934 protein-coding genes, 3 tRNA genes, 1 other RNA gene, 9 pseudogenes, 4 riboswitches and 2 other annotated features are annotated in these 922,746 nt (G+C 32.3%); of the genes and pseudogenes, 254 read left to right on the forward strand and 693 right to left on the reverse strand.

Annotation, left to right across the window (positions count from 1 at the left end):
* The first annotated feature begins 84 nt into the window (after positions 1 to 84).
* Positions 85 to 516 carry an NUDIX hydrolase gene (locus tag ACSBO6_RS10000; protein ID WP_098846668.1) on the forward strand — a complete coding sequence of 144 codons (432 nt, stop codon included), beginning with the start codon at positions 85 to 87 and terminating at the stop codon, positions 514 to 516.
* A 105-nt stretch (positions 517 to 621) separates the two neighbouring features.
* On the opposite strand, the gene ACSBO6_RS10005 is transcribed toward ACSBO6_RS10000, so the two are convergent.
* Positions 622 to 1,392 (reverse strand): HipA family kinase, encoded by a 771-nt coding sequence (locus ACSBO6_RS10005; RefSeq protein WP_498844599.1) that lies wholly within the window; start codon positions 1,390 to 1,392, stop codon positions 622 to 624.
* Positions 1,393 to 1,589: 197 nt separating this feature from the next.
* On the opposite strand from ACSBO6_RS10005, the gene ACSBO6_RS10010 reads away from it, so the two are divergent.
* The 11 genes from ACSBO6_RS10010 (at position 1,590) to ACSBO6_RS10060 (ending at position 15,342) form a co-directional block, all read left to right on the forward strand.
* Entirely contained in the window at positions 1,590 to 2,072 is a 483-nt protein-coding gene (locus ACSBO6_RS10010; RefSeq protein WP_098846666.1) for an AraC family transcriptional regulator, read from the forward strand.
* A 424-nt stretch (positions 2,073 to 2,496) separates the two neighbouring features.
* A complete protein-coding gene (locus tag ACSBO6_RS10015; RefSeq protein WP_498844600.1) occupies positions 2,497 to 3,180 on the forward strand; it encodes a hypothetical protein in 684 nt (227 codons plus the stop codon).
* 217 nt (positions 3,181 to 3,397) lie between these two features.
* Positions 3,398 to 3,781 (forward strand): DnaJ family domain-containing protein, encoded by a 384-nt coding sequence (locus ACSBO6_RS10020; RefSeq protein ID WP_498844601.1) that lies wholly within the window; start codon positions 3,398 to 3,400, stop codon positions 3,779 to 3,781.
* Positions 3,782 to 3,947: 166 nt separating this feature from the next.
* Entirely contained in the window at positions 3,948 to 4,811 is an 864-nt protein-coding gene (locus ACSBO6_RS10025) for an AraC family transcriptional regulator (RefSeq protein ID WP_098846662.1), read from the forward strand.
* A gap of 76 nt (positions 4,812 to 4,887) precedes the next feature.
* Positions 4,888 to 5,964 carry a Gfo/Idh/MocA family protein gene (locus ACSBO6_RS10030; protein WP_498844602.1) on the forward strand — a complete coding sequence of 359 codons (1,077 nt, stop codon included), beginning with the start codon at positions 4,888 to 4,890 and terminating at the stop codon, positions 5,962 to 5,964.
* 19 nt (positions 5,965 to 5,983) lie between these two features.
* Positions 5,984 to 6,730 carry a sugar phosphate isomerase/epimerase family protein gene (locus ACSBO6_RS10035; RefSeq protein WP_098846660.1) on the forward strand — a complete coding sequence of 249 codons (747 nt, stop codon included), beginning with the start codon at positions 5,984 to 5,986 and terminating at the stop codon, positions 6,728 to 6,730.
* Positions 6,731 to 6,772: 42 nt separating this feature from the next.
* Positions 6,773 to 7,489, forward strand: coding sequence for a ThuA domain-containing protein (locus ACSBO6_RS10040; protein ID WP_098846659.1), 717 nt, complete (start codon positions 6,773 to 6,775; stop codon positions 7,487 to 7,489).
* Positions 7,490 to 7,513: 24 nt separating this feature from the next.
* A complete protein-coding gene (locus ACSBO6_RS10045; RefSeq protein ID WP_098846658.1) occupies positions 7,514 to 8,482 on the forward strand; it encodes a sugar phosphate isomerase/epimerase family protein in 969 nt (322 codons plus the stop codon).
* A 43-nt stretch (positions 8,483 to 8,525) separates the two neighbouring features.
* A complete protein-coding gene (locus ACSBO6_RS10050) occupies positions 8,526 to 9,554 on the forward strand; it encodes a Gfo/Idh/MocA family protein (RefSeq protein WP_098846657.1) in 1,029 nt (342 codons plus the stop codon).
* A 265-nt stretch (positions 9,555 to 9,819) separates the two neighbouring features.
* Positions 9,820 to 11,970 carry a glycoside hydrolase family 3 N-terminal domain-containing protein gene (locus ACSBO6_RS10055; protein WP_498844603.1) on the forward strand — a complete coding sequence of 717 codons (2,151 nt, stop codon included), beginning with the start codon at positions 9,820 to 9,822 and terminating at the stop codon, positions 11,968 to 11,970.
* A gap of 30 nt (positions 11,971 to 12,000) precedes the next feature.
* Complete coding sequence (locus ACSBO6_RS10060; protein ID WP_498844604.1) at positions 12,001 to 15,342, forward strand: GH36-type glycosyl hydrolase domain-containing protein; 3,342 nt, start codon at positions 12,001 to 12,003, stop codon at positions 15,340 to 15,342.
* A 146-nt stretch (positions 15,343 to 15,488) separates the two neighbouring features.
* Here the strand turns inward: ACSBO6_RS10060 and ACSBO6_RS10065 are convergent, their stop codons facing one another.
* Entirely contained in the window at positions 15,489 to 16,337 is an 849-nt protein-coding gene (locus ACSBO6_RS10065; RefSeq protein WP_498844605.1) for an MBL fold metallo-hydrolase, read from the reverse strand.
* A gap of 499 nt (positions 16,338 to 16,836) precedes the next feature.
* Here ACSBO6_RS10065 and ACSBO6_RS10070 point away from each other — a divergent pair, with 499 nt between their 5' ends.
* The 19 genes from ACSBO6_RS10070 to recQ all read left to right on the forward strand — a co-directional run bounded on the left by ACSBO6_RS10070 (position 16,837) and on the right by recQ (position 44,175).
* A complete protein-coding gene (locus ACSBO6_RS10070; RefSeq protein WP_498844606.1) occupies positions 16,837 to 17,670 on the forward strand; it encodes a protein-glutamine gamma-glutamyltransferase in 834 nt (277 codons plus the stop codon).
* Positions 17,671 to 17,975: 305 nt separating this feature from the next.
* Entirely contained in the window at positions 17,976 to 19,340 is a 1,365-nt protein-coding gene (locus tag ACSBO6_RS10075) for an ABC transporter substrate-binding protein (protein ID WP_098846652.1), read from the forward strand.
* A 125-nt stretch (positions 19,341 to 19,465) separates the two neighbouring features.
* Positions 19,466 to 21,877: a beta-galactosidase gene (locus ACSBO6_RS10080; protein ID WP_498844607.1), complete on the forward strand. Its 2,412-nt coding sequence runs from the start codon at positions 19,466 to 19,468 to the stop codon at positions 21,875 to 21,877.
* Between the two features lie 164 nt (positions 21,878 to 22,041).
* Positions 22,042 to 24,411 (forward strand): beta-galactosidase, encoded by a 2,370-nt coding sequence (locus ACSBO6_RS10085; protein WP_498844608.1) that lies wholly within the window; start codon positions 22,042 to 22,044, stop codon positions 24,409 to 24,411.
* A gap of 206 nt (positions 24,412 to 24,617) precedes the next feature.
* Positions 24,618 to 25,973, forward strand: coding sequence for an ABC transporter substrate-binding protein (locus tag ACSBO6_RS10090; RefSeq protein ID WP_098846649.1), 1,356 nt, complete (start codon positions 24,618 to 24,620; stop codon positions 25,971 to 25,973).
* 24 nt (positions 25,974 to 25,997) lie between these two features.
* Positions 25,998 to 28,976 (forward strand): extracellular solute-binding protein, encoded by a 2,979-nt coding sequence (locus tag ACSBO6_RS10095; RefSeq protein WP_498844609.1) that lies wholly within the window; start codon positions 25,998 to 26,000, stop codon positions 28,974 to 28,976.
* Complete coding sequence (locus ACSBO6_RS10100; RefSeq protein ID WP_498844610.1) at positions 28,969 to 29,859, forward strand: carbohydrate ABC transporter permease; 891 nt, start codon at positions 28,969 to 28,971, stop codon at positions 29,857 to 29,859. The genes ACSBO6_RS10095 and ACSBO6_RS10100 overlap by 8 nt, the downstream gene beginning before the upstream one ends.
* 28 nt (positions 29,860 to 29,887) lie before the next feature.
* Positions 29,888 to 30,763 (forward strand): carbohydrate ABC transporter permease, encoded by an 876-nt coding sequence (locus ACSBO6_RS10105; protein WP_498844611.1) that lies wholly within the window; start codon positions 29,888 to 29,890, stop codon positions 30,761 to 30,763.
* Positions 30,764 to 30,784: 21 nt separating this feature from the next.
* Positions 30,785 to 32,809 (forward strand): YIP1 family protein, encoded by a 2,025-nt coding sequence (locus ACSBO6_RS10110; protein ID WP_498844612.1) that lies wholly within the window; start codon positions 30,785 to 30,787, stop codon positions 32,807 to 32,809.
* The gene (locus ACSBO6_RS10115) at positions 32,802 to 35,066 is read left to right on the forward strand and encodes a DUF5696 domain-containing protein (protein ID WP_498844613.1); all 2,265 of its coding nucleotides are present in this window, start codon (positions 32,802 to 32,804) and stop codon (positions 35,064 to 35,066) included. Before ACSBO6_RS10110 ends, ACSBO6_RS10115 begins: the two co-directional genes overlap by 8 nt.
* Complete coding sequence (locus ACSBO6_RS10120) at positions 35,059 to 35,922, forward strand: carbohydrate ABC transporter permease (protein ID WP_098846643.1); 864 nt, start codon at positions 35,059 to 35,061, stop codon at positions 35,920 to 35,922. The genes ACSBO6_RS10115 and ACSBO6_RS10120 overlap by 8 nt, the downstream gene beginning before the upstream one ends.
* A 16-nt stretch (positions 35,923 to 35,938) precedes the next feature.
* A complete protein-coding gene (locus ACSBO6_RS10125; protein WP_498844614.1) occupies positions 35,939 to 36,880 on the forward strand; it encodes a carbohydrate ABC transporter permease in 942 nt (313 codons plus the stop codon).
* Positions 36,881 to 36,938: 58 nt separating this feature from the next.
* Positions 36,939 to 38,168 carry a glucoamylase family protein gene (locus ACSBO6_RS10130; protein WP_498844615.1) on the forward strand — a complete coding sequence of 410 codons (1,230 nt, stop codon included), beginning with the start codon at positions 36,939 to 36,941 and terminating at the stop codon, positions 38,166 to 38,168.
* Between the two features lie 223 nt (positions 38,169 to 38,391).
* The gene (locus tag ACSBO6_RS10135; protein ID WP_498844616.1) at positions 38,392 to 39,348 is read left to right on the forward strand and encodes a LacI family DNA-binding transcriptional regulator; all 957 of its coding nucleotides are present in this window, start codon (positions 38,392 to 38,394) and stop codon (positions 39,346 to 39,348) included.
* 244 nt (positions 39,349 to 39,592) lie between these two features.
* The gene (locus ACSBO6_RS10140; protein ID WP_498844617.1) at positions 39,593 to 40,210 is read left to right on the forward strand and encodes a pyroglutamyl-peptidase I; all 618 of its coding nucleotides are present in this window, start codon (positions 39,593 to 39,595) and stop codon (positions 40,208 to 40,210) included.
* An 85-nt stretch (positions 40,211 to 40,295) separates the two neighbouring features.
* Complete coding sequence (locus ACSBO6_RS10145; protein WP_498844618.1) at positions 40,296 to 40,799, forward strand: ankyrin repeat domain-containing protein; 504 nt, start codon at positions 40,296 to 40,298, stop codon at positions 40,797 to 40,799.
* 83 nt (positions 40,800 to 40,882) lie between these two features.
* Complete coding sequence (locus ACSBO6_RS10150) at positions 40,883 to 41,599, forward strand: pseudouridine synthase (protein ID WP_098846638.1); 717 nt, start codon at positions 40,883 to 40,885, stop codon at positions 41,597 to 41,599.
* Positions 41,583 to 42,023, forward strand: coding sequence for a YaiI/YqxD family protein (locus tag ACSBO6_RS10155; RefSeq protein ID WP_098846637.1), 441 nt, complete (start codon positions 41,583 to 41,585; stop codon positions 42,021 to 42,023). Before ACSBO6_RS10150 ends, ACSBO6_RS10155 begins: the two co-directional genes overlap by 17 nt.
* A gap of 40 nt (positions 42,024 to 42,063) precedes the next feature.
* Positions 42,064 to 44,175, forward strand: a complete 2,112-nt coding sequence (recQ, locus tag ACSBO6_RS10160) for a DNA helicase RecQ (protein WP_498844619.1) — start codon at positions 42,064 to 42,066, stop codon at positions 44,173 to 44,175.
* 66 nt (positions 44,176 to 44,241) lie between these two features.
* Here recQ and ACSBO6_RS10165 read toward each other — a convergent pair whose 3' ends face one another.
* Positions 44,242 to 45,843: a glycoside hydrolase family 10-like protein gene (locus ACSBO6_RS10165; protein ID WP_498844620.1), complete on the reverse strand. Its 1,602-nt coding sequence runs from the start codon at positions 45,841 to 45,843 to the stop codon at positions 44,242 to 44,244.
* Positions 45,844 to 46,156: 313 nt separating this feature from the next.
* On the opposite strand from ACSBO6_RS10165, the gene ACSBO6_RS10170 reads away from it, so the two are divergent.
* Both ACSBO6_RS10170 and ACSBO6_RS10175 read left to right on the forward strand, forming a co-directional pair.
* Positions 46,157 to 49,327: an ATP-binding cassette domain-containing protein gene (locus ACSBO6_RS10170; protein WP_498844621.1), complete on the forward strand. Its 3,171-nt coding sequence runs from the start codon at positions 46,157 to 46,159 to the stop codon at positions 49,325 to 49,327.
* Between the two features lie 565 nt (positions 49,328 to 49,892).
* Entirely contained in the window at positions 49,893 to 50,474 is a 582-nt protein-coding gene (locus ACSBO6_RS10175; protein ID WP_098846633.1) for a MerR family transcriptional regulator, read from the forward strand.
* A 525-nt stretch (positions 50,475 to 50,999) separates the two neighbouring features.
* Here ACSBO6_RS10175 and ACSBO6_RS10180 read toward each other — a convergent pair.
* Positions 51,000 to 51,914 (reverse strand): DMT family transporter, encoded by a 915-nt coding sequence (locus tag ACSBO6_RS10180; RefSeq protein ID WP_498844622.1) that lies wholly within the window; start codon positions 51,912 to 51,914, stop codon positions 51,000 to 51,002.
* 358 nt (positions 51,915 to 52,272) lie between these two features.
* Between ACSBO6_RS10180 and ACSBO6_RS10185 the strand changes: the two genes are divergently transcribed.
* A complete protein-coding gene (locus tag ACSBO6_RS10185) occupies positions 52,273 to 52,824 on the forward strand; it encodes an NADPH-dependent FMN reductase (protein WP_098846631.1) in 552 nt (183 codons plus the stop codon).
* A gap of 64 nt (positions 52,825 to 52,888) precedes the next feature.
* On the opposite strand, the gene ACSBO6_RS10190 is transcribed toward ACSBO6_RS10185, so the two are convergent.
* Positions 52,889 to 53,515 (reverse strand): trimeric intracellular cation channel family protein, encoded by a 627-nt coding sequence (locus tag ACSBO6_RS10190; protein ID WP_098846630.1) that lies wholly within the window; start codon positions 53,513 to 53,515, stop codon positions 52,889 to 52,891.
* 171 nt (positions 53,516 to 53,686) lie between these two features.
* On the opposite strand from ACSBO6_RS10190, the gene ACSBO6_RS10195 reads away from it, so the two are divergent.
* The 6 genes from ACSBO6_RS10195 (at position 53,687) to ACSBO6_RS10220 (ending at position 61,454) form a co-directional block, all read left to right on the forward strand.
* Positions 53,687 to 54,898, forward strand: a complete 1,212-nt coding sequence (locus ACSBO6_RS10195; protein ID WP_498844623.1) for a serine hydrolase domain-containing protein — start codon at positions 53,687 to 53,689, stop codon at positions 54,896 to 54,898.
* A 440-nt stretch (positions 54,899 to 55,338) separates the two neighbouring features.
* The gene (locus tag ACSBO6_RS10200) at positions 55,339 to 56,442 is read left to right on the forward strand and encodes an MGDG synthase family glycosyltransferase (protein ID WP_098846628.1); all 1,104 of its coding nucleotides are present in this window, start codon (positions 55,339 to 55,341) and stop codon (positions 56,440 to 56,442) included.
* Positions 56,443 to 56,809: 367 nt separating this feature from the next.
* Positions 56,810 to 57,130 (forward strand): YbjQ family protein, encoded by a 321-nt coding sequence (locus tag ACSBO6_RS10205; RefSeq protein WP_088011817.1) that lies wholly within the window; start codon positions 56,810 to 56,812, stop codon positions 57,128 to 57,130.
* A 561-nt stretch (positions 57,131 to 57,691) separates the two neighbouring features.
* Entirely contained in the window at positions 57,692 to 58,237 is a 546-nt protein-coding gene (locus ACSBO6_RS10210) for a hypothetical protein (RefSeq protein WP_098846627.1), read from the forward strand.
* A gap of 14 nt (positions 58,238 to 58,251) precedes the next feature.
* On the forward strand, positions 58,252 to 60,819 hold the full coding sequence (locus ACSBO6_RS10215) for a hypothetical protein (RefSeq protein WP_498844624.1): 2,568 nt from the start codon (positions 58,252 to 58,254) through the stop codon (positions 60,817 to 60,819).
* Between the two features lie 404 nt (positions 60,820 to 61,223).
* Positions 61,224 to 61,454: a hypothetical protein gene (locus tag ACSBO6_RS10220; protein WP_098846625.1), complete on the forward strand. Its 231-nt coding sequence runs from the start codon at positions 61,224 to 61,226 to the stop codon at positions 61,452 to 61,454.
* A 45-nt stretch (positions 61,455 to 61,499) separates the two neighbouring features.
* Here ACSBO6_RS10220 and ACSBO6_RS10225 read toward each other — a convergent pair whose 3' ends face one another.
* The gene (locus tag ACSBO6_RS10225; RefSeq protein ID WP_098846624.1) at positions 61,500 to 62,567 is read right to left on the reverse strand and encodes a pyruvate kinase; all 1,068 of its coding nucleotides are present in this window, start codon (positions 62,565 to 62,567) and stop codon (positions 61,500 to 61,502) included.
* 210 nt (positions 62,568 to 62,777) lie between these two features.
* Here ACSBO6_RS10225 and ACSBO6_RS10230 point away from each other — a divergent pair, with 210 nt between their 5' ends.
* Entirely contained in the window at positions 62,778 to 63,332 is a 555-nt protein-coding gene (locus ACSBO6_RS10230; RefSeq protein ID WP_498844670.1) for a class I SAM-dependent methyltransferase, read from the forward strand.
* Between the two features lie 267 nt (positions 63,333 to 63,599).
* Here ACSBO6_RS10230 and ACSBO6_RS10235 read toward each other — a convergent pair whose 3' ends face one another.
* On the reverse strand, positions 63,600 to 64,016 hold the full coding sequence (locus ACSBO6_RS10235; RefSeq protein ID WP_498844625.1) for a hypothetical protein: 417 nt from the start codon (positions 64,014 to 64,016) through the stop codon (positions 63,600 to 63,602).
* Positions 64,017 to 64,205: 189 nt separating this feature from the next.
* Here ACSBO6_RS10235 and ACSBO6_RS10240 point away from each other — a divergent pair, with 189 nt between their 5' ends.
* The 3 genes from ACSBO6_RS10240 (at position 64,206) to gpmA (ending at position 67,821) form a co-directional block, all read left to right on the forward strand.
* A complete protein-coding gene (locus ACSBO6_RS10240) occupies positions 64,206 to 64,751 on the forward strand; it encodes a GNAT family N-acetyltransferase (RefSeq protein ID WP_098846621.1) in 546 nt (181 codons plus the stop codon).
* Positions 64,752 to 65,309: 558 nt separating this feature from the next.
* Positions 65,310 to 66,755, forward strand: coding sequence for a DEAD/DEAH box helicase (locus ACSBO6_RS10245; RefSeq protein WP_098846620.1), 1,446 nt, complete (start codon positions 65,310 to 65,312; stop codon positions 66,753 to 66,755).
* A gap of 274 nt (positions 66,756 to 67,029) precedes the next feature.
* A complete protein-coding gene (gene gpmA, locus ACSBO6_RS10250; protein ID WP_098846619.1) occupies positions 67,030 to 67,821 on the forward strand; it encodes a 2,3-diphosphoglycerate-dependent phosphoglycerate mutase in 792 nt (263 codons plus the stop codon).
* Positions 67,822 to 67,869: 48 nt separating this feature from the next.
* Here gpmA and ACSBO6_RS10255 read toward each other — a convergent pair whose 3' ends face one another.
* Positions 67,870 to 69,222, reverse strand: coding sequence for an MATE family efflux transporter (locus tag ACSBO6_RS10255; protein WP_286138341.1), 1,353 nt, complete (start codon positions 69,220 to 69,222; stop codon positions 67,870 to 67,872).
* A gap of 105 nt (positions 69,223 to 69,327) precedes the next feature.
* Here ACSBO6_RS10255 and ACSBO6_RS10260 point away from each other — a divergent pair, with 105 nt between their 5' ends.
* The 6 genes from ACSBO6_RS10260 (at position 69,328) to ACSBO6_RS10285 (ending at position 73,109) form a co-directional block, all read left to right on the forward strand.
* Positions 69,328 to 70,020 (forward strand): SDR family oxidoreductase, encoded by a 693-nt coding sequence (locus ACSBO6_RS10260; protein ID WP_098846618.1) that lies wholly within the window; start codon positions 69,328 to 69,330, stop codon positions 70,018 to 70,020.
* 67 nt (positions 70,021 to 70,087) lie between these two features.
* Positions 70,088 to 70,249, forward strand: coding sequence for a hypothetical protein (locus ACSBO6_RS10265; protein ID WP_180232950.1), 162 nt, complete (start codon positions 70,088 to 70,090; stop codon positions 70,247 to 70,249).
* Between the two features lie 222 nt (positions 70,250 to 70,471).
* A complete protein-coding gene (locus ACSBO6_RS10270; protein ID WP_498844626.1) occupies positions 70,472 to 71,404 on the forward strand; it encodes a manganese-dependent inorganic pyrophosphatase in 933 nt (310 codons plus the stop codon).
* 76 nt (positions 71,405 to 71,480) lie between these two features.
* Entirely contained in the window at positions 71,481 to 71,771 is a 291-nt protein-coding gene (locus ACSBO6_RS10275) for a DinB family protein (RefSeq protein ID WP_498844627.1), read from the forward strand.
* 316 nt (positions 71,772 to 72,087) lie between these two features.
* Complete coding sequence (locus tag ACSBO6_RS10280; RefSeq protein WP_498844628.1) at positions 72,088 to 72,783, forward strand: helix-turn-helix transcriptional regulator; 696 nt, start codon at positions 72,088 to 72,090, stop codon at positions 72,781 to 72,783.
* Positions 72,784 to 72,914: 131 nt separating this feature from the next.
* Complete coding sequence (locus tag ACSBO6_RS10285; RefSeq protein WP_098846614.1) at positions 72,915 to 73,109, forward strand: hypothetical protein; 195 nt, start codon at positions 72,915 to 72,917, stop codon at positions 73,107 to 73,109.
* Positions 73,110 to 73,276: 167 nt separating this feature from the next.
* On the opposite strand, the gene ACSBO6_RS10290 is transcribed toward ACSBO6_RS10285, so the two are convergent.
* Positions 73,277 to 73,810, reverse strand: coding sequence for a GNAT family N-acetyltransferase (locus tag ACSBO6_RS10290; RefSeq protein WP_098846613.1), 534 nt, complete (start codon positions 73,808 to 73,810; stop codon positions 73,277 to 73,279).
* 349 nt (positions 73,811 to 74,159) lie between these two features.
* On the opposite strand from ACSBO6_RS10290, the gene ACSBO6_RS10295 reads away from it, so the two are divergent.
* The 7 genes from ACSBO6_RS10295 (at position 74,160) to ACSBO6_RS10325 (ending at position 81,930) form a co-directional block, all read left to right on the forward strand.
* Positions 74,160 to 75,209, forward strand: a complete 1,050-nt coding sequence (locus tag ACSBO6_RS10295; RefSeq protein ID WP_498844629.1) for an LLM class flavin-dependent oxidoreductase — start codon at positions 74,160 to 74,162, stop codon at positions 75,207 to 75,209.
* 158 nt (positions 75,210 to 75,367) lie between these two features.
* A complete protein-coding gene (locus ACSBO6_RS10300) occupies positions 75,368 to 75,712 on the forward strand; it encodes a cupredoxin domain-containing protein (protein ID WP_483295195.1) in 345 nt (114 codons plus the stop codon).
* Positions 75,713 to 75,978: 266 nt separating this feature from the next.
* Positions 75,979 to 76,527: a helix-turn-helix domain-containing protein gene (locus ACSBO6_RS10305; RefSeq protein ID WP_098846610.1), complete on the forward strand. Its 549-nt coding sequence runs from the start codon at positions 75,979 to 75,981 to the stop codon at positions 76,525 to 76,527.
* Positions 76,528 to 76,564: 37 nt separating this feature from the next.
* Positions 76,565 to 77,914, forward strand: a complete 1,350-nt coding sequence (locus tag ACSBO6_RS10310) for a tyrosine-type recombinase/integrase (RefSeq protein ID WP_098846609.1) — start codon at positions 76,565 to 76,567, stop codon at positions 77,912 to 77,914.
* Between the two features lie 5 nt (positions 77,915 to 77,919).
* Entirely contained in the window at positions 77,920 to 80,055 is a 2,136-nt protein-coding gene (locus ACSBO6_RS10315) for a site-specific integrase (protein ID WP_498844630.1), read from the forward strand.
* On the forward strand, positions 80,027 to 80,500 hold the full coding sequence (locus ACSBO6_RS10320; RefSeq protein ID WP_498844631.1) for a hypothetical protein: 474 nt from the start codon (positions 80,027 to 80,029) through the stop codon (positions 80,498 to 80,500). Before ACSBO6_RS10315 ends, ACSBO6_RS10320 begins: the two co-directional genes overlap by 29 nt.
* 194 nt (positions 80,501 to 80,694) lie before the next feature.
* The gene (locus ACSBO6_RS10325) at positions 80,695 to 81,930 is read left to right on the forward strand and encodes an MFS transporter (protein WP_180232984.1); all 1,236 of its coding nucleotides are present in this window, start codon (positions 80,695 to 80,697) and stop codon (positions 81,928 to 81,930) included.
* 102 nt (positions 81,931 to 82,032) lie between these two features.
* Here the strand turns inward: ACSBO6_RS10325 and ACSBO6_RS10330 are convergent, their stop codons facing one another.
* Positions 82,033 to 83,232, reverse strand: a complete 1,200-nt coding sequence (locus tag ACSBO6_RS10330) for a hypothetical protein (protein ID WP_098847299.1) — start codon at positions 83,230 to 83,232, stop codon at positions 82,033 to 82,035.
* A gap of 198 nt (positions 83,233 to 83,430) precedes the next feature.
* Between ACSBO6_RS10330 and ACSBO6_RS10335 the strand changes: the two genes are divergently transcribed.
* From ACSBO6_RS10335 to ACSBO6_RS10365, 7 genes are all read left to right on the forward strand, one after another.
* A complete protein-coding gene (locus ACSBO6_RS10335) occupies positions 83,431 to 84,657 on the forward strand; it encodes an MFS transporter (RefSeq protein WP_098847296.1) in 1,227 nt (408 codons plus the stop codon).
* Between the two features lie 302 nt (positions 84,658 to 84,959).
* Complete coding sequence (locus tag ACSBO6_RS10340; protein ID WP_098847293.1) at positions 84,960 to 85,259, forward strand: hypothetical protein; 300 nt, start codon at positions 84,960 to 84,962, stop codon at positions 85,257 to 85,259.
* Between the two features lie 230 nt (positions 85,260 to 85,489).
* The gene (norA, locus tag ACSBO6_RS10345) at positions 85,490 to 86,653 is read left to right on the forward strand and encodes a multidrug efflux MFS transporter NorA (protein WP_098847290.1); all 1,164 of its coding nucleotides are present in this window, start codon (positions 85,490 to 85,492) and stop codon (positions 86,651 to 86,653) included.
* An 81-nt stretch (positions 86,654 to 86,734) separates the two neighbouring features.
* Entirely contained in the window at positions 86,735 to 87,583 is an 849-nt protein-coding gene (locus tag ACSBO6_RS10350; RefSeq protein ID WP_098847288.1) for a MerR family transcriptional regulator, read from the forward strand.
* 319 nt (positions 87,584 to 87,902) lie between these two features.
* Positions 87,903 to 88,274 (forward strand): DUF2089 domain-containing protein, encoded by a 372-nt coding sequence (locus ACSBO6_RS10355; protein ID WP_098845886.1) that lies wholly within the window; start codon positions 87,903 to 87,905, stop codon positions 88,272 to 88,274.
* A complete protein-coding gene (locus ACSBO6_RS10360) occupies positions 88,274 to 88,660 on the forward strand; it encodes a hypothetical protein (RefSeq protein WP_098845887.1) in 387 nt (128 codons plus the stop codon). The genes ACSBO6_RS10355 and ACSBO6_RS10360 overlap by 1 nt, the downstream gene beginning before the upstream one ends.
* 3 nt (positions 88,661 to 88,663) lie before the next feature.
* The gene (locus tag ACSBO6_RS10365) at positions 88,664 to 88,933 is read left to right on the forward strand and encodes a hypothetical protein (RefSeq protein WP_498844632.1); all 270 of its coding nucleotides are present in this window, start codon (positions 88,664 to 88,666) and stop codon (positions 88,931 to 88,933) included.
* Between the two features lie 118 nt (positions 88,934 to 89,051).
* On the opposite strand, the gene ACSBO6_RS10370 is transcribed toward ACSBO6_RS10365, so the two are convergent.
* A complete protein-coding gene (locus ACSBO6_RS10370) occupies positions 89,052 to 90,206 on the reverse strand; it encodes a tyrosine-type recombinase/integrase (RefSeq protein WP_098845889.1) in 1,155 nt (384 codons plus the stop codon).
* A gap of 285 nt (positions 90,207 to 90,491) precedes the next feature.
* Between ACSBO6_RS10370 and ACSBO6_RS10375 the strand changes: the two genes are divergently transcribed.
* Positions 90,492 to 91,493: a helix-turn-helix domain-containing protein gene (locus ACSBO6_RS10375; protein WP_098846116.1), complete on the forward strand. Its 1,002-nt coding sequence runs from the start codon at positions 90,492 to 90,494 to the stop codon at positions 91,491 to 91,493.
* A 113-nt stretch (positions 91,494 to 91,606) separates the two neighbouring features.
* Positions 91,607 to 92,629 (forward strand): low-specificity L-threonine aldolase, encoded by a 1,023-nt coding sequence (ltaE, locus tag ACSBO6_RS10380; protein WP_098845890.1) that lies wholly within the window; start codon positions 91,607 to 91,609, stop codon positions 92,627 to 92,629.
* 159 nt (positions 92,630 to 92,788) lie between these two features.
* Here ltaE and ACSBO6_RS10385 read toward each other — a convergent pair whose 3' ends face one another.
* Both ACSBO6_RS10385 and ACSBO6_RS10390 read right to left on the reverse strand, forming a co-directional pair.
* A complete protein-coding gene (locus ACSBO6_RS10385; protein ID WP_098845891.1) occupies positions 92,789 to 93,220 on the reverse strand; it encodes a hypothetical protein in 432 nt (143 codons plus the stop codon).
* Entirely contained in the window at positions 93,217 to 93,423 is a 207-nt protein-coding gene (locus ACSBO6_RS10390; RefSeq protein WP_498844633.1) for a helix-turn-helix transcriptional regulator, read from the reverse strand. Before ACSBO6_RS10390 ends, ACSBO6_RS10385 begins: the two co-directional genes overlap by 4 nt.
* Before the next feature lie 359 nt (positions 93,424 to 93,782).
* On the opposite strand from ACSBO6_RS10390, the gene ACSBO6_RS10395 reads away from it, so the two are divergent.
* Positions 93,783 to 93,962 carry a hypothetical protein gene (locus tag ACSBO6_RS10395; protein WP_498844634.1) on the forward strand — a complete coding sequence of 60 codons (180 nt, stop codon included), beginning with the start codon at positions 93,783 to 93,785 and terminating at the stop codon, positions 93,960 to 93,962.
* 258 nt (positions 93,963 to 94,220) lie between these two features.
* Positions 94,221 to 94,700: a PaaI family thioesterase gene (locus tag ACSBO6_RS10400; protein WP_098845893.1), complete on the forward strand. Its 480-nt coding sequence runs from the start codon at positions 94,221 to 94,223 to the stop codon at positions 94,698 to 94,700.
* A 226-nt stretch (positions 94,701 to 94,926) separates the two neighbouring features.
* Here ACSBO6_RS10400 and ACSBO6_RS10405 read toward each other — a convergent pair whose 3' ends face one another.
* From ACSBO6_RS10405 to ACSBO6_RS10415, 3 genes are all read right to left on the reverse strand, one after another.
* Positions 94,927 to 95,676: a hypothetical protein gene (locus tag ACSBO6_RS10405; protein WP_098845894.1), complete on the reverse strand. Its 750-nt coding sequence runs from the start codon at positions 95,674 to 95,676 to the stop codon at positions 94,927 to 94,929.
* Between the two features lie 4 nt (positions 95,677 to 95,680).
* The gene (locus tag ACSBO6_RS10410) at positions 95,681 to 96,112 is read right to left on the reverse strand and encodes a helix-turn-helix domain-containing protein (protein ID WP_498844635.1); all 432 of its coding nucleotides are present in this window, start codon (positions 96,110 to 96,112) and stop codon (positions 95,681 to 95,683) included.
* Between the two features lie 532 nt (positions 96,113 to 96,644).
* Complete coding sequence (locus ACSBO6_RS10415; RefSeq protein ID WP_098845896.1) at positions 96,645 to 96,845, reverse strand: cold-shock protein; 201 nt, start codon at positions 96,843 to 96,845, stop codon at positions 96,645 to 96,647.
* Positions 96,846 to 97,109: 264 nt separating this feature from the next.
* Here ACSBO6_RS10415 and ACSBO6_RS10420 point away from each other — a divergent pair, with 264 nt between their 5' ends.
* Positions 97,110 to 97,487: a DUF1259 domain-containing protein gene (locus ACSBO6_RS10420; RefSeq protein ID WP_098845897.1), complete on the forward strand. Its 378-nt coding sequence runs from the start codon at positions 97,110 to 97,112 to the stop codon at positions 97,485 to 97,487.
* Positions 97,488 to 97,621: 134 nt separating this feature from the next.
* On the opposite strand, the gene ACSBO6_RS10425 is transcribed toward ACSBO6_RS10420, so the two are convergent.
* On the reverse strand, positions 97,622 to 97,756 hold the full coding sequence (locus tag ACSBO6_RS10425; protein WP_286138300.1) for a hypothetical protein: 135 nt from the start codon (positions 97,754 to 97,756) through the stop codon (positions 97,622 to 97,624).
* A 266-nt stretch (positions 97,757 to 98,022) separates the two neighbouring features.
* Here ACSBO6_RS10425 and ACSBO6_RS10430 point away from each other — a divergent pair, with 266 nt between their 5' ends.
* From ACSBO6_RS10430 to ACSBO6_RS10445, 4 genes are all read left to right on the forward strand, one after another.
* Positions 98,023 to 98,481, forward strand: a complete 459-nt coding sequence (locus ACSBO6_RS10430) for a MarR family winged helix-turn-helix transcriptional regulator (protein ID WP_180232905.1) — start codon at positions 98,023 to 98,025, stop codon at positions 98,479 to 98,481.
* Between the two features lie 15 nt (positions 98,482 to 98,496).
* Positions 98,497 to 100,335 carry an ABC transporter ATP-binding protein gene (locus ACSBO6_RS10435; protein ID WP_286138301.1) on the forward strand — a complete coding sequence of 613 codons (1,839 nt, stop codon included), beginning with the start codon at positions 98,497 to 98,499 and terminating at the stop codon, positions 100,333 to 100,335.
* 181 nt (positions 100,336 to 100,516) lie between these two features.
* Complete coding sequence (ppsA, locus tag ACSBO6_RS10440; protein WP_098845899.1) at positions 100,517 to 103,129, forward strand: phosphoenolpyruvate synthase; 2,613 nt, start codon at positions 100,517 to 100,519, stop codon at positions 103,127 to 103,129.
* A 129-nt stretch (positions 103,130 to 103,258) separates the two neighbouring features.
* A complete protein-coding gene (locus ACSBO6_RS10445; protein ID WP_498843310.1) occupies positions 103,259 to 103,876 on the forward strand; it encodes a LysE family translocator in 618 nt (205 codons plus the stop codon).
* A gap of 112 nt (positions 103,877 to 103,988) precedes the next feature.
* On the opposite strand, the gene ACSBO6_RS10450 is transcribed toward ACSBO6_RS10445, so the two are convergent.
* From ACSBO6_RS10450 to ACSBO6_RS10470, 5 genes are all read right to left on the reverse strand, one after another.
* A complete protein-coding gene (locus ACSBO6_RS10450; protein ID WP_498843311.1) occupies positions 103,989 to 104,297 on the reverse strand; it encodes a CHY zinc finger protein in 309 nt (102 codons plus the stop codon).
* Between the two features lie 47 nt (positions 104,298 to 104,344).
* Positions 104,345 to 105,445 (reverse strand): acetyl-CoA C-acyltransferase, encoded by a 1,101-nt coding sequence (locus ACSBO6_RS10455; protein ID WP_098845902.1) that lies wholly within the window; start codon positions 105,443 to 105,445, stop codon positions 104,345 to 104,347.
* Positions 105,441 to 106,907, reverse strand: a complete 1,467-nt coding sequence (locus ACSBO6_RS10460) for an AMP-binding protein (RefSeq protein ID WP_498843312.1) — start codon at positions 106,905 to 106,907, stop codon at positions 105,441 to 105,443. Before ACSBO6_RS10460 ends, ACSBO6_RS10455 begins: the two co-directional genes overlap by 5 nt.
* Before the next feature lie 51 nt (positions 106,908 to 106,958).
* Entirely contained in the window at positions 106,959 to 107,537 is a 579-nt protein-coding gene (locus ACSBO6_RS10465; protein WP_098845904.1) for a biotin transporter BioY, read from the reverse strand.
* Between the two features lie 353 nt (positions 107,538 to 107,890).
* Positions 107,891 to 108,967, reverse strand: coding sequence for a DUF3900 domain-containing protein (locus ACSBO6_RS10470; protein ID WP_498843313.1), 1,077 nt, complete (start codon positions 108,965 to 108,967; stop codon positions 107,891 to 107,893).
* A gap of 350 nt (positions 108,968 to 109,317) precedes the next feature.
* Between ACSBO6_RS10470 and ACSBO6_RS10475 the strand changes: the two genes are divergently transcribed.
* The 4 genes and pseudogenes from ACSBO6_RS10475 (at position 109,318) to ACSBO6_RS10490 (ending at position 112,873) form a co-directional block, all read left to right on the forward strand.
* Positions 109,318 to 110,238: a DMT family transporter gene (locus ACSBO6_RS10475; RefSeq protein ID WP_180232906.1), complete on the forward strand. Its 921-nt coding sequence runs from the start codon at positions 109,318 to 109,320 to the stop codon at positions 110,236 to 110,238.
* A gap of 84 nt (positions 110,239 to 110,322) precedes the next feature.
* Positions 110,323 to 110,534: a binding site (T-box leader), on the forward strand.
* Between the two features lie 146 nt (positions 110,535 to 110,680).
* Complete coding sequence (proS, locus tag ACSBO6_RS10480; RefSeq protein WP_098845907.1) at positions 110,681 to 112,114, forward strand: proline--tRNA ligase; 1,434 nt, start codon at positions 110,681 to 110,683, stop codon at positions 112,112 to 112,114.
* Positions 112,115 to 112,186: 72 nt separating this feature from the next.
* Positions 112,187 to 112,504, forward strand: a pseudogene (locus ACSBO6_RS10485) (nuclear transport factor 2 family protein).
* 138 nt (positions 112,505 to 112,642) lie between these two features.
* Positions 112,643 to 112,873: an excisionase family DNA-binding protein gene (locus tag ACSBO6_RS10490; protein ID WP_098845908.1), complete on the forward strand. Its 231-nt coding sequence runs from the start codon at positions 112,643 to 112,645 to the stop codon at positions 112,871 to 112,873.
* A gap of 120 nt (positions 112,874 to 112,993) precedes the next feature.
* On the opposite strand, the gene ACSBO6_RS10495 is transcribed toward ACSBO6_RS10490, so the two are convergent.
* Positions 112,994 to 113,245, reverse strand: a complete 252-nt coding sequence (locus ACSBO6_RS10495) for an alpha/beta-type small acid-soluble spore protein (RefSeq protein ID WP_098845909.1) — start codon at positions 113,243 to 113,245, stop codon at positions 112,994 to 112,996.
* Positions 113,246 to 113,378: 133 nt separating this feature from the next.
* On the opposite strand from ACSBO6_RS10495, the gene ACSBO6_RS10500 reads away from it, so the two are divergent.
* The 3 genes from ACSBO6_RS10500 (at position 113,379) to ACSBO6_RS10510 (ending at position 115,834) form a co-directional block, all read left to right on the forward strand.
* Positions 113,379 to 113,786, forward strand: coding sequence for a cytosolic protein (locus tag ACSBO6_RS10500; protein ID WP_098845910.1), 408 nt, complete (start codon positions 113,379 to 113,381; stop codon positions 113,784 to 113,786).
* A 274-nt stretch (positions 113,787 to 114,060) separates the two neighbouring features.
* Complete coding sequence (locus tag ACSBO6_RS10505) at positions 114,061 to 114,966, forward strand: hydroxymethylglutaryl-CoA lyase-like TIM-barrel protein (RefSeq protein WP_180232907.1); 906 nt, start codon at positions 114,061 to 114,063, stop codon at positions 114,964 to 114,966.
* 88 nt (positions 114,967 to 115,054) lie between these two features.
* Positions 115,055 to 115,834 (forward strand): undecaprenyl-diphosphate phosphatase, encoded by a 780-nt coding sequence (locus ACSBO6_RS10510; protein WP_098845912.1) that lies wholly within the window; start codon positions 115,055 to 115,057, stop codon positions 115,832 to 115,834.
* Positions 115,835 to 115,901: 67 nt separating this feature from the next.
* Here ACSBO6_RS10510 and ypeB read toward each other — a convergent pair whose 3' ends face one another.
* Together ypeB and sleB are read right to left on the reverse strand one after the other, a co-directional pair.
* A complete protein-coding gene (ypeB, locus tag ACSBO6_RS10515; RefSeq protein WP_483295183.1) occupies positions 115,902 to 117,227 on the reverse strand; it encodes a germination protein YpeB in 1,326 nt (441 codons plus the stop codon).
* A gap of 15 nt (positions 117,228 to 117,242) precedes the next feature.
* A complete protein-coding gene (gene sleB / locus ACSBO6_RS10520) occupies positions 117,243 to 118,037 on the reverse strand; it encodes a spore cortex-lytic enzyme (protein ID WP_483295184.1) in 795 nt (264 codons plus the stop codon).
* A gap of 193 nt (positions 118,038 to 118,230) precedes the next feature.
* Between sleB and ACSBO6_RS10525 the strand changes: the two genes are divergently transcribed.
* A complete protein-coding gene (locus tag ACSBO6_RS10525) occupies positions 118,231 to 118,569 on the forward strand; it encodes a DUF3889 domain-containing protein (protein WP_098845915.1) in 339 nt (112 codons plus the stop codon).
* 656 nt (positions 118,570 to 119,225) lie between these two features.
* Here ACSBO6_RS10525 and ACSBO6_RS10530 read toward each other — a convergent pair.
* From ACSBO6_RS10530 to ACSBO6_RS10550, 5 genes are all read right to left on the reverse strand, one after another.
* The gene (locus ACSBO6_RS10530) at positions 119,226 to 119,756 is read right to left on the reverse strand and encodes a hypothetical protein (RefSeq protein WP_498843314.1); all 531 of its coding nucleotides are present in this window, start codon (positions 119,754 to 119,756) and stop codon (positions 119,226 to 119,228) included.
* Between the two features lie 138 nt (positions 119,757 to 119,894).
* On the reverse strand, positions 119,895 to 121,052 hold the full coding sequence (locus tag ACSBO6_RS10535) for a murein hydrolase activator EnvC family protein (protein WP_498843315.1): 1,158 nt from the start codon (positions 121,050 to 121,052) through the stop codon (positions 119,895 to 119,897).
* Between the two features lie 221 nt (positions 121,053 to 121,273).
* Positions 121,274 to 122,086, reverse strand: coding sequence for a VOC family protein (locus tag ACSBO6_RS10540; protein ID WP_498843316.1), 813 nt, complete (start codon positions 122,084 to 122,086; stop codon positions 121,274 to 121,276).
* Between the two features lie 273 nt (positions 122,087 to 122,359).
* Entirely contained in the window at positions 122,360 to 122,827 is a 468-nt protein-coding gene (locus tag ACSBO6_RS10545; protein ID WP_498843317.1) for a hypothetical protein, read from the reverse strand.
* Between the two features lie 277 nt (positions 122,828 to 123,104).
* Entirely contained in the window at positions 123,105 to 124,433 is a 1,329-nt protein-coding gene (locus ACSBO6_RS10550) for a glycosyl hydrolase family 18 protein (protein ID WP_498843318.1), read from the reverse strand.
* Positions 124,434 to 124,669: 236 nt separating this feature from the next.
* Here ACSBO6_RS10550 and ACSBO6_RS10555 point away from each other — a divergent pair, with 236 nt between their 5' ends.
* Complete coding sequence (locus tag ACSBO6_RS10555) at positions 124,670 to 124,840, forward strand: hypothetical protein (RefSeq protein WP_180232908.1); 171 nt, start codon at positions 124,670 to 124,672, stop codon at positions 124,838 to 124,840.
* 333 nt (positions 124,841 to 125,173) lie between these two features.
* Positions 125,174 to 125,875 carry an FHA domain-containing protein gene (locus ACSBO6_RS10560; RefSeq protein WP_098845921.1) on the forward strand — a complete coding sequence of 234 codons (702 nt, stop codon included), beginning with the start codon at positions 125,174 to 125,176 and terminating at the stop codon, positions 125,873 to 125,875.
* Positions 125,876 to 125,991: 116 nt separating this feature from the next.
* Here the strand turns inward: ACSBO6_RS10560 and ACSBO6_RS10565 are convergent, their stop codons facing one another.
* The 9 genes from ACSBO6_RS10565 to ACSBO6_RS10605 form a co-directional block, all read right to left on the reverse strand.
* Positions 125,992 to 126,159, reverse strand: a complete 168-nt coding sequence (locus ACSBO6_RS10565) for a hypothetical protein (protein ID WP_180232909.1) — start codon at positions 126,157 to 126,159, stop codon at positions 125,992 to 125,994.
* Between the two features lie 333 nt (positions 126,160 to 126,492).
* Positions 126,493 to 127,602 carry a GerAB/ArcD/ProY family transporter gene (locus ACSBO6_RS10570; RefSeq protein WP_498843319.1) on the reverse strand — a complete coding sequence of 370 codons (1,110 nt, stop codon included), beginning with the start codon at positions 127,600 to 127,602 and terminating at the stop codon, positions 126,493 to 126,495.
* Between the two features lie 19 nt (positions 127,603 to 127,621).
* Positions 127,622 to 128,728 carry a Ger(x)C family spore germination protein gene (locus ACSBO6_RS10575; RefSeq protein WP_498843320.1) on the reverse strand — a complete coding sequence of 369 codons (1,107 nt, stop codon included), beginning with the start codon at positions 128,726 to 128,728 and terminating at the stop codon, positions 127,622 to 127,624.
* Positions 128,718 to 130,220 carry a spore germination protein gene (locus ACSBO6_RS10580; RefSeq protein ID WP_098845924.1) on the reverse strand — a complete coding sequence of 501 codons (1,503 nt, stop codon included), beginning with the start codon at positions 130,218 to 130,220 and terminating at the stop codon, positions 128,718 to 128,720. The genes ACSBO6_RS10575 and ACSBO6_RS10580 overlap by 11 nt, the downstream gene beginning before the upstream one ends.
* A gap of 342 nt (positions 130,221 to 130,562) precedes the next feature.
* Positions 130,563 to 131,915 carry a L,D-transpeptidase family protein gene (locus ACSBO6_RS10585; RefSeq protein ID WP_498843321.1) on the reverse strand — a complete coding sequence of 451 codons (1,353 nt, stop codon included), beginning with the start codon at positions 131,913 to 131,915 and terminating at the stop codon, positions 130,563 to 130,565.
* Between the two features lie 324 nt (positions 131,916 to 132,239).
* Entirely contained in the window at positions 132,240 to 132,365 is a 126-nt protein-coding gene (locus ACSBO6_RS10590; RefSeq protein ID WP_286138303.1) for a hypothetical protein, read from the reverse strand.
* A gap of 238 nt (positions 132,366 to 132,603) precedes the next feature.
* A complete protein-coding gene (locus ACSBO6_RS10595; RefSeq protein WP_098845940.1) occupies positions 132,604 to 133,059 on the reverse strand; it encodes a DinB family protein in 456 nt (151 codons plus the stop codon).
* 95 nt (positions 133,060 to 133,154) lie between these two features.
* Positions 133,155 to 134,609, reverse strand: a complete 1,455-nt coding sequence (locus ACSBO6_RS10600) for a flavin monoamine oxidase family protein (protein ID WP_498843322.1) — start codon at positions 134,607 to 134,609, stop codon at positions 133,155 to 133,157.
* 234 nt (positions 134,610 to 134,843) lie between these two features.
* On the reverse strand, positions 134,844 to 135,422 hold the full coding sequence (locus tag ACSBO6_RS10605) for a TetR/AcrR family transcriptional regulator (protein WP_098845942.1): 579 nt from the start codon (positions 135,420 to 135,422) through the stop codon (positions 134,844 to 134,846).
* Between the two features lie 263 nt (positions 135,423 to 135,685).
* Here ACSBO6_RS10605 and ACSBO6_RS10610 point away from each other — a divergent pair, with 263 nt between their 5' ends.
* Positions 135,686 to 136,864 carry an MFS transporter gene (locus tag ACSBO6_RS10610; RefSeq protein ID WP_098845943.1) on the forward strand — a complete coding sequence of 393 codons (1,179 nt, stop codon included), beginning with the start codon at positions 135,686 to 135,688 and terminating at the stop codon, positions 136,862 to 136,864.
* Between the two features lie 490 nt (positions 136,865 to 137,354).
* On the opposite strand, the gene vanY is transcribed toward ACSBO6_RS10610, so the two are convergent.
* From vanY to ACSBO6_RS10690, 16 genes are all read right to left on the reverse strand, one after another.
* Positions 137,355 to 138,239: a VanY-A/VanY-F/VanY-M family D-Ala-D-Ala carboxypeptidase gene (gene vanY, locus ACSBO6_RS10615; protein WP_098845944.1), complete on the reverse strand. Its 885-nt coding sequence runs from the start codon at positions 138,237 to 138,239 to the stop codon at positions 137,355 to 137,357.
* Between the two features lie 726 nt (positions 138,240 to 138,965).
* Positions 138,966 to 140,093: a serine racemase VanT catalytic subunit gene (vanT, locus tag ACSBO6_RS10620; RefSeq protein ID WP_180232913.1), complete on the reverse strand. Its 1,128-nt coding sequence runs from the start codon at positions 140,091 to 140,093 to the stop codon at positions 138,966 to 138,968.
* Positions 140,090 to 140,938 carry a D-alanyl-D-alanine carboxypeptidase family protein gene (locus ACSBO6_RS10625; RefSeq protein WP_098845946.1) on the reverse strand — a complete coding sequence of 283 codons (849 nt, stop codon included), beginning with the start codon at positions 140,936 to 140,938 and terminating at the stop codon, positions 140,090 to 140,092. The genes vanT and ACSBO6_RS10625 overlap by 4 nt, the downstream gene beginning before the upstream one ends.
* Entirely contained in the window at positions 140,938 to 141,996 is a 1,059-nt protein-coding gene (gene vanG, locus ACSBO6_RS10630; RefSeq protein WP_098845947.1) for a D-alanine--D-serine ligase VanG, read from the reverse strand. The genes ACSBO6_RS10625 and vanG overlap by 1 nt, the downstream gene beginning before the upstream one ends.
* Before the next feature lie 252 nt (positions 141,997 to 142,248).
* On the reverse strand, positions 142,249 to 144,195 hold the full coding sequence (locus tag ACSBO6_RS10635) for an FtsX-like permease family protein (RefSeq protein ID WP_498843323.1): 1,947 nt from the start codon (positions 144,193 to 144,195) through the stop codon (positions 142,249 to 142,251).
* The gene (locus tag ACSBO6_RS10640; RefSeq protein ID WP_098845949.1) at positions 144,185 to 144,940 is read right to left on the reverse strand and encodes an ABC transporter ATP-binding protein; all 756 of its coding nucleotides are present in this window, start codon (positions 144,938 to 144,940) and stop codon (positions 144,185 to 144,187) included. Before ACSBO6_RS10640 ends, ACSBO6_RS10635 begins: the two co-directional genes overlap by 11 nt.
* 143 nt (positions 144,941 to 145,083) lie before the next feature.
* Positions 145,084 to 146,082 carry a sensor histidine kinase gene (locus tag ACSBO6_RS10645; RefSeq protein ID WP_098845950.1) on the reverse strand — a complete coding sequence of 333 codons (999 nt, stop codon included), beginning with the start codon at positions 146,080 to 146,082 and terminating at the stop codon, positions 145,084 to 145,086.
* 12 nt (positions 146,083 to 146,094) lie between these two features.
* Positions 146,095 to 146,787 carry a winged helix-turn-helix domain-containing protein gene (locus tag ACSBO6_RS10650; RefSeq protein WP_498843324.1) on the reverse strand — a complete coding sequence of 231 codons (693 nt, stop codon included), beginning with the start codon at positions 146,785 to 146,787 and terminating at the stop codon, positions 146,095 to 146,097.
* 307 nt (positions 146,788 to 147,094) lie between these two features.
* Positions 147,095 to 151,486: a S8 family serine peptidase gene (locus ACSBO6_RS10655; protein ID WP_498843325.1), complete on the reverse strand. Its 4,392-nt coding sequence runs from the start codon at positions 151,484 to 151,486 to the stop codon at positions 147,095 to 147,097.
* 639 nt (positions 151,487 to 152,125) lie between these two features.
* Positions 152,126 to 153,502, reverse strand: a complete 1,377-nt coding sequence (gene fumC, locus ACSBO6_RS10660; protein WP_498843326.1) for a class II fumarate hydratase — start codon at positions 153,500 to 153,502, stop codon at positions 152,126 to 152,128.
* Between the two features lie 266 nt (positions 153,503 to 153,768).
* Positions 153,769 to 154,167, reverse strand: a complete 399-nt coding sequence (locus ACSBO6_RS10665; protein ID WP_098845954.1) for a DoxX family protein — start codon at positions 154,165 to 154,167, stop codon at positions 153,769 to 153,771.
* Between the two features lie 776 nt (positions 154,168 to 154,943).
* Positions 154,944 to 155,324, reverse strand: coding sequence for a DoxX family protein (locus tag ACSBO6_RS10670; protein ID WP_498843327.1), 381 nt, complete (start codon positions 155,322 to 155,324; stop codon positions 154,944 to 154,946).
* Positions 155,325 to 155,604: 280 nt separating this feature from the next.
* Complete coding sequence (locus ACSBO6_RS10675) at positions 155,605 to 156,234, reverse strand: DsbA family oxidoreductase (protein ID WP_286138304.1); 630 nt, start codon at positions 156,232 to 156,234, stop codon at positions 155,605 to 155,607.
* 15 nt (positions 156,235 to 156,249) lie between these two features.
* Positions 156,250 to 157,071, reverse strand: a complete 822-nt coding sequence (locus ACSBO6_RS10680; protein ID WP_098845957.1) for a pirin family protein — start codon at positions 157,069 to 157,071, stop codon at positions 156,250 to 156,252.
* A gap of 57 nt (positions 157,072 to 157,128) precedes the next feature.
* Positions 157,129 to 158,070: an NADP-dependent oxidoreductase gene (locus ACSBO6_RS10685; RefSeq protein WP_098845958.1), complete on the reverse strand. Its 942-nt coding sequence runs from the start codon at positions 158,068 to 158,070 to the stop codon at positions 157,129 to 157,131.
* A 533-nt stretch (positions 158,071 to 158,603) separates the two neighbouring features.
* Positions 158,604 to 159,089 (reverse strand): VOC family protein, encoded by a 486-nt coding sequence (locus tag ACSBO6_RS10690; protein WP_498843328.1) that lies wholly within the window; start codon positions 159,087 to 159,089, stop codon positions 158,604 to 158,606.
* 259 nt (positions 159,090 to 159,348) lie between these two features.
* Here ACSBO6_RS10690 and ACSBO6_RS10695 point away from each other — a divergent pair, with 259 nt between their 5' ends.
* The gene (locus tag ACSBO6_RS10695; protein WP_498843329.1) at positions 159,349 to 159,900 is read left to right on the forward strand and encodes a TetR/AcrR family transcriptional regulator; all 552 of its coding nucleotides are present in this window, start codon (positions 159,349 to 159,351) and stop codon (positions 159,898 to 159,900) included.
* 233 nt (positions 159,901 to 160,133) lie between these two features.
* Here the strand turns inward: ACSBO6_RS10695 and ACSBO6_RS10700 are convergent, their stop codons facing one another.
* From ACSBO6_RS10700 to ACSBO6_RS10710, 3 genes are all read right to left on the reverse strand, one after another.
* On the reverse strand, positions 160,134 to 164,087 hold the full coding sequence (locus tag ACSBO6_RS10700; protein WP_498843330.1) for a S8 family serine peptidase: 3,954 nt from the start codon (positions 164,085 to 164,087) through the stop codon (positions 160,134 to 160,136).
* A gap of 716 nt (positions 164,088 to 164,803) precedes the next feature.
* Entirely contained in the window at positions 164,804 to 165,094 is a 291-nt protein-coding gene (locus ACSBO6_RS10705) for an SAV0927 family protein (protein ID WP_098845962.1), read from the reverse strand.
* Between the two features lie 290 nt (positions 165,095 to 165,384).
* Positions 165,385 to 165,948: a GNAT family N-acetyltransferase gene (locus tag ACSBO6_RS10710; protein WP_286138305.1), complete on the reverse strand. Its 564-nt coding sequence runs from the start codon at positions 165,946 to 165,948 to the stop codon at positions 165,385 to 165,387.
* A gap of 160 nt (positions 165,949 to 166,108) precedes the next feature.
* On the opposite strand from ACSBO6_RS10710, the gene ACSBO6_RS10715 reads away from it, so the two are divergent.
* Positions 166,109 to 166,906: a formate/nitrite transporter family protein gene (locus tag ACSBO6_RS10715; RefSeq protein WP_098845964.1), complete on the forward strand. Its 798-nt coding sequence runs from the start codon at positions 166,109 to 166,111 to the stop codon at positions 166,904 to 166,906.
* 138 nt (positions 166,907 to 167,044) lie between these two features.
* Here ACSBO6_RS10715 and ACSBO6_RS10720 read toward each other — a convergent pair whose 3' ends face one another.
* From ACSBO6_RS10720 to tatA, 20 genes and pseudogenes are all read right to left on the reverse strand, one after another.
* On the reverse strand, positions 167,045 to 167,263 hold the full coding sequence (locus ACSBO6_RS10720; RefSeq protein WP_498843331.1) for a DUF7660 family protein: 219 nt from the start codon (positions 167,261 to 167,263) through the stop codon (positions 167,045 to 167,047).
* A 277-nt stretch (positions 167,264 to 167,540) separates the two neighbouring features.
* Positions 167,541 to 168,023 carry an IS200/IS605 family transposase gene (gene tnpA, locus ACSBO6_RS10725; protein WP_098846471.1) on the reverse strand — a complete coding sequence of 161 codons (483 nt, stop codon included), beginning with the start codon at positions 168,021 to 168,023 and terminating at the stop codon, positions 167,541 to 167,543.
* Positions 168,024 to 168,437: 414 nt separating this feature from the next.
* On the reverse strand, positions 168,438 to 169,136 hold the full coding sequence (locus tag ACSBO6_RS10730) for an ABC transporter ATP-binding protein (RefSeq protein ID WP_098845967.1): 699 nt from the start codon (positions 169,134 to 169,136) through the stop codon (positions 168,438 to 168,440).
* Positions 169,137 to 170,258, reverse strand: coding sequence for an ABC transporter permease (locus ACSBO6_RS10735; protein ID WP_098845968.1), 1,122 nt, complete (start codon positions 170,256 to 170,258; stop codon positions 169,137 to 169,139).
* Positions 170,259 to 170,361: 103 nt separating this feature from the next.
* Positions 170,362 to 170,937 carry a TetR/AcrR family transcriptional regulator gene (locus ACSBO6_RS10740; RefSeq protein ID WP_098845969.1) on the reverse strand — a complete coding sequence of 192 codons (576 nt, stop codon included), beginning with the start codon at positions 170,935 to 170,937 and terminating at the stop codon, positions 170,362 to 170,364.
* Between the two features lie 302 nt (positions 170,938 to 171,239).
* Positions 171,240 to 171,404: pseudogene (locus tag ACSBO6_RS10745) on the reverse strand (HTH domain-containing protein); the annotation flags it as partial.
* Positions 171,405 to 171,524: 120 nt separating this feature from the next.
* Positions 171,525 to 172,547, reverse strand: coding sequence for an NADH:flavin oxidoreductase/NADH oxidase (locus ACSBO6_RS10750; protein WP_098845970.1), 1,023 nt, complete (start codon positions 172,545 to 172,547; stop codon positions 171,525 to 171,527).
* A 166-nt stretch (positions 172,548 to 172,713) separates the two neighbouring features.
* Entirely contained in the window at positions 172,714 to 174,348 is a 1,635-nt protein-coding gene (locus tag ACSBO6_RS10755) for a hypothetical protein (protein WP_498843332.1), read from the reverse strand.
* 1 nt (position 174,349) lies between these two features.
* Positions 174,350 to 175,114: an ABC transporter ATP-binding protein gene (locus tag ACSBO6_RS10760; protein WP_498843333.1), complete on the reverse strand. Its 765-nt coding sequence runs from the start codon at positions 175,112 to 175,114 to the stop codon at positions 174,350 to 174,352.
* A gap of 263 nt (positions 175,115 to 175,377) precedes the next feature.
* Positions 175,378 to 177,495 (reverse strand): HelD family protein, encoded by a 2,118-nt coding sequence (locus ACSBO6_RS10765; protein ID WP_498843334.1) that lies wholly within the window; start codon positions 177,493 to 177,495, stop codon positions 175,378 to 175,380.
* A gap of 319 nt (positions 177,496 to 177,814) precedes the next feature.
* Positions 177,815 to 178,933: a Ger(x)C family spore germination protein gene (locus ACSBO6_RS10770; protein ID WP_098845973.1), complete on the reverse strand. Its 1,119-nt coding sequence runs from the start codon at positions 178,931 to 178,933 to the stop codon at positions 177,815 to 177,817.
* The gene (locus ACSBO6_RS10775) at positions 178,930 to 180,027 is read right to left on the reverse strand and encodes a GerAB/ArcD/ProY family transporter (RefSeq protein ID WP_098845974.1); all 1,098 of its coding nucleotides are present in this window, start codon (positions 180,025 to 180,027) and stop codon (positions 178,930 to 178,932) included. The genes ACSBO6_RS10770 and ACSBO6_RS10775 overlap by 4 nt, the downstream gene beginning before the upstream one ends.
* 24 nt (positions 180,028 to 180,051) lie before the next feature.
* On the reverse strand, positions 180,052 to 181,509 hold the full coding sequence (locus tag ACSBO6_RS10780; RefSeq protein ID WP_180232915.1) for a spore germination protein: 1,458 nt from the start codon (positions 181,507 to 181,509) through the stop codon (positions 180,052 to 180,054).
* Between the two features lie 250 nt (positions 181,510 to 181,759).
* Positions 181,760 to 183,517, reverse strand: coding sequence for an adenine deaminase C-terminal domain-containing protein (locus tag ACSBO6_RS10785; protein WP_498843335.1), 1,758 nt, complete (start codon positions 183,515 to 183,517; stop codon positions 181,760 to 181,762).
* Between the two features lie 565 nt (positions 183,518 to 184,082).
* The gene (locus ACSBO6_RS10790; protein ID WP_498843336.1) at positions 184,083 to 185,303 is read right to left on the reverse strand and encodes a sugar efflux transporter; all 1,221 of its coding nucleotides are present in this window, start codon (positions 185,301 to 185,303) and stop codon (positions 184,083 to 184,085) included.
* A 128-nt stretch (positions 185,304 to 185,431) separates the two neighbouring features.
* A complete protein-coding gene (locus ACSBO6_RS10795; RefSeq protein ID WP_098845978.1) occupies positions 185,432 to 186,301 on the reverse strand; it encodes a Cof-type HAD-IIB family hydrolase in 870 nt (289 codons plus the stop codon).
* 137 nt (positions 186,302 to 186,438) lie between these two features.
* Positions 186,439 to 187,476 (reverse strand): annotated as a pseudogene (locus tag ACSBO6_RS10800) (flavin-containing monooxygenase).
* 169 nt (positions 187,477 to 187,645) lie between these two features.
* Positions 187,646 to 188,815 carry a ZIP family metal transporter gene (locus ACSBO6_RS10805; RefSeq protein ID WP_098845979.1) on the reverse strand — a complete coding sequence of 390 codons (1,170 nt, stop codon included), beginning with the start codon at positions 188,813 to 188,815 and terminating at the stop codon, positions 187,646 to 187,648.
* A 16-nt stretch (positions 188,816 to 188,831) separates the two neighbouring features.
* The gene (locus ACSBO6_RS10810; RefSeq protein WP_498843337.1) at positions 188,832 to 189,845 is read right to left on the reverse strand and encodes a multicopper oxidase domain-containing protein; all 1,014 of its coding nucleotides are present in this window, start codon (positions 189,843 to 189,845) and stop codon (positions 188,832 to 188,834) included.
* 327 nt (positions 189,846 to 190,172) lie between these two features.
* Entirely contained in the window at positions 190,173 to 190,355 is a 183-nt protein-coding gene (gene tatA, locus ACSBO6_RS10815; protein ID WP_098845981.1) for a twin-arginine translocase TatA/TatE family subunit, read from the reverse strand.
* Between the two features lie 190 nt (positions 190,356 to 190,545).
* On the opposite strand from tatA, the gene ACSBO6_RS10820 reads away from it, so the two are divergent.
* On the forward strand, positions 190,546 to 191,013 hold the full coding sequence (locus ACSBO6_RS10820) for a hypothetical protein (RefSeq protein WP_498843338.1): 468 nt from the start codon (positions 190,546 to 190,548) through the stop codon (positions 191,011 to 191,013).
* 231 nt (positions 191,014 to 191,244) lie between these two features.
* On the opposite strand, the gene ACSBO6_RS10825 is transcribed toward ACSBO6_RS10820, so the two are convergent.
* On the reverse strand, positions 191,245 to 192,480 hold the full coding sequence (locus ACSBO6_RS10825; RefSeq protein WP_498843339.1) for an IS110 family RNA-guided transposase: 1,236 nt from the start codon (positions 192,478 to 192,480) through the stop codon (positions 191,245 to 191,247).
* Between the two features lie 355 nt (positions 192,481 to 192,835).
* On the opposite strand from ACSBO6_RS10825, the gene ACSBO6_RS10830 reads away from it, so the two are divergent.
* Both ACSBO6_RS10830 and ACSBO6_RS10835 read left to right on the forward strand, forming a co-directional pair.
* Positions 192,836 to 193,525: a DUF2711 family protein gene (locus ACSBO6_RS10830; protein WP_498843340.1), complete on the forward strand. Its 690-nt coding sequence runs from the start codon at positions 192,836 to 192,838 to the stop codon at positions 193,523 to 193,525.
* Positions 193,526 to 193,628: 103 nt separating this feature from the next.
* Entirely contained in the window at positions 193,629 to 193,859 is a 231-nt protein-coding gene (locus ACSBO6_RS10835) for a hypothetical protein (protein ID WP_498843341.1), read from the forward strand.
* A gap of 256 nt (positions 193,860 to 194,115) precedes the next feature.
* Here ACSBO6_RS10835 and ACSBO6_RS10840 read toward each other — a convergent pair whose 3' ends face one another.
* From ACSBO6_RS10840 to ACSBO6_RS10910, 15 genes are all read right to left on the reverse strand, one after another.
* A complete protein-coding gene (locus ACSBO6_RS10840; protein ID WP_098845984.1) occupies positions 194,116 to 195,264 on the reverse strand; it encodes a toxic anion resistance protein in 1,149 nt (382 codons plus the stop codon).
* 19 nt (positions 195,265 to 195,283) lie between these two features.
* Positions 195,284 to 196,966, reverse strand: a complete 1,683-nt coding sequence (locus ACSBO6_RS10845) for a vWA domain-containing protein (protein ID WP_498843342.1) — start codon at positions 196,964 to 196,966, stop codon at positions 195,284 to 195,286.
* Between the two features lie 8 nt (positions 196,967 to 196,974).
* The gene (locus tag ACSBO6_RS10850) at positions 196,975 to 197,709 is read right to left on the reverse strand and encodes a hypothetical protein (protein ID WP_498843343.1); all 735 of its coding nucleotides are present in this window, start codon (positions 197,707 to 197,709) and stop codon (positions 196,975 to 196,977) included.
* A gap of 335 nt (positions 197,710 to 198,044) precedes the next feature.
* Positions 198,045 to 200,516 (reverse strand): transglycosylase domain-containing protein, encoded by a 2,472-nt coding sequence (locus tag ACSBO6_RS10855; RefSeq protein WP_498843344.1) that lies wholly within the window; start codon positions 200,514 to 200,516, stop codon positions 198,045 to 198,047.
* A gap of 173 nt (positions 200,517 to 200,689) precedes the next feature.
* Positions 200,690 to 201,604, reverse strand: a complete 915-nt coding sequence (locus ACSBO6_RS10860; protein ID WP_098845988.1) for an alpha/beta hydrolase — start codon at positions 201,602 to 201,604, stop codon at positions 200,690 to 200,692.
* 255 nt (positions 201,605 to 201,859) lie between these two features.
* On the reverse strand, positions 201,860 to 202,906 hold the full coding sequence (locus ACSBO6_RS10865; protein WP_498843345.1) for an ATP-binding protein: 1,047 nt from the start codon (positions 202,904 to 202,906) through the stop codon (positions 201,860 to 201,862).
* A gap of 449 nt (positions 202,907 to 203,355) precedes the next feature.
* Positions 203,356 to 203,523 (reverse strand): hypothetical protein, encoded by a 168-nt coding sequence (locus ACSBO6_RS10870; RefSeq protein ID WP_180232918.1) that lies wholly within the window; start codon positions 203,521 to 203,523, stop codon positions 203,356 to 203,358.
* Positions 203,513 to 204,157: an NTP transferase domain-containing protein gene (locus ACSBO6_RS10875; protein ID WP_498843346.1), complete on the reverse strand. Its 645-nt coding sequence runs from the start codon at positions 204,155 to 204,157 to the stop codon at positions 203,513 to 203,515. Before ACSBO6_RS10875 ends, ACSBO6_RS10870 begins: the two co-directional genes overlap by 11 nt.
* The gene (locus tag ACSBO6_RS10880; RefSeq protein WP_498843347.1) at positions 204,150 to 205,190 is read right to left on the reverse strand and encodes an XdhC family protein; all 1,041 of its coding nucleotides are present in this window, start codon (positions 205,188 to 205,190) and stop codon (positions 204,150 to 204,152) included. The genes ACSBO6_RS10875 and ACSBO6_RS10880 overlap by 8 nt, the downstream gene beginning before the upstream one ends.
* Positions 205,191 to 205,345: 155 nt before the next feature.
* Positions 205,346 to 206,095: a GDSL-type esterase/lipase family protein gene (locus ACSBO6_RS10885; protein ID WP_286138307.1), complete on the reverse strand. Its 750-nt coding sequence runs from the start codon at positions 206,093 to 206,095 to the stop codon at positions 205,346 to 205,348.
* Positions 206,096 to 206,396: 301 nt separating this feature from the next.
* Positions 206,397 to 207,134, reverse strand: a complete 738-nt coding sequence (locus ACSBO6_RS10890) for a hypothetical protein (RefSeq protein WP_498843348.1) — start codon at positions 207,132 to 207,134, stop codon at positions 206,397 to 206,399.
* A 303-nt stretch (positions 207,135 to 207,437) separates the two neighbouring features.
* A complete protein-coding gene (locus tag ACSBO6_RS10895; RefSeq protein WP_098845992.1) occupies positions 207,438 to 207,956 on the reverse strand; it encodes a DUF4362 domain-containing protein in 519 nt (172 codons plus the stop codon).
* A 132-nt stretch (positions 207,957 to 208,088) separates the two neighbouring features.
* Entirely contained in the window at positions 208,089 to 212,180 is a 4,092-nt protein-coding gene (locus tag ACSBO6_RS10900) for a S8 family serine peptidase (RefSeq protein ID WP_498843349.1), read from the reverse strand.
* A gap of 340 nt (positions 212,181 to 212,520) precedes the next feature.
* Positions 212,521 to 216,654, reverse strand: a complete 4,134-nt coding sequence (locus ACSBO6_RS10905; protein ID WP_498843350.1) for a S8 family serine peptidase — start codon at positions 216,652 to 216,654, stop codon at positions 212,521 to 212,523.
* A gap of 395 nt (positions 216,655 to 217,049) precedes the next feature.
* Positions 217,050 to 217,664 (reverse strand): hypothetical protein, encoded by a 615-nt coding sequence (locus ACSBO6_RS10910; protein ID WP_098845995.1) that lies wholly within the window; start codon positions 217,662 to 217,664, stop codon positions 217,050 to 217,052.
* A gap of 245 nt (positions 217,665 to 217,909) precedes the next feature.
* On the opposite strand from ACSBO6_RS10910, the gene ACSBO6_RS10915 reads away from it, so the two are divergent.
* The 4 genes from ACSBO6_RS10915 to ACSBO6_RS10930 all read left to right on the forward strand — a co-directional run bounded on the left by ACSBO6_RS10915 (position 217,910) and on the right by ACSBO6_RS10930 (position 221,956).
* Complete coding sequence (locus ACSBO6_RS10915) at positions 217,910 to 218,065, forward strand: XapX domain-containing protein (RefSeq protein WP_098845996.1); 156 nt, start codon at positions 217,910 to 217,912, stop codon at positions 218,063 to 218,065.
* 100 nt (positions 218,066 to 218,165) lie between these two features.
* A complete protein-coding gene (locus ACSBO6_RS10920; protein WP_098845997.1) occupies positions 218,166 to 219,344 on the forward strand; it encodes a NupC/NupG family nucleoside CNT transporter in 1,179 nt (392 codons plus the stop codon).
* A gap of 403 nt (positions 219,345 to 219,747) precedes the next feature.
* Positions 219,748 to 221,109 carry a glycosyltransferase family 2 protein gene (locus ACSBO6_RS10925; protein WP_498843351.1) on the forward strand — a complete coding sequence of 454 codons (1,362 nt, stop codon included), beginning with the start codon at positions 219,748 to 219,750 and terminating at the stop codon, positions 221,107 to 221,109.
* Positions 221,102 to 221,956 carry a polysaccharide deacetylase family protein gene (locus ACSBO6_RS10930; protein WP_498843352.1) on the forward strand — a complete coding sequence of 285 codons (855 nt, stop codon included), beginning with the start codon at positions 221,102 to 221,104 and terminating at the stop codon, positions 221,954 to 221,956. Before ACSBO6_RS10925 ends, ACSBO6_RS10930 begins: the two co-directional genes overlap by 8 nt.
* 150 nt (positions 221,957 to 222,106) lie before the next feature.
* Here the strand turns inward: ACSBO6_RS10930 and ACSBO6_RS10935 are convergent, their stop codons facing one another.
* The 5 genes from ACSBO6_RS10935 to ACSBO6_RS10955 form a co-directional block, all read right to left on the reverse strand.
* Positions 222,107 to 222,589: a heme-degrading domain-containing protein gene (locus tag ACSBO6_RS10935; protein WP_498843353.1), complete on the reverse strand. Its 483-nt coding sequence runs from the start codon at positions 222,587 to 222,589 to the stop codon at positions 222,107 to 222,109.
* Between the two features lie 12 nt (positions 222,590 to 222,601).
* Complete coding sequence (locus ACSBO6_RS10940; RefSeq protein WP_498843354.1) at positions 222,602 to 223,642, reverse strand: oxidoreductase; 1,041 nt, start codon at positions 223,640 to 223,642, stop codon at positions 222,602 to 222,604.
* The gene (locus tag ACSBO6_RS10945; protein WP_098846002.1) at positions 223,629 to 224,417 is read right to left on the reverse strand and encodes a DeoR/GlpR family DNA-binding transcription regulator; all 789 of its coding nucleotides are present in this window, start codon (positions 224,415 to 224,417) and stop codon (positions 223,629 to 223,631) included. The genes ACSBO6_RS10940 and ACSBO6_RS10945 overlap by 14 nt, the downstream gene beginning before the upstream one ends.
* Positions 224,418 to 224,601: 184 nt before the next feature.
* Complete coding sequence (locus tag ACSBO6_RS10950) at positions 224,602 to 225,012, reverse strand: hypothetical protein (RefSeq protein ID WP_098846003.1); 411 nt, start codon at positions 225,010 to 225,012, stop codon at positions 224,602 to 224,604.
* A gap of 315 nt (positions 225,013 to 225,327) precedes the next feature.
* Entirely contained in the window at positions 225,328 to 225,882 is a 555-nt protein-coding gene (locus ACSBO6_RS10955) for a histidine phosphatase family protein (protein ID WP_098846004.1), read from the reverse strand.
* 199 nt (positions 225,883 to 226,081) lie between these two features.
* On the opposite strand from ACSBO6_RS10955, the gene ACSBO6_RS10960 reads away from it, so the two are divergent.
* Positions 226,082 to 226,654 (forward strand): hypothetical protein, encoded by a 573-nt coding sequence (locus tag ACSBO6_RS10960; RefSeq protein WP_098846005.1) that lies wholly within the window; start codon positions 226,082 to 226,084, stop codon positions 226,652 to 226,654.
* A 107-nt stretch (positions 226,655 to 226,761) separates the two neighbouring features.
* On the opposite strand, the gene ACSBO6_RS10965 is transcribed toward ACSBO6_RS10960, so the two are convergent.
* Positions 226,762 to 227,460, reverse strand: a complete 699-nt coding sequence (locus tag ACSBO6_RS10965) for a Dph6-related ATP pyrophosphatase (protein ID WP_098846006.1) — start codon at positions 227,458 to 227,460, stop codon at positions 226,762 to 226,764.
* 269 nt (positions 227,461 to 227,729) lie between these two features.
* On the opposite strand from ACSBO6_RS10965, the gene ACSBO6_RS10970 reads away from it, so the two are divergent.
* Entirely contained in the window at positions 227,730 to 227,966 is a 237-nt protein-coding gene (locus ACSBO6_RS10970; RefSeq protein ID WP_098846007.1) for a hypothetical protein, read from the forward strand.
* A 430-nt stretch (positions 227,967 to 228,396) separates the two neighbouring features.
* On the opposite strand, the gene ACSBO6_RS10975 is transcribed toward ACSBO6_RS10970, so the two are convergent.
* The 8 genes from ACSBO6_RS10975 to ACSBO6_RS11010 form a co-directional block, all read right to left on the reverse strand.
* Positions 228,397 to 229,212, reverse strand: coding sequence for a formate/nitrite transporter family protein (locus ACSBO6_RS10975; RefSeq protein WP_218937225.1), 816 nt, complete (start codon positions 229,210 to 229,212; stop codon positions 228,397 to 228,399).
* A gap of 16 nt (positions 229,213 to 229,228) precedes the next feature.
* Positions 229,229 to 229,945, reverse strand: coding sequence for a sirohydrochlorin chelatase (locus ACSBO6_RS10980; RefSeq protein WP_098846009.1), 717 nt, complete (start codon positions 229,943 to 229,945; stop codon positions 229,229 to 229,231).
* A 4-nt stretch (positions 229,946 to 229,949) separates the two neighbouring features.
* A complete protein-coding gene (gene cobA / locus ACSBO6_RS10985; RefSeq protein ID WP_098846010.1) occupies positions 229,950 to 231,371 on the reverse strand; it encodes a uroporphyrinogen-III C-methyltransferase in 1,422 nt (473 codons plus the stop codon).
* A 3-nt stretch (positions 231,372 to 231,374) separates the two neighbouring features.
* Entirely contained in the window at positions 231,375 to 231,692 is a 318-nt protein-coding gene (gene nirD, locus ACSBO6_RS10990) for a nitrite reductase small subunit NirD (protein ID WP_098846011.1), read from the reverse strand.
* 26 nt (positions 231,693 to 231,718) lie between these two features.
* Positions 231,719 to 234,118 (reverse strand): nitrite reductase large subunit NirB, encoded by a 2,400-nt coding sequence (gene nirB / locus ACSBO6_RS10995; RefSeq protein ID WP_098846012.1) that lies wholly within the window; start codon positions 234,116 to 234,118, stop codon positions 231,719 to 231,721.
* Between the two features lie 218 nt (positions 234,119 to 234,336).
* The gene (locus ACSBO6_RS11000; RefSeq protein ID WP_098846013.1) at positions 234,337 to 234,726 is read right to left on the reverse strand and encodes an iron chaperone; all 390 of its coding nucleotides are present in this window, start codon (positions 234,724 to 234,726) and stop codon (positions 234,337 to 234,339) included.
* 18 nt (positions 234,727 to 234,744) lie between these two features.
* A complete protein-coding gene (locus tag ACSBO6_RS11005; RefSeq protein ID WP_498843355.1) occupies positions 234,745 to 235,983 on the reverse strand; it encodes an MFS transporter in 1,239 nt (412 codons plus the stop codon).
* A 253-nt stretch (positions 235,984 to 236,236) separates the two neighbouring features.
* Positions 236,237 to 236,914 carry a response regulator transcription factor gene (locus ACSBO6_RS11010; RefSeq protein ID WP_098846015.1) on the reverse strand — a complete coding sequence of 226 codons (678 nt, stop codon included), beginning with the start codon at positions 236,912 to 236,914 and terminating at the stop codon, positions 236,237 to 236,239.
* Positions 236,915 to 237,143: 229 nt separating this feature from the next.
* Here ACSBO6_RS11010 and ACSBO6_RS11015 point away from each other — a divergent pair, with 229 nt between their 5' ends.
* A complete protein-coding gene (locus tag ACSBO6_RS11015; RefSeq protein ID WP_098846016.1) occupies positions 237,144 to 238,040 on the forward strand; it encodes a LysR family transcriptional regulator in 897 nt (298 codons plus the stop codon).
* A 56-nt stretch (positions 238,041 to 238,096) separates the two neighbouring features.
* On the opposite strand, the gene ACSBO6_RS11020 is transcribed toward ACSBO6_RS11015, so the two are convergent.
* The 18 genes from ACSBO6_RS11020 to ACSBO6_RS11105 form a co-directional block, all read right to left on the reverse strand.
* Positions 238,097 to 238,525 (reverse strand): protein-tyrosine phosphatase family protein, encoded by a 429-nt coding sequence (locus ACSBO6_RS11020; RefSeq protein ID WP_098846017.1) that lies wholly within the window; start codon positions 238,523 to 238,525, stop codon positions 238,097 to 238,099.
* 26 nt (positions 238,526 to 238,551) lie between these two features.
* Positions 238,552 to 239,298, reverse strand: a complete 747-nt coding sequence (locus ACSBO6_RS11025; RefSeq protein WP_098846018.1) for an MBL fold metallo-hydrolase — start codon at positions 239,296 to 239,298, stop codon at positions 238,552 to 238,554.
* 250 nt (positions 239,299 to 239,548) lie between these two features.
* The gene (locus tag ACSBO6_RS11030) at positions 239,549 to 241,099 is read right to left on the reverse strand and encodes an acyl-CoA carboxylase subunit beta (RefSeq protein WP_098846019.1); all 1,551 of its coding nucleotides are present in this window, start codon (positions 241,097 to 241,099) and stop codon (positions 239,549 to 239,551) included.
* A gap of 21 nt (positions 241,100 to 241,120) precedes the next feature.
* Positions 241,121 to 241,546 (reverse strand): methylmalonyl-CoA epimerase, encoded by a 426-nt coding sequence (gene mce / locus ACSBO6_RS11035; RefSeq protein ID WP_098846020.1) that lies wholly within the window; start codon positions 241,544 to 241,546, stop codon positions 241,121 to 241,123.
* On the reverse strand, positions 241,546 to 242,565 hold the full coding sequence (gene meaB / locus ACSBO6_RS11040) for a methylmalonyl Co-A mutase-associated GTPase MeaB (protein ID WP_498843356.1): 1,020 nt from the start codon (positions 242,563 to 242,565) through the stop codon (positions 241,546 to 241,548). Before meaB ends, mce (ACSBO6_RS11035) begins: the two co-directional genes overlap by 1 nt.
* Positions 242,566 to 244,731, reverse strand: coding sequence for a methylmalonyl-CoA mutase (gene scpA / locus ACSBO6_RS11045; protein WP_098846022.1), 2,166 nt, complete (start codon positions 244,729 to 244,731; stop codon positions 242,566 to 242,568).
* The gene (locus tag ACSBO6_RS11050; protein ID WP_498843357.1) at positions 244,728 to 246,812 is read right to left on the reverse strand and encodes a methylmalonyl-CoA mutase family protein; all 2,085 of its coding nucleotides are present in this window, start codon (positions 246,810 to 246,812) and stop codon (positions 244,728 to 244,730) included. The genes scpA and ACSBO6_RS11050 overlap by 4 nt, the downstream gene beginning before the upstream one ends.
* A gap of 530 nt (positions 246,813 to 247,342) precedes the next feature.
* Positions 247,343 to 248,302: a PDR/VanB family oxidoreductase gene (locus tag ACSBO6_RS11055; protein ID WP_098846024.1), complete on the reverse strand. Its 960-nt coding sequence runs from the start codon at positions 248,300 to 248,302 to the stop codon at positions 247,343 to 247,345.
* Positions 248,303 to 248,317: 15 nt separating this feature from the next.
* On the reverse strand, positions 248,318 to 248,806 hold the full coding sequence (locus ACSBO6_RS11060) for a dimethylamine monooxygenase subunit DmmA family protein (RefSeq protein ID WP_498843358.1): 489 nt from the start codon (positions 248,804 to 248,806) through the stop codon (positions 248,318 to 248,320).
* 6 nt (positions 248,807 to 248,812) lie between these two features.
* The gene (locus ACSBO6_RS11065; protein ID WP_498843359.1) at positions 248,813 to 249,763 is read right to left on the reverse strand and encodes a heme-dependent oxidative N-demethylase family protein; all 951 of its coding nucleotides are present in this window, start codon (positions 249,761 to 249,763) and stop codon (positions 248,813 to 248,815) included.
* A 329-nt stretch (positions 249,764 to 250,092) separates the two neighbouring features.
* Positions 250,093 to 250,389 carry a rhodanese-like domain-containing protein gene (locus ACSBO6_RS11070; protein ID WP_098846027.1) on the reverse strand — a complete coding sequence of 99 codons (297 nt, stop codon included), beginning with the start codon at positions 250,387 to 250,389 and terminating at the stop codon, positions 250,093 to 250,095.
* A gap of 16 nt (positions 250,390 to 250,405) precedes the next feature.
* Positions 250,406 to 250,765: a rhodanese-like domain-containing protein gene (locus tag ACSBO6_RS11075; protein ID WP_498844671.1), complete on the reverse strand. Its 360-nt coding sequence runs from the start codon at positions 250,763 to 250,765 to the stop codon at positions 250,406 to 250,408.
* Between the two features lie 55 nt (positions 250,766 to 250,820).
* Positions 250,821 to 251,081 carry a metal-sensitive transcriptional regulator gene (locus ACSBO6_RS11080; RefSeq protein WP_098846029.1) on the reverse strand — a complete coding sequence of 87 codons (261 nt, stop codon included), beginning with the start codon at positions 251,079 to 251,081 and terminating at the stop codon, positions 250,821 to 250,823.
* 507 nt (positions 251,082 to 251,588) lie between these two features.
* Positions 251,589 to 252,125, reverse strand: coding sequence for a signal peptidase I (lepB, locus tag ACSBO6_RS11085; protein ID WP_286138309.1), 537 nt, complete (start codon positions 252,123 to 252,125; stop codon positions 251,589 to 251,591).
* Positions 252,126 to 252,264: 139 nt separating this feature from the next.
* Positions 252,265 to 253,908, reverse strand: a complete 1,644-nt coding sequence (locus ACSBO6_RS11090; RefSeq protein ID WP_098846030.1) for an AMP-binding protein — start codon at positions 253,906 to 253,908, stop codon at positions 252,265 to 252,267.
* Between the two features lie 186 nt (positions 253,909 to 254,094).
* Positions 254,095 to 254,493: a BsuPI-related putative proteinase inhibitor gene (locus ACSBO6_RS11095; protein WP_142339210.1), complete on the reverse strand. Its 399-nt coding sequence runs from the start codon at positions 254,491 to 254,493 to the stop codon at positions 254,095 to 254,097.
* A 164-nt stretch (positions 254,494 to 254,657) separates the two neighbouring features.
* Positions 254,658 to 258,335: a M4 family metallopeptidase gene (locus ACSBO6_RS11100; RefSeq protein ID WP_498843360.1), complete on the reverse strand. Its 3,678-nt coding sequence runs from the start codon at positions 258,333 to 258,335 to the stop codon at positions 254,658 to 254,660.
* 684 nt (positions 258,336 to 259,019) lie between these two features.
* Complete coding sequence (locus ACSBO6_RS11105; RefSeq protein ID WP_098846033.1) at positions 259,020 to 260,276, reverse strand: cation:dicarboxylate symporter family transporter; 1,257 nt, start codon at positions 260,274 to 260,276, stop codon at positions 259,020 to 259,022.
* A gap of 637 nt (positions 260,277 to 260,913) precedes the next feature.
* Between ACSBO6_RS11105 and zwf (ACSBO6_RS11110) the strand changes: the two genes are divergently transcribed.
* Positions 260,914 to 262,413: a glucose-6-phosphate dehydrogenase gene (gene zwf / locus ACSBO6_RS11110; protein WP_098846034.1), complete on the forward strand. Its 1,500-nt coding sequence runs from the start codon at positions 260,914 to 260,916 to the stop codon at positions 262,411 to 262,413.
* 56 nt (positions 262,414 to 262,469) lie between these two features.
* Here zwf (ACSBO6_RS11110) and gnd (ACSBO6_RS11115) read toward each other — a convergent pair whose 3' ends face one another.
* The gene (gene gnd / locus ACSBO6_RS11115) at positions 262,470 to 263,876 is read right to left on the reverse strand and encodes an NADP-dependent phosphogluconate dehydrogenase (RefSeq protein ID WP_098846035.1); all 1,407 of its coding nucleotides are present in this window, start codon (positions 263,874 to 263,876) and stop codon (positions 262,470 to 262,472) included.
* Between the two features lie 249 nt (positions 263,877 to 264,125).
* Here gnd (ACSBO6_RS11115) and ACSBO6_RS11120 point away from each other — a divergent pair, with 249 nt between their 5' ends.
* A complete protein-coding gene (locus ACSBO6_RS11120; protein ID WP_098846036.1) occupies positions 264,126 to 265,235 on the forward strand; it encodes an AbrB family transcriptional regulator in 1,110 nt (369 codons plus the stop codon).
* Positions 265,236 to 265,268: 33 nt separating this feature from the next.
* Here the strand turns inward: ACSBO6_RS11120 and ACSBO6_RS11125 are convergent, their stop codons facing one another.
* Both ACSBO6_RS11125 and ACSBO6_RS11130 read right to left on the reverse strand, forming a co-directional pair.
* Positions 265,269 to 266,015 carry an SDR family NAD(P)-dependent oxidoreductase gene (locus ACSBO6_RS11125; protein WP_498843361.1) on the reverse strand — a complete coding sequence of 249 codons (747 nt, stop codon included), beginning with the start codon at positions 266,013 to 266,015 and terminating at the stop codon, positions 265,269 to 265,271.
* A gap of 112 nt (positions 266,016 to 266,127) precedes the next feature.
* On the reverse strand, positions 266,128 to 266,577 hold the full coding sequence (locus ACSBO6_RS11130; RefSeq protein WP_142339211.1) for a MarR family winged helix-turn-helix transcriptional regulator: 450 nt from the start codon (positions 266,575 to 266,577) through the stop codon (positions 266,128 to 266,130).
* A 412-nt stretch (positions 266,578 to 266,989) separates the two neighbouring features.
* On the opposite strand from ACSBO6_RS11130, the gene ACSBO6_RS11135 reads away from it, so the two are divergent.
* The gene (locus tag ACSBO6_RS11135; protein ID WP_098846038.1) at positions 266,990 to 268,537 is read left to right on the forward strand and encodes a bifunctional GNAT family N-acetyltransferase/carbon-nitrogen hydrolase family protein; all 1,548 of its coding nucleotides are present in this window, start codon (positions 266,990 to 266,992) and stop codon (positions 268,535 to 268,537) included.
* 432 nt (positions 268,538 to 268,969) lie between these two features.
* The gene (locus ACSBO6_RS11140; RefSeq protein ID WP_098846039.1) at positions 268,970 to 269,749 is read left to right on the forward strand and encodes a nitroreductase family protein; all 780 of its coding nucleotides are present in this window, start codon (positions 268,970 to 268,972) and stop codon (positions 269,747 to 269,749) included.
* An 85-nt stretch (positions 269,750 to 269,834) separates the two neighbouring features.
* On the opposite strand, the gene ACSBO6_RS11145 is transcribed toward ACSBO6_RS11140, so the two are convergent.
* Complete coding sequence (locus ACSBO6_RS11145) at positions 269,835 to 270,494, reverse strand: class I SAM-dependent methyltransferase (protein WP_498843362.1); 660 nt, start codon at positions 270,492 to 270,494, stop codon at positions 269,835 to 269,837.
* 231 nt (positions 270,495 to 270,725) lie between these two features.
* Here ACSBO6_RS11145 and ACSBO6_RS11150 point away from each other — a divergent pair, with 231 nt between their 5' ends.
* Entirely contained in the window at positions 270,726 to 271,307 is a 582-nt protein-coding gene (locus tag ACSBO6_RS11150; protein ID WP_498843363.1) for a TetR/AcrR family transcriptional regulator C-terminal domain-containing protein, read from the forward strand.
* A gap of 139 nt (positions 271,308 to 271,446) precedes the next feature.
* Here the strand turns inward: ACSBO6_RS11150 and ACSBO6_RS11155 are convergent, their stop codons facing one another.
* From ACSBO6_RS11155 to ACSBO6_RS11165, 3 genes are all read right to left on the reverse strand, one after another.
* A complete protein-coding gene (locus ACSBO6_RS11155; protein WP_498843364.1) occupies positions 271,447 to 271,746 on the reverse strand; it encodes a hypothetical protein in 300 nt (99 codons plus the stop codon).
* Between the two features lie 64 nt (positions 271,747 to 271,810).
* On the reverse strand, positions 271,811 to 271,978 hold the full coding sequence (locus ACSBO6_RS11160; RefSeq protein WP_180232921.1) for a hypothetical protein: 168 nt from the start codon (positions 271,976 to 271,978) through the stop codon (positions 271,811 to 271,813).
* 92 nt (positions 271,979 to 272,070) lie between these two features.
* On the reverse strand, positions 272,071 to 272,397 hold the full coding sequence (locus tag ACSBO6_RS11165; RefSeq protein WP_098846042.1) for a hypothetical protein: 327 nt from the start codon (positions 272,395 to 272,397) through the stop codon (positions 272,071 to 272,073).
* Positions 272,398 to 272,574: 177 nt separating this feature from the next.
* On the opposite strand from ACSBO6_RS11165, the gene pssA (ACSBO6_RS11170) reads away from it, so the two are divergent.
* On the forward strand, positions 272,575 to 273,066 hold the full coding sequence (pssA, locus tag ACSBO6_RS11170) for a CDP-diacylglycerol--serine O-phosphatidyltransferase (protein ID WP_098846043.1): 492 nt from the start codon (positions 272,575 to 272,577) through the stop codon (positions 273,064 to 273,066).
* Positions 273,067 to 273,148: 82 nt separating this feature from the next.
* Here pssA (ACSBO6_RS11170) and ACSBO6_RS11175 read toward each other — a convergent pair whose 3' ends face one another.
* The 12 genes from ACSBO6_RS11175 to ACSBO6_RS11230 all read right to left on the reverse strand — a co-directional run bounded on the left by ACSBO6_RS11175 (position 273,149) and on the right by ACSBO6_RS11230 (position 284,772).
* Positions 273,149 to 273,502 (reverse strand): hypothetical protein, encoded by a 354-nt coding sequence (locus ACSBO6_RS11175; protein WP_098846044.1) that lies wholly within the window; start codon positions 273,500 to 273,502, stop codon positions 273,149 to 273,151.
* 184 nt (positions 273,503 to 273,686) lie between these two features.
* Positions 273,687 to 274,001 carry an iron-sulfur cluster biosynthesis family protein gene (locus tag ACSBO6_RS11180; protein WP_098846045.1) on the reverse strand — a complete coding sequence of 105 codons (315 nt, stop codon included), beginning with the start codon at positions 273,999 to 274,001 and terminating at the stop codon, positions 273,687 to 273,689.
* Positions 274,002 to 274,023: 22 nt separating this feature from the next.
* Positions 274,024 to 275,082 carry a lactonase family protein gene (locus ACSBO6_RS11185; protein ID WP_498843365.1) on the reverse strand — a complete coding sequence of 353 codons (1,059 nt, stop codon included), beginning with the start codon at positions 275,080 to 275,082 and terminating at the stop codon, positions 274,024 to 274,026.
* A gap of 116 nt (positions 275,083 to 275,198) precedes the next feature.
* On the reverse strand, positions 275,199 to 275,864 hold the full coding sequence (fsa, locus tag ACSBO6_RS11190) for a fructose-6-phosphate aldolase (RefSeq protein WP_098846047.1): 666 nt from the start codon (positions 275,862 to 275,864) through the stop codon (positions 275,199 to 275,201).
* Positions 275,865 to 275,912: 48 nt separating this feature from the next.
* Entirely contained in the window at positions 275,913 to 276,806 is an 894-nt protein-coding gene (gnd, locus tag ACSBO6_RS11195; RefSeq protein ID WP_098846048.1) for a phosphogluconate dehydrogenase (NAD(+)-dependent, decarboxylating), read from the reverse strand.
* 92 nt (positions 276,807 to 276,898) lie between these two features.
* Positions 276,899 to 278,893, reverse strand: a complete 1,995-nt coding sequence (tkt, locus tag ACSBO6_RS11200) for a transketolase (RefSeq protein WP_498844672.1) — start codon at positions 278,891 to 278,893, stop codon at positions 276,899 to 276,901.
* Positions 278,894 to 280,405 carry a glucose-6-phosphate dehydrogenase gene (zwf, locus tag ACSBO6_RS11205; protein ID WP_098846050.1) on the reverse strand — a complete coding sequence of 504 codons (1,512 nt, stop codon included), beginning with the start codon at positions 280,403 to 280,405 and terminating at the stop codon, positions 278,894 to 278,896.
* A gap of 348 nt (positions 280,406 to 280,753) precedes the next feature.
* Positions 280,754 to 281,944, reverse strand: coding sequence for a DUF445 domain-containing protein (locus tag ACSBO6_RS11210; RefSeq protein ID WP_098846051.1), 1,191 nt, complete (start codon positions 281,942 to 281,944; stop codon positions 280,754 to 280,756).
* 191 nt (positions 281,945 to 282,135) lie between these two features.
* Positions 282,136 to 282,561, reverse strand: coding sequence for a GNAT family N-acetyltransferase (locus ACSBO6_RS11215; RefSeq protein ID WP_098846052.1), 426 nt, complete (start codon positions 282,559 to 282,561; stop codon positions 282,136 to 282,138).
* A 75-nt stretch (positions 282,562 to 282,636) separates the two neighbouring features.
* Positions 282,637 to 283,455, reverse strand: coding sequence for an SPL family radical SAM protein (locus tag ACSBO6_RS11220; protein WP_498843366.1), 819 nt, complete (start codon positions 283,453 to 283,455; stop codon positions 282,637 to 282,639).
* A gap of 18 nt (positions 283,456 to 283,473) precedes the next feature.
* The gene (locus tag ACSBO6_RS11225; protein WP_098846054.1) at positions 283,474 to 283,992 is read right to left on the reverse strand and encodes a methylated-DNA--[protein]-cysteine S-methyltransferase; all 519 of its coding nucleotides are present in this window, start codon (positions 283,990 to 283,992) and stop codon (positions 283,474 to 283,476) included.
* 207 nt (positions 283,993 to 284,199) lie between these two features.
* Positions 284,200 to 284,772 (reverse strand): DUF1836 domain-containing protein, encoded by a 573-nt coding sequence (locus tag ACSBO6_RS11230; RefSeq protein ID WP_098846055.1) that lies wholly within the window; start codon positions 284,770 to 284,772, stop codon positions 284,200 to 284,202.
* 142 nt (positions 284,773 to 284,914) lie between these two features.
* Between ACSBO6_RS11230 and trhA (ACSBO6_RS11235) the strand changes: the two genes are divergently transcribed.
* Positions 284,915 to 285,562 (forward strand): PAQR family membrane homeostasis protein TrhA, encoded by a 648-nt coding sequence (gene trhA, locus ACSBO6_RS11235; RefSeq protein WP_098846056.1) that lies wholly within the window; start codon positions 284,915 to 284,917, stop codon positions 285,560 to 285,562.
* Positions 285,563 to 285,612: 50 nt separating this feature from the next.
* Here the strand turns inward: trhA (ACSBO6_RS11235) and ACSBO6_RS11240 are convergent, their stop codons facing one another.
* The 7 genes and pseudogenes from ACSBO6_RS11240 to ACSBO6_RS11270 all read right to left on the reverse strand — a co-directional run bounded on the left by ACSBO6_RS11240 (position 285,613) and on the right by ACSBO6_RS11270 (position 293,019).
* Positions 285,613 to 286,740 (reverse strand): Ger(x)C family spore germination protein, encoded by a 1,128-nt coding sequence (locus ACSBO6_RS11240; protein ID WP_498843367.1) that lies wholly within the window; start codon positions 286,738 to 286,740, stop codon positions 285,613 to 285,615.
* On the reverse strand, positions 286,730 to 287,833 hold the full coding sequence (locus tag ACSBO6_RS11245) for a GerAB/ArcD/ProY family transporter (RefSeq protein WP_498843368.1): 1,104 nt from the start codon (positions 287,831 to 287,833) through the stop codon (positions 286,730 to 286,732). Before ACSBO6_RS11245 ends, ACSBO6_RS11240 begins: the two co-directional genes overlap by 11 nt.
* Complete coding sequence (locus tag ACSBO6_RS11250) at positions 287,823 to 289,319, reverse strand: spore germination protein (RefSeq protein ID WP_098846059.1); 1,497 nt, start codon at positions 289,317 to 289,319, stop codon at positions 287,823 to 287,825. Before ACSBO6_RS11250 ends, ACSBO6_RS11245 begins: the two co-directional genes overlap by 11 nt.
* Before the next feature lie 177 nt (positions 289,320 to 289,496).
* Positions 289,497 to 290,843: pseudogene (locus ACSBO6_RS11255) on the reverse strand (PTS fructose transporter subunit IIC); the annotation flags it as partial.
* 77 nt (positions 290,844 to 290,920) lie between these two features.
* Positions 290,921 to 291,344, reverse strand: a pseudogene (locus ACSBO6_RS11260) (PTS sugar transporter subunit IIA); the annotation flags it as partial.
* Positions 291,345 to 291,355: 11 nt separating this feature from the next.
* Complete coding sequence (gene pfkB / locus ACSBO6_RS11265) at positions 291,356 to 292,267, reverse strand: 1-phosphofructokinase (RefSeq protein ID WP_098846061.1); 912 nt, start codon at positions 292,265 to 292,267, stop codon at positions 291,356 to 291,358.
* Positions 292,264 to 293,019 (reverse strand): DeoR/GlpR family DNA-binding transcription regulator, encoded by a 756-nt coding sequence (locus tag ACSBO6_RS11270; protein WP_286138312.1) that lies wholly within the window; start codon positions 293,017 to 293,019, stop codon positions 292,264 to 292,266. Before ACSBO6_RS11270 ends, pfkB begins: the two co-directional genes overlap by 4 nt.
* Before the next feature lie 288 nt (positions 293,020 to 293,307).
* Here ACSBO6_RS11270 and ACSBO6_RS11275 point away from each other — a divergent pair, with 288 nt between their 5' ends.
* The gene (locus ACSBO6_RS11275) at positions 293,308 to 293,799 is read left to right on the forward strand and encodes a DinB family protein (RefSeq protein ID WP_498843369.1); all 492 of its coding nucleotides are present in this window, start codon (positions 293,308 to 293,310) and stop codon (positions 293,797 to 293,799) included.
* A 59-nt stretch (positions 293,800 to 293,858) separates the two neighbouring features.
* Here ACSBO6_RS11275 and ACSBO6_RS11280 read toward each other — a convergent pair whose 3' ends face one another.
* The 3 genes from ACSBO6_RS11280 to ACSBO6_RS11290 all read right to left on the reverse strand — a co-directional run bounded on the left by ACSBO6_RS11280 (position 293,859) and on the right by ACSBO6_RS11290 (position 295,669).
* A complete protein-coding gene (locus tag ACSBO6_RS11280) occupies positions 293,859 to 294,644 on the reverse strand; it encodes a DUF4931 domain-containing protein (RefSeq protein ID WP_483295185.1) in 786 nt (261 codons plus the stop codon).
* Positions 294,645 to 294,679: 35 nt separating this feature from the next.
* The gene (locus tag ACSBO6_RS11285; protein ID WP_142339212.1) at positions 294,680 to 294,880 is read right to left on the reverse strand and encodes a hypothetical protein; all 201 of its coding nucleotides are present in this window, start codon (positions 294,878 to 294,880) and stop codon (positions 294,680 to 294,682) included.
* A 78-nt stretch (positions 294,881 to 294,958) separates the two neighbouring features.
* Complete coding sequence (locus tag ACSBO6_RS11290) at positions 294,959 to 295,669, reverse strand: phosphotransferase (protein ID WP_498843370.1); 711 nt, start codon at positions 295,667 to 295,669, stop codon at positions 294,959 to 294,961.
* Positions 295,670 to 295,908: 239 nt separating this feature from the next.
* Between ACSBO6_RS11290 and ACSBO6_RS11295 the strand changes: the two genes are divergently transcribed.
* On the forward strand, positions 295,909 to 296,061 hold the full coding sequence (locus tag ACSBO6_RS11295; RefSeq protein ID WP_498843371.1) for a YpzG family protein: 153 nt from the start codon (positions 295,909 to 295,911) through the stop codon (positions 296,059 to 296,061).
* Positions 296,062 to 296,157: 96 nt separating this feature from the next.
* Here ACSBO6_RS11295 and ACSBO6_RS11300 read toward each other — a convergent pair whose 3' ends face one another.
* The 5 genes from ACSBO6_RS11300 to ACSBO6_RS11320 form a co-directional block, all read right to left on the reverse strand.
* Complete coding sequence (locus ACSBO6_RS11300) at positions 296,158 to 296,289, reverse strand: DUF4023 domain-containing protein (RefSeq protein ID WP_056466015.1); 132 nt, start codon at positions 296,287 to 296,289, stop codon at positions 296,158 to 296,160.
* 82 nt (positions 296,290 to 296,371) lie between these two features.
* Complete coding sequence (locus ACSBO6_RS11305; RefSeq protein WP_498843372.1) at positions 296,372 to 296,695, reverse strand: DUF2085 domain-containing protein; 324 nt, start codon at positions 296,693 to 296,695, stop codon at positions 296,372 to 296,374.
* A gap of 14 nt (positions 296,696 to 296,709) precedes the next feature.
* On the reverse strand, positions 296,710 to 296,994 hold the full coding sequence (locus tag ACSBO6_RS11310) for a hypothetical protein (RefSeq protein WP_098846069.1): 285 nt from the start codon (positions 296,992 to 296,994) through the stop codon (positions 296,710 to 296,712).
* Positions 296,995 to 297,074: 80 nt separating this feature from the next.
* A complete protein-coding gene (locus ACSBO6_RS11315; RefSeq protein WP_098846070.1) occupies positions 297,075 to 297,371 on the reverse strand; it encodes a hypothetical protein in 297 nt (98 codons plus the stop codon).
* 171 nt (positions 297,372 to 297,542) lie between these two features.
* Complete coding sequence (locus tag ACSBO6_RS11320; RefSeq protein WP_098846071.1) at positions 297,543 to 298,298, reverse strand: sporulation protein; 756 nt, start codon at positions 298,296 to 298,298, stop codon at positions 297,543 to 297,545.
* Positions 298,299 to 298,482: 184 nt separating this feature from the next.
* On the opposite strand from ACSBO6_RS11320, the gene ACSBO6_RS11325 reads away from it, so the two are divergent.
* Complete coding sequence (locus ACSBO6_RS11325; RefSeq protein ID WP_098846072.1) at positions 298,483 to 298,920, forward strand: cupredoxin domain-containing protein; 438 nt, start codon at positions 298,483 to 298,485, stop codon at positions 298,918 to 298,920.
* 91 nt (positions 298,921 to 299,011) lie between these two features.
* Here ACSBO6_RS11325 and ACSBO6_RS11330 read toward each other — a convergent pair whose 3' ends face one another.
* The gene (locus tag ACSBO6_RS11330; RefSeq protein WP_180232923.1) at positions 299,012 to 299,392 is read right to left on the reverse strand and encodes a FixH family protein; all 381 of its coding nucleotides are present in this window, start codon (positions 299,390 to 299,392) and stop codon (positions 299,012 to 299,014) included.
* A 189-nt stretch (positions 299,393 to 299,581) separates the two neighbouring features.
* Between ACSBO6_RS11330 and ACSBO6_RS11335 the strand changes: the two genes are divergently transcribed.
* Positions 299,582 to 300,046, forward strand: a complete 465-nt coding sequence (locus ACSBO6_RS11335; RefSeq protein ID WP_098846074.1) for a hypothetical protein — start codon at positions 299,582 to 299,584, stop codon at positions 300,044 to 300,046.
* 58 nt (positions 300,047 to 300,104) lie between these two features.
* Here the strand turns inward: ACSBO6_RS11335 and ACSBO6_RS11340 are convergent, their stop codons facing one another.
* The 4 genes from ACSBO6_RS11340 to ACSBO6_RS11355 form a co-directional block, all read right to left on the reverse strand.
* Positions 300,105 to 300,728 (reverse strand): histidine phosphatase family protein, encoded by a 624-nt coding sequence (locus tag ACSBO6_RS11340; RefSeq protein ID WP_180232924.1) that lies wholly within the window; start codon positions 300,726 to 300,728, stop codon positions 300,105 to 300,107.
* A 40-nt stretch (positions 300,729 to 300,768) separates the two neighbouring features.
* Complete coding sequence (locus ACSBO6_RS11345; protein WP_098846076.1) at positions 300,769 to 301,122, reverse strand: NIPSNAP family protein; 354 nt, start codon at positions 301,120 to 301,122, stop codon at positions 300,769 to 300,771.
* Positions 301,123 to 301,148: 26 nt separating this feature from the next.
* Positions 301,149 to 302,000 (reverse strand): alpha/beta fold hydrolase, encoded by an 852-nt coding sequence (locus ACSBO6_RS11350; RefSeq protein ID WP_098846077.1) that lies wholly within the window; start codon positions 301,998 to 302,000, stop codon positions 301,149 to 301,151.
* Between the two features lie 117 nt (positions 302,001 to 302,117).
* Entirely contained in the window at positions 302,118 to 302,582 is a 465-nt protein-coding gene (locus ACSBO6_RS11355) for a GNAT family N-acetyltransferase (protein ID WP_498843373.1), read from the reverse strand.
* 216 nt (positions 302,583 to 302,798) lie between these two features.
* Here ACSBO6_RS11355 and ACSBO6_RS11360 point away from each other — a divergent pair, with 216 nt between their 5' ends.
* Together ACSBO6_RS11360 and ACSBO6_RS11365 are read left to right on the forward strand one after the other, a co-directional pair.
* Positions 302,799 to 303,626 carry a 5'-nucleotidase, lipoprotein e(P4) family gene (locus ACSBO6_RS11360; RefSeq protein WP_498843374.1) on the forward strand — a complete coding sequence of 276 codons (828 nt, stop codon included), beginning with the start codon at positions 302,799 to 302,801 and terminating at the stop codon, positions 303,624 to 303,626.
* 439 nt (positions 303,627 to 304,065) lie between these two features.
* On the forward strand, positions 304,066 to 304,713 hold the full coding sequence (locus ACSBO6_RS11365; RefSeq protein ID WP_098846080.1) for a 2OG-Fe(II) oxygenase: 648 nt from the start codon (positions 304,066 to 304,068) through the stop codon (positions 304,711 to 304,713).
* A 357-nt stretch (positions 304,714 to 305,070) separates the two neighbouring features.
* On the opposite strand, the gene ACSBO6_RS11370 is transcribed toward ACSBO6_RS11365, so the two are convergent.
* Both ACSBO6_RS11370 and ACSBO6_RS11375 read right to left on the reverse strand, forming a co-directional pair.
* A complete protein-coding gene (locus tag ACSBO6_RS11370) occupies positions 305,071 to 305,940 on the reverse strand; it encodes a proline iminopeptidase-family hydrolase (RefSeq protein WP_498843375.1) in 870 nt (289 codons plus the stop codon).
* Positions 305,941 to 305,997: 57 nt separating this feature from the next.
* Entirely contained in the window at positions 305,998 to 306,237 is a 240-nt protein-coding gene (locus ACSBO6_RS11375) for a hypothetical protein (protein WP_498843376.1), read from the reverse strand.
* 274 nt (positions 306,238 to 306,511) lie between these two features.
* Here ACSBO6_RS11375 and ACSBO6_RS11380 point away from each other — a divergent pair, with 274 nt between their 5' ends.
* Entirely contained in the window at positions 306,512 to 307,372 is an 861-nt protein-coding gene (locus tag ACSBO6_RS11380; RefSeq protein WP_498843377.1) for an alpha/beta fold hydrolase, read from the forward strand.
* A 106-nt stretch (positions 307,373 to 307,478) separates the two neighbouring features.
* On the opposite strand, the gene ACSBO6_RS11385 is transcribed toward ACSBO6_RS11380, so the two are convergent.
* From ACSBO6_RS11385 to ACSBO6_RS11410, 6 genes are all read right to left on the reverse strand, one after another.
* Positions 307,479 to 308,078 carry a response regulator transcription factor gene (locus ACSBO6_RS11385; protein WP_098846084.1) on the reverse strand — a complete coding sequence of 200 codons (600 nt, stop codon included), beginning with the start codon at positions 308,076 to 308,078 and terminating at the stop codon, positions 307,479 to 307,481.
* Positions 308,075 to 309,211, reverse strand: a complete 1,137-nt coding sequence (locus ACSBO6_RS11390; protein WP_098846085.1) for a sensor histidine kinase — start codon at positions 309,209 to 309,211, stop codon at positions 308,075 to 308,077. The genes ACSBO6_RS11385 and ACSBO6_RS11390 overlap by 4 nt, the downstream gene beginning before the upstream one ends.
* A 106-nt stretch (positions 309,212 to 309,317) precedes the next feature.
* Positions 309,318 to 310,343, reverse strand: coding sequence for a Delta(5) desaturase DesA (gene desA, locus ACSBO6_RS11395; protein ID WP_098846086.1), 1,026 nt, complete (start codon positions 310,341 to 310,343; stop codon positions 309,318 to 309,320).
* A 268-nt stretch (positions 310,344 to 310,611) separates the two neighbouring features.
* Positions 310,612 to 311,139, reverse strand: coding sequence for a hypothetical protein (locus ACSBO6_RS11400; RefSeq protein WP_098846087.1), 528 nt, complete (start codon positions 311,137 to 311,139; stop codon positions 310,612 to 310,614).
* A gap of 218 nt (positions 311,140 to 311,357) precedes the next feature.
* Positions 311,358 to 312,047 carry a response regulator transcription factor gene (locus tag ACSBO6_RS11405; RefSeq protein WP_098846088.1) on the reverse strand — a complete coding sequence of 230 codons (690 nt, stop codon included), beginning with the start codon at positions 312,045 to 312,047 and terminating at the stop codon, positions 311,358 to 311,360.
* A complete protein-coding gene (locus ACSBO6_RS11410) occupies positions 312,044 to 313,150 on the reverse strand; it encodes a sensor histidine kinase (RefSeq protein WP_498843378.1) in 1,107 nt (368 codons plus the stop codon). Before ACSBO6_RS11410 ends, ACSBO6_RS11405 begins: the two co-directional genes overlap by 4 nt.
* A 337-nt stretch (positions 313,151 to 313,487) precedes the next feature.
* Here ACSBO6_RS11410 and ACSBO6_RS11415 point away from each other — a divergent pair, with 337 nt between their 5' ends.
* Positions 313,488 to 313,895: a collagen-like protein gene (locus ACSBO6_RS11415; protein ID WP_498843379.1), complete on the forward strand. Its 408-nt coding sequence runs from the start codon at positions 313,488 to 313,490 to the stop codon at positions 313,893 to 313,895.
* 20 nt (positions 313,896 to 313,915) lie between these two features.
* Here ACSBO6_RS11415 and ACSBO6_RS11420 read toward each other — a convergent pair whose 3' ends face one another.
* From ACSBO6_RS11420 to ACSBO6_RS11430, 3 genes are all read right to left on the reverse strand, one after another.
* Positions 313,916 to 314,113 carry a diguanylate cyclase domain-containing protein gene (locus ACSBO6_RS11420; protein ID WP_142339216.1) on the reverse strand — a complete coding sequence of 66 codons (198 nt, stop codon included), beginning with the start codon at positions 314,111 to 314,113 and terminating at the stop codon, positions 313,916 to 313,918.
* 29 nt (positions 314,114 to 314,142) lie between these two features.
* Positions 314,143 to 314,679, reverse strand: coding sequence for a GNAT family N-acetyltransferase (locus tag ACSBO6_RS11425; RefSeq protein WP_098846091.1), 537 nt, complete (start codon positions 314,677 to 314,679; stop codon positions 314,143 to 314,145).
* 271 nt (positions 314,680 to 314,950) lie between these two features.
* Complete coding sequence (locus tag ACSBO6_RS11430) at positions 314,951 to 315,841, reverse strand: DMT family transporter (RefSeq protein ID WP_498843380.1); 891 nt, start codon at positions 315,839 to 315,841, stop codon at positions 314,951 to 314,953.
* A 134-nt stretch (positions 315,842 to 315,975) separates the two neighbouring features.
* Here ACSBO6_RS11430 and ACSBO6_RS11435 point away from each other — a divergent pair, with 134 nt between their 5' ends.
* Entirely contained in the window at positions 315,976 to 316,941 is a 966-nt protein-coding gene (locus tag ACSBO6_RS11435; RefSeq protein WP_098846093.1) for a ring-cleaving dioxygenase, read from the forward strand.
* Positions 316,942 to 317,162: 221 nt separating this feature from the next.
* Here ACSBO6_RS11435 and ACSBO6_RS11440 read toward each other — a convergent pair whose 3' ends face one another.
* The 17 genes and pseudogenes from ACSBO6_RS11440 to ACSBO6_RS11520 form a co-directional block, all read right to left on the reverse strand.
* The gene (locus tag ACSBO6_RS11440; RefSeq protein ID WP_098846094.1) at positions 317,163 to 318,488 is read right to left on the reverse strand and encodes a GntT/GntP/DsdX family permease; all 1,326 of its coding nucleotides are present in this window, start codon (positions 318,486 to 318,488) and stop codon (positions 317,163 to 317,165) included.
* Between the two features lie 52 nt (positions 318,489 to 318,540).
* Positions 318,541 to 319,263: a GntR family transcriptional regulator gene (locus ACSBO6_RS11445; protein ID WP_498843381.1), complete on the reverse strand. Its 723-nt coding sequence runs from the start codon at positions 319,261 to 319,263 to the stop codon at positions 318,541 to 318,543.
* A gap of 19 nt (positions 319,264 to 319,282) precedes the next feature.
* Positions 319,283 to 320,296, reverse strand: a complete 1,014-nt coding sequence (locus ACSBO6_RS11450) for a sugar kinase (protein WP_498843382.1) — start codon at positions 320,294 to 320,296, stop codon at positions 319,283 to 319,285.
* Positions 320,289 to 321,041: a 2-dehydro-3-deoxy-phosphogluconate aldolase gene (dagF, locus tag ACSBO6_RS11455; RefSeq protein ID WP_098846097.1), complete on the reverse strand. Its 753-nt coding sequence runs from the start codon at positions 321,039 to 321,041 to the stop codon at positions 320,289 to 320,291. The genes ACSBO6_RS11450 and dagF overlap by 8 nt, the downstream gene beginning before the upstream one ends.
* Entirely contained in the window at positions 321,038 to 322,147 is a 1,110-nt protein-coding gene (locus tag ACSBO6_RS11460) for a DgaE family pyridoxal phosphate-dependent ammonia lyase (protein WP_098846098.1), read from the reverse strand. The genes dagF and ACSBO6_RS11460 overlap by 4 nt, the downstream gene beginning before the upstream one ends.
* The gene (locus tag ACSBO6_RS11465; protein ID WP_498843383.1) at positions 322,125 to 323,228 is read right to left on the reverse strand and encodes an amidohydrolase/deacetylase family metallohydrolase; all 1,104 of its coding nucleotides are present in this window, start codon (positions 323,226 to 323,228) and stop codon (positions 322,125 to 322,127) included. The genes ACSBO6_RS11460 and ACSBO6_RS11465 overlap by 23 nt, the downstream gene beginning before the upstream one ends.
* A 341-nt stretch (positions 323,229 to 323,569) precedes the next feature.
* The gene (locus ACSBO6_RS11470) at positions 323,570 to 324,010 is read right to left on the reverse strand and encodes a GNAT family N-acetyltransferase (protein ID WP_098846100.1); all 441 of its coding nucleotides are present in this window, start codon (positions 324,008 to 324,010) and stop codon (positions 323,570 to 323,572) included.
* Positions 324,011 to 324,110: 100 nt separating this feature from the next.
* Entirely contained in the window at positions 324,111 to 324,674 is a 564-nt protein-coding gene (locus ACSBO6_RS11475; protein WP_498843384.1) for a GNAT family N-acetyltransferase, read from the reverse strand.
* A gap of 530 nt (positions 324,675 to 325,204) precedes the next feature.
* Complete coding sequence (locus ACSBO6_RS11480) at positions 325,205 to 325,639, reverse strand: hypothetical protein (protein WP_098846102.1); 435 nt, start codon at positions 325,637 to 325,639, stop codon at positions 325,205 to 325,207.
* A 387-nt stretch (positions 325,640 to 326,026) separates the two neighbouring features.
* Entirely contained in the window at positions 326,027 to 326,818 is a 792-nt protein-coding gene (gene lsrF / locus ACSBO6_RS11485; RefSeq protein WP_498843385.1) for a 3-hydroxy-5-phosphonooxypentane-2,4-dione thiolase, read from the reverse strand.
* A gap of 3 nt (positions 326,819 to 326,821) precedes the next feature.
* The gene (locus tag ACSBO6_RS11490; protein ID WP_098846104.1) at positions 326,822 to 327,190 is read right to left on the reverse strand and encodes a cupin domain-containing protein; all 369 of its coding nucleotides are present in this window, start codon (positions 327,188 to 327,190) and stop codon (positions 326,822 to 326,824) included.
* Positions 327,191 to 327,209: 19 nt separating this feature from the next.
* Positions 327,210 to 328,772 (reverse strand): autoinducer-2 kinase, encoded by a 1,563-nt coding sequence (lsrK, locus tag ACSBO6_RS11495; RefSeq protein ID WP_098846105.1) that lies wholly within the window; start codon positions 328,770 to 328,772, stop codon positions 327,210 to 327,212.
* 4 nt (positions 328,773 to 328,776) lie between these two features.
* Positions 328,777 to 328,935, reverse strand: a pseudogene (locus ACSBO6_RS11500) (sugar-binding transcriptional regulator); the annotation flags it as partial.
* A 599-nt stretch (positions 328,936 to 329,534) separates the two neighbouring features.
* Positions 329,535 to 329,708: a hypothetical protein gene (locus ACSBO6_RS11505; RefSeq protein WP_180232926.1), complete on the reverse strand. Its 174-nt coding sequence runs from the start codon at positions 329,706 to 329,708 to the stop codon at positions 329,535 to 329,537.
* A 278-nt stretch (positions 329,709 to 329,986) separates the two neighbouring features.
* Entirely contained in the window at positions 329,987 to 330,271 is a 285-nt protein-coding gene (locus ACSBO6_RS11510; protein WP_098846106.1) for a DUF3784 domain-containing protein, read from the reverse strand.
* Between the two features lie 475 nt (positions 330,272 to 330,746).
* Positions 330,747 to 330,869: a hypothetical protein gene (locus ACSBO6_RS11515; protein ID WP_498843386.1), complete on the reverse strand. Its 123-nt coding sequence runs from the start codon at positions 330,867 to 330,869 to the stop codon at positions 330,747 to 330,749.
* Between the two features lie 3 nt (positions 330,870 to 330,872).
* Complete coding sequence (locus tag ACSBO6_RS11520; protein ID WP_098846107.1) at positions 330,873 to 331,076, reverse strand: hypothetical protein; 204 nt, start codon at positions 331,074 to 331,076, stop codon at positions 330,873 to 330,875.
* Positions 331,077 to 331,475: 399 nt separating this feature from the next.
* Between ACSBO6_RS11520 and ACSBO6_RS11525 the strand changes: the two genes are divergently transcribed.
* A complete protein-coding gene (locus ACSBO6_RS11525) occupies positions 331,476 to 331,658 on the forward strand; it encodes a hypothetical protein (RefSeq protein ID WP_098846108.1) in 183 nt (60 codons plus the stop codon).
* A gap of 274 nt (positions 331,659 to 331,932) precedes the next feature.
* On the opposite strand, the gene ACSBO6_RS11530 is transcribed toward ACSBO6_RS11525, so the two are convergent.
* The 9 genes from ACSBO6_RS11530 to ACSBO6_RS11570 all read right to left on the reverse strand — a co-directional run bounded on the left by ACSBO6_RS11530 (position 331,933) and on the right by ACSBO6_RS11570 (position 344,719).
* Positions 331,933 to 336,033, reverse strand: a complete 4,101-nt coding sequence (locus ACSBO6_RS11530; RefSeq protein WP_098846109.1) for a S8 family serine peptidase — start codon at positions 336,031 to 336,033, stop codon at positions 331,933 to 331,935.
* 463 nt (positions 336,034 to 336,496) lie between these two features.
* Positions 336,497 to 336,955: a tRNA (N6-threonylcarbamoyladenosine(37)-N6)-methyltransferase TrmO gene (gene tsaA, locus ACSBO6_RS11535; protein WP_098846110.1), complete on the reverse strand. Its 459-nt coding sequence runs from the start codon at positions 336,953 to 336,955 to the stop codon at positions 336,497 to 336,499.
* A gap of 108 nt (positions 336,956 to 337,063) precedes the next feature.
* Positions 337,064 to 337,765: a hypothetical protein gene (locus ACSBO6_RS11540; protein ID WP_098846111.1), complete on the reverse strand. Its 702-nt coding sequence runs from the start codon at positions 337,763 to 337,765 to the stop codon at positions 337,064 to 337,066.
* Positions 337,762 to 338,634 carry an ATP-binding cassette domain-containing protein gene (locus ACSBO6_RS11545; RefSeq protein WP_098846112.1) on the reverse strand — a complete coding sequence of 291 codons (873 nt, stop codon included), beginning with the start codon at positions 338,632 to 338,634 and terminating at the stop codon, positions 337,762 to 337,764. Before ACSBO6_RS11545 ends, ACSBO6_RS11540 begins: the two co-directional genes overlap by 4 nt.
* 12 nt (positions 338,635 to 338,646) lie before the next feature.
* Positions 338,647 to 339,018: a GntR family transcriptional regulator gene (locus tag ACSBO6_RS11550; protein ID WP_098846113.1), complete on the reverse strand. Its 372-nt coding sequence runs from the start codon at positions 339,016 to 339,018 to the stop codon at positions 338,647 to 338,649.
* A gap of 167 nt (positions 339,019 to 339,185) precedes the next feature.
* The gene (locus tag ACSBO6_RS11555) at positions 339,186 to 339,632 is read right to left on the reverse strand and encodes an S-Ena type endospore appendage (RefSeq protein WP_498843387.1); all 447 of its coding nucleotides are present in this window, start codon (positions 339,630 to 339,632) and stop codon (positions 339,186 to 339,188) included.
* A 152-nt stretch (positions 339,633 to 339,784) separates the two neighbouring features.
* Entirely contained in the window at positions 339,785 to 343,885 is a 4,101-nt protein-coding gene (locus tag ACSBO6_RS11560) for a collagen-like protein (protein ID WP_498843388.1), read from the reverse strand.
* A 94-nt stretch (positions 343,886 to 343,979) separates the two neighbouring features.
* Complete coding sequence (locus tag ACSBO6_RS11565; protein ID WP_098843787.1) at positions 343,980 to 344,315, reverse strand: DUF3992 domain-containing protein; 336 nt, start codon at positions 344,313 to 344,315, stop codon at positions 343,980 to 343,982.
* Between the two features lie 26 nt (positions 344,316 to 344,341).
* Positions 344,342 to 344,719 (reverse strand): DUF3992 domain-containing protein, encoded by a 378-nt coding sequence (locus ACSBO6_RS11570; protein ID WP_098843786.1) that lies wholly within the window; start codon positions 344,717 to 344,719, stop codon positions 344,342 to 344,344.
* A gap of 318 nt (positions 344,720 to 345,037) precedes the next feature.
* On the opposite strand from ACSBO6_RS11570, the gene ACSBO6_RS11575 reads away from it, so the two are divergent.
* Complete coding sequence (locus ACSBO6_RS11575; RefSeq protein WP_098843785.1) at positions 345,038 to 346,633, forward strand: peptide chain release factor 3; 1,596 nt, start codon at positions 345,038 to 345,040, stop codon at positions 346,631 to 346,633.
* A 248-nt stretch (positions 346,634 to 346,881) separates the two neighbouring features.
* Positions 346,882 to 347,229: a DUF3862 domain-containing protein gene (locus ACSBO6_RS11580; RefSeq protein ID WP_498843389.1), complete on the forward strand. Its 348-nt coding sequence runs from the start codon at positions 346,882 to 346,884 to the stop codon at positions 347,227 to 347,229.
* Between the two features lie 198 nt (positions 347,230 to 347,427).
* On the opposite strand, the gene ACSBO6_RS11585 is transcribed toward ACSBO6_RS11580, so the two are convergent.
* Together ACSBO6_RS11585 and ACSBO6_RS11590 are read right to left on the reverse strand one after the other, a co-directional pair.
* A complete protein-coding gene (locus tag ACSBO6_RS11585; RefSeq protein WP_286138227.1) occupies positions 347,428 to 348,339 on the reverse strand; it encodes a DMT family transporter in 912 nt (303 codons plus the stop codon).
* A 14-nt stretch (positions 348,340 to 348,353) separates the two neighbouring features.
* Positions 348,354 to 348,908, reverse strand: coding sequence for a GNAT family N-acetyltransferase (locus ACSBO6_RS11590; RefSeq protein ID WP_098843783.1), 555 nt, complete (start codon positions 348,906 to 348,908; stop codon positions 348,354 to 348,356).
* 305 nt (positions 348,909 to 349,213) lie between these two features.
* On the opposite strand from ACSBO6_RS11590, the gene spxA reads away from it, so the two are divergent.
* From spxA to ACSBO6_RS11605, 3 genes are all read left to right on the forward strand, one after another.
* Entirely contained in the window at positions 349,214 to 349,609 is a 396-nt protein-coding gene (gene spxA, locus ACSBO6_RS11595) for a transcriptional regulator SpxA (protein ID WP_098843782.1), read from the forward strand.
* A gap of 53 nt (positions 349,610 to 349,662) precedes the next feature.
* Entirely contained in the window at positions 349,663 to 350,076 is a 414-nt protein-coding gene (locus ACSBO6_RS11600) for an RrF2 family transcriptional regulator (protein WP_098843781.1), read from the forward strand.
* 124 nt (positions 350,077 to 350,200) lie between these two features.
* Entirely contained in the window at positions 350,201 to 350,536 is a 336-nt protein-coding gene (locus ACSBO6_RS11605; RefSeq protein ID WP_098843780.1) for an IDEAL domain-containing protein, read from the forward strand.
* Between the two features lie 765 nt (positions 350,537 to 351,301).
* Here the strand turns inward: ACSBO6_RS11605 and ACSBO6_RS11610 are convergent.
* The 6 genes from ACSBO6_RS11610 to ACSBO6_RS11635 form a co-directional block, all read right to left on the reverse strand.
* Positions 351,302 to 352,210 (reverse strand): SH3 domain-containing protein, encoded by a 909-nt coding sequence (locus ACSBO6_RS11610; protein WP_498843390.1) that lies wholly within the window; start codon positions 352,208 to 352,210, stop codon positions 351,302 to 351,304.
* Between the two features lie 212 nt (positions 352,211 to 352,422).
* Positions 352,423 to 353,898, reverse strand: a complete 1,476-nt coding sequence (locus ACSBO6_RS11615; RefSeq protein WP_498843391.1) for a DHA2 family efflux MFS transporter permease subunit — start codon at positions 353,896 to 353,898, stop codon at positions 352,423 to 352,425.
* Between the two features lie 347 nt (positions 353,899 to 354,245).
* Positions 354,246 to 354,494: a DUF3243 domain-containing protein gene (locus ACSBO6_RS11620; RefSeq protein WP_098843777.1), complete on the reverse strand. Its 249-nt coding sequence runs from the start codon at positions 354,492 to 354,494 to the stop codon at positions 354,246 to 354,248.
* 153 nt (positions 354,495 to 354,647) lie between these two features.
* On the reverse strand, positions 354,648 to 355,511 hold the full coding sequence (locus ACSBO6_RS11625; RefSeq protein ID WP_498843392.1) for a DegV family protein: 864 nt from the start codon (positions 355,509 to 355,511) through the stop codon (positions 354,648 to 354,650).
* A 164-nt stretch (positions 355,512 to 355,675) separates the two neighbouring features.
* Positions 355,676 to 356,338: a DUF6944 family repetitive protein gene (locus ACSBO6_RS11630; RefSeq protein WP_498843393.1), complete on the reverse strand. Its 663-nt coding sequence runs from the start codon at positions 356,336 to 356,338 to the stop codon at positions 355,676 to 355,678.
* A gap of 270 nt (positions 356,339 to 356,608) precedes the next feature.
* Entirely contained in the window at positions 356,609 to 356,761 is a 153-nt protein-coding gene (locus ACSBO6_RS11635; RefSeq protein WP_165347078.1) for a hypothetical protein, read from the reverse strand.
* Positions 356,762 to 356,911: 150 nt separating this feature from the next.
* Between ACSBO6_RS11635 and ACSBO6_RS11640 the strand changes: the two genes are divergently transcribed.
* Complete coding sequence (locus ACSBO6_RS11640) at positions 356,912 to 357,421, forward strand: hypothetical protein (RefSeq protein WP_498843394.1); 510 nt, start codon at positions 356,912 to 356,914, stop codon at positions 357,419 to 357,421.
* A gap of 28 nt (positions 357,422 to 357,449) precedes the next feature.
* Here ACSBO6_RS11640 and ACSBO6_RS11645 read toward each other — a convergent pair whose 3' ends face one another.
* From ACSBO6_RS11645 to ACSBO6_RS11670, 6 genes are all read right to left on the reverse strand, one after another.
* Positions 357,450 to 359,075, reverse strand: coding sequence for a sensor domain-containing diguanylate cyclase (locus ACSBO6_RS11645; protein WP_498843395.1), 1,626 nt, complete (start codon positions 359,073 to 359,075; stop codon positions 357,450 to 357,452).
* A gap of 422 nt (positions 359,076 to 359,497) precedes the next feature.
* Positions 359,498 to 360,115, reverse strand: coding sequence for a rhomboid family intramembrane serine protease (locus ACSBO6_RS11650; protein WP_098843772.1), 618 nt, complete (start codon positions 360,113 to 360,115; stop codon positions 359,498 to 359,500).
* A 163-nt stretch (positions 360,116 to 360,278) separates the two neighbouring features.
* Positions 360,279 to 361,214: a serine hydrolase domain-containing protein gene (locus tag ACSBO6_RS11655; protein WP_498843396.1), complete on the reverse strand. Its 936-nt coding sequence runs from the start codon at positions 361,212 to 361,214 to the stop codon at positions 360,279 to 360,281.
* 157 nt (positions 361,215 to 361,371) lie between these two features.
* Entirely contained in the window at positions 361,372 to 361,989 is a 618-nt protein-coding gene (locus ACSBO6_RS11660; RefSeq protein ID WP_098843770.1) for an NUDIX hydrolase, read from the reverse strand.
* A 430-nt stretch (positions 361,990 to 362,419) separates the two neighbouring features.
* On the reverse strand, positions 362,420 to 363,184 hold the full coding sequence (locus ACSBO6_RS11665) for an exodeoxyribonuclease III (protein WP_098843769.1): 765 nt from the start codon (positions 363,182 to 363,184) through the stop codon (positions 362,420 to 362,422).
* The gene (locus ACSBO6_RS11670) at positions 363,181 to 363,801 is read right to left on the reverse strand and encodes a 3'-5' exonuclease (protein ID WP_098843768.1); all 621 of its coding nucleotides are present in this window, start codon (positions 363,799 to 363,801) and stop codon (positions 363,181 to 363,183) included. Before ACSBO6_RS11670 ends, ACSBO6_RS11665 begins: the two co-directional genes overlap by 4 nt.
* A 162-nt stretch (positions 363,802 to 363,963) precedes the next feature.
* Here ACSBO6_RS11670 and ACSBO6_RS11675 point away from each other — a divergent pair, with 162 nt between their 5' ends.
* Positions 363,964 to 364,371 carry a CidA/LrgA family protein gene (locus ACSBO6_RS11675; RefSeq protein ID WP_498843397.1) on the forward strand — a complete coding sequence of 136 codons (408 nt, stop codon included), beginning with the start codon at positions 363,964 to 363,966 and terminating at the stop codon, positions 364,369 to 364,371.
* On the forward strand, positions 364,358 to 365,047 hold the full coding sequence (locus ACSBO6_RS11680; protein ID WP_286138226.1) for an LrgB family protein: 690 nt from the start codon (positions 364,358 to 364,360) through the stop codon (positions 365,045 to 365,047). The genes ACSBO6_RS11675 and ACSBO6_RS11680 overlap by 14 nt, the downstream gene beginning before the upstream one ends.
* A gap of 78 nt (positions 365,048 to 365,125) precedes the next feature.
* Here ACSBO6_RS11680 and ACSBO6_RS11685 read toward each other — a convergent pair whose 3' ends face one another.
* The 11 genes from ACSBO6_RS11685 to ACSBO6_RS11735 form a co-directional block, all read right to left on the reverse strand.
* Complete coding sequence (locus ACSBO6_RS11685; protein ID WP_498843398.1) at positions 365,126 to 365,365, reverse strand: hypothetical protein; 240 nt, start codon at positions 365,363 to 365,365, stop codon at positions 365,126 to 365,128.
* Between the two features lie 120 nt (positions 365,366 to 365,485).
* Positions 365,486 to 366,373 (reverse strand): GNAT family N-acetyltransferase, encoded by an 888-nt coding sequence (locus ACSBO6_RS11690; RefSeq protein WP_498843399.1) that lies wholly within the window; start codon positions 366,371 to 366,373, stop codon positions 365,486 to 365,488.
* Between the two features lie 16 nt (positions 366,374 to 366,389).
* Positions 366,390 to 367,613, reverse strand: a complete 1,224-nt coding sequence (locus ACSBO6_RS11695) for an MFS transporter (RefSeq protein WP_498843400.1) — start codon at positions 367,611 to 367,613, stop codon at positions 366,390 to 366,392.
* A 226-nt stretch (positions 367,614 to 367,839) separates the two neighbouring features.
* A complete protein-coding gene (locus ACSBO6_RS11700) occupies positions 367,840 to 368,457 on the reverse strand; it encodes a TetR/AcrR family transcriptional regulator (protein WP_098843763.1) in 618 nt (205 codons plus the stop codon).
* Between the two features lie 176 nt (positions 368,458 to 368,633).
* On the reverse strand, positions 368,634 to 368,945 hold the full coding sequence (locus ACSBO6_RS11705) for an MTH1187 family thiamine-binding protein (RefSeq protein ID WP_097978604.1): 312 nt from the start codon (positions 368,943 to 368,945) through the stop codon (positions 368,634 to 368,636).
* A 125-nt stretch (positions 368,946 to 369,070) separates the two neighbouring features.
* The gene (locus ACSBO6_RS11710; RefSeq protein WP_498843401.1) at positions 369,071 to 370,000 is read right to left on the reverse strand and encodes a D-2-hydroxyacid dehydrogenase; all 930 of its coding nucleotides are present in this window, start codon (positions 369,998 to 370,000) and stop codon (positions 369,071 to 369,073) included.
* 229 nt (positions 370,001 to 370,229) lie between these two features.
* A complete protein-coding gene (locus tag ACSBO6_RS11715; protein ID WP_498843402.1) occupies positions 370,230 to 370,952 on the reverse strand; it encodes an amino acid ABC transporter ATP-binding protein in 723 nt (240 codons plus the stop codon).
* On the reverse strand, positions 370,949 to 371,605 hold the full coding sequence (locus ACSBO6_RS11720) for an amino acid ABC transporter permease (RefSeq protein WP_498843403.1): 657 nt from the start codon (positions 371,603 to 371,605) through the stop codon (positions 370,949 to 370,951). The genes ACSBO6_RS11715 and ACSBO6_RS11720 overlap by 4 nt, the downstream gene beginning before the upstream one ends.
* 63 nt (positions 371,606 to 371,668) lie before the next feature.
* Positions 371,669 to 372,478 carry a basic amino acid ABC transporter substrate-binding protein gene (locus tag ACSBO6_RS11725; protein ID WP_498843404.1) on the reverse strand — a complete coding sequence of 270 codons (810 nt, stop codon included), beginning with the start codon at positions 372,476 to 372,478 and terminating at the stop codon, positions 371,669 to 371,671.
* A 364-nt stretch (positions 372,479 to 372,842) separates the two neighbouring features.
* Positions 372,843 to 374,477 (reverse strand): peptide ABC transporter substrate-binding protein, encoded by a 1,635-nt coding sequence (locus ACSBO6_RS11730; protein ID WP_498843405.1) that lies wholly within the window; start codon positions 374,475 to 374,477, stop codon positions 372,843 to 372,845.
* A 126-nt stretch (positions 374,478 to 374,603) separates the two neighbouring features.
* Positions 374,604 to 375,788: an amidohydrolase gene (locus ACSBO6_RS11735; protein ID WP_098843758.1), complete on the reverse strand. Its 1,185-nt coding sequence runs from the start codon at positions 375,786 to 375,788 to the stop codon at positions 374,604 to 374,606.
* Between the two features lie 159 nt (positions 375,789 to 375,947).
* On the opposite strand from ACSBO6_RS11735, the gene ACSBO6_RS11740 reads away from it, so the two are divergent.
* Complete coding sequence (locus ACSBO6_RS11740) at positions 375,948 to 376,868, forward strand: S66 peptidase family protein (protein ID WP_498843406.1); 921 nt, start codon at positions 375,948 to 375,950, stop codon at positions 376,866 to 376,868.
* A gap of 89 nt (positions 376,869 to 376,957) precedes the next feature.
* Here the strand turns inward: ACSBO6_RS11740 and ACSBO6_RS11745 are convergent, their stop codons facing one another.
* A complete protein-coding gene (locus tag ACSBO6_RS11745) occupies positions 376,958 to 380,038 on the reverse strand; it encodes an AAA family ATPase (protein ID WP_498843407.1) in 3,081 nt (1,026 codons plus the stop codon).
* A 2-nt stretch (positions 380,039 to 380,040) separates the two neighbouring features.
* Positions 380,041 to 381,195 (reverse strand): exonuclease SbcCD subunit D, encoded by a 1,155-nt coding sequence (locus ACSBO6_RS11750; RefSeq protein WP_098843755.1) that lies wholly within the window; start codon positions 381,193 to 381,195, stop codon positions 380,041 to 380,043.
* Between the two features lie 202 nt (positions 381,196 to 381,397).
* Between ACSBO6_RS11750 and ACSBO6_RS11755 the strand changes: the two genes are divergently transcribed.
* Positions 381,398 to 381,715 carry a thioredoxin family protein gene (locus ACSBO6_RS11755; RefSeq protein WP_098843754.1) on the forward strand — a complete coding sequence of 106 codons (318 nt, stop codon included), beginning with the start codon at positions 381,398 to 381,400 and terminating at the stop codon, positions 381,713 to 381,715.
* 173 nt (positions 381,716 to 381,888) lie between these two features.
* On the opposite strand, the gene ACSBO6_RS11760 is transcribed toward ACSBO6_RS11755, so the two are convergent.
* Together ACSBO6_RS11760 and ACSBO6_RS11765 are read right to left on the reverse strand one after the other, a co-directional pair.
* The gene (locus ACSBO6_RS11760; protein ID WP_098843753.1) at positions 381,889 to 382,512 is read right to left on the reverse strand and encodes a phosphatase PAP2 family protein; all 624 of its coding nucleotides are present in this window, start codon (positions 382,510 to 382,512) and stop codon (positions 381,889 to 381,891) included.
* A gap of 87 nt (positions 382,513 to 382,599) precedes the next feature.
* Positions 382,600 to 382,776: a YozD family protein gene (locus tag ACSBO6_RS11765; RefSeq protein ID WP_069032035.1), complete on the reverse strand. Its 177-nt coding sequence runs from the start codon at positions 382,774 to 382,776 to the stop codon at positions 382,600 to 382,602.
* A gap of 150 nt (positions 382,777 to 382,926) precedes the next feature.
* Between ACSBO6_RS11765 and ACSBO6_RS11770 the strand changes: the two genes are divergently transcribed.
* Positions 382,927 to 383,082, forward strand: coding sequence for a hypothetical protein (locus ACSBO6_RS11770; protein WP_180232759.1), 156 nt, complete (start codon positions 382,927 to 382,929; stop codon positions 383,080 to 383,082).
* 13 nt (positions 383,083 to 383,095) lie between these two features.
* Here the strand turns inward: ACSBO6_RS11770 and yodN are convergent.
* The 4 genes and pseudogenes from yodN to phaQ all read right to left on the reverse strand — a co-directional run.
* A pseudogene (gene yodN, locus ACSBO6_RS11775) lies at positions 383,096 to 383,692 on the reverse strand (germination protein YodN); the annotation flags it as partial.
* Positions 383,693 to 383,728: 36 nt separating this feature from the next.
* Positions 383,729 to 383,863: a hypothetical protein gene (locus ACSBO6_RS11780; RefSeq protein ID WP_498843408.1), complete on the reverse strand. Its 135-nt coding sequence runs from the start codon at positions 383,861 to 383,863 to the stop codon at positions 383,729 to 383,731.
* A gap of 137 nt (positions 383,864 to 384,000) precedes the next feature.
* Positions 384,001 to 384,573, reverse strand: a complete 573-nt coding sequence (phaP, locus tag ACSBO6_RS11785) for a polyhydroxyalkanoic acid inclusion protein PhaP (protein ID WP_498843409.1) — start codon at positions 384,571 to 384,573, stop codon at positions 384,001 to 384,003.
* Positions 384,570 to 384,992: a poly-beta-hydroxybutyrate-responsive repressor gene (phaQ, locus tag ACSBO6_RS11790; protein WP_098843751.1), complete on the reverse strand. Its 423-nt coding sequence runs from the start codon at positions 384,990 to 384,992 to the stop codon at positions 384,570 to 384,572. The genes phaP and phaQ overlap by 4 nt, the downstream gene beginning before the upstream one ends.
* Positions 384,993 to 385,149: 157 nt before the next feature.
* Here phaQ and ACSBO6_RS11795 point away from each other — a divergent pair, with 157 nt between their 5' ends.
* Together ACSBO6_RS11795 and ACSBO6_RS11800 are read left to right on the forward strand one after the other, a co-directional pair.
* A complete protein-coding gene (locus ACSBO6_RS11795) occupies positions 385,150 to 385,932 on the forward strand; it encodes an alpha/beta fold hydrolase (RefSeq protein WP_498843410.1) in 783 nt (260 codons plus the stop codon).
* Between the two features lie 138 nt (positions 385,933 to 386,070).
* Positions 386,071 to 386,694, forward strand: a complete 624-nt coding sequence (locus tag ACSBO6_RS11800) for a DUF4257 domain-containing protein (RefSeq protein ID WP_498843411.1) — start codon at positions 386,071 to 386,073, stop codon at positions 386,692 to 386,694.
* A 137-nt stretch (positions 386,695 to 386,831) separates the two neighbouring features.
* Here ACSBO6_RS11800 and ACSBO6_RS11805 read toward each other — a convergent pair whose 3' ends face one another.
* From ACSBO6_RS11805 to ACSBO6_RS11850, 10 genes and pseudogenes are all read right to left on the reverse strand, one after another.
* Complete coding sequence (locus tag ACSBO6_RS11805) at positions 386,832 to 388,295, reverse strand: recombinase family protein (protein ID WP_498843412.1); 1,464 nt, start codon at positions 388,293 to 388,295, stop codon at positions 386,832 to 386,834.
* Between the two features lie 53 nt (positions 388,296 to 388,348).
* Positions 388,349 to 388,444, reverse strand: a pseudogene (locus tag ACSBO6_RS11810) (YodN-related protein); the annotation flags it as partial.
* Positions 388,445 to 388,671: 227 nt separating this feature from the next.
* On the reverse strand, positions 388,672 to 388,890 hold the full coding sequence (locus tag ACSBO6_RS11815; protein WP_098843747.1) for a YozE family protein: 219 nt from the start codon (positions 388,888 to 388,890) through the stop codon (positions 388,672 to 388,674).
* Positions 388,891 to 389,000: 110 nt separating this feature from the next.
* Positions 389,001 to 389,291 (reverse strand): YokU family protein, encoded by a 291-nt coding sequence (locus ACSBO6_RS11820; protein WP_098843746.1) that lies wholly within the window; start codon positions 389,289 to 389,291, stop codon positions 389,001 to 389,003.
* Entirely contained in the window at positions 389,284 to 390,693 is a 1,410-nt protein-coding gene (gene kamA / locus ACSBO6_RS11825; protein ID WP_098843745.1) for a lysine 2,3-aminomutase, read from the reverse strand. The genes ACSBO6_RS11820 and kamA overlap by 8 nt, the downstream gene beginning before the upstream one ends.
* 209 nt (positions 390,694 to 390,902) lie before the next feature.
* A complete protein-coding gene (locus ACSBO6_RS11830) occupies positions 390,903 to 391,019 on the reverse strand; it encodes a YjcZ family sporulation protein (RefSeq protein WP_098843744.1) in 117 nt (38 codons plus the stop codon).
* A gap of 232 nt (positions 391,020 to 391,251) precedes the next feature.
* Positions 391,252 to 392,823 (reverse strand): L-lactate permease, encoded by a 1,572-nt coding sequence (locus tag ACSBO6_RS11835; protein ID WP_498843413.1) that lies wholly within the window; start codon positions 392,821 to 392,823, stop codon positions 391,252 to 391,254.
* A 574-nt stretch (positions 392,824 to 393,397) separates the two neighbouring features.
* Positions 393,398 to 394,048: a histidine phosphatase family protein gene (locus ACSBO6_RS11840; RefSeq protein WP_498843414.1), complete on the reverse strand. Its 651-nt coding sequence runs from the start codon at positions 394,046 to 394,048 to the stop codon at positions 393,398 to 393,400.
* Positions 394,049 to 394,078: 30 nt separating this feature from the next.
* A complete protein-coding gene (locus tag ACSBO6_RS11845; protein WP_498843415.1) occupies positions 394,079 to 395,440 on the reverse strand; it encodes an NAD(P)/FAD-dependent oxidoreductase in 1,362 nt (453 codons plus the stop codon).
* 123 nt (positions 395,441 to 395,563) lie between these two features.
* A complete protein-coding gene (locus tag ACSBO6_RS11850) occupies positions 395,564 to 395,716 on the reverse strand; it encodes a putative holin-like toxin (protein ID WP_353616056.1) in 153 nt (50 codons plus the stop codon).
* Between the two features lie 158 nt (positions 395,717 to 395,874).
* Between ACSBO6_RS11850 and ACSBO6_RS11855 the strand changes: the two genes are divergently transcribed.
* Complete coding sequence (locus tag ACSBO6_RS11855; RefSeq protein ID WP_098843740.1) at positions 395,875 to 396,105, forward strand: hypothetical protein; 231 nt, start codon at positions 395,875 to 395,877, stop codon at positions 396,103 to 396,105.
* A gap of 174 nt (positions 396,106 to 396,279) precedes the next feature.
* Entirely contained in the window at positions 396,280 to 396,504 is a 225-nt protein-coding gene (locus ACSBO6_RS11860; protein ID WP_498843416.1) for a hypothetical protein, read from the forward strand.
* 137 nt (positions 396,505 to 396,641) lie between these two features.
* Here the strand turns inward: ACSBO6_RS11860 and ACSBO6_RS11865 are convergent, their stop codons facing one another.
* Positions 396,642 to 396,917 (reverse strand): hypothetical protein, encoded by a 276-nt coding sequence (locus ACSBO6_RS11865; RefSeq protein WP_498843417.1) that lies wholly within the window; start codon positions 396,915 to 396,917, stop codon positions 396,642 to 396,644.
* 143 nt (positions 396,918 to 397,060) lie between these two features.
* On the reverse strand, positions 397,061 to 397,246 hold the full coding sequence (locus ACSBO6_RS11870) for a hypothetical protein (RefSeq protein ID WP_098843738.1): 186 nt from the start codon (positions 397,244 to 397,246) through the stop codon (positions 397,061 to 397,063).
* Between the two features lie 217 nt (positions 397,247 to 397,463).
* On the opposite strand from ACSBO6_RS11870, the gene ACSBO6_RS11875 reads away from it, so the two are divergent.
* Complete coding sequence (locus ACSBO6_RS11875) at positions 397,464 to 398,972, forward strand: nitrate/nitrite transporter (RefSeq protein ID WP_098843737.1); 1,509 nt, start codon at positions 397,464 to 397,466, stop codon at positions 398,970 to 398,972.
* A gap of 1,259 nt (positions 398,973 to 400,231) precedes the next feature.
* Here ACSBO6_RS11875 and ACSBO6_RS11880 read toward each other — a convergent pair.
* The 6 genes from ACSBO6_RS11880 to ACSBO6_RS11905 are packed head-to-tail and all read right to left on the reverse strand — an operon-like array spanning position 400,232 to position 405,148.
* Entirely contained in the window at positions 400,232 to 400,597 is a 366-nt protein-coding gene (locus ACSBO6_RS11880; RefSeq protein ID WP_498843418.1) for a group I truncated hemoglobin, read from the reverse strand.
* A 14-nt stretch (positions 400,598 to 400,611) separates the two neighbouring features.
* Positions 400,612 to 400,806 carry a hypothetical protein gene (locus tag ACSBO6_RS11885; protein WP_498843419.1) on the reverse strand — a complete coding sequence of 65 codons (195 nt, stop codon included), beginning with the start codon at positions 400,804 to 400,806 and terminating at the stop codon, positions 400,612 to 400,614.
* A 1-nt stretch (position 400,807) separates the two neighbouring features.
* Positions 400,808 to 401,311, reverse strand: a complete 504-nt coding sequence (locus ACSBO6_RS11890; RefSeq protein WP_180232757.1) for a QcrA and Rieske domain-containing protein — start codon at positions 401,309 to 401,311, stop codon at positions 400,808 to 400,810.
* Between the two features lie 2 nt (positions 401,312 to 401,313).
* The gene (locus tag ACSBO6_RS11895; RefSeq protein WP_098843733.1) at positions 401,314 to 401,877 is read right to left on the reverse strand and encodes a 4Fe-4S dicluster domain-containing protein; all 564 of its coding nucleotides are present in this window, start codon (positions 401,875 to 401,877) and stop codon (positions 401,314 to 401,316) included.
* On the reverse strand, positions 401,874 to 404,030 hold the full coding sequence (gene fdhF, locus ACSBO6_RS11900) for a formate dehydrogenase subunit alpha (RefSeq protein WP_098843732.1): 2,157 nt from the start codon (positions 404,028 to 404,030) through the stop codon (positions 401,874 to 401,876). Before fdhF (ACSBO6_RS11900) ends, ACSBO6_RS11895 begins: the two co-directional genes overlap by 4 nt.
* The gene (locus ACSBO6_RS11905; RefSeq protein WP_498843420.1) at positions 404,027 to 405,148 is read right to left on the reverse strand and encodes an MFS transporter; all 1,122 of its coding nucleotides are present in this window, start codon (positions 405,146 to 405,148) and stop codon (positions 404,027 to 404,029) included. The genes fdhF (ACSBO6_RS11900) and ACSBO6_RS11905 overlap by 4 nt, the downstream gene beginning before the upstream one ends.
* A 153-nt stretch (positions 405,149 to 405,301) precedes the next feature.
* On the opposite strand from ACSBO6_RS11905, the gene ACSBO6_RS11910 reads away from it, so the two are divergent.
* Positions 405,302 to 406,036, forward strand: a complete 735-nt coding sequence (locus ACSBO6_RS11910; RefSeq protein ID WP_498843421.1) for a P-loop NTPase — start codon at positions 405,302 to 405,304, stop codon at positions 406,034 to 406,036.
* A 128-nt stretch (positions 406,037 to 406,164) separates the two neighbouring features.
* Here ACSBO6_RS11910 and ACSBO6_RS11915 read toward each other — a convergent pair whose 3' ends face one another.
* Positions 406,165 to 406,407 carry a hypothetical protein gene (locus tag ACSBO6_RS11915; RefSeq protein WP_098843729.1) on the reverse strand — a complete coding sequence of 81 codons (243 nt, stop codon included), beginning with the start codon at positions 406,405 to 406,407 and terminating at the stop codon, positions 406,165 to 406,167.
* A 406-nt stretch (positions 406,408 to 406,813) separates the two neighbouring features.
* Between ACSBO6_RS11915 and ric the strand changes: the two genes are divergently transcribed.
* A complete protein-coding gene (gene ric, locus ACSBO6_RS11920; RefSeq protein ID WP_498843422.1) occupies positions 406,814 to 407,518 on the forward strand; it encodes an iron-sulfur cluster repair di-iron protein in 705 nt (234 codons plus the stop codon).
* Positions 407,519 to 407,628: 110 nt separating this feature from the next.
* Here ric and ade read toward each other — a convergent pair whose 3' ends face one another.
* The gene (ade, locus tag ACSBO6_RS11925; protein WP_498843423.1) at positions 407,629 to 409,350 is read right to left on the reverse strand and encodes an adenine deaminase; all 1,722 of its coding nucleotides are present in this window, start codon (positions 409,348 to 409,350) and stop codon (positions 407,629 to 407,631) included.
* 31 nt (positions 409,351 to 409,381) lie between these two features.
* A riboswitch (purine riboswitch) is annotated at positions 409,382 to 409,484 on the reverse strand.
* Positions 409,485 to 409,726: 242 nt separating this feature from the next.
* On the opposite strand from ade, the gene ACSBO6_RS11930 reads away from it, so the two are divergent.
* The gene (locus tag ACSBO6_RS11930; protein WP_498843424.1) at positions 409,727 to 410,485 is read left to right on the forward strand and encodes a DUF4397 domain-containing protein; all 759 of its coding nucleotides are present in this window, start codon (positions 409,727 to 409,729) and stop codon (positions 410,483 to 410,485) included.
* A 32-nt stretch (positions 410,486 to 410,517) separates the two neighbouring features.
* Here ACSBO6_RS11930 and ACSBO6_RS11935 read toward each other — a convergent pair whose 3' ends face one another.
* Complete coding sequence (locus ACSBO6_RS11935; RefSeq protein ID WP_098843725.1) at positions 410,518 to 411,657, reverse strand: histidine kinase N-terminal domain-containing protein; 1,140 nt, start codon at positions 411,655 to 411,657, stop codon at positions 410,518 to 410,520.
* 283 nt (positions 411,658 to 411,940) lie between these two features.
* On the opposite strand from ACSBO6_RS11935, the gene ACSBO6_RS11940 reads away from it, so the two are divergent.
* On the forward strand, positions 411,941 to 412,330 hold the full coding sequence (locus tag ACSBO6_RS11940) for a YueI family protein (protein WP_098843724.1): 390 nt from the start codon (positions 411,941 to 411,943) through the stop codon (positions 412,328 to 412,330).
* 76 nt (positions 412,331 to 412,406) lie between these two features.
* On the opposite strand, the gene ACSBO6_RS11945 is transcribed toward ACSBO6_RS11940, so the two are convergent.
* The gene (locus ACSBO6_RS11945; RefSeq protein WP_498843425.1) at positions 412,407 to 413,723 is read right to left on the reverse strand and encodes a hemolysin family protein; all 1,317 of its coding nucleotides are present in this window, start codon (positions 413,721 to 413,723) and stop codon (positions 412,407 to 412,409) included.
* Positions 413,724 to 414,206: 483 nt separating this feature from the next.
* Between ACSBO6_RS11945 and ACSBO6_RS11950 the strand changes: the two genes are divergently transcribed.
* Together ACSBO6_RS11950 and ACSBO6_RS11955 are read left to right on the forward strand one after the other, a co-directional pair.
* Positions 414,207 to 414,671 (forward strand): MerR family transcriptional regulator, encoded by a 465-nt coding sequence (locus tag ACSBO6_RS11950; RefSeq protein ID WP_098843722.1) that lies wholly within the window; start codon positions 414,207 to 414,209, stop codon positions 414,669 to 414,671.
* A 133-nt stretch (positions 414,672 to 414,804) separates the two neighbouring features.
* Positions 414,805 to 414,996 (forward strand): hypothetical protein, encoded by a 192-nt coding sequence (locus tag ACSBO6_RS11955; RefSeq protein WP_098843721.1) that lies wholly within the window; start codon positions 414,805 to 414,807, stop codon positions 414,994 to 414,996.
* A 44-nt stretch (positions 414,997 to 415,040) separates the two neighbouring features.
* Here ACSBO6_RS11955 and ACSBO6_RS11960 read toward each other — a convergent pair whose 3' ends face one another.
* From ACSBO6_RS11960 to ACSBO6_RS11970, 3 genes are all read right to left on the reverse strand, one after another.
* Positions 415,041 to 415,598 carry a hypothetical protein gene (locus tag ACSBO6_RS11960; RefSeq protein WP_098843720.1) on the reverse strand — a complete coding sequence of 186 codons (558 nt, stop codon included), beginning with the start codon at positions 415,596 to 415,598 and terminating at the stop codon, positions 415,041 to 415,043.
* A 426-nt stretch (positions 415,599 to 416,024) separates the two neighbouring features.
* Positions 416,025 to 417,896 (reverse strand): hypothetical protein, encoded by a 1,872-nt coding sequence (locus ACSBO6_RS11965; RefSeq protein ID WP_498843426.1) that lies wholly within the window; start codon positions 417,894 to 417,896, stop codon positions 416,025 to 416,027.
* Positions 417,886 to 419,799 (reverse strand): DUF8727 domain-containing protein, encoded by a 1,914-nt coding sequence (locus tag ACSBO6_RS11970; protein WP_498843427.1) that lies wholly within the window; start codon positions 419,797 to 419,799, stop codon positions 417,886 to 417,888. Before ACSBO6_RS11970 ends, ACSBO6_RS11965 begins: the two co-directional genes overlap by 11 nt.
* A 260-nt stretch (positions 419,800 to 420,059) precedes the next feature.
* Between ACSBO6_RS11970 and ACSBO6_RS11975 the strand changes: the two genes are divergently transcribed.
* Complete coding sequence (locus tag ACSBO6_RS11975; protein WP_498843428.1) at positions 420,060 to 420,545, forward strand: Hsp20/alpha crystallin family protein; 486 nt, start codon at positions 420,060 to 420,062, stop codon at positions 420,543 to 420,545.
* A 138-nt stretch (positions 420,546 to 420,683) separates the two neighbouring features.
* Here the strand turns inward: ACSBO6_RS11975 and ACSBO6_RS11980 are convergent, their stop codons facing one another.
* Positions 420,684 to 421,268, reverse strand: a complete 585-nt coding sequence (locus ACSBO6_RS11980) for an SCO family protein (RefSeq protein WP_098843716.1) — start codon at positions 421,266 to 421,268, stop codon at positions 420,684 to 420,686.
* 170 nt (positions 421,269 to 421,438) lie between these two features.
* On the opposite strand from ACSBO6_RS11980, the gene ACSBO6_RS11985 reads away from it, so the two are divergent.
* Complete coding sequence (locus tag ACSBO6_RS11985; protein ID WP_498843429.1) at positions 421,439 to 422,362, forward strand: MBL fold metallo-hydrolase; 924 nt, start codon at positions 421,439 to 421,441, stop codon at positions 422,360 to 422,362.
* 48 nt (positions 422,363 to 422,410) lie between these two features.
* On the opposite strand, the gene ACSBO6_RS11990 is transcribed toward ACSBO6_RS11985, so the two are convergent.
* The 4 genes from ACSBO6_RS11990 to iadA all read right to left on the reverse strand — a co-directional run bounded on the left by ACSBO6_RS11990 (position 422,411) and on the right by iadA (position 426,195).
* On the reverse strand, positions 422,411 to 423,253 hold the full coding sequence (locus ACSBO6_RS11990; protein ID WP_098846825.1) for a DegV family protein: 843 nt from the start codon (positions 423,251 to 423,253) through the stop codon (positions 422,411 to 422,413).
* A gap of 233 nt (positions 423,254 to 423,486) precedes the next feature.
* Entirely contained in the window at positions 423,487 to 423,672 is a 186-nt protein-coding gene (locus ACSBO6_RS11995; RefSeq protein WP_098846827.1) for a twin-arginine translocase TatA/TatE family subunit, read from the reverse strand.
* A gap of 159 nt (positions 423,673 to 423,831) precedes the next feature.
* A complete protein-coding gene (locus tag ACSBO6_RS12000; protein WP_498843430.1) occupies positions 423,832 to 424,878 on the reverse strand; it encodes a BMP family lipoprotein in 1,047 nt (348 codons plus the stop codon).
* A gap of 150 nt (positions 424,879 to 425,028) precedes the next feature.
* Entirely contained in the window at positions 425,029 to 426,195 is a 1,167-nt protein-coding gene (gene iadA / locus ACSBO6_RS12005; protein WP_098846823.1) for a beta-aspartyl-peptidase, read from the reverse strand.
* Positions 426,196 to 426,405: 210 nt separating this feature from the next.
* On the opposite strand from iadA, the gene trhA (ACSBO6_RS12010) reads away from it, so the two are divergent.
* Positions 426,406 to 427,032: a PAQR family membrane homeostasis protein TrhA gene (gene trhA, locus ACSBO6_RS12010; RefSeq protein WP_098846822.1), complete on the forward strand. Its 627-nt coding sequence runs from the start codon at positions 426,406 to 426,408 to the stop codon at positions 427,030 to 427,032.
* Positions 427,033 to 427,218: 186 nt separating this feature from the next.
* On the opposite strand, the gene ACSBO6_RS12015 is transcribed toward trhA (ACSBO6_RS12010), so the two are convergent.
* From ACSBO6_RS12015 to ACSBO6_RS12070, 12 genes and pseudogenes are all read right to left on the reverse strand, one after another.
* A complete protein-coding gene (locus tag ACSBO6_RS12015) occupies positions 427,219 to 427,926 on the reverse strand; it encodes a lysophospholipid acyltransferase family protein (RefSeq protein ID WP_098846821.1) in 708 nt (235 codons plus the stop codon).
* Between the two features lie 146 nt (positions 427,927 to 428,072).
* A complete protein-coding gene (locus ACSBO6_RS12020; protein ID WP_498843431.1) occupies positions 428,073 to 428,729 on the reverse strand; it encodes an FMN-dependent NADH-azoreductase in 657 nt (218 codons plus the stop codon).
* Between the two features lie 110 nt (positions 428,730 to 428,839).
* The gene (locus ACSBO6_RS12025; protein WP_098846819.1) at positions 428,840 to 429,322 is read right to left on the reverse strand and encodes a dihydrofolate reductase; all 483 of its coding nucleotides are present in this window, start codon (positions 429,320 to 429,322) and stop codon (positions 428,840 to 428,842) included.
* Positions 429,319 to 429,618 carry a thymidylate synthase gene (gene thyA, locus ACSBO6_RS12030; RefSeq protein WP_483295198.1) on the reverse strand — a complete coding sequence of 100 codons (300 nt, stop codon included), beginning with the start codon at positions 429,616 to 429,618 and terminating at the stop codon, positions 429,319 to 429,321. Before thyA (ACSBO6_RS12030) ends, ACSBO6_RS12025 begins: the two co-directional genes overlap by 4 nt.
* A gap of 273 nt (positions 429,619 to 429,891) precedes the next feature.
* Positions 429,892 to 430,389 (reverse strand): annotated as a pseudogene (thyA, locus tag ACSBO6_RS12035) (thymidylate synthase); the annotation flags it as partial.
* A 35-nt stretch (positions 430,390 to 430,424) separates the two neighbouring features.
* Positions 430,425 to 431,210 carry a class I SAM-dependent methyltransferase gene (locus ACSBO6_RS12040; RefSeq protein WP_498843432.1) on the reverse strand — a complete coding sequence of 262 codons (786 nt, stop codon included), beginning with the start codon at positions 431,208 to 431,210 and terminating at the stop codon, positions 430,425 to 430,427.
* 42 nt (positions 431,211 to 431,252) lie between these two features.
* Positions 431,253 to 431,681: a BrxA/BrxB family bacilliredoxin gene (locus ACSBO6_RS12045; RefSeq protein WP_098846817.1), complete on the reverse strand. Its 429-nt coding sequence runs from the start codon at positions 431,679 to 431,681 to the stop codon at positions 431,253 to 431,255.
* A complete protein-coding gene (locus tag ACSBO6_RS12050) occupies positions 431,678 to 432,835 on the reverse strand; it encodes a conserved virulence factor C family protein (RefSeq protein WP_498843433.1) in 1,158 nt (385 codons plus the stop codon). The genes ACSBO6_RS12045 and ACSBO6_RS12050 overlap by 4 nt, the downstream gene beginning before the upstream one ends.
* A 55-nt stretch (positions 432,836 to 432,890) precedes the next feature.
* Positions 432,891 to 433,280, reverse strand: a complete 390-nt coding sequence (locus ACSBO6_RS12055) for a single-stranded DNA-binding protein (RefSeq protein WP_180232960.1) — start codon at positions 433,278 to 433,280, stop codon at positions 432,891 to 432,893.
* 164 nt (positions 433,281 to 433,444) lie between these two features.
* The gene (locus ACSBO6_RS12060) at positions 433,445 to 435,334 is read right to left on the reverse strand and encodes an ABC-F family ATP-binding cassette domain-containing protein (RefSeq protein ID WP_498843434.1); all 1,890 of its coding nucleotides are present in this window, start codon (positions 435,332 to 435,334) and stop codon (positions 433,445 to 433,447) included.
* On the reverse strand, positions 435,331 to 435,978 hold the full coding sequence (locus tag ACSBO6_RS12065) for an HD domain-containing protein (protein WP_098846813.1): 648 nt from the start codon (positions 435,976 to 435,978) through the stop codon (positions 435,331 to 435,333). The genes ACSBO6_RS12060 and ACSBO6_RS12065 overlap by 4 nt, the downstream gene beginning before the upstream one ends.
* Positions 435,979 to 436,468: 490 nt before the next feature.
* Positions 436,469 to 436,951: a glutathione peroxidase gene (locus ACSBO6_RS12070; RefSeq protein WP_098846812.1), complete on the reverse strand. Its 483-nt coding sequence runs from the start codon at positions 436,949 to 436,951 to the stop codon at positions 436,469 to 436,471.
* A gap of 167 nt (positions 436,952 to 437,118) precedes the next feature.
* Here ACSBO6_RS12070 and ACSBO6_RS12075 point away from each other — a divergent pair, with 167 nt between their 5' ends.
* Positions 437,119 to 438,063: an MBL fold metallo-hydrolase gene (locus ACSBO6_RS12075; protein WP_498843435.1), complete on the forward strand. Its 945-nt coding sequence runs from the start codon at positions 437,119 to 437,121 to the stop codon at positions 438,061 to 438,063.
* 37 nt (positions 438,064 to 438,100) lie between these two features.
* Here ACSBO6_RS12075 and ACSBO6_RS12080 read toward each other — a convergent pair whose 3' ends face one another.
* From ACSBO6_RS12080 to ACSBO6_RS12090, 3 genes are all read right to left on the reverse strand, one after another.
* Positions 438,101 to 439,333 (reverse strand): DEAD/DEAH box helicase, encoded by a 1,233-nt coding sequence (locus tag ACSBO6_RS12080; protein WP_098846810.1) that lies wholly within the window; start codon positions 439,331 to 439,333, stop codon positions 438,101 to 438,103.
* On the reverse strand, positions 439,334 to 439,861 hold the full coding sequence (locus tag ACSBO6_RS12085; RefSeq protein ID WP_098846809.1) for a hypothetical protein: 528 nt from the start codon (positions 439,859 to 439,861) through the stop codon (positions 439,334 to 439,336).
* Between the two features lie 333 nt (positions 439,862 to 440,194).
* Positions 440,195 to 441,874: a formate--tetrahydrofolate ligase gene (locus ACSBO6_RS12090; RefSeq protein ID WP_498843436.1), complete on the reverse strand. Its 1,680-nt coding sequence runs from the start codon at positions 441,872 to 441,874 to the stop codon at positions 440,195 to 440,197.
* A 183-nt stretch (positions 441,875 to 442,057) separates the two neighbouring features.
* Between ACSBO6_RS12090 and ACSBO6_RS12095 the strand changes: the two genes are divergently transcribed.
* Positions 442,058 to 442,408: a permease gene (locus ACSBO6_RS12095; RefSeq protein WP_098846807.1), complete on the forward strand. Its 351-nt coding sequence runs from the start codon at positions 442,058 to 442,060 to the stop codon at positions 442,406 to 442,408.
* A 151-nt stretch (positions 442,409 to 442,559) separates the two neighbouring features.
* Here the strand turns inward: ACSBO6_RS12095 and ACSBO6_RS12100 are convergent, their stop codons facing one another.
* From ACSBO6_RS12100 to ACSBO6_RS12150, 11 genes are all read right to left on the reverse strand, one after another.
* Complete coding sequence (locus ACSBO6_RS12100; RefSeq protein ID WP_098846806.1) at positions 442,560 to 443,330, reverse strand: oxalate:formate antiporter; 771 nt, start codon at positions 443,328 to 443,330, stop codon at positions 442,560 to 442,562.
* Between the two features lie 143 nt (positions 443,331 to 443,473).
* The gene (locus ACSBO6_RS12105; RefSeq protein ID WP_098846805.1) at positions 443,474 to 443,857 is read right to left on the reverse strand and encodes a DUF3888 domain-containing protein; all 384 of its coding nucleotides are present in this window, start codon (positions 443,855 to 443,857) and stop codon (positions 443,474 to 443,476) included.
* A gap of 169 nt (positions 443,858 to 444,026) precedes the next feature.
* Positions 444,027 to 445,154 (reverse strand): stage II sporulation protein P, encoded by a 1,128-nt coding sequence (spoIIP, locus tag ACSBO6_RS12110; protein WP_286138350.1) that lies wholly within the window; start codon positions 445,152 to 445,154, stop codon positions 444,027 to 444,029.
* A 199-nt stretch (positions 445,155 to 445,353) separates the two neighbouring features.
* The gene (locus ACSBO6_RS12115) at positions 445,354 to 445,662 is read right to left on the reverse strand and encodes a hypothetical protein (protein ID WP_498843437.1); all 309 of its coding nucleotides are present in this window, start codon (positions 445,660 to 445,662) and stop codon (positions 445,354 to 445,356) included.
* Positions 445,663 to 445,879: 217 nt separating this feature from the next.
* Positions 445,880 to 446,752 (reverse strand): TIGR03943 family putative permease subunit, encoded by an 873-nt coding sequence (locus ACSBO6_RS12120; protein ID WP_098846803.1) that lies wholly within the window; start codon positions 446,750 to 446,752, stop codon positions 445,880 to 445,882.
* Positions 446,753 to 446,764: 12 nt separating this feature from the next.
* Positions 446,765 to 447,646 carry a permease gene (locus ACSBO6_RS12125; protein WP_098846802.1) on the reverse strand — a complete coding sequence of 294 codons (882 nt, stop codon included), beginning with the start codon at positions 447,644 to 447,646 and terminating at the stop codon, positions 446,765 to 446,767.
* A gap of 69 nt (positions 447,647 to 447,715) precedes the next feature.
* Positions 447,716 to 448,657 (reverse strand): magnesium transporter CorA family protein, encoded by a 942-nt coding sequence (locus tag ACSBO6_RS12130; protein ID WP_098846801.1) that lies wholly within the window; start codon positions 448,655 to 448,657, stop codon positions 447,716 to 447,718.
* Between the two features lie 176 nt (positions 448,658 to 448,833).
* Complete coding sequence (locus ACSBO6_RS12135; RefSeq protein WP_098846800.1) at positions 448,834 to 449,019, reverse strand: hypothetical protein; 186 nt, start codon at positions 449,017 to 449,019, stop codon at positions 448,834 to 448,836.
* Positions 449,020 to 449,088: 69 nt separating this feature from the next.
* Positions 449,089 to 449,733, reverse strand: a complete 645-nt coding sequence (gene uptA, locus ACSBO6_RS12140) for an undecaprenyl phosphate transporter UptA (protein ID WP_498843438.1) — start codon at positions 449,731 to 449,733, stop codon at positions 449,089 to 449,091.
* 116 nt (positions 449,734 to 449,849) lie between these two features.
* Positions 449,850 to 451,484 carry a peptide ABC transporter substrate-binding protein gene (locus tag ACSBO6_RS12145; RefSeq protein ID WP_098846798.1) on the reverse strand — a complete coding sequence of 545 codons (1,635 nt, stop codon included), beginning with the start codon at positions 451,482 to 451,484 and terminating at the stop codon, positions 449,850 to 449,852.
* A 768-nt stretch (positions 451,485 to 452,252) separates the two neighbouring features.
* Complete coding sequence (locus ACSBO6_RS12150) at positions 452,253 to 453,884, reverse strand: peptide ABC transporter substrate-binding protein (RefSeq protein ID WP_098846797.1); 1,632 nt, start codon at positions 453,882 to 453,884, stop codon at positions 452,253 to 452,255.
* A gap of 370 nt (positions 453,885 to 454,254) precedes the next feature.
* Between ACSBO6_RS12150 and pssA (ACSBO6_RS12155) the strand changes: the two genes are divergently transcribed.
* Both pssA (ACSBO6_RS12155) and ACSBO6_RS12160 read left to right on the forward strand, forming a co-directional pair.
* Positions 454,255 to 454,989, forward strand: a complete 735-nt coding sequence (pssA, locus tag ACSBO6_RS12155; RefSeq protein WP_098846796.1) for a CDP-diacylglycerol--serine O-phosphatidyltransferase — start codon at positions 454,255 to 454,257, stop codon at positions 454,987 to 454,989.
* Positions 454,990 to 455,287: 298 nt separating this feature from the next.
* Positions 455,288 to 456,226, forward strand: a complete 939-nt coding sequence (locus ACSBO6_RS12160; protein ID WP_498843439.1) for a metal ABC transporter substrate-binding protein — start codon at positions 455,288 to 455,290, stop codon at positions 456,224 to 456,226.
* A gap of 41 nt (positions 456,227 to 456,267) precedes the next feature.
* Here the strand turns inward: ACSBO6_RS12160 and ACSBO6_RS12165 are convergent, their stop codons facing one another.
* Positions 456,268 to 457,551, reverse strand: a complete 1,284-nt coding sequence (locus ACSBO6_RS12165) for an MDR family MFS transporter (RefSeq protein WP_498843440.1) — start codon at positions 457,549 to 457,551, stop codon at positions 456,268 to 456,270.
* Between the two features lie 206 nt (positions 457,552 to 457,757).
* Between ACSBO6_RS12165 and ACSBO6_RS12170 the strand changes: the two genes are divergently transcribed.
* Entirely contained in the window at positions 457,758 to 458,807 is a 1,050-nt protein-coding gene (locus tag ACSBO6_RS12170; RefSeq protein WP_098846793.1) for a YkvI family membrane protein, read from the forward strand.
* On the opposite strand, the gene ACSBO6_RS12175 is transcribed toward ACSBO6_RS12170, so the two are convergent.
* The 4 genes from ACSBO6_RS12175 to ACSBO6_RS12190 form a co-directional block, all read right to left on the reverse strand.
* Complete coding sequence (locus ACSBO6_RS12175) at positions 458,804 to 459,172, reverse strand: DUF3979 family protein (RefSeq protein WP_098846792.1); 369 nt, start codon at positions 459,170 to 459,172, stop codon at positions 458,804 to 458,806. The genes ACSBO6_RS12170 and ACSBO6_RS12175 overlap by 4 nt on opposite strands.
* 154 nt (positions 459,173 to 459,326) lie before the next feature.
* Positions 459,327 to 459,704 carry a hypothetical protein gene (locus ACSBO6_RS12180; RefSeq protein WP_498843441.1) on the reverse strand — a complete coding sequence of 126 codons (378 nt, stop codon included), beginning with the start codon at positions 459,702 to 459,704 and terminating at the stop codon, positions 459,327 to 459,329.
* A 79-nt stretch (positions 459,705 to 459,783) separates the two neighbouring features.
* Complete coding sequence (locus tag ACSBO6_RS12185; protein WP_498843442.1) at positions 459,784 to 461,949, reverse strand: DNA topoisomerase III; 2,166 nt, start codon at positions 461,947 to 461,949, stop codon at positions 459,784 to 459,786.
* Positions 461,950 to 462,112: 163 nt separating this feature from the next.
* Positions 462,113 to 462,337, reverse strand: a complete 225-nt coding sequence (locus tag ACSBO6_RS12190; protein WP_098846789.1) for a hypothetical protein — start codon at positions 462,335 to 462,337, stop codon at positions 462,113 to 462,115.
* A 302-nt stretch (positions 462,338 to 462,639) separates the two neighbouring features.
* Between ACSBO6_RS12190 and cspD the strand changes: the two genes are divergently transcribed.
* Both cspD and ACSBO6_RS12200 read left to right on the forward strand, forming a co-directional pair.
* Positions 462,640 to 462,837 carry a cold-shock protein CspD gene (cspD, locus tag ACSBO6_RS12195; protein ID WP_098846788.1) on the forward strand — a complete coding sequence of 66 codons (198 nt, stop codon included), beginning with the start codon at positions 462,640 to 462,642 and terminating at the stop codon, positions 462,835 to 462,837.
* Positions 462,838 to 462,968: 131 nt separating this feature from the next.
* Positions 462,969 to 463,217 carry a DUF2564 family protein gene (locus ACSBO6_RS12200; protein ID WP_098846787.1) on the forward strand — a complete coding sequence of 83 codons (249 nt, stop codon included), beginning with the start codon at positions 462,969 to 462,971 and terminating at the stop codon, positions 463,215 to 463,217.
* Positions 463,218 to 464,304: 1,087 nt separating this feature from the next.
* Here the strand turns inward: ACSBO6_RS12200 and ACSBO6_RS12205 are convergent.
* On the reverse strand, positions 464,305 to 464,490 hold the full coding sequence (locus ACSBO6_RS12205; protein ID WP_098845168.1) for a zinc-finger domain-containing protein: 186 nt from the start codon (positions 464,488 to 464,490) through the stop codon (positions 464,305 to 464,307).
* Positions 464,491 to 464,506: 16 nt separating this feature from the next.
* Complete coding sequence (locus tag ACSBO6_RS12210; protein ID WP_098845169.1) at positions 464,507 to 465,163, reverse strand: reverse transcriptase-like protein; 657 nt, start codon at positions 465,161 to 465,163, stop codon at positions 464,507 to 464,509.
* 133 nt (positions 465,164 to 465,296) lie between these two features.
* On the opposite strand from ACSBO6_RS12210, the gene ACSBO6_RS12215 reads away from it, so the two are divergent.
* Both ACSBO6_RS12215 and ACSBO6_RS12220 read left to right on the forward strand, forming a co-directional pair.
* Complete coding sequence (locus ACSBO6_RS12215; RefSeq protein WP_098845170.1) at positions 465,297 to 465,677, forward strand: reverse transcriptase-like protein; 381 nt, start codon at positions 465,297 to 465,299, stop codon at positions 465,675 to 465,677.
* Positions 465,678 to 465,693: 16 nt separating this feature from the next.
* Complete coding sequence (locus ACSBO6_RS12220; RefSeq protein ID WP_180232855.1) at positions 465,694 to 466,629, forward strand: DMT family transporter; 936 nt, start codon at positions 465,694 to 465,696, stop codon at positions 466,627 to 466,629.
* A 237-nt stretch (positions 466,630 to 466,866) separates the two neighbouring features.
* Here ACSBO6_RS12220 and ACSBO6_RS12225 read toward each other — a convergent pair whose 3' ends face one another.
* From ACSBO6_RS12225 to ACSBO6_RS12260, 8 genes are all read right to left on the reverse strand, one after another.
* Positions 466,867 to 467,700, reverse strand: a complete 834-nt coding sequence (locus tag ACSBO6_RS12225) for a sulfurtransferase (RefSeq protein ID WP_498843443.1) — start codon at positions 467,698 to 467,700, stop codon at positions 466,867 to 466,869.
* A gap of 21 nt (positions 467,701 to 467,721) precedes the next feature.
* Positions 467,722 to 471,318, reverse strand: a complete 3,597-nt coding sequence (locus tag ACSBO6_RS12230) for a dynamin family protein (RefSeq protein WP_498843444.1) — start codon at positions 471,316 to 471,318, stop codon at positions 467,722 to 467,724.
* Between the two features lie 289 nt (positions 471,319 to 471,607).
* A complete protein-coding gene (locus ACSBO6_RS12235) occupies positions 471,608 to 472,111 on the reverse strand; it encodes an isoprenylcysteine carboxyl methyltransferase family protein (protein WP_098845173.1) in 504 nt (167 codons plus the stop codon).
* Positions 472,111 to 473,202 carry a type III polyketide synthase gene (locus ACSBO6_RS12240; protein ID WP_498843445.1) on the reverse strand — a complete coding sequence of 364 codons (1,092 nt, stop codon included), beginning with the start codon at positions 473,200 to 473,202 and terminating at the stop codon, positions 472,111 to 472,113. Before ACSBO6_RS12240 ends, ACSBO6_RS12235 begins: the two co-directional genes overlap by 1 nt.
* Before the next feature lie 261 nt (positions 473,203 to 473,463).
* Positions 473,464 to 474,993 (reverse strand): carboxypeptidase M32, encoded by a 1,530-nt coding sequence (locus tag ACSBO6_RS12245; RefSeq protein WP_098845175.1) that lies wholly within the window; start codon positions 474,991 to 474,993, stop codon positions 473,464 to 473,466.
* Between the two features lie 308 nt (positions 474,994 to 475,301).
* Positions 475,302 to 475,763 (reverse strand): RDD family protein, encoded by a 462-nt coding sequence (locus tag ACSBO6_RS12250; protein WP_098845176.1) that lies wholly within the window; start codon positions 475,761 to 475,763, stop codon positions 475,302 to 475,304.
* A 232-nt stretch (positions 475,764 to 475,995) separates the two neighbouring features.
* Positions 475,996 to 476,199: an aspartyl-phosphate phosphatase Spo0E family protein gene (locus tag ACSBO6_RS12255; RefSeq protein ID WP_098845177.1), complete on the reverse strand. Its 204-nt coding sequence runs from the start codon at positions 476,197 to 476,199 to the stop codon at positions 475,996 to 475,998.
* Between the two features lie 362 nt (positions 476,200 to 476,561).
* Entirely contained in the window at positions 476,562 to 478,076 is a 1,515-nt protein-coding gene (locus ACSBO6_RS12260) for a carboxypeptidase M32 (protein ID WP_098845178.1), read from the reverse strand.
* A 160-nt stretch (positions 478,077 to 478,236) separates the two neighbouring features.
* Between ACSBO6_RS12260 and ACSBO6_RS12265 the strand changes: the two genes are divergently transcribed.
* On the forward strand, positions 478,237 to 478,866 hold the full coding sequence (locus ACSBO6_RS12265; protein WP_098845179.1) for an NAD(P)-dependent oxidoreductase: 630 nt from the start codon (positions 478,237 to 478,239) through the stop codon (positions 478,864 to 478,866).
* 14 nt (positions 478,867 to 478,880) lie between these two features.
* On the opposite strand, the gene ACSBO6_RS12270 is transcribed toward ACSBO6_RS12265, so the two are convergent.
* A complete protein-coding gene (locus ACSBO6_RS12270; RefSeq protein WP_098845180.1) occupies positions 478,881 to 480,812 on the reverse strand; it encodes an ATP-dependent DNA helicase in 1,932 nt (643 codons plus the stop codon).
* A 209-nt stretch (positions 480,813 to 481,021) separates the two neighbouring features.
* Complete coding sequence (locus tag ACSBO6_RS12275) at positions 481,022 to 481,948, reverse strand: Gfo/Idh/MocA family protein (protein WP_098845181.1); 927 nt, start codon at positions 481,946 to 481,948, stop codon at positions 481,022 to 481,024.
* A gap of 160 nt (positions 481,949 to 482,108) precedes the next feature.
* Between ACSBO6_RS12275 and ACSBO6_RS12280 the strand changes: the two genes are divergently transcribed.
* The gene (locus ACSBO6_RS12280) at positions 482,109 to 482,327 is read left to right on the forward strand and encodes a hypothetical protein (RefSeq protein WP_098845182.1); all 219 of its coding nucleotides are present in this window, start codon (positions 482,109 to 482,111) and stop codon (positions 482,325 to 482,327) included.
* A gap of 121 nt (positions 482,328 to 482,448) precedes the next feature.
* Here ACSBO6_RS12280 and ACSBO6_RS12285 read toward each other — a convergent pair whose 3' ends face one another.
* The 4 genes from ACSBO6_RS12285 to ACSBO6_RS12300 form a co-directional block, all read right to left on the reverse strand.
* Positions 482,449 to 483,600 (reverse strand): THUMP domain-containing class I SAM-dependent RNA methyltransferase, encoded by a 1,152-nt coding sequence (locus ACSBO6_RS12285; RefSeq protein ID WP_098845183.1) that lies wholly within the window; start codon positions 483,598 to 483,600, stop codon positions 482,449 to 482,451.
* Positions 483,601 to 483,751: 151 nt separating this feature from the next.
* An RNA gene (gene rnpB, locus ACSBO6_RS12290) (RNase P RNA component class B) lies at positions 483,752 to 484,139 on the reverse strand.
* Between the two features lie 78 nt (positions 484,140 to 484,217).
* Entirely contained in the window at positions 484,218 to 484,523 is a 306-nt protein-coding gene (gpsB, locus tag ACSBO6_RS12295) for a cell division regulator GpsB (protein WP_088010652.1), read from the reverse strand.
* Between the two features lie 76 nt (positions 484,524 to 484,599).
* Positions 484,600 to 485,166 carry an SLOG family protein gene (locus ACSBO6_RS12300; RefSeq protein ID WP_098845184.1) on the reverse strand — a complete coding sequence of 189 codons (567 nt, stop codon included), beginning with the start codon at positions 485,164 to 485,166 and terminating at the stop codon, positions 484,600 to 484,602.
* 667 nt (positions 485,167 to 485,833) lie between these two features.
* Here ACSBO6_RS12300 and ACSBO6_RS12305 point away from each other — a divergent pair.
* Positions 485,834 to 486,562 (forward strand): GntR family transcriptional regulator, encoded by a 729-nt coding sequence (locus ACSBO6_RS12305; protein WP_498843446.1) that lies wholly within the window; start codon positions 485,834 to 485,836, stop codon positions 486,560 to 486,562.
* Between the two features lie 30 nt (positions 486,563 to 486,592).
* Here the strand turns inward: ACSBO6_RS12305 and ACSBO6_RS12310 are convergent, their stop codons facing one another.
* A complete protein-coding gene (locus ACSBO6_RS12310) occupies positions 486,593 to 487,381 on the reverse strand; it encodes a YppG family protein (protein ID WP_142339188.1) in 789 nt (262 codons plus the stop codon).
* Positions 487,382 to 487,581: 200 nt separating this feature from the next.
* Between ACSBO6_RS12310 and yppF the strand changes: the two genes are divergently transcribed.
* A complete protein-coding gene (gene yppF / locus ACSBO6_RS12315; protein ID WP_098845186.1) occupies positions 487,582 to 487,758 on the forward strand; it encodes a YppF family protein in 177 nt (58 codons plus the stop codon).
* Between the two features lie 141 nt (positions 487,759 to 487,899).
* Here yppF and ACSBO6_RS12320 read toward each other — a convergent pair whose 3' ends face one another.
* Complete coding sequence (locus ACSBO6_RS12320; RefSeq protein WP_098845187.1) at positions 487,900 to 488,151, reverse strand: hypothetical protein; 252 nt, start codon at positions 488,149 to 488,151, stop codon at positions 487,900 to 487,902.
* A 492-nt stretch (positions 488,152 to 488,643) separates the two neighbouring features.
* Positions 488,644 to 489,651, reverse strand: a complete 1,008-nt coding sequence (locus tag ACSBO6_RS12325) for a DUF2515 family protein (protein ID WP_180232856.1) — start codon at positions 489,649 to 489,651, stop codon at positions 488,644 to 488,646.
* A 94-nt stretch (positions 489,652 to 489,745) separates the two neighbouring features.
* Here ACSBO6_RS12325 and recU point away from each other — a divergent pair, with 94 nt between their 5' ends.
* Entirely contained in the window at positions 489,746 to 490,357 is a 612-nt protein-coding gene (recU, locus tag ACSBO6_RS12330; protein WP_498843447.1) for a Holliday junction resolvase RecU, read from the forward strand.
* A 50-nt stretch (positions 490,358 to 490,407) separates the two neighbouring features.
* Positions 490,408 to 493,107, forward strand: coding sequence for a PBP1A family penicillin-binding protein (locus ACSBO6_RS12335; protein ID WP_498843448.1), 2,700 nt, complete (start codon positions 490,408 to 490,410; stop codon positions 493,105 to 493,107).
* Positions 493,108 to 493,234: 127 nt separating this feature from the next.
* On the opposite strand, the gene ACSBO6_RS12340 is transcribed toward ACSBO6_RS12335, so the two are convergent.
* From ACSBO6_RS12340 to ACSBO6_RS12415, 16 genes are all read right to left on the reverse strand, one after another.
* Positions 493,235 to 493,738 carry a YpoC family protein gene (locus ACSBO6_RS12340; RefSeq protein ID WP_098845191.1) on the reverse strand — a complete coding sequence of 168 codons (504 nt, stop codon included), beginning with the start codon at positions 493,736 to 493,738 and terminating at the stop codon, positions 493,235 to 493,237.
* Positions 493,728 to 494,390, reverse strand: a complete 663-nt coding sequence (gene nth / locus ACSBO6_RS12345; RefSeq protein WP_498843449.1) for an endonuclease III — start codon at positions 494,388 to 494,390, stop codon at positions 493,728 to 493,730. The genes ACSBO6_RS12340 and nth overlap by 11 nt, the downstream gene beginning before the upstream one ends.
* Before the next feature lie 45 nt (positions 494,391 to 494,435).
* On the reverse strand, positions 494,436 to 495,146 hold the full coding sequence (locus tag ACSBO6_RS12350; protein ID WP_353616063.1) for a DnaD domain-containing protein: 711 nt from the start codon (positions 495,144 to 495,146) through the stop codon (positions 494,436 to 494,438).
* Between the two features lie 285 nt (positions 495,147 to 495,431).
* Positions 495,432 to 496,619 (reverse strand): pyridoxal phosphate-dependent aminotransferase, encoded by a 1,188-nt coding sequence (locus tag ACSBO6_RS12355; protein WP_098845194.1) that lies wholly within the window; start codon positions 496,617 to 496,619, stop codon positions 495,432 to 495,434.
* A 15-nt stretch (positions 496,620 to 496,634) separates the two neighbouring features.
* On the reverse strand, positions 496,635 to 497,099 hold the full coding sequence (locus ACSBO6_RS12360) for a cell wall elongation regulator TseB-like domain-containing protein (RefSeq protein ID WP_098845195.1): 465 nt from the start codon (positions 497,097 to 497,099) through the stop codon (positions 496,635 to 496,637).
* 11 nt (positions 497,100 to 497,110) lie between these two features.
* Positions 497,111 to 497,281 carry a YpmA family protein gene (locus tag ACSBO6_RS12365; protein ID WP_082459338.1) on the reverse strand — a complete coding sequence of 57 codons (171 nt, stop codon included), beginning with the start codon at positions 497,279 to 497,281 and terminating at the stop codon, positions 497,111 to 497,113.
* A 107-nt stretch (positions 497,282 to 497,388) separates the two neighbouring features.
* On the reverse strand, positions 497,389 to 500,178 hold the full coding sequence (dinG, locus tag ACSBO6_RS12370) for an ATP-dependent DNA helicase DinG (protein WP_098845196.1): 2,790 nt from the start codon (positions 500,176 to 500,178) through the stop codon (positions 497,389 to 497,391).
* Positions 500,179 to 500,320: 142 nt separating this feature from the next.
* Complete coding sequence (panD, locus tag ACSBO6_RS12375; RefSeq protein ID WP_025671415.1) at positions 500,321 to 500,704, reverse strand: aspartate 1-decarboxylase; 384 nt, start codon at positions 500,702 to 500,704, stop codon at positions 500,321 to 500,323.
* A gap of 26 nt (positions 500,705 to 500,730) precedes the next feature.
* Complete coding sequence (panC, locus tag ACSBO6_RS12380; RefSeq protein WP_098845197.1) at positions 500,731 to 501,576, reverse strand: pantoate--beta-alanine ligase; 846 nt, start codon at positions 501,574 to 501,576, stop codon at positions 500,731 to 500,733.
* Positions 501,573 to 502,415, reverse strand: a complete 843-nt coding sequence (panB, locus tag ACSBO6_RS12385; RefSeq protein ID WP_098845198.1) for a 3-methyl-2-oxobutanoate hydroxymethyltransferase — start codon at positions 502,413 to 502,415, stop codon at positions 501,573 to 501,575. Before panB ends, panC begins: the two co-directional genes overlap by 4 nt.
* A gap of 381 nt (positions 502,416 to 502,796) precedes the next feature.
* A complete protein-coding gene (locus tag ACSBO6_RS12390) occupies positions 502,797 to 503,780 on the reverse strand; it encodes a biotin--[acetyl-CoA-carboxylase] ligase (RefSeq protein ID WP_098845199.1) in 984 nt (327 codons plus the stop codon).
* Entirely contained in the window at positions 503,765 to 504,958 is a 1,194-nt protein-coding gene (locus ACSBO6_RS12395; RefSeq protein WP_098845200.1) for a CCA tRNA nucleotidyltransferase, read from the reverse strand. The genes ACSBO6_RS12390 and ACSBO6_RS12395 overlap by 16 nt, the downstream gene beginning before the upstream one ends.
* A 1-nt stretch (position 504,959) precedes the next feature.
* On the reverse strand, positions 504,960 to 506,090 hold the full coding sequence (bshA, locus tag ACSBO6_RS12400; RefSeq protein WP_498843450.1) for an N-acetyl-alpha-D-glucosaminyl L-malate synthase BshA: 1,131 nt from the start codon (positions 506,088 to 506,090) through the stop codon (positions 504,960 to 504,962).
* A 31-nt stretch (positions 506,091 to 506,121) separates the two neighbouring features.
* The gene (gene bshB1 / locus ACSBO6_RS12405; RefSeq protein WP_498843451.1) at positions 506,122 to 506,823 is read right to left on the reverse strand and encodes a bacillithiol biosynthesis deacetylase BshB1; all 702 of its coding nucleotides are present in this window, start codon (positions 506,821 to 506,823) and stop codon (positions 506,122 to 506,124) included.
* Between the two features lie 88 nt (positions 506,824 to 506,911).
* On the reverse strand, positions 506,912 to 507,715 hold the full coding sequence (dapB, locus tag ACSBO6_RS12410) for a 4-hydroxy-tetrahydrodipicolinate reductase (RefSeq protein ID WP_498843452.1): 804 nt from the start codon (positions 507,713 to 507,715) through the stop codon (positions 506,912 to 506,914).
* 1 nt (position 507,716) lies between these two features.
* A complete protein-coding gene (locus ACSBO6_RS12415; RefSeq protein WP_098845203.1) occupies positions 507,717 to 508,046 on the reverse strand; it encodes a nucleotide pyrophosphohydrolase in 330 nt (109 codons plus the stop codon).
* A gap of 136 nt (positions 508,047 to 508,182) precedes the next feature.
* Between ACSBO6_RS12415 and ACSBO6_RS12420 the strand changes: the two genes are divergently transcribed.
* Positions 508,183 to 509,055, forward strand: coding sequence for a YitT family protein (locus tag ACSBO6_RS12420; RefSeq protein WP_098845204.1), 873 nt, complete (start codon positions 508,183 to 508,185; stop codon positions 509,053 to 509,055).
* A gap of 65 nt (positions 509,056 to 509,120) precedes the next feature.
* Here the strand turns inward: ACSBO6_RS12420 and ACSBO6_RS12425 are convergent, their stop codons facing one another.
* From ACSBO6_RS12425 to ACSBO6_RS12545, 25 genes are all read right to left on the reverse strand, one after another.
* Positions 509,121 to 509,801 (reverse strand): zinc metallopeptidase, encoded by a 681-nt coding sequence (locus ACSBO6_RS12425; RefSeq protein ID WP_098845205.1) that lies wholly within the window; start codon positions 509,799 to 509,801, stop codon positions 509,121 to 509,123.
* A 56-nt stretch (positions 509,802 to 509,857) separates the two neighbouring features.
* Entirely contained in the window at positions 509,858 to 510,640 is a 783-nt protein-coding gene (locus tag ACSBO6_RS12430) for a sporulation protein YpjB (RefSeq protein ID WP_098845206.1), read from the reverse strand.
* Between the two features lie 59 nt (positions 510,641 to 510,699).
* On the reverse strand, positions 510,700 to 511,266 hold the full coding sequence (locus ACSBO6_RS12435) for a DUF1405 domain-containing protein (protein ID WP_498844673.1): 567 nt from the start codon (positions 511,264 to 511,266) through the stop codon (positions 510,700 to 510,702).
* 167 nt (positions 511,267 to 511,433) lie between these two features.
* Positions 511,434 to 512,210, reverse strand: a complete 777-nt coding sequence (locus ACSBO6_RS12440) for a menaquinol-cytochrome c reductase cytochrome b/c subunit (RefSeq protein ID WP_098845208.1) — start codon at positions 512,208 to 512,210, stop codon at positions 511,434 to 511,436.
* Positions 512,211 to 512,272: 62 nt separating this feature from the next.
* Positions 512,273 to 512,947, reverse strand: coding sequence for a menaquinol-cytochrome c reductase cytochrome b subunit (gene qcrB / locus ACSBO6_RS12445; RefSeq protein WP_056466653.1), 675 nt, complete (start codon positions 512,945 to 512,947; stop codon positions 512,273 to 512,275).
* A 2-nt stretch (positions 512,948 to 512,949) separates the two neighbouring features.
* Entirely contained in the window at positions 512,950 to 513,453 is a 504-nt protein-coding gene (locus ACSBO6_RS12450; RefSeq protein ID WP_098845209.1) for a QcrA and Rieske domain-containing protein, read from the reverse strand.
* 143 nt (positions 513,454 to 513,596) lie between these two features.
* Positions 513,597 to 514,046 carry a DUF2487 family protein gene (locus ACSBO6_RS12455; RefSeq protein WP_098845210.1) on the reverse strand — a complete coding sequence of 150 codons (450 nt, stop codon included), beginning with the start codon at positions 514,044 to 514,046 and terminating at the stop codon, positions 513,597 to 513,599.
* Between the two features lie 528 nt (positions 514,047 to 514,574).
* Positions 514,575 to 515,114, reverse strand: a complete 540-nt coding sequence (locus ACSBO6_RS12460; protein WP_025671400.1) for a ReoY family proteolytic degradation factor — start codon at positions 515,112 to 515,114, stop codon at positions 514,575 to 514,577.
* A 54-nt stretch (positions 515,115 to 515,168) separates the two neighbouring features.
* Complete coding sequence (locus ACSBO6_RS12465; protein WP_098845211.1) at positions 515,169 to 516,428, reverse strand: tetratricopeptide repeat protein; 1,260 nt, start codon at positions 516,426 to 516,428, stop codon at positions 515,169 to 515,171.
* Between the two features lie 16 nt (positions 516,429 to 516,444).
* Complete coding sequence (gene aroA, locus ACSBO6_RS12470) at positions 516,445 to 517,728, reverse strand: 3-phosphoshikimate 1-carboxyvinyltransferase (RefSeq protein WP_098845212.1); 1,284 nt, start codon at positions 517,726 to 517,728, stop codon at positions 516,445 to 516,447.
* Between the two features lie 197 nt (positions 517,729 to 517,925).
* Positions 517,926 to 519,011, reverse strand: coding sequence for a 3-dehydroquinate synthase (gene aroB / locus ACSBO6_RS12475; RefSeq protein WP_098845213.1), 1,086 nt, complete (start codon positions 519,009 to 519,011; stop codon positions 517,926 to 517,928).
* Positions 519,011 to 520,180 carry a chorismate synthase gene (gene aroC, locus ACSBO6_RS12480; RefSeq protein WP_098845214.1) on the reverse strand — a complete coding sequence of 390 codons (1,170 nt, stop codon included), beginning with the start codon at positions 520,178 to 520,180 and terminating at the stop codon, positions 519,011 to 519,013. The genes aroB and aroC overlap by 1 nt, the downstream gene beginning before the upstream one ends.
* Before the next feature lie 252 nt (positions 520,181 to 520,432).
* Positions 520,433 to 520,879, reverse strand: coding sequence for a nucleoside-diphosphate kinase (gene ndk / locus ACSBO6_RS12485; protein WP_025671395.1), 447 nt, complete (start codon positions 520,877 to 520,879; stop codon positions 520,433 to 520,435).
* Positions 520,880 to 521,103: 224 nt separating this feature from the next.
* Entirely contained in the window at positions 521,104 to 522,066 is a 963-nt protein-coding gene (gene hepT / locus ACSBO6_RS12490; RefSeq protein ID WP_098845215.1) for a heptaprenyl diphosphate synthase component II, read from the reverse strand.
* A gap of 43 nt (positions 522,067 to 522,109) precedes the next feature.
* On the reverse strand, positions 522,110 to 522,820 hold the full coding sequence (locus ACSBO6_RS12495) for a demethylmenaquinone methyltransferase (RefSeq protein ID WP_098845216.1): 711 nt from the start codon (positions 522,818 to 522,820) through the stop codon (positions 522,110 to 522,112).
* Between the two features lie 42 nt (positions 522,821 to 522,862).
* Positions 522,863 to 523,534 (reverse strand): heptaprenyl diphosphate synthase component 1, encoded by a 672-nt coding sequence (locus ACSBO6_RS12500; RefSeq protein ID WP_180232857.1) that lies wholly within the window; start codon positions 523,532 to 523,534, stop codon positions 522,863 to 522,865.
* Positions 523,535 to 523,707: 173 nt separating this feature from the next.
* Positions 523,708 to 524,280 (reverse strand): GTP cyclohydrolase I FolE, encoded by a 573-nt coding sequence (folE, locus tag ACSBO6_RS12505; protein WP_088010688.1) that lies wholly within the window; start codon positions 524,278 to 524,280, stop codon positions 523,708 to 523,710.
* Positions 524,281 to 524,501: 221 nt separating this feature from the next.
* Positions 524,502 to 524,774, reverse strand: coding sequence for a non-specific DNA-binding protein Hbs (locus ACSBO6_RS12510; protein ID WP_056466694.1), 273 nt, complete (start codon positions 524,772 to 524,774; stop codon positions 524,502 to 524,504).
* 451 nt (positions 524,775 to 525,225) lie between these two features.
* Complete coding sequence (spoIVA, locus tag ACSBO6_RS12515; protein ID WP_098845218.1) at positions 525,226 to 526,704, reverse strand: stage IV sporulation protein A; 1,479 nt, start codon at positions 526,702 to 526,704, stop codon at positions 525,226 to 525,228.
* A 195-nt stretch (positions 526,705 to 526,899) separates the two neighbouring features.
* A complete protein-coding gene (locus ACSBO6_RS12520) occupies positions 526,900 to 527,616 on the reverse strand; it encodes a YphF family lipoprotein (protein WP_098845219.1) in 717 nt (238 codons plus the stop codon).
* Positions 527,617 to 527,637: 21 nt separating this feature from the next.
* Positions 527,638 to 527,835, reverse strand: coding sequence for a DUF2768 domain-containing protein (locus ACSBO6_RS12525; protein ID WP_056466707.1), 198 nt, complete (start codon positions 527,833 to 527,835; stop codon positions 527,638 to 527,640).
* A gap of 432 nt (positions 527,836 to 528,267) precedes the next feature.
* Complete coding sequence (locus tag ACSBO6_RS12530; protein ID WP_098845220.1) at positions 528,268 to 528,537, reverse strand: stage VI sporulation protein F; 270 nt, start codon at positions 528,535 to 528,537, stop codon at positions 528,268 to 528,270.
* Between the two features lie 136 nt (positions 528,538 to 528,673).
* Positions 528,674 to 529,729, reverse strand: a complete 1,056-nt coding sequence (locus tag ACSBO6_RS12535; RefSeq protein WP_098845221.1) for an NAD(P)H-dependent glycerol-3-phosphate dehydrogenase — start codon at positions 529,727 to 529,729, stop codon at positions 528,674 to 528,676.
* 22 nt (positions 529,730 to 529,751) lie between these two features.
* Complete coding sequence (gene der, locus ACSBO6_RS12540) at positions 529,752 to 531,062, reverse strand: ribosome biogenesis GTPase Der (protein WP_098845222.1); 1,311 nt, start codon at positions 531,060 to 531,062, stop codon at positions 529,752 to 529,754.
* A gap of 132 nt (positions 531,063 to 531,194) precedes the next feature.
* Entirely contained in the window at positions 531,195 to 531,785 is a 591-nt protein-coding gene (locus tag ACSBO6_RS12545; RefSeq protein WP_498843453.1) for a YphA family membrane protein, read from the reverse strand.
* A gap of 129 nt (positions 531,786 to 531,914) precedes the next feature.
* Between ACSBO6_RS12545 and ACSBO6_RS12550 the strand changes: the two genes are divergently transcribed.
* On the forward strand, positions 531,915 to 532,052 hold the full coding sequence (locus ACSBO6_RS12550) for a YpzI family protein (RefSeq protein WP_082459340.1): 138 nt from the start codon (positions 531,915 to 531,917) through the stop codon (positions 532,050 to 532,052).
* 45 nt (positions 532,053 to 532,097) lie between these two features.
* Here the strand turns inward: ACSBO6_RS12550 and rpsA are convergent, their stop codons facing one another.
* The 13 genes from rpsA to ACSBO6_RS12615 all read right to left on the reverse strand — a co-directional run bounded on the left by rpsA (position 532,098) and on the right by ACSBO6_RS12615 (position 544,786).
* Positions 532,098 to 533,216: a 30S ribosomal protein S1 gene (rpsA, locus tag ACSBO6_RS12555; RefSeq protein ID WP_498843454.1), complete on the reverse strand. Its 1,119-nt coding sequence runs from the start codon at positions 533,214 to 533,216 to the stop codon at positions 532,098 to 532,100.
* Positions 533,217 to 533,324: 108 nt separating this feature from the next.
* Positions 533,325 to 534,005 (reverse strand): (d)CMP kinase, encoded by a 681-nt coding sequence (cmk, locus tag ACSBO6_RS12560; RefSeq protein ID WP_098845225.1) that lies wholly within the window; start codon positions 534,003 to 534,005, stop codon positions 533,325 to 533,327.
* Between the two features lie 137 nt (positions 534,006 to 534,142).
* The gene (locus ACSBO6_RS12565) at positions 534,143 to 534,328 is read right to left on the reverse strand and encodes a DUF5359 family protein (RefSeq protein WP_098845226.1); all 186 of its coding nucleotides are present in this window, start codon (positions 534,326 to 534,328) and stop codon (positions 534,143 to 534,145) included.
* 146 nt (positions 534,329 to 534,474) lie between these two features.
* Positions 534,475 to 535,443: an asparaginase gene (locus ACSBO6_RS12570; protein WP_098845227.1), complete on the reverse strand. Its 969-nt coding sequence runs from the start codon at positions 535,441 to 535,443 to the stop codon at positions 534,475 to 534,477.
* 301 nt (positions 535,444 to 535,744) lie between these two features.
* On the reverse strand, positions 535,745 to 536,719 hold the full coding sequence (locus ACSBO6_RS12575) for a YpdA family putative bacillithiol disulfide reductase (RefSeq protein WP_498843455.1): 975 nt from the start codon (positions 536,717 to 536,719) through the stop codon (positions 535,745 to 535,747).
* A 143-nt stretch (positions 536,720 to 536,862) separates the two neighbouring features.
* Complete coding sequence (locus ACSBO6_RS12580; RefSeq protein WP_098845229.1) at positions 536,863 to 538,143, reverse strand: Glu/Leu/Phe/Val family dehydrogenase; 1,281 nt, start codon at positions 538,141 to 538,143, stop codon at positions 536,863 to 536,865.
* Between the two features lie 237 nt (positions 538,144 to 538,380).
* Positions 538,381 to 538,989: a genetic competence negative regulator gene (locus ACSBO6_RS12585; RefSeq protein WP_025672362.1), complete on the reverse strand. Its 609-nt coding sequence runs from the start codon at positions 538,987 to 538,989 to the stop codon at positions 538,381 to 538,383.
* A 76-nt stretch (positions 538,990 to 539,065) separates the two neighbouring features.
* Positions 539,066 to 539,974 carry a MerR family transcriptional regulator gene (locus ACSBO6_RS12590; RefSeq protein ID WP_098845230.1) on the reverse strand — a complete coding sequence of 303 codons (909 nt, stop codon included), beginning with the start codon at positions 539,972 to 539,974 and terminating at the stop codon, positions 539,066 to 539,068.
* A 33-nt stretch (positions 539,975 to 540,007) separates the two neighbouring features.
* Positions 540,008 to 540,715 carry a metallophosphoesterase family protein gene (locus ACSBO6_RS12595; protein WP_142339191.1) on the reverse strand — a complete coding sequence of 236 codons (708 nt, stop codon included), beginning with the start codon at positions 540,713 to 540,715 and terminating at the stop codon, positions 540,008 to 540,010.
* Between the two features lie 285 nt (positions 540,716 to 541,000).
* Positions 541,001 to 541,618 (reverse strand): LysM peptidoglycan-binding domain-containing protein, encoded by a 618-nt coding sequence (locus tag ACSBO6_RS12600; protein WP_498843456.1) that lies wholly within the window; start codon positions 541,616 to 541,618, stop codon positions 541,001 to 541,003.
* Complete coding sequence (locus tag ACSBO6_RS12605) at positions 541,615 to 542,199, reverse strand: CPBP family intramembrane glutamic endopeptidase (RefSeq protein ID WP_498843457.1); 585 nt, start codon at positions 542,197 to 542,199, stop codon at positions 541,615 to 541,617. Before ACSBO6_RS12605 ends, ACSBO6_RS12600 begins: the two co-directional genes overlap by 4 nt.
* Positions 542,200 to 542,208: 9 nt before the next feature.
* Positions 542,209 to 543,726 carry a RecQ family ATP-dependent DNA helicase gene (locus ACSBO6_RS12610; protein WP_498843458.1) on the reverse strand — a complete coding sequence of 506 codons (1,518 nt, stop codon included), beginning with the start codon at positions 543,724 to 543,726 and terminating at the stop codon, positions 542,209 to 542,211.
* Complete coding sequence (locus ACSBO6_RS12615) at positions 543,713 to 544,786, reverse strand: YpbB family protein (RefSeq protein ID WP_098845235.1); 1,074 nt, start codon at positions 544,784 to 544,786, stop codon at positions 543,713 to 543,715. Before ACSBO6_RS12615 ends, ACSBO6_RS12610 begins: the two co-directional genes overlap by 14 nt.
* A gap of 320 nt (positions 544,787 to 545,106) precedes the next feature.
* Between ACSBO6_RS12615 and ACSBO6_RS12620 the strand changes: the two genes are divergently transcribed.
* Positions 545,107 to 545,355 (forward strand): ferredoxin, encoded by a 249-nt coding sequence (locus ACSBO6_RS12620; protein ID WP_098845236.1) that lies wholly within the window; start codon positions 545,107 to 545,109, stop codon positions 545,353 to 545,355.
* A 137-nt stretch (positions 545,356 to 545,492) separates the two neighbouring features.
* Here the strand turns inward: ACSBO6_RS12620 and ACSBO6_RS12625 are convergent, their stop codons facing one another.
* The 12 genes from ACSBO6_RS12625 to rluB all read right to left on the reverse strand — a co-directional run bounded on the left by ACSBO6_RS12625 (position 545,493) and on the right by rluB (position 558,061).
* On the reverse strand, positions 545,493 to 546,062 hold the full coding sequence (locus ACSBO6_RS12625; RefSeq protein ID WP_098845237.1) for an ECF transporter S component: 570 nt from the start codon (positions 546,060 to 546,062) through the stop codon (positions 545,493 to 545,495).
* A 214-nt stretch (positions 546,063 to 546,276) separates the two neighbouring features.
* Positions 546,277 to 546,413, reverse strand: a riboswitch (FMN riboswitch).
* Positions 546,414 to 546,743: 330 nt separating this feature from the next.
* The gene (locus ACSBO6_RS12630; RefSeq protein WP_180232858.1) at positions 546,744 to 546,890 is read right to left on the reverse strand and encodes a hypothetical protein; all 147 of its coding nucleotides are present in this window, start codon (positions 546,888 to 546,890) and stop codon (positions 546,744 to 546,746) included.
* 289 nt (positions 546,891 to 547,179) lie between these two features.
* A complete protein-coding gene (locus tag ACSBO6_RS12635; RefSeq protein ID WP_098845238.1) occupies positions 547,180 to 547,749 on the reverse strand; it encodes a cob(I)yrinic acid a,c-diamide adenosyltransferase in 570 nt (189 codons plus the stop codon).
* A 23-nt stretch (positions 547,750 to 547,772) separates the two neighbouring features.
* Entirely contained in the window at positions 547,773 to 548,558 is a 786-nt protein-coding gene (locus tag ACSBO6_RS12640) for an ABC transporter ATP-binding protein (RefSeq protein WP_498843459.1), read from the reverse strand.
* A complete protein-coding gene (locus ACSBO6_RS12645) occupies positions 548,555 to 549,607 on the reverse strand; it encodes a FecCD family ABC transporter permease (RefSeq protein WP_098845240.1) in 1,053 nt (350 codons plus the stop codon). The genes ACSBO6_RS12640 and ACSBO6_RS12645 overlap by 4 nt, the downstream gene beginning before the upstream one ends.
* The gene (locus ACSBO6_RS12650) at positions 549,573 to 550,532 is read right to left on the reverse strand and encodes an ABC transporter substrate-binding protein (RefSeq protein WP_498843460.1); all 960 of its coding nucleotides are present in this window, start codon (positions 550,530 to 550,532) and stop codon (positions 549,573 to 549,575) included. Before ACSBO6_RS12650 ends, ACSBO6_RS12645 begins: the two co-directional genes overlap by 35 nt.
* 124 nt (positions 550,533 to 550,656) lie before the next feature.
* A riboswitch (cobalamin riboswitch) is annotated at positions 550,657 to 550,830 on the reverse strand.
* A gap of 138 nt (positions 550,831 to 550,968) precedes the next feature.
* On the reverse strand, positions 550,969 to 552,753 hold the full coding sequence (locus ACSBO6_RS12655; RefSeq protein WP_098845242.1) for an ATP-binding protein: 1,785 nt from the start codon (positions 552,751 to 552,753) through the stop codon (positions 550,969 to 550,971).
* On the reverse strand, positions 552,753 to 553,472 hold the full coding sequence (locus tag ACSBO6_RS12660; protein WP_098845409.1) for a response regulator transcription factor: 720 nt from the start codon (positions 553,470 to 553,472) through the stop codon (positions 552,753 to 552,755). Before ACSBO6_RS12660 ends, ACSBO6_RS12655 begins: the two co-directional genes overlap by 1 nt.
* Before the next feature lie 226 nt (positions 553,473 to 553,698).
* Positions 553,699 to 554,865, reverse strand: a complete 1,167-nt coding sequence (gene ccsB / locus ACSBO6_RS12665) for a c-type cytochrome biogenesis protein CcsB (RefSeq protein ID WP_498843461.1) — start codon at positions 554,863 to 554,865, stop codon at positions 553,699 to 553,701.
* Between the two features lie 20 nt (positions 554,866 to 554,885).
* Positions 554,886 to 556,502, reverse strand: a complete 1,617-nt coding sequence (gene resB, locus ACSBO6_RS12670) for a cytochrome c biogenesis protein ResB (protein ID WP_098845244.1) — start codon at positions 556,500 to 556,502, stop codon at positions 554,886 to 554,888.
* 28 nt (positions 556,503 to 556,530) lie between these two features.
* The gene (gene resA, locus ACSBO6_RS12675; RefSeq protein ID WP_098845245.1) at positions 556,531 to 557,058 is read right to left on the reverse strand and encodes a thiol-disulfide oxidoreductase ResA; all 528 of its coding nucleotides are present in this window, start codon (positions 557,056 to 557,058) and stop codon (positions 556,531 to 556,533) included.
* A 274-nt stretch (positions 557,059 to 557,332) separates the two neighbouring features.
* Positions 557,333 to 558,061 carry a 23S rRNA pseudouridine(2605) synthase RluB gene (gene rluB / locus ACSBO6_RS12680; protein WP_098845246.1) on the reverse strand — a complete coding sequence of 243 codons (729 nt, stop codon included), beginning with the start codon at positions 558,059 to 558,061 and terminating at the stop codon, positions 557,333 to 557,335.
* Positions 558,062 to 558,303: 242 nt separating this feature from the next.
* On the opposite strand from rluB, the gene ACSBO6_RS12685 reads away from it, so the two are divergent.
* Together ACSBO6_RS12685 and ACSBO6_RS12690 are read left to right on the forward strand one after the other, a co-directional pair.
* Positions 558,304 to 558,582: a hypothetical protein gene (locus ACSBO6_RS12685; RefSeq protein WP_098845247.1), complete on the forward strand. Its 279-nt coding sequence runs from the start codon at positions 558,304 to 558,306 to the stop codon at positions 558,580 to 558,582.
* A 66-nt stretch (positions 558,583 to 558,648) separates the two neighbouring features.
* Positions 558,649 to 558,921, forward strand: a complete 273-nt coding sequence (locus tag ACSBO6_RS12690; protein ID WP_098845248.1) for a hypothetical protein — start codon at positions 558,649 to 558,651, stop codon at positions 558,919 to 558,921.
* 229 nt (positions 558,922 to 559,150) lie between these two features.
* Here ACSBO6_RS12690 and ACSBO6_RS12695 read toward each other — a convergent pair whose 3' ends face one another.
* The 13 genes from ACSBO6_RS12695 to ACSBO6_RS12755 all read right to left on the reverse strand — a co-directional run bounded on the left by ACSBO6_RS12695 (position 559,151) and on the right by ACSBO6_RS12755 (position 569,516).
* On the reverse strand, positions 559,151 to 559,624 hold the full coding sequence (locus ACSBO6_RS12695; protein ID WP_098845249.1) for an S-ribosylhomocysteine lyase: 474 nt from the start codon (positions 559,622 to 559,624) through the stop codon (positions 559,151 to 559,153).
* Between the two features lie 27 nt (positions 559,625 to 559,651).
* On the reverse strand, positions 559,652 to 560,293 hold the full coding sequence (locus ACSBO6_RS12700) for a class I SAM-dependent DNA methyltransferase (RefSeq protein ID WP_098845250.1): 642 nt from the start codon (positions 560,291 to 560,293) through the stop codon (positions 559,652 to 559,654).
* Entirely contained in the window at positions 560,294 to 561,448 is a 1,155-nt protein-coding gene (locus ACSBO6_RS12705; protein WP_098845251.1) for a bifunctional cystathionine gamma-lyase/homocysteine desulfhydrase, read from the reverse strand.
* A gap of 3 nt (positions 561,449 to 561,451) precedes the next feature.
* Positions 561,452 to 562,372: a PLP-dependent cysteine synthase family protein gene (locus ACSBO6_RS12710; protein ID WP_098845252.1), complete on the reverse strand. Its 921-nt coding sequence runs from the start codon at positions 562,370 to 562,372 to the stop codon at positions 561,452 to 561,454.
* A gap of 199 nt (positions 562,373 to 562,571) precedes the next feature.
* Positions 562,572 to 563,102, reverse strand: a complete 531-nt coding sequence (locus ACSBO6_RS12715; RefSeq protein WP_498843462.1) for a spore maturation protein — start codon at positions 563,100 to 563,102, stop codon at positions 562,572 to 562,574.
* Positions 563,103 to 563,696, reverse strand: coding sequence for a nucleoside recognition domain-containing protein (locus tag ACSBO6_RS12720; RefSeq protein ID WP_098845254.1), 594 nt, complete (start codon positions 563,694 to 563,696; stop codon positions 563,103 to 563,105).
* Positions 563,689 to 564,843, reverse strand: coding sequence for a D-alanyl-D-alanine carboxypeptidase family protein (locus ACSBO6_RS12725; RefSeq protein ID WP_098845255.1), 1,155 nt, complete (start codon positions 564,841 to 564,843; stop codon positions 563,689 to 563,691). The genes ACSBO6_RS12720 and ACSBO6_RS12725 overlap by 8 nt, the downstream gene beginning before the upstream one ends.
* Before the next feature lie 136 nt (positions 564,844 to 564,979).
* Positions 564,980 to 565,903 carry a superoxide dismutase gene (locus ACSBO6_RS12730; RefSeq protein ID WP_098845256.1) on the reverse strand — a complete coding sequence of 308 codons (924 nt, stop codon included), beginning with the start codon at positions 565,901 to 565,903 and terminating at the stop codon, positions 564,980 to 564,982.
* 131 nt (positions 565,904 to 566,034) lie between these two features.
* Positions 566,035 to 567,021, reverse strand: coding sequence for an aromatic acid exporter family protein (locus ACSBO6_RS12735; RefSeq protein WP_098845257.1), 987 nt, complete (start codon positions 567,019 to 567,021; stop codon positions 566,035 to 566,037).
* 162 nt (positions 567,022 to 567,183) lie between these two features.
* A complete protein-coding gene (locus ACSBO6_RS12740) occupies positions 567,184 to 567,678 on the reverse strand; it encodes a DUF3907 family protein (protein ID WP_098845258.1) in 495 nt (164 codons plus the stop codon).
* Positions 567,679 to 567,696: 18 nt separating this feature from the next.
* Positions 567,697 to 568,092 carry a hypothetical protein gene (locus ACSBO6_RS12745; protein ID WP_098845259.1) on the reverse strand — a complete coding sequence of 132 codons (396 nt, stop codon included), beginning with the start codon at positions 568,090 to 568,092 and terminating at the stop codon, positions 567,697 to 567,699.
* Positions 568,093 to 568,164: 72 nt separating this feature from the next.
* Complete coding sequence (gene scpB / locus ACSBO6_RS12750; protein ID WP_098845260.1) at positions 568,165 to 568,746, reverse strand: SMC-Scp complex subunit ScpB; 582 nt, start codon at positions 568,744 to 568,746, stop codon at positions 568,165 to 568,167.
* A complete protein-coding gene (locus ACSBO6_RS12755) occupies positions 568,746 to 569,516 on the reverse strand; it encodes a segregation/condensation protein A (RefSeq protein ID WP_098845261.1) in 771 nt (256 codons plus the stop codon). The genes scpB and ACSBO6_RS12755 overlap by 1 nt, the downstream gene beginning before the upstream one ends.
* 208 nt (positions 569,517 to 569,724) lie before the next feature.
* Between ACSBO6_RS12755 and ACSBO6_RS12760 the strand changes: the two genes are divergently transcribed.
* The gene (locus ACSBO6_RS12760) at positions 569,725 to 569,841 is read left to right on the forward strand and encodes a YjcZ family sporulation protein (protein WP_098845262.1); all 117 of its coding nucleotides are present in this window, start codon (positions 569,725 to 569,727) and stop codon (positions 569,839 to 569,841) included.
* A 111-nt stretch (positions 569,842 to 569,952) separates the two neighbouring features.
* Positions 569,953 to 570,456, forward strand: coding sequence for a DUF309 domain-containing protein (locus tag ACSBO6_RS12765; RefSeq protein WP_498843463.1), 504 nt, complete (start codon positions 569,953 to 569,955; stop codon positions 570,454 to 570,456).
* Positions 570,457 to 570,497: 41 nt separating this feature from the next.
* Here ACSBO6_RS12765 and ACSBO6_RS12770 read toward each other — a convergent pair whose 3' ends face one another.
* Entirely contained in the window at positions 570,498 to 570,857 is a 360-nt protein-coding gene (locus ACSBO6_RS12770) for a GNAT family N-acetyltransferase (protein ID WP_098845264.1), read from the reverse strand.
* 330 nt (positions 570,858 to 571,187) lie between these two features.
* On the opposite strand from ACSBO6_RS12770, the gene ACSBO6_RS12775 reads away from it, so the two are divergent.
* On the forward strand, positions 571,188 to 571,817 hold the full coding sequence (locus ACSBO6_RS12775) for a cupin domain-containing protein (protein ID WP_098845265.1): 630 nt from the start codon (positions 571,188 to 571,190) through the stop codon (positions 571,815 to 571,817).
* Between the two features lie 243 nt (positions 571,818 to 572,060).
* Here the strand turns inward: ACSBO6_RS12775 and ACSBO6_RS12780 are convergent, their stop codons facing one another.
* Positions 572,061 to 572,498, reverse strand: a complete 438-nt coding sequence (locus tag ACSBO6_RS12780; protein ID WP_088072187.1) for a peptidylprolyl isomerase — start codon at positions 572,496 to 572,498, stop codon at positions 572,061 to 572,063.
* 223 nt (positions 572,499 to 572,721) lie between these two features.
* Between ACSBO6_RS12780 and ACSBO6_RS12785 the strand changes: the two genes are divergently transcribed.
* Positions 572,722 to 573,555 carry a DUF1002 domain-containing protein gene (locus tag ACSBO6_RS12785; protein ID WP_498844674.1) on the forward strand — a complete coding sequence of 278 codons (834 nt, stop codon included), beginning with the start codon at positions 572,722 to 572,724 and terminating at the stop codon, positions 573,553 to 573,555.
* Positions 573,556 to 573,667: 112 nt separating this feature from the next.
* Here the strand turns inward: ACSBO6_RS12785 and ACSBO6_RS12790 are convergent, their stop codons facing one another.
* The 11 genes from ACSBO6_RS12790 to ACSBO6_RS12840 all read right to left on the reverse strand — a co-directional run bounded on the left by ACSBO6_RS12790 (position 573,668) and on the right by ACSBO6_RS12840 (position 581,667).
* Positions 573,668 to 575,128: a spore germination protein gene (locus ACSBO6_RS12790; RefSeq protein ID WP_098845266.1), complete on the reverse strand. Its 1,461-nt coding sequence runs from the start codon at positions 575,126 to 575,128 to the stop codon at positions 573,668 to 573,670.
* Complete coding sequence (gene spoVAEA, locus ACSBO6_RS12795) at positions 575,125 to 575,688, reverse strand: stage V sporulation protein SpoVABEA (RefSeq protein WP_098845267.1); 564 nt, start codon at positions 575,686 to 575,688, stop codon at positions 575,125 to 575,127. Before spoVAEA ends, ACSBO6_RS12790 begins: the two co-directional genes overlap by 4 nt.
* A 3-nt stretch (positions 575,689 to 575,691) precedes the next feature.
* The gene (gene spoVAE / locus ACSBO6_RS12800) at positions 575,692 to 576,042 is read right to left on the reverse strand and encodes a stage V sporulation protein AE (protein ID WP_098845268.1); all 351 of its coding nucleotides are present in this window, start codon (positions 576,040 to 576,042) and stop codon (positions 575,692 to 575,694) included.
* A 12-nt stretch (positions 576,043 to 576,054) separates the two neighbouring features.
* Complete coding sequence (gene spoVAD / locus ACSBO6_RS12805; protein WP_098845269.1) at positions 576,055 to 577,062, reverse strand: stage V sporulation protein AD; 1,008 nt, start codon at positions 577,060 to 577,062, stop codon at positions 576,055 to 576,057.
* A 13-nt stretch (positions 577,063 to 577,075) separates the two neighbouring features.
* On the reverse strand, positions 577,076 to 577,528 hold the full coding sequence (gene spoVAC, locus ACSBO6_RS12810; RefSeq protein WP_098845270.1) for a stage V sporulation protein AC: 453 nt from the start codon (positions 577,526 to 577,528) through the stop codon (positions 577,076 to 577,078).
* A gap of 12 nt (positions 577,529 to 577,540) precedes the next feature.
* Complete coding sequence (locus ACSBO6_RS12815; protein WP_180232860.1) at positions 577,541 to 577,957, reverse strand: stage V sporulation protein AB; 417 nt, start codon at positions 577,955 to 577,957, stop codon at positions 577,541 to 577,543.
* Entirely contained in the window at positions 577,950 to 578,573 is a 624-nt protein-coding gene (locus ACSBO6_RS12820; protein ID WP_098845272.1) for a stage V sporulation protein AA, read from the reverse strand. Before ACSBO6_RS12820 ends, ACSBO6_RS12815 begins: the two co-directional genes overlap by 8 nt.
* A 242-nt stretch (positions 578,574 to 578,815) precedes the next feature.
* Positions 578,816 to 579,571, reverse strand: coding sequence for an RNA polymerase sporulation sigma factor SigF (gene sigF, locus ACSBO6_RS12825; protein ID WP_056466881.1), 756 nt, complete (start codon positions 579,569 to 579,571; stop codon positions 578,816 to 578,818).
* A 12-nt stretch (positions 579,572 to 579,583) separates the two neighbouring features.
* Positions 579,584 to 580,024, reverse strand: coding sequence for an anti-sigma F factor (gene spoIIAB, locus ACSBO6_RS12830; protein ID WP_098845273.1), 441 nt, complete (start codon positions 580,022 to 580,024; stop codon positions 579,584 to 579,586).
* A complete protein-coding gene (gene spoIIAA, locus ACSBO6_RS12835; protein ID WP_069031806.1) occupies positions 580,024 to 580,374 on the reverse strand; it encodes an anti-sigma F factor antagonist in 351 nt (116 codons plus the stop codon). The genes spoIIAB and spoIIAA overlap by 1 nt, the downstream gene beginning before the upstream one ends.
* A 129-nt stretch (positions 580,375 to 580,503) precedes the next feature.
* Positions 580,504 to 581,667, reverse strand: coding sequence for a D-alanyl-D-alanine carboxypeptidase family protein (locus ACSBO6_RS12840; RefSeq protein WP_498843464.1), 1,164 nt, complete (start codon positions 581,665 to 581,667; stop codon positions 580,504 to 580,506).
* A gap of 192 nt (positions 581,668 to 581,859) precedes the next feature.
* Here ACSBO6_RS12840 and ACSBO6_RS12845 point away from each other — a divergent pair, with 192 nt between their 5' ends.
* The 3 genes from ACSBO6_RS12845 to ACSBO6_RS12855 are packed head-to-tail and all read left to right on the forward strand — an operon-like array spanning position 581,860 to position 584,114.
* A complete protein-coding gene (locus ACSBO6_RS12845) occupies positions 581,860 to 582,243 on the forward strand; it encodes a GntR family transcriptional regulator (protein WP_098845275.1) in 384 nt (127 codons plus the stop codon).
* Between the two features lies 1 nt (position 582,244).
* Entirely contained in the window at positions 582,245 to 583,123 is an 879-nt protein-coding gene (locus tag ACSBO6_RS12850) for an ABC transporter ATP-binding protein (RefSeq protein WP_180232861.1), read from the forward strand.
* Positions 583,116 to 584,114: an ABC-2 transporter permease gene (locus tag ACSBO6_RS12855; protein WP_498843465.1), complete on the forward strand. Its 999-nt coding sequence runs from the start codon at positions 583,116 to 583,118 to the stop codon at positions 584,112 to 584,114. Before ACSBO6_RS12850 ends, ACSBO6_RS12855 begins: the two co-directional genes overlap by 8 nt.
* A 54-nt stretch (positions 584,115 to 584,168) precedes the next feature.
* On the opposite strand, the gene ACSBO6_RS12860 is transcribed toward ACSBO6_RS12855, so the two are convergent.
* The 14 genes from ACSBO6_RS12860 to ACSBO6_RS12925 all read right to left on the reverse strand — a co-directional run bounded on the left by ACSBO6_RS12860 (position 584,169) and on the right by ACSBO6_RS12925 (position 597,514).
* Positions 584,169 to 585,467, reverse strand: coding sequence for an NCS2 family permease (locus ACSBO6_RS12860; protein ID WP_098845278.1), 1,299 nt, complete (start codon positions 585,465 to 585,467; stop codon positions 584,169 to 584,171).
* Between the two features lie 195 nt (positions 585,468 to 585,662).
* Entirely contained in the window at positions 585,663 to 586,607 is a 945-nt protein-coding gene (locus tag ACSBO6_RS12865; RefSeq protein ID WP_498843466.1) for a nucleoside hydrolase, read from the reverse strand.
* Between the two features lie 159 nt (positions 586,608 to 586,766).
* The gene (locus ACSBO6_RS12870) at positions 586,767 to 588,074 is read right to left on the reverse strand and encodes a pyrimidine-nucleoside phosphorylase (protein WP_098845280.1); all 1,308 of its coding nucleotides are present in this window, start codon (positions 588,072 to 588,074) and stop codon (positions 586,767 to 586,769) included.
* 98 nt (positions 588,075 to 588,172) lie between these two features.
* Positions 588,173 to 588,991 carry a purine-nucleoside phosphorylase gene (locus ACSBO6_RS12875; RefSeq protein WP_098845281.1) on the reverse strand — a complete coding sequence of 273 codons (819 nt, stop codon included), beginning with the start codon at positions 588,989 to 588,991 and terminating at the stop codon, positions 588,173 to 588,175.
* A 13-nt stretch (positions 588,992 to 589,004) separates the two neighbouring features.
* The gene (gene deoB / locus ACSBO6_RS12880) at positions 589,005 to 590,186 is read right to left on the reverse strand and encodes a phosphopentomutase (RefSeq protein ID WP_098845282.1); all 1,182 of its coding nucleotides are present in this window, start codon (positions 590,184 to 590,186) and stop codon (positions 589,005 to 589,007) included.
* A 283-nt stretch (positions 590,187 to 590,469) separates the two neighbouring features.
* Positions 590,470 to 591,165, reverse strand: a complete 696-nt coding sequence (locus tag ACSBO6_RS12885) for a TerC family protein (protein ID WP_098845283.1) — start codon at positions 591,163 to 591,165, stop codon at positions 590,470 to 590,472.
* Positions 591,166 to 591,499: 334 nt separating this feature from the next.
* Positions 591,500 to 592,246 carry a type I methionyl aminopeptidase gene (map, locus tag ACSBO6_RS12890; protein WP_098845284.1) on the reverse strand — a complete coding sequence of 249 codons (747 nt, stop codon included), beginning with the start codon at positions 592,244 to 592,246 and terminating at the stop codon, positions 591,500 to 591,502.
* A 198-nt stretch (positions 592,247 to 592,444) separates the two neighbouring features.
* A complete protein-coding gene (gene xerD / locus ACSBO6_RS12895) occupies positions 592,445 to 593,371 on the reverse strand; it encodes a site-specific tyrosine recombinase XerD (protein WP_098845285.1) in 927 nt (308 codons plus the stop codon).
* Positions 593,372 to 593,377: 6 nt separating this feature from the next.
* Entirely contained in the window at positions 593,378 to 593,596 is a 219-nt protein-coding gene (locus tag ACSBO6_RS12900; RefSeq protein ID WP_098845286.1) for a YqzK family protein, read from the reverse strand.
* A gap of 204 nt (positions 593,597 to 593,800) precedes the next feature.
* The gene (gene fur, locus ACSBO6_RS12905; protein WP_098845287.1) at positions 593,801 to 594,250 is read right to left on the reverse strand and encodes a ferric iron uptake transcriptional regulator; all 450 of its coding nucleotides are present in this window, start codon (positions 594,248 to 594,250) and stop codon (positions 593,801 to 593,803) included.
* A gap of 67 nt (positions 594,251 to 594,317) precedes the next feature.
* Positions 594,318 to 594,968, reverse strand: coding sequence for a stage II sporulation protein M (gene spoIIM / locus ACSBO6_RS12910; protein ID WP_098845288.1), 651 nt, complete (start codon positions 594,966 to 594,968; stop codon positions 594,318 to 594,320).
* A 202-nt stretch (positions 594,969 to 595,170) separates the two neighbouring features.
* Positions 595,171 to 596,037 (reverse strand): alpha/beta fold hydrolase, encoded by an 867-nt coding sequence (locus tag ACSBO6_RS12915; protein WP_180232862.1) that lies wholly within the window; start codon positions 596,035 to 596,037, stop codon positions 595,171 to 595,173.
* Between the two features lie 168 nt (positions 596,038 to 596,205).
* A complete protein-coding gene (locus tag ACSBO6_RS12920; protein WP_098845290.1) occupies positions 596,206 to 596,892 on the reverse strand; it encodes a DUF975 family protein in 687 nt (228 codons plus the stop codon).
* Positions 596,893 to 596,968: 76 nt separating this feature from the next.
* The gene (locus tag ACSBO6_RS12925; protein WP_098845291.1) at positions 596,969 to 597,514 is read right to left on the reverse strand and encodes an NUDIX domain-containing protein; all 546 of its coding nucleotides are present in this window, start codon (positions 597,512 to 597,514) and stop codon (positions 596,969 to 596,971) included.
* A 90-nt stretch (positions 597,515 to 597,604) separates the two neighbouring features.
* Here ACSBO6_RS12925 and mciZ point away from each other — a divergent pair, with 90 nt between their 5' ends.
* Both mciZ and ACSBO6_RS12935 read left to right on the forward strand, forming a co-directional pair.
* Positions 597,605 to 597,754, forward strand: coding sequence for a Z-ring formation inhibitor MciZ (mciZ, locus tag ACSBO6_RS12930; protein ID WP_142339193.1), 150 nt, complete (start codon positions 597,605 to 597,607; stop codon positions 597,752 to 597,754).
* Between the two features lie 37 nt (positions 597,755 to 597,791).
* On the forward strand, positions 597,792 to 598,703 hold the full coding sequence (locus ACSBO6_RS12935; protein WP_098845292.1) for an aldo/keto reductase: 912 nt from the start codon (positions 597,792 to 597,794) through the stop codon (positions 598,701 to 598,703).
* Between the two features lie 28 nt (positions 598,704 to 598,731).
* Here the strand turns inward: ACSBO6_RS12935 and ACSBO6_RS12940 are convergent, their stop codons facing one another.
* The gene (locus tag ACSBO6_RS12940) at positions 598,732 to 599,229 is read right to left on the reverse strand and encodes a GrpB family protein (RefSeq protein WP_180232863.1); all 498 of its coding nucleotides are present in this window, start codon (positions 599,227 to 599,229) and stop codon (positions 598,732 to 598,734) included.
* Positions 599,230 to 599,501: 272 nt separating this feature from the next.
* Between ACSBO6_RS12940 and ACSBO6_RS12945 the strand changes: the two genes are divergently transcribed.
* The 4 genes from ACSBO6_RS12945 to hcp all read left to right on the forward strand — a co-directional run bounded on the left by ACSBO6_RS12945 (position 599,502) and on the right by hcp (position 604,190).
* The gene (locus tag ACSBO6_RS12945; protein WP_098845294.1) at positions 599,502 to 599,978 is read left to right on the forward strand and encodes a MarR family winged helix-turn-helix transcriptional regulator; all 477 of its coding nucleotides are present in this window, start codon (positions 599,502 to 599,504) and stop codon (positions 599,976 to 599,978) included.
* Complete coding sequence (locus tag ACSBO6_RS12950; protein ID WP_286138273.1) at positions 599,979 to 601,496, forward strand: MDR family MFS transporter; 1,518 nt, start codon at positions 599,979 to 599,981, stop codon at positions 601,494 to 601,496. It begins immediately after the preceding gene.
* Positions 601,497 to 601,752: 256 nt separating this feature from the next.
* Positions 601,753 to 602,745 carry a glycerophosphodiester phosphodiesterase family protein gene (locus ACSBO6_RS12955; protein WP_498843467.1) on the forward strand — a complete coding sequence of 331 codons (993 nt, stop codon included), beginning with the start codon at positions 601,753 to 601,755 and terminating at the stop codon, positions 602,743 to 602,745.
* 155 nt (positions 602,746 to 602,900) lie between these two features.
* Complete coding sequence (gene hcp, locus ACSBO6_RS12960) at positions 602,901 to 604,190, forward strand: hydroxylamine reductase (protein WP_098845295.1); 1,290 nt, start codon at positions 602,901 to 602,903, stop codon at positions 604,188 to 604,190.
* 999 nt (positions 604,191 to 605,189) lie between these two features.
* On the opposite strand, the gene moaA (ACSBO6_RS12965) is transcribed toward hcp, so the two are convergent.
* The gene (gene moaA / locus ACSBO6_RS12965) at positions 605,190 to 606,197 is read right to left on the reverse strand and encodes a GTP 3',8-cyclase MoaA (protein ID WP_098845297.1); all 1,008 of its coding nucleotides are present in this window, start codon (positions 606,195 to 606,197) and stop codon (positions 605,190 to 605,192) included.
* A gap of 245 nt (positions 606,198 to 606,442) precedes the next feature.
* On the opposite strand from moaA (ACSBO6_RS12965), the gene ACSBO6_RS12970 reads away from it, so the two are divergent.
* The 5 genes from ACSBO6_RS12970 (at position 606,443) to ACSBO6_RS12990 (ending at position 610,942) form a co-directional block, all read left to right on the forward strand.
* A complete protein-coding gene (locus tag ACSBO6_RS12970; protein WP_498843468.1) occupies positions 606,443 to 607,159 on the forward strand; it encodes a Crp/Fnr family transcriptional regulator in 717 nt (238 codons plus the stop codon).
* A 262-nt stretch (positions 607,160 to 607,421) separates the two neighbouring features.
* Positions 607,422 to 607,874: a cyclic nucleotide-binding domain-containing protein gene (locus tag ACSBO6_RS12975; protein WP_498843469.1), complete on the forward strand. Its 453-nt coding sequence runs from the start codon at positions 607,422 to 607,424 to the stop codon at positions 607,872 to 607,874.
* A 107-nt stretch (positions 607,875 to 607,981) separates the two neighbouring features.
* Entirely contained in the window at positions 607,982 to 609,490 is a 1,509-nt protein-coding gene (locus tag ACSBO6_RS12980; protein WP_098845300.1) for a nitrate/nitrite transporter, read from the forward strand.
* Positions 609,491 to 609,583: 93 nt separating this feature from the next.
* Positions 609,584 to 610,108 carry a hemerythrin domain-containing protein gene (locus tag ACSBO6_RS12985; RefSeq protein ID WP_098845301.1) on the forward strand — a complete coding sequence of 175 codons (525 nt, stop codon included), beginning with the start codon at positions 609,584 to 609,586 and terminating at the stop codon, positions 610,106 to 610,108.
* Between the two features lie 297 nt (positions 610,109 to 610,405).
* On the forward strand, positions 610,406 to 610,942 hold the full coding sequence (locus tag ACSBO6_RS12990) for a hypothetical protein (RefSeq protein ID WP_098845302.1): 537 nt from the start codon (positions 610,406 to 610,408) through the stop codon (positions 610,940 to 610,942).
* Positions 610,943 to 611,047: 105 nt separating this feature from the next.
* Here ACSBO6_RS12990 and ACSBO6_RS12995 read toward each other — a convergent pair whose 3' ends face one another.
* From ACSBO6_RS12995 to ACSBO6_RS13015, 5 genes are read right to left on the reverse strand one after another with little or no spacing between them, the layout of a single operon-like run.
* Positions 611,048 to 611,242: a hypothetical protein gene (locus tag ACSBO6_RS12995; RefSeq protein WP_098845303.1), complete on the reverse strand. Its 195-nt coding sequence runs from the start codon at positions 611,240 to 611,242 to the stop codon at positions 611,048 to 611,050.
* Positions 611,232 to 611,765 carry a Rieske 2Fe-2S domain-containing protein gene (locus ACSBO6_RS13000; protein ID WP_098845304.1) on the reverse strand — a complete coding sequence of 178 codons (534 nt, stop codon included), beginning with the start codon at positions 611,763 to 611,765 and terminating at the stop codon, positions 611,232 to 611,234. The genes ACSBO6_RS12995 and ACSBO6_RS13000 overlap by 11 nt, the downstream gene beginning before the upstream one ends.
* 32 nt (positions 611,766 to 611,797) lie before the next feature.
* Positions 611,798 to 612,337 carry a 4Fe-4S dicluster domain-containing protein gene (locus tag ACSBO6_RS13005; RefSeq protein WP_098845305.1) on the reverse strand — a complete coding sequence of 180 codons (540 nt, stop codon included), beginning with the start codon at positions 612,335 to 612,337 and terminating at the stop codon, positions 611,798 to 611,800.
* A 22-nt stretch (positions 612,338 to 612,359) separates the two neighbouring features.
* The gene (gene fdhF, locus ACSBO6_RS13010; protein WP_098845306.1) at positions 612,360 to 614,486 is read right to left on the reverse strand and encodes a formate dehydrogenase subunit alpha; all 2,127 of its coding nucleotides are present in this window, start codon (positions 614,484 to 614,486) and stop codon (positions 612,360 to 612,362) included.
* Positions 614,483 to 615,661, reverse strand: a complete 1,179-nt coding sequence (locus tag ACSBO6_RS13015; RefSeq protein WP_498843470.1) for an MFS transporter — start codon at positions 615,659 to 615,661, stop codon at positions 614,483 to 614,485. The genes fdhF (ACSBO6_RS13010) and ACSBO6_RS13015 overlap by 4 nt, the downstream gene beginning before the upstream one ends.
* 172 nt (positions 615,662 to 615,833) lie before the next feature.
* On the opposite strand from ACSBO6_RS13015, the gene ACSBO6_RS13020 reads away from it, so the two are divergent.
* Positions 615,834 to 616,595, forward strand: coding sequence for an Mrp/NBP35 family ATP-binding protein (locus tag ACSBO6_RS13020; protein WP_098845307.1), 762 nt, complete (start codon positions 615,834 to 615,836; stop codon positions 616,593 to 616,595).
* 74 nt (positions 616,596 to 616,669) lie between these two features.
* Here ACSBO6_RS13020 and ACSBO6_RS13025 read toward each other — a convergent pair whose 3' ends face one another.
* Complete coding sequence (locus ACSBO6_RS13025) at positions 616,670 to 617,389, reverse strand: YwiC-like family protein (RefSeq protein WP_098845308.1); 720 nt, start codon at positions 617,387 to 617,389, stop codon at positions 616,670 to 616,672.
* A gap of 133 nt (positions 617,390 to 617,522) precedes the next feature.
* Between ACSBO6_RS13025 and ACSBO6_RS13030 the strand changes: the two genes are divergently transcribed.
* Both ACSBO6_RS13030 and ACSBO6_RS13035 read left to right on the forward strand, forming a co-directional pair.
* The gene (locus ACSBO6_RS13030; protein WP_098845309.1) at positions 617,523 to 618,623 is read left to right on the forward strand and encodes a TIGR04053 family radical SAM/SPASM domain-containing protein; all 1,101 of its coding nucleotides are present in this window, start codon (positions 617,523 to 617,525) and stop codon (positions 618,621 to 618,623) included.
* Between the two features lie 16 nt (positions 618,624 to 618,639).
* Positions 618,640 to 619,332, forward strand: coding sequence for a Crp/Fnr family transcriptional regulator (locus tag ACSBO6_RS13035; protein WP_098845412.1), 693 nt, complete (start codon positions 618,640 to 618,642; stop codon positions 619,330 to 619,332).
* Between the two features lie 81 nt (positions 619,333 to 619,413).
* Here ACSBO6_RS13035 and thmT read toward each other — a convergent pair whose 3' ends face one another.
* From thmT to ACSBO6_RS13110, 15 genes are all read right to left on the reverse strand, one after another.
* Positions 619,414 to 619,596, reverse strand: coding sequence for a 2-hydroxymuconate tautomerase (thmT, locus tag ACSBO6_RS13040; RefSeq protein WP_098845310.1), 183 nt, complete (start codon positions 619,594 to 619,596; stop codon positions 619,414 to 619,416).
* 5 nt (positions 619,597 to 619,601) lie between these two features.
* Positions 619,602 to 620,372, reverse strand: a complete 771-nt coding sequence (locus ACSBO6_RS13045) for a 2-keto-4-pentenoate hydratase (RefSeq protein ID WP_098845311.1) — start codon at positions 620,370 to 620,372, stop codon at positions 619,602 to 619,604.
* 15 nt (positions 620,373 to 620,387) lie between these two features.
* Positions 620,388 to 621,407 (reverse strand): 4-hydroxy-2-oxovalerate aldolase, encoded by a 1,020-nt coding sequence (gene dmpG, locus ACSBO6_RS13050; protein WP_098845312.1) that lies wholly within the window; start codon positions 621,405 to 621,407, stop codon positions 620,388 to 620,390.
* 30 nt (positions 621,408 to 621,437) lie between these two features.
* A complete protein-coding gene (locus ACSBO6_RS13055) occupies positions 621,438 to 622,319 on the reverse strand; it encodes an acetaldehyde dehydrogenase (acetylating) (RefSeq protein ID WP_098845313.1) in 882 nt (293 codons plus the stop codon).
* A gap of 14 nt (positions 622,320 to 622,333) precedes the next feature.
* Positions 622,334 to 623,110: a 2-keto-4-pentenoate hydratase gene (locus ACSBO6_RS13060; protein ID WP_483295169.1), complete on the reverse strand. Its 777-nt coding sequence runs from the start codon at positions 623,108 to 623,110 to the stop codon at positions 622,334 to 622,336.
* Between the two features lie 29 nt (positions 623,111 to 623,139).
* A complete protein-coding gene (locus ACSBO6_RS13065; protein ID WP_098845315.1) occupies positions 623,140 to 624,612 on the reverse strand; it encodes an aldehyde dehydrogenase in 1,473 nt (490 codons plus the stop codon).
* Positions 624,613 to 624,667: 55 nt separating this feature from the next.
* Entirely contained in the window at positions 624,668 to 625,129 is a 462-nt protein-coding gene (locus ACSBO6_RS13070; protein WP_098845316.1) for a RidA family protein, read from the reverse strand.
* Entirely contained in the window at positions 625,098 to 626,135 is a 1,038-nt protein-coding gene (locus ACSBO6_RS13075; protein WP_498843471.1) for an amidohydrolase family protein, read from the reverse strand. The genes ACSBO6_RS13070 and ACSBO6_RS13075 overlap by 32 nt, the downstream gene beginning before the upstream one ends.
* The gene (locus tag ACSBO6_RS13080; RefSeq protein WP_098845317.1) at positions 626,120 to 626,659 is read right to left on the reverse strand and encodes a 3-hydroxyanthranilate 3,4-dioxygenase; all 540 of its coding nucleotides are present in this window, start codon (positions 626,657 to 626,659) and stop codon (positions 626,120 to 626,122) included. The genes ACSBO6_RS13075 and ACSBO6_RS13080 overlap by 16 nt, the downstream gene beginning before the upstream one ends.
* A 54-nt stretch (positions 626,660 to 626,713) precedes the next feature.
* Entirely contained in the window at positions 626,714 to 627,460 is a 747-nt protein-coding gene (locus tag ACSBO6_RS13085; RefSeq protein ID WP_098845318.1) for an IclR family transcriptional regulator, read from the reverse strand.
* Between the two features lie 58 nt (positions 627,461 to 627,518).
* The gene (locus ACSBO6_RS13090) at positions 627,519 to 629,018 is read right to left on the reverse strand and encodes a 4-hydroxyphenylacetate 3-hydroxylase family protein (protein WP_098845319.1); all 1,500 of its coding nucleotides are present in this window, start codon (positions 629,016 to 629,018) and stop codon (positions 627,519 to 627,521) included.
* A gap of 245 nt (positions 629,019 to 629,263) precedes the next feature.
* Complete coding sequence (locus ACSBO6_RS13095) at positions 629,264 to 629,518, reverse strand: YqkE family protein (RefSeq protein ID WP_098845320.1); 255 nt, start codon at positions 629,516 to 629,518, stop codon at positions 629,264 to 629,266.
* A gap of 173 nt (positions 629,519 to 629,691) precedes the next feature.
* Positions 629,692 to 631,083 (reverse strand): asparagine--tRNA ligase, encoded by a 1,392-nt coding sequence (asnS, locus tag ACSBO6_RS13100; RefSeq protein WP_098845321.1) that lies wholly within the window; start codon positions 631,081 to 631,083, stop codon positions 629,692 to 629,694.
* Between the two features lie 51 nt (positions 631,084 to 631,134).
* Positions 631,135 to 631,374, reverse strand: a binding site (T-box leader).
* A 203-nt stretch (positions 631,375 to 631,577) separates the two neighbouring features.
* Positions 631,578 to 631,970: a hypothetical protein gene (locus ACSBO6_RS13105; RefSeq protein WP_098845322.1), complete on the reverse strand. Its 393-nt coding sequence runs from the start codon at positions 631,968 to 631,970 to the stop codon at positions 631,578 to 631,580.
* A 473-nt stretch (positions 631,971 to 632,443) separates the two neighbouring features.
* The gene (locus ACSBO6_RS13110; protein ID WP_098845323.1) at positions 632,444 to 633,232 is read right to left on the reverse strand and encodes a hypothetical protein; all 789 of its coding nucleotides are present in this window, start codon (positions 633,230 to 633,232) and stop codon (positions 632,444 to 632,446) included.
* Between the two features lie 1,284 nt (positions 633,233 to 634,516).
* On the opposite strand from ACSBO6_RS13110, the gene ACSBO6_RS13115 reads away from it, so the two are divergent.
* From ACSBO6_RS13115 to ACSBO6_RS13125, 3 genes are all read left to right on the forward strand, one after another.
* A complete protein-coding gene (locus ACSBO6_RS13115) occupies positions 634,517 to 634,762 on the forward strand; it encodes a hypothetical protein (protein WP_098845325.1) in 246 nt (81 codons plus the stop codon).
* Between the two features lie 65 nt (positions 634,763 to 634,827).
* The gene (locus tag ACSBO6_RS13120) at positions 634,828 to 635,313 is read left to right on the forward strand and encodes a hypothetical protein (RefSeq protein WP_498843472.1); all 486 of its coding nucleotides are present in this window, start codon (positions 634,828 to 634,830) and stop codon (positions 635,311 to 635,313) included.
* Between the two features lie 465 nt (positions 635,314 to 635,778).
* Complete coding sequence (locus ACSBO6_RS13125; protein WP_498843473.1) at positions 635,779 to 636,252, forward strand: DUF4362 domain-containing protein; 474 nt, start codon at positions 635,779 to 635,781, stop codon at positions 636,250 to 636,252.
* A gap of 165 nt (positions 636,253 to 636,417) precedes the next feature.
* On the opposite strand, the gene ACSBO6_RS13130 is transcribed toward ACSBO6_RS13125, so the two are convergent.
* From ACSBO6_RS13130 to ACSBO6_RS13140, 3 genes are all read right to left on the reverse strand, one after another.
* Positions 636,418 to 636,978 (reverse strand): DUF4367 domain-containing protein, encoded by a 561-nt coding sequence (locus tag ACSBO6_RS13130; protein ID WP_098845329.1) that lies wholly within the window; start codon positions 636,976 to 636,978, stop codon positions 636,418 to 636,420.
* 29 nt (positions 636,979 to 637,007) lie between these two features.
* Positions 637,008 to 637,460 (reverse strand): hypothetical protein, encoded by a 453-nt coding sequence (locus ACSBO6_RS13135; RefSeq protein WP_142339194.1) that lies wholly within the window; start codon positions 637,458 to 637,460, stop codon positions 637,008 to 637,010.
* Positions 637,461 to 638,117: 657 nt separating this feature from the next.
* Entirely contained in the window at positions 638,118 to 638,438 is a 321-nt protein-coding gene (locus ACSBO6_RS13140; protein ID WP_498843474.1) for a DUF3967 domain-containing protein, read from the reverse strand.
* A 397-nt stretch (positions 638,439 to 638,835) separates the two neighbouring features.
* Between ACSBO6_RS13140 and ACSBO6_RS13145 the strand changes: the two genes are divergently transcribed.
* Complete coding sequence (locus tag ACSBO6_RS13145) at positions 638,836 to 639,081, forward strand: zinc ribbon domain-containing protein (RefSeq protein ID WP_098845332.1); 246 nt, start codon at positions 638,836 to 638,838, stop codon at positions 639,079 to 639,081.
* 20 nt (positions 639,082 to 639,101) lie between these two features.
* Positions 639,102 to 640,019: an alpha/beta hydrolase gene (locus tag ACSBO6_RS13150; protein ID WP_483295170.1), complete on the forward strand. Its 918-nt coding sequence runs from the start codon at positions 639,102 to 639,104 to the stop codon at positions 640,017 to 640,019.
* Between the two features lie 40 nt (positions 640,020 to 640,059).
* Here the strand turns inward: ACSBO6_RS13150 and ACSBO6_RS13155 are convergent, their stop codons facing one another.
* Together ACSBO6_RS13155 and ACSBO6_RS13160 are read right to left on the reverse strand one after the other, a co-directional pair.
* The gene (locus tag ACSBO6_RS13155; RefSeq protein WP_098845334.1) at positions 640,060 to 641,223 is read right to left on the reverse strand and encodes an iron-containing alcohol dehydrogenase; all 1,164 of its coding nucleotides are present in this window, start codon (positions 641,221 to 641,223) and stop codon (positions 640,060 to 640,062) included.
* A 58-nt stretch (positions 641,224 to 641,281) separates the two neighbouring features.
* On the reverse strand, positions 641,282 to 641,869 hold the full coding sequence (locus ACSBO6_RS13160) for a GNAT family N-acetyltransferase (RefSeq protein ID WP_098845335.1): 588 nt from the start codon (positions 641,867 to 641,869) through the stop codon (positions 641,282 to 641,284).
* Between the two features lie 195 nt (positions 641,870 to 642,064).
* Here ACSBO6_RS13160 and ACSBO6_RS13165 point away from each other — a divergent pair, with 195 nt between their 5' ends.
* From ACSBO6_RS13165 to srtD, 3 genes are all read left to right on the forward strand, one after another.
* On the forward strand, positions 642,065 to 642,274 hold the full coding sequence (locus tag ACSBO6_RS13165) for a CDGSH iron-sulfur domain-containing protein (RefSeq protein WP_069033382.1): 210 nt from the start codon (positions 642,065 to 642,067) through the stop codon (positions 642,272 to 642,274).
* 144 nt (positions 642,275 to 642,418) lie between these two features.
* Complete coding sequence (locus tag ACSBO6_RS13170; protein ID WP_098845336.1) at positions 642,419 to 643,471, forward strand: processed acidic surface protein; 1,053 nt, start codon at positions 642,419 to 642,421, stop codon at positions 643,469 to 643,471.
* A 3-nt stretch (positions 643,472 to 643,474) separates the two neighbouring features.
* A complete protein-coding gene (gene srtD / locus ACSBO6_RS13175; RefSeq protein WP_098845337.1) occupies positions 643,475 to 644,095 on the forward strand; it encodes a class D sortase, LPxTATN-specific in 621 nt (206 codons plus the stop codon).
* Between the two features lie 58 nt (positions 644,096 to 644,153).
* Here the strand turns inward: srtD and ACSBO6_RS13180 are convergent, their stop codons facing one another.
* From ACSBO6_RS13180 to ACSBO6_RS13215, 8 genes are all read right to left on the reverse strand, one after another.
* On the reverse strand, positions 644,154 to 645,083 hold the full coding sequence (locus ACSBO6_RS13180) for an aminoglycoside phosphotransferase family protein (RefSeq protein ID WP_098845338.1): 930 nt from the start codon (positions 645,081 to 645,083) through the stop codon (positions 644,154 to 644,156).
* Positions 645,084 to 645,189: 106 nt separating this feature from the next.
* Positions 645,190 to 645,684 carry a DinB family protein gene (locus tag ACSBO6_RS13185; protein WP_498843475.1) on the reverse strand — a complete coding sequence of 165 codons (495 nt, stop codon included), beginning with the start codon at positions 645,682 to 645,684 and terminating at the stop codon, positions 645,190 to 645,192.
* 162 nt (positions 645,685 to 645,846) lie between these two features.
* Positions 645,847 to 646,293, reverse strand: a complete 447-nt coding sequence (locus ACSBO6_RS13190; RefSeq protein WP_498843476.1) for a BclA C-terminal domain-containing protein — start codon at positions 646,291 to 646,293, stop codon at positions 645,847 to 645,849.
* 579 nt (positions 646,294 to 646,872) lie between these two features.
* The gene (locus tag ACSBO6_RS13195; RefSeq protein WP_098845341.1) at positions 646,873 to 647,712 is read right to left on the reverse strand and encodes a Cof-type HAD-IIB family hydrolase; all 840 of its coding nucleotides are present in this window, start codon (positions 647,710 to 647,712) and stop codon (positions 646,873 to 646,875) included.
* Positions 647,713 to 648,101: 389 nt separating this feature from the next.
* The gene (locus ACSBO6_RS13200) at positions 648,102 to 648,317 is read right to left on the reverse strand and encodes a DUF2922 domain-containing protein (RefSeq protein ID WP_098845342.1); all 216 of its coding nucleotides are present in this window, start codon (positions 648,315 to 648,317) and stop codon (positions 648,102 to 648,104) included.
* Positions 648,318 to 648,334: 17 nt separating this feature from the next.
* The gene (locus tag ACSBO6_RS13205; RefSeq protein ID WP_498843477.1) at positions 648,335 to 648,559 is read right to left on the reverse strand and encodes a DUF1659 domain-containing protein; all 225 of its coding nucleotides are present in this window, start codon (positions 648,557 to 648,559) and stop codon (positions 648,335 to 648,337) included.
* 77 nt (positions 648,560 to 648,636) lie between these two features.
* The gene (locus ACSBO6_RS13210) at positions 648,637 to 648,969 is read right to left on the reverse strand and encodes a YolD-like family protein (protein WP_056475525.1); all 333 of its coding nucleotides are present in this window, start codon (positions 648,967 to 648,969) and stop codon (positions 648,637 to 648,639) included.
* A 91-nt stretch (positions 648,970 to 649,060) separates the two neighbouring features.
* Positions 649,061 to 650,323, reverse strand: a complete 1,263-nt coding sequence (locus ACSBO6_RS13215) for a Y-family DNA polymerase (protein ID WP_498843478.1) — start codon at positions 650,321 to 650,323, stop codon at positions 649,061 to 649,063.
* Positions 650,324 to 650,488: 165 nt separating this feature from the next.
* On the opposite strand from ACSBO6_RS13215, the gene ACSBO6_RS13220 reads away from it, so the two are divergent.
* The gene (locus ACSBO6_RS13220; protein ID WP_098845345.1) at positions 650,489 to 650,683 is read left to right on the forward strand and encodes a YqzH family protein; all 195 of its coding nucleotides are present in this window, start codon (positions 650,489 to 650,491) and stop codon (positions 650,681 to 650,683) included.
* Positions 650,684 to 650,730: 47 nt separating this feature from the next.
* On the opposite strand, the gene ACSBO6_RS13225 is transcribed toward ACSBO6_RS13220, so the two are convergent.
* The 3 genes from ACSBO6_RS13225 to ACSBO6_RS13235 all read right to left on the reverse strand — a co-directional run bounded on the left by ACSBO6_RS13225 (position 650,731) and on the right by ACSBO6_RS13235 (position 652,162).
* Positions 650,731 to 651,030, reverse strand: coding sequence for a DUF2653 family protein (locus ACSBO6_RS13225; RefSeq protein ID WP_498843479.1), 300 nt, complete (start codon positions 651,028 to 651,030; stop codon positions 650,731 to 650,733).
* A 23-nt stretch (positions 651,031 to 651,053) separates the two neighbouring features.
* Complete coding sequence (locus ACSBO6_RS13230) at positions 651,054 to 651,482, reverse strand: hypothetical protein (RefSeq protein WP_498843480.1); 429 nt, start codon at positions 651,480 to 651,482, stop codon at positions 651,054 to 651,056.
* A gap of 77 nt (positions 651,483 to 651,559) precedes the next feature.
* Positions 651,560 to 652,162 (reverse strand): metal-dependent hydrolase, encoded by a 603-nt coding sequence (locus ACSBO6_RS13235; RefSeq protein ID WP_180232870.1) that lies wholly within the window; start codon positions 652,160 to 652,162, stop codon positions 651,560 to 651,562.
* Positions 652,163 to 652,496: 334 nt separating this feature from the next.
* Here ACSBO6_RS13235 and tatC point away from each other — a divergent pair, with 334 nt between their 5' ends.
* On the forward strand, positions 652,497 to 653,225 hold the full coding sequence (gene tatC / locus ACSBO6_RS13240) for a twin-arginine translocase subunit TatC (RefSeq protein WP_098845349.1): 729 nt from the start codon (positions 652,497 to 652,499) through the stop codon (positions 653,223 to 653,225).
* A 51-nt stretch (positions 653,226 to 653,276) separates the two neighbouring features.
* Here tatC and ACSBO6_RS13245 read toward each other — a convergent pair whose 3' ends face one another.
* Both ACSBO6_RS13245 and ACSBO6_RS13250 read right to left on the reverse strand, forming a co-directional pair.
* Entirely contained in the window at positions 653,277 to 653,594 is a 318-nt protein-coding gene (locus tag ACSBO6_RS13245; protein ID WP_098845350.1) for a hypothetical protein, read from the reverse strand.
* A 291-nt stretch (positions 653,595 to 653,885) separates the two neighbouring features.
* Positions 653,886 to 654,275 (reverse strand): FtsB family cell division protein, encoded by a 390-nt coding sequence (locus ACSBO6_RS13250; protein ID WP_498843481.1) that lies wholly within the window; start codon positions 654,273 to 654,275, stop codon positions 653,886 to 653,888.
* Positions 654,276 to 654,701: 426 nt separating this feature from the next.
* Here ACSBO6_RS13250 and ACSBO6_RS13255 point away from each other — a divergent pair, with 426 nt between their 5' ends.
* The 3 genes from ACSBO6_RS13255 to ACSBO6_RS13265 all read left to right on the forward strand — a co-directional run bounded on the left by ACSBO6_RS13255 (position 654,702) and on the right by ACSBO6_RS13265 (position 656,214).
* Positions 654,702 to 655,046: a YojF family protein gene (locus tag ACSBO6_RS13255; protein ID WP_098845352.1), complete on the forward strand. Its 345-nt coding sequence runs from the start codon at positions 654,702 to 654,704 to the stop codon at positions 655,044 to 655,046.
* A 16-nt stretch (positions 655,047 to 655,062) separates the two neighbouring features.
* On the forward strand, positions 655,063 to 655,743 hold the full coding sequence (gene bshB2 / locus ACSBO6_RS13260) for a bacillithiol biosynthesis deacetylase BshB2 (protein WP_098845353.1): 681 nt from the start codon (positions 655,063 to 655,065) through the stop codon (positions 655,741 to 655,743).
* An 87-nt stretch (positions 655,744 to 655,830) separates the two neighbouring features.
* Complete coding sequence (locus tag ACSBO6_RS13265) at positions 655,831 to 656,214, forward strand: VOC family protein (protein ID WP_098845354.1); 384 nt, start codon at positions 655,831 to 655,833, stop codon at positions 656,212 to 656,214.
* A 49-nt stretch (positions 656,215 to 656,263) separates the two neighbouring features.
* Here the strand turns inward: ACSBO6_RS13265 and ACSBO6_RS13270 are convergent, their stop codons facing one another.
* From ACSBO6_RS13270 to ACSBO6_RS13290, 5 genes are all read right to left on the reverse strand, one after another.
* Complete coding sequence (locus ACSBO6_RS13270; RefSeq protein ID WP_498843482.1) at positions 656,264 to 657,409, reverse strand: ABC transporter permease; 1,146 nt, start codon at positions 657,407 to 657,409, stop codon at positions 656,264 to 656,266.
* Position 657,410: 1 nt separating this feature from the next.
* Positions 657,411 to 658,535 (reverse strand): ABC transporter permease, encoded by a 1,125-nt coding sequence (locus ACSBO6_RS13275; protein WP_498843483.1) that lies wholly within the window; start codon positions 658,533 to 658,535, stop codon positions 657,411 to 657,413.
* Positions 658,536 to 658,571: 36 nt separating this feature from the next.
* On the reverse strand, positions 658,572 to 659,507 hold the full coding sequence (locus tag ACSBO6_RS13280; RefSeq protein ID WP_098845357.1) for an ABC transporter ATP-binding protein: 936 nt from the start codon (positions 659,505 to 659,507) through the stop codon (positions 658,572 to 658,574).
* Positions 659,508 to 659,663: 156 nt separating this feature from the next.
* Positions 659,664 to 660,767, reverse strand: a complete 1,104-nt coding sequence (locus tag ACSBO6_RS13285; protein ID WP_098845358.1) for a sensor histidine kinase — start codon at positions 660,765 to 660,767, stop codon at positions 659,664 to 659,666.
* Positions 660,768 to 660,784: 17 nt separating this feature from the next.
* Entirely contained in the window at positions 660,785 to 661,426 is a 642-nt protein-coding gene (locus ACSBO6_RS13290; protein ID WP_098845359.1) for a response regulator transcription factor, read from the reverse strand.
* 466 nt (positions 661,427 to 661,892) lie between these two features.
* Here ACSBO6_RS13290 and ACSBO6_RS13295 point away from each other — a divergent pair, with 466 nt between their 5' ends.
* Both ACSBO6_RS13295 and ACSBO6_RS13300 read left to right on the forward strand, forming a co-directional pair.
* A complete protein-coding gene (locus ACSBO6_RS13295; RefSeq protein ID WP_098845360.1) occupies positions 661,893 to 662,345 on the forward strand; it encodes a hypothetical protein in 453 nt (150 codons plus the stop codon).
* Positions 662,284 to 662,862, forward strand: coding sequence for a hypothetical protein (locus ACSBO6_RS13300; protein ID WP_098845361.1), 579 nt, complete (start codon positions 662,284 to 662,286; stop codon positions 662,860 to 662,862). The genes ACSBO6_RS13295 and ACSBO6_RS13300 overlap by 62 nt, the downstream gene beginning before the upstream one ends.
* Before the next feature lie 245 nt (positions 662,863 to 663,107).
* Here ACSBO6_RS13300 and ACSBO6_RS13305 read toward each other — a convergent pair whose 3' ends face one another.
* The gene (locus ACSBO6_RS13305; protein WP_098845362.1) at positions 663,108 to 664,094 is read right to left on the reverse strand and encodes a zinc-dependent alcohol dehydrogenase family protein; all 987 of its coding nucleotides are present in this window, start codon (positions 664,092 to 664,094) and stop codon (positions 663,108 to 663,110) included.
* 201 nt (positions 664,095 to 664,295) lie between these two features.
* Between ACSBO6_RS13305 and ACSBO6_RS13310 the strand changes: the two genes are divergently transcribed.
* Positions 664,296 to 664,595 carry a hypothetical protein gene (locus ACSBO6_RS13310; RefSeq protein WP_098845363.1) on the forward strand — a complete coding sequence of 100 codons (300 nt, stop codon included), beginning with the start codon at positions 664,296 to 664,298 and terminating at the stop codon, positions 664,593 to 664,595.
* Between the two features lie 73 nt (positions 664,596 to 664,668).
* Here ACSBO6_RS13310 and ACSBO6_RS13315 read toward each other — a convergent pair whose 3' ends face one another.
* The 3 genes from ACSBO6_RS13315 to ACSBO6_RS13325 all read right to left on the reverse strand — a co-directional run bounded on the left by ACSBO6_RS13315 (position 664,669) and on the right by ACSBO6_RS13325 (position 667,568).
* Positions 664,669 to 665,238 (reverse strand): TetR/AcrR family transcriptional regulator, encoded by a 570-nt coding sequence (locus tag ACSBO6_RS13315; protein ID WP_098845364.1) that lies wholly within the window; start codon positions 665,236 to 665,238, stop codon positions 664,669 to 664,671.
* 20 nt (positions 665,239 to 665,258) lie between these two features.
* The gene (locus ACSBO6_RS13320) at positions 665,259 to 665,948 is read right to left on the reverse strand and encodes an MBL fold metallo-hydrolase (protein ID WP_098845365.1); all 690 of its coding nucleotides are present in this window, start codon (positions 665,946 to 665,948) and stop codon (positions 665,259 to 665,261) included.
* A 150-nt stretch (positions 665,949 to 666,098) separates the two neighbouring features.
* The gene (locus ACSBO6_RS13325) at positions 666,099 to 667,568 is read right to left on the reverse strand and encodes an amino acid permease (protein WP_098845366.1); all 1,470 of its coding nucleotides are present in this window, start codon (positions 667,566 to 667,568) and stop codon (positions 666,099 to 666,101) included.
* Between the two features lie 203 nt (positions 667,569 to 667,771).
* Positions 667,772 to 667,949, reverse strand: a riboswitch (Lysine riboswitch).
* Positions 667,950 to 668,150: 201 nt separating this feature from the next.
* Here ACSBO6_RS13325 and pdxK point away from each other — a divergent pair.
* On the forward strand, positions 668,151 to 668,966 hold the full coding sequence (gene pdxK / locus ACSBO6_RS13330) for a pyridoxine/pyridoxal/pyridoxamine kinase (protein WP_498843484.1): 816 nt from the start codon (positions 668,151 to 668,153) through the stop codon (positions 668,964 to 668,966).
* 112 nt (positions 668,967 to 669,078) lie between these two features.
* On the opposite strand, the gene ACSBO6_RS13335 is transcribed toward pdxK, so the two are convergent.
* The 18 genes from ACSBO6_RS13335 to ACSBO6_RS13420 form a co-directional block, all read right to left on the reverse strand.
* Positions 669,079 to 669,288 (reverse strand): hypothetical protein, encoded by a 210-nt coding sequence (locus ACSBO6_RS13335; protein WP_498843485.1) that lies wholly within the window; start codon positions 669,286 to 669,288, stop codon positions 669,079 to 669,081.
* Positions 669,289 to 669,629: 341 nt separating this feature from the next.
* Positions 669,630 to 670,223, reverse strand: a complete 594-nt coding sequence (locus tag ACSBO6_RS13340) for a YdeI/OmpD-associated family protein (RefSeq protein ID WP_498843486.1) — start codon at positions 670,221 to 670,223, stop codon at positions 669,630 to 669,632.
* A gap of 243 nt (positions 670,224 to 670,466) precedes the next feature.
* Positions 670,467 to 671,174, reverse strand: coding sequence for a nitroreductase family protein (locus tag ACSBO6_RS13345; RefSeq protein ID WP_498843487.1), 708 nt, complete (start codon positions 671,172 to 671,174; stop codon positions 670,467 to 670,469).
* Positions 671,175 to 671,294: 120 nt separating this feature from the next.
* The gene (locus ACSBO6_RS13350) at positions 671,295 to 671,717 is read right to left on the reverse strand and encodes an RrF2 family transcriptional regulator (RefSeq protein WP_286138276.1); all 423 of its coding nucleotides are present in this window, start codon (positions 671,715 to 671,717) and stop codon (positions 671,295 to 671,297) included.
* Positions 671,718 to 671,853: 136 nt separating this feature from the next.
* On the reverse strand, positions 671,854 to 672,480 hold the full coding sequence (locus ACSBO6_RS13355) for a class I SAM-dependent methyltransferase (RefSeq protein WP_098845371.1): 627 nt from the start codon (positions 672,478 to 672,480) through the stop codon (positions 671,854 to 671,856).
* A 96-nt stretch (positions 672,481 to 672,576) separates the two neighbouring features.
* Positions 672,577 to 674,088 carry an MDR family MFS transporter gene (locus ACSBO6_RS13360; RefSeq protein ID WP_498843488.1) on the reverse strand — a complete coding sequence of 504 codons (1,512 nt, stop codon included), beginning with the start codon at positions 674,086 to 674,088 and terminating at the stop codon, positions 672,577 to 672,579.
* Positions 674,089 to 674,231: 143 nt separating this feature from the next.
* Positions 674,232 to 674,411, reverse strand: coding sequence for a hypothetical protein (locus ACSBO6_RS13365; protein ID WP_069033425.1), 180 nt, complete (start codon positions 674,409 to 674,411; stop codon positions 674,232 to 674,234).
* A 289-nt stretch (positions 674,412 to 674,700) separates the two neighbouring features.
* The gene (locus tag ACSBO6_RS13370; protein ID WP_098845373.1) at positions 674,701 to 675,243 is read right to left on the reverse strand and encodes an MFS transporter; all 543 of its coding nucleotides are present in this window, start codon (positions 675,241 to 675,243) and stop codon (positions 674,701 to 674,703) included.
* Between the two features lie 4 nt (positions 675,244 to 675,247).
* Entirely contained in the window at positions 675,248 to 676,684 is a 1,437-nt protein-coding gene (locus ACSBO6_RS13375) for an FAD-binding oxidoreductase (protein WP_498843489.1), read from the reverse strand.
* 110 nt (positions 676,685 to 676,794) lie between these two features.
* On the reverse strand, positions 676,795 to 678,210 hold the full coding sequence (locus ACSBO6_RS13380) for a PH domain-containing protein (protein WP_498843490.1): 1,416 nt from the start codon (positions 678,208 to 678,210) through the stop codon (positions 676,795 to 676,797).
* Complete coding sequence (locus tag ACSBO6_RS13385) at positions 678,203 to 678,682, reverse strand: PH domain-containing protein (RefSeq protein WP_098845376.1); 480 nt, start codon at positions 678,680 to 678,682, stop codon at positions 678,203 to 678,205. The genes ACSBO6_RS13380 and ACSBO6_RS13385 overlap by 8 nt, the downstream gene beginning before the upstream one ends.
* A 233-nt stretch (positions 678,683 to 678,915) precedes the next feature.
* Entirely contained in the window at positions 678,916 to 679,653 is a 738-nt protein-coding gene (locus ACSBO6_RS13390) for a polysaccharide deacetylase family protein (protein WP_498843491.1), read from the reverse strand.
* A 360-nt stretch (positions 679,654 to 680,013) separates the two neighbouring features.
* On the reverse strand, positions 680,014 to 681,282 hold the full coding sequence (locus tag ACSBO6_RS13395; RefSeq protein ID WP_098845378.1) for a peptidase: 1,269 nt from the start codon (positions 681,280 to 681,282) through the stop codon (positions 680,014 to 680,016).
* Positions 681,283 to 681,288: 6 nt separating this feature from the next.
* A complete protein-coding gene (locus tag ACSBO6_RS13400; RefSeq protein ID WP_098845379.1) occupies positions 681,289 to 681,966 on the reverse strand; it encodes a 3-oxoacid CoA-transferase subunit B in 678 nt (225 codons plus the stop codon).
* Positions 681,948 to 682,577 (reverse strand): CoA transferase subunit A, encoded by a 630-nt coding sequence (locus tag ACSBO6_RS13405; RefSeq protein ID WP_483295171.1) that lies wholly within the window; start codon positions 682,575 to 682,577, stop codon positions 681,948 to 681,950. Before ACSBO6_RS13405 ends, ACSBO6_RS13400 begins: the two co-directional genes overlap by 19 nt.
* A 65-nt stretch (positions 682,578 to 682,642) precedes the next feature.
* Positions 682,643 to 683,971, reverse strand: a complete 1,329-nt coding sequence (locus tag ACSBO6_RS13410; protein ID WP_498843492.1) for an aspartate aminotransferase family protein — start codon at positions 683,969 to 683,971, stop codon at positions 682,643 to 682,645.
* 331 nt (positions 683,972 to 684,302) lie between these two features.
* Positions 684,303 to 685,091 carry an SDR family NAD(P)-dependent oxidoreductase gene (locus ACSBO6_RS13415; protein WP_498843493.1) on the reverse strand — a complete coding sequence of 263 codons (789 nt, stop codon included), beginning with the start codon at positions 685,089 to 685,091 and terminating at the stop codon, positions 684,303 to 684,305.
* Positions 685,092 to 685,106: 15 nt separating this feature from the next.
* Positions 685,107 to 686,087 carry an MBL fold metallo-hydrolase gene (locus ACSBO6_RS13420; protein WP_498843494.1) on the reverse strand — a complete coding sequence of 327 codons (981 nt, stop codon included), beginning with the start codon at positions 686,085 to 686,087 and terminating at the stop codon, positions 685,107 to 685,109.
* A gap of 304 nt (positions 686,088 to 686,391) precedes the next feature.
* Between ACSBO6_RS13420 and proC the strand changes: the two genes are divergently transcribed.
* Both proC and ACSBO6_RS13430 read left to right on the forward strand, forming a co-directional pair.
* Positions 686,392 to 687,231: a pyrroline-5-carboxylate reductase gene (proC, locus tag ACSBO6_RS13425; RefSeq protein WP_098845384.1), complete on the forward strand. Its 840-nt coding sequence runs from the start codon at positions 686,392 to 686,394 to the stop codon at positions 687,229 to 687,231.
* A gap of 76 nt (positions 687,232 to 687,307) precedes the next feature.
* Complete coding sequence (locus tag ACSBO6_RS13430; protein ID WP_098845385.1) at positions 687,308 to 687,556, forward strand: hypothetical protein; 249 nt, start codon at positions 687,308 to 687,310, stop codon at positions 687,554 to 687,556.
* Between the two features lie 93 nt (positions 687,557 to 687,649).
* Here ACSBO6_RS13430 and cbpA read toward each other — a convergent pair whose 3' ends face one another.
* The 5 genes from cbpA to rnz form a co-directional block, all read right to left on the reverse strand.
* Positions 687,650 to 688,297, reverse strand: coding sequence for a cyclic di-AMP binding protein CbpA (gene cbpA / locus ACSBO6_RS13435; protein ID WP_098845386.1), 648 nt, complete (start codon positions 688,295 to 688,297; stop codon positions 687,650 to 687,652).
* 520 nt (positions 688,298 to 688,817) lie between these two features.
* Positions 688,818 to 689,459, reverse strand: coding sequence for a PspA/IM30 family protein (locus ACSBO6_RS13440; RefSeq protein ID WP_098845387.1), 642 nt, complete (start codon positions 689,457 to 689,459; stop codon positions 688,818 to 688,820).
* Positions 689,460 to 689,474: 15 nt separating this feature from the next.
* Positions 689,475 to 689,804, reverse strand: a complete 330-nt coding sequence (locus tag ACSBO6_RS13445) for a lmo0954 family membrane protein (RefSeq protein ID WP_098845388.1) — start codon at positions 689,802 to 689,804, stop codon at positions 689,475 to 689,477.
* A gap of 156 nt (positions 689,805 to 689,960) precedes the next feature.
* Positions 689,961 to 690,713, reverse strand: coding sequence for a polysaccharide deacetylase family protein (locus ACSBO6_RS13450; RefSeq protein ID WP_098845389.1), 753 nt, complete (start codon positions 690,711 to 690,713; stop codon positions 689,961 to 689,963).
* A gap of 101 nt (positions 690,714 to 690,814) precedes the next feature.
* Positions 690,815 to 691,741: a ribonuclease Z gene (rnz, locus tag ACSBO6_RS13455; RefSeq protein ID WP_098845390.1), complete on the reverse strand. Its 927-nt coding sequence runs from the start codon at positions 691,739 to 691,741 to the stop codon at positions 690,815 to 690,817.
* Positions 691,742 to 691,888: 147 nt separating this feature from the next.
* Here rnz and ACSBO6_RS13460 point away from each other — a divergent pair, with 147 nt between their 5' ends.
* The 3 genes from ACSBO6_RS13460 (at position 691,889) to ACSBO6_RS13470 (ending at position 694,209) form a co-directional block, all read left to right on the forward strand.
* The gene (locus tag ACSBO6_RS13460) at positions 691,889 to 693,004 is read left to right on the forward strand and encodes a BMP family lipoprotein (protein WP_498843495.1); all 1,116 of its coding nucleotides are present in this window, start codon (positions 691,889 to 691,891) and stop codon (positions 693,002 to 693,004) included.
* Positions 693,005 to 693,080: 76 nt separating this feature from the next.
* Positions 693,081 to 693,464 carry a hypothetical protein gene (locus ACSBO6_RS13465; RefSeq protein ID WP_098845392.1) on the forward strand — a complete coding sequence of 128 codons (384 nt, stop codon included), beginning with the start codon at positions 693,081 to 693,083 and terminating at the stop codon, positions 693,462 to 693,464.
* A gap of 133 nt (positions 693,465 to 693,597) precedes the next feature.
* Positions 693,598 to 694,209: a DsbA family oxidoreductase gene (locus ACSBO6_RS13470; protein WP_098845393.1), complete on the forward strand. Its 612-nt coding sequence runs from the start codon at positions 693,598 to 693,600 to the stop codon at positions 694,207 to 694,209.
* A gap of 265 nt (positions 694,210 to 694,474) precedes the next feature.
* Here the strand turns inward: ACSBO6_RS13470 and ACSBO6_RS13475 are convergent, their stop codons facing one another.
* Positions 694,475 to 694,639: a hypothetical protein gene (locus ACSBO6_RS13475; protein WP_180232872.1), complete on the reverse strand. Its 165-nt coding sequence runs from the start codon at positions 694,637 to 694,639 to the stop codon at positions 694,475 to 694,477.
* Positions 694,640 to 694,865: 226 nt separating this feature from the next.
* Here ACSBO6_RS13475 and ACSBO6_RS13480 point away from each other — a divergent pair, with 226 nt between their 5' ends.
* Positions 694,866 to 695,807, forward strand: coding sequence for a Gfo/Idh/MocA family protein (locus ACSBO6_RS13480; protein ID WP_098845394.1), 942 nt, complete (start codon positions 694,866 to 694,868; stop codon positions 695,805 to 695,807).
* A 72-nt stretch (positions 695,808 to 695,879) separates the two neighbouring features.
* On the opposite strand, the gene ACSBO6_RS13485 is transcribed toward ACSBO6_RS13480, so the two are convergent.
* Both ACSBO6_RS13485 and ACSBO6_RS13490 read right to left on the reverse strand, forming a co-directional pair.
* A complete protein-coding gene (locus tag ACSBO6_RS13485) occupies positions 695,880 to 696,743 on the reverse strand; it encodes an AraC family transcriptional regulator (RefSeq protein WP_098845395.1) in 864 nt (287 codons plus the stop codon).
* 78 nt (positions 696,744 to 696,821) lie between these two features.
* Positions 696,822 to 697,745, reverse strand: coding sequence for a DMT family transporter (locus ACSBO6_RS13490; protein WP_498843496.1), 924 nt, complete (start codon positions 697,743 to 697,745; stop codon positions 696,822 to 696,824).
* A 189-nt stretch (positions 697,746 to 697,934) separates the two neighbouring features.
* Between ACSBO6_RS13490 and ACSBO6_RS13495 the strand changes: the two genes are divergently transcribed.
* Positions 697,935 to 698,855 carry an NAD(P)/FAD-dependent oxidoreductase gene (locus ACSBO6_RS13495; RefSeq protein WP_498843497.1) on the forward strand — a complete coding sequence of 307 codons (921 nt, stop codon included), beginning with the start codon at positions 697,935 to 697,937 and terminating at the stop codon, positions 698,853 to 698,855.
* Between the two features lie 164 nt (positions 698,856 to 699,019).
* Here ACSBO6_RS13495 and ACSBO6_RS13500 read toward each other — a convergent pair whose 3' ends face one another.
* From ACSBO6_RS13500 to ACSBO6_RS13510, 3 genes are all read right to left on the reverse strand, one after another.
* Positions 699,020 to 699,397 carry a hypothetical protein gene (locus tag ACSBO6_RS13500; RefSeq protein WP_098845398.1) on the reverse strand — a complete coding sequence of 126 codons (378 nt, stop codon included), beginning with the start codon at positions 699,395 to 699,397 and terminating at the stop codon, positions 699,020 to 699,022.
* 273 nt (positions 699,398 to 699,670) lie between these two features.
* Entirely contained in the window at positions 699,671 to 700,435 is a 765-nt protein-coding gene (locus ACSBO6_RS13505; protein WP_098845399.1) for a MerR family transcriptional regulator, read from the reverse strand.
* 183 nt (positions 700,436 to 700,618) lie between these two features.
* On the reverse strand, positions 700,619 to 701,116 hold the full coding sequence (locus ACSBO6_RS13510) for a hypothetical protein (RefSeq protein ID WP_098845400.1): 498 nt from the start codon (positions 701,114 to 701,116) through the stop codon (positions 700,619 to 700,621).
* A 239-nt stretch (positions 701,117 to 701,355) separates the two neighbouring features.
* Between ACSBO6_RS13510 and ACSBO6_RS13515 the strand changes: the two genes are divergently transcribed.
* Positions 701,356 to 701,775 carry an SET domain-containing protein gene (locus tag ACSBO6_RS13515; protein ID WP_098845401.1) on the forward strand — a complete coding sequence of 140 codons (420 nt, stop codon included), beginning with the start codon at positions 701,356 to 701,358 and terminating at the stop codon, positions 701,773 to 701,775.
* A gap of 18 nt (positions 701,776 to 701,793) precedes the next feature.
* Here ACSBO6_RS13515 and ACSBO6_RS13520 read toward each other — a convergent pair whose 3' ends face one another.
* Positions 701,794 to 702,321 (reverse strand): chromate transporter, encoded by a 528-nt coding sequence (locus ACSBO6_RS13520; protein ID WP_098845402.1) that lies wholly within the window; start codon positions 702,319 to 702,321, stop codon positions 701,794 to 701,796.
* Positions 702,318 to 702,899, reverse strand: a complete 582-nt coding sequence (locus ACSBO6_RS13525; RefSeq protein ID WP_098845403.1) for a chromate transporter — start codon at positions 702,897 to 702,899, stop codon at positions 702,318 to 702,320. Before ACSBO6_RS13525 ends, ACSBO6_RS13520 begins: the two co-directional genes overlap by 4 nt.
* A 366-nt stretch (positions 702,900 to 703,265) precedes the next feature.
* Between ACSBO6_RS13525 and ACSBO6_RS13530 the strand changes: the two genes are divergently transcribed.
* Positions 703,266 to 703,946: an N-acetylmuramoyl-L-alanine amidase family protein gene (locus ACSBO6_RS13530; RefSeq protein ID WP_180232873.1), complete on the forward strand. Its 681-nt coding sequence runs from the start codon at positions 703,266 to 703,268 to the stop codon at positions 703,944 to 703,946.
* 112 nt (positions 703,947 to 704,058) lie between these two features.
* Here ACSBO6_RS13530 and ACSBO6_RS13535 read toward each other — a convergent pair whose 3' ends face one another.
* Complete coding sequence (locus ACSBO6_RS13535) at positions 704,059 to 705,297, reverse strand: DNA polymerase IV (RefSeq protein ID WP_498843498.1); 1,239 nt, start codon at positions 705,295 to 705,297, stop codon at positions 704,059 to 704,061.
* 379 nt (positions 705,298 to 705,676) lie between these two features.
* On the opposite strand from ACSBO6_RS13535, the gene ACSBO6_RS13540 reads away from it, so the two are divergent.
* Together ACSBO6_RS13540 and ACSBO6_RS13545 are read left to right on the forward strand one after the other, a co-directional pair.
* Positions 705,677 to 706,054 carry a globin domain-containing protein gene (locus ACSBO6_RS13540; protein WP_498843499.1) on the forward strand — a complete coding sequence of 126 codons (378 nt, stop codon included), beginning with the start codon at positions 705,677 to 705,679 and terminating at the stop codon, positions 706,052 to 706,054.
* A 17-nt stretch (positions 706,055 to 706,071) separates the two neighbouring features.
* A complete protein-coding gene (locus ACSBO6_RS13545) occupies positions 706,072 to 706,470 on the forward strand; it encodes a thiol-disulfide oxidoreductase DCC family protein (RefSeq protein WP_498843500.1) in 399 nt (132 codons plus the stop codon).
* Positions 706,471 to 706,552: 82 nt separating this feature from the next.
* On the opposite strand, the gene ACSBO6_RS13550 is transcribed toward ACSBO6_RS13545, so the two are convergent.
* On the reverse strand, positions 706,553 to 706,717 hold the full coding sequence (locus ACSBO6_RS13550) for a hypothetical protein (protein WP_180232854.1): 165 nt from the start codon (positions 706,715 to 706,717) through the stop codon (positions 706,553 to 706,555).
* A gap of 273 nt (positions 706,718 to 706,990) precedes the next feature.
* Between ACSBO6_RS13550 and ACSBO6_RS13555 the strand changes: the two genes are divergently transcribed.
* Positions 706,991 to 707,275, forward strand: coding sequence for a YiaA/YiaB family inner membrane protein (locus tag ACSBO6_RS13555; protein ID WP_098847085.1), 285 nt, complete (start codon positions 706,991 to 706,993; stop codon positions 707,273 to 707,275).
* 69 nt (positions 707,276 to 707,344) lie between these two features.
* Here the strand turns inward: ACSBO6_RS13555 and ACSBO6_RS13560 are convergent, their stop codons facing one another.
* The 4 genes from ACSBO6_RS13560 to ACSBO6_RS13575 all read right to left on the reverse strand — a co-directional run bounded on the left by ACSBO6_RS13560 (position 707,345) and on the right by ACSBO6_RS13575 (position 711,335).
* Complete coding sequence (locus tag ACSBO6_RS13560) at positions 707,345 to 708,685, reverse strand: glycosyltransferase family 2 protein (protein WP_498843501.1); 1,341 nt, start codon at positions 708,683 to 708,685, stop codon at positions 707,345 to 707,347.
* Between the two features lie 142 nt (positions 708,686 to 708,827).
* The gene (locus ACSBO6_RS13565) at positions 708,828 to 710,267 is read right to left on the reverse strand and encodes a flavin monoamine oxidase family protein (RefSeq protein ID WP_498844675.1); all 1,440 of its coding nucleotides are present in this window, start codon (positions 710,265 to 710,267) and stop codon (positions 708,828 to 708,830) included.
* Positions 710,268 to 710,466: 199 nt separating this feature from the next.
* A complete protein-coding gene (locus ACSBO6_RS13570; protein ID WP_498843502.1) occupies positions 710,467 to 710,634 on the reverse strand; it encodes a helix-hairpin-helix domain-containing protein in 168 nt (55 codons plus the stop codon).
* A 17-nt stretch (positions 710,635 to 710,651) separates the two neighbouring features.
* Positions 710,652 to 711,335: an alpha/beta hydrolase family protein gene (locus ACSBO6_RS13575; RefSeq protein WP_498843503.1), complete on the reverse strand. Its 684-nt coding sequence runs from the start codon at positions 711,333 to 711,335 to the stop codon at positions 710,652 to 710,654.
* 193 nt (positions 711,336 to 711,528) lie between these two features.
* Between ACSBO6_RS13575 and ACSBO6_RS13580 the strand changes: the two genes are divergently transcribed.
* Positions 711,529 to 712,125 (forward strand): DedA family protein, encoded by a 597-nt coding sequence (locus ACSBO6_RS13580; RefSeq protein WP_098847101.1) that lies wholly within the window; start codon positions 711,529 to 711,531, stop codon positions 712,123 to 712,125.
* Between the two features lie 142 nt (positions 712,126 to 712,267).
* Here the strand turns inward: ACSBO6_RS13580 and ACSBO6_RS13585 are convergent, their stop codons facing one another.
* The 3 genes from ACSBO6_RS13585 to mce (ACSBO6_RS13595) are packed head-to-tail and all read right to left on the reverse strand — an operon-like array spanning position 712,268 to position 715,373.
* On the reverse strand, positions 712,268 to 713,386 hold the full coding sequence (locus ACSBO6_RS13585) for a M20/M25/M40 family metallo-hydrolase (RefSeq protein ID WP_098847104.1): 1,119 nt from the start codon (positions 713,384 to 713,386) through the stop codon (positions 712,268 to 712,270).
* Between the two features lie 38 nt (positions 713,387 to 713,424).
* The gene (locus ACSBO6_RS13590) at positions 713,425 to 714,966 is read right to left on the reverse strand and encodes an acyl-CoA carboxylase subunit beta (RefSeq protein ID WP_098847106.1); all 1,542 of its coding nucleotides are present in this window, start codon (positions 714,964 to 714,966) and stop codon (positions 713,425 to 713,427) included.
* Positions 714,963 to 715,373, reverse strand: a complete 411-nt coding sequence (mce, locus tag ACSBO6_RS13595) for a methylmalonyl-CoA epimerase (protein WP_098847109.1) — start codon at positions 715,371 to 715,373, stop codon at positions 714,963 to 714,965. Before mce (ACSBO6_RS13595) ends, ACSBO6_RS13590 begins: the two co-directional genes overlap by 4 nt.
* Positions 715,374 to 715,817: 444 nt before the next feature.
* On the opposite strand from mce (ACSBO6_RS13595), the gene ACSBO6_RS13600 reads away from it, so the two are divergent.
* Together ACSBO6_RS13600 and prli42 are read left to right on the forward strand one after the other, a co-directional pair.
* Positions 715,818 to 717,476 carry a M4 family metallopeptidase gene (locus ACSBO6_RS13600; protein WP_498843504.1) on the forward strand — a complete coding sequence of 553 codons (1,659 nt, stop codon included), beginning with the start codon at positions 715,818 to 715,820 and terminating at the stop codon, positions 717,474 to 717,476.
* A 1,326-nt stretch (positions 717,477 to 718,802) separates the two neighbouring features.
* On the forward strand, positions 718,803 to 718,895 hold the full coding sequence (gene prli42 / locus ACSBO6_RS13605) for a stressosome-associated protein Prli42 (protein ID WP_180232822.1): 93 nt from the start codon (positions 718,803 to 718,805) through the stop codon (positions 718,893 to 718,895).
* A gap of 58 nt (positions 718,896 to 718,953) precedes the next feature.
* On the opposite strand, the gene ACSBO6_RS13610 is transcribed toward prli42, so the two are convergent.
* Positions 718,954 to 719,460 (reverse strand): L,D-transpeptidase, encoded by a 507-nt coding sequence (locus ACSBO6_RS13610; RefSeq protein ID WP_098844769.1) that lies wholly within the window; start codon positions 719,458 to 719,460, stop codon positions 718,954 to 718,956.
* A 22-nt stretch (positions 719,461 to 719,482) separates the two neighbouring features.
* Positions 719,483 to 720,442 carry an aromatic acid exporter family protein gene (locus tag ACSBO6_RS13615; RefSeq protein WP_098844772.1) on the reverse strand — a complete coding sequence of 320 codons (960 nt, stop codon included), beginning with the start codon at positions 720,440 to 720,442 and terminating at the stop codon, positions 719,483 to 719,485.
* Between the two features lie 243 nt (positions 720,443 to 720,685).
* Here ACSBO6_RS13615 and ACSBO6_RS13620 point away from each other — a divergent pair, with 243 nt between their 5' ends.
* The gene (locus tag ACSBO6_RS13620) at positions 720,686 to 721,210 is read left to right on the forward strand and encodes an acyl-CoA thioesterase (protein ID WP_098844775.1); all 525 of its coding nucleotides are present in this window, start codon (positions 720,686 to 720,688) and stop codon (positions 721,208 to 721,210) included.
* Positions 721,211 to 721,251: 41 nt separating this feature from the next.
* Here ACSBO6_RS13620 and ACSBO6_RS13625 read toward each other — a convergent pair whose 3' ends face one another.
* From ACSBO6_RS13625 to ACSBO6_RS13655, 7 genes are all read right to left on the reverse strand, one after another.
* Complete coding sequence (locus ACSBO6_RS13625) at positions 721,252 to 722,802, reverse strand: solute symporter family protein (protein ID WP_098844777.1); 1,551 nt, start codon at positions 722,800 to 722,802, stop codon at positions 721,252 to 721,254.
* The gene (locus tag ACSBO6_RS13630; protein WP_498843505.1) at positions 722,799 to 723,143 is read right to left on the reverse strand and encodes a DUF485 domain-containing protein; all 345 of its coding nucleotides are present in this window, start codon (positions 723,141 to 723,143) and stop codon (positions 722,799 to 722,801) included. Before ACSBO6_RS13630 ends, ACSBO6_RS13625 begins: the two co-directional genes overlap by 4 nt.
* A gap of 326 nt (positions 723,144 to 723,469) precedes the next feature.
* On the reverse strand, positions 723,470 to 724,192 hold the full coding sequence (locus ACSBO6_RS13635; protein WP_098844783.1) for an amino acid ABC transporter ATP-binding protein: 723 nt from the start codon (positions 724,190 to 724,192) through the stop codon (positions 723,470 to 723,472).
* Complete coding sequence (locus ACSBO6_RS13640; RefSeq protein ID WP_098844785.1) at positions 724,185 to 724,844, reverse strand: amino acid ABC transporter permease; 660 nt, start codon at positions 724,842 to 724,844, stop codon at positions 724,185 to 724,187. The genes ACSBO6_RS13635 and ACSBO6_RS13640 overlap by 8 nt, the downstream gene beginning before the upstream one ends.
* A 70-nt stretch (positions 724,845 to 724,914) precedes the next feature.
* Positions 724,915 to 726,255: an aspartate aminotransferase family protein gene (locus ACSBO6_RS13645; protein WP_098844788.1), complete on the reverse strand. Its 1,341-nt coding sequence runs from the start codon at positions 726,253 to 726,255 to the stop codon at positions 724,915 to 724,917.
* Between the two features lie 81 nt (positions 726,256 to 726,336).
* A complete protein-coding gene (locus tag ACSBO6_RS13650) occupies positions 726,337 to 727,092 on the reverse strand; it encodes a transporter substrate-binding domain-containing protein (RefSeq protein ID WP_498843506.1) in 756 nt (251 codons plus the stop codon).
* A 453-nt stretch (positions 727,093 to 727,545) separates the two neighbouring features.
* Positions 727,546 to 728,028, reverse strand: coding sequence for an NUDIX hydrolase (locus ACSBO6_RS13655; protein WP_286138252.1), 483 nt, complete (start codon positions 728,026 to 728,028; stop codon positions 727,546 to 727,548).
* Between the two features lie 149 nt (positions 728,029 to 728,177).
* Between ACSBO6_RS13655 and ACSBO6_RS13660 the strand changes: the two genes are divergently transcribed.
* A complete protein-coding gene (locus ACSBO6_RS13660; protein ID WP_098844792.1) occupies positions 728,178 to 728,372 on the forward strand; it encodes a hypothetical protein in 195 nt (64 codons plus the stop codon).
* A gap of 96 nt (positions 728,373 to 728,468) precedes the next feature.
* Here ACSBO6_RS13660 and ACSBO6_RS13665 read toward each other — a convergent pair whose 3' ends face one another.
* From ACSBO6_RS13665 to ACSBO6_RS13725, 13 genes are all read right to left on the reverse strand, one after another.
* The gene (locus ACSBO6_RS13665) at positions 728,469 to 728,906 is read right to left on the reverse strand and encodes a BrxA/BrxB family bacilliredoxin (RefSeq protein ID WP_098844794.1); all 438 of its coding nucleotides are present in this window, start codon (positions 728,904 to 728,906) and stop codon (positions 728,469 to 728,471) included.
* Positions 728,907 to 729,015: 109 nt separating this feature from the next.
* On the reverse strand, positions 729,016 to 729,327 hold the full coding sequence (locus ACSBO6_RS13670; RefSeq protein ID WP_098844796.1) for a hypothetical protein: 312 nt from the start codon (positions 729,325 to 729,327) through the stop codon (positions 729,016 to 729,018).
* 91 nt (positions 729,328 to 729,418) lie between these two features.
* Positions 729,419 to 729,667: a hypothetical protein gene (locus ACSBO6_RS13675; RefSeq protein WP_098844799.1), complete on the reverse strand. Its 249-nt coding sequence runs from the start codon at positions 729,665 to 729,667 to the stop codon at positions 729,419 to 729,421.
* 127 nt (positions 729,668 to 729,794) lie between these two features.
* Entirely contained in the window at positions 729,795 to 731,045 is a 1,251-nt protein-coding gene (locus ACSBO6_RS13680) for an MDR family MFS transporter (RefSeq protein WP_498843507.1), read from the reverse strand.
* A gap of 193 nt (positions 731,046 to 731,238) precedes the next feature.
* Positions 731,239 to 731,721 (reverse strand): GNAT family N-acetyltransferase, encoded by a 483-nt coding sequence (locus tag ACSBO6_RS13685; RefSeq protein ID WP_098844804.1) that lies wholly within the window; start codon positions 731,719 to 731,721, stop codon positions 731,239 to 731,241.
* Between the two features lie 151 nt (positions 731,722 to 731,872).
* On the reverse strand, positions 731,873 to 733,207 hold the full coding sequence (locus tag ACSBO6_RS13690) for a dihydrolipoamide acetyltransferase family protein (RefSeq protein ID WP_098844806.1): 1,335 nt from the start codon (positions 733,205 to 733,207) through the stop codon (positions 731,873 to 731,875).
* A 27-nt stretch (positions 733,208 to 733,234) separates the two neighbouring features.
* Positions 733,235 to 734,218: an alpha-ketoacid dehydrogenase subunit beta gene (locus ACSBO6_RS13695; RefSeq protein ID WP_098844809.1), complete on the reverse strand. Its 984-nt coding sequence runs from the start codon at positions 734,216 to 734,218 to the stop codon at positions 733,235 to 733,237.
* 16 nt (positions 734,219 to 734,234) lie between these two features.
* Positions 734,235 to 735,239 carry a thiamine pyrophosphate-dependent dehydrogenase E1 component subunit alpha gene (locus tag ACSBO6_RS13700; protein WP_098844811.1) on the reverse strand — a complete coding sequence of 335 codons (1,005 nt, stop codon included), beginning with the start codon at positions 735,237 to 735,239 and terminating at the stop codon, positions 734,235 to 734,237.
* 97 nt (positions 735,240 to 735,336) lie between these two features.
* Positions 735,337 to 736,758 carry a dihydrolipoyl dehydrogenase gene (gene lpdA / locus ACSBO6_RS13705; RefSeq protein ID WP_098844814.1) on the reverse strand — a complete coding sequence of 474 codons (1,422 nt, stop codon included), beginning with the start codon at positions 736,756 to 736,758 and terminating at the stop codon, positions 735,337 to 735,339.
* Between the two features lie 19 nt (positions 736,759 to 736,777).
* A complete protein-coding gene (gene buk, locus ACSBO6_RS13710; protein WP_180232824.1) occupies positions 736,778 to 737,878 on the reverse strand; it encodes a butyrate kinase in 1,101 nt (366 codons plus the stop codon).
* A gap of 118 nt (positions 737,879 to 737,996) precedes the next feature.
* Positions 737,997 to 739,091 (reverse strand): branched-chain amino acid dehydrogenase, encoded by a 1,095-nt coding sequence (gene bcd / locus ACSBO6_RS13715; protein ID WP_098844818.1) that lies wholly within the window; start codon positions 739,089 to 739,091, stop codon positions 737,997 to 737,999.
* 30 nt (positions 739,092 to 739,121) lie between these two features.
* Complete coding sequence (gene yqiS, locus ACSBO6_RS13720; RefSeq protein ID WP_098844821.1) at positions 739,122 to 740,027, reverse strand: phosphate butyryltransferase; 906 nt, start codon at positions 740,025 to 740,027, stop codon at positions 739,122 to 739,124.
* A 209-nt stretch (positions 740,028 to 740,236) separates the two neighbouring features.
* Positions 740,237 to 742,309: a sigma-54 interaction domain-containing protein gene (locus ACSBO6_RS13725; protein ID WP_098844824.1), complete on the reverse strand. Its 2,073-nt coding sequence runs from the start codon at positions 742,307 to 742,309 to the stop codon at positions 740,237 to 740,239.
* Between the two features lie 187 nt (positions 742,310 to 742,496).
* Between ACSBO6_RS13725 and ACSBO6_RS13730 the strand changes: the two genes are divergently transcribed.
* The gene (locus ACSBO6_RS13730) at positions 742,497 to 742,745 is read left to right on the forward strand and encodes a DUF2627 domain-containing protein (RefSeq protein WP_098844826.1); all 249 of its coding nucleotides are present in this window, start codon (positions 742,497 to 742,499) and stop codon (positions 742,743 to 742,745) included.
* Between the two features lie 76 nt (positions 742,746 to 742,821).
* On the opposite strand, the gene ACSBO6_RS13735 is transcribed toward ACSBO6_RS13730, so the two are convergent.
* Positions 742,822 to 743,556 (reverse strand): glycerophosphodiester phosphodiesterase, encoded by a 735-nt coding sequence (locus tag ACSBO6_RS13735; protein ID WP_286138253.1) that lies wholly within the window; start codon positions 743,554 to 743,556, stop codon positions 742,822 to 742,824.
* A gap of 84 nt (positions 743,557 to 743,640) precedes the next feature.
* Here ACSBO6_RS13735 and ACSBO6_RS13740 point away from each other — a divergent pair, with 84 nt between their 5' ends.
* Both ACSBO6_RS13740 and bacA read left to right on the forward strand, forming a co-directional pair.
* Positions 743,641 to 743,808, forward strand: coding sequence for a YycC family protein (locus ACSBO6_RS13740; protein ID WP_098844829.1), 168 nt, complete (start codon positions 743,641 to 743,643; stop codon positions 743,806 to 743,808).
* Positions 743,809 to 744,025: 217 nt separating this feature from the next.
* Complete coding sequence (gene bacA / locus ACSBO6_RS13745; RefSeq protein WP_098844832.1) at positions 744,026 to 744,826, forward strand: undecaprenyl-diphosphate phosphatase; 801 nt, start codon at positions 744,026 to 744,028, stop codon at positions 744,824 to 744,826.
* 638 nt (positions 744,827 to 745,464) lie between these two features.
* On the opposite strand, the gene spo0A is transcribed toward bacA, so the two are convergent.
* The 30 genes from spo0A to ACSBO6_RS13895 form a co-directional block, all read right to left on the reverse strand.
* Positions 745,465 to 746,253, reverse strand: a complete 789-nt coding sequence (gene spo0A, locus ACSBO6_RS13750; RefSeq protein ID WP_098232839.1) for a sporulation transcription factor Spo0A — start codon at positions 746,251 to 746,253, stop codon at positions 745,465 to 745,467.
* Between the two features lie 612 nt (positions 746,254 to 746,865).
* Positions 746,866 to 748,032, reverse strand: a complete 1,167-nt coding sequence (gene spoIVB, locus ACSBO6_RS13755) for a SpoIVB peptidase (RefSeq protein ID WP_483295166.1) — start codon at positions 748,030 to 748,032, stop codon at positions 746,866 to 746,868.
* 245 nt (positions 748,033 to 748,277) lie between these two features.
* On the reverse strand, positions 748,278 to 750,008 hold the full coding sequence (gene recN, locus ACSBO6_RS13760; protein ID WP_498843508.1) for a DNA repair protein RecN: 1,731 nt from the start codon (positions 750,006 to 750,008) through the stop codon (positions 748,278 to 748,280).
* A 32-nt stretch (positions 750,009 to 750,040) separates the two neighbouring features.
* Entirely contained in the window at positions 750,041 to 750,493 is a 453-nt protein-coding gene (ahrC, locus tag ACSBO6_RS13765; RefSeq protein ID WP_098844844.1) for a transcriptional regulator AhrC/ArgR, read from the reverse strand.
* Between the two features lie 209 nt (positions 750,494 to 750,702).
* Entirely contained in the window at positions 750,703 to 751,530 is an 828-nt protein-coding gene (locus tag ACSBO6_RS13770; RefSeq protein WP_098844847.1) for a TlyA family RNA methyltransferase, read from the reverse strand.
* Between the two features lie 15 nt (positions 751,531 to 751,545).
* Positions 751,546 to 753,426, reverse strand: coding sequence for a 1-deoxy-D-xylulose-5-phosphate synthase (gene dxs / locus ACSBO6_RS13775; RefSeq protein WP_098844850.1), 1,881 nt, complete (start codon positions 753,424 to 753,426; stop codon positions 751,546 to 751,548).
* 351 nt (positions 753,427 to 753,777) lie between these two features.
* Positions 753,778 to 754,665: a polyprenyl synthetase family protein gene (locus tag ACSBO6_RS13780; RefSeq protein WP_098844853.1), complete on the reverse strand. Its 888-nt coding sequence runs from the start codon at positions 754,663 to 754,665 to the stop codon at positions 753,778 to 753,780.
* A gap of 1 nt (position 754,666) precedes the next feature.
* Positions 754,667 to 754,894, reverse strand: a complete 228-nt coding sequence (locus tag ACSBO6_RS13785) for an exodeoxyribonuclease VII small subunit (RefSeq protein ID WP_483295164.1) — start codon at positions 754,892 to 754,894, stop codon at positions 754,667 to 754,669.
* Entirely contained in the window at positions 754,881 to 756,245 is a 1,365-nt protein-coding gene (gene xseA / locus ACSBO6_RS13790) for an exodeoxyribonuclease VII large subunit (RefSeq protein ID WP_098844857.1), read from the reverse strand. Before xseA ends, ACSBO6_RS13785 begins: the two co-directional genes overlap by 14 nt.
* A 36-nt stretch (positions 756,246 to 756,281) precedes the next feature.
* Positions 756,282 to 757,157, reverse strand: a complete 876-nt coding sequence (folD, locus tag ACSBO6_RS13795; RefSeq protein ID WP_098844860.1) for a bifunctional methylenetetrahydrofolate dehydrogenase/methenyltetrahydrofolate cyclohydrolase FolD — start codon at positions 757,155 to 757,157, stop codon at positions 756,282 to 756,284.
* A gap of 37 nt (positions 757,158 to 757,194) precedes the next feature.
* Complete coding sequence (gene nusB, locus ACSBO6_RS13800) at positions 757,195 to 757,575, reverse strand: transcription antitermination factor NusB (RefSeq protein WP_098844862.1); 381 nt, start codon at positions 757,573 to 757,575, stop codon at positions 757,195 to 757,197.
* Between the two features lie 370 nt (positions 757,576 to 757,945).
* Positions 757,946 to 758,518, reverse strand: coding sequence for a GNAT family N-acetyltransferase (locus ACSBO6_RS13805; RefSeq protein WP_498843509.1), 573 nt, complete (start codon positions 758,516 to 758,518; stop codon positions 757,946 to 757,948).
* A gap of 233 nt (positions 758,519 to 758,751) precedes the next feature.
* A complete protein-coding gene (locus ACSBO6_RS13810) occupies positions 758,752 to 760,299 on the reverse strand; it encodes an IS1182 family transposase (protein ID WP_498843510.1) in 1,548 nt (515 codons plus the stop codon).
* Between the two features lie 136 nt (positions 760,300 to 760,435).
* A complete protein-coding gene (locus tag ACSBO6_RS13815; RefSeq protein ID WP_498843511.1) occupies positions 760,436 to 760,834 on the reverse strand; it encodes an Asp23/Gls24 family envelope stress response protein in 399 nt (132 codons plus the stop codon).
* A gap of 15 nt (positions 760,835 to 760,849) precedes the next feature.
* On the reverse strand, positions 760,850 to 762,199 hold the full coding sequence (accC, locus tag ACSBO6_RS13820) for an acetyl-CoA carboxylase biotin carboxylase subunit (protein WP_098844864.1): 1,350 nt from the start codon (positions 762,197 to 762,199) through the stop codon (positions 760,850 to 760,852).
* Positions 762,200 to 762,244: 45 nt separating this feature from the next.
* Positions 762,245 to 762,730: an acetyl-CoA carboxylase biotin carboxyl carrier protein gene (accB, locus tag ACSBO6_RS13825; RefSeq protein ID WP_098844865.1), complete on the reverse strand. Its 486-nt coding sequence runs from the start codon at positions 762,728 to 762,730 to the stop codon at positions 762,245 to 762,247.
* A gap of 433 nt (positions 762,731 to 763,163) precedes the next feature.
* The gene (locus ACSBO6_RS13830; protein WP_498843512.1) at positions 763,164 to 763,739 is read right to left on the reverse strand and encodes a SpoIIIAH-like family protein; all 576 of its coding nucleotides are present in this window, start codon (positions 763,737 to 763,739) and stop codon (positions 763,164 to 763,166) included.
* Positions 763,740 to 763,760: 21 nt separating this feature from the next.
* Positions 763,761 to 764,453: a stage III sporulation protein AG gene (gene spoIIIAG, locus ACSBO6_RS13835; RefSeq protein ID WP_098844867.1), complete on the reverse strand. Its 693-nt coding sequence runs from the start codon at positions 764,451 to 764,453 to the stop codon at positions 763,761 to 763,763.
* A gap of 6 nt (positions 764,454 to 764,459) precedes the next feature.
* Positions 764,460 to 765,077 carry a stage III sporulation protein AF gene (gene spoIIIAF / locus ACSBO6_RS13840; RefSeq protein WP_098844868.1) on the reverse strand — a complete coding sequence of 206 codons (618 nt, stop codon included), beginning with the start codon at positions 765,075 to 765,077 and terminating at the stop codon, positions 764,460 to 764,462.
* 8 nt (positions 765,078 to 765,085) lie between these two features.
* Complete coding sequence (spoIIIAE, locus tag ACSBO6_RS13845) at positions 765,086 to 766,255, reverse strand: stage III sporulation protein AE (RefSeq protein WP_098844869.1); 1,170 nt, start codon at positions 766,253 to 766,255, stop codon at positions 765,086 to 765,088.
* A 21-nt stretch (positions 766,256 to 766,276) separates the two neighbouring features.
* The gene (spoIIIAD, locus tag ACSBO6_RS13850) at positions 766,277 to 766,666 is read right to left on the reverse strand and encodes a stage III sporulation protein AD (protein ID WP_098845068.1); all 390 of its coding nucleotides are present in this window, start codon (positions 766,664 to 766,666) and stop codon (positions 766,277 to 766,279) included.
* 26 nt (positions 766,667 to 766,692) lie between these two features.
* Positions 766,693 to 766,896 (reverse strand): stage III sporulation protein AC, encoded by a 204-nt coding sequence (gene spoIIIAC / locus ACSBO6_RS13855; protein ID WP_088072847.1) that lies wholly within the window; start codon positions 766,894 to 766,896, stop codon positions 766,693 to 766,695.
* A gap of 12 nt (positions 766,897 to 766,908) precedes the next feature.
* Positions 766,909 to 767,421, reverse strand: a complete 513-nt coding sequence (gene spoIIIAB / locus ACSBO6_RS13860) for a stage III sporulation protein SpoIIIAB (protein ID WP_098844870.1) — start codon at positions 767,419 to 767,421, stop codon at positions 766,909 to 766,911.
* A complete protein-coding gene (gene spoIIIAA / locus ACSBO6_RS13865) occupies positions 767,422 to 768,342 on the reverse strand; it encodes a stage III sporulation protein AA (RefSeq protein WP_098844871.1) in 921 nt (306 codons plus the stop codon).
* Between the two features lie 16 nt (positions 768,343 to 768,358).
* Positions 768,359 to 768,640 (reverse strand): YqhV family protein, encoded by a 282-nt coding sequence (locus ACSBO6_RS13870; RefSeq protein WP_098844872.1) that lies wholly within the window; start codon positions 768,638 to 768,640, stop codon positions 768,359 to 768,361.
* A gap of 203 nt (positions 768,641 to 768,843) precedes the next feature.
* Positions 768,844 to 769,332, reverse strand: a complete 489-nt coding sequence (locus ACSBO6_RS13875; RefSeq protein ID WP_098844873.1) for a DUF456 domain-containing protein — start codon at positions 769,330 to 769,332, stop codon at positions 768,844 to 768,846.
* Positions 769,333 to 769,414: 82 nt separating this feature from the next.
* Positions 769,415 to 769,978: an elongation factor P gene (gene efp, locus ACSBO6_RS13880; RefSeq protein WP_098844874.1), complete on the reverse strand. Its 564-nt coding sequence runs from the start codon at positions 769,976 to 769,978 to the stop codon at positions 769,415 to 769,417.
* Positions 769,979 to 770,128: 150 nt separating this feature from the next.
* Positions 770,129 to 771,190, reverse strand: coding sequence for a M24 family metallopeptidase (locus ACSBO6_RS13885; protein WP_498843513.1), 1,062 nt, complete (start codon positions 771,188 to 771,190; stop codon positions 770,129 to 770,131).
* Complete coding sequence (gene aroQ, locus ACSBO6_RS13890) at positions 771,177 to 771,635, reverse strand: type II 3-dehydroquinate dehydratase (protein WP_098844876.1); 459 nt, start codon at positions 771,633 to 771,635, stop codon at positions 771,177 to 771,179. The genes ACSBO6_RS13885 and aroQ overlap by 14 nt, the downstream gene beginning before the upstream one ends.
* Positions 771,636 to 771,724: 89 nt before the next feature.
* A complete protein-coding gene (locus ACSBO6_RS13895) occupies positions 771,725 to 772,327 on the reverse strand; it encodes a YqhR family membrane protein (RefSeq protein ID WP_498843514.1) in 603 nt (200 codons plus the stop codon).
* 208 nt (positions 772,328 to 772,535) lie between these two features.
* On the opposite strand from ACSBO6_RS13895, the gene ACSBO6_RS13900 reads away from it, so the two are divergent.
* Together ACSBO6_RS13900 and ACSBO6_RS13905 are read left to right on the forward strand one after the other, a co-directional pair.
* On the forward strand, positions 772,536 to 773,465 hold the full coding sequence (locus ACSBO6_RS13900) for a DUF1385 domain-containing protein (RefSeq protein ID WP_098844878.1): 930 nt from the start codon (positions 772,536 to 772,538) through the stop codon (positions 773,463 to 773,465).
* A 110-nt stretch (positions 773,466 to 773,575) separates the two neighbouring features.
* Positions 773,576 to 773,971, forward strand: a complete 396-nt coding sequence (locus ACSBO6_RS13905) for an SA1362 family protein (protein WP_098844879.1) — start codon at positions 773,576 to 773,578, stop codon at positions 773,969 to 773,971.
* An 11-nt stretch (positions 773,972 to 773,982) separates the two neighbouring features.
* Here the strand turns inward: ACSBO6_RS13905 and mntR are convergent, their stop codons facing one another.
* The 3 genes from mntR to ACSBO6_RS13920 all read right to left on the reverse strand — a co-directional run bounded on the left by mntR (position 773,983) and on the right by ACSBO6_RS13920 (position 776,727).
* On the reverse strand, positions 773,983 to 774,420 hold the full coding sequence (gene mntR / locus ACSBO6_RS13910) for a transcriptional regulator MntR (protein ID WP_098844880.1): 438 nt from the start codon (positions 774,418 to 774,420) through the stop codon (positions 773,983 to 773,985).
* 183 nt (positions 774,421 to 774,603) lie between these two features.
* Complete coding sequence (gene splB, locus ACSBO6_RS13915) at positions 774,604 to 775,629, reverse strand: spore photoproduct lyase (RefSeq protein WP_498843515.1); 1,026 nt, start codon at positions 775,627 to 775,629, stop codon at positions 774,604 to 774,606.
* 264 nt (positions 775,630 to 775,893) lie between these two features.
* Positions 775,894 to 776,727 (reverse strand): lipoate--protein ligase family protein, encoded by an 834-nt coding sequence (locus tag ACSBO6_RS13920; protein WP_498843516.1) that lies wholly within the window; start codon positions 776,725 to 776,727, stop codon positions 775,894 to 775,896.
* Positions 776,728 to 776,903: 176 nt separating this feature from the next.
* Between ACSBO6_RS13920 and ACSBO6_RS13925 the strand changes: the two genes are divergently transcribed.
* Positions 776,904 to 777,227 carry a rhodanese-like domain-containing protein gene (locus ACSBO6_RS13925; RefSeq protein WP_084006937.1) on the forward strand — a complete coding sequence of 108 codons (324 nt, stop codon included), beginning with the start codon at positions 776,904 to 776,906 and terminating at the stop codon, positions 777,225 to 777,227.
* A 93-nt stretch (positions 777,228 to 777,320) separates the two neighbouring features.
* On the opposite strand, the gene ACSBO6_RS13930 is transcribed toward ACSBO6_RS13925, so the two are convergent.
* From ACSBO6_RS13930 to ACSBO6_RS13940, 3 genes are all read right to left on the reverse strand, one after another.
* A complete protein-coding gene (locus ACSBO6_RS13930; RefSeq protein ID WP_098844883.1) occupies positions 777,321 to 777,956 on the reverse strand; it encodes a peptidylprolyl isomerase in 636 nt (211 codons plus the stop codon).
* 162 nt (positions 777,957 to 778,118) lie between these two features.
* The gene (locus ACSBO6_RS13935) at positions 778,119 to 780,350 is read right to left on the reverse strand and encodes an MMPL family transporter (protein ID WP_498843517.1); all 2,232 of its coding nucleotides are present in this window, start codon (positions 780,348 to 780,350) and stop codon (positions 778,119 to 778,121) included.
* Between the two features lie 224 nt (positions 780,351 to 780,574).
* Positions 780,575 to 781,000, reverse strand: a complete 426-nt coding sequence (locus ACSBO6_RS13940) for a divergent PAP2 family protein (RefSeq protein ID WP_286138255.1) — start codon at positions 780,998 to 781,000, stop codon at positions 780,575 to 780,577.
* A gap of 339 nt (positions 781,001 to 781,339) precedes the next feature.
* On the opposite strand from ACSBO6_RS13940, the gene ACSBO6_RS13945 reads away from it, so the two are divergent.
* From ACSBO6_RS13945 to ACSBO6_RS13980, 8 genes are all read left to right on the forward strand, one after another.
* Complete coding sequence (locus tag ACSBO6_RS13945) at positions 781,340 to 781,483, forward strand: YezD family protein (protein ID WP_098844885.1); 144 nt, start codon at positions 781,340 to 781,342, stop codon at positions 781,481 to 781,483.
* 123 nt (positions 781,484 to 781,606) lie between these two features.
* Positions 781,607 to 782,308 carry a phosphoadenylyl-sulfate reductase gene (locus ACSBO6_RS13950; RefSeq protein WP_098844886.1) on the forward strand — a complete coding sequence of 234 codons (702 nt, stop codon included), beginning with the start codon at positions 781,607 to 781,609 and terminating at the stop codon, positions 782,306 to 782,308.
* A 79-nt stretch (positions 782,309 to 782,387) separates the two neighbouring features.
* A complete protein-coding gene (sat, locus tag ACSBO6_RS13955) occupies positions 782,388 to 783,539 on the forward strand; it encodes a sulfate adenylyltransferase (RefSeq protein WP_098844887.1) in 1,152 nt (383 codons plus the stop codon).
* A 12-nt stretch (positions 783,540 to 783,551) separates the two neighbouring features.
* Positions 783,552 to 784,148, forward strand: coding sequence for an adenylyl-sulfate kinase (cysC, locus tag ACSBO6_RS13960; RefSeq protein WP_498843518.1), 597 nt, complete (start codon positions 783,552 to 783,554; stop codon positions 784,146 to 784,148).
* A gap of 12 nt (positions 784,149 to 784,160) precedes the next feature.
* On the forward strand, positions 784,161 to 785,783 hold the full coding sequence (locus ACSBO6_RS13965) for a nitrite/sulfite reductase (RefSeq protein WP_498843519.1): 1,623 nt from the start codon (positions 784,161 to 784,163) through the stop codon (positions 785,781 to 785,783).
* A 16-nt stretch (positions 785,784 to 785,799) separates the two neighbouring features.
* On the forward strand, positions 785,800 to 786,018 hold the full coding sequence (locus ACSBO6_RS13970) for a DUF3906 family protein (protein ID WP_098844890.1): 219 nt from the start codon (positions 785,800 to 785,802) through the stop codon (positions 786,016 to 786,018).
* A gap of 16 nt (positions 786,019 to 786,034) precedes the next feature.
* Positions 786,035 to 786,820: a uroporphyrinogen-III C-methyltransferase gene (cobA, locus tag ACSBO6_RS13975; RefSeq protein ID WP_498843520.1), complete on the forward strand. Its 786-nt coding sequence runs from the start codon at positions 786,035 to 786,037 to the stop codon at positions 786,818 to 786,820.
* 33 nt (positions 786,821 to 786,853) lie between these two features.
* Positions 786,854 to 787,609: a sirohydrochlorin chelatase gene (locus ACSBO6_RS13980; RefSeq protein ID WP_498843521.1), complete on the forward strand. Its 756-nt coding sequence runs from the start codon at positions 786,854 to 786,856 to the stop codon at positions 787,607 to 787,609.
* Between the two features lie 45 nt (positions 787,610 to 787,654).
* Here the strand turns inward: ACSBO6_RS13980 and ACSBO6_RS13985 are convergent, their stop codons facing one another.
* The 7 genes from ACSBO6_RS13985 to gcvT form a co-directional block, all read right to left on the reverse strand.
* Entirely contained in the window at positions 787,655 to 788,857 is a 1,203-nt protein-coding gene (locus tag ACSBO6_RS13985) for an aminotransferase (protein WP_498843522.1), read from the reverse strand.
* Positions 788,854 to 789,348: an Lrp/AsnC family transcriptional regulator gene (locus ACSBO6_RS13990; RefSeq protein ID WP_098844893.1), complete on the reverse strand. Its 495-nt coding sequence runs from the start codon at positions 789,346 to 789,348 to the stop codon at positions 788,854 to 788,856. The genes ACSBO6_RS13985 and ACSBO6_RS13990 overlap by 4 nt, the downstream gene beginning before the upstream one ends.
* Before the next feature lie 80 nt (positions 789,349 to 789,428).
* Complete coding sequence (locus tag ACSBO6_RS13995) at positions 789,429 to 790,790, reverse strand: aspartate kinase (protein ID WP_098844894.1); 1,362 nt, start codon at positions 790,788 to 790,790, stop codon at positions 789,429 to 789,431.
* A gap of 249 nt (positions 790,791 to 791,039) precedes the next feature.
* Positions 791,040 to 791,204 carry a hypothetical protein gene (locus ACSBO6_RS14000; RefSeq protein WP_180232828.1) on the reverse strand — a complete coding sequence of 55 codons (165 nt, stop codon included), beginning with the start codon at positions 791,202 to 791,204 and terminating at the stop codon, positions 791,040 to 791,042.
* A gap of 323 nt (positions 791,205 to 791,527) precedes the next feature.
* Complete coding sequence (gene gcvPB, locus ACSBO6_RS14005) at positions 791,528 to 792,985, reverse strand: aminomethyl-transferring glycine dehydrogenase subunit GcvPB (protein WP_098844895.1); 1,458 nt, start codon at positions 792,983 to 792,985, stop codon at positions 791,528 to 791,530.
* Positions 792,957 to 794,342, reverse strand: coding sequence for an aminomethyl-transferring glycine dehydrogenase subunit GcvPA (gene gcvPA / locus ACSBO6_RS14010; RefSeq protein WP_498843523.1), 1,386 nt, complete (start codon positions 794,340 to 794,342; stop codon positions 792,957 to 792,959). The genes gcvPB and gcvPA overlap by 29 nt, the downstream gene beginning before the upstream one ends.
* Positions 794,343 to 794,368: 26 nt before the next feature.
* On the reverse strand, positions 794,369 to 795,472 hold the full coding sequence (gcvT, locus tag ACSBO6_RS14015; protein ID WP_098844896.1) for a glycine cleavage system aminomethyltransferase GcvT: 1,104 nt from the start codon (positions 795,470 to 795,472) through the stop codon (positions 794,369 to 794,371).
* Positions 795,473 to 795,830: 358 nt separating this feature from the next.
* On the opposite strand from gcvT, the gene ACSBO6_RS14020 reads away from it, so the two are divergent.
* Together ACSBO6_RS14020 and ACSBO6_RS14025 are read left to right on the forward strand one after the other, a co-directional pair.
* Positions 795,831 to 797,516, forward strand: a complete 1,686-nt coding sequence (locus ACSBO6_RS14020; RefSeq protein ID WP_098844897.1) for a DEAD/DEAH box helicase — start codon at positions 795,831 to 795,833, stop codon at positions 797,514 to 797,516.
* The gene (locus ACSBO6_RS14025; RefSeq protein WP_498843524.1) at positions 797,503 to 798,309 is read left to right on the forward strand and encodes a YqhG family protein; all 807 of its coding nucleotides are present in this window, start codon (positions 797,503 to 797,505) and stop codon (positions 798,307 to 798,309) included. The genes ACSBO6_RS14020 and ACSBO6_RS14025 overlap by 14 nt, the downstream gene beginning before the upstream one ends.
* A gap of 294 nt (positions 798,310 to 798,603) precedes the next feature.
* On the opposite strand, the gene ACSBO6_RS14030 is transcribed toward ACSBO6_RS14025, so the two are convergent.
* Genes ACSBO6_RS14030 through comGA form a run of 9 tightly spaced genes read right to left on the reverse strand, consistent with a single transcriptional unit; the run spans position 798,604 to position 803,316 of the window.
* Positions 798,604 to 798,813 carry a YqzE family protein gene (locus ACSBO6_RS14030; protein ID WP_098844899.1) on the reverse strand — a complete coding sequence of 70 codons (210 nt, stop codon included), beginning with the start codon at positions 798,811 to 798,813 and terminating at the stop codon, positions 798,604 to 798,606.
* A 19-nt stretch (positions 798,814 to 798,832) separates the two neighbouring features.
* Complete coding sequence (locus ACSBO6_RS14035) at positions 798,833 to 799,360, reverse strand: shikimate kinase (protein ID WP_498843525.1); 528 nt, start codon at positions 799,358 to 799,360, stop codon at positions 798,833 to 798,835.
* A 13-nt stretch (positions 799,361 to 799,373) separates the two neighbouring features.
* Positions 799,374 to 799,772 carry a hypothetical protein gene (locus ACSBO6_RS14040; protein ID WP_098844901.1) on the reverse strand — a complete coding sequence of 133 codons (399 nt, stop codon included), beginning with the start codon at positions 799,770 to 799,772 and terminating at the stop codon, positions 799,374 to 799,376.
* Positions 799,741 to 800,175, reverse strand: coding sequence for a competence type IV pilus minor pilin ComGF (gene comGF / locus ACSBO6_RS14045; RefSeq protein ID WP_180232830.1), 435 nt, complete (start codon positions 800,173 to 800,175; stop codon positions 799,741 to 799,743). Before comGF ends, ACSBO6_RS14040 begins: the two co-directional genes overlap by 32 nt.
* The gene (locus ACSBO6_RS14050) at positions 800,156 to 800,485 is read right to left on the reverse strand and encodes a pilus assembly FimT family protein (protein ID WP_098844903.1); all 330 of its coding nucleotides are present in this window, start codon (positions 800,483 to 800,485) and stop codon (positions 800,156 to 800,158) included. The genes comGF and ACSBO6_RS14050 overlap by 20 nt, the downstream gene beginning before the upstream one ends.
* Positions 800,472 to 800,927 (reverse strand): competence type IV pilus minor pilin ComGD, encoded by a 456-nt coding sequence (comGD, locus tag ACSBO6_RS14055; RefSeq protein ID WP_098844904.1) that lies wholly within the window; start codon positions 800,925 to 800,927, stop codon positions 800,472 to 800,474. The genes ACSBO6_RS14050 and comGD overlap by 14 nt, the downstream gene beginning before the upstream one ends.
* Positions 800,911 to 801,207 (reverse strand): competence type IV pilus major pilin ComGC, encoded by a 297-nt coding sequence (comGC, locus tag ACSBO6_RS14060; RefSeq protein WP_098844905.1) that lies wholly within the window; start codon positions 801,205 to 801,207, stop codon positions 800,911 to 800,913. The genes comGD and comGC overlap by 17 nt, the downstream gene beginning before the upstream one ends.
* Before the next feature lie 11 nt (positions 801,208 to 801,218).
* Entirely contained in the window at positions 801,219 to 802,262 is a 1,044-nt protein-coding gene (gene comGB, locus ACSBO6_RS14065) for a competence type IV pilus assembly protein ComGB (RefSeq protein ID WP_498843526.1), read from the reverse strand.
* Positions 802,255 to 803,316, reverse strand: a complete 1,062-nt coding sequence (comGA, locus tag ACSBO6_RS14070; RefSeq protein ID WP_498843527.1) for a competence type IV pilus ATPase ComGA — start codon at positions 803,314 to 803,316, stop codon at positions 802,255 to 802,257. The genes comGB and comGA overlap by 8 nt, the downstream gene beginning before the upstream one ends.
* A gap of 348 nt (positions 803,317 to 803,664) precedes the next feature.
* Here comGA and ACSBO6_RS14075 point away from each other — a divergent pair, with 348 nt between their 5' ends.
* Positions 803,665 to 803,907, forward strand: a complete 243-nt coding sequence (locus tag ACSBO6_RS14075) for a DUF2626 domain-containing protein (protein WP_098844907.1) — start codon at positions 803,665 to 803,667, stop codon at positions 803,905 to 803,907.
* A 28-nt stretch (positions 803,908 to 803,935) separates the two neighbouring features.
* Here ACSBO6_RS14075 and ACSBO6_RS14080 read toward each other — a convergent pair whose 3' ends face one another.
* Together ACSBO6_RS14080 and ACSBO6_RS14085 are read right to left on the reverse strand one after the other, a co-directional pair.
* The gene (locus ACSBO6_RS14080) at positions 803,936 to 805,066 is read right to left on the reverse strand and encodes an SAM-dependent methyltransferase (protein ID WP_498843528.1); all 1,131 of its coding nucleotides are present in this window, start codon (positions 805,064 to 805,066) and stop codon (positions 803,936 to 803,938) included.
* 11 nt (positions 805,067 to 805,077) lie between these two features.
* On the reverse strand, positions 805,078 to 805,704 hold the full coding sequence (locus ACSBO6_RS14085; protein ID WP_098844909.1) for an MBL fold metallo-hydrolase: 627 nt from the start codon (positions 805,702 to 805,704) through the stop codon (positions 805,078 to 805,080).
* 157 nt (positions 805,705 to 805,861) lie between these two features.
* Here ACSBO6_RS14085 and ACSBO6_RS14090 point away from each other — a divergent pair, with 157 nt between their 5' ends.
* Positions 805,862 to 806,038: a DUF2759 domain-containing protein gene (locus ACSBO6_RS14090; RefSeq protein WP_098233292.1), complete on the forward strand. Its 177-nt coding sequence runs from the start codon at positions 805,862 to 805,864 to the stop codon at positions 806,036 to 806,038.
* Positions 806,039 to 806,128: 90 nt separating this feature from the next.
* On the opposite strand, the gene ACSBO6_RS14095 is transcribed toward ACSBO6_RS14090, so the two are convergent.
* The 17 genes from ACSBO6_RS14095 to ACSBO6_RS14175 all read right to left on the reverse strand — a co-directional run bounded on the left by ACSBO6_RS14095 (position 806,129) and on the right by ACSBO6_RS14175 (position 821,365).
* Positions 806,129 to 807,067, reverse strand: a complete 939-nt coding sequence (locus ACSBO6_RS14095) for a M14 family metallopeptidase (protein WP_498843529.1) — start codon at positions 807,065 to 807,067, stop codon at positions 806,129 to 806,131.
* 300 nt (positions 807,068 to 807,367) lie between these two features.
* The gene (locus ACSBO6_RS14100; protein ID WP_098844911.1) at positions 807,368 to 809,260 is read right to left on the reverse strand and encodes an LTA synthase family protein; all 1,893 of its coding nucleotides are present in this window, start codon (positions 809,258 to 809,260) and stop codon (positions 807,368 to 807,370) included.
* Between the two features lie 306 nt (positions 809,261 to 809,566).
* On the reverse strand, positions 809,567 to 810,541 hold the full coding sequence (locus ACSBO6_RS14105) for an ROK family glucokinase (protein WP_498844676.1): 975 nt from the start codon (positions 810,539 to 810,541) through the stop codon (positions 809,567 to 809,569).
* A 66-nt stretch (positions 810,542 to 810,607) separates the two neighbouring features.
* Entirely contained in the window at positions 810,608 to 810,802 is a 195-nt protein-coding gene (locus ACSBO6_RS14110; protein ID WP_098844912.1) for a YqgQ family protein, read from the reverse strand.
* Positions 810,803 to 810,913: 111 nt separating this feature from the next.
* Positions 810,914 to 811,654, reverse strand: coding sequence for a M15 family metallopeptidase (locus ACSBO6_RS14115; RefSeq protein WP_498843530.1), 741 nt, complete (start codon positions 811,652 to 811,654; stop codon positions 810,914 to 810,916).
* 112 nt (positions 811,655 to 811,766) lie between these two features.
* On the reverse strand, positions 811,767 to 812,714 hold the full coding sequence (locus tag ACSBO6_RS14120; protein ID WP_098844913.1) for an L-lactate dehydrogenase: 948 nt from the start codon (positions 812,712 to 812,714) through the stop codon (positions 811,767 to 811,769).
* A 193-nt stretch (positions 812,715 to 812,907) separates the two neighbouring features.
* Positions 812,908 to 813,474, reverse strand: a complete 567-nt coding sequence (locus ACSBO6_RS14125; RefSeq protein WP_180232835.1) for a 5-formyltetrahydrofolate cyclo-ligase — start codon at positions 813,472 to 813,474, stop codon at positions 812,908 to 812,910.
* A 124-nt stretch (positions 813,475 to 813,598) separates the two neighbouring features.
* Entirely contained in the window at positions 813,599 to 813,748 is a 150-nt protein-coding gene (gene rpmG, locus ACSBO6_RS14130; protein WP_056475024.1) for a 50S ribosomal protein L33, read from the reverse strand.
* Positions 813,749 to 813,832: 84 nt separating this feature from the next.
* Positions 813,833 to 814,819 carry a nucleotidyltransferase family protein gene (locus ACSBO6_RS14135; RefSeq protein WP_098844915.1) on the reverse strand — a complete coding sequence of 329 codons (987 nt, stop codon included), beginning with the start codon at positions 814,817 to 814,819 and terminating at the stop codon, positions 813,833 to 813,835.
* A gap of 131 nt (positions 814,820 to 814,950) precedes the next feature.
* Complete coding sequence (phoU, locus tag ACSBO6_RS14140; protein ID WP_498843531.1) at positions 814,951 to 815,607, reverse strand: phosphate signaling complex protein PhoU; 657 nt, start codon at positions 815,605 to 815,607, stop codon at positions 814,951 to 814,953.
* A gap of 20 nt (positions 815,608 to 815,627) precedes the next feature.
* Positions 815,628 to 816,455 carry a phosphate ABC transporter ATP-binding protein PstB gene (gene pstB / locus ACSBO6_RS14145; RefSeq protein ID WP_498843532.1) on the reverse strand — a complete coding sequence of 276 codons (828 nt, stop codon included), beginning with the start codon at positions 816,453 to 816,455 and terminating at the stop codon, positions 815,628 to 815,630.
* 243 nt (positions 816,456 to 816,698) lie between these two features.
* The gene (locus ACSBO6_RS14150) at positions 816,699 to 818,858 is read right to left on the reverse strand and encodes a peptidoglycan D,D-transpeptidase FtsI family protein (RefSeq protein WP_498843533.1); all 2,160 of its coding nucleotides are present in this window, start codon (positions 818,856 to 818,858) and stop codon (positions 816,699 to 816,701) included.
* A 99-nt stretch (positions 818,859 to 818,957) separates the two neighbouring features.
* The gene (locus tag ACSBO6_RS14155) at positions 818,958 to 820,175 is read right to left on the reverse strand and encodes an MFS transporter (protein ID WP_098844919.1); all 1,218 of its coding nucleotides are present in this window, start codon (positions 820,173 to 820,175) and stop codon (positions 818,958 to 818,960) included.
* Positions 820,176 to 820,290: 115 nt separating this feature from the next.
* Positions 820,291 to 820,899 (reverse strand): superoxide dismutase, encoded by a 609-nt coding sequence (locus tag ACSBO6_RS14160; protein ID WP_098844920.1) that lies wholly within the window; start codon positions 820,897 to 820,899, stop codon positions 820,291 to 820,293.
* Between the two features lie 200 nt (positions 820,900 to 821,099).
* Positions 821,100 to 821,189 (reverse strand) — tRNA-Ser (locus ACSBO6_RS14165).
* 12 nt (positions 821,190 to 821,201) lie between these two features.
* Positions 821,202 to 821,278: transfer RNA gene (locus ACSBO6_RS14170), tRNA-Met, on the reverse strand.
* Positions 821,279 to 821,290: 12 nt separating this feature from the next.
* Positions 821,291 to 821,365: transfer RNA gene (locus ACSBO6_RS14175), tRNA-Asn, on the reverse strand.
* A gap of 300 nt (positions 821,366 to 821,665) precedes the next feature.
* Between ACSBO6_RS14175 and ACSBO6_RS14180 the strand changes: the two genes are divergently transcribed.
* The 3 genes from ACSBO6_RS14180 (at position 821,666) to ispG (ending at position 824,095) form a co-directional block, all read left to right on the forward strand.
* Positions 821,666 to 822,424 (forward strand): DUF1189 domain-containing protein, encoded by a 759-nt coding sequence (locus ACSBO6_RS14180; protein ID WP_098844921.1) that lies wholly within the window; start codon positions 821,666 to 821,668, stop codon positions 822,422 to 822,424.
* 120 nt (positions 822,425 to 822,544) lie between these two features.
* Positions 822,545 to 822,877 carry a protein YqfZ gene (gene yqfZ / locus ACSBO6_RS14185; protein ID WP_098844922.1) on the forward strand — a complete coding sequence of 111 codons (333 nt, stop codon included), beginning with the start codon at positions 822,545 to 822,547 and terminating at the stop codon, positions 822,875 to 822,877.
* Between the two features lie 117 nt (positions 822,878 to 822,994).
* The gene (ispG, locus tag ACSBO6_RS14190) at positions 822,995 to 824,095 is read left to right on the forward strand and encodes a flavodoxin-dependent (E)-4-hydroxy-3-methylbut-2-enyl-diphosphate synthase (RefSeq protein ID WP_098233313.1); all 1,101 of its coding nucleotides are present in this window, start codon (positions 822,995 to 822,997) and stop codon (positions 824,093 to 824,095) included.
* 64 nt (positions 824,096 to 824,159) lie between these two features.
* Here ispG and ACSBO6_RS14195 read toward each other — a convergent pair whose 3' ends face one another.
* The 4 genes from ACSBO6_RS14195 to ACSBO6_RS14210 all read right to left on the reverse strand — a co-directional run bounded on the left by ACSBO6_RS14195 (position 824,160) and on the right by ACSBO6_RS14210 (position 828,115).
* Positions 824,160 to 825,242 carry a sulfate/molybdate ABC transporter ATP-binding protein gene (locus ACSBO6_RS14195; RefSeq protein ID WP_098844923.1) on the reverse strand — a complete coding sequence of 361 codons (1,083 nt, stop codon included), beginning with the start codon at positions 825,240 to 825,242 and terminating at the stop codon, positions 824,160 to 824,162.
* A gap of 11 nt (positions 825,243 to 825,253) precedes the next feature.
* Entirely contained in the window at positions 825,254 to 826,135 is an 882-nt protein-coding gene (cysW, locus tag ACSBO6_RS14200; protein WP_098844924.1) for a sulfate ABC transporter permease subunit CysW, read from the reverse strand.
* 9 nt (positions 826,136 to 826,144) lie between these two features.
* Positions 826,145 to 826,969, reverse strand: a complete 825-nt coding sequence (gene cysT, locus ACSBO6_RS14205) for a sulfate ABC transporter permease subunit CysT (protein ID WP_098844925.1) — start codon at positions 826,967 to 826,969, stop codon at positions 826,145 to 826,147.
* 93 nt (positions 826,970 to 827,062) lie between these two features.
* A complete protein-coding gene (locus ACSBO6_RS14210; protein WP_098844926.1) occupies positions 827,063 to 828,115 on the reverse strand; it encodes a sulfate ABC transporter substrate-binding protein in 1,053 nt (350 codons plus the stop codon).
* Positions 828,116 to 828,437: 322 nt separating this feature from the next.
* Here ACSBO6_RS14210 and ACSBO6_RS14215 point away from each other — a divergent pair, with 322 nt between their 5' ends.
* On the forward strand, positions 828,438 to 829,202 hold the full coding sequence (locus ACSBO6_RS14215) for an arylamine N-acetyltransferase family protein (RefSeq protein WP_098844927.1): 765 nt from the start codon (positions 828,438 to 828,440) through the stop codon (positions 829,200 to 829,202).
* 94 nt (positions 829,203 to 829,296) lie between these two features.
* Complete coding sequence (locus tag ACSBO6_RS14220; RefSeq protein ID WP_286138258.1) at positions 829,297 to 829,428, forward strand: hypothetical protein; 132 nt, start codon at positions 829,297 to 829,299, stop codon at positions 829,426 to 829,428.
* A 172-nt stretch (positions 829,429 to 829,600) separates the two neighbouring features.
* On the opposite strand, the gene ACSBO6_RS14225 is transcribed toward ACSBO6_RS14220, so the two are convergent.
* The 6 genes from ACSBO6_RS14225 to ACSBO6_RS14250 form a co-directional block, all read right to left on the reverse strand.
* Positions 829,601 to 830,056: a hypothetical protein gene (locus ACSBO6_RS14225; protein ID WP_098844928.1), complete on the reverse strand. Its 456-nt coding sequence runs from the start codon at positions 830,054 to 830,056 to the stop codon at positions 829,601 to 829,603.
* Positions 830,057 to 830,207: 151 nt separating this feature from the next.
* Complete coding sequence (locus ACSBO6_RS14230) at positions 830,208 to 830,990, reverse strand: SDR family NAD(P)-dependent oxidoreductase (RefSeq protein WP_098844929.1); 783 nt, start codon at positions 830,988 to 830,990, stop codon at positions 830,208 to 830,210.
* A 162-nt stretch (positions 830,991 to 831,152) separates the two neighbouring features.
* Positions 831,153 to 831,317 carry a DUF4083 family protein gene (locus ACSBO6_RS14235; protein WP_498843534.1) on the reverse strand — a complete coding sequence of 55 codons (165 nt, stop codon included), beginning with the start codon at positions 831,315 to 831,317 and terminating at the stop codon, positions 831,153 to 831,155.
* A gap of 154 nt (positions 831,318 to 831,471) precedes the next feature.
* Positions 831,472 to 831,882, reverse strand: a complete 411-nt coding sequence (locus tag ACSBO6_RS14240; protein ID WP_098844931.1) for a Fur family transcriptional regulator — start codon at positions 831,880 to 831,882, stop codon at positions 831,472 to 831,474.
* A 7-nt stretch (positions 831,883 to 831,889) separates the two neighbouring features.
* On the reverse strand, positions 831,890 to 832,726 hold the full coding sequence (locus ACSBO6_RS14245) for a metal ABC transporter permease (RefSeq protein WP_098844932.1): 837 nt from the start codon (positions 832,724 to 832,726) through the stop codon (positions 831,890 to 831,892).
* The gene (locus ACSBO6_RS14250) at positions 832,723 to 833,499 is read right to left on the reverse strand and encodes a metal ABC transporter ATP-binding protein (protein ID WP_098844933.1); all 777 of its coding nucleotides are present in this window, start codon (positions 833,497 to 833,499) and stop codon (positions 832,723 to 832,725) included. The genes ACSBO6_RS14245 and ACSBO6_RS14250 overlap by 4 nt, the downstream gene beginning before the upstream one ends.
* A gap of 267 nt (positions 833,500 to 833,766) precedes the next feature.
* Between ACSBO6_RS14250 and ACSBO6_RS14255 the strand changes: the two genes are divergently transcribed.
* From ACSBO6_RS14255 to ACSBO6_RS14265, 3 genes are all read left to right on the forward strand, one after another.
* A complete protein-coding gene (locus ACSBO6_RS14255; RefSeq protein WP_286138259.1) occupies positions 833,767 to 834,636 on the forward strand; it encodes a YitT family protein in 870 nt (289 codons plus the stop codon).
* A 297-nt stretch (positions 834,637 to 834,933) separates the two neighbouring features.
* Positions 834,934 to 835,185: a DUF2624 family protein gene (locus ACSBO6_RS14260; RefSeq protein WP_498843535.1), complete on the forward strand. Its 252-nt coding sequence runs from the start codon at positions 834,934 to 834,936 to the stop codon at positions 835,183 to 835,185.
* Between the two features lie 119 nt (positions 835,186 to 835,304).
* A complete protein-coding gene (locus ACSBO6_RS14265) occupies positions 835,305 to 835,604 on the forward strand; it encodes a hypothetical protein (RefSeq protein WP_498843536.1) in 300 nt (99 codons plus the stop codon).
* An 84-nt stretch (positions 835,605 to 835,688) separates the two neighbouring features.
* On the opposite strand, the gene ACSBO6_RS14270 is transcribed toward ACSBO6_RS14265, so the two are convergent.
* Positions 835,689 to 836,582 (reverse strand): deoxyribonuclease IV, encoded by an 894-nt coding sequence (locus ACSBO6_RS14270; protein ID WP_098844936.1) that lies wholly within the window; start codon positions 836,580 to 836,582, stop codon positions 835,689 to 835,691.
* 122 nt (positions 836,583 to 836,704) lie between these two features.
* The gene (locus ACSBO6_RS14275; protein WP_098844937.1) at positions 836,705 to 838,012 is read right to left on the reverse strand and encodes a DEAD/DEAH box helicase; all 1,308 of its coding nucleotides are present in this window, start codon (positions 838,010 to 838,012) and stop codon (positions 836,705 to 836,707) included.
* A gap of 225 nt (positions 838,013 to 838,237) precedes the next feature.
* Here ACSBO6_RS14275 and vrrA point away from each other — a divergent pair, with 225 nt between their 5' ends.
* On the forward strand, positions 838,238 to 839,035 hold the full coding sequence (gene vrrA / locus ACSBO6_RS14280) for a VrrA/YqfQ family protein (protein ID WP_098844938.1): 798 nt from the start codon (positions 838,238 to 838,240) through the stop codon (positions 839,033 to 839,035).
* An 81-nt stretch (positions 839,036 to 839,116) separates the two neighbouring features.
* On the forward strand, positions 839,117 to 840,061 hold the full coding sequence (locus ACSBO6_RS14285) for a 4-hydroxy-3-methylbut-2-enyl diphosphate reductase (RefSeq protein WP_498843537.1): 945 nt from the start codon (positions 839,117 to 839,119) through the stop codon (positions 840,059 to 840,061).
* 47 nt (positions 840,062 to 840,108) lie between these two features.
* Here ACSBO6_RS14285 and ACSBO6_RS14290 read toward each other — a convergent pair whose 3' ends face one another.
* The 23 genes from ACSBO6_RS14290 to ACSBO6_RS14400 form a co-directional block, all read right to left on the reverse strand.
* Entirely contained in the window at positions 840,109 to 841,227 is a 1,119-nt protein-coding gene (locus ACSBO6_RS14290) for a Nif3-like dinuclear metal center hexameric protein (protein WP_498843538.1), read from the reverse strand.
* Positions 841,224 to 841,931: a tRNA (adenine(22)-N(1))-methyltransferase gene (locus tag ACSBO6_RS14295; RefSeq protein ID WP_498843539.1), complete on the reverse strand. Its 708-nt coding sequence runs from the start codon at positions 841,929 to 841,931 to the stop codon at positions 841,224 to 841,226. Before ACSBO6_RS14295 ends, ACSBO6_RS14290 begins: the two co-directional genes overlap by 4 nt.
* Positions 841,932 to 842,036: 105 nt before the next feature.
* A complete protein-coding gene (cccA, locus tag ACSBO6_RS14300; RefSeq protein WP_498843540.1) occupies positions 842,037 to 842,393 on the reverse strand; it encodes a cytochrome c550 in 357 nt (118 codons plus the stop codon).
* Positions 842,394 to 843,202: 809 nt separating this feature from the next.
* Positions 843,203 to 844,321, reverse strand: a complete 1,119-nt coding sequence (rpoD, locus tag ACSBO6_RS14305; RefSeq protein ID WP_087998883.1) for an RNA polymerase sigma factor RpoD — start codon at positions 844,319 to 844,321, stop codon at positions 843,203 to 843,205.
* Positions 844,322 to 844,350: 29 nt separating this feature from the next.
* Positions 844,351 to 846,159, reverse strand: a complete 1,809-nt coding sequence (dnaG, locus tag ACSBO6_RS14310; RefSeq protein ID WP_098844943.1) for a DNA primase — start codon at positions 846,157 to 846,159, stop codon at positions 844,351 to 844,353.
* A 529-nt stretch (positions 846,160 to 846,688) separates the two neighbouring features.
* The gene (locus ACSBO6_RS14315) at positions 846,689 to 847,501 is read right to left on the reverse strand and encodes a pyruvate, water dikinase regulatory protein (RefSeq protein WP_498843541.1); all 813 of its coding nucleotides are present in this window, start codon (positions 847,499 to 847,501) and stop codon (positions 846,689 to 846,691) included.
* Positions 847,502 to 847,521: 20 nt separating this feature from the next.
* Positions 847,522 to 848,160 (reverse strand): transcriptional regulator CcpN, encoded by a 639-nt coding sequence (gene ccpN / locus ACSBO6_RS14320; protein ID WP_098844945.1) that lies wholly within the window; start codon positions 848,158 to 848,160, stop codon positions 847,522 to 847,524.
* Between the two features lie 97 nt (positions 848,161 to 848,257).
* The gene (gene recO / locus ACSBO6_RS14325; protein WP_098844946.1) at positions 848,258 to 849,043 is read right to left on the reverse strand and encodes a DNA repair protein RecO; all 786 of its coding nucleotides are present in this window, start codon (positions 849,041 to 849,043) and stop codon (positions 848,258 to 848,260) included.
* A 27-nt stretch (positions 849,044 to 849,070) separates the two neighbouring features.
* The gene (locus tag ACSBO6_RS14330) at positions 849,071 to 849,214 is read right to left on the reverse strand and encodes a YqzL family protein (RefSeq protein ID WP_069034173.1); all 144 of its coding nucleotides are present in this window, start codon (positions 849,212 to 849,214) and stop codon (positions 849,071 to 849,073) included.
* Between the two features lie 231 nt (positions 849,215 to 849,445).
* Positions 849,446 to 850,354: a GTPase Era gene (gene era, locus ACSBO6_RS14335; RefSeq protein WP_098844947.1), complete on the reverse strand. Its 909-nt coding sequence runs from the start codon at positions 850,352 to 850,354 to the stop codon at positions 849,446 to 849,448.
* Entirely contained in the window at positions 850,347 to 850,745 is a 399-nt protein-coding gene (locus ACSBO6_RS14340) for a cytidine deaminase (RefSeq protein ID WP_098844948.1), read from the reverse strand. Before ACSBO6_RS14340 ends, era begins: the two co-directional genes overlap by 8 nt.
* A 44-nt stretch (positions 850,746 to 850,789) precedes the next feature.
* Positions 850,790 to 851,170: a diacylglycerol kinase family protein gene (locus ACSBO6_RS14345; RefSeq protein ID WP_098844949.1), complete on the reverse strand. Its 381-nt coding sequence runs from the start codon at positions 851,168 to 851,170 to the stop codon at positions 850,790 to 850,792.
* Positions 851,151 to 851,627: an rRNA maturation RNase YbeY gene (gene ybeY, locus ACSBO6_RS14350; RefSeq protein ID WP_025671608.1), complete on the reverse strand. Its 477-nt coding sequence runs from the start codon at positions 851,625 to 851,627 to the stop codon at positions 851,151 to 851,153. Before ybeY ends, ACSBO6_RS14345 begins: the two co-directional genes overlap by 20 nt.
* Positions 851,628 to 851,636: 9 nt before the next feature.
* Positions 851,637 to 853,739, reverse strand: a complete 2,103-nt coding sequence (locus ACSBO6_RS14355) for an HD family phosphohydrolase (RefSeq protein WP_498843542.1) — start codon at positions 853,737 to 853,739, stop codon at positions 851,637 to 851,639.
* 73 nt (positions 853,740 to 853,812) lie between these two features.
* Complete coding sequence (locus tag ACSBO6_RS14360; protein WP_098844951.1) at positions 853,813 to 854,775, reverse strand: PhoH family protein; 963 nt, start codon at positions 854,773 to 854,775, stop codon at positions 853,813 to 853,815.
* 3 nt (positions 854,776 to 854,778) lie between these two features.
* Positions 854,779 to 855,966, reverse strand: a complete 1,188-nt coding sequence (gene yqfD / locus ACSBO6_RS14365; RefSeq protein ID WP_098844952.1) for a sporulation protein YqfD — start codon at positions 855,964 to 855,966, stop codon at positions 854,779 to 854,781.
* A 48-nt stretch (positions 855,967 to 856,014) separates the two neighbouring features.
* Positions 856,015 to 856,263: a sporulation protein YqfC gene (gene yqfC, locus ACSBO6_RS14370; RefSeq protein WP_091022830.1), complete on the reverse strand. Its 249-nt coding sequence runs from the start codon at positions 856,261 to 856,263 to the stop codon at positions 856,015 to 856,017.
* A gap of 198 nt (positions 856,264 to 856,461) precedes the next feature.
* The gene (locus ACSBO6_RS14375) at positions 856,462 to 856,932 is read right to left on the reverse strand and encodes a hypothetical protein (RefSeq protein WP_098844953.1); all 471 of its coding nucleotides are present in this window, start codon (positions 856,930 to 856,932) and stop codon (positions 856,462 to 856,464) included.
* Positions 856,933 to 857,241: 309 nt separating this feature from the next.
* On the reverse strand, positions 857,242 to 857,691 hold the full coding sequence (locus ACSBO6_RS14380) for a GatB/YqeY domain-containing protein (protein ID WP_098844954.1): 450 nt from the start codon (positions 857,689 to 857,691) through the stop codon (positions 857,242 to 857,244).
* A 14-nt stretch (positions 857,692 to 857,705) separates the two neighbouring features.
* Positions 857,706 to 857,879 (reverse strand): 30S ribosomal protein S21, encoded by a 174-nt coding sequence (gene rpsU / locus ACSBO6_RS14385; RefSeq protein ID WP_003152957.1) that lies wholly within the window; start codon positions 857,877 to 857,879, stop codon positions 857,706 to 857,708.
* 163 nt (positions 857,880 to 858,042) lie between these two features.
* Positions 858,043 to 858,714, reverse strand: a complete 672-nt coding sequence (gene deoC, locus ACSBO6_RS14390; protein ID WP_098844955.1) for a deoxyribose-phosphate aldolase — start codon at positions 858,712 to 858,714, stop codon at positions 858,043 to 858,045.
* Positions 858,715 to 858,866: 152 nt separating this feature from the next.
* Entirely contained in the window at positions 858,867 to 860,084 is a 1,218-nt protein-coding gene (locus tag ACSBO6_RS14395; RefSeq protein WP_498843543.1) for an MFS transporter, read from the reverse strand.
* Positions 860,085 to 860,344: 260 nt separating this feature from the next.
* Complete coding sequence (locus ACSBO6_RS14400) at positions 860,345 to 860,956, reverse strand: sterol desaturase family protein (RefSeq protein WP_498843544.1); 612 nt, start codon at positions 860,954 to 860,956, stop codon at positions 860,345 to 860,347.
* A gap of 222 nt (positions 860,957 to 861,178) precedes the next feature.
* Here ACSBO6_RS14400 and ACSBO6_RS14405 point away from each other — a divergent pair, with 222 nt between their 5' ends.
* On the forward strand, positions 861,179 to 861,502 hold the full coding sequence (locus ACSBO6_RS14405) for a hypothetical protein (protein WP_098844958.1): 324 nt from the start codon (positions 861,179 to 861,181) through the stop codon (positions 861,500 to 861,502).
* A gap of 28 nt (positions 861,503 to 861,530) precedes the next feature.
* Here ACSBO6_RS14405 and ACSBO6_RS14410 read toward each other — a convergent pair whose 3' ends face one another.
* The 3 genes from ACSBO6_RS14410 to ACSBO6_RS14420 all read right to left on the reverse strand — a co-directional run bounded on the left by ACSBO6_RS14410 (position 861,531) and on the right by ACSBO6_RS14420 (position 863,755).
* Complete coding sequence (locus tag ACSBO6_RS14410) at positions 861,531 to 861,695, reverse strand: RDD family protein (RefSeq protein ID WP_142339181.1); 165 nt, start codon at positions 861,693 to 861,695, stop codon at positions 861,531 to 861,533.
* Between the two features lie 138 nt (positions 861,696 to 861,833).
* Complete coding sequence (locus tag ACSBO6_RS14415; protein ID WP_498843545.1) at positions 861,834 to 862,547, reverse strand: WxL domain-containing protein; 714 nt, start codon at positions 862,545 to 862,547, stop codon at positions 861,834 to 861,836.
* Positions 862,548 to 862,915: 368 nt separating this feature from the next.
* On the reverse strand, positions 862,916 to 863,755 hold the full coding sequence (locus ACSBO6_RS14420; RefSeq protein WP_098844960.1) for an SAM hydrolase/SAM-dependent halogenase family protein: 840 nt from the start codon (positions 863,753 to 863,755) through the stop codon (positions 862,916 to 862,918).
* A gap of 798 nt (positions 863,756 to 864,553) precedes the next feature.
* Between ACSBO6_RS14420 and ACSBO6_RS14425 the strand changes: the two genes are divergently transcribed.
* Positions 864,554 to 864,964, forward strand: coding sequence for a hypothetical protein (locus tag ACSBO6_RS14425; protein ID WP_098844961.1), 411 nt, complete (start codon positions 864,554 to 864,556; stop codon positions 864,962 to 864,964).
* Between the two features lie 96 nt (positions 864,965 to 865,060).
* Here ACSBO6_RS14425 and ACSBO6_RS14430 read toward each other — a convergent pair whose 3' ends face one another.
* The 9 genes from ACSBO6_RS14430 to ACSBO6_RS14470 all read right to left on the reverse strand — a co-directional run bounded on the left by ACSBO6_RS14430 (position 865,061) and on the right by ACSBO6_RS14470 (position 871,289).
* Positions 865,061 to 865,240, reverse strand: coding sequence for a tudor domain-containing protein (locus ACSBO6_RS14430; protein ID WP_025568179.1), 180 nt, complete (start codon positions 865,238 to 865,240; stop codon positions 865,061 to 865,063).
* Between the two features lie 7 nt (positions 865,241 to 865,247).
* Complete coding sequence (locus ACSBO6_RS14435; protein ID WP_025568180.1) at positions 865,248 to 865,544, reverse strand: ferredoxin family protein; 297 nt, start codon at positions 865,542 to 865,544, stop codon at positions 865,248 to 865,250.
* Positions 865,545 to 866,840, reverse strand: coding sequence for an FAD-dependent oxidoreductase (locus tag ACSBO6_RS14440; RefSeq protein WP_098844962.1), 1,296 nt, complete (start codon positions 866,838 to 866,840; stop codon positions 865,545 to 865,547).
* Entirely contained in the window at positions 866,824 to 867,864 is a 1,041-nt protein-coding gene (locus ACSBO6_RS14445; protein ID WP_498843546.1) for an electron transfer flavoprotein subunit alpha/FixB family protein, read from the reverse strand. Before ACSBO6_RS14445 ends, ACSBO6_RS14440 begins: the two co-directional genes overlap by 17 nt.
* Positions 867,865 to 868,692 carry an electron transfer flavoprotein subunit beta/FixA family protein gene (locus tag ACSBO6_RS14450; RefSeq protein ID WP_498843547.1) on the reverse strand — a complete coding sequence of 276 codons (828 nt, stop codon included), beginning with the start codon at positions 868,690 to 868,692 and terminating at the stop codon, positions 867,865 to 867,867. It lies immediately after the preceding gene.
* 183 nt (positions 868,693 to 868,875) lie between these two features.
* Positions 868,876 to 869,730, reverse strand: coding sequence for a VOC family protein (locus ACSBO6_RS14455; protein WP_098844965.1), 855 nt, complete (start codon positions 869,728 to 869,730; stop codon positions 868,876 to 868,878).
* On the reverse strand, positions 869,727 to 870,086 hold the full coding sequence (locus tag ACSBO6_RS14460; RefSeq protein ID WP_498843548.1) for a DoxX family protein: 360 nt from the start codon (positions 870,084 to 870,086) through the stop codon (positions 869,727 to 869,729). The genes ACSBO6_RS14455 and ACSBO6_RS14460 overlap by 4 nt, the downstream gene beginning before the upstream one ends.
* A 387-nt stretch (positions 870,087 to 870,473) precedes the next feature.
* A complete protein-coding gene (locus tag ACSBO6_RS14465) occupies positions 870,474 to 870,923 on the reverse strand; it encodes an RrF2 family transcriptional regulator (protein WP_025568186.1) in 450 nt (149 codons plus the stop codon).
* A gap of 162 nt (positions 870,924 to 871,085) precedes the next feature.
* A complete protein-coding gene (locus tag ACSBO6_RS14470) occupies positions 871,086 to 871,289 on the reverse strand; it encodes an alpha/beta-type small acid-soluble spore protein (RefSeq protein ID WP_098428898.1) in 204 nt (67 codons plus the stop codon).
* A 298-nt stretch (positions 871,290 to 871,587) separates the two neighbouring features.
* On the opposite strand from ACSBO6_RS14470, the gene ACSBO6_RS14475 reads away from it, so the two are divergent.
* Positions 871,588 to 872,625 (forward strand): LLM class flavin-dependent oxidoreductase, encoded by a 1,038-nt coding sequence (locus ACSBO6_RS14475; RefSeq protein ID WP_498843549.1) that lies wholly within the window; start codon positions 871,588 to 871,590, stop codon positions 872,623 to 872,625.
* Positions 872,626 to 872,677: 52 nt separating this feature from the next.
* On the opposite strand, the gene ACSBO6_RS14480 is transcribed toward ACSBO6_RS14475, so the two are convergent.
* From ACSBO6_RS14480 to nagZ, 6 genes are all read right to left on the reverse strand, one after another.
* Positions 872,678 to 873,133: an SRPBCC family protein gene (locus ACSBO6_RS14480; RefSeq protein ID WP_098844967.1), complete on the reverse strand. Its 456-nt coding sequence runs from the start codon at positions 873,131 to 873,133 to the stop codon at positions 872,678 to 872,680.
* A 134-nt stretch (positions 873,134 to 873,267) separates the two neighbouring features.
* Positions 873,268 to 873,696 carry a DUF4395 domain-containing protein gene (locus tag ACSBO6_RS14485; protein WP_098844968.1) on the reverse strand — a complete coding sequence of 143 codons (429 nt, stop codon included), beginning with the start codon at positions 873,694 to 873,696 and terminating at the stop codon, positions 873,268 to 873,270.
* Positions 873,697 to 874,707: 1,011 nt separating this feature from the next.
* A complete protein-coding gene (gene cdaS / locus ACSBO6_RS14490; RefSeq protein WP_098844969.1) occupies positions 874,708 to 875,334 on the reverse strand; it encodes a sporulation-specific diadenylate cyclase CdaS in 627 nt (208 codons plus the stop codon).
* A 132-nt stretch (positions 875,335 to 875,466) separates the two neighbouring features.
* A complete protein-coding gene (locus ACSBO6_RS14495) occupies positions 875,467 to 875,853 on the reverse strand; it encodes a RidA family protein (protein ID WP_098844970.1) in 387 nt (128 codons plus the stop codon).
* A gap of 78 nt (positions 875,854 to 875,931) precedes the next feature.
* A complete protein-coding gene (locus tag ACSBO6_RS14500) occupies positions 875,932 to 876,216 on the reverse strand; it encodes a hypothetical protein (protein WP_098844971.1) in 285 nt (94 codons plus the stop codon).
* 55 nt (positions 876,217 to 876,271) lie between these two features.
* Positions 876,272 to 877,894 (reverse strand): beta-N-acetylhexosaminidase, encoded by a 1,623-nt coding sequence (gene nagZ, locus ACSBO6_RS14505; RefSeq protein ID WP_142339182.1) that lies wholly within the window; start codon positions 877,892 to 877,894, stop codon positions 876,272 to 876,274.
* Positions 877,895 to 878,094: 200 nt separating this feature from the next.
* Here nagZ and ACSBO6_RS14510 point away from each other — a divergent pair, with 200 nt between their 5' ends.
* Complete coding sequence (locus tag ACSBO6_RS14510; protein ID WP_498843550.1) at positions 878,095 to 879,012, forward strand: alpha/beta hydrolase; 918 nt, start codon at positions 878,095 to 878,097, stop codon at positions 879,010 to 879,012.
* Positions 879,013 to 879,363: 351 nt separating this feature from the next.
* Here ACSBO6_RS14510 and brfA read toward each other — a convergent pair whose 3' ends face one another.
* The 4 genes from brfA to ACSBO6_RS14530 all read right to left on the reverse strand — a co-directional run bounded on the left by brfA (position 879,364) and on the right by ACSBO6_RS14530 (position 882,165).
* On the reverse strand, positions 879,364 to 879,588 hold the full coding sequence (gene brfA / locus ACSBO6_RS14515; RefSeq protein ID WP_098844973.1) for a ribosome rescue factor BrfA: 225 nt from the start codon (positions 879,586 to 879,588) through the stop codon (positions 879,364 to 879,366).
* Between the two features lie 73 nt (positions 879,589 to 879,661).
* The gene (locus ACSBO6_RS14520; protein ID WP_098844974.1) at positions 879,662 to 879,949 is read right to left on the reverse strand and encodes a hypothetical protein; all 288 of its coding nucleotides are present in this window, start codon (positions 879,947 to 879,949) and stop codon (positions 879,662 to 879,664) included.
* Between the two features lie 144 nt (positions 879,950 to 880,093).
* Complete coding sequence (locus ACSBO6_RS14525; protein ID WP_498843551.1) at positions 880,094 to 881,350, reverse strand: helix-turn-helix domain-containing protein; 1,257 nt, start codon at positions 881,348 to 881,350, stop codon at positions 880,094 to 880,096.
* A gap of 248 nt (positions 881,351 to 881,598) precedes the next feature.
* Positions 881,599 to 882,165: a DUF1643 domain-containing protein gene (locus ACSBO6_RS14530; RefSeq protein ID WP_098844976.1), complete on the reverse strand. Its 567-nt coding sequence runs from the start codon at positions 882,163 to 882,165 to the stop codon at positions 881,599 to 881,601.
* Between the two features lie 209 nt (positions 882,166 to 882,374).
* On the opposite strand from ACSBO6_RS14530, the gene ACSBO6_RS14535 reads away from it, so the two are divergent.
* Positions 882,375 to 883,163: an HAD family hydrolase gene (locus ACSBO6_RS14535; RefSeq protein ID WP_498843552.1), complete on the forward strand. Its 789-nt coding sequence runs from the start codon at positions 882,375 to 882,377 to the stop codon at positions 883,161 to 883,163.
* A gap of 384 nt (positions 883,164 to 883,547) precedes the next feature.
* Here the strand turns inward: ACSBO6_RS14535 and megL are convergent, their stop codons facing one another.
* The 4 genes from megL to ACSBO6_RS14555 form a co-directional block, all read right to left on the reverse strand.
* Entirely contained in the window at positions 883,548 to 884,744 is a 1,197-nt protein-coding gene (gene megL / locus ACSBO6_RS14540; protein ID WP_098844978.1) for a methionine gamma-lyase, read from the reverse strand.
* 393 nt (positions 884,745 to 885,137) lie between these two features.
* Positions 885,138 to 885,269, reverse strand: a complete 132-nt coding sequence (locus ACSBO6_RS14545) for a hypothetical protein (RefSeq protein ID WP_286138261.1) — start codon at positions 885,267 to 885,269, stop codon at positions 885,138 to 885,140.
* 544 nt (positions 885,270 to 885,813) lie between these two features.
* Positions 885,814 to 886,482, reverse strand: coding sequence for a response regulator transcription factor (locus tag ACSBO6_RS14550; protein ID WP_498843553.1), 669 nt, complete (start codon positions 886,480 to 886,482; stop codon positions 885,814 to 885,816).
* A 21-nt stretch (positions 886,483 to 886,503) separates the two neighbouring features.
* Complete coding sequence (locus ACSBO6_RS14555) at positions 886,504 to 887,643, reverse strand: sensor histidine kinase (RefSeq protein ID WP_498843554.1); 1,140 nt, start codon at positions 887,641 to 887,643, stop codon at positions 886,504 to 886,506.
* A gap of 167 nt (positions 887,644 to 887,810) precedes the next feature.
* Here ACSBO6_RS14555 and ACSBO6_RS14560 point away from each other — a divergent pair, with 167 nt between their 5' ends.
* Positions 887,811 to 888,356, forward strand: coding sequence for a CcdC protein domain-containing protein (locus ACSBO6_RS14560; protein ID WP_498843555.1), 546 nt, complete (start codon positions 887,811 to 887,813; stop codon positions 888,354 to 888,356).
* Positions 888,357 to 888,426: 70 nt separating this feature from the next.
* Here the strand turns inward: ACSBO6_RS14560 and ACSBO6_RS14565 are convergent, their stop codons facing one another.
* Entirely contained in the window at positions 888,427 to 889,125 is a 699-nt protein-coding gene (locus tag ACSBO6_RS14565) for an aspartate/glutamate racemase family protein (protein WP_098844982.1), read from the reverse strand.
* Positions 889,126 to 889,493: 368 nt separating this feature from the next.
* Here ACSBO6_RS14565 and ACSBO6_RS14570 point away from each other — a divergent pair, with 368 nt between their 5' ends.
* Positions 889,494 to 889,985, forward strand: a complete 492-nt coding sequence (locus ACSBO6_RS14570) for a DinB family protein (RefSeq protein ID WP_498843556.1) — start codon at positions 889,494 to 889,496, stop codon at positions 889,983 to 889,985.
* 318 nt (positions 889,986 to 890,303) lie between these two features.
* On the opposite strand, the gene ACSBO6_RS14575 is transcribed toward ACSBO6_RS14570, so the two are convergent.
* Positions 890,304 to 890,696 (reverse strand): spore coat protein, encoded by a 393-nt coding sequence (locus ACSBO6_RS14575; protein WP_098844984.1) that lies wholly within the window; start codon positions 890,694 to 890,696, stop codon positions 890,304 to 890,306.
* Between the two features lie 424 nt (positions 890,697 to 891,120).
* On the opposite strand from ACSBO6_RS14575, the gene ACSBO6_RS14580 reads away from it, so the two are divergent.
* The 3 genes from ACSBO6_RS14580 (at position 891,121) to ACSBO6_RS14590 (ending at position 893,265) form a co-directional block, all read left to right on the forward strand.
* Positions 891,121 to 891,756, forward strand: coding sequence for a pentapeptide repeat-containing protein (locus ACSBO6_RS14580; RefSeq protein WP_498843557.1), 636 nt, complete (start codon positions 891,121 to 891,123; stop codon positions 891,754 to 891,756).
* Positions 891,757 to 891,818: 62 nt separating this feature from the next.
* Complete coding sequence (locus ACSBO6_RS14585; protein WP_498844677.1) at positions 891,819 to 892,637, forward strand: RCC1 domain-containing protein; 819 nt, start codon at positions 891,819 to 891,821, stop codon at positions 892,635 to 892,637.
* A 109-nt stretch (positions 892,638 to 892,746) separates the two neighbouring features.
* Positions 892,747 to 893,265 carry a cysteine hydrolase family protein gene (locus tag ACSBO6_RS14590; RefSeq protein WP_098844987.1) on the forward strand — a complete coding sequence of 173 codons (519 nt, stop codon included), beginning with the start codon at positions 892,747 to 892,749 and terminating at the stop codon, positions 893,263 to 893,265.
* Between the two features lie 159 nt (positions 893,266 to 893,424).
* On the opposite strand, the gene manA is transcribed toward ACSBO6_RS14590, so the two are convergent.
* The 9 genes from manA to ACSBO6_RS14635 all read right to left on the reverse strand — a co-directional run bounded on the left by manA (position 893,425) and on the right by ACSBO6_RS14635 (position 903,489).
* Positions 893,425 to 894,369 (reverse strand): mannose-6-phosphate isomerase, class I, encoded by a 945-nt coding sequence (gene manA / locus ACSBO6_RS14595; RefSeq protein ID WP_180232836.1) that lies wholly within the window; start codon positions 894,367 to 894,369, stop codon positions 893,425 to 893,427.
* A gap of 23 nt (positions 894,370 to 894,392) precedes the next feature.
* A complete protein-coding gene (locus ACSBO6_RS14600) occupies positions 894,393 to 895,265 on the reverse strand; it encodes an ROK family protein (RefSeq protein WP_498843558.1) in 873 nt (290 codons plus the stop codon).
* A 26-nt stretch (positions 895,266 to 895,291) separates the two neighbouring features.
* Positions 895,292 to 896,521 carry an MFS transporter gene (locus ACSBO6_RS14605; protein ID WP_498843559.1) on the reverse strand — a complete coding sequence of 410 codons (1,230 nt, stop codon included), beginning with the start codon at positions 896,519 to 896,521 and terminating at the stop codon, positions 895,292 to 895,294.
* A 277-nt stretch (positions 896,522 to 896,798) separates the two neighbouring features.
* A complete protein-coding gene (locus ACSBO6_RS14610) occupies positions 896,799 to 897,860 on the reverse strand; it encodes a BtaManbiosPhlase (RefSeq protein WP_498843560.1) in 1,062 nt (353 codons plus the stop codon).
* Positions 897,861 to 897,895: 35 nt separating this feature from the next.
* Positions 897,896 to 898,840 carry an MTP-1 family protein gene (locus ACSBO6_RS14615; RefSeq protein ID WP_498843561.1) on the reverse strand — a complete coding sequence of 315 codons (945 nt, stop codon included), beginning with the start codon at positions 898,838 to 898,840 and terminating at the stop codon, positions 897,896 to 897,898.
* Between the two features lie 5 nt (positions 898,841 to 898,845).
* Complete coding sequence (locus tag ACSBO6_RS14620) at positions 898,846 to 900,447, reverse strand: glycoside hydrolase family 13 protein (protein ID WP_498843562.1); 1,602 nt, start codon at positions 900,445 to 900,447, stop codon at positions 898,846 to 898,848.
* Between the two features lie 24 nt (positions 900,448 to 900,471).
* A complete protein-coding gene (locus tag ACSBO6_RS14625) occupies positions 900,472 to 901,302 on the reverse strand; it encodes a carbohydrate ABC transporter permease (RefSeq protein WP_098844995.1) in 831 nt (276 codons plus the stop codon).
* A complete protein-coding gene (locus tag ACSBO6_RS14630) occupies positions 901,289 to 902,167 on the reverse strand; it encodes a carbohydrate ABC transporter permease (RefSeq protein WP_098844996.1) in 879 nt (292 codons plus the stop codon). Before ACSBO6_RS14630 ends, ACSBO6_RS14625 begins: the two co-directional genes overlap by 14 nt.
* On the reverse strand, positions 902,167 to 903,489 hold the full coding sequence (locus tag ACSBO6_RS14635) for an ABC transporter substrate-binding protein (protein ID WP_498843563.1): 1,323 nt from the start codon (positions 903,487 to 903,489) through the stop codon (positions 902,167 to 902,169). Before ACSBO6_RS14635 ends, ACSBO6_RS14630 begins: the two co-directional genes overlap by 1 nt.
* Positions 903,490 to 903,938: 449 nt before the next feature.
* Between ACSBO6_RS14635 and ACSBO6_RS14640 the strand changes: the two genes are divergently transcribed.
* Positions 903,939 to 904,958, forward strand: coding sequence for a substrate-binding domain-containing protein (locus tag ACSBO6_RS14640; protein WP_098844997.1), 1,020 nt, complete (start codon positions 903,939 to 903,941; stop codon positions 904,956 to 904,958).
* A gap of 206 nt (positions 904,959 to 905,164) precedes the next feature.
* On the opposite strand, the gene ACSBO6_RS14645 is transcribed toward ACSBO6_RS14640, so the two are convergent.
* The 3 genes from ACSBO6_RS14645 to mobB all read right to left on the reverse strand — a co-directional run bounded on the left by ACSBO6_RS14645 (position 905,165) and on the right by mobB (position 907,167).
* Entirely contained in the window at positions 905,165 to 905,812 is a 648-nt protein-coding gene (locus ACSBO6_RS14645) for an MOSC domain-containing protein (RefSeq protein ID WP_498843564.1), read from the reverse strand.
* A gap of 122 nt (positions 905,813 to 905,934) precedes the next feature.
* The gene (gene modB / locus ACSBO6_RS14650; RefSeq protein WP_498843565.1) at positions 905,935 to 906,591 is read right to left on the reverse strand and encodes a molybdate ABC transporter permease subunit; all 657 of its coding nucleotides are present in this window, start codon (positions 906,589 to 906,591) and stop codon (positions 905,935 to 905,937) included.
* A gap of 42 nt (positions 906,592 to 906,633) precedes the next feature.
* Positions 906,634 to 907,167 carry a molybdopterin-guanine dinucleotide biosynthesis protein B gene (gene mobB, locus ACSBO6_RS14655; RefSeq protein ID WP_498843566.1) on the reverse strand — a complete coding sequence of 178 codons (534 nt, stop codon included), beginning with the start codon at positions 907,165 to 907,167 and terminating at the stop codon, positions 906,634 to 906,636.
* Between the two features lie 206 nt (positions 907,168 to 907,373).
* On the opposite strand from mobB, the gene ACSBO6_RS14660 reads away from it, so the two are divergent.
* Entirely contained in the window at positions 907,374 to 907,721 is a 348-nt protein-coding gene (locus tag ACSBO6_RS14660) for a Na-translocating system protein MpsC family protein (RefSeq protein ID WP_098845001.1), read from the forward strand.
* 41 nt (positions 907,722 to 907,762) lie between these two features.
* Here ACSBO6_RS14660 and moaC read toward each other — a convergent pair whose 3' ends face one another.
* The 12 genes from moaC to ACSBO6_RS14720 form a co-directional block, all read right to left on the reverse strand.
* On the reverse strand, positions 907,763 to 908,245 hold the full coding sequence (moaC, locus tag ACSBO6_RS14665; RefSeq protein WP_098845002.1) for a cyclic pyranopterin monophosphate synthase MoaC: 483 nt from the start codon (positions 908,243 to 908,245) through the stop codon (positions 907,763 to 907,765).
* Positions 908,246 to 908,280: 35 nt separating this feature from the next.
* Positions 908,281 to 908,850, reverse strand: a complete 570-nt coding sequence (locus ACSBO6_RS14670) for a molybdenum cofactor guanylyltransferase (protein ID WP_498843567.1) — start codon at positions 908,848 to 908,850, stop codon at positions 908,281 to 908,283.
* On the reverse strand, positions 908,847 to 909,341 hold the full coding sequence (locus ACSBO6_RS14675) for a MogA/MoaB family molybdenum cofactor biosynthesis protein (RefSeq protein WP_098845004.1): 495 nt from the start codon (positions 909,339 to 909,341) through the stop codon (positions 908,847 to 908,849). The genes ACSBO6_RS14670 and ACSBO6_RS14675 overlap by 4 nt, the downstream gene beginning before the upstream one ends.
* A 33-nt stretch (positions 909,342 to 909,374) precedes the next feature.
* A complete protein-coding gene (gene moaD, locus ACSBO6_RS14680; RefSeq protein ID WP_098845005.1) occupies positions 909,375 to 909,611 on the reverse strand; it encodes a molybdopterin converting factor subunit 1 in 237 nt (78 codons plus the stop codon).
* The gene (locus ACSBO6_RS14685) at positions 909,608 to 910,078 is read right to left on the reverse strand and encodes a molybdenum cofactor biosynthesis protein MoaE (RefSeq protein WP_098845006.1); all 471 of its coding nucleotides are present in this window, start codon (positions 910,076 to 910,078) and stop codon (positions 909,608 to 909,610) included. The genes moaD and ACSBO6_RS14685 overlap by 4 nt, the downstream gene beginning before the upstream one ends.
* Before the next feature lie 28 nt (positions 910,079 to 910,106).
* Positions 910,107 to 911,396 (reverse strand): molybdopterin molybdotransferase MoeA, encoded by a 1,290-nt coding sequence (locus tag ACSBO6_RS14690; protein ID WP_498843568.1) that lies wholly within the window; start codon positions 911,394 to 911,396, stop codon positions 910,107 to 910,109.
* A 19-nt stretch (positions 911,397 to 911,415) separates the two neighbouring features.
* On the reverse strand, positions 911,416 to 912,432 hold the full coding sequence (locus ACSBO6_RS14695) for a molybdopterin-synthase adenylyltransferase MoeB (RefSeq protein WP_098845008.1): 1,017 nt from the start codon (positions 912,430 to 912,432) through the stop codon (positions 911,416 to 911,418).
* A 247-nt stretch (positions 912,433 to 912,679) separates the two neighbouring features.
* Positions 912,680 to 913,705, reverse strand: coding sequence for a GTP 3',8-cyclase MoaA (gene moaA / locus ACSBO6_RS14700; protein ID WP_098845009.1), 1,026 nt, complete (start codon positions 913,703 to 913,705; stop codon positions 912,680 to 912,682).
* Positions 913,706 to 913,733: 28 nt separating this feature from the next.
* On the reverse strand, positions 913,734 to 914,561 hold the full coding sequence (gene fdhD, locus ACSBO6_RS14705) for a formate dehydrogenase accessory sulfurtransferase FdhD (RefSeq protein ID WP_098845010.1): 828 nt from the start codon (positions 914,559 to 914,561) through the stop codon (positions 913,734 to 913,736).
* Positions 914,562 to 914,716: 155 nt separating this feature from the next.
* Positions 914,717 to 915,196, reverse strand: a complete 480-nt coding sequence (locus ACSBO6_RS14710) for a helical membrane plugin domain-containing protein (RefSeq protein WP_098845011.1) — start codon at positions 915,194 to 915,196, stop codon at positions 914,717 to 914,719.
* Between the two features lie 12 nt (positions 915,197 to 915,208).
* On the reverse strand, positions 915,209 to 918,148 hold the full coding sequence (gene fdhF / locus ACSBO6_RS14715) for a formate dehydrogenase subunit alpha (RefSeq protein ID WP_498843569.1): 2,940 nt from the start codon (positions 918,146 to 918,148) through the stop codon (positions 915,209 to 915,211).
* Between the two features lie 301 nt (positions 918,149 to 918,449).
* Positions 918,450 to 919,448: an NAD(P)H-dependent flavin oxidoreductase gene (locus tag ACSBO6_RS14720; protein ID WP_498843570.1), complete on the reverse strand. Its 999-nt coding sequence runs from the start codon at positions 919,446 to 919,448 to the stop codon at positions 918,450 to 918,452.
* Positions 919,449 to 919,913: 465 nt separating this feature from the next.
* Between ACSBO6_RS14720 and ACSBO6_RS14725 the strand changes: the two genes are divergently transcribed.
* Positions 919,914 to 921,365: a L,D-transpeptidase family protein gene (locus ACSBO6_RS14725; RefSeq protein WP_498843571.1), complete on the forward strand. Its 1,452-nt coding sequence runs from the start codon at positions 919,914 to 919,916 to the stop codon at positions 921,363 to 921,365.
* Between the two features lie 56 nt (positions 921,366 to 921,421).
* Here ACSBO6_RS14725 and ACSBO6_RS14730 read toward each other — a convergent pair whose 3' ends face one another.
* Positions 921,422 to 922,405 (reverse strand): LysM peptidoglycan-binding domain-containing protein, encoded by a 984-nt coding sequence (locus ACSBO6_RS14730; RefSeq protein ID WP_498843572.1) that lies wholly within the window; start codon positions 922,403 to 922,405, stop codon positions 921,422 to 921,424.
* Between the last annotated feature and the right edge of the window lie 341 nt (positions 922,406 to 922,746).

Genomic DNA, 922,746 nt, shown 5'->3' on the forward strand with positions numbered 1-922,746 from the left:
TTCTATATTTGGCTTTTTAGTTCACCTATACCACAAGTTAAATTGAATAAATAAAAAGATTTATTTATTAGTATAGAAAGGGGAATTATTTTGCAGTCTAAGGAAATTTACTTGCCACCCAAACATATCATTTCAGCTGCGACAGTTGTAATGAATGAACAAAATCAAATTTTATTAATTAAAGGTCCACGTCGAGGTTGGGAAATGCCAGGTGGGCAAGTTGAAGAAGGAGAATCCTTGAAGGAAGCTGCAATTAGGGAAACAAAAGAAGAAAGTGGAATTGATATCGAAGTTTTGAAATTTTGTGGAGTATTTCAAAATGTCGCTGCTTCTATTTGTAACACTTTATTTTTAGCTAAACCAATTGGGGGAAAGTTGACAACTTCTTCAGAAAGTATAGAAGTGGGCTATTTTCCTATTGAGGAAGCTTTATTGATGGTAACTTGGAACAATTTCAAGCAGCGAATTGAATATTGTTTGAATGAAGAAAAACATCCCTTTTATATAGAGTTTTAATATCCTTGAATACAATGATTTAGTTTATAGAACTTTCTCTTAATTTTTGGGTTTCCAATAGTATTTAATCAATTTTTTTAAGCAAATAATAAATAACTTCGTGCGTCATTCGTCCGAATATTTTTTTATAAATGTATAAACTGAATCAGCAAGAGTTTTTTTGCGTTCTTTAAGATAATTAAAAAGGGCTTCTTTTTCTTCGTGTGTAACATTCCAGTCTACAGGGATATTTTGGATCACTTCTACGATTGAATCTTCTTTTAATGCCTGTATTTTTTCAATATAAGACGCTATGATGTTTAAGTCATTTAATATGTCGACCGTCCAAATATGAACGACTGAATCCTTTTTAAACTTTTTGGATTTTTGTAGCTTTTCTTTATTCCATTTGTATCCTCCTGGAAAACATTTTCCATGATCAATCATAAAAATATCAATTTTTCCATCTGGTTGTCGTTTTAATAGAATATTACTTTTAGTACGGTCTGAACCATGCACCCAATAATCGAAAACAAGAATTCCAGCCAGTACATCAGGATTATTTATCTCGTTTATCGTCGGATGAGGAGGTTTTTTCGCAAGGCCAGTACAGTTTTCAATAAAAAGACTAGCAAACTGGCTACCAGGCTGATATTGAGAAGAAAATTTCTTTGGTATTTGTTGAATTTCCTTTTCAGACATATTTACAATTTCAAATGGTACAATAGGCAAATTAAGCAGTTGACCTAATTTACCGACAACATATTCGTTAACAAGCTCCCTTGTTCCATGGAAATTATTTTTACATTTAACTGCATAACGTTTACCATTACTAAACAAAAATAAATGTGCAGCTTTACCTTGCAATGTTTCTAAATAACTTATTGGTACGTTCAATGTTTTAACTAAGTCCTCCTTTTAATTTAGTACGTATTAATATATTCCATTGAAAAGAAAGGTATTGGACAAAAGAATTAATAAACAATGTTTTCAATGAGCATGATCATTGTCGGTTTATTTTCCTTATTGTAAGAAAACAATTTTGAATCTAAATATAGAATAGAGGACTTTATTACTAATTAGGAGTTGAGAAAATGAATATTTTAATTAGAGAACTACCTGAATATGAAGTTGCGTATATTAGGCGCGTTGGATCATATTTTGATGAAAATGGAAAACATTGGGAGAAGCTGTTAAATTGGGCAATAAATAATGGACTGTTTCCACCTCATCAATCATTCATTGGAATTTCTTTAGATAATCCAGAATTGGTAGAAAGTCATAATTGTCGTCATGATGCCTGTGTTACTATTCCTGAAGGTTTTGATAAGGAGCAACATGAAAATATGCAATTTAGAAAATTAGATGGTGGGCTGTATGTTTTGTATCAATATTATGATTCTCCTAGTTTGTTAAATAGCGCTTATCAATATATGTACGAACAATGGCTACCCAATAGTGATTTTGAACCTGATTATGATCGTTATAATCTAGAATTTAATATGAATAATCCTGCCGAAGATCCAGATGGAAAAGCTAAAGTTCATTTATATGTACCAGTTAAAAAGCGGACTTAAAAAAGTTTTTTTAGAATATTACTAGATAAAATTAGTAAAAAATTAAAATGATTTTCTATTAACCTAAACATCTTCTTTCATATATAAGGTAACTATTGTTATTTCTTGGAAATAAGAATATAATGAAACAGAATATAAATTAAAATTATATCCTTTGTGAAAGGGTGTTACACTATGAATTTCACTATTTACTTTGGAAATCATGAAGACAAAGAAGTATATACAATGGATTGTTATGTAGAAATAGAGGAAGAAACGGTTTCTTAAGCTGCCAATCTTAATATGAATTATTGTAAGGATACGAAAAATTTTCGTATCCTTTTTTCATTTTTGAGATTTACATTTTAAAATTTATTGTGTATGATTAAAATATAAAATGCGAACTAGTGTTCTGCACATAGATTTTAGAAGGAAAGGAACTTGCATGATGAAAAGAAATGGAGTAACTAAAAGGAAGTCAAAAACACCTATTATATCCAATACAGGTTTTATCGGAGCAAGTTTTATTGATCTAGAAGAATTACAAGAAAATCAATATTATTTCACAAGGAAGCATCCTTTAATTATACATGAGGTATTAAATGGTTTATTACAAGCTGCATGTGCATTATTTCAGAAACAAAGTATTCCAGCATATATTACATGTGAATATTTACGTGATGAAAAGAAAATTGGCTTAATTTTATCAAAAAAGCCATTCGAAAAAAAAGAAGGAATTCTTTATTTTATAGAATATCTTCGTGAGATTGGTCACTTAAATAATGATAAAACGATAAGGGCTGAAATTTCAAATACCGGATTTATTGGCGTGATTTTTGTGGATTTATCCTATATTACAAGGTTTACATTTGATGCAGAAATGAAGTTACTTTCTGCTTTCGCAATTCATTTCATGGAACCGTTAAAAGAAATTTATCAACAAAATAAAATTCATTTATATATGTCAGGTGTTGAACTTCAAAAAGAAGATAAGTTAGGGTTTGTCCTTTCTAAGAATCCTTATGATGAGCAAAAAGAAGCGAATTTGTATTTTAAGGAATATTTGAGAGAAAGAGGCTTGTTAAAAAATTATAAAGAGAATGTGTTTATTCAAAGACATCGCGCATAAGTTTCATCATTTAACCTAAACGAAGGATTTTTGTTTTAAAAATACATAGTAAATCTAAGAGGAACTAGTTAATTAGTTTCTCTTTTTTTAAAAGTTCATAATTTGGATTAAGTTACAAACTTACTTTAAACATATGATTGCATAATATAGAAAGGAAATAGAAAAAAAGTTCCGAATACTATATAGTATAGGACTAACCAAAAAGGTGGCTAAAACGATGGCGAATAATGGGAAATATGTAGATTGGTTAAGTGAGATTGTTAAGCGGCATGAAAAAGAAGGTGGATTTGAAGATCTACCTGGATTAGGTAAACCATTACCGAAAGAGCTTTTAAAAGATGATCTATTAACTACATTAACTACTGTTATTAAGAAATCGGGCTATAAACCTGATTGGGTAATACAGCAAAAGAAAATATTTGAAAAACTTGAAACGATTTTGAAGAAGTTAAATTCTAATGAAAATAGTAAAGAAATAGCGAAAATGATCTCGGAAGTGAATGATGAAATTAAGAAGTATAACCTAGGCTGTCCTTTTCCGATGCAGAGAAATTATGTAAATAAGGAAAATCTTGAGAACCAATTGATTTATTGGAAATAAGCTTGTGAAAAAATGAACGATTTTATTAAATCGATGTTTATACTTTTTAGACGGTATAAGCATCTTTTAATTTTGTAGCTTTAAGATTGTATTCGATGAAAAAAACGATCATTGATGTTAATGTAAAATATACATAGTAAGAAAAGTTTTACAAGGGGGATTAGGTATGGGAGCCACTCTTGAAGTAAGGAGATTAGATCGGAATTTTCCATTTTGTTTATTTTCAAATGATGGATTGACGTTAGTTGGTCATCATTGGCATAAACTCGTTGAAATCATTTATGTACAAAAAGGTATCTTAAAGATTGGTGTAAATGATGATTTACTTCAATTAAAAGAAGGAGAATTTTATATCATTAATAGTGGTGATATTCATTATTTTTTATCTTCTCCAAATAGTATGAGATTGGTCGTGCAATTTGATTTTAGTATTTTCGAAGATGTACAGTTCTTGAAAAAAAATAATATGGAACTAATTGAATTGTTTAATTGTATTCAAAAATCTAGTGTTTATTGGAATGTAGAAGTTAAACAGAAAATGATTTCCTATTTAAAAGAGCTTGAAAGAGAGTATATCGATAAAAAAGAAGGCTATGAATTGGCGATTAGAGCTAGATTATATGATCTATTACTTCTTATTTATCGAGAACTACCTCATACAGAAAATCATAAACTTAAGTACCCTAATAGAAAAGCTAGTCTTTTAAAATTAGAAAAAATATTTCATTTTATAGAAGAAAATTATATGAATGATATTACATTAAATGATGTTGCACATTATATTGGTTTTACGAATTCATATTTTGCAAAGTTTTTTAAAAAATACACTGGTTCTACTTTTTGTCATTTTGTAAATCAATACCGAATAACGAAGGCTCAATGGTATTTATTTAATGAAGATTTACCTATTACAGAAATTGCCTATAATGTTGGTTTCATCAATGTGAAAACGTTTAACAGATTATTTAAAAATGAAGTTGGTTTATCTCCAACACAATATAAAAAAAAGACAATATTTGAGAAGTTTTAGGCAAGGTGTAAGGAAGACTCAATTAGAATATTTCTATAAACTGGAAATGTAAATACTATTTCCGGAGGTTTTCTTAATGAAATTAAAAGTAGGAATTATCGGTTGTGGCGGAATAGCTAATGGTAAACATATGCCAAGTTTAGCAGCATTAGATCAAGTCGAGATGGTAGCTTTTTGTGATATTATTGAAGAACGAGCTGTTAAAGCTAAAGAACAATTTGGGGTTGAGGAAGCAAAGACATATACAGATTACAAGGAATTATTAATAGACAAATCAATTGATGTCATTCACGTTTGTACACCTAATAAATCGCATTCATTTATTACGATTGATTCTTTAGAAGCAGGTAAACATGTTATGTGTGAAAAGCCAATGGCAAAAACTGCAGCAGAAGCAAAAGCGATGGTAGAAGCTTCTAAACGCACAGGAAAAAAATTAACAATTGGCTATCAGAATCGTTTTCGAAACGATTCACAATATTTAAGTGAAGTTTGTAAAAATAATGAATTAGGAGAAATTTATTTTGCAAAAGCACATGCGATTAGAAGAAGAGCGGTACCTACTTGGGGCGTATTTTTAAATGAAGAAGAGCAAGGTGGCGGACCATTAATTGATATTGGTACACATGCTTTAGATTTAACGTTATGGCTAATGGATAATTATAAACCCAAGTTTGTAGTTGGAAACGTTTACCACGAATTATCACATAAAGAAAATGCTGCAAATGCTTTTGGGCCTTGGGATCCTAAGGAATTTAATGTAGAAGACTCTGCATTTGGTTTTATTACAATGGAAAATGGTGCAACTGTTATCCTAGAATCGAGCTGGGCTTTAAATACGCTGGAAGTAGGAGAAGCCCAAACTACACTTTGTGGTACTGAAGGTGGAGCTGATATGAGAGATGGTCTCCGAATAAATGGAGAAGCATATGGGCGACTTTACGATAAAAAAATTGATATCCATACTGGCGGTGTAGCTTTTTATGAAGGTACCACTGATTCTCCTGAAGTACTAGAAGCAAGACAATGGATCGACAGTATTATAAATGATACAGAACCAACCGTTAAACCTGAACAAGCATTAGTTGTAACTCAAATTTTAGAGGCAATCTACGAATCATCAAAATCAAAGAAACCAGTATATTTTAACTAATCGTATAGGAGATGGATCAATGACACTACCAATTGCTCTACAATTATGGAGTGTAAAAGAAGATGTAGAAATCGATTTTTTCGGTACTTTAGAAAAAGTAGCGAAAATGGGTTATGACGGTGTTGAGTTAGCGGGATACTATGGTAAAACTGCTTTGGAAATAAAAACTGCTTTAAACAAACTAGGACTAAAAGTAGCAGGGTCCCATATAAGTGCAGAACAAATTATTCATCATATCGATGACGTAATTGCTTTCGAAAAAGAATTAGGAAACAAATATGTTGTATGCCCTTGGGCTAATTTTACTAGTTTAGAAGAATGGAAAGAATTTGCAGAACATTTACAACAGTCAGGAAAGAAGCTAGCAAAAGAAGGAATATCTTTAGTCTATCATAATCATGCTCATGAATTAGTTACATTTGAAAATGAGTGTATTCTCGATATTTTACTCAACTCGGTTCCAACTAATCTCTTAAAAGCAGAGTTGGATACTTACTGGTTAGAATTTGCTGGTGTAGATCCGGTTGAATTTATGAGTAAGTATAAAGGAAGGACTCCATTAATTCATGTGAAGGATATGGCTCCATCCAAAGAAGAAAGTACAGAAGTAGGCAATGGAATCATGAATATAAGAGGAATTGTACAACAAGCTAAACTAAATTCTGCAGAATGGTTAATTATTGAGCAAGAAGCTTTTACTAAACCTCAATTAGAAAGTGTCGAGATTGGATTGAATAACTTAAAAATGATTCTAGCAAAAGCTTAAGAAACTATTAAACTTGTAAAAAATAAAAGATGGGAGAGTCATATGGTAAAAGTAACGATTTGGAATGAAAATCGACATGAACAAATTAATCCAGATGTAAAAAACATTTATCCTAGCGGAATACACACAACCATTGCTACATTCTTAAATGAAGCAGGGTATGATACTACGACGACTACTTTAGAGCAAGCTGAACACGGATTAACAGATGAAGTGCTAGCAAATACTGATGTATTAATTTGGTGGGGACATATCGCTCATAATGATGTGGAAGATCCAATTGTTGAAAAAGTTTATGAAAAAGTTCTGCAAGGAATGGGGTTAATCGTACTACATTCCGGACATTTTTCGAAGATTTTTAAAAAATTGATGGGGACTAGCTGCGATTTGAAATGGCGAGAAAAAGCGGAAACAGAAAGACTTTGGGTTGTCGATCCGTCTCATCCAATAGTAGATGGTATAGGGGAATATATCGAGATTGACCAAGAAGAAATGTATGGCGAACATTTTGATATTCCAACTCCGGATGAGCTAGTTTTAGTTAGTTGGTTTAAAGGTGGGGAAGTATTTAGAAGTGGTTGTACATTTAAAAGAGGAAATGGAAAAATCTTTTATTTCAGACCAGGTCATGAAACTTATCCAACTTATCATCATAAAGAAGTTCAAAAAATTATCATTAATGCTGTAAATTGGGCGAATAAATCAAAAAGAACTTATCCTTCATATGGATATAAAGATGCTATAGAAGCATTAACGTAAATAGTAGATTGGAGCGAGGAAACAATGAAATTAGGAGTATTCACGGTATTATTTGCGGATCAATCATTTGAAGAAATGCTTGATAAAGTTGCACACTCCGGATTAAAGGCTGTTGAAATAGGTACTGGTTGTTACCCTGGGAACGCTCATTGTCCGTTAGATCGTTTATTAGAAAGTGAGCAACTTAGAAGAGAGTATATTGAAAAAGTTGAAAAACGTGGATTAACAATAAGTGCTTTTAGTTGTCATGGTAATCCATTATCGCCTGATAAAGAGTTTGCGAAAGAATCTCATGATGTTCTTGCTAAAACGATTAAACTCGCTTCTTTATTACGTGTACCTGTAGTAAATTGTTTTTCTGGAACAAGTGGTGATCATGAAGAAGCAAAGTTTCCTAGTTGGCCTGTTACAGCATGGCCAAATGAATATAGAGATGTACTAAATTGGCAATGGGAAGAAAAGCTAATACCATATTGGAAGGAAATGGGGAAATTTGCTGAGGACCATCAAGTAAAAATTGGGTTAGAACTACATGGTGGCTTTTTAGTTCACACTCCATATACATTATTAAAGTTGCGTAAAGAAACTAGTACTGCAATTGGCGCTAACTTGGATCCTAGTCATCTTTGGTGGCAAGGGATTGATCCTGTAGCCGCGATTAAAATACTTGGAAAAGAAAATGCAATTCACCATTTCCATGCAAAGGATACTTATATCGATCAAGATAATGTAAATATGTATGGTTTAACTGATATGCAACCTTATGGAGAAGTTCAAACTAGAGCTTGGACATTCCGATCAGTAGGATGTGGACATAGTTTGAAAGATTGGTCCGATATGATGAGTGCACTACGTACGTTCGGATATGATTATGTTGTTAGTATTGAACACGAGGACCCTATCATGTCAATAGAAGAAGGTTTTTCACGTGCCGTTAAAAACTTACAGTCCGTATTAATAAATGAAGAGCCTTCACAAATGTGGTGGACTTAATAAAGAAAATAGATAACCAATCCAAAAATAAGTTGGTGAAAAAATGGAAAAATTAAAAGTCGCGATAATTGGTTGTGGAAATATTTTTTTAATGCATGCACAACCTGCTTTCATTAGAGAAGATGTCGAATTAGTAGCGGTTTGTGATCGTAAAGAAGAGCGAGCAAAAGAGAAAGCTAAACAATTCAATTGTACTTATTATACAAATTATTTAGAGCTTTTTGAGAAAGAAGATTTGGATGTTATCCATATTTGCTTACCACATTATTTACATGCGCCGGTTGCAATTGAAGCTGCAAAGCGAAAAATACATGTTCTTACTGAAAAGCCAATGTCTATTCATTATTCTGATGCTCAAGAAATGATCGAAACAGCAAAAAATAATGGAGTTACATTAGGTGTCATTTTTCAAAATAGGTATAATCCAGGATCAGTTTTGATTAAAGAAATGTTACAAAATGGTACTTTAGGAAAAATAAAATCTGGAAAACTATCCGTAACATGGGATCGATCTGACGAATACTATTTGACTAGTGATTGGAAAGGGACATGGGAAAAAGAAGGTGGCGGGGTAGTCATTGATCAAGCTATTCATACGATGGATTTAATGCGATGGTTCGTAGATGATGAAATTGAATATGTTGACGCTACAATCAGTAATCGTGCACATGAAATCATTGAAGTTGAGGATTGTGCAGAAGGTGTTATTAAGTATAGAAGTGGTGTAGTTACTGCCTTTCATACAATAAACTATTATTCTTATGATGCACCAGTCACAATTGAGCTACATTGTGAAAATGGGCTAGCTAAAATGGTTGCTGACCGTGGAGTTGTCTCTTTAAAAGATGGAAGGGAGTTTGTTGCTGATAACAATCCAAATGAAACCTTTGATTATGGCAATGGTGCAAAAGGATATTGGGGCGTTAGTCATGTAAAACAGATTAATAATTTTTATGAATCGCTAAATGGCCATTCACCGATACATATTACTGGTGAAGAAGCAATGAAAACTCAAAAAATGATTTGTGCAATCTATGAATCAGGTAAGAAAAAAGAGAGGATTTATTTATAAACTATTTAGATCCCTAATCGTATGATTAAAAGAAAGAGCAAAAGATGTGTACTGTTATGTTCACATTGTTTGCTTTTTTTTATTTTTGAAAGGAATCACGATAGATTAAAATTTTTTAATTTTACTATCTTTTATTTGTTGAAATTGGTTGACCCACCTTATGAAAACGCATATAATTTTAAATATAATCAGGTGAAACGTTTCGATAAACAATTTTAAAGCATATTAAGGGACTAATAATTCGATTATAGGGGAGGAACTAATAATGGATATTGAACAGATGAAGTCGATTATCAGGGAAATGACTTTAGATGAAAAAATATCGCAATTAATGCAGTTATCGGGAAATTTTTATTATGGATTAGCGGGTGAAATTACAGGACCATTTGCAGAGATGGGGATTAGTGATGAGGTTATTAAAAATAGTGGATCCGTATTAGGTGTATCCGGTGCAGAAGATGTGATCAAAATTCAAGAAGAGTATTTGAAAAATAATCCACACAAAATTCCTTTAGTTTTTATGGCTGATGTAGTACATGGTTATAAAACGATTTTTCCAATTCCTTTAGCGATTGGTTGCTCTTGGGATACAGAATTGGCTGAAAAGAGTGCAGAAGTTGCAGCACGAGAAGCTTCAGTATCAGGTGTTCACGTAACCTTTGCTCCAATGGTGGATTTAGTACGTGATCCAAGATGGGGGCGTGTGTTAGAAACAACAGGTGAAGACCCTTATTTGAATAGTTTATTTGCGAAAGCTTTCGTACGAGGCTTTCAAGGTAATGATTTAACGAATGATACAAAAAGGGTTGCAGCTTGCGTAAAGCATTTTGCAGCATATGGTGCCCCTGAAGGTGGACGTGATTATAACACAGTAAATATGTCTGAACGACAACTTAGAGAATCTTATCTTCCAGCTTATAAAGCAGCATTAGATGAAGGTTGCGAGATGGTTATGACGTCCTTTAATACAATTGATGGTATTCCAGCAACAGGAAATAAATGGTTAATGAGAGATGTCCTTCGGAACGAATGGGGATTTGAAGGTGTTTTAATTTCTGACTGGGGTTCTGTTAAAGAAATGATCCCTCATGGAGTTGCTGAAGATGAAGCACAAGCAGCTTATAAAGCTATTAATACTGGTGTTGATTTAGAAATGATGACAGCATGTTATGTCCATGAATTAAAAAGTTTAGTAGAGAATGGAGAAGTGAATGAAGCTTTAATTGATGAAGCAGTACTTCGAATCTTAAAGCTAAAATCTAAGCTAGGATTATTTGAAAACCCTTACCGTGGTGCAAACGTAGAGAAAGAAAAAGAGATGATCCTTTGTGAAGAGCATCGAACATTCTCTAGAAAACTAGCAGAAAAATCCTGTGTTTTATTAAAAAATGAAAATGTCCTTCCACTTAAAGCAAATCAAAAAATTGCATTAATTGGTCCATTAGCTCAAAGTGGTGACTTATTGGGTGCTTGGTCTTGGAAAGGTCAAGTAGAAAATACAATGCAATTATTTGATGCAATGAAGTTGAAATCGCCTAATCTTACCGTTTGTAAGGGGAGTGATATAGAAAAAATTACTGCAGAACAACTTGAAGAGGCAATTAATGTTGCAAAAAACTCAGATGTTGTTGTATTAGCAGTTGGTGAGTATGCTTCGATGAGTGGAGAAGCTTGTTGCCGCTCTGATATTCGATTACCAAATGCTCAGTTAGAATTAATATCGCATATTAAAAAATTAAATAAACCAATGGTAATTGTTTTATTTAATGGGCGTCCACTAGATTTATATGGTGTGTTAGATGAAGCGGATGCTGTCTTAGAAGCATGGTTTCCTGGAACTGAAGGAGCTACAGCAGTTTCAAATATTCTTTTCGGAGATGTGAATCCTTCTGGAAAATTGACGATGTCATTCCCATTTTCAGTTGGTCAGATTCCGGTATATTACAATTCATTTAATACAGGACGCCCTTTTAATGAGTTTAGTCCTGATCATTATGTTTCTAAGTATTTGGATATTCCTAATGAACCGCTTTTACCATTTGGTTTTGGTTTAAGTTATACAACCTTTACCTATAGTGATTTAAATTTATCTACTGATGTCATAGAAATGGAGAAACCATTAGAAATTTCAATCAATATTAAGAATACTGGAAATTATACAGGGGAAGAAATTGTACAACTTTATGTTCGAGATCTTTCTGGGGATGTTGTGCGACCAGTAAAAGAATTAAAAGACTTCAAGAAAGTAAAATTAGATCCAGGTGAAACATGTAAAGTTACGTTTACTTTAAAAGAAGAACAATTACGATACTATCATGCTAATTTAGAATTTAAAAGTGATTCCGGTCTATTTGAGCTGTATGTCGGTACAAATAGTGAAAATGTTTTAACCGAAAAATTTAAACTGATTAAATAAGCTACATAATCAAAATAGGGGAGGATTAGTATGATTAACTTGAAAGTTAAAGATAAATATCTTTTAAAAGCAGGTAATACGACAGTTTCATTTTTAAATAGTGGTGATTTATTTGAAATGAAAAATGGTACCATAATGATTAACCAACTACGTTCAAATCCAATTGATGGTGCAGCTAGTAATCTATATTTACGACTTTATTTACAGGATGGTTTACAAGTTTATCCACTATTAGGCATTCGTTCAAATAGTAAAGTTAAATTTTCAAAAACAGAAGCTGTTTGGGAAGGAAAAGTAGCAAATGTAAAATACAGAGTCACTTTTACATTAACAGACAAATCAATCTGGTTCTGGGATGTAGAAATTCAAGGGTCAGAAATTGAGTTCGATATCATTTATGGTCAGGATGTTGGCCTTGCAAATCAAGGTATGGTCCAATCAAATGAAGCGTATGTAAGTCAATACGTTGGTCATTCTGTATTTAATACTGAAGATAAAGGATATATTGTATGTTCAAGACAAAATCAGCCTCAAGATGGAAAATTTCCATACTTGCAATTAGGTTCTTTATCTAAAGTCAAAGGATTTTCTACAGATGGATATCAATTTTTTGGATTATCTTATAAAGAAACAGATCTACCTGAGGCATTATATAAAGAAACTCTTGCAAATGAAATTTACCAATATGAATTTGCATATATTGCGTTACAATCTGAAAAGATGCTTTTAAATAAAAAAGCTAATATCGTATTTTATGGGTTAACAAAGGAAAATCAAGAATCGGCAATTGCAAAATTAGATTACGAGCAGGAAATCGAAGAAGCTTGGAAACAAATCGAAGGTCAGAGTGAATTAGAAGTGGTTGGTCAATTAACACCGAATCCAAAATTTGGTTCACCACTACAAACCTTATCGATGGAAAAAGAAGAGATTTCACAATACTTTCCATGCCGCTCTCATGAGGAATATGATGGAGAGACACTATTATCGTTTTTTACAGATACACATGAGCATGTTGTTTTAAAGGAAAAAGAAAGATTAGTTGAAAGATCTCACGGTCATATCATATTAAGCGGTGAAAACTTAGTCATTAATGAAGAAATCATTACGTCAACTTCATATATGTATGGTGTATTTAATGCGCAAGTAGTCGTTGGGAATACATCTATGAATAAAATGATGTCTAATACAAGAAATAGTTTAAATGTCATGAAAACTTCTGGGCAACGCATATATGTTGAAATCGAAGGGACTTATCATCTACTAACAATGCCTTCGATGTATGAACTTGGATTGAATTATGCGCGTTGGTATTATAAAACAGAAAACGAACTCTTTATTGTTACAAACTATACTACTACGGAAATGCCTGAAATTCGTCTTCATGTAAATGCAATGAGCGGCGAAAAGTATCGTTTTATTGTAACAAATCAAATTACAATGAACGGTAATGAATTTGAAGTTCCATTTAAAATGAATCAAGATGGACAATTACTATCGTTTTTTGTAGATGAATCTTGTTTTATTGCAAATACATATCCAAATCTTTGCTACCATATGTATCTTGAAGGTGCAAAAATGGTCGTAACTGATGAAAGGGAGTTAATTACAGGCGCAGCTCCATTATCTGCTTCTTTAGTTGTTTTAGATTTGGAGGAAACGAATGAATTTGAAATGACCATTCAAGGGCAAATTAATGGTGGCAAATTTATTAAAACGAATCGAGAACTAGAAGGTGAAATTGTAAAATACCGTAATTTCTACGAAAACTTAATGAATGGGTTTAAACTATCTTTAAATAAACAAATCCCTTCTGAACTAGGAAAATTAAATACACTAACTTGGTGGTATACACATAATATGATGATCCACTATTTAGTCCCACATGGATTAGAACAATATGGCGGTGCTGCTTGGGGAACTAGAGATGTTTGCCAAGGTCCAGTTGAATACTTTATGGCCACTGGTAAATTTGAAATAGTAAAAGAAATCTTACTTACCGTTTTCGCTCATCAATATGAAGACGATGGCAATTGGCCGCAATGGTTTATGTTTGATAAATATTTTAGTATTCAAGCAGGTGAAAGCCACGGCGATATAATTGTTTGGCCATTAAAAGCTTTAAGTGATTATCTTTTAGCAACGAAGGATTTTAGTATTTTAGAAGAAGAAATTTCATTTACCGAACGTGATACATTTAAATTATCGAAAAGAAAATCAAGCTTACTAGATCATGCAAAGAAAGAAATTAAGTATATGAAAGATAATTTTCTACATGATACCTATCTTTCTTCGTATGGAGATGGTGATTGGGATGATACACTTCAACCTGCAAATGCCCAGTTGAAAAAATATATGGTAAGTAGTTGGACCGTTGCACTTACTTACCAGACATTAAAACAATTTTCTTTTGTGTTAAAAGAGTTTAATGAAGTTTTGTCTGACGAAATTAATGTATTAGTAAACGGAATCGAAGCTGATTTTAAAAAGTATATGTTAAAAACGGATATTATCCCTGGGTTTATCTATTTAGAAGATCCAAATTTAGCAGAGATGATGATTCACCCATCTGACCAAAAAACTGGCATCCAATATCGTTTGTTACCGATGACTCGTAGTATGATATCAGAATTATTTACATTAGAGGAAGCGAATCATCATTTTGAGATTATTAAGGAGCATTTACAGCACCCAGATGGTGTGCGACTCATGAATAAGCCTGCTACTTATGCAGGAGGAGTGAGTAAAAACTTTAAGCGAGCAGAACAAGCTTCTAACTTTGGAAGAGAAATCGGTTTACAATATGTTCATGCACATATCCGATTTATCGAAGCGATGGTTAAATTAGGAAAAGAAAATGAAGTATGGCAAGCGCTTTCTGTTATTAATCCGATTAATCTTAAAGAAGCTGTACCAAATGCTGAATACCGTCAAAGTAATACATATTTCAGTAGTTCGGATGGTAAATTTAATAATCGTTATGAAGCACAAGAACATTTTTCTAGTTTAAAAGATGGAACAGTATCGGTTAAAGGTGGATGGAGAATTTATTCAAGTGGCCCAGGAATTTATCTAAATCAGCTAATTTCAAATAGTTTAGGTATTCGTCGTTTTGATAAAAATTTAGTCATCGATCCAGTCCTGCCAAAAGAATTAGACGGATTGAATTTTGAATTTGCAATTGATAAATATAAAGTAACATTTATTTATCACCTAAAGAATCAAGGTGAAAAGAAAGTATTAGTAAATAATAATGTAGTAGGATTCAAAACAACGGAAAATCGATACCGTGAAGGTGGTTTACTCATTCAATTTAATGAGTTAGCACAACATTTACATGATGGTATGAATCATATTGATATTACGATCTAATAATGAATCCGTTATAGGAAGCAATTTGTCAGCGTAAAAGAGGTCAAATATAGAACAGAAAAAGGATAGAAATAGCAGAACAATGGCTGCTTTTCTATCCTTTATTTTGTATTACCATCATTAGGCATAAATGTAAGATGATATGGTTATTTACGTGATAATTCAAACTGATTCTTAATACTCTGCGTTAATAGAAATTCTGTATTCTGCCATTCGGGATACAGTTGCATCATTTTCTGTTTCGCCTCGTCTTCCGAGTCAGATGTTTGAACTGCATTCAATAAATCATCCATGTATTTTTTATCGATTTCAAAAATTGATATATCCGTCGTTTCGCCATGTCCAGGATAGACCGTCGGTTTGAGTGGTCCGTATTTTTCCATGAGTAATGCTAACTGTTCCTGCCAGTTTTTGATATGCTCTCGCTCAACACCAACACCTAGCCAAATGTGAACTTTATTGTAAATAAGATCTGAACTGAAGAACGCATTCAGGTCACGAGAATAAAGGGTAGTCACATGGGCACTCTCTGTTGGAGGATAATCTACATTAACTTCAAGTACGCTACCTCCAGGAAGGACTATTTCATTTGTTTCTAAAACTTCAAGTCGCTTATTATAATCAAATCCATCTGGATATTTTACGGATTTTGGTTTCATGTGCACTTCATTATCAAGCCAATTAACAGAATCCATCCATTCCGTAAAATTAATGATATCATCTTTTACTTCCTGGGAAGCAACGACAATTTTAAGATCAGGAAATTCCTGCAACATAGCCCCCATTCCGAGATAATGATCCGGATGACCGTGTGTAATTAGCATTGTTTTTGGAATAGAACCGTTTGACAGTGCAAGTGCTGCGACTTTTCGTGCCTCCATGCTGTTTCGTGTACAGTCTATAATAAATGTTCCTTTATTATCTGAAATAATATAGGCATTTACATTCGCTTCTTCTGCATGGTATACGTCAATAGCAAGTTTTTGATCTTTCATATTTCAATTCCTCTCTTGTTTCAGTAATTGTATTTATTGATATCACTTTTCAAGTAGTATATTTCTTCACGTATGTCTATCTATGCTAGTACAATAGCGCTAATTTCAGAAACTACATATATAGCGATCAAATATAAAATTAGAAATATAAATTATGTAAGGTCTATTATACCTTTCCCAATTTGATGGGTATATACGGTACTTTTATGTGCTTATATTACTTTAAAGTTCCTATTTATTTTTGGCTAAAATTTTTTCGGTCATATTTACAATTTCATCCACATTTTTTAAGAATTGAATTCGTAATGTGTATTCGAAATGAAAATCAACTTTATTAATTATATTGATAAAATAGCTAACTACTAGGGGACAATTTATTCATTGTTAAACAAGAAGGAGCCATTGAGAAAGCTTTTTCGTGAATATACACTATTAAGCGAACTTTGAATACGATGGGTATATATGGAAGTTAATACTTGATGCTGAAAAGAGGTAGATTATGGATTATTTATCGGGCATACCAATAGAACAAAGTGAGACAAGGACGTCTGAAAGTGTTAGTAAAATGAAACTTCATCAGATGAATGAAAATCCGACGGTTCATGCAGATCGATCGATTGATGAGTTTGAAAATATGTTGCGAAATAATATCATTTTAAGTGCAAGAGCTATGTTTCAAAGAAAAATTAACTTTGCAGTATTTGCAAGATCGCGCTGTAATCCAATGTATTGGCATTTAATGAGAACAGGCGGATTCTTATTACGAAGAGGTGTAAAGCCTTCTGACGCGATTAGAGATATTTACTTTAATAGTTCTCTTTATGCGTTTGAATGTGCCACGGCAATGGTCATTATTTATTACCACGCAATTTTAAACCTGATTGGTGAAAACTTATTTAATCAACTATTTCCAAACATTTATTTATACGGCTGGCATGCAGATCCTGACTTAGGAATAGGTGCGCAGTATTCTACCCAAATTTTACCTGGAGATATTGTATATTTTAATAATCCAGAATTTAACCCACTAACCCCTGAGTGGAGAGGAGAAAATGCCGTTGTTTTAGGAGATGGAACGTTTTTTGGACATGGATTAGGAATAATGACAGCTCAACAAATGATTTATACTCTAAATAAAATGAGATGGCCAGGAGCATATCGGTCTGCTTTCCTATCTAATTCAGTTACAAGACCAAATTTTAATCATTTGGCGGCACTATCAAACTGGCAACGAGATCAATCAATTAAAAAAGATCGGAATATAGTTTTTCATCATAACGAAAGTTCGATTTCATTTGATTATTATAAGTATTTATTAAGTTACTTTACGTGATCTGAAATGGGTTTAACAAACGATAAAACATAAACCAAAGTGAGGTATTAGCTAAAGCCTATTATTTGCCTAAACCTCACTTTTCTTTATTTCCATTAATAGCGTACATTCTTTATATTTTTTATAGTGTTTTTTAAAATTCGTCAAAAAGGTATTAAATTCCTTAAGAAAAAAGTATTGAAAACGCATACACAAATGTGTACAATTTGATTAATAGAAACGTTTCTATAAACGTGTGCACTAATTTTTTTATAAAGTGAAACGTTTCGAAAGGATAACAAATCATTTTATTAGGAGGTAGAAGAATGAGCAAGTTAATGAAAGTTGCAATGGCTACAACCCTAGTTTTTACTTTAGCTGCATGTGGGAAAGAAAAATCATCAGGTACTGCAGAAAATAAAGAAAAGATTGTTATTAAATATGCCAATTGGAATAATGGTCCAGAAAATGAAAAAAATCTGGAGAGAATGATGATTAGTGCATACGAAAAAAAGCATAAGAATGTTGATATTCAAGTTGAAGTGTTAGATGGTGATTGGAATCAGGCACTAGGTACATTGGCAAGTGCAGGAAAATTACCGGATGTATTCATGCAAAATAATATTCCAACAGGATTAGCAAATAACTGGTTATTAGATGTTACTAAGTATACAAATAATGATGAGGAATTTTCTAAGATTTCTGATACAGTAAAAAATGCTTCAATGGTCGAAGGAAAAGTATTCGGAATACCATTTGCTCAATTTTTTATGGGTTACTTTGTAAATAAAAATATACTTGATAGCTTAAACTTAGATATTCCAAAAAGCGGTTATTCAATCGATCAATTTTTAACATTAGCAAAAAAAGCTACGAATCTTGATAATAAAACAGTCGGTATTGAAAGTACTCAAGGTTTAGTAGAATGGTATCCCGGTGCGGCAAATCCAAAATTAGGATGGTATACATATGCAGATGGTTCATTTCATTTAGACTCAAAGGAAATGATTGATGGAATGAATAAAATGAAAGAGCTGGCATCTAATGGGTATGCATACTCACAATTAACAAAAGAACAGCAAGAAGGACTGAGCGGTGAAGATGCAGGACTAGCATTTGAATCAGGACAAATTGCACTTTATTATAGTAGCACATTCAATATTCCGAATTTTACGAAAAAGTTAAACTTTGATTGGGATTTTATAGGGATTCCTGGTGGAAGGGCAGCAATCGTTAATGACTATTTAGGAATTTCTAAAAATACAAAGCATCCAAAAGAAGCATATGATTTCGCTAAATTTATGTCATTTGGAAAAGAAGGATTCAAAGAGCGCATGAATTTGAGTGTGAAAAATGGATTAGATTTAACTACATTGCCAATTTCAACAGACAAAGAATTACTAGATAAGTATTGGGAAATTTATAGCATTGCTGGCATTCAAAATACTTACGATCATTTAAATAATGCTTTAATCGATCCAATGAAAACTTTACCTGGATATATTCCAGCACGTTGGGAAGCAAAAATCGGTGTGAAAATCGGGGATAAAGATGATCCGAATGTGTGGGACTTATTTAATTTTGCATCTCAAGGGGTAATACAATACCAAGATTATGCAAAACAACTAAATGAATTAGCAAATAAAAGCCATAAAGAAGCTGTAGATGTCATTACAAAGGCTATTAATTAAATTGTCAAATAGAAAAGCTACTAATCTATACTTCTACTAGAAAAGACTAAAAAATTTACTAAAAAATCGAAACGTTTCCCTAAAAGGCATTTCAGCCTTTTTAGCGTTTTTTATGAGGTGATCAGATGGTTGATATAAAAAATAAGCAAATCCAAATTGATGGAAAACCCGTCATTATTACTTGTGGTGAAATACATTATTATCGTTTGGAAAAAGAAGAATGGCAGGACAGGATTGATAAATTAAAGGAATCCGGTTGTAATGCAGTAGCATCATACGTACCTTGGATTTGTCACGAGCCTATCGAGGGAGAATTTGATGTTGATGGAAGGACTCGACCTGAGTTGAATATCGGGGAGTTCATTGATTTTTGTGAAGAAAATGATCTTTATTTCTTAGTTCGTCCAGGGCCATTTATAATGGCTGAAATGAAAAATGAAGGGATTCCTTTTTGGGTATACAAAAAATATCCAGAGATTGTTCCGATTGGCTGGGATCATAATCTGGCAGAGACAAAAACGTTAGATTATTTAGCTCCAAACTTCCTTCATGCAACTAAAAAATGGTATGAAGTGATTATGAAAGTTATTAAACCTAGATTACAGACAAATGGCGGAAATATTATTGGTGTCCAACTAGATAATGAGATTGGTATGTTGTCATGGGTATCAAATACACCAGATTTAACAGAAAATGTAATAGAAGATTTTGTCAAATGGTTAAAAGAAAAATACGATGTAAACACTTTAAATAATCGTTATCCATTTAACCTCGAAGATTACGAAAATAGAATTGACTTTATTCGTTCACCGAGGGAAGAATACACGAGTGAACTACATTTTGATTTAGGCTACTATATGAGAAATCGTTTTGCTAGATATGTTCAAGAGTTAAGAAGATATTGCGAAGAATTTGGAGTAAAGGATATTCCATTTGTTATTAATATACATGGTACAGGTGGAGGACGTGGATTTACTTATCCAATTGGTATAAGTCAATTATATGAAAGTTATACGCAAGACAAAGGATATATTTCAGGTTCTGATATTTATTTCGGCAATTTAAATATGGATAGTTTTCAAGATTTATATTTAATTAATGGCTTTATGGATGCCGTTCATAATGAAGATCAACCACTAACTTCTGTTGAATTTGCTTGTGGTGACGCAAACTACGGTGAGACATTTGGAGGACGCTTAGACGTTTCAGCTGTAGATTTTAAACATAGAATGTGTATTGCACAAGGGAATCGATTAATTAACTATTATTTAATGACTGGCGGTAGAAATTATCGATTAGATCAAAAAGTTAATGATGGAAACGATCGAGTAGCATTTACGGGTGAAAGGCATGGATTTGCAGCCCCAATTAGTCCTGAAGGTGAATTAAACTATACATACCCACGAATGGCAAGAGGGATCAAGACCGTCATGGCAGTTGAAGAAAAGATAGCAACTATGAATGAAGAGCTAGATAATGTATCTTTTGCTTTCATTCCTGATTATTATATGACTGAATCTCGTTATCCAAAAAGTGAAAAGATGAAAGAAATCTATTCAAATATTGAAATGAATCGTTCATATGGAGCATGGGAAATTATGGGAAGAGCTATGTTATTAGCTGGATATCGTTTTAGTTCAATTGATATTCAAAATAAACAATTAGATCCAGAAAAGAATAATGTCATTGTTCTTCCTTCAGCAAAATATTTACACAAACAGATCCAACAGAAATTAGCAGAGTTTGTCAATGCAGGAGGTTCATTACTTGTTTATGGTCAACTACCTTTGTATGATATCGAAGGCAATGAGTGTACAATTTTAATTGATGCTCTAGGACTAAAGTATACAGGTGATCTAGTTGAAGATCGATATCATTATCTATCAATTTATCCAACTAATTGGGCATACCCAAGACCAGAAGTTCGTTCAAACAGGGCTCAAACTTTTAAACTCACAAAAGGTGAACCGGTGTTTCATGTGTACGGATCAGATGAAGTCTGTGGTTTTGACATAAATGTTGGTAAAGGTAGAGTAATAGCATTTACAATGTCGTATCGCTGTGACATCGATTTATTTAAGACTGCACTAGAAAAACTTGGAGCGTCACCTAAGCTTACACACGATTTTATCCATCATGGGATATTTATGACATCTACGATTAATGAAGAAAACGAACGGTTTATTCACATTTTAAATTTAGATGATTTTGATAAACAATTCCATGTAAATGATAATGGTACCCAGTTATTCGAAGGTCGAAAATTTACTCTTAATAGTAAAGATGGAGTGATGCTACCAATTAATGTAAACATAAATGGAATTCTAATTGAATATGCGACTGCAGAAATTCAACGAATCGAGGATCATTCAATTGAATTCCGTTTAACTCAAGCGGAAGATATTATCAAACTTTATACGAAAAAAGAAATTTTACCAAGTGATGACTATAAAATCGAAAAACAAGGTGAATCAATATTAGTTAAGTCTACTAAACACGGCAAGGTAGACGATCAATTAAAAATAGAGTTTAAGTAGTAGGTTAATGAAACAGGACTTCATTAGTATTTCCTGTTTCTTCTATTATATATAGAAACTGTAAATTAGAACGTAAAGAGAAATAGTTTGGCGGATGAATCAAGCAAGATGAGGATAACTAATTATCATTATTAATCTATTAAAAGTTGGAGTTGATTTCCTAAATGATACAAATAAAAGATGAAAAAGTCATTATTAATGGAAAAGAAGTCATTTTATTTGGTGGAGAATTGCATTATTTTCGACTACCACAAAGCGAATGGAAGAATCGAATTAAACAAATTAAGGCTGCTGGAGCAAATATGGTTAGTACATATATTCCTTGGCAGTTTCATGAAAGAATTGAGGGAGAAATTGATTTAATTGGAAAAACAAGGCCTGAAAAAGATTTGAAAACTTTTCTTCAAATGATTAAAGATGAAGATATGTTTTGTCTAGTTCGTCCAGGACCATACGTAATGGCAGAAATTGTTGATCACGGTGTACCAACGTGGTTTATTGATTACTATGACGAAGCATTAGCAAAAAATGAAAAAGGGGAAAGTCATCCGGTACGCTTAGTTAGTTATTTACACCCGATTTATTTAGAGAAAACAGAAAACTGGTACAATCATGTATGTGAAATCATTGCCCCATATCAAGTTAAAAATGGTGGTCCTGTGATCATGTTCCAGCTTGATAATGAAGTAGGTATGTTTCACTGGGTAACAAATCAAGGTGACTTTAATGATGTGACCTTAAACTATTTTAAAGAGTATTTGAAACAAAAATATAGTCTCGAAGAATTCCAAAACATATTTACTGATGAAATATCAAGTATAGAAGAATTTGTTCAAAAAAAGATGAAAAAGGTTGAAGAACAGTACTCGTTTGCTCTACAAAATGAATATAGCTTATTTATGCGTGAGCATTATCGTACATATATAGAAACATTAAAAGAATATGCTGTAAAAAATCACATAATGGTTCCATTCGTTGTAAATATACATGGATTTGATACAGTTGGTGGGATTTTAAAAAGAGGAATGAAATATCCAATTGGCATTTCACAATTAATTGAAACGACAAAAATAGAAGATGTTATTATTGCTGGAGATTATTATATAGGGAATCTCGAATACGATAATTATACGGATATTATCGTAGCAAATGCATTTACTAGATCAGTTCAGTCGAAAGATCAACCTTTATTTTCAGCGGAGTTTCAAGGTGGTTGTATTACAGAAAAACCAAGATTACAACCTTCAGCGTTTGATTTAATTACTAGATTAAGTTTTGCAAACGGTATGAATGCAGTAAATTATTACATGTTTGTCAGTGGTGAAAATTACGAAGACATTGGATTATTTGGAAAAAGACATGAATGGCAGGCACCTCTTTCAGCTATGGGGAAAGAGAGAGCTCACTATAAGACAATCCAACATTTAGGCAAGATGTTCCAAGTATATAATGATGAACTATTAAAAACAAAACCTGAATATAATACCTATCTAGCATTTTATCCAGATTATTTTATGACAGAATTTCATAATCAGTACACAGAAGGAATGATAAAAGAAATAGAGCAATGGAGAGAAGCGTTTTTATTTAATGGAATAGCAAAAAGCCTTACGATAAACAATATAGCTTATGACGGCTATAATCTACTAGAAAATGAAGAGATTGATGTCAAAGAAATCTCATCTTTATGGGTGTTCTCAACAAAGTGGATGGATGCTAAAATCCAACAAAAACTAGTAAACTATATTAAAAATGGTGGGAAACTGATCATTTTCCCTATATTACCGACTGAAACAATGAAATGTACACCATGTACGATATTGAAAGATTTTATTGAAGTAGAACAAAAGGAAATTAAACATGGTTTTGCTATTGTTGAAAATATGGAAAACATTGCAGCTATGATGCAAACATTTAATCATGCTGAGGGTGCGTTTGTGTGGACTGAAGATGATGATAAAGATGTTGTTGCATTTGAAAAAAATATTGGTGACGGTAAAGTAGTTGTCATTGGTTTAGGGATGGAAATACAATTCGATTATCAGTTAGAAGCGATCAAAAAAATAACAAATAAACTCGAGATTTATAGTGATTTTGTTTTTGATGAAAATATTGAAGCAATTGATGCTTTTGCTCGTATTTCACAAAAAGATTCAAAATTCATATTCATACATAATTTCGATGAATATGAAAAGGAAACAACTATTTCATACAAAGGTAAGAAGCTATTAAATGGTAAAAAGATTACGATTCCCCGTAAAGGCGGACTAATTCTTCCGATTCAAGTAAAATTAACGGAAGGTATTTTTATTGAGTATGGCACTGGTGAAATCTTTGAAGTTGAACATGAAAAAAATGAAATAAATGTAAGTGTGAAAATTATGCAAGAAGAAGAATTTTTATTTAAATCGACAAAATGGATACCGCAAGAAAATAATACTATTAAAGTAGAGCAAATTGATTTAGATCAATACATCGTAAAAATAAACACTCGAGAAAAAGTAGCAGAAATAAAATTTCTTAATCATATTTAAACTAAACAACCACTTGAGCTGTAAGTCTCGAGTGGTTGTTTAGTTTTATTTATTATATAAATGTTAAAAATTCGACAAACTTAACAAATAATTTACTAAATATTTAAAAATGGAATTGAAAGCGATTACTGTATTATGTATAATTAGTTTATAGAAACGTTTCGATAACCCCTGATTATACAATTAGATTTAGGAGGAATTAGAAAATGAAAAAAATTCTGAAAATTGCCGCCGCAGCATCAGTCGCATTAACGATGGCTGCTTGTAACAAAGAATCTACTTCAACTACCGCTGATAAAAAAATCGTCATTAATTATGCTAACTGGAATCTTGGCACAGAGTCTGAAAAAAATTTAGAACGTTTAATGATTCAAGCATACGAAAAAACACACAAAAACATCGATATCAAAATAGATGAAAGTATTACGAACGATGATTGGAAAGGATCATTATCAACAGCTGCTAGTGCTGGGAAATTACCAGATGTGTTTATGTTAACTGATATTCCATCAGGATTAACGAATGATTGGTTACTTGATCTTTCAGACTTAGTTAACGAAGATAAAGACTTCACTAGTTTACCAGAATCTGTTAAAGAGTCAACGAAAAATAGTGACAAAACTTATGCAATCCCATTTGCTCAACATTTTATGGGATACTACGTAAACAAAGATATTTTTAATAATGCAAACATTGATGCACCTGAACATGGAGTTACTTTACCCGATTTTATTAAAGGTATAAAAGATACAACGGATTTAGGTAAAGGGATTCTAGGAATTAATTCAACGACGGATTTTGTTGATTGGTATTCAGGAGCGAAAAATGAAAATGTAAATTGGTTTACATATGGAAGCGGTAAATATCACTTAGATACACCTGAAATGTTTGAAGGTGTAAAAACAGCAAAAGACCTTGGAACAAATGGATACGCATATGAAGGTTTAGATAAGGAACAAAAAGATAAATTAAGTGGCGATGACATAGGAGCTGCATTTAAAGCAGGACAAATTGCATATTTCTGGAGTGGCACTTGGATGAATAGTGATTTTGCAAAAAATATAGATTTTGATTGGGATTTTATTGGAATCCCAGGCGGAAGAACGGCAATGGCACTTGACTACTTAGGTGTTGCAAAAAGTACAAAATATAAAAAAGAAGCATATGACTTTGCCAAGTTTATGTCATTTGGTAAAGATGGCTTCCTAAAAAGAATGGATCTAAGTACGAATAGTGGTATTGAAATTAATACCTTACCAATTTCTACCGATTCGGAAGTGTTAGCAAAATATTGGGATATTGTTGGTGTACCAGGTATTCAAAAAGCATATGAGAATTTAGATAAAGCAATGATTGATCCATTTAAAATCGTACCGGGTTATGCCGCGTCACGATGGGAAGCAACTACAGGAATTAAAATTGGTGAAAATGATAATGCAAAAGTAGCTGATTTATTACACGATAGCATATATGGATCAGTTAATTATCAAGACTATGCAAAGCAATTAAATGATTTAGCTCAACAACAATACGAAAATGCAGTTAATGCAATGAAAAAATAATTGCGTAATAGCTTGGAAGGATCGATGGCATTGGTATCTAAACTAAGTAAATGGTTATCAATTGTTTTATTAGTTAGTAGTATCAATATTTTAAGTGTCTCAGGTGTTCGTGCAGAAGGAACTAAAATGACAAATTCTGCTACTGATCTGAAAACAAGTGAACAGACTTTAGTAGAAAAACAATTTCATCAAGTCCTAAAAGAGTGGGAGAAACAAGTTAAAAACAGCACTTCATTTGAAAGTGCTGTTTCTCCTAATTTATTTAAAAATGTAGATAAAAAAGAATACGTATCTGCAAATAATAGTAAGGACTATAATGAAAGCGTTATAAACTTTTCTAATAATAAATCAATTGATATCGAAGTAAATATTCCTGAAGATGCACTATATGAAATAGGGTTCGATTATTATGGTTTAAGTAAAGAAATTTTAAACCCAGAACTATCTATTAAAATAAACGGACAATTTCAGTTTTATGAGAGTCGTAGAATAGTAGCACCAATTAATTGGAAAGATAAAAGTAAAAAATTCGAAAAAAATAACTATGGAAATGAACTGATCCCAGAACAAATTCAAATTAAGGAATGGAATCATGCACTCGCTCAAGACCCAAGTAATTTACAACCAGAACCTTTACGATTTCATTTGAAAAAGGGAAAAAATATAATTACATTAACAAATACAAGTGGAAATATGCTATTAGGGAAAGTTTATGTGAAATCACCAAAAAAGTTATTTTCATACAAAGAGTATAAAGAAAAATATTTTAACCAAAAAGTGCAATCTGATTTAATCACAATCGAAGCAGAACGCCCGTTTGTTAAGAATACTTCAAGAATCCGACCAACTTCAATTAAAAGCCCTGATGTCATCCCATATAAGAGTAACGAATTATTACTAAATACTTTATATGGTGGAGAATCAGCAGGAGAAAGTGTTACTTGGAAAGTAAACGTGGAAAATGCGGGAAATTATGTTCTTTCTTTCAAAATGTTACAAAATGATAAATCTGGTTCTCCTGTGTTTAGAAGCGTGCTAATAGATGGCAAAGTACCATTTCAAGAAGTAGAACATTACAAGTTTGATTTTTCAGAAAAGTGGCACAACAGAACGTTGTCAGACGAAAAAGACAATCCGTATTACTTTTATTTAAATAAGGGTGAACATGAGATTACTTTAGTTGCTGATGCATCACCAGTTGAACCAATTATTCATAATTTAAAAGAAATAATGGATGAAATAAATGATTTAAGTTTATCTATAAAAAAATTGACAGGTAACTCGACTGATCGAAATCGTGATTGGAAAATTACCGAATACTTGCCTGATATAAAGGAACAATTAACTTCTTGGACTGAAAAATTAGTCGAAAATAAAAACAAATTGCGTAAAATTTACGGAAATGACACCGATGAAAAATCATTAGAAGAGGTTGATTTAACATTAATTATTTCAAAATTAAATAAACTAAAAAATGATCCTGATAAAATTCCAAAGCGGTTAACAGATCTTTCAGATGGGTCAAACTCAGCGGCACAAATATTAGGGAATATTCAAAGTTCGCTCCAAACACAACCATTATTGATTGATCGAATTTATGTGCATGGTAATTCTAAGCTTCCTAAAGCTACTACAGGATTTGTAAATAAGATAACAAGCCAAGTAAAAGAATTCTATTATTCTTTTACAAATAAAACATATGACACAACTTCAGTAGACAAAGATACGGTTGAGGTTTGGGTAAATCGAAATCAACAATATGTCGAATTGATGCAGAATATGGCAGATAGTACTTTTACGAAAGAAACAGGGATCAAAGTAAAGTTTTCCGTCATGCCGAACGAGCAAAAATTAATTCTTGCCAATGCGGGGAATCAACAACCAGACGTTGCCTTAGGAATTAGCGTTGGTACACCATATGAACTAGCAATGCGTGGAGCTGCAGCTGATATTAGTAAATTCAAGGATTTTAAAGAATATATTCAAAAATTCTCTCCAGGTGCATTTATGCCAATGATGCTTAATAACAAAGTATATGCATTACCAGAAACTCAGGATTTTTACGTTCTGTTTTATCGCAAGGATCTATTAAATAAACTACATATTCCGATTCCAAATACTTGGACTGATGTGAAAGAAATGCTACCAGAACTACAAAGATATGGGTTGAATTTCTTCGTTCCATTATCAGGTACCTCTGCTAATAAAGCATTCATGTTTACTGCACCTTTTATTTATCAACACGGTGGAGATCTTTATTCAAAAGATAGCATGAGTACAGCAATTGATTCAGAGGAATCAATTGAAGGTATGAAATTGATGACGGATTTATACACAATGTATAGCTTACCATTACAGGTCCCAAATTTTTATAATTCATTCCGATATGGATCGATACCAATTGGAATATCTAATTTTGAGACTTATATAAAATTAACATCAGCAGCACCAGAAATCGCTGGTTCTTGGGATATTGCCTTATATCCAGGTGTAGAGCAAAAAGATGGATCAGTATCAAGGTGGGCGACTGGTTCAGCGCAATCTGCGATGATGTTCGAAAAAAGTAAAAAACAAGAGCAATCTTGGAAACTATTAAAATGGTGGATGTCTACTAAGACTCAAACCGATTTTGCAACGAACCTCCAAACGATTTATGGAACAGAATATATGTGGAATTCTGCCAATTTGGAAGCTTTTAAAAATTCTCCTCTTCCAGAAGATCATAAAAAGGTCATTCTAGAGCAGTGGAAATATTTAATGGAAGTTCCAAAAACACCAGGTGCGTATATGATTGAACGTGAAATTAGTAATACTTGGAATAAAGTTGTGTTTAATGGTGCAAATCTACGTGCTTCCATCGATGATTCAACTATAATTGTGGATCGAGAAATTAGGAGAAAAATGGAGGAGTTTGGTTATATGAATGATGGTAAAGTTGTCAAACCATATATTCTTCCAAGATTAGAAACAGTCAAAAAATGGGTAGGTACCAATAATGAATAAGAAAAAAAATGATTATAATGCGTGGGTCTTTCTTGGCCCTTATATTCTACTATTTTTAATTTTTATTATAGTGCCCGTTTTAATCGCAATTGGTTTATCGTTTACTTATTTTAACTCGATTGAATTTCCTAAGTTTATTGGATTAAAGAATTATGTAAATTTATTAACGCAAGACGCAGTTTTTATGCAAAATGTTGTGCCAAATACACTAAAGTTTTCACTACTGGTTGGCCCAGGGGGATATATTTTATCGTTTATAATGGCCTGGATGCTAGCCCAAATTCCACATAAACCAAGAACAATTTTGGCTTTAATTCTATATTCACCATCAATGACAGCTGGAGTTGCGATGACCGTTTTGTGGACAGTCATTTTTAGTGGAGATGCATCAGGATATTTAAATGGTTTATTACTCAACTTAAATTTAATTACCGAACCAATACAATGGTTACAATCTCCAGAATACTTAATGACAATCATGGTTATTGTAACGTTATGGACAAGTATGGGTGTAGGATTTTTAGCAATGTTATCAGGTATTTTGAATATTAATCCAGAAATTTATGAGGCTGGATATATTGATGGGATCAAAAATCGTTTCCAAGAAATAATCTACATTACGATCCCATCTATGAAACCTCAAATGCTATTTGGTGCTGTAATGGCAGTAGTAAATACATTTCAGGCGGGTGCTATTGGTGTGGCACTTTCAGGAACAAATCCTACACCTCAAAACGCAGGTCAATTAATGGTCAATCATATTGATGATTATGGATTTATTCGATATGAAATGGGTTATGCAGCAGCAATTTCTGTCGTTTTATTATTAGTAGTTTACTTGTTTTCAAAAGTAGCAAGAAAACTATTTGAGGAGAAAGATTAAATAAACTTCATAGATAAGGAGGGATAAGATGGCTTCTTTTCAAGGGACACAAATTAACCCTAAAAAGTTTCATAAAAGTCAATTAAAATTCTATCTCATTTTAATTCCAATGGCAATTTTTATGGGATCTCCCATTGTTTACATATTTAATCATGCCTTTAAACCAATTGATGAATTATTTGCATTCCCACCACGATTTTTTGTACAAAAGCCTACAATACAAAACTTCCTTAATTTATTAGAGAGTGGAAATGTAGGCGGTACGCCAATTACAAGATATTTATTTAATAGTATTGTAATAACAATTGTCGTTGTCGTTTTAATCATCTTAATTAGTACGATGGCAGGATATGCTTTGTCAAAGAAACAATTCAAGTTAAAAAATACAATATTTGAGGTCAATACACTTGCTTTAATGTTTGTACCTGCAGCCGTTGCGATTCCTCGATATATCATTATCGAAAAATTACACTTAATTAATACTTTTACGGTTCATATTCTACCTTTATTAGCGCTTCCTGTAGGATTGTTTCTTGTTAAGCAATTTATTGATCAAATTCCAAATGAATTGCTTGAAGCAGCTAGAATGGATGGAGCATCTGATTTTCAAATATTTTTCAGAATCATTATTCCAAATATTAAGCCTGCAATTGCCACTGTTGGAATATTAGCTTTTCAAGTAGTGTGGAATAACATTGAAACGTCAGATTTATATGTTAACAATGAAGGAATTAAAACATTTGCTTTTTATATGAGCACCTTGACTACTGGTAGTGGGAATACAGTTGCCGGAACTGGGTTAACAGCAGCAGCTTCATTAATTATGTTTATTCCGAACTTAATTATCTTTATATTTATGCAAAAGCAAGTAATGGATACGATGGCTCATTCAGGTATTAAGTAAATGCTAGGAGCGAGATAGTAAATGACTAAAAACAAAAATCATTTTAAATTACTATTAATTATGATATTGATGATCATGATCTTTCCAGCAAATACTTATGCAGCGGATGCCTATAAAACATATACTCTCTCAATTGATGGAGAAGAAATTAAGACACAAACTGCGTATGAGGCTGTTGGAATCCTTTCGAATGATCAAATGATAAAACCCGAGAATGTATTTATTGATCAAACTAACAATATCTATGTTGCCGATTCAGGAAGTAAAGAGATTATTATATTCGACCAATTTGGAAAATTCATTAAAACAATTGGGAAAGGTATTTTAGAGAAGCCTGTCGGAATTTCAGTTGACAAGGATCAAAAACTTTTTGTAGCTGATGTAGCAAAAGAAACAGTATATTGTTTTTCTTTAGATGGAAAATTACTTGCTGAGTATGGGAAACCTGATTCTCCTTTATTTGGAAAAGGACAGCCTTTTAAACCTCTTAAACTATCTGTGGATGGAAGAGGCAATATGTATATTATCGGTGAAGGAGCTGCCAACGGGATTATTCAGCTTAATAAAGATGGAGAGTTTCTTGGATATTTTGGAGCAAATAGAGCGTCCACATCCTTGTTCCAAACGTTTAAAAATTACGTGATGTCCAAATCAGGGCAAAGAAAAGGTTTTATGAATGTACCAATTGCTTCTACTGGTATCGATATTGATCAGAGGGGAATTGTATATACGGTTACAAATGGATTAGAAAGTGAAGCAATTAAAAAGCTAAATGTAGCAGGTACTAATATGCTTCAGAATGGTGTTTATTCATCAAATTCTGCAATCGATATCGTTGTAGGAAACCAAGGGAATTTTTACGTGTTAAGTTCAAATGGTTATGTATATGAATATGATAGCACTGGAAATTTGTTATTTAAATTTGGTAGCAAAGAATCAAATGCTCAGCGACAAGGGATTTTTAAACAACCATCAAGTATTGGCGTTGATAAAAAAGGGAATCTATATATTGCAGATGCTGAACAAGGGATCATTCATATTTTTGAACCAACCGAATTTACAAATAAATTACATGAAGGTTTAGCATATTTTGAAGAAGGGTTATATGTAAAAAGTCAAAAGTACTGGCAAGAAGTTCTACAATTAAATTCTTCATTTTCCTTAGCACATATAGCTATGGGACAAGCTTATTATAAACAACAAGAATATAATCATTCACTAAATGAATTTGAATTAGCTAACAATCGAGAAGGATATTCACAGTCATTTTGGGAAATTCGCCATAATCTATTGGAGAAACATACTGGAAAGGCCCTATCTTTTATCATTTTAGTCATTTTCATTTATTACTTAGTTCGGTATATAAATCGAAAAAAAGATTATTTTCACGGAATAAGAGAAAAAGTTAATCGATTTAAAAATATTAAACTAGTAAGTGAGTTATTACTTATATTTAAACTATTTAGACATCCGATCGACACATTTTATGAGATTAAAAAATTAAAGAAAGCATCTTTCTTATCTGCGACTATTTTTTATGTACTATTTTTCATCGAGTATTTGATTTCACTAAACTTTACTGGATTCATTTTTAACTCGGAACTACTAGAGCGGTTTAGTTTATTTTTAATCATTTCGATCTTTTTTGGAGCATTGGGGCTATTTGTCATTATGAACTATTTAATTAGTACAATTAATGATGGTGAAGGTAGTTTCAAAAATGTTTATATCGGAACAATTTATTCTCTAGCTCCATACTTAGTATTTAGTATTCCAGTAACACTTTTATCAAGAGTCATTACAATAAATGAATCGTTTCTTTTTACGTTTTCAACTCAGTTAATGGTTGGATGGTCTCTACTAATCTTGTTTATTATGATCAAGGAAATCCATAATTTTACAATTGGTGAGACGATAAAAAATATATTACTAACTTTATTTAGTTGTGTCATCACAGTTGTTGTATTATTTGTTCTTTATATTTTGTTAAATCAAGTAATTGATTTTGTTTATTCTGTAATCCAGGAGGTAATGGTTCGTGTATAAGAAAATTATACTGTCTAGTTCATTGTTATTATTATCAATACAACCAAATGTATATGCTGAAAAAAATAATGATCTTATTACATCGGTCAACAAAAATACGCAAAAGTATGCCTCCAATCAGTTTACACAAATGGAAGTAAATAAAAATAAAATTAAAAGTCAAAATTCTTCTTTAGCTGGTTTTGAAAAAATAGCAGAAAACAAAAAACTAGAGTTATATGTTAATAGTGAATCTCTAGCAATTAAAGTTAAGAATAAATCCAACGGTTATATTTGGAGCTCAACAGTAGATCACATGGAAAAATATAAGTTAAATAGTACATGGGAACAATTCGTGGAATCAGCAATTACAATTGAATATTTAAATATGCAAGGGAAATTAAGAAAAGAAAGTATTACAACACATTCTGCCAAAATAAATCTTAAAAAGAAAGCTAACGGATTTGATGCAAATATAACGTTTGGACAAGCAAAAATAAAAATGAAACTTTCAGTCGAGTTAGCCAAAGATGAGATCATTGTTAGTATACCTGAAGCAAATATTGTCGAGATAGGTAAAGTCAAACTTGTATCGGCAAATGTATTTCCTTTTTTCGGAGCCTCAAAAGAGGATGAAATTCCTGGTTATTTATTTATACCAGATGGTTCTGGAGCATTAATACGATATGAAAAAAATGGTGTGAAGATGGAGTCTCCTTATAGTGCTACAGTGTATGGGGAGGATAAGGGCATCTCTTATGCAACCCAATCAGAAGACACGAATGAAAGTTATCGAGCAAGCATACCTGTATTTGGTGTTGTTCATGGAGAACATCAAAATGCTCTATTAGGAATCATTGAAGATGGAGATAATTATGCGAGAATTGATGCATATAAAGCTGGATTATCTACAGAGTTTAATTGGGTGACATCCAACTTCACCTATCGTTATGCTTATAAGCAACCAACAAGCAAAAATCAAAAAAGCGGAAAAGCATTGGATTTATTTCAAAAAAAACGGAACAATTTTGATATTAAATTGCATTATAGAATACTAGAAAATGATCATGCGAACTATGTGGGAATGGCCAAAAGCTACCAATCCTATCTTGTAAATAATGGAGTTTTGAAGAAAAAAACAAATGACTCTCCGATGCTGCGCTTAGAATTTTTAGGTGGAGAAAAAAAGGAAGGATTATTTTGGGATTCAGTCGTATCAATGACTCCAATCAGTAATCTTCCAAAATATGCAAATGAATTGGTTAGAAATGGTGTAGATGATTTCTTTATCGTCTATAAAGGATGGAATAAAAATGGACTAACTGGAACTTTTCCGAAAAAATTTCCATTTGAACGAAAGTTAGGTAGTAAAGGAGAAGTAAATGAAACTGTAAAAGAGCTAAAGAAAAAGGATGTACCACTATACTTTTATACAGATTATGTAAAGGCATATGAAGGGTCTTCAAGTCTCTTTGGTGGTGGGAATATAGCTAAACAAGTAAATACAAAAGCAATTTTGGATGAAGAGAATGGATACAACTACTATTATTTACATCCTGAAAAAGCAATTAGCTATGCAAAGAAAGATAAAAAGGAATACAAGAAATATTCAATGGAAAATCTAGCAGTGGACTCAAATGGAATCGAGCTATATTCTGCATTTAATGATCGCCATACATCATCAAGAGAAGAAAGTAAACAATCGCATAACAAAGTTCTAAGCATACTAAATAGCGGGGATGTTGATAAAACGGCACTATATCAACCAAATGTATATGCTTGGGGAATGACAGATAAATATTTGGATATTCCAATGGGCTCATCTAATTATTTGTATGTTTCAGATACTGTACCATTCCTTCAAATCGTATTGAAAGGATATGTTGATTACTATGCGCCATTTTCCAATTTTTGGTCAAATCAAAAGGAAGAGCTCTTAAGATTAATAGATTATGGAGCTTATCCATCTTTCTACTTAACTGGAAATAATTCGTATTTACTTTCTGAAACGCCTTCTAGAGATCTATATACTTCTGAATATAAAGCTTGGAAAAGTGAAATCGTTAATCAGTATGATGTTATTCAAAAAAGTTTGAAGTTAGTAAAAAACGAATCAATCATGAGTAGAGAAGTTCTAAGCGAAGGTGTTGTAAAAGTAACTTATTCAAATAATACGAGTTTTATAATTAACTATACAAATATGCCTTTTAAATCAGGTAGCCTTACAGTTGCAGCAAAAGATTTTGCTGTGATGAAAGGAGAAACTAGCAATGAATAACATTTTTACAAGATTAGTAAACAGTAAAAAGACGGTAGGGTACATTTTTATTTTGCCTTGGGTGATTGGATTTGCAGTCTTTACAGCATATCCGATCTTGTACTCACTCTATTTAAGTTTTTTTAATGTCATTATTACAACTAACGGTATAAAAACAAAATTTGCAAAATGGGCAAATTACCAGGATGCATTTACGACCGATGTAGAGTTCTTAAAAGAAATAGGAGACTTTGCAGGGCATGTAGTAGTCTCAGTTCCGATCATTGTTATTATTGCATTAATAATTGCAATACTTTTAAATCAACCGATTAAATTTCGTGGATTCTTTCGGACGATTTTTTTCTTGCCTGTCATTATTAGTAGTGGACCTGTTTTAAATAAGTTAACAGAGCAAGGAGTAACTGCAATACCTGAAATAAAACAGTATGTATTTTATAAATTAGCTGCTGAAAATCCTGGTTTTTTTAGTAATTTATTTTTATACATTATGGATAATATGGTGTTATTACTTTGGTTTACTGGCGTACAAATTTTAATTTTTATTGCAGCTCTTCAAAAAGTTGATAATCAAATTTACGAGGCAGCAAAAATTGATGGTGCTTCTACATGGGAGATTTTTTGGAAAATTACTTTACCAACCTTATTCCCTATGATTTTAGTAAACATTATTTATACGACAGTTATGTACTCAATTTCCACAATGAATCCAATTATAGAACATATTAAAAAAAATATGTTTAAAATTGAAACTGGATTTGGCTACGCTTCTGCACTTTCTTGGATATATTTTGTGATCATCACCATTATTCTATTAATCATGGTTTGGTTGGTCGTTTTCTTAGAAAGAAAAAAATAATATAGGGGGGATAACAGTGAATCAAGGAATTAATAAGGATATTTCTACAAAAATAAGAAGAATCTTATTTGGTATGAAGGGTAATGATGGATTACTTATAAAGATCCTAATGTATGCATTATTGATCGGAATCGGTTTTGTATACTTATACCCTATATTATATATGTTATCTTATAGCTTTAAAGATATAAATGATCTACTAAATTCTCTTGTAAATTGGATTCCAACAAAACTTTATACAGACAACTATAAACGAGCATTTGATGTACTAGATTATTGGCCAATATTACTTCAAACCATTTACGTAACTGTATTACCGTCAATTTTACAAGCATTTATTGCTTCAATCATTGGCTATGGATTTGCAAGATTTCAATTTAAAGGTAAAAACATTCTATTTATTTTAGTGCTGGCAACCTTTGTCATTCCCCCACAGGTTACTGTTATTCCAAGATATATTTTGTTTAATAAAATTCATATTTTGGATAGCATCACAGCCTATGTACTGCCAGCAATATTTGGTCAAGGTTTAAATAGTGCGATTTTCATTTTAATTTTTTATCAAATCTTTCGATCGATTCCAAAATCACTGGAAGAAGCTGCACAACTTGATGGAGCAGGCCATTTTAAAATTTTCTTTAAAATCGCTATTCCAATGGCATCTGCTGGCTATATTATTTCGTTTTTATTTTCGCTTGTATGGTATTGGAACGAAACTTACTTAGCATCAATCTATTTTGGCGAAAAATTATCAACCCTACCGCTTCAATTACAAAAGTTCGTAGCAACTTATAGTAAATTATTTCCTGCACAAGGCGGTGCTAGTGGGACAAGTATTAATGAAGGAATTGAACTAGCGGGAACTTTACTAACAATCATTCCGTTACTAGTTATCTACTTCATTACGCAAAGATGGTTTGTAGAAAGTGTCGATCGTTCAGGTATTACTGGCGAATAATATAAAAGATATCTATTAAATGCTTTTTAATAAAATTTAAGAATAAGAGGTGTAGTTAATGGATAAGAGAATTTTAGATTTAGAAGCTAAAGGTTGTTTTGATTTTTTCTGGAATGAAGCAAACGCAGATAAAAATAGTCCAGGATATGGTTTAATACGTGATAATACAGCAGGATCAAATAAAAATATGGCGAGTATTGCCTCAGTGGGATTTGGCTTGAGTGCCATCATTATCGGGATTGAAAGAAAATGGATTACATACGAAGAAGGATATGAAAGAACGTTAGGTACATTAAACACCTTTTTAAATAATGCAGAAGAATCAGAAGGCTTTTTCTATCATTTCCTTCATATGGAAACAGCAAAAAAATTTGAAGCATTTTATGATTGTGCATCAATTATAGATACATCTCTATTTCTAAATGGTGCTGTAACATCTGCAGAATATTTCGGTGGTGAAATTAAAGAAGTTTTTGAAAAAATCTTTCAACGTGTGAATTGGCAAAAGTATTATGATGAAAAAAATAATATGTATTTTATGGGGTATCATCCTGAAACAGGTGGATTTGGTCACTGGGATATGTATGCAGAGCAGTTGATGCAGTACATTTTTGGCGTTGCATCTCCTACTCACCCGGTTCCAAAGGAAATTTACAATGGATTTAGAAGAGATTTAGTAAATTATGATGAGTATGAATTTTATCATTCACCAGGAGGGGCGCTGTTTACTCACCAATATTCACATGCATGGTTTAATTTTATGAACATTGTGGATGAAGATGGAATTAATTGGCATGAAAACTCCGTGAAAGCTTCATTAGCAGCAAAGAAGTATTGTAATGAAAATGCACAGGGCTTTAAAACTTTTGCAGAAAGTGAACACGCATGGGGGTTAACTGCATGCGATGGACCACACGGTTATAAAGCATATGGAGCTGGACCGTTTCATCCAAATTGTGATCAGTTTATAAATGATGGTACGATTGCACCCGCGGCAGCAGCTGGGTCAATTGTCTTTACACCAAAAGAATCAATTGAAGCATTAAATTATTTCTATGAAAAAGTACCTGAATTATGGAGCAAGTATGGTTTTCTAGATTCATATAATCGAGATGTTTCATCAAACTGGGTGTCAGATCGAGTAATTGGAATTGATAAAGGTGCTACATTGCTTATGATTGAAAACTTTGAAACTGGATTAATTTGGGATTTATACATGAAAAACGATTATGTAAAAAAAGGTGCAGAACTTTTAGGTTGGAAACGTAAAGACTTAATACCTTCTTAAACTTTTTTTTAAAAGTGGGCACTTGAAGTTGAAATACTTCAGTGCTCACTTTTATTAAATAATTCTTCTTAGGTACAAAGGTATAAAAAAATGTAGGAAAATTATCCTTAACTTTGATAAAATTAATATTGGTATTATGAATCATCTAAATTTAATCTAAACGTAAAAAAAGAAAAGATAGAAAAAATGGCTTTTTGGTATACATAGAATGGAGGAAAAAGGGATGGCGGGAATAAAAGATATTGCCAAAGAAGCTGGAGTTTCCATTTCAACAGTGTCATATGCATTGAATGGCAGCCCAAAAGTAACGGAAGAAACTCGTAGTAGAATTATGAAGATTGCAAATAGATTAGGTTATGTTCCTAATGCAGCTGCTAGAATGTTAAAGGTTAAAGAAACAAAAATTATTGGGGTATTTTTAGCTGATTACGGCGGGTATTTTTACGGACCACTGTTAAGAGGAATGAGACAAGCTTTAAACGACAAAGGGTATGAATTAATTGCTTGTTCTGGCGTGCAATCCCATCGACTTTTACTAGAAAAAGTAATTGATGGTGGAATAATTTTAGATCAGGCTTTTTCAGATGAAGAACTTTTAGATTACGCTAAAAAAAATTATAAAATGGTAGTGATGGATCGAGAATTACAGCACAACAATATTAAAGGAGTTCTTTTAGATAATAATCACGGAGCTAAATTAGCGATTAAAGAGCTTCTTACGAATGATGTGAAAAAAGTATATGTCTTAACTGGGCCAGATGGATCATACGATTCAAGGAAACGTATAGAGGGTGTTCGAGAAGAATTAGCAAATTATCCTGACGTTGAGTTAATTGAGATCATTGGAAATTTCATGAAAGATTCTGGCGAATTAGCAGCACAACAAATCTTTTCTAACTATAATGAACCAAGTGCTATTTTTTGTTTAAATGATGAAATGGCAATAGGGATCTATAACTATCTACAAGATTCTCAATATAAAATTGGTAAAGATGTTTTTATTGTAGGTTTTGATAATATTGAATTATCAAAATATGTTTCTCCAAGATTAAGTACAGTATCTTATTCTACATTTGATTGGGGCTCATTAGCGGCTAAAAATTTATTGAAACTTATATCGAATGAATTTGTTGAGAATGAGAAAATAGAAGTTTCATTAACTGTTGGTGGCTCTTCTTAAATAGAAAGATCGATCAGTAACTTAAGTTTTTCTAAAAGAGACTTAAACTTTTCTTAAATGAGAGATTTAAGTTTCTTTTTTTTATCTGATGATAAAAATTTCACATACCGTAATAAACGGAACAAAACAAAAAAATAGTTTTTAATAGTAAATCTTTAGACTTAAACGGCTTTTACTAAAATGAAAGGAAATTAAACTGAACTTGTCGAATTATTACACTATCTAAATTTTACCAAAGGACTGAATGCTTTTGAATACATTATTGTTAACAGGTTTTGAATCTTTTTTGAACTTTTCAATTAATCCTACAGAAGAAATTGTGAAAGAGTTAAATAATCAAGAGGTTGGAGGTTTCCAAATTATCGGGGCTGTTTTACCTGTAGATTTCAGTAAGGCAGGTAATGAATTAATTAAATTGTTTCATTTGTATAACCCATCTGCGGTAATATCATTAGGATTAGCAGGTGGTAGGTTTAAAATAACACCAGAACGGATCGCCATAAATTGTAATGATGGTGCAGCAGATAATAAAGGGAATAAATATGAGGGGGCTAAAATCGATCCAGAAGGCCCGGATGGACTATTTTCGACACTCCCAATTCAAAACATTGTTAATGAATTAAACAAACACAAATTTCCAGCTGAAATTTCGAATTCTGCAGGTACTTATTTGTGTAATAACGTTATGTATCAGATGCTTAATGAATTAAAAAAAATAAACAAGCAAGTTCCGAGTGGATTTATCCATATCCCTGCTTCACATGAAATGGCAGTAATTGATCAGAAGTTACCAAGTTGGTCGCAAACTGATTTGACAGATGCTATAAAACTTGCAATTAAAGTGATAAGTCTAAATGACTAGTACCCAATAGATATTTTTCCTTTTAGAACCATCCAAGTACTAACAACCGGACAACATATTGAATGTAGAAATAAGGAGAGATCAAATGGAAAGTTTACTTGAAAAATTATTTGACGCAACAAAAAAAGGTGAAAATGACATTGTAATTGAGATAATAAGTGATCAGCCAAATTTGATTCATGAAGAAAATGAGCATGGGTTAACATTACTTGGGATTGCTGCACATTATGGTCAATATGAAGTTGTAAAAACTTTAGTAAAAAATGGTGCTAAGATCAATGCACTTTCTCACTCAAAGCTTTCATTCATCCCACAAAACACAGCTCTCCATGCAGCAATTGCAGGTGCTAAGTCGATAGAAGTGATCAATTTTCTTTTAACGAATGGAGCAAATCCTAATATTAGCGATAATGAAGGTAACACTCCATTACATATTGCAGCATTTGAAGGAAATACGATTATTGCTAATTATTTGTTAAAAAACGGTGCAAAAATTAAAACAAATAACTCTAGTAAAACGCCAATTGATATAGCAGAAGAACGCGGTAATTCAGAGTTTATCAATTTTTTAAAAGAAGTAACCCTATAAATAATTCGAAGTGTTGTGATGACTGTTATGTCACAGCACTTTTTGTTATGATAAAAGAAAGACTAGTAAAAGAGGAATAAGTATTGAGAATTAATGTTTATATTAGCGCATCAGGGTATTGTTCGAGAAGAGCAGCAGAGCGATTAGTTGCTTCTGGCCAAGTTAAAATTAATGGACTAACTGCTGAAAAAAACAGCATAGTAGAAGAAGACGATCTTGTGCAAGTAAATGATGAAGTTATTCACTTGACAAGTGAAAAAGATTATATCATTTTAAATAAACCAGTAGGAATTACTTGTACAGGATTACGAACTGTAGAAGGTAATATAATTGATTTTATTAATTATCCAAAGAGGATTTTTCCAATTGGTCGATTAGATAAAGATTCTGAAGGTTTAATTATCCTCACAAATGACGGACCTATTGCACATAAAATTTTACATAGTGAACATGGACATGAAAAGGAGTATATTGTCACAGTTGATCAGCCAATTGATGCAGAATTTATTCATGGTATGTCAAATGGAGTACAGATAGGAACAGTTTTAACTAAAAAATGTAAAGTTGAAAAAATAGATGATTATACTTTTCGAATTATTTTAACGCAAGGTTTAAATCGTCAAATTCGGAAAATGGCAAAAAGTTTTGGATTTAGAGTGATTAAATTAAAAAGAATCCGAATTATGAATATCCATATGGAAAATCTAGAAATAGGTAAATGGAGAAAATTAACAGACGCCGAACTATTTTATTTAAAAGAACAATTGAAAGAGGAAGAAACAAATGAAAATTTTAATTGATGCAGATGGTTGTCCAGTAGTTTCAGAAACAATTAAAATTGCAGCAGAATTTAAAATAAACGTTCTTTTATTATGTGATACTGCTCATATCATGCAAAGAGAAGGCGCTGAAACAATCGTTGTTTCACAAGGTGCTGATGCAGTTGATTTTGCTTTAGTAAATCGGGTTGAAAAAGGAGATCTCATCATTACCCAAGATTATGGTCTTGCCGCAATGGTATTATCAAAGAATGCTTACGTATTAAATCAAAACGGTTTTCAATATACAAATGAAAATATTGATTCACTTTTACATACTAGATATGTTTCAAAGAAAATTCGGAATGCTGGTGGACGAGTGAAGGGACCAAAAAAACGCCAAAAGCTTGATAATACAAATTTCGAAAACGGCTTAAGAAAATTACTTTCTTCAATTTCTTTATAGTAAAATAGAATTGTACAAATAAAATAAAAAGGAGGCAAGCATGCTTACACTTGCAAGAGAAAACTTAAAAAAATATTTTGGTTATGAAAATTTTAGAGCTGGACAAGAACAAATTATTGAACGAGTATTATCTGGCCAGCATACTGCAGGTATAATGCCTACAGGTGGTGGGAAGTCGATCTGTTATCAAATTCCAGCGACAATTCTTCAAGGAATTACCCTCGTCATTTCTCCTTTAATCTCTTTAATGAAAGACCAGGTAGATGCATTGCATCAAGTAGGTATTCCTTCCACATTTATTAATAGTTCTCTTTCTTATAAAGAAGTAAATGAAAGAATGATGGATTTAAGTTATGGTGAATACAAAATTTTATATGTTGCACCTGAAAGATTAGAATCAGAAAGTTTTATTAATGAGCTAAAAAGATTGCCAATCTTACTTGTTGCAGTAGATGAAGCTCACTGTATATCGTCATGGGGACATGATTTTAGACCAAGTTACTTACGCATAAAAAACTTAATACAAGAATTGCCTACAAACCCAACAATATTGGCACTAACTGCGACGGCAACTCCTCAAGTTAAATCAGATATTTGTAATCAACTAGGCATAAATGAGGAAACGACAATCATTACGGGCTTTGAAAGGGAAAATTTGTCATTTAAAGTCATTAGAGGTCAAAATAGATTAGATTATATTTGTAATTACATAAAACAAAATAAAAACGAATCAGGAATTATTTACGCCGCAACAAGAAAAGAAGTAGATAATGTTACGAATAAATTAAAAAACCAAGGAATTTCTGTCGGTAAATACCATGCGGGCTTGAGCGATGCAGAACGGTCTAAACAACAAGATGCATTTTTGCAAGATAATATTAATGTAATGGTTGCTACGAATGCTTTTGGAATGGGAATTGACAAAAGTAATGTTAGATACGTAATCCATTACCAAATGCCTAAAAATATGGAAAGCTATTATCAAGAGGCAGGAAGAGCAGGTCGAGATGGGTTAGAAAGTGAATGTATTTTACTATTCACGGCACAAGATGTTCAAATACAAAGATTTTTAATTGAGCAATCAACTTTTGACCCTAATCGCCTAAAACAAGAAATCTCTAAATTACAATCAATGAAGGATTATAGTTATTGCGAAACATGTTTACAGGCATTTATTTTAAAATACTTTGGGGACGAAAGTGACCACTCCTGCGGAAAGTGTAGTAATTGTATTGACAAGCGGACTGCAATAGACATTACAATTGATGCTCAAATCGTTTTATCCTGCATTATCCGAATGGGTGAACGATTTGGTAAAACAATGGTCGCATCAGTACTAACAGGTTCAATGAATAAAAAATTAATAGACTTAAATTTTCATACTTTAACGACATACGGTTTATTTAAAAACCGTACATTAAAAAGTGTTGGCGATTTAATTGATTATTTAACATCGGAACAATATATTGGCGTTACAAGTGGTAAATTCCCATTGTTAACTGTAACAAATAGAGGAAGAGAAGTACTACTAAATAAAATAAACGTAATGAAAAAAGAAGAAATACAAGTGACTGAAATGACAACTGTTGATAATGGTTTATTTGATCAACTACGAAGTTTACGTAAAGAAATTGCATCAGAACTTGGCGTACCACCATTTGTCGTCTTTGCAGATAGTACTTTACGAGATTTATGTAAATTACTTCCTACTACTGACGAAGAATTCCTACAAGCAAAAGGTGTCGGATTACAAAAACAACAAAAATTTGGTAAGCAATTTATAGAAGTGATTAAGAAGTATAAAGAAGAAAACCAAATTGAAACAGAGACAACAAAACCAAAAGCGACAACAATTAATAAAGTACTTTCACACAAAATATCATATGAATCTTATCAAAACGGACTTTCTATTTCCCAAATTGCAGAAGAGAGAGGATTAAGTACGACTACCGTTGAAAATCATATTCTGCAAAGTGCAATAGAAGATGATCAGTTTGATTGGGATGAAGTAGTGCCAAATGAAATTGAAAAACAAATTAAAGAAGTAATTAATACAGTCGGTAGCGAAAAGCTTCGACCTATAAAAGATGAATTACCTTCTGAAATTAGTTATTTTATGATTAAAGCAGTGATTATGAAATCTGCTACATAATAGTAACTTTTGTGCACTAAAAGTATAAAGAGCTTCCTAAATTGATTTGGAAGCTCTTTATTATTCCTATTTTTTACTAGCTTTAACTTTTATTTGATTACTTACTTTACTCTCATTATGAAGGCGATCTACAGCAGTTATTTCATACGTATAGTCTTTATCTAAATTTGCTGTTGTATCTAAATAGATTGTTTTGCCATTTTCTGATTTGCGAACGGTAGTTAAGATGTTTCTTGGATCATCAATGCTATCTTTCTGTAATCCGTCAAAACGGTAAACGACATAATATGAAACATCTTGATCATTTGGATGGGTATTTAAAGTAAGTTGGATTCCATCTTTTGTACGAAGAGCGTTTTCGAATTTTGGTTGCTTTGGAGCTTGATCATCTAACCATGGCATTGAAGGTATTAATGCCTTTGTTCTATATAAGTCTTGGCTTAAGCGGTCCTTAATACCAAGTGGATTTCGATTTAAGTCTTTTAGTGAAAAATGCATACTACCTTTGATTTCTGGAATTGTACGATTTAATGCAATTTGTTTTGGTAATTCATCAGGAACAGCCCATGCTTCATTGTTAGCGTTAATTTTATAATCAGCTTGTCCAATATATAAATCAACATTCTCACCTTTTACTTCCTTCGTCCACCAATTTGCTAGCGTATCATATGCAGCTGGTTCAAATCCTATATTCCAATAGATTTGAGGAGTAATATAATCAATGTATTCATTATTAATCCATTCTCTTGTATCCGCAAATAGATCATCGTAATTTGTTTGACCAGCAGTTGTATTTGAACCAGTAGGGTCTTTTGCAATATTACGCCAAACTCCAAAAGGACTAATACCAAATTTAACATATGTTTTTTCTTTTTTTATTGAATGATGAAGAGTTTTTACAAACTGATTTACATTGTCTCGTCGCCAATCTTCAACATTAGCAAAATTTTGTTTACCATATTTTTCGTATGAAGATTGATCAGGAAATTCTTGCCCTGCAATACGATATGGATAAAAATAATCATCTAAGTGTACTGCATCAATATCATATTTTTTTACAACTTCCATAATCCCATCAATAATAAATTGACGTGCATCTGGATTACCCGGGTCAAAATATAATTGTTTTCCGTAAGGGACTACCCATTCAGGATGTTTTCGTGCAGGATGGTTATCTGCTAAAGTATTTAAATCTTCTAAAGTCGCATCTCCTGGGGCAGTTCTTGGCATCGTAATACGATAAGGATTAAACCAAGCATGAAATTCAATATTTCGTTTATGTGCTTCTTCAACCATAAATGCAAGTGGATCATAGCCGGGATCCTTACCTTGTGTACCAGTTAAGTATTTAGACCAAGGACCATATTCAGAAGGATAAAAAGCATCAGCGGTCGGCTTAATTTGTACAACAACTGAATTCATCCCCATCTTTTCTACATCATTTAATAGTTTAATAAACTCTGATTTTTGTTGCATTTCAGACAAGCCAGTAGCTGATGGCCAATCGATATTTGTAACTGATGCAATCCAAGCTGCTCGCAACTCATGCTTAGGCGGGACTGAGTACTGTGAAGTAGTTTCAGCATGAACATATTGAATTTGTTGAAATAATAACGATGCGCCCACTGTAGCAGCAATCGCATATTTACCAAGTTTTCTTTTCTTCATAAGTGTTCCACCTTACTTTCTATTAAATTAGTAGCGCTTACATAATATAAAACTACCAAAAATGGAAAGTATTGTCTATTGTTTTTGAAATTAAATTTCAAAAAAATCTAAGAAATCAAGAAATTAAATTTCGACTTTTGTTCATTTGTGAAAATCCAAAATATAAAGCATTTTATCATTCGCGAATTATATCCTTTATTGTCTTAAATTGGTAAACTATTAATTGTAAGTATATTTGCAGAAATTAAAGGTCATATAAGGAAAGAGCATTCATAATTTATTCAAATTTTATAAGACAAGAGAGGACAATAATTTGAAGATCAGTCAATTAATTGCAAATAATATTAATAAATTAGATGCAATATTACCCGTAAATCAGTCTTTGGGAATTGCTGGATTATCTGGTTCAGGTAAAACAACTTTTTGTCAAACAATTGGTGAAGAGTCAAAGAAACGTCTAGTGTCTTTACTTCCAAAGGCTGAATATCAATATTTATTTCCAAACATTATGGAAACAAATTTTAGTGCAATTAAGATGGAAGAAATGCCATTAGTACTTTTTCTAGGTAAATCATCCATTTCCACGAATCCACGTTCGACACTTGGAACACATACTGGTGTATTTAAAGAGATTCGTGTAAGTCTTGCCGAAAGGTTTAATCTTTCTCCAGAAGTTTTTTCGTTTAATAATGAATTGGGCTGGTGTCCGGATTGTAAAGGCCGCGGAATTACTAAAAATATAGAGTGTAAAAAATGCAAGGGAAACCGTTATAATCAAAAAATTGAAGAATATACAATTGAGTTATTTGATATTCCACATTCAATTTCAGATATTAATAACTTAAGTGTAGAGACAATCTTATCACTTGCAGAAGAATTACAGATTAGTGAAGCTAAACAACATTTACTAAACAATCTAATCAAAATGAATATCGGCTATCTATCCCTAAATCGTATTACAGGAACTTTATCTGGTGGAGAAATAACTAGACTTTATTTAGCTGAGTTTATGGCAACTAGTGAAAATACTGTTATTATCATCGATGAAATTTCAGTAGGTCTTGATCATGATACTTTAATTAGAATATTAGATGAGATAAAAGAACTAGGATTTAAAAATCAAATATGGTTAATTGACCACTCCGATACTGTGCTAAATGCAACTGATGATCAAGTATTTTTCGGGCCTGGAAGTGGTAAATACGGCGGGAAAATTGTAGAAGAATCTCCACGCCCTAAACCGATTTTTTGGAATAGAAATGAGACCTCACCAAATGAATTCTATAAGTTTAAAGATCTTCATTGTCGTAATATCCAAATTCCAGAAATACAGATCCCTAAAAATAGACTAGTAACATTTACTGGCGAATCTGGATGTGGAAAATCGACCCTAGTAAATGAATGTATGTCAAAAGACTTTTTAAAACGATACCCAAAAGATAAATTAGTCATGGTTGGTCAAGATCGTAACCAATCGATTACAAGTCGATCAACAGTTGCTACATTCCTAGATATAAAAAGAAAGTTGACAAAATATAGTGAAGAAATAGATGATATTTTCCAACGATCAATTGAAGAGATCATTGAAGAATTACCGAACGAAGACATTGCACATAAGCGTTTAAGCTTATTAATCAAACTGGGACTTGGCTATCTAACTCTAGAAAGAAAAACGCAAACTCTTTCGACAGGTGAATTTCAATGTGTACATTTAGTGTCAGAACTATTTTCTAATGCAAGAAACCCACATACCCTTTTCATTTTTGATGAACCTTCAAAAGGATTATCACAAAATATTTTAAATCAATTTATAGATAGTGTCCGTGAAATTCTAAAGGATGAATCAATTTCGATTATGATGATTGAACACAATGCTTATATGCTAGAAAGTTCGGATTTTATTGTTGATTTTGGCAAAAGAAAAGGGAACCCTATTGAACATCTTGATGTTGTTAGGCATGATGATTATTTTAATCAGATGAAACAAGATCATAAAAAGGCAAAGGCGCATATTTCCTCAGCTCTTAAAGTACAAAAGGGAGTTCAGTATTTACAAGAGAATAATATAAATTATTTCAAAAATGCAGAAAATATTTATAAAGGCGGAATATTAAAAAGTCTATCATCGATGGCACGACTTATTTATGGTGAATTTGAATCTGATGCTATTCTACCTGTTATTGCAATTGATTTAGAAAGACATTTATACAGTCAATATACATTTTTATATGAAATAGGCGGACTAATAAATCAAATCGTTGCATCACATCCGACTAATAAGGATACAAGAAGTTTTGACTTTTATAATCAAGAAAATCATTGTCCATCATGCTCTGGCCGTAGAGTAATTGAGAAGTTTGATATTAATGTAGTCATCCAAGATAAAACAGTACCTTTTTGGGAAGGTTTACTCCATTCAGATGTAATGGAAGTTTTAAAATATTACCAATACCCTAAATTACAATTCTTATTTGATGAAATAAAAAATGAACTTGGCCAAGACATTAGTAAAAGTTTTAATGAGATGTCAGAAGCAGAAAAGCATACTTTTTTATATGGATACTACGAAAAAACTTTTTATGACAAAGCTGGAAAGACACAACGATTATGGGAAGGTTTTAACACGATAATCGGACGATATATGTCGATTTCAAAATCGGCGATCAAAGAACAAATGAAGGCTACCAAAGAGCAAATAACATGTCCTATTTGCGAAGGCACAGTATTAAAACACCATAAAAAATTAATGTTTGGCAAATTTGATATTCGTGAAATTATCAATCAACCTGTAGATGAAGTAATTAAAACAGTTGGTCAGCTAGCAGTCTTAGAAGAAATAAAATCAATTGTAGGTGGAGAAACAACATTAACTAAGGAAGTTTCTTTACTTTCAAGAGAACAACAGGTTGCTTTAAAAATGTTAGAAATAAAACAAGCAAGCTTCGTTGGATATGAAGTTGTATTACAAAATGCTTTACCGTTTTGGGATCAAATTAAGACGAATATTGAAGAAGTAAGCGATAAAAACTTAGTAACGATAACTGATTTTAAAGATATATTTGAGACTAGAGAAGACATCATAGACAAATATTTTACAAATGGTAAATTCAAAAAACTAACTTATGTTTATGAAGCTTTTGGATATAAAAAAATCGTTACGCTAATTAATAAAGTAAAAGCAAGTAATCCTTGTCCGTTCTGTAAAGGAAAAAAGGTAATTTCTGAAGATAATATACATGATGGTGTATATAAATTAACAATTCCTTGTGTTAGCTGTTTAGCAAGTGGAATCAATGAAAGTGGACGTCAACAACTTATTGAAGGTATTGCGGTTCAAACATGGCTCACTGGCAAAGTAAGTGAAATCGTTCCTGAGGACCAATTAACTGAAGAAGTTAAAGATATACCGATCTTTAATCGCATAAGAGAACTGAATAAACGTGATATGATGGCAGTTTATCAGTGTTTGATTCAAAATAAATAACAATCAAAAAACTCATTTCAAAGTTCATTTTGAGATGAGTTTTTTATATTGAGCTTAAATAGATTGTGTCAATAAAACAGCCAAAATTGTTAATAAATTTTCATAGAATAATGTTCACATTTTATACATGGAAATAGAAAAGAAAACTTAGTATTATTATTCTGTATAAAAAAACGAAATTTCTAAAAAACATTTTATATAAAAAAATATTTTATTTGAAAGTGGGAGATATGGTGAATCATTTAAACTTAGGTAGGAACTTAAAAATATCAGCGGGTTTAACAGTATTTGTAATACTTTTGATGACATATCTTTTAAACTAAAATATTGTAATTAACTTGATCATGTAAACTCATTTGTCAAAAATACAAATGAGTTTTTTTATTTATATTTTTTTAAAAATTCATTTATGAACTCATCAATATTTTCAATAAACTCTGGTGCTAAATGTTAGCCAAATCATTGGGAGAAAATTTCAGACATAGAAACATGACTTAATCTAACCAATGCAAAAAGGAGATAGCATGCCTATATAGAATATAAGCATTGTAAGGAGTGTGAGGGCATGATAGTCGGAGATGTAATATTAACTAGTACTCAAATAAGAGAGCAATTGGATTTGAAACCTAGTACATTCAGAAAGTATCAGGACATCTTAGAGAAGGTTGGTTATAAGATTAAGAAGAATAGTAGAGGACATCGACAATATTCTAATTATGATGTCTTAATATTCGAAAAACTAATTGAATTAAGTAAGCATGACGGTATGACGTTAGAAAAATCTGCGAGAATGATAATAGAGCAAACCAATAGATTAATACCTCAATCTGATACGATAAACGAAGACAAGTCTATAACCTTAACAGAGCACTTAATACAAAAAAACAATGGACAGCAATTACAAACAATTGAAAAACTAATGAATGAAATGGAAGAAAGACTTTCTAAAAAGATGGATCTACAACATAAAGAAGTATTAAAACAACGAGAAAAGCAAACTAGATTACTGATAGAAGAATGGAGAGAACAAAGAAAACAAGATCAACAACTTTTACTAGAAACGGCAGCCACTCAAGAAAAAAATTCAATACGAAAGAAAGTAAGTAAAAAACTAGAAGAATTAAAAAAATGGTATTTCGAAATATGAGCTTAATATTGATGGATTTTCATTAACCCCTCATTCTAGTTACCTCATTAAGTTCAAAAAATGCAATTTTAGGAAAAGTTACTCTTCATGAATAGACGAAATTGCTTGTAATCAAATATTGCAAAAACAGAACATACATTCTGGTGTTTTAGATGTACTTATGGTAAAATTAGGTAGAGTAGAGTTGTGGTAGGTGCCTTTCTTCGCTAAGAAGGGAGGTGAGAATGTGACTGGTTATGAGATTGCAAATTTAATTATTCAATGTGTTGGGATAACTTCAACTGTAATCTTAAGCATAATCGGTATAATCATTTCCATTAGCAAAAAAAAATAACCACCCTACCCCTCAAATGGTTGTGGTGATTATTTTTTCACTGGATCCGAGGAAAGCAACTTTACCAATTACTACTCGGAAGGGGTGTGTTCGCAGCACATCCCTTTTTAGTATATTCTTTATGACTTAATTATAGTCTTTTTAGTATAGTTTGACAATGAAGTTAACGTTCTTTTTAAGTGAATAAATCGTTAATTTGCAATTTTTTCATTTGAATTTTGCGATAGCTTCTTTGGTGAATTCAGAAGCAAGATTAAAGCAATCCCTAAAAATGTCATAAAAATTCCAATTACTTGCGTTAATGTTGGTTTAAATCCTGTAATGACTGTATCTAAAACAATGGCAACTGCAGGATCTAAAAATGTTAACACAGCAATCATATTAGAAGGTAAAAATCGAATATTACCAAAAAATAATGCATAAATAACGCCTGTGTGAACAAATCCAATAATGATAATAAAACTCCAGTTTTCTAAATGTAAGTTTTGAAAAGAATCAAATTTAACAAAAGGAATTAATAGTAGAAACCCTAATGTTGTTTGAAGTAATGTCGTAAAATATGAGCTAGTTTGATTAATCCCCTTATTTACAATCATTAATAACCCATAAAAGATTGCTGCAAGAAATGCCCAAATGACACCAGACGAAAGGAATTTATCAAGTGTAAAATCGGAATTAATACCAGATAAAAGAATAGATCCGATAAAACTACTTAAAACCCCAAGTAAAGGAATTATCGTGGTTTTTTCCTTATAAATTAAACTTCCCAATAAGAACAAAATAACAGGGGCTAAATAATAAATTGAAACTGAAATTGTAACTGATAAATTTTCAAATGATTTAAATAAAAATACCCAATTCAAAACTAATAAGATCCCACTAAATAAAGAAAGAGCTATGTCTTTTTTATTAAATAGTTCTTTTTTAGCTAACCCTGATAAATACCAAACGGAAAATAAAAATATGCTTGCAAAAACACATCTAATAAAAACTAAATCAATAGCTTTTAGCCCGGTTCGAGGAGCGACGAAACCTACTGTGCCGAAAGTAGCCATTGCAATAATGATACTAATTGTCGCTTTTTTATTTACTGCCAAATTCCCCAATATGTATCACATCCATTCTATGTGTAATTTCAATATTCTGTCAAATAAGTATATACTAAACTTTAGAGTTATATCAATTGAATTAATCTTGGGGTTTGAATAAATCATATTTCATATAACGTGTTCATGAGGAAGTAAAAGGGAAAAGAAGAGTGATACTTTCTTAATTAGAAGTTCTTAATAAAAATATTTTACAAGATCTTTTCAAAATTTATAAAATCGAAGTTTTCATTAAATTCTGTTTAAATTAATAGGCAAATAAATAGATTTCATTTATACTATTATTTGTAGTTTTATAGCTTGATTGTAAATATATGTCAATTTAGTGATTATTTTTTGAATTGTGAGGGGAAATTTGATGAATATCGTAGTAGTAAATGGATCACCTAGAGCAAATGGTCGAACTAGATTCTTAGCAAAACAAATTGCAGACTCTAATAATTTTACAAATTTAGATTTAGCATTTGAACAAGTTCCTCTTTATAATGGGGAAGCTGAACAAAAAGAACTTGAAGCAGTTAAAGCAATTAAAGAATTGCTAGTTAATGCTGATGGAATCATACTTTGTACGCCAGAGTACAATAATGCGATGAGTGGAGCTTTAAAAAACCTAGTTGAACTATTAGGTTCTGAACCATTCAAGAAAAAGCCAATTTCTTTATTAGCAGTAGCTGGTGGTGGAAAAGGTGGTATTAACGCTTTAAATAGTATGAGAACAGTAATTCGCGGTGTATATGGAAACGCATTACCAAAACAACTTGTTTTAGACCCAGTTGATTTTGAAAATGATACAGTTGTAAAGCCTGAAGCATTTTCAAAAGTAGCTGAAGTAATTGATGAATTAAAAGAATATGTACAAAAAGAAATTTTATATAAAGATTACTTAGCATCAAAAAGTGTTTCGAAATAAAATAAATGGTCCTATTCAATTATTTGATAGGACCATTAAAAATAGCTTAACGTGTTTGTTAAGCTTAGAGTAAAAACGATTTATCATTTACATTCCTAATAGGAAAGTTCATTTTGTATCGGACAGCGATCATTCTAATTGCTGTAGTAATTAGAAAACAAATATACAAAGATTGTAATTTAGTAAATTCATCATGTGTAAACAAAATTGTTATCGATCCGATGATTGCTGCAATTGCATAAATTTCTTTTCGGAATACAAATGGAATTTCTCTTGCGAATACATCTCGCATAATTCCACCACCAATTCCAGTGATTAATCCCATCGAAATAATTAAAAAAGAACCTTTTAAGCCATGATCAATTGCCGAGTAGGAACCAACAGCAGTAAAAACACCTAAACCAATTGCATCAGTAATAATTAAAGTTGATTGGAACTGCATTGTTCGTTGATAAAATAACCATGTTACAATTGATACTACTGTACTTACGATAAAGTATTGAGGTTTTGCAAAAGCATTCGGAACCGTTTGACCTAAAATAATATCACGAATTAACCCTCCGCCAAGCGCAGTACAAGCTGCTAAAAAAACAACACCAAATAAGTCCAATTTCTTTTGAATACCAACCAAAGTACCTGAAATGCTAGCAGCGATTATACCTGCATAGACAAAAACCTCAATCAAAATCATCCATTCTATCCCCTTAATTCCATTTTCTATGATTCATTTTAGCAACAGGTAAGGACTATTACAATATTAAAATAACTTTGAAAACGCTTCATTTTAAAAAAATTTTTCATATAAAAAAATTACAGTATTTTACATAAAATTCACTTGAATTTATAGATTGGAGAGGTTAAAATGCCAAACAATATTAAACATCAAAAAAATAAAATTGTATCGAAAGAAATTGAATTAATAATGGCCAAATTTAATATTGTCGGCTGTCAAGCAGCTGCAGTTTTGAAAGATAAACTGATTTGGTCTGATGCTTATGGTTTTCGTAATTTAGAAACAAGAGACTTAGTTACTGAAAATACGATGTTTCGAATTGCTTCTATTTCAAAACTTTTTACTGCTACAGCAATCATGCAATTAGTTGAAAGAAAATTAATCGATTTAAATCAAGATATTAGTCATTATTTAGGTTTTAAAGTAAGAAATCCTAATTTTCCTAATTCTTTTATTACATTGAGACAAATTTTAACTCATACATCTTCACTTAACTCAGACGATGCATCGAATAGTGTTTATGCAAAGTTTATTAAAGATGGACATTCGAATTTTACTATACAACTTAAAGATTTATTAAATGAAAATGGAAATTATTTTACGAAAGAAATATGGGGGAATTGGAAACCAGGAACTGATTGGATGTATTCAAATATTGGTGCGATCATATGCGGTGCAATTATTGAAAGAGTAACAAGTTTGCGATTTGACCAATATATTAAACAAAATATATTTGAACCACTAGAAATGAAGAATGTTGCTTTTTCATATTCAAATATAAACAAAAGTCATGAACTAGCAAATTTATATGAAAAAAATAAAGATACAAATATATATAATGTATCAATTGATGATGTTAGGCAAAGTGGTTATTCGAAAACTCATTGGGATCAATACATCATTGGAAATCATGGAGGATTATTTGAACCTCAAGGTGGACTAAGGACAACTGCGGTTGAATTAAGTAAGTTTTTACGAGCTCATATGTTAAATGGGCGTTTAAATGGACAACAAATGCTTGAACAAAAAACTTCAAAATTAATGAAATCAATTCAATGGTCTAGAGAAGAAAATAATCACTTTTTTAGTAAAATGGGTCTTGGTTTTCATATTAGCCACGACTTCTTACCGGATTACAAAGAAATGATTGGACATGCAGGTGAAGCATACGGATTAATTAGTAATTTATATTGGCATGATGAGAAACAATTTGGCATAATTTTTATCTTGAACGGAAGCCAGTTCGATTTATCCCAAAATTCAAGATTTGAAGTAGAAAAAGAATTAGCAGAAGTTATTTATAAATATGTTATTGAAGAAAGCTTATTAAAAACAAATTGAAAGTATAAAATATCCTCTTAGACTGATATTGTTTGTCAACAGTCTAAAAAATCAAGTTTTTGTACTTTCTCTACACAAAGAGGACCTATTTTAAAATAGGCCTTTTTTAATTTCTGCTCAAAAATTTGGAGGGAATTTAAGAAATGATTTCAATTTTTCATTAATACTTGATTGATATGAACTAAAATGAGTAGTAATTGGATAAAAAATCAATATGGGAGAAAATTAATGTATATAGCATTATTATCAAAATCAAAATTGTCATTATTTCATGGTGGAAAGTCACGCATCGAACGAATAATTTCAATTGGCCCCTTTATGTTTTTAGTCAATTGAAAGCTTTTAAAAAACGTCAGGAAAAGACTAGCATTCCTATCTTTTATTTGCAGTAATTCACACATTCGTTTAATTAATTTGTCTATTCTGAGAGGTTGATTAGTATGGTATTGCAGCCAAAAATACTTGTCGTTACATCGAGTTTTGGAAATGGGCATAAAGAAGTATCGAAAGCGTTAAAAAGTGAGTTTGAACATATAAACTTTAACGATGTAACAATTATTGATATATACGAAGAAGCATATCCAAAAATTAATGTATTTGCAAAAAATATTCATTTGCAATTATTTCAACATGCCCAAACAATTTATAAATGGTTTTTCTATGGAACTGAGAAATTATTTGGGACAGTCATATTTGACAGATTTTTAGAATTATGCGGAAAGAATATAAAAAGTATTCTTCAAAAAGAGAAGCCAGATATTATTATTACTACATTTCCAGTTGGCTCCGTTGCAAAATGGAAAAAATATTCGACGCATCCTTGTAAATTATATACAGTTGTTACCGATTATTATATTCACCGTTCATGGATTCATAATGAAATTGATCGCTACTATATAGCGACTGAAGGATTAATACATCAGATGGTGAATTTAGGCGTTTCTTTATCGAAAATATTTGTAAGTGGTATACCTCTTCGCCAGGAATTTAAAGAATTAAATTTTTTAAATGAAGGGACAAGTAATTCGAAATCAAACGATCAAATATTAATCGTTGCTGGGGCAGTTGGATTATTAAAGGACGTTGAAAAAATGGCCAAGCAATTACTCGTTGAAACAAAACATAACGTAGCTGTTGTTTGTGGCTATAATCGCATCCTCTATAATAAATTAAATAAAATGACTGAAGAATATGAAGGGAGACTACAAGTATTTGGCTATGTAAATAATATACGTAATTTGTATAAAAAATCCGATATCTTAATCACAAAACCGGGTGGTATTACATTATCAGAATGTATTGCATGTAGTTTACCAACAATCCTATATAAACCAACACCAGGTCAAGAAAAAGAGAATTCCCTATTATTTGAAAATGCTGGTGCTTCAGTAACAGTGAAGTCATTAAATGAATTAATTTATTATATTAATCGAATTCTTCACAAATCAAATCATTTAGAACAAATGAAACTATCATTAACAGCACTTAATAAAGGCTTTAGTTCAGAATTAATTGTCAATGATATTTTTAGTTCAATTTCTTAGGAGTATTATGACTAAAAACTTTATGAACACGTAAAAACACCACAAGGTAATAAGTTTCCTTGTGGTATTTAGTTTGAATACAATAAATTGTTAATTTATAGATGTTAATTAAGATGAAATATGATTGAACACTCGAAAAGTGATGGATGACAAAATGAGAATGATTATATCGTCGAAAGTCAAATGGCTGTTGGAAAAATTGAAGAAAAAAATTAAAAAGGGATTAAACCTAATACATAGAATTATTATATTATACGTTTCAAATTTTCCATTTTTAACTAATGAAGTTTAAAAATGGTATTGAAATACATACACATAATCGGTTCAATAGAATTATGTACAGAATAAATATTTTGAGGTGAACAAAATGATCGTAGTTACAACTGAAAACATTGAAGGGTATAAACTAGTTGAAGTAAAAGGACCTGTATTTGGCGTAATTGTCCGTAGTAGAGGACTAGGTGGCGATATTTTAGCTGGTTTAAAAAGTCTTGTTGGTGGAGAAATCAAACAATACACTGCAATGCTTGAGGATGCGAGAAAAGAAGCGATGGATCGTATGACCAAAAATGCTAGTGAAATGGATGCGAATGCCATTATCATGATGCGCTTTGATTCAGGCGAAATTGGGCAAAACATGAGTGAAATTGTTGCTTATGGAACGGCTGTTGTAGTCGAGAAAATATAATGAAAACTTGATATGATCCCCTTTAGGTAGACATTTGAAAAAACCTTCATGTTAACATGGAGAAATAAATGTGACTTAGAGGGGATTTTTCTATGGCTAAAAAAGATTAATAGCTTTAAAAAATAATTTAAATTAAAAAGCAGTGATGAAGTATGTTATTGGTAACCCGAGATATCGAATTAACAGAAATAACGTACAACACTTTTGGCGCACACTTTTTATTTTAGACTATTTCTTTATTTTATTATTTTTGCCAAGTTAGTTGGCAAAATACATCATTCCTAATTCTCCAAATAGGATTATCTTCTAATTAAGAATCCGCTTAATTCCCCCAAATATTTTCAGAAAAATTTTCAATTAAATTACTATTTTTATAATATTCACGTCGTAATTATACAAAAATACTCAAATTCCTCTATAAAACTTGGTTATTCGACATTCTTGTTATTAATTATTTCTAATTATCTATTAATTGTTTTATAAGAAATCCCCCAATTTACTAACTTAAATTGCTGTTCTTATAATTGAGATGTATTTAATCGTATACGAGGGGGTAAGGAAATGGGCGTGGGTAAAGGTTTTAGTTTAAGAAAAATAATTCTATCAACTTTTGTGGGCGCAACACTAGTGTCTGGAATCGTTCTGACCGGTATGAAAGACAAAGTAAATGCTGTATCAAATGAGAAGTATAATTACAATCAAGTTTTGGATTTATTTGAAAATAAGGGGGCAGAAGGTTCAGTTAAGCAATATGTAAAGTTTTTACAGGATCCTACATATAAACCTGAAATAGCTAATAAAAACACATATATGCCAAATTTGAAAAATGCTGTCACTTTTGTTAATTCAGAGTTCAATTTAAAGCCATCTATTTTTCCTTCATTAAGGTCCGTTAATTCATCAGTTCTAGACAAAACGCGCAATTTTCTATGGGTTGGATCAGACGAAGGGGTAACAATGACGAACCTTAAGAGTAATAAGATTAAAAAGTATACAAAGTCAGATGGAAGTTTGTTGGATGATAAGGTCCTTCTTTTAATAGATGATGGACATAGTGGTATTTATGCAATTACTGAAACTGGTGTTTCACATCTAGTGCAAAAATAGGAGGATACAAAAAGATGAAGAAATTCTCAAAAAAAATTTTCGCTATTGGATTAACGACTGTTTTACTCCCATTGCAAGTTTATGCACAAAGTAGTGTTCCAAGTGGAGCACCGAACCATGCGAAGTATAAGTCTGTGAAACTAGAAGCAGTTCGTACAAAGGTAACTACTTATTTTAAGAATGAAGATCCCTCAATTCCAACAAATTTAAATTGGATTACCAACTCTCAAGCGCTAGACTTTCTTCCAGGTTCAGTAATTGCAGACGTTAATAGCACAATAAAAGATGCAGACGGTGTTTATTGGATTGGAACAAAAACTGGTTTACAACGGGTTGATTTTAGTGAAAAAGATCCAAGAGACATCGTTCAATACTTTGCGGGTCCAAGATATCTTTATGGCGGAGATGACAATGTACTCCAACTTGCAACTGATGAAATAGGTGGCATTTGGGTAAAAAATGAATCTGGTGTAACGCATATTGCGATGCCTAAAAAGTCTTTGAAAGAAAAAGCAGACTATATGGAAAAGTTTGTTCCAGTAGTTGATCGTCGTGGAAATATTGCTGATCCTTCTTTTACTTTTACTGAGTCAGATCCAAATAAAAAGTATGTAGATTATAATTCACCTACAGGTTCTTTTATAGGAAATCCTGGACCAGTCGATAATGATAACCTATGGACAGCATATTATGGAATTGGAGAAACATATCGTTATCTTACTTTAAAACGTGAATATGGAAAGAATCCAACTTCAGCACAAATTCAAGAAATAAAAACAGCTAAAGATGCAGCTATTAGAGCTACAAAAGCTGTCCTTTTATTGAACTATATTTCAGGACGAGACAATGGATTCCCAGTTAGAACATATGCATTAACGAGTGAATTGCCGGGAAGTACAGATTTTGGTTACCAAACACAGGGTGGTCTATGGTTCAAATACATTATGGATGGTTCTCCTAATCCAAATGGTATTATTCCAAGTATGCAAAGAACTGACAAACAGCCAATTGGTTATTCCATGGTCCGTGTGACAAAAGATGCACAAACAAAATTTGGAGATCAACTTTATTCTGGAGCGGATTTGAAAGATGCGAAGAGTTTTAACGGTTATCAATTAACTAAAGAAGCAATTGAAGAACTTAATAAAACACGTCCAGAAGGGCAAAAACTAGGTACTGATATATATGTACTTGACGCAAATGGGAATAAACAGGTAATGCCAGTCATTACAAATGCATCAAACAAAAATACCGCAAAAGATGATAAAACGACGAGTGCGACTAATAAACCGCTTTTCCAATTAACTGTACCAGTTTATGAAAAAATACCTCAATTTTTTAATGATCTATTTCCTAAAAGTGTAATCGGAAATGATGGTTTCATTGATTTAAATCAAATTGCATACAAAGCGGATACTTCTTCTGACGGGATTGCAGGGGTATATGCTATGTATTTAACTGCTTATACGTTACTTTGCGACGATTCTACATCAGAGTTAATTCAAATGAAAGATCTAATCGCAGAAGCAACTGAGAAAATGACAAATCTTATTCTTAAAAATGATAACTATTATATAGAAGATGCAACTGGAAAGAGTACGCAATGGGCAAAGTGGTCAGCTAAATATTTGAACGATAACTTAAATCTTATGAAACAACAGCCACTTTGGGAAGAAAATGTAGGTGTATATCCAGATGGAACGGATGCATTGTCCTATGGCTTTGAAGATGGACCACTAAAAGCTTTAGATTTAATGGCTATATTAAAAACAACAGCTACAGTGACAAAAGAAAAATATCCAATGGAACAACTAAAGTTTAAGTCAGCTTACGATTTAACATATGATTCGGCATTTAGTTCAATTGAACCTTATGTAAATGGGAAAGGCTATATAAATATGGCGCAGGAATATATAGAGCGTCGTCTTGTTCGTCAAGCTACTTGGGGTTATAATCTTTCTGGTAATAATAAAGAAACAGTGACATATGACAACATTCTTTCTTTCTATACTGGTGACGTACAAGAAGATTCAAATCTTAACGGTACATTGCACAAAGATTGGACACAATACATTAATTACTCTGATGAACAACTTTGCTGGTTCCCAGTTTATCAGCTAATTTTACAAGAAAAAAATCCAGAGAGACTCAAACAGATTACAGAAGCGTTTAGTCAATGGTATGAAAACGAAAAACGCGAAGAGAATCCTTTCTATACATTCTTGTACCAACTAGCAAATCCAGAAGATACTAAAGTTGATTTAAAATCAGCTGTAAGATATTTATACAGAACGCCTGCATTAAAGATAAATTTTGATGCGCAATATGATCGACAAGATGTGTTCTATATTGAACCAAATGATCGAGATGGTGGAAAAGCTCAAACCAATTATCCATTACCACTTGATGAAAAAAATGTTCATAAGAACAATATTAATCCATTCCAACGTACAAAAAATGGTGTAACTTATGCAAAAAATGCAAACTATAACTATAAAGCTGGAACAATGTTCAGTAGTAGCACCTACACTTTACCATACTGGTTTGGACGATATTTTGAAATGATTGAAGAAAGCAAATAATTGGAGTATCGACGTGACTGCAGCGAATTTTGTGAAGCTGCAGGCATTTTAATTGTGCTTACCTGAAAGATGGGGAGAACTCTGTAGATCTTTGGTAATAACCTGGGGATGAAATGAAACGTAAAAAATTCACAATAGTATCAATTTTATTACAATGATTGCATAGACCCCTCGAAGATAAATTGCTATAATCAAGTACAGGTAAGTCAGATGGATGCTATTTAGCTAATTTAAACGTCCAATTAGGTCTTACCTAATATTTCTTGAAACAGTTGATATCGGTCATAATTTAGTTAGTAGATTGTATAGTATTGTAATACCAATACTCTTAGGGGGTCTGTTTACATGAAAAACTTGATTAAATTTATCACTTATCGAACGAATGAAGTAGTCGAGAAAATATAATGAAAACAGTTATTTTCGGTTTTTATGGTATCCAAATTTTATTTCTCATTATTTGTTTATTGTTAGGTTATTTTATTTACGATAAACGATTTAATCGAAATCATGGAAACCAAATACCTGAAGGATTTCAACGAACTAGCGAAGTTAATATTGACCCTGTAACAAAAGAGAAAACAAGAGTTTACTATAATCCAGATTCTGGTGAACGATTTTATAAAAAAGAAAAGTAATTTTAAAAACGCCCCTTTTGGGGCGTTTTTGTCAGAAGATCAAGTTTATTTGATCGTTGAGTTGATCAACTCAAGCATATCATCAAAATCAAACGGAGATTTCGATTTTACGGTTTCAGCAAATTGGGATACAAGTTTTAATGTTTCAATGCTTTCGATCGGATGGTGGCCAGCAGCACTTTCAGCGGAAAGCATGACTGCATTGGTCCCATCCATTACAGCCTGAAATACATCAGTTACTTCAGCTCTTGTTGGGAGTGAATGATCTATCATAGATTGTAGCATTTGGGTTGCTGTGATCACATATGTACCATTTAAATTACACTCATGAATCATCGCTCTTTGTAAGAGTGGGATCCATTGATATGGAAGTTCAACACCTAAATCACCACGGGCAATCATGATAGCATCAGTTTCTTTATTAATTTCTTGGAAATTTTTTATTGCTTCAATCGTTTCAATTTTTGCGATTAATTGAGGTGTTTTATCACCTTTTAATTTCATAAAACTTCTGATTTCCTGTAAATGAGATGCTCGTCGAATAAATGAGCATGCAATATAATCTAAACTTTCTTGTAAAATGAATTCGATGTCTTTACGGTCTTTTTCAGTAATAGCAGGTAAACTTGTCACAACACCAGGTAAATTAACCCCTTTATGTGAAGAAATTTCACCTCCTGTTTTCACAGAAGTGATGATTTTACTTTGTTCTATCTTTTCAACGTATAACTCCACTTCACCATCATTAATTAATATGCGATCTCCTTGTTTCACATCATTTATTAACCCCTTGTAATCGACACTTGCTTGATTACGATCACCTGTAATCTCATCAATTACGAGTGTGAAAGTTTGATTAGGTTCAAGATTTATTTTTTCCCCTTCAATTTTACCTAATCGAATTTTTGGACCTTGGAGGTCTCCTAAAATCTTGATTTCTTTTCCTGTCTCTTTACTGATCGTTTTTATTAATTCGATGACATGATGGTGACTGTCATGTGTTCCGTGAGAAAAATTGAGTCTTGCGATCGTCATGCCATGCTCAATTAATTCAGTCAGTATTTTTTTATCAAAACTAGCTGGTCCTATCGTACAAATTCGATCAATGGTCATTTAATATCGCCTCCATTTACTGGAATTATTATACCCAAGATAGAGTAGAAGAAATTAAATAATTTTTGAAGTGTTAATTATTTAAAAATAACTTAAATAATCTACACTTCTAAATTTTGACTTTTTCCTGCACTTTATTAAAGGAATTTATGTATGTTTTGCCGAACATTACTAATCGATCAAATTTAATATGAGGTGAATCTATTGGTTATGAAACAAGATGAATTAAAAATTGTCATTGGAGCAGGTGAATATAACAATAATCCAACATGGATTCAAACTCAGGAAGAAGAACTTAATTTATTAGTTAAGTCAACTTGGGAAAGTAAATTTGAGAAAAATTCAATTACAGCTATTTTAGCTGAACATGTGTGGGAACACCTTACTTATGATGAAGGTTTAGAAGCTGCTAAAATTTGTTATGACTATTTAAAACCATCGGGCTATATCCGTTGTGCCGTACCAGATGGATTTTTTCAAGACGATACCTATCAAAGTATTGTTAAAGTTGGTGGACCAGGACCAAAAGATCATCCAGCTGCAAGTCATAAAATAGTATATAACTATAAAACACTAGTTCATCTGTTTGAAACAGCGGGTTTTGAAGTTAAACTACTAGAATATTGTGATGAAGAAGGAAATTTTCACGTTAATGAATGGGATGGCAAGGATGGTGTTATTTTCCGCTCGAAAAAATATGATCCTAGAAATCACGGGGAAAAAGTCCTGTTTCCATCAATCATTGTAGATGCAGTAAAACGATAATTTTATAATCAAGGTAAATCGTTAAATAATACTCAATGATTGCAATGTAAAGTATGCAAAAAGAAGACTAGCATTCTCCCAAATAAGCGACAATCTACAATGCATTATGGAAGATTAAAAGAGGTTGTAACCAAAAAGTTATATTCGCTAATTAAAAACGCTTGAATATTCCAAGCGTTTTGATGTGCTATAGGTATTTATTTACACTGTTATTTTAGATTTTCTCCACATTATTTGAACTACTTATGCTTCACTTCAGTTCTTTTATTAATAGATCATGATATTTCTGATTTCTTTTGTGATCCGATCGATTTGTCCTTGAAACATCATAGATGGGATGAAAATAGATTCTTCGGGATGGTTAATGACTAGATAAGCACTATGTGAAGGTGTTTCTTTATATCGGTATTGTAAATTAACACGTGTAATATGATGAGCGGGTATTGTTTGTTTTAATCCCCAATGTTCGTATGTAACACCATGTTCGTTTATCCTTATAACCATACTACGAATATAACCAATATAAGATAGAAAAATTAATCCCACTATCGTCATAATCAGATATGATTTAATCGTATGAGGAAATCCATGCCTTTTTACATAATTGATGAAAGTGATTAGAAAAATCGTAAACAATATGGTAACTAAAAAATTGGAAAGCCTTCCACTACTTCTAAATTCCACTTTCGATACACCTCTTTCATATTAATATCGTTTTGATTAAAAACTTTTCATATTAACATTAGGATGATCTCTTTTAGTATGAATCTAAAATCGTTGCGATGAGTGAGGTCTATTCACACTATTTGAAGGAGTATACAAACAATTCTTCATTTCTATAAAAATAAAAAATACTAGTGTAAGGAGAACATGATGAAAATACAACCTCAGAAATTTACGATAAATGGTCTTAATTATATTATTAGACATGCCTTAATAACTGACGCGAAGCAATTATCTAGTTTGAGAGTACAAATTGACGGGGAAACAGAAAATTTAGACCGAGAAAAAGGAGAAGCATTTATTGATCCAAAAGGCTTTGAACAATTAATTAACTCAGATACAGAAACGATTAATAATTTATTTTTAGTAGCTGAAGTTCAAGATAAAATAATAGGTTTCTCTAGATGTGAAGGAAATCTATTAAAGAGACTTTCCCATAAAGTAGAGTTTGGCGTTTGCGTCTTAAAAGAATATTGGGGATACGGAATTGGTAAACATCTTTTAAAACAATCAATTTCTTGGGCAGATGCTAATAATCTTTATAAAATAAATTTGAGTGTTTTAGAAACTAATATAAAAGCAATTAAACTTTATGAAAAGTTAGGCTTTGAAGTTGAAGGGATTTTAAAAAACGATAAGCTACTTTCTGATGGGAAATTTTATCATACAATTATAATGGGTAGATTTAAAAAATGAATGTAATAAAAAAAGTGATGAATGGCTCTTTTTTTCAAACGATATGATAAATTAAATTCATTTTAAAGTGGAGAGGTAAATTAAAAAAAGTACATTTTCAATATTATAAAATGAATATTCTGAAAAATCTACCGTTTTATGCTTTTATTAATATTTTTAATGACCAAAATAAAGTAAAAAAATCTATTTGAGACCGATTTGTGATTTTCTAAAATAAGCTTCTATTACATTTAAAATAGAAGATGGTGGAAAAGTGATTATTTCACTGCATGAAACTTTTTTGGAGTCCTTTATACGGACAAGTAACAGATAAATTTGATGTTATATGGCAGGTTTCAACACAGTCAGCTCAATAATTGAATGTTGATTTTTGTATTACATTTGTATGTCCAAACCTAAATTTCTTACCAATTTACTCTATTACTTTTTTTAATTTAAAAGAAAACCGTTTTATCTTGCATTTTTCAAGTATAATGAATCATACTTGGTTAATGAATATGATTTTTCTTAGGGAGAACTCTATACATATAGCGAAAAAAACAAAAATGAGGTTAAGAAATGACTAAAAGAAGTTATGCGGACTATCATCTAAGTGATGAAATTAAAAGAGCACTTACGGTTTTAAAATACGAAACTCCTACTGAAGTTCAGAGTGAAGTTATACCATTGGTAATGGAAAATCAAGATTTAGTAGTTAAGTCTCAAACAGGAAGTGGGAAAACGGCCGCTTATAGTATTCCTGTTTGCGAAATGATCGAATGGGAAGAAAAAAAACCACAGGCTTTAATACTAACTCCAACTAGAGAGCTTGCAGCTCAAGTCCGTGAAGATATTACGAATATTGGAAGATTTAAACGCATAAAAGCGGTGGCCGTATATGGTAAAGAACCGTTTACTAAACAAAAGGTAGAATTGGAACAAAAAACACATGTAGTAGTTGGTACACCTGGAAGGGTCCTAGACCATCTTGAACGAGAGACCTTAAATATAGATCAAATAAAATATCTTATCATAGATGAAGCTGATGAGATGCTTAATAGAGGCTTTATTGATGAGGTAGAAGCGATTATTAACCAGTTACCTTTAAACCGCGTAACGATGGTTTTTTCTGCTACTTTACCTAAAGATGTTGAAAATCTTTGCCATAAATATATGAAAGATCCAGTTCATATTGAGATTGAATCAACCGGAGTAACGGCTAATACCATTGAACATTTTTTAATAGAAGTTAAAGAGGAAGATAAAATTTCACTCCTAAAAGACGTCACAGTTGTAGAAAATCCAGATAGCTGCCTAATTTTTTGTCGAACAAAAGAAAATGTTGATACTGTGTTTAGTGAACTGGAAAAAGCTAATTATACATGTGAAAGACTCCATGGGGGACTGGAACAAGAAGACAGGTTTGCTGTAATGGAAGGGTTTAAAAATGGGAACTTCCGTTATCTTGTGGCAACCGACGTAGCTGCCAGAGGTATTGATATTGATAATGTAACATTAGTCATCAATTATGACGTTCCGATGGAAAAAGAGAGCTATGTGCATCGTACTGGTAGAACTGGCCGTGCCGGAAATAAAGGAAAAGCCATTACGTTTTCTACACAGTTTGAAGGGAAGTTTGTTAAAGCAATTGAAAATTACATTGGATTTGAGATACCTAGTATAGAGGCACCTAGTCATCAAGACGTAGTTGCTCGTAAAGCAATCTTTGAAGAAAAACTTAACAGCAGGCGAGTAGTAAGAAATAATAAAACAGCCCGAATTAATCAAGATATTATGAAACTTTACTTCAGCGGAGGAAAAAAGAAGAAAATACGTGCTGTTGATTTTGTTGGTACAATTGCAAAAATCCCTGGCGTAACAGTAGATGATATTGGCATAATAACCATTCATGATCAGATGTCGTATGTTGATATTCTGAATGGAAAAGGATCACTAGTTTTACAAGCAATGGAGAATGCGACAGTTAAAGGGAAAAAATTAAAAGTGAGTAAAGCAATTAAATAATGAATTTAGTGAATTTCCTTTACTCTACTATTCACGTAGCATTGGTTATTTAAGAACAAAAAAGTCGATTTCATAAAATGGAGATCGACTTTTTGTTTTCATTACTATTTAATTATTTGAGATATGGAAAAAAACTAGTTTACAAACAAGCCTTTAATGTATCATTTTATTAAATGAAATTTGTCTTTCTTCTCCATAATCCCTTTGAATGTGAATCAAATTAAGAACATTTCAGCAAACTAAAACATATTTTATTGATTTTAAAGGAGAGCATATGATTAAACTTGTATTAATCAGGCACGGGCAAAGTTTATGGAATGTTGAAAATCGATTCACAGGTTGGACAGATGTTGATTTAACAAAGAGCGGACTTTCCGAAGCAAGAGAAGCTGGGATCATTTTAAGGAAAAACGGATTTACATTTGATATTGCCTATACATCCGTCCTTAAAAGAGCAATCCGTACATTATGGATCATATTAAATGAGATTGATATGATGTGGATTCCTGTTCATAAAACATGGAGATTAAATGAACGCCACTACGGTTCACTTCAAGGGCTGAATAAAGCTGAAACAGCGCAAAAATATGGTGAAGAACAGGTTAATATTTGGAGAAGATCGATGAATGTTAGACCACCCGCTCTAAAGATTGATGATCCAAGATATGAAATAAATGAACCACGGTATAAAGACTTATCAAGAGATGAATTTCCGCTTACTGAAAGTTTGGAGGACACAGAAAAAAGAGTATTAAAATATTGGGATGAAGAGATTGCGCATGCCTTGAAATCAGGCAAAAAGGTTATTATATCCGCACATGGAAATACGTTGAGGGGAATCGTGCAATATTTAGATCAAATCTCAGCTAACGGAATTGCTTCGCTTAATATTCCAACTAGTATTCCTTTAGTTTATGAATTAAATGACGAACTAAAGCCTATTCGGCATTACTATTTAGGGATGGATGGTGAACTTCCACCCGATGTCATCCCAAAACATATCCCAAGCGAATTACTTGATCAATTTGATGATGATCATCCAAATATAACAATACAAGATGAATAGAATACAAAAAAGGATGGGCTTTAGCATTCGTGCTTCCCATCCTTTACATTATGATGCTTTAGATAATTTTAGTTTTTTAATTTGTAACTGTACTAATCGAATAGATAATGTTAGTGCTGACACTCCTAAACCAACGATTAAACCAACCCAATATCCTTTTGCACCAAGATTCGTATTTGAGAGGAAATAGCCGACTGGTAAGGCGATTACCCAATAAGCCAAAATCATCATCATTAACGTAGCATTTACATCTTTATAACCTCTTAGGGCACCTTGGATTGGCGCTGCAATTGCATCAAATAGTTGGAACATGACTGCAAAGATTAAGAATCCGCCTGCTAAAATTTGTACAGAAGGATCATTTGTATACCAACCTGCTACATTATATCGGAATAAATAGATGATGATCCCAAAAAATGAAGCAATTGATACGGCCATTACTAAACCAATTTTGCTGTATTCTTTTGCATTTTGAAACTTTTTAGCTCCAACTTCATAGCCGACAGCGATTGTTAAGGCCATCGAAATACTTAATGGAACCATATAGAGAAGACTTGCAAAATTCATAGCCACCGTATGAGCAGCAATGGTTTCAGTATCAAACTCACTTAGTAATAATGTGACTACCGAGAATACACTTACTTCAAAAAAGATACTAAGTCCTATTGGAACTCCTAGTTTTAAAATACTTTTCCAAGTTGCAAATGAAATTCTAGGAAGATTTTTAAAAAGTTTGAACGTACTAAAAGGCTTTTTAGTTTTAATAATGTAAAAAGCAATTCCAAAAATAATCCAATAGGTTATTGCAGACGCTACACCTGAACCAACCCCGCCTAAACGTGGAAGACCAGCTTTACCGAATATAAGAAAATAGTTCAAAATTACGTTAACTGGTACTGAAATAACAGTAATAATCATAGTAGTTCTTGTTTTACCTAAACCATCAATAAACTGGCGAATGACTGTATATAGAAATAAAGGTAAAATTCCAAATGATAAAGCAAATAAGAAATGAAGGGCAACACGATGAACTTTCGGATCAAGATTCATATGATTTAAGATTGGATGAATTGAAAATATACCAATAATAATAATGACAATTGCAATAATACCAGCCAAATAAAGAGCTTGCATAACAAGGGGCGTTATTTTTTCATCCTCTTTTGCACCATTTAAATTGGCAACCATTGTCGTAATTGCAACTAAAATGCCAGTTAACCCCGTACTAATTGGAGTCCAAATACTAACACCGATCGCAACCCCTGCTAAATCCCCTGGACTACTATTACCAGACATAATCGTATCAAAAAATGACATCGAAAATAATGTCACTTGAGTGATTAAAATCGGAAGTAGTAGTTTAAAAAAGCGTGAAATTTTATCCGTTTTAGTAGTATTCAATTTATCGACCTCCTAATCAAACACTTTTACAATTGTATCATGTTTTGGTTTAATAGCTATAATGAAATTACTCGGATAAATATTTTAAAGAAAGTTGGTATAAGATTGGGAAATCAAGTTGTTATCATCACAGGGGCAGGAAGTGGATTAGGAGCGTCATTAGCTAAAAAGTATTCTGAAAATGGAGCTCATATTTGTTTGTTAGGAAGAACTGAAAATAAACTTAGAGAAATTGGTAAACAATTACCTAACAATTATTCAATTCATACAGTTGATGTTTCAGTATATGAAGATGTAAAAAGAGTCTTTGATACAATCATTCAAACATATGGAAAAGTTGATTTTTTATTTAATAATGCAGGTGTTGGAATTTTCGATCTTGCAGAAGAATTAAATGTAGAAGCAGTACATAATATGATCGATATTAACCTGAAGGGAACGATTTTCTGTTCACAAGAAGTTTTGAAACAGATGAAAAAACAAAATAGTGGAACGATCGTAAATATTGTTTCTACTGCAGGTCTAATTGGAAAAGCAACAGAATCTGTTTATTGCGCAAGTAAATTTGGCGTTAAGGGCTTTACCGAAAGTTTGGTTGTTGAACTAACAGGAACCCCCATTTCAGTATTTGCAGCATATATGGGTGGAATGAATACGGATTTTTGGGCAGGTATTTTTGATGAGGATAAAACGTCTAAAATGATGGATCCAGAAGATATAGCTGAAATCATTATTGAAAACATAAAACCGCGTAAAAATATATCTATACCTGAAATTATTATAAAAAACATAAAATAAGTATTAACTAAGCCTCCTTTTACACAAACTATATCCAAATTAGTAAGGATTAAGTGAGGTGTTAAAGATGGGTAAATCCAAAAAGAACAAATCAATTGAATCAAATCAAAATAATTTTGACGAATTATTACTAGAAGATCTTAATACTACAGATGATATTCCAATTGATTGGTTACCAAAAAGCGAACCAATTACAGAAACAATGTCATATAAAAATGCAAAAGATTAATTAGAATGAATAGGCTTAGCGACCTGAAATTTAAGCGTTTTCATTTAGTCACATTGTCATGATTTTTTGACTTTGACTTCAATCTGTAAAGAATAGCCATTTTGGCTATTTTTTTTTATTTTGATATGGTATTATTATTGAAGCGTTTTATATTAAAGCCAATTCTTGGCATTAAATTACATAAAAAAATGAAAAACAAGATAATAGTTAGGAGAATTTTTGATGGAAAAAGTACTAGTTTTTGGTCATAAGAACCCAGATACAGATACAATTTGTTCAGCAATTGCTTATTCAGAATTAAAAAAGGCATTAGGTGAAAATGCTGAAGCAATTCGTTTAGGTGAAGTAAGTGCAGAAACACAATTTGCACTTGATATGTTTAAATCTGAGGCACCACGTTTAGTAGAAAAAGTTGCAGCTGAAACAAATAATGTCATTTTAGTTGACCATAATGAGCGTCAACAAAGTGCTGATGATATCGAACAAGTTCGTGTACTTGAAGTTATCGATCACCACCGTATTGCTAATTTTGAAACTAGCGATCCTTTATACTATCGTTGTGAGCCAGTTGGATGTACTGCTACAATTTTAAACAAATTATATAAAGAAAATAATATCGAAATTAAGAAAGAAGTTGCTGGTTTAATGCTTTCAGCGATCATTTCTGATACATTATTATTTAAATCTCCAACTTGTACGAATCAAGATGTTGCTGCTGCAAAAGAACTTGCAGAAATCGCAGGTGTAAATGCAGAAGAATATGGTCTTGAAATGTTAAAAGCAGGTGCAAATCTAGCTGATAAATCAATCGAGTCTTTAGTTTCACTTGATGCGAAAGAATTCCAAATGGGTAACTATAAAGTAGAAATCGCACAAGTAAACGCAGTTGATACAAATGACGTACTTTCTCGTCAAGCTGAATTAGAAAATGTACTTGAAGGCATCGTTGCAAATAAAGGATTAGACTTATTCTTATTCGTTGTAACAGATATTTTAACAAATGACTCAATCGCTGTTGCTAAAGGGACTGCTACGAACGCAGTTGAAAAAGCATACAATGTAACGTTAGAAAACAACACTGCTTTACTAAAAGGTGTTGTATCTCGTAAAAAACAAATCGTTCCAGTTTTAACTGAAACATTTAATACACTTTAAATCGAAATTTAACAACAAAGTCTTTTGAAAGGCTTTGTTGTTTTTTTATTAATAACGAATAAATGGGGGATTTGAAATGGAAAATTTAAAGTATCCAATTGGCAGATTTAACTTACCGTCAAGTTACACTCCTCAACAACGTAAAAATTTTATTAAAATACTTAAAGATGCTCCTAGTAAATATAAAGATGCGATCACCTCACTTACAGAAGAACAATTAAACACAGCTTATCGTGACGGTGGTTGGACTCCAAAACAAGTTATTCATCATGTTGCTGATAGCCATATTAGCCATATGAATAGCTTTATTCGAGTTAAATTAGCTTTAACTGAAGAAAATCCTACAATTAATGCTTACATCACTTAGCACATATTAATTTAGTGAAAAACAATAACAATTAAACAAAAGATGGGATGATCTTCTCAAGTTTTCTAGTATAAAGTATTTTTATTCATAACATATGGACTCCGAAGAAAAAGAATTTTAAATAGATAAGATTTAATCTAACCCACTAAAGTTTAAAGAGTGGGTTTAGTTCTTTTATCATTTTTTTGAAAACTTAGTCTCTGAGTAACTCATCACAAAAATAAGAAATTTTAAATAGCCCAATGTACAACAGTGTCAAAGTTACTGTTGTACACATAAACTTAAAAATAGAATAACGTTGGAAATAGGTGTGAGCATGTATTACAAATTATTAAAGCGATATATAAAAAATTCTAATTTAAGTTTGACTGAGATAGCCAATGAATTGAACAAGTTGGGATTTTCAAAAGACAAAAGCTATTTAAGTAAATTACAAAATGCGAAATTGACTCCACCTGAAGAAAAATTAACTAGAGCGATTGCAAAAGTCACAGGGGGAAATGTTGAAGAATTACTTTGGAGTGCTTATATTATTAATGCACCTGAAAGGTTTAGAACGCCTTTACAAAGCATTTCAGATCAATTATTTAATCTAGGGAATAAAGATTTGGAAGGCAAACGGAAAATAGATGTTATCTGTAAGAATCAAAACAAAGAGGATCGTTCAAAAATATTTTCGGAATTTGTCAGACAAACACGATTAAAAAATAATCTGTCGATTAAATGCCTTGCAGCAAAAGCAAACGTCTCTCATTCATATATATCACAAATCGAAAATGGTAAAAGAGGTATTCCTTCAATAGAAATTATACGAAAATTGGCAGAACCACTTGGGGTTCCGGTTATTCAGTTGATTCAATTAGCTGGATATATACCAAGTGAAGAAAATGATTGGGTCGAAGGTACGAACCTTTTTCGTAAAGCGAATTCACTGTTAAGCAATGAAGAAAAAGAGAAATTATTGAGGATAATAGATGCTTTTATAACATTGTCTACCATGAGATCTATTTAGAATATTTCGTCCCTGTATAAATTGTTTTGAATAAGAAACACCTTACTACATTCAATTCTTTTTGCGAATCTTGATTAAACTTGTAAATTTTAGGAAAGGATAGTAAGAAACTGTAAAAGGAAGTGAAGAGTATGTCACAACAATTTGACAATTTACCTGATTATGAATTATTAGGGAATGATCCAGCATTATCTTTGCATGAACTGTCGTATCATTATGATATGAGTTTTAATGATATTGCTGAAATTAGAGGAATCTCTGTAGAAGATTTAGTAAATTACTATCAGACAAACGCTTCTCAAGATTCATTATTTTATTTTGAATAATATATCCATAAAGCTGAACCAATCTATATTGGAGTCGGCTTTTTTTCATAAACAAATTATCTACTTATTACATTAAAAAAATTGTGAGATTAATAGAATTTTAGATAGATTTAACATGTCGCATTTTAAGATTAAAAAAGAAAGTTAAGCCATTTTTAGACTTAACTTCAATTTTTCTTTTTTGTTTTTAGTCGCCACATATTACATACCATAAATTTACCTATTGGATATTCAAAATTACATTTTTTAATAAACTTAAAATTTAACTTTTCACATATTTTATTCGATGGAATGTTATTAGCGGCAGGAAAAGCGTGAATGTATTTATGCTTCGTTTCTTTTTGTGCCTTCTTTATAGCTTTTTTTACTGCGATTGTTGCGATACCTCTTCGTTGAAATTGAGGTAAAATACTCCAACCAATTTCACAAACAAGTTTACCATCCCATATGCGATTCCAATAGCCAACAGTTCCAATTTTTGTTCTATATGGAAGCAAAATGATCGCAAACATTTGACCTGTACCTATTCGGCTCATTTCAAGATAATGATTATGCCGACTCACAATTTCTTTCAAATTTTCAAGTCCTCCAAGATATTTCATCATACTATTCGTATTTGATGACAGAAGTAAATTAAGATCTGCTTCGTTCCATGGCTCGATTTGAATGGTTGATTCATCTATTTTTGACAATAAATTCACTCCATCTATATAGTAAAAAGAATCATAATAAGATTGTATTCTAAAGTGAAGATGATATCTCTAATTAAAGAACACAAATTAAATAGGTTATGAAATTTTTTAATCATGAACACAACACATAAATAAAAAAATAAGACTAGATATTTGTTTAAAGAGTGTTAAATTTTCATTGAATTTAATAACCACCGAAAATAATTCAATCCTCTTACTTCAAAACGCTAAAGCAACTTTGTTAGAATTTATCTCGAATTTGAGGTATATTTATTTTAATTAATAAAATATTGAAGTAAAACCTTTTAAAGGTTCTCAAGTTTGTTATAAATCTACATAAATTCGGAGGAATAGTTTAATGGAAATAGGGATCAGTACTTTTGTAGAAACAACCCCTGATGTAAAAACAGGAGATGTAATAAGCCATGCAGAACGTTTACGTGAAGTGGTTGAGGAGATTATTTTGGCAGATCAAGTTGGATTAGATGTATTTGGTGTAGGGGAACATCATCGTAATGATTTTGCAGCTTCATCGCCAGCTGTCGTACTAGCAGCAGCTGCTTCACAAACAAATCGTATTCGGCTAACAAGTGCTGTAACAGTACTTTCATCAGCGGATCCAGTAAGAGTCTTTCAAGATTTTGCTACGCTTGATGGTATTTCGAATGGTCGGGCGGAAATCATGGCGGGACGTGGTTCATTTATCGAATCCTTTCCTTTATTTGGCTATAATTTAAACGACTATGATGAACTTTTTGAAGAAAAATTAGATTTACTCCTTAACTTGCAAAAATCTGAATTCGTAACGTGGAGTGGAAAACATCGCCCTGCCATTAACAATATTGGTATTTATCCGCGTCCAGTACAGGATCCTCTGCCAATTTGGATTGGAAGTGGGGGGAACAGGGAGTCGGTCGTCCGTGCTGGATTATTAGGACTTCCACTTGTACTAGCAATTATAGGTGGTCGTCCAATTCAGTTCGCACCACTTGTTGAGCTTTATAAAAAAGCAGCTGCTCATGCTGGTCATGATGTAAACAAACTACAGGTTGCATCCCATTCACACGGGTTCATCGCAGCGGATACGATGACTGCAGCTGATAAATTTTTCCCTTCAACACAGCAAGTCATGAATAAGCTTGGTAAGGAACGCGGTTGGGGAACATATGACCGAGCTGCATTCGATGCGGCAAGAAGTTTTGAAGGTGCACTTTATGTTGGTGATTCAAAAACAGTAGCAGAAAAAATCATCCACCTTCGTAAAAATGTAGGTATTACAAGATTTATGCTTCATGTACCAGTAGGATCGATGCCACATTTAGACGTAATGAAAGCAATCGAACTACTAGGCAAGGAAGTTGCACCAATCGTACGAGAAGAAATAGCAAAGTGGGAAGCAAATCAGTAACTGAAATAATGTAAGCTGTTTTCGATAAGAAGACAGTTTTTTTTAGTGATCAAATAAAAAAACGTGATAATATTCCATCAAATGGAAAATAATATTGCTTAGTAAAGGAGGAGATCCAACTGATAAGAAAAAATTGGCTCTCAGGATTAATTGTTATTTTGACGCTTGTGACATTCGCAATACCAGCAAATTTTATAGCTCATGCTGAATCAGAAGTTTCAGATACAACTAATCGAGCACAAACAATAGTAGTAGAGTTGAATGATGATTACTTTAACCCGAAAAACATCACAATTCCAAAAGGTACAAAAACAACTTTATTATTGAAAAATAAAGGGAGTAAACCACATACTTTTACTGTGAAAATGCTCAATATTGATGTAGAAGTGCAACCAAAAACGGAAAAAACTATATCAGTGTTAGCAAATCAGGCAAATACATATGATCTTACTTGTAAATACCATTTTAATGTTGGAATGGTAGGAAAAGTAATCGTAAAATAAAGTCATGGCTACTCTGTAAAATTAAGGGTAAGTGAATGTACCTTTTTATATAAAGAGTGGATGTTTGTCTTTAATGTCACACATTAAATAGTAATTAAGTACATCACTTAAATATAGTGGTGTACTTTTTTATTAATTAGACCTCTAAATGACCTCATTTACTACCACAACTATGCAAAATAGTTAATTATTTACAACGACAATTATGTTGCACTATAATAAGAACGTATATTCCCATAACGTTAATTTTTATAAGGGGTGTTAGAATGACGAAAGTATATTCAGTAAAAGAGGTAGCTGATTTACTAGGAAAACACGAGGAAACAATAAAACGGTGGCTTCGTTCTGGTAAATTACCTAATTCATTTAGAAATAGTGACAAAGAAGGATGGAAAATTCCTGAAAGTGACTTATTAAATTTAAACAAAGTTGTTGTTCCCGTCGGAACAATTGAACAATTAGAAGTGGAACCTGATGCTGATGAGACAGATTTAGTCAAATTGGCATACGAAGCTGTTACCCTTACTTCTCCTACCGGTGATATTCTATCAGTTCTATCTATTATAGGAATTAAACGAACGTTGGAGATACTTCTTATAATGCAGCAATCCACATCAAAAGTTAAAAATCCTGACGGATTTATTAAAAAAGCAGTTCGTGAGAACTGGAGCCCTACTTCTGTTCCAGTAAAATTACCAAAAAAACAAAGCAAAAGAATCTATGACTTATCACAGAAGGACATCAGTAATGTTGCAGAGTCAAATGATGAACCTTTTAAGCGAAGGGTTCCTTTTTATAATTGGCTTGAGGAATAAGTGATTAACAATATTTAAAAGTGAGTAGGTGATTTATATGGGAAACTACCAATACCATTATTGCCCCAAAGGGATTGAAAGTCGCTATGAATTATTGGTCTTTGATGGTGAATGGGAGCCTTTTTTACCTTTGACGGATCATTATCACGATTGCATAGGCAGAATAGATAAAAGCTCTGCACTCTCGTATTTGAAATGTCTTCTACCTTTCTTTAGGTGGCTAGATGAGTCGAGTAATTACCAGGGGAATCGGGTTAGGTGGGATGAACCTCCTGATGCCATACGAGTAGCAATAGAAGATTATCTTATGAATGAGATGAACTGCAAAGTACGTGAAAAAGACACCTTTCGGTTTGTTAATCGAACAAGCAAAAGTCCCAATACAGTAAACCGTTTTCTCTCTGCATTGAAATCATTCTATAAATCTCTAATTCGATTAAACCAGTACAACTATTCGAATCCTTTGATTGATTCTTATGCAATTCTAGACGAATATAAAAGTCAAACTGTAGGTGTAAGAAAGGATAAGCCACGTATGCCATCTGAAGCAGGAACGGAAGATGCTGTGACACATAGAAGGTTGACTGATTCATATTTTAAGCTAATTAACGAGGAGTGGCAGCCTGAAATTATTGATGATCCTTACCTCCCTTCTCAGGTCTATCAAGCAGGAAAAAAGGTAAACTGGTCACAAAGGGAAATGGTTATTGCACGTATGCTTTTTGAAACAGGAGCAAGAGCAACAGAGGTTATCGAATTAACTATTGGTGATTATCGCTCGCGTAAAAGTTTTCAAGAAGCCAGTACGTTTAATAAAGGAAGTCACGGAAGAAGGGTTAAGTTCCTTAGATTTAGCAAAGATACAGTAAAATTACTAATGCGATATATTAATAAAGAACGAATCCAGTATGATGTAACTCAATGCACATTTGAAGTATTACCAAATGAAGCTCCTATATTCCTTACGGAACTAGGGACACCCTTATCATATGAAGCTTGGTATTATCACTGGAGCAGAGCCATAGAAGAATGCAAGATTAAGTTAAATCCTCATAAAACAAGGCATTGGTTTGTTACTACTAGATTACGAGAGATATACAATATTTCCAAAACAGAAGCTGAAATTAAACATCGGACAAATGAACTTATTAAGTATATAAAATGGAAAAATGCTGATACCATAAAAGTTTACGAACATTATTTTGATGAAGAAAAACATCGTGAGTCACACGATCAAATGTTGGACAATATGGCAGAGTTAGAAAAAGAGTATATAGAGCAAATGAAATACAACCGAAAGAAAAAAACTAATTTAACAGTTTTGGAAAGTAGTAAAGTTGTTGAAATAGATTCTGAACTAGAAGACTTCTTTGATGGATTGGAGTGATTTCTTTGACAATAATAACCCTTAAACCTCAATCACCTTTTTACGAGCAACTATGGGGTAAAGTTGATGACCAACTTTTGCATTTTTGTGATGTGAGAGGCATTTTTTTGCTTGACAAAATGGATGAAAAATATTTGAAATACTATATTAATAATGTGTTAGACCAACCTTGGAACAATCATTTATACCTTGCTATGCTAGTTTATATAGAAAAGAGATCAGATGTTGCGACGATAGAAGAAATAATCAAAGTCATTAACACACGCTTATGCAATTTATTTGAATGCTTTGGTTTAATAAGAATGGACGACTTTGATACCGAAACACATATGTATCAATACCTTAAAGGTTCAATTTTTGAAGAACACTCAGATGGTATGAGGGCAAGATTATTGAGTTGTTATAGAACTTGTTCTTATGTGACTAGAAAATGGGTTGTAACAAAAATACTTCAAGAACATCAAGGATACTTTCATCGATTTATACTTCCAATGCCTTCTTACGATTCAAGAGATTTCTCTTTTACTAGGGCAGCCAATGAACAAGCAAAAAACACTCGCAAGAGTGAGACAGACGCAATTGTTCCTTTGCTTCCTCGGATCCGAGCAGAAGGACATTTTCGTTGGAATCAAATAAATCGCCTGCGGCAAGCTTATTTTAAAGCTTGTGAGCAAGCGAAAACAGCTAATGTTAAGTTACCTTTAGGTTTCCATTACGATGAACCTGAACGGGTTGGTGAACGCTTTTATTTTCGCCTGTGGGACAAACCTTCGTTTGTATTGAATCACCAAGACTCTTTCAATAAATATACTTTAAAAGCAGCAATAAATCATACAGGTAGTTATTCAGATGAAAACAATTATTACTTCGTAGAGTTTGTTAAAGCCGAGAGTTTTGAAGATAATGAAGAAGCTGAAGGGCTATGGTTCACAGACCTTTTTGAATATGATGTTATTGGGCAATGGTATCAAAAAGCCAACGATGAAGTAATTAATCGTAAACGTGAACTGTTTTATTCGTGGGGTTATGGTGATGAAAATTTTAATAGTAATCCTGCACCATTTTTCTCCGCACATAAAGGAATACTCACACCAAGCAATTTTGTTTCTCGTCATAAAAACAAAGCCGAAGGAATTTTATTTGATGTGGATCCTATATATGCAGCAGCAACCTTCGGTTTATTGGCATTAGATATATGCACTACCACAGGTGCTAGATTAAATGAATTATTACAAATTAATAATACGAAAGAATGTATCCATAGAGTAAAAGTTGACAATAAATTGCGTTTTTCTTTTTATGCTATTTCAAAAGGACGTGACGAATTAGAACCTTTTTATATCAGCGAACAAACAATGAGAATAATACAATCGGTTGGGTTGATGTTAAAAACTCATTATGGCACTGAAAAAATCCCAAGCGTTAAATATCGTTATGAACGAAAACATCTATTTCCCAATGCTAAACCTTATTTTTTTCAGTATCACAATAAAGCATTAAGAAAAGATGCGATTTGGTCATCTATTCGTTTTTTATTACACGGTCAACAAATAGAAACACAAGAAGGAAAAGCTGTTGTAGTGAAACCGCACCTTTTACGCCACGCTTTTGCCACAGAAGCTGTTCAGCGACAAAAGTTACCGATTGACATCGTAGCAAAGATATTACACCAAAGAGATGTAGGTGTAACTGGGTATTATTCTGAGCCCACACCAAGCCAAGTTGCAGAATCAGTAAGTGATTTGCACGATGTTATATCTGATTATATAGATATTGATGAAGCTGTATTGCGAAATCCTGAAGAACTTGAAAAAGAACTTGAGGAATATAAAGAAAAAGTTGGTGTATTTAATAATGTCGTAGGTGGAACGTGTGTTACTAATCAAGTTTGTCCAGTTAAAATGGCTTGTTTAGGTTGCCAAGCAAAAATCCCACAACCCGAGAAGAAACACGAATTATTAGAAGTTATTGAACTATCAAAAGATATGGAGAAACGATATAGTGCAATGGGTTTAACTGTTGATGCTAAAAAAGCAAAAACGATGCGTAAATATGCCCGTGATGAATTAAAAGAAATTGATCTTATTGAAAAGTATAGGGAGGAACAAAAATATGAGCCAGACATTCAATTCAAAAAATGAACCAGTTTGGCTTAAAGAAAGTCATCAAATTCGTAGTAATCGTTCAGTACAAATAGGTAAACAATCAATTGATGAATTGATTACAAAAGGTGCTCCTATCACTTATACAACAATCGCTAAACAATCAAAAGAAATTGATCCCGAAGGGAAAGGAATTCATCCAAACACCATCCGTACAAACGAACATTTATATGAATATTACAAGAAACATAGTAAAACTCATAAGCAAAAAAAAAATAGCCAAAATAGAAAATTTAACCGTTCAATTACCACCGAGGACATTGAATTTCATAAAATAAAACCAAACCGTAATCTGGATGGTCTACAAAAAAAATATATGAAATTATCTAAGGAAGAACTTATGCAAAGACTAATTCTAGCGGAAGAATATATTGCGGAAAATAATACTAAATGGGTTTCGAATTTCTTTGAATCGTTTAAGTAATTTAAGTTGAAGGTTATGTTGAAGTATATTGTTGATTTTCTTATGCAACTAAAAGGTGGTGTGGTTCATAAGGAAAGGACTATTTATTTAAATAAAGAATAGAAATATATATAACAAAATGAAGGAGTGAATCCAATGTAAACCCTTTTACTTTTTTTAGTCATATGAATAACTAAATAAAGGGGTTGTCTAAGTTGAAAAATCTTTCATTTCGATTCTTAGTCTTTGGACAAACTTTAGCGAATGCCGGGGATGTTTTTTATATAGTCGCTCTCATTTCCATTGTTTATGAGGTGACAAATTCGATGTTCTTTGTTTCGTTAGTTCCACTTTGTAATATGGTTTCGGGATTTTTGAGTAGTGTAATAGCGCCTTTGTTAATTGATAAATTCAATTTAAAGAAGATCCTATTCCTTTCACAACTTAATAAAACGCTTGTCTTACTTGTACTCACTCTCTTTACGTCATTTTATGTGACAGATCGTTCGATTTATCTAATATTTATCATAGTTTTTGCTATTTCATTTTTAGATGGTTGGGCAAACCCCGCGAGTAGTGCTATTATTCCAAGATTAGTTTCTGAAAAAGAGTTAATTAAAGCGAATAGTCTACTATCATCATTAAGTCAATTTATTCAATTAGCTGGTTGGGCAATAGGAGGAATATTAGTTGCTCTTCTCCATTCTAAAGGTTTATTTTGTTTAACATTTGCTCTCTATGTGTTATCAACGTACACAATCGCTTTAATAAAGTTGGAGAATTCAAGTGATGAAAAAAATGAATCAAATAACAATAAAATATCTTCTATTGTAGAGGGATGGAAGTTAATTATTGAAAATAAGACCTTGCGTACAATACACTTATTAATTTTCCTTAGTGCAATAGCAAGTCCTGTTTGGGTTTCTGCTATTCTTTATCCATTTATTCTAAATCGATTAAATGCAGGAACGGAATGGTGGGGATATATTAATACTTGTTTATTAATTGGTTTTTTTCTGGCAGGTATATACGGTTATAAACGATCGGAAATTCTAGAGAAGAAGATTTCATTTGTAATCATTTTAAGCAGTTTTTTTATTTTTGTATGTACCTTGGCGTTCGGGTTGAACACTATACCTTGGGTATCCCTAATATTCATCGCTATCTATGGTATCTTTCAAGAATTGAATAACATCTTTATTCATACACTTATTCAAAATATTGCTCAAGACAAGATTTTAGCAAAAGTTTATGCTGCTGAAGGTGCATTAATTATGATTACTTTTGGTATCTCAACAATGGTAATGGGTGTAATTGGAGAATATTTTAGTAGTGTTGCTGTGTTCCTAGTCGCATCCTTCTTTTTATGCATATCCTTTACAGTTGCTTTTAAAATGAAAAAGCAACTATCATTAACTGTTATTGATAAAATTTCAAGTATGGATAATTAGAGCTAGTTAGACTAAATAAAGAACAACTATTGGTATTAGTTGTTCTTTATTTTCTTTTTTCTTAAGTAACTAACGCTTGCGTTAGTTACTTAAGAAATGGTACTAATTTACATATAAATAAATAGCATTTTCCTTTTTTCTAAACCTTCCTTTTATTACTCCTATACCATCAACTGTAATAGCATCAATTTTTGCAATGGGAATATTTTTTAATATCATATGTAATCTAACTATATTTTGAATTCCGCCTTTCCAATATGTAATAACAGGTTGTTGAATAAGATAGTCTTCATTGTTAATTCTTACTTGAATAACATTCTTGTGTAAAAGTCTATCTTCAAATGGAACGATATTCATCGGATCAAAAGATTTTGCAGTTATTTCACCTTCAATAAATAGATGAATTCCTTTTTGTTGCTCAAAATTTTCAAATCTTTTTTTTCTACTTTGCATAGCAAAATTTATTACTGCGTCTGTTTCGGGAGTTATTTCTACCTCACTTACTTTTACAGTTCCATCGGAAAACTGCTTTAATAAATCGTATAGTGTTTCTTCTTTATTCCAAAAACTTTCTTTCCAACTTGGTGAAAACTCATCAAGTAATAAACACATAAATAATCCAGAACTATAACAACTCTTTCGGATATCTGACGTGGATTCGTATTTGTCTATAAGGTGTTGTCCATATTTTTTTAGAACTGAATTGTATGAATTTGGGCTTTTTTCCGAGTAAGCCTTTAGCTCAACATACCACGCAGGTCCTTCAATTGTTTCAATTAGATGTTCGTACTCTAGATGATCCTTGATTATGGTAGCTCTTTTTTCTCTAAATGCTATGAAAGTATTAAGATATTGTTTCTTATTAATAATATTATTTTCTAACACTGCGCTAAAAAGGCTAGCTCTTTCCTGATTTCGTAATTCCACATTTTCTTTTAATAAGGGATAAGTGATTCCCATTGTTTCATTCGCAAACCTTTTTTCACCCTTTACATATTGAAAACCGTGAAATAATTCGTGTACAAGAATAGAAAATAAACTTCCATAGTCCTCATACAATTCGAGATCTACAATTGCTGTTGGATAATCATCATAAAGAATAAGTGTACAACCATTATATTGTTCATCTCGCTGTAAAATTTGATATTGATTTTGTTGAGTTTTCGTCATTCTAGGATGGTTGAAAAGATACACATAACTATTATCATACAATGCGTAAGCAACTGATTCAAAACCTGCCCAATAATTATTAAAATTTGCATTTACTAATTCTTGGGCAATTTTATTAAGATTTTTATTCATCCCCTTCACCCTTATACAAAAAATCTATTATATTTAGATTCTCTTAGAGATAAAAAATTTCCTTTTTTTAAGACGAGCTTATACACCTAATTGGCAGATTAGTTGTATAAGGTAATATGTACCTGTTAAGTATCTTTATATTCTAATAATTATGATAAAATAAATTAGTAAGATTTGGTAAAAGTTAGGAGGGTGAAAATGAGTCAGTGGAAAGAGCAATCTTTATTAATTATTGGAATTGGAATTTCCAATCTTGGTAACTGGATTTATTTAATTGCATTAAATATTGCGATTCTAAATTTAACTGGTTCTGCTTCGGCGGTAGCAGGAATTTATGTTATTAGACCGATTGCAACTCTATTAACGAATACTTGGTCGGGAAGTATTATTGATCGAGTAAACAAGAGAAAAATCTTGATAACTGTTGATCTTATTCGAGGTAGTTTGATTTTTGTCATTCCATTCTTGACTTCAATTTGGAGTATTTATGGTTTTTTATTAGTAATAGGTATTTTTAGTTCGTTTTTTGGTCCAAGTTCAAACGTTTATATAACTAAGTTAATACCTTCCGAGAAAAAACAACGGTTTAATTCATTAATGAGTATGACGGGTTCGGGTGCATTCTTACTCGGTCCTGCTCTTGCAGGAATCCTGATTATGACTGTCGGAACAGATTTATGTATCTTCATTAATGCACTCAGCTTTTTTGTATGTGCTTTTTGTATTTACCTGCTACCAAATATTGATGTAAACACTGCTGGTTCAAGGAAAGTAGTTAGAATGAAAACACTAATTAATGACTGGAAAGTTGTTATTGAATTTGCGAAAGCTTCAAAGTTTTTTATTCTAATATTTTTACTATTTCAAGGAGCATTATTAATAGGATTCGCATTAGATTCACAAGAAGCTACTTTTATTAAACAGCATTTACATTTAACGGATCGAGACTATGGATTTATTACAAGTGTAACAGGAATAGGTTCCTTAGCTGGTTCTTTTCTAGCAACGTTATTTTCAGAAAAAGTTTCCATTCGAATTTACACTGCATTTGGAATGCTATTTACAACTATTTTTTATTTTTCTTTTTATTCTTCAGTAGGATTATTCAGTGCAAGTATTTCCTTCATACTTTTAGGATTTTTTATGTCTTTTACAAATTCAGGCTTTGCTACATTTTTTCAAAAATATGTACCTACTGAGATAATGGGGAGATTCGGTAGTTTATCAGATATGTTCCTTGGTATGATTCAAATTGGTTTAACGCTACTATTAGGATTTTTTGCAGAAGTTTTTTCATTACAACAGGTTTGTTTAATTTTTAGTGGTACAAGTATTCTTGTGAGTTTAATTCTAATTTTTAGAATGTTTTTTTCTCAAAATACAATAATATCAACCGATAAACAAAAATTACATAAAAGCAACTAATAAACTTATGCAACTAACACAGTGAGTTACTACAACAACATTACAACTTGTTGTTGTAGTAAATTGTAGTACAAAAAAAGGATAGATAGAGCATATATTATTCTGCTCATCAATCCTTTTTTAATTTACTCTTATAATGTCTGACATTAAATAAAAATATAATATTATTAAGGGTTTCACGAAATATCTTGACTTTTAATGAAACATTGCGCCCTGACTTTATTTATGTTTTATTAATTTAAAAGTAATTCATTACTTTTTAGGAAAACCACCTCATATAATTAGAATGAGGAGGGATCTGGATGGAGAACGTCGATTTTCATATACTTCAATGGTTTTTTGGTACTACACCGATTCTTGGTTTAACATTCATGATGTTTATTGCCTCATTGATTGGCAAACGCCTCACTTTACCAATTATTACAGTTATCGTAACATCATGCTTATGGTTTATTTGGAAATCGCTACCAAACGATATTTGGCATCGTATGGGGGCAGTTGGTGATGTTGGACTTTACCAACATATAATATTTGCACTAATCCTTGGTTTTGCTACATCAAGTATTATAGGATCATTTCAAAAAACTCATCCTGCTAAATAATATTAACATTAAATAGATCACCATTTTAAAAGCAATCAATGATTTTAGATTGAAGAATATAAATTACTAATAATGATGAGCTTCTCTAAAAAGAGGCTCCTTTTTTATTTTTACGAATTGAAAGCGAATTCATGAAAAAGAAACAAATATAATAAAAAAATCATTTGACTCTCCCCTTGGAGGAGGCTTTACATTATGTTTTGTAGAGTTTTAAAAGGAGTTGAGTTAAAATGAAAAAACAAAACATCATGTTAACTTTAGTATTAATTAATTTGTTTATTATATTTTTAGGAATCGGTTTAGTGATTCCAGTAACACCTTCAATTATGAATGAGCTAAATATATCTGGTACAATTGTCGGCTATATGGTAGCTGCATTTGCTATTACCCAATTATTTTTTTCACCAATTGCAGGTCGCTGGGTAGACCAGTTCGGTCGTAAAAATATGATACTAATCGGTTTAATAATCTTTAGTATCTCAGAGTTTTTATTCGGAATGGGTAAAACGATAGAGGTTCTTTTTATTTCACGTATGCTAGGTGGCATAAGTGCGGCATTCATAATGCCAGCTGTAACAGCATTTATCGCAGATGTTACAACAGTCGATACGAGAGCAAAAGCACTTGGCTATATGTCAGCTGCCATTTCAACAGGTTTTATTGTAGGACCAGGAATTGGAGGATTTTTAGCAGAGTATGGTCCACGTATCCCGTTTTTCTTTGCAGCAGGATTGGCGATATTCGCATGGATATTATCAATTACACTCCTTCCAGAGCCAGAACGATATCAAGAAAATATTGAAGAAAAAGGACAAAAACCAGGATTCAAACGTATTTTTGCACCGATGTATTTTATCTCGTTTATGGTAATATTCATTTCACAATTTGGTTTGTCTGCTTTCGAATCATTGTTTTCACTGTTCACAAATCATAAATTTGATTTTGCACCAAAAGACATAGCAATCATGATTACTGGCGGAGGGATTGTTGGTGCGATTGCTCAAGTAGTATTATTTGATCGATTAACAAAATGGATGGGTGAAATTCGACTTATCCGATATAGTTTAATTCTTTCTACAATACTAGTGTTCTTAATGACAATTGTAAGCTCATACTTTACGATTTTACTTGTAACAATTACAGTATTTTTAGGTTTTGATTTAATGCGTCCAGCTGTGACTACTTATTTATCTAAAATTGCTGGTAATGAACAGGGCTTTGTAGGCGGAATGAATTCGATGTTTACTAGTTTTGGAAATGTAATCGGACCTATAATAGGTGGAATCTTATTTGATATAGACTTAAACTATCCATTTTATTTTGCAACAGTCTTATTAGCGAGTGGCGTTGGTTTAACAATCGCTTGGAAAATGCCAGTCTATCGAACAGCATAATTAATATAAAAAAGCGTATTCTTTATTTTCGAATAAAGAATATGCTGCTTTTGATAAAATAAGAATGTGGAGGTGAATTAAGTGAAGGAAAAACTATATACAATAGGTGAAGTCTCTAAATTAGTAAATATTTCGATAAAAGCACTCCGATATTATGATAAAATCAATTTATTTAAACCAGCGTATGTCGATCCAGATACGAATTACAGGTATTATAAAGACTCACAAATTCATCTTCTCGATTTAATTAAATCATTGAAATATATTGGGACACCGTTAGAAGAAATGAAAGAAGTACAAACGTTAAAAAGGGATGAATTTTTCGCCTTTTTAACAGAACAAGAAAAGATTGTAAGAGAAAAGATTGATTCATTAATCGAAATTGAAAAAATTATCGCGAATGCAAAAAAAGGATTGCAAAAGCAAAAGGATTACCCTCTATTTGGTGAAGTGTTTTTTTCGTATGAAGAAGAAATGCAAATCATTCAAACAAAGGCTATTGGGATTGACCCGAAAAATATTTTAAACGCTTCATACAGTAAATTGAAAAAATTTGCTGCATCGACAGAAGGTTTTAGGAACAATGGGTATGGTGCAATTGTGCCATATAAGTCTTATACCCATATTAATGAAGTTACCTATCAATATTTATTTACACCCGTATTAACAAAAAAACAAACTACTTTGCTATTACCAGGTACCGAGGTATCAACCATCCCCGAAGGAAAATACATCTGTATAACTTATAAGAGTGTATCAACTGATGATTATTTTAAAAACTTACAAAGACTTATTCACTATATAGACAAACATCAACTAACAGTTAAAAGTGATATCTATGAGTCAATAATACATAATAATTATTCGCCGAATCAAAAAGAAGAATTTTTGATTGAAATGAGAGTATTGGTCGATGATGAAACAGAATAATTAGAAAAAATAGTATCCTTAATAGCTCATAAATAAAAGAGCGAGCAATCATAATGATTTTTAAACAGACTCTTTAAAGAGTCTTTTTTTATTTTTATGGTCCAACAATAAAATTATTTAATATAAAAATTAATTTATTGAATAAAAGAAGGGGGATTTATATAAAAATTAAATTTTCTAGTTCATCGAATCAATTTTATTAATATTTAAGTTTAACATTTTAATATTTTTATTAATTTTTATAAATAATTTTAAATTAGTGTTTGAAAAAATGAATTTTTAGTGTATGATAAGATTAAATATAAGAAAGGAGAATAGTATGTCGTATCCTTTACTCACTAATTGTCCTGTATGCAGCAAGTCACTTAAAATTACTAAGCTTCATTGTAAGCATTGTCAGACAACGATTGAAAATGAATTTGAGGTATCAAAATTAGCGGCTTTAGGGCAAGAACAACTCCATTTTATTGAGATCTTTCTTAAATGCCGCGGAAATATCAAAGAGGTTGAAAAGGAACTAGGAATTTCTTATCCGACCGTCAGGGGAAAATTAGATGAAATAATCTCTACCCTAGGATATTCCACTCAGAAGAAACCAGAAATAGATAAATCGAAAATTGTTACTTTATTGGAAAAAGGCGAAATTACAGCCGAAAAAGCCATTCAATTATTAAAAGAGGGGGACTTTTAATGAAAGACGAGATTTCAAGAATCTTAACGCTTATGGAAGAAGGAAAGATTGATAAGGATAAAGCAAGTGAATTAATTAATATTTTACAAGATAAAAATCAGCCAGAACGTATAACACTAAAAAAAGAACCATATGGAAATAAAATATTAAAGATTCGTGTCAACTCTGAAGTAGGAGATAATGTTAATGTTAATTTGCCAATTAATCTCGTGAAGGCAGTTTTAAAAGTAGGTACAAATATTGCTGAAAAAATACCAGAAGCTGAAAAATATATAAAAGATATTAACGTTGATCTGTTAATTGAGGCAATCGAAAACGAAATGGTCGGACAAATCGTTGACATCACTTCATCAAACGGCGATAAAGTTTTTGTTGTGATTGAGTAGATTATGTTAAAGGTCAAAGTGAAAATAGAAGGAAAACGATTTTCCATTCCTGTACCTTATGCCGTTTTAAATTTAGCTAGTTTGATCATCTCATCTAAATGGCTTAATCGTTTAATTAATAAAGCCATTAACAAAAATGGCAACAAATTCAATTTCCCTGAAATAGATCGAAAAGATTTGAAGCCTTTACTTCACGGTCTTTCTAATAACAAGGGACTAATTCTTGTTGATACGAAATTAAAAGATGGAACAGAGGTAGTAGTAAAGCTATAAAATTCATTCTATTAAACATTTAATTATATTTCACAAATTGTTTAAATAAGTAGTTTATAATAATATTATGTAAACTACTTGTAAAAAACCCCATTTAAAAAAGTGGGGTTTTTTCCGATTAATAATCTTCATCATCCCAAACATTACTTGCATTTTGCGTTCGATTCATCATTTTTGCTAAATAAAGTTCAGTCGTTTGAATACTTTCATGCCCTAAACTTCTACTAACTTGATAAATGCTTGCACCTTTTTCAATTGAACGACAAGCATAATGATGTCGGAAGAAGTGAGGACTAATATTGTTCGTTCGATTATGATCTATTACAAAAGGTAACTCAGAATCTTTTATCATTTTAATGACAAAATTTGATAAATATTTAAACGAATAATGTTTATTCAGTTTATTTGGAAAAAATGGAGTTGAATCGGTTTTAGAAATTTGATTTGATAAACCACGTCGACTCCTTAGTTTACATAAATCTACAAATACATGATTTAATAATTTAACTTCTCGTTTTTTATTTCCTTTTCCAACAATTTCAAGCCAATAACCGTTTGAATCCTTAGTAACTTTACCCCAATTTGCCTCAGCAAGTTCTCGAATACGCATACCAGTTGTAGCTAATAACTTAATTAATGTTGTCTTTAAAATATTTCCACTATAAAAATTCAATAATGCTTTAACTTCATTTTCTTCTAAATCGCGATTTGGTAAATCATCTTTTGTAATTTTCGCATTTAATATTCGAGTATATAAAGGTATTTGTACATAATGACTATCAAATAAAAACTTAAAAAAGCTTTTTAGTATGACAAGTTTTCTTGAAAGAGTTGTAACACGATATTGTTGCTTGTTTGACCCGTACTCATAAGTAGTCAGCCATTGTTGATATGAATCGATATGTCTTTGTTTTAAATTTTTGAAAAAAGAAGTTTCTATATAAGATTCTACATCCTGACGCAAAAATTCCTCACTCTTCATCAAGTATCGAAAAAACTGCATTAATTCCCTTATGTATTCCATCTTTGTACTATCTTTTCGTTGTTTCGATTTTTGAATATCTTTTCTTTGATGGACAAAATAATAAATCATATCTAAATCAGAAAACCCTTCATAGATCATCCGGTGATTTTTTTCATTTTCAAACTTTGTTTGTAGAAGGATCGGAAAATATGTTTCATCTATTAAATACTCAATAATATTGGATTCATGAAGATTTTTAGTTGGTAAATGGATTGAATTTGCAATAATTAGATTTGGTTTTACTAACATATTACTCACCTCATAAACTATTATACATAAATCAAAGTATTTATAGTATAAATGCGTATACTTTTTTCAGTTAAATAATATCTATCTGTTTTTTATAAATTCTAATTTATAAAAATTGAATTAGGTAGAAAAATACACCATTATTCTATCTTAAACAAATGTCGTATAATTCATTATTTATAAATAAATGAATTTATTTTTATGTAGTTAATTACTTTCTAATAATTTGTTGGAAATATTTATGATATAATAAGTCTACAAAACAATGAAAAAGGAAGAATTTAAATGTTAGAACAAGATCAAAAAACGAAAGAGATTGTGACAACAAATGAGGCTGTAGAACTGTTAGGTGTATCAAAACAAACGATTTACAATTATGTTAAGACTGGGAAACTTAATCTTGTTTATGAGGATTGGCAAATCGATGGAACAATGAGGTTTTACCTAGATGATCTTAATCAGTTAAAATCTCAAACTGTAAAACCAGTCGGACTAACTGTACTTGAAACAGCTAAATTATTAGGAGTATCAAAAGCAACAATCCATCAATATATAAAAAAAGGAAAAATCCGCGCAAGTAAAGTAAATTTTAAAGGTAGACTAACTGTATTTATTCCAGAAGAAGAAATTGAAAATCTAAAATTCTCAAATTCATCAAGAAAAAAATCTTTTTTTACAAAAGACTTAGAATTTTACTTATTTGGACTTTATGAAATAGTAAACTCGAATGAAAAAGCTCGAATTATCGAGCTTAATGAAACCAATGAAATCGTAGCAAAAACAAATATGGGTGAACTTTTAAATAAAGAAGAACTTACAAGCCGTGGTTTTAGAAAAGCTTATGAAATGAAAAAAGCCAGTCATAGTACGAAAAGAGGTATGATTTCTTTTCAATTTCCAATACCTCAGTCAATTAATGCTCCGATTTTTGGTATTATCGATTCATTTTATAAACACATTGGACATCAAAATATGAATCTTTATATAAAGGGCAACTCAATTAAGGTAGAAATAAAACCAATTAAACTACCATATCCTGATGCCCAAATTGAACAAGATTTTGAAATTTTACAAAACTGTTTAACTGATGGTAAGCTTTCTACTAGACCAGGTTTTATAGTGTTTACGAGTAATCAAGAACAACTAACTATTTTTGTGAAAGATTCAATAAAAGAAAAGATTAAACAAATTGCACTAAATCATCATACCGGAATTGAGGATATTACTGAGAAGCTTTTGCTTATTGGATTAAAAGAATTTGAAAAAAACAACTCTTTTAATGACTAAAATTATCCTACAATTTCCGACAATGAGATGGGTACTTGTCTTAGAATTCAAATCTCGATGCGTCTATTAAACTAGTTTTGATAATTCTGAAAATAGTAAAAAGGGGAATGAAAATGAAGTTTATCGATTTAAGAAGTGACACTGTAACAAATCCAACAGATGAAATGAGACAAGCCATGTTTTTAGCCGAAGTCGGTGATGATGTTTATGGGGATGATCCAACTGTACAAAAATTAGAATTTCTAGCTGCTTCCATGATTGGGAAAGAAGCTGCTTTATTTGTACCAAGTGGAACATTTGGTAACCAACTTGCATTGTTTACACATTGTAATCGTGGTAGTGAAGTTATTCTTGGGGAGGATTGTCATATATTCGAACATGAAGTTGGAGCTGCTTCAGTGATTGCCGGAGTTCACTTAAGAACATTACAGACAACTCACGGCAAGATGGATCTTAATCGAATTAGACATTCGATCCGACCTGATGATATCCATTATCCTGAAACTTCATTGATTTGTTTAGAAAATGCCTATTCAAATGGATCTGTCGTTCATATCGATTATATGAAACAAGTATATAGTATAGCAAAGGATGCAAATATACCTGTACATTTAGATGGTGCAAGAATATTTAACGCGGCTACTTATTTAAAAACGGATGTTAAAGAATTATCTCAATATAGTGACAGCGTGATGTTTTGTTTATCAAAAGGACTTTGTGCACCAGTAGGTTCAATACTTGCGGGTAGTAAAGAATTTATTGAAAAAGCGAAAAAGAAACGTAAATTATTAGGTGGAGGGTGGAGACAATCTGGATTTTTAGCAGCCGCTGGTATAATTGCATTAGAAAAAATGACAAAACGATTACATGAAGATCATGAAAATGCTCAATATTTAGCTAATAGATTAAGGGAAATCCCAGGAATTCATGTTAATACGTCTCAACTTCATATCAATTTAGTATTCTTCCATATAACAGATATGAGAAGAAGTCCTGAAGAAATTGAACAAATTTTTAAAGAGAACGGAATTATCATTTTTGCGCCTGATGAAGATGGCATGATGCGATTTGCTACACATTACTGGATTACGAAAAATGATATTGATAAAGTAATTGATGTGATGAAAACAATATAAATTTTGGGTAAGATTAAAAAAAAGAGGAATTTTCCTCTTTTTTTTGGGGTCTATTTGCGTTAATGGTCAAATTTGTCCTCCATATAAACTGAGGTTCACAAAAATGGTTTGAAAAAGAAGCAACCTTGGGATTGTTCCTAAAGAATTACATAAATAATATTACATCTCTTTAAAATACTTTAAACGGTAATAACTGTTATATCCAAGGAAAAACATATATGCAATTACTAATAGTAACAACATTATTATATCTACACCCATCAAGGAAAATGCAAAAATTAAGGCTCCAAATAAAATAACCATCATGTCATATGCTTTTGCCTTTGCTTGATTAGCGATTGCCAAATTACGCTCATCTTTTTTGTCAATCTCTAGTTGCTTTGCTGCGACAGGATTTTTCTTCATGACTAAACGGTTCAATATTTCTCCCATACTATGACCAAAAATACTACAGCCAAGCCCAACACAAATATAAGGCAACACTCGTAACAAACCTTGTGGATTTCCAATTGTTTTGATGAAGTATATACCGCTTATTAGTAGTACTAAGGCTACTACGGCCAGATAATAAATCGAATTATTTTTTTTCATATACTTTCATCCTCCTCATAAATAAAAATTTCTTCGATACTCATACCAAAAAAACGAGCAATCTTGAATGCTAAGAGAATAGATGGGTTATAACGCCCGTTTTCTAGTGAACCGATCGTTTGTCTTGACACTTCAAGAGCTGATGCTAATTCCTCTTGCTTGATTCCACGTTGTTTACGGATTTCTTCTAAACGATTTAGCAACGTTTCCCCCCCTTAGTTATGGAAAGTTTACTTTCCATAAAGTGAGTTTATCTTGCAACAAAATTAATGTCAAGCGCGCTTTCCATTTGAGGAGAGTTCTTATATTCCACCGATAGTTAGTTAATTGTATACTTGAAAAATATTCATCTACTATAAAAGTGTAGTAAATAATAACGGAATTATCAGGAAACTGTTGTGGATTAGAAAGGCCAAAGAGGAACAATTGCTCTTTATTATTTTTGAGGACTATTAAATGGAAATCTTTATTCATTAGATAAGAAGTTTTAAAAACAGTGATCTAAATTCCAATATATGGTAAAATTTATTAGGGGAGTATTTAATTTTTTAGGGGGCTCACTATGAAAAATAAATACATTGTACTATGTCTACTTTTATTTAATGCATCAATTACAGGTGGCTTAGCACTTAAAAATGTTTTTGAGTTTTCGATGATTTTCGGTGCGGGAATAGGATTTATATTTTTAACATGCGCTATTTACTTTGTTGGAAAAGAACAGAAGAAAATAAATGTAGGTTAAATTTACTGTTCAACTAAAACTATTCATAAATTTTATATGTAGTAGAAAATAATTTTAGGAGTCTGCTATGGAAATTTCTTTAATAAAACATTATTTTCACTAAATGCTAAATAGATTTTTTCTAAAGTAAGTAAAGTGCATTCGTTTTATAGAATAATCGCATTTATTAGTTTTAAATTTTAGAGGAGTTTTTACATATTTCAGAGAAAAAGTTAGTAATGGGAATACATACTAAAATTTATTATGGAGGATGAAAAAATGGAAGAAGTAATTGAAAAAGCAATACAAGATATCTATCCCGATGATTTCGCTTGGTGTTATGGGTGTGGTCGATTAAATAAAGACGGTCATCATCTTCGAACTGGTTGGCAAGGTGATAAAACTGTTACGATCTTTACACCGGAATCAAAGTACATGGGAATTCCGGGTTTTATTTATGGTGGACTAATCGCTTCGTTAATTGATTGTCATGGGACAGGTTCTGCATCACTTGCTTTACACCGTAAAAATGGAAACGAAATAGGAGATGGCTCAGTACCCCCTAGATTTGTAACCGCTGCCCTAAATGTGGAATATCTTAAACCTACTCCACAAGATGTTCCACTAAAAGCGGTTGGTACTGTTGAAGAAATCCATCCTAAAAAATGGAAGGTTCATACAGAATTATACGCAAATGATCTTCTTTGTGCACGTGGAGAGGTAGTTCTTGTTGTCATGCCTAGTACATTTTTAAAATAAAACACTTAAACAAGTTCTTAGTAATAATCACATGCTTTATTAATGATAGTATCAAAACCAATCGGGTTACTGTTATTGGTACTACAGTATATGAAGTATACCGAACTATATCAAGTATAGGAACGAAAAGAACCTTAATCATTAAGGTTCTTTTATTAGTTTAGTGATAATTTCTCTATTAACATAGGAATCTGTTTACTTTTCCCCAAAACACTTTATTTGAAATTCATATAGCATATTCATTTGCCACTATTCTTTCAAACAACAAGAAGTTTGTTTTCACTTCCATAACAAATCCTGTATCGTGTTTTGTATCATCAAGTATGACATAAGATAAGAGGTGGAAATATCGGTGTATATCTACCCAGTTCATTCCGTGACTTTCTTTAATTGCTTCATATAAATTGGATGGACCATATAGATGGCCTTCTTTTGTTTCAAATTGATCATAATGGTTTTTTCTACGTTCAAAATCATAGACAATTTCATACGTTTCAACAGATAATTCCTCATCTTTGAATAGAACGTAATTGTTTAAACCTTCTGTTAAATAATTACTGAAAAAGGTACTTAGTTGAAGCAAATACCTTTCAAGAGATTTATATTCTTTATGTAAGGTGAACTCAACATCAATCATGTCCCCTTGGTCTTCGAATGTAAATGACAACGAACAAAACTCCTCATTAATAGAAATCATGTTCTCTTCATTTAAACGACGAGCAATTGTTGATGCAAATGAATTTTCTACGCTACAGAAACGGATATAATGTGTTAATTGTCGATTGATAAATTCGAATATTGGTCCTAACTCTTTATATTGAGGAGAAAGGTGAAAAACGGTATCAAAAGCGACTTCAGGAGATACAAGGGCTTTCGTAGCCCTTATATCAAAAGTTACAACTTTTTCTTTTGAACCCTCATTTTTTTCTATTAGAGAATCAAAAAATATGGAAGTATCTTGTATTAATTTATTCATCACATCATGACTCCTTAAATTCTAGAATTTGTTTTAATAAGATTTGCATTTGCTCTAAATCATCAATTTCAGGATACCGTTTAATACGGTGTATTGTTTTAATGATATTAAGCATTTGAAACTGTTCTAATTTTGTTAGTTTTTTCCCATCTATTGAGATTAGTGGTGCGGTAAATAAATCGTCGATGGATATATTTCCTTCAAAAAGTTGATTGCTAGACTCACTTGGAAGTTCGATAACATCTGATAATTGAAATTCAAGGATATCTGTTAATTTCTTTAGAAGTTCGGAAGAAGGTTTTGAAGAACCGTTTTCTATTTTCGATAAATATCCTGGAGTTATGTCTAGATAACCTGAAAGTGTTCTCAACTTAATGTCTTTCTTCAATCTATTTTCTTTAATGAATGCTCCGATATTGTTCACTTTATATTTCATTGCATCACCTCATTTTTGTATAACCAATGTATCACATTCGTTTCCTTTAGTAAACATTTGTTGTTTACCAAAGGAAACGAATTCTATAAATTACTGATATGGACGTAAAATTGTAAGGTTAAATGTTGAAAAAGAAGAGTTTCCATATGCGGCATTAACGAAGCTTTCTCCTTTGATCCTTAAATTGAAGATGTTTAGTATTCATTTATGAACAAAGAAAAATCCGTATGTGAAGTTGGTGAAATGAAGGAATTCACTGATGCAGACCATTTGAAAAAAAGTAATCAAATGGATTGATTGATCATCTAAATCTTTTTAAGTAAGGTTACTCTGATGTGTTAACCATTTGTAGTACACACTTTTCTTTTAGTAGAAATTTGTATATTCATTTTTTATAGGCTATAATACGTTAAACCATTTCTTTACCCGAGCTCCACGTTTGCACTTCCCCCTATTCTTAAATGAATAGGGGTTTTTATTTTGTAAAATAAAAAAAGTCAGCTTCTAGAAATAGAATCCGACTTTTTTTATATTATGCTTTTTGAACGTTAGTTGCTTGTGGTCCGCGTTGTCCTTGTTCTACATCAAAAGTAACTGCTTGACCTTCGTCTAATGATTTAAATCCTTCAGACTGAATTGCTGAAAAGTGAACAAATACATCATCACCATTTTCACGCTCGATGAATCCAAAACCTTTTTCTGCATTGAACCATTTTACTTTACCATGTTCCATATTTTATTGCCTCCTTATGTGTTTAAACACATTTAATGTTATTACTATAACAATTTAAAGGAAGATAATCAAATTGTCATACGAAAAAAATAGGACTTTCCACTTATTTAATTGGAAATTAAAGGATTTTCTTCAAATTTTATCGTTTTCCTTAGAAAATAGATGCGATCAACAATGAGTAATAAATGATTAGATAGACACCAGCCCTATATTTTCTTCATATGATACTGAGTAAAATTAAAAAGTATGAAGAGAGTGATCAATATGTCAACTTGTCAAAAACTTGCCGATATGATTGGAGGAGTAGTTGTTCAAGCTACACCTGTATGTGTAATTATGCGTCTTCGTGATATTAATGCAACTATTTTAGGTCGTAGGACTCGTTCTCCATTAGCACTTCCATTTATGCTATCTTTTGAGGATAATGGTTTAAACCTTGGTGAATCAGTTGTCCGCCAGAAAGAAATTAACCCACTAATGACTGCTTTACGTAAAAGGGGAATTACAGTGACTGCAGTTCATAACCATTGGCTGTTTGATAAACCAAGATTGATGTATATGCATTGGGAAAATGTTAATTTAGATCCAGCTGAATTTACAAAAGTTAGTTTTGAAGCGGCAAAGGAAGCAGGTTTATTTTAAAGATACTTACTTGAAACAAAAGTGATTAAAATTATATAAAGTAAAAAAACAAATTATTGCAATCGAAAGAGCAATTGGACAAACCACTGTTCCGATTGCTTTTTTTAATTAGTTTTCTTTTTTCAAAAACTACTTTATGAAGTATGTTTAGGTAGTACTGCAAGCATTGGATGATATTCCGTAGTCATGATTCCAGCGATCTTTGCTGGATCTTCTTCGATCAGTTTTGGGAATTTTTCCTCATTTTCAACTTCAATTATTGAATCCAATGAGGTAAAGAAGGATTTCGAACTGGCCCAAATACTAGATTATTATCCGCCATTCTAAATTTACCTCCAGTTATTCTAACGATTTAAACACCTAAATATTTCACAAATTAGGTTCGAATACACTTCAAAATTTAAGAAATGCAGTAGGATATACTCTTTTGTCTTTTTTATTAATAATTTTTAATTGTACAATTCAACAAAAAAGTTTTATTATTAGTTTACAATGTAAACAGTTTATAAAATAAACTAATGTAAGGAGTGAGATGATGCCAGATTTTCAAAATGCAATCGATTTAACAAATTCGTTTGTTTCTATTGCGCGTCAGCTTAAAAGAATAAACTTACAAACCGCAACAAAACTTGGGATAACCTTCCAGCAGTTAATAATTCTAAATTCAATTCGAAATAATGAAGGTCTATCACAAAAAGAATTAACTGAACGAATTAGTACTGCTAAAAGCAGAGTAAGTCTTAGTATTGATGAGTTGGAGAAGAAAAATTATGTAAAAAGAGAAACATCAACTATTGATCGCCGAGAAACACAATTATTTTTAACACCTGATGGGGAAGCTTTATGTCAACGGTATCGTGAAGAATCAGAAGCATATAAAAGTTTAGCAAATTCACTGGAACAATTTTCACAGGATGAGCTTACTATACTTATAGACATGCAAAAAAAAATTTTAACTGATTTATTAAATGAACAAACGAATTGTTCGAAATAAGGAGGACGTATCATTATGTCAGGATGGGGTGGTGGACCTCCAATGGGTCCCCATGGTTTTGGGCGGATGAAATTTGATGAAAACGCACAAAAACCAAATATTACAAAGGCAATATTACTTAGAATTGGAAAATATTTTATTCCGTATTGGAAACAAACTTTACTTGTCGTGCTTATATTATTAATTACTTCAGTACTAGGCATTTTACCGCCGATCATCATTCAACATATTGTTGATACTGCATTACCAAACAAAGATTTAAGTCTTTTAATCTATCTCGTACTTGCCTCACTTAGTACGACGATTATTTCAGGGTTATTAGGTGTGTATCAAAATTATTTAAATGCATATGTTTCTCAAAAAATTATTTACGATATGAGAAACCAAATGTATCTTCATTTACAACAAATGCCACTCCAATTTTTTTCTAATGTAAAGCAAGGTGAAGTAATTACTCGAATGACGAGTGATATTTCAGGTGTTAAAGCTGTATTTGATAATACAATAGTGAATTTCGCTAATAATCTATTCATCTTAATTTCAACTGCTACCACACTGTTAATAGTGAATTGGAGGCTTGGGATATTAGGGTTAATCATTGTACCATTATTTATTCTACCGACGCGTAAAATGGGTAATGTTCGTTGGAGTATTTCAAAACAAACACAGGAAAAGACAAGTGAGCAAAATCATATTATACAAGAAACATTAAATATTAGTGGTTATTTATTAATGAAGCTTTTTACAAAGGAACAAAGGGAATTTAAAAATTTTGATGACATTAATGTACAGGCTACTAATCTTAAAATAAAGGAATCGATGGCAGGGCGCTGGTTTATGATGATTCTATCAACCTTTACTAGCATCGGCCCAATGCTCATTTATTTATATGGTGGATATTTATATATTCACGATCAGATTACAATTGGAGCGATTATTAGCTTTGTTGCATTACTTGGTCGTTTATACGGACCAGTTGGACAATTAACCAATCTTTATGTAAATATTACAAGTTCAATCGCTTTATTTGAACGTATTTTTGAATATTTCGATATGAAATTAACGATTAAAGATCGTGATGATGCTACCGAAATGAATGTTACTCATTTAGATATTGAATTTAGCGATGTATCATTTTCATACCAGAAGGATAAAACAGCATTGCGAAATATTTCTTTTATTGCTCCATCTGGTACGATGACTGCATTAGTTGGTCCGAGTGGTGCTGGTAAAACAACAATCACTAATTTAATTCCTCGTTTGTATGATTTGACATCAGGCTCAATCAAAATTGGCGGTCGTGATATTAGAGAATTCACGCTAGAATCATTACGGTCTCATATTGGACTTGTTACACAGGATAGCTATTTATTTAATGGAACGATTAAAGAAAACTTATTATATGCAAGCCCGGATGCATCAGATGAAGAAATTATGAATGCTTGTAAGGCAGCATATATTCACGATTTCATAATGGGCTTACCAAAAGGTTATGAAACAATTGTTGGAAATCGAGGAATCAAGCTTTCAGGAGGCGAAAAACAAAGAATTTCAATCGCTCGTGTATTATTGAAAAACCCTGAAATTATTATTCTTGATGAAGCAACTTCCTCGTTAGATACCTTATCTGAATTTTATATTCAAAGTGCAATACAAGGATTATTAAAAAATAAAACGTCCATAGTGATCGCACACCGACTTTCAACGATTATGGCTGCCGATCATATCATTGTGTTAAAGGATGGGCAAATCGTTGAAGAAGGCAAAAATGAAGAGTTGTTAATGAAAAATGGATTATATAAAGAATTATACAATAAACAATTTGGTAGAAAAGCAATCGCATCAATTGAATAAAGAAAAAGCACAGAATTTAATCTGTGCTTTTTTTCATTATGTATGTGTAAATTCATTAACCAATTTTTGACGTACTCTTCCTACTTTAATTATACCATAAAAAAAATGGTCATTGTAGACTTTATCTTCTTATTTTGTACTGATAAAATCAATAGACAATAAAGGTAAGGAGAGATGTGGAATGAATTCTTTAGTTCTCGATTTCCAGGAGATTGATAAAACACAACTTTTACTTGTTGGAGGAAAAGGATTAAATTTAGGTGAATTATCAAAAATTCCAACGATAAAAGTACCAGAAGGATTTTGTATTACAACAGTGGGGTTCCAAAAAGCTATTGAACAAAACGAATCTTACCAAACTTTGTTGGGTCAATTAGCAAAGCTAAATGTAAAAGACCGAAATCAAATTAGTGAGATTAGTAGGAAGATTCGAGACATTATTTTGGAAGTACCAATCCCTACCGATGTTGTGAATGTCGTTTCAAATTATCTCTCCAAATTCGGCGAAGAATATGCATACGCTGTGCGTTCTAGTGCAACCGCTGAAGATTTGCCACATGCCTCTTTTGCTGGCCAACAAGACACTTATTTAAATATTATTGGGAAGGAAAATATCCTACAACATATTAGTAAATGTTGGGCTTCGTTATTTACAGATCGTGCAGTTATTTATCGAATGCAAAATAATTTTGACCATAGTCAAGTTTATTTATCCGTTATCATTCAAAAAATGGTTTTTCCGCAGGCTTCAGGGATATTATTTACTGCTGATCCTATTACTTCCAATCGAAAAGTGCTATCAATCGATGCAAGTTTTGGACTTGGAGAAGCGTTAGTTTCTGGTTTAGTATCGGCCGATTGTTATAAGGTACAAGATAATGAAATCATTGATAAGAGAATCGCTACAAAAAAAATGGCAATTTATGGTCGGAAAGAAGGCGGAACAGCGTCACAACAGATTGATCCTCAAAAACAAAACACTCAAACACTTACAGAACAACAAATTTTACAACTAGCACAAATTGGTAGACAAATAGAAAATTATTTCCATTGTCCACAAGATATTGAGTGGTGTTTAATAGACGATACATTTTATATTGTCCAAAGTCGTCCAATCACAACTTTATATCCAATTCCTAAAGTGGATGACCAAGAAAAACACGTCTATCTATCTGTAGGACATCAACAAATGATGACTGATCCTATTAAACCATTGGGATTATCGTTTTGGATGCTAACGACTAGGGCACCGATGCGTGAAGCAGGTGGTAGATTATTTGTCGATATCTCACAAAATCTTGCTTCACCTGATCGAAGAAAAATGTTTATAGAAGCTATAGGAAAATCTGATCCGCTCTTAAAAGACGCTTTATTAAAGGTTGTAGCACGAGAAGATTTTATCGAATCATCCGTTGAGAATAAGGAAACAACTCCTAATCGAAATGTTCAAGAACAATCTTCGTCGAGTTTTAAAGCACTCATCGAAAACGATCCAAAAATTGTTACTGATTTAATTAAGAAAAACGAAACATCAATCGAAGTGTTAAAACAAAACATACAAACAAAATCAGGAACGGATTTAATGGATTTTATTTTAGAAGATTTACAGAAATTACGAGAGTTACTATTTGACCCACGAAGTTCGGCAGTTTTTATGTCTGCTATGAACGCGACAGAATGGATCAATGAAAAAATAAACGACTGGTTAGATGAAAAGAATGTAGGAGATACTCTTACACAATCTGTCCCAAATAATATTACTTCAGAAATGGGTTTGGCACTAATGGATGTAGCGGATGTAATTCGTCCTTATCCAGAAGTAATCGATTATTTACAGCATGTACAAGATGATGACTTTATAGATGAATTGCTTACATTTGAAGGCGGACAGGAAACGAAAGACGCAATCGATGATTATTTAAGAAAATATGGCATGCGATGTACTGGAGAAATTGATCTTACTAGAACAAGATGGAGCGAAAAACCGTCTATACTCGTCCCTATGATTCTTAGTAATATTAAAAACTTTGAGCCGCATGCAAGTAAACAGAAATTTGAGCAAGGGCTACAAAAAGCGATGCAAAAAGAACAAGAACTTGTAGAACGCTTGTTGCAATTACCGGATGGCAAACAAAAAGCAGAAGAAATAAAGGAAGTAATTAGTCTAATCAGAAATTTCATTGGATATCGTGAATATCCGAAATATGGAATGGTTAGTCGCTATTTTGTGTATAAGCTAGCTTTAATGAAAGAAGCTGAACAACTAGTTAAATCGAATGTCATTTCTGAAGTTGAAGATATTTTTTATCTTACTTTTGAGGAATTACACGAAGTCATTCGTACAAAAAAACTAGATGACCAAATCATTAAGAAAAGAAAAGAAGAGTACGAATTATTTACGAAACTAACACCTCCACGAGTGATCACATCCGATGGTGAAATCATTGTAGGTGAATACAAACGGGAAAATCTTCCTCATGAAGCTATTGTAGGTTTAGCTGTTTCTTCGGGTGTAATCGAAGGAAGAGCGCGTGTTATTATAAATATGGAAGATGCAAACTTAGAAGAGGGTGACATTTTAGTCACCTCATTTACCGACCCAAGTTGGACACCATTATTTGTAGCAATAAAAGGACTGGTCACTGAAGTTGGTGGACTGATGACACACGGCGCGGTCATCGCAAGAGAATATGGTTTACCAGCAGTTGTTGGAGTAGAGAATGCGACTAAACTGATAAAAGACGGGCAAAAAATACGTGTTCATGGAACAGAAGGGTATATTGAAATACTATAATTGTTGAAATGCAAATGCCGTTTTCCTAATTTGGAAAGCGGCTTATTTTTATTGAAATAAATGACAATTTTAGCCAATTAATGTTGTATAATATTCTAAAAAATAACAGATAGAGAGGAGACCATCATCATGCTTTCATTTATATTAGTCGTATTAACATTATTTTTAATACCAGGACCCGCAGTACTTTTAACATTATCCCAAACAATGAAAGGTGGGAAATGGAATGGCATTTTAACAGGCGTTGGGATTGCTGTCGGTGATTTAATTCATACATGCGCATCTGTATTTGGATTATCGGCAATTTTAATGACTTCTTCTTTAGCATTTGAAATCGTTAAATATTTAGGAGCAGCTTATTTATTTTATTTAGGAATCACTGCCATCATAAAAAAATCGAAAAACAGTAAAAAATCAACTGAACAAAAAGAAATAAATAGTAAACTCTCCTTTCGTCAAGCAGTTCTGATCGAGGTATTAAACCCTAAAACTGCATTATTTTTCTTAGCACTTTTACCACAATTTGTACAACATAATGGGAACTCAGTAATCGTCCAACTTTTAACGCTTGGTCTGACATTTGTATTACTTAGTATTTTGTATACAACTTTACTAGTGCTTTTATCAAGTGTAATCAAGAAAAAAATCTTTAGCAAAAAAACAAAAGGATCAAAATGGATGGGAAAAGCGATTGGGATTGTGTATATTGGGTTAGGTTTAAGAGTTGCTTTTCAAACACAATCATAATCGTTTAATACGATTTAATAATAAAAAACAGGATGTCCCCAAATTATAAACTTTTTAGGGGATCCTGTTTTTTATATATGATCATTAAATAGAAAACGATTATAAAAACTATTTACTCAAAATACAAATGATAATGATTTTTGCATCCTGGATTAAAATCAGATTCACATTTAGGACATTTGTAGTTACAAGTCTGATATTCTTGAATTGTTAATTCCTCATGACAGTTGCCACAAAGAATTGCTTTTGTTTGCCATTCATCTTTGCTCCAGACTTTTGGTTCATGATTCGTACTTTCCTCATGGCAATAATAACATCCATAATATGTATCACAGCATTTAAATTTAATGGCAATGATATCTCTTTCTGTATGGTAATGTTTACAACGTGTATGTAGATCAATTGAACCAATTACTTTCATATGTACACCCCTCGTTATACTACTTACTACTTTCTGACTTTTTAACCTTATTTTACGACTTCGAATAAGACAGCTAATCCGATTCCACCACCACTTCCAATAGCAGCGACTACATAATTTGATTGTAAGTTTTTTCTTCTTTGTACTTCATAAAAAAGTCTCGTCACCATGATGCTCCCAGAAGCCCCATATGGATGACCAATCGTTAGTGCACCACCACAACTGTTTAACTTAGAGGTAGGGATAGAAAGTTCCTTCGAACAGGCTAGTACTTTAGAAGAAAAAGCTTCGTTTATTTCATATAGTTCAATATCTGCTACTGTTAATTTGTTTCTACTTAATAAATCTTGAATTGCAGGGATCGGAGCCGCACCTGGATAATTAGGATGAACACCCGAAACCTGACTGTCTACAAAGCGTAAAACCGGTTTTAAACCGTTTTTTATCGCTTCATTTTCCTCCATGATTAAAACAGCGGAGGCCCCGTCATGAATTCCACAACTATTTGCAGCAGTGACTGTACCGTTCTTTTTAAATACAGGTTTTGCTCTTTTTAAAAGTTCTTCCATTTTCCTTTTTTTGAAAAACACTTCATCTTGATCGACATCACCGACTGGAATAATTTCTTCATTGAAATATCCATTTTGATGAGATTCAAAGCTTCGTGTATAACTTAATAATGCATACTGATCTTGCGCTTCTTTTGTGATATCGTATTTTTTTGCTACATTTTCTGCAGCAATTCCCATATCTGGATCACCAATTTTGTCCGGTGCAAATCTCGCTCTAGCAGGAAATGGGGAGGTACTAGTACTTTCAACTCCTCCAGCAAGATAGCAATTTCCAGCACCGCCTTGAATGAAGTAACAAGCCATTCGGATCGCTTCTAATCCTGCACTACATTGACGATCAATTGTAATCCCTGGAACTGAAAGGGGAAGATCCGCTTCTAATGCAGAAACTCGAGCGATATTTCCACCTGGTCCTACAACATTGCCTAAAATGATGTCTTGAATTTTGTCTTCTAACCCACTTGCCAAAGCTTTTAGCAATGGGGCAGCAAGCTCATGTGGTTGAAAATCTCGTAATATTCCACCTTTTTTTCCAATAGGTGTTCGTTTCGCATTAACAATGACAGCTCTTTTAATTGTTCGTCACCTGCATTTCGATTTGTTTAATTAACTCTGCGCGTGCTATTTTTCCACTAGTCGTATACGGCATTTCATTTTGAAAAAACCATTTACGAGGTATTTTATAAGCTGATAAATGTGTTTTACAAAATCTTTTTAACTCAAACGAATTCGATTTTCCTTTGATCACTGCCGCAACAATTTGACCCCAATACGGATTTGAAAGACCTACGACTGCAACTTCTTCTACATCAGGATGAAGAGCGATCACCTTTTCGATTTCTTCGGGAAAAATACTAATACCTCCGTATAGAATCATGTTTTTTTCTCGTCCGTTAATTGTTAAAAAACCGGCTTCATCAATAAAGCCCATATCATGAACAGTAGCCCAACCATCATCATCATGAATTGGGTGAATGGTTCTTTCATTTTCTTCAAAATACCCATTTATTAAATAGTTGCTTTTTACATATATTTTTCCAGTTTCATTCGGCTTAGCTAACTCTTGATCTGGTCGACGAATTTGTAACTCCACACCATAACATGGTTTTCCGACCGTTTTTGCCTTATGTACACCATCTTGATCAGACAAAACAGTAATGAAACTAAGTTCACTAGCTCCAAAAAATTCGTAGATCGTCATTGCAGGAAACAAATGACGAAATTCAATTTTGGATTTTTCAGTCCACTTTGCACCGGACGAAAGTATTTTTATCGCATGATGAACTTGAATACCTTCTTTTAATAATGCTTCAATCATTGTCGGAACAACATAAACTGTCGTAATAGGCAAAGTATTGATTCGTGATAGTAAGTTTAAAGGAGAAAACTTTTCTAAAAGGATAACGGTTCCTCCTAAATATAATGTACTAATCGCACCATATAGAAAATGAGAATGGATTAAAGCTCCAGGTATAAGGATTTGATCCGTTTCATCTAAACCAAAGTCATAGCGATTGCAATCAAAGCTAGCAACCCATGAATTTTGAGAACGAATAAATGCTTTCGGGCTCCCGGTTGTACCAGAAGTAAATCCGACATAGAAAGGTAGGTTCTCAGTAATTTCTAATGAAGATAAAGAATCGAATTTATCAATTTCTAGTAAAATATCATCTAATACCTTTACATATGGATGAATCTTATGAATCTTTTTATACATTTCTTTTGTTGTAACAATGATAGAAGGATTCGAGAGTTTAACCCTTTTTTCCAAATCCGCTAGATTCCATTTCATATCATAAGGTACAGCGATCCATCCTGCTTTTGAAGCTCCTGCAAACATCTGCAAAAACGATATACCATTCGGTAAAAGAATACCAATTGTTTTCGAATTTGATTGATAAGATTGTAGCCAATTAGCCGTTTGATTAATTAACTCATTCCATTTTTTGTAACTGATTTGTTGATTACTCGTATGGATCGCAATTTTATCAGGTGTCAATCTAGCGTTTTTCTGATAAGTTTCTGTAATATTTGCCATTTACAATCACCTCTATAAAAAAGAGACACAACAAGAGTGTCTCATCAGATTTTACATATTTTCTGTTGATTGATTTGAATAATTTTTTGCCAAAGTGCTTGAAAACACAGTTTGCTGTCTTAGTTTGAAAACTAAAATTGAAGCAAGAATCGCTTTTAATACATCTCCTGGAATATACACTAAACTTAATTTAACCGCTGTTAGAACTGGAATTTGCATCATAAAAGCTTGAATTGGGATACCGATTAAATAGATTAATAGAATTCCAACAGTCAAGTTAATCCATAAGACATGTTTTAATTTTAATGTTTTAAAGCGTGATAATAAATACCCAATTACAAAAGCCGTAATAGGCCATGAAATTAAATAACCAACACTCGGTCCAGCAAATACACTAAAACCACCACGTCCACCAGATAAAAGTGGCATGCCAACTGCAACTAATAATAAAAAGATCGTTTGGCTTAATGCACCTAATCTAGCACCTAAAACACCACCAGTAAGAAGAACGCCAAGAGTTTGTAATGTAATAGGAACCGGTGTAAAGGATAACATAATCGGAGGGACTTGTCCAAGAACAGCCATAACTGCTGCAAACATTGCTACAAATGTAATTTCTTTGATTTTCATTCTAATTCTCCTAATAACAATTTTCTGATAACTATACTCATATTAATGAAACTTCAATTATATGTCAACTAATTATTTTTTTTAGTTAACATATACTATATTAAAATAGAAAACTAAAAGAAATGATCGAAATTAGGAGTAATTCGTAATAATCGTCGACAAGTTTTAATTTAATAAACGTCTTGAGGAGAGGAAAATAGACTGATTTCAAATTTAAAAGAATTATTATGCCTTGGAAGAAAAACGAAGAGAGATTTTATCTAAAATTTTTCAAATTGAAAAGACAAAAAGACAGTAAGCTAGAAATAGCAAACTGTCTTATATTTTTTTTAAATTTTGAGTTTTTCGATTGTTTAATATCCTGGCATATTACCTTTCTGACCAATTCGCTCAATGACATCATCCAACTCATCTGGTTTCAAAAACTCTATTGGAGAAAATCCTTTCTCAAATTGCAATGTATCCGCTTCTAAAATAACGACATATCGACCGTTTACTTTCGCAATATGGAGATTATCGCCAAAATCTGCTAGTAATCCTTTTACAGAAAAGTGGTCCGCTTTAAATGATAATTCAATTTCTGGTGTATGTTCCACGATTTGTGCGGCTGCTTCGATTACTTCAGTAGGGGTAAAATGTTCTTGAATCTCACGCTTAGGACTAGCTGCCCAAACTTCCATTGCTGCATCGAATTGTTGTCTTTCAACACTTTCTTCTTCAAAAACATCTTCAATCTTGTCATAAACCATTTCCATGACTTGAGATTTTACAATTTCCGGCATTGATTCAGAATAGGAAACAAATTTTAAGAAATCTTCAAAATATCTTGCATGAGAAGCTTGATGGATTTTTAATTCACTCTCTGAGATCATCCCTAATTCTTCCATATAAGGGTATTGAATCGATTTCATATTTTTCGTTGTAATCGCCATTTCAACCGTTTTTATGAGAGTAGATTCATCTGAAATGGAAGCAACTTTTGGTTCAAAATCACACTTTAGGACAAATAAGAATGGATCATCAAAATATTTTCTTAGTTTCGCTTGAATAACTAGAAATGCTCCTCCGCGAACTGCACTTGTATCAATGTAATTAATGACTAACGTTTCATTTTCCGCTTTAAAATCTTCAATTGATTTAGCATTTCTTATTCGCTGGAATAAGTTATAATTTGGATTTGAGTCTAACGAGTGGCCTTCTTCGACGATAAAGTGACCTAATTTCGTAGGTACAGAATCAGATTTTGGATGTTTTTCAACTTTTCGATTTACAATTCTTTCAAGTTCACCTTCTAAAAACCCTTTTAATGCGCTTTCTTCAAACATTGATTCATCTAATGTTTGAAAATGTTTATACCGTTTATCTGATTGTTCACCTTTACCTTCCACAGTAACAACATAAAACGATAAATATGTAATTTCAAAATCCATCCAATCACCTTTCTCTATGTTACTGTATTTAAGTATATGGATGAGGAATCGCTAAAGTCAATCATGAACTCAATAGATTTTGGACAAAATTTCCATAAAAACTATCATAAGATAGAGAAATTTTACAGTTATAAGACAAATTCATTACACACTATGATAAAATGAAGATATAATTAATTGTGGAACCAATAAAATTAAAGTGCTTGGATGTGGTAAATTCACATCTTTTTTTACGTTAATTGGGAGTAAGTTGGCAATAATGAAGTGATTACAACATAGTCGCCAATTAAACTTGTCAATCAACGAGTTTTCTTACATGCGTTTTATAGGGGCCAATTATGTGGAGGGGGATGAAAGACCTGAGAATAGATAGAATAGCTACCATCTCATTAATTATCGTAACATTACTTTGGGGCACAACATTTGTAGTAGTCCAAAATGCGATTGCATACGTTGAACCGTTTGCTTTTAACGCATTTCGATTTATCCTCGCAACTTTAGTCCTTTTGCCATTTTTAGTGAAAAGAAAACAAAAAACTAAATTAACGGTAAAACAAATCGTTATTACTAGTGGTATTGGATTCATGTTGTTTTTAGGGTATTTACTTCAAACATTTGGATTAAAGTATACAGCTACATCAAAATCAGGTTTTATAACTGGTCTTTGTGTTGTATTAGTACCTGTTCTTTTATATTTAGTCTATAAAGAACGGTCAAGCTGGTCTACAGTAATCGCCTGTTTAATTGCATTACTTGGACTAAGTTTCTTAACGTTAGGGGACTCATTTTCTGTCAATATTGGAGATGTCCTTACACTTTTTGGAGCGTTTGCATTTGCATTCCATATTATTTTATCCGGAAAGTTTACGAAACAAATGGATCCACTCACCTTTACAACGATTCAACTAGCAACAGTTGGCATTAGTAGTTCGGTTTTCTCTTTCATTTTTGAAGATACATCCGTTTCATTTTCAAAAGAACTCTGGGTCAACCCGACATTCATTTTTGCGGTGATCGTAACTGCGGTATTCTGTACGAGTATTGCGTTTTGGGTTCAAATGTTTGCGCAACAACATATTTCTTCAACGAAAGCAGCATTAATTTTTATTTTTGAACCTGTTTTTGCTGCATTTACCGCAGTCATTTTTGCAAATGAAACATTATCGATCCAAACAATAATCGGTGGGACTTTTATTGTTGGTGGTATGCTGTTATCTGAAATACCTTTACCAAAGAAACGAACAAAAGAATTAAAAAATGAGGCTATATAGTAAGAAATGTAAGAAATTTTTAAAAAATGGGTATACTACTTATTGACAGTTAGAATTTGTTCACGTATTATAACTTTAAATTAATAGATGACTTAGAAAAGGAATAGTAAGTTTATTAGCTTTTAAGAGAGGGAATGGGTGGTGCAAATTCCTAAAGTGAATAAACTGAACCAGCCTTGGAGTCTCTGTACCGAAATAATAGTAGGCTACAGCGGTTTTCCCGTTAAAGATGTTAAGAGATTATGTAGAGTTTTTACATAATAAGTAGGGTGGTAACGCCATGAATGGTCCCTTTTGATTATTCATGGCGTTTTTTGTTTATCATTTTTGCTTATTTCGTATTTTCTATATAGTAATTAGGGTGGTAACGCCGAGAATGGTCCCTTTGTTGATTATTCTCGTGCGTTTTTTATTTTCTAAAAAATGAATAGGAGTAGAGAAAATGACGACAAAAAAATTTGTTGAAGCAATTACAGATATGGATGTTGATTTTGCACAATGGTACACAGATATCGTAAAAAAAGCAGAATTAGTCGATTACTCAAGTGTTAAAGGTTGTATGATTTTAAGACCTTATGGTTATGCATTATGGGAAAATATCCAGAAAGAATTAGATTTTCAATTTAAGCAAACAGATCATGAAAATGTATATATGCCATTATTTATCCCTAAATCTTTATTACAAAAAGAAGCGGATCATGTTGAAGGATTTGCACCAGAAGTTGCTTGGGTAACACATGGTGGTCATGATGAATTAGCTGAACCATTAGCAGTTCGTCCTACATCCGAAACACTATTTTGTGAACATTTTTCAAAAACAGTTGAAAGCTATAATGACCTACCAAAATTATATAATCAATGGTGCTCAGTTGTTCGTTGGGAAAAAACAACTAGACCGTTTTTAAGAACGACTGAATTCTTATGGCAAGAAGGACACACAGCACATGCAACCGCTGAAGAAGCACAAAAAGAAACAATTCAAATGCTAAATGTTTATGCTAATTTCTTAGAAGATTTCTTAGCAATACCTGTTATTAAAGGTCAAAAAACAGAAAAAGAAAAATTCGCAGGTGCGAAAGCTACTTATACAATTGAAAGCTTAATGCACGATGGGAAAGCATTACAAAGTGGTACTTCTCATAACTTTGGAGATGGATTTGCGAAAGCATTTGATATTCAATACACAGATAGAAACTCGAAAAGACAATATGTACACCAAACTTCTTGGGGTATGACAACAAGGGTAATCGGTGCATTAATAATGGTTCACGGTGATAATAGCGGATTAGTCTTACCTCCAAAAGTTGCACCAACCCAAGTAATGGTTATTCCAATTGCTCAACATAAAGAAGGCGTGATTGAAAAGGCAACTGAATTAAAAACTCGTATTTCAAAAATTGCTCGAGTAAAAATTGATACGTCTGATAAAATGCCAGGCTGGAAGTTTAACGAATATGAAATGAAAGGAATTCCAGTTCGTGTGGAAATTGGGCCAAAAGATATCGAAAAGAATCAAGCGGTTTTAGTAAGACGTGACACAAGAGAAAAAACAATCGTTTCTTTAGATGCTTTAGAAGAAAATATTACAAAATTACTTGAAGAAATCCAACAATCACTTTACGAAAAAGCATTAAACAATCGAACAGAAAAAACATTTAAAGCGACATCGATGGACGAGTTAAAACAAATCAGTGAAGAAAAACAAGGTTTTATTAAGGCAATGTGGTGTCAAGATCTAGCTTGTGAAGAACAAATTAAAGAAGAAGCCGGTTTAACATCAAGATGCATTCCATTTGAACAAGAACAAATTGCTGATACATGTGTATGCTGTGGAAAGAAAACGGATGTAATGGTTTATTGGGGTAAAGCTTACTAATTTAAAATCAGTCTAAATAAAACGAAGAAGGTGAACGAATGATGGCAGGTTCAAATTTTTTAGCATCTTTATATGTTAGAAGAAAAATTACGTAAACCAGAAATTCGCACCTCACAAACTGAACAAAAAAAAATTACTAGCAGATGAATTTTTTGAATTAGGGAGTTCAGTCAAGGTTTTATATAAGGATGATCAATTAGAAAATGGCATCGGAATTGTGAAAGTGACATTAAGTGATTTTGAAATACATCCATTATCAGACGAAATTAAATTAGTGACCTATCGAATCGTTCATGAAGTAAAAAACAACAATCCTTGCGTAGTTCAATATGGCAGTTTAAAGATGGTCAATGGAAAATATATTTTCACCAGGGCACACCAACATCTTAGGTAATAAGCAAAATGATCAAAAGGGCACGAATCCCTCGATTTGTGTTCTTTTGTTTTATAAATCATGTAATTTTCAATATCAAATCATTCACAAACTTATGGTAAGATAATGTAAGAATAGTTACTAAGGAGAACAGAATGTATTTAACAATTAAAGAAACAGCGGAATACTTAGATCTTGAAGAATCCTATATTAACCAATTGATTCAAGAACGAAAAATAAGAGCGGTCCATGATGGGGAACAATATTTAATTTATAAAGAACAATTTAATAATCATTTAGAACAAATGGAAAAAGTAAAAAAAATGATTGCTGATTATTATAACGAACCAATTCCTGAAGACCCAGATGTAAAAGATGAAGATTAACATAAAATCAGATTGTAAGAGGTTGCTAAAGAAAGTTACTTCTTACAATCTGATTTTTTTAATTAGTTTACTAACACGAATAACTTAAGACAATAATGTGAGAAATTTATTCTGATACCATTACCGTTTATTCAAATTCTCCTGCGCCATTCTAACTAATTCTTTCACCATATTTCCACCAATACGGCCACCAACTTTACCATTTTCATGAGACGTTAAATTGCCATTATATCCTTTTTTCAAAGGAACGCCAACTTCCTCGGCAGCTTCGAACTTAGCATCTTCAGGATTAGATGTATGCATTACTTTCGCTTTTAAAGCATCAAGAGCTTTTCTAGATTCAGGAACTAAGATTTTATTTTTTCTACTCAATCGAACCCACTCCTTTTAGTTTTACGTTTCCCTTTTACTGATTTTTTTAATGATGGAAATAATTGCTATAAAATAGGGAATGTTACATAATGTAGACATGCGTTGATTAATCGATCTAAAAGGAGAATTGATGATGAAATCTTTTAATGTAACTTTTCACAAAGAAGATAATGTAGATAATATGTTAGTCCAAAAATTGAATGATGAGGAATACCATAAGTCTACTGAAGGTGGTACTAGACATTTATTTGAAATCGATACGAATATAGGCTTTTTTGTATTTTTAGATTCAGAGGATAATGACGGAAATGTATCTCATTTAGTTCTTCAGTATAATGAAGAAGATGAAGAACCAGTTGCTTGCTATTCATTTGCGATGAAGGATTTTTATGAATTCATGGCTTTATATTTAAATGATCTAGAATTCGTTGATGAAACTTCTGAAGAAGAGGAAGTTGAGCTGGATGCTTCTAGTTCAATTCATCATTTAGTTCATTTATTATTCCATGTAATTGAAGAAGGCGAAGATTTAGAAGTATAAATTACCAATTAAATGTATATTCTTCCAATAAATACCGAGTTTATATATTTATAATTGGATATTTATGCAAAAAAATGGGAATCTCACTAATTTCTTTCGTTCTTAATTTAAGACAAATCATTTCAAAAAAACTCTTGATATTTTTATCGAGAGTTTTTTTATTTTGAGATTCTACTCGATCAATCATAATTAACTTTTGATAGAGTAGAATTAATACAAGGATATTATCAGATGAGCTTGTTTTTAAAAAAAAGTAGAATAGGAGTCGATCATATTGAACTTGCCACAGTCAGTATTCATAAAAGAAATTGGACCTCGTATTATTTTTCAATATGGATCACGATTATCTATTGACCAAAAATTACAATGGATTAACTACTTAATAGAAAGTGGATTAACTCACATCGAAGTATCTACTTTAATGAATTATCCAAATAGACAACAGTTTAATGAAGCGACCGAGTTAGTATTGAAGCTAAAAAGAGATCATCACTTAACATATGGCGTATTAGTTGCGAATAAGAGAAGTTTAATGAGAGCATTTGTCGTTGATGCCGATGAAATTAACTTTTTTATCTCAACAAGTGAGTCATATAATGCGAAAGTTAAAAATTGCTCCATTACTCAATCATTGAAAGATATAAAGGAAATGATAAGCGTAACGAAGGATTATGAAAAGAGAACCCGTGCATATATTACAACAGTATTTGGTTGTCACGATGAAAATGTAAATCATCAAAAAGCAATCGACTTGGCATCGCAATTATTAGATGATGGAGTGGATGAGATCTCATTTGTTGATACATTAGGCAATGTAATGCCACTTCAAGTTAAGTTGTTTTTAGAAGATTTATTAATCAAAATACCTAAAGAGAATTGTTCGATGCAATTTTATAATACTTTTGGAAATGGCATTTCTAACATTTATACATCACTTTCATATGGGATTTGTCGGTTTGAATCAGCAAACGGAGGGTTCGGAGGTTGTTTCCCATCTAATGAAAAACATAGCATGATTGAAACGGAAGATTTAATATCATTTTTACATCGACTTGATATTCCAACTAATATTGATGAAGAAAAACTAGTAGAAGCTACAAACTATATTTCAAACGAATTAAATGAAGAACCTACTAGTAAGTTATTTACAATATTATCATCCAAAAAGCATCTATTATGATGCTTTTTTATTTTGATTTAATAATTAGGACAAGAATTGAATTTTTGTTGCATATAATTTACTAATTTGAATGAAAGGAGAATTGATTATGTCTAACATTGAAGCAATTATATTAGGCATCATTCAAGGGTTAACTGAATTTCTCCCAATCAGTAGTACCGGTCACTTATATATTGGTAGACATTTATTCGGGTTAGATGAGGCAGGTCTATTACTAGATACGTTAATGCATATCGGTACTTTATTAGCGGTGTTTGTTTTTTACAGTAAAGAATGGAAAAGTTTAATAAAAAAACCTTTTTCAAAATTAACTTTATTATTATTTGTAGGAACATTACCCGCTGTAGTTGTAGGTTTATTATTTAAAGATTTTTTTGATGAAATATCTGTTTCAGGTAAAACGATCGGGTGGGAGTTTATTTTTACTGGTATTATTTTATTTATTGCAGATAAAAGGAGAAAAGGCAAAAAGACGATGGAGGACTTGACATGGGTTGATGCATTATTTATCGGCTCATTTCAAGCACTTGCTATATTTCCAGCGGTCTCTCGTTCAGGATTAACGATCGCTGCAGCCTTATTTAAAGGAATGGAACGAAAAAGCGCTGCTTATTTTTCATTCTTATTATCTACTCCGGCAATTTTAGGTGGAATCGTATTCCAAGGAAAAGATCTTCTTGGTGGAAACGCGGAGCAAATTGCTTTTTTCCCGCTATTTCTTGGAACATTAGCCGCAAGTCTATTCGGTTATTTAGCCATTAGTTGGATGATCAATTTATTAAAAAAACAATCGCTGAATATTTTTGGTTATTATGTCATTTTTTTAGGGGTTAGTATTGTACTTCTTCAGTATTTGAAGATATTTTAATGTGAATCGAGAATATTAACACACAAAAAAGCACAGGTAGTAATAAACCTGCGCTTTTTGACTTTCTTTAAAGTTTTTTAACTTTTTCTTCATCACCAGTCATTGCATTAATATAGACATCATATGTATCGTGATTATATGTGCCTAAAAATTCATAAGTGAGAACTTCTTTATTAAAATCATTTAAGATGACAGCTAATCGTTCTTCTTCAACTTTAACATTTTTATTAAGCTTTCCTCTTGCTTGCTCAAGTGTCAGCTTAGGAGTAGGGACTTTACGTACATGGTTAGCTGTAATATAGTTTTTAGCATTAAATCCGATGATTTCCCCGTTATCTAATGCAACCTTTAATTGAATGGCTTCAGGATAGATACGCACGTTATCAATTGATTTAACCATTTGAAGTACGCCAATTGTATCGTATTGTGAACTATCATAGACTTCCATGTTCTTATAGTTTTTTGAATTTAAATATTTTAAACCTTTTTTCACTGCATCGTCTAAACTGATTTGCTGTTTTGCGATTGGTCTATTTGTCATAAAGAAGATAGGTAAGCCTGCAGTCTCAGTGATTTCCATATACGTATCAGCTGTTGGGTTTTTATGAGCCATTGAAACTGAGTAAAAAGGTTCAAATCGATCATTACCGCTTTTACTTCTAGTAACTTGAATTTTCGTAACGTTTTTAAGCGGTACAATGTCTTGAGCAATTTTTTTAGCTTCATTTTGATTAATTTTTTTACCAGTTAGTTTCTTTAAGCCTTTAGATTCTTCTTGACCATTCGTAAACGTAGGACCAAAATCATTGTCTGTCGTTGCTTTTACTTGCTCAATATGTTTAAAACCATTCACGATACTATTGTCTCGAGGTGCTTTTCGTTCTTCGGCCATTTGACCAACATCCATCCAAGTTAAATTTTTATTCATGATGTTTGTTTGCACATTCCGTAGGCCATTTTGAATTTTTTCTGCTGTTGAATACATATTTCGTAATGAACTAAATTCCTTTGAAGTTAAAGGCTGTTTATCTAAATCTCGAACTGCTGTTTTGTAGCTAAAGTTTCCTACTCCAGTTAAAAAGGCCTGTGTTTTATCAAAAGGCACAAATTTTAGTGGAAGTTGTGCAATGTCAGATTTAGCTTGAATCGAAAGTCGCCATACATCTGCTAAAGCAGGGGAGAGAGACGTTCTAGAATTCATTGCTAAAGTCGTACCAATTTTATCGTGTAACAAATCAATATCATATGTTAATTCATTAAAAGCTCTCTGATAACTATTTTCCGCTTTTAAGTTCATTTCTTTCAGCTCACGTTGTTGCGAATATCCCCAATAACCAGTTCCGATTAGAGCGGCTGCTAAAGCACCTGCAACAATCCAACTACCTTTCATAATTACACCTCACTACAATTATTTGCAAAAAATATGTTCACCAATTGTAAGAATAATAGGGCGGCCACGAATCCATTTATTTGTTGCTGTTTTAGGATTGTAATAATAAATACATCCTGTAGTTGGATCCCAGCCATTTATCGCATCAATTACTGCTTTTTTAGCCTGTTCATTAGGTGTTAAATTAATTTGACCGTCAGCCACAGCCGTAAAAGCACCTGGTTGATAAATAACACCAGCTATCGAATTCGGAAAAGATGCATTTGTTAAACGGTTTAAAATAACTGCAGCAACTGCAACTTGCCCAATATATGGTTCACCACGTGATTCTCCATAGACAGCATTAGCCATTAATTTAATATCGTTATCTGTATAACCGTTAGGTGCGTTTACAATCGGTTTATTATTTGGTTTTGCATTCGAATTATTAGGTTTATTTGTATCCGGTTTAGCCGGCTTGTTGTTGGAACCGTTATTATTTGAATTATTATTTGCTGTATTATTAGATGATTTACCTTTATAATTCTTAGTTGCTTTTGTTAACATTTCTTTTAATTTTGTTCCTGCGATCCCATCAACCTTCATACCAAATTCCTTTTGAAAATTACGAAGAGCCCAGTATGTATTCCAACCAAAAACCCCATCAGCTTTATCATCGAGAAATCCTATAAAGATAAGGCGTTCTTGAAGCTCTCTAACATCTTCGCCTGTGGACCCTCGACTAAGTACTTGACTACTAAAAGCATTAACTTCTTTTTTAGGTAAGTAACTATTTAAAGTAATCAGTGAAATACATAGTATGCATAAGATAATAAATGCAGTTTTAATGTGGAAATTTTTTTGCAAAATAAATCCTCCTTAATCAAATACATATAGGATTACTATTTGTAAAAAATTTCTTTTTATTAGTAAAAAGCGTAAAAATTGATATTAATTGCAAAAACAAGAAACGGATAGTTCGAGTTGAGCGGTCGAATAGTAAGGATAGAAGCAAAAAGGAGGTATTATGAAAAAAACATACAGAGCCATTTTCATTTTCTCATTCTTATTTTGTATTTTTAGCAATTTAAACCAAGCGACTGCAGAACCAGTTTATGAGCCTCCATATGCTAAATGGGGGAAAATCGCAGTTGAAAAAACAATCCAAAGATACCCGCAGTCGGATGTAATCGATTATTTACACATAGGAAGAGAACAAAAATCACCAACCGTCTCAATCGAAAAATTCAAGTTATGGTTAAGAAGGAAAGATGGAAGTAGGGAATTTGGGGTATTTGTAAATGTAGAATTTGAAACAAGAACAGAGAGATACTTAGGAATTAGCTACACAGAGACGGATCGTTAATAGACAAACGATAAAAAACATCGCTTAAATGGTGATGTTTTTTTATCGGATAACATTGTGAGAAGGATCACATGGGTTATTAAAGGAGTGTATTAGTTGAATAAAAGATGTATGAATTTATAGAAAAATTAAGAGGTTAAACCAATTGAATGAAATTGATATGCAATAAATAAAACAGGATCAGTGAGTGCATATAAACAAAAATGATTGAATCCTTATTAGAACTATAAACACAATTTTTAATAAAGAATAATTATAATATATAAATTTAATGCTTAAATTACTAAATAAAACAATTTATAGTAAAGAAATTTTAGTTTTATTAAATATGATTTTAAAGCGAATTAATTTTTTGATTAAATTGATGTTTTTTTTTATTTCATCTCAAAATATCAAGAATACTTATTAATTGAGATGAGATTCGTTGATTTTACTTCAACTTCCTATAATATATATTATGTAAACTAGAAAAAATCAATAATAGTAGGATGGCAATTTTTTACCACCCCTCTATATACCGTTCCTTTACCAAATTCCTCGGATATGTATTTGATATTTTGCTATCGTTTTCCTTAAAGAAAAACTGATCGTCTTTTTTGCAAGCAAACTACTTGGCGTTAGCTGTTCATCAATCGATGCAATTTATTGATTCGAAGTTAAAACGTTGTTCCTCGATAAACGAACGCTAAATCCGATCCAGGATATTTTCCAGTATAGATTAATTGTGATTGATCTAAAACGCGTACCCCAGCATCTGTAATTGCAATAGCACCAATTTCTCCTATATTACATTCTAGTGCTTTAATACGATTTATTTCATTTCCAATTTCTTGAATCATCAACTTGGCAAATCGTTTTCGATACTTGTGGCTTTGGTTTACGATAATATTAGCCAAATAGATGTATACAGTTTCCCCTTTTTTATATGGGATAATATAGTCACATAATTGGTTTTCATCTAACTCATGAACTAACAGCGCTTCGAATGTTGATTTTTCTAACGGAAAAAAAGCAATAAATCCTTGAATTTCTTCATTACTTTCAAGCACGCGGTATATCTCCTGATTTCGTTCCCATGCGGCAGTCGCAAACTCGTTAGTTACTAACCAATCAGTTGTATACTCACTAGCATCAAGTTCGATCAGTCTGTCGAAATCATGTTTAGTTGCAAATCGTATTTGCTCCATCTACTTCATCCTTTGTTTTTAGAAAAAATTTTGGCCTACATTCTTATTATAAGATAAACCCCATTTACAAATCTTTCCCAAATCAAAAACAGCCTAGCTTAAATTAGGCTGTTTTTATAGTTTGTTCTATTAAGATGCTTAAAAGTTAATATATTTTGCAGGATTTACGGCGTTTGATTTTGACTCATTCCATTGTCCTTTATGCAATTCAAAGTGAAGATGCTTACCAAAAGAATGTCCCGTATTTCCCATCATTCCAATTTTTTGTCCTTTTGAAACAGTTTGTCCCGCTGAAACTTGATAATTTTGCATATGAGCATAAACAGATGTAAATACTTTTCCACTAATATTATGTGTAATAAAAACAACATTACCATAACTAGATGAATGGTAAGCTCGAATGACAACCCCATTTGCTACTGAGACAATCGGTGTACTTCCACTTTTAGCAATATCTATTCCAAAATGCGTTTCATGATCAAATGATCGATAACCAAATCCTGAAGATACATACCCTTGTGCTGGTCGAGTAAAATTACCACTTGAAATTGAAGCGAGTTTTATTGCTTTTTCTTGTTCTTTTAATAGATCTTCCTGTTCTTCTAAACTCAAAATATCCTGTTCCTTTTCATCTAAATCATCTTTCAGCTTACTTAAAATAGCATTCATTTGAGTTTCTTGACTAATAAGTGAACGTTCTACGTTTTGAAGTTCTTTTTTATCTTTTTCCAATTTAGTTTGAGTTAACAGAAGTTCATTCTTTTTTACTTCAACTTTTTCAATATCGTTTTGTTGTTCTTTAACGATGTCTTGATCAGCATTCATAAATTTGCTAATAGCGTTTAATCGTTGAATTAGATCACCAATACCTTTTGCATCAAAAATAACGTCTAAATATGAGTTATTTCCACCCGATTTTTGTATTGTAACCAAGCGATTATTGATGATTACTTGACGTTGATTTAAACGTTTTTGATATTCTTCTATTTCAGCTTGTAATTCTTCTATTTCTTTTTGACCATTTATTAATTCTGCAACTTTTTGGCTTTTCTTGATTTTTGTATTCTCGATTGATGTGTTAATTATATCTAAAGAATTTAATAATAATTCTTTCTGATCATTTAATTGATCCATCTCATTTTTTGCTTTTTGTGCTTCTTCTTGAACTTTTACTCGTTTATCTTGAATACTCTTAATCTTAGAATTTGCTGTATTCTCTGCATGTACACCATTTGGAAGTATTGTAATTGATAAACCTGCAGCTACTAATATTAATTTATTTATAATTTGTTTCATTATTATCTCCTTAAGCTTGACATATACCTATCTATGTTAACTTAGCAATGTAACAGTTATATGCAAATTAGACTACACTCTTTTTACAAGTTTTTTACAGGCTCTTTGCAACACAATAAAAAATCTACACCATATTTTAAAAGAAAGTACAAAAAAGGATAGAAATAGCAGATATCTTATCTGTTTTTCTATCCTTCATTTTTTGTCATTTATTGTTTTAATTATTGAAAGTTCCAATAACCATCAAACATTTCAAAAAAGAGATTTTGATTTGTATCAGTAAGGTTCACTAAAAAAGGTGTCTCCCCTTTTTCTTTTAAAACCTTAGCAGCTGGACCATCTCCAATTGGTGTACAAAATAATAAATTAGTTCCATTCAAATTTAATAGTCTACAACGAGCATTGATTTCATGATCTGTGTATTCATCACCTTTTTGAAGGCCAAATAATTCCTCCCAAATTTCTACTGTCTTATCCAAATTATTGACGACAAAACCAATACTATCCAGTATTGGTAGACCTAATAAGCGAGAACCGATAATTCCTTGGTCTTTTAACTCCGAATACCTTTCTTCATCTGAATTTTCCCATTCTATAAAAAATGGTAACTTTACATTTTTCTCAGGGTATTCAGGGAATAATAATGACCATCTGATTATCTGTCCATCAGCACGAACTCTCTCGCCGTTCAGCGGTCCAAATACTGTGAGTCCTTCTTTTTTAAGTTTAGTTGCTAGTTCTTCAATATGATTTGTTCGGATTGCTACTGTCGCTGGACCTTCCCGACTTTCATTTGCAAGCTGCTCTACGATTTGCGTAACTAATCGATTTTCCTCATGTTTCTTTGCTATTGATAAATTTTCAATTCCTAAAAATTCAATATAACTTAAGCCAAAATAAGTTAGCGTATTATATGTACCCCAAGATTCATGACGTCCACCCTTCACAACATGAATCCCTCTTTGTTTTAAAGGTAAAATTGTTTTCTCTGGTTTCTTAAAAAACCAAACAAGGTGATCGAAGAATAAATCCATTATTGTACTCCTTTCCCTTTATTTTCTAGTTTCATTAGTAGATGTCTGCCTGCATGATCCTTGTTTTCGTCAAATTTTTAATATGTTAATAATACTTCCGCTTATCTATTAATGTTATTAGATAATTAAATAAGAGTAAACATTTAAGTAAGTACTCCTATTCATCGTTGACCCAATCATTCTCATCTGTCTTCATTTTTAAAATTTTAGGGAAATCTATATACAAAAATGACCAACATAAAAAACTCCTCAACAAGGCAAGGAGTTTTTTCTTCATTTATTTCGTTCTAGGAAATCTTTAACCCCTTCGAAATGATTTTTCATTTTTCCATCGATTTTCTCAAGGAGATAATGTCGGTCTTTTGGAAGTGGACTATCGATTGTATGCTGTGGATCAATCGTGGCCAAAAAATGTCCGGAACTGATCTTGATTGATGATAAGTTATGAATGTGTTGCCCATATTCATAATGCACCCAATCGATTGCATGGTAGAAGGCATTCCCAATGATCATGCCTGCTTGGTATAAGAAAAGTTTACTTGTTGGAACTAGTAGTCCTACTAAGCCTACACCTAGCCCTATAAGTATCACATTCTTTCCTATTTCTTTAACCGATTTATCGAACAGCAATCTTGAATTAGTAAACGATTGTACAGTTTTCATTTCGCTTTGAAAGTGTTTGTGATGATTCTCAATCACCAATTTTTGATCATATGGATAATACGTTGCAAATCGCTTCATCATCTGACATCCTCTCTTCCATATAACACTCTTCTTTCATCACATGTCCGTCTATTAAACGATATGAGACAACTGATAAAAGATGTACATTTTAGTATAAAAAGAACAATAAAAATTCTTCGCATACTAGATACTAACCTTTTAACCAGTTTGATGTAGTCTTCTTGTTCCATTGAAAATCTAATTTTGAAGAAATTTTCACCGTAACTGATAAAAGGAGCTGAGTAGTTTCAGCTCCGAAATATGTAACAATGAGTAAAGCATAAATTTTAAAAAATTATTGAATCCGAAATTCATTTAATAAAATTTCTTCTGTTTGTGGAACGGTTATGCCTAAGTGCCAGCATCCTAATCCAGCTATATTATATTCTTTTACTAAATGAAATTTTGCAAGTAAACTTCGAGGGTCTTCAAACCATACCTCATGCTGTATTCCTTTCTTATCTAGATACCGAAACGCTGGTGCTGATGCCTCTTGATCATAGTAGACTTGACTTTCATATTTCTTATAAGTATTTATTGCGTTTTGTGTAGAATATGCTCTTCCTGTTTGAATCGTACCATTTATTGGCCAATCATATGCATATTGAGGAATTCCAAGTAATAATTTTGACCTTGGAACAACACTTACTGCATATTCTAAAGATTTTCTCACATTTTGGATTGGGGCTATAGGTCCAGATGTACTCCCTGCCCAATGCCAGTTATACGCCATGATAAACATCTTATCGACATATTTTCCAATTGTTTTATAATCATAAGCATTATAGTAACTTGGAATATTATCCCCATCTTTTGGAGGCATAGCGATTATTAGTTCCATTTTAGAACGATGCAACTTTACAGATAATTCTTTAATAAATTGATTAAGATCTACTCTGTCACCAGGTTTAACCATTTCTAAATCCAAATTGATTCCTTTAAGGTGATTTTGATCTAATAATGAATAAATATTTGAGATTAGTTTTTTACGTAAGGTTTTATGATGAATCAAATTATGAATAAGATTTGGATCAAAACCTTTATCGCTAATATTAGTAAAGGTGGCATAAGGTGTTATCCCTTTATTCCAAGCATGTTTAATCGCACCATTATCTTTTACTTTTATCAAATGCCCTTGTTTAGTTGGATGATATTCAAAAATAAAAATACTTGTTAACGTTTTTTTATAATGATCTAGCATCCAATTATTCGTTTTTTTATTTTGAGGAATAAAATAAGTGCCCGTCCAAATTTTCTTTGATGAAATTGTCGGAATGAACAATTTTTGCCCAGGAATGATATTGTCATTTGATAGCTTATTTTTGGATTTCAATAACTTAACACTAATTGAATGTCTGTAAGCAATATCCCATAAAGCTTCATTATTTCTCACATAATATGTTGACCCTGGAATGATCATTGCTTGACCGATTACTAATTTGTCATTTTTTTCAAGTCCATTTAATTGAGCAAAGGTTTTAACATTTAATTTGTACTGATTGGAAATTTTATTTAAACTATCTCCGGGTTTAACCTCGTATATGACAATTGCAAAAGATGTACTGGCTGGAAGTAAGAATAAAAATAAACACGTAAATACTATCATAAATAATCTCTTATGCATGTTTACCCACCTTGTTATTAGACTATTGGATACGTAGTAACTACTGTTTTTATCATTTGCTTAATATGAAAATTTTACTTAAATGTATAAAAAATAGTAAAAGAATCTAAAAAGACGTCATTTCTACGTTAATAACTCCCATATAAACTTTTTCTCCTTTAGGTACACTTTTACTTTACAAGTTTCTAAATAAATCCATGGACAAATTCTAATACTTATCCTAAGAGGTGATCTGAATGAGTAAATGGAATGAACAAGCTGCTGCTAATAATAATTTGCCATCTAGCACAATCCGTACATCTGAAGAACTGTTAGGTAAAAAGAGAGAGCATGAATTTTCAGAAGATCTTTCTGATGGCGGAGAAAGAAACCAAATGATTGAAATGCTAAACAAAAATCCTAAGTAAAAATAAGTAAGTAAAAAGAGCTAATCGAATACTTTAACGATTAGCTCTTTAAATTGTTTAAAATTTGATTTTTAAAATCAGATTTAATGCTTAAAACCGTTGCACGAATATGAAAAAAATAAAGGTTACCGCTGAATCTACTAGTTAAATGAATTAATTCGATTATTAGCAATCTGTAAATGAATTTAAAGTACTTTTTTATTAAGTTAATAATCTAGTTCCTACTTTTTTCTCATTAAAAGATACAATAAATAATGAATTGTCTTTACAATTTAGTTTCTTATGATATACTCTTTTTTGTTTAACTAGATTAGTTTTCAAAGGAGTAACTTCATGAGTATTCAAAACGTTTATCTTTCTATAAAGCAAGGAGAAACAGCCACAAACCAAAATAGAATTCCGATTTCGTATAATAAAACATTACTAGGCCGTACGTGGGGAAATGAATGCCCAGATATTCCTTTTACAAGTCAATATATCTCAAGAAAACATGCATTAATTAGTTTCGATAAAGAGAAAAATTACACAATCGTTGATCTCATGAGTAAACATGGAACACAAGTAAACCATATTTCGATAGAGAAAAATAAACCTTATTTCCTTCGAGATGGCGATTGTATAAGTCTTGCAAGTGGTGCCGCTATTCTTATTTTTCATAATCTATCAGAGCAAAACCTTGGAGACACACTTGATATGCCATTAGTTTTCGATAAACAAATAAACGAATTTAATGGTTTAACGGTGAACGTAGTTAAGCGAGAAATTCTAATTGATGGCGTAAGAATCCATCTAACAAGTAAAGATACAGAGTTATTTTTGTTGTTATATCAAAGAGCCAATAGCGCAGTAAGCTATAACGAAATTAAAATAGGTGTTTGGCCTGAACGGATGACGAAAGATATTGAGCAGCCTGATGTGGGACGAGAAGAAATTAATACTCTTATCTATCGATTACGTAAGAAATTAGGAAAATACGGTCATAAAATTGTTTCCGTTCCACGGTATGGATATCTGTTTGATTTAGAGGATTTGTAATGGAAAAAGAGTGTAGAATAGTTTAAAAACATTCCACACTCTTCTTTAGCAAATAATTGTATTTCTTTTTTGGATAATAACAAACCAAATATACTTATTTTTCGATAAATGTCAGCTTATAATAAATTAGCTCTTACTTTTTTCTCTAAAATTGTTAATTCAATATAAATTGCAATAAAAGAACACAGTGATCCTACAAAAAGAAATATTGCGCATACATATACAGGTAAAATTAATAGAATATACCATACTATTGTTCCAATAATCATTAATAAATAAAACATTAAATTCACCCTTTTTACAGTAATCAAATGAAATCAAAATCGTCTAAAACGAAATTATGTACTTATGTAAAGGTATTACTTCCCGCTTTTTTACTCAATATCATATTGATAACAAAACACTAACATTTTAAATTATTATCTCTTTCTCTAATGATTCGTTTCGTTATCTATGCAAAACAACACTTTTTTAGTAAAATAAAAAACCTGCTCCGCTTCAGGAACAGGTTTTTAGTTGTTAGCTTTTTTCCGAATAGATATTAGTTAAAAAATCAGATTTAATAGAAAAGACGCAACAAACAGCTTTGATTCCTTTCTAACGTTTTAAATTCTAAACTAATTACTCCCTAAATAATTAGTTTTTTTAAACGCTTGAAACACAAGAACCACCAAAAATAAAAATGGTATATAAAAATAAAGAAAACTAGAAGTGACGTATGTCATAAAAATCGCGATACTCTCCGCACCCGTTTTACTGCTAACACTAATTACCATTAAATGAACAATTAGAATTGAAAACCATAAAGACTTCTTAGTTTTAAATTTAAACGATTCTTTTAAAATTCGGAAAGCTCCCCACAATGCCATACAGCAAGGAGGAAGAATAACTAATAACCATAAAAATATAAATACATATTCAAATCTTTCGATAAATGGATAGCGAATAATTTTTGAAATCATAAGTGTTGGCCAAGTTATATGTTTAAGCTGTCCGGCACTAAAATAAGCAAATGAAATGAATGTGATAAATAAGTATAAAATGATTGTACACGCTTGTGAAAGATGTGCCCATTTTTGGGATTTTATATTATTTTTAATAAACGGAAAGTAAATAAGCAAAAATTCAGGTCCAGAGTACATCAGAATACAATTCTTTGCGGAAGCATAATAATCACTTATACTATGATTAAATAGTGGTAATAAATTCGTCCAATATGTATATTTCAATGGGAAATAAAATGTAAGCAATAAAAGAGATGGAATTAGTACTCCCCAAAAACAGATGCCTGTAATGACTCTAAATCCTCCAATAACCAAATAGGTGATGACAAGAAGCATAATAAATGATAAGAGCCATATTGGAAAATATGGAAAAACCCAAGTAATAAGAACTGCTATATAGGAGCGAATGATTGTAGCTCCGACTAAAAGCATGTAAATATAAAAAAATATATTTAATACATTACCAATCCATTTCCCAAATAATTCTTGATGTAAAGACATAATATCTCCGTTATTAGATTTATTTAATAAGTAATACATTAACCAAATAATGATATGTATAGAGATACCAACTACTAAAACCGATAACCATGCATCTTGTTCGGCTCCTTTTATTATTTTACTTTGAAAACTCAGCAAGCCTACACCTGTTTGGGTACTATTAAAAATAAATAATAAGAAAAAGGGAGATACTGTCAGACTTTCTTTTAATTGTTTACTCATAGACGATCTCCTTTACTTTTTATTGGCCAATTCCAGATTGGAATAATACTACTTTGACATTCACATCATATTCAATTGCTGGATACACCTTTTCATAAAACTCCTTTTCGTTCCATTTTCTTGAATGGACTCTTGCTAAATCACCTATACCTATAGGATCGACTTGACGTTCTTGGAAATGTAATAATAGTTTTTCAAAATCTTCTTCCATTTGTTTTTCCAATTGATTGTTTAAAAGTATATTATTTTTTCGTTTCATTAAATCTAACCAATCTGGATAATCCTTTACCATCCCTTTTAAAGTAATATCAAATTTCACTTTTGTTTTTCCTTTTTTTGTATTTATATATTTTTTTTCGTTCCCATTTAAAATCGATAATATTCCGGTATCAATTTTTTTCCCCTTCTGTATATTAAATTCGGTTTGTCCTCTAATTACTCTACCTCTTAATATTTTATAGAGTAAGCTTTCTTTTGGATCTAAAATAAAGTCAAGTTTGTCCTTCTTAAAAACAGCTAGACCATTTACTTCAATATTTCCCTTTTCATTTGTCTTAATAAAAGGTAAAGAAGCATCTCTACCCTCTCCGTAGTAATCAAATAAAAAACTATGTATAGTTGGAACCGGTACAAATTGATTTTTAAAATTTTGTTCAATTAATTTATAGATATAGTTACTGTCTTTGTGGAGGTTTTTCTTTAATAATTCTTCTACTGGTTCTTCTGAAACAGCTAATATTGCATTGCTTCCAATCAATGGATCCCTACAAACCGCTTTTATAAAATACGAAACCCCATTTTCAGCTAATTCTTTTCCAAAAATAAAAAGGTTCACCTTACCCATTTCAAGCGGTTTTGGGGATTGTTTATTTAATGCTTGTTTAATTAATAGAGATTTCTTACCACTCCCCTGTAGCATAGAACTCCCTTTATTGTCTACTTCTGTAAAATCAGAGTAAAGTGCCGTTCCAACAAAATGATCTTCAACTTTGTCAAAACCGTATACTGATATAATTTGCACTTCATTAATAATTTTTTGTGGAAGAGAGCAACCAGATAGCAATAACAAAAGTAGAAAAAATCCACTAAAAATATAAATATGTTTTCGGTTTTTCCTATTCTTCATGACGATCATCCTTATTTTTTTTAGGATTATATCTTTTTAGTGAAAGAGGTCTTAAAAAGCTACTGCGAGTCGTTGTAAATTGATAGGGTGACCGAATAAAAGTATCGCTAAAGCTTTTTATTCTAAATGGATACAAAGGTACCATATATGGATTTCCTAACGATTTAAGTTTTAATAAATGCCCTAAAATAAGTACAAATCCTATTATGATGCCAAAACCACCCATAAATGCTGCAAGTAAAATGAGTGGAAACCGCAAAAGTCGAATGGCATTTGACATTTTAAATATAGGTGTAGTGAAAGAAGCAAGTGCAGATAGTGATACGATAATCAGTAAGATATTACTTGTTAATGCTGCTTGGACTGATGCCTGTCCGATTACAATACCACCTACAATACCAAGTGTTTGTCCAATTTTTGTCGGTAATCGAGCTCCAGCTTCTCTTAATAATTCAATTGTAGTCTCTAAAAAAATAGCTTCCCACATTGGGGGAAATGGAACATGTGCCCTAGAACTAATTAATGGCTGCAATAAATCGTCAGGTAAAACTTCGTAATGAAATGTTAAAATTGCTACATAGATTGGTGTCGCAAACAAAGAGAAAATAACACTCATTATACGAATAATGCGAAAAAACGATCCTAATACCCAATTTAGAAAATAATCCTCTGGAGAAATGAAAAAATCCAATATAGTGGTCGGTCCTGTAATAATGTATGGGGAACCATTCGATAAGATCGCAACTTGCCCGTTAATCATTGCATAGACAACCCGATCAGTCCGTTCAGTAGATAAAAAAATAGGAAAAGGCGAATTTGAGTTATCTGAAATAAGTTGATCAATGATTGAATTATCAAAAATAACATCGAAGTCGACGTTTTCCAAACGTTGACGAGCAGTTTCGATATATTCTGGATTCGTAATGCCATCTATATAGGCTATAACGACTTCTGTTTTAGACATTGAACCTACTTTGATTTCCTCAAAAACTAACTCAGGTATAGGTAATTTTTTTCGAATTAGATGAAGATTAGTACTCAGGTCTTCAACAAATCCTACTTTTGGACCAATCACACTAAATTCATTTTCTGTATCATTATTTTCGCGGTAACCAAGATTTGAATTTTCTACGTTTATCGCCAAAAAGCGCTTGAAATAGCTGAATTCAAGAATAACATATCCTTTTATTAATTTTTTTTCGAGATCTACTGGATCAGTTGTTACTTCAACATCCTCAAAAGGAATCAACTTTTTCACATCATTAATCGTACTAATTTTTTTATAATGCTCTTGTAATGCTGGGAGTAAAAGATTATTTATTTTATCTGAATCGACCATGCTTTTATAGTAACTAATGGTTAGATCCTGTTCTTCAGATAATGAAAATTGATGAAAATCACTCGATTTAGCAGCTTGTTGAAATATGGATGTTATTGACTTTGTTTCTTTTTTTGTCTCCCCGCTATTCCGTTCATTAGATTGTAAACGCATTTAGACCACCCAATAGATTGAATTATTTTGACTTTACGTTTGAGATCGTTATGTAACTGAGGGTAATTATGTTTTTAAAGATATAAATAGAGTCTACTTAGAATTTCCATTTTATTCCCTACTTTATTTTTTCGTTCTTTCCAATTTATATTCAATAAAATGTATGCGATTTAGTTCATTCTTCCAATACATTCTGGATGGACGGATCAAATAATCAATTCTTTAGAGAAGAAGAAAATCGTTCAAAAATTCATATTAGAGAACATGTTTTTGTCCTAAATAAAAAATAAGAAATGTCTCCTTGTCAAAAAAACTGTGACAACTAGACATCCCTTTTCTTTATTATGCGATTGAAATTCCATAAGAGCGGGCAATTTTCCCATTCGAATTTGAAGTATTAGCAATAATGACAGTTGTACCTATGTTTACTTGCTCAAAAAGCCATTGGATTTCACTATTGTGCATTCGAACACAGCCTGAACTAACTGATTGCCCTACAGAACTTTCTTTATTGTTTCCGTGAATACCATAAGCAGCACCAACGCTTAATCCTAGCCAGCGGTTACCAAGTGGATTCCTAGGATCGCCTCCAGGAATATTTCCCTTGTACCATGGGCGGTTCTTAACTTTGTTTGAAATGACAAATTTTCCAGTAGGTGTTGGTGTTGATGACTTACCTGTTGCAACAGTAAAAGCTTTAACAAGTTTACCATTGCGATAATAATTAAGTTTATTCGTCTTTGTATTAATAATTATCAATTGGCCAGTAGATAGTTTTGTGCTGTTTTGAGCTGTACTTTCCACTGCTGAAATAGAATGTGAAACACGCAATGTATATGGTTTACTTTGATTATTACTTCGATCCAAAACGATAACTTTAAGGATTGAATTGGCTTTTTGTTTAGCAATTTTTACAGTGAACTTTCTGTTTGAGCTAACAGTACTTTTTCCGATTAGATTTCCGTTCATATATACATTTACTGTTGTGAAAGGCTCAGATACACCAGTAATATTCTGTGAACGATCATTGATAGAAGAAATAGAATGGATAGAAGGTGCAATCGTATCTTTTACACTAACCGTAGTAGGTTTACTTTTTACTCCTTCACTAACCCCGATAATGCTTATATTAGTAAATTCTGTCAATGGTTTAATAGGATCAGTAAATTCACCTTTTTCATTTGTTTTCACGGAATTTATAAATTTTGAATCGATATAAACTTCAACCTGACTATTTGAAAGAAATACCCCTTTAATAGTTGTTGATTGATTTGTTACTTGGTCAATAGTTGGAGTCGGTAAATCTGAAATAGTGAAATTGATTTCTTTATAGTTTACTAAATTTCGATCATTAAATTTAATCGAATCAAGACTATATTCCCCTTTTGTAAATGAACTAGTAATCTTCATTTTTCCAGAAAAAGAGTTTTTAGAAGTTTTTATTAGAGAAATATCTTTTTGATTCGTACCATTTGAAAATGTTAACGAAACTTGTTCAGCATTTTTTTTCGTTTTTAATAAAATCTCAATTGTCTGACCATAAGTAGCCTTTGTCGTGTTTAAGTTCATTTGTTCGATATGATTAGAGAACTCATTATTGTAAAAATGAAACTTAAATGTAGTAGCATTCGCTTTTGGAATGAGGAAAAGGATCAATAAAATTCCCAAAAGTATCCATATAATCTTATTAGACATCGGCTCGCTCCTTTTATCTATTAAATTACTTAACAAGAAGGCTTGAAGATTCAAAATTCATTTTTTGTTAAGTATGAATAACGTTACATTTTTGCAATTGCTATTTTTCATGTATCACACTCCTGAAAACTTATATCTGTATCATAGATTTTAAATGTAACAATTTTTGTCATAGGATGTTTCAAAATTGTAAACATTTCAATTCGATTATTGGCCAAGTTAAATGCAATAAAAAAGCCAAGAAAAAATTCTTGGCTTTTTTATTGAACTATTCTTTTTGGGGGGCTATGTAAAAAAGAAAACAGTAATAGAAGTTTTCTTTTATTACAAGTAACTTACGATAAATGGTATTGTGATGACTGTTATTAACATTAAAATCCAATTATGTTTTTTAAGGTTCTCTTCAAATTTTTGCATTTCATCTGCTGAAATTGGTTGAATGGGCTTCAATTAATCCCACCTTCTTTCTGTTTAAGTAAAATTTAAGGATAAGGTGATTATAATCTATTGATGTGAACTTAATGTGAACTTGTTTTAATTTTTTAAATTAAATATCAATCTTTTAGTTATGATCTAAAAACTCAAATTAAACCAGTATTTAATCATAATACTCATTATGTGTTTGTTACACAAAAATTCAAAATAATAAGATGCTTTAATCTCACTGTTTTTGAGATATATGCTTTTATTAATTCAATATTTTAAGTAAGGTTATGATCACACCTATATGTTCAGATACATGCGATATGTTATAAACTAATAATTCCCCAATTGTATTTGCATTTAAGAAATTTTCTTCTACATGTTTATTAAGTTGACCATTTAAAATATCGTAAATAGAATCAATCTGTCCCTTTAATTGCTCAATTAGTACATTCCATTCAGGTGGTTCATCGTTCCATTCAATTGGTTTTGTACCGTATGAAAAAAATGTTTGATAACTATCTGGTAACATTCTTTTGTTACCAGATAATCCAAGAACAAAGTAATCTGTAGAATAAAGAATATGACCGAATTGCCAATGAATATTATTTTTAAATCCTTCAGGTATCACATCTCTTTGGTTTTCAGGACACTTTTTTAATAAGTCCAACAATTTTTTATACTTTTTACTTAATAATTGAAAAACAAATGTTTCATTCATTTTTGGATCTCCTAATTTTTATCATTTTATTTACAAAATCCTCTTCTACTAATAAATTCGAAAAGAAGAGGCCATGACTTTTGTCATAACCTCTTCTAATCATTAACTTCCATGGCTACCCGTATACCAGATTCAATTGCCCCTTCCATCCAACCAGGTACAGATGATGTATGCTCTCCAGCAAAATGTACTTTTCCTTCCGGCGTTGCAAGGTAGGGACCAAGCTCCTTCAATTGATCCGGTTTTAACATAGAAACAGCCCCCGCTGCAAAAGGGTCAAGTGTCCAACTATAAGGAAAACCGGTAATAAATTCAGAATACACCTGATTACCAAATAAAAATGAGAGATCCTTTAATGCTAATTGAATTTGCTCATTTTCAGATAGACTGTCCCAATACAATGCATCATCTTCCCAAGTATAACTTGCAACAATAGTACCAGGTCCATTAGTACCTAGTCCACTACTAGGATAATATGAAAATCTTATTGGGAGGTCTGTAATTGACATTCCACCATAAATACCATCCTTTTCCCAAAATCTTGTTTTAAATTGCAAACCAATCTTAGTTGCAGCCATATAGTGAATTGTTCGAATCGCTCTCCATTTGTTATAAGAAAAAGAATGATATGGTACAACATCAACAAAATTTAACACAGAGAACGGGACGGTAAGAATAGCTAGATCAGAAGAAGTTTGAAATGATTCATTACTTTTTATATTTAATGTATGAATAACTATCTGTTCATGATTTTGAACCAATTTTGTCATCTTTTGCCCATAATAAATATTATTCTTTAATTGTGATAGAAACGACTTTGGTAACTGATCATTACCACCTGTAATTTCATAAAATGTAGGATTAGTAAAAAATATCATAAATTCTCTAAACACTGCTGTAAATGCCAATTCTGGAAAACCTCTTGTTCCAACATTTGTTTTTATTGATTCCACAGCACCTTGGGACAATGAAACACCGATTGGATTATATTTCAAAAATTGATCCATCGAATAATGATCAAATTGTTTCACTATATTTCCCCAATTCACTTCAGGGTTTTGATTAATATATTCGATTATCGGATTAATAACTAAATTTAATAATTGATCAGAATTAAGACCACTTTCAGATGCTGCAACCGGAAAATTTAATATTTCCGGATTTTTGTCATATTTTTCTTTTGTTGTCTTAACGCCATTCACATAAAATAAATCATTTGAAGTAGTATTGATAAATTTATTTATCGGCAAATTAAATTTTTTAATATATTCCATTACAAGCTTATGAGTCTCTGGTATACGCATTGCGCCATAATCCAAGTATTGATCATTTACAAATGCACAACGTTCAGTATATACTCTCCCGCCTACACGATTATTAGCTTCTAGTAGGATGACTTGATGACCTGAATCCATTAGTAATGAAGCAGCCACTAACCCAGCCAAACCTGCACCGACGATTGTTATTCGTTTTGGATTTGTTGATTTAGGCAATCCATTACGTATGATAAATAACATTTGATCTTTAGAAGGATTATTGGCTAATCTCATTTTTATCACTCTTTCCATGATTTTTGTTCGTAGAAATTTTATTCTTAATTAAGCAAATTTAGAATTATTTATCATACAAATGGAGTGAGTGTTCTAATAATATTACGATTATTAATTTACAAGGATTATTATAGGTTACTTTTTCGTGTCACCCTCCAAATATTTTGGATTTTTTTATTTACATAAATTCTTTCTTAAACTTAGATATCTTACCTACTATTGTTAGAAAGTACTCTATTTTAAACTATTTGATAGATGAGCTTGGATGAGAGTCATTGCCGCGTTTAAAAAGTTTTCACTACCTACTTCTGGTTTATGAATACGAGTTTCTACATAAGCCCCGCTATACAACATTTCTATTTGCGAAGCCAAAGATTCAGGATTTTTCACTCCAGAGTCTCGCGCAATTTGTGCAATTAATCCTTCATGATGCTTACGACATTTCAAAGCCGCTTGATGATTCAGGTGTATAGCATCTGGAAACTCAAGCAATGTATTTGTATATGCACATCCACGAAAATCTTGTTTGAGGATAACTTCTGAAAGTCTTTTAATTAATTCATTCAACTGTTTAATTGGTTCATTTGGGTACAGACTTTTAATTTCATCTATTCTAGCTAGATTTCGACTATGTCGAAGTTCTAAAAAAGCAATAACTAGATCATCCTTCGTCGCGAAATTTCGGTAAAAACTTGATTTTGCAACTCCTGATTCGGCAATTATACGATCTATACCTACAGCACGTATTCCTTCAGAATAAAATAATTCAGAAGCTACTCGTAAAATACGTTCCTTTGCAGTTTCTTTTGTCATTATAGTAACCTCTTTCTATTATAATAAAAAACTTCATTGACAAGAGACAGAACTGTCTGTATCATGTGGATATACACGGTACAGACCTGTCTCCCTCATTTTAATGAAAGGTACGACAGTTGTCAATTATCTAACAAGAGTTGAAGAGGTGATCACATATATTTCAAAATTTTTTGTACGTAAATGGATTATAAAAAGAATTTCAAATGAAGAATAATCAATAGATAAATGACTTATTTCGTTAATTAAAAAGGAGAAATATTATGAAAAAAATGCTTTGGATTGTGTTACTAATGTCCTGTGGGGCTACATTTATCTCCTCATTATTCCCTTTATATGGGAAGTATTATCAACTTAGCAATTTAGAAATTAGTCTATTATTTGCAGTTTATGCGATTATATTGCTACCTACTTTACTAATTGTAGGAGCTAAAGGTAGTACTTGGGGTTTAAAAAGAGTGCTTCGATTCAGTATATGGATCTCTATAGTGTCAACATTGCTTTTCATTTTTAGTCAAAACGTTTGGATGCTTTACACAGCAAGGATATTAGAAGGATTAGCATACGGTGCTTTTACTGGTACAGCAAGCGCTTTTTTATTAAAGCAAACTACTCAAGATAAAGTAAGTAATGCATTAAAATTTTCAGGTATAATCGTAAATATTGGTTTTGGATTAGGTCCAGCAATTTCTGGGTTGATCGTACAATATATTCAGTTTCAACCTCTTCAGTTGCCGTTTTGGGTATTGATAATAATGCTATTTATTTCATTGATTTTGTTAGAAATATTACCAAAGAATGAAGAAGCTCTTTCAAATAAAAAAGCAAATACAAAAATTTCACTAGGTGTACCAAAAAATATTCGATCACATTTTATTTCTATTATTGGTCTACCTGCGTTTACTTTTTTCATGTTAGGTGGAATTGTATTATCACTAATTCCTTCTTTCGTCAAAATTGTCATTCATACAGATAATCTGGCTATTCCTGGTTTATTAATGTTTTTACTATTAGGAATAGGCTCATTAATACAGTTATTTCCATGGATTCAAAATCCAATTAAACGCATGAGGATTGGAGTAGTACTTCTAGCTATTGGCCCGTGGATTATTGTTGCTTCTGGTCACTCAGGGAACTTATTATTACTCTGGCTTGGTATGCTTGTGCAGGGGATTGGTGCAGGTTGGTCTTTTCAAGCTGCATTAAGATTTGCTGGACAATTACCTAAACCTGAGGAACGTCCTCGTGTCATTTCGGCGTTCTATTTATGTGCATACTCTGGTTTTATAATTCCTCCAATTGGAGTTGGAATACTGACACAATTTTTTAGCTTAAACTTCTCATTAATCATTTTAAATTCAATTGCTGCGGTACTCATTTTCTATGTGTTAATTTATTCAATTAAATTTAAGAAATATTATGAAGCAGTTACAACTCGATAGTAGTTTTAAATGATTAAAGTAAAAACATTTTTGAATCGACTAAAATATCAAAGGGCTGAATTTTCAGCCCTTTGATATTTTCACATTTAAATGTTGAAATCCTCATACCAGTTTTGAACCTCAGACGCAAATATAAATACGATCTTCTTATTGCAACCAATTTATTTCATTGAAGCATTCTTTCTTATTATCTTAGGGAGAAAAAAAATACGCCTTTAAAAAAGGAAAATTGATACTCCTTTTAAAAGAAGTATTAGTAATGCCTTAAGTAAATAGTGTTTAAACCATTACAAACTGAGGTTATTGCTTTATAAAGGAGCTAAGCTAATTACACTAATTTAAGTCTGACATCCTGTAATACTCAATGTGCAGATAAAGGAGAATAAATGGAAAAAAGCAGAACCAACTAGATCTGCTTTTTGAATGAAATTATCTTACTTTATATGCCATCGTAAAAATTCATTTAAAGTATTTTATTATTTTTCACTTTTCATTCGAAATTGGTTACAATTACTCCATCCGTATTGTTACCCGAAATTTCATAATTAATTTGATCATTTATGTTTATTTCTCTGCCTTTTGAAATAGGATAATATTTTATTGTGTAATTTTTCCCATTATTGTTAATATTTATTTGTTTTTTTGCCCTTAGGTACGCTAGATATTCTTCTAAAACAAAATTCTTTTCCTTCATTATCGCACTATGTGGCAAACCAACATAGCGGATATGCCAAGGTTCAAATTTAATTCCTGTTACATCCGTTTTATCTCTTGGATAACGTAAAATGAACCCATATTTCCAGGCGTTATTTTCTATCCATTTTCCTTCAGGCGCATTAGCCATCTTCATTTGTGTTGATCCTACATCAATAGACAAGCCTAAATTATGCTCGCTATACCCGGCGGGCAAGGCATATGCAGAACCTATTTCTCGATAAATTTTACTTTGCTTTTCAAAATCTCGATAACCACTATTTATGGTGAAATTAGTAACTCCATCTTGTTCTGCAGCAGCGATCATCTCTGAAAATCTCTGCGCTATTTCTTCTGACAAATAAATTTCGTTATCAAACAATTTGAATCCTACTGTCAATTCATTATGCGTAGATAGATTTATAATATCCGACCTAATACTTTCTTGTTGAACTGGAATTTTACTGTTGACCAACAGCAGATTTCCCTGATAAATTTGTTCTTCTCCAATCGTTATTTTAGGGATATTTTCAGAAGTATTTTTTTCCTCTACTTTGTTATCTACATTTATATGTTTTGGTATTTGACTTACTACTTTTGTTCCAAATAACGGTTCAACATTTATGAAAGTTAAATACACACACATTAGTATTAATAAAAATAGTAATCCCCACTTCTTCATATTTTTAATTTCCTCCCTAATCTATTAATTCATTTTCTCTTCTGATATGGCTGTTATATCTAGTAACCAATGAGAACTACTGCTTTTGGTATTCCGATAACTAAATAATAATTTGTCACTACTTTTTTAGGGATTCATTTTACTTACTCGATTCTTACATTGTTGTAATGTTGAATTATATATAAATTTAACTTTTTGAGCTTTTAGGTGAGAAGAAAAAATACCAAGAAAAAATTCTTGGTATTTTTTGGCGTATTCTTTTATCAATTAAGAAATACATTTTGATAATTATCTCTCGAGAATTACAATTTAAGATAATAAATTGGTAAATGAATCCAAATAAAAGTTAACATTAATAGAAATGGAAAAATAAAGGAGTGTTGAAACTCATGTAAATTGGATCTTAAAAATCTATCTATTTTGCTCAATTAATGTCACAGAAATATAAAATATTGATAGAAAAGTATCGTGTTGTCTTTTATTTATTTAAATAATAATGTTGCAGTCCACATCAACATATAAAATAATGGTTCTGCAATAATTAATAACATAACACCTCCTAGAAATAATATTGCAATAAGTTTCAGGATTGAATTCATTTTTCCCCTCTTTTATGACAAATTAGCTTCTCTTTTTTATTTTTGTCTTTATGACTTGGTAAATTTGAAAAATCATATTTGTTTATTTAATTTTTTTATATTAGAATCCAGGTATTTGAACGCTTCTTTATTTAATAATTTTTCTTTTTACACGATCTCCAATGGTGCTTAGTAACTCATTTGTAATCGTGCCAGTCAATGAGGCTATCTCTTCACAACTTATCGTTTCAGAACCGTCTTGTCCAATCAAGGTTACTATGTCACCTTGTCGAATGTTGCTGATTTCAGTTACATCTACGGAAAGTTGATCCATGGAGATGTTTCCTATTATTGAAGCTCGTTGGCCGCAGATTAATACCTCACCTCCTAGTTTAGATAACTGTCTAGGAATACCATCTGCATATCCAATAGTAACCGTCGCAACGACACTTTCACGGGCTGCGGTAAAACTAAGTCCATAACCTACTGAATCCCCAGCTTTTATTTTGTTGACACGTGAAACTCTAGCTTTGAGTGATAAAACGGGCAATAAATTTATTTTTGAGCCCACAGAAGTGTCCTTTTTAGAGAGAACACCGTATATTGCAAGTCCCGGTCTAACCATATCCGATTGCATGTAGGGATGATTGATTATGCCATAACTATTAAGAATATGAATCTTTCCTGGGTTATATCCATTTTCTCGTATGTGTTCAGCTATTTTTTGAAGGCGATTATACTGTACACGCGTGAAATTAACATGTCGATCCTGGAGACTATCGGCTACGGCTAGGTGACTAAAGGTTCCTTTAATTTGTAAATTCTTCTGCCTGTATATCGATAATATTTTGTCTGTACGTACATAAGGTTCACCTAAACGGTTTAAGCCGGTATCGATTTTAACGTGAACTTTTATAAGTTTACCAAAATTCCCAAGACGCTCACCATCTTCTGCATTAACAACTGTTTGAGTTAGGTCGTAAACTAAAAGATCTTCCAAACGGTGTGTTGGCGTGTATCCAAGGATCAGAATTTCTTCTAGTATCCCATAGTTTCTCAGTTTGATTGCTTCATCTATTTCTGCTACGGCAAAATGATGTACCCCGGACTGTACTAACCGTTTTGCAATATCCACACTCCCGTGGCCGTAAGCATTTGCTTTAATAACTCCCATAAGCTCTGTTCCTCTAGGAAGGAGATCCATTAACGCAATAACATTATTTTCGAGCCGAGAAAGATCAATTTCGACCCATGCCCTATAGTCCTCACATATCATTTCCGGTCCCCCCATTTCAAATAATGCGTAGTTACGATAAAACCATCTACGTTATTACCAGAGATTGTCCAGTTACAATCGTTAGCCGGAACTGTAATAGTGGTAAAATTTCGCTCTGCAAACGTGAAATAAATTTCATATAAATGATCACCTAGCTCTAGATATAGATGTTTTTTCCCATATTGAAATTGTTTTATATAGTTGATATATTCTTCCAAACATAAATTCTTCTGATCAATAATGACTGAATGCGGATGTCCTACAAATCGATAATGCCAAGGTTCATCTGCAATACCTGTTATGTCACTTTTTTCATCTTTGTACCTACGGATAAAACCGAATTCAGTGGCTTCTTCTCGAAATTTTCTGCCTACTCCTTTATCTGGGAATTCTGGTCTGATATAATCAGTCTCCAATTGATGAATGCCAACATCCACGGCTAATCCAGTTTGGTGTTCACTCGCACCTGGTAAAGCAACGTACTTCGTAGTGAATTCTTTTCCGTTTTCTATTAAGGATTTACAATAGAGCTTATTCTGTGCTTCCCTCGTTCTGTAACCACTAACGATTGCGATTTCTTCCCTTCCTCCGCAATAATCAATTAAATTAGTAAGCTGAAACGTGCATGCTTTCTCTAATTGAATAAAAGGTTCTTCGGGTGATACGACTTGAAGCATATCTGTTGGCAAATGGATTAAGTCCGGAGAGAGCATCTTAACTGGGTGATTCCTGTTTACCAAAATCAGTTCTCCTTCATGTATTTGATTCTTTTGTAAAATAATGTGGTCAGTTTCCTTTTCTTTAAATTTGGGAACAGAACTCCAAATACTAATAGTTTTCTCCATTAAATCCCTTCTCTCTCCAATGAAGTTTGTATTAAGCGATCGAGTAGCTCTGTAAATCCGATTCCTGCTCCACGCATCATGTTCGGATAACGACTTGTCTCTGTAAATCCTGGAAGTGTATTTACTTCATTAAATAAGAGAGTTCCATCAGGCGTCAGGAATAAATCGATCCTTGCTAGCCCATTACACCCAAATAAGCGATAGATACATAGTGCGATTTCTTTTGCTTCTTTCTCCTTTTCGGGACTAATTCGAGCAGGCATATGAATAGTTGAACTGCTAAGCGTATACTTTTCAGTGTTGTCAAAAAATTCACCTGATAAGGAAATTTCATCTATTAATCCTATAGTAAGATCACGATTTCCCAAAACAGCACATCCTAATTCAATACCTTCAACATGAGACTCGATAATTATTTTGTTATCATGTTCCCACGCTTCATTTAAACCTGCTACCAATTCATCTCGGTTGTAAGCTTTTGAAATTCCAATTGAAGACCCAGATCGAGCTGGTTTAATGTAAAGGGGATAATCCAATCTTTCTGCCTCCAAAATAATATCTACATCCAATACTTCTTTTGTTGCTATAAAAAATGGAGGAACGTGAATTCCTGCCTCTTTAGCCAAAATTTTAGACAGAGGTTTGTCCATACACATTGCTGATGATATAAGATCGCAACCGATGAAAGGTATGTTCGCAAGTTGCAAAAGTCCCTGAATGGTACCGTCTTCACCGTTTATTCCGTGCATTACTGGAAAAACGACATCAAGTGAGGTAAAGCGGTATTCTGTATTAACAAGTTCAATTAATCCCTTCATGGAACGATCAAGAGATAATTGCGCGGGAATACAACCTGAATGGTCACTCCAGCAATCCTCTTTGATGGCTTCAACATCTCCACTGTATCGAAACCAGCGTCCTTGTCTTGTAATTCCGATCATTACCACATCATATTGATCTCTATTTATATGTTGAATAACAGAAGAAGCAGATGAAAGTGATACTTCGTATTCAGTAGAAACTCCACCAAATAATATTCCTACAGTAAGTTTTTTCATTTATATGCACTCCTTTGAGTAAATTTAATTCGTTGTCTTAGACACCTTATTTATATCACTGATGCAACCGGTTAACGTATCGATTAATCTTTCTGTTTCCTTACAGAATTGTAAGGTTTCCATTGTTAATTTCATTTAGGGATCATATGAAAATGGATGTGTTAAGAAATAAAATAGCGATCTATTTAAGCAAACAAAAAATAGCATCCAACCTTTGTAGTTGGATGCAAAAATAAAATCCTATTTTTAGCTCTAGATAAGATGTTTTTTTATTACATTCAAATAACTTTTAAAAATAATAAGGAAATAAACAATCTGATAGAGCAAGAAAGTGCTCAAAACGGTAATCGTGGCAGTGCCAACATCTAGCTTAAAAATCCTTTTCATAGCTTCTAAAGCAACTGTAGAGTGAATTGTTGCAACGATATACGGTAATAAGAACATAACGCCAATTTCAATTGAAATAATTTTTTTCATTTCCTTAAAAGTTACCCCTATCTTATGCAATTGTTTATATTTCTGTTTATCACTTTCCTCATCCATATAATATTTGTTATAGATAAAGCTTCCTGTCGCTACAAAGAAAATAATGCTTAAGTAAAACGATAAAAACATAATCGTACCATATGCTCTTTTTTCAGTCTCATAAATATGGGATTTCGACAAAAATAATGAATTAGTATTATTTCCGAAATTTTTCTCAAACTTATCATAAATCGTATAAGTATCTGTCCAATCTTTAACATTAAAAAAATACTGAGCATATTTTGAAGGTATTAAATATTTGTTTTCAATGCGATTAAATAACTCATCATTAATCACATAAAATGAATAATCTTGTTTTGGTATTGATAGTTCAATACTTTCCTTAATATGAACCTTCACTCCTCCAACCGATTTAAGAATATTTTCGGTTGGATTTTTTGGATTAATGATCTTAATGGCTTCATTCTTCTTTAAGATTAATGGTATTAAGTTTAAATGTTTTGCAAATTGATTATATACACTAGATTTCATTACAACTATTTCAGGGGCATTCTTTTGTTTAAGATATTTATTTTCGACAACTAATTTTTCATAAGATAGACTATTTTTCTTTAATTGATCTTCTATAAAATGAACTTCTTTTGCAGTAAATGGCGCTTCTTTATGATAACTTTCATACGTAAACGCTATCGGATATCTCTTTTCTATATCTCTTAAGGTATTTGTCCAAAAAGTGAAAGAAGCGCCACTTAATATTACAGCTGCTGTAGAAGTGATGGTAATAATGAAATACATTCTGGCATTATCACGTATGCGATGAAATAAATTAGAGACCCAAATTAGATTGGTGCTTCTTAAATAAAAGTATTTATTTTTTTTCAATAAATCAATTCCAAAAATAATGAATTGGGAAAATAATAAATAAGTGGCAATAACGACTATACCGATAATGATTAATATTAATTTCTCTAGAACAAACCCTGCAAAAATACCTCCTTTAGAAATAAGCCAATAAATCCAACTATTCTCTATTAAGTTACCAGAGATAAATACTGCATATATTTGATTTACAAAAAAAGATAATATATATCCTGAAATTAATAAAATAAAGGCTAAGAATGCAATATACTTTGAATATTTAGGAGCAGGACTAGCTGATATTGTTGCTTTTAGTAAATGCAGTATTTCTTTTTCCTTTACAAACAATGATGTGATTAATGAGACGAAAATGCCAAGTAACAAAAAACAAACAAGTGAAATAAGTATAGCTTTTATCGGAAAATAAAACGGTAAAGAAGGAAGCCTAAGAAGTTTTTCGATGATTTCCAAAAATAGTTTGGAGAACACTAAGCCAGTAATGATGCCGCTAATTGTTGCAGCCACACTAATTATCATATTTTCAATATAAATCATCTTAAGAAGTTGTTTTCTTGAAATGCCTAGCGTATATAGAATTCCAAATTCTTTATACCTTTTTTTCAATAATACACCGCTAGAATAAAATACATAGAAAAACAAAAACAAATAAGTAATAAATTCCGCGACAAAAAGAGATACCTTGATATAGGACTTGAATGTTCCTTTTTCGGGATGAAGTATAAACATGGTCAAAGAGAAAAATAAAGTTGCGGAAATGAATATACTTAAAAAATATGCGAAATAAACCTTGCCATTGCGTATGACTTTTCTGGTCGCAAACTGTTTAAAATCCATAAGGATCTCCACCTAAAAGTGAAAGGACATCAATTACTTGTTGATAGAATTGCAGTCTACTCCCTCCACTATGAATTTCATTATAAATCAAACCATCTTTAATGAATATAATCCTCTCACAATAACTAGCTGCCACAGGGTCGTGCGTCACCATAATTGTTGTCAGCTTTTGCTCTTTATTAACTTTCTCAAACAATTCCATCACAGTTCTAGCTGATCTGGAATCTAAATTTCCAGTCGGTTCATCTGCCAAGAGTAGTGAAGGATTATGAATGATCGCTCTAGCTATTGCTGTTCTTTGTGCCTCACCACCTGAAACTTCATAAGTCCTTTTGTCAAGAAGATGATCAATCCGTAAAGTTTTTGCGATACTATACAACTTACTCTCTTGCTCTAATACGGAAATATTATCTAAGGTAAGTGGTAACACCACGTTCTCTGCAATTGTTAAAGTATCGAGTAAATTAAAATCTTGAAAGACAAAACCAAGCTCCCTACGTCTAAAGAGAGCTAAATCATCACTATTCAACTGTTTTGTATTAATACCTTTAATTTGAATTTCACCAGTTGTTGGTTGATCAACAGTAGAAATCAAATTAAGTAATGTAGTCTTTCCGCTACCCGATGGCCCCATAACTCCGACAAATTCTCCAGGTTCAATTGAAAAACTTATATGTTTTATAGCATGAGATATTACTTCTTTTCCGTAGTTTTTACTTAAATGACTAACTTTGAGCATTTCCATTTTCTAGCCTCCTTTTAATCAAAATATATATCTATCGTTTCTTTACAAGCGAGTCATATTTATTACTCTATTCTTACATTATTGTAAGGTTTAAGCGTAAATAAAAAGAACATGTATAAAAGTAAAACATGTTCTTTTTATTATTAGATATGATTTGTTAAAATATTATCAAACAAAATACTGACCTTAGTACCTCGGTTCACTTCAGATTCAATTAAAATTTTATGATTTAAGTTTTCACAGATCTTTTTTACAAGATATAGACCCATTCCAGTAGATTCTCCTAATATTCTGCCGTTTTCACCTGTGAAGAAAGGTTGAAAGACTCTCCTAATATCCTTTGGATTTATCCCAATTCCTTCATCAATCACTTCCAATACAACATACTTTTCTTTTCTAAAAGCAGAAACTGTCAAATATTTTCCTTTCCCTTTAGAATATTTGATGGCGTTTGTAATCAATTGCTCAATTACAAATTTAAGCCATTTTACATCGGTATATACTTCAATTGCTTCATCTACTTTTACTTTAGGCATTATATTATTCTTGATAAATAGCTTTTTTTCTTGACTGATACTTTCCAATACTAACGATTTCAAGCTTTTCTTTTCGATCACAAAGTCACTTTCAAAGGAATCAATTCTAGCATAATATAAGGCCATATTTAGTCCTTTTTCAAGCTTTAATGCTTCATCACTCAAACCGTGTGCATAAGCTTCTCCAGCGTGTGCTTCAAGCTGAAGCCGGATGACCGAAAGTGGTGTCTTCATTTGATGTACCCATTGATTGATAAAGGTTAAATGTTCTTGATGTTTTTTGTTTAGTTGATTCATGTTTATTTCAAATAATTGGTATTGCTGCCGTAACAAAGAAGTTAGATGTCTTCCCCAAAAGGAATCACCTTGATCTAAAGAAGTTTCCTCAATAGAATCGAATTTACTTTTGAATAAAATATAGAGGTTTTTAGTTTTAATAAATTTCCACCCTAAAAAAACGGTAAGAATGAAAGAATTGAAAATAAAGATATATATAGTATCAAAAAGTGGAAAATTCCCAGCAAGAACACAATAAAAAGTAGTTAAAATCACGGAGAAATAATAAACAACAATAAACGGTTGGTGCTCCTTTAAAAATAAATTCATTATTCTAACCTCCTACCAACTCTTGTTTAATTTGTAGCCCAAACCCCTTATTGTTTGAATTCCATTCGCAATATTAAGGTCTTGTAGTTTTTTTCTTAGCCTTGTTACATTTACGTTTAGAGTGTTTTCTTCAACAAAATCGGAGTGATCCCACATTTGTTCCAAGAGATAGTCTCGGTTAACCACCTTAGGGTATGTCTGAATCAGACTTTCTAGCAAAATTGCTTCTTTTTTTGTCAAGAGGATCGTCTTACCTTGAAACGTAACTTCTAGTCTTTCAACGTAAAATTTTAATCCTTCCATTTCGATTATCCGCTCACCTAAAGGATTAGCATAATCCCCAATGGCCCGTCTTATATGGCTATTTATTTTGGCCATCACTACTTCATATGAGAATGGTTTTGTAATATAGTCATCTGCACCATTTTCAAGAGCCCTAACTTGATCCAAACCGCTTTCTCTAGCGGAAATAAAAAGTATAGGGACCTTAGATTTTTCCCTTATCCTCCTGCACCAATAAAATCCATCAAACCTTGGTAAATTTACATCAAGTAAGACTAGATGTGGTTTGATGAGAAGAAATTCTTCCATAATGTTTTCAAAGTTTTCAACAATTATAGCTGATAGGCCATATTTATCAATGTGTTCTTTAAGTAAACGACTAATTGAAATATCATCTTCAATAATATAAATCGTATAGTTCATAAAATACTATGCCTCCAAAATTGGATCCACTCCAGAATCTAGGAGCTTAATTCTCAGTAACCAATCCAAATATCTTTTCGTAAAATTAATTCAATAAATCCAATCATATATTAATATAATCTCATGAAAGTTAAATATTAAAACGTCTTTATCGATTTTTCGGTATAGTTTCGATGTATTTATGTTTAAAGACAATTCATCTGCTATATTTTGTTATATTTTACGTTCTAATATGAATAATACTAAAAAAACAAAATATAAAAGAATATCCCTACTCCATGAATTGGAATAGGGACATCTACTAACATTATTTTTTAGTCAAATTCAATCTGTGAACACTGCCACCCTGTGTACCTACAAACAAAAATTGTTCATCAGGGGAAAGTTCTAGTGCTGTAGCGTTCCTATTCTGTAATCCATTGGAAATATTTTTCCAAGTTTTCCCTCCGTCAACACTCATTAATACGCCTCGACCTTTTTTTAGAAGACCGTATTCTCTAAATGCACCCGTGGCTGCATAGATGATTTTGCTATTTTTCGGAGAAATAAGAATATCATTTATTTTTATATGAAGCTCATCACTTCCCACACCTTGTGCTTTTTCAAAGGTTTTGCCACCATTTTTACTTAAATATAAATGGTTTCCACCGACCACTATATGCTTTGGATTTTTAGAATCGATCGAAATACTGTTCACAGAAATATTTTGAATTTTCTCGAAAGTTTTTCCCTTATCCTTAGATAAGAATAAACCTTCGTTTCCACCTGCCCAAATTCGATTAGGATCCTTAGGATCAGCAGCTAATGCAAAGAAGATGTGGTTTTGTTTATACTTTTTCCAATTTACTCCACCATCTATACTTATGATGATTCCACGTTCATTAGTTAATGGAATGTAATAAGAAATGATGATTTGATTAGAATCGGTTGGACTAACTATCAAATCAAGTGGAGGTACTTTAGGTTTAGATTTTAGATCCCATTTTTTACCACCGTCTTTACTACTATAAAAATACGGTCCATCTGTACCTGAGCGTATTTTGTAAACAACATTCTGTTCTTTTGGAGAAGTAGCAATATGTTGTACAGCTTCTCCCACCATACCTTCACTTCCTGATGTTCCCCATTCTAAAACAGACGAATCAACCTTTTTTTGAGTTGGTAAAGGCGTCATGTAAGTATTTGAGATCGTACCTGCAAGTAATTGATATCCTTTAGAGTTACGAGCAATAGCTAAACTGTAAATATTTGCTCCAGGAATTCCAATTCGTTTATAAGACTCACCATCATTTTGAGTCTTATAGATTCCTGCTTGATCAGATGCTACATAAAATTGTCGTTTTTCTTTACCCGTAGATTTTGGACCTAATTCAAAATCAATTTCATACGATCTATACCCAGGGAGTGGTTTTTTCATTACTTTCCATGATTTACCCTTATCGTCACTTCTCCAAATCCCATCATATGCTGTCCCAACATATATATTCCTTTCTAGAATTTCAAGTCGAGATACACTCTTAAATGGTATACCATTGTGTGTTAATTCCTTCCAATCTTTACCTTTATTTAATGAAATGTACATACCATTCTTATCGGTATTAGTTGTACTTGCGATTAAAATATCATCATTTGCGTCAATCTCATTTATAAATGTACCATTTTGTGGAGTATACAATAGTTTTGATTTAGCAACACCAGAGAATACATCTTTAATAACATTTATTCCTTCAAAGTATGAGTAAAAGTAAAGGTCATTGTTATGAAGTTTTGATTTAGTAAGATTTGTCCACGAACCCGGCTTCTTTGTCCAATTGATTCCACGATCCGTGCTAACATAGATTTCGTGTTCAGTTATCATAACTAGTTTTTTCCCTGATTTATCTATCATTAAATCTACTATAAAGACGTTTGGAGAAGGTAAATTTTTCCATGATTTCCCACCGTCATTACTAGTTACTATTTTACCAATGTAAGTAGGATCACTTTGATAAGAATTAAGAGCTACAAACAGATTTTTGTCATTTGTAGGATCAACAACTATTGCTCTACCATCCCCATCTGCCGCAGGAAAATTTTGATACTCATTCCACGTTTTAGCGTTATCTTCAGAACGGAAAAATGATAGATGCTGCTTCCCTAAAACTCTCATTTGATTAGAATTCTTTTTACCAAAATTTATCAAACCAGTATTTGAGTATGGACCAACTGATTTCCAATTAGTCTCTTTTTCTTTATTTGGGGTTAATTTTTCCATATAACCTGAACCGATAATTGTCATTTCTTCATTTAAGGAATTTTTAATTTTCGAACTTGAATCAATTCGATAGATACCTGATTCATCAATTGGTAATTTAGCCTTCCACCATCTGCCTTGGTCTAAAACAGCAGTCACTTTTTTAGTTTTTCCATTTGGAGTTCTTAATGTCACTTTTGGTGCTTGTGACAATTGAACTGGACTGTAAATATAAGCCGTTGATTCATTTACAGTTGAGGGTGTTGGATCTGGTGTAGCAGTAATCTGGAAATGTCTTACAATAAACTGGTATGGTATCCTTAAATGTTGTGAATTTTTCCCAGTTTTAATTTTACCTTCTACCCAACCAGTGATATTCGTATCTTGTTCAGGTCGTTTCATGTTAATATTCACTGTAACATTAACCGGTCTACCGGGTTTTATTTGAATATGTGATGGGTTTACTGTAATAGCAGCTTCTGATTTTATATCGTCTTTAATAGTGAAATCGATCTCAACAGGTTTATCGCCGTAATTATTCAAAGTTAATGTTGCACTTTTCTGAATTTTAGAACCTTTCAAATCTGCCATGCCGAAATTTAAGGCATTTGGAGATGCAACCACATTGGTTTCTACAGCAGCTTTGATATCCAATCTTCCAGCACCTTGTGAATCGACATCATATGATGAAAGTCGCTTCACCGTTTCTTTTAAATTACTAGAAATATCAGTGCTCTTCCAAGTCGGTTTAAGTTGTTTCAATAGTGCAGCTGCACCTGCTACATGAGGGGCTGCCATGCTTGTCCCGCTTATTCTTGTATAACCAGAATCATTGTACTCAGTCTTAATGTACGTAGATTTTATTTCAACACCTGGTGCTACTAGATCAGGCTTTCCATTGAAGTCACCACGTGAACTAAAGCTTGCCATAAGATCCGTTCCGTCTTTTCCTGTCAACATTAATTTAACAGGTCCATTGGCCAAGTTTGACTTTATTTCCTGAGCTGTTGAGTCATCAGTCCCCATAGCAATCAATGAATCAAGCCTTCCATCCATTGAAGAACTTGCTTTGAATTGATGTTGTCCAATGAATTTGCTAAAAGGATTGGATTTTTCTAGAGATGATGTAACATTTCCTATTCCAGCTCCAGGACCAGCACTATCATCCTGGTCTGGCTGGAAAAATACGGTAGCGTATGCACCTTTTTCTTCTGCTCTGATTGACTCTGTATAGGCATGTAAATATGGATTAACATCGTGTGGTATTTGAATAAGTACAATTTTTCCTTTTACATCTTTACCTTCAAATTTTTCAGAACCACCTTTTCCAACATCTACCACCTCACGAGTTGTCGGTGCCTCTTGTGGATTTGCTGAAAAATCAAGGCGACTAACTTTCAAATTCTCTTTAACTGGGGAAATCATTTTCAATTCAGGAACTTTTATGCCACTTAAACTTGCCCCAACAGCAAGTACACCTTTTGCAATTGCTGGTGCTCCGATCGTACCGTAATTAGGGCCATTATTACCGGCAGCAGCAACTACAACTACACCTGCATCAACAGCATTTTGAGCAGCTTTCGAGACGGGATCGTTCTCATCACCTGCACCACCAAGACTCATATTAATAACATCTGCAGGGTATGGATTATCTGGGGATATAGATGCTTCTATTCCTGCAATAACATCGGAGGTACTTCCTCCTCCATTATTGTCCAAAACTTTATAAGCAGTAATCGAAACATCGGGTGCTACTCCCATTAAATTTCCATTCGCTCCGATAATACCAGCGACATGTGTTCCATGTCCTTGGTCATCCATAGGATCAGCATCTTTATTGACAAAATCATAACCACCAACAATTTTATGTCCAGCTCCAAGCGCCCCGCCAAGGTCTGGGTGTGTATAATCGACACCGGTATCAATTACTGCAACTGTGACTCCTTTACCAGTAGCATCTTGATTATTTTTGTCTTTTTTATTCCAAACATCAGTAGCGCCAATTAAAGGAACGCTTTTTGTTAAATTTGCTCGAACTTCCTTATCCGGATAAACTGCTTTTACACCAGGAAGTGAGCGCAATTCTTCTAATTTATTTTTAGGAACCTTTAATGACATACCGTTAAAAGAAAACGTAAATTCATTTGATTTGGTGTATGGAATTCGCTTATCCTTTACTTTTTGTAAGACTTTACCATGTGATTGTCTTAAGCTTTCAATTTGCTGGTTCAATTTTCTTTCCGTATTACTTGAAGTAGCTCCAATCAGTTCCGTTTTCGGCAAGCTTTCAATGGCAGGTACGCCTTCCATCTCGACTATCACGCTTGTCATCTGATCATCAGGATTAATTTCTTGTGCATTACTATTTGGAAAATCAAATAAAACATTAGCATTAGAGATTACAAGGGTTGAAGCAACAAAGCCAACTGCGGTTCTTTTCTTAAACCAATTAGTTCTTTTTTTCATTTCGTTATCCTCTCTAATAAAAACAGCATTTTATTATTTTGATTAAGTAATTAATTAGGTGTTAAATGTTTAATTAAGTATTTTTGTTAAAGACCAATTGTTAATTCTGTTTAAATACTTCTTAGCTTCTTCGTTCTCCACCTTCCTATCTAAACAATTTTATATCTTCTACTCTCCCTCCTTTGAAAAATATCTGAAGCCATATATAAATGTAATAAATGGTTGGATATGTGAACAATACAGAATTTTAAATGGTTATGATTAAGTATTTAGATAATAAACGCTTAAATGAAAAAAACTATGTCATTAGTACTGTATTGTTAGAACTAATCGCTTTAAAATAGCAAAAAATATTCTTAAATACTCATAAATATTCTAAATGTACTTTAAAAAAAAGGTGTTGTTGAAATTGTTAAAAAAGTGGGCTCGCATTATTAAGTTAATTTGTTGATTGATTTTATTTATTAGTTAAGAATAAGCGAGAAAGAGGGATGTTTATACTTTTTAAAAGTTGAATAATATACCACATTATTAAGTACGAGTCCTCAGCTATTTAAGTTTTTTCTTCATAAAAAATACAGTCCTTATTTATTAGGACTGTAACTTAGATAAATAGGCTTATTATTAAAAATTATTTTACTAAATCATATTTTCAGGTCTTACAATCCGATCGAATTCTTCCTCAGACAAATAACCAGTTTTTAATGCGGCCTCTTTAAGTGTCAAATTTTCGTTATAGGCTAATTTCGCAATTGTTGCTGCTTTTTCGTATCCAATATGAGGATTTAATGCTGTTACAAGCATAAGCGATCGATTTAGATTTTGTTCAATGATTTCTATATTTGCTTCTATGCCTTTTGCACAATGATCGTCAAATGAACTGACTGCGTCTGAAAGTAGTCTAACTGACTGCAGAAAATTATAAATAATGACTGGTTTGAACACATTTAATTCAAAGTTACCTTGACTAGCAGCAAAGCCGATTGTCATATCATTTCCAATTACTTGTGTTACAACCATTGTTAATGCTTCTGATTGAGTTGGATTTACTTTCCCTGGCATAATGGAACTTCCTGGTTCGTTTGATGGAATTGTTATTTCACCTATCCCACTTCTAGGCCCACTAGCCATCCAGCGGACATCATTTGCGATTTTCATTAAATCTGTTGCCAATGCTTTTAAAGCGCCATGTGTAAAAACAATTTCATCATGACTTGTTAATGCTTGGAATTTATTTTCAGCTGAAACAAAATGAAGTCCAGTTAACGAACTAATTTCTTCAGCCATCATCGTTCCGAAACTCGGATGTGCATTAATTCCTGTACCAACAGCAGTCCCACCAATTGCTAACTCGGCAACATATTTCATACTATCTATTATCATATTTTCACTTTTTTCAAGCATTCGATGCCAACCACTGATCTCTTGACCTAGAGTTATAGGTGTTGCATCTTGCAAATGGGTTCGGCCAATTTTTATAATCTGTTTAAATTTATTCATCTTTTCGTTTAATGTCATTTTTATATTTTTTATTGCAGGAAGCAATTGCTCATTTACTGCTAGAACACTTGCAATATGCATTGCTGTTGGAAATGTATCATTTGAACTTTGAGACATATTCACATCATCATTTGGATGAATTTTTTGATTGATTCCTTTTTCTTCTAAAATTTTATTCCCAAGGTGAGCGATTACTTCATTAACATTCATATTTGTTTGTGTACCACTTCCTGTTTGCCATACAACAAGTGGAAAGTGTTTGTCATGCCTACCATTTACTATTTCATCTACTGATTCAACGATTGCATCTGCCTTTTCAATATCTAATATACCTAGTTTATGATTTGTAATTGCTGCACTCTTTTTAATTAGTGCCAAAGCATAAATTAATTGAATAGGCATTTTTTCAGTACCGATTTTAAAGTTTTCAAAACTTCGCTGTGTTTGAGCTCCCCAAAGTTTATCGACCGGTACTTTTATCTCACCTATTGAATCTTTTTCAATTCGATAATCCAATTTTTTGCCTCCTAGTTTATCATTACTAAAACATATGTAAATAGATGGTTTCAAAGTCATAATTTATATCATTTAAAACAACAACTTCATGTTTGTTTATGTATATTGCTTTGCTTAATGAAATAAATTAATGATAGTTTAAAATAAAAGTAAGCTAACCGAACAAAACCGATTAGCTTACTTTTATTTGTCTTTCATTTTCTATTATTTCTTTTTTTCATGTTCAAATTCATTATTTAACATTATATAAATTCTAAAGTGATTAATTAAAATAAAATTGCATCTAATGCATATTTTCCAGGACCAATTAAAGCTAACCCAATAGCAACTGAAATTAATGTTAAGTTGTATTCGTATCCATTAGCTGTTGCCCATAAACCATTTGGCCCATGAACTTTAATAATTGCTATTAACATTGTTGCCGCAATGATTAATCCTGCAACTGGTGTTAATAGACCTAATGCAAGCAAAATTCCAGCGATCAGTTCTGCTAACCCTGCTAAAAGTGCCATCATTACACCCGGTTTCATGCCGATTGAATCAAACCATCCACCTGTTCCTTTTAATCCATATCCACCAAACCAGCCAAATAGTTTTTGAGCCCCATGACCTACAAAAAGTAAACCGATTACTAAACGAATAATTAATAAACCAATATCTATCATCTTTAAATCCTCCTAATTGTTTTTATCTTTAATTCGAGATAATATTTTAAAAAAATTTTTATTAGATTGGTTACTACACAGTATTTAAAAGACCAATTCTATTATGAACCTAATAAACAATATTGCTTTTTACAATATATATTTCCCATATTAGTGCTTAAAAAGTAAAACAAAGAGTTTTGCATTCATTATCCAAGAATCACACCTCCAATTATTTCAAATCAAAATATCTTGAATATGAGATAATAATATTATGAAAAAACAAAGATGTCAATATAGATTAATAAAAATTTTTTCTACAAGATTTGAGTTTACATTCTGAGGTTCTTTCTAAAAAGTATTTGAATAAATCAATAATAGATGGATGATTACTTGATGTCTTTAGTTTGATCACTTAATCATACGTATTTTGCTTAAAAACAAATTACTAAAAAAAGTAATGGGGGGAAATCACGTTGAAAACAAGTGTTTTTTACAATATGAAGGAAAGTACCGTTCAATGACATTTCAAATGTGGAGTCCATTCCCTTGTTTCTACATATGGATTTTGTAAATAACAACGTTCAATGATTTGTTTATCTATCTTCAGCCATTTCTAACAAGTTTTGAAAGGCAAGTTCAGGATCAACAGATAAACCAAGAACTTTTGCCCTTTTTTTGCCATAAAAAATCACCCCTTAAAATCAATGTGGATCAACTGTGATTTTTTCAACATCTACTTTAAGGGGCATCTACCTTTGTTTTATATTATTTAAGACTTAACCTTTATGAAAAGTTTATAGCATCCAAGACCAATCATTTATTTGGAGTAGCATTAACACCACGGATGCCAATGCGATGTTTTTCATAAATTGGGTTTGTTCTCCCATTTTTTGCATTGGGTCTTCTAATGTCCAGAAATTGTGAACCGTAAATGCTGATATCACCAAGAATAAAACAAGTAATAATACTCCTAGACTAACATAAAAGCCAGTTAATATAGTTGCTCCTCCAATTATAAGCATAAGTCCCGAAACGATAACGGAAGTACCTGGCATAGGAATCTTTTTATATTGAGATGCTTGTTTTAACCCTTGGAAATTAGAAAAATGATTAAAACCCACCATTATAAAATAAACGCCAAAAAGAACACGACCTATTAACCATATAATACTCATTCTAAATTCATCCTTTTTTAGTTATTTGTTTTATCTATCTCGGATTAAAGTATTATTAAACCGAGATAGATTTTAATACTGATGCAAATTTGATTCTCTGCTAATGGAACGATTTGATCATCAAGCTAGCAATCTAGTCCGGCAAAACGAATCTAATGCCACGTCTGACTACAACAAGAAAAATCATACAGATACTAAAGTCCCGTAGAGGCCATTTAATGAATAAACGACATTTTTAGAAATTTGATACCTTAAAGTTTAGTACTACCATGCTCTATAATTATTTTATCGCAGCCTTTTTGAAAGTTTGTAAAAACACATTTACTGGCTGTAAACCTTGAATGATATATTGACCATCAACGATAAATGTTGGAACACTGTGGATACCTTTTGTATTTGCATCCCGTCTATCTGAATCGACTTCCTTAGTAAAAGCATCAGAATCAAGAATTTTTTTAGCTTCTTCCTTATTTAAGCCAACAGAGTCAACAATTTGTAATAATTCCTGTTCGTTATTTAGATTAGCCCCTTCTGTAAATAATCCATAGAAGAATGCTTCAGTTATATCTCTTGCTTTCCCAAACGATGCAGCCCATTTTGTTAAACGGTGTGCCTTTAACGTATTAGATGCCTTCATAATTTCATAATTGTAGTCAAGTCCAAATTGATTCGCTTCGTTTTTTATTTGTGCTGTTCTCAACAGCATCTCTGCCTTTGTTTTATTGAACTTTTTCGCTAACATCTCTACCGTTGGAATAGCAACCTCAGTAGATGCCTCAGGTGTTAACTGAAAAGATTTGAATTCAAATTCAATTTCTTCGTCGCTTTGTTCGATAACTTGATCTAATAGACGTTTGCCTATATAGCTAAATGGACATGTAAAATCAGCATAAAATTGTACTTTCATCATATTTCCCACCTTTTTTTAATATGTTCCTTGTATAAATGTTCCATTTCTATAACTAGCAAATGCTTCATTGATTTCTTCAACTGTATTCATAACAAATGGCCCTCTTGCAACAACAGGCTGTTTAATTGGTTTCCCAGCGAAAATGACAAATTTTGTTCTTTCAGTTGCAGAAAGAGGTATAATGTCTGCTGTTTCATTCTGTTCAAAGTGCACGACATCAAACGTATTAATGTGTTGTTCACTTATCTTAGCCTTTCCTTCTAGCATATATAAATAACTATTGTAGCCAGCTGGAATAGGAAACTCATAGCTTGCACTCTCTTCAAGTGAAACTACGGTGTAAAGGAATGGCGTAAACAGTTTTAATGGAGATGCCACACCATTCACTTCACCTGCATATATTTCAATCTTGCCTCCTTCAATAGGAAGAACTGGTACTTGTCTATATGGTAAATCTTCATATTGACCAGGTACTTTTTTGTCCTCACTCGATAAATTTACCCACAGTTGAAGTACCCGAACGTCTTCACCTGGGTCTGGATTCTCATTATGAATAATGCCGCTTCCTGCTGTCATAATTTGAAAATCCCCCTCATATAATCTTCCACCACCGCCTGTTTTACTATCATAATGTTGTAAATTTCCCTCAAGAACGTATGTCACAGTCTGTATCCCTTTATGTGGATGATCAGCAAATGTATTATGAGCAAATTTGTCATCAGCTAAAATGATAAAGGGATCATTATTCATTAAATTGTTAGGCTGCATCACATAGCGTAAGTGGCGACCATCACCTTGTTGCAATGGAATAGCTTGTGTTGTACGAATAGACAACATTATTAACACCCTCCTCATTATTTTTATGCAAAAATTTTATAGTTTTTGTCCATCAACCTAGTTAGATTTTAGCAATACTTTACCTGGTATTTTCTTTTCAATAATTGCTTCGTGAGCTTTTTTAGCTCCTTCTGCCGTTAATGGAAAAGTCATCGCAGTTTTTAACTTTAATCCCACTCGTTTATTCAAATCAAACAAGTAATTAATTGCTTCTTTTTCAGTCATTGAAGAAGACCTTCCACGCATTCCAATGATTTCAACGTTTTTATTGGACACAGTTGTTTGGGGATCAGTGGTTAACGTAACATAGCGTCCGCCTTCTTTTAATAAATTGACACCATTTTCAACACCTTTACCAAGAAGCGAAGCATCAATGACTACATCTGCTGATCCTTTTATTTTTTCCATCTCTTTTTTTTCATTGTAGTCTACAAATCGATCTGCTCCCAAGGAAAGTACATACTCTTCATTTTTCGTACTTGCAACTCCAATAACTGTCAATCCACAATCCTTTGCTATTTGTGCAGCTATACTTCCTACTCCTCCTGAAGCACCCAGAATCACTACAGTCTCTCCTTTTTTAATACGGCCATACCCAATTAATGCCCAATAAGCTGTAATCCCAACACCAGAAAAACCAGCTGCTATTTCTATATCCATATCCTCTGGCTTCTTAAAAATACGATTGTTATCTGCAACAACATATTCGGCATACCCAGCATTTTGCACCTTTGCAATGACTGTCTCCCCCACGTGTACGTTAGTAACTTGACTACCGATTTTTTCAACGATTCCTAGCACTTCAGTCCCGGGAAAAACTACTCTATTTAAGGGAATCCCTCCAGACCAAGCACCACTACGAACAATGGTTTCTACAGGATGTATGCTAGAATACAATACTTTGACTAAAACTTGATTTGAATTCATTTCAGGTACAATCACTTGAAATTCTTCAAAAACCGAAGGACCACCATATTTACAATAACCTACTGCCTTCATAAGTAACACTTCCTTTTCTGCTAATTGATTTTAAACACGTATGTCACATTCTGCATATCTTTATGCGGTATATGCAAATGCAAATAGATTATGCGCATGCTTGACATCTGCAATAATAATGGTGGGATAAAGGTTCGTTATCCCTTAAATCGTAAGGCTGAATCATATAGCGTAAACTATCAGTTTTTTTGTATACAACACATGTTGTATAATTGAATTATAAAAGGCTAAGCGCCATACTACCATAAACAGTTCTATCCATCTGTCGCTTACACAACATTTCTTGAAAATTGTGGCTAAAAGGCGAGGATATAAACGACTGAGACAAAACAAAATTTGCGAAAAAAAATAGCACACCAAACCCATTGGATTGGTATGCTATGACAACTATTATTTTTAATTTTTTTCAAGGAAAAGGATTAATACTTAAACTAGCTAACATATTATCTTTTTGATTTACTTTTGTTGGTCCAATCCTCTGCTTAGCATTTTCCTTCATAAGTAGCACCAAATGTTATTACATCTATCTCCTCTTAATTCTCGACATAACCTAAGCTACGAGCATCAGGATAAAATAAAGATTCATTGGTGGCTTCAGCCAGTTCAATAATATAGCCCGGTGCCAATAGTAATCGACCTTGAGCGCCCATGATGTTTTCAGTACGTGGTTGCAAGATTGGTATGCCTAACTGTTTCGCTTTTTCATACACTGCTTCAATGGAATCCACCACAAACATACTGTTAGTGTATTGAATGAAATCGGGTAATTCGCTCAACGACTTGTCATCAATCACCACAGCAGACACATTGCCCAACACTGATTGCAAGCCGATTACTTTCAAATTGAAGTATTCTTCCAAGCGAAACTCATACTCCAAAATACCGTCCATGTGCTTAAGATAGTTATTCACATAGGCGAATTCTTGTCCAGGTTGCAAAAAAAGTCGTTCATAAGGACCAGAAACCAAGTGGTTATTTAAAAAAGTGTGTTCGACGGAACTATTTTTATGTTTACTCATTAAAATCTCCTCCTATAAACATTTTATTTACAACACATATTGTGAACTGCATCCGGAATCTCGCTGTAACTGAGAAAGTTGTATGGTCTGTATAAATACCATTAAAAACTCACTCCGTTACTAACGGTTAGCGTTGACAACACGTGTTGTATAAATGTATTATAAAATGCTAAGAGCCATACTACCATAAACAGTTCTTTAAATTTGTAGTTTACACAACACTTCTTAAAAGTTGTTGACAAAGGAGAGGTTAAAAAATATGAATACGCAATCGATGGACCCCCGTGCCGTTCGGACACGACAACTGATTGTCGACGCTTTCAATCAGCTAATATCTACAAAAAATTTCGATCAAATATCTGTCAAAGATATAACAGCAGTAGCGACAATTAATCGAGCTACATTTTATACTCACTTCGTTGATAAGTATGTATTACTTGATGTGGTGTTAACAGAAAGAATTAAGGATATCATGAAGGGACAATTTAACTGTAATCAGGAACTCAATGAGGAAACAGTCGTTCAAATGTTTAAATCAATTGTGAAAATACACGAAAATATGCATACGCATTGTAGGCGAGGATATAATACATTTACTCAAATGATTGAGGAAAAAGTAAAAGAGCAATTAACGTTGATTGTAACCCATATCCTACAAACTGAAAATCGCTTAGAAGCTGCAATGTTTGCTTGGGCATTGTACAGTTCTTTTGTTGAATGGGAAAAAACAGGTCAAGAACCAGCCGAACAATTTGCGAAGAAAGCCACAACATCACTACTTCGAATAATCGATACTCCTCACCATATTTAAAGCAACTCCTATTTATTGCACATAAAATGGAGATAAAAGGTTGTCTAACTAAGTGTAGCTGATTCAAAGGTTGGCAACCGTGTTTTTTAAGCTGTTGTAGACATAGGGTTGATAATTAGTGTTTAACGTGATTTCCCTTTAGTAAAGGTAATGAGACTAATCTAACTTCAAAAAAAATCCCGATATACTCATTAGAGCAATCAGGATTTTTGTTTTGTAAATAATTATTCAAATTATTTAACTAATGTAAACTGAGTTAATTTAAACGAATCAACATTTATTAACTTATTTGTTGCAGCACTAGATTTTGTACCTGTAGCAACAATTTTAATAGTGTGTGCTTTGTTTGCTAGATTTTGAATATCGAAAACATTTACTTTATATTTACGACTAGAAGAGTAAAGATCAATTTGCTTGATTTTTTTACCATCGATATAAACATCAGCTCTACCCATATTCTTATCTTTTAAAGCATAAACAGTTATTCCTGTACCACTAAAATTATATTGAAGTGATCCAGTAGACCCTTTTGTTTGATTAATCGTGCCACCAGATGCACTCGTATATTTTAACTTACTCCAAGTTCCAGAGTATTTAACATTAGCATCAGTGTTCTCTACTGTTTTTGTCGTTTGCACTGAAATATTTAGACTATATTGGCCAGAGCCTTTTACAGCAGATGGTACCATGTAGTACATTCCAGTTTTTGTTGGTTTAAATACAATTTTTTCAGTAGATGTAGTACTAGCAGATTTTTTCAATTCTTTCGCACCATAAATAGTTGATGTACCAATGTTGTATAATGAAAGATCAAAGTTTGCATTGGAAGGGCCAGTTAATGCGATTTCATATGTTTTGCCTGCTAATAAATTTTTAGCCCAAACATCTTTAAAGTCTTTTGCGTCAGGATTAAGACTTCCTTTTGCAGTACCTGTTATATAAATTCTTGCTTTTGTATCATCATCATTTACGTAATTAATAGATTTTGAATATGGTGTCTCAGTTTTATCCTTTGTATTAATTACGACAACATAATTATACGTTTTTCCAGCCGTCATTGCAGTTGTATCTGTATAAGACGTTGTAGTGATCGGTGTTTTATTTAATTGTACATAATCAGTTTGTGATGAATCTTTGCGATAAATAGTATACGATTCAGCCCATTTTGGAGCAGTCCATGAAATAACTGGATATTTTTTTACCGTATCAAAAGATGTTTTTAATGCAATCGGATTATCTTTTACAATGAATCGATCTAAATTGATCCCTGTAGCAGATTTTCTTGCCGCTGGATCATTTTTTCCTGTCCATACAATTCTTATTGAGTGGTTTCCATAAGTTGTAAAATCATATTTTAATAAACTTTGTTTCGATTTTAACGTATCATTATAAAGCGATGGTGATGCAATCTTTTTACCGTCAATATAAACATCGGTAATTCCTTGAGAAGGATTTTTAAAACCTTGCCATTCAATGCTTGACCCAACAAATGAGAAATTAACTTCACCTATAGAATTTAGGACTCCTGCCATTCCTTCAGAGAATTGTTCATTGAATACTGGATTCCATTCTCCATCTAAAGTTACTGATTCTGAATCATCTTCATACGATCCACCGAAATTACCAGAATAAAGTTTGTAGTTTCCTGATCCTTTGAAGTCGTAGACATTTACAAAATAGATTCCAGTTCTAGGAGCAATAAAATTAATCTTCTCTTTTGATGAATTTATGTTCTCTGAGTAAGCAACCATACCATTCTTATTATTTACACTAGTAGTTGACTCATCATATACATACAAATCAAAATCGCTTCCTGCTTGTCCATTCAATGAGAATGTGATGCCTTGGCCTTCTTTTAATGATATTGCATAAACATCATTTTTATCTTTTGTAGAATCAAGACTTCCATTTAATACACTTTTATCTAATGGAATACCAGGTGTATCATTGTCATCAAAGTTATTTAAATTTGATGATTTAACTATTTTTCCTGTGCTTACAAATCCTTTTAGTGTTTCTAATTTTGCTCCTTTTGCACTTGTATATAGTTTAAGCATCTCTGGTGACATATTCGGATGTAAACCTAATAAAATAGCAGCAGCACCCGTAGTATGCGGAGTTGCCATAGATGAACCACTATAGTAATCGTAGCTTTGTGTATAATCAGAAACATATTTAGAATTAATGACTGTCTTTGGATCATTCGATTGTACATAATCAGCCATGTAGTAAGGGAAATCATATCGATTAACCTCAAACTTAGTATCTTTATAGATCCCTTCAGATAAACCTTCAACATTTAAACTTGGACCCATGTTAGAAAAAACATTTAAATGTAAACTATCCTGTACAAACGATGATTTTTCTTGGCCTTCTAAGGCGTTAATCCCTGTTAATAATAACTTACCACCATTCGAAAGATAATTTTTTAATAACTCAGTATCTGATTTTGTTAAAGTAGTACCTTCTTCAGAGTTAAATCCAATACCATTTCCAGAAAACCAAATTACTGCATCGTATTGTGATAAATCAGTACTTTTCATTGATAAAGAAGATTCAGAACTGATTGTAACTGTATTTACTGAAGAATACTTAGATAACAATTTTTGATATGTCGGTAAATAGTTTTTAAAGATTTTTGATAATTCAGGGATGTCTTTGAGCATGTCTGCAAGATCATTTTCATCATCTTGAACTAGTAAAATCTTTTTATTCGTGTCCGTTAAATCTAAATAACTTAATGCTTTATCAAAAGCAGCCTGTCTTTGTTTTTCAGATATCTTTTCAAATCCAATACCATCAAAGATTGCTTTGTAATTGTCTCCAGCAATTTGAGCTGATGCTCCCGCTTTGTCAATTTTTAATAATTTTGTAATATCATCGATTGGATATTTAGGGATTGAACTTAAAATGTCAACTCCAGGAGCAGCAACATCAACAGATTCTGCACCATAATTCGAGAAAGGAGCTAAGTTACCTTTATTATCAACAGCAGCTACAGATAATATATTTGAACTTTCAAAGCTTGCCGGATAAGCTTCCATTTCATCATTATCCATTCCGTCATTACCTGCAGCGGCTACAAATAAGCTATTAGAATTTGCAATTGCTTCTTCAAGTAATGGATCATATTCTCCACCACCCCAGCTGTTATTTGTAATTTTTACGCCCATACTTTTAGCGTATTCAATTGCTTCAATCGCATCTGCAGAAGTACCTCCAAAAGGACCGATGAACTTTAATGGTAAAATTTTTACATTAGGAGCAACACCAACTACTCCTTTATTATCTTTTAAACTTGGACCTTCTAAAGCTGCAGCAATTGTACCGGATACATGGGTACCATGTTCATCTCCATCAAGTGCATCATAAACGGTATTATCATCGTTATAAAAATCCCAACCATTTACATCATCAACATAACCATTATGATCATCATCAATTTTATTATTAGGAATTTCCTTAGTATTTGTCCAAATTTTACCTGCTAAATCTGGGTGGTTAATATCCACGCCAGTATCGATTACACCAACTACTACTTGCGCTTCGGGTTTTGAAAGTTTTGAACTAAAATTAGTCCAGCTTTCAGGTGCATCGACATCAATATCTACTTTTCCTACACTATCATTAATCGTTTGACCTTTATTATTAAGTCCCCATAATTGATCATAAAAGTCATTCGCATTATTGAAGTCAGAAGCATAATATTTGTAGTTCGGTTGTACCGATTCAACATTTGGATCTTTTTTCAACTTAGTTATGTACTCAGTAGAGCTTTCACCAGTTGGGATTTTTACTACTTCAGCATTTAAATTCTTTAATTTCTTTGAAGACTTTAAAGAATACTTTTTCTGAAGAGTATTAATTTCACCTGAAGTTACTTTCTTTTTGTATTTAACGATTAATTCACCTGTTTGTTCATTATGTTTTGTTACGAACTGTTTATTTTTTAATTTATCTCTTAATTTAGTTTCAATTTTAGATTCTGCCTTTTTCGGGAGTACTTTACCACTTACTTTTGGTACTTCTTTCATTTGGCTTTTTCTAACGTTTTTACCAGAGTCTACCTGATTAGTAACTGAACTATTAGCCCCTGTTACTGATGCTGCTTGAACCGTTCCAGAGTAAATACTTGAAAATAATAGAATGGTAGATACAGGTAGCGCTAAATAATTTTTTTTCTTCATTGTTGAGCCCCTTTTTTAATAGATTCAAAGTAAATTAACTAGACAAACATATGTAACAACTAACCATTTCTCCATTTATTTAAATGATAGATTAGAATTTATCACTAAATGGATTAAACTTTATATATAGTTACATCAGTTCCAAATCAAAACAGTGAGTCCCCTCCTTTCTCTTGGAATTATTTTCTAGTAAACACTCGAAAATACCTTTTAGATTACGCAAAAACAGGAATTTTGGATTTAATAATTTAAATTTCCGAGCAGTTTCAAGGTCAAATTACCTATAACATAATTAACAAAACATGTGTTTTTCTTAATATTAATAGAGTAAAAGCTATAATTGTAACAATCTCTTATTAATCGTAAGGTGTCTATAATAAAATAACATATATTTTAATATTAATTTAAAATAAATAGAAAAAATTTCCTTATTTTTTGATTCCAGGGCAAATAAATTTAATTCAAATTTTTTATACACTAGAATTAAGAGTAAATTGGGGGAATAAAAGCAATTATGTTGCTTATTACATTTAATCGGGGAATTATTAATATATTTAGTGTTTTGTGAAGTGATATTTTGTCGAAGTGTTATTTTGATTTTTTGTACAATAATAATAATGAGATAGCAAAATAGCTCATTACTAAAATAAGAATCCAAACATGTACTTAGGAATACAATTAAAAAGAGTCTCCTAAAATATGGAGACTCTCGCTTTTTAATATTGATCGCTAAAAATTCGTTGATCCAAAATAGAATGAAAAAATTCTTCTATTTCTTTGATGTCCTCAGATGCAATTCCTAGTTTATGTTCCCAGTGTTCTGGATGGTCTATATCTTCTCTGCAAAGTAGAACCATTCTTCCACTTTGAATTGATACAACCATTGCTTTGCCTAGAAATTTTTCTGAAAAGATAACAGCAAAGTCGTAGCGATGGCTACCTGCAGCGATACAGTAATAATGAATGTTTTGGTTTTCTTTCTCTTCCGATATAATGTAGAAATTCATCCCTACCACTCCTTTTTTACACCATATTTTTTACTTTGAGCATCTTACACTTAAATCGAATAGTTGCATCGATTTTTAAAAAGAAAAGAGTGTATGAACCCCCTTACTTATTAATTAGCTAAATATGTCAATTTTCCTTCATTTTAATTGTTAAAATTTTGTGACAAATTAAAAAATATGTCGTAAATGCATCAAAACTATATACAAGTAATTAAATGTAACTTTATCTTTACATATTCAAATTATTTCTCATAAAAAAGTTAAGCATTTAGTTGTTTATCTTAAACTATTTATTTTACTGAATTTAACTTTTCGGCAAATTCTTCTTCTAAGATTGCCAAACAGACATGATCATACCATTTATCTCTAATTTTTAAGTTTTTACGATAATATCCTTCTTTCACAAATCCAACCTTTTCAAGGACGCGTAAAGACGCTAAATTTTCAGGATTTACTTCTGAAGTTACTCGGTGGAACTTCAAATCTTCAAATGCAATTTTCAAAGCAAGTTTCAAAGCTTCCGTCATATATCCATGACCATTAAATTTTTCCCCAATATGATAACCAACCATACAACTTTGTTTTGGTCCTCGTGTGACAAAAATGAACTGTACTTCTCCTATTAAAGTTAGATCATTTTCTTCTTTTTTAAAAATCGCAAAATCATATCTACTATCTTCTGCACTTTTTTCCATAAACTCTTTAATACTATTCATTTGACCTTCAATTGTATAAAAATCTTCCTTTCTTAACGTAGGAGACCATTTCTCAAAATGTTCTTTATTTTCAACATGTAACTGTAACTTAGCTTCTGCATCTTCAAATGTATATGGGCGTACGATAATTTCTTTCAAAATAACTCCTCCAATAACTGATCTATATCTACGATTCATTAACCATTAAATTTTTTGATTAAAATATACGGAAAATTGTTAATAATTAAATTTTATCATAAAAAATGACAAAAATGCTATTTCTTGCACATTATTGGACAAATTAAAAAGGGGTGATTTGATGGAAGTAAAGCCGTTGTCAGAAGTCGAAAAGTTAGCCTTAAAGAAACAAAAAATATTTGACCAAAGCCATCTCCGCTACATTTTAAGAAGTATGCTTGCAAGTATGTTTATTGGATTCGGTGTAATGGTTGCTTTCAAAACTGGGAATGGTTTTTATCTAGTACATTCTCCTGTTGCTTACCCAATCGCTGCATTAACATTTGGTTCAGCAATTGTTTTAATTTGGTACGGTGGTGGAGATCTCTTCACTGGGAATACATTTTATTACACCTATGCTGCATTGAGGGATAAAATGAAATGGCCAAAAGTTGTTGAGCTCTTGGTTTATAGTTATGTAGGAAATGTTTTAGGGGCATGTCTATTTGCTTTGATCATTTATACAACTGGACTTTTTGATACACAAGACTCAAGTACATTTTTATTATCAGTTGTCGAGCATAAAATAGATAATTCTATTTTTCATTTATTCTCAAGGGGCATCTTATGTAATTGGCTCGTCTGTCTTGCCTTTTTCATACCAATGTCATTTGGTGAAACTGAAAATTTAACAAAAATTACAGCGATGATGTTATTTGTGTTTTGTTTTTTTATGTCCGGTTATGAGCATAGTATTGCCAATATGTGCTCCTTTGCGATTGCTCTTGTAATTGACCATCCTGACACAATTACCTTTTCAGGTATGATACGTAATTTAATTCCTGTTACGATAGGTAACCTTATTGGTGGAGAATTTATGATGGCTGTAATGTATTATTTTGCAAACAAACCATTTTTTGATGAAGTAGATTCAAAATAAGATTTTGGAATAGTCCAAGATCTTTTTTCTTTTTAAAAAGCCTCTATTAAATTAAAATGTTGATTTTCCAAACTAAAAAAGAGGCTGTCTGTTTAGACAGCCTTTAGAGTTTCTTATTTAACTACCATGGTAGTTGAATTATTCATATCTACTTCCTTTTGCAAATTCGATCCACTTAGGTTCTTCTGACAATAAAACAGAATAAGAGGTACATCTTTGCATCGCATCCAAAAATGAAACAATATTAGCGCTTTCCCATTCCTTCTGGTTATCTATATTATCTTGTTTCATTATCTCTAAAAATTGAATCAAATCTTTTTTAGACTTAACTTTCTGCTCAATCTCATTAAATTTCAATTTGCATTATCTCTCATCTTTGAGTACAATATTAACTTCCTTATCCAACTATTGCATATGTTAGTTAATAAAGAATTTTTTAATTCATGGCTTTTATACAAATTCAACTAAGTCATACTTTGGACTAATATACGCTTCAAACAAAACATAACCACCCGTGATAACGGGTGGTTTGCTCTGCGGCTGAAAGCCTTTGTTACTGACCAAACCCTAAAGGGCTATTGAACGGTTCGCCTGATGTACTACTATTACTGGCCAGACCTCAAAGGCCTTCTGCTTACTTTCTTTTCTTTTTCTGTATCTCTTCACCAGTAAATGGATCTATGTATTCCATCATGCTTAACTGTTCCGCCACTACATCATCTTGTAGTTGATTTCGTATATATTCTTCTATCACCTTCTTGTTTCTTCCAACTGTATCTACATAATATCCCGTGCACCAAAATTTTCGATTTCCGTATCGATATTTCAAATTCGCGTGACGATCAAAAATCATTAAACTACTCTTTCCCTTTAAATATCCTACAAATGCTGACACACTGATCTTTGGTGGGATGCTAACTAACATATGAATGTGATCCTTACACGCTGTCGCTTCAATAATCTCTACACCTTTTCTTTCACATAAAGTTCGAAGTATTTCTCCTATGTCTTTCTTTATTTTCCCGTAAATGACTTGCCTTCTATATTTCGGGGCGAATACGATGTGATACTTACAATTCCATGTTGTATGTGCTAAACTATTACTGTCTTTTGACATAAAAATTCCTCCGTATGCTGCTATTTTGGTTGGCGAACCAAAAATAGTTTAGCACCTCGGGGGAATTTTTTTAATACCACGCTGTAAGCTTTTTGGAACCCTAGGCCTAGCCTAGGGTTTTCGTTTCCACAAAAAAAAGAATCTTCAAAAACTGAAGATTCTCTAACTAATTTTCAAGTTCCATTAGACTGTTTATTACCTAATCAGTTAAATAATTATAAATCTATTATTGAAATTTTAAATTTATCCTTTAAAAAATGATAAAATTTACTTTCAATTGGGTTACTAGACATACGTATTTATTACCTCCAACCGAAAGTAATATCAATACAAGAATTACTATCAAGCTTTTTTTGAGATATTTTTATGATATGCCCCCCATTTTATAGATGGATATTGCAAAGTTTAACACATCTATTTTATTCTTGACTCATTCGAACTTTGGATTGATAAAACTCCATCTTCCATATAATATACTTGATCACAATAACTTAGCATTCGTTCATCGTGCGTCACCATAATTGCTGCTTTTTCTCTCTTCTTTACCTCACTAGCAATTAATTTTACAACTTCATGAGCTCGGTTTGAATCTAAGCTTGCTGTAGGTTCGTCTGCTAGAATGATACTTGGTTGATTAAATAGTGCCCTAGCAATTGCTACACGTTGACGCTCACCACCAGATAATTCATTTGGCATTTTTGTCAACTTATTACCTAAACCAAGCTCAGTTAGTAATTCAACTGCATATTGCTGGTCATTTTTAGTTAACTTTCCAGACATTTTTTTTATTAATATTAGCTGGTCATATACAGATAAGTACGGAATTAAGTTAGATGATTGTAAAATAAACCCAATTTCATTTAAACGAAAGTCTGCAAGTTGTTTAGCATTTAACGTTGTTACATCTTGACCATTTACGCTTACTTTTCCTGAAGTTGGTTTTAATAATGCACCAATCATTGATAATAATGTACTTTTACCAGATCCAGAAGGTCCAACAATGGCAACCAACTCACCGGGATTCACAGTAAAAGAAACTTCTTTTACTGCTGTTACAATCGAATGCCCCTCTTTATATTGTTTAGAAACGTGATGTAATTGAATACCACTCATTTATTCCACCCTCCCTAAAGCTGTTAGCGGATCAATTTTTGTAATTTGTCTGACTGAAACAACAGAGCTTAATAGGCTAATGACTAATAACCCTAGTGCATATAAACCAACAAGTTTAGCATCTAAAGTAAAAGGCATATTTTTTGGAAATGCGAGTGCAGTCAAATAAGTTAATATAATACCAATCACAATCCCGAAAAATGATAAAATAAATACTTGTGCAACAATCGCTTTTGAAATAAATTGATTAGATGCTCCAATCGCCTTCATTACACCAAATTGAGCTGTTTTTTGAATCGTAATAACATAGAAGAAAACTGCTACGATAAATGCTGAAATGACTATTAGAAAAGCAAGCATCATTAAGATTGTTCCATTTTCTTCCTTATACCCTGGCATTTCTTTTACAGCTACTTTTTTTGTTACTGTTTCAATTCCATCTACCTGTTTATCCAGCTTTTTAGCATCCAATTGTGGTGCTTTTAAAACTATGGCTTGAACAGGATTATGAATATCATTGTCAGATCCTGGTGCAGCATATTGATAACTTCTCCAAGTATCAATATTAGCAAATAATACAGGTAAATGATTGAATGTTTCATTTTCAACAAATCCAATAATTTTAAACTTCATTTTAGAATTTGAAACTAGTAATTCATCACCAAGCTTGTACCCTGCATCTTTTAAACTCTTATTTGCAAGAACACCAAATTTGTCATCAGTAGAAAGCTGTTTACCTTCTACTACACTTGGCTCAATAAAAGAACTTACCTCTATCCCAATTATGGCAACATCGGTTTTTTTACTGCTATCATCCGTTTTTTCTTTTGAAACCGATCCTAAAGAGGATCCAAAACTAGCTGCATTTTTCACATCATGATTTTTTTGAATCTCTTCCAATAAATCACCAGAAATAATCGATTTACTAAATGTAGCACCAGCAGTTTTTTCATAAACAACATAGTTGGCATCTAAGTTCTTTATGGATGCTGCACTTAGAGTAGATAGACCATTTCCAAGCCCAGATAAAATAAATACTAGCCAAGCAATTAAAATAATAATAATGCTCATCATTAAATAACGAAATTTTGCATGCTTTAATTCCTTTAATGCTAAAAACAAATCAAACACTCCCTCTAAAATAAGTTACACATATGTCACTTTGAATAAAAAAATAACTTATATGTTTCTACATTGAATAGTATACATATAAGTTACACATATGTCACTTATTTTTTATTACACCACTTAAAATTAAATTCCTTATATAGTCCATCAACTTTTCATCATCTAATCCAGAGTGATTTGGAATTGAAATACTTTGAAAAATAAACCCAAGTAATAGCTCATTAGGTATTTCCATTTCAATAAAACCCTCTTTTTTCCCTTGTTGTATAATATGGACAAGGGGCATATATAATTCTCTGTGCATCAAAGACAGCTTCTTTTTCTTATTCTCGAGATGTGGAGCATCTTTCGTTGGAATAATATCTTGCATGCCAAGTATTAAATGTAAATCCTTGTACATAAAAATTTTTTTCAGCAATAAATCAATCTTTTCTAAAAAAGTTTGTTCCTCTGGAATGGTTTTAAAACTTATCAAAACATTATTCATTTCCTCAATCATAAAATCCAATAATAATTCATCTTTATTTTGATAGTATTTATAGATTGCTGCACGTGAAACGTCTAACATTTTTGCCAATTCTCCGATTGTGAAACCTTCGTACCCAGTTTGTAAAATTAATTTTTTAGTGCAAAGGAACAAATCTACTGTATTAAATTTTCGATCTCTCCCCATTTTTTCCCTACTTTCGATTTATTACTATAGTTTTGTTTTATCCGCTTGTAATATTGTAATTGACACAATTACTTTGTAACAATTATATCCTATTTATTAATTTAAATATAATTCTTTTATATTTAGTTTGGTACCTCTTTTCATTAAATCTTCCATTAATATGATAACATTACTTGAATTACTTAACCCATGATTATTCTAAAGCATAATTTTCAACTCAAGATTTTGTATACCTAACATTTTAGTTTTAATGTTAGTCCGTTTTCATATATTAAGCCTCCTATCACTTCAATATCAAATCAACACTCTTCAAATATTTGTCTCGGTAATTTTCCTTTCTTATTTTCTGATATAAAATTACGCTTGAACTCATCTGTGAAAGTGATTCCTTTCGTACTAACTGACTTTACGTGTTGGTTTTTGGAAAGTAGATTCATTTCTTTATCAGTAAATATTTTATCGCTCATCTACTATTTCCGCTATGCCGTTTTTTCTCATTATAAACAAAAGTACCCTATAGAGGGCACTTTTTTAAGTGTCTACTCTATAGGGTACTTTTTAATTTAGGCGTTTTTTTTTGCAATAACTTAATATGCTCTCTCATATGGTTTTGGAGTCAAAGGTTTCCCATCAAGAAGGATCGATGCTTCGTTTGCCCAATAAGGATTGCTTAACATCCCACGACCAACTGCGATTAAATCTGCTTCTTCGTTGCCAAGTACAGATTCTGCAAGATTTGCATCATCCAATTTCCCTACTGCAATTACAGGGATTTCTACTTCTTTCTTTATTTGTTCGGCCAATTTGACTTGATAGCCAGGATGAGAACCAGGTCTACCTCCTGAACCGATTGGACCTTCACCACCAGAGGAAATGTGGAAAATATCAACACCTGCATCTCGGAATGCTTTAGCCATTTCTACAGAATAATCAAGTCCATAGCCTCCATCAACGTATTCTAACGCTGAAATTCGCATTATAAGTGGCATGTCATCTGGCATGACACTTTTAGCCGCTTTTATGACTTCTTTTCCAAATAAAAATTTATCTTGCCCATATTCATCTGTTCTTTGATTCGTATAAGCAGATGCAAATTGGTGAATGAGATAGCCATGTGCACCATGAAGTTCAATTGTATCTACTCCTGCAAGAACAGCACGCTCTACACCTTTTTTGAACTTTTCAACCATTTCTTTAACTTCTAAAGTTGTTAACTCATGTGGAGTTTTTGAATTCTCGCTAAAAGGGTTTGGTGAAGAGGACACTGGAATTTGGGCATCTTCAGCTTTACGTCCTGCATGAGCAATTTGAATCGCAACTTTTGCACCATATTTATGACATTCATCGATAATACGTTTAAATGCCGGTATATGATCATCACTCCAAATTCCTAGGCAATAATCTGAAATGCGGCCACGATCTTCAACATTCGTCATTTCAATAATGATTAAACCTGTACCCCCAATCGCACGGCTAGTATAATGAACGAAATGCCAATCTGTTGGAATCCCATCTTTTAAATGGACTGAATATTGACACATTGGTGGCATTACGACACGATTTTTTAATTCTAATCCTTTGAATATGAATGGCTTGAATAAATTAGACATAGTCAACGTCCTTTCACAAATTGTTTATTTAAACTTTAATCCCATATTATCCCAACCTTGTAAAAAATTCTATTTAACTGCTCAGTTCACTAAATTTATCTTACCCAAGAAATAGAATAAAAAAGTAGAAAGCATAGAGCCCTCTACTTTTTAGGTTGATATCGTTTCAAAAATTCCAAATCGTGTGATAAGCACGTTTCCATGAAAAGAAAGTGACAATCATTAGCAAGACTAAGTAAATCATTACACCAAATGGAATAAATGTGATCCCCCAGTGAATTAAGGCCAATATTCCCCCTAATAATAAGGCAAACATTATTTTGATACCCGAATTTTGTTGAGCATCCTCAAATGACTCTGAAAATGGGAGTGATCCTTTAAGATAATTTGAGCAAATAACTGTATATAAAATCGAGCTAACAAAGACAACTAATAAATCGGGAATGATTTTCATACCAAAGATTCCAATAAATAGTATGCTTAAAATAAAATAGACAGGAAAATATAGATTAGCGATAAATACCTTTAAAGTTGCACTATATAAAGGTGCAAGGTTTGATACTGGCGCTGTTTTATAGATCCAAGCTCCTTTATATTTCCCGGAATATTTTAGCATTGAAATTGCATTCGGAATGATTAAGCAAGACATATAAATTGTTAAATAACTCTTACTTACGATTAGATGTTGATAGGAGTGAATTTGTAATTGATTAAATAGAAAAACGATTGGAAGAACGAATGATAATCCTAATGATGGATAAACCTTTAGACGGAATTCCCGCTCATTTCGCATCATGTTATCAGCGAATTTAAAAAATACTTTTTCTTCATTATTACGGCAAAATACGCTAGATAGCCAATTCTTCCACTTACTGACTTTTTTTCTATTTAAACCACTATTATTAGATAATTTTTGAAGATTTTTCTCAAAGGATGGGATCATTAAACTATATAGCATGATTGCAATAATAGGTATAATTACTGCTAAAATAGTAAATCCAATAAGAAATGTATTGGTGTTACGATTTAAAATTAACTCAAATGGTGCCCCAAACCAAATAGGTGGAATTAGAAAATGATACCAAGTTGGTGAAAATGACAGATCAAAATTCACAAAGCTAAACGCTCTAGCAACAAGTTGATAACCTACTGTAATCGAGATTGATAGACCGATTTGAACGTAATTGATAATATCTTTTAATTTTTCACCATCAAAAAATCTTAAAATATAATAATAGATAATCGCTGTTAAAACTACTATAAATAAATTGACAAGAAGAAGTTCTACAATCGCTAAAAATAAAAATAAAATACCGTGTCTAAATGTCCCGACTATTACTGGTAATGCTGTAATAGATGTAGTTATTAATAAAAGATAGATTGATATATGTACCATTTTAGCAGCTGTAATCGTCTTTTTTCCAACCGGTTTTGTAAGAAGGATTCCCTTGTCTTTCACATCTAATAAGACAGTTGAAAAATCCGAGATCATCGATGTCATGATGAGAAACATAACAATGCCAAAGAAAGCGCTCATTTCATATACATAGCTTTTTCCAAAAATCACTAATGGAATGAGCATCAAACTTAGTAAAACATACATTCCTAATGATTTTATTATTCCATTTTCTTCATCTTTCTTTGTTTTCTTATTGTTTTGATTAAAAATGGTCGGTGTCCTACGACGATCCATTGTTAATTTAACGACTAAAATTTTACGCATGATTTGATATTCAACACCAAACAATTCAAATAGCGGTCGAAAAAAGTCTAAGATTTTTAGCATAGGGAAATCCTTCATATTATTCCCCCTTAACAATGGATACGAATTCCTCAGCTAAAGATTGATGTTCATTAAACCCTGTAAGCTGATTGAAAATCTGTTCCAATGATCCTTCTTTATTTTGCTCCTTTAACTCTTTAAAACTACCATCTGCTACGATTTTGCCATCATTGATCAAAATAATTCGATTACTTATTTTCTCTACTACATCCATAATATGAGACGAATAAAAAATCGTTTTCCCATTAGCAGCCAAAATGGCTAGAATTTCTTTAAATACCATTACACTATTAGCATCAAGTCCACTAAGTGGTTCATCCAAAAACAATAGGTCAGGATTATGTATTAAACTGGAAATGATAAGGACTTTTTGCCTCATCCCCTTTGAAAAAGAAGCAATTCGCGATAAGTAAACTTCCTCTAAACCAAATACTTTCATTAACTTCATAGCCTTCTCATCAGCTTCATCAAAATCCATCCCGTATAATTCGCCAACGAATGTTAAATATTCTCTAGCTGTAAGATTATCGTATAATTCAGCAATTTCAGGAACATAGCCAATTCTCTTCTTGTATTCAACATTCTGTTCTGAGATTTCTTCCCCAAAAATCTCAACATTCCCAGAGTAATTACTTTCTAATCCTAATAAAATTCTAATAGTTGTACTTTTACCTGCTCCATTCGGCCCAATGTAACCAATAATTTGTCCACGATGGACTGTTAAATCAATTCCTTTTAAAACAGATTTAGCCCCATAGTCCTTCTTCAAATCCTTTAAACACAATACGACTTCTTCTTTTGCTTCGATGATGATCACCTACTTTTAATTTAATACTTTAATATTAATAGACCATTAATCTTGTTGAAAAGTGTAAGATTTACCATATTTTGGATATTTATTGATATTTTCAGAATGATTTTTTGAAATGTAAAAACATGACATAAGATTTAGGACGTTCATTCGTGCCAATATAAAAAAGCATCGATCTGTATAATCGATGCTCCTTTAAAATTGAGTTTAATCTTTTAGCCTAATAATTATTGTAGTTAAACAGTCTGAAGCGGTGATTTTTCAATTAATGGAGATTTGTTTCCAGTATATAATACAGTTAAATTGTGAAGTGCTCGTGTACATCCAACATAAAGCAACTTAGCGTCTTGTTTCGTTTCTTCATAGTGCACATCATCTACATCGACAAGTATGACTGCATCAAATTCTAGTCCTTTAGAAAGATACACAGGTACTACTGAAATGCCACCTTCGTATTTTCTCTGTTTTGAATGAATAAAGGAAACTTCTTCTCCCGCTTTGGACAATTCACTATGTAAAATGGCACAATCATCTTCTGAGCGGCCAATAATTGCAATTGTATCCATTTTATCCTCTTTTAGTTGTTGAATCGTATTAATAATTACTTGAATTCGATTAGTTTGATCAACTTCTTGTATTTTAACTTTTTCTCCACTTCGAAATACTGGATTTGCTAAGCTAACAGGAATATTTGCCTTTTTTATAATCTCATTTGCAAAATGAATGATTTCCATTGTGGAACGATAGCTTCTATTTAACTCGTAATAAGTTACTTCTTTATCATTGAAAACATCTATAAATTCATTCCAATTATGAATCCCTTGATACTCGTGAATGGCTTGTGATAAATCTCCGAGAATGGTGAATGAATTCCCGATTGTCAATTGTTTTAATAATGCAATTTGAAAAGGTGAAAAATCCTGTGCTTCGTCGACTATTACATGATGGAATTTTTGCTTAGACTCAATTCCATAAAGTCGATTATGAATATAGACTAGCGGAGCCAAATCTTCCTGGTCCATCTCTTTCTTTTTACAATTTAAAGATGTAGATTTAATAATATCTGCTGGTATTTCGTATACAATAGAAGAACCATATGTTGTTGTGAATAAAGTTTTATAAAAGGAAAGTGCAGTATGTTTTGGCCATTGTTTCATATAAGAATTTAAATACTGGGTTGCTTTTTTCTTTTTCTCTTTTCTTCTGTTCGTTTCTTCGATCACTTTTAGCTCATTATCTATCCATTTCTTTAGCCGTGCTACAATGCGTTCTCTTCGTTTGGCAAGTGGATAATGTTTATATTCAACATCAAACCAATGTTTAAGTGTTTCTTTATCAATCATTCTTTTTTTCCATGGTTTGAAATCCTTTTCAGGAACAGCTGAGGCTTCATAAGTATCCAAACATTGATCAATATAGGTTAAAAATTGAGTCGAGCCTTTCCATTTCCCTGGACTATTATGATTAATTTCGATTCGATTGGTGCCAGTTGCGAACCATTTGTTTAAGTTATCTGATGAATCCTTTAATTTTACTTCATAGTCGAGAGTGTTTAATGCCCAATCAGAAAAGGTTGTTTGTTGAATGCCGCCTACTCCTAACTCAGGAAGTACGTTTGAAATATAATCTAGAAACATATTATTAGGTGCAAAAATAATCATTTTATCTGCCCTTAATGTTTCACGGTATTGGTAAATCAGAAATGCAAGTCGATGAAGAGCAACAGTTGTTTTTCCGCTTCCTGCCACCCCTTGAATGACTAAAGGTGTATTTTTGGATGAACGAATAATATCATTTTGTTCAGATTGAATGGTAGATACAATATCCTTTAAGCGATTATCTTTGTTTTCACTTAATCGATATAGAAGAAAATCATCAGTAGTTGATACATCTTGATCGCCTTTTACATATGTATCTACAACGCGTTGGAGATTTTTTTTGCGGATTACTATATTTCGTTTTAAATAGATCGTACCTTCAATCATACCTTCAGGAGATTCGTAATAAGCAGGTTCATCTCCCCCTGTAAACGAATAAAACATACTAGCAACAGGAGCACGCCAATCAATTATTAATGGATTTTCCGTAGCTTGTTCTGATATTCCTACTTTTCCTATGTAAACAGGTACTAACTCTTTCTGTTCCTCTTGAAAATCCATTCGACCAAAATAAGGTTCATTTTTAGCTAAGCGAAGATTTCTTCGATTCGTTTCTCGAATTCCTTCAAGAACTTGTTCGGTTACATCACTACCAGTGTATACGGGAATCCCTTCAAGTTTCGTTAGTTGCCGTTCCATTTCAGATAAAATTTTGTTTAAATACTGAAGTTCTTCATTAAATTGTTGTGTAGACATTTTTCTACCCCCTTTATGCCAATAAATAGCCGAATTTTCAGACGGAAAGCTATTGTATCAAGAAGTTCATTAAAAAGTAAAGAGGTTTTTAAAATAAAATTTATATTAGCTAAACAAATGCAAATAGATGGAAGTAGTATAAAATAAAAAAGAGAACCTGTAGAAAACAGAATTCATCTCCTTTTTAGAGACTTCACGTTATCTTAGGTTCTTCCCTAAATAGCATTTCTACAATAGAGACTTTATTGTTTATAGGTAAAATATCCTGTTTTAGTTCTTCCTCATCAAATAATACTTTCGTGTTTCAATCTTATATTCCTTACATTGATATACCTCTATCAACTAAGATAATTTTAACTTTAACCTTAATTTTTGATTGTTGAAATGCACCAACCCAATCATCCTCTACTTTTTTCCATTCTGAGTATTTAAAGGATCTAGCAAAAAGACCGAGGCCAATTGGATCAACCTTGTCATTTTGCAGAGATTTAACGAAAAGATTTAGTTCTTTTTGCAATTCATTTTCTATTTCTTTTACTAACTTTCCTTCTGACTTGTCATTTAATTTAATTGGAGATTCAGTAATAGCAATCGGTAGTTTGAGATTAATATTAAATTGGTATTTACCATCATCAAATTTCTTTTTTACGTTCCTTTTTATATTTTTAATATAAAAACTGATTTTACTATTCAAGATTGTATTTTCATTTTTTTTATGTTTATTCCCATTTAACCACATAGTTAATTGGCCTGCTTTTCTATCCTGTAAAATTATTAATAGCATTGTTTCCTTTAATGATAGAGTCCTTCGATATTGGTTTTGTTTGTTTAATAATATCGTACCACTTACTTCCAAAGCGTTATCTTTTAAAGTTAATTCTGGTGTATAAGGAGTAATACCTTTTTCAAAATTTATTTTGTAAAAATACCTTAATGGAGTACGCACAGAGACGTTTCTAAAATTTGCAGTTTTTAGTAACTGTGGAATAAATAATGATAAACTTGGCTTATTTTTTGGGCTAAAATCAAAAACATCTGAAACAGAACCATTAACAACTACTAAATCAGCATTAAGACGCATCTTTGGATCTCGATAAAATAAATCTAATAACGAATACCAGTTTTTTTGTTCAATTACTTTTCTACCAATTAAAACCGTCTGTACTTTTCCACCAGCTGTGATTCCTAGTGCTTTTGAATCAATAATATCTCTAGCTTCTCTAAATGATAAACTTTTAACTTTAAAATGTTCATTTTTTTCTTTAACATCTTTACTAAATACAGGACTTGCCATATAAATAACAACATCACCTTGCTGATCTAAATCGATCCCCCATATAAGAGCTATTGTGAGATCTTCAATATTTATTTTATCATTACAACCAGTTAATCCAATTAATAACGTAACCATTAACAAACATTTAGCAATCTTTTTCACTTTGTTGTCACCCTAAACTTATCTTTATTTACTATTCTAGCTACCCATAAAATTAAAGGTATTCCTAAAATAACAATTAGTCCTGTGTTAGAAATTATTTTTAATTGAAGACCAATTAATTTAAAGGTTGGAATGAATAGATAAGTACTAATGGTGATTATGCCAAAAATAATTAACACAAAAAGTGGAAATTTTTTCATTTTAAACAACTCATTAAATCCTACCAACCCGGCCCAAAAATATGTAACCCATGTTTTTGAAATAACCATAAATAATAATGATAATAGGATTACATCCATTCGTTCTAAAAACTGAAATTCAATAATACTTAACATCGCTATAACAGGTGAAAAAATATCCAATATTTCATACGGGTTAGCATTAACAAAACTAATAATTGTTACAAATAAATACATAAACGTACTCATCACATTAGCGGTAATTACACCTTTCATTGCTTTATCCTTTTTTTCTAAATATGGATAGATTAAAAATATTATTTCAATACCTAAAAATGACATTGTCGTTGTAGGTACAGCTTTTATAATAGGAAGCCAACCTTCTTTTATAATAGGAAATAGATTTTTAATGTTTGGCTCTTTTAATGTTAGAAATAGAATAACTATAAAAAAAATAATTAGCGGAAAAATCGTTTCAATATATTTCGCTATTAAATGAATACCACCTGTTATTAATTGATAACTAGGAATAAGAAATAAGAACAAAATGATAAAAGCACTAGTATGTTGAAGTAAATAAGTTTGAACAAATAATACAGATAACATTAATACTAAATAAGCAGCATATAAGAAGAAGATTGCTAGTAAGAAGAGACAAATTTTTCCAAGCACATTTCCTAAATAAATCGTAATTAAAGACGAAAAACTATCGTGTGGAACTTTTTGACTTAACTTTATATATAACATACTAAGTAATGTAGTGATTAAACCTCCCAAAATGATTGAAATCCAACTGCTAGTTCCTGCTATTTCAGCTAAATTACGTGGTAGAGATAACATCCCAATACCGACCTGTACACCAAATATTATTAGAACAAATTGATAGTATGAAATGTTAAATTTGCTTACATTCATTTTCTAATCACATCCAATTTTCACTTAACCCTTTTTAATGTTTTTATTTTGATTTTTCCAAAGATAGTTTAATGGCATTCGTATAAATGTATCCTTTAGCTGAGTAAATATAATTGGTGAAAGTGGTGAAGTATACGAAATATTGTAGCTCTTTAATGATAATCCGTGTACGATTAAGATCATCGTGCTTATTACTAGACCAAAAATGCCAAATAAAGATGCCATTAACATAATTGGAAATCTTAATATGCGTAAACTTGATGCCATTTCATATTTTGGAATAATGAAGGAAGAAATAGCTGTCAATGCTACAACGATAACCATAATATTACTTACAATACCCGCTTGAACAGCAGCTTGGCCAATTACAATTCCTCCAACTACTCCTACTGTCGTACTAATGGGTGCTGGTAATCTTATCCCAGCTTCCCTAAGCATTTCTAATGTAATTTCCATAATAATTGCTTCAAATAGTGGATCAAAAGGGACATGAGCACGTGATTCACCAATTGAAAAAAGTAATTTTAATGGAATAACTTCATAGTTGAACGAAACCATTGCAATATAAATTCCAGGTAAATAAAGTGTAATTAAGAATGCACAAACCCGAAGTAGACGATTAAAGGAAGCTACTAAAGTTCTAGAAGAATAATCATCAATACTTGTAAAGAATGATATAAACTCAGATGGTAAAATAATGACTTCAGATGAACGATCTAATATTAGAACGACTTTTCCTTTTAAAATAGACGTAGCCGCTTCATCTGGTCTTTCCGTCGTTATGATTTGTGGGAATGGTGAGAATTGATTTCTCTCCATTAATTGAGCCAATTGATTGGCATTTAACACTGAATCTACTTTTATTTCTGAAATTGTATTCTCTACAGATAATAAGAGATTCTCGTCAACTACACCATCTAAATAAGCAATCGACACGATGCTTCTATTATCATTTCCAATTTCAGTTTGTTTTGTTCGAAAATCTCTATTTTGAATAAATCTACGGAGCAAGGCAATATTATCTTGATATGTTTCAACAAAAGAAATTCTTGAACCTTTCAACGAATTATCGATATTTGGTGGCATGAATGATCTATGAGGTGGATTCTCTGTAGCATAAATAAAAGCAGATGAGATCCCGTCTAAAAATAAAATGCTCTTACCATCTAATACTGCTTTTTCGATTTTAGCAATTCGAATAGTACATTCCGTATTGTTATTCAAGAATATCTCTAAATCTTTTTTTGGCGAAATAATATTATTAATAAATGAATCAATTTTTTGCTCATTTACTAAACCAGATAAATAAATTAAAAGTGCAGCCTTTCCATCAATCATTAAAATTTTTTTTACAATGTCAGAAGTAGGAAAGATTGATTCGATGATTTCCAAGTTTTCATTGATATTTCCATCAGGATTTATTGTGAAATTATGGATATTATTTTTCTTATTTTTTTCGTTTCTTCCATTTATACTATCCACTTCATATTTCATCCCTTCTCTAAAAACTAAGACTATAAATCAATCGTCCATATAAAATTATCTAGAATAGTATGCGCTTTTTTGTACTTTTTCATTATTTTGAGTATAAATAATTATTTATAAAAAAATTTGTTTTCGAGAAGTTTTTATTCAAATAAAAAGGCATGAATCGGAAAATTATTGGATTCATGCCTAAGTTGTAGCTTGCGTTTTATGTTAGTTTATTAACTATTTGTATCTAATATTTTACTTAAATTATTTTTTGTGAAGTTTCTCTTTTGATTGGAGAAACTAGAATTTGTTTATTTTTCACATCATATAATCCACTTGGCGTTATACGAATAAATGGTAAATGGGTTGCAGAAAAAAATAGCAGGGTAAATGCAGGATCGTCGTATTTATACCCTCTTTCTTGTAACAATTCAATCATTTTTTTCTCAATTTTGATTAAACTGTCCATATCTAAGTTAGACATGCTACCTTTTAAAGATAAAGCTATTTCGTAAACAACTTTGTTATCTTCTACTAGTACTATGCCACCGCCGATTTCTTTCATTCTTTCAAAAGCTTTCAACATATCTGATTTTCTTTTGCCTAAGATTAAAATGTCTCCAGTACCAGAATAAGAACTTGCAAATCCCCCCATATATTGAGCAAATCCTTTCACAAGGGTATTTATTCTCCAAGTACCATCTCTTCCAACCATTAAAAGAAAACATTCATCATGTTCGTATGATAGTTCATCACATTCTACATCGATTTTACTTTCATATGGTTTAGTTATCACATTATTTATCAAGTTAATCCCATATGAGTTTGTAAGGCTCAGATCCTCTTTATGTAAAGTCCACTTTAAATCAAGTTTAGAGAAGTGGTATTTCTCCCAATCAATTGACAAATATTCATCAATCATCATTCCATCTCTCTTAATCCATTTACCTTTTGCTATAACGCTAATAGGTGTTGGATTTTCTTTACTATGTAGTATATTAAGATTTGCAATTCTTCCTGTGGCGATTGAACCATGTAAATGTTCCATATTATAATAGCAAGCTACATTATAACTTGCCATATTATATGCATCAATGACTGGTATTTCGTGACGGATTGCTATTTTAATTAATTCATCCGTCATCCCTTTTTCATAAAAATAGGGGTGTGAACCGTCAGTTGTAAAGAAAAATCGATCAAATTTTTGGATGCCTTGCTCTTTAATTTCCTTTAAAAGCACTTCTAAATCAGGTCGTATCGAAGAATGTCTTAATGAAACGATATAACCTTGCATTAAACGGGAAAGTACTTCTTTTCCTGTCATTGCTTCATGATCGCAATCTGCACCTAATAACATTAATTTAGCTAAAGTGCGTTCTGAAGCCCCAGGAAAATGCCCTTCGACTTTCTTATTTAATTTCTTTGTCTCTTGGATCCAGGTAAGCATTTGGTTGTCACCATTTAATAGCTTTGGCCACGCAGTTAATTCTCCACCTTGTAAAACCAATTCATTTTCAAGCCAAGATATTACATCAGTTGAATTAAATAGCTCATCATTATTTGGAAATTCAGATTGTGCATCAAAACGGCACCACCAATACATGCTTGAAGGAATATGTTTAAAATCATTCAATAGTTCAAATGCAGCATGACTTGGCAATTCTAAGAAGAATTTTAGATTATCGCATATTAATGTAGTTGTACCGAATTGTCCAGCATGTTTTGCTAAAGTAAGAGGATTATAGAGTTGATATGGGTGAGCATGAGGCTCAATATAACCTGGCACTATGTATTGTCCTTCACAATCAACCACTTCAATTTCATTTACGTTATTCGGAAGAGCTTCACCAACATAGACAATCCGATCATGATAAACCCAAATATTCGCATGCAACCATTGATTCAAATATGAATTTAAATACGTTGCATTTTTTAAAATGATATGCGGATTAATTACGCCATCAAGAACATTTACTTGTTTTCTAATCTCTTCATTACTCCATCGATAATTTTTCATCATATCACTCCTATTTTGTTAAGAAACTTATTGTACAAGAATCATATAAACAAACGTCACTCCCGCAATTGAAAGAAGTATCATTCACCTTTATAAATAAAGAATCTCAAAAACATAACAATTTCAAGCTCGTTCGTATTGAATTTTACAAGGTATCCAAAAATTCCTCCAATGAGTAATTTTATTTACAGGGAAATAGGATAAAGTCATGTCGTTTAAAGTTTCAACCATTGATTCTTTGTTGAGGGATTTCATGCCCTTTATCTTCTTTTCGACCGATCATAAGCATCTTCCAATCAAAAAACCTGTATAGACTAATTTCTACACAGGTTTACAAATTCCTATTTTGTCGATTAATATCTTCTTCAACATTTAATATTTCTTGCAATTTCATCCTTATTGTCAAAAACTTAAAAAAAACGAGCTACAGTAAATAATAGCTCGTTTTTGATCTTTATTATAATAAACATTCTTTTGATTTCATTATTTTCATAAAAGTAGCTTGCCTGAAATTGATCCTTTTACTTCTTAATTTCAAATGAAAACTCACCGTCAAATAAATCAACTAAACAGACTGACTATGACTTGTTGATATCTCCATTTCCACATTATTTTTTGATTTCCATAAGATAAAGAGTGAACAAATTACAAACAATATACAAAGTAAATAAACATTTCGAAAACCTGCTATTTGTGCAAAAAGACCTCCGCCTAAATTGCCGACTAAACTTCCGATCGTCGAGCAATTCGCATAAATAGATGCAGAAAAGCCAGGTGAGTTTGGTAATAAGTCGTTAAAATAACTTATTCCATTTCCCATAACAATCGCGATGTATGTTGCCTGTAACAACTGTGCAATAATTAATTCCCACGTATGGGTAGATATGCTTAAGATAAGGTAATAGAGTAAACCAATAAAACAGCCGTAGATCATTAATGCATGATTCGAGATTTTTTTAGAAAGTACTCCTAACACAAGCATGATTGGAATTTCCAAACCTGCACATATACTTACGACTAATCCAACATCAGTATTCGTACCATGTAACTCATTGACAATAAATAGTGGTGTGTTGATCCAATTAATCGAACTCACAGCAAATAATAAGATAAAAGCAATAAATGGTAGTCTAAGCTGTTTTCGTTTAGCTGCTGGTACCTTTGTCTTGTTTTTCTTTTTTAGATTGTTTGAAACTGGCTTTCTCTTTTCTAAAAAGAAGAATACTAGAAGTGCAATCAGGACATAAATGCAAGACGTTCCCCAAAAAAGTCCATCATATCCTCTTGCTTTTAAAATGAATGTGCCTACTAAAGGTCCAATTAAAAATCCTAAAGAAACAAGCGATCTTAAAGTTGATAATGCTAAAGTCTTATCTTTAGATAAACTTGCATTTGCCGATTCCTGTGCGGATGCAAAAATTTGCGGCATAGCGGCTGCACCCAATCCATTAAATACAGCAACAAAAACTAATAATAAATAGTAATTATGAAATATTAAATAGGACGCATAGCCGATTGCTGATGAAATCATCGCAATCATGATAAGCCATTTCCTGTCAATCCCTCGATCAGAACGTTCAGCAATAAATGTATTGACTAAAACACCACTTAATGAAATCACTGCCATGAAGATTCCAAATGCTCCAGAGCTCATCCCTATATATTTTGTAGAATACAAGGATAAATAAGGAGTTGTGATTGATAGACCAATCCCTACAAATAACAAACAGATGACAAATAAACTATATCCTTTAATGGCAAATAGTTCTTTAATCCGTGTAACCAATATTTAGCACCCCTTGCCACATTCTATATTTTACCGAGTAGTTTAAATAAACAAAAAACACCCTTGATTATGTAACATACTCACACATTTAACCAAGGATAACGTTGATTATTCAGATATCTTTACTATTATAGTACATTTGACTCTGTAAAAATATATTTTTCGAATGCATAAGCTACACCATTTTCATCATTACTTAATGTAACAACATCACTTGAGAGCTTTACTTCTTCTTCAGCATTACCCATGGCAATTGATAAACCGGCTATATTAAGCATCGGTAAATCATTTTTTTCGTCTCCTATAGCTACAGTATTTTCTAATGGAATATTAAAATATGATGCCATTGCTTTTAACCCATATCCTTTATTACCATTTAAATGTGTAACTTCAAGATTAAAAGGGGAAGAACTAGTAACATAAGTCTCATCTATTAATCTTAATTTTTGTTCAAGTCTCACCATTTGTTTTGGATCAAGAGTTAATATAAGAAACTTTTGAATCGTAAAATGCTCATTATCGATTATTTCATGAACTTTGTTAAAAAATGAATGTCCGTATACCTTTGGAGATGTAGTAAACATTTTAAAGTGTCTGTTTTCAAAGTATTCTTTAGGAACACGGCCTGATGAAACAACTTGTTCAAAGCGTTGTTCCCAATTACTTGGGGCAAATATCCCCTTATTTGTAGAAATATTATACGGTAAGATTTCTTTCTCAACTTCTAAGGCGATTGCCTGAATTTGAGGTCCTCCTAAAGAATTTAATTCTATTAATTCTCCATTTACATATAATGCCGTCCCGTTATGCCCTCCAATTGGACAATTTAAATCATACTTTGAAAGTTCATCTTTTACTGAGTTTGGTGAACGCCCGGATAAAATCATAACGATATGTCCCGCTGCCTGGGCTTTTTTAATTGAGTTTAACGTCTCTTCACTTATAAATTTATTCGTGTTAAGTGTAGTACCATCTAAATCTAATGCAATTAGTTTCATAAGAATCTCTCCCTTAATGGGTTTTAAATTTCTTAAGTAATAGGTGAAATGATATTATTATAGTTTTGAAGATATGTTTATTCTATTTATTTATGCATATAAAAAATCAGAATTTCTTAGTTAAATACAACTTAACGTTAGTTACAAATCTGTTGATACAAATAATTGGCATCTTTTCCAACTCCATAAAGAAGCCCCGAGCCTCTACGAAATTGCCAAGGTAAACCTAGAAAGTATAAACCTTCAATCGTTGTAACTCCTCTTTGATGAATTGGATCTCCATTTGAATCGATTAGATCATCTATTTGAATCCAAGAATACTCCTCCTTAAATCCAGTAGACCAGATTACGTTATCCACATGCAGTTGAGTGTGATCCTCAAAATAAAACAGGTCATTATGTATGGATTGTGTTCTTGATTTCAGTTCGACTGTAGCATTTTTAATCAAATTTTTAAGTTCTAACCCAAAAATAGGATCGTGTCGCTTACTTAAAAACAGACCCACATTTGTATTAATATTTACATTTAATAAGCCTAATTTATCGAACCACCAGAAAAGATTTTTTGTACCGATGGTTTGAGGTAAAAACATCATCTTTTGACCAATTGACAAATACACTTTTCTTTCTTTTGAGAGTTCTACTGCAATTTGTGCTCCGGAATTTCCCCCACCAACTACTAATACAGATCCTTCTTTTAATTGATTTTGGTTTTTGTATTCAGATGAATGTACTTGGTAAACAGTTGAAGAGAGATTGCTTGAAAATTTTGGGATGAATGGTGTTTGAAAAGGTCCTGTTGCAACAACAATATTTTTTGCATGAAATTCCCCGACATTTGTTTTAATCGTAAAACTATTTCCTGCTTTAGATAATTTTTGAACAGAAGTGTTTAATTGAATAGGTAATGAAAAAAATTTTGCATATGTAGACAAGTATTCGACCACTTCATTTTTTGTTGGATAATCATTTTGATTTCCATCAAAAACGAAACCAGGCAGTGAACTATATGATCAAGGAGAAAATAAAGTTAAAGAATAATATCGTTTTTTCCAAACTTCACCAACTTCTTTTATCCTATCAATAATCAGAAATGTTAAGCCAGATTTTTTCAAATAATACCCCATTGAAAGACCAGCTTGGCCAGCACCAATGATTATTACATCATAATTCATCCAGATCACTTCCATTAATCGTAATATATGAATAGTTGTTCATATATTATTATACTTTTCTTATTTCATTTCTTTCAATACAAGTTTGAAAATAAAATAAAATAAAAAGGAAATAGATTTCTCTATCTCCTTTTACATTACTCGCGAAATTTCGCTTTTATATTGTTTATTAATACTTCACAAAGAAAGCAGTAAAATACATAATTAAAAGCCCTATTGTAAAACCAGCCAGATTTAACCAAGAAACAGACTGTTCATTATGTTTTTTATGGTCTTCAATGAGCATTTTCGTAATGACAAAGATTACTTGTAAAATAGCTCCTGCTCCAATTCCTAGGAAGATCGCTCCCCATATTGGTGAGAAGATAAAGCCACCGAACCAAGTTCCCAAAATTGCAGGTGCACCAGCAATTGCTCCTAAAAGGATGAATGTACTTATTTTTGGTTTTGTTTTGAGTAGCGGTGCTGCAATTCCGATTCCTTCTGTAATATTGTGAAGGGTAAAACCGATGATTAAAAATGTACCTAGTGCTGCTTCACCAAGCGCAAATGACGAACCAATCGCTAAACCTTCTCCAAAGTTATGCATTCCGATTCCTGTTGCCATTAACAGTGAAATACCAAATGGTGTATATCCGATACTTTTTTGTCGTTTTTGTTGATACTGATCAAATCCAATTAATAGTAAAAACGAAAGGACTGTACTGATAATCACAACCATATTCCCTTGGAAAACTGCTGGCGCCTCTGCTCCGATTTCAAATCCATCTGCAATTGTTCCGACAAATAGAAATAATAATAGTCCTACGGTAAGTGCTAGTATTGCATTAATCCAACTTCTTTTTAAGCGCTTCATAAATGGATACCATAATAAACCTAATGCGATTGGAACAATTCCCACATAAAAACCTATTAATCCATAATTCATAAAGTTTTTCCAACTTGGTTCGGGAGTTAAAGTTGCTGCAGCTACTTCACCTTCTGTAACAATTCCATTTGACGTAATTAACTTAATCACGTGAGGATCGCCTTCAACCCAAGGATAATAAATCGTAATCTTACCATCTTGAAATCTCTCTAAAGTCTGACTAGGAGTAACCGTAAAATTCCAGACTGAATCATCAACCATCAACTGGGCAATAGTTAGTGATTCAGGTCCCGTATTTTTAACATCTACTTCAAATCCAGCCTTAGTGATTTTTATTTTTTCAATATTTAATACTTCTATTGGTGCAGCAGGATCTTTTTCAACTCCAGCTCCATTCATAAATATCCAGCTTAATACGACAACCAATAAAACGAATGGGATAAGCCCTATCATAACCCCTTTTAGTTTCATCAACATTCACTCCTTTCTATTCAACCTCAAAGAAGCCCATCCAGCCTAATTCTGCAAATTCACTTACGTGAGCATGGAACATATATTTCCCCCTGTAAGGGAATCGAACCTCAATAATTCCTCGCTCTCCTTGACATTGCATGACTGTATCAGTAAATTGAGTCGGATTTTCATTAATTCCTGTTGGAATATAAGTGAAAAAATTCGCATGTAAATGAAACGAGTTTAATAAATCAAATTCAGTTAGATTACTTAAGTAAATACGAACAAGTTCATCTTTCTTTACCTTAATTGGATGATTCATGAATGCAAAAGCATAACCATTAACTGTGTAAAACTCATTTTCGCCATCTAAATCAAGATCGAATCCATTCATAACCATATTAAATTCTTTTGCTTTTTCTCTAGGTTTTTTTGGATCAATAATAAAATTCCCATATAATCCCTTATGAATATGGCGTGCTAAAGGGAGTACATGACAATGATAAATCTGTAATCCATAAGGTTTTGCTTCAAATTCATAAGTAAATGATTGTCCAGGCATAACTGGTAATAGGCCATCCATTTTAGGTGGATGTATACCGTGAAAATGAATAGAGTGTGGATGGCTTCCCTTATTTGTAAAATGGAAACGTAAAAGATCACCTTCTGTACATCTAAAAGTTGGTCCAGGAATCGTCCCATTGAACGTCCAACCTGGAAATTTAATACCTTTGGCAATTTCAATTTCTTTATCAATTGCAACAACTGTATATTCTCGCAATGTTTTACCATTTGAAAGTGTCGATACTTTTCCATAATCAAATTCTGTTAGAAGGCGTTCAGCCATTTTATACCCTTCTGTTTTCGAAGAATCGATCATTGTATCGTGATTCATAGAATGATTGTGTTTATGATTTGTATGTTCTGAAGCGTTTACTTTATTAGTAAAAGGACTTAACGCATTTAAATACATACTTCCAGCAATTCCTAGCATGCCAGTTGTGCCAATCTTTAAAATATCACGTCTTGATACTTTTTTATTAGGCATAGTTTGACCTCCCCTAAAGTTTTTCCCAAGTGCAACTTTATTGTATTTGTCTATACTTTAGGATACGGACGGGTTTATTGTCAATAGAAAAATACACATTACATTAAATTTTTTTAATAAAAAAAGATTGTACTTTTTGTAATCAATACAAAAAATACAATCTTTCAAATTTTTAAGATCATTATATGGAAAATAGTTGGATTCGAAAAATAAAAATCTAATAAAACATGAATACTTAGATATTCCAATCAACGTGAGTCCTTGGTGTTGAAGAAAATACCTGCGTTGTAGGTATAATAACGATTCCTATGATTCATTTAACTAGGACTATTTCTTCTCACTATGATCCTTATCTTCTATAATATCATTTGTTAAACCTTGAGTTGAGCGTTTAAACTCTTTCAGCGTCTGTCCAAAGGCTTTTCCAATTTCAGGTAATTTCTTAGGTCCAAAAATGATTAAAGCCAAAATTAAGATTAGTATCAACCCTGGTATGCCTATGTTTGCCATTACTTATTCCCTCCCTTTATCTTATTTATTAACTATTCACTAATGTACTTATCTATAAGACCATAAAAATAGTACTACAAAAAGATATTCCTCTTTAATCACATAAATTAGCTGAACAAGGAGTTTGTTATGTATCTAGCGAATTATACAACTGATAAAGGATTTAAAATCTGAGAAAGAGGGTAGAATTTTGAAACTGAAATACAAAGAAACTCCCAAAGCGAAGATGTTTGGATATAGTATTTTACTAAGTATTTTTATATTTTTTTTACTCATACTATTTTTCGTATATTCATTTTGGGATGTATTCATTCATACGTATTTTTTATTATTAATACCATTAATACCGTTCATAATCTTTATTTTGTTGTTTATTCCAAAAGCTTTATTTTTAATTAAACTTAATTCAATTGATTATTTGAGGTTTGAGAATAATATACTCTCTATCCATCATCAAGGTATATTTAGTTCTAGAAAGATAATAAAAGTTGAAAATATAGAAAGAGCTTTTATAATTAGTGATAAATTCATTTTAGCAACGCATTCTGGGGAAGAAATTGATATTTTCATAAGTAATTTATTAATAAAAGATTTTGAGAAATTAACTTTGAAATTAAGTAATTCTATTACAATTAGTAAAAATTTTGATGCTTTGTAACTACCTTAAAGTAAAGAAAAGAGACCGAATTTCTTTTAATTTATATCTTCATTTATAAATTAATTTTTGATAAGACTAACAATTCCTTAATCAACTAAACCAGCTAATAGTTTGTCAATAATTTTCAATAAAAAAATTTTGGGACTCATGTTATACTATTTTTGACATGCCAAATAATCTTCCACTTATTCAAAAATTGGAAGATTATGGTAATTGAAGTTGATTCAGATTTTAAGCTAGATCTTGGAAAGTCGTTTTGCTTTTTAACAGGGCATAAATCCAATGTAATAGTTTGTTTATACAAGCAATAACTGTTACTCTAAATGGTTTTCCTTCTTCACGCTTTTTATCATAAAATTGTCGCATTCGCTTATTTCTTGGGATGATTTCGTCTGTTGTCTTATTCTTACGATTATCACGAATTGCACACCGAACAGCCATAAATAACGCATGTCTCAATCGACTAGAACCACGTTTTGTAATACGGTTTCTACTGGCTGTGAATTTACCAGATTCAAAGACACTCGGGTCAACACCAGTGAAAGCCACAAGTTTTTTAGGATTATCAAACCGATCAATTTCACCAATTTCAGAGATAATCGTTGCCGCGATTTTTTTTCCGATACCTGGAATCGATTGGATGATAGTATATTCTTCAATTTCTTTGACGAGGACATCTATCTCTGCTTTTAAATTGGATAGATGTTCTTTGTATTGAAGAACCATTTTAATATGCATCTCAAGCGAAATAATAAGGCTCCTATAAAGATTTACTTGAAACGGATTTTTTTCAGCCGCAGTAATTAAAAGCTTAGCTCTTTCGTTTGCCCATTGTTTAGAACGACTAGTACATAAAGATGCGATTCGTTTAGCCAGTTGATCTTCACCTGCTTGTAACACAGCTTCAGATGAAGGAAACTCCAGTAAAGTTAAGAGTGAAACATTAGAATACAAATCTCCAAATACACCTCGATATTCAGGAAACACTTGATCTAGAATCGCTAAAAAATGTAGTTTTGCCTGAGAACTAATACCTGTTAAATGATCGTGCTGTCTGGTTAAATTTCGCAGGTTTAGTAACTGTGCACCACGTTTTTTATGTGGCTCTAACTCTTCTTTGTAATATAGCTCGCAGAGGTGGTACGCATCGATGACATCAGTCTTAACCTTTCTTAAGCTCGAACTTTTAGCTCGATAAGAGATTAATGGATTAATAACGATGTAAATATAATTTAAGCTATCTAAGAACTGCATAACTGGAGAATGGTAATGTCCTGTCGATTCCATTATTAATACTGGTTTTGAATTGGCTTTTTCTTCGATACTCTGTAAAAATTGATGTAGCTGCTTAAACCCTTCAACTGTATGTGAAATTTTAAAACTTTTTTTAGAAGGAGTCTTTCTATCTAAAAAAGCTTGTATTTGACTTTCTCCTTTTGCGACATCCAGACCAACTACTGGATTCATAAACTATCTCCTCCTAAAACTATTAAATTTATCGGTTCCCCAAATACTCCCTTATAGTGTCATAGGTTCGCTTGTTATTCGGGATCTTTGTCCCAACCAGCCCAAAGCATGTTTCTATAAGTAGGGGGTGAACTGTTTAGTTGACGGGGTCTAAGCCCCACTAATGCTTCGTTCTGCCCCGACTACTTAATCATAAGACCATATAAAAAATGGTCAACCAGTAAATAAAACTGGATGACCTTATAATACGAACTAATGCATTAGTTAAATAAGGTTGATTACAAACCAAGAAAATATAACTTTAAAATTCAGGTACACTCATTTGTAGTAAAAATTAGTGAAAAGGAGTTTGTAGATGTTAAATTACATATGGTTAGATGACAAATCTCCTATATTAAACCAACTGCCAAAAAGTTTTAAATCCGCAGCCATATTATTCCCCCCTTTTATCCAAATGCCTTTGGGTTGGGAGAAGAATAATAGAAATAACGAATTTGAACATATATATCCAAGTGATGAAGAAATCTTAAAACTTGCTAAACAAGTTAGTTGGAAGAGTATAATGCAAGAAAGTGATTTAACCAATTTTAGTGAACTAGCGATTGCATTAAAAACATCAATTAGTGCATTAAAGGAACAATATGCAAGAGAAGATTTAGCCGAGAAATTAAATTCAAATTTAAAACAAGATTGTTTTTATCCGGATGAGGATGAAATTTCACTATTTTTAATTAGAGACATAAAAAAAGTTTTAGAATCTAAAGGAGCTAAATATTTTAGCTACGCTAATCCGATATTGGACGAAAATGGTACTTTAGAGATTGAAAAACTCGTGTCTTTATATAACAGTAAATTATCTTTAAAAGAGGTAATAATATCAGATGAAAATATGAATTTTGCATTTATGAGTGTGTTTGATTCTTTTATTACGATATTTATGGCCCGTGATAGAAAAATTGATGATATTGTTAAAAAGATGGGCTGGGAAGCTATAGTATGTGACGATAAAACATATATCAATTGGTACTGGTCAAATATCTATTAGAGTTGTGTTGGCAACTCTTTTTTAATTAGATGTTATGCAACTAACTGATGCTTTAGCTAAAGATGATGTATGAATTTTGTAAAAGTTTGTATTTGGTGGGAAGATGACATTAAAAGAGTTTATTGAATTCCAAGAAGGTATAGCAATTGTAGAAGAATACACCTTTACATATCAAAATGAAGAATATTGGATAAGTCAAAATCCAGGTGTATTTTATCTTACAAGAGTAAAGGGATCTTATACTCAAGAGTTTGAAACCTCTGAGGCTCTATTTAAGAATGGAAAAATCGAAGGAAGATTACTTTCAGAAATTTATAAGGATATTGAATGGTAATTTAAATCTTAAATATGTTCATATTCAACTAACTGATGCATTAATACAACAACATTACAATTTGTGTTGCAGTAAATGTGGTCAATTGTAGTACAAAAAAAGGATAGATAGAGCATATATATTCTGCCCATCAATCCTTTTTTAATTAACCCCTTAAAATGTCTGACATTATATAAAAATATAATAGTATTACGGATTTAACGAAATATCTTGACTTTTAATAAAAACATTACTATATATCTTTTTCAAGTATCTTCTATAATCCAATTCGATTGCCTTTTTCGAGTCTTTGAATCTGTTGTGAACCAACTTCAGCTAATTCTTGAAATTGTAGGATTGTTTGACGCATTTTTGGCAAAGCTTCTTGCTTAAAGATACTAATCGATTCAAATGCTGATATGACGTTTGTGAATGAAGTTTTTAGTGTTTCAACAGAAACTGCTGACTCCATTGCTTGCTTTTGGATTGCAACTCCTTGTTCCTTTAATAATCTAGAAGTGCCTTCAATAATCGTATTTGTTGTGTGATTTAAAGCAGTGATTTTTTGTAAAACAATTTTTTGATTATAAAGAGCACTTGCCACAGTAACTGCTGTATTCAGTGCAGAAATCGTTACTGTTTTTGCACGTTCTACACCTCGAATTAATTCGCGATTATTCCGAATTACAACCTCATAAGACAGATCTCCTTGGTGATTGACAACTAGCATTTGCTGTAAGTCCATGACTCGTTGTCGTAACGGGTAGAGAACTTCTTCTGTGATGAATTTTATTTTTTCTTGATCTACCCCTTCGATTTTTGCTTTTTCAATCTGATTTTCAATTGACTCATCCATCAATGTTCCAAGTTTGATTTCTTTTTCTAGTGTTTTTGAAAGCATACGAAGTGAATGTTGTTCAAGCTCTAATGTCGTGTTATCATTTTCAAGAATTTTTTTCCCTTTATCAAGTGATTTTACGATATCTGCGATTGCGACATCTGCTTTTTCAAATCTCTGAAAATAGGAACGAATCGGATTAAATAACTTACCTAATAGACCCGACTTGGAAAAATTAATAACACTTGGATCTAAGTCCTTTAATTGAACTTGTAGCTCTGCTAATCCTTTTGCAACTTGCCCTCCTTCATCTCCACTTTTTGCAAGTTGACCAAGTGAAACCTTAAGAAGCGAATTTTTGTTCGAAGAAGATTTCATTGTCTGTAAACCAAATGATTCAATTGATTGAAGAATATCCTTTCGTTTTTCATATGTTTCCTTTGAAACCGTGTCTAATTCCATAATCATCGCTACATTTGCATCTGCTGTTTCTTTTAATTTCATTAATTCTTCTGGTACTGGCTTTACTTGCTCTTTTATTACCGCCTTGATTTCCTCTTCATTTACAACTTGCATAGAAAATGACATTTTTATATCCTCCTACTACTTAAAGTTGAACATTAAAGAGATTACGAATTTTATAGATTACGTCATCTGAATCTGCATTAATATTTGCCGCTTCGTTAATATTCGAAATACTTTCAAGCGCTTTAATATTAGCGTTATAACCAATCGTATATATTGGAATTTTATATGCTTTTATAATTTCTTTTACATTCTTTAATGAGTGGCCGTAATTGGTCTCCCCATCAGTAAGAACAAAAATGAGCGGCCTTACATTTGGATTTTTTTTCATTTCGTCTTTTAGCATATTAATTGCAACAAGGATTCCATCATTTGTTGCGGTATCTCCGCCTGCATCAAGGCTAGTTACTGCGCCAACAAATTTTGACTGTTGATTTGCATCATATTTTGCGATAGGAAGATTGATCGTTACGTCGGCCGAGTATGAGATTAAGCCAATACTATTATCTCTTCCTAAATATTTTTGACCTTTTAGTAGTGATTCTTTTAGCTCATTTAATGGTTTTCCATCCATACTACCTGAAACATCTGCTACAAAAACGGCAGCAATTGGATTTGAACTATTTTTCTTACCTTTCCAAAGTTTCTGTGCAGCGCTTAACGTATCTCCATCGATCGTTCTAAGCTCCGAACTGTAATTATTCAATCCGTTAAACCCATATTGTTTCGCTAGTAATTGAAGATTAGATTGACTAGTAAATTCAGCGAATTTTTTCAATATTTCCATTTTTTCATTTGGTAAATTCCCTAAAGCATAAAGTGGACTATCATGTCGTACACCAAATGGTATAAATTTGTAATTATTTCTTAAATCAGGTGAATTAACAAATGTTTGATATTCTAAAACAAAAGCATCTAAGACGCCAGATTCCGCTGCATCACTCATTTGTAAAGTCGTAGAAGCAGTGAACGGTACATTTGCTTGGAAGCTTTCAAACCCTTTTACAGCATTATCACTAAGTACATCATTTGAATCAAAGGAGTTCAAAGTCGATACTAAAAAATTTAATCCTGTTGAACTTGTAAACGGGTCGGTATATCCCATTGATAGTTCATTTTTCGTCATTGCCTCGATAACAGTTTTCGGATCGACTTTACGATACTTTTTCATTAACTCATTATATTTTGTTTTTGAAATGACAATTCCAGGAACATTCCCAACTAATCGCGAGGATACGACTTTAGTTTTCACACCACTTGCTGAAATCATTTGACCCCAAAGTTCATTAGAAGGTGTAAAGGCATCAGGAACATATTTTCCAGATTTAATAAAGTCTGTTGCCGTACCAGATGCAATGTTTCTAATTTTTACAGATACTTGCATACCATTTAGATTGAATTTCGCATCATTGAACTCATTTGCGACTTCGTTTAACCAACCATTTTTTCCATCACTTGATTTTTCAGTAGATGAAAAAATTTCAACAAAATGATCTGTCGTATTGTCGACGGAAACAGGAAATTTAGAAATATCAGGGAGTTCACTTGCAACATCGGCTGAACTTAAGTCAATTTGACCTTTAATTGGTTTTGCTTTTGAAATATTAATTTTCGAAATCATTTTAGCTAATTGTTGATGTTTATTTTTATCAGTAATTTTTACAACTTTATCTCCTGAAGTCAAATTAACTCCAATATAGACAAGAAGAAAAACTACAACGATCACAGCAATCGATGCAAAAAGAAACTTCCTCATTGTTATCATCCTTTCATTCATTGCCTATAAAATTTTGTTTGTTGAATTAACGAATCGATTTCTTTTAAACATTCCATTTTTTCAATATCATCGATCCCTATATCATCTAGTCTTGAAATTTCTAAAATTAATTTATCAATGTTAACTAGAATCTCTTCATTCGATTCAATTGCTCTTTTTACGAAGTTGATATATTCATTTATAAGATTTGTTTTCTCTTGAATTAATGATTTTGAGTATCGTAAGCCGTCTTTTCCCTTTATTTTTTTATAATCAAGTTCATCAAAAGTACTAATCTTATTTATGATGTTTCTTATTCTTAAATAAAATAATGTCTCAACCTCGTCCACAACAGATGCAAACTTGTTGTATGTAATTTCTGTTTTAGAAAATCGATCGGTTAATAAGTTATAAAATACGCCTTTTTTCTTTTTCATTCGTTCGATTTGCCCAATTGAAGTAATAATATCTTCTTTTAGTACTTTATTATTTTTATATCGACTTAAAGCAAGAACAAAATCTTCATTTGATTTTAGTTGCTTAATTGGCTTTTCTTTAACAGGTTTAAAATATAGTTGAAACAGACTAAATAGAAGTACTACCAAATTCGCTATTATGAACGATACTCCAAATGCAGTTTGAAATGCACTCGCATTCATTACTTGGATTCCGATTAAACCTGGAGAGAATACGATCACATTCAAAATTGAAATGAAAGTGATTAGCCCCAAAAATTTTAATCCTTTTTTCATCCTTCACTCCTCCGCTACACTCTATTTATGCTCTATTACTCATTTATATTTATCAATTTGAATTTTTAGTTTAATAAAATAAAAGAAATAATGAATTGACATGAAGTTTTTCGATTAGATTCTTTTAACAAATAAAAAAAGACCGCTAAGCAGTCTAAACGACATTCTTCTAAGGTACTGCGCTATTGGGAGCAAAAAGCAGATCCTTTACACTGTCAATTAAGATTTTGCATTCTCATTTTTTATTAAATACTTTTTTAAGAAAAATAAAAACACCATTTTAAAACTCCATAAAAAAAAACGCATTGACATTTTTTTCAATGCGTTTTAACTATTTATTCTGGATTATTTGGATTAGGGACAATTGGATTTACATTTTGATCTCCATTCTCGTCTCCTGTACCCGGTTTTTGATCACCTGGTTTCGTACCTTCTTCTGTCCCGTTTCCGTTTCCGTTTCCTTTTCCCTGTCCGTTTTCAGATCCTTGTCCACCTTCATTTATAGGTGGAGTAATTGGTTGTTCAGTTGAAGATAAATCCACAGTTACTGTAACAGGTCCGCTCTTACCTTCAGCATTTGTAGCAATAATCGTTATTTTTACAATATCACCAGGGACAATTCCATTAATACTAGTTGCAGTACCATGAATTTTTTGAGATTGTCCTGCTACACCATTTACAGTATAACTCACTTCAAATGACGTTTTTTGAAGCAGATTTGGAGGATAAGTCCAATTTATTGAAATATTACTTGTAACAGGGTCATAATTTGCCTTCACATTTTTTACAGACTCAATTACAATATCTTTAGGAATATCATCTACTTTTTCTCCTCGAATGTATAATTCATTTCGAATTTCTTCTACTGATGAAGGTTTTCTAAATACTGCGTTTCGATCTCCATTGGCAGCTAACATATCTCTTGCAATGAATTTTGCAATATTTGTTGATCCTTTACCAAGAAAATTATTCTTTTTATTTTTTTCATAACCTGTCCAAACGGCCATTGTAACATCAGAAGAATATCCGATAAACCAACTATCACGAGTTGCGTTATCAGGAAATCCGTATTTTTGTTTTACTTCATCAGTGTAGTTTGTCGTACCTGTTTTACCTGCCATGTCAAGGCCTGGTACATTTGCTCTTTTTCCAGTACCAAGTGATGTTTTTACTACATCGCGAAGCATGTCTGTTATCATATATGCAGTATAATCACTCATTGCTTGTTTAGGCTCAGTTGCAAATACTTTTTCCGTATTATCTGGATAGATAATTTTTTTTACGGAATGAGGTTTATTATAAATTCCGCCATTTCCAAAAGCAGCATATGCTCCTGCCATTTCCATAGCTGATACACCTGTGAATCCTCCTATAGAATAGGACTCATAATATGTATTTTTCGAGAAATTAAACCCTAAACCATTCGCAAATTCTCTAGAGCGATCACTTCCAACAGCCTGGAATGTCTTTAATGCAGGAATATTACGTGAATCAACTAATGCTAATCGAATTGAAATATCACCTTTATACTTTCGATCCCAGTTTCTAATAGGAGTACCATTAGAATAAGAATATGGCTCGTCAAGAATTTGATGATAGGTTGACCATTTTAAATACTGAATAGCTGGAGCGTAATCAAGGATCGGTTTAATTGAAGAACCCGGCTGTCTTTTAATATCAGTAGCAAAGTTTAAACCGCCAGTACTAGTATTTCTACCAGCGCCTACTGCTCGAATTTCACCTGTTTTCGTATCTAATAATACAAATCCAGTTTGAAATTCATCACTAGGATAAAAGCTTTTTCCTCTATTTAAAATTTCATCTGCTTTATCTTGGGCTTTAGGATCTAATGTTGTTTCAATCGTTAGTCCATCAGTATAAACATTTGCATCGCTGTTTTTTTCCACCTCATTTACGACCACATCGATAAATGAATTGTATTTTGTACCCCCAGATTCATGAACCTTTACTAAAGTTTTCATTGGAATTGCTTTTGCATTTGAATATTGTTCCTCAGTAATATAACCATATTTTTTCATTTGACTTAATACAGTATTTCGACGATTTTGCGACTCAACAGGATGCTTTGCAGGATTATAGTTATTTGGAGCCTTCACCATACCTGCTAAAGTTGCTGCTTCTGGTAAGGTAATTTTTGATAAATCTTTACTAAAATATGTTTCACAAGCTTTGGCTACTCCATATACTCCTCGCCCTTTAAGACCGTTTGAAAAGTAAACTTTATTTAAATACATTTCTAATATTTGATGTTTAGAGTATCTTTGTTCTAATTTAAAAGCTAAATACCATTCCTGAACTTTACGCTTAATTGTTTTTTGAGAAGACAAAAATGAGTTTTTTACGACTTGCTGGGTGATCGTACTTCCACCTTGTGAACCGAAACCTCCAGTAATATTCGCTAAAACTGCACCGAATACCCGTCGAATGTCTACGCCTTTATGCTTATAAAACCGCACATCTTCAGTCGCAATAAACGCGTCTTCTACAACCTTTGGAATTTGGTTGTATGACACTTTTGTTCGTTGTTCTCTACCTAATTCGGCTACGATTTTGCCATCCTTATCAACAATAGTAGAAGATAGCGGTACTTTGAGTTTTGATTCATCTAGTGCGGGTGCCCCGCTCACTAAATATGAAAATATTCCTACACCAATCAGTATAAATACAATTACGATTGATAATAATGTTACAGTAATTTTTTTCCATAAGCCTTCAGATTTATCAGTTACTTTTGAAGGCTTTTCCAGCCGTTTACGTTCCTCTCGCGAACGGTATTCATTTGCCATCTTAGTTCGCCTGCCTTTTTAGTAAAATAGATCTTTTTGGGCAAAAACTATACTTTTTTATAAATAGTAGTATTTTCTACACACACAACTTTCATGTACTGAAGAAAATCTTTACCAAATAAAAAAACAGATTAACCGCTCAGGGGTTCATCTGCTTCATAAAAGCTAATTAATTAATTATTTGGAGAAAACGTCTTTTCGATAAAATCAATTACTTTTTTAGTATATGGTTCTGGTTCTTCAATAAAAGTTGTAATATGTCCATGTTCTGTCAGCCATAATGTTTTATCGTTTTCATTAGGAATTTGATCATAGATCATTTCACTGCTACTAAATGGCACTTTCGTATCGTTCTTTCCATGGATTAATAAATAATTTGTAGAATGCCCTTTTTGAACTGATATGACAGGGGACACTTCTTTTGGGTCAATTTTTAATAAATGCTTCATCGAACGTAAAATGATTGAAGTAAAAGGTTTTTTAGGCAATTTTGACCATACACTTAAATTATCTTCCAAATAAGTTTGTAAATCATGAAATGGACTATCTGCAATAACACCTTTAACTTCCGGATGAAGACTACCAACAAGTAAACAGGTAGCCCCTCCCATACTCCATCCAAGCAAAACAATTTCTTGTTGGTTGCGCTCGTTAATCACATATTCTACTGCTGACGATAAATCATGTTGTTCATAATAGCCTATTCCGGTAGTCCTTCCACCTGATTTTCCACTATTACGGAAGTCAAACATCAGTACATTATACCCACGATCATGGATTGATTGCACAATTCGTAGGCCATTAATCTTTTTTTGACTTCGTTCATCGGTGTATCCGTGTGCAGTTATAACAGTTTTTGATGTTGGATTTTTTGCCGGTATCCACCATCCTCTTAGCACAACTTGATCAAGATTACTTTTAAATTCAACCTCTTCAAATTGCAAATTATAATCGGATGGGGTTTGTTCAGTTTTTCTCCTTAATGGATGCGTTAAGATTAAACCAACAAAGATCGGTATTAAGAAGAATAAGACAGGCGACAAAATTAATATCCAAATTAAAAATTTATTTATTTTTTTCCGTTCCATCTTGCACACTCCTTTTGTCTGCTAGCCAAATAGAAGTTCTTCTATTTAAATTATGAAATATGTTATACTTTGTTATTCTTAATGAACTTTTTATTCTGGCTAATCAAAAGATAGGGGTGCCGAATTTTTAGGCACCCCATTTATTCGTTTAATACGATAAAATGTAATGGCAACGATTTCGATTAATAACTAAATCATTGCCACTTCAACATTACAAATTCAAAAAAGCGTTAATTAATTACTAGCGTAAAATGATCATCGATTAAATTTAATATTAAAAACCGTACCATTTGAACTAGTTGTAAAATCAATTGTTGCATTATTTCTCTTAGCAATCGCATAGCAAATGGCTAATCCTAATCCTGTACCATTTTCTTTTGATGTGACAAATGGGGTTGAAATCCTCTCGATTATTTCCGGTGGAATCCCAGTACCTTCATCAATAATTGACATGACAATCTTATCATCTTCACTATAAGTATGTATTTTTACAATTTTTCCAACATCCATGGCATCTAAAGAATTACTAACCATATTTAAAAGAAGCTGACGGATTTCATTTTGATCAATGATTAAATTAGGAATTTTATTTAGCTCTCTAATAATCAATTTGTCCTCTTTTAATGCCCTAGTTTCAAGTAATGGATATAAAGTATTAATGATTTGATTTAAATTATGTTCTTCAAGTTTGTTGGGTTTTTTCTTTGCGATATCGAGAAATTCAGTAATGATTGAGTTTACCCGATTAATTTCATCGATCATTAGTTCAAAAATTGGACTATAGCTTTCAAAATCTTTATTTTGTAACCCTAATTGTAAAAACCCCTTAACAGTAGTGAGTGGATTTCTAATTTCGTGCGCTACACCAGCAGCCATTTCTCCAATTATTTTTAGTTTTTCATAATATTTTTGCTCTTCTTCCAATATTTTTCTTTCAGATATATTACTGAAAATCGCCAGTATCCCATTTTGATCGGGTATCACCTTTATTTCATATGGGATAAGTGAGTACTCTGTAATTGTTTCGAACGATTGGATTTTTTGTTCCTTATAGGCCTTATTATAGTAATGATATACATCTGTATCCACATAATTAGGCAACGCATCCCACATACAAACACCAATTAACTCTTTTTTTGGCTTTTCAATCATTGCTTCAGCTGCTTTATTAATGAAAATAAATTCCATTTTCGAATTTAAATAGTAACATCCTTCTGCCATATTATTAAAAACTTCATATAAGTCAACATGATTAATTAATTTTTTTTCTTCATTTAATGGTAAATTACTATTTGAAATCAAATTCATCTTACTCCTTTGATGATTAAATATCTAAACTAATATTTATGAATTTTCAGAAATAATTACTATTTATATTTTTCTCTTAAATATAAAAATTTCCCAAAATAATCTATAAACACAAAAACCCCTTCATATTTACCCTTATTACTTAAGGGGAAAGAAGGAAAAAGTTAAAAACTAGTGTTATTTATTCTTTATCTAATTAAAAATTATATATCACTCTTATTTATTATAGCAATTGCTTTTTGGATCGACTGTATAATTCCTGTGTATCCAGTACATCTAGTTAGACTCATCTTCCGTTGAATTTAACTGACGATGAGTACTTTTACAGCCATAATCAAACCAGGAGTACATTATCCACATTCATACCCTCCCATCTTCTAAAAAGCTTACTTAATTAGGATGGAGTTCTACAACGGCTACCCATTCTAGCCCTAAAAGCTTTTTTAAGAAGGTACATATCCCTTTTCCCAATAAGTTTGTAAAAGGGGTCCACCAGCAATTATGCATGAGTCATTAAGAAATTGTTGTTTTAATATGTACGCTTTTTCAAGTGTATCTGGAAACCATAGAACAGGATAATGTGAGTTTACATGTCCTTGTTTAATCTCCATTAAGTACAATCCCCTTCGCTCTTTCATACGCTTCTTTTGTATCGATATCGAAAAAATCCAACCGATTGTCAAATTCAACTAATAAATTATCTAAATTAGTATGATTCCGAATAATTGCTCTTGCTCCTTCATCAGCATTTAACTTGAATAGACTAGGAATCGTATTTTGCGATAGTATAATTGGGGGTCTTGGGACACCTTGAAAACTTGCTGCTAAAAAAGGAAGTGTTGAATTCTCACTTACGCCCTTTAAATAGTTTCGATGTAATTCATTAATAGTTTGAATTGATAGAAAAGGTTGGTCAGCAAGGAGGATCATGATTCCTAAAGGCTTTGTTTTTTGAGCATGAGTTAAACCACATTTTAAAGAGTATGATTGTCCTTTGTTAGCACTAGTACATGGAACATGTGTCCATAAATCTTTATAATTTTTTTGAAATAGATCTTTACTTATCCAATTTAGTGAATCATTTTCTTTTGTTACGACAAAAACATGGTCGATATTAGAATGGATAAATTTACGTAAACCAAAACTTCCAATTGTAGAATCACCTAATGGAAGTGAAATTTTATTCTGTCCCATTCTTTTACTACTCCCTGCAGCAAGGAAAATTGCAACAACTCTACTATTCATGCTTAGATTCCTTCTTGATTCTTTGTCTTTGAATTAATTCAGCAATAATGCTAATTGCAATCTCTTCTGGACCCTCAGCACCAATTTGTAAACCAGCAGGACTATTTATTTCTGAATCTACTTTTTTCCCATCCATTAATCGCTGGATTCGTTTTTTCCCACCAAGAACTCCTAAATACTTTAGATTAATATTTAATAGATGATTTAATATTTCTTTATCTTTTTGGAATTGATGGGTAATGATGATAGCAGAATCAGAAGTAGTCAATTGAAGTCTTGATATGATTTCGCTTGGAAAACCCATAAAAATTTGGTCTGCGTCTGGAAAGTATTCTTTAGTACAGAGATCAGCCCGCCAATCGGTTATCGTTACAAAGAATCCTGCAATTGATGCAAGTTTTACTAAAGGAATTGCATCTTTACCAGCTCCGAAAACGATTAAGCGAGGCTTAGGATGAAAAGTATGTAAATACACTTTAGTTGTAAGTGATTCAATTGCTCGAAGCCCACTTTTATAATGAGTATCATGTAATTCGTTTAAAACACTTTTAAGATGATCTAATATTCGTTCATTACAATTTCCAAAAAAGGTATTTTCATTTACTAAGAACAAAGTTTCAACCTTTTTATTATGATCAAATAAAATTTTCATCATCGATACACTCGTACCATTTAATAAGAATTTTTTTAATTTAGTTAGTAACTCAAACAGACTATCATCAATTGGCTCTAAAAGCACGGTAATAATTCCGTTACATCCTGCACCATTACCCCACGTTAAATCATCCTCTGCACTCATATCATAAGTAACAGTTTGAGGCGTTTTCCATACTCTTGTTTCTTGAACGCGATATGCCAAATCTGTTTCTAGACAACCAGCACTTAATAATCCAACCTCTTTCCCATTTCCCTTAAATAACATAGAAGTCCCTTCTTTCCGGTAAGCAGAGCCTTCAACATGTATAATAGTAGCTAATACATCACCTTCTTTTGATGATGTAATCTCATTTAGTATCTCATGGATACTTTCCATTAGATCCCTCCTAAAACCAATCCAACATTTTTAGTAAATATTAATATATAGTTCTATCATGTATGTGTTATGTCAGGATCCAATATTAATTAATCTTAAGAAGCAACAAAAAAAGATTAACCACAATTATGGTTAACCGATTATCAATATTTTTATTATTTTATACCTAACTTCTTCTTTCCAATATCAGCTAGTACAGTTTGTCCATCAATTGTTGGATGTATATCCCCTTGTATAATGTACGTTTCTTGTTTTTCATCAAACGCTGAAAAAGCGTCAGCTATTTTTACATTTTTGTATTTACTTGCAATGCTAGCAATTGTCGGATTAATAACAAACGATAATAATTGATTCGATAAATTATGCATTGGTTGATTATTTACTTGAAATGGATTATAGAAATTGTATACAACGATTGGAGCATCACTAAGTTCACGAATCTCCTGAATTATTTCATTTAAATTTCCTGCTAATTTTGGCATCATCGTAGCAATTTTTCCAGGTAGTTGCTCTATATTATTACTTTTTTTCAAAATATGTAACAAATCATTATTTCCAATATCCAAAGTTATATAGTCTGCATGTTTGACTGATTGTCTGAAATTAAAATCATTTTTTATAGCTTGCAAAAGATGATCTGATGTCCAACCTGGCACACCTAAATCACGAACTTCAAGGTTTGCGTTTTCGCCAATTAAAAAAGGGAACGCATAATCTGAAGGTATTTTATTAGTATTACCCAAATTGAAACCAAATGTTATGGAATCTCCAAGACTTACAAGATCAGTCTTAGTCTTTTCATAAGTATTTACATTATCAGCTTCTTTTGCAAGTGTTGTAGTTGAAACTAAAAAACATGCTAAAGAAAATGTAAGAACCGTACTAACTATTTTTCTTCTTATCAACAAATACGCCCCCTTAAATAAGTTTATTAAGATACTTAACTTCTTTTTATGGGTATAAAAAGTAGTAATTAAAGACTTAAATTACCAATTTTAAGGATTATACTTTAAATACTGTTTTATTAAATTATTTGTCTAAATGAACAAAAACATGTATCCATTTACTTAGTTTTGAAAATAATAGAAGGATTTTTACGAAAATTTGTTTTCAACAACGTAAAAAAGCTAACTGCATTAGTTAGCTTTCTATGAATTCGTTTAATCTAAATATAAATTAATTTGAAACTCCTATTCTCACACTAATTTAAATCTCAGCAACTTTTGAAGGGTTATTTAATTTATATTTAACTTCTTTGTTTAATTTCTTATCAACAACTTTCCCATCAAATTGATAAGATTTACCTACTTCTAGCTCTGCTGCCTTTAATGTTTTACTCAATGAACACCAAGCATTTCCTATTACTAAATCCTGTTCTCCTTTGACAGCTACATTTTCCCAAACAACAATCTCTTCTTCGCTATCATTAAAATGATTATATTTTGTACTAAATTCTTTAACAGTGCCGTTAAAATGAGATTTATCTGTTGGTAATGTAATTGATACTTCCTCTTTCTTATCAACTTTTTTCTTAGTAGCAGCTTTAGAAGTAGTTTCTTTCACTTTTGTTTCTGATGAATATTTCTTCTCAACACTGATTTTTGTTTCACTCTCGCCAACTGTGTATACTTTTTTAAAGCTTGGAGATTGCATTTCTTTTAAATAAGCAGGATGAATACATGTTAAATTGCCATCTTCAAATTCAATAATAATTGTATGATACTCATCCGTAACTCCATAAGTTTCATAGCCAATAAGTTTTACATTTACTTGAAAATCCTGTCCTTTAAATAAAAAATCATGTTTTGGATTTTTATTAAATAAACCCCAAGATCGTCCTTTTTCTAAATAATCTTCATCAGACAAAAACTTTGTAAATTCCCCTTTTGGAGGTATGTATTTTATTAACTCAGTTTTCTCATTTTGAACTAAATTTTCTGCCATTTTATTTACTCCTTTGGTAAATCTTATTTATTTCCAGTTTTTAGTAGTATTTAAATTAATTATATGTAGAAATTATAGTTTAGTTTGGAACTTTTTGTCCATCTTATCGTGTAAAGAATTAATTTTTGTGAATATATTTCGGTACGTGAAATCATTCAAAACGTCCAACTGTTCATTACATTTATCAAATAGTAACTTTTAAGTTCAATAATAAAATTACGGTAAATGAAATTTTTAAAACAAATCCACTATTTTATACTAAAATACAAAAAACGCCGAGATATTAACCGACGTTTTTAAATACTAAAATTCTACCTTATCAAAATGATAACAATTTGTTAAATAGGATGTTTTTGAATTTACGACTAACTTTTGACAATAATCTTCTAAAACTTTTGGTCCTGTAACAAATTTACTCATTGCAAATGTACCTTTTCGATATCGATCTGTTTTATCTCTTGAACTATCAAATCGGTAATAAATTAATTTTCCGTTAAATTGATACTCCGTAATAACTGGATCACCTTTTGAAGTAAATTCAACAAATCGAATAAAGTCAGGATTTTTATTTTTTACATTCTTAATAAATTTTTGAACTCGTTCATTATGATTAGTTGTTTTTCCTATGATGATATCTCCATTTTTTATCGCATCCTTTTTACTATATGATGCCGGGATTTTGTTCGTTGCTTTTTCTCCGTAATTCTCGATTTCTTTTTTTAACATTTCTTTCGTAAATCCACTTGCTTCTGCTACCATGAAATGATCGAAGGAAAAACCAATAAATAGTAAAAGCATCAACGGTATGATTGATTTATACATATTGCCCTCCAATTTACAATTAATAATATTGGTTAGTTTTTCCAATCTGTAATGACTTATGCAATTAAAAAAGGTACTCAAAAGTATTTTTTGACTTTTGAGTACCTTTTTATAACTTATAAAACTAGTCGATTATAAACCTAACTCACTCTTTACAATCTCTAATGTTTTCGTTTTATATTTACTCTCTGGTTTAGGTGCATTTTGTACGGAAGGATTTTGCATTAAATAGTTCTTTTCTACATATGCAAGATCTTTTGCATCTACTGTTCCATCAAAATTAATATCTGCACTTCGTTTATTTGTTCCCCAATATGTTTGAATAGATAACGCATCTATTACGTCAATTACATCATCGCCATTTACGTCTCCACCAAGAAGTGTAGGAAGAACAATCTTTTTATATTGACCTATTAATTCTCCACTTTCATTTTGCATACCAATTTTGAAATCATAAAGACTTTTAAAATGTCCTGGAACTTTTACAGTCATTCGGAGTGATTTGTCAGTAAGGGCTAAATGTAAAGCTTCAATTTTTCCATACTGAGTAAAAATTTGATTATACGTATTCCCCTCAGCATCTTGTAGTGATACATCTGCCCCTATCTTACTGTAATCTCTCCTACTATCAAACGCTCCACCACTCGTTAATAAACCTTGAGCATATAAAACAGATGTCATTTTCGAATAAGTCGGAACTAAATCAACAAAAGGTGCATTTGCGATAAGAGAATTTGTCATACCTGTTCGATTTATATATGAGCCAGAAGTATATACAAGGGAGCTATCAGGTCTTATGTCGAATTTATAATCCTTTACTTTGTATGTAACTTCCACCAATGGGATATCTCCATTTAAAGTTTGCGTATTAGTATCAGCTGCTTCAACCGTTACTCTACTTGCTGAAGTTTTGGTTAGCTTCATTTCTCCTAGTTTACTAGAATCAGGATGCAAGTCAATATTTTCAATATATAAATAATCTGAAGCAACACTTAAATTTATCGTACCCTTTTTAAAATCTGCTGCATTTTTCAAGACAATTTTTGCATGAATTAAGTCATCTGGTTTTGCAGTGTCTTTATCTACAACCGAAGTCAAATACGGTGTACCATTTTTCACGATTTTAATTGTCTTAGGTATAATACTGCCGTTACCTGCAGAATCGGTTACAATTAATTGAACCACTTTAGTACCTGTTCCAATCGGTACATCGTATTTAAATGTACCATCTTTATTTACAGGTATTTCTAGTGGTACTTCTCCTTGTGCTAGATCATAGACTTTATTCGCAGACTGATCTATCTTCATTCCAGCAGCTTTATTATTCTCAATATCTTGATCAAATACCGAGCCAGTTATTGTAACTGATTTTTGCCCTTCCTCATATTCAATTATATCTCCTACTGGTCCATCGATTGTATACTTAGGCTTTCTATTATCAACTACTACATCACGAATTTCTGTAAACTGTTTTCCAGTATCAGTTGTAGCAAGCATTTTAATCTTATAAAACCCATCCTCTGCAACGACACTTTTAGCACTTATTCCAGAGTTAACAAGCGGATTATACGTACCATTAAAGAGATACATATTAACTAAATCACCTTCGCTTAAACTAAATCCATCTACTGTTCCAATATACCCTATTTCCTGATTCGTTTTTCCATCCTCTAAAATGAAATCAATATTTCTTACATTGGATTTCATTTGAACTTGAGCGGTTATAGCCTTAATTGTGTTAGGACTTGAAGATCCATCTCTATAACGGTCTTCTGATAACCCTAGTGATGATGTTTCGAATAATCCTATACCTTCTTCAACAGCATGTACAGCAAAAGGAATTTTATAAGTTTCCCCAGGATCATTCTGGTTTGTATAAACGATATACCCTTCATAATTACCTTTCTCTGCTGTTTTCGGTATGTAGATGGACGCCTTCGTATTTTTTTGTGAATTTGCAGCTAGTTTAATAGTTGGTTTAATCGAAACTTTTACGCCATTTTTGTCAGCATCTTTTGATCCTCTTAAACCTGATTGAAATTTAACTGCTACATCAAATGTTTTTGTTTTATCACCTGTATTTTTAATGACAACTTTACGCTCTTCATTAACATCGTCGCTTAAATCCACTGAACCAAAACTTAGCGCACCTGTTTCATCTTTAATGGTTTTTTCTTTTCCATTTTTTAAAATTGGTGTTTCATTTTGAACTTTCATTTCAATCGACGAGTGAACCGCTTTATATATATCCGCTCGACCTGCTCCTGATTCAAATACACTATAGTCCTTACTTAAAGGTTCAGCCGTATTCATAAGAATGGCTTTAACATCGCTTGGTTGCAAGCTTGGTTTTGCTTGGAGTAAAAGTGCAGCCATACCTGCAACATTAGGTGTTGCCATCGATGTACCTGAAAGTCGTTCATATGCGTATTTATAATCATTTGGCGTATTTTTATTGATCATATAAGCTGGAACAGTGGAGAATACGCCAACACCTGGAGCCGTAATTTCCGGTTTAATATCGTACGTAACACGGGCCGGCCCACGTGAACTAAAATCTGCTAATTCGTCTGCTTTTGTTTGAATTTGACCAAGTTCATTAAACGTAAATGTACTTGTTGTATTGATTTTTGATTTCAAAGCTTGGCCTTGGGCATTCGTTAGTGTGAATGTTGGAATATAATCTAATCCTTCACCTAAATAAGAAGGGATTAAACCTTCATCTGGATTATTATTGAAAAGTAGTGCAGCAGCTGCACCATTTTGTTTTGCAAATTTTACTTTATCTCCCAAAGCAATATTATTTCCGCGACTTATTAATACAACTTTACCTTTTACATCTTTGTTTTTATAATCAGTCGATGCGCCATATCCAACATCAATAATTGAAAATGATTGGCCATTCAACTGTTCAACATGATCTGTGTAACCTTTCGCCATTTCTTGCAAGTCAGCAGAAGTTGTTTCTGTACCTGATTGAAGTACACTCTTATAAGTATGTAAATTATTTGGTTCATTACTTGCACCTACAGTCAGGGCAAGTGCTGCAGTACCTGGAGAACCTAATGTGTACAGATCATTTCCGTTGTTTCCTGCAGCGATTACTGCTGTAACACCGCTTAGTACCGCTTGATTAATTGCTATACTTGTAGAATAAAGTGGATTATTAATTCCTGCACCTAAAGATAGATTAATTACGTCCATTCCATCTGCTACAGCTTTATCGATACCTGCCAAAATACTAGAATCATATCCAACGCCATAAGGTCCTAATACACGATAAGCATATAAGTCTACATCAGGTGCAATACCTTCCATTTTATAATCGCTATCATTCTTTCCTTGACCAGCAATAATTCCTGCAACATGAGTTCCATGTTCAGTATAATACGATGCCCCATTTGCCCAGAAAAATTCGGCTACACCAGATTTTTTCCAATCTTCATATGTAGCTTCCATCGGGTCATTATCATTACCGACAAAATCGTACCCACCTTTATATACATCCTTTAAATCTGGATGATTATAGTCGATACCTGTATCAATGACTCCAACTTTAACTCCTTTACCAGTAAATCCTTCCTGATGAAGCTTGTTTACTCCTAGAAAAGAAAGAGCTGATTGATTACTCGATCCTCCTGTTTGCATTTTTTCTTGATTATTATCCACTTCAGCATGAACTTCTTCATTACTCCAAATTGCTTTAACAGCTTTCGATTTTAATAAGTTTTTAATTTGATTTGCTGGTAGATTCATTGAAACACCATTAAAAGCATGCCTATAAGATTGATTTACTTTATATTTAACTTTTTTATTATTGTCTTCTGTTAATACTTGTCCTAAATCCCTTGAAAAAGTTGCATGATCTTGATCAACTAAGCTAGTTGCCACAGTCTTTGTTAGCTGTTTACCCTTTAAACTTGATTCGAGCTGGGCGACTTTTGCTGGTTTATTATTAAATTCAACAATAACGCTCGTTTGAGTTGTAGCGTCTAAATTAATATCAGGATTAACCTGTAGTCCTGTCTCATTACTCGTTGAAAGTTGATGAAGTGCTGTCCTCTCGGCTTGTGATAAATTTGCTAGCATTTCATCTATTTTCGAAACTGTTGCAGCTTTTGATACAGTTGTTACATGACTTAGAGAGCCAAGAATAAAGCTGGAAGATAACGCTAATACTGATAAACTTTTAACGAACTTACTTCTAGAAATATTCCTTCCCATTTTCAACCTCCAAATTTTCAAAAAATAAAGTCTCTTTCATTATTTGTTATTCCGAATATTCAGTCAATTTAGTGATTCTTTTCCCTATTCATTCAACTTTTAAATGTTTTTTCAATATTTTTGGATGTTTTTCATCAAAAAATTCAAAAAAAGTTTATTAACTTATTTCCTTTTTTTCTATGACTCTGTTATATTTAAACGCGATAAGAAGAGACTGACCCAAAAAGTCATTTTTCAACGACCTTTTGAGTGCCTCTTTTTCAATCTTTAATTCACAAATCTACTACGAGAAAATATTTAGCCCAAGCTGATACTGGGTAATATGTATTCCTTCGCATTCTTATTTTAATCCTAATTGTGTTAAAATGCTGTCTAAAGTAGTGCCCTTATAAGTTGTCTTAGCCTTAGGTGCATTCGGCACAGAGCTGTTTCTCTTTCCGAAGTTTTTCACTACATAATTCATATCGTTTGCATCAACAACTTTATCGAAGTTGAAATCTGCTGATGCTTTATTTGTACCCCAGAAAGTTTGTACTTGAAGTGCATCCATTACATCGATTACATTGTCTTTATTTACATCGCCAGCAGTTAGTAGTGGCGTTACGTAACGTAATGTTCTGCCAACTGTTTCTCCTCGAACCTGATCAGATAATGTAAATTGTACATATTTTGTGAAATGACCTGGTACATCAACTTTAAATGTGTATGGTTTATTATCGGCTTTTACCCAATCAATTGAGAAAGCACCATTTTTAGAAGTAATTGGTATATCATAATTTGTTTTTCCATCATAGGATTTAAGGGAAACTTTAGCACCTATCTGAGTTTGATCAATAGCATAATTGATCTGATTTGTTGTCGGATTGATTAATCCTTCTAGCTGCATGTTTCCATTGAAATAAGATACTTTCGATGTATAAACATAATTTTCAATATAAAAATTGATATTTTTTGTTTCCACACCAGCTTGGTCGATAAAGTTTGCTGATGCTGTGAAAGGCACTCCAATTGATACAGCTTGATCCAATGTTTTTACATCAAAATTAAATAACTGTAAATCCTCTGGTAATTCTTTATCCCCTAAATAAGTAAAGTTAACAGTATATTTCGTTGTACTAGCAGAAGCTTGTGAAGTTGATACTGAAATTGTTGCGTCACCATATTGTTTTACGGCATCATTTAACTTAATGTTTTGAATTTCACCTTGTTTTGTAGCACAACTGATTACGAATGTTGCTTGATTTAAGTTTTTAATATTATTCGAACGAACTGTGTAATTTACAGAATCACCTGTTGTAGCTTTTTTTTCATTTGCTTTGAAATAGTAATAAGGCGTTGTATTTTTCGTAAAGACTACATGGTCGGTTGGCGTTTGATTTCTTGCTGTATCAAATGTGTAATAACTTACATCTAACCATTTAACTTTATCTGAAACATACATTTGCTCTTTATAATTACCATCTTTATCTGTAAAAACTGGTGCATTTGGGAACGGTGAATTATAGAAAAACACAATTCCATTTTTAGATTGGTCGACATTTATTCCATAACCTTTTGCTTCATCAACTTCAGGGTCAAACACATTAAATGTGTAGTCATAAAGCATTTCACCATTTGAATCTAGCTGACTATCTGAATACTCAACTACTTTTTGATCTAGTAAATCAAAACTTGTTGTTACCTTTGGATCTCCAGATTCAAATAATAAATCAGGCGCAGCCGTGAATGTTTTACCTGAAGCATTTGTCCCAATAAATCGTAATTTATAATGTCCTTTTGGAACTAATGCATTTTCAGAGCTAATTGGATTTTTAGCATCCCCAGTAAATGGGTAATACACGCCTTTAAATACTTGCTGAACAGTATATTCGATGTTTTCCTTTGCTAGACTTGCATCCATTGTACCTATATAACCTATATCATCACCTGTATTTGGATCTTGTAAAACGATATCAATTGTCTTCATATGAGATTGTAATGTCAAATATGCAGTAACAAATGGTTGAGCCGTAGCTGGCCAACGGATTTTATCTGTAAAGATTGGGTTATATAAACTAGCAGTTAGACCTTCTTTTACAACTCGTCCACCAAATGGAATTTGATATGTTTCTGTTGGATCGGCAGTATTAGTGAACGTAATATTTCCTTCATATGTTCCCTTTTCAGCTGTTTTTGGAATGTTTAAGTTAAACTTGATTGATTTCTGGCTAACTCCATTTAACTTTACAGATGTAGGACCTGTTAGCGTTACACTATTTTCAGGCGCATCTTTAGATCCTCTTAATCCAGTCTGGAAATTCACATCAACACTAAATGTTTTCGCTTTTTCACTACGATTCTTTAATATAATCGAACGTGAATCTGCGATATCTTGATCATTAAATGCAAATGAACCAAAGCTCATTGCACCTGTTAATTCTTTAATTGATTTTTGTTTACCATTAATAATAGTAGGTGTTTGATCAACTACTTCTAGCTCTACATTTGAGTGGATTGCTTCATATGCATCAACTCGTCCACTTCCAACTTCAAATACGCTATAATCTTTTGATAATGGATCTGCAGTATTCATTAAAATTGATTTGATATCTTCAGGCAATAAATCTTTATTTGATTGAAGTAATAAGGCAGATACACCAGCTACATATGGTGTTGCCATGGATGTGCCTGATAATCTTTCATATGCGTATTGATAGTCTTCTGGTTTTGAACCATCAACTGTTTTATCGTTTACATAGAAAGGTACCGTTGAAAGAATTGATACACCAGGTGCTGTTATTTCTGGTTTAATATCATAATTTACACGAGATGGTCCTCTAGAACTAAATGATGCTAATTCATCCGAAGCTGTTTGTAGTTTTGTGAAATCACCAAATGTGAAGTCAGTTTTACCAGCTTTAATTGCAGCTAAAATGGTATTACCCTCATCATTTGATACTGAAAATGCAGGGATCGCATCCATTGACTCACCTAAAAATGTTTGAATTGCACCTTCAGCTTTATTTGTTTCATCGTTATACATTAATACACCAGCAGCACCATTTGCTTTTGCATTTTTGATTTTATCAATTAATGCAATTGTTCCTCGTTTAACAAACGCAATTTTACCGTTTAGATCTTTTCCATTAAAGTCCACTGGATTAGCTAATCCAACATCAACTAATTGATAAGATTTTCCCTTTAATGTTGTGAAATCATCTTTATAATTTCTTGCTAGCTGTCTTAAAGAATAATTTGTACCGTCTTGAACTCCTGCATATTGATAGACATCAAGTGCAATAGATGACGCTCCAACTGTTAATGCCAAAGCTGCTGCACCAGGTGAACCTAATGTATCCATTTGTTCTCCATTATTACCTGCAGCAACGACTGTCGTTACTCCACTAAGAACAGTGTTATTTACAGCCACTGAAGTCGCATATAACGGATCATTTAATGCTGCACCAAGTGACATATTAATAACATCCATACCATCACTAACGGCTTTATCTAATGCAGCGATTATATTTTCCGCTGTTCCACTACCATACGGGCCGAGTACACGATAAGAATAAAGATCTGCGTCTGGAGCCGCACCTAGCGTTTTGTATTCGCTATTTGCAACGCCTCGACCACCAATTATTCCCGCTACATGTGTACCGTGCTCTGTATAATATGGACTTCCACTTACAATTTCAGCTTTTCCTGATTTCTTCCAATCTGCATATGTCGTTTCCATTGGATCATTATCGTTGTCAACGAAATCATATCCGCCTTTATATGCATCTTTTAAATCTGGATGATTATAATCAATTCCCGTATCTAAAATACCAACTTTAATTCCTTTTCCAGTAAAACCTTCCGCATGTAACCGATCTAAAGCATCATATGGTGTATAGTTTTCAACATTTGCTTCATCTGCTTTTAGTTGATCATTTTCTTTTGGTGGATCAATTTTGAACGTCTCATTACTCCAAACTTTTTTAACTGCTTTTGATTTTAGTAGATTCTGAACTTGATTTGCTGGTAATGTCATCGAAACACCATTAAATGCACGTTTATATGATCGATGAACTTTATAATTCACTTTCTTCGTAGTTTCATTATTTACTAATTCTGCAACGTCATTTGTAAAAGTCGTATGATCTTGGTCAATTAAGTCTGACGCTGTTGATGCAGACAATTCTTTTCCTTCTATTGTAGCCTCTAGCCGAGCTATTTTTACTGGCTTATTTGCAAACTCAACGATAACATTTGTTGGTTCTGCAGAAGATTGATCAATCTCTTCGGAAATTTTTGGCCCTGTTGAATCATTAATTTTAATTTGATTAAGAGCATTTCTTTGTTCAGGCGTCAATTTAGCAAGCAATTCTTTAACATTTGAAGCGCTTACAGCTTTTGAAACAGGTACACCTTGTCCAAGAGAACTTATAACAAAACTTGACGATAATGCAAATACAGCCCAACCTTTTCCATTTTTCTTACGTTTCCCCATTAAAACCATTCCTTCCTCGAAGTCACAATAAATTGCTCGAAAAGATCTATTTGAAATACGAACATAAACATTCAATTTTGTTATGAAAGTAATTCAGTTTAGAAACCTTTACATCATCAATTATTAAGAAAATTCGAAATTCGGTCAATTGGGTTAAAATCGAGGCTCTATTTCAATAATTGCAATATTTTCACTGAAAATTCGACTTCTTTCTACTCAATTGTTTATAAACAAATCACGGACCCCTTCCCCCTTCTCTTGGGAAGTATCAAAAAGAAATGATTTAAATTTAGTTTTGGAGACACTAGAGGAAGTGGTACAAAAAAAAACTGCCTCAAATGTCGTTATCCAACGACCTTTTGAGACAGCCTCTTCATTGTCTTGCATTTCATTTTTTAGGAAGAGTATGAGCTATATGAACTTGAATGGCTGCGATGATGACGTCTTGATGATGAAGAGTGTCTGTAATGATGGTTTGATGATGAGTGTTTATTACGTCTTTTATGTTTTCGGTGACGTCGATGGGAACTTCCAAATATTGATTTAAAAAATCCAAGTTGGAAAGTTTCTTCTTCAAGGGAAAATCGTCCGACGTCAACAATTCGTACTTCACCATCCTTTGATAACAATAAATTATGATTATGTAAGTCGAATGCATATAAGCCTGCATTTTGAGCATCAAAAATCGCATGATTAATCTCTTCTTCATATTGTTTACGTAAATTATTACTATGTCCATCTAATTGGTAAAAAGTTTCACCAAATACTCGATCACTTACCATAAAATCATTCGTAAACGCATGAACTTTTGGGTAATATATACTTCGCTCTAGAAGGTGAAGTTTCATTCCATCATCTCGACTTTTTCCATCTTCTTTAAATACTTTTATAACATAATTGTCTCTAGTATAAACATCCCCATCTTTTCCACTTGCTAAGTATTCAAAATGATCTGCATGTTCTCCAAATAAAGTAAAATCCTGTATTTCTTGCAAAAGTGATTGTTTCATTCATAAGCCCCTTTCAGGTGTTAATAATCTTAAAAGTTAAAACTTTCTTTACAAGATATATTCTCTCATTACATTGTTTTTACCTACCAGCTATTTGAATTACAAAAAAGTTTTCTTTAATTTAGTAATTTGTATTAGCTATGAATTTTTTGGGATAATACTCTACTAACAGAGATGATTGGCATTAAGTAAAATTATGGTTCAAATGATACGAAAAAGCGTTGATAAAAAAGGAGTTAGTAAATATGCATGAAGTAATTATGAGCTTAATTGCAGGTTTAATTGTTGGAGTTGTATTTACACTCATTAAATTACCAATTCCGGCACCACCTGTATTTTCAGCAATTTGCGGGATTATAGGTGTATGGGGTGGAATGAAATTAGTTCAGCTATTTATATAATAAACCTGACTTTTATTTAATGATATTTTTATATTGATTGGAAACAATAAGATTGCAAATTAGAAATTATTCTACAATTTTGTAGTTTGGAGGAAAATAAATGTCATATATTATCTCAATCATTGGCATTATCTTGTTACTTATTATTTGCTGGCTATTGTCTAATGATAAAAAGAACATTAACTATAAAGCAGTTGCAATTATGTTAGTGGTTCAATTGATTTTAGCTTGGTTTATGCTAAAAACCTCAATTGGAAGAACCGTTTTACAAAAGATTGTCTCTTTCTTTAATAAAGTTTTATCTTTTGGTAACGAAGGTATATCATTTGTATTCGGTGATTTATCAACAAAGGGTTATTTCTGGATTAACGTTTTAATGATGATCATCTTTGTATCTTCATTATTATCTATCTTGACTTATACAAGAATTTTACCGTTAGCAATTAAATATATCGGTGGTGCAGTTGCTAAAATTACTGGTTTACCGAAGATTGAGTCGTTCGTTGCTGTAAATAGTATGGTATTTGGTGATACCACTGCAATTCTTTCAGTTAAAACTGAATTACATAAACTAACACCTAACCGTTTATTTGTTGTCGTTACATCATCTTTAGTAGCGGTATCATGTTCAATCTTAGGTGCCTATATGCAAATGATTCCTCCAGAATATGTACTAGTTGCATTACCAATTAACGTATTCTCAGGTTTAATTCTTTCTTCAATGGTATGTCCGGTTACTTCAGAACAGGATGAAGAAATTAATGTAAAAGAAATGATTAAAGAAAAATCATTATTTGAAGCCATCGGAAACGGTGCACTTGATGGTGGTAAAGTTGCCTTAATTGTAGGTGCAATGTTAATAACTTATATTGGTTTACTTGCCATGATTAATTTCGTTTTCAATTCAATTATCGGAATGACATTTACTCAAATTTTAGGATATGTTTTTGCACCAGTTGCTTTCATCATGGGGATTCCAACAGACGAATTAGTTCGTACTGGGTCAATTATGGGTACAAAAGTTGCTGCAAATGAATTTGTCGCAATGCTTGATTTCCAAAAAATCATTCCAACTTTATCAGCAAAAACTGTAGCGATTGTATCATCATTCTTAGTATCATTTGCTAACTTTTCTTCAATTGGAATTATATATGGTGCGGTTGCTGCAATTGATAAAAAACAATCAGAGCTTTTTGCTAAATTTGGGTTAAAAGTATTATTAGTTGCTACGCTTGGTTCAGTATTAACAGGAACAATTGTCGGATTATTTGTTAGATAATTCTTTCGATCACAATGAACGTAAAACAAAGCAGCCAATCTTTTTATTAGATTTACGGCTGTTTTGTTTAATGTAATGAATTTTTTATAACTAAAGAAGGAAATACCCTTAAATACTCACCTTCAAAATAAAAACCTCCTTCATTGTTTAGCATTTTCAATTACTATTTTAACCAAATCTCCTAATACGGTACGTGAAATTACAACTAATTTCAACAACATTTTAATAATTGTATTGTTAGTATTTATTTTGAAATAAATTGTTCAAAGAATAACATATTAAACAAACCAAAATCTCGTTAAAATAATCCAAGTAGAAATCTATTTTTGATATGACTGATTTGATTCTTGTCTTTCATGCTTAGATTTAGATGTATTAATTCAAGTTTTAAGGAGATTTAATTATGCAATTTGTTACTATACTCATCCTATTCTTATGTACTTTTTTCCCAATCTTACATATGATCAATTCACTTCCGATTTTTTATAATAAGAAACGAAATATTGTACGGACTAATAAAAGCATTAGTATACTTATACCTTGCTTTAACGAAGAAAGTATTATCGAAACAGCTATAAAAGGTATAAATAGATTAAATTACTCAGCAAAAGAAGTTATTTACATTAACGATGGATCTGAAGATGGAACCATGAAAATTTTGCATGAACTTCTTCGCCTTACACCAATAGAGCGAAGAAAATCAAATCAGTTAAAGAGTAATAAAATCAAAAACTTCTATAAATCGACTATTTACCCTAATGTTTACGTAATTGACAAAGTAAATGGTGGAAAACATGATGCCTTAAACGCAGGAATCGAATATTCTAAAAATGAATTAGTTGTAACTTTAGATGCAGATAGTATTCTTGCCAACGACTCATTGCATATCCTGAATGAAGTTTTCCAAGATCCTGATGTATTAGCAGCAGGAGGAATGGTGCATCCTCTTCAAGGTGTCCATTTTAATCAGGAGAATATCGAGCGTACTTTATCGGTAAAGCATGTCATTCGATTTCAAATTTTTGAGTTTATAAAAGGATTCTATATTAATAGAGTTTCTCTTGCGAAATTCGATGCACTCTCCGTTATTTCTGGAGCATTTGGTGTTTTTAATAGAGAAATTTTATTAAAAGTTGGTGGATATAGAAAAACTTTAGGAGAAGATATCGATATTACTTTAAAATTTCAACAATACATTTTAAAAAATCCTGGTAAAAGAATGGTATTTGTCCCAAATGCAGTATGCTATACAGAGTGTCCAGAAACCTGGAAGGATTTATTTAAACAAAGGATTCGTTGGCAAAAGGCATTTATTGACTGTGTCATTTATTATTTTCCGATGCTTATAAAGACCTTTTTATTTCGTACAGTTTCTTTCTTCATGCTAATTGATTCATTTATTTTAGGTACAGTTGCTATTTATTTTACGATTTTTAATTTCGGCTATATGTTATTTACCAATATAGGACATGCTCAAAATCTACTATTATTCTATTTGCTTGGAGTCGTATCGTTAAATTTAATTTATAGTATCTTTGCTATGTATTTAGCTAATTATTATGGTGTTCAATTTAAAAGTAAAGATAAGATTAGATTGACAGTTACAATACTATTAGACCTATTTGTCTATCGTTTTGTAACATTATTTTTTGTACTATTTGGTACTGTTTCTTATTTTATAAACCGTAATGATTGGAACAAAGTTTCTCGATCTGGGAGAATTTATGAGCTAGAAAAGGATAAAGGAATGAAGAACGTTGGATAAAAAACTTGTTATTGTATATGCTGTTCTAATATCATCATTTATGATTGCATATCCGTTTATGAAAAGTAGTGCATCTTATTTGTCGGTAGCTAAACAACCAAATAAATCACTACAAACTACAAATTGTAAAACTTTCCAAAGTAAAGTACAAACACCACAAGAAATTCAAAAAACCCAAAATAAAGCTAACATTATTTTTACAATGGATGATGGATGGGAAACGCAATTTACAAAAGGTTTTAAAATCTTAAAAAATAATGATATAAAAGGAAGTATTGCTGTCATTCCTTCAAAAATAGGTACCAAAGGATATATGTCATTACGTCAATTAAATACTTTATATCGTTCTGGTTGGGACTTGATGAATCATACATATTCCCATCGACATTTAGCAAGTTTAAATAAACAAGAGCAAAAAAGTGAATTAAACGATGCTCGAAAGTGGCTTAATCAACATTGTTTTACAAAAGCAAGTAATATCGCCGTTTATCCATATGGGTCTTTTAATGATGATACATTGAAAACCTTGCAGGAAGAACAATATCGAAGTGCTCGTACCATTAAGGATGGAATTCAAATTAACCAAATTAAAAAATATGAGGTTCGAACGATTAATTTACTTCCTAGTACAGACATTTTATGGGTAAAAGATCAAATTGACTTAGCAATTAAGAAGAAACAATCAATTGTATTTACTAACCATCGCTTTGAAAAAAAAGCTGATAAAGCGGGGATGAATTTTGATCCAGAAAAGTTTAAAACAATTGTTAATTATGTCGTGAGTAAAAAAGATGAACTAAACATTTTGACCTATTCCGAATGGCTAGATATAAAAGAGATTAATTAACTTTATATATTTAATTTCAAAAAGCTGCTGCGGCAGCTTTTTTTCTTGCAAATACGAATAGATGTGGTGGTATTGAATTCCTTTTCATCAGGGAACTTAATTTTGTTCAAGACTAATTTAAATAAGGAGCCGAAAGATCGACTCCTTTTTTTAAACCCTTTTATTTAAGAATTTGGCTAATGCCTCCACTACCAAATTATGATCATCCTCTTGAGCTAAGCCTGAAACGGTTATGACGCCAATAACACCCGATCCTTCAATTTTAATAGGAAATGCTCCACCGTGTGCAGCAAATTCAGACGGACTGGTCGAGTAAAATTCGTTATATGATCTATTTTTCATCTCGTTGTAAAGTCTCATATAATAAGAGCTGACATGATGGCGGAGAACAATATTAGATTTTCTCTTGATCCATAAATCTTGATCTGGCGATGTATGATCCATTGCATAATGAAAGATACTTTGACCGTTTTTCAAAATATTTATAGCAATTGGTTTATCAAACCCTTTAGCTGCCTCTATGATGAGCATACCAATTTCTAAAGCATCTTTGTTTGAAAAACTTTGAAAAATTAGATTTTCTTCTTGTTTCCTTACCTCCTCAAGTTTTTGTTGAATCGTTATCTCTTCCATATAAACCTCCAATTAAAGATAGATTACTTTCTTTTCTTCACTACTTTTAAGTGCTGCTTCAATGATCTTAATAACAGATAAACCTTCTATACCTGTAACAGGAGCATTGGAACCATTTAAAATACTTTCAGCAATTTTCTTGTAATACCTCGTATACGAACCAGGAATTGTTTCAATTGTTTCTTCGATTTCTTTTTCGTCACAAACGGTATAGAGCTTGCCATAGAATTGAGGTTCATCTATTCCCCATGTTTGTTCTGTAGGTTTTTTACCTTCTTTAAGTGCAGCTTCTTGCCCATCTAATCCATACTTAATAAAGCTCCCTTTGTTTCCATGTACTTGGAAACGAGGTCCGTTACTTGGGACAATGGAACCAGAATGTAAGATAACACGTAGTTTGTCATATCCTAAAATGATATGAAAATAATCATCGGTTTCAGCATTTTCTCTTTGTGCTATTACATCAGCTGAAATGAATTGAGGTTGTCCAAATAGGTTTAAAGCCTGATCAATTAAATGTGAACCTAAATCATATAACATACCAGAACCAGGACCTTGTTTCTCTCTCCATCGATTTCTTACTTCTGGTCTATATCGGTCAAAATGAACTTGATAAGTATTGATTTCTCCTAATAAACCATCATTTATTAATTTTTTAATAGTTAAAAAGTCATTATCCCATCTTCTGTTATGATAAACGCTTAATATACGATTCTTTTCATCGGCGATCTTAATTAGCTCTTCTGCTTGCCATGTTTCCACTACCATTGGTTTTTCTAAAATGACATGTTTACCAGCTTCTAAACTTTGTTTTGCCATTTCATAATGCATACCACTTGGTGTAGTAATGACAACTAAGTCAATTAATTCATCTATTAGAACCTCATCTAAACTACTGACTATCTCTACATCTCCTAAATCTCTTTGAACAACTTCTTTTTTTGAACTGACAACTTTTCTTAATTCGAATTCTTCTAAAACACTTATAAATGGTGCATGGAATGTAGCTCCCGAAAAACCATATCCAACTAAACCAACATTAATTTTTTTCATTCGAAACCCTCTCACTTTCCTCTTCTTCTAAACTAATTAAATGAATATTGTATTCGATTATTTTTTGTTTAAATGCTTCATCTGGATCTTTGTCTGTAATAATGATGTCTATTCCCTTAATATCAAATACCTTGTGCAGAAAAACCTTTTCAAACTTTGTATGATCTGCTAATAAGACTACTTGTTTTGCACAACTAATCATTTTTTTCTTTAAAAACGCCTCTTCTTCATCAGGTGAAGTGAGTCCATCTTCACTAATCCCGCAAGCACCAAGAAATAGCTGATCAACTTTGTAGTCATTAAGTGTTTCAATCGTCCTAGGACCAACTAAATTTCTATTTTTACGATTAAATTTTCCAGGAAGCATAAAGGTTTGTATTTCTTCATACTCACCTAATAAATCAACTATATCAATTGAATTTGTAATCACATTTACTTGTTTACCTGACATAAATTTCGACATAAGTGCACAAGTTGAAGATGTATCCATCAATAAGTTACTAGTTTCACGTATAAGTAATGCAGCTCTTTGTGCAATCTTTTCCTTGCCTTTAGTTACGATTCGTTCTTTATAATCAGTTAAGTTTCGGTTATTGGTTGGAAGTGTTGCTCCACCCTTTATTCGTATAATTTCCCCGCGTTCTTCAAGTTTAACGAGATCCCTTCTTGCCGTATCCTTTGAAACGCTAAGCATTTTACATATTTCTTCTAAAGTAATCTTACTATTTTCAGCCAAATACTTTACTATCAAAGCTAATCTTTGTTCTTGATACATAAGTTTAGAACCCCTTTTTATTCCTAAAAATCGATTTCTAAAGATATTATATCTAATTCAAATATGTATTTCCACAAATAAACTTATAAAACTTAATTTAATTACGTTTTTTAAGTTTAGTCTAAATTATAAGCACTTAACATAAAAAAAGACGGTAATTTAACTTAACCGTCTTTAAAAAACTTTATAAAAATTTAATTTGGTGGAATGAATGATTTTTTCCATTCCATTCGATTATAAATTCTTCAATCCCTAAAACTGCAGTTTCAGGTTTTGACACTTGATGATCAATCCATTTTTTAAGTTTAGGTAATACAGCATGATGAAATTGAGATTTTGCCTTCTCTGGATAAATAGTTTGGGAGATTGGATAGAAATAAATTCTAATATCCTTATCTCTATTACAAGTAACTGAAGCTACAACAGTTCCGCTGATTTGTGGTGGTCTTGCGCAGCGATTATCGAATTCAAACTTTCTTGTCAGGCCAAATATAACACTTGCCTCTTCTTTACTAGGGAGATTCAACTTAATTTGTTTTCTATTTGCAGCATATGTTTCAATTTTATTAAGATTTCTAAAATAAACGATCCTCAATTTCGCACCTCCTAATAATAGCCACAACAATATAATTTCTACTTCATTTAATTTATGCCCCTACTAATAATCATATTGACCTACTTTGAAATAATCACAATAAAAAAAATCGACAAGAAAGTCGATTAAGTTCAAAGCTATTAAACGATTCGAATATGATTGAAATAAATGAATAAGTAAAATTCCTTCCAACTTTTTTCTGCTTTCCTTAATTAAATGAACAAACTTAGATATATTAATCTATAATAAACATCTCGTAAATTTCTTAAAAAAATAAAGAATCATTACCTTATTCAAATACTAAAAAAAGTAATATTATAACCATAATCTTTTCACTTCAACTAATGACTCACCTTCAAACGTTAATTTATAAATATCTGGCATCGCAAGTTCACTCCAAAAGTTGAAATCATATTTTAAATCAAAATAATTCATAATTAGGACCATCATATTACCATGCGTACCAACAACAATGTTTTTACCAGAATAATTTTTTAATAGTTTGTTAATTGCTTCTATTCCTCTTTTTTGAGCCGTATAATTTGACTCTCCACCATTTAATGATCGATTAAAGTCCATCCAAACTTCTCTGATTTCTTTTTCAAAATCCTCAACCGGCTCAAGTGATAAGAGTCGTTCCTTAAAATTTTCTTCAATCATCATTTCTATACATAATGATTTGGCGATCCCTTCGACTGTTTGAATTGCACGTTTATATGGGCTTGAAATAACGTAGTCGATTTTTTCATTTAATAGTAGTTTAGTTACCTTAAATGCATCAGTAAATCCTCTTTTAGATAATGGTCGGCCCAGTTCATCAGGAGTATAAATTGAATGCGCATGCCTTACTAAGTATAAGTTTGTTCTCATTTGGCACCACTTTCTATCTATCATAATTTTATCTAATTAAATTTCGATATTTTTTTAACGTTTCCTTGTTTTTTCTCTTGTCAATTAGAACATTTCTTTTCCCTTTATCTTTATATAAATTCGAACATTATTTAAAGAATAAATTAAATTTATTCAACTTAAACTAAACAAAAAAATATTAACAATTTAGGGTGAATAGATGAAAAAAATATATATTACTTCATTATTAAGCACTTTCATTTTTTTTAGTACTTCACAGGTAACAACCCTGGCACAAAAGTCGAATGAAGTTTCTGCAACACTTACAGTTCAAGTTGGACCAGCAGCTAACTCTTTAGGAGAATTTGTTCGACCGATTAAAGGTGCTAGGGTTATTGTAATCAATTCATTAGGTAAAATTTTAAGTACTAAATTAACTGATTCAAATGGAATTGCAAAAATAAATGTAATAGTGAACAAGAATCCTCTTTTTCCAAAGAAGCAAATGGGTGAGGTCACTATTATCACTGTAGCAAACGGATATAATGAACAAATCGACTTTAGTGTTCCAATTAATGAATTCAATGATCATACTGGAAAAGATTCGGTGTCACTGTGGATTGTGGATCCAAAAAGAAGAAATGAACCACGATATACAAACGGTTCTTATCATCGATTAACCGTTTTTGAAATGCTAAATGATTATGCAAAGCAGATCGGATTAACGAGACAAAATATTACGATGGATGCTGGGGCAGAACCACCGTGGGGACCAAATTTGAAAAAACACTAAAATCGAAGAAATTACATCTTCCAAATTTATCAAAAAAGATAGACTGTTCAAATTAACAGTCTATTTTAACCCCCTACCATTCCACATCCTTTATATTAAAACTTACTTCATGCAAGAACTAAATCTGTAAAACAAAATCTAGTTTCTCCCGTATAAACATCAGCAGTTAGCTTCTTTTCTCCAACGTTAAAGTCAATGGGATGATTAAAAATAGGACCATCAAATACAAATGAATGGTATTCTCCATTCTCTCCGCAAGGGTCAACCTCTTTTGGAAGATCATTGATTAAGTTCGAATCTATTTCTTTACCAGAAAATTCTTCTGATAATCTAGTTAAATCAACACATGTAATAATCGTTTTATAGCCTAAGGAAATAAAGCGTTCAATCACAATTGACGTACCTTCACCCCATAATGGAAAAATTGGTTTAATTCCTAATGGTTTAAGCATGTCTTCTCGATACTTTCTTACGTCTTCAAGAAATAAATCACCAAATGCAATATATTCAATCCCTTGTTCCTTTAGCTCTAAATTAATCTTTGTCATAATTTCTTGATATTTTTCGTTCGAACAATTTTCTGGAATCCAAATTTTCTTTAATGGTAAACCGATTGAAGTTGCTTGTGCCTCCAATAATTCAACTCTCACTCCATGAATGCTTGTACGATTATATCCTTCCGTTACTGATGCGATTAGTACGACTACTTCAAATTCACCAGAATGCAAAAGATCATGCAATGCCAAAGTTGAATCTTTACCACTAAAAGATACGGCTATTTTTTTCTTATTAATTGCGATTACCACCTTTTTAAGTTACTTTCCTATTAAATAATCATTTAAAAGTCTCCTATATGACTAGTTTCCATCATCTTCCACAAAAAATTATACCATTTTTCAATTAATTACTATCCATTTAAATAACATAAGTTCAGAAATACGATTAAACTTCAATAAAATAGCTAATAAATAACGAAGATGACTTACAAAAAATAAAATTGACATACAACCATAAGGTGTTATAATTTAAATAACACCTTATGGTTGTATAAATAGTATGGTAGGAGGCAACGAGAATGGACAAGCAAGGTCAAGAAATGTTTTTAAATTTTATTTTAGAAAGAGTTCAAGAAGGTAAAGAAGATGAAGCAAGGGAAATCCTTTTAGAGAACTTTAGAAAACAAGATGAGGGTACTTTTTCATTAGATGAAGTTCAACAATTTGTGCCTAAAATGATCACTTTATTAAAGCCAGAAAAACTTGAAGAAGTTAAAGCAGTTGTCATGCAATTTGCTGGAAATTTTATTAAATAAAGTAAAAAAACTCTGTCTACCAGAGTTTTTTCTTTATTTCACCTTCTACTTCTCTAAATGTCTTTCAAAAACAAAAAATGAATAAAGTCGATACATTATTGAAATAAGAGCTAAAATTGACAAATAGATCATTGTATGATTATCAATAAAAAAGGAAGCAATACAAATCGCAAATACTAGAAATGATAGAAAGTTACCCGAGAAACCATTAATCGGTTGATTATTTAAAAAAAGTGTTTTAGTACAGTTTTAGCCAAATTAGTCACCCCAAATAAATTGAACTTTAATCATTAATTCTTTTTTTAAATTTAATTCCTAGTTAACTTTGAATATTTTCCCAAATTTATATAATAAAAAGAAACAACCTATTGATGCATAATCCAAGATTGTTTCTTTTGATCATTTTATGTTTTTTTGATAGTAGATTTAATCAAGATGCTAATTTATTATTATTAATTTTAGAATTTGAAACCTTTTTATTTTTTGGCCCAGAACTAGTAACCCAGTAAGCTGCTCCTACAAATAAACTACCGCCTATAATGTTGCCAATTGTAACTGGTACTAGATTCGAAACCATTCCAGCTAGTGTTACTGTTTCTGGATGTTTTATAAGTAGTGAAATGGATAATAATGTCATGTTTGCAATACTATGCTCAAATCCTGAAGTAATAAATGCAAACAGGCACCAAAATATCATGATTAATTTTCCTGTTTCTGATTTCAGTTTAAATGAACACCAAACTGCTAAACAAACAAGTATATTACATAGAATTCCACGTACTAATAATTCCAAAAATGGTGCATTCATTTTTACTCCGGCCGCATTATTAATAAATTCTGCCACACCGCCATTAGCTAGTCCTGAGTAGACAAATAATAACGCTACTAATACCGAGCCAAAAAAATTTCCTACATAACTATATACCCATACTTTCATCGTATCGATCCAATTAACCTTTTTTTCTAACATACCAATAGACATAACCATATTATTTCCAGTAAATAAATCCGCTCCTGCAATAATGACTAAACTTAATGCAATCCCAAAGGATACACCCATAATAATTTTCGTACCAGCAAAACCAGTGGGTGCCAGTATTCCACCGATCGTAAAGATTAATATGATACCAAGTCCTACAAAAAATCCTGCCATCATTGTAGGGACCATATATCTTAATTTACTTGATTTAATTTGATTTGTCTTCGATATAGCTGCATTCCCAATTGAATTAATAACTTCTTTCACATTGATCACCCTATATTTAGATTTTAACCTTTTCATGTATTCGTTCGATTAGTACTTGACTCATTAATTCATCAAATTGTAAATTCTCACATAGGTAAAATTTTCCGTTTTCTATCGAAATTCGTCTCTTTATTTTTTCAAGAAGTAATCCTGTAAATAATAAATATGGCATCACATAAATCCGTTCAAATTCTTTACTCATTTTACGAATCAAATCGTCTAATTTAGGTTGACCCGCCTGTAAAAAAGCTGTGCGAAGTGGAACGTTCATTTGAGCTTGTACTACATTTCCAATTTGTTCTAGCATTTCAATCGGATCGGGGTCACTGCTTCCGCGTCCGACTAATAAAATTGCCGAGTTACTATTTCCGTGCGCTGCCTGGGTACGTTTGCATACAAGTTGAATCATTTTTTCATGAACACCAAATGGCTCAGTTATGGTAATATTTACATGTGGAAATCGTTTTAAAATACTATTCAAAACGTCCGGAATATCACGTTTATAGTGTCCGGCTGCAAATAATAAAACTGGTACAATTAAAATATTGCTCGCACCTTCTACTATCATTTTTTCCAAAGTTTGTTGAATTGTCGGATCAACTAATTCTAAAAATGCATATTCTTGTTTTTGAATCGGAATCTCTTTGATTACAGATTGAATAAAGTGTAAAAATTGTTGATTACCTTCTTGCCTACGACTTCCATGCCCAATATATACAACAGCATCAAACATACCTTCACTTCCATTCGCCTAACATTAATTCCTTTTGTAAATCTTCATCAACATTCGTAAACCCGCATTTAAATGCATAATCTTTTACTGACTCACCAATATACGCAAATGGTAAATTCATTAATTGACTTTCATTCGTTTTCTTTAATTCTTTCATAAACCACTCAACAGAAGATTGATTTGGAAAAATAATTGATTCCCACTTTGTTTCTTCTAGCATTCTTTGGTTTATTTCATCAAATCGAGTATCTGCAATATTTTCATGTGTAGCTATAAATTGTGAGTTGGCTAATTTTGTATTTTTGTCTACCGATCCTATATATACTGTATTGTTCTGTTCGCCACTTTCCTTTTCTGCCAATATCCCATACTTTTTTAGTTCCTTGCTTGTTTTCGACGATCTATACTCAATTCTAGCTGGAAGTCTACGAACATCGAATTTTGATTCATACATTTTAGTAAAAAATAATTGCACACTTTCTGTTGTACAAAAAACGATTCTTTCTTGTCTTAAAGCATCAACTACTTGTTCATGTTTAATTGGAATTTCAACTGATTTAAGAGTAGGAAAAGTGTACACTTCAGCACCGTTTTCTGAAAGATAAGCTTCTAATCCATTCTTTTCTACTGATGCTGTTCCTTTAGCTAATAAAATTTTTCTACCTATAAATTTCTTCTTTTCAAACCAAGCTATCTTTGAGCGTAATTTGACAACATCTCCAATAATTGTCATAGCTGGATTTGTTATTCCTTCAATCTCAATAACTGATTCAATTGTTTCAATCGTTCCCTCTACAACTCTTTGCTTACCAGTTGTTCCCCACTGTATTACCGCTACTGGTGTATCCTTGGCTTTACCATTCTTTATTAGGTGGGAACATATTTTAGGTAGATTGCTTACCCCCATATAATAAGCAAGCGTATCCCCTAATTGATCAGAACAGTTCGATTCAATAAGTTCTTCATTTTCTATACATTTATGGCCTGTTCTTAACGTAAAACTTGTACTATATTCTCTATGTGTAACCGGGATTCCAGCATATGCTGCTGCAGCAATGCTAGATGTAATACCTGGAATAATTTCAAAAGGTATATTATGCTTTGACGCTTCCTCTGCTTCTTCACCTACTCGACCGAAAACGGATGGGTCTCCTCCTTTTAATCTAACGACATATTTCCTGTCTTTAGCGTAAGCAACTAAAGTTTGATTAATCATTTCTTGACGCATAGTATGTCTGTCCGGAAGCTTTCCGCAGTATATGAATTCACAATTTTCATCCGCTTCACGAAGTAACCTTGGATTAGCAAGTCGATCATATAGAATCACTTCTGCTTCCCTGATACATTTTAAACCTTTTTCTGTAATTAATCCTAAATCCCCTGGTCCAGCACCTACAAATGAAATAAATCCAGATTTATTTGTCATACGTTACACCATCATATATACATAACCGTCGATTACATCAGTTTTATAAGTTTTTACTTTTCCATCATCTGGTTTTTGTACTTCCCCGGTTCGTAATGAAATTTTCCAATCACGAAGAGGGCAGTATACATATTCACCTGAAACAATCCCTTCAGCAAGTGGACCATTTGTCCCAGGACATTTGCTTTCGATTGCACAAACATCTCCATTTGATAATCGAAATAAAGCGATTGCTTCCCCTTTTATAACTACTTCTTTTCCAATTTGAATAGGTAAAGAAGCTAGATCAATAATCTTAATTTTCTCCAGTGTTTTTGTCATTTTGATTGCTCCTTTCAATTTTGAAATTACTTTCTAATAATCTCATATAATTCTAATTGATTGTTAAGCGCTTGGCTCCATGCTTCTTCATATGTTAATCTTGCTTGATCAAATTTCTCTACTAATGCATTTTCTTCTTCCTTGTTTAACAAAACTTCTTTAACTTTTTCCACTCCAATTCGCTCTACCCAAGGAGCTGTTCGTTCCCCGTAAACACCTGTTTGTCGATAATATTGAACGTAAGCCTTTGCCATATGAACTACTTCTTCTTCAGTTGTGACAGTCGTTAAAAAATCGCATTCTCGAACTTCTGTTCCACCATTTCCACCAAAGTAAAGCTGGAAGCCGTTTTCCACACAAATTACGCCAAAATCCTTTGTAAGTACTTCTGCACAATTACGAGGACATCCTGTAACACCCATTTTCATTTTATGTGGCGTATCAACCATTTCAATTGCTTTTTCTAATTGGATACCTAGTCCAAGTGAATCTTGTGTTCCAAATCGGCAAAATCGATTACCGACGCATGATTTAACATTTCTTAAAGACTTAGAGTAAGCATATCCTGAACGCATTCCTAACTCTTCCCAAACTTTAGGTACGTCTTCTTTTTTAACACCATATAAGCCAACACGGCTCGCACCAGTAACTTTTACTAAAGGTACATTAAATTTATTTGCTACTTCTCCTAGTTTAATTAAATCATCACCAGTTGTTACTCCTCCATACATTCGTGGTACGATTGAGAATGACCCATCTTTTTGAATATTTCCTTCCATTCGTTCATTAACGAAACGTGATGATTTATCGTCCTGATAATCATTTGGAAACATCATTCTTAAATAATAATTTAGCGCTGGACGACATTTTGAACAACCTTCTTCATTTTCAAAACCTAATACAATACGAACTTCTCTAGGCGTTTGTAGTCCTTTTTCTTCGATTTCATGGATCACTTCATCACGAGATAATGGAGTACATCCACACATACCAGACTTGGTAGCAGTTGGATCAAATGTATCACCTAATGTAGCAGCTAAAATACTTTCAACCATTCCTTTACATTTTCCACATGATGCACCGGCCTTTGTGCAATTTTTCACATCCTCAAACGTAGTCAGTTCTTGTTCTAAAATTGATTGAACAATTGTCCCTTTCGTAACCCCATTACATCCACAAACTGTATCATTTGCACTCATTGAACGAACAAAATCTTCATCAGAATCCTCACCAGATTTATGAAGAATAGAAGCACTTGTATATTCTTTTATATTTGTTTCATTTTTCAACATGTTGAATAATCGATTTCCATCTGATGCATCTCCATATAACACGACTCCAACAACTTTTTCATCTTTCACAATTACTTTTTTGTAAAGTCCAGTAAATTGGTCATTTACAATGATTGCTTGCATATCTTCTTCTTCATGGATTAATCCAGCAGAGAATAAATCACAGCCAGATACTTTTAATTGAGTAGATAAAATACTTCCTTTATATCCGTTCGTTTCGTTAGCAGTCATATAATCAGCAAGTACAATCCCTTGTTCGTAAAGTGGTGCAACTAAACCATAAGTAGTTTCGTTATGTTCTGCGCATTCACCTACTGCATAAATTGATGGTTCGGATGTTTCCATAAAATCGTTTACAATAATTGCGCGGTTTGTGTTTATTCCTGCTTCTTTTGCTAAAGATATATTAGGTCTGATACCTACTGCCATTACGACTAAATCGCAATCTAATGAAGTGCCATCGGAAAAACTAATCCCTTCTACACGGTCCGTACCATTTATTGAAATTGTTTGCTTCTCCATTAAGAAGTTCATACCTTGTTTTTCTAAATCTTTTTTTAGCATTTTCGCAGCAGTTGCATCTAATTGTTGTTCCATTAAAGTAGGCAGTAAATGAACAACATGTACTTCCATTCCTCGATCAATTAATCCTCTTGCCGCTTCTAAACCTAATAATCCTCCCCCTATTACGACAGCTTTTTTATACCTTTTTGCATAATCCATCATTAATTCAGTATCTTGAATTGTCCTAAAACCAATTACGCCTTGTAGATCATTTCCGGGTATAGGCAGTATAAAGGCACTAGATCCAGTAGCTAAAATAAGCTCATCATACGAAATTGTTTTTCCTTTTTCTGTTTCAACTGTTTTTTCATTAGGAGATATTTTAGTAACTTTTTCGTTTGTAAGTAATGTAATTTGATTCTCTTTATACCAATTCCATTCATTTATATTAATTTCATCGAAAGTTGTTTTTCCTTGTAATACATTTGATAACATAATCCTGTTATAGTTTGGATAAGGTTCATCACCAATTATAGTGATCTCAAATAACTGTTTATTTCTTTTTAGAATTTCTTCTATACAACGCACTCCTGCCATGCCATTACCAATCATCAATAATTTTCTTTTCATCTTTTTTTCCTCCAAGAATAATTTGTGAATTTATTCACAAATATAATTAAAAAAAATCAACTTCATCATTCATTACTTGTTTTTTCCTTCTAAATACAAGTTTAGTATAACGGATAATGTAACTGATTACTGGATAATATTTGACAAAATTTTGAACAAGTCCAAATTCTTTTTTTAAAAAACCTCTAAAGCTAAAATTAGCCTTAGAGGTTTTGAACTTATTTTTTCTTTTTTAATTTTTCTTCAGCTTTTTTTATATCTTCAATCTCTCTATACTTTACAATCTTTTTGATCAAATCAAATGGAAGTGGATCGTTTATTGGAAATTGTACAGATCCTTTAGCGCCTTTATAAACCGACAATTCCTCTTTAAATGCTGCAATTCCACTTGCGCCCGGGTAAAATCCAATATGATTTTTAAATGCAGCAAAATGTAGTAAATTTTTATTTAATACAAATGTAGGCATTTGATAACTAATTCTCTCTACTGCATTTGGTACAACTTCTTTTACAATCATTCTTAAAGCTTGTAATTTTTCCTGGACATCAGGCTGAAATTGTGAAATATATTCATCTACGGTTTCAAATGTTTTTTTAGTATTTTCCATAAGTCTCCTTTAGCAAAATTATCCTGCTTTTTCAGTTTTATCTCCAGTCAGTGAATTAATTTTTCTGAGTGAAGGAAATAAATACATCCATAGTCCTGCAACTAAAATCGTCCCAAGTCCTCCTACAAAGGCCGCTGGTACAGCTCCAATTAAACCAGCCATTGTCCCAGATTCAAATTCCCCTAGCTGATTTGAAGTTCCAATAAATAAAGAATTGACAGCATTTACTCTTCCTCTCATATCATCAGGTGTCTGTAACTGAACAAGCGAGGAACGTATCACTACGCTAACTACATCTGAAGCTCCAATAATAAATAATGCAATTAAAGAGACAACTAAGTTTGTTGAAATAGCAAATAACATGGTTGCTAATCCAAAAATACCTAAAGCTCCAAATAATATTGGTCCAAAAGATTTTTTAAGAGGGAAATAAGCTAAAACAAGAGACATTAATAAAGCTCCAACAGCAGGTGCAGTACGCATCAAACCTAGTCCCCAAGCTTTCGTATGTAATATATCTTGCGCATAAATTGGTAAAAGTGCTGTAGCTCCTCCTAGTAATACTGCAAATAAATCAAGGGAGATCGTTCCTAAGATGACTGGATGTTTATACACAAATTCTAACCCCATAAGCATTGTTCGAAAAGTTACTGGTTCTGATTTACGGATAAATTCACTATCTAACTTTATAAAAAACGTTAAAACTGATGAAAGTAACAAAGCAATTGCTGACGTTGCATATACATATGCTGGTCCTACTGAAAATAATACACCACCAAGAGATGGCCCTAAAATTTGTGCTGTTTGACCTGCAGATGTACTCCAAGAAATGGCTTGTTGTAATATCGATTTTGGCACAACTTGTGGTAATAAGGCCGAAGAAGCAGGACCTTCAAATGATCGGCAAGCACCGAGTATAAAAGCAGCAATTAATATTTCCTCTTTGCTAAGCCAATTAGCAAAATTACCATATAAAAGAAGGCCTGCTATGAAAGCTTCTACCATTTGGCAGATGAAAACAATTTTCCGACGATCAACTCTGTCAGCAACTTGACCAACTACTAAAGTAAGTAAGACCATCGGAATAAATTGTGCCAAACCTACTAGACCTAAACTAAATGCATCATGCGTCAAATCATACATTTGCCAACCAATTGCTACTGAAAGCATCTGAAATGAAGTTGAAGTAAACATTCGTGAGACCCAAAAATTTGTAAATGAGGTCCCTTTAAAGATCGATTTTTTTGAAGCAGACAAATTCAAACTCTCCCCTTTTTAACTCTAACTCATAACTATTGAATATTTATACTGTCAATGAAATTTAAATACAAATCATTATACTATTTTTACTCTGAATTTGTAGATTGATTCAACTTACATTAAATGATTTTTAATAAACTGAAGGCATCTTACAACCTTTCGATTAACTCATGAATTAATTTTTTTTTGCAAAAGATAATAAATAAAAAAAAACACTAATCCTTAATAGAAAGATTAGTGAATTCTTTATTTAATCAAGCGAAATCCAATTATTTTTCAATGCAAAAATCACAGCATTTAATCGATCAGATACTTGTAATTTTTGGATTATATTTGAAACATGATTTTTAACAGTTTTACTAGAAATAAATAATTCAGATCCGATTTGAATATTGGAAAATCCTTGAGCTAGAAGTTGTAAAATTTCAATTTCTCTTTTAGTCAAAAGACTATTCATTGCTTCATAATCTTGTTCTTTCTTTATCTTTTCATTGTCATTAAGTCGTGAATTTTCTTGAATGATTAAATGTATTAATCGTGAATCTAAAAAGAATTGACCATTTTGAACTTGTCTTACGATATGAAGTAAATATTGTTCATCAATTTCAGTTAAGCAAATTCCATTTACCCCAATTTCCATCAAACTTTCTATTTCTTGATAATCTATGTTATTTTTTATGATGACTATATTAATGTTCTGATCACGTAACTTTAAAAGCTGAGATTTCAATCCCATCTCTTCATTTTTCACATGACATATAAAAATTTGTTCATTTAAATCACTTGTATTTATTTCATTGAAATCTATTTTTCTAGCATTTAAATTATGATGTATTAAGATTGAACAAATCCCAGATACGAATAGTGTATTTTCAACAAAAATAAATGTTTTATTTTCATGGTGTTTAGATTCTTTGTTAGTAAACATTTTATTCCCAACTTTCAACAGTAATTAATCTCAATTACTGGTATTTCATTGCTTAATCCTAATTAATCCTATAAAATTAAATGGAATTAAGTAGTATTTTACATCGTTTACGTAAGAAATAATATTTCATATATGTTAAGTTATTGTTAAGTAATACTTAACAATATAATGTACTTAAATATATTAAACTATTGATAAGAAAAGTTAGTTTTTATATTAGGAGGTTAATATGAACTTTGAACAACTAGAATATGTTGTAAGTATTGCAAATGAAAAGTCGATTTCAAAGGCAGCGAAAAAATTGCATATTTCTCCTTCTGGGGTTAGTCAAGCTATTAGTCAACTTGAAAGGGAATTAGAAATCAATATTTTTAATCGTTCTAGAGGAGGAATTACCTTAACTTCTGAAGGAGAGGTAGTATTATCTAGGTCGATTGAAATTTTAAATAATTTAAAAGAGTTAAAAGATCAACTTTTAGATTTTAAAGAAACTAGAGTAAAACATATGAAAATTGCATGTGCACCTACGTTTACTTATACAATTCACGATGTTTTAAAAAGATACTCTGGTATTCACAATAGACCTACGATTGAATTAATTGAGCAAGGAACAGCTCAAATCCTTAACAATATAACAAAAGAAGACTATGACTTAGCATTAGTTGTGGCTTCAAAAGCAGAATTAGAAAAGGAAAATAATCTTAATTTCGAATTTTTAAGTAAAGGAAATGTTTGTATTTTAGTAGGTAAAAATTCTCCACTATATGAACTGGATTATGTTACAGCTGAAGATTTACTTTTTCAAAAGGTTGTAATGTATAACTTTTCTAATAAAAATTTTCTCCTATTAACTAAAAAATTTAAAAATGAGATTGTTCTTAAATCAAATCGTACAATGACACTTATAGAAATTATTAAAGAAGGACGTGTATTTACATTTGTACATAATTCTACTTTAAAATATTTTCCTGAAGTAATAAGCGGTGAATTAAAAGTAATTCCAATTCAAGAAACAGATTATATTTATCAGGACTTTTGGGTAATATATCCAAATACAAAAGAGATTACAAGCGACAAAACAGAATTCATTCAATGTGTAAAAGATCATTTAAATGGGATTTCATAATAAAAAACGCTAAATGATACAAAACAAGTTTGTATAATTAGCGTTTTATTTATTATTTAAGCATTAGGAAATATCTTTTTTAAGGATTCCTTCAGATCAGGATTCGATTTAATTGTTGGACGTAAAGATCTAGCCATTTCTTCAGCTTCTTCAATTGTTTCAGCTTTGTTTAATGCAATCAATGCCCCAATTGCCACTGTCCCTGCACGTGTATTACCACCACCACAATGGAAATACACTTTTTGATCATTTTGATAAGCTTCAACTACGTGATCAATCGCTCTTTTTAGTGTTTCTGCTTGTTTTTCTTTATCATCAACAATCGGGCTATGTACACGATTAATTTGAGGATCGACCTCATAATTTTTTACTCTTAAATCAAAAACAATGTCTACATTTTCGTTTTCCATCATGTCTTTCACGTCATCTGCCCCACCGAAAAAGACACGATCTTTTATTAATTCTTGGTATTTCTTATTACTCATATTTTACCCTCCATAATTGCTTTATTTTATTGAATGATTTCACTTAACCTTTCTTTTACATTCCCTTCGAATAATCCCCCATGATAACAAATCACTTTTTCAATATCAAAAGATAATAAAGCTTCAAGTGATTTGATTGATTGTTTAATATCATAAGTGTATTGTGGGTTTGAAGGTTTTAATTGACCATCCTCAACTATTAGTGCATCTCCTGCGATTAATGTTTTCGACTCTTTATGATAAAAGCTTATATGGCCTGGTGTATGACCGGCAGTGTCAATTACAGTAATTCCACCACAAATTGCTAAATTATTTCCTGGTGTAAGAATATGGTTAACTTTACCTTTTGGTGGGTTTTCTAATCTGTTTTTAAATGCTTTTTTAAATTCATCTGGTGTATCTGCTGGCAGTGATGCTACTGCTTTTGCAATTTTTTCTGGTGTAATTTTAATGAGTAACTTTTCACCTTGAATATAAGGTTTTTCTAGTTCACTCGCATACACTTCAATTTTGTTAGTAGACTCTTCTACGATCGCAGAAAGACTGCCAATATGATCAATATCTTGATGAGTAACCAGTATTTTATTAAGTTTTTCAAAGGGTACTCCAACCGATTCAAAGCAATTTTGAAATTCGTTTAATTGTCCTGGGTAACCTGTATCAATTAATACCACATCTTCGTCATCCCAAATAAGTGTTGGATGAATTGTATTCGTCATACCATTTGAATTCATCGTAATACTTAACATTTGGATCTTACTTCTACCAAGCATATCATCACTCCTGAACTATAGTGTGTAATCATTCCCAAGTACTATCGTACCCATTACACCCGAGTCAGTCAACATAAAAATATATTATTATAACATAAATATTTTTATTTGTCAATAGATTAATCGATTTTATGACTTGTAATTTTTAACACTACTCAAAAAAACTAGATATACTAATTCAATGTATATCTAGTCATTTTGTTATAGTAAGAACTTGTTACTTATTCGCAGTATTTGTGTCCACTATTTTTTAAAGTGGGATATTTCCATGTTTCTTCTTTGGTCGAGTTTCACTTTTTGTTCTTAACATTTCTAATGAATGTTTTAAGACTTTGCGTGTTTCTCTTGGATCGATTACATCATCGACCATTCCGTGTGAAGCTGCAACATAAGGATTTGCAAACATTTCTCTGTATTCTGAAATTTTTTCAGCGCGTGTTGCAATCGGATCGATACTTTGATTAATTTCTTTTGCAAAGATAATATTTGCTGCCCCTTCTGGTCCCATTACGGCGATTTCTGCATTTGGCCAAGCGTATACTACATCTGCACCAATAGCTTTAGAATTCATTGCTACATATGCCCCGCCATATGCTTTTCTTAAGATTACAGTAATTTTAGGAACTGTAGCTTCTGAATATGCATATAAGATTTTAGCTCCGTGACGAATAATTCCACCATGCTCTTGGTTTACACCTGGGAAGAAACCTGTTACATCTTCAAATGTAATTAAAGGAATATTAAATGAATCACAGAAACGGATAAATCTTGAAAGTTTGTCAGAAGAATTAATATCAAGACCACCTGCCATTACTTTTGGCTGGTTTGCTATAATTCCAACACTATGACCATCAATTCGCCCAAATCCGATCACGATGTTCTTTGCAAAGTTTGGTTGTACTTCCATGAAGTCTCCATTATCTAGAATTTGCTCAATTACTTTTCTTACATCGTATACTTTCGTAGATTCAATCGGAACTAAGTCAATTAAATCTTCTCTCCAATCATCTTTTTCGAAGAATGGAATTCCTTCTGGTTTTTCATTATTATTTTGTGGTAAAAAGCTAATTAACCTGCGTACTTGTTCTAATATTTCTGGTTCTGATTCTTCGGTAAAATGCGCCACTCCGCTAATCGAAGAATGAACTTTTGCCCCACCAAGGTTTTCCGTAGTAATTTTTTCTCCAGTAATTGTTTCGATTACTTTCGGACCTGTAATAAACATTTGGCTTGTTTTTTCAACCATAAAAACAAAATCAGTAATAGCTGGTGAATAGACTGCTCCACCTGCACATGGACCCATTATGACAGATATTTGCGGAATAACGCCAGAATAAATCGAATTACGATAAAATACATGACCGTAACCGTCTAAAGAAACTACGCCTTCTTGTATTCTAGCACCTCCAGAATCATTTAAACCGATAAATGGAGCACCTACTTTTGCAGCTAAGTCCATCGCTTTTGCAATTTTTATAGCATGCATTTCACCTAATGCTCCACCAAATACTGTAAAATCTTGTGCAAAAACATAGATTAAACGTCCATGGATTTTCCCATAACCTGTGACAACACCTTCACCAGGACTTTCAATTTTATCCATTCCAAAATTCGTAGCACGATGTTTAATAAACGGATTTAATTCGACAAAAGTATCTTCATCTAATAATAGATTGATACGTTCTCTGGCAGTTAACTTCCCTCTATTATGCTGAGAATCTATTCGTTCGTCTCCACCGCCTAGTTCAATTACTCTCTTTCGATCCATTAATTCATTAATTTTCTCATAAGCTGTCGTCATAACTTTATTCTACTTCCTTTCTCAAAAAACACTAGATGATGGTTGGCATAGCTCAAACAATACTTTATTTGTTGAATTTGGATGAAGGAATGCAACTAAGCTATCGTGCGCACCCTTTTTTGGAACTTCATTTATTAGTTTAATACCGTGTTCTTTCATCATTTCAAGCTGCTTCTCACAGTTTTCTGTTTCTAATGCAATATGGTGAATACCTTCGCCTTTTTTCTCAATAAACTTTGCAATCGGGCTCTCAGGGCTTGTTGCTTCTAAAAGCTCAATTTTCACTTCACCGATTTCGATAAATGCTACTCGTACTTTTTCACTCTCAACTGTTTCAATCCCCTTTAGTTTTAAGCCAAGTACATTCGTATACAATTGAATAGAAGTCTCTAAATCTCTTACTGCAATTCCAATATGATTAATTTTTTTAGGACTAGTCTCATTCATTACAGTGTCTCCTTCCTGTTGCCTTCAAAAATGGATAATAAATAGTTTGCAGCTGAAGTTGCTGTTAATTCTCCATTTACAATTGAGTTTTCTATCGTTTTTAAATTTTGTTTCACACTTTCATGATTCATAAAACTTTGTTTCAACTGTTCAAAAACCATGTTGTACATCCAATCAATCATTTGTTTTTGACGTCGCAAAGAAAAGTAGCCATTCTCTGTTGTTAGATCTTTAAACGCATTAATTTCATTCCATATTTCTTCTATACCTTCACCAAGTAATGCGGAAGCTGTATATGCTTTACTTGACCAACCAGGAGTTGAAGGTTGTAATAAATGAAGGATTCGATTAAATTCAGCCTTAGCTGCTTTGGCTTTTAATTTATTTTGTCCATCGGCTTTATTGATAACAATTGAATCTGCAAGTTCCATAATGCCTTTTTTAATGCCTTGTAGCTCATCCCCTGCTCCAGTTAGCATGACTAATAGAAAAAAATCAACCATAGAACGAACTTGTACTTCACTTTGTCCCACACCGACAGTTTCAATTAAAATCACGTCATAACCGGCTGCTTCGCATACTAGCATAGATTCTCTTGTTTTACGTGCAATCCCACCAAGTGATCCACCTGATGCAGAAGGTCTAATAAATGCTTTAGGATTCTTTGAAAGTGAATCCATTCTTGTTTTGTCGCCTAAAATACTACCTTTTGTAATTGTGCTACTTGGATCAATTGTTAAAACGGCTACTTTATGTCCTTGTTCACATAAATATGTTCCAAAGCTTTCTATTAAACTACTTTTACCGGCTCCTGGAACCCCAGTTATTCCAATCCGGATCGAACGACCTGAAAAAGGAAGTAATCTCGTCAACACATTTTGTGCAGACTTCATATGTGATGACGAATTACTTTCTATAAGGGTAATTGTTTGGGCTAAAATAGTTCGATTGCCTTCAAGTACTCCATTTACATAGTCGTCTTCTGAAAGCTTTTTCTTTCTTTTGTTTTCAAATTCCATTTAAATCGAATCCTCAAGTCGACGATTAATTTCTTCAATAACCTTTTGTGCTGCAACTGGGATAACAGTACCTGGTCCAAATATTGCCGCAGCTCCGTTCTTCAATAAATACTCATAATCCCCTGCTGGAATTACCCCTCCAGCAACAAGAACAATGTCCTGTCGACCTAATTTTTTTAATTCTTCCATCAACTGTGGCAGTAATGTTTTATGCCCTCCTGCTAAAGAGCTCATTCCGATCACATGAACATCATTTTCAACAGCTTGAAGTGCCGTTTCCGCTGGTGTTTGGAATAAAGGACCGATATCTACATCAAAACCTAAATCAGCAAAAGCTGTTGCGATTACTTTCGCTCCACGGTCATGACCGTCTTGTCCAAGTTTTGCAATCATAATACGAGGACGACGACCTTCTTTTTCTTCAAAATCATCAGCCATTTTACGTACAATCTCTATTTCATCTTTTTCACCGTATTCCGCACTGTAAACCCCCATAATTGAACGAATAACAGCTTTATGTCTACCTACTACTTTTTCATAAGCATCCGAAATTTCACCTAATGTCGCACGAACTCTAGCAGCCTCAATTGCAAGCGCTAACAAATTCCCTTCCCCGGACTCCGCTGCTTTTGTAATTGCTGATAATGCTACTTGAACTTTTGCTTCATCTCTAGATGCTCGAAGCTCTTGTAATCTCGTAATTTGCGCTTGTCGAACTGCAGTATTGTCAACTTCTAATACATCTAATGGGTCTTCTTTTTCAAGGCGGTATTTATTAACGCCAATAATGGTTTCTTTACCTGAATCGATGTGAGCTTGACGTCTTGCTGCGGCTTCTTCAATTCTCATTTTTGGTAAACCAGTTTCAATCGCTTTAGCCATACCACCTAATGATTCAACCTCTTGAATATGTGCCCATGCTTTTTGAACTAATTCATTTGTTAATGATTCAACGTAATATGAGCCTCCCCAAGGGTCAACTACATTACAAATTCCAGTTTCTTCTTGTAAATATAGTTGTGTATTTCGGGCAATACGGGCAGAGAAATCAGTTGGTAATGCAATCGCTTCATCTAGGGCATTCGTATGAAGTGACTGAGTATGACCTAACACAGCAGCCATCGCTTCTATACAAGTACGCGTCACATTATTAAATGGATCTTGTTCAGTTAAACTCCATCCAGATGTTTGTGAATGCGTTCTTAACGCCATCGATTTTTCTTTCTTTGGATTAAATGATTTGATCAATTTAGCCCAAAGTAGACGTGCTGCTCTCATTTTTGCGATTTCCATGAAATAGTTCATTCCAATTCCCCAGAAAAACGATAAACGAGGAGCAAACGAATCAATGTCGATTCCTGCTTTTAAACCTGTTCGAACATATTCCAATCCATTTGCTAAAGTATAGCCTAGTTCAATATCTGCAGTAGCTCCTGCTTCTTGCATATGGTAACCAGAAATACTGATGCTGTTGAATTTAGGCATATGTTGTGAAGTATAAGAAAAAATATCAGCTATAATGCGCATTGATGCTTCTGGTGGATAAATATAAGTATTTCTCACCATATATTCTTTCAAAATATCGTTTTGAATCGTTCCTGTAAGTTGTGATTGATCTACCCCTTGTTCTTCAGCTGCAACAATATAAAACGCTAAAACAGGAAGTACTGCACCATTCATTGTCATTGAAACTGACATTTTATCTAAAGGGATACCATCAAATAAAATTTTCATATCAAGAATAGAATCAATTGCAACCCCCGCTTTTCCAACATCCCCTTCAACTCGAGGGTGATCTGAGTCATATCCACGGTGAGTCGCTAAATCAAATGCAATCGATAAACCTTTTTGACCAGCTGCTAAATTTCTTCGATAAAATGCATTACTTTCCTCTGCAGTTGAAAAGCCTGCGTATTGGCGAATAGTCCAAGGTTTGTTTATATACATCGCCGGATAAGGTCCACGTAAAAACGGAGCAATTCCAGAAACATATCCTAAGTGTTCCATCTGATTAAGATCAGTAGAATCATATAATGGTTTTACATCTATTTGTTCTAAAGTTTTCCAATCATCATGATTAACTTGCATCTGTTTAGGAGGTGCTATAGTTGGTGCTGAAAATGTTGTATTAAATGGCATCTTTGTAAAGTCTGTTAGCTTGTTCATTTCAAAATCCCTCCATCCTTTTGAAGAATATGTAACTTCTCGAAATTATTTACATTCATATGAATGAAATCATCAATTCCAACTTCTTTGTATAAATTCATTTCATCAATCGAAGGCTTCCCTGCTAAAAGTACTTTTGTATTCGGATTAATGGCTTTAATCTGATTTGTTATTGAAGGAACAATTTCCGAATATTGATCATCAGTTGAACAAATGACAACAATCGTTGATTCTGATTGCTTAAATGAATCGATTATTTCATCAACAGATGCAAAGCCTTTGTTTTGGAGCACCTTAAATCCTCCGACTTCAAAGAAATCAGTCACAAAGTCCGTTCGTGGTTTATATGCTGCAACTTGTCCAAAATTTGCTACAAACACTTTTGGAAATTCACCTGTACTATTTTTATAGCTTTGAGAATTTCGGCGTAATGATTCATAAGGTTGCGCACCCCGGTGGATGTATAATTGATTAACGCTAGGAATTTCTGAATCTATTACATTCATTACATTAAAAATGTTCGGTATTGTTGCACCATTATTTGCCGCATCAATAATATCTTCAATTGAACCACCGCATTGAAATACGATAGGCTTAGAACTAGCCACTAAGTTTTCTTTATCCACCTTATCTTCTATACAATCCAATTCTTTTTTCTCTAACTCGTTTTCATTCAGATTTGGATAAATATTTGTCCCAATTAATTTATCTTTTCTATTTTTTATGTTGTTTAATTTTTCTTCTGCAACCTCTCTAACTATTGCTTGTGGGAATCCTTTTTGTATTGCCTTAACCATTCCACCTTTTTCTTCAATCTTTTGGAATAATTCCCATGCCTTTTCAGCTAAAGAGTAGGTAAGTGATTCAATATACCAAGAACCACCAGCTGGATCAGCTACTTTCGATAAATTCGATTCTTTTTCAAGAATTAAATGTGTATTTCTTGCAATACGTCTAGAAAACTCATCAGATGATTTAATCGATTCATCGAATGGCGAAACATGAAGTGAGTCCGTGCCACCAATCACTCCTGCAAAAGCTTCAACAGTTCCTCTAAGTATATTTACATAAGGATCATAAATCGTTTTCGTCCATGAAGATGTACGCGAATGAATGTTCATTTTTTGAGAAGCATCATTACCACCTAATTCTTTTATAATTCTTGCCCAAATCATTCTAGCTGCTCTTAATTTTGCAATCTCCATAAAGAAGTTCGACCCGATAGAAAACGAGAAAAGTATTTTCGATGCTGCATCATCTAGCGGAATTTGTAAGTTATCCATTTCACGTAAATACTCTAATCCAGTTGAAATAGCAAAGGCTAATTCTTGTACTGCATTTGCACCTGCATCGTGATAAGGGTGTGACTGCACTAAGATATTTCTTAAATTTGTTGTATGTTTAACCGACCATTTTGTGATTTCAGCCATCATTTTGTAAGCATTTTCAAGAGAATACGGAAGTGTCCCATCTTTTACTAAATTACTGATAGGATCCATTCCAATAAAGCCATTTATTTTACTAAAATCATAATTTTGTTGTTGTAAATAGGCGATAAAAGAACCAAAAAATGCTTTCCCGCTTTTTACTGTTTCAATATATAAAGGAACTTCCTCTAAATTTATATTTTGAAAGGCTACTCTAAAATCATTAGTAGATGTTAAAATTAACCCTTTATTATTATTTGTTTCGAAAGATTCGTTAAGTTGAATCTTCAACATCGTTTGCCCTTTGTCTAAATCATGTTTTGCAACACGGTTGAACTCAACTGGCGAAGAACAATCCAATTCCTGACTAATTTCCCACGGCTTTTCTAGATAACCTTGTTCACTTGTTCCTCTAACAAAAGGAAATTCTCCTGGTTGTGAGTTTAAATAAGGATAGTTAGCGATATCTTCTTCCCCATACATTGGCTTCAAAATGATATCTTCATACGTTTTAGTTAAAAGCTTTTCCTCAATAGTGGCTCCTTTTAAGGATTTTTCAACAACATCTCTCCAATCTTGTACAGTAGGCTTTGGAAATTCAGCAAATAATTTCTCTTCCAAGTTATGGTTCGAAGTTTTTGTATTTTCTGACATGTATAAAGCCACTCCTTTCTATCTCTCTTAAAAAGTAAATTTGATCATCGAATTTACCTATGAAATAAAGTCGATTTTTCTTTTCATTAAGAATACAAATGCAAAGAATAATTAAAATTTCGACAAACACTTTCAAAAATCCTCTAAAATTATGAAAATTACGTATTTTTTAAATCATCTTATTTATATCTATATTTAGATAATAAATTTAGTAAAAGACTCTATTAAATTGAAAGGTTTGTTTTCGAACTAAAAAAGGCTGTCTAATTAGACAACCTGATACTGAATATTTTTTAAATGAATCCGAACCAACTATGTTTATCCCACACTCAAACATTGTTATGGTCAAAAAGAAAGATGATGATGATTAATACAGTCTATATAAGTACTAAAAGAGATAACTTAAATCTTATTAGGCTTTATAATCATCCAAATAATTTGGTAGATTACTAGGACAGTTTTCTCATAAAAATAAAACAGCTAGTCTACCAATTAAATGGATCGTCTAGCTGTTTTATTTTAATTGCACTCTATATTTCAAGTATTATTTGATCTGATTTTGCCCTAGAGACACAAGTTAAAATCATTTTATTGCTTTTTCTTTGGTCCTCATCTAATAGAAAGTCGTGATGCTCAATTTGCCCATCGATTACATTTACTTCGCATGTACCACATCGACCAACTCTACAGGAATATGGTACTTTTAAGCCTTCATCGAGTAAAACATCTAATAAAGTTTTATCGACGGGAACTTGTTTTGTCGTACCATTGGCCAGTTTTACCTCAAAAGGTCTAGCGTTAGCCAATAATTGTGGTGTAAATACTTCAATATGAACACTTGATTTCGGATAGCCAAATGCATAAGCTGATTCATTAAATTGAGAAATAAACCGATTAGGACCACAAAAATATACATGAGTTCCGATTGAATGGTCTAAAAGCGTTTCAACTTTTATCCGACTAGAATTAAGTTCTTTCGTAAAGTAAAAAGTTGTCTCTTCTTTATAATATTCATTTAAAAAATCATAAAATGCACTACTTGATTTTGTTGCCGAAGTATAGTGAAGTTCAAACGATTTATTTTTACTTTTTAATTCTTTCATCATTGATATAAATGGCGTTATGCCAATACCCGCTGCATAAAACACATGATGTTTCGCTCTTGAACTTAATGGAAAATGATTTTTAGGATAACTAATCCGCAGTCGATCCCCTACTTTCATTCGTTCATGCCAATATTTTGAACCACCTTTTGATTCCGAACTTAAATGAATCGCAATCTTATATGTGTTATCAATAAGTGAATGGTGAACTAAAGAATAAGGTCTACAAATAATCTCATTTTCTACATCAACATATGTATTGATATGAGAACCTCCACTAAAAGTTGGAAGAATAAATCCATCAATTGGAATGAAACTAAATTCTTTAACCTGTTGTGTTATTTGCTTTATTTCATTCACACGAACTAGTATCGTATTCTCGATCAATACATTCACTCCCATCTACAATTTAGCAACGTTTCCTAAATATGCGTCATAATGGACCGAATAATGGTCAGAAACTGAAAGTAATAAATGACAATTTTCACATGAAACTTCTTTACCTATTTCTAAATTTTTTAATTCCGTTAAACTATGACAACGACAACAAAAAACCTTTGAGTTTAATTCACCATAACCAACATATTGCACTTCATCTTCAAAAAATCCAACATCTTCTATAATTGGCCGTAATTTTTTTAGTTCTTCTTTACTTAGTGCTAAATATAAATAGCTACCCATTTTCTGACTTTGCAACCAAGTTTTAAGATTACTTTCCAATTGTTCTGGACTTGAATCAAATCCGATGAATACAAAATCAAAAGAATAGTTTTTCTCAAGTAACTTTTCTATTATTGGCTGAATTAACGACCTCCCTCTATGATTCGAACAAATTAAATACTTTCTTTTTCCATCTATAAAACTAGCTTCTTCAACTATTAAATTATTCATCGCATTCTACCCAACTTCTTCAAGTTTATTTTTCAAATATGTTATTACTTCTTTTTTATATGAAGAGATTCCTTTATAATCTAAAATGAAATCCGGCAATTCACATACTATATTATAAAATTGCTTTAACCATTCTTTATTAAGCGCTAATTTCTCTAGTGGTAATAAATGAGTATGAATCGTAAATAGTAGTCCATTAGTAGCAGCCAACCTAAATAACTTTTGAACTTCAACGCGTAAATGAACAAATTTCCCGACATTATCAGTTGTAACTTTTTTTCGTTCCTTACCCCATTGATCGAATGTTTCTAAAGAAGTATCTAATCTATTTCCTGCCATGAGTGACCAATTTTTACGAGTCCAAGGTGCACCTTGTTCAATCGTTTTTAAGAAACGAAGAATTCGATCATCCAATGACTTTTCAGTAAACTTTGGGATCGGTTGATGAATCTCTTTAAATCTCATTCCTAGTTTAAAAGTAAGTGACCAATTCGAAGGAAAACAGAGATGCCCAGCATCTAAAAATAAATCGCCATCTCGTTGACTCATATATATTAAATCCTCTTGTACATGTCTACCTAAGAAATTCAACGGCTTTCCTAAAACTGAAGTTCGATCGCCGATGCGAAATTGTTCCACCTCCATCAAAAGCTTATTATAAAACGTCCAATATTCATTCCCTTTATGAACTTCAAAATATTTTGGGTAATACGTTATTAAATGATCTAAAACTAATTCTACAATTTCCCATTGCCCTTCAAAACTAGTAGGAAGTGCTTGATAACAATGGTTAGGTGAATTATGTAACAAGCTTCTTTTTAATTTTATTTCATCCTCATATTTAGGAGTAATCTCAATACTTACAGGTGGATCTAATATAATCGAATTATTTGAGTAACGAAATATCTCTTCTTTAAACGGATACGGAAAGCTTTCTATTTCATTAACTGGTTTCATCTGAACACCCTTTATAGTAGATTAAAAAGTAAATCGTTCAAATAAGTTAAACTAGCCAAAGATTAACATACTCTTTTTTGTTCCATTAGAGTTAATTAATTATAAGAATATTCTGTCTTTTATGTCAATAGTAAGTCCCTTTTATTGTACATAATAAAAGAAAGTTTATAAGGTACTACATCTGTAGTTTCACACTTTTACTTCTCTATGAACCATTAAGCATATGTCTTTATTTTGTGTTCTCTCCTTCAAACAATCCTGAATAAGTTGTGATCTTTCCATACAAAAAAATTGCCTATAATTTTTATAAGCAATTTTAATCATAATGTTTATTCGATTTCTCCTGTCCAAGCAAGCATACCGCCAGTCATGTTCACAACATTAAATCCATGACTTTCTAAAAACTGTACTGCTCGGCTACTCCTACCACCAGCATGACATACAACGATGTATTCATTATTTTTATCTAAATCGGCCATGCGAAATTCGATTAATCCAAGTGGAATATGCTCAGCACCTGGAATCATTCCGTTTGCTACTTCATCTGCCTCTCGAACATCAATTATATTAACTGATTGTCCATTTTTTAATAGTTCTTCAAGTTTTTCTGCTGTAATTTCTTTCATTTATAACTCTCCTTTATTAAGACCAGGTACTCATTCCGCCTTTTACATTTGTAATATTTGTATAGCCCATTTTTTTAAGAACTTTACATGCTTTTTTACTTCTCATTCCACTCTGGCAAATAATGATTGTTTCTTGATCTTTTGATAGATGATTTATATTTTGCTTTAACAAATGCAATGGAATATTTTTGAATTCTTTAATATGTCTTCCTTTATATTCTGCAGGGGTTCTAACATCAATGAATTGTTTTTCCTTACTTTTCAATTCATTTTTTAGTTCAGTTGTTGAAATTTGCTTAACCCCTTTGATTGGAAGAAAAGTTTGTACTAGAAAATAAGTAATTAATCCGATGATTAGAATATTTAACATTTCAATGAATGTCCTACTTTCAAAAAATTTTTTGGCCTGTAATAGGTTTTACGAAAGATTTTTATCTACTTTTTACTAATAAATTAACTGCTTCTTTTACAAGCTCTTCTGCATTTTCTCCATTTTCATCTGCTAGTCTTACACATTCAATTAGATTTGTACTGACGATCACTCCAATTGTACGATCCATTGCCGCTCTAACTGCCGATAATTGTGTTATAACATCTTTACAGCCCTTATCCTCTTCCATCATCTTTAAAATGCCTCTAAGCTGCCCTTCGATTCTTTTGACTCTATTTTTTATTTGATCATCATAAGTCATACAAATCTTTCCTTTCATTGAAAAATTTTTATATTAGATAAATTGAACTATATACCCAGATAGGTATGATGTCAAATAAATTTGATTCCATTTTAGATTAGTAGAAAAAGAAGATTAATGTCATATACTGTTGAAAAATAGTCAATTTATTTTTAAACAGCATAAAAGCCTGGTATCAAACGATTCCAGGCTTTACTTCTTCACATATTTATGACTAAGAAGGGTATCGTGATAATTGCTATAATCATTATTAACCAATTATTCTTCTTAATATGAGTGATTTCTTCCTCCAATATGAGCTCTTCACTTTTTTTCATTATATATTCCTACTTTCAGTTTTGATTAATTTATTCTTCTATTTAAGATTTATTTCCTTAAATAAAGCTTAAAATACCTGTAAGTAACAATTTTATTGCGATTTAACTTTATATAATGAAAATGAAAATTAAATGAAAAACCTTATTCGAACATCAATTATTTCCTATTTAATCCATTTTACTTTTCCTTTTAGTGTATTATTCTTACTCGATCAAACGGAAAAAAAACTCCTTCAACTTTACCAACTATTTCAGACTGTTTAATATACCCTAATCCATTTCTACTATCTTTACTATTAAGACGATTATCACCCATTACTAAATAAGATTGATTTGGAACTTTAACTTGATTAAATTGTAAATATTTTTTATAGACATTTTTTAAGTGGTCATTTAGATAATTTTCTGATACTTGTTTTCCATTAATATAAAGGTTTCCATTTGTTAAATGAACCGTGTCATTTGGCAAGCCAATTATTCTTTTGACATAATACTTAGGGTCATTTTGTTTTTTTATGATGACAACTTCACCTCTATTGATTGTTGAAAGATGGAATGAGGCTTTGTTTACAAACAAATAGTCATTATTATGTAGTGTCGGTTGCATCGAAGCACCTTGAACAATAAAGGGTGAAAAAATAAAAACCTTAACAATTAATGCAATCGTAAAAGAATAGATTAATAGTTTAAAAGTTTGCCATGCAGAATCTTTTTTTCGTATTTTCAACTTTGTATCCCCTTTAAATTTATTGTTTCCACACTTTAACATAATACGATTAATTGTTTGAATATTCATTACAAAACTTTAATAAAAAAATAGCAAAGCTTACTAATTCACTTTGCTATTTCTTTAATGTTTAGGAGTTTTAAACTTGATTTTGTGCAGTTTCGATAGCCTGCTCTCTAAGTCGGAATTTTTGTATTTTTCCCGAGGCAGTCATCGGGTAAGCTTCTACAAACTCTATATATCGAGGAATTTTATGTTTTGAGATTTTCCCTCTACAGTACAATCGTATATCCTCTTGTGTTATTTTTATTCCTTCTTTAAGAATAATCCAAGCCATTACTTCTTCCCCATAAACTTGATCAGGTACTCCAACTACTTGAACATCTAACACATCTGGGTGAGTATATAAAAATTCTTCAATTTCTCGAGGATAAATATTTTCCCCACCGCGGATAATCATGTCTTTTAGCCTACCAGTCACTTTGCAATAGCCACTGTCGTCCATGATCGCTAAATCTCCAGTATGTAACCAGCCATCTTCGTCAATTGCATTACGAGTAGCTTCTTCATTTTTATAGTAACCTTTCATTACATGATAGCCTCTAGTACAAAGTTCACCTTGCACTCCACGGGGTACTTCATTAGAAGTGCCAGGTTCTACTATTTTCACTTCAACATTGGGTAATGCCTTACCAACCGTTTCAACTCGTACCTCAATTGGATCATTCGTTCTAGTTTGTGTGATAACTGGAGAAGACTCCGTTTGGCCATATGCTATTGTAATCTCTGAAATTCCCATTTTTTCGATTACTGCTTTCATTACCTCGATTGGGCAGTTTGAACCTGCCATTATTCCAGTTCGTAATGTTGATAAATCATATTTAGAAAAATCAGGTTCATTTAATTCAGCAATAAACATTGTAGGAACTCCATGTAATCCGGTACATTTTTCATCTTGTACTGTTTGAAGCACTCTTTTTGGACTAAAGTCTTGGACAGGTACCATTGTTGCTCCAACTGTTACACAAGCCATCGTTCCTAAAACGCATCCAAAACAGTGAAAAAATGGTACAGGAATGCAAAGCCGGTCATCTTTTGTTAATTCCATACAATTTGCGATGTTGTACCCATTATTCACGATATTTGAATGTGTAAGCATTACTCCTTTTGGGAAACCGGTAGTACCAGAAGTATATTGCATATTAATTACATCATGTGGGCTCATTGTTGCGATTCTTGTATCTAACTCTAAGTCTGAAGTATTTTTTGCTAAGGAAATTAACTCGTTCCATGAAAATGTTCCTGGATATTTTTTATCGCCAAGTACAATAACATTACGTAGATACGGTAATCGACTGCTCTTTAACTCTCCAGGTTCTGCATCCTTTAACTCTGGCACGATTTCATATAGCATTTCAATATATGAAGAATCTTTATACTGATCCATTAATATGATTGTCGTTGAATCAGATTGCTTTAATAAATATTCTAGTTCTGCTGTACGATAATTTGTATTTACTGTTACAAGTACTCCACCCATTTTTCCAGTAGCAAATTGTGAAGTAAGCCATTCAGGTGTATTAGAAGACCATATTGCAATATGATCGCCTTTTTTTATGCTAAGACTCATTAATCCTTTTGCAATTTCTCTACAATAGTTTTCAAATTGCTCATAATTCATCCTCAAACCTCTATCCGCGTAGACAACAGCCTCGTGAGTAGGATGCAATTTCGCTTTTTCTTCTAATAATTTCCCTATCGTTACATCTAGTAAATTTGTCATCTGATCCTCCTTGATTGGTTACCGTTCCAAAAGGACGCGTAATTAGTATTTAAACTCAACATAATTAAGAATATTCTATGTTTTTAGACTTTTCCCTTTTAAATTTATTGTAATTCATTTTCTGTTTTATTAATTTTTTTCAGCATAAAAAAGGAATCTAATTTTTATTAGATTCCTAATTGGTAACTATTTAATCTCAATTTCAAGTACTGCTTTGATATTTCTACTTGTTGCAGTCGACATAAATTCTATTTTATATGTACCCTTAGGTAGTCCATCTACTAGTTTGTAGTAATCTTCATAGTAAACTAATTCTTGTGCTTGCTTTAAAGTAACGCTTTTTAGTTTTTGAGTAGAAACTTCATCCTTTGACCTTTGTCTAAGAACTTTCCCAAAATGGTCTATGATTTTAAAATCATATTCTATGGTCGAAGAAAATACTAGTTTTTCAGGATGTTCATTTTGGTTTTTTAAAGTAAAAATAAAAGATTTATCATGTTTTTCTTCTACTAATTTTAATGAAGGCACAATTCCCATAAAAACAATTCCTTGAGTTTCGATAGGAAGTTCTTTTTTTTCACTCACTTTAGGTTGAGAACAGCTACAAATAAGTGTAAAAGTAAAGAAAATTAGTATAGTAATTTTAATAAAAGATTCAACTCCTTATTAAAAGGATAGGAGCAAAATTGGCTCCTATCTCTTTTATTTGAAAATTTTAAGTAAATTACTTTAATGTCTATTAGCGTTTTTTATTCATATTTTTGTTTTGGTTTCATTTTTTTAGTGTTTACTTTCATAACTGCTGCTGCAGCATCCAATCGCCCTGAACCAAAGCTTTCGTCGTATCCCTCATCACCTAAGTCATGAGCTGATTCTTGTAATATTCTTTTCACTTCTGAAACACTAATAGTAGGTTTTAGAGAATATAATAAACCTGCGACTGCTGACACGTGTGGTGCAGCCATGGATGTACCACTACTATAATAAACATCACCGTTGGCAAAAATTGCTGGAATACGTTCACCTGGTGCTACTAAATCTAGTCCTTTACCAGTATTAGAAGTCTTACTAAGGGCATCACTATTATCAGTAGAACCAACTGAAATAACATACTCGGAACTAGCAGGGTAAGCTAACTTTGTATCAGAATAGTTACCAGCAGCTGCAACAATCGTTACACCTTTATTATAAGCGTATTTTAGAGCATCTTCTACTAAGGGGCTAGTTTGTGATGCACCTAGGCTAATATTAATAACTTTAGCTCCATAATCAGTCGCATAACGAATACCTAAAGCAAGATTTTCGAATGTCCCTAGAGCTTCAGTATTTAATATTTGAATTGGCAAGATTTTTACATGTTGATTGATTCCTGCCATCGACTTCTTGTTATTTGCTAAAGCACCAATGATACTTGCTACTTGTGTTCCATGTCCATTATCGTCTATTGCATCTTTTTCATTATGAACAAAATCATAACCTTGATCCTTTAACACTACTCCTTTAAAATCATCGAAGTCATATCCAACCCCTGTGTCTAGAACAGCAACAATCGTATCAGGAAGATTTTTCCCGTGTAGGAATTTCTCCATTTCTTTATAGTTTATATCGGCTCCTACAATTCCACCAATTGGTCGGTCAATTCCATCTCCTTGCGCAGTATTTTCAAGTGACCATTGTGTTTTATATTGAACATCTTTACTTAGTGCTTGAATTGGATTACTTTGTTTACTTTCTTCTACAAACTCAAATATATTTTCATTTTTCAATTGGTTATATAGTTCCCTTGCATTGCCAGCTACTTCTAAAATAAACGTATTCTCAATTGATGTTACATTATTACTTAAGCCTTTAATTTTAGGTAGATTTGTCAAACCTGTTTTTTGTACAACTTCATTAAGTTGAGATAATGTGACTCTATTTTTCACTTTAACGATTAGTTTATTCGACGAATTTGTTGTCAACCCAAATTCTTTGATGGTTTCGATAAGGCTTTTACCTTCCTCTAACTGTAAACTTTGCCAATATTTATTAAGCTGTTCATCAGATTTTTTTGAAGCCTTTTTATTAATTGTTTCTTTCAGATGCTTTATAACTTCGATATCATTTTTTGTAAGTTTATAATCACTATTTTCGCCATCACTGATCTTTTGAATTTCATTAATAACTCCTGTTAGCTCTCTAAGGTCTTTTGCTACTGAATTTCTGAAATCAGCATCTAAAATAGCATCATCAACAACTTCCTTAGAAATCTTATAATATAATGTGGAAATGCTTTGACCTTTATCAGATTCTTCTAACAAATTATCTCTTATATCTCTTAATCTTCCCAATAAACTAAGAATTGATGGGTTTTGCTTAGCACTTACCTCAAGAGCGCAACCAGTTGGCTCGTTATATGGTAGATGATAAGTTGGTTCGCTATTAAAAGTAAATAGACCACCTTTAACGCTTTCTACCTTTATATAAATAGTTGAATCGTTTGAAAGTGGATAAAGAATATGATCAGGGTTCTCTTTGTAATTGAAATAAGCCTTTCCTGCTTCCGCACTTTTTTTATCTCTATATACAGTAATTAGCGGTCCATAGCCATCACCATGGTCACCTTTGATCGTGAAATTTATATGTGAGTTCGGCCCAAATGCATTATGAGGATTTACCTTAAACCACTTGATTTCACCTTCTTTTTTAAATTCAAAACTTATTGGTGTATTTAATTTTACATTTTGGATATCCTTTTCATCAGGCTTTTGGTAGATTCCAACTGCATTAAAAGCATTTTCCACCGATTGTACTTCAGGTGAATTTTTCCCGTATAAATCTTTTGTCGCTTGAATAACACTCAATCGTAATTGGACAAAATCAGCTACGGGTGTTAAATAATTTGTGAGTGCTCTGTAGTAAATTTTACCTAGCTTTTCTTTTCCAATGCCTTTCACATTAACCCCATAGTGTGTGCCACCTTCACTTATTAAATAAGCCGCTTTATTGGAAATCCCACTATTCCAATGTACTCCTCCATTATCCAGTATGCCTCTATATCTATTACTATAGTGATCTGGATTTTCGTTAAGCGTTGGATCAGACATAGAACGTAGAGCATCTCCTGAACGACCAGGCGTAAAAACGTCTTCGCCAATCTGCCAATTATCTTTCTTTTTCGTATCAAATTCGATTAATGTACCAAATATATCTGAAATCGACTCGTTTATAGCTCCCGGTTCACTAGCATAAACAAGTTCTGCCGAATGCTGGGTTACTGCGTGTGTGAATTCATGACCCACGACATCTACTGCACCTGATAATGGAATAAAAGTATTTCCATCACCATCACCAAATGCAAATTGAACCCCATCCCAGTAAGCATTGTTATAGTTCTTTCCGACGTGTACAGTTGCTTTTATCGAAGCACCACGATTATCAAAACTATTTAGATTAAATTTCTTTTTAAAAAAATCATAAGCGATTGCTGTATTGTAATGTGCATCAACGGCTGCAGCATCATAAGTTTCGTTCAAGATTCCGTCATCGTCAACCCAAACTTTCCCTGGAAGAATTTCACTAGATTGGCCATCATAAGTCGTAATTCCTGATCCTCGTGTAAAATCTTGTAAATAATATTTATTTTCAGCTTTATTCGCTAAAATTCTTTTTGTATCTCCTAGAACTCCTTTACCTATTATAGTTGTTTGTTCTCTAGATTCTTGTCCAGCTTCATGAATCGTATTATATTTTTCCACTACTTTTCCTGTCTTTACGTCAATAAAGTAGTACCAGTTTCCTGGCTCTGGTTCTAAGAAATTTAATTTTACAAAATAGACTAAATTCGCTTTATCTTCTTTCATATAGATATTAAGTTCAGGTGTAAGTGTTTTTGTAAATACTGCGTTCATTTTTAAGTCTTGTTTTGCAATATTAATAGCTTGTTCTTTCGTAATATTTTTATCATTATGAATAACTTCTTCTAATAATGCTTCTGGAGCAACAGATCCCGAAAAGGATTCAAGAATTCCGTTTTTAATATGGGCAATTTGTTGGTAGCCAAATATTTTAACCCCTTTATATTCTTGCTGAAAACGAACTAAATGATCTCCTTGATTCCTTACTTCTTTAATGACTTTAAATGATCTTTCTGCATCATTTTTTAGTTTATACATTGCCTTTGAATCATTTAAAAAACTATGAACAGTTTTTTCTGCTGAGTCTGACGAAGGAACTGATAGATTACCAGACATAAAACTAGGGGTACCAAAAGACTTTGAAAGACTCATTGACTCAATGTTTTCATTAGAATAAGCATATTCTGGTGAGGTAATCTCTATATGTGAATGCTTTACAGGAAGGACCTGTGCTTTTGAAACAAAAGGAACGGGCGATTGTGATAGTGCTAATGAAGTCAAAGCTGTTATTGATAAAAGTTTTTTCAACATAAATTAAACCCCTTTAAATTATTGTACACTTGCAATGAAATCCTTAATAAACATCGCTAATTACTTAGAAAACCTCTACAATTATTTTTCTATCAAACTACTAGTTTAATCTAAATTGAACTAGTAAATATGTGGTCTAGGAATGAAAAAACAAAGATCTAATGTATTATTTTTGTTAAGATCGTGAAGTTCATTAATAAGAACATGTATATGATGTTTCTCAAGTTAATAAAAAAGAGAACTGTAACAATTGTATTTTGATAAAAATTTATCTAGTTACCACTTAAAATCCTCATCACACCCCTCCATTCTATTAATAAATTGTTTGAGTACTCAACGTCTTAATATTATGAGTATTCAAAAATATTAACAATACAGGATTTTCGATTGATTCGATTTATCTATTAGATGAATTCAAATTTTAAGCTTTAAATAGATTGAATATGGTTCTTTTTTCGCAATATCGAATGAAGAAAGTTCCAAAAAAAAATAAAACCACTAAATTCTTTGATTTGCGCACAAAAAAAGGTTGAGGGGCAATTAATAGAAACCTCAACCTTTTTGTCTTTTATGTGTAATTCTTTATAAACTTCTGTAGATTTTTTGTTTTGATCATTCAACTGCAAACAAAAAGAAGAAGCATTTTTAGCTTCTTCTTCTTTTTTAACTATTTAGTTTAATTCATTACATAGCAATATTATTATCATTCTCAACTACTGTTGGTTTAAATACGCGTTCCCATTTAGCAATTACAACTGCAGCTAAAGAGTTACCTACTACGTTTACTGCTGTTCTAGCCATATCAAGAATACGGTCAATACCAGCAATAAATGCTAAACCTTCAACTGGAATTCCTACTGTACCTAGTGTTGCTAATAATACAACAAACGAAACGCCTGGTACACCTGCGATCCCTTTTGAAGTAACCATTAAAACTAACATTAGAGAAATTTGATCTGTAATTGATAAATCGATACCATACATTTGAGCGATGAAAATTGCTGCTAATGCTTGATATAAAGTTGATCCATCCAGATTGAATGAGTAACCAGTCGGAATTACGAATGATGAAATAGATCTTGGTACTCCGAATTTTTCTACTTTTTCCATAATTCTTGGTAAAACTGTTTCAGAACTCGCTGTTGAATAGGCTAAGATCAGTTCATCTTTAATTAATTTAATGAACTTAAAAATATTAACTCCTACCATTTTAGCTACTAAACCTAATACTACAATAATAAAGAATGCCATCGTTATATAAACAGTTATGACTAATTTTCCTAATGGAATTAAAGATTCTAGTCCAAATTTTGAAACTGTAACACCGATTAATGCAAAAACTCCAAATGGAGCAAATTTCATAATTTGATTTGTAATGTAAAACATTGTATCAGCTGTACCTTGGAAAAATGCTAATACAGGCTTTCCTCTTTCTCCTACTGCTGTAATACCAAGACCAAACAGCACTGAGAAAAAGATAATTGCTAACATATTTCCTTCAACGAAAGCTGAAAAAATGTTTGGCGGTACGATATTTACAAAAGTATCTGCAAAACCATGACTTTTTACTTCTTTAGCTGTTTCAACATAAGTATTTATATCAGTTTTGTGAAGAATACTCATATCTACACCAGCGCCTGGTTTAACGATATTCGCTACTAGTAAACCGATTAAAATCGCAACAGTTGTAATAATTTCAAAGTACAAAATAGTTTTTCCGCCTAAACGGCCAAGTTTTTTCGTGTCACCAACACTTGCAACACCTACAATGATACTTGAAACAACGATTGGTATTACAATCATTTTAATCAGACGTAAAAAGATGTCTCCGATTGGTTGTAAGTAATCAGCAACCTTTGGATTTCCATAAAAAATTGCGCCCACAATGATCCCGATCACAAGACCAATTAATATTTGCCAAGCTAAGCCAATTTTTTTCATAATAAAAGTCCCCCTTTTAGTAGAATTTTGCCAAGTTTTTTAATTTACTAAAAATAACAAAACCATTTTAATTTTTAAAACGGTTTAAGCACAACTTGGCTTGAGTATGTTATCGATGGAACTCTTATAAATTACCCATCATTTCCATAATTTGCTTTTTTGATTATATTCAGAATTTATAAACAAAAAAGGCTATTAAAAACAGTAGCAAAGAAATCATTACGATTTCAATTTTACTATATTTTCCATATTTCTATCATGGCACATTACAATTTTACTAAAAAACTGAGATTTTGACAAATTTCTCTTTCGTTTTTTTAATTACTTTTTAATTTTTAACCAAATAATTACATATAATTGATTTAAAGTTGAAGGAACCATTTCATATAAAACCACTTTGTTTACGATAAATTAAGAAGAAAAAAGTTAAATATTATCAAGACTTTTATTTACGAATCAGTCGGTTTTGTTTATGATATAAGATGAATAATTTGGAAGTTTAATTTATTTTTTAATAATTAATGAAACTGCTTTCAAGATATTTTTTTTGAAAGTGATTTTACATATTTTGTATAATCAGTCTTGATTATTACTAAAATAAGTTAGTAATTTAAGTTTAAGAAGTGAGGTAAATTAATTGAAAACTAAAGTAAACCCAAAAGCAGTTATTGTTATTTTTGGAGCGACAGGAGACCTAGCAAAAAGAAAGCTTTTCATTTCAATATATAGATTATTTTTAAGTCAAAAAATTGATGAAGGTTTTGCGGTTGTAGGTGTAGGTAGAAGACCTTGGTCTAACGATGAGTTTCGTGAAACTGTAAAAAAATCAATAAAATCTATTGCTTCATCTGAGACTGAAATTGAAAGCTTCTTATCTCATTTTTATTACCACCAATTTGAAGTATTAGAACCATCTTCTTATATCGAATTAGGAAATTTATTAACAAACTTGGATAACCATTATGAAATTCCTGGTAATCGTGTTTTCTTCTTAGCAATGGCACCAGAGTTTTTCGGAACAATTGCTAAACAGTTGAAACAAAATGGCTTGGCTGATACAGAAGGTTGGAGTCGAATTGTAATCGAAAAACCATTTGGACATGATTTACCAAGTGCAATGGAATTGAATAATGAAATTCGCGAAGCATTTTCTGAAGATCAAATCTACCGTATCGACCATTACTTAGGTAAAGAAATGGTTCAAAATATTGAAGTAATCCGTTTTGCTAATGCAATGTTTGAACCACTATGGAATAATCGATTTATTTCGAATATCCAAATTACTTCTAGTGAAATTCTTGGTGTTGAGGACCGTGGTAAGTATTATGAGAACTCTGGAGCTTTAAAAGATATGGTTCAAAATCATATGCTTCAAGTGGCAGCACTTCTTGCTATGGAACCTCCAATTAAATTAACAACAGAAGAAATTCGTAGTGAAAAAGTGAAAGTATTTAAAGCACTTCGAAAAATTGATGAAACTGAAGTAAAAGATTACTTTGTTCGTGGTCAATATGATGCTGGTGTTATAAACGGTGAAGAAGTTCCTTCATATAGAAATGAGAACAATGTAGACCCTGAGTCTCAAACTGAAACATTTGTAGCGGGTAAACTTTTTATCGATAATTTTAGATGGGCAGGTGTTCCATTCTATATTCGAACTGGTAAAAGAATGGCGACAAAATCTACTAAGATTATCGTTCAGTTCTCAGATATACCGATGAATCTTTATTACAATACAAAAGAGACGATGTCTCCGAATTTATTAATTATACATATTCAACCTGACGAAGGGATTACATTGCAGTTAAATGCAAAAAGATCTGGCTCAGATGAAGGTTACACAAAGCCAATTCAATTAACATTTAATAATAATTGCGTTGATTGTATTAATACACCTGAAGCTTATGAGCGATTAATTTATGATTGTATGCTAGGTGATGGTACAAACTTTACTCATTGGGATGAAGTAAAATATTCTTGGAGCTTTGTTGATGTGATCACAAAAGCTTGGGATAAAAATTTAGCACCACTTACAACTTATAGTGCTGGATCAATGGGTCCAGACGAAGCTGATACTTTATTGACAGTTGATGGTCATAAATGGTGGCCAGTTACTGATCGATTAAATGAAAATTAATAAAAAGTTCCCCCCTCATCAAATCGAGGGGGGAACTTTTTATTTCAATCTTTAAATTATGTCCACTGAGTATGGAACTTACCTTCTTTATCAATTCGTTCATAAGTATGTGCACCAAAATAATCTCTTTGTGCTTGAATTAAATTTGCAGGAAGTGTTTCTGTACGGTAACTATCAAAATAAGCTAATGCAGCAGAGAAACATGGAATTGGTACTCCAGCTTCAATTGCTACTACGCTAATTTTACGTAATGCACCTTGATAACTTTCTACGATTTCTTTGAAATATGGATCAAGCAATAAGTTAGAAAGATTAGCATCTAAATCATATGCTTCCTTAATTTTTTGTAAGAAGGCTGCTCGGATAATACATCCACCTCTGAAAATCATCGCTATATCACCATATTGTAAATCCCAGTTATACTCATCAGATGCAGCTCTTAATTGAGCAAATCCTTGAGCATATGAACAAATTTTACTCATATAAAGGGCTTTACGGACATCTTCAATCAGTTGCTTTTTATCACCATTATATGTACTAGTTGATGGACCAGATAATAATTTACTTGCTTTTACTCTTTCATCTTTCATTGCAGAAATAAAACGTGCAAATACAGACTCCGTTATAATAGAAGTAGGTACGCCTAAATCAAGCGTGCTTTGGCTTGTCCATTTTCCTGTACCTTTTTGTCCTGCTTTATCTAAAATAACGTCTACAAGTGGTTTACCAGTTTCTTCGTCTGTTTTCGTAAAGATATCGGCTGTAATTTCAATTAAATAACTATCAAGTTCACCCTTATTCCAATCACTAAACACACGGTGTAATTCTTCAGCACTTAAGCCCAGTACATTTTTTAATAAAAAGTAAGCTTCTGAGATTAATTGCATATCACCATATTCAATTCCATTATGAACCATTTTCACGTAATGACCTGCACCATCTGGGCCTATATATGTTGTACAAGGCTCATTATTCACTTTTGCAGAAATCGCTTCAAAAATTGGTTTAACTAGTTCAAATGCTTCTTTTTGTCCACCAGGCATAATTGAAGGTCCTTTTAAAGCCCCCTCTTCTCCTCCTGAAACACCTGTTCCAATAAAATGAATTCCGCTATCAGATAGCATTTTGTTTCGTCTTTGAGTGTCTTTATAGTATGTATTTCCGCCATCAATTAAAATATCACCTTGGTCAAGATGAGGTAATAACATTTCAATTGTTGAATCTGTTGGGGCACCTGCTTTTACCATTATCAAAATTTTTCTAGGTGTTTCAAGAGAATTTACAAATTCTTCAATTGAAAATGCACCAACTACATTTTTACCTTCTGCTTCTTTTAAAAATTCTTCTGTTTTTTCAACTGATCGGTTATAAACAGAAATTGAGAAACCTCTACTTTCAATATTTAAAGCTAGGTTTTTTCCCATTACTGCTAATCCAATTACGCCTATTTGTTGTTTAGCCAATTCAATTAGTCCTTTCTAATTAAAAATTTGCAAGGGTTTTCAAATTAAAAAATTGTAAAATATTTACTCTCTTTAATATATCCTCCGATTAGTTATGCTATCCTGTAAAATAGTCAAAAGACTAACCAAGCAAAATCCTTGCATACCATAAACTTAAGGTCAATAATGATATTAACATAACAAGCGCGATGAATAAATGTAAACATGATCTAGACATTAAAATTTCATAATTTGAAAAGAAGTGAGACGATGATAAAAAATTACAAGAATAATAAATGGACCCAACTTTTATTTACTTTAACCATTGCAATAATCGGTGGATTTTTATTTCAATCGATTAATCTACCAATACCTTGGCTCCTTGGACCAATGTTTTTTGTCCTTATACTTTCTAAAATAAAAGGGATTAAATTGTATTGGCCAAGTAAAATTCGAGATACAGCCATGATCATAATCGGCTACACAATTGGGCTATCATTTACAGCCTCTACCTTTATTCAAATTGGTCATCAAATAACTTCTATGATTTTGATGACCTTTTTACTCATCCTTTTTACAATTACAATTTCAATCATCATTTCAAAAGTATTTAAAATACATTATCCAACTGTATTGCTAGGTAGCATTCCTGGTGGCCTTAGCCAAATGATTGCTCTAGCAGAAGAAATTAAAGATATTGACTTTACAATTGTCACTTTCTTACAAATTTCCAGGCTAATGATGATTATTTTTATGGTCCCATTATTAATTTTCAGTCCTTTTTTTAATGTACATAAAAGTTCAATTTCAGAAGCCATTCAACACACTTCAGCTAGCTGGCATGGCTTATATCCAAACATCATAATTTTTGCTATTTTTTGTACATTACTTGGAATATTAGGGAAGAAAATAAATTTTCCAACAGCATTACTTTTAGGACCAATGATTGCTACCATTATCCTTAATTTATCTGGACTCCATGGACCTGCATTACCATCTGTTATTCTAGATTGCTCTCAGCTGATGATGGGAAGTTATATTGGCTTATTATTAAAACCAGAAAACTTAAATAACAAATTAAAGATCATTTTCGTTTCAATCTTAAGTGGTATCATTTTATTAACATTTTCACTTTTATCTAGTCTATTTTTAACACATATTCACACCATTGATCTAATCAGTGCCTTACTAAGCTTAGCTCCCGGTGGAATGGATCAAATGGCATTAATTGCGAAAGAAGTAGATGCAGATATAACTGTCATCATGTGTTATCAACTATTCAGAACATTATTCATATTTATCGTAGTACCCTATTTACTAAGATATATTTTTAGGGCAAAAATCCAAGAAAGTAACTTAAAACGAATAAGTAACGAATAAAAAAAAGCAAGGAATATAAACGTTCCTTGCTTTTTACTCTTCATAAATCATTTTTCTAGTCATTCCACCATCAATTATGATATTTTGACCATTTATAAAGTTATTTTCTGGATCAGCTAGATAAATACAAGCTTTCGCTATATCCTCAGGCTTGCCTACTCGATTTGACCAATGTTGAGTATGATCAGTTTCTTTTAATTGTTCATTTTCGTCAACTTGTATCCATCCAGGGCTAATGCAGTTTACTGTTATACCATTTGGCTGAAGCGTTGCAGCTAATGAATGGGTAATTGATACAATTCCACCTTTTGATGCTGCATAAGCTTCTGAATTTGGCTCTGACATGATCGCTCTTGTTGATGCCATATTTATGATTCTCGCACCATTATTCATCACTTTTGCAGCTTCTCTAGATGAAATAAAAACGCTCCTTAAATTTGTATTTATTACTTTATCCCATTCATTTGTTGATAAACTCAAAAATGGCATAAAAGCTGAAATTCCTGCATTATTAATTAAAATATCAAGCTTACCAACTTGATCAATAACTGTGCCAATTAGATTGATAATGTCCCCTTCTATACTAACATCCGTCTTAAAGAATATTGCTCTCCCACCGTTTTCTTCAATTCTCTTTACAACTCTATTACCATTTATCTCATCAACATCCGCTATAAAAACAATTGCTCCTAATCTTCCAAATGCAATTGCAATACCCTCTCCAATTCCATTTGCACCACCTGTGATAATAATTGATTTCCCTTTAAATTTTTCCTTCAATTTTCATACCTCTTTTTAAAATTAGTCTATTATTATTATTTCCACCCTTTACAAAAAAAGCCGTCAAATGACATGACGGCTATTAGTATGATTTAATTCGAACTAAGTTATCTCAACATTGAGGTTGATTATTACTTAATCCAATTTTCTTTAATAAATAAATCAACATATCTTTTTCAACTGAATTTAACCTAGAAAATAAGCTATGAATCATTTCACTATGAGCTGGAAAGATACAACTAATTACTCTTCTCCCCTCGTCAGTCAAAGCTGCAAAAATAACTCGTCGATCTGTTGGACAATGAATGCGTTTAATATATCCCCTTGACTCTAATTTATCTAATACATACGTCATGTTTCCACTGGAGATTAAGATTCTTTTTCCAATTTGTTGAATTGGCTGATCTCCTTTATGATAAAGCAATTCTAGCACTGCAAATTCAGTTAAATTCAAACCAAAACATTTGATATTATTAAAAGAAGCATCAGTCAAAAAACGATTTGCTTTACAAATTTCAGAAAATAATTGGAGCGAATTAGTTGAAATTTCATTTTCATCCATTTCATATCAACCCCTTTCGATTATCTTGAATTAAAGATAATTTTAAAGTATTTATCGAAAGTAGTCAATTTCCTAGTACAGACTATTTTAATTGAAAAATGACAATTGGTTTACATAATAATATTATTTGATTCACTTTCGAATCTCTTATTGAAGTATGTATTCTGAACCTGTTTTTTAGGAACTAATTTTCTCATTTTTGCTGGTCTCCTTCCTCATGAACCTCTTTTGAGGAACTATATCTCCCATTTTTGCTGGTTTCCTTCCTTATGAACCTCCTCCAAATAACGATCTTATTTAGACTATATTGAAAAGGAAAATTGTGGGTATCCTAACTGTAAGCATCAAATGCATTAGACCACTTAAAATGGTCCTTTAGTAAGCGAGACATTTATATTTAGGACGTGAGATTATGTCAGAGACAGATATGTCAAAATATGAGAAGAAAATTGTAGTTCGAAATATTCGTATGGAAGATATTAGTGAAATTATGAGTTTATCAAATCGTTGTTTTCCTGGGATGGAAGGATGGAAACGGGAACAATTAGAAAGTCATATTCGCATTTTTCCTGAAGGTCAGTTTTGTGTTGAGTATGAGGATAAAATTATTGGTTCTTGTTCAAGTTTAATGGTTGACTTTGACGAATATGATGACCAGCACACTTGGAACGTCATAACTGATAATGGTTATATTACAAATCATGATCCGAATGGATTTAATTTATATGGAATTGAAGTAATGGTTGATCCTGAATACCGTCGTATGAAAATTGGCCATCGTCTTTACGAAGCGAGAAAAGAGCTGGCTCGTCAATTAAATCTTCAAAGCATTATTATTGGTGGTCGTATTCCAAATTATCATAAATATAGAGATGAAATGACACCAAGAGAATATGTAGCTGCAGTAGAAAAACACAGTATTTATGATCCTGTTTTATCATTTCAATTAATGGAAGGTTTTACAATTAAACGGATTAATACGCGTTATCTTCCGGATGATAAAGCATCAGATTCATTTGCCACTTTGATGGAATGGAGTAATATTGATTATCTTCCAAAATCTAAGCGGGTTTATCGCGCATCATTCCCAGTTCGAATTTGCGCAATACAATACATGATGAAAAAAATTGAATCATTCTCTGATTTTACGAAACAGATCGAGTATTATGTTGACGTCGCCGCTGACTTCGGTTCGGATTTTGCTGTTTTCCCAGAGTTATTTACAACACAATTGATGTCTTTTCTAGAAGAAAAACGTCCCGATCAAGCTGTTCGTAGGCTTGCAACTTATACTGAGCAATACATTGAACTTTTTACAGAACTTGCTGTACGTTACAATGTCAATATAATTGGGGGCTCTCATTTCGTCGAGGAAGAAGGTAATATCTACAATGTTGCTTATTTATTTAGACGGGATGGTACGATTGAAAAGCAATTAAAAATTCACGCAACTCCTAATGAGAGAAAATGGTGGGGAATATCAGAAGGAAATGAAATCCATGTGTTTGATACAGACTGTGGAAAAATCGCAATTCAAATCTGTTACGATATCGAGTTTCCGGAACTTGCTCGAATTGCAGTTGATCAAGGAGCAAATATAATTTTCGTTCCATTTTGTACAGACGATCGCCAAGGTTATCTTCGTGTTCGTTATTGCGCTCAAGCAAGAGCAATCGAGAACCAAGTATATACTTGTATCGCAGGAACAGTTGGTAACTTAACACATGTAGAGAACATGGACATTCAATATGCTCAATCCGGTATTTTCTCCCCTTCTGATTTTGGCTTCGCAAGAGATGGCATTGTTGGAGAATGTGATGCCAATGTTGATACGGTCGTAGTAGGAGATGTTGACCTTGAAAAATTAAGACGTTCACGAAATACAGGCTCAGTCCGTCAATTACGCGATCGCCGTCGTGATTTGTATCGAATTGAATTTAAGAATTTAAAGTTAGAATAAAGATCTTGATTAATAAAAAATGATATTAAAAATTAAGCTCAGCCTAATATAGTATGCTGAGCTTATTTTATTATGTAAATTCCTTTTTATTTAGGCACAAGTTTTACTATATTCTACCAATACTATTAGACTCTTATCGTATTCTACTTTATTGTCTAATGGATTAAACAAATCAAACGATTACCCTTTGATCTATATAGAAATAATAATTTGACATATTTAGACACAAACGGAAACATCTACTATTCTAAAAAAATGTTAAACTGAGTAATTTTTACTAAATATCTTTAAAAAGCACAAATTTATGTACGGTTCCGTTTTTTTATGATATGTTTACATTATAATTTGATTATTCAGAAATAATTACAAATTTAAATTATCTGTCGAATTTTTATTTCTAATGAAATCTTTTAGCTATAAGGAGTGAAAGTTTTGGAATTTAATGATGTATTACATGGACACAGATCAATTCGAGAATATGAGGATAAGGAAATAAGCCAAGAGCTGTTAGATCAAATATTAGATGCAGGTATTCGTGCGTCATCAAGTGGCAATATGCAATCTTACTCGATTATTGTCACAAAAGATAAGGAAATTAGAAAGAAATTATATTCTGCACATATGGAGCAATCAATGGTAATTGATGCACCTATTCTTTTAACTTTTTGTGTGGACTTTAATCGAATGAGAAAATGGCTTTCGCTTAATGATGCACCGGTACATTTTGATAATTTCATGAGCTTTATGATTGGTGCCATTGATGCAACATTGGCATCTCAAAATTGTGCATTAGCAGCTGAAAATGCTGGTCTTGGTCTATGTTATATGGGCTCTACACTTGCAAATTGCGATCAAATTGGAGAAATTCTTAACTTACCGCCAAATGTCGTACCAGTTGTCGGCTATTCATTAGGCTATCCAAAAGAAAATCCCCCATTACGTGACCGACTTCCAAGAAAAGGTCTAGTTCATTATGAACAATATAATGATTATTCGGATGAAGATATTCTTGAAATTTATAAAGAAAGAAATGAAAAAGGCTGGCAACGTTATATGGACGTTCCAAAGCTTAAAGAAATGACAGAACAGCTAGGATTAAAGAATTTAGCTCAAATTTATACAATCGCAAAATATACACAAGAATCTCACCATGAGTATTCTCAAACAGTTTTAAACTATTTAGAGAAACAAAATTTTATGAACAATAAATGATCATTAAGTGTAAAAAAGTCGATTTCCAATTGTGGAATTGACTTTTTTATATTTTCATTAGTTTATAGATTAATCGTTATTCTTCTCATTTATAAAGATATACATATAAACTGATCTCCTCTTGCTTTATGTTATAATTCTTAAATTCTGTTTCCTTTATAAAAAATTCAAAATTTTCTTTTGTATAAGCACCTTTTTTCAAGAATGTTTTAAATGCAAATTTTACAAAATACTTATCAAACCCCTTCATTCCAGTTTTTCTAATTTCACTTTCAATATCTTTGGCAGTTGCATTAAAATTCATGTCAATGATCAGTGTTGTTCCTCCTGGTTTTAAAACCCTATACATTTCTTTAAGTGCTTTTACTGGATCCATAAAGTTCTTAAATGCAGCACTGCAAACAATAAAATCAAATGTGTTATCATCACAAGGTAGATTTGATGCATTTCCTTCTATAAAATCTACTAAAACATTTGCTTGTTTTGCATTATTTTTTTCGATGATAACGAAATCTGGACTTAACTCTACCCCTGTAACAACAAAACCCATTTTTGCAAGTTCAATAGATAGATATCCTGGTCCGGGAGCTACTTCTAAAATCTTTGCACCATCATGAACTAAAGATTTAATTTCAGTTGCATATTCTTGCATTTGTTTCAAACGGCTTTTTCGTGAATTTTTGTCATACCATTTTGCAGTATATCCATAAATACCAACATCTTTTTTCTTGCGCATATTTTTCATCATCATATCCACCCTATCTCTTTTTTATCTTCTCGCTCATTGTTCACATGCCTTATTATTTAAATTTTTATGAATTAACTTGTCGGTTATTTGTTTGACCTTTAATGTAGTTTATATTTCTAGTACAATAAGAGAACAAAACGTCTAACAATGTTAGTTACCTAACACCGTTAGATTAACATCTAACACTGTTAGAGTCAATGACAATTATTAAATTTTTGGAGAGATTTTATGGCGATAACGAAAGAAGCAATTGTAAAAGCATCCCTCGATATTTTGAATCGTGACGGAATAAGTAATTTATCAATGCGCACATTGGCAAAAGAGCTTGAGATCAAAGCGGCATCTTTATATTGGCATATTAAAGATAAACAGGCATTATATGATTTAATTGCTGAGCAGTTAAATAATGAAATTGTCCTACCTGAAGAATTAGATGATCCCAAGGAAGCTTTAACAGCTCTAGCATTTGAAGTGCGTAGAGTTTTATTAAAAACACGAGATGCAGTAGAAGTTTTTGCGCAATCAATGCCAACTACACCGAGTAGATTGAAAGCAGTCAAATTTACATTAGAAAATTTGACTAAATATGGTGTCTCTGATAAGGACTGTTTAGTTGCTGGTAACCTTTTTAACAACTATGTCTTATCATTTGTAGCAGATGAACATCGTGCAAAGCAGTTCTCATTCACTCCAGAAGAAATAACGGCATTCACATCATTTTTTGGTGAACAGTATCAGTATAATTTTGATTTTGAAGAACAATTTCTATATGGATTAAGAGTAATATTTGCCGGATTACATACTGAATAAAAAAAGTCACATCTTATTTTCGATGTGACTTTTTGGTGTATTATTTAGAAATTACATAAAAATTTAATATTAACTTTCCTTGAAAAAAGATAGATTACATTAAATCGTACAAATCTTTCCCAGACAGATGAATTCCTCTTTAATCAAAACGTACTGTATCAAAACCATCCAAAATGTCTTCTAATTCAGTTAAAAAATTTAATTGGACTGGATCTGGAATTTGCTGCATCCACTTTTTAACTTCAGGTAACTCTTGGGCTTCTTCTATATTTGTTGGTTTTGGATCAAGTGTTTCCCACCATTTCTTCATCTCATCAATAAATTCATAAAAGTAGCGTTCGAATCTTTCTGCCCATTCTGCACCTTCATCATCAGTTGTTTTTTGCATCATACTCCAAGCTTCTATTGCTGTTTCAAAGTATTCATCGATCTTTTTCATGTTATTTTCCTTTCTTGTTAAGTACTACTTACTCTTTATACTAGCTCTAATTTTAAACGGTAATTTAAAATCTCGGTCGATCATTATTATGAGTCTGTCTTGTAATTTCTTCATGCAATTTTTGGCTTTCCGTTTTATCTGGTGCTTTTGTTCCAAATTTTTTTTGCATAAAGAAACCAAATGTAATGCTGACAACTATAAATCCCCAAAATAAATAGCCAAATAGTGTCAATTCAATCACTCCTATCTTCAATTAATAGGCAAAATAAAAATCGACTAGTCGTCGATCTTGGTGTATTATACGTAGCTGCTATCTTGATTATTTTATAACCTATGAATTAATTCATTCAAACCTGGTATTAAGATCATTATGATTGAGCAAGAAATTAAAAGTTTTGTGACTAGTTTAGTTAATTTCTTCCTTCCTTTTCCATTATACCATCCACTGAATTGAAATTTATTTCGATATATGACAAATAGTAATACGAGTATACCAAAATAACACCACCATCCAGTATGAGTAAGATTCACGCCAATTGTATTATATATTTCTGATACTATTGTTGATAAAAAACCACCGAGTAATCCAAAGATCAATATAATTCTAATCACTTCTAGTATTAGTCCGAGTGAAACAGTTAATGCCTTCATTAAGGTCTCCTATCTTCTTATTTTTATTTGTTCCTATATATTACTATTCGATATACGGTATTCTCACCCTTTTTTAATTTTACAAACTTGATAAAAAGATACTATGTAAGGTTTAAGCATAAAGTAAAAATAGTTAGAAAATACTATTGAAAGGTTTTAATGTTCAGGGGGGATACTTTGTTTAGTCAGATTGTAAAATCTATACCGAATTTACTTACAATTGGTAATTTAGTTTGTGGTGTTCTATCGATTACGCTTAATATGAGTGGATTAATCATGTTATCCTCAATTTTAATTTTCATCGCTGCAATTTTTGACCTGTTTGACGGTAGGGTTGCAAGGAAACTAAAAGTGAATAGTGAATTTGGTGTAGAGCTAGATTCTTTAGCAGATATTGTTAGTTTCGGCGTTGCCCCTGCTCTCTTATTTCATTCCATTTCGGCACCATCATTCTTAACCTCACTAGCATTTATCCTTTTTCCTACGATGGGGGCATTAAGATTAGCAAAATTTAGTGCTAAACCTACAATAGGTTATTTTAAAGGTTTGCCTATTCCTGCTGCTGGTTTACCGTTAGCTGGTATGGGAATGTTTTTTTATAGTAATGCATGGATTACTTTAATCCTTGCTTTCTTAATGGTTAGTCCAATTCGATTTAAAAAACTTTAACAATACCAATGTAAAATGCTATTACCTTTTGTAGAGGAGATAGCATTTTTAATTATTATTGAAATACTTTTGACGCATAATATTACTTGTTATTAAATGAGTTGATTGCATTTTTTAATGTGTAGAGTTTTGCTGTGAAAATATAAAGTTCATTATAATTATTTTCAACATATTCATCAATAATGCTTATTCCTTTTATAAAATTCTCGATTAATAAATATGTATATTTTCCATCCCATGCGAATCGATTAATTCTGAATAATTCATCTGCTAATACTTGGAATCTAAATTCTTCTATTAATAGTTTTATTTGATAGATTTTGTCTTTATTTTTTGTTGATGTGTAATTACTATTTTCATAACTATTATGTACTAATTTTACAAATTCATTTATATCTTCAGCCAACATATTCGCTTTTTGCATCTCAAATTTCATATCTCCATCCCCTATAGTGTTAAAAATATACATCACTAGAGTGTATGTTTTTATTTTAAATCATATCACAAACTATCCAATTAATCTTGTTTCATACCATATCCTAAAATAAAATAAGAGATACCCATTCATCAAAGAACGGCATCTCTAACTTATCAAACAATATAAGTAATTGATATTAACCTTATTTAATATAAGTTAATCCAATTCGATTATTAAAAATTTGATTTCGATTTTTGAAAACAAATGATCCATTTACATAATCGATTACTAGTTGGTCTTCGTATACATCTTCAAAATTTTTATTAACCATAAATTCAAATTGGTCTCCAATGATCATTTTTTCATTAGGACCACATTCTCTTTTATTAATAACTTTTATCTCATAAATGTTATTAACAACATCACAGCTTCCACGGTCAAATTCTAATTGAAGTATTTTATTTTTGTCTACTGCGCCAAGTATTTCTTTGGCTGCATCTGTTATTTTAAAATCCATATTAAAAGTCTCCTAATTTAGATTAAGCGTTTAAAAATTTCACACATACTGCTTCAGGCACTTGTACGTCTGAATGAATCACTGTTAATTTACCAGTCGTTTTGTTTCTTGCATATAAAACTAGATTCCCTGACATTTCATTTGAACCAATTAAATAGTTTTCAGATGGATCTAAAACGAAATCCCTTGGCCAATTACCTTCACTTGAAGTGATTTCCACTAATTCAAGTTTACCAGTATCTTGATTTACACTAAATACTGCGATACTGTTATGGCCACGATTTCCGGCATATACGAATTGACCGTCTTTTGAAATATGAATAGCGCTACCTTGATTGTTTTCAGTAAAGTCGCTAGGGATTGTGGAAATATATTGTAATTCTGTAAAGCTTCCATCTTCATTCAATTGTAGCGCAATTACTTCTGAACTAAGCTCAGTCATTATATATGCAAACTTTCCATTAGGATGGAATGAGATATGACGTGGCCCACTTCCAGGTTTTACAGTTAAACTGCTTACTTCAATTAATGAATTGTTTTCAATTTTATAAGTTATTAATTTATCAATTCCTAAATCTACTGCTACTACATATTTTTCATTCAGTGTATAACCAGAAAAATGGGCATGAGGTTTTTCTTGGCGTTCTTTATTCGGACCTGTTCCTTCATGTTGCATAGTTGATTTAACATCACTTGCAAAACCATTTTCTTGATTAATCTTGTACAATTCAATTGTACCTTTATGATAATTTGCAGTAACAATATTTTGTTTACTTGAATCAACGCTAATATGACAAGGTGAAGCGCCTTCATTAAGTTGTTCATTTAATTTTTTCAGTTCTCCACTGTTTTCATCGATCGAATAAACAGCAATTCCACCTAGGTTTCCTTCTTTTGCAACAGCATATAGATTCTTATTGTCTTCACTAATTGTTAAATAAGTTGGATTCCCTAGCTCAGCAACCGGTTTTACATCTGTAATTCTCTCTTTTTCTGTATCAAGCGTAAATTGATAAATACCTCTACTTTCACTTTTAGTATATGTACCTACATAACCAACAAATTTCTGATTCGAATTCATTACTATTTCCTCCTCTATTCCTTGTTTTTATGTAAATACCCCCATTTCATTGCTACAAAATGAGTTTCAATGAAGATGGGGGTTTTATACTGATTAGATATAAAATTTCTTACAAATTATAGTGAAGTTTTTGCCCAGTCAGCAGCAAATTTTTCAATACCTTGATCAGTTAATGGGTGTTTAGATAATTGTTCAATAACACTGTAAGGAATTGTTGCGATATGAGCACCAGCTAATGCTACACGAGTAACATGGTCTGGATGACGAACTGACGCAGCAATGATTTGAGTGTCCATATTATGAACTCGGAATAATTCAGCAATTTTAGCAACTAATAATACGCCGTCTTCAGAAATATCATCTAAACGACCTAAGAATGGAGATACATAAGTAGCGCCTGCTCTAGCAGCTAATAATGCTTGGTTAACAGTAAAGATTAATGTTACGTTCGTTTTAACACCTTTTTTCGTTAAGTAGCGGCATGCTTCTAAACCAGCAAGTGTCATAGGTAATTTAATTGTAATATTTTTATCTCCACCGTTTATTTTAATAAGCTCGTCAGCTTCTGCGATCATTTCTTCAGCAGTTACAGCATTTGGCGTTACCTCAGCAGATACTGATTCTACTTCAGGAACTAATTTTAAAATTTCTTCGATACGGTCTTCGAATTTAACTCCTTCTTTTGCTACTAAAGATGGGTTTGTTGTTACTCCAGATAATACGCCCATTTTATAAGCTTTTTGGATGTCGTCTACATTAGCTGTGTCAATAAAAAATTTCATTTTTAATTTCCTCCAATTTTTAGGTATATTTCCTATTTTATACTTTATTTATTTCTTTTCAACTGCATGTCCACCAAATTCATTACGAAGAGCCGCAACAACTTTACCAGTGAACGTATCGTTATCTAAAGAACGGTAGCGCATTAATAATGACATTGCAATAACTGGTGTAGCAGCTTGTAAGTCTAGAGCTGTTTCAATTGTCCATTTTCCTTCACCAGAAGAATGCATTACCCCTCTAATCTCATCAAGTTTAGCATCTTTAGAGAATGCATTTTCAGTTAATTCCATTAACCAAGAACGAATAACAGATCCATTATTCCATACTTTCGCAACTTTTTCATAATCATAATCGAAGTCACTTTTTTCTAATACTTCAAATCCTTCACCGATTGCAGCCATCATACCGTATTCGATTCCATTATGAACCATTTTTAGGAAATGTCCACTACCAATTTTACCAGCGTATAGGAATCCATTTTCTACTGCAGTATCTTTAAAGATTGGTTCTACGATATCCCAAGCTTCTTGGTCTCCACCAACCATGTAACAAGCACCATTACGAGCGCCTTCCATACCGCCTGAAGTACCTGCATCCATGAATCTAATGCCATGTTCTTTTAATTCATTATAGCGTCTAATAGACTCTTTATAGTGTGAGTTTCCTGCTTCAATAATAATATCCCCTTCTGTTAAGAATGGTTTAACATCATTAATAACAGAATCTACAACACCGTGTGGTACCATAATCCATAGAACTCTTGGAGTATCAAGATTTTTAACTAATTCTTCTAAGCTTGAAGTACCAATCGCACCAAAGCCTTTCATTTCTTCTACTGCAGCAGTGTTTAAATCAAATGCTACTACTTCGTGATTATGATCCATTAAATTTTGACCTAAGTTTAGTCCCATTTTTCCTAATCCAATTAATCCAACTTTCATTACGTTATCCTCCCATAATATCTACTGTAATATTAATGTTTTTCTCTAACTAAAAATTTTTATGATAAAAAAATAATTAAAATATGATATGATCAAGAATTTAATAAAGATTTACTTACATTTACTACATTCGTAGTCGTAAAACCAAATAATTCCATTACTTCATTACCTGTTCCAGATGCTCCAAAAGTCTCAATTGAGATTTTTTTACCTTTGAAACCAACATAGCGTTCCCATCCAAGTGAAATCCCCATTTCAATTGAAACACGGTTTAATACATGTGATGGTAAAACAGACTCTTTATATTCATCTGATTGTTGATCGAATAATTCCCAACTTGGCATTGCGACTACACGAACTGATAAGTTTTCATTTTCTAACTCATTTTTACTATTTACAGCAAGTGACACTTCTGAACCTGTAGCGATTAAAATTAAGTCTGGTTGATTGTTTGTTTCTGATAAAACATATCCACCTTTTGAAAGATTATCTAATCTAGATGCTGTTTCTTCAAATACTGGTAAATTTTGACGACTTAAAACTAAAGCGATTGGTCCATTTGTATTTTGTAATGCATATGCCCAAGCATTAGCTGTTTCATTTGCGTCTGATGGACGAATAACTGTTAAGCCAGGGATTGCACGTAAAGCAGCTAAATGTTCTACTGGCTCATGTGTAGGACCGTCTTCACCAACTGCAATTGAGTCATGTGTGAATACATATGTTACTGGTAATTTTTGTAATGCAGCTAATCGAATTGATGGACGTAAATAATCATTAAATACGAAGAATGTACTTACAAAAGGCTTTACTCCACCATGTAATGCCATACCATTTGCTGCAGCACCCATAGCATGCTCACGTACTCCAAAATAAATATTACGTCCAGCAAATGATTCGACAGCAAATTTACTTTCATCTTTAATATCAGTCATTGTTGAATGAGATAAATCTGCGCTTCCACCGAAAATTTCAGGAACTGATTTAATGTAGTGATTAATTGCCTCTCCACTAGCTACACGTGTTGAAATTGTTTTATTCTCTTCAAAAGTTAATAAATCTTTTGTTTCGATTAAAACTTCTCCTTTTATTGCTTTTTCAAGCTGAGCTGCTAATTCTGGGTAAGCTTCTTTGTATGCATTAAATAATTGATTCCACTCAGCTTCTTTTTCACTACCTTTTTCTTGTATTTCTTTGAAATGTAATTTAACTTCTTCTGGTACAAAGAAATCTTCTTCGTAGTTCCAAGCATATGCTTTTTTTGTTTCTTTTGCTTCTTCAAGACCTAATGGATTACCATGGGCTTTATTTGTACCAGCCACTTTTGGACTACCGTATCCAATAATTGTTCTAACCTCAATAATTGTTGGTTGGTCTGTATTTTGTTTAGCTAATTCGATTGCTTTTGAAATTTCTACATGATCATTTCCGTCTTCTACTCTTAAATATTGCCAGTTAAATGATTCGGCTCTCTTTTTCATATCTTCTGAATAAGAAAGATTTAATGTTCCATCTAATGAAATATCATTTGAATCATATAATACAACTAACTTTCCAAGTTTCATATGGCCAGCAAGTGACATCGCTTCGTATGCTACACCTTCCATTAAATCGCCATCACCAACTAATGCATAAGTAAAGTGATCAATAATAGAAAGATTATCTTTGTTAAACTTCCCTGCTAAATGAGCTTCAGCCATCGCCATACCAACTGCAGTCGCAATACCTTGTCCTAATGGACCAGTCGTAGCTTCAACACCATCAGTATGTCCAAATTCAGGATGGCCAGGTGTTTTACTATTTAGTTTACGGAAATCTTTAAGGTCTTCAATTGAAACATCGTAACCTGCAAGATGTAATAAACTATATAACATACTTGAACCATGACCAGCAGATAAAACAAAACGGTCACGGTCAAACCATTTTGAACTTTTTGGATTATGCTTTAAATGCTCAGCCCATAATGCATAGGCCATTGGTGCAGCACCCATTGGTAATCCTGGATGACCAGAATTAGCTTGATTGATCGCATCAATTGAAAGTGTACGGATTGTATTAATTGATAATGTAGAAATTGAACTCATAATTTAAATACTCCTTTTTAGATCTGTTTTGTTGTTTTCATTTTCTTGTACAAAATCTGTATCTAACCACCATTTGAAACCATCTTCTGCTAATAATTGATCAGCAGCTTCTGGACCAAATGAACCGGATTTATAAGTATGAAGTGGTACTAAATTTTCTTCAAATGCTTCTAAAATTGGTTGAACCCATTGCCATGACAATTCTACTTCATTCCAATGAGCAAAAAATTTCGAATCGCCACGTAACGCATCATAAACTAATAATTCATACGCTTCTGGACGTTCTTCTTTATTCGCAAAATACTCAGCTTGTACTGGTTCTATGTTACCTTCTACGTTTTTGCTATTTAAATAGAAAGAAACTCTTTCATTAGGATTAATTTCAATAACCAGTAAATTTGGACCATTATTTGTTCTGTTCTTTTTAGAAAGGTTTTGAATCGGACTTTTGAATTCAAATACGATTCGAGTCGATTTTTCTTTCATTCTTTTACCTGTACGGATATAGAATGGAATTCCCTTCCAAAAGTCGTTTTCGATTAATACTCTAGCAGCTACATAAGTATCATTTTGTGATGAAAACTCAATTCCTGGTTCTTGTCTATATGCAACTACTTTTTTACCATTTTGTTCACCAGAACCATATTGACCTCGAACTACATGAGAAACAACATCTTCTTTTGAAAGTGGTCGAAGTGACTCAAGAACTTTTTTCTTCTCTGCTCTAACATCACTTGCAGAATTTTGGTTCGTTAAATGCATAGCAGACATCATTAACATTTGTAACATATGATTTTGGAACATATCTCGAATTGCTCCAGATTTATCATAGTAACCTGCTCGTTCCTCAACACCAACTGTTTCACTTGCAGTAATTTGAACATTTGCAATATATTGATTGTTCCATAATGCTTGTAAAACTGGATTAGCAAACTCTAAGGCTTCTAAATTTTGAACCATTGGTTTGCCTAAGTAATGATCAATTCGGAAGATTTCTTCTTCTTTAAATGACTTACTTAATTTTTCATTTAAATCTCTAGCAGATTTCAAGTCACGCCCAAAAGGTTTTTCGATAATTAGACGCTTCCAACCTTTTGTCGTACCTAGTCCACTTTCTTTAATATTTGCTGCAATAATTTCAAAAAATTCCGGTGCAACTGATAAATAAAATAATCTGTTTTCAGGTATCTGTAATTCCTGTTCTCTTTCTTTGACTAAATTTAATAAATCAACGAATCCTTCTTTGTTCGTGATATCTAGCTGTTGATAACGAATTGAATCTAGAAATTCTTGGACCATTTTTTGATCTTCTAAAGAACGTCTTGAAAAAGTAATTAGTGATTGCATTACTTGATTCTGAAATTCGTCACTTGAAAAATCTTTCCTACCAATTCCAATAATTGAAAAAGACTCGGGCATCTTTTGATCAATATATAAATTATATAAAGCAGGGAAAATTTTTCGTTTTGCTAAATCGCCTGTGGCTCCGAACAAAACAAATGACATAGAATCCATTAACTAAACCTCACCTTCGTCGAACCTTTAATAGTAGATAATAAAAAATATATTTTCAAACGATCCTTAATTTATATTTAGAGCTAATGTTAGTTCAAATAGTTCATTCCAATCATTCATTCGGAAAATATTTTTTACACAAACTTATAATACATGAAAAAATTTTTTATTTCCATTAAAATGCTTATATTTCTAGTTATAGGATTTTTTTATTTCATTTAAAGAAAATTCACTGATTGGCAAGGGTTTAGGTACTTGCACTTCTACTAATGTATTAAAAATGCAAAAAAACCTTAATTAACTTTTTTAAGTTAATTAAGGTTTTAATTAGAAAGTATTATTTGAATATTATGCAAAAATCAATCTTGCACTAGTCAGTACTAATCCAATTATAAATCCACAAACAGCTCCATTCACACGAATCCAAGTAATATCTTTACCAATTTTATTTTCCAATAAATCAGTAATTTCTTCTGTAGATAATTTTTCAATATTAAATCTCACTAAATCACCAATCTTATGGTGGTATTTTTCAATCGTGTTAATTAATAATTTCTTAAAACTTAGCTCAACTTGATCAATCCAATTAGAGTTTTTAATAAAATGGATTATTTGTTGGATCGTATTCAAGATAAAATCTTTATCGTTTATTTTATTTCTGAATAATTTTATTGCTTGTTCGACTACATATTCATAGCCCTTATTTTTCCATTCATCTAATTGGCGAATAATATTTTCATTTGATTTATTTTTCTCGGCTTCCATACGAATAAAAGACAAAATAAAATTCCGTCGATCACTATTAGGGTCTTTTAGCTCTGATAATAAATCTACTAATCCACTATGTATAAATTCAGTTATTTTTTCTTCACCAATCATAGGTAGAAAAGCTTTAATCATAAAAAACTTCCGCTCAATAAACTGAATTACTTCTTTACCAATTAATTCTTTGATATGCGGTATATTTATAGTTTCTTCAATTTTATTAATTAAAAATTCATAGGTTAATGCATCCCATTCTTTTTCAATGACTGTGTCTACAGCATTGCTTAATAACTTTTGAGAACTGATCGATGTTACGGCTGGTTTAAATGTATTATGTAAAGTTTTTTCAATCGTTTCATCAGGAATTGATGCTCCAAATTGTTGAATTGATTGAATGATTTTAGTTCTAGACTCATCATTTTCTAGCATCTGTTCAAAAGCAGCAATTCCTTGATGAATCCAGTCCCTTTCTTCAACTTTTTCAATTAAGCTCTCTTTACTTAACCATTGATTATTCAGTGTATTTAAAATTCCGTCGGTAATCTTTGCTCTATTTTTTGGTAATAACGCAGTATGTGGTATTGGTATACCTAGTGGGTGACGAAACATTGCAGTTACAGCAAACCAATCCGCAAGACCACCGACTAATGCAGCCTCAAAACCACCAGAAAGTATTTGCAATAGTTTAGATTGAAACGGCACTGTAGCAGCAAACCCACAAGATGCCACTATTAACGAAATATTGGCTAGCCGTTTTGAATTCTTTTCTTTCATTTACTAAAAGCCTCCTGTTTCTATTTGAAAATAGTATATCATTCCTTTAATTTTTTCTAAAATCAATTCTAATTTATTTCAAATTTATATTGTTTTTTTAACTTACTAACAAGAAAAAGACTGTTTTTACAGTCCCCGTGTATTCTGTAATTCTATCTAATTTTGTAGCAATTGTATTCCCGCTGATTTCATTAAAAATTCAATTGAAAATGATGACATGATATATTTAGATTATTTTTTAGATAAAACCGATGGGCATCGTAGCGATGTACCCCTGAATCTAGATGGAATTGTTCACAATTATTTTGTTTTGCTTCATCGATTAACCAGTTCCACAAAGTTTGAGCATATCCTTTTTTACGGTGATTCTCACTTGTGATTAAATCGTCAACATATAAATATTTTCCCCATGCTAATGATTCAGTCATTCGATAACCAGCAACGGCTGTAACTTCTTCATTTTCGATCACAGCCACAAGATGATAATTATTTGTGTTGATTAATCTGTTAATCGTCTGAACAAACTCATCTTCTCGTAAATGTGGACGTAATTGACTGACTGTTTGAAACGTTTTCAAAATATCTGAACTATTTTTCATTCTTCTTACATCTGCCATCTTTTTTCTCTCCAATCAGAAATAACATTCTACAATAAAAATACCATAGTTTTTATTGTAGAATGTTAGCAATTTTTACGGTTCGAAACCTTTTTGACTAATAAAAAGCTGATCTTCTGAAAAATAGTTTTTAAAGCGTTCATAAACTCGTTGATAAGCTTCAGGTCCATACCATTCCTTTAGATTAAGCTGGGCATATTTTTTTTCAATACCTAAGCGACCGGTTCGTTTACCTCCGCTTCCGTCACCCATGAAAAAATCATCAATACAAACTCTATTGACAATTTCTAATAATTTTTTCGGAAAATCCTCACTACTAGGCAAAATAGGTGCAATTGTAGCTTGAGTTGGAATTCCTGCTATTACAAGTTCTTCTATAGTTTTGAGACGTGCATTAACAGAAGGTGCATTTGGTGAGAAAGACTTTCTTATCTCATCCAAGTCTGTTTCAATCGTCATACTGACTCGTACTTTCTCCTTAAATTGCTTTAAAAGATCAATGTCTCTTTTTACAAGTGGACTTCGAGTTTGAACAAATAAAAAATCCGGTTGATTTTGCAGCATGACTTCTAATAAACTTCTAGTCAATCTCTCTTTGAATTCAATCGGTTGATACGGATCTGTACTAGAAGACATAAAAATAGTAACTTTATCTTTCTTTTTTGCCTTTTTCAATTCTTTCTCTAGCAAAATAGGCGCACTTTGTTTAATGTCAACCCAACTACCCCATTCTTGTTTTCGAAAAAGTGAAACAGGCATTTGCCTCACATAACAATATGAACAGGCAAATGAGCAACCGGTATAAGGATTTAAAGAGTGAGTATATCCTGATAGATAACCTGTCCCTTTATTTAGAATGGTTTTTGGATTTTTATAAACTATTTCATTTTTCATCCAACTACCTCCTAATGATCATCTTAAGTTTCTAGTTTCAATTTTTAATAGGCTTTTTTTCATTTCTAAACCACCACGATAGCCAGTTAATGATCCATTCTTTCCAATTACTCGATGACAAGGAATGATGATCAATAGTGGATTTGCACCAATTGCCCTCGCAACTGCACGAACAGATTTTGGCTTATTTAAGTAAATCGCAATGTCGGAATAATGTTTCGTTTCTCCATAATCAATCGAACAGAGCGCACTCCAAACTGATTTTTGAAAATCTGTGCCACGAAAATCAAGTCTACTATTAAATGTAATCCGCTCACCCTCTAAAAATTCGATGATCTCTTTTTTATAAGTTTCTAATTTTGTCTCATCCTTTTCCATTATCATTTTTGGAAAGTATTTATCCTTAAATAATCGTAATTCTTGAATGGTTCCGTTATGTGAACCTACAAAACATAGCCCTTTTATAGTTGCAGCAATATGAATCTTCCATCCTTTATGTTCGATTAAAGTCCAATATAAATTTTCAGTTGAATGCAATCTAAATTCCCCTTTGCTTCATTTTCTTATTTAAACTTTATTATAGACTTAATGAAGAAAAATGGAGTGTTATTAGAATGAAAGAGCAAGAATTTGAAAAAAAACTATCATATGAACAACATATAAGGAAAAGTGTACTGCCAATTAGATTCAAGTTGCCTTTTTTTCATTTAACAAAATAAATGAAACAGCCCCTTATCCATCTTTTTATTTCTGCTTCTCAATCATATCCATCACTAACTTTTCAGCTGCATTTTTATATAAATTACTCATATGAACAAATGAAGTAATTAAGAGTAATTGCTCTATATATTCCTTACTTTCATCATCAATCTGTTCAATTTCTTTGTTTACATTTTCACTAGATTGCAAAAGTTCTGTTTTAAACTTTTCGAGGTTGAGTTCATTTAAATGTAGGAAACTTGAATAAAGATCATCAATATTCATTTCGGTATTTTCAAGGATTCTTTGATTTAATCCATTTAAAGTTTCTTTTATATCATTAATCGAAAGTGCACCTTTTAAATGATAAATTAAACTGATTAAAATAATATGATTCTTTGTGTATTTCTTATTTTTAATTGGGAAAAGTAATTTAGCTTTTGCGTAATTATTAATCATTGTTTTTGTCATAACTTTTTCATTCGCATTCGGTTTTGCAAACTTATTATCAAATAGTTGGATTACTTGATCCATATATAAATCTAGATTAGGAATATCTTCTAATAATATTTGTTTATCTAAATCTATTTGTTCAATTAATTCATTAATCTTTTTCATTTTTCATTCCTCTTTTTTTGTAATTTACGTGTTCATTTTATCATAAAAAAATTGTTCTATAAACACTTGACTATATAATATAGTAGATGATAACTTTATATGTAGTTATCAATACTACATAACAAGGTTGGAGGAGATAAACATGGTGAACTTTATGCGTGAGCCTATTAATTCCATGACACATTTAGTCGGAGCTGTATTATCATTATTTGGGTTACTAGCGATGGTTTTTAAGTCTACTTTTTCTGGTGGAAGTATTTTACAAACATCCGCGGTTATTGCATTCGGTGTAAGTATGATTCTTCTTTATTTGGCTTCAACAACTTATCATATGGCAATAGCGAGTGATAAAATAATCGCTTTTTTAAGACGAGTAGACCATTCAATGATCTTTGTCTTAATCGCAGGTACATACACGCCTTTTTGTATCATTAGTCTTAAAGGTACATTAGGATGGATTATCTTTTCGATCGTATCTTTCATTGCATTTTGTGGTGTTTTGTTTAAGTTAATTTGGTTTAACTGTCCTAGATGGTTATCAACCGCCCTTTATATCGCTTTAGGATGGGTCATTATACTTGCTTCTGCACCTTTATCTGATGCGATTAGTATGAAAGGTATGTTCGCTCTAATATTAGGTGGAATTTTTTACACGGTTGGAGGAGTAATTTATGGAATAAAGCCAAAATTTTTATCTTTTAAAAATTGGGGATTCCATGAAATTTTTCATATTTTTATTATGTTAGGAACACTTTGTCATTTCATATGCGTATATAATTATGTCATCTAAAAACCAAAAACCATCCTTTACTATCAAAAAAAGGATGGTTTTCATGATTTTTATTTTAAAATACCCGTGCCTACAATTTTCACTTCAACTTTTGGTTTAATTGTAATTTTTGCATAGTCTTTGTTCCAATCTAGTTTTTTCCACACTTCTGGATGGAATGAAATTAATTCTCTGCCTATTCCTAACGCATCACAATTTGATTCTTGAATTGTTTTAAAGATTTTTTCAGCTTTTTTAGTTAATTGCTTCGATAATATTTTATTTAACTTATCAATTTCTTTTTTGGAAGTTAATTCATTATGTGCGTATTCAAGTGTATCAACGTCCAATTTTAGATTTAAATTGACTGTTATCTTATTTTCTTTTGAAACATTAATTTGCATTTCAGGCTTATTTTTTTTCACTTGTATCGTTATAAATTGTTCTCTAATATCTTTTTCTTTCGGACTAACTTTTACATTAAATCTTGCGTACTTCTCCATTTCATCTTTAAATAAAAGTAACATAGTAGGATCTTCACCTAAAAGATTATATCCTGTATATTTCTGACCGTTAAATAATGCAACCCCTGATATATCGATTAAATTATCATTATCTTTTTCAATTAGTGGCAAAAAAATATCTTCACCTGGGTCGAACATAATTGTACAGATTGTTTGAACATTTTCAATAGGAACATTCGTATGACTTTCTGCGTTCATTACTAAATCCAAAATTTCTTCACTTACAAGGGATTCCTCTACTTTGCTTAGTTTTAAAATATCTTCAGCTCTCCCCTTAGTAATAATAACTTTTGCACCTAATGAACTTCTAGGGTCTCTATATACAATATCAAATATAGGATAAATATCCTTTTTAGATAATTCATCTCCAATTAATAAAACCCTTGTTTTATTTGTAGTAAAATCTCCTGCAACTTTTCGAGTAACTTTTAATCTTGCATCACTAGATGTTTTTCCAGTAGAGGTAATGATGACATTTGTTGTTTTGACTTGTGTAGGATCACTTCCACCTTGACTATTTGTTTTAATGACTGCCGTTACTAGCATATTATTATCCTCTATTAAATCATATCCAGCACTATAAACTAGTCTAGACTCCTTAAGTAGTCTTTGATCCCAACAACTAGTTAAAGGCAAAATACAAATTAACGAAATCAACACTAATTTATATTTCATATGAACTACCAAGTTCTTTCTTTTTTCTAATAACTGAAACGATTAATAAAATCAAAGGTAATACGAAGATAAAAAAATAACTCGTAAAAGAAAGAAATGTACCAAATTTCATAATAAATTCTTCAGTTTGTGGAACTAAGATACAACAGATCGCAACAGCAAGTCCTGTAAAAATAGTTGTTTTACTGTGATTTCTAAACTTTAAGAGTTTGCTAATTCCGAAACTTGTTAAATATAAATACGTCACTAATGAAGTTAAGATTGGTACAACCCAAATTGAAAGAAAGACAAGATCTAATCTTTCAATTACTTCATATGATAGAGACTTTAATAAATATAAAATTGGCTCAGGTACGATTTCAATTTCTGCCTTGCTAAAACTCATATAACTTGTAACTAAAAAAAATGTATATAAAATCGTTACAAAACTAATCGAAATCGTTCCTGCTTTTAATATTTTGGTTGGCTTACCTTTTATATACGGAAATAATACTAACATAAATTCAAACCCCATCATTGAGATTAACGCATCGTGAGCTCCAAGAAGTATGTTTTTTACACCAACCTGTCCAATTGGAAATAAATAGCGATAATTTACATTATTGTAAGAACAGAATTCAAAGAAAATCAAAAATAATATTAAAATACAGACGAAAGTAAAAAATCGTCCAATTACTTTCAAATTTTCTTTCGCTAAATATACTCCTGTACCAACGATAAAAATAACTAATACATATGGTGGCGTAAATGTCAAAATCCATTTTTTAAGTGTTGAAATCGTAAGCGTCACAACATAAATTGAAACTAGAAAGAAAAATAAAATATAAAGATACGAAATGACGATTCCTATATATTTCCCTACTATTTTCGTTGAATAATCATAGATCGTATCTTTTGGGAATCTCTTACCGAGTAACCACATGATAAGTAAGAGTAAAAACACTCCGATGCCAGCAACCAATACAGAAATCCAACCATCATGACCAGCATGTTTATGCACAATATATGGTAGTGAGAGTAATCCTACACCAATTTGAGATTGAATAATGACGAATGTGAATTGTGTTATTGAAAGCATCTTTTCATTTTTCATCATTTTCCCATCCTCTAGAATTATTTTCTCGATTAAAGTTCTTTGGTAAAGCTGCAAATGGCCGTTTTTTCATTTTCCAATGTGGTGCTCGAACAACGGTATCTTTTAAATCTGATTTTCTAAATGGAGCAAATGGTGCAAAATATGGAGACCCGAACGATTCAAGTTTACATAGATGGATTAGGATAATACTAAGTCCAAATACAATCCCTATTAATCCTATTAACGATGCTGCAAACATTAACGGAAAACCTAGTAATCGTACAGATGTACCAATTTCATTATCTGGTACAACAAATGATGCAATTGCAGTAAGTGAAATGACAACAATCATCGTATTTGAAACTAAATTTGCCTGTACGACTGCAGTTCCAATTACTAACCCACCAACAACACCTAGTGTTTGTGCAATAGGATTCGGTAGTCTAATGGCTGATTCTCTCAGTAATTCTAATGTTATTTGCATAAACAGGGCTTCGATTAAAGGTGGGTATGGAACGTTTTCTAATGAGCTTTTTACATTAAACACTAAATCGATTGGAATAATTTCAAAGTGAAAAGAAACTAATGCGATATATAATGCCGGTAATGAAATAGAAATTAAAAAACTAACCAATCTTAATAAACGAGCAAATGATGCGATCATCCATCGGCTATTATAATCATCGGGTGATTGATAAAACGTGAAAAAAGTAATTGGAAAAACAAGTGCTGAAGGACTACCATCAGTCAAAATAGCAACTTTTCCTTCCATTAAATTACCCGCTACTCGGTCAGATCTCTCCGTTGTTAATAGTTGCGGAAAAGGTGAATATGGGTCATCTTCTATAAATTCCTCAAGATTACCAGGAGAATGGATAAAATCAACATTTATGTATGAAAGTCTTCTATGGACTTCCTTCACTACCTCCTCATTTGCAATCGTATCAATATATAAGACAGCTAATCGTGTATCAGATTCTACCCCTAGCGATAACGTTTTTACAACAAGATTAGGATTACTAATTCTTCTTCTTATTTGATTAATATTTGTCAGTATACATTCTACTAATCCATCATGGGAGCCTCTGATTGTTTGCTCACTACTAGGCTCTTGAATTGATCTATTTTGAAAGGAAGTCGTTTCTAATATAAATACATTTTTTTCATCTTCAGTGAAAATGAGCGTGTTTCCTTTTACTATACTGAGAATACACTCGTCAAACGAATCAGAACTCTTAACATCATTAATTGAAACAGTATTTGGAATTGTATCTTTTGGATTATTAATAATTTGTTGAATGATTTGAACTTCAAGAGCTTCCCTTCCTATGATCGTACTAATATAGGCAACTGCTATCTTTTTATGATGAAACATTAAATGCCTAATCGTTAAATCACTTGTATTAATTAATGATTTCTTTACTCGCTCTATATTACAATCCAAATCTGGACTAATTTCTATTTTTGAATTCCGATTACTTTGGTCATGTTTATTTGAACGCATTATGCATTTCACCTAATTTCCAAACTCATACAATAAATTAGAATTATTTTGTGTTAATTTAGTCTTATTATTCACTTTGAAGTTCCAGTATTTGTAAAACGATTAACTTTTTGAATCGTAAAAGGCGACCCTATAAGTCAATTTATGACCTTAAGATCGCCTTTTTATTTTACTTCATTATTTTACTCTTTTTTTCCAAATTCCAAGCATAATCGCTGTAATGATTGAACCTATTAATATTGCTAATATATACAATACTGGTTTATTTACTAACGGAATAACAAATGCTCCCCCATGTGGTGCTGGTAATGTAATACCAAATGCCATTGCAAGACCACCTGCTATTGAAGAACCTACAACAGAACTAATAATTACTCTTACTGGGTCTGCAGCGGCAAAAGGAATTGCTCCTTCTGTTATAAAAGAAATTCCCATAACATAGTTTGTAATACCCGATTTTCGTTCCATTTCAGTAAACTTTGATTTAAAAAGTGTAGTAGCTAAAGCAATACCTAATGGAGGTACCATACCACCTGCCATTACAGCAGCATGTGGTGCAAAATTATTAGCTGCAATTGCAGCTATACCAAATGTGAATGCCGCTTTATTAATCGGTCCACCCATATCGACTGCCATCATTCCGCCAAGGATTAATCCTAATAATATAGCGTTTCCACCATTTAAACTACTTAACCAATGAGTTAAACCTGAATTTAAATAAGTTACAGGAGGATTTACAACTAATTCCATTAAAATACCAGTAATTAATAATCCAAATACAGGATATAAGAGAACCGGCTTAATACCTTCTAATGAATTAGGTAACTTTGAAAATACTTTCTTAAGCCCAAGTACAACATAACCAGCTAAGAAACCTGCAATTAATCCACCTAAGAATCCTGCTCCAGCACTTGAAGCTAAAAATCCACCAACTACCCCTGGTACAAATCCAGGACGATCAGCTATCGAACTTGCAATAAAACCGGCCAATATCGGAACTAAATAACTAAAAGCACCAGTTCCACCAATTTTCATTAGTAATTCAGCTACTGGACCTTTTGTATGAATTCCTCCAAAAGCAAATGCTAACGCAATTAGAATACCTCCACCAACTACAAAAGGTAACATATTACTTACACCATTCATTAAATGCTTGTAAATACCAGAACCTTGATTAGATGAAGAACTTCCACTACTAGTATGATTAGCATGGAATATTGGTGCATCTTGTTTAACAGCTCTTTCAAGTAACTCTTTAGACTTACGAATTCCATCTGCTACCGGTACTTGGATGACATGTTTTCCATCAAATCGATTTACATCTACTTGTTTATCCGCTGCTACGATAATAGCTGTTGCTCTATTAATCTCGTCTTTAGTTAATTCGTTTTTTATTCCAGTCGATCCATTTGTCTCAACTTTTATGTCAATATTCAATTCTCTTGCTTTTGCCTTTAATGCATCTGCGGCCATATAAGTATGTGCGATACCTGTTGGACATGCAGTTACTGCAAGGACTAGTGGACGAGAAGAATTTTCTATTACTGTATCTTCATTTTCATTAGTTAATGATTTTTCTTTTTGATCGATTAATTGAATAATTTCATTTGCGTCTTTTGAACTTAATAATGAGCTACGAAATTCTTCATCCATTAATAGTGAAGATAATCTAGATAATGTTTCCAAATGCGCATTATTTGCTCCTTCACTAGCTGCAATCATAAAAAATAAATGCGCTTTTTGACCATCAAGTGATTCATAATCAATTCCCTCTTTTGATCGACCAAATGCAATTGCAGGAGTCTTAACCGCTTGTGTCTTAGCATGTGGAATTGCAATACCTTCTCCAATTCCGGTTGTACTTTGACCTTCACGTGTTAAAATCGCTTCTTTAAACTGTTGTTTATCATTTAATTTCCCTGCATGATCCAGAACCTTTATTAATTCATCAATTACTGACAATTTTGATGTTGCATTCAAATCAATGAGAACTGTATCTATTTTTAATAATTCTGTGATTCTCATCATTCGTCCCCCTAGTCTTTTTCAATCTTTACTTGATTAAGTAATTCTTCAATTTTCTCTCTTTTTGTTAAATCTTCTGAAAATGCGGTAGCACTGCCTGATGCTACACCTACTTTAAATGCAGTTTCAATATTATTTGTTTTTACATAAGTACCAATAAAACCAGCCACAAGAGAATCACCTGCACCAACTGAATTAATGACTTCTCCCTTTGGAACATTTGAAATATAAATAGAAGACTCAGTAATAAGTACCGCTCCATCACCAGCAAACGATATTCCTACATTTTGAGCACCCATTTCAACTAATTTTTTACCGTACGGGATTGCTTGTTCAATTGAAGTAATTTTGACATCAAACAAGTCACCTAATTCATGATGATTTGGCTTGATAAAAAATGGACGATGTTTAACCACATCTAAAAGTACTTTTCCACTTGCATCGACTATAATCTGAATCCCATTTTCGTGTCCCCACAAAGCCAATTGCTCATATAAATCAGCTGGTAATGTATTAGGGATATTACCAGCTAATACGACATAATCACCTTTTTTAATTTGTTTTAGTTTATAAAAAAATTGATCTAGTTTTTCCTTTGAAATTGCAGGGCCTTGTCCGTTTATTTCCGTTTCTAATTGAGATTTTAATTTTATGTTAATCCTAGAATCGCCTTCTACTTGAACAAAGTCAGATGTAACTTTTTCATTCTCCAACACATTTTTAATAAAATCTCCTGTAAATCCTCCAACAAAACCAAGTGCAATGCTTTTTACATCTAATCGTTTCAAAACTCTAGAAACATTAATTCCTTTACCACCTGGAAATTTATTTTCCCTTTTCATTCGATTAATTTTTCCTAACCGAATATCGTCTACTTCAACGATGTAATCAATTGAAGGATTAAGTGTTACTGTATAAATCATGATTTCACTACCTTTATCAAAGATGTTTTTTCCCCATATTGTTTGGCTAGAACATCATCTATTTCGTCTGTTAAAATAATTGCTTCTTCAATTTCACCAATCTTTGCAAAACTTGTTTCGCCAAATTTACTATAATCAGCCATAATAAATACTTTCTCTGACATAGAAATTGCTGTTTTCTTTACAAACGCCTCTTCAGGATCTGGTGTGGTATAGCCATACTTGAGATGGATTCCATTTGTTCCGATAAAGCACTTATCAAACCGATAATTCTTTAAACTTTCAGAAGCCATGCTCCCAATCAATGCTTTTGTATGCCCTTTCATTTTTCCGCCAATAAGATATGCGGACACTTCATTATCGAAAAGCGCTTCAACGTGCATCAATCCATTCGTTACGACCGTTACATTCAAACCCTTTAATAAAGGAATCATTTCGAATGTAGTACTACCAGCATCTAAATAGATACAATCGCCATCATTAATTTGAGTTACTGCAAGCCCAGCGATTAATTTTTTACTTTGAACGTTTTTGGATGTTTTTTCAGTCATACTTAATTCAGTGGCTTTGCTATTAATTGAAGCTGCTCCACCGTGAACTCTTTTTAAGAGATTAAGAGACTCAAGCTCCACTAAATCACGACGTATTGTCGACTCAGAAGTATTTGTCGCCTCAACGATATCCCTTAATTTCACAATACCCATTTTTTTTATCATATCGATAATCAATTGTTGTCTTTCAGGAGTTAACATAAAATTCATCCTTTCACTAAACCAAGTATAAGACACAAAAAATGAAAAATCAATCATTTTCTTTCAAAAACATTCAATAACATTCTGAACCATTCAAAATCGTTCAAAATCATTCGAATTTGTAAATAATTACAAACCACATTAAACTAAAAATAAGAATTTAAACTTGTTTTTTATAGTATTTCTTATGATTACTCATAATATTTATCTAAATAAGTAATACTCAAATTTTAGATTCATAGAGTGATGTAAAAAATTAATAATGTAAATTGAAAAGGGGAATTTCTTTTGAAGGAAAATATCAAAATTCGTGAAGAACTAATGGAAGTTATTGATCATTTAACAGACGAGCAATTAAATAGAAAGATAAATAATGAAAAATGGTCCATTATGCAAGTACTTGAACATTTATACTTAATCGAATCTAAATTAGTAAAGCTGATGATACGAACATTCAATGAAGCACCTAGTGAAGTTATACAAGATAAGCCAATTCATCTAGCAATTGATCGAACGAAAAAAATAACCGCTCCACCCCATTTTGAACCAACGGATCAATTTATGACTAAAAAAGAAATAACTGAAAAATTAAACCAATCAAGAAAATCACTACTTGAATTTGTTGAACTTACGAAAGATCAAAAATTAGATGATAAAGGAATGCCACATCCGATTTTTGGACAAATCAATTTAAAGCAATGGATTCCTTTTATAGGTGTTCATGAAAAACGTCATATTGAGCAAATTAAAGAATTAAAAAACGAATTATTCATTAAATAAACACAGCTGTTATGGAAATCAAAAACGTGAAAAAGAGCTTACAACGCGTAAGCTCTTTTTCATATTGAAGCAATTCCCTCTAATTCCTTTTTGTAAAGACTAAGAATTTGATCTTTATGTACTTCTAGCTGATTTGACACTTGTGAAATTGAATAGCCAATAAATAATGGAGATACAACAAATCTAGGAATAATTTTACAAATTATTTTACCCTTCCATTTATAAAAAAATAAATTATAGCTTTGAAGTCCTTTATAAAAATGATTAAGTAAATAATGAGTAACCATTTGTAGGTAAACGGCCATTTGTGGAATAAATTTCCGATCATCAATTAGTATATTGAATTCTCTAAACCCCATAATTGGATGAGTAGAAATATTTAATTCATATCCAATATCCGACGAAATGTTTATCCCTTCGAAATACACATCTGTTACCTTTTTGTTGTAATCTATATTTTTTAATCCAACTATTTGCATATGTGGATGACTGAGTGTTCCCCCTGATAATGGGCCATGATTTTTATATAAAATGACAGATTTGAATTCTCCAGTCGATTCCATTTCATCCCATTTATCAATCGCAAAAGTTAATAATTCTCTCAAATGTGTTAAAGAATATTTCGAAGGATCTCCTTTGCAATCATCACTTTCTATAATAACAGTTTGCAAAGTATCTTCTAATGTTGGAAATTTATTTTTCAAATAAATGATCGAGCCGGATGTATCAATAATATCCGTTAAGTTTTCACGATCACAAAATGGGCATTTAACTTCTTTATTTTTAATACTATCAGGTTTTTTAACACCAATATCCATTTTAAATTGTAAGACCTCATTTTGAATATCCATCACGGTTTCCCCTTTGAGTATATATGTTTTTAAATTAATAACGACTTTAATTCATTACCTCTTTTTAAATAATTATCTAAATGAGGTTTTAATTTATTTTCATTTGAATTGATTAAATTTGAAGTTTTTTGATAGAATCCCCAATTTATGCATCCAGAAAGCCAAAGTAAGGAAGAAAGGCGATCAATATGCTCTGATCCAATTTGAAAAAAGTTACTATATTTATTCATAAATTTTTCAGCTAAATTCTTTGACATTGCGATTGATTTATTGTCGCTTGTTTTTGAATACCATTTAATTAACCATGCTTACCCCTCAATTCGATCAACATAAGTAATCGATTCAAAATCAATTATTCCTTTTATAGTTGAGGCATCATGATTCCAAATAATATTTAATGGATTCAAATCTGATTGAATAATAAAATCAAATTGATCTGTTTCTGCATTCTTTAAATGCAGTTTGGCCATTTCTAAATATTCATTTAGTAATGATTTATTTTCTTTCAAAATATCTTTTGAATTTAATTCGCCCTTAAGCCTATTCACAAATCCTTCATATGCAATTAAATGGGATGTTTTAGGAAAAGAATTACATGAATACCGAGTGGCAGTCTTATGAAAAACAGCTGCCATATTTCCAACTTCTTCGGTGATCACTTGATTAAATTTAGTCATATGTATACCATCTATCCATTTAAATAATATAAAACGATACGGTTGATTATCAATTAAAACGCTCAAAAAACGTTCATTCTTTCTAGATTTAACGATCTCCATAAAAGGAATTCTATTTTCAACTAGAAATTCTGTAAATTTTATTTGTTCTTCAATTATTTCATCTGAAAGTTCACCAAAGAATTCATTATTCGAGCGATGTAAACTAATAAATCTAGCTGAATACGCGTAATTGTTAATTAAAATTTTAAAATGCTTATCGTTATGCCAATTTTTTCTGTTTAAGTTCTTTACAATTTCAATTAATATAACGGAATTCTTCCATCCTTTATATCTTTTCAAATCAAATAATGTTTAATATTGAACTTAAAAGAGTCCATAAAAGGTAACTGATTCCTTCAGGATAATTTCATTTTAATTTTAGTGGCTAATGTTCTATTCATTAAAATACAAGTTAAAAAAACCTAAATCTAATTTAGTGCTTTAAAATTGTATCTTTTTCGTTTATTTTTCAAATACTAACAACGATATTCGACTTGAATATCAAAGATATCCTAAATTATCTTAGAGGTGAATCAAACATGACCATAAAAAATCATTTAGATCCTCAATCTCAAAAATTTTACCACAATTGGACTAGACCTAAACATGCTAAATCACAAGTCAATGGACATACTATGGAGTCTCAGAATACAATCATTTTAAAAAGCAACGCTAAGGCACATAGATGGTAAAAAAGGATAATTAAGGAGCAGGAAGACATTTAGTTGTCTTCCTTTCTTTTAACAAAAAACTAGCCACAGGCAACCGCCATGGCTAGTCATACTCAATTATTTATTTGTTCCATGTTGTTTAGTAGGTAGTTTTTCATTTGGTGTTCCATTACCTTGGTGTTCTTTATTTTTTTGGTCTTTTCTTTGTTTTTCATGTAATTTTTCGACAAATTCATGCGTATCTTCCATTTTTTAAGCCTCCTTGTAAAGAATCTAAATGTTACTTTAACCAAACAAGAAGGAAAAAATTCATATTAGCATAATGTAGAAATTACATGAGAATTTTTGTCAAGTCTAATACAGACCTTATAATTAAAATAGTTTGTGCAATACCAAATAGTAATCCCGTTATGAAACGTAAAAAATTATTACTTTCTCTCCAATTCCATTTTTGTGTAAACCCGTCAATCAATAAAGGGAACATTAAAATTGGAATGTACCACCAATAAAGGAATGATGCGATCATAAATAAAAATGGAAGAAACAAATAACCAAATAGAATTGCCGTACATCTTGCACAAAGTGGAAAAGTATATGAACTTATGCGAAATGATCTGTCTTGCCTTCTATGACAAGGAATCCAATTTAAAATCAAATTTAATCCTCCTATTAGCTTGGACAATCTGGACTACAATCGCAATCCGGTGCACAATCTGGCATGTGATGATGACAATCAGGGAGGTCACAATCTGGAACATAACCAAAATCACCGCAATCACACCAATCGCACGCTTTTCTTTTTTTTCTTCTCCGCTCATAATAAATAATCATTATAATTCCAAAAACGATACTTGCACTAATTAATAATAGTCCTTTAAGTAGAAAACCCTTCACAATTAAAACGATACCAACAATAAGAAGAATGAAAAATCCACTGATTAAGAAAAAGACCAACTTTACCACTCTTTCATAAAAATAATGAAAGACTAACTCGATGTTAGTCTTGTAATTACCAATTAAATCTTACTATCCTTTTATTTAGAACGACCAGTTGCTGCACCAATCAAAATAAAAATGGCTGATAAAATATGCATGATCATGCCTAAAACAGGAATCCATGCAAGACAAGATGTGATGATTCCAAAAATATTCCCATTAGCAGAGACACCAGCTTTTTTCGCTAACACGAGTGTAATAATGTGAAGAATTAAAGCGATAAATAATGGCGTATAGCCAAAACCAATAACGATCGAACCACCTAAAACAGGAATACCGAGTAATGCTTCAAAACCACCCGAAATCCATTTCATATTTTTAACGTTTGATCTCATATATTCTCCTTTTCAACTTAAAAATGTAAATTTTTTCTAATAATCCTATTGTATTCTAAAAATTCTTAAACGAATAGTTTTTATTAGAAATTTGATTTAAATTCAGTCTCAAGAATGAGAATCTTCAAAAATTAAAAAGTAAGAGACAATAACGGTCTCTTACTTTATTAATTAGTTATATTGTTGTAAAAAAGCCCTAACTGAGTTTGCAATAGTTTGAGCATCTTTAAGTTGTTCATTTTTAAAGTTAAGAGATGTTTTCTTTTCATCCAATCCGAATGATTCTTGAAGTAAACCTGCTAAACCACGATGTGAACCTGATTTATCTACTTGAACCCTCATAAACAGACCATCTTTATTTGGTTCAATCATACATTCAATTTCATCAAATCGCCATTCCCTCTTGGAGTTTGGAACAAATTCCCACTCTTGATAGAAACGACCATTTTGAGCCTCCACCTCAACTTGACGTAAACGGAAGCCAAGTATCGTAAATGCTTCTACAAAGTTTGCTAGTTCTTCATGTGGATGAACTTTTAAGAAATCAGTATCTGTAGGGTCTATACTTAAATCGATATCTAAATCCGTCTCAATCCAAACTTGGCCATGTCCGATTGTAATCGGTGTGTAATATGGCAGTTGGAACGTAAAAGGAATGACTTTTTGTTCATTCGCTTCAATTTTCATTTTGCCAGAAACACGCTCTTCATGTAATTGGATTTTTACATTTACCTCATCGTCTCCACTTTTCTTTTGAGCATAAGACTTTAACTTAAGGCCAATATGATTAATTTCTTGCGCAACTGATCCACCCTTAATTTCAACTACACCTTCAACATTTTTTCCTGGATATAAATCTCTCGTATGGATAATTGTATTTACCGTAGCAGCTCCAATTCCTAGTCTAGCTAGTACTTTTTTAAACATTAGATCCCCTCCAAAGAAATTACTATATTTCCATTATATAGTAGATTTCTAGTGTTGAATAATCCAAATTTAAGTATTTAATTCCTTCTATTAGATTATGAATAAAAGAAATAATTATGTATTAGACAAGTTATTAAAAGGTTGAGCATATTTTATAATAAGAAGTTAATTTTGGAGGTGTTTTATGCACTTTATTTTTATTAAGAAAAAATGGTTATTAATTTGTTTTCTTCTTGTTGTTATTGGAGTAAGTGGTTGGTATTATTTAACACCAAAATCAGTTCAAACTGCAGTCCAGCAGCATGTAAAAACGTTCGACATCGATATGATCACAGCCGAGTTTAGTACAAAGCTAGATGATGGAACGGAAATTGAAGCTTATAGATGGGATCCAGGTACAATCGTTATTGATAAAAACAAAAAAGTAACTTTAAAAATTCATGGAATAAATGGAAAAGAACATCATTTTCATATCGAAGGAACGAATATTACCGGTGTGGTAGCCAAAGGTAAAACGACCGAGGTACCTTTATTTTTTAAAAAAGAAGGTACATACCGTTTAATTTGTGATAATCATTCTCATGACGTGGCACCTATGATTGGTTATATTGTTGTAGATTAATGATTTAAGATTAGACAACCAATTAACTTTCATAGAAAAGATAGTAAAAAATTATCTTTACTAAATTTTACTATCTTTTTCTAATTCATCTTTATCTAATTGATACTTTACGTTCATTTTTACCTTTTATTAAAGTTATTTGTTTACTCCAAGTACCTTCCATTGGCAGTTCTAAACTCACTTCATATATACCTTTATTTATTTTCTTCATACTTGCTTCAACATGATGATTCATACTTTTCATTTCCATTTTAAAATAAACCGAATCTACATCTACTTCATTTCCATCGGTATCTACTAAATTTACTAAATACACATGTGTTTGCTTTTTATTTGTTAATTTTTTTTCATTAATAGATAATTGAATATGATCTAAAAAAGGACTCGATTTAATTTCAGCCTTTTTTCCGCAACCAGAACATAGTACTAAACTACATAATAGGGTTATGAATATGTAAAACACTTTCTTCATTAACATCACTCCTATTTTAAGATAACCTCACTCTAAACTGACTTAAAAAAAGAAATGAAAATTTGATTACACAAATAAAAATAAAATTATTGTTATCACATTCATACAATTAAGCTTTTTCAACATATAATTGAACGTTATAACTCAAACAACTAAGGATTCTACATAGGGAGGGAGGAGTTTAACTGAATGTTCTTAGAATGGGCTAGCATTGTCTTAACTGTTCTACTCTCATCATATGTCATCATCATCACTAATAGAAAGAAAGAAAAACTTTCTTGTACAGTCGGAAAAATGATCAGTATGACGAATTCAATGATGACAAGTGTCACCGTGGGTACAATCTTTGGTATTTTTTTTCGGAATACTGATTTAACCATTCCGACAATTCTTTCCATGACAGCAGGCATATTAATCGGATACTTAACTGGTAAACCTTTATCACTAATGGCCGTATTAGAAGGGATAACTGCGGGAATTATGGGTGGAATGATGGGAGCAATGCTTGGTATTATGCTACAGGAGACTTATTTAAACATCTTAATCTATTTTATAGACGTCGTATTTGTATTAGTTACAATCCTATTAATTAAAGTGATTGATCAAGAAGTTAGCAAATTCAATAAAAATGAAAAATCCCTCCATTCAATTTGAACATAAAAATAGCCTACCTAGTTTAAATTAGGTAGGCTATTTTATTTTTGTAAGAACATTAAATACGATTCAAATGCGTTGTATCGCATAGTAACATAAAGTCCAACTCTTTCTCTTCTCCAAAATTAATTATCGTTAAACTTGTTCCGTGGACATAAGGTAGATCCCATAATTTTTCAATTGGTGATTGTTTTAAATGAGCTACAATCGCTGCCAATACAACTGCATGTGTAACAATTAATATATTACCTTCTTCATTCGAATTTAAAATAGTTTGGATGACATTTCCTACTCTTTCTGTTAAGGCGAGTAAACTCTCACCTTGATGTGGACGATGGTCGTATAAATGAGGTGTTTTCCAAAGAGATTCAAATTCATTTTCAAAACAATCATTTATTTCTTTTTTCGTTTTACCTTCCCACTCACCAAAATTAATTTCTTTTAAATCATCTTCTTCAATAATTGGAATCGATGAATTGTTTCTTAAAATATTTGCAGTTGTTACTGCACGTTTACTCGAACTAGTATATATTTTACTAAAACTCACTTTAGCTAATTTATTACTTAATAATTTAGCATCAATAATCCCGCTAGCAGTAAGTTCGGAATCTTTTGATCCTTGTAATCGATTTTCGATATTCCACACCGTTTCACCGTGTCTTGTTAAATAAATTGTTAACAACTTTGCTCCTCCAGCTTTCGTAAATAAAACTTCTCCGCTATTATTTTTGAAATAAATCCAAACAATGTTTAGGTATTTCATATATTCCAATTGGTGAAGTTGAAGTAAGAAATTCTTGATGACTTTCTTCAAATAATTCACCTAATTGAGCCCTTTTCTTTTTTGCATTCAGATGAAGCTCAGATTTCCTGATCATCTTTTCAATCTGCTCATTCTGTTCTATACTTTCATATTGCCAAATCGCTTCAATTTTATCATTCGATTCGTTAACCCACCTACCAATTAATTTAGCACCATGCTTGATTTGATTTGGGTATAAATAAAAATGAAAAAAATCATTAAATTGTTCTAATTGATCTGGATTTATTTTATAAGACTTTTTCCTATAGATCATTTTTACCTCTACTCCACACTGTGGATTTAGACAAGCGTTTTTTTAGTAAATTGTTTTACTTCCTTCAAAAACAGTTCCTTCTCTTCTAAAAATGGATAATGATTACTTTCATGTAAAATGACTAATTTTGAATTTTCAATTCCTTCAGCCATTTCTTCTGAATATTCGATTGGACATTGTACGTCATGTTTGCCACAAATAATTAGAGTTGGACAACTTATTAATGATAACTTTCTTGTTACATCGTAAATTTGCAATTCCCTATTGAAATAATTTAGTCGAATTGCTGACATTTTTTTAGAGATTGGTAAATTAAAATATTCGTGATATCGATTTGGCTTATGCAAAGATAACTTTGTCCGTTCAATTGATAGAGCTTCTCTTTCTTCATTAGATATTGTAGTATCTTTTAACTTTTCAATTAATTCTTGCATGATATTATATTGCGGATGAGCTTTGTTATAAATACAGTTTTTTGAAAACGTTGCATAATCTCTCGCTGCAGCTCCAACAATCAAATTATGATTTAAAGAATTTGAAAAATAGATTCCATAAATAATTCCAAGCATTCCACCGGTAGAATGACCGGCAAAACTCCAGGATGAATAACCTAATGTTTCCCTAATTTCTTCTAGATCAAATATTGTTTCTAGCATACTTAATTCATAAGGAGAATGTGCTTTTTCAGAATTACCAGTTTCTCTTAAATTTATTAAAAATACTTTAAATAATGTAGTAAATGAATTTGCAAAATAATCTCCCGAATCATTAAATTCAGAGTAATTATGAGTGATACATAAAGGCTCTCCTTCACCTTTACAAAATACTTCAAATGTCCCTCTTTTCGTATTAATTAGTCTCCGTTCCCATTTCTCCATAACGTAAAAACCCCTACTTTTTGACATACTCTACTATTTCTTGAAAACAGGTTCTAATTCCTATCTTCTAAAAAATTGTTCACATATTATCCATAAATATATATCCGTAAAATTTAGTTATCTTTGAACAATATAATACCAAACCTCTTCTTCTCCAAAGTAGTTACCAGTCGGAATAAAACCTAATTGCTTATATAAATTCATAGCTAATTTATTATCTTTATGAACTGTTAATCGAATCTCTTTACATTGCTGGAATTTATTCCCGATCCACTTAATCATTTCAACAAATGCTAATTTACCATATCCTTTACTTTGAAACTGTTTATCAATTAAAAACCCGTTGATCCAATAGCTATTTGTTGTATGTTCTTCAAAAGCATGCATAATAAATCCGACCATCGTCTGATCATCATAAATGGCAAATGGGATATATTCCACATTTTCACCATCTGGTTTTATATATACTTTTGCAAGTGATACTGCAACCGAGGGAACAAAATTCAATTGTTCACTATTTACTTCAAGTTTAATAGCTTCTTCCCAATTTTCTCTTGTTACGATTTTTAAATGAATCATCATCGTTCGCTCTCCCTTAAACTTAAAAATTAAATCACTTTTATCATATCACTTTCTTTGTTGAATTCTGAAATTTCCGACATTTCGGTAAATGAAATTTTTAAAAAGACGAATATTTTTTAGTCTTTAGGATATAACAACCTTGAAAAGCAATTTTTCATATTTACTAACTAATTTTTACTTAGCTAGTACATTTAATATAGATGAAAGGAAAATAGTATGAAAAAAATTGTTATTATTCTATCTATCTTTTTTGCATTTGCCTTTGGTTCCTTAGCTGGCATAGGCTTTAGTAAAGCCGAATTCGCAAGGAGCACACAAGAACATAATGTTATGTCTACTAATTGGTTTCAAACCTCTGCGGAAAACAAGGCTTTGCAAATTCAAATCTATAACCAGGCAAAAGAAGAACTGGCTGAAACAATGGCTAAAAAGAAAGCAACTGATAAATTAAAAAATAAACCAAAACCTGCTGCAGTTGTTTTAGACATTGATGAAACAATTCTTGATAATTCCCCTGATACCGCATGGTCGATCAAAAATAATGCTTCCTATCCACAAGGATGGGATGAATGGATTCATATGGCAAAAGCCGAACTAATCCCAGGTGCAAAAGATTTCTTGCTTGCAGCGAAAAAAATGAATGTAGATGTTTTTTATCTTACAAACCGCCCTGAAAAAACAAGAAATGATACAATTAAAAATTTAAATTTACATGGATTACCGAATGTTGACTCAAAACATTTATTTCTTAAAACAGATACAGCTCAAAAAGGACCAAGACAAGCCCAAATTGCAAAAACACACGAAATTGTTATGTTAATAGGCGATAATTCAAATGATCTATCAGATATTTTTTATAAAGCGGATTTGAAAACTCGAAAAGATAATGTCGATAAAATTGCAAAAGACCTTGGGGTAAAATATATCCAATTACCAAATCCGATGTATGGAGATTGGGAAGACGCGATCTATCATTATAAAATGTCAAAAACTGCTGATGAAAAAGCAGTCGATCGATACAAGGCTTTACAACCAATGAAATAGGCTTCTTTCTTAGGTTAGATGAGTTAGTTTTAACTTATCTAACCTTTTTTCTATCTTAATCCTCACATATAAGAATGGAAAAATACTATTTCCTAAGATTTTTTCATTCCTTCTATTTTCCAGCTCATACTCTTCCGCCTTCTTTTCATTTCGATATGATTTACACATCTAATATTCAACAAAACTCCCAAATTACCTCAATTAAAACAATACAAAGTCAATTTTCGAAAAATTCTTGTAACAACAGTCTGTTTGGCTTTGATTTAAGCAGGAAAATGTCAACACAATGAGGAATTTATTCTAAAAACATAATTTTTATCTGATAAATCATTTTAAATTTTAGTTCTTTTCTACAATGTGTTTTTCAAAAGTTCAACGTAATGTGCGTATCAATTTTCCTAGGATATAGATGACAAAATGTACAAGGAGATGTGACAAAATGTTAGAAGTAGGAAATTTAAAGGAAATCGAACAAACCATTTTTAATCATACTGGTCAGATAATCCAAACAATTGATCGCGAGGTTGAGATTCTTACTCGGCAAGAGGAACCATTAATTGTCTTACTTAATAATGTTTTAAGTGATGAAGAATGCGACGATTTAATTAACCATTCGAAATTACGCATGAAACGCTCAAAAATAGGGTTAACTCATGAGGAAAATGATATGCGAACAAGTAGTGGGATGTTTTTTGAGGAAAGTGAAACGGAACTAATTAAACGTATTGAAAAACGAATCGAAACGATCATGAATATTTCAATCGAACATGCGGAACCATTACAAGTGCTTCATTACGAACCTGGGCAACAGTATAAACCACATTTTGATTACTTTTCCAACCATCGAACAAATAATAATAGGATTAGTACACTCATTCTCTATTTAAATGATGTGGAAGAAGGCGGCGAAACGATTTTTCCTGCGCTCAATTATTCTGTTTCCGCCAAAAAAGGCACTGCCTTATACTTTGAATATTTTTATCAGGACGAAGCAATCAATGAACTTACAATCCATGCAGGTAGCCCTGTTATAAGCGGAGAAAAATGGGTTGCGACTCAGTGGATGAGACGACAACGTATTCGCTAGAATAATTTGCATCTTTAGGACCAGATATTTCAGATAATTCCAAAAATATCTGGTCCTATTTTACTTCCTCATGCAGACTATATGAGTTACTATTAATCAATTTTGTCCCCTTTTACATCCTCATGAACTCTCCAGTGGTACTAAATCTCGATTTTTTCCGATTTTACTTCCTCATGAACTCTACATGAGATACCAATCCTCATTTTTTCCCTAATTAACTTCCTCTTCAACACCCTTAAGTTACTAAAAACCACATTCCTCCTTTTCCAATCTCCTAATAAGCACTCCAATACTAACGAAATCAATCTATCATCAAAAAAACGCAAGGGATCAACCTTACGTTTCTCAATTTCATTATTATTCAACTTCATTCAAAAAGCTTTCAACTACTTGTACATATTCTTCTGGCTCTTCAATGTAAGGCATATGTGCACTTTGCTCAAAAACGTGGAATTTTCCATTTGGCGTTAGCTCACTGAAATATTCTGTTGACTTAGGTGTTGCTTCATCGTATCTTCCGCAAGTATACAATGTAGGGATTTTGATCTCTTTTAACTTAGAAGTGCAGTCAAAATCTTTTAAGTTTCCAGTAACATGAAACTCGGATGGCCCCCACATAATATTGTAAACTTCTGGATTTCTATAGTGTTTTCCTTTTTTCAGGAATTCTGGATATGGGTCTAATCTGCAAACAAAATGCTTGATAAATACAGCGTTAGCATTTTTGTATTCTTCTGAATCTGTTGTTCCATTTTCCTCGCACTTTATTAATGTTTCTTGTACATCAGGTGGGAGTAGTTTTCGATTTCGATCCTGATCTTGTGCCCATAATGGTGCGCTTAAGCAAGGGCTTGAAAAAATGATACTCCGCACTCCAACTGGTCTCGATAAATAATAAGCTGCAGCTAGGGTTGTTCCCCATGAATGACCAAGAATATGAAACTCATCCAGCGAAAGCGCTTGTTTGATTTGTGCTAATTCTTCAACAAATCGATCAATATTCCATAAAGAATGATCTGTTGGACGATCAGACTTCCCACAGCCTAACTGATCATAAAAAATAACTGGTCGATCTTCTGCTAATACGTATAGACCTTGCATTGAATAATGCGATGATCCAGGCCCTCCATGTAAAACAACGACAGGGATTTTAGATGAATTCTTATTATGAAACTGATACCATACCTTCCCGCCTGTTACTTCAATAAACCCCTCTATCACGTTCATTTATTTCTCTCCTTTTTATTCAAAACAATCTATTAACTAGGAAAATAACCACCCGTCTCAAACATCGGTTTTTTTAATAATATAAGCAAGTATTAAAGGAATCATTGGAAAAAATGCAACTACCCTCAACCAACTCTCCGCCCCACCAAAATAGAATGTTGGTAGTATAAATACAATCCCGCTCACTATTAATGTTTTCCAGGATTTTTTCCATAGACCCCATACTAAAAGTAAGATTCCTGAACTAATTAACATCCAAAAGATTAACCCTACCCAATAAAATCCTGCGTATACCATTTATTCTCACCCGTTATATGTGTTATAGGTAATCATTCCAGTAAAAATAAACGATAGGTATTACTTTTTATGTATGCTTGGATCATTTCTATATTTATCTGAATTTTACCACATTTTTATATAAAAAAGAAAAACATTATGAATTTCGAGTTAAGCATTACCTATTTAGTTTTTTAACAACCTTATTCAAAGAAATTGTGAATAGTCATGAATTATTATGTGTTGAAATAATATAGGAAAGTAAGACATTTAACAGCCAATGGGGGCGATTAAATTGGCATATGTGGAACTTGATTCACATACAAAGCTCTATTATGAAGATCACGGAGAAGGTCAAACAGTTATTTTTGTTCATGGTGTTATGATGAGTAGTAATTTTTTTCATAAACAAGTACCATATTTTAGTAAAAATTATCGCGTTATTACTTTAGACTTACGAGCACATGGGAAGTCTTCGAAAGTTCAATATGGGCATACAGTAGCACAATACGCTCGTGATTTAAAATGCTTTATAGAAAAACTAAATTTAAAGGATGTAATTTTAGTAGGCTGGTCAATGGGAGCTTTTGTATTGTGGGATTATGTTAATCAGTTTGGGAGTAAAAATATTAAGGCGCTAACAGTAGTTGATCAATCCGCATCCGATTATATTTGGCCAGATTGGGAGTTTGGAGCATTTGATTTTATGATTTTAAAAAATGTAATGCAGTCAATTCAAGAAGATCAGAACAAATTTAATAGTGATTTTATATATGGTATGTATAAGGATCAACCTGATCCAAAAGAACATAAATGGATATTAAAAGAAATGAATAAATTACCTGCAGCAATTGCAAGTACAATCGTATTTAATCAAACTGCTGTAGATTATCGAGATACGCTTTGTCTTGTTGATATTCCAACATTAATTTGTTTTGGTAGCCATGGATTTTTCCCATTAGCTGCTGGTGAATATATTCAAAAAAATATAAAAGATTCCAAATTTGTTCCTTTTTATAATAGTAGTCATCTTTTATTTTTGGAAGAAACAGATAAATTCAATCAGGAGTTAGACGAATTTTTTAAAGAAGTGCAAAAATCTGGAAAAAGAAAAACAAAATCTAGAAAAAAAGAAAAAAAAGAAGCAGGAAACTAAATGATAAACAAGGAATGCAGGATTTAGGCATTAAAGGATTGAAAGATTTTATTGTCAATTCTCACCCTACCTGCTTTTCTTGTGTTCATTCCTCCTGCCAATAACTTCACTTAAACCAACCTTTTTCTTTCGATTGTTTTATTGCTTCGATTCTATTTTTAACTTCTAATTTGTCTAAAATCATCGATATATAATTTCTCACTGTTCCTGTTTTAAGACGCAATTCATCCGCAATTTCTTGCGTGTTCTTACCATCAGCAACTAGCTCTAAAACTTCTTTTTCACGGTCAGTTAACGGATTCGCCTCGGCGTATACATCATCCATCAGTTCCGGAGCATAGATTCTCTTCCCAGAAATAATACTTCTAATTGAGCTAGCTAGCTCTTCACTTGGGCTATCCTTTAATAAATAGCCTTTTACACCTGCTTTTAATGCTCTTTGAAAATAACCAGATCTTGCAAAAGTTGTTAAGATAATCACTTTACATTCTAAAGGTTTTAATTCTTCTGCAGCCTCCAGTCCAGTTTTGCCAGGCATTTCAATATCCATTATACAAATGTCAGGTTGTAATTGCTTGACTAGTTTAACTGCTTCTTCTCCATTTGCAGCTTTACCAACAACTTCCATATCATCTTCTAAATTAAGTAAAGATCCAAGCGCACCTAATAGCATTCGTTGGTCTTCAGCAATGACGATTCTAATCATATTAGTTCCTCCACTTCAATTTGTTTTACATCGATCGGAACTTTCATAATTAAAGTCATTCCGTTTTCACAGTATACCTCTAATGTTCCATTAACAAATTCGAGTCGTTCCTTCATACCGATTAGGCCATAACCTGATGAGAATTTTTCTAAATTACATCCAACTCCATTATCGGTTACAGAAAAAATAATTTCATTTTTCATTTGTTTAATTGATATTTTACATAAAGTAGCATTGCTATGTTTTACAACATTCGTTACGGCTTCTTTTAAACACATACTGACAATATTTTCTGTAAGTAATGATACATTTGTAAGTTGGAAGTTATCGTTACATTCAACTGTAATTTCAGCAGCATGCAGTATTTGCTTAATTCTGATTAGTTCATCTTTTATTCGAATACCTCTCATTTGAGATACTATTTTTCGAACCTCATTTAAGGCTGTTCTAGCTGTTTGTTGTACATCTTTTAATTCATTTTGAGCTAAATCAGGATCTTTTGAAATCAACTTTCTAGCTAAGTCACTTTTTAAGCCAATCAGTGAAAGTTTTTGACCTAACGTATCATGTAAATCACGAGCAATTCTTTGACGTTCTTCTAGTTTTACAAGATCTGAAATACGTTTATTGGCATCTACTAACTTTTCTTCCAATTGCCCTCTTTCATTTCGACTGTATAAACTAAATGGTAACAAAATAACGCTAATCCAAGTAATGATAATAAAAGGAAGCTGCCTAATGATTAATTCTTCTTGAAGGATAATCGTGATGTTGATGGAAATTGTAGTGATGACTAAATGAAGTATATACAAAGTTAAAAATGTAACTCGATTTTTTCTCTTTCCAATCATATACGCTATAAAAAAAGCAAAATATACATAACTAAAGAGTATATTCATTGTAGTGGATAAGATGATTAAGATGGATGACCATAGAAAAATTGACCACCCTTTTGATCTGTATGCCAATCGATAAATGATAAAAAATGATATTGTTAGTAAAATTCCAATAATGATTCTTAAAGTAGAATGTGCAGAAAGAAAAATAAAATAAAATGGAGAAATTCCTAAAACTGTCCAAATATATGGTGAGATTCCTGTACTTTTTAGGAAAACTAGATATCTTTTAAACATAATTTTACCTCATTTAATTCAAACGTTTTGTGGCCTTCTTTAACAATCTTATCATATTTAATGAAATTTAATCTTTATAAAAATGTAAATAAAATACATCAAAAGTTCAGACAGTGTCTGAACTTTCGCGATTTACTTTATAGACTGTTTTTAGATCTTTAAATCTTACAAATTGTTTTGTTTCTTCATCCCATAATTTGAATTTTAAAGATGTTAAACTTGTTTTTAGTGTAATCGTCGGTACATTTTGTAGTGGCAGCGTATTATTATGAACAGTCTCCAAATTATAATTCGGCACACGTGGACTTAAATGATGAACATGATGGTATCCAATATTACCAGTTATCCACTGTAATAGTTTAGGAAGTTTATAAAAAGAGCTTCCTTCAACCGCTGCTTTAACATATTCCCAATTCTCATCTTCTTCAAAATAAGTGTCTTCAAATTGGTGCTGTACATAGAAAAGCCAAATTCCTAATACTGCCGAAATGAAAAAGATTGGACCTTCCACTAATAAATAATTTTGCCAACCTATTGTATAGCAAAATAATGCTGAAACCCCAACAATTAAACTATTCGTTAAATAAGTGTTCAGTCTTTCTTTTAATTTTGCATTTTTCGTATTGAATCGATTTGATATTAATACGATATAAATTGGTCCTAATCCAAACATGATTAATGGATTACGGTATAGACGATATTGTATTTTTGTAATGAGCGGTGCTGCAATGTACTCTTCAACAGTTAAAACCCACATATCTCCAATTCCGCGCTTATCTAAATTACCACTTGTCGCATGGTGGATTGAATGACTATGCTTCCACTGGCTGAATGGAAATAAAGTAACAACCCCTGTAATAGTGCCTAGAACTTTATTTGCTGTTTTATTCTTAAAAAATGATTGATGACAACAATCATGGAAGATAATAAAGATCCTTATTAAGAATAATGCAGCAACAACATCGATAAAGATCGTTAATACGACTGAAATAGAAATACTTTTATAAGCAAGATACCACAACAATATAAATGGAATAAAAGTATTGATCATTTGCCAAATACTAGCTTTTAAATTTGATTTTTCATAAGGAATAATTTGTTTTCGTAAACTTTTTTGATTTTCTTTTGACATTTAGAAGTTCCTTCCTAATGTTGTAACTTTTCATTACTATATTATCCTAATTATATAAGTTATTTTTCCTAATGGTAGTAGCAGGCGTCATATGGAAAATATGACAAATGTCATATTCGATGAAACGCTTACTTACAATCTGAATGCAATAAAACACATTTATTAGAATGTTTCATTTTTTGGTAAATATTATCTTTTTTTCATAAAAAAAAAGTAATACTCAAATAGTATTACTTTTAATCAGTAAGGGCTCCAAAAGCAACATTTTTTATGGTTTTGCCACTTTTTTATTCTTTTTTATTTTTCCAAAAGGTTTAAAATACGTAATGAAGGTCATAAATACTAAGCAACTTAAGTTAAAAATACCTGATATTATAATCGAAATCCAAGTTGACTCAAATTTATTTTCATTAAGTGCACTTGCACCTAATCCTTCTGCAGTTTTTACTAAAAAAGAGAACCAATCATTTATAAAAAAGATGCCAATCAAAATGACTAAGACTGTTAAAACGAGTTTTATGACAACCCAATAATACTTTACTAATCCCCACTGCGTCCAAACTGAAAGTAAAATTCCAGTAAATAAAGTTGCGAGTGCAGGATATTTTAGTAAATTTTCATCAATGATATGCATACTTGAAAGTGTATAAATTAGTTGCTCTGAGTTTTGCGCATTTTTCAAATAGAATCCTAAAAGTAATAAACTTAAAGTACCCCCAAACCAAGCACATATTGCTAAAACATGTACACTAACTAATATATTTTTTTTCGTTAAATTTATTTTCTTTTTCGCCACTACCCTGTTCCCTCCGTTTTCATTAATATTATACTTTTCATCATAGTGGTAAGATATAAAGCTACTATTATCAATTTCTTAAATAATTCTTAAATCAACACGAAAGATAAATTATTTGCCTGATTTATACTCAAGAAAACTAATTATTTTCATAAAAAAGAGTCATCCTATAAGCCAGTTACTTACTCACAAGATCACCCTTTTATTTTTATTTAATTTTAATCTTTAAACCGATATCCCGCTCCCCATACGGTCTCAATATAATTTGGGTTGGATGGGTCAACTTCTATTTTTTCTCGGATTTTACGGATATGAACAGTTACAGTTGAAATATCTCCAATTGTTTCAAATCCCCAAATCCGATCAAATAATAACTCTTTACTAAATACTTTATTTGGATTTGAAGCAAGGAAGGTAAGTAAGTTAAACTCCTTCGTTGTGAATATTTTTTCTTCTCCATTTACAAGAACTTTTCTAGAATCTTTTTGGATTGTAAGTCCTTTTACTTGAATTTCTTCTTCATTTATTTGGCCTTTACTTGCTAAACGTTGATACCTTGATAGATGAGCTTTGACTCTGGCTATTAACTCACTTGGACTAAATGGTTTGACGATAAAGTCATCTGCCCCTAGACCAAATCCCCTAATTTTATCAATATCTTCTGTTTTAGCTGAAACAATTAAAATCGGAATGTCTTTACTTTCCCTTATTTTTTTACATATTTCAAATCCATTTATTTCTGGCAACATTAAATCGAGAATGATTAAATCATATTCCTTTGATAATGCTTTTTGAAGTCCGTTTATCCCATTGGATTCTATTTCAACTTCAAAATCATTTAGTTCTAAATAGTCTCGTTGTAATAATGCGATACTTTGATCATCTTCAATAATTAAAACCTTTTTCATTTCGTCACCTTTGATATTGATTTCTTATTTAATGAAAGAAAAATATTTGTATATTCACCAATTTGACTTTCTGCCCACACTTCTCCATCGTGCTCTTCAATGATTCTTTTTGCGATCGCTAATCCTAAACCAGTCCCACCTGTTGATAGATTTCTTGAAGGATCAGCTCTATAAAAACGATCAAAAATAAACGGAAGCGCCTCTTTAGATATTCCCTTACCGTTATCATGAAATTTTATTGTTATTTTTTCTTTGTCATCTATTAATTTTATAGAAATCCGTTTTTCATCTTTATCCATGTATTTCAAACTATTTTGAATGATATTTGTCATTACACGTTTGAATTGTTCCCGGTCTATCATAACAATACTATTTTCTTTGTCCACATTTTCACAATAAGTAATACTGACATTTATCGGTTCTAAATCAAATTTTAACTCCTCAATCCGATCGACTAAATAATGATGAATATTTACTTCTTCAAAATGAAATGGTACACGTTTTAAATCTAGCTTTGAATAAAGGAAAAGTTCATTAATCAACTGATCCATATCCAAGGTTTTCAGATAAATTGTTTCAATATACCTCTCCATTTTTTCAGGTGTATTCGCTACGCCATCTTTAATACCTTCAATATAGCCTTTTATTGATGTAATTGGTGTCTTAAGGTCATGTGAAATATTAGCGATTAATTCTTTTCGATTTTCTTCGTATTTTTTCTGTATTTCCGCTGCCTCTTTTAGATTTTTTCTCATACTTTCAAAACTAATTGCTAATTGACCGAGCTCATCTTTATTTATTGGTTTAACTTCAAAATTTAAATTTCCTTCACTAATTTGTTTAGCAGCATTTGTCAGATTTTTTACAGGTCTTAGTATGCTTCTTGAAACAAAATATGATAGCACACCATTTGTAATTGCAAAAATAGGGACAATGATTCCGAATCGAAAAAAATAAAATGAATGAGGTGGATGACCATTAAATTTAGGTTCAAAAACCTTATAGTAAAACACACCGAGCAAAATCTCGATGAGGATAAAAGAAATGATTGGAATAACAATCATAGCAATATTAGATAAGATTAACCGTTTTCGAATCGACAAGATATACTCCAACTTTCACCAAATGATAAACTATTACTTTAGATAGTTGTTTGTGGCAAAGTATAATTCAGAAATATTAATTGCCTATTATTAAATTCTTAAATAATTCTTAAATTTTATACTACCATCTTCCAAAAAATGATATTTTAGTAAAATTAAAAAGTGTGACACATACTTAAGCATCACACCGATTCATAATATAATGATACTTTTCTACAAGCTACCAATACTATTCGCAAATATCCCCAGTTAAAACTAGATATTTACCTATTTGCCCAAACAAAAAAAATTAATTTTCATACTTTAATAAGGATTAAACTAAAAAGGAGTTGATAAAATGAACTTTTTCCCTCAATATCGCACATTTCCAGGTTTTCCAGGATTTCCAGGGCAACCGGGCGGATTCCCAGGCCAGCCAGGTGGATTTCCAGGGCAACCGGGTGGTTTTCCAGGATTTCCGGGACAACCGGGTGGCGGAGGCCATAGTCAAGGGAGTCAACCGACTGCACCACCACCTTCATTCACTCCAACAATGTCTCAAGCAACAGCATTCGCAATAGATCCAGGTGCGATCGCTGGTTGTCGATTTAGAAATACTTATGTTTGGTTGAATAATGGAGAACAATTCTGGTACTTTCCAACCTTCGTCGGCAGACATTCAGTAGCAGGCTGGAGATGGAATGGCTGGAGATGGGTTTTCTTTGGAATTGATACAAATCGAATTAGATCATTTACGTGCTTCTAAAAACTATAAAAGCCTTGTGATTAACATTCACAAGGCTTTTTAACGAAAGACATTTCAAACTTAATTGAATAAACACATTCTTGATTTCTTCCATTCATTTTCGCAAAGTACAGAGCTTTATCGGCAAAATTGATACCATCTTCTAGTTTAATTGAATCATTTGGCACTAAAATTACCAACCCAATACTAGCACTTACATATGAAGAAACGAATTCTATTCATTCGTGTGGTTATAATAGAGAGTTTGCTATTTAATTAGCAACCCCATCATTAAAGTATTACAGTACTTTCCATTAATATAAGTATCTTCTTTCATAACACCTTCAATTTCAAATCCTAAATTTTTATACAATTGAATAGCTTTAAGATTTTCTTCATTCGTTACTAATTGAATTCTTCTAGTTAAATCATTTTGTTTAGCCCAATCAATTAATGATTTCATCAATAACTTCCCTAAACTTAAACCCCAATATTCTTTTTTAATGACAATGCCTAGTGTACCTACATGCTTTGTACGCTCCTTTTGACTTGAATTGATCGAACCGATACTTATTATTTGATCATTGATCGTACCTAATAATATTATCGAATTTTTTTCATTGAAGGTTTCTTCTAAAAAAGTCTGATATTCTGCTTCATTTCTTTTAAACTCGTTTTCTCCAAACGATAAAAAGTTTGTTTCTCCACCTACTATATTATAAAAATCTATAATTGCTTTAGCATCAGTTCCTGTTGCTTGACGAACTTTTACTATTTCTCCATTTTTTAATTTTAATTCAAACATTCTATTACTCCTTTACAATTTTAAAACAGATGAATAAGCAGCCATTTCTGACTGCCCGAAAACGCTCGCTTTCTTGGTTTACTTCGCCTAATTTAGCGATTCTCATTATCGTCTAAGAAAAATCCGCCCCTCTAGGGATAGCGTTTTCAGCCATTCTATCATTCAATATTTTTCAAATTTGTCTACAAAATGAAAATAGCTACAAAAGTAGCTATTTTAACATTTACATAATATTATACTAATATTCTAAATACATTTTATCATATACCATTTAAAAATCCATTTTATTCTCAACAATTTTTCTTTTCTCACTAGTAAGAACAACTAAAAGCGCTCCACCTAAAACAATCGTACCGCCAATCATTTGAAGTAAACTCATATTTTCATGAAATAGAATGGTCGAAAAGGTAATTGTCACAACAGGCTCTACCATACTTAATACTGCTGCTTTTGTTGGTCCAATTCGTTTTACACCAGCAAAAAAGGCTCCCATTGAGATCACACTAGATATAATTGAAATACCTAAAATTGAAATCCAACCAATAAATTTAAAATGAATGTGAATCGTGCTTGTTGATATGCCTACTAGTAAAAATGAAATTGATGCAAATAAAGAAATATAGGCACTTGTTACTAAAGGAGGAACATTCACTGTTACCCTTCCACCAACAATTATGTATATTGAGTAAACGATTGCCGCTGCTAAAGCTAATATGATTCCGAATGGTTTTATATTTTCTGCAGGAGCTCCTAGCACTAGTACAATTCCAAGCAACGATAATGTTATTGAAATCATAATATTTTTTGTTAATTGTTCTTTATTTACTAAAAAAGATAGAATAGCTACAAAAATAGGGTATAAATAAAGAATCAGTGCCGCTAAAGAAGCAGGAATATACTTAACAGAACTGAAATAAAAACTTGATTGAAGCATATACAATACGCCACCTAGTAAAGCAAATAATACTAATTGTTGTTTCGTAATTTTCACTAATTTTTTTTGAACTAATAAGTAACTAAAGAACAGTATTGTCGCAAATGTAAACCTTAAAAATAATAGTGTATTCACACTGACATTTTGACCATAGGCATATAAAGCAAAAATAGGCATTAAACCAAAAGCTATTGCAGATATTAAAATTAATAAATAACCGAAATACAAAGCCTTTTCCCCCTTCTGTACCATATATCTGAATAGTATAATTATTAGATAACAGTTTAACATAAAACGCTACCTCAATCTCTAGTCATTTGCAAAGTGTACATATAAATAATAATTTTAAGGGAGTGATGAAAGTGGAATTATTGGGAATTCATCATGTTTCACTACTTACTACAAATGCTGAAAAAAATTACGAATTTTACACGAAAGTTTTAGGAATGAGACTTGTTAAGAAAACTGTAAATCAAGATAACACTTCCAGTTATCACTTATTTTACGGGGATGCAAAAGCAAATCCTGGGACAGAAATAACATTTTTCGATATCCCTCATTTAGGAAATACATACCCGGGTCACTCGATCGTCTCTTCAACTTCATTAAGAGTAGCTACAACTGAATCACTACATTATTGGAAGAATCGCTTTGAAAAACTTAATATTTCACATGATGGAATAGTTAAAAGAGCAAATCGAGATACACTCGCATTTCAAGATTATGAAGGTACAAAATTAATCTTAGTAGCAGATAATGGTGAAAAAGGTGTTTCACCGGGTACGCCTTGGAATAAATCAGATATCCCAACTGAACATGGAATTCTTGGTTTAGGTCCAGTTACACTTACTGTAAAAGATTCAGTTCCTACTAGTAAAACGTTAACGGATGTTTTAGGATTTAGACTTGCTGGTACTTACCCATCTACAGAAGAGAACTTTGAAATTGAAGTTTACCAAACCGGATTAGGTGGTGCTGGTGCTGAAGTGCATTTAGAAGTAAGACCAGACTTACCAAGAGCTAGACCTGGACGAGGGAGCGTGCATCATGTAGCTTTTAGAGTACCGAACATAGAAGAATATGATAAATGGGCTGACAAATTAAATTCACTTGGGATTACGAATTCAGGAAAAGTAGAACGCTACTATTTTAAAGCACTCTATTTTAGAGAACCTAATCATATTTTATTCGAATTATCAACTGATATCCCTGGATTTGATGTAGATGAACATATTGAAACACTTGGTGAACGCTTAGCATTGCCTCCATTTTTGGAACCTAAACGTACTGAAATCGAAGCGAGCTTACGTCCATTAGACTTTGAATAAAATTAATTATTAATAGCTTATCATCTTAAATTTAAAATGAGGGCTTCTCAAAATATGAGCACCCTCGCTTTTAATGGCAAATAATACTCAAGTTGAAGAAACATCAAAATGGAAAACTACCTATTCTAACAAAATACTAAAATCGTTTATCGATCTATAAAAAAAGAGGCGCTTTTCGTGTCAGTTAACCTGACTTTCTAAGACAGCCTCTTCCTTTATTCTTAAATAAAAATGTCTAATATTAATGTAAGTCCAAACGCAACAAATGAAAGAAGCGTTTCCATTACAGTCCATGTTTTAAATGTTTCTTTGACAGTTAATCCTAGGTATTCCTTTACTAACCAGAAACCTGCATCGTTTACATGTGATAACATTAGTGAACCTGCGCCAGTTGCGATAACAAGTAATTCTAAGTTTACACCAGTCATATGTGCCACTACTGGAGAAACAATCCCAGCTGCTGTTGTTAAAGCAACCGTAGCTGAACCAGTCGCTATTCTAATTAACCCTGCTACTAAGAATGCAAGTACGATTGGTGATAATGACAGTTGCTCAGCCATTGTAGCAATGGCAGTACCTACACCACTTTCAATTAGAATTTGTTTAAATGCTCCACCTGCACCGATAATTAATATGATTGAAGCTAAAGGTGTTAAGCATTCGTCAGTTAATTTTTTGATTAAAGTTTTGTCCATTCCTTGGCGATACCCTAATAAATAATAAGCTGCAAAACAAGAGATTAATAGAGCAATTACAGGACTACCAATTAAAATTAAGAATTTAGCAATTGCACTAGGTAGAGATAAGTATGGTGTAATGACAGTTAAAACCATTAATAAAACTGGAAGTAAGATGATGAAAAATGATACACCTGTACTTGGTAATGCATTTGACTTTGTTTCAACTCGAATTAATTCTGGTTCACCAATTGGTGTTACACGTTTGTGAATCCATTTTGAAAAGATCGGACCTGCAATGATTGCAGTTGGAAAAGCAATGATTAATGAATAAAGTAACACTCGTCCTAAGTCTGCATTATAGATACCAATCGCTGTCATCGCACCAGGATGTGGTGGGACTAGACCATGTACAATCGATAAACCAGCAAGTACTGGAATACCAATTAATAGAATATTTGAATTGGTAGACTTACGAATTGATATAACAAGAGGTAACAAGATTACTAGGCCTACCTCAAAAAATACTGGAATTCCAATAATAAATCCTGAAAACAACATTGCCCATGGAAGGTTTTTTACGCCGAATTTTTTAATAAAGAAATCGGCTACTTGCATACCAGCTCCAGAATCTGACATCATTTTTCCTAAAATCGTCCCTAAAGCTAAAATCCCAACAAGATGTCCGAGAACGGCGCCTACTCCTGTTTCATAAGCAATGACAATTTTATCCATTGATACACCAGAAAAAACGGCTAAGAAAAGACCAGCTACTGATAAACTAATAAAAGCATGCCATTTCCACCACGAAACTCCCAAAATAACGATAACGATTGCTACTAATGTAATTCCAATCAAATATAAATCCATTTTTGCACACTCTCCCTTAGTAATCGCTTACATTTTATACAATGAAGATAAATTACTGCGATGAATCATTGTACGTTACAACATAATTTTGTTTGGCCGTATTATAGTAACCTTCACTGATTTCTAAAATATTTCCATCTTCATCACTAGAACGACGTATTCTTTTTAATGTGGTAGTGCCTTTTTCTAAATTTAAAATCTCACAAACATGATCTGGAGCAACTGCTACTGCAAATTCATCTCGGAAAGATTCTAATCGAATATTATTTTCTTCTAAGAAACGATACAAGGAGCTAATCTGTATGTCCTCTATTTCTTCTTCCGTAACGTCAATTGAAATATAGTGCGTAAAGTGAATATATGGTTCATTTTCCAGTAAATAAATTCGCTCAATTTGGATATATTTATCTCCAAATACAGAATAAGGGATTGAATCCGCTATTATTTCTTGCTTTTTTATACTCAACACTTTTTTAGTAATATGATGTCCTTCCTCAACTAATATCTCTGTAAAACGTTTCCCTTTTGAAAGTTTTGCGTTCGTAACATTCGCTATCACTTTTGTGCCTTTACCACTTTTCTTTTCTAAGTATCCTTCTTGAACAAGCTCTTTTATGGCATTTCTAATCGTAATTTTACTAACACGAAACTCTTCTTCTAATTGAGGTTCCGAGGGAATATTTGTGTGAATTGGGTAGACTCCATGTAAAATCCGATCCTTTATCATCTCTTTAATTTGTAAATACAACGGTCCTTTTTTACGATTCACACTCATTCCCTTAAACTCTCCTTTTTTAGCGCTTAATATCATCAATTGTTCCAGCCATAGCTGATAAAATTTCTTCCTCAGTTGACATTGGTGTATCTCCAACGATTGTACATGCTAACATACCTGCTGCTTGAGCAAAGTGAACGGTTTTTTCTGGTGAAAACTCACTTAATACACCATGTAGGATACCGCTTGTATAAGCATCTCCAGCTCCAATTCGATCGTATACGGAAAATGAAGTATTTTCCGAAAAGTGAAACTCTCCATTAGTAAATAGATATCCACGTAATGAATGTGAATTGTCACGATTAATTGCTCGGTGCGTTCCAGCAACAATTTGTATGTTATATTGATTTGCAACTCTAGGAATAAGATCTTTCAGTTGTGTTTCCCTAGATGTTTCTTTCGTCTCCATTCCTAAAACATAGATCGCATCTTTCTCATTCATCATGACGATATCAGCTAAAGCTAACATTTCTTCATAATGAGGTTTTGCTTCACGATATCCTCCTTCCCATAAAGAAGGTCGGTAATTACAATCGAAACAAACTAATCCGCCATTTTCTTTTACATTTTTGGCAAGCATTTTCATCGTTTCTTTTGTGTCATCTGTCATCGCTAGTGTAATACCACAAAAATGGATAACGTCTGCTTGTTTTGCAATTAAATCAAGATCATAATCATTAAAAGTTGCCGTATTAAAGCTACTTTCTAAACGATTAGTATATGTCACACGACTTGAGCGCTGGCCAAAACCATTTTCTAAAAAATACAACCCGAGATATTTTCCGCCTCTAGTAATATAATTTCGATTAATTCCTAATCGTTGCAAGTAAGCAATTGCAGCATCCCCTAATGGATTGTTCGGCAATTTTGTTACTAAGTAACCATCATGACCAAGTTTGGTCATCGCCGACGCAACGTTTACACCAGTTCCTGAGAAAGAATATTGTAATGCGTTTGCCTGTGCCAGTAGTTCATACCCTGGCACTTGCAATCGCATCATTACTTCTCCAAAAGCAACAATTTGTTTACGCATATTTTTCAACCAAACTTTTAGTGATTGCTAATAATTTTCTTACATCTTCAGGATTAGTTTTTCCAGTTTCTTCATTAATAATAGAAGAATATACGTGTGGGATAATTTTAGGTACTTTTTCTTCCAATGCAATTTCTAAAATCTCTGCAAAATTATCTAAATCAATCCCACCAGTAGGCTCTAAAGCAAATCCTTCTTCTCCACATGCTTTTGCTACAGCTTTGAACTCTTCTATATGTTTTAAGCCTTTCATTGGGAAGTATTTTAATGCATTCCCACCCATATCACGAACTAACGCAATCGCAGATTTGATTGGAACAATCGCTGTTTCACTAGCAGCACTTACAGGTCCAGTCGAGATATTTACATAGCCTACTTTACCAGTTGGAGATACTAGAGAATTAATCCAGCTATCTTTTTCACCTAAGTTAGCGCGTGTTGCACCTACTGCAGGAAAGACTTGATTGATATGACTTCCTGGGTAATGTTTAGCAATTTCTGCTACAACTGCTGCTTGTCTGTTATCACCAGCACCAAGACCAATCGATACTGCTTCATCAATTTGAGCACCATATTCTTTCATTGCTGTAACAGCAGCCTCTACCGTTGGGTAATCTTTTGAAAGAACGCCTACTAATACGTGACCTTCTGCAGCCTCAAAAACTTCAACTGCATTTTCGATACTATTAGCTAAAACATTTAATGCTACACGGTTATTATAAAAACGTTTTTCAATATTTGTCATTGTTCAGTTCCTCCTAAGATTGCTCTAATTTGTGCTTCGATTACGTAAATATCATCTGATTGTAGTGGTCGTGGATCAATATCGAAAAAGCCTTGACGAACTCCATAATCACGGGTATAAATCGCAATATGACCATTCTTTAGTCGATCATTGACATCCTTTGCTGTCATTTTTGTTACTAGCGGATCAATTTGTATTCGTGCTCTAAATATTGCTCGTCCCGCTTCATCTTGTACAATCGTTACTTTAATACCATCAATCGATTCTAGTGATTTTAAAACTTCTAAACTAGCTTTTTCATTTTCACTATTGTCTTTTTTGACAAAATACTCATCTAAAGCTTGCAACAGACCAAAAGTGGTTTCTTTACCAACTTTCATACTTCTTCCAATACAATGTAATTGCACTTTTAACCACTCGATATATTTTTTTCTACCGGCAACAATCCCTGAAGTAGGTCCCTCGATTGCTTTCGAACCACTATATATTGCTAAATCTGATACTTTGACATATTTTTGCAAATCCTCTTCAGCGGCAGCATCAACGATTAAAGGTACATTATTTGCTTTTGCTACTTCCCATGCTTCTTCAACTGAAATCATATTTTTTTGAACAGCATGATGGGATTTTACATATAGAATTGCTGCCGTTTTTTCATTAATTGCCTCTGCAATATGCTCTACTTTCCCCTCATTTGCATAACCGACTTCTACTAATTTACCTCCACCAAGGAAAATCATCGTTTCTACAGGAGCACCATACTGAACATTATGCCCCTTTAACATAATGATTTCATTTTTTGGAATTGGCTCTTGGTGTAATCTTTCGCTTTTACGTCGGTTACCTTCTGTAACAATTGCCGCTACTGAAAGGGCAATCCCACTTGAAGCAGAGTTAACAACTACAGCTGCCTCGGATTGAAGAAGTCCAGCAATATGATTTCCCGCCTTATCAACTAAGTCCGATATTTCAACATAATTTTGACCACCAATTTTCATCGCTTCCATGACAGTATCTGTTGGAGCGGAAACACCTAATATACTCATCCTACCGCTTGCATTAATTACTCTTTTTAATCCATACTTAGCATTCAATGTGTTCTCCATTAATAACGACTCCTTTTACTACGATTTTTTGTTTAGCTTGACGTTCTTCTCCTTCAGAATCTAGTAAGGTTGTCACTTCATCCTCAACAGTAAATAAAGTGAGGTTCGCAAGATTTCCTATCGAAATTCTTCCAAGTTCCGGTTTATTTAGCCACTTTGCCGCATTCACTGTAACAGCATCAATAATTTCTTCTAGTGAATAACCTAAATATAAAAATTTTGATAAAACATGTGACATACTATAAACTGGTCCATTCAATCGATTTTTCCGATAAATATCAGTACTTATCGTATCGAATTTAATTCCATGTTCTTTAGCTTGCAAAGCTGTTTTAAACGAAAAACTTGCATTTCCGTGCCCAACATCTAAATGAACACCTCGATTAATTGCCTTTAGAAAATTCGGAAGTGGTCTTCCTTTCTCATCAAACAAATTATTTGCTTTACCATTTAAGTAGTGAGTAATTATATCTTTTTCTTCAAGTAGGTTTAGAACATCATTTATATCTGGTGGTCCTGAACCAATATGAACCATAAGTGGTAAGTTAGTATCGTTAGAAAACTGACGTGCTATTTTTAAAGGTTCTACACCATTTTCACCTACAACACTTTTGCTAATCCTTGCCTTCAGTCCGATAATAAAGTCTTTATGTTCTGCAATTGTATTTTTGAGTTGATCTTCATTTAACCAAGTCAAATCAGATAACTCGTCAATCCGTATTAAGCCAATTCGTGAAATATTTAAAAATGCGAAAACATTTGTTTTTGACTTTTTACAACTACTTACCAATTTGGACAAATTATCAGCACCTGTACTACCCGCATCAACAATTGTAGTAACACCCGTTTTATAACCAATCTCGTCGACATCATCACCATATGGCTCAAATTCTGCATATGCGTGAACATGCATATCGATCCAGCCACTAGAAACAAATACATTATGCTTGTAATCTACTAATTTCTCACCATAACCGCATCCAGCAGCTACAATGTCTTTAATCCTTTTATTTTCTACTATGATATCAACAGAACTTCCGTCTATCATTTTTACATTTTGTAGTACGAAATGATCTTTCATTTCCACTCATCCTTTTTTCGTAAACAAACTAAATTGTTTAATGTATTCGTTTACATCTATCTTGTTTATTATTCCAATGTAGAATAACATCTAATTTTCCATTAGTCAATATAACGTTATAATGTTTAATTAATTTTTTTTTCTGAATTCTTAAAACTTTCCACGAATAAACGTCGTTAAATAGTTCAATTTATGACCTAAATTCTACTTACTATTTACCTAATTAATTATTTTTATGGATACAAAAAAAAGCTTGTAAACATGGAGAAAACTCCATTGTCTACAAGCTAAAGAGAAAGTGAACTTATCGCATACATTACCATACGCAGTAAAATTTAGTTTTAGTTAATACTTATTTCTTTCTTAAAAACTTTTTGTGATTTTGTGTTTTCAAAACCAATCTTTTTATAAAAAATAAGTGTATCTACCCTAATTTCATTTGTCCGTACCCTTATTTCCTTAAATCCCGATAATTTTGACCATTCTTCACATCTTTTCACTAGCATCTTACCAATTTTTTGACCCCTATATGTACTGTCAACAACCAAACCACCAATTTCAACATAGGGTGGGGACTCAATCAAATAACGTCCGTGAGCATGAATCCATCCAATCAGATTACCTTCAAACTCTGCGACAAGTACAACATGATCTTTTTGATCTATTATTTTAATTAATCTTTCAAAGACTTGATTTTTTTCAACATTGTAACCAAATTGACCCGATAATCTAGCAATTTCTAAACTATCATTTGTTGTAGCAACTCTATATCTAATATCCATATTACACTTCCCATTTAAACTTAAATTAATAAATGCACTCATATTCTCATTAGTATCTAAAATACTAATTCAATTGTTGAATGGATTTTAAAATGTTAATCTAATTTAGTTTTGCATAGATGCAAGTATCAGTTAGTTTTTTCCCGTCAGCTGACAGATCTTCATTACGTAATACCCCTTCAAGCTCAAAACCTAGTTTTTCAGGAATCGCACGACTTTTAATGTTATTAAATTCACATCGTATGCCAATTCTTCTAAATTTAAGTAGCGAAAAGCCAAGGTTAGTTAACTCACTTACTACCTCTGTCATATATCCATTACCACTATATTGCGTGTTAATCCAGTATCCAATTTCACCTTTAGGAATCTTCCAATTAATTTCGTGAAGGCTAGCAGTTCCAATAAAATCATTAGTATCCTTAAGATAAATAAGATAACGAAAGCTTTCTCTTTTTAGAAAATCGATATGGGCATTTCTTAGAAGACTTTCCGTTTCTTCAACAGAAGGAATTGACTGGAATAAAGACAACCATTGCTTTAATTCACTAATTGAATCCTTAATAGCTTGCTGTACAACTTTCCCCTCTCCAGCTTGAAGAGGTGCTCGCAGAATTAATCTGTCTGTTTCTATTTGGAACGGAACATCTAATAAAATAGGATTCATATCATTTCCCCTCTCGAAAAAACTTTAAATGATGAACTAATAAAACTTTGTAAAAAATCTTTCACCCAAAAGAAACAATCCTAGAGTGAGAGTGACATTTCGTGAGACCACCTAATCCGAAATTATGAATTACTTGATAAACATCAATACAATAAAGCTGTTCTCATTAAAAGGAATTTCTCTTAAATTGGAAAATAAAAAAACTTGGTCAACTCTAAATAATTCTATATTATTAAAGAAATTCCTCTATGATGATTAAACTAAACTCGGATTATGTTGAATAAATCAGAGCTGACAAAGTCACTTATGTTGTTGAATTAATCTGCATTTTTCTTAAGTAAAAGGACCGACAAGCAATTACGACAAGTACCCTTCGTCGCTGCAAATTTACACTTTCTTAAAATGCAAAAAAGTGTAAGAAAAAATATTCCCTACACTTTTTTGCATTTTTATATCCTTATTACTGAACAGTAACTGTTTTTGGTTTTACAGATACTTTAAATCCGTCTCTACTAAGGTAAATATTCTTGTTAACTATTCGTTAATTGACCCTTTATTAGAGCTTTATCTAATTCTCGTACTTTATCATATGAATGTAAGAGTTGATCAGGGACCAATGTTCTCCCATATTCCCATGCATTTGTTTCTATTTCAGACTTAAGCTTTGCGATTTCTTCATCTTCACCATACATTAGAATTCTTAAATCATGTTTGTTTTTCTTAAAATCTAAGTAATAACCAATCACGTGAAAAAGAATAATTTTTACAAAGTTCTCATCTGTTTCTTTAATTCTAAGATTACTGATATAACCGTTAACTTGAAGATAATTAAATTTTATAGTATTAGTCGATACGTTATAGCTCATAGGGACAGTGAGATTATTGTTAATTTCAAAGTCAATATTTAAATCGTGCTGTTCTAAAGTATCTTTAATGATTTTTTCTATATTCCATATATAAATCATTTTACTTTCACTTCCCTCCAAATATACTTTGTCATTGATATTTACAGCCAATTATGTACTGTATAATCCCTGCTAAATGAACTTTAATTTGCTATTATGCGTCAATCAGCCCAACAAACTAAATTAACACCTCTACATACAAGTATAAACTCATTTTTTCCACCTATCACTATAAAAAATTTTTTACCTGTTGCAGAACCTGCATTTGCATTGTTTTTAATCGGTAGCTGCATAACAATCTTTTATACTAATAAAAAAAGTGCAGGAAATTTTTACATCCCTACACTTTTCTTAATTGATAAATTATTTTGGATACAATTATTGTTTTGGACTTGTCGTAACTTTAAAGCCTTGTGGTATTGTAACGGTTTCCTTTTTCAACATATATTAAGCTTTTACTTTTGAGGTAGATTCATATAAATCTACTGCTTCATTTACTGTGAATCCTTTATGAACGATGGAATGTATTGCTTGAATCATTGCAAGAGGATGCTGTGATTGCCATATATTTCTTCCCATATCCACACCAGCTGCACCTTGCTCCATAGCATTATACGTAATTTCTAGCGTTTCACGAATTGTATCAAATTTTGGGCCACCTGCAATAACGATAGGAACCGGGCACTTACTCGTTACCTGTTCAAAGTTGTCGCAGTAATAAGTCTTCACAATATCAGTACCCATTTCAGCAAGAACTCTTGAAGCTAATGCTAAGAACCTGGCATCCCGTTTTTCAAGCTCTTTTCCGACAGCAGTAATTCCAAGTACGGGTATTCCGTAATCATGAGCATCAGTTACAACATGAGCTAGATTTGTTACTGTTTGTGTTTCATAGTCAGATCCGATAAAAACCGAAACCCCTACACCAACAACATTATGGCGAATTGCTTCTTTTATTGAAGTAACAATCGTTTCATTCGCTAAATCCTTCCCTAAAGTTGTAGGGCCGCCCGAAACACGAAGAACCATTGGTTTTTCCGTATTTTTCGGAATACATGCTGCAAGTGTACCTCTTGTTAAATATAGTGAATCCGTGTATGGAAGTAAGTCTCTGACAGTTTCCTCAGGCTTTTCTAAGCCTCTTATTGGCCCTAAGAAATAGCCATGATCTATCGCAAGCATTACAGCCCTCTTATTTGGTAATATTTTGTTTAATCGATTTTCAAATCCCCAGCTCACTATCTATTCACTCCTTAACTTGATTTCTGGATTCTTTATATTAACAACATCTCTTTCTAAAGTATGCGGAGATTTAATGAAGAGGGCTTTAAATGTTTTGTCTGTTTGATTGATAAGGTAATGAGCATCGCCTGGGTTGCATTGAATCATATCACCTGGTATTGTAGTCACCTTATTACCATTAATATAGAAATCTATCTGCCCTTCGAGAATATAGAAAATTTCTTCGCAAACTGTATGATAATGGTTTTGGAAGTCTTGACCTGGTTTCAAAACAACCACACCAATATCTACGTTTGGACCTTTTGATAAATATTTCGGCCCGTTGTCACCAAACCGATATTCGAAGTCATTTTCGTGAACTTTCTTCATCCCTTCACACCCTTTCACATTACTTTAGACCAGGTGCCTTCCACATATGAGTCGTTAAACCACGATCAGCAAGTTGAAGCTGTTCTACATATACACTTCTCCATTTTTCATAGATTTCTAAGTATTGATCATGGTTTTCATTGTTAGGTATATATGTCCTCTCCCACTTTATAACTTGTTTAACTGCTTGATGGATATTCTCATAAATTCCTATCCCAATCCCCGCATATAATGCGGTGCCTAATGCTGCTGCTTCTTTAACTACAGGTACTTTCACTGGTACTCCAAGGACATCTGCAAGTGTTTGGCTCCAAAGCTTTCCTTTCGAAGCACCACCTGTAAAAATAACTTCACTTGGATAAAAACCAGTTTCTTCTTCTATAGTCTTTAAGTTTCCTAGTGTGATAAGCGCAGCATTTTCTTGAATCGATTTAAACATTTCTTTTTTACCAGTCTTTAGAGGATCTAGAGTGAGATTAATAAATGATGGAGATGCATGGCGCCAAGCGCTATAATTCATCGTATCTGAAAAGATAGGAATAATCCCATTTGCTCCGATTGGAACATTTTTTGACTTTTCTTCTAAAATTTCGTACGGGTCTTTACCAGTCACTTTTGCTTCTGCTTTTTCCAAATCACAAAAAGCATCACGAAACCACCTCATTACAAGCCCGGGGAAAAAAGCAATGGTTTCTAACTGCCATAATTCAGGCACTGCATGGCAGTTAACCCGTATACGGCCACTTTTGTCAACTAAAGGCTGTCTCACATTGACTTCCTGTTGCCAAAATGATCCACCTGATACAACAACTTGACCCGCTTTTACCGCACCGACACCAACAGAAGCCATTTGAGCATCCCCGCCTCCACAAATAACCGGAGTTCCTGAATTCAAACCTGTATACGCTGCTACCTCATCCGTCATGTAACCGATAACGGTACCAGCTTCATTTACCAGCGGAAATAAATTATTTTTTAGTCCGCACATTTTTACTACATCACTTTCCCAATTCCTTTTCTCAATATCAAATATCCCTGTAGTACACCCATTTGAAGGATCCACTTGTAGCTTCCCTGACAATTTATAAAGAATCCAATCATTAATCATCGTCATGTGAGTGGCTTTTTCATAAATCCCTGGTAAATGATTTTTTATCCATAAAAGCCTAGGTAGTGCTCCTAATGCAAACATTTGACCTGATAACCTATAAATCTTGTATTCTAATTCAGAATCTAATTCCTTTAATGCTTTGACTTCAGCAGAAGCTCGAGCATCTACATTTGCACAAGCCCAAATCTCCTTACCCGTTTCATCATAAAGGACAATTCCTTCCCTCATACTTGTAGCACTTATCGCTTTTATATTTTTTGCGTTAACTCCTGTTTCTTCAATAACAGACTTTACACACTGAACGACTAATTTCCAGTTTGTTTCCCAATCAAAATCCATAGATCCTGGATACTTTTCATTTGATAAATGGTTCCATTCTATTTGTGAAAACCCAACTTGATTTCCTAATTGATCAAATAAAACAGCGCGGATACTACCGGTACCAGCATCAAATGCCAGAATATACACCATTAATTTATTTCACCTCCATATTGAGTAATGAAATAACTGTAGCTTCATCTGTAATTAACGTCTTAATATAGTTATCTTTTAATCCTCCATAGATGGCATCAATTTTTTTCTCTCCACCAGGCAAATCACTAACATTTAAAGATATTAGGGTTTTCAAGTCCGTTCCGACTAACCTTTTTTAGTTTGCAAAACAATAATTTAGCCGTTTTGATCGTAAAATTGACCAAAAATATCGCCGACTGTATTCAGCACCCTTCAACCTTGGCCCTTGACAATTCTAGTAAATCAGAGATCTCATTATAAGTTAAGTTCTCTTTATAGTAGTTACCAGGCTACGTTCTATTACTACACCCTATAACAAAAGTACACAATGAAAAAAATTGTTCAGTTGCTTATTAGAAATATATCCGTAATTTTGATAATAAGACCTTTTAAAATAAGTTTACGGCCATTCAATAATTTATTTCCGACTGGTATTATTTTTTTAATTTTGCTGTAAGAATATTGACCTCTTCTTGCTATAGCAAAGTGTTTGATTATGCCCTTTCAATTGGCACCAAGAAATATAATTAAAAAGACAGAGCCTTACATTAAATCTCAAGCTCATTCGCGGAAAATGGGCCAGGTTGTAAATAGAATCGGTGACATAACTAAATAGAGCAATTTTGTTTTAAATAAAAAAAGCATAACCACCAGTTTAACTGGTGGTTATGCTTTTTTCAGAGTCATGTCATTCGATTGTCGTTTTAGAAATTAGATTTTTTAGCTTACTTTACTTTCATCTACAGCATGTTGCCAACTTGGGTAATAATACAAAGCACTCCTCATTAAATCAGGGTAATTTTGTTTTACCTCTTTTTTACGTAGAGAATTCCCTTCGTTATGTAACTTCTTGATCTGAGTAATGACTTCCTTTGATGTAAATTTGACATCCATTCTTCATTCCTCCCTTTCAAAGTTATCATGATTATCTTTCCCTTTGGCTTACAATTTTAAACGATAAACATAGTCACAAGTTTCTTATAACTATATTTCTGAAAATTCTAACATGTAGAATGTATATTGTGAAGTAATTTGCTCCTGTTGGATGTTAAATAAAACAAACTACCTACCCTAGAACTATTTTTGATATTACTTAAGTCCTGTCAACTGTTAGGACTAGTTCATTCTATTATTCTGTTAACTTAGTAAACTATCGAAGTGCTTCAGTTAAATTAATCAAGTAATTTTCTATTAATAAATAAGTACACCATTGTTAATAAAATCAACATTATTATGATAAGAACCGTTATTTCATAAGGATAATCCATAAAACTATTGAAAATTACTAACAAGCTTAGAGGAAGAAAAAAACCTCCACCTACAACTTTACCTAACAAGGACTTATTTTTTATCATTTTCTCATTAAAACCAGCTAACAACCATGTTTGTTTTTTTACAGCGACTAAGTAAGACACAAGTAAAAGTGCTATCCCTATAATCAATAATTCGTAGTCCATCAATTCATCTCCCTGTTTACATTTTTTTCTATAATATGTTAATGATGGAATTAAATGATATTCCCTTCAAATAATTGATCCGTATCTAATTTATCTGCCATTTTGTTCAACGATCGCTGGGGTTAGTTGAACAGCATTTCAATACATATAGTAACTTTGCAAATTTATCCATAAACTCAAGGACTTTAATTACTTTCATTGTTGTTATCTTTCTTGAACTTACATCAAGTTCAATCTCACACGTCCTTTTCCGTAAAAATTTAGGAAAATTAAAATTAATCAATTATACCGACATTAATAGAATCAACTTGCTTACCATTTTCAATAACTTGTATTGGTCGATCTGTGCCTTTCTCATCTTCCGAACAAATGACAAATAGTGAATCCGCTTTATATCCTTTGATTTCCTCTGATTTATAAGAAAGTGTAATGGTTTCGTTGCTCGTAGAAAATTTAATCTCGTGGAACTCTTTATCTAAGCGATTAGATAAATATATAAAATTGATTTTTCATTTTCACTTCGTAAGAATAATGGTCCACTGTGGTCACGATTTAATTGAATAGTAGTTTTTAACCATTCTTTTTCTACAAGGTCCACGCTCTATTCTTCAATACTGTATCCATCACCTAAACTAGTTTTTGATATCACTAGTAGATTATCTCCTGATTCTTTTTTTATAGATTTTTCTTTTGCTACACTTACTTGTTCTTTTTTTGGTTTATCATTATCGTTTGTACATGCTGATAAACCAGACATTCCAAGTATCAATACACTAATTGAAACTATTGCAAACATTACTTTCAAAAACAATCACTCCTTACATTTACCAACGACTCCAGGAGGCAAATATTTACGCTCCAGTACAGGCCTAATGGTATGGCGTTCATTTTATGACAAATTAGTTTTTTCATTACTTAATAAAATATATTTCTATTTTGGTTATCCTTATTTCTATTAGCTATTTTAATACTGTTATCCTGTTTATGATTTTTAAAGTTTAATAGAAATAATTGAAAAAAGTAAAAAAGATCTGAATTGATCCAGATCACCCTTGATAAAAGACGTATTTTTCTTTTGAGATTAAAAATGACTATTGAAGTAATCCATATGTTGTAAGTCGGGTGGTAAAACTGCGATTAACTTCTCGTTTAATCTTATAATGAAACTTCCGATGATGACCCAGTCTTTTTTTGTATCCGAGCTATGGCAAATGATAGCAATGCAGAAATTGCTATTAATACTGATCCAAAAATGTACACAGATCTGATTCCAAATTTATCTGCAATAAAACCGATTAGCGCTATTGAACAGCTTGTAATGGTTGATAAAACGATACTTCTTGAAGCGTATACCTTTGTTAAGACTGCACTATCCACACTTGTTTGAAACGCCGTTTGTTGAGAACATCTCGAAATTGATAACAGGACCCATCGCAATACATAGTAGTAATGAAAGATAAGGTGTAGAATTTAATCCATATAAAAAAGTGAAGAAACTAAATAGTAATGAACCAATTGCCATACTAAGGATTAGATATCCTAAAAAAATTATCTAAACCGTTAATTCCTTTTTCAACTAAAATCCCATTTACATCCACAAAATATAAATAAACCATCACATCTAAATCAAAAAACCTATCCAAAAGGGATAGGTTCATAATTTAATTGATTCCTAAAGACTTCTTAATGGAATCAATTGTTTTTCCATTATACTCTTTAACACCAGTAGGAGTATCTAATACATAATCATTCTCTTTTAAATAATTTGTTTCAAGTAACTTGAAATCTAATGAGTCAACTTTTCCATCAAAATTAATATCAGAGTTTCTGTTATTCGTTCCCCAATTTTGTTCTAGAAGTATTACATCATAAATATCAATTACATTATCTTTGTTAAGATCCCCAGCATTTTCTCTTACTGTAGGATAAGAAATACTTTCTCCAATAAAAATATCACGATCTTTTCGGCCGATTTCCATAGGTGTGTATGTTGTAAAATGACCTGGGACATCTATGATGACTGTATATAACTGTTCCGTAATTGGAAGTTTATTGAAGACTATGTTTCCATTCTTTTGGATTTCACCAGAATAGTATTCACCTTTGGAATCTCTTGCTTTTGCTTGTGCACTGATAGTAGTGTAGTCAATGGTAAAGTTAAAACTGCCATTTGCATTTAACAATCCTGCTGCGTTGATTTTTGCGGTAGCATCTGAATAAGCTGGGTAGCTTGGTAAATAACCAACCTGTGTAAACGGGTTTACTGTTTTACCGTTTATATCTTTATACGAAGAAGAAGTGATATAGAAAAAAGAACTATTAACGTTTACAAATACATCTTTGTTCGTATCTACTTTCATATCAAACAATGGAATATCACCAGTTATACCGTCTCCAGGTGCCTTTATATTAATTGTATTTGATTTGCTAGAAGTTCCTGTTGTAGTAACTGTAAATTGAGTGTCATCAGATAAAGCTTTATTTTTATTAAATTCTACTGAATTAAAAAATCTTGATGTGTAATCTAGTTTAATTGTTAGATCTTTTGCATTCTGTAAACCATGTGCATAGTACGTATATGTTATTTGATCACCCATCGAAAAGGATTCTTTATTTGGTTTGGCATAAATATATTGTGCTCCTGGTTTCATATAGTAAACAACTTTTGCCATCGTTGAATTACCAGCTCGATCCGACGCAACAAATTGGAGCATATTGACTGGGTTTGGAGAATCCACAGATATTTCTTTCGTAAACTTACCATTAGGATCAGTCGCGATACCAATAGCTGGAGAGTTAGGACCATACCAAGCTTTATTAGTCGCTTGGGTTACATTCATACCCGAATTTTCCATTTCATTTGCTTCATTATCTAAAACACTCCCAGATAATGTGACTGTTTTTTGACCTGGTGCTAATTCAACAAATGGCAGATCACCTTTAGGTAGTGCATTAGTATCATCTAATGTAAAAGTTGGACGATTATTATCAATATATACTTGGTCTATCTTTGTATACTGTTTACCATCTAAATTTGTACCAATAACTTTCATTTTGTATAACCCTTCTGTTGCTAGGATTGATGTGTAGCCAACCGGTTTCTTTGCATTACCTGTAAATGGAAAATATCTACCTGTAAAGGCTTTTTGAATGTAGAGATCCTTATCAACTCCTGCACTTGAAACGTTAATTGTACCGATTATTCCTAAATCTTTATTTGTTTTTGAATCTACTAAAATAAAATCTAATGTTTTCATTGGCGAATTTAATTTAAAATCTAAATCAGACGCCTTAACGCTATATGGTGCATTATCACGAGTTGTAGAGATGCTTGGAGAATGGACTTTGAAATATTCAAATCCTTCTTCTACTAAACGAAAGCCAAATGGAATTTGATAATTGTCATCTGGATCTTTTTCATTCACAACATGAATATAACCTTCATATGTTCCTTTACTAGCAGTTGTTGGGATCGTAAGTGTTGCCGGAATCATCTCCTGGCTATTCTTTTTCATTTTAATTTCATTAGGTATTGTTATTTTAATTCCGTTTGCTTTAGCATCTAAAGACCCACGTGTTCCAACATTATACTCTAACGAAATATTATATTTTTGCATTTTATCTGTATGATTTGTGATTAATATATTTGTAGTTTTCGAAATTGAATTAATATCTACTGGAATAAATCCATAGCTAAGTCCACCCGTTTGTTCATCTATATTTACTTTTTCATTATTTTTAATAAACGGCGTTGTATCTTGAACTCCAAGTTGGATGCGTGAATAAATCGCTTCATAAGGATCTACTCTTCCTGCTCCAACTTCAAACACACTGTATTTACTTCTTAACGGATCCGCTGTATTCATCAATATGGTTTTAATATCAGCAGGAGTATAATCAGGATGTGCTTGTAATAGTAATGCAGCTATTCCAGTAACATGTGGAGTTGCCATTGATGTTCCAGACATACGTAAATATGCAGATGAATAATCTGTTGCATCATTTTTATTATTGATATACGCAGGAACAGTCGATAGTACATCAACACCTGGTGCTGTAACTTCAGGTTTAATATCATATAAAGTTCCAGATGGCCCTCTAGAGCTAAAGCTAGCTAAATCATCACCTGTAAGTTCAGACTCCCCAATTTCCCCTAGTGTAACTGAAGTAGTACCCTTACTCAATAAATCGTTTACCGCCAAGCCGTCTTTATTCGTCATGGAAAATACCGGGATATGATCATTACTTTCTCCCAAATAATATGGTATTTGTCCTTCAGTGACATTGTTGTTGTAAATAATTACACCAACAGCTCCATTTTGTTTTGCATAGTTCATTTTATCAACGAGCGCATACGTTCCACGTGCTACAAATGCAATCTTACCTTGAACATTTTTTCCTGTATAATCTGTTAGACCACCTTCTCCAACATTTACAATATCAAATGTTTTTCCAGACATATTCGTAAAATCATCTGTCCATTTTTTAGTCATCAATTGTAAAATACTATCCGTACCTTGACCGTTTACTAAAAATTTACTCCTAAATGTAGTAACTTTACTAGGAACAGAACTCGCACCTACAGTTAATGCAAGTGCTGCAGCACCTGGAGAGCCTAATGTGTACATACTATCACCCGAATTTCCTGCTGCAACGACAGCCGTAACACCATTTAAAACTGCATTATCAATTGCTAAGCTAGTTGCTTCTAGTGGATCATTCAAAGAGGCTCCTAGCGAAAGATTAATTACATTCATTCCATCAGCAACCGAACGATCTATCCCTGCAATTACTGCTGAATTCGAACCAGAGCCATAAGGACCCAATACACGATATACATATAAGTCTGAATCAGGCGCTACTCCAGTTACTTTATAATCAGAACTATTTTTCCCTTGACCAGCAATCGTACCAGAAACATGCGTACCGTGATCAGTGTAATATGAGTTCCCATTAAGAAATTCTGTTTTTTTCGAAGCTTTCCATTGATCATAAGTAGCTTCCATCGGGTCATTATCATTATCTACAAAATCATAACCACCCTTATATGCATCTTTCAAATCAGGATGATTATAATCAATACCCGTATCGATTACGCCAATCTTAATATTTTTACCTGTAAAACCTTCCTCATGTAATTTATCAATCTTTAAAAATGGTAAACTATCAACTTTTGTTTGTTCCTTCTCTTTTACTGGTTCAACAGGTGGCTTAATTTGTATTGTTGAATCGCTATAAACAGCTTTAACTGTATCCAAGTCTAGTAAATCCTTAATCTGATTTGCTGGAAGTGTCAATGAAACGCCGTTAAAAGCATTCTGATATGTATATTTAATCTGAATTTCTTCATTACTTGCTTTCACTTTATTTCTTAATTTTTCTTGTAATTCTTGTTTAAAGTGAGCATGAGACTTTCTTACATTTTCTTTCGCCTTTTCTAATGAAATTGACCCTCCTTCTACAGCCTTCTCTAACTGGGCTACTTTGGCTGGAAGTTCTTTAAATTCAACAATTACAGAAACTTCTTTATCACTTGATAAGTCGATGTCATCAGATAATTGCAAACCTGTATTTGATTGAGCAAGTTTTAATTGATTCAAGGCCTCCCTTTGTTCTGGTGTAAGTGATTGAAGAATACTTTCTGCTTCACCTGAGTTCGCACTTGCTGTCTTTTTACTAATCATAGTCGATCCCAAAATTGTACTACTAGCTAAAACCAGTACAGATGTAGTTTGAAAAAACTTACTACTTAACCCCTTCATTAAATAACCTCCAACTTTTTCTAAAATGAAAGATTGCAACGGAATTTGTAATTTTTCAGAAAAATCACTTAACTTAGATTATAGCTAGAGTTTTTCATGAAAAGTATTGGGGGAATTTTCATTAGCGTAGGATTTTGTACCATAAATTAAATGTCGATATTAGTAGAATCTCACAAAAAGTTCAAGCATTACTTATATAAAGATGTAGAATTATGTAATTTAATGAAAAAAATCCGTTAACTAACTTGGGGGAAATCAGTATCTTTGACTTATATAATTGTTCTAACTTAATTCTAAATTAAAAATTTTTAACTATTAAGTAGAACATATGCGGGGCAAGGCAAAGGAGGAAGTGCGTGGCATCTCAACTTCTAGGATTGTTTTAATAAGGACTAGTATTATAAAAAAAAGAGTTCTCCCAAATAAAACATTAAAGAAAACTCTTTATCTTACTAAAATTTATTCACCAATACTTTTCCATCAAATCTTTTGACCAGTCTGCTTGTTTGATCTCGCCTTTCGGAAGAAATTCTTTCATAATTGGTTTGATGTCAATGATCGGCGTACCATCGATTGCATCCAACCCTTTCACTGTAAGAATGCGGCCACTATGTTTTAAAAGTTCTACTGATGTTAACCCTAATTTATTGGGCCTGTTTTTACCCCTTTGAACAAAAATTCCAACCTTTGGATAATGAGTATTATTTCTAGGATGTCTAGCATTGTATTGGATCGCTTCATCATTCACTTTATCGAAATAAAAAATAATCTCTAAATGTGAAAAATCACTTATTCCTCTTAATGCTTCTTCATTAAACTCTTCTACTAATTCGATTTCAGAAATAATTGAACCCCAGTTGTCGTCTTCAATTTCTTTTCTTGTATTTTTAACAAAAGCAATCGGATTAATTGTAAATGACATCATTTCATCTCCTAAAAATTGTACTTGTGTATATTATACAGAATTATTCGTCAACTATATATAAAAGAAAAAGTATGCAACCATCACATACTTTTTCTTGAATCGATATTAATTTCTACCTTTCATTTTTAAAGGTGCATTAATCATCATTGGAAATGTAAATAATTGTAGTACTACTCCTAACAATCCAATACAAGTAAATAAATTGATTGGTTTAATCTTTATAATCCAAGTAAAAAAGTCTGAACTAATACCATTTATTGATAAGAAAGTTAGTAAAATACTTAGTAAAACTAGTGCAATCAGAAAATAAAGGATCCCCAATCTTCTAACTAATACAGCAATAAAAGAAGAAAGTCCTAGTATCATAAATCCAACCATTAGGTCGATCCAATAATACGTAAAGAAATGATATTTTAATGAAACTAATTCCGCTGGATGATAAAGACGAAAACTATTTATTCCTTTATCTAATAATACTTTCATAATGTAATATATTACATTTAAGTAAGTTATGCTTGTAATTACCATTAAAACTGACATTACATTATAAGATTTTAAAAACTGAGTTCTTGTACTACCTAATCCGATGGCGACTTGGAAAGGAATGACCAATCCTGCAACCGCAAATGTACTAATCCCCCCATAAATCGGTCCAAACAAAGCTGCTCCACTTTGTGAAGGGATGTTAAAAATTATGCTAACTAATATATAAACAACTGATAGCAACAACGTAATTAAAGAAAATATTTTAAAATACCATTTCAATTCATCGAAAACTAATTGATAAGTGCCTCTTATCGAATTCATCTTTTCACCTCTTTATTTTTTGTTTTATTTATTAAATAGTCTTGAAGGGTAGCTTTTTCAATTCTAAGCTGGTATTCTTCAGCGATTTTTTTCCACTTATTTGAAAATAATTCATCGACCATTACTTTTTTAGTCGAACTGATTTTGGAAGATTCAAGGATCGAAATATTTTTCGTTACTTGTTCGATTGAATCGATATTTCCAGAAAGAATAAATCCTTTCTCCCGCATAACTTCCATTTGTTCATGAAATAGTACTTTTCCATCATTTACTACAACTATTGTTTCACATAATGGTTGAATTTCTTCGATATGATGTGTTGAAAGTAAAATGAGTCTCGGATTTTCTTCATAACTTTCCATTAATGCTTCGTAAAACTGGTTTCTTTTAACTGCATCTAGCCCATTAGTTGGCTCATCGAGAACTGTAATTTTTGCGTTACTAGCTAATCCTAAAATGATTTGAGCTGCCGTTTTCATACCTTTTGAAAACTTAGTGATTTTTTTATTTTTAGGTAATTCAAAAACTTGAACTAAATGTTCTGCAAATTGTTGATCCCACTTAGGATGAAAATACCTTCCGTATTTTAACAAATCATTTATTCTCCAGTTATGACCAAATGGATGATTTTCTTGGATATAACAAATATTCTCTAGTACATTTAAATTATTATAAGGTTCTTCTCCTAAGACTTTCATAGAACCTTCGTTTGGTTGATAATGCCCAGCAATTAAGCTCATCAAAGTTGTTTTTCCTGCACCATTTCTTCCCCATAATGCAATAATACTTGGCTCTGTTTCAATTAAATTGAAATCTGTTAAAACTGGTGTTTGCTTGTATCCATATGTCAAATTTTTTATTTCGATCAATTTTTACCCCTCCTAATTCGAGTCGCTTTTTCTCTTTATTAATTCAATTACCATTTCTTCATTTAAATGAATTCTCTTGGCTTCTTTAAGTAAAGGTGCTACATAGTCTTCATAAAACTGCTGTTTACGTTCTAAAAGTAACTTTTCTTTTGCTCCTATTGAAACAAACATACCTACACCTCTTTGTTTGAAAATAATTTCCTTATCAACTAATGCTTGAAGACCTTTCCTTGCAGTTGCCGGATTAATATTAAAAAAACGAGATAATTCATTTGTTGAAGGCACTTGTTCCCCTTCTTTAATTCTTCCATCTATAATTTCGTCCATAATCATAACCGCAATTTGTTGAAATATTGGCTGTGATTCATCTAATGTCGGTTTCATTAGCACCTTCCTTTCATGGTTAGTTATTCGGTTAGTTACTTATGTAACTAACCATACTACTAATTTAATCATATGTAAAGTGATTTTATTTAGTACGCCTATTTTTGGATGATATAAAAAAAGCTTAATGCGATTAGGCAATAAGCTCATGTTGAACTACTATGTGTTTATTTTTTATCGAAAATTTTACCAGCTATACAATATTTTCCTTCTAAATAGATTTCGGATTGACCAATTTGTAGTATGCTCACAGATTTAATAAATTGGCTAGTATAACTACTCGTATTACCTGGTAACACAGTAATTATATGATTAATATCGCTATTTACTTCGATTGTAATCGGTCCAGTACTGCCTTCGCTATTGTATACTGAAATCGTTGCTAACGCAGCTAAATTTCCACCTATGCTCCATAGTTCTACTGGTTTTTCATAATTATTTTGAATCAAAATATTTCCACAAAGATCAATTGGAATACATGAATCACATTTTGTAGGAATTGGTACTGGTGGGGTAGGTGGTGTTGGAGGAGGTACTGGTCGTAAAGATGATGGGGAGGAAACTGGTAATGTAATACTAGGTAAGTTTGGTACATCAGGTCTTTTCTGTTTCAATTTTTATCCCTCACTTTTTAAAATAAAAAACTATGTACTTGAAAATATTGGAAAGTCCTATTTTTAGTATATAAATCTTAAAAAGAAAAGTGACCACTATTAAGCTTTTTCAAATAACTTGTAGTCACTTGTCAAATTTAAAAAATTATAAATTATCCTACTCTAACAATGGAAATTGTCGCAGCGGTCGTACCAGCTGCTAACGATACTGTAGCCGCTAAAGTAGCAGACACCATCACTTGTACCGTATCACCTGCATTAATATTAATAATCACTTGATTACTGACTAAACTTAAACCAATTGCAGCATTAATATTCGTCCCCGCAACCCCAACCCCATTTCGAAATAATTGAAAAGTCGTTAATAATGTCAATGTAGGATACACTTGATAAGTTATCAAATATCTACCACTCGTATTAATTGTAAAAATGGTGGCTGTTGGATTGTTTACTGAAATATCTGCTGATAAATTTTGGGCGTTCGGAAACGGAATAGGTGAAGGACCTAAAAGTGTAATTGCAATAGTTGCTCCAGAAGTATTAGCTGCTGAACCAGATGTGTTAAAACTTGATCCGGTTGGGCCAGTTATTCCTGTTGAACCCGTTGCTCCGGTTGCTCCTGTCGTTCCGGTTGCTCCAGTTGCACCCGTTGCGCCAGTTCCTCCGGTTGCGCCGGTTATTCCCGTTGTTCCGGTTGGACCCGGTTCTCCGGTTGGTCCGGTTATGCCCGTCGTTCCGGTTGCTCCCGTTATTCCGGTTATTCCCGTTGGACCTGTTGAGCCGGTTGACCCCGTTACTCCAGTTGCACCGGTTATTCCGGTCGGTCCCGGTTCTCCGGTTGCTCCTGTTATTCCGGTTATTCCCGTTGCGCCCGTTGCTCCGGTTGGGCCGGTTATTCCAGTTGTTCCAGTTGTTCCGGTTGAGCCGGTTGCTCCGGTTACTCCCGTCGTTCCTGTTGGGCCTGTTACTCCAGTTGTTCCGGTTGAGCCGGTTGCTCCGGTTACTCCCGTCGTTCCTGTTGGGCCTGTTACTCCAGTTGTTCCGGTTGAGCCGGTTGCTCCGGTTACTCCCGTCGTTCCTGTTGGGCCTGTTACTCCAGTTGTTCCGGTTGAGCCGGTTGCTCCGGTTGCTCCGGTTACTCCAGTTGTTCCGGTTGAACCGGTTGCTCCGGTTACTCCCGTCGTTCCTGTTGGGCCGGTTGCTCCGGTTGTTCCTGTTATGCCGGTTATTCCCGTTGAACCCGTTGCGCCGGTTATTCCTGTTAAGCCTGTTTCTCCTGTCGTTCCGGTTGCTCCAGTTGCACCCGTTGCTCCAGTTCCTCCGGTTGGGCCGGTTATTCCCGTTGTACCTGTAGACCCCGTTGTTCCGGTTGGACCCAGTTCTCCCGTTCCTCCAGTTGCGCCGGTTATTCCCGTCGCTCCGGTTGCTCCAGTTGCACCCGTTGGACCCGGTTCTCCAGTTACGCCCGTCGTTCCCGTTGCTCCCGTTATTCCTGTTGAACCGGTTGCTCCGGTTACTCCCGTCGTTCCTGTTGGGCCGGTTGCTCCGGTTGTTCCTGTTATGCCGGTTATTCCCGTTGAACCCGTTGCGCCGGTTATTCCTGTTATGCCTGTTTCTCCTGTCGTTCCGGTTGCTCCAGTTGCACCCGTTGCTCCGGTTGGGCCGGTTATTCCTGTTATGCCGGTTGCGCCGGTTATTCCCGTTGTACCTGTAGACCCCGTTGTTCCGGTTGGACCCAGTTCTCCCGTTATTCCTGTTGCGCCGGTTGCTCCCGTTCCTCCAGTTGCGCCGGTTATTCCCGTCGCTCCGGTTGCTCCAGTTGCACCCGTTGGACCCGGTTCTCCAGTTGCTCCGGTTACGCCCGTCGTTCCCGTTGCTCCCGTTATTCCGCTTGTTCCGGTTGCTCCCGTTATTCCGCTTGTTCCGGTTGCTCCCGTTATTCCGGTTGCTCCCGTTATTCCCGTTGGACCCGGTTCTCCAGTTGCTCCGGTTACGCCCGTCGTTCCTGTTGCTCCCGTTATTCCGGTTGAGCCTGTTTCTCCTTTTGCCCCAGTTGGACCGGTTAGGCCTGTCGTTCCAGTTATTCCTGTTGGACCCGTCATTCCGGTTGTTCCCATTATTCCGGTCGGTCCCGGTTCTCCAGTTACGCCCGTCGTTCCTGTTGCTCCCGTTATTCCGGTTGAGCCGGTTGCTCCGGTTACTCCCGTCGTTCCTGTTGGGCCTGTTACTCCAGTTGTTCCGGTTGAGCCGGTTGACCCCGTTACTCCAGTTGCACCGGTTATTCCGGTCGGTCCCGGTTCTCCGGTTGCTCCTGTTATTCCGGTTATTCCCGTTGCTCCCGTTGCTCCGGTTGGGCCGGTTATTCCAGTTGTTCCGGTTGAGCCGGTTGCTCCGGTTACTCCCGTCGTTCCTGTTGGGCCTGTTACTCCAGTCGTTCCCGTTGCTCCCGTTATTCCTGTTGAGCCGGTTGCTCCGGTTACGCCCGTCGTTCCCGTTGCTCCCGTTATTCCGGTTGGGCCGGTTGCTCCGGTTACTCCCGTCGTTCCTGTTGGACCTGTTACTCCAGTTGTTCCGGTTGGACCTGTTGATCCCGGTTCTCCGGTTGGGCCGGTTATTCCTGTTAAGCCCGTTGTGCCGGTTGGACCTGTTGATCCCGGTTCTCCTGTCGGGCCGGTTATTCCAGTTGACCCCGTTGCTCCGGTTGGACCCGGTTCTCCTGTCGGGCCTGTCATTCCGGTTGTTCCCATTATTCCGGTCGGTCCCGGTTCTCCAGTTACGCCCGTCGTTCCTGTTGCTCCCGTTATTCCGGTCGGTCCCGGTTCTCCTGTCGGGCCTGTCATTCCGGTTATTCCTGTTGAGCCGGTTACTCCCGTCGTTCCTATTAGGCCTGTTGCTCCGGTTGTTCCTGTTGGGCCGGTTATTCCCGTTGAACCCGTTGCGCCGGTTATTCCGGTTAGACCCGGTTCTCCGGTTGCTCCGGTTGTTCCTGTTATTCCCGTTGTGCCGGTTGGACCTGTTGATCCCGGTTCTCCTGTCGGGCCGGTTATTCCAGTTGACCCCGTTGCTCCGATTGGACCCGGTTCTCCTGTCGGGCCTGTCATTCCGGTCGGTCCCGTTTCTCCTGTCGGGCCGGTTATTCCAGTTGACCCCGTTGCTCCGGTTGGACCCGGTTCTCCTGTCGGGCCTGTCATTCCGGTTGTTCCCATTATTCCGGTCGGTCCCGGTTCTCCAGTTACGCCCGTCGTTCCTGTTGCTCCCGTTATTCCGGTCGGTCCCGGTTCTCCTGTCGGGCCTGTCATTCCGGTTATTCCTGTTGAGCCGGTTGCTCCCGTTGTTCCTGTTGAGCCGGTTGCTCCGGTTACTCCCGTCGTTCCTGTTGGACCTGTTACTCCAGTTGTTCCGGTTGGACCTGTTGATCCCGGTTCTCCGGTTGGGCCGGTTATTCCTGTTAAGCCCGTTGTGCCGGTTGGACCTGTTGATCCCGGTTCTCCTGTCGAGCCGGTTATTCCAGTTGACCCCGTTGCTCCGATTGGACCCGGTTCTCCTGTCGGGCCTGTCATTCCGGTCGGTCCCGGTTCTCCAGTTACGCCCGTCGTTCCTGTTGCTCCCGTTATTCCGGTCGGTCCCGGTTCTCCTGTCGGGCCTGTCATTCCGGTTATTCCTGTTGAGCCTGTTGCTCCCGTTGTTCCTGTTATTCCCGTTGTGCCGGTTGGACCTGTTGATCCCGGTTCTCCTGTCGGGCCGGTTATTCCAGTTGACCCCGTTGCTCCGGTTGGACCCGGTTCTCCTGTCGGGCCTGTCATTCCGGTTGTTCCCATTATTCCGGTCGGTCCCGGTTCTCCAGTTACGCCCGTCGTTCCTGTTGCTCCCGTTATTCCGGTCGGTCCCGGTTCTCCTGTCGGGCCGGTTATTCCAGTTGACCCCGTTGCTCCGGTTGGACCCGGTTCTCCTGTCGGGCCTGTCATTCCGGTTGTTCCCATTATTCCGGTCGGTCCCGGTTCTCCAGTTACGCCCGTCGTTCCTGTTGCTCCCGTTATTCCTGTCGGACCTGGTTCTCCGGTTGGACCCGGTTCTCCGGTTGCTCCGGTTACTCCTGTCGTTCCTGTAGCTCCTGTGATCCCAGTTACCCCTGTAGGACCAACTCTTTTAATCCCATTACAAGAAAAACTACTAGAACAACTACATTTATTCGAATTGGATTCAATCCCTTTTACGAAAGGAATTTTATTACTATTCTCATTATTATTATTCATAAAGGAAACCATTCTAACTTCCTCATTTCATTACATAAGGCTGTTCAAAAGAATTTTAGAACAATACGATTTAGATAAAATGAATTAATAACTATTACATTGAATATCTAATCGTTGTACAAAACTCCCCTTCTACTACCCCTGTTAAACCTGTTGTATCAATTTGAATTTCATCGAATAGCTTTTCTGAGAAAGCAACACTACTTTGTGGAGGGACAGTTAGAGACTCAATTGTTGATCCTCCTCTTAAAAAATTAACAACGATACTATCTGTTCCGGTATCATTTTTAAAATAGCCTGTAGCAAAAATAATTGGAGCGATATTATTTGTAAAAATTGTATTAATTCCGGGTGTATTCACTTGCCATGATATACAAACTTTATCTTGAAATATATTCTTAGTTGAGCAACGACTTTTACCATTACACATTTGCTTTGTCTCCTCATTTTCATGAATTAAACAGAATAACGAATTGTAATACAAAACTCCCCTTGAAATAATATACCTGCCCCAATAGGGACTACAGCTTGTATTACATCAAACCATCTAATTGTAAAGGATAAACTAGAACCTAGTGTGACAACTTCGGATTTAATCGTGCCTCCATCAGAGTTTAAAAATACTATTTGTATTGGTGTAGCAATAGAACCTACGTCATACTTAATAAAACCAGTCCCTATAATATTTTGGTTAAAATTATTTTGAAAAAGTGGAAGTGTAGCGGTTATTGTATCTCCTACTGCTTGCCAAGATGTACATACCTGGTCCTGAACAAATATCTTTTCGTGACAGCAAGCTAAAGTTGATGCCGAACAATTACATGAAGACGCCATAAATTACTTCCTTTCTAAGAAAAAATGCATATTATCTACTTATAATAAGCAAAGTGTCATGTATATGCTTGTACATTTGTCATAAAAAATCGAATCTACCACACATAGATCGGTGATAGATTATCATTTTAAAAATTGCTTAGTTAAATGCAAAATTACAAAATAAACGATAAAAAAGAATATTCTTATTTCACTACTTGGGAATACTTTATTTATAACTTGGTTACTAAATGTTTCATCAATCGTTGAATTCTAGTATAATAGATAAGATGTAAAAATTTGTTTATGATCTTTGATTTAGAAAGGATATTATAATAGATGGCAAATCAAGAATTAATGAATCAAGTTGCTAAACGCCGTATTTTTGGGATCATCTCTCACCCGGATGCAGGTAAAACAACTTTAACTGAAAAATTACTACTTCACGGTGGAGCTATTCGTGAAGCAGGTACAGTAAAAGCTCAAAAAAATTCAAAATATGCAAAATCTGACTGGATGGAAATCGAGAAGCAACGTGGGATTTCAGTAACTTCTTCTGTTATGCAGTTTGAATACGATGAAAAAATGGTATCAATTATGGATACTCCTGGTCATAATGATTTTGGTGAAGATACATATCGTGTACTAACTTCTGTTGACTCTGCAGTCATGGTAATTGATGCTGCAAAAGGTATTGAAGCACAAACAAAGAAACTTTTCCAAGTTTGTCGTTTACGTGGTATTCCTATTTTTACCTTTATGAATAAATTAGACCGTCAAGCTAAAGATCCATTAGAATTAATGGAAGAATTGGAAGAAGTTCTAGGTATGCCATCAGTTGCAGTTACTTGGCCAATCGGTAGTGGCATGCAATTTGAAGGTGTTTATGATCGATTAGAAAATGAAGTTCATCTTTTCCGTAAAGATGAAGTGATTAAACTTGGTCAAGACGGTGTACATGGTCCTGAGTTAGAAGGACATTTAGAACCTTCAAATTTAGAAAATTTACGTGATGAAGTTGATCTTTTAGAAGGAGCAGGAAATGAATTCAATTTAGAATTAGTTCAAGATGGAGAACTTACTCCTGTATTCTTCGGAACAGCATTAGTTGACTTTGGGGTAACTCCATTTTTAAATCATTTCTTAGATATGTCACCTGCACCAGGACCTCGTAAAACGATTAATGGTGTAGTTAATCCAACTGATGAAATGTTTAGTGGCTTTATCTTTAAAATTCAAGCTAATATGAATCCTGCTCACCGTGATCGTATTGCTTTCTTGCGAATTTGTTCTGGCGTATTTGAACGTGGAATGAACGTAATGCTTTCTCGTACAGGAAAACAAATTAAATTAAGTCAATCAACACAATTGATGGCTAATGACCGTGAAACGATTGACCGTGCATACGCTGGTGATGTCATTGGTATTTACGATTCAGGTACTTATCAAATCGGAGATACAATTACATCTAGCAAACAAAAATTATTCTTTGAGCCATTACCGACTTTCCCACCTGAGTTATTCTTACGAGTTAGCCCAGTTAACTCATTAAAATCTAAGCATTTCCATAAAGGTGTGGAGCAATTAGCTCAAGAAGGTGCAATTCAAGTTTATAAAAATGAATTCAATGAAGTTATTTTAGGTGCTGTAGGTCAACTTCAATTTGAAGTATTTGAATACCGCTTAAAAAATGAATATGGATCTGATATCCGTAAAGACCATGTTGATTTCAATATTGCTCGATGGGTTAAAACAGATGACGTAAAAGGACTTAAGAAATATCAAGATATGCGTAACATGCTAGTATTTGACCGTTTCGAACGTCCACTATTCCTATTTGCAAATGAATTTACTTTCAATCGTTTTAAAGAACGTCACGAGGAATTAGAATTAGTTGAAGCGCTTGATGTTAATAATGAAATACAAGTTGATTAATTGACGTAGAAGACCGATTTTTTCGGTCTTCTTTTTTCATATCACAATCCATAAAACTCCGTATTAACCCTCCTTCTTCTTTACTACTTAAAACTCCCGCTAAAACACACCAGTAGTTCGATAAGAAATTAATTTAGTAGGAATGAGTGTACAACACTGCACTAATCTACGTTTATTAAGGATAATTATCGTACTAGTTGAATAGGTTTAATAGACAGTAAATATTTCCCAATTTTAGGAGGAGTTATATGAAAAAAACTTTTAGAGGCATAGCTATAGGGACAGTTATTGCTACCGGATTAATTGTCACTAGTGGCTGCTCGTTTATGTCAACAACTGAATCGAAAGAAGCTACGGGTAAATCCGTTATTATAACGAAGGCAGAGTTCGAAAAGATTCAAAATGGCATGACAACGGAGGAAGTATTTAAAATAATCGGTGGTAAAGGCGAAGTAATGAGCGAAGCTGGAGAGAAAGGTAAGCCAGGATACACGATTCTTTATACGTATTCCGGTAAAGGATCAACGGGAGCTAACGCTAACTTTACATTCCAAGACGGTAAGTTGATGGCAAAAGCTCAAGTCGGGCTAAAATAGATAAATACTGTAGAATCGGCGTCCATTATTGGGCGTCTATTTTGTGGTTGCATTTTATCTTTTATTCTTTTAAATTACATGTTTATCTTTAATCAACATTAGCTCCTTAAAATTCATTGCATCTATTCTTAAGATTTTATAGTTAGGTAAATTAGCCAATAAAAAAAGCAGTCGAGTATTCAACGGCTTTTAACTGTTTCAAGCTTTTTCTGAGTTATATTGAAGCGTCGTTTTTTGCTTAGGTTCTTTAATCGATAAATAAACAGCCACAACAATTAGAATACTTCCTATGAAAAAAGAAGGATTAATTTCTTCATTTAATAAAAAATAACCAAAGATCGTACCGATTAATGGTTGTAAAAAGAAAAATAATGATCCAGTGGAAGTATCAATAAATTCAAACCCTTTATTCCAAAGATAAAAGGCACCAGCAGTTGAGATTGTTCCTAAAAATATGACACCCATCCAAATCCAACTATTTGATGGTAAGTGAGTTATATGTTTACTTTGTTCAATAATCGTAAAAGGTAATGTGAAAATTACGCCAAATACTGTCGCCCAAGTTGTTACGGTTAATGATGAATATTTATTTGTCTGAACTTTACTTAGAACAGTATATAATGCCCAAGTAATTGCTGCTCCTACTAGAATGAGATTTCCAAAATATGCGCCTAAATTTGAATCTCCCTTTGGTAATCCAATGACAACGATCACTCCAATTGTTGCCAAAATTAATGAGACAATTTTTCGGCTATTAATTTTTTCTTTTAAAATAAAAAATGCAAATAATGATATTAATGCAGGTGATGCTGAAGTAATTAATGAGCCCATTGCTGCGCCTGAAAGCTTTGTACCAACAAATTGAAAACCAATTGAGCCAGTATAGCCGACTAAAGCAATAACTGCGAGAGGAACCAAATCTTTTTTATTTATTTTCCAGCTTTTTTGGTAAAAACTGATTACTCCTAATGATAATAAAGCTAAAAGAAATCTCATCTCGAGTAATAACCATGGAGAAATGCTATCTAATACAACTTTACTAACTACATAAGTCATCCCCCAAATACTTGCGGCCAAAGATAAATACAATGCTCCCTTAAAAAAATTCACTTAAGTCCCATCTCCTACCGTTTATTCCAATCATTTTTCGTAAGTCCAAACATCAATTCAGTTACATATTGGCATTTAAATAAAGAATTTTCTATTTTTTTCATTTCATGAAATCCTAACTTTTTAAGTAATTTAATGGAAGATCCATTTTGTTCTACAGCGATTGCGTTTATTTTTTCTTTATTTAATTCATTAAATAAATAATCAAGCATCCCTTGTAAAGCTTCAAAGGCATAACCCTTATTCTGGTATTTTGGCTCTAATGTAAAGCCGACTTCAACTTGATTTTTTGGATTTGATAAAGTATGTACCCCAATATCCCCTATTAGTTGGCCATCCATTTTATTTTCTATCGCTACTTGAACCCAAGCATCAGGTATATTCATTTCAGCTGATTTTTGCTTTTCGATATAATTAACCGCTTGATCATATGTATAATTTTCCCAGCCTTGATAAATCGCCACCTCTGGATTTGAGCGATATTTAAAAAAGTTGGTTACATCATCATCTTTAAACCTTCTAAGTTTTAATCGACTAGTCTCAATTTCAAAAAATTTTGGTTTACTCATATTCCACCTCTAAAATTTCTTTTCATTGTTTATTCTATTATACTTAGAAATTTCTAAATAAACTAACTTTTTCTTGCTATACTATTGTATTGCGTGCTGTAATCTATATTTATTAACGAGCCCCATCATTTAAACTCAAAAATATAGTTGACACAGCTAACTGTAAACATTAAAATTACAGTATACTCATTTAAGTTGAGTAAAGAGGTCAATTTAATTAGATTTTTAAAAATGATTCATTTTTATTTTTTTATCTCAACTGTAATCTTTTTTATTACATTTTAAATATAAGGAGTGTGTAAAGAATGGTGAATTTATATATTACATCAAGTTGTACATCATGTCGAAAAGCTAAGGCTTGGCTAGATGAACATGAAGTTGAATATCGTGTGAAAAATATTTTGAATGAATCACTTACACTTGAGGAGATTAAATCTATTCTTCGTATGACAGAAACTGGTACTGAAGAGATTATTTCAAATAAATCAAAAACATTTCAGGAATTAAATATAAATATTGAATCGCTTCCTCTTAATGAATTATATACATTGATCATTAATAATCCAAAAATGTTGCGTATGCCAATCATCCTAGACGAAAAAAGATTACAGGTTGGATATAATGAAGAAGAAATTCGTAGTTTTCTTCCTCGAAAGCTGAGATCTTTTTCATACATTAAATCAGAAAAAGTAGCTAATTAATAATAAAAAATGTCAGTTTTCTAACAAAAATAAACGATTTTAGGAGGCAGACCATGAATAGTGATTTCACTCTTGCCATTCATAGTTTAACTTATCTTGCGCTGCAGCCAGATCGCATGTCTACTAGTGATGCAATATCAGAGAGTGCCTGTGTTCATCCAGTTCGTATTCGAAAAGTGCTTAGTTTGCTAAAAAAGCATGGGTTTATTAAATCAAAGGAAGGAACTGGTGGTGGATTTATTTTTGCCTTAGACTTAAATAAAATTAATCTATGGGACATTTATTTGATCACCTCTGAGGGTGCATTACAGCCTAAGTGCCCAGAATCGAATGAAAAGTGTCTTGTTGGGGCAAATATGCAAAATGTTCTTTTTAATATATTCTTAGGTGCTGAAAAACATCTTGGGGGCTATTTAAAGCAATACACTATAAAAGACATTGTCGATCATATCAAATATGAGAATTGAGCAGCTAAAAAAGTGAAGGCTATGCCTTTCTTTGCCCGAAATGTAATAAAAAAAATTACAGTTCAGGCAAAATGCAGATTTGACCATTATAAATTTATTAACTCTAAATAAGTAGGTGGAAAAAATGAACTTAAATAAAGAATCAATTTTAAAAACAGGTGACTGGGTTAAAGGTAGATCAATTGATGGAGAATTAGTAATCGGTTATGTTGAATCATTTTCTATTCTTGATGAAATTGTAAATGTAAGTGTAATCACTTCAGATAAGAAAACAACTGTTGGCAAAACAATACAAATGCTAAATAGAAATGTCAAGAAAATCCCTGATTCCATTGTGGCAAATAAAGAACAGATTCGCTTTCTTATTGACTTAGCCCTTTCAACAGGAGATGAAGATTGGTTTAAAGAGCTATCATCACAGCTTAACTCGATGAAGCAACTTGTTAATGCCGTAAAATAATGCTCATTAAACTAATATAAGCTTTAATAATAATTTTTGAAGAGGCTGTTCCAAAAGGTAGATTTCAGCTTTGAAATTTAAAAAACAAAACGCAAGAATGTTGATTTAATAGCATTCTTGCTTTTTTAATTTGACGGTTTTTTAATCAAACAGGACCTTTGAGACAGCCTTTTTCAAAGTGTTGAAAAATGAGCTTGTCAACTACGCTAATTTTTGGTTGATTTCGACTAAAACCTGTCATGAGTAAAGAACACTGTAATTTTCACTGGTTTCCTTCCTCATGAGCCTGGCTTCAGGAAGTATCTTTCTATTTTTCCCTAGTTTACTTCCTCATGAACCTGTTATGAAGAAGTATCTTTCTATTTTTCGCTGGTTTCCTTCCTCATGAGCCTGGCTTGAGTAAGTATCTTTCTATTTTTCGCTGGTTTACTTCCTCATGAACCTGTTATGAGTAAGTATCTTTCTATTTTTCGCTGGTTTACTTCCTCATGAACCTGTTATGAGGAAGTACCTTTCTATTTTTCGGTGGTTTACTTCCTCATGAGCCTATCATATGTATGTTCCTTTCTAATGAACCTGTTATGAGTATGAACCTTTATAATTTTTGCTTATATAATGTATACTTAGACTTTTGTTGTTCTATATTGATAATGTTTTAGATCAACAGTCTGAAGGTTGTCTATTAGACAGCCTTTTTTTTGGTTAAATTCGAAAGTTTGAAACACAAAAAAAACTGATCAAATCATTGACCAGTTTCAAATCAAATTAATATTGAGTTAATTTATTCAATGGCGTTTGAATAATTAGTGGTTTTTTGGCAGGATCTAACCATTTTAAAATGGATACTACATTCGTTTTAGATGTAGCTGTGCAGCCTGCAGTATATCCCGAGGTTCCAGCTACGTGAAAAAAGATGGCACTACCTTTTCCTGGAGTTCTCGCTGTATTATAGTTAATCACAAATCCGTAATCATATTGTGAGATATTCATCTTTTCAGCAGATTTCCATCTCCCGTTATTTTCTGATGCTAATTGCCAAGTATTATATAATTTACTATTTGAATCATCTACAAAAACATCATTTGAAGTAATTTTACGGTAAGTCATTTTCGTACCTGGATTTGAATATCTACCGAATGCTGTTGTAATTGTATATTTCCCTTCAGGCGTTTCATAATCACCTTCATGCTTACTACTAATCATGCCATTTTTACCGATTACACCTGAATATGTATGTAATTTTTTCCAACTAGTACCGCTTTTTTCAAATGTTTCAATTAACACGTTTCTCGTACTTTCATTTTCTGCTGATACAATGATTAATTGCTTTGAAGTACCTAAAGTTTTCATTTTATTTACGGTCGAGGTAGAAACTGTAGTTGGTGTTTTTTTAATATATTTACTTGAAACCCATCCAGTTTTTGTCCCACTTGTCATTTTATACCAAGATCCACTTGTGCTTGTAATTGTAACTTTTGCACCCTTTTTAAGTGTCCCAATTATTTTATAACTTGTACTTGGACCGCTTCTTATATTTAAAACTGATGCAGTTACTGTACCGCTTATCGTCGCAGCTTCCACGATTTTAATTGAACTTGGAGTAGGATTTCCATAGAATAAACCTCCAGTTAAAATTGATAGTGCTAAAGTAGTTTTGCAAATACTTTTAATCATTCAATCAGCTCCATTGTAAAGTAAATCTATTTTTGAGCCTTTATTATACATAACTAACCTTACATAATAAGGACATTTTTATTACAATTCAATTAGTTTTATAACATTTCTCTAATAAATGTTTTAATTATTAAAATTTTTTCGATACTATTTAAATTATTATCCAAAATGACAAAAAAAGAAGCCAATTTTAAATTTGGCTTCTTTTTTGATTAATGTCCAACCATCATAGAAGATTTTGACTCGTCAAGCTCTTCTTTTGAAGCATCTGCTTCTTGTACTTTTGGTTTACGTAAAATGATTGCTAACAAAGCTCCTGCTAATGCAATTCCTGCTGCTAGTAAGAATGTATCACCAAATGCTGAAATCATCGCATTTAACGGATTCGTTGTTTTTGCCATATAATCCTTTGTGCTAGAAGTTAAAAATCCAGCCATACCCGCTACTGCAAATGATACCATAACTTGCTGAGCTGCTGCAGTTAAAGGAGTTACACGACTAACTAAATGTCTTGGTGCAGATTGTAGTACGTGTGTATTAATCGGCATCATTGATAATCCCATTCCAGCACCCATCATAGCAAGTGTTAACATAATAAATGTATTTGATGAGTCTACTGAAATTTTAGAGAAAATGAATAATGAAGTAGTGATAATGGTTAAACCAACTAACGCCATCGGTCTAGCACCAACTTTATCATACATTTTACCGCCAATTGGCATCATTAAAGCAGATGCTACTGCTTGTGGTAACATAATTAAGCCCGTTTCAAATGCCCCATATTGTTTAACTGTTTGTAAAAATAATGGAACGATTAGGAAAGAACCGAATAATGCAATTTGCATAATCCATGTAATTAAAATACTTCTAACAAAATCAGATGATTTAAATACACGTAACTCTAGTAAAGGTTGTTTTAGGCGAAGCTCTACAAAGATGAAAAGTAATAATGCAACTCCACCAACAATTAAACCTGTTAATGTTTCTCTTGAAGTCCAACTTGTTGAACTTTGACTAACTCCGTAAGCTAACATTGAAAAGGCGATTGGCGCAATAATAATGCCTAATTTGTCTAAAGCAGGTACTGATTTTGATTCAAAATTAGGTAAAAATTTAGCACCAATTATTAATGCAATAATTCCGATTGGTAAATTAATTAGGAAAATCCAGTGCCAAGTTGAATACTCTACGAACCAACCTGAGATAACAGGACCTAATGCAGGTGCAAGTAACATTGGAATTCCAAGCATCCCCATAATTGAGCCTATTTTTTCTGGAGGAGCTAATCTAAAGATGATTGCCATACCGATTGGCGCAACCATTCCTCCACCGATTCCTTGTATTACTCGGAATAAAATTAACTGTTCCGGTGTTTGTGCTACAGAACAAAGAACTGAACCGATTGTAAAAAACAAAATCGTTAATAAGAAAATTTTCTTAGCACCAAAACGATCAGACATCCAGCCTGCAAGTGGAATGACAGCTGATAATGCTAATGTATATCCTGTAATTGTCCACTGCATTTTTGTTAAATCAGATTTAAAATAATCGGTAATTCCAGGTAATGCTACGTTTACTACCGTACTATCTAAAATAACCATGATCATACCGACGATTACAGCCATCATTGGACCAATAATCGTTTTTACGCTAAACGGCGTGTCAGCCGAATTTTGCTGATTATTCATATAATATCCCCATTTCTTCTATCTATTTTGAAAAACTGTGTTGTAATTCAGTCAAATTTTCTATTGTATTTATTAGTATAAAAATCTTTTAATGATAAAAGCGAAATTTGAACAGAAAGTCTATCATACATAAAAAAAATCTAAATGTAAATAGTAATTGTCCTTAAGTTAGAAACAGTATTTACAATAAGTACAGTATAATTTATTCATATACCCATTTCAAGTTTAATGTTTAATTATTTTTGTTGATTTTTTGTAAACTTGCAATGTCATAAAAAGAATACATTAAACAAATAAAAAATAGCCCTTATGATTCTATTCAGAAAGGCTATTTTTAATCACATTATTTATTTATTTTTAACATACTTCATCATTAAATGAGCAATTGTATGTTGCTCTTGTTCATCTGCAACATTCCAAAGATCTTTTAAAATTTGCTCTTCTGCATTTTTTGGCTCAACTTCATTTGCTAAGTAATTTCCTAAGCGATATGCCATTTCAGAAATAGCACCTTCACCAACACCTTTGTCACCTGTTGCTTCTAATCGATCTCCTAAAAAATCTTTCCATTGATCCCAGTTATCTAAAATTGACATCGTTTTTCACCCCATCATAATAGTTGTTGAAGATTACATAAATACTATTTACATTTTATAAAGTAATTATGTATGAATTATTATCCGGATAATATTGTCAGAAAATTAAAATAAAAAGAGCTAACTATTTCAAAATTAGCTCTTTACATTAGTTTATTTTTTATTTTCGTTCATAAAAAATATCGCTAAAGTACCAGGTCCTGCATGAGCACCTATAGCAGACCCGATTGAATTAATGACAAATTCCTTACATCCAAATTCCTCTGTCATCGCATTTTTTATTTCATTTGCTTTATCTAAGTCATCACCATGTGAAATACCAATTATTTGATTTGATAAATTTGTCCCTCGAGATTCCATAATTTCAAGAATTCTTTTTATTAATTTTTTAGAACCTCTAATTTTTTCAAGTGGGACTAGTTTTCCATCTTCAACATGTAAGATTGGTTTAATATTTAATAAATTTCCTACGAAACCAGCCACTTTACTCAAGCGACCACCACGTACCAAATACTGAAGGTCATCTACTGTAAAGATATGTTCAATATGTTGTATGCTATTTTTTATATTATTTACAACCTCTTCTTTTGTTGCTCCGTTTGAGGCAAGTTTTGCAGCATGAATAGCTATTAATCCTTGTCCAATAGATGCACTTTTTGTATCAAATATCTCTAAATCAAAATCAGGAAATTCCTCTTCAAACTCATTTTTTACCATTACTGCTGATTGATATGTACCAGAAAGTTCAGAAGAAAACGCAATATAAATACATGGGGTATTTTCTTTTGCATATTTTACGAAAGTATTATAAATAGACTCATACGAAGGAAGAGATGTTTTAAATGCTTTTCCGTTTCGCATTTCATTAAATAGAGTCTTTGAATCCAATGTTAAACCATCAAAATATTCTTTTTCATCTTCTGAATAGACTCTTAGTGGAATGACATCAATATGATATTGTTCAATGATCTCCTTTGGTAAATCAGCCGCACTATCTGTTATTATTTTTAAATTCATCTAATCATACCTCTGTTTCAAAAAATTGGTTTAATTCATATACTATTTTCTCATAAAATGTTATGACAGAAAAACATTTTGTTTTAATATAATTTTAATAATAATATTTGCTATTAACGAATAGATACCTTCTTTTTTCGTATTCTTAACAAAAAATTATTAATTTACCACTCGAACTGTTTATTTGGATAATAGCCATATCGGTATTCTAAGTGCTCTTTTTCAGATTCGTTTCTTTTATTTCGCAGTGCATAAATAATTAAAATTGCTCCGAACACTTGAACCCAGCTTCCAACAAGTAATAAGTCTTCACCTAATGTAACTTTTTCATGTAGTAATGCCACATTACCAATGCCGTCTATTAAAGCACCTAAACCGATTAATTGATTTCCATAAGCCTCAATATTATCTAGTTGCGTTTTCTCCATTAATGCCGCAGTTGTTTCAATTTGAGCACCTATTGATTGAATGACACTTCCAACAGCATTTAATTTATGACCTTCTCTTTCCAACCCTTCAATTTCTAAATTTGTTGAAAATGTATTTGTACTATTTCCAATTGCTTGAATCCAAGCACCAATCATCAAAGTTAATTCAATATCTTTTTCTTTTTCATTTTCTTTTTTTGCTTTCTTATATAATTTTTCTCTACCAATAGCTTGAATGGAGTTGCCAAATGCTTCAATTGCATTCCCTGTAGCAAATAATCTTCTACCAAAGTTCTCACTTACAATCTTTTTACTTGAAATCCCAACAGCCGCTGTTGATGTACCAAATAATAAAAAATAAGCACCGATTAGCGGTAAATCATCAATTAAATCCCTCAATCTGACACCCCCGTTCAAACAGTATTTAAATTAGTTTATTCAAATTTTAATTTAATTGACAATTTATAATTAAAAAACAATTAGTTTTTGTATGAATTGGAAAATTGATTAGTTATGAAGTAAATGAAAGTAGAACTCGGTAAAAAAAGTTCATTCATCTAAAGTAGTTAGACTCTGTTACATAAGTAACTACTAAACCTAATTAAAATTACTAAAAATAAAAATGGACTCAGGTTGGTCTATACAATCTGAGTCCCATTTTATCATTTTTTATTGAATACGATTTTTAAATGCTTCTTCTGTCACAATATAATCTTCTTCGCGATCTTCATGTTTACGGTCTTCAGGAGCGACTAGTGATCCTTTTGGGTGAGTTGGTTCATGACCTTTTTTCTTATGATTAAAGCTTTTACCTCTTGCCATTATAAAATCCTCCTTAGGTTAAATCATCATTAATAATATGAGTATTTGGACTATAACTTATAGATGGTAGATTATTACAAGGAAGAATTTAATTGTGTCGATTTTGATGATATGATAAGTGAAAGGTCTAAATTTTAGTTGAGGTAAATGATGAAAAAAGAGATTGCAATCAGTATTTCAGATCATATTATAAAATGGATGGCTTCAAACCATTCTTTATTTAGTATTGAAGAAATTCCAACAACTTTAAATACGTTACATAATTTTCAACAATGGGCAAATGGTAAACCGATTGTTTCAGCCTTTCATTTAAGTAAAATCGAGGAAGAAAGTTATTATTTGCTATTAATCGACTGGCATCGAAATGATAATTTTTATTTAGTCATCTATGTTGAAAATAAATCGACAACCGCTGCAGAAATAAGAGAAATTCGAGAGCAAGATGGCCTACATTTTTTAGTTTGGAAATATAATCCATTGAAACGAGACGGTAAAAATGCTGAGAGAAAAGCTTATTTCAAACAAGCATTTGGTTCACTTCAAATAGAAATACCCATTCCGAGAACTACTAATGAAGTAGAACAATTTTTTAATGATCTATACAAATTATGTAGAAATCGACAAACTGCAGACCGAATTATAGAACAGTATGATTACTAAAATTTAACAAAAGAGAACCTTCTATTTTTTATGAAGGTTCTTCACCATATAAATCTTCAAAACAAATAACACAATTTTTCCCACGTTGTTTTCCTACATACATAGCCTGATCAGCACGATTAATACTATCAACTACACCTTTTTGCGGGTAAAATCTCGATAGTCCAACCGTCATCGTTACGTTTATGTTTTGACCTTCATAATGAAATTCGTGTTCCTCAATCGCACTTCTTAGTCTTTTTGCGATTTCTTTCGATTGATGAAATGGTGTATTCGTGAATACGATTAGAAACTCTTCTCCACCCCATCGTCCTAAGTAATCCTCATTTCGAATCAATTCTTTCATTAATTTCGCACTCTGACTTATTACAAAATCTCCTACAGTATGCCCATAATGATCGTTAATTTTTTTAAAATTATCGATATCAAAAATCAAGAATGAACAGTTTAATTGAGTTTCATTTATTTTTTCTAAATCAGAGAGTATCAATTCATAAAACCCTCTTCGATTTAATACACCAGTTAAAGGATCTTTTAATGAAAGATCTTCAAGCTCGTTTTTTTTGCATTCTAAATCCTTTACTAATTCCTTTAACTTTTTTTCAGCATCCATTCTTTTTACCCCAATCCATGTTATACATACTAAAAGAATAGTGATAAAGATGATTGGTAGAATCTTAATCCCAATAGTTTTTATCATAGCTGAGGTTGATAAAATGTAATAAAACGTCCAATCCGTACCTGGTATATTACGTTTTAACACTTTCATTCCGTTAAAAATTGTGAATGTCCCATCCTGCATTGAATTTAATTTTTTTAAAGATCCACGAGAATACATTTGATCTAATTTAGACAAATTGATGATTTTATCAGATGATAAAAATTCTTGTTTTGAAGAAGCTATAATACTTCCCTTTTCGTCCGATAAAATGGCTGTATAATCTTTATTTAATTCTTTACTTAAATTTTCAAATGTAATATCAATTGAAATTGATCCAACATATCGTTTTTTATAATCAACAGGAGAAGAAACTGTTACCATCATCCCTTTACCTGCTTTGTCCAAATATGGACGGCTCCAATAAGGTTTTCGAGATGGATTTGTCTCGATTGTTCCTAAGGTTGAACTTTCTTCTTTTAATACATCATTCGTAAATTTAAATTTAGTAGACAAAACAAAAGGATATAAATTATTAAAACCAGAGATGCTTGTATAGTAAATCCAAGAAATTTCCGGATATGAACTGTATATTTCTGAAAAATAGTTATTTAATCGATCTGCCAACAATATTTCCTTAAATCTCAATGGATTAACTTTTGGATTTCCGATTCCCGTAATATTCCCCTTTTTACTTTCATACTTAGTATCTTTAATCGAATCACTATTGAACTCTTTCTTTATCGGATCATAATGGATGTAACTTACGTCTGCCATCCCATTATCACTTACAACTTTATTTAAATATTCATTTGAATAAATCTTTAAAACTTCAGTGAAATCATAACCTGTTTTTGAAAAATTTTGTATGTTACGGTAATCTATGTCAAAACTTTGTTCAAATTTAGTTGTTTCAGTTTTATTAAAATAATGAAGTGAGCTTCCTACAAAAACGATTGATATAATAATGACCAACAATAATCGAGTACGTTTCAAATGTGTCTTCACTCCTACTAAATTTAGCGTTTATAAGCTGTTCATGAAACTTACTTTTTTCTTATTTACATTTTGAATTTTTAAAAATCTAAATTGAACAACCGACACATTCACTGCAAGTCTTTTTAGTGGTACACCAGCATCGTTCCACCTTTTAAATTGATAATATGCAGTTTTTAATACCCATTTACCAAATAAAATAATAAGTCCTGTTTTATTTGCAACTTAAATGAATTCTATTTTAAAATAGCGAACTTACGATTATTTTAACTTTTAGATTTAAATTTCTCAACGTCAATGGAACAAAAAATCAATCATAATGAACAGTAGCTATTAATAAAAATAAACCTAATTCAAATGAACTAGGTTTGTTTTTATATTTTTTATTGATCAACTCATTTACTTTAGCTATGTAAAAAAGCTTAAACATTAACAGAGTTTTGAAACTTTGCACTCTTTTTTAATAATAGAGGAGTTATCAAAAATCCGATAATCATCCCCGCCAAGTGGCCAGTTAAACTGATCGATGGGATAATCAATGAAGTTAGTAATCCGATTCCTAAAAATGTAATGACAAACTTACGATCATCTGAAAAGAGCATCTTTTTTCTAAAAACGGTAATAAATAAATACATTCCTAAAAAAGCATAGCCAACTCCGGATGCCCCTGTCTCAACTGTATTAGGCAAGTAATTAAAATTAATAATCAGTCCTGTAATGATCACCGATAATAAATAAAATAATAAAAATTTGACTGAACCTAACACTCGTTCCAATGGTCTACCTAAAATAATCATAAAGGTCATATTCATAAAAAAATGAGCATAGCTACCGTGCATAAATGCATAAGTAAAAAGTCTCCATATTTCCCCTTGTTTTACTAATTCGTGCTCATATCCACCTAATTTGATGATGTTTTCAATCGTATATCCACCTAAAAATGTCGTAATAATTGCTAATATAGAACATAAACCAACCATAACAGTTGTGATTGGATAGTTCCTTATAAATGTTTTGAAGTCTTCTGTCACCAAAAACATCAATCTTCATCCCTTCTTGGAGCTATTATCAAGTTGTTTTTTATATTTTCTAATTACTTAATTCGACATTTTTCTGTAAATTCCTATTCTTAAATAAAAAAATCATACAAAATTTAGAGGCAAAAATAGGATTCTATTTATAAACTTTTAACTTTTTAAAGCCCTATTCATTTTTGAATAGTAAAGGAATGTATTTTTGAATAAGTTTTAAAGGCGTAAAAGTATTAATATATTTTGCACTCGTAAAAACAGCTACGAAATGATTTTTTGGTGAAATAATGATAAATTGACCGCCATAACCCATAGCAAAATATATTGTCGAATCAAGTTCCTTTATCTCATTATTTTCAAGGACCCACCAGTGATAGGCATATGCACCAACATGTGGATATGTATGATACTTCGCTTTTGTTGATTTTTCAATCCACTCACTTGAAATGATTTGTCTATTATTCCATTTTCCTTTTTGCATCATTAAAATCCCAAGCTTTAATAAATCATCTGTCTTTAAACTTAAGCCAAATCCCCCAATATTAATTCCTTTTGAATCTTCGTGCCAAATAAACTCCTTAATTCCCAGCGGATCAAATAACAAACGTTTTGCATAAGTAGATAGTTTTTCATTCGTTACCATCTGAATAATCGCACTTAGTACTTGTGATGCTCCAGAATCATAAATCATTTTTTCACCCGGACTATGAACCATTTCTTTTTCTAGTACATATTGGATCCAGTCTTTACTATTAATCATTGGGAATGGACGCCCACCCCATTCTCCCCACTCTTGCCAATCATATCCAGGTGTCATTGTTAGCAAATGTTCGATCGTAATTTCTCGTTTTTTCGTTTCGATCGTTGGAAAATATGTAGAAATTGGTACATCAACACTTTCAATAAAGCCTTTATCAATTGCTATTCCTATTAACATTGATAAAACACTTTTCGTAACGGAATTAATTTTGAATAGTTTTGTTTCACTTTTTGAATTTTTATAAAAATGATACTTAATTTCTTCATTTTGATAAATTAGACAACTTGAAATCCGTTCTTTTTTTAATTCATTTTCAAACTTTACAAAGTTCATCGTGCTTGTATTCAAATCAATTCTCCTTTCAGATTGATAAAGTAGTTCTTTCTATTTAATGATTCATTCTAAATATGTATTTTTTAAAAAATTATCTCCTTTAAAACAAAATCGAGCTGCGATATGCAACTCTAAAATGATCGATTCACTATTTTTTTATTTTTAAATAATGTTAATCAAAACAAGTTTCTTTATTAGGATCTTGATAATATTCAAACATTAATTTTAATTGAGAAACAGTATTTCGATTGAGCGAAAGTTCTGGTAAATGCTCTAGATCAAAGAAATCAATATCACTTGTCTCTGGTCCAGTCGAGGGATTACCACCAATCATTTCACACTGTATAAATAGTTTATAGTAGTGATACGAATGAGGTGGATGGTCGTGCTTTGTCATGTCTAAAACTGCTAGTAGTTTCTTCGCTTTAACGTTATAACCTGATTCTTCAAAAATTTCTTTTACTACATTTTCTGAAGCAGATAATCCAACGTCACAAAAACCACCTGGTAAAGACCATTTATTTTCTAGCTTTTCTTTTACTAATAATATTTTACCATTTTTAAACACGACACCTCTAACATCAAGCTTCGGTGTGGGATACCCCCGTTCATTGCGAAACAATCCTTCGATTTCCTCAATTTGTAATTCCGAATAATGATTTAAAATATCAGCACTAATATGTCTTAGTTCTTCATACCTTTCTTTGTCAAAGACATCTTTCGTAAAAGTCAATCCTGCTTGAGAAATTGCTTGGATTTTTTGTGCCCATTCTAGCCACTTTATACTCATAGGAATTTCACATCCCTTTTCAACTATTAGTTAGTTTTACAAATTTTTTTAGACTTTGTCCTAATTTTAGTTTACGCATAATTGCTTTACTTTGACTTACTAAATGCCTATTAAAAAGGCTCTGTTAATGTAAATTGTTAATTTTCGAACAAAAAATAAGTCCACAAAAAATTGTGGTCTTTGCGTTTTCTTATGCAACAAAAGCATTTCGTTAGCCATCCATGATTCCTCAGATTCACAATAGTGAAGAGAGTTTATATCGTACTCCCATGGTAGATGAATTTTAACTATTAATTCTACAAATCATTTACTATTACCTTCATTTTCCTTATTACACTAATATGCAATTTAGTTGTATAAGAAAATCAACAATCTTTTATAACAGAGATAAAAAAGAAAGCTCTATCAAAAATAGGGCTTTCTTCAAACATTAAATGATCGAATTATCCATCGTTAACACAACTGGACAATGATCACTCCCCATAATATGGGAGTCAATTTCTGAATTTATTAGTTTATTTTGAAGTCTATTTGAAATAATAAAATAATCAATACGCCATCCAATATTTCGTTCACGTACTTTTGCCATATAAGACCACCAACTATATGAACCTTCTTTCGTTGGGTTTAAAAATCGAAAGCTGTCAGTAAATCCACTTTCTAATAATGCTGTCATTTTACCACGTTCTTCTTTTGTAAAGCCTGAATTCGTTCGATTTGATTTTGGATTTGCTAAATCGATTTCATTATGTGCGACATTTAAATCCCCACATAAGATGACAGGTTTATGTTCATCGAGCTTATTTAAATAGTTTTTAAACTCATCTTCCCATTCTAATCTTATCGGTAATCTAGCTAAATCTCTCTGAGAATTTGGCGTATAAACATTTACCATATAAAATTTCTCGAATTCTAAGGTTAATACCCTACCTTCTTGATCTTCTTCTTTACCATTAAACCCATAACTTACATTTAATGGTTTATGTTTCGTAAAAATTGCAGTACCAGAATAACCTTTTCTTACTGCAGAATGCCAATATTGATAATAGCCGTCTAATTCCAAGCTTATTTGATCTTCTTGGCACTTCGTTTCTTGTATACAAAATAGATCCGCTTTTTGTTCATTAAAATAATCTAAAAAACCTTTTTGTACACATGCTCTTATACCGTTTACATTCCAAGATATTAATTTCATACTTTTTTCTCCAATTTACGTTTCGGTTTCGGTTTTACTAATGATGAACGATAATCAAATTGATGAATCTGCCCGTGATAAATTGAAGTTTTTTCATATAACTCTTCAAAGGATGAAATTTCATATTCCTTCGTTAAATGAAGAAATATTTTCGCACAAGCTTCTGCATCTGCTAGAGCATGGTGGTGATGTTCTAATAAAATACCAAATTGACTCGATAACGTATCTAATGAATAACGAGATTGTTTTGGCAATACTTTCTTAGCAAGCTGAAGTGAACATAGTAAATTATTTAAAGATGAAGGTACGCCATATCTTGATAAATTATCTTTTAATGCGTAACCATCAAACGCTAAATTATGTGCCACTAATGTTTTCCCTTCAATTTTATCTTTAATCGTTTCATAAAATTCTGGGAACAGAGGTGCATCTTGTACATCTCTTGGTCTAATTCCATGTACAGAAATATTCATCGAATAAAATTCTTCTTCTGGATTAATTAGAGAGTAAACTTGGTCAACAATTACCCCTTCTTCAACAAATATAAAACCGGCAGCACAAATGCTATGTCGATTATAATTTGCTGTTTCAAAATCAAACGCTACAAATGATTTCATATGATATAACTTCCTCTATTAATATGATAAGTCTATTATAATCTTTTTTATATAAAGATGCATTTTTATCATAATGAAAAAAGTTCACATTTTCGCCATAATTTATTGTACAATATGAAGATTAATAGTCTATTAGTTAGTAAGAATCAAAGGATGTTGAAAATGAGATTTGTACAATTGATTGTTCAAATAAGCTTTCTTTACTTATTATTTTTTATTGGAAATATCATTCAGAAACAATTTCATCTGATGATCCCAGGAAGTATTATTGGTATGTTGCTCTTATTTTGTTTACTATTTATACCACTTTTTAAAGAAAAATGGATTCGAGATGGTAGTAATTTTTTAAGTAAGCATTTAACACTTTTATTTATTCCAGCTACTGTAGGAATAATGAATTATTCTTCGATTTTAAATGTTCACGGTTTAATTTCAATTCTAATTGTTTTAGTTAGTACAGCAGTTGTATTTAGTTTGACTGCTAGCATTAGTTCGTATCTTACTTCAAGAGCCCATAAAAAACAATCAAACGATGTATTAGTTGGGAGGGATACGAATGAAGGACATTAAAAGTTTATTATTTATCCTCTTAACCATTTTATGTTATATTCTTGCCAAAAAAATGTACGCTAAATTCACTTACTCACTAATGATTCCAATTGTTACCTCTACTACAGTCATTATTATTATTCTTGTAAATCTTCATATTTCTTATGAATCGTATATGTATGGAGGAAAGTGGATTAACTTACTTTTAGGTCCTGCAGTTGTTTCTTTTGCCTATCCATTATATGAGCATCGAGCAACATTAAAGAAACACTGTATTTCAATATTAGTTAGTGTATTTGCTGGAACACTAATTGGCCTACTTTCAGGTGTATACTTATCACTATGGCTCGGATTAAAAAAAATCATCCTGCTTTCTTTGGCAGCAAAATCAGTTACAACCCCTTTAGCTATGGGGATCACTTCAATGATTGGTGGTATTCCGTCTTTAACGATTGTATATGTAATGATTGCCGGTATTTCAGGATCAATGTTTGGTCCTGCAATTCTATCAATATTTAAAATAGACCACCCTGTTGCGATCGGGGCGTCGTATGGAATTTCATCACATGGGATAGGTACAGCAAAAGCGGCAGAATATGGGAAAATTGAACAAGCAATCAGTTCAATTACAATGACGCTTAGTGCGATATTTGCCTCTATTTTGATCCCATTTATCATAAAATTAATACTGACATAAAACTACCCACAAGGTATTTATTTTCCTTGTGGGATATTTTTTGATTTTTACAGATTAATATTTTCGAAAACACTTAATTTACCATGGTCTTCCCCATCCCCATGGACGATAGAACCCCCAAGGTCTTCCCCATCCCCACGGACGGTACCATCCCCATGGACGATAATATCCCCAAGGTCTTCCAAAGCCCCATGGGCCAAATGCCGCTGCTCCTAATAAAAACGGAAAGAAAAATGGGAAAAATCTTTCATCTTCTTGTTGCGGTACACCGGAAAAATGATAATATGGTTGCTCGATTTGCTGACGATCATTATACATTATTAATCACCTCCATACTATCTAATGTACGGAGATTAGCTCATTTAGGAGCAAGGTCAAGTAGATAGGCAAAAGTACAAATTCAAAGGCGGAGAGTACTGTCCCTTTTTCCGTCTGATCCTAAATCATTTTGTACATTTCATATTGAGCTATTTTTTCTTTCTTAAATTCTAGTTTTTGCAAGAAACCTTGAAGACTATTGTTATTTGGAATTGATGAGGACAAAGAATTTAAATTTAGTTCACTAGCCGCAGATTGTAATAAGCTAGTAGCAATTTTTCGATGACGGTAAACTTTATCAACCATTAGGAAGCTGATTCTACCATTTTCATTGACTGCTAACGCACCTATATTTTCATCTTTAACTCTAGCAAGATAGTAACTAAAATTAGATAGTTTTTCTAAATAATCAATATCATTTTGCCAGTTTATATGATAGTCCCAATTTGTAATTGTTTCTTTGAAAGTAGTAAATTCTACTTTATTTATTTCTGTATTAGATGTTAATTGTATTTGTTTTAAACTTTCTAAATCTGATTTAGAAAAATAAGAAAGGTCATAAATCTTTTCGTATCCAAGTTTTTTATAAAAATTAATTGCACGATCGTTTCCGACAATTACTTCTAGGAATAGTTGTTTACATCCGTTTTTCTCTGCTTCTTCTTTATGCAGTTCAAATAATTTTTGACTAACACCTAATCCCCTATAATCAGGACTAATAGCCAAAGTCCCACATCGCATCGTTTTAATCGATTCATACATTTTTATACCGCCTAAAATTACACCTACCGCTTCATTTTCATAAATTGCTACGAAGGAGTGCTCAAGTCTATTTCCTTCTGGCCCAAAAAACAAATTTTCAAACTGCTCCTTAGAATAATTGAATTTAACGATATAGTCTGAAAAACCAATCGTAAATGCTTGATAAGCTAACTCAATGTCTACTTCGTTACATCTGACATAATTTATTTTTTCCGGTGCAATATTTTTTTTCAAACTTGTTTCCATAAAATCACACGTCCTTTTATTTAGAAATGATAAGTTCATTTTGTTGAAGTTGATCATCGTTAAAAACAATTTTTTTATTAAATAGTAAATAACTAGTTACACATATAATCACAATGATAAGACTACCATGAAACAACCAAACAAGATGTGGCATGGATAAAAATGATAATAATGGTGATGCAGCTACAAAACCAATTGTAAAACCAACCCTATTTAACAAATTTGCTACTCCGAAGATTCTACCTCTTATAGAATTGTCGGTTTTCTGAATCATTGTTGAAAAATAAGTACCTGCTGCATTATCAAAGAAGCCAGTAAAAAAAGCGAAGAAAAATACTACCCATAAAGTATGATTCGATAGAAATAAAATGAAGCCGATTGATGTTAAAACTGAAGTTCCGTAATACATAAACAGATAATGTTGTTTTAACCTAGAAACCTTAGGAATTATCCAGGTCGAAAGGATTCCTCCAATACCCCAAGTTCCCCAAATGAGTCCTTGATAAAATGTTGCATGTTCTGAGTTAATTTTTTCTGCTAATATTGGGACTCCGACATTATGAGAACTTGCTGAGAATGTTTGAAATAAAAATACAATGAATACAAATACTAATAAAGGTTTAATTAGCACATAAGTTTTTACTTCTTTCAAATCATTAACTAATTGTTTCCATTGATTACTTACTTCTTTTTTAACCGTATTTTCCCATTTATAAAAGATTAGAACGAAGGCTGACAAGAAATAAGAAAGGGCATCTATTCCAATGATTACACGATAGTCTACAACCTTTGATAAGAATGCTGAGCCTAAAAATCCAATTACCATACTAATTGCAGCAAGTCGTGAAATAAAGGCATTTATTTTTAATATATTTTCTTCACCAAATATTTGAGGTAAATCCGCACTGAAGCTGACTGAAAAAAAACTTCCTAATGCACCAATGATAAATGCTACAATCGCAAACATGATTGGTGAAGGGAAAATACATAATATTAATATACTTATTCCTCTAGTAATATCTGAGAATATCATTAGCTTTCTTCGATTAGAACGATCCGCAATTACACCAGAAAATAAACTTGTTACAATCCCTCCACAAACACGAAGTGCTAAAACCGCAGCCAGCCAAGATGTACTTTTCGTCATCTCGTAAATCACTGCATTCATTACAACCAATTCCATCATACTACCTATGTCTGAGAACGCCTTTGTATACAAAAAATAGACTTTCTTTCCCATTAAAAATCCCTTCATTCTATGAAAATACGCACTTATTAATACATAGATAAACAAATAATTCTAATTTGAACTGAATTCATCTCTATCCCCCCTTTCAAATTAAAACTGACTATTAAGTTTATTTTATTATATGAATAGTGTATGTTGTTTGCTTTATTTTTAACATAAAAAATTTTCTGAATTTAAAGTTTAGGTAGGAAAGTGTTCCCTTTCTCTACCCAAAACTTTAATTTTGAATGACTATATAAGACATGATCATTTCTTCTGCAACTTTAAATTGCGCTTTGTAAATTTCATCTTCTTCTACTACTGAATAATGTAAGCAAATACCATCGATATTAGCCCAAAACAAACTAGAAATAATATCAGGATCAATTGTTTTCTTAAATTCACCAGATGCGATTCCTTGTTTAATAATTTCACTTAAAAATAAACGATATTGATCTTTGTACCTTTCAATCATAATGGCTTGTAGATTTTCATGTCTTGCTGAATTAATCCAAAACTCCATATGGACTCTAATCATATTTCGCCATATTTCAGTTAAAGATATTTCACTATACATTTGAAATAATTCTTTTAACTTATCTTTTGATGAACTAATATTTTGAAATCGTTGGTTAATTTTTTCAAAAGTTTGGACTGTTCTTTCTTGCATTAAAGTTAAATAAAGTTCTTCCTTACTTTTAAAATAATTATAAATTAGCCCTTTACTCGTTTTGGAATATGCAACAATATCATCCATTGTTGTCATATGATATCCCTTCTCTCCAAAACATTTTAAAGCACTTTCAAGAAGACTCTCTCTTTTGCGTTCTTTATAATCATCTGAAACTTTTGGCATTGAACACATTCCTTTACTTAATAAATATATTTAAACTGACTGATTAGTTTATTTTATCAGTTAAATAATGGAATTTCAATAAAATAGTCGAAATAATCACACGATTTTTTTTCCATTTCATAAAAAAAGTGACTAGAAGTCGTTAAACTTTTCTAGTCACTTTTTTGGAGTCAATTTTAGTTTTGTTCAAGTTTTGCTTGAACAGAAGCTAACTTACCTTCCATTGTACTTTTCTTGTCGCGACGATCATCAATTCGAATAGTCGTTGCAACTCTTGAAATTCCATTTTCAAATGGTACTTCATGCATTTCTTGTACAACTTTTAATAATAATGGTAATTCGCCTTCAATAATTGTATTCATAGGTGTAAGCTGGAATTTCACTTCGCCATTATACTTTTCTAAAACTTTATGTATATTTGCTACATACGCACTTACACTAGGTGTTTCAGTGCCAATTGGTACGATTGAAACGTCAATAATTGCCATTTTTTTGTATTCTCCTTTTTTATCAAATTGTTACTTGTATATCCTAACATGTTTGTGATAAAAAGGAAAAAATTTACGATCATTTATCTCCTGGCTAGCGATAAACAATTTCTACTTCATTAAAATTAATATCCCTTGTCAATCTTCACAATATTTCTTATTTTCTCGTTATTTTCTAATCCTTTAAGTGTATTGACAAAACATTTTACACCATCATTTGGTAAAGTAACAGCTGAAATATGTGGTGTTAGTTTTACATTAGGCATTTGCCATAATTCTGAATCAACTGGAAGTGGTTCAACTGCAAAAACGTCTAAAATAGCTTTTCGAATATACCCTTTATTCAAAGCTTCTTTTAAAGAGTCCTCACACACAGTTGCTCCTCTACCAACATTTATAAAACCTACATTATTTAACTGTTTAAATGTATTCATATCTAATATATTTCTAGTTTCATTTGTAGACGGAAGAACACTTATAATCCAATCTGCATGTTCTAAAATTGTAGAGCTTTGTTGAAATGGAACTATTTTTTCAAAATATGGTTTTTGACGACCACTCATAGAAACTCCGTATACCTTCATTCCTAAACTTGATAAAACCTTACCAATATGACCTCCGATTTCACCTGTACCATAAATAACAACTTTTTGGTCTTCTAAAGATTTTGGGATATGAAATTCCCACTTGTTTTCATTCTGTAGATTTGAAAATTGCTCATGTAATTGTGAATCCTGGAGTATATAACTTAAACAATATTGACTCATTTTTGGACCAAAAACATCAATCGTTCGCGTTAAAAGCACGTCATTTTTCCAACTAATTTTCATGAAACTATCTACGCCAGCTGCTAAAGAATGGACCCACTTTATGTTGCCAAATTCAAAATTTGGTGTTGGACGAAAACCAACATATGTATCAGCCCACTCATAATCCGCCTTTGTTACCTCATCTTCAGGTAAAAAACGAAACTCTTTTGATAGATTATGTGATTCAATTAGATCTTTAAGCTTATGATGAATTCGGCTAGTTACTAAAATTTTTTGAATTTCCAATGTCCTACACTCCTTTTTTATCTTGAATAAATTTTAACATAATATTTCGAAAAGAATGAAAAGAAAACACTTCAACTAGTAAATAGGCGAATATTCAAATTAGCGATTCGCGATTATTTACTGCTTTTACTGTAAAAAGATTTTTTTGTCGATCTTCAATTATTATTTATCATAAAAAAAGAGGTTCCCTAAAAAATAGGGACTCTCTCCTTCTGATTTCATATCTTCACTATAAAACTTTACTTAAGAAACTTTTCGTGCGTTCGTGTTTTGGGAAATCAAATAGTTGTACTGGACTATTTTCTTCTACGATGTAGCCTTGATCCATAAAAATTACGCGATCACCCACTTCACGAGCAAAGCCCATTTCGTGTGTAACGATTACCATTGTCATTCCTTCTTTAGCAAGTTGCTTCATGACCTCTAAAACTTCTCCTACCATTTCGGGATCTAAAGCGGATGTAGGTTCATCAAATAACATTATTTTTGGCTCCATTGCAAGTGCTCTTGCAATCGCAACCCGTTGTTTTTGTCCACCAGATAGTGAGTCAGGATATACATCTGCTTTATCTGAAAGACCGACTTTTTTTAATAGTTCAAGTGCTTTCTTTTTGGCAGAATCATTTGGTCGATTTCTTACTTTTTTAGGGGCTAATGTAATATTTTCTAAAACTGTTAAATGTGGAAATAGATTAAAATGTTGGAATACCATGCCTACTTCAGTGCGAATTTTATTTATATTTGCTTTTTTATCCGTCAGATCAACATCTTCAATAAATACCTTACCTGCTGTAATTGTTTCTAACATATTTAAACATCGAAGAAAGGTTGATTTCCCAGAACCAGAAGGACCAATAACAACACATACTTCACGTGGTTGAATTGTAATGTTGATATCTTTTAATACTTCTAGAGAACCAAATGATTTTTTTAATTTTTCTACTTTAATCATCCCGTAGTCAACCTTCTTTCAATGCGATTTAAAACAAAGCTTAATGTTAATGTTAGGACTAAATAGATTACTGCTGCAGTTATATACGGCTCCCACACTTTATAATATTGCCCCTGCATCGCTCTACTCCAATACATCAGTTCAGGTGCTGCTATAATAGCTGCAATTGATGATTCCTTAATTAAGACAATAAATTCATTTCCAAGTGGAGGAATCATCCGTTTTACAGCTTGTGGTAGAATTACATGTTTCATAGCTTGTACATGCGTCATTCCTAAGGAACGAGAAGCTTCCATTTGCCCCTTATCAATTGATTGAATTCCAGCACGAAAGATTTCAGCAATATATGCTGCTGCATTTAATGATAGTGCAATGATTGCGGCCGCTATTGCGTTTGTCTCACCGATAAAATACGGTACTACCCCAAAATGTATTAATAAGATTTGTACAAATAATGGTGTTCCTCTAAAGAAATTGATATACCAAACAAAAGGAAGTGCTAACCATTTATTTGATTGCATTTTACCTAATCCAATAAATAATCCGATTATTGTACCTAATAAAATTCCTGCAAAAGATAAGCCAATTGTTAATGCAGTTCCTTTAAGGAAAAACGGTATGTATTCTTTTATAATGCCTAAATCAAATCCCATTTCTTTTCCCCCATTTAGATAAAATTGCGTAACACAAATGGCTGTTACGCAATTTTTAGTATTCTATTTATTTTCTTCTGCTTTTAATGTTTCAAGATCTGGCTCTGATCCAAAATGCTCTTTGTAAATTTTTTCATAAGTACCATTGTTTACTACTTCTTTAATTGCTTTATCAAGTTTACCTTTTAATTTACTGCCATCTTGAAGCAATAGACCGTAGAATTCAGGTTCAAAGCTATTTTTATCATCAATAACGACTAGCTTTTTATCTGGATTGTTTTTTGCATACGCTTCAATAACACCATTATCTGCAACTACTGCATCAGCTCCTCCACTAAGAAGCTCTAAAATTGCTAAATTGTTATTTTCGAATTTTTTAAGATTTTTATTGTTTTTACCATACATTTTTTCAACAGCTTCTTGTCCTGTTGTACCATTTTGCACTGCTACAACTTTCCCCTTCAAATCTGCTGCTGATTTAATACTACTACCTTCAGGAACTAAAATTTTATTAATTGAAAGAAAATAAGGTGTTGTGAAATCATATGTTTTCTCACGATCTGCATTGATCGAAATTGAAGACATACCAATATCAGCAGTTTTGCCACCAATTTCAGCAAATAATGGGTCCCATCCGGTATTTACAATTTTGATTTTAAATCCAGCTTCTTTAGCAACTGCATTTGTAAAATCAACATCGAATCCTACTATTTTACCGTTATCAAGATATTCAAATGGCGCATAAGCAGCATCAGTCACAACTCGTAATGGTTTCTCTGCTGATCCACTTGTTTTCGCATCCTTGCCACAACCCGATAAAATTAGAGCTGTCGTTACCGCAAATGCAAACGATAGTTTTTTAACCTTTTTCATTTCAATACCCCCAATTATATTAATTATGTAATGAAACTTCTGATAAGATTAAATATATTGAAAATTTAATATATTTAGATTTTTAATTATTATATCTATTCTTGTTTAAATATGCAATACTATGTCAATTATTGCTAAATCCCTTCAATATATAAAAAAAGAAATTTAAGATCTATCTATTAATCTAACGAGTTACTACTATCTAAATAGATTTCACTCTAAAAAATTATACTTAAGAAATATTTAATTAACTGCTCTGAATTTACTATATAAAAAGGGGTTGTCAATTTAGACAGCCCCTTTACGATTTTCTTAAATTAACCCAATCCAATCTTCCTTAAAAAAGATGTTACGTGCTCAACTTTTATTTTTTTATAGACGCCCATTTGTAGGAGTTTTTCACCCCATACGGGTGATTGTATACATTATTCACATAAGATTTTTCCAAATAAGCTACACCGTTCTGATAGATTGGTGAAATGGCTGCATCTTTTTCAAGCAATAGCTCTTCAGCTTCTGCTAAAGTCTTCCATCGTGCTGGTGGATCTTGTAAGAGAGTCGTTTTTGCTTTTGTGATCAGTTCATCATACTTCGGATTCGAATACGCTATGTTATTGTTGGTCACCCATTTATCCAAGAAAGTCATTGGATCTGGATAATCCGGTCCCCATCCTGCAAGAGACATATCATACTGAAGATTATCTTCCAACGCAAATTTTGGCTGTGCAGGCGACATCTTGATGTTCACTGTTAAGCCAGGTAGATTTTTTTCAAGTTCGTACTTCAAATATTGGGAAATCTTCTTATTATTATCGTCTTCTGCAATCAATAACTCTAAATCGACACTTTGTTTTCCAAGCTCCTGCTTAGCTTTTCCCCAATATTCCTTTGCCTTGGCAATATTCGTTTTATTGAAGTCCCCTGTAGTATCGTAGAAATCTTTCCCATCTGGACCAAATGCCAAATTTCTAGCGACAAAGTAGTAGGCTGGTGTTGAACCGTTATTTAAGAGAACATCTGTAATCCCTTTTTTGTTGTAGCCCATATCGATTGCTTTTCTGGCATTTACATTTTTTAAAAAAGGATTTTGATTATTTAGCTTTAAATAAATTAGCCTTCCTTCTTGCGCTGTTTTAAAATCTTTATCATCTTTATACTTATCCACAAATTCAGCTGTTAGACTTACCCTGTCTATTGCTCCCGTCTCATAAAGATTGATAGCTGTTGAATTATCCTTCGCAATCTTAAAATTGATTTCATCTAATTTTACTGTTTTTTTATCCCAATATTCCTGGTTTTTCTCGAGTTTGAAGCTTTGTTCATGTTTCCATTCACTCATTTTAAACGGGCCATCATAAACAACGGAGTTCGCTTCCAGTCCGTAATTCTTGCCCTCTTTTATAATAACTTTTTCATTTTGTGGCATGAAAGGGGCTAGTGTAGTCAAACTCAGAAAATACGGCACTGGATTATCGAGCTGTACTTCTAACGTATGATCATCAATAGCTTTTACTCCCAATTGATCTGCAGGGAGTTGCTTTTCATTTATCTCCTTTGCGTTTTTTACATCATACATGATATAGGCATATTCAGATGCTGTAGCCGGATCTAAAGTACGTTTCCAACTATACTCAAAATCATGAGCCGTCACCGGATCGCCATTAGACCATTTTGCATCACGTAGTTTAAATACATAAGTCTTTTTATCTTTACTCACTGTATAAGATTTTGCAATTCCTGGCACAGGCTGACTATCCTTTCCTTGTCTGTATAGTCCCTCCATAACATTGTTTAGCACACTTAGAGTTGTAGAGTCTACAACTAGGGATGAATCCATTGAGGAAAGCTCAGATGTTTCAACTAAACGCAGTACTTGTTTCGCATGCGGCTTACCCAAGCCCTCAACAGTCGTTGCCTTTTCTTTTTGGGTTGCACATCCTGGAAGTGCCATACCCAAGATAAGCAGTAAAGCGGTTAACCGTTTTGTTTTGTGATTCAATAAAAACTTCCTCCTCGCATCCAAATATCTTTTTTTATGTAATAATTATAATATTCTGTATATTAAACACATCACCTCTTTTAAATTCAATTTATCGAACAAATACGATGTTTTTTCGTTATGTCTCTATTCCTTACCCAAAAGTTTGCATGCTGCGTGAAGGAACATGTTAACACCAATAACAAGAGAATTTTCATCTATTGTAAACCTTGGATGATGATGTGGATACGTACTTTCGCTTTCTTCTTTTCCTGAACCAATTTTAAAGAAGCAGCCATTCGCTTTTTGTAAAAATGCAGAAAAGTCTTCCCCACCCATAGATGGTTTGATATATTCAACAGATGCATTGCCATATAACTCAATAGCCGTTTGTTCAAGCACTTTTGTGACAGCATCATGATTGATAACGGGTCTGTACCCATATCGATAGTGAAAGAAATAGCTTGCTCCATGTGCCTCGCAAATCCCTTTTGCAATTTGTTCAATTCGTACTTTCGCATCGTTTCGCAATTCTTCATCAAAACAGCGTACAGTACCGACAATTTCAGCAGTATCGGGAATGATATTATCAGCAGTTCCTGAGTGAAATTGGGTAACAGATAAGACTCTTTGCGCAAATGCATCGGTTGCTCGCGAAACAATATGCTGCAAATTCGATATAATTTGTGCTCCTATTGCGATGCTGTCTACAGTTTCTTCTGGATGTGCGGCATGTCCGCCTTTGCCACGGATTGTAATATGAAATGTATCAGGTGCTGCCATCATCGGTCCGTAAACAATACCGATTTTTCCAACTTCTAAACCAGACATTAAATGTAAGCCGATTACGTAATCAACCCCTTCCATTACGCCCGCTTGTACCATTTCCTCCCCTCCACCAGGAAATTGTTCCTCGGCATGTTGGAACAAGAAACGGATTTCTCCACTTATTTCATTTTTATACTTTGATAATATTTCAGCCGCTCCAAGTAAAATGGCGGTATGCCCGTCGTGGCCACAAGCATGCATCACTCCCGGAACTGTTGAGGCAAATTCAAAGCTGTTTTCTTCAAAAATTGGAAGAGCATCAATATCTGCACGGATTGCCAGCGTTTTACCGGGCTTTCCACCAATTAGTCTAGCCATCACACTATATTCAGTCGGGCGAGAAAGCTCTAGATTTCCGAATGACTGCAATGTATCAAAAACAAATTGAGAGGTTTTTTCCTCTTGAAATGAAAGCTCTGGATATTTGTGCAGGTGTCTTCTCCACTGTACTAGCTTTTCTTTTGAAATTTCTGATTGAAATTCAACATTTTCTAAGGATTTCACTTAAACATCTCCCTTGCCATTATTAAACTGTTAAATTCTCTTTCATACTAAAAATCCCTTCCCAATGTAAAAATTACATTGAAAAAACAGCATGAGATAAGGAAATTGTTGTTAAATATAGAATATATATTAGGTGGCATACAAAATAGGAGGAAGAATATGCGAAAACCAAATGCATTGAAACATGGGGATACAGTAATGATTATTGCGCCATCAAGTCCGCCAAATATTGAGAACGTGATGAAGATGAAGCTAATATTAGAAAATGCTGGCTTGAATGTCCTGATCGGTAATAGTGTGACAGAAAAACGGGGCTATCTTGCTGGTAGTGATGAAAAAAGAGTGTCAGACTTCCATATAGCGTTCTCTGACACTGAAGTAAAAGCTGTGTTGTGCGCAACTGGAGGATATGGAAGTGGAAGATTACTGCAAGACATTGACTTTGAGCTCGTAAAAAACAATCCGAAAATCTTTTGGGGATATAGTGACATTACAGCTTTGCATATTGCTTTGCAGCAAAAAGCAAACTTAGTGACGTTCCATGGACCTATGATGCAAGAGTGCGGAGCAAATGATGTTCCAATAGAGACAATCGCTTCTTTCAAGCAACTATTTGAACCGTTAAGTTTCACCTTTACCGCTTCAGAAACAGATACATACCCTGCATTTTCATATTCTGTCACTGCCCCGATAACCGGCGGGAATCTAACCGTTATAACAAGCACAATTGGTACACCTTATGAGGTAGATACAAAAGGTAAGATTTTATTTATTGAAGACATACAAGAAGAACCTTACCGCATCGATCGTATGATTAATCAATTACGATTGGCAAATAAGTTTAAAGATTGTAAAGGGATTATCTTAGGAGACTTTAACGAATGCGAACCGAAAAAACGCAAAGCCTCTCTTTCTATACAAGAAATAGTACATGATCATATGATCCCACTAGGATTGCCCATTCTAAGTGGATTCCCAATTGGCCATTGTTCACCAAATTACGGAGTTCCCTTTGGTGTCCCTGTCACAATGAATGGAGCACATCAAACGATATCATTTGAACCTGGAATCCAAATATAGTGGTAGTGAAAGTAGTTATGTGAATGTAAGAATAAAGATAAAAAAACCGGAAACAACTATTTGTTTCCGGTCCGGCAATCATTTTGACATTATTTTATTAAAATAGAAATCTCAGAATATCCTTTGTTCGTTTTATGAACTTCAATGACTGCAGGCATTGCATCTTTTACATCTTGCACATGAGATATTACGCCAATTAAACGGCCTGATTTTTGAAGCTGAATAAGGGTATCAATAGCTTTTGATAATAATTCATCATCTAGTGATCCAAATCCCTCATCTATAAACAACGTATCAATTGATACGCCACCTTTATGTGCTTGAATGATATCTGCCATACCTAGTGCTAAACAAAGTGATGCATTAAACTGCTCTCCACCAGACAATGTTTTTACATCTCTAGCAAGACCTGTATAGGAATCATAAACTTCTAGACCTAAACCACTTTGTTTCCTTCCTTTTTCAACTGCATCTTTTCGTTGCAATTGAAATTGCCCATTTGATAAATGATCAAGGCGGATATTTGCCGATTCAATTATTTGCTCAAAATAATCCAATAGCACATATCGCTCAAACGAAATCATTTTTTCATTATCGCCTTTTGTCACTTTATACAAATCTGTTATACCTGCTAATTTTTGTTCAGTTTTTACAAAATCCTCTTGATAGATTTGTAGGTCTATTTTTAATTGGCTTAATCGCTTAGTTAATTCTTGGATACGAATTATTTCGTTAACAATCGTATCTAGATGCTGTGTAATTTCTTGTACTTTCATTTTAAGGTCATTTACATCAATTTTTTCCGCCGATTGAACTTGTTTTTCTAGTAACTCTTTTTCAGTACTTAATCTTTGTAGATTTTCTTCAAACATTGATACATCATTTCGATATTGATCAATCATTCGGATAGATTCAATTGCACTGATAAACTCAGATTCTCCATTAAACTCGTACTCACATATTTTTTCATGATAAAGAATCTTTGTTGTTCTAATCTCTTCATTTAATTTTAAAACTTCTTTCTCAAGATGAGTGCGAGTAGTCTCTTTAACCGTCTTCTGTTCAGTAAGGACTCTATATTCTTCTTCGATTTTTAAAATTTTAACTTTTAAGATTGCTATATTATTTTCAATTTCATTTTTTTCCAATTGCCATTTCTCAAGAGTCCTTAAAGATTCGGGTAATTTTGATTCAATTTGTACGATGTGAATTTTTAATTCATTTAATTCATTCGTAACCTTATTCAATGCCTCAGTCTTCTCAGTAACTTTTACAGTTAAATCCTTAATTAATTGTTCCTTTGTTTTTATGACATTACTAATCTTTTCAAAAACAGCTTTTTTCTCTGTCAAGTTTTTTAAGTTTGATTCATTCTCATTAAACTCATCTGCAAGAGCTGTTAGGCCTTCATTTGTAAAATCAAATTGACCATGTTCTTCTAAAAATGATTGTTCATCAATTTTTAATGAGTTTTCTTTACTTTTGATCTCCCCCTGTATTGTTGCTAGTTCAGTCTGAATCTGATTTACTTGCATTTTCAATTTTTCTGCTTCTTCTTCATTGACAGTCCCATTAAATTTAGCAAGTGATGGATGATGAGTACTTCCACAAACCGGACATTGCTCTTGCTCTTTTAAGTCTTTCGCTAAAAAAGCAGCTTTTTGCTGGTGCATTTCACTTTCAATTCTGTCCAATTCATTTTTAAGCTTTAAATGATCTGAATTTTTCAACTGAAACTCATTTCGTTTTTGCTCTAATTCTTTTTTTGCAAAAAAGATTCGCTTAGCAAACCCACCTTTTAATGAGATTTCCTTCTTTAATAAGGAGAGCTTTGCCCATTGATCATGAATACCTTCTAAGTCATTTAGTTGCTGTTTTAATTGACTTAATGCTTCGGTTTCTTCCTTTAAACCGTCTTGAAATGTTTTTTCTTCATTTTCGTATAATTGAATCTGTTTCGACTTATTATGAAACGCAAACTTATAGTTTTGAAACTGATCAATCTCATCTTTTATAGCTAATAAATTACTCAATTGACTTTCTAAACTACCTAATTTTTTTTGCTCTTCAGGTAATGTAGCTACTTCCGATGAGATTTTTTCAATTTTAATGAGTGTTTCTTTTAAACTCTCAATTTCGAATAATAATTTATCATTTGTTATTTGAAGTGAATTTTTTAGTTTCTCTAGTTCATTTTTTATAGGCAATACTTTTTCAGCGTTTGTTGCTAATTTTATTTTTGCTTTTTTACTTTCTATTTCTATCTCTTGGCCTTTTAACATTGTTAATAATTCAATTACTTCTTGTAATCGATCAATATTTTTATTATGAGCTTCTGCAAAAAAGAGCTTTTGCTGACTTTCTTCTAATTGTGATTTTTGTATTTTCTCATTTTCTTCAAGTCTTTTTAAATCATCAATTATACTATCTATATGTTCAGTTAAAATCTCATTCACAATATGAAGATTAATTTGAGAATCGTCGGCAATTTGAATACCTTTTTCACTTAACAATTTTTCAATCACTTCTAATTTAATAACAATTTTCTGCTTTAAATTAGTAAATTTACTTTCCATGTTTTTTCTAGCCAAATTTAAAGTTTCAGTTACTTTTTCAAATAGTTCAGTTCTGAAAATTTTCCGCAAAATTTCTTCCTTTTCTTTTGTATCCGAAACTAATAATTTTCTAAATTCACCTTGAGGAAGTAATACGATTTGTTTAAATTGATCTGCATTGATTCCTAATAATTCTTCTACTTTTTTATTGACAATTGAAGTTTTGTTAAATTCCTGACAATAAGGTACTTTTTCCTCATTCTCAATTTTATAAAACTCGATTTTATCACCTGTAATACTTTTATTTTGTTTCTTTTGATGGCCTTTTTGTCTAAAAATATGATAATGGTTTCCTTTTAATTCAAATGTCAATTCTACACTTGTATATAGGTCATCATCAGCAAAATGACTTCGAAGCATTGTTTGATCATTCCTATTTTCACCACTTGCCTCTCCAAAAAGAGCAAAACAAATTCCATCAAATATTGTTGTTTTACCTGCACCAGTTGGACCAGTTATTGCAAATAACCCTTTTTCGTTTAGTCGACTAAAATCAACGTGTACCTTATCCTTGTATGGTCCAAATGCATGAAGTACTACTTTTAATGGCTTCAAATCTATTCCTCCCTTACAAAGATTTCTTCAATAATCTCTTTCATAAATTGTTCATCTTCAATTTTCAAATTTTCATTTTTCATTTCTTTATAAAAAGATTGAAACAACTCAAGTTGATTTTTTGATTGTTTTTCCATTAAGCTCAGTTGATTTGTTTTATCTGCTTGTAAAGTCGTTTTCTTTCGACTAACATGCATTGCATTTGGATAGACTGTTCTGATTTGCTCCATCGGATGGACTACCATATGCTCATCAGTTAATTTAACGAAAACATAATCATGATTGACAGGATGCTGTCTGATTTCCTCTATCGTTCCTTCGATTGATCTTAAATCACGATTTGGATGAAAATCTTTCTTAACGACTGTTAGCTCACCGTCAGCTTTTAATTCAACAATTAAACATCCTTTTTTATGGTTTTCTTCTGAAAGAGAGTACTTTAGAGGTGAACCAGAATATCGGATTGATTGATTACCTACAAAATGTGCTCGATGTAAATGTCCTAAGGCTGTATAGTTAAAATGTTTAAAATTATGATGTGATACGTATTCAGCTCCACCAATGGAGAGTGTACGTTCCCCCTCTGTCTCTTCATCAGAAGGCTCACCATTATTTGTTACGAATGCATGTCCAACAAATACATTTCGTACTGATGGATCTAATTCTTCATCTCTTATTTTATTTACAATTGCTTTCATCGCATCATCATGTGAATGAATATCATCGTTTTGTAAAATATAACGTACAATACTTGGTTCGGCATATGGAATTAAATAAAAATGAACCTCACCATCATCATCATTCAAAATAACTTTCTTAAATGGAGTTTGTAATTTCCCTACTAAATATAATCCTTCTTTTTCCATAAAGCGGCTACCAAATTCAAGTCGTTCAGCGCTATCATGATTTCCAGCAATCGCAAGAATTGGCGTATTACATTCAATGACAATTTTATGGAATACTTCATTTAATAGTTCAATCGCCTCAGTTGGAGATATACTTTTATCATATAAATCGCCTGCTATCACAACTGCATCTGGCTTTTCTTCTTTAATTATTGAAATGAATTCATCTAATATATATCGTTGATCTTCCGTCATATGTACACCATGTACAATTTTACCAAGGTGCCAATCTGCTGTATGAATAAACTTCATTAAATACACCTCATCATTCAATTTACTTTCATTGTTACGAAATTTTAAGAACAGCTTTTCTATCTTATATTTTACATCAACATACGAACATTTGTATGCTTTTTAAGCATATAAATTGTAAAAATGCATTATTAAGTTAAAATTATTGAAATACTACTTAATATGATTCAAAATAAACCTATCACTGTTTTAGGAGGCAATTATGGAAAAAATAAATGAAGTAAAAAAATATGAGGAAATAATTAAAAGTGAAAAGCCTATCGTGGTAAAGTTTTATGCAACTTGGTGTCCTGATTGTACACGTTTAGATGCATTTATCGGAGATGTAATTGAAGAGCACCCATCATTTACTTGGTACACAATGGATCGCGATGAATTTCCAGAAATCGCTAGTGAACAACAAGTAATGGGAATTCCGAGTTTACTTGTATTTAAAGATGGCGAAAAAATTGGACACTTACATAGCGCAAATGCAAAAACACCAGAATCAGTTGAAGAATTTTTATCAACTTTTGAATAATATCAAGTTACGTTAAGTCTTAATGTTGCTGGGATTAAACCTAAAATCAACAAAGTTAACCACAAGGAAATTTTTCCTTGTGGTTTTTCTTATGCTTAATAAAAAACGTAAGCCAAAAACAAAAAGGAACACCTATATCATTCCGATCATAGGTGTAATGTTTTCATATTCAATTAAATCTGCTTTCTTTCATGTAAATTGATAAATACATTTTTACAAATACTGTACCATGCATATCCTACTAACCAACCAGCAATAATATCTGAGAAATGATGAACATGCAGGTAAATTCTACTCATTGATATTAAAAATATCATTAAAAGAACGATCAATTGAATCATTTTTTTGTGTTTCATCATTGTTGGTTGAATGGCAATTAGAATAAAGCCTACTGTTAAAAAGAAGCATGTTGCCATAACCGCATGTCCACTTGGAAAACTAAATCCACCTTCCACATAGTACATTGAACTTGGTCGTGGTCTTTCATATAAATCTTTTAATAAGGAAACAACCGCTCTAGCCGTCAATAATGTAACCATTAATGATAAACCACTCCAAATACGCTTACGTATAATAGAATAAACTAAAACAATAACTGCAATCGTTAAATACATCTTTGAAGAACCAAAATCTCTTAAAAAATAACAAAATGAATCCAGTGCATCTGTTCGTATGAATTCAAAGAATTTAAACGCCAAATTGTCTAAATTTCGAATCATTTGCGAATCATAGATTAGTCCTAAAATAACAAATAGAAAAATAGCTGTAAAAATTAGTATCCAATTATTTTTTTTCATATAACCCTCCAATATAATTTCTAGTACTGCTTGTACTTTGGATACACAAAAGAAAAACGACGAGAGTTCCCGTCGCCACTTTCATGACTATTCTTCTTCCTCATCAATTTCATCAATCATACATTTTTCCAGTAAGTACTCAAAAGTAATATCCGCTAGTTCTTCAATCTCCTCTTCCTCAGGAACATATCCTCGCTGAATGAGCTGTTGATAGAAAAATTCTGCTATTTCTTCCGTATCAATAACTACCTCAATTTCTTTCACTAGCATCACCCCTTACTAGTTAATATGTGAAAAATGAGAAAATATGAAAAAAACCTTACCAAGCTAAAAAAATATTAATATGTAACCTTTAGCATAATACAACATTGACAAGCATATATTCAATTAAAACATGTTAAAGGAGCGATTCCAATGATCAAAATGGACAAGCTAAATAATCTAAAAGAAATGATGTTTAATGATGAAATGTTTGAAGAAGCTGTTGAAAAACTGACGACAATCGCATTTTTTATTTTAATAGGGATAGGCATACCTTTTTCGATTCATATAATTCTACAATTATTGTAGAATATCCTCTCTCTCAATTTGTTTTCTTTTCTGAGAATTTATTTAAGTTTTTAAGCACTAGATCCATCACAATTTTATATTCTTCATCTTGGAAGATTGAATATAAAACTGCGTAATCATTATATATATCTAATAATCCATCAATTATTTCTTGTTTTGTTGTTTTATTTCTGTTTTTATTAAAATCATTCATTGAGCGAAGTTTTTCTAAGTCTAATTTTGTAATGCCATTTTTATCATTTCTTAGTTTTTTTAGAATCGCATTAGCAGTTTGTGCTGATGCAATTAGGGTTAAATCAGTTTCATCAGCCTCTAACCATTCTCCATCAGTAATACGCGCTAGTTCGTAAATCGTGTCTTCCCACGCGTCATTTTTATATCGCCAAACCTCTGTACGGTACCCTACAATTCGAAAAATTTCTTTTTCATAACCATTTACTTGAACAAGATCCCCGAAAGAAAATGAATAATTTACTTCAATCCATTCTTTTTCAAGTTTTTTTCCATCATATTCGTTGAGAAGTTGAAGAGTATTCTCAACATAAAGTCCGTCATGATTATTGACTTCATAAACAAAAACGCCGTCCATCAGTTTAATATTTATTAACTTTCTATTTTTATTGGCTATGTTAAATAAAAAGGCCACTCAAGTTGAGAGCGGCTTATCAGATGAATTTATTTTAATCTCATCACTTTTTATTTTAATGGCTAATTTTAGTAATGCTTCTGCAGCTAGTTTTGCATTTAACGTTCCTATTTCTTCATATTTAAACTGATTCATGAAGAAACACCCCTTTATAGACTATTCAAATGACTAGTCTATAGTTCAATGAGTTAGGAATTGTACGACTAAATTAAAAGGCATAAAAAAACAACTCTTCTGATTAAAATGAGTTGTTTTTAATGTGAAGACTACAATTATTTAACTGATGCATACATTTTAAAGCTATCCTCAATGCGATGGTTAAAGTTCGTATGTGCTGCTCTTAAAGATTGCAAGTAATGTTCATTTAATGACGACCAAACTCGATTTCTTTCCTTTAAACCCTCTATGTAGTATTTTCCTGTTTGTTCATATTGCTCTTCTACTTTTTCAATTAACTCAACTGAGGCTTTGAATGGAGTAGATAATAGCTCCCAAAATTTATATGCCGTTTCTTCAAATAGATTATCAGCTGATTGAACTTCTGAAGATTTATCTGTTATTGCAACGATAATTTGCGAAGTATTTGCATTTATTTGGTTATGAAAGTACTTTATTTCTTCATATAAGCCGTTAACTGCATTACGATATTTCTCATTAAATTTTCTTGTTTCTTTTAACACTTTCATCAACGAATTTAATCTTTGTTCCCTACTGTCTCTTAAGTATGTCAAACTACTTTCATATTGATCCCATATTGTATTTAAAAAAGGATCCATGAAATAGTTTTCTACTTTCTCTTCTTTTTGAACTTCCGCCTTTTGTTTTGAAGTTTTCTGTATCGTCAAACTTCTTCCTCCTCTTTTGGATCCGAATTTTTCTTTATTTTATCCTCTCTTTGTATTGGAGGCATGTAGAGCTCAAGAAAACTTGAGTACATTTTGAAAAATTGATCAAGCATTGATTGATAAAGTTCAAGTTGTCTTGCATTACTTGTTAAGTATGCCTTTCCAGCTTCTGTAATTGAATAACAGCGCTTAGCAGGTCCGCTTCCTTTCGTGTCCCATTTTGATTGGACAAGATTATCTTTCTCTAGTTGCCTTAATAATCGATATAAATTTCCTTGGTCAAGTGTTTGAAACCCGAATGCGTGGAGCTTTTGAATTAGATCATAGCCATGAAGTGTCATCCGACTAAGGAGTAGAAGAATAAAAGGCATAATAAAGTTTTTAGATGGAGTAATATTTTTATCTTTTTCATTGTTCATAGGTAACACCTCTATAAAAAATCTATAGGTGTATTTTACACATATATGAATATAGCGTCAATATAGTAAATATAATTTAGTGTAAATTTTCAAAAAACTCAGATCATACCGTTTATTCGTTAAATAGTTATAAAAAAGTGGCAAAGGAGTGATAAAATTGTACGTTATAACAACTGAAAGGATCAAACTGTTTTATGACCGATTAGGTACAGGAGAACCTCTCATATTAATTCATGGTCTTGGAGAAGTTAAAGAAAGCTGGTTTAAACAATATGAACTAGCAAATGAATTCGATTTAATTATACCTGATTTGCGTGGCCATGGAGAAAATGATTTGACTGAAGGAATATCAATGAAGAATTTCGCAAAAGATGTACTTGATTTAATGGATGAATTAGGAATTGAAAGCGCACATATATTAGGCTTATCAATGGGTGGTACTGTTGCACAAGAGATTTATCGCCAAGCACCCAAAAGATGTCGCTCTTTAATTTTAGTTAGTACATTTCATTTTGCTCCTAGATTACTAGGACTATGGTTTATCCATTTTAAAGAGTTTCGTTCAAAAATTTTCACTCCTCAACAGTTAAAAGAGATGACCGCACGAACATGCCTTTTTTCATGGGAAAAAGAATCAATACAACAATTCAAACAATATTATCGCCCAAATCCAGAAAGTTATGACCAGTCAATGAGAGCGTGTTTTAAGGTTGATAATAGAGAATTGTTACCAAATATAACCGTACCAACGCTAATAATTGGTGGTCAATATGATCCGATTACGCCAGTATGGCTCCAAATAATTATGCATAAAAGTATCCCAAATTCAAAATTAGTTATTTTCAAAAATACTGGCCATGTTACAAAAATGGAAGCAGCAGAAAAATTTAACCAAACGATCCGCTCTTTTTTAAATAAACAAGAACCCGTTAAGATTTAAACTTAATTTCTAACAATCTAGATTTACCTAATTAGCCATGCAAATATAGAAAAAATGACCTCCTAAACTGATTGTATCTAATTGTACTATTCTTAAAAAAGCCTCCATATAGTGTAACAAAAACGGGAGGGGATGAAAATGTACGAAAATTGGCTGGATACATTATCATCTAATGATTTATTTTTGACTTTTCTATCAATATTAATTGGTGCAATCGGTGGTTATGCCAATATATTATTAGCTAATGAGGGCTATATTAGAAGTTATCGATTTAAAGATTCTGATGGTAGAGCAAGGTATTCACTAGGATCAAAGCGAGAAATAATTCTTGGTGCTCTGGCAGGTTGTATATCTTACCTAATTGCTGTTCTAACAACAAATGACCAAACTCCCGTATCAGTTATCATTTATGCTTTTATTTGTGGAGTTAGTGGCGGTGCTTATTTAGAAAAATTGGTTGATAAAAACGTTAATAATAAAATCATTGATTTTAGTTCAACGCTAGAAGAAATGGAGAAAGCGAAAACTGAGATCAAAAAGACTAGTGCCCCTGAAATGAACAATGGCAATATGCATCAAACAGATACTGGTGTAGTCGATGGCATCGAACAAAATAATGAGGATGACAGCACGAATGATTCAACAAATGAAGAAGTTGATTTGCATTACAATATTTTAATGAAAAGGTTAAAATGTGCAAGAAGTACAAAGGAAGCTGAAAAATATTTTAATGAATTAGTTCGATTGATCAATAACAGATAAATTATTAATAAATGCATTACAAAAAAAGTTCAGTTCAATCTTTTCAAAGATGGTTAACTGAACTTTTTATTTTAACTTTAAGATTCTAAAAAAACCGAACATGATATTATTCGTTTAATAGAATGATAGCTTGAGTATTAAATCCATTCTATTTTTATAGTGGCAATTTTCTTACTTCTAGTTGTATCATGACTTGAATCCATATTACTACTAAACCATATTTTATGAATAAATGTTTTTAAAAAATGATTGCATAATTCAGGATCGATCACTTCTAAATTTTCGATCGTTTCAATGATCTTTTCTATTTTTTTAGGATTATTATTTTTTAAATTTTCTATTTGGGTCTGATAGAGTTCAATTTGCTCAGTTATTTGATTCATTTGAACGATCAGTTCATATTTTAATTCTTCATATTCCTTTTTAGTAATTTCTCCATCCATTCTCATTTCTCTAATATTATTCTTTCGCTTATTTATCTTATCCTTTTGTTTATTTAATGAGACGAATTCAGTCATTAGTCTCTGTTCGAGTTCGATTGTTTTCTGAGAATCTAGCATTTTTAACGCGTTCTCTAGCTCTGACTTTTTTTCTTTAATGCAATTTAAAACAAATTTTTCAACTTCTTGATATTTATAGCCCCGATCTTTACACTGATTGTTTGATATTTTATATGAACATGATTTTATAAAATCAGTATTTGAACGATCTTTTTGAATATATCTCTTCCGCCCACAGCAATTGCAGTAGATTAAATTTTGTAACCTGCGGACTGCTTTTTTATTTTGAAAATAAACATTTTTATTATTTTCTAATATCGATTGGACGGCAAAAAATTGCTCTTTAGTTATGATTGCCTCATGCGCATTTTCGATAAATACTTCATCAATAATTTTATTATGAATACGTCTTCTAGCCTGTATTGCCCCATAATATACAGGATTCGTACGTAATTGGCTAATATGTGCTGTAGTGAGGATTTTACCTTGTCGGCTCCTCCAATTTAACCTATTTAATTGCCTTGCTATTTCATTTACAGAAACTCGTTCTAACGATTTTTCGAATATTAGCCGAATAATCTTCGCTTCGTCTTCAATTATTTCTAATTTTTTATAAGCGTTTTTACGATATCCAAGTGGGGTCTTATTACTCATTACCCATTTTCCTTGCTCCGCTGCTGCTAACCTACCTCTTGATAACCGCTTCTTAATCTGCTTATATTCAAAATTAGCCAATACTGCTTGGAATGAAAATAACATTTCATTCGTTTCCTGTGATAAATCTATTTTACCTTGTGGAGTTAATATTTTAATATCATTTAAGATTAATACTTGCTTGATTTGTTCTGCATGTGCATTATCACGCGAAAGTCGATCGATATCCATAATAATCAAATAATCAAATTCATGTATTTTCTTAAGTAATAAATTTAATTGTTCACGATCCGTATTTACACCACTCGAAATCTCCTGATAAATGATATATTTTAAATGATGTTGATTGGCAAGCTTAATCAAAGCATTTTTATGATTAAGTAAAACTTCATCTACATCTTTTTGTTCTTCATTTCTTGATAGCCTGAGATAAATAGCTGCTAACATGAGATCACCATAGCATTATCCATTTTACGTAAGGGTTTCATTCCCAGTAAAAATAGAAAGTTAATATTTGTTATCTTACCGACAGTACCATATAACGTAATCACGACAATATCATCTACGTTATATTTTGGTTGTTTTTTCTTTGTCATACTTCTTACCTCCTTCTCCATTCGTCGTGACTAATTCGTTTTTACTGTATACTATGCAACCAATAAATAATTGTCTGTCATTTTCATCGTAAATAAAAAAGGGATTAGCCCATTTTATAGGTAAGAAATAAATAGCTAGTTTCAGAAATGGTAGAATCAATACAAAAAGGGTGATTGAATAAGCTTCCAATAAAAAAAGATGCAACTTAGGTAAACTAAGTCACATCTTATTGATCTTCTAAATATAAGTTCCATGCTTCATCAAATACGCTCATCGATTGATGGAAAGTACCATCAAACTCTAAATACGAGCTAATTTCATCATAGCTTGAAGAATGTTTTGGAAATGAGTGATCATTAAAAAGATGATCTGCCAATAGTCCAATTTCATTAGGAATTTTATAGTTTCGATGTTTCATCATATAGTGGTAAAATGACTTTCTCATGATTCTCCCTCAGTTTTATGATTTATTTTGTCTTTTATTCTAAAAATCTTTGTACTTTTTGAATATTTTTTACAATTACAGATTTGTTTTATAGTTTAAAAATACTCGTTCTATGACGAGAAGTCAAAATAATTTCTTTTTAATAGTCTTGGCTGCTTCATTAATTCATCAAATGTAACTGAAACCGGAAGTAATTTTGTTGAAATGAGAAATAACTGATCTTCTATCGATTTGACCATATCTTCCTTTTGATAGGTAAATTTACACTGATCACAATGAAAGGATGGTACCTCTGTAATTGTGATTGCTCGTGAACCATCTGGCAATTCCCAATGTACAACTGATTTTGTTTCGGATGCTTTTTCCTCACCACACCAATCACATTTTAAAGTATTATTCATCTTTTTTTACACTTCCATCCATTTTTTGAATTTGTGATTGAAACTTTTTCTCTTTTAATTCATCCCTTTTTTCTCGTTTATTTTTTAAGGAATTATGTGTTGGATCTGTCTGATATTGTTCTCTCTTTTTCATTCTTTCTAAATCTGATGGAATAAGACTTTGCACTTGATCATTCATGATACTAGCAATACCAACCTTAGCTGCCTTATTTAAATAATCAGGATAAACTAGTGAGAAATACTCTTCTGCCGTATCCTCTTTATAGTTTTCAGGCTCTGGATAGGATGTGATGACACCTTCAAAATTCCTTAATACTGTTTTTTTACTGCTTTGTGAGACGATATAATTTGGTTGAAGTGAGATTTTACCTCCTCCACCTGGTGCATCTACTACAAACGTAGGTACTGCATAACCAGATGTATGCCCACGTAACCCCTCAATAATCTCCAACCCTTTTGCAACTGGTGCTCTAAAATGACCAATTCCTTCTGATAAATCGCACTGATAGATATAATAAGGTCTTACTCTTATTTTTACTAAATCATGCATTAACTTTTTCATAATTGGTACGCTGTCATTAATTCCTGTTAAAATAACTGATTGGTTCCCAACTGGAACCCCAGCATTTGCAAGCATTTCGCATGCTTTTTTTGCTTCTTCGGTTACTTCAATGCTCGTATTAAAATGTGTGTTTAACCATACAGGATGGTATTTTTTTAATATTTCACATAAGTTTTCAGTAATTCTTTGCGGGAAGACTACGGGTGCTCTCGTGCCAATTCTAATAATTTCCACATGATCAATTGCTCTTAAATTCTTTAAAATATATTCCAAAATATTGTCATTAATTAATAATCCATCTCCACCCGAAATAAGTACGTCCCTTACTTCTTCATGGTTACGTATATATGCAATAGCCTCATCTAATTGTTTTTTCGGTACTCCCATACCAATTTGCCCAGAGAATCGACGTCTTGTACAGTAGCGACAATACATGGAACATTGATTAGTAACTAAAAAAAGCACTCGATCTGGATATCGATGAGTTAATCCAGGAACTGGACTATCATCATCCTCTCCTAGTGGATCTTCTGCATCATACTTTGTTTTATATAATTCCTTACTTATTGGTACAGATTGCATTCTAATGGGACATCGTGGATCAGTTGGATTCATTAAAGAAGCATAGTATGGCGTAATATTTAGTGGAATTGTTTTCGTTGATATTCTCACCCCTTCTTCTTCATCTTCCGTTAAATCAATCACTTGTTTCAAGTCATCCAATGTTCTGACTGTATTCGTTAATTGCCATAGCCAGTCATTCCATTGTTCATCCGTAACATCTTTCCATAAAGGAATATCTTTCCAATGTCTTTGAGGTTTATAAAGCTGATTTTTCATTTATGGTCCTCCTTGTTTAATAGGACAATTTACATTTACAAAATTTAAGTAAGAATTTCTAGTTATATACCTACTTCTTTATATGCATTACATAAAAAGTTGGTGAAAACAGTAAAACTAAGAAAGACGTAATAATTTTTGTCTAAAATGAAATAAACCGACTAACTAATTTGTTAGTCGGTATCTCTGTGGCTGACGCTCCATAGTTTTTAGCAAGTTACAAATGACGCACCGATGATAATTAATAAAATAAACAATACAACGATTAACGCAAATCCTCCGCCACACCCGTAGCCTCCGCCGTAGTAAGGTGAATATCCCTTCATGTAGATTGCCTCCTTCACTAAACTTTTAGAAATCACAATAAAGTATATGTAAGGTTCACAATCCTTGTTACATAGGCATTTGTCTATATTTCTAGAGTAATTAAATAGTTGATTATACATAAACTGTTTTTATAGTGCTAAAATTAATGGGCAATCAATCATAAACTATTTTCGGAAAACCAGCCTTAAGAAATAAAAAGTCTTGAGAAAACATCTCTCAAGACTCTTTTACTTAATAAAAAAGTGATAATATATATGTCCAAATACAAACAAATGCTAGTAATCCAAAACTGTATTTTAACGTCATCTTTGTTAATGACGATTCATTACCTGTTTCACCTACTGCAGCTGTTGCGATTGCAATTGACTGAGGTGAAACTAGTTTTGCTATTACCCCACCTGCAGTATTTGCTGATACTAATAACGAAGGATTTGTACCTAAAATATTACCTGCTGAAACTTGGATTGGAGCAAATAAAGTATTATTATTTACGACAGAACCAGTCATAAATACCCCAATCCAACCTAAAATTGGAGATAAGAATGGAAATACCGCCCCAGTATGGGCAACTGCTTGACTTAAAGCACTTGTTAATCCTCCATATGTCATCAATTTCGCAATACTAATAATTGCACAAATCATTATGATCGGTATCCAAAATTCAGAAATTGTTTTTTTGAGAAGAGCTAAACCCTTCCCTATATTTATTGATTTTGATGAAAAAATTGTAACGAGTGCTGCCAGTAATATTGCAGTACCTGTTGCTCCGATTAGATCAATACTGACATTAATTGTTGAACCTGGAACAACGAATTTTATAACGGTTGAAGCTAATGCTCCACCTACAGCGAATAAACCTTTGAATGCTTTTAAGCTCCAAATTAATACGAAAATTGTTAGTAAATAAAATGGTGACCATGCTTTAATCACATCAGCCATTGAATATGATTCAATTTTAAATTTCTTCCCATTTAGTAAGAAAATATTTTTAGGTTGCCATTTTTTAAGAAATAATGCTAAAACACCCATTGTTAATAATGAAGGAATAATATCTGCTAACTCTGGACCTAATACGATTGTCATAATTGCCTGAGAAATTGTATAAGTAATAGACGTTACTAAAATTGCTGGTAAAATTTCTTTAATTCCTTTAAATCCATCGATTAACCAAATTAATAGAAATGGAATCGTAAAATTAATAATCGGTAATGTTAATGCTGTCATGATTGAAACTTTCATTGAAGTAACACCATGTAATCCAAATGTATCAATAATTCCCACTGGTATTCCAATAGCCCCAAACGCACCTGAAGCACCATTTGCAATTAAACATAGCATAGCTGCTTGTAATGGTTTAAAACCGATCGAAACTAATAATACTGCACAAATAGCAATCGGTACTCCAAATCCTGCTGCTCCTTCAAGAAATGCGTTAAAACAAAATCCAATCAATAAAAACTGGATTCGTTGATCACTAGAAATACCTACTATACTGCTACGTAAAATATCAAACTTTCCAGACTCTACTGTTATTTTATATAACCAAACAGCCATTACAATAATATAACCAATTGGCCATAATCCTTGAATAGTTCCCTGGGTGACACTTCCGATTGACTCACCAATTGGTAATTTAAAAATCGTAATTACAATTATAAACATAATGCCAAGGTTTAATAACGCTGCATAGATTCCTTTCATTTTTAATACGGTTAAGCATAAAAGAAATAAAAGAATCGGTATAGCCGCAACTAGTGCTGAAATTGCAAGATTATCAAATGGATTAAAACTATCTACTAACATTTGGTTTTCTCCTTTGTTCAGTTTCTTTTGCTTTTATGTTTCAAAATCTAGCTTCGAACCTACCCATTTTGTTCAATAACTTCACAAATATTATTTTTTTACTATTCCCTTATAAAATAATTAATATTATTTCTACATATATTCCTATTTGTGAAACATTTCACAAATAGCATCAAAAAAATAAATAATTTTACTAATTCCCACTTTTAATTTGTGAAGTAATTAACAAACATAATTTTATACTAAGTATTAGTACATAACAATAAACGATTATTTCCATTTATGGGAAAACTAGGTAAATTTTATTTTCGTTTTTTGCTCTACTCTTATCTTGACTATTTCTTTCCATTTATCAAATCAATCATTAGATAGATGAACTTAAAAATGAACCCTGGAAAAAATAAACTACACTGATCTTTTCTAAGAACAGATAGACAATTAAGCAATTTTACTCTATCATCAGTAAAAAATAGTAAGTAAAAGATTGATTTTGAACTACAAAAAAAGAGAAAGAATGTTTATCCTTCTCTTTTTACACGGTATCTAGTGGTTTTGATTTTAGGTACTTAGTGGATTATTGATTAAAAGAAATTACTTTATACGTATCAGATGTGTATTCTAAGATTGTTATACTAGCGTTTTTTATTTCTAATTCAATATTAAATTCTTCTGAAAACTTTTTTACAATATTGCGAATTATATTCCCATGAGTGACAATTAATACGTTCTCATCGTTATTTTTATTTTCGATAATTAGTTCATTTAGACCTTTTTCAATGCGATTCCATAGCTCAGAATAACTCTCAGCATGATGGTATGGATCAGACTCTTTGATAAAATTTGTAATATCTTCTAAAGACCGATTTCTTAATAGTTCTCTAAAGGAAGAATAGCCGTGATCATTTGCGACTTTCCCTAAGGCTACTGCAGAGAATTCTCCCTCAAAACTACCAAAAAAGGACTCGCGGAATGCTTTTGTTTTTCTAATTACAGGAGTATTGTAACTGTTTTGCTGTAAAATCAGTTCTGCTGTTTCAACAGTTCTACCTAAATCGCTAGTATAAACACGGTCAAACTGTATCTGTGACAACTTATTTCCACATTCTATCGCAACTAGTTTTCCTTCTTCTGTTAATGGACTATCGGCCCAGCCTTGCATTCTTTTATAACGATTTAAATAAGTTTCACCATGTCTAATTAAATATAAATGAATTCTATTTTTCATCTAATCACCCACATTGTGAATTTAAAAAACCTAATTAATACAAGTTAAATATTGATCTTTTTTTGCCAATATCTTTCCTAAATAGATTCCACTAGCCGCTGCTTGAGATAACGAATGAGTAACTCCAGAGCAATCTCCAATTACAAATAACCCATCTAAACTCGTTTGAAAGTTTGAATTGGTTTCGATCATCGGTGAATAAAACTTCCCATCTATTCCGTAGAGAAGTGTATCCTCATCAATTCTCTCTCCAATAAATTCTTCTAATTGATTCAAAAATCCTTGTAAAATATTCAAATATAAATTGGGAACTTCATTTTTAAGGTCACCGCAATCGGCATTTAATGTTGGTTTTATATTGTTTTTCTCCATTTTCACATTAGTTGTAGGCTCACCATTAAGTAAATCACCTAATCGTTGAACGACAATACGATCTGAACCATTATTTATTTTTCCGATAATATTATTAGCGTAAAGATTCGCTTCCTTAAGTGAAGGAAAATAGTTAGGAGTAAATAAAGTAAAATTTAAATTAGTTGTTCCTGATTCTTTTTCTTTAAAATTTTGTCCGTCGGGCATAACTAATCCTTCTTGAAACTTTCGAACGATTCTACCTTTAGGATTCATACAATAAGTCGTTGAAATCAATTCGTCATATTCAAAAGCAAGTTTCGTTTCGAATGTATCTTGTAAAATAGATCGAAGCTGTTGTTCTTTCATTTCAACTCTAATCCCTAGATCTAAACGAGTTCTTCCTTGTTTAACTCTAAGTGAAGTACACTGATCATTTAACCATTCAGTTCCGGACCTGCCTGTAGCAAATACTACATTTTTAGATTCGAATTTTCCTAAGTTGGTTTCCAAATAGAATCGATGATCCTTAGCTTTAATAGCTAGAGTATCTACTTCAAAGCGAATATCAATCCTACTAGCTAATTCGTTATAGAGTCGTTGGAATATTTCCGTAGAAAGACGCGTACCGAGATGTCTAACTTCTGTCGTTAACATATGTAACTTGCAATCTTTTGCTTTTTTAGCCAATTTTTCATTTACAGTTGAATATTTTTCTACCGAATCTCCCCCAAAAAGGCACAATAAATCGTCAACCTCTTTCATTAATAGTTCAAGATTTTCTCTACCTACCTTTTGAGCTAATTCTCCTCCAAAATCACATGAATAGTTAAATTTCCCTTCTGATTTACCAAGCCCTGCAAAGCCATAATATTTCCCACAAACATCGCAATTGCATAACCCGCCATTGTCTATTGCACAGGTTCTTTCCTTTAATGATTGTCCTTTTTCAAGAATCAATACTTTTTGATTTGATTCTAATAATGTATATGCTAAAAAAATACTACTTACACCCGAACCGATAATTGTAATATCATACATCTTATTCACCTACTTGAATTATTCACTTATTCTAATTGTACAATAGTAACGATACTTAAGTGAAATTCTTAAATAATAGTTGACAGAATTTATTAGAAAAAAAACACGCTTTAATTAGCGTGTTCAAGAATTTTTATTCTGATCTTTATTTTTAAATTCTAAAATGGCGATCACAAACATACCAAAGCTAATCATTAGTGATAAAACTTCGAAAGTAACTATACAAACCGCCTCCTTACTTTTAAGCCTTCCCGGAACTAAGTTTGTCCTATACATTCAAATTTTTTTAATTTTTAATTTTGAAGCATCCTTTAAAAATGTAATTAACATGCAAGATTAATCATTTTTGCAGTTAACCCAATTTCTTCCACAATCCTTTTAAGGGCTATTTTTTTGTTAAAAAATGGAACAATATGACCATAGGAGGAATGTAAATGGATCATTTCGAGGCTTTTTTGAATAGTAAAAATTGGATTGATAATGATTTAGATGCAAGGTATATAAATAGAAACCACCCTTATGCAATTTTAATTTCTGGAGATGAAGGACAAATTACGTTAAGAGGTAACACCGGTATTGATAATGGTCAAAACGGAGAAGAAATTTTCTCCTTTACATCATTAAAAGAGCTTCAAGAGTGGTTTGAAGATAATATCGGTGAATGAATAAGTTGTATTACTCATGCCAAAATCTTAAATTATTGGCTGAGTTTTTTTATTTTATACTTGTGATAGCGATGAAAAATCATTTACTCTAAACTTTTTGAAATTAAAAAATCAGTTATACATAAAGGATATTGAAGCATTTGCAACGAATAATTTTCTTTGGAGGTGTTGGATATGAACAATAAAATCAAAGAATCTAATTGTACTAATGAAGATTTGTATCTTGAGGTTATCAACGAAATGAAAGAAATCCAAATCCATTTGTTAGAAGAGATTAATCGGTTAAACAGCGAAGTTAATTTTTTAATATCCGTTGTGCTACCAACTATTGATCGAGATCGTTTAAATAATGATCAATTGGCCATGTTTGGAGAAATGGTGTTAAATAATAGAAGTTAAAGTCAGAGGAAAAATTAATCAATCTCAGACTGCAATCAAATCAAACTTTATTCTCGCTAATTACTTCTCTTTTACCTCTAATAAAATTAACCACTTAAAATCAGTTGTTAGATTGACGAATTAATCCTTATTACTCTTCATTCTTTTTTTGAGAAAACTTTACCATTATTTAATTGACACCAGTCCAAATCTGTTGTGTCACTGTATTTTTTGTTAAATTCATCGATCGAAAGAAATACTTCAATCTTACCTTTTTCAAGTTCTAAAAGAAGCGTATAAGGAGTTAAACCGTAAACATTCGAAACAGCAATTAGTTCACCTATATGAATTTTTTCTGAAAAATCAATTTTATCTTTCAAAATAATCACTCCTTTAGAATATTTTTTTATTCTGCCCTTAATTTTATTTATCATTTGTAATTCTCCCCAAAAGTAGACAGTAAAAAGGATATAACTGTCTGCTTTATGGGGAGTTTTTTATTGGGAAAATTTATTTTAAGTTAACGTCTATTTGACAGAGATCGGCCCATTTATCGTTACTTTATACCTGTTCATTCTTAATGCATTCCACCTATATGATGTAATGTCGCAACTGCAACTCCAAATATGCATGTACCTGATAGAAATAATGATGAAGTAATAATAAAAGTTTTAAGTTTAATATTTCGATTCTCTTCAATCTTTATTACATAATTACTATTGCATTTATCCAACTTTTTCTTTTTAACGGTAAGTAAGTTCATCTCTTCACCTCTTGATTTCTGTTGAACTAATTATAGATTTATGAACCAAAGCTCTAAAATAATTATAAAGTAAGGAAAATCAGAAGTTGTGAGTTATATCACAATGATAAGTATGATTCAGTCAGTTATTCTTTAATCAAACTGTTTTCATGTGTTTTTTTATCGCTTAATGCAAAAGATAAAATAAAATTTATTCCATAAAAGTGTAGGTGTTATCATGATTTCAAAAGGTATTACACAGCTAGTGTTACAAACATTCAATTTAGTAATCGGTTTTATGGTATGGGTCATTATTTCTTCTTTAATGCCTTTTATTCAAAATGATATTTCAATTGGCTCTAATCAACTTGCATTGGTGACTGCAGTTCCAGTCATTTTGGGATCATTACTGAGGGTTCCTATTGGTTATTGGACAAATCGTTATGGTGCAAAAAAATTATTTTTTATTAGCTTGATTATTCTCATCTTACCCATCTATTACATCAGTGTTGCAAATTCTGTGACGGATTTGATTATAGGCGGCTTATTTATAGGAATTGGCGGCGCAATCTTTTCAGTTGGAGTTACTTCATTACCAAAATATTACCCTAAAGAGCGTCACGGTTTTATAAATGGTATTTATGGGGCAGGTAATATAGGGACTGCCGTTACTTCTTTTACGGCACCAGTTTTAGCAAGCTCCATCGGATGGAGAAATACTGTAAAATTATTTATTATTTTACTTGTTTTATTTGCAATTTTGACATTTTTCTTTGGAGATAAAAATGAGAAAAAAGTTACAACTTCCCTATCTCAACAAATTAAAGGGGTTTATCGAAATTATAAGCTTTGGTTATTGTGTTTATTTTACTTTATAACATTTGGGGCTTTTGTGGCCTTTACGGTATATTTACCTTCATTTCTAGTAAACCATTTTCATCTAGAAAAAGTGGATGCCGGTTTTCGTACAGCCGGTTTTATCGTATTAGCGACTGTACTTCGACCTATTGGTGGATGGCTTGGAGATAAATTAAATCCATTTATGATCTTACTATTCGTTTTCAGTGGTTTAACTTTTTCTGGATTCTTACTCTCATTTACATTATCATTACCTATTTATACATTTGGTTGTCTTTTAGTAGCGTTTTGTGCTGGGCTTGGAAATGGAACAATTTTTAAGCTTGTTCCATTGTATTTCTCAAAACAAGCTGGAATTGTAAATGGAATCGTTGCTGCAATGGGTGGGATTGGTGGTTTTTTCCCACCGCTAGTATTAACAACTCTTTATAATTTGACTGGACATAATGCGATTGGTTTTATGGCCCTTTCTGAATTTTCTTTAGCAAGTTTAATATGTGTAATTTGGTTATTTTACCAAGATAAATTGTCAATATCTGAGCGTATTATAGATGGCACTGTTGAAGGAATCATGTTAACAGATTTAAAAGGAGTTATTCAAAAAGTAAATCCAGCATTTTCTAAAGTAACAGGATACTCTAACGGGGAAATTGTTGGACAAACACCAGCTGTTCTTCAATCAGGTAAACATGATCCTTCTTTTTATAACAAAATGTGGGAGGATATAAGAGCAAATGGCTTTTGGCAAGGAGAAATATGGAATAAACGTAAAAATCGGGATGTTTATTTAGAATTACTTACAATTTCTGCGATTAAGGACGATAATGATAATGTGACGAACTATGTTGGTATGTTTAATGAATTAAACCCCACTAATAAAAAAGTTTAAAATTGAGAGAGTAAATTGAAAAATGGGCTTGTCAACAACGCTAATTTTGGGTTGATTTCTACTAAAACCTGTCATGAGTATGGAACTTTCTAATTTTTGCTGTTTACTTCCTCATGTACCTGTTATAAGGAAGTATCTTTCTACTTTTCGCTAGTTTACTTCCTCATTACCTGTTATGCGGAAGCACCTTTCTATTTTTCTGTGGTCTACTTCCTCTTGAACAATTCATGAGGAAGTTTCTTTCTATTTTCCGCTGGTTTACTTCCTCATGAACCTGTTATGAGGAAGTATCTTTCTGTTTTTCGCTAGTTTACTTCCTCATGAACCTGTTATGAGGAAGTTTCTTTCTATTTTTCACTGGTTTACTTCCTCATGAACCTGTCATGTGGAAGTATCTTTCTGTTTTTCGCTAGTTTACTTCCTCATGAACCTGTTATGAGGAAGTTTCTTTCTATTTTTCACTGGTTTACTTCCTCATGAACCTGTCATGTGGAAGTATCTTTCTGTTTTCCGCTGGTTTACTTCCTCATGAACCTGTTATTAGGAAGTTTCTTTCTATTTTTCACTGGTTTACTTCCTCATGAACCTGTCATGAGAAAGTATCTTTCTATTTTCCGCTGGTTTACTTCCTCATGAACCTGTTATGAGGAAGTTTCTTTCTATTTTCCGCTGGTTTACTTCCTCATGAACCTGTTATGAGGAAGTTTCTTTCTATTTTCCGCTGGTTTACTTCCTCATGTACCTGTTATGAGGAAGTTTCTTTCTGTTTTTCGCTAGTTTACTTCCTCATGTACCTGTTATGAGGAAGTTTCTTTCTATTTTTCACGGGTTTACTTCCTCATGTACCTGTTATGAGGAAGTTTCTTTCTGTTTTTCGCTAGTTTACTTCCTCATGTACCTGTTATGAGGAAGTTTCTTTCTATTTTTCACGGGTTTACTTCCTCATGTACCTGTTATGAGGAAGTTTCTTTCTGTTTTTCGCTAGTTTACTTCCTCATGTACCTGTTATGAGGAAGTTTCTTTCTATTTTTCACGGGTTTACTTCCTCATTAACCTGTCATAAGGAAGTTTCTTTCTGTTTTTCGCTAGTTTACTTCCTCATGAACCTGTTATGAGTATGAGCCTTTAAAAATTTTTGCTTAAATAATATATACTTGACTTTTGTTGTTCTATATTGACTAGGTTTTATTTCAACACTCTGAAAAAAGAACAGATCCATTACAGATCTGTTCTTTTTCGTTAGTTAATTTTAATAGTTATTACTCTGAAACGATGTCTTGTCTATGCTCAGATATTTTTCGAATGACCCGTTCCATATGCTCTTCTTCAATCTCGTGATTTTTCATAGCATTTTGTAAATGGTTAATAATTGAGTCAAAGTGTGCATGTTCAGTGTTTATATTTTGATGTGCATTGGCAATTGTTCTGCCAGAATATTGATTAGGTCCTCCAAATGCATAACTAAGGAAATTAGTTTGATGTTCTCTTTGTTTTTCCATGTCGATATTCTTAAAAAAATGGCTTACTGATTCATCATTCATTACATTTTTATAAAAATCATCTACCATTTGGCCAATCTTTTCTTTTCCACCAATGTGCTCATATAAATTGTTTTGAGACTCCATATCACTAATCTCCTTTATTCATGACTAACCTCATCCGTTTTTCGGAAAAAGATATATGTAATTATTGAACAAACAAATACAAATCCCGTTGCTAAAAAATAATAAAATAATTCGTGATAATGCCCGGCCAAAAATTCTTCTACCATGTATTGGATTAGAATAATTTGTACTGCAAGCAGTGCCATGAATATCCACCAAGCCATCCTCATATTAATGTTCTCCACCTTTCGTTCCAACTGCATATAAACCATCTTTTCTTTTTTCTAAAAGAATTGAGGGTAATGGACGTTGAGGCGGACCTGATAATACAGCCCCATCGTAAACAGAAAAAAATCCATTATGACATGGACATGCCATTTTATTTGTGGATTTATCATAATATACTGGACATTGAAGATGGGTACATTTAATATGGTATGCTCTGTATTCATCTTCAGAAATTCGAATAAGTAAAGCAGGATCATTTTCATTATCATAAGAAAATGGTTTACTATCACCAATGTTTAATTCTTCGATCCCTGCAATTTTCATCGTTTTTTGAGAAGACTTTTCATCCTTTTTTAAAGCGTGGCCTACCAAAGGAATCGATGATAGAAACATTGTACCGATTAAACCTAAGCTAGCTCCAATAAATCCTCTTCGATTCATATCTAACTCTTTATCTCTACGAATATTAAATGTAAGTTTTTGCAAAAAATGATCAAATTTCTTCATCTTCATTCACCTTGTGTATCATAATAGCCATATTTATTCGTTTTCGTATCAGGAATCCCAATAACTGTTCTAGTCTGAATTAATGTTCCACCAAAATTCCATTCATACTGTACTGGCTTAGTCGAATTTTTCTTAATTTCTTCTTCATCTTTAAATTGTATTGTATCTGTAGGACATACACTTACGCACATAGGAGGACGTCCCTTTGATGTACGGTCATAACATAAATCACATTTATACATCAGTTTCTTTGCGTCATCCACTCGAGGTATGCCAAATGGGCAAGCATAAGTACAGTTTTTACAACCAATACATTTTTCGTGTGACGCAGAAAGTACCGTACCATCAGCAGTTAAACTAATCGCTTGTACAGGACATGATTCAGCACAAGCTGGCGTGTAACAGTGCATGCATGGTGTTGGAGAAGTTGCTACTGTCTCACCAGGCATTAATTCGTCGACAAACATTCTAGATAAATGGTCATGTCCACTGCATTCTTCACAACCAATCATACATGCACGACATCCGATACATCTTTCAAAGTCAATATATAATACTTTAGTCATTGTGCACTCCTTTGATCTAATTTCTCAATTCGTATTGCACAAACCTTAAACTCAGGTATTTTTGATTTTGGGTCCAATGCTGGATTTGTTACGTGATTTATTGCCATTGTTTTGCCCCAATGATAAGGAACAAAAAAAGTATCTGGTCTAATAATTTTCGTTATTTTAGCTGGAACAGTTAATTCCCCTCTTCTGCTTACGAGTTTCACTGGTTCTCCATTATTAATGTTTAATTTTCTAGCCGTTTCAGGATTTATTTCAACATATGGTTCTGGACAAAACTTAGATAATGCCTCAATTCTTCTCGTTTGATTTCCGCTTAAATAATGGTACACAACTCGGCCCGTCGTTAAGATATAAGGAAATTCTTCGTCAGGTTTCTCATTTGGACCTTTGTATTCAATTGCATGTAATTTAGCTTTTCCATCTGGAAATCCAAATTTCAAGTCCTCAAACATTCTAGGTGTACCTTCATGTTCTTTTGAGGGACATGGCCAAAATACACCATTCATCTTTTCGAGTTTTTCATAAGTAATACCATAATAATCTGATTTCCCGCCGCGACTTGCTATACGCAATTCGTTAAATATATCCTCTGAAGAATTATATTTAAAATATTTACCTCTACCTAATCGATCTGCAATTTCACAAATGATTTCCCAGTCCCTTTTTGCATTTCCTGGTGTATGATCGATTCCTTTTAAAAGAACTACGCGGCCTTCAACATTCGTAGTTGTTCCAGTGTCTTCTAACCAAACGGTTGAAGGTAAAACAACATCTGCAAGCTCTGCTGACTCAGATAAAAAAATATCGATTGCGACAAAGAAGTCTAGCTTCTCTAAATATTTTTTTACATCTCCTACTGTAGGTGCGGATACCATTGGGTTACTACAAACTAAAAGGAGTCCTTTTACTTCTTCCCCTAATGACTTAAGTAATTCAAAGGCTGACATACCTGGCCCGGGTATTTCTGATTCATCAACACCCCAAACTCCTGCAATATATTTTCTTGCTTCGGGGTCTGTAATCTTTCGATACCCTGGTAATTGATCTGCTTTTTGACCGTGTTCACGTCCACCTTGACCGTTTCCTTGACCTGTAAATGTAGCAAATCCTGATCCTTTTCTTCCTATTTTTCCAGTTAAAAGGCATAGATTCACATAATTTGAAACAGTATCGGTACCGTTCGAATGTTGCTCAATTCCTCTTGCAAACATAACCATGCCATTTTTCGCTTGCCCGAAAAGCTTTGCTGCCTCTATGATTTTTTCAGTAGAAACACCTGTTATTTTCGAAACCTTTTCAGGAGTAAAGGACTCAGTTAAAGACTTTAATTCTTCAAAACCATTAACATGATTTTGAATAAAATTTTCATCAATCATATTGTCTTTAATTAAGAGATGAATGAGTCCATTAACAAGTGCTACATCTGTACCGGGTCTTACATCTAAATGTACATCTGAAACGAGGGCTGTTTTCGTTTGTCTAGGATCTACTACAATTAATTTTGCACCCCGATCTCTTGCACCCCAAATATATGGCATTGATAGTGGATGACATTCTGCTGTATTTGATCCAGCAATAAGTAACACATCTGCTGATTTAATATCAGACCACGGATTTGTAGATCCTCGATCGATACCAACGCTTTGGTTAAAACCAACCGCTGCAGCAGACATACAATATCTACCGTTGTAGTCAATGTTTTTTGTGCCAAGTCCGATTCTAGCGAATTTCCCCATTAAATAACATTTTTCATTCGTCATTGAAGAACCACTATAAATTCCAAAAGCATCTTTTCCATATTTCCCTTGGATTTCTTGGATTTTGCTAACAATTAAGTCGATTGCTTCTTCCCAAGTAGATTCTACTAACTCTCCATTTTTTCGAATCAATGGATTTACGATTCGATCGCCATGTTCAGCTTGACGATAAGCTGAAACTCCTTTAGGACAAAGTCGACCACCGTTCATCGGAAAATCATATCTTGGCTCAACTCCAATAACTTTTTTTGTTTCTTTTTCGACCCGAATATTCATCCCACATTGCATACCACAAAAACAACAATGTGTAGCAATATTTTCTTCTCCTTCTCTAAGAATCGGTTCGTATTCTCTTTGAGAGTATTCAGCATTTTGTGGATGGCCCATCATTTTTCACTTCCTTCTTGACTCATTGTTAAGCCGTTTTGGCCATTTGGCATAACCAATACATTAGCTTCTCCAAATTGTATAGGTGATCCAAAAGCCGCTAACCGATGTGTGACTCTACGACACTCGGAACATAAATCAGACATATGAAAATTTGAATTGTCGATTGGTACTGAAAGTCGTCTTTTGCTTAACGCAAGTTGTACGTCCTTAATTTGTGTTCCTGTAGCATACTCCCTACCACATCTAGAACAAGGTTTTTGTTCCTCTAGAGAATGATAAGCAGGAATCACAACAGCTAAGAAACGTAGAGGAAGATGCCAAAATTTCCCAAACGGAAAATATAATAAAAAAATGATGACTGAAATTTGGTGAGCTAGTCCTATTCCAACATAAAAAGTTCCCTTCATGAAATAAGCAGATACAGTAAGTAGCGATCCCGTTACTGAAATAGCGATCAATAATAGTAACGGAAAGAAATCGTATACTTTTGATTGCTCTACTAATTTTTTCTCTTCCCGATATCTACGGTTCATCGCCATGAGACAACCAATTATCACTGCAATACCTGCCCAATTAAGCCCATGGTAAATTAAAAAAGCTAACGTTGAATCCACAGGCATTTTAAAAACAGGAATTCCAAACATTACAACCTGATATGTACGAGAACTAACTAATTCGAAATGCAGCCATCCAAAAACTAATGAGAATGTAATCGCAAATGAAATCATTACTCCCCATGAAATTGACATATGCTGAATCCAACGATACCAAGAACGATGTGAAATAAACTTCTGAACCCCGATATTTTTAAATAATGTTCCAAATAAAAACTTCCATCCCCTAGGACTTAAAAACATTTTTATTCCTTGTTGCCATAAACGACGAGTTGGTGGTCTCATTGTCCAAGCTGTAATTCGAATCGTCATTAATAAAAAACATAAAACGCTTGCCCACAAATATCCATACAATGCCATATCAAAAAAACCAAATGCTTCAGAACCGATATAGACTGATAGAAATAAGAGAACTAAGACAATGAAGGCATTTCTTGCTGCTTTCGATGCAAAAGCACCAGATGAAATCGTATAAGCTTGGTACTCCCTTGAATCATTTTCCATTTTTTCCACTCCATGACTATTTTTAATATGCATATTCTTCCAATAAACGATAAAAATATTCCACGATTACTAAATTTTGCTATAAATTAATCATTACTTGTTAATACTTATGAGGTTGTAAGAACGTTAAATTTCAGAAAGGAGTTGAAAAAATTGCCTACTACTTACTTATCTATTGTTAGTGGAAAAGGTGGGGTTGGTAAGTCTACTGTTGCAGCAAACTTAGCTGTATCATTAGCAAATCAAGGGAAAAAAGTTGGTTTAATTGATGCGGACATATATGGATTTAGTATCCCTAGTATTATGGAAGTAAGAACGGAACCACAAACAATTAATGAAAGAATTCAGCCGATCGAAAAACTCGGTGTAAAACTTATGTCTTCTGGTTTTTTACGTACTGACAATCAGCCTATTATTATGCGAGGACCTATGCTTGGTAGAGTCATTAAAACTTTTTTTCAGGAAGTTGATTGGGGAGATACAGATTATCTATTATTTGATTTACCTCCTGGAACTGGTGACATACCTTTGGATTTAAATGATTTGGTCAAAGATTTAAAAGAAATTGTTGTGACCACTCCACATGAAACAGCTTCAGAAGTTGCATTCAGAGCAGGTGCTATGACATCAAGAACTGGCAACAAAATTTTAGGAATCGTGGAAAATATGGCCTATATTCAATGCTCTGATTGTCACAATCAAATTAATCTCTTTGGTGAAAACGGCGGGGACCGTCTAGCTCAGAGCTTGGCAAGCCAAGTTCTTGTACAATTCCCCGTGCAAAGACCAGACGCTAATTCCCCAGCATTAGGAATTTACCATACTGATTCATTAATGGGGAAAAAATACAATGAATTAGCACATGCAGTCATCAAACTGACTTCTTAGAAATAATAGTACAAGTTGTAAGATATTATATAACTTGTACTATTATTTTGATAAAATTTTTTTCAGATGTTTTAAAAGCAATTAAAGTAATAAAAAAAGACAACCACAAAATGTGATTGCCAAACATTTTAAGCCATTGAAAGTCTAGTAAAATTAGTCATTCTTTCTTTTACTAACACCTCTTTATGATCTTTATCAAGTGTATATATATCTACATAATCAGGATTAATTACTTTTCCATATCTAAGTTCACCGTCACGTTTACGAACAGCCAAATGCTTCATTAAAGTTTTCCAAGTTGCCCCTTGAAAATAGTTTTTACCTATACAAGATCCATCTTTATAACTATATACCATATAAGTTTTAGACAATTCCCCTTCACTCCTTCGACTAAATTCATAGAAAAAACAAACTTAAACATTCAAGATGTTAATTATTTAAATTACAGAAAATCAATGAAGTGATATTTACATAAAGATCATATCATTCATTTAATTTAAAATCTGTGTCTAATTTGTGAAACAATGAACATTTAATTGTTTCATGTTTCGCTAATTATCTTGTATAAACTTTATTTTTATGTTCATTCATATACAAAGTAATATATCTAAACCATCAAATCAGTATTTAATGATAACAGCTCCTCAAATTTCATTTCTTTTAAAATTTCTTTTAAAATCTCTTAAATGTGATTTGTATCACAATCTTTAGTTGTTATTGTTGGTATTCTTTTCTCAGAAAGATCAAAGCAAATAAAATTTTATGGAGGTTTTTAATATGAATCAACCTTTTAATAAGTTCGACAAAATTAGCGAGATTGTAACAGAGTTTCCAAAGGCTAGTGACCTTTTTAAATCATATCGAATTGATTTTTGCTGCGGTGGAAATAGACCACTAATTGAAGCAATTGAAGAAAGAAAATTATCAAAAGATGAAATTTTAACAAAACTAAATTCACTATATCAAGAAACTAAATTATCGAATGAAGTAATGATTGATTTTAAAGAAGCATCTAGTAGTGATTTAATCAATCATATTGTAAACAAGCATCATCGTTTTTTAAATGAGGAATTACCTCAATTAAGTCCATATGTAACAAAAGTAATGCGAGTTCACGGTGGAACTCAACCTCATTTAGTAAGATTGCACAAACTGTTTTTTGATTTAAAAACTGAATTAGAACAACATACATGGAAAGAAGAATCAGTGGACTTTAAATTAATTTTAGACTATGAAAAAAATCCAACTGAAGAAAATTACAAGAAATTAAGTAAAGTCGTTGAAGAATTAGAAAATGAGCACAGTACTGCTGGGGATCTTTTTAAAGAATTACGTGACATTACAAATGACTATACCCCACCAATGGAAGCATGTGGTACTTACCGACTTGTTTATCAAAGACTTGAAGCTTTAGAGTCAGATACTTTCCAACACATCCATTTAGAAAATAATATATTATTTAAAAGAGCAATTGTAAAATAGTACTATTTTAATATTAGAATTCAAAAAGGAGCCATCATGTGTGCTCTTTTTTGAATTGTTCATATCCACATAAAAAGACTCCTTTAATAAGTGCCTTCCTTTCATACTATTTATTCACCAGAAAATACCGGAATAAATTTAAATTCATTTACATTAAATAAACCTTTAGTAGTTAGTTTAATACTCGGAATAACAGGCAGCGCTAGAAATGATAATGTTAAAAATGCGTTAAATGTATTATTTGGTCTAATTTGAAGTAATGCAGTTTCAATTTCATGTAATCCCGCTTCTACTTCTTCTGCCGATTTATTACTCATTAAACCACCGATCGGTAATGATAATTTGGCAATTACTTTTCCAGAAGATACGACTACTATTCCACCGTTCATTTCTTCAATTGTTTTAATGGCAAGATACATATCATGATCATTCATACCGGCAACAATTAATTGGTGTGAATCATGAGCAATCGTTGTAGCGATTGCACCCTCTATTAAATTTAAACCTTTTACAATCCCAAGACCAATCTCTTTTTTTGACTGATAGCGATCGATTACAGCTATTTTACATAAGTTTTTTGCGACACTTGGTACAAAATGAGTATATTCATCAGATAAATTTTCAATTAAATGATTTGTTACAATACTATTAGGGTTAATTTCAATTATATTTGCTTGCTTTTTACCGTCTGTTTTTAATTCAAGATCTTCAATCTTTAGATCTCCTAAGTTTACTTTGGAATCAATCAAAATTGACTCTTCATTTTTGATTAGTTTACTAATTTGTTTGTTTTTAACGATAAACTCACTTTTACACCATACGTCCGTTACTTCAACTGTTTCTAAGTCGTTTAAAAATACTAAGCTTGCTTCATATCCAGGAGCAATTGCACCTTTTTGTTTTAATCCATAGCATATTGCCGGATTTAACGTTGCCATTGAATAGGCAGTCACAGGGTGAATTCCATATTTAATTGCTGTTCGAATACAAAAATCAATCGAACCTTCTTTCATGATATCGTCTAAATGTTTATCATCAGTACAATACATGATTCGTTGTGCATTACGATCATTGATTGCAGGTAATAAATCCTTAAGATTTCTTGCAGCGGACCCTTCTCTAAATGCTACATATAAACCTGCTCTAAGTCTTTCCAATACTTCCTGAACATTCGTACATTCATGATCAGTTGAAATACCTACATAAGCATATGTGTTTATTTCATTTTTAGTTAGTCCAGCTAAATGACCATCGATCGGTTTTTGATAAGTGTGGGCTAATTTTAATTTTTCAATCATTTGTTTTTCCATGGACATAACTGCAGGATAATCCATTACTTCAGCTAATCCAAGTACTCTCGGATGTGTCATAAAGGGCTCTAAATCTTCTGCGTAAAGTATAGCTCCCCCGCGCTCTAAAGAAGTAGCAGGTACACAAGACGGCAACATAACTCTAACGTCTAACGGAATATTTTCTGATGCGTCTAACATCATTTTAATTCCATCCACCCCTGAAACATTTGCGATTTCATGTGGATCGCAAATAACAGTCGTTACACCATGAGGTAGTACAGTTCTCGCATATTCACTAGGTAAAACCATTGATGATTCAATATGAACGTGTGAATCAATAAAGCCAGGTGAAATATATTTCCCTTTGGCATCTATTACTTCTTTAACTTCATAATCACCTATTCCAACAATTACCCCATTTGTAATAGCGATCGAATTCTCTATTATTTCTTTTGTAAAAACATTTACTATTTTCCCATTTATAATTAAAAAATCAGCTTTTTCAGCTTTGATTGACGATTTCATTTCATGTAAGTTCATGTTTGTTTCCTCCAAATGTATATCAGAGAATATGCTATGTTATATCTCCAGTAGTCAAACTATTTCGGCAGCTTGATAGAAACTTTTGGACCGGTTATTTCCAAAATGATACAAGCATATTAAGAACCTCTTTATTATTTAGTGACCCAGACTAAAAAAACAAGTTATAGAATTATGTCTTAACTGAATTACTAAACTCGATTGCATTAATTGCTACTACATATTTGTAAATAACTATTGTTTGAATTCTATTAAATTTTGAATTCAAAAAGGAATAATATTTTTTGAGTTTTCAATATAAATATTCATAATTTTCTCGTTAATGAATACTATTTTAAATGGTAATGTAGGATGGTAATCATAGGAGGTATGTAGTTTGAATAAAGTCGTAGAAAAACATCGAATAAACCCGAATATTTTTAATCATTTCTCATCCTATTCAAAAAAAGAGGACAATTTGTTCCAAGTTCATTTTAGTCGATTTGATTCGTTTCAAAGGTTAATAAATCATCATTCCCCAACAAGTAATAAACAGGAAAAAATAATAAAGCGAAATTTAGCATTTATTAGACTCGTTAATGTTTTACCTAAAAAAGTAGACTTAGACATATACGTTAATCGTACTAAATTTCATTCAAATTTATCTTATAAAGAATCAACTCCCTACTTAACATTACCTTCAGGGATACACCTTGTTGAGATTTTTAAAACGAATGATCAATCAAAGCCAATTCACACTGAACAGATTACTTTACTTGCCGAACAAAATTATACGATTGCTATTGGTCAAAACTTAGACCAGATCTCACTGTTTTCATATTTCGACAATCACTCCTTGCCCCAAGGAGAAGCTAAAATCCGCTTTATTAATTTATCCCCTAATTCACCAAATCTAGATTTTGCAGTTAAAGCTGGTGAAGGAGATGTTGTTTTCCCAAATGTCCCATACAAAAAAGCCTCAGAATATCTGCTTATATCGCCGATGACAGTTAATTTGGAAATACGATTAGCAGGTACGAAAATGGTCATTTTCCCCCTCTATAAATCAAAGTATAAAGAAAATATAGTATATGATTTAATTTCAGTAGGGTACCTTGAAGAGAACCCCAAATTTGAAGTTATTACATTAATTTAGACTGTTTTATACAACAAAAAAACTCGGACAAATCATCCGAGTTTTTTTGTTGCCTCTTTTGGCAACGTTATGTAAAATGCTGTCCATTCATCATCAGAATTACATTTAATTTGGCCATCATGTTTTTCAATGATTTGCTTACATACAAATAAGCCAATTCCAGTACCATGATTTTTTGTTGTAACAAATGGTTCAAAAATTGTCCGTATGCTTTCTTCATTAATTTTAGGTCCATTATTTCTTATTTGAATTTCAATCTGATCTTCTAAATCTGATACTTGATAATGAATCATTTTTTGACCATCGTTTTCAGCCAAAGCATCAATTGAATTCATTAATATATTGAGTAAAACTTGACGAAGTTCATTTCTGTAACCTGGTATGTATATTTTTTGAGATATTCCTTCTTGTAAAATGACATTCGAATTTACAATACTCGGATATAAAAATTCTGTAATTTCTTTAAATAAATCATTAATTAAAAAGGATTCCACCATTTGATCATGGTCTTTTTTCGAGATATGAAGAAATTGTTCAATTCTAAAATTTAATTGATGCAATTCATGATCGATAATGTCTAAATATTTTAATTGTGGATGATCACCTTTAAGTAATTTAACAAATCCAATAATTGAAGTAAGTGGATTTCTAAATTCATGGACGAAACTAGCAGACATTTGTCCTAAGATTGTAAGTCTTTCTTTATGAGTCTCGTCAATAAACTGTTTTTTCTCTTCTATATCTTGTGTAATGAGATATGAATATTGCTTTACAGTAAAGTAAATAAACTGGTCAAAAACGTAATTAATTTTATTAATAAGTGGCTGAACTAGACTAATACTTTCTTCAAATTCTGATAAATGTTTAAATAGTTCACTTCTACCTATATTTGAGTTATACACAAAATCACCAATGTTAGCACATGCTTTAACTCGTTCAAGGGCTATTTTATGGGCCAAATGTTTGACTTGATCCTCATTTATTTTACCCTCAATAAATAATAACGTAAAATCAATCAATTTAGTTCCATTAATGATAATCTCTGTTTTAAATGGATCATCATTGCTTATTACCGCTTGAGCGATCCAATTCTTTGTTAACGTAGGCATACTTTCCTGTATGAAAGTGCTATACCTACTCTCTATTGACTTATCAATAAGGAACACCTCCAATAAAAAAAATCTATTAATTAAATAGTAACAAATTTTTAAATATTCGTTAAGTAAAAAAATAAAAATTTGTCGAATTTATTACGACAAAGTAATATTTTTTACAATATTCTGATTAGATTGCAATTTAATTGATCTATATTTCATTCAGCAACTGAATTTTTACGTTTGTCACTTTGTTCTATTTACTATAAAACTAAAAGTATGCAAAATTGTCAATAATAGGCTGAGTAGAATAGACTAAAATTAGATACAATTAAATTAATAAACTGAAGGTGGTATTTCGATGGCTGGAAATAATGTTGAAGATTATTTAATTAAAGGTATCTATGGTGAAAAACAAATAAAAATTGAAGAACGAAATATTTTTTTAGGAACAATTCGTGAAAGAATTGAAATTGCGCTAACTACAAGCCAAGTGATGGCAAATTCAATTTATCCGACCGTTGAAAAAGCAATCAATTTGAAAAACGTTACTTTATTATTAAATGGTACACTTCCCTATCATACGATTTCGAAATATCTTTTACTTGCAAAGAAAAAAAATATTCCCTTTTCATTAGTTAATAATTTACCAGTCCCTACTCCGATTGGGCTTGTCGTTACACATAATGACGCAATTGATAAAAATGAAATATTTATTAAAGATGAACTTTATCAATCAACTAATTTTTAATTCGATATGTGAAATTTTAAATCATGAAGTTAAAAGCGCATCTTAAATTTATTAAGTTGCGCTTTCTTCTTGGCTCTCAAGTTTTTTTATCGGTTTCTCGTGTTAATTCAATCGATTTTATATAATGTCCATCTAACTTAAGTACTTTAAATCTAGAGTTTTGATAGACAATCGAATCTCCTTCTTGCACATCAAAATTTTCCGTTAACATCCATCCACCAATTGTATCAACATCTGTATCATCAATATCTAAGCTAAAAACATCATTAATTTCACTAATCAATACTTTACCTGCAATAATGAATTTATTATCGCTTACTTTACTTATATCCTCTTTCTCATCTACATCAAACTCATCTCGAATTTCCCCAACAATTTCTTCTAGGATGTCTTCAACTGTTACTAATCCTGATGTACCTCCGTATTCATCAACTAATATCGACATATGTATATGTTCTCTTTGCATTTTAACAAGTAAATCGTGAACTGATATTGATTCAATCACTTGAATGATTGGTCTAATATATTGTTCAAGTGTTTTTACCTCTTCATCTCCTTTGTGAAGAACGAAATCAGTAAAAACGTCTTTAAAATTTATTAATCCAACGACATGGTCCTTATCTCCATCTACAACAGGAAAACGAGTATATTTTTCTGTACTCATAAAATGAATATTCTCGTGAAAAGGTTCACGCAAATCAATTGCAACCATTTCCGTTCTAGGTACCATTATTTCTTTTGCTACTCGCATATTGAAGTCAAATATATTGTTCACATACTTAAATTCAGATTGATTTATTTCACCACTTTTATAGCTTTCAGAAAGGAGAATTCTTAATTCCTCTTCTGAATGTGCAACTTCATGTTCTGAAGCAGGGGGAAGTCCAAATATTTTTAAGACCATCCTTGCTGAATTATTAAATAACCAAATGAACGGATAGGTAATTTTGTAAAAAAGAATCAAAGCTGGTGAAAACGTTAATGTAATTTGTTCAGCCTTCTGAATAGCGACTGTTTTAGGTGCTAATTCACCAACTACGACATGAATAAAAGTAATAATTCCAAATGAAAGTAAAAAAGAAATTGTACCACTTACTGCAGTAGGCAAATGCAAATCGTCAAGTAGTGGATGCAATAATTCATCAACTGCTGGTTCACCTAACCAACCTAAACCTAAACTCGTAACAGTAATACCAAGTTGACAAGCTGAAAGATATTCATCAAGATGTGTTATTACTCTTTTTACAGCTCTTGCTTTTTTATTTCCCTCACCAATTAATTGATCAATTCTAGTACTTCTAACTTTTACGATTGCAAATTCTGATGCAACAAAAAAAGCAGTAAATGCAATTAATACAACAACTAATAATAACTTAGTACCAATTCCAAACAATTGAGTCATCCCTCCAATTGGAAGTGAAGGCCATCTTCATAATTTTAAAATTAGGCTTATCTTAGTATATTCAGTAAAATAATTTGTTATCAAAATTTTTTTATTTAGGCGTACTTAAAACGATTTTAGAAACGGGTTCTGTATTTCCTACTTAATACTCTCTCTCTCTCTTAACTTACCATTCTTTACCATATTTCTTTTTTCCTTCTTCTTTAAACGCTTGGCATTATTTGCTATTTATCAACTTTTTATAAAATTTGTAGAATATGACGTCAATAAAGCCGTAAATAACCGTATTTCGCTAAAATCCAATACAAAAGTAATTAAGTTTACATATTCAGCCATTTTGAATGTTTAGAACAACTATATTCTAAGTATTTTAAGAACTTTTGCCGAGTCAACACTAGTTTTGTCAACCTCGAAGGAATGTGAATTTTTATAAAGAATTTTTTAATATATAAATTATTTGGAGGAGGAATTCGTATGTATACAACTTCTCAAGTGGCAGAACAACTGCAATTAACAAATAAAAAAGTATTATATTTTCTAAAAAAAGGAAAATTAAAGGTAGAGAAAACTCATAATGGCTATTTATTTACAGAAGAACAAATCGAACAAATTAAAGAAATTTATGAGGCTTCTATGCAAACGAACGAAACAAAACCTAATGATACTAATCAAACTGACATTATTAAAGAATTAACACAAAAATTAATAAAACTTGAAGAAAAAGTTGAAACAAAAGCGAATGAAGTTGTTTCAGTACAAATACTAGAACATCGTTGTGAAATTGAAGATTTAAAGAAAATAGTTGTTCAACTTGAAAACCAAGTTGAACAATTAAATGAACAAGTAACCTTATTAAAAGCAGATTTAGAGGATCAGAAAAAGATTATAGCATTTAAACCGAAAAAACGGTTTGCAATTTTGTCTATCTTTGGAGTTTAAAACATGTTTATAGATTAAGAAGCCTTAAGCAACTAGGCATTTGAGAAAACGTAGAAGAATTTTCTTCTACGTTTTTTTACATACTAAAAAGAATGTTGGTCAAAAATAAAATTGTATGAAAGGAGGAATTTCTATGCAAAAAAATGCGCGTCAATATACTCAGGATGCAACTACTGAACTTAAACACGCAATTGAATGTCTTCAATCTGCATTAGAAACTGTTGAAAAACCACAAAACCATGAAAGAATCGAACAAGCGCTTCAAGCTTGTCAAACAGCTTATAATCAAACGCATCAGGCTGCAGGTATTCTTGAGCAAGAATAGGATTAATTTGAAAAACTCAGGTTGAATCCCTGAGTTTTTCGCAATTACTTATCGTAATACATTAATATTTCTTTGAATTCATTCGAATATTTCAATAGTTTAATAGCATGCTTAATATCCAATAAAAATGGTACAGCGATTATATCATCACTTATTTCAAAATATTCATCAATCGGTAAAATTTTAAATCCTGCACTTCTAGCAAACATATATAGTCTTTTATTTATTGTACCAATATACCAATCAGCATTAGTGTGATTTGCATGATCATAGCATGCTAGTAAAATTTGTTTAAAAAATCCCTTCCCTCTATTTTCCCTTGTAATTAATAATTTACCAATTTCATAGATTTTTTCATTTTGAATATATTTGATGTATTTGTTTTCGGAAAAGTTATAATAGTATTTATCATTTTCCTCATTTTCAATATTATATTTACTAAACTCGAGGGTACCAATTAATTTTTTATCCGAATTACAAATTCCATAACGAGTAACTTCATTACTTCTTACTAAGAAAGGTATTTCGTTTTCTTCACAAAAATCTCCCCAAAGCTCGTTAAATAAATTATTTTCTTCTTTTGTATGAATAACACGAAACACTCTCACTCACCCCTAAAATTCCTATATAAATATTATTATCTTACGTTCATAAAACACCGTTTATACCAAATATTAATATGATCTCTTTCATTCTATTTAGTTATTTTATTATAGGTCTGTTTATATATGGCTCTATTGTATGGTAAATTTTAGCTTTTGGCAACGCTTACATAACTAAATATGTATAATTTGTGAAATCAAAATTATCTTATAATTAGTTTTCTAGTATAGATAAAATACTTTATTGTCAGTTTTCAATCGAAATTTAATTTCATCCTATATAAAGTTAACAATGTATGAAAATGTCAAAGTTCTTTTAAAAAAATATGCCCAATGCCATCGATTGGTAAAGGGCACAGAAAATTTTCAGTTGATTTTCTTCAAACATTACAAATACAATTGAACCGCTAACTGTTCAATTTTTGACTATCTAAGTTCTTCGAGAGTTCTGTTTATTATTTCTACTAACTCTCTTTCTCCTACTAGTTCATAAGAATCATCGCCCTTTTTCTTAGGATAAAACTGAATATAAGTACCACAACCGGCTTCGAGAACTTTACGATGAACATTACTCCCCGGATATAAACAAATCACTTCATTAATCGGTTTTCGCACAAATGTCATTTTTCCATTAACACGTTCTACATACTTAAGGCCCCAGTATTTATACATTTGTTCCATTGCCTTTGTATTCCCTACTGGTTGATAAATATTAAACATTGGACTATATTTAATTTCAAAAATGATCGAAGCGACGTATTCTTTATTTTTTTTTCGATAAAAATCTAATCTTATATCTGGTTTTTTCGATTCTTCACCACTAAAAAAATTTGTTCCTTTTAACAGTGATACTTGTGGACTTCCCTCAATAATTTCGTTATAAACTAAGTTAATAATCCAACTTTTATTTTCTAACGTCACAAATGCCCCATCCATTAATTCATCGTCTTTTATATACATTAAAATCTGTTCGGCTAATGGTTCAGAATCATTTTTAAATTTTAGCTTTAAGAAAATATCACATAATGAGAAAAAGACAAAATATTCATATAGTAAAAAAGTTGGCTTATAAACAGGTAAAAGCATTTGTTTTTTTCCGTATTCCTTTACCTTTTTATCAAACAAGCTTAAGGAATGAATAAAATTTAGAAATACTTTCGATGGACTAGCTGGATATTTCGAAGTATCAGTATCTGTGGCTATGCGAAAGATTCCAATTGTATATTCTCTAAAATAGACTTCATACAGTTTTTCCAAGGAATTCGTAATGCGTTCTTTTTCCGAAACGCTTTTAGTTAATTTTTCTAATTCTAGTTCTTTTAACATTTTTGATTGTCTATATTTTGCCTTTTCTCGATCAGTTATTGAACCATTCCCAACTACATTCTGAATCATTTTTTCAATATCCTTCACTTGGAAATCAATTTGATCCATTTTATTTTTATCTTTTACTAATTCATATTTTACAAAGGTTAATAGCGTTTCAATTGTAAGTAGAAATTTCCGAACTTTATTTTTAGCATATTTTATTTCATCAATATAATTTTCTTCTTGAACAACTGGTTGCATCGTTAAATTAGTTGCATTTGAAATTGCTGGATGCAATAATGTCCATCTAATTGTATTAAAATCTATTTTTTTTACTTGCCTTTTTAATTCATATTCCTTTTTTTGTTTCCGCTTTAATTTACTAATAAATTGTTGAATTGCAACTAGTAATCTCTCTTCATTTGCCTCGATAAATCGTATAATTGGCCAAAAGTACATTGTTCCATTTTGAGTAAACGAAGCGGATGATTTTTTAAAATATTGTGAGTCATTCATTATTCCGTTAATTTGTTGATTTAATGTTGAATGCATCCATTCTAATTGATCATAATCTAAATTTTTCGGTACTATTTTAATCATTCCGTAAAAGTGTTGATCTTGATAAATAATACAAAACTCATAATATCCACATCTCCAAGGATAAGCATTCTCGGTTTTACCATGTTCATATATTAATATTTTTCTTTTTTCAGATGTAAAAACATACTGCTGATCATCCAGGTTTTCTTGTTGAAAATGATAAAGATTATTCCAAATAAACGTTATTTCACCGTCAAAATCTCCATCAACTTGAAATAAAAATCTTTTTAATTCTTGTATTTCATAGGCAAATAAGTAAGCCTCTTTTGGGTTCATTGTGAGTGCATCTAGAGATATTTTTTCCTCTTTCCCCCTAGTTCCGACAAGAATTGCGATCGTAAATGGTAGGTAAAGAGGCTCAAAAATTTCAGGACTATTATTAGTTGACATAACCATCAATCTCCAGCTGCTTTCTCTTCTTTTTCAATTCTTTCATGGAATACTCAAAGTCAGAAATTGATCTCCCTAGATTAGATTTCATGACCATATTTAGGAGCCCTTCTTGTTCGTTCCCTTCACCTGTACCAATTAATTCTTCTAAATTAGCAAATAATCCCCTAACTTTCGTTAATACGCGTTGTTTAACAAAGAGATCGATTGCTTCTCTACGTTCGAATTGAATATGGGAAGGAAGTGTAGGAATGTTTGCTAAATAATTGGATAAATCTTTTATCATACGTGGAGAAATAATTCTCTCGCTTAATGATTGTTCAACTATTTTATTAAACTCATCAAAAAACTTTAATTCATCACTTGTAAGCTCAGATGCACTTAAGGTTTTCTTTGTCCAATTACTATAATTTTCTGCATTGATATAAATTTGTGGTACAGCCTCATAAATATTTTCATTAGTCATTTTTTCTGCATAATTTACGAATGACGTAGATCTAAGTGAGATGATGTTTACACGATCTAACAATCTTAAAGAAAATTCACTTGAAGTTTCATCAAAGTTAACTGTTCCAACAAAAATAATATTATTTCCTATTCTAACTTTAGGCTTATAATACTGATTAATGACTACATTATGATCATGGAATAAGGTAATGACTCTCTTTTCTTGAGGCATTTCTAAAATTGATAGAAATTTACTAAACCAATGTTCAATTTGAGAAAGATTCATTTCATCAAAAATCACCATATACATCCTATGTGGAAATTGTTCAGCTTCGATTAGTAATTTCGTTAAACCAGTCTCAGAATCTATATAAATACCAGTTTGAGGATTTAAATATCCTAATAAATCATAATGTTCTCGATATGACGGAGAGATTGGAACAAATAATAACTCCTTCCCAAATTCAAGCCCTAACGTTTCGCCATATATACGGGCTAATTGAGACTTCCCTGTACCACTTACACCACCTAAAATTGTTAGAGCTTGGAATTTACAACATATATGAAAATTAATAATGTCTTTTTTTTCATATAACAAGCCTTGCTGCAAACAATTTTGATAAAATCGTTCAATAAATGCACTTTCAGAATCATTACTCCACTCAATTGGAAAAGCTTGTTTCTCAGTAAATTCTTGCGTATAAATAAGTTCTTTACATTCTTTTTTAAAGTTTTTACTCAACTCTTCCCAATGTTTTTGGGGAATAAAATAAATTAAATGATTTAAATGAATAAAGGACTTTTTAAGTTCATCTTCATCATAATCTAGAAATGTAACTTCATTTTGTTTTTCTAAGTAACTGATATCATTCATCATCGATTTCAAAAACAAATTGCCATATAGTCTATTCTCATAAAAAACAAATTCTGGTTGATCAAAATCATTAAAATATTTTGGCAAATGAATTGGCAACGATCCTTTGATTAGTCGGTTTTCGACCTCTTCTCGCTTTCCCTCTCCCCTAAGTTCAATGACAGGTAGTAGATGATAGGTAGTGTCCCGCTTCCCATCAAAAAACTCAACTAAATCTGCTGTGATGACTTCATTTGCATATTCAAGACGAAACATAACTAATTTAGAATCAAAAAATTTTTTTAAACCTTCAATTATGTCATCTTTTTTCTTACTTTTAATTAGTGGTTTTATTTTACTTTCATTATTTTTATTTGCAGTTGTCCCTACAAACAAAACATCTTGAGTTGAAAAGCTAGCTTTTAATTTTGCTGGAATTGGAGATAAGCACTCAACATAAAAACGAATATGATCTTCATCTTCATAAAACAGTAAGCTCTGCTTCTCTTGGCCCACTACTCTTTCTGTAACAATTTTTCCAAGGAATAAAAAGTTGTGAATTTTTTTCGCTAATTTCTGGGTCAATGCGCGTTTTAATTTCAAAGTCATTTCCCCCACTTTCCGACATTTCTCCTACATTTTACGTTCATTGTATTGAATTTATGAATAATACGGCCTTTTTACAATTAAAAACACACAGGTAAACCTAAGTGTTTTAGTGCATGGACAAAATCTAAAATTTTAATTAAAGAAATACTATTTATTAATTGATACTCATCTAAAAAAAATCTAGTGGCTAAACATGCACAGTGTTTAAGCTCTTTACATATACTGCGTTAGTCGGAATGATAGGAGGTATGAATATGAGTGAAAAAGAAAAAAACAACGCTCAAGATGAAAAACAAAGTCATTCATCTATTGATTTTCAACATTATTTAAAAAAGGTGGATGATCTAATTGATCAGTCGCCTATTAGAGGTCTTTTTGATGAAATTGATAAATTCTTTCATAAGCATGGAGTTTTTTCCTCAATCGGAGTAGATATCATTGAAAATGGTGAAGAATTAATCATTCAAGCAAGTATGCCAGGTGTCAGTAAAGAACAAATATATATGGACCTTGAAGGTACAATTTTAACGATTGGCTTAAAAACTGATTCGACTACTGAAGTACAAAATGATCAATCAAATTACTCCTATAAAAAATATTCTTATAGCCAATCCCAAAGAATCGTAAAATTACCTTATCCAATTAATGCAACAACTGCAAGTGCATCATACGAAAACGGAATGCTTGTTATAAAAGGTAAAAAATTACCTGAATACCAAAAACAAATCTTTTTAGACTAAAAAGTATCAAAAAAGCAAATCCGGTGAAATTTAAAGATTTTAAAACGACATCACAAATAACTAAATTCAATAAAAAAAACTGAGTATCTTTTAGAAACTCAGTTTTTTACTAATAAATTTTTTTACTTATACGCAGCGTTATTTGCTTGTCAAAATCTCGATATCAGATAAAATCTCATCAAATGGCACTTTACTTACACCACTATAATCTTTGACGATTTTTCCGTTTTGATCAATTAAATAAAATTTAGTACCATGGATAACTTGTGAATTGTTTTCAGGTTTTTTTACAATTGTTTTAAAATTTTCAGAAGCAAATTTTTCAATGTGTTTTTGAGAATATCCTGTTAAAAAATTCCAATTACTAAAATCAGCATTAAATTTATTTGCGTATGTAGTTAATAATTGTGGTGTATCTACTTCAGGATCAATACTAAATGAGATGAAGTTTACATTTAACTTCTTCGCTGCAGCCTTTTGTTGAAGTTTTACCATATTTGCTGTCATTGGCGGACAAACTGTTTCACAACTTGTAAAGATAAAATCTGCTAGCCACACTTTTCCCTTTAAATCTTTTGTCCCAAAAGACTTACCGTCCTGGTTAGTGTATGTAAATTTTTCTAAATCCCAATTTAACGGATTATCAATTTTATTTCCACAACCACTTAATAATGCAAGACATAACGTCAAGATTATTGTCACAAATACCGTATTTTTCTTCATACTTATCCCCCTATGTTGCTTTGTACTTGTCCATTGTATCAAAAACCAAGAGTTTCTAACTAATAATTTAAACTAATTAACATATATATTTAAAATTTTTCAAATGATACTGTTACAAAGTATCGTTAAACTAAATATATTGATAAAGAATCTTGAAAGGAAGACTGATAATGGCAAAAAAATATAAAAATTTAGACACAAGTTATCGTAAAACTTTTAAAGATTTTATCAAATGCGGAATCGAAAGAAGTAAGACTAAAAAAGATTATAGTAATGTAATTCAACAATGTAGCAATAAAAAAATTTCCTATTTAAAATCAAATCGTAATGAAACAACTATTACCTGGATTGGACACTCTACTTTTTTAATTCAAATAAAAGGAGTCAATATATTAACTGATCCTGTTTATGCTAATCAAATGGCTTTAAAGAAGCGATTGTCAAAACCAGGAATACTTATATCTGAATTACCGCCAATTGACATAATTTGTATTTCTCATGGTCACTATGATCATCTAGATTTTAATACATTACGGCATTTCCCTAAAAAAACTCAATTTATTTTACCAATCGGGTTAAAACAAAAATTTTTTAGTAAAGGCTTTAAAAATGTCCATGAAATGAACTGGTGGGAGACAAAGAACTTTTTAGGGATCAACGTTTCATTTGTACCTTCCCAACATTGGACAAAGAGAACTTTATTTGACAAAAATAAGTCACATTGGGGTGGATTTGTATTCAAAACTTCTAATAATTGTATTTATCATGTTGGTGATAGTGCTTATTTTTCAGGATTCAAAGAAATCGGTAAAAGATTTCAAATTGATACAGCACTCATTCCAATTGGAGCTTATGAACCAGAATGGTTTATGAAACACAACCATATGTCTCCTGAAGAAGCTGTTCAAGCGTTTTTAGATTTAAATGCAAATTTATTTATCCCAATGCATTACGGAACATTTAAACTTGCAGATGATACACCTTTTGAGGCTCTAGAGCGATTATGTTCTGAATGGAAAAGGAAAAAAATAAAACCTGAAAAGCTTAAAATTTCTTTATTAGGTGAAACAATACACCCCAATCGTTGGAAATAAAAAGAAGAAGTCATTTTATGCTTCTTCTTTTTTCATATGGTAAATAATCTATTCGGCATAAAAGACGAACCCAATAGCTCCTTTTCCTGTATGGGTACTAATTACTGGCGTTGTATAATTAGATTCATCTAATTCAATGTTCGTTAGTAGTTGAATTGAATTTCTAAGATTCTCTGCAAGCTCTATAGCATCTGCATGTGCAATAGCTACACCTTTAATCGTTTTTCCGAGTGTGTCTTGTTCAAAATATTTCGTTAAAGTTTTTACGACTTGTTGATGGCTACGCACTTTACCAACTGGAGAATAAACGCCACCCTCAAGTGATGCAATCGGTTTAATATTTAATAAAGAACCAATAAATGCTTTACCTTTACCAATTCTACCGCCTTTAACTAAATTTTCAAGTGTATCTACCATAATATATAAATACGTACTATTTTTAATTTCCTTAAGTCGGTTCACAATTTCTTCAACTGTGGATCCGTTTTCAGCCATTTGTGCTGCCTCGATCACTTGAAAAGCCATTGCTCTTGTAATAAAAGCAGAATCGATAACGGTTACATCCCCTTCAACCATCCCCGCAGCAACACAAGCAGTTGAATAAGTACCACTTAAACCACTTGATAAGTGAATTGAAATGACTTTACTTCCATCGGCTGTCAATTTTTCAAATGTTTCAACAAATTTTCCTACGGCTGGTTGAGATGTCTTAGGCAATTCAGCTGATTGTTGCATTTCATCAATAAATTGTTTTGGAGAGATATTAACTCCATCTAAATAAGTACCACCATTTATCTGTATAGTTAAAGGAATGACTGTTATATTTAAATTTTCTATTTCTTCTTTTAATAAGTCGGCCGTTGAGTCAGTTACAATCTTTATATTTGCCAATCAATTCACATCTTTCTTCTAAAATTCTACAAATTTTGCAAAGCAAATTCATTATATCATTTTTATTATCAGTTAACAGTAAATATTAAAGTTCCATTAAAATTTCACTATTTCTTTAAAAAATCATATTGACATGATGAGAGTTTTAAGATATTAAAGAGACTAGATAGGTGAGATGAAACTAACTATTCCAAAAGAAAAGACTCGGTACTTTACCGAGTCTTTTTACTGAATTATTTGGTTTTCTTTTCGTCTTTGTCTTCTAAAAGATCATTTGTTAAACCTTGTGTAGAACGCTTAAATTCTCTAAGTGTATCTCCAAATGCTCTTCCGATTTCAGGTAATTTTTTTGGTCCAAATATAATTAATGCTAAAATTAAAATTAAAATTAAACCTGGAAAACCTATGTTAGCCATTATTTTCCCCCAACTTCCATTCACTATTAATAAGTAAGTACCAAACTTTCCTTATATAGTAATATTGTCAAAAATTTGTTCATTCGTCAAATAATTTCAAGGAATTTTAATAAATAATTTAACTTTAGTTTACATAATAAAATTATTTTATATTTTTTCTAGTTAAATTAATTTTTCTTTAAACTGTAAATACTCTTCTTTATTACTAGGTACCACTAAAGCACCTTTTTGAATTTTTTCCTTATATTCTTTAACCTTTACTAATATTGGCTCCTCAACATTATTATCCGCCATTTTTAATTTTATACCATCTTCATTTAAACCATAAATTAATGTTTTACCACCATGAAATTCATTTGATTTTGTTTGTTTAGCTAGATCATATACTGCCTGATCAATTCTTTTCACCAGTGAGAAAAGAGTAACGTTTTCGGGTAAACCGTTTTTATTCTCATTACGGTCAGCTCCTATGACCCATACTTCCTTTTGGTTTGATCTTCTAATCTTTTTTGCAGAAGTAAATACGCCTTTACTTGTTAAACCCGCTACAGGAAAAATAATATCAACGTCTTTCATAAAAAAGTCGTTTGCAATTCTTGAACCGGTTTTAGGCTCATTAAAAGTATTTGAATAGGCTGTTAAAACTTCTATTTCTTTATTTACTGATTTTACTCCAGATATAAATCCATATTTATATCTGTTTATTATTTGGTTGTCGTCTCCACCGATAAATCCAATTTTTTTTGTTTTTGTTTTCATTGCTGCAATTACTCCGGCTAAAAAACTTCCATCTTGTTCAGTAAAATTAATACTAATTACATTTGGCTTTTCAACCCTTGAATCGATCACACCGAATTTAGTACTTTTATTGTTTTCAGCAACCTTATTCAATACAGTAGATAAATTATTACCTATTCCAATTATCAAATCATAATTAGAATCAGCCATTTTTGTAATTTTCTTTTCAAACCCTTTTGTACTATTTGTTGAAATGAGTTTATAATTCTTATCTTTTATTAAATTTTCCTCTTCTGCAAATCTAGAAATGCCTTTCATTGCAATTGAGTCTAAATAACTGTTGTATTTTCCATTTGAATTTGAAACGATTCCGATTTTGAAAGTATTACTAGATTCTTGATTATTGCTGCAAGCCGAAATGACGACTGCAATGATCGAAATTAGGATTAATGCAGCCTTTTTTTTATACAAATCATTCACCTCATTCGAATACAATTATTTCTAGTATGAATTTACGATTATTGTTTTATTCGTTGAAAAGTAGATTGAGTAGGAAAATTGAGGCTTTTTTTGATCTGAATAAAAAAAACAGGAAATAATAGATACTTCCTGTTTTACTATTTATTCAAATGTTCCTTTAACTAATACTTCTTTATTTTGCATCATTATTTTTCCTCTTGAAATGACTGTTTCAATTTCTAGTGAGGTTTTGTTTAGGAAAACTAAATCTGCATCGTATCCATTTTTAATTTGTCCTTTTTGTAATTTTAATATATTGGCTGGGTTTTTAGTGATTACACTTATTGCATCTTCAATCTTGATGCCCTCACTTACTATTGCGTCTCTTACTTCGTTATATAAACTACTTACTCTTCCAACCTTCATGCCTCGGAGTATACCATTTTCATCAAAATCAGGTAGACTACCTTGTCCATCAGAGGTAAAAGTGATTTGATCAATGCTAACACCTGAATTTAGCATTCTTTTTAAACCTACGCTACATTTCACTTCACCATTATTCAAAAAGTGTGGGATTGAGCTAGTTGTAAAGTCAACAAACCCTCCTTTTTTAGCAAAGTGAATTCCTGCTTCAAATAAATAGCTATTGCGATTAATATGTGTTGGGTAGAATTGAGTAATTGGTAATTCTGTTTCTTCGACAATCTCCTCGATCATTGATAACATTTTTTTACTATCGCCTATATGTACATTCACAACTCCTGACTTTCCTGAAAGCAAGCCTCCATTTCGAGCTTGTGCGGCTATTCTTGCAAATTCTTCCTTTGTCGGTTGAGATGATCGATGGTCTGAAATGGCTATTTCCCCTACACCGATAATCTTATCAATTAGGATGATATCTTCTTCAATTTTGGAAAATAATGTTTTGACAGGTGTTTGGTATGAGCCCGTATAGACAAATGAAGTAATCCCCTCTTCTTCCAATGCTCTACATTTTGCGAGCAGACTAGCCATTGTTCTTGTTGTCCCATCTGTTCCAATTACTCCTACTACAGTAGTAATTCCTCCTTTAATACAATCAGACAACAATAATTCTGGCGTTCTTGTTTTAAAGCCACCTTCACCACCGCCACCAATAAGATGAACATGTGCATCAATGAAGCCAGGCACAATATAGTAGGCAGATGCATCAACTATTTGTATAGGTAACGAAGATGAGGTAATATCTATTTCTTCATGAATATACTCAATTTTTTCGTTTGATATTAAAATATCGTTTTTGCCGATTGATTTAGGTGTAAAAAGTTCTCCATTTTTTATGAGTAACATACATACCTCCGATTTAATAATTTTCTTTTCCTTTATTTTCAGATTACCACATCTGTCTGTTTTATGAATCATTCTTGTTTTTTAGTAACTGTTAAAAAAAGCGTTCAAAATATACATACAGCTATAAAATATTGAAAACATTAAATCTCTAGATTTGTTCATAATACTCTCATAGTTAAAAATGATTCAATTAAAATAGGAGGCATTTTTATGAGTAGAGCAATGAAAGAAGAATTAGCAAATGCTATTACTCATGGGATTGGAGCAGTACTGAGTATTCCAGCATTATATTATTTAATTTGTAAAGCTATGGATAAAGGGACTCCTTGGCATTTAATTTCTTTTACAGTCTTTGGGTTGTCTATGTTTTTACTTTATATTTGTTCAACATTACTTCATAGTGTAAGGGACCCAAAGCTAATTAGGCTATTTACAATTTTAGATCACTCTGCAATCTATTTATTAATCGCAGGAACTTATACACCATTTTTACTCGTAACATTAAGAGGGAAGATTGGCTGGTCCTTATTTGCAATTATTTGGAGTTTAGCAGTTTCAGGTGTAATCTTTAAATTTATTTATGTTAATAAGTTTGAATTTTTTTCAACTATTGTTTATTTAATAATGGGTTGGTTAATGATGTTTGCAATTAAGCCTATTTATGTAGGATTATCTGGAATAGGATTTTTCTACTTATTATTAGGAGGGATATTTTATTCGATCGGTACAATTTTTTTTCTAATCAAACGCTGGCCATATAGTCATGCAATATGGCATTTATTTGTATTATTAGGTAGTGCATCTATGTATTTTTGTATTATTAAATTCGTTGTGTAAAAAAAGCGCTTCAGACTGTTGACAAACGCTCGCTTTCTTCGTTGCTTCGCCTGTTGAGCGGTGCTCATTACCGTCTAAGGTAACTTAAGCTCCTCACCTCGAAAGACAAGCGCTTTCAATCAGTCTGAAAATCAGATTTTTTGTTCTTTGTCTACATACTGAAGCGCTCATTCTAAATGAGCGCTTTTAGTTTTCAATAATCTCTTTAATATAGTTAGTTAATTCTTTTGGATCTGTTATTCCGATTTTTTCAGGATAAATTGGTGGGAATACTTTAAGTGTGACATTTGCTGGTTTAATTCGATTACCGTTAGCTTCTAAAATATTATAAGTCCCTTCAATTCTTACAGGAATAACTGGAACCCCTGATTTTGTGGCTAAATGGAGACTACCTGATTTAAATTCACCCATTTGACTACCCTTACTTCTAGTACCTTCTGGAAAAATAACTAATGAATGGCCATTTTTCAGTTTATCTATGCCTTCTTTAATCGCATTAAGTGATTGTCTTCGATCTTTTCTGTCCATAAATACACTATGCATTTGTTCCATCCAGTCTGGTACAATCGGCAGTTTTTTTAATTCGATTTTTGCAATGAATCCTATAGGCTTATTTAAATATCCTAATAATAATGGAATATCAAAATTACTTTGATGATTACTTACAAATAGGACTCCCTCGTCTCTAGGAATATTTTCGATCCCTTCAACCTTTACTTTACTACCAGTACAACCAATCATCATTTTCCCAAAATAATCAGGAAATTGATGCATTATACGATCTTTTTCATGTACAGGTAATTCCTTTGGTATTTTTTTTACTGATGATAATTTTAGCTTTGCTTCAATTACACCAATGACAATTCGTGTTGCAGCAAATATTGTGCGAAACATAATAATCCTCCGATAATTGAGTATGTTAATTATTATACAAAATGCCCAACCACTTGAAAAGTATTATCCATCCTGATTATTTAATAAAAACTAGAATAAAAAAAAGAATCGGCTTTTATTTGCCAATCCCTTTATTTAGTGAATCTTTAGTTCGAAACTTTTGCACTACTGAATTCTGCAGCAAGAACTTTCGCTTTTTCAATTGCATTTGCTTTAATTTCTTGTGCTTTATCTTGCATTGCAGCCATACCTTCAACGTATAATGTCGTTACATCAGTCACACCTACAAAGTTTAAAATTGTTGTTAAGTATGGGCTAGAGAAGTTAACTCCAGCTGCAGGACCTTCTGAATAAACGCCACCACTTGCTTGGATGTGTAAAGCTTTTTTATTTTCAAGTAAACCAACTGGACCATTTTCAGTATATTTAAATGTTTTGCCAGCTACTGAAATATTATCAATAAAGTTTTTTACAACTGATGGAAAACTAAAGTTCCAGAATGGAGTAACAAATACATACTCATCAGCTTCAGTGAAAATTTCTAAGTTACGATTCATAGCAGCTAAAGTAGCTTGTTGATTAGCACTTAATTCTTCAAAAGCTGTACCATTTGCTAATTTGCCCCATGCATCAAATACATTTCCATCTAACATAGGAACATTTTCTTTAAATAAATCAAAATGAATAACTTCATTTTCAGGATTTTCTTTTTTGTATTCATTAATAAATGCTTCCCCTACAGATAGACCAAATGAATTTTCAATTGCATTTGGATTTGCAGTAATATAAAGTAATTTTTTCATCTTAAACATCTTCCCCTCAGTTTTAATTATCTTTAATTCGAGATTTATATTTTAAAATTAAGGGATAACCAAATCCCTTAATCTCATAATAATATCTCTAATTCAAGATGTCAACACTTTTTTTCATAAACAAAATATCTATATTTAATTTTTGATTTTTCATCGACTTGTACATCCGAAACAGATTTAATAGTCCAATCTTCTTTTGAAAAATTCGGAAAGAAAGTGTCGCCTTCAAAGTTATGTTCAATTTCAGTTATATAAAGTGTATCTAAATATGGGAATGTTAACTTAAAAATTTCAGCTCCACCTATTATAAATAAATCTTTATGTTTATTTTCTTCTATATAACTTACTACATCATTTATGACTGTAACACCTTCTGCATGAAAATCCTTTTGTCTTGTCACAACGATGTTTTCACGGTTTGGAAGCGGTCTGCCAATCGAATCAAACGTTTTTCTTCCCATAATAATTGTATACCCAGTTGTTACTTTTTTAAAGTAAGCAAGCTCTTGTGGAAGATGCCAAGGCATTTGGTTATTTAAGCCGATTACATTGTTTTCTGACATCGCAACTAGTGCAGCAATCATACACTTACTACCCCTTTGATCGCAGGATGACATTCATAATCTTCTAATGTAAAATCCTCAAATTTAAAATCAAAAATGTTTTTAATGTCAGTATTTAACTTCATTTTTGGTAATTTATGTGGTTCTCTAGTAAGTTGTAATTTAATTTGTTCAAGATGATTTGTATAGATATGTGCATCACCAAATGTATGTACAAAATCACCTAATTCTAAATCACATACTTGAGCAATCATCATTGTTAATAGTGCATAAGATGCGATATTAAACGGTACTCCTAAAAAAATGTCAGCTGACAAGATCTTCAACCAAGTTCGTTACACTTGGCCCGTTCTTAAAAAGAACTGCTACATGTCACCATGCAGATGAGACTATATCACGACCTCATAAAGGTCCCTTGCATTTCGGGTGCCAATCACTTGCACCCTACTCCATAAATGGATAGTCGTTAGGCATTTATTATTCTTTTCGTCACATAAGAATAAATTTAGCACGGGATTGTCTTTATTTAAGAGTTTCCCCGTTTAGCAAGGTTTTCGGTACAGATTACTCTGTAAAGGCGCTCAGAATTAACGCTGATAAAGCTGACAAGAAAGTTTCCCATCATTTACATAGAACTGGAAAAAACAATGACATGGCGCTAAAGCCATCTTATCAAGTTCTCCAACATTCCACGCAGAAACAATCAATCTTCGAGAATCTGGATTCGTTTTTATTTGATTAATAACTTCTGTAATTTGATCAATTGTTGAGCCGTCACAAGTCTTCCATGATCTCCATTGTTTACCATATACAGGTCCCAAATTACCATTTTCATCTGCCCACTCATTCCAAATACGAACACCATTTTCCTTTAAATATTGAATATTCGTGTCGCCTTTTAAAAACCATAATAATTCATGGATGATTGATTTTAAATGAACTTTCTTAGTTGTTACTAAAGGGAAGCCATCTTGAAGATTAAATCGCATTTGATAACCGAATGTACTAATTGTTCCTGTTCCAGTCCGGTCTGTTTTTGTCATGCCATTGTCTAATACGTGTTTACATAAATCTAAGTATTGTTTCATACCTGACCTCCTAATTATGTATTTTAAATTCTTAATTAATCCTCTTTATTTATTTCAATATAGCCAAAATGAAATTCTGATGATTTTCGAATTAATTGATTAAATCCATATTTTTTAAATCTTTCACTTCTAAAATGATCTTTCAACACTACTCTTTTTTTAGCAATACGCTTAGCTTGGGTGATTACTTCATGTGTTAGGTCATCATATGATGCTAAATTTTTCAATGCTGCAATACCCGAAGAAGCTTCGATATTTCTTTCAAACATCGGATCAAAATAAACAATATCAAAAGATTGATCAGGAAGTGACTTCAAATAAGTTTTATAATCTATATTTTTCACTTCAATTTTGTTAATGATATTCGACCAATCTAAAATGTTTTGTTTATTTGTTTTTAATCCTCTTTTAGTTAAGTAAGCAATAATTTCATTTTTCTCCAAGCCTACAACTTTACCTTTATCGCCTACAACGTAACTTGCAACAATACTATCTGAAGCCATTCCAAGAGTACAGTCTAGTAGAGAATCGCCTTTTGTTAATAAACAAGCGTCACAAAATGGGTCAAGTTCCCCCTTCATCAATCGTCTAATTCTAAAAACTGAGGAGTTTGGGTGAAAAAAATATGGAATTGCTCGATCATCCTCATACCATTCTAATCTATTTTTACCTAAAACAAGTATAGGACTTTTAAATTTATCATAGATTTCTTCAATGCTACATTCTTTCCGGAGGATTAGCTGTCCATTTAAGTCTGAAGCAATGCTCTCTGCTTCCTTTTCTAAATAAACATCTGGCCTTAAGCAAGTTGTAATAATCATATGTCTCCTTAATTAAGAAAAAAAGAGGAAGTATCCTCTTTTTTACATTTGTGCAAATATCGATAGAATTCTTGCTTTAATATCTTCAGGAGTTGACCCTTCGATTTGCTCACGAGGAATAAATCCTACTACTTCTTTACCTTTAAATACTGCCATTGATGGTGAAGAAGGTGGGAAGTCAGCTAAATATTCTCTTAACTTTGCAGTAGCGTCTTTATCTTGTCCAGCAAATACTGTCATAACATTTGCAGGTTTTTTCTCTGATTCATTAACAGCTTGAACTGCAGAAGGTCTAGCAAGTCCAGCAGCACAACCACATACTGAATTGATTACAAAAAAAGCTGTATCATTTAATTCATTCATAAATGACTCAACCTCTTCTGCAGTAGTTAATTCTGTAAAACCATTTGAGGTTAATTCCTCTCTCATTGGCTTTACGATCCCTTTCATGTACTCATCATATGCATTCATTCGTTTGTTTCTCCTTTATCATTTTCTATTTTATTACGTTCAGTCATTTGTTTCCAAACTGAACCTAGTGCTTCCTCTCCATTTTCAATTCGATGTAAAGCAAGCTGAACTTGTAATTTCACTTCGAATTCTGGATCTTCTAATGCAGCTTTTAATGCTGGAATTGCACTTTCATCACCTAGTTCAAAAAGAAACATTGCTGCACGCCATCTAACTAATTTACTAGGATCTTTTAAAGCTTCAATCATGGCAGGCATTGCTTCTTCAAATCCTAAGTCTGATAAACAATCTCCAGCAATTCGTCTTACACCGACTGCCTTATCTTTTAAAGCCTCATATAAATAAGGTAACACTAATTTTGATTTTAACATACCTAAATAAGCTGTAGCCAATCTTCTTATTGAAACATGTTCATCTTTTAAGGCGATTGCTAGTAAAGGTAAATCTTCAATCGTAGGATCAATTTTAACAAATCTTGCATATCTTTTTTTCCAATCTTTTTCTTCAAAAATATCTGCCGTAAAAGGTTCAAATTTAGGTACTTCTTTTTTCTCATCATTAGATACATCATTCGTCATTACTTCGTTCACGATATTCTTAATATCGTTTTCAGTGTGAGTAGCCGTTAATTCATCAATAATTTCTTTCTCAATTGTTGCTAATTCACCATAACGAATTCCATAATCAATCCACTGTCTTTCAAATACAACATTTGATGCCGATGTTGTTAGTTTCATAATTGCTTCTTTATAGAATGGAGGTAGAGCTGCTCTTTGTTCTTCACCATTTACAATTAATTTCAATTGCATTGGTATATTATGATACATTTGAACAAATACTTGTACCTCTCCAAAATGGTTATCAATGATCGTTTCATTAGTAGCTTCATCATTTATTTCTTCACCAAATACATTTCTGACTTGAAGCAAAATGGTTTGCCAATTTGCATTTGACTTACGATCAATAGCAATGAAATCTGCTACGTGATAGACACTTTTGATTCCTTCTATTCCTAATATTTCTTGAATTATTAATGGTGCCTTCTCAATATTATCAATAGAATAATGATTTCTACTTCCTGATGGCAATTCCTCGTCTAATAACACTTTCATTGTATTAGGGCTAGGTGTAGGTTCGATAGACTTAATTTTCATATTAATCTCCTCTTCTTGTTATTTAGTCCATTCTATCAAAAAGAGGAAAAACTCACTATTGTAATGCTTTAACGAATTCTTCAAAGTCATTTGTACTAGATTCGAATGCGTTGTGAGTTAACTCTTCAGATCGACGAGTAAATAGGTGAAATTTCTCCACTTTTATTTCCGTCACATAAATAGGCTTTTCTGATTCCTTTACATAACTTGAAGTTTTTATAATACCTTCAATAGATACTTCCATCCCTTTTTTTGCTTTTTTTGAAGCGTATTCAGCGATAGGGCCCCATAATCTAACAGATACATAATTCGTTCTAGTTTTTTTCAAGTAATCTGAATAAACATTCGTAGCAATATTAATAAAAGTTGTTTTCCTACCATTCGGTGTAGTTTGTAAAATTGGCTCTTTCGTTAATCTTCCTACTAATACAACATTATTTATCATTCTTACCATCTCCTTTATTTTTTTCTACAATACAAAATTATTGTAAGTTCGTAAAAAGAGGAAAATAGTAATTTATGTAAACATTTATTTATAAAAGTTCATTATGAGAGAAAAAAACTCAAGTAGTAAGATGACATCGTATGCCAAAACTCAAAATTAATAAACTACTTTAAACTTTCAACTAAATCACTTAAAACAGACCAACGCTCCATTTTCTGTTCTAGTTGAGCTTCTTTTTCCTCGATCTCTTTTGAAAGTTTATAAGCTTCATCAAAATTAGAACCTACACCTTGTAATTTTTCATTTAGTTGCTCAATTTCATTTTCCAGTTTTTCAATATCAGATTCAATAGAATCCCATTCTTTTTGTTCTTGATAAGTTAATCGCTTTTTCTTTTGCTCTTTTTGATAAACTGGTTTCTCAATTGTCTCTTTTACAACTTCAACTTCACGTTTTTCACTAGATTGTCGTTCTAAATAATCAGTGTAGCTTTCTAATGTAGATGAAATTTTCCCTTCACCTTCAAAAATTAATAATTTATTTGTCACTTTATCTAAGAAATAACGATCATGTGATACGGTAACTACTACTCCACTAAAATTCTCAATATAGTCTTCTAAAACCGTTAACGTATCAATATCTAAATCGTTTGTTGGCTCATCAAGTAATAATAAATTTGGAGCAGTCATTAAGAGTCTTAATAAATAAAGTCTTCTTTTTTCGCCACCTGAAAGTTTTCCTAATTGTACTCCGTGCATTTGAGAAGGGAATAAGAATGTTTCAAGCATTTGTGAAGCTGATATTGTCTTTCCATCTGGTGTATGAATGACTTCTGCTTCTTCCTTAATATAATCAATCATTCGCATAGTTGGATTCACATTTTCTTGAATTTGTGTATAGTACGCAACTTTAACTGTTTGCCCTATTTCAATTTCACCAGAATCAACTTTTTCTTCTCCAACAAGCATTTTCAATAAAGTTGTTTTACCTGCACCGTTTTCACCAATTATGCCGATACGATCAGTTTGGAGTAAAAGTAAGTTAAAATTATCTAATATTTTTTTATCATTAAAAGACTTATTTACATTTATAAATTCAACAACTTTCTTACCTAAACGAGTTTGTTGAAAGTTCAATTCTAATTCAACTTTTTCTTGATTATTGAGTTTTCCTGAAAGCTCATCAAATCGTTGAATACGAGCTTTTTGTTTAGTTGTTCTAGCTTTTGCCCCTCTGCGCATCCAAGCTAATTCTCTTCTAAATAAATTGTTTCTTTTTTCATTAGTAGCTGCCTCTTGCTCTTCTCGAGCAGCTCTTTGTTCAATATAATACTGATAGTTTCCTTCATAGCGATAAATATTACTATTAGATAGCTCTAATAAGGCTGTAGTAACTTCATCTAAGAAATAACGATCATGCGTTACAAATAATACTGCGTTTTGTAGTCTTTTTATGTATTCTTGTAAAAATACGATGCATTCATAGTCTAAATGGTTCGTAGGCTCATCTAAAATTAATAAATCACATGGATGGATTAATGCTTTTGCTAAGGCTACTCTTTTTTTCTGACCACCTGAAAGTAATGAAACATCTAAATTTAAATTCGATAAACCTAATTTCGATAAAATGGTCTTAGCATTTGCTTCTAAATCCCAACCATTTAATGAATCCATTTCACCTTGTAATTTTAGTAATTCATTTTGTAATCCTTGATTAGATGGATCTTCTCCAAGTGCTTGTAATGTTTTTTCATATGATTTTACTAAAACCATTACTTTATCGTCACTCTCAAATACCGCTTCAAGAATCGTTTGCTTTTTATCAAAATCTTCATGTTGAGGCAAATAACTTATTACATAATCTTTTGGAGTCGTAATTTTTCCTTCATCAGCTGATTCGACACCAGCAATAATTTTTAATAAACTTGATTTACCAGTCCCATTTATACCTAGTAATCCAATTTTCTGTCCTTCGCTTACGGTAAATGAAATTTTATCGAATAAAGTTTTTTCCCCGTAAGTTTTAATTAAATTCTCTACACTTAAAATCTTCATATTTTAAAATTCCACTCTTTCATAAATTGATCGATGAATTTTTCTACAAATAGATGTCTTTCTTCTGCCAATTCTAATGCTGTATTTGTATTCATTAAGTCTTTTAGTTTCAATATTTTTTCATAGAAGTGATGTAAAGAGGAACTTTTGTCACTTCTATATTCTTCGATCGTCATGTTTTCTCTTATTTTAAATTCTGGGTTAAACATACTACGACCTTTTTTACCCCCGTAAGCAAATGTTCTCGCAACCCCAATTGCTCCGATTGCATCCAAGCGATCAGCATCTTGTACAATTTTACCTTCTAAAGAGGTTGGAATAACCCCATTTCCTCCTTTAAAGGAGATATTTTCAATTATATACATGACTGCGTTTACGTCTTCATTGCTATTTAATAATTCATTTAGAACAGATTCTAATTGAATTTTTTGAGCTTCAAGATCATCATGTAATTTATCATCTATGACATCGTGTACTAATGCAGCACATTCTACGATAAATTGATTTGCATTTTCTTTTTGAGCAATATGTACAGCTAAGTTTCTAACTCGATCAATATGATACCAGTCATGGCCAGAACTATCACCTTGATGAAGATTTCGAACATAATTTTCTAATTGTAATATGATTTCCTGTTGATTCATACTCGTACCTCCATAAATCGACTAGTGATATTATATCATTTTTCTATCACCGTAAAACATTTATAGGTAAAGTAGTGATTAATTTACAAAAAAACCTTCACTTTTTGTGAAGGTTTCAGATTGTTGATATTTATTGTAGTCACAATTAAAAATATATTCTGTTTTACAATCTATATTTACAAAGTTGTATATTTTGTCACCATTAAATTCAATTTGATGTTGAAGAATATGTTTAATTCATTCGTTCAATTGAGTATTCTAATGTTTTTAAGATTATTATTTTCCATCAAGAACTTGATTGGAACGAAAGGTTGCTCGACTCCTACGGGAGATGCGGGAAGGCTGAGACCCCGCAAGGGCAACGCTAAGGAGGCTAAAGAATCTCGCCCCATGGAAAGCGAGCAACCTGTAGTGGAAATCACTGAGACACAACTTACTTATCAAGATTTAATTGATAAATTCTATTTAGGTATTTATGAAAAAAAGATTCTTAAGCTTTTAATAATTTCTCAATTGTTGCTCTCATCTCTTGAGGATTTGTTTGAGGAGCAAATCGTTCAATGACTTCACCATTTTTATCAATAATAAATTTAGTAAAATTCCATTTTATTGATTTTAAGCCCATAATACCAGGAGCTTCTGAGCTTAAATATTTAAATAATGGATCTGCTTTCTCACCATTTACATCAATTTTTCCGAATATAGGAAAGGTTACACCAAAGTTCAACTCACAAAAGCTTTGAATTTCTTCATTTGAACCTGGTTCTTGATTCATAAATTGATTACATGGAAACCCAAGAATTTCTAATCCATCTTCTTTATATTCTTCATATAAAGCTTGTAAATCTTTATATTGAGGAGTATATCCACATGCACTTGCAGTATTTACAACAATTATCACTTTATCTTTATATTTTGAGAGAGATACATCTTCGCCCTTGCTATCTTTGACTTTAAAATCATAAATACTCATTTCACATTCCTCCTACTTCCTTATACTGTTAATAGTAATTATTTTCCATCAAAAAGTCTATTCTAATAACTATATTTTGAAAAAAACCTTCAAACCTATTAATATTTAAATTATAGTTAAATTAAACAAACTTCTTCACCTTTTAACAAAAGAATGGAGGTAAGACTGTGCAAGATTTAGGATTTAATACATATTTGATTGATTTATATGATTTATCGCTTCAAGAACGAACGGGTAGCTATATTATATTAGATGAAGATATTACAATCATTGAAACAAGTGCTACCCCTTCCCACGATTATTTATTACAAGGTTTAAAAGAGCTACAAATTTCATTAGACAGAATTAAAAATGTTATCGTAACGCATATTCATTTAGATCATTCAGGTGGAGCAGGCCTACTTATGGAAAAATGTCCAAATGCCACTCTTTTTGTCCATCCAAAGGGAGCTCGACATCTAGAAGATCCGACAAAATTAATTGCAAGTGCAAAGCAAGTTTATGGTGATGATTTTGATCGTTTATTTAATCCAATTCTGCCAATAGACGCTACTAAAATTTATCAAGTAGCCGATGGTGAGGAGCTTGTTATAGGTAAAAATCGTAAACTAACATTTTTACATACTCCAGGTCATGCTAATCATCATATTTCAATTTTCGATTCTTCTAGTAAATTTATGTTTACAGGAGATACATTAGGTATATATTATCCACAGCTTCAAAAGGAAATCGGTACGTTTATTTTACCATCAACATCACCTAATCAATTTTCATACGAAGCAACGTTAAGTTCATCAAGAAAAATCCAAGATTTTCATCCGGATGCTATTTGCTTCGGTCATTATGGATTAACTAGCGATACGAAATTTGTATATGAGTCTTTAAAACTATATTTAGATCGTTTTATAAAATTAACTTCTTCAACGATAGAAAAAAACAAAGAAAAATCTTTTTATGAAAAAAGCAGGATTCTGTCAGAAGCATTATATAATGATGTAAAAAAAGATCTTCAAAATAAGAATATTGATGAAAATCATCCAGTTTTCCAGATTATTAAGTTAGATCTGGAAGTTTCAGCGATGGGGTTAGTACTGGCAATGGATAAAAATTAACAAATTAAAAACTTCAGCCAATTGGCTGAAGTTTTTATTATTTTTTATATTTTTTTACTGGTTTATTTTTACTTGAAACAGGTTTTTTATTTTGATTTGAAACTTGTTTTGTACTTTTTTCTTTTGATTTATTTTCGTTTGGTTGTTTTTCTTTTATTTCGACTTTTTGTATTTCACCGTGTGAAACCATTAACTGTTCAAAAAACAATTTTTGCGTCCCTCTTAAGCTAAATAAATTCTTTTTCTCTCGAGGTGTGACTAAGTTTATGACCGTACCTTGTTTACCCATTCTTCCAACACGACCACTTCTGTGAGTATATTGTTCAACTTTTTCTGGTACGTCAAGTGTGATGACATAAGGTAACTCTTGTAGGTCAATTCCTCTTGCTGCTACATCTGTTGAAAATAGTAACGTTGTTTTTCCAATTTGAAGATCCTTTAAAACTTTACTTCTTTCCATTTTACCTAGTTTTGAATGCAGAACCGCCGTTTTAATTCCTCTAAAATTTAATTTAGAAGCATATCCTTCAAGTTTAAATGGTTCATTACTAAATACGATTGCTTTCATATTTTGAACAGAACCAATTCTTCTAAGTATTTCCAGCTTCTCCCTTTCTTCACAAGGAATAAACCCATGGATTATATTTCCTTCTAAGCTTTGTTCAATCGAAATTTCTTTTAGATTTGAACTTGTTTCCTTTGCAAATTGCATTGCCTCTTTTGTGATGGTTGCAGAAAAGAATAATAGTTGGCGGTCTTTCATTGTTGCTTTGACAATTTGTGGTAAATCTTTTTGATCGTCCGTTTTAATTAATTCATCTACTTCATCAAAAACGATTGTCTTAACACAATGCATTTTTAATTTTTTCTGTTTAATTAATTGTGAGATTCGCCCGGGTGATCCAACAATAATTTTAGGCTTCTGTTTTAATTTTTCAATTTGACGTTTTATATCAGCTCCACCAACAATTGAAGCAGCCTTTATATTTGTATTTTGTGTATAGTCTAAAACTACTTGAAAAATTTGCATTACAAGTTCCCGAGTAGGAGCCATAATGATAATTTGTGGATTTTCTTCCTTTTCATCAATCTTATTAATTAAAGGTAAAACATATGCAAGAGTCTTACCAGTACCTGTCGGAGATTGTGCTATGACATCGTTCCCATCTAAAATTGCAGGGATTGCTTCCTCTTGAACCGCTGTCCATTTCGTAATATTATTTGCCTTTATTTTTAAGATTGTTTGTTCTTGTAATTGAAAATGTTCCATTTAAATCTCCTTTAATATTTGCTCATCGTACCATTGTAACATTATTTCTGTAATATGTACCAATTCTTCTATTAGATCGAAGTCATCTTCAGTCATTTTATTTTGAAATTTTATATTTATTGACGATTCTATTGTATTTTTATCTAAAATAGATTGTTTAATGTTATAAAATGGAGTGAATTGTTCATTTGTCTTATTTTGAAATAAAACTAAACTTCTTTGAATGATCTCGATTTCTACTAGTTTAGGAAATGTAAATTCAATTTCTATATAACTTCCTACTTCAGTATTTCCATTAATTAATTCATTATATAATTCACTAGCTGTTGTACGCATTGAAAATGTGCAAGTTGTTGTCCTGTTCGACTTGTTTAATTTTTTAAATTGTATTGAAAATAATCGGTCCATTTTGGAAAGATTAACAAAGTCATTTCGATCGACGATTTCATATTCTCCGTCTAAATCTTTGTCATATATAAGTCCTTCTATTATTACCTTCATATTATCAAAAGCGGTTGGATCAAACATTTTATAAACTCCTTTAATCGATGGTTTTCTTAAAGTTCGCTTATTTTCACTAATGTATCATAATAAACGAACTACACACAAAAAATCCGATAAAAAAGCATTTGATTAAATTTTATCGGATCAATTTTTATTTAATTTTGATTTTAATCCACTACTTCTAAAATTCAAAAAGAAGTATTTCCATGAAAATAAAGACCAAATAAGAATATTATAGCTAAAATTGCACTTGTCATAAAAGCATTTATTAATTTCTCCTAAAAAACACTAACTCACACTGAAAAAACTCGCATTAAATGCGAGTATAAATTTTTCAGTATGAGTTAGTAAGTATATTTAAAATAATCCTTTTGGTTGACCTAACTCATCTACATCCATATTTAATGCAGCTGGTTTTTTCGGTAAACCTGGCATTGTCATTACGTTACCAGTAAGAGCAACAATGAAACCTGCACCAACGGAAGCTTTAAGTTCTCTTATTTCTACTTTAAATCCAGATGGTCTTCCAACTAAACTTGGTTGGTCTGATAAAGAATATTGAGATTTTGCCATACAAATAGGTAAGTTACCCCAACCATTTTCATTAAATTCCAAAATTTGTTTTTTTGCTTTTGGAGAAATATTTACTCCGTCTGCACCATATACTTCTTTTGCGATTTTTTCGATTTTATTTTCAATTGAATCAGATAGTTCATATAAATAATTAAATTTTTCTTTAGGATTTTTTAGCATATTAACAAGTGATTCAGCTAGTTGTACGCCACCTTTACCACCATGTTCCCAAACTTCTGTTAAGACTATTTCAATTCCATTGTCTTGTCCCCATTGTTTTAATACGCTTATTTCTTCTTCTGTGTCAGAAATAAATTTATTAATTGCGACAACAACAGGCACATTAAATTTGCGAACTGTTTCTACATGCTTTTCAAGGTTTTGAATGCCATCTTTAACTGCTAAAACGTTTTCATTAGACAATTCATTTTTATTTACTCCACCATGCATTTTTAATGCTCTAATTGTTGCAACAATCACAACTGCATCAGGTGTAACACCTAAAGCTCTAGTTTTAATATTTAAGAATTTTTCCGCTCCTAAATCTGCCCCAAAACCAGCTTCCGTTATAACATATTCCCCTAATTTCATCGCCATTTTAGTTGCAATCACACTGTTACAACCATGAGCAATATTAGCAAAAGGACCACCATGAATAATTGCTGGTGTGTGTTCAATCGTTTGAACAAGATTAGGTTTAATTGCGTCTTTAAGTAATAACGCTAAAGCACCTTCAACTTTTAAATCACCAACAGTTACTGGTGTTTTATGTATAGTATAGGCAACAACAATTCGTTTAAGTCTTTCTTTTAAGTCTTGGATTGATGTCGCTAAACAAAGCACTGCCATGATCTCAGAAGCAACTGTAATATCAAACCCATCTTCTCTTGGAACCCCTCCAGATGGACCACCTAAACCAACCACGACATTTCTTAAAGCACGATCATTTAAATCGACTACTCTTTTCCAAGTAATTCTACGTACATCAATTTCAAGTTCATTTCCTTGATGGATATGATTATCAATAAATGCTGCTAATGCATTATTTGTTGTCGTAATAGCATGGATATCACCGTTAAAATGTAAATTAATGTCATCCATAGGTAAAACTTGAGAATAGCCTCCTCCAGTTGCACCGCCTTTTACACCCATTGTTGGTCCTAATGAAGGTTCACGCAATGCAACGATTGCATTTTTGCCAATTTTATGGAAAGCTTGTGCAAGCCCAACTGTGACCGTTGATTTACCTTCACCAGCAGGCGTTGGATTGATTGAAGTTACTAAGATTAATTTACCATCTTCATTTTCATTTAAACGGTCTAAAATTGATAAAGATAATTTAGCTTTATAATGCCCATAGTTTTCAACTTCTTCTTCAAAAAGATTTAAATGATCTGCGATTTCGTTTATTTTTTTCATTTTTGATTCAAAAGCAATTTCTAAATCTGACTTAACTTGACCCATTTACTCATCTCCAATTGCACTTCATTATAATCAAAATTATAGCACAATTTTAATAATAATTCATTTTCAAAAATTCGAAATTCTTCAATCATATCATTTAAAATTACTAATACTTTCTACTTATCAACGGAATGCAAAGTAACATACTAAAGATAAGGCATTAAAAGAAAGGAGTGTAATGATATGTATCGCCATAAAAAGCAGAAAGAACATAATCGTAATCACAATTTACCAAAGGATCAAAATGAAGAATATAGTGCAGAGTTTTATCCCACAAGGAATGTGTTTTATTCGGAAACAACTTCAGATAAATCTCATGCAGGAATTATTATTGGATACGTAGCTCTATTTTTTTCACTATTTTCGTTATTTTTAATGCCTGTTTTATTTGGGATCGTTGGTATTGCACTTGGAATATATTCTGTAACGAAAGGTCATTCCACTTTAGGATATACCGCAATTGGATTTGGATTATTTTCTGTTATCGTAACTATTTTCTATAATTTATTAATTGTCTTAAGTGCAATTCTTTAACAATAAAATGAATAAAACAAAAAAGACCTTTAAGGGCCCTTTCAGAATAGAGAATTTTTATAATTCATCTGTACCTGAAAACACCTTTAAAGGTCCATTTTTATACTTCTTCATTCATCATCTTTAATCGAAAGATAATTAGTTTTTATCTTTAAATGTGAACGACAGACCATTCATCATCTTTCTTTGAATAAGTTAAATTAGCAATTTGATTTGTGAGCTCACGATATTCTTCAACATTTTCTAAAATTTCATCTACGCCAGAATAAAAATCAACTCGGAAAATAGGGATTTCAATTACCTTTCTATTTTCAACTCTTTCACTTAGATCAATGATTAATCCATCCTCCATTAAAGGGTATAATGTCAACATTAATTTAATATTGATTGGATTAATTTGTTTTGAACGATTAAATATATTTAAACTTCTTCTTTGAAGTTGTGTAATTTTATATGATATGACATTACAAAGCATAAAAATAAAGTCATTAGTTCGTTTATAATATACTTTTTGATACATTCCATCACTTATGTTCATGTATGCAAATGAATTGTTTAATCTTGGTATAAAAGGTTTTTGTAATGGTTCTTTTTTATGAGCAAGATACAATAATTCTGCAATTTCTTTCGGTTCTAACTCATCTAAATCTGCTAATTCTTCAAAGTCGATCCAACAAAGGTCGTCATGTTCGCTATGTTCTAATATAAATTGATTAATATCTTCTCTTTCAACATAATAAAAAGATGAATTTAAATTAAATTCGGACCATTGAATATCGTGTTTTAGCAAAAGAATGTTTTGAAGAGGAAAAGGAAGTCCTTGAACAAACTCTTTATAATTAATACCAGATGTTATAAAGCAATGATTATGGTTATCACCATAAATATAGATAATCTCCTTTATTGAATCAATTCCCGCCAACGATATTGCCACCTTTAATTTTTTTCTTTATCATATCATACTTTATACAAAATTTATCATCAAAAATGCTAAATTCAGTTCTTTTTACCCAATGTTTTTTACACTTTTTTCCAATATCTGCATGTTCAATCTGACAAGTTTTGTTATACAGGCGGTCTGCATAAAGAAGTCGTTTTAGTTTGGATCGGTTCTTTTGTCACAGAGCGAATACTCCATTCTCCGTCATCATTAGTAAAATTAAATTTAACAAGAGTGTAAGGTGGTTGTTGCTCTTGTTTGTATGCTACTAATTGAATTGTTGCTTCAAATACATATGTACCTTTATATTTCTTTTTTAGATTTGTTAGTGCCGCACAATTATATTGTTCTCCTGGCCCGAACATTTTATATAATCGTTTATTTATTGTAGGAAATAAGATCGATAATACTGCATCTTCTAGAACTTCATTTTGTACTGCAAAAGTATTTACCGGTTTCGCCGTCGCAATTAAGCACATTAATAGTATAATAATAACTCCTCGTTTCATTACTAATCCTCCATCTTGATGTTTTTACTAATTATTAGTATCTATTCTTTACAATTTACTGAGGGTTATGAAATAGAGTTTAAATGAACTAGGAATTGGGATTTTAAGGAATAAGAAAAAAAAGACCATGAAAAGTTTTTCCTTTTCTCGGTCTCCTTTATTAGCTACACTATTGATGATCCCAATAATATTTAGTCAATATATCAGAGAGTAAGTCAATTGTTCGATAAAGTTCAGGTAATGTATTATCGACTCCACCTACTTCGATTAATATTGAGTGTGGTGATAAATCTTGGTTATAAACGCCGTTTCCTTGTTTATAGTTTTTACTAAATATTCCTCTTGTTAAACCTTTGTTAAATTTCATAATTTCGCTATTTAACTCTTTAGCTAACGCTAAGTTTTTTCTATAATTTTTGTTTTCTACTCCAACAATAAAGTATAGCTTTGCGTATTTTTGTCCATTAATTTCAGTAGTCGTCACATTTTTTCTTTGATCATCACGATGTATGTCAATAAGATAATTTAAATTCCGATCTTGATTAAGCGCATCTTGTACTACCAATCTAGACATTTTATATGAACTTCCCCAATTCCAATTTCTTTTCGTTAATTCAGCTCCAATATTTGTTTTATCGTCAATCGCACCGATTCCATTTGCTTCTAAATTCTTTTTCAATCGTTCTCCTAATAAACTTACATTTACTTTTGGAGAAGAAGCTTGATTTGGCGATTTTGCACCAGGGATTAATGGTAAAAATGATTCCCAGCTATGTGTGTGGTAAATAAAAAAGACATCTTTTCCATTTGTAGTCTTTGATGGTGGATTCGTTGGATTTTTAATTGGTTCATTAACTGGGTCTTTAACAGTTGGATCTTGGTTAATCTCATCGAGTGTTAAGCTTGATTCTATAGGAAGATTCGTAAAATCAATTCCTTCTCCAGCAACTAAAATATTATTTTCAAATTTTGTCATGCTTGATATTTCATGTACTAATAAACTTTTTGGATCGTACAGTCTAATATTGGTAATAAATGAAAAAAGAATATTAGCGATAGGTTGTCCATTTTTATTCGAATCGTCACCTGACCGAAAATGACCGTTTTCATATTCAAACGCTTTAATAAACCCTTCATAGCTCATTTTTTCGAACCATTGATGTACATAATATGATTTCGTATTTTTCATTGATGTCACAAATAAACTCGCTAACAAAAATAATAAGACAATGCCTACAAAGACACTTGCCGTTACACGTTTAAGATTAATAGATTTTATATAGATTGATTGTCTCATTAAATCACCTCTAATAAAACGTATGTACAAGCCCTTTAAAATAGAATGAAAAAATATTCATTTCAAGAAAATTAACTACAGCGACTTAATATAAGAGATTGATGAAATAAAAAATTAAAAAAGAGATGTCCCTATAGACACCTCTTAACAAAATTGTTCGTATATTGTAAAGATCAAATTAAGATTCTTCAATCTTAATTTATCTATTGCAACGACTAAAGTTAGTAAACGGATTTACCACGCAACCATTTCTTACTGCTTCTAATTGTCTTTCACAGAAGTTGCTTTCTGCAGGTGATACCATTGTATTATTATTTGATCTTCTTCTGTTTCTTCCACATCCACAACTTTTGCGCTCAGTCATAGCTGGTTCAACTTCAGCCATTACTCTTTCACCCTTACATTCATTACAAGGTTTACGAACTTCAACCCACTCTCTCGTATCTCTAGCTGGAGATACCTCTTCTCTTTCTACTCTTCTACGATTGCAACCACAAAATCCCCACATTTAAGAACACCTCTATAATTATTTATTGTACATTTATAACATACGTAGAAATTTAGATATTGAATGTGTACATGTCTAGATATGAACAAGTTTTTTTAGATTATTTTTCTATTATTATTTAATTTCGGTAAATGAAATTTTAAAAGCAGTCTTTTTTATACGTATTTCTTAGTTGTTTATCCTATAAGTAAAAAAAAATGAGCCAATTAGGCTCATTTTACTTATTACGGTAAACATATTCATCTTTTGGTGGTTGAATTTCCTTCATTTTAGTGACGTCTAAATAAGGAATATTTACTTTAAATGGTTGATAGTACATTTGTTGTATATTACCAGTAACTTCAATCCATTGATCATTTTTATATGTTTGACCATCAGGCAATTCAATTAGTACACCATATACACCAGAATCGGCAACACAGTGAATGATTCCAAATCTAAATAAGAAAACTTGATTTTTTTTCAACCCTTTTTCATGATAAATAAAGCCTTTATAAGTCAATTCCTTTCCTAAATATTTTCCAGGCTCATCGTATAAAACTTCCATTCCTTTTAGAAAGTCATAATCATTTAGGACAATGCTTTTTTTATTTATATAGTCTTTAGATTCTTGTTTTATTAATTTTTGATATCCTTCTTGCCCATAATATACACTTAAATCAGGTTTTAAATATTGCCTTTGCATAAAAGGATCATTATTACCCGGTTCTGAAACGGGGAAATGAAACCCTTTTGCTTGTACAATCGTTGAGTCCAATGTTGCAACAGGTAAAAATATTCCTGTAAACAATGGAAAAATAAAAACTAGACCATTTAAAAACTTTTTAAAACCTTTTGCTTCTTTATGAACATGTCCATGTGCACAAGTATGATCACAACTATGGCCATGTTCATGTCTATGTTGTTCATCTTCATCGTGACTCGTTCTTAAAGTATGAATGACTTGAATTAAAGTTAAAAATGCAAATAATATCCCAGCTGTCAGAGATAAATAAGAGTATTTCATATTAATATATTTTGAAATCGTACCTTGAATATGCAATTGCATTAAAAAAAAGGTAAATCCTAATAGTACATACGCTCTTGCCATATTGATTCTCCCTTAAATGAATAATGTTGTGAAAAACGTTAATACAATTACTAAACCAATAATAATGAACACATATCTACTTTTGAAATGTTGGAATAACATTAATGTATTTTTTATATCGATCATTGGACCAATAACCATAAACGCAACAATAGAGTTTAAAGAAAACGTACTTTGAAATGAAGATGCTACGAATGCATCAGCCTCAGAACAAAGAGATAAAATAAAGGCTAATGCCATCATTACTAGAATACTAGTAACTTGTCCATTACCAATATGCATTAACATCGAAGTTGGAATAAATGTTTGTACGAATGCTGCAATGAATGCACCTAAAATTAAAAATTTACCCATAGAGAAAAATTCTTCTATAGCATGTACACAAACACTCCATAATTTTTTCCTAGTAGGTATTGAATGATCAACTGGAATTGTAACTAAATCGTGTTTTAATGGATTCTCAATTTTTAAATAGGATAATACGATACCAATAATATAAGCAATTATCATAGCAGCTCCAGCACGATAAATAACCATTTCAATATTATTACCGAATGCAATAAATGTTGCAAACAGTACAATTGGGTTAATGATTGGCCCTGTTAGCATGAACGCGACCGCTACATAGTGTGGTACACCTTTTTTTATCAACCTACTTACAATTGGTACAATTCCGCACTCACATCCTGGGAAAATGAATCCCAATAAAATAGCAACCAATACTGCTTTAAATCTATTCTTTGGTATTAATTTATATAACATTTCTTCAGTAATAAATATTTGAATAATCCCCGAAATGAAAACACCAATTAAAATAAATGGCAATGCCTCTACTACAATTGAAATAAAAATCGTATTCATTTGTAAAAACGAATGATAAAAATTTGTTCCCATAATTTCTCTCCCATGTACTTTTAAAAATGAAAACTCACAAAACCTCCGAATGACCGGCGGCTTTGTGAGTTAAAAGTACCTTTTTTTCCAAAATATTAGAGCAATTGTTGTTGATAAAATTGCAGATATACCAATTACGATTGGAAAGGCATGTGGTATATTTGCTAATGGTATTTTATCAACGTTCATCCCATAAAAACTTGAAACCATTGTTGGGATTGATAAAATAATTGTAATAGAAGTTAAAAATTTCATGACAATATTTAAGTTATTTGAGATAACTGAAGCAAATGTATTCATCATTCCACTTAAGATATTGCTATAAACTTCTGCCATCTCAATTGCTTGTTTATTTTCGATAATGACATCTTCTAATAAATCTTCATCATCTTCATACATTTTTAAAATATTCCCTTTGAGAATTTTTTGCATGACGATTTTATTCGATTTAAGTGAAGTTGTAAAATAAACAAGACTTTTTTCAAGATTCAGCATTGTAAATAACTCTTGATTTCTTGTAGATTGATGTAATTCAACTTCAATTTCATTTGTTTTTCGATTAATTTGTTTAAGATATCGTAAATAATATGATGATGTCGTATGCAATAGTTGAAGTGCAAATCTAGTCTTTTTAAACGTAAAAAATCCTTTTACTTTTTGATAAATAAATCGTTCAAAGATTGGATTTTCACTTAAACAGATCGTAACAAAAGTACTGGATGAAATAATCATCCCGATTGGTATTGTATCAAAAATTGTATGCCCATTATCATCATGAGCAACAATTGGAATATCAACAATAATTAGAGTGTGTTCCCCTTCAACCTCTATCCTTGATCGTTCTTCATCATCAAGTGGGTCTTTAATAAAATCTAAATCCAAGTCTAATTTTTGAACTAAATATTGAATTTCTTGTTCTGTAGGATTAATCGCATTAATCCAACAACCTTTCTCAATAGCATCGACTTGATTTAGTTTCCCTTGTGCATCTGAAAGATAAAAATTTAGCATCTTAATTCACCTCTAATTCTAAAACAAAAACTACACTATAATAGCATACGAAACATTCATATATGTTTCAACCTTTATTAAAAAGAATGTGCAATTTCTAATAATAAAACGCTATTTTAGTAAGCATTTATACTATTCATAAATAAAGAAAAAGGCCACTTATAGTGACCTATTTTTTAATACCCGCTTTTATAGAAATAATGCATATCGCTTAATTCATCAATGTACTGATAAACTTCTAACTGACTTTGTAATTGTTCTTTTGTATGTAATGAATAATCTTCGGTATTCAATTGATTTTGAACATTTGAAAGCGTATTTGATAGATTAGATTTTAATGCATCATACGACATAGAATACATAAAATTCATCCTTCCAATTGAAATTTATCATATTATATGTAATATAACGCAAAAAAAATCATATTAATTTTATTTTCTACCTTTTGCAACTAATTTTTTTATTAAAAAATATACAACAAATAAAGCGATGGCTATAATGATTAGCATTGGGGTGTATGGAGCTAAAACTTCTTTTGCAGTTTCCCAGTTTTTGCCTAACTTCTCACCTATTTTAATAAATAGGATCGACCAAGGAATAATTGCAAGAATTGAATAAAGTGTAAATTTACCAATTGGCATCTTTGCTAATCCCGCCGGAATGGAAATGGCATGTCTAACAACTGGAATAAAGCGAGCTGTAAACACTACGCCTACACCATATTTTGAGAACCATTTTTCTGCTAAATCAAGGTGATGCTTATTGATTAGAATATATTTTCCATACTTTTCAATGATTGGACGTCCACCATAATAACCTAACCAATATAAAAATAATTGTGCAATCGTTCCACCGATCACTCCTGCCACTACAGCACCTACAAAATTTATATGCCCACCGGCTACAAGATAACCAGCATATGCTAACACAATCTCACTCGGAATAACTTCGATCATTAATCCTAATGCTACTCCTAAATATCCTAATGATGCAAAAAATTCTAATATATTATGTATAATATTTGTCAATAGGATCCCCCCTTTTCGAAAACAACTTGTACTACAATGATAATACATAGGAAGATAAAATATGTCAAAATAAAGAAATACTTAAGTGTTCGTATTATTTCATATAAAAAAAGGCTGTCCAAGTCAGTGACCTGACATTAGAACAGCCTTTTATCATTTCTTAATTATTTAATTACAACGTTTTTGTAAGTGTAATCTGATCCAAATGAATGCTCAATTAATCCAGTTACTTTTGGCTTCATAACGTATGCAATCGCACGTTGGTAAATTGGAAGAATTGCTGCATTGTCTTCTACTAAGATTTTCTCAGCTTGTAAGAATGCATCAGAACGCTTAGCTGGGTCTAATAAGAACTCTCCACCAGCTTGTGCAATTAACTTATCATACTCTTTGTTAGAGAATCCCATTTGGTTGAATGGGCTTTGAGTAGTCCACATATCGAAGAATGTCATTGGGTCTTTGTAGTCTGGACCCCATCCGCCGAATGAGATGTCATAATCTTTCTTAGAGTTTAAGTCTAATTGTTGTGCAAATGGAACTGATTTAATGTTAATTTTTAAACCTGGTAAGTTTTTAGTGAATTCACCTTGTAAGTACTCACTGATTTTTTTGTTCGTTTCAGTATCAGAACCTAATAATTCGATTGAAACGTCTTTCTTACCGATTTCTTTTAATCCTTGTTCCCATAATGTTTTAGCATTAGCTGGATCGTATTTTACAAGTTGTCCAGAAGCATCACGGAAGTCTTTACCGTTAGCATCTAAGAAGTTACTTGGAGCTAAACCGTATAATGGTACTGAACCGTTATTTAAGATTACGCCTGTGATTGCTTCACGGTCAAATGCTGCATTTAAAGCTTTACGGATGTTAACATTTTTAAGAGCTGGATTTTTCGACTCGTTTACACGTAAGAAGAATACTGTTGGCTCTTTAGTTGTTCCGTAGTCAGGGCTAGATTTATATTTGTCAACAAACTCTGCAGTTAAACCTGCACGGTCAACTTCACCTGCTTCATATAAGTTAACACCTGTTTGTGGATCTTTTACAATTTTAAAGTTGATTTCTTTTAGGCCTACGTTTTTAGCATCATAGTAATCAGGGTTTTTAACTAACTTGTAGCTCTCATCATGTTTCCACTCTGATAATTCAAATGGACCATTGAAGATTAACTTGTCAGCTTCTAAAGCGTATTCTTTACCTTGAGATTCAACATACTTTTGATTTAAAGGTAAGAATGTTGGGAATGTAACTAAAGAATCAAAATATGGAATAGCTTTTGCTAATTTAACTTCTAAAGTTTTATCATCAACTGCTTTAACACCTAATTGATCAACTGGTTTTTTACCAGTAGTTACTTCTTCACCATTTTGTAATACATTCATCATGAACGCATACTCAGAAGCATTTTTAGGATCTGCTGCACGTTTCCAAGCGTAAACGAAGTCTCCAGCAGTTACAGGGTCACCATTTGACCATTTAGCATCACGTAAGTGGAATGTATAAGTTAAACCATCTTCTGATTTATCAAAAGATTCTGCGATACCAGGTTGTACTGCATCATCTTTCCCTAACACGTTTAAGCCTTCCATGATGTTACCTAAAACGTTGAAAGATTCAGCATCTGTAGTAGTACTAGAATCTAAACCTGGTAGTTCAGCTCCGCCTAGTAAGTTCAATACTTGTGGTTTTGCTTTTGCTGTTTCTTTTTTACCTTCATTTGATTTGTCTGAGTTACATGCAGTTAAAAGCATGCTCACAGCAACAGATAAAGATAGAAAATACGATACCTTCTTTTTCATTAGATTGCCTCCCCAAAATTAAACAATTAGACTTAAAAACTATTAAAATATTCAAACAATTTCTATTGTCCGAATAGTTAATAACCTTTAACTACTTTTAATTTTACATACTTTTTAGAAAATATCAACAAAAAATCGACATTTTTTTCAAAAAAATTAATAAATTTAAATAAATCTTTACTTTCTTGTAATCTAAAGATACATTTTGCACTCTTTTTTTGCATATTAAATCAAAACTACTAATAAATGCCCCAATTTCAATAAATGATTCATGTTGGACAAATATGTATACTTTTTTAGAATTTTTCTTTTCATGTTGTTAAAAAAATATTATCCAGTTAAAAAGTAATGATCTAGGTACCTTTTAACATTCACCCATTTTGTTTTAACATAATACGTCCTAAAAAATAGAAAGGTGTTCCTTTTTTTATTGGAATCTCTAATCCTTGATACGAAAGTTATGTCTCAGATTTCCACTACAGGTTGCTTGCTTTCTATGGGGCGATTATAAAAAATAATAATTTTAAAAACATTCGAATACTCAATAGAACGAATTGTAAAAAAGATGATATTTGATTTTTGACAGTTAGTTAAAACTTTTAAATTCCAACCAATACCTCTGTTTTAACAATAAGATGACAAAAAAATAATAAAAATACTATTTTTCCTTTAAATTCATATAGTGTTCTAGTTTTCGATATTGACCACAATCTATTTCGACACTCTAAAAAAAGAGAAGGGCGAACCTTTCTCTTTTTTTAGATCTTATTATTTTTTGTTAGAAGCCCACTTGTAAGAGAAATCTCCACCAAATTTGTGCGCAATAATACCTTTAACTGAATCTTTTTGTAAATATGCACGACCGCGTTGGTAAATAGGAGAAATACCAGCTTCATCCATAATTACTTTTTCAGCTTGTACCATATTTTCCCAACGTTTTTGTGGATCTGCTTCTTTTTTAGCAGCATTTACAAGCTCATCATATTTTGGATTGTTGTATGCCATTTCATTGAATGCGCTGTTAGATAAGAACATATCAATAAATGTCATTGGATCTGGATAGTCTGGACCCCAACCAGAGAATGAGAAGTCGTAATCTAATTTTTTCTCGTTATCAAGTTTAATTTCAAACGGTTGTGGAGCTACAGTAATTTTCAAACCAGGTAAGTTCTTCTCAAGCTCACCAGCCACATATTCAGCAGCTTTTTTACGAGTTGTATCATCATAAGAAAGCATTTTTAACTCAAATTTATCTTTACCAAGTTCTTTTTTAGCTTCTGACCATAATTTTTTAGCTTCTTCGACATTATATTTGTTAAAGTCACCATTATGATCACGGAAGTCTTTTGAATCTGGCCCTTTTACCCATTCAGAAGGTACTAACCAATAAGCAGGTTTAGACCCATCATTTAAAATCGTAGATGTAATAGCTTCTTTATCATATGCTAAGTCAAATGCTTTACGAACTTTAGCATTTTTAAAGAGTGGTAGTTTTTCATTGAAACGGAAGAATACTAAACGAGCATCTAATTGTGTTTTGTATTCAGGGTCATTTTTATATTTATCAACATATTCAGAATCAAGCATTACTTTATCAATATCGCCGTTTTCATATAAGTTAACTGCAGCAGAAGTATCTTTAACTACATTGTATTTAATTTCATCTAACTTAACTGTATCCTTGTCCCAATATTTAGGATTCTTCTTTAATGTAAAGCTTTGCTCATGCTTCCATTCAGATAAAGTAAATGGACCATTGTATAATTGAGTATTTGCTTCTAAACCATATTGATCCCCTTTAGACTCAACCCACTTTTGATTTTCAGGTAAGTATGTACCAAAAGTAGTTAACTGTAAGAAATAAGGAGTTGGTTGTTCTAGCGTTACTTGTAATGTTTTATCATCTAGTGCTTTCACACCTAATTGATCTTTTGGCATTTTACCATTGAAAATGGCTTCAGCATTTTTCACATAGTATAAAATGAATGAATATTCAGATGCCGTTTTTGGATCTACAGCTCGTTGCCAACCATAAACGAAATCATTAGCAGTTACTGGCTCACCATTTGACCATTGTGTGTCACGTAAATGGAAAGTATAAGTAAGTCCATCTTTACTAATTTCAATCGCATCTTTTTTAGCAACCCCATCTACTACATCGTCACCTTCACCTAAACGTAGTAAACCTTCATTTACATTGTTTAAAACTTCGAATGACATTGAATCAGTAGTTTTTGCTGAATCCATAGAAGGAATCTCAGTCGTTGTAGTTAATTTTAACGTTTGCTTCGTCTCTTTCTGAGAATTAGTTGCTGTTTTTTCTGTGTCTTTGCCACAAGCCGCTAGTACTGTACTTAGTACTAATAAACTTGAAACAGTTGTTGCTAATCTACGCTTCATTAGAGCACCTCCAAATATTAGTGATTATTCATGTTTATAATTTACTTATTTTTCTGAAAAATCACTTATTACTTTTTCAATATACTACAAACTTTTCGGAAAAAAAAGTATTTTTTTAATATTTAATTTATTTTCTATTAAAACCCCTTTAAATCTTAGTTCAATTTACACACTTTTTATTATTTTTAGTGTAGTTCAAAATGATTGTATTACTATTCACATATTTTTTTGTTGTAATTTATTGTCGATTTTCGCAAACATTTTATGAACTTTATTATTAGTTCCCATTCTTACTAAATTTTGGGTTATAATATATCTTATTGAATTTATACATATTTATTTTTTACCATCAATTATAGGAAGTGAATGTATGATAAGAAAAAGTATCCCAAACCTTTTTACTCTAGGGAATTTATATTGTGGATTTCTATCGATCGGTTTTGCAGCTAAAGGAGAATTTAGAAATGCAGCAATTCTTATTTTAATAGGAATGATGCTTGATAGTATGGACGGTCGAGTTGCTAGAGTTTTAGGAGTCCAATCACAATTAGGAAAAGAATTAGACTCATTAGCTGATATTGTTACTTTTGGAGTTGCACCTTCCTATTTGGTATTTTGTACCCAATTTTCAACCGAAGGAATCTTTGGTTTAGCAATTGCTGGTTTATTCCCACTGTTTGGTGCGTATAGATTAGCACGATTTAACGTAACACCTATTTCGACATCATTGAAGTATTTTACTGGTGTACCGATTACAGCAGCTGGTGGTCTTGTTGCCTTTTTAACATTATTTGGAAGTCGAATACCGCAAATTGTCATTATTACAGTTTTTGTAGCATTGGCATTCTTAATGGTTAGTCGAATTAAAATTCCAAGTTTTAAAGATATCCCAATCCCTAAATATGCGACCATTATTACGGTTTTTTTAGGATACGCATTATATCTTGTATGGCATGCTAAAAAAGAACAATGGCCATTCTTTATTTATATAGCCATTCCGCTATACATCTTCTTTATTTTCTTTCAGTTTTTCAAAAGTAAAAAGAAGCAAGCAGGTAATGAAAATAAAAAACCACGTAAATTCCGTTTAAAAAGAAAATCATAATAACTAGTATGTATTGATGAATACTTTTCATCAATGCATATTTTTTTTATCTATTAATCCTTTCGAATCGCATTTTTCTTGCACATTCATAATTACTGTTCTATAATGACAAAGGATTAAATCGTATTTATTACGATTTTGAGAAGTTAATTAATGTAGTTGGATAAAGATGTTCTATTTTTTTTATTACATAAAAAGGAATGATTACGAATTAGTTAAACAATTTTAACTTTTTTCGTTTATAAACAACCTCATTATTAAATACTAAAAATGATTAATTTTTTAGGGAGAGAAAAAAATGAAATTTAAGAAATTAGCAATTACGACATTGCTATTAACAAGTGCGGTTCTATCAGCTTGCAATAAAGAAACGCAAATGCAAAGTACTAAAAATAAAAATAAACTGACGATTTATACAACCATTTACCCTTTACAAGATTTTACTGAAAAAATTGGTGGTAAATACGTTGACGTTCATTCCATATACCCTACTGGTGTTGATACTCATGATTTTGAACCAACTTCTAAACAAATTGTGAAAATCGCAAACTCTGATTTATTTGTTTACAATGGTGCAGGTATGGAACCTTTTGCAGATAAAATCAGTGATACACTTAAAAATAATAATGTTTCGATCTTAGAGGCTACAAAAAATATTGAATTAATAAAGTCAAACGAAGAAGAAATTGAGGCGGATGAAGACCATCATGACGTTGATCCCCACGTTTGGTTAGATCCATCTCGCGCAAAGATTGAAGCACAAAATATTAAGGATGAATTAATTAAATTAATGCCAAAAAACAAACAGTACTTTGAAGCAAATTATCAACAAATTGAAAGTCAATTTGATGAACTTGATCGTGAATTAAGAAATTTAGTTTTACATTCTGAACGTAAGGATATTGTTGTTTCACATGCAGCTTATGGATATTTGGAAGAACATTATGGAATTGAACAAATCCCAATTACAGGACTTTCCCCCTCTCAAGAGCCTTCACAAAAGGATTTAAAGAAAGTCGTTGATTTCGTTAAACAACATCATGTCAAATATATTTTATTCGAATCGTTTGCTACTCCAAAAGTAGCATCTGTTGTAAAAAATGAAACACATGCTAAAATCTTAAGACTTAGCCACTTAGCAACTATTTCAGAAGATGATTTAAAGAAGCATAAAGATTATTTTGACTTAATGCAAGAAAATATAAACACATTAGATAAGACATTAAATAACCGTTAAAAAAGAGGACTCAAAATTTTTTGAGTCCTCTTTTACATTATTTATCCAACCTTTTTTTTAGCAGAAGTTGGTTCGGATTTTCTTTTGATTTCTTTAAACATCAATTCAAATAAATACGCGCCACACAAGGCTAGGATCGTAATGATACTAAATGTCCATTTATATCCAATCAGCCCAGCTAATGGTATTGTTAGTGGTGCAATAGTTCGTCCAAGTGACCATCTTAAGCCTGCTGCTGCGAAATACTGTCCACGTTGATTTTCAGGAGCAATTTTTGCAATAAATGAATTCTGATTACCTACGACTAAAATTTCACCCAAAGTAAAGAGTGCCATTGCTATAAAAATAACATATGCACTTAGTGTGAACCCAAATAACAACATAGATAAAGCATAACAAACAGACGATGCAAAAAATAAAAATCTTTCATTAAACTTATTGGCAAATTTCGTTATTAAAACTGTAAACAAAGCCACGATTAAACCATTTTCGGCTATGACCCAGCTAAATAACGTTTCACTATTTGTCTTTAATGTAAAATCACCAAAACTAAATAGTGTTTGAATAGGAATACTTTCTTTTATATAAACCGCTAGTAATAAATCTAATTGAGTAAAAGTTTGAGAGATTAATATACCAGCAGCAACAAATAAGAAAAATACCTTATCGGTAAAAATAATACGATAATTCTTTACTTGATTAATTAAAACTTTTGAAACAGAAGCTTCTTTTACCTGTCTTATGGAGTCTGGTAGTGACTCCTTTATTAATAGTAGAATCATAAATGCGACACTTAAAAAGATGAATGAAGATATACTAAATAATAAAAACCTTGCTTTAAAAAATAAAATCCCACCGATAATAGGTCCGATTACAACATTAATGTTTATCATCGTATAAAACACAGCAAAGACTAAGTTTCTTTCGTCTTTATCTTCAACTGTATCAGCTACCATAGCCGAACTTGCAGGATTGTATAACATCCCTGTGACACTAATAATTGCAAAACCAAAAAAAGTTAACCATGGAGAATTTAAAATAGGTGAATTTGCAATTGTTAGCAAGATCATTCCTCCCGCTTGAATAAAAGCTGAAATCACCATCATTTTTTTTCGGCCATATGTATCAGCCAAATAACCACCGATTAAATTTGCAAATACCCCAACTGCTTGAGAGCACATTAGTAAGATCCCTGCTGTCACTTTACCTAATTCTTCAGCAAAATAAATTGCTAAAAAAGGTAAATACATCCAAAAGAATAATCCAAAGAAAAACTCAGCAACCAGCCTAATCTTCATATTAAAATTCCATTTAAGTATATTCATGATGCCCCGCCCCCCTAACCTACTCACTTTAACATAATAAAAAAAATGCGTAAAATGAATTTTTTTAAATGGGGTCTTCTCTCTTCTAGGAAATCAAAAACAATAAATTCATTTAATTGGTCCATTTATAAACTTTTACTTAGGGAGCATGTCTATTTTCCTAAGATGTATCATACAATTTAGTACTACATTTAGGAGGACTTCCTATGAAATTCAACTTTAGTAAAGAAGCCCGAAATATAGCCTTTACATATGTCGGAACAGTGATTGGAGCAGGTTTTGCTACGGGTAAGGAAATTGTAGAGTTCTTTTCAATTAACGGAGTATATGGTGCAATGGGGATTCTATTTGCGACTGTATTATTTTGTTGGTTTGGAACTAAAATTATGACAATAGCTCATACATATAAATTAAATTCTGCTCAGCAATTTAATGTACTATTGTTTGGAGAACTCGGGGGAAATATTATTAATGGGCTATTATTTTTTGTTTTAATTGGCGTTACAAGTGTCATGTTGTCAGGTGCTGGAGCTGTATTTAAAAATTACTTACACTTTGATTCCTTTATTGGATCATTATTTTTTATCGTTTTGACTTTTATTGTCTTAAGAAAAGGGACAAGTGGTTTATTCAGCCTAAATAATACAGTAGTCCCAATTATGTGTGCTTTTATTGTCGCAGTTTTCATCAATTCACATTTACCATTTAAAATGCATGAAATAAAACTTGAACATATTCTACCTTCTATTAATATGCTTAACTTTACAGTGTTTACAAAACCAATAACCTATGTTTGTTTAAATATGGCGCTAGCCCAGGCCGTTTTAGTACCTATTGGTTTTGAGTGCAAAGAAAAATCTTCAATTGTTCAAGGTGGGGTATTAGGCGGTTTAATATTAGGCACTATTTTATTACTAATTCATCTGAACGTATCAGGTGTAACCAATTTTCAACAATATGAAATTCCAATGGTTGAAGTAATTAAAAAAATCCATCCAATTTTCTATTACTTTTTCCTAATGGTTATTTTAGCTGAAATTTTTACCACATTAGTTGGAAACATATATGGGATGTCTAGACAAATTAATTCATATATCCGATTGAATACTAATATAGTCGTTATCTTATTATTATTATGCTGCCTGTTTATTAGCATCATTGGCTATGGACCATTATTAACATTCCTTTATCCACTTATCGGCTGGATTAGTTTTCTTGTCATCTTAACTTTATTAAAACCTAAAAAATCACCTTAATCGCAATCATCGCAAACTTCATAATAAAGACCAAATTCAATGTGTAACTTTGGCTTCCATTGAATCTTAAACATCCTACTTTGCCAACGTTCTAATACAAACTGAATGGAATGTTCATCATGATCATTTATTAAGATCATTTGATGAACTTGTAGACTTTTTACGGAAAAGCGATTTTCATTTTCAACATACCAATCAATCGTTAACTCATCATATTCATTAATAATAAACTTAACATAACTATTCGGTTTATCTTTTTGACTCATTTCGCTAAAGATTCCTTCGTCAGTCACGATAATCGGGTAATCACCTTTATCATTTTTTTCTAATTTTATTTGAAAGGTATTTTCTAAAAAACAAATCATATTATCACCTTCTAATTTAGAATATGTTGATAGTTTAACAAATTAAGACAGGAAATGACAGGAATATGCCACTTCTAGAGATTTTGTTAGGTTGAAAATTTTAGTTTTCAAATTGAAAAGGATTACTCCTTATTTAAAAGAGTAATCCTTCTTTTTATTTTCGATTAGATAAAGCTTTATATTTAGACCAAGTATTTCTTCTTTCTTTCATTAAACTAATGAATTCCGGCTTACATTCATCTAAATTAGTTAACGCTACTAGTTCATTATTTTTCCATTTTGTTACTACACCTTCTGTAGTATAAATCAAAAATTGGTATTCTAAGTAACTTCCTAACGTTGTTAAGCTTATTTGCTCAAAAATATTTTCTGCAAAGCTGTTAGAAAATGATACATATACTGGCCTTGTACCTACCCGATCCAAGTCAAGAACATGTACAATTTTCCGATTACAATCTATACATAATGAATAAACGGAAGGAACAATTCCACCAGTTAGAAAAACTTGTTCATTGCTATAGAATTCCTTCACTTTAATCCTCCTATTATCATTGTATATAATTATATGCAATAAAAAATAGAATTGACTAATTAATTTACATTATGCTCATTTATTTTATGGAATTTTGGATAAACAGTATCTTTCCGTCCTCATTAAATTTTAAAGAAGCTTCAAATTCTTTGCCATCTTTTGAAAATCCTTTTATAACCTCTGTAGTCTCACCGTTTAATAACTGTTTCATTATCGCTTTTGTTATTGTTTTTCCTAATATTTTTTTTGAAATTGTAACATCACATTTTGTTTTTTGGAATTGATCACACCCATAAAACGATCCTTTATCGACCATTTTACCATCGCATTTAATACATTTTCCTACACTAGTTGATCTTTTCTTTGGACCAAACTTCGAATTTTGCATCTCTTCAATTTTAAACTCTGAAAAATTCCATAACTTCTCATTTTCATATGCATCAAGAATTATTTTTTCAGTTAACTTTTTAGTTTGTTCCATAAACTCAAGGCTACTCGCTTTGCCTTCTCCAATTTCACTTAATCTCTGCTCCCATTTTGCAGTCATTTCAGGTGAAGTTAAAATATTTTCTCCTAAAGCATAGATAATAAGTTTCCCTTTATCCGTCGCGAAAACTTGATTTTTTTTAACATCAATATATTTTCTATTTTTTAAAGTACCTATAATACCAGCCCTAGTTGCCTCTGTACCTAATCCTTCAGTTTTATTTAGTATTTTCGTTAATTCTGGATTATCAATATGTTTTCCCGCAGACTTCATTAATGTTATTAATTGTCCTTCAGTATATCTTTTAGGTGCTTGAGTTTTCTTTTCTTTTACCTCTACTTTTTTAACAATTCCTTCTTGGCCAATTTCAACAACAGGTAAATTTTGTTCTTCTGCATTTTTTTCTTTTGTTTTCTCAAATATGACTTTACGCCACCCCTCTTGAACCATTACTTTCCCTTTTGAAATAAAAGTTGCTCGACCGTCTACTAGCGTATGAATTGTTGTATAGTCAAAAATTGAATTAGGATAATGAGCACTAATTAAACGATTTACAATTAGTTCATATATTTTCATTTCCTCATCATTCATTTTATGGATATTTGGGACTTGCTCAGTAGGAATGATCGCATAGTGATCAGTGACTTTTTTCTCATTAACGAAGCGACTATTATTTAATATAGACTGATTTGGCAGAGGGAAGAATTTTGAAAATTGCTCAATATTTTCAAGTTTCTTCAATATATCTGGGAGCATCATGGCTTCTTCTTTCGTAATAAAACTTGAGTCAGAACGTGGGTATGAAATATTCCCTTTTACATAAAGTTTTTGTGCAATTTCGAGTGTTTTTTGTGGTGAAAATTTATATTTACTGTTTGCATCTGCTTGTAGTGCCGATAAATTATAAAGAAAAGGTGGTTGAAACTCTTTTCTTTCTTGCTCAATATCAGTAATTTTAACGTTTTTGTTTTCACAAAAAGCAGCAATTTTTTCAGCTAATTCCTTTGACATAATTTTAGACTCTGATTCTTTATGCCATTTTCCAAAAAATTTTTGCTTATCAAACAAGAATGTAGCAAAAACTTCCCAATAAGGTTCGGAATTAAACCTTTCAATCTCAAGTTCTCTTTTGACGATGAGCGCGAGTGTTGGAGTTTGAACTCTTCCTAACGAAAATACATCCTGAATTCCTTTTTTTTGTAAATGTAATGAATAGACTCTTGATGCATTCATTCCAACTAACCAATCAGCACATGCCCGACTATATGCCTCAAAGAACAAGCTTTTTGTTTCACTTTCGTCCAATAGTTGACTAAATCCTTTTTTAACGGCATTTTCTGTTAATGAGGAAATCCAAAGCCTTTTCATTGGCTTTTTATTTCCGGCTAAATTTAAAATAAGGCGAACAATATGTTCTCCTTCACGCTCACAGTCACCAGCAAGTATTATTTCAGTAACTTCATCTAGGTGAACTAAATTCTTAATGATTGAAAATTGATCCCACTTCCCTTTTGAAACTTTATGCCCAAAGCGATTAGGTATAATTGGCAAAGTATTCAATGACCACTTTTTCCATTTTTCATCATATTCTTCAGGTGATAATAGCTCACATAAATGCCCAATAGCCCAAGTTAAATAAGCACCTTTTGGAAAAAACTCATTCGGTTGAATGACTAAGAACCCTTTTTTCTTTTGGAACTTAAAAGGAACTGCGAGCTTTAAACCTTGATCAGGCTTTTCGGCAATAATTAATTTCATTTTCTTCCTCACAATTTAAACTAATTTTTGTAACTTTATTTGCTAGATATAGTTATTATATAACTTATGTAATGGTAGGGAAAGCACGAAGGAACGAAAAAAAGGCAGTGCCAAAAGAATTCCTTCTCTTGATCCTGCCTTTGCTGCTATTGATGATTTGCTCTTAACTACATACTGGATTACGTGGTATTTGAATAAACTCTACTTCTTCTAATATTTTTATTCGTTTTGTTACAATGACAACATAGTTAGCCGTCCATATATATTGAGGAAAGTTATTTTCGTCAACCATCATTGCTTGAAATGTATCATTCATCATTTCTTCAAATTTTTCCTCTGTCATTAAATCATTTTCAATTTTAAATTCAATCCATTCGCAATGAATCATATTCATCTCTCCGTCTCTTTTAAAGTGAAATCAAGATTGATTCTTTATAGTAATTTAAATGACTTACTATGGTTGTAGTATATCATGTACTTTTATATTTGTGAATAATTTCACAAATTTATATTAACTTTTTATTTTATTTGTGAAATATTTAAGTCAATTGAATGTTTATTTTGATATTAAGCGCTTACTTGACTTATATTCTTAATAGTTGTATATTAATTTCAACATTTATTATAAAAAGATTAATAAATGGAAATTTTTTCGCGCTTCATGTGCAATGTTTTAGGAGGAAAAGAAAAATGCAAGGAAAAGTAAAATGGTTCAACAATGAAAAAGGTTTCGGATTCATCGAAGTTGAAGGTGGAGACGATGTATTCGTACATTTCTCAGCAATCCAAACTGAAGGATTCAAATCTTTAGAAGAAGGTGCAGAAGTTTCTTTTGACATTGTTGAAGGTAACCGTGGACCTCAAGCTGCTAACGTAGTAAAGCTATAATATAAACTTGACTACATAAAGGACTGATTGATCAGTCCTTTTTTATTTTTATAAAGAGAAAAAAATCCTCTCTCTTTTCATGATTCCTATTTTATTTGGGAATACTACGAAGTGAAATAAGGAGGGTGTTTATGTCAAACTTTAATAATTTTGAAGATGTAGAAATGAAAGTTAAAGCTGCAGAGAGGCTTGTAGGCTATGCAACAATGAGTATGGACGAGCAACAATTAACAGATGCAACTACTGCTGTAAATCAAGCAAGAGAACAACTGGAAAAAATGAAAGGCCTTGCAACTGATCTAGATGACGAGTTTTTAAAGAAACAAGAAGAAGACTTAATGCATATCGAGCAACAAATAAGAGAAGCAAAGATATTCTAAAAAATCAAGTTTTTAGCACAATTGTCAACACACTAAAAGAAGGTACTTAAAATAGTACCTTCTTTTCAGTGTGTTGACATATGAGCTTTTCAACTACGCTAATTTTTGGTTGATTTCCACTAAAACCTTTCATGAGTAAAGAACTTTCTAATTTTTGCTAGTTTACTTCCTCATGAACCTGTTATGAGGAAGTATCTTTCTATTTTTCGCTGGTTTACTTCCTCATGAACCTGTCATGAGGAAGTATCTTTCTATTTTTCGCTTGTTTACTTCCTCATGAACCTGTTATGAGGAAGTATCTTTCTATTTTTCGCTTGTTTACTTCCTCATGAACCTGTTATGAGGAAGTATCTTTCTATTTTTCGCTAGTTTACTTCCTCATGAACCTGTTATGAGGAAGTATCTTTCTATTTTTCACTAGTTTACTTCCTCATGAACCTGTTATGAGGAAGTATCTTTCTATTTTTTCCTAGTTTACTTCCTCATGAACCTGTTATGAGGAAGTATCTTTCTATTTTTCGCTGGTGTACTTCCTCATGAACCTGTTATGAGGAAGTATCTTTCTATTTTCCGCTGATTTCCTTCCTCATGAACCTGTTATGAGGAAGTTCCTTTCTATTTTTCGCTGGTTTACTTCCTCATGAACCTGTCATGAGGAAGTATCTTTCTATTTTTCGCTGGTTTACTTCCTCATGAACCTGTTATGAGGAAGTATCTTTCTATTTTTCGCTGGTTTACTTCCTCATGAACCTGTCATGAATAAGTTCCTTTCTATTTTTCGCTAGTTTACTTCCTCATGAACCTGTTATGAGGAAGTATCTTTCTATTTTTCGCTGGTTTACTTCCTCATGAACCTGTTATGAGGAAGTATCTTTCTATTTTTGGCTAGTTTACTTCCTCATGAACCTGTTATGAGGAAGTATCTTTCTATTTTTCGCTAGTTTACTTCCTCATGAACCTATTATGAGGAAGTATCTTTCTATTTTTCGCTAGTTTACTTCCTCATGAACCTGTTATGAGGAAGTATCTTTCTATTTTTCGCTTGTTTACTTCCTCATGAACCTGTCATAAGTAGGTTCCTTTTTATTTAACAGTCAGAAGTTAATTTTTTACCGATCGTTTTTATTTTTTCTCCAACCGTACATTTATTAATACAAAAAGATTGTGCGAATTTTTGGCTATGGTCTTTTCTAAACTGTTTGTAAACAAAACAACCATCGCAATAAGTCTTTATTAAAGTATCGATTTCGTCCAAGATTTCTTTACGTTCCATTATTCAATTCACCTCTTCATGTAACTTCAATCGTACTGATTATCTTATTCCCTTTAAGTGCTTGTGTTGCTAAATTATGAGCTTCTTTATTATCATTACGTTTAATCAGTTCTAATTGTAAGGTTAATTTTAAGTTTTTACATTTTCTTTCGATTCGATTGATAAATCGTTCATGTTGTTCTTCATAGCAAGGCCAATCTCCATTTAACTGATTAATGACTACTTGTGAATCACCTTTTATAACGATTGTTTGTCCTGTAATATTCATTTCCTCTAATAGTAAGATTGCATTTTCAATTGCAGCAAATTCCGCTTCATTATTTGTTAATAACCCGTCTAATTTTTCATTAAACCTTTTTCGATAGTTTTTACCATTTTGATGAAAGTATAAGCATACACCGATTCCCGAACTAGCTGTTGATTGATCAAATCCACCGTCAAAAAATATTGAAATATTATGAGGTTCTTCTTCAAGTTCTTTTAAATATTTTATTACTTGTTTTTTAGTCCACTCTGTTTCGAATTGATCGATAAAGATAATTTCTCTTGTTCTACCTGTACTCTCAAAATCTTCTGCTAAAAGTAGCGCTTCTTTTATTTCTAACCATTCAGTTTCAAGTGTAATTTGATACTTCTTTTTGGTTTGATACTTCCAGCTGATCCTTAACTTCATCTGACACACCTTTTCTATTGTTTAGTTTAAACGATCCTATCTTTAATATAAAATTACTCTATATTATATTTTAAGTTTTCATTTTTTTGAATATATACTAAAATGATACATATATAAGTGTTGGAGGTTTACTATGATTGAAGTTTATATTGATGGAGCTTCCAAAGGAAATCCCGGGCCTTCAGGTGCAGGTATTTTCATAAAAGGAATTAAAGAACCTGTTTTTTTAAGTATTCCATTAGATTCAATGTCTAATCATGAAGCAGAATTTCATGCATTGTTACTTGCATTAGATTATTGTGTCAAAAATAATTTATCAATTGTTTCATTTCGTACAGATTCGAAAATCGTTGAAGAAAGTATTGATAAGAAATATTCAAAAAACGATATGTTTATTCCTTTATTAGAGAAATCACTTAAGTTAATTAATCAACTTGATCTTTTCTTTATTAAATGGATCCCATCAAGTGCAAATAAGGTTGCTGATGAACTTGCTCGAAAAGCCATAAAATAAAAAAGGAATGGACGATATGAAAAATAAATTAATCGCTTTTTCTTCTTTACTGATTGTGTCCTTTATTTGGGGTTCTTCGCTTTTCATTGTTAAAGAAACACTAAAGTTTGTCCACCCATTTACATATAATGCATTACGATTTATTGTTGCAGCAATTGTATTATTTACAGTTCAAACTTTGTTAAATCAAAAAAATAATAAAAGATATCGCGGAAAACCTGGTTTTATTTTCCCTGGAATCGTCATAGGATTATTTCTATTTCTAGGTTTTGTTTTTCAAACATTTGGTTTACGTTACACTTCTATCTCCAAATCTGGTTTTATTATCGGGATTAGTGTAGCAATTGTTCCTTTTCTTTTATTCTTTAAATATAAGAAAAAACCTACTTTACGGGAAAATTTATGTGCAATTATTGCATTTATCGGATTATTTTTATTAACCCTATCAACAAATTCTAAATTTAATTCTGGTGATATTATTTCATTGTTCAGTGCGATTGCGTTTGCTCTTCATATTATTTATTCAACCATCTACTCACCTAATTATAATTCACTACAACTGGCAACTGTACAAATAACTTTTGTAGCTTTAGCCTCTTGGACATTTGCTCTAATATTTGAAGATTGGCAAGTCATATTCAATCAAGCATTATGGACAAATAAATTTTTTCTTTTTTCCATTCTATTTACTGCCATTTTTTGTACCGCTGCAGCTTTCTTTATCCAAATGTTTGCACAACGTACAATAAGTGCGACAGAAGTAGGGATCATTCTTGCTACTGAGCCAGTTTTTGCAGCGATTACTGGATATTACTATGGTGGAGAAAGATTACAAGAAATTGGTTTATTCGGTTGCAGTTTGATTTTAATTTCGACCATTGTCACTCAAATAAGAAAGAACAAAAGTAAAAAGAAATTATATAAAGAAGAAAAAACCATTCACAAAATGTGAATGGTTTTTTTTCCCGCAAATGCCGTTATTCCTTTTATGCCTAAAGTAAACCGAACTCCAAAGTGGATGTCCTCACAAGTAACGTTCATCCTCCTATAAATAGGCACGATGTTGTTACTTAAATATCGGTCTTCCTATAAAAAATCATTGGTTTAAGGCATAAACTGACAACGCACACAGCAGGTTTTGTTAATTTGTATTCTCATTCTATACCAATTAAAACTATTTTGCAACTCATTAATTTTTCTTATTCACAACATTTTCTTCATAAGATATCCAGTCACTAAAACTTCCTGGATAGAGTTTTACATTCGTATATCCAGCTTCAACTAACCCTAAATAATTAACACAACCCGTGATACCAGAACCACAATAAACAACAGTTTCAATGTCTTTTTTAAATGGTTTAAAGAGTGTTTGTAATTCTTCTTTTGTTTTAAACTCTCCAGTTTCGTTTAAAACATCTTTCCAAAATGAATTTTTCGCTCCAGGTATATGGCCAGCAATTCGATCAATTGGTTCAAATTCACCAATATATCGAATAGATTCTCTAGAATCAATTAAATTGAAATCCTCATTTTTACTTTTCTCTTTAACTTCATCCATCGAACTAACCATATCGTCTTGGAGTTTAATTTCGAATTTTTTCGGTATCACTTCTTCAATTCCAGTAGTTACTTCAAAACCGTTCTCCAACCATTTTTTATAACCACCATTTAGAACAAATGTATACTGATGCCCTACTAAATTACATAAAAACCAGCATCTTGCGGCATTATCATTTGTACCATCGTCATAACAAATTACAATCGTATCATGATCGATTCCTAGTCTTCCTAAAAGATTTCCAAAATCATTTAAATTAGGAAACGGATGTCTGCCACCATGCTTTTGTACAGGACTAGATAAGTCTTTATTTAAATCAACAAAACGAGAAAGCGGAATATGATTTTTCTGAAACTCACTTAAACCATAGTCAGGATTTGACAATTGAAATCGACAATCTAAAAATACAACATTTTTATTCAAGCGTAATTTATTTGCAATGTTTACATCCATAATATTTTTCAATTTTAATTGTCCACCTTCATATTAAATTAATTTTTTGAATAAGTTTAATACGTTTTCATCTACTACTACTTCATTTAAGTTTTCAGTTGCTTTAATTGTTTGCCTAACATCATTTTCGATTTGATTTGAGCAGTTTTGCAATATAGAATTTAATGCATCAACATATTGAGTGTGATAATGCTCAGCAAACAAGCTATTCATATTTGCTAAATACTCTTTTAATGGTGTTCTCAATTCAATAATGCATTCATCAATCATCGTTTCTTTCATGTTATCAACAAAAAAGCTTTTAGGATTTTTAAAGTAATTCTTTAAACTTTCAAATCGGTCTACATTAATAAATTGATCAGGATTTTTTATCGAAACAGGTAAGATTTCTTTCATTTCGCTTTTTTGAACGATAAATTCAGATTGAATCGAATGTATTTCCTCAATTACTCGATCTTGCGACATTGAAATTTCATTCGTTAAAAACTTCTCTAATCTAAATCCAGTTACTCTTAATTCCTTTAAAATCTCTTCTAATACTTCATAAATAAATTCACGAATTTTAGTCACAAATAATTGTTTACTATTTTTCGTTGTACTATTGAAAATACTCGGATTAAAGAAATAAGGGAAAAGATCACGCATCCTTAACTCGATACGCTTTTCGATAAAGAAAATCAATTGCTCGTTTTCTTTCAAAAATGCTCTTGGTAATTCAGTAGGTTCTGCATTATTAATCGTTTCTTTAACTTTTTTCTGAATTTGCTCAAGTTCTTTGAAGAATTGACCTTTTTCACGTTTTATTCTTTCGAAACGATTTATCGTATCGCGCAAGATTTTTTCAATTGTTAATAGGTCATTAATAAAAGTTTTAAAGACTTCGTTCGCAATTTCAAATTGGAAGAAGTTTTGGATTTTCGTATTTAATTTCTTATAATTATTTTGGATTTCTAAATTTAAATCTGAATCGCCGTATCCTTTCATTTGAAGCATACTTGAAATAGCAAACACAGATGGGAAACGGACTCCTAGTTTCGTTAATTGGTTTACAAAGAAATTTTGCACGATTTCAATTTCGTTTCGATCCTTTGCTAAATCCGAAGCATTTAAGACAAAGTAAACTTTATCACTATCAAAACTCTCTCTCATTCGTCCGATTTGCATTAAGAAAGACTCATCTTGACGTGTAAAAGCATGTTGATAATGTGCAACATACAAAATTAAATCAGCTTTTTTCAAATAGTCGAATGCGAGTTCAGTATGTCTTGAATGAATACTATTTCCTCCTGGTGTATCCACTAATACAATACCACTTAACGTGATATCACAATCAAAATAAACAGTACTTTCTTTTACAAAACATGCTCTATTTTCTTCACTTATCACACTTACATACTCACTTAGGTCATATCGCTTAGTCGTACCTAGTAAACTTCTCATTTCTTCATAATTTTGACATACGCTTTCTGCATAGACGAACGCATCAGTAGGGATTTTATCCTTTTGTTTCTTAATTAAAGATTGAAGTGTACTAAACCACTCTTTTTCATTAGCTTCCACACCCCATTTTTTGAAGAAATCAAGAAACTCTTCTTTTAAAGATTCCTCTGATTTATAACTCACATCAGCTTTTTTATTACCAGATTCAACTGTTGATCGTTTAATTTTACAAATTGCCGCTGTAGTTGGGTGTGGAGAAACAGGTAGTACACGATCGCCAAGTAAAGTATTTATATACGATGTTTTTCCTGAACTAAACGCTCCGAATAATGCAATTGTATATTCGTTTGATTTTATTTGTTCTCTTTTTTCTTTTAAAATACCGATTTTACTCTGAATAAATTTATTTGAAGTTAGTTCATCTAATAGTAAATCAGCCACTTCATATTTAGCTTGAATTTCTTCGTTTGAATATTTTTTGGTATTCGTTTCTTCAATTTCGGTAATAATTTCTTCTTTTAGTTCTGGTGCTTGAACTGTTAAAATATTATGATTCATTAAATCACTTACAGATATTAAGGTAGGTTTAATTTCTGGTAGATCTTGATTAAATGCTTGATCATTATTTAAAATCGCCTTTATTTCTGTCACCATATGTGAAATTTTTTGATTATTAAACTCTAATTCATCAAATCCTTCTATTTTTGATTGTAAGGCATTTATTTTATTTTTAAGCTTTAAAATAGTTGATTCATTTTGTACCTTAAGTTCCTTTGAAAGTGTATGAATAAACTCGGAAATACTTTTTCGATATACCGCCTTAATCCCTTCACTGACTTCCTTTGTGTACTGTAATAAATAGTTTCCACCTGTATCAATTAAATGGGATGGTTTTGGACAAATAATCTCTTCACTCAAATTAGGCTCTAAAAGTTGATCAAAGTCACTGCTATCAATTTTATTATTTTCAATTTGTTTTACAGTTCGAATTGCCGCTTCTTTTACAAAATACTCAATTTGTTTATTAGTTAATTCTTGTACTTTGTGAATAAATTGACTTTTCGATTCATGTACAGCATTTTCAAGTTTTTTTCTTGATTGAAATAATCCTTTATTTTGCAAAGCTTTTTCTGCTTCTAAATAGTTTGATGCTAATTCTCTCATCTCAAATGGTGTAATGTTAGAATTCGATAGTACTTGTTGTGTAGATTGCAAACAATTTTCCTCAAATGAAGAAACTGAGTTTTCAATCGCTTCAATTTCAAGATTTAAATCATTATATTCTTTTCGAATCTGATCAGCATTTTGATCGAGATCAATGTAATCGTTCTCAAGTTGTTGTATTTGTTCGTTCATTATTGTCAAAAAGCTTGCATAATCATTTTCGATTTGCACTACATCTTGATGAATGTATAAATCATTTAAATAATTAATAAATTGGTTATATTCGTTGTTATCAACAGATTTTTCTCTTGTAGAAATATAAAAAACTTGTAAATTACCTAATCCTTGTTTTTTTAAGTTTCCAATTACTCCATGTTTAAACTCATCGAACGTCAATTCTATTTCATCGTGTTTATCAATACATGTAATGACTAAACAAACTTTATTATTTTTCTCAACTAAATTATGAATAAAATCGATATTTGTTTTTGAATGAACATGTTGATAATCCATTAAATAAAAAATACTATCCGCTAGATGAATGACTGAATTGGTCGCCTCTAAATGGTCCATATCTGTTGAATCAATTCCTGGTGTATCAATTAAAACAGATCCAGTTGGAATTTTAAATTGTTCTTGTGCCCACTCGAGCTCAATAATTGAACCACTATCAGATGCTAACTTTTTAAGTTCATCTACTTGAATATCCTCTTGAATCTGATACATTTCACCATCTTTAAGCGTAATTAACATTTTACTTTCGCCATTTTTTAACTTTACTACGTTTGCACTTGTAGGAATTGGGCTTGTAGGTAGTTTTTCTACTTGTAAAAGATCATTTAGTAAAGAGGACTTACCTGCAGAAAAATGCCCACAAAATACGTAATAACTTTCTTTATTTTGTATTTTGTATGCTAATTTTTTTAATTGAAATAATTCCTTCGAATTTCCTTGTTCAGAAAGTAAATTGATTCCTGAAGAAACCTTACTCAGTAATTCCCCTCTGTTAATCTTAGTGTTTTGCAACGTGATTTCCCCATTTCATTTCATACTAAAAATCATTTCCCTAGCATTATTTTATCCCCATATATATTAATTTGGAAGAAGAATGTATAGGCATATGCATATAAAATAAAAAAAACTAGGTAACATCACCTAGTTTTGAACTTGTTTAAGTACATATTTAGTTAATAAAAAGTATAAAAGAATTGTTGCTGACACAAATCCAAGAACCATTTGACGCACAACCTTTCGAAGTTGATAATGATTTTCATTCTACATTAATCATAATCAGTTATTTTCCATTTGTCAATAACTATTCGATTGAATGTAAAAGCGCTTTATTTTCTTCTCGGATTCGTACTTTTAATAAAAATAAATTACAAATAGAAAAAATTACTGCTGTTATATATGCATGAAACATAATTGGTATGACTAATAATTCAATCGTAACGATTATGTAATTTGGATGCTTGACATATTTATAAAGCCCACGTTTTACTAATTTTTCATTAGGTAAAATAATGATTTTTGTATTCCATCTTTCCCCTAGCGTTGAAATAACCCATACCCTTGCTAATTGTAAAATGATCAGTACGATTAGCAGAAAATGTAAAAATCCAACTTCTATATATTGAATGAAATAATTCTCAATTAGTATTGATATAAAAAACAGGCTATGTAAGATGATAAAAAATTTATAATGCTCTTGTCCAAATTCAAGCGCACCCCGCATTTTTAATTTTTTTTCATTATTCTTTGCTATACATAGCTCAATCACCCTTTGTATGATGATGAATAAAAAAATAATCTTTAACATTAGCATTCTACCCATTTTAACAAAGATAGTTCCGAACTAAATCCTGGCCCTAAAGCACAAAGAAGACCGTATTCATCTGTTTTTCCTAACTTCATAAACTCACTTAACACAAATAACACAGTACTAGATGACATATTTCCATATGATTTTAAAATATTTAAGGAAATCTCGATTTTCGCTTCGGGAAGATCTAAGGATTCGATATATGCATCCAATACTTTTTTTCCTCCAGGATGAGCAATGAAGTGAGTTATATCTGTCATTGTTAGCTCATTTACCGTTAAAAAATTAGAAACAACGGGTTGCAACCAATTTTTAACAATTGTTGGTATATCCCTTGAAAAAATGACAAACAAACCATCATTTCGAACATCCCACCCCATTACATCTAACGAATTTGGCATTAAAGTTGAATTAGTTTGTTCAATTGATGGTAAAGATTTATGTATCGTTCGATTTTTCAAATCACTCTCATCACCGATAACTAATACCGCTGCTGCTCCATCAGCAAATAATGAAGTTCCTATTATATTACTTTTGGAAAGATCTTCTTTTTGAAATGTTAAACTGCATAATTCAACCGCAACTAGTAAAATATTCGATTTTGGATGAGCTTTACAATAATCAAATGCTCTAGAAATCCCACTAGCCCCACCTGCACATCCTAATCCCCATATTGGTATTCTTTTAATTGAAGAATTAAATGGTAGGATATTTGCTATATGAGCATCAATTGTTGGAGTAGAAATTCCAGTTGAAGATACAAAAATGATTCCATCAATTTGTTCATATGGAACTTCTGAAGATAAAAATTCATTACTTGATAAACAATTTTTAATAGCTTCAACTGATAATTCAATCGAGATTTCTGTGTAAGCCTGATTTTTCTTTTCAAAGCTATGCTCTTCGCTATACCAAGAAAGCTCCTTAGCAATATACCGACTTTGAATCTCACCATTTTGAAATACAGATAACAAGCGATCGATTGAAGGGTATCTTTTCAAAAAAAGCTCTCGAATAAAAGGTACTACATTTTCCTGGTCGATTTTATATTTAGGCACCGCTTTCCCAACAGATAAAATTAAAGGCATAATTTTCCACTCCTTATAGTTATTACCTTTTGTATCTAGTTGGAAAATTATTCTTTTACACATGAAAAACATATATAAACAAAAAAAGACAATTCAATATTCATTCATGGACCATGAACAAATAATAAGAATTGTCTAAACGTTTTAAAGGAGTTTTCTTTCTGTTGTGCAATTTTAGTATATCTCATTTATTAAAAATCTACATTCGCAATTATTTCCATTAACCGAGTACTAAAAATTCGCAGCTCTTCTAAAAGGTAATTAAGACTTATTTACTTCTTTTAGTTCATACAGTTTAGTATATTTTGACTCTAAATAATCAATAAAATAGTTCACGTTCAATTCTTCACCAGTTACATCCTTCAGAATTTGTTGCGGTTTTTTCATTGCACCATATTGATGAATATTTACTTTTAACCAATCAAGAATCGTTTGAAAATCATTCGTTTCAACTAATTCATCAAAATTTGGTAATTCTTTTTCCATTGTTGCTTTAATTTGAGCAGCATACATTGCACCTAAAGCATATGTTGGAAAGTATCCAAAATGCCCCATTGACCAATGCACATCCTGTAATACACCTTCTCGATCTGTTTTAGGTATTATTCCTAAATACTCCTCATATTTCTGATTCCAAATTGAAGGAAGATCTGTCACTTGGATTTTGCCATCTAATAAATCCTTTTCAATTTCATAACGAATCATTACGTGTAAAGGATACGTTAATTCATCCGCTTCAATCCGAATAAATGATGGCTTACTTTGATTTATCACTTTATAAAATTCATCTAAAGTAACATTTTCTAACACGCCATTCAGTTTCTTTTTTAACATTGGATAATTTGATTTCCAGAATTCATAGCTTTGTCCAATCATCTTTTCATATAAAAGTGACTGAGATTCATGAATACCTAAAGACGCTCCTTGAGCAATCGGTAAACCCTCCAATTCTTTGGAAATGTTTTGCTCATATAGAGCATGACCACATTCGTGAATCGTACTAAAAATGGCTTTTTCAAAATTATTTTCATGATATTTCGTTGTTACCCGAACATCGCCTAAATTAAGAGAAGTTGCAAAAGGATGAGGAGTAGGATCTAATCTTCCGGCATCAAAATTATAGCCAAGAGTAGCTAATAATTCTTCACAAATTTCTTTTTGCTTTTGCGTCGAAACGAATGCTTTCATCTCTACTTTTTCAAAGTTTTTCCCGCTAGTCGATACGGCTTTAACAATCGGTACTAATTTATTTCTTACTTCCGAAAATACTTCGTCCAGTTTCTTTACAGTCATTCCAGGTTCATATTGATCTAAATATGTATCATATTTACAGTCTTTGTATCCTAAATATTCAACGAATTTTCGTTTATACTCAATTATTTCCGTTAAATAAGGTTCAAATTTAGCAAAATTATTTTCTTCCTTCGCCTCTGCCCAAACACTCTCAGAAATTGCTTGGCATTTAACAAAGGCTTCAAACTCATCAACTGGTATTTTTGTATTTCGATCGTACTGCTTTCTTAAGTATTTGACAGTTTGTTCAACTTCTACTGAACATTTGCCTGCACTAATCGCTTCTTCCATTGTAATTAAATAATGCGCCATGTCTTTTGAAGTACTCATTTTAAACACATCGGCTGATAATTGACTAATTACATTTGAACGCTGACTTACAGCATTTTTAGGTGCACCTGTTCGAAGATCCCAATATAAAACACTAATTGCTTCCTGAATGTTTAACATTTTTCTTACATATTCTAAAAACGAAGCCTCATATTCTTTCAAGCTCATCAAAACACCCACCTTTTAAATTCAAATTTTTTTGTCAGCTAAATAGTATCATAAAAAATTTACAGATAAAGAAGAAATATCTCACTTTTTAAATAATATTTCTCGACAAAATGAATATTGTCTAACCGCTACAACCTAATAAAAGACTCTCAAATAAATGCCATTGATTGTAAATTTGAATGCAACAATTATTATAAGTTGAGAATCTATATAACAAGGCGTTATTTGTACCTTTGACCAAATTAAAAAAAATAAAAATACCCTTTAAAGCTTGTAACTAGCTATAAAAGGTATTTTTATTTGCTTTATTAAAAATAAACAACTTTCGTTTTAGCGATTAAATCATGCAATGTTCTCTGATCTTTTCGGAAGATGAAAAATAGATCGATGAGATACAAAATAGCGATTGCTTCTATCAATATTGGCAAATTTAGCTGACAACTAAAAGCAAAAATTGAACGTGATGTCATTGTTTTAAAATCTACTAAGTCCTCTGTATCCTTCATAACCATAATACTTAATAATCTTTTTCCTATTGTTTGTCCGTTCCAAATATAAGTAGGTACTATGACATAAAATAAAAAAATAATGAATAGCGACCAAATTGAATAGAAAAACAGTTGCTTACTACTAAACATAAATAAGTCTAAAATATCTTTACTTTCTAACCCAAGGATTAGTAACCCTAGTTTAGAAAATAAAAGATTTAATGAGCCATCGATCCAAGCTGCAAACAATCTTCTAATACGACTTGCCAGTTCAAAATCCATCTAGAACCTCATTCCACATTTTTATAAAAAATGGATCGTAATCGATATACTCTATTATACTTAAGGTATTCTATTTTTGATTAGTGATTTTTAACTTTATGTACGAAATTTTTTATACAAGCTACATAAATAGCATTTTTCACTATAAATCTTCTTATTTAGAAAGAAGATCTTTCCACTATGATTAAAATAAGACCACAATAAATAATTTGTGGTCTTATTACTATTTTTTTCAAATTGGTTTAATGTTAACTTTAGAATTTTTTCCTGCAACCGTTTTCAACAATTTCTGTAGTTCTCTTAAATCAGTGTCCAACTGATGACGAATCTTGACTACTTCTTGATGATTGTCATTATTTTGATTTTGAGCTTCTTGCAACTTGATTCGTTTTTCTTCAATATTTCGTTGTAAAGATCTGGCTGTCCTAAAAAACATTCAAATTACCTCCTTTTCAAAAAAAGTATGAACACGCTTTCATTTTTATCTATAATACTATAAAAAAATATGTTAAGACTTTCTAAATGTGAATATTTTTTGAACTTAATTTCGGTTGCTTTAATTCTTTAAAATTTCCTTTTATAAATTCAACTCTTCTTAATTAACATCCGTGAACACGCTTTCATTTTTATCTACTATACTATAAAAAAGTAATTTATTAAATATCTAAATTTGTCTATTCTTTGAACTTATTAAAAAAACATAAAAAAATGATTAACTTAAATATAAAAATTTGTTTATTTTCGCTTAAATGATAAGTATGGGGAGGTTTTTAAAAACCTCCAGCCACCTGAATTGGATTATACTAAATTATATAATTTAGCGTATTTATCTTCTAAGTATTCGATAAAGTAATTAACATTCAAATCTTCACCTGTCACATCAACTAAAAGTTCTTTCGGTTCTTTTAGTTTTCCATATTGGTGAATATTAAGTGTTAGCCAATTAATAATTTGATGAATTTCTCCGCTTTTTAAGATCATTTCATAATCGGTTAAATCCTGTTTCATTTTATGTTTAAACTGCGCTGCGTACATTGCACCTAACGCATACGAAGGAAAATAACCAAAATCTCCTCCTGCCCAGTGAACATCTTGAAGTACGCCTTCTCGATCGTTTGATGGAACAATTCCTAAGTATTCTTCCATTTTTTGATTCCATACTTTTGGTAAATCCTTAACTTGTAAATCTCCATCAAATAGTTCTTTTTCAATTTCATATCGAACCATTATATGCAATGGGTATGTACATTCGTCCGCTTCAATTCGAATTAATGAAGGCTCACTATGGTTTATTGCTTTATAAAATTCTTCTACCGATAATTTTTTTAAATAATCACCAGTTTTTGCAATTAAATTTTCATACTGTGCTTCCCAAAACTCTTTACTTCTTCCAATCATATTTTCAAAGAAAAGTGATTGTGACTCATGAATTCCCATCGATGCACCTTCACACAATGGTGTCCCAATTAAATTCGATGATAAATTTTGCTCATAAAGTGCATGGCCACATTCGTGAATGGTTCCAAAAAGCGCACTCATAAAATTATTTTCTATATATTTCGTTGTCACTCGAACATCACCAGGATTTAATGTAATCTGAAATGGATGTACCGTTTCATCTAAGCGACCTGAATCAAAATTATAACCTAATTTTAATAGTATATCTTCACTTACTTCTTTTTGAAGATCAATAGAGATTGGTTGTGACAGCTCTTCGCGAATTAGATTTATTTGCGATTTAGAAATTTTGGCTACTAATGGTACAAGACTTTCTCTTACTTTACTAAAAACCTCATCAAGCTTCTTTGTTGTCATACCAGGCTCATAAAAGTTTAATAAAGTATCATATTTCTTATCCTTGTAACCCCAATATTCAATAAATTGCTTTTTCATTGCTACAATTTTTTCTAAATATGGTTGGAACTTACTAAAGTCACCTTCATTTTTAGCGTCTTCCCAAGCATTTTCGCTTAGCGAACAAAGCTTTACATATTCTGCATATTCATTTTTGGGGATTTTACAATTTAAATCATAATTTTTTCTACATTCCTTAACAGATTTTTCAATGATTTCATTTAAGTTTCCTGTCCCTATTTCTTTTTCTAATAAATTCAAATAGTTTTCCATCGTACTTGATGTTGTCATTTCAAATACATCTGCAGAAAGTTGACTAATCACATTTGATCTTTGTTCTGCTCCATTTTTAGGCGCTCCAGTTCTTAAGTCCCAATACATAACATTAATTGCTTCATTATAATTTTCGATTTTCTTTAAATAATCAATAAATTCTTCTTGTATCTTATCTATTGCCATTTTTACCCCTCTTTTCTAAATTTTGTCTGTTTATCTCATTCTATCATATCATTTATATTGAATTCATATTTAACTTAAAAAGCACTTTCATTATCAAAATACAGTTAATATTAAAGACATAATGAATAAAAATATTGTACAATACACCCTAGGTGATGTTATGAAAATATTAGTATTAGGAGCAACTGGAAGAGTTGGTTCATTTTTAGTGGATTTATTATTAGAAGCTAAATGTGAAGTAATTGCTTTCGTAAGGGATGAACAAAAAATAACGATTCGTCATGAAGCTCTTACAGTTTTAAAAGGAAATACACTAAATGAAAAAGATTTAAATTTGGCTTTAGAAAACGTTGATGGAGTAATTTCTGCTTTAAATACAGGGGGTGAAAATATATTGTCTAAAACAATGGAAATACTGATCCCTCTTCTTGAAATGAAAAAAATAGATAGGATCGTGACCATTGGAACTGCAGGTATTTTACAATCTAGAGTCGATCCAACCGTTCTTCGTTATTTAAGCTCTGAATCAAAACGAAAATCAACAACCGCAGCAACCGATCATGAAAAAGCATATAACTTATTAAATGGAAGTCAGTTAAATTGGACGATTGTTTGCCCAACCTACTTACCAGATGGTCCAGTAACGAAAAATATTCGTGTAGAAAAAGATTTCTTACCGATTGGTGGCGAAAGTATCACGACTGGAGATACAGCTTTTTTCGCATTTAAAGAATTTTTCGAATGCAATTTTAGTAAATCTAGAGTCGGAATATGTAATGAAAAAAGCTAGCGAATGCTAGCTTTTTAAGATGGATTAACAGGCAAACTGTTTAAGATTTTTTCTTTCGTTTCACTGTTCAGATCATTCTCGATAAATAACACGATTCTTCCTTTATCCTCATGACTACGGATTAGACGTCCAATTCCTTGGCGTAATCTTAATAGCATATAAGGCTCGTCAATCTCAGAATAAGGGTTTTGTGAATTTTGACGTTTTGATTGGAAGACTGGATCATTTGGCGGGAATGGTAGTGCGTGTATAATCACTTGACTAAGTGACTTACCTTGAATATCTAATCCTTCCCATAAATGAACAGCACATAAAGACGCGTTAAGATCTTCTTGGAATTTTTGTACAATCGAACTAATTTCCTCTTCACCTTCAAAGTATAAATTGAAGTCTAATTTTTCGTTTTCAACTTGTAATTTAAATTTTTTCATTTCTTGAGTTGAATTGAAGAGAATTAATGTACTACCATTATTATCTTTTAACTTCTCAATAATCTTTTCATTTTTTTCCTCAAACTTGGTTGGGTCAACTTCATTTAGCTCTATCTTCATTTGTTCATCATAATCAAACGGAGAATTCACTGAAAATGATAGGTAATCTTTTATCCCTAAACTACTTGCAATATAATCAAAAGAATTATTTTGTGAAAGAGTTGCAGATGAAAATACGATTGGCATTTTCTGATTAAATACTTTTTCTTGTAAAAGTTCATTTACAGCCTTTGGCATGATCACAAGTGTTAATTCATTTTGATTATATTCAATCCATTGAATGGCAGTAATTTCATTAATAAATAAATTTAAGCAACGCTCAACATCATCTAAGTGCTCATCAACAATATTTAACTGATACTCATCAATCGTATACATTTCACTTTCAAAGACTAATTCATCACCAATATTACTAATTTGAGACTTTAATCTTCTTGCTAATTTAATTAATCTCTCATTCATATTTAGCTTAAAACGTCTAGAACCTTCAACTTCTTCGGTATTGTTATCTAATTCATAAAAGAATTGGTCATACGTTTCTAATGTATCTTCTAGTAACTGTTGGAAGCTTTCACGTGTACCTGATTGCATTAAAAATGATAAAAATGTATTTAATGTCTCCTGTTGAAGACGATAAGTTAACGATTTTTGACTTGCAAATTCTAGTAAATGTCCTTCATCAAATACTACACAACTTGGATTAGGTAGTAACGGTAATTGACCTTCACGTTTTCTTGATTCTACTGTCCAAATATGTTCCATATAAAATTCTTGTGAGCATACAATTAGGTCAGTTGCTTTACGATAATGCTCTCTTGATAGAGTTTGTCCACATCTATGTCTTTGTTCACAAGTAGAACAATCTTGGAAATAATCATATGAAATTGTATCCCACTCTTCATCTGTTAATTCCTTATATTCAGTACGGTCTCCATATGGAGTAAATTTTTGCAGTGTTCCATAATCATTTACAAAACTAGGTAAATTTTCATAAACCCCTAAAACAGCATCCGACACATCAATTTCTGAACGTTGTAAATCTAATTTTTTTAAACATAAATAATTTGTAGTTGATTTAGCTAATCTAACATCAATTGACAAATTTAAAGCATTCGATAATTTTTCGATATCCCCATTTTTCTTTACAAGCTGTTCGATTAAAGATTCATCAGCACATGCGATAATAGCTGGCTTACCAGTATATCTTGCATAGCATAAACAATATAGCAAGTAGACAAACGTTTTACCTGTACCAACACCTGCTTCAGCAAAAATAACTTTCTTTTCTTTAAACGCTCTTTCAATCTGATAAGCCATAAAGATTTGCTCATCTCTTAATTCATAGCCAGCATCTGGTAATAAATCGTAAAAAACGTCCCCAATCCATTCCCCTAGTTTTTCAATGAATTGGTCTTTTTTTCCTACCTCAAAAGGTAATTTAGTTGAATGACTCATTGCGACCCCCAAAATGTAAATTAAAAAGAAAAAGTCCTCATGTGAGAACTTTACATTTGCAAATTTATTCGATCCATTCTATTTAATAAAAATTGTCTCTACCCGCTATCATACAAAAAATGCGGTGGAAAGGCAAGAGAAATAAGATACGATCACCTAAAGACTAAAGGATTCTTAAGTGGCGTATTTAAGACACTTTTTAATGATCTTTACCAGCCTTTTGCTTGTTTTATCATTTCTTCAACAATAATCTGAGATTTTAATGCTTCTTCTCCATTGATCGATGGTTCTTCATCAGAGTATATACAATTGATAAAATGGTTAATACAATCCTCAAAACCTCTTTGCTTTAATGTTGTGTCCCATGATGATGAAAACGAATTATTTATTGAATTATTTTTTTCAACTTCAAAGTTGCTCATATTTTTTACCCTTATAATCGAACCTTCTGACAATACTTCTAAGCGCTCAAGATTAGTTCCTGACTTTCGATGCATTACTGTATTAATAGTTGTTCCCTCAAACGATTCATATTGGTGAGTAGCGTACACTAATTGATTATTATGAGTAAGTTGCACTCTTCCATTTATCAAGCTAACATCTCCATCTGCAAACCATCTAATCGTATCAACTAAATGTAAATAATCATCAAGCATCGTAAACTCGAATGAATTTGACCCAATTTTATTCTCTCGATGTTTTTCAAATCTAATTAACGCTATATTCTTTACTTGTTCTTTTGCCTGCACATACATTGGGCAGAATCGGCGGTTAAACCCAACCATAAGTTTTCGATTTAGTTTCATACTTAATTCAGTCAATTTTTCGGACTCTTCTAATGTAGCTGCTAATGGTTTATCAACATATACATCTTTACCTTTATTTAATAAATACGATACAACTTCAAAATGTGAACTAGTTGAACTATGTACAAATACTGCATCACTTTTTTCTGCAAGTAAATCCAAACTTTCAAAATCTTGAATTCGGTATTGTGAACATATTTTCTTACGTTTTTCATTATTTGGAGAAAATGCACCGATAAATTCCCAGTTTTCTTCTTTTGTCAGAATTGGTAAATATGCTTTTTGTGCAATATTACCTAATCCCACCATCCCGATACGTGGTTTTTTCATATTTGATCAGTCCTTTAAAATGCGTTATTTTTCTAAATTTATTGTAACAAATAATGATAAGAAAATGATTAGATTACGAAAGAATCTATTGGCAATAACATTTTAATTATCGGGAAATCTATAAGATAAAGATAAAAAGTAGTCATTTGGAGGTGTTTATTTGTACTTATATTCTTTAATTCAAACTAATTTTGATACAAATGATGATATAAGTGTTGTAAGAGACCTTTACTTACTTCAGCATGAAAAGAGTTTTACGAATGATGAATTCCATGATTTAGTCACTAGATATAAAAGTAGTGCAGAAACGAATTGGCATGTTGCACACTTGCTTGAAAAAAATCACGGATTTAGAATTGTACCTGCTATAAATTTATGATGTTAACAAAACAAATTGTTCAAATTTTGTTCGTAAGTACTTTAACGAAATCATTATAATAAAAATAAAAAGGTGCCCCAATCGTCTAAAATGGACAATTGGGAACACCTTATTAACTTTTTTACTCTTCAATCCTTCTTGGCGGTCTTTTACCAAAGTATTGATAATAATCAGTTTTAATGAATCCATTAAATAATTTACGTTTTTTTGTTGCTGGTTTACCGTAAAATTGTTCAAATCCCTCATGACTAGTAAGTACATACACTGACCATGTATCCAATTTCGTAAATACATCCCCCATATCTGAGTATAACTTTTCAACATAAGGTCGATCGTTTAATCGCTCACCATATGGTGGGTTTGTTACAACATACCCATACTCTGATTTAGTAGTAAAGTCCTTAACTTGCATTTGTTTAAAAGCAATTGAATCGGATAATCCAATTTCATCAGCATTCGCTTTTGAAACATTAATCATTCGATGATCAATATCTGACCCGATTATTTCAAGTTTTTGATCATAATTTGCTAAATCTTCTGCTTCTTGTCTTGCTTCATTCCATCTTTTTTTGCCAATCCAGTGCCAATCTTCAGACGCAAATCTTCTAAACGATCCTGGAGCAATATTATGTCCAATTAATGCAGCTTCAATTGGAATCGTACCTGATCCACAAAATGGATCAACAAAAGGTAAGTCAGCATTCCAATTTGTTAGTAACACTAATGAAGCCGCAAGTGTTTCTTTTAATGGTGCTTCACCTTGGTCTACACGATATCCTCTTTTATGTAACCCTTCACGACCTGTAGTATCAATAGTTAACGTTACGATATCTTTTAATATAGAGACTTCCACTCGAAACAATGGACCATCTTCAATTAACATACCTTGAATATTTTGGATCGTCTTTAATTTATCAACAATTGCTTTTTTGACGATTGCCTGACAATCTGATACTGAAAACAATTTTGATTTATGAGATTTACCTGACACAGGAAATTGGCCGTTTCTTGGTATAAACAGATGCCAAGGTAAGGCTTTCGTTTTTTCAAATAATTCATCAAATGATGTTGCCTTAAATTCACCAACACGAAGTTTCACTCGGTCAGCTGTTCTAAGCCATAAATTCGCTTTCACAATGCCAGCTTCGTCTGCTTTAAATAATACTCGACCATTTTCAACTACTACATCTTCAAAACCTAGGCTTTTTATTTCTCTAGCGACTAAAGCTTCGATCCCCATTGCAGCAGTAGCAATTAATGTATATTTCGCCAATTTTACCACCTATCTCATTCAAATTAAGAATGAATTTTTCTTTTCGTATTTTCATTTTAATTCCTATTTTCATTATGAACAATTTACGTCAAAATTACAAAAAACTCTCCATAAAATGAAGAGTTTTTAAACAGTTTCATCATTTCAAATGTTCTGTAAGCCATGTTCTGTACCATTCGCACTTCAACCGGCTCTCGCCTCGTACTACTAGGTGGTAATCATCTATCTACAGAATAATCTGTCCCTTTCTCAGTTCAATTCCTTTGAAAGGATTCCCCTACCATAATTTGGGTTTCTCGCTCGTGGGGTTTACCGCGTTCCACTCCTCTCATTTCTTCGAGGACTACGTCACTGTGGCACTTTAAAGGTAGTAGAACCATATCCTAAAATAGGACTTAGGTCCGTTCCCTGCCGTTAGCTGATTTCACAGCTACCCTATCTTATGACTTCGATAGGCACGAACACTACAGCCATCGCAGGACTGTGCGAGCATGGACTTTCCTCAACAACGTCTAGCGTTGCAGCGATTACCCGAACATATTGAAACGAACATTTATTAGTATAGTAAATTATACTTAAGTTTGCAATGCTTTCTTAAAATATAAATTTAGTTAAAATTATTCGAATAGTTTACTTCCAAAAACATGCTTCTCTAAATTTGATAATCTTTTTAGAACATCCGTATTCGTATTATTAAACGGTGAAGGTGGAGGTGTAGCTGTGTTCTTTTGATCCTCCAACAATTTTTTATACTTTGCATTTTCTTGTTGTAGGGCTACGATTTGATTTTGAAACGATTCATAATCTTTAATGATAGTGTCTAAGTATTGATCCACTTCCTCTTGATTATATCCTCGCATTGAAACTTTAAATTCTTTATTTAGGATATCTTTTATACTTAGTTTAATTTTTGTTGATTCCATGTGTGTCACCCCAAAACATTTAGAAATATTTACCTTCTATTTTTTCAAAGACTTCATAAATTGTCAATTATCTATTCTATATTTCCCTATATTTATTCTCATCATTCTCAAATGACTCTTCTGCAATCACTTGTAAATCATCAAATGTGATGGTTTCTACAGGATAATTAAATAGTTCATTTTTCTTATATGCTAAATCATATAAATATCTAGGACTACCTTCTTTTTCATTATCGTAAAATAAAATACACCCTTCACTTTTACTAACTAAAAATTCATTTTTTGCTTTTAACTGGATTGGGGATTCGTATGGTTTTCTTGAAATTGAGTCGACATGATCTGCTCCAATTAAGATTTCATTATAATATTCTTTATTTGCTTCATTCCAATTTTTCTCTTGATTTTCGTATGGTGTAAAAATACCTAGCTTTAAATTTGGATAATCAAGTTGAAGTTCGAATACTACTTCTGCTGCCCATAATTCTGTCCCCATTTGACCAGAAATAATAATCCATTCTAGTTCATCTATAAATAAAAGTATTTTATTTTTTATGGCTTTTTTTATGTAATTAACTGCCTCATGTTTATTCGAAAAAATTCCTAATTCAAATGATTTATAACCAGATATTAGTAGTATCTTCATATTACCTCACAATAATAAATAGGAAGAACTAAATGTTCTTCCACAAATTAAATTTTATTTTATTAAATACTCTGCAATATTTCAAATATTTAGTAACAAATAAACATTGTAAGTATAAATTTTTCTGGCAAAAATCTTAATTAAAATAATATTCAAATGTAGAATTTATATTGAGGGAATCTAATATTTAACTTTGCATAGTAGTCGTAAGCTTAGTGGAAATCAACTATTAAGACATTTAAGATTAGTATTTAATATTTGATTGCTACTCATAGAGGATATTTTATTCCCTTTTAGATTAGTTATGATGATAGGAATATTATTGTTAAAATTTTTTCATCGAAATTTTACTTATGATAAAATTACATATAAAGCTTGTTTAAAACTCGTAAAAATAATTAATGTTAATGTAATTGTGAAAAAATATAAAAAAAGTATTTTCTTCAAAATGATCCTCTCCAATATCCTAAATATACTTTAATGTCAACTTTTTTATTTTATTAGGTTTGAACATATTTCACAACAATAATTTTAACAATGTTTAAAAGTTTAAATATTCTGATTTTTATGAGTATAGACAATGATTGCCGAAAGCATTTTATTCCTTTAAAATGAGTTATGAAATCGTTTTAAATACAGATAATTAATGCAATTCAAGGAGTAAAAAATGATTAACAAAAATTCCCCAATACCAATTTATCATCAGTTATTAGAATACATAAAATGTAAAATCGCATCAGGTGAATATCCTGCTGATGAATTGATTCCATCAGAAAGAGAGTTTTCAGAGAAATTCCAAATATCTCGTATGACCGTTCGACAAGCATTAAATAATTTAGTTCAAGAAGGTATAGTTTACAGACAAAAAGGTAAAGGAACATTTGTTAGTCGTCAACAAGTTGAAAAAAAAATTAGTAGATTAAATAGTTACACTGAAGAAATGATTGAGAGAGGTTTAAAACCTAGTAGTAAATTAGTTCAATTTGATATCATAAATTCTGATAAAGCATTATCCAATTTACTAAAAATAAAAGAAAACGATCCAATTTATTTTATAAAACGCGTTCGTTTAGCAGACTCAATTCCGATGTCGATTGAAAGTATCTATGTCTCATGTGAGATCGCACCAAACCTAAATCAAAGTGTTCTTGAAAAATCATTTTTTGATTATGTAAATGCCAATATTCCCGACCCTATTCAATATGCTGATCAATCAATTCAAGCTAGAATGCCTTCGGAGGAAGAAGCAAAATTATTAGAAATCCCAATGAATTGTCCCGTATTAGCAATTTATCGTACGACATATTTAAGAAGCGGAAAAATTTTAGAATACGAATTAACAGTATATAGAGCAGACCGCTACAAGCTTGTACATTCTTTATCTAGAAATGATTAAGATTAAAAAAGCCAGGGATTCCTGGCTTTTTTATTTGAATAAGCCACCAATTTGTTTAAATAATCCACCTACTTGATTCATCGTATTCATCATTTGACCAGCAGTAGACATCATTTTAGGTACATCGTATGAACCTGAACTATTTTTAAATTGATTTAATATTGAAGAAAACTGAAAAGATTGGCCATTATTATTTTGCTGGTTTAATTTTTTGGGGTGAGCAGGATAAGGTGTACTAGGCGCAAACATTGGTGGAGTTGTGAAAGGACCTTGTTGTAACATTTGAGCTTGTTGAGATTGCACTCCAAACTGATTTTGAGGGCTTGTGAAATAGTTCGTTTGATTACCGAATTGTGAAGGATTCATTGCCATATATGGATATTGGCTTTGCATCCCCCCGTAATAAGTAGGATCGTATTGATATACTTGGTTATACATAGCAGTAGGATTTTGGGCTGTATAGTGCTGAGGTGCTAAAACAGGTTCTTGACTTAACTGACCATAATGACCAGATTGTATTTGTTGTCCCCCATAAGGAGATGGTTCAATCATATGTGATTGTTGTTGGGCTTGAGTTGACTGTGCTTGTTGCATCGGCTGTGCATGCTGTATCTGTTGCGATTGTTCTGGCACTTGTTGTGTATTAATTGTAGGGTTTTGTGTAAAAGGTTGAATTGTATTCCCATAGTAACGCTGATCTTCATTCATAAATTGATTGATTTCTGGATAATTAAAATTCTCATCAATCATTTGATTTTGCTTTCTAAACCACTCAAAACTGTTATCTGAATGGTTTGGAGGAAACATTTGAGATTTCATATACTCACATCCATTATAAGTTTTCTCATTTATAAATATGTTACAATTGCCTATTCTGTTACTTCTATTATGTTATGCGCTATTTGTCATAATATGTCGGAAGTTTAAATTTTTAAAAAAATTTAAATCTTGAATATTTATGGTACATTTTAATTAGTTATACAAGTTACTAATTAAATTTTAATGTTGGAGGGGTAATAATGACTTTACAAGAATTAAAGAACAAGTTTATTTCATCAAAAAGTTTCGAACCAATTGACTTTAATCAATTAATGGACTTTTTACAACAAAATTACCTAAATGGCGAGGTTACTATTCAACATTACAGAGAATTAGTTAAAGAACTTGAACGATTTGGTGCATGTAAGCCTATTTAGTGATCGCAAATATTGGAAAATTTATTTTATATGAAAAAAAGCGATACACTTTTACAATTTAATAAAAGTGTATCGCTTTTTTCATTTCGATTATTGATGGATCCAATTTATTCATATTAAACGATTGCTACTATCTATTTATTAAATATTAAAAGCTAATTGTCTTCCTAAAAATGGTGTTGAGATCCAACTTCCATCCTCTTTTGCTTGACTTACTTTCTTTTCAAAATGATGAAGATGCACTGTTGTTGACTGGACCTTATTTAAAAGTAAATTTTTTTCTTCATCACATGTTTGATCAATTCTTAAAGCTAAAGATTGCTCAATGAATTCAACCTCATTTAAAAATTCATCAATTGCTCGAAAAAAATCATCTCTTTGAATTAATTCCATACAGATCAACACCTCTTCCCAATTTTCTTTATAAATAAATTCAACAGCAGTTCATCTACCTCCTTCTCCATTGACAAAACTAGTACTATTTCGCTAAACAAAGTGAATAAAGGTATTATCATCTAAAATTTCGACAAAAAAACTTGTAATGCAATACAGAATTGGGAAAGTTATATTACATGGAGGTGTTTTTCAAATGGCAAAAAATAAAAATGTAAAAAAGAAAAAACAAGAAAAAAGTAAAAGTCAACAAACTGGCAATCCAAAATTAGATGGGCCTAACTTCCCTGCTACATAAAAATGGCGCTATTTCTCCTATTGAAAAACTGATTTGAAAGTAAAAAGCTAGCATCTGTTTGCTAGCTTTTTTCAGCTAAAAAAAATCCCGACTTGAAAGTAAATATCCTTTTGTGCAATTCATGTCTAGTTACTTTCTTTCCGTCTTAAATTTTGAAATGTTTGTGCTTTTCAAATCAAAAAAATCTAGCATTTTTATTGAAAAATTGATTTTAATTTTAACAATGAACTAAGTAACTCTTGCTTAATTAAAAAAGATTGCTTAAAGCTATCTTCATTCGTAACTTCCTCATTTTCATACCATATAGTTAAAAATTTACTATTTATATACCAGTCATCATCAACTGTTCGAGTATGAGGAATGACTGGATAGACATCTCTTAACTTCGGATTATTTGAGCTTGTAATTCCAACTAAGGCTTCATAATCACTTCTACTGCCTGTGTGAATAGTTTGCTTAGCAAAATCGGTAAATTCAACATGTAATTCCTTATGAAATAAAATTGAATATAATTGTTTACCAATTTGTATCCTTTTCGTTAAATCTTCAAATTGGTAAACAACAAGTCCATACAGATCCCCCTTACTTGATGGGAATAGTACATAACTAAGTTTTAATTGTTCCTGAAGTTTAAATGCTAAAGAATTAAAAACTTCACTTTTAAAAAATTTATTTTGAATGACTGGTCTTTCAATCATATTTTGTTCGTTAATGATCAATGAATAGACTAGTCTTTTTTTATCTCGATCCGTCCAATATTTTTCCCATTCAATTTCCATAAAACTAGATACAGAAAAATATTTCAACAAATAAAAAAATGGTTTATTCTTTCTTTTTGAATATTCATAAAGAAGTAACTGTGGAAAAGCATCTAAAAATATAATCCAATTTGCCCGTTCATACGTTATAAAAAGTTGTTTTCTTTGTTTTTCACTTAGTCCATTAACGAATAATTGGTTTTCCAAATCGGTCATGTTATAGCCTGCATTACGTGAAACCATACTTGCAAGAAAAGACCATTCAATTTCACTTTGTCTAAAAAAATATTGTTGGTATGCAATTGTTCTAGAAATATTATCAGCATTATACTTAACTGTTTCCTTCTTAATTAAATCAATAAGTTTACCTTCATCCTTTGATAATTTATGATCTTCTCTTCTTTTTTTTATAAACCCTTTCCAGCTCTCATGGTTTACATTCATTGACTCACCCCAAACAATCTGGTATTTTTTTACACGAACATCTGTTTTAGTGCTATAATACATGTTGTATGTAAATTAAGGTGGAGTTGGTTTTATGACAATAAGTTACCCAAATAGAAGGAATAATGTAGTTCAAAAAAGTCAAAAAAATAACGAAATAAAAGTGAAATCAAATAATACTTATAGTAATCGTGGAATGTCACTTGAAGATGATTTAAATGCTACTAATACGTATTATTTATCAAATAACATCGCAAACATACATAAAAAACCTACACCTGTACAAATCGTAAAAGTAGACTATCCAAAAAGAAGTGCCGCAGTTATTCGTGAGGCCTATTTTAAACAACCTTCAACAACTGACTATAATGGCATCTACAAAGGAAAGTATATTGATTTTGAAGCTAAGGAAACCAATAATAAGACTAGTTTTCCTTTACAAAATTTCCATTTACACCAAATACAGCATATGGAAAATGTACTGAATCACGGTGGAATTTCGTTTGTCATAATAAAATTTTCATTATATAATGAAATTTATTTTATGAAAGCAACTGATATTCTTACCTTTTGGAAAAGGCAAACAGATGGTGGAAGAAAATCAATATCAAGAGATGAATGCAAAGAGTATGGAACGTTACTTAAACCAAGTTATCCAATCATTGTTCCTTACTTAAAATGTATCGATGAACTTTTTGTAATTTAATAGTTTACTAATTTCATTAAGTTCATTTGAAAGGCAGGAGAAACAAAAAAATGGAAAAAGCGTATAGTTCACGACAAGAACGTAAACAAATGGAAATGGAAAAGCCTTCAAATGGAAAACCAAAAAAGCGTGAAGGTTTATTGAAAAAAATTACTTTAACAATTTTGACATTAGCGGTACTTTGTATTCTTGGGGGAGTGGGAACTTTCTATTATTTAGTAAGTGATGCACCAAAACTAGATGAATCAAAGCTAAAAGTACCCCTTTCGTCTACTATACTTGATAAAAATGGGAATGTTATTGCAGAGTTAGGAACTGAACAAAGAACGAAGATTTCATATAACGAGATTCCTAAAGTAGTAGAAGATGCATTTATTGCTACTGAGGACGTGCGTTTTTATGAGCATAAAGGTGTCGATATCCGTCGTGTGATTGGTGCGGTTTTAGCTAATATTACTGGTGGATTTGGATCACAAGGTGGTAGTACAATTACTCAACAAGTTGTCAAAAACTCATTCTTGTCTCCACAAAAAACAATTAAACGTAAAGTACAAGAATGGTATCTATCATTCCAACTTGAACAAAAATATTCTAAACAACAAATTTTAGAAATGTATTTAAATAAAGTTTACTTCTCAAATGGTTTAAAAGGTCGAGGAGTGTATGGTGTAGCAAAAGCAAGTGAAACATATTTTAGTAAAGATATATCAAAAATTACGTTACCTGAAGCAGCTACACTTGCTGGTATGGTACAAAGTCCAAATAACTTCAATCCAGCAAAACATCCAGCTGAGTCAGAAGCAAGAAGAAATGTTGTATTAAGTCAAATGAAAAAATATGGCTTTATAACAAATGAACAATATACTAATGCAAAAGCAATTCCAGAGAAAACATTAGTTAAACTTCATGAGAGTGGTCAAACAAAATATTCAGCCTTCATTGATGTCGTTATGGATGAGGTAAAAAAATACGGTGGTGCAGATATAAATACAGATGGATTAACAATCGAAACGACTTTAGATCCAAAAGCACAAGCTAAAGCAGATGAAATTATTAATCGAGGAGCTGAATTTTATCCGAGTGATGATTTCCAAACTGGTTTTGTATTAACTGACACTAAAACAGGTGAGATCAAAGCTGTAGGTGCTGGAAGAAACACAACTAGTGGCGGTCTAAATTTTGCTACAGATATAAAAAGACAACCTGGTTCAACGATTAAACCAATCCTAGACTATGGTCCTGCAATTCAATATTTAAAATGGTCTACTAACCATCAAATTGTTGATGAGCCATATCAGTATTCTAATGGAACACCTATTCGAAACGCAGATAAATCATATAAAGGTAAATTATCGATTCGTAAGGCGTTAGCCGGTTCAAGAAATATTCCTGCTTTAAAAACAATGCAGGAAGTTGGATTAGATAAATCACGTGAATTTGGTAACGGACTCGGCTTTAACTTCCAAAAGAACAGTTTTTATGAGTCTCATGCAATCGGTGGTTTTACAGGTGTATCTGCAATGGAAATGGCAGGAGCATATGCAGCCTTTGGTAACGGCGGTGTTTATATAAAACCACATGCTGTAACGAAAATAATCTATCAAGATAAAACTGAAAAAATATTATCTCCTGAACCAAAACAAGCAATGAGCGATTACACAGCATATATGATTACAGATATGCTACGTGATGTTGTTAAATCTCCTGGCGGTACAGGTGGTAGAGCTAATGTACCTGGTCTTGATATGGCAGGTAAAACTGGTACAACAAACTACCCTCAAGAGGTAAAAGACAAGTATGGCTTCCCTTCAAACGCAACTCGAGATAGTTGGTTTGTTGGTTATACTCCAGATGTTACTATTTCTGTATGGACTGGATATGAGAAAAATAAAGAAGGCCATTATTTAAGTAAAACATCAACAAATTTAGCTAAATATATTGCAAGAGATATGTTAGCAGCAACAGCTGATCGTTCATCTGAGTTTCATAAACCGAGTTCAGTTATGAGAATTCAAGACGAATTATATATTAGAGGTGAAAAAATAGATGATTATCCTACACCTGATAAATTAGATTCAGCGAAAAATGTTACTGCGAAATATGATGAAAAAACGAGCAGTGTTACGTTAAATTGGAAGTATCCTGCTGAGTTACTGGCATCTACTACTTTTGAAGTTAACTATGATATAAACGGTGTTAATGGCCAGACTCAAAAAGTAAATGGAACATCAACAAAAATTGACGGAATCGTAGCTGGAAACAAAGTTAAAATAACAATCGTAGCAACTAATGGCGAAACTAAGAGTGCAGCTGTAACTGTTACAGTCGATTTAAGTACTACTGAGGAGCCAACTACCCCACCAGATGATAAAGACCATGGTAAGGGCAATGACAATGACAATAATAAAGATAAAGACAAAGACCATGGTAAAGACAAAGACCATGGTAAAGACAAAGGTGATGGTAAGGGCAACGATAACGGTAAGGGCAACGATAACGGCAATGGTAATGGTAATGGTAATGGTAATGGTAACGGCAATGGCAATGGCAATGGTGATGGCACAGGTACTGGTGACGGCACGGGTACTGGTGATGGCAATGGTGATGGTAATACGAATCCAACTACACCTCCTACCACACCAGATCCAACTAAACCATCAAAACCAACTAATACGAATCCAACTTCGTATAACTCAGATTCATACTCTACTGATCGATTTAATAAGTTGGAACGTAATCTTATTGCATAAATTAAAAACCTCCTCATTTTTTGAGGAGGTTTTGCTATGTAATAAATATTCTATACGAATTCACTTGCCTTTTTGGAACACTAATCCTAGGAATTGCCAATTTTCCATATATATAAAATAAGCCTCCTTACCTTGAGGAGGTTATTTTTTGTTTATAATAAAGTTTTTCTAACTCCGTATATAAGCCGGAAAGTTGAATAAAAGAGTGATAGTGGTCGGGTTGATTTAAAACAAAACGAATACGCTCGTCTAAATTGATTGGCTTAACCTGTAATTTATCTAACTCAATCAATAAATTAGTTAAATTAAGTAGCATTTTGCCATTTATCCATGTAAGAATTGATATAAAATTTGCTAAGCCTCTAATCATCGGCTCATAAGCAAGTTTTCGATTCCGTTGTTTAAAGTAGTTAGAGATGTGTTCGGATTCCTCTTTCCACTCATTAAACATTTCTTTCATAATTTCATCACTTTCATTCGGTATGTTAGAGCTTTTATTAACTAGAATCTGATTACTTTCATAAAAAAACGGTTTATTTTTAATTTTAATTTCTTCATTTATTATTTGATCACTTGTATTGTCTTTATAAAATGGCGTTACGATAAATTCTTTATAAATATTATTTGTCATTTACTTTCTTCACTTTCATTCGTTTTTTTCCTTCTCTACACATATCAAGTAAAGGACATACCTCACAACTTGGTCTTTGAGCTTTACAATGGTATCTTCCAAAAAATATTAGTCGATGATGAGTTACTCCCCAATCTTCAATCGGAACTTTTTTCATTAATGTCTCTTCTACTTCTAAAACAGAATCTTTCCAACGGCATATCGCTAATCTTTTTGAAACCCGCTCAACATGAGTATCTACAGCGATTGCTGGAATATTAAATGCGACTGACATTACTACATTAGCTGTTTTTCTTCCAACTCCAGGCAATTTTACTAACTCTTCTCTAGTACGTGGGACTTCTCCATTAAATTCATTAATAATCATATGACTTAATTTTTGGATATTTTTTGCTTTATTCCTAAAAAGTCCAATAGATCGAATATCATTTTGTAATTCCTCTAAAGAAACATTTAAATAATCCTGAGGTTCCTTATATTTTTCAAATAGATTTTTTGTCACTTTATTTACTAAAACATCAGTACATTGTGCAGATAAAGCAACCGCTACTACTAATTCAAATGGATTCTTATGATTTAACTCACAATGTGCATCAGGGAACATGTCACCGATTATATTAAGAGCTTCATTTATTTGTTGTTTGTTTAACATTTTTAACACTCCTTACTAAACAAAAGCGAGGAGCATGTCCTCGCTTTATTTTTCAAGCCAATTATAAAAAGGAATTGATCCTGTATATTTTGTATCGTTTTGTGGTTCTCTTGTCTCTCTTTTTCTAAAATGCTTACTATAATTCATAGCTTGGTCCACTTCTTTAATACCGTTTTTCTTCCACTCAAAAAGAATACGATCTATATAACGAAAATTTAATTTCCCACTTATTACTGCTTCTTTAAGTGCAGCCTTAATTAGTTTTTCATTATGATCATCTTGGTCCATCCACATTGTCAGCGTTTCAATCTCAAATGGAGATAATAATCTACCAAATTCTTTTTCGAAGACTAAGTAAATTGATTCCTCATCTTGTTCAATTATTGAAGTAATAGCTTGCTTTTCTTTTGATTTTTGACCATTCTGGGTCAAGTCAATTAATTTTAACCATAATGGGGAAAGTGAATATGCTTCACATCTTAAATTATGATGGTCTATTTCTTCTGTAATTTCTAATAAACCTTTTTTAAGAAGTTCTCGAATAACTTCCATGCATTTTTGTTCGTTAATTGACATAATCTTTGCTAATTGAGTAGGTGTTGGAAACGTATGACCTTGTTGTTGAAAAGAGTAAAGCTGTAGAATCATGACTAGTTCTTCTTCATTAATATTTAACGAAGAATAATGACTGAGAAGTATATTTGGAATACTAATATTCCCAAATTGAATCCAGTTAAGAATGCTATTATTATTCACTTCGAACACCTCTAGCATAGTATAGCATGATTACATAAAATATACAGTAAAAGAAACTTGTGAAATAAAAATAAATAGAGGCATGGAACTCACACCTCTATTTTATTATCTCTATTTTATATTTAAAAAACCAACTAATTAATTAGTTAATTACGGATATAGTTCAGAAAGTGGATTTCACATTATCATACTTCTAACTCGTACAAAATCTTCCCATGAAAAAAGCTAAGCATTCGCTTAGCTTCACTCTTGTTTATCATACGAGTTTTTTCGTACTGATTGAAATTAACTTAATATATTTGCTTTCATAAATTGCTCAATGCGATCTAAAGCTTTATCTAACTGTTCTTGAGATGTAGCATATGATAAGCGAATATTGTTAGGTGAACCAAATCCTGAACCAGGTATTACCGCAACATTAGCTTTTTCAAGTAATTCAGTAGAGAATTCATCTACATTTTGATATCCAGCCATTTTAGCTGCCTCAGTCACATTAGGGAATAAATAAAATGCACCATTTGGTTTTACACAACTGAATCCTGGAATTGAAATTAAACGCTCATACGTTTTATTTAAGCGATCTTCAAACGCTACTCTCATTTCTTCTACAGGACCATCGCCTAACTCATATGCTTTGATCGTAGCAATTTGAGCCATTGTAGTTGGATTTGAAGTAGAGTGGCTAGCAAGATTTGTCATGGCATTAATGATTTCCTTATTACCAACAGCATACCCAATTCTCCATCCAGTCATTGAATGAGACTTTGATACACCATTAATAATAATCGTTTGCTCTTTAAGTTCTGGGCTTAATGAAGCAATTGAAACATGCTTTGCACCATCATATACTAGTTTCTCATATATTTCGTCAGAAACGATTAATATATCATGTTTTAAACAAATTTCTCCGATTGCTTTTAATTCTTCTTCGTTATAAATCATTCCAGTTGGATTACTTGGTGAATTTATAATAATCGCTTTTGTATTTTCTGTAATTGCAGCTTCGATTTGTTCTGGTGTTACTTTAAATTGTTGATGTTCATATCCTTCAATAAAAACTGGTACACCTTCTGCTAATATAACTTGCTCTGGATAACTTACCCAGTAAGGAGTCGGAATAATGACTTCGTGACCAGGATCTAAAATTGCTTGGAAAAGTGTGTATAGTGCATGTTTTGCTCCATTTGTGACAACAACTTCTCCTGGAGAATAAGTTAATCCTTGATCGTTCAATAACTTGTCACAGATCGTTTTTCTTAAAGCTGGTAAACCGTTTGAAGGTGTATATTTAGTTTGGCCTTTAAGCATTGCTGAATAAGCTTCTTCAATAATTTCTACAGGTGTATTGAAATCAGGTTCACCTGCTCCTAATCCAATTACATCGATTCCTTGATCTTTCATTTCTTTTGCTTTTGCAGTAATAGCTAGTGTAGTTGATGGTGTTAGTGCACTTACTCTTTTTGCTAGTTTCATCTTGTTAATTTCCCCCTAAATACTATAACGTTTTAAAAGCTCTCCATTTTCGAAAGCAGCGTAGTAAAAATTATATCTGCCATTTTGGTCTATATATACTACTTCCCAAAGTGGTATTTTGTTCTCTATTCCTAATTTTACTTTATGTATTTTTTTTGGGTTTCTCTCACTGACTACTTTGTCAATGATTTGTTTTTTGGTCAATCCTTCACTTTTCTTTCGTGTAATAACTTCTCCATCCTGTATCCACGCGATCATTTCATTATTTGCATCATCTTTACCACTTACAACTATTGCTTGTTCTTTCCCATGGAAATAATCAATCGTATTGACAGATTTTAAATATCCTTGATTTAAAACAAGCTCTTTTGCATGTTTTTTATCATCACTTAGCTTTGAAATTGATGATTGGTAAGTGGCGATTAAAAATAATGAAAGAAAAATGATGCTTAATCCTAGGATGACTAACCATTTTTTCATATATACCTCATTTATGTTCGATAAATTGTAAATACTGCATATTCTTGGTCTTCTTTATCAAGTGCTAGTCCAAACATTAAATCTTTTTCTTTTAAAGTGCGATTTAAACTATCAACAATTTTGTATAAATCTCTAGTATATTCAATTTTTGTTGTTGATAATACTTCAATATTTGAATTCATGTTGCTCCTCCTAAAAATGTATTATAAATACATTACAATTTATGTCATTATACCACACGTCTAGCCTGAAATCCCCTACTATTCACATGCTAAATTTTGAAAAACTATTAAAAATCTTTTAATAATTCATCAATTGTATTTATTTTTATTTTACTTTTTGGGATTAACTTTAAAAACTCTGCACCATAACTAGTATTTATTATGCGATTATCTAAAACAAATAATGAACCTTGATCTTTTTCATTTCGAATTAGACGACCATAACCTTGTCTAAACTTAAATACCGCTAATGGTAAAGCCAACCTCGAGAAAGAATTTTCTCCAGCTTTTTTTAATAAATTTGATTTAGCAATAAACATGGGCTTTTCAGGGTTTGTAAACGGTAAACGTACAATGATTAAACAATCTAATTCTTCATTAGGTAGGTCAATTCCTTCCCAAAAAGTGTTTGTACCTAATAAAATTGTTTGTTTAGATTGTAAAAACTGTTTTATTAACTTTTGTTTTCCTCCAGGAGAAACACCTTGAGCTAATACAGATGAATTCAGTGAGTCTATATCTTGTATTAATTGATCATAAGTCTGTTTTAATAAATCAAAAGCCGTAAATAAAACTAATGTTCTACCTTTTACTACGGTAACAATTTTGCGAATTGTATTCGAAGTTTGTAATGCATACTCTTCTTGCGTAATCTCTTTTATTCCCAATAAATCTGAAGGAATATATACTTGCATCCCTTGAGCAAAATCATTTGGTACGGGATATATTTTTTCAATGACATTGGCATTATCACTAATTCCTAATGATGACTTTATAAATGAGAAGGACGAATCAATCGAGAGTGTAGCAGAAGTTAGTACAATTGAATTTCTTCCACTAATTAAATAATTTTGTATTAAATCTGCATTTTCTACTTTCTCACAATAAAGCATCGTAGTATGAAATGATCCTTTTGCTTCAGTTTCCATCCAGCATATATAATGATCATTTTTATCGAATAATATTTCATATAGACCATTTTTCATGTTTTTCAATTGGTCTATAATCATTTTAAATTCCGATAAGATAGAACGATGAAACGCTGATACTTTCTTCTCTTCAATTAGATTCAAATACTGTTCGCATCCTGAAAATAACGTATTATTCACATGGATTAATCGATTAGCACATTCTTGTATAACCTTCCAATTTTGGCTAGCAGTATTTTTATCACTAAGTGTAATTGACTGTCTAATATTTTCTTTATCTAGATCATTTTGTTTGCTTAAAATAAAGTCTCGTAATAATCTAAATAACTCTTCTGATTCATATTTGATTTCTTTTACTAGGTGATCGACTTTTTTCCACCATTTTTCACGATTAGGTATTCCCTCATCAAATTTATATAATCGGTGAACGAGTTCATTACTATCAGTTGTACTTAATCTACTTAAATATTGATAATATTTTAAACAAGAAAAAGTGATTCCAAAGGTTTTTGATGCAGTCTCTTCAAGAGCATGAGCCTCGTCAATTACAATCGTTTTGACAGAATTAATCAAATGATCCTTATTTTTTAAAGTTGATAATAAATAAGCATGGTTTGTAATTATTATATCTGCTAACATTAATTGATTTTTAGCTCTTTGATAAAAACATTTGTGAAACCACGGATTTGTTCTCTTATTTTCACTTTCTTCATTACAACAAACGCGATCCCATAAATGTAAACCACCTGAAGGTAGCGATAATTCATCTAATTCTCCATTTTCAGTTTCAGTTAACCAAACTGTTATCATTGCTTTAGATAAAATACTATCGTAATTATCATCAAATTGTTCGCCAACAATGTATTCAAATTTTTGCAGACAGAGATAATTTCTTTTACTTTGTATAGACGCTATTTTCAATTGGAATGGAACGATTTTTTCAATCGTTTTTATATGTTTTTTAAGTAATTGTTTTTGTAATGAGATGGTACTTGTACTGATAACAACTTGTTTACCGAACTGTTTTGAGAAAAATGCTGACGGTATTAAATATCCAAATGTCTTGCCAACGCCTGTACCAGCTTCAGCTAAGAGAATATTATCCTTTTGAAATGCATCGAATACATCATGCATATAGGCAAACTGTTCTTCTCTTTTTATAAAATTGGGGATTTCTACAGCCATCTGATCTACAAGTTCACCCTTTAGATGCTCTTCGAATTCAACGAAATCTTCTTCCTCTTGAGGTAAACTAAAGCTTCTTTTTTTAAGAGCTATTCGTCTAAATTCTTCGTAATCCACAGATTTATTTGAAAATGATTCAGATTGCTTTTGAAGTATATCCGAAATATAGTATGTAATGTCACTTTTAAAACTAGTACTAAGTTTTTCTAATATTTTTAACGATGCATATGGTAAGCTTTCCAGTTTTTTTAATAAAATTGTTAATAACTCAGCAGTTACTTCAGCATCACTATCAGCTTGATGAGGATTTTCATGTTGTATATTGAATACTTTTGCTAAATCAGATAATTTATAACTCGTTAAAGTTGGATATAAAATTCTAGTTAACTCAACTGTATCAATAGCTAAAGGTGAAATTTTTGGTAGACCGATCCGCTCAAATTCTTTTTGTAAAAATGTTAAGTCAAAATGCACATTGTGCGCAACAAAATAGGCGTCATTAAACATAGGGTATAATTCTTCAACTATTTGTTCAAATTGAGGAGCGTATTGAACCATTTCATCTGATATTCCTGTTAATTCAGAAATAAAGGTTGGAATCGTCATATTTGGATTAATAAAACTTGAAAACTGTTCAATTACTTCTCCACTTTCCAATAAAAAGGCTGCAATTTGAATAATTCGATCTTGACCTCTATTATTATTTCCGGTTGTTTCTAAGTCAACGACCACAAATTTATTCATATTTTGCCACCTCCAAATTCTCTATATAGATATTATTTTGCATAAACAGATTAAACAATACAACCAACAAAAAAATCCCCTAAAGAAGGGGATTTCAAATTGCCCTTAAAACGCTTGTTTTCTTCCTCGTTACTCTTGTCTATTACTTAACAGTACCTGCAATTTCTTTGCCAATCATTTCGACAATCTCATTTGCATCATTTAAAATAGCAATCTTTGGTTCATGTTGATCCAGTTTCTCTTCCTCTACCTGACCATATGCAATAATAATAACTTTGTCGCCTTCTTGAACCAGTCTAGCTGCTGCACCATTAAGACAAATTACACCACTACCACGTTTTCCTGGAATAACATATGTCTCAAGTCGTGCACCGTTATTATTGTTTACAATTTGAACTTTTTCATTTTCAAGTACATCAACAGCATCCATTAAATCTTGATCGATTGTAATACTTCCAACATAATTTAAATTAGCTTCTGTAACCGTAGCTCTATGAAGTTTTGCTCTCATCATTGTGCGAATCATGTCATTTCCCCCTAGTTGTTCCTGCTTTATATAGAAATAATAATATTATCGATTAGGCGAGCATTAGAAAACTTTACTGCCAACGCAATAATTACTTTTCCATTTATTTTATTTAAAGGCTTTAAATCTGGATATGAATAAATACTTACGTAATCTACAGTTCCAGATGTTTCGCTTTGTATTGTAGAAATAATATTTTGCTTAAGTTGATCTGGATTTAATTGCCCATTATTTATATCATCAACTGCTTTTTGTAAACTTTTATAAAGAACAGGTGCTTCTTGTCTTTCTTTTTCTGTTAAATAGACATTTCTAGAGCTTTTGGCTAATCCGTCTTCTTCTCTTATAGTTGGAACTGGATTTATTTTTACAGGAATATTAAAGTCTTCAACTAAACCTTCAATAACTGCAACTTGCTGAGCATCCTTTAATCCGAAATATGCCTGATCTGGTTGAACAATATTAAATAATTTTGTTACGACTAATGCAACGCCATCAAAATGACCGGGCCTTTTTTCACCACAAAGGACGTCTACTCGTTTTGTTACTTTCAAATTAGATTTTAATTCATTTGGATACATTTCTTCAACTGTTGGATAAAAGAGGCAATCTACACCAGCATTTAGTGCAATTTTTTCATCTCTTTCAAAGTCTCTTGGATATCGATCAAAGTCTTCATTTGGGCCAAACTGAGTCGGATTAACAAAAATACTTAATACAACGATATCATTATTTTTTCTAGCTTCTTCTAATAATGATGCATGACCTTCATGTAAAAAACCCATTGTTGGAACAAATCCAATCGTTTTATCATTTTTTCTGTGAATGTTTAATTCGTTTCTTAAATCCTTTATCGTGTGAAACACTTTCATTGCGAACTTCCCCCGTATAATGCCTTTAACTGTTCTTCTTTCATTGTAAACGAATGTTTAGTATCAGGAAATTGTCTTGTTTTAACTTCTTGTACATATGAAGCAATTGCATTTTCAATTGTTGTTGATACATTCGCATACTGTTTAACAAACTTTGCTACTCGACCAACGCCATATGTTATTAAATCATGATAAACAAGTACTTGACCATCTGTATCTACACCTGCACCAATTCCTATTGTTGGAATTGAAAGATCCTTAGTAATATCCTTTGCAATTTGTTTTGGAACACATTCAAGTACGATTGCAAAAGCGCCTGCTTCTTCACATTTTTTTGCATCGTTAAATAATTTCATTGCACTTTCTGAGTCACGTGCTTGCACTTTATATCCACCTAAAACACCTACAGATTGAGGAGTCAATCCTAAGTGAGCTACAACTGGTACTCCCGCAATTGTTAATGCTTTAATCACTTCTAAAACATTCTCATCAGCGCCTTCAACTTTAACAGCATGCGCATCACCCTCTTGTATAATGCGACATGCACTACGTAATGCCTCTTCTTTTGAAAAATGATAAGACATAAATGGCATATCCGTCACAATAAATGTATTTTTTGCCCCGCGCTTAACAGCTTTAGAGTGATGAACCATGTCATCAACTGTAACCTTAATTGTAGAATCATACCCTAGGACAACATTCCCAAGTGAGTCACCGACTAAAATCATATCTACTTCACTTGCTTCTGCTAATAATGCTGAAGGGTAATCATAAGCTGTAATCATGACGATTGGGTCATTATTTTGTTTCATGTTTAAAAAATCTTTTGTCGTTTTCATCTTTTTTCCTCCTTTTAAATGAAGAGGAAATGGGGGCTACAATAAAAAACCTTTGCTCTTAATTTAGAACAAAGGAAAATTGTAAACCGTCTCATTCCTCTGTCCCAGTCCTTAAAGGATCAAGGCAGACACATTTTTAAAATTGATTTTTTTAAACCTGGTGTAGTTCTTCTTAGGATACTAAAGTTTGATTGACCCTATTCAGATACCACCCATGAAGCATCCACGTAAGTCGCGACCCTTCCAATACAGTTTATAGTAAGAATAGCAATTAAGTAAAGAAAAAACTTGGTATTATTTACAAATATACGTGACAATTATACAGCAATAAAAATAACTCTCTTTCAATCATCAAAAGAGAGTTGTTTTTGTTTGTATACATTATTTATTAAACGAAATATCTGCAGAATAGATAGTATGAACATTACCTAGGTGATCTTCAATCAATAATTGACCTTCATCAGTAATTCCAATGGCATTACCTACAATTTCTTCTGTTAAAGTCGTTGCTTTTATTTGTTTGCCTAACGAAATTGCATAGCTTTCCCATAAAATTTTAATCGGTTTAAATCCTTTTTCTAAAAATATTTCATAGAACTTTTCAAATTCAACTAAAATAGCTTGAATTAAACTAGCTCTCATAAAGGTTTGTCCTTTTTCAATACGTAATGAAGTTGCGATATCTGACAGTTCTAATGGGTAATCTTCTTCAACTTGATTTACATTGATTCCGATACCAATGACAACGCTTTTAATGCAATCAGCGTCTCCTTGCATTTCAGTTAAGATGCCACAAACTTTTTTATGATTGATTAAAATATCATTCGGCCATTTAATATTTGGATGTAAACCGGTCACTTTTTCAATTGCTGAAGCAATGACTACAGCCGTTAATAATGTAAGTTGAGGTGCTACTCTTGGTGAAATAGCTGGTCTAAGGATCACACTCATTGCTATTGCTTTTCCATCTGAAGTTAACCAATTTCTTTGTAATCTACCTCTACCTAGTAATTGACGCTCAGCCAAAACAATTGTGCCTTCAGGAGCATCATTTAGTACCAATTCATTAGCGATTGTTTGAGTTGAATTGGTTTCTTCCTGGTACACGACATTTCTGCCAAATTTTTTCGTTTCTAACCCAAGTTGAATATCTGTTGGAGTTAATCGATCAGATTTGCCTGTTATTTTATATCCAAGTTTCCTAACTGCATCAACTTCAATTCCTTCGTCTTGCAATTCTTTCATGTATTTCCATATTGCAGTACGTGAAATTCCTAATTCATCACTTAAAAATTGACCTGATAAATATTCATTACTATTTTCTGTGAATAATTGTATGATTCTTTCTTTTACTTTTGAAGCCAATTTATAAACCACTCCTTAATTGCAAGTTGGTTATTCTCAAGCTGGTTCTCTACTATTTGAAATTCTAGTTCACTTAATACTTCTTTCAACCAAGGGCCACCTTTTAATTGTGACCATTTTAATAAATCATTACCTGTAATACATATATCTGACTTTGAATAAATAGGTAATTGATTATATAAAGCCTTTAATAAATCCTCATTCAATTCATTTGCATCGATTTTATCAATTACACACTGTAATCGCTCATATTTTATTGCATCTGTTAATCCAACTTGATATAACTTTGTATTGCTCCATTTAAATTTCGTTTCTTTTAACAAATAATACAGCTTCAATATTTGTTTCATGCGATTATTCGACATCTTCCAACTTCTTAAAACCAGTTCTGGATCGTCAAAATTACATTTATATAGTATTAGCGCCCAAATCTCTTCAATTGTTTTTAACGATTGAAGAGGAAGTTCTAGTAGCTCATGAAACTGTTTTGTATAATCTTTTAAGCTTGGAAGATGATTTACTAAATTTGTTTCTATTAATAGTTCTATCCCTTTTTTAGGTGACATTCCTACTAACATTTTTTCGATTTCTACCGAAATGCGTTCAATTGCGATATTCTCAATCAAATGTTTATGTGATTTAATGCCGTTAAACGTTTCATCTTGTAAACGAAAACCTAATTGACTTACAAATCGAATACCTCTTAGCATTCTAAGCGCATCTTCCTGAAATCTTTCCTTAGCTTCACCAACACATCTAATTAAGCCATCATAAAGATCAATTGTGCCATTAAAAGGATCGATTATTTCATTGTTTGTCGTCATAGCAATGGCATTCATTGTAAAATCTCGTCGTTTTAAATCTTCTTCGATTGATTTTACAAAAGTAACTTCAGATGGTCTTCGATAATCATAATATGTTGATTCTGTTCTAAACGTCGTAATCTCATATGGCTCGCCATTTTGTAAAACTAAGACTGTACCATGCTGTAAACCGGTAGGAACTGTTTTTGGAAATATCGACATAACTTCTTCAGGCAAGGCTGAAGTAGCAATATCAATATCTCCAATTGTTCTATTTAATAATTTATCTCTTACACAACCGCCGACAAAATAGGCTTCATAACCATTTTTAATTAATTTATCTAAAATGGGCTTTGCTTTATCAAAAATTTCCATATTATTTCATTCCTAATATCTCATTATAAATGGATAAATATTGTGAAACGATTTTATTTGATTGAAATCTTTCTTTAACAATTTCTTGGGCACGATTTGATATGCACTTAAATAGTTCTTCATCTTGTAATAAGTTGAGCGTATAATAAGCGATTTGTTCAATATCTCCTAGTTCACAAATATATCCGTTTTCCCCATGTTCGATTACTTCTGGAATTCCACCAACTCTTGTACCGATACATGGAACTCCGCAAGCCATCGCTTCAAGTAAAACTAAACCAAAGCTCTCTTTTGATGAAAGAAGTAATTTGATATCACTCATTGAAAGTAACTCTTCAACATTTTCTTGTTTTCCTAAAAATAAAACATCTTTCTCAATTCCAAGCTCTCTTACTAATTTGCATAAACTTGAGATTTCTGGACCATCACCAACTAATAGTAACTTAGATGGAATTTCTTTTCTTACTAAATTAAATACATCTACTACATCTTTTGTACGTTTAACTTGACGGAAATTAGAAATATGTATAATGACTTTTTCATGTTCTAAAATGCCATACTCTGCTTTTAATGCCCGACAATTTCTTTTGTAATACACTCTTTCATCAATAAAATTATACACAGTTTGGATTTCTTTATCAGGGTTAACTAATTCTACTGTCTGCTGTATTAAATCATTTGAGACCGCAGTTACAACGTCTGATTTTTCAATCCCAAACTTAATTAGCTCTGTTAAAGATGGATCATAACCAAGAACTGTTATATCAGTTCCATGTAATGTCGTTACAATTTTAATATCGTGATGAATCATTTGTTTTGCTAGAACAGCACATATTGCATGCGGAATCGCATAATGTACATGTAAAATATCTAATTTTTCACGGTTTGCAATTTCAGCCATCTTACTCGCCAATGCTAAATCATATGGTGGGTATTGGAATACCGAATATTGATTTACTTCAACTGCATGATAATAAATATTAGGATATACTTTATTTAAACGAAACGGCATACTTGATGAAATAAAATGAATTTCATGTCCTAGTTCTGCTAATAACTTACCTAGCTCAGTCGCAATCACACCAGAACCGCCTACTGAAGGATAACATGTAATCCCAATTTTTAATTTCATTTTTTTCTCTCCTAAACTTCTTCATTTCTACTTAAACTAACCAATCTGCATTTAAGAGAAGTGGTTTCTTTGTCATAAACCCTTCTCCGTACGGAACTCCAGCTTCTTTGCCAAAAATTTTCTCTCTTGCAATTACGCTATTTACATAGTCGTTTGTTAAAGGCGTAACAACACCATCTGGACCAGGAGTAAATTGACTTTCATATGCTTCTAATGCTGCTCTTTTAATTTCAATCGTTTCTGAAACATCAACAATAAAATTAGGTCGATGAAACCCATTAATCATATATTGAAAAACATGTTTTACCTTGTGAGCTTCATGATTTGTATTTACATTAAATTTTCTTATCCCTGATGAAAATACTGCTTCTTCAACTATTTTTGTACAATTACCATGATCAGGATGACGATCGACTTCATAAGGTGAGAAGATTATACTAGGCTTGGTCATTCGAATTAATGCAGCTACTTGTTTAATCGCTTCCTCAGATAAGTATAGCCCTCTATCTGGTAATGATAAATTAAAACGCTTTGATACCCCTAAAATTTTATCTGCTTCTTCTGCTTCTTTTCTTCTAGTAATCGTATCCCCATTTGATGAGAGCTCTGCTTCAGTTAAATCACAAATTGCAACCTTATAGCCCAACTTCGTAAATTTAGCAATCGTACCTGCCATACCGATCTCAACATCATCTGGATGCGCTCCAAATGCTAGTACATCAAAATATTCCACATATCTCACTCTCTTTTCAACTAACTAAAAAATTTTAACAACTGCTTAAGTGGTTTGACTATTTGTTACCACTAAAGGACATGGAAAGTTAGTCCATTATATTTTCTAAACCATAGACTAGCTCTGATAGTTTCATTACTTCCTCAACTGCTACTTGAACACCGGACATAAAAGAAGCTCGGTTCATTGAATCATGTCGAATTGTTAATAGTTGACCATCACCACCGAATAAAACTTGTTGATGCGCAACTAAGCCAGGTAATCTTACGCTATGAACTCTCATTCCGTTTAAATCAGCACCCCTAGCACCTCTTTTTGTTTCAACTTCATTTGGATGTCCTTGTACTTTAGATTCACGAACTTCCTCAATCATTTGAACTGTTTTAAGAGCTGTACCTGAAGGCGCATCTAATTTTTGGTCATGATGTAATTCAATAATTTCAATATCTTTAAAATACTTCGCTGCCATTTGTGAGAACTTCATCATTAATATAGCACCAATTGCAAAATTTGGCGCAATAATACAACCTAGCTCATTATTTGAAGCTATTTCTTTTAAATCATCAAGTTCCTCTTCTGTAAAACCAGTAGTACCGATTACAGGACGAATACCATTTTTTAAAGCTAAAAATGCATGTTTTTTTCCAATTTCAGGTGTTGTTAAATCAATAAGTACATCAAAATTTTCATTTTCGATACATTGCTCTAATGTTTCATATATTTTTGCTTCACCTTTAAACTCAGGGTTAACCTTTTGAATTTGTTCTCCACCTAATTTATAATCTACTGCTGCAACAAGTTGAAAATTCTCAGTTCGATCAATTAATTGTAAAGCTTCCATGCCCATTTTACCTCTAGGTCCTGCTAATACTACTCTAATTACTTTTTCCATTTTAAACTTCCTTCCTTGTCCAACGATCTTTATCTCGAGTATTAAACTTCTTCATCACCATATCATGTGCCTCTTGTAAATCTATATTTAGGCTATTTGCTAAACAAATCATCACAAATAATACATCACCTAGCTCTTCTTCAATTAGCTTTTCTTTTTCAGTGCTTTTCTTTGGCTTTTCACCATAGGTGTGATTGATTTCTCTAGCTAATTCACCCATTTCTTCAGTTAACCTTGCCATCATTGCTAAAGGACTAAAATATCCTTCTTTAAATTGACCTATATATGTATCGACTTCTTTTTGCATTTCTTTCATCGTTTTTTCGTGCATACTAATCTCAACTCCTCAATTAAATCTTATCGAATTGACCACTTTTTGACAAATTATATATTATTTTACTTGAAAAAAATACAAGATAAGATAAAAATAAGAGTTTAGGGTAATTTTTATAGTATGGAGGAAGTATATGAATTTTAAATTGAAGTTACGCAATATTTTATTTATTATTTTAGGTTCTGCAATTTTTTCTTTTGGAATTATGAATATCAATATTCCAAACAATCTTGCTGAAGGTGGCTTTACGGGAATTAACTTAATTCTTTTAGCAGAACTAAATATCCCCGTTTGGATCTCAAACTTAGCTTTAAACGTTCCTTTATTTTTTATTGGTTGGAGATTACTCGGTACAGTGACGATGCTTTATACAATTATTGGAACTGTTGCAGTCTCTTTCTTCTTAAAATTATTTGAGAAATTTTCGTTCAATATAGATGTTCACGGCGATTTAATGTTAGCTTCATTATTTGCTGGTGTATTTATTGGTGTTGGATTAGGCATTATTTTTAGATTTGGTGGTACGACTGGTGGAGTTGATATTATTGCCCGTTTAGCCTATAAATACAAAGGGATTAATATGGGGAAAACGATGTTTATTTTTGACTTTGTTGTCATTACGCTTTCACTATTAACTTACTTAAAAGCATACGAAGCAATGTATACTTTAGTAGCGGTTTTTGTTGGTGCTAGAATAATTGATTTTATGCAAGAAGGTGCATACGCTGCACGTGGTGCAAATATTATTTCTGAGAAAAATGACCTAATAGCGGCTCGTATTATGAAAGAAATGGACCGTGGGGCAACCTATTTAAAAGCTACTGGAACTTTTACTGGAGAAAGTAAAAACGTTTTATTTTGTGTCGTACCTAAAAATGAATTAGTTCATTTAAAAAACATCATACAAGATATCGATCCACACGCTTTTGTAGCTGTTACAGAAGTGCATGATGTACTTGGTGAAGGCTTTACATTAGATGAAAATAAAGCCCCTCTTCACCCTTAAATTTAAAATTAAAAGAGGTTCTTAGCACTAATTGCCAAGAACCTCTTTTAATTTTTGAATTGATATTAATCATCACTACGTGTCATACCTGTATAAATCAAAATTAATCTTAATAATTCTGCGACAGCTACAGCAGCCGCTGCAACATATGTCAATGCAGCTGCATTTAAAACACGTTTTGCATAAACATGTTCATTCGAATTGATAATCCCCAAAGTCGTAATCTGTTTTAAAGCTCTACTCGAAGCGTTAAATTCAACAGGTAGTGTAACAACTTGGAACAGTACACCTAAGGCTAATAAAACGATTCCTATTAAAAACGCACCTGATAATTGTGAAAACATGCCAATTAATATAAATATATATGAAAAATTGGAACTGAAATTAGCAATCGGTACTAATGAATGACGGAATCTTAAAAAGCTATAGTCGTTCGCGTCTTGAATTGCATGACCCACTTCATGAGCAGCAACTGCAGTACCAGCAACTGAATATCCATGATAATTTTCAGTTGATAATCTGACAACTTTTGCACGAGGATCATAATGATCAGATAAATACCCTCGAGTCTCTTCTACTGCAACATTGTATAATCCATTTTCATTTAAAATTTTTCGCGCTACTTCTGCACCCGTTAAATGCGATGTAGAACCAACTTGAGAATACTTTTTAAAAGTTGATTTAACCTTCATTTGCGCATAGATAGGTACAATCAACAAAATTAAAAAGTAAATTAAATAACTCATTGTAATTCCTCCAAGGTGTGATTTTACGATATTGTAATAACTTTTAGAGAAATTTGTCAATCATTATGTTCTCTTCTTTTATTGTTCTTATTTCGATCACCTATATATTTTCTCCAACCTACATAACTTAATGTACCGACAATAATTACCCCTGTTGTAAAGATTGTCCAAATGGAAACAGGTGGAATGATTGAGTTACCCTGATCAAAGATGAATAATAATTCACTTTTCGTCTCGTCCAATTTTTGTTGAAAAGCTGGTATGGAATCTTGGTTAATTCGATAATCATCTAAAAACGAAACAAGTGAATTTAATTTTTTTACTTCATCATATGGAAGATCCATAATAAGACTTGGATAAATGATTTCAAATTGGTGTAAAAATAGATTTAATTGTGTTTCATACGCTTCAGAATTACCACGTTTATATGCTGAATCCATATTCTCTAGTGGCGTCATAACCGACTTTTTCATTTCCTTCCACATCGGCTGCATTGTTGTTTGTCCAGCATCAATCAATAATCTTAAACCAAGTACATCAGCAACTTTTTCCTGTGGATCAATTGCATCATTTGTTAAAGATACAAGCGCATTTTGAAAAGTAACTGAAATGGTTTCTAACTCTTTAGGTGTATAATCCTTATTCTTTTTTGCTTTTTCCATATACTTTGCTTCTAATTGCTCTAATAAATTAGCCCCATGTACATAATCACCATCTTGTACTAAAGAGAGCGATTTTTCAATTAGAGAAGTTTCTTGATCTATTTTAGCGTACCCTTTTACGGTATTAAATGAAAAAAATATAAAAAAAACACTGATCCCCGCAATTAATTTTTTCATCAAACCCCTCCCTCATAACTACTAATAATTATGAGAGAAAGGACAAGATTAGAACTTTTTCAACCACGAGCTCTTTTTTTTAAAATTAACTGGTAATAAGCAATTAAAATAACAAATATAGTTAACCAAAATGTAACGAAAGCAATCCAAATTCTGTAATCAGAAAGCATATAGTATTCTGGCATTGTTCCAAAAACATAGTCAAAAATAAGATCTTGTAAGACCCAAATACTTGCAACTGCTAAGTGCCACAATTTAACGTTAAAAGCCGGAGCATACAAAGCCGCCTGTATTGCCATAGCACCATGCGAAAAAATTAATAAGTATGCAATCGCATCAAGCCCACCTGATAAATAAAGAACCATTCCGTTCATTAAAACTGCCCATATACCATATTTCATTAAGCTTACATATGCTAGTGCTTCTATTAACCCATTTTGTTTATTAAAGATGAAAAGCAGCAATACAATACAAAAAAATAATGATGCAGTTGGACTATCAGGTACAACTACTTTTAACCAACCAGGTGTAATATCAAGTTGATACCGATACCAATAGTAGCCATAGATCGTTCCAAGTACATTTATGATAAATAAGGCAATTAAGTTAGGTTTAAGGCGTAACATAGTGTAAATTCCGTTCACTGTTTCACTTCATCTCACTTTCACTTTTGAGATTTTATAAATTTATAACACAAAGTTCACAATTTATATGTATCATCACATTTTTTACATGTTATTATTTCAGTATACAATACAACAAAAAAAGAGTCGAAAATTCGACTCTCTTTTAATTACTCTGTTTTACCTGCTTTTGAAACGAATTCAGCTAGCACTTTAAGTTCTTCGTCAGTACCTTTAAATACACCAGCTGGCATCGCTTTTCGACCGTTTCTTGCAATATGAGCGATTTCTTCAGGTTTTAAACCATTATTTTGAAGACTTGGAGCTGCTGCGCCACCTTCAAGATTATCGCCATGGCAAGATACACAAGTATTTTTTTGCAATAACTTATATGCTGGATCTTCTTTATTTAATTCAACAAAAGTACGGATTTTACCTTGTTCTTTTTGTTTTTTCCAGTCATGGTGAGCCGCAGCTTCCCATGTTAAATAAATAACACTAGATAAAGCCAATAACATAAAGCCTGTAGCTAATGGACGTTTAATTGGTTTTCTATGTGGACTACGATCTAAGAATGGCGCTAATAATAAGCCACCAAACGCTAATCCAGGAATTACGAAAGCACCAATTATGTTATAGTCACCAGAAGCATAGCTATATTTTAAGAATTGATATAAGAATAAGAAATACCAGTCTGGTAATGGCGTATAACCAGTATCAGTTGGGTCTGCTACCCTCTCAAGTGGAGATGGATGTGCAATTGTTAATGTTAAGTATCCAATTAAGAAAACTGCTCCTACCATCCATTCTTTTAATAAGAAGTTTGGCCAGAAAGCTTCAGTTTTACCAGGATATTCTGAATAATCCTTTGGAACATTAGGTTTACGTCCTGCCATTGCAGGTACACGTGAGTCACCTACAAATTTCATTCCTTTACCGCGATGCATGTTCTCCCTCCTTTATTTCGACACACTTTAGTCATTTTTACTAAAGCCCCATGCACTAAATCTTATAGTGGACCTGAAATACCTTGCTTACGAATAATTAAGAAATGGGCACCCATAAGAGCAAGTAAAGCACCAGGTAAGAAGAATACATGGATTGCGAAGAAACGAGTTAATGTTTGTGCACCGATGATTTCCGGATTACCTGCAATTAACGTTTTCACTTGCTTACCAATAAATGGTGTTTGTTCAGCAATTTGCAGACCTACTTTAGTCGCAAATAACGCTTTCATATCCCAAGGTAATAAATATCCTGTAAAGCCTAATCCAAGCATTACGAAGAAGATTAAAACCCCTACAACCCAGTTAAGCTCACGAGGCTTCTTATATGCGCCTTGGAAGAATACACGTAAAGTATGTAAAAACATCATAACAATTACTAAACTTGCACCCCAGTGATGCATACCACGAACGATTTGTCCGTATGCAACGTTGTTTTGTAAGTAATAAACTGATTCCCATGCATTTTTGATATCTGGAACATAGTACATTGTTAAGAACATTCCAGATAAAATTTGAATTACTGTAACGAAAAATGTTAATCCACCGAAGCAATATACGAATGCTGAAAAATGGTGTGCTGGATTAACGTGTTCTGGTACTTCATGATCAGCGATATCTCTCCAAAGAGGCGTAATTTCTAATCGCTCATCTACCCAGTCGTAAATTTTGTTAAGCACGATTATTTACCTCCTGTATTTGGTTCTAGTTTACCAAGATAGAAAGAATCACCTTTCACTTTTACCGCATAGTTGTCTAGTGGACCAAGCGGTGGCGTACCTTTAATGTTTTTACCATCCTTCTCGTAACGACCGCCATGACATGGACAGAAGAATTGATTTGGAAAATCTTTATTGTCGTTCCAACCAACTGTACAGCCTAAATGCTTACAAGTAGGTGATAACGCAACGATGTCTCCATTTGAATTCTTGTACACCCATGCAATGTGTGACGCATCAGATTTAACCCAACCATCTACCTGTTTAACTTTAAAGTCAAATCGTTTTGGTTCAGTCGTTAAATCTTTAACTAGTCCAACTTGCACCATTGCTCCAGCTTCTTCTTTTTGTAAAACTGGGTCAATGGCAAAACGAGCCAATGGCATAAGCATTCCTGCCGCCATAAAGCCGCCTACACCTGTTAAAGTGTAGTTTAAAAACTGGCGTCTTGAAACCTTTTCACTCATGAAAATTCCCCCCTCTATCACAAGTACTCCTGTACGGACAACAGCTATAATAATAAAACTAGGACACTTTCATAATATAATAACAAATTTAGAAGGTCAATAATATCCTAATAATAATCATAGTAATAATGTTGTTTTTATTTTTATCCCCATATTTTAGAAAATAATGCATTTATGTGTGATAATTGTTTATCTACTATTACTCGTTGTGATGATTCATCTAAACTATTGATATTTAAATTAGGTAACCAAATTAATGACTCATTCAGTTCAGATTCTAACTGTCTCCAATCAAAATCACATGTTAAATAAAAAACATGCTTAATTCCACTAGTCTTAAACTCTTCATACCAAGCTTTTAATCGGTTTATTTTATTAGGTTCTTCAGGTAAATAAGTAAATTCCGGAGCAATTACAACTCTGCCTTTATATGTACGTTCAAGTTCCGAAGTAAGTATTATTAAGTCCTCTCTTTGCTCAGCTAGACCAATATTTTCTTTTTTCAAAGAAACAGGACAAAGTGGAATAATGATCGTGTCGATGTACTCCAGATTCTCAATCACTTGATTTAATTCATTAGTTGTCCATTTCATCAAAATTACCTCTTTCTATTAAAATAATTTATTTATAATTGTGAAATTTTTGTGAACAAATTTCCATTTCCAATTTAACCATACAATACTATTTTAAGAAAGAAAAAAGTCCGTTCATAAAGGAATTTCTAATGGATGAATTCATTACAAGCACCTCTATGAACAATTTGCTAATTAATTAAAAAGTTGGGAATATAATTGAGCTTCCATCTTGAAGTATTTAATTAAGAAACAAAGTCTATTTCAATTTTAGTGACTTTTTTACTATTTTTTATTAGAGTATAGTTTTATGAGTAGTAGCTAATCTTAAATTTACTACTAAATTTAACTTATATGTTGAAAAAAACGCTCGAATACTCATAGTATTACATGAATACTAAAGAGCTAAAAGGGATAAATATGACGAGAAAGAGGATGTATTTTGCATCGCTTTACCTCACATATCTTATATTTAATAATAATAAATAATTGTGTTCAATTGCAAAAGTAAAAAAGTCCCCATAAATGAGGACTTTTTTCAAGTTTTCATTAAGTTAATGAATTCAGTTGCTTCGTTAATTCTTGGAAAAGCTTTTTGTCTTGTTGATCTAATGCTTCATCAATCATTTTCATCAGTCTGTCTTTTTGGAAATTAATAATTGAATCTGATAATAGCTTTTCAGCGATTACACGATCTTTTTCGTTACTATTTAAGTTCTTTGGTATATGTGGGTTCTCTTCTAAAACTGAAACAAACATCGGATATTGAAAAGAAGATTTAAAATTCAGCTGGATATAAATATCCTCATCCCTATTTAAACGAATATCATGAAATGATTTTTCTGCATCTGTCGTCATAACATTTTGTTTATAAAAATGAAATGGGACTTCTTTAACACAATTTGTCGACATCACTAATCCGCGTGGACAATATTTAGACTGTTCTACAAAATGAACCTTTTTCATTAAATAATCATGACTCATTAAGTAATTTAAAATCCATACACATTCTCTTTGCTTTAACTGAAAATTACTGAGAAACCACTTAACAAAATCTTTCTTCTCATTCACAGATACAGGGGTTGCCATTATTAAATCCCTCCTCTGTCCTTTAAATTTGTCCCCTTTTCTGAATAAAGAAAATTACAGAATTTCATTTATTCTTTCAAGACGTTCTCTTACTTCTTCTTGCAGATATTCATCGTCTACAAGTTTACTATAAACCTCTTTTGCTTCTTGTACTAAGCCTTCTTCAAACAATAGGTCTCCGTATTCCTTTAAGAAGGAAATTTCCTGGTTAAAGTCATTATATGCTAGACGATATTGTTTTAATGCCAATTCATAATTTTCATTTCCATAATATGCTTTGCCTAAGTCCCAATTAAAGTGAGGATCTGAAGCCCCATGCTCAATTGCTAGTTCAATTGTACTAATGATGTCATCGAAATCTTCTTCTTCAAAAAGAATTCCGACTAATAACTGAACTGCCTCAATTAGCGAAGGATCATAAATTAATGCTTCTTGTAAATGCTTTTTACTTGCGTCTATATTTTTCAATTTTCGAGCTAATTTTGCTGCTGATAAAAGGCATTCTACATTTGTTTCATCAACAAGTAAAGCTTTTTGTAATATATCATAGCCTTCTTGAATTTGCCCTTCCAAATCATGTGCTTTACTTAGCCATAAATGTGCGACTAAATATTCAGGATCAAAGAAAATTGCTTCTTCAAATACTGGTATAGAGGCTGCATAGCGTTCAGCTTGAAATAACGTTATACCATATCCTAATAAGGTATGGAAGTCTTTTGTTTTCTGAATTCCTTTTTCATAATAGGAAATTGCATCTTCCCATTCACCTTCAGCACTTAAACATTCAGCAAGTCTTAAATCTTTATTTACTCCACTCACTTCAATTTCTTGATTTGTGAGTTTTTCGTAAAATGGAATGGCTTTTTTATAATCATATTTACTAAAATAGTACTCCCCTAACGCAAAATCTACTACAGGTTCATTAGGTAAAATTCTTTTAGCTTCAAATAATTTTTGTTCAGCAACTTCATCAAGACCTTGGACTTGATATAGATCAGCCATTAATAACAGCGCTTGAACTCGACTCTCACTATCTTCCTTTATTGCAAGTAAAATTTCTAATGCGTCGTCTTCTAAATCAAGATCCAACAATATTTCTGCATACATTATTTTTAGATCGTCGTCGTCATCGTATAAGTAAACTAAATCTTCAATGATATTTTTTGCATCACTTACAAATCCTAATGATTGAAAAATAAGTGCTGCTTCGTATTTTTCTTCATCGTTTGCAGTTTTTACATTCTTTCTTAATAAATCTAATCCCTTTTCAGTATGACCGTTCTCTATTAATTGAACAGCTTCGTATAAACTCATTCTTACACCTCTATGACTACTTAATTAAATCATTTAATTGCTCTTTAAAGTTTGGAAAAGATACTGCTATACATTCTGTATTTTCAATAATTGTATCACCTTTAGCAAGTAATGCAGCAATTGAAAGCATCATTCCCATTCGATGATCTCCATGTGAATTGACATTTGTACCTTTTAAAGAACTATTTCCTTGTATAATCATACCATCTTTTGTTGCTTCAATGCTTACACCAAGATTTGTAAGTTCTGTTACAACTGTCTTTATACGATCAGTTTCCTTTACTCTTAGCTCCTGAGCATCTTTTATAATTGTCTCTCCATCCGCTAAAGCTGCTGCTAATGCCAAGATCGGTAACTCATCAATACATGTAGGAATTTCAGCTCCACCGATTACAGTTGATTTTAATTTAGAAGATTTCACTCGAATATTCGCAATTGGTTCTCCGTTTACAACTTTTTCATCTTCTAATGTTATATTGGCGCCCATTCTTTCTAAAACAGTTAATATCCCTGTTCTAGTAGGGTTGACACCGACATTTTTTAACAATATTTCGCTATTTGGTACGATTGACCCAGCTACTAAGAAAAATGCTGCTGATGAAATATCCCCTGGTACAATAACATCTGTTGCAGTTAATTCTTGGTTTCCATTAATTGAGACTTTGTTATTCTCAACTTCTACCTCACAACCAAATGCCTTTAACATTCTTTCAGTATGATCACGAGACTTTTCTGGTTCAGTCACAGTCGTTGTACCTTTTGCAAATAAACCAGCTAGTAAAATTGAAGATTTAACTTGTGCACTTGAGACAGGAGAAGCATAAGAAATACTATTAAGTGAACCTCCTCTAATAGAAATAGGCGTATATGTAGCATTTTCTCGTCCATCTATAGAAGCTCCCATCATTTTTAATGGCTTAGTAACACGCTTCATTGGTCTTTTACCAATCGATTCATCACCAATTATAACTGAATGGAAAGGTAAACCACTTAATATTCCCATCATTAGTCTTGCTGTTGTCCCCGAATTTCCTACATCAAGTACTTCATTTGACTCGTTAAGTCCTTCAATTCCTTTACCATAAACGATAACTTCATCTTCTGATACTTCGATTTGTACACCTAATTTTCTAAAACACGCAATCGTACTTAAACAATCTTCACCTAATAGAAAGTTAGTAATTTTTGTAGTCCCTTTCGCTAATGATCCAAACATAATTGCTCTATGAGATATTGATTTATCTCCTGGAATTGTCACATCACCAACTAATCGGATTTTTTCTAACTGGGAATTTCTCATCATCGTCACCTTATCTAACCTTTCTATATGTATTTACATTCCATTTTTTACTAAATCAAACCTTTTTTTTCTCTAAAATTCTATTCGACGAATTGTCCTATGTTTTTCATTTCCAATGATCAGTTTAGCTTAATTTAGAAAAAGAAAATGATATTTTGATTTAACTATTGATCAAAACACCATTTTCAGGTAAGTATTTATGAAATTACTCGTTTTAAAAAACGTTCTAAATTTTCTTTAATAAAGTCTGCCTCTAATTCGCAAATCACTGGATTTCCAAAACTTTTTAATAAGATATATTTTATTTTCAGATCTATATTTTTCTTATCTTGTTTCATTAGGTTTACAATCGTTTCTAATGCTAAATTTGAATAAACAGGATAATTCAATCGATTATACCAATTTAAAATCTCATTAAATTTTAGGTCAATGTCAAAGAACTGTTCACTCAAATAAATTGAAAATAAAGTTCCAAATGCAATTGCCTCACCATGAGTTGTTTTAGCATAACCTAAATATGCTTCAATTGCATGGCCGAGTGTATGGCCTAAGTTTAAAAATGCTCTTTCACCAGTTTCGCGCTCGTCCTTAGATACAATTTCATTTTTTACACTTATTCCCATTGTCACACATTTTTCCACTAATTCATCATCTAAATCTTTAAGTGAAAGAATATGATCCATTAACCAATTCAAATTGTCAGAAGAAGAGATCATCGCTTCTTTACTAATTTCAGCAAAGCCTGATCTCCATTCCTCTATTGGTAATGTCGTTAAAAAGTTTAATTCATATAGTACTAATTCTGGCTGATAAAATGCACCAACGATATTTTTAGCTTTTGGAAGATTGATTGCTACTTTACCGCCTATTGCACTATCGTGGGCTAGTAAAGTAGTTGGTAATTGGATAAAACGAATACCACGCATATAAGTTGCTGCAACAAATCCTGCTAAATCACCAACCACTCCCCCACCTAAAGCAATTATTAAACTATTACGATCTAATTGAACATCAAAACAATAGGTTAAACAATTTTCATATACCTGAAAACTCTTACTTTTTTCACCATGTGGAATGATAAAGTGTTCAACTTTATTTGCTTTATTACAATTTTGTAGTACTTCCTCTAAATAAAGTGGAGCAACTTGATCATCTGTAATAATTAATATTTTTGAAACCTTAGGGACTAAGCTATCCACCTTTGTCTGCAGTTGACTCAATACACTAAACCCTATACAAACATCGTATTGTTTAGAGCTTGTATTTACCGTGATCACACTCATTAAAAATTCCTCGCATACTCACGGAAATCTTCAATATTACGTTTTAGGCGCTCAAGTTGATCTGATTCAAATTGTTCAGTTATTGCTTTTGCAACTTCAAAGGCAACAATATGCTCAGCTACTACACTTGCTGCTGGAACAGCACAGCTATCAGATCGTTCGATACTAGCTTCATAAACTTCTTTTGTTTCAATATCAACGCTCTGTAACGGCTTGTATAGCGTCGGGATGGGCTTCATTACTGCTCGCACGACGATAGGCATTCCTGTTGTCATACCGCCCTCAAAACCGCCAGCACGATTCGATAATCGATAGTAGCCTTCTTCTTTAGAATAAGCAATCTCATCATGAACTTCACTACCTGGTAAGGATCCAGCTTGGAACCCAATGCCAAATTCAACACCTTTAAAGGCATTAATACTTACGATCGCACCTGCAATTTTTGAATCTAGCTTTCTGTCATAATGAACATAGCTACCAACACCAGCTGGCATTCCTTCAACGACAACTTCTACAATACCACCAACTGAATCTCCATTTTGTTTTGCTTCATCAATTAATGATTTCATATTTTCTGTAGCTTCTTCGTCTATACATCTTACTTCAGAGTTTTCAGCTCTATTATGTAAGTCTTCTGCATTTTTATAGTCTAAATTTTTTGCTTTAACTCCACCAATTTCAATTACATGGCTAGCAATTGTGATTCCTAGCTCACTCAACAATTTTTTTGCTACCGCTCCAGCTGCAACACGTACAGTTGTTTCACGAGCTGAAGATCGCTCTAAAACATTTCGTACGTCTCTAAAACCATATTTAATCGCTCCATTTAAATCGGCATGCCCTGGTCTTGGTTTTGTAATGCTTCTTTTTCCTTCATATTCAAGATTATCCAATGGTTCGGCACCCATAACATTAGTCCAATGTTTAAAATCGTTATTTTCAACAACCAATGCGATTGGAGAGCCTAAAGTATAACCATGTCGAACACCGCTAGTAATTTGAGCAGTATCCTTTTCTATTTGCATTCTTCGACCTCTTCCATATCCACCTTGACGTCTACGAAGTTCAACATTTATTTCTTCTGCTAATATTGGTAATCCTGCTGGAACGCCTTCAATAATTGTAGTTAATTGTGGACCATGTGATTCACCAGCTGTTAAATAACGCATGTCAACACCTTCTCTTTATGTAAGTTTAAAATTATTTAGTTACTACTATACCACAACCTAATCTGAATTTAACATAAAAAAAGAACCATAATTTGGCTCTTTTTTTGATTTTTTGCAAAAAAATGAAATATTCTACACGAAAAAAGTTATTCAATGCGTAAATTTTTGTCATACTTTGAAACGAGATCATTATTTTCATATAAAAGAAAAAGCCAGCAATTATGCTGACTTTTCTTATGCAAATCTATTTTATTAGTATACCCACTCTTTAATTAGTTTAGAGTATTCAACTAATTCGTTTTGATTGAAGAAAATTCCAATTTCACGTTCTGCACTAGCAGGTGAATCTGAACCGTGAATAATGTTTTTTCCTACAGTTGCAGCATACTCACCACGGATTGTTCCTGGTGCTGAATCTTTAGGGTTTGTTGCTCCCATCATTTGACGAGCGGTAGCGATTACATTTTCGCCTTCCCAAACCATAGCGAATACTGGGCTTGAAGTAATGAAGTCAACTAATTCACCAAAGAAAGGACGCTCTTTGTGTTCAGCATAGTGAGTTTCAGCTTGTTCTTTACTCACTTGCATTAATTTAGCTCCAACTAATTGGAAACCCTTTTTTTCGAAACGTGAAACGATTTCACCAATTAAGTTACGTTGTACACCATCAGGTTTTACCATTAAATAAGTTCTTTCCATTATGCTCTACCTCACTTGAATTCAATTATGTATAAACAACACAGTTAGAATAGTAACATCAATTTATAAAATTATCAATAGTTTAAAATCTTGTTATATTATAAAAATTGCAATCGCTTCCAGATTTTTGATTAACTTTTATTAAAATACTTGAAACAAATGACATTCTTAGGTTAAAAAAGCCAAAAGAGGCAGTTGTAAATGCACTAGCATTTTCCCCGCCTCTAGTTTTTTCGATTTCCAATATTTTTAGCAATTAATATTAACATTTCCTTTGCCTCGTTATTTGGAAGGCCACTTATACTGTTTAAAGATTTTTGTAAATATGCTTCGCTAACTTTTCTAGCTGCATTAATATATGTACTTTTTCGAATTTGATTGATAAGTGGTTTAACAGTTTCCGGATTAATTCCTTCATAGATCGATTCAATTTTCTCTTTAAAAGCTGAATCATTCATCGCAAACAAGACAGGTAATGTAATATTACCTTGAATTAAGTCGCTACCTGATGGCTTTCCTAATTCTTTCTCAGAAGCCGTAAAATCAAGAATATCGTCCATAATTTGAAAAGACATACCTAAATAGTATCCGTAATCTTTTAAACACTTTTGATAAGCTTTAGAGGCTCCTGATGCAATTGCACCTATTTCACAACTTGCTGAAATTAAAAGTGCAGTTTTTCGTTTAATTCTTCTTAAATAACATTTTAAATTTTGGTCAAAATTATATTTATCTTTAATTTGTTCAATCTCACCTAAACAAATCTCTAAAATAGTCTCAGATAATTTTTGATGGGCCAATGGGATTTCGATTTCTGACATACATTCCAATGCCTTTGCAAATAAAAAATCCCCTGCATACATCGCAACACGATCATTGTAAGTTGAATTGATTGTCGGTTTACCCCTTCGTAAACTAGCTTCATCAATTACATCATCATGAACTAATGATGCCATATGTATGATTTCCAAAGTAGCTGCTACATTTTTAATCGATTGAAGGTTATATTGTCCAAATTTAGCACTAAGCAATACAAATACTGGTCTAATTCTTTTACCACCAGATTCAAGCAACTGTACAGATGCATTTTTTAAAATTGGCTGTGAAGAATTGACTACTTTATGAAGCGTGCTTTCAATCTCATTAATGTCCTTTTTTAAATAAGAATATTTCCATTTAACCTTCATTCCGTTCACCTTACTATTCATCCCATTTTCTCGCTTATTGTAACTAGCTTTTTGGTTTAACACCTAAATGCATTGCTGCTACACCAAAAGTATAAGGTTTTATCTTTATTTTTTCCAATCCAGCTTTTTTGAAAAGATTTGCAAGTTCATTCATCCCTGGAAACGTGCTTGCGCTTTCTTGTAACCAAGAATATTCTTTAAAGCTTTTAGCAAATATTTTCCCAAATATCGGCATGATGTATTTAAAATATGCTTTATACACATGTCTAATACCAAATGCTGTCGGTTGTGATGTTTCTAAGCACACAACAATTCCTCCAGGCTTTACGACTCTTGTCATTTCCTTCAACACTTGATAATAATCTGGAACATTTCTTAAACCAAAACCAATTGTAACGACATCAAAATAGTTGTCCTCAAATGGTAACTCCATAGCATTTCCATGAATTAGTTTTACTTGGTCTAAATGCATATTTTTAACTTTTTCTTCACCGATAGACAGCATATTTTTACTAAAGTCTAATCCGATCACTTCTCCATCTTTTCCAACTGTATTTGCAAGTGCAATTGTCCATTCACCAGTACCACAACATACATCAAGCGCTTTCATACCTTTTTGAACATTCATAATTTTCATTGTTTGTTTGCGCCAAGCAATATGTCGTCTAAAACTAATAATTCCATTCATTGTATCATATTTATTGTAAATCTTTTCAAACACGTCATGTACGCGTTCTTCTTTTGATTGAGTCATATAAACCCCCACTAAACTAATTACGATTACTTCTTATGTAGACTAATTTTGTAATTGTATTATTTTTGATAATTCTTCTTTTGTTTGAGTTAAATCAACAATCCCCTTGATTCTTTGAAATTGCGAAATAAAATCAGAGCAGTTTTCAGCTGATAAGCGTTCGAATTCTTTTTTCAGTCTAGATATTAAACACTCTTTTTCAATCTGCTTTATTGATTCTTCACCTGAAATAAACTTTGCAAAATGTACAAGTATAGTTGATTCGATCACTGTTATACAGTTGAAAAGATCTTCTAAAGAACTAAATTGTTCGTGAACTAGATTGATTTTCTCCTCATTCATTTCTTTAACAGCATATGAAAGTTCTCGAATCAAACCAATTTCTCCAGTTTTAGCTAGAGCATCATAATATAGTCCACTATATAAGTCTCCTTCTAAAACGGTTAATTGTTTCTTTTCACGATCCATTGGAGTACCTTTATATGTAGATACTTTTTCGTGTGTATCTAATGCAATTTGATGAATCATCAAGGCTTTACAGTAATGTATAATTTTATCTTTTGTAAAATCGTGATCTTTTAACAAATTTATTAATAAAGTAACCTTTACATCATCAATTGTTGGAGCTTGAAGATGTTGATTTAAATATGGGTGTCTAATCGTATGTAAGATTTGAGTGATTACTTCGTTTTTTAACTCCTGAATACTATTCATTATTTCCATCCATTCCATTTATAACTGATTTTTTCATTATACCATAAGTATTTTAGATGGTATAAGTTGATTCTTCATCAACTTGAATTATTTATAATGAATATTTTAAAAAAGCAGGACTTTTTGGCTTTATAGACTGCCTGTCAAATGCCCTGCTTTTTTGATTAATTGATTTATTTAGTTGAATGAATCATTGCAAGAATTTCATTTCTTCCTTGCACATCCTCTTTAAGTGAGCCACGCACCGCAGTCGTAACTGTTTTTGAGCCTGGTTTTCTTACACCACGCATTGACATACACATATGTTCTGCCTCTACAACTACCATTGCTCCGTGTGGCTGTAGTACGTCCATAATTGCATCAACTACAGAAGCGGTAATACGCTCTTGTAACTGAGGTCTTTTTGCTACTGTTTCTACTGTACGTGCTAATTTACTTAATCCAGTTACTCTACCATTTCTAGGTATGTAAGCTACATGTGCTACCCCGTAAAAAGGTAATAGATGATGTTCGCACATTGAATGGAATGGAATATCTTTTACAAGAACTAGTTCTTCATGATCTTCACCAAATACTTTATGTAAATGAGCCTTTTCATCTTGGCGCATACCAGAAAATACTTCAGCATACATTTTCGCAACTCGCTTTGGCGTTTCGTAAATTCCTTCTCTATTTGGATCATCACCGATAGCTTCGAGAATTAGACGAACCGCTTGTTCAATTTTTTCTAAATTAACTTCATTCATTAATTGATCCCCCATGCTAAAAAAAATTCTAATATACACTATCAGATTCGTTTTATTTTAACATAATTCTTTTTTTATAGGCAAAAAAAAGAAGGATACTTTCTTTTTCTTACTTTTTGATCCTCTTTCCATGTCCACTATTATGAGACTTTTTGGACTATTTTAACAAAAAAAGAAGGATGCTTTTTTTAGCATCCTTCTTTTTCGCTTAAATTATGTAATTATTTTACTGCATCCTTAAGCGCTTTACCAGGTTTGAAAGCTGGAACTTTACTAGCTGCGATTTCGATTTCCTCGCCAGTTTGTGGATTACGTCCTTTACGAGCTGCACGCTCACGAACTTCAAAATTACCAAATCCGATTAATTGTACTTTATCCCCGTTTTGTAACGCACCAAGAATTGATTCGAATACAGCATCTACAGCTAAAGTAGCTTGTTTTTTAGTTAACTCACCAGCTTCAGCAACTGCATTGATTAAATCTGTTTTGTTCATGTCTTTCACCTCCTCCCAAAATTTTAGAAATGTTTCTTAATTTCATTTGTGACCAAAATTTTAAATTTTATACAACAAATTCCAATTAATTTCTTTGTCATGCCTTATATTATACGATTCTAAGGCTTTTTTCAATATGTTTTATAAGAAAATGTTGGAATTACTCGAAAACAGGTAGTAATTTTTCTGAAAAATTCATTTTTCAGCCTCAATTTTGTTAAAAGAACTTGTGAAAGTACGATGGTGACTGATTTATCGGCATTTTTTTAATTTTTTTGAGGATTTTTAATAAATTTATTTTTGTTGAATTTTGTCGATTAACATTTTAGTTCACCTTAATAATTTTCGATCATTTTTTCAACGTTACATTACTTCTGATAAAATATGACTAGTAGATTTTTTTACAAAACAAAAAAAATCAGATGGTTTTTACCACCTGACCAATTAATAATTAAAGGATAATCGCAATTAAACCGCCGCTTCCTTCGTTAATAATTCTTTCTAAAGTTTCTTTCAATTTATATCTTGCATTTTCAGGCATTAAAGAAAGTTTCGCTTGGATGCCTTCACGCACGATTGAACTTAATGAACGTCCAAATATATCTGAGTTCCAAATTGATAAAGGATTATCTTCAAAATCTTGCATTAAGTATTTAACAAGTTCTTCACTTTGTTTCTCAGTTCCAATGATCGGTTCAAATGTTGACTCGACATCAACTTTAATCATATGAATTGAAGGTGCTACTGCTTTTAATTTCACCCCAAACCTTGAACCGTGGCGGATTATTTCTGGCTCATCTAAGCTCATATCTAAAAGTGAAGGTGCAGCAACTCCATAGCCGGTTTGTTTCACCATTCTTAAAGCATCTGATACTTGATCATATTCTTGTTTTGCATGAGCAAAATCTTGCATTAGTTCTAGTAAATGATCTTTACCACGAATTTCTACTCCTACAACTTCTTTTAAGACTTGATCATATAACTCATCTGGTGCAGATAAATCAATTTCTGCAACCCCTTGCCCCATATCTATTCCTGCTAGTTGTGCATGTTCAATAAATTCATAATCACTAAATTGGCCAACTACATAATCAACATCTCTTAACCGCTTAATATCTTTAACTGTTTCTTGAATTGCTTCTTGGTAGCTTTGGCGTAGCCAGTGATTTTCTTTTAATACTAATACCCAGCTAGGTAAGTTTACATTCACTTCAAGCACTGGGAATTCGTATAAAGCCTCGCGAAGTACGTTCATCACATCTCCTTCGCGCATTGCTTCAACACTTAATGCGATGACAGGAATATCATACTTTTCAGATAGTTCTTGTCTCAGTGCCTCTGTATTAGGATGATATGGTTGAGAAGAGTTGATCACCATAATGAAAGGCTTTCCAACTTCTTTTAATTCATTAACGACCCTTTCCTCTGCTTCGATATAATCATATCTAGCAATTTCTCCAATTGTGCCATCAGTTGTTACAACAACTCCAATTGTAGAATGCTCTTGAATAACTTTTCTTGTACCGATTTCAGCCGCTTCATTAAATGGAATCGGCTCTTCATACCAAGGAGTACTAATCATTCTAGGACCATTTTCATCCTCGTAACCTTTAGCCCCTGGTACACTATAACCAACGCAATCTACTAATCGAATATTTACATCTAACCCATCCGCCACATGAATTTTTACGCCTTGATTCGGAACGAATTTTGGTTCAGTAGTCATTATTGTTTTACCTGCAGCACTTTGAGGTAATTCATCATGTGCTCTAGCACGATCCGCTTCATTTTGAATATTAGGGATAACAACTGCTTCCATAAAGCGTTTAATAAATGTTGATTTACCAGTACGCACAGCACCTACAACACCTAAGTAGATATCTCCTCCTGTGCGCTCGGCAATGTCTTTAAAAATATCTATCTTTTCCATGCGTTCCCCTCCCGATTTATCAATACATGGGAATAATTGACTTGAAGTAGTATACCTATGACAATATCATTCTATGATGTTGTCCTAGTGAGTTATGACAAGATTTTTTATTTTTTCTTTTCTTAACTTGGGATCAAATAAAAAAATCCTTCGATAAAATGTATTCTTTTATCAAAGGATTATGATTTATATTATTTAATTTTGTTCTAAAAACACTGGTTGTCCATCTTTAATTGTATATGGAAGTGAGTATGCAGGCACGATTGGTGAGTCTTTTACTAAGATCGAACGAATATCTTCACCGAATTTATAATGTTTGGCTTCCTTAATTTTTGCATACAAATCCATTGAATAGTCAACATAGAACTCGCCATCGTTTCCCATTATGATTGGTAAATGCTTATTACTATAAGGACTGACTACGAACGGTTCTTCTTTGAAACCCATCTTTTTATAGTTTAATAGAAAAACGCCGTTAGCCAAAGTTTTTTTGATTGGTGGATAAGTATGTTTATCTTTATAAACTTGTACTCTTAATGAAACATCACTTAGTTTATCTGTCATTCTAAGATCGACTAATTTAACAGTCGGATTCTTTTCTGCATCTATTAATACGTATTGAAAAATACCACCGTTTTCATAAGAATTACCAGGTACATCACTTAAATAGCCTGGTGTTAGTTTAGTAAAATCAATTGGATATTTAATATAAATTGGTGTATCCATATCCTTGTTTTTGATCGGTAACATTCCCGAATTGTTTTCTTTAAATTTATTAACTGCAGTTTGAACAGATTGCAATTGATCATCATATGGTACTTGATTTTGTGCAAGTTGATCTTGCGGATATAAACAGCCACTTAATAAACTTATTACAAAGCATATTAGAATGGAAAGAAATAGCTTTTTCATGTTAGTCCCCTTTATTGTAAATTAACTTGGCCAGCTTAATACGATATATGTAATTAAAATTCCTGAAATAATTAAAGACATATATGCAATGAAGGCCGTTATCATTTTTAAAAATTTAATTTTTATTTTGTTTCTACTCAAGAAAATTAAAAATAATGATAAAAGCATTAATCCGATTCCTACAAAAGAAATAATTTCATTAATATGTGCCGCGTTCATTATGTTCCCCCTATGTATTTTCTACCTTTATTATAGTATCAAAATAATTACATGATTTGAATTAAAATCTTTTTATTCCTATTAAGTCATTATCGACTTATTTAATGCTTAAGTATACTTGTTATTGTTATTAATTTAATTCTGTAAAATCAACTAGAACATATTCACTAGTTACACCTTGATCAAACTCGAACAAAAAACCTCTTTGTTATAACAAAACAAAAAGGCAAGCGGGACAATTCACCTATTCACTTGTTCAAAATAAAAAGAAAGAAAAAGTAAATACATACTCCTTCTTTCTTCGAAGCAAACTGGGGCAATTGCTTCGTTTTCTCGACTAACACCCACCAGAACACATCCGGTATAAGTCATTCTATATTATGCGAAAATGTATGATTATGCACTAAATACATCGCTGAAGAATAAGCCCAATTATTTTTGTTTAAACATATTTGTTAATGATTGAAAATCTAAAGGCATATTATTTGTAACAATTGCTTGAACGATTTTGTCTTCTTTTTCTTTCGAAACTTGACGACCTGTCATCAATGCAATTTGACGAACTAGTTTTCTAACTGTTGCTTCATCTTTAAAGTTTGCATCTTTTACTGAATCAGCGACTTTAAAAATATCTTGTTTACTTACATTTGCTTTCTTTTCAATCTTATCGAAGAAACCATTTGGGTTATTATTAGTCACCATTCAAACCTCCTTTTTTCTATACAACATATGCTATGCAAAAAAAGAAAAATGGTGAAACGCCTATTATAGTCCACAAAAGAAAAAGCACTAAAACAAAGTTTTAGTGCTTTTAACCGATATACTTAAATAAAATTATTTAATCAGTAAGATCGCTTATATAATTTGAAGTACTTTCGCCTTCATGTTTTTTTACACGAGACATCAGTGCATCAACTGCTAATTTTGGATTTTTATTTTCAAATAATACTGCGTGTAATTCATTAACAATTGGCATTTCTACATTTACTTGTTTTGCTAATTGATATGCAGCCTTAGTTGTGCGAACCCCTTCAACGACCATACCCATATTATCAAGTACTTCGTCTAAAGATTTGCCTTTCCCTAATAAATTACCGGCTCTCCAGTTACGGCTATGTACACTCGTACAAGTTACAATTAAGTCGCCCATTCCTGCTAAACCAGCAAAAGTTTGATTATTAGCTCCCATAGCCTTACCTAAACGAATTATTTCTGCAAGCCCTCTGGTCATTAAAGCCGCCTTTGCATTGTCGCCATAGCCAAGTCCATCAGTAATACCAGCTGCAAGTGCGATAATATTCTTTAATGCTCCACCAATTTCTACACCTATTACATCTTCGTTTGTATACACACGGAAATAACCATTAGAGAATAATTCTTGTACAATTTGGGCATCTTCCATATTTTTTGATGCTGAAGTTACAGTCGTTGGATGTCTTAAAGCAACTTCTTCAGCATGACTAGGACCTGATAATACAACTACCGATTTTAAGAATTTCGGATCAATTTCTTCAGTAATCATTTCTGAAACACGCTTAGAAGTGTCTGGTTCAATCCCTTTACTTGCATGGATGATCGTAACCTCGTTTTTTAATTCTTTATTTAATTGTTGACAAACTTCTCTTATTGCTTTAGTCGGTACAACAAGCAAAATATAGTTAGCACCATTGATCGTTTCCTTTAAATCGACAGATGCCTTTAAATTTTGAGGTAAATTAATTTCTGGCAAGTATCTTTTATTCGTATGCTGTTCATTTATTTCTTTAATTTGTTCGATTTTATTTCCCCATAAAGTAACCGTATGTCCATTATCTGATAAAACCATAGCCAAAGCTGTTCCCCAGCTACCTGCACCTAAAACTGCGATTTTTTCCAAATTAACACTCCCATTCATAAAAAATCCATCTCTTTGAATTTTATGCTCGTGCACGACCGATAATCTTAATTGGAGATCCCTCAAAATCAAAAGCATCTCTAATACGATTTTCTAAGAAACGCTCGTAACTAAAGTGAAGTAATTCAGGATCATTTACAAAAACAACAAATGTTGGTGGTTTAATTGCAACTTGAGTAGCATAATACACTCTTAATCTTTGTCCATTATGTGTAGGTGTTGGATTCATCGCGATTGCATCCATAATAACATCATTTAATACATTTGTTGGTACACGTAAACTATGGCTTTCACATGCTTTATTAATCATTGGCAATAAAGTTTGCGTTCTTTTCTTCGTTTTAGCCGATAGAAATACAATTGGAGCATAGTCTAAGAATTGGAAATGTGCTCGAATGTTTTCAATGAATTCATTCATCGTTTTTTCATCTTTTTCTACTGCATCCCATTTATTTACAACAATAACAACTGATCTACCTGCTTGATGTGCATAACCAGCAATTTTTTTATCTTGTTCAATAATACCTTCTTCACCATCTAGTACAACTAAGACGACATCTGATCTTTCGATTGCACGTAAAGCACGTAATACACTGTATTTTTCTGTACTTTCATAAACTTTACCTTTTTTTCTCATACCAGCTGTATCGATAATGACATAGTCTTGACCATCTTTTGAATATGGTGTATCGACAGCATCACGTGTTGTACCGGCAACATTACTTACAATTACACGTTCTTGACCTAATAATGCATTTACTAAAGATGACTTTCCTACGTTTGGTCGTCCAATTAAACTAAATTTAATTGTATCTTCATCATAATTTTCATCTTCTTTTTCTGGAAAATGTTTTACAACTTCATCAAGTAAATCCCCTAGTCCTAATCCATGTGAACCAGAGATCGGAAATACTTCTCCAAATCCTAACGCATAGAAGTCGTAAATATCGCTTCTCATTTCTGGATTATCGACTTTATTAACAGCTAATACTACTGGCTTTTTTGTTTTATAAAGGATTTTAGCAACTTCCTCATCAGCCGCTGTAACACCTTCACGCCCATTAGTTAGAAAAATAATAACATCCGCTTCATCGATTGCGATTTCAGCTTGTTGACGGATTTGCTCTAAAAATGGCTCATCACCAATGTCAATTCCACCTGTATCGATTAAACTAAATTCTTGATTTAACCACTCACCTGAACTGTAAATACGATCACGAGTAACACCCGGAATATCTTCTACAATCGAAATTCTTTCTCCCACTATCCTATTAAAAATAGTTGATTTCCCTACATTTGGTCGTCCAACTATTGCAACTGTCGGTTTAGACATTTAATTCATCCTTCCTAGCATAACTATGTACCATTTAAATCATCTAAATGAGTTTTAGTTTAGTTTTAAAAATTGATTTATTTAAATAACTTATCTATTTTAACAAAAAATACAAGAAAAGACCAATACACTTCAACTTTTTAGTAATTTTCTATTTTTGAGACTTATTCTTGATATGTAAATACTTATAATCTGAATGGTTGACATGATTAAAATAGAAATAAATAAAGTATCAAACCAATGTAAATCCCCAATTATATACTTAAAATGAATTGACTTAAACGTAATATAATTAAAAATATCACCCTGAACTAGTCCAATTGTTATATAACGCAATTTGTCATAATAGGATTTACTTAAAAAGAAAGTAAGAAGTATGACTAAAAATGAACTAATTATCATCTCATCAATAAAAAAGCTTGCAGGATCATAAATTGATAACAGTGTTACTACGCTATATATCATACCTATAATTAGGCCTTTTAAAAAATGCGCCATTTGTTCAATGAAATTTAATAAACTAATAAAGTAGCTTACGATAAAAATTATAATAATATATGAAAAATTTATTTCAATTGAAAAGAAATCAATTGTGTAAGCTGAACAGCTAATTAATACAAGTACTCCTGCTAAATACAAGAAATTTTTCTTAGTTCGATTACGATAAAGCAACAGTAAGAAAAAAATAAGCCAAGAAGTAATGATAAATAAACTACCTTGCACTAAAAAAACCTCCTAATAGTACTAGTATGAACAATTCATATTTCAAAAATAATCAAATAGAAAAGAAAGTGTATAAGAAGTTACATTTAAAACGAATCTATAAATGAGATTTTTTTGGAGGTGAAACGAGTGGGAAAAGATCGTCAAGAAAAGAAACTTAAACAATCTAGAAGAGTTGAATCTGATCGAGATCAAAGCATTCATTACAAAGGTGCTACACGTTTAGACACACCTGAAGAAGCAAGAGCTGAAAATCAACATAACTAATTCTTCAAAAAAAATCCTCCAGCAAATGGCTGAAGGATTTTTTTATTATTTTTTAAATTTATTTAATTTATCACCAAGTAATTCGCTTAATTGGAAACCACTTTCACTTGGTTGTACGTATTTTGCGATATCCTCTTGAAGTTCAGCTTCACCAGCTTCTTTAATGCTTAATGATAGGCGTTTTTCAGATGGATTAATATCTAAAACTTTAACTTTTACTTTTTGACCAACTGATAATACTTCGTTTGGATTTTTAATATGTTTATCAGCAATTTGAGAAACATGAACTAATCCTTCAATTCCATTTTGAACTTCTACAAATGCACCAAAGTTAGTAAGGCGTTTTACAGTTCCTTCGATGACTGCTTCAGTTTTAATGTTCGGATTTAATTGATCCCATGGACCTGGCTGAATTGCTTTCATAGATAAAGCAATTCGGTTTGTATCTGTGTCAATTGAAAGTACTTGAACTTTTACAGTATCTCCGACAGCTACAAGCTCTTCAGGCTTTGTCACTCTATTATGTGACATTTGAGATACATGGACTAAACCATCAACTCCACCAATATTTACAAAAGCACCGAAATTTGTTAATCTCTCGACTTTACCTTCAACAATTTGCCCAACTTTAATAGAAGAGTACGCTTGACGGCGATTTTCAATTTCGTTTAATTGTTCTACAGCTTTATGAGATAAGATTACTCGATTTTTTTCGCGATCTAGTTCTTCAATCACTACTTCAAGTGATTGACCCACATAGCTACCTAAATCTTCAACGAATTTTTTTGATACAAGTGACGCCGGAATAAATCCACGAACACCTACGTCTGCGATTAATCCACCATTTACTTGCTCTGTAACGATTACTTCAAAAACTTCTTTACTAGCTAGTTTTCCTTCTAATTGTTCCCAAGCCTTAACAGAATCTACGGCACGTTTAGAAAAAACAACTGTATCTTCCTCAACTTTAATAACCTTTAATTCAATTTCTTCTCCAACTGTTAACACGTCACTTACATTTTCAATATGTACGTTTGAAATTTCTTTTATTGGAAGAATACCATCTGTTTTTCCACCGAAACCTACGATTGCTTGCTTATCTTCAATTTGTTCTACTACACATGAGATAATTTCCCCAACTTCTGGCATTACTTTTTCAACCATGTCATATTCCTCCTTATGTTTTAAAAATGGATAGACCAATTATGTATTATCCTCTTTTACCTTCTAATAAATAAGCAGAAAAGTCAAGAAATCTGATGACTAATTCTTCTAAATATTTTTTACTTTTTCTTCAACAATCGTTAATATTTCATTTACGACTTCATCAATACCTTTTGAAGTAGTATCTAATGAGATGGCATCATCTGCTTTTTTCAATGGTGAAACTTCTCGTTCTGAGTCAATTCTGTCTCTTGTTGCGATTTCTATTTTCAATTGTTCTAAATCACTCTCAAAACCGTTTTTGATATTTTCGATATGTCTTCTTTGAGCTCGTTCATCGACAGAAGCAATCATGAAAATCTTAACTTCTGCATCAACTAATACATGAGTCCCAATATCTCTTCCATCCATTACAACCCCACCATTTATTGCATATTGGCGTTGTAAATCGACCATTTTTTTACGAACTAAACTATGTTTTGCAACAAATGATACGTTTCTAGTTACTTCTGGTGTTCTGATTGGCTCAGACACATCAACATTATCAATGAGAACTTTTTGAGTACCTTCTTCCGGAATTAACTCGATCGTCATATTTGAAAGTAAGTTACTTAAAGCCTCTTCGTTATTTACATCAATATTGTTTTGAATCGCTTTAAATGTAAGAGCACGGTACATTGCACCAGTGTCTATATAGACATACCCTAATTTTTTTGCAACAATCTTTGCAACTGTACTTTTACCAGCAGCTGCAGGTCCATCTATCGCTATACTAATTTTTTTACTCATAATTCCTCCTACATAAAAAAAGTGCTACTTCTATAGCAATCTTTAATCTTATCATGTCCTAAAAAATAAAAACAAATAAAAATAAAGCAGACTAGGCTGCTTTATTTTATATTACCATATGATTGTGACGAATTCATCTATTTACCAATATGATTATATACTTCTCTCGTTACGTCCTTTGCTTTTTGTGTAACGCCTTCATACAATTCAATTTTTGTTAAATAGACAGAAAGACTAGGGAATGATAGGACGTATTGACTCATGACTAAGCAAATTAATTGAATAATAATTAATTTAATTAGGATCCGTTCGATTCTTTTCATTTATAATCATACCTTTTTTATTACCAGTATGATTAGATTCAACTAATTTTATACACTATTTAGAATTTATTTTTTAATCTTTACATATTAAACAAAAAAAAACGTGCAATGCACGTTTCCTCGAGAAATGTATAAACAAGTAAAAATTATATAGAAAATCCTTCAAGAATATTATTCTTTTCAGATGCTAACATAACAGTTAATTTAATTCTTGCCTTTTTACTATCATAATCTTTACCTAAAATTACACCTTTATTAACTAAATCATAAGCACTTCCGTAATAATCATATGTCGGATATACTTCGCCTTCTTCAGAACTAGTTGTGATGACTACTTTAATACCATTTTTAACTGCTTTTTCAATTTCTTCTGTCATATGTGGTGATACTTGACCTCTTCCAACACCTTCAAGGACAATACCTTTAGCACCATTTTCGACAGCTGCTTTAATTAAATATCCTTTTGCCTCAATATAACATTTAATGATATCAACTTGAGGTAACTCACTTGTAATTTTGTATTTATCCTTTATTACCGGTTTTTGATAAATATGTACTTTATCGTTATCGATAATACCTAAGTATCCGAATCCAAATACGTTAAACCCTTGTATATTAGATGCATGTTCTTTTTTAACATATCTTGCAGTAAAAATACGTTCATTAAACACGACAACTGTTCCAACGTTTCTAGTAGATTCGTCTGATGCAGTATAAATTGCATGTCTTAAATTAATAAAAGCATCGGTACCTAATTCACCTGGTGATCTTTGAGAACCGGTAATAACAACTGGACGTTCATCATCAATTGTTAAATCTAAAAAATAAGCCGTTTCTTCTAATGTATCAGTACCATGGGTAACGACAACCCCATCGATTGTTTCATCTTGATAATATTCTTCAATTTTATTCTTTAATAACATCCAATGTTCAAAGCCTATGTGCATACTAGGAACTTGGAAAAAAGAATCAACAATAACATTTATATCTTTTGGTAAATTAAGCATTTCTGCAATTTCTTGACCTGACAATGCCCCAGAATCTAATTTACCTGATTCTGCATTTGGTTTACTAGCAATCGTTCCACCTGTTGTGATTAATACTACTTTTTTCATATTTGCACCTCATTTCACAAGAAATTATAACATTTTAAAATTCTTCAAGTAAACAGAAAACGGCTTGAAAATCATTAATAAAAAAAAACGTAGCATAGCTACGTTTCAGGCTGTCGACAAAGTCGACAGCTATTTTTTATGCGAAGACTAGTATCAAGATATAGTGCCTTTTCTTTAAATCTCCAACTAAATGTGCTAATAAAAAGTATAAAAAACCCCTTTTTCAACAAGTTTAATTTTGAAAAAGGGGTTTGTCTACACTCTGAAACGTAGCATAGCTACGTTTTTAGTTCATTTAACATTATTTATTACTAGCCAGGTGAGAAGCGATTAAGTCACCATGAAAACGACCATTTTCAATAAAAATTTCGTTTGCATTGTTTCCTGCAGCAATTACCCCTGCAATATAAATGCCTTCAATATTTGTTTCCATCGTTTCTGGATTAAATAATGGTCTTCCTGTTGCATCATCAACTTTTACGCCCATACTTTTGATTAATGTATGATCAGGATGGTAACCTGTCATAGCATAGACAAAGTCATTTTCAATTTCAACGATTTGTCCTTCTTTTTCGTAGACTACTGATGATTCTTTTATTTCAAGTAGATTTGCGTTAAATTCCATTTTAATTGTTTCAGAACGGACAAGAGCCTCGAATTCTGGTAAAACCCAAGGTTTAATACTTGGTGAATAAGAACTTCCTCTATAAAGTACAGTTACATCTGCTCCACACTTTTCTAGTTCGAGTGCTGCGTCAACACTGGAGTTTTTACCTCCAATCACGACAACCTTCTGGTTAAAATGTTGATGACCTTCAAAAAAGTAATGCGAAACTTTTTTAAGTTGTTCACCTGGAGTTGATAAATAGTTTGGTTGGTCATAATATCCAGTTGCTACAATAACAGCTTTTGCTTCATAACGTTTTTTTTCACCATTTATTGTAACTGATTCAATGATAAAATCATTTTTCTTACTAACCGTTTTTACTTCTTCAAAAGCATTGATTCTTATTCGATTCCGTTTAACAACGTCACGGTAATATGCTAGAGCTTGGTGTTTTTTTGGTTTTCTACCTTCAATAATAAATGGAATATTTCCCACTTCTAATTTTTCACTTGTACTAAAAAATGTTTGATGCGTAGGAAAACGACTGAGGGTATGAACGATATTTCCTTTTTCAATTATTAATGCAGATATCCCCTTATTTTTTAGTGCTAAATAAGCCGCAATACCACAGGGCCCTCCGCCAATGATTAGAACTTCTACTTTTTCCATTTGAAACATCTCCAATAAACTAGAGTCTTAGTTATATTTACTATTACTATTTTACGTAAAATATTCTATTTGTCTAATAATAGCTAGTCCAAATAAAAAACAAGATGGAAATTTCCCATCTTGTTTTAAACTTAGTACTATTCTTATACCCAGCCTCTAAATCGGCTAGCTTCAGCCATTTTACGCGCACCAACCATATAAGCAGCTAATCGCATATTTACTTTTCTATTTACACTTGTTTCATAAATATTATTAAATGAACGTACCATAACTTTTTCTAATCGCTCTTCTACTTCTTCTTCAGTCCAGTAATAACCTTGGTTATTCTGTACCCATTCAAAGTAAGAAACCGTTACGCCACCAGCACTTGCTAACACGTCTGGTACTAATAAGATTCCACGCTCTGTTAAAATTTTTGTAGCCTCAAGTGTTGTTGGTCCATTAGCAGCTTCAACTACGATACTTGCTTTAATATTATGAGCATTATCTTTTGTAATTTGATTTTCAATCGCTGCTGGAACTAAGATATCACACTCTAACTCTAATAATTCTTTATTTGAAATTGTATTATTAAATAGTTTAGTAATTGTACCAAAGCTATCTCTACGATCTAATAAATAATCAATGTCTAAGCCGTTTGGATCATGAAGTGCACCATAAGCATCAGAAATACCAATAACTTTTGCGCCTGCATCATGCATAAATTTCGCTAAGAAGCTACCTGCATTACCAAATCCTTGGATAACAACTCGTGCACCTTCTAAGTTAATGCCTTTACGTTTTGCTGCCTCACGTATTACGATTGTTACACCTTTTGCAGTAGCTGTTTCACGTCCGTGAGATCCACCTAATACTAATGGTTTACCAGTAATAAAACCAGGTGAGTTAAATTCATCGATTCTAGAATATTCATCCATCATCCAAGCCATAATTTGTGAATTTGTAAATACGTCTGGAGCTGGAATATCTTTAGTTGGTCCTACGATTTGGCTAATTGCACGAACATAACCGCGGCTAAGTCTTTCTAACTCACGGAATGACATATCACGTGGATCACAAATAATTCCACCTTTACCTCCACCATATGGTAAATCTACAATTCCACATTTTAAGCTCATCCAGATTGAAAGGGCTTTAACTTCATTTTCTGTTACATTTGGATGGAAACGGATACCACCTTTAGTTGGTCCTACCGCATCATTATGTTGAGCTCTGTAACCAGTGAAAATTTTCACTTGTCCATCATCCATGCGAACTGGAATTTTTACAGTCATCATACGAACTGGTTCTTTTAATAGTTCATACATTTCATTTGAATATCCTAATTTTTCTAACGCTTCTTTAATAACTACTTGTGTAGGCGCTAGTACATCTAAATGTTCTTCAGTGTTGCTATTTTTCTCTGTAGATTTCTCGGCAACCATTGTAAACCCCCTAGAAATTTGAACGATGAAAAGATTCATTCATTCTGAAATTAGTATACAACTTTCCATCCCATTTTGAAAGTTATAAACACATAGAAAACAAAATATAATATTCGTTTAATGTAAGCGTTTTCTATGGTCATTATACTCCTATTTCCAAAATTTGAAAAGGAAAGAATTCGAAGAAATACAATATATTTATAAAAAATTTACAAAAGTAAAACCTCTCGTAAAAAATTACTGAGAGGCTTTATTTTTAACGAAATAAAAATGCAGTTGTTCAATAGCATTTTCTGATATAAGTTCTTTACCATATTCAATAATACGGTAAATTGTTCTAGTGGAAGGATTGCCATATTCAGCTAAAATCGCATAAAATGTTTCACGATCTAGTCTTCCTATTTCATTCTCCTCGAACTTTAAGTAAAACGTATTTTCAAAAGAGAATAATCTTCCACCTAAAGCATCACATGAAACCAATTTTTCAGAAAGTAGGATTAGATCATCTAATGTAGAAAACTCGTACAATATATGTTCACTTTCATCTAGGATTACTTCCATCGAGATAAAGTCGTCTTGAAACTCATCTTCCTCTTCTTCAATTTCATCGGATTTTGTGACAATTACAACCATTCCTTGAGCTTGAAGAGAGAAAACTTCAACGGATACTTTTCCATCTACTTCGAAACCTAGTTCTACGCTAGCTTCATGCATCATATCTTGAAAAAGCTGTTGAACTTTTGGTGCATTGTACCATAAGTCTTCTTTTGTCAGACCACGTTCAGATAAATCATCAGATGTAAGAAAAACTTTTATTTTATTGTAGTTCAACCGTTCCAACCTCATGAACTAGCCTCCTTGCTGCATTTACCATAGTACAGTTTATGTTTTTATCTAATTTTGGTGATTCTAAAGTCAAAATTCATTTATAATTAAAATTCTGCTTTAACCATTCATCCCAGTTCGATTGTTGACTCCCAATATAAAATTCCTGTATGGAATCCATAATCGGGCTTTCACAAGTTGAAACTGCATGACCACCAATTCCAATAATGATATCAGGTTTTATTTTTTTAATAGTAATGGCAAGATCAATTGTTTTCTTTAAATTTTCTCTTAACGTACACGTCATGATAAATCCAGCTGGTTTTACTTCATTTATTACTTGTTCTACATCATTTGAATCAATCGATGCGCCTAAATAAATCACTTGAAAACCGATTCTTCTTAAATAAATCGTAAAAATTAATAAGCCTAGTTCGTGCTTTTCTTCTGGTCCACAAACTGCAATTAACTTCGGCAAATGTTTATTGTTAGGTAAGTTTTGATAGATCATCCCTAATCTTGTTCTTAAAAAAGATGTTGCAAAATGTTCATGGGCACTAGTAATTTCACCATTACGACATTTATCACCTATTAGTATGAAAACCTTCGAAATAATTTTAAATAATACTTTATCAACAGAAAAAAGACTAAAAGCTTCATTCACATAATTATGAGCTTCACTTTCTTCAAAAGATAATAATGAAGAAACAATTCGATTTACTAGTGCATCAGATTGTAGATTTTCAGTAAGAGAGCTGTCATTAGACGATTTATGTTCTTTTGCTTCATATAAGTTAATTGCTTGTCCAATTGTAAACCCTTCATTCACTTTTTGAACGAGCCATTTTAAAATAAAAACATGTTCCTCTGTATATAATCGATGGCCAGCATCATTTCGTACAGGACTAATGATATTATATCTTCGTTCCCAAGCTCTTAAAGTGCCAGGTAATATCCCAACAATGTTAGAAATTGCTTTAATATTGTACTTTCCTATTTGGGCCAATTTTCTTTCCTCCTGCATGTAAACAAGAAACACTTAGTTCATAACTTCAAAATTTAATACTGTAATTGTGTTTTGTTTGCGAATTCCTTTATTGTTATATAGCTCCAAATATACCGTTTTCTGATTTCGATTTCCATTTAATTGACTTCTTTCAAACAGATAAACTTGAATACTTTCAAAATTACTACTATTACTATCCATGACCTCAGTATAACTTGCTAAAATACTAAAATCATCTCCATATCGCTCTTCAAGTGCATAGTCTAAATGATCTCTCTTTGTTTTCACATCATCTAAACCAACAATTGAAAACTTAGTACCATTTTCAGTCTCAAATGAAGCACTTTTATTTTCTAAAATTGTAACTTTACAATCTAGTAATAATGCATTTAGATCTCTATAGTTGCCACTATAATCATGATCATTCCACAAAAAATAGACTGGAGCCATAGAGGATAAATAGTGAATATTTTCACCTTTATATTTTTTTGACTTCTTTTTCGAATAACCGCTTAAAAGAATGATCGTATTATGATTGCAAATTTTTTCAATCTCTGTCAATTTATAAAATAGATCGCCTATATTTGGAATCCAAATAAGCTGAATTGATTCTAAAGAATCATCTACATGTTTTATATTAATTTTTCTATGTATAATTTCTAACTTACTTTTTCGATTAATTAATAAAATAAGTGCTACAATTACTACAATTCCGATCAATGATATTATTTTTATGTTCATTTCCCCCTTGTTATAAAACAAAGCAATGTCTGCTAGAAATCTCAAATTATACTTCATTCAAATAAATCAATTTTTACATATTTTGTTGCTACAGTTCAAAGTGCTTTTTTTTATTATACAAAAACTAGTAGGAATTGAAAAATTTTAAACAACGAAAAAACTTATGGCCATTGATACAAAATGGGCATAAGTCTTTTAAGTGAAATAAAGTTTAATCGGTTCGAATAGTCTATTTTCGTATGATTTCGAATTTCATTTTTCATTGCCTCTATAGATTTCTTAACCTTATTTAACCACATCGACATTTAATGGGATTTTTAGAATCTGACCAGGCGTTACTTCAATCCCATTTAAATGATTTGCATCTTGAATAATTTCTTCGCCATCACGATTACCATAATATTTCATTGAAATCGTAAATAAAGTTTCACCTCTTTTGACTTCGTGATTAATCACTTTAACTCCAATAGTTGCACTTGAATCAGCTTGAAGTTTTACGCCATTATTAATCTCTTTTTTGGTTGAAGCTTTATTCTGAGTTTCCTTCTTTTTTTGCTTTTTAACATTGTTACTCGCAGCTAATTCAACTTTTTCAAATTTATTTGAAGGTATGATTAAACTTCCTTTTTCAGTAAATATTTTATCGTATTTACTATGTACAAACTTAACTACTCCAAAAGGTAACATGATAAAGATTATGACTAAAGCAGTAATTAAAGGATACTTTATTTTCCACCAAGGTCTACGTAGATCCTCTTTTATTTTCATCGTTTCACTTCTTGGTGGCAAATTTAACAAATCAACTGCTTTATGATCTTCATTTATTTTTTTATTTTTAAATTTCTTATTTTTTTTCATTCGACTTAAGTCAGCGATACGATTAGTCTTAAGCTCATTATTCATTCTTTGTCTTCACTTTCCAAACTTAATTTCATATACAATCCTAAAACATAATCTAATATAAAATGTGCAATAAATACAATAACAAGATTATTTGTTTTCAAATATAAGTAACCTAAGAAAAAACTTTCAATTAATACAATCGTAAGTAAAATCGGTTTTTTCACATATCGAAAATGAACTAAAGCAAACACAACGGATGCAATAATTAATCCAAATTTAGCTTGAATAAATCCTCGAAAAAATAATTCTTCTGATAATGCGATTAAAATACAAAGTATTGTCATTTCAGGAACTGAGAGTGACGTAAAGAATCTTTTATTAAATCCACCATCATCCAATAAACGCTCTGGAATTGCATAATTTAATAAAATATTAAATAATACGAGTGAAAATCCAGCACCGAATCCAAATAAATAGGTTTTATAGCTTTTTAATAAATGTAAATCATCCAAAAATTTTTCTGTACCAATAAAAAAAACAATACATAAAATAGCGATCACTAAAATGATTAACTGTGTGCCATACACGCTTTTCTTCAAATAGTTAACTGGAATTTCTTGACGGTTTAATTCGCTTTCCATATAGATTCCTCACAGCCCCAATTTATTTCTTAATTCTTGTCCCCATGTAAGTACGTTATGATTTTCATATTTCTCATGATTAGTTGAACAATACTCATCAAACGAAATACCACAAATGTTACAGCAATTTCTTGGTCTATTTATTAACATTTCATCAAATAGGAGAAGATATTTTTCTCGATAACATGTAGATGAAGATAGAAAATCAATCATCGCTTTAAGTTTTAAATATTTCACCTTTTTTCTCTCTGAAATTAACTCTTTGATCGATTCTAATAAGCGATCATTTATTTTTTCGAAATACAAATGTTCTTCTACAATTACATTATATTTAACCATTTTAGAATGAAGTGTTGTCCACTGTACTTCACTAAATTGAAAAACCGCTTTCCAATTAGACACAAGTGTTTCAGTTAATTTAATCGGATCTTCTTCTAATCTTTTTACGTACGATAGAAAAGATTCAACTTGATTCATAGTAAGGATTTCGTCATCAATCAACCTTAGTGGTAACTCATGATCGTTTTCACATACAATTAGAATTGCTATACTTGGCTTTCCATCTCGTCCAGCACGTCCAATTTCTTGAAGATAATTCTCAATGTTTGACGGATACTGGTAATGAATTACAAATCTTACATTAGGTTTATTAATTCCCATACCAAAAGCACTTGTACAAACTATGATATCAATTTGATTTTGAATAAATTGTTGTTGAATTAAAATTCTTTGTTCTTGTTCCATTCCACCATGATAATAAGCAACTTTACAATTTAACTTTTCACTTAAAGTATGTGAAATTTTCTCACAAGTAGCTCTAGTACCACAATAAACGATGCCTGGACCTGTTAATTTAGAAAGATGATTAGTTAATAAGTAGAGCTTTTCTATTTCCGAATCTACTTTTTCAACTTGAATTGCTATGTTCTCTCTATTTACTGAATTGATATATTGTTGAACATCTTTTAACTGTAGTATTTCGATTATTTCGTCCCGCACATTTTTGCTAGCTGTAGCGGTTAAAGCTAAAACCGTAGGATTATTTAATTTCCGCTTTATTTCCCCTAGCGTTTTATATTCTGGCCTAAAATCATGGCCCCACTGTGATATACAATGGGCTTCATCAACCACAAATAATGAGATTTTAGACGCAGAAAGCTTTTGAATTAAAAATTGATTTTGTAACATTTCAGGCGAAACAAAAATAAACTTATAGCTACTAATATGATTAAATAAATATTTTTTTTGCTCAAAACTTCTAAAGCTATTTAGTGCAATAACTCGTTTATCTCCGAATGATTTAATCTGTTCTACTTGATCCTCCATAAGTGAAAGTAAAGGTGAAACGATTACTACAACACCAGGTAACAGTAGCCCTGTTAATTGATATAATAGTGACTTCCCTCCACCTGTAGGAAGCATCGCTAAAACATCTTTTGAGTTTATCAAATCATTAATAATTTCTTTTTGGCTATTACGAAAACTTGAATAACCGAATTTTTCGTATAGCACTTTATTTAGGTCCATATAAATCACCCATTCTTGCAAGAGTAATACGAATTTGAAAATAAGTTACCTCATTTAATAAAGCTTCTTTAATAATTTTTAATTTCCTTGTATTAAGTTCAATTATTTTATTTTTTATTAAAGTAAATTGTTTTGTCGAAATAAATTGATGAATTGGAAATAATTTATCACTTAATACACACTCCACTATATGATCCTCGATTGTACTAATTTTTAAATTACGAATCGCTGCTATTTCTTGAATGGTTTTACCTTCTTTAAATAATCGCTTCGTTTCGATTGAAGTATTCGTAATATTAGTACGTTTATCTCCTTTAACAAATTTACTTAATAAAGGATAATGATTGTTCCCTTCGACCAAAATAGTGATGATATGATGCAAAGTATTAATCGAGTTGAGATAAATTTTTTCAACAGCTACTTTGTGTTCAGATGCAATCTGTTCAAACGTCATGCCATAAGAATTAGCACCAGACAATCGTTTCACAAATAATAATGCATCTTCGTCACTTAAATTTTCTAAAATTGTATGTAATTCATTGTAAAATTGCTTAACTAATTCGTCTTTATTCCCATTATAATTAAGAATCTCATTTTTTACCCATTCTTGTATGTCTTGATCTTGAATAACTGCTCTAAAATAGTTTAATTTCATATTCAAATTGGAAACTGTTTGAAAAAATAATGAAAACCTTTTCCAAAAAATCTTTTGAATACTCGAAAACCTTAGACCATTTATATGTGTAAATTCCATAAACTGTAATTTTTGATTTGCTAAATATGCTTGACCATTTTTATTTAACAAATAAATATTTTTATTTTCAGTTTGACCTATGTACCCTTTAACCTCTAACCCATTTATAATTTCTTGCATATTTTGATGGGTAAGGAAATGAAAAAGTCCGAAAAATGATGTGACATGATAAAAATGAGAATCTTGTATAATCTGAGCACTTTGTTTACCTTTTAATAAATACAATATACCTTGGATCGTTCGTTCACCATTATACCGATGAAGTAAAAAAAGGATGATTTCTTCCAAAATTGATAGTTTAGACATTATAAACCTCTCAAATAAATTTATTCCATTAATATATTTGAATATTTTTTCGAATTATTATTAGTAGTTTAAAAATATTTGTGTATTTTTTCTAACTAGTTGTTATTTCTTCTAGCTTATCATATGTATCAATATCCAAACCATTTTAAACAAATAAAAATCATTATTTATTTTATTTGAAATTTCATCATTTCTCGTTTTTTTCAAAACCTTGTACAATTATATTGAAAAGTTTTGGAAACCGTTTTAAAATGTTTACAGGTACATTACAAAAATAGTATCTGTAATAAAAACAGGGAATAATTTGGGAGGTCAATACAATGGCAAAATATACAATCGTTGATAAAGACACTTGTATCGCATGTGGCGCATGTGGCGCTGCTGCACCTGATATCTATGACTATGATGATGAAGGGATTGCATACGTTACTCTAGATGATAACCAAGGAATCGTTGAAATTCCAGACGTATTACTTGATGACATGATGGATGCATTTGAAGGATGCCCAACAGACTCAATCAAAGTTGCTGACGAAGCATTCGATGGCGACGCTTTAAAATTCGAATAGTAAAAACTGCGGCGGAAGTTATTTCGTCGCTTTTTTTATTTTTAAAACTTTGATACCTTTTTCACTTTACAAATGCATTTCTAACGATACAAAAAACAAAAAGTGTCTACCGAAATTTAGTAGACACTTTCATTTATTTATACATTGTGGACATTCATTCTTTGAGTTAACCAAACCTTTAATTTAGGGTAAATCACTAAGAATAAGATCATAATTAACAGACCTTTAATTGCATTAAATGGCATGATTGAAGTGACAATTACTTCATTTGGCAGGTTAAAATTCATGAAATGTGCATATGCAGGTAAGAACACAAAATAATTTAATAAGCTTAAAATTCCCGTCATCACTACAGTACCAATGATTAATCCAAAAGTTAAGCCTTTTACTGAACGATATTTTCTAAAGAAATATGTCGCAGGTAAAATGTATAATACTCCTGCACAAAAATTAGCAAATTCCCCTATTGGTACACCAGTCATACTACCATTAATAACGTAATGAAGTATGTTTTTGATTAACTCTACGCCAATTCCAGCTACCGGTCCAAAAACAATTGCGCCTATTAAAGCCGGAACCTCACTGAAGTCAATTTGAAGCCATACTGGGAATGCAGGAAGTGGAAAATCCAGCATCATCAAAAGATACGAAATACTGCTGAGCATTGCCACTACTACCATTTTATTTACTTTGTTGCGTTGTTGCATAATACCTCTCTCCTTTTTCCCGATCTTATCAAGAAAAATGAAAGGTTCGCTTAAGTAGCGTTATTATTTGCACATATTATAAAAAGTCCAAATTTAAAATGAAAAAACAGTATAAAATTATGCAAATAAAATCCCCTATTTTTTTTAGAATAGGGGAGAATTTTCAGCACGCCAAATAAGCGTTCAAAAAGATGAATTTTTTGAACTTGCGAACCTCCATCTTCTCCCATCCAGACTATACTGTCGGCTCTAGAATCGCACTAGATCCTGCCCAAAAAATCAGGCTCGCGGGCTTATAAGCAATGCTTAATTACCGCCGGTGGGGAATTTCACCCCGCCCCGAAGATAGATCGTTTATTAAATTACAGTTTAATGTTACTAAATTAAATACAGTTTGTAAATAAAAATCTCTTCCTATTCATTTAACGTCATTACTTATGTTTTCTTGACAAAAACTTACTATCGAATCATCCCTATTGTAAAGACTGCTCTATACTTTATCATTTAACAAATACTGTATAATCAATTCCTTTTGCATATTTTAATATGTTTATTTATATTTTCTGAGAATTGGATCTTTACTATTCTTTCTCCTTAAAACAAAAATAGAACTTCGCATATAAATGTCCTTTACTAAAATAAGTAGTAAATTACATTTAAAAAGGAAGTTCATAAAAAACACTAAGGGTTTGAAACTATTTTTAATTCATGAAAATTTTTCACTTCTATTAGATCCTTTAAATTATCTCGATTTCCTCCAATAAATAAAAGTCCAATCGTTAAAACAAAAACGACAATCAACAAACATCTCCTAAGAAAATCAAACATTATTTGCCTCCTACCTAAAGAAATGTGGAAGTGTGTTATCAGCCATATACCGGTGAACTGTCTACTGATCATACATAAAAAAATTAGAGTAGACGTATCACCCATTTCAATCTTTAACTCTTTTTATGTATTTCGCTTAAGAAGTATTAGAAACCGAAAATGTATATACCACTAAGTACATTTACTAAAACTTACACTCAATCATTCTATGATTGAAAAAAAGTATTTATACAAAAAAAATAGCAATTGATTAGAAAAATTCAACTATTCAATCGCTATTTTTCTTATTTTATTTTTTATCAGTTCGAAATACGATTGCTCCTCTTTCGTATTCAACATCCTTAATATTTAAACGAGTATTGATTACCCTAGCAAGCGCAAAGAAATAATCAGATAATCGATTTAAATATAAAAATACTGGAAGATGTATGTTTTCTTGCTTCATTAATGTTACAACCGTTCTCTCTGCACGTCTTGTTACCGCTCTTGCTTGATGAATGATTGCAGCAGGTTTTGACCCACCAGGTAAAATAAAACGCTGTAATGGGGGAGTTACTTCCATATATTCATCGATTAATGTTTCAAGTTCTTCAACCATTTTCTCTGTTGTTTTAAAAGGGATACTATCTTTTACAACCGCTAAATCTCCACCGCAGTCAAATAGCTCATGTTGGATTTTTTGAAGTGAATTGTAGAGATCCCTCGTATTTTCATGATCTAAATATGTCATTGCGTATCCAACGATTGTATTTACTTCATCAATTGTTCCGTAAGCCTCAACCCTTAAATCATCTTTATCTACTCGTTTACCTACTAAGCTAGTCTGACCTTTATCCCCAGTTTTTGTATAAATTTTCATGAAAAACCACTCCTTTTTTCAATTTACAATACATTACTTTTATATATAATGACCTTTTTATTTGTTTCTGGATTATCTATAATTTGAAAAGATGTGTCATATAAACCTTTTAATAAACTTTCATTTAAAACTTTGTCTGTTTTTCCTTCGATATAAATTTTACCATCCTTTAATCCTATTAATCGATCACAGTATAGGCTTGCTAAATTTAAGTCATGAAAAACAGTTACAATCGTTTTATTCTCTTTTTTTTGTAATTCCTTTAACACGTCTAAAATTTTTATAGTATGCATTAAATCTAAATGGTTACTTGGTTCGTCTAAAAAAATATATGGTGTCTCTTGAGCAAAGCATTGAGCAAGAAATACTCTTTGCCGTTCACCACCACTGATTTCATTGATAAAACTTTTTTCCATTTTCTTAGTACCAGTCATCAACATTGCATGATTGACCGCAGTTTCATCAATTGTGGACCAACTAGGAAAAAAGGAAGACGAATGCGCAAGGCGTCCAAGTTTTACTGTTTCTTTTACCTCATAAGAATAAGTATAGGAATTTTGTTGGGATAAAACAGCAATTTTTTTTGCTATTTGTTTATTAGACATACTAGAAATAAATTCTCCATCCAACATGACATTTCCTTTAGACGGCTTAAAAAGTCCACAAAGAATATTTAAAAACGTGGACTTCCCACTCCCATTTGGGCCAATAATTCCTAGCCATTCTCCCTGATTAATAGAATATGACAGCGAATTCAAATCAGTATGAATTCCATCATATGAATATGAGATATCTTGACATTTGATCATACTTTTCCCCTATTTCTTTTCAAAGATAGTAATATAAAAGCAAATATTGGAGCACCAATTAAAGAAGTAATTACCCCGATTGGTAACTCTCTTGGGGCTAAAACAACTCTCGATAATATGTCAGAGGCGATTAAAAAGATTGCACCATTGATCATTGATAAAGGTAGTAATTTTTTATGCAATGGTCCTACAAGTGTTCTAGTAAAATGAGGAACTACTAATCCTACAAATCCGATTGTTCCGGAAACAGCCACTGCTGCACCAGATAAAATACTTCCAGTTAACAAAATTAAATAAGTGGATTTTTTCACATCAATTCCGATATGTTTTGCATTTGTGCTACCAAATGTCATCGCATCTAGCTGCCTATTTTGACTAAATAAAATTAAGAAAGAAATCATTAAAAACGGTAATAAACTTAGAGAGTACTGAATGCCTCTCCCACCAATATTGCCCATTAACCACCCTATTACTGCACGTAGCTCATTATTTGAAAACGTTATAAATAATGACAATAATGCAGAACAAAATGAACTGATTATAATACCACCTAATATAATTGTCTCAACATTTAGAGAACGATCTAGTTTTCTAACAAATACTAATAATAAAATAAGTGTACCAAATCCAAATAATATACTCACTACTGGTAATGTAAAATAAGTTACAATAGGTAAGCTTATTTGAAAAAACAAAACCACCACCGCTCCAACAGAGGCTCCTGAAGAAACCCCCAATGTAAAAGGATCAGCTAATGGATTTTTAAGGATTCCTTGAAATGCAACACCTGCCAATGAAAGGCTCGCACCGACTAATCCAGCTAACATAACCCTTGGCACTCGTATATTCATCACAATAGTTTGTATATCTGCTGGAACATAATTAGTTTTAAATAGAACATCTGAAAAGCTAGAAATGATAGAGGAAAAGGGAATCGATGTAGATCCGATCGAAACCCCTAAAATAAATAAAAAAATTAATAAAATAATTGGAATTAAAAAAATTAAATATGTATTATTTAAAAAGCTCTGGGTAAACCGCCTTTGCAATTGCTTCGACTCCCTCTGCAAGTCTTGGACCTGGTCTTGATGTTGTATCTGCATTTATGTCATAAACACGTTTATTTTTAATGGCATTTACTGTTTTCCAGTTTTTTCTATTCATTATCGTTTTTTCTAAGTTTGGAGCGTAATCTCCGTAAGTTGTTAAAATCACATCAGGATTGGCTTTAATCGCTGATTCTTCACTATACAGTACCCATCCTTTTTCGCTTTCAGCTATGTTTTTAGCATGAACAATTGAAATCATTTCATCAAGGAATGTACCTTTACCTGCTGTATATATTTCTGGTGGTCCTGATATTTCAAGCCAAACCTTTGGATTTGAATTTGCTTTAGCTGTTTTTTTACTAATTTCATCTAATTTTGTTTTCATATCAGTTACAACCTTTTTCGATTGCTCTGTTTTTCCTGTTATTAGTCCAACTTGTTGAATCGTATCATACACATCATTAATAGTTGCAGCATTTTTCACGACAAAAACATTAATCCCCGCTTGTTTTATCTGTTCTATGCCGTCAGCAGAAATTCCTAAACTTGATTCATGTGCTAAAACTAAATCAGGTTTTAATGAAATAATCTTTTCAACATTATATGTCATATCGGCATTACTTCCGCCAACTTTATCTATTGATTTTACTTCTTTTGGATAATTGTCAAAATCCGTTACACCGACTACATTTTTGCCATCACCAATAGAAAACAAGATTTCCGTATTACTCGGAATAAGTGATACGATTCTTTTAGGTGCTTCTTTAAAACTAATTTCTTTATTCGTTGCATCTTTTACAGTCATTGGAAAAGTTGCTTGTTCACTCTTATGTACATTCGATTTTTTTTGTGTCGTATCGGTATTACAACCAAATAATCCTAAACACAAAAACATAATGATCAAACTAGATAAAACCTTTTTCATATAAATCCTCCTAATATAATTGGAAAGCATAAAAAAACCCCATTCATTTTGAACGGGGCTGAAACAACAAATATATACAAGAAGTCTTGCAACTGCTGCTTCAAATTCTTACTCCCCGAAGAATTGAACAAGGATGAATTTAGCAGGTCTACTGACTTTGTTTCAACCTACTCCGACCTTCCCATTCTAAAAAGAACAGTGGTTATTCGTTTCGTCCACATTACAGTTGCGGGGACAGTTCTGGATTCTACCAGATTCCCTTTTAAGCAATACTTGCACTAAACTCATCAATCATTCATTTATTCAATCGTAAAATAAATTGGGTAAGAATTCAATTACTTTATTTATTTGTTTTGTTAATCCCTAATCTTTTGTTGTATTCCTGAAGGTAATTCGTCACTAAATAGTTTTAAAAATTGTTTTATATGAAACAAGATTACTCTACATCTTTTTCGTTCATTCGTAAATTATGCGGTATTTTAACTTTAAATGTCGTTCCCTGTCCTACTTCACTATAGACCTGAATAGATCCACCATGTGCTGTTACAATATTTTTAACGATTGCTAAGCCTAAACCCGTTCCACTTCTACCTCTAGTACGCGCTTTATCCGCTTTATAAAAACGTTCAAATACAAATGGTAAATCTTCTTTTGAAATCCCTGCACCTGAATCAATAAAATTAAATGTAGTTGATCTTTCATTTTGATTTACAGAAACAATGATTCTTCCATTTTCATTTGTATGTCTTATTGCATTATCGATTAAATTTGTAAAAACCTGTTCCATTCGATCTTCATCTATGTAGATATTTAAATGTGGAATGTTATCGATTTCACCAAATAGTTTAATATTCTTTTCCTTTGCTAATCCTTTAAACTTACGTAAAATACGATCTACAAATTGGACTAAAGGAACAGACTCTCTATTTAATTCAGTAAAACCGTTCTCCATTCTTGCTAAATCTAACAAATCATTTACTAATCGACCCATTCTAAGTGACTCATCATAAATGATTTGAGACAAATCTTGCATTTCCTCTTTGGATTCAGCTACACCATCAACAATCGCTTCGCTATAACCTTGTAATAAAGAAATAGGTGTCCGTAGTTCATGAGAAACATGCGCTATAAAGTCTTTTCTCATTTTTTCTAAACGTCTTTGCTCTGTAACATCTCGAATTACCGCTACAACGCCTCTTATATTTTTTTGGTTATATAGAGGAGACATTAAAACTTGCCAATTGCCTTGATCGAAATTTAATTCAATAAATTGCTTTTTCTCACTTTCAACTACTAATACAAATAAATCTAATAGCTCCTTCGTTAAAACAAGTGAAGAGTTTTCTTCTAAATAATCATCATTAAGCATTTTCAAAAAGCGTTCAGCTGGTGGATTTGAAGTTACAATCTGACCTTCTTTATCAATCGAAATGACACCGTCTACCATACTTGTAATAATATTAGAAACCTTCTCCTTCTCTTGTTTTAATGCATTCATATTAAAGTTTAATTGTTTGCTCATTTTATTAAATGAATACGCAAGCTCTCCAATTTCATCACTCGAATGGATTGGCACTTTCACATTAAAATTTCCTGAAGTCATACTACTTACAACTTCTTTCATCTTTCTAAGAGGTGCTGTAATTTTTGAAGAAAGAAAGAATGAGAAAAATGTTGTTAATACGATTCCGATCGATGCTGCAAGCAAGACGAAATTAGTCGTTTGGTGAATCATCACAGTTACAGGTTGCAATGTTTGGTACATAAACACTGCTCCATTTTTTGAGTTAGCATAGATTGGAACACCAACTACTAATTTTTCTCTCTCACTATTTTCACCATAAACAAGTCTTTTACTAACCTCTTTGTGCTCAGTTAACGTTTTATTTAAGGTTTGATCATTTTTTATTTCTTTAAAAGGTAGCTCCAAAATACCATATGTGTTATTTGAATACCATGGCTCTTGCCCTTCTATTGAAATAATTACTCTGGAATATCTACTAACAATATTATTTGACAAATACTCAATATTTGAGAGTGGTTGACCATTTTCTATTAACTGTGCAATTTTTGTGGCATCATCTTTCATATTTTGTACTTGAAGGTCAATATAAAATTTTTCAAAAAACCCAATTAAGACAAAGGTCAAGAAAGATAATACAAGCGAAACTAGTAAGATAATTGTTAGCCAAAGCTTTCCAACTAAACTTCTTACAATCATTACTCCTGACCTACTTCAAATTTATACCCTACACCCCAAACGGTGACGATCATTTTTGCAGCTTCCTCTGAGCTTTTACTTAGCTTTTCTCGCAGTCGTTTTACATGTGTGTCTACCGTACGTAAATCTCCGAAAAAATCATATTGCCAAACTGATTTTAATAATGTTTCACGATCAAATACTTTGTCTGGTGCCTTAGCTAAAAACAACAATAGTTCGTATTCTTTTGGTGTTAAACTGATTTCTTCCCCTTCAACAATTACTTTATGAGCGTCATTGTCAATCGTTAGATGTGGGAACACAACGAGATCTTTCGCAGAGGTATTGTCAGAAGTAAATACTGGTACAGGTGCAGAACGTCTTAATAGAGCTTTTACTCGAAGCACTACTTCACGCGGACTAAATGGTTTTACGATATAATCATCTGTACCTACTTCAAAACCTTGTACTCGATTTGTTTCTTCACCTTTTGCCGTTAACATGATCACAGGTGTTGTTTTTGTTTTTCGTAATTCCCTACAAACTTCAATTCCGTCAATTTTAGGCATCATCAAATCTAATACGATTAAGGAATATTCATTCTTCAATGCTAAGTTTAAAGCCTCTTCACCATTTTCAGCTTCATCAATAGAGTATCCATCACGTTCTAAATACATTTTTAATAATCGTCTAATACGATCTTCATCATCTGCTATTAATATTTTTATATTTTGGTCCATCATTTTTAACCCCCTCTTCATAATTTTACATAATAAAAATTGTATATTCTAGTATAATTTGTGAACATTTTTACATAATTCTTAGAATTTATTATTTCCATAAAATAGTAAAAAAAAACTAATTAGCAAGTGTACACGTTTTTAAAGAATAATCATGTGGGTAAAAAATTATCTAGTAAAAAAGCCCTGTAAAGGAAGATTGATTCCTTTACAGGGCTTTTTATTATTAAGCATAAGAGTGTAAGCCGGCAATGATTAAATTAACTGCAATTAAGTTAAACATAATAATCGCAAATCCAATTACGGCTAACCAAGCAGATTTTTCACCTTGCCAGTTACGTTTGAAACGAAGATGTAGAAACACTGCATAAAATAACCATGTTATTAATGCCCAATCTTCTTTTGGGTCCCAGCTCCAAAACTTTGTCCAAGCAATTTGAGCCCAAATCATAGCAAAGATTAGTCCCCCAAGTGTAAATACCGGAAAACCAATTGCTACAGCACGATATCCGATTTCGTCTAATAATTCACTATCAACTTTTTGTACAAATGGCTGTAAAAATGCACCAATTCGTTTTCTTAAAATTAAACGGATGATTGCATATAATGCTGCTCCAGCAAAAATTGACCAAATAACCGTGTTTAATTTTTTAGCATTAACCATAGCTGGCATTTCTGCAAGTGCTTCGAATCGATCCTTTGTAGTCAATTCACCTTTATGTGGGCCAACAAGTGATGGAAGATTATAAACCATTTCTTCTTGTACTTTTTCTTTATTAATCCAATTATATTTTGCTTCATATCCAGATGCAGTAAAAGCTGTTGAAATGACGACGAAACCAACAACAGTTACTAAGAAATATAATACCGCTTCTAACCAAAATGTTTTCTTTGTTGATACTTTTTGATCGATATTTTTAATTAAATAAATTAGCCCTGTAATAAAGCTAATCGCTAAAATAGCTTCCCCTAAAGCTGCTGTCGTTACATGAATATGTAACCAATAGCTTTTTAATGATGGAACCAATGGTTTTACTTCATGCGGAAATACTGATGCATATGCAATGATAATAATCGACAAAGGCAATGCGAATAAGCCGATTATATTTAAGCGATACATAAAATAAATCAAGATAAACGCAAAAATCAACATCATTCCAAAGAATGTAATAAATTCAAATAGATTACTTACAGGTGCATGTCCAGCAGCAATCCATCTTAAAATGAAATAAGTAATTTGTGATAAGAATCCAATGATAGTAATCGTAATACCAATTGTCCCCCATCTATTAGGACCATTATCATTTGTTTTCATCGAGCCACCAAAAAAGAAAGTAGCTACTACATAACAAATAAACGCGATAAATAAAAAATTACTACTTAGCTCGTACATATTTTCCCCCTAATTAAACACTATTCTTTTGCTTGTTGATCAATAGGCAATTCTATTTTTGTGTCTTTAAACACTTTCTTTAATTCCATCTTTAAACCATAATAGTTTTTATTTGTAAATGCCGCAACCCAAACTTCCCCATCTTGATTCTGGATCCAAACTCGTCGGTGATACCAATACATACCTTGAATTACACCGATCATAAAGATTGCTCCTCCAATTCCAAGTAACCAAAGAGTTAAATCTTTACGTACTGTTAAACCGGTTGAATCTTTCGTTTCAATACCTGCAAATGACATTTTATATTTGTTTTCGCCATTTGGTTCAATATTTTGTTTAATCGCAACAAATGCTACTTCACCTTTTGGTGTTTTTGGAGTTGTCATTTTAAATACAAACGCTGGATTATTTGGTTTTCTTGTTTTTGTATCAGGTTGACCATCAGAGTTAAAATAGAAATCTGGAAAATAATTTTTTAGTTCTACTTTATATCCATTTTTCAAGTCATATACTTCTTTAGGATTTTGTAAATCTACTGTTATTGGTCCTAATTTTTCACCTGTTTGTTTATTTTGTAATGTAAATAAAAATGCACTAAATTCACCAATCCGATAATCTACTTGATATAAAGCGAAATGTTGGAATTTTAGCGGTTCATTGACTTTAATACTATAATCTTTTACTTTTTTAAGTTTTGGATCTTCCCCTGGTATTAAATTCCCTTCACGTTTAAATAACGTAACATCAGCTTGATAGTTTTTTGGGATTTTATCATTTCCAAAGCGCTCAATCGCTTTTTTATAAACTTTACCTTCTTTATCTTTATCATAGGTTTCCATATGGAAATCATTTAATTTAAGATAGTAGTTTTGGTTTGTACCAACGATAGGTTTTAATTCACCTTCTTGAACCCAAAGGGCCTTATCCATATACATACCTGGTACATATCTCATCATTACTCCAATAAGGAAGATAATTAACCCAATATGGTTTACATATGGACCCCAACGAGAGAAACGACCTTTTTCAGCTAAGATATTGCCGTTTTCTTCACGAATTTTATAACCTCTTTTTTGTAAATTAACTTTAGCTTTTTCTATTTCGTTTGGAATATGATCAACTCTACTAATTCCGAACATCTTTTGTCTTTTTAAAAAGTTTGGATGTCTTGTAACAGTTTGTTTGTTTAGAGCTTTGTAGAGTGGTAATATTCGATCTAAACTACAAATTACTAGTGAGATCCCAATCGATGCAACAAGTAACATGAACCACCACGAGTTAAATGTATTATCCAAACCGATTGCATCGTATATTTTACCGAAGATTCCATATTCATCTTGATAATACGTTGCTGGATTCGCAGTAGGTGGTAGTAGATCTCTTTGCGGAAATATAGTACCTAATGCTGCTGCTACTAGCGTAATTAAAATGATCACAACCGCTACTTTTACTGATGAAAAAAACGTCCATATTTTATCTATAAAAGTTTGATTATTAACAATTGATCTTCTAGCAGTCCCTTCATAGCGCATATCAAGTAATTCAGTACCATTTTCATCTTGAGGTTTTCCACATGACTCACATATAACAGTACCTACATGATTAAGATGACCACATTCACATTTAAAAGTCTCCATTTTATTTCCCCTTACTAATGTACACTCATCATTTTGGTAATATTTCTTTAATATAATTTTCAAAAGAAGTTGGTGTCATTTGACCAGTTACAATTCTCTTTATAGTCCCGTCTGGACTTACAAAAAACGTAGTTGGTAAAGGGTTAACACCATATGTATTTAAAACCTCTTGATCTTTATCTATTCCAACTGGAAAATTAAGTTTATAATCGCTTACAAATCTTTCGACTGAAAATTTCGATTCATCTGCGTTCATTGCAAGTAATTCGATACCTTCTCCTTTATATTTCGAATAGATTTCATTCATAAATGGCATTTCTCGCTTACATGGTTCACACCAAGTACCCCAAAAATTAACAATTACACCTTTTCCCTTTTCACTTGAAAGGGTATATTTTTTACCAGTATTCAGCTCCGTCATAGCAAAGTTTGGTGCCTTACTTCCTTTAGTAATAACTTCATCTTTCTTAAAGAAATTTATGTAAAAAGTATAACCAATTGCACAAACCAAAACTAATAGGATCATTGTTCGAATTAACGTTCTATTTTTCTTCATATATACAGTTCCTCCCATATGATAGAATATCATTATTTCCTATTCTTGAATAGAAATTTGATATGTTTCAAAAAAGACTAAATTTTCAATCTTTTACTCCGAACTATTAAATGTTTAAAGCAAAGAAAAAACTCGGTATTTACCGAGTTTTAGTGAAAAATGAAGATATCAGACTGTATAAAACCATTTTCTAAAATGTTAACCAGATTATACTTAAATACTGCTAAGGTAGGTAACTAAATAAGAAAGCAGTGTTTGACAGTCTGACTGATCATTAGCGAGGCTTTGCTGAAGCCATTGCTCTTAGTTTTTTCACTTCATGAGGTGATAGTTCTCTTGCATCACCAGGAGTTAATCCACTCAAATCTAAAAACGCATATCGTTCGCGTTTTAACTTCATAACCGGAGTACCAATCGCCTCAAGCATTCTCTTGACTTGACGGTTTCTTCCTTCATGAATGATCAGTCTTACAATTGCAGTATTCTTGCTTTTATCAAGTGAAATCATTTTAACTTGAGCTGGAGCCGTTTTCCCATCCTCAAGCACAATTCCTCTTTCTAATTTACGTAACTGCTCTTTAGTTGGAATACCTTTTACTTTTGCAATATATTCTTTGTCTATTTCATATTTTGGATGTTGTAGTAGATTTGAAAATTCTCCATCATTCGTTAATAGGATGATACCTGAAGTATCAAAATCCAATCGACCAATCGGATAAATCCTTTGTTTAATCATTGGAAAAAAGTCTGTTACAACTTTTCTACCTTTATCATCTGAAACACTTGATATTACACCTGATGGTTTATATAAAAGGAAGTAAACTGGTTCTTCTTTATCAATCGGAATCTCTTCAACTTCAACACGATCATTACCACTTACTTTTACACCTAACTCAGTAACTACTTGACCGTTTACTTTCACTTTACCTTCTTTAATTAATTCTTCTGCTTTACGACGAGAAGCAATTCCCGCTCTAGCAATAACCTTCTGTAATCTTTCCATTCGATCATTTCACCTCTTCAACCATCATACAGATTAATACAATTGAAAACAAGTGGCAGCTACAAGGTTTTTTGTGAATAAAGTGAGTTAAACACCGCTTCTAATCGTTAATTCCATTTTTCAAGTCATGCCTATTACGAAATTATTCCCATAAATCCCTCATTGCTATTCCTATTTGAAATATCATATTTTTTGGAAATCTATCATATATTTTACTAGATTTGCAGAAATGAGGTAATAAAATGAATTTAACATTAAAACACTCCTCAGCATTTGACCGTTCGAAAATTATTACACCAGGTAGTGTCCTTATTACTAAAAAGAATGAAACAATCTATATGCTTGTCTATGAAGAAAATGAGGACGATTTTCCATATGTCCTTGTCTCATTAACTGATGCAAGACTAGTCCAAAATTATGACATTATGCCAACGTTAGGCGATATTGAAGATTGGGTTGGTGAAGTCACAATGGTAACTCAAAAAAACAAACTATCAATTACAATTCAAGCAAATTACTAGTTTGCTGTTTAATCTATTTCAAACCTGTCAATAATTTAATCATAAAATGAAAAAGGAGCTTACTATATGAATTATTCTTTTAATCCAGCAGTAAAATATAATTCAGTTGGTTCGTTTAAATTAGGCGATGTATTTTTCACTTCTGATAAACCTTCAAAAGCATACAAATTAATCTATGACTCTACAGAAACTAATTTCCCTTATATTTTATTGTGCCTAGATGATGCCATTTCAATTCAAAGCTTTGATGATCTTCCAACAATTGAAGATATTGAAGAAAATATCGGAGAAATTAAATTCACTGTACCAAAAGAAAAATTACTTCTTGTGATCAATTAAGGTTTTATTTAACTACTAAACATTCATTTAGCTTATCCAAAAACGCCATCAAAATTTGGATGACGTTTTTTTATTCATTTGAAAAATGATTTTAGGAACATTCAAGAGCCTATACTGTCTGCCTGCTTTACTTAGGTCAAGATCCGATCTTTCTAATTGAAATGTGTCGTTTCAATTTTTTCTTATTCCAACAAAAAAACGTCATCCAATGAGATGACGTTTTTCAATATCATGCAAATACGCTTTCCAATGTTTCGTCTGTTTGCTCGCTCCAATATTTCAACCATTTTTTTGCGCCTTCAAGATCATGAAGTTTTGCTTGGCCGCATTGAAGTTCATTTGCAGCAGGTACTTCTTCAACTTGTAGTCCAAGTTCGGCAGTTTTACGTAATAATGTGATTACTTCTGAAATTGTTGGAGTACCAGCAATTATTAAATAAAATCCTGTTTGGCATCCCATAGGTGATAAATCAATAATTTTAAATGGGTCACCAGCTGGTACTGCTTCACGAACGTTCAAAGCTAATAAGTGTTCTAACGTGTGAATTGTATCTGGTTTTAGAGCTTGCTTATTTGGTTGGCAAAAACGAATATCATATTTTGTAACTACTCCGTCTGTACCAACTGCATGTGTACCACAATGTCTAACGTAAGGAGCAACAACTTTTGTGTGATCTAATTCAAAACTTTCAACTGACGGCATATTTATTTCCTCCTAATTTACTTCTCTCTATTTTTTAGTGGCTTCAACGATCCATACAAAATCATTATATTGTTCGAACTTCACTTCAAATCCATTTTTTTCAAAATGTGAACGAACAACTGGAATTAATGGATAATATTCTCTAATTAAATCATCTCTTAGATTGATATAATTTGCATTTTCAGCCTTCGTAATTTCATTCTTATATTCTTTTTCTGTTAAAAACATTGTATCAGCAAATACGATTTTTCCATTTGTGTCCAATAGTGAGCTATATATTTTAATAGCTTCATATTTTTCTTGATCAGTTAAATGATGAAAAACGTATGAACTTACAATTGTATCGATCTTTGCTTGTGGTTTTGGAAAATCAATTAAGTCTCCGTCGTGAATCGTAATATTCTCCCCTAATTTCTTATGAGCAATAATTCTCATTTCAGGAGATGGCTCGATTGGAAATACAGTTTTTCCTTTATCAAGAAGTAACTTTGTTAAATTTCCTGTACCAATTCCAAATTCAAGAACGCTGTTTCCACTTCTATTAACAATTTCTTTGAGTATTTCATCATAACGTCGAAATGCTTCTTTATATTCTGGGTCATGTCCTTGAACAAAGGAATCGTAACTTTCTGCCCAACCAGTAAAAACATCTAAAAACTCTCTACCCATTTATCTCACCTTTGATGTTTGAAATATTAATGCTTGTTCTAGGTCTTCGATTAAATCTTCTAAATCTTCTAGACCGACAGATAATCGAATTAATTCATCAGAAATTCCAGATGCAATTCGTTTTTCCCTTGGTATTGAAGCATGCGTCATTTTTGAAGGGATCCCTACAAGACTTTCAACTGCTCCTAAACTTTCAGCTAATGTAAACCACTTTAATTTACTTACAAATTCTTCTGGATCTAAACCTTCTTTTAATTCAAATGAAAGCATGCCACCAAATCCACTACTTTGTTGTTTTGCTAATTCATGATTTGGATGCGTCGATAATCCAGGATAAAATACTTTATTAACATTTGGATGATTCGATAAGAATGTCACAATTTCATGTGTATTTCTTTCATGTTCTTCCATTCTTATTCCAAGTGTTTTAATTCCACGTTGTAATAACCAGCTATCGTTTGGTCCTAAAACTCCACCGATCGAGTTTTGATAGAACGCTAAATCTTCAGCTAGCTCTTCTTTATTTGTTACAACAATCCCAGCTACTACGTCACTATGTCCTCCAAGGTACTTAGTTCCACTATGAACAACAATATCAGCACCTAATGTAAGTGGTTGTTGCCAGTATGGAGTAGCAAATGTATTATCAACAATCGTTAATAAGTCATATTCATTTGCAAGTTTTGCAATTGCTTTAATATCGGTAATTTTTAATAATGGGTTACTAGGTGACTCAATAAAAATAGCTTTTGTATTAGGTGAAATAACATTTTCAACTAAAGTAATATTACTTGTATCAACAAATGTAGCTGTTATGCCTAGATTTGATAACACTCTTGTAAGTAATCGGTAAGTACCACCGTAAACATCATCGCCAACTACGATATGGTCACCAGTCTTGAATAAACTAAACACAGTATGAATAGCTGCCATTCCAGATGCAAATGCAAACCCTGCAACACCGTGCTCTATATCTTTCATTAACTCTTCAAGAGCATGTCGTGTCGGATTGCCTGTTCTGGAATATTCAAAGCCTCTATGTTTGCCAACAGCATCTTGTTTATACGTACTAGTTTGATAAATCGGAACACTAACCGCACCAGTTGTTTCATCTCTACTAATTCCCCCGTGTATTAACGCCGTCTTTTTCTTCATATTTTATCCCTCACTATATATGTTTTTACTTAAGTATCTTTCACTACTATCTGGGAAAATCGTTACGATTGTACTCCCTGGTTTTGCTTTTTTTGCTTCTAATAAACTTGCATATAACGCAGCTCCTGAGGAACTTCCCACTAAAAGTCCTTCTTTCGTTGCTAATTCTTTTACTAAACGAAATGCGTCTGAATCAAGTACTGTATGAATATCATCAAATAAGTTTGTATCGACAAAGGCAGGAATGAATTCCATTCCAATTCCTTCTGTATCATGTGAACCTGGCTTACCGCCATTTAATATTGATCCTTCTGGTTCAACAATAACTGTTTTTACATTTTGTAATTTATCTTTTAAATACTGAGCTGTTCCAGTAAATGTTCCTCCACTACCAGCTCCAGCAACAAATACATCTATTTTTCCATCGAGTTGGTCAACTAACTCTGGTCCTAATGTTTTGTAATAAGTTCTTGGATTCGCCTCATTACTAAATTGAGATGGTACAAATGAATTCGGTATTTCGTTTGAGAGTTCATTTGCTTTTTTAATTGCACCTGTCATTCCATCTTCTGTAGGCGTGTTCACAACCTTTGCTCCAAGTGCTTTCATCAACATTTGTTTTTCAATACTGAATTTTTCAGGAACAACAAATAGGACATTTACGCCATATTTTATCGCTGCTAGTGCTAAACCAATTCCTGTATTTCCGGCGGTTGGTTCAATTACCGTACCACCTTTTTCTAATTTACCTTCATTAAGTGCACTTTCTATTAATTCCATTCCAAGTCGATCTTTAACACTTCCACCTGGGTTACAGAATTCTAACTTTGCAAATAGTCTTGTTCCTTTTGGTAAAGGGAATGTTGTAATTTCAAGCAAAGGTGTTGATCCGATCAGCTCGTGTACTGATTTTACAACTTTCATATTTTCAAGCTCCTTTATGTCACAAAAAGGTTAGTTTCTTCCAATCCATTATATGCAACATGGGTAAAATTGAATGTTGTCTTAATACCAACTATTCTTATTGGTATTATAAGATATTAATCCTAAATGCGCAATAAAAAAGTACTTTTATCCTAAAATAAAAGTACTTTTTTATGAATTCTAATCGAATGGGTTTTCGTTAAGCAAAGAACATCGTCACAAAGATGATCGAAAAAATAATACTGATTGCATCTGCGATTAATCCTACTTTTAATGCATCTCCCATTTTACGTATACCTACCGCTCCAAAATACACCGTTAAAACATATAACGTTGTATCGGTACTACCTTGCATCGTTGAAGCCAATCTTCCGATAAATGAATCTGGTCCATATGTTTTAATTAAATCCGAAGTAATACCTAAAGCTGCTGAACCAGATATAGGTCGAATAATCGCTAGCGGAAAAACTTCTGGAGGAATACCTAGTGAACTTAAGAACGGCCGTATAAGCTCTACACAAAACTCTAAGGCACCAGATGCTCTAAAGATCGAGATGGATACTAGCATACCTACTAAAAATGGAATTAATTGCACTGCAATTGTTACACCTTCTTTTCCACCTTCTACAAAAGATTCATACGTCGGCACCTTTTTCCAAGTTCCATGGATTAAAATGACAGCGATAATAAATGGAATGATATAAAGTGAGATTGTATTCATATATCCCATTTATTTTCTCCCCTTTCGATTTCTCCTACTTGCAAAAAAACTATTTACAGCGAGTCCCCCAATAAACGAAACTACTTGTGCAAGTATTGTAACACCTACTATTTCAGTCGGATTTGAAGAATGATAAGACATTCTAACTCCTATGACTGTTGTCGGAATTAAAGTGATTGCACTTGTATTTAAAGTTAAAAATGTAATCATGTCATCACTTGCTTCATTACTATTTCTATTTAATATTTTTAATTGTTCCATCGCCTTGATCCCTAATGGAGTAGCAGCATTTCCTAAACCGAATAAATTGGCTACCATATTTGACATAATATAACCAAGTGCTGGATGGTCTTTAGGAATTTTCGGAAACAAAAATGAAAGAAATGGTTGAAACAATTTCGAAAGTATTTTTAATAATCCTGATTCTTCTGCTATTTTCATTAAACCTAGCCAAAAAACAAGTACACTAACTAGTCCAATAATAATGGTAATCGCTTGCTTTCCTCCGTCAAAAACTGCTTTATTTACTTCATCCATCGTTCCATTAATCATCGCAAAAATAAAACCAATTATTGTAAGAGCAACCCAAATGATATTAACCATCGGAATGCTCTCCCATTAAGTTTAATAGAACTTGTTTTCCATTTTGGATAATTTCTTTCGCAAATACTTTTACCTTACTTTCACTATAAAAAATATTTCTAAATCCAATTTGTTCACCCTCTAGTTCGATAATCGCTTTACCAACAATGGCATCATTAGCAATTTTTTTCTCGGTCGGCTTTTGCATTTCAATTGTGATTCTAACTTGATCACGCTCATTTTTATCTAACGGGTAAGAGAAGTCATTCTTCATATAAACATGTCCTTTATATTTTTTATTTGTGACTTCCTTAATTCCACCTTTACTTAATACTTTTGTTAAAGGATAGTTTTTGAATCCGTATTCGAATAATGACATATGATCTTGCCAATCTTTCCCGTCATTTAGTGTGACAACAATTAAATCCATTCCATTTTTTGAAGCAGTTGAGACAAGTGTTCTTTTTGCTTTTTTAGTGAACCCAGTTTTACCTCCAGTACTATACTTGTACATATAAGTAAGCAATTTGTTTTTATTTTTCCAGACATAATCCCAAGATTCTGCTGTATTTGGGGCACGGTGTACTTTCGTTCCAGCAATTTTTGCATATTTAGGATTTTGCATAGCGTATCTTGTTAATAACGCCATATCATAAGCAGATGAGTAATGTTCTTTTCCTTGCTGATCAAGTCCTGATGGATTGCTAAAATATGTATTACTCATTCCGATTTCTTTTGCTTTTTCGTTCATCATATAAACAAATCCTTCAATGCTACCTCCAACAGCCTCAGCAATTGCATTAGCCGCATCATTCCCAGACCTAAGCATTAAGCCATAAACAAGATCTTCTAGCTTAATTTTTTGACCAGGTTTTAAATAGATAGATGATCCTTCTGTTTGGACTGCTCTTGAACTAATTGTTATCGTATTTTGCATTTTACCGGATTCTACAGCAAGTATCGCAGTCATTATTTTTGTAATACTGGCGATTCTTTCAGAGTCATGCATTGCTTTACCATACAAAATTCGTCCAGTTTTTTGATCCATCAAAACTGCATTTCTAGCACTAACTCCTCCAAATGCTTCAACATTATTCGTCGGAATAAGAATTCCGATTAAAAATAAGCCAATGATTCCAACTACTAGCCATTTTTTCATCTTTCGCATCAACTCCACAGTTAGTCCTAATTAGTACAAGTTTACGAATTACATTATAAAAAAATGACTTTTTTTAATAAAAAAGTGCTGAACTTGTTCAGATATGAAAACCTGAGCAATTCCAGCACCTACTATTTTTAGCCAATTAATAAAAGGGTTGCCATTTTAATTGACTAGCATAATTATATCGATAATTAACATCAGGCCAATTAACGATATTCCAAAAATTTGAAATGTATGCGTCTTTATTATATTTATACTGTAAATAATAAGCGTGCTCCCAAACGTCCAAAACTAGCAATGGAATTGTATCCCATTGTGTAAAAAATTGATGTTTTTCAGTTTGAAGAATCTCCAAGCGATTCGCTCTTGGCACCCAAACTAAAATCGCCCACCCGACACCTTCTACTTTTTTAGCAGCTTGAGTAAAATGCTCTTTAAAGTCTTCATAACTTCCAAAGTCATCTTCAATTTGTTTTAAAAGAGCTCCATAAGGTTGCCCTCCACCTGATTTACTTAAATTATTCCAAAATATAGTATGCAAATAATGACCCGACCCATGAAATGCAAGCTCTCGTTCCCAATGCTTTAATAAATCATAATCCTTATTTTTCCTTGCTTTTTCTAATTCTATCTCGGCTTTATTTAAACCATCTACATAGCTTTTATGATGCTTATCATGGTGCAACATCATGATTTCTTTAGAAATATACGGCTCGAGTGCGTTATATGGATATGGTAAAGGTGGAAGCTCATGCTTTCCAACCTCTATCCTCTCTTCGACTTCTATTGCCCGATACGCATAGCTATCATCATATTCCTCTTCATTTAAAATCGAAATTAGTCGTTCTTGTATATCGTCTACATCCGTACTAATTTCATCCAAAAAGGAATTTTGATCTACATAATGACCTTTTGTCCCCATTCTGTTAAGTAAGAGTTTTACTTTATATTCTAATAGCTCTTTTTCTTGAATATGGTCAAATCTTTCAGACAGCAACTGTAATACATTCGCACACCAGATTTCTACCTCCTGAAAGTAAGTGACGAGTTCAGATTGATTTAACATCATACACCTCCATCAGAGAAATAAATTTCTCTTCTACTTTCCATTGTATGATATTAAATTTATAGCTATTACCTGTATTGACACGTTTGGCTTCGATTAACGGATTAACTACTTTTTCTTCCATTACATGGTTAGTTTAGCTTCTCTAAAACAGTTTGATTCTCTGAGTAAAACTCCAATTTTAATGAAATCACTTTTTCTAGTTCATAAACAATCATCATTAAACTAGCTCTAGTCTCAAATTCATCTCTAGATTCAGGTAATGGCATCTTTCTAAAATCATTCATCATATGACTAAATTCTCCTAGTAATTCAATCCCCGTAGATTTTTCTTTTAAGTAAACACCTGTGTCCTCAAAAAACTCTGCGATAATTTTTGAATGCGGATAATTCAACTCAACCTTTTTTAATAAAGGAATGATTTGATTCGATATGATTTCAAATTGACGTTCTCTCATTTCAAAATAATTAATATAATATAAGTTTGATTTTATAAAACTATTTTCAACTTGCCTGTAAGCTAATGTTTTTGCCGTATGTAAAAGGATTTTTGTTTCATTAATTAACTCACTTTGTGAATCTTCATCCTTCCCCTTCATTTTTAACGCAATACCTAGTAGTAACATTTTAAAATTTTGTTCGATTTTCTTTTGAGATTCAATCATCTTCTTCTCAATACTTGGCATATATGTATTCATAATTAAAGCAATTAAGATCCCAACTGCTAAAATTTCAACTTGATTAACTAAGAAAGATATTGATTTATTATTACTCACATAAATTTGCAATACAATAACTGAGCTTGGAATGATGCCCTCTTGTAATTTTAATGTGACTAATAAGGGGATCGTTAAAAGAAAATAAATGACAACTGTTAATGGCGTATAGCTTAAAAATTCAAACATCATCCATCCAATTAACATTGCAATAACGGATGCAATAAATCTTTGAATGGCAACTAGAAATGATCTGCGTTTTGTATTTTGAATACTTAATAATGTAACGACAGCAGCAGTACTATAATTTTGTAAATGTAGCGCTTCTGCAACTAATAAGGATATACCACTTCCGATCGCGGTCTTAATTGTCCTTTGTCCAATTGAATACATTTGTTTCATTTTTATTCCTCTTCTCTTGCAAAGAAATTTCTATAGTATTGTAACGTATTTTAGATAAAAATTGCTAGATATATCCATTTTTCGATTTTTATACAAAATAAAAAGACTAGAAATTTTCTAGTCTTTTTCACTTAATATTATTTACATATAACTATTTTCTAATTATTGTTTGTACTGTTGCATAAGTTTTGTTGAATAATCTGTTTCATAATACTCAAGTTCTTCTCGCATTTGTTGAAAAACTTTTTCTAATGTCGAAAATAAGTCTCCGACAGTACTTGGTACAGTTTTATAAAATGTAATTGCTTGGTTCCCAGTGTATGCTGCACGACTATTTTCATACCATGCATCGTTTTTTGGAGAGAAGAATTCTGCAATACATCTGTGATAAATTTTATGTAAAGTTTCTTCAGCTGTAGCTTTATGGAATTGTCCACTTAAAATTTTCTCACAAACTTCTTTAGCATCCTCACAATATACTGTTATTCTACGTAATGAAGAAAGTATTTTTTCTAAGTAGTTAGTATCCACTGCTTGGTTTTCATGTTGAAATGACGGTAAAGAATTCTTATTTAAAAACAAATTACACTCTAGACCAACAATCCCTAATTGATTACCAACTATTTTTAATTGATGCTCTACCATCTTATTCGACATTTGTTTCCCTCCGTTAAATTAGATCGATATTTCTATTTTATTTGAATTTTGTTTAATACTTCTCGCATATTCTACCAATTTATCAAAATCTACACCTTGAAGCTCTTTTACAAATTGATCTAATTCATTAATATATATTCGCTTTCTTCCACGATAATCAGGATTTTTAATAATTAGCGCAAGTGCAACTATATCACGGAAATCGACTGATTGATCGCCATCTTCAAATAATCTAGTTGTTTTTAATTCACTTACTTCTGAAAGTTGTTCTTCAAAAAAGCGAACATATAAGACAGAAGTTACGATTATTTGACCATTATATTCATATTCAACTTCAGAACGATTAAAAAAATCTTCCGATGTATTTGGTTGAGCTTTTACTAATTCATACCCATGACAATTATAAATTAACAATTCTTTCACCCTCCAAGATTTCCATAGTATTAGTTTACCATAGGATGACAATAGATTTGCAGAATTTTTTAACTAATCTTGTTTTTCAAATTTACTAAAAAACAAATCTGCTTCTTCTTCAACATCTTCCATTTTTAAATCTTGTGGTAACGGAGGTAATTCTTTAATGTTTTTTAGACCAAAATAATCTAAAAACTCAGAAGTAGTACCATATAAAATTGCACGTCCAGTCCCTTCAGCACGTCCAACTTCTTTAATTAAATATTTCGAGACAAGTGTTTGAATTGGTTTTTCAGTTTTAACTCCACGAATATCTTCAATTTCTGTTCTTGTTATTGGTTGTTGATATGCAACAATTGCTAACGTTTCTAATGCTGCTTGTGACAACGAAGAGTTCGATGGGCTTTCAACTAATTTTCTGAAAAACTCACCATGTTCCCTCTTTGAAGTAAGTTTATATTTGTTAGCTAAAATCCTAATTTGTAATCCTCTGTTAGGATTTTCATACTCTTTTTTTAAACTCTCAATTAATTCAAGAACATCAGCTTGACTCAATTCTAAAGTATCAGATAACTCGACGATTGATATTCCTTCATCGCCAGCTACAAATAAAAGTCCTTCTAGAACTCCTACTAAATTTTTTTCCTGTTCCATTACAAGTACACCTCAGCTTGCTTATCTTCAAAAACCTCCCGTGATGTAAGAAAAATTTCTGAAAAGTTTTGTTCCTGTTCTACTACTATTTCTTTTGTTTTCATTAACTCCAAAATCGCTAAAAAAGTAACAACTATACTTTCTTTATCATTATATGGAAATAAACTGATGAAATTAGTTCTCTTTTTTATTCCCTTTAAGTAGGTAATAATCTCATCCATTCTTTTTTCGATTGAAATTTCTTCTCTAACAATTTTAGTTTGACGTGGTTCTTGCAGCTTTTTACGTTTAAATAGCTTTTGAAGTGCACCAAACATATCGTAAATCGTAACATCAGTCGGCATGACAATATCTTCTGGTCTAGGTCCATACTCAGACAAATCAACTGGATTTCGGGTAAATATCATCGCACGTTCTGATTCTTTTTCCTGAAATAATACCGCTGCTTCTTTAAATTGCTTATATATAATTAATCGATTCATTAATTCTTCTCTAGGGTCTTCTTCAAGTATTGCATCCCAATCTGCTTGTTCTTCATGATTAGGTAAAATGCTTTTACTTTTCATAGCAAGTAATTCAGCTGCCATCACTAAATATTCACTTGCAATATCCAATTCTAATTCTTTCATTGTATGAATATATGAAACATATTGATCTGTTATTTCAGATACAGGTATATCATAAATATCAATTTCAAATCGTTGAATTAAATGAAGTAATAAATCTAATGGCCCTTCAAATGCATCAATTTTAACTTCATATTGCCTCACAAACTACTCACCAACTTACTTTAAAATAAAAATATACTCTTTTAACAGTATAAAGTATTATTTCATAAAACTATATAACAGAAAAGGTTTTTTTCATCGATGAAGTTACTTTGCTCTTAAATTTTTAGTGTTACGCCTATACCATTTTCTTAAATTTTTCATAAGATATCAGTGCAAGAAGAATTATTTTTGGTAAGGAGGTTATTTCATGAGTAAAGGTGCTGTTTCTCCAGAGTTCGGCGGTTTCGGCCACGGCAGAGGCTTTGCTTTAATCGTAGTATTATTTATTTTATTAATCATCGTTGGATGTGCTTTCATCTGTTAATTTAACCCCGTGAATAAACAAAACGTGAAAGTCTAGACAGTAGCTCTAGGCTTTCTTCTTTTTAAATAATTCTATTTCTGATAAAATTTTAGTCATAAAGAGGTGAATAACTTGGTCCATTACAATAAAAACTCACGATACATAAAATATTTATGTCATTTCCATTTTGATCAAGATTTTTTTGAATGTCATGAAGTTCTTGAGGAACAATGGAAACTTGAATTAAATCATCAATATAAAAAGGTTTGGTTAGGATTAATAAGATTATCTGTCGTGTTATATCATTATAGAAGAAGAAACTTTACAGGTGCTAGAAAATTATTTCGACACGTTACTACTTTTTCAAATGATGCTAAATTAGTAGAAATGGCTGGAATTGATCCATTTCGATTTCAACAAATCATATCAGATTTACAGCAAAACCTTCAAAACGAAACAGAATTTTTCCCTTTCGATCTCCCAATAATTAACCAAGAATTGATTAAAAGATATCAAAATCAAAAAAAATATTACTCGTCTTTTACGGAAAATTTAATTAACAAACATTCTACACGAGATCGAACAGATGTTATTTCGGAAAGATTAAAGCAATTAGAATTACGAAAACGAATTTAGAATGAAAAAAAGGTGCTCAAAAAAAAATTGAGCACCTTTTTCTATAACACTTTCAAACTAACATGACAATGTTCAATAAATGAAGCTACTTCTTGCGTTGTTACGATTGTATAGTCTGTATATTGAGATCTAATAGCATCGTAAAGTGAAGTTGCAATACCTTGATTTCGGAATGAAGGGTTTACACTTAAATGTTTGATCATAATTACCTTATCTGATAGTAGTTGTATTCCAATAATCCCAACAATATCGTCTAATTTCCAAAGGAATAAATGATGATCATCTTTCGTTTCATAATCTTTAATCGTATTTACTAAGCTCTTCACATTCTTTTCATTCGGCATAAACGAAAGCAGGCCCATTGCAATTTTCTCATATGTTTTCTTATACCTAATTAACATGTTAACCCCTCTTAAAAATTATTAAAACCTTAATTAGCTCTTAAACCAATACATAATATATGATTGATTTTCCCTCTATAGTACGATAAATATAAAAATTCGTTCCAACTATATCAATATTTCAAATATATAATTCTCACATTTTTCTGTCAAGTCACAAAAATCAGAGAGAAGCAAAAACAGGATAGATAGAATAGAAGGTTTTTTGAAGTAATTTAAGGTACTAGTCATTTATTCTTCCTGCCTATTCAACCTTTTAGGCTTTTGTCACCAATTTAGTTAATTTTGAATACAGTAAATTTTAATTAGTAATATAAAAGGGTGATCATTATGAGGTTGGATTTAGATTATACATCGCCAAGCATTCAATATACTTATGATATCAATAAAAATCATGCATTCGTGAAAGATAATCAAAATTTTATTAATCAATTAAGTGTGAATGATTTAAATACTTTAGATAATTTGTCTTTATTGGATATTTATTTAAGTGTAAATAATGTTATAGAGCCACATTATCATCAAAATTCATCCGAATTAGTTTATTGTATTTCTGGTGGTGCAGTAGTATCGATTTTAAACCCTTATACAAAGCAACTATTAAATTTCCCAATTACGCCTGGTCAAGTTGCAAACGTACCACAAGGATGGTGGCATTATGAAATTGCAACTGCTGACAACACTCATTTATTAGCAATATTTAATGCTCCTTCCCCTGATGTGATTTTATTCTCTGATTTAATGAAATTCACACCTGCAAATATCGTCTCCCATACTTACTGTCTTGATGAAACCAAATGGAAAAATGCAATAACAGAATTACAACCTTCTATATTTATAGGACCACCAAAAAACTGTAATCGAGAAGTTCAAAACCAGCATGAATTTGCACATCATCAGAACCGAAATTATTATCAAAATGCCTATTACAACCAGCATTATTATCAACAGCGATTTTAATTGTAAATGTGGAGAAAGATAAAAAGGATACAGAGGAAAAAAATAATAAAGAATGTGAAACAATAAAAACTAAACATCTATTAATATAAAAACCACTTATTTTTACCTTCAATAAATTGTCCGTACTGTTATCAAATAATTTCTAGATTGATTAACCATTAACATGTAAGAAAACCACAAGGAAAATTTTCCTATGTGGTTTTCTTCATGTAAAGTCATTTTAATGACTTACTATTGATTTGACTATTCTTCGTCCCAAACCTTAACTTCTTGCATAACATCGCCATTACGCATTCTTAAAACTGTATCCATTCCTTCGATTACTTGACCAAAAACTGTATGTACGCCATCTAAATGTGGTTGTGGCTCGTGAACGATAAAGAATTGGCTACCACCAGTATCTTTTCCAGCATGTGCCATTGATAATGCTCCAGCTTTATGCTTTAATGGATTACCAACCGTTTCACATTTAATTTGGTATCCTGGGCCACCTGTTCCATTACCGTTTGGATCTCCGCCTTGTGATACAAATCCAGGAATTACACGGTGGAAAGTTAAACCATTGTAGAAACCTTGACGGATTAATTTTTCAAAGTTTTCAACTGTACCTGGTGCATGCTCAGGGAATAATTCGATTAAGATTTGTTCACCATTTTCAAATGTTATACTTGCTTTTTTCATAATAAAAATCCTCCTTATGTATGTACAAATTTCATAAGACTTTATTGTCCTATATTTTTCATTACTGAATAAACTAGTAACGCTGATATTATCATACAAAAAACAAAAAGTAATGACAAGTTTTCTAAAAGTACTATAATAGTGTTGTAAGATGTAAAATTTGATTTATTGTAAAGGGAGTGTCTCTTTGTTAAAACGTAAGTTATTAGCGTTCACCATCTCAATGGGATTAATCGCTATGCCTTTTTCGGTATTTGCTGACTCTGTTCCTGGTGATACGATTGTTACTCTTGGACAAAATTTATCTGAAACGCAAAAGAAAGCATTATTAGCTGAAATGGGTGCACCATCTGATGCTAGAATTGTGACTGTTTCGAATCAAGAGGAGCATAAATATTTAGATGGTACTGTGCCTAGTGCTCAAATCGGTACTCGAGCTCTTTCATCAGCTATGATTACAATTGGTGAAAAAAATACAGGCATCGTCGTTCAATCAAATAATATTTCATGGGTTACTAACTCAATGTATACAAATGCTTTAATTACTGCTGGATTAAAAGATGCAAATATAGTCATTACTGCACCATTTGAAGTCTCTGGTACTGCTGCTTTAACTGGTATTATGAAGGCTTATGAGCTTAGCTCAGGTGAAGTGATACCTGATGATGTGAAAAAAGTAGCAAATGAAGAAATGGTTAAAACTGCCAAACTAGGTGATTCAGTAGGTAATGAAAAAGCTGTACAACTTGTCACTAAAGTGAAAGAAGAGTTAGCTAAAAATCCAAACATGTCCACTGATGAATTAAAATCTTTAATTGATCGGTTAGCAAAGGATCTTGGTATTACTTTAACTGCTGATCAAAAAGCTAGTTTGATGTCTTTATTTGAAAAAATGAAAGATTTAAATATTAATTGGGATCAAGTAGGAAACCAATTAACAAAAGCTAAAAATAAGATTTCAGAATACTTAAATTCAAAAGAGGGTCAATCTTTTATTCAAAAACTAAAAGATTTCTTCTCCGCATTATTTGATGCGATTCTTTCATTCTTCAAATAATAGTGAAACAACCCAAAACCCGGTTACTAAAAAAAGTAACCGGGTTTTGTTTTTTTTATGGGAGTTTTCATTTATTATTGCCCCACTTTATTGCATGATGAGATCCACCAGATTAAACGGTAGCATCTCCGATTGTTTTTCCACCTTTTTGTTTTTGACTTTCACTAGCTTTTGTACGGATAACTAAGTGCCAGAATGCTCTGCCATCAAATGGGATAAATGGCCACAAATAAGGTGTATTTAAAGTATTCAAGCTTGCTAAAAACAGGATAAATAATGTTGAACCAATCATAAAGCCTTTAATACCTAATATTGCTGTTAAAATTAAGATAAAAAATTTGGCTAATTTATTGGCAAGTGCTAGCTCATAACTAGGCGTAGCATATGATCCAATCATAGACACAGCTGTATATAACACTACTTCCGGTTGGAAAAGCCCTACGTCAATTGCTACTTGACCAATCAATACTGCTGCAATAATCCCCATCGAAGTGGAAACTGCATTAGGTGTATGTATACTTGCCATTCGCAGGAATTCAATCCCCATATCTGCAATAATTAGTTGTAAATAAATTGGAATATTACTTGTTTCTTTTGGACCAATATAACTTAATGATTTAGGTAATACCTCTGGATAATTACATAATAGTAACCAGAATGGCAATAAAAAGACTGACATAAAAATCCCTATATAACGACACCAGCGAAGGAATGTTCCGACAGAAGGAGTTTGTCTGAATTCTTCTGCATGTTGCATATGATGGTAATACGTTGCAGGCGTAATGATTACGCTCGGTGATGTATCCACAATAATACATACATGACCTTCAAGAATATGGTTTGCTACAACGTCAGGTCTTTCCGAATATCTAACTAAAGGAAACGGATTATATCCTTGTTTTAAAATAAATTCCTCTAATTTCTTATCTGTCATTGTCAGACCATCAACGTGAATACCTGTAATTCGATCTCGAACTTCTTTAACAAGTTCCGCATGCGCTAAACCTTCTATATAAGATAAACAAACATCTGTCTTTGAACTTTCACCTACTTGAAGAATTTCATTTCTTAAATTTTCATCGCGAATACGTCTTCTAATTAGGCCAGTATTATTAATAATGTTTTCGGTAAAACCATCCCGAGATCCACGTACTACTCGCTCAGTATCTGGTTCTGTTGGGCCACGCCCCGGATAACTTCTAACATCGACTGCCAGTCCTTTATCTTCTCCATCAACTAATACTACAATTAAACCTGATAATACTTTTTTGATAACATCTTCAAACGTTAACACAGTTTCTACCGATTGATGAACAATCGTATCCTCAATATTTTTAAACATTGATTTATTTTTCTCGACTTTTTCTAAACCAATTAAGTCGTCTAAAAATCTTTGAATAAAACTAGTATCCGTTAACCCGTTAACATAATAAAGATTCACTTCCACTTTATTTACAAATATTACACGTTTTCCAATGTCAAAACTTACTCCATAACCAATTCGATCACTTATTGTATGAGCATTTGTAACTAGTTTATTTGTAAGTTTTGTCGGCTCTTTTTTCGTAGTCATTGGAGTTCACTCCTCTCGAGGATATATTCAATTGCTTTTCTTGTAATGGGTGAACCGATCGATATATCATCTCTTCCACCCATCTTTCCAATATCTCCGATTCCTAAAATCAAAGGAATATTTAGTTGATCTAAGTTATAGACGGTGTCTCCATTTATTCTTCCGATTTCAATATCTGGTACTCCAAACTTATCAACACCGTATTCAGTTAAATTCCCTTCGTTATCAATGCTAACATCCACTTTTGTCCATTCTTGATGATGTGTATTTGATGCTACTGCTAGTGCAGCAATAACTTCGATATGTTTATCACTAGCTACGTATTTTAATGCTTTTTCTCCAGGACCTTCTCCCATATAGCCACTGTCATCAAATAATACAAATATTGGTTCTTTTTGTGCTTGCATTATGATTTCAACCATTTTCTTTCCAGAAAACTTAGTGGGATTACCTTGCGATTGTGATATTGTGCATCCGCCAAATTGTTTTGCCAAATACTCAATACTCCGATGTGCATATACATCTCCGTCGGTTACGATAATGATCCTTTTCTTTTTCATAAGTTAACCTTTTGGCTTAAAAAGAAGTGCGACTAAAAATGAGAATAAAATAGCTGCTGAAATTCCAGATGAAGTTAGAGAAAAGATCCCCATTCCTATACCAATAAATCCATGGTCACTTGCTTCTGCCATTGCTCCATGTAATAAAGAATGACCAAAACTAGTAATTGGAACGGTTGCACCCGCACCTGCAAATTTTATTAGCTTATCGTATATGCCAAACCCATCTAAAATTGACCCAATTACTACAAATATGCACATCACATGCCCTGGTGTTAATTTTGTGAAATCAAACAATAACTGACCAACCACACAAATTAGACCACCTACTATAAAAGCAGTTATAAAATCCATCAAAAACACCTCCTAACAGCTTTCGAAAACGACAGCATGAGAAATAGTTGGAATTGATTCTTTCTGTTGAATCATTGTCGGGCTTAAAAGAGCGCCGGTAGCCGCTACTAAAATTCGTTTATAAGTACCTTTATTTAACTCTTGAAATAAATGGCCATATGTTACAACCGCTGAACAAGCACATCCACTTCCACCAGCAAATACTTCTTGATTTTCTCGATCATAGATTAACAATCCACAATCATTGTATTTTCCTGCCATATCATATCCTTCTTCTCTAACAAGTTGCTCGCAAATTGGTGCGCCTACAGCTGATAGATCTCCAGTTACGATAAAATCATAATCATTAGGTGTTGTATTTGTGTCTTTAAAGTGTTGTACGATTGTATAGGCTGCGGCTGGTGCCATCGCAGAACCCATATCAAATGGATCTGTCAAACCTAAATCCTGCACTGTACCGATTGTGGCGCATTTTACCTTAATTTTACTTTTTTTATTTGAAAGAAGAATACTACCTGCTCCAGTTACTGTAAAGGTTGCTGAATCTGGTTTTTGTCCACCATATTCTGTTGGATATCGATATTGCCTTTCTGCAGTAGCATTATGACTACTTGTTGCTGCTAATGTCATTTTTGCGTATCCACTATCGATTAACTGTGCACCAAGTGCAGCCGTTTCCATTGAAGTGGAGCATGCTCCAAACATACATAAAAAAGGTAGTTGTAATTCCCTTGCCATAAAGTTTGCAGTAACATTCTGATTTAATAAATCACCTGCTAAAAAAACATCGACATCTTCTACAGTTTTTTTTGCTTTTTTTAGTGTTACTGAAATTGCATTTCTCATTAATGCTCTTTCCGCTAATTCCCAATTATCCTCATTACAATGAAGATCTTCATAAGCATAATCAAATTTACCGGCTAACAGTCCCAGGTTTTCTTTTGGTCCGACAGCGGTGCCTGATGCTTGGACATAAACACCATTTTGAAACTCCCAAGTTTGTTTACCAACTAAAGCCATATGTAGTCACCTCCTAAAAAAATACTCTCAAAGCGTATCGGATCATTCCAACGATATATGCCGAAACAACTCCATAAACAATTACACAACCAGCAAGTTTAAACATATTTGTCGCAACCCCTAGAACTAGACCTTCACTTCTATGTTCCATTGCGGCACTTGTCATAGAGTTGGCAAAACCTGTTACAGGAACAGCTGAACCTGCACCTGCAAATTGTCCAATTTTGTCATAAATCCCTAAACCTGTAAGTAAGCTAGAAATTAAAACAAGTGTAGCAACAGTTGGGTCACCTACATTTTTTTCAGTAAAATTAAAATAGTTTATATAGATTTTCGTAATACACTCTCCTAAAAAACAAATAAATCCCCCAACTAAAAATGCTTTAATACAATTTGTTAGTACTGGTTTTTTCGGTTGATATGCTTTTATATTCTCTTTATAATTAGCTTTTAATTTCCCACTCATTTTATCCATCCTTTACTCTATAAAATATATCCAATGAAATAACGAACCAAAAACTTTTCCTAATGCGATTGCCATTAATAAGTACACAATTTTCTTTTGAATGCCAATTCGTTTTGCTAAGATTGGAAATACGTTTAAAACTTCGGTTAACGCTGCAGCCAACATTCCAATAAAAATACCTGCTAACAAACCAATAAAAACTGAAAATAGATGCGGTAAATTGAATACGGTATTTCGCAAACTGATCCAGCAACCAAAAATTGCTCCTAAAATAACTGAAAATTCATAAGCGCGTATTTTATGAATCGTTTTCGTTAACTGCGTTAGTCTCGGAATAATTCCAATTACCGATAAAAATGCTACAAATCCAGTACCGACAGCAATACCTCCTGAAAAACCTACAAATACGATTAACAATTGTTTAATCATCGGTATTTACACTTTTGTTTGGCTTTTTATTTTCATTTACTAACATGTATTCATCAATTGAACGTTGATACTGAAACATTTCTACTTCAAGAGGACTCGGTTCTTCATTTAATCTTGTTTTAAACCATTGATTAAAAAATAAAATCATCCCAATTCCTAGTCCAAACGAGTATGGTACTTGAAATAATAAAGGTTTATAATTAAGTTCTCCTGTAATCATATAGTAAATTCGTTGTTGAACCTGCTGCATGCTAACATCTTCATGGAAATAAATAATAGCTAATGAAGAACCTGTAAATAACAAGATCCAAACGAAACAAAACAGAAAAAAGTGATCCTTTGAAACTTCATTTTTAAGTTCTATTATGCACATCGTCACTCCGATTAGTTCAAATGTAATGTCAGGTTCTATTTCTTGAATTAAAGGTAAAAGATCTAGAATATCAATAACTGTATGTGTACCATCCTCCTTTTTAGATTCATGTACAATGATATTTTTAATTTGGGTTAAATCAACATTTATCCCTTGTAATCGTGCAATCTCTCCTAGATGTACACGTTTACCTACTTGTACAACGATTCGATTAAGTAATTTAATATATAACACCTTTTTCATACTTTCCCCTCAGTTTCAAAGCTTTATAAATTCAATTACAACTAGTATGTGAAAACTTCCCAAAAATATAAGTCCAGGAAGTTTTATCTGATTTTTTCGGTAAGTAAAATCAAGAAAAAACAAATTGCCAAAATAGATTTCATCTTTATTTGGAGCTTTTAGTTAACAGTAAATACAAAATAAAAAAGCTGAAAAATCGTATTGTATTTCCTACGATTCTTCAGCTTTTTTAGCTCAAGATTTTATTTGATTTTGTCTTTCATTTGTTGGAGAATCTTCTTCTCTAGTCTTGAAACCTGCACTTGAGAAATTCCTAATCGCTCAGCAACTTCTGATTGAGTTTGATCTTTATAATATCTTAAATAGACAATTAATCGCTCTCTGTCATCTAGTTGTTTAATCGCTTCTTTTAATGCAAATTTTTCAAACCAATTTGTTTCATGATTATCAGCAATTTGATCTAACAATGTAATTGGATCACCATCATTTTCATACACTGTTTCATGAATTGACGAAGGAGCTCTACTAGCTTCTTGTGCAAGTACAACATCCTCTGGTGTAATTTCCATATGAGTAGCAATCTCATTAATTGTAGGCATTCTTCCAAGCGTTTTACTTAACTCTTCTTTTGCTTTTCGGATCTTATTATTTGTTTCCTTTAATGAACGACTTACTTTAACTGTTCCATCGTCTCGAATAAATCGTTGGATTTCTCCGATAATCATCGGAACAGCATATGTAGAAAATCGTACATCATAAGATAGATCAAATTTATCTACCGATTTCAACAATCCGATACAACCAATCTGAAATAAATCGTCTGGTTCATATCCACGGTTAATAAAGCGCTGAACAACTGACCATACAAGTCTCATGTTGTGCCCGACGATGCTGTCTCTAGCCAATTGATCTCCAGCCTGACTACGCTTAATTAACTCTTTTAATTCATGATCCTTTAACTGCGCACGGGGTTGATCTTGCTTGACTTCTACGTCCATAGGCGATTCTCCTTAATTACTTAAAACATTGCTATTTGATAAGTACTTTTTAACCGTAATCGTTGTACCAACATTGACAGTGGACACAACTTCACATTGATCCATGAAATTCTCCATAATCGTAAATCCCATGCCGGATCTTTCTAAATCTGGTTTTGAAGTATATAAAGGTTGCATTGCTTCATCTAAATCAGCAATACCAATACCTTCATCTCTGATTGTTAAAGTTACTGTTTGATCTTCAAGAAGAACTGAAATGAATACGATCCCTTCAGGATTATTTTCATAACCATGAATAATCGCATTTGTAACCGCCTCAGATACGACAGTTTTAATCTCAGTTAATTCATCTAAAGTAGGATCTAGCTGGGTAATAAACGCAGCTACAGTTACACGAGCAAATGATTCATTTTGACTTAATGCGGAAAATTGAAGGTTCATTTCATTTCGCATTATGCCACCCCCAATACATTAAGTCCATTTGACTCATCATCGGCTAAATGAACAATCTTAAATAAGCCAGACATATCAAATAACCGTTTAATTGATGGAGAAATTGAACATACAACCATTTCTCCACCTTTATTTCGAATAACTTTGTATCTACCTAAAATGACACCTAAACCAGAACTATCCATAAAAGTTAAATGCTCAAGATTTAATAAAATATGTTTGATAGTCTGTGACTCTAATACCTCATTTACTTGCAAACGTAAATCCTCAGCTGTGTGATGATCTAGTTCGCCTGCAAGTCTTACACAAAGGATTGCATTTTTCACTTCAAGTTCAATATTAAGACTCACTACAATAACCTCCCTATTTGACGGTTATTTTAGAGTTTCGTTAAAACTAAACCGAATTCCTTCACGTATGACAAAACTAGTGGTAAAACGCCAAATCTTTCTGTAATACTCGAAATTAGTCGGAAGAAATCAATTGAATCCTCCAACAGTACGCTTAAATAAATCATACCAATTAGCTTTACTTACCGATTTATTCGCAACCAAGTCTGTTTTTGATAAAACTTTATTACCTTGTTTTAATACTAAAACTCCGACAACTTGCCCTTTTTTAATTGGTGCTTGCATATGTTTGTTCAACTTAATATCTTTTGTAATTTTATTCATCGCTTGACCCTTCTTCAATACAACTGAAACTGGGCTTTTTGTGATAACATTTACACCTTTAGACTTACCTTTACTAATATTAAGTCTCTCAATACTCTCACCTTGTTTAATCAATTGCTTTACTTGATATTGATTAAATGCATAATCAAGCATATTTGTCATTTGGGCATTTCTTTCTTTAGAAGTTGGCGCCCCCATAATCACGCTAACTACTCGCATGTTGTTCTTCTTAGCAGTTGCTGTTAAACAATACTTTGCTTCCGCAGTAAATCCTGTTTTCAATCCATCTGCTCCTGGATAAAAACGGACAAGTTTATTCGTATTTACTAACCAAAATTGTTTTTCAGTATCTTTTCTCAAGTAATCTTCATAAGTACCAGTAAACTTTGTGATTAATGGATATTTTAATAGCTCTCTTCCCATGACTGCCATATCATACGCCGATGAATAATGACCAGGTGCAGGTAGCCCAGTTGGATTTTCAAAATGTGTATTTTTTAATCCTAACTGTTTTACTTTTTTATTCATTAAAGCGACAAATGCCTCTTCTGTACCTGAAATTTTCTCTGCCATTGCAACCGATGCATCATTTCCTGAAGCGATTGCAATACCTTTCAACATTTCTCTTACTGTCATCTCTTCGCCAGGTTCTAAAAAGATTTGTGATCCGCCCATTGACGCAGCATGTTCACTTGTCATTACTTTATCATCTAACTTGAGATCTCCCTTATTGATTTCTTCCATAATAATAAGCATTGTCATAATCTTAGTCATACTTGCTGGTGGAAGCTCTTTTCTAGCATCTTTTTCATATAAGATTTTTCCTGTGTCTTGTTCAATAATTACGGAAGATAATGCATTTTTTGCCAAACTGACATCATTATTTTGTGTTTCTCTTGCATTTACTTTAGGTAGTGCTAAAGAAAAGATCATAACACTACTTAAAAGAGTTAGTAATACCCTTTTCATCTATAACCCTCCATTCTTTTCATACATATTTTTTCCAAATATAAGTAGTTTAATCAAATACAGAAGAAAATATTAGAAAGAATGGAACTATTTACATATATGCGTACATATGATATAAGTAAGGTGTATTAAATATACCCATACACTTAATACACTCCATACACTTAAGAAAACATATAAGGTGGTGATCTCTTGATAATTATTTTAGACCCAAGAAGCCATTTACCCCTTTGGGAGCAAATTGTTCTACAAACAAAAGAACAAATCCTAAGAAAGATTTTGGTAAATGGAGATAAACTTCCTTCTGTACGTGAATTAGCAACTACATTAGTGATTAATCCAAATACTGTTAGTCGAGCCTATCAAGAATTAGAGCGCATCGGAGTCATCGAAACGATAAGGGGTAAAGGAACATTTGTAATTGGTTTAACGAAGGAGACTGTTTCAACTGATACCCTTTTAAAATATAAAAATAAACTATCCAATTTATTAATTGATTGTTTAACAGATGGCGTAAATGAGGAAGAAATAATTAATTGGGTAAAAGAGTTTTATTCTAATAAAGGAGCTGAATAGTTTGCTGAAAATCAATCATTTAAGTAAAAAACTCGATGAAAATGAAGTATTAAAAAATCTAAACTTCCAAATAGAAAAAGGTAAAATCACAGGCTTAATTGGTAGAAATGGAGCTGGTAAAACGACCCTATTAAAAACAATCGTTGGCATTCTATCTCCAGACGAAGGCTCAATACAAATTGACGATAAAGAAATTAACGAATCACCTAATATTAGAAAAGAAATAGCATATATGAGTGATTCTACCAATTTCATTAATCAATATAGTGTAAAAGAACTTATTACGATTTATGAAAATTCATACCCAAACTTCAATAAATACAAATTTCTAGAAGCATTAAATAAATATAAATTACCTAATACATCCCTACGTAAATTCTCAAAAGGGATGAAAACACTGATCTATTTATTATTAACCTTTTCTACAGATGCAAAATATGTCATTTTAGACGAACCAACAAACGGTTTAGATCCAGTCGTTAAACGGACTGTTTTGCAATTAATTATTGAATATGCAAGTACAAACTCAGTCGGAGTTATTATTTCATCACATCATCTTGCAGAGCTTGAAAAAATAATTGATCAATATTTATTTATTAAGGATGGAAGAATTAACTCAATCTCTACAATGGAAGAAAGTACGAGTCAATTTTATAAATTACAAGTAGCATTTGAAAATGGTTTACCTAAAATATTTGAAGATGACCCGTCTATTTCTGTATTCTCAAAAACCGGTAAAGTAGCAATTATCATTATTAATGGAAATAAGAACGAATATATAAAACGAATGGAAAATGAAAATCCACTTCTTTTAGAAGAACTTCCATTGACATTAGAGGATTTATTTTTCATAAACGATGGAGGGGACTTATATGTTTAGTAAAGCATTGTGGTTAATTAATTCGAAACAATCTAGGCTTGCACTTATTTTACTCTATCTTGTCTATCTAATTATAATTCCATTTAGCTATTACAATAACACTGATGAATTAAATCGAGCCTTACTAACAGATCCAAGTAATCCATATTTTTATATAGACGACTTTAGTATGCTTGCTATTTTTTCACCAATCATTGTACTAATATTAAGTATCTTATTAATAGGAATTGGTCGAAATACAGGAGGAATTGATTTTCAATTTTCGCTTCCTTACTCACCGAGACAACTTTATCTATCAAAATGGATGTTTGGAGTCGCTCATATTTTTATGGCAACTATTGGATTATTTATTTTAACTCTATTAATCCATTACAATACTAATCTTCACAAGTATATTAACGCTTCATCATTTGTAACGATTTTTACTGTAATTTTCCTATTTACGATTGCTTTTTTTACAATTGGTCTATCGATTGGGACAATAACAGGTCATTATTTTTCTCAAACACTTTTCACTATTTTTACGATTTTCTCACCTAGTATTATCTATTTTAGCATCTATTCAAATTTAAACGGCATCTTTAACTATGAATTGTCTGGTAAAAGCGAAAAAGCGATAACTAGTTGGTCTATTCCATTCCAAGCAGAAGATTTATCAATTTCCAGAGATTTTAATGAACACATTATTCATTATCCAACTATGGACTATGGAAATTTAACGATAATTATCCTTTATATCGTTGCATTTCTTGTAATCGGTTTATTATGTTATAACAGATCTGCGAATGTCAATAATGGCAAATTATTCGTATATAAAAAATTCGGTTTATTCGTTAATGCCTTATTTGTATATCTTGCAGCGACATTAATTGCATTATTAACATCTACCATTGCAAATGGGCATAACACGATTATTTACCTAATTGGATTAATAATTGGTACGCTTGTTGGCTATTTCTTCTATAAACGTTTAAATAAATTTTTTGATTAATGTTATTCTAACTAAAAAAGCGCTGATTCTTAAGAAGAGAATCAGCGCTTTTTTTTATGAAATGAAGTTTAATGCAAATCGTACAAAGAATAATGCTGAAATTGCAACCATATATGGTGTGATTTCAGTTTTCTTACCTGCTGCCATTTTAACTAATGGGTAAGCAATAAAACCGAATGCAATTCCGTCAATAATACTATATGTTAATGGGATGAATGCTAAAATTAAGAAGGCTGGTATCGCTTCAGTAGGATCATCCAATTGAATATCTGTAATATGTTTAACCATCAATGAACCAATTATGATTAAAATTGGTGCAATCGCAGATGTTGGAATATAGGCGATTAATGGCATAAAGAGTAAACATCCTAAAAATAAAAATCCAGTTACAATCGAAGTAAGACCTGTTCGACCACCAGAACTAATCCCAGCACTACCTTCTACAGCTATAACTGTCGGACTAGTACCAAATAAACCGGATAAAATAATACCAAACGCAGCACCTTGAACAACCTTTTGTTGCTTATGCTCTTGGTTCATCATGCTTAATTGACCATGAATAATACCGATTGATTCGAACAACACAACCATCGTTAACGAAAATACTGCAATCCAAAATGGAAAACTCAATACTTGAGTAAAGGTCAGTTGTCCGACAACTTCACTAGCAGATTTCATTGTAATTTTTGTTGTATCATGTGCTTTTTCAATTCCACCATGTAAAATGAATGAAACGATTGTACCTAAAATTACCGTAATTAAAAAGTTTGCAGGTACATTTTTAATAAAAAGATAAATTGCAATACCTAGTGTAATAACTGTTGCTAAAACATCTACATTTGTAAAATTTGCGATTGATACAAACGTACTTTCATTTTTTACAACAATTCCACCAGCTTGAAGACCGATAAACGTTAAGAAAAATCCAATTCCAACTGTAATTGCACTTTTTAGTGATAATGGAATCGCAGTTGTTAATTTCTTAATTAATTTTGTGAATGATAAAATTGATAATAAGATGCCACTTACAAATACAACAGCAAGTGCTTCTTTCCAACTCATTCCCATTTCTCCAACCATTGTATAAGTAAACAATGCGTTGATGCCCATTCCTGGAACTAATACTAATGGTGAATTACTCCATAATCCAATCATAACGCTTCCAAAGAAAGCTGATAAGATTGTAGCAATCATTGCACCTTGGAACGGTATACCTGCATCATGCAAAATTGTACTATTAACGGACAAAATATAAACAAGTGTTAAAAAAGATACCGCACCTGCAATCAACTCCGTCTTAATGGTCGTACCGCTACCTTCAAGATTAAACTGTTTGTTCAATAAATTTTTCAAAGAAATTCCTCTCTTTTAATGTCTCCCTCTCCCACCCATGCAACAAGGCACGATTACAATTATACTAAATTTCATCAAATAATTAAACAAGAAAATATCTTCTTTATTGATTTAAAAAATAAAACAAACCTTTGCAAAATATCAAGGGTTTGGTAAAAGAATTAATAAAACTAAAATTCAAATCAACAATTTCATCTAGAATTTCTCCCCAGTCATAACTGACATAAAATCTTTATAAAACCCTTCATAATCTAATCCTATTGCAATATTTTGTTGCGGTCTTCCATTAAAATTCTCAAGTTTATCCGTAACTCGAAAATCTGCAATACTTTGCCCACTAGCCACACCAGTTGAATCAATTTCAACTGCAGATTGATAGAATTTAAATAGATCACTACGAATGACTGCCATAAGAGTTACCGCATCATGTACTGGACTTCCTTTTATCCCCGGTATCTTCTTTTGATAAAAGTTGAAATAATAGTAGTCTAATAATGGTTTTACAATATCCGTTTTCCCCTTAGAATGTATATAATTGACCATTGAAGGAGTTATAATCGCATGTTGTGTTACATTTAATGGGAAAATATAAGCACCATTTACATACTTCATTACGATATTTGCTGCAATAGGATCACCGTGAAAATTTGCTTCGGCTACTGGAGTAACATTTCCTGGATAAAGAAAGGCTCCGCCCATGATATAGTATGAATGCACACTTTTCATTAAATCTTCGTATAAGATAAAAAGTGTCGCTAGTGAGGTTAACCTCCCAGTATTTACGATTATTAGTTCATGCTTATACTGTTCAATCAATTTTGTAACTTCATAAAAATTCTCTAAATTTTCAAATTTCAAACCTGGATCGATTGGACCTAACCCAAACGGACCGTGAATATCAGGGTAATAAGTTGGGATTTCTCCCGTCATTGGATTCTCGGCACCGCCAAAAACTTTAACATTTTCTTTTTTTGACCTTTTTAGTAAGAACCGTACATTCCTTGTCGTTTCTTTTTTAGATACATTCCCATAATCTGCGACAATTCCAATGATATCGATTTCTTCTGTTAATCGAGCATAAACCAAAGCGATTGCATCATCAATTCCTATATCACCGAAAAATAACACTTTCTTTCCCATTAAATTGGCTCCCTTTATATCTGAGGTTCTAAAGCATCTCTTATATTATTTATTCCTTTGATATAATGGTATGTTATTAACTTTTTGAAAAGTAAAAAATTCAACTTAAATAAGAAGAAAAAAGCTATTCTCAAATTTAGAGAATAGCTTTAATAATGATTAAGCTTCCATAATTAAATCATAAATTAATGTAGGTTCTTCTACTTTTTCAGTAGAAATTTTAATGTTTTCAAGTAAGTCTTTTTCAACTTCACTAATGTCTTCTGTGCTTGAATAAACAGTAACTAATGAATCGCCTTTTTTAACTGCTTCGCCTACTTTTTTGTTTAGCATTAATCCTACAGCTAAATCAATAACTGATTCTTTTGTTGCACGTCCTGCGCCTAATTTCATAGCTGCTGTTCCAACTGCATCAGCAACGATTTGTGAAACATAACCGTCTTGTTTTGCAACTACTTCTTGTACATATTTTGCTTGAGGTAGTTTTGATGGATCATCTACTACTGAACCGTCTCCTCCTTGGGCTACTAAAAATGCTTTAAATACTTCTAAAGCTTTTCCGTTTTTCATATTTTCTAGAAGTTTAGCTCTTGCCTCTTCTAATGTTTCAGCTTTTTTAGCTAATACAACCATTTGGCTACCTAATACTAAGCATAATTCTTCTAAATCTTTTGGACCTTCGCCTTTAAGTGTGTCAATTGCTTCTTTTACTTCTAACGCATTACCAATCGCAAAACCTAATGGTTGGCTCATATCAGAAATAACTGCAACTGTTTGTCTTCCTACGTTATTACCAATTTTAACCATCGCTTTCGCTAAGTCACGTGCATCATCAATATCTTTCATAAATGCACCAGCACCAGTTTTAACATCTAAAACAATTGCGTCTGCACCAGCAGCGATTTTTTTACTCATAATAGAACTTGAAATTAATGGGATTGAGTTAACAGTTGCTGTTACATCACGTAGTGCATATAATTTTTTGTCAGCTGGTGTTAAATCTCCAGTTTGTCCGATAACGGCTAATTTAATATCGTTTACTTGTTTAGTAAATTCTTCTTCTGTTAATTCAACATGGAACCCTTCTACAGCTTCTAATTTATCGATTGTTCCACCAGTGTGACCTAAACCACGTCCGCTCATTTTGGCAACTGGAATATCTAAAGAAGCTACTAATGGACCTAATACAAGTGTAGTAGTATCACCTACGCCACCAGTTGAATGCTTATCAACTTTGATTCCTTCAATGTTAGAAAGGTCAATTGTATCACCAGAATGTACCATAGCCATTGTTAAATCACTATATTCTTTCTCAGTCATGCCTTTTAAGAAAACTGCCATTGCAAAAGCACTCATTTGATAATCAGGTACACTACCATCTGTGAAACCTTTGATGACAAAATTTACTTCTTCAGTTGTTAATGTTTTTCCGTCACGTTTTTTTTCAATTAAATCTACCATTCTCATTTTTGAAACGCCTCTTTCTAATTTGTCTATATTACTTCTAATGAAAAGTGACTTCCACATAATGTAGAAGTCCTTTACTATTTTCGTTAACTTTTTTATTAACCGATTTTACGAATAATCTCTTTTACTAATGATAAAAATGAAGTTCTTACTCTTTGTGTCGTTTCAATTACTTCTTCATGGTTAAGAGGTTGATCTAAAATTCCTGCTGCCATGTTTGAAATACATGAAATACCGAGTACTCTTAATTCAGCATGACGTGCCACAATTACCTCAGATACTGTTGACATCCCAACAGCATCAGCACCTAATGTTCTAAACATGCGAATTTCAGCTGGAGTTTCATAAGATGGACCTGTCAGTGCAGCATAAACTCCCTCTTGAAGTTTTACATTTACTTCACTAGCAGCACTTTTTGCAAGTTCTCTTAATTCACGGTCATACGGATAAGACATATCTACAAAACGAACGCCTAGCTCTGGGTTATTTGGTCCAATTAGTGGACTAGTTCCAGTGAAATTAATATGGTCTGTAATTAACATTAAATCACCAGGTTCATATGAAGTATTAACTCCACCTGCAGCATTTGTTACGATTAATTTCTCTACACCTAATTCTTTCATAATACGAACAGGGAATGTAACTTTTTCCATGCTATAACCTTCATAGTAGTGAACTCTACCTTGCATTGCTACTACTTCAATACCATGTATTGTTCCAAAAACTAATTGGCCCTCATGCCCTTCTACTGTTGATGTCGGGTATTCAGGAATTGTATGATATGGTATTTTTTCTTGGTTTTCTATTTCATCTACAAGAACACCTAAACCTGACCCTAAGATCAATCCAATTTTAGGCTTTCTGTCGACTTTGCTTTTAATAAAATCTGCAGCTTTATCAATATGTTCTTTATTCATATGTAACTCCACCTTATTTCAATTTTTCAAAAAAGCTTGATCCATGTGATGGCATTGCAATTTTAAAGTTTTCTGCAATGGTTGCTCCAATATCAGCAAAAGTTTTTGGTATTTCTAATTCTTTACCTTCTGAAAACTGTTTACTATAAACTAGTAATGGAACATATTCTCTTGTATGATCTGTACCAGTATATGTCGGATCATTTCCATGATCTGCAGTAATCATTAATAAATCATCTTCTTTTAATAAGTCAAATACTTCAGGTAATCTTGCATCGAATTCTTCTAGTGCTTTACCGTACCCTAGTGGATCTCTTCTATGACCATATACCGCATCAAAATCAACTAAATTTAGGAAGCTTAAACCAGTGAAGTCCATTTTTAATGTTTCAACTAATTTATCCATTCCATCCATATTTGAAACTGTACGTAATGCTTTTGTAATTCCTTCACCATCGAAGATATCTGCAATTTTACCGATTGAAATCACATCAAAATTCGCATCTTTTAACTCATTCATAACCGTACGTCCAAATGGTTTTAATGCATAGTCATGGCGATTTGGTGTACGTTTGAAATTTCCAGGCTCACCTACAAATGGTCTCGCGATTACTCGACCAATCATGTATGGATCATCTAACGTTAATTTACGTGCAATTTCACAATAACGATATAAATCTTCTAATGGAACAATTTCTTCATGAGCTGCAATTTGTAAAACAGAATCAGCAGACGTATAAACAATTAGATCGCCTGTTTTCATATGTTGTTCACCAAGTTCAACTAAAATCTCAGTTCCTGAAGCAGGTTTATTTCCAATTATTTTACGATCAAAATGGGTTTCCAATTCACTTATTAATTCTTGAGGGAATCCATCAGCAAACACTTTAAATGGCTTATCAATGTGAAGACCCATGATTTCCCAATGTCCAGTCATTGTATCTTTTCCAACTGATGACTCTTCCATTTTTGTGAAATAAGCAAGTGGCTTATCGGCCTTTGGAACCCCTTTCAATTCTCTAATATTACTTAATCCTAGTTTTGCCATGTTCGGCATATGTAATCCATTCATTTTTTCAGCAATATGACCTAGTGTATCTGAACCAACATCATTAAATTTTTCTGCATCAGGAGCTTCTCCGATCCCTACAGAATCCATAACAACGAGGAACACTCTATTAAATTTTCTATTCATTTGTTTTCCTCCTAACTCATCGAAACAAACTGAAACTTACAAGATAGCGTCAGATGTCTGACAACTAAAGTATACTTATTGTCCTAATTCTTTTCAAGAATTATATTTTCCAATTTGTGTCTATTGATACTATTATTCCCCAGAATCCTATTAATTTGACATAAATAATTCATAATTATTTTCTATTTTTAGTCGCTAATTAAAATGATCTGCTAAAAATTCCTCTTGCATACTGTATTGCAAAAATAAAAGGCCTAGCTTTATTAGCTGGCCTTTTAGCGCATTATGCTGTTTGATTTTCTGAACTTGTAACTTGATGTTTTTGTCTTTTCGCAACGATTGTACCAGCTACAATTACGATTGCAGTCATGATAATTTTGAACACTAAAGCTAAAGTATAATTTTCAAAAATATCTTTAATCATCTTTTCATGAGTAATCATACCAGCTGCTGTCCAAGCTAAGATACCTGCACCAATTGTTGTAATAATTGGGTATTTGTTCATAACTTTCATTAATATTGAGCTACCGCCAACAATAATTGGAATTGAAATTAAAATACCAATTACGATTGCAACGATACTACCATGTGATACACCAGCTAAGGCTAAAACATTATCAAGACTCATTAATGCGTCAGCAATGATGATCGTTTTAACTGCTCCCCATAAAGTTGCACCACTTTTAACTTCGCCGTGTCCAGAGTCATCGACTAATAATTTAAAAGCAATCCATAATAACATTAAACCACCGACTGCATAAATAAACGGAATTTTTAATAAATACACGATTACTGCTGCAAATACGACACGAAGTGCAATTGCACCCATTGTACCAAATAATACTGCCTTTTTCTTTTGGTTTTTAGGTAAGTTTTTCGCTGCTAATGCGATTAGAATAGCATTGTCACCACTTAATAACAGGTCGATAAAAATTACATTCAATAGTACACCAATACTTAATCCATCAAATAAATCCATGACTCTTCCCCCTTATAAAACTACTTTTTTAATTAAACAACCTGTACTTCGCGACTACAAAATAAAAAGACCTTTGCCAATAGTTGTAGTTCTACGGCAAAGGTCTTGCTGAGCATACATTTGTATGCCAACAAAGCCGATGAGAATTTCTTCTCATGTAATGACGACTTTGTTTCAGGATCTCTCCTGACGCTACTCCCCTTTGGAGTATTCGATTGTTTATTAATACTATAATAGTATTCTAGCTAGTCCATTATGTCAATAGTTTTAATAGGTTTTTAATTATTAATTTTAACTTTTATAGTCTAATCGAATATCAATGAAAATAATTAACTTATTGCTTTGTCAATATTTTTGGTCCATTACTTGTTATCGCTAAAGTATGTTCATATTGTGCTGAATTTTTTCCATCTCTTGTTCTTGCTGTCCAGCCATTACTATCCATTGTAGAATGCCATGATCCTAAATTAATCATCGGTTCAATCGTAATGACCATCCCTTCACGTAGTCTTAAACCTTTACCTGCCATACCAAAATGAGGAACATATGGCTCTTCATGAAGAGTCGGTCCTATGCCATGTCCTGTAAAATCACGCACAACAGAATATCCTAACGACTCAGCATAAGATTGAATCGCAAAACCAATGTCACCAATACGGTTTCCTACTACAGCTTGCTCTATTCCTTTATATAAGCATTCTTGGGTAACTTTTAATAAATCTTTGTTTTCTTTCGATATATTTCCTACACCGTAAGTCCAAGCCGAGTCAGCAAGTGCACCATTTAAATTTACAACCATATCAATTGTTACAATATCACCATCTTTTAATGGTTTCTTACGAGGAAAACCATGGCATATCTCATCATTAATTGATGCACAAGTTGCATATTTATATCCTCGGTAACCTTTTTGCTCTGGCTTCGCACCATTTTCAGCTAAAAACTTTTCTACAAATTGATCGATTTCCCAAGTCGTAATCCCTGGTTTAATCATTTTTGCAATTTCTTTATGCGTAGCAGCCAATAAAGTACCTGCTTCATCCATTAAGTTAATTTCACGTTCAGTCTTAATCGTAATCATTTAGTTCATCCTTTCAAGTGAATTAGTGATTTTAAATTCATTCATGATTCATTTAATATAGTATGCTTTTCACATTATAACAATATTTCCCAAGAAAAAAGAGCTTAATTTAAGCTCTTAAGTGTGTAGATTAAGTTCAATATCTCGATTTTTTAGGTTTTTAATCATGTAGACATGAAAAACCAAATATCTGTGAAATTAGGCTCTAGGATGAAACTCTTTATAAACATCTTTCAGTCTATTTTTCGTTACATGTGTATATATTTGAGTTGTAGATATATCTGCATGTCCTAGCATTTCTTGCACTGATCTTAAATCAGCTCCATTTTCTAATAAATGTGTTGCAAATGAATGACGTAAAGTATGCGGTGTTAATTCATGCTGAATATTTGCTTTTTCAGCTTGTTTTTTTAAGTTTTTCCAAAATCCTTGTCTAGACATTCTATTCCCATGATGATTTAAGAAAAATGCATCATTATTTTTTTTACCTTTTAGTTCGTTTCTAGCTAATTTTAAATAATTTTCAAGTGATTCAATCGCAAGTTTTCCAAGAGGAATAATTCTTTCTTTACTCCCTTTACCTAAACATCGCACAAATCCCATTGTTAAATTAATGTCAGATAGATTTAATGATAATAACTCTGACACCCGCATACCAGTCGCATATAACAATTCTAACATTGCCTTATCTCTAAAACCAAATGTTGATTGATCTGGTACTTCTAATAAAGCCTCTACTTCCTGCAGTGATAAAACCTTTGGAAGTACTTTTGGCGCTTTTGGAATTTCTACTAATAATGATGGATCGTCTTTCATCCCATCAACTTCACGAATTAAAAATTGATGAAATGAACGAATTGTTGCTAATTGACGAGCCATTGTTCGAGCGGTTAAATCTCTTTCTTTTAAATATTTTAAATAACTAATAATATGTAACCTAGTTATATTTGAGAGACTATTTATATTTTCAACAACGTCCAAATATTTTCCGTAGCTTTCTAAATCCTTACCATATGATAGAATTGTATTTTTAGATAAACCTTTTTCAACTTGGATAAAATGGATAAAATCCTCCGTTGCAAAATCAAATTCTTTTTTAAATGGTGTTTTATCAGTCGTTGTCACATTTCATTACTCCCCGTTTTGATAAAACCGTACCAGTTGGTTAAAAGCACCATCCTTTTGATGATTGTCCACCTTTAACATTGAACCTTCAGGTCGGTCATATCGATGCATATTTTCATATTCAGAATGAATCCATTGAATAGCAAAATAAAATAAAATTGTACATGTAATGAATAAAATTGTAACTTTTATTACATTAAAAACAATACTTGCCCTTTTTTTCATATGACCACCACCTTTTGCTAGAAGTAAAGACATCATTACTACATACTATGCAAAATTAGGACAAATCATACTTCAAAAATCAAACATTAATGATCACACAGTATAATTTTAAGAACATGAAAAAGAGCAGACTCTTTTTATTGAACTGCTCCGTCTTTAGGAATCAAAAAATAAAATGATTTTAATTAAATTAAAATCATTTTATTACTTTTCATTTTGTTCATGGCAACGATGACATACACCATGAAATGATAATCGATGATCTTTAATTTTAAAATTCCAACGTTCTTCAACTGTCTTTTCAACTTCACTTAATAGATTTTCATGAATTTCATCCACTGCTCCGCAAACCGTGCAAATTAAATGATGGTGAAAATGTTGAGCACCTTCATGTCTTAAGTCGTATCTTGAAACCCCATCACCAAAATTTATTTTATCAACAATTGTTAACTCAGTTAGTAATTCTAACGTACGATAAACAGTAGCAAGTCCAATTTCAGGCGATTTTTCTTTCACTAGGAGGTAAACATCTTCTGCACTTAGGTGATCTTCTTCGTTTTCTAATAAAACACGAACTGTAGATTCACGTTGTGGTGTTAATTTATATCCTGCTAAATGTAGTTGTTTCTTTATTCGTTCAACTCGTTCTTCCATTTTTTTCACTCCCTCGCCACTTGATAATAATTATAACAAAGATAGAGAAAGTGTCAAAAATTATTTGTTAATTTTTTGAAACAATTATTTCAGAGATGGCTTTTAAAAAATAAGTTGAACCATATGCCTCAATAATACTTGCCATACTTAAGCAAACAGCAACAATTCCAAAAACAAAAGAATACGAGATTAACTGTTTCATAATTGGTTCATTATCATTTTTAATAAATTGTTTTCGAATCATACGAATGGACAGTTGTACCGCTAAAACTGTTAGTAATATATAAAGTGGTAAAACGATAACGTTTTGTGGAAAAACAGAAGAAAATGCTAATAAAATACCGTGCCAGCCTAATTGATTGACTAAGAACCCTACTGTAAAACCAACTACCAATCCTTTCATAAATAGTAAGATAAGAATGATTGGTAATCCGATGATTGAGATACCTAATATCCAAATCAAAGCTAAAAACTTCAAATGAGTAGAATAGCTCGAAAGGAACACTTCATTTCCACTAATATAATCACCATTATTAACTTGTCCAAAAAAATGAGTAATAAACGATAGAATATCCTGCTTTTGACTCACATTCATACTATTTACGATGACTGCTCCAAATACTACACCAAAAAGTAAAATCACACTAACAAAAATATAGAGTGACAAATAATCTTTAACATGTTTTTTCATCATTGATTTGACTGAGCTTCTTGTCATGATATCATCTCCTGCACTATATTCTCTCTTCATTTTATGAATGGACAAGTAATTTATTCTTTTAATTTATAAAAGTTCGAAAATTAATAATACGAAAAAAATGTATGTCTTGTTGTTATTTCATGTTGTGAGGTGTTGATTTAAAGTTTTGAAAAAATAAAAAAAGCTGTTAAAGTCAACAAGGACTAAAAACAGCATTTCTTTAATTTAATAATTCAATTTGTTTTTTTATGATTTGACCGATTGATTTTGCATTTTCTTCATTATTACCATAAATAGCTGAATGATTGTACCCTTCTAGTGTTTGACGATTACCTTGATTCGTTGTTTCACAATATTCACTATGATATTTTTCAACTTTATGTAGTAATTCCTTTTTTTTCTTCAGATTAAGCTGTAATCCACTTTGATTTGAAGCTGTTAATACTAGTAAAGGTATATTCATTTTTATTTTCAATGCGTCTTTTATTCGTAAGTTACTATAGTATAGATTTTTCCACTCACTGACAACAGTCTTCCAATGCTTATAGCTCTTAATTGAGCTAATTATTTCGAGCTGATGATCTGGAGCAGTTTTCATTATTTTATTAATTAGTTTAGTTGGAATAGCCTTAATAAGACGAAATTGGTTCGCATTCTTCATCATTAACGCAAATTGATATAGTAATTTATCATATAATCTCTGCTCATGTTCCTCTAAAGTAGGATGTGTTGGATCGAGTAAAATCATTGATTGGATCGCATTTGGAAAAAGCCGAGACATTTGGAATACAATATATGACCCTAGAGAATGTCCAACTGCAATTAGTGGACTTTTAATATTTAATGCTAATAAAAGATCATAGCATTCATAAGCTTGTTGTTCTGTTGATCGTTCTGTCGTCCATATTCCACTTTTTCCATAACCTAAGCGATCGTATGTTATAACTTTGGCATATTTACTCAACTCTTCTTGTAAATAATTCCATTGATGAAGAGTATGCATCATTCCACATTCTAATAGAACTGTAACTTTGCCTTCACCTTTTATTCGAACGTGATATGTGCCAAGCTCACCATTAACAAACAATATTCTCACCTTCATCGTATATGATTAGATTAGTTGTCTTATTGTATTCAATTTTCATGTATTCTATTTTATCTTTCATTTTTACTTTAAAAAATGTGCTTCGATATAATCCTTAAAAAACGAGAAAAAAAGACGTTAATAAAACTAACGCCTTTCTTCTTAAGGTTTTTAGATTGTTTCCTTTTTATCTTCGTAGGCTTCTTTTACTTCTTCATAAAATTGAGCTTGAGAAGTGTAAAAGTATGGTGCTACATAAAACAATGCAAGCCCAAATGTGATAACTACCAATAGGCCCCAGCCAATGAATGAAAGCCCTAGTAAAAAGAATTTCCATTTATATCCATCCATCATTCTTCTACTTAGAGTAATTGCATCAAGGGCATTTAGATCTGGATTATCTTTTAAAATATACCCGACTTGTGAATAAGCGAGGGCTTTGATAATTCCAGGAATGATCAGTAAAATCGTCCATAATACTGTAAATAAAGTTACTAAAAACCCAACTAATATCCCTCTAATAAATTGATGTCCACTTTTAAAATAGAAAAATATGTCCGATATACTTTTTTCTTCATCACGAATCAACTTAATAAAGTAAACAAGTAAACCATAGCCTAAAAGAGTATTTATGATTGCATTAACGATTTCGATTACGGTTTGGACTCCACCAGGAATTAAATCTTGTTGATCCAAATCTAAAAATATACTACCCGTATAATGTTGATTAACTGGTCCATTTAGTAACATATAAATAAGTCCTTGTAATACACCATAAAATACGAGGGTTAAAATCGCTTTTCCCCAATTTCCTGATAGACGATTTTTAGCTGTTTTTTTAATTGACGAAATTCTCATCTACTCATCCTCTCAAAAAATGTCATTTTATTTTATCATGTTATTACCATATTTTGAGATTTATTTTAATTTTATTTTAATTTTTTTGTAATAATTGTAAATATTGGACTGCGAAACATGTTTTTGCATCATGGATTGAACCTTTTTTTAGCTCTTCTAAACACTCGTCTAATGTTAGCTCAAACATTTCGACAAATTCATCTTCGTCTAAAGCAGCACTATTCTCTAATTTCTTTAAACCTTTTGCAACATATATATGTATGTATTCGTCTGCAAACCCTGGTGAAGTATAAAAAGATTGTATATGCTCCCACTCGGCAGCTTCATATCCAGTTTCTTCTTCTAGCTCTCGTTTAGCTGTCACTAATGGCTCTTCGCCTTTTTCTAATTTCCCTGCTGGAATTTCTAAAAGACTTCTTTCTAGCGCTTTTCGATACTGCTCTACAAAAACAATTTTACCTTCATTTGTAATTGGAATAACAGCAACTGCACCAGGATGCTTTACGATTTCACGTGTACTTGTATTTCCATTCGGTAATTCTACCTTTTGATGATAAAGAGAGATCACTCTTCCTGAAAATATTTTTTCTTCTGCTAGTGTTTTTTCTTCAAATTTTTTCATTTTTTTCATCACCTTGTTCTAATTTATATGGTTGTCACATACATTTTATCATTTATTTCATTAAAATACTTTCTGAAATGAGGTAGTCTGATGAAAATGTGTATGACGGAAAATTCTGTTGTTCTTGTAGGCTCCAAAACAGATATTTTAAAAACGCTCGAAGTTATTGGTATGCAATATAAAACTGTTCAAGAATGGATTCAAAACTCCAAAGGTAAGCTCCTCTATGTTGTAAAATAATTCTCTTTTCCCTACAATTAAATTTGGAGGGATTTATATGAAAAAACGTAAACTTGGTTCTACTTTATTAGAAATTTCCGAAATTGGTTTAGGTTGTATGTCTCTTGGGACTGAAGAAAATGAGGCGATTTCAACAATTCATGCTGCAATCGATGCTGGAATCAATTACTTTGATACTGCTGATTTATATGATTTCGGTAAAAATGAAGAAATCGTTGGAAAAGCATTAAAAGGTCGTAGAGATCAAGTGATTATTGCTACGAAGGTCGGAAACCGTTGGAATCATTCAAATGATAATAAATGGTATTGGGATCCATCAAGAGCATATATAAAAGAAGCTGTAAAAGATAGTTTACGTAGACTAAATACAGATTATATTGATTATTACCAACTTCACGGCGGAACAATCGAGGATCAATATGAAGAAACTATTTTTACTTTTGATGAATTAGTAAAAGAAGGCTTAATTCGTCATTATGGAATTTCTTCAATTCGTCCAAATGTTATCAATCGATTTGTAAATCATTCATCTATACAAGGTGTTATGATGCAATATAATGTTCTAGAGCGTAGACCCGAAGAATTTTTTCCGCTTTTCGAAAAACATCATATTTCCGTCATTGCACGTGGTTCTGTAGCAAAAGGTTTATTAACAAGTAAGTGGGAAAAGAAACTATCTAACAAAGGCTATATGTCCTATTCAGAACAAGAATGTATTGAAACAATCCATAAGCTTCTCCAACTTCTCGATGAACAACAATCCTTACATAGCTTAGCCCTACAATATGTTCTTTCACATAAAGCAGTTTCATCATTAGCTGTAGGAGCTAGAAATAAAGAGCAATTACTAGATCATATTAACGCTTATTTTTCAAAGCCATTAAATTCACAACAAATTACCAAAATTAAAGAAATTACACTTCTTACGAATTACGAGGAACATCGTTAAGCCACTCCTTCCTTCCATGGAAGGAGTGTTATTTCTTCCATTTACTTGCTTTTCGATCAATTTCATTTAAAAATTCTTCTCGTCCTCTTTTATATTCTGATTGATTATTAGCAAGTCCTTTTTTTAATTTTATATATTCCATTGCTTGATCTGTATGTGCGATCATATATTCCCTAAATGCAATATTTCGTTCAACAGCAGCATTCCCTTTTGCGTATACATGAATATGGAAACTACAATTATCATCACATTTTATAAAAAATCTTCTGTCTTGCTTAGATTGATCCCCCATTTGTTCGTAACCTAAGTTTTTTAAAACATCACTATATTCATCAAACTCTTTTAAGCATTTTACCACTATCATCAAATCAATGATTGGCATCGCAAACATATTTGGAATTGAAGTACTACCTATATGATAAATCGCTACTTTCTCTGGTAATAATAGTTCAATTGCCTTTTTTTCAGACTGAAAATCTTCTTCCCATGAAGTACGATAAGGGACAATTTCAATAGTCTTTTTCATATTAACACCTACACTTTTTTCATTAGCTTCCTTATATAGCATTCGTTAAAAGATACCTTATTATTGAAAAAAACAGTAGAAAATGCATAATAAAAGTTCTTTATTGAATCCCTAGAGTTAAACTAATTACAACTTCTTACAAATTAAATTTTGGTTAAAATACTCACAATTTCTACTTTAATTAGTTTCTTTGAATTATAATTATTTTAGTTACTAAGATATTTAGTTACGTTAACTTTTTTTAGTACTTCCTATTTTAAGGAGAGAATGAAATGTTAGAAAAACCAGTCAATCGAAGTGAATTAATTCCAGCTTTAATTATGGAAATTAGAAAATTTAACACTTCAATCGTTCTTTTTAACGAAGGGCTTGCCTCAAATCTTCATTTAAATGCGACTGATTTACGATGTCGAGAATTACTTTGCCATACTGGTCCGATTACAGCTGGAAAGTTATCTAAGTTAACACATCTATCTACCGGTGCTATAACAGGTGTTATTGACCGACTTGAAAAAGTCAACTTTGTTGAACGTGTTCAAGATCCTAATGATCGTAGACGAGTAATTATTCAACCTGTGTATGAACGTGATGATGAATTAGCAGAGCTCTTTAAACCATTATCTGATTCTCTTTCTTCTATTTTTAACGAGTATGATGATAAAGAGTTAACATTTTTATTTAAATTTTGGAATGATATTAATGAATTGATTCCAAAAGAAACTAAAGAATTAATTAAGGGGGAAACTTGAGTGGTTTCAAAAGACAGCAAAGTTGGCTTTGTCGTAGCAGGTCTATTATTAGGTATGCTGATGGCGGCTATGGATAACACAATTGTTTCAGCTTCAATGCCGACAATTGTTGGAGAACTAGGAGGTTTAGACCAATTTATATGGGTAACTTCAGCATATTTAGTTGCTACTATGGCAAGTATGCCGATATTTGGTAAGTTATCAGATATGTATGGTCGTAAACGATTTTATTTATTAGGACTTTTAATTTTCTTAATTGGTTCTGCATTATGTGGAACAGCAAATAGTATTGTTCAACTTAGTGTGTATCGTGCTATTCAGGGAATTGGTGGAGGCTCACTAATGCCAATTGCCTTTACCATTATTTTCGATATTTTCCCACCTGAAAAACGCGGGAAAATGACTGGTTTATTTGGTGCAGTTTTTGGTCTTTCTAGTGTATTTGGACCACTTTTAGGAGCTTATATTACTGATCAAATTGATTGGCGTTGGATTTTCTATATCAACTTACCTTTAGGTATTATTTCCTTATATTTAATTTCTCAGTTTTATAAAGAAAATCTACATCTGAGAAAACTAAAAATCGACTGGTTTGGTGCAATCACACTTGTCGGTTCAGTTGTCAGTTTAATGTTTGCACTTGAACTTGGTGGAAATGAATACGATTGGAACTCTGGTCCAATTATTTCTTTATTTGCCATCTTTGCCGTTTTGTTTATCGCATTTATATTAATTGAAAGAAAAGTTGAAGAACCCATCATTTCATTTAGCTTATTTAAAAAGCAACTTTTTGCAGCAACTCAAGGTGTTGCATTTTTCTACGGTTCTGCTTTTATTATTACGACCGTATTAATCCCACTTTTTGTTCAATCAGTTTATGGTGGTACAGCCACAAATTCTGGTATCATTCTTATTCCGATGATGCTTGGTTCAGTTGTAGGTAGCCAAGTAGCAGGACAATCAGTACGTAAATTTAGTTATAGAAGCATCATGTTAGTTTCAGTTGTTTTATTCTTTATCGGTATGTATTTATTAAGTACATTAGATACTGATACAGCTCGATCAACAGTAACGTTTTACATGATTATCGCTGGACTTGGAATGGGATGTTCATTCTCGTTATTAAGTATGGCAACTCAACACAAAATCGAGCCGCAAAAACGTGGCATCGCAACATCAACAAATACTTTCTTTCGAACATTAGGAATGACGATCGGTGTTACTATTTTTGGTACAATACAAAACCACGTTTTTAAAAATAAAGTAAGTGATTTACTTGGTAATTTAGGTGCATTTGGTGGAAAAGTTGACTCACGTGCTTTATTATCCGCTGATGCAAGAGCTAAAATTCCACCAGAAGTACTTCATAAAATCTCAGAAGCAATGGCCCATTCTGTAGCGACTACTTTTAAATGGACACTAATTCCAATCACTTTAGGTTTTATCGCAATTATCTTAATGGGTAAAGAAAAATTAACTTTTGAAATAAAAGAAAATAGATCAAAAAAAGCGCAATAAACTTAAAGCCAAATCCGATTTAAGATGGATTTGGCTTATTTTTTTCTCTAAAAAACTAATTATCTTTACATTTTTCAACATTTATTTACTTTTATTTATTATTTTAATCATTTGAACTTTAAATTTGTCATCTATTCTTATAGAGTAATAGATTTATTTGAGGAGATGATTATAAATGAATGGGAAAAAGTTAATTTTAGCAACAATGACATCACTTATGGTATTTTCAGGCGTTAGCCAAGTTTTTGCATAAAATGTGAACCAGAATACGTTAAAGTCATTTGGACCAAAAGGATTTGACCTTCAAGCACACCGTGGAGGACTGGGGCTGACAGTTGAGTCAACTCTTGCTTCATTCTCCCATGCTCTTGAACTTGGCGTAAGTACCCTTGAGCTTGACGTACAAAAAACTGAAGATCATCAAGCTGTCATTACGCATGACCGTAAAATTACAGGTACCAAATGCACTGACACAAAACCAGCATTCGTTGGCGATTCGGAATACCCGTACGTTGGCAAATACATAAAAGATTTAACGCTAGCTCAAGTAAGAACGCTTGATTGTGGAGCAAAGGGTCTACCTCAATTCCCTGGTCAGCAACTAAGTCCAGGTGCTCAAATGCCACTATTAACTGAAATATTTGAACTTGTAAAGCAATACAAAGCTAAAAAAGTCTGGATGAATATCGAAACGAAAGTAGAAGCTGGAGCACCTGAACAGACAGCTCCTCGCGAGGAATTCGTTCGAATTGTTGCCAAGCAAGTTCGAGAAGCTGGAATGCTTAATCAAGTGTCCATCCAAAGTTTTGACTGGGGTGCACTCAAGCTAATGCATGAAGTCGAACCTCGATTACCTCTTGTTGCACTAACCAACGGACCTGAATTTCTACAACCTGGCAAACCTGGTAAATCGCCTTGGTTAGGTGGAATCGATATTGATGATTTTGATGGAAATCTCGTAGCTGCGGCACATTCATTAGGTGTAGATGCAATTTCTCCAGTCCATGGATTCCCACAAGATGGCAAAATTACTGATGCGAACTACATGCCTTATATTACTAAAAGTATGGTTCAAGAAGCTCACCAGTACGGTCTGAAGGTTATTCCATGGACAGTTGACGACCAACCAACTATGCAAAAACTGATAGATGATGGTGTTGATGGAATCATAACTGATTATCCTGACCGACTACGTGATGTAATGAATCAGAATCATTTTAAGTTACCAAAAAGTTACTCTGCTAAGTAGTTCATAAATTTACCCTATTATTCTCTCAATATATAATTTTTTTAATCGAAAATAACTTATTTATTAGTTTAGCGATTTCATGTGATTTACGTCACAAACAATGACTAAATCCCGCCATATAATAAGATTATTAAAAATAGTTAGGGGGATGAAGGATGTTTTGTAACCAATGTGAACAGACTCCTGTTGGTGGTTGTAAGATTGTGGGTGTATGTGGAAAAGATGAAACAATTGCAAGTTTACAAGATACGATGGTTTATGGGTTAAAGGGAATTGCAGCTTATCGGACTCATGCAGCTCAATTAGGGTACACTGATCCATTTGTTGACCAAGTAACACATGAAGCTTTATATATGACTTTAACAAATTCGAATTTTAATTTACAAGAACACATTGATATGGCTATGAAAGTAGGTCAGGCAGCAATTCGTGTTATGGAGCTATTAGATGAAGCTCATACAAAACATTTTGGAATTCCTGAACCTGTACAAGTTTCTTCTAATAAAATCGAAGGAAAATGCATTGTTGTAACTGGCCATAACTTATTTGCATTGGAAGAATTGTTAAAACAATCAGAGGGGAAAGGTTTAAATATATACACTCACTCTGAAATGCTACCGGCTCACGGTTATCCAGCATTGAAAAAATATCCACATTTAAAGGGTAATATAGGAAAGGCTTGGTTTGATCAACGTCGTTTATTTGAAAAATTCCCTGGAGCGATTTTAGCTACCACAAACTGTGTAATGCCAATAAAAGGAAGTTATGCTGATCGCTTCTTCTCATATGAAGTGGCAGGATTAGAAGGAGTAACAAAGATTATAGGGGAAGATTTTTCGCCATTAATTCAACGTGCATTAGAATTACCAGAAGCAAAGATCGAATCAGAAGAAGTAATGACTACTGGTTACCATCACGAAACAGTTTTGTCTATTGCACCTGAAATTGTAGAAGCTGTAAAACACGGAAAGATTCAACGCTTCTTTGTAGTAGCAGGTTGTGACGCACCAGGAAAAGGTGGAGAATATTATCGTGAGCTTGTAACTTCTCTACCAAATGATACAGTCGTTTTAACAACATCTTGTGGTAAATTCCGCTTTAATGATGTAGACTACGGTACTGTATCAGGTACAAACATTCCTAGATTTATAGATTTAGGGCAATGCAATAATTCAATTTCAACGATTAAAATTGCAGCTGCATTAGCGGAAAGCTTTAATTGTAGTGTCAATGAATTGCCAGTGAGTATTGTACTTTCTTGGTTTGAGCAAAAAGCCGTTGCTATATTATTAGGGTTATTTAGTCTTGGTATCCAAGATATTCGAATCGGCCCAAAAGCACCTGATTTTATTAATGAAGGCGTTTTAAATGTATTAGTTGATGCATTTGGCTTAAAATTAATTACAAATGCACAAGACGATTTAAAAACTATATTACAAGGATAATAGTTTTAATGACCATGGGACTTCTCTTAAGTGAGAAGTTCTTTTATTATTTTTTTAGTTCCCGTTCCACTACAAAAACAACTATACAAAAATAGTTGTTTCAGACTGTTGAAAAATGAGCTTGTTAACGAGGCTAATTTTTGGTTGATTTCCACTAAAACCTGTCATGAGTAAAGAACTTTCTAATTTTTGCTGGTTTACTTACTCATGAACTTGCTATGAGGAAGTACCTTTCTATTTTTCGCTAGTGTACTTCCTCATGAACCTGTTATGAGGAAGTACCTTTCTTTTTTTCGCTAGTTTACTTCCTCATCAACCTGTCATGAGGAAGTACCTTTCTTTTTTTCGCTGGTGTACTTCCTCATCAACCTGTCATGAGGAAGTATCTTTCTTTTTTTCGCTGGTATACTTCCTCATGAACCTGTTATGAGGAAGTATCTTTCTTTTTTTCGCTGGTGTACTTCCTCATCAACCTGTCATGAGGAAGTATCTTTCTTTTTTTCGCTGGTGTACTTCCTCATCAACCTGTTATAAGGAAGTATCTTTCTTTTTTTCGCTGGTGTACTTCCTCATCAACCTGTCATGAGGAAGTATCTTTCTTTTTTTCGCTGGTTTACTTACTCATGAACTTGCTATGAGGAAGTACCTTTCTATTTTTCGCTAGTTTACTTCCTCATGAACCTGTTATGAGGAAGTACCTTTCTATTTTTCGCTAGTTTACTTCCTCATGAACCTGTTATGAGGAAGTATCTTTCTATTTTTCACTGGTTTACTTCCTCATGAACCTGTTATGAGGAAGTATCTTTCTATTTTTCACTGGTTTACTTCCTGATCAACCTGTCATGAGTATGAACCTTTTAAATTTTTGCTTAAATAATATATACTTAGACTTTTATTGTTCGATATTGACAATGTTTTTTATTTCAACAGTCTGAAAATCCAATTTTTTTACTTTGTCTACATACTAAAAAAAACAACTATACAAAAATAGTTGTTTTTTTATCCACCAATATAAGACATTTCAATTTTACGATTTTTATGACTTTCTTCTGTGCGGATTTCAGAGTATCTGTCATCTCGTTTTTCCCAAATTGATTTTATTGTTGTTGAAATGTGTTGATCTGTATCTCCAGTACGCAACATGTTCTTTAAGTCATATCCTTCTGATGCGAAAAGACAGGTGTATAGCTTTCCATCTGTAGATAGGCGTGCTCTTGTACAAGAAGTGCAGAAGGTTTCTGTAACCGATGAGATAAATCCGATCTCAGTATTTGTCCCTTTATATCGATATCGTTTTGCTACCTCTCCAATGAAATCCTGCTCTACGGGCTCCAACTGATAGTGTTCTTGGATCAAATCGAATAATTGCTTCTTTGAGATAACGTCTTTAAAATTCCATCCATTTGTACAACCTACATCCATATACTCTATAAATCGTAATGTAATATTTTTTTCTTTAAAAAAACGAACCATTGGTAATACTTCCGTATCATTTAAACCTTTCTTTACTACCATATTTACTTTAACTTCTAGCCCTGCTTCTCTAGCTGTAAAAATTCCGTTTAAAACTGTGCTAACGCCCACATTCATATTATTTATCTTCTTGAAAACTAGATCATCTAGAGAATCTAAGCTCACATTTACACGGCAAATTCCAGCTTCCTTTAGTGCTTTTGCATTTTTTGCCAAAAATACACCATTTGTTGTTAAAGTCACATATTTAATTCCTTCGATTTTTGAAAGACTTTTAACTAGTATTGGTAGATCTTTTCTTAAAAGAGGTTCCCCTCCTGTTAACCGAATCTTTTCTACACCTATTTTTGCAAATAATTTTGCTAATCGAACAATTTCCTCAAAGGATAGGATTTCATCTTTACACATAAAGGGATAGTCAACTCCAAATATCTCTTTAGGCATACAATAGCTACATCTAAAGTTACAACGGTCTGTTACAGATATTCTTAAATCACGTAATGGTCGATTGCGGGTATCGAGAATATTCGTCATTTTTTTTCGCACCCCTTTTTCTTTTGTACGTTTTTTAATTTATATTAGCATACAAAATTTTTTCACCGTATGATGTATGTCACTACCTTTTTGTATAAACTATTTTGTATTTATCAAATTCTTTATCCATAGAAGTTCTATGCTATTCAATCGCATGGTATTATAATATTAAATGTAATACTTAAAATACTTGTTTAAAGATGTGCATAAAAGTGTTCAACTATAACTGAAGCGGAGATACTTTGATGGAAAAAAATAATATTAGAAAAAGTGACCTTTCAATCGTTTCTGAAGATTTGGCTTCCTTATTAAAGTCAATCGGATCAACACGATCAGTAAACAAAGGTACCTTCTTATTTCAAGAAGGAGAAGATGCTAAAGAATTGTATCTAATTAAATCAGGAAAGATCCAAATAAGTAAGTTGACCCTATATGGTGATGAATTAAATCTTCGCATTTGTCAAAAAGATGACTTAATTGGAGAATTAACTCTTTTTTCAGAGAATGCAAATTATATGCTTAGTGCTTACGCATTAGAAGCAGTAGAAGTGCAGGTCATTCCTAAAGAAATTTTGGAGAAGAAACTAATAAACGATGCTCGACTGACATTTGAATTTATGAAATGGATTTCTACTCACCTTAGAAAAAATCAATCTAAGATTCGAGACTTAGTATTAAATGGGAAAAAAGGAGCACTTTACTCCACACTCATCCGTATATCGAATTCTTACGGAGAATTAATCGAAAACGGAATTCTTCTTAATATTCATCTTACTAATCAAGAATTAGCTAAGTTTTGTGCTGCTACTAGAGAAAGTGTTAATCGGATGCTAAGTGAATTAAAGAAAAGAAATGTTATTAGCTATTCTCAAGACGGAAAGATTATTATCGAAGACTTACAATTTCTGAAAGATGAAATTGGTTGTGATAACTGTCCAAAAGATATATGTAACATAGATTAGTTCTCATTCAAGTAATATGATTAAAAGATAAGTAACCTTAACTTAGGCTCTATATAGTTAAGGTTATTTATTTTTTTAATGATTATCTATAAATAGATTTGTCCATGTTAGCCCTGTCTTGTTTAATCTAAAAATCTAATTGATTTCACAACATCTGATCACGATTGATTGGGCTAGTTGTGTGAAAAGTCACAGTTTGACTACAATCGTTTTTATATAATGATGAAAATACTCAGTCTTGTAATATAGGGAGGGAAAAAAATTGCATAAACATGATTATTTACTTTATTTGAAAAGCCTCTGTTTTTTTCAAGATCTCAATCATAACCTCTTTAAAAAAATAGTTGATGCATCCGATCTTCACTATATTGAGACAAATGAAAATATAACTATTCACAATAAACAGAATTTGATTATCATTTTAACCGGTAAGGCAAATGTACATATAAAAGAATCGAGTGGACTTCAATATAAAATTGGCTACTTAAATTCAAGGGATGTTTGCTTGCCTAGTATCTTTTTGCATACTCATGTAAACAATTCTATTATTCTTGAAGCGGCTCAGACTACGTCGTATATAGAAATCCCATTTTTATTTATAAAAAACTTATCTTGTAAAGAACCTGCTTTAAAACGTAATTTTTTGCGTTCTTTACATAAAAGCCTTCTAATTACTTACGAAGAAATTTTCAATTTGATGAGTAAGAATAAGTAATTCATCCTCCCTTTTTGTGTGATATAGTTCACAACGTAACTTTCGATTGATTGGTACTATTTAGTTAGTAAATTTTATTATTGATCCATCGAAAGGGGCATCATTATATGAAAAGTTCTAAAATCCAACTACCTCTTCAAACATCAAGTCTCATCGTAGGGTTCATGGTATGGGTACTCATTTCTTCACTCATGCCAAACATTCGCCAAGATATCGAATTAACAAATGGTCAGGTCTCCTTAGTAACTGCCATCCCTGTTATTTTAGGAAGCATCCTACGTATTCCAATCGGGTATTACACAAATAGGTTTGGAGCAAGACCCATTTTCACCATCTGTTTCCTTGCACTTTTATTTCCTGTATTTTTCATTAGTCATGCTGATTCACTTTCAGATTTAATTATTGGAGGATTGTTTATCGGTATAGGTGGTGCAGTCTTTTCAATCGGAGTAACTTCCCTTCCAAAATATTACCCTTCAAATAAACATGGTTTTGTGAATGGAATCTATGGTTCTGGAAATATCGGTACAGCTATTACTGCATTTTCTGCACCTGTTTTAGCTAAATCATTTGGTTGGGAGGCAACAGTCAGATTTTATTTAGTCTTATTAATTGCGTTTGCCTTATTCAATCTTCTGTTTGGTGATAAAAACGAGAAGAAAGTAAATGTTCCGATTGTAAAACAAGTAAAAGAAGTTTATCGTAATTCAACTTTATGGTCATTAAATTTATTCTATTTCATTACATTTGGTGCATTTGTTGCGTTTACAATCTATTTACCTAATTTCTTAGTGAATCATTTTAATTTAAGTCCTGTTGACGCTGGTATTCGAACAGCCGGATTTATTGCTTTAGCAACTATTTTTCGACCAATCGGTGGTTATCTTTCAGATAAATTCAATCCTTTCAATATATTATTGTTTGTCTTTGGTGGACTTACTTTCTCAGGAGTTCTATTATCTTTTTCTCCTACTATTAAACTATACACAATAGGAGTTTTATTAATAGCAGTTTGTGCAGGGATCGGAAACGGTACAATCTTTAAATTAGTGCCACTTTACTTTACAAAACAAGCCGGAATTGTAAATGGGTTGGTTGCTGCAATGGGTGGTTTAGGAGGCTTCTTCCCTCCATTAATCTTAACAACTGTTTTTAGCTTAACTGGTCATTATGCAATTGGATTTATGGCATTATCCGAATTTGCGCTTCTTAGTTTTGTGATTGTAGTATGGATGACTTTCCGTGAAAAATTAAAAACGGAACATAAAATATTAGAAAATACTGCCCAAGCAATGATGATAACAAATGAACAAGGAATCATCCAAAAAGTAAACCCATTCTTCACTAAAATAACGGGCTTTACGAAAGAAGAAGTCATTGGGAAAAAACCAAGTATCCTTCAATCTGGACATCACAATAAAGCATTCTATGCACAGCTTTGGAAACAGCTCAAAGATCAAGGTAACTGGCAAGGAGAAATTTGGAACAAGCGTAAAAACGGTGAAATTTATTTAGAATGGCTGACGATCACCCAAGTGTGTAACGATAATGGCAAAGTGATTTATTATATTGGTCAGTTTAGTGATATATCCAAAAGTAAGAGTAAAATAAACTAAAATCCCCATTTCAAATGTGGGTTGAATCACATCACGATCAGTCAATATTTTATATGATTAAGTTAGTAAATAACTCTATTTGGAGGAAAAACTATGTTTGAATGTCATCATATGATTGGAAATACTAATCAAGTAGAATTATGTGAAGCCTTACAGTTACTTAAGGATGAACATGCTTTATTAAATACTCAGAAGTTGTATTTATTTGAATGCTCAAATGCATTGATAAATGAAAGCTTGCTAGAAAATAAACTAAAAAAACTTGAAGAACTACGCTCGAAAGTCATGACATTTATAGCTACTTTAGATCCTCACTCACAAAAAGAAGAAGGTCATTTATTCGAATTAATGGCTAACCATATTGGAAAGGAAAATGGCCCTATTGCAGTAATGGAAATGGAACATGATCATGCAAAAAGTTTAATAAGCCAATTCCTCACTAAAACAGAGGACATAAGTAGTAACAGTAACATTGATGAAATTTGTAATCTAGTTATTGAAGCTTATCATGTATTAACTTCACATTTTATGAAAGAAGAACAGGTGCTGTTTCCTATGGCCCAAAACATCCTGTCTGAAAGTGAAAAAACTTATTTATTAGATTCTATAAAAGATTAAATCTATCGGTTTTATGCTGATGTTTTAATTAATGAACATAAGGTGTTCCTATTTACAAGGGACACCTTTTCTATCGTGTTGAAAATGTGTTTTTCTACTACGCCAATTTGTGGTTATTTTCCACTCCATCCATTTATCCAGTAAGGAACTGTCGTATTTTTAATGATTTACTTAAGCTGCCGTCAGTAACTAAATTTCAAATTTCTGCTCGTTTTACCTGTAATAAATGTCACAGTATCTTGCCTCATTACCTTTTATAATAATAGTGAATAAACCAAACAGGAGGTTAAATTCATCATGTTAACTGTTGAATTACATGCTATTAGCTCTGATCAATCGATAGAACAAATTCTTTATGAGCAAGGATTTAAAATCCAAGATGGAACGTATATATACACAAAGAGTAACATTAAATTAGAAGGTGTCTTAGATTCTCATAATAGGTCTCTAAAAATTAATATTCCCCCACAATTAAATCTGAAACAATATACAATTATACACCATTTTATTAAGAATCTTATTCTAGTTCTTACTGCTAAATATAATGATTCTCAAAGTTTATTAGGCTATTTATCTAATGGAGAAGGAGCTTATATTCTTACAAATTGGGAACATTGGGTTGCTTTTCTTCAAAAGGCGAAACTACGTAGTTTAGAAGGAAAAAAAGTACAAGTATTCGATGATTCAAATAAAGAAATTGCCTCTGGTCTGTTTATTAGCTACAAGATGGATGAGCAATCATCAAATATTACAGAATGCATATTGATTACCCATTTTGGTGAGAGATCCTTTAAGGGAAGCAATTTAGTAATTGAAGCAACAAATGAGTGGTAACTTAACATACTATCCTATTAAATATGTAAAAATCCCCCAGTTTTATTAAAAACAGGGGGATTTCTATTATTACTTCTAAAGCATGCGCTAATCAATTATCCTTGATTATTTTGGATATTCTTTCTTTCTCCATTTTAAGTAAGTAAAAAAGCAAACTATAGAAGAAAGAACGCCTATAATCGTATATAGCCTAACATGATCGTATTTTTCTCCATAAAAAGATTCAATCGTCCATTGAAGCATCACTACGTTAACAATTAAGGTTATAATAATGATTATCCAATATTTTTTATGCACCATGACGAACTTTCCTTCCTACTGCGTAAATAACACCATCAATTACTTCTAATTCAATCAATGGTAATTCACGCTGAGGTGGACCAGCTAGAGGCTGACCATTGTCCACACTAAAAAATCCTCGGTGACAAGGGCACAATAGCTTTGATTCCTCCTTATCATAAAAAACAGGACATTGTAAATGGGTGCATTTATTATTATAAGCTTTTAGATTGCCATCTTTTGTGTGTACTAGGATCGCAGGTTCGTTCGCTGTTGGATAGTTAAAGTTTATTGAACTATCTTTTGGTAAGTCTTGCAACTTTATAATCTTTTGTCTGTTTAAATCCTCTTTCTTCTTATTAAAGGCAATAGCTGAAAATGGAACAGTTGCTAAGCCAAGAGTAACTGAAGCACCTACAACGGATTTCAGAAATGTTCTTCTGTTTAATTTTAAATCTTCATTCCTGTTTAAATTATCGATTAAGTTAATCAAATCATCATTTGTTTCTTTTGTATTGCGTTTGCTTTTTTTATCTTGAGGCATAAGTAAGTCTCCTTTCGCCTTATCTAACTTTTTTACGAATATACACCAAAGAATTCTGGAACGTATTCCCACTTATTTCCTTCTTGTGGTTTTTTACCTTCAACGAGATTCATCTGAGTTCTTCTTCTACGCAGCTGTTGCATTTCATCAAAGTCAATAAAACGAATTGCATCACTAGGACATACAGAAGCACACATTGGTGCAATATCGTATTTTGAGCGGTCGTAGCACATGTCACATTTGTACATTTTATTTTCTTCAAAATCGAACTTAGGAATACCGAACGGACATCCAAACGTACAATTTCTACATCCTATACATTTCTCTTCCATTGCTGAAAGAACTACGCCTTCCTCTGTTATTTGAATGGCATTTGCAGGGCAAACTCTTGCACAGGCTGGATCTTTACATTGCATACAAAGCATCGGATAAGTTTGTCGACTTTCCATGAAATCAACATACTCTACATAGTTTCTTTCTTTTGCATCATGATCACCGCATTCTCGGCAAGCTGCTTGACATGAACGGCATCCAATACATCGCTCAAATTCTAAATACATGATTTTATTCATTTATCCCGACTCCATTCAAAAGTTATTTATATTTCTCAATTTTCAGTGAGCATACTTTAAATTCTGGCATTCTCGAAATCGGATCTAAACATGGATTTGTTAATTGATTGACCGCTAATTCTTTTCCCCAATGATATGGAACAAACACCGTATCTCTTCTCGTAGCTTTTGTTAATTTCGTTTTTACAACCATATGGGAGCGTGGTGTAATCAACTTTACTAGGTCGCCATTCTCCAATCCATATTGGCTTGCTAGTGCCGGATGCATCTCAGCAAATGGCTCTGGACATTGTTCCATAAGAAATTTGACTCTTCTTGTTTGAGCACCAGATAAATAATGAAACACTACCCTTCCTGTCGTTAAGAACAAAGGATATTCTGTCGTTGGAGTTTCACCTGCTTCTTTCCATTCAACACAAGGAAGATTAGCTTTACCGTCTGGCGTTCCAAACTGATCTATAAACATTGTTGGAGTTCCTGGATGGTCTTCTGAAGGACAAGGCCAAAACACCCCGTCTTCTTTATCAATTCGATCCCATGTTATTCCGTAGTAATCCGCTTTTCCACCTTTAGTTGCTATGCGAAACTCTTCAAAAACGTCTTCTGCATTTTTATATGGAAAATAGTTACCTTTGCCCATTCGTTCAGCAATTAAACTAACAATCTCCCAATCTGGCTTTGATTCCCCTAAAGGTTCGCGTACTTTTCGGATTCGGATCACTCGCCCTTCGAGGTTGGTTGTTGTTCCCTCATCCTCTGCCCAAGTTGTCGTTGGTAACACTACGTCTGCAAACTCTGCTGTTTCAGATAAGAAGAAATCACTGACAACTAAGAAATCAAGCTTCCTAAATCCGTTCCAAATATGTTCAAGATTCGGCGCAGAAACCGCAGGGTTACTGCAAATAACATGCATTCCACGAATAGTACCTTTTTGAATTTCATCGAACATTTCATAAGCAGAAACACCAGGCTTTGGCATTTCGCTTGGATCGATTCCCCATACTTTTGATACATACTTCACAGCTTCTGGATCTGTTAACTTCCTATAGCCTGGTAAAAGATCTGCTTTTTGTCCGTGCTCTCTTCCTCCCTGACCATTTCCCTGACCAGTAAAAGTAGCAACCCCGGAAGCAAATTTTCCTATTTGTCCCCTAAGCAGTGCCATCGCTGTATAAAGTGAAACATTATCTACACCTTTTGACTGTTGCTCAACACCTCTTGCAAACATAACAACTGATTTTTGTGAAAGTCCATAAATATGAGCAGCTTTTACGATTTTTCCGACTGATACCCCTGTTATGTTTGAAGTATATTCAGGTGTAAACTTTTCAACTGTTTTCTTTAGTTCTTCAAAATTATTACATCGTTCATTTACATATTCTTGATCTACATAGCCATTTTTAATGAGCAGATGAAGCATTCCGTTCGCCAATGCAGAGTCTGTTCCTGGCTTTAAATCCAAATGTACATCTGCAACACGAGCTGTTGGAGTCTCTCGCGGATCTGCCACAATGAGTTTAGCTCCCTTATCCTTTGCTCTCCACAACCATTGTATACTTGTTGGATGACACTCAGCAGTATTTGATCCAGCTATAAAGAAACAATCCGTATGTTCTAATTCAGGCCATGGAAGGGTTGAACCTCTGTCAGTTCCGAGTGTCTTAAGGAAGCCACCTGCAGCAGAGCTCATACAAAATCGACCATTGTAATCGATAAACCTTGTACCAAGACCAACCCTTGCATATTTACCAACTAAATAGCACTTTTCATTCGTCATAGATACCCCACCAAAAACAGATAAGGCATCTTTTCCACTTTCTTTTTGGATCCGTTTATAGTTCTCTTCGATAAGGTCTAGTGCTTCTTTCCAAGTAGCTTTAACAAATTCACCATTTTTCTTAATAAGTGGTGTAAGGATTCGTTCATCGTGCTCAACAGTTTGGTATGCCGTAACTCCTTTAGGACACATTTTCCCCCTAGTTACTGGCCAATCATATCTAGGCTCTACTCCAACTACCTTTTTTGTTTTCTCATTTACACGTATATGCATTCCACACTGCATTCCACAATAACAACAATGAGTAGTAATTAATTTTTCTCCTGGTTTGTGAAGGTTTTTAACACCTTCTTTGACGATGTATTGGCTCATTCTTCACGATCTCCTTTGTTATATTGATTAAGCTCTTTTTGTACTTCCTCTGGAAAACGATAATAGTCATCTGATCTTTTTTTGCTAAAACCAGACATTTGAATTCCATTTAATGTAGATATTGGATTACTGCTTTTAATATGTGGCTCTTGATTTAACTGTTTCATCACTCTAATTCTTCTTCGACATGGTAAACAATAATCTGAAAGATAACTTTTATCTTCAAGTTGTAAATCAAAGCTCTGGGCAGATAATATATCTTTTACATCGCTAATTTGATCATCAGAACTATAAGGCGTCCCACATTTTTTACATGGCCTCGTATCTACCCTCAGTTCTTGTTGATAGTTCATCGGAACTGCTGTTGCTAATGGACGAATTGGTAAATGAAATAACTTTCCGAATGGAAAATAAATAAGTAAAATAACGACGGTTACTTGGTGAATAAGTGTTAAGTAATGATGCATCCAACCATCTAACAGTACATACGAAACAGTTAATAGAAGTCCTGTCACTGTAACAGCTAGTAATAAATATAAAGGTAATAAATCAAATTCTGCTCGCTGTGTCACCTTCACATCTTGACTCATAATTCTTCTTACGATTGCCATGCTTACACCAATAAGAACCATACTTGCTGTAATGTTTAACCCGTTGTAAACCATTTCAGCGAATATACCATGTGCCGACATTGTAATCGTATCTACACCCATCACGACAATGGTATATGTATTTGGATCAACGAGCTCAAAATGCATCCAACCAAATGTCAAACCAAATGTGATTGCAAAAGAACCGATGCATCCCCAAGAGATTAGAAAATGTTGTACACCTCTGTAAATTCCCCTTTTGAAAATAAATTTCTGTAAGAAAATATTTTCAAATGCTGTTTTTGCGATCGATACTAGATTCCGTTTCTTTCTAGAATTTTGTTTTAAATTTTTCAAACTGCGCTTTATCACCTGATGTGTTGCCGGTCTGATCAGCCATGCTGACATTCTGATCGTTAAGCCTACAGCAAAAATAAGGGAAGAAATAAAATAACCCATTAATGCCATATCAAAGTGTAAAAACCGATCTGTTCCAATCCAAGTTGTAAAAAGTAGAAGCAAAATAATAAAAAATGAATACATACTTACTTTTGAGTAAAATGAGCGCTCAAGGGATTTTCTCATCTCATGTTCAACCTCCATGTGACTTTTTTAACATCGAAGTGCCTGATAAATTGATAAAATTGGGTACATGATGAAGTCTTCTTCTTTGTCATAATTGTACAGAAAGACTATTTCCAAGACTGTGAAGTACATCACACAATTGACCTTTAAAATTTAAAAATGAGGTGTGAACATGTTAAAAGGAAATGTAATTGCTATAACTAGTGGAAAAGGTGGAGTAGGAAAATCAACCGTATCAACAAATCTTGCAGTCGCCCTTGCAAGACAAGGAAAAAAAGTTGCTTTAATTGACTTAGATATTTATGGATTTAGCATTCCTAAAATGATGGAAATCGACATCAGGCCAAAAACTTTTAACGGAAAAATCATCCCTGTGGAGTCACACGGTGTAAAAATTATATCAATGGGTTTTTTCATCAAAAATAATGATCCTGTCGTTTGGAGAGGTCCTATGTTAGGTAAAATGGTTGAGCATTTCAGTAAAGATGTCATTTGGGGAGAATTAGACTATTGCATTTTAGACATGCCTCCAGGGACTGGTGATATTGCACTCGATATGCACCACTTTATTCCTGAGAGTAAAGAAATGATTGTTACCACCCCACATCAAACAGCATCAATTGTTGCCGAAAGAGCAGGAACGATGGCCCAAAAAGCAAATCATGAAATTCTTGGTGTAATTGAAAATATGTCTTACTTTCAACCTAAAGATTGTTCCGAAAAGTATTACATATTTGGAAAAGGAGGTGGCGATTTATTAGCCAATCGATTAGGAAGTGAAGTACTTGCCAAGCTTCCGATTGAAGAAGTGAAGGATGATTCACCTACTCCGTCCATATATAATGAGAATACTAGATTATTTCAACATTATAATGAGTTAGCTACTACCATTAATCTGAAATTTAACGCTTTACATGCTGTTATAGAAGATTAAACTAACCTACAAAAGCGACTTCCATTAGCAGAAGTCGCTTTTGTAGGTTGAGTACTTGAAAAAATATGCAGAATTTACATAAATAGAAAACTAGTTACTACTAAAAATATGACAGAATTGATAATCTCAACAATCCCTAATTGCATAATTGTAAGTTTTTTATTGTAAAGGGAAATTGCTCTGATTAAACTAGGCGCAAAAGGAAGAATCCAAAGCCAGGACTCTTTTAAAGTAAAAATAAATAATAGAGTAATAAAATGGTATCCCCACGAATACCAACGAAATCTCTTATTCTTTTTTTCTCGAATCATCGATTTTACAAAAAATGTGCTACCTAAAAAGTATAAAAATACAAATAGTGCTACACTCCAGCCTTCACTTGTAAGTACTCCCTTTCCTATATAATAACTAGCCAAACCACCTATACAAAAAACACCTATTGCAAGCATATCATTCGTAAAGGCTCGTTCGTTTTTTCTCTTAACAAAGTATATGTTAAATAGAAAGAATGGAAGCATGGCTAAGCCAAAGTAGATCAATTTCCATTCAGCAAACATCACGAGTGCTAAAAATACGAATGAAATGAAAAAATAACTGATCGCCCATTTAGTATAAAATGACACTTGTTTCCCTTTTATTACCATCATTAAAGGATAGGTTGCAAGATATAGAAAAAACCAACCTATAAACAAAGGGATATGAATTAAACGAAACGAACTAGCGACAACGCCAAGTATATAAGGAATTAAGAGCATTGCCCAAGCTCCGTGTTGGTTTGGAACTACTATTTTCACGTTATAACACCCACTTTCATCATTATTCTTCCATCATACTGATACAAATGGGCGTTTTCTGTGATATAGTTCACTAATCTTTCAATTATTGTCCTGTATCATAAAGTAAAAGCTAACATTTGGAGGAATATCTATGTTTGAGACTAATTTCGATCAGGATCCATTTATTGTGATATGGGAATTAACTAGAGCCTGTGAGCTCAATTGTCTTCATTGCAGAGCTGAAGCTCAGTACAAACGGCATCCTCTTGAACTTGACTTGGATGAAGGAAAAAAACTGATTAATGAAATTTATGAAATGAATAATCCATTACTTGTATTTACCGGTGGAGACCCACTCATGCGACCTGACGTTTATGATCTTGCTTCTTACGCGATTCAAAAAGGTGTGCGCGTTTCCATGACCCCTAGTGCTACACCGAATGTAACAAAAGAAGCCATTGAAAGAGCAAAAGAAGTGGGTCTTGCTCGTTGGGCATTTAGTTTAGATGGTCCAACTGCAAAAATCCATGATCACTTCCGAGGTACTTCAGGATCATTCGATTTAACAATGAATGCAATTAAATACATTCACGAGTTAGAACTTCCATTACAAATTAACACTGTGATCTCACGTTATAATATTGATTACTTAGAAGAAATGGCAGAGATGATTCAACAATTAAAATGTGTATTATGGAGTGTATTTTTCCTAGTTCCAACAGGAAGAGGCAAAGTAACTGACATGATTTCACCGGTAGAACACGAAAAAGTATTCCGTTGGCTAAATGAATTAAGCAAACGAGTACCTTTTGATATTAAAACAACTGCTGCACAGCACTATCGCCGAGTAGTCATCTCAGATAAAATAAGAAAAAATAAAGATACCAAAAAGAATATTCAATACCAAGATGCACTAAATGCTGGTAAAACAGGACAGTTCGAATTGGGTAGAGCACCTAGAGGCGTAAATGATGGAAATGGGTTCTTGTTTATTTCTCATATTGGTGACGTATTTCCTAGTGGTCTGCTTCCAATTAAAGCCGGCAATGTAAGAGAAAAATCGCTTTCGGACATCTACCGTTATTCTCCAATTTTCAAAGAATTAAGAAATCCTGATAATTATAAAGGAAAATGTGGAAAATGTGAATATCGCTATGTTTGCGGTGGATCTCGTTCTAGAGCTTATGCACTCACTGGTGATTACTTAGAAAGTGAGCCAGCATGTGTTTATATTCCTAAGGTTCAATCTTGAAAGGAGTATTCTAATGATAAAAAGAGATGATATTAAAAAGCATTTGCAAACAGTTCCGTTATTTAAAGAATTATCAGATGAAGAGTTAGAACCGATTATCTCAATTTCTTCTCCGAGAAAATATAACGCTCATTCCATCATTTTTATGCAAGACGAATTGTTAGACCGTGTATTTTTTATCCATACTGGTACAGTGAAAATTTATAAAACTGATGCAAATGGCAAAGAACAAATTGTATCAGTTCTAAAAGAAGGAGAAATGTTTCCCCATGCTGGTTTTTTCCGAAAAGGGACGTTTCCTGCAAATGCAGAAGTAATTGAAAATGCACAGCTAATCGTAACACCAATAAATGATTTTGAGAAAATTTTAATCAGTTACCCTGAACTATGTATAAAAATGTTTCGAGTATTGGGAGAAAAAATTGTTGATTTACAAAATCGCCTTGAAGAAAAAATACTACACAATACATACGAACAAGTGATTATGCTTTTAATACGATTAGCTAAATCAAATGGCGAGAAAATTGGAGACTCCTACAAAATCACAACCAAATTCACAAATACAGAACTAGCCAATATGATTGGTACTTCAAGGGAAACAGTAAGCAGAACTTTAACTCAGCTACGAAAAAAAGCTGCCATTTCACTTGATAGCAAAGATTTTTACATCGTTAATCTAAGTAAATTAGAAGAGGAAATCAATCATTAACTATGATCATTTAGTAAGTCATTTCAAGAAAAATAACTATTATTTACAAGTTAAAAAGCCCCTATAAAAACAGGGGCTTTTCTATTCATCCTTCGCAACTCCACCGACAGACCAGTTTTCCTTTTTTATTTCGTTTATTAGGATCCTTACTTGCGGGGGTCCAACATCTAATGTACGACAAACTACTTCATTAATTTCTCTCATTAATTGTTTTTTTAGTTCTGGACTTCTACCTTCAATCAATTGGATTTGAATGATTGGCATATGTACTACCTCGTTACTTGTAGTGACATTGTCTCGATTCCATCAAAACGTGCTTCTACAATATCGCCCTCTTTGACGTGGATTGCTTCTGTAATACCACCCGTTAAAATAATCATTCCTGGTTCAATTTGTTCACCGTTTTTACTTAGCATCTGCACTAGCTTTACGACAGATTCTACAGGATGATCTAGTACATCAGAACTGATACCACTTTGTACTTTAACTCCATTTTTATATAATTCAACGTTAATTTCGTCCCATGAAGTATATGTAGGTGAATATTGTTGCTTACCAATAATAAATTTTGATGAAGATGCATTATCTGCTACTACATCTGTCAGTGTAAATGAGAAATTTTTATATCGACTATCGATTACTTCTAATGCAGGTACAATATACTCCGTTGCTTCCCACACATCTTTTGCTGTTACATCATGTCCAAATAATGGCTTTTTAATCATAAATGCAATTTCTGGCTCAACTCTTGGATGGATTGAACCTTCCATCTTCAATTCATTTTTTTTTAATTCCATCGATTTTGTTAAGCGTCCATAAATCGGCTCATCAACATTAACAGATTTTTGTTTCGCAATACTTGTTAGTCCCATTTTCCAACCAATTAATGGATCACCATTTTTAATCGCATTATCAATGCTTAATTTTTGAATTTCATAAGCATTGTTTACGTTTAATTCAGGATGTTCGATCGTAATCTTATCCATTTCTAGACCGTTTTTTTGGTGCATATATATTTTATTCGCGATTTCAGTTATCATAAAACTCGTCTCCTCTCAAAAAACAGTCAATTTTTTATTTGCTAACATACAAGCAACTTCTTGGATCATATCCTCTTGCCCACCAACAACTTTTTGTTTTCCTAATTCTATTAAGATATCTCTTGAATCAACATTCCATTTTTTAGCTGCTCGATTAGCATGTAATAGAAAACTAGAATACACTCCTGCATAGCCTAATATTAGACTACCTTTCGTAATTTCTTGTGGTGTTTGAAGAATTGGTGCAACAATTCCCTCTGCTAAGTCCATCATCTTATAGAAATCAATTCCTGTCTTGATTCCTAATCGCTCTAATACACCAATTAACACTTCAGTTTGGGTATTTCCCGCTCCTGCCCCTAAGCATCGTACACTTCCATCAATTCTAGTAGCTCCTTCTTCAATTGCTACTAGTGTATTTGCCATCGCTAGTGAAAGATTATTATGGGCATGGAAACCAACTTCAATAGCAATAGACCCTCGTAAAGCAGCAATACGTTCTTTTACTTCATGTGGTAGAAACGCTCCTGCAGAGTCAACCATATATACGACATCAGCACCATAGCTTTCCATTAATTTAGCTTGTTCTACTAATTTTTCAACTGGTGCCATATGTGACATCATTAAAAATCCGACTGTTTCTAATCCAAGCTCTTTAGACATCGAAATATGTTGTTTCGAAACATCAGCTTCCGTAACATGGGTAGCTATACGAGCCATTTTCGCTCCGATTTTTGCTGCCGTTTTTAATTCTTTTACTGTTCCAATACCAGGTATTAGTAAGACGGCAATCTTTGAATGATGGCAAGAATTAACCGCTGCTTCAATTAATTCAAATTCATTTGTTGTTGATAAACCATATTGTAGTGAAGAACCACCTAAACCATCTCCATGTGATACTTCAATAAAAGGCATTTTTGCATCATCAAGAGCTTTAGCAATTCGAACAACTTGATCTACTGTATACGAATGAGCAATTGCATGACTTCCATCGCGAAGTGCTACTTCAGTTACTATGATTTCTTTTTTAAACATTGCACTCCCTCACTTTCTTTAGGCACTTTTTTAAACGGTTTTTACAACTTCATATTGTGCAATCTCTTCTGCTACTTTTACTGCTGATGCAGTCATAATATCTAAGTTTCCTGCATAGCTAGGTAAGTAGTCTCCAGATCCTTGAACTTCTAAATAAACAGTTACAGTTGAACCATCTATGATTGGATCCATTCTTAAGCGGTATCCTGGAACATACGCTTGAACCTTTTTCACCATTTGTTTAATGGAATGAATCATGCTTTCATGGTTAAAATCTTTATTCGTAACTTTACAATACACTGTATCTCTCATCATAATTGGCGGTTCTGCTGGATTTAAAATAATGATCGCTTTTCCTTTTTTAGCTCCACCAATTTCTTCAAGTCCTCTGGCCGTTGTTACAGTAAACTCATCGATATTAGCACGTGTACCAGGACCAGCACTTTTTGAACTGATTGTTGCAACAATTTCTGCATACTCAACTTCTGCAATTTGACCAACCGCATGAACGATTGGAATCGTTGCTTGCCCGCCACATGTTATTAAATTGACATTGCTTTCGATAATATGTGAACCTAAATTTACAGGTGGTACGACAAATGGCCCAATTGCCGCTGGAGTTAAATCGATCACGCGTTTCTTTAATTCGCCAAGTACTTTTGCATGATGAAAATGCGCTTTTGCAGAAGTTGCATCAAACAATAAATCAGCCAATTCACTTCGTTCTATGAATCCTTGAATACCATTATCGATTACTTCAATTCCTAATTCCTTTGCACGGTTTAACCCGTCAGATTCTGGATCAATGCCGATCATCGTTGTTAATTCTAGAAATGGATTATTCTGTAATTTCATCATTAAATCTGTTCCAATATTCCCTGAGCCAATGATTCCGACTTTTAATTTATTCATCATTACCACCTCATTTAGTTGAATGAAATCGAAACTTCCCCTAATAATGGAAACTTCGCAGTAAATAAGTCTCCAGCATTTGCATTAATTGCAGCCGATAAAGCTCCTGATAAAATAATTTCTCCTGCATTTAGCGAGATTCCAAATTCACTTAATTTATTGGCTAACCATGCTACACAATGTATTGGGTTTCCTAACACCGCTTCTCCCTTACCTGAATTCATCAATTCTCCGTTACGATATAATTCCATCGTAACATTTGGCAAGTCAATTTCCCCTACATCGAAACGCTCATTGCCAAGTACAAATAAGCATGATGAAGCGTTATCGGCTACTGTATCCTCTAATCGAATTTTCCAATTTTCGATTCTACTATCAACTACTTCTATTGCAGGCACAATATAATCTGTGGCATTAATGACATCCTCAAATGTAATATTTGGACCGATTAAATCCTTTTTTAAGACAAATGCAATTTCAGCTTCTACTTTTGGTAAAATCATATTGGCAACTTGTACTTCACCGAAATTAGGAATTTTCATATCTGTTAGTAAATGACCGTAATCTGGTTCATCTACCCCTAATAACTCTTGCATGGCAATCGAAGTTAATCCAATTTTTTTTCCGATAATTTTCTGCCCTTTTTTCAATTTTTCTTCGACATTTGTTAATTGAATTTGATAGGCTTCTTTTTCAGTTAATCCAGGATAAACCTCGGTTAATGCTTTTATACTAACTCCACTCTCTTCTGCTTCTTGCAGCAAAATTGTTAGCTCATCTACACTAGTAATCTTCACTTTCTATCCCCTCCCTTTTATTTTTATAATTTAATCGTGATATTCGATAATTCACTATAAAACTCAAAGCTATGAATTCCACCTTCACGACCTAAACCGCTTTGCTTCATCCCTCCAAATGGTGTACGTAAATCTCTTAAATACCAAGTGTTTACCCAAATGATTCCAGCCTCAATTTGATGAGCAACACGGTGGGCTCTACGTAAATCATTTGTCCAAATCGTTGCTCCTAAACCATAATGAGTGTCATTTGCCCATTCGATGACTTCTTCTTCCGAATCAAATGGCATAACAGTCACGACTGGACCAAATATTTCTTCTTTAACACATCTAGAATCACGACTTAGCCCAGTAATGATTGTCGGTGTAATAAAGCATCCTTTTTCGATTGCATGAGGTCTACTGCCACCCGTTAAAATCGTTCCGCCTTCTTCTTTTGCCATCTCGATATAAGATAATACTTTTTCGTAATGTTCTTTACTAATTACCGCTCCGACTTTTGTACCTTCTTCAAATGGATCACCAATTTTTAATTCCTTTGTTTTCGCAACAAATTTTTCAATAAATTCATCAAAGATTGATCTTTGAACGTAAATTCTAGATCCACATAAACAAACTTCTCCCTGATTCATAAAAGATGATTTTAAAGTTGTTTCAATCACTTCTTCTAAATTAGAATCAGCAAAGATAATGTTTGGATTTTTTCCCCCAAGCTCAAACGATAATTTTTTTAATGTTGGAGCTGCCGCCTTCATAATTGCTGAACCTGTTTTTGTTTCGCCAGTAAATGTGATCGCATCAACATCGCTATGCTCTGTTAAAGCTGACCCTGCCGCATTTGCTCCAAATCCGTGAACAACATTCACAACCCCATCAGGTACGCCTGCATCTTTACAAATTTCAGCTAACACTGTAGCTGTCATTGGTGTCCATTCTGCTGGCTTCATAACCGCTGTATTTCCTGCTGCTAAACAAGGTGCTAGCTTCCATGTTAATAGTAATAAAGGTAGATTCCATGGGTTAATCATCCCAACGACACCAACAGGCCTACGATATGTATAATGTAAGGCAGTTTGATCTTGCATATGAGATTCTGAGCTTAATGTTGTAATATAATCAGCAAAAAAATAAAAATTGTGAGCCGATCTAGTAATATCAACTTCTAAAGCAAGATCATACGGCTTTCCGGTATCCATTGCCTCTAATGCCGCTAATTCTTCTTTACGAGCTAAGATTCCGTCGCCGATTTTTCGTAATACCGCTGCTCTTTGATTGCTAGTAAATTGTTTCCACTCACCTTTTAGCGCTCGTTTTGCTGCTTTTACTGCTAGATCAATTTCTAATTTTCCACCTTCAGAAACAGAACCTAACACTTCTTCAGTAGCAGGATTGATATTAAAAAACGTTTTTTGATTAAAAGAAGGGATATATCGTCCATCAATAAAGTGCTTACAATCGATCGGTAATGTTTTATTTTTCTTCTCTGTAACTTGCATAATAGGCACCTACCATTCTAATAGAATAAAAGGTGACACGAGTGTCACCAAATTTTTAATCCTCTATTTCTACAACCATTTCAATTTCGATCGCTGTATTATGTGGAAGCTGTGCCATCCCAACAGCTGACCTAGCATGTTTTCCTCTTTCTCCAAACACTTCTACTAAAAGGTCAGAAGCACCATTCATCACTTTTGGATGATCATAGAAATCTTCTGTACTATTTACAAATCCTAATATTTTTACAATTCGTTTTACTTTCGAAAGTTCACCTAATTCGTACTTTAATATACTAATTAAATTTAACATTGACTCTCTAGAAGCTGCATACCCTTCTTCGAGCGTCAACTCTCGTCCAACTTTTCCATGGTATTCATCTACACCTTGACCAGATGTAAATAATAGATTCCCTGTACGAACAGATTTTACATAATTACCTGAAGCCGGTCTTATTGGTTTAAGGGCATAACCTAAACTTATTAATCTATCTTCTGGAGTCAATACTTTGTTTTCCATGAAGTAAATCTGCCTCCTTAATGTTTAAAAATTTCAGCGCATTTCTTCCTAAAATCGCTTCTTTCATTTCTTTATTAATATCCATTTGATTAATCACTCTTCCAGGTGGCGTTTCTCTTAATAAGAATGGATAATCCGAGCCCATCACAATTTTGTCATAACCAAATCGGTTAATTAAAAATTGAATATTAATAGGATCGTAGTGAAGAGAATCAAAATAAAAATTACTTACATAATGACTTGGTGGATAGGCAGTTTTCCGCAAATGTGGCCATACCTTCCATCCTTGATCTAATCTAGGTAGAATAAATGGGAATGATCCTCCGCCATGTGCAAAACAAATCTTTAATTTTGGGTATTTTTCAATTACTCCACCAAATGTTAAGCTAGCAGCAGCTAAAGCTGTTTCACTTGGCATTCCAACCGTGTACATAAAGTTATGATCCGGCGTACGATCCTTCGCTAATGTTTCCCAAGGATGAATAAACAATGGGACATTCCATTTTTCAGCCATTTCAAAAAAAGGACTGAATTCATCACTGTCTAAATTTGTTCCATTGACATTTGTACCAATTTCCAGTCCACTTAATCCAAGTGTATGAATACAACGATCCATTTCTTGAATAGCTATTTCTACGTTCTGCATTGGTACTGTCCCTAACCCAATAAACTTAGAAGGATTCTTTTTAACAGTATTTGCAATAAAATCATTTTGAATTTGCGCCATTTCCAATGCAGCATTAACTGGTGCCCAATACGAAAATGTAACTGGAATTGGCGAGAGCACTTGCATTGTTACATCTTCATTATTCATGTCCTCAATTCTCTTTTTTGGACTCCAAACTTGATCCGTTACTTCCCTAAAAACTTTTCCAGCAACCATTATATTGGCACCGCATGAACATGTAGGTTGTAGAACCGGCCATCTTTCATGACCATATTTCTCAAAAAAATTCGGTAAATCCTCAGGAATTATGTGTGTGTGAAAGTCTATACGCATACCCATTCATCCGCTTCCTCTTTCATAATGTGACCACAGTTTTTACATGTTCTTAATTCAAGGCTAGCATTGAATTGTTCAATCGCTTCTTTTACTTGCGTACCGATATCCGTTAATTGAACTGTCTTTTTATGCATTTCTTCATTACACTCATCACAGAACCAAACAAAGCTTTCTAATTCACCTTCTGCTCTTTTTCGTTCAAGCACAATTCCATATGAATCTTTTACTCTATGAGGTGAATGTGGAACAAAAGAAGGAAGCATAAAAATTTCCCCTTCAGAAACTGTTACAACTTCGCGCTTACCATCTGGCGTAATACACTCAACATAGCAATTGCCTTTAATTTGATAGAAAAATTCATCTGCAGGATCGATATGGAAGTCCCTACGTTTATTTGGTCCCCCTATGATCATTGCAGCATACTCTGAATCTTCCCAAATAACTTTATTATTAACTGGTGGTTTTAATAGCTCTTTATTATCCTCAATCAATTTGAAAATATTAAAAACTCGACTTTTAAGATTCATCTTTTATCCTCCAATTAATTCATTTTTACTCGAACTCTCAAGTAAGCGCTATCATTATGCATTAATATAACCAAGCTGATTTGAGACTGTTTTAGCAGTTTTCACAACATCCTGAATCATTCGACTTATGTCTTGGCTCATCATATACGAAACTGGTCCAACCATATTTAATGCCGCAAAAGTTTGGCCAGTATAGGTTTGAATTGGAGCTGCAATTCCAAATAATCCTAGATCATTCTCATTGTTACTAATGCTATAACCATTCTCTTTAATGGCAGCCATTTCTTTTTTTAATGCATCAATATTCGTAATTGTATTTGGTGTATAAGCTTTAAATCCTTTTTCAATCGTTGTTTTTAAATAAGCTGGATTATATGATAGTAGGATTTTACCAGTGCTCGTACAATATGCAGGTCGCTTAGCCCCAATAAATGTCGGGACAGGGATCGAATGTTTAGAGGAAACTTTTAAGACGAATCTTACGTCTCCTTTATCAAACATTCCAATATGAACGGTACTATCATAATTTTTTAGTAGATTTTCTAATAATGGAATGGCTTCGCTATATATGTCTTGCTGATACATAACGTGATTACTCCATTCAAGCAACTTCCAACCAAGTCGATACTTTTTCTTACTATCTTGAATTAAAATTCCTTCAGTACAAAGGGTTCGCACTAAATGGTGGACCGAGCTTGCATTCATATTTAATTTTTCGGCAATTTCTAAATTTCCTAGGACTGGTTCTTCTTCTGTAAAGCAATCTAATATTCTAGAAATCTTTTGAACTGAAGAGATCATTAGATCCCTCCTCTTTGATGCTAAAAAATTTCATAAAATCCCTGCTTTCTAAAATTAATCAGTTAACTTTAGAATTCGCTAGATTAGTCGATACTCCTTTTAAGTTTTTTGCTCCGTCTAATGCATCGTCCACCATACTAAACGTTTTCTTACGTTTCATTTGGTTATAGTAAATTGCTCTTTTTCGGATTGGGTCACCAGTATAATATCTTTCATATTGAAGTGCTCTTTGTCCAAATGCCTCTCCACATAAATCCCATGCAAGTTTGAACAATTGTACTCGGTCTAATGAGGATACACCTTCACGTCCAACATAGTACTTATCCATAGCATCTCTTAGCTCAGGATGTTCAAAGTCTGCTTCTGTTGGTGACATTAACAAGCCACCTGCACCAATTGTTTGAATCACTTCAATTGCCCTTGGATACATTGTTGGAAGTAAGCCACGAATTGTCTCAAGTGGTTCCCAAGCCGGTCTTACTTCACCTGAAGGTAATGTCTCATATTCTGTTTCAGAAACTCGAAGTAAAGCTCGAATTGTTTCCACTGATTGTAGTAATTCCCCTAAGTCATTTTGGACATTTAAATAAACATCTACTCCAATTGAATCAGCTAACTTGCAGGCTACCTCTACTGCAAAAGCTAATTTTATGTATCCTCTTACCCCAGACTGGTGAGCAGGCTGTTGGGCAATACCTGTTTTGGGATATAGATTATTTGCAGCTTCAACATTATTATGAATAAATACACGATTCCAAGGAACTAACACATCCTCAAATACAAGAACAGCATCCATTTCTTCGAATCTAGATGCTAATGGATGATCAAAAAATGATCTTTTACCATCTTGCATCTGTTCTCTACATAAAATTTTCAATCCCGGCGTGTCAATTGGCAGTGCAAATGCTAAAGCATATCGCTCATCACCTTCGTGGAATCCAGGGAATGAATAGATAATAACCTCATCTGTAATTGGTGCTAAAGTTGCAAGCATTTTAGCCCCTCGAACGACTAATCCATCAACCGTTTCTTCAACTGCACCTAAATGAGTAAATAAATCTTTTTGTTCATAAGATGGCTTACTGCGATCATTTTGTGGGTTAATAATTGCATGCGTTAAGAAGATATCGTTATCACGAACAAATTTGAAATAATTTTGGACATTTTTTGACCACTCTGGATTATATTTATCTAAAAACCATGAATTACTTGCCATAGAAGTTAGGACAATGTTCAAGAAATCCGGTGTTCTTCCCATTAAACCAAATGTTGATTTTGCATATGCCTCGAACAAATCTCCACGTTTTTTAATATCTTCAGCTGACTTTGGCACTAAAAACGCATTCGAAACTCGCTCACCAGTTTCTTCACAAATATGTGTGATTTTGTCTTGATAAGCTGGATCGAACTGCATATCATATAATTTTGCAATCTCTAGAATCGGTTGCTTGAAAACTGGATGGTTTACGATATCTTCTACCTTTTCTCCACCTAGCCATACCTCTGGCTTTCTAGATTTTAGTCCATCAATATATTGCGCTCCTGTACGAATACCCATTTCATCATTCCTCCACTTTCGATATGTAATATTTTGAACATTTGCTTTTAAATCGAATCCGGAAAATTTTTAAAGCGCTTTCAAAAAGGGCAATTTCACGATCTTAAATGATTTACACCACCTACTACCTTTTATTTAACCTAATTTCACTATAAAAAATTATAAAATTTTGAACAATCAAATAATTTCACAATGTGAAATTTCTTAAATTTTTCACATAAAAAAAATAAGACACCATTAGCGTCTTATTTAAAGTCCTTCCAAGAGATATTACTCTCGTTAAGTAACTCTTCAAATGATTTATTTTTCTCACGTAATCTTTTTTCTTCACGAATACGTGCTTCTTCTTCCTCTTTTAGCTTCGTTTCATTTTCTTGCAATTGTTTTTTTGTATTTTTTAATTTTTGAAGAATATCTTCATTCATTAATGAGCCTAATGATATTTTTTCTTTTTGTTCGTACGACGGTTTTACAGGCTGCTGTGGTTTTCTTTTTTTCATTTTATATCACCTTCGATTTCCATTATTCTATCATTAATTACTAGTAGAAAGAGAATTACTTCATTCTTGCTTATATTATAAAGCTACTATTTCTCTTTTTTCAAATGTTAAAATCTATTTTGTCCTCATAAAAAAACAATAGGATGCTTAGGGCATCCTATTGTTTTTTTATATTAAAAATCTGCATTTCCTGGAGTACGTGGGAATGGGATTACATCACGGATGTTTTTCATTCCTGTTAAATACATAACAAGTCGTTCAAATCCAATTCCATAGCCTGAATGTTTTGTACCGCCGTATTTTCTAAGCTCTAAATACCACCAGTAATCTTCTTCATTCATACCAAGTTCTTTGATTCGCTCCACAAGGACGTCTTCTCTTTCTTCACGTTGACTTCCTCCGATTAACTCGCCAATACCAGGCACTAGTAAGTCTGTCGCAGCAACTGTCTTGCCATCCTCATTTGCTCTCATATAAAATGCTTTAATTTCTTTCGGATAGTCAGTTACGTATACAGGACGCTTGTAAATTTCCTCACTTAAGTAACGTTCATGTTCAGTTTGTAAATCTGTTCCCCATTCAACTGGGTATTCAAACTTCTTACCTGAGTTCTGTAATAATTCAACAGCTTCAGTATAAGTAACTCGACCAAAGTCAGATTCTAATGCATTCTTTAATCTGTCAATAAGCGTTTTATCAATAAAGCTATTAAAGAATTCCATTTCTTCAGGTGCTTGTTCAAATATGTAATTAATGACATATTTGATCATATCTTCACCCAGGTCCATGATATCCGGTAATTCTGCAAAGGCAACTTCTGGCTCGACCATCCAGAATTCAGCGGCATGACGTGCAGTATTTGAATTTTCTGCTCTAAATGTTGGACCAAATGTATACACATTACGGAACGCAAGTGCGTAAGCTTCTCCATTTAATTGACCACTTACCGTTAAGTTAGATTCTTTACCGAAGAAATCTGCACTTTCATCAACTTTTCCGTCTTGAGTTTTTGGAAGTTGGTTTAAATCCATTGTTGTTACACGGAACATTTCTCCTGCGCCTTCTGTGTCACTTCCCGTAATAATCGGCGTATGTACATAGACAAAACCTTTTTCTTGGAAGAATTTATGAATAGCATATGATGCAAGAGATCTTACTCTGAAAACTGCTGAGTAAGCATTCGTTCTTGGACGTAAATGAGCAATTGTTCTCAGATATTCAAGCGAATGTCTCTTTTTTTGTAATGGAAAATCTGCATCTGATAATCCTTCAACAACTATTTTAGTCGCTTTAATTTCAAAAGGTTGTTTCATTTCCGGAGTTGGAATAAATTCACCTTCTATTAAAACAGTAGAGCTAATCGGTAATTTTGTAATCTCTTTGAAGTTATCAAGATTGTCCTCAAATACTATTTGTACACTCTTAAAGAATGTACCGTCGTTTAACTCCATAAAACCAATTGTTTTAGAATCACGTAAAGTACGAATCCATCCTGAAATTTGAACTGTTTTGTCCTTAAAATTTTCTTGATTTCTGTATAAATCTTTTACTACAGTCTTTATCATAATTAGCCTCCTTATGTTAATTTTCCAATAAAAAAAGCCTTCTATCCCTATAAAAGGGACGAAAGACTAACTTCCGCGGTACCACCCAAATTGTCAAAAATATGACCAACTTTAAAGCTAACATCGCTTAACCCAGTTCATAACGTGCTGGTAACGTCTAAGCCTACTTAAGAGATCCCTTTCGGTTAGAACTCAAAGGTGTTCTTCATTTATGCTTCATCACTAGGCTTCCACCGTCCCTAGCTCGCTATCGAATATAGCAAAAACTACTTTCCTTTTCATCGATTTAAAATATATAGTTTTTAAAGGAATTTTTCTTGTATAATTTATCATAAATCATAATCTTTTGTCTAGTTGTCCCGATAAATATATTCATTTGAATTTATATGATACACAAACATTCCCCACTTTTCCACTGCAAACGCATTCCTAACAAGTGCAAATAAAAAAATAATCGACTAATTAATCGATTATTTTTTGTAACTACTTAACTACTAAAAACTACCTAAGATCATAAAATCTACAAGAACTCCACTAACGGGATTTTCCGAACCTAATACATTAATTCCTAGAACTGTTACACCAGTAATATTCGTTACATTAGCAGATACATATTTTCCAGCAACATTCTTCTCTCGCATTTGCACTCTCGGTCTTGCATTTATATTAGCGTTCGTAGAATATACACTTGCCACTGCATAGTCGATTGCTGTTAACAAAGGATTACCAGTTGCTAACCCATCGTCTGTAAAATAAAGTGTTGCTACACCATTTACATCAGATGTGGCTTGTCCATACACAATTCTCATTACTTTTTTAGGATGCGATTCTCCTGATTTCAACACTTGAAAAGCTGTTGGCGATAGTGAAAAAAATTCGACGCCCATATCAATTCCCCTTGTAATAATTTAATATCTATTACAAAAACAAATAGACAAAGAAACACAGTTAGTAAAATGAATGATTGTCCAAAGTATATTACTATTCTATGTATCGTTTTTTTGTTTGTTACTTTCTACTCGCATTTATGCTTCCTTATGAACACAAAATTTCAAGTAAAATACTATGCAGTGTTTTATTCAAAAATAAGAGAATACAATAAAAGTAGATCCTCCTACATCCCATTTATATCAAGAATGTATAAAAAGCTGTATATCATGAGAAAAAACCAAAAAACCAATCCCTTGCAGCACAAGGGATTGGCTTTTTGGTTACTTCCGTTAAGAATCTTTATGTAAACTAGAAATGCATATAATATGCATTTGGAAATTAAAACGGTGTTACACCACTGTATATTGAAAAAAAACGAAAAGACCTATATCTTATGTACTAAGAGATAGGTCTTCTTATAATTTCTGTTTTAAGAAGCTTTATGTAAATTAGATTTGTATTCACTATTTATAAAATAATTTTTGTTCTGAACAGAACTCACTTGTTCAGTACTACTTTCTGGAGCTGGCCTCCCAACACAATTATAATAAATATCTCCTATGTTAAAAAGAGTCCATAATGCTTGCTTTACCTCAGCTCCATGATTGCTGATTGCTGATTCCCAACCTTTTTTAAAAGCTGTTTTACGAGTATACCCCAAAGCTTTAAATCTCTTGTATTCACTACTTAGCTTTGATACCAGTTTAGTTGCGCCACCTACTGTTTTTAAAGCAGATTTTATTTTTAGTATCTTTGAAATAGGAATGGCTCCACCTAATAATGCTATTCCGATGGCTACTATACATTCTCCTGTATTAAAATTAGGATAATATGGAGGCATTACATCATTATTCTGCCCTGGAAGTGCAAATGATGATCTAGGCTTAGAAATTTGAAAATATACCTCGTCACCACTATCTATGTATTGATAAGAACCCGCAGGTATCCCAGGTGTATTATATCTCATATAATTAAATATAGCTTGAGGTCCATTGGCAATCACATCATCAGGCATATTTTCAATTACGTCTAACATTGGTATACTTTCGTTAAGTTGTTCATCTATATTAGTGTCAGTTAAAAATTCCTCGTCACTAATATAGTCAGAAACAATAGGATCCTCTTCAATCTCGTCAGCCTTAGCCCAGTTTTCAAAACTGAAAGAAATTACAATAGCAAAAGAAATTATTACTGCTAAATACTTTGACCATAAACGCACAAAATAACCACCTTTTCTGTAATATAACCATATTTTACCACTTATTTTAAATTTTCTAAATATTTTATTACATTTTTATTATAAATTTATTAAAATATAATTATATAATTTTAAATATTAAAGGAGTTGTTTTTATGGGAATTATCGTTCAAAAGTATAGAACTATTTTCTTTTTTTTAATTATCATCGTAAATATAATTTATATAACTTTAGATAATAAAAAAATAGAAACAATTATATCAATTGTAACTCTAGTAATTGCTACATTACTTTATATTATGAAAATGAGATATGATAACAAGAACGTTAAAAACAAATAAGCTACAAATATAAGGGCTTCAGGAATATAATAATCCGGTTTTCAGATACATATGAGTTAATTAAATTAGCAATATAAAAAGGATATTAACATTTATATTAATATCCTTTTTTTTATTGTTGTAAATATTTTTTTATGTACAAATGATCCAATGAAAATACCAATAAACGCAAGAATCATCCATGATGATCCATTTAGGCCTAGTCACAGGGTTACTGTCATAAACCGCAAAGTATCTGGCTACAAAAGTGTTAATACAAATCATTTATCTAAAGATTGCTTAATGATAGTTACCAAAAACCACTGTTTTTGTAACTACTCTGTCCATTTTTCGCTTGAATGATTGCCATTGAATTCTATAATTACCAAAAGTTATGGCCAAAAGTATTACCAAATACCTTTACTACAACTTTAACGTACTCTTGACTACTTTACTTTGCGGTCTATAGCACGAACCCTGTGACTAGGCCTATTACCGAGAAGCGTATTTATGTAAACTAGATTTGTATATGAGCTGATATGATGAAAAATGCACCAAAGCCGAAGATCATGACAGATGGTTTACAGGAACAAATATTACTTATACGTTCAAGCATGATAGTGAGATTGATTTTGATTATATCGAATTGAGCTTAAATGCTTGCGATAAAAAGGGGACAAAATTGAATACGAATTTTAGAACATCACGGATGTAAAAGCAGGGCAAACGTTCAAGATTACAGTTAATATGTACCAAGAAGGATATGACCATTATGATGTAAATGCTTTTACAAATAGTGCATTAGAATAGATAATCAAGGGCTCTTTATGAGCCTTTTTTTTATTTTTTTGGGAAATTGTACGAATTACCCTAATTTACAAAAAAATCTGACAGACTTAAAATAAAGTTATGTGGTATTGGTTAAATAATCCATATAATCAAATTAGTATTAAATTAGTATTTATTAAGATTCCGAGGTGAATTCATGAAAAAACTTCTGCCGTTAATTAGCTTGGCAATAACAATCGTAACTGCTTTCATCCCGACAAACCCTAAAGAATTACCATATTATCATTGGTTTGGGAAACCGAATCCAGTTTTTGGATATACAGAGACAGGGCATCATACAGGTTTATTACAAAATGTTATTTTTAATTTCTTAACGTTTTATTTGGGATTATATATAATCTTTAAAATCTTTAAAATCTTAGTAGCAAGAAGAAACGCTTAGTTAATTGTGGGTATAAGGAATTATACATAGAAAAATTAGATTAGGATAAGGAGAGTAAAATTATTATGAAATTGAAGCAGAAATTATCCGTGGCATTGTTAGCAGGATTAGTTGCAGTCGGTCCTATGACTTCAAAAACTTTCGCAGCTGAGGTTAACCCTACAACAACACAAGAGGAAATTCAACATCAAGTATCTGATTATTTCGCTGAAAATCCAGATTTTCTAAGTTATGCAACAGATGATGAATTGGCCAATTTACCACCGGATGCACCTGTTGTTGAGTTTGGTAGTTTTGAAGAATTCAAACAAACGATGGATCAGTTCCAAACGGATGTTCATTCTTACGAATCAGCTATGGAGTTTCGTAATACACAAATTATAATTGAACTATTCAATGGATTGATGTTTAATCAAAATATTAACGATATTATTACAACCGATGTCTTGGAACAACCAGGAATTAAAACTGCGAGAGAATTTGTCCAAGAACAAATTGAAAATAAAAGACAAAGAAGACTAGATTGGGAATCTAAACAAAAAAAGAAATAAACTGTTTAACAACCACTAATCTAATTATTCCCTTAAAGGAACAAAAAAAGAGCAATACCTGCACCATGGTTGCTCTTTTTTATATTTAATTAAATCGATTGTCTTATAAAGTGTTTAAGCCTTAAAATTTGGGGTTTTACTAACTTCAAATTTTATATAGCAAGTTATCTATGAAACAATGGTTAAAATTGTTAGTTTTTAATACTATTTCCAAAACTGCCACCATTTCTTAAATTGAAGATCCTTTTTTCTTTGCCGATAAGGTCCATTATGTAAACAAAAAAATATTCACTAAATGTTGGTCTCGCAAAATTATTTCTTCTTGTAATTTCTCAATATAAATACAGTCTTATAGTTTTTTATTAGAATATCTTCTTTCCCCCCTCCTTTTAATCTAAAAATGCTAGACCTTAAGAGGTAATAAGAGTTTAAAAATAGAAATATATTTATATAAAGGAGGATATTATGAAGAAATTGGCATATTTTTCCACGGTATCTTTATTTTTTTTGTTATTAATTACAAGTTGTTCAAAAGAATCTAATGAAGATATTAATGATAAAGAGTATTCTTTTAAAACAGCCAAAAAGAATGGCGATGTTATTCAAATGAAAGATAAAATTTATAATGTAAAGAAAATGAATAGTTTTATCGATAAATATAATAGTAACAAGGGTGGCTCGGTAAGATTAACAAAGTATAATGAGAAAAGTGAGCCAGTTATCATTGACTTAATGGTAAACCTGGATTCAGATCCACATCGTGTTCATTATGACATTGACTATTCGTATTCTAAAATTAAGGGTAATAATGGAGAAATGCTTTCAAATACCCAATGTAAGAGTATTAAAAAAGTTGAAGATTCAAGTTATATCAACTATTCACTATATGGTTGCAACGAAATTCATGATACTGTTTTATTATTTAAATATCCTAAATAATATAGAGTGAAGTTATAGTTCGATTCTTAGCCGTTCATACTAATTTTTGATAATAAATAAATAATCTATAAAGAAAACAGTTGTTCACTTTGAACAACTGTTTTCTTATGAATACTATTAACTGTATTCAATAACACAATAAATTATAAATTTCAATTGCTTCGCCTATTTAGGTTCATCTAAAGAATTAAGTATTTCTAAAAGCTCTTCAGATGTAAATTCTCCTTCAACTTTTTCGCCAATTAAACAATAAAATAAATTGGTTTTTGGATCATTGAAAGATAGAGTTTGCATTCTATTGTCCGATGCATATGTAGCTTCTACTCCATTTGATAAAATAATTTTTTTTTGGTAAGGTACCCCTTCAAGATCTACTTCAGTTGGTCTATTAATAACATTAAATGTAATTTTTTGTTTACCATCATCACTTTTATATTGATGTCTATAATCTCTAGTTCCAGTTGGTAAAACATCTAATAGAGTCGCCACAAAGTCACTTCTCTTATTAATTCCCGGTGTATTACTTCCATTCTCTTTAAATTTAACTACTTTAGGTAATTTAATATTAGGAGATAATTTTTTATATAACTCTTTGTCAGTAGTAATCGATGTGCCTTCTATAACGTTTTTTTCAGCAAAAGCAGTATTGTTTTTGTTTTTGACTACAAATCCGCCTATTAATCCTGCCGAAATTGCAATAATAATAAGTTTATTTCTCAATTTCATCCGAAAACCTCCTTATTTAAATAATTAATTTAGTATTTAAAAATGGTAACATATCGATATTGAGTCCCAATATCACTACCAGCTTCGGCATAATCAGACATTATATAACAAGTCGTAGACATGATATTACCAAAAGATGGAGAAGGTGTCCAAGTAACAGTAGGATTAGTTTTTAGAAATTTATCATTAAAATAGTAACGAATTACAGCACCTTGAGTGCTCTCTGCAAATAAATGTTGATAGTAGGGTTTTCCGGAATATACTGTAGTTGAAATATATACTTTAGAAAGTTTTTTAGCCCCATACGAATCTACTATAATTGTAGATTTCTTAGATAAATATCCATTACCACCATAGGTCCCAGTAAAACCCTTTGCGTTTTCATAAGTACCACCATACTGACCTACATTAAATTGCTTGTAAGCATCTACATAATCTGCATTAGCAATTGAAAAAGAAGCTAAACCTAAACCAATTGTCATAGTCAAAGTCATCAGTATGGATTTGAATTTTTTGGTGATTTTTAGTTTCATAGTCTTATTCTCCTTTTCTCAAAATATATAAAATGGCACACATGAGTATAAATACTCCATTATTTATTAAAATATTCTAATAATATTTGATGTAGTGAAGACGAATATATTAGGAAACCATAGTTAATTAAGGTATGAATCAGTTTGAACAAGCAATACAACAATGGGGAATCATATGTTTTTAGGTGATTATGTATATACGTTCATTATTTATGGAGTACCAATAATTATATTAATTTCACTGTTTTTCTTTCTTAGAAAAAGAAAAATTAAATAAGGCAATAAAAAGATTGTTCTATGAAATCTTATTATGATTCAACAGAACAATCTTTTTTTATTGCCGGTAATGGTGTTTATGTAAATGGGATATATGTAGGTAAGAGGTTGAGGAAGATCAGTTTTATTTAGGATGTATGGGTAACGTGGTCTTCGTTATCCATGCAGAGAAGATAAAACTTCCAGGCCGTAACGAAGTGGAGGGCTTATGATTTTATAAATATATAAAACCAGTAAAAGGGATATAGGATTGTAAAAAAATGACGTCTGAGATTCAGGTTTTGATGCATTGAAACACAATAGTATCAAGGGTTTATAAATTTATAAAGGCTATAACTTCCAAATTTCCCACCATTTTTTAGTGGTTTTTTGAGTGGCTGCAACTTCTAACATTAATTGTTTTTGCTCTTGGATTGCCCTCATAGTTTCCATAAGTACCTGATCACGATTTGTTGTAGCTTTTCTCTGCTCCACTAATTCTTCCTTGATCTCTTTATTTTCCTTCTCTAGTTGTCCCATACGCTCATTTGTAATTCTTAATTCTTCTAGAATTGTATCAAGCTTATCATTCATTATAGATGGTGTTATAGGATTATAAAGGCTTACTGAATTTCCTTTTATAACTTGTTTTACGGCTTCTTCGACCTTCATAACTCCTTTAAGTGCTATCACTTGCTCAAATCGTTCTAAATCCTTATCAGTAAAGAGTCTAGAACCATTTTCTCCATCTGTTATAAATTTGTAATCATGTTTAACAAACAGTAAAGCGTACAGTCGATTATTTATCTATGGTCCTGCTAAAATGGTCACGGAATATCGCTCCGTTTTTCCGTGACCATTCTTAAAACGCCTCATCAAGAACCAAAACTCTAGCTTTTCACTTTTTACTGCATCATAAACTTCCATCCAAAAGAAGCACTATTTATTGATCATTATTGGACAATGTTTAATCCTCAAACTTGTTTTTCTTAATTAAATTGTCAAAATCTCTTTATAAAATTTTCTTTTTCCTTATGATACACTTTACTAAAAAGGAGGCGTTTTATTTATGGCTAGAGCAGAACAATTGTTAAAGGATAGATTTGTTTGTTCGAAATGTAAACATACACACGCTAAAACGAAAGAAGTATCAATGTCTGGTTCAGGTTTAAGTAAGTTATTAGATATTGATTATAATCATTTTTTATTTGTTTCTTGTTTAAATTGCGGTTTTGTTGAGGTTTACAATCCTTCCATTTTAGAAGGTAAAACACGCGGTGAGTTAACTACCATTCTTGATATTCTTTTTGGATAGAGAGTAGTGGTTCTATTATGATGATTTGGCTTGTTGTAGCTGTTCTTTTTCTTATTTATTTTATTGGAGTTGGCTTATTTTTTACACAACAAGTTTTGTTTATGAAAACTAATTCACTTGAGTTTATTTATCAGCGCGAGTTGGAAAATTTTCGATTTGATGAAGGATTATATCGTTCTGTCCAAAAACACCCCTTTTCTATTCAATCTCGCTATGGGTATGAATTAAGAGGGTACTTGTTTGAGCCTTTTGATACAAATAAATGGGTCATAATTACACATGGTGTTACGGTTAATAAAAATAACTCAATTAAATATGCTGAACTATTTTTAAAGCTTGGTTTTAATGTTCTTACTTATGATCATAGACGACATGGGGAGTCAGGTGGACAGACAACTAGCTATGGCTATTATGAGAAATACGACTTACAATCTGTTGTTCATTATTTAAAGGATTTAAGAGGTGAGATTATTCTTGGCATTCATGGGGAGTCAATGGGAGCATGTACAATGTTACAATATGCTGGTTTTGTTGAGGATTCAGCAGCTTTCTATATTTCAGACTGCGCATTCTCTACATTCGAGGAACAGCTTACATATCGTTTGAAAATGGATTATAAACTTCCTAAATGGGCCATCCTTCCAGTTTCTAGCATTTGGTTAAAACTTCGGAATGGATTTTTCATTAAGGATATTTCACCTTTACTAGCAACACATCATATTAAAAATCCAGTTTTATTTGTTCATAGTAAACCAGACCCATATATTCCGTATACACATACTCTTAAATTATTTGAAGCGAAAAGTCAAAATAAAAGAGAACTATTCATTGCTAAAAATGGTGTACATGCTATGAGTTTGAATGAAAACAAAGATGAATACTATTCGATTGTTTCATCTTTTTTAAATGATATTGGCGTTAATCATCGTTCAATATAAAAAACTGGACAGCGTTATTTTTCTGTCCAGTTTTTATTTATTAAAGAGCTGCCTCTAAAATTTTCAATGCATCTTCTTGATCTAATTTTTTAAAATTACCAAATGGGCCGTATTTAACTGTTTTAGCTGCCATTGCAGGTAGTTGCTCTTTTGTAATGCCGTACTCACTTAAACGACTTGGCGCACCGATTTGGTTCCAGAATGTGCGTAAAGCTTTAATACCAGCTAATGCCCATTCTTCTTTTGACATTGATTCTTGCTTAATATCAAATACTCTATCTGCAAATTGACAGAAACGATCTATATTTTCGCTCATTACATATTCCATCCAATGAGGGAAAATAATTGCTAACCCTCCGCCGTGTGGAATATCTGTTACTGCAGAAACTGCATGCTCAATATTATGTGTAGCCCAATCTCCTTGGACACCCATACTTAAGATTCCATTTAATGCCATCGTTCCACTATATAATAGCGTTTCACGTGCTTCATAATCATCCAATTTCTCCACTGCGATTGGAGCAGTTTCAATAACTGTTTTTAAAATACCTTCACAGAAACGATCTTGAATTTTTGTATTTGTTCCATGGTGGAAATATGATTCAATAACATGTGACATGATATCCACTGATCCATAAACTGTTTGATCACGAGGAACTGTAAACGTATTTTGAGGATCTAGTATTGAAAACGTTGGGTAACTAAATTTACTTCCCCAACCTAATTTTTCATTTGTTTCCCAATTTGTAATAACTGACCCAGCGTTCATTTCTGAACCAGTTGCTGCAAGCGTTAAGACTGTTCCAAATTTTAATGCATCTGTTGGGACTGCTTTACGTGTGATAACATCCCAAATCTCACCATCAAATTTTGCACCTACTGCAATAGCTTTTGTACAGTCAATTACAGAACCACCGCCAACAGCTAAAATAAAGTCAATATTTTGGTCTTTACAAATTTGTATACCTTTATGAACTGTTGATAATTTCGGATTTGGTTCAACTCCGCTTAGTTCATAAACTGTCTTGTCAGCTTCATTAAGAATACCTACTATTTGATCGTATAGGCCATTTCTTTTAATACTTCCACCGCCGTATACAAGTAAAACATTCTTTCCAAAGCTCGTAGCCTTTTCTTTTAACTTTTGTACACTATCTTTACCAAAAATTAATTCAGTCGGATTTGCAAATGTAAAAAATTTCATATGTATCCCTCCTATTGTTCAAACTTAATTTTAACTTAAACAATCGAAAGGATGCATCTTAAACGACTTTTGTTTCGAATATTTTATTATTTAGTGGGAATACTAAATAATCGTATGAATGATCCATTATTAATCTAACTTTCTCATATTTAAATCCTACTTTTTCATATAACTTGCGAGCAGAAGGTTTGTCTTGATCAACATTTAACGAAACTCGTGTAATCCCTTTATTTTTGGCAAAAGAAAGTAATCCTTCTAATAATTCAGTTCCAATTCCTTTGCCTTGATAATCTGGATGCACTGACAATGTATCGATATAAAAATCTTCATCATCTGCTTCCTTATCTACTTTAACATCTTGAATATTTAAATTACGACTTATTATTTCAAGCATTTCACGATCAAGTACTGATAATTCCAAGGGATGGTAGGCTATAATGACTCCTACAATTTTCCCTTCAAATTCTTTCACTAAACAATTACGGTAACTTAGTCTATTTTGTTCAGATTGAACATAATATTCTAAAATTGGTGTTGCTTGTTCATAGGATGATGTCCCTGTTAACATAAATACAATATCTTCAATCGCTTGTACAATTAGAGGGACAATTTGTTTGGCATCTTCTTTTTTGGCTATTCGAATCATGAATTGTCACTCCTTACCATAAATTCTTCATAGTTGATCATTAACATCTTTTAGTATAAAAAGAATAACTTTATTATTTTACAATAGTTTCATGATAATTTCATGTTAAAAATTAATATTTTATTAAAACATTCCATTTATTTTAACATAAATGTAATATATAATAATTTAAAGATGTGTAGGAGGAAATTTAATATGTCTGATGTTCAAATTAAGGTTTTAGATAATGGTCCTTTACGTGTTACTGGAACTGTTGAGTTAGTTGATGCTGAAGGGAATACATATCCGCAAAAAGCAGCTTTCTCATTATGTCGATGCGGCATGTCAAGTAAGTTACCATATTGTGACGGTACTCATAAAGGAAAATTCGAATCTGTCGTTCGAGCTCCAAAAGAATCAGAATAATTTTATTTTTCTGGCGCCGATTATTGGGTAATTCTAAATAATCGGCTTTCTTATGCCCTCATACCTTTTTTACATCTGAATCATTCATAAAACTGTTCTAATCACATTTCTTTTTGGGAACGCACTATTTAAGGGGGAAAAAGTATGAAAAAGGCATTAGCTTCAGTTGTTTTATCTGCGGCGTTAGTTGTACCAGGTGTAACGGCATATGCTGCGCCAGATGCAAATGAATTAAAAACTTATTTAGTTAGTATCGATCTAACTCAACAGCAATTAGAGGAGTATTTAACCTCTTACTACGGTGAGTCGATTTCTGATTTCGATTCAGTTGATGAGTTAAAAGATACATTGGGTGAAAGACTTACTCAAAAAACATTAGATGCTCTTCTAGATGAATACGGTTACACTGAAGATGAAATAATCGATTTAGCAGTTTACTATGATGATATGGACGAAAATGCATCATTACTAGATACATATTATTTTACTTCTGATATCGAAAACTTAATTTATTTAGATGAAGATGAGTCAGGTAGTGTAGAAGATGAATTCCCTTCTATGGAAGAGATTTATTCTGCCCTTTCAGAGATCGGAATTACTGAAGCAGAGATTAATAATATATCTACACACTTTGAAAAAGTTGTGAATGATGATCCTGCTGTTGAAGCAAAATTAGAAGCATTATCAGAACGTGCATCTGCTTTAGTAGAAAATTATCCTGAATTTTTCTCAATGGATACTGAGGCTACTCCAGAAGAATTACCAGCTGCATTAAAAGTAGAATTAATGAATATCGTAAAAGAGCTTCAATCTACTTTAAAGATTGATATTAAAATTGCAATTGAACAAAATGGCGTTAAAACTCCTTTAACTTTTGCTAAATTACTTACAATGGACGATTCTTTAGAGTCTCTGGAAAATATAAAAGTATATTTAGAGATTGATGATAACGCTGGTAATCTATTATTAGACGCTTTCTTCTCATCAGATGAATTGATTGCTGATGAAGAAATCGTAGAGATCGTTAAAGATACTCAAAAAGCAATTAAAAATCCAAAACCAACTGTTACAGTAAGAACGGAAAATGGCGGTAAACTTCCAAATACTGCAACTCATACAACTGAATGGACAATCGCTGGTATGTTAATGATGTTAACTGCTGTTGTTTTACGTAAAAAGGTAATTGTTAAACGATAAGCTATGAATCGAAAACGAAAAGTTCTACTTATATTATTAGCACTCTTTTTTCTTGTCGGATTATTTTTTGCTTCAACAAATGCTTATTCTTTAATTAAAACCTATGTACTGTACAAACAGTCAAAGGATGATTTCAAAAAAGAAATCAAAACAGAAACTCAAACTAAATTGAAGCAAATGAAAAGAGACGAACCGCTTTACAAGACTTATCCTAAATTTGGCGATGAAATGGGTTCATTAACGATTCCTCGAATTCAAGCAACTCTACCAATCTTCCATGGGACAGATGAGGATGAACTTGCAAAAGGTATAGGTCATTATGCTAAATCTGTGATGCCAGGTGAAAGAGACAATAGTGTTCTTGCTGGACATCGAGATACTGTATTTCGTGGGCTTGGCAAAGTAAAAGTGGGCGATTTATTAATTGTTAAAACTTCGGCTGGTACATTTACTTACAAAGTTCATAAGATTCGTATCGTGGATAAAGATGATCGCACGGTTATTATCCCTAAACCAAGACCAACTTTAACGGTAAGCACTTGTTATCCGTTTAATTTTATTGGACATGCACCACAGCGTTATATACTTGTAGCTAGTTTAGTCAAATCAGAAGTAAATAAATAAACAAAAAATGCTTACTATTTAATAGTGAGCATTTTTTATTAGCGTTTCATATTTTTTATTAAATTTTTAGTGCAGCCCAAAATTTTTCGTTATTTAAATTACGAACACTCCACTTATAGTGTCCATCACTACAAGTTTTGGAAAAGAAATTTGCTGAATAAATACTATAAAAAAGTACGTACAAATGAATTGTACTTCTAACTTCTTCGCCTAATTGATTAACTACTTTATTTAAATATTTTTCTAACTTTATTTCACCCAACTCATCATATAAATCAAATAAAATCCAGCTTAATGCAACATCAAATAACGGGTCCCCATATAATGTCATTAATCCGAAGTCTATGACACCATTAATTTGTCCATCTACATTTACTAATAGATTTGATGGATAAAAATCACCATGTACTAATGCATATTCTCCTTCGTATCCAACTGTAAATGCATCGATTAATCGGTTTAATTTCACTTCGTAATCTGATACATCTCTTTTCAAATAACAATCTACTTCTGTATTCTTTCTTAGTAATGATTGTTTTAAAAACTCGTTCCAATCTTTTGAGGAAATATCATCATAATCACTTAATAATTTAATGCCTTTAAATTGCTTTTTTAATTGAATCCTTTGAATACTTAATAGTGTAGATAGATAGTTTTCAAAGAAAGAATCTAATGCTTGCTCATCATAATATGATAAAGCCTTTTGAATATTTCCGCCCTCAATTCTTTTTTCAATTGTTAAAACAACGTCCTTCTCTTTTATAATCTCGTGAATTTTTGGTAATTCAACATTTACATCACTTGAATTCATTGATTCATAAAATTGCTTTAATATTTCTAGCTTTGAATATTCACTTGGTTTATATAATTTTAAGACTCTCTCTTGATCATAAAAATAAACTTCTGCTTCCTGTCCCTTTCCTAAAAAATTCGCTTCGCTTATATTGTATTTTTTTAAAATGTTACCCCTAACATTTTGTGTGATCATCTTTCGTTCCCCGATTTCCCTTATTTATCTTTTATTTTATTTCCATCTATTTCTACTTCTTTCAAAATAACCTACTATTTCTTATCCGACAATCTAAATGATGTTCCTACTCTTCTGTTGATACCCATGAACCTTGTGCTTTTCGTATGTAGAGGATTTGCCCAATATGATAGGCATTATGAGTACATAGATTAGATAAAGCTCCCCACCAGCTTGCATCTACTGGGAAATTTGGAATTTGTTCATAAAACTTTGATTCATCTGCTTCTTTTATTTCTTGCTGCCATTTCGCTAAATTCTCGTCCAATCGTTCAACAAGCTCTTGCCAATCTTCTTTCGTTAAATTTTTTATCTCCTGAAAAGTTGAAGCATTACTTTCAATCACTTCAGTTGGGTTTTCTCCTTTAAACCTTCTCAACCATCGTTCATTATAGAAATACAGATGGTTTACGATTTCACCGATCGTATGAGTAAAATCATTTTGTCTCCAACTTATATTCTCTAAACTTAAATTTTCCAATGCTACACTTAACGGTTGAATCCAACTTCCAACATTTCGACAGGCTTCTAATTGATCTAATATAAACTCTTTTTTACTCAAGATCATTCTCCCTTTTTAATTTTATAGTTTACGATATGTCTTTCGTGGTTATTAATCTATTTACCTTTATTACTTTATGATTTTAACCTATTAAAAAATGCACTACTTTTTTAAAAGCAGTGCATTCTTGTATCTTTTAAAGAGTGATGGTTAAATCTTGTACTAATGAACTCTGAATAGATTAATTGTTGCTCCAGCGCCTTGTAACAACTTAACATCTCCAACAAAGTCAAACAGTTGAAGTGAAATTGTATCTCCAGCATCTAATGGTAAAATTATTTGACTACTGTAAATGGATCTATTTACTTCATTTACAATTGCTGATGCATTTATCGGTCTACCATTTACTAATATTTTTGTAGATACGTTTAATAGTGCATTTAAATTCACTGTGTAAGTAATAAAGTAATTACCTGGTGCCTCAACTGTTAATCGATCATTTGCTTGATTAATTGTAATCCCTTCACCTATATACTGAAATGATGGAAAACTTACAAGTGTCCCTTCATTGATAACAGAAACTGTTCCACCACTATTCGTAACAAATGCAAAACTTTCGCCAGGAGGTATTGGTGGAAAATGATGTCTTGGCGGTCTTGGATATCTCATACTATCACCTTTTCTTATTATTAGACATAAATCCTCTTAGGAGTAGCGTATTTAAGGCTTGTCTATATTTGTTATATAGTTTATTAATATGATAGTTTTTTCTTTTCGTTACAGCATGTTCATTAGTTTTTTATTTTTTTTAGTAGATTAAAAAAACTTAGTCATCGTCAGACTAAGTTCTTTAAAAATATATTGGATTACGAAAAACTATGACCTTTCAAGTACATTTACAATCCGATTTAATAGTTCATTTTGCTTCTTTAATTCCTCGTTTCGTATTTTACATAATTTACAGAATTTGGAGATTACTACTATAAGACCTATAGGAATTGCAATGTAAAAAAGCATAAAAATGATTGGAAATATACTTAAGGCTGCATCCATTTTAACACTTCACATCCTTTATAATTTATATTTAGATTATGTTAGCCTATGCTATCTTTATGTCTTTAAAATAGGTCTAAGTAATAGATTGCAAAAAGAAACTATTATCAAATGTTCGAAAATCCTCAATATTTTCCATAAAAAAAGAGAGGTCCAAAATTTTGAACTCCCTCTTTTTCTAGTTATAAACTAAATTTAGCTTTGTTTTAATTTTTGTTTTTGATCTAAAAAATGATAAATTGCATGAGCTACGCCTGCTTCTTCATTTGTTTTTGTCACAAATGTACAGTAGCCTTTTAGCTCTTCTTTCGCATTTCCCATAGCTACTGGAAATCCTACTCGATTAAACATAGAGACATCATTAAAACTATCTCCAATTGCCATGCTCTCTTTTAAATCTACTCCAAGGATTGGTGCAAGCTTTAATAATGCCGCTCCTTTACTTACATTTGCTGCATTAATTTCTACGTTATTGGAGCTTGAAGAAGTAATGAGTAGCCCCTCTTCATGCATTAGTTTTAAACGAATTCGACTAATAACCTCGTCATTTTTGGAAAGAAATAATATTTTATATACATCAAGTTCATTAAAATCTTCAATAGAAGAATAAGTACGAATCTTTCTTAAAGTAGCTGTCAATTTGTGTGTCTTGCCAGTTTGCTTATCAGTAAAAAATTCATCATATAGTGTATCTCGACACTTTGTAAATGACCCTTCACTTGTACTAATAATAAATGTTTTATTTTCCGCTTCACATATACTTAAGGCTTTTGCAAAAATTTCTTTATCCATTGAATCGTTGTGCAAAATTTTCGCCTCATAGTCATAAATTTGAGAGCCGTTTAAACAGATAATCGGACAAGTTAGACCAGCCTCATCTAATACTTCCTTCGCACTTTCATACATTCTACCTGTAGAAATGACAACATGGATTCCTTCTTTTTGTGCTGCTCGGATGCTTTCAATATTTTCCATCGGTATTCCGTTCTTACCATTTACGAGTGTACCATCCATATCAATTGCAATTAATGCCATGTGGTTCTCTCCTTTTCTACTATTCTCTTATAGTCTGAATGCTAACAGTCCCCCAATTCTACTAAAGCACTCATATTACAATTTAACTATTTTCTATTTTATATTTCATTCTTTATTATTATAACGCAAAAAAAGACCTTCTGCATTTTTAGAAGGTCTTTAGACTGTTGACAAACGCTCGCTTTCTTCGTTGCTTCGCCTGCCTGCGCGGTGCTCATTACCGTCTAAGGTAACTCCGCTCCTTACCAGGCTTCGCGCCTCGAAAGACAAGCGCTTGCAATCAGTCTGAAAATCAGATTTTTTGTACTTTGTCTACACACTGAGACCTTCTGCATTTTTAGAAGGTCTTTGGACTGCCTACAAAACTCTTTTTCTAACCTTAATAGAGCCTATAACTCTATCTCAACAATCTCTTTATTAACCAAGCGTGCGCCTTGTTTGGCTACGATCATTCCACTTGTAGAAGTGAATACATTATTCTCTACAATTTTATCCATTACTTGATTGATTAATGCTGGATCAACTGGAATTGTTGGATTGTCTACTGTTAGTGTAACAACCTTTTCGTTTTCATTTAAAAATTTAAGTTCTAATGTTTGAACCATAACGCTTTCCTCCTTTTTTAGAAACTGTTTAAAAGTAGTCCATTGCTTACTACTTCTAGCTCTACTACTGGTAAATCTTGCAATGATGCTAAGGCATTACCAATTTCACTTAGTTTTACTAAATCAACATCAACTCGGACATTTTTATATGCCTTCCTCTTGACTATGATTTTTCCTTGTGCATCTTTTCCTGCATGTAAATTTACATACAATGTTAGTTGTTGAGTAGCAATTTGTGCCATTTTCAACTCCCCCTTTCGATGTATATGTACATAAAAAAGGGGGTGTTTTCGTTAATGGTTAATTATTTTTTCTATTTTCAAGATCCAATCTTCACGTCCACGATATCACTTAATAACAGCTCCATATATCCAGCTTGTTCTTCATAAATGGATAGTCTATTTTGGTGTAAATTAATTTTCCCTATTTTTCCTTTTACATTATGGTGATAGTGATCTTTATAATAAGTAATTTGTACACTTTCATCTTCGTGAATTGCCTGTTGAAGATGACGGTTCATTTCCTCTAATAATTGTTCATCTACATCTTTTTGTTGTTCATAATTTTGTGATACTTTCCAATCACGAAGCATTTTTACATGTTCCGGTAACATCATTGACGTCCATTTAATCGTGCCACGGTCACGAATCATCGGCATTCTTCTCCTTTTCTTCTCTTTTTATCTTAGGTAGGGTAGAACTAGTGGCTTTCACTTGCAGCGGAAAAAGGACAAAAGGAAATTTTTAACCTTTATGTCCACCTACTAGCTTGCTTCGGGCAAGGGCTGTTCCTCCTTCTGCATAAGAAACAGCCCAGAGCAAGGAAGATGATCCGTATTTTTTTCGGACTGCGTCCATCACATATCCTAAATTGCGCTTTTGAGGTTTTTTCTGATCAAACAAATTTAACTGCATGATTTCATCACTTACAATATTTGAAAGAGAAATGAGAATTTGCCGAACTGTCTTCCCTTCATAATATCGATCAAATAATTTTGTACAGATTTCATATAAATCTGACGTAATATTTGTAGGTTCATCCATTGTATACGCATGGGAAAATCCTCCACCGAATTCCTCACGACTATATCCAATTCCTAATGTAATTGTACGTCCAGCCTTCTTAGCATTACGAGTTCGGCGTGCAACTTCTTCACACATTTCACGAATAACAAATTTAATTTCTTCGACTTTCGTATAATCTCTCATTAATATTTGGCTTTTACCAAAACTAATTTGTCCGTTCATTATAGGCGCACCTAGCTCAGACAGATCTACTCCCCACGCATGATGATATAGTTGATTTCCCATCACTCCGAATTTCTTCTCCAGCAAATGAAGAGGATATTTCGCTAACTGTCCTACGGTAAAAATACCCATTGTATTTAAAGTTCGTTCAGTTCTTTTACCGATTCCCCACATTTCACTAAGAGGACTCACTTGCCATAGTTTTTTTTCTACGTCTTCATAAGTCCACTCTGCTATCCCATCTTTTTTTCCTTCTAAATCTAAGCAGAGCTTCGACAAAAGCATGTTCGGTCCAATCCCAATCGAACAAGGTAATTGAAATCGTGCCATAATCTCTGTACGAATTTTTTCGGCAATCTCCCATGCATCCCCCCATAATCTCTTCACTCCATCCACCTTTAAAAAACATTCATCAACACTGTATACATGTAAGTCCTCTAAGGGTACAAATTCATTTAATAACTTTACTATGTTCGTTGAGATTTCTAGATATTTTGACATTGAAGGATTGACAACTTTGATTCGCGGATCTTTTGGTATTTCAAAAACCCTTGATCCTGTTTTAATCCCAAATTCCTTTTTTAACCGTGGGGAAGCTGCAAGTACAATACTTCCTTCTCTCTCCACATCTCCTACAACTGCTAAATAACATTCTAATGGATCTAATTCGAGCATGACGGCAGAACAACTTGCATAAAAGCTCTTCATATCGATGCATAATATCCGATGATGTGGCAACTCTTCATAACAAATGCTCATACATATCACTCCGATTTTCCAAAAAATAGCAGAACTAATGTTCTTATTTTTATTATAAACATATATTAAACGAATATACGTTCGATTTCAATAAATTTTTTACACTTGGAACAATACAAAATTTTAGCTATACTAAAAATTAACTTAAGAAAGGAAAGACTAAAAGTGGATGGACAGTTTGTAAAGCAAATGATTAAACGAGCGTTAATGCAATATAGAGGAGAGCACGAACAGTGGATTACAGCAAATCTACTAGATGAACTATACGATCAAATCGTTACTAAACAATTAAATGGTGAATATGAATTACATGAATTAGTACAAGATATTGTTTACGAATACATAACAAATTATGCTTAAGCAACCCGAATAAACCCGAGAAAGAACGGCCAGTTCTCTCTCGGGTTTTATGAATTGATAAATGATATTTCACTCGTAATGCCATCTTCTTCATCAAACCCAATAATGATTTCCATTGCATAGGATGAAAAACGATGAATCTCTTCCAAGTAAAAACCAATTGCGTCAGATATTTGTTGCTCATCATACAATACGTTCCGATGATTTGCCGAAACTTGACAGCTTACCTCGTCATTCTCATCAAATTGAAACTCAATTTGCACACTTTCTGGGCGAATTCTTTCTAAATCAGCCACATATACACAAATTGCATTGGCAACATCTTGTTCATCAAAATAGATTTTCACAATTCACCTCAAAAAGTGGAAAGTTAATAGCGGTTTCTACGAAAAATTTTCTTAATAAACCAAATAATCACTATGATGACTAAAATGTCTAATAGTAATCCGAAAAATGAAAAGCCAAACTGCTGACCACCATAGTAGCCACCAAAGGGGTTTAGCATCGAACCAAAAAGAGAGCCTAACCCAAATGCACCTGCATACCCTAAAAAATTCCTTCCAGGACTTCTATAAGATCGATAACTCGACCTAGGTGCTGTTGGTCGATAACTTCTATTAGAACGATACGATCTCCTAATTGCAAGATGCGTTGATGGTTGTTTGCTAGAAGCAAACGAATTCGTATTCACCTTAATACGTTGATTGTTATACGTATGACTACTTGCATCAACCGGGATTGACAAAACAAGCATAAAAAACAAAATCGACATGGATAGTAGAGAATTTATTTTTTTCAATATTGACCCTTCTTTCATCATCACATCTTTCTTAGTATGAAACATTTTTCATAAAAAAATGTGAAAATTAAAGAGGTCTATAACCACTTAATACTTTGTTTTGTAAACAACTGATCTGCTAATAAGTGAGAAAAATAACCGACTGTACCAGCTAACCATAATCCATTTATCATCAAGTCTTTTTGCAGTAAATAACAAATTCCACTCCAAAAAGCTAAAAAGTAAAGAGAATGAGTTGGCCCGCGATGCTTTAATCTCGAAGAAACAGCAACAAACAATCCAAACGTAAAGATTGACCAATAACCATAAAAGAAAAACCAACCAATAACTGCTATTAATATGCCCGTTAACATTAAGATTGTTTTTAAATTCCGTAACCAACTAACACAAACAATAAATAAAATGAGAATACCTACTGCATAAATCCATGATCCAGAATAAATTAACTTCCCTGTCTTCACAACAATAAATAATGAAGCGGCTAAAAATAATAAGCTGAAAAGAACTTTTAGCGGCATTGAAACTTTTTTTGTTAATGAACTATTATGATGATCTAAATCAGGAGCCAAACTACTGATTGCACCAACTATAAGTGGGACAGTCATAGAATCATTTTTTGTTACATACATTGTGACACCAGTTGCAAATAATCCTACAATTACATGACTTTTTCCATCCAAAATGGGTACCTTCCTTATGTTACATATTCATACTTTTATTATAGTCGGATAAAGTTCTTTTTCATATGAATAAATTAACAAATGATGGTAATGAAAGATTAATTAAAATCCTTATATTCATTGACGATTGTTCTTTTTTCTGACAAAATATAGGAAGCTCAATATTATAGAAAACTAAGTCGATTGATGAGCCTTTTAGGCGAAGACTAGACGGAGTTGCACTTACACTTTTTTCTTAAGAATTTGCAAACTACACCCGTAATCGACATCGCTTTGCCAACTTATACTTTAAAAGAGTAATAAAATACATTTACAGTTTGCTTTGGGGGAAATTATGCAAGAAAAAGAAATGAGTGTCATTGACCATTTAGATGAGCTTCGAAATCGAATAATAAAAGTTATTGTTGCATTCGTTATTTTTTTAGGGATTGGATTATATTATACGAAAGCTATATTCAATTTCCTTGTTCAAGATTTAGATGGAAAGCTTTTAGCGCTTGGTCCAAGTGATGTCCTTTGGATTTATCTAATGATTGGTGGAGTGTTCGCTATTGCGTGTAGTATCCCTGTAATAGCTTACCAAATATGGGCGTTTGTAAAGCCTGCCTTGCATGTAAAAGAACGAAAAAGCACAATGCTTTACATACCAGCTTTGTTCTTATTGTTCGTTTGCGGATTAGCATTTGGCTATTATTTCATCTTTCCAAACGTTTTAAAATTTTTACAGGATATAGGAGAAGACTTAGTAACAGTTACATTCACAGCTGAACGCTATTTTAGCTTCTTATTTAACTTAGTAGTTCCTTTTGCGTTTTTCTTTGATTTACCAGTCATTATATTATTTTTAACAAGTATCGGTATCGTATCACCGGCATTTTTAAGAAAATCTCGACGATTTGCATATTTTATCCTTATTATTATCGGAACAGCAATTTCACCGCCTGATTTTGTATCTGATATGATGACAAGCTTACCATTGTTAGTGATATACGAATTAAGTATTCTTGTTTCATCCGTCGCATTTAGAAGACGTATTAAACGCCTACAACAAGAATCAGAATAAAAAATAAAAAATGGACAGCATTTAGTATGCTTGTCCATTTTTTTGACTACCTCATAATATGATATGTGATGAATACAAAGTAACAATTAAACCTGAAAAACTATAAATTAACGAAGCTTTAATAGCAATTTTTCTTTGAAAATCTTTATGTAAGTCATTAAATTCTAATCCAGCAGCACGCAACCACTGATACCGCTCCAAGGGAGTATAACTTACTTTTTTAGCTGTTTTCCAATAAAGGAAGACCGTCGTAACGAATCCTACCATAATAGCAATATTACTAGCCGATGAATCCGAAAGAACACTAACAAGGAACGTCAAAATTACTTGTACAATTAAAATAGCAAAAACGTAAATGAACTTTTTCATGTTAATCCTCCTTATTTAAGCTTATTTAAATTATAACAAAGATGTATTTTTCAGAATAGTAAAAATTTTGTAGAAAACATGGGTAATTAGAACTGAATAGACAACAAAAGAATCAGAGAAAGCGTCAAATTATAAGCGAAAAGTTGAAAAGATCTGAAAAAAACCTATTCCCTTCTTCCTATTTAAGTTCGTACGTTCGACATTTAACTTGCCAAAAACGAACGTTAGTTCTATAATAAATATAGAAAAAAGATTCCCATATCTATGCGAATCTTTCAGTTTAATCAATTATTAATTTGAGCTGATTTCATCTTTTGATTTCGGCACGATGATGATTGTTTCTCCTTTTTTAGAGAACATGTATTGATCACGAGCATAGTTTGCTATGAAATCCGGATTATTTAATAGTCTAATCTGTCTGTTTAAATCTTTTTCAGTTTTAGCCACTTTTTTTTGTTCGACTTGTAATGTTGAAAGCTCACGTTGCTTTGCCGATACGATCTTATTTTGACTAAACATATATATTCCAGATACGACAATTAAAGATAAAAACAATGTTGTCAAAATGATTCGATGGATTCGAATTGTTTTTCTTTTTTTAGTCTGTGGAAATTGATTACGAGAAGGCTTGTTTAATTCTTCTCTTTGTAGATTATATATTTTTTTCGCTTCTGCCTTCACGTTATAAACCTCCCTTTAAAAATATTATTCTACTCTAGTTTAACAATTAATATCTTTTTAGCAAAGAAAAAAAAGGTAAAACAAGTAAAAAATTGACTGTTTTACACAGAAGTTCGTCTTTTTTGTCGAGTTCTGGTACGTAAAATATCAATAAAAAGAATCCATTAATTACCTTTCTTTCCTATTTTTTGAATATTTTAAATTTTTTCAACAAAAGTAGTTGACGAATATTTCAGCATCATGTATATTAAATATAAATTAACTGAATATTTAAACAGTTAAATTTTAGTAATCATGTTATACACATCCCCCCAATCCCTATCACCCAATTAGATAGGGATCTTTTTATGTTCAAAATCACAAGCCAACAAATTACCAATTTAGGGAAAGTTGGATTATAATACTTTTTAAAGGAGGTACGAGAAAATGCAAAAATTAGAAATTAGTGCAGCACAAGATGCACTTCAAAATTATATAAATCAAACAGTCTATTTACATTTAGAAACTACAAATGGTGCATATGCTAATCACTTTAATGAAAAAGTAATGACAGTAAATGCCTTTATCAGAAATACAAAAGTAATCATTAGCCGTGCTACGATTACAGGCAAATACCCATACCGTGTAGGATTAAAGCTTGAAGAGGGCTGGGTTGTTGCAGAAGGATTAACTGATTTTGAAGTTGATGACCAAGGTCGCCTCCTACTAGCAGGTCATAATGAGGATGGAAAGCTTGCAATTGCCATACATTTAAGCCACACGCCATTTTAAGAGAGGAGCACTAAAAATGAGTCAAAAACAAGAAAAAGTATTACTTGTGTTCCCTCACCCTGATGATGAAGCTTTTGGGGCTGCTGGGACGATTTCAAAGTTTACAAATAAAGGGATTCCGGTTACATACGCTTGTTTAACTTTAGGAGAAATGGGACGAAATATGGGAAATCCATTTTTCGCAACAAGAGAGTCACTTCCTGCAATACGTAAAAACGAATTAATCGACGCTTGTAGAGAAATGGGAATCCAAGATTTAAGAATGCTAGGATTCCATGATAAAACAATTGAGTTCGAAGACCCTGAGGATGTAATTCGCCCAATAAAGGAGATCATCGACGAAATCCAGCCAACATTATTAATTACTTTCTATCCAGAACATGGTGTCCATCCAGACCATGATGCAACTGCAAGAGCTGCTGTTGAAGCAGTTCGACGAATGGATAAAGAAGATCGTCCAACAGTATGGTGTATTGCCATTACAAAAGAACGCTTTGAAGTTTTAGGGAAACCAGATATCGTGAATGATGTAATGGATGTTGCAACCCAAAAACTAAGAACGATGAAAGCACACCGTTCTCAAACAGAAGCGATGCTAAAAGACGTTGTAAAAATCGAGAAATTCGAAGATATACCTGATGATCGATTAAAATCATTTTTTGCAAAAGAATCGTTCTATACTTATCAGTTTGAATAAGCACTTGCCAAGACCAATACTTAAGAAGGTAAAAATCTTATATATGTAGAAAGAAAAAGAGATTAAACTATTCTGGAGGTTAATGAAATGTTGAAAATGAGGTATTTAATTTTATATGTTTCAAGTCTAGAAAAATCTCTTACTTTCTATACTGAGTCTTTAGGCCTTCCTATTCGTGGAAATCATGGTACGTATGTAGAATTAGATACTGGCAATACCGTCCTTGCTATGATTGAACGTGGAAATGTCAAAGAGCTTACTGGATTAAATTATAAACAGACTGAAGCATCCTCCCAAACCTTTGAAATCGGATTTGTAACTAATGATGTCCATTCAACAATAGAAGATTTACGATCTAAAGGTGTAACCATCATCAAAGAACCAATTACAAAGCCATGGGGCCAAACAGTAGCATATATAGCAGATCCAGACGGTCATTTTATTGAAATTTGTAGTTCAATGGACGAATAAACTAGCTAAAAAATCCATCTCTAAAAAAAGAGATGGATTTTTTTAATACTTACACAAAATTTCTAGTAGAACTATTACGACTAAACTTATAAATAGCAAGTAAGAAAAATGCAGCCGCAAAAACTAGTAGGATTAAAATATTTAAATATAAGCTTCCTAAACTACTTCCTTGTTGCAACTTCGCTAATGTCTCTAACGTCCATCTTTGAGGAAGAAAATCCGCAATTCTTTGTACGGATGGCGGCATAATCTCAATTGGCCAGAAACAACCGGAAATCATGACAGTTGGAACAACGATTAAGTTCTGCAATGCTCCAGATGATTTCGAACTATTAGAGAACGCCACAATCATTAATGAGATTCCGACTGAGACCAAAGCAAAAAGCATCATAACAACCGCTGCTTCCCAAAACGGAATATGAATATCGATATGAAATACTTTCGTCATAAAGAGAAGCGTAATAATTACTTGAATAGTCATGACAATCATATTGACTACAACATTTGAGAAAATATATTTTCTAGCATTAATTGGTGCTGACAAAAGTCTGAAGTAAATTCGATTTTCTTTTTCCTTTAAAATAATTTCAGAAAGATTCCCTGCTGACATTAACATAATCATGATTAAAAAGCCTAGACTATATGTCGTCATATTTTCAGATTGAGACGAATCGGATAATGTTTTTGTTTCTACCTTAAAGCTTGCATTTTGATAGTTGGAATACATTTGATTAAATTTAGTTTGGTCTGTTTTGGCCACTCTACCAATAGCTGAAACATTGTCGATATAATTGTATAAATAAGATTTTACAAAGCTCGTAATTTGAGCGCCTTTTATAGATGATATTTGAATATGATTTGGGTTACCAGAACGTACACTATCTGTAAAACCATCATGGAAAGAAATAACACAATCAAGTGATCCTGAAGCAATCTGATCATTGGCATCAGAATTGTTTAATATTTCAATATGAACATTATCTAAGTGTTTTAAAAACTTGATCGTATCATTTGCAATGTATTGATAATCCTCATTGACAACCCCAATATGAACGATTGTTTTATTGGAACCACCATAAGCAAGAAAGGAAATAAAAATACCAATTAGAGGTACTAAAATATACATAATAATATTTTTCTTATTTTTAAAAGTAGCTCTTAAAGTATTCGAAATTAGCCATAAAACTGTTTGCATCCTATAGACCCTCCCTTCTTTGTAGAGAAATAGATGCAAGAAATAGAAATAATAAAGAAAAACCAATATTAAAGACAAGCGCCGGGATTGCAGCAGATAAGTCATTTGCATAGATAATTTTTGTAATCGCCGTATTAACCCATGTAAGTGGTGAAAGCTGCGTAATGAATTTTAAAATCCCACTAGTCTCGCCTAATTTAAAGTAAGCTCCGCCAAAAAATGAAGATAGCTGCACAACAATCATGATAATTGCTCTAGATGATGCATTTGATTTCGTGATATAGCTTACAACCAAACCTAAACTAATTGATAGAAGAACTTCCGTTAGTAAAACAATAAAGACTACTAATAGATGGCTACCCCAGTTGGCTTTAAAAAAGAATTTACTGAAATAGACAACGACAATAATACACAGAAAATTTGCAACTAAACTTCCAAGTATTTTTCCTATAAAAATCTCAAATTTAGAAATAGGAGAAACGATTAATCGATCAGCAGTTTTTCTAACTCTTTCTCCTGTTATCAATTTACTTGCAGACATGGTTGCATAAAGAGCAATCATCGTCGTCATTGCAATCGCGTAATAATCCATCGAACCTGGCTGTTTATTTGATGCAATGGACGTATCCTTAATATAATCATCATGAGAATTACTTGAAAAGACTTCTTTAACTTGAGTTGGATCGATTTTTGCAACTTCAACCCCGACATTATATTTGTCTACAAAAGAAGTTAACATCCCTTGAATAACACTACCTTCAACACTGTTTCCTTCATTGGTATAAAGCTTTATTCCATTATCTTGAATAGAAATATAGCCGTCATAATGATTTCGTTTCACTTCATATACACCATTTGTATTACCCTGAGCTTTTTTAAAATGAATTCCAGACTTTTTCGTACCTTTCATGAATTCATTGAAATAGTGCGAAAACTCACCAGTTGTTGATTGATCTTTATATAGAACGTGAACATCTGTAATCGGGACAGATGTTGAAAAAGCATTTGAAAGTGAAGTACCTAAAACAAGCATTAAAATAATTGGAAATGCTAACATAAAAAATAGGTTCCTTACATCTCGAAAGTCACGCTTAATTTCCATGAAAGCAATATTAAAAATATTCAAGCCAATTGCCTCCTTATAAAATAATTTTCCAAAAAGTTAATCACGTAAATTCCGACCTGTTAATGTAAGGAAAACAGTTTCTAGGTTAGGTGCATTTTCCTGTAATGAACTAATTTCGATTTCATTATTAATAAAATGTTGAATGATTTTATTTAAATTATTCACACCATTATCCGAAGTAATCGTAATAACATTATCGAAAATATGAACATTTTCAACACCATTAATCGATTTAAGCTCCGTAACATCAATAGTTTCAGTCGTTTTAACTTCAATTCGAATATCCTTTGTATTCGTAATAATCGATTTAAGCTGTTCCTTCGTTCCTTCAGCAATGATTTTTCCGTGGTCAATAATCGAAATACGTGTGCAGATTTCTTCAACTTCTTCCATGTAATGGCTCGTATAAATAATTGTACAACCCATTTCATTAAGCTTTCGTACACTATTAAGAATATAGTTTCGTGAATGAGGATCAATCCCAACAGTTGGTTCATCCATAATAATCAGTTTAGGTCGGTGTGCAATTGCACACGCAATATTTAATCGTCTCTTCATTCCACCAGAGAAATTTTTTGGATATTCCTTAAATTTATCTACTAATCCAACAAATTGTAAGGCTTCTTCTACTCTTTCATTTAATTCCGAACCTCTTAAACCATATAGTCCAGCGAAAAATCTAACATTTTCATAGGCAGTTAAATCTTCATAAATTGCTAAGTCTTGAGGTACCATACCAATATTCATTTTTGCGAAATTACTATGTTTCTTACTGTTTTTTCCTAGGATTTCGATTGTACCTTGATTACTTCGAAGTAGCCCAGAAATAATATTAATCGTCGTACTTTTCCCCGCTCCATTTGCTCCAAGAAATCCGAAAATTTCTCCTTCTTCAATTGATAAAGACATATTATCGACCGCTATAAAATCCCCGAACTTTTTAGTTAAATTTTTAATCTCTAAAACTTTCATCCTCTCACCTCTTAAACTTTGTGTATGATGCTATTATAAGCAAAAGGGTGAACTAATATCAGTGTATTAGTTCACCCTTTTCACATGAGAATATTCATGTTTTTATTTAGGCAAAATCATGATGGACATAATAGAAATTCATATCACTAGATGAAATTATTGGATTGGAAGCAGTGTTGTAACTGAAAAACCATCATGACCATCTGCTATTATTTTCCCGTTTATAGCCGCTGTTCTCTCTTCCATCCCAATGATTCCTAAACCTTTTTTGATTTTCACTTTGCCTTTCCCATTGTCTTTTACATTTGTTTTGATCATTTTATTCATGACATGTATTTCAATCGAAACCTCTGTTGCATTTGCATATTTCAACGTATTTGTTAAAGCTTCAACTACATTTTCTTGAATTACTTTCCATTGAATGGGCGTAATAAGATCGAGATTTCCTTTATAAACAAACAAAGTTTTTAAATCATGCTTAGCAGAAAATTCATCTATGAATAATTTCATATGGTGAATTCCCATTTGTTCAGTTGGAGGCTTCATATTTTTCAAAGTGAGTCTTATGTTTTCGATACCATCCTTTGAAATATTAATCGCATTTTGTAGCAATTCTAATGCTTTATCTTGATTAGTACTCATTAAATGTTTAGCTGCTTCCATTTGAAATAGTGCACCTGTCATTGAATGCCCTATTTTATCATGTATTTCTTGAGAAATACGATTTCGTTCCTCCAATTTAAAGGTATATTCTGATTGCTCAATAAACTCATTATGGTTATTTATCTTTTTTGAAAGCTTTTGAATTGTACTCCTCATCTTGTCAATTTGCTCTTCTTTAAACGATAATCTAGTGTTATACAAAGTAACAACCGATAAGACGTTAAAACTAAATAATGAAATTAATCCATAAATAGGCTGTAAAGAATAAGGTACATAGAAAATTGGAAATAGTGCAAGAAAGCAACCAATCCATTTATTTGAAGTAAAAAAAGAAATGAGCTCTAAGATTGACATTGGTAGTAGTAAAAGAAATAATGGCTGAATCTTTAAATTGGAATAGGCAATTAGACAAATTGATATGATTAATAAAAATTTTATCAACGATCTATTTTTTATTAAATAAAGACTAATATTTAAACAAAAATAAACAAGTAATGCAAAAAGAACCCAAGAGAAATTAGGAATTTCGTTTTGAATACAAATATAGGCGATATACAAAATAACTGAGAGCTTATTTAAAATAATCCAACGCTCCATAAGTAACTCCTTTTGCGTTAGTCTACTTTCCCAGTAATATAGAAAATAGCGATTTGTGTTCGATGTTCTAGCCCTGTTTTTCCGAGAATTGAAGTAATATAATTAGCTACCGTTCCTTCAGAAATATAAATTTGTTTAGAAATTTCCTTATTCGAAAACCCTTTTGCGATTAAAGCCATTACATCTAGCTCTCTTTGGGTAAACAAGCTCGTATCTATTTTCGTATCTGGTGTATTCGTATTATTTGTTAAATTGGTTCTAATTTTATCTAGTACTAAATCTTGCATGATTGTATTTCCATGAAAAACACTTTTAATCGCTTCTCGAATACGTTCTGGTTCATTATTTTTTAATAAATAACCTTTTGCACCATTTTTCAAAGCATCAATAATATACTCATCATCATCAAAAGTGGTTAAAATAAGTGGCTTTGTTTTAGTTTGCTCAGAAATATGCTTAGTAGCTTCTACACCATTCATATTTGGCATTCGAACATCTAAAAGCGCAACATCTACTTCATTATTTTGACAATATTTTAACGCTTCATTCCCATCATCTACGGTTTCTAATACTTCAAACTCTTCATAAGAGCTCAATATGATTTTAAGACCTTCTCTAATAAATGAATTATCATCAGCAATAATAATTTTTATTTTCATTCGAATAGAGGGAGAACATTTCTACCTCTTTTTCACATCCTTTATTCCGTGTATTATATTTCCATTATATACCACTAACGACTAAATACCATGAGAAGAACAAGATTAATCTCATTGATTTCACAAACAAAACACTTAACTTCATAATTTTAATGTTTTACGAAGCTGGCGTATTCAATAAAAATGTAAAGAAAACACATAACCTCTCATTTTGCGACTAATTTCACAATTTGTTCAATAGTTAAAGGAAAATATCTCAAAAAATTTAGTAAAATTTAACTGAGCGCTCCATTAAATTTCACTAAAAAATATTTACCATTTAACCTCTTTCTTTATACTTCTACCGTCTCAAAAAAGTTTCAAATAGATTAACAGCTTAATTAACGCCGGCAAAATGAAAAGATAACCTAATTCCTTATTAGTAAGTAAAACATTACAAGTTTTATTACAGGAGAAAAATAAGTTCATGGAAAAGCTTAAGACTAAAAAAATACTTATTACATTTATATTGGTGTTCCTAACTAGTAGTTGTAATTCCTCTAATAAGACATTTTTATTAAGAGGTACATTTGCGTGTAAAGAACTGCCATTTGATTCAATGGTCTTTGATCCAGAAAATGACTATACATTTTATTATTATTACGAGGATTTACAAGGAAATAGCAAATTAGATAAAGGAACATTTTTAAGAAAATCTGAATCCAAATATATAATAAAAAGTTCGGTTTTTAAGAACATAGGGATCACTTATAAAAATAGTGGTTTCAAGATTATGATAAATGAAAAAGCATATTACTTTAAACAAATCGATGCAATCCCAGGTATCCAAACAAATTATGAAAGTAGGAAGTTTAATTATGAAAAAAATAGCAAGTTTACTAGTCTTTTTAAGCATCTTAATTTCTTCAACCTCAATTAATGCACAAGAAATTCCAACTGAAGAGACAAGCCAAGAAGCTTTTGTAATACCTGTATCTCAAGAAGAAATTGATAAAGAAGAACAACAACAATTAGAACAACAAAATAGTAAAGGAAGAACTCCATTGTATGAGTATAAAACTGAACTTGTGGGAACTCAAATAGCAAAAAAGGTCAAAATTGGTTATGCTGAAGGGCAACCGCCAAAGGGGACTATATTTCACTCTCCTGGAAGTTTTTATTGGTCAAATAGTGGAAGTAAAGTTACGGTTACAATATCCGTTGCATATGGTGCTTATTCAATAGGAGTAACTCCAGGAAGTATAAGTGGCACTGGAGTTGTAGTAAAATCGCCATATATGGGACAAGCAGTAAAACTTTTAATTCATAAGGATATAGAAGTTAAAAAGTATAAGCAATATAGAAAAACTGTTATGGGTAGCGGAAAATGGGAATATGTTGGTGACGTATATACAAAGGTACCTGTATTAAATCATTATACAGTCGTAAAAGTATAAATTATAATTAAAACTAATCTCCACAATAAAGATAAATATATAGCTAAAAAACTAGAAAGCTCAGAAATAAATCTGGGCTTTTTTAATTGATTGGTGTGAGTCAGTAATCAAAATCCAAAGATAATTCTATATGAGAATTGAACAAAATAACTTAACTACTTGTCGCTTTACTAAGACTTGCTATCTTTCAAAAATTATATAAAAAAAAATCCCCAAGCATATGCAAAAGGGGATTTAAATAGTTTTTATATATTTTCAATTAATACTTTACCAAATTGTACTTCATTATTTTCAAAGTAATCATGGGCTTCCTTCACTTGATCAAATGTAAAAGATTTTGGATTGATTAGCGGCTTTAGCTTACCTTCATCAACTAAAGTAGCGATTTTATTTAAAATAGTACTATGTTCTTTTCGCCCTTCCTCAGTTTTTTGAGTAAGCAAAATAAAAATAACATGTAAAGATAAAGATTTGTTATGTAAAAGTGTTAAATCATGCGTCGAACGTGCTGCGATTGCTAGAACAGTACCTTTTGGTTTAGCTGCAATAAATGATTTATCTAGATTTTCTTTACCGACAGTATCAAAAACAAGATCAAAGCCTTGCCCATCTGTTAGGCGGTTAACATATTCTTCTGCGGTCTCTTCCTTGTAATTAATGACGTGGTCTGCGCCTAGCTTTTTAACTAAATCAGCTTTTTCCTTCGACGAGACTGTTGTCGAAACAGTAGCTCCAAAAGCTTTCGCTAACTGAATCGCTAAATGACCAACACCACCTGCACCGCCATGAATTAAAATATGATCACCTTGTTTTAAATTGCCTCTGTCAAAAAGTGCCTCCCAAGCAGTAATAGCTGTTAATGGTAAACTTGCCGCTTCTTGAATTGGTAAATTTTTTGGAGCTTTAGCGATTACTGATTCCTCTATTAATAAATAATCTGAAAGAGTACCAGTAAAGACATTTAAACCGAATACAGAATCACCAACTGAAAAACGTGAAACATTTTCACCAACTTCAACAACTTCACCAGAAAAATCACTATGTAAAATCATTGGAAAATTCGGTTGAAACACATTTGGTACAATTCCTTTTCGAATCTTTGTATCAATCGGATTGATACTAGTCGCAGAAACCTTGACTAAAACTTGATGACCAGATGGTTTCGGTATTGAAAGTTCAACATTTTTAAACTCAGAACTATCTCCATATTGATGAATGACAACCGCTTTCATAATAGCCTCCTATTCGAAATAGAAAATATTTTTAAGTCATTGTAGCATACATCTGATCGAAAAAAATACAATTTTGACTCCAAATTGATTCATGAGGTTTTGATTATAATGGTTAAAAATCTATAATTTATATTGTTTTTTCACTTTGATTCCGTATAATCAATAGTAATCTTTTAATCTTATTCATGGAGGAAAAATACTATGGTAAACAAATTAGAGGAATTAAATGAGAGAAATACGTTAAACCATAGAAATATTGTAAAGTATGTAAAACACGTCTTTGATGAGTTAGACTTAAAAGTTAAAAGATTTCGCGAAGAAGCAGCAATCAGAGCAGCTCACCATGCAAAACCAGATTTAGAAGAAGAAAAATTATTTTATAACAATATTCACCATATGAAGACGTTACTAATTGATGTATTAGAACGTACTACTGAAGATCTTGAACATGTTGGCGATAAAAACTGGAATAAAAATTTTAAAGACGGCGTGAACGCATAATAATAAATAAAAACGTATTTTCTCTATAAATCAAGGATAGGAAGGTATTTAAACCTTTCTATCCTTTTGATTATTAATTCATATGCTGCTTTAAATTTCTTACATAATTTTTCAATACAAAAAGTACACTTTCATCAATTGGGATATTTATACCAAACCCATCACTTTTTTCAAGCGAAACAAAACCATGAAGCAAACTTCTTAAGCCTCTAACCGCATGAATAAGTTCAATGTCAGTTAAATGATAAGGTTTTAGTACTTCGTAAATTAAGTTCAATATTTTATTCCCAATCAAACGATACTCATCTCCAGGTGATTGAGACGGAGATAACGTAGCTTTATATAAACCAGGATGGATCCTAGCATAATCGAGATAAGCAAAAGCTAAAGCCAAAACTGCTTTCTCATTATTTTTCCCTTCAACCGATTTACGAAGTTTTTCATAAAGTTGTGTAATCCCATGTACTGCTACACTATTTTTTAGTTCATCCAAATTCTTAATATGGTTATAAATCGATGGTGGTTGAATCGTTAGCTTCTTTGCAAGATAACTAATCGTTAAAGCCTCCCACCCTTCTGTATCAACAATCTTAATTGAAGTACTTAGTAATTGATTATAATTCAATCCAATTCTTGGTGACATTGCTTTTACTCCTTCACATATTACTTTTTAAGAGCACGGTCAATTTCTTCTTGTGGGTGACTTAACATTGTACCATGACCGACTGCCAATAACGTAGGTTTTAATTCACTAATTTTCTTAGCACTATTTAATGCAGCATCCTTGTTCCAAGTTGCCATAGATGGAAAAGGAAATAAAATTTTAAATTGACCAGAAATCGCCAAACCACCTCTTAATGAAAAAGCATCACCAGCTATAATGGCATTTGTCCGTTGATCTAAAAATGCCATTGAACCTGGTGTATGACCGGGAACTTCAACCGCTAGTAAAGACCCAATCGTATCTCCTTCCTGCAGTAAACGATCTGGGATGGTTTGAATATTTTTAGGAACGCCACCTTTTATAGGCGTATTTGGCTCACCCGCATCTAAACTTGTGTCACCTTTTAATAATTTTGCATCTCTTTTTGAAATGGAAACGACTGCATCTGGAAGTAATGATTTTAATTGATCAAGCGATCCAACATGGTCTCCGTGCGCATGTGTTAAAACGATATTCGTAATTTTTTTGCCTATTTGATTAGCCGTATCAATAATTTTAGTTGCACTAAAGGAAAGCGCTGTATCAATTAACGTAAGCTCGTTTTCTTCTTCTACTAAAAAACAATTCACAGGAAAGAAATTTGGTAAAAAGCTCAACTCATAAAGATCATTATTTTTCGTAATTTTCATTTAATATCCTCCTAATGATAAAAACTAATACCTTTAGTTTTATAATACTAAAGGTATTAGTTTTCGTGAACAAAAATTCCAAATTTTACATAAAATTCGTTATATGACTAAAAAAAACCCTTCCATCAAAGATGAAAGGGCTACATTTTATTATTTTCTAGATAAATCCATCTCTTTATAAGAAACAACTTTCGTTTTGTGTTTAAATTTATAACCTAACCAAACAATTAAAAACACAGGAATTCCAATATATGAAACAAGTACGCCTTGCCAATCAATTGCATTACCAGTGAAAGCTTGCCAGTTTTGAGCTAGTACAATAAATAAACAAGCTAAGAATGCTAAAATTGGACCAAGTGGGAACCATTTTGCTCGGTATGGTAAGTCATTCAAATCTAATCCTTGAGCAACATAAGCTTTGCGGAATCGGTAATGAGAAATCGCGATCCCTAACCAAGCAAGGAAACCTGATAATCCTGATAAATTTAATAACCAAGTATACACTTGACCTTCACCGAAGAATGAAGATAAACAAGCAAGTGAACCAACCGCAAGTGTTACATATAAAGCATTTGTAGGAACACCATTTTTATTTACTTTTGTTAAGAATTTAGGAGCTTTGCCTTCAATCGCTAAAGTATATAACATACGAGTAGATGCGTATGTTCCACTATTACCTGCCGATAAAACGGATGTTAAAATAACTGCATTCATTACAGAAGCCGCAAATGCAACTCCTAATTTTTCAAATACTAAAGTAAATGGACTAACAGCTACGTCGTTTTTCATAAGACCAGGATCTGTATAAGGAATTAATAAACCAATTACGATAATAGCTAAAACATAAAATAAAAGGATACGCCAGAAAATTTGACGGATAGCTTTTGGAACATTTTTTTCTGGATGTTCAGTCTCCCCTGCTGCAACACCGATTAATTCAGTACCTTGGAATGAGAAACCTGCAACAATAAAGATTGATAAAACACCTAAAAATCCATTATGAAACGGAGCATCCCCAACAGTAAAGTTTTTGAAACCTGCATGATGTCCACTGATAATGCCAAAAATCATTGCAATCCCAACAACTAAAAAGACAACTACAGTTACAACTTTAATTAATGAAAACCAAAACTCTGATTCACCATAACCTTTAACTGAAAGTAAATTTAAACCTAAAATAATCACTAAGAAGATTCCGCTCCATAAAACAGCTGGAGTATGTGGGAACCAATATTTCATCAGCATTGCCGAAGCTAATAATTCAAAAGCTAGAGTAATTGCCCAGTTATACCAATAATTCCAACCCATAGCAAAACCGAATGCTGGATCAACATAGCGAGATCCATACGTACTAAATGAACCAGAAACAGGTAAATAAGTCGCCATCTCACCTAAACTAGTCATTAAGAAATAAACCATAATACCAATTAATCCGTATGCTAAAATAGCTCCACCAGGACCAGCTTCACTAATTGAAGTTCCACTAGCTAAAAACAAACCTGTACCAATTGAACCACCAATTGAAATCATTGTTAAATGTCTTGCTTTAAGGCCCCTTTTTAAAGAACCATCGTGAGTATTCGATACCACATTATCGTTTTTAGGGTTTGTTAGTCCCATCTTGTTGTGCCTCCTCTTCATTCTTGCAATCTTATCTTTACGCGAGAATATGGGACGGTATAAAAGTGTTGTATGATGTGTATTTTACTCAGTTTTTACAAGCAATATGTAAAGAATGGAAAATCTGGTAAAATACAAAAAAACACGTGAAGCAATGTTCACGTGTTTAAGACTCAATTATATGAATCAAACAGCATCAACATCTCTTCAATAGCCCTCCACAAGAAATCTTGTGACAGTCCTACGCTTATTCAGCAATAGGCCCAGTAATAAATTCAAATGGTAAATTTATTACTTCGGCAGTTTCACCTTTTATTACTTTTCACAGGTACCATAAACCTCAAAGTAACGACTAATCAAAACTGCGCCTCTATCCAAACGAGATAAAGATCATATTAAATTAATTTTTATAAACTCAATATACAATCTATTAATCTAGTTTGTCAATAGAATTTTCGACAAAAATAGACTCTACTTAAGAAATGGTATGCCTGATTTTCGCTTAAAGAATGCTCATGCCTTGTACCTAGCACATCTGTTTCTGTATAATAATTCTATGTAATTAAAGGAGGAATTTTTCACATGACAATTTATAAAGCATTGACACTTGCTGGATCTGATAGTAGTGGTGGTGCAGGATTACAAGCTGATATTAAAACGTTTCAGGAACGTAATGTTTATGGAATGAGTGCAGTTACAACCTTAGTAGCAATGGATCCTCATAATCATTGGCATCATCAAGTATTTCCAATTGATATAGATACAATTGCAGCACAATTAGAAACAATCGTTGTCGGCGTTGGGGTTCAAGCAATGAAAACAGGTATGCTCGGTTCAACTGAAATCATTGAGTTAGCTGCAAAAACAATAAAAAAACATACTATTGATCGAGTTGTTGTAGATCCAGTTATGATTTGTAAAGGAAATGACGAGGCTCTTCACCCAGAGACAAATGATGCATTAAGAGAAATTTTAGTACCACTTTCAACAGTTGTAACGCCAAATTTATTTGAGGCAGCTCAATTAGCTAAAATGCCTCCAATTTGCACAGTTGAACAAATGGAAGAAGCAGCACGCAAAATCCATGCATTAGGAGCTAAATATGTTTTAGTTAAAGGTGGAAGTAAAATTCAGCATGAAAATGCAATAGATGTATTATTTGATGGTGAAAAAATCGAACATCTAGAATCTGACAGAATTGAAACTACATACACACACGGTGCGGGTTGTACTTATTCTGCAGCGATTTGTGCAGAGCTTGCTAAAGGAGCAGAACCAAGAGAAGCAATCCATACTGCAAAGAAATACATTACCGAAGCAATTCGTCACTCATTCCCACTTAATCAATACGTTGGCCCAACAAACCACATGGCCTATCGATTACATGGAGAAGGCTAAAAGCAACTAATAGGGCTGTCATACGTTAGATTAACTAACGTATGACAGCCCTTTTTAATAGTAAAAACTGGTGTTTGTACTCCCTGTTCCCTTTCCCCTAGGTTCCTACTTTTCAACTGAAAATCCCCTTGATTACCCTAAATACATTTCTTCCTTTGTAATAAACAAATCTTTCCCATTTAGCTAATAAGCCATTACCATTTTTGCCATTTTCAATCTGAATGACGTGCTGTTTGTGAAACTCCGCAACTCGTTCATTCTGTTTTGTATGCAAACTGTTGAAACGCTTGTGAAGATGTAATGCATGTTTGTTTTGTCCCATATAAATTCTCTACTTCTTTAGTTAATAATTTATCAATACCGCATACAATTTTTCTATCAATTTCTACTTTATTTCCTACATACTTTTACACATTCAATAATTTTGAACATCAAATTGGCTGCAATAAGTGATAAACATGGGGTCGTTAAACAAGTCGATTCCATACCTAATAATGATACAATATTTAATAAAAACTATCATAGAGATAAACTATTTTCTGTTACTTTTAATTGAGATAATCCTGAAGAGAAGATCGTTATCTATATAGATACACAGACAAACAAAAAAGTTGGAATGATTGGTGAGGATTAATTTTTCGATCCAGATCATCCCAAAAAATACTAATCATTTAATCCTTTTCCAGCAAGAATTTGTTCAATGTATTTTTCAACTCTAGACGTACGGGTTTTTGATTGTTTTGGTTGAGAAAAATAATAAAGATACGCTCTTTGACGTCCTGGCGTTAATGCTTCAAAAGCCGTTTTTAAGGCAGGATTTTCATCTAATTTAAGTTGTAATTCTTCGGGAACTGTATAATCTGAAGTCTTTTTTAATTCTACTTGCAAACCTGCTTTTTCCACTTCAATAGCTTCTTTAATATAATCCTTCAAAACGTTTTCCATTTCAATGATTTCCTGAATATTGGTAAACCGTATTTGACGTGCTGATTGGACATTTTCTGTTTGTTGAATCAATATGCCTTTTGGATCTTTTAACAACGCACCTTTGTGAAACAAAAGTGCACAATATTCTTTAAAACCATGTATTAAAACGATATTTTTATTATCAAGTGTGTAACAAGGATGCATCCATTTAAAATCTTCAGTCAGTTCACAATCAATGACGATTTCTCTTAACTTATAAAATTCTTCTTGCCACTTTTTTGCTCTTAATAAAAAAGCTTCAACTTTAGGATGCATATTTGTATTTGTCATCAATAAACACCTCTCATTAATTCTTCCAGACTATTTTTTAGCGGATAATAATAACTTCAGAATTTCATTCAGATCCTACTTAGTACTTCACCAAAATTCTTCCCTTTAATCAGCCATCATTTTTTCTAGTTAGACTGACAATTAGTTCCTTCAAAAGAATTTATTCTTTAAACGAATGCAAATTTCCTTCAAACAAAAAAAGAACAGGTAAAAGGTTTCCCTTATCCCTGCTCTTCTTAATGCTTAGTATTTTTCCCAAGCAACAACTTCATCTAAAGTTAAACGAACTTTTTCAAAGCCTGCTTTGATTCCTTTACCAACTGAAATTAACATAACTGGTTTGAAGTTTGCTGGTACATTGAACGCTTCTACAAACTTCGCTTGGTCAAACCCACCCATTGGAACTGTATCTAAACCTTTTGCTTTTGCTGCAAGCATAAATTGCATTGAAACTAATCCACCATCGACCATCGCAATTTTTGTTGCGATTTCTTCTGGTAAACCACCGTAGTTTTTTACGATTGATCCTACATAGAAGTCTTTCACTCCCTGAGTCATCATACCTTTTTCAACTAACTCATCATAAATACGATCGGCATTTTTATATGCTTCTGTATCACCTAAAACAGCGATTACCGCAGATGCATCAACAACTTGTTGTTGGTTATTAGCGATTGGTAATAGTTTTTGTTTCGTATCTTGGTCCTTAATGACAAGGAATCTCCATGGTTGTAAATTAGAAGAAGATGGAGCTTGAACCGCAATTTCTAGCAACTCTTTAATTTCATCATCAGACATTTGAAAGTTTGGATCGTAGTGACGAACTGATCTTCTTTCCTTTGCTACAGTGAAGAAATCCGTAGTATCAAGTTCTTTTGGTGCTTCTTTACCAAAATCAATTTCGTTTACTTTATTTAAATACTCTTCTTTTTCAGATTTAACTTTAGACATATTTAATCTCTCCTTAATTAACTGTATTATTTATAAATACAGTATATGACTTTAACTGTATAAAAGTCAACTACAGTTTATTAAAAAATAAAATCGAAACATTTTAGTTTCGATTTTATTTTATCCATTTTCTTTTGGTAATAAGTCTGAAATTGTTTTCTTCGCAAGACCTTCAACAAGCCAGCTTTCCATCTCATCTTTTAAATCATACAAAGCAGATCGTGTAGAAGGCGCAAAACATTCCTTACTATTTACATCTAAAAAGCCTTTTGAATACGGATCAGATCTCATCGCATCATAAACATCTTTTAAAGTAATTTCATTCGCACCTCTGGCTAAAAAATAACCACCATCTCGTCCTTCTTTAGCTGAAATAATGCCTGCTTTTACTAAATTGGCAAGAATTTTTCTTAAAAAAGTAGACTGTGCTTCAAGTTTTTGAGCTAATACTGCGCTTGGACAGATACCATCTTGCTCTGCTAAAATTAATAGAGATTGCAGTGCTAGTCCAAACCATTTCGTACTAGAAACCTTATCTTTCAAGATCATTCACCTCAGTTACTAGTCTAAACTATTTTTTGAAAAAGACAACCTTATCTAAATTATAAAGAGATAATGCTACTTTTTATCCTAAATTCGCATTAACAATTTCCTCTTGTGACAATAAGATTTGTAAAGATCATTGCTTTTGACATTTCACCATCGTAAATTTAAACGGAGGTTTACTTTCCATATTCTTATGTGGCTCAAGAATCTCGGAAACTTCGATGATTCCATAGTCTCCAAACTCTTGTTTGATCGAATCAGAATCATAAAAAAACATTTTTATCCCTTCCATTATTTCGTAATAGTCTTTAGCTAGCCGTTTGCCCTTTCCGAACATTGGTGCATCTTTTGAAATTGTAGTAAATACCATATACCCATTTGGCTTTAACTGATTAAAGCAATCTTGAATAAACTTCTCTCTTTCATGCTTATTCAATAAGTGAATCAGTGCATAACAAAATATACCGTCATACAGCTTTTGATCAAAAGGCATGTCGGTTACTGAACCATGAAAAATAGGAAAATGAATCCCATTTTGTCTTGCCAATTCAATCGCTGTTTTTGATATTTCAATTCCTGTTACGTTTATTCCGTTGTCAGTAAAAATCTTAGCGTTTCTACCATATCCAATACCAGGAATCAATACATCTTTAACGTTCTTTTCAAAGAAAAAGTCCTTTGTTAAAATTGCGGAGTCTGAGGGTTCATATCCCCACATCATTTGATTTTTTTTAAAACTCGATTCCCAAATTTCAGCCATATCTAAATCCCCTTTCAAAATCGTTCAATCTAAATGAGCTATATTATTTTTGTTCAAAAAAAAGAAAGACCCAAAGTCTTCCTTTTTTATTTCTATTTATGATGCGTTGCTTTTAGCCATTTCTTTATCTGATAAACGTTCATTACCCATTAAGAAAATTGAAATCAACGCTAATCCTACTGGAACTAGTGTCCAAAGGAATGTATGAGCAATTGATGTTGAGAACACGTCAGTAATTTTTGTGAGTATTGGTGCTGGAATCATTTTAGCAGCTTCAGGAGTAAAGGCTTGATTAATATTCGAAAAATCCTGTGGTGCGCCACTTTTTGCAAATGCATCAGTAATTTTATCAGTAAATACATTGCGTTGAATAACACCAAAAACAGTAATACCAACCGTCATTCCTAAAGCACGGAGGAATGCGTTAGTCGAACTGGCTGAACCACGATTTTCATTATCAAAATGATGCATCGCAGACATACCAAGTACTGAGAAGGATGCCCCTACCCCTAAACCAACGATGACCATGTAAACGATCACTTGGAATTTAGTCGTATCAGGCGTTAAAGTACCTAGACAAATAATCCCTGCTAAAAGAAGTATAACGGATCCGACCATTATATTACGATAACTAGTTTTATTCGCTAAAGCCCCACCAAATGAAGCAGAAATACTAACACTTACCATCATTGGTAATAGGACTAAACCAGAATTTGTTGCTGTTCCACCTTGAACAAACTGGATAAAGATTGGAATGTAAATTGTTGCAGCAATGAATGCCGCTCCATAAAATAATCCAACAAAGTTACTAGCAGCAAAAAGACGATATTTAAACATATTAAACGAAATAATCGGTTCAACTGCTTTACGTTCAATAAATAAAAAGATAATAAGGAAAACAGCAAATCCAGCAAATAATCCTAAAATTTGAACTGAATCCCAAGCGTATTCTTTACCGCCTAACTCAAGTGCAAACATTAAACAGACGATACTAATAACAAATGTTGTTGCACCCCACCAGTCGATTTGTTGCTTCGTATGATTTTTTGACTCGATATAAAAATAACTAATTAGTCCAAGTGTTAAAAGTCCAAAAGGAATATTAATATAGAAAATATATCTCCAGTTAATATAATCTGTAATATAAGCGCCAATTAATGGTCCAAGAACACTTGATAATCCAAATACGGCACCAAAAATACCACTCATTTTACCACGCTTTTCAACAGGAAACACATCCCAAATAATTGAAAAAGCAATTGGCATTAAAGCACTTCCACCAATCCCTTGAATAGCACGGTAAATACTAAGCTGAATAATCGAATCGGCAGTTCCACAAAGAACTGAACCTAAAATGAATAATATAATCCCTAACATAAAAAATCTTTTCCTACCATACATATCAGAAAGTTTACCGAAAATTGGCATCCCAGCCATTTCTGTAACTAAGTAAGCCGATGTTACCCAAACAAATTTATCATAGCCACCTAAATCTTTTAAGATTGTAGGCATCGCCGTAGAAACGATTGTATTATCAAGAGAAGCGAAAAATATCCCAAGTAATAACGCAATCATAACAGGAACCAGTTTTGTTTCCCTTTTTTGCATGATGATCTCTCCTTTTACATTTCAAGCATAAATTTAAATCATGTATTCATGTCTAACTTAAGTATATGACTGACTAAAAACGCTCTTCTCTAGAGAACTAAGTCTATAATAATCTTTGACGATCATTCGCACTATTGTCAAAATCAGTCTCTATTAATGTATAAAATAGCATTACTTAATAGACCTAAACCTATTCCAATTCCAAACCCGAGAAATCCTCCTACGATTAAATGTGATGTAAAATAACCTACACCTAAACCAATCGTTAATCCTAAAATTACAAAAGCAGCATAAAAAATACCTACAGCTTCCTCATGTCTCATACTATATAATCATTCCTTCCATACAATTTAATTTCACATAAAGTAATGAATGTATCTATAAATACTTTAATTAACGTACAGTTAATATAACATTGTTTCGTTACTTAAACAATATATAAATTTAAATTTTATTGTTTTATTTTTATAAAAACAGTACTTTACATGTAAATATATTACTACTTATTCATTAACTTTATTGTATAAAAAGGAATAAAACAACGTTACGCATAAAAACCCAACAAAAAACAAAACATTGTTGTGTTACCCTGGAATTAAATCTTTCACTTTATTATTTAGGACCAGTCTGAACCTTGCTCGTTAACATTTTATAGCAAAGACCAATTGCACTTATTATGAAAAGCCAAGCCGCTAGATGAAACATAAATTGAATGTCAATCGATTCAAGTAAAGTGCCTACACCTATAATACAGATAGCAGTTACAAAAGACGTCCAAAATAAGTAACTTCTATAAAAATCAGATGAAGCGTTCATAAATAATTTCTTTTCAGCAATTTTGAATAACGCAGTAAATCCTCCAAATAAAACTTGCCCAATATAGACGATTTTAATATTATCGATCAAAGGCAGTGAAAAAAACAATAAACAGCAAAATAATGAGTGGAATATCATTAATAAAAATGGTGAAACCCGGTCAACGAATCGGCCTCCAAAGTATACTACCACACTTAAACTTAATGAAAAAAGTCCATATAATAAACTAAATACATCATATGCATCTCCTATATTCCTTAAGAAGAGGACATAATATGGAAATACTAAAGAACTGCTAAATCCAATAATACTTAGTAATGCGATTAAAAAACGGTTCATAGGATTACTCCCCATAGTTTTCATAAAATGTATTGATAAATACATTATTTGGATCAAACTCTCTTTTCTTATTGAAAAAATCTTGCGTTTTAGGATATGCCCTTATCATTTGTTGCTTAGACTGATATGGATAATACGGTAAATAATAAGTTCCTTTATGCGCCAAAGTTAGATCAGTCCACTTTTGGATTACTTCTTTTGCATATTGAACAGACTTCTGATCTTTACCGTGTTGAATCAATACAACGAAAGCAAACATATCATCTTTCGCATAATTCATGACTGTTTCATGATCTTTTTCAACGTAACGAATCGTTATATTTAATATATTTAAATTTTCATATTGTAAATATTCTCTAACATCATCAATGTAGCGAGTAAATTCATTTACAGGTACAAAAAATTCCTGCAATACTTGTGTATCTTGACGGTCATCGAATTCCATAAACTTACTTTCAGAGCGCATGACATTATTACGAGTTTCGTAGTTTCCATTTAGCGAGTGAATAAAGCGATATTGGAAATCCCAAAAAAGATTTTTACCCATGTCCGAAGTTCTGGACATACCAAGTGCAAACTTCGGTAAAAAAGTGGAATGATCTTCCTTCAGCTCTTGATCTGAATCGGACATTTTACGGGATGTTGCCATATAATTAATTGCATAAACCTTATTAAAAAAACTATCTGGCGCAACTGAAATTCTAGCTATATGCATTCTTGCCTCTTCGTTTTCTAAAACGTTCTTGTTAAAATAATTTGGATACTTCTTATAGTCCATCGTTTTTGTTTCTACTCGATATAATTCATTATCTGTTAATTGGAACTCTACTTCTAAAATAATTCCAAATAATCCATATCCACCTAATACATAAGGAAATAATTCCTTATTCTCCGTGCGGCTTACTTTTATTACTTTTCCTTCTGGTGTTAATAATGTAAACCAATTAACAGTACTAGCTAATGAGTGATTCCGAATGTCCCGACCATGTGCGTTCACACTTAATGAACCACCTACTGAGAAGATTTCTTGTGACTGAGTTACTTTTAATGCGAGATGATACGGATTAATCGCTTTTTGTATATCTCCCCATGTAGCACCACTTTGAACGATCACCGTCTTTTGAATAGGATCCACTTTTTTAACTTTATTAAATGTTTTTAAATCAATGACCACACCATCTTTATAATATGTATGCCCCCCTTGACTATGTCGCTCTCCCGCAATGGATACCGTCTTGCCTTGTTTTTTTGCATCGATTACAATTTTCTTTAATTGCTCTACTTCCTTTCCTTTCACAATACGATCAATTTTAGTAGGAAGAAGATGGCCAACATCATCAATCACTCCATGCTTTAGAGGGGAAGGTTTATTCCAAAGCGTATGTAAAACTGTCACAAACACGGTTAAGAGGAGTATTCCTACAAATATTCTTTTCCCCATGTTCTTTTCCTCCTAATAAAAAAAATAAATTTAAGCGTTAAAAAAGACGTGCTTACACTAATGTATAATACACGTCTTATTTTAACGATCTGTGCTTATTTAATATGATATTAACTAAACCAACCAATCATTCGATTTACGTCTTTTTCATCTAAATGTCTTACTTGATAAGTACGTCCAAATTGGCTCGAAAGAATCGTAATATAGATCGATTTTAGTTTGACTCTTTTTTGCAGGAAACTTTGTTCACCGATCAATACTTGTATTCTCTCTTTTGGTAAAATCGCGGTTGTTCTAGAGAAATAACCAGACTGAACGATCACAGTTCGATCTAATAATGTATAGCCTGCATTTCTAAATCCTAATTCCCCTATAAATAGACCGAAAAATACAATGCCATAAACCCAGAAGTGAATAAATGGAAGAAATACAATTCCACTTGCTAGTAGAAGAAATGTAATCGTCATTCTTGAATAATACGTTTTTCGAGCTCTTTTCGGTGCTCTGTTTGATATTTCATCATAGTTAATAGAAGGAATAAAATTTTTTAAAAATAATTGGACATCCTTCGTTTTTATAAACGGATGTAGAACATGTCTACCTTGTTCCTGCTTATCCCCCATGCCAACAGCTTCTACGTATACAGTCGAATAGCCAAATAATTGACGAATAATCCCTTCTTTTACAACTACTCCTTGAATTCGTTTTAAAGAAACCGTAAATTCATTTTTTTCGAATAACCCTCTTGTAATAATAATTCGATCATCTTTTCTTTGGACAGTAAAGTTTGCAAACTTTAATATGTATCGAATGGTTGAAAAAATGAGGGCAAGTAATAAACTACCTAAAAATACAATAAAGAACATCATGTAAGTGAATGTTTGTATTTGATTATATATTGCCACATAAATACTATGAGGCAGTAAATCCTCGATTTGTGAAAATAATGATGCTAACACGGCAAAAGCTAGTCCGACTTCAAAGGAAGTAATTCCAGCTAAAAAAAGTTTTCTCGTTTCAATTGTTAAACTTATATCTACTAATGGCACTGCTTGTACACTATTTTCCTCAGCTACAACCAAACCTACTTTTTTCTTTTTAGAGTTTAATACTTCATTTTTTAATGAAAGTGCCACTTCTTTAGGTATTGCATTTAATATACCTTCAGCTTTTTTTCCACCAGCTGTTTCAATTCGTACGCTCACCACATTAAAAAACTGTTGAATAAATCCAGCATTAATTGAAAAAGATTGAATGCGTTCTTTTTGAATAAATGTATTCTCTATTACAAATAATCCTGAACGAATTCTAAATTCATCTTCCGTTATATAGTAAGTAAATCGATACCATTTTATGATTGCTGAAGCAACTGGAAAAATAATCAGAACTGCAGCAAACAAATATTGAAACATTGACCCTTTACCACCTGAAAGTAAAAGTATAATAAGTGGTATTAGTACGTTTTTAATTTGTTCTAAAAATACGGTAAGGATATAAGCTGGATGTTGTCTTTTCGGCTCATACATCGTCATCACTGATCCTTGCTAAGTAGATAATTTTATCTCTAAGCTTTTCTGCATCGTGGTGTTCTAAGCCTTCAATTTCATGTGTGGTAGCTGCCGTGGAAATATTCACTGTAGATAAACCGTATCGACGCAGTATTGGTCCTACTTCTGTCGTCACGTGTTGAACTCTGACCATAGGAATGACAATTCGTTTAATAACAAATATTCCTTTTTGAATTTCTAACTCATTTTCATAAATCTCATATGCGGTATATTTCATTTTTAGTCTTGGTAAAAATAAAGTTAAAAAAATAATTAACGTTATAACGACACATATCATCATCATTAAAATAAAGAAGGGAAGTGAAAAAGATCTCATAAGAAAATAATAGATAATTGGTAAAGTAACTAAAGAGATACTGCTTAATAGTGATGTAATTCTCCATACCGACCTCATTTTAGGTGATGGTCTTTGTGATGGATTTGCTCTCATTTAATCACCTTTTCTATCTCATTAATCTATCACTTACTATATCATACCATGAGACAAACTATTCACAAACCTCCTATTTATCGACAAAGTTAAAAAAAGGTAATTTTCCCCATAAATTGAAGTGAAAATATCATTTATTTAAGCAATTTAAACAGATTGATTGAAAACTTTATTAATAAAAAAAGGCTATACCATAAAGTCCAACGTACAATGACCTATTTAGAAACCCCATTTCATTTTTGATAATTTGTTACAGATTCTCTAAAATTTACAATTACCTTAGCCTGCCCTTCTACAATCTTAGCAAATTCATCCATAGTAGTGTCATACTTAATATAAATTCTTGGTAAAAGATAGTTTTCATTCTTTGTACCTTTTTCTATAAAATATTCCGGATCTGTTGCTACTGCAAAAGAATAGTACTTTTTTGTTTCCTCAATTACTTTATCATTATGATAACCATAAGGATACGAGAGAGCTATCACAGCTTTTCCAGTAATCGATTGAATCTTCTCTTTGGAATCTTTCAATTCATGCTTATAATCATTGATCTTCCTTAAATCTGGATGAGTTGCAGTATGTGATTGGATTGAGAACATCCCTGAATCAGCCATCTTTTTTAAGTCCGTGCTAGAAAGACGATCTGGCCATCCAATATAGTCGGATATTGCAAAAATAGATGCTTTTGGTGTAAACGTATCCGATTTCAATTTTTGAAAGATTTTTACTACATTTAAGTTATTTTTATAACCGTCATCAATCGTAATAAATATAGGTTTCTTTACTTTATTACGGTCTTTCCATTGCTCAAAAGTTAAAAGCGTAAATCCATGATCACGTAAATAGATCATTTGCTTTTCAAAATTCTCTGGTGAGACAAACAAAGCTCTTACTCCGTGGCCAGTAAACTCATCAATGGAATGATAAATTAGAATTGGAATTTTATCTGCAGCATGTGTTTTTTCTGGCAACTGGATCCACAAAAATAGACATAGAAACAATAAAAATATCTTTCGCATAAAAATCCTCTCTTTACCTTTTTATTCTTTAGTGTTCCAATTTCCATTTTAACTATCATTTTTTCTAGCAATTTTATAGGATTGATTCAATCTGTTGCCTACGCGTTAGATAATTCAATCATGCTTACCTTAACTAGTAATAAATAAAAGCCCGTTACTCATATGTAGTAACGGGCCTCTCTATTTAATGTTTTTTTAGATGAGTCAATTTGATCGAACTTCCCATGATAAGATAAAAGTTCATATTATTTCCGTGAAAATATTTTTGGTTTCTTTTCATCTTTAATCTACTTATTTTGATAAAATACTTCATTATTCATCTACCCCACACCAATCTAGTAAAGTGTATGCAATTACTTTTGCACAATGAATACATTCATCTAAATCAATGTATTCATTTGGGTAATGTGCAACTTTCGTTTCCCCTGGTCCAAAAACAATAGTAGGTATTTGTTTTATTTGTGTAAATAATCCACCGTCTGTGCCCCATGGAGAGGCTTCAATAATCGGTTCTTTTTTATAAACAGTTTGATATGATTTCTTCAGCGATTCCATAAATGGATGCAAAGGATCGATACTACCTGGTAACCATCTTGCTCCAAAAAATTCAACCTCAACCGGATTTTCAATAAACCAATCATCAATTAATGAGAGTGTTTTAAGCCACTTCGTTATTTCAAGTTTAGCCTCTTCGATTGTTTCATTTGGTGAAACACCTAATCTTCCTTCTAGCGTAACCAGATCTGAGACAGAAGAGGGCCAAGTCCCCCCATTTATTTTTCCAATATTAATTGGAATTGGGATTGGCACATTTTTGTAAAGTGGATCATCTAGTAATCTTGTATTTCGAACTTTTTCTAATTGATTGATATGATTAATAACCATCATACTTTTTTCAATTGCACTAACGCCTTCATACCTCGTTCCTCCGTGGGCAACTTTACCTTTTACTTTTATTCGAAACCAAACACTACCTTGCTGTTTTGGAAATATTTTCATTTTAGTAGGTTCTGGGATAAGGACTGCATCTGCTTCGTATCCTCTTAAGATCGTTGCTAGCGTCCCTGCCCCTCCACTTTCTTCCTCAATAACACTTTCAAAATAGATATCGCCTTTAATCGGAATATTTAATTTTTTGATTGCCTCAATCGCAAATAGTGCTGCAACATTTCCGCCCTTCATATCTGTTGTTCCCCTGCCATATAAGCGATTTCCTACAATTGCACCACTATACGGATGAAGATCCCAACTACTTAATTCACCCTCAGGAACTACATCAATATGACCATTTAAAATAATCGATCTACCATTTCCTGTTCCCTTAAAAATTGCAACGATATTCGGACTATCTTTAAATGAAGTTCGTTCTGAAATAAAATAAGATGATTTCGTTAATTCCTCAATTGACGGTTCAAAGACATCAATCACTAATCCAAGATTTCGTAAATAATTTGAGATAATATTTTGTGCTCCTGCTTCATTGCCTGAAACACTTTTTTCACGAACGAGATGCTGAAGTAATTCAATTGCCTTGTTTTTATTTTTATGAATGTAGTCATTAATTTTAGCTTTCAAATCCAATTTTGATCACTCCCAACGATGAACAATTACATTTGGGTTCACAAATAGTGGAGCACCAGTTTTCTCTATCACATCGCTGACTAAAAATGGAGACATTACTTCATTTAACCAAAGCTCTCCATTTTCTTTTTTAACTTCGATTACAGCCATTTCAGTAATAATTAAGTCTACACAACTTGGAGATGTAAGCGGAAGTGTACATTCAGAGACTATTTTAGGATCACCATTTTTATTAGTATGGTTCATTAAAACAATTACTTTTTTTGATTTTTGAGCTAAGTCCATTGCGCCTCCAATTCCAGGTACTCTTTTACCAGGAACAATCCAATTTGCTAAATCGCCGTTTTTACTGACTTCAAGAGCACCTAGTACGGTTAAATCTAATAAGCCTTTTCGAATAATCGCAAAAGCTATGCTACTATCAAAATAACTGGAACCTGGAATTAGTGTTACAGGTAATCCTGCAGCATTACATAAATTCTCGTCTTCTTCACCTTTTTGTGGAGTTGGCCCTAAACCTAACACACCATTTTCTGCATGAAACATTACTTGGCAATCATCTGGTAAGTAATTTGGGATCAGTGAAGGAATTCCAATCCCAAGGTTCACAATCATACCGCTCTTTACTTCTTTAGCTGCACGCTTTGCCATCATTTCCCTAGGATTTATTTTTCCCAAACCCACTTCCAATCCACTCCTTCCGATTGAACGACGTGGTTTACAAAAGCTCCTGGTACGATAATTTCTTCAGGGTCCAATGCGCCTAAAGGAACAATTTCATCAACTTCCGCAATCGTGATTTTTCCGGCCATTGCTACATAAGGATTCGTATTGCGAGCACTCTTATCAAAAACTAAATTCCCAAAAGGATCTGCTTTCTTCGCATATACAATTGAAACATCTGAAATGAGAGGTGTTTCAACTAAATACTCTTTTCCAAATACATTCACCCTCTGCTTATCAACATCTATTACACTATCAATCCCGATATCTACTAAAACGCCACCTAATCCAACCCCACCCGCTCGAATCCGTTCAATAAATGTACCTTGAGGGCTGAACTCTATTTCTAAAGTACCATCCGTCATTTGCTTTCCAGCATTCGGATTTGATCCAATATGCGTTGTAATCATTTTTTTAACTCTTTTAGCTGTCACTAATTGCCCGATCCCAACATCAGGAAAACCCGTATCATTTCCTATTAGAGTAAGATCTTTAACACCTTTTTCTAAAATGCCCCTAATTAATGTTGGTGGGTTACCAATTCCTCCAAAACCACCAAACATTAACACCATATCATCTTTAAAATAAAGCAAAGCTTCTTCAATACTAATGATTTTACCGAAAGTATTGATGGCCATTATTCAATCTCCTTTGCTTCTTGATTTAGCTTTTTAAATACTTCCTTCAATAAAATTAGCAATTCATTTACTTGTGCATCAGTAATGACTAAAGGCGGGGAAAGCAAGAAACTATTTTCAGATCTTCCATATGGGCCACTAACAGATGGATAAAGTAATAATCCAAGGTTTTTAGCGATCTCAATCACACGATTTGTTACACTTTTACAATTAAAGAATTCTTCATTTATTTCGATTCCAATCAGTAGACCTTCACCTCTGACATCGAATAGAAACGGATACTCTTTCTGCCATTCTTTTAGTTTTAATTTAATCTTTTCACCTTGTATTTTAGAATTTTGTACTAATCCATTTTTTTCGACATAGTTTAAAACAGCTAAAGCTATACTTGCAGAAAGAGGATTCGCACTAAATGTATGCCCACTCATCACAAGCCGACTACCTTCTAAAATAGGTTGCATTACACGATCACTTGCGATTGCCACTGCAATTGGCGTATAACCAGCAGCCAATCCTTTGCCGAGGACTAATAAATCCGGCACACAATTCCAATGATTCATTCCGAACATTTCACCAGTTCTACCTATTCCAGTCATTACTTCGTCCGCAATAAGTAGTACATCGTGTTTATCACAAATTTCTTTAATTTTTTCATAATATCCTTTTGGAGGAGTTAAAGCTGCTCCTGCCGCACCAACAATCGGTTCAGCTATAAAAGCTGCCACATTTTCCGAGCCTAATTTCAAAATTGTACGATCAAGTGCAGTAGCGCAAAGTAAACCACAATTTCCAGGCTCTAATTCAAATGGGCATCTTTTACAATACGGCGCTTCAACCATAGGATAATCCTCTAGTAGACTAGTAAAACGTTTCCTTCTTGAAGGATGACCTGACATTGATAAAGATCCGATTGTAATACCATGGTAGCTCATACTTCTTGATATAATCTTCGTTTTCGTATGAATTCCTCTTTCTTGAAAATGCTGAATTGCCATTTTCATAGCTGTTTCAGTTGCTTCTGTACCACTATTAACAAAAAAACTCCAGTTTAGATCACCGGGAGCTAGCTGAGCTATTTTTTCAGCTAATTGTTCTGCCGCCTCACTCGTAAACTGTGATCGATAAACAAACGCCACTTTAGACGCCTGCTTTACCATTTCATCAATTATTTCCTTTACACCATGCCCAATACTTGCAGCAACTGCACCTGATGAACCATCAATATATTTCTTTCCTTGCTTGTCCCATAGGTAGATTGTTTCTCCTTTATCAATTATTGGATAACGATCACCTACAAGTGGTTTTATTAAATAATCTCTTTTAGCCATACTCCCTCACCATCTTTCACTCAGATCTCATTACTATATATATAGTAGAAAGCGCATGAAGTTAGACTAATGAAAAACAATAGGGTTTACTTCAAATAAATGTATGAGATGTATGGATGAAATAAGGTTAAGCAAATTCAAATGTTCATTTCAACACGAAAAAGACCACAAAGTTGTGGTCTCAGTCTGAAAATCAAGCTTTCTTTATTTAGCCTATAAAATCCTATTCTATTTAAAACCGAAATTATATCTAAATAAAAAAGCTTCGAGAAGATTCCTCTCAAAGCTTTTTTTGAACATCATCAAAGCTGTCTTTATTTAGCAGCTTCTGTTATTTTTTATTTCCGAATTTCGTCATAAAATAATAACTAACTCTAGGGAATACAGAGTAAAGTTTAGCTCCAAATCCCATCCATGAAGGTAGGTCAATTTCATGTACATTATTTCCGATTATAGAGATAACTTTCGAAGCAACTTTTTCAGGATCTAGCATCATTTTCCGAACGGACTTGGCATACGCCCCTGACTCATCTGCAATCTCAAAAAATGGTGTATCCATCGGACCTGGATTTATATTCGTTATATAGATACCATCTTTTTCAACTTCTTGTCGCAAAGCATTACTGAATCCTAGCACTGCATGCTTAGAAGCTGCATATGCTGCAGCCTTCGATGTGGCAATTTTACCAGCTAAAGAAGCGATATTAATAATATGGCCCTTCCCTTTCAGCTTCATAGACGTAAGGGCAAGCTTTGAACAAATCATAACGCCAAATACATTCACATCGAACATTTGCTTCATATCTTGAAAAGACATATGCTCAACGGTTTGAAATAGGCCAAAACCTGCATTATTTATTAAAACATCGATTCCATCAAATTGCTCTTCGATTTGGTGAAATGCATCATATACTGCTTTTTCATCTGTCACATCTACAACAAAATAATGACATTTAACTGGAAAATCTTCTTGTATTTTAGCCTTTAAGTTTTTTAGCTCTGTTTCTCTTCTAGCAATTAAGACGATATTAGCGCCTTGTTTTGCTGCAATTAAGGCCAAATCTTTCCCAAGACCACTCGAAGCACCTGTTATGACTACCGTTTGGTTACTTAACCTCAAAAATTCCCACCTCTATTATTGACTGACTGAATGCTCATTCGTTTTATACTCAAGTATACCATCATTTCGTTCATTTAAACTAATAAAACCTAAGTTTTCCAGATAGTCTAACTGACCAATTGTTTCAGATAAAGTAAGTGAAAGTTGTTTTTGATAAACCTTTGGAAATAACATTTGGCAAACTTCATATGCAGTTAACGGTTGTTTTTTAATCATTTCATACACTTTTTCAGCTCTAGCTTTTTGCTTTTCTAATCTGATTTTTACTAATCCTTTAATATCTGTAACTGGTTCACCATGTCCAGTATATAATTTTTTAATAGGAAGTTCTGCTATTCTCTGTAAAGATTGATTGTATTGAAGCAATGGCTTTACTCTTTTTGTTTCACCATTTAATGGTGGCTCAATGATCGGGTTAGACGAAACCTTATCTAACAATAAATCTCCTCCAAATGCAATGCCATCATCCTCACTAATCAAGGAAATATGAGAAGTTGCATGACCAGGTGTGTACAATACTTTCAAGCCAAAAATACTGTCAATGATATCGCCTTCATCAATAATATGAGTTAATGAACGCTTGCTAGTATATGGCATTTTCTCAGTCGTACGTGGCATTCTTTGGACATATTCAGCTGGAACACCGTATAATATTGCATTTTCAATAAAATACTCATTATAGTAATTTAAGAATGATTGATCTTGAGTTAAATACGGAATATTTCGTTCATGACCTAAAATTTTCACATCTTCATTAAACTTTTCTAATAATCCTGCATGGTCTGGATGATGATGCGTTAAAACAACTTGTTCAATATCTTCTAATTTATAACCTATTTTATCTAATTCGCTTTTTAATGCCTCTAACGTATCCTTAGTATTCGTTCCTGTATCAATTAAAGTTAATAAATCTCCTTCAACTAAAAAAACATTTACTGTATTCATATCATAAGGTACCGGGAGTGTAATTTGGTGAATCTTATTTTCAGGGATCATACTGATTCCTCCTTATCTGAATCTTCTTACAGTTAATTCTAATATACATTTAAAAAAATACAAACAAAGATGATTAGAATTTTACTTTAATTTGATATCAGAATCTAGAAAGGGCAAGAGAACACAAAGATAAAAAAGGAAAAAATTTCCCATTTACTCCTTTTCCTGCTTTAAATTTTGCCTGAACCTAAATATTATTTAAAAATATTTTTAAGAAAATAGATAAAAGTAATATGTCAACAAGGAATATAACATTTATTTCTCTAATATAAATATCTATTACAATAAAGGTGAGGTGAATGTAATGTTTCTAGGAAAAGTTGCGTTTATTGGAGCAGGTAGCATCGCAGAAGCATTAATAGCAGGATTAATTGATAGTGGATATATTGAAGGTGATCAAATTGCAATCACAAATAGAGAGGATTTAGAACGTTTAGATAGTTTACATAGTAAATATGGTGTATTAGCTACTACTAACCGTCAGTTAGCAATCTCTGGTTCAAGTGTAGTTTTTTTAGCGATGAAGCCTAAAGATGTTACAGTCGCTCTTGATCAAATTAAAAGCTTTTTCAATGAAAAACAATTAATTATATCCTTAATAGCAGGAGTTTCTATCAGTACAATTAAACAGTTGCTAGGAAACGAAAATCTAAATATTGTTCGTGCAATGCCAACTACGTCTTCACTCGTTAGAAAATCTGCTACAGCACTTGCTTATACCGAGGAAGTACCTTTTGAAAAAGTGCAAATAGCAAAAAGATTATTTGAGCGTGTTGGGATTGTCGCTAAAGTTGAAGAAGACGAATTACATGCGATGACTGGATTATTTGGTAGTGGTCCAGCCTATATATATTATGTCATCGAACAATTTGAACGAGCTGCAATGGCACTAGGGATCCATCGAGATATTGCCAAACCATTTATTCAACAAACGTTAATGGGTTCAATTTCTATGCTTCAGGAAACGAATAAATCTCCATTGACATTGAGGAAAAAAGTTACAAGCCCAAATGGCACTACTCAAGCTGGAATATCCGTTCTTGAAGATCGTGAAGTTGCTAATTCATTTTTAAATTGCTTTATTGAAGCAACAGTTCGATCACGTGAGATCCAAGAGGAATATGAAAAAATTAATAAAATTTAATTAGCTTGTCATGACTCTCTCCTTTAGATAATAAAATGATACAGGTAACTGTGTTGTCCTAAGGGGGAGAGTTTTATTGATGAAAATAACAAACAGTCGAGTATTACGAGCAAGTATTAAGCGTATTCTCATCACAATTGCTTTAATCGTTACATTAGTTTTAATTGTTGGCTTTCTTACAATCAGTTATGTTGTTGGAAATTCAATGGTAGAAGCAAAGGGCAAACCACTTAGCTACCCTCAAAAAGTATCAACTCTCCTACAATTAAAATTCGATTCATTAAAGAAAAAAGAAAATCATGAAGTACATAAGAAGCAAAATTAAGGGTTTAAATGAGTAAATGCCTACTAAATGTAAAATGACAAAACAAAAAAAGAGTAAGGGACTAATTAAAGACCCCTTGCTCTTCTTTTTTAATCATTTTTGAGCGGCATGTCTTGTTGACACTTCTTCATGCATAATATGAAACTCTTTTTTAATAATCTCTCTTTTCAACTTATTATAATCATCTTCACTAATAGTTGGTGGTAACGTAATTAATATTCTTCGATAAACTGAATCACTATCTAGTGTAATGCAGCTCTTCAAATTAGAATATTTATTTACTAACTTAGCTAATCTTGCTAATGCACCTTCATGTTCCATCGTACTAACTGTTAATGAGTATCCGCCGTCCTTCAGTCCCCATGCCTCTTCTAATAATTCAAACACTGTTTTATGCGTTAAAATTCCTACAAATTCATTTAGATCGTTTACAACTGCTAAATAAGGAAAACGTTTAATCGTAAAGAATACTTTGAAAAATGGTGAATCCTCCTGTATTGGTGGACATTCTTTGCGAACAAAATCATTTACTGTTTTACCTTGCAAAGAATCGTTATCTACTAAATACTCAGCTAAATCAACACGATAAAGATTTCCAACATACTCTTTATCGTTTTCACTTAAAACTGGAATGCATCGATACTTTGTTTTCTTTAAAAGATCCCATGCAAACTGCGCCTCAGTTGAAACCATACAGTGAACTACATCATGTTTTTTTACGATATTACCTTTAATTCTCAATAATAACCCTACTTTCAAAATTTATTTTACTAATCATTCCTAATATTTATCTATTAAAAACACATTTGCAAAAAACTCCATAAGTCGGATAATTTGATTAAAAGCAATGTTAACATTAAATAAATTCGATTTTTTGCCGCTATCCCAAAGATCGTAACTCTAAAACCTCCTTATACACTACTAAACATAGGATCTTTTGATTTTTTAATGTGGGAATCATTCGGATCTTACCTTAATAATTAACACTGATTTTAAAAAAATCCTGAAGCCTTTCATAAATAATTCGCTCTTTCTCAAAATGTCCCTTTTTTTGTTTTGTGACGAATTCTAAATTTTCTAACAATTATACAATACTATTTAAAGTCAACATCTTATATATACTTTAAAAAGAGAAATTCATTCCTAAATAATCATAGTAATATAGAAAATTTGTTCATGCGGAACTATACAACATTTATCTTCTTCCCACTTATCCACAAAAAAAGAAGAGATTCTTGTGATCTCTTCTTCTCGAATACGATTATGCTTCTTGCTTTTCTTTATTTGTTAGTTCTTTTTTTAATAAGTCAATTTTGTAATCAAATGATTGAAGATCAAATTCCGAACGAACTCTTAGTTCTAAATCACGAATTTGTTTTTCAAAGTAGTTGAAGTCAATTGATGGCATTTTACTATTAAGTAAATGGTGAGTTTCATTTATTTTTTTTGTCGCGTGAGCCATGTTTTGGCGAGACATTAAGTCATATTTTTTCGTATGAAGCTCTTTTAACTTTTTTTCAATTTGATTAACTTGCTCATGCATAAAGCTAATTTCTTCTTCTGTTTTAGCGATTAATGTAACGAACTTTTCAGCTTGTTCTTTATAAAATGCTAGATCTTCAGTTGCACGTTTGATTAGTTCTTCGGCACCAGCTTCATTTGCGATCTTTAATTGTTCTTCACGTTTTTGCACCATTTGAAGTGCACCCTCGCGTTCCACTTGGAATTTCGTACGTAGTGAATAATGTCTTTCTAGTAATCCCCTTACTTTTCCTAATTCACTTTCAGATTGTTTAATGAAGTAATTCAATTGTGAGATTGGATTTTGTTGTTCTTTTTCATCTAATAATCCATGTAAATCCGCTGAGATTTGATTTTTAATACGAGTAAATAAGTTTTTCATAGTTATACACTCCTCTTATTTTATAGGGTTGAAATTTTCATCATAAATATTAAATTCATCATCTTTAAGTTTTTTTTGATTGTTATAATCTTTATATAGGTAATAAAGCAAAATTGCTGCTGCTGCACCTATTAAAGAAGGAAGACCACTTATTGCAATCGTTAAGCCGATTAATCCAATAATTGTCCAGATGATTTTCATAAACAACGAATCTGTTTTCATAAACTTTTTAAAACTGAAATATGTGATGATTAACCCAAGTGCTAAAGTAATCAAGCCACCTAAATTCGCTAAAGCAACTCCAATTAATATTAGTACGAGGATAAAAGTTAAGAACTTCTTCATGACCTCGTCGCCTCCTTTCAACTTATACTCTTATCTTATACAAGTTTTTATATCGGAATAATGGCCTGAGGAATGGTTTTCTATCAGACTTAAGTAGTAGATAAACAAGAACAAAAAAAACCAGATCATTTGGATAATCCATTGATCTGGTTTTGACTAGAAATTAAGAAGTTTAACTCCGGCTTTTAATTGTATTAGTTGAGATACCGTTACAAACTGGTAGCCTTGCTTTTGAAGAGCCGGTAAGATTTGTTTTAGTGCTTCGATTGTTTGACTACGGTCCCCTCCGTGATCATGAAAAAGAATAATATCTCCTTTTCTAGTATCTTTTAATACATTTGAGACAATTTTAAATACTCCAGGATTTTTCCAATCAAATGTATCTTGATGCCAAGACCACATAACCGTTAAATAGCCAAGATCGTGCACAGTATTTATTGACCGCTCACTATAGTATCCAAATGGAGGTCTAAATAATACAGGTGAGACATGAGTTGCAGCGATAATAGCATCGTGCGTTTTATGTAATTGATCTCTTATTTGTTCATCAGTTAAATACTGTAGTCTAGCATGCGTATATGTATGATTTGCAACTTCATGACCTTCTTCTATTTCTCTTTTTACTACTTCGGGAAATTTCGCAACTCGCTCACCTACTAAAAAAAATGTCGCTTTGGCATTATACTTCTTTAATAAGTCTAAAACTTCTGGGGTGTATTCAGCATTTGGCCCATCATCAAATGTAATTGCGATTACTTTCTCTTTTACTGGTACCTCCCAAATAGCAGTACCTTGTTTTTCGTAATAATATCGATTTTTACTTTCAGCTGATGCATTATTTGTACCGTAAAAAATAAATTGAAAACTAAAAATAAATAAAAGGATAACTTTTAGCAGTTTCAAAGCCATGACCTTCCTTTTACACAGAATATTTATATCATGTCTCTAAACTATTCTTTTATGTACACTTCTCAACTTTTAATTGCACTGTATTTAACCGAAATATTAATTTAATCGTTTCTGGTGATTTCGTATTCATCGAAATCATTCGCTATAAATGTATGAGCAAATATTTGACGTGCTTCATCTAATAATTTCTTTGAAGCGTCTCCTTGATATCTTGCACTTATATGAGTTAAATAGAGGGTTTTAATTCCCTCGCATTTAGCAACATTTGCAATTTGAGTACTTGTCGTATGGAAATAATCATATGCAAGAGTAGTTTCATCATGTGCAAAGGTTGATTCATGAACTAATACATCCATACCACTTGCAAGCAATTTACTTTTATCTGTTATACGAGTATCCCCTGCTATTGCAATGCGTCGTCCTTTTTTTGAAGGTCCAATAAAATCGTTACCATTTAACACTCTTCCATCTTCTAAGGTTACTGTTTTCCCCTCTTTTAAGAATTTATAAACTGGTCCGGGTTTTACACCAATCTTCTTTAATTCCTCTACATTCAATTCTCCAGGTAAATCCTTTTCAATAATTTGATAACCAAATGATTGAATTCCATGTTCAAGTTCTACTGCTTGAACAATAAATTGGTCATCTTCAAAAATGATCCCTTCAGACGTTTCAACATATTGAATTGGATATTTCAAATAAGTACCACTAATTTTAAAACTAGTCTCTACAAAATCCTTTAATCCTTTAGGTCCATAAATTGTTAATAAATCTTCTCCGCCTAAAAAAGTTCTGCTACTTAATAATCCAGGCAATCCAAAGATATGATCGCCATGGCAATGTGTAATAAAAATTTTTTCGATTCGTCGTGGCCTAATTGATGTATGTAATATTTGGTGCTGTGTTGCTTCACCACAATCGAAAAGCCAAGTCGCACCTCTTTCCTCTAAAAGCTGTAACGCAATACTTGTTACATTCCTACCCTTTGATGGCATTCCTGCTCCCGTTCCTAAAAATACAAGCTTCACCTTAATGCCTCCATCTTAATCATTTCTAATTGTTACAGTACCACTTGTATCGTAAATTGCCAACACTTTGAAGAATGATTTATGAATTGATTGGGAAATTTACACAATAGAGTTTAGTTTTTTAAATATATTATATGGAGGAAAACAATGCGAAGACGTTTTTTCCAAATCGCCACGATTTCATTAATTGCCAGCCTTACATTGACCAGCTGTACTAGTCAAAATAATAATATAAGTGCGTCAGAGAAAGAAAAAGAAAAAGATTTTAAAATTGGAATTGTTATGGGGAAAACTGAAATAAATGATAAAGGATTTAACCAAGCAGTTTGGGATGGAATAAAAAAAACTGGCAAGAAACATGATTGGCAGGAAAATAAAAATTATGTAAAGACGGATATCAAAACAGACAAAGCAGCAAAAAAAGAATTATTGAAGTATGCAAAGAAAAATTATGATTTAACATTTGGAGTCGGTTATTCATTTCAAAAAGCTATCTCTGAAGTTGCAAGTAAAGCAAAAAAATCCGACTTTGTCATAATTGACGGGATTGTTGAAAAACCAAATGTTGTAAGTGTTATTTATCGTGAAGAACAATCAGCATTCCTCGCTGGTGTTGCAGCAGCAATGAACACAAAAACTCATAAAATTGGATTTATAGGTGGTACAAAAGATAAATTTTTAAAAAAATTTGAATATGGATTTAAAGCAGGTGTTATGTCCGTCGATCCAAAAATAAAAGTATTGACCAAATTTGCAGATTCATTTAATAAACCTGCTGATGGAAGTAAGTTAGCAAAAGCCTTATACAATGAAAAGGGTGTTGATATCATTTTCCAAGTAGCAGGAAAAACAGGATTAGGTGTATTTACTGAAGCCAAAAAATTAAAGAAAAATGGTAAAAAGGTTTGGGTAATTGGTGTTGACCGGGATCAATATAAACAAGGATTACCGGAAAATGTCACTTTAACATCAGCAATTAAACGAATTGATAAAGGTGTAGATGAAGTTATCACAAAAAAATTAAAAGGGAACTTCCAAGGTGGGCGCATTTTGAGATGGGGCATAAAAGAAAATGGCGTTGATCTTGCAAAAACCTCTAAGAATTTAAATAAAGACACAAAAGAACAAATTGATTTATATAAAGCAAATATAAGAACTGGACATATCGAAGTACCAGAAACAAAAGAAGATTTTGATAACTTCTCTCCTACAAAACCTGTAAAGGGAGAAATTAAAAAGAAAAAAGTAAAAATTGGTAAATAAAAAAAAAAATCTTGTCCAATAATATGAATATTCTGCATATAGTATAGTACCAACAAAAAAAGTTAGGTGTGATACTATGTCAATTCGAGATTTCATATTACTCTTCTATTGTTTTATCATTTTTTTATCTGTACCAATCGGGTATAAGTATGCTTCAAAGAAAACAAAAGAAACTGGACAATTTTTACCGTATTTAGTAGTATCGCTTGCCCTTGTTTTAGCGGACGGAATCCTTTCTATTTTAGTTTGGTCACTATTTACATCAAAAATGGATACATTCATGTATATAGGTGGATTACTTACTGGCATGATTTTCACATCAATCTGTGGTCTTTTACTACTAGCCGTTTTACTATTAAGAAGAAAATATTTTTTAAACTCATTTGCTGATTTTAACACAGCAAGAATCGGAACGAATCCACCTCCTAATGATCAATCTAACAATGATTTTAAGAAATAGGGCCCTATGCTCTATTTCTTTTTTTACTTGTCAATTAGTTATTTTAATAATTTTCATCAATTCGAAGCTAATAAATTGAGATTTAGTTCTAATTTTGTTTATACTTTCTTTAATTGATCTAGGAGGTTTCATAATGAAAGTTACAATTTATTCGGACTATGTATGTCCGTTTTGCTATTTAGGAAAAAAACCACTCGAGGATGCTCTTAAGGAAGTTAACGGTGTAGAGCTTGAATGGAAACCATTCCAATTAAGACCTGAGGGAGCTGAACCATTAAGTCCAAATAGTTCTTATATCCAACAAGGATGGAAATTTGGCGTTCAACCATTAGCGCAAAAACTTGGTGTTGAGATGATTTTACCAACGATGGATCCCCATCCTTCAACTAAAAAAGCTCATAGAGGCTTTTTATTCGCAGAGGAAAATGGAAAAGGCGCAGAATATGCTCAAGCTGTATTAGCAGACTTTTGGACAAAAGGCAAAGAAATTGGTGATGTAAACGTACTTGCAGATATCGCTGAAAAACTTGGCTTAGACCGTGCTAAATTCATCGAAGCTGTATCGAATACAAAGTATGATTCATCCATCCAAAACCCTAATTTTATTAATGCAGTACCAACTTTCATCATTGGTGATCAAGTTTTACAGGGTGTTCAAAGTAAAGAAGCATTTATTCAAGCTTTAAACAACCAAAAACTAGTTGAACAGTCTTCATTAAGCTGCGATATTGATGGAAACTGTTAATAACCTTTAACCTTTAATCAAAAAGGATTCCCTTTTAGTTTTTTTAAATTATGGGAAATCCTTTTTTGTTTTCTAAAGGATTGTTACATTTCCCTGGATAAAACAACAGGACTTCAGATTCAACAAGCTTGATTTGGAAAACTTAACTAGCACTTTACGTTCAAATCGATAAATCTTCAAAATGGATTATCAAAAACCAAGCAAATGGATTAAGATAACCCATTTTAGATAAGATGAAATTCTTAATAAAGAACAAAATAACAAATCATTTCTCTACTACTTTAACTAAACTCCAATCGATCACAAACGGGTTACCAGTTAAATTTTTTCTTACTTCAGATACAATACTCGTTTGCTTTTTTACAACTTCTGATTGAATAAATTTTCCTCCGTCCCCACTACCATCATAATACAACGGCTTCTTCTCCATTATGTCACCTCCATTAATTATCATTGAATCATATTCTCTTTTTGTGTCGAAAATCCCTTTTTAAAATTGGTAATTCACAAAACTTTTTACTCAAAAACTAATTTCATATGAGCAATTTGTAACTCATCAACTATCTTACGCTAAGAACAGGATACCTATTTCTTTAATTATTTAATTTTTCTTACTATAATTACCATATAAATCTATTTCGAAAGGTGTTTTTCTCATGATAAAAGTTGGTATTATTGGTCTTGGCGCGATTGCCCAAAGATTAATTCCTTTATTTTCAAACCACCAAGAAACAAAAATAGTCGCAATATGTGACACATTAGAAAAAAGAGTTCAAGAAACAAGTAGCCAATTAGAATCCGTTTTAACATTTACAAATCATCTTGAAATGCTTGAAAATGCTGAACTTGACCTCGTTTATGTTACAGTACCTCCAAAATATCACTATTCGGTCGTAACGGATGTAATCGCAAAAGGAATGAATGTACTTTGTGAAAAACCTTTAGCAAATTCTACGGATGAAGCGCTAAGACTTTATACTCAAGCTAAAGAAAAAGGTATTTTTCATGCTATGAACTTTCCATTAAATTACAATGTTGGTAGTAAATCTTTTGCTAGCCTTATTCAATCAGGATATGTTGGTGACTTAAGAAGAATCGAGTTAAAGATGCGGTTTCCAAATTGGCCAAGGTTATGGCAACAAAATGAATGGGTTGCTACAAAAGAACAAGGAGGTTATGTACTAGAGGTTGGTGTTCATTATATTCAACAAATTCAAAAGATCTTTGGTAATATGAAAGTCAAAACGAAACAAATTCAATATCCCGCTGACCCTATTTCATCTGAAAATGGAATTATCGCCCTTTTAGAATTAGAAGATGGCACTCCTGTATTAATAGATGGGTTAAGCCAAATTGCAGGTGATGAAGAAATTAAATTTACAGCATATGGTTCTAAAGGAACTCTTTCATTAGTAAACTGGGCTAATTTAGAAGGCGGAAAGATCGGCGAGCCAATTAGGCAAATAGAAGCAGATCAATCTCTAGGAGATTCTTTAATTGATCATTTAGTAAAAGGTCTAAAAGGTGAAGAAGCAACAATTATAGATTTCTCTCATGGCTATAACGCACAAGTAGTATTAGAAGCTTTAAGAGGTTAAATTTATACATAAAGGAAAAAGGTGCTCTCTTAATAAAGAAGCACCTTTCATAACATTTTTAAAAGATTGGTTTTATTTTACCGGAATCCAAATTTCAGTATAATAATCTTCACTAAATGGATTTCCTTCTGGATAAAGTTCAAACTCTGGAATTCCTGCGTGAGAATAACCACTTGAAGGAAACCATTCCGAAAAAATCTTCTTCCATGCCGATTGCATTGCATGTGGCATTGCTCCGTGAACACCAAATACAGCCCATTTTGATGCAGGAATTTCATGATGATAAAAACCTTCTGGTGCAACTCCTTCGTATTCAGTTGCAACCCAATATTCTAGCAGATTTTTTGATTTTTGTTCCTCGCTCATCATACAAACACCTAAAACACCTTTAATGTTACCATTATTAATTTCGTACAAACGGTCACTCGTACCATTCTTATTAACCTCTTCCCACATTTTAGGAATCAATTGCTGTTGTTGATCATTTAAATAAGAAAACTCTTTTTTCACCCCAACTACTTGAAAAGCATTTTTTTCAACAATATTAAATTGCATTGGTTCTGCTCCCTTCAAACTCACCTGAATAACGAGGCGGTTATATGATTTTAGATTACCAATAAATTTTCTTGCTTCACTTGGTGTTACATCATGCTGTCTTCGAAACGCTTTTGAAAAAGCTTCAGGAGAGTCATAACGATACTTCAAGGCAATATCAATTATTTTAAGATCAGTAGTTGTTAATTCATTTGCCGCTAGCGTCAACCTTCGTCTTCTTATATATTCAGCGACATTAATATCAGTTAAAATTGAAAATATTCGCTGAAAATGAAAAACAGATGAGTTAGCTTGTTTGGAAATTTCTTCAATCGTTAACTCATTTAATAAATTATCCTCTATATAATCAATTGCCTTTTGTAAAGATTCAACCCAGGTCATGTAACTCCTCCCTTAATGACATCCTAACAAAGTAGGATTATTCAGTCCTGTCTTTTTATGCTCTTTAGTGACAGATTATTAATTAGTCTCTTTTCGATCAGCCATTGATAAAATAACAATTGTACTAATAATACAAAAGCTTCCGATCCAATCTATCATTTCAAAATTTACTTTTAACCAAATTACAGATAGTACAGCTGCAGATAATGGCTCCACACTAGCAAGTAAACTAGATTCAGAGGCATTAATATACTTTAAACTCTCTAAATAGCAGTAAAAAGCAATCAACGTTCCAAAAATAACAATAAAGATTACTGCGAAATATGCACTCATCGACCAATGACCTTGGAAATTAAAAGGTGAATGAATGAAGCTAAAACACATTCCACCTAATAACATTCCCCAACCGACTACAATTGTTGACCCAAATTTTTTCAAAAGATTTTGAGGCTGTATTGAATAAAATGCTAAAGCAAAAGCTGAGGCTAGCCCCCAAAACAATGCCCATCTTGTAATGGTCAATCCTTTAATCGTTCCATGTGTTACCAACAAAAATGTCCCCGCAAGCGCTAAAATGACAGCCAGTACTTCTTTACTAGTAGGCATTTTCTTGAAACGGATTGCTAAGTAGCATGTAATAATGACAGGTGCCAAATATTGTAAAATTGTAGCTGTAGCGGCATTTGAAGCTTTTATTGCGGCGAAGTATGTATATTGAACTGCTAACATCCCTAAAATACTAAAAAACAATAAACTTAATATATCCTTCTTATCCTTCCAAATATCTATTATATTCCTCTTTTCTTTCATTCTAGCAAAAATTAGAAGAATAATTCCTGAAAACAATAATCGAATAACGACTAACCATTCAGGACTAAAATGATTTCTTTGAAACACAAATTGTGCAACAGTCCCAGATATTCCCCATAATATTGCTGCAGTTAATACGAGAATAATACCTTTCGTTCTAGAATTTGTTAAAGCGATCTTTTCTGCACCCATTTTTACTCCCTCCACAAAAACAACAAACCAATTTAAGTTAATAGAAGAATCGTACCTAAATAATCAGAATATATCAATCAAAAATCTTTGCCTATAATTAGATTAATTGTGAAATTGTGTTTAGAAAATGGTTAATTGGAAAAATTGAACATATATGATGTTGTATTAATTGATTTAGGAGACAGATCTATGAATGAATTATATGAATGTATCATAATAGGGGGAGGATTCGCAGGTTTACAAGCATCCATTCAGCTTGGTCGATACAATAGGAATGTACTTGTTATTGACTCAAATTATGGGCGTTCAACATTATGTAAATCATATCGTAATATTTTAGGTTGGCCAAATAGTATAAGTGGAAAAGAGCTAAGACAATTAGGAAGAACTCATGCAAAAAAATATGGTGTATCATTTACCGAAGATAAAGTAATCCGTATACAAATCGTAAACAATCAATTCTTAATTGAGACGAAAACAGGAAAATCTTATTCTTCTAAAACAATCTTACTAGCAACTGGACTAATTGATCAAATTCCACAAATTAAAAACCTAGTCGATTGTCTTGGATCGACAATTTTTGTCTGTCCAGACTGTGATGGATATGAAATTTTAAATAAAAGTGTTTTAATACTTGGAACTGGTCATGTTGGTGCAAATCTTGCAATAACATTAGCTTATTGGTCAAAGCAAATAACTTATATAAATCACGACGGACCTGAACTTGATTCCAAATTATATGTCCGACTACAAAAAATGGGTATAGCCTACCGAGAAGAAAAAGTTAAGGAAGTACTAAAAGAAGACGATTCCACTTTTAAAGGAATTTGTTTACAAAGTGGTGAAATAGTTTATGGCGACCGAGCTTTTATTGGTTTTGATGGAAACGAAGTACAAAATAATCTCGCTATCCAACTAGGCGTAAATCTTTTAAATAATAAATATGTTATTGTAGACCCACGTACAAAGGAGACGAACATCCCAAATGTCTGGGCAGCTGGTGATCTAGTAGCCCATTCTCAACAAGTCACAATAGCCATGGGTGATGGTACCCAAGCTGCTGTTTGGATTCAAAAGAGATTATTAGAAATGAGTGAAAAAGATTCATAAACAACTTTCAAAGAATAGCAATTGAATCTTTTTAATCTTTACACAGCACAAGCAAAAAATTCCCAATTAACCTCAATCATTTTTTAGTTTGTATTGAAGTTAAACAAAAAAAGTATTACATCATTTAATGACATAATACCTTTTGGCTTTGCTTAAAATTGATTTTAGAAAAATACAGTAATTAAAGTATACATCGTGACGATTGCCAAAATAAACACTACAATTGGTATCAATATTCGAATAAAAGTTGATGGCATTCGATATCGTCTAAAAGTATCTTCTATACAAATAATACATAGTAAATAAATTAATCCTGAGATGATTGCTCTAGCTAAATCAAAACTCCCAAGTGATTTAATGGCGTGATGAACATGATGAAATAGATAAAATTGTACAAGATTAAAAATTAAAAATAATAAAAAATAATAAAATATACTTAATATATAAGTACTAAATTTTATTTTTTCACGCTCAGTATTTTGACGCTTTTTAAAAATGCGCTTTTTATGTCGCTCTTTCCTCGGTATAAATTGTTCTTCCATTTTTAGTACATCCTTAGTTTAAAAAATTGAATTATTTAAATCAAATTCTTACCTATATTGTACATAAACATTCCATTATTTAAAAATTTATAATACTTCTATTTGAAATTAAGATCAATTAATTAATCATGAAAATTATTATACCAAATCTAGGTGAATATTTACTATTTTTTTCCATAAAAATAAAAAAGTCTACTAAGTTCTAATCTAATTACATTTCATCACTAACAAAAAAAGTGTACTTAGAACTAGTCTAAGTACACCATCTTTAGATTATTTTTTAAAATCCGTGTAAATATGAATTGCATCTCTTAAAAATTCAGCAGTGCCATGTTGTTCTTTATCGTAGTGTGCTTTAAAGCGTTCATCGTCTACATACATTTGAGCTAAACCAGCGTGCGCTTCTTTACTATATTGATCCCAATAAAATGTTAACCATTGTTTATGCAAATCAGCTGCTTTTTGTGCAATTTCACTTGATGGATCACCCGTTTTAACTGCTTCAGCTAATGTTTTTGCTAATTCATCAGCCAGTCTCGTTACTTCTTTATGCTCTTCTTCTGTCATGTTCATTACTTTTTGATTTGCTTTATTAATAGCTTCATCTCCGTATTTTCCACGTACTTCTTTTCCGTATTTTTTTTCATTTTCTTCGATCATATCTTTCTTAAAGCCTTCAAATTTTTCTTTATTTGACATTTTCATTCTCCCTTCTGTTTGAGCAATTGACTTTTCAACATTTGAAATTAATAAATCCAATTGCTTTCTTTTATCAAGAAGCTGTTCTCTATGCTCTTTTAACGCCTTGGCACTATTAAAATCAGGTGATGTAATAATTTCTTTAATGTTTTCTAAATTCATACCTAGTTCTCTAAAAAATAAGATTTGTTGTAAGCGATCTACTTCCGCTTGCCCATAAATCCGATATCCTGATGAGTTAATTCTTGCCGGCTTAAGAATCCCAATCTCATCATAATATCTTAAAGTCCTAGTGCTAATTCCTGCTAGAAGTCCAAGCTTTTGTACTGTATATTCCATTACGATAACCTCCTGACATCTTTACATTACACCTTTACGCTACGTTAAGGTCAATTCCATCCTTACTTTTTTTTAGAATTTTTTTTGAGAAGGTTTCATTATCTTTTGATATCATTCTATCTTACAAGACAAAAAAATCCCCTCTGTTAGGGGATTTCATCGTTTAGACAAACTACAATATTATTATTTTCCTGTAAATTCCTTCATACCATTTGTACCACCAAATGGTTTTCCACCGGGAGCGTGTAAATGACGAACTGCTAGTTTAAATCGCTTATTTGAAGGTATTTCTTGTTTAAAAGTGAACAAGAATGAATTGTTATCACCTTGTACCTTTGTAATTGTAACTTGATTAGTTGATAAAGCATTCCTTGCATTAAATTGACTTTTGCTTCCAAGTGATGCAATACCTGTAGGGATTGTATCAGATAAACTTTGAATCCAATAAAATGATGCTTTTGTCCCTAAATTAATATCAACTTGTGAATCAAAAGTTACTAAGATCTGATTCGTCGAAACCTGGAAAATATCAGTTAAATAAGGAATTTGTTTTACAGTTTGGTTTGGCTTATATCCTTCAATACGCAAAAATTCCTTTTTGTTTGCATTTACCTGCTTAGTTCCTGGAAGAATAGAAGACATTACAATCAATAAAATCATAATCTTATAAAAAAATTTCATTATATTCTGCCTCCCTATATGTGTATAACAATTTTATAATTTGATGTTTTGGCGAAATATATACTTAGTTTTTTAAAATTTCATCAAAACGTAGACTAGTCCTATTTTTACTACTTCTTCAGATCAAAAAAGAGGCGCACTTTTATTTAAATAACGGCTAATTAGATAAAAAAATTGATTTATCTCTAAAATAGTGGCAAACTATCTATAAGACTTTAGAGAGAATTATAGGTGTAATTATGATTGAAATTAAAACTTCTACGTTGAGTGATGGTGAATTTAATCGAGGTGTCTTTGCAACACGTGATATTGCAAAAGGTGAGCTAATACACGAGGCGCCAGTTATTTCTTACCCGAACGAGGAACATGAACATATTGAGAAAACCTTATTAGCAGACTACGCATTCGAATATGGCATTAATCATTCAGCTATTCTTTTAGGATATGGAATGCTATTTAACCATTCTTATGATGCAAATGCTACTTACGATATCAACTTTGATAATCACACATTTGATTTTTATGCTTACAAAGACATAAAAGCTGGTGAAGAAATTTTGATTAATTATAATGGTGAAGTAGATAATATGGATCCACTTTGGTTTAATAAAGATTATGAAGAAGTTATGAGCAAGGAAAAGGAAAAAGAAACCAAATAATTGGTTTCTTTTTCTTTTTTAAAGATTGATGGCACCATAAATTAATGCACCGAGTACTACAAAAGCCGGATGAATTTTAAATTTTTCCATTAAGAAAAATGTACAAACTGCAATAAAAATTACTTGGAATGCCCCAATTTGGTGAAACGAATCATAAAAAGATTGATATGTCAGAAGGCCTAACAGTACAACAATTGTCGGTTTTACATATGCAGTCATTCTCTTCACTCGAATTGAGTTCCGATTTTTATAAAGTAATCCAATTAATAAAATCATTAGTAATAAAGAAGGAAATACAGTTGCAAAGACTGCGATGAATGAACCAAAGATTCCTCCAATTTTATATCCAATATAGCCAGCCATTTTTGTGGCAATTGGCCCTGGTAAGGCATTCCCCATTGCAAATGCTTCATGAAATTCTTGCTGAGTTAACCAATGTTTTTGTGTAACAACATCATTTTGAATTAATGGGATCGTAGCAGGCCCACCACCATAACCTAAAAGATTCGTTATAAGGAATGAAAGAAATAATTTCCAATAAATCATTCGTTTGTACTCCCCTTCCTCGTCTGCTGTTCATTAGAGGAAGTTGCTTTTACTGGTTGGAAGATTGCAAATAGTAATAAACTACCTATTATGATCGCCGGGTGTATGTGTAAAAATTGAATTAGAAACAGACCAATAACTAAGTGAATTAATATTGTTGGTGTTTTCAACCCTTTTTTTGAACTTTGATAGAATTGCCATGTTAATACACCTAACATTACTCCCACAACTGGTACAATTGATTCCTTCATCCCATTTACCCATTTAATCTCTTTAAAAGACGATAATGATGTTAAAAGTATAATCATTAAAAAAATTGTCGGTAAGATCGAAGCAATGATTGCATTAAGCATTCCGAGTATACCACCAATACGATATCCGATATAACCTGCTAATTTAGTATTGATTGGACCTGGGAGCATATTACCAATTGCTAATATTTCAGAAAACTCCTCGTCTTTCATCCATTTATACGTATCGACGACTTCTTTATAAAGTAGAGGAATCGTTGATGGTCCCCCACCATATCCTAAAATACTACTTCGAAAAAACGCGATGAATATTTCTAATTGTTTCATTCAATCAAGTCCTTTTCAAATTTACCAACATGCTACAACGTCCTTTATTTTTTGTTAAAAATGCCGGAATAATCTTATGTTATGATTTTTTCTCACCCTTTATTACGTTGGCATTTGTTTCATTTTAAACTGTCATTTCCTTCTTGGCTCAATTGCAATCGATTCATTGGAAAACAAACTGTCCTTATCTTTACATTCGATTATAGTTTAGTATCCTCCCTACTAAACTATCAATCTAATAAAAGAATCTATTAGAATTAATGTCTAATTCAACTAAATATCTTCATTTTCGTTATATACATATTAGATGCATGTCCATTTCAACGAAAGATACTTTGAATACATTATCATAGGAGGGATAAATTAATGTTGAAACTTTTTTTAGATCCAGGGCACGGTGGCTCTGATTCAGGTGCGGTAGGAAATGGTTTAAAAGAAAAAGACTTAACTTTAGATATCGCATTACGAATAAGAGACTTATTAAAAAACTATAATGATGTTGAAGTTAGAATGAGCAGATCTACCGATACAGATCGTTCTTTATCTGAACGTACTAACGATGCAAACTCATGGGGCGCTAGCTACTTTTTATCTGTTCATATCAACTCATTTAATACATCAGCGTCTGGTTATGAGGATTATATCCATGATAGTTTGTCAGATACGTCTACTTCAGCTAAGTATCGAAACGATTTACATGCAGAAATCGTTAAGCTTAATGGTCTAACCGATCGGGGTAAAAAGAAAGCTAATTTTCATGTATTACGTGAATCAAATATGCCAGCGATTCTGACAGAAAATGGATTTATCGATAATGCTAGTGATGCAGCAAAACTGAAAGACCCAAATTGGCGTCAAAAAGTAGCTCAAGGCCATGTAAATGGATTAGTAAAAGCATTTAACTTAACAGCAAAGGCTAAATCTGACATGCATAGAGTAATCGTAGACGGAGTACAAATTGGAGCATATCAAGATGATCAAAATGTACTAAATGCAGTAGAACAACATCTTCCAACAGCAACAAAAATTATTATCGAAAAAGTTTAAACGGTTAGATTAACGATTTGAAGACTGTCTAATTCATAGACCGTCTTTTTTTCGTTCAAAACAAAACAATAGTCAACTAAAAAAGACCTTCGACTAAAAGCTCAGCTGCAATTTACTCAATAGATTTCAATATATCTAAAATATTATTTGAGTCAATTTTCTTTTTTTGCCTCCCTAAACTAATAACTTGTTCGCCATATTTATGTTGCAATTTATGTAATGTTTCAAACAGTGGTTCGTGTTTGGCATCCTTTTCAAAAGAAAATAGATCCAATTGCTTTGATATTTCATCTTTTGGATTTAATTGTGATGCAGTTACTCCAATTAAACGTAATGGTTCTCCGTTCCAATTTCTTTTCCATAGATCAAAAGCTTCTTTAAAAATTTCGTTAGCTTGTTGTACAGGAGTAGTAAGTTTTTTACTACGATTGATTGTTTTTCGGTCACTAAATCGAAGTGTAATTGTCACAGTGTCTGCAACTAAACCTTTCTTAATTAAACGATCCGCTACACGTTTAGATAGAGCTTCAAATTTTTCTGCAATCATTGGTTCCTCAAAAACATCAAAAGAAAATGTTGTTGATTGCCCAATTGTCTTATGTGAAAGCATACGACTTGGATCTACTTCTCTCTCATCTATTCCATTAGCTTTATTTCTTAAAGATTTACCATTTACACCTAATAATTCCATTACTTGTTTTTCATTACTTTTTGCCAAATCTTCTATAGTAATAATGCCAATTTCATTTAACTTTTCTTCAGTTTTCTTACCAATACCATGCATCTCTCCTACTTTTCTAGGCCATAAAATAGAAGGAACATCTCTTTTACGGAGTACAGTAATTCCAAGTGGTTTTTTCATATCTGAGGCTGTTTTCGCAAGAAATTTATTTGGACCAATACCGATACTGCAAGGCATGTCTAGATCTTTTAACAACATAGACTGAATCAATTCAGCTATTTTAATCGGATGTCCTAAATTTTCATCACAATCGGTTATATCAATATATCCTTCATCAATTGATGCCACTTCAATCTTAGGACTTATTGCCCCTAATTTTTCAAATATTTGCCTTGAGACTTTACGGTAAGCTTCAAAATTTGGAGTTTTCACAATCATCTCCGGACATTTTTTTCGCGCTTCCCATAATGGCATTGTTGCCCGAATTCCATAAGCTCGAGCTTCATAACTTGCCGTTACGATAATTCCCCTGCGCTCTTTTTCATTGCCAGCCACAACTACAGGTTTACTTTTTAATGATGGATCATTCGCTATTTCAACCGAAGCAAAAAATGAATTCATATCAACATGTAAAATGACTCTTCCGCTCTTTGGTGCCCATTGATTCATTGCTACACCTCCTATACTAATATAATATCATTTTTTTAAATTCCAATTTACTTGTGTGCTATATATAGTTAAAACTTATTTTATCTAAAACTAATATCTAATTATTATAAACGTTTTTGTATAAAAGAAAAAAAGGTATGCAAAGTAAAATTAAAAAATTCTTCATTCAAAAAGTGTAGAAAAAGGCGTTGTTAGAGAATCCAATATAAATTAGAAGGGATATCGTTAAACGGTGAACCTCCTTTAAAATGTATAAAAGCTATTTCGTTCAATATGAATCCTTTCACTCTAAGTCCTATTTACTTCTCATAAAGTCCAAAAAGAGATAAAATAAACCTATCTAAATTGTATTTTTTGAAATTAATGGAGGTATTTTCTTTTGAGTAACGAAAATCAATCAATGTATGATTATATAGGAAAAGAAAAATTAGAAGAGCTAGTGGATACTTTTTATTCATATGTTTCAAAACATGAGAGACTTGCACCAATATTTCCTGGTGACTGGGAGGAAACAGCACGTAAACAAAAACTATTTTTAACACAGTTTTTAGGTGGACCACAATATTATAGTATGGAACGTGGTCATCCAAGAATGCGTGCGCGTCATTTGCCTTTTCCAATAACAATTGAATTAGCCCATGACTGGTTAGATTGCATGGGAAAAGCTATGGATGATGTTGATTTAGATGAAGAAATTAAAGAACCATTATTACAACATTTAAGAAATGTTGCTTATCATATGGTGAACAAAGAATAATCTTTAGGGGATATTATATGAGCGAAAGGCCGATTATTTTATTTGATGGTGAATGTATTTTATGCAATGGAGCTGTTAAGTTTATTATTAAACATGACAAAAAAGATTATTTTCATTTTGCCGCGCTACAATCCACATTTGGCGAAAAGCTTAGGAAGGATCATCCCGAGCTTAGTTCAATTGATTCAATTATTGTAGTACAAAATGGAAGCATAAAAATTGAATCTTCTGCTGCACTTTCAATTGCAAAAAGATTAGATGGTTGGCCAAAATTTTTCTATGCCTTTATCATAATCCCACCAACAATACGTGACTATTTATATAGACTAATCGCAAGAAATCGCCTTAGATTCTTTGGAAAAAACGAATCGTGTATGATTCCATCAAAGGAAATTAGGGATCGATTTTATTTATAAAAGGCCTCCTCAAACGAAAAGAACCCCAAGGTTATCATTTTTCCTTGTGGTTCTTTTTAAGTTTACTTCCAGATCCTTAAAATTAACTTTTTATTAGAAATCTTGTTAAAGCGAGCCCTATAAATCCAGCACCCATCCCAATAAGCCAACCCGAGTGAGATTCATGTAATAAACTTCCAATTCCTCCGCCTAGAAACATACAGCCTACAAAAACGATTCCTCCAATACCAGCACCTTTATTTTTCAAAATCTGACCACCCTCTCAGGAATAAAATCTTCCTATCTATTAATGATTAGATATCTTTTTGTATTTCTCTATTTTTTTATTTAGTTTTTCCCTAAAAAATTCCAGTAATATTTTCTAATTTACTTATTTATTAGAATTTTATTACTATTTAACACTAAATTTTATATAATAATATCAGACGTTAAGATTTTATAGAAATATTTATCTCTTATTTAATTGCAGTTTTAAACGTCAAAAATTTAAGGAAAATCTTATCGGGGAGCGTGATAAATTTTGCAAAAGCATAGACGTAGAAACACACCAGCATTCACTGTTTTAGCCTACTTTACATTAGTTGCTGGAGTTTTTTTATTTTGTATCGGACTCTACAATGCAGATATGGAATTAAACGAAAAAGGTTATTATATTGCAGTTATGCTGTTAGTTGCAGTAGGGTCAATTTTAACCCAAAAGGTTGTGCGTGATAATGCTGAAGATGATGATATTATCGCTGATCAAGAAGTTCAATTAAAGATGAAGTTGGATAGTTCAACAAAAAAAGAAACAAATAATCTATAATAACAAAAAGAGGATCACAAAAAGTACTTTGACTTTTTTGTGACCCTCTTTTTTATGATCGTAAAGTTTTTATTCCCATACTCGTTTTAATTTAAAGAATTCTTGAATATAGCCATATAGTGAAACTGGTGACATAATCATTTGATAGCATAAAAGGAAGAATAGAAATCCTATACGATTATTTCTTATTCTTAAATTTAAATTACGGAAAACATAGTTTTTCTGGTAAAAATAAAGGATTGAATAACTAAAAAATGTTAATGGTAGAACTAATAAAGTCATCGGACCAACAATAAGGTTGATTCCAAAAAAGGCCAAAATTAATCCAGGAATCCAACATACTGTGTAAATAAAATCTAAGTAAACCATCATGAGATTAATACCAGTTAAATACTTTGTATAAACTTGTGGTTGTTGCCACGGTTTTATTTCAATTAGTCCTTCAACCATACCTCTTGCCCATCTTGATCTTTGTTTAGCAAAATGTCCGAATGTTGTAGGTGCATCTGTAAATGCAACTGCTAATGGTTCAAAGTATACCTTCCATTGCTTCTGTAGAAGTCTCCATGTTAAAACAATATCTTCTCCAATTGCATCTGGCCAACCTTTAACTTCCTTTACACAATCGGTTTTATATAAACTAAAAGCACCTTGTGCAACAAGTGTTCCTTGATATAATCCTTGAAGTCTTTTTATTGAAGCAATACCTAAGAAGTAGTCCCACTCTTGAATCTTAGTCCAAAAAGTTTCACGACTATTACGAACTAACATTGAACCAGCAACAGCACTAACATCAGAAGGACTACTTTTTATTCTTGAAACTAAGTATCTTACTGCAGAAGGATGAATTAGTGTATCTGCATCTAGTGTAATGACATATGGTGTTTCTACATACTCTAAGCCCAAATTAAGCGCATGAAACTTACCTGGTTTTGGTTGATGTAATAAAGTAATATTTGACTTCAATTCTTTTTTCGCCCTCATTACTTCTCGATCAGTAGCATCAGTTGAATTGTTATTTATTACGATAACCTTTATTTCTCCAGTATAGTCTTGATTTGAAATATATTTTAACGTATTAAAAATAGCACCTTCTTCATTATAAGCAGCAACTAACACCGTCACCGGATCATTTGGAAACTCATTTTTAAAATTCGGTTGTTTATCGAGTAGTAAACTTATTACTAAAAAAGTGCTCATATAACCTGGTATATAGGCAATACCACCTATTATTATGATCGCTACTGGCATCGTAACAACATCAGATAAATCCTTTACCCAAGGAATTGACAAATAGATAGAAAAAAGTAACCAAGAAAATGATACAAAATGGCTAAACCAAAATTTCTTATTTACTGTTAAATAATATCGGTTTCTTTTTTTGTGTATAGGAGACAAGTTGGGTTGCAATAGCCTTCCCCCTTATATATGAATTTATATCGACAGCTCATTATATCACTATAATTTATGATAATATGCAAGTAACTTTTGGTAAAAATAGTTTTAAAGCAAAAAAAGAACCATTGCGGTTCTTTTTTTGCCTTTTCATTATTTACAGACCATTTATTTCAAAAGCAACTCGCACACCTGACTCAATTGCACCTTGTATCCATCCAGGTAAAGTTGAAGTATGAGCGCCTGCAAAATGTACTTTACCCTCGGGTGTACTTATAGCTTTGCCAAAATCTGATAATTGTTCTGGTTTAAACATAGTAAAGGCACCATTTGCGAAAGGATAATTTGACCAACTATGCGTAATCCCACCCATAAACTCTTCATAAACTTCAAATCCATACACTTTGGCTAGATTATTTAAAGCCATTCTAATCCGGTCGTCCTCTGACTTACTATTCCAGATAAAAGCATCATCTCCCCAAGTATAGCTGGCAAGCAAAATCCCAGTACCATCCCCACCAATATCGTGACTTGGAAAATATGAAAATCTAATTGGTAAATCAGTTATCAGCTTACCACCTTTTGTACCTCGTTTCTCCCAAAACTTTGATCTAAATTGTAGACCGATTTTCATTGAATCTACATAATGCAATTCGCTAATTGCTCTCAATTTTTTATATGAAAACGAATTTACAGGAATAATATCAATGAAATTTAATAATGAAAAGGGTAATGTAATAATCGCTAAATCTCCAGAGACCTCATAGTTTTTTTGATCAAGAGTATTTTTAGACTGAATCGTTACTTTTGAATCATTTTGAATTATTTTTGTTACACGTTGATGATAAAATATATTATCTTTTAATAAACCGATAAAAGAATTTGGTAACTTTTCATTGCCACCTGTTATTTCGAAAAATTTTAGACCTTCCGTTAAAAGAACCATTACCTCTCTTAGAACCGCCGGAAATGATAGTTCTGGAAACCCCTCGACGCCTATCAGTACTTTTATCATTTCAATAGCTTCACCAGACAAAGAAACTCCCACTGGATTATATCGTAAAAAAGCATCAATTGAGTACTTATCATATTTTCCAATTACAATGTCCCAGTTTTTTTCAGGATCCTGTTTAATAAATTCAATTACTGGTTGGATAGCTAATTTTAATAACTCTTCCGCTGTTTTTCCTTTTTCAAAATCATTCACAGGGAAACCTAATATATCTGGATTCTTATCAACACTTTTTTGGTCAGTATGAATATTATTTACAAAAATTAAATCTTCTGGTGTTGAGTTAATGAATAAATTTATTGGTAAATGAAACTTTTTTATATATTCCAAAGTAAGTAAGTGTGTTGAAGGTATTCTCATTGCTCCAAGCTCTACATATTGATTATTGACAAATGGAGGAAATCTTTTAGTATATATGCGTCCTCCAACCCGATCGTTTGCTTCTAAAATTGTTACTCGATGTCCAGCATCTTTTAATAAAGATCCAGAAACTAAACCAGCCATTCCTGCTCCTGCTATTATAATATCCTTAGGAGCCACTGTTTTAGGTAAACCATTTCGAATTATTGATATCATTTGATCCATCGTTAATAATGTTATTGATATCAACCCCTTATCAATACTATATCTATTCAAATTTATTCAATAAATAATCATAGTAGAATAGATCATTCCGATTGTAGTTTTTAGTAAATTTTTCCATTTTGTTTATAAAATAAAAAAGAACTGAAATTATCAGTTCTAGATCTAGCCAAAATTATTTTTTAAAAGATAAGCCCTTCTCTTATAATGCATTTCTAATTGTCATCAACGCTTTAGGTCCCATCCCATGTAATTTTAATACTTGGACTTCACTTAATTGTGTGAATTGCTCCAAATGTAAGTAACCTGCCGAAGTTAAAGCTCTAATCGCTGGTTTGGCTAATCCTTTTGGTAGTGAATTTTCACTCAAATAAAATTCCCTCCTATTTAAAATTTTTTATCAAGCCAATCGAATAGATCGGTTTTCATACGATTTGTGATTGTATGATTTACATCCTTATATTTTAGAAAATCTATTTTAGCATTATAATTTGTTGTTAAAAAATCAAGTTGCCCACCAATTGGAATAACAAGATCCGATTCACCATGTAAGAATAAAATAGGTTTTTTTGTTGTACTACCTGTAAATTTAGGGTCATATTTTAAAAACATTTCCAATTCTTTATCTTTTAATGGTGCTCTTCTATCCTTTTTACGAAAATCCTTCTCAGAATAAATATAAGAACTTGATCCATTAATATTAATTAATCCGGCATAACTAGTATTTGAAAAAAACATTCCACTTGCAATAAAACCGCCCATTGAACTACCGAGCAGAATTGACTTTTCTTTTTGTAAATTTAGTTGTTGGATTATGTCATCTTCTTCATCAATTGTTTCAAATATCGTCTTCCAAAAATATCTCTGTAAAATCTTTTGATCAAAATGGTTAGTTAGAGCTTGTCTAGAATCATGGTATTTAATTTCGGGAATAACAACTTTGAATCCTAATTTAGATAGTTCTTTACCGAGTTGTTTTTGTGATTCAATCGTTGAACCCCAACCATGAAACATTATGATTGTTTCATTTCTACTAACTAAATCTGGGGTTATTTCATAATAATTAATCATTTTTCCCACCTAAATTTCTTTTATTTTCTTAGTAAGATTAAATCATTCTAATAATAACAAATTATTTGAATTTTGAATTGCTATATGAATGAAAATGCTATAAAATACTCTTGCTTATAACAATGATAAGATCTTTATAATAATTTTTTGCCTATGTACTTCACGCGGAAAAAATCGAGGATGTGTATGATCAATGGTTCATCATTTAAACTTAATTATTACTCACTATGGTTATTTAGGCATCATTTTAGCATTAACAGGAGGTATTATTGGTTTACCATTACCTGATGAAATACTTTTAACATATATCGGTTATAATGTATTTGCAGATAGATTATCCTATTTACCTTCATTAGCTTGTGCGATTATTGGAATCATTTTGGGAATTTCTTTAAGCTATTTACTTGGATACAAATTTGGGTTACCTTTACTAAATAAATATGGACCAAAAGTTTATATTACTGAGAAAAAAATTGAAATGACAAAAAGTTTATTTTCTAAATTTGGGCCATTTATTCTTATAATCGGATTTTTTATTCCTGGAGTTAGGCATTTAACGGCTTATTTTGCTGCCATTAATAAATATTCTTTTAAAAAATTTGCGTTATTTGGGTTTATTGGAGCGATCCTTTGGGGATTCACTTTTATCACATTAGGAAAAATTTTAGGTGAAAAATGGGATAAAGTGGCATCTTTATTTGCAAAGTATAGTTTAGTCATATTTCCGACTGCCTTATTGATTGCGATTGTATTCTTTTTGCTATTTAGAAAACGTTTAACTACAAATTAGAATTGGGAGAGTTAGGGACTTCTTAACTAAGTGATTCATTTATTGATTTCGTGTGATAGGTTGTTTCCACTACTTACCGGTAAATTGCACAGCATCATAAATAAAAAAAACGAGACACAACTGTCTCGTTTTTTTAACTTAATTATTTTGCAACTTCTTCTACAATTGCAATGACCATTTCAGCAGTTTTTACTAACTCTTTAATTGGCATTCTTTCATTTGTTGTGTGGATTTCTTCATAACCGATTGCTAAGTTTACAATTGGGAAACCGTGACCTGCGAATACGTTCGCATCAGATCCTCCACCACTTTGTTTTAATGCAGGAGTACGTCCAATTTTTTCTGCTGCACGTTTTGCAACTTCAACAACGTGATCTCCTTCTCCAAATTTAAATCCTGGGTACATAATTTGAACTTCTACTTCAGCACGTCCACCCATTTCAGTAGCTGCTTCTTCAAAAGCAGCTTTCATTTTAGCTACTTGAGCTTCCATTTTTTCACCAATTAATGAGCGAGCTTCAGCTAAAATATTCACTTGATCGCATACGATATTTGTTGCACTTCCACCTTCGAAACGTCCGATATTTGCAGTCGTTTCTTCGTCAATTCGACCAAGTGGCATTCTTGCAATTGCTTTAGAAGCAATTGTAATCGCTGAAACGCCTTTTTCAGGTGCAACACCAGCATGTGCTGTTTTACCATAAATAGTTGCAATTACTTTAGCTTGAGTTGGAGCTGCTACGATAATGTTACCTACTTCTTCATCACTATCTAATGCATATCCAAATTTAGTAGTGATTAATTTTGGATCCATTGCTTTTGCGCCATGTAATCCAGATTCTTCACCAACCGAAATAATAAATTGGATTTCACCATGCTCAATATTTTGTTCTTTAATGATTTTTACTGCTTCTAAAAATGCTGCGATACCCGCTTTATCATCTGCACCTAGAATTGTAGTTCCATCAGTAACGATGTATCCATCTTTGATTGATGGCTTGATTCCTTTACCTGGAGTTACTGTATCCATATGACAAGAGAAGAAAATACCGTCTACGCCTTCTTTAGTAGCAGGCATTGTAGCAACAATATTTCCAGCACCGTGACCTGTAACACCCATCGTGTCGTCTTCAAAAACATTCATTCCAAGCGCTTCTAATTTTTTCTTTAAAACCTTTGCAATTTCAGCTTCAAACTTAGTTTCAGAGTCTACTTGTACTAATTCTAAAAATTCTTCAACAATACGTTGTTCATTAATCATTTGTGTCATGCCTCCAAATTGTATATGTAAAAAAACGTCTACAAAGGTATATTACCATGTTTTTTTGCTGGGCGCTTTTCATTTTTGTTTTTTAATACTTCTAATGATTGAATTAGCTTTTTTCTAGTCATCCTTGGATCAATTACATCGTCGACTAAACCGTATTTTGCAGCAACGTAAGGATTAGAAAATTTCTCTTTATATTGATCCATCCATTCTGATCTTAACTCATCTGGTCGATTACTTTGAGAGATTTCTTTTCCGTATAATATATTTACAGCACCTGCAGCACCCATTACAGCGATTTCAGCGTTTGGCCATGCAAACACTAAATCTGCACCAATCGATTTACTATTTAATGCAACATATGCTCCACCAAATGCTTTTCTCGTAATGACTGTAACTTTTGGAACCGTTGCCTCAGAGTACGCATATAAAAGCTTAGCACCATGTCTTATTATACCTCCATGCTCCTGTTTTACACCAGGGAAAAACCCTGTCACATCAACAAAAGTGATGATTGGTATATTAAAACTATCACAAAAACGAATAAATCTAGCACCTTTATCGGCTGAATGTAAATCTAATCCTCCAGCCATAAATTTAGGTTGATTACAAACGAGTCCTATTACTTCACCATTTAATCTAGCAAACCCTACAACTAAATTTTTAGCAAAATCTTTTTGAACCTCAAAAAAGGAATCATCATCTACAATCATTTCGATTATTTTTTTAACATCATAAGGTCGACTACTTTCATCTGGAATAAGTTCCATTAATTCATCTATATCTTTTTCAGTTTTCATTTTAGTAGGAGCTTTTTCTTCCCAATGTGCCGGTAAATACTCCATTAAATTTCTTACGACCTTAAGAGCCTCTTCTTCCGACTCAGCTTGAAAATGAGCATTTCCACTTATCTCATTATGGACTTTAGCTCCACCTAAATCCTCTGCAGAGATTTTTTCACCTGTAACACTTTCGATTACCTTAGGTCCAGTAATAAACATTTGGCTAGTTCCATTAACCATGATCACGAAATCAGTAATTGCCGGTGAATAAACAGCACCACCTGCACATGGCCCCATAATCACTGAAATTTGTGGTACGACCCCAGAATAAATTGTATTCCGATAAAAAACATGTCCATAACCGTCTAGAGAAAGAACACCTTCTTGGATTCTCGCACCGCCTGAGTCATTTAATCCAATAATCGGAGCTTTGCACTGTACTGCCATGTCCATTAATTGACTTATTTTTTTCGCATGCATTTCACCTAATGCACCACCGAACACAGTGAAATCTTGTGAAAAGACAAAGACAGTTCGATCGTTAATTTTTCCGTACCCCGTCACAACTCCATCGCAAGCACCATTTTGTTCATCCATTCCAAAATCTGAACATCGATGCTGGACAAAACTAAATAACTCAACAAAACTCCCTTCATCTAATAGCATGTCTATTCTTTCTCGTGCAGTAAACTTTCCACGTTCATGTTGTTTCTCAATCCGTTCAAAGCCACCACCTTGCTCTATTTCAGATTTCTTTTCATATAGTTTATAAAGATCATCATACTTGCTCAATTAAACTCCCCCCTTTTTTGAACAATTTCGATTAATACTCCGAATTGTTTAGGGTGTATAAAAGCAACTTTTGAACCATCACTCCCATTACGAGGTGAATGATGGATTAAATTAAATTGGCGTTTTTTTAATTCTAAAAGTGATTTTTCGATGTCATCTACTTGGAAAGCAATATGGTGCAATCCTTCTCCCTTTTTTTCAATAAATTTATGAACAGGATTCGTTGATGTAAGGGGTTGGATTAATTCAATATTAATTTTATTCGTTTTAAAAAGCGCAACTTCCACTCCTTGGTCATCTACTATTTCTCGGTATGAGTATGATAAACCTAAATCACTCTCATACTTTTTAATACTATCGTTTAAGTTTTTTACACAGATTGCCATATGATCTATATTTGTGAACATTTTTTGCCCTCTCCTTCAAATCAATGCTTTTTTTAGAAACATTTTATGTACTGTAATCAGTTCTACAGTACATAAGCTATTACTTAAACAATATTCAAGAAAGTGGACAAACATGATTAAAACCGTTCCTTTATATAACCGTATTACATGAGATGGAACTAAAAATGAAAACGTAATTTCGGAACTAGATTGATGTAAGCTAAGCACCAGAATTCCAAGCAATAAAAAAAGTTCGAAGGCATTCTCCTCACTTTTCTCTTTTAATTAAAACAATATGACTAATTAATAATGGAGTTGTAAATTAAACTCGTTAAAAAGACATAATTTATTAAATTTAATTTAAAAAAGGTGCAATTAATGCAGTTTTTTGTAGTTTGTAAACCTACTAAATTACATGATAATATTAGCTCGTTATCACTATTTGTTAACTGGGGAGGAATTTAAGTGAACAAAAAAGTTTTAGCAGTTGGGTTATCTTTAGGACTAGCAACAAATAGTTTTTCTTTCACAAATACATATGCTGCACCAAAAAATGTGTTATCTAGCTACAAGTATAATGAATCTGTTGGATCACCTGAGTTTGTTTCAGGACAGCTGACAAAGTCATCAACAAAAAGTCCTAAAGACATTGTATTTGGTTATGTAAATGCTAACAAAGATAAATTCAAACTCGGTATGAAATCCTCAGAAGAATCATTCATCATTAAGTCTAGCAATAAAGATATGTTAGGTACCGCTCTTCGACTACAACAAGTATATAATGGTGTACCAGTTTGGGGCTCTACTCAAACGGCATTAGTTGGAGATGATGGTGTTCTAACAGTTTTCTCTGGTACAGTAGCTCCTAATCTAGATACAAAAAAAGGCCTTAAAGTCGAAAAGAAAGTAAATGCCAACAAATCAATTAAAATTGCAGAAGCTGACCTTGGCTTTACTCCTACCTATGAAAAAGATCCTACATCTGAACTAGTCGTTTACACAAATGGTGATGAAGCTACTTATGCTTACCTTGTAAACTTAAACTTCCTTTCTCCAAAACCTGGAAACTTTAATTATTTCATTGATGCATCAACTGGAAAAATATTAAATAGCTATAATAATTTAGATGAAGCACATAGTAGCGCTCCTGGAAAACCGGGCGGTACAGGAAGTACTACAAATACAACTGGAACTGGAGTTGGCGTACTTGGTGATTCAAAAACACTAAATATGACCGTATCGGGTTCAACTTATTATTTACAAGATAATACTAGAGCCCCAGGTGGTATTTTCACTTATGATGCAGCAAACCGACAACGTCTTGCTGGTACACTTTGGACAAGTCCTGATAACCTTTTAAATAGCACATATGATGCGGCTGCAGTTGATGCACATTATTTTGCTGGATTAACATTTGATTATTATAAAAATGTTTTTAATCGTAATTCCTATGATAATAAAGGCGGTGCACTAAAATCGAGTGTCCATTATAGTCGTAAATACAACAATGCGTTTTGGAATGGTTCACAAATGGTTTATGGCGATGGTGATGGTACAACGTTTATTCCTTTATCAGGTGGGATTGACGTAGTAGCACATGAGTTAACCCACGCAGTTACAGAAACTAGCTCAAATTTAATTTATCAAAATGAATCTGGTGCACTAAACGAAGCAATTTCTGATATTTTTGGTACTATAATAGAGTTCTATAATAATAAAAACCCAGATTACCTGATTGGTGAAGATATTTATACACCAAAAATAGCAGGTGATGCACTACGTTCGATGAGTGATCCAACTAAATTTGGAGATCCAGATAACTATAATAATCGTTACACTGGAACTGCTGACAATGGAGGAGTTCATACAAATAGCGGTATTATTAATAAAGCTGCTTACTTAATTGCTCAAGGTGGAACTGCTTATGGCGTGACTGTTACGGGAATTGGAAATACTAAGCTAGCTCAAATTTTCTATCGTGCAAATACAACATACTTAACAGCTTCCTCTACGTTCAGTCAAGCTCGTGCGGCATGTTTAAAAGCAGCCTCTGACCTTTTCGGTACTAGCTCTTCTGAAGTAACTACAGTAAGTAAAGCTTTTGATGCAGTTGGAGTTAAGTAAAATTTTAATGATATAGTGAGGAAAAAAAGGATGTTTCGTAAGCTAAAAATGCTTATGAGACCCTTTTTTTATTTGAAGTATAGACTTATAAATTGGTTAGGATCTGATGAATCTCGTTTAATCTAATTGATTTCAAGAGGAAGTAAAATGCAAAAAATCGCTCTTTTAGTTCCTCTTAAGGCTGTCATGAGGAAGTATAATCCAAAAAAACACTCGTATAGTTCCTCTTGAGGCTGTTATGAGGAACTAAAATACGAAAAAAAGCTCTTTTAGTTCCTCTTGAGGCTGTCATGAGGAACTATAATCCAAAAAAACACTCGTATAGTTCCTCTTGAGGCTTTTATGAGGAACTAAAATACGAAAAAAAGCTCTTTTAGTTCCTCTTGAGGCTGTCATGAGGAACTATAATCCAAAAAAACACTCGTATAGTTCCTCTTGAGGCTTTTATGAGGAACTAAAATACGAAAAAAAGCTCTTTTAGTTCCTCTTGAGGCTGTCATGAGGAACTATAATCCAAAAAAACACTCGTATAGTTCCTCTTGAGGCTTTTATGAGGAACTAAAATACGAAAAAAAGCTCTTTTAGTTCCTCTTGAGGCTGTCATGAGTAACTATAATCCAAAAAAACACTCGTATAGTTCCTCTTGAGGCTTTTATGAGGAACTAAAATACGAAAAAAAGCTCTTTTAGTTCCTCATGAGGCTGTCATGAGGAACTATAATCCAAAAAAAACACTCGTATAGTTCCTCTTGAGGCTGTTATGAGGAACTAAAATACGAAAAAAAGCTCTTTTAGTTCCTCTTGATGCTGTCATGAGGAACTATAATCAAAAAAAACACTCGTATAGTTCCTCTTGAGGCTTTTATGAGGAACTAAAATACGAAAAAAAGCTCTTTTAGTTCCTCTTGATGCTGTCATGAGGAACTATACTCCAAAAAAACACTCGTATAGTTCCTCTTGATGCTGTCATGAGGAACTATAATCAAAAAAAACACTCGTATAGTTCCTCTTGATGCTGTCATGAGGAACTATACTCCAAAAAAACACTCGTATAGTTCCTCTTGATGCTGTTATGAGGAAGTATAATCCAAAAAAACACTCGTATAGTTCCTCTTGAGGCTGTTATGAGGAAGTATAATCCAAAAAAACACTCGTATAGTTCCTCTTGAGGCTGTTATGAGGAAGTAAAACAAAAAAAGCATGGAGTGATTAAACGAGAGGCTTAGACTGTAAAAATGATCCTACTTATGCTAAAATAGGACAACTATTGTATTAAACTAATCAATCATTAATAAATTGTAATTCTTTAGTATAAGGTGGTATTCATATGAGAAAGAAAACACAAAAAGTAGTCGTTATCATTATGTTAATATCAATGCTTGCTACTACTTTACTTGCGGGTATCGCTGCGATGTTGTAAAAGGAAAAAGAGGATTCATCATCAAGAACTTTTAGTTTTTAATGGTGAATCCTCTTTTTTATTTAATTGCACCTTGTTCACGAGCTAGTTTTTCAAATGATCTTGATGATGTTGTGATTAGTACTTTTGTTCCATATGGGATTTTATCAAAAAGTTCATTTACATCTTTTGTGTACATTCTTACACAACCATTTGAAATATATTTACCAATTGTTGAAGGGTCATTATTTCCATGAATACCATAAATCGAACCATCAGTACCTAATGCGTCAAAGCCAATCCATCTAGAACCTAGCGGATTTTTAGGATCCCCTCCTGGAATATTTTTTTTGCGCCAATATGGATTTTTGGCTTTATATGTAATGTTGAAAATACCTTCAGGAGTTAAATCAGCTGTTTTTCCAGTAGCAATTCGATAAATCTTTAGTACTTTACCATCTTCTATATAAGCTAAATTATTTACTTCTTTGTTAATGATAATAAATGGTTCTCCTACCTTTGGATTTTGTCCAAGTGGCCAAACAGGACCAATTACTAACAGTAGTGATAGAACTAGTTTAAACAATTATAGCAACTCCTTATTAATTTCACTTAGCGTATTTTCTCTTAGATTTTGATTTCATAATCAAAAAACTTTCCATTTCATTAATGATTGTTAATACCGCTGCTCTAGTTTCGAAATCATCAGATGTTTTTGGTAGCGGCATTGCACGAAACATATGATAGATTTCTTCCAACTGATATAAACTGATGGCTCCACTTATGATCGGATTTATTGAAAAACTTAAATCATTAAAAAATTTGGATAAGATAGTTGATTGTTCGTTACTTACTTTAATGTTACAAACCGTTTCAATAATTCGGCGAATAATTTCAAGTTGCCGCTCTCTTAATAAAAAGTATTCATAATCTTCATCATTCGAAGATTTAAAATAATGATTATCGATTTCTAATTTAGAAATTCTTTTCGCTTCTTGAAGCAATTTGACTGTTTCATCATATTCTTCCAAAAAACATTTATTAGCTGGTTCTTTTAAAAAAATAGAAATCTTTTCAAAAATAAAACAAAACTTAGAATCAATTTGTACTTTATAATTTTTTATTTGATCATCTAAACTAGGCATATATAAATTACAAAGCAAAGCTACTCCAATTCCTATTACAATGACAGTTAACTCATCTATTATTATTGGAACTGTCATTTTTTTCAGACCATAAATATGGAGCATAATAACTGCACTAGAAATGACCCCTTCTTGAATTTTAAGTTTTACTAAACTTGGAATAAAAAATAGTAGTAATAACCCAATCGCTAAAGGCGTAAAACCAAAAAGATGAAAGAAAAAAATACAAAAAAGGATGATCAGCACGCATGCAGAAAACCTTCTCAATGCCGTATCTAATGAACGCTTTTTGGTTGTTTGTATACATAATATGGTTATTATTCCAGCAGAGGCGTAAAAATGTACTCCTACTGATTGTGCGATAAAAATGGCAACCGCACTACCTAAAGCCGTTTTAACAATCCTCGAACCAATTCTAAACATAAGATCACCTATTATTTATGTTTTACTTTATGAGCTATTTGATTCATTGAATAGGATTACCTTAAGAAATGTTTAAGATTGATAAAAACAACAGTATCAAACTCCGCTTAAGCATTCTTTCAACCTTTACGTTCAAAGTTCCCATTTTCTCTTATCTCTAATAAAAATATTTCATCTCATAATTACGCTTAATATAAAATAGATTGGTAAAAATATCATTATTCTAATAAAAGGTGTGAATTTATGAGTTCAAAATATTGCCATGAATCACGTTCAGCTTTAGTTGTTCGGGTTTTCCCTACTGACTTAAACAATCACCAAACTTTATTTGGTGGAAAAATTCTTGCTGATATGGATATGACTGCTTCAATTACTGCTTCGAAACATTCGAGATTGAAATGTGTAACTGCTTCAATCGACCATGTAGACTTCCTACATCCTGTCACGGAAGAGGATTGTATCTCTTATGAATCCTTTGTAGTTGTTACAGGGACTTCATCTATGGTAATTTTCGTAAAGGCGATTGCAGAGAACTTGATTACAGGCGATCGCCGAGTTGCTGCTACTTCGTTTTTAACATTTGTTGGAATGAGAGATAATAAAACAGTACCTGTTCCATCTATCATTCTTGAAACCGAAGAAGAACGAGAACTTGCTGAAATAGCAAAAGCAAGAATTGAAAATCGTAAAAATAATAAATTAATCAGCAAAAACATTGAAACAATTATCTCTACCAAACCTTTAAAATTAAAACAAAATGATGAGTAAATAAAAAGAAACTGAGAAATTTCAGTTTCTTTTTCTAATTATTAATGTGTAGAAATACTAGATACCCCATGTCCAGTATTAGACTTAACGAGAATTTCATCAAATTTCGCTTCATTCTCTTTTTTACTTGAAAGAATTGTACCTAAATAAGCAGCTATGAATCCTAAAGGAATCGAGATAATCCCTGGATTTGTTAACGTTATTAATGGATCTCCAACAAAGATGGCTTTACCTTCAATTGGACTCCAAATATTTGGACTGATCGCAACTAAAATGATTGCGGAGATCAATCCAGTTAACATACCAGTAATAGCACCGGTCGTATTAAATCGTTTCCAATAAATTGTATAAAGGATGACTGGTAAGTTCGCACTTGCTGCAACTGCAAATGCTAAGGATACTAAAAAGGCAACATTTAATGTTTGTGCGAATATTGCAAGTAAGATTGAGATTAAAGCAACTCCAATTGAGGCATATCTTGCCATTGAAACTTGTTCTTTTTCAGTTGCTTTTCCTTGTTTTAATATTTCATTGTAAAAATCATGTGCAAAGGCAGATGCGGCAGTTAATACTAGTCCTGCTACTACCGCAAGTATAGTAGCAAATGCTACAGCTGAAACAAATGCAAATAAAAAGTTACCACCTAATGCTTCAGCTAAAAGTGGCGCCGCCATATTTCCTGCTGGATTTGCTTTTATGATCTCCGAATTTCCAACAAATGCAGCTGCCCCAAATCCAAGGAAAATCGTCATGATATAAAATGCTCCGATTAACCAAGTTGCGTAAACGACTGATTTTCGTGCCGTTTTCGCATCACGTACTGTAAAGAAACGCACCAGTATATGAGGTAATCCAGCCGTTCCTAGTACAAGTGCTAAATTTAGTGAAATTGTATCTATACCATTTGTGTATTTTACTCCTGGATTTAAAAACGAGTCTTTTAATGGAGTTGCCGTTCTCATTTGGCTAAACATTTCATTAATGTTGAAATTAAATTTAGCAAATACGATGATTGAAATAACGAGTGTACCAAGCATAAGAAGTATTGCCTTTACGATTTGAACCCAACTAGTAGCCCTCATACCTCCAAATATGACATAAACAGTCATTAATACACCTACTATTAAAACAGAAGTTGTATAATTAATTCCTAGTAATAATTTAATTAGTGCACCAGCCCCAACGAGTTGTGCAATCATATAAAAGATGGAAATCGTCATTGTATTTAATGCTGCTACCCCTCTTACTTTTCTTTGATCAAATCGCGCTGCAATCATATCTGCCAAAGTGTATTTTCCTAGATTTCGTAAAGGCTCTGCTACTAAATATAAAACAACTAAATATGCAACTAAAAATCCGATGCTATAGAAAAATCCATCGAATCCAGAAAGAGCAATCGCACCTGCAATGCCTAAAAAGGATGCTGCTGACATATAGTCACCTGCAATTGCAAATCCATTTTGCCATCCGGTCAATCCACCGCCTGCTGTATAAAAATCTTTCGCATCTTTTGTTTTTTTAGAAGCGAAATATGTAATAACTAGCGTTCCTAGTACGATTATTAAAAATAATGTAAATGCAGTCGTATTCAAATTTTTTCCCCTCCTTTATTTAACTTTTTCAATACCCCTTCTGCCATTTTGTCAAAAGATTCAGCTTTCTTACTGTAAATCATACATAATACCCATGTCATAACAAATTGGGCGAATGCAAACACCCAAGCCCATGTTACTTCCCCAATTGCTTTTGTATTAAGTGCTTTAGAATAAGAAGTCATTAATGGTAATGCAATGTAAAAACAAAAAAAGAATAGAGACATAGGTAAAATAAACTTTCTTTTTGCTCTTAGTAACTGTTTAAACTCTTGAGATTTTGCAACTTCCGAGTATTCGCTCTGACTTATACTCGTACTAGAATTTTTGTCCAATTCCATCATAATACTCTCCCTTCAAGTTTGTATTTCTTGAAAAAATAAAGATATTATTGCAATTAAAAAAATGAAAGAATATTCAGAAACTAAGTTAATTTTATTTCATTTTGATCCGCTTTAATAAATGTTTTCGATAGACAAGAATTAACAAGTTTTAATTAATAAAATTTTTTATGTAGAATTTGAATGCGTGCTGAAGTTGAAATACAAAAAACAACCGCTGACTTACAAACCTAAAACATATTTAGACAATTTCTAAGTAAACCACTGCATTTTTTGTCATAAAAAAAACCCTCTTTTCAGATGAAAAGTAGGGATTTTTTTATGAATTATAAAACTTTCTCTAAGAATAACTTTGCACGATTCGTTTTAGGTCTTGTAAATAATTCGATTGGAGTTGCATCTTCAACTAGATTTCCTTCGTCTAAGAATAGAATTCGATCCGCAACTTCCTTTGCAAAACCCATTTCATGTGTAACGATGACCATTGTCATTCCTGTATGTGCTAATGATTTCATTACTTCAAGTACTTCTTTTACCATCTCCGGATCTAATGCTGATGTTGGCTCATCAAATAACATTACTTTAGGTTCCATTGCAAGTGCTCTTGCTATTGCTACACGTTGTTTTTGACCACCTGAAAGTTTAGGAGGATATACATTTGCTTTTTCAAGAAGTCCAACTTTTTCAAGAAGCGCCTTTGCATTTTCTTCTGCTTTAGCCTTACTCATACCTTTTACATTCATCGGAGCATACGTAATATTTTCTAGAACCGTCATATGTGGGAACAAATGAAAATGTTGGAAAACCATCCCTACATCCTCACGAATTTTCATAATATTACTTTTAGGATTTGTGACTTCAATATCTTCCATCCAAATTTCACCTGAAGATGGAGTTTCTAATAAATTCATACAACGTAAAAATGTTGATTTACCAGAACCAGATGGGCCAATCACTGCAACCACAGATCCTTGTTCAATTGTAGTTGTTATTCCTTTTAATACATGCACATTTCCAAAGCTTTTATTTAAATTAGTAATTCTAATCATTTGTACGCATTCTCCTTTCAACAGATTTACCGAGTAGTGATAGTAGCATGATGATAATATAATAAACCGCACCTACAAAAAGAAGTGGTTCCATAAATGAGTATGTTTCTCCACCTACTAAAAATGCTCTACGCATTAAATCAGATGCACCAATTACTGTGACGATTGCAGATTCTTTCGTTAATGTAATAAATTCGTTCATTAAAGCTGGTAAAATATTTTTAAATGCTTGTGGTAAAATGATTTTTGACATCATTTTACGATAAGGGATCCCAAGTGCAGAAGCAGCTTCCTGCTGACCTTTATCAACTGCTAGTATACCTGCACGTATAATTTCTGATACATACGCTCCTGAATTTAAACCAAAAGCTAAAACTGCTGCTGGAAACTTCTCAATATCAACACCTATTATTTGTGGTAGACCAAAATAAATAATCATTAATTGCAAAACCATCGGTGTTCCACGAAAAATTGATGTATAAAAATCGGCGATTAAAACTAGCCATTTTGAACGACTAATTTTCATTAGAGCAAGTAGTATTGCTAATACTAGACCTAATATAATTGAACATAAAACTACAAGTAATGTTAATTTTAATCCGGATAATATATATGGTATTGAAGGGACAATTTGAGAAAAATCTAAATCCATATTGTAGTACTCCTTTGCTATTGTCATTTAATTTTTTTCGACAAATCCTATTTAGATAAAGAGCACTGGTTTAGAAACCAATGCCCTTTGTTTCAACTAATTCATATCCAATGGATTCTTCATATTCTGTTAATGCTTCATCTAAGATTGCTAAACCATCATCGATTTGACTCTTCGTAACTGTTAATGGTGGAATCATTCGAATTACCTCACTGTTGTTACCACAGAAGTAGAATAAAACACCTTTTTCCAAAGCAAGATCAAGAATTTTAAATAATCCATCACCATTTGGTTCTTTTGTAGCTGGATTAATGATTTCAATACCGATCATTAAACCGATAGAGCGAATGCTTCCAATTACCGGATGCTTTTCTTTTAATGCATTCAGTTTTTCTACTGCGTAAGCTCCTACTTCTTTTGTATTTTCTAAAAGCTTTTCTTCTTTAATAATATCTAAAACAGCCAGTGCAGCTGAACAAGCTATCGGATTTCCTCCAAATGTTGTTCCATGACTACCTAGTGGCCACTGTTTCATTAGTTCATTTGAAGCTACAGTTGCACTTAATGGAATACCATTTGCAATCCCTTTTGCAATTGCCATAATATCTGGTGTTACATCAAATGTATGTGCAGCAAACCAATCCCCTGTACGTCCAAATCCAGTTTGAACTTCATCAAAAATTAGTAAAATATTATTTTCATCACAGATTTCTCTTATTTTCTTTAACCAAGCTTTCGGTGGTACTATATATCCACCTTCACCTAGAACTGGCTCTACAATAACTGCAGCTACTTCTTCTGGAGTTACTTGATGATTAAATAAACGTTTAAAATCTTTTTCTAATTGCTCTACCACATATTGTTCTTCATCATATCCTTTGGGGCATTCTGAAACATTTGCATAAGGTATTTGATAAGAGCCTGTTGGTTGTAAAAATTTTCGATACTTACTTTTTGAAGTCGTAACACTTAATGCTCCCATCGAACGGCCATGGAAACAACCAATAAATGAAACAATATATGGACGTTTAGTAGCATGTTTAGCTAGCTTAATCGCCCCTTCAATCGCTTCAGTTCCACTATTACCAAAAAAGAAAGTATCTAAATTACCAGGAAGAATTTCAGCCAACTCATCTGCTAACTTTAAAATCGATTCGTAAATAATAACACCTGATGGACCATGAGCTAAAGAATCAGCGCCGTCTTTAATTGCTTGTACTACCTTTGGATGACGATGTCCAACATTTGTAGTAGCAATGCCAGATGTAAAGTCTAAGTATTCTTTACCATCTACACCATAGTAGTAACAGCCTTCTTCCTTAACTACCGGTAAGTTAGGATGATCCTTTGCCATGCTTGGTGCAAGACGTAAAGGCATTTTTTCTAATAAGTGACTCCAATCTCTCTCCATCAATAATTCCTCCCCTGAATGCAACAACCTTATCATTTTCTTTATCTTTTTAAACTATTAAAATATGTTCTCAATCACCAATTACTTCAATTCACCGAACCATTTTTTAACTAATTTATCAACAGTTCCATCTTCTTTTAATTCAGCTAGTGCTTTATCAAATTTAGGTGTCAATTTACTACCTTTAGGAAGCGCTACTGCTGAACCAGATTGTTCAAAGAACTCTTGCATTAATTTACCTTCCATTTCAGGTAATTTATTTAAATAGCCACTTGCTACAGATTGTTCGATCACAACTGCATCAAATCTACCAGCTTTTAATTCTTCCACCATTTCAGGAATACGATTACGGTTTTCAACTTTAAATCCAATTTTTTTAGAAACTTCAATTGCTTTTGTTTCTTGAATTGAACCAGCTTGTACACCGATTGTTTTTCCTTTTAAATCTTTAACACTTTTAATATTTGAATCTTTATTCACAACTATTTCATTTTGATCAGTAAAATATGGTTCAGTAAAATCTGCATTTTTCGCACGCTTAGGTGTCTTTTTCATACCTGCCATAATAAAATCTACCTTATCTGCATTCATCGCAGTAATTAATGAGTTAAAATCAATATCTTTTACTTTAATAGTGTATCCAGTTTTTTTACCAAGCTCTTTAGCTAAATCAACATCAAACCCAACGATTTTATCATTTTTTGTGTCAATAAATTCATAAGGCTTATAATCCGCACTTGTTCCTAAGATTAAGGTTTTATCATCTGACTTATTACAAGCAGATAACATTCCAATTGATAATGCTGATGCAGCTAAAACTCCGACTAATTTTTTCATTAATGCTTCCCCCTAATTTTTTAAAAATTCAAACTTATTACTTATATTATGATTTTTAGTTTTCTATTAAACAACTATTTTTTTCAAATGAATAATTATTCTACAAAATGAATTTTAACACATACTAATAAATATGCAACTATATTTTTCAGTATTTCGACAAAAAAATTAGATATATCCTAATTTTACAAGGATATTATAAGAAATATCTTTTTATTAAAATTCATTATATTTATATATTTATTCATTAAGGTGAATAAAATCGTTGTTATTATACTTTTTCAATATTCCAAAAAATTTTCGACAAATCTCGCAACTCAATGTATTTTTACACTATCAAACAATCGTATCCACCTAATTTAAGCGCTTACATTTTTATTCATAAAAAAAATACCATTGTGGAAATGGTATTTTTTTAAAAATGTTTATATTATTCATTTATAAATTATTTTATTATATCAAAATCTCTTCTTTTATCACTACATCAATAACTGTATTCTCCTTATAATAAAAGGAATAGTGATGATTCTGATCATTATTTAATAGTATAGGAAGAAAATAAGGAATACATTCTCCTACCCCTTGATTTTTTTCATCTATTACCCAATCAATCTTTTTCCAATCTAAAATTCCTTCTTCTGTTTTTAAAGGTGTATCATATTTTAAGCTACTAGGAACCTCCGCCAGAAATACATACATTCCCCCGAAATCCACATCTTCTTCGTGCCAAGTCACTTTACCTTTATAAGTTAAATCGTTCAATTCAATATGTATGCCGGTTTCTTCTGCAATCTCTCTTTGAACTGATCTTTCGATTGTTTCCCCTTTTTCTATTTTTCCACCTACACCATTCCAAATTCCCATTGTAGGGGCGTTAAAACGATTTAACATTAATAGTTCATCATTTCGTTTGATAAAGCATAAAGTATATTTCACAAATTCCCACTTACCTTTCAAGCATTTTAGTAAATTCAATTAATTATGGCATAATTTTCTATTAATTTGTTTGTAAAATAACTTTACTAATTATTTAGAATATTTTAAAATTTAATCAATATATTAGTACTGTAAAGGAGAGGTGTGTTGTGGATCATTCAAATATTATCGATTTAAACCAATATCGAAAATTAAAAAAATATCGATTAGAATCCTTTGCTTTTCGAGTAAAATATGACGAAAAAGCATATAAAGATGCATTATTGTTATTAATTTTCACATGCTCTTTAGCAATATTATCTTTCTTTTTTATCTTTTATTTTATTTACAAAATAATTAATTAAAACGCTTTATTATAAATACAGTTTACATAATAATATTATGCATAAAAAAAGTACAAAAATTTATGGAATCCCCCCATAAATTTTTGTACTTTTTATTTAAATTTCTTCACAAAATTGATCGAAGTAATTTTGAAGTTTTTGAATAACTTGCATCGGATCATGACCTTCTATTTCATGACGCTCAACCATCGCAACAAGTTCACCGTCTTTTAAAAGTGCAAATGACGGAGATGATGGTGCTTTACCAGTAAAATATTCACGAGCTTTCGCAGTAGCTTCTTTATCTTGCCCTGCAAACACAGTTACTAATTGATCAGGTCTTGCATCATAGTGAACTGAGTGTGCTGCTGCTGGGCGAGCAATACCACCTGCACAACCACAAACTGAGTTTACCATTACAAGTGTAGTGCCTTTCTTTTCAAGCGCTTGTTCAACTTCCTCTGGTGTTTTTAACTCTGTATAACCAGCCGCTACGATTTCTTGACGTGCAGTATGGACAACATCATTCATAAAAAAATTAAAATTCATATTCATTTCATCTACTCCTTACATGCTTTTTCTCATCTTACCAATTTAGCGGCTATTAATTCAAGCTTTTAAACCTGCTAGTTTAATTATTTCAATTAATCTTTTAACGCCTTAATTATTCATTCACTAACTCTACGATTACATTCGGTAAATGAGCTAAAGTAGATATGGCGTATTGATAATCTTCATTTAGTTCTTCAACAACTCGTATAACAGTGACAAATGGATTTTTTACGACAAACTGATCAATCTTTTCCACATCTCCTGCAATAAATAAAACTTTTGCATCAATTTTATTTTTTAATCCGATTGAATGTAATTTTGATAATACATTTTTCATCAGCTCTTCTTCTTGCTCACTAGCACCTTCTAAAATGATACAGTCCCAACTTAATAATTTAAGCTGATCAAAAAGAAGTCCGTCCATATCTCTCCCTCCATATCGCTTGTTTATACAAATATATGAGGAAATGAACGAAAGCATACTTTTTTAGTATGAAATGATAAAACTCTAATACTTAAGCTTCTCCAATACCGAACGCCATTAGTAAAAAGAAAAAGAATACAAAGGATATACTATTTAAGACAGTGCCAAGAATGATATTTGTAAGCTTTTTTGAGAGGAATGCAAAAATTACCCCTGTTATTGATAAAACTAGGAAACAGAAAAGAAATATGCCCAGCTGTTTTGTATGACCTTCGATAAAAAGAGATAGTATTATACTTATACCAACCATCATCAAAGAAAGCCTACCATATTTATTCAAATAACTCCCCATCCTCGCTATTTTTATTCTTACATTAAATGTATCACAATTAGTTACTGGAAATGAATGGAAAGTTAATATTTAAAAGGAAGTACCATAAAAAAAAGAACGCCTTTAAAACGTTCTTTTAAGAATTAACTGTTAACTTTGTATCCGATCCAACCTTGACTTCTTTTCTTTTCTGAAAAAGTCGATTTACAAAAAACATCATTGGAAAACTGATAAAAGCGATTGCACTAATTATAACAAATCCAAGGCCGCCATTTTCGTATCCAAAGTATGCTAATAAGCTTCCACCGAGCGCCGGGCCGAATACGAAACCAAGTTTTGAGAATCCCATTGCCCCAAAATAAGTTCCTTTTAATTCTTCAGGAGCTAGTTGATCGACAAAGACATCTGTAAATGTAAATGCAAATATTTCTCCTACAGTTAACACGATCATAACAATTGCTAATAAGAAAAAATTAGTAAATAACCCAAATCCAGCAACAGCTAGACTGACAATCACATTACCAATCATCATCGATACAGTAGGTGAAAAATTCTTCATCCTACTTACAATTGGGAATTGAAGTATTACTACCGTTACTGCATTGATTGTTGTTAAATACGCATACAATTTAACGCCATTATGAAACTGTGGTGCATTCGCAAAATATTGAGACATTGTTGAAAAGCTTTGGGAATAACCAAGACCATAAAAACAAATTGTTAGAATCGTTAAAGCAAAGATGATATCCTTCCGTAAAATTGAAAACGACGCCTTCATCGAAACTTTGTTAGTTGTTGAAGAAGATTTTCCATCTCCACTTTTATACTTAGATAACATAAATAATAATGTTAAACCATAAATAAAGTACACAATTCCAGATAACACAAATGGTAAAGTGCTTTTGGAACTTCCTAGATATAATCCAACTAGAGGGCCTACTGCAACCCCAACATTAATAGCAGCATACCGCAAATTAAAGACTAACAGTTTTGACTTCTCGTCAGTTAGATCAGAAAGTAATGCTCTTGAAGAAGGTTCGAAAAATGATGAACAAATATTTAAGATCGAGTTCAATACGAAAAACCAGGCAAATGAATTTCCTAGTCCAAAACCAACTAATGTAATAGACCATAAAAAAATACTCGATAATAAAATCGTTTTCCTTCCTAAACGGTCAGAAAGAGTTCCTCCAATAAAGCTGAAAAATACCCCTAAAAAAGATGAAACGGTTAGCATAAGCCCAACCATTGCAGGTGAAATCTGTTTAACTGAAGTTAAATAAATAGCTAAAAACGGCATACTTACTGTGCTAGCGAATCGAACGAATAATGTTCCAATCACAATATTCCAAGCAACAGGATGCACAGCCGATAAATTTTTAAACATCTTATCCCCCCTATTCCTCTAAGATGTCACATATTTGTAAATTATCTTACAAATGTTACTGTTTGTAAAGGTTTTAGGTTTAGGGATCTCTCATTGAACGAAAGGTTTGGTAAGAATGTGGGAAAAGAGTTTGAACACCCAATTATAGAAATTCTAGAGTTATTTTAAATAAGGAAAATATAGGATTGCCTAACTAGTCTCTATTTTTTTTGTTTTTCATATCTCGATAAAGATTGTCTTTTAATATTGCCATGAATCGGTTATTACTATTATCAATCACTTCAAAACCGTATTTGCGGTATAAGTTGTGAGCATCTTTTGTTCCAAGTAAAAATGTTCGTACGGTTGATAGTTTTTCATAACTCATAATTTGGGCCATTAACCATTTTGATAAGCCTTGTTTACGATATTTTGGGAGAATAAATACGTCTGCTAAATAAGCAAATGTGACGCCATCTGATACTACTCTTGCGAAACCTACTTGTGTTGGTTTACTTTCTTCTGGATTCCCCTTGTAAACACCAAAACAGAAAGATCCTTCAATAAATCGATCAATGTACTCATAAGGTATTTCATTTGCCCAATATGAATCTTTGTCTAAAAAGTTATAAATAACTTCTCGGTTTAATAATTCCTTATTAGTTGATATGTAATAACCGTTTTGTTCAACTAGCACAAATTCCACTCCTTGTTAATTACAGAATTTTATAATTATTTAGTCATTATAACATGGGGATTTCAATTGTACGATTAACTCCTTTTGCCTTTCAACTTTTTTTACAAAAATAAAGAGGTTGCCCCTTAAGACAACCTCTTTTGTTTAAAAATTAGTATACGCTCGTATTTTCTTTTGTTGTATTTTCTAGAATTTCTTTTACTCTTCCTAAGAATTTACCACAAATGAATCCGTCAAGTACGCGGTGATCAAGAGATAAACATAGGTTAACCATGTCGCGAACGCCAATCATTCCATTTACAACAGATGGACGTTTTACGATGCTTTCGATTTGTAAAATTGCAGCTTGTGGATAGTTAATGATACCTGCACTTTGAACACTACCAAATGATCCAGTGTTATTTACAGTGAATGTGCCACCTTGCATTTCGTCTGATTTTAATTTACCAGTACGAACTTTTGTAGCTAATTCAGTAATTTCTCGTGCAATACCTTTGATTGTTTTCTCATCAGCATTTTTAATAACTGGAACAAATAATGCATCGTCCGTTGCAACAGCGATCGATAAGTTAATATCTTTCTTTTGGATGATTTTGTCTCCAGCCCACATTGAATTAATCATTGGGTATTCTTTAAGTGCTTGCGCTACAGCTTTAACAAAGAATGCGAAGAATGTTAAAGAGAAACCTTCTTTTTGTTTGAAAGAATCTTTAATGCTGTTTCTGTAATTTACTAAGTTTGTAACATCTACTTCAATCATCATCCAAGCATGTGGAGCTTCATGTTTACTACGTAACATATTTGAAGCAATTGCCTTACGTACACCTGTAACTGGAATTTCAATATCGCCAACTGCTGTAGGAATAACAGGTGCTGGTGGTGCAGCAGGTGTTTTCGCTACTTGGGCAGCAGGAGCAGTTTGTGCTACTACTGGTTGAGCAGGAGTTTCAACTGCAACAGGTGCTGGTGCTGCTTGAGGCACACCATTTGCAATTGCATTTAAAACATCTTTTCGAGTAACTCGACCATTATTTCCTGTACCAGGAATTAATGAAAGATCTAAATTATTTTCTTGTGCTAAACGAAGTACAGCCGGTGAATAACGTACTTTACCAGACTCATCAGTTTTAGCAATCGTTTGAACCGGTGCAGCAGCTACAGGAGTTTGTACTGGTGCTACAGGTGCAGTTTTTTCAACAGGTTTAGTTTCTTCGACTGTTGTAGCAGCTACTTCATCAGAAGCTCCTTCAACTTCAATCGTACAAATGATTTCACCAACAGCTAAAGTTTCACCTTCACCTGCGATTAATTCTTTAATCACACCAGAAAATGAAGATGGTACTTCAGCATTAACTTTATCTGTCATAACTTCAGCAAGTGGATCGTATTTATTTACACGATCTCCTACTTTTACTAACCAAGTACTAATTGTACCCTCAGTTACACTTTCACCTAATTGAGGCATTTTAATATTTTCGATCATCATTATGTCCCCCTTTTTCAAACAGTGCCATTAAAATGCTGCAAGTTCTCTAGCCGCTTTTTCTACTTTATCTGGATTAACCATGAAGAATTTTTCCATTGTAGGAGAGTAAGGCATTGCCGGAACATCAGGGCCAGCAAGGCGTGCGATTGGCGCATCTAACTCAAATAAGCAATTTTCAGCAATAATTGCTGCAACTTCGCTCATGATACTTCCTTCTTTATTATCTTCAGTTACTAATAAAACTTTTCCTGTTTTAGAAGCAGCTTCGATAATAGATTCTTTATCTAATGGATAAATTGTACGTAAATCTAATACATGTACAGAAATACCATCTTGAGCTAATTTCTCAGCAGCTTGAAGAGCAAAATGTACACATAATCCGTAAGTGATGATTGTAATATCTTCACCTTCACGTTTTACATCAGCTTTACCAATTGGAAGTACATAATCAGTTTCAGGTACTTCACCTTTAATTAAACGATAAGCACGTTTATGCTCAAAGAAAATTACTGGGTCATTATCACGAATTGCTGCTTTTAATAATCCTTTAACATCATAAGGAGTAGAAGGCATGACAATTTTTAATCCTGGTTGACCTGCAAATACCTTTTCAACAGATTGAGAATGATAAAGTGCCCCGTGTACACCGCCTCCATAAGGAGCACGAATCGTAATAGGACAAGTCCAGTCATTGTTTGAACGGTAACGAATTCTTGATGCCTCAGAAATAATTTGGTTTACTGCAGGCATGATGAAATCAGCAAATTGCATTTCAGCTACTGGTCTAAGTCCGTACATTGCAGCACCAATACCAACACCCGCAATTGCAGATTCTGCAAGTGGTGTATCTAATACTCGATCCTCACCAAATTGATCATATAGACCATGAGTCGCTTTAAATACTCCACCTTTTAATCCAACGTCTTCCCCTAATACAAATACCTTTGGATCGCGTTCCATTTCCTCTTTTAACGCTAAAGTTACTGCATCTATATAAGAAATTACTGCCATATTGTCCTACCCCCTCTTATTCTTCGTAAACAAACTTCAATGCATGCTCAGGTGCTGCATATGGAGCGTTTTCTGCGTAGTCAGTTGCTTCATCAACGATTGCACGAATTTTTGTATCTATTTCTTTTTCTATTTCTTCTGTTAACACACCAACTTCATGAAGATACTTAGCAAATGTAAATAAGCAATCTTTGCTTTTTGCTTCTTCTACTTCTTCACGAGAACGGTAAATACGATCATCATCATCACTAGAGTGTGCAGTTAATCGATAAGATACAGCTTCGATTAATGTTGGTCCTTCACCACGACGTGCACGGTCAACTGCTTCTTTTGTTACACGATAAACTTCTAAAGGATCATTTCCATCAACAGTGAAACCAGGCATACCATATCCAATTGCACGATCAGATACTTTTTCACAAGCTAATTGTTTCTCAATCGGAACTGAGATCGCATATTTGTTATTTTCACACATGAAAATTACTGGTAACTTATGTACACCAGCAAAGTTTGCACCTTCATGGAAATCACCTTGGTTAGAAGAGCCTTCACCAAATGAAACCCAAGAGACAATATCTTTACCTTCCATTTTTGCAGCTAGTGCTACACCAACAGCATGAGGTACTTGAGTTGTAACTGGAGATGAACCTGTAACGATACGGTTTTTCTTTTGTCCAAAGTGACCTGGCATTTGACGACCACCAGAGTTTGGATCTTCTGCTTTTGCAAAGCCAGAAAGCATTAATTCTTTTGCAGTCATTCCAAATTGTAAAACAACACCCATATCACGGTAATATGGTAATACGTAATCTTTTGTATTATCTAATGCGTAAGCTGATCCAACTTGTGCTGCTTCTTGTCCTTGACAAGAAATAACGAACGGAATTTTACCAGCACGATTTAATAACCACATACGCTCATCAATACGACGTGCCATTAGCATTGTTTCATACATACTAAGAACATCATCATTTGATAGACCAAGCTGTTCATGACGGTTTGAAGTTGTAACCTTTTCCATAAATATCCCCCTTTTACCACATACATGTGTGGAAGCGTTTTAAATCATTATAGTGATGAAATGTAGAGATTTGCTCTCTACATTTCAATTTTTTAAATTAAGAGTGAATTGCTAATCCTTCTACAGCAAGTGCTGCTTCACCAATAGCTTCAGATAATGAAGGATGTGGATGAATTGTATGAGAAATTTCCCAAGCCGTTGCATCTAATACACGTGCTAAGCCTGCCTCAGAAATCATATCAGTTACATGAGGTCCAATCATATGGACACCTAGTAGATCATTTGTCTCTTCATCAACGATAATTTTAACAAATCCATCATGCTCACCGTAAACTAAAGCTTTACCGATTGCACGGAATGAGAATTTTCCTTTTTTAACTGTATAGCCTTTTTCTTTCGCTTCACGTTCAGTTAAACCAACAGATGCAACTTCTGGATTACTATATACACATTTACTAACCATTGTTGGATCTAAAGGAAGTGGTGAATTACCTGCAATATGCTCAACTGCAATTGTACCTTCTCTTGAAGCAACATGTGCTAATTGTAAACCACCAATTACATCACCAATCGCGTAAATATGTGATTCTTTCGTTTGGTAATTAGCATTTGTTTGGATAAATCCATTTTCAACTACGATGTCAGTATTTTCTAGGCCGATTCCTTCAACATTCGCTTGACGGCCAACTGATACTAACATTTTTTCAGCAGTGAAAGATTTCTCAGTATCTTTATGAAGGGCATTAATTCTTACGCCATTATCGATTACTAAAGTTTCAGCTAAAACTTTCGCATCCGTAACTAATTTAATGCCTTTTTTCTTTAATAATCTTGTCATTTCTTTAGAAATTTCTTCGTCTTCTAAAGGTAAGATCGTTTTACTATACTCGATTACTGTTACCTCAACACCAAAATCTGCTAACATTGAAGCCCACTCAATACCGATTACACCGCCACCAACGATAATAATTGACGCTGGAAGTGACTCCATTTTTAACGCCTCGTCAGATGACATTACATGCTCACCATCAATTGTTAATCCAGGTAAAGACTTTGGTCTTGAACCAGTTGCGACTAATACATTCTTAGGAATTAGCATTTCGTTCTCGCTACCGTCGTTCATTTCTACTGAAATTGTTCCTGGCATTGGAGAGAAGATTGAAGGTCCTAAAATACGTCCCAATCCATTGTATACATCGATCTTACCTTGTTTCATTAAGTGTTCAACACCTTTATGAAGCCCGGCAACGATATTTTCTTTTCTTTGTTGTACTTTGCTAAAGTTTAATGTTACGCCTTCTGTTTCAACACCAAACTCTTCACTTTTTTTAGCAGTTGAATAAACTTCTGCACTACGTAATAATGCTTTACTTGGGATACAGCCTGCATGTAAGCAAGTTCCACCTAGTTTATTTTTTTCTACTACTGCCACTTTTAATCCTAATTGAGAAGCACGAATAGCAGCTACATAGCCACCAGTACCGCCACCGAGTACGACTAAATCATATTCTGTTGCCATGATGAAATTCTCCTCACATTTATACTAAAGATTTAACTGCAAATTCTCCAGGATAGATTTTTGCTTCTTCTTCTTCACGAAGTACGCGAAGTGCACCTTCACAAAGAGCTTGAAGTTCATTTTCACCTGGTAAAACAATTACACGTGCCATCCATTTAACTCTTTTTGTTATTTCATTAACAATAAAATCACTATAAGCAATTCCACCTGTTAATATAATTGCATCAATATTTCCTTCAAGAACAGCTGCCGCACTTCCAATTTCTTTTGCGACTTGGTAAGCCATTGCTTCATATACTAATGCAGCTTTTTCGTCACCATCTTCAATCATATTTTCGACTTTAATTGCATCAGCTGTACCAAGATAGCTTACTAAACCACCTTGACCAACCATCATTTTTTGAACTTCGTTAATATAGTAGTCACCAGAGAAACAAAGTTTTATTAAATCACCAATTGGTACAGTTCCAGCTCGCTCTGGGCTAAAAGGTCCTTCACCATCTAAACCGTTATTTACGTCAATTACGCGTCCTTTTTTATGAGCACCAACACTCACACCTCCACCCATGTGGGCGATAATAAGGTTTAAATCGTTATATGACTGTTCTAGTTGTTTTGACACTTTTCGTGCTACAGCTTTTTGGTTTAAAGCATGGAAAACACTTCTTCTTTCCATAAGTGATTGTCCGCTGATTCTTGCAACTGGATCTAATTCATCAACAACTACTGGATCAACAATAAATGCTGGGATGTTTAATCCTTGTGCAATCTCATTCGCAATGATCCCACCCAGATTTGAAGCATGTTGCCCGCTATAACCAATTTTCAAATCTTCTAACATGATTTCATTTACTGCATAAGTTCCACCTTCGATTGGTCTTAGTAATCCTCCTCGACCACAAACAGCACTTAATTTAGAGATGTTAATACCTTCTTTGTGTAATACTTCTAAAATAACATTTTTTCTAAATTCATATTGATCAATTATTGTTTTGTAATTATTTAATTCTTCATCGTCATGGCGTATTGTTTGTTCAAAAATTGGTTTTTCATCATCAAATACACCAACCTTTGTGGATGTGCTGCCAGGATTAATAACTAAAATACGATGCATTGTCAACACTCTCCCTTCTAAGTTTACCTTACCTTTATAACTAGAAAGAAAGAGGTACTATTACTTCGCTCTTTCTTTCCATCTAAAAAATAAAGGAATTTTAAGTTACATTTAAATTAGTCAATTATCTTCTGCTTAAGATATTGTGACCATTTGATAAGAATTGGCTACGAGATTTTGCCATTGTAGCGATACGCTCTTCAGCTAAACGGTCTGCAGCTAAATATGTTGGAATTCCGTCACGTTTTGAAATTTCGATAACTTTTGCAATGTTATCATATAAACCTTCAACTTTTTTCATTGCACGGTCGTAGTTATATCCGTATAACTCATCTGCTACGTTGATTACTCCACCAGAGTTGATTACATAGTCAGGAGCATAAACGATTCCTAATTCATGGATTAAATCACCATGACGAGTTTCTTTTAATTGGTTATTTGCAGAACCCGCAATAACTTTCGCTTTTAATTGTGGGATCGTTTTATCATTAATTGTTGCACCAAGTGCACATGGTGCATAAATATCACATTCTACTCCATAAATATCATCTGGATCTACTGCTGTAGCACCAAATGCTTCAACTGCACGTTGTACAGCTTCTTTATTGATATCTGTTACGATTAATTGAGCACCTTCTTCATGTAAGTACTCGCAAAGGCTGTAAGCAACATTACCAACACCTTGAATCGCAATTTTTTTACCTTCTAAGCTATCAGTACCAAATGCTTCTTTTGCAGCAGCTTTCATACCACGGTATACACCAAATGCAGTAACTGGAGATGGATTACCTGAAGAACCAAATGATGGTGAAATACCTGTTACATAGTCAGTTTCTTCGTGAATTAAATCCATATCTGCAACAGTAGTACCTACGTCTTCAGCAGTAATATAACGACCATTTAAGCCTTGGATATAACGACCAAATGCACGGAACATTGCTTCGTTTTTATCTTTACGTGGATCACCGATGATTACAGTTTTTCCTCCACCTAAGTTTAAGCCAGCAGCAGCATTTTTATAAGTCATACCTTTTGCTAAACGTAGAGCATCTTCAATTGCAGCTTCTTCTGTTTCGTAAGTCCACATTCTTGTTCCACCTAAAGCTGGACCTAATGTAGTATCGTGGATCGCAATGATTGCTTTTAATCCTGATGCTTTATCTTGGCAGAAAACAACTTGCTCATAATCATAAGTTTCTAAGTATTTGAAGATTTCCATGTAATAACAGCTCCCTTAAAATGTGTAAGTTTAGTTTTTTGAATTACATATAGCTAATGCTAATGAATATAATTTTGTCATTGCAGAGTCAGAACGCGATGTTAAAACAATCGGTGCCTTTGCTCCAGCAATAAGTGCAGCCACTTCTGAGTTAGCCATAAAGACTAAAGATTTATATAAAATATTTCCAGTTTCTATTGTAGGTACTAATAATATATCAGCTTGCCCAGCAACTTCTCCAGTCAAGCCTTTATGTTTTGCTGCTTCAACAGAAATGGCATTATCAAGCGCTAATGGTCCATCAACAATACAATTTTTAATTTGTCCTCTTGTATTCATGACAGTTAGTGTTGCTGCATCTAGTGTTGCTTGCATTGCAGGGTTTACTACTTCAACAGCTGCCAGTACAGCAACTTTAGGGGTTTCTATTCCTATTTTCCTTGCAATATCAACACTGTTTTCAATAATTTTCGCCTTTTGTTCTAAAGTAGGTGCGATGTTCATTGCAGCATCCGTTACGATAACTGCCTTGTCTCTACCTGGTACATCGAATATTGCAACATGTGATAAAACACTTTTATCTCTTAAACCATATTCTTTATTCAATACTTCTTTTAGAAGAACTGACGATGGAAGATTACCTTTCATTACAATTGAAGCTTCACCAGAGCGAACAGCTACAACTGCATTTTTAGCAGCCTCTTTAACTGAATGAGAATGAACAATTTTTAGTCTTTCTGCAAATTGTTCGTTTTTTAATAAATCTTCATACATTTCATAGATGGCTTGCTCATTTCCGAAAAGTAAAAAGTTTGCTAAATCATTATCTAATGCAATTGAAACTGCTTCTTTTACTTCGAAGTCCTCAGCAACAGCTACAGCAACAGTTTGCCTAGTATGATTTTTCGCACGTAACATTATATCTGTTAAATTCATTGAAAGCCCTTCCTTTCATCCCCCTGCACTATATAAAGCAATTAGCGTGCCAACTTTTCAAAAAGGATAAAACTATTTTAAAAATAGTTGAAAAGCCTTACATTACCAACAATCTAGTACCAGGTACTAGTAACACCAATAAATCTATTCTACAACAATATTTTGAAAAATGACAGTAATTGTATGCAAAAATATTCATAGCACGCAAATTATTGCGTGCTATTTTTTGCAGTGTGATATTTTTCCAATTTATAATACAAATTCCTTACTGATATCCCAAGCTCTTTTGCTGTCTTTGTTTTATTGCCATTATTTTTCATTAATATTTTTTCAATAATTTCACCTTCATAATTTATAACCATTTCATCAAGGGAGCTTATTTCTTCAGTATGAACTTCATTTTGATGAATAGATTGTTCTTGCTTAACTTGTACAATCGCTGTTAAATGTTCAGGGTTGATTTGTTTTTCATTAAATTTCATAAAGATAACAGCTCTTCCTAGCACATTTTCCAATTCCCTAACATTACCTGGCCAATTGTAACTTTTCAATTTATTTAATGCTGATAATGAAATCCCCTCAACATTTCTACCATAGTCTTGATTAATTTTTGCTAACAACCTCTCACTAATCGGCAAAATATCTTCAATTCGATCCTTTAGTGCAGGAATAATAATAGGAAGTTTATTTAATCGATAATACAGGTCTTCTCGAAACTTTCCTTCAATGATTGCTTCCTCTAGATGAACATTCGTCGCAGCAATCACTCGCACATTTATAGGAATAGCCTTTGTCCCACCAACACGTCTTATTTCTTTCTCTTGTAGGACTCTTAATAGTTTGGCTTGCATCGCAGGTGATAATTCTCCAATTTCATCTAAGAAAATACTACCATTATTAGCTTCCTCAAATAAACCTCTTTTCCCACCACGTTTTGCGCCAGAAAAAGCACCTTCTTCATAACCAAATAATTCACTTTCCAATAAAGATTCAGAAATCGCAGCACAATTCACTCGAACAAATTTATTATATTTGCGATCGCTTTCATTATGAATCGCATGAGCAAACAATTCCTTACCAGTTCCTGATTCCCCACGTAGTAATACGGTAGCAGGAGTACTCGCTGCTAATTTAGCCTGCATGATTGCTAAACTGATTCCTTCAGATTCACCAGCTATATCCTCGAATGAATATTTTGCCTCTAATGTCCTAATAATTTGACGAGCTCTATGTAGTTCATTCGTTAACTGAGAAATTTCTGAAACATCATGGATTACCCCTACACTACCCTTTAATTTACCGTCTACAATTACAGGCGCTACATTTACTAGTACATCACGATTTTGCTTTCCGACCTTCATTCGTACTCCACGAACTGCATGTTTTGTTTTTAACACTTTTAAATGAACACTTTCTCCTTCAGTAATATCAATCGTTGCATGTTTACCAATAACTTGTTCACTCGACAATCCAGTCAATCTTGTGTATGCCGGATTAATAATAATTCCATTACCTTTTTCATCTACAACTGAAATTGCTTCATCCGAACTTTGAATGACGGCCTCAAGCATGCTATGAACTTCTTTTAAATTCGTAACCTCTTCTGCCAAATCTAATACCTCAGTATCATCTTTAAAAACAGAAATGGCACCTTCAAGTTCACCATCTTCTCGAAAGATTGGAATACGGGTTGTAAAAATCTTACTTCCATTAATTAAAATATGCTCTTGATTAATTTCCTTCTTTTTCGTTTGAAGAACTCTAGGTAACTTGCTAGTCGGGACAACATCCAATATATACCTACCAATCGCAGCATCTTTATCAGTATTTAACATTCTTTCTGCAGAGCGATTAAATAAAAGAATTTTCCCCCATTTATCAACAACAATCATTCCATCGTGAGTGTTGTCCAAAATTAGTTCTTGTTGTCTTTTTTTATTATCGATTAAATGAAAAAGTGATTCTTTTTCTTGAACAAGATCAGATATCATTTTTGCAACTGAACCCGGGATCACTAAAGTATGTTTAGCTTTATACTCGTTTATTTCCTCGTATATCGTTTCATCTCCAGTAGTATTTATGACAACATCAATCTCTTCGTTTAAATTAGACTTCCAATCCTTTAATATTGGAATATGTAAGTTTTTAGCTAATTCTAATCCTTTAGCTTCTTTTATCATATCAACTACTGCAACAACTTGAAATAAATCAGAATGTGATAGTAGTTTTAATACTGCTGTACCTCCAGTTCCCATTCCAACGATCATTACGTTTTGTTTCATCTTAGTTCACCTACTAATTTCAACAAATTATTAAACACATTAAACTATTATATATATAAAGTCATTCCTTCGTCTATTTCAAATGTTTTATAAGTCTTGACAACACTATCCTTGTATAAGATTATGAAGAAAGAGAATTACGTAATTATACAATTTATTGTTACTATTATCGGAGGAATTAATAAACATGAAAGAATCATTTACACGTATGTTAGCATTCGTTGTGATTGTTGTACCAATAGCTTTAGCAGTTCTCGGAATTAAATTACTTCGTGACACGGTATTTCTGATCCATTCTTTTGGCATTCCAAATCTCCCATTACAATTAGTAATCGGCCTTGTTTCATTAGGTGTTGGTTTCTATTTAGTCGGAAGCTTTGTATTATTTAGAGACCGTAAACGAAACAAGGTTCAAGGTAGATTTTTAAAAAGATAATTTTTACGCGTAATAACTTAACCTAAAACAAAAGAATATTGAACAAAACAAAAAAAGTGCTTAGATCAGCACTTTTTTATTTACTAAGAAGTTGACTTCTCACTTGAAAAGCAAGCTCAGGGTAGTCAGTTATAATCGCTGTACATTTGACGCTAATTAATCGTTTCATAACAGCTGGTTCATTAATTGTATACGGTCTTACAGCAATCTTATGTTCCATTGTTTGTTCTATTTTTTCATCAGTAATAATGCGGTAATTAGGATGAATGCCATTTGCTTTATAATCTTCTGCAATGATCCACGGTTCTTTACTTCTTCTATTATATAAAACTGCAGTTTCAATGTCTGGTGCCATTAAGTGAAATTTAAGCATACTTTTATGATTAAACGAAGATAAAACGATTCTTTTTTCATATTCATATGAACGGATTAAATTAATTACTCGTTCTTCTAATCCATGGTATTCGATTTTATCATTTTTTAATTCAACATTAATACTAAAATTATTTCCTTTTGCCCAATCAAATACTTCTTTTAAGGTAGGAATCGTACATCCCTTGAATTGACGTTTAAATCGATAACTAGCATCAAACTGCTTTAATTCAGCTAACGTATAATCTTTAACGAAGCCTTTACCGTTTGTAGTACGATTTATAGTTTCATCATGAATAACTACGATTTCACCATCTTTTGATAAGTGTACATCTAACTCTATTCCATCTGCCCCTAAATCTTCACATGCCATAAAAGAAACCATCGTGTTTTCTGGGTACGTTCCTGCAGCACCTCTATGACCTATAATTTCGACCACTCAAATTCCCCCCACGTTGAGAAAATATGTACTTTCTTCTTTTTCTTATTGTATACTAATTTTACGAAACTAAGGAGGATTATTATGCGACCATTGCAAATTTCGCCTGAAACGGCAATTTTACTTTCTAAGAAATTAAACGTTCCTTTAGAACAAATTATGCATATGCCACAGCATATATTAATGAAAAAATTGATGGAATTGGATTTGTCTAAGAGCGAAGAAACGTCTAAGGATAACGAAACTAAATAGTCAATTAGCGTCAATAAAGAATTTAGAAGTAGTTTTTCTACTTCTTTTTTTATTAATTCTAACTTTAAACTACATTTTTATGTAAAATTGTACAAATAAGTAACAATTATGAGCTAATTTTAATTTAAACTTCCTTTCATATTAGGTAGTTTTCAAGTAAAATGGAATGTATTGCGTATATTTTATAAACGAAAAGTATTTATGGAGGTATTTTTAAATGTTACCTGATTGGTTAATTGGTTTGATCATGGGAATGGTAGAAGGATTAACAGAATTTTTACCGGTTTCTTCTACTGGTCATATGATTTTAGTTGCTGATTTATTAAATTTCACAGGGGAGAAAGCAACTTTTTTTGAAGTAATTGTTCAACTTGGTTCAATCCTAGCAGTAGTTGTTGTTTTTTGGAAACGACTATGGTCAGTACTAGGAGTAAAATCAGATGGATATAGACAAACGAACCTCAACTTAATTCATATTATTATCGGTGCAATTCCAGCCGGGATTGTAGGGCTTATCTTCCATGATTTCATTAAAGATGTTTTATTCTCACCTAAAACTGTTGTAATCGGATTAGTAGCTGGCGGTATTTTATTAATTGTAGCTGAAAAAGTCTCTAAACATCCTAAATCATCTGATTTAGATCATATCTCTTATAAACAAGCTTTTATTATTGGATGCTTCCAAATGTTAGCTCTTTGGCCAGGATTTTCACGATCAGGCTCTACGATAGCTGGTGGATTATTGTTTGGTTTAGATCGAAAAACTTCTGCAGAATTTACCTTTATTTTAGCAGTACCTATGATGATCGCTGCAAGTGGATTAGATTTAATTAAAAATATCGATATTCTAAGTGCTTCAGATTTACCATTATTCGTAACTGGATTCATCACTGCATTCATAGTTGCATTACTTGCGATTGTTTCCTTCCTAAAACTATTAGAGAAAGTAAAACTTACAGGGTTTGCAGTTTATCGTTTTATTGTAGCGATTGTTTTCACGATTGTATTTATATTCTAATTTAAGATAGGACAACCTTATTGGTAGTCCTATTTTTTTGTATAAACATTTCGTGATCCATTATAATTAATTTATTTTACAAATGGAAAAAGGCTATCCGTACATCGTATACGAATAGCCTTTATATTATATATGTTAGTAATTTAATTTTAAAATTGTTGTCTATTGGCGAAAGCCCTACCTCTCTTTCGCAATTCGGCTCCAGGGCCGTTCCATTAGGCAGCTTGTTTCACAACAATCTTCACTAACAGACACTACTACTAATTTACAAATAAGGTTGAAATAGCTGACGCGTCATGGAATACGTCCAATTTTCTTCCAAATTTCGTAGTAATAATATCGTTTTCTAAAATTTCCAGTGGCGCATTTTATATTATAGCATACCAAAAATTATTAAGCAAACTAATTTATTACGTGGCGACGCTTGTTTTAGACTATTTGATAATAACTTAATAAACGATTCAACACCAAAAGAAAACGTTGTCTATTGTAGACAACGTTTTCTTTTAACAAATAATATAATTGCTAATGCGAAAAAGTACCGAAGATCTCATAAGAAGTTATTCGCTAAGAGAAATGTCTGTGGAATCACTATCAGAAGTTAATCGGAATTGAATTTTTCATATACTAAAAATAAATTAAGAAGCTTTATGTTCTAAACGTAATTTATCAGCTACCATTGCAATAAATTCTGAATTTGTTGGTTTTGCCTTTGACATTGAAATTGTGTAACCGAATAATGTAGAAATACTATCAATATTTCCACGACTCCACGCTACTTCAATCGCATGACGAATTGCACGTTCAACTCGACTAGCTGTTGTATTAAACTTTTTAGCGATATCTGGATATAAGACTTTTGTAATAGAACCTAGAAGCTCAATATCATTGTATACCATCGAAATCGCTTCACGTAAGTACATATATCCTTTAATATGTGCAGGTACCCCAATTTCATGGATGATACTTGTGATACTAGCATCTAAGTTACGTGGCTTGCTTTCGTAATTTGAAACTAAAGAAGGTGAATTACGTTTAGTTACTGCACTACCCTTCCCAACTACTTGACGGATATTGCTAATTAAATGCTCCATATCAAATGGTTTTAAGATAAAATATGATGCACCAAGGTCAACAGCTTTTTTAGTCACATCTTCTTGGCCAAATGCAGTTAGCATAATAACATTTGGAATTTTTTCAACTAAACCAGCGCGTAATCGATCTAAAACAGCTAAACCATCTAAATGAGGCATAATAATATCTAAGACTAGTACATCTGGCTTTTTATCCTTCACTAGAGGTAAGCAGTCTTGTCCATTAAACGCAACACCAACCACTTCCATATCTGTCTGTGCGTTAATGTAGTTTTCTAACATAATAACAAGTTCTTTATTATCATCAACTAATAATACTTTAATTTTCTCCACGCCCGTTCCTCCCTACATCCTCTATAGTGAATTTACATTACTTATTACCGATAATTTCGACAATAAAAATTTATTTCCTGTTTTTATTATAAATTCTGAATATTTTTATTAATATAGATAGTTTTCTTCAATTTCTTCTAGCATTCGACGATTGGATTAAAAACTACTATGTATTAAGTCGAAATATACATATAATTCATTATATAAAAAATGAAATAGTATGTAAATTTATAATTTTTAATAAAAATTTACAATTCTGTAACATTAAGCGTCCTATCAACCATCCTTTACATTAAATTTTTTTTAATCTTTTTATATTACTACTAGTATACTACCATTTTTTTCCTATTTTGACTTATTTTTAACTAAATACAGTACAAAAAAATAAATAGTTGAATTTTTTTTGGCGTTGAAATTCTAAATCTCATCTTAGCTTTAAATCAATTCGTAAAGTAATATTATTACATAGGTTAGCCTGTGGGGATCCTGGTAATCCCCTAAGCCCTATTAAGAACCTAAGTAGTAATTTATCCCTATAGGAGCTACGAGAGCTCCTATAATAAAAATAAACATAAAAATACACCTACATATCTGATAGGTGTATTTTAGAAATCAAGAAGCTTTTTTATTTTGATAATCATAAATCGGTACTTTTGCCTCATCAAGCATCCACTCTATATGGACTCCGTATCCACTAGTCGAATCATTTACAAAAACATGTGTAACGGCTCCGATTAATTTTCCATCTTGAATGATTGGTGAGCCGCTCATACCTTGTACAATTCCGCCAGTTTCTTTCAGTAAACGTTTATCAGTAACTTTTAAAATGATTCCTTTTGTGGAAGGAAATTTTTGTTGAATACTACTGACTATTTCTATGTCAAAAGCTTCTACTTTATTATCATGGATTACTGTAAGTATTTTTGCAGGACCCTTTTTCACTTCATTTGATAATGCAATTGGTAATGGTTTAGACATGATCCCATTATCGATTTTATTGTTAACTTTACCAAATATGCCAAAAGGACTATTTGAAGTGATATTACCAATCGTTCCACGATCTAACGCAAAATGCGCTATTTTTTCTCCTGGTGAGCCATCTACACCTTTTTCAATTGCTGTAACTGTTGAATAGACAATATGCCCATCTTCTACTTCAATGGCTTTTCTCGTATCGCTATCAGAGATAACATGTCCTAGGGCCCCATATTTTAATGATTTAGGTTCTATGAATGTCATCGTTCCAATACCAGAGGCTGAATCTCTTATATATAATCCAATTCGATAACTATTGTGACCTTGATCACGAATAGGCTGCAACATTTTTGTATAATATTTACCCTCTCGTTTTACTGTGATTTTTATAGGCTTTCCATACTTTCCTGCTTTTTGAATAAACGGTAATACATCTGACATTTTTTCGATTTGTTTATCATTCATTTTTATAATCATGTCTCCAACTTTAATACCGGCAATTTCACCTGGAGACTTTTGTCCAGAACTTGTATTTACTAAATGATGTCCAACGACTAAGACACCTACTGAATTAAGTTTTACTCCTATTGATTGTCCTCCTGGTATTATTCTTAAACTGTTTAATACTTTTACATCTACCTTTTTACTTGGTAATTCATTCATCCCAAGTGCTACATTAACAATTTCTTGCTGATCTTTCTTTTTTATGGTAGATGAAAATACATTATTTTGATTTATATTAAACACGCCAATACCAACTATAAATAAAAGGAGAAGAATTTTTATTATTCGTTGAACATTTATTTTTTTCACAAGCGAATCACTCTCCTTAGCGCCAAATTTCATTTTTTAATTCGTGGCTATGTAGTTAATGTTAGCTTTGTAAAAGCAAAATATGATTGTAAAAATATGATAGAATCTTTAACGTATAATGTTGTATTAGTATGTTTCATTTAGCATTTTCCAATTACTAATTTATCAATAATTCCCATAAAAAAAAGAGAATATTTAATGTATAGAAAAATCTATCATTAAACATTCTCTTTTGCTCATTGAGATTGGTATTTTGCAGAAGCTGCCTGATCAATCAATTCTTTAGCGTGTTGTATCGTTACATCTGTAATTTCAACTCCAGCGATCATCCTTGCAATTTCATTAATTTTTTGATCATTTCTTAATGGAGTAACAGAAGTTTTCGTTCGATTTCCATCAATTAATTTGGCGATAAATAAATGCGTATCTGCCATAGATGCAACTTGTGGTAAGTGAGTTATACAAAGTACTTGAGAATCGATTGAAACTTTGTGTATTTTTTCTGCGATTGCCTGTGCTACTCTACCACTTACCCCTGTATCAACTTCATCAAATATTATTGAAGTAATCCCTTGATGCTTTGTAAAAATACTCTTTAATGCTAAGAACATCCTTGACAGTTCGCCACCAGAAGCAACCTTTGCTAATGGCTTTAAAGGCTCACCTGGGTTTGTTGAAATATAAAATTCAACAAAATCAAATCCATCTTTTTTAAACTTCACATGCTGATCATCCATTAATGGATCTGATTCTTGACCTTCTTCAACATCAAACATAATTTCAAAGGTTGTTTTATCCATATAAAGTTCTTTTAATTCTTTATGTATATCTGCAGTCAATTTGATGGCTAATTCTTTTCTTTTATTTGAAAGAGCTTTACCTGCATTAATTAGATTGTTTGTTACTTGATCTAAGTCTTTTTGCAACTTCTCTATATGCATATCTTTATGTTGAATAGTATCCAACTCTTGTTCAATATCTTCTGCGTATTTTAAGATATCAGCAACACTGTGGCCATACTTCTTTTTTAACATAGAGATCTCACTTAGACGAGTTTCTATTTCGTTTAATCGATTTGGATCGTATTCCATTTGCTCAATGGAATCACGTAATCGATATGATATATCCTCTAATAAGTAATAGCTGCTACTAATTCCTTCATGCATTTCTTTAATGTCATTATCAATATTCGTTACTGACTCTAAAGAATACATACTCGACCTAACCGAATCTAAACCTGATCCATCTTGCGATAAACTTTGATATGCTTCGACTAAGGATTTATAAATGCGTTCAAAATTTGAAATTTTGAGTCTTTCTTCCATTAATTGATCGTCTTCATTTTCCATCAAATTCGCATTTTGTATTTCTGTTAACTGAAATTGAATTAAATCTAACCTATGAGCCATTTGTTGTTCATTCTCAGTTAATTGTTTTAACTGTTTTTTTAAGTCTGTATAGTTATTAAATATAGTTTGATATTCAGTATACAAAGGAGCAATTGCTTTTTCATCATATTGTTGTAACATCGGTAAATGATATTCTTGATTCATTAAGTCTTGGCTTTCATGTTGCCCATGAATATCAACAAGTAAACCACCAATTTCCTTAAGTATAGAAGTTGTCACTAATTTCCCATTGATACGGCATACACTTTTACCAGATGAAGTAATATCTCTTTTTAAAATGATCATTTCATCTTCAATGTCAAAGCCTAATTCTCTGCATCTAGAATAAATTAGATGATTCTCATTTTCGATATGAAATAAGCCTTCAATTTCAGCTTTTTCAGTATCATATCTTACGAATTCTGCAGATCCACGACCACCAAGTAACAGACCGATAGCGTCAATAATGATCGACTTCCCCGCTCCTGTTTCACCACTTAGTACAGTTAAACCCTTTTCAAATGAAATGGAAACTTCCTCAATGATTGCAAAATTTTTAATGATAATTTCAGATAACAATGAGTTTCTCTCCTCTTTTTAAAACCATTCTCCTATTGAAGCATGTCAATAAATTTTTCTTTTAAATCCTCAGCATCTGCAGGTGTACGACAAATGATTAAGATCGTATCATCACCACAGATTGTACCCATAATTTCATCCCACTCTAAATGATCAATTAATGCACCTACTGCATTCGCATTACCTGGCAAAGTTTTCATTACAATTAGATGACTTGAACTATCAATTTTTATAAATGAATCAATTAAAAGTCTTTTTAGTTTTTGTAATGGATTAAATCTTTGATCTGCAGGTAAGCTATATTTATATCGACCATCAGATAACGGTACTTTTACTAAATGTAGTTCCTTTATATCACGTGAAATTGTTGCTTGGGTTACTTTAAACCCTAAGTCTCGTAGTGCTTGTACTAACTCATCTTGTGTTTCGACTTCATTTTTTGCGATAATTTCTCGTATTTTTATATGACGCTGACCTTTATTCATAATACACCTCTTTGCAAATTCCGACAAATATCTTACTTACAGATTATCTTAACTAATCTACTGGTTATTGTATATATATTTTTAAACGTTTTCATAAAATGTATTTTTTAAACATAATTTTTTCTTTTGTATCCGATTTAACGAATTCTTTAACATTCATTACTAAATTTGAAAAAGGAGAAAAAGGAAACCTATTTGGTTTCCTTTTATTATTTAACCTTCTTTAATTCACTATGTGCCTCATTTACGATTTCCATTGGTGATTGATTTAACTCGCTATTTCCAATTTCTTTTGAACCTTCCCAATGAAGGTGAATTAAAAATTCTATATTACCGTCTCCACCAGTTATAGGAGAAAAAGTTAATGCTTTTATATCATATCCTTGGCGAAGAGCAAAATCGATCATCATTTCAATAACTTGTTCATGCACTTTTGGATCACGTACTATCCCCTTTTTACCAACTTGTTCTCTACCAGCTTCAAATTGGGGTTTAATTAACGCGACTACATCACTTGAAGGTACTAATAATGTTTTTAGGACTGGTAAAATCAAACGTAACGAAATAAAGGATACGTCAATTGAAGCAAATTGAGGTAAACCTTCGACTAAATCTTCAGGTTTAACATAACGAAAATTCGTTCGTTCCATTACAATAACACGTTCATCTTGCCTTAATTTCCAAGCAAGTTGATTGTAGCCAACATCAAGTGCATATGATTTTTTTGCACCATTTTGGAGGGCACAATCCGTAAATCCCCCTGTTGAAGAGCCAATATCAATCATAATTTTATCTTTAACTGATAAATCGAATGTATTTATAGCTTTTTCTAATTTGTACCCTCCACGGCTCACATAAGGCATAACTTCACCTTTGATTTGTAATGGAAGTTCAATATCTATTTTTTCTCCAGGCTTATCTAATCTTTGTTCGTTTGTATAGACTAGTCCTGCCATAATTGCTCGTTTAGCTTTTTCTCGTGTTTCAATTAAACCACGATCTACTAAAAGTACGTCTACTCGTTCCTTTTTTGCCATTTAAATGTCATCCTCTTATTTATTACAAACCATTTCACGTATTTTCTTAACCGATTCATCTTTTGTTAAATGAATTTCATCAAGTAATTTATCTACATCACCGTGTTCAACAAATAAATCCGGTATACCTATACGTTCTACGCGGACGTTTTGAAAATTATTTGAACTTGCAAATTCTAAAACAGCACTTCCAAAACCACCTTGTAATACTGCTTCTTCAATCGTTAAAATCGGCTTTTTGTCCTTAAAGATATCATTTAACATTGCAGTATCCATCGGTTTAATAAATCTGGCGTTTACTACTTTAACAGAGATATTTTCCTTCTCTAACTCATCGGCTGCATCTAGTGCCATTTTTATTGTCGTACCAAAAGTTAAGATAACTGCATCAGTACCTTCTTTTAATACTTCCCATGACCCAATTGGGATTTCTTTTAATTGATCATCCATTGATACCCCTATACCATTGCCTCTTGGGAAACGCAATGCAATTGGACCATCATCGTATCGAATTGCTGTGTTTACCATATGTTGACCTTCATTTTCATCTTTAGGCATCATTAATACTAAGTTTGGTATGTGTCGTAGGAAGGCAATATCAAAGACACCTTGATGAGTTTCCCCATCGGCACCTACTAATCCCGCACGGTCGATTCCAATGAATACATTTAAATTTTGTCTACAAATATCATGTAATACTTGGTCGTATGCTCTTTGAAGGAATGTGGAATAAATTGCTAAAAACGGCTTCATTCCTTGTGTTGCTAAACCAGCTGCTACAGTTGCGGCGTGTTGCTCTGCAATACCGACATCAAAAATTCTGTCAGGTAATTGAGCTTGGAAATTTTCCAATTTTGAACCTACTGGCATAGCAGGAGTAATCGCTACGATTCGCTCATCTTTTAATGCTAACTTTAATACAGTATCACTAACAAGTTTACTCCATGCTGGTGGTGCCTTATCCGGCTTTATTAACTTCCCAGATTCAACTTTATAAGGACCTGTGCCATGCCAAGTTCCAATATCATCACTTTCTGCTGGCTTATATCCTTTTCCTTTTTTCGTTAGTACATGGACTAGAACTGGACCTTTTGTTTTCTTAGCATATTCAAGTGATTCAAATAAATCTTCAAAATTATGCCCATCAACTGGTCCAAAATAAGTGAATCCCATTTCCTCAAAAAACATTCCTTGTGTGACTAAGTATTTTAGGCTATCTTTTAATTTTTTTGATGTACTTGAAAGTTTATCTCCGATTCCAGGTATTTTTTTGATCACACCTTCAAGTTCACCTTTTGCCCAACGGTATTTCCCAGTTGTTCTCAGTCTACCTAAAATGCTATGTAAAGCACCAACGTTCGGAGCTATAGACATTTCATTATCATTTAAAATAACGATGACATCTTTTTGTTCATGTCCAATATGATTCATTGCTTCAAGAGCCATCCCACCAGTTAATGCACCATCCCCGATAATCGGAACAATGTATTCACCAGTTTTCTTTATATCTCTAGCAATAGCCATCCCCATTGCAGCAGATAGTGAAGTCGAGCTGTGTCCAGTTTCCCATACATCATGCTCACTTTCATTTCGCTTAGGAAAGCCACATAAACCTTTAAACTGTCTTAGTGTAGTAAATTCTTTTGCTCGACCAGTTAAAATTTTATGAACATATGATTGATGTCCTACATCCCATAAAAATTTGTCTTTAGGCGAATCAAAGACTTTATGTAATGCAATCGTTAATTCAACAACACCTAAATTTGGCGCAATATGACCACCTGTCTCAGAGAGCTGTTGAATTAGAAATTTACGAATTTCTTCACTTAATACTTCTAATTCACCGTTCGTTTTATTTTTTAAAAAGCTCGGATTTTCAATTGTCGTAAGATCCATCTTGGATCACTCACCTTCCTAGATGTTAAATCTATATAAATAATTCATTATTATGTAATTTTATCTATAAAATGATTTTACCATACTTGTAGTTAAACGCTAGTTCCTTAAATAACTAACTCTTAACACCATGTATCATAATACCATTTTTATTAAAATCTGTTTAATGTTTTTTATTTTTATAAAACAAAATTATTTCTAATAATGTAAAGAAAGCCGCTAGCACATATGTGTTAACGGCCTACATTTCTGTATATTTTATTAACAACATTAACGATTATAAAGTAGTTACATTATACATAAATGAATAAAGCTATTCAAATGACATGTATAAAATGACATAATCAAAGTTTAAAAAGTGCGATTTTCAACAAAATCACAAATTGAGATTAAGTAGTCATCTTTAATCCCACATGCTCTTATATGTTGTTTAGCTTCAGTAATAAATGTATGAAGTCTTTCTTTAGCACCCTCGACGGAATATAGTTTTACATAAGTAGTTTTATCATTTTCTATATCACTACCAACCGGTTTACCTAATACTTCTTCATCACCTATTACGTCTAAAATATCATCTTGTATTTGAAATGCGATACCAAGTTTATAAGCAAATTGCGTTAGATGAGATAATTGTTCGGCTGTTGCTTTTGAAATAATTGCACCTGCAATTACTGGATACATTAGCATTTTACCGGTTTTCCTTTCATGGATTGATTGCAACTCTTCTCCAGAAAGCTCTTTACTTTCACCTTCCATATCAGCTACCTGACCGGCAACCATACCTTCAGGACCCGCAGCAATCGCTAATTCACTAATTAATTGTAGTTTCACTTGATCAGAAACACGACAATCATTCATTTCCGTAATTAATTTAAATGCGTAAGTCAATAATCCATCACCTGCTAGTACCGCAAGATCTTCTCCAAATACTTTATGATTTGTCGGTTTTCCTCTTCGAAAATCATCATCATCCATACATGGTAAATCATCATGAATTAATGAATAAGTATGAATCATTTCTAAAGCACATGCAGGTTTAATCCCAATTAATGGGTCATTACCAAATGCGTCTAGCGTTGCGAAAAGTAAAAGAGGTCTAATTCTTTTACCTCCACCTTGCAATGAATAGGACATAGATTCTTTTAATTTTTCTGGTGCTTTTAATCTTTCAACCGATTTCAACATTTCATCATTTACTATTCTACTGGAATACTCCATAAAATCTTTGAAAGTGTTCATATTAATCCTCCTCAACAGTAAAAGGAGTTTGTTCACCCTGTTCATTTAAAATAGAAGTCATTTGTTTTTCAACTTTTGTAAGCTTCTCTTGACAAATTTGAGATAGTTTTATACCTTCTTGAAAATATTCGATCGCTTTTTCAAGAGGTACGTCACCTTGCTCTAATTTTTGGACGATCATTTCAATTTCTTTAATTGCTTCTTCAAAAGAACGCTCATTTTGTGACAATTGATTCACTCTCCTTTACTTCAAGCACTGTACAATTTAATTTCCCATCGGTCATTTGTAATTGGAATCGGTCTCCACTTTTTGCCTGTTTAACCGATTTCATCAATTCTTTATCATTTTTATATGCTAATGAATAACCTCTGGCCATAACTTTTAATGGACTAAGAGCATCAAGTGTATGAATTATTCTTTCCATTTCAAATTTCTTTTGGGTAATTAGTCGATTAAATTCTTTTTGTAATGCCATATGTAATTGCTCGTGCTTTTGCTTTTCAAGCTGAACTCGATTACTTGGATGATGAATAAGCAGTGATGAATTTAGTTCTTTAAGCTTATTTATTTTCGTCTTAACAATTTCATTTATAGAAGTATGTAAGCGCTCATTAATCCGGTCAAATTGCTCTTGTTTTGGATGAAATAATGAATTTGGATATCTAAAAACATATGCATCTTGAACAGCCTTTAATTGCGCTTGTTTTCGTTCAACAATCATATCCATCGCTTTATTAAGTCTTGATTTTCGAACTGTAAATTGCTCTAGTATTTCTCTTTGACTTAATGAAACTAATTCTGCTGCAGCTGTTGGTGTAGGTGCCCTTAGATCAGCGACATAATCAGCAATTGTCGTATCCGTCTCATGACCCACTGCGGAAATGATTGGGATTTTTGATTCAAAGATCGCTCGCGCTACTATTTCTTCATTAAAGGCCCAGAGTTCCTCAATTGACCCTCCACCTCGTCCAACTATTAACACATCAATTTCTTTCATTTTACCCGCTGTTTCAATTGATTTTACAATCGACGCTTTCGCTCCTTCACCCTGTACAAGTGTCGGAATTACAACTATTTTTCCAATTGGATATCTTCGTTGAATCGTTGTAATAATATCTCGGACAGCAGCACCCGTTGGTGAAGTAACAACCCCGATTACACTAGGAAAAGAAGGAATCTTTTTCTTAAATTTCTGATCAAAGAGTCCTTCTTCTAATAGTTTTTTCTTCAATTGTTCATAAGCTACAAAGAGACCGCCAACCCCATCGGGCTGCATGTCTCTTATGTAGATTTGATAGCTACCAGATCCTGGGTATACATTTATCTCACCTTGTACAATAACCTGCATACCATCGGTTGGTTGAAATGCGATATTTGCATTATAAGATTGAAACATGACAGCTGCAATTCTAGCACCATCATCTTTTAAGGTAAAATAATAATGACCGCTAGATGAATGACGTTTAAAATTTGAGATTTCTCCACGGAGAAGTATATTTTGCAAATTACGATCCGCTTGAAATTTTGCTTTTAAATATTTAGTTAATGCTGTAACAGTAACTGGTAGCTTTTCCGTCATGCATAGCCCTTCTTTCATTCATACAAAGCAAAAAGATTAAAGTTTCGTACTCAAATTTAATTTACTATCAATTTGAGAAGCTGCTTTTAACGTATTATGAAGTAGCATTGTAATTGTCATTGGACCTACTCCACCTGGTACAGGAGTGATATAACCCGCAACATTTTTTACATCTTCAAAATTTACGTCTCCGCATAATTTGCCATTTTCGTCTCTATTCATACCGACGTCAATGACAATTGCTCCCTCTTTAACATAATCAGCTGTAATTAATTTTGCTACACCAATAGCAACAATTAATATATCAGCTTGCTTTGTAATATTTTTTAGATTAGTTGTACGTGAATGTGTATAAGTAACCGTTGCATTTTCGTTTAAGAATAGTTGTCCAACTGGTTTCCCTACAATATTACTACGTCCAATAACAACGACATGTTTTCCACTAATCGGAATATTAGTATTTTCTATTAATTTTAATATACCAAAAGGAGTACAAGGTAGTAATGAATCTTGATTTGTCATCATTCTTCCAATATTAATTGGATGAAATCCATCAACATCCTTTAATGGCGAAATTGTTTCAATTACTTTCTTTTCTGAGATATGAGCAGGTAATGGCAACTGAACTAAGATACCATGAATTGACTGATCATCGTTTAATTTGTTTACAACGGATAATAACTCATCTTCAGTAACTGTTTCAGGTAATTCAATTACTTCAGAATACATTCCTAATTCATTACATGCTTTATGCTTTGAATTCACATATGTTCTTGAAGCAGAATTATTTCCAACTAAAACAACTGCTAAACCTGGTGTAACACCTTGTTCTTTTAATTCTGAAACACCAATCTTTAACTCCTCACGAATTGATACTGAAACTTCTTTACCATTAATTAATGTTGCTACCATTTTAGTTTCCCCCTATGCATATAAACAATCTATCTATTTAGAATTTTGATAATACCGCATTGATAAATTTACTAGAATCATCATCACCGTAAACTTTAGCAATCTCAATCGCTTCATTGATTGCTACACTTTTCGGAACATCCTCTAGGTAATTAATTTCCACTAGAGCGATTCTAAGGATATTACGATCAACAGTGCCTAAACGATCAATCGTCCAGCTTTCGATATTTGAAGCTAATTGTTCGTCAATTACTTCTTTATGACTAACAAAATTTGTTACAATTGCCTCTAAAAATGCATCTTGTTTTTCTTCTGCTTCTTCTAATACATGCTTTAATGCATCTGAAGCATTCGCTTCACTTAAATCCATTTGGAATAATGTTTGTAATGCAAGTTCCCTTGCTTTTCTACGTTTCATCAAAATAATAAACTCCTTTAAGCTAAATTCATCATTCGTTGCATAGGTAATAACGAATTTTTTGTATAGTAACACGTTATTTTACCATTTTTTTTAATAAGTTCCAACGACTGTCTTTATTAACTCTTATTTTTATTATTATTAACGTTTCTAAGCAAACTCAATACTTTAAACTCTTTTCTACATTTTAACTTAAAATCGAAGAAAATAACAGAAGAATGTTTGTGTTTTTTAAAAAAATATTCATTTTTAGTACTATAAAACAATATTTACATACCAAAACACGAACATTAGAACCAAAAGTATAAATAGAATGGGATTAATGGGATGATAAAAGATTTTTAAGAAGTAAAAAAATTAATAAGTACGATTAGATTTTAACGTCTTTTCTATACAACTTGCTCTCTGCCCATTCATGTTCTAGTATGCTATATAAATACGTGTCTCTCCAGCCGTCTCTTAATAATAAATCTTCACGCATTTTACCTTCTAGAGTTAATCCACATTTTTCAAGTACTTTTGCTGATGCAATGTTTCTAACATCACATGTTGCAAATATACGATGAAGCTTAAATTTATTAAATCCAAATGAAATTATTTCTTTCGTAACTTCACTCGCAAATCCCATGCCCAAATAGTTCGGATGAACGATATATCCTATTTCACCTATTTGATTTATTTCATCCCTAATATTAAACTCGATCGATCCGATTAATTCACCCGATTTATTTTCTATTATTGCAAATGCAAATCTAGTCCTATTTATTTGTTTCATATCTTTTAGGATGTTTTGAATAAATTCCTTAGTCTCATTTTCAGTATTCGGTCCCCATGGTTGAAATTGACATACAACTAATTGCGATGCATATTTATGTACTTGTTGCCAATCGCTTTCAACAAATTCGCTTAAGTTTGTTCTATTAGTCCTCAAAATTATGTTCATAAAATCACCTATTTCTTTTTAAATAAATTTTAACATATTTCGAAATATTTAATCAGTTAGTAAGACTAGTCCTAAATGGTCCTTACTTCCTTATCTAGCAAACAAAAAAAGAAGCTGTCTCAAAAGGTCATTGAATGACGACATTTTGAGGCAGTTTTTTTCATTTCATCATTTTTTGAGGGTTTTTTATAAAATTGGAGATTTTAGGAGAGGAATTTCCTTTTATTATTTTGTTATTTTTTCAGTTTTTTGGAAGTGGATTCCCATTTTTTTAGATTATGGGCAACACAAATTAGACCCCAGTCCGTGGTATTTTTGGACAGGCCTTTCATTGTAAATCGTTTATACCCTTGATTATGTTTTATTTGGCCAAAGACAGGTTCTACATCAATTTTTCTTTTTCGATATTTTTGATCCCCTTCTTCAGTCGATAGTCTTTTCCGTATGTCTTTTCGTTGGATCTGATTTTTGATGGAGACTTGGATCGTTTTCATTTCTTTTCCTTTGGCACAGGTGCTTTGGAACGGGCAGTTAGGGCATTCTACGCATTGATACGTTCGTTTAATGGATTCATAACCGTTATCTGTTTTCTTTTTACTTTCATATTGGAAAACTAGTCGTTTATCATTTACACAAATCCATTCATCTAATTCCTCATCATAAGTCATATTTTCAGCACGACCAATTTGTTTTTTCCATGCCTTAGTTTGTTCCTTATCGAATGTGTTGTATTTAATAAAAGCCTCTATTTCTTTTTCCTCACAATGAGCGTAATTTTCTTCACTCCCATAACCAGAGTCGGCAATGATCGAATTTGGTTTTGGACGATTGTACTTTTCCAATAGATCTAAATGAGGGATGAGGCAGCCTGGATCACCTGCGCGTTGGTGAAGACTAAAGCCAACAATAAATTGATTTTCCGTTCCAATTTGTACATTATATCCTGCTTTTAACTGACCATTTTTCATATGATCTTCTTTCATTCGCATAAAAGTTGCATCGGGATCGGTCTTGGAATAACTGTTACGATTTTGAAATGTTGCCTTTTGTTTCTCATATTTTAGTTTTCTTGGTAGTAAATCTTTCTCCAACTGACGCTTTGCTTTCTTTATCGCCTTATTTTTAGGATCTTTTTCTAGTCTTTTCTCTAACTTTTTCACGGTATCAGCGATTTTTTCGGACGTAATTGGTGATTCCTCTAATTTCGCTTCAATGTCTGTTTCTTGTTCTAAATCTTCATCTTCTTGGATCACTTTTTCAATTCCTAACACAATCTGTTGGAATTTTTCATCGAGTTTTTGATCATATTTTTCCGTGGATTTACGCCAAACGAAAGTGTATTTATTGGCATTTGCCTCAATTTTGGTACCATCAAGAAAATAGTCCTCAAGTTTTACAAGACCCTCTGCTCGAAGAAGATCGACAATTGAAAAGAACGTTTCATAAATTACGTCTTTCATTCGATCGCTTCGAAAACGGTTAATTGTACGGAAATCAGGTTGTTGTTCGCCCGAAAGCCACATAAAAACAATATTCTCTTTCAGTTGTTTCGCAATTTGTCTAGAGGAATACATACGGTTTGAATAAGCATAAAGGATAACTTTTAACATCATTTTTGGATGATAGGGCGGACGGCCACCACCTGTGTGAAAAGAAGAAAAAATAGTAGGATCCATTTTATCGACTGCAGTGTCAATTAAACGGGCAAGGTGATTAGTAGGAATTAATACCTCAATGTCCATTGGAAGAGTTAGTTGATTCATGTTATACTGTTTATACATAAGAAAATCGTTCCTTTCAGGTTGTTGGTTGTGGTGACTCAATTATACCAAAAAGAACGATTTTCTTATTTTTTTATGCTCAAAAAAGGGATGCCCCAAAAAGTTTATATTTTTGGGACATCCTCTTTTTATAATATTAAAGTTCAATTGGAGCTTCTTGATCAGGTTTCGTATCGAATTGAACTCCTACTATATGAACATTTACTTCAGATAATTCAAGACCTGTCATCGTTAACAATGCTTGACGAATATTGTCTTGTACATTACCTGCTACAGTTGGGATTGACTTACCAAATTTAACTAGAATGTATACATCGATTGTAATTCGATCGTCTGTTAAATCAACTCGGACACCTTTACCGTGATATTTCTTTCCGATAATTTCAGAAATACCAGATGCTAGGTTTCCACGCATACTTGAAACACCATCAACTTCAGCAGCTGCAATACCAGCAATTACTTCGATTACTTCAGGTGCGATTTCTACTCGACCTAATGTCGCAGTACCCATTTCTAAAATTTGATTTTCGTTCATACAGATCCCTCCACTTTATCCTTTAACAAGCGCATGCTCCTCAAGGAATTTAGTATTATACTTCCCTTTTACGAAGATTTCATTTTGCAATAAATTTAAATGGAATGGAATTGTTGTGTAAATTCCTTCTACCACAAATTCCTCAAGTGCTCTTATCATTATAGCAATTGCTTCTTCTCTTGTCTTGCCATGTACGATAACTTTCGCAATCATAGAATCATAATATGGCGGAATTGTGTATCCACTATATACAGCAGAATCAACACGAACATTCGGACCACCTGGTGGTAAATACGAAATGATTTTACCAGGAGAAGGCATAAAGTTTTTATCTGGATTTTCTGCATTAATACGACATTCAATTGACCATCCTTTTAAAGATACGTCTGATTGAGTAATTTTTAACGGATGACCTTTAGCAATTAATAATTGTTGCTTAATAAGATCAATACCAGAAATATATTCAGTGACAGGATGTTCAACTTGAATACGCGTATTCATCTCCATAAAGTAGAAGTTTTTAGTCTGTGGTTCATAAATAAACTCTACAGTACCTGCACCCCAGTAATTAACTGCTTCAGCTGCACGAACAGCTGCTTGACCCATTTTTTGACGAGTTTCTTCGTCTAATACAGGTGATGGAGCTTCTTCTACTAATTTTTGAAGACGTCGTTGAATTGTGCAATCACGTTCTCCAAGATGAATCGTATTACCATGTTCATCTGCTAATACTTGAATTTCAACATGTCGAAAATCTGTTATATATCGTTCAAGATACACACCCGGATTACCGAAAGCTGTTTGAGCTTCTTGTTGAGTAATTTGTATACCTTTTACAAGTTCGTTTTCATCTTTTGCTACACGGATTCCTTTACCTCCGCCACCAGCTGTAGCTTTTATAATAACTGGATAGCCGATTTCTGCAGCAATTTTTTTACCATCTTCTACACTTTCAATAATACCTTGTGAACCAGGCACTACAGGTACTCCTGCTTCTTTCATTGTTTCTCGAGCAACGTCTTTTGTACCCATTTTAGAAATAGAATCAGCCGTTGGTCCAATGAATTTCACATTGCACTCTGTACATAATTCTGCAAAACTAGCATTTTCTGATAAGAAACCATAACCAGGATGGATTCCGTCACAACCAGTTAATTTGGCGATACTAATGATATTTGTCATATTTAAATAACTGTCTTTTGATAATTTAGGACCGACACAATATGCTTCATCAGCCATTTGAACATGTAATGCTTCTTTATCTCCTTCAGAGTAAATAGCAACTGTTTCAATATTTAATTCTTTACATGCTCTAATAATTCGAATGGCGATTTCGCCTCGATTCGCTATTAAAACCTTTTTCATTTCTTCACCTTCTCTAGTAAAGTACTGTTAATTTTTTATAGTGATTTAGGCCTTTACCAAGAATAAAGGTTGACCGTATTCTACTAATTGACCATTTTTAGCAAGTACTTCAACGATTTCGCCTTCAACTTCAGCTTCAATTTCATTAAAAAGCTTCATTGCTTCAACGATACAAACGATTGAATCATTTTTAATACGATCGCCAACTGTTACGTATTCTTTTGCATCAGGAGATGGAGATGCATAGAAAGTACCTACCATTGGTGATGTAATCTTATGTAAGTTACTTGTATCTTCTTTTTCCACTACAGGTGCAGCAACTTCTTGTGCAACTGGTTTTTCTAAAGTAGCAACTGGTGCAGATGTCACAACAGGAGCTACCTCTTGATGTACAACTGGTGCAGATGTCACAACAGTTGGTTGACCACCTTTTTTAATTTTAACAATAGCACCATTATCCTCTAATTCGAATTCATTTATTGTTGATTGATCGATTAACTTAATTAGTTCTCTAATTTCATGAATTTTCATTCTGTTCACCCCTTAAGACATATAGTCTAATCTTATAACCTAATACTAAACTTTTCAACAAATTATTTTAACCAAGGAATTTCCTAATTATTTTTAGCTATTTTTCAAGGAATATTTATAGATTATTCCTTACCAAAAATAATTCAATATAAACTATTATAACAGGGAAATACTAAGACAGAAAGTACATAGGAATTACGAATAATCCTAAAATTCATAATAAATATTAATAAGCTTATTAAAATAAATGAAGAGCCATATAGAATGCTCCACTAAGCAAGAGGCGATTTAAACAGCCGGCAACCTCTTAGTTTTGGGCTAATACATACATAATGTTTTCCTTACACGTACTTTTATTTTGTCTAACGAAAGCTTGCTTTTTTTAGCAAAATAATAGCCAGTAGAATAACTTCTACTGGCTTAGTTCATAAAATTATTTAACTTGGAATTTTACAACTACTAGTTTTTCACCTAAGACACTTCTTGTCATTTGAATAATGTCATTGGCTGCTTTTCTACTTGGTTTTGCTGATGTTACATCTACTTTTACTTCATCTTTGTCAGAACGAACTAGCGCATCTTTATACCCAGCTTCTTTTATCATAGCTTCTACGTCTGATTCTAATGCAGTTAATTTTTGAAGTTCATTCATGTTAGTAAATGCTTCACTCTTTTCTTGAGCTGATGCAGTTGCAGAGTCAACAGTAGCTTTATACTCATCGATTAATTGACTTCTTTGATCTTCTTGTTCCATGCGTTGTTTTAAGAATACTTCACTAGTAGAATTTTCTTGAGAAGTAGTTTCTTTATCATTATGTTTTGAAGTAGCTGTATTAGCATCTGTTTTCTTCGTATCTTTAGGCGTTGAATCTAATGAATCAGTATTTGTATTCGTATTCATGTTCATAAAACTTGTTGTTTTTAAATTATCAGGTGTCGTAACATAATAAACTGATAATACTACTACTAAACTTAACATTGTTAATAACCAAATTGTTTGTTTTTTCATTTAACTTTTACCTTCTTCCTCTTATTTTTTTGGTTGTACAGAGACACGATAGCTTGGTACATCAAGTAATCGTGTAACGGCTTCTCTAATCATTTGTTTAATTTCTAGATTTTGTGCACCTTTAGCTACAATTAAGACTCCTCTAATCCTTGGCATTTCAGTCTCAACTATTACTGGCTCTTGTTTATCTCCGTTATCAATAATGACTACTTGCTCTTCTTGAGATTGATCATCAATATTTCGTGTTCCACCTTGTTTATCAGTTTCATTCGTTTCTTGAGTTCGATTTGTTTTGTTCGTTTGATAGACTTTCCTTCCACTACTTTCAAGATTTATTTCTACTTTTACATTACTTACACCAGCCATATTATTTAATGTTTCTGTAAGCTGCTGCTCGTATTTTTTTTCAATTTCTTCTATTTTGTTCGATGAGGATTTTCCACCACCACTTCCAAGAGTCTCAACAGCTTGTTCATTATTTTTTGGTGATCCACTCGTTTCTGTCGAAATAGGTGAAAGCATTGAATTCGTTTTTTGATTTGTATTAGCAAAAAGACTGCTTGCAATCATCCAACAAATCCCGAGTCCCAGTAAAGCAAGTACATATTTTCTCGTCAGTTTAAATGGACTTTTTTCTTTGTCAGAAGAGGTATTATCATCGCTATTTCCTTTTAGAAAGTCTGCTAATTTTATTGGTGGAATCTTTTTTTTCATTTGTCATTACTCCCCTCCTTCCATTTTGACTTCGATTTGCTTGTCCTCAAGCTCCCATTTATTTGCTAAAAAAGTTTGTAACTCTTGATGTTTAATTTTTTCATCGTCTGTCTGGACTGGCTGATCAGTATTAATTGATACTTCTTGAACAGGTTCTACATTGCTTGTCTCATCTTTTTTAGGGCCTACGTAAACGATTACTTTAGATAGATCTTGAGCTGTTTTTACTGTATTAACTCCATCTTTTACTTGTAAATCCACATTTGTAATGACCTGTTCAAATTCTTTCGTAAAGCTTTTTTCAACGTCCTTTTTCATTTGGACAGCCATTTGTTTTAATATATATGCACGCTCTGCTTCTTGTATTTCATTTTTCTTATTATTTATTTCATTTTTTATTTCACCATTAGCTACATACGTTTCAGACTGGTACCCAGCAAGCACTTCTTTTATATTTACTCTGAATAATTGAAATATAGGTTGAAGCATCATGACAATTAATAATAGACTCGCTACAAATCGCACATATTTTGCTAAGCCGTTATTTGGAATTAACATCATAATGACGGTTGCAACTAGTATATAGACGATAATATTTGAAACCCAGTGTATAAAGAATTCCATTTTTTCACCTACCTAAACATGACGACAATGTTACCTGCCGCTATTATTAAAGTCATACTCAAGAAAAACATTAGTGAAACAATTGCTAAACAAACAAATAAATAAGTTACACTTTTACCGATCGTATCAATCGTGCTTATGATATTTTTACTTCCAACAGGTTGTAAAATCGCTGCTGAGAATTTATAAATTAAAGCTAAAATTAATATTTTAATAGCTGGGAAAACAACGATTGCTAACAATGTAACTAATCCTACGATCCCAACTGTATTTTTTAATAGCAAAGAAGCACTAATGACTGTATCAGTTACATCTGCAAAAACTTTACCAACAACCGGAACAAAATTACTTGTTACAAATTTAGCTGTTTTTACTGCTATCCCATCCGATACTGCAGTCGTCAAACCTTGTACACTTAATACCCCTAAAAAAATAGTTAAAAAGATTCCTAGTACCCCTACCGCAACATTCCTTATTAAAGAAGCTAATTTCGTTACCTTTAACTCATCATTTATAATGCTTACAATACTTAAAATTGTAGATACAAGAATTAAGGGTAATACAAAATAGGTTACTAGTAATCCACTTGTATGCATTAAAAATATTAAGATTGGATGGAAAACGCCAACTGATATCACACCACCTGATGTCGCAATTAAAGCTAGTAAAATCGGTATTAATGCTCGTAAAAAATCAATCATAACTGTAATGGCATCTTGTGTAGCCTGAGTGGCAATATAAAAACTATTTAATGCAAACACGACTAATACTAGAAAAACAACACTATCCGCAATTTTACTGACGGTACTCTTCTCAAATGCATTTTGTAATGATTGGAGTAAAGAACTAAAAATAACTAACATAATTAAGATCCCTAATATTTTTCCATTACTTAATAACTCAAAAAATATATATTTAGCAAATGCTATAAACCATTCTTGCAATGAAAATTTCTTTTCTCCCTTAATAAATTGGATAAAGTCCCCTTTTTGACTTTCTGGTAAAAAACCACCATATTGATGAACAACTTCATCCCAATACTTTTGAACTTCGTCGATCCCTAACTTTTGTATTTGTTCATTTACGATTTCAGCAGGTGGAGGAGCAGCTTGTACAATTCTTGGTACTAAAAAAAAGAGAGTAAAGAAAAGAAGAAATACTTTCATCCTTTTTGACATAATGTCCTCCCTTCCTTACATCTAAGAAATTTTTGGTAAAAAACTTAAAATTGTTTCAATTAAAGCTGTTAAAATCGGTACTGCAAGAACCAAAATTAATACTTTTCCCCCTAATTCAATCTTAGAGGCAATTGCACCTTGGCCTGCATCTTTCGTAATTTGAACGCCAAATTCAGCTATGTATGCGATGCCAATTATTTTTAATAAAGTTTCAACATACACATTTTTAATACTCGCCTGATTTGCTAGTTTTTGAATTTGATCTAATAAGAATTGCACTTTATCTAATAAAAATAAAAATAATACGCAGCTAATAAAAATTGTTATTGCTAAAGTAAAATTATTCATTTTAAATTGATTTAATAGAAGAATGACAAATGTAGCTGCTAACCCAATGCCAACAATTTGGATGATTTCCAACGACTCTCACCCCTAATCTAATGAAATAGAAATACATCCCTAACTTTATTAAATAGATCACCAGCTTTCGTGATAACTTGTAGAAATACGATAATGAATGCAGTAATAATTGTCCATGTAGCAAACTCTTCTTGCCCAGCTTTTTTTAAGACCGCATGGATAATGGCAGCAATTACCCCAATCCCAGCTATTTGAAACATCAGTGCATAATTTGTAATCAATTTAAACCCCTCCTACAAGAGTAATATAACGATTAATATTCCACTTAAAACGCCTAGCATTTTAGACATTCGTTCGTAACTACCTTGCGAATCGATTGCTTCCTGCTCTTCTCTTTCTAAATGTTTTAATGCTAAAATGATTTGTTTTTGTTGTGAATATTTATCATGCATACCAATCGTCTCACCGAACTGTAATAATACTTGTATATCTGACTCTTTAATCGAGACTGTTTTAGCATATTTCGTTAATGAATTTTCCCAGGCTTCTTTCGCTGAAAATGCACTCGTTTCAAGTTGCATTGCAAAATCATGTAAACAATTTTTAATCGGTCCTTTTAATTGACCAGAAATTCTTCTAAACGCTTCTTGCAGTGGTAATTGACTATACATTACCTCTGCTTCAAGTGATTGAAGAGCCAACTTCCAGCCCCTTAATTCTTTTGTCCGTTCTGATAATCTACTTGCAAAATAAAATCCAAGCCAACTTGTTGAAAAAATGATAAAAAGTGCGCCAATCCATCTCATTTAAAGCACCGCCCTCGAATGAAATAAACTAGTGCAATCCTTATTTTTAATATCTGTAACTGTACCAGGTGATGGATAATTTGAAATTTCAATAAATCGTTCAAATGTTCCATTTTGAAACAAAGGCAAAAGAGAGGGGCGTTTTCGTATTTCCTCTAATGAATAGCCATGAACCGTTACGATTAATTGAACACCTGCAAAGATTGCTTCTAAAATCGCATCTACATCTTCCTTTTTTCCAATTTCGTCCACAAGAATGACATGAGGACTCATTGACCTTACAAGCATCATCATTCCTTCAGCCTTTGGACACGCATCTAATACATCGATTCTTTCACCAAATGTATATTGAGGTACCCCTTTTACTGAACCTGCTATCTCAGAACGCTCGTCAACAATACCAACCTTTAAAGGTCTTATTCCCCTTATGGCATCACCTTGACTCACTACTCTAGCAAAATCCCTTAGTAATGTTGTTTTCCCTGCTTGTGGGGGGCCAATCAGCATTGTGTTTTTCCATCTTCTTTCATAAACATACTTTACAAATGGACTAGCTATTCCTACTTTTTCTTTTGCTATACGAAAATTATAAGAACTAATATCTCGAATCATTTTAACCATTCCATTTTCTGTTACTACGCGACCAGCTAACCCGACACGATGCCCGCCTTTTATTGTGATATAGCCTTTTTTCAATTCTTCTTCAATTGTATAAATTGAAAACTGACTTAACTTACCGAGAATTTGCCCGCCTTCTTCTTCTGTTAAGATATAAGGTATAAAATTTGACTGATTATTAGCGATCACTTCAACCGGACGCCCAACCCGTAATCTTAATTCCTCTACTTGATGGAGATCTCCATATGAACGTTGTAGCTTTTCTTTTATTAATGTAGGCAATACGTTGAAAACCTCTTCCATTAAAGGTCACATCCTATCATTTAAAAACTGCCAACAATATTAAAAACACACCACAAACTACTAAAACTAATCGAATAGGATCCAACTTTGATGCAACACCTATAATTCCTATGGCCATTGTAGAAATGAGGATAATAGGCCCGACAGTTGCTAAAACACTATTCACTGCTAAGGCTTTCTTAATATCGTTTAAATACAAAATTGTAAAAGCAGCAATCAATTCAATACTTCCACCAAAAACTCTGAGCATCCCCATACTTAAAACTGCCCGATCCATCGAATCAATCCAATCCTTCATAGCTACACACCTTTTTTCATTCTTTTTTATTACTAATATGCCAAACATGTCCATTTCAGAAGACAAACATTAATTAGAAGGTACAAAAAAAGAGAGAAGTCGTAAAACTTCTCTCTTTTCACTTGCTCAAGAATTAGTTACTCATAAAAGATTCATAAGTAACTAAAAAAGCTGAATCGATCGGTAAGATTCTAAAAACCAAATTAAAATATAATATAAACGAAAAAGATTATGACCATAATAACTTGCAATACCGCTTTTGCGAGTGAGCTACTAATAAAAGAGACAACTGTCGCCCATGCAGATTTTATCGACTCTTTCGTATTCTTCCCTTGCATTTTCTCTGCTATAAAGACAGAAATGAATGGAACAATAATTAAGCCAAAGGGAGGAAAAACGAATGAACCAACAATTACAGCTAAACACCCTACTCTTTCACCAGTTTTTGTACTACCATATTTTTTAAGAAAATATTTATTAGCCAGTATATCCGCTAGAAAGATAACAGCTGTAAAAATCAACATAATAATCCAAAATGACAAATTTAAATTACTTTTATTCATACCAAAGTAATAAATTAAAAAACCTACCCATAATACTGGTACCCCTGGAATAATCGGTTTGATTAGCGCAATAAATGCCAATGCAAAACAAATAATAATCAATGTCCAAAGAATAATGGATGTAATCATTTTATTACCTCCTTACTAAGTTAGATTTGTTAATGTAAAAAAGAGGCACTCTTTAAAAAAGTGCCTCCATTTTTTCATTTAATTAAGATTTAGCACGTGAAACGTAGCTAGCTTCAGTTGTGTTAATAATTAATACTTCACCTTCATTAATGAAGATTGGTACTTGTACTACTAAACCAGTTTCCATTGTAGCTGGTTTTGTAACGTTAGAAGCCGTATCACCTTTAATACCTGGTTCAGTTTCAACTACTTTTAGCTCAACTGTGTTTGGTAATTCAACACCTAAAATTTCACTTTCAAAAGTCATGATATAAACTTCCATATTTTCTTTAAGGAATTTTAATTCACGTTCAATATTTGCTTCTGGTAATTCAATTTGCTCATAAGACTCATTGTCCATGAAAACATGTTGGTTACCATTAGCATATAAATATTGCATTTTACGGTTTTGAATATGTGCTTTTGCTACTTTCTCACCAGCACGGAATGTTTTTTCTTGTACAGCACCTGTACGTAGGTTACGAAGTTTTGAACGTACGAATGCAGCACCTTTACCTGGTTTAACATGTTGGAAATCGATTACTTGCCAAAGTCCACCGTCAGTTTCAATTGTTAAACCTGTACGAAAATCGTTTACTGAAATCATTAAATATCCTCCTAAAAAATGAAATGGTTCTATAAGTATGTATTGTGTAAAAAAAGAACCATTTCTCTTACCATGAATTTCTTTTACAACTTTATATCATAAAGTAAAATACGCTTTTTGTGTAGTTTTAATTTCTAATCTAATGAAAACTTATAAAATGATTAGATTTTTTGGTGAAGACATTAAGTTTTCGTTACCACCAGTTTTAACGATTAAATCATCTTCTATACGAACTCCACCTAAATTTGGAATATAAATACCTGGTTCACACGTTACGATCATGTTTGGCTCTAATACCGTATCAGAACGGAATGATACGCCAGGTCCTTCATGTACTTCTAAACCAATACCGTGGCCAGTTCCGTGCCCATAATAATCTCCATAACCTTTTTCCGTAATATAGTCACGAGTTAATGCATCAGCTTCTTTACCTGTAATTCCTGCTTTAATACCGTTAACACCACGTAATTGAGCTTCAAGAACAATATCATAAATTTTCTTCAATTCAGGATGTGGTTCGCCTACAGAAACAGTTCTAGTCATATCTGATACATAACCTTTATAGTATGCACCAAAATCTAACGTTACAAAATCACCTGTTTCAATTACTTTATCTGATGCTACACCGTGAGGAAGAGCAGAACGAGTACCAGAAGCAACGATTGTATCAAATGATGATGAAGTAGCGCCTAATTTACGCATGAAAAATTCTAACTCGTTCGAAACTTCTAATTCAGTAACTCCTGGACGGATAAATCCTAAAATATGATTAAATGCAGATTCTGCAATTTTAGCAGCTTCCTTAATGATTGAAATCTCTGCATCCGTTTTAATTAAGCGCAATTTTTCGATTAATCCGCTTACAGGAACTAATTCCGCTTTTACTACTTTGCGGTAAGAACCAAATTCTGTAAACGTAACATGATCTTGTTCAAATCCAAGTTTTGATACGCCAAATTTCTCTGTTAAAGCTGCAACTTCAGCTGGAATTGAACCTTCATGTTTAACAATCTCAAAACCTTCACATTGGCTAGTAGCTTGTTCAATATAGCGGAAATCAGTAATGAATAAAGCTTTGTCTTGAGTAATTAAAGCAACACCAGCAGAACCTGTAAAATTCGTCATATAACGTCTGTTGTATGTACTAGTTACTAATAATGCATCTAATCCTTTTTCTACTAAAGCTTCACGTAACTTTTTAATTTTCTCCATTGTGTTTCTCTCCCTTACTAATCTTTTTTAACGCACTTAAACCTAATTCATATCCATACACACCTAAACCAACGATTTGCCCTTTTGTTACTGCAGCTAAAACTGAAGTATGTCGGAACTCTTCTCTCTTATGTATATTTGAAATGTGTACTTCAATAGTTGGTACGGTAATACTTGCAATTGCATCACGAATTGCATAGCTGTAATGAGTAAATGCGCCAGGATTAAACAGAATCCCATCATAGACATTATTTGCCGCATGCAGTTGATCAATTAACTCCCCCTCATGATTTGATTGGAAGCAATCAAGTGTATCCCCATTTTCAAGTGCAAGCGATGATAAATGATCCTCGATATCCTTTAATGTAGTTGAACCATAGATAGAAACTTCTCTTTGACCGAGCATATTTAAATTAGGTCCATTCAACAATAAAAACTTAGCCATTTTAAAAGTCTCCACCCATCATTTTTTGCATATTTATCCCAAATCAACATATCTTGGAATACCCAAGATATATTTTATCATAGGCCAGACTATTTTGAATAGCCACGCAAATATGCCTTTTGCTCTTGAAATGCAAAAGAAACAGAATATGCAATAAAAGTTCCGTATAAAATGAATAAACAGATTGTAGTAACTGTCGTATCAGATGAGTAATCTTTAATTGCTTTTAAATCAAATGCTATTCTACCAAGAAGAATAAAAACTATAACCCATAGGAGTAACCCGAAAAATATACCTGGAAGAACTCCTCTAAATTTTCTACCAATAAAATAGAATATAAACGCAATAATGATTGAAATAATTCCTATTGCAACTATAGAAATTAGGTTTTCAACATTACCATTTGCCCATTTTCCAAGGTTGATTCTTTCTAAAACAAAGTTTGGACCAATTTGAGTAAAGTCAAAATAACTAAGTACTAAAAAAACAGTAGACCAAAATATACCACCGAAAAAGCCAATACTAGCAATCTTATTAAAGTTCCGACTACCTTTTGAATCACCATCGCCACCTTGCACTAGGTATTCATTTTGAATCGAATCTTCGTTTTGATTGTTTTCATTGAGCATTTCCTGTTCTTGTTCTTGATTCTGACTTTGCTTTTTTTCTTGTTCTTTATCTTTGTCCGGCATATAACATTTCCCTTTCCATACATTGCTAAATATCTCTGTGTATTATGTCCAACAAAGAAATTTTTAATGTGAGTTCAAATTTTTGTTAGAAAATTAAAAATATTGTGATTATTACTTAGATTTCCCTACTTCTTACTTGCACCATTATTATGCTTACATTTACAATAGATAGTAATAGAGATAAAAAACAAGATTAGGTTGGTGCAACATGAGAGAGAAAAATAAAGCAGTTTATGGGGGTCAAGCAATCGTAGAGGGCGTAATGTTTGGTGGCAAAACACATACAGTCTCTGCTATTCGCAGATCAAACGAAGAAATTCAATATTATGAAGAACCGATACATATTAATCAGACAATGCAAAAATTAAAGAAAATTCCTTTTGTCCGTGGTGTAGTCGCGATTATACAAGCAAGTATTAATGGATCGAAGCATTTAAATTACTCAACTGAAAGATACGGGATTGATCCAAATGATGATGAGCAAATTGCAATTGAGCGTGAAAAACAAAAAGGTACCCTTGCAACTTATCTCGGACTTTCATTACTAGCTGTTTTATCATTTTTAGTTGGAAAAGTTATTTTTACACTTGTACCAGTTCTACTTGCAGCAACATTGAAACCAATATTTGAAACCGATTTTCAACAAGTCATAATCGAAAGTATGATAAAACTAGGTTTATTATTAATTTATATTTATTTAGTTTCATTGACTCCATTTATTAAAAGAGTGTTTATGTATCACGGTGCTGAGCATAAAGTAATTAATGCATATGAAAACAACATTCCTTTAACGGTTGAAGGAGTCCAATCACAATCTCGACTACATTATCGTTGTGGAAGTAGCTTTATCTTATTTACTGTAATTGTTGGTATGTTCATATACTTCTTAGTTCCAACAAGCCCACTTTGGCTAAGAATTGTCGATCGACTTTTATTAATTCCAGTCGTTATAGGTGTTTCGTTTGAAGTTCTACAATTAACAAATAAAGTTCGAAATATTCCTATATTAAGATGGGTAGGCTACCCTGGATTATGGCTTCAATTATTAACAACTAAAGAGCCATCTGATGATCAAGTTGAAGTTTCAATCGCTTCATTTAACCGACTTTTAGAAGTGGAAAAAAATAACAATAATTAATTGACAGAATTTTATAAAAAATATCAACTTATTGGATAAAATGTAATAAACTATAAGAAACAATATTTTTCTAATACATTATCTACTCTTCACCATAGGAGGTGCTTAAAGTGAATCAAAAAGTGTACACATCAATTTTTTATGGAATAATTGCATTAGCACTTTTTGGCTTAATTGCTCAGTTGATACATGATCCAGCAAAATTATTACAACGATTTTTATTTATTGGATTAATTCTTTTAATTATTTATTTTATTTATAGAGTTTTTTCATCATCAAACAGTCAAAGAAGCCATCAAGACTCCTATCGTAAGGCTGCAAAACAAACTATAAAAAAATATAACACTCAAAAATCTAGCCCGTTTAAAAAATCGATTAACAAATCAAAGCCCACTTCAAGAAAAAGTACCTCCACACCTTTGTTAAAAAAACGAACAAAGGATGCAAGTCACTTAACTGTAATTGAAGGTGAAAAGGGCAAAAAGAAAGACCGTGCTTCCTACTGAGCACGGTCTTTTTAATTATTTGTATTAGATTGAGCTTCATTCGACTTTTGAATTTCTTTTAATGCTTCGATTCGATTTTTATCTTCTTCAAAGAACTGCACTAGTTCTCCAATTCGATCAATCGCTTCCCAACTCATATGATGTTCCATTCCTTCAACATCTTGATAAATTAAGTTTTCATCCACACCAATAATTCTCAAGAATTGCTCAAGTAATACATGGCGATAGACAAGTCTTTTCCCCATCTTTTTACCTTTTTGCGTCAGAATTAGTCCTCTATATTTTTCATAAATTAAGTAATCGTCTTTATCTAGTTTTTGCACCATTTTGGTTACTGACGATGGGTGTACAGATAATGCTTCAGCAATATCAGATACACGAGCATACCCTTTATCTTCAATTAAAAGGTAAATTTGTTCAATATAATCTTCCATACTAGGTGTGGGCATGTTCTTCCTCCAATACACTCATTCATACTTTATTCCGTAACAATAAGCATCAAATAAAATGATACAACACATAAACCAAAAGTGCAATTAACATGAACTTTTTTAAATGAATCATAAATCCTTTAACTGTATATGAGTATGATGAAAATAATAAGAGTGTACCTATAAATTAGATACACTTCATTATGTAAAATATTGAATTTCTCCATTTGGAAAATACTTTTTTATATAACCTGAAATGATTTCTTCAATAGAAGTAGCCTCTTCTTTTTGATATACATATTTTCCAATTCCATATTTCCCCCATTTATATTTCCTTTTCTCTTCATCCATTTCAAGTTTAGTATTAGGATACCTCTCTAAAATCACCTTTTTGGCAGGCTTCGTAAAACGATGCTGTATAAGTTCAAATGTCATCTTCTCGTTTGCCAATTCACCTAGTGCATCCTTTAAACGAATAAAAAGCTCCTCATAACCCTCTTCCCAATCTTCATGCATATAGATAGGAGCAACAATAAAGCCAAAAGGATATCCTGCATTAGCAACTTTTTTCGCGGCTTCAATTCTCTCATCAAATGACCCAGTTCCGGGTTCAAAGTTTTTGATAACATACCTAGAATTTATACTGAATCTAAATGTAGTTTTCCCATTATGTTTTGCATCAAGTAAATGATCTACATGTGGAAATTTTGTTACAAATCGTAAACGACCGTATTCTGTTTCACCAATAAATTCAATCGTTTTCTTAAGTGAATGCGTTAAATAGTCAATACCAACTATATCAGAAGTACATGCGGCCTCAAACCTTGTAATTTCAGGCTCACGTTCCTTTATATACTTCATTGCTTGTGCAAAAATCTCTTCTAAATTTACATATACCCGAATATACGGCTTAGAACCAAGTGTTGTTTGTAAGTAGCAATAGTGACAATGTCCCATACAACCTGTAGCAAGAGGAATTGCGTATTCCGCTGAAGGTTTAGATGTTTCAAACTTTAAAGTCTTACGAAGCCCAACTACTAAAGTTGACTTCGCAATCCGGTATTTTTCCACATCATTTTCACCAGGTAAATTTCGAATTTGATTATGTGATGTCGTTTCTCTTATTTCTAAACCCATCTGTTCAAACTTTTCCTTCAATTCCTTACCTAACGGATACTCTAAAGCTTGAGGCTCGAAATAGACAAGTTTTGGTAAAAAAGGCTTCATCTAATCTACTCCTTCTCCACATTTTTTGATTAGTATTAACCTCGATCATAATTAAAACAGTGGAAATGGTAGGAAGATCTCTAATGATACACCTTTAGGACATCAAAACTTTTTGTTGTTGTCTACTGTAGACCGTTTGTTGTGGGTATTTTCTTTCACACGATCCTCTCTTTTCGCACCACTGAAATTTCTTTAATGAACATACTCCCCCACACTCAATACAAAAAAAATGAAAGCCAAAATGGCTTTCAATAAAAACGATAACTACTTACGTAAATTCCACTCTTCAGTACTATATTTAGCAGCAGCTAATTCCTGTACTTCCTTCTCTTGAGCCTCAGTTAGTTCATAAGGCACTAACTTGATGTCTAAACCAATTTCAAAGCCCTTTTCAAATGCTTCATACAAGTCAGCCATTGTTTTTGGAGTAGTACTTTCTGCATTAATCCATGTTGCACGATCTAAGAAACGTTTTTTCATTCTCTCTCTTACTGCATCAGAAGAGAAAATATATAAGTCATATAACATATCAACATCAATATTTAAAGGAATTGAACCATGCTGAAGAATTGAGCCTTTTTGTCTCGTTTGAGCACTTCCAGCAATTTTTTTATCATTTACAACAACTTCATACCATGATGGCGCATCAAAGCAAACGGCACTTGCTGGGTTTTTTAGCTGATTTTTTTCTTCAGCCGTTTTTGGTATAGAAAAAGAAGCATCTAGACCTAGTAGCTTGTACCCTTCTAAAATTCCCATTGAGATCACTCTGTATGCTTCCGTAACGGATACAGGCATATTAGGGTAGTTTTCTGGGACAATTACGCTATAAGTTAATTCATCGTGATGAAGTACGCTTCTACCACCAGTTTGGCGTCTTACGAAATCACCATTGTATTTTTTTAATGCTTCTAAACTTATTTCTTGGTTTTTTTGGAAATATCCGATTGTTACAGTTGGATTTTCCCATTCATAGAAACGCAGTGTTGGAAGAAAACCTTCTTCACTTTGCCACTTAATTAAGCATTCATCAAGAGCCATATTATAGCTACCTGATTTTACTCCACTATTAATAAAATTCCACTTTGTCTTTGCCATGTTGCAAATCTCCTCATTTTTCGATTAAATTTTTACTTTTTTAATGAAAGTTTCTTGCACAATCCTACTAGAGAATTATAATAAGATAAGTAGGTAATTGAAAGGTGTTGAAAAATTTGAGTCAGTTTTTACCAATAATTTTTGTCGTTCTAGGTATCATTGTATACTCTACCGTTATGTATTTCTACCAAAAACGTTTAATTAAAACGTTAACTGAGGAAGAATTTCGTGCTGGCTACCGTAAAGCTCAGCTAATTGACTTACGTGATCAAGAAGATTTTAAGAACGGCCATATATTAGGTGCTCGTAATATTCCGTTCGCACAATTAAAAACGCGTTCAAAAGAAATTCGTAAAGATCAGGCAGTCTATTTATATGATCAAATGGGCGTTCGTCCTGGACAAGCTGCACGTATTTTACGTAAACAAGGTGTAACAGAACTTTACCAACTTAAAGGCGGCTACAAACTTTGGTCTGGTAAAATAAAAAAAGGTTTATAATCCACATTTAAATGAAAAAACTACTTCATTTTCACGAAGTAGTTTTTTTAATTTTATGTATAAGTCATTAAAACAAAAGCTCAAGGGACGATTTTATTCTTTATGAGTTTTTGGTTTAGCGTATTTCTCGCCTTTTGTATCTACCTTTATGGACTCGATAATTACTGGTGTAACAGGTTTTTCCATTGAGTCCACTTCAACTGCGTCAATTTTCTTAACAATATCGATTCCTTCTGTCACTTTTCCAAATGATGCATATTGCCCATCAAGATCAGGTATATCGTTTGCCATTATGAAAAATTGGCTTCCTGCACTATTTGGATCACCAGTTCGCGCCATAGATAATACACCTGTTGTATGTTTTAAGTTATTTTTAAAGCCGTTTGATGTAAATTCTCCATCAATTGCATAGCCTGGACCGCCGCCACCAGTTCCCTCAGGGTCTCCACCTTGAATGACGAAGTCTCTAACAACACGATGGAATGTTAAGCCATTATAAAATCCTTTGTTTGCCAGTGAAATAAAATTATCTACTGTATTTGGTGCAATATTAGGATATAATTCAGCTTTAATAACACCATAATCCTTTACCTTTATTGTTGCGATTGGTAATTTCCCATGTTTTTTACCATTTGCAGATTTTTCATCATTGTTACCACATGCTGTTAATAAACTAATTGTTAATACAAGACAGCTTATTAACATTGCTCTAATCGTTCTTTTTAACATGATTCCTTCTCCCCCTCTTTCATTTTTTAGTTTACCAAATTTGACCATGTATTTTCTATAGTTTCGAAAAATTGGGAATTTTTACACAGACCATGTAAGATTACTAAAATTAAAAAACTGCTATTCAATTATAAAATGAATAGCAGTTTCCCTTTAATCGATTTATCCAACTCGTTTGGATGGTTGTTCGGTTTTATTTTTTGCAAATGGAAACCACCAATTCCATTTTCCAAATAACTGCATTAAGCTAGGAACTAAAACTAATCGAACGATTGTAGCATCCAAGAAAATGGCAATAGCAATACCGATTCCCATCTGTTTAACAGGTACCATATCCGTAAAAGCAAATGCTCCTGTAATAACAATCATAATAGATGCCGCTGATGTAATAATACGGCTCGTCGATACTAACCCTTCTCTTGTTGAATAAGTATTATCTCCCGATTCATAATATAGTTCTTGCATTCTCGACATTAGAAATACTTCATAGTCCATACTTAATCCGAAAACTAATCCAAAAACAAACACTGGCAAAATCAACATAATATCAGATTGAGGTAAACCAAAATTACCACCTTGGAATAACCAAGTAATGATTCCAAACGTTGCACTTAAAGATAATACATTCATCAAGATCGCTTTGATTGGAATGATAATGGACCTAAACGCAATCATTAATATGATAAAAGTACTAACCATAATCACTAGTAAGCCGTATACAATATTATCTGTAATTTCATCAAATAATTCTTGTTCAAATTTCACTTGACCACCGACAGTATAATTAAGTCCTTCAATTTTCCCATTATATTGATCTTCAAAATCTCTTACCCATTGCTTCCCTTTTTCTGATTTAGGATCAGAATTAAAGAATACTTGAATATAAGTTTTATTCTTTTTAATATAGGCATCAATTGCTGGCTCAATTTTTGATGCGTTAGGAGACTTTAAAGCAGGTAATAATTGATGGGCATTTAAATTAACTGCATTCAACACACTTTTAACTTCATATACATTTTTATCATTTTCAAGCTTCTTCTGTATCTTATCTAATGCGTTTACGTTTTTTTGTTTTAAAAAATCACTATCGGATTCTAATACAATCGAGACTGATCCATGTTTTTGTGCTTCCGGAAGAAAAGCTTTTTGATATTTTTCATAATTAATTCTCGACGGTGCATCCTTTGGTAATGCATCAATTGTAGGGATATTTAGATGTACATCCCTAATTGGAATGACGAAAAGACCTAAAATGATTAATGATGTTAGTGCCATAATGATTGGTCTTTTCATAACGAAATTTGCAAATTTTCTCCAAACTACTTGTTGTTGGTTTTGGCTTCGATTCGCAATCGATTTTAACGTACCTTTATTAATATTTTTTCCAAGAGCTGAAAGTACTGCTGGTAAAAGAGTTAATGATAAAAATAAACTAACTAATACAACAACAGCACCACTTATAGCGACACTTCTAAATAAATCAATATTGATGAAGTACAAAGCTGATAATCCAATAAATACACAAATACCAGAAAAAATAATCGCTCTACCTGCAGTTGCAAACGTTACACTAATTGCTTCTTTCACTGTTGAATGATTCTGTAATTCAGTTTTATAACGGCTGACGAATAATAAGGCAAAATCGATTGATAATGCTAATCCAATCATCGGTGCAACATTTAAGACAAAGATTGATAAATCGACATGCTTACCTATGAAGTATAAAATTCCAAATGTACTTAAAATACTAATTATCCCAATTATTATCGGGATAGCAGATGCAACTAAGCTTCCAAATGCAAAAAATAAGACGATAAACGCAATCGGTACACCTATCATTTCAGCTTTCTTCAAGTCTTCTTGGCTAGTTTTATTCATTACATCACTAATGATTGTAAAACCAGTTGTTCCTATCTTTACTGTATCATCTGAATAAGATTCTACTTTTTTAGCAAATTTATTGTTTAAATCAACTAACTTATCGTGATCTTTCTCATTAAATAAAAGGGATAAGTAAGCTATATTATCTTTTTTCATCCCTGGATTCATAAGAGGGTGATGAAATTGTTTTATATTCTTTTCCTTTTGAACTTCCTTCACAATCCGTTCAATATCAGATTGGAATTCGGCCGTAGAAGCACCCTTTTTTCGCTCAATTAAAATGATGAGTGAGTCTGGAGATTGCTCGAATTCCTTTTCAAGTACATTCTTTGCTTTTTCATATTCACCAGGTGTCCTAAAACCATCTCCATCTAAAATACTAGGTAAATGCTTCGAATAAATCCCTAAAACGATTGAAAATACAGCTAAAATTGCAATAACAAAATATCGGAATTGATAAATCGATCGCCCCACCTTTTTCCACGCACTATTTTCACTTACTGTACTTTTCATTTTTCCACTCCTTATATACATATCCTACCAATATCTTATCAAACTGATGTAAATTCGCCTATTGATTTATATTTTGAGTCAGAAAATTTATTAAATTAGACTAAATCCAAGTGGTAAACAATAAAGCAGCCAACTTGTCGCATTAACCTCGATGCCAATTTTTCTTTTCTTAATGTGTAAAAAAAAACGCTTATAATATAAATCAATTGATTTATATTATAGCGTTAAAATTTTGAAACGATGATTGCAATGATGATTCCGATTAATGCTCCAACAACAACCTCATATGAAGTATGACCGACAAGTTCATTTAATGCTTTATAATTTTTAATTCTTCCATGAAAAAAATCATTTAATAACTTTGCATGTTTACTTACTGCTAACCTTACACCTGAAGCATCATACATGATAATCGTAGCAAAAATAGCTGAAATTGCGAAAGTAACATCTCCAAATCCTTCTGTTAATCCAACACTTAACGCTAATCCAGTCACTGTTGAGGAATGTGAACTTGGCATACCACCAGAAGCAAAAAACTTAGCTATATCAAATTCTTTTTCTTTAAATAAATGGATAATGACTTTTAAAAACTGCGCAATAAACCACGCAATAACAGCTGAAATTAATGGTTCGTTATGAAGTATCGTCAAAGAGAACCTCCTTTTAGGTGTTACGAATTGTTATTCCATTATTATATTTCTTAACTATTTGTATATTCATTAATAGCTTATTAAGAACAAAATAATTTTTGTTAAATACTAAAATCCTAAACAGACTTTTTATAATTATAATTAGTTCAATTAATTATTTATCATAATCTTTTTTTACTTCTAATTACTAGTTAATATTTTACATAAATTTGGGAAAATTTCATCACATAATACAAAATTATGAAAATAAAAAAATTTTTCATAAATTATCATTTTTGAAATTGACAATCCATATAATTCTGATAGACTTAGTTGTAATTAAATTCTAGGAGGAAGGTCATGAGCCAAACCAACGACTTATCACCCATCATTGAAGTCGTGGAATCGTTACTAAATGGTTTAAGATTCGGAACAATCACATTAGTCGTTCAAGATGGGAGAATTATTCAAGTAGAAAAACAAGAAAAAATACGATTAAAGTAAATAAGGTTCCTGCTGACTAGAAAAACTAGAGGCAGCTCAAAGTCTACATATAAACATGTAGCTTTGAGCTGCCTTTTCTTTTTAGGATAACTTGGCTTCTTTAGTCAATTGGAGGAAAAGAAAATGAGATTTGAAAATTGGAACGAAAAGAGTATTCCTGACTTTTCGATTGAAAATGAAACAAAAGGTGCACTTGAAGTACTCGAGTGGGCTTACAAAACCTATGGTGATGAGCTAGTTTATGCTTGTAGCTTTGGAGTTGAGGGAATCTTATTAATTGATTTAATTTCAAAAGTGAAACCTGATGCAAAGGTTGTTTTCCTAGAGACCGGTCTACACTTCAAGGAAACATATGAATTAATAGACCGTGTGCAAGCTAAATATCCAAGCTTACAAATAGAAAAGAAAACACCAAGCCTGACTCTAGAAGAGCAAGCAAGTATGCATGGTGATGAGTTATGGAAGCGTGAGCCAAATAAGTGCTGTCATCTTCGCAAAATCTTACCTCTTCAAGAAGCGCTAAAAGGTGCAAATGCTTGGGTATCAGGCTTAAGAAGAGAACAATCTCCCACAAGGCAAAAAACAGAATTTCTTAATCTAGATCATAAGTTCAACCTAATAAAAGTTTGTCCCTTAATCCATTGGACTTGGAAAGAAGTTTGGCGATATGTATATTACAAAAACCTCCCATACAATCCTTTACACGATATAGGCTATCCAAGTATTGGGTGTGAGGTATGCACATTACCTGCATCAAATTCTTCAGATAGTCGTTCTGGTCGTTGGTCTGGGTCACAAAAAACTGAATGTGGATTACATGATTAGTTGTCTATATTAGATGCCCAAAAATAAAAATTTATTCTTACTAACTAGTAAAATATGAAAATTTAAGGAGTGTTTAGAAATGAGTTTACCACCGCATGGAGGAGTCTTAATTAATCGATTTAATCCAGAAATTACTATTAAAGAGGATTTGAAGGAAATTCCTTTAGATTTAATTGCATTAAGTGATCTTGAGTTAATTGGAAATGGAGCCTATAGTCCCCTTACTGGTTTTTTAGGAAAAGATGATTATGAGCAAGTCGTAAGTACTATGAGATTAAAAAACGGAACTGTATGGAGTATTCCAATTACACTTCCTGTTAGTGGACAAATAGCAAGTAATCTTAAACTAGGTGAACTAGTTAAACTAACTTGGGAAAATAATGTGTATGGTTTGTTAAAGATTGATGATATTTATACACCTAACAAGTTAATTGAAGCACAGTTTGTTTATGGTACAACTGACACAAACCACCCTGGCGTAGCAAAAATGTATTCCCGTGGTGATGTTTATTTAGGTGGCGAAGTAACGGTTATTAAACAAATTAACCGGACTAAATTCACTGAACATTATTTAAATCCAAAAGAAACGAGAGAAAAATTTGCATCATTAAATTGGAAGAAAATAGTTGGGTTTCAAACTCGTAATCCAGTACATCGTGCCCATGAATATATTCAGAAAACGGCACTTGAAATTGTGGATGGTTTGTTCTTAAATCCATTAGTTGGAGAGACAAAATCAGACGATATCCCTGCAGAAGTCCGAATGAAAAGCTATAAAGTATTACTCCAAAACTATTATCCTACTGATCGTGTATTTTTAGCTGTATTCCCTGCAGCAATGCGATATGCAGGACCAAGAGAAGCTGTATTTCATTCAATTGTTAGAAAAAATTACGGCTGCACCCATTTTATTGTTGGTCGTGATCATGCTGGAGTTGGCAATTACTACGGAACTTATGACGCACAAAGAATCTTCCAAAATTTTTCACAAGATGAATTAGGAATTTCTCTTTTATTCTTTGAAAATAGTTTCTATTGCTCAAAGTGCGAAAATATGGCATCTACTAAAACATGTCCGCACGATAGTGAGCATCACGTAACATTATCCGGTACAAAGGTTCGTGAAATGCTTAAAAAAGGTGAACTTCCACCTTCTGCCTTTAGTAGAAAAGAAGTAGTTGAGGTACTAATTGAAGGTTTAAAAGAACCTGAATCAATTTCTGTAGAATAGGAGAAAAGTTAAATGTCTAAAAATATCGTTTGGCATCAGGCTAGTATTTCAAAAGAAGACCGTCGCCAAAAAAACAATCACCACAGCTGTATTTTATGGTTTACTGGTTTATCTGCTTCAGGTAAATCAACGATTGCTAACGAGGTTGCAAAAGCTTTATACCATCTTAATGTTCAACAATACGTTTTAGATGGTGATAATATTCGTCACGGCTTAAACAAAGATCTAGGATTCACTGATTATGACAGAACTGAAAATATAAGACGAATTGGTGAAGTAGCGAAACTATTTGTTGATAACGGACAAATTGTCTTAACGGCTTTTATCTCTCCCTTTATTGCTGATCGAAATCTAGTTCGTTCATTAGTCGAACAAGGTGAGTTTATTGAAGTTTACGTAGAATGTTCCGTTGAAACTTGTGAGAGTAGAGACCCGAAAGGACTTTATAAAAAAGCAAAAAATGGTGAAATTCAAAACTTTACCGGTATCAGCTCTCCGTATGAGGCACCATTAAATCCAGAAATTACATTAAAAACTGATCTTCAATCTGTACAAGAATGTGTTGAAACGATACTTCAATTTTTAAAGAGTAAAAATTATATTGGGTAAGGTGATAATAAGATGGCATATGAAAAAATATGGAAAGACAATCTTAAACTAAATGAAACTGAAAAAAAGAAGCTCGTTAAGGATGGGCTTAAAATTTATGATGACATCCCTTACTATGCTGAAAATGGGTTTGAATCCATTCCAAAAGATCAATGGGATTTGTTTAAGTGGGCAGGATGCTATTTACAAAAGCCCAAAGAAGCCGGATATTTCATGATGCGAGTTAATGTTCCGTCTGGCATTTTAACTCATGAACAGCTTATAACATTAGCAGAAATCGCTCGTGATTATGGTCGAGATGTATATGATATTACAACTAGGCAAGCAATCCAATTTCATTGGTTAACAATTGATCAAATACCAGATATTTTCTCTCGTTTAGAAAAAGTTGGTCTATCTAGTGCTGGTGCATGTGGTGATATTACGCGTAATATCGTTGGAAATCCACTTGCAGGAATCGATCCGAATGAATTATTTGATACTTCACCTATTGTGAAGGAAGTTTATGAATTCTTTCAGTTTAATGAAGAATTCTCTAATCTACCTAGAAAATATAAAATGTCGATCAGTACAAATAAAAATAATGCATCAAATGCAGAAATTAACTGTATTTCATTTATTCCGGCTATAAAAGAAATTAACGGCAAAGAAACTGCTGGTTTTCATTTAAAAGTTGGTGGTGGGCTATCATCTGCTCCGCATTTAGCTCAAGAACTTGATGTATTCTTATTGCCACATCAAGTGAAAGAAGTTGCAATCGCCGTTACAACAATCTTTAGAGATTATGGTTACCGTGAAAAACGCCATCACTCTCGTTTAAAGTTTTTAGTCGCTGATTGGGGCGTTGAAAAGTTTAAAGAAGTTCTAGAAGGATATACAGGAAAGCTATTAACAAAAGGAAAAGGCTTTGAGGAGTCATGGAACGCAGGGTATTTTTATGGCGTTCATCCACAAAAACAAGAAGGACTAAATTATGTTGGATTAAGCATACCTGTTGGAAGATTGCATTCTAAGGAAGTTTTTGAGTTAGCTAGAATCGTTAAAAAATACGGTAATGGTGAAATACGTAATTGTAATTCACAAAATTTAATTTTGCCAAATATTCCAACAGAAAAACTTGATGAATTATTGAAAGAACCAATACTCGAGAAATTCACTCCAACACCGCCAAAATTTATTGGTTATTCTGTTGCTTGTACAGGAAACGAATATTGCAATTTAGCTTTAGTCGAAACGAAAGCTCGTATGAAAGATACCGCTTCTTATTTAGATGAAAAAATTACATTAGATGTACCTGTTAGAATTCATATGGTTGGTTGCCCGAACTCTTGTGGTCAAAGAGCGATCGCTGATATAGGACTACAAGGAATTAAGGCTCGTAATGAGAAAAAAGAATTAGTAGAAGCTTTTGAGATCTATGTAGGCGGAACATTAGCCAACGGTGGTAAATTAAATAAAAAATTAAAAGGGAAAGTTGAATCCCCTGCCCTTCACTTAGTTCTAGAAAAATTCTTACAGCATTTTAGCGAAAATAAACTACCTTCAGAAACCTTTTTAGATTATGTCTCAAGAGTTGGAATTGAAGAATTACAAACCTATTTAACTTCCATTCTTGAAACTGTCAATGCATCTTAAAGAAAGTCGGTGACATATGTTTTTATATCGATTTGAAGCACTAATAGAAAGCCGTGTCGTTCCTATTGTTATTTTAGCAAGCGATGATGAAAAAGCATTCAAACTAGTTGATACAGAACTTGAAAAATTTTATGTAAAAAAACCGGACGTAAAAGAACTATTAATGTATGAAAAAAAGAAAGTTAGTCAAAGTGGTGGATTTGTTTTAGATTTAGAAGTTTTAAGTAATCGATGATGATGAGGTGTGAGGAATGATTGGAAAAGTTTATTTAGTTGGTGCTGGACCAGGAGATGTTGATTTAATTACAGTAAAAGGTCTAAAGTGCATTCAAAATGCAGATGTCATTATATATGACCGACTAGTAAATAAGGAATTACTAGAGTATGCAAAAGAATCCGTCGAGTTAATATACGCTGGTAAACTCCCAAACTACCATGCATTAAAACAAGAAACAATAAATGCTTTCTTAGTCAAATATGCAAAAAAAGGAAAAAACGTAGTTCGATTAAAAGGTGGAGATCCTTTCATTTTTGGTCGTGGTGGTGAAGAAGCAACCTATCTTGTAGAACGTGGTATCTCCTTTGAAATCGTTCCTGGCATTACATCAGGTATAGCAGCTCCAGCTTATGCTGGTATCCCTGTCACCCATCGTGATTATAGTAGTTCTTTTGCTTTTGTAACAGGTCATTGCAAAGAAGAGGATACAGTTAAATGGTCCTCTTTAGCAAAAGGCATCGACACACTAGCAATTTATATGGGAGTTAATAATTTGCCTTATATTCGTCATCAACTAATTTCTAATGGAAAACATCAAGATACTCCAGTTGCTCTAATTCATTTTGGTACGACAAATCAGCAGCGAACTGTCATTAGTACACTAAAAAATGTCATATCAGACGTAGAAAAAGAAAAAATAACCAATCCTAGTATGATTATCGTAGGAGAAGTAGTTAAATTACACCATCAATTACAATGGTTTGAAACGAACTATAACGCGATCACTGAACCTAAAAAAATTAATTATTCAAGTCTTTAAATTCTCCCTTAAAATGGAATGAGGTGCTTTAGAATGGATGCAATCTTATATGTATGTCATGGAAGCCGTGTAAAATCGGCTGTCCATTCAGCCATACAGTTTGTTAAAAAAGTACAAAAACAAATCGATTGCCCAATTCAAGAGATTAGTTTTATTGAACTTTGTGAACCATCAATTTCAGTAGGATTAGAGAATTGTTTGCGTAAAGGAGCAAAATCGGTAACAGTATTGCCGGTTTTACTCCTTTCTGCAAATCATGCAAAAGTGGATATTCCTCTTGAAGTAACCAATTTTCAAATGAAATACCCACACATAAATATAAAAATAGCCAATCCAATCGGTATTCACAAAAATATGATCGAATTAATCCAAAAGCGAATTAATGAAAAAGTTAAGCATATATTAAAGCCAGCTAAAATACTACTAGTTGGACGAGGAAGTAGTGATCCATTAACAATCGATGATTTCAATTCAATCGTTAAACTTCTTGAAGCAAATTTAAAGCACCCTGTTCTCCCCGCTTTTATGGCAGTATCAAAGCCATCGATTCACGAAGCTTGGGATCAACTATTGACTGAAAAAAATCAAAAAGTAATTATCATTCCGTATTTATTTTTTTCAGGAACTCTTATGAATGAATTAAGAGATAAGATAAAAAAGCTGCCTCTAGAAGTGCAAAATAACTGGATATTATGTGAAACCTTAGGGTATGATCACTTAATTTCCTCAATTTTTATTGAAAGAATAATTGACGCTAAAACAAAAGAATTATTAACTGCAATAAGATAAAAGCTCTTGTTTCCTCTAATGGAAAACAAGAGCTTAATTTTTAGTTTATTTACTTTCAGCTTTAATAAAATTTGTTGGTTCGTATGTTGGAAGAGTCTGTAAAAATCGATTAATCCTTTTTGTAGCTTCAATTAATTGATTTAATGAAGTTGCATATGAACATCGAATATACCCTTCTCCACAATCGCCAAAAACATTTCCCGGGACGACCGCTACTCTCTCTTTTAATAATAATTGTTCAGCGAACTCCTCTGATGTTAAGCCAGTATTCTGTATTGAAGGGAATACATAAAAAGCTCCACCAGGAAGATGACATGATAATCCAATTTCATGAAGAGATTGCACTAAAAAATTTCGACGCTGCATATAACTGCGTCTCATTTCTTCTACATCATGATCCCCATTTCGAAGTGCTTCAACTGCAGCATGCTGTGACATAGTCGGTGCACACATAATTGCATATTGGTGAACTTTGAGCATATGAGAAATAATGTCCGAAGGTGCTGCAACGATACCAAGTCTCCAACCTGTCATTGCAAATGTCTTAGAAAATCCAGAAATTAAAATTGTATGGTCTCTCATTCCATCGATATTTGCAAAGCTTGTATATTCGCCATCATAAACAAGTTCAGCATAAATTTCATCAGAAATGACAATTAAATTATGTTTTTTAACAAATACGGCTAAATCCTCTAATAATTCTTTCTCCAGTAAAGTACCAGTCGGATTATTAGGATTACAAAGTAAGATTGCCTTAGTTTTTTGTGTAAGTTTCTTTTTCAACGCTTGAAGATTTATTTTAAACTCTTCTTCTCCTGCTGTTGCTAAATGAACTGGAACACCGCCTGCAAGTGATACTAAAGGTGCATATGACACAAAGCATGGATCGATTACAATTACTTCGTCTCCAGGATTTAAAATTGTTCTTAACGCTATATCAATCCCTTGACTTGCCCCTACCGTTATAATTAATTCATCTTCTGGACTATAATGCACATCAAACTTCTTAGCAAAATAACGACTTACTTCCTGACGTAATTCTAACAGTCCAGCATTTGAAGTGTATGCCGTATGTCCTGTCTCTAACGAATAAATACTTGCTTCTCTCACATTCCAAGGCGTAACAAAATCAGGTTCACCTACCCCAAGTGAAATGACATTATCCATACTAGCCGCTAAATCAAAAAACTTTCGAATCCCTGATGGTTGTAGTGTAGTTACTGTATTTGATAAATTAAATTTACTCATGGCGTGATCACCATACGCTTATCACTTTGTTTTTGTCCATATACGATACTATCATGTTTATAACGTTTTAAGATAAAATGGGTAGTCGTTGATAATATAGATTCTAAAGTTGATAGTTTTTGGGATACAAATGAAGCAATTGAAGTCATTGTTTTTCCTTCAACTACAACTGATAGGTCATATGTTCCTGACATTAAATAAACTGATTTAACTTCCGGGTATAAATAGATTTTTTCAGCAATCTCATCAAACCCTACACCTCGTTTTGGAGCTACTTTTACATCAATCATAGCAGTTATACTCTCTTGAACTGGCACTTTCCCCCAATCAATTAAGGTAATGTATTGAAGAATAACACGATCGTTTTCAAATTTTGTTAATAGATTGGCTACCTCTTCTTCAGTAACTCCAATCATTTTTGCTAGTACGTCATTACTTAAGCGTCCATTTTGTTCAATACACTGAAGTAACTGTATTTCTTTTTCTGTCATATTCATATACTCCTTATGTATTCCATCTTCTGGAATTACGTTAAATAATTATTCTTTTCATCTATATTTTAATAAATTAGTTAGATGACACTTTTCGAGAAGAATTCTTCATAAATAACTTGGACTGCTTTTTTCTCATCAAATGATTTTACGCCAAACATCATACTTACTTCTGAAGAACCTTGGTTTATCATTTCGATATTAATTCCTGCATTTGCTAACGCTTTACTCGCTCTTGCTGTAGTACCAACATTATGTCGCATCCCCTCACCTACTAACATGATTAAGGCAAGGTCTCTTTCAACGACCACATGGTCTGCATTTAATTCATCTTGGATCCGTTTAATAATTTGACATTCCAATTCAACTGGTAATTGGTTTTGGCGAATAATAATTGAAATATCATCGATTCCACTTGGCTGATGCTCATATGAAATTCGATAATCCTCAAGTATTTGCAATAATTTACGCCCAAAACCTATTTCTCTGTTCATTAAATACTTGCTTATATAAATACTACAAAATCCATTATCACTCGCGACACCAATTAAAGGACCGTTTGATAACGTACGTTCCTTTACAATTCGTGTCCCAGGAGCAGTTGGATTATTCGTATTTTTAATGTTTACTGGAATTCCAGCTTGAAAAGCAGGTATCAATGCTTCATCGTGAAATACGTTAAAACCTGCATAAGATAACTCCCTCATTTCTCGATAGGTTAATTCTTTTATTTCCTTTGGATTATGAATAATCGCAGGATTTACAGAAAAAACTGCATCGACATCAGTAAAGTTTTCATATAAAGTAGCTTTAACCCCATTAGCAACAACAGAACCAGTTATATCTGAACCACTGCGAGAAAATGTAACGATATGTCCATCCTCTGAATATCCAAAAAAACCTGGGAAAATAAGAATGCCCGATTTTTTTCTCAATTCAAATAAATTCTCATAGCTTTTCGCTAAAACTTGAGCATGCCCTGGTTCATTTGTAACAAATAAACCTGCTTCTTTTGGATTAATATAACTTGCCTCAAGTTCTTTTAACTGAAAATATGACGCTACTAATCTAGCACAATTATCTTCCCCACATGCCATAACTGCATCCATATATCTTGCAGGATGATCCTTTTTATTACTGATCGCAAGTTCGATACGGAGTGAAATTTCATTCATAATATCCGCTGGTAAACCTAATCCAATTGCAATTTCAGAATACCTTTGGATTATTTGATTGAATTCCTTTGAATAATCCTTACCCATTAGAGCAAGTTGTGCGCAACTAATTAGTAAATCGGTAACTTTAAGATCATCTGGAAATCTTTTGCCTGGTGCAGATACAACGATAATTTTACGTTCAACATCTGATGTAACAATCTGAAATACTTTTTCAATTTGTTCAGAAGTGGCTAATGAAGACCCACCAAATTTTACGATTTTCATTTTGATTACCCCTAATATAGTTAATTTTCAGTTAAAAATAATGTTACAATTATCCTCCTTATATGAGAAAAAATCAACACCATTTAATAAGTTTTTTGGGAAAATTTAGTATGTTACAAAAAGAATTTGACGTAGCTGTGGGTATTTATTCATTCCGGTGAAAGAATGACAATAACAAATGATAGATTCTTTTAAGAAGTATGTAGGTTATGTAATTAAAAAATTAAATGTAGATTATGGAATAAAGAACTATTGATAGTGATTGAAATCTTTATGATCTTTAACCCCTCCTGTTACATTTTTGTCTTGAATTACTATTCCACTATTTATGTATTGTATAAAAATCCAATTAATAATAATTTTAAAACTATTTATTAAATAAACAATAAACGAAAAATAAATAGTGATAATCATAAAAAAGCCTCTTATTTTAGCAAATATAGTGAGCTTTCTTATTTTTATACTTGAAGCAACTATCGTCCAAATTTAAACGATTCGTTCTTGCCTGAGCGATTGAAAATGTCCCCACGATTACCTTATTTCTACAGAATGAACATACAATTGAAGCTTTAACCAAGATGGTTTTTAATACCCGAGGTCCAAGCATTTGATGGTCGAATTAAACGAATTAAATAGTTTATAGAAGATATAAAAGCACGTGTATCAAACGGTTAAGAATCTACATAATCAGAAATTCGGCAAAAAAAAGTTCCCTCCTAATGAGGGAACTTTTTGAATTATGCTTTAATATAACGTAATACAGGTTTACGAGCTGCTAAAGTTTCGTCAAGTCGACTTACAACAGTTGTATGTGGAGCCTCTTGTACGATTTCTGGATTTTCTTCTGCTTCTTTAGCAATTGTAATCATTGTATCAACAAATGAATCCAATGTTTCTTTTGATTCAGTTTCAGTTGGTTCAATCATGATACATTCTTCCACGTTTAATGGGAAGTAAATTGTTGGTGGGTGGTAACCAAAGTCTAATAGGCGTTTAGCGATATCTAAAGTACGAACACCTAATTTCTTTTGACGTTTTCCACTTAATACGAACTCATGTTTACAATGACGATCGAATGGTAGGTCAAAATATGGTTCTAAACGACGCATCATATAGTTAGCATTTAAAACTGCATCTTCTGTTACTTGTTTTAATCCTTCTGGACCCATTGAGCGAATATAAGTATATGCACGAACATTAATTCCAAAGTTTCCAAAGAAAGGTTTTACACGACCGATTGACTCTGGACGATCGAAATTTAAAACATATTCTTCTCCTACTTTTTCAACGATTGGTGCTGGTAAATATGGAATTAAATCTGCTTTAACTCCAACAGGACCAGAACCAGGGCCACCACCACCGTGTGGACCAGTGAATGTTTTATGAAGATTTAAATGCACTACATCAAATCCCATATCTCCAGGGCGTGCTTTACTTAATACAGCATTTAAGTTAGCTCCGTCATAATAAACTTTTCCGCCTGCAGCATGGATGATTTCAGCAATTTCATAAATATCCTCTTCAAATAGACCTAATGTATTTGGATTCGTAAGCATTAATGCTGCAACGTTTTCATCAACAACACGACGTAAATCATCTAAGTCAACTAAGCCTTTTTCATTTGATTTAACTGTAATAGTTTCAAAACCTGCAACAGTTGCAGATGCTGGGTTTGTACCATGAGCAGAGTCAGGTACAATTACTTTAGTACGGTTGAAGTCACCGCGGCTTTCGTGATAAGCACGGATAATCATTAATCCAGTCCACTCACCATGCGCGCCTGCAGCTGGTTGTAATGTTACTTCATCCATTCCAGTAATTTCTTTCAATTCTTGTTGAAGCTCATGCATTAATTCTAATGCACCTTGTACAGAATACTCATCTTGTAGTGGATGAACATGTGCAAAACCAGCCATACGTGCAACAGCTTCATTAATTTTTGGATTGTATTTCATTGTACAAGATCCAAGTGGGTAGAACCCTGAATCTAAACCATGATTACGTTTAGATAATGCAGTATAATGACGCATTAAATCTAACTCAGAAACCTCTGGTAAATCCGCTTTTTCTTTACGAATATAAGTACTTGGAATAACTTCATTAATATCGATTTCTTCTACATCCATTGTAGGAAGACTATATGCAATACGACCTTCTTTACTAATCTCAAAAACTAACGGTTGATCCTTCAGCATGTTGAATCCCCTTTCCGTTTACTAATAATGCTAATTCTTCTACAAATGTATCAATATGTTGTTTAGAACGTAATTCAGTTATTGCGATTAACATATGATTTTCCATAGTAGGTTCAACTTTTGCTAAGTCATAACCACCGATAATTTTCTTAGTAAATAATTGCTTATTTATTTCAGAAACATTTTGTTTCACATCAATTACAAGTTCGTTGAATGCAGCACCTTGGAATACAACTGAGATACCGTTTTCAATTAATTTTTTCTTCATATATTGAGTACGAGAAATATTTTGCATTGCCATTTCTACAGCACCATTTTTACCAAGAGCTGTCATTGCAACAGACGCTGCTAATGCATTTAATGCTTGGTTAGAACAAATATTTGAAGTTGCTTTATCACGACGAATATGTTGTTCACGTGCTTGAAGAGTTAATACAAATCCGCGACGTCCTTCTCCATCAACTGTTTGTCCAACTAAACGTCCTGGCATTTTACGCATTAATTTAGATGTTGTAGCAAAGTATCCACAGTGAGGACCGCCAAATTGAGTTGGAATACCAAATGTTTGAGCATCGCCTGCAACTATATCCGCTCCAAATTCACCTGGAGGAGTTAATGCTGCTAATGCTAATGGATTACTTGAAACAACGAATAAACTTTTACCAGTATGTGCAATTGGTTCGATTTCAGCTAATTCTTCTACTTGTCCATAGAAGTTAGGATATTGAACAACAACACATGCTACATTTTCATTCATTTCATTTTTTAATTCTTCGATATCAGTTCTTCCATCTTTAATGCCAATTTCAACAACCTCTAAATGCTGCCCTTTTGCATAAGATAGGATAACTTCACGTGATTGTGGATGAACGCCTTTTGAAACTAAAATACGTTTTTTACCATTATGACCTGCTGCTAAAGTAGTTGCTTCTGCTAAAGAAGTACCACCGTCATACATAGATGAGTTTGCAACATCCATACCTGTTAATTCACAAATCATTGTTTGGAATTCAAATATTGCTTGAAGCTCACCTTGAGAAATCTCAGGTTGATAAGGAGTATAAGCTGTATAGAACTCTGAACGTGAAATGACATGATCTACAACAGTTGGTAAGTAATGATCATACACACCCGCTCCTAAGAAAGATACATACTCTTTTAAATTGGCATTTTTGTTAGCTAATTCAGATAATTCTTTTAATAAATCAGATTCAGACTTTGCTTTTTTAATGTTTAATAAGCCATTAAAACGAACTTTTTCAGGAATATCACTAAATAATTCATCAACTGATGAAACACCTACTACTTTTAACATCTCTTGACGATCTTGCTCTGTCATTGGTAAATAACGATGCATTAAGGTAATCCCCTTTCTCCCCCTAGTTACTTCTTCTCTCTTTTGTAAAATGGTTTTGAAACTACTACTGCTTTTAATTTTTTATTTCGAATTTCAACTTCAAGTTCAGTACCTAAAGCAGAAAATTCAGATTTGATTAATGCAAGCCCAATATTTTTCTTTAATGTTGGAGATTGTGTACCACTTGTTACTTCACCGATTACTTCCCCGTTTACATATACAGGATAGTGAGTTCTTGGAATACCTTTGTCAATCATTTCAATCCCTACAAGTTTGCGAGGTACACCTTGCTCTTTTTGATTTTTCAGAACTTCTTTACCGAAGAAATCTTCTTCTTTATTTAATTTCACAGCAAAGCCGATTCCAGCTTCTAATGGAGTAATATCTTTTGATAATTCTTGACCATATAATGCTAGAGCCGCTTCGAAACGAAGTGTATCACGTGCACCTAACCCACATGGTTTTAAACCGTCTTCTTTACCTGCTTCTAAAAGTAATGTCCAAAGCTTAGATGCATCTTCAGCAGCTAGGTAAAGCTCGTATCCATCTTCACCAGTGTAACCTGTGCGTGAAACTAAAACATTTAGATCACCAATTAATACATTATCTTTAAAAGTAAAATACTTAATATCAGAAACGTTCTCATTCGTTAAACGTTGTAAAATTGCAACAGATTTTGGCCCTTGAAGAGCTAATTGTGCAACTTCATTACTTTTATTAACTACTTTTACATCACCTTCAACATGTGAAATTAACCATTCGAAATCTTTTTCAATATTAGACGCATTTACAACTAATAAATAGTGTTCATCGTTATATTTATAAACTAGTAAATCGTCTACAGTTCCAGCGTTTTCATAGCACATTGCTGTATATAATGCGCCTTCTTCATTTAATTTTGAAATATCATTTGTCATCATTTTTTGTAAATATTTAAGACTATCTTTACCAGTTACTTCTATTTCTCCCATGTGAGAAACATCAAATAAACCAGCTGCTGTACGAACAGCTTCGTGCTCTTCTTTAATGCTCGAAAATTGTACAGGTAGCTCCCAGCCACCAAAATCAATTGTTTTACCACCTAACACTTTGTAATCTTCAAACAAAGGTGTGCGTAATAAAGTCGTCATGTAGCCATTTCCCCCTTATCTACATGCTAGCATGATGGAAAACTAAATTAATAGTTCGTCCAGCTAACCATTAAATAATTTACATATTTTGTATATTTTCGGAAAAACTAGTAGAAAACAAGAAAATATTATCAATCTATATTAGTTAACTGTTTTTTCTTAACAATAAGAGTTTTTTGTTTAATAAAAGAATAATAAATTTTTACTTTTTTTCTACACTATTATCCTAACATTAAACGACAAGTTTCAGCAATATCGAAGTGAATTTTTTTAAAATTAAAATAACGAACATTATATCAATTAATTCAATATAATGTTCATGATTATCCAATATAAAATTGAAATAGGTGAGGTTTGTATGTCAATCGAGATTAAATTCCATACAGAATGGCAGGAAGATTTCTTAGAGAAGCTTGAAAATGATGGACCATGGTCAAATTGGGAGAATTATAAGCTTGCCTATCATACTTCTACAAAATTAGCAATTCCATCTTTTACAGGTATGATTGCTCCTACTCATTTACCAAATTTAACTCCATTGCCTCATCAATTAGATGTAGCTACGACTGTAATTGAAAAAATGAATGGAAAAGCAATTTTAGCTGACGAAGTAGGATTAGGTAAAACAGTTGAGGCGGGTTTAATTTTAAAAGAATACATGATTCGTGGCTTAGTTAATAAGGTGCTTATACTGGTCCCAGCATCACTTGTATCACAGTGGACCTTTGAATTAAATACAAAATTCCATATTCCAGCAATCGCACAACAAAAAAAGAATTATGTGTGGGATAGCTGTGATGTTGTTGTATCGTCAATCGATACTGCAAAAAGGGACCCTCATCGAGAAAAAATATTAAATATCAATTATGATCTCGTCATTATCGATGAAGCTCATAAACTTAAAAACAATAAAACAAAAAACTATGAGTTTGTACAACATCTTAAAAAGAAGTATTGTTTACTGCTTACTGCTACACCGGTTCAAAATAACATAGAAGAAATTTTCCATTTAGTTTCTTTATTAAAACCTGGCCATCTAGGTAATAAATCTAGTTTTGAAGAATATTTTTCTGCTAAGAACCGTTCATTAGAGCATGAAGATTTACTAAGAGAACTTATTGGAAAAGTAATGGTTCGAAATCGTAGACAAGATACAGGCATCGAGTGGACAAAGCGAAAAGTAGAAACAGTATTAATTAATTTTAATGAGGAAGAGCAAAAACTTTATGATCTAATCGACGAATGGCAGAAATCACAATATACCGGGGTAACCTCTGCGTTCTCCTTCTTAACTTTTAAGCGTGAAGCTTGTAGTAGTCGTGAAGCTGTTTATGTATCAATGAAAAAAATGCTTCAAAGATTTGAAAAAGACAATATTGATATTAATGATCCGTATATTGAGAAAATTTTTCATCAAATTAATCAAATTACATCTAATTCAAAAGCAAATAAAGTAGTTGAACTAATTAAAAAAATAAATGATAAAGTTATTATTTTTACTGAATATCGCGCAACACAGTTATATTTACAATGGTTTTTAAAACAAAACGGTATTACATCTGTTCCATTTAGGGGTGGCTTTAAACGTGGTAAGAAGGATTGGATGAAAGAATTATTTAAAAATCGTGTACAAGTGCTAATAGCAACCGAGGCCGGTGGTGAAGGTATTAACCTACAATTTTGTTCAAATATGATAAATTATGACCTTCCTTGGAATCCAATGAGACTTGAACAAAGAATAGGACGTATTCATCGACTTGGACAAACAGAGGATGTAAGTATCTATAACTTTGCGACTGTTGGCTCAATTGAAGAACACATTTTAAGACTACTTTATGAAAAAATTAATTTATTTGAGCGTGTAATCGGTGAACTAGATGATATTCTAACTAGAATTCCTTACAAGGATTTTGAAGCCCATATGAATGAAATATTTATTAATTCTAAAACTGAAGGCGAAATGAAAATTAAAATGGAAAATTTAACGTCCATCATTCAATTACAGCAACATAAACAAGCAGGTGATAGTTATGCAGCAACATGAAATCCATGATTATATCGAATACTTTTTCAGACATAATGATTGTGAAATCGTAAAGAACACACCAACATATTTAGAAATACAATTAACGATTGAGATGGATAAAAAATTAATGAATCGTCCTTTCTATTGGCATTATTTAGAAAAAACAGGCGGTATTCCAAATCCTATGAAGTTAACACTTATTACAGATAGTGATAATGCACCTGAAGATCTTAAAGGCGAACAAATTCATTTTGGTTCGCCACGTCTTCACCAGATTTTCTCGATCGTAAATGATCTAGGCCAATCAATTTTACTTTATGAAGACACAAGAGCACCTATCGGCCAACAAATTGCATTACATCCTTGGTTAGCTGTCAATTATCAGGTATCTTTTACTTGTGATCATAAAAAAGATTATTTATATTCTTTTGGAATCCATTTAATTTCCGGAAGGATTATTGAAGATTTTCATACAAAAATTGAAAAAATCCAGTTCAATTCTAAAATACCTGATTTTTGCTATTCCATGTCACCTTTGATTAAACCAATTAGTGGTTTAAACCGAATGGAACAATTAATTCGAAACAAAATTGAAAAAGAAGATACAAAATGGGCTGAAGAAGCAAGAAATAGATGGCAACATGATTTAGATTTATTAAATCAATTTTATGAAGATGATGAAGAAAAACCTGAAAATTATCATGTAGAATACAATGCACTAAAAGAACTTTATGAACCAATTATTCATGTTGATGCAATTAATGGTGGACTTTTTTATCTATCACCAAACACAATGAATAAACTAAGTTAACAGCTTTCAATTGTAGGAAGATCTAAATAAGATCATTCCTCTCAGTGTGTCGACAAAGTACAAAAAATCTGATTTTCAGACTGATTGCAAGCGCTTGTCTTTCGAGGCGCGAAGTCTGGTGAGGAGCGGAGTTACCTTAGACGGTAATGAGCACCGCAGACAGGCGAAGCAACGAAGAAAGCGAGCGTTTTCGGGCAGTCTGAGAGGAAGATCTAAATAAGATCATTCCTCTTTTTTTCTTATAACTGCAAAAAAATAAAGACTGACTTCTATAGTTGAAATCAGTCTTATTCACTAAATACTTTTCTTTTCTTTATCATTACGATTTTGAATTTTTTTCATAAATAAAGCTAGACTTAATGGTAACATTCCAAACATGTTGGTAGAGAAAGGAGCCTTCATCTCATCTTTTTCTTGTTTTATTGAATCACGTTTCTCTTTTGGTTGATCAATATAATTAATAAACTGTTCCGTCATATATTTTACATAATCATTTGTTTTCAAAACAAATCACCTTACTTTCTTATCGCTTATTTCTACTATCTCCTCTTTTTGAATAATTTAAACAGTCAATGATTTCCAATGCAATTTCAATTGGTGTTAAATTATTCGTTGAAATTACATAATCTGCTTTTTTATATTGTGATTCTCTCCTTTGAAATAACTCTGTCAATTCTTCTACCGATCGATTTACAGCATTAGGTCGATTAGAATCCAAATGTATTCTTTCGTATATTATTTCAATTGGCGTTTCAAGATAAATTATTTTCCCAGTTTTTTTCATATACGCGATGTTTTCATCACGAAGAATGATTCCACCACCTGTTGAAGCAACCATATTTTTTGATAGTAAATTTTTTAATACTTTCGTTTCTATATCGCGAAAGCCGCTTTCACCGAACTCATTAAACAATTTTGGTATGCTTTTGCCTGTTTGAGAAACAATTTCCTCATCTAGATCAATAAATTTTTTGTTTACTTTTTTAGCTAATTCCTTTCCAACAGTCGTCTTACCACACCCCATAAATCCTACTAAATAAATTGCTTCCATTTCATCCTCCAACTTAATCGATCCAATCAGATACTATATTTGTACTTTTTTTATACTTAAATTGAACAATATGTTTTGTTATTTTCGAATTACTACTAGTTAAAGTTACATGATATTCATCATTTGTTATTAAATAAGCATTCAATATAATTTTTGTATTATTATAATACTTAATTGTATTTCCTTGAAGTGGTAAATTACCTTGCTTTAAATCGTAAATTACCTGTGAATGTATACGATCTAGTTTGTTTTGATTTCTCGTATAAGAATAAAAGGTATTAACCGAATGAAAGATATCTATTTGTATTAGAAAAAAAATCAGCAAAATATTTATCATAAAGATGGTATAAGGTAAATATATTCCATCTTCACCAATAAATTTAATTGATAAAGATCCGAATCGTTTTTTCATACACTCCACCATTTAAATCGATTACTTTTACTAAGATTTGCCTTTCGTTTATTTGTACAAAATTAATATCCTTTATATTTTGTAGTACAATTTCATGTCCTGCTCCAAGTCTTTGTCGTCGAACAATCGTTGCATATTTGCGATAACTTATTGTAACTTGATCAAACTCTTCAAAGAGAAGAAGTTCGGTATGAACTGTAAAACTTTTACTCTTATTTGCTTCTTTTTGAACTTCTTTTGTAAAATTATCTAATTCTAATCTATTTAAGGATTCATAACTGTAATTTCGTTTAATAAAACTTCTTAAACTTGAAGTAGATATAGAAATGATCATTAAAAATAAAACAAGTGAAAAAAGTGTTTCTAGTAAAGTAAATCCTTTTTCATTCATTAACTTCTTCACATATTTCACTTTCCTTTTTTCGTTCAGTCCAAATGATACAAATTGAATTAACATGATTTCTATTGTTTATTTCTACAAAGAACTCTCTGCCATTTTTAGTGTAGTTCCCCTCTTTAAAATCTTCTCTGTTAATAAAATAAAGATGAACCATATCAGTTAATAAGTCATCTGCCATGTTGCTAACCGTTAACCTATCTTTTTTTTGTAAAAATAATGACATGGAAGGAACAATCATAAAACAAAAAATAATTAACAAGTTTAACGCAATAATCGCCTCGATAAATGTAAAACCTTTTTCATTTCCGATCATATTTAAATCGACCACTTCCTAAATAAAAAGTAACAATATATTCAGCATTTTTATATTTAATTGAAATTGTTCCAGAACTAGAGATATTACCGTCGGAGTTAAATCTTAGCGGAGGTTTTAATGTAAGGAAAGTTATGTTAATCGATTTGTCAAATTTACGAATAACAACAGGGGAATTTAGTAAATTATCTTCCATTTCATATTTATTTTGATAAAAGATGATCCTAGTAGGAATTTGTTTTATATTTGCGTTCCTTTGTGCAAGAAAAATATCATTTTGAAGCATTTGAATAAATAATGTTAACTTTTGGTCGTCTTCAATCTTCCTTACTTGATTGATCGGTAAAATTAATAACAATATCATAATTGAAAGGACTAATAACATCTCAACAAAAGTAAAACCAAACGAATTACCCACCCTTTTTTTAAGGTATAGATACATTTCCAGTTTCTTTGTCATACGATAATTCAATTTTGTTATTGCATTTATATGTTGTTATATAGCCTTGATCTTTTAAGACAGATAAATTTTCAGGTAATTGTTCATTTTCTAATCGATATGACTCAACACTTGACTGAACCATTTTTTGAAGTGCAGAACATCCTTTCGTTTGAATCGACTGTTGCTGTTTTCCTAAATTTGGTATTACCAACAATAAAAGAAGTGAAATGATAAATAAAACAATTAACATTTCGATTAAAGTAAAACCTTTTTCATTCAAACTAACTCCTCCTATATATTGTTCATTAACTGAAACATTGGAAACAGGATTGCTATATACAATGATAGAATACTTGATGAAATTAGAATTAATATGATTGGCTGAATGATCTTCATTGATCGGTGAAAGTAAGCTTCAATACTCCCCTTTAAATAATCAGCATAATCAGCAAGTTCTTTACTAAGAGTACTATTATTCATGCCATGTTCAATTACAAATATAATATCTTTATGAAATGCACGTTCATTTTTAAATGCTTCCTGCATAGAAATTCCGATTACGATTTGATTGTAAAAGATTACTGTTTTTTCTTTTATAAAAGTCCTACTATCATTATTTTGCATCGTTTTTAATGCGTCAACAATGGGAAAACCAGCATGTAATAAAATACTTAACTGCATTGAAAATTCATAAGTATTCATTGTAATTAAATACTTACTTATTAGTGGAATTTGAATTAATTTATCCATCCGCTCAATTGCATTTAATTTATTAATGACGAATAAGGATCCATAAGTGATTAATCCAATTAGGAAAAGAGAAGAAAACAATATCGTAGGTAAGCTTTTTATAACTTGTAGATAGATAAAAATAAAGGAATTCTGATTGGTGTGGAATGTTGAAAATAGCATTTCATATTGAGGAATGATAATATTTCTAAACAAAAATAAAATTAGCAACAATATTGTGATTAAAAAAATAGGATACCCCATGATTTTTCTTATGTAAGTTCTATGTTGAATCTTTTTTGTAAGCATAAAACTGCCTTCTCTTAGCGCTAAAGACAAATCACCATGCTTTTCTGCATAATACAAGTAAACAAGTATATCTTGATGAAGTCCAAGCATTTTCGCAAAATCGATGAACGATTTTCCTTCCACTAAAGCTATATTAGCTTTGTAAATCAATTCTTTCAGGTTATCTGGAAATTGTATCGTTAAGAATTCAATTGCTTGAATTAGAGGGTAACCTTTTTCTAATAGTTCTCCCAAAATTTTTAAGAGCTTAGCTTGTTCAATATAAGTTAATTTTTTTTTATTAATAAATTTACCCATAGATTATACTTCGATCCAAATGTTTATTATCAATAAAACCTAAGGCATAACCTTTAATAAGTTGACTATTTAATGTAGAGAATTGAACATCTTCATGAATTCCTCTAAATTCATTAATAACAGAATTTAGAGCATTTCCATAAAGTAATTCAAATACCCCTAATCTTCTGTGTCTACGATTAACAAAACAACTTGGTTCACATTCACCTTCACAAAAACGACATTTTATTGGAACTAATCTTTGCGAAACGATCGCAACCATTGCCTGAAATAATTCTTCTTTAGGTATACCAAGCTCTAACATTCGATATAATGCACCTTTTGTATTATTAGAATGAATAGTCGTTAATACTAAATGGCCGGTCAATGCTGCACGAACCGCAATTTTTGCAGTCTCTTCATCCCTAATCTCTCCTACCATTACGATATCTGGGTCAGATCGAAGAATAGCTTTTAATCCTGTTGCATATGTTAAGCCTGCTTTTTCATTAACTTGGACTTGAAAATATTCATCTGATCTCCTTTCAATCGGATCCTCTAATGTGATAATATTTCTTGCTATATCTTCTTTTGCTGACTGTAATAAGGAATATAGTGTTGTTGATTTCCCACAGCCAGTTGGCCCTGTAAACATCATTAACCCATGTGAATGATGTAATAAAGACAAAAGTTTACGCGTTGTAGATGGGAATAATGAAAGACTTTCTATTGGAGCAACTTTTTGTTGGGGATGAATACGAATAACCATAGACTCATCAATAATCGTTGGTAAAGTTGCAAGGCGAAGTGATAATAAAACTTCATTAATGTTAACAACTAAAATTCCTGTCTGCGGGCGTCTAATTTCTCCTATATCCATACTTCCTAAAAATTTTAAATGCATGATGATCCTCTTGGACTGCTCTTTATTTAATCGTTGAATCAGTTTCAACTCACCATCAACTCGAAAAAGAATTTGTACATCATCCTTTTTTGGTAATAAATGAATATCCGATGCTCCAAAATGGCAAGCTTTTTTTAGCAGTTCTTCAACCATTTTTTCTACTGATACCAATTTTATTCCCCCTTTCTATTATCGCAATTATAATTTTGTTTCACTAAGCTATCAAATCATGATAATTAAGAAACTGAATGAAAAATTTATATTTAGCTAAAAATTATAGACAAACTAAAGTTAATTTATCGAAATAATGTACGAGAATGTCAAATTTATATCATAAAATATAAAGTATGTTTTCAAATCAATGTATAGAAAATTATAAAATAAGAAAAATAATATCAGTTATGGTTAATTTCTTTATCATTAGAATCATTTAGAATTGTATTAATACATTGTTTACAATTGTAACTTTCTTATTTTATAATAATGAATGGGTAGAAATTTTTTATGGGGGGAATTAGGATGGATCGAATGTTCCGCGTTCTAGGATTCTGGACTGCTATATTTACGGTAATGTTCTTTGTTGGACATATGTCAGCAGCTGCACTTATTTTCGCATGTCAAACAGCATTTTTCGTAGTATTAGGCTATCTAAAGCTTTCTGAGCGTATGTACATCTATATCTTTGGCGCATACTTAACTGTGTTCTTTATTGGATTTACATATTATAGTACTTTCTTATTAGTACCTAGCTTTGGTGAATAATAAAAAACCAGTCATATGACTGGTTTTTTTATTTGTATTCATTTAATGAAATCAATTCATTCAACTTAGAGTGATCACTTGTTGACATATCTTTTGTTTGTAATAGCCATTGAAATGAATCGCTTATTCCCCCTGGCATGATTAAAGATTGAACAGCTCTATTTTGTTTATATTCACTTGAAAATGGATTTGATTGAGCATGCGGAATAAGCCAATTAAATATTCCAAAATCTAAAAGTGCATCTCTTTGGCTAGAAAAGTATAGATTTTCAATATTATTCTGTAACCCCAACTTTTTTAATTCATCCCAGTGAATATGAGTTGTAATGTCCATTTGCCCTAAATTCTCTAGTAGATTGGATTTCATTTCATGTTTGTAATAACCACGCAAACTTCCCTTAATTCGATGGGGTGCATCCCATTCTTCCCTAGTAAAACCGTAATCAACTGTTAAAATGATTCCTTTACTAATTTTCGATTGTAAAAGTTCATAAACTTTTTCCATACCAACAGGAATTTCAACTCTTTGCCCATTTTTTCCTATAAAATTGGATCTACTTAAAAAATCAATGATGATTTGATCGTGGATCTTAACGAGATTTTCTTTCAAATTATTTAGTTCATCACTAATAATGACAACTTCATGCCATTCATTTTGATTAAATTCAACTACTCGAACAGGTAAAGCATCAAACAATTCGTTTGAAAATACCATACCATTTTTGATTTGCTGGATTTCTATTAAATTTGAAAAGTATTTACAATTCAAATGGTTCGCCAATAATTCCATTTGTAATTTACGATGATACGTACTTGCATCAATAATATAGTAAGTTAAATTATGATAAATTTCAGGCTCTTTTTTTTCACAGTAAGAAAGAAAGGCGGATGCGAATCTGCCATTTCCACCACCAACTTCAATAAAAAAAGGTTCGATTAGCTTATTTTTAACAAAGCGACAAAATGAAGCTGCAATTACTTCTCCGTATACTGAACCTACTGAGCTTGTTGTATAGAAATCGCCTTTTCGTCCAATTTTTTCATTTGCTTTTAGATAATAACCCATCTCATGATCATAAAGCACTAACGAAATAAATTGATCATATGTAATGAAACCTTTTTTGCTATTATTTATCGCATTAATAATAATATTTTTCATCGTATACCTTATTATAAAAATGGATTATGTCTTTTCTCATCACCAATTGTTGTAGTTTCTCCATGCCCACTACAAACAACGACATCATCTGGTAAAGAAAGAAGCTTACCCTTTATACTTCTAATCAACTGATCGTGATCCCCACCAGGTAAATCAGTTCGTCCAATACTTCCTTCAAATAATGCATCACCAGAAAATACTGTTTTTATTTCTTTACAATAAAATGAAACACTTCCCGGTGAATGTCCTGGAGTTTCAAAAATTGAAAATAAAAAACGACCAATTTCCATTTTACCTTCTTTTTCAATTAAAAGATCTGCTTCTCTTGCAAAAATTGACTGATTTCTCATAAATAATTCAGAACCATTTTTTTGCCCATCTGTTAACCAATCTGCTTCATATTTATGAATATAAACGGGTATATTATATTCATCACGCACATCATCAACAGCCCCAATATGATCAAAATGGGCGTGGGTTAAAAGAATCGCTAATGGCTTTAATTTATTTTCTTCAATAACATTAAAGATTACATGTGCTTCTTCGCCCGGATCAAAAATTACGGCTTCATTCATATCATTGCTTAAGATATAACAATTAGTTTGTAATGGACCTAATGGTAATTGTAAAACATTCATATTTATACCCTGCTTTCTTTTTTAATCTATCTAATACTATATCATAATTTTGTTTTAGCACTTAATTTCAAATAGACAATTGTTCACAAAAGTTTTACAATAATAATGATGTGATAGCAAACAGGGGTTGCTTGAAGAAATTTATAGGGGGTTTACAATGGGTACAGTTATTATTTTTATATTAGTAGCTATTCTATGTGTTCCAGCATTAATTGGATCATTAAAGAATAAGAACTTTTTAGCCGTTTTTTGGTCAGGTGCTACATTAGTTTTATTTGCTTGGTTTGCCATTATGACAATTTTACATAACGGTTATCCACCAGCGCACTTATAAAATTTATTTCCATATGAAATGAACAAATTTCTACATAAAGAAAACATGTTCTAAAATAAAAAAGCTGACTAAATTGTCAGCTTTTTTATTTTAGGATGACTGGATTGAGTTGAAATTTTCTAAGTTAAATAATGACGTTAACAATATTGGAAACGTCTCGGAAAAAATGGATTCAAACATAGAAAGTGGCAATGGATTTATTCCTTTACCTAATTCAAGTGTAAATCCTGGTTTCCTAAAATGTTGGATATACCAATCTTTATAACCTGCATGGCTATCAATTGTTTTTACTGCCTTATAAGGACTAACAGTAGAAAAATAGTTAGCATAAACTTCCGAGATGGGTGGTTCTAGATGATCATATCCCCAATAAAATTCCTTACCTTGAGTATGCAAACATAAAATAAGATCAAACTTTCTTTCAATAGCTAAATTACTCATTGCGATTGTTTCCGGTTCAGTTAATGGAGCATCTCCTGGATAATCTCTAGGAGAGAATGTTTTTTGTTTCTTTCGTTCTTTTTCAATTTCCCAATTTGCAGGAAATTGATTGTTTAAATCAACACCTCTTATATTTGCTTTCCATCCAGTAAAACCATCATTTCCTTCGTTAATTTTATGAACGAATTCCATATAACCACTTTGATCCACAGTTCCATTGATCGCTAAATTTACCCCATCAGGATTCACCATAGGAACAATCGATAAGGTATTTTCATTAAATAATTGGCATAGTTCTTTATGAAACGGCAACTCCTCATTTTTTAAAGTGTTACATATCCAATAAAGCATTTTCATGAGTACACAAGTTGTAATCCATTCATTTGCATGAAAAGAACCATTCCAATGTATCTTTCTATGCCCATTTCCGATCTGAATCTCATAAATAGGCTGATTTAAAACACTGTGTCCAATCGTATTTAATTGAAGAAAAGGGAATTCTTGTACTAATAAACTAATATCTTTCGAAAGTTCATTAAAATCATATCTTCTTGCATGAAAGAATAAAGTCTGATTGTTTTTATACAAAAGTTTCACCTCATCAGTTATTTTCTAATTAATTGTATGTCATTAAAATAAAGAAAAGCACTTTCGTTAAAGAAGTGCTTTATTTAGCGTTTAACCGGGGCATATTGAATTTTTAAAGCTTATTGAGTCCACCGGTTGCAAGGTGGCTCAGTGATGGAGCTAGAAGATACTACTAGACGAAATTAACGAGGTATAAAAGTCTAGGCACACTTAAAAGTAACATTCCTTTCATAAAAATGACTAACTACTTTTTTTAGTAATATAAAAAAAGCACTCCCATTAAGGAAGTGCTTTTCTTGTTTATTCAAACTTCGTAGCAGCTTTTTTATATTTAACTTCATAGAAACGAAGTAAATCTTTATAAATAATTGAGTTTGAATACTCAAGAGATTTATTTGCTTTTGCTAAGTCTTCTTTAGGTGGTTTTTGTCCTTTTAATTCTTCACCAGTATTTGGATCATACATCTTCTCACCAGTGTAAATATATTTATCAGTAACAATTGTACCATCACGGAAAACTACAAAGTTTTTGTGTTTAGGTGAGAAAATATCATTACCAAAGTTAATAGATGTTTTATTTGGATCTTCACCTAATAAGTTTAAAATTGTAGGTTTAACATCAATTTGACCTGCAACTTTATGAATTGTTTCACCTTTAGTTTGTCCAGGTACGTGGATAAAGAATGGTACTTTTTGTAATTTAACATGTTCTGCAGGTGTAATATCTTGTCCTAATACTTCACTCATTGCACGGTTATGGTTTTCAGAAATACCATAGTGGTCACCATACATAACAATAATTGTATTATCATATAAACCTTTTGCTTTCATTTCTTCAATGAAATGTTTAATTGATTCATCTAAATATCGAACTGTTGTTACATAGTTATCAACAGTTTGGTCTCCAGTTGTTAAACGTGGGATCATTAAATCCTCATCATTTAGTTCGAATGGATAATGGTTTGTTAAAGTAAGCATACGATTGTAGAACGGTTTAGGCATAGAAGCCATTTTGTCTACTGATTGCTGAACGAAATATTCATCTTTAAGTCCCCAACCAATTGACGTTTCTGGAGTAACTTTATAGTCAGATTCATTATAATAACGATCGTAACCAAGACTTGGATACATCATATCTCGGTTCCAGAACGATTTGTTGTTCGAATGCATTACTGAAGTATAGTACTTTTGATCTTGTTTTAAAATTGCTGGTGTAGCAGTAAACGTATTACCACTGTTTGTAAAGTATACAGCACCACGATCTAACGGGAATAAACTATTATCAATTAAGAATTCAGCATCAGATGTTTTACCTTGTCCAGTTTGGTGGTAAAAATTATCAAAATAATAACTTTCTTTCGTAAATTTATTTAAGAAAGGAGTAATTTCTTGTCCATTAATTTTTCGTCCAATTACGAAATTTTGTAATGATTCTAATGAAACTACTACTACGTTTTTACCTTTATATTTACCGTGTAATTGTGCATTCACACCAGTATCATTAGCACGAATAAAGTTTTCGATACCTGCTAATTCACTATCATCAGCCATCGCTTTTTGAGCAGATGTTTTTGATTGAATAACCATATCATACATATGATAATTGTATAATCCTAAGAATTTAACAATGTATTCTCTATCGAATGAACGTGTTAATAATTGTGGACGTTCAGTTTCTGCTAAACCAAGGTTAACTAAGAAAATAGCAACCGCTGCTAAGAAATAAGCTGTTCTAGCTTTCCCTTTAATGTTCGCAGTAGTAAAGAATTTTTTACCCCAGAAATAATTTACCGCAATTAAGATAAAAATATCTGAAAAAGCTAAGATTGTTTTATAGCTGATCATTGCTTTAACACTTGAACCTAAATCCGAAAAGTTTCGTGTCATAAATAAAACTGGAATCGTTACGAAATCGTCAAAGAATGAATAATAAGCTGTATCAGCTATTAAAATAAAGGACATGATAATCGAAATCCAAATAATTGCTCTATTTCGTTTCGGTCCTTTTGCAAAAAGAGCTATACCTATAAATATTAATAATGAAGATATAGGAGCAATTATTAAAATAAATTGTTGCATTGAATTTTCAATTTCTAAATCAAAATAAAATTCGCTTAGTAAAGTTGCTTTAATCCATAAAAGGAATACAGCAAGTAACGGGAATCCAAAGTTTTTAATAAACTTTTTCCACATATTCTGTTCCTCCTCTTGTTAAGACTATTAATCTATTTTATCTTTTATAATACCATGTTTGTCATTTCACATATCTATTTTATTGGCATTTAAATACCAAGAATTTTTGAAATGATTCATACAATTTTTTAGCCACTAAATGTATGGATCAATAAAATTTATTTGACGTAACCTTAGGTTTTTTTCTAACGTCATTCAATTTATCATAAAGTAGTTCTGTCGTCAAATAACTAATTTTTTTTTCAATTCAATTTCAATACAATAAACATAATAAGGTACTTCAATTAGAAGTACCTTAAATTTAAGTTAAATTTCATTAGTAATAAATTTTTTTACTAAATATGCCGCTCCAATTGCTCCTGCATCGTTCCCTAACTTCGCAATTGAAAGTTTTGTCGAATCACGCACGGTAGTGAAAGCAAATTCATCAAAATATTTCTTTAATGGTTTTAATAACAGTTCACCTGCATTTGATACTCCGCCTCCAATAATAATATTTTCAGGATTTAGAGTATTTCCAACTCCAGCTAATACTAAAGCAAGATATCTCATGACATGATTAACGATTTCTTCTGCTACTTCATCACCATTCGAATAAGCTTCAAAAACATCCTTAGATGTAATTGGTGAACTATTCGACATTTCTTTTAAAACTGTTTCCTTTGTCGTATTTTGTAATTTTTCGTTTGCGATTCTTGCAATTCCAGTGGCTGAAGAAATTGTTTCTAAGCATCCCGTTTTTCCACAGTTACATAATACTCCATTTTCAAGTTGTACTGTTATATGGCCAATTTCTCCTGCAGATCCACTAATTCCATGGGCAACATCTCCATTTACGATTACGCCCCCACCTACTCCTGTTCCAAGCGTAACCATTACTACGTCTTTTGCGCCATTTCCAGCACCTTTCCACATTTCACCAACAGCTGCTATATTTGCATCATTATCAACGATTACGGGAATACCTGATTCCTTCTCTAAAATTTCTTTTAAAGGAAAATTAACCCAACCTAAGTTTACTGCTGCAAATATTAGTCCATCTTCTAATCGAACCGAACCTGGTGCCCCAATACCAATTCCAGCAATATCTTCTTTTGTCTTACCCATCTGTTTAAGCTTTTCTTCAATTGCAATTGTAATCGTTTTAGGAATATGCTTACCACTATCAGATTTATCTGTTGGTACTTCCCATTTATCGATGAATTCCCCGTTATTTGTTAATAGTGCCAATTTAATGCTTGTACCACCTAAATCTACACCTACAATCATTTTAGCCATAATGCCTTCTCCCTTCACAGTGAAATCGTTTGCAATAGATTCTAAAAAAAACGATTTCTTCAAACCGTTTTATTTTTTAATTTGATCCATCTCTTTTTTTAATATCATGGTTGCAACTTGTAAATCTTTACTTTCAAGTATATTCGCTAAAAATAATTCTTTCAGCTCATCTTGCATTAACATCAAGTCAGCTAATCGATCACCTGTATAAATAATGGTGCCATAACTTTTTAGAAATTGTTGAATGTCATATACGGATTTCATACTTAACTCCTATAATTTTATCTTTCTAAATATGTAATAAGTATAAGTTGGAAACGATTACTCGTCAATGTGAAATACCAAACAAACCATTTATTTTATAGGCAATTTTAATTATTTTTTAGGCATCATTACTTCCTCTAAAGCTAAATCATTTTCATACAAATATGTAGCGTATTTAATGCCGATATATCTAATATGCCATGGCTCATAATTGTATTTGGTACTATTTACTTTGTCCTCTGGATATCGAATAATAAATCCAAATTCATGTGCATGGTCAGAAAGCCACACTCCTTCTTTCGTTTCTCCGAATTCTTGTTCAAGCTTGTTTGCAAAATTTGGAGATGAAACATCGATTGATAATCCAGTTTGATGTTCGCTTGTACCAGGAACAGCACTAAAAGATTGAGTCCAATCTTCGCCATGAATTTGTAAATAATAATTATACAAGCTTTTTTGTCGTTCAAAAGAGCGATATGCTGAAACTGGAGTAAGTTTTATGCCATTTGTTTCTGCTCTTTCAAATAACATTTCTAAAGCATGAGCTGCCTCTTTCCTCATTAATGTCTTATCTTTGTTTACACCATGTAAAGGAACGATCGGATAAATTAAATCTGGCGGTATATATCCATCTGGTAACTTTCTTTCTTTATTAATTAACACTAAATTAGAAGTAGGATTCGTAACAGTTAATAATCCATTCTCAGCTTCAATCGCTGTATCATCGTAATTAGGAAATTTCAATGAATTCTCTTTATGCTTTTTTAGATGATATATACCTAAAAATAGTGCTAGTCCAATAATGAATATGATCATTAACACCCATGTGTATTTACCCTTTATTTTTTTCAAAATTACCTCCTTAACATCTTTATGATACTTTTACAATATTAAAAAATGTCATATTTTTCAATCTTTTTAAACACAAAGACCTCTTTCAATTTAGAAAGAGGTCTTTGTTGTTTTATAAAATAGGCTCCATTGTTTTTCTTAATGTGTCTACAGATTTTTTAAACTGACGTTGCTCTAAATCATTTAAATCAAGTTCAACGACTTCGCGAATTCCACCACGATTAATGACTGCTGGAACGCCAATATATATATCGTGTTCTCCATATTCTCCATCTAAATATGCAGAAACTGTAATAATACTATTCTCATTTTTTAAAATCGCTTTTGTTAATCTAACTAATCCCATTCCAATTCCGTAATATGTTGCACCTTTTTTCTTTATTATGTGATATGCAGCATCACGTGTATTTAAAAAGATTTCATCAAGATCTCTTTGGCTAAATTGTGGATTTTTCTTTAATACATGATGTACAGGTGACGTACCAATATTTGTTTTAGACCAAACTGGTAGTTCACTATCACCATGTTCTCCTATAATATATCCATGGATATTTCTTGCATCAACATTAAAATAATCTCCAAGCATATATCTAAAACGTGCAGTATCTAAACTTGTTCCAGATCCGATTACTCTTTCTTTTGGTAGTCCTGAAAATTTCCAAGTTGCATAAGTTAAAATATCTACTGGATTTGTGGCAATTAAAAAGATACCGTCAAATCCTGAAGCCATAATTTCTCCAACAATCCCTTTAAAAATAGCGCAATTTTTTGCAACTAAATCTAAACGAGTTTCTCCAGGCTTTTGAGCTGCTCCAGCTGTAATGACGACTAAACAAGCATCTTTACAATCACTATAGTCTCCAGCCCAAATTTTTGTTCTTGAATCTACAAAAGGTAAACAATGGCTTAAATCCATTGCGTCTCCTTCCGCTTTATCCTTATTTAAATCGATCATAACTAGTTCTTCAGCAACACCTTTATTTAACATACCAAAGGCATAGCTTGCTCCTACTGCGCCTGTTCCGATCAATGCGACACGATTTACTTCTTTGTGTAACATAATATCCACCTCATTTGTGATTAAAAGTGTAAGTAATTGGGACTTCTATATTATATATGTATATCCACTAAAAAGTTTGTGAAACTTTTTACAAATTTGTTACAGTTTAAGTCGTGTACAAATTTGATTTATTCATCATTAGACTAAAATTAAGTCTATCCTATTTTCAATCAAATCGTGTCACATTATGCACTTAGTCAATCGCTTTTATAATTCTTGATTCTGTTAAAATTAACGGCATTTTAATGTCATGTTTTTCTGTTGGTAGTTCATCAATGATTTGGATATCATATGCTAAGGCTAAGAGTTGATTAGTATAATCTTCTAAGTAACGATCATAATAGCCACCACCATATCCAAGTCTTTTTCCACTTTTTGTATAGGCTACTCCAGGAACAATTATTAAATCGATTAATTCTTTCTTTATTTCCTCACATTTTTCTTCAATTGGCTCTTGTATTCCAAAATACCCTTTCTTTAAATCATCGAATGAATTAATTTTGTAAAAGTGCATTTTTCTTGTTTCATGGTTACATTTAGGCACAACAACTGATTTATTCATTTTCCAACAAGTAGTGATTAAATACTTAGTATTTATTTCATGCTCCATTGGCATAGTCGTTGCGATAAGATCTGCACTCTTCATTTGTTCTGTACTTAATAATTTTTCTATAATTAGTTTGGACTTTTCGTCTCTGTCCGTTACTGAAATATTTTTCAAGTTTTTCATCATTAAATTTCTAATTTCTTTTTTTTCCATGATACTTGCCTCCATAGGTCAGGTTTAAGTTCTCTATAAGTAAAGCGTTGTATAGAAGAAAAAATATATTCTAGCTAAAATTATAATTTAAAAATAAAAAAAACAGTAGGAAAATTCCTACTGTTTACTTTGTTTCGCGATGAACTGTAACTTTTTTAAGTCTTGGGCAATATTTTTTAAGCTCAAGACGGTCTGGGTTATTACGTTTATTTTTAGTAGTGATATAGTTACGATCTCCGCATTCTGTACATGCTAATGTAATATTTACGCGCATTAATTTTCCCTCCTGACATAGTGACATAATCAGACTTGTATATAATAACATTCTTTCGCGATAATTTCCATAGTTTTTATTGATTCAATGTATTTCTTTTGATATTTTTTTTATTGAATTATGTACAAACTTATTTTCATAATTCAGAGTGTATTTTTGAAAGACAGCTTGATGATGTAATACACTACCTTGATCGATTCGAATATTAGAACTAATCGACACATATGGGCCAATTACACAGTTCTCTTCAATCGTAACATCATTTCCAATAATAACAGGTGAAACAATCTTTACATTATTATTTATCGTTACATGCTCACCTAAAAAGATTCTCGGCAATATTTGAACAGCAGGAATAGGTAAGTTTAATTTCTCTTCAATCCAATCTACGTTAAGCTTGGCAAACCGTCTAGGTGTCCCATAATCAATCCAATAACCTTTTAATGGATAGGCATTTAATCTGATATTATTTTTTAGCATTAAAGGTATCAGGTCATTACTAATGTCAAAATAACGATTTTCTGGAATTTGAAATAATAATTCAGGATTCATGATATAAATTCCGGTATTAACTAATTTACTAATTTCACTACCTTCATTCGGCTTTTCTATAAAATCGATTATTTGTCCATTTTTTACTTTTACATTTCCGTATGATCCACATTTATCAACTTGTTTTACAAACATAGAAAATCTACTTTTACTTTCTAAATGAATTTTTATTGCCTCTCTAATATCACCGTCAAATAGAATATCACCATTCACTAATAGAAAAGGTTCATTAAGAAAATGCTTAGAAAGTCTTAAACAACCAGCAGACCCTAAACTTTTTTCTTCTATAATATATTCAATTGAAACATTTTTTAATTTCATTGCATTGATCGTCTCGATTATTGATTGGGACATATAATGAAGCTGAATGATAAATTCATCAAAGCCAAGTCTTGTTAAATGTAATATTAAATGCTCAATTGCCGCTCTATTTGCGATTGGTAATAGTGGCTTAGGAATGTTGTTAGTAATTGGTAAAAGCCTTTGACCATATCCTCCAGCTAAAATAACAACCTTCATTTATTACCACCTCAATATCTCTTACTAGTTTAAGAAGTATGCTTAATATTACATAAATATGACAAAAGGGCATTTAGATAAATTTTGTCTAAAACGCCCTTTTAACTTATTTATAAACAAATCTTTTGTTATTATTGATTTAAAAAATAATGTTTCCCTTTAACTAGATAATAAATATTTTCTGCAATATTTGTTGCATAATCTGCAATTCTTTCAAGATATCTACAAATAAATGCCATTTGCATAATATTGGATACATGCTCAGGTGAATTTGCCATACTCGTCATTAGAGTTCTAACAGTCGTTCCATATAATTCATCAACAAGATCGTCAATTTCACCAATCTCTTTGGCAGCTTGTAAATCTTCTGTACGGTATGCTTCTGAAGCTTTTGTTAACATATCTATGCCAAGTTCATGCATCTTTTCTATATTCTCAAGTGGCAAGCTTTCTTGACGACTACGAATTCGAATTGTCGACTTTGCGATATTTACCGCATAATCTGCAACGCGTTCAAGATCATGAGCAATCTTAATAGCCGTTAAATTTCTTCTCAAGTCTACAGCAACTGGTTGTTGTCTTGTAATAATCACTAAAATTAATTCATTAATTTCTTTTTCTAATTTATTTATACGGTCATCTTCGTCAATTACTTCTAAAGCAGTTTCAACATTTTCAGTACGAAATGCCTCCATACTTTTAATAACTGCTTTTTTTGTTTTCTCAGCTAATTCGATGATCATTTCTTGTAATGATTTTAAGTCTGCTTCAAATTGATTTCTCATCACTATTCACCTGTTCCCTTCTATTATCCGAATCGTCCGGTAATATAATCTTCCGTACGTTTATCTTTCGGTGTTGAGAACAGTTTATTGGTATCTGAGAACTCAACTACTTCACCGCTTAAAAAGAAAGCAGTTTTATCCGAAACACGAGCTGCTTGCTGCATATTATGGGTAACAATAATAATACTAAAATCTTTTTTTAAATCGTGAATTAACTCTTCAACTTTTAAAGTTGAAATAGGATCTAGTGCTGAAGTTGGTTCATCCATCAAAATAACATCCGGCTCGATGGCTAAACAGCGGGCGATACATAAACGTTGTTGTTGCCCTCCAGAAAGACCAAAAGCATTCTCATGCAAACGATCCTTAACCTCATCCCATATTGCTGCGCCTTCTAAACTTTTTTCAACAATCCGATTTAAGGTAGCTTTATCTTTAATACCATGAATTTTTGGTCCATATGCAACGTTTTCCCAAATCGACTTAGGAAATACGTTTGGCTTTTGGAATACCATTCCCACCTGTGTTCTTAATTCTTCAACTGGATAGTTTTTATCAAAAATATCTTGTTTGCGGTAAAGAATCTTTCCTTCTGTTCGAACTGAAGGGACTAACTCAACCATTCGATTTAATGTTTTTAAATAGGTCGATTTACCACATCCACTAGGTCCAATAATTGCAGTAACTTCATTCTCATAAATACTTAAATTTATATTTTTCAATGCCTTATCTTGTCCATACCATAAATTTAAATCTTGAGTATCATATACAACTGATTTATTTACGTTTGTACTTAGCTCTTCAAACTCTTCATTTTTAATATGATTCTCTCTATTTAATGTCATTGTCATTACTTTTGTCCCCTCTCATCCTAAAGGAAGCTTTCTATTATCTAAAAATTTTCTTAACAATCGATAACATTTAAAATCGTTTAATTCAGTAATACATTACACGAATAATCATATTCTCAAACTATTAAACCTGTTTTAACCGAATGTAAAGATTATGTAAATAAGTTCAGATGGTGAAGGAAGGGTGTTGAATAGAAGTTGTTTTCCAAATAAAAAAGAGAAGGGTCTGCCCCCTTCTCTTCCCTATTGATTTTTATTTTGAGTGTTTTGTTTATCTTGATTGTCTTGTTTATCTAGAATGTCTTTTGGTTCATCGTTATAAATTGATTGTCTTTCTTTTTTCAATTTAAAGTATTCATCCATAATATCTCGGCCAATGTATTTATTAACAGGCGCTTGGTCAGTTTGTAACCAAGGAACTACTACTACAAAGGCAATTTCAGGATTGTCATATGGAGCATATCCCATCAATGTTTCATTATAAGTTTTTTGTGGCCCGTTGTATTTTTTACGATCTGGACCGTCGTATACAGATTGGGCTGTACCTGTTTTACCAGCTACTTTATAGTCTACACCCGTGAAGTATTTTCGAGCTGTACCACCAGTCTCATTATATACTTTGATAAAACCTTGTTTAACATGATCGATGTATGATTGTTTCATATCGATTCGATTTAATATTTTAGGCTTAATTTCTTGTCTAATGACACCATTATCTTCACCAATTGAAGGTTGTCTCAATTCTTTTGCAACATGTGGTTGAATTCTGTAACCGCCATTTGCGATTGTAGATACATATTGTGCTAATTGAAGTGGTGTATACGTATCATACTGCCCAATCGCCATATCTAGTAGGAAACCTGGGCTTTTGTCTACACCTTTAAATCCAATTGCTTCATTTGGTAAATCAATTCCAGTTTTAACGCCAAGTCCGAATTGACTAAAACTTTTTCGGAATGTATCAAACGCTTTTACATCGATATCTAATGGCCTATTTTCTACGTAATGTGCTTTTCCAATAGCCATAGCTGTTCGGAACATATAAACGTTTGATGAATACTTAAGCGCATCTAAATCATTAATCCAACCGAAGTTTTTATATGAAGCTTTCACTGGTGTACCAGCAATTCTAATTGGTGTATCGTATAGCCTTTGCCCTGGAGTAATTGCCCCTGTTTGATAACCAGTTAAAAGAGTTGCACCTTTTACAGTTGAACCCATCTCATAAGATGAAGTAAGATTTCCTGTTGCGTAATCTACTATTTTATTTTTTCCTGTCTTTTTGTCTTTAACAATCTGCTTACCAGACATCGCTAAAATTTCACCTGTATTTGGATTAATCATTGTAACAAATGCACGGTCCAAATAACGACCATTTGACGTTGCTTTAGCTTTTATAAGCTCTCTTTTAACGATTTCATCAACTTTACCTTGAAGTTCAATATCAATTGATAGTACTAAATCACTTCCGGGTTCCCCTTCTGTAATCACTTTCGTATCAACAACATTTCCGTTTGAATCAATAACATTTTGTGCTTTACCTTTTGTACCACGTAAAACATCCTCATACTGCTTTTCAATATAACTTTTCCCTACACGATCATTACGGTCATAACCACGCGCTAAATAATAATCAACATTTTGAGCAGGTAATCCTTCTTTTTCAGAAGTAATATTACCTAAAATAGTTCGGAATGTATCTTCATAAACGTATTTTCTTTCCCAATTTGTCGTTACATCTACACCTGGAAGCTCGTCCAAATGTTCGCTAACTGTAGCATATTCTTTTTCAGTAACTCCTTCACTTTTAATTGTTTGTGGAGTTAGTGCATAACCAGCACTCATCTGCTTGTAAATTGCAAGTATTTGTAAGTCATTTGCACTAAGTGAATTGATATCATCCTCTGTAATTTTATCAATTTGCAAATTATAGTAAGCTTTATTATATGCAGCGTCATCATCTTTATTTTGAGCTTTTAATGTTTTATTCTCTTTTTTGGATACTAGTTTTTTTGCAGCTTTAGGATTTGTTAATAACCAATAATCTTTTTTATCTCGTTCTGTAATTTTATTAGTTGGCATATTAAGATAAGTTTTTAACTTTTTAGCCATTGTTAATAGCTCACCTGAAGAAGTACCTTTTTTTCTTGTATACGTAATTGTACGCAAAGGCGTATTATCTACGACAACATTTCCGTTTCGATCTAAAATTTTCCCCCTTGGTACAGCTTGATCGACGGTCATATTTTCTGTACGTTCTAACTCTAATTTATAGTCTTCACCTTTAACAATTTGTACGACTCCTAATCTTAGAATTAAAACAGAAAATAAGACAAACACAAGAAAAAATAATGTATTCAGTCGTGTTGGTAATGTAATTTTATATTTCTTAGGCTTATTCATTTTTTCTCCTCTTTTTTCTACAAATACTAATTCTACATATAATTTTATTGTCTTGAAAATAGAATAACTGCTTAGTTTTTGACAATTTAGTGACAATATTTAAGCATGCTTATATTCTAAATTCCTCATTACGAAATAGACCAAAAAGTGTCCAGCACCAAATAAACACATTAATAGTGGAATTACTTTTTCTGGTGGAAATATCGATGTACATACAATGAAAACTGCAATAGAAAACATTCTACCGCTATTTAAATACACTTCACGTATTACGATATATTCCACTCTATATTCCCTGGCCTTATACGATTTTCCTATTATATCATATGTTAAAGATAAGTAAGGTACTAAAATGATTGGATACGCCAAAGAAATTATTGCACCGTAGATCATTAATAAAGGAAAAGAAACTTTAAAAGCGATTACAAAAACAGCGCAGAATAATAGTAAACCGCCAATAAAGATCGCTTTCATTCTATAATTTTCTTTTATAATCCTTGTAACGATATAATAGGTAATAAAGCTAATTAATGATGTAAGTAGCCCGTATTTCCCTAATGCAAATTCACTTCCTGTTGATATAAAAATATAAATTGAAATAACAAACAGAAAAATTCCTTCCCGAGTCCCTTGAAAGAAATTAGCATAAGTTACTTTTCGCCAATTTTCATTTAATTTTCTTTCTTGTATAACTCGCTTAATATTGAACTCACTATCAAGTTCCCGTCTAATTAAGAAACAACTTAAAACTACTGCACATATAAATAAGATAACTGCAGCAAGAAACACAAAATGATATCCTTTATTTCCGATCATTGAGGAAATAATTACTCCTGCAATAAACGGGCCAATCATACCTGTGAACGAATTAATAATCCCTAAAAAACCATTAAAAAATTGTCTAGTTTCAGGTTCAGTAACTTCAAACGTTAATAAATTAAAAGCTAAATAGTAACATCCATTCCCAATTCCTAAGATTGCCCCAATCAAAATTGTTGCTAATAATGTCTTCGTTTCAAAAAGTAAAACAACTATGTAGAATATTGCTAAAAAAGAAATACCAGCCCTTAAAATGAAAACTCGATCAATTGTTTTAGCTAATCTTCCTGCAATTACGAATGTAATAGCTTGGAAAAAAGCAATCGAAAATTGGTATGAAGCAATTGGTAAATAATTATTTGATTGCTTCCACAAATAAACATTTACAAATGTGCTAGATAAAGCTGTCGCTAAAGTAAACAATCCACTAACACTCAGTAAAAGAATTAAGTCTTTATTTAAATCTACATCACCTAATAAAAATTTCCACTTACTCATAATAAACTCTCCTTTGTCTCATGAACTAGTTTTCCGAGTAAATGAAAATTTATCCTTTTTTTAGCCATAAAAAAACACTACTTAAATAAATTAAGTAGTGTTCATTTTTTATAAATTATTTAGCAGCTTGGTATAATTCTTCTACTTTTTCCCAGTTAACTACATTCCAGAATGCACCAACGTAGTCAGGACGTTTGTTTTGGTAGTTTAAGTAGTAAGCATGCTCCCATACATCTAAACCTAAGATAGGAGTTTTACCTTCCATTAATGGTGAATCTTGGTTAGCAGTGCTAGTCACTTCTAACTCACCATTGTTTACTACTAACCAAGCCCAACCAGAACCAAAACGAGTTAATGCAGCTTGAGTGAAAGCAGCTTTAAACTCATCTAGGCTACCGAATTTAGCGTTAATTGCTTCAGCAACTTCACCAACTGGAGTACCTGTACCTTCTGGAGTTAATAATGTCCAGAATAAGCTATGGTTAGCATGTCCACCACCATTGTTACGTACTGCTGTACGGATTCCTTCTGGAAGTGCATCTAAGTTTGAAATTAATTCTTCAATTGAAGAAGCAGCTACTTCTTTCCCTTCTAAAGCAGCGTTTAAGTTTGTTACATATGTATTGTGGTGACGAGTGTGATGAATATTCATTGTTTCTTTATCAAAGTGTGGCTCTAATGCATCATAAGCATAAGGTAATTGTGGTAATTCAAATTTTGACATTTTTAATTTCCTCCCAAAGATAATAGTGAATTTCAATTTAAACTTATCAAATATACAGAAAGATTTCAACAGTAATGCTCGAGAAAAGGAAAAGAAAGTAAAAAACATTAATTCCTGGAAGAAAAATTTCATCTTTATTATTTAACAATCAAACGAAAAAAGTCTTCAACAAAAATGTTGAAGACTTTTTTCACTAAATAAGGAGTAAGAGGGATTCGAACCCCCGCGGGCTGTTACACCCCTGTCGGTTTTCAAGACCGATCCCTTCAGCCGGACTTGGGTATTACTCCATAATAAATTATTGGTAGCGGCGGAGGGAGTCGAACCCACGACCTCACGGGTATGAACCGTACGCTCTAGCCAGCTGAGCTACACCGCCAAACTATATAAATGGCTCCGCAGGTAGGGTTCGAACCTACGACCACTCGGTTAACAGCCGAGTGCTCTACCACTGAGCTACTGCGGAATAATTAATGTTGTCCTTAAGACAATATTTAATTTATCATGTTTCAAACTAAACGTCAATACTTTTAATTATTTTTTTCATTATTAATTTATATTAACGATTTATTAGTTTTTGATCCAACATTTAGACCAAACTTAAATTTGATTAATAAACCTTTTCATTCTCTTTTACTCATATCTTTTTTAATGAAAAAGTTTTCTATTCAATTACAAAAAAAAGATTATAATATACAAAATAGCCCGAAAGTTACATAATAAATTTCGGGAAGTGAAATAACATTAAATAAGAAAGGATGAGTTTATGAATCTATTTAAACAATTTTGGTTTAGTTTATTCTCTCCAAAAACAATATCAAGATATAGACTCCAAAAAATCGGTAAAACAATCTTTTTTCTATTCCTACTAGCAATTTTATATACTCTTCCGGGTTTCTTTTCATTTGAAAAAAATGTGAAGCTTCAAGTGAACAATGTTTCTGATTTGCTAAAGGATAATATTCAATCAATTTCTTTAAACAAAGGAGCTTTAACAATTAACGATAATACGCCGTTTGAACGAAACATCGGTGAATATAAATATGCTATCTATCCAAATGAAACAGTCATACCTTCAAAATTAAAAAATGAACAGTTTGCTGTTGTTGTGTTAAAAAATAGAGTCGTTATTAAAAATGATAAAGGTGAGCAAGATTATCCCTACCCTTCATTAAACTCTACTGAAATACACAAAGCAGACGTTTCAAAATTTATTAAAAATATAAATGAAGCTCTTCCGGTATTTTTAATCGCATTATTTTTCCTATTTTATTTAGGATCTTGTATCTTCATATTTATAGTTGCTATATTGTTAGCGTTTTTAACAGGTTTATTTAAATCGACTAAGCACTTGCCTTTTAGACAACGCTTTGCAATGGTTTCGTATAGCTTAACACTTCCTACCGTTATCTATTTATTGCTAGGATTACTGAATATAACGATTCCATTCCAAACATTAATTTTTATTTTAATAACGGTTGGTATGTACACATTAACAATTAAAAATTTACCTTCTAAAAAATAATGTTTACAGAGGTGTGTTTCACACTTCTTTTTTTTTGCTAAAAAATATATGAATCCAAGCTCCTAGTAGGAATATTGGTTGTGTGGACAAGCATATATTCTACAAAAGGAGTGATGATTAATGAAAAAAATAGCTTTTTTACTAGGTTCTTTATTGCTTGCATATATAATATTCTTTGACCTTCAAGTTGGGACAATTCCAAATAAAGATATTCCTACAGTGGCAAAAGCAACGAAATCTGAAACAAAATCAAGCTCACTTCCAAAATTTGAAAAGATTCAAGTTAAAAACGGTGACACTGTTTTAGGAATTATCGAAGACCTTAATCCAAACTTTAACCAGCCAATTAGCCAAATTACAAAAGATTTTAGTGCATTAAACGATGGCCTTTCTCCTACTAAAATCCAAAGTGGAAAATCATATAAATTCCCAATTTACTCTTCACAAAAATAAAATTTATGATATATTTCTTTAGAACCAGTTGATAAAATGAGTAATCATGAAGAAAATATGATAATGTAGATTTATACAAAATAGAAATAAAGTTATTTTTGAAGGAGCGAGTTACTCGTGAACGAAATTACACATAGAAGTAAAACACGTGCAGTTAAAGTAGGAAATGTAGTTGTTGGTGGAGCAAATGAAATTTCAATCCAAAGTATGACAACAACAAAAACACACGATGTTGAAGCAACAGTTGCAGAAATTAAACGACTTGAAGAAGCTGGATGTCAGATTGTTCGAGTAGCAGTACCAGACGAAAGAGCTGCAAATGCAATTGCTGATATTAAAAAACAAATTAATATACCACTTGTTGCAGATATACACTTTGATTATAAATTAGCCTTAAAAGCAATTGAAGGCGGAGTAGATAAAATAAGAATTAATCCAGGTAATATCGGTCGTAAGGAAAAAGTTGAAGCAGTTGTAAATGCTGCTAAAGCAAAAGGAATTCCGATTCGTATCGGTGTTAATGCTGGTTCATTAGAAAAAAGAATCTTAGAGAAATATGGTTACCCAACTGCTGATGGAATGGTTGAAAGTGCATTACATCATATTAAAATTCTTGAAGATTTAGATTTCCACGACATCATTGTTTCGATGAAAGCATCAGATGTAAACCTAGCAATCGAAGCTTATGAAAAAGCTTCAAAAGCATTCAATTATCCATTACATTTAGGTATTACTGAATCTGGTACTTTGTTTGCAGGTACAGTTAAAAGTGCCGCTGGTTTAGGTGCAATCATTAGTAAAGGGATCGGAAATACAATGCGTATCTCATTAAGCGCAGATCCAGTTGAAGAAGTAAAAGTCGCAAGAGAACTACTTAAATCTTTCGGTTTATCTTCAAATGCTGCGACATTAATTTCATGTCCAACATGTGGCCGTATCGAAATTGACTTAATTAGTATCGCAAATGATGTTGAAGAATACATTTCGACACTAAAAGTACCAATTAAAGTAGCCGTACTTGGATGCGCAGTAAACGGTCCTGGTGAAGCCCGTGAAGCAGACATCGGTATTGCTGGAGCTCGTGGTGAAGGATTACTATTCCGTCACGGGGAAATCGTACGTAAAGTACCAGAAGCAACAATGGTTGAAGAACTAAAACGCGAAATCGATATCATTGCCAAAGAAAAACTAGCTGAACTGGAAGCAGCAAAAGGTTAATAATAAAAAAAGGTTAAGGACAATTTAATTGCTCCTTAACCTTTTTTATTCTTTTCCTATTATGTTAAATCGAATAATCTTGAGGAATAAATACTTTCAATTCATTAGGACGAACAAATACCCTTTCCCCAAGTTGAATATTAAGTTCGTAGAAAAAATCGTTCATGATTTCAATTTCAACATAATCATTTGTATCTTCCCGTAGGACTTCCACATAAACGATCGGACCTACAGCATGAATATGGGTTACGATTGCACTGATTGAAGTTTGATTTGTTTCAAATTTTTCGATTGTAATTTGATGAGGACGAACATACCCCGTAACCTCTTTATGTTCTTTATGATCTTGTTCAACTAATTCTGGTAATGGGATTTCTAATCCTCCACTAATTAGGCTGCCCTTATTTATCCTTCCATGAAATAAATTTACTTTACCAAGAAAATCATAAACAAACGGACTTGCTGGTGTATGGTAAACTTCTTCAGGTGTTCCAATTTGTTCGATCGTCCCGCCATTCATAATAACAACTCGATCTGCAACTTCAAGCGCTTCCTCTTGATCATGCGTTACAAATATACTCGTAATATGGATTTCATCATGGAGTTTTCGTAACCATCTTCTTAAATCTTTACGAACTTTTGCATCCAATGCCCCAAATGGTTCATCTAATAATAATACACTTGGTTCAACAGCTAATGCCCTAGCTAATGCAACACGTTGTCTTTGTCCACCAGATAATTGAGAAGGAAAACGATTAGCAAAACTTTCTAATTTGACTAATGATAATAATTCCATCACTTTCTCATTAATTTTTCTTTTTATAGGACGTGTAGCTCTTGGCCTAACTTTTAAACCAAATGCAATATTTTCAAAAACAGTCATGTGCTGAAATAAAGCATAATGCTGGAATACAAATCCTACATTTCTTTCTTTTACTTGCACATTTGCTACATCCTGATCTTCAAAAAATATTTCACCTAAATCTGGATTTTCTAATCCGGCAATAATTCGTAACAAAGTTGTTTTACCTGATCCAGATGGACCTAATAAAGCAACCAATTCCCCTTTTTTTATATTTAAATTAATTCCTTTTAAGGCAGCTTCATTTTCATAACTTTTTATGACATTTGAAACTTTAATTGACATACAATCCACTCCTAATGTTTCTCTTCCTTTAGAACTTTCCATTCAATAATATTCTTTATAATTAATGTCAGAATCGCGAAAATGGACATAAGTGACGCAACTGTATATGCTTGTGGAAATTGGTACTCATTATATAGATTTTCAATATGAAGTGGCATTGTAATTGTTTCCCCACGAATATGTCCAGATACAACTGATACAGCACCAAATTCTCCAACCGCTCTTGCATTGCATAAAATAATGCCATACAAAAGTCCCCATTTAATTTTCGGAAGTGTCACCTTCCAAAAAATATGCCATCCGTTCGCACCTAAAGTAAGTGCAGCTTCTTCTTCAGCACTCCCTGTCGCCTGCATAACTGCAATTAATTCTTTCGCTACAAAAGGCAATGTGACAAAAATTGTTGCTAAAACAATTCCCGGAGTGGAAAAAATGATTTTCAAATTATGTTCCTTTAACCAACCACCAAAAATCCCATTATTCGGACTAAACAATAAAACAAATAAAAATCCTGCTACAACAGGCGATACTGCAAAAGGTAGTTCAATTAAAGTTACTAATATATTTTTTCCTTTAAAATTAAATTTCGTTGTAGCCCATGCGATTGAAACGCCAAAAATCGCATTTAGCGGTAAAGTAATAATCGTTACCAAAAACGTCAATTTAATTGCTGCTAATGTCTCATCATTTACAATCGCTTCTTTATAAACACCAAAACCATCTTGTAAAGCCTTTATAAAAATCGAAACTAATGGTAGAAATAAAAATAGCGCTAAAAAAAGTATGACAATACCAATTAATATGATCTGAATCGTATTGGTGTTTAATGCTACTCTTTTTTCTGTACTAGCATTCACTTCTATTTTTCTCTCAATCTTAAACTCTCGTTCCATTCTTAACCCTTACCCCCTTTTAACAAATGCACGATTTGCATATCTTTGAAAAATACTAATGATCAATAAGAGTAAGAAAGAAATTACTAATAAAACAACTGCAAGTGCGGTTGCACCCGAGTAATCATATTGCTCCAATTTTGTCATAATTAACAACGGTGTAATTTCAGTTTTCATTGGCATATTTCCAGAAATAAACACGACAGACCCATACTCACCTAATGATCTTGCAAATGCTAAAGAAAATCCAGTCAATAACGCTGGTAAAATCCCTGGGAAAATTACCTTCCAAAAAATTTGAAAACGGTTTGCACCTAAACTTGCCGCTGCTTCCTCGACATCTTTTTGAAAATTTTCAAGAACCGGTTGAACCATTCTAACGACAAATGGTAACCCAATAAATGTAAGAGCTATAATAATCCCAAGTGGTGTATAAGCAATTTTAAAAGAAAAAAATTTTCCTATCCAACCATCTGGAGAATACAATGTTGTTAAAGTAATACCAGCAACTGCAGTCGGTAATGCAAAAGGTAAATCAATGAAAGCATCGACAATCCGTTTTCCAGGAAAACGATAACGTACAAGCACCCAAGCTACTAATAAACCAAAAACAGCGTTAATAATCGCAGCAATAAAGGCAGTTCCAAAACTGACTTTATAAGACATTAGTACTCTATCTTCACTAATAATCTTTAAAAATTTAGACCAACCTATATCAAAAGAATGTAAGAACAGCATCGATACCGGAAGAAAAATAAAAAAACTTATATATAATATTGAAAATCCAAATGTTAATCCAAATCCAGGTAGGATTCTATTTCGCTTCTTAAACAAATATTGTCAATCCTCCTTAAAATAAAGAAGACTTGGCTTAAGTTTTAGTGAAAAGCCTAAAAGTCCAAGTCCTTCTTATTTTCCAATTACGTATTATTGATAAATTTGATCAAATACTCCACCATCATTAAAATGTTTTGATTGCGCTTTACCCCATCCTCCGAAATCTTTATCAATTGTTAACAATGGCAGGCTAGGATATTGTTTACTATATTTTTCGAGAATCTCTTTATCTCTCGGACGATAATAATTTTCTGCAATAATCTTTTGACCTTCTTTACTATAAAGATAAGATATGTAGGCTTTTGCCACTTCTTCAGTTTTCTTTTCCTTTACATTTTTATCAACAAGTGCAACAGGTGGCTCAGCTAGAATACTAATCGAAGGATAAACAATTTTATATTCCCCTTCACCTAATTCTTTCACTGAAAGTAAGGCTTCATTTTCCCATGCTATTAATACATCTCCAATTCCTTTTTCAACAAATGTAGTTGTTGAACCACGTGCGCCAGTATCTAATACTGGAACGTTTTTATATAATTTCTTCATAAACGCTTTTACTTTTTTTTCATCACCATTATATTTTTTGTCTGCATAACCCCAAGCAGCCAAATAATTCCACCTTGCACCACCTGAAGTTTTTGGATTTGGTGTAATTACTTGAACTCCTTTTTTCGTTAAATCATCCCAATCCTTAATATTTTTTGGATTTCCTTTCCTTACTAAAAAGACAATTGTTGATGTATAAGGAGTTGAATTGTATTCAAATTCTTTTTGCCAATTAGGGGATATTAGTTGTGCCTTTTCATTAATTGAGTCAATATCATATCCTAAAGCTAGTGTAACTACATCAGCATCTAAACCGTCGATTACTGCTCTAGCTTGTTTACCAGAACCTCCATGAGACTGTTTAATTGTTACAGTTTGGTCATGTTCTTTTTCCCAATAATGACTAAAAGCTCTATTATAATTTTCATATAATTCGCGTGTTGGATCATAAGAAACATTCAACAATTCCACTTTTTTACTTGCTGCTTTAGTATTGGTTACCTCTGATTGATCGTCTTTTAAGGTTGCATATAACACTCCCGAAACTGCTAATACAACAACTACCGAGCTAATAATCCATTTCTTTGCCCCCACAATGATCTTCCCCTTTCATTTGCAATATTGCGATTTTTATTTATACCCATCTCTATACTTCAACACATTAAAATCTCCCCTTTAAGGATTTAGCCTTTTAAAATGCAAAAAGACCCTTAACTAAAGAATATAGTTAAGGGCCTTTGGTCTTCCAATCAGCCATATTGATTTTTTATATAAGCTTAATAATAAACACACTATTCCTATGTGTCAACTATGATTTTAGAAAAATTAAAATTATTTCTCTTATTATATACTTCTTAACCAATCCTCATTGTATACTCATTATATTTACGACTTACAATTAAATTTTTTGGAGGATTGCATGCTAATCGAATCATATTTTAAACACATCCGTTTGAAACAAACCGAAACAATTTCATATTCCTCATTAAAGCAAATTCATAAGTATCATTTACTTTCAATACCATTCGAAAATATCGATATTATTTCTAAAATACCACTCTCAATGACCCCTTCTAAAGTTATGAAAAAAATTGCTTCAGGTAAACGAGGTGGAATTTGTTTTGAAACGAATTCATTACTTTTTTCAGTCTTACAGGAAATTGGTTTTAATGTATCATATATTTCAACTAAATTTTGGAATGAAGAAAAACAGTGTTGGAATCCCGAATTCTCACATTTATCTATTTTAGTAAAAATTGACGAACAAAACTATCTCGCTGACGTAGGAATTGGTGGGGGGTTTTTAGAACCACTCTTGCTTCGTGATCATTATGAGTACTCCGATTCAAATGGATCCTATCGAATGATCGAACAAGACAATTCGAATTTCATCCTTCAAAAATTCAATGGTTCTTGGAAAGATTTACTGTTCATTTCAACTATTCCAAAGCAACTTCAACAATTTGAAAAACAATTTCGTTACTGCCAAACTAGTAATGAAACAATTTTCACCCAATATAAAATCGTCAACTTATTAACGAAAGAAGGAAGAATTTCACTATCAGATCACCAATTAAAAGTAACTAAAAATCATAGAATCTGTATAACTGAAATAAAAAGCCAAGAAGAGTGGCAATCTATTTTTAATAATCTATTTAATCAAAAAGTAGAAATTAATGGTTAACCGATTTGCTCATGCCTTAAAGTCCCCTCCCTGACTTATAAAATAATTAATTTTGCACAAATTAACTGTAACCGAATCGAAGGGAGCAATTAACTTGAAAAATCGCGAAAAGCAAAACAATCTAATCAGAGATAGAAGAGAAGATGAAATAAATAATCTAAATCAAAGCAAACAAAATAACCAACCACTTCCGCAGCCAAAGGATATTGAAGAAATAGAATACTAAAAAAGAAAGAGGATGACCTAAAAGTATAAACTTTTGGAACATCCTCTTATTTTTCTCATTTCATTTTAATTTTTTATGGGAATTTCATAACACCTTATTTTCGCAGATCATCATTCTGTAGTTAAAGTTTTTAGTATCTCTAATTGGAAAGGACTTATCAAACAGTCTCACGCTAATACCTCGCACCGTTTATATTCCACACAATAAAAGTACATACAAAGATTAATCCAAATAAAAACATCAGTATAAATCCAGATAATTTTGCTAACCCTTTTTCTTCTTTAATAATTGCTATTACACCAGTAATTAGACTTGCAAAAAGACAGATATAATAAATATAAAATGAAATAACCTTAATTGTTTTTAAAGTTTCGATTGTAAATGCAAAAATTGCACTAATTAAACTACCTAAAACAAAAAAGTACGCTAGCTTACCTATTTTTTGACTAAACTTAATTACTCCATTTGTAATTATTCCAAAACAACTAATTAAAGAAAGCCAAAAAATCCCTTCTAAGATTCTTCTGCTAATAATTGGCAATGAGTTCGCAAAATGTCCTATAAATGAAATAAAGATAATAAACAATAATATGAAGACATTTCTTCTATATTTTTTGAGCTCCTGCAAACCACTCAGCCTCCTAGGCTATAAGTTTATTAAACATCTTGCCCTTATGCATATTATTCAACAATAGAGCGAATTCCCCTCTATTTAGCGGAAAAAAACAAATAAAAAAGAACAAAACGACTCAGGAAACTACCTGAGTCGTTTTGATCAATTATATTCTTCGTTGGATATACCTTACAACGTTCGTAACTACTTTTCTTGGCATGAATCGAACAGAATTTGCTAGTATTTTATTCTTTATTCCAGGAATCACAATTGTTTTTCCATCTCTAAATCCCCTATATGCTACTTTAGCAACATCTTTTGCATTCCCTACTCCACTTTGGAATAAATTTGATTCATGCATATTTGCACGTTGTCCAAAATTTGTTTCTGTTGCACCTGGACAAACAGCTGTTACTTTAACGTTTGTCCCTTTCATTTCGTTCGAAAGTGCTTCAGTAAAAGAAAGAACATAAGTCTTTGTAGCAAAATAAACAGCCATTAATGGCCCAGGTTGAAATGCTGCTGTAGAAGCAATATTCATCACTCCACCTTTATTTCGTTCAATCATCCCTTTTAAAAACAGTTTTGTAAGATGTGTAACTGTACGTATATTTAAATCAATCATGTTTAACTCTTCGTCTAAATTTGTAGTTGCAAACTCCCCAAATAATCCAAACCCAGCATTATTCACTAAATAGTCAACTTGAATTTTTTGGGTATTTAATTCCTCTTGTAAAGAAACGATTTCCTTTTCCTTAGACAAATCCATTGGAAATAGATGTACATTTACTTTCGACATTGATTCAATTTCACTTTTTACTACCTTTAAATTCTCAATCGATCTTGCTACTAAAACTAAATCAAATCCATCCTTTGCAAATAAAATAGCTAATTCTTTTCCAATTCCTCCAGATGCACCTGTAATTAATACGGTCTCATTTGACTTCATCGCTTTTACTCCCTACTTTTCACACTTATATTATTTAATATTTAATTTTCAATAATGATTATAAGTTTAAACATTTAAACGTATTTGATGAAACTTACTATACCTTATAATTTAAAAAAAGACAATACTCTATTGTCTTTTCAAACTTGAAATATTAGTCTACTAATCTTTTTTTATGTTTTCATTAATTTGATCAAGCTTTGCCTCAAGCCTCTGCATTTGAAGCCTATTTTTTCTATTTGATCGAAAAATTAATACAACAAAAATAATAATTGCAACTGGTATCAAAAATACAATTAATTGAAAGATTAAATCTCCTAAGACCATACCAAATACCCCTTTCTTATTTTAGTAATTAAAACAATTTCTAATTAAAGTATAAACAAAATTGGAATATTATGTAATAAATTCAAAAAATTTAATTACTCTCCCGAAAATAAAATAGAGAGTACCATTTGCACTCTCTAAAAGTAGAACGAATTCAACTACATTCTGGACAAAGACCGTAAATTTCAAATTTATGACTTTGTACAGTATAACCAGGTAAATCAACAGATAAATTGTCCATAGGGCATCTATAAATACTTTTTGTATTACCACAATCCAAACAAATAAAATGATGATGATGTTCAGCAGAAGAACATTTGGATCGGAAACGTTTTTCACCATCTAGTTCTGTAACTTCCACTACATCAACTTCAATAAAAGTAGATAAATTACGATAGATCGTATCAAAGCTTAGTCCTTTGTATTTATCTTTCAATGCTTGTTGAATGTCTCTTGCAGTTACATATTTATTTTGCCTAAAAATATATTCAAGCATATCATATCGTTTAGGCGTATTTTTGAAGCCTTTATCTTTTAATAGTTTTGATGCATCTGCTAATTTCATCTAATCACTACCTTTGACTTGTTCTTAATTTCTTCAAACTTAAAGTAAAAATAAGAATAAGGATTTGCAGGATCACAATCGTACCACCAGGCGCGAGATTTAAATTATATGAAAGCAAAATACCTGCAACAACTGAAAACTCTCCGAAAATGATTGAAAAGAAAATTGTTTGCTTAAAGCCCTTCGAAATACGTATGCTCGCAGCTACTGGTAAAGTCATTAAAGAAGATACTAATAAAACACCTACAACTCTCATCGAAATGGATACGACTAATGCCACTAATAATATAAACAAATAATGAATCCATTTCGCATTAATACCTGAAGCAACAGCATATTCTTCATCAAATGATAAGAGGAACAATTCTTTGTAAAGGACTATGATAGATATTACTACAAATACAGCTATAATTATGACAGTAATTAAATCTTCTTGTGAAACGGCACTAACACTACCGAATAAATAACTAAATAGATCCGTATTAAATCCATTAGCTAATGAAATTAAAATGACGCCTAACCCCATTCCCCCTGAAAGAATGATTGGAATGGCTAACTCTTGATAATGTTTATAAACACTTCTTAATTTTTCAATTAAAAATGCTCCAGCAACTGAAAATGTCATCCCCATAAATAAAGGGCTAATAAAGCCAGAAGTAAAGAAATACTTTTCAAGTAAAAGACTTGCTGCAACCCCTGATAATGTCACGTGACTCAAGGCATCAGAAATTAGTGATAATCTCCTAAATACAACAAATACACCTAATAATGGAGCCATAACGCCAATAATCATTCCGGTGATTAACGTATTTCTCAGAAAATCATAATGAAAAAAATCCATCATACTCTATCACCTCCATTCTCGTGATTATGAGATAGTACATGCACAGAATGGCCATATAGAAGAGACAAATCCTTCTCAGTAGCATCTTTAAAGTGATCTCGGCTTCCATGGAAGTGTAATCTTTTATTTAAACATGCAACATGTGATACTTTATCAGTAATAATGCCTATGTCATGAGATACTAATAATAAAGTAATACCAAGCTTCGTATTTAAATCGCTAAGTAATTGATAAAAGCTTTCGACATTTTCAGCATCTACCCCAACGGTCGGTTCATCGAGTATTAATAGTTCGGGATTACTTACAAGTGCTCGTGCAATAAAGACACGTTGTTGTTGTCCACCTGAAAGTTCTCCGATGTTACGATTTGCAAATTCATACATTCCAACTGATTTTAAAGCTTCGACAACTTTTTGTTTATCCGAATTTTTAAAACCGTTAAACAATCCAATTTTAGAAACAAGACCTAAAGATACTACCTCAAAAACCGATGCTGGAAATCCAGAGTTAAAACTATTTGCTTTTTGAGATACATAACCAATCTTATCCCAACTTTTCATTTTTTTTATATCTGTACCAAATAACTCTATTTTTCCTTCATCTGGTTGTTGGATCCCTAATATACATTTTAGTAAAGTTGATTTCCCACTACCGTTCGGGCCAACTAGACCTAAAAAGTCTCCTTTTTTTACTAGAAGATTAATGTCAGTTAATACCTTTTGACGTTCATAACTATAAGACAAATCCTCTATTTTTATGATATTTTGACTCATTTATTAAAACACCTTCATCTATTTAGGAATAATTACGTTTTATTTCAAGTTCTTAGTATAAGAGAATACCTCATATTTGTAAACAAAGAAAACTCGGCAAAATATTATTCGTTTTTTAATTAAATTCATCTAGGGTAAAATCTCTAAATAACTTAATTATCTAAAAAAATATTTAATGTATTTTTAATAAAATAAGCACTTTCACTTTGTGACAAAAAATACAATATGTTACAATTAATATATAAATATAGATAAAGAGGTGGTTTTTTGAACGCAATTACACATCGTAAGCTTTCAAACTTTAAGATTATTAGACGGGGGTTTTTTATTACATTTGGTGCTGCTTTAATGGCACTTTGCTTAAAAGCATTCTTTATTCCAACTGAAATCATTGATGGTGGAATCGTAGGTATCTCTTTGATCCTCTCCCATATTACTTCGATTAATCTCGGTATTTTTCTATTCTTGTTAAACTTACCTTTTGTAATAGTAGGTTATAAACAAATCGGTAAAACATTCGCTATTTCAACTTTATACGGTATCACTGTACTTTCAGTATTTACCTCCCTATTTAAGGATCTTCCTCATTTAACTAATGATCCTTTACTTGCTGCATTATTTGGTGGATTAGGTTTAGGTATTGGTGTAGGATTAGTAATTCGTAATGGTGGCTCACTTGATGGGACTGAAATTATAGGAATACTTTTAACAAAATCATCACCTTTTTCAATAGGTGAGGTTGTTATGGCATTTAATGTATTTATTCTTGGAAGTGCAGGTTTTGTATTTGGATGGGATAATGCTATGTACTCATTAATTGCCTATTATGTAGCATTTAAAACAATTGATTTAACAATTGAAGGGTTCCAGGATACTAAATCTGTTTGGATCATTAGTGATCAAGATAAAGAAATCGGTGATGCATTAAACGCCAGATTAGGTCGTGGTGTTACTTATTTTCATGGCGAAGGTGGCTATATGGGTGAAGATAAAAAAATCATCTTTACAGTCATTTCAAGACTTGAAGAAGCAAAATTAAAATCGATTGTTGAAGACTATGATGAAAATGCCTTTATAGCAATCGGTAATATTGCTGATGTTAAAGGTGGAAAGTTTAAGAAAAAAGCAATACATTAATAGTAAACAATTAAGCTTGAATTCTATCATGAATTCAAGCTTTTCTATTTTAATAGCTTAATTGAGTTTATAAATTTAATCTGTCCTCATTCAAATTCTCGTTATTTCAGTATCAGGATTTACTGGAAATGTGAGTGTCTTTTAGCTGCTTCTAAAATTTCCATATGAAATCCTCACTTACTTTTTGACATATTATATTTGAAAAATCAACTTAAGATTAATATCCTGTGCTCATTATTTATCATAACCTTTCATAAAATTTATTGATGTAATACTTCATCTAAGAGGAGGTTCACAATGAATATTATCCAAACTCTCATAAATAAAAAGGTTAATAGTATAACACCAAAGGATTTATTAAAATTAAGTCAACAATATCAAGTGTATATTACACCAGATCAAGCCAATAAAGTGGCAGTAATATTAAATGGTAAAAATTATAATATTTATGACGCAGAACATAAAAAACAAATTCTTACCCAAATTGCAAATGTTACCTCTAAAGCCACTGCACAACAAATTGATACTATTTTTCAAAAGCTAACTTAAGCTTGGTTTAAATGTTCGTTAAAAAGCTTTAATATATAACTCTGCTCATTTCACAAGTCATATAATGCTCATACAAAGAATCAACTAACTATTCTAAAATGAAATGAGAGGGGAATAATATGGATTTGCATGAGCTACATTATGAAATCATTTATTTAGACAAAGAAACAGATACTGAAGTGAAATTCAAACACATGTTTCATATGGATGATTTAAGCCATAGCTTAGCCCTTAATATCGCAAGTAGTTTTATTGAACGTGACAAGGCACATGTGGTCTATATTAAATTAATGCATTTAGACGAACATGATCACGAAATAGTTAGTAATGTAGTCACTGTAAAAAGAATTAAAGAAGGAAAAATAATTGCTTCATATTTAGATAGTAAGTTAAAGAAGGTTGTAGAAATAGAATTATAAAATAGTTCGAAAGTGGCTATCTTATGAGTGTCCTTCGAAAAAAGGAAAACCAGCCCATTTATAAATTGAGCTGGTTTCTTTGTATTAAGCTTTCAATAATTCTTGAATTAAGTTTTCATTGAATTCTTGATTACGGAACATTTCTATTTCTAATTTATACGGTGGGACTTTGTTGTTTTTATCTTCACCAACATATGGCGTTTCTAATATTTTAGGGATGTCCATAAGTTGTGGATGGTGAACAATATAGTTTAGTGCTTTAAATCCAATCGACCCAAAGCCAATGTTCTCATGTCGGTCTTTGCGACTTCCCATTGGATTCTTACTATCGTTAATATGTAAAACTTTTATTTTTTCGATCCCAATTAATTGATCGAATTGCTGTAATACACCATCAAAATCATTCACGATATCATATCCAGCGTCATTTATATGACATGTATCAAAACAAACTGATAATTTATCGTTGTAGTGTACACCATCTATAATTCTTGCTATTTCTTCAAATGATTTACCACATTCTGATCCTTTTCCCGCCATTGTTTCAAGCGCAATTTGTACTGGTGTTTCAGCTGTCAATACTTCATTTAAACCTTGAATAATTCTATCAATACCAGCATCTTCACCAGCCCCTACATGAGCACCTGGATGTAATACAATTTGTTTTGCTCCTAATGCTGCTGTACGGTCTATTTCTTTTTGCAAAAATTCAACACCTAATTCATAGGTAGCTGGATTTGTAGTATTTCCGATATTGATAATATATGGTGCATGAACTACTATATCAGCAATTCCATTTTCAGCCATATGTTTCAAACCCGCTGCAATATTTAAATCTTCAATTGCTTTACGACGAGTATTTTGAGGTGCTCCTGTATATACCATAAATGTATTAGCACCATAGCTTGCAGCTTCTTCACTAGCGGCTAAAAACATCTTCTTACCGCTCATTGAAACATGAGATCCTATTCGTAACATTCTTTCAGCTCCTACCTTCATTAATCATACTTACCATTTTAACATGAAAACCGATCATGGTTAAATTGTTCGCCTGTTTATAAAAGAAAAAAGAAAGGAATATTCTTCCTTTCTTTTTCAAACTACCTACTCGTTTTTCTTTTCACTTTATTTTTAAATGATTCTCTTTGTTCATTCAGTTTACGTTTATAGCCTGGTTTAACTTTAGATGGTTTTTTAATTGCTTTAGTAGCAACTGCATCTAAATTACGATCCGTTTTTTTACGTAGCTTACGTTTTGAGCGTGGTCCTAAATCAACCCATTCACCTTTTTTAAGTTCACGATGCTCAAATGTAATTCCACGATCTTGAAGCTTGTCTAATGCTTGTTCATCTTCTTGATCATAAATTGTAATTGCAGTTCCAGAGAAGTTTGCACGCCCTGTACGACCTACTCGGTGGACATAAAAATCTAAATCTGCTGGTAATTCGATATTGATTACATGACTTACCCCTTCAATATCAATTCCTCGGGAAGCTAAGTCAGTCGCAACAATATATTGAAATTCTAGATCTTGAATTTGCTTCATCATTTTTTTACGTTCACGAGGACTTAAATCACCATGAATTTGACCAACTTTTAAGCCATATGATGATAATTGAGTCGCAACTTCTTCAGCCTTTTTCTTCGTATTTGTAAAGACAATTGCTAAATATGGTTGAAAACTCAATAAAATATCTTTTGCCATTTTAACTTTGTCCTTATGGCGGCTTGGTACAATAATATGTTCAATTTTCTGAGCTGAAAGTTGTTGAGGATTAATATGGATATGTTCAGGATTTTCCATATACTTTTTCAAAAACGGTTTAAGTTTCTCAGGAATTGTCGCTGAAAAAACAAGCATTTGTAGTTTCTTAGGCATTTTTGATGCAACTTGATCTACATCATGAATAAATCCCATGTCTAACATTAAATCTGCTTCATCTACTACTAAATACTTTGTAGTATGGACTAATAACACATTATCATTTACTAAATCTTTAATACGTCCAGTAGTTCCAACTACAATATGCGGTTGTTTTTTAAGTTTTTCAACAGTACGTTTATAGTCGGTACCCCCTACGAAGTTTTTAGCAGTTAATTGCTCATCTTCTGGACAACATTCAATGATTGATTGGACATCATTATAAATTTGAGTTGCTAGTTCACGAGTTGGAGCAGTTATTACTAATTGCACTTGATCTAAAGATGGATCTAATGTATTTATTGTCGGAATTAGATATGCATGAGTCTTTCCTGACCCTGTTTGCGATTGACCAATTACACTACGTCCAGTTTTAACTTGAGGAATGATCTTTTGTTGAATTTCTGTTGGTTCAGTAAAGTGTTTCTTCTCTATCGCTTCCAAAATAAATGGTTTTAATTGAAAATTTTTAAATGAAATTGCCATATAACTCACCTTCTTAATTTAAACTTTCTATGTAATGAGGAAACGTTCTCCCCGTACAAAATAGCTACAATTATCTATTATACAATAGATTTGCCCAATAAAGCTAATTCTAATTTTTCTTTCTTCTTTAGTAGCATTTTATTTTTTATTCTGTCCTATACTAACCATTTCAAATTATGTGCATAGCCTAAGTAATAAAGAGTATTTCTGAAAGGAGGCATTAGATTGGGATTACTTGATAAGTTTAAGAATAAAAATAAACAGCCTTTTCCAATGAACGGCCCAAATTATTATAATAGTTATCAACATCCTTATCAAAATTTTCAAAATCCATACGGTGTAAGACCAAATTTTAATCAACGGTATCCTTATCCCCAATCACCGCAGCAACCTTTTATGCAACAACAACAACAACAACAACAATTTTATCCACCAGTTCAACAAATAGTTGGGCTACAAAATCATTATCAGCAACCAATTTCATATCAGCCGAAATTAAACGCACATCAACAATATATAAACCAAAATAAAATTTTACAACCTGTTCCTTTTCAAAATCAGCCCGTCATGCAAGCACCAGGCAGTAGTAATTATCAGCAACAAGGAACTCAAAATCTATACCCAATGACTGGGCAACCACCCGAAAAAGAAAATGATGGCAGTCCAGGATTTTTCTCGCGTTTATTGGGTGGAGATACTTCGATTACAGGTGTCATCGGTGGTATGCAAAAAGCTGTTCAAGCAGCTCAACAAGTCACGCCAATGATTCAACAATATGCACCTGCTATTAAAAATTTCCCTTCAATATATAAAATATTTAAAGCAGTCAATACCGACGATCCAGTTGATACAAAAAAAAGTAAAAAAAATGATGCAAGTGGAATAATTGAAGTTAAACAAACAAACGAATCAAAACCAAAAAAAAGAAAAAAAGCTCCAATTAAATCAGAAGTAGTAGAACCATCTAATACGATTGAAGAAACTGCATCAAACGTAAATCCAAAACCAAAATTGTTTATGTAAATTTTCTTTTTCTTTGTATAGTAGCATCTTCCTCCTTTATAATAAAAAATGACAATAATATTATAAAGGAGGGGCTACTCCATGAAAGTTATTAAAGTTACCCCACGAGGCTATTGCTACGGAGTTGTAGATGCAATGGTCATTGCAAGAAATGCAGCTAAAGACCCATCATTACCAAGACCTATCTACATACTTGGTATGATTGTTCATAATAAACATGTTACAGACGCTTTTGAAGAAGAAGGGATCATTACGTTAGATGGTCCAAGCAGATTAGATATCCTAGATAAGATTGAAAAAGGGACTGTTATTTTTACAGCTCACGGAGTTTCTCCAGAAGTAAAATCAAAAGCAATAAAAAAAGGGCTTACGACGATTGATGCGACATGTCCTGATGTTACCAAAACACATGATTTAATTAAAGAACGAATGGCTGAAGGCTATCACTTTATTTATATCGGTAAAAAAGGCCATCCGGAACCAGAAGGCGCTGTTGGAATTGCTCCTTCAATTGTTCACCTAATTCAAAATAAATCTGATATTGATGCTTTGGACATCCCGACTGATAAAATTATCATTACAAATCAAACAACTATGAGCCAATGGGATGTAGTAGAATTAATTCAATACGCAATTAAAAAGTATCCTAGCGCTCATGTTCATAAAGAAATTTGTATGGCAACTCAAGTACGTCAAGAAGCAATTGCTGATCAAGCAAGCCAAGCTGATTTAACAATTGTCGTAGGTGACCCGATGAGTAATAACTCAAATAGACTTGCACAAGTTTCGCATGAAATTGCAGGCACAAAGGCATATCGTATTTCAGATATTACTGAACTTCAGTTAAAATGGTTAGAAGGCGTTGAGACTGTAGCAGTTACTTCTGGAGCATCTACTCCAACACCGATTACTCGAGAAGTTATCGCATTTTTGGAGAAGTATGATCCAAATGATGAAAGCACTTGGGATACAAAATCAGGGGTAGAATTAAATAAAATACTTCCTAAAGTTAGAATAAAAGACTAAAAAATAGGACTTCTGGATGTTTAACCAGAAGTCCTATTTTTAAACTTTTAAATAAATGTAAATGGATCCGTGTGAATTGTTGAAGCAATAATTTCACAAGCCATGTTTTTTTCTTTTAATTTATTATCTAAAAGACGTTTAACACCTAATTTCATTACTTTTTCAATATTGTGACCTGCATCCACTATATTTAAATTTAGCATTTTCCAATCTTGTGCCACGTGGTAATAGATATCACCACTTAAATAAACATCTGCGCCATTTCTTTTTGCATGATAGGCAAACTTATTTCCATCTCCACCTACAATTGCAACCTTCTTTACGCGATCACTTAAGTTCCCTACCACTCTTACACCTTGTAGATCTAATTTTTCTTTTACATAATGCGCAAATTCTTCTAATGAAATTGCTTCTTTAAGGCTCCCTATTCTTCCAATTCCAAATGACTTGCCTTCATTTTCTAGAGTGTATGTATCATATGCTACTTCTTCATACGGATGAGATTTTTTCATCACTTTCAGAACATGTTTTAATTTTAATTGTGGAACAACTGTTTCGAGCTTTACCTCTTCAACTTTTTCTAATTGACCTTGTTGCCCAATATATGGTGTTGTCCCCTCTAACGGCATAAATGCCCCTGTTCCATTCGAACTAAAGCTACAGTGACTGTATTGACCAATATGACCTGCTCCAGCTTCACATATTGCATTTAATACATCTTCTGCATGTGATTTCGGTACAAATACAACTAATTTAATTAATTTTTCCACATACGTAGGAGCGAGAACGCTTGTATTTTCCAATTGTAAACCTTCAGCTAAAAAATCACTCACACCAGTTTCTGCAATATCAACATTTGTATGTGCTGCAAAAACGGCTATATCATGTTTAATACAAAGTTCCACTATTTTACCAGGTTCAGTGTCTGTATCAATCTTTTTTAGAGGACGATAAATGATCGGATGATGAGCAATTATTAGGTTCGCTCCTATTGTAATTGCTTCTTCTACTACCTCTTTTGTGACATCTAATGCAATTAATACCTTTGTCACTTGTTTTGATAATGTACCTATTTGAAGACCATTTGGATCACCTTCCTCAGCTAAATGCTTAGGGAATAGTTCTTCAAATTGCTGTACTACTTGAAAACCATTTATCGATTTCATGAAAGCACCTCTTTTATCCACTCAAGTTTCTGTTCGATTTCTTTCATTTTCTGAACTGATTCCTCTGTTTGTTTTGCAGATTCAAGTTGAGTTAAGATTCTTTCAAAATTATTTTTTTCATGCTCCCATTTCTTCTTAAATGCTTCATTTTTGTCTCTTAATAAGTAAGGACCTATAAATATCTCCATCTCTTTCTTTTTGCCATATACACTATTTAAATTTGATTTAGAAGCTACTAAAATTTCATAGATTTTTCCATCTTCTTCTAATATATCTTCTTCCACAAGAGAATATCCTTCTTTATCAAGCCAATTTCTAATTTGATGTGCACCTATATTCGGTTGTAATATTAACGTTTCAACACCTTGAAGTTTTTCTTTACCATTTTCTAATATGCTTGAAATTAAAGAACCACCCATTCCAGCTATTGTTATGACATCTACTTCGTTAGGTTCTAAAACCTCTAACCCGTCTCCCATTCTCGCTTCTACAATACCTTCTAGCCCACTTTGACGAATCGTAGAACGTGCTGAATTATATGGACCTTCAGTAATTTCCCCTACAATTGCTGAGGTACATCTTTTATTTAATACTGCATAACAAGGTAAATAAGCATGATCTGAACCAATATCAGCTAATTTAGTTCCCTCTGGTATGTAGTCAAATACTCTTTTTAAACGCTTTGATAAATTAACTTCATTCATAAAAAATCACCATTTCATTTTATTTTCATAACATCATTTTACACTATAGTAGTAAAGAAACCAAAATGACCTCTTCTTAATGAAGAGGTCATTTTATATGCTTGCTTATTTTTTCTCAGATAACCATTTAGCAACAGCATCCAATTGTGGTCCTTGTACTAAACCAGCTGGCATTCCGCCTTCTTTACCGTTTTTAAGAATGTCTTTAATTTCATCTTCTGAGTATTTTGAACCTACTTTAGTTAAGTTTGGTCCTACAACCCCTTGTAATTGATCACCATGACAGCTAACACATGTTTGAGCGTATATTTCATCTGGTTTAGTAGAAGCTGTTTGCTCTTGTTTTTTATCACCATTGGCAATTTCATCAGCTTGCTTAGCACCTTTTAATGAAATAATTAGCATGACTGCGATTCCTAATGCTGCAATTAATGCAAAAGGAATTAATGGATTTCGTTTCATTATGATCCCCCTTATGTAACCCCTTAAAAAATGATATAAATTACTATAACATTATTATTGTATACGATTAAAAACAATAAAAAAAGTATTATATTGGATAAATTTAAAAATTGTTAAACGATTTCAAAATTATATAAACCTTCCTACTATTAAGAAGTAAATTCTACATAGTATAAATGCAAATTATATTTGTATAAACTCACCTCTCGATAAATGAAATAAGTAAGTTTTTTTAAGAAACCAATTTAACCCTTTCTTCAACCATTTTACTTTTCATTTGATTTTAATCATTCCCACGAAAACTAAAGCAAAAGATTCTACCATTCCATTAAATAATTGCTATTACGATATAGGTAATATGTCTTTAAACAATTTATTTTATATTTAGTAGTATTGAACTAATTATAAAAATTATTAAAAAAGTAGAGAAAATGAGTATTTGCAAATTTAAAGACAATTCTGTAAAATAAAGTAAATAGATATCCAATTGTTTAAAATGATGGAATTACTACTAGCATCTCCATAATTTATATTAACCATTTTTGCTTAAATTATCCTTTGATTCTTTTTTAGAATAAATCATTAAAGATCAATTTCATTCTAAGAGAATCTGATTTCCATCACTCTTTAGTTAACCGTTTTAGCATTAACTAGTATGTAGCATAGCACTACAATTGTCTATTTAGAACAGACATTCGATATATTTTGACATTTTTTTATTGTGACATATGTACTAATTAAAACGTTTTCATTTTCTTTTAGATGAAAAAAAAGTTTACCCTATTACGGATAAACTCTTTTTAAACATCCTATTCTAAGAAATCTTTTAGACGTTTGCTGCGGCTTGGATGACGTAATTTACGTAGAGCTTTTGCTTCAATTTGACGAATACGCTCACGTGTAACCCCAAATACTTTACCAACTTCTTCTAAAGTACGAGTGCGTCCGTCATCTAAACCAAATCGTAAACGTAGAACATTTTCTTCACGATCTGTTAATGTATCAAGAACATCTTCTAATTGCTCTTTTAGCATTTCATAAGCTGCATGCTCTGCTGGAGAAGTTGCTTCAGAATCTTCGATGAAATCACCTAAGTGTGAATCATCTTCTTCACCAATTGGTGTTTCTAATGAAACTGGCTCTTGAGCAATTTTAAGGATTTCTCTAACTTTTTCTGGTGGTAAATCCATTTCTTCACCAATTTCTTCAGGAGATGGCTCGCGACCTAAATCTTGAAGCAATTGACGTTGAACACGAATTAATTTATTAATTGTTTCCACCATATGAACTGGAATACGGATCGTTCTTGCTTGGTCAGCAATTGCACGAGTAATCGCTTGACGAATCCACCAAGTAGCATATGTACTAAATTTATAACCTTTACGATAATCAAACTTTTCAACGGCTTTGATTAATCCCATATTACCTTCTTGAATAAGGTCTAGGAATAACATACCACGTCCTACGTAACGTTTTGCAATACTAACTACTAATCGTAAGTTCGCTTCCGCTAGACGTCGTTTCGCTTCCTCATCGCCTTCTTCAATTCGTTTCGCTAAATTGATTTCATCTTGTCCAGAAAGTAAATCAACTCGACCAATTTCTTTTAGGTACATACGTACTGGGTCATTTATTTTTACTCCAGGAGGAACACTTAAATCATTTAAGTCAAATTCTTCTTCCTTTTCTAATTGAGCTCCTCTAGGTTCGTCATCAGCGTCACCAACAATATCAATACCTTGTTCACCTAGTTGCTCATAAAATTCTTCAAGTTGATCTGAATCAATTTCAAATCCATTTAAACGATCTGCAATTTCTTCATATGTAATTACACCACGTTTTTTACTATTTTCAATTAATAATGCTTTTACTTGATCAAGTGTTACTTCTGTTTCCGTATCTTTAGAACGAGCCGATTTATCAGCCATCTGTTCCCCTCCTTCGAAAAGTTCGCGAATCATTTAACATATTTCATACTAGATCTTAGCTGTGTAATTTGTTGGAGAATCGTTGCAGCTTTTACAAAATCTCCTTCACGTTCAGCTTTTTTCAGATCTATTTCTTTTTCACGTATACGTTGTTGTTTATCATAGTTGTTTAATGCATCTAAATAATCCTTTAACTCTCGCTCTGTTAGTTCAGGTGCTATCTGTAAATTGACAATTTTTGAAACTACTTCAAGTAACCTTTTTGAAGGAAGGTAATTCATAAATTTACTAATATTAGACTCATTGCCCTCTTCATAATAAGCATAAAGATGGATTATAATCTCGGAATAATCATTATTGTAGAATAGACCCTGATATTGCTGTCTTACTTTTTCAGCTACTTCCCTGCTATTTAACATATGAGCTAAAAGTAATTGTTCAGCTCTAACATGTGCGGGTAGAAGTGTCTTATTTGTAATATCGCGTTTGATATCAGTTTTTACTTCTGTTACATTAGATATACGATTTGCCTGATTACTATATTGTCCAAATTCCTTCTTAAGTACTTCAATCGAGATAGAAAACTCTTTTGAGAGTTGATTTAAGTAATAATCTTGTTCAATCAATTGACTTAGTTTAGCAATTTCCTGTAGCATTTCTTTAATATACTGAAATTTTACAGTTTCATCTAAAAGATTTTTTCCTTTTCGATGATATTGCATTTTAAAACTCATTAATGATACACTAGCTTCAATAATAGAGGTATTAAATTTTTCTGGACCAAATTTTCTTATATATTCATCTGGATCTAAGCCATCAGGCATTTGTGCAACTTTAATTGTAAATCCTTCTTTTTGAAGAATTTTAGCTGCTTTTTCAGTTGCGTTAATACCGGCCTGATCTGAATCATAGCAAATAATAATTTGATCAACAGATGTTTTCAAGACTTTTGCTTGATCCTCTGTCAATGAAGTTCCCATAGTTGCGACTGCATCATGGACACCAGCTCTAAACGCAGAAATGACATCTGCAAAACCTTCCATCAAAATTGCCCGATTTTGCTTTCGCATGACATTCTTTGCTTGGTAAAATTGATATAATAATTTTCCTTTATGGAAAATTGAAGATTCAGGACTATTTAGATATTTTGGTGATCCTTCACCCATTATTCTTCCGCTGAATGCAACAATTTTTCCTTGATGGTTATGAATTGGAAAGATTAATCGATTTCGAAATCGATCATAGTAATTACCATCACGTTCACTTCGAATAACTAAACCAGCTTTCTCCATGATCGGCATTGGATAGCCACGTTTTTCTAACACCTTAGTAACAGCATCCCAAGAATCTAAAGCAACCCCAAGCTCAAAATGCTTTATTTCCTCTTTAGAAATTCCTCTGTTAAGAAGGTATTCTAACGCTTGTTTACCTTCTGTTGTGTTAACTAATAGATGATGATAGTACTTTTTTACAAACTCATGAGCTTCAAGCATAATGCCTTGCTCTGTAGCTTGTGGATTCTTCACTGTGTCAACTGCATCTGAAGGTAAAGTGATATTTGTCTTTTTTGCAAGCTGATGGACAGACTCTTGAAAGTTTAGCCCTTCAAGCTGCATAATGAAAGAAATCGCATTTCCTCCAGCACCGCATCCAAAACAATGAAAAATTTGTTTCTCTGGAGACACAGAAAAAGATGGTGTACTTTCTCCATGAAAAGGACAAAGTCCAAAATAATTTCTTCCTTGTTTTTTCAGAGGAACATATTCACTTACTACATCAACTATGTCAACTGACTGACGAACCTGTTCGACAAGTTCATCGGGAATTCTGTTTCCCATACTGACAGCTCCATATACTATTTTATTCGATAAAACTCACTGTATTCCTTCATAATTCGACAAAAATATTTCCATATATTTTAACTTAAGTTTATTTTCGTTATTTATATATGAATTAATCATTTTATCTAAAAAGAAGTCTAAACAGTAGTACATAAGCATTGCATTCAACTGCTAGTTCTGGTTTTCATTAACCCATTTATTTATCGCTTATGATTAATTTCTACACGTCTTTTGTAATTCCTTCAAAACATGTATCGATTTATGTAGTTTTATTTCCATCTTTCAATAAACTAGGAAGCACATATTCATAGTTTATTCGTAAGTATAAAAAGTTAAACCTATTATTAGTTCATTTCATACAATTTTTTATTATAATCTATTTTAAATAGGAAATCTAGCAATAAGTACTAAAGAATTTCAACTTTTATTTGCGAACTAATTTAATGAAAAGTTTTATTAGAAAAGTTGAAAACACATTAGATTACTCTAATGTGTCAGCTAAATAAAAATCGTTCATCATTTTTAATTATCTTATCTGCTTACTTTGATAATAATAATTTAATATTACATTAGCGGATTCTTCTACTGCCTTACTTGAAACATCTACAACTTTGCAACCAATTTGGTTCACAACATCATTGAAATGTTTTAGTTCATCTTCAATCCTTTTAATATTAGCATAACTAGCCCCGTCATGAAGTCCTAATGAAATTAGACGTTCTTTTCGAATATGGTTTAACTTTTCAGGAGAAATCATTAGCCCAATACACTTTTCTTTCGGAACCTTAAGTAGTTGTTCTGGTGGATCTACTTCTGGAACTAAAGGCACATTGGCAACTTTAAATCCTTTATGCGCAAGATATTGTGATAAAGGAGTTTTAGATGTTCTAGATACTCCAATTAAGACGATATCAGCTTTTTCTATACCTCTTGGATCTCTTCCATCATCATATTTAACAGCAAATTCAATTGCCTCTATACGTTGGAAATAATCTTCGTCTAATTTCCGAACAACTCCAGGTTCATTTCTAGGCTCAAGTTTATGAATCGTTGAAATTTTATCGATTAATGGACCGATTAAGTCGTATACGATAACGCCTGCACCTTTGGCTTCTTCTAATAATTTCTTTCTCATATCAGGTTTTACTAATGTAAATACAATAATACCATTATTTTCTTTTGCTACTTGAACTATTTCAATTAATGTTGCATTATCTTCAACGTATGGTACACGTCTAATCTCGAATTTTTCATGAAATTGACTAATAGCTGCCTTTACGACATGCTCTGCTGTTTCACCAACAGAATCTGATACAACATAAACGATTGAATTGCCCATATGTTCACCTCTTAACTTTACTAAAACATATCATTGTTCATTAAGTCTACAATCGCACGAGTAAAATTTGTTTTTGTAAATCGACCAATAACCTCAAGTCCATGCTCACTTTCACGAACAACAGGGACAGCATCAATTTGTTTTTCAATTAAACTCTTAGCTACATTATAAATTGTATCATCTTTATAGCAAATTGTAATGTTTGGCATCCTCGTCATAATAATATCTACCGGTAATGTATGCAAATCTTTATTCCCTATACTTGCACGGAGTAAATCTTTTCTCGAAAGTACTCCAGTTAAAACCGAATTTTGATCAACAACAAATAATGTTCCTACATCCTCAAGAAACATTGTAACAATCGCATCATACACTGATGAACTTCGATCTACGACAACAGGAATCGCCTGAAATTCCTTTACGGTCAATTTTTTAATTCTGTCAATGACTTGTGCACCACTTGTTCTTCCTGTGTAATAATATCCTACTCGCGGTCTTGCCTCTAAAAAACCAGTCATTGTAAGAATAGCTAAATCCGGGCGAAGCGTAGCTCTAGTAAGTGCTAGCTTATCTGCTATATGTTCACCTGTAATTGGTCCATTATTTTTTACAATTTCAAGAATTTGAGTTTGTCTTTTTGTCAGTTCGATTTCCCTCACCCCTAACTATCCAATATGTTATACTCTCTAATAAATATTATATACTATTTTTACAATTTAAAAAAGAAAGAAGGAAATAGGTAGCCTATTTCCTTCCTTAGGTTTCTGAATTTTTATTAGTTTTCAGAAAATTTTCCATGTTTTTTAATTGCTCTAAAAATTTTCGTGACTTTAAATAGATCCCACTATATTCATCATAAAAAGAAAATAAAATTTGTTGTAAGTTTTTCTTTGTTGCATCACTAACCTCAATTTTACCAAGCCGATTTACATCAAAATGATAAAATAACCTCATTAACTTAACCGACTTTTCAGTGACTGAAAATGCATATGGATCAGTATGTTTACAACGCTGACATAAAAACCCACCTTCTCTAACAGAAAAAGCTACAAAAATATTTTCATTCGCACTGCATTTACAATTTATACATTGATCAAAAAATGGGTGGTATCCTAATACAGGTATCATTTTCGTCATAAATAAATAAGTCAAAACTTCAGCGTCAGAACCTTCATTCATGTGCTGAAGTAATTGAAGGAGCAATTCAAATAAATACGGATTATTTTTTTTCTCTTCAACCGCTTTATCAGTCAACTCTACAATAATTGATGCATATGCAGTGGCAACTAAATCACTTCTTAATTCACGAAATGAATCAATTAGTTCTCCCTGACTTAATGTACCAAGACCAGACCCTTTTTGAATTAAAAACGACCCATATGTAAAGAGTTGTGTAACAGAAGCAAGTCGACTATTTGTCTTCTTTGCTCCTCTTGCCACAACTCCTATCTTACCTAATTCTCTTGTTAAGAGAGTAATAATAACATTTGATTCTCCATAAGCGTTAGCTCGTAATACAATTCCTTCTACACGCTGTAACAATTAACTCACCATCCAATTGGATGAAGGTTAAGTATGTAGGGAATCAATATCAGCTATTTCTTCATCAATGTAACTTTTCTGATCCACATGTTCCTGTTCAAGCTGTTTAAACAATAAATATGTCTCAACATTTCCAGTTTTAGAAAAGACATCCCAGGTAAAATTCAACATTGAGAAACCACCTTTCAAGAATAGCTACAACTCATTGCTCATTACCTATAGCCAATTACTTTCCCTGCTTACTTATAATGTGACCTTCTCTCCCGATTTTCATGTGTATAAAATTTATTAAAATTACAAATAAAATGCTTGCAAAATTACAAGAACTATGTTTTTGGGTCTTGAACAAACGGTCATATTCTAGCCCTCTAATACTTTACCCAATCCCTTAAATTTTGCCTATTAATACTCATCTTCACGGAAACCTAAATCTCTTAATTGAGACATACGATTTCGCCAATCTTTTTGAACCTTAACCCACAACTCTAAGAATACTTTTGTATCAAGTAAGTTTTCTATATCTAATCTAGCACGCTTGCCAACCTCTTTTAACATGCTACCTTGCTTACCGATAATAATTCCTTTTTGGGAAGATCGTTCAACGACAATAGTTGCATTGACGTATATTGCATTTCCTTCTGGTCTTCTTTCAATTTGCTCAATAATAACAGCAATTGAATGGGGAACCTCTTCTCTAGTCAAATGCAATACTTTTTCTCTTATTAATTCTGAAATGATAAATCTTTCAGGATGATCTGTTACTTGATTTGCAGGATAATATTGTGGACCTTCTGGTAAATAACTTTTAATTACTTTTAATAAACGATCAACATTATTCCCTTGTAATGCTGAGATTGGAACAATTTCAGCAAATTTGAATAAATCTTTGTATTTATTAATTAAATCAAATAATTGATCAGGATGAATTGTATCAATTTTATTAATGACTAAAATAACTGGACTACGACTACCTTGCAGCTTCTCAATAATAAATTCATCCCCACGACCAAATCCTTCATTGGCATTTACCATAAATAACGTAGCGTCAACATCTTTAATTGATTCTTGAGCTACCTTTACCATAAAATCACCAAGTTTATGTTTTGGTTTATGGATTCCTGGCGTGTCAATAAAGACAATTTGTGCATCATCTTCTGTAAAAACGCCTTGAATTTTATTACGAGTTGTTTGAGGTTTATCACTCATTATAGCTATTTTTTGACCAATTACTCGATTTAAGAATGTACTCTTCCCTACATTTGGTCTACCTATAATTGAGACAAAACCTGATTTATAACTTTCTTTATTCATTCAAATCCTCCGATGTAAATGCTCCTGGCAATAATTCTTTTACTGTTGTTTCTTTTATTACTCCATTTAAGTTTGATAAATAGACGACTGTATCTGGACCACTTAGTTCAAATAAAACTTGACGGCACGCCCCACACGGTGCAACAGGTCCCTCAGTATCAGCGACAACTGCCACTGCTGAAAACTCTGTAATGCCATCTGAATATGCTTTAAATAATGCAGTTCGTTCTGCACAATTCGTTAGACCATATGATGCATTTTCAATGTTACAACCATGAATAACTTGGCCATCCTTTGTAAGCAAAGCTGCACCAACTTGAAATTTCGAATATGGTACATATGCGTTTTCTCTAGCTTTTATCGCTTCATTAATAAGTTGTTGTTTATCCATTATATAGCCTCCTATATAAGCCCGAACACGAAATTGGGGTCTTATTAACGTAGTATAGTAAAATACGGAAAAAATAGCAAAGCACCTATAATGATTGAAACAATCGCAGCAACTAACACCGCACCTGCAGCTACATCCTTCGCTTTTTTGGCTAAAGGATGTTTAGTCGGTGATGCTAAATCTACAACCGCTTCAATTGAAGTATTAACAAGCTCTAGCGAAATGACAATTGTAATAATAAGCAAAAGGATTAACCAATCTATTCGACTAATATGTAAATAAAATGCAAGACCGATTGAAAGGAGTGCTGCAAATAAGTGGATTTTTATATTTCTTTCATCCTTAATGACTTTAAAAATTCCACTAAATGCAAAACCAAAAGATTTATATAATGGCGCCCTTTTTTTAGAGTCTTTCAAGGCCATATTTTTCTAATATTTCCTTTTGTTTTGTAAACATCACTTTCTCATCAGCTTCATTCATATGATCATAACCAAGTAAATGTAAACATCCATGAACTGCTAAAAAACCTAATTCACGACGGAACGAATGACCATACTCCTCAGCTTGTCTCTTTGTAGTAGGAATCGAAATGACAATATCGCCTAAAGTACGAGGTAAGTCAACTCCAATGATTTCAATTTCTCCTTCTCCTAATTCTTCCATAGGAAAAGAAATAACATCAGTAGCACGATCCTTCTCTCGATATTCTTTGTTAATTTCATGAATTCTTTCATCATCTACAAATGAAACGGCAATTTCAACTTCACCCGTTACACCTTCATATTCAAGTGCACATTCGAGCAAACCCTTTATATCAGATTGCTGTTCTTTCGTCACTTCATTTGTTTCATCTATAAAATCAATTTCTAATTGAACCATTATCTCACCTTATCTTTCATCTGGATATTGTATTCTAGAATGGAAAGTTCCTTTTAATGTCTCACATAATGATTTTTCAACAATATATAATTCTTTTAAATTTAATTCACACATTGCAAACTGACCATCATTCAAACGATCATTGATTATGGAAGAAACTAATACCTCGATTTTTTCCATATCAGGATCTTTTAACGAACGAACTGCAGCTTCTACACTATCAGCAATTCCTACGATAGCCGATTCCTTTGAATGAGCTTTTGGGCCTGGATATCTAAAATCACTTTCCTTCACATCAGGATTCGTCTCTTTTTCCTTATAATAAAAATACTTTAATAAAGTTGTACCATGATGCTCCGCTGCAATATCAATAATATCTTTTGGCATATTATATTTTTTTAGTATGTTTACCCCATCACTTACATGTCTTAAAATAATATCTTTACTTTGAATCGGTTTAATACGATCATGAGGATTATGACCACCCATTTGATTTTCAATAAAGAATCCTGGATTATTTGTTTTGCCTATATCATGATAATATGCTCCTACTCTAGCTAACAAACCATTTGCTCCAATCGCTTCACAAGCGCCTTCAGCTAAATTTGCAACCATTATACTATGATGGTATGTACCTGGAGCTTCTAATAAAATCTTTCTTAATAAAGGATGATTCGGACTACCTAACTCAACTAGCTTAAACGAAGACACCATGCCAAATGAATCTTCTACAAAAGGTAAAATCCCCATCGTAATGACACTAGATAAAACGCCTGAAGTAAGTCCCATTAATAAATAAATCCCGATTTCTACTGAAGAATATTGACCATTACGAATCAAGATCAATGAAAACAGAGTAGCAATATTAACAAGCGAAATTAATAATCCTGCATGAAGAATCATTGAACGCTTATTTTTTACCTCATTTAAAAATAAAACGGCGATTGAACTAAATAAAATATAGATTCCAGTTGAATAATTAATCGCCCCATTTACATCTTCATTAAACATTAAACTGCCGCAAATAGAGAAAATAATAGACGAAATCATTAAATATCGATTACCTAATAAGAACTTTATCAATAAAGTCCCAATCGCAACTGGAGCGACATAAACAAGCCCTGAAAACTCCACCTTTTGAAACAAGCTTACAATCTTTAAGATTAAAATTGTAAAGATTACAATACTATAGTATGTAACAATGTATATATTCCCTTTTTCTTTTAAGGTTGCCGTTTGTTTCAATACGAAGTACGCCAACACGCCAATTAATAAAATTAATCCTATATACGGTTGGATGGACTGTTTGTTTTTTATTAACCCAACTAATTTTAATTGATCATATTTTTCCTTTGTAATTGTTTCTCCAGCTTTTACTAAGACTTGTCCTTGTAAAATATAAACACTATCTACACTTTCACTTTCTAGACGTTTTCTCTCTTTTGTCTCCTCAGCATCAAAAAAGTAGTTTGGAACAATCGCAAATTCACCAATTGAGATCATCGCATCCTTAAGTGAAGGATTAACGCTTACATATGATAATTCATTTCTAAGCTTCCCACGAGATTCTTCGATTTGGTTTGTCGTAATTTCCTCAGACATTACATTGTTAATAGCTGTATTTAACGAGGCTTTAGAAATATTTAGCTGCTCTTCTGACGATTTTACTAACGTACTAAAGACACTATCTTCTAAGTTTTTACGAATATCATCAGGCAGTTTTTTCTTAACTTCCTCTGTTTCTTTATCAATTAATGCTTGTCCTTTAGGATGATCGCTCTTTGCATTTTCATTTTTCACTTCAGTTACAATATCAAAAATTGAATTTACTATGTCTATGCGTTTTTGAGTATAGCTTTCCTCATATTTATATACATCCTCAACTCTTGCTGCTGCTTCTAGTCGTTTTTTTGCCGTTGCTCCTTTATCCTCAATCGTGATAGGTGAATAAATATTATCATCAGCAATTGATAATAGCTGAATGTCGTATTTTACCGGTCTAACATGACTAACTAAAAGAAGAAAACTTAATAAGCAAAATGCAATGGTACATAGCAATATGACAAGAGTCTGATTTTTAAAACGTTGAATTAAAGTTTGCAAACTATTCATTGTTTCCCCTTTCTAGAAATGCACCTCATCATAAAAATACGAAATGACCCTATCAATGTAGGGTCACTACGAATCATTCTTTTGCTAAATCATAAGCTTGAATAATCTTTTGTACTAGTGGATGACGAACTACGTCGGTTTGTTCCAAAATTGTCATACCAATACCCTCAACACCTTTTAATGTATTTTGAGCTGATATTAAACCCGACTTTACTCCTTTAGGTAAATCAATTTGAGAAGGGTCACCTGTAATAACCATTTTAGAGCCAAATCCTAAACGAGTCAAAAACATCTTCATTTGAGCCATTGTCGTATTTTGAGCTTCATCCAAAATGACAAAGGCATCTTCTAAAGTACGTCCCCTCATATAAGCTAAAGGTGCAATTTCAATTGTTCCTCTTTCGATTAAACGCAAAGTATGCTCTTGTCCTAAAACATCGTGTAGAGCATCATACAATGGTCTTAAATATGGGTCAACCTTTTCCTTTAAATCTCCTGGTAAAAATCCTAAACTTTCGCCAGCTTCCACAGCAGGTCTTGTTAAAATAATTTTACTTACTTTATTATTTTTTAATGCTTGAACAGCCATGACAACTGCAAGATATGTTTTACCTGTACCAGCAGGCCCAATTCCAAATACTAAATCATTTGATTGGATTGCACGAAGATAATGTCTTTGTCCAAAAGTCTTAACCCGAATCGGTTTTCCTTTTTGATTCTTTATAATTTCTTCGTCATACAATCTTGCAAATGATGACAGTCTTCCTTCTTTAGCCATCTGAATTGAGTATGTAACATCCCTTGGTGTAATACTCACTCCATTTCGAATAACCTCTAAAAGAGCTTGAATGATTTGCTCAACAGTTTTCACATCTTCATTCGTACCTGAAACTTGTACAGATTGACCACGTGACACAATCTTAACATCAAGCAAATTTTCAATTATTTCTAGATGCTTATCGTTTGTACCAAATAAGGCAATTGCTTCGTTTGGATCCTCTAGTTGTTGATTAATCGTTAGTAGTTGTTCTGGCATTACTCAGTCCCCTTGAACAATAGTTTTCGTTTTAGTGATATCTTCTAAAACTTTATAATACATTCTTAAATTAACTTTACCATTGTCTATTGACTCGTGCAAAACTTTTTCTTGTAAAATCTTGGCATCTGGACTTAACTTTTTCATTAATTCCTTCTTACCAATTTCTTTTCCAAGTTGAGCAGCTTGTACTTTAGAGTATGTTCTAACATATTTTTCACTTTCCAGAATTGTTTTTTTACTAAAAAAAATCGGCAACTTCCATTTTAAAAATTTAAATTGATACGAACTAGTTTCATTTTCAAAAGACTTATATTTATTCTTATCAAAACCCCAAAATTTTATTTTATTTTCCTTCGTTCCAATATAATATCTAGTTTTTCTCTCTCCTGTAAGTACTGTAAACGGAGTATCTAAAGGGACACTAATAATTTCCTCTCTCCAAACTTCACCCATAATTTTGCCGACTGCTGGGACTAAAATAGGATGATCTTCAGTACCAATAATTCCAGATACTAATATTTGACCTTTTTTCACAAAGTCATTCTTCACTACAAGAGGCTTCCCTTTTTCAACAAACAGGCTTGAAATAACAGCTTCTTCACTTGCAATAATATGACGTGGTCGTAGCGTTTTCTCAGGCTTAGGAATATGTTTTTCTACTACCTCAAAATGAAAGGTAGTCCCATTTAATTGTACACCAATCCAAGTTAATGTTGGATTCTCATCTTGAAGCTTTTTTTGGATCGTTTGCATTTTTGGTAAAGCAAATTGAGATGCACCAGTCTTAACACCCATCGCAGTTAAATCTTTCCGAAGTTTATATTCCACATCAGGTGAAGCACCTTTTATATCAATTCGCCAAACCATATTTGATAGTAAAAATAATACAACCAAAAAGCCAACAACACCAACAACAAATCCAAAATACTTCCATGCTCGCTTAACTTCAAAAGGTAGTCCCTTCCGGCCAATAAAATAAACTTTATATTCTTTTTTTCGAGGAATATTCTTAATTCGTCTATAATCTTTCAATTCAATTGTAAACGTAATTGAATTTGTTCCACTTTTCCTCACATCGCGAAGTGGTATCCCTTTTCGCATACATTCATTTAAAAAACGTTCTGGTCCAAGCCCAATTACTTTAACTTGAACCATCCCCGTAAGATTTGAAGTCCATTCGTTTTTCATCCTAATCCCCCATGTTCATTAGACTGATCATGGTGTAAGTTCTAGATGCTATTCATTAATAAAATACACATGCTCAATTTCGCCTTCCAATAAAATCTCCTCAGGTAACATTGTCTTCAAAATAAAATCTTTCCCCTTAATCAATAACTGCCCCTGCTTCATTAACAAACGCAATTCATTATCTGAATACACAAGTAACCCTCTATGGTTTTCAATATAAATATGTAGTTGACCTAACATCGTAATACGTGGCAATTCTAATAGTACATCTGGTGGTAAGTCCATCTTACTTGACATCCATGTTTTTAAATTATGCGCTAATCTTTTCAAGATAGACTCCTCCCCCTTTCATATCATATTTATGATGAATTTTGAAAAGGTATGATACAAAAAGAAAAAGGTAAAGGAAATTTAAGATGAATATTGGTTTATAAAAGATGGTGAAAACATGAATAAAAAAAACCGAGAACAAAACTATTCTCGGTTTAAGTTTATTTACATTCTTCTTTGATTTGTAACATCTTGATAAAAATCTTGTTTTCCTTGTGAAGTGACAACCCACCATAGAACTCCTTGTGTAAGAAAGAAAAGACTCCACATTAACACAAGACCAATTGAAGTTAGATCACGACCCCCATCACCAACTATTCCTTTGACTGTAACATAAGTGATGAGAACACTCACAATCAAACCTGCCAACTTTATAAATAACGGCTTTTTAGCCATTGGAGTTTCCATTTGTGATGAATTATTTGTTTTTGTTTCAGTTTTAATCGTTTTTTTATAAGATCTAGCATAATCATGAACCCCTTGCTTAATCTCATCTTCTAGTCGTTCTTCGTCACCTATTACCATCTCTCTAGTAATAAAGATTAATGAAAATGCGAATGGTACGACCATTATTAACCAACCTAAAGCAAATGCTATTCCACCGAAATCATTGTGTAAATCTCCAAACGGTGTCATTACTCATCTCTCCCTTTTAAGTAACGTTTAATGAATGAATTGTTTTTCTAAATTCATCATAGCGAATAACATTTACTTTGTATGTGATTTAAATCACACACTAGTTAAAAATGGACTAAAATATTACTAATTTTCCCATTACTTGAATGTACAAAAAAACTGAGAACGTTTAGGTATTCTCAGTTTGGGTGTGATTTTTACTACTATATGTTCTCTACAGGATCTTGATTGAGCGAACCAGCATACAACTAACGATTTCTTTACCTTATAAATAAAAAAACAAAAAAATAAACGTCTATAAATAGACGTTTATTTTAACAGACTTGCTACAGCTTTATTCACAGAAGAGCCATCAGCTTGTCCTTTTACTTTAGGCATAACTGCACTCATTACTTTCCCCATGTCAGCTTTTGATGTAGCACCGACTTCTGAAATTGTAACACGTACGATTTCAAGAAGTTCCTCTTCAGATAATTGTTGAGGCAAGTATTCTTTTAGAATCAATAACTCTTGCTTTAATTTATCCACAAGGTCTTGACGACCAGCTTTTTCGAATTCCAGGAGGGAGTCTTTACGTTGTTTCACTTCACGAGTTAAAATTGTTAACTCTTGATCAGCTGACAATGTCACATTATTCCCTAAGTTAATGACTTCATTTTGTAATGACGCTTTCACCATTCGAATAACTGCTAACTTGTCTTTGTTTTTTTCCTTCATCGCTTGTTTCATATCTGAATTCAAACGTTCGAGAAGACTCATAGTAACACCCTCTCTTAGAATTTACGTTTTCTCGCTGCCTCTGATTTTTTCTTACGTTTTACACTTGGCTTTTCATAAAATTCGCGTTTTCTTGCTTCTTGTAGCGTACCAGTTTTAGAAACTGAACGTTTAAAACGACGAAGAGCATCTTCTAAAGATTCGTTTTTACGAACGACTGTTTTAGACATCTTACTTTTCCCTCCCTCCAAGCTACCACTTACAATCAATAAAACATTGTAAAAAAGAAACACTTTTCCACATGTCTTTTACGATTATAATACATAAACTATTGATAGGTCAACAGGTAAATGTCAAGTTTGAAACTTAACACCCTTTCGTCATTAAGAGGAATCAATAACCTTCTGTTGCTACGTTTCCTTGGACAATCGTGATACCATTACTTGTACCAATTCGAGTTGCTCCGGCTTTAACCATTTCATTTACGCTTGCTAGATCACGTACTCCACCAGAAGCTTTCACGCCAATATCAGGTCCAACTGTTTTTCTCATTAATGCCACATCCTCTACAGTTGCACCACCAGTTGAAAATCCTGTAGATGTTTTAACGAAATCTGCTCCGGCTTTTACAGAAAGCTTAGAGGCCATTTCTTTTTCTTCATTCGTTAAAAGACTTGTTTCAATAATTACTTTTACTAATGCTTTACCTTTTGCTGCATTAACAACAGCTGCTATATCTTGTTCAACAGTATCATAGTCCTGATCTTTTAAAGCTCCGATATTGATTACCATATCGACTTCCTTAGCTCCATTTTCAATTGCATTCTTCGTTTCAAACGCTTTCGTTTCTTTCGTATTCGCACCTAAAGGAAATCCAATTACTGTACAGACTAAAACTTCAGATCCCTTTAATAAACTTGCACAATAACTCACCCAAGTCGGATTCACACAAACAGAAGCAAAATTATGTTCTTTTGCTTCTTGACATAATTTTTCAATTTGCGATTTAGTTGTTTCAGGTTTTAAAACTGTATGATCAATCAATTTATTGATATTAGTTGTCATTTTGTAGTGCTCCTAACTTATTTTTTTCAAAAAATACGCTTTTATAGACACTGAAATATCAGCATTGATTATTATTTGTTTTTTCATTTTTAATTATGTGATACAAAGCATAAAATTTAATACATCAGTAAAAAAAATCCAAAGCATCCTATTTAGATCGATGCATTTGAATTTTTTTCGCCTGTTTTATGATTGTCATGTACTTTAAGCATCATAAAGAAAGAAATTGTAATAAAGAAAAAACCATACAAGAACATAAACTTGAATCCAATGAGATCAATAATTCCACCTAATAAAGGTGGTGATATAATATTAGCAATCGATGAAAACAAATAATATAAACCTGTATAAGTTCCAATAAAACCAATCGGTGCCATCTCAGCTAAGAATGGATAGGAATTAATGTTTACTAATGCCCACAAACATCCCATCATCAAAAAGACTAAACGAATGTAAAATAAATCCTTTAAGAAAAATAAAACAATAAATCCAACCATAATCCCAAATATCCCTATTAATACACTGCGTTTCTTACCTATTTTTGTCCCAATGAATCCGGCTGGAATTGCAAAAATTAAAAAAGCTAATGATATGAAGGCAAATGAAAATGCCGCAGCACTAACCTTTACCCCTAAATAAACTTCTCCATAACGTGTAAAAAAGGTTTCAATTCCATTAAATCCCGTGAACCAACTAAGAATAGCTAATAATAGAAATAATGAGCTTTTATTCTGAATAGCTGAACGAAAACCTTCTCTTAATTGTACCTTTTCTTCTGCCCGCTCATAATTGAGAACATCTCTTTTTTCCCTAATAAAGAAAAAAAGAATGAAAAAACTAAATAACATTAAAAATCCTGCCAAGTAAAAAGGATATCCTTTATTTAGATCCCACAAAATTGAACCAACAAAGAATGCAATTAAAGCACCAATTCCCCCCATAAAATTAATAACGCTATTCGCCTTGCTTCTTTGTTCAACTCTTGTTAAATCAGGCATAAGTGCAATTACTGGAGAACGGAAAATACTCATACTTAGATTCATAAAAACAACAAAAAAGATTAACATAAAAAGTGTTTTATGCACTGGAATTAGAAAGGTAAATAATGCTGCAAGAGGCATTCCAATCATTAAAAATGGCATTCTTCTACCAAATCGTGTATCTAAACGATCACTATACATTCCAACTGCTGGTTGCAAAAATAATGCAAAATAATTATCGAACGTCATAATAAATCCGATCAAAGCAGATGACTTTAAATAATCACTTAAAAGTTTTGGCATAAAAGCATTATAGACTGACCAAGTAAGACTGATTGCAAAAAATCCAAATCCTAACAGCATTATTTTTTTGTAATTAAGTTTAGTCATTTACATTTCTCACTTCTATTATCTGTCTATAAACATTATCAAAATGAGTACGATCCAATGACACAATCATCCCCCCTTATTCTCAGTATAGTAAGCACTCCAATCAAATATTTGCCCTTTTTTCAATTTTTATAAAATATAAAACTTTAAAACCGACAAAAAAAACCTAGTATAAACACTAGGCATTTTCTTTCATCATCTAAATTGTAAAAATAATACTGCAACACCCATTATTCTTCCAAAAAACGTTTATTTGCAGTTTACACTCTTTCTTCAAGAGCTTTAGCGGTATTGCTTGTTACTACTTCCTTCTCATCCTTTAACGTACCAAAAATCCCATCAAAAATAGGTGTTGATACGCCATACCAAAAATTTTCATTTTTAAAATGATGTAGGATATGTAGCTTTTTAATCTGTCTTCCTAGTTTTGTTATTGGTTTAATTGGCTTGTGAGCTACATAATGTTTCCATTCGTACACTAGTAACATAAAAACTAAACCTGAACCAAATGAAATCGTTTGAATCGGATCTCTAAAGATCAAAAAATAAATGATACAAAGTGAACCTAAATTTGGAATGCTATACCATATCGGTAAAAATAACAATTTCAAATCATCTGGATACGTATGATGATCATAATGAATTCTTTTCATAAATTTAAGAAATAGTTTATTTTTTGGTGCCTTTATGTGAAAAAAGAAACGATGAGTTACGTACTCACTAAACATAAAAAAGATTAAACCGATCATAAAAATTAAAACAGTAAACCACGAAAAATGAAGTCCTATACTATAAATAAATCCAATTAAAAAAAGTGCCCCCATCACAATTATATCGAAATGAAGAAAAAATTCTCGATATAGACCTTTCATAAAATCCCCCCTTATCATGTTTTAATGAACTTAATATCAAATTTATATTTCAATATTATTTTTGAAATTCCTTTATAAGTTCTATTTAAGCTAATTATTAATTTTGAATAAAGCATTGTTTTGAATAAAGCATTGTTTTGAATAAAGCATTGTTTTGAATAAAGCATTGGTCGGTGAGGATAATAAAAATTGTAACCAAAAATACGTAAAAGGGAGATCTATATGGAAAAAAGGAGATATTATGTATCTGTCCAAGCAAAAACTATCGTTCCAAATCAAGGGGACGCACCTTATGAGTTAGAAATCGATGCTACAATCGATGAAAAACATAGACTCGAAAGAATTTTTCATGAGATAGACAATTACGATGAGGCTACTGGTGTTCAAGCAGCATTTTTACCTTCATTTACAAGTAGTAGTCAAGAAAAAAGTCTAGAATTATACAAAGGTTATGACTATTTTTTAAAACAAGCTTATGCAATGATTTATGAATTAGGTACTGAAGAAACACGTGCCCATATACGCCAGATGAATATTTTAAAATAAAAAGAAAGCTCTTTGCTTTCTTTTTATTTTAAATATCAATGACTTTTGTATTTGCGATTATATCATGTAGTGTTCTACGATCTGCAGAGAAAATGAAAAACGGATCAACCAATGCAACAACAAAACCTACAATTAATGAAAAATATGGTATTTTTATGTATCCTAAAAGGAAAAAAATTTCTCTTATAATCATTGTCCTTTCCAAACAAAAGTGGGTATTAGAATATAAAATATAAGGCCAATATTGCTAAATTATACAGAATTTTTCATTTAAAAAATAGAAAAAGCCTAATAGAAAATATCTATCAGGCCAAGAATTTCGATAGATTGGTTATACACCAGGAGCATCAACTAGAGTCCAAGTAACAACCGCTTCGTGATTACCAATTGTTGCTGAGCCACCAGGAATTTGTAAGGTAACATTATTATTTAATGCACCATCATTAACATTAGGATTTGGACCTAACCATCTTGTTAACCAAGTACCAAGACCCGTACCTGGTTCTGCAGTAACAACTAATGATTCAGTTAATCCATCTGTATTTAAAGTAATCGTTTGAGCAGGCGTTGGGCTAGTTCCAATACCTGGTGTAGCCACTGATCCATTTTTAAATGTAAGAACCGCTCCTGGCAATGTTTCACTTATACCATTTGAAAACCTACTAGCTTTTGCTGTCACTTTCCACCCTGCACCAGTACCTCGGCGATCAGAAACTTGGATAAAAGGCTTTTTAGATGTAGAAGAATAAACCTCATTACTAATTGAAATTTCTTTTGATCCAAATTGAACTGAAGAAACATAGTCTAAAGTTAACGGACCACTCTCACCTGTAGGAGGATTTGTTGGATTAGTAGGATCAGTTGGCTCTAATGGAGTTGTAGGATCTGTTGGATCTACTGGATTTATTGGACTAGAACCTTCTTTAAACGTAACACCTGCTTTTGAATTTGCTTGAGACGCAACAGCTGCAAAAGATGTATTTGCCGCCCCTACAATTGTTGAAATACTTACTACGCCAATTGCTACAATTTTTGAAACCTTCATTTAATGAAAACCCCTTTAAAAAAATTCTTCAAGTAAAGATGCTTTCAAAATCGAACTATACATCTATCTAGAAGTTATAGCCAATTATAGTAAAGTAAAACACAATAGTCTGTGAATAATTTGTGAAAACGTTCACTAAAATTTTACTGTTAATTTTACGAATTTGCGAAATAGAAGAAAATTAATCGTGTAAAAAATGATTATTTAGTGAAATACTTAACAAAATTTCAAAAATTGTAGTTCATGCCCGATTAAATTCATAAAAAAGAAGCCTACTTAAAGATCAGTAAACTTCTAAGTTAAAATTTTATTGTAAAATTACTAAAACTTGAGAAGAAAAAAATCTTTTATGAACACTCAAGTTTTTCCTACTTACTTTTAAGTGTTATTTCCCATTCTACACCCGTATCAATTCCGTATTCATCGGTAAACGAACCTTGATTAACAGCAACTGCCATTTGATCTAGACTGTTCGCATATAAGATTGGTTCTCCAATTTCTACATCAGCAAATGATTTCCCATATTTTACGGCTTGTTTGTATACTTTTCTTCCTTGATATGTAATGAGTATTTCCACAAAGTCCCCATGGGAAACGCCTTGTTTAAGAAAATCAGATCGACTGATATTCGTCCAAATGCTACCATAACGTACATCTAATATATCAATAGTTCCCGTTATCGAATTGTTTTCACTATGACATTCTTTAATCGGTAATTTTATGTAAGAATTTGAATCTACTTCTGGGCCAATATTTTCGAAGTCGATTATTCCAGAAGCTAATCTTGCACCCGTAAAAGCAAATATATCTCTCCCGTGGAAAGTATAGGATTCACTTGAATTTGGTAGTCTATTAATTTCTTCGTCAATGACTCTTAATTGGTTTATTCCATATACTTTGCCAACATGTGTTAAAGTTCCGTTATCAGGTGTTATAATAAAGTGATTCGTATTTGTACGAGCCACTATACTTCTACGATCTGATCCAACACCTGGATCAACAACTGAAACAAAAACTGTTCCAACTGGCCAGTAATTCATTGTTTGTACAAGTCGGTAAGAAGCTTCCCAAATATTGTATTGAGGTATATCATGGGTCAAGTCGTAAATCTTTATATCTTGATTTACACTACAAGAAACACCATACATAGCGCTAACTGCTCCATCTAGTAATCCAAAATCTGACTGAAACACTAATGCATTTCCCATCTAAACACCCCTAATTGTTCGAATATTTAAAATTAAATATAAATTCAATCTATTATTTAGTCAATGATATTATTCGTATTTTATTGAATGAAATTAATTCTACTTTGCTTTTATTTATTTCTAGTTAATTCTACTATTTTACCTTACTGATTGTTTCAACATTCATCTTAAGCATCAAAATAAAAAAGATATAGTTTTTAGAGACTATATCTCAGTGTGTCGACAAAGTACAACAAATCTAATCTTCAGACTGATTGCAAGCGCTTGTCTTTCGAGGCGCGAAGCCTGGTGAGGAGCGGAGTTACCCTAGACGGTAATGAGCACCGCAGACAGGTGAAGCAACGAAGAAAGCGAGCGTTTGTCAACAGTCTGAGATATAGTTTTTAGAGACTATATCTACTAATAACGATCGCATTTAATTTATCTAGTTTAGAATTGAAGGCACATCAACAATTATTACTAGTGTCTCCTAGTATTGTGTAGAAATGTATTCTAAATTAAAACAGGTGTATCTAATAATTTAACTAAAAACTTCAGAATAAACGAACTAAAGAATGGATTATGAAAATAATTAACGATTAGTTCTTAACTAGTTGCAAATTGATTTTGAATATTCACTATTAACTCCTCCGACTAAAGCACTAAAAAACAATTTGTGACGCACAGGAAAATAGAACTGATAATTATTTTCCCTTGAAATTTTCTCTACTTTAGTAACACTCCATATCATTCCAAAAAGGGAATTTAGTCCGAAATAAAGAATAGTTATTATGTGGAGAATTATAGGGAGGCTATCAATTGTACACGTTTATAGAATTATTATGTCTGATTGGATTCTTGTTTTTTATTACTATGGGGATTAACTCTTTCTTCAAAATGAACGGAAAGTCTTTAAAGAATTTTATGATCACTGGAGCGTTATTTGTTTTATTTATTTTCACCTCTTTGATAGATCCTTCAAATGAAACAGAACACAACGAGGTAACAGAAAAAGACAAAAATACTAATCCAACAATAGTTAATAAAACTGTACACACTAATTTAGTTACATGTCAAAAAGAAAAAACAAAAATAGCTAAACCTACAGACAATAATAATTTAATTAAATCCAATAAGAGCAATGTACGATGTAAATCGATAAAACCTAAAAAAGTGAAGATAGAAAAAGGAACATATAGAATTGTTTTTATGGTATACGGGTTTATGTAATCATTTTTATAATATGTAATTAAGGGCTATATAAGAGGTTGTAGTTACCTCTCATATAGCCCCCATTCTTATATCGATCCATCTAATAAAGGTGAATTATTTTGGAGTGAAGAGTTGAATTAATTCTGCGCAACTAATTTTCCTCAGTAGATCGAAACTTGCCCAACTGCAAACACGATCTTCCCAAGCTACTAAGCAATGATTATCTTTTGTTTCCATAACCGTTCCCACAGCACCATCTAGGCTAAACATAACATAGTTGCCTATCGAGAACATTTTAAAATCACCCCAATCTAAATATAATTCCGTGCCCACCTTTCGGATATTCCCATTTAATATTTTGATGAGGACAGCCTATTCTACAACTTCCACATTCATGACAACCTTCGTATCCAACATGCATTCGAATATTTTCCCATTTATAAACTTCAGCTGGACAAAATATTGTACAAATTTTATCGGGACATTTTGTCATACAAATATCGGAATCTAGTACAGTTAAGTGCGATTTTGTATCGGCATTAAAACGAACGAGATATTGCTTTTCTTCGATTGTACTTTCTTTTTTTGTCTCACTCATTTATTTCATCACCTTCCATGCTTTGTATACATCTTTCGCAAGCTTAAGTTTAGCTTTTGCCCCTCCTATATTACTCATAATATTCTTTTGTTTTTCCCATTTAGATTTACCATCTACTGTAAACATTTGGCTAGCTGATTTATTTAATAGTGGAATATATTCCTCGAAGTATTGAGGGAATTTTTCAAAATGATGTGTTGCATCTTTATATTTTTTCAAATCCTGTCCTACAAAGCTATTTAGTAATTTATCAGCGTACGGTTTTAATGCCACATCAGAGTAGTTATCAAACGCTTTTGCTTCAATAATGGTCTCTGCTGCTAATCTTCCAGATGTCATTGCCATATTTGAGCCTTCACGATGGATTGCATTTACTAACTGTGCTGCATCTCCAATTACTAATACTCCGTTTCCTACCAATTTAGGGATTGAATTGTACCCACCTTCAGGAATTAAGTGCGCAAGGTATTCTTGCGGTTCGCTTCCTTGAATAAATGGTCTAATCATCGGATGATTTTTAACGTATTCAAGTAAATCATATGGTTTCAATTTATTTTCAATCATTCCTGATAATAGTGTACCGACTCCAATACTAAGTGAATCTTTATTTGTATATAAAAATCCTGTGCCAACTATCCCTTTTGTCGCATCTCCAAATAGCTCGATTGCTACCCCTTGGTTACCTTCAAGACCAAATCGATCTTGAATTATTTTACTATCTAGCTTTAAAATTTCCATTGTAGCCAAAGCGACTTCATCTGGTCTCCATTCTTTATGGAAACCTAAAGATTTTCCTAAAAGTGAATTTACACCATCAGCCAGTACGACCACATCGGCATATAAATCACCATCTGGTCGATCTGTTCTTACCCCCACTACCATATCGTTTTCTACAATACACTCAAGAACAACTGTTTCATTAATTAATAATGCACCTTGTTCTACTGCTTTTTGAGCAAACCATTGATCAAACTTTGAACGAAGAACAGTAAAATTATTATAAGGTTCTTCAGCAAATTCGAGACCTTTATATCCAAAGGTTGTAGCGGATTGTTTATCAAGCATCATAACTCGTTGCTCTACAATCACCCGCTCGATTGGAGCATCCTTCCAAAATTCAGGTATAACGTCCTCCATCATTTTACGATACAATACGCCACCCATAACATTTTTCGAACCTGGATACTCTCCTCTTTCAATAAGGACAACATTAACACCATTTTTTGCGAGCTCGTATGCACATGAAATTCCTGCTGGGCCTGCTCCAACGACAATTACATCAAATTTTTCCGGCATGATCGTGATTTTCCTCCTTTAAAGAAAAATTTTCTTGGAATTCGTTAATCAGCATTGGTACTATTTCAAATGCGTCTCCCACGATGCCGTAATGACAAGATTGAAAAATTGCCGCATTCGGATCTTTATTGATCGCAATAATGAGACCTGAATTTTGCATCCCAACAATATGTTGTATTGCACCAGATATCCCTATTGCGAAATAAATTTTTGGTGTAACCGTCACGCCAGTCTGACCTACTTGATGATGATGTTCAACCCAGCCAGCTTCAACTACATCACGACTTGCTCCAACAGCCGCACCAATTGATTCAGCAAACATATGAATCAACTGAAATCCGTCTTTACTACCTAACCCTTTACCACCGGCTACGATAATATCGGCTTCGTCAATGCGAACTTTCTTAGTTGTAGCCCGTACAATCTCTAATACTTTTGTACGAATATCTTCTTCTTTCAAATCAATTTCCTCTTCGATCACAACCCCTTCAGCACCAGGAATAGGAGTGAGCGCTTTCATTACCTTTGGACGAACGGTAGCCATTTGAGGTCTATATTTCTTACAAAGAATAGTTGCCATTATGTTTCCACCAAATGCAGGTCGACTAGCTAATAAGAGTCCTGTATCCTCTTCAACATCCAATACAGTAGTATCGGCAGTTAAGCCTGTCGGTAAGTCAGTTGCCACCGCACTTGCTAAATCCTTCCCTTTAGAAGTTGCACCATACAATAAGATTTCAGGCTTATATTTGTTACAACATTCAAGTACTGCTTTCATATAAGATTCAGTGCGATAATCTTTAAAAATTGGATCATCGTATACATAAACAATGTCAGCACCGTATTCAAATAACTTAGGGGCTAATGATTTCACATTTTCACCAATTAATAATCCTGCTAATTCGCAACCACGTTTTTCTGCTAATTCTTTACCAGCTCCAAGCAATTCTAGCGAAACGGGTGCTATAACTTTATCGTTTTCTTCAATAAACACCCAAATCCCTTTGTACTCTGAGAAATCCATTTAAACCCCTCCTTTCACTTCAAATAATTCTTTCTTCTCATTTAAAATCTTCATCAATTCCTTAACCTTTTCTGATGAAGTTCCTTCAAAAATCGTTCCACCTTTAGCCTTTGGTGGAGCCCACACTTTCGAAACGATTGTAGGTGAACCTTTTAAACCTAATTGTTTAATATCAATATCTTCTAGATCCTTTACAGCCCAAATGGTCGGATTATACCTAGCAGCTTTTATCATATTTGTAAGTGATGAATAAGGAACTTCATTTATTTCTTTTTCAACTGCAAATAAACAAGGTAAACTTGTTTTAATCACTTCATGGCCATCTTCTATTTTCCGATGAACAATCGCATACCCTTCATCTTTATTAATTTCTTGAACCATCTTAACCGATGTTAATGGCGGTATATCTAAACGACGTGCAATACCTGGTCCAACTTGTCCAGTATCACCGTCAATTGTCATCTTTCCACAAATGATTAAATCAATCGCTTGAATTTGCCCTATTTTTTCAATCGCCTTTGTCAATGCATAACTTGTCGCTAAAGTATCTGCCCCAGCGAATGCACGGTCTGAAATCATATACCCTTCATCTGCACCGATTTCGATACATTTTCTTATCGCTTTTACAGCAGGTGGTGGCCCCATGGTAATAACCGAAACAGTTCCACCATATTTATTCTTTATTCGAACAGCTTCCTCCACAGCATGAGCATCATACGGATTTAATATGGCTGGAGCACTAGCACGGTCCATCGTATTTGTTTTCGGATTCATCTTAATGATCTTCGTATCAGGAACTTGTTTTATACAAACTACAATATGTAACACTTTTTCACTCTCCCTTTTTCTTCCCGTCTCCCATAGTTAGTAAATGTACATGTTGTTCAAATATATTATTTTTATTGAAGAAATATGATAGATTGCAGCTAAAAAATGAGAAACGAAAAAAAGAGACATTCACAACATAATGGTTGAAAATGTCTCTTTGACTGTATTCTATTTTATTTTTCATTAACTAACTACAAGCTGGATTGTAATGCCTGAAGGGTCCTTTGTAAGTGTGACGCCATTTTCTACATAAACAAAAGCTCCCATATTCTTTAAACGATTTACTACGGCCGTTTTTTCTTCTTCACTTGGATATAAAAGCGTAAAATTCTTTAACCCTGCACTGTTCTTTGAAGGTGCAACTCCCCTGGCACTATGCCAAGTATTTAAACCGATGTGATGATGATAACGTCCTGTTGAAATAAATAATGCTTGGCTTCCATATTTCGTTACAACATCAAATCCAAGTCCATCACAATAAAACTTCTCTGAACTAGTTAAATCAGAAACTTGTAAATGGATATGCCCCATAATTGTTCCTTCTGGTAATCCATTAAAATCCTCATCCTCAGCAAGTGCCAAAAGCCCATCAACGTCTAAACGTTTACTGTCCATAACGACATACTCATTTTGCCATTGCCAATTCTCAGATGGACGATCTGCATAAATTTCAATCCCATTCATATCTGGATCCGCTAAATAGATTGCTTCACTGACTAAATGATCCGAACCACCCTGAAGTGGGTTTCTAGTTTCAATCAAATGCTTAAGCACGATACCTAAATCTTTTCGAGTAGGAACTAATAACGCAAAATGATACAATCCTGTATTTTCCTCATTTTTAGGAGTAACTTTATCTGGCTGCTCTAATTTTATTAAAACATTTACCCCATCTGCAGTTAAACTAGCATTTGTAGTGGAATGCTTCAAAACTTTTAAACCAATAACCTCTTGATAAAACGCTAATGAACGCTCTAAATTTGCAACTTTTAATTCAACCGTTGGAGCATAAACTTTTGGCTTTTGATGAAAATTCATTTTAATCTACCACCTCTAGAAAATAATACAATTAATGTTAACACTAACAGAATGAATGGAGCCATTGCAACACTCATGCCTTGCCCCGCTTGTAAGTGAGTAAATACAGCTCCTACCATAATAATGACTAATCCGGCTGAAGCAAGCTTACCAATTAACAATTTCCAATAACCAACTAATAAACCAATTGCACCTAACACTTCAAATGAACCAATCGTATACATCATACCTTTTGAATAACCATAAACCTCTTTAAAATCATGTAACATCTGCGTATTTCCATTTAACTTTACAATTCCAGACATGAGAAATGCAATAATTAATATCCCTTGAATAATTCTAGTAAACCATTTCATTTAAAAATCTCTCCCTTTTTTACTGAACTTATACTAAGTACAGTTTATTTTAAAATATTTTACTACTACTTACTGTTCTTATTTCAGAAACAGTAATACTTAAAAAAATAGTGTGGTTACTAAAGGTGGTTACTTTTTGTAAGTGCATTTGATTTAAGTACAGTATATGCGATAACTGTTCTTATTTCAAGTGCATTTTTTTGATTTTATATTTTCTATGTACTCAATGCTTAAATTTAGAAACTCGTATGGGAATTAAAAAAATGATTATTTTGTCCAATGCCATAAGACCTAGAGGAATAAATAACCTCGTCCTCTTATTTTTATTTGTAAATCTACTATCCCAACAAAATAAAAATATCGTACATCCAAAAATGTACGATATTTTCAAAGTGATTCGATCGTTTTATGACTGGCACGTCTTACAAAATCCGCCAAAGTATAGTTACATAAAAAGCCAAGTAAGTGCTCTTCTGCTTCGATTGCAAAGTCTGAAAATACATTGTTCATTACACGTCCACTAGTACAGTCAGATGTGGATTCAATTAGTGCGGTTGATAGAGGTTCTGTCATTTGTAGGGCAATGTAGACTTGTTTTAAGGTAATTTCCTCGGGTGACTTAGCTAATAAATAACCGCCATCTCGTCCCTCTCTTGCTTCTACAATTTTTTCTTTTACGAGGGGAGCCATGATTCTTCTCATAAATGAAACACCTGATCTAATATGTTTTGCGATTGCTTTACTTGGTGTAACCCCTTCTGTTGTTGCTAGTAAAACTAATGCCTGAATAGCAAATCCGAACCACTTAGGAGTAACGGAGTTTTTGCAACTTGACATAATTTATCACCATCCAGTGATATTATTATCCCCCGTTTTTGTATCCCTTGCAAGTATATAGTAGTTTTAAAAATAAGTAGGTCACGTTTTCTAATAGGGAGAAACATTTTTTACAACATTAAAAAAGGATGGAAAATTAGCTTTTCCATCCTTAGTTTTTATTTAACGAGCATATCCGCCTAGGCTTTGTTCTGCCATTTGAACTAGACGCTTCGTAATTTCTCCACCAACTGAACCGTTAGCGCGTGAAGTTGTGTCTGGTCCTAAGTGCACTCCAAATTCAGAAGCTATTTCGAACTTCATTTGCTCAATTGCTGAACTTGCATTTGGTGAAGCATATTGATTTGAAGATCTTCTGTTTGCCATGTTGTCGACTCCTTTGTCTTTTGGATGCTCTGATGTTGTTTATCAGATTAAAGATAGTATGTTTCTGAAAAATTATTCTATACATTTATTTACAAATTTTTTTCTTTTTACCAAAAGTACTTCTTGTTTCCATATAACGATTTCTTTGTATAATTATTTCCAAGTTCAAAAACTTGTATTATGTCTTTAGATTTTCTATAATCTTACCATACTGTATTTAATTAAAACACAGTTTATTTAATGAAATCGTCTCGTTTTTTCCATATATTGAGAAATGGATTTTTAGGAGGAAAATTTTATGATGAATAATCGTTTCCAAGATAAAGTTGCTAAGAATTTAAGTGATATACCTTTATCTGTATTAGACTTAGCACCAGTTGTTGAAGGAAGTACTCCTGCTGATGCGTTTAAAAATAGCCTTGATTTAGCACAGCATGCTGAAAAATGGGGATATCACCGTTACTGGTTTGCAGAACATCATAATATGCCAGCAGTTGCAAGTTCAGCTACTTCAGTTGTAATTGGACATATTGCGAGTGGAACATCAACGATTAGAGTTGGTTCTGGTGGAATCATGTTACCAAATCACGCTCCTTTAGTCATAGCAGAACAATTTGGAACATTAGAATCATTACATCCAGGTCGTATTGACCTCGGATTAGGTCGTGCTCCTGGTAGTGATATGTCAACAACTAGAGCGTTACGTAGAGATTTACGCAGCCATGAAGACTTCCCTGCTCAATTAGAAGAATTACGTAATTACTTTAATCCGCCAGGTGGTATTGGCAATTCAACGGTTCAAGCGGTGCCTGGTGAAGGTTTAGATATCCCAATTTGGTTACTAGGATCTAGTGGCTTTAGTGCTCAGTTAGCTGCCGAACTAGGTTTACCATTTGCTTTTGCAGCGCACTTCGCACCAGACTATACAGTCCAAGCAATGCAGTTGTACCACAATCATTTTATACCATCTAAAATTTTAGATGAACCATATGCAATGATTGGTTTAAATGTTGTCGTTGCTGACACAGACAAAGAAGCAAAAAGACTTTTTACAACACAGCAACAATCATTTTTAAACTTAGTTCGAGGTGGTAAACCAGCTCTTTTAAAACCACCAGTTGACGATATGGATGAAATTTGGAGTCCATTTGAAAAAGAAACACTTGAAAATCAAATGAAACTTTCTGCTATTGGTACAATCGAAACCGTTACTGAAAAACTACAAACCGTTTTAAATATAACAAAAGCTGATGAGATTATGGTAAATGGCTCAGTTTTTGATCATGCGGCGCGTCTATATTCATATGAATTATTAAGTAAAGTATCAAATAAATAACGAATAAGGAGAGTACAAGATGCTCTCCTTTTTTTGTTTAGAATAATTAAGCTTACTCCTTTAAAGCTTCCTGTTCGACTCTTTGTAAAAATTCATGTACTGCTTTTAAATTATTCCCCTTTGGATTAGCTAGTTTTAACATTGCCCGTCCGATAAAATTCACCCCCGCATTCGTGCCTTCATAAATAAATTTTGTATGTGAATCATCGATTTTTTCTAATGTAAATGTTAAATTTGTTTCAAAAGCATTAGCTAAAACAAAATGAATTTGCTTTTTTTTATATGATTCAGTATCCTCGTATGCTAATGTTTCAACAATATAAGATTCTACACGTTTCCCTTCTCTATAACTTTGCTGATGCTTTGCACCTACTTCATTTTCGTTTTTATCAATTAAATTATGCTCCTCAACTTTTGGCATTATTTTCTTAATATTTTTATCTAAAAATAGACTCCATACTTTTTCGATATTTGCATTAATAACAATGTCTTCTTTCCATTTAATCATTATTTATATTCTTCCTTCCTGAAGCAATAAGTTTAATTGTAAATTCTTATACAATTTCTATTATACAGAATTATGTTTTCGTATCATAAAAAAAGCCCTCTCAATTAATGAGAAGACTCAGATTTGAAAATAATTTACCTTAAACTTTTTCGGTATTTATATTGATTCCATTGAAAATGAATATAGCATCCAATGCAAAATCCATTGATTGCGATAAACGATGCTAATGCGACCATAATTGAAAACACATAAAATAATACATTCCAACCAAGTAATGCTCCAATAAAAGCAAGAGATAAACATGTTACTGCAATTGTTTGATTAAAATTTTGTTGGCCTTTATCCTCTTGTGGATAGCTAGATGGTTTCTTTTTTAAAAAACGTTTAGCAAATGTAATGATTGGATGGAAATCAAAAAGCAATCCACTAAGACCACTAATTAAAGGTATAAGTAATAGCCAGTACTGACCAGTAATCCAAGTTAATATAACAGAAATAAAGATCGTCCATTGATTTGTACGAACTAAAGGTAATGGAATTGTATTTATTTTTGAATTAGACATACCAAAAACCAACCTTTCATATCGGAATAATTAAGTATAATCATAATATGATTTCAAATACAATACAATCCATAAAATCTGAAAAAAGTATTATTTATTTTAAAAACAAAAAAACGATCAAAATGACCGTTTGGCAAGTAAAGATAAAACTTTTACTATATTTAAAATGGAACCCCTTGATTCAGTACTTTGGATTAAACTTGGATTGTACTTCCTCATAACGGGTTCATGCGGTAGGTCTTTGGCTTAAACTTGATTTGTACTTCCTCATAACAGGTTCATGCGGTAGGTCTTTGGATTAAACTTGATTTGTACTTCCTCATAACAGGTTCATGCGGTAGGTCTTTGGCTTAAACTTGATTTGTACTTCCTCATAATGGGTCCATGCAGTAGTACTTTGGATTAAACTTGATTTGTACTTCCCCATAACGGGTTCATGCGGTAGGTCTTTGGCTTAAACTTGATTTGTACTTCCTCATAACAGGTTCATGCGGTAGGTCTTTGGCTTAAACTTGATTTCTACTTCCTCATAGGGGTTCATGCAGAAGTTCTTTGGCTAATACTTGATTTCTACTTCCTCATAACTGGTTCATGCGGTAGGTCTTTGGCTTAAACTTGATTTCTACTTCCTCATAGGGGTTCATGCAGAAGTTCTTTGGCTAATACTTGATTTCTACTTCCCCATAACGGGTTCATGCGGTAGGTCTTTGGCTTAAACTTGATTTGTACTTCCTCATAATGGGTCCATGCAGTAGTACTTTGGATTAAACTTGATTTGTACTTCCCCATAACGGGTTCATGCGGTAGTTATTTGGCTTAATCTTGATATGTTCTTCCTCATAACAGGTTCATAAAGAAATTCAAAAGCAAGAATATGAAAAAAACTTACTCATAATAAGTTTATAAGTAAGTAAATTAGCAAATAGATGAAAACCACACACTAAAAAACACACTCTTTAATGGAACTAAAACTACAGCCTCAGCTTTACTTAACAATAATCCATTTCAGTTTCAATTAATTGGTGCTCCATATTGAACAGGATATAAGCTCCCTTTATAAGCGAAAGATATATTTCCTGTTTCTTCAGATACAACTAGAGCAAGTGCATCGCTTTGTTCGGAAATTCCAACTGCTGCTCGGTGCCTTGTTCCAAGTTTTCTATTATCGTATGTAATTTTTGAAAGTGGAAGTACATTACCTGCTGAGATGATCATGTTATTTTCAACTAGGACTGCTCCGTCATGTAGAGGGCTACCTGGATAAAAAATTGATTCTAGCAGTGCTGGAGATAGTTTTGCACCTACATGGATCCCAGAGCTCATCAATTCTTCTAGTGTGTCGTTTCTTTTTACAACAATTAATCCGCCGTGTTTACGTTTGGATAAGTGTTGAACTGTGATTGTCAATTCATCAAAGATATCAGTATACGGAGAAAGATATGAATTTAAATAAAATGAGGCTGCATCCATTTGTAAATTATTAAAGACGCGATGTATATTTTCAAATTCAGTTAATATGCCACAACCTTTATTTTCAATTCTTCCTATTATGCCTTCGATTTTTAGATTAAGTTGAGTTAGTGTTTTTGTTATATTTTTGATTAAAGTGGGATTTAATTGAGACTCGAATTCATCCATTTCAATTTTTCATCTCGCTTTCGAACCGAATTACCTCCACTTAAGTTTCCCAAAGTTGGCTATGTTATACCGGTCAATACCATACTTGGTTTTTTACTATAACATTTGATTACACATAATGAACTATGTTGATTATCTTGCTGCCCATGCTTCAACTTCTATTTTGATGTCTGGATTTGCTAAAGCTGATACATAAGCATAAGTTGTTGCTGGTGGGTTACCAGAATGAAATTGGCTCCAACAGTCTAGAAAGAATTGACGATCGATTTTCTCCGTTAGCCAAAAGTTTAATTTAAAAAGATTATTAAGATCGACTTTCTCACTTTCAAGGATGCTTTTAATGTTCTCAAGTGCATTGACAAATTGACTTTCGATATCATTTGGAAATACTCCGTTTTTGTCGTTTCCTACTTGCCCTGATAAAACAACTAGCTCTGCATGTCTTGGGACAATTGTGACATGACTATATTGGCCAACTGGTGCTGCAACAGATTCGGGGTTCACTTTTTTAATTTTCATTTTAATTTCCTCCTTTTTTCTTTCAAAAAACCTCAAATGTTTTAAACATTTGAGGTAGTCATTTTATATGTATATAGTTTATCTTAATAATTCTATTACTTTAGCTAAGCCCGTAGGGGTTATTGAAATATTAAATAATGAAGCAATTTCTTTTTGATCTATATCACTCTTAATCCAAGTTAAACCGTTTATAAATCCTTGTATTTCTAATTCAATTAATGCAGGTTCGACATCATCAATTTCTACTCCTACTTCATTATGAAGCCCTTTTTCAAAATTTGGCTCTTTTTCTTGAAGTTCTTTAAAAATAGCTAATAGCATTAATCCTGCATCTGAAATCTTACTTGCCAGAAAAAACACCACCTTTCAGACTATTTATTCGACAAAAGGTGGTATTTTCCTTTTTTTGTTAATTTTTCTACTTATTTAATAACTTATTTGTTTTTTCAACGAGCTTTTGAAGATCCATCGGCTTTACTTCATGATTATCTAGTTTATATTTTTGTTTAAGTAAAATGATTCGTTTTACACTTTCGTTAATACGTTCTACTGAAATTGTTTTGTTTTTCACGGCTGTTTCGATTTCTTTATAAACAGCTTTTACTTTGTTAGGATCATGAGCAACCATAATGATATCACTTCCAGCTAAAATGGAAGTAACCGCTGCTTTTTCCAAATTATAATTTTTTCCAATTGCATCCATCGTCATATCATCCGTCATAACTACTCCATCATATTTTAAATCATTTCTTAACATTGAAGTAATGACCATTTTAGACATGGAAGAAGGGTATTTTGGATCGATTTTTGGTAATAAAATATGTGCAACCATAACTGCATCTACGTTTTGATCGATAGCAGCTTTAAATGGAATCAATTCTAACTGTTGTAAATCAGTATACGATTTGTTTACAACTGGTAATTCTAAATGGGAATCAACCGAAGTATCACCATGGCCCGGAAAATGCTTTACAACCGGAATGATTTTCTCTGACTGGATCCCTTTCATTGTTTGTATTCCTAATTTACTTACAGTATTTGGATTATTACTAAAAGAACGATCACCAATGACTGGATTTTTAGGATTACTATTTACATCTAAAACAGGTGCAAAGTCCATATTTAAACCAAAAGCTTGAAGTTGTTCTCCCAGTATTTGACCAATTTCATATGAGAATTGTCTATCATTTTTATTTCCAATTAATTGGTTTGACGGTATTTGACCAAGATTACCTGGTAAACGCGATACTCTTCCACCTTCTTGATCAACTCCAAATAAAATTGGTAAATGATTCGTTCGATTAGCAGCCTTTATTGAATTTACAAGTTTAACCGTTTGACTATTATTCGTTAGATTTTCTTTGTAAAAAATAAATCCACCAATATGATATTGTTCAACTAGTTCTTTTAAACTATTTGAGTAACTCGTTCCATAAAAACCTGAGATGATCATTTGACCTATTTTTTCTTGAAGTGTCATCTCATTTAAAAGCTGATCTAGTTTAGTGCCAGTGCTAGGAATAGGCTGGTCAATTATTGATACTGAAGTATGATGTAGTGTTGGATTATTATTTTCATTAGTAGGTCTTGGTAAGATAAACTTCAGTTCAATATGATCTAGGTCATAAACTAAAATAATTTGATCCACTTGTTGATCTTTATAGTATTTAATCTTAGTCGGCTTATTTAATTGTTTCATAATATCGTCATAGTGAATTTCTTGTAAATTAGCATCATATGATCTTACTTCATAAATTCGATTTTGATTGTCATATCCTACTGCAAATCCTTGTTTTTGATAAGTTAAGTACGTACCATTTGCAACCTGATCTTTTTGGGTAGATTCCCCAAATTGCTCTGTTATATCTTTTAGGAAAGTCTTCCCTACTTCTATATCTTGTTGGTTTGGAATTTTTCCTTGTTTAGCACTAGAAATGATATTTTTTAAAATTTCTTCTGCTGAAAGTTGACTCGAATGATTAGTCTCTGTTTGTTGATTTGTATTCTTATTTGGTTTCGAATTTGATGAGTCTTGGAACACTTTATCTTTTACCGCAACGTAAACACTTGTACAAACAATAAACAATAGGATTAATAAAAAGATAATTTTTTTGATAATATTCTCCTCCTAAAATATTATTTTCTCCTCTTTACTTACCGATATTTCCATTAGTTAAGTGGGCACCTTCTAACGAATAGGTGCATACGATGAGAAAGATTAAAGAGGAGGGACTAATTAGAATGACCAATAAAAAATCCCCTGAAATGATTCACCCCATAAACTTCAGAAATCAAAATATGAATCCAATTCAGAATAATCCTTATTATGATTACCACCACTATTGGTATAACGAATATCAATCATATCCTATTCATCAACAGCACCACACTCTTGACCAATCCGATATTTTTTATCGCCAGCATGCCCAAGCTATTTTCGTTTTAGTTCACGGCTCATGGGTTGATCCATTCTTCTGGCACAAAATTGCGCAAGAACTACAAAAAATGGGACATATTGTTCATACACCTCAGTTGCCTGGGCATGGTACAGATAAGGATAAAAATGTAAACCATGAGATGATTACAAAACAAGTCGTTCATTATATAAGGTCAAAAAAGCTTAATAATATTATTTTGATCGGTCACAGCTTTGGTGGTACCGTCATTCAAAAAGTCGCTGAACAGCTTCACGATCGAATTAAACGATTAGTTTTTTGGAATGCTTTTGTTTTAAATGACGGTGAAAGCTTGGTTGATCAATTACCACCACAAACACAAAAATTATTTTTAGACTTAGCTGGGCAATCTTCTGATCATACAATTAAACTACCATTTCAATACTTCCGAGATGTGTTTGTTAACTTGGCTGATTTACAAACGGCGCGTCAAATTTATCATGCGACAACACCTGAACCAGCAACGCCCCTTGTCGAAAAGCTCGATTTAAAAACCTTTTACCAATTATCGATTCCAAGAAGCTATATTAATTTACAAGAGGATACAGCAGTACCTACAGGAGAGAATTCTGGTTGGTACCCTCATATGGCTAGTAGATTAGGAGTTTATCGCTTTATTCAAGGAAGTGGCGATCATTTGTCCACTGCAAAAATACATCCAAGAAGAATGGCACAATTAATTGTAAATGCCTCACGAGACTAAAATAGACTTTGCTAGTTTATGATTGTAACACTTAATTTATTTACAATTAAGTGAAGTGAACTGATTTAAAAGGTAATTTGATTTAAATTTAATCCTACTAATATATCTTTAATATTTTGTCACTTATAGAATCTAGAACCTTCTCTATTAACTAGTAATATGTATCCAATTCAAAAACATCGTATGCCTAACTATTTTTTAGCTGTCATCCAAAAAAAGTATTGATTTACACTAGCATATTCAGTTTTTATAATGAAACGTATTTTAAGATGGCTTTGATGAGAAGTATGATATAGAGGATCGTGAAAGCTTTTTTTTATAATCAATTTGTTAAAAGTAAAAAAGAACCGACTACACAGCTATAAGATTAGGTAAATAAAAAAAGTCCTTTGTTTGAAAATCATCTTTACCAAAGGACTGTTTTTTATGTTTAACTTGATTTAATTTTTCTTGTTTCGTTTTTGTTTTACGCGTATTTAAATCTAACATCGCAAATGAACTTCTACTTAATTCTGGATTTCGTTTACCTTCTCTTACTAGTTTATCTCGTAATTTCCTTGCTTTTGATTTACTCATTCTTTCCACCTCTTTTAACTTTATTCTTCTATTATATACATGCTTTCAACATTTTCCACTTACACTTCATAAATTATTTTTTTGAAATTGGGATAAAGTGATTAAATAAACCGACTACTTTTATTTCTTTATCTAAAGCATTAACCTCGTAAACTGAAAAAAAGACATAATCTTTTTTAGTTGTAACTTTACTAATAAGTTTTTCACCAAATAAGTCAATTCCAAAATCAACATATTTATTTTTTGATTCCAATTTTAGTTGATCCTTTGCCCAAGTAACAAACTCTCCTTTTGATGGGTTTGTTTGTGCAGAAATAATTAAACAGATTGCGAAAGCCCCGATAACAAATAATTTTTTCATAAAGTCACCTTTTCATTATTTTTACTATTTATATGATAAAGGATATTACTGAATTGTCCAGAAAATATCCTTTTTTATTAATAAAATGCTTAGAAATAATAAAAAAGGGTCCTAATTTCGAACCCTAAAAAGTAAAATCAAATATTAATTTAGTATTTTCGAATCTAAAAATGGAACGACTGAAATAATCTCATTAATGCCATTTTTTGATATAGCATCTAAAGCAAGTTCATTCAGTAGGTCGCCTTCAATAAATGGACAGATTGGTGCTAATGACTTGATCCCCTCTAATTCATAACTCTTTCTTGCGCATTCATCAATTACTTCATTACTAACAAATGGCGCAATCGATGTTAGTCCTTTTATGCCATTTATTTCAAACTCTTTCTTTGCACATTCATCGATTATTTCATTACTGATAAATGCTGCCATTGATGTTATTTCTTTCATACCATTTGTTTTAAACTCTATCCTTGCACATTCATCGATCATCTCATCACTTATAAATGGTGCCATCTGAGTTAATCCTTTTAGACCATTCGTTTCAAACTCTTTCTTTGCACATTCATCGATCATCTCATCACTTATAAATGGTGCCATCTGAGTTAATCCTTTTAGACCATTCGTTTCAAACTCTTTCTTTGCACATTCATCGATCATCTCATCACTTATAAATGGTGCCATCTGAGTTAATCCTTTTAGACCATTCGTTTCAAACTCTTTCTTTGCACATTCATCGATCATCTCATTACTTATAAATGGTCCCACTTGTGTTAATCCTTTTAGACCATTCGTTTCAAACTCTTTCTTTGCCAAATCATCAATTAATTCTTTACTAATAAATGGTGCCACCAGAGTTAATTGTTCGATTCCATTGGATTCAAACTCTCGCTTCGCAAATTCATCAATTAAATCGTTACTAATATATGGTGCTATACGTGATAATTCTTTCATTCCATTCGAATCAAATTCTTTCTTTACACATTCATCGATTAAGTCGCCACTAACAAATGGAGCCATTTCTGATGTATCAGTAATCGTAAGATCATTCTCAACATTTCTGAAAACTAAGTCTGCTTGATTGAAAGTAAGAATCGGTGCAACATTTAAAAAATCTTCTTTTTCAACTTCTAACTCAAGTGAAGAATCAGAAGTATCTTTTTCAATTAAATTATTAATCAATTTAACACCTTTTTCATTTCCTAACATTTCATCAATGCTTACATTAAAGATCTCAGCAAGCTCAGGTAATTTTGAAATATCAGGCATTGTCTCTCCACGTTCCCAGTTACTAATTGCTTGAAAGCTAACACCTAATTGATCAGCTAGCTTCATCTGTGTAATCTTGCTTGCCTTTCTTAATTGAGCGATTTGTCTACCTACTTTTTTCATATCAAACATTTATATCACCTCTTTCTAAAAGTTAATTTAATTGTATCTAGTTAATTGAATAGTTAAAATCAAGCGGTACTTGAATTGAGGAAAAATGGACTCAAGTTATAATTGAATTCCTAAAAATCTAGCAATTTTAGTTGAACTAAAACTTAATACTCAATTTATTATAACAACTTTTAAAAAAATAAGTATTTGAATTTTCAACCAATAAAAAAACAACCCAAAATGAGTTGTCATAAGGAAGAATATTAAAATTAATCTTTTGTAGTCCATTCGTATAGAGCTTCAAAATTTAATTTTTCTAACCAATGTCGTTCCGATAAAATAACTGGGTGAATCAATATATCTTTCCGATTTGAGTCATCACAAAAATTATATAATTTATCTTTATAAGGCTCTAGTATCTCTAGAACTTCTTTAATTCGCCATTTAAATCGTTTACTTGAACCCCAACCTACAATAATAATGTCTGCATCACTAATCGCTAATTTTATTGCTTCATCGTTATGTTCGCCAACTTCGCATTCTTTCCCTTTTAACTTTGTTGAATCCGGTTCCATTAATGCAAAAAGATTTACTAGTTCTAGCGATCCGAAGTTACCTTTCTTATAATCTATAAAAAAGTTAAGACATCTCGCCAATATATAATCACTCTTTAGATGATTTGCTCGACAAGGATTAAGTAATACAATAGTAGCTTTCTTTTTCGATTCATCCCAAGTTCTTGTAAGCGAATATCGCATTAACTTATTTTGTTTATCAAAGACCGCCTTCGTATTAATTTGCATTGAATGACAGTTTACAAAATCCTCAAATGACATATACTCACTCTTTTCATCATTAATTAAATCAAAATCAACAAAGTATTATATTCATTTAATCGGCATTTGTACTATATTATTAATTAAAATAACTGATCCCTTCCTAAAAAAAGCAAATTTTTAGTAGCTTCCTATTTACTATTTCATATTTTCCTAGTACGATAGTGGGTAATTTATACAGTTTATATTAGGAAGGGGTTATTTTTTTTATGATTAAAGGAATCATTTTTGATTTGGACGACACATTACTTTGGGATCAAAAAAGCGTTCAAGTTGCATTTGCAAATACTTGCAAGCTAGCTACAGAAAAATACGGTATAGATCCAGTAGCATTTGAACATGCTGTTCGTGATGCCGCTAGAAAGCTTTATGAATCATATGATACATACGAATTTACAAAATTAATCGGCATAAATCCCTTCGAAGGACTATGGGGGAATTTTTTAGATGAACATGATCAATTCCCAAAAATGCGGGCTAATTCACCTAGCTATCGAAAAAATGCATGGACGCTTGGCTTAAAAGCATTTGGAATAGATGATCCAGAATTTGGTCATTTTTTAGCCGAAACATTCCCCAAAGAGCGCAAAGGGAACCCTTTTGTATACGATGAAACATTTGATGTGCTTGATCGATTAAATGGACAGTTTAAACTACTTTTGCTAACAAATGGCTCACCTGATTTGCAACATACGAAGCTTTCAATTACACCAAAGATTAAAGAATACTTTGATCAAATACTAATTTCTGGAGACTTCGGAAAAGGTAAACCTGATCCAACTATTTTTGAACATGCCTTATCATTAATGGAACTATCAAAAGAAGAGGTCATTATGGTTGGAGATAATCTTATGACTGATATTTTAGGTTCAAGCAGAATTGGAATGAAAAACGTTTGGATTAATCGTCACAATAAAGAGAGAAATGAAGTTGTGCCTACATATGAAATTACTCATTTAGAAGAGCTTTATCCTATTATTGATTCTTTGAATATATAAGCTTCGTTTAAAAATCTAGTGGTGAGACTCGCTAGATTTTTTTATTATTTGGTTATTAGTTCCAAAATACTCAAGCTAGCAGATTAATTCCTCAGAAAAAACGGAATGAAAATAGAAATATACCGACAAATCAAACATTTAATTTCATATCGACATTATTATAAAATATTACAATTTTGACCAGATATACCCCTAATTAAGTCACTTTTATAAAAATCTTCCTTAGAGTAGACTTCTCGTCCTTTCTAGTTTTTTGACTAGTGAAATCGAAAGTATAGGATTCGTTTCATAAAATGTCGTATCTATATAAAAGAATAATTTTGCAACTAAAATAAAAAGTACCTTCTAAGATCAATTTAGAAAGTACTTTTTTATCAACTCAATTTAACATAGTGAATTACTACTGGATTTAAGCAAAGCTTGTTGTAAGTCTGCTACGATATCTTCCCATGCTTCTAACCCAACTGACATGCGTAGCATATTTTCTGTGATGCCCATTTTTTCTCGCATTTCTTTTGGAACGACTGCATGGGTCATCGTCGCGGGATGTTGAACTAATGTTTCTGTATCACCTAGACTTACCGCTATTTTTATCATTTCTAAATGGTTAATAAATTCCTGAGTTTCTTCCTTTGTCCCGTCAATTGTAAATGCGAAGACTCCACCACCTTTTTTCATTTGCTTAGTTGCGAGAAAGTAATTTTTATTTTTAAAATCTCCAGGGTAATATACATCTTTTACCATTGGATGCGATTGTAAAAATGAAACGACTTTTTTTGCATTTTCACATTGACGGTCCATTCGAACTGCTAAAGTCTTCAATCCTCGAAGCAATAGCCATGCATCAAATGGTGACATAATCGCTCCTATATCTTTTCTGATTGGAATCATTCGATCAGCTAGCTCTTTTGTTTTACAAACAACAATTCCTGCAACTACATCACCATGACCACTAATATATTTCGTTGCACTATGTAGGACAATGTCACAGCCTAGTGTTAATGGCTTTTGTAGATAAGGTGAACAAAATGTATTATCAACTACAACAGTAATATTATTTTTCTTAGCAACTCTTGCAACCATTTCAATATCAATGACTTTCATTGTAGGATTGATTGGTGTTTCAATAAATAGTACTTTCGTGTTTTCTTGGATTAAATTTTCGATTTCTTCTTCGGTATCCATTTCACAAAAATTATGTTCAATGCCAAATTTGCTCTTTAGCATTTCCAAAAATCCATACGTACAACCGTATATGCCTTTTGAACATAAAATATGATCTCCAGTACTAATTAAAGAGAAAATTGTAGCAGATACAGCAGCCATACCTGACCCAAATGCTAACGCTACTTCTCCTTCTTCTAACGCAGCCATTCGTTCTTCTAAAATTTGAACAGTTGGATTTCCTAGCCTTGAATAAATAAAATCATCTCTTTCACCAGCAAATGACTGTTCTCCATGCTGTGCAGTTGGAAACGTATAGGTAGACGTATGAAATAATGGAGGAGTTAAACTCCCCTGATACTCACTAGTTTTGTATCCTTCGTGAATCAACTTTGTATCAAACTGATTTTTCTTCATTTCTAATTTGCCTCCTTAATTTTAGTGGTGTTCTCATCAAACGTTAATGAAACAAAATAATTAAAATGAAAGCCCTTACAAAATATTCACTAAGACTACTTCTATATATAGGAAAGCAATACCTTTTAACAGAACCCACTATAGGTAAAATTACTTATTCTTAATCCAATATATTAAATTAATAATATTAATAGTTGCAAAATACCCTTTTCCATATTGGTTCTTCTTATTTATTCTATAAACGCCCCATCTATCTTTTTCCCCATTTTACAACCAAATTTTTAACCTACCACTTACAATTTTAAAATAGTAAGGACCGATAATTCGCAAAAAAAAAAGCACTTTCTAAAAATCTAGAAAGTACTTTTTATTTTCAAATTATTCTCACGAAAGTTAATCTTCTAACCACTTTAGAATTTCATCAATTCCAATCGCTTCTTCTACTTCTGGAAATTTCTTCATAAAATTTAAATCGGTATCATTTGGTATCAATTCATCAAATTCTTTTGGATCATGGACGCTCATTGACTACACCTCTTTAGTAAATTTTATTTAATGTATTGTTAACAAACTTACTTAATAAAATACATAACCAATTTTTAATGGAAGAAGTAATTTCGATTCACGGATGAATTAATAATAATAGTTCGTAGTTTTTTTAAAATTTCCTCTTTTTTATTAAAAAATCTTGTACAAAATAGTTTATCGTCTAGAACAAACTCATACTTTTGGCCATTTAATATTATATCTATTTAATTAGATTAATTTTATGATCACATTTATTACCGAATCTATCTAACGAAGATTTTCCACAACAGATTATTACTGACTAAGTCAACCTTATCTAATTACTTCTTCTAGATTTACATTTATTCTAAAATTTTCACTTTTCAATTCGAACCCACTTCTCCTAAACTGCCTTTTCCACTTTTTTTCCGAATTGATTTTAAAAGTAATACAAGCCATTTTGAAAATTTCATTTAGATAGATTTCGGTCCACATAAAGTAGGTGTTATCTCAGAGAGAAGTAACATCTACTTTTTATTTACATTTCTAACCACTGACCTTCTTATTTCACCATTCCATTTCTAAGTGCTGTCACGACTACTTGTGTTCGGTCTTCACAACCAAATTTTTGTAATATACGGTGAACATGTGATTTTACAGTACCTTCCGTTATAAATAATTTTTTACCGATTTGGTCATTTCGAAGTCCATACGCCATTTCCTGGAGGATTTCTTGTTCACGATCGGTTAGTTTCTCGATTAAAATTGTTTCACCTTTCTTACCCGGTACAGTAAATCCAGAAACAATGGCTTTAGAAAGTGCATTTGCTGCTAGAGTTGTTTTAAAAATCGCTTCACCTCGATGTGCAAACCGAATAGCATCAAGCATTTCCTCAACTTCAGCATCTTTTAATAAAAATCCTACAGCTCCTGATCGAATCCCTTGATAAATATATTCTTGATCATCAAATGTAGTTAAAATAACAATTTTCGTCGAAGGTAATTGTTTCATTATTTCTTTTGTAGCATTTATTCCTGAAAGATTAGGCATTTGTATATCCATCAGAATAACATCTGGGTGTGTTTCTTTTGCTAACTTGATTGCTTCTATTCCGTCGGATGCCTCACCAATTATGTTCATATCATCTTGTAAATTTATTACATAACGAAAGCCTTGCCTTATCATTGTTTGGTCATCAACTAGTAAGACTTTTATTTTTTCATATGACATACTTACTCACCCTTCCTCAAGTCACAATGGTATTTTTGCAATGATTTCAAAGCCATGTGGATATACAACTGAATACGAAAGACTACCATTCATTTCTTCTAATCTTTCTCTCATTGATTTCAATCCAAATCCTTCACTAATTTTTTGAGCATTATCTAAATCACCATTATCCCTAACGGTCATATTGATGCTTTCAGATTCCTTTTTCAGTACAACATCTAGTTTAGTGGCTTGAGAATGACGTATAACATTTGTAATTGATTCCTGTAAGATTCTAAACAGTATTTTGTATACCGCGACGTCTAATTCAACATCACCAATCTCCGCTTTAAAAGAATATTGAATAGAGGACGAGGACTCCATATGTTTCAGTAAAGTTTCCAATGTGCCAATTGCTGATTGTGGAAGTTCATCAGCAATTGAATGAACAGATTTACGTATATCATCTAACCCTTTTCGAGCAACTACTAACATATCCTTTAAACTTTGTTCGGCTTGATTTGGATCCTTTTTTACCATATATTGTACAGCTTGTATTTGAACGATAATTGAAGTTAAACTATGACCAACCGCATCATGAATATCTCTTGCAATGCGATTTCTCTCTTCTAAAATTGCATTTTGCATAACAGTAGATGACGCTTCTTGTAATTGACTATATGCTTTTTCTAAATTAATAACATATTGTTTATTCAATTCATACATTTCATTCCGCTGCATTCTATTTCTAATATTTATATAAAAAATAATTGAGAATAAACTATATGTAAAAACGTTTAATAAATCTTGGTGTCCAAATCGCGTATAGATTAAAGCAATGACAATCATAACGATAATTGATGTAATCGGGGTCCTTGATAAAGTTGACCGAGTAATCGTTATGTGTAACATAAATGCTAAAAAATACAAAACATTTATTTCTTTGAACAGTATTAATCCTACCAATGCTTCAATCATCATAACACTAAATGCAATCACTAAATTTACATTCGACCATTTATCTTTAGGAATCAATAATACACATGTAAAAGTAACCCAAATCGTTAAATATAGCGCAGTTTTAAAAGGTGATCCACTAAATAATTCTCCAGTGTACATGAAAATTAAAATAATAATAGCACCTATGATTGGTCTTAATAAGAAGACTTTGTCCTCCTTCAAAATAAACAACCTCCCCTCATTTACTTATAATTTTAAACAATATTCTTCCTGTTTTCCTCTATCTCTAGTTATAGACTTCATGATCAAATTTCTATCAAATAGAAGTCGATTCAACATTAATAAAAGAATATCATTAGAACATACAAAACAAATTAAGGAGAGAATCTATGAATCAACAATATATTATTATCGGAATCATTATTTTACTTTTAGTTTATCGGATCTTTAAAAGGGTCCGTAAAAGTATCGGATGGCAGCAATTGAATAGGAAGAAAATGTATTTCAGTACAGTTATCTTTTTTATAATTGGAACGCTAATCTTATTACAAAGTGGTTTTAAACCAATTATTTTAACATCAGATATAGTTGGTATTCTAATTGGAATTGGGCTTGCTTATTTCGCTTCAACCAAAACAAATTATGAAAATAGGAATGGAGCATGGTTCTTTAATACAAATATTTGGATTAGCTCCACTGTCACACTACTATTCTTCGGTCGTTTAGTTTATCGAATTTATGATCTTTATTTAATTGAAAAACTAAATGGATTACAAAATGATGTTTTATCTAACAGATTACAAAGCATGGCATCTGGATGGTCTGCTGGGCTAATGCTGATCATGTTTGCCTATTATATCGTCTTCAATTTATTCATGATTAAAAAAGAGAAAACACTTACTCAAGCAACCAACGATTTCCCTATTGAAAATTAATTACTTGTATTGTTTTTTCATGGAAATATAAATACCCACAAGGAACTATACATACCTTGTGGGTTTCTTGTTATTGACGATCTAAAGCAAAATCCACCGCATTTTCAGCATGAATTCTTGTTGTATCAAAGACAGGAATACTGCAATTTTCCTGAGAGATTAACATCGTTATTTCAGTACATCCTAAAATAACCGCTTCCGCTCCTTGTTCAATTAAATGATTGATTATATTTAAATAAACTTGCTTAGATTCCTCTTTTACAATTCCAAGACAAAGTTCTTCATAAATAATATGATGGATCACTTTTCTTTTTGCTTCATTTGGGACAATAACATCTAAACCAAACTGCTCAATTAATCTTCCTTTATAAAAATCATGCTCCATTGTAAATGCAGTTCCTAACAAAGCAACTTTTTTAATTCCATTATTTACAATTTCTTTAGCAGTTGCATCAGCAATATGTAATAAAGGTATATTGACCGATTCTTGAACTTCCTTTGCCATCTTATGCATCGTATTCGTACAAATAACAAGACAATCTGCTCCACTATTCTCCAGCTTTTTAGCAATATCAATCATCATTGTTGTTAATTCATCCCATCGATCCTCGAACTGAAGCGTTTTAATATCTTGAAAATCGACTGAATACAATATGCTTTTTGCGGAGTGATGACCGCCAAGTTTTTCTTTTACACGTTCGTTCATAATTTGATAATACAGTAAAGAAGACTCCCAACTCATACCACCAATCAGCCCAATTGTTTTCATTATCATTCACTCCAATTTCTTTAAAATTTTTACTCATCTGCTCATTTTAAAAAATCAAGTTATGAAATGAACACGTTCTATATAAATTTAACAACTTTTATTATCTATTAGTTTAACAAGGAAATTTAAAGAGAACTATAGGTATTATTTTAGTAATACTATTGAGTCAAGATATCCAACAAACAATTTCTATAGTTGCAAAAATTTGTTTTTTTCTTCCAGTACATGGCATAGTAGTTAAATAAAGAACTGAAATTAAATTTTTTCGCACACCTTCAAATCATCAATTAAGGATTGGTTCCTTTTAGTCTGAGTTTGCTTTCACTGTTCTTTTAATCTGGAAATTACATAGAAGGAGGACATACAACTTGAGTAAAAAAGAAATCTTACAAAGTGGAGTCAAGCAAGTTTTTTACGAAGAAGAATGGTACCCGCCAATTTCAGAAGCGTTAAAGAATCTAACTGCTGCACAAGCATGTTGGCAACCAGAAGGAAAAGCCAGTAATACAATTTGGGAAAATGTAAACCATTTACTATTCTTTAAAGAGCGCTTACTTTCACGCTTACAACAAGATAATACATTTGTTGCTCACAATAATAATGATGAAACGTTTGTCCAAGGCAGACCGAATGATGATAATGCCTGGAAACAAACAGTAAAACGAACACTTCAAGTTCATGACGCCTTACAATCTACATTAGCATCCTTAAACGAAGCCGAACTAGATCAACCCAAACCTTCACTACCAGTTTGGCAACAATATCAAAATATCCTTTTACACGACGCCTATCATACTGGACAAATTGTACAACTTCGTAAACTCCAAGGTTCATGGCCAACTCGGCGCCCAAATTTATAACGATGATTAAAATTAACTAAAATTCACCCATAGCTTTTAAACAAATAACCAATTTCTCTGTAAAATTGAGAAATTGGTTTTTTTGTCACTTCATTCTGCTCCTTGAAATTTTTTCAAACGAAAACAAAAATACCACCTACTTTTATCGGATTGGATAAAAATAGATGGTATTAAAATCAAAATATGGTTAACTTTTTTTGAAGACGAAAGGTTAAAAGCGGCATCAAAAAAAGTTATAAACCTAAGCAAAATCATTTAACAAATTTGAATAAGAGGTTTCGGACGAAAAAATTTTGTCCTTTTCTTCTCCAAATCGTATTAGCCGAGTTTTGCTACTAATTGTGCTAATAATTGAATTGCTGCTTGAATAACTGCTTCAATTTGCAATTCAGTTTGTGTGACAACAATTCCATCTGAATTCTCAATGTAAACAGATTGTGATTGTAATTGAAGATTTTCTAAGGATTGAGCAACTTTTTGCAATTGACTAACTCTTGGATCATCAGCAAATAAAAGAATGACAGCTTCAATTGCAGCTTGTAGTGAAGCTTGTACTAAAACTAAAGCCTGAGCTTCAGTTTGAGCAACTGTAATCGTGTGTGAATCACGAACGACTAATCTTTGAAATTCTGCTTGTGCATTTTCTATTCTATTAAAAGATCTTTGTCTTTCTGCCACACTAGCACTAGTAACTGGACGGATCGGATACATTAAATCACCTCCTGATAGTTTTAATATAATTTATTCAAAAAAGATAATGTAGATTGGACAAGCATCCTATTATAAATATGGAAGTTTTAATAGATTTCGATTAGAAAAATAGATTTACATTAAATTTTATTAATATTAGTAGCGAATTTGATAATAGAGTTCATGTTTCTAGTATTTATTACGATTGACACTTTAGAAATGGTAGACTACAAAAGGGTCATATCAAAAATGGATTATAACGAAAGTAGCTTTTCATTTTAAAAATGGTACACTTCTTCTTACTATACAAATAAAAGACCCGCTATTTTGTACACAGACCGAATAGAATTAAAAGTCTTTTTTTTTAAATTAAAGTTCCTTATAGTAATTAGTAGCAAATCGAATGGATAGTAGTTTATCCACCTATTTAAGGAGAGGAATTCCTATGAAAATCGATACACCTTCAATCCCGAAAGAATTAATCACTAGAAACTTTTATGACATTTTTTATGAAGAGGACCCAGAATTAGGAATGTGCGAAATCTCTGGCTCCGTTTTTGAAAATGAAGTTGTAGATCGAGTATATTTATATAAAGCAGTCATCAAGAATTGTAAATTTACGAATACAGATTTGAGAAACATTAGTATGACTGATGTATATTTTGAAGACTGTGATTTATCAAATTGCAATATGAGAAACTCTTCCATCCACAAAGTGATTTTTAAGAATTGTAAATTATTAGGCGCAAATTTGACGGAATCTAGCATTGGAAATGTACAATTTGAAAATTCTGTTTTAAATTTATCACTGTTCGGAGAATCAAAACTAGAAAAAGTAATTTTTAAAGACTCTGTTCTAAAAAACACTGATTTTTATGATTGTAAATTCAAAAAAATTGATTTTAATAGATGTAATATTGATGGAACAAATTTTGAACAAACATCTTTAAAAGGGATTGATATTAGTAGCTCTACTTTTAACGAATTAACTGTTTCAATTAGTAATTTAAATGGCTGCAAAGTTTCATCAAATCAAGCCGTTCAATTTGCAACATTGATGGGACTAAAGATTGTTGATTAGAAGCTAAGTAGATGAGTTGTAGTTAATGGGAGGGAGTTAAAAGTGAAAAAGTTTCAGACACAATAGCAGCTGGTTATCGACATTCCGTCGGACTTCATTCTGATGGTACGGTTTATGCAGTAGGTGATCATAAATATGGCAAACTAGAAGTTAACGATTGGAGCGATATTGTGGCGGTTGCTGCGGGTAACGCTCACACGGGTAATTCTCATACGATTGGATTAAAAGCAGACGGAACCGTTGTGGCTGTGGGATGGAACAAGCATGAACAATGTGATGTAAGCAACTGGCGTGAAATTGTGTCGATTGCAGCTGGTTGGCGTCGTTCAGTCGGGCTAAAATCAGATGGTACGGTTATTGCTGTAGGTCGAAACAACGATGGTCAGTGCAATGTAAATGATTGGCACAGCATTGTGGCTATTTCGGCAGGTGACTGGCATACTGTCGGACTTAAATCAGATGGCACCGTTACAGCTGTGGGCAATAATCGGTATAGCCAATCCAAAGTAAGCAAATGGCATGAGATCGTGGCGGTTGGGGCAGGGTATCTTCATACCATCGGATTAAAGTCGGACGGTACGGTTGTTGCTGTAGGACTGAATAAAGATGGTCAATGTAATGTTAGCAACTGGCACGACATAGTAGCAATCTCAGCTGGAAGTAATCATACGATTGGACTAAAGGAAGACGGCTCTGTTATAGCTGTCGGATTGAGTAGGCATGGCCAATGTAATGTAAGTGACTGGTGCGATATTATAGCAATTTCAGCAGGTTGTACACATACTCTCGGACTTAAATCAGATGGCACAGTTATTGCTACAGGTAGTAATGAATTTGGTCAATGCAATGTAAGTAACTGGCACAGTATCCAATTAAATTAAATAAGCAACAATTTTCTGAAAATAACCCTTCTCCTCTACTGCTAATCATGATATATTTTCTTCTAGAAGGTGTAAAAAATAGCCAATTTTCTAAGGGGAGATTTATTAAATGAAAAAAACAGCTCTTTTAGTAATCGATGTTCAGGCTTTTATGTTTTCCGAATCTAATCCAGTTTATAATAGTGAAACATTATTAAATAATCTAAACAAATTGATCGATAAAGCAAGAGCTACGAATACGCCGATATTTTATATACAGCATTCTGAAGAAGATTCTCCACTTGAATATGGTACACCTGGTTGGGAAATTCAGTCAGATATTGCTCCAATTGATGGAGATATCATTATACATAAAACAACACCAGACTCGTTTTTTAAGACGAATTTAAAAGAAGAGTTGGCAAAACTTGAAATTAACCATTTAGTTATGGCGGGAATTCAAACGGAAATCTGTGTTGATACTACGACTAGAAACGCCTTTGGAAATGGCTATGAAGTTACACTTGTTACGGATGCTCATAGTACTTGGAATTCAGATGAGCTTACGGCCGAGCAGATTATTAAACACCATAATGAGACACTGCGCTGGCTAGCTGAACCTAAAACTACTGATGAAGTTAAATTTTAAAAGGCAGCTAATAAGCTGCCTTTTAGACTGTTCGAAAATCACTTGCTTTCTTCATTGCTTCGCCTATCCTTGTTGTTCTAGTTCTTTTGTATTTTAAGGCAAACGTTTGCATTCATTCTGAAAACCCTCTGAAGCGACGCCTTTATTTTTCAATATTTTTTAAGTATGCGAAACAATTATTTCACAATCTCCATCTAAAACAAATTCCCCAAATCCAACAGGAATGATAAAGTTCGAGCCTTTTGTTAAATGATACTCTTCTCCGCTATGGATTAGTTTTCCATTACCGTTTATTACACTTAATAGTAAATATTGATCATTATAGGTTAAATAAGCCTTTCCAGTAATATCCCATTTATAGACAGTGAAAAATTCCGAATCTACAAATGTATTAATCTTTATATTTTCTTTTTCTTCCGTCTTACATTCGACTTCTGGTTCTTGATGTGGAATTGTTGTGACATCGATTGCTTTATTTAAATGAAGCTCTCTTAAATTTCCTTCATGGTCTTTTCGATCATAATCGTAAACCCGATAAGTTGTATCAGAGCTCTGTTGTGTTTCTAATACGAGCGTTCCTTCACATAATGCATGAATCGTTCCACTTGGGACATAGAAAAAATCCCCCGGCTTAATTTTTACTCGGCGAAGTAAATTTGACCATTTGCCTTCTTTAATTTGACTAATTAGTTCCTCTTTTGTTTTAGCGTTATGGCCAAAGATCATATGCGCATCTTCTTTACAATCAAGAATATACCAACATTCTGTTTTACCAAGATCACCATTTTCATTCACTTTTGCATAAGAATCTTCGGGATGAACTTGAACGGATAAATCCATATTTGCATCTAATATTTTCGTTAATAGTGGGAAAACCTCATCCTTTGGGTGACCAAATAACTCCGGTTGCTTTTCCCATAATTCATTTAAGGTAATCCCTGCAAATCGTCCATTTTCAATAATAGATGCTCCATTAGGATGAGCTGAAATTGCCCAACATTCACCTGTATTTTCATTTGGTATATCATAGTTAAAATCGGATTTTAAAGCTGTTCCACCCCATATTCGTTCTTTAAATACCGGTTTTAAAAATAATGGTTGCATGCTAATTTCCTCCTATAGGCTATTTATACTAGTGCATTTTTATTTAAAGCATTTTGTGCAAGCATAAGAGCTCCAGTAATTCCAGCATGATCTCCTAAGCCTGGTGATACGATATATTCAGATAACTCTGGTAAACTAACATAATCGCAAACTAGCTCATTCAAATATTGATAGATCTTATCGAAAACTTGCTTTTGATTCATAACTCCCCCACCAAGGACAATCTTCTTAGGTGATAAGATTAAAATATATTGCATAAGTGCTTGTGCAATGTAGTATCCTTCTAAGTCCCAAACCTCTTTTCGATTGACAAGGCTTGCACCACTTTCTCCAAAACGGGCTTCAATAGCTGGACCAGAAGCTAACCCTTCTAAACAATCACGGTGATAAGGACATTTTCCTTTGTACTGATCTAGTGGATGTCGTCTTACTAAAATATGCCCCATCTCAGGATGAGTAATGCCTTGAAGCAACTCGCCATTAACAATGGCACCAGCACCTATTCCAGTACCAACTGTTATATAAAGACAGCTATCTAAACCCTTCGCTGCTCCAAACATAGCCTCACCTAATGCCGCTGCATTCACATCCGTATTAAAACCAATTGGGACTGAAAAATGGCCTTTAAATACTTGAAGAAAAGGATAATTCTTCCACTCTTTTTTTGGTGTTGAAGTAATATTTCCATAGGTAGCGCTTTCTTTATTCAAATCAACTGGACCAAACGAAGCAATTCCTATTGCTCGTATTGGAAACTTATCGAAAAATTCAATCACCTTTGGGATCGTTTCATCCGGTATCGTTGTCGGAATTTGAATTCTCTCAATTAAATTTCCATCTTCATCTCCAATAGCACATACAAACTTTGTTCCCCCTGCTTCGATTGCACCTAACATAAATTTTCCTCCCATGTATCAATTTTTTATATTTCCTTTGAGTGAAGCATGGCCTTATTGATTGGTTTCTTCCAAATCAAATGAAGAATTGGAATCATTACTACATAGATAATTGGAAAAAAACTAAATGAAATTGGTAAAAGTGCTTCGAGATCGAAGTATTTACCCATGACTAGAAAAATAAATACCCCTATCAATCTCCCAATTCCAAGCGGGATTTCTCGAATGATAATATAATCTAAGCGTTTAGCCTTATAATCCGGATCTCTTTCAATTGATTCATAAATCATCGCATTCATAGATGTATTGATCATATTCATTGCAACTGGAGAGACAATTCCAAAAATAACTAGTGAAATAAGGTAAGGTAAAGAAGAAATTAGAAAAGAGCTCAGCAGTATACAGATCGATCCAGCAGCAAAAATCTTCATTCGATCGTTTTGATTCGTTAGTTTAGCTAAAAAATAAAATGCTAAAACGACAACAAACTGTGTTCCAGTATGATAGATTCCGAGATTTAATTCCCCACCAGCTATTTTGAACGTCATCATCGTAATTAAAAAGGTTGTGTACACCCCAGATACTATTCCATCTGAAAACATGACTAAGTACATCTTTTTCCATTCTTTTGAAGGATTTTTTACAACTTCAAGAAAATGACTTTTTGCAGAAACAGGTTTTCCTTTTACCTTTAAAGAAGTCAAAAAAGAAATAAAGAAGAATACGCAAGTACCAGTAAAAATGACATAGTATCCTGTCATTCCATTAAATTGGGAAATAATGATTCCGGATAGAAGAGGTGCGATTCCCCCTCCGATTGTCATTAAGATTCCTTGAACATATAAAAACTTGTCTCTTTGTTCATTAGTCGTTAAATCTAAAACAGCTAAATGAACGCCTACATAATACAAACTCATTGCTAATCCATTTAAAAATCCTAGTAATAAAATATGCTCGTTCAAGGTTGAATGGTAAAGTAACATAATTAAATAGGTAATTAAGTAACAGATAAATCCTAATCGCATCGTTATCATTGGACTCGTTTTTCTAGCTATCCAGGCACAAATACCAAAGCAAAAGATAATGGCAACTGACCAATATAGGCTAAAATAGGCTAGTAGTGAGTATGTTTTATCAAGCTTCCATAAAAATACACTTTGAAAGATTCCTGATAAGGCTCCTCCAAAAGAAAAGAAAGTATTCATCAGTAAATAGAACTTTAATTCTGCAGAAAAAGATTTAAAAATTTGAAGCATTAATCTATTCCCCTCTATTAGGAGCGGCTATTTACAAGAACGACTAAAACTAATCAAAAGTAAGCTAGTTCCCCGCATTTAGCTACCTCTGTATATAAATCCGATAACTTTTTAGTCGCATTTCTCATTCAATAGTTTCAACTTCCAACTCATTTTTCGATAAAAAAGGATGCATAAAGCAAGAGTCGTTTACACTGTTCAACAAAGTTTCATTTCGTTAAATTTGGCGTAAATTTCTATTCCTTGGTTTATGTCATCCTTTCTACAAACGTTCTGTTTATAAATAAGTTAATGAATCTAGTATTTCTTTTAAGCTTAATTCAGCGCATGCCATTGAAGTATCTGCCACACCGTAAAACATTTTAACAACGTCCCCTTCAACTAGTGCTCCACATGAAAAGACTACATTTCCAAAGAATCCTTCTACTTCATAATCTGCTTCTGGTTGAAGGATTGGTTGGTTAGAGCGAGCGATAATTTTAGTAGGGTCCTCTAAATCTAGTAAAACGGCACCCATGCAATAACGGTGATCTTCCGTCGCTCCATGATATAATTCAAGCCAACCTTTTTCTGTTTTAAATGGAACAGCTCCACCTCCCATTCGAGCACTATCCCACATACCTTCTCTTAAGCCTAATAGATGTTTATGATTTCCCCAGTGTAGTAGATTAGGAGATTCAGCAATCCAAATTTCTGGTTCGCCGATACTTTTCGGTACCGGTCGGTGAAGTGCATAATATTTCCCATTAATTTTTTCAGGGAAAATTAATACATCTTTATTTTCAGGTGCAAAAATCATTCCGTGACGCTCAACTGTTACAAAATCTTTCGTTGAAACCATTGACTCACCAACACCTACAGGTGAAACAGCACTAAAATAGATATAGTATGTATCACCAATTTGAGTAATTCGTGGATCTTCAATCCCGAAAGACTCTAATTCATTTGAAGGGTATAGAAATGGTTTTTCATCGATCGTAAACTGGTGCCCATCTTTACTACGAGCAATCCGTAAATACGAAAGTGAAGTTAAGTATTTAAAGCCTTGTTTATCATTATTTTCACTAATTGTACGTACATCTGAAAAATCATATTTTGAATCATTTACATTAAACTCTAAAATTTCAAGTTCATTTGAAGTTGGATTAAAGACGGGTGATTTAATGATGTTAGGATCTTCACTAATTGGGCGTTCTGCAACACGTAGAAGCATAATAATTTCATCTTTAAATTTTGCAATCCCTGCATTAAATGCGCCGATTACTTCAAAATCAGGACGATGTGGTTTTACACTTTGTGGTGTTACTAATGGGTTTTCTTCATATCTATATACATTCATTTTTATTAGCTCCTTTGTTGGCGTATGATTAGTACTTATTGCTCGAATTGTAAAAATGGATCGACCATCGTGATTTTTTGAGCATCTGCATCACTTATTCCGGCATAAAGTTCAGCTGTACCATTCGAATGACGAACCAATCCCCCGCTGAATACAACATCAATTAAGTCTGGGCGCTTTGAAGGACCAGGTAAAAATTGACTTCTTGTCGCGATTAATTCCATCTTTGAAAATGCTCCTGTTTGGGGATCAAAACCAAATATCATTGGATAATAATGACGATTTCCTTCCTCATCAAAACTAGCAATATGACCTAGCACTCCAATCTTTCCATTCGATAAAAGATGAGCTTCATTTGCTCCGCCCCACTGCTCTTCAATAAATTGATTTTCAAGTAATGGCGCATTATTAATTACATCAATCGTTAATTCTGAAAGTGATGGAATCGTTGACCAACCAATTTTTCCTCTGCCGCCTTTTTCACCTTGTGGTCTAGTTAAAACACCGATTGTTTTATCTTTTAACTCAACTAAACGGAGATCTTTCATACCATCTGGACCTTTTGCAAATTCCTCTAACTTTGCGATTGAATCACCTTTGTAAAAAACAGTTCTCCAGCCTAATTCCCCATCTTTTTCTGGATGTGGAAAGATTTGTACTCCTCCTACCACTAATTCTCCAGCGATTCTTGTAAAAAATGGATCTTGTAATTCAAGAATTGGTGACTCTTCCCTACGTACCCACTCTCCATTTTTTTTAACGAAGAAATAAACAACTGAATGCTCACTATCACGAGATTCGACCCGGCCAGCAATAACAAGCTCACCTTCGTCTTCAAAAGGAGCACTGATATTATAAACATCATTATTTCCGACTCCAGTAAAAACAATTTTTTCTGGATTAGTTGGCTGCATTTTCGCCGTAAATTCAAGAATTAACTCTTCACAAGTTTGAGCATTTTGCTTCTGATTAAATGTCATTCTCCTTATTCCCCTTTTAAAATTAATGCTTCATTTGGTAAAACCTTTATATCCTTGGTAATCTCTAAATCAATACGTTTAGATGAAAGTAGTAATTTAAGTTGTAATTGTGTAAATGAATCTAGTGTTATTAATTTGGGTTCATTTGAAAAATTTAAAATCACGATCATTTTTTCATCTTTATACGATCGAATAAAATAGAGTAATTCTTCTTCATACTTTAATAATTCGTACTGACCTAATTGCAATGAAGTATGCTGTCTTCTTAGTTTCAGCAAGCTCTTATAATAAGAAAGCATTGAATTTGAGTCCTGTATTTGATTTTCAACATGAATATCAAGCGTTTGACTTGGTATTGTGATCCATGGTTCAACAGTGGAAAAACCAGCATTAGCTTGTGAATTCCATTGCATTGGTGTTCTAGATTTATCTCGTGATTTCTCATTGGCTACTTTTAATGCTTCAACTTCCGAATTTGTCGATTGCATTATTAATTCGTATGCGGTCAATCCTTGAACATCCTTCATTTTTTTTATGTCATCAGTAGTCCAATCTCGCATGCCAATTTCATCGCCATTATAAATAAATGGGACACCTTTAGCTGTAAGCATCAATGTAGCTATTAGTTTTGCTCGCTTTTCATCTCCGCCAAATCTTGAAATAAAACGGGACATATCATGACTTGAGAAAAACAATGTTGGAATTTGATTTTCATCATAAGCTTCTTCCATTTCATATAATTGTTGAAAAATCTTGTTTGAATCAAACTCTGAAATACTTCCAATATTAAAATTAAAAACAACATCTAATTTATGAACGCCTGAATAGTCTTTAAGAATTGATAAATCTTCAGATCCAACTTCCCCAACTAAAAACTTATCTTCATAGCGATTTACAAACTCGGCTATTTCAGAAATGACTGGTAGGATTCCTTTTTGGTCTTTATCATGTAAATGAAGTTGCTCATTCTTTTTATGATCATTTGGATTATCTTTAAACGAATTATTTACCTTTAAAAAATTGATGACATCTAAACGAAAACCATCTATTCCTTTTTGAAGCCAAAAGTCCATTACATCAAACATCGCTTTTTTTACTTCTGGATTTGCCCAGTTTAAATCGACTTGTTCTTTTGCAAATGCATGATAATAATATTGGTTTGTGATTTCGTCATATTCCCAAGCTGTTCCACCAAAGAACGATTCCCAGTTATTTGGTTTATCTCTCCAAATATACCAATCTCGTTTTGGATGATTTCTAGAGGATTTTGATTCTTTAAACCATTGGTGATCAGAGGATGTATGATTTAAAACTAAATCAGCAATAATACGAATTCCTCGTTTATGTGATTCTTTGATAAATAATTCAAAGTCCTCCATCGTTCCATAATCCGGATCAATTGAATAGTAATCTGAAATGTCATAACCATTATCAACTTTAGGAGATGGGTAATACGGAGTTAGCCAAATTCCACCGATACCTAATTCTTTTAAATAATCGAGTTTAGAAATGATACCAGCAAAATCCCCAATGCCATCACCATTACCATCCATAAAGCTCGGCATATAAATTTCGTAAAATGTAGTTTTCTTCCACCAATTTGCCATTATGTTAGAACTCCGATCCATGAATTACTTAAGTGTAAATTGCATACCTTCTTTAAACTTTTTAGCAAATAGTAAGAAGATAATAATGATAGGTATTGTAAGTAATACTGCTGCTGCATACATTGGTCCTGGGTAACCGCCATAAGGTCCAAACATTTGAGATAATAAAACGTTCAGCGTTAGCATATTGTCACTCTTTGCAACTAACATGTCCCATAAAAGCTCAGTCCATCTTTCCATAAATAAGAAGAGGAAAATAACAGTTGTGATTGATTTGGACATCGGCAGAACAATTTTAAACATGATTTGCCACTCACTAGCCCCATCTAATTTTGCTGCTTCAATAAATGTTTCTGGAATAGCTTTGAAAAAGTTTGTGTACATAAAGACTGCCCATAAGCTCATTGCTTTTGGCAATATCATTCCCCAGTATGAGTCATACATCCCAATTTTTTGAATGACAAGGAATGTAGGGATTAATAAAATAATCGCTGGGAAAAACATTTGAAATAAAATAAAGTTATTAATAAAGTTTCTTCCTTTAAAAGGAATTTTAGCAAGTGCGTATGCTACCATAACCGCTGTCACCATCATTAATAATGTAGAGGCAGCTGATACAAAGAAACTATTAAAAAAAGCATTGATCCAAGGCCTTGGTATTGCCGATTCACCGCCAGCTAATAACCAGCTATATGATTTCAAAGTAAAACCTGTTGGAATTAATTTTCGGTCCACTTGATTCCAATCAGCGAATGAGTTTAAAACCATATAAATATATGGAAAAATCATAACTAGTAAGAGAATCGAGGCAATCAGGTAACGAAACCATAGTCCTTTTTTCTTAATTCCAACCATTTCGTTTTCCCCACATTTCTAAAAGTTTTCGAATAATAAAAATTGATATAAATGTTACTACAGAGGCAATGATCGCAATGGCAGATGCATAACCAGCTTGAAGATTTGAGAATGCTCTCGTAAAGATTTCCATTTGCCATGTATTCGTTGCGAAATTCGGTCCCCCACCTGTTAATTGGTAAACCTCTGTGAAAATACCAAATGTTACACCGATTGATAAAATTAGGACTGTAAATAATGCTGGATATAATAGAGGAAAAGTAATTTTCCAAAAACGTTGCATTGGTGTTACCCCATCAATTAAGGCTGCCTCATAAACTTCTTTATCGATGCTATCAAAACCGGAAGTTAAAATTAATGCATAGTAACCAGTAAATTTCCAAGCAATAATAACCGCTACAGTGAATAAAGCACCAAACGGCGACCCTAACCAGTTAATGTCTAAACCAAATGAATTTCTTAAGAATTCATTAATCGGGCTGTTGTATGAAAGCAATCCTTTTACAATTAATGAAGAAACTACACCTGATGCTAGATACGGAAGAAAAAAACCGATTAAAAATAAACCTTTAAACTTTGGTAAACCTTGAACGATTAAAGCCACAATGATTGAAGATGCTACAACCATCGGTACAAACAGTGCCATAAACTTGAAAGCAACGAAAAATGCGCTTTGTACACCAGGACTCTTAAAAGCTTCTGTATAATTTTCGATTCCAACAAAGCTAAACGTTGGAGCGATTAAATTCCAATCAGTCAGTGATAGAAACAACGACCACACTAGTGGTATTAGGAAAAAAACTATTGCATAAATAAGATAAGGACTGGCAAATAGCCAGCCCAACCTTCCTTGTTTCGTGCTCATCACTTAAGAGCCCCCTCAATAGCCTCTTTCATGTCTTTCCATGCAGATTTAGAATCTTTTTCACCTTTTACTACAGGATTGAATGCATATTGGCCAATATAAGTTTGAATATCATTGTATTTTGCGTTATCCATTGGCGGGATCGCATTAGGAACGGCTGCTGCATATGGTTGTAATGCTGGATTTTTATCAAAGAACGACTTAAATGTATCATTTGTTGTTAAATCATCACGTGCTGGTGGTAAGTTCGTTTTCTCAAGCCATTTCAAATCATTTTCAGGATTTGAATACACCCAATTGATAAACTTCATCGCTGCTTTTTGTTGCTCTTTTGTAGCAGAAGCATAAATTACTAAACCTTTTGTATCTGCGAATGTTTTAACATTTTCAACAGACATACCATCTGGAACCGGTGGTGTAGATAATGTATATGTCTCATTAAATTTCATATTTGGGAATTTATCTGCCCAATATGAGATTGTCCAAGGGCCAATATCAGTAAAGATACCTAATCCAGTTTCAAATGGATCTTTAGCTTGTCTAGTCAGTAGTGCATTTGATTTACGTAAGTCATTCATGAAATTAAAAACTTGCTCTCCGGCTTTCTTATCACCAGTAAATTTAGAACCTTCTACGAACTTGTTACCTTCAGATGCCGCATCATATAACATGAAAAAGTCGAACCACCTTTTCCAAGCTGTAGGATCTGCAAGATCTGCTTTTGCCCAAACATATTTATCTGGATATTTTTCTTTTAATTTTTTCGCAACCGCTAACATTTCGCTATACGTATTAGGTGCCGTGTTAAATCCTAATTCTTTTAAAATATCTAATCTCCATCCAAATAGCATTGCATTTGAGTAGATTGGTATTACGTATTGGTGATTGTCAGCAAACTGCCAACCTTTCATCGTATCGTTCATATGTCGATTTTCTTTCAACTTGTCAAAGCCATCTAATTCATCTAAAGGAACAAGTGCTTTACTATCAGCCAACTGTGCAGCAAATCCTCGATTAATATTTTCAGACATTGTCGGAGCGCTTCCACCTGCAATGGCAGATTGAATACTAGCTTCAGATGTTGGACTTTCCTTCATTGGACTTACATTTACTTTGATACTAGGATTCTCTTTCGTAAACTGTTGGGCTACATCTTTCCAGTACACTTGTTGAGTCGGATTTGGTGCCGCCCAAAATTCAATTGTCGTTACCCCATCTTTTGCTCCACCTTTTACTTCCTTATTACCTGTAGAACAAGCAGATAAACTAGCAACAGATAATGAAGCTGCTAATAAGACTGATGATACTTTTTTCATTTTCATCTGGTATTTCCTCCAATGATTAAGATAGAATCAAAACTCTTTTCAAAAGAAAAACACGTGGACTAATTTTTATAAACTATGTAATTTCAATCATCTGGAAGCGCTAACAAATACTTGAATAAAAGTATAATAGTTGTTAGGCCATTCATAAAAATAGTTATCCGTGCCCTTTATTCATTACTTCTAATTCACAATTAAACATTACAATTAACATTACAAATATACATAAATATTATTTTGTAACGTTATAAACTAACTTATAAACTGATTATTCCACCTAACGTAATTTTAGTCAAGTTGATTTTTACTATTTTCATATTTTTTTAACAAAATAGTCAATTTACTAACATTACAAAAAGTTGCATTACAAATTTTGTAACGTTACAATATACTTACAATCAATTTTACGATATAATTTAGATAGATTGATTTAGGGGAGAAATTTAAAAATGGAAAAGAAAGTGACAATGCAAGACATTGCGACACGATTAAATATCTCAAAAAACTCAGTATCGCAGGCTTTATCCGGAAAACCTGGTGTTAGCGAAGAAACAAGAAAGCTGATCCAAGATACTGCAGATGAATTAGGTTATTCTTATTCAACTATTCGTACTCAAAAACAAGTTGAAGAAAAAAAAATCAAAACGATTGGATTAATTGCATCTGATCTTGCGTTTTCTTTAACAGGATTTTTTGGTGAAATTTATTTAAGTGTTCAAAAAGAATTAAAAGCTAAAGACATTAACTTTTTAATCGAATCAATCGATCAGCATTCGGTTGAAAATTTAATTATGCCTACTTTATTAACGAATCAAGAAATTGATGGATTATTAATCTTGTCTCATATTAATACTGACTACACTGCGAAAGTAATAAAATCCGGGATTCCTACCGTACTAATTGATCACCATGAACCATTCCTTCATGCTGATTCAATATTAACAAATAATCGCTTTGCTGCTTTTACAGCTGTAGAGCATTTAATTAAATTGGGACATAAAGAAATTAGTTTCGTTGGAGATGTAGACATTTCACCAAGCTACCAAGAAAGATTAGAAGGATATTTTTTAGCTCTTAAAAAATATGGAATAAAACTTGATGAAAATCTACTATTAAATCACGCTAAAGAGGAACAGTCCCATATAATAAATTTACTCGATCAATTTTCAAAACAACCTACAGCCTATTTTTGTGTAAATGATGGACTTGGTTTTCTAATTCAAACTGAATTACAACGAAGAGGATTCAATGTACCAGAAGACATATCTGTATGTAGTTTTGACAATGGCCAACTTTCTCAAATTGCAACACCAAAAATGACGACAATGGATGTCGATTTAAACTTCTTCGGTAAAAAAGCAGTTGAACAATTATGCTGGAGAATTGAAAACAAAGACGAGCCAATCCATGAAATCTTATTGCCTACTAGACTGATTATTAGGGAATCGACTGGTGAATTAAGAAAATAGGAACGTTAGAGTTTAAAGGAATGGAAACTTAAAACTGATCAACAACATCCTTACTTCATTTTGAGGTAAGGGTGTTTTTTACTATAAATTTTCGATTTACATGCTTAACATAAATGCTAATTAGTCGTACAAATAGAAAGTAACTAAACTTAAATAAAAAAAGGATAGAAAAACAGAAATAACTGTTTTTTTCTATCCTTAGTCTTTTAAACTAAACCATCCAAACGCTTATTTAACCGAATTCTCCAATCCTCAGCTAACTCAGGAACTTCCAATATCGCTTTTATTCCTTCAACATTTTTTGGATCATGGAAATAAATCTCGTTGCAATGAAGAACCGAAATTTTATTCTTTTGCGTTTCGATTAATTCTATTTTCGAATCATTTCTGACTGTTCCCTCTTTTAATACACGGCATAAGTAGCCTGTAAAACCAGTTTCTACGATTCTCTTAAGTGCTACATTCGTTCGTTTTGTAATGGTGTCACAAGGAATTCTACTTTGTGTAATTTGTATAATTGCATCACCAATTTGGTAGACATCACCAATGTGCACGTCTTTTTCTAACATATTTGTGACAGTAATATTTTCGCCAAATGCTGAAAGTGGTAAATTTAGATTAAACTCTTTTTCCCAAAGTGCGTAATGTTCATATGCATACACACATACAGCTCGATCTGGTCCACCGTGATGTTTTAAATCAGCTACTCCATCACCTTTAAAGCCTTCTTTTGATAAGTAAACTTCTTCTATCCCTTCTTTACATATACCTGTTATCATTTCTTTGTTTTCGCCATATTCCATTTTACTCGGTAATCCTACTGCAAGATTAATTAACTCTATTTTATTTGCCATGCCTTCCTCCCTTTCTTTTTTAGTTTCTACTGTTTACATTCTGTTTTATTTTAGTAATAAAAAGGAAAAACATCCTACATATGGCATTATAAATTCACGAAAGACAATACTAAACTAAAAAATCATTTTTGTTTTAACTGTACAACAAACAGCATAATAAACGAAATTAAAATCATTGAAAGCACCCATAACCAGGCCATTTTCATATTTCCTGCATCTATTGCTAAATAAATTGCTGTTGGAACAGTTTGTGTTTTTCCTGGTATGTTTCCTGCAAACATAAGTGTAGCACCAAACTCGCCTAATACTCTTGCAACGCTTAATATACTACCTGAGATAATCGATTTTAATGAGAGAGGAATTGAGATCAAGAAAAAAACATTCCATTCGTTTGCACCACAAACTCGAGCAGCTTCTTCAATCTCATTGTCTACACCAAGGAATCCAGTTTTTGCAGATTGATACATAAGTGGGAACGCTACAACTATTGATGCAATGACAGCGGCGCACCATGTAAAAACAATTGGCTGTTTAAACAACCATTCGATCATTTTTCCAACGAAGCTTTGTCTTCCGAAAATGACTAATAGTAAAAATCCTACAACTGTAGGAGGAAGAACTAAAGGTAACATTAAAATTGTTTCAAGGAGAGTCTTACCTTTGAAGGTTTTCAAAGAGAGAATTCTTCCAACTATAGTCCCTAAAATAATAACAATAAATCCTGCCACGATTGTAACCTTAAGGGAAATCTTAAGGGGAATTAAAAACTCTTCAAACAATTAAAATTCCTCATTTCAATATAAACCATATTTTCAGTTTTTTTAATCATCTATGAAATTACCTTTTGAAATTTCATTCATCAAGAAATCAAAATAAATATCTTCATTACAAAGTTGGAAATATTGATAATCTTTCAATCTACCCTCTTCAATTTCAAAATGGCTGATCACACAGATTATATTCGTTAATGAATCGAGTAATTTTAAATCATCCTCACTTCTTATTAATACTACTTTTGGATAACCTTCCCTTTTATAACCTTCAATAAAAATAATATCAGGTGAAAAAAGACGATATAATTGAATTGTTTTCTTTAAATCCCAATTGATAAAATTTGTTCTTAATTGCAAGACTCCATCACCTTCAACACTAGAAACGATTGCTCCAGCATCTAAATGACGACTACTGTCTTTTTGTTCGATTTCTGTATCAGGCGCACCCCCGTGACCATGATGTTTTATAGTGGCAGCTACTAGTCCTCTTTGATTGGCCAGTTTAATAAGCTTTTTTGTAAGTGTTGTTTTTCCACTATTTTGATAGCCTACAATTTGCAAAATGGAATAGTTTTTTTTCATCGCTTTCAATTCCTTTTTATGAAATACTTTTATTATAAGTTAGCCTACTGAAAAAACACCATTATACAAAAATCGAATCGATTATTGTATTGATGGTGGAGCATTTTAATTAAGTCTTTAAAAGACGTTCACTAAAAGTTTTCTTTAATTTTTCGAATCATTGCTTTATGATAAAAAAAACAAAATGAATGCAAGGGGTATAGATAATGTCTAAAGTTATCCATGAATTTAACGACTATATACGAAAACTGCGTAAAGAATTATTTGGTAAGGGCCCTGAAAGAATCCATACTGTTTTTGTTGAAAATATGGCTGTATCAACTTTGTATGGGAATCTGACACCTACTGAGCTATTTATTGCTCAAACTTCTGAAGGGCGTGATATTGTACATAATGCCAGAACTAAGATGATTCAAGATGTATATGCAAAAAATCATCCGGTTAAGTTAGAAGAAATCGTTAATGCAAAGTTTATCAATCTTTTCTCGGATATGAAAGTTGAAGAGGATCTTGCGATTTCAGTTTTTGTGTTTGATAAAAACTTAATTGATTAGATAGTAGAAGCTACTAATCAATTAAGCTTTTTTTGCCGATCTTATTTATGGAAAAAGTCGCCGCTTTTACCACCTTTTTTTTGCACTAAAAACGTTTCTTTTATGACCATACTTTTATCTACAGCTTTACACATATCGTAAAATGTAAGGCCAGCTACACTTACAGCTGTAAGTGCCTCCATTTCAACTCCAGTTTTTCCAGTACATTTCACTGTCGCACGAATAATTAAATCATATCCATTTGGTGCCTCTACATATTCGAAAGTAAAATCAGTTCCTGAAAGTGCGATTGGGTGACACATTGGAATAATGTCTGAAGTTTTTTTAGCTCCCATAATTCCAGCGATTTGTGCAACATTTAGTGGATCACCTTTTTTAATTAATCCATTTTGAATGGCTTCATATAACTCCGTTGAGATTGAAATTGTACTCTGCGCAATTGCAACTCTTGTCGTAATGTCTTTTTCTGATATATCGACCATTTTAGGTCTTCCTTCTTCATTCCAATGTGAAAATTCACTCATAGAAGTCCCTCCAGAACATGCTTAAATTTGATCAATTAAATCCAGTCATTTGGACTATTTATATTCTTAAAGATGATATCGTCATTTGAAAATGGAACAGTCATTACATTTACTTCATTGAATAATAACTGGACTTTTCGATTTTTTTTATCTAACATCTCTTTCATTTTTTCGATGCAATTTCGATGATAGAGCGCAAATAGTGGTTGCAGTTTATCGGACTGGATTGGAACGATTGCATCAACATTCGTATTTTGTACCTTTTCAATCATATTTTTTACAAAATCAGCTGTAATAAATGGTGTGTCGCAGGCTAGGACAAAATACCAGTCTTTGTTTGGTAAGTTAGAAAATGCATTGTACATGGCATACAGAGGTCCTTGGTATTCTGTGCCTTCACCTTCAATGATAAAATCTAGATCATTTTTACTAAAATACGGAACTAGTTTTTCGTTCGTTGAAATGATGATCGGTGAAATCAAATTTTCCTGTAAGGCTTCCACACTATATTCATACAATAATTTGTCTTTATACGTTTCAAACATTTTTGGTTTACCGTAACGGGATGACTTTCCACCTGCTAAAACGACGCCAACTATATTCATTGTCTGTTTAATTCTTCAACAAAATGTTGGCATGTCGGTAAAATTAGTTTTGTCATTGCTAGATTTACTGCGTTTTTTGAACCTGGAATGACGTAGATCGCTTTATCGTGAAAACTACCTGCAATTGCTCTACTAAACATAGCCTTTGGACCGATTTCTGAATAACTTAATGAACGAAATAGTTCGCCAAACCCTTGCATTTCTTTATCCAGCATGTTTGAAATTGCTTCATATGTAACATCTCTTCTCGTAAAACCAGTACCACCTGTTATGATTATCACTTGAATCGTTTCATCTTCGCTCCATGATCTTACAATCGATTCGATCAATGGGATTTCATCTTTAATGATTTGATAATCACAGACGATATGTTTTTGCTCATCTACTAAAGCTTTAATTCGTTTACCGCTCTCGTCATTTTCAACAGTTCTAGTATCACTAACTGTTAAAACTGCGACGTTAACAACCGCTTTTTCATTATGTTTATGCATCATTCAACCTACTTTCAAGCTTTATGAAAACCATCATCCCCCACTAACTGGTGGAATAAATGCGACTGTATCTCCATCATTTACAATTTCTTCATCCGTTACAAACTCTTCATTTACAGCAGTCATAATCTGATTCAGTTGTGGTAAATCATAGTTAGTCATAAGATAGTCTTTTAACGCTTTTACGTTTATGCCATTTTGATCGGTCACTGTCAATTCATCAGTCCCGACTTTCTCACGTAAATGAGCAAATAATAAAACTTTAATCATTTCGATTCCTCCACACTTGGTTTTCCTTCTTCGTATGGTGTATTTTCCAATTGGTCACCAATCCACATCGTACCATCTTCCCAAAACTCTTTTTTCCAAATTGGAACGATCTGTTTAATTCGTTCAATTGCGTATTCATTAGCTTCGTAAGCCACTTTACGATGCGGAGAGGAAACTGCAATAACAACGGCAATATCACTAATCTCTAATCTTCCAACTCTATGTGTAATCGCCGCAATTGCTTCTGGCCATTTTTGCTTAATTTCATCACCAATTTGAGCAAGTTTTTTTACGGCCATTGATTCATATGCTTGATACTCTAGCGACAAAGTCTTTTTCCCTTTTGTTAACTCTCTAACGGTACCTATAAAAACAGTAATGGCTCCGGCATTTCTACTTTTTACTTTATCGGAAACTTCCTCAACAACAATCGGTGTATCGACAATATTAAATAATGTTTGTTCCAAGTAAATCACTTCACTTTTCTTTAATTATTTACTTATATGCAGGTAGGAAATCATACCAAGGCCATTTACTTCCCTCATGGTCTTCTAGTATTAATAAGTCAACCGACATACCTTTTTCATATTTTCTAGTTCCACCAGGTAAAACAATAAAGGCATCCGTATATGCTAATGAAGAAACAGCACTAGACTTATCAAAACCTGCTGGAATGGCTGTCAATTGACCTTCATCATAAACAATTTTACCTCTTACAAATCTTGTAAAAGGATTTGCCTTTGGAAAGTTTTCGCCTAAAATGGCACTTACTCTTTTTAAATGTGGTGTTTCGTTAAACAAATAAGATTGGATAATCGGTCTAACAAATAATTCAAATCCCACAAAACAAGCAGATGGATTTCCTGATAAACCGAATAATAATTTATTTTCAAAATGCGCTACTGTTGTTACACTGCCAGGACGCATGGCAATTTTATTAAATAAAACTGTAGCGCCTAATCTAGCGTAAATATCTGGCAAATAGTCATAATCACCGACAGACACACCACCGGTCGTAATTAGAATATCCACTTGTTCTAAAGCCTTTTGAACTTCTGCAAAACAAGTATCGAAATCATCGCTAAACTTTCCTAAATATTTAGGGATTGCACCTGCTTTTTGAATTTGAGCTAGAACCATATAAGAATTACTATTGCGAATTTTACCTGGTTCGAGTGGTTCGTCGACATCTAGAAGCTCACTTCCTGTAGCAATGACTCCAATGACTGGCTTTTTCGCTACAGGAACTTGACGATAGCCAAATGTAGCAAGTAAAGCCATTACTCCTGGGTTAATTTTAGTTCCCTTTTTAACTAGAATATCACCTTTATGCGTTTCTTCCCCTTGGAATGAGATATTATCGCCTTTTTGATAAGAGCGTTTAATTTCAATAAACGTTTTACCGTCAGCTTTAATCTCTTTCGCTAATTCAAGCATGACAACTGCTGAACAACCTTGAGGGATTTGAGCTCCTGTCATAATACGAACAGCCTGTAATGGAGCTACTTCATTTGGAAAAACAAAACCAGCTCCAATTTCTCCAACTACTTCAAAAACTGTAGGATTTTCATTGCTTGTAAGAATAGTATCTTCAGCTCGTATCGCAAAACCATCGTACGGAGAACGGTCAAAAGCAGGAATATCTTGATCAGCTCTTAGATCATCAGCTAATACTCTCTCATACGCTAAATCGATTGATACCATTTCTTGCGATCCACATTTGGCAAAATCCATCACTTTACGAACCGCTTCTTCGACTGGAATTGGTACTCGTTTTTCAAGCATTCTATTCATCCTCTCTCTATTAACCTAATAAACGATAATATAGTTTTTTAGCTTCTTGTATATCATTTGTGCCATGTACAAAAACCCTACCATCCAAAAATACAACAAATCGGTAGTCTTCGATCTGACAAGAAATCAAATAAGGATTTCGTTGAACTGTTCCTTGTTGTTTTAGTAGATTTTCTAGTTCATTAAAGTCGTAATTTTTAGTTACTGAAGGTCTAATTTGAACCGTGTTTCGCCCACAAAGGGTACTTGTTTTCGTTTGATTTTCAAAAGCTAAATAAGGATATGTCCTATTTGTTCCACATGAAGGACAATCATCTGATTTGAGTTTCGTTAATTTAAATGAAAAATGTTCATTATTCCATAAATCAAATGTAAGGAATTTTGAATTAATAGCTGAGTAATCCTCAACTAATAGTTTTAATACTTCAGCAACCTGGTATGCCGCAACTAATTGTACCGCAGGACTAATGACTCCGGCTGTGTCACATGTCACACCGGGTACTGGTAAACTTTTTAAGATACAATTTAAACATGGCGTTTTACTTGGTAGAATCGTACAACACATACCAAAGCTCCCAACACAAGAGCCATATACCCACGGAATTTCATATTTCTGCGATAAATCATTTATGATAAAACGAATATCAAAATTATCTGTTGCATCAATCATAACATCAGTGTCCTTTAAATGGACTTCCATATTATCTGCACTTGCATCCATTACGAGCGCATTAATGCTCACATCTGAATTTATTTTTTGAAGACGCCCTTTTGCGGCGATTACTTTCGGCAATTTCTCAATTGCATCTTCTTCGGTATAAAGTTGCTGTCTTTGCAAGTTACTCATTTCAACATAATCTCGATCGATTAAAGTTAACTTTCCAATTCCAGCTCTAACAAGTGCCTCTGCGCTAGCACTTCCTAACGCTCCTGCCCCAACAATTAATACATGTTTTTTTCTAATTAACTCTTGTCCTTTTTCACCAATCGGAGTAAAAAGCTGCTGACGTGAATAGCGTTCTGACATAAGATATCCTCCATTAAAGCAGGACTTAGCGAAAGAGAGTATAAGTTTTCTCCGGTTATCCTCACCAATTTTTCTGCTTTTCTTGTTTTCCTTCTATTAAATAAAGCAGCATTAAGAAATCCTCATCATATAAGGAGTTCTGAATGCTGCTTAAATTCCCTGCTAAACGAACAGAGTTCAAAATCATCACTTTCTAATTTTCGGCTTGAAATTGCCTTTAATCCAAACCTTCTATTATTGGTAATGATTAACCACCTATATGTGACATTTCAATTTTATGTGATGACTGATCATTCATTTTTTTTGTATTACTTAATCGTTCATCTGAATAACGGTCAGTTCGATTGCTCCATATCGAAAAAATCGTTTCCTTTATTTGTTCATCATCTTGGCTAGAGCCTAGCAATTCCTTTAAATCATAACCTTTCGTTGCAAATAAACAAGTATATAATTTTCCTTCTGCAGATATACGTGCTCTAGTGCAAGTTGAACAAAATGAATCGGTCACTGATGAAATAATTCCGATTTCATCATCACTATCCTTGTAACGATATCGATTAGCAACTTCTCCGACATAATTAGCTTCTGTAAATTCTAAAGGCATGACTTCATTGATTAGATCGATGATAGCTTGTTTTCCTACTACTTCATCAAGCTTCCAACCGTTATAATTACCAACATCCATATACTCAATAAAACGAAGAATATGTTTTTTCTCTTTAAAATATTGTGCCATCGGGATAATATCTTGTTCATTTTTGCCTTTTTGAACAACCATATTGATTTTAACCTTCATTCCGATGTCAGAAGCAGCTTGGATTCCTTCTAGCACAGACTTTACATTTCCTCGATTACCACTCATATATGAAAAGCGTTCTTCATCTAAGGAATCTATGCTTACCGTTACTCTTCGTAAACCAGCTTCATATAAATCTTTTGCAAACTTTTTAAGTAAAGTACCGTTTGTCGTTAAAGCGATATCTTCCACACCATCTATTTTAATTATACGTTCAATCAATTTAGGTAAATTTTTACGTAATAAAGGTTCCCCACCAGTAATTCTAATTTTTCTTACCCCTAAAGAGACAAAAATACGCGTTAATCTTTCTATTTCATCAAAAGAAAGTATTTTATCCTGTGATAAAAAAGAATAGTCCGGACCAAAGATTTCTTCTGGCATACAATAACGGCAACGAAAATTGCAGCGATCGGTAACAGATATACGTAAATCCTGTAAAGGTCGATGATGTTTATCCAATGCAACATTTTTCATAACGATTGCCTCACTTATCTTTTATATTTCATAAAGGATTGTTCATCATTTCAAAATTAATCGAATCATTTAAAATTCGATTTGAATGAGTATATACATTCAACGATTGATTTCGAATAAAACCAACTGTAGTAATGCCTAATTCTTCTGCCAATTGAAGAGCTAATTCTGTTGGAGCCGATTTAGTCAATATAACCTCACAACCAATTTTAGCTACTTTTAGTAAAATTTCAGAAGATAAACGGCCACTGAATACGATTATTTTATTTGAAATAGAAATATTATTTTTTAGACAATAACCGTAGATTTTATCTAATGCATTATGTCTCCCAATATCCATTCTATTCAAGAGAATCCCATTTAAATCACATAAAGCTGCATTATGAACCCCACCTGTACCGTGAAACAAAAAAGCAGATTGTTGCATCTTCTCCATTAATCGAAAACAATCTTGAAATGATAGTCGAATATTCACTTCTTTCATTTTTTTAGCTGTTAATGCATCATTTACAAAAACAAACCCTTGTCTACTCATTCCACAGCAAGATGTAATATATCTTTTATTTTGAATCTCTTTATAATATGGATTCATTTTCTTTGTTTTCACATGGACAAAGCCTTCTTTTTCTTGGAACCATATGTTTTCAATATCTTCATAGTTTCGAATGACCCCTTCAGATGCTAGAAATCCTACAACCAGATCCTCAATATATTCTGGGGTACTGACCATCGTAACAAATTCCTGTCCATTGATTTTTACTGTGACGGGATATTCTGTGACAATGCTGTCTACTATATAGTTTGTTTCACCATTTTCAAAGCGGAGAATCCCTCTTCTCACTTCAGTTGGTAACATTGTTTAGATTCCCCTCTTTTTGAAATATTTTTAATGTATATCATGTTTTTTTAAGAAATATTCATTAAGAGATGAACCTTTTAATTAGTTTTTTAATTAAATGGTTCATCTCTTATTATTAAACTCTTTTCTATTAAATTCAAATTGTTTTTCTATTATTCTTTTAGACCTTTTCCCATACCTTTTAGAAAATTGATCCCAAAACCTACCGCACGGTTTACATCAGGGTCTTTTAATACTTTTACTAAATCAAGTATTCCTATTTTATCATCCTTTTCGAGATGTTTATTTCCTTCATCGATTCCTTTTGTTACTGAATTGATGAACTTTGTTGTTAACTCTGGGTCGACACTTGAAAGTGCACCAACAGCTCCCATCATATGATTGATGACATTCGTGACTGGTTCGCGGTTTATTTGTCCTAAAGCAATTTTTGTAATTTTTTCTTTCGATTGTAACATTGCATTTGTAGCTTCAAGGATACCTGCTTCATTTAATTCAGAAACGATGTTTAAAATTTTATTTAACGAATCTTCATTTTCTGCTAATAATAGCTTCAAATCTTCTAGTTTCTGCTGGTTTTGCTCTTCTTTAGTTGGTATATATTTTTTAATCGTCGTGATTGGTTGTGCCATCTTCATTCCCCTTTATTTTGTCGTTAAGTGGACGTATCCTTTTCGTTCCCATTTTCGCTGTACCTCAACTCCATTTTGAGGGTTTCGCTTTTTATTACGTGGGTTTGATTTTGGCAACGGACTTTCACCTTCTACACGTAATACTTCCATTCTTACTTTCGTTTGTTTATAAGCTGGTGTATTTGTACGGTGATCTTTAGCTGGACCTGTTAAGAAATTGATTGCAGATTCATTACTTGTTGAATTCATTGGTAAAAACAATTCATTTTTTTGTACTCGATCCGTTACTAATGCAGGTAATTTCAGCGCTCCATACGGTGAAACTAATCGAACAAGTGAACCATCTTTAATACCTCGTTCATACGCAAGTTCTGGTGAGACCTCTACAAAAATCTCGGGCACTTTTAATTGAATACCGTATGATTTATTCGTCATATTCCCTTCATGGAAATGCTCAAGCATACGACCATTATTAATTAATAGATCATACTCATCAGCAAACTCAACAGGTTCCATCCAATCAGCTAAAACAAATCTTGCTTTTTTATCTGGGAAATTAAAACCATCCTCATAAAGCAGTGGCGTACTTGCTCCATCTAAGCTTCCCCAAAGGAAACTATCCCAACCTTCCATCACCTCATAGCTAGCTTGTGAGAATAGTGGTGCTAAGCTGGCCATTTCAGCAAATATTTCACTTGGATGTTGATAGTTCCAGTTTGCACCTAATCGGTTGGCAATTTCTTGGATAATCCACCAGTCAGCCTTCGATTCACCAAGGGTCGGTAATGCTTGATATAATCTTTGTACTCGACGCTCAGTATTTGTAAATGTTCCTTCTTTTTCAAGTGATGGTGCAGCAGGTAAAATAACATCGGCATATTGCGCTGTTTTTGAGAAGAAAAGATCTTGTACAACAAAGAAGTCCAAATCTGATAAAACTTCATCTACATGGTTTGCATTACAATCGACAAGCGCCATATCTTCACCAACTAAGTACATAGCTTTCATCTCGCCCTTTTCGATTGATTGAAGCATTTGGATATTATCTAAACCAGGTTTTGCTCCGATCTCAACCCCCCACGCTTTTTCAAACTTCATTCGGGCCGCATCATCTGTTACATGCTGGTAACCAGGCAGCCATCCAGGAAGAGTACCCATATCACATGCACCTTGTACATTATTGTGACCACGAAGAGGATAAGCGCCTGCACCTTTGCGTCTATAGTTTCCTGTTGCAAGCAATAAGTTGGAAATCGCAGCCGATGTATCAGAGCCACCAGTGTTTTGTGTTACGCCCATGCCCCATAAAATACAAGTTCCATCAGCTTCATGAATCATTTTGGCAATTTGAATTAACGTTTCCTTTGAAATTCCAGTTACACTTTCGGCATATTCAAGCGTATATTTCTCAAGAACATCTTTAAAATCTTCAAAGAAATGAACATTCTCATTGATGAATTCTAAGTCATGCCAGCCTTGGTCAATGATATATTTAGTTACAGCCATCAACCATACTTGGTCCGTACCTTGCTTTGGTCTAATAAAAATGTCAGAGCGTTCAGCCATTTCATTTTTACGAAGATCGGCAACAATCAGTTTTTGACCATGTAGTTTATGTGCTCGCTTCACTCGTGTCGCAAGTACAGGATGACCTTCTGCCGGGTTGGCACCAACGATTATAACTAGTCCAGCTTTTGCGATATCTTTTATCGTTCCTGCATCTCCACCCATACCTACCGTACGGAATAATCCATCTGTTGCTGGTGATTGACAGTAACGTGAGCAATTATCAACATTATTTGTTTCAAATACTTGTCGAGCCAACTTTTGTATTAAATAGTTTTCTTCATTCGTAATTTTCGAAGATGAAATAAATCCTACAGAGCCCCTGCCATATTCTTGTTTAATGGAACCAAGTTTACTTGCAACTAAGTCAAGCGCTTCATTCCAGCTCGCTTCAACAAATACGCCATTTTTTCGAATTAATGGCTTTGTAATTCGTTCGTTAGAATTGACAAAATCCCAACCAAATTTACCTTTTACACAAGTCGAAATGGCATTTACTGGTGCATCCGAGCTAGGTTGAACTTTTAAGATTTTTCGATCCTTCGTCCAAACCTCGAATGTACAACCAACACCACAGAAAGTACAAACAGTTTTTGTCTTTTTCGTACGTGTTTCTCGCATTGCTGCTTCAACCTCTGAAACGGCAAAAACACCACTATATCCAGGCTCTACTTTTTTTACTAGATCGATCATCGGATCAAGTAACTCGTCATTTAAACCAGTCATAAAACCAGCTTCACCAAGCATTGATTTTTCCATCAATGCATTACAAGGACAAATTGTTACACATTGTCCACAACTAACACATGAAGAATCATTAATCGAAACTCCCTTGTCCCAAATAACACGTGGACGTTCAGCTTCCCAATCAATTGATAAAGTCTCATTTACTTGAAGATTCTGACATACTTCCACACACTGTCCACATGCAATACATTGATTTGGGTCATATCGATAAAATGGATGTGTCAAATCTACTTCACAAGAAGCTACCTTTGGCTGATAAGGATACTTTTGGTGTTCAATGCCCATTTCTTCAACCGTATTATGTAGCTTACAATTTCCATTGTTATTATCACAAACTGTGCAATATAATAAATGATTTTCTAATAAACGATCCATCGCTTCAGTCCTGGCTTCCTTCGCTTTAGGTGAAGTCAATTGAATATTCATTCCATTCATTGCTACAGTTGAACAAGAGCGCTTTAGCTCTCCATTAATTTCTACAATACAAGTATCACAAGTTTGAATTGGATCAACTTCAGGAACATAACAAATTTGTGGGTGACTAATTTCATTTTGATTGATGATTTGTAAGATTGTAGAACCTTGCTTTGCGTTTACTTCTTTCCCGTCAATCGTGATTGTAACGATGTTATTTTTCACGGTCTTCCTCCCCTTCTTTCACATAAAGAAAACTCCCCAAATACTCCCTTCACGCGGCCAACTTATCCTTTAATCACAAAAAAAATCCACCATGAATACACATACCCGATAAATAGGTTTAATGTCATCATGGTGGAATAGTTTATTAGCAAATCATACTAACATACCAATCCATTTTTTATTTACTAAAATGATAGAGTCATAACATTCCCATACTATGATTCCATCTCATTAAATTTATTATAAGCTTTAAATGGTCATTAAACAATAGATTAACGGCATGAAAGTAAAACGCTTACAATTATTTACTTACTTTTGTTTTTAATTTCTCAGCATTTTTATTTAGCTTACTAACTGCCTCACTATACTCTTTTTCAAGCTCATCTATAATGTCGGCAATGGGACTGATTTTTGTAATTGCCCCAACACCATGACCAGCAGACCATATTTCTTTCCAAGCCTTTGCATTCGATTCATTTTTCATTCCATCGAAATCGACTTTTTCCTTCTTTTTCAATGTTTCAGGATCAAGACCAGCCTTCACTATGCTTGGGATTAACATATTCGCCTTCACTCCAGAGAATGCATCAGTCAAAACGATATCTTCTTGCGTTGCATCAACTAACATTTGACGGTATTCATCATTTGCTAAGCTTTCCTTGGCAACAATGAAGCGTGTTCCCATATAAGCTAAATCAGCGCCTGCAGCTTGTGCAGCCAATATACTTTTACCAGTTGAAATCCCACCTGCTAACACAATAATGCCATCCCAGAACGTACGAACACTATCAACAAAAGCAAATCCATTTAAATTTCCAGCATGTCCACCAGCACCTGATGCAACTAAAATTAATCCATCAACACCAGCCTCAGCTGCTTTTTTAGCAAACTTCATATCACTAACATCCGAGAATACTAGTCCGCCATAACTATGTACAAGATCAACCACTACTTTTGGAGAACCTAATGAAGTAATGACAAGCTCAGGCTTATGTTTTTTCAACAGCTCAAGTTCTTCTTGTAATCTACTATAAGAACTATGAACGACCATATTCATCGCCCATGGTGCAATCTTACGTTCCGGCTCCTTTTTGCGTGCCAAAGCAAGATGATCATTTAATTGCCCCATCCATTGATCAAGTACTTCAATTGAGCGAGCATTCGGTGCTGGAAATGACCCAATTACACCATTTAAACATGCAGCCTCTACTAGCTCAGGACCAGAAACTAAAAACATAGGAGCAGAAATCGCTGGCAACTTTAATTGACTCCACCATTTTTCAGGAATTTGTTTACTCATTACTATTTTCCCTCTTTTCTTAACGGAATATTCTGATTATCAATAATGATACATTAGTAAACTATTATTTTCAACACTGTCTCTTTCAAAATTGCTTTACTTGGTGCTATATGTCATAGCCAGGCTACTAAACTTGATATACAAATATAATTTAATGAATAATAAATAAAGAATCTTATCCTCTCAATACACTGTAAGATTCGGCATTTTCATATCCTACTAATTCAATAGTAGATAGAAAATTATTATTAGAACGACCGTGAATCATTATATAATAAATTTACACTTTCTAGTCCTATACTTCCAATCCGCCTAAATAAGGAAAAAATTTCTATATCCAAACAAATTGTGACAGTGTTCGACCGTAGAAAATTGTAGAATAGTCACATATAATTAAATAATGTAATATAATTGTAATATTCTAATCTGTATTTCAGTAAACATTGATAGATGGACAACTTGGTTATGGGAGGAATTGTTTTGGAAAGTACCTTAAATGTGAAAGGAAATAATATTAAACGAGGAAGATCGTTTAAACGGTCTCTACCTTGGCGTGTCATTACGATTGGCATTATTATTATTACGACACTCTTAATTGTGGCATTTGGCTATCAGGCGAACCATTTTAATGCTCAAATCAAGATAAACGGCATAAATTTAGGTGGACTAAATGCTGATGAAGCACTAAAAAAACTACAAACAAGCGAACTTAAAAACATTGTTTATGTAGGGGATCAGAAAATTTTCGATGGAAAAGATACAAAGATGAGCTTTACAGATAACGATCTACCAGCTATAAAAAAAATACTAAAAAACCAGCGTACGTTTTTTCCTTCTTCAAAAGAAAGAAATTATACTTTAGTTCCGAGTAATCGAGATGAATCTCAAATTCAAACAATGAAAAAACAGATTGAAGATAATCTTCTCACGCTTAATAAGAGCCTAAAAGCTCCAAAAGATGCAACTGTTCAATTGAAACAAGGTAAAATGATTGTCACTAAAAGTATCAGCGGTGAGCAGTATGATGTCGATCGTCTATTAAAAGACTATATGGGACAAGGATATTCAAGTATAATTCGTCTAAATCCTGTATACATACAACCAATCAAAGAGGACAGTAAAATTGTCAAAAATGAACAGAAAAAACTTCAAGAACTACTAGGACGAACAGTTCAGTATAAAGTTCAGGATAAAGTTTATTCTTTAAAAGCGAGTGAATACATTCAAAATGCTTCGGTGTCAAAAGATCAAAAAGTTGCGATAGACTCTAGCAATCTTAAAAACAAGATTGCTGAAGTAAATAATTCTCAGTCTACATTAAATAAAAATTTTACATTTAAAACACATTCAGGATCAGTCATCTCCGTTAAAGGAGAAGGCTATGGCTGGGCATTAGATGTTGATAAAGAATTATCATTAGTTCAAAAGGCTTTTGAAACAGGCGAAAAATCGATTTCTGCAACGAATATTATCGGACATGGCTGGAATAATGAAGGTTATGGATATAATACAACCACAAACAATGGGATTGGCGATACATATGCTGAAGTGTCGATTGCAAAACAGCGTATTTGGCTTTATAAAAATGGCAAATTAGTTATTACAACAAATGTCGTTACTGGTAAACACGTCACTGGTGAAGATACTTCAAAAGGAGTGTGGTATATCCTTTATAAACGGACACCATCAACCTTAAGAGGATCCCATGTAGGACTTGGTTCTTATGAAGTTAAGGTCGATTATTGGGCACCATTCACCAACAGCGGACAAGGTTTCCACGATGCTAGCTGGCGAAGCAACTGGTCAAGCAATGCCTATCTAAATGCCGGATCAGGTGGCTGCGTTAATACTCCACCAAATATAATGAAAACAGTATATGATAATCTCAGCACATATGAGCCAGTAGTCATCTACTAAAAAATAACTAATCAAAAACACTGAAACCTTAAATACGTTTCAGTGTTTTTTTATACTTAATTTAAGATTGTTACTTTCACTTGTTTTCTTCCAAAATTAATCGCATCTTGTTTATTTGGAATAAAGACATCAATTCGATTTCCTTTGATGGCACCACCAGTATCTCCAGCGATTGCTTCACCATAACCTTCTACATACACTTTACTTCCAAGTGGGATCACATTTGGATCAACGGAAATGACTTTTGTATTTGGATTCTTTTTCAAGTCAATTCCAGTAGCAGTAATCCCAGAACATCCATTACAAGAAGCTGTATATGCAGTTGCTTCCACTGTTACTACTTTTGAGCCCGTTGCTTTTTTAGTAGATGTACTTTCTTTTGGTGCAGGTGTACTTTCCTTCGGTGCTGGTGCACTTACTTTTGGTGCTGTTGTACTTTCCTTCGGTGCCGGTGCACTTACTTTTGGTGCTGGTGTGCTTTCCTTTGGTGCTGGTGCACTTACTTTTGGTGCTGGTGTACTTTCCTTTGGTGCTGGTACACTTACCTTTGCATTAGCAACATCTTCTCTTGCTGCCGATGCAGTTTTTGAAGATTCTTTTACTGATTTCACTGTTGAAGTAGTTTTAGAAATTGTTGCAACATTTGTATATGTCATTTTTGAATGAGCTATGTTTTTTACGCCTTCAAAGATTACTAGATTTAATCCAGGTTGAATTAAGTCCGTATGTATATTGTTCCATTCTTGAATTTGCGATACTGTTACATCATGAGTTTGAGCAATATCCCATAACGTATCACCTTTTTTTACTTGATATTGTTTTTCTGGTGCAATGATCAATTGATCACCAGGATGAATTAAGTCTGAAGTAATTCCGTTTAACATTTTAGTATTTTCAACGGTTGCATTATTTGCACGTGATAGATCCCAAATGGTATCACCTTTTTTTACTGTAACCGTAGCAGCTTGTACATTAGCACTTACAGATACTGAGAGTGCAGCAGCTGCTAAAATGGTTGTAACTTTCATTTTGTTAATCATTTCTTTTTACCCCCCATGTTTCTTTGTTTGCTAATTTTTACTAATCGTAACATAGATTTTGCAGAAAAAAGTAACAGGGAGATGATAAATCATTTACTTTCACAGCATGTTTATTACAGTAATATATCAAAAATTATGGAATTATCGATGAAAAAAGGCATTTCTTCAGTCTCTTTTCAAGTTAAATTCCCCGTGATATTTGATTCTAGCTAATTTTTTTATAATCTAAATGAATATTACAAAATATGACTTTAGTAATTACATACGTTACATATATTAATTATATTTATTCTAGAATACTTATTTCACCTAAGCTGTTTAGTCATTAAGTGATAGATTTT

The sequence above is a fragment of the Bacillus sp. AL-1R genome, assembly GCF_052180195.1.
Taxonomy (GTDB): domain Bacteria; phylum Bacillota; class Bacilli; order Bacillales; family Bacillaceae_G; genus Gottfriedia.

Excerpts from the sequence above, each read along its gene's own strand:
- ACSBO6_RS10085 (WP_498844608.1), top strand. The coding sequence starts at position 22,042 with ATGATACAAATAAAAGATGAAAAAGTCATTATTAATGGAAAAGAAGTC.
- ACSBO6_RS10670 (WP_498843327.1), bottom strand. The coding sequence starts at position 155,324 with ATGAGTATTATATGGTTAATAGGTCGTGTTCTTTTTGGCGTTTATTTT.
- ACSBO6_RS12355 (WP_098845194.1), bottom strand. The coding sequence starts at position 496,619 with ATGAAACTAGCAAAAAGAGTAAGTGCACTAACACCATCAACTACACTA.
- ACSBO6_RS11385 (WP_098846084.1), bottom strand. The coding sequence starts at position 308,078 with ATGATTAGAATCGTCATTGCTGAAGACCAACGAATGCTATTAGGTGCG.
- ACSBO6_RS13405 (WP_483295171.1), bottom strand. The coding sequence starts at position 682,577 with ATGGTGTTAATGTTTGGTGGTTTTGGAGGAATTGGTAACCCACCAACA.
- ACSBO6_RS13725 (WP_098844824.1), bottom strand. The coding sequence starts at position 742,309 with ATGAAACAAAACGTAATGATCGTTGGAATGGGAACTGGAGGTACAGCA.
- ACSBO6_RS12185 (WP_498843442.1), bottom strand. The coding sequence starts at position 461,949 with ATGAAATTAATTATTGCCGAAAAGCCTGATCAAGGTTTAAAGCTCGCA.
- ACSBO6_RS14295 (WP_498843539.1), bottom strand. The coding sequence starts at position 841,931 with ATGAATGAAGTTAATTTATCAAAGCGTTTAAAAAGAGTATTTGACTAC.
- ACSBO6_RS13935 (WP_498843517.1), bottom strand. The coding sequence starts at position 780,350 with ATGAAAAGTACAGTAAGTGAAAATAGTGCGTGGAAAAAGGTGGGGCGA.
- spoVAEA (WP_098845267.1), bottom strand. The coding sequence starts at position 575,688 with ATGAAAAAGAAAAGGATCATTATCGTAACCGACGGAGATGTATATGCA.
- ACSBO6_RS13265 (WP_098845354.1), top strand. The coding sequence starts at position 655,831 with ATGTTGAAAATGAGGTATTTAATTTTATATGTTTCAAGTCTAGAAAAA.
- ACSBO6_RS13285 (WP_098845358.1), bottom strand. The coding sequence starts at position 660,767 with ATGGAGCGTTGGATTATTTTAAATAAGCTCTCAGTTATTTTGTATATC.
- ACSBO6_RS12785 (WP_498844674.1), top strand. The coding sequence starts at position 572,722 with ATGGGATTAATCGCTATGCCTTTTTCGGTATTTGCTGACTCTGTTCCT.
- ACSBO6_RS12510 (WP_056466694.1), bottom strand. The coding sequence starts at position 524,774 with ATGAACAAAACAGATTTAATCAATGCAGTTGCTGAAGCTGGTGAGTTA.
- ACSBO6_RS10890 (WP_498843348.1), bottom strand. The coding sequence starts at position 207,134 with ATGGCAGAAAATTTAGTTCAAAATGAGAAAACTGAGTTAATAAAATAC.
- ACSBO6_RS10230 (WP_498844670.1), top strand. The coding sequence starts at position 62,778 with ATGAAACAAGATGAATTAAAAATTGTCATTGGAGCAGGTGAATATAAC.
- ACSBO6_RS14340 (WP_098844948.1), bottom strand. The coding sequence starts at position 850,745 with ATGGATAAACAACAACTTATTAATGAAGCGATAAAAGCTAGAGAAAAC.
- ACSBO6_RS12565 (WP_098845226.1), bottom strand. The coding sequence starts at position 534,328 with ATGAAAAGAATCGAACGGATCCTAATTAAATTAATTATTATTCAATTA.
- moaC (WP_098845002.1), bottom strand. The coding sequence starts at position 908,245 with ATGAGTGAATTTTCACATTGGAATGAAGAAGGAAGACCTAAAATGGTC.
- ACSBO6_RS11815 (WP_098843747.1), bottom strand. The coding sequence starts at position 388,890 with ATGAGAAAGTCATTTTACCACTATATGATGAAACATCGAAACTATAAA.
- ACSBO6_RS12740 (WP_098845258.1), bottom strand. The coding sequence starts at position 567,678 with ATGTCGAATAAGATGGTAGAGCATCAATTAAAAATAGTTGGTAATCAA.
- ACSBO6_RS13160 (WP_098845335.1), bottom strand. The coding sequence starts at position 641,869 with ATGATTCGAATAGCCAAAAAAGAAGATGCCAAACAAATTGTCCCTCTA.
- mobB (WP_498843566.1), bottom strand. The coding sequence starts at position 907,167 with ATGAAAAAAAACTATTCCATTTTGCAAATTGTAGGCTATCAAAATAGT.
- ACSBO6_RS12900 (WP_098845286.1), bottom strand. The coding sequence starts at position 593,596 with ATGAAAAAAAGGGCAAGTATTGTTTTTAATGTAATAAAAGTTACAATT.
- ACSBO6_RS12720 (WP_098845254.1), bottom strand. The coding sequence starts at position 563,696 with ATGGTTAATATCATTTGGGTTGCTCTTACAATAATTGGTTTTATTTTT.
- ACSBO6_RS11355 (WP_498843373.1), bottom strand. The coding sequence starts at position 302,582 with ATGATGATTCATTTAAAAATCGTAACAAGAGAAAATTGGGAAGAAGCT.
- ACSBO6_RS10665 (WP_098845954.1), bottom strand. The coding sequence starts at position 154,167 with ATGATAGATATTGGTTTATTAATTATTCGTTTAGTAATCGGTTTACTT.
- ACSBO6_RS10895 (WP_098845992.1), bottom strand. The coding sequence starts at position 207,956 with ATGTATAAATCAATCATACCGTTGATGCTTTTACTATTTATTGGTTTT.
- ACSBO6_RS10420 (WP_098845897.1), top strand. The coding sequence starts at position 97,110 with ATGTCAACTTGTCAAAAACTTGCCGATATGATTGGAGGAGTAGTTGTT.
- ACSBO6_RS13290 (WP_098845359.1), bottom strand. The coding sequence starts at position 661,426 with ATGAAAATAAAAATTATTATTGCTGATGATAATTCATTTATTAGAGAA.
- ACSBO6_RS13000 (WP_098845304.1), bottom strand. The coding sequence starts at position 611,765 with ATGCCTCAAGATAAAAAAAGCAAACGCAATACAAAAGAAACAAATGAT.
- ACSBO6_RS11295 (WP_498843371.1), top strand. The coding sequence starts at position 295,909 with ATGACCATAAAAAATCATTTAGATCCTCAATCTCAAAAATTTTACCAC.
- ACSBO6_RS14465 (WP_025568186.1), bottom strand. The coding sequence starts at position 870,923 with ATGTCAAGTTGCAAAAACTCCGTTACTCCTAAGTGGTTCGGATTTGCT.
- ACSBO6_RS12690 (WP_098845248.1), top strand. The coding sequence starts at position 558,649 with ATGAATTATTCTTTTAATCCAGCAGTAAAATATAATTCAGTTGGTTCG.
- ACSBO6_RS13320 (WP_098845365.1), bottom strand. The coding sequence starts at position 665,948 with ATGAAAATTACGAAAAATAATGATCTTTATGAGTTGAGCTTTTTACCA.
- ACSBO6_RS13150 (WP_483295170.1), top strand. The coding sequence starts at position 639,102 with ATGATTTGGCTTGTTGTAGCTGTTCTTTTTCTTATTTATTTTATTGGA.
- ACSBO6_RS10970 (WP_098846007.1), top strand. The coding sequence starts at position 227,730 with ATGGACAAGCAAGGTCAAGAAATGTTTTTAAATTTTATTTTAGAAAGA.
- ACSBO6_RS12120 (WP_098846803.1), bottom strand. The coding sequence starts at position 446,752 with ATGGCAAGAGCGTATGTACTATTAGGATTTACCTTTTTTTTAATGCAA.
- ACSBO6_RS10135 (WP_498844616.1), top strand. The coding sequence starts at position 38,392 with ATGGCGGGAATAAAAGATATTGCCAAAGAAGCTGGAGTTTCCATTTCA.
- ACSBO6_RS11165 (WP_098846042.1), bottom strand. The coding sequence starts at position 272,397 with ATGAAGGCATTAACTGTTTCACTCGGACTAATACTAGAAGTGATTAGA.
- ACSBO6_RS13170 (WP_098845336.1), top strand. The coding sequence starts at position 642,419 with ATGAAAAAGGCATTAGCTTCAGTTGTTTTATCTGCGGCGTTAGTTGTA.
- ACSBO6_RS14565 (WP_098844982.1), bottom strand. The coding sequence starts at position 889,125 with ATGAAAACAATTGGGCTGATTGGTGGTATGAGTTGGGAGTCTTCTTTA.
- ACSBO6_RS11530 (WP_098846109.1), bottom strand. The coding sequence starts at position 336,033 with ATGAAGGGGTTAAGTAGTAAGTTTTTTCAAACTACATCTGTACTGGTT.
- ACSBO6_RS14615 (WP_498843561.1), bottom strand. The coding sequence starts at position 898,840 with ATGACATTTAATCAGAAGCAAAATGCTCAAACTTGTGAAGAGTTAATT.
- ACSBO6_RS12495 (WP_098845216.1), bottom strand. The coding sequence starts at position 522,820 with ATGACTCAATCAAAAGAAGAACGCGTACATGACGTGTTTGAAAAGATT.
- tsaA (WP_098846110.1), bottom strand. The coding sequence starts at position 336,955 with ATGTCATTTACAATTAATCCGATTGCTTTTGTTAAAAATACAAGAAAA.
- ACSBO6_RS13065 (WP_098845315.1), bottom strand. The coding sequence starts at position 624,612 with ATGCAAGTTACAGAGAAGAAAAATAAAACATTACCGATCGATTGTAAG.
- ACSBO6_RS12585 (WP_025672362.1), bottom strand. The coding sequence starts at position 538,989 with ATGAGGTTGGAACGGTTGAACTACAATAAAATAAAAGTTTTTCTTACA.
- ACSBO6_RS10120 (WP_098846643.1), top strand. The coding sequence starts at position 35,059 with ATGAATAACATTTTTACAAGATTAGTAAACAGTAAAAAGACGGTAGGG.
- ACSBO6_RS12190 (WP_098846789.1), bottom strand. The coding sequence starts at position 462,337 with ATGATTCATTGCGAATGGATTGAATTTAAAATTGAAAATGATTTAATG.
- ACSBO6_RS12070 (WP_098846812.1), bottom strand. The coding sequence starts at position 436,951 with ATGAGTATTTATGATTTTAAAGTCAAAGATAGCAAGGGCGAAGATGTA.
- ACSBO6_RS12205 (WP_098845168.1), bottom strand. The coding sequence starts at position 464,490 with ATGGAACGTAAAGAAATCTTGGACGAAATCGATACTTTAATAAAGACT.
- ACSBO6_RS11210 (WP_098846051.1), bottom strand. The coding sequence starts at position 281,944 with ATGAAAGAAAAGAATTCAAAACGGCTAGCCAATATTTCGTTAATAGTG.
- ACSBO6_RS14675 (WP_098845004.1), bottom strand. The coding sequence starts at position 909,341 with ATGCATAAACATAATGAAAAAGCGGTTGTTAACGTCGCAGTTTTAACA.
- ACSBO6_RS11505 (WP_180232926.1), bottom strand. The coding sequence starts at position 329,708 with ATGGATGTCAAATTTACATCAAAGGAAGTCATTACTCAGATCAAGAAG.
- ACSBO6_RS10340 (WP_098847293.1), top strand. The coding sequence starts at position 84,960 with ATGGAGAACGTCGATTTTCATATACTTCAATGGTTTTTTGGTACTACA.
- uptA (WP_498843438.1), bottom strand. The coding sequence starts at position 449,733 with ATGTATTATCATTGTAGTACAAGTTGTTTTCGAAAAGGGGGGATCCTA.
- ACSBO6_RS11965 (WP_498843426.1), bottom strand. The coding sequence starts at position 417,896 with ATGTCAACTAATAATAGTCCTGAAATTTTTGAGCCTCTTTACCTACCA.
- ACSBO6_RS10100 (WP_498844610.1), top strand. The coding sequence starts at position 28,969 with ATGAATAAGAAAAAAAATGATTATAATGCGTGGGTCTTTCTTGGCCCT.
- ACSBO6_RS14120 (WP_098844913.1), bottom strand. The coding sequence starts at position 812,714 with ATGTTACACAAAGAAGTAAATCGTGTCGCATTGATCGGAACAGGCGCA.
- ACSBO6_RS14270 (WP_098844936.1), bottom strand. The coding sequence starts at position 836,582 with ATGTTACGAATAGGATCTCATGTTTCAATGAGCGGTAAGAAGATGTTT.
- ACSBO6_RS11770 (WP_180232759.1), top strand. The coding sequence starts at position 382,927 with ATGATCAAAATGGACAAGCTAAATAATCTAAAAGAAATGATGTTTAAT.
- ACSBO6_RS10060 (WP_498844604.1), top strand. The coding sequence starts at position 12,001 with ATGATTAACTTGAAAGTTAAAGATAAATATCTTTTAAAAGCAGGTAAT.
- gcvT (WP_098844896.1), bottom strand. The coding sequence starts at position 795,472 with ATGACGACTTTATTACGCACACCTTTGTTTGAAGATTACAAAGTGTTA.
- gpsB (WP_088010652.1), bottom strand. The coding sequence starts at position 484,523 with ATGGAATCAACAAAAATTAAACTAAGTATAAAAGATATCCTAAATAAA.
- nth (WP_498843449.1), bottom strand. The coding sequence starts at position 494,390 with ATGTTAAACAAACAACAAATAAATGAAGCTCTTAATATAATCGGTGAC.
- ACSBO6_RS10475 (WP_180232906.1), top strand. The coding sequence starts at position 109,318 with ATGAAAGACCTGAGAATAGATAGAATAGCTACCATCTCATTAATTATC.
- ACSBO6_RS14575 (WP_098844984.1), bottom strand. The coding sequence starts at position 890,696 with ATGTATCCGATCCGTCCAGTTACTAGTGCTAGTGTGGCAGAAAGACAA.
- ACSBO6_RS10535 (WP_498843315.1), bottom strand. The coding sequence starts at position 121,052 with ATGAAACAAATTATAAATAAATTAATATTAGTAGCTGCAGGTTTATCA.
- ACSBO6_RS11320 (WP_098846071.1), bottom strand. The coding sequence starts at position 298,298 with ATGTTTAAAAAAGTACTAGCTAGACTAGGAATTGGAGCTGCTACGGTA.
- ACSBO6_RS12175 (WP_098846792.1), bottom strand. The coding sequence starts at position 459,172 with ATGATTTGTTTTTTAGAAAATACCTTTCAAATAAAATTAGAAAAAAAT.
- ACSBO6_RS10845 (WP_498843342.1), bottom strand. The coding sequence starts at position 196,966 with ATGATAACAATGAGGAAGTTTCTTTTTGCATCGATTGCTGTGATCGTT.
- ACSBO6_RS14520 (WP_098844974.1), bottom strand. The coding sequence starts at position 879,949 with ATGAAAAAATTATTTGTTATCGGGGCTTTCGCAATCTGTTTAATTATT.
- cdaS (WP_098844969.1), bottom strand. The coding sequence starts at position 875,334 with ATGGATGAATTCGAGTCTCAATTAAATCCCACTTTAATCAAAAATATA.
- ACSBO6_RS14020 (WP_098844897.1), top strand. The coding sequence starts at position 795,831 with ATGTCAATCGAGATTAAATTCCATACAGAATGGCAGGAAGATTTCTTA.
- ACSBO6_RS13345 (WP_498843487.1), bottom strand. The coding sequence starts at position 671,174 with ATGTCTAAAGTTAAATCTGAAAAAGAAGAGTATTTAAATAAAGTAAAC.
- ACSBO6_RS11105 (WP_098846033.1), bottom strand. The coding sequence starts at position 260,276 with ATGAAAAAAATTGGCTTAGCTTGGCAAATATTAATTGGTCTTGTGATC.
- ACSBO6_RS10305 (WP_098846610.1), top strand. The coding sequence starts at position 75,979 with ATGACGAAAGTATATTCAGTAAAAGAGGTAGCTGATTTACTAGGAAAA.
- ACSBO6_RS11700 (WP_098843763.1), bottom strand. The coding sequence starts at position 368,457 with ATGCCAAAAGTTTCAGATGATTATAAAGAACGCAAAAGAGAGAGTCTT.
- ACSBO6_RS12780 (WP_088072187.1), bottom strand. The coding sequence starts at position 572,498 with ATGAAAAAAGCAAGTATAACATTTGAAAATGGTGAACAAATCTTAATC.
- era (WP_098844947.1), bottom strand. The coding sequence starts at position 850,354 with ATGAATAAAGAAAGTTATAAATCAGGTTTTGTCTCAATTATAGGTAGA.
- ACSBO6_RS11070 (WP_098846027.1), bottom strand. The coding sequence starts at position 250,389 with ATGAAAGAAATTACAGCAGAAAAACTTGAAGAACTATTAAAAAATGGA.
- ACSBO6_RS14235 (WP_498843534.1), bottom strand. The coding sequence starts at position 831,317 with ATGGTCTTAGGAGATTTAATCTTTCAATTAATTGTATTTTTGATACCA.
- ACSBO6_RS14600 (WP_498843558.1), bottom strand. The coding sequence starts at position 895,265 with ATGTTAGGTGCAATCGAAGCAGGGGGAACAAAGTTTGTATGTGCTATT.
- ACSBO6_RS11475 (WP_498843384.1), bottom strand. The coding sequence starts at position 324,674 with ATGAATCCTATTTTATTAGATGTTCCGTTCCAAATAGAAACAGACAGA.
- ACSBO6_RS12220 (WP_180232855.1), top strand. The coding sequence starts at position 465,694 with ATGAAAAATAAATTAATCGCTTTTTCTTCTTTACTGATTGTGTCCTTT.
- ACSBO6_RS11185 (WP_498843365.1), bottom strand. The coding sequence starts at position 275,082 with ATGAATTCGAATCAGAAATTTGTTGGTTATGTAGGTACATATACTAAA.
- ACSBO6_RS11685 (WP_498843398.1), bottom strand. The coding sequence starts at position 365,365 with ATGTATAATGATCGTCAGCAAATCGAGCAACCATATTATCATTTTTCC.
- ACSBO6_RS11675 (WP_498843397.1), top strand. The coding sequence starts at position 363,964 with ATGAGATTTGTACAATTGATTGTTCAAATAAGCTTTCTTTACTTATTA.
- ACSBO6_RS14155 (WP_098844919.1), bottom strand. The coding sequence starts at position 820,175 with ATGAGTAAGTGGAAATTTTTATTAGGTGATGTAGATTTAAATAAAGAC.
- moaA (WP_098845009.1), bottom strand. The coding sequence starts at position 913,705 with ATGAAAAATGTTGCATTGGATAAACATCATCGACCTTTACAGGATTTA.
- ACSBO6_RS14530 (WP_098844976.1), bottom strand. The coding sequence starts at position 882,165 with ATGTCATTTGAGGATTTTGTAAACTGTCATTCAATGCAAATTAATACG.
- cobA (WP_098846010.1), bottom strand. The coding sequence starts at position 231,371 with ATGACAAATAAATCTGGATTTATTTCATTTGTAGGTGCTGGACCAGGG.
- ACSBO6_RS10935 (WP_498843353.1), bottom strand. The coding sequence starts at position 222,589 with ATGGAAGAGATAACGATTCAACAAAAACTTGAGGAGGTAAGGAAACAA.
- ACSBO6_RS13075 (WP_498843471.1), bottom strand. The coding sequence starts at position 626,135 with ATGGGTATGCGTATAGACTTTCACACACACATAATTCCTGAGGATTTA.
- ACSBO6_RS12165 (WP_498843440.1), bottom strand. The coding sequence starts at position 457,551 with ATGAATATACTTAAATGGAATTTTAATATGAAGATTAGGCTGGTTGCT.
- ACSBO6_RS10855 (WP_498843344.1), bottom strand. The coding sequence starts at position 200,516 with ATGGCAAATGAATACCGTTCGCGAGAGGAACGTAAACGGCTGGAAAAG.
- ACSBO6_RS10870 (WP_180232918.1), bottom strand. The coding sequence starts at position 203,523 with ATGGAGATTAAACAAGGACATGTAAACTCACATTATCCTGTTCTATGG.
- ACSBO6_RS13295 (WP_098845360.1), top strand. The coding sequence starts at position 661,893 with ATGGAAAAGCTTAAGACTAAAAAAATACTTATTACATTTATATTGGTG.
- ACSBO6_RS13995 (WP_098844894.1), bottom strand. The coding sequence starts at position 790,790 with ATGAAAATCGTAAAATTTGGTGGGTCTTCATTAGCCACTTCTGAACAA.
- comGD (WP_098844904.1), bottom strand. The coding sequence starts at position 800,927 with ATGTATCTATACCTTAAAAAAAGGGTGGGTAATTCGTTTGGTTTTACT.
- ACSBO6_RS11325 (WP_098846072.1), top strand. The coding sequence starts at position 298,483 with ATGCACTTTATTTTTATTAAGAAAAAATGGTTATTAATTTGTTTTCTT.
- ACSBO6_RS12875 (WP_098845281.1), bottom strand. The coding sequence starts at position 588,991 with ATGAATAAAGAACATATTGATAAAGCTGCAGATTTTATTAAAAGCAAA.
- hepT (WP_098845215.1), bottom strand. The coding sequence starts at position 522,066 with ATGAAGGTTAAATGGAAATATTCTTATTTAAAAAAGGACATTAATGAG.
- ACSBO6_RS14275 (WP_098844937.1), bottom strand. The coding sequence starts at position 838,012 with ATGGCAATTTCATTTAAAAATTTTCAATTAAAACCATTTATTTTGGAA.
- ACSBO6_RS12735 (WP_098845257.1), bottom strand. The coding sequence starts at position 567,021 with ATGAAACAAATGTATTCAATTGGACAAAGGACAATTAAGACCGCGATC.
- ACSBO6_RS14690 (WP_498843568.1), bottom strand. The coding sequence starts at position 911,396 with ATGCTTGAAAAACGAGTACCAATTCCAGTCGAAGAAGCGGTTCGTAAA.
- ACSBO6_RS11060 (WP_498843358.1), bottom strand. The coding sequence starts at position 248,806 with ATGAATAATTTAATAGTTGAAGAAGCTAGTTTTATAGATGGAAAAAGA.
- spoIIM (WP_098845288.1), bottom strand. The coding sequence starts at position 594,968 with ATGACAAGAAGCTCAGTCAAATCAATGATGAAAAAACATGTTAAAGAT.
- mce (WP_098847109.1), bottom strand. The coding sequence starts at position 715,373 with ATGTTCACAAATATAGATCATATGGCAATCTGTGTAAAAAACTTAAAC.
- ACSBO6_RS10635 (WP_498843323.1), bottom strand. The coding sequence starts at position 144,195 with ATGGATTTTAAACAGTTTGCGACCAGAAAAGTCATACGCAATGGCAAG.
- ACSBO6_RS12985 (WP_098845301.1), top strand. The coding sequence starts at position 609,584 with ATGTTTGAATGTCATCATATGATTGGAAATACTAATCAAGTAGAATTA.
- ACSBO6_RS13510 (WP_098845400.1), bottom strand. The coding sequence starts at position 701,116 with ATGAAATTTTTTTATAAGATTATGATTTTATTGATTGTAATGTCTTCT.
- ACSBO6_RS13980 (WP_498843521.1), top strand. The coding sequence starts at position 786,854 with ATGGATGCAATCTTATATGTATGTCATGGAAGCCGTGTAAAATCGGCT.
- ACSBO6_RS12235 (WP_098845173.1), bottom strand. The coding sequence starts at position 472,111 with ATGTTAAAGATTATTTTTTTATTCATCATCATACAAAGGGTGATTGAG.
- rpoD (WP_087998883.1), bottom strand. The coding sequence starts at position 844,321 with ATGGCTGATAAATCGGCTCGTTCTAAAGATACGGAAACAGAAGTAACA.
- ACSBO6_RS11600 (WP_098843781.1), top strand. The coding sequence starts at position 349,663 with ATGAATAGTGATTTCACTCTTGCCATTCATAGTTTAACTTATCTTGCG.
- ACSBO6_RS12580 (WP_098845229.1), bottom strand. The coding sequence starts at position 538,143 with ATGGTTGCCGAGAAATCTACAGAGAAAAATAGCAACACTGAAGAACAT.
- ACSBO6_RS11565 (WP_098843787.1), bottom strand. The coding sequence starts at position 344,315 with ATGTGTAATGGTAAAAGTCGTTGCTCAACTAAGAATATATTTCAAGAT.
- scpA (WP_098846022.1), bottom strand. The coding sequence starts at position 244,731 with ATGAACAAGCTAACAGACTTTACAAAGATGCCATTTAATACAACATTT.
- ACSBO6_RS12760 (WP_098845262.1), top strand. The coding sequence starts at position 569,725 with ATGAGTAAAGGTGCTGTTTCTCCAGAGTTCGGCGGTTTCGGCCACGGC.
- ACSBO6_RS13090 (WP_098845319.1), bottom strand. The coding sequence starts at position 629,018 with ATGGGTATTCGTACAGGAGCGCAATATATTGATGGACTAAAATCTAGA.
- ACSBO6_RS13270 (WP_498843482.1), bottom strand. The coding sequence starts at position 657,409 with ATGCAAACAGTTTTATGGCTAATTTCGAATACTTTAAGAGCTACTTTT.
- ACSBO6_RS11835 (WP_498843413.1), bottom strand. The coding sequence starts at position 392,823 with ATGTTAGTAGATAGTTTTAATCCATTTGATAATCTTGCAATTTCAGCA.
- ACSBO6_RS10175 (WP_098846633.1), top strand. The coding sequence starts at position 49,893 with ATGATAGTCGGAGATGTAATATTAACTAGTACTCAAATAAGAGAGCAA.
- ACSBO6_RS13700 (WP_098844811.1), bottom strand. The coding sequence starts at position 735,239 with ATGGAAAAGGTTACAACTTCAAACCGTCATGAACAGCTTGGTCTATCA.
- ACSBO6_RS11750 (WP_098843755.1), bottom strand. The coding sequence starts at position 381,195 with ATGAAGTTTATTCATACAGCAGATTGGCACCTTGGTAAAATTGTACAT.
- ACSBO6_RS13780 (WP_098844853.1), bottom strand. The coding sequence starts at position 754,665 with ATGAACACTTTCAAAGATTTTATGGAGTATTCCAGTAGAATAGTAAAT.
- ACSBO6_RS12840 (WP_498843464.1), bottom strand. The coding sequence starts at position 581,667 with ATGAAAAGGGTATTACTAACTCTTTTAAGTAGTGTTATGATCTTTTCT.
- ACSBO6_RS14420 (WP_098844960.1), bottom strand. The coding sequence starts at position 863,755 with ATGGGAAATGCATTAGTGTTTCAGTCAGATTTTGGATTACTAGATGGA.
- folE (WP_088010688.1), bottom strand. The coding sequence starts at position 524,280 with ATGAATGAAGTTAATTTAGAAAAAATTGAACAAGCGGTTCGTCTAATT.
- ACSBO6_RS13190 (WP_498843476.1), bottom strand. The coding sequence starts at position 646,293 with ATGAGATATCCAAGACCGCCAAGACATCATTTTCCACCAATACCTCCT.
- cysW (WP_098844924.1), bottom strand. The coding sequence starts at position 826,135 with ATGGAACGAGAGTTTAAGATTGAGAGAAAAATAGAAGTGAATGCTAGT.
- aroQ (WP_098844876.1), bottom strand. The coding sequence starts at position 771,635 with ATGGCTAAGTTTTTATTGTTGAATGGACCTAATTTAAATATGCTCGGT.
- ACSBO6_RS13520 (WP_098845402.1), bottom strand. The coding sequence starts at position 702,321 with ATGATTTATTGGAAATTATTTCTTTCATTCCTTATAACGAATCTTTTA.
- ACSBO6_RS13545 (WP_498843500.1), top strand. The coding sequence starts at position 706,072 with ATGAGCGAAAGGCCGATTATTTTATTTGATGGTGAATGTATTTTATGC.
- ACSBO6_RS10285 (WP_098846614.1), top strand. The coding sequence starts at position 72,915 with ATGTCACAACAATTTGACAATTTACCTGATTATGAATTATTAGGGAAT.
- ACSBO6_RS10055 (WP_498844603.1), top strand. The coding sequence starts at position 9,820 with ATGGATATTGAACAGATGAAGTCGATTATCAGGGAAATGACTTTAGAT.
- ACSBO6_RS11365 (WP_098846080.1), top strand. The coding sequence starts at position 304,066 with ATGTTAGAAGTAGGAAATTTAAAGGAAATCGAACAAACCATTTTTAAT.
- ACSBO6_RS12715 (WP_498843462.1), bottom strand. The coding sequence starts at position 563,102 with ATGGGATATATGAATACAATCTCACTTTATATCATTCCATTTATTATC.
- ACSBO6_RS10690 (WP_498843328.1), bottom strand. The coding sequence starts at position 159,089 with ATGAGTAAACATAAAAATAGTTCCGTCGAACACACTTTTTTAAATAAC.
- ACSBO6_RS12685 (WP_098845247.1), top strand. The coding sequence starts at position 558,304 with ATGAATTTAACATTAAAACACTCCTCAGCATTTGACCGTTCGAAAATT.
- ACSBO6_RS12115 (WP_498843437.1), bottom strand. The coding sequence starts at position 445,662 with ATGTGGGGATTTTGTGGTTGCAATCGTAGAAGAGTAGAAAGAGAAGAG.
- ACSBO6_RS14625 (WP_098844995.1), bottom strand. The coding sequence starts at position 901,302 with ATGGTTGGAATTAAGAAAAAAGGACTATGGTTTCGTTACCTGATTGCC.
- fdhD (WP_098845010.1), bottom strand. The coding sequence starts at position 914,561 with ATGTTACCAACTGAAGTGAGAAGAGGGATTCTCCGCTTTGAAAATGGT.
- ACSBO6_RS12995 (WP_098845303.1), bottom strand. The coding sequence starts at position 611,242 with ATGGTGCATAAAAAATATTGGATAATCATTATTATAACCTTAATTGTT.
- ACSBO6_RS11000 (WP_098846013.1), bottom strand. The coding sequence starts at position 234,726 with ATGGAAAATACTAAAAAAACATTTGAAACCGTAGATGAATATATTTCA.
- ACSBO6_RS11880 (WP_498843418.1), bottom strand. The coding sequence starts at position 400,597 with ATGGAGTCTCAAAACAATTTATATGAGCACATTGGTGGAAAAGAAAAG.
- ACSBO6_RS10610 (WP_098845943.1), top strand. The coding sequence starts at position 135,686 with ATGAAAAAAATGCTTTGGATTGTGTTACTAATGTCCTGTGGGGCTACA.
- ACSBO6_RS10785 (WP_498843335.1), bottom strand. The coding sequence starts at position 183,517 with ATGAAAAATTATCGATGGAGTAATGAAGAGATTAGAAAACAAGTAAAT.
- spoIIAB (WP_098845273.1), bottom strand. The coding sequence starts at position 580,024 with ATGCGAAATGAAATGAACCTTCAATTTTCCGCATTAAGTCAAAATGAA.
- ACSBO6_RS14400 (WP_498843544.1), bottom strand. The coding sequence starts at position 860,956 with ATGAAAGGTCTATATCGAGAATTTTTTCTTCATTTCGATATAATTGTG.
- ACSBO6_RS11135 (WP_098846038.1), top strand. The coding sequence starts at position 266,990 with ATGTCAGAGACAGATATGTCAAAATATGAGAAGAAAATTGTAGTTCGA.
- ACSBO6_RS12060 (WP_498843434.1), bottom strand. The coding sequence starts at position 435,334 with ATGAAGATTTTAAGTGTAGAGAATTTAATTAAAACTTACGGGGAAAAA.
- ACSBO6_RS13410 (WP_498843492.1), bottom strand. The coding sequence starts at position 683,971 with ATGGCTAAAAGAGATTATTTAATAAAACCACTTGTAGGTGATCGTTAT.
- manA (WP_180232836.1), bottom strand. The coding sequence starts at position 894,369 with ATGCAACCATTATTTTTAAAACCGGTATTTAAAGAACGAATATGGGGT.
- ACSBO6_RS14435 (WP_025568180.1), bottom strand. The coding sequence starts at position 865,544 with ATGAGTGAGACAAAAAAAGAAAGTACAATCGAAGAAAAGCAATATCTC.
- ACSBO6_RS10165 (WP_498844620.1), bottom strand. The coding sequence starts at position 45,843 with ATGAAGAAAAGAAAACTTGGTAAATATGCGATTGCTGCTACAGTGGGC.
- ACSBO6_RS10410 (WP_498844635.1), bottom strand. The coding sequence starts at position 96,112 with ATGAAATATAAAGTGAACAATATCGGAGCATTCATTAAAGAAAATAGA.
- ACSBO6_RS14050 (WP_098844903.1), bottom strand. The coding sequence starts at position 800,485 with ATGATCGGAAATGAAAAAGGTTTTACATTTATCGAGGCGATTATTGCG.
- recQ (WP_498844619.1), top strand. The coding sequence starts at position 42,064 with ATGCTTACACTTGCAAGAGAAAACTTAAAAAAATATTTTGGTTATGAA.
- pssA (WP_098846796.1), top strand. The coding sequence starts at position 454,255 with ATGATAAGAAAAAGTATCCCAAACCTTTTTACTCTAGGGAATTTATAT.
- ACSBO6_RS14125 (WP_180232835.1), bottom strand. The coding sequence starts at position 813,474 with ATGGAAAAAAAAGAAATTAGAAATTTAATGATGAAAAACTTGAAAAAT.
- ACSBO6_RS12300 (WP_098845184.1), bottom strand. The coding sequence starts at position 485,166 with ATGAAGATACTACTAATATCTGGTTATAAATCATTTGAATTAGGAATT.
- ACSBO6_RS14415 (WP_498843545.1), bottom strand. The coding sequence starts at position 862,547 with ATGAAGGTTTCAAAAATTGTAGCAATTGGCGTAGTAAGTATTTCAACA.
- ACSBO6_RS14445 (WP_498843546.1), bottom strand. The coding sequence starts at position 867,864 with ATGGATTTCTCAGAGTACAAAGGGATTTGGGTGTTTATTGAAGAAAAC.
- tatC (WP_098845349.1), top strand. The coding sequence starts at position 652,497 with ATGCAAGAAAAAGAAATGAGTGTCATTGACCATTTAGATGAGCTTCGA.
- dinG (WP_098845196.1), bottom strand. The coding sequence starts at position 500,178 with ATGAATAAATTTGTGGTCGTTGACTTAGAAACAACCGGAAATAATAAT.
- dagF (WP_098846097.1), bottom strand. The coding sequence starts at position 321,041 with ATGACAAATATTGAAAAACGTTTTTATAATAACCGTGTAGCATTAAAT.
- ACSBO6_RS12015 (WP_098846821.1), bottom strand. The coding sequence starts at position 427,926 with ATGTTTCGCACAATATTTGCTGCAACACGAATTGTCATTGGTGTAATT.
- ACSBO6_RS11315 (WP_098846070.1), bottom strand. The coding sequence starts at position 297,371 with ATGAGATCAAACGTTAAAAATATGAAATGGATTTCGGGTGGTTTTGAA.
- ACSBO6_RS11610 (WP_498843390.1), bottom strand. The coding sequence starts at position 352,210 with ATGATTAAAAGTATTTGCAAAACTACTTTAGCACTATCAATTTTAACT.
- prli42 (WP_180232822.1), top strand. The coding sequence starts at position 718,803 with ATGAGAAAGAAAACACAAAAAGTAGTCGTTATCATTATGTTAATATCA.
- ACSBO6_RS10200 (WP_098846628.1), top strand. The coding sequence starts at position 55,339 with ATGGTATTGCAGCCAAAAATACTTGTCGTTACATCGAGTTTTGGAAAT.
- ccsB (WP_498843461.1), bottom strand. The coding sequence starts at position 554,865 with ATGTACGAGCTAAGTAGTAATTTTTTATTTATCGCGTTTATTTGTTAT.
- ACSBO6_RS11490 (WP_098846104.1), bottom strand. The coding sequence starts at position 327,190 with ATGAAGAAAGTTCACGAAAATGACTTCGAATATCGGTTTGGTGACAAC.
- ACSBO6_RS11215 (WP_098846052.1), bottom strand. The coding sequence starts at position 282,561 with ATGGCAGATGTAAGAAGAATGAAAAATAGTTCAGATATTTTGAAAACG.
- ACSBO6_RS13730 (WP_098844826.1), top strand. The coding sequence starts at position 742,497 with ATGAAAGAATCATTTACACGTATGTTAGCATTCGTTGTGATTGTTGTA.
- panD (WP_025671415.1), bottom strand. The coding sequence starts at position 500,704 with ATGATTCGCACAATGATGAGAGCAAAACTTCATAGAGCTACGGTTACA.
- ACSBO6_RS13580 (WP_098847101.1), top strand. The coding sequence starts at position 711,529 with ATGGTTCATCATTTAAACTTAATTATTACTCACTATGGTTATTTAGGC.
- ACSBO6_RS10275 (WP_498844627.1), top strand. The coding sequence starts at position 71,481 with ATGGAAAATTTAAAGTATCCAATTGGCAGATTTAACTTACCGTCAAGT.
- ACSBO6_RS14000 (WP_180232828.1), bottom strand. The coding sequence starts at position 791,204 with ATGATTATCACTATTTATTTTTCGTTTATTGTTTATTTAATAAATAGT.
- bacA (WP_098844832.1), top strand. The coding sequence starts at position 744,026 with ATGTTACCTGATTGGTTAATTGGTTTGATCATGGGAATGGTAGAAGGA.
- ACSBO6_RS13990 (WP_098844893.1), bottom strand. The coding sequence starts at position 789,348 with ATGACAGAAAAAGAAATACAGTTACTTCAGTGTATTGAACAAAATGGA.
- ACSBO6_RS12725 (WP_098845255.1), bottom strand. The coding sequence starts at position 564,843 with ATGCGAAAGATGAAAAAATGGCTAGTAGTTGGAATCATTGGCTTATTT.
- ACSBO6_RS11415 (WP_498843379.1), top strand. The coding sequence starts at position 313,488 with ATGAACTTTTTCCCTCAATATCGCACATTTCCAGGTTTTCCAGGATTT.
- ACSBO6_RS13370 (WP_098845373.1), bottom strand. The coding sequence starts at position 675,243 with ATGAACCGTTTTTTAATCGCATTACTAAGTATTATTGGATTTAGCAGT.
- ACSBO6_RS11240 (WP_498843367.1), bottom strand. The coding sequence starts at position 286,740 with ATGAAATATAAATTAGTGTTGATTTCGTTAATTTGTATTTTGCCTTTA.
- ACSBO6_RS13650 (WP_498843506.1), bottom strand. The coding sequence starts at position 727,092 with ATGAAAAAATTAGTCGGAGTTTTAGCTGCATCAGCATTATCAATTGGA.
- ACSBO6_RS13385 (WP_098845376.1), bottom strand. The coding sequence starts at position 678,682 with ATGAGAGCAAATCCATCACAAAGACCATCACCTAAAATGAGGTCGGTA.
- ACSBO6_RS10680 (WP_098845957.1), bottom strand. The coding sequence starts at position 157,071 with ATGTTGTCTATTCGTACAACACAAGCTATTCCATTGCAACAAGGTGAT.
- ACSBO6_RS12090 (WP_498843436.1), bottom strand. The coding sequence starts at position 441,874 with ATGGGTCAAGTTAAGTCAGATTTAGAAATTGCTTTTGAATCAAAAATG.
- ACSBO6_RS11460 (WP_098846098.1), bottom strand. The coding sequence starts at position 322,147 with ATGGAGAACACATTGAATGCTAAGTATGGATTAAAAAGAGTAATTAAT.
- ACSBO6_RS13640 (WP_098844785.1), bottom strand. The coding sequence starts at position 724,844 with ATGGATTTAGATTTTTCTCAAATTGTCCCTTCAATACCATATATATTA.
- ACSBO6_RS12520 (WP_098845219.1), bottom strand. The coding sequence starts at position 527,616 with ATGAAAAAGCTATTTCTTTCCATTCTAATATGCTTTGTAATAAGTTTA.
- ACSBO6_RS10940 (WP_498843354.1), bottom strand. The coding sequence starts at position 223,642 with ATGAAAAAAATTAATGTTGGTTTAGTTGGATATGGTTTTTCGGGAGCT.
- ACSBO6_RS13945 (WP_098844885.1), top strand. The coding sequence starts at position 781,340 with ATGAGCCAAACCAACGACTTATCACCCATCATTGAAGTCGTGGAATCG.
- ACSBO6_RS12695 (WP_098845249.1), bottom strand. The coding sequence starts at position 559,624 with ATGCCGTCAGTTGAAAGTTTTGAATTAGATCACACAAAAGTTGTTGCT.
- ACSBO6_RS10295 (WP_498844629.1), top strand. The coding sequence starts at position 74,160 with ATGGAAATAGGGATCAGTACTTTTGTAGAAACAACCCCTGATGTAAAA.
- ACSBO6_RS14285 (WP_498843537.1), top strand. The coding sequence starts at position 839,117 with ATGAAAGTTATTAAAGTTACCCCACGAGGCTATTGCTACGGAGTTGTA.
- ACSBO6_RS11245 (WP_498843368.1), bottom strand. The coding sequence starts at position 287,833 with ATGAAAAATGAAAAGATGCTTTCAATAACACAATTCACATTCGTCATT.
- ACSBO6_RS10580 (WP_098845924.1), bottom strand. The coding sequence starts at position 130,220 with ATGCGTTTACAATCTAATGAACGGAATAGCGGGGAGACAAAAAAAGAA.
- ACSBO6_RS12210 (WP_098845169.1), bottom strand. The coding sequence starts at position 465,163 with ATGAAGTTAAGGATCAGCTGGAAGTATCAAACCAAAAAGAAGTATCAA.
- fsa (WP_098846047.1), bottom strand. The coding sequence starts at position 275,864 with ATGAAATTTTTTATTGACACAGCTAATGTAGACGACATCCAAAAAGCT.
- ACSBO6_RS14720 (WP_498843570.1), bottom strand. The coding sequence starts at position 919,448 with ATGAGTAAACAAATTCCTGAAAAATGGTGGAGTCAATTAAAGTTGCCA.
- ACSBO6_RS13680 (WP_498843507.1), bottom strand. The coding sequence starts at position 731,045 with ATGTTTAAAAATTTATCGGCTGTGCATCCTGTTGCTTGGAATATTGTG.
- ACSBO6_RS13420 (WP_498843494.1), bottom strand. The coding sequence starts at position 686,087 with ATGATCCCTGAAAATAAGATTCACCAAATTACACTCCCGGTACCTTAT.
- lsrK (WP_098846105.1), bottom strand. The coding sequence starts at position 328,772 with ATGGTGTATATTCTGGCATTTGATGCTGGTACCGGTAGTATCCGCGCT.
- ACSBO6_RS13535 (WP_498843498.1), bottom strand. The coding sequence starts at position 705,297 with ATGAATCAATGGGCACCAAAGAGCGGAAGAGTCATTTTACATGTTGAT.
- ACSBO6_RS11805 (WP_498843412.1), bottom strand. The coding sequence starts at position 388,295 with ATGTTAGCAGCTATTTATCTCAGGCTATCAAGAAATGAAGAACAAAAA.
- ACSBO6_RS10265 (WP_180232950.1), top strand. The coding sequence starts at position 70,088 with ATGGGTAAATCCAAAAAGAACAAATCAATTGAATCAAATCAAAATAAT.
- ACSBO6_RS13255 (WP_098845352.1), top strand. The coding sequence starts at position 654,702 with ATGCAAAAATTAGAAATTAGTGCAGCACAAGATGCACTTCAAAATTAT.
- ACSBO6_RS11575 (WP_098843785.1), top strand. The coding sequence starts at position 345,038 with ATGGCAAATCAAGAATTAATGAATCAAGTTGCTAAACGCCGTATTTTT.
- ACSBO6_RS14495 (WP_098844970.1), bottom strand. The coding sequence starts at position 875,853 with ATGAAAATTAAAAAAGTGAACCCCGAATCTGTTGCAGCACCAGTTGGC.
- ACSBO6_RS13670 (WP_098844796.1), bottom strand. The coding sequence starts at position 729,327 with ATGGACGGACTTCTTTTTGATCAGCTTAAATTATTAAGTTGGGACTGT.
- ACSBO6_RS14645 (WP_498843564.1), bottom strand. The coding sequence starts at position 905,812 with ATGGCAAATAAAATAGAGTTAATTAATCTTGCAGTAGGATTACCGAGT.
- ACSBO6_RS13460 (WP_498843495.1), top strand. The coding sequence starts at position 691,889 with ATGCGAAGACGTTTTTTCCAAATCGCCACGATTTCATTAATTGCCAGC.
- ACSBO6_RS10715 (WP_098845964.1), top strand. The coding sequence starts at position 166,109 with ATGGAAGTAAAGCCGTTGTCAGAAGTCGAAAAGTTAGCCTTAAAGAAA.
- norA (WP_098847290.1), top strand. The coding sequence starts at position 85,490 with ATGAAAAAACAAAACATCATGTTAACTTTAGTATTAATTAATTTGTTT.
- ACSBO6_RS13020 (WP_098845307.1), top strand. The coding sequence starts at position 615,834 with ATGTTAAAAGGAAATGTAATTGCTATAACTAGTGGAAAAGGTGGAGTA.
- ACSBO6_RS10460 (WP_498843312.1), bottom strand. The coding sequence starts at position 106,907 with ATGGCAAATATTACAGAAACTTATCAGAAAAACGCTAGATTGACACCT.
- ACSBO6_RS13105 (WP_098845322.1), bottom strand. The coding sequence starts at position 631,970 with ATGGGCGTCGAATTTTTTTCACTATCGCCAACAGCTTTTCAAGTGTTG.
- rluB (WP_098845246.1), bottom strand. The coding sequence starts at position 558,061 with ATGGAAAGATTACAGAAGGTTATTGCTAGAGCGGGAATTGCTTCTCGT.
- ACSBO6_RS10560 (WP_098845921.1), top strand. The coding sequence starts at position 125,174 with ATGAGTATTCAAAACGTTTATCTTTCTATAAAGCAAGGAGAAACAGCC.
- ACSBO6_RS10910 (WP_098845995.1), bottom strand. The coding sequence starts at position 217,664 with ATGAAACAATCACTTTTGCAAGAAATACAGGATTTTACTTTATTTGGA.
- ACSBO6_RS11525 (WP_098846108.1), top strand. The coding sequence starts at position 331,476 with ATGGCAAATGATAGCAATGCAGAAATTGCTATTAATACTGATCCAAAA.
- ACSBO6_RS14670 (WP_498843567.1), bottom strand. The coding sequence starts at position 908,850 with ATGAATATAGTTGGCGTCGTTTTAGCAGGTGGAAAGTCATCCCGTTAC.
- ACSBO6_RS11640 (WP_498843394.1), top strand. The coding sequence starts at position 356,912 with ATGAAAAAAGAGATTGCAATCAGTATTTCAGATCATATTATAAAATGG.
- ACSBO6_RS10330 (WP_098847299.1), bottom strand. The coding sequence starts at position 83,232 with ATGAATAAAAATCTTAATAAAATTGCCCAAGAATTAGTAAATGCAAAT.
- ACSBO6_RS13135 (WP_142339194.1), bottom strand. The coding sequence starts at position 637,460 with ATGACAATTGGTTTAGGTTTAGCTTCTTTTTCAATTGCTAATGCAGAT.
- trhA (WP_098846822.1), top strand. The coding sequence starts at position 426,406 with ATGAGTAGAGCAATGAAAGAAGAATTAGCAAATGCTATTACTCATGGG.
- ACSBO6_RS13495 (WP_498843497.1), top strand. The coding sequence starts at position 697,935 with ATGAATGAATTATATGAATGTATCATAATAGGGGGAGGATTCGCAGGT.
- ACSBO6_RS11030 (WP_098846019.1), bottom strand. The coding sequence starts at position 241,099 with ATGACGACAGCTTATGAGAAAATTAATGAATTAATGGATCGAAAGAGA.
- ACSBO6_RS10365 (WP_498844632.1), top strand. The coding sequence starts at position 88,664 with ATGTTAAAGGTCAAAGTGAAAATAGAAGGAAAACGATTTTCCATTCCT.
- ACSBO6_RS10805 (WP_098845979.1), bottom strand. The coding sequence starts at position 188,815 with ATGAAACTAAAAGGGGTTATGATAGGGCTTATCCCATTCGTTTTATTG.
- ACSBO6_RS13340 (WP_498843486.1), bottom strand. The coding sequence starts at position 670,223 with ATGACAAATACAAATATGCATCCTAAAGTTGAAGCTTTTTTATTAAGA.
- ACSBO6_RS13125 (WP_498843473.1), top strand. The coding sequence starts at position 635,779 with ATGAAGAAATTGGCATATTTTTCCACGGTATCTTTATTTTTTTTGTTA.
- ACSBO6_RS11330 (WP_180232923.1), bottom strand. The coding sequence starts at position 299,392 with ATGAAGAAAGTGTTTTACATATTCATAACCCTATTATGTAGTTTAGTA.
- ACSBO6_RS11975 (WP_498843428.1), top strand. The coding sequence starts at position 420,060 with ATGAGTGAAAAAGAAAAAAACAACGCTCAAGATGAAAAACAAAGTCAT.
- ACSBO6_RS11670 (WP_098843768.1), bottom strand. The coding sequence starts at position 363,801 with ATGAAATCATTTGTAGCGTTTGATTTTGAAACAGCAAATTATAATCGA.
- ACSBO6_RS12925 (WP_098845291.1), bottom strand. The coding sequence starts at position 597,514 with ATGAAAAAATTTGAAGAAAAAACACTAGCAGAAGAAAAAATATTTTCA.
- ACSBO6_RS10530 (WP_498843314.1), bottom strand. The coding sequence starts at position 119,756 with ATGGAGCAAATACGATTTGCAACTAAACATGATTTCGACAGACTGATC.
- ACSBO6_RS11350 (WP_098846077.1), bottom strand. The coding sequence starts at position 302,000 with ATGGAGAAATGGGAACGGAGACTAATTAATACGAAAAGAGGGACATTT.
- ACSBO6_RS13245 (WP_098845350.1), bottom strand. The coding sequence starts at position 653,594 with ATGAAAAAGTTCATTTACGTTTTTGCTATTTTAATTGTACAAGTAATT.
- ACSBO6_RS12920 (WP_098845290.1), bottom strand. The coding sequence starts at position 596,892 with ATGAGAATTTCGTCAATTAAAAAAACAGCTAAAAATCGTCTATCAGGA.
- ACSBO6_RS14590 (WP_098844987.1), top strand. The coding sequence starts at position 892,747 with ATGAAAAAAACAGCTCTTTTAGTAATCGATGTTCAGGCTTTTATGTTT.
- mntR (WP_098844880.1), bottom strand. The coding sequence starts at position 774,420 with ATGCCCACACCTAGTATGGAAGATTATATTGAACAAATTTACCTTTTA.
- ACSBO6_RS12085 (WP_098846809.1), bottom strand. The coding sequence starts at position 439,861 with ATGTTTGATCCAACCGCTTTTGATAATATGAAGGTAATAATAGAAGGA.
- ACSBO6_RS12885 (WP_098845283.1), bottom strand. The coding sequence starts at position 591,165 with ATGGATTTATTTGATGGATTAAGTATTGGTGTACTATTGAATGTAATT.
- ACSBO6_RS10575 (WP_498843320.1), bottom strand. The coding sequence starts at position 128,728 with ATGAAGAATAGGAAAAACCGAAAACATATTTATATTTTTAGTGGATTT.
- ACSBO6_RS12080 (WP_098846810.1), bottom strand. The coding sequence starts at position 439,333 with ATGGAACATTTTCAATTACAAGAACAAACAATCTTAAAAATAAAGGCA.
- ACSBO6_RS11015 (WP_098846016.1), top strand. The coding sequence starts at position 237,144 with ATGAACTTTGAACAACTAGAATATGTTGTAAGTATTGCAAATGAAAAG.
- ACSBO6_RS10740 (WP_098845969.1), bottom strand. The coding sequence starts at position 170,937 with ATGGGGAGAGATCGAAAATTTAATACAGTAGATTTGTTCCTTTGCACT.
- ACSBO6_RS11800 (WP_498843411.1), top strand. The coding sequence starts at position 386,071 with ATGTACGAAAATTGGCTGGATACATTATCATCTAATGATTTATTTTTG.
- ACSBO6_RS13810 (WP_498843510.1), bottom strand. The coding sequence starts at position 760,299 with ATGTATAAACAGTATAACATGAATCAACTAACTCTTCCAATGGACATT.
- ACSBO6_RS10675 (WP_286138304.1), bottom strand. The coding sequence starts at position 156,234 with ATGATGAAAGTACAATTTTATGCTGATTTTACATGTCCATTTAGCTAT.
- recU (WP_498843447.1), top strand. The coding sequence starts at position 489,746 with ATGACAATAAGTTACCCAAATAGAAGGAATAATGTAGTTCAAAAAAGT.
- accB (WP_098844865.1), bottom strand. The coding sequence starts at position 762,730 with ATGAAAATTCATGAAATTAGAGAACTAATTAAGTTAATCGATCAATCA.
- ACSBO6_RS10065 (WP_498844605.1), bottom strand. The coding sequence starts at position 16,337 with ATGAAAGATCAAAAACTTGCTATTGACGTATACCATGCAGAAGAAGCG.
- ACSBO6_RS10810 (WP_498843337.1), bottom strand. The coding sequence starts at position 189,845 with ATGCCTAATAAAAAAGTATCAAGACGTGATATTTTAAAGATTGGCACA.
- vanY (WP_098845944.1), bottom strand. The coding sequence starts at position 138,239 with ATGAAGAAGTGGGGATTACTATTTTTATTAATACTAATGTGTGTGTAT.
- ACSBO6_RS11720 (WP_498843403.1), bottom strand. The coding sequence starts at position 371,605 with ATGGGATTTGATTTAGGCATTATAAAAGAATACATACCGTTTTTCCTT.
- ACSBO6_RS13830 (WP_498843512.1), bottom strand. The coding sequence starts at position 763,739 with ATGAAAAAACAAACAATTTGGTTATTAACAATGTTAAGTTTAGTAGTA.
- vanG (WP_098845947.1), bottom strand. The coding sequence starts at position 141,996 with ATGAAAAAACTTACTGTAGGAATATTATTTGGTGGAGTTTCTACTGAA.
- ACSBO6_RS12305 (WP_498843446.1), top strand. The coding sequence starts at position 485,834 with ATGATTAACAAAAATTCCCCAATACCAATTTATCATCAGTTATTAGAA.
- ACSBO6_RS13195 (WP_098845341.1), bottom strand. The coding sequence starts at position 647,712 with ATGGCATTAATTGCAATTGATATGGATGGTACACTCGTAAATGGTAAG.
- ACSBO6_RS12150 (WP_098846797.1), bottom strand. The coding sequence starts at position 453,884 with ATGAAGCGTAGATTAGCAACAACTGTTTCAAGTTTATTAGTACTAAGT.
- gcvPB (WP_098844895.1), bottom strand. The coding sequence starts at position 792,985 with ATGCTGAAGGATCAACCGTTAGTTTTTGAGATTAGTAAAGAAGGTCGT.
- dxs (WP_098844850.1), bottom strand. The coding sequence starts at position 753,426 with ATGGATCTTACGACAATTGAAAATCCGAGCTTTTTAAAAAATAAAACG.
- accC (WP_098844864.1), bottom strand. The coding sequence starts at position 762,199 with ATGAAAAAGGTTTTAATAGCGAATCGAGGCGAAATCGCCATTCGAATT.
- ACSBO6_RS10375 (WP_098846116.1), top strand. The coding sequence starts at position 90,492 with ATGTTAGAACAAGATCAAAAAACGAAAGAGATTGTGACAACAAATGAG.
- ACSBO6_RS11905 (WP_498843420.1), bottom strand. The coding sequence starts at position 405,148 with ATGGAAAATGATTCAAGGGAGTACCAAGCTTATACGATTTCATCTGGT.
- fdhF (WP_098843732.1), bottom strand. The coding sequence starts at position 404,030 with ATGATGGGCCATCCACAAAATGCTGAATACTCTCAAAGAGAATACGAA.
- ACSBO6_RS10585 (WP_498843321.1), bottom strand. The coding sequence starts at position 131,915 with ATGTCTAATAAGATTATATGGATACTTTTGGGAATTTTATTGATCCTT.
- ACSBO6_RS12125 (WP_098846802.1), bottom strand. The coding sequence starts at position 447,646 with ATGGGAACAAATTTTTATCATTCGTTTTTACAAATGAATACGATTTTT.
- ACSBO6_RS14405 (WP_098844958.1), top strand. The coding sequence starts at position 861,179 with ATGGAAAAAAGGAGATATTATGTATCTGTCCAAGCAAAAACTATCGTT.
- ACSBO6_RS13490 (WP_498843496.1), bottom strand. The coding sequence starts at position 697,745 with ATGGGTGCAGAAAAGATCGCTTTAACAAATTCTAGAACGAAAGGTATT.
- ACSBO6_RS10500 (WP_098845910.1), top strand. The coding sequence starts at position 113,379 with ATGAAATCTTTTAATGTAACTTTTCACAAAGAAGATAATGTAGATAAT.
- ACSBO6_RS13155 (WP_098845334.1), bottom strand. The coding sequence starts at position 641,223 with ATGAAATTTTTTACATTTGCAAATCCGACTGAATTAATTTTTGGTAAA.
- ACSBO6_RS10685 (WP_098845958.1), bottom strand. The coding sequence starts at position 158,070 with ATGAAGGCAGTAGGTTATTGTAAATATGGTGGTCCTTCGGTTTTTGAA.
- ACSBO6_RS13970 (WP_098844890.1), top strand. The coding sequence starts at position 785,800 with ATGTTTTTATATCGATTTGAAGCACTAATAGAAAGCCGTGTCGTTCCT.
- desA (WP_098846086.1), bottom strand. The coding sequence starts at position 310,343 with ATGTCAAAAGAAAATCAAAAAAGTTTACGAAAACAAATTATTCCTTAT.
- comGB (WP_498843526.1), bottom strand. The coding sequence starts at position 802,262 with ATGGGTAAATTTATTAATAAAAAAAAATTAACTTATATTGAACAAGCT.
- ACSBO6_RS13445 (WP_098845388.1), bottom strand. The coding sequence starts at position 689,804 with ATGAAGAAGTTCTTAACTTTTATCCTCGTACTAATATTAATTGGAGTT.
- ACSBO6_RS12455 (WP_098845210.1), bottom strand. The coding sequence starts at position 514,046 with ATGAAATGGACAACTAATGAATTAAATCAAGTGATTGAGAATCTGGAG.
- ACSBO6_RS12535 (WP_098845221.1), bottom strand. The coding sequence starts at position 529,729 with ATGAATGGGAGTGTTAATTTGGAAAAAATCGCAGTTTTAGGTGCAGGT.
- ACSBO6_RS12640 (WP_498843459.1), bottom strand. The coding sequence starts at position 548,558 with ATGATCAAATGTCAAGATATCTCATATTCATATGATGGAATTCATACT.
- ACSBO6_RS13485 (WP_098845395.1), bottom strand. The coding sequence starts at position 696,743 with ATGACCTGGGTTGAATCTTTACAAAAGGCAATTGATTATATAGAGGAT.
- ACSBO6_RS12605 (WP_498843457.1), bottom strand. The coding sequence starts at position 542,199 with ATGGAAAGCGAATTAAACCGTCAAGAAATTCCAGTTAACTATTTGAAG.
- ACSBO6_RS10335 (WP_098847296.1), top strand. The coding sequence starts at position 83,431 with ATGAGTCAGTGGAAAGAGCAATCTTTATTAATTATTGGAATTGGAATT.
- ACSBO6_RS12430 (WP_098845206.1), bottom strand. The coding sequence starts at position 510,640 with ATGAAAAAATTAATTGCGGGGATCAGTGTTTTTTTTATATTTTTTTCA.
- ACSBO6_RS10050 (WP_098846657.1), top strand. The coding sequence starts at position 8,526 with ATGGAAAAATTAAAAGTCGCGATAATTGGTTGTGGAAATATTTTTTTA.
- ACSBO6_RS10215 (WP_498844624.1), top strand. The coding sequence starts at position 58,252 with ATGAAGAAATTCTCAAAAAAAATTTTCGCTATTGGATTAACGACTGTT.
- ACSBO6_RS10195 (WP_498844623.1), top strand. The coding sequence starts at position 53,687 with ATGCCAAACAATATTAAACATCAAAAAAATAAAATTGTATCGAAAGAA.
- ACSBO6_RS12245 (WP_098845175.1), bottom strand. The coding sequence starts at position 474,993 with ATGAGCTTGAAAGAATATGAGGCTTCGTTTTTAGAATATGTAAGAAAA.
- ACSBO6_RS11725 (WP_498843404.1), bottom strand. The coding sequence starts at position 372,478 with ATGAAAAAGGTTAAAAAACTATCGTTTGCATTTGCGGTAACGACAGCT.
- ACSBO6_RS13015 (WP_498843470.1), bottom strand. The coding sequence starts at position 615,661 with ATGAGAAAATCCCTTGAGCGCTCATTTTACTCAAAAGTAAGTATGTAT.
- ACSBO6_RS13575 (WP_498843503.1), bottom strand. The coding sequence starts at position 711,335 with ATGATTAATTATTATGAAATAACCCCAGATTTAGTTAGTAGAAATGAA.
- ACSBO6_RS10545 (WP_498843317.1), bottom strand. The coding sequence starts at position 122,827 with ATGAAGCGATTTGCAACGTATTATCCATATGATCAAAAATTGGTGATT.
- ACSBO6_RS10145 (WP_498844618.1), top strand. The coding sequence starts at position 40,296 with ATGGAAAGTTTACTTGAAAAATTATTTGACGCAACAAAAAAAGGTGAA.
- ACSBO6_RS10130 (WP_498844615.1), top strand. The coding sequence starts at position 36,939 with ATGGATAAGAGAATTTTAGATTTAGAAGCTAAAGGTTGTTTTGATTTT.
- ACSBO6_RS12570 (WP_098845227.1), bottom strand. The coding sequence starts at position 535,443 with ATGAAAAAAGTAGTATTAATCACAACAGGTGGAACGATTGCTAGTAAA.
- ACSBO6_RS11470 (WP_098846100.1), bottom strand. The coding sequence starts at position 324,010 with ATGGATATTAGATATAGAGTTGCTACAACAAATGATAGTTTAGAAATT.
- ACSBO6_RS11980 (WP_098843716.1), bottom strand. The coding sequence starts at position 421,268 with ATGAAGAAAAATACGGTATTTGTGACAATAATCTTGACGTTATGTCTT.
- ACSBO6_RS11665 (WP_098843769.1), bottom strand. The coding sequence starts at position 363,184 with ATGAAATTAATATCTTGGAATGTAAACGGTATAAGAGCATGTGTACAA.
- ACSBO6_RS13475 (WP_180232872.1), bottom strand. The coding sequence starts at position 694,639 with ATGGAGAAGAAGCCGTTGTATTATGATGGTAGTGGGGACGGAGGAAAA.
- ACSBO6_RS11680 (WP_286138226.1), top strand. The coding sequence starts at position 364,358 with ATGAAGGACATTAAAAGTTTATTATTTATCCTCTTAACCATTTTATGT.
- spoVAE (WP_098845268.1), bottom strand. The coding sequence starts at position 576,042 with ATGGATTTTATAACTGCTTTTATAGTAGGTGGTCTAATTTGTGTGGTT.
- folD (WP_098844860.1), bottom strand. The coding sequence starts at position 757,157 with ATGGTAGCAACATTAATTAATGGTAAAGAAGTTTCAGTATCAATTCGT.
- ACSBO6_RS12700 (WP_098845250.1), bottom strand. The coding sequence starts at position 560,293 with ATGGGTAGAGAGTTTTTAGATGTTTTTACTGGTTGGGCAGAAAGTTAC.
- ACSBO6_RS10205 (WP_088011817.1), top strand. The coding sequence starts at position 56,810 with ATGATCGTAGTTACAACTGAAAACATTGAAGGGTATAAACTAGTTGAA.
- dnaG (WP_098844943.1), bottom strand. The coding sequence starts at position 846,159 with ATGGGAAACAGAATTCCCGATGAACTTGTCGAACAGGTTCGTCAGTCA.
- ACSBO6_RS13375 (WP_498843489.1), bottom strand. The coding sequence starts at position 676,684 with ATGGGGAAAAGAATATTTGTAGGAATACTCCTCTTAACCGTGTTTGTG.
- ACSBO6_RS13920 (WP_498843516.1), bottom strand. The coding sequence starts at position 776,727 with ATGGCAAAGACAAAGTGGAATTTTATTAATAGTGGAGTAAAATCAGGT.
- ACSBO6_RS14160 (WP_098844920.1), bottom strand. The coding sequence starts at position 820,899 with ATGTCAAAATTTGAATTACCACAATTACCTTATGCTTATGATGCATTA.
- ACSBO6_RS12655 (WP_098845242.1), bottom strand. The coding sequence starts at position 552,753 with ATGATTGTAAGAAGTTTAGTTGGAAAGCTTTGGCTAACAATTATCTTA.
- ACSBO6_RS12460 (WP_025671400.1), bottom strand. The coding sequence starts at position 515,114 with ATGGCAACCCCTGTATCTGTGAATGAGAAGAAAGATTTTGTTAAGTGG.
- ACSBO6_RS12250 (WP_098845176.1), bottom strand. The coding sequence starts at position 475,763 with ATGGATTTTGAACTGGCAAGTCGTATTAGAAGATTGTTTGCAGCTTGG.
- ACSBO6_RS13615 (WP_098844772.1), bottom strand. The coding sequence starts at position 720,442 with ATGTTTAGAATTGGTTCGAGGATTGTTAAAACGGCTTTAGGTAGTGCG.
- yqfC (WP_091022830.1), bottom strand. The coding sequence starts at position 856,263 with ATGTCAAGTAAGATGGACTTACCACCAGATGTACTATTAGAATTGCCA.
- ahrC (WP_098844844.1), bottom strand. The coding sequence starts at position 750,493 with ATGAATAAAGGTCAGCGTCATATAAAAATACGAGAAATTATCGCAAAA.
- ACSBO6_RS12095 (WP_098846807.1), top strand. The coding sequence starts at position 442,058 with ATGTATCGCCATAAAAAGCAGAAAGAACATAATCGTAATCACAATTTA.
- ACSBO6_RS14485 (WP_098844968.1), bottom strand. The coding sequence starts at position 873,696 with ATGTCTAATTCAAAAATAAATACAATTCCATTACCTTTAGTTCGTACA.
- ACSBO6_RS10400 (WP_098845893.1), top strand. The coding sequence starts at position 94,221 with ATGGAAGAAGTAATTGAAAAAGCAATACAAGATATCTATCCCGATGAT.
- ACSBO6_RS14360 (WP_098844951.1), bottom strand. The coding sequence starts at position 854,775 with ATGCCAGAACAACTACTAACGATTAATCAACAACTAGAGGATCCAAAC.
- ACSBO6_RS12055 (WP_180232960.1), bottom strand. The coding sequence starts at position 433,280 with ATGATAAATAATGTTGTATTAGTAGGAAGATTAACGAAAGAGCCAATT.
- ACSBO6_RS11155 (WP_498843364.1), bottom strand. The coding sequence starts at position 271,746 with ATGAAAAAGATCGATGAATACTTTGAAACAGCAATAGAAGCTTGGAGT.
- ACSBO6_RS12855 (WP_498843465.1), top strand. The coding sequence starts at position 583,116 with ATGTTTAGTAAAGCATTGTGGTTAATTAATTCGAAACAATCTAGGCTT.
- dmpG (WP_098845312.1), bottom strand. The coding sequence starts at position 621,407 with ATGTTTAAAAAAGAAATCATAGTAACTGAAGTAGCACTTCGCGATGGA.
- ACSBO6_RS12870 (WP_098845280.1), bottom strand. The coding sequence starts at position 588,074 with ATGAGAATGGTAGATTTAATTGAAAAAAAACGTGACGGAAAAACATTA.
- ACSBO6_RS14410 (WP_142339181.1), bottom strand. The coding sequence starts at position 861,695 with ATGATTATAAGAGAAATTTTTTTCCTTTTAGGATACATAAAAATACCA.
- ACSBO6_RS13665 (WP_098844794.1), bottom strand. The coding sequence starts at position 728,906 with ATGAATATGAATTTTAATTTTTTTATGAATGATGTTGTCCATACTGCA.
- ACSBO6_RS14475 (WP_498843549.1), top strand. The coding sequence starts at position 871,588 with ATGATGAATAATCGTTTCCAAGATAAAGTTGCTAAGAATTTAAGTGAT.
- ACSBO6_RS13440 (WP_098845387.1), bottom strand. The coding sequence starts at position 689,459 with ATGAAAAACTTATTTACTCGTATTAAAAATCAAATCTCAGCGGATTTA.
- ACSBO6_RS11705 (WP_097978604.1), bottom strand. The coding sequence starts at position 368,945 with ATGGCAATTATTGACGTTTCAATCGTACCAATTGGCACTGAAACACCT.
- ACSBO6_RS14080 (WP_498843528.1), bottom strand. The coding sequence starts at position 805,066 with ATGAAAAATATTATTATTAATGCGATAAATAATAGCAAAAAAGGTTTC.
- ACSBO6_RS14660 (WP_098845001.1), top strand. The coding sequence starts at position 907,374 with ATGTCTAAAGTTATCCATGAATTTAACGACTATATACGAAAACTGCGT.
- ACSBO6_RS11985 (WP_498843429.1), top strand. The coding sequence starts at position 421,439 with ATGGCAAAAAAATATAAAAATTTAGACACAAGTTATCGTAAAACTTTT.
- ACSBO6_RS13115 (WP_098845325.1), top strand. The coding sequence starts at position 634,517 with ATGAAAAAACTTCTGCCGTTAATTAGCTTGGCAATAACAATCGTAACT.
- cysC (WP_498843518.1), top strand. The coding sequence starts at position 783,552 with ATGTCTAAAAATATCGTTTGGCATCAGGCTAGTATTTCAAAAGAAGAC.
- ACSBO6_RS11580 (WP_498843389.1), top strand. The coding sequence starts at position 346,882 with ATGAAAAAAACTTTTAGAGGCATAGCTATAGGGACAGTTATTGCTACC.
- ACSBO6_RS10190 (WP_098846630.1), bottom strand. The coding sequence starts at position 53,515 with ATGATTTTGATTGAGGTTTTTGTCTATGCAGGTATAATCGCTGCTAGC.
- ACSBO6_RS10555 (WP_180232908.1), top strand. The coding sequence starts at position 124,670 with ATGAGTAAATGGAATGAACAAGCTGCTGCTAATAATAATTTGCCATCT.
- ACSBO6_RS14345 (WP_098844949.1), bottom strand. The coding sequence starts at position 851,170 with ATGGCCTTGAAAGACTCTAAAAAAAGGGCGCCATTATATAAATCTTTT.
- ACSBO6_RS10140 (WP_498844617.1), top strand. The coding sequence starts at position 39,593 with ATGCTTTTGAATACATTATTGTTAACAGGTTTTGAATCTTTTTTGAAC.
- ACSBO6_RS10705 (WP_098845962.1), bottom strand. The coding sequence starts at position 165,094 with ATGAATTTCTACATTATATCGGAAGAGAAAGAAAACCAAAACATTCAT.
- ACSBO6_RS14180 (WP_098844921.1), top strand. The coding sequence starts at position 821,666 with ATGAATCTATTTAAACAATTTTGGTTTAGTTTATTCTCTCCAAAAACA.
- pfkB (WP_098846061.1), bottom strand. The coding sequence starts at position 292,267 with ATGATTTATACAGTAACACTTAATCCTTCAATTGATTACATCGTTGAA.
- ACSBO6_RS10955 (WP_098846004.1), bottom strand. The coding sequence starts at position 225,882 with ATGAGAACAAACTTATACTTAGTAAGGCATGCGCATTCAATTTATACT.
- ACSBO6_RS11230 (WP_098846055.1), bottom strand. The coding sequence starts at position 284,772 with ATGAAAAAGATTAATGAATTAATTGAACAAATAGATTTAGATAAACAA.
- ACSBO6_RS14215 (WP_098844927.1), top strand. The coding sequence starts at position 828,438 with ATGCTAATCGAATCATATTTTAAACACATCCGTTTGAAACAAACCGAA.
- ACSBO6_RS12335 (WP_498843448.1), top strand. The coding sequence starts at position 490,408 with ATGGAAAAAGCGTATAGTTCACGACAAGAACGTAAACAAATGGAAATG.
- ACSBO6_RS11080 (WP_098846029.1), bottom strand. The coding sequence starts at position 251,081 with ATGACTTATGATGATCAAATAAAAAATAGAGTCAAAAGAATCGAAGGG.
- ACSBO6_RS14290 (WP_498843538.1), bottom strand. The coding sequence starts at position 841,227 with ATGAAATCGATAAATGGTTTTCAAGTAGTACAGCAATTTGAAGAACTA.
- ACSBO6_RS13335 (WP_498843485.1), bottom strand. The coding sequence starts at position 669,288 with ATGGGACAAAACAAACATGCATTACATCTTCACAAGCGTTTCAACAGT.
- ACSBO6_RS10825 (WP_498843339.1), bottom strand. The coding sequence starts at position 192,480 with ATGAATCCAGTAGTTGGTCTGGATGTCGCAAAAGGAGAAAGTCAAATA.
- ACSBO6_RS10270 (WP_498844626.1), top strand. The coding sequence starts at position 70,472 with ATGGAAAAAGTACTAGTTTTTGGTCATAAGAACCCAGATACAGATACA.
- ACSBO6_RS13360 (WP_498843488.1), bottom strand. The coding sequence starts at position 674,088 with ATGCAAAAAAGGGAAACAAAACTGGTTCCTGTTATGATTGCGTTATTA.
- ACSBO6_RS11885 (WP_498843419.1), bottom strand. The coding sequence starts at position 400,806 with ATGAGGATGGCTTGGTGGATATTCATGGCACTGCTTGCAGTACAAATT.
- ACSBO6_RS14265 (WP_498843536.1), top strand. The coding sequence starts at position 835,305 with ATGGATTTGCATGAGCTACATTATGAAATCATTTATTTAGACAAAGAA.
- ACSBO6_RS11145 (WP_498843362.1), bottom strand. The coding sequence starts at position 270,494 with ATGAAAAATATGCGCAAGAAAAAAGATGTTGGTATTTATGGATATACT.
- ACSBO6_RS13585 (WP_098847104.1), bottom strand. The coding sequence starts at position 713,386 with ATGATTAATGAACAACGTATTGTTGAAGAATTTTTAGAATTAGTACAA.
- panB (WP_098845198.1), bottom strand. The coding sequence starts at position 502,415 with ATGAAAACGACAAAAGATTTTTTAAACATGAAACAAAATAATGACCCA.
- sat (WP_098844887.1), top strand. The coding sequence starts at position 782,388 with ATGAGTTTACCACCGCATGGAGGAGTCTTAATTAATCGATTTAATCCA.
- gpmA (WP_098846619.1), top strand. The coding sequence starts at position 67,030 with ATGATTAAACTTGTATTAATCAGGCACGGGCAAAGTTTATGGAATGTT.
- yppF (WP_098845186.1), top strand. The coding sequence starts at position 487,582 with ATGACTTTACAAGAATTAAAGAACAAGTTTATTTCATCAAAAAGTTTC.
- ACSBO6_RS11360 (WP_498843374.1), top strand. The coding sequence starts at position 302,799 with ATGAAAAAAATTGTTATTATTCTATCTATCTTTTTTGCATTTGCCTTT.
- fdhF (WP_098845306.1), bottom strand. The coding sequence starts at position 614,486 with ATGAGCCAATACATCGTCAAAGAAGGTGTTAAAAACCTTCACAAACCA.
- ACSBO6_RS13465 (WP_098845392.1), top strand. The coding sequence starts at position 693,081 with ATGTCAATTCGAGATTTCATATTACTCTTCTATTGTTTTATCATTTTT.
- ACSBO6_RS10880 (WP_498843347.1), bottom strand. The coding sequence starts at position 205,190 with ATGGAAAGTATCCATGAGATACTAAATGAGATTACATCATCAAAAGAA.
- ACSBO6_RS12935 (WP_098845292.1), top strand. The coding sequence starts at position 597,792 with ATGAAAAAACGTAAACTTGGTTCTACTTTATTAGAAATTTCCGAAATT.
- ACSBO6_RS12635 (WP_098845238.1), bottom strand. The coding sequence starts at position 547,749 with ATGAAAATTTATACAAAAACTGGGGATAAAGGTCAGACTAGCTTAGTA.
- der (WP_098845222.1), bottom strand. The coding sequence starts at position 531,062 with ATGTCTAAACCGACAGTTGCAATAGTTGGACGACCAAATGTAGGGAAA.
- pdxK (WP_498843484.1), top strand. The coding sequence starts at position 668,151 with ATGACAATTTATAAAGCATTGACACTTGCTGGATCTGATAGTAGTGGT.
- ACSBO6_RS13205 (WP_498843477.1), bottom strand. The coding sequence starts at position 648,559 with ATGGCACAAATTGCTACTCAACAACTAACATTGTATGTAAATTTACAT.
- ACSBO6_RS11370 (WP_498843375.1), bottom strand. The coding sequence starts at position 305,940 with ATGAACGTGATAGAGGGGTTTATTGAAGTAACAGGCGGGAAGGTATGG.
- ACSBO6_RS12135 (WP_098846800.1), bottom strand. The coding sequence starts at position 449,019 with ATGTATTCTATGTCGTATGATGCATTAAAATCTAATCTATCAAATACG.
- hcp (WP_098845295.1), top strand. The coding sequence starts at position 602,901 with ATGTTTTGTAACCAATGTGAACAGACTCCTGTTGGTGGTTGTAAGATT.
- ACSBO6_RS10010 (WP_098846666.1), top strand. The coding sequence starts at position 1,590 with ATGAATATTTTAATTAGAGAACTACCTGAATATGAAGTTGCGTATATT.
- ACSBO6_RS14640 (WP_098844997.1), top strand. The coding sequence starts at position 903,939 with ATGGAAAAGAAAGTGACAATGCAAGACATTGCGACACGATTAAATATC.
- ACSBO6_RS10490 (WP_098845908.1), top strand. The coding sequence starts at position 112,643 with ATGTATTTAACAATTAAAGAAACAGCGGAATACTTAGATCTTGAAGAA.
- ACSBO6_RS13005 (WP_098845305.1), bottom strand. The coding sequence starts at position 612,337 with ATGAATAAAATCATGTATTTAGAATTTGAGCGATGTATTGGATGCCGT.
- ACSBO6_RS10355 (WP_098845886.1), top strand. The coding sequence starts at position 87,903 with ATGTCGTATCCTTTACTCACTAATTGTCCTGTATGCAGCAAGTCACTT.
- nusB (WP_098844862.1), bottom strand. The coding sequence starts at position 757,575 with ATGAAACGTAGAAAAGCAAGGGAACTTGCATTACAAACATTATTCCAA.
- nirD (WP_098846011.1), bottom strand. The coding sequence starts at position 231,692 with ATGACAAAAACACTGGAGAAAATTAAGATTATTGATCTAGCTTCTTTA.
- ACSBO6_RS12260 (WP_098845178.1), bottom strand. The coding sequence starts at position 478,076 with ATGGCAATAGATAAGATACAAGAAGAATTTATTGATTATTTAAAGAAA.
- ACSBO6_RS12650 (WP_498843460.1), bottom strand. The coding sequence starts at position 550,532 with ATGAAAAAGGTTTTATCTAGTTTGATCATTATGTTTTTGTGTTTAGGA.
- ppsA (WP_098845899.1), top strand. The coding sequence starts at position 100,517 with ATGAATTCTTTAGTTCTCGATTTCCAGGAGATTGATAAAACACAACTT.
- bshB2 (WP_098845353.1), top strand. The coding sequence starts at position 655,063 with ATGAGTCAAAAACAAGAAAAAGTATTACTTGTGTTCCCTCACCCTGAT.
- ACSBO6_RS11605 (WP_098843780.1), top strand. The coding sequence starts at position 350,201 with ATGAACTTAAATAAAGAATCAATTTTAAAAACAGGTGACTGGGTTAAA.
- ACSBO6_RS10765 (WP_498843334.1), bottom strand. The coding sequence starts at position 177,495 with ATGTCTACACAACAATTTAATGAAGAACTTCAGTATTTAAACAAAATT.
- ACSBO6_RS12815 (WP_180232860.1), bottom strand. The coding sequence starts at position 577,957 with ATGATTAAACAATTGTTAATCGTATTTGTAGGTTTTTCAGGAGGTATT.
- ACSBO6_RS13315 (WP_098845364.1), bottom strand. The coding sequence starts at position 665,238 with ATGTCACCAAGAATTGGATTGAATTATAATCAATTACTAAGTACTTCA.
- ACSBO6_RS10750 (WP_098845970.1), bottom strand. The coding sequence starts at position 172,547 with ATGTCTAATTTATTCAAGCCATTCATATTCAAAGGATTAGAATTAAAA.
- ACSBO6_RS10920 (WP_098845997.1), top strand. The coding sequence starts at position 218,166 with ATGTCATATATTATCTCAATCATTGGCATTATCTTGTTACTTATTATT.
- pstB (WP_498843532.1), bottom strand. The coding sequence starts at position 816,455 with ATGACAATGACATTAAATAGAGAGAATCATATTAAAAATGAAGAGTTT.
- mce (WP_098846020.1), bottom strand. The coding sequence starts at position 241,546 with ATGAATGAGACTAGTCCTAAAAAAATTAATCATATTGGAATTGCAGTA.
- ACSBO6_RS14545 (WP_286138261.1), bottom strand. The coding sequence starts at position 885,269 with ATGAGCGTCCATGATCCAAAAGAATTTGATGAATTGATACCAAATGAT.
- cobA (WP_498843520.1), top strand. The coding sequence starts at position 786,035 with ATGATTGGAAAAGTTTATTTAGTTGGTGCTGGACCAGGAGATGTTGAT.
- ACSBO6_RS11780 (WP_498843408.1), bottom strand. The coding sequence starts at position 383,863 with ATGAATCAGTTTAAATATGAAGAAATAGGAACGTTAAATGCAAAACTA.
- ACSBO6_RS14480 (WP_098844967.1), bottom strand. The coding sequence starts at position 873,133 with ATGATTAAATGGAAAGAAGACATTGTTATTAATGCAAATATCGAAAAA.
- ACSBO6_RS12790 (WP_098845266.1), bottom strand. The coding sequence starts at position 575,128 with ATGACTACGAAAAAAGAGCCGACAAAACTTACAAATAAACTAGTTACA.
- ACSBO6_RS13815 (WP_498843511.1), bottom strand. The coding sequence starts at position 760,834 with ATGAACGAAAATCAAATTTTAGAAATGGGTACTGCGACATTAGGTCGA.
- aroA (WP_098845212.1), bottom strand. The coding sequence starts at position 517,728 with ATGAGAAATTCCCAGTTAGAAAAAATCCGATTAGTTGGTGATGTGACA.
- ACSBO6_RS11150 (WP_498843363.1), top strand. The coding sequence starts at position 270,726 with ATGGCGATAACGAAAGAAGCAATTGTAAAAGCATCCCTCGATATTTTG.
- ACSBO6_RS11845 (WP_498843415.1), bottom strand. The coding sequence starts at position 395,440 with ATGTATGATATTACAATTATCGGTTCGGGTGTAAGTAGTATTTTTTTA.
- ACSBO6_RS12275 (WP_098845181.1), bottom strand. The coding sequence starts at position 481,948 with ATGAAAAAACCACGTATCGGGATGGTGGGATTAGGTAATATTGCACAA.
- ACSBO6_RS12660 (WP_098845409.1), bottom strand. The coding sequence starts at position 553,472 with ATGGACCAAAATATAAAAATATTAATAGCAGATGATGAAGATCGTATT.
- ACSBO6_RS10905 (WP_498843350.1), bottom strand. The coding sequence starts at position 216,654 with ATGGGGAAACGTAAGAAAAATGGAAAAGGTTGGGCTGTATTTGCATTA.
- ACSBO6_RS12940 (WP_180232863.1), bottom strand. The coding sequence starts at position 599,229 with ATGAAAAAGACTATTGAAATTGTCCCTTATCGTACTTCATGGGAAGAA.
- ACSBO6_RS13300 (WP_098845361.1), top strand. The coding sequence starts at position 662,284 with ATGAAAAAAATAGCAAGTTTACTAGTCTTTTTAAGCATCTTAATTTCT.
- ACSBO6_RS10510 (WP_098845912.1), top strand. The coding sequence starts at position 115,055 with ATGTCTAACATTGAAGCAATTATATTAGGCATCATTCAAGGGTTAACT.
- ACSBO6_RS12425 (WP_098845205.1), bottom strand. The coding sequence starts at position 509,801 with ATGAGTTATTTAATTTACTTTTTAATTTTGTTGATTGTACCTATCTAT.
- spoVAC (WP_098845270.1), bottom strand. The coding sequence starts at position 577,528 with ATGAGTGGGAAATTAAAAGCTAATTATAAAGAGAATATAAAAGCATAT.
- ACSBO6_RS13055 (WP_098845313.1), bottom strand. The coding sequence starts at position 622,319 with ATGAATAAATTAAAAGTCGGAATCATTGGCTCAGGGAATATTGGAACA.
- ACSBO6_RS12045 (WP_098846817.1), bottom strand. The coding sequence starts at position 431,681 with ATGAATGCATATGATGAGTACATGAAAGGGATCGTAAAGCCAATGAGA.
- ACSBO6_RS10070 (WP_498844606.1), top strand. The coding sequence starts at position 16,837 with ATGGATTATTTATCGGGCATACCAATAGAACAAAGTGAGACAAGGACG.
- ACSBO6_RS13645 (WP_098844788.1), bottom strand. The coding sequence starts at position 726,255 with ATGGAGAGAGATTGGAGTCACTTATTAGAAAAAATGCCTTTACGTCTT.
- ACSBO6_RS11375 (WP_498843376.1), bottom strand. The coding sequence starts at position 306,237 with ATGGTATACGCAGGATTTTATTGGGTAGGGTTAATCTTTTGGATGTTA.
- ACSBO6_RS13985 (WP_498843522.1), bottom strand. The coding sequence starts at position 788,857 with ATGAGTAAATTTAATTTATCAAATACAGTAACTACACTACAACCATCA.
- ACSBO6_RS12500 (WP_180232857.1), bottom strand. The coding sequence starts at position 523,534 with ATGAATAGTATTCAGGAGTTAAAAAACGAAGTAATCACTCAAATCTTA.
- ACSBO6_RS11440 (WP_098846094.1), bottom strand. The coding sequence starts at position 318,488 with ATGGATTTATATTTGATTGGAATTACATTAGTAGCAATCGTTATCGTT.
- ACSBO6_RS14135 (WP_098844915.1), bottom strand. The coding sequence starts at position 814,819 with ATGAAGGTTGTTATTTTAGCTGGAGGATATGGTCAAAGGCTTTTACCA.
- ACSBO6_RS14375 (WP_098844953.1), bottom strand. The coding sequence starts at position 856,932 with ATGACACCGTTTGGAGATTTACACAATGATTTCGGTGGAATAGCATTT.
- ACSBO6_RS10450 (WP_498843311.1), bottom strand. The coding sequence starts at position 104,297 with ATGAAAGTAATTGGTTCAATTGATCTACATACACGTTGTAAACATTAC.
- ACSBO6_RS10025 (WP_098846662.1), top strand. The coding sequence starts at position 3,948 with ATGGGAGCCACTCTTGAAGTAAGGAGATTAGATCGGAATTTTCCATTT.
- deoC (WP_098844955.1), bottom strand. The coding sequence starts at position 858,714 with ATGACAACTAATATCAATAAATTGATTGATCATACAGTTTTAAAACCT.
- ACSBO6_RS13215 (WP_498843478.1), bottom strand. The coding sequence starts at position 650,323 with ATGAGCATTTGTTATGAAGAGTTGCCACATCATCGGATATTATGCATC.
- cmk (WP_098845225.1), bottom strand. The coding sequence starts at position 534,005 with ATGAGTAAAAAAATTAGTATAGCGATAGATGGACCTGCAGCTGCTGGT.
- ACSBO6_RS11220 (WP_498843366.1), bottom strand. The coding sequence starts at position 283,455 with ATGAAAAATGAAATAGTTTATAAAAATCCAAAAACCATTCTAAATAAA.
- ACSBO6_RS12435 (WP_498844673.1), bottom strand. The coding sequence starts at position 511,266 with ATGTTACGCCTTAAACCTAACTTAATTGCCTTATTTATCATAAATGTA.
- ACSBO6_RS12320 (WP_098845187.1), bottom strand. The coding sequence starts at position 488,151 with ATGGAATTAATTCAAAGAGATGATTTTTTTCGAGCAATTGATGAATTT.
- yqiS (WP_098844821.1), bottom strand. The coding sequence starts at position 740,027 with ATGAATTTAACAGATATAATGTTACGTGCGAAAAATCATACTAGGCAA.
- ACSBO6_RS10095 (WP_498844609.1), top strand. The coding sequence starts at position 25,998 with ATGGCATTGGTATCTAAACTAAGTAAATGGTTATCAATTGTTTTATTA.
- ACSBO6_RS11130 (WP_142339211.1), bottom strand. The coding sequence starts at position 266,577 with ATGGATGAAAATGAAATTTCAACTAATTCGCTCCAATTATTTTCTGAA.
- ACSBO6_RS10105 (WP_498844611.1), top strand. The coding sequence starts at position 29,888 with ATGGCTTCTTTTCAAGGGACACAAATTAACCCTAAAAAGTTTCATAAA.
- ACSBO6_RS11615 (WP_498843391.1), bottom strand. The coding sequence starts at position 353,898 with ATGAATAATCAGCAAAATTCGGCTGACACGCCGTTTAGCGTAAAAACG.
- ACSBO6_RS10370 (WP_098845889.1), bottom strand. The coding sequence starts at position 90,206 with ATGTTAGTAAAACCAAATCTAATTATTGCAAATTCAATCCATTTACCA.
- ACSBO6_RS13120 (WP_498843472.1), top strand. The coding sequence starts at position 634,828 with ATGAAATTGAAGCAGAAATTATCCGTGGCATTGTTAGCAGGATTAGTT.
- ACSBO6_RS10110 (WP_498844612.1), top strand. The coding sequence starts at position 30,785 with ATGACTAAAAACAAAAATCATTTTAAATTACTATTAATTATGATATTG.
- ACSBO6_RS14525 (WP_498843551.1), bottom strand. The coding sequence starts at position 881,350 with ATGTTTGATATGAAAAAAGTAGGTAGACAAATCGCTCAATTAAGAAAG.
- ACSBO6_RS13380 (WP_498843490.1), bottom strand. The coding sequence starts at position 678,210 with ATGTATGAGCCGAAAAGACAACATCCAGCTTATATCCTTACCGTATTT.
- ACSBO6_RS11300 (WP_056466015.1), bottom strand. The coding sequence starts at position 296,289 with ATGGAAGATACGCATGAATTTGTCGAAAAATTACATGAAAAACAAAGA.
- efp (WP_098844874.1), bottom strand. The coding sequence starts at position 769,978 with ATGATTTCAGTAAACGATTTTCGTACAGGTTTAACAATTGAAACTGAC.
- resA (WP_098845245.1), bottom strand. The coding sequence starts at position 557,058 with ATGAAGAAAAATAGAACGTTAATTCGAACAATGATCCTATTAGTTTTG.
- ACSBO6_RS13210 (WP_056475525.1), bottom strand. The coding sequence starts at position 648,969 with ATGATTCGTGACCGTGGCACGATTAAATGGACGTCAATGATGTTACCG.
- tatA (WP_098845981.1), bottom strand. The coding sequence starts at position 190,355 with ATGGCAAACATAGGCATACCAGGGTTGATACTAATCTTAATTTTGGCT.
- brfA (WP_098844973.1), bottom strand. The coding sequence starts at position 879,588 with ATGAGTAAATCAAAAGCAAGGAAATTACGAGATAAACTAGTAAGAGAA.
- ACSBO6_RS12600 (WP_498843456.1), bottom strand. The coding sequence starts at position 541,618 with ATGAATAATGAGCTTAAGACTAATCGTATCGCTGACTTAAGTCGAATG.
- ACSBO6_RS13080 (WP_098845317.1), bottom strand. The coding sequence starts at position 626,659 with ATGAATCTTAAAAGTCGAGTTTTTAATATTTTCAAATTGATTGAGGAT.
- ACSBO6_RS11940 (WP_098843724.1), top strand. The coding sequence starts at position 411,941 with ATGGCTGGAAATAATGTTGAAGATTATTTAATTAAAGGTATCTATGGT.
- ACSBO6_RS12270 (WP_098845180.1), bottom strand. The coding sequence starts at position 480,812 with ATGAGTCATTCAACTAAATTACCTTTTGAGGTAGGAAAAAAAGACCAA.
- ACSBO6_RS14580 (WP_498843557.1), top strand. The coding sequence starts at position 891,121 with ATGAAAATCGATACACCTTCAATCCCGAAAGAATTAATCACTAGAAAC.
- ACSBO6_RS10655 (WP_498843325.1), bottom strand. The coding sequence starts at position 151,486 with ATGAAAAAAAGAACTAATTGGTTTAAGAAAAGAACCGCAGTTGGCTTT.
- spoIIP (WP_286138350.1), bottom strand. The coding sequence starts at position 445,154 with ATGAGACAATCAATCTATATAAAATCTATTAATCTTAAACGTGTAACG.
- spoIIIAA (WP_098844871.1), bottom strand. The coding sequence starts at position 768,342 with ATGGAAGAGGTTTTCAACGTATTGCCTACATTAATAAAAGAAAAGCTA.
- ACSBO6_RS14240 (WP_098844931.1), bottom strand. The coding sequence starts at position 831,882 with ATGAAATTAGCAGATGCATCAAAACTATTAAAAGATAAAGGCTTCAAA.
- ACSBO6_RS10755 (WP_498843332.1), bottom strand. The coding sequence starts at position 174,348 with ATGAAGGATTTCCCTATGCTAAAAATCTTAGACTTTTTTCGACCGCTA.
- spoIIIAE (WP_098844869.1), bottom strand. The coding sequence starts at position 766,255 with ATGTCAAAAAGGATGAAAGTATTTCTTCTTTTCTTTACTCTCTTTTTT.
- ACSBO6_RS14610 (WP_498843560.1), bottom strand. The coding sequence starts at position 897,860 with ATGAATGTATATAGATATGAAGAAAACCCATTAGTAACACCACAAAGT.
- ACSBO6_RS14725 (WP_498843571.1), top strand. The coding sequence starts at position 919,914 with ATGGGAGGAATTGTTTTGGAAAGTACCTTAAATGTGAAAGGAAATAAT.
- ACSBO6_RS12065 (WP_098846813.1), bottom strand. The coding sequence starts at position 435,978 with ATGAATCAACAGGAAATCATATTACAATTAGAAAATTATGTTCGAAAT.
- ACSBO6_RS10360 (WP_098845887.1), top strand. The coding sequence starts at position 88,274 with ATGAAAGACGAGATTTCAAGAATCTTAACGCTTATGGAAGAAGGAAAG.
- ACSBO6_RS11270 (WP_286138312.1), bottom strand. The coding sequence starts at position 293,019 with ATGTTAACTCCTGAAAGACAACAATTGATTATCGATATGATAAAAAAA.
- ACSBO6_RS10430 (WP_180232905.1), top strand. The coding sequence starts at position 98,023 with ATGCCAGATTTTCAAAATGCAATCGATTTAACAAATTCGTTTGTTTCT.
- ACSBO6_RS14035 (WP_498843525.1), bottom strand. The coding sequence starts at position 799,360 with ATGGAAGCAATTTATTTAGTAGGATTTATGGGGTGTGGTAAGACGACT.
- ACSBO6_RS10915 (WP_098845996.1), top strand. The coding sequence starts at position 217,910 with ATGCATGAAGTAATTATGAGCTTAATTGCAGGTTTAATTGTTGGAGTT.
- ACSBO6_RS12105 (WP_098846805.1), bottom strand. The coding sequence starts at position 443,857 with ATGAAACGAGGAGTTATTATTATACTATTAATGTGCTTAATTGCGACG.
- ACSBO6_RS11425 (WP_098846091.1), bottom strand. The coding sequence starts at position 314,679 with ATGTTTGAATTAAAATTAAAAAATGGAGAAATAGTAAAAGTTCGTCAA.
- ACSBO6_RS11950 (WP_098843722.1), top strand. The coding sequence starts at position 414,207 with ATGTATACAACTTCTCAAGTGGCAGAACAACTGCAATTAACAAATAAA.
- ACSBO6_RS11480 (WP_098846102.1), bottom strand. The coding sequence starts at position 325,639 with ATGATTTATATATGGAATATAGAAAAAATCATTAAAGATACTTTAGAA.
- ACSBO6_RS12705 (WP_098845251.1), bottom strand. The coding sequence starts at position 561,448 with ATGAAGAAAAAGACGGCGTTAATACACGGGGGAATTAGTAGAGATGAA.
- fur (WP_098845287.1), bottom strand. The coding sequence starts at position 594,250 with ATGGAAGAACGAGTTGAACGAATAAAGAAACAACTACATTTAGCAGGA.
- ACSBO6_RS13140 (WP_498843474.1), bottom strand. The coding sequence starts at position 638,438 with ATGAAGGTCGAAGAAGCCGTAAAACAAGTTATAAAAGGAAATTCAGTA.
- ACSBO6_RS10445 (WP_498843310.1), top strand. The coding sequence starts at position 103,259 with ATGCTTTCATTTATATTAGTCGTATTAACATTATTTTTAATACCAGGA.
- deoB (WP_098845282.1), bottom strand. The coding sequence starts at position 590,186 with ATGAATAGAAAATTTAATAGAGTGTTCCTCGTTGTTATGGATTCTGTA.
- ACSBO6_RS10600 (WP_498843322.1), bottom strand. The coding sequence starts at position 134,609 with ATGAGATTAGCCAATAATCCTTCTAAAGATCAAATGTTATTTATCATA.
- ACSBO6_RS14695 (WP_098845008.1), bottom strand. The coding sequence starts at position 912,432 with ATGTCAGAACGCTATTCACGTCAGCAGCTTTTTACTCCGATTGGTGAA.
- ACSBO6_RS14245 (WP_098844932.1), bottom strand. The coding sequence starts at position 832,726 with ATGATGGATTTTTTTCATTATGATTTTCTGAGAAATACGTTAATCACC.
- ACSBO6_RS12610 (WP_498843458.1), bottom strand. The coding sequence starts at position 543,726 with ATGGACCTAAATAAAGTGCTATACGAAAAATTCGGTTATTCAAGTTTT.
- ACSBO6_RS10310 (WP_098846609.1), top strand. The coding sequence starts at position 76,565 with ATGGGAAACTACCAATACCATTATTGCCCCAAAGGGATTGAAAGTCGC.
- spxA (WP_098843782.1), top strand. The coding sequence starts at position 349,214 with ATGGTGAATTTATATATTACATCAAGTTGTACATCATGTCGAAAAGCT.
- ACSBO6_RS14150 (WP_498843533.1), bottom strand. The coding sequence starts at position 818,858 with ATGAATAAGCCTAAGAAATATAAAATTACATTACCAACACGACTGAAT.
- ACSBO6_RS14040 (WP_098844901.1), bottom strand. The coding sequence starts at position 799,772 with ATGAAAAAACGATTCGGATCTTTATCAATTAAATTTATTGGTGAAGAT.
- ACSBO6_RS12240 (WP_498843445.1), bottom strand. The coding sequence starts at position 473,202 with ATGCCTTTAATTTTATCTGTTGGGAAAGCGGTGCCTAAATATAAAATC.
- scpB (WP_098845260.1), bottom strand. The coding sequence starts at position 568,746 with ATGGAACAGGAAAAAAATTTAGTAGGAGTTCTAGAAGGACTTTTATTT.
- ACSBO6_RS10925 (WP_498843351.1), top strand. The coding sequence starts at position 219,748 with ATGCAATTTGTTACTATACTCATCCTATTCTTATGTACTTTTTTCCCA.
- mciZ (WP_142339193.1), top strand. The coding sequence starts at position 597,605 with ATGAAAATGTGTATGACGGAAAATTCTGTTGTTCTTGTAGGCTCCAAA.
- ACSBO6_RS10435 (WP_286138301.1), top strand. The coding sequence starts at position 98,497 with ATGTCAGGATGGGGTGGTGGACCTCCAATGGGTCCCCATGGTTTTGGG.
- ACSBO6_RS13870 (WP_098844872.1), bottom strand. The coding sequence starts at position 768,640 with ATGAAGGATTGGATTGATTCGATGGATCGGGCAGTTTTAAGTATGGGG.
- ACSBO6_RS10875 (WP_498843346.1), bottom strand. The coding sequence starts at position 204,157 with ATGAATAGTAGAGTTGTTGCAATTTTCCTTGCTGCAGGGAGTAGTAAA.
- ACSBO6_RS11450 (WP_498843382.1), bottom strand. The coding sequence starts at position 320,296 with ATGCGTAAACAAATTGTTGCTTTTGGAGAAGTAATGATGCGATTGCAA.
- ACSBO6_RS10015 (WP_498844600.1), top strand. The coding sequence starts at position 2,497 with ATGATGAAAAGAAATGGAGTAACTAAAAGGAAGTCAAAAACACCTATT.
- ACSBO6_RS13365 (WP_069033425.1), bottom strand. The coding sequence starts at position 674,411 with ATGAGACATGAGGAAGCTGTAGGTATTTTTTATGCTGCTTTTGTAATT.
- ACSBO6_RS12040 (WP_498843432.1), bottom strand. The coding sequence starts at position 431,210 with ATGATTATTACAACTTGCTTAAGGCCAGATGTTTATTTAGAAAAGGAA.
- ACSBO6_RS13875 (WP_098844873.1), bottom strand. The coding sequence starts at position 769,332 with ATGATTACATCCATTATTCTTTGGACATTGATTATTATTTGTTTTGCA.
- ACSBO6_RS11620 (WP_098843777.1), bottom strand. The coding sequence starts at position 354,494 with ATGTCAATTTTAGATAACTGGGATCAATGGAAAGATTTTTTAGGAGAT.
- ACSBO6_RS12025 (WP_098846819.1), bottom strand. The coding sequence starts at position 429,322 with ATGATTGCTGCACTAGTTGCGATGTCAGAAAACAATGTAATCGGCTTA.
- moaA (WP_098845297.1), bottom strand. The coding sequence starts at position 606,197 with ATGACGAATATTCTCGATACCCGCAATCGACCATTACGTGATTTAAGA.
- ACSBO6_RS11695 (WP_498843400.1), bottom strand. The coding sequence starts at position 367,613 with ATGGGAAAGAAAGTCTATTTTTTGTATACAAAGGCGTTCTCAGACATA.
- ACSBO6_RS10415 (WP_098845896.1), bottom strand. The coding sequence starts at position 96,845 with ATGGAACATGGTAAAGTAAAATGGTTCAATGCAGAAAAAGGTTTTGGA.
- ACSBO6_RS10280 (WP_498844628.1), top strand. The coding sequence starts at position 72,088 with ATGTATTACAAATTATTAAAGCGATATATAAAAAATTCTAATTTAAGT.
- trhA (WP_098846056.1), top strand. The coding sequence starts at position 284,915 with ATGGTGAACTTTATGCGTGAGCCTATTAATTCCATGACACATTTAGTC.
- ACSBO6_RS12160 (WP_498843439.1), top strand. The coding sequence starts at position 455,288 with ATGAAATTTAAGAAATTAGCAATTACGACATTGCTATTAACAAGTGCG.
- ACSBO6_RS10405 (WP_098845894.1), bottom strand. The coding sequence starts at position 95,676 with ATGAATAAATTAATACAAGATACTTCCATATTTTTTGATTCTCTAATA.
- ACSBO6_RS10695 (WP_498843329.1), top strand. The coding sequence starts at position 159,349 with ATGAATACGCAATCGATGGACCCCCGTGCCGTTCGGACACGACAACTG.
- ACSBO6_RS14100 (WP_098844911.1), bottom strand. The coding sequence starts at position 809,260 with ATGTGGAAAAAGTTTATTAAAAACTTTGGATTCCCGTTACTTGCTGTA.
- ACSBO6_RS10220 (WP_098846625.1), top strand. The coding sequence starts at position 61,224 with ATGAAAACAGTTATTTTCGGTTTTTATGGTATCCAAATTTTATTTCTC.
- ACSBO6_RS13930 (WP_098844883.1), bottom strand. The coding sequence starts at position 777,956 with ATGTTAAAAAGAACGATTAGAGCAATGTTAATAAGCTGTCTTGTATTA.
- ACSBO6_RS11590 (WP_098843783.1), bottom strand. The coding sequence starts at position 348,908 with ATGAGTAAACCAAAATTTTTTGAAATTGAGACTAGTCGATTAAAACTT.
- ACSBO6_RS14330 (WP_069034173.1), bottom strand. The coding sequence starts at position 849,214 with ATGTTGAATTTTACCTGGGATGTCTTTTCTAAAACTGGAAATGTTGAG.
- ACSBO6_RS10045 (WP_098846658.1), top strand. The coding sequence starts at position 7,514 with ATGAAATTAGGAGTATTCACGGTATTATTTGCGGATCAATCATTTGAA.
- ACSBO6_RS10830 (WP_498843340.1), top strand. The coding sequence starts at position 192,836 with ATGTTAAATTACATATGGTTAGATGACAAATCTCCTATATTAAACCAA.
- ACSBO6_RS13695 (WP_098844809.1), bottom strand. The coding sequence starts at position 734,218 with ATGGCAGTAATTTCTTATATAGATGCAGTAACTTTAGCGTTAAAAGAG.
- iadA (WP_098846823.1), bottom strand. The coding sequence starts at position 426,195 with ATGTTACTCATAAAAAATGGAGAACTTTTTACACCTAAATCAATCGGC.
- ACSBO6_RS12365 (WP_082459338.1), bottom strand. The coding sequence starts at position 497,281 with ATGAATTCAAATATTGAAGTATTATCAACAACAAAAATTGAATATACT.
- ACSBO6_RS13355 (WP_098845371.1), bottom strand. The coding sequence starts at position 672,480 with ATGGCTGAAATTTGGGAATCGAGTTTTAAAAAAAATCAAATGATGTGG.
- ACSBO6_RS11635 (WP_165347078.1), bottom strand. The coding sequence starts at position 356,761 with ATGGCAAGAGGTAAAAGCTTTAATCATAAGAAAAAAGGTCATGAACCA.
- srtD (WP_098845337.1), top strand. The coding sequence starts at position 643,475 with ATGAATCGAAAACGAAAAGTTCTACTTATATTATTAGCACTCTTTTTT.
- ACSBO6_RS12215 (WP_098845170.1), top strand. The coding sequence starts at position 465,297 with ATGATTGAAGTTTATATTGATGGAGCTTCCAAAGGAAATCCCGGGCCT.
- ACSBO6_RS11180 (WP_098846045.1), bottom strand. The coding sequence starts at position 274,001 with ATGGATTTTAAAATAACAGATGCAGCCAAAGAAATACTTGGCGCAGTA.
- ACSBO6_RS13895 (WP_498843514.1), bottom strand. The coding sequence starts at position 772,327 with ATGCCGGACAAAGATAAAGAACAAGAAAAAAAGCAAAGTCAGAATCAA.
- ACSBO6_RS10525 (WP_098845915.1), top strand. The coding sequence starts at position 118,231 with ATGAAAAAAACATACAGAGCCATTTTCATTTTCTCATTCTTATTTTGT.
- ACSBO6_RS13165 (WP_069033382.1), top strand. The coding sequence starts at position 642,065 with ATGTCTGATGTTCAAATTAAGGTTTTAGATAATGGTCCTTTACGTGTT.
- ACSBO6_RS13310 (WP_098845363.1), top strand. The coding sequence starts at position 664,296 with ATGGTAAACAAATTAGAGGAATTAAATGAGAGAAATACGTTAAACCAT.
- meaB (WP_498843356.1), bottom strand. The coding sequence starts at position 242,565 with ATGGAATTTGAAAACAAAAGAAAGAAAAAGCTTTCAGAAGACGACTAT.
- ACSBO6_RS13630 (WP_498843505.1), bottom strand. The coding sequence starts at position 723,143 with ATGGAATTGGACAAAAATTCTAGTACGAGTATAAGTCAGAGCGAATAC.
- gcvPA (WP_498843523.1), bottom strand. The coding sequence starts at position 794,342 with ATGCATCGTTATTTACCAATGACAGAGCAAGATCGTCAAGAGATGTTA.
- yqfZ (WP_098844922.1), top strand. The coding sequence starts at position 822,545 with ATGAAAAAAATAGCTTTTTTACTAGGTTCTTTATTGCTTGCATATATA.
- ACSBO6_RS10075 (WP_098846652.1), top strand. The coding sequence starts at position 17,976 with ATGAGCAAGTTAATGAAAGTTGCAATGGCTACAACCCTAGTTTTTACT.
- ACSBO6_RS14710 (WP_098845011.1), bottom strand. The coding sequence starts at position 915,196 with ATGGCACAACCAATCACGACGATTAAAAAATATATACCAACTAAAGAA.
- ACSBO6_RS12450 (WP_098845209.1), bottom strand. The coding sequence starts at position 513,453 with ATGAGTGAAAAGGTTTCAAGACGCCAGTTTTTAAACTACACTTTAACA.
- ACSBO6_RS10645 (WP_098845950.1), bottom strand. The coding sequence starts at position 146,082 with ATGAATTTATTTTTAAAGGAGCACCAACCGTTTATTGTTGTTTATTAT.
- ACSBO6_RS10245 (WP_098846620.1), top strand. The coding sequence starts at position 65,310 with ATGACTAAAAGAAGTTATGCGGACTATCATCTAAGTGATGAAATTAAA.
- ACSBO6_RS10225 (WP_098846624.1), bottom strand. The coding sequence starts at position 62,567 with ATGACCATTGATCGAATTTGTACGATAGGACCAGCTAGTTTTGATAAA.
- ACSBO6_RS12130 (WP_098846801.1), bottom strand. The coding sequence starts at position 448,657 with ATGCTAAATTTTTATCTTTCAGATGCACAAGGGAAACTAAATCAAGTC.
- ACSBO6_RS11850 (WP_353616056.1), bottom strand. The coding sequence starts at position 395,716 with ATGTATAGGACAAACTTAGTTCCGGGAAGGCTTAAAAGTAAGGAGGCG.
- ACSBO6_RS13180 (WP_098845338.1), bottom strand. The coding sequence starts at position 645,083 with ATGATCACACAAAATGTTAGGGGTAACATTTTAAAAAAATACAATATA.
- ACSBO6_RS11875 (WP_098843737.1), top strand. The coding sequence starts at position 397,464 with ATGATTTCAAAAGGTATTACACAGCTAGTGTTACAAACATTCAATTTA.
- ACSBO6_RS13095 (WP_098845320.1), bottom strand. The coding sequence starts at position 629,518 with ATGAAAAAAAGAAAACCACAGCAGCCTGTAAAACCGTCGTACGAACAA.
- ACSBO6_RS10240 (WP_098846621.1), top strand. The coding sequence starts at position 64,206 with ATGAAAATACAACCTCAGAAATTTACGATAAATGGTCTTAATTATATT.
- ACSBO6_RS13505 (WP_098845399.1), bottom strand. The coding sequence starts at position 700,435 with ATGGAATATACAGTACAAAAGCTTGGACTTCTAGCAGGAATTAGCACT.
- ric (WP_498843422.1), top strand. The coding sequence starts at position 406,814 with ATGAATCAACCTTTTAATAAGTTCGACAAAATTAGCGAGATTGTAACA.
- ACSBO6_RS13480 (WP_098845394.1), top strand. The coding sequence starts at position 694,866 with ATGATAAAAGTTGGTATTATTGGTCTTGGCGCGATTGCCCAAAGATTA.
- ACSBO6_RS11120 (WP_098846036.1), top strand. The coding sequence starts at position 264,126 with ATGATAAAAAATTACAAGAATAATAAATGGACCCAACTTTTATTTACT.
- ACSBO6_RS10320 (WP_498844631.1), top strand. The coding sequence starts at position 80,027 with ATGAGCCAGACATTCAATTCAAAAAATGAACCAGTTTGGCTTAAAGAA.
- ACSBO6_RS10385 (WP_098845891.1), bottom strand. The coding sequence starts at position 93,220 with ATGAAAAAAAATAATTCGATTTATTATCTGGCCGTAGTAGCCTTAGTA.
- ACSBO6_RS12415 (WP_098845203.1), bottom strand. The coding sequence starts at position 508,046 with ATGCACGAAAAAACGATGAAAGAAATGCAAAAAGAAGTCGATACATAT.
- ACSBO6_RS11250 (WP_098846059.1), bottom strand. The coding sequence starts at position 289,319 with ATGCGTTCAAATAAACATGACCAAAGTAATCGGAATTCAAAAATAGAA.
- ACSBO6_RS10040 (WP_098846659.1), top strand. The coding sequence starts at position 6,773 with ATGGTAAAAGTAACGATTTGGAATGAAAATCGACATGAACAAATTAAT.
- ACSBO6_RS13305 (WP_098845362.1), bottom strand. The coding sequence starts at position 664,094 with ATGAAAGCGGTTGTCATTCATCAATATGGAGATAGTTCTGAGTTTAAA.
- ACSBO6_RS12775 (WP_098845265.1), top strand. The coding sequence starts at position 571,188 with ATGAGGTTGGATTTAGATTATACATCGCCAAGCATTCAATATACTTAT.
- ACSBO6_RS14440 (WP_098844962.1), bottom strand. The coding sequence starts at position 866,840 with ATGCCGGAAAAATTTGATGTAATTGTCGTTGGAGCAGGCCCAGCAGGA.
- ACSBO6_RS12420 (WP_098845204.1), top strand. The coding sequence starts at position 508,183 with ATGAATTTTAAATTGAAGTTACGCAATATTTTATTTATTATTTTAGGT.
- ACSBO6_RS11560 (WP_498843388.1), bottom strand. The coding sequence starts at position 343,885 with ATGAATAATAATAATGAGAATAGTAATAAAATTCCTTTCGTAAAAGGG.
- ACSBO6_RS12440 (WP_098845208.1), bottom strand. The coding sequence starts at position 512,210 with ATGCATCGCGGTAAAGGAATGAAATTTGTAGGTGACTCACGTGTACCT.
- ACSBO6_RS10185 (WP_098846631.1), top strand. The coding sequence starts at position 52,273 with ATGAATATCGTAGTAGTAAATGGATCACCTAGAGCAAATGGTCGAACT.
- ACSBO6_RS14470 (WP_098428898.1), bottom strand. The coding sequence starts at position 871,289 with ATGGCAAACAGAAGATCTTCAAATCAATATGCTTCACCAAATGCAAGT.
- ACSBO6_RS13635 (WP_098844783.1), bottom strand. The coding sequence starts at position 724,192 with ATGATTAGAATTACTAATTTAAATAAAAGCTTTGGAAATGTGCATGTA.
- ACSBO6_RS12310 (WP_142339188.1), bottom strand. The coding sequence starts at position 487,381 with ATGAAATCTCAAATGTTTCCTCCAAACCATTCAGATAACAGTTTTGAG.
- ACSBO6_RS11830 (WP_098843744.1), bottom strand. The coding sequence starts at position 391,019 with ATGAAGGGATATTCACCTTACTACGGCGGAGGCTACGGGTGTGGCGGA.
- ACSBO6_RS11090 (WP_098846030.1), bottom strand. The coding sequence starts at position 253,908 with ATGACAAATTTACTAGATGTAACGATAGGGAAATTATTAGAAGAAAAA.
- ACSBO6_RS11175 (WP_098846044.1), bottom strand. The coding sequence starts at position 273,502 with ATGAAATTTGAGATGCAAAAAGCGAATATGTTGGCTGAAGATATAAAT.
- ACSBO6_RS14380 (WP_098844954.1), bottom strand. The coding sequence starts at position 857,691 with ATGAGTCTTCTCGAACGTTTGAATTCAGATATGAAACAAGCGATGAAG.
- map (WP_098845284.1), bottom strand. The coding sequence starts at position 592,246 with ATGATTACGATTAAGACTGAACGTGAAATTAACTTAATGGATGAAGCA.
- ACSBO6_RS11870 (WP_098843738.1), bottom strand. The coding sequence starts at position 397,246 with ATGAACTTACTTACCGTTAAAAAGAAAAAGTTGGATAAATGCAATAGT.
- ACSBO6_RS13085 (WP_098845318.1), bottom strand. The coding sequence starts at position 627,460 with ATGATCTCTTCAGTTCAAAAGATTTCTAGAATATTAGATTGCTTTACA.
- ACSBO6_RS13925 (WP_084006937.1), top strand. The coding sequence starts at position 776,904 with ATGTATTTCTACCAAAAACGTTTAATTAAAACGTTAACTGAGGAAGAA.
- ACSBO6_RS12395 (WP_098845200.1), bottom strand. The coding sequence starts at position 504,958 with ATGGAAATTTTTGATAAAGCAAAGCCCATTTTAGATAAATTAATTAAA.
- ACSBO6_RS10640 (WP_098845949.1), bottom strand. The coding sequence starts at position 144,940 with ATGGAAATGCTCAAAGTTAGTCATTTAAGTAAAAACTACGGAAAAGAA.
- ACSBO6_RS10795 (WP_098845978.1), bottom strand. The coding sequence starts at position 186,301 with ATGAAACTAATTGCATTAGATTTAGATGGTACTACACTTAACACGAAT.
- ACSBO6_RS14075 (WP_098844907.1), top strand. The coding sequence starts at position 803,665 with ATGGATCGAATGTTCCGCGTTCTAGGATTCTGGACTGCTATATTTACG.
- megL (WP_098844978.1), bottom strand. The coding sequence starts at position 884,744 with ATGAAGAAAAATCAGTTTGATACAAAGTTGATTCACGAAGGATACAAA.
- ACSBO6_RS14620 (WP_498843562.1), bottom strand. The coding sequence starts at position 900,447 with ATGGCAAATTGGTGGAAGAAAACTACATTTTACGAAATTTATATGCCG.
- ACSBO6_RS12620 (WP_098845236.1), top strand. The coding sequence starts at position 545,107 with ATGGCAAAATATACAATCGTTGATAAAGACACTTGTATCGCATGTGGC.
- nirB (WP_098846012.1), bottom strand. The coding sequence starts at position 234,118 with ATGAAAAGAAAATTATTGATGATTGGTAATGGCATGGCAGGAGTGCGT.
- rpsA (WP_498843454.1), bottom strand. The coding sequence starts at position 533,216 with ATGGTTGAAAAAGTAATGCCAGAAGTTGGGGAAATTATCTCATGTGTA.
- ACSBO6_RS11020 (WP_098846017.1), bottom strand. The coding sequence starts at position 238,525 with ATGAGTAATAAGAAATACCAAGAATTAATAAAAGATCGTGTCTTTTTC.
- ACSBO6_RS11405 (WP_098846088.1), bottom strand. The coding sequence starts at position 312,047 with ATGAAAAAGGTTTTAATTATTGAAGATGATCAAAGTATCGCATTATTA.
- ACSBO6_RS11865 (WP_498843417.1), bottom strand. The coding sequence starts at position 396,917 with ATGATAAATAAAATTAAGGGCAGAATAAAAAAATATTCTAAAGGAGTG.
- ACSBO6_RS13885 (WP_498843513.1), bottom strand. The coding sequence starts at position 771,190 with ATGGAGAAAATTAAAAAGTTACGTGAAGCTTTAGTAGAAAAAGGATTA.
- ACSBO6_RS11065 (WP_498843359.1), bottom strand. The coding sequence starts at position 249,763 with ATGAAACCAGTTAATGAAATAGAAAGCTTTCCGTATCCGTTTAAAGAA.
- ACSBO6_RS10090 (WP_098846649.1), top strand. The coding sequence starts at position 24,618 with ATGAAAAAAATTCTGAAAATTGCCGCCGCAGCATCAGTCGCATTAACG.
- ACSBO6_RS12630 (WP_180232858.1), bottom strand. The coding sequence starts at position 546,890 with ATGTTTGATTTTCTTAGGAGATGTTTGTTGATTGTCGTTTTTGTTTTA.
- ACSBO6_RS10595 (WP_098845940.1), bottom strand. The coding sequence starts at position 133,059 with ATGAATGAAACATTTGTTTTTCAATTATTAAGTAAAAAGTATAAAAAA.
- ACSBO6_RS11010 (WP_098846015.1), bottom strand. The coding sequence starts at position 236,914 with ATGTTTACTAACAAAGAATCTAAACACCATGAAAATAAAACATTTATT.
- ACSBO6_RS14510 (WP_498843550.1), top strand. The coding sequence starts at position 878,095 with ATGACCAATAAAAAATCCCCTGAAATGATTCACCCCATAAACTTCAGA.
- ACSBO6_RS13900 (WP_098844878.1), top strand. The coding sequence starts at position 772,536 with ATGAGAGAGAAAAATAAAGCAGTTTATGGGGGTCAAGCAATCGTAGAG.
- ACSBO6_RS10850 (WP_498843343.1), bottom strand. The coding sequence starts at position 197,709 with ATGAAAAAAGGATTAAAATTTTTGGGGCTAATCACTTTCATTTCAATT.
- ACSBO6_RS14110 (WP_098844912.1), bottom strand. The coding sequence starts at position 810,802 with ATGAAATCCGTATATGACATTCAACAATTTCTAAAAAGTTATGGCACC.
- ACSBO6_RS13530 (WP_180232873.1), top strand. The coding sequence starts at position 703,266 with ATGTTGAAACTTTTTTTAGATCCAGGGCACGGTGGCTCTGATTCAGGT.
- ACSBO6_RS14630 (WP_098844996.1), bottom strand. The coding sequence starts at position 902,167 with ATGAGCACGAAACAAGGAAGGTTGGGCTGGCTATTTGCCAGTCCTTAT.
- ACSBO6_RS11690 (WP_498843399.1), bottom strand. The coding sequence starts at position 366,373 with ATGGAAACAAGTTTGAAAAAAAATATTGCACCGGAAAAAATAAATTAT.
- yqfD (WP_098844952.1), bottom strand. The coding sequence starts at position 855,966 with ATGAAAAACGAATGGACTTCAAATCTTACGGGGATGGTTCAAGTTAAA.
- ACSBO6_RS12970 (WP_498843468.1), top strand. The coding sequence starts at position 606,443 with ATGGAAAAAAATAATATTAGAAAAAGTGACCTTTCAATCGTTTCTGAA.
- ACSBO6_RS11860 (WP_498843416.1), top strand. The coding sequence starts at position 396,280 with ATGAACAATAAAATCAAAGAATCTAATTGTACTAATGAAGATTTGTAT.
- ACSBO6_RS14455 (WP_098844965.1), bottom strand. The coding sequence starts at position 869,730 with ATGAATTTTCATCAAAAGCCAAAAGTTTATGCTCCAACGGTTGAATTA.
- ACSBO6_RS10540 (WP_498843316.1), bottom strand. The coding sequence starts at position 122,086 with ATGGATTTATTCTTCGATCACCTTGTTTGGTTTTTTAAGAAACCAGAG.
- zwf (WP_098846050.1), bottom strand. The coding sequence starts at position 280,405 with ATGGATTCTATGTCATTTGTTTTGTTCGGAGCCACAGGCGATTTAGCA.
- ACSBO6_RS13690 (WP_098844806.1), bottom strand. The coding sequence starts at position 733,207 with ATGATGATCGAAAATATTAAAATGCCTCAATTAGGTGAAAGTGTAACT.
- rpmG (WP_056475024.1), bottom strand. The coding sequence starts at position 813,748 with ATGCGCGTAAATATTACATTAGCATGTACAGAATGCGGAGATCGTAAC.
- panC (WP_098845197.1), bottom strand. The coding sequence starts at position 501,576 with ATGAAAGTGTTTCACACGATAAAGGATTTAAGAAACGAATTAAACATT.
- ACSBO6_RS11050 (WP_498843357.1), bottom strand. The coding sequence starts at position 246,812 with ATGTCAGAAAATACAAAAACTTCGAACCATAACTTGGAAGAGAAATTA.
- ACSBO6_RS10470 (WP_498843313.1), bottom strand. The coding sequence starts at position 108,967 with ATGGATTTTGAAATTACATATTTATCGTTTTATGTTGTTACTGTGGAA.
- dapB (WP_498843452.1), bottom strand. The coding sequence starts at position 507,715 with ATGGAAAAAGTAATTAGAGTAGTATTAGCAGGACCTAGAGGTAAAATG.
- ACSBO6_RS14550 (WP_498843553.1), bottom strand. The coding sequence starts at position 886,482 with ATGTCATATGAAAAAATAAAAGTCTTACTAGTTGATGACCAAACAATG.
- ACSBO6_RS14195 (WP_098844923.1), bottom strand. The coding sequence starts at position 825,242 with ATGTCAATTAAAGTTTCAAATGTCATAAAAAGTTATGAAAATGAAGCT.
- ACSBO6_RS13500 (WP_098845398.1), bottom strand. The coding sequence starts at position 699,397 with ATGGAAGAACAATTTATACCGAGGAAAGAGCGACATAAAAAGCGCATT.
- ACSBO6_RS11660 (WP_098843770.1), bottom strand. The coding sequence starts at position 361,989 with ATGAGTATAAAGTGGCTAGAATGGGCACAAAAAATCCAAGCAATTTCT.
- ACSBO6_RS11840 (WP_498843414.1), bottom strand. The coding sequence starts at position 394,048 with ATGAAAAATAGAATTCATTTATATTTAATTAGACATGGTGAAACTTAT.
- ACSBO6_RS10945 (WP_098846002.1), bottom strand. The coding sequence starts at position 224,417 with ATGTATCAAGAACAAAGATTAGCTTTGATAGTAAAGTATTTGGCTGAA.
- ACSBO6_RS12575 (WP_498843455.1), bottom strand. The coding sequence starts at position 536,719 with ATGGAAAAAGTAGAAGTTCTAATCATTGGCGGAGGGCCCTGTGGTATT.
- ACSBO6_RS10980 (WP_098846009.1), bottom strand. The coding sequence starts at position 229,945 with ATGTTTGATGCTGTTGTATATATTGGGCATGGAAGTCGTAGGCAAGAA.
- ltaE (WP_098845890.1), top strand. The coding sequence starts at position 91,607 with ATGAAGTTTATCGATTTAAGAAGTGACACTGTAACAAATCCAACAGAT.
- ACSBO6_RS12325 (WP_180232856.1), bottom strand. The coding sequence starts at position 489,651 with ATGAATGTAAACCATGAGAGCTGGAAAGGGTTTATAAAAAAAAGAAGA.
- ACSBO6_RS10605 (WP_098845942.1), bottom strand. The coding sequence starts at position 135,422 with ATGACAAAAGAAACTGCAAAGGAACGTATTTTACGAGTAGCTTCTGAA.
- ACSBO6_RS12530 (WP_098845220.1), bottom strand. The coding sequence starts at position 528,537 with ATGGTGACTAATAATAACCCAAATGGTTTCTTCGATAAGATTGAAAAG.
- thmT (WP_098845310.1), bottom strand. The coding sequence starts at position 619,596 with ATGCCAATCATTCAAATCCAATTGATTGAAGGTAGAAGTCCAGAACTA.
- ACSBO6_RS11820 (WP_098843746.1), bottom strand. The coding sequence starts at position 389,291 with ATGAATAATACTTTAAAATGTGATTGGTGTGGTGAGGAAAAAGCATCC.
- ACSBO6_RS11465 (WP_498843383.1), bottom strand. The coding sequence starts at position 323,228 with ATGAAAGATCATTTCGTACTACAAAATGTAAAAATGATAGACGGAAGT.
- bshA (WP_498843450.1), bottom strand. The coding sequence starts at position 506,090 with ATGAAATTAAAAATTGGGATTACATGTTATCCTTCAGTAGGCGGTTCT.
- splB (WP_498843515.1), bottom strand. The coding sequence starts at position 775,629 with ATGAAGCCTTTTTTACCAAAACTTGTCTATTTCGAGCCTCAAGCTTTA.
- ACSBO6_RS14355 (WP_498843542.1), bottom strand. The coding sequence starts at position 853,739 with ATGAATAGTTTGCAAACTTTAATTCAACGTTTTAAAAATCAGACTCTT.
- ACSBO6_RS12710 (WP_098845252.1), bottom strand. The coding sequence starts at position 562,372 with ATGAAAGTTGTAAAATCAGTACACGAGCTGATCGGATCAACACCTTTG.
- ACSBO6_RS11740 (WP_498843406.1), top strand. The coding sequence starts at position 375,948 with ATGCGAAAACCAAATGCATTGAAACATGGGGATACAGTAATGATTATT.
- ACSBO6_RS10210 (WP_098846627.1), top strand. The coding sequence starts at position 57,692 with ATGGGCGTGGGTAAAGGTTTTAGTTTAAGAAAAATAATTCTATCAACT.
- rpsU (WP_003152957.1), bottom strand. The coding sequence starts at position 857,879 with ATGTCTAAAACAGTCGTTCGTAAAAACGAATCTTTAGAAGATGCTCTT.
- ACSBO6_RS14315 (WP_498843541.1), bottom strand. The coding sequence starts at position 847,501 with ATGGGCAATTCAATCGTTTATGTTGTATCAGATTCTGTTGGTGAAACA.
- tnpA (WP_098846471.1), bottom strand. The coding sequence starts at position 168,023 with ATGTCAAAAGACAGTAATAGTTTAGCACATACAACATGGAATTGTAAG.
- ACSBO6_RS12615 (WP_098845235.1), bottom strand. The coding sequence starts at position 544,786 with ATGTCTAAACTATCAATTTTGGAAGAAATCATCCTTTTTTTACTTCAT.
- ACSBO6_RS10570 (WP_498843319.1), bottom strand. The coding sequence starts at position 127,602 with ATGAGTAAACAATTAAAAGAAAGTCTGACAGTATCTCCCTTTTTCTTA.
- ACSBO6_RS11335 (WP_098846074.1), top strand. The coding sequence starts at position 299,582 with ATGTTCTTAGAATGGGCTAGCATTGTCTTAACTGTTCTACTCTCATCA.
- ACSBO6_RS14025 (WP_498843524.1), top strand. The coding sequence starts at position 797,503 with ATGCAGCAACATGAAATCCATGATTATATCGAATACTTTTTCAGACAT.
- ACSBO6_RS11895 (WP_098843733.1), bottom strand. The coding sequence starts at position 401,877 with ATGACTAAAGTATTATATATTGACTTTGAAAGATGTATCGGATGTCGT.
- ACSBO6_RS11955 (WP_098843721.1), top strand. The coding sequence starts at position 414,805 with ATGCAAAAAAATGCGCGTCAATATACTCAGGATGCAACTACTGAACTT.
- ACSBO6_RS11755 (WP_098843754.1), top strand. The coding sequence starts at position 381,398 with ATGGAAAAAATAAATGAAGTAAAAAAATATGAGGAAATAATTAAAAGT.
- ACSBO6_RS11625 (WP_498843392.1), bottom strand. The coding sequence starts at position 355,511 with ATGAATTTAAAAATAATAACAGATAGTGCGGCTGATTTACCAAAGGAG.
- ACSBO6_RS13130 (WP_098845329.1), bottom strand. The coding sequence starts at position 636,978 with ATGAAATTGAGAAATAAACTTATTATTATTGCAATTTCGGCAGGATTA.
- ACSBO6_RS10860 (WP_098845988.1), bottom strand. The coding sequence starts at position 201,604 with ATGGAACGGAAAAAAATAAATAAATTTTTAATTTGGATATTAATTTTG.
- ACSBO6_RS13030 (WP_098845309.1), top strand. The coding sequence starts at position 617,523 with ATGTTTGAGACTAATTTCGATCAGGATCCATTTATTGTGATATGGGAA.
- ACSBO6_RS12020 (WP_498843431.1), bottom strand. The coding sequence starts at position 428,729 with ATGAAAAAATTACTTTATATTACTGCAAATCCAAATGCAATTGAAAAT.
- ACSBO6_RS14230 (WP_098844929.1), bottom strand. The coding sequence starts at position 830,990 with ATGAAGTCAAATGAGACCGTATTAATTACAGGTGCATCTGGAGGAATT.
- ACSBO6_RS11445 (WP_498843381.1), bottom strand. The coding sequence starts at position 319,263 with ATGAGTGTGAATCGTAAAAAAGGACCGTTGTATTTACAAATTAAAGAG.
- ACSBO6_RS14430 (WP_025568179.1), bottom strand. The coding sequence starts at position 865,240 with ATGTTCTCGATAGGCAACTATGTTATGTTTAGCCTAGATGGTGCTGTG.
- spoIIIAG (WP_098844867.1), bottom strand. The coding sequence starts at position 764,453 with ATGAAAAAAAAGATTCCACCAATAAAATTAGCAGACTTTCTAAAAGGA.
- ybeY (WP_025671608.1), bottom strand. The coding sequence starts at position 851,627 with ATGGTTCAATTAGAAATTGATTTTATAGATGAAACAAATGAAGTGACG.
- ACSBO6_RS11760 (WP_098843753.1), bottom strand. The coding sequence starts at position 382,512 with ATGAAAAAAAATAATTGGATACTAATTTTTACAGCTATTTTTCTATTT.
- phaQ (WP_098843751.1), bottom strand. The coding sequence starts at position 384,992 with ATGAACAATGAAAAAGATAAAAATATTACTCCATCTAAAAACTTTATT.
- ade (WP_498843423.1), bottom strand. The coding sequence starts at position 409,350 with ATGAACTTACATGAAATGAAATCGTCAATCAAAGCTGAAAAAGCTGAT.
- ACSBO6_RS10775 (WP_098845974.1), bottom strand. The coding sequence starts at position 180,027 with ATGAATGTAAGCAAATTTAACATTTCATACTATCAATTTGTTCTAATA.
- lpdA (WP_098844814.1), bottom strand. The coding sequence starts at position 736,758 with ATGGCAACAGAATATGATTTAGTCGTACTCGGTGGCGGTACTGGTGGC.
- ACSBO6_RS11285 (WP_142339212.1), bottom strand. The coding sequence starts at position 294,880 with ATGAATAAATATAGTAACTTTTTTCAAATTGGATCAGAGCATATTGAT.
- ACSBO6_RS11345 (WP_098846076.1), bottom strand. The coding sequence starts at position 301,122 with ATGATCTATAGGAAAAAGTCTTATAAAATAAATCCAGATCAATTAGAA.
- ACSBO6_RS11570 (WP_098843786.1), bottom strand. The coding sequence starts at position 344,719 with ATGGCGTCTTCATGTAATTGTTCGGCATCAACTTTAGCTTGCTGTCAC.
- ACSBO6_RS13070 (WP_098845316.1), bottom strand. The coding sequence starts at position 625,129 with ATGGAAAACAAAGTATTGACTCCAGAAGATAGATTAATAAGTTTAGGT.
- ACSBO6_RS10020 (WP_498844601.1), top strand. The coding sequence starts at position 3,398 with ATGGCGAATAATGGGAAATATGTAGATTGGTTAAGTGAGATTGTTAAG.
- ACSBO6_RS10730 (WP_098845967.1), bottom strand. The coding sequence starts at position 169,136 with ATGAGTGGTATTCAATTACATCACGTTTCTAAACAATATAAAGAGGGG.
- aroC (WP_098845214.1), bottom strand. The coding sequence starts at position 520,180 with ATGCGTTATTTAACAGCTGGTGAATCACATGGTCCACAATTAACTACA.
- ACSBO6_RS13950 (WP_098844886.1), top strand. The coding sequence starts at position 781,607 with ATGAGATTTGAAAATTGGAACGAAAAGAGTATTCCTGACTTTTCGATT.
- ACSBO6_RS10465 (WP_098845904.1), bottom strand. The coding sequence starts at position 107,537 with ATGAAAATCAAAGAAATTACATTTGTAGCAATGTTTGCAGCAGTTATG.
- ACSBO6_RS12945 (WP_098845294.1), top strand. The coding sequence starts at position 599,502 with ATGTTAGAAAAACCAGTCAATCGAAGTGAATTAATTCCAGCTTTAATT.
- ACSBO6_RS13620 (WP_098844775.1), top strand. The coding sequence starts at position 720,686 with ATGAGTTCAAAATATTGCCATGAATCACGTTCAGCTTTAGTTGTTCGG.
- ACSBO6_RS13200 (WP_098845342.1), bottom strand. The coding sequence starts at position 648,317 with ATGGTTCAAACATTAGAACTTAAATTTTTAAATGAAAACGAAAAGGTT.
- ACSBO6_RS12255 (WP_098845177.1), bottom strand. The coding sequence starts at position 476,199 with ATGTTTTTTAGGACAGCCAGATCTTTACAACGAAATATTGAAGAAAAA.
- ACSBO6_RS12465 (WP_098845211.1), bottom strand. The coding sequence starts at position 516,428 with ATGAGTTTATACGAAGCTGTTCAATTAATAGAGAACGGTCATACTGAA.
- ACSBO6_RS10960 (WP_098846005.1), top strand. The coding sequence starts at position 226,082 with ATGAAAAAAATATATATTACTTCATTATTAAGCACTTTCATTTTTTTT.
- ACSBO6_RS14250 (WP_098844933.1), bottom strand. The coding sequence starts at position 833,499 with ATGAGTCAAAATATCATAAAAATAGAGGATTTGTCTTATAGTTATGAA.
- ACSBO6_RS13145 (WP_098845332.1), top strand. The coding sequence starts at position 638,836 with ATGGCTAGAGCAGAACAATTGTTAAAGGATAGATTTGTTTGTTCGAAA.
- asnS (WP_098845321.1), bottom strand. The coding sequence starts at position 631,083 with ATGATAAAGACTGTAGTAAAAGATTTATACAGAAATCAAGAAAATTTT.
- spoIIIAB (WP_098844870.1), bottom strand. The coding sequence starts at position 767,421 with ATGAGATGGATTGGCGCACTTTTTATCATTTTTTCAACAAGTTGGCTT.
- ACSBO6_RS10700 (WP_498843330.1), bottom strand. The coding sequence starts at position 164,087 with ATGAAGAAAAAAAATTATTTAGCGCTACCTGTATCTACCATTCTATTA.
- resB (WP_098845244.1), bottom strand. The coding sequence starts at position 556,502 with ATGGAGACTTTTAAATGTGAATGTGGTCATCTTAATCATGTAGGTACT.
- ACSBO6_RS10395 (WP_498844634.1), top strand. The coding sequence starts at position 93,783 with ATGAAAAATAAATACATTGTACTATGTCTACTTTTATTTAATGCATCA.
- ACSBO6_RS12340 (WP_098845191.1), bottom strand. The coding sequence starts at position 493,738 with ATGACAAATAATATTTATAAAGAATTTATCGTAACGCCATTTTATAAA.
- ACSBO6_RS14635 (WP_498843563.1), bottom strand. The coding sequence starts at position 903,489 with ATGAAAATGAAAAAAGTATCATCAGTCTTATTAGCAGCTTCATTATCT.
- ACSBO6_RS13470 (WP_098845393.1), top strand. The coding sequence starts at position 693,598 with ATGAAAGTTACAATTTATTCGGACTATGTATGTCCGTTTTGCTATTTA.
- ACSBO6_RS10080 (WP_498844607.1), top strand. The coding sequence starts at position 19,466 with ATGGTTGATATAAAAAATAAGCAAATCCAAATTGATGGAAAACCCGTC.
- ACSBO6_RS11715 (WP_498843402.1), bottom strand. The coding sequence starts at position 370,952 with ATGATTAAAGTAGAAAAATTAAAAAAATCATTTGGTTCTCTAGAAGTA.
- ACSBO6_RS14605 (WP_498843559.1), bottom strand. The coding sequence starts at position 896,521 with ATGCTTCAAATTTTTAAATCTTTTTCTGCAGAATTAAAGTTCTATTTA.
- ACSBO6_RS10035 (WP_098846660.1), top strand. The coding sequence starts at position 5,984 with ATGACACTACCAATTGCTCTACAATTATGGAGTGTAAAAGAAGATGTA.
- ACSBO6_RS12265 (WP_098845179.1), top strand. The coding sequence starts at position 478,237 with ATGAAAATATTAGTATTAGGAGCAACTGGAAGAGTTGGTTCATTTTTA.
- ACSBO6_RS14535 (WP_498843552.1), top strand. The coding sequence starts at position 882,375 with ATGATTAAAGGAATCATTTTTGATTTGGACGACACATTACTTTGGGAT.
- ACSBO6_RS12145 (WP_098846798.1), bottom strand. The coding sequence starts at position 451,484 with ATGAAAAAGAAGGTATCGTATTTTCTATCTTTATCTGTTGCTGTGAGC.
- aroB (WP_098845213.1), bottom strand. The coding sequence starts at position 519,011 with ATGAGTGTGATCACGGTAAATACAAGCTCTAAACAATACGATGTTTGT.
- ACSBO6_RS10840 (WP_098845984.1), bottom strand. The coding sequence starts at position 195,264 with ATGTCATTTTCTATGCAAGTTGTAAATGAAGAGGAAATCAAGGCGGTA.
- ACSBO6_RS11100 (WP_498843360.1), bottom strand. The coding sequence starts at position 258,335 with ATGTTGAAAAAACTTTTATCAATAACAGCTTTGACTTCATTAGCACTA.
- ACSBO6_RS14260 (WP_498843535.1), top strand. The coding sequence starts at position 834,934 with ATGAATATTATCCAAACTCTCATAAATAAAAAGGTTAATAGTATAACA.
- ACSBO6_RS14085 (WP_098844909.1), bottom strand. The coding sequence starts at position 805,704 with ATGAATGTTTTACAATTACCATTAGGTCCATTACAAACTAATTGTTAT.
- ACSBO6_RS11540 (WP_098846111.1), bottom strand. The coding sequence starts at position 337,765 with ATGAATTCGATAAGAGGCACTTATCAATTAGTTTTCGATGAATTGAAA.
- proC (WP_098845384.1), top strand. The coding sequence starts at position 686,392 with ATGTTTCTAGGAAAAGTTGCGTTTATTGGAGCAGGTAGCATCGCAGAA.
- ACSBO6_RS11855 (WP_098843740.1), top strand. The coding sequence starts at position 395,875 with ATGGATCATTTCGAGGCTTTTTTGAATAGTAAAAATTGGATTGATAAT.
- ACSBO6_RS11025 (WP_098846018.1), bottom strand. The coding sequence starts at position 239,298 with ATGCTTGGTAGAAGTAAGATCCAAATGTTAAGTATTACGATGAATTCA.
- ACSBO6_RS12595 (WP_142339191.1), bottom strand. The coding sequence starts at position 540,715 with ATGAACATAAAAATAATATCATTGATCGGAATTGTAGTAATTGTAGCA.
- ACSBO6_RS13770 (WP_098844847.1), bottom strand. The coding sequence starts at position 751,530 with ATGGCAAAAAAGGAACGAGTAGACGTACTTTTAGTAGATCGTGGTTTA.
- ACSBO6_RS11550 (WP_098846113.1), bottom strand. The coding sequence starts at position 339,018 with ATGAAACCGACATTAGATGAATCACAGCCAATATTTCAACAAATTGCG.
- ACSBO6_RS12525 (WP_056466707.1), bottom strand. The coding sequence starts at position 527,835 with ATGAACGCGGCACATATTAATGAAATTATTTCTTTTGTAGGAATCGGA.
- kamA (WP_098843745.1), bottom strand. The coding sequence starts at position 390,693 with ATGAAAAATCAGCTTTATAAACCTCAAAGACATTGGAAAGATATTCCT.
- ACSBO6_RS10155 (WP_098846637.1), top strand. The coding sequence starts at position 41,583 with ATGAAAATTTTAATTGATGCAGATGGTTGTCCAGTAGTTTCAGAAACA.
- ACSBO6_RS10835 (WP_498843341.1), top strand. The coding sequence starts at position 193,629 with ATGACATTAAAAGAGTTTATTGAATTCCAAGAAGGTATAGCAATTGTA.
- ACSBO6_RS11650 (WP_098843772.1), bottom strand. The coding sequence starts at position 360,115 with ATGTTTTTGGTGACAGAAGACTTCAAAACATTTATAAGGAACTATCCA.
- ndk (WP_025671395.1), bottom strand. The coding sequence starts at position 520,879 with ATGGAAAGAACTTATTTAATGGTAAAACCTGATGGTGTACAACGTAAC.
- ACSBO6_RS14395 (WP_498843543.1), bottom strand. The coding sequence starts at position 860,084 with ATGACTAAACTTAATTACAAAAAAATAATGCTGTTAGGATTTGGATTT.
- ACSBO6_RS14560 (WP_498843555.1), top strand. The coding sequence starts at position 887,811 with ATGAATCAACAATATATTATTATCGGAATCATTATTTTACTTTTAGTT.
- ACSBO6_RS12770 (WP_098845264.1), bottom strand. The coding sequence starts at position 570,857 with ATGTTAATTAGGTATAAGAAAACATATGAGAAAATTGCAATGGGCCTG.
- ACSBO6_RS10625 (WP_098845946.1), bottom strand. The coding sequence starts at position 140,938 with ATGGAGAAAACTATTAGTATTTGGAGTTCTGTTCCCAAATTTAAAGAA.
- ACSBO6_RS13045 (WP_098845311.1), bottom strand. The coding sequence starts at position 620,372 with ATGATAACTGAAATCGCGAATAAAATATATATGCACCAAAAAAACGGT.
- ACSBO6_RS10030 (WP_498844602.1), top strand. The coding sequence starts at position 4,888 with ATGAAATTAAAAGTAGGAATTATCGGTTGTGGCGGAATAGCTAATGGT.
- sigF (WP_056466881.1), bottom strand. The coding sequence starts at position 579,571 with ATGGACGTAGAAGTCAAGCAAGATCAACCCCGTGCGCAGTTAAAGGAT.
- ACSBO6_RS12980 (WP_098845300.1), top strand. The coding sequence starts at position 607,982 with ATGAAAAGTTCTAAAATCCAACTACCTCTTCAAACATCAAGTCTCATC.
- ACSBO6_RS12625 (WP_098845237.1), bottom strand. The coding sequence starts at position 546,062 with ATGCAACAACGCAACAAAGTAAATAAAATGGTAGTAGTGGCAATGCTC.
- ACSBO6_RS13280 (WP_098845357.1), bottom strand. The coding sequence starts at position 659,507 with ATGAAAGTTTTAGAGATTAAAAATTTAACTAAAAAGTTCGGGGATTTT.
- ACSBO6_RS12730 (WP_098845256.1), bottom strand. The coding sequence starts at position 565,903 with ATGTTAAATCAATCTGAACTCGTCACTTACTTTCAGGAGGTAGAAATC.
- ACSBO6_RS14730 (WP_498843572.1), bottom strand. The coding sequence starts at position 922,405 with ATGATTAACAAAATGAAAGTTACAACCATTTTAGCAGCTGCTGCACTC.
- spoVAD (WP_098845269.1), bottom strand. The coding sequence starts at position 577,062 with ATGGCTTTAGTTGGTAAACAAACTTGGGAGTTTCAAAATGGTGTTTAT.
- ACSBO6_RS10550 (WP_498843318.1), bottom strand. The coding sequence starts at position 124,433 with ATGCATAAGAGATTATTTATGATAGTATTTACGTGTTTATTTTTATTC.
- spoIVA (WP_098845218.1), bottom strand. The coding sequence starts at position 526,704 with ATGGAAAAGATAGATATTTTTAAAGACATTGCCGAGCGCACAGGAGGA.
- ACSBO6_RS12990 (WP_098845302.1), top strand. The coding sequence starts at position 610,406 with ATGTTAACTGTTGAATTACATGCTATTAGCTCTGATCAATCGATAGAA.
- ACSBO6_RS14460 (WP_498843548.1), bottom strand. The coding sequence starts at position 870,086 with ATGAAATGGTTTACTAGAATTATTCAAGGGATATTAATTATTGCATTT.
- ACSBO6_RS13515 (WP_098845401.1), top strand. The coding sequence starts at position 701,356 with ATGATTGAAATTAAAACTTCTACGTTGAGTGATGGTGAATTTAATCGA.
- ACSBO6_RS12820 (WP_098845272.1), bottom strand. The coding sequence starts at position 578,573 with ATGAAAAAGGTGTTATATATTAAATTACTTAATCGAATCGTTGTACAA.
- moaD (WP_098845005.1), bottom strand. The coding sequence starts at position 909,611 with ATGATTAAAGTTTTATTATTTGCTCATTTACGTGAGAAAGTCGGGACT.
- ACSBO6_RS11390 (WP_098846085.1), bottom strand. The coding sequence starts at position 309,211 with ATGTTTAAAAGATATCTAGTTTTCCTAAAAAGTACAGGAATCTCACCA.
- ACSBO6_RS11890 (WP_180232757.1), bottom strand. The coding sequence starts at position 401,311 with ATGAAGAAATTTGATCATTTTTTGCAAAAACTTACATTTAATATTCGT.
- bcd (WP_098844818.1), bottom strand. The coding sequence starts at position 739,091 with ATGGAAATCTTCAAATACTTAGAAACTTATGATTATGAGCAAGTTGTT.
- ACSBO6_RS10565 (WP_180232909.1), bottom strand. The coding sequence starts at position 126,159 with ATGTTTTATTTATTAATGATTATTGGAACAATAGTATGGTATATTCTA.
- cspD (WP_098846788.1), top strand. The coding sequence starts at position 462,640 with ATGCAAGGAAAAGTAAAATGGTTCAACAATGAAAAAGGTTTCGGATTC.
- ACSBO6_RS12200 (WP_098846787.1), top strand. The coding sequence starts at position 462,969 with ATGTCAAACTTTAATAATTTTGAAGATGTAGAAATGAAAGTTAAAGCT.
- ACSBO6_RS13740 (WP_098844829.1), top strand. The coding sequence starts at position 743,641 with ATGCGACCATTGCAAATTTCGCCTGAAACGGCAATTTTACTTTCTAAG.
- vanT (WP_180232913.1), bottom strand. The coding sequence starts at position 140,093 with ATGATATGTGAGGACTATAGGGCATGGGTCGAAATTGATCTTTCTCGG.
- ACSBO6_RS12170 (WP_098846793.1), top strand. The coding sequence starts at position 457,758 with ATGAAATTCAACTTTAGTAAAGAAGCCCGAAATATAGCCTTTACATAT.
- ACSBO6_RS11510 (WP_098846106.1), bottom strand. The coding sequence starts at position 330,271 with ATGGACTACGAATTATTGATTATAGGGATAGCACTTTTACTTGTGTCT.
- ACSBO6_RS12865 (WP_498843466.1), bottom strand. The coding sequence starts at position 586,607 with ATGGGAAAGAAAGTGTTATTTTTCGGTGATATAGGAATTGATGATGCA.
- ACSBO6_RS12360 (WP_098845195.1), bottom strand. The coding sequence starts at position 497,099 with ATGAAAAAATGGTTAGTCATCCTAGGATTAAGCATCATTTTTCTTTCA.
- cccA (WP_498843540.1), bottom strand. The coding sequence starts at position 842,393 with ATGAAACGAAATCCATTAATTCCTTTTGCATTAATTGCAGCATTAGGA.
- ACSBO6_RS14090 (WP_098233292.1), top strand. The coding sequence starts at position 805,862 with ATGGGTACAGTTATTATTTTTATATTAGTAGCTATTCTATGTGTTCCA.
- ACSBO6_RS13450 (WP_098845389.1), bottom strand. The coding sequence starts at position 690,713 with ATGGCTTTGAAACTGCTAAAAGTTATCCTTTTATTTATTTTTAGTTTT.
- ACSBO6_RS13805 (WP_498843509.1), bottom strand. The coding sequence starts at position 758,518 with ATGAACATAATTTTGAGGACTAATAGAACAAACTTAAGCGAATTTGTT.
- proS (WP_098845907.1), top strand. The coding sequence starts at position 110,681 with ATGACGACAAAAAAATTTGTTGAAGCAATTACAGATATGGATGTTGAT.
- ACSBO6_RS13525 (WP_098845403.1), bottom strand. The coding sequence starts at position 702,899 with ATGAAACAATTAGAAATATTCATCGCGTTTTTTCGAAGTAGTATTTTA.
- ACSBO6_RS10900 (WP_498843349.1), bottom strand. The coding sequence starts at position 212,180 with ATGGGAAGGAATATTTCTAGAAGTAAGTTCGTTAAAAGTTTATCAGTA.
- ACSBO6_RS12050 (WP_498843433.1), bottom strand. The coding sequence starts at position 432,835 with ATGAAAATTAAGTCTATCGAACCTACACCTAGCCCTAATACAATGAAA.
- ACSBO6_RS10650 (WP_498843324.1), bottom strand. The coding sequence starts at position 146,787 with ATGAACTATACGATTTATATTATTGAAGATGATATTTCAATTAGTCGT.
- ACSBO6_RS13565 (WP_498844675.1), bottom strand. The coding sequence starts at position 710,267 with ATGGATCAAATGATATCAATAATTCGAAATGGTTTACCTAAAACAGTG.
- ACSBO6_RS13965 (WP_498843519.1), top strand. The coding sequence starts at position 784,161 with ATGGCATATGAAAAAATATGGAAAGACAATCTTAAACTAAATGAAACT.
- xseA (WP_098844857.1), bottom strand. The coding sequence starts at position 756,245 with ATGACGGAAAAGCTACCAGTTACTGTTACAGCATTAACTAAATATTTA.
- spoIIIAF (WP_098844868.1), bottom strand. The coding sequence starts at position 765,077 with ATGGAATTCTTTATACACTGGGTTTCAAATATTATCGTCTATATACTA.
- ACSBO6_RS13325 (WP_098845366.1), bottom strand. The coding sequence starts at position 667,568 with ATGGGACTAACAAACCCTAAAAACGATAATGTGGTATCGAATACTCAC.
- gnd (WP_098846048.1), bottom strand. The coding sequence starts at position 276,806 with ATGAAAGTTGGATTAATTGGATTAGGAAAAATGGGACTAAACTTAGGT.